This is a genomic window from cyanobacterium endosymbiont of Braarudosphaera bigelowii (genome assembly GCF_020885515.1).
Classification (GTDB): Bacteria; Cyanobacteriota; Cyanobacteriia; order Cyanobacteriales; family Microcystaceae; genus Atelocyanobacterium; species Atelocyanobacterium thalassa_A.
Window position 1 is genome coordinate 1 of sequence record NZ_AP024987.1, and the last position, 922,746, is coordinate 922,746.

The 922,746-nt window shown below is 30.7% G+C and carries 741 protein-coding genes, 23 tRNA genes, 3 rRNA genes, 4 other RNA genes, 10 pseudogenes and 1 other annotated feature (1 of these 782 only partly in view); of the genes and pseudogenes, 395 read left to right on the forward strand and 386 right to left on the reverse strand.

What is annotated here, in order from left to right:
* Entirely contained in the window at positions 1-1,023 is a 1,023-nt protein-coding gene (gene cgtA, locus LPC16_RS00005; RefSeq protein WP_229637284.1) for an Obg family GTPase CgtA, read from the forward strand.
* 264 nt (positions 1,024-1,287) lie between these two features.
* A complete protein-coding gene (locus tag LPC16_RS00010; protein ID WP_229637285.1) occupies positions 1,288-7,245 on the forward strand; it encodes a translocation/assembly module TamB domain-containing protein in 5,958 nt (1,985 codons plus the stop codon).
* A 48-nt stretch (positions 7,246-7,293) separates the two neighbouring features.
* On the opposite strand, the gene LPC16_RS00015 is transcribed toward LPC16_RS00010, so the two are convergent.
* From LPC16_RS00015 to grxC, 5 genes are all read right to left on the reverse strand, one after another.
* Positions 7,294-7,860, reverse strand: coding sequence for a DUF2808 domain-containing protein (locus tag LPC16_RS00015; protein ID WP_040054848.1), 567 nt, complete (start codon positions 7,858-7,860; stop codon positions 7,294-7,296).
* Between the two features lie 286 nt (positions 7,861-8,146).
* Positions 8,147-8,443, reverse strand: a complete 297-nt coding sequence (locus tag LPC16_RS00020) for a DUF3593 domain-containing protein (RefSeq protein ID WP_229637286.1) — start codon at positions 8,441-8,443, stop codon at positions 8,147-8,149.
* Positions 8,444-8,513: 70 nt separating this feature from the next.
* Entirely contained in the window at positions 8,514-8,852 is a 339-nt protein-coding gene (locus LPC16_RS00025) for a DUF2499 domain-containing protein (RefSeq protein WP_040054846.1), read from the reverse strand.
* Positions 8,853-8,883: 31 nt separating this feature from the next.
* A complete protein-coding gene (gshB, locus tag LPC16_RS00030) occupies positions 8,884-9,843 on the reverse strand; it encodes a glutathione synthase (RefSeq protein ID WP_229637287.1) in 960 nt (319 codons plus the stop codon).
* Positions 9,844-9,851: 8 nt separating this feature from the next.
* Complete coding sequence (gene grxC, locus LPC16_RS00035; protein ID WP_229637737.1) at positions 9,852-10,112, reverse strand: glutaredoxin 3; 261 nt, start codon at positions 10,110-10,112, stop codon at positions 9,852-9,854.
* Positions 10,113-10,484: 372 nt separating this feature from the next.
* Here grxC and LPC16_RS00040 point away from each other — a divergent pair, with 372 nt between their 5' ends.
* From LPC16_RS00040 to petD, 4 genes are all read left to right on the forward strand, one after another.
* Positions 10,485-11,300, forward strand: coding sequence for a 6-pyruvoyl trahydropterin synthase family protein (locus LPC16_RS00040; protein ID WP_229637288.1), 816 nt, complete (start codon positions 10,485-10,487; stop codon positions 11,298-11,300).
* A 296-nt stretch (positions 11,301-11,596) separates the two neighbouring features.
* The gene (locus LPC16_RS00045; protein ID WP_040054856.1) at positions 11,597-12,007 is read left to right on the forward strand and encodes a CAAD domain-containing protein; all 411 of its coding nucleotides are present in this window, start codon (positions 11,597-11,599) and stop codon (positions 12,005-12,007) included.
* Between the two features lie 630 nt (positions 12,008-12,637).
* Positions 12,638-13,306 (forward strand): cytochrome b6, encoded by a 669-nt coding sequence (gene petB / locus LPC16_RS00050; protein ID WP_012954334.1) that lies wholly within the window; start codon positions 12,638-12,640, stop codon positions 13,304-13,306.
* A 139-nt stretch (positions 13,307-13,445) separates the two neighbouring features.
* Positions 13,446-13,928, forward strand: coding sequence for a cytochrome b6-f complex subunit IV (gene petD / locus LPC16_RS00055; RefSeq protein WP_040054842.1), 483 nt, complete (start codon positions 13,446-13,448; stop codon positions 13,926-13,928).
* A gap of 1,354 nt (positions 13,929-15,282) precedes the next feature.
* Here petD and cobA (LPC16_RS00060) read toward each other — a convergent pair.
* Together cobA (LPC16_RS00060) and queD are read right to left on the reverse strand one after the other, a co-directional pair.
* The gene (gene cobA / locus LPC16_RS00060; RefSeq protein WP_229637289.1) at positions 15,283-16,794 is read right to left on the reverse strand and encodes a uroporphyrinogen-III C-methyltransferase; all 1,512 of its coding nucleotides are present in this window, start codon (positions 16,792-16,794) and stop codon (positions 15,283-15,285) included.
* Between the two features lie 130 nt (positions 16,795-16,924).
* Positions 16,925-17,320: a 6-carboxytetrahydropterin synthase QueD gene (queD, locus tag LPC16_RS00065; RefSeq protein WP_229637290.1), complete on the reverse strand. Its 396-nt coding sequence runs from the start codon at positions 17,318-17,320 to the stop codon at positions 16,925-16,927.
* A gap of 336 nt (positions 17,321-17,656) precedes the next feature.
* On the opposite strand from queD, the gene LPC16_RS00070 reads away from it, so the two are divergent.
* Both LPC16_RS00070 and LPC16_RS00075 read left to right on the forward strand, forming a co-directional pair.
* Positions 17,657-17,730, forward strand: a tRNA-Asp gene (locus LPC16_RS00070).
* Between the two features lie 67 nt (positions 17,731-17,797).
* A tRNA-Ala gene (locus LPC16_RS00075) sits at positions 17,798-17,870 on the forward strand.
* Here LPC16_RS00075 and LPC16_RS00080 read toward each other — a convergent pair.
* Positions 17,861-19,273: a hemolysin family protein gene (locus tag LPC16_RS00080; RefSeq protein ID WP_229637291.1), complete on the reverse strand. Its 1,413-nt coding sequence runs from the start codon at positions 19,271-19,273 to the stop codon at positions 17,861-17,863. The two genes, LPC16_RS00075 and LPC16_RS00080, sit on opposite strands and share 10 nt — an antisense overlap.
* A gap of 29 nt (positions 19,274-19,302) precedes the next feature.
* On the reverse strand, positions 19,303-19,965 hold the full coding sequence (locus LPC16_RS00085; RefSeq protein ID WP_229637292.1) for a hypothetical protein: 663 nt from the start codon (positions 19,963-19,965) through the stop codon (positions 19,303-19,305).
* A gap of 125 nt (positions 19,966-20,090) precedes the next feature.
* On the opposite strand from LPC16_RS00085, the gene LPC16_RS00090 reads away from it, so the two are divergent.
* Positions 20,091-20,163, forward strand: a tRNA-Ile gene (locus LPC16_RS00090).
* A gap of 228 nt (positions 20,164-20,391) precedes the next feature.
* Here LPC16_RS00090 and rpiA read toward each other — a convergent pair.
* Together rpiA and LPC16_RS00100 are read right to left on the reverse strand one after the other, a co-directional pair.
* Positions 20,392-21,093: a ribose-5-phosphate isomerase RpiA gene (rpiA, locus tag LPC16_RS00095; RefSeq protein ID WP_229637293.1), complete on the reverse strand. Its 702-nt coding sequence runs from the start codon at positions 21,091-21,093 to the stop codon at positions 20,392-20,394.
* Positions 21,094-21,217: 124 nt separating this feature from the next.
* On the reverse strand, positions 21,218-21,670 hold the full coding sequence (locus LPC16_RS00100) for an RNA recognition motif domain-containing protein (RefSeq protein WP_229637294.1): 453 nt from the start codon (positions 21,668-21,670) through the stop codon (positions 21,218-21,220).
* Positions 21,671-22,644: 974 nt separating this feature from the next.
* Between LPC16_RS00100 and hemC the strand changes: the two genes are divergently transcribed.
* Positions 22,645-23,598 carry a hydroxymethylbilane synthase gene (gene hemC / locus LPC16_RS00105; RefSeq protein WP_229637295.1) on the forward strand — a complete coding sequence of 318 codons (954 nt, stop codon included), beginning with the start codon at positions 22,645-22,647 and terminating at the stop codon, positions 23,596-23,598.
* A 472-nt stretch (positions 23,599-24,070) separates the two neighbouring features.
* Positions 24,071-24,424, forward strand: coding sequence for a YbaB/EbfC family nucleoid-associated protein (locus LPC16_RS00110; protein ID WP_229637296.1), 354 nt, complete (start codon positions 24,071-24,073; stop codon positions 24,422-24,424).
* A 156-nt stretch (positions 24,425-24,580) separates the two neighbouring features.
* Here the strand turns inward: LPC16_RS00110 and LPC16_RS00115 are convergent, their stop codons facing one another.
* Positions 24,581-24,997, reverse strand: coding sequence for a hypothetical protein (locus tag LPC16_RS00115; protein WP_040054832.1), 417 nt, complete (start codon positions 24,995-24,997; stop codon positions 24,581-24,583).
* Positions 24,998-25,643: 646 nt separating this feature from the next.
* On the opposite strand from LPC16_RS00115, the gene LPC16_RS00120 reads away from it, so the two are divergent.
* Complete coding sequence (locus tag LPC16_RS00120) at positions 25,644-25,970, forward strand: hypothetical protein (protein WP_229637297.1); 327 nt, start codon at positions 25,644-25,646, stop codon at positions 25,968-25,970.
* 132 nt (positions 25,971-26,102) lie between these two features.
* On the opposite strand, the gene LPC16_RS00125 is transcribed toward LPC16_RS00120, so the two are convergent.
* On the reverse strand, positions 26,103-28,277 hold the full coding sequence (locus LPC16_RS00125) for a lytic transglycosylase domain-containing protein (RefSeq protein WP_229637298.1): 2,175 nt from the start codon (positions 28,275-28,277) through the stop codon (positions 26,103-26,105).
* 632 nt (positions 28,278-28,909) lie between these two features.
* Here LPC16_RS00125 and LPC16_RS00130 point away from each other — a divergent pair.
* Entirely contained in the window at positions 28,910-30,706 is a 1,797-nt protein-coding gene (locus LPC16_RS00130; RefSeq protein ID WP_040054829.1) for an iron uptake porin, read from the forward strand.
* Positions 30,707-31,153: 447 nt separating this feature from the next.
* Positions 31,154-33,010, forward strand: a complete 1,857-nt coding sequence (ftsH3, locus tag LPC16_RS00135) for an ATP-dependent zinc metalloprotease FtsH3 (RefSeq protein WP_229637299.1) — start codon at positions 31,154-31,156, stop codon at positions 33,008-33,010.
* 379 nt (positions 33,011-33,389) lie between these two features.
* Here ftsH3 and LPC16_RS00140 read toward each other — a convergent pair whose 3' ends face one another.
* Both LPC16_RS00140 and LPC16_RS00145 read right to left on the reverse strand, forming a co-directional pair.
* On the reverse strand, positions 33,390-33,680 hold the full coding sequence (locus tag LPC16_RS00140) for a YggT family protein (RefSeq protein WP_040054827.1): 291 nt from the start codon (positions 33,678-33,680) through the stop codon (positions 33,390-33,392).
* Between the two features lie 137 nt (positions 33,681-33,817).
* Positions 33,818-35,563: an ABC transporter ATP-binding protein gene (locus LPC16_RS00145; RefSeq protein WP_229637300.1), complete on the reverse strand. Its 1,746-nt coding sequence runs from the start codon at positions 35,561-35,563 to the stop codon at positions 33,818-33,820.
* Positions 35,564-36,003: 440 nt separating this feature from the next.
* On the opposite strand from LPC16_RS00145, the gene sir reads away from it, so the two are divergent.
* Together sir and mgtE are read left to right on the forward strand one after the other, a co-directional pair.
* Positions 36,004-37,770 carry a sulfite reductase, ferredoxin dependent gene (gene sir / locus LPC16_RS00150; protein ID WP_229637301.1) on the forward strand — a complete coding sequence of 589 codons (1,767 nt, stop codon included), beginning with the start codon at positions 36,004-36,006 and terminating at the stop codon, positions 37,768-37,770.
* A gap of 514 nt (positions 37,771-38,284) precedes the next feature.
* Positions 38,285-39,673 carry a magnesium transporter gene (gene mgtE / locus LPC16_RS00155; protein WP_040054824.1) on the forward strand — a complete coding sequence of 463 codons (1,389 nt, stop codon included), beginning with the start codon at positions 38,285-38,287 and terminating at the stop codon, positions 39,671-39,673.
* Positions 39,674-39,731: 58 nt separating this feature from the next.
* Here mgtE and aroC read toward each other — a convergent pair whose 3' ends face one another.
* Complete coding sequence (aroC, locus tag LPC16_RS00160; protein ID WP_040054823.1) at positions 39,732-40,823, reverse strand: chorismate synthase; 1,092 nt, start codon at positions 40,821-40,823, stop codon at positions 39,732-39,734.
* Positions 40,824-41,004: 181 nt separating this feature from the next.
* Here aroC and isiD point away from each other — a divergent pair, with 181 nt between their 5' ends.
* Positions 41,005-41,217 (forward strand): protein IsiD, encoded by a 213-nt coding sequence (gene isiD, locus LPC16_RS00165; protein WP_040054822.1) that lies wholly within the window; start codon positions 41,005-41,007, stop codon positions 41,215-41,217.
* 213 nt (positions 41,218-41,430) lie between these two features.
* Here isiD and LPC16_RS00170 read toward each other — a convergent pair whose 3' ends face one another.
* Positions 41,431-41,703, reverse strand: coding sequence for a UPF0367 protein family (locus LPC16_RS00170; RefSeq protein WP_040054821.1), 273 nt, complete (start codon positions 41,701-41,703; stop codon positions 41,431-41,433).
* Positions 41,704-42,030: 327 nt separating this feature from the next.
* On the opposite strand from LPC16_RS00170, the gene trmH reads away from it, so the two are divergent.
* Positions 42,031-42,693 (forward strand): tRNA (guanosine(18)-2'-O)-methyltransferase TrmH, encoded by a 663-nt coding sequence (trmH, locus tag LPC16_RS00175; RefSeq protein WP_229637302.1) that lies wholly within the window; start codon positions 42,031-42,033, stop codon positions 42,691-42,693.
* 94 nt (positions 42,694-42,787) lie between these two features.
* Positions 42,788-44,029, forward strand: a complete 1,242-nt coding sequence (locus tag LPC16_RS00180) for an LL-diaminopimelate aminotransferase (protein ID WP_229637303.1) — start codon at positions 42,788-42,790, stop codon at positions 44,027-44,029.
* Between the two features lie 32 nt (positions 44,030-44,061).
* Here LPC16_RS00180 and LPC16_RS00185 read toward each other — a convergent pair whose 3' ends face one another.
* The 4 genes from LPC16_RS00185 to ccsB form a co-directional block, all read right to left on the reverse strand.
* Complete coding sequence (locus tag LPC16_RS00185) at positions 44,062-44,847, reverse strand: DUF3153 domain-containing protein (RefSeq protein WP_229637304.1); 786 nt, start codon at positions 44,845-44,847, stop codon at positions 44,062-44,064.
* A 33-nt stretch (positions 44,848-44,880) separates the two neighbouring features.
* Entirely contained in the window at positions 44,881-47,133 is a 2,253-nt protein-coding gene (locus LPC16_RS00190; RefSeq protein ID WP_229637305.1) for a ribonuclease R family protein, read from the reverse strand.
* Positions 47,134-48,200: 1,067 nt separating this feature from the next.
* Positions 48,201-49,160 carry a tRNA lysidine(34) synthetase TilS gene (gene tilS / locus LPC16_RS00195; RefSeq protein WP_229637306.1) on the reverse strand — a complete coding sequence of 320 codons (960 nt, stop codon included), beginning with the start codon at positions 49,158-49,160 and terminating at the stop codon, positions 48,201-48,203.
* 140 nt (positions 49,161-49,300) lie between these two features.
* Positions 49,301-50,266, reverse strand: a complete 966-nt coding sequence (gene ccsB / locus LPC16_RS00200) for a c-type cytochrome biogenesis protein CcsB (protein ID WP_229637307.1) — start codon at positions 50,264-50,266, stop codon at positions 49,301-49,303.
* 479 nt (positions 50,267-50,745) lie between these two features.
* Between ccsB and ruvB the strand changes: the two genes are divergently transcribed.
* Positions 50,746-51,801 carry a Holliday junction branch migration DNA helicase RuvB gene (gene ruvB / locus LPC16_RS00205; RefSeq protein WP_229637308.1) on the forward strand — a complete coding sequence of 352 codons (1,056 nt, stop codon included), beginning with the start codon at positions 50,746-50,748 and terminating at the stop codon, positions 51,799-51,801.
* Positions 51,802-52,097: 296 nt separating this feature from the next.
* Here the strand turns inward: ruvB and LPC16_RS00210 are convergent, their stop codons facing one another.
* On the reverse strand, positions 52,098-53,033 hold the full coding sequence (locus LPC16_RS00210) for a glycosyltransferase family 9 protein (protein ID WP_229637309.1): 936 nt from the start codon (positions 53,031-53,033) through the stop codon (positions 52,098-52,100).
* 316 nt (positions 53,034-53,349) lie between these two features.
* On the opposite strand from LPC16_RS00210, the gene LPC16_RS00215 reads away from it, so the two are divergent.
* Together LPC16_RS00215 and LPC16_RS00220 are read left to right on the forward strand one after the other, a co-directional pair.
* Positions 53,350-53,916 carry a nicotinate-nucleotide adenylyltransferase gene (locus LPC16_RS00215; RefSeq protein WP_229637310.1) on the forward strand — a complete coding sequence of 189 codons (567 nt, stop codon included), beginning with the start codon at positions 53,350-53,352 and terminating at the stop codon, positions 53,914-53,916.
* A 178-nt stretch (positions 53,917-54,094) separates the two neighbouring features.
* Positions 54,095-55,783 (forward strand): NAD+ synthase, encoded by a 1,689-nt coding sequence (locus tag LPC16_RS00220; RefSeq protein ID WP_229637311.1) that lies wholly within the window; start codon positions 54,095-54,097, stop codon positions 55,781-55,783.
* Positions 55,784-55,919: 136 nt separating this feature from the next.
* On the opposite strand, the gene LPC16_RS00225 is transcribed toward LPC16_RS00220, so the two are convergent.
* The 3 genes from LPC16_RS00225 to trmD form a co-directional block, all read right to left on the reverse strand.
* The gene (locus tag LPC16_RS00225) at positions 55,920-56,825 is read right to left on the reverse strand and encodes a S66 peptidase family protein (RefSeq protein WP_229637312.1); all 906 of its coding nucleotides are present in this window, start codon (positions 56,823-56,825) and stop codon (positions 55,920-55,922) included.
* A gap of 174 nt (positions 56,826-56,999) precedes the next feature.
* Complete coding sequence (gene hpnA / locus LPC16_RS00230) at positions 57,000-57,986, reverse strand: hopanoid-associated sugar epimerase (RefSeq protein WP_229637313.1); 987 nt, start codon at positions 57,984-57,986, stop codon at positions 57,000-57,002.
* A 212-nt stretch (positions 57,987-58,198) separates the two neighbouring features.
* Positions 58,199-58,894 (reverse strand): tRNA (guanosine(37)-N1)-methyltransferase TrmD, encoded by a 696-nt coding sequence (gene trmD / locus LPC16_RS00235; protein WP_229637314.1) that lies wholly within the window; start codon positions 58,892-58,894, stop codon positions 58,199-58,201.
* Between the two features lie 732 nt (positions 58,895-59,626).
* On the opposite strand from trmD, the gene clpS (LPC16_RS00240) reads away from it, so the two are divergent.
* The 3 genes from clpS (LPC16_RS00240) to LPC16_RS00250 all read left to right on the forward strand — a co-directional run bounded on the left by clpS (LPC16_RS00240) (position 59,627) and on the right by LPC16_RS00250 (position 63,316).
* Entirely contained in the window at positions 59,627-59,920 is a 294-nt protein-coding gene (gene clpS, locus LPC16_RS00240) for an ATP-dependent Clp protease adapter ClpS (protein WP_040054808.1), read from the forward strand.
* Between the two features lie 75 nt (positions 59,921-59,995).
* Entirely contained in the window at positions 59,996-60,820 is an 825-nt protein-coding gene (locus LPC16_RS00245) for a type II CAAX endopeptidase family protein (RefSeq protein WP_229637315.1), read from the forward strand.
* A 177-nt stretch (positions 60,821-60,997) separates the two neighbouring features.
* Entirely contained in the window at positions 60,998-63,316 is a 2,319-nt protein-coding gene (locus LPC16_RS00250) for a heavy metal translocating P-type ATPase (RefSeq protein WP_229637316.1), read from the forward strand.
* A 209-nt stretch (positions 63,317-63,525) separates the two neighbouring features.
* Here the strand turns inward: LPC16_RS00250 and LPC16_RS00255 are convergent, their stop codons facing one another.
* Positions 63,526-63,861 (reverse strand): hypothetical protein, encoded by a 336-nt coding sequence (locus LPC16_RS00255; RefSeq protein ID WP_229637317.1) that lies wholly within the window; start codon positions 63,859-63,861, stop codon positions 63,526-63,528.
* Positions 63,862-63,910: 49 nt separating this feature from the next.
* Here LPC16_RS00255 and LPC16_RS00260 point away from each other — a divergent pair, with 49 nt between their 5' ends.
* Positions 63,911-64,864: an AAA family ATPase gene (locus LPC16_RS00260; protein ID WP_229637318.1), complete on the forward strand. Its 954-nt coding sequence runs from the start codon at positions 63,911-63,913 to the stop codon at positions 64,862-64,864.
* A gap of 3 nt (positions 64,865-64,867) precedes the next feature.
* On the opposite strand, the gene LPC16_RS00265 is transcribed toward LPC16_RS00260, so the two are convergent.
* Positions 64,868-67,147, reverse strand: a complete 2,280-nt coding sequence (locus tag LPC16_RS00265) for an ATP-binding protein (protein WP_229637319.1) — start codon at positions 67,145-67,147, stop codon at positions 64,868-64,870.
* A gap of 88 nt (positions 67,148-67,235) precedes the next feature.
* On the opposite strand from LPC16_RS00265, the gene cobN reads away from it, so the two are divergent.
* From cobN to LPC16_RS00285, 4 genes are all read left to right on the forward strand, one after another.
* Positions 67,236-70,985, forward strand: coding sequence for a cobaltochelatase subunit CobN (gene cobN, locus LPC16_RS00270; RefSeq protein WP_229637320.1), 3,750 nt, complete (start codon positions 67,236-67,238; stop codon positions 70,983-70,985).
* A gap of 90 nt (positions 70,986-71,075) precedes the next feature.
* Complete coding sequence (gene sodN, locus LPC16_RS00275; RefSeq protein WP_229637321.1) at positions 71,076-71,558, forward strand: superoxide dismutase, Ni; 483 nt, start codon at positions 71,076-71,078, stop codon at positions 71,556-71,558.
* 37 nt (positions 71,559-71,595) lie between these two features.
* On the forward strand, positions 71,596-71,946 hold the full coding sequence (gene sodX / locus LPC16_RS00280; RefSeq protein WP_229637322.1) for a nickel-type superoxide dismutase maturation protease: 351 nt from the start codon (positions 71,596-71,598) through the stop codon (positions 71,944-71,946).
* Positions 71,947-72,148: 202 nt separating this feature from the next.
* Positions 72,149-73,012 carry a 3'(2'),5'-bisphosphate nucleotidase CysQ family protein gene (locus LPC16_RS00285; RefSeq protein ID WP_229637323.1) on the forward strand — a complete coding sequence of 288 codons (864 nt, stop codon included), beginning with the start codon at positions 72,149-72,151 and terminating at the stop codon, positions 73,010-73,012.
* Positions 73,013-73,172: 160 nt separating this feature from the next.
* Here LPC16_RS00285 and cbiB read toward each other — a convergent pair whose 3' ends face one another.
* Complete coding sequence (gene cbiB / locus LPC16_RS00290; RefSeq protein ID WP_229637324.1) at positions 73,173-74,150, reverse strand: adenosylcobinamide-phosphate synthase CbiB; 978 nt, start codon at positions 74,148-74,150, stop codon at positions 73,173-73,175.
* Positions 74,151-74,907: 757 nt separating this feature from the next.
* Between cbiB and LPC16_RS00295 the strand changes: the two genes are divergently transcribed.
* A complete protein-coding gene (locus tag LPC16_RS00295) occupies positions 74,908-75,297 on the forward strand; it encodes an AbrB family transcriptional regulator (protein WP_040054617.1) in 390 nt (129 codons plus the stop codon).
* A gap of 578 nt (positions 75,298-75,875) precedes the next feature.
* Here the strand turns inward: LPC16_RS00295 and LPC16_RS00300 are convergent.
* A complete protein-coding gene (locus tag LPC16_RS00300; RefSeq protein WP_229637325.1) occupies positions 75,876-76,400 on the reverse strand; it encodes a J domain-containing protein in 525 nt (174 codons plus the stop codon).
* A 37-nt stretch (positions 76,401-76,437) separates the two neighbouring features.
* Between LPC16_RS00300 and LPC16_RS00305 the strand changes: the two genes are divergently transcribed.
* Together LPC16_RS00305 and glmM are read left to right on the forward strand one after the other, a co-directional pair.
* Positions 76,438-76,980 (forward strand): thylakoid membrane photosystem I accumulation factor, encoded by a 543-nt coding sequence (locus LPC16_RS00305; protein WP_229637326.1) that lies wholly within the window; start codon positions 76,438-76,440, stop codon positions 76,978-76,980.
* A gap of 262 nt (positions 76,981-77,242) precedes the next feature.
* Complete coding sequence (gene glmM, locus LPC16_RS00310; RefSeq protein ID WP_407084181.1) at positions 77,243-78,667, forward strand: phosphoglucosamine mutase; 1,425 nt, start codon at positions 77,243-77,245, stop codon at positions 78,665-78,667.
* Positions 78,668-78,688: 21 nt separating this feature from the next.
* On the opposite strand, the gene map (LPC16_RS00315) is transcribed toward glmM, so the two are convergent.
* The 5 genes from map (LPC16_RS00315) to LPC16_RS00335 form a co-directional block, all read right to left on the reverse strand.
* Entirely contained in the window at positions 78,689-79,441 is a 753-nt protein-coding gene (gene map, locus LPC16_RS00315) for a type I methionyl aminopeptidase (protein WP_229637328.1), read from the reverse strand.
* A gap of 89 nt (positions 79,442-79,530) precedes the next feature.
* Positions 79,531-80,370, reverse strand: a complete 840-nt coding sequence (locus tag LPC16_RS00320) for a carbohydrate ABC transporter permease (RefSeq protein WP_040054612.1) — start codon at positions 80,368-80,370, stop codon at positions 79,531-79,533.
* A gap of 66 nt (positions 80,371-80,436) precedes the next feature.
* Positions 80,437-81,315, reverse strand: coding sequence for a carbohydrate ABC transporter permease (locus LPC16_RS00325; protein ID WP_229637329.1), 879 nt, complete (start codon positions 81,313-81,315; stop codon positions 80,437-80,439).
* Positions 81,316-81,406: 91 nt separating this feature from the next.
* A complete protein-coding gene (locus tag LPC16_RS00330; protein WP_229637330.1) occupies positions 81,407-82,513 on the reverse strand; it encodes a calcium/sodium antiporter in 1,107 nt (368 codons plus the stop codon).
* A gap of 655 nt (positions 82,514-83,168) precedes the next feature.
* Positions 83,169-84,935 carry a R3H domain-containing nucleic acid-binding protein gene (locus LPC16_RS00335; RefSeq protein ID WP_407084204.1) on the reverse strand — a complete coding sequence of 589 codons (1,767 nt, stop codon included), beginning with the start codon at positions 84,933-84,935 and terminating at the stop codon, positions 83,169-83,171.
* Positions 84,936-85,956: 1,021 nt separating this feature from the next.
* On the opposite strand from LPC16_RS00335, the gene rplC reads away from it, so the two are divergent.
* From rplC to prfA, 31 genes are all read left to right on the forward strand, one after another.
* On the forward strand, positions 85,957-86,595 hold the full coding sequence (gene rplC, locus LPC16_RS00340; RefSeq protein WP_229637332.1) for a 50S ribosomal protein L3: 639 nt from the start codon (positions 85,957-85,959) through the stop codon (positions 86,593-86,595).
* Positions 86,596-86,634: 39 nt separating this feature from the next.
* The gene (gene rplD / locus LPC16_RS00345) at positions 86,635-87,267 is read left to right on the forward strand and encodes a 50S ribosomal protein L4 (protein WP_040054608.1); all 633 of its coding nucleotides are present in this window, start codon (positions 86,635-86,637) and stop codon (positions 87,265-87,267) included.
* Complete coding sequence (locus LPC16_RS00350) at positions 87,260-87,568, forward strand: 50S ribosomal protein L23 (RefSeq protein WP_040054607.1); 309 nt, start codon at positions 87,260-87,262, stop codon at positions 87,566-87,568. Before rplD ends, LPC16_RS00350 begins: the two co-directional genes overlap by 8 nt.
* Before the next feature lie 53 nt (positions 87,569-87,621).
* Complete coding sequence (rplB, locus tag LPC16_RS00355) at positions 87,622-88,449, forward strand: 50S ribosomal protein L2 (protein ID WP_229637333.1); 828 nt, start codon at positions 87,622-87,624, stop codon at positions 88,447-88,449.
* A 27-nt stretch (positions 88,450-88,476) separates the two neighbouring features.
* Positions 88,477-88,758, forward strand: a complete 282-nt coding sequence (gene rpsS, locus LPC16_RS00360) for a 30S ribosomal protein S19 (protein WP_229637334.1) — start codon at positions 88,477-88,479, stop codon at positions 88,756-88,758.
* A 34-nt stretch (positions 88,759-88,792) separates the two neighbouring features.
* Positions 88,793-89,155 carry a 50S ribosomal protein L22 gene (gene rplV / locus LPC16_RS00365; protein WP_229637335.1) on the forward strand — a complete coding sequence of 121 codons (363 nt, stop codon included), beginning with the start codon at positions 88,793-88,795 and terminating at the stop codon, positions 89,153-89,155.
* 32 nt (positions 89,156-89,187) lie between these two features.
* Positions 89,188-89,910, forward strand: coding sequence for a 30S ribosomal protein S3 (rpsC, locus tag LPC16_RS00370; protein WP_040054603.1), 723 nt, complete (start codon positions 89,188-89,190; stop codon positions 89,908-89,910).
* A 37-nt stretch (positions 89,911-89,947) separates the two neighbouring features.
* The gene (gene rplP, locus LPC16_RS00375; protein ID WP_040054602.1) at positions 89,948-90,367 is read left to right on the forward strand and encodes a 50S ribosomal protein L16; all 420 of its coding nucleotides are present in this window, start codon (positions 89,948-89,950) and stop codon (positions 90,365-90,367) included.
* A gap of 3 nt (positions 90,368-90,370) precedes the next feature.
* Positions 90,371-90,607 carry a 50S ribosomal protein L29 gene (gene rpmC / locus LPC16_RS00380; RefSeq protein WP_229637336.1) on the forward strand — a complete coding sequence of 79 codons (237 nt, stop codon included), beginning with the start codon at positions 90,371-90,373 and terminating at the stop codon, positions 90,605-90,607.
* 7 nt (positions 90,608-90,614) lie between these two features.
* Positions 90,615-90,857 carry a 30S ribosomal protein S17 gene (gene rpsQ / locus LPC16_RS00385; protein WP_229637337.1) on the forward strand — a complete coding sequence of 81 codons (243 nt, stop codon included), beginning with the start codon at positions 90,615-90,617 and terminating at the stop codon, positions 90,855-90,857.
* Between the two features lie 18 nt (positions 90,858-90,875).
* On the forward strand, positions 90,876-91,244 hold the full coding sequence (gene rplN, locus LPC16_RS00390; protein WP_040054599.1) for a 50S ribosomal protein L14: 369 nt from the start codon (positions 90,876-90,878) through the stop codon (positions 91,242-91,244).
* Positions 91,244-91,588 carry a 50S ribosomal protein L24 gene (gene rplX / locus LPC16_RS00395; protein ID WP_040054598.1) on the forward strand — a complete coding sequence of 115 codons (345 nt, stop codon included), beginning with the start codon at positions 91,244-91,246 and terminating at the stop codon, positions 91,586-91,588. Before rplN ends, rplX begins: the two co-directional genes overlap by 1 nt.
* Positions 91,589-91,658: 70 nt before the next feature.
* Positions 91,659-92,204 (forward strand): 50S ribosomal protein L5, encoded by a 546-nt coding sequence (rplE, locus tag LPC16_RS00400; RefSeq protein ID WP_229637338.1) that lies wholly within the window; start codon positions 91,659-91,661, stop codon positions 92,202-92,204.
* Between the two features lie 37 nt (positions 92,205-92,241).
* Positions 92,242-92,643 (forward strand): 30S ribosomal protein S8, encoded by a 402-nt coding sequence (rpsH, locus tag LPC16_RS00405; protein WP_040054596.1) that lies wholly within the window; start codon positions 92,242-92,244, stop codon positions 92,641-92,643.
* 71 nt (positions 92,644-92,714) lie between these two features.
* Complete coding sequence (gene rplF, locus LPC16_RS00410) at positions 92,715-93,254, forward strand: 50S ribosomal protein L6 (protein ID WP_040054595.1); 540 nt, start codon at positions 92,715-92,717, stop codon at positions 93,252-93,254.
* A 2-nt stretch (positions 93,255-93,256) separates the two neighbouring features.
* A complete protein-coding gene (rplR, locus tag LPC16_RS00415) occupies positions 93,257-93,619 on the forward strand; it encodes a 50S ribosomal protein L18 (RefSeq protein WP_229637339.1) in 363 nt (120 codons plus the stop codon).
* 39 nt (positions 93,620-93,658) lie between these two features.
* Entirely contained in the window at positions 93,659-94,180 is a 522-nt protein-coding gene (gene rpsE, locus LPC16_RS00420; protein ID WP_040054593.1) for a 30S ribosomal protein S5, read from the forward strand.
* 35 nt (positions 94,181-94,215) lie between these two features.
* Positions 94,216-94,680 carry a 50S ribosomal protein L15 gene (gene rplO / locus LPC16_RS00425; protein WP_229637340.1) on the forward strand — a complete coding sequence of 155 codons (465 nt, stop codon included), beginning with the start codon at positions 94,216-94,218 and terminating at the stop codon, positions 94,678-94,680.
* 25 nt (positions 94,681-94,705) lie between these two features.
* On the forward strand, positions 94,706-96,022 hold the full coding sequence (secY, locus tag LPC16_RS00430; RefSeq protein ID WP_229637341.1) for a preprotein translocase subunit SecY: 1,317 nt from the start codon (positions 94,706-94,708) through the stop codon (positions 96,020-96,022).
* A gap of 78 nt (positions 96,023-96,100) precedes the next feature.
* Positions 96,101-96,682 carry an adenylate kinase gene (locus tag LPC16_RS00435; protein ID WP_040054590.1) on the forward strand — a complete coding sequence of 194 codons (582 nt, stop codon included), beginning with the start codon at positions 96,101-96,103 and terminating at the stop codon, positions 96,680-96,682.
* Between the two features lie 101 nt (positions 96,683-96,783).
* On the forward strand, positions 96,784-97,011 hold the full coding sequence (gene infA, locus LPC16_RS00440; protein WP_012954409.1) for a translation initiation factor IF-1: 228 nt from the start codon (positions 96,784-96,786) through the stop codon (positions 97,009-97,011).
* A 105-nt stretch (positions 97,012-97,116) separates the two neighbouring features.
* Complete coding sequence (gene rpmJ / locus LPC16_RS00445) at positions 97,117-97,230, forward strand: 50S ribosomal protein L36 (protein ID WP_229637342.1); 114 nt, start codon at positions 97,117-97,119, stop codon at positions 97,228-97,230.
* 61 nt (positions 97,231-97,291) lie between these two features.
* Positions 97,292-97,675, forward strand: a complete 384-nt coding sequence (gene rpsM / locus LPC16_RS00450) for a 30S ribosomal protein S13 (protein ID WP_040054589.1) — start codon at positions 97,292-97,294, stop codon at positions 97,673-97,675.
* Positions 97,676-97,721: 46 nt separating this feature from the next.
* Entirely contained in the window at positions 97,722-98,114 is a 393-nt protein-coding gene (rpsK, locus tag LPC16_RS00455) for a 30S ribosomal protein S11 (RefSeq protein ID WP_012954411.1), read from the forward strand.
* 108 nt (positions 98,115-98,222) lie between these two features.
* The gene (locus tag LPC16_RS00460) at positions 98,223-99,167 is read left to right on the forward strand and encodes a DNA-directed RNA polymerase subunit alpha (RefSeq protein ID WP_040054588.1); all 945 of its coding nucleotides are present in this window, start codon (positions 98,223-98,225) and stop codon (positions 99,165-99,167) included.
* A gap of 76 nt (positions 99,168-99,243) precedes the next feature.
* On the forward strand, positions 99,244-99,594 hold the full coding sequence (gene rplQ, locus LPC16_RS00465) for a 50S ribosomal protein L17 (RefSeq protein ID WP_229637343.1): 351 nt from the start codon (positions 99,244-99,246) through the stop codon (positions 99,592-99,594).
* A 41-nt stretch (positions 99,595-99,635) separates the two neighbouring features.
* On the forward strand, positions 99,636-100,475 hold the full coding sequence (gene truA, locus LPC16_RS00470; protein WP_229637738.1) for a tRNA pseudouridine(38-40) synthase TruA: 840 nt from the start codon (positions 99,636-99,638) through the stop codon (positions 100,473-100,475).
* A gap of 82 nt (positions 100,476-100,557) precedes the next feature.
* Positions 100,558-101,013 carry a 50S ribosomal protein L13 gene (rplM, locus tag LPC16_RS00475; protein WP_040054585.1) on the forward strand — a complete coding sequence of 152 codons (456 nt, stop codon included), beginning with the start codon at positions 100,558-100,560 and terminating at the stop codon, positions 101,011-101,013.
* Positions 101,013-101,423: a 30S ribosomal protein S9 gene (rpsI, locus tag LPC16_RS00480; protein WP_407084182.1), complete on the forward strand. Its 411-nt coding sequence runs from the start codon at positions 101,013-101,015 to the stop codon at positions 101,421-101,423. Before rplM ends, rpsI begins: the two co-directional genes overlap by 1 nt.
* Before the next feature lie 58 nt (positions 101,424-101,481).
* A complete protein-coding gene (rpmE, locus tag LPC16_RS00485) occupies positions 101,482-101,736 on the forward strand; it encodes a 50S ribosomal protein L31 (protein ID WP_229637344.1) in 255 nt (84 codons plus the stop codon).
* Between the two features lie 85 nt (positions 101,737-101,821).
* Positions 101,822-102,925: a peptide chain release factor 1 gene (gene prfA, locus LPC16_RS00490; RefSeq protein ID WP_229637345.1), complete on the forward strand. Its 1,104-nt coding sequence runs from the start codon at positions 101,822-101,824 to the stop codon at positions 102,923-102,925.
* A gap of 261 nt (positions 102,926-103,186) precedes the next feature.
* On the opposite strand, the gene ygfZ is transcribed toward prfA, so the two are convergent.
* The 6 genes from ygfZ to LPC16_RS00520 all read right to left on the reverse strand — a co-directional run bounded on the left by ygfZ (position 103,187) and on the right by LPC16_RS00520 (position 108,759).
* Positions 103,187-104,221, reverse strand: a complete 1,035-nt coding sequence (ygfZ, locus tag LPC16_RS00495; RefSeq protein ID WP_229637346.1) for a CAF17-like 4Fe-4S cluster assembly/insertion protein YgfZ — start codon at positions 104,219-104,221, stop codon at positions 103,187-103,189.
* 197 nt (positions 104,222-104,418) lie between these two features.
* Positions 104,419-105,126: a hypothetical protein gene (locus LPC16_RS00500; RefSeq protein WP_229637347.1), complete on the reverse strand. Its 708-nt coding sequence runs from the start codon at positions 105,124-105,126 to the stop codon at positions 104,419-104,421.
* An 87-nt stretch (positions 105,127-105,213) separates the two neighbouring features.
* A complete protein-coding gene (tsaE, locus tag LPC16_RS00505; RefSeq protein ID WP_229637348.1) occupies positions 105,214-105,693 on the reverse strand; it encodes a tRNA (adenosine(37)-N6)-threonylcarbamoyltransferase complex ATPase subunit type 1 TsaE in 480 nt (159 codons plus the stop codon).
* Between the two features lie 6 nt (positions 105,694-105,699).
* Positions 105,700-106,668, reverse strand: a complete 969-nt coding sequence (locus tag LPC16_RS00510; protein ID WP_040054578.1) for a ribonuclease Z — start codon at positions 106,666-106,668, stop codon at positions 105,700-105,702.
* A 113-nt stretch (positions 106,669-106,781) separates the two neighbouring features.
* Entirely contained in the window at positions 106,782-108,161 is a 1,380-nt protein-coding gene (locus LPC16_RS00515; RefSeq protein ID WP_229637349.1) for a DUF4335 domain-containing protein, read from the reverse strand.
* Positions 108,145-108,759: a DUF3038 domain-containing protein gene (locus LPC16_RS00520; RefSeq protein WP_229637350.1), complete on the reverse strand. Its 615-nt coding sequence runs from the start codon at positions 108,757-108,759 to the stop codon at positions 108,145-108,147. The genes LPC16_RS00515 and LPC16_RS00520 overlap by 17 nt, the downstream gene beginning before the upstream one ends.
* Positions 108,760-109,071: 312 nt before the next feature.
* Here LPC16_RS00520 and tig point away from each other — a divergent pair, with 312 nt between their 5' ends.
* Positions 109,072-110,448 (forward strand): trigger factor, encoded by a 1,377-nt coding sequence (gene tig / locus LPC16_RS00525; protein ID WP_229637351.1) that lies wholly within the window; start codon positions 109,072-109,074, stop codon positions 110,446-110,448.
* A 467-nt stretch (positions 110,449-110,915) separates the two neighbouring features.
* Positions 110,916-111,380: a hypothetical protein gene (locus LPC16_RS00530; protein ID WP_229637352.1), complete on the forward strand. Its 465-nt coding sequence runs from the start codon at positions 110,916-110,918 to the stop codon at positions 111,378-111,380.
* A gap of 11 nt (positions 111,381-111,391) precedes the next feature.
* On the opposite strand, the gene miaB is transcribed toward LPC16_RS00530, so the two are convergent.
* On the reverse strand, positions 111,392-112,735 hold the full coding sequence (miaB, locus tag LPC16_RS00535) for a tRNA (N6-isopentenyl adenosine(37)-C2)-methylthiotransferase MiaB (protein WP_229637353.1): 1,344 nt from the start codon (positions 112,733-112,735) through the stop codon (positions 111,392-111,394).
* A gap of 251 nt (positions 112,736-112,986) precedes the next feature.
* Here miaB and LPC16_RS00540 point away from each other — a divergent pair, with 251 nt between their 5' ends.
* Both LPC16_RS00540 and LPC16_RS06220 read left to right on the forward strand, forming a co-directional pair.
* The gene (locus tag LPC16_RS00540; RefSeq protein WP_229637354.1) at positions 112,987-114,567 is read left to right on the forward strand and encodes a SpoIID/LytB domain-containing protein; all 1,581 of its coding nucleotides are present in this window, start codon (positions 112,987-112,989) and stop codon (positions 114,565-114,567) included.
* 278 nt (positions 114,568-114,845) lie between these two features.
* A pseudogene (locus LPC16_RS06220) lies at positions 114,846-114,986 on the forward strand (NAD(P)-binding protein); the annotation flags it as partial.
* Positions 114,987-115,062: 76 nt separating this feature from the next.
* Here LPC16_RS06220 and LPC16_RS00545 read toward each other — a convergent pair.
* The 5 genes from LPC16_RS00545 to LPC16_RS00565 form a co-directional block, all read right to left on the reverse strand.
* Entirely contained in the window at positions 115,063-116,427 is a 1,365-nt protein-coding gene (locus LPC16_RS00545) for a phosphodiester glycosidase family protein (RefSeq protein ID WP_229637355.1), read from the reverse strand.
* A 256-nt stretch (positions 116,428-116,683) separates the two neighbouring features.
* Entirely contained in the window at positions 116,684-116,860 is a 177-nt protein-coding gene (locus LPC16_RS00550; RefSeq protein ID WP_229637356.1) for a hypothetical protein, read from the reverse strand.
* A gap of 372 nt (positions 116,861-117,232) precedes the next feature.
* Positions 117,233-117,718, reverse strand: coding sequence for a DUF4079 domain-containing protein (locus LPC16_RS00555; protein WP_229637357.1), 486 nt, complete (start codon positions 117,716-117,718; stop codon positions 117,233-117,235).
* 72 nt (positions 117,719-117,790) lie between these two features.
* Positions 117,791-118,045 (reverse strand): CRR7 family NDH-1 assembly protein, encoded by a 255-nt coding sequence (locus LPC16_RS00560; RefSeq protein ID WP_229637358.1) that lies wholly within the window; start codon positions 118,043-118,045, stop codon positions 117,791-117,793.
* A 21-nt stretch (positions 118,046-118,066) separates the two neighbouring features.
* Entirely contained in the window at positions 118,067-118,852 is a 786-nt protein-coding gene (locus LPC16_RS00565) for a hypothetical protein (RefSeq protein WP_229637359.1), read from the reverse strand.
* Between the two features lie 427 nt (positions 118,853-119,279).
* On the opposite strand from LPC16_RS00565, the gene LPC16_RS00570 reads away from it, so the two are divergent.
* From LPC16_RS00570 to LPC16_RS00580, 3 genes are all read left to right on the forward strand, one after another.
* On the forward strand, positions 119,280-119,519 hold the full coding sequence (locus tag LPC16_RS00570; protein ID WP_040054569.1) for an RNA recognition motif domain-containing protein: 240 nt from the start codon (positions 119,280-119,282) through the stop codon (positions 119,517-119,519).
* A gap of 731 nt (positions 119,520-120,250) precedes the next feature.
* Positions 120,251-120,496 carry an RNA-binding regulator gene (locus tag LPC16_RS00575; protein WP_040054568.1) on the forward strand — a complete coding sequence of 82 codons (246 nt, stop codon included), beginning with the start codon at positions 120,251-120,253 and terminating at the stop codon, positions 120,494-120,496.
* A 118-nt stretch (positions 120,497-120,614) separates the two neighbouring features.
* Positions 120,615-120,782, forward strand: a complete 168-nt coding sequence (locus LPC16_RS00580; RefSeq protein WP_229637360.1) for a hypothetical protein — start codon at positions 120,615-120,617, stop codon at positions 120,780-120,782.
* Positions 120,783-120,870: 88 nt separating this feature from the next.
* Here the strand turns inward: LPC16_RS00580 and murJ are convergent, their stop codons facing one another.
* The 3 genes from murJ to LPC16_RS00595 form a co-directional block, all read right to left on the reverse strand.
* Positions 120,871-122,466 (reverse strand): murein biosynthesis integral membrane protein MurJ, encoded by a 1,596-nt coding sequence (gene murJ, locus LPC16_RS00585; RefSeq protein WP_229637361.1) that lies wholly within the window; start codon positions 122,464-122,466, stop codon positions 120,871-120,873.
* 308 nt (positions 122,467-122,774) lie between these two features.
* Positions 122,775-124,094 carry an ABC transporter substrate-binding protein gene (locus tag LPC16_RS00590; protein ID WP_229637362.1) on the reverse strand — a complete coding sequence of 440 codons (1,320 nt, stop codon included), beginning with the start codon at positions 124,092-124,094 and terminating at the stop codon, positions 122,775-122,777.
* A 90-nt stretch (positions 124,095-124,184) separates the two neighbouring features.
* Positions 124,185-124,424: a ferredoxin-thioredoxin reductase variable chain gene (locus LPC16_RS00595; RefSeq protein WP_229637739.1), complete on the reverse strand. Its 240-nt coding sequence runs from the start codon at positions 124,422-124,424 to the stop codon at positions 124,185-124,187.
* Positions 124,425-125,145: 721 nt separating this feature from the next.
* Here LPC16_RS00595 and fabZ point away from each other — a divergent pair.
* Positions 125,146-125,622 (forward strand): 3-hydroxyacyl-ACP dehydratase FabZ, encoded by a 477-nt coding sequence (gene fabZ / locus LPC16_RS00600; RefSeq protein ID WP_040054564.1) that lies wholly within the window; start codon positions 125,146-125,148, stop codon positions 125,620-125,622.
* A gap of 360 nt (positions 125,623-125,982) precedes the next feature.
* Here fabZ and LPC16_RS00605 read toward each other — a convergent pair whose 3' ends face one another.
* The 3 genes from LPC16_RS00605 to LPC16_RS00615 form a co-directional block, all read right to left on the reverse strand.
* The gene (locus LPC16_RS00605; RefSeq protein WP_040054563.1) at positions 125,983-126,243 is read right to left on the reverse strand and encodes a SemiSWEET family sugar transporter; all 261 of its coding nucleotides are present in this window, start codon (positions 126,241-126,243) and stop codon (positions 125,983-125,985) included.
* Positions 126,244-126,753: 510 nt separating this feature from the next.
* Entirely contained in the window at positions 126,754-127,794 is a 1,041-nt protein-coding gene (gene hypE / locus LPC16_RS00610; RefSeq protein WP_229637363.1) for a hydrogenase expression/formation protein HypE, read from the reverse strand.
* Between the two features lie 236 nt (positions 127,795-128,030).
* Entirely contained in the window at positions 128,031-128,684 is a 654-nt protein-coding gene (locus tag LPC16_RS00615) for a YggS family pyridoxal phosphate-dependent enzyme (protein WP_229637364.1), read from the reverse strand.
* 216 nt (positions 128,685-128,900) lie between these two features.
* Here LPC16_RS00615 and cofG point away from each other — a divergent pair, with 216 nt between their 5' ends.
* The 6 genes from cofG (at position 128,901) to htpG (ending at position 135,560) form a co-directional block, all read left to right on the forward strand.
* On the forward strand, positions 128,901-129,860 hold the full coding sequence (cofG, locus tag LPC16_RS00620) for a 7,8-didemethyl-8-hydroxy-5-deazariboflavin synthase subunit CofG (protein WP_229637740.1): 960 nt from the start codon (positions 128,901-128,903) through the stop codon (positions 129,858-129,860).
* A 241-nt stretch (positions 129,861-130,101) separates the two neighbouring features.
* Positions 130,102-130,452 carry a slr0373 family blue light stress response protein gene (locus LPC16_RS00625; RefSeq protein ID WP_229637365.1) on the forward strand — a complete coding sequence of 117 codons (351 nt, stop codon included), beginning with the start codon at positions 130,102-130,104 and terminating at the stop codon, positions 130,450-130,452.
* 37 nt (positions 130,453-130,489) lie between these two features.
* Positions 130,490-132,001: a stress-responsive protein Ycf46 gene (gene ycf46, locus LPC16_RS00630; protein WP_229637366.1), complete on the forward strand. Its 1,512-nt coding sequence runs from the start codon at positions 130,490-130,492 to the stop codon at positions 131,999-132,001.
* 135 nt (positions 132,002-132,136) lie between these two features.
* Positions 132,137-132,490 (forward strand): DUF1257 domain-containing protein, encoded by a 354-nt coding sequence (locus LPC16_RS00635; protein ID WP_040054558.1) that lies wholly within the window; start codon positions 132,137-132,139, stop codon positions 132,488-132,490.
* Between the two features lie 381 nt (positions 132,491-132,871).
* On the forward strand, positions 132,872-133,339 hold the full coding sequence (smpB, locus tag LPC16_RS00640) for an SsrA-binding protein SmpB (protein WP_040054557.1): 468 nt from the start codon (positions 132,872-132,874) through the stop codon (positions 133,337-133,339).
* 247 nt (positions 133,340-133,586) lie between these two features.
* The gene (gene htpG, locus LPC16_RS00645; protein WP_229637367.1) at positions 133,587-135,560 is read left to right on the forward strand and encodes a molecular chaperone HtpG; all 1,974 of its coding nucleotides are present in this window, start codon (positions 133,587-133,589) and stop codon (positions 135,558-135,560) included.
* 85 nt (positions 135,561-135,645) lie between these two features.
* Here the strand turns inward: htpG and LPC16_RS00650 are convergent.
* The 3 genes and pseudogenes from LPC16_RS00650 to gshA all read right to left on the reverse strand — a co-directional run bounded on the left by LPC16_RS00650 (position 135,646) and on the right by gshA (position 139,270).
* A tRNA-Met gene (locus LPC16_RS00650) sits at positions 135,646-135,719 on the reverse strand.
* A gap of 124 nt (positions 135,720-135,843) precedes the next feature.
* A pseudogene (locus LPC16_RS06225) lies at positions 135,844-136,731 on the reverse strand (peptidoglycan DD-metalloendopeptidase family protein); the annotation flags it as partial.
* Between the two features lie 1,399 nt (positions 136,732-138,130).
* Positions 138,131-139,270, reverse strand: coding sequence for a glutamate--cysteine ligase (gshA, locus tag LPC16_RS00660; protein WP_407084183.1), 1,140 nt, complete (start codon positions 139,268-139,270; stop codon positions 138,131-138,133).
* A gap of 1,035 nt (positions 139,271-140,305) precedes the next feature.
* Between gshA and LPC16_RS00665 the strand changes: the two genes are divergently transcribed.
* A complete protein-coding gene (locus LPC16_RS00665; RefSeq protein WP_229637369.1) occupies positions 140,306-141,778 on the forward strand; it encodes a leucyl aminopeptidase in 1,473 nt (490 codons plus the stop codon).
* Positions 141,779-141,852: 74 nt separating this feature from the next.
* On the opposite strand, the gene bchD is transcribed toward LPC16_RS00665, so the two are convergent.
* Positions 141,853-143,874 (reverse strand): magnesium chelatase ATPase subunit D, encoded by a 2,022-nt coding sequence (gene bchD, locus LPC16_RS00670; protein WP_229637370.1) that lies wholly within the window; start codon positions 143,872-143,874, stop codon positions 141,853-141,855.
* Positions 143,875-144,199: 325 nt separating this feature from the next.
* Between bchD and LPC16_RS00675 the strand changes: the two genes are divergently transcribed.
* The 8 genes from LPC16_RS00675 (at position 144,200) to era (ending at position 153,254) form a co-directional block, all read left to right on the forward strand.
* Positions 144,200-145,294, forward strand: a complete 1,095-nt coding sequence (locus LPC16_RS00675; RefSeq protein WP_229637371.1) for a tetratricopeptide repeat protein — start codon at positions 144,200-144,202, stop codon at positions 145,292-145,294.
* A gap of 50 nt (positions 145,295-145,344) precedes the next feature.
* Entirely contained in the window at positions 145,345-145,995 is a 651-nt protein-coding gene (gene upp / locus LPC16_RS00680) for a uracil phosphoribosyltransferase (protein WP_040054551.1), read from the forward strand.
* 273 nt (positions 145,996-146,268) lie between these two features.
* Positions 146,269-146,340, forward strand: a tRNA-Asn gene (locus tag LPC16_RS00685).
* A 268-nt stretch (positions 146,341-146,608) separates the two neighbouring features.
* The gene (locus tag LPC16_RS00690; protein ID WP_040054550.1) at positions 146,609-146,899 is read left to right on the forward strand and encodes an RNA-binding regulator; all 291 of its coding nucleotides are present in this window, start codon (positions 146,609-146,611) and stop codon (positions 146,897-146,899) included.
* A 653-nt stretch (positions 146,900-147,552) separates the two neighbouring features.
* Positions 147,553-148,713 carry an FkbM family methyltransferase gene (locus LPC16_RS00695; protein ID WP_229637372.1) on the forward strand — a complete coding sequence of 387 codons (1,161 nt, stop codon included), beginning with the start codon at positions 147,553-147,555 and terminating at the stop codon, positions 148,711-148,713.
* Positions 148,714-148,740: 27 nt separating this feature from the next.
* Positions 148,741-150,528, forward strand: coding sequence for a hypothetical protein (locus LPC16_RS00700; protein WP_229637373.1), 1,788 nt, complete (start codon positions 148,741-148,743; stop codon positions 150,526-150,528).
* A 38-nt stretch (positions 150,529-150,566) separates the two neighbouring features.
* Positions 150,567-152,126 (forward strand): glycosyltransferase family 39 protein, encoded by a 1,560-nt coding sequence (locus LPC16_RS00705; protein WP_229637374.1) that lies wholly within the window; start codon positions 150,567-150,569, stop codon positions 152,124-152,126.
* Positions 152,127-152,309: 183 nt separating this feature from the next.
* Positions 152,310-153,254 carry a GTPase Era gene (gene era, locus LPC16_RS00710; RefSeq protein ID WP_229637375.1) on the forward strand — a complete coding sequence of 315 codons (945 nt, stop codon included), beginning with the start codon at positions 152,310-152,312 and terminating at the stop codon, positions 153,252-153,254.
* A 237-nt stretch (positions 153,255-153,491) separates the two neighbouring features.
* On the opposite strand, the gene LPC16_RS00715 is transcribed toward era, so the two are convergent.
* From LPC16_RS00715 to LPC16_RS00725, 3 genes are all read right to left on the reverse strand, one after another.
* Positions 153,492-155,930 (reverse strand): EF-hand domain-containing protein, encoded by a 2,439-nt coding sequence (locus tag LPC16_RS00715; protein ID WP_229637376.1) that lies wholly within the window; start codon positions 155,928-155,930, stop codon positions 153,492-153,494.
* Positions 155,931-156,373: 443 nt separating this feature from the next.
* Positions 156,374-156,446 (reverse strand) — tRNA-Arg (locus tag LPC16_RS00720).
* A gap of 39 nt (positions 156,447-156,485) precedes the next feature.
* Positions 156,486-157,163, reverse strand: coding sequence for a uracil-DNA glycosylase family protein (locus tag LPC16_RS00725; RefSeq protein WP_040054544.1), 678 nt, complete (start codon positions 157,161-157,163; stop codon positions 156,486-156,488).
* Positions 157,164-157,620: 457 nt separating this feature from the next.
* On the opposite strand from LPC16_RS00725, the gene LPC16_RS00730 reads away from it, so the two are divergent.
* Positions 157,621-158,670, forward strand: a complete 1,050-nt coding sequence (locus tag LPC16_RS00730) for an AI-2E family transporter (protein ID WP_229637377.1) — start codon at positions 157,621-157,623, stop codon at positions 158,668-158,670.
* A 272-nt stretch (positions 158,671-158,942) separates the two neighbouring features.
* On the opposite strand, the gene LPC16_RS00735 is transcribed toward LPC16_RS00730, so the two are convergent.
* Together LPC16_RS00735 and LPC16_RS00740 are read right to left on the reverse strand one after the other, a co-directional pair.
* Complete coding sequence (locus LPC16_RS00735) at positions 158,943-159,734, reverse strand: MlaE family lipid ABC transporter permease subunit (RefSeq protein WP_040054542.1); 792 nt, start codon at positions 159,732-159,734, stop codon at positions 158,943-158,945.
* A gap of 169 nt (positions 159,735-159,903) precedes the next feature.
* Positions 159,904-160,467: a TIGR04376 family protein gene (locus LPC16_RS00740; protein ID WP_229637378.1), complete on the reverse strand. Its 564-nt coding sequence runs from the start codon at positions 160,465-160,467 to the stop codon at positions 159,904-159,906.
* Positions 160,468-160,936: 469 nt separating this feature from the next.
* Here LPC16_RS00740 and LPC16_RS00745 point away from each other — a divergent pair, with 469 nt between their 5' ends.
* From LPC16_RS00745 to LPC16_RS00770, 6 genes are all read left to right on the forward strand, one after another.
* Positions 160,937-161,212 (forward strand): MoaD/ThiS family protein, encoded by a 276-nt coding sequence (locus LPC16_RS00745; protein ID WP_229637379.1) that lies wholly within the window; start codon positions 160,937-160,939, stop codon positions 161,210-161,212.
* 416 nt (positions 161,213-161,628) lie between these two features.
* On the forward strand, positions 161,629-163,389 hold the full coding sequence (recN, locus tag LPC16_RS00750; RefSeq protein ID WP_229637380.1) for a DNA repair protein RecN: 1,761 nt from the start codon (positions 161,629-161,631) through the stop codon (positions 163,387-163,389).
* 116 nt (positions 163,390-163,505) lie between these two features.
* On the forward strand, positions 163,506-164,636 hold the full coding sequence (locus LPC16_RS00755; RefSeq protein WP_229637381.1) for a CO2 hydration protein: 1,131 nt from the start codon (positions 163,506-163,508) through the stop codon (positions 164,634-164,636).
* A gap of 168 nt (positions 164,637-164,804) precedes the next feature.
* Positions 164,805-165,059, forward strand: a complete 255-nt coding sequence (gene ndhL / locus LPC16_RS00760; RefSeq protein ID WP_407084184.1) for an NAD(P)H-quinone oxidoreductase subunit L — start codon at positions 164,805-164,807, stop codon at positions 165,057-165,059.
* A gap of 29 nt (positions 165,060-165,088) precedes the next feature.
* Positions 165,089-165,376 (forward strand): DUF3007 family protein, encoded by a 288-nt coding sequence (locus tag LPC16_RS00765; RefSeq protein WP_229637382.1) that lies wholly within the window; start codon positions 165,089-165,091, stop codon positions 165,374-165,376.
* 618 nt (positions 165,377-165,994) lie between these two features.
* Positions 165,995-166,948, forward strand: a complete 954-nt coding sequence (locus tag LPC16_RS00770; RefSeq protein WP_040054535.1) for a DnaJ C-terminal domain-containing protein — start codon at positions 165,995-165,997, stop codon at positions 166,946-166,948.
* A gap of 103 nt (positions 166,949-167,051) precedes the next feature.
* On the opposite strand, the gene LPC16_RS00775 is transcribed toward LPC16_RS00770, so the two are convergent.
* The 5 genes from LPC16_RS00775 to LPC16_RS00795 all read right to left on the reverse strand — a co-directional run bounded on the left by LPC16_RS00775 (position 167,052) and on the right by LPC16_RS00795 (position 172,648).
* Positions 167,052-167,125 (reverse strand) — tRNA-Met (locus LPC16_RS00775).
* Positions 167,126-167,176: 51 nt separating this feature from the next.
* Positions 167,177-168,130 carry an asparaginase gene (locus tag LPC16_RS00780; protein WP_229637383.1) on the reverse strand — a complete coding sequence of 318 codons (954 nt, stop codon included), beginning with the start codon at positions 168,128-168,130 and terminating at the stop codon, positions 167,177-167,179.
* Positions 168,131-168,329: 199 nt separating this feature from the next.
* Positions 168,330-168,839, reverse strand: a complete 510-nt coding sequence (locus LPC16_RS00785) for a CGLD27 family protein (protein ID WP_040054533.1) — start codon at positions 168,837-168,839, stop codon at positions 168,330-168,332.
* Positions 168,836-169,222, reverse strand: a complete 387-nt coding sequence (gene rsfS, locus LPC16_RS00790) for a ribosome silencing factor (RefSeq protein ID WP_229637384.1) — start codon at positions 169,220-169,222, stop codon at positions 168,836-168,838. The genes LPC16_RS00785 and rsfS overlap by 4 nt, the downstream gene beginning before the upstream one ends.
* A 393-nt stretch (positions 169,223-169,615) precedes the next feature.
* The gene (locus tag LPC16_RS00795; RefSeq protein ID WP_229637385.1) at positions 169,616-172,648 is read right to left on the reverse strand and encodes a plasmid replication protein, CyRepA1 family; all 3,033 of its coding nucleotides are present in this window, start codon (positions 172,646-172,648) and stop codon (positions 169,616-169,618) included.
* A gap of 492 nt (positions 172,649-173,140) precedes the next feature.
* Between LPC16_RS00795 and aroF the strand changes: the two are divergent.
* Together aroF and sppA are read left to right on the forward strand one after the other, a co-directional pair.
* Positions 173,141-174,177: pseudogene (aroF, locus tag LPC16_RS00800) on the forward strand (3-deoxy-7-phosphoheptulonate synthase).
* Positions 174,178-174,254: 77 nt separating this feature from the next.
* Entirely contained in the window at positions 174,255-175,073 is an 819-nt protein-coding gene (gene sppA, locus LPC16_RS00805; RefSeq protein WP_229637386.1) for a signal peptide peptidase SppA, read from the forward strand.
* Between the two features lie 1,034 nt (positions 175,074-176,107).
* Here sppA and LPC16_RS00810 read toward each other — a convergent pair.
* From LPC16_RS00810 to LPC16_RS00820, 3 genes are all read right to left on the reverse strand, one after another.
* Entirely contained in the window at positions 176,108-176,641 is a 534-nt protein-coding gene (locus LPC16_RS00810; protein ID WP_040054529.1) for a cell division protein SepF, read from the reverse strand.
* A 421-nt stretch (positions 176,642-177,062) separates the two neighbouring features.
* The gene (locus LPC16_RS00815; protein ID WP_229637387.1) at positions 177,063-178,712 is read right to left on the reverse strand and encodes an ABC1 kinase family protein; all 1,650 of its coding nucleotides are present in this window, start codon (positions 178,710-178,712) and stop codon (positions 177,063-177,065) included.
* 113 nt (positions 178,713-178,825) lie between these two features.
* Positions 178,826-179,887, reverse strand: coding sequence for a mannose-1-phosphate guanylyltransferase (locus LPC16_RS00820; RefSeq protein ID WP_229637388.1), 1,062 nt, complete (start codon positions 179,885-179,887; stop codon positions 178,826-178,828).
* Between the two features lie 402 nt (positions 179,888-180,289).
* Here LPC16_RS00820 and truB point away from each other — a divergent pair, with 402 nt between their 5' ends.
* Complete coding sequence (gene truB / locus LPC16_RS00825) at positions 180,290-181,192, forward strand: tRNA pseudouridine(55) synthase TruB (RefSeq protein ID WP_229637389.1); 903 nt, start codon at positions 180,290-180,292, stop codon at positions 181,190-181,192.
* Positions 181,193-181,234: 42 nt separating this feature from the next.
* Here the strand turns inward: truB and LPC16_RS00830 are convergent, their stop codons facing one another.
* Positions 181,235-181,930, reverse strand: a complete 696-nt coding sequence (locus tag LPC16_RS00830; RefSeq protein ID WP_229637390.1) for an MBL fold metallo-hydrolase — start codon at positions 181,928-181,930, stop codon at positions 181,235-181,237.
* 455 nt (positions 181,931-182,385) lie between these two features.
* On the opposite strand from LPC16_RS00830, the gene alr reads away from it, so the two are divergent.
* The gene (alr, locus tag LPC16_RS00835; protein ID WP_229637391.1) at positions 182,386-183,585 is read left to right on the forward strand and encodes an alanine racemase; all 1,200 of its coding nucleotides are present in this window, start codon (positions 182,386-182,388) and stop codon (positions 183,583-183,585) included.
* 142 nt (positions 183,586-183,727) lie between these two features.
* Positions 183,728-184,237 carry a hypothetical protein gene (locus LPC16_RS00840; RefSeq protein WP_229637392.1) on the forward strand — a complete coding sequence of 170 codons (510 nt, stop codon included), beginning with the start codon at positions 183,728-183,730 and terminating at the stop codon, positions 184,235-184,237.
* Between the two features lie 232 nt (positions 184,238-184,469).
* Here LPC16_RS00840 and rpsF read toward each other — a convergent pair whose 3' ends face one another.
* The 3 genes from rpsF to LPC16_RS00855 all read right to left on the reverse strand — a co-directional run bounded on the left by rpsF (position 184,470) and on the right by LPC16_RS00855 (position 186,626).
* The gene (gene rpsF / locus LPC16_RS00845; RefSeq protein ID WP_229637393.1) at positions 184,470-184,910 is read right to left on the reverse strand and encodes a 30S ribosomal protein S6; all 441 of its coding nucleotides are present in this window, start codon (positions 184,908-184,910) and stop codon (positions 184,470-184,472) included.
* Between the two features lie 526 nt (positions 184,911-185,436).
* Entirely contained in the window at positions 185,437-185,943 is a 507-nt protein-coding gene (locus tag LPC16_RS00850; RefSeq protein WP_040054623.1) for a Tic20 family protein, read from the reverse strand.
* A 143-nt stretch (positions 185,944-186,086) separates the two neighbouring features.
* Positions 186,087-186,626 (reverse strand): GIY-YIG nuclease family protein, encoded by a 540-nt coding sequence (locus tag LPC16_RS00855; protein ID WP_229637394.1) that lies wholly within the window; start codon positions 186,624-186,626, stop codon positions 186,087-186,089.
* Positions 186,627-187,064: 438 nt separating this feature from the next.
* Between LPC16_RS00855 and LPC16_RS00860 the strand changes: the two genes are divergently transcribed.
* Positions 187,065-187,149 (forward strand) — tRNA-Ser (locus LPC16_RS00860).
* A gap of 44 nt (positions 187,150-187,193) precedes the next feature.
* On the opposite strand, the gene lepB is transcribed toward LPC16_RS00860, so the two are convergent.
* The 6 genes from lepB to lysS all read right to left on the reverse strand — a co-directional run bounded on the left by lepB (position 187,194) and on the right by lysS (position 195,688).
* The gene (lepB, locus tag LPC16_RS00865; protein WP_229637395.1) at positions 187,194-187,778 is read right to left on the reverse strand and encodes a signal peptidase I; all 585 of its coding nucleotides are present in this window, start codon (positions 187,776-187,778) and stop codon (positions 187,194-187,196) included.
* A gap of 580 nt (positions 187,779-188,358) precedes the next feature.
* Positions 188,359-189,579: a tetratricopeptide repeat protein gene (locus LPC16_RS00870; protein WP_229637396.1), complete on the reverse strand. Its 1,221-nt coding sequence runs from the start codon at positions 189,577-189,579 to the stop codon at positions 188,359-188,361.
* Between the two features lie 286 nt (positions 189,580-189,865).
* A complete protein-coding gene (locus LPC16_RS00875; protein ID WP_229637397.1) occupies positions 189,866-190,726 on the reverse strand; it encodes a DnaJ C-terminal domain-containing protein in 861 nt (286 codons plus the stop codon).
* Between the two features lie 61 nt (positions 190,727-190,787).
* Positions 190,788-192,917, reverse strand: a complete 2,130-nt coding sequence (dnaK, locus tag LPC16_RS00880; RefSeq protein WP_229637398.1) for a molecular chaperone DnaK — start codon at positions 192,915-192,917, stop codon at positions 190,788-190,790.
* A 543-nt stretch (positions 192,918-193,460) separates the two neighbouring features.
* The gene (locus LPC16_RS00885; RefSeq protein WP_040055239.1) at positions 193,461-193,703 is read right to left on the reverse strand and encodes a NifU family protein; all 243 of its coding nucleotides are present in this window, start codon (positions 193,701-193,703) and stop codon (positions 193,461-193,463) included.
* 440 nt (positions 193,704-194,143) lie between these two features.
* Complete coding sequence (gene lysS, locus LPC16_RS00890) at positions 194,144-195,688, reverse strand: lysine--tRNA ligase (protein WP_229637399.1); 1,545 nt, start codon at positions 195,686-195,688, stop codon at positions 194,144-194,146.
* Positions 195,689-196,142: 454 nt separating this feature from the next.
* Here lysS and LPC16_RS00895 point away from each other — a divergent pair, with 454 nt between their 5' ends.
* Together LPC16_RS00895 and LPC16_RS00900 are read left to right on the forward strand one after the other, a co-directional pair.
* Positions 196,143-197,507, forward strand: coding sequence for a TrkH family potassium uptake protein (locus LPC16_RS00895; protein ID WP_229637400.1), 1,365 nt, complete (start codon positions 196,143-196,145; stop codon positions 197,505-197,507).
* Between the two features lie 57 nt (positions 197,508-197,564).
* Positions 197,565-198,257 (forward strand): potassium channel family protein, encoded by a 693-nt coding sequence (locus tag LPC16_RS00900; RefSeq protein ID WP_040054901.1) that lies wholly within the window; start codon positions 197,565-197,567, stop codon positions 198,255-198,257.
* On the opposite strand, the gene LPC16_RS00905 is transcribed toward LPC16_RS00900, so the two are convergent.
* The 4 genes from LPC16_RS00905 to rseP form a co-directional block, all read right to left on the reverse strand.
* Positions 198,258-198,812: a deoxycytidylate deaminase gene (locus LPC16_RS00905; protein ID WP_229637401.1), complete on the reverse strand. Its 555-nt coding sequence runs from the start codon at positions 198,810-198,812 to the stop codon at positions 198,258-198,260.
* A gap of 33 nt (positions 198,813-198,845) precedes the next feature.
* The gene (gene dut, locus LPC16_RS00910; protein ID WP_229637402.1) at positions 198,846-199,277 is read right to left on the reverse strand and encodes a dUTP diphosphatase; all 432 of its coding nucleotides are present in this window, start codon (positions 199,275-199,277) and stop codon (positions 198,846-198,848) included.
* A 198-nt stretch (positions 199,278-199,475) separates the two neighbouring features.
* On the reverse strand, positions 199,476-200,990 hold the full coding sequence (locus LPC16_RS00915; protein WP_229637403.1) for a thymidylate synthase: 1,515 nt from the start codon (positions 200,988-200,990) through the stop codon (positions 199,476-199,478).
* 198 nt (positions 200,991-201,188) lie between these two features.
* A complete protein-coding gene (rseP, locus tag LPC16_RS00920) occupies positions 201,189-202,274 on the reverse strand; it encodes an RIP metalloprotease RseP (protein ID WP_229637404.1) in 1,086 nt (361 codons plus the stop codon).
* A 148-nt stretch (positions 202,275-202,422) separates the two neighbouring features.
* Here rseP and LPC16_RS00925 point away from each other — a divergent pair, with 148 nt between their 5' ends.
* A complete protein-coding gene (locus LPC16_RS00925) occupies positions 202,423-203,865 on the forward strand; it encodes a phosphoglucomutase/phosphomannomutase family protein (protein ID WP_229637405.1) in 1,443 nt (480 codons plus the stop codon).
* A gap of 85 nt (positions 203,866-203,950) precedes the next feature.
* On the forward strand, positions 203,951-204,151 hold the full coding sequence (locus LPC16_RS00930; protein ID WP_229637406.1) for an RNA-binding S4 domain-containing protein: 201 nt from the start codon (positions 203,951-203,953) through the stop codon (positions 204,149-204,151).
* A gap of 61 nt (positions 204,152-204,212) precedes the next feature.
* Here LPC16_RS00930 and LPC16_RS00935 read toward each other — a convergent pair whose 3' ends face one another.
* The 3 genes from LPC16_RS00935 to LPC16_RS00945 all read right to left on the reverse strand — a co-directional run bounded on the left by LPC16_RS00935 (position 204,213) and on the right by LPC16_RS00945 (position 208,036).
* Entirely contained in the window at positions 204,213-205,340 is a 1,128-nt protein-coding gene (locus tag LPC16_RS00935) for an NAD(P)/FAD-dependent oxidoreductase (RefSeq protein ID WP_229637407.1), read from the reverse strand.
* A 131-nt stretch (positions 205,341-205,471) separates the two neighbouring features.
* The gene (cobU, locus tag LPC16_RS00940) at positions 205,472-206,014 is read right to left on the reverse strand and encodes a bifunctional adenosylcobinamide kinase/adenosylcobinamide-phosphate guanylyltransferase (protein WP_229637408.1); all 543 of its coding nucleotides are present in this window, start codon (positions 206,012-206,014) and stop codon (positions 205,472-205,474) included.
* A gap of 291 nt (positions 206,015-206,305) precedes the next feature.
* Positions 206,306-208,036, reverse strand: coding sequence for a DUF5942 domain-containing protein (locus tag LPC16_RS00945; RefSeq protein ID WP_315855030.1), 1,731 nt, complete (start codon positions 208,034-208,036; stop codon positions 206,306-206,308).
* 419 nt (positions 208,037-208,455) lie between these two features.
* Between LPC16_RS00945 and LPC16_RS00950 the strand changes: the two genes are divergently transcribed.
* Positions 208,456-209,013 (forward strand): shikimate kinase, encoded by a 558-nt coding sequence (locus LPC16_RS00950; protein ID WP_229637410.1) that lies wholly within the window; start codon positions 208,456-208,458, stop codon positions 209,011-209,013.
* A gap of 61 nt (positions 209,014-209,074) precedes the next feature.
* On the opposite strand, the gene queC is transcribed toward LPC16_RS00950, so the two are convergent.
* On the reverse strand, positions 209,075-209,779 hold the full coding sequence (gene queC, locus LPC16_RS00955; RefSeq protein ID WP_229637411.1) for a 7-cyano-7-deazaguanine synthase QueC: 705 nt from the start codon (positions 209,777-209,779) through the stop codon (positions 209,075-209,077).
* Positions 209,780-210,283: 504 nt separating this feature from the next.
* On the opposite strand from queC, the gene LPC16_RS00960 reads away from it, so the two are divergent.
* Positions 210,284-210,826, forward strand: a complete 543-nt coding sequence (locus LPC16_RS00960; protein ID WP_229637412.1) for a Ycf66 family protein — start codon at positions 210,284-210,286, stop codon at positions 210,824-210,826.
* Positions 210,827-211,178: 352 nt separating this feature from the next.
* Here the strand turns inward: LPC16_RS00960 and LPC16_RS00965 are convergent, their stop codons facing one another.
* On the reverse strand, positions 211,179-212,219 hold the full coding sequence (locus LPC16_RS00965) for an AI-2E family transporter (protein WP_040054889.1): 1,041 nt from the start codon (positions 212,217-212,219) through the stop codon (positions 211,179-211,181).
* Between the two features lie 571 nt (positions 212,220-212,790).
* Here LPC16_RS00965 and LPC16_RS00970 point away from each other — a divergent pair.
* The 4 genes from LPC16_RS00970 to ssrS all read left to right on the forward strand — a co-directional run bounded on the left by LPC16_RS00970 (position 212,791) and on the right by ssrS (position 215,969).
* Complete coding sequence (locus tag LPC16_RS00970) at positions 212,791-213,525, forward strand: sugar phosphate nucleotidyltransferase (RefSeq protein ID WP_229637413.1); 735 nt, start codon at positions 212,791-212,793, stop codon at positions 213,523-213,525.
* On the forward strand, positions 213,519-214,499 hold the full coding sequence (locus LPC16_RS00975) for a GHMP family kinase ATP-binding protein (RefSeq protein WP_229637414.1): 981 nt from the start codon (positions 213,519-213,521) through the stop codon (positions 214,497-214,499). The genes LPC16_RS00970 and LPC16_RS00975 overlap by 7 nt, the downstream gene beginning before the upstream one ends.
* Before the next feature lie 694 nt (positions 214,500-215,193).
* Entirely contained in the window at positions 215,194-215,757 is a 564-nt protein-coding gene (locus tag LPC16_RS00980) for a thioredoxin domain-containing protein (protein ID WP_229637415.1), read from the forward strand.
* A gap of 29 nt (positions 215,758-215,786) precedes the next feature.
* Positions 215,787-215,969: non-coding RNA, 6S RNA (ssrS, locus tag LPC16_RS00985), on the forward strand.
* 217 nt (positions 215,970-216,186) lie between these two features.
* Here ssrS and LPC16_RS00990 read toward each other — a convergent pair.
* The gene (locus tag LPC16_RS00990; RefSeq protein ID WP_040054885.1) at positions 216,187-217,371 is read right to left on the reverse strand and encodes an NAD(P)H-quinone oxidoreductase subunit H; all 1,185 of its coding nucleotides are present in this window, start codon (positions 217,369-217,371) and stop codon (positions 216,187-216,189) included.
* Between the two features lie 542 nt (positions 217,372-217,913).
* Between LPC16_RS00990 and LPC16_RS00995 the strand changes: the two genes are divergently transcribed.
* The 6 genes from LPC16_RS00995 to LPC16_RS01020 all read left to right on the forward strand — a co-directional run bounded on the left by LPC16_RS00995 (position 217,914) and on the right by LPC16_RS01020 (position 225,615).
* The gene (locus tag LPC16_RS00995) at positions 217,914-219,290 is read left to right on the forward strand and encodes a gluconeogenesis factor YvcK family protein (protein WP_040054884.1); all 1,377 of its coding nucleotides are present in this window, start codon (positions 217,914-217,916) and stop codon (positions 219,288-219,290) included.
* A gap of 213 nt (positions 219,291-219,503) precedes the next feature.
* Complete coding sequence (locus LPC16_RS01000; protein WP_229637416.1) at positions 219,504-220,913, forward strand: protein adenylyltransferase SelO; 1,410 nt, start codon at positions 219,504-219,506, stop codon at positions 220,911-220,913.
* 169 nt (positions 220,914-221,082) lie between these two features.
* A complete protein-coding gene (gene gcvT, locus LPC16_RS01005; protein WP_261345101.1) occupies positions 221,083-222,204 on the forward strand; it encodes a glycine cleavage system aminomethyltransferase GcvT in 1,122 nt (373 codons plus the stop codon).
* Between the two features lie 63 nt (positions 222,205-222,267).
* Positions 222,268-223,659 (forward strand): DUF2079 domain-containing protein, encoded by a 1,392-nt coding sequence (locus LPC16_RS01010; protein WP_229637417.1) that lies wholly within the window; start codon positions 222,268-222,270, stop codon positions 223,657-223,659.
* Positions 223,660-223,727: 68 nt separating this feature from the next.
* Positions 223,728-224,351: a dTMP kinase gene (gene tmk, locus LPC16_RS01015; protein ID WP_040054880.1), complete on the forward strand. Its 624-nt coding sequence runs from the start codon at positions 223,728-223,730 to the stop codon at positions 224,349-224,351.
* A 337-nt stretch (positions 224,352-224,688) separates the two neighbouring features.
* Positions 224,689-225,615, forward strand: coding sequence for a glycosyltransferase family 2 protein (locus tag LPC16_RS01020; protein ID WP_040054879.1), 927 nt, complete (start codon positions 224,689-224,691; stop codon positions 225,613-225,615).
* 248 nt (positions 225,616-225,863) lie between these two features.
* Here LPC16_RS01020 and mutS read toward each other — a convergent pair whose 3' ends face one another.
* Complete coding sequence (mutS, locus tag LPC16_RS01025) at positions 225,864-228,431, reverse strand: DNA mismatch repair protein MutS (RefSeq protein WP_229637418.1); 2,568 nt, start codon at positions 228,429-228,431, stop codon at positions 225,864-225,866.
* Between the two features lie 339 nt (positions 228,432-228,770).
* On the opposite strand from mutS, the gene grpE reads away from it, so the two are divergent.
* Positions 228,771-229,508 carry a nucleotide exchange factor GrpE gene (grpE, locus tag LPC16_RS01030; protein WP_229637419.1) on the forward strand — a complete coding sequence of 246 codons (738 nt, stop codon included), beginning with the start codon at positions 228,771-228,773 and terminating at the stop codon, positions 229,506-229,508.
* A gap of 99 nt (positions 229,509-229,607) precedes the next feature.
* On the opposite strand, the gene LPC16_RS01035 is transcribed toward grpE, so the two are convergent.
* The 3 genes from LPC16_RS01035 to LPC16_RS01045 form a co-directional block, all read right to left on the reverse strand.
* The gene (locus tag LPC16_RS01035; protein WP_229637420.1) at positions 229,608-230,696 is read right to left on the reverse strand and encodes a potassium channel family protein; all 1,089 of its coding nucleotides are present in this window, start codon (positions 230,694-230,696) and stop codon (positions 229,608-229,610) included.
* Between the two features lie 157 nt (positions 230,697-230,853).
* Positions 230,854-233,295: a phenylalanine--tRNA ligase subunit beta gene (gene pheT, locus LPC16_RS01040; protein ID WP_229637421.1), complete on the reverse strand. Its 2,442-nt coding sequence runs from the start codon at positions 233,293-233,295 to the stop codon at positions 230,854-230,856.
* Positions 233,296-233,527: 232 nt separating this feature from the next.
* Positions 233,528-234,313: a TrmH family RNA methyltransferase gene (locus LPC16_RS01045; RefSeq protein WP_229637422.1), complete on the reverse strand. Its 786-nt coding sequence runs from the start codon at positions 234,311-234,313 to the stop codon at positions 233,528-233,530.
* A gap of 332 nt (positions 234,314-234,645) precedes the next feature.
* Between LPC16_RS01045 and murA the strand changes: the two genes are divergently transcribed.
* The 4 genes from murA to pheS all read left to right on the forward strand — a co-directional run bounded on the left by murA (position 234,646) and on the right by pheS (position 239,458).
* A complete protein-coding gene (gene murA / locus LPC16_RS01050) occupies positions 234,646-235,977 on the forward strand; it encodes a UDP-N-acetylglucosamine 1-carboxyvinyltransferase (protein WP_229637423.1) in 1,332 nt (443 codons plus the stop codon).
* Positions 235,978-236,688: 711 nt separating this feature from the next.
* The gene (gene acpP / locus LPC16_RS01055; RefSeq protein ID WP_040054872.1) at positions 236,689-236,937 is read left to right on the forward strand and encodes an acyl carrier protein; all 249 of its coding nucleotides are present in this window, start codon (positions 236,689-236,691) and stop codon (positions 236,935-236,937) included.
* Between the two features lie 77 nt (positions 236,938-237,014).
* Positions 237,015-238,274: a beta-ketoacyl-ACP synthase II gene (gene fabF, locus LPC16_RS01060; RefSeq protein WP_229637424.1), complete on the forward strand. Its 1,260-nt coding sequence runs from the start codon at positions 237,015-237,017 to the stop codon at positions 238,272-238,274.
* A 179-nt stretch (positions 238,275-238,453) separates the two neighbouring features.
* The gene (gene pheS / locus LPC16_RS01065; protein ID WP_229637425.1) at positions 238,454-239,458 is read left to right on the forward strand and encodes a phenylalanine--tRNA ligase subunit alpha; all 1,005 of its coding nucleotides are present in this window, start codon (positions 238,454-238,456) and stop codon (positions 239,456-239,458) included.
* 102 nt (positions 239,459-239,560) lie between these two features.
* Here pheS and LPC16_RS01070 read toward each other — a convergent pair whose 3' ends face one another.
* Together LPC16_RS01070 and pyk are read right to left on the reverse strand one after the other, a co-directional pair.
* Positions 239,561-239,932, reverse strand: a complete 372-nt coding sequence (locus LPC16_RS01070; RefSeq protein WP_229637426.1) for a DUF4346 domain-containing protein — start codon at positions 239,930-239,932, stop codon at positions 239,561-239,563.
* An 84-nt stretch (positions 239,933-240,016) separates the two neighbouring features.
* Complete coding sequence (gene pyk / locus LPC16_RS01075; RefSeq protein ID WP_229637427.1) at positions 240,017-241,783, reverse strand: pyruvate kinase; 1,767 nt, start codon at positions 241,781-241,783, stop codon at positions 240,017-240,019.
* A gap of 498 nt (positions 241,784-242,281) precedes the next feature.
* Here pyk and LPC16_RS01080 point away from each other — a divergent pair, with 498 nt between their 5' ends.
* The 3 genes from LPC16_RS01080 to LPC16_RS01090 all read left to right on the forward strand — a co-directional run bounded on the left by LPC16_RS01080 (position 242,282) and on the right by LPC16_RS01090 (position 245,881).
* Positions 242,282-243,211, forward strand: a complete 930-nt coding sequence (locus tag LPC16_RS01080) for a UDP-glucuronic acid decarboxylase family protein (RefSeq protein ID WP_040054867.1) — start codon at positions 242,282-242,284, stop codon at positions 243,209-243,211.
* 85 nt (positions 243,212-243,296) lie between these two features.
* Complete coding sequence (locus LPC16_RS01085) at positions 243,297-244,646, forward strand: UDP-glucose dehydrogenase family protein (RefSeq protein ID WP_229637428.1); 1,350 nt, start codon at positions 243,297-243,299, stop codon at positions 244,644-244,646.
* Positions 244,647-244,894: 248 nt separating this feature from the next.
* Complete coding sequence (locus LPC16_RS01090; RefSeq protein ID WP_229637429.1) at positions 244,895-245,881, forward strand: aspartate carbamoyltransferase catalytic subunit; 987 nt, start codon at positions 244,895-244,897, stop codon at positions 245,879-245,881.
* Positions 245,882-246,014: 133 nt separating this feature from the next.
* On the opposite strand, the gene hemN is transcribed toward LPC16_RS01090, so the two are convergent.
* The gene (gene hemN / locus LPC16_RS01095) at positions 246,015-247,406 is read right to left on the reverse strand and encodes an oxygen-independent coproporphyrinogen III oxidase (RefSeq protein WP_229637430.1); all 1,392 of its coding nucleotides are present in this window, start codon (positions 247,404-247,406) and stop codon (positions 246,015-246,017) included.
* A 672-nt stretch (positions 247,407-248,078) separates the two neighbouring features.
* On the opposite strand from hemN, the gene acsF reads away from it, so the two are divergent.
* Positions 248,079-249,158 carry a magnesium-protoporphyrin IX monomethyl ester (oxidative) cyclase gene (gene acsF, locus LPC16_RS01100; RefSeq protein ID WP_229637431.1) on the forward strand — a complete coding sequence of 360 codons (1,080 nt, stop codon included), beginning with the start codon at positions 248,079-248,081 and terminating at the stop codon, positions 249,156-249,158.
* Positions 249,159-249,379: 221 nt separating this feature from the next.
* Here the strand turns inward: acsF and LPC16_RS01105 are convergent, their stop codons facing one another.
* The 6 genes from LPC16_RS01105 to LPC16_RS01130 all read right to left on the reverse strand — a co-directional run bounded on the left by LPC16_RS01105 (position 249,380) and on the right by LPC16_RS01130 (position 255,659).
* Positions 249,380-249,856, reverse strand: a complete 477-nt coding sequence (locus LPC16_RS01105; protein WP_229637432.1) for a GIY-YIG nuclease family protein — start codon at positions 249,854-249,856, stop codon at positions 249,380-249,382.
* 51 nt (positions 249,857-249,907) lie between these two features.
* Positions 249,908-251,539, reverse strand: a complete 1,632-nt coding sequence (locus LPC16_RS01110; protein WP_229637433.1) for an iron uptake porin — start codon at positions 251,537-251,539, stop codon at positions 249,908-249,910.
* A 754-nt stretch (positions 251,540-252,293) separates the two neighbouring features.
* Positions 252,294-253,268, reverse strand: coding sequence for a cysteine synthase A (locus tag LPC16_RS01115; protein ID WP_229637434.1), 975 nt, complete (start codon positions 253,266-253,268; stop codon positions 252,294-252,296).
* Between the two features lie 1,351 nt (positions 253,269-254,619).
* Positions 254,620-254,973, reverse strand: a complete 354-nt coding sequence (gene rplT / locus LPC16_RS01120) for a 50S ribosomal protein L20 (RefSeq protein WP_040054859.1) — start codon at positions 254,971-254,973, stop codon at positions 254,620-254,622.
* Positions 254,974-255,014: 41 nt separating this feature from the next.
* Positions 255,015-255,218, reverse strand: a complete 204-nt coding sequence (gene rpmI, locus LPC16_RS01125) for a 50S ribosomal protein L35 (RefSeq protein ID WP_040054858.1) — start codon at positions 255,216-255,218, stop codon at positions 255,015-255,017.
* 368 nt (positions 255,219-255,586) lie between these two features.
* A tRNA-Ala gene (locus LPC16_RS01130) sits at positions 255,587-255,659 on the reverse strand.
* A 199-nt stretch (positions 255,660-255,858) separates the two neighbouring features.
* Between LPC16_RS01130 and LPC16_RS01135 the strand changes: the two genes are divergently transcribed.
* The gene (locus tag LPC16_RS01135) at positions 255,859-256,491 is read left to right on the forward strand and encodes a DUF3318 domain-containing protein (protein WP_040055229.1); all 633 of its coding nucleotides are present in this window, start codon (positions 255,859-255,861) and stop codon (positions 256,489-256,491) included.
* 303 nt (positions 256,492-256,794) lie between these two features.
* Here LPC16_RS01135 and glnA read toward each other — a convergent pair whose 3' ends face one another.
* On the reverse strand, positions 256,795-258,216 hold the full coding sequence (glnA, locus tag LPC16_RS01140) for a type I glutamate--ammonia ligase (RefSeq protein WP_040055230.1): 1,422 nt from the start codon (positions 258,214-258,216) through the stop codon (positions 256,795-256,797).
* Positions 258,217-258,638: 422 nt separating this feature from the next.
* On the opposite strand from glnA, the gene LPC16_RS01145 reads away from it, so the two are divergent.
* Positions 258,639-259,166 (forward strand): hypothetical protein, encoded by a 528-nt coding sequence (locus LPC16_RS01145; protein WP_229637435.1) that lies wholly within the window; start codon positions 258,639-258,641, stop codon positions 259,164-259,166.
* A 41-nt stretch (positions 259,167-259,207) separates the two neighbouring features.
* On the opposite strand, the gene LPC16_RS01150 is transcribed toward LPC16_RS01145, so the two are convergent.
* Positions 259,208-259,891 (reverse strand): Crp/Fnr family transcriptional regulator, encoded by a 684-nt coding sequence (locus LPC16_RS01150; RefSeq protein WP_040055232.1) that lies wholly within the window; start codon positions 259,889-259,891, stop codon positions 259,208-259,210.
* A gap of 362 nt (positions 259,892-260,253) precedes the next feature.
* Here LPC16_RS01150 and LPC16_RS01155 point away from each other — a divergent pair, with 362 nt between their 5' ends.
* Positions 260,254-260,946: a hypothetical protein gene (locus tag LPC16_RS01155; protein ID WP_229637436.1), complete on the forward strand. Its 693-nt coding sequence runs from the start codon at positions 260,254-260,256 to the stop codon at positions 260,944-260,946.
* Between the two features lie 54 nt (positions 260,947-261,000).
* Here LPC16_RS01155 and clpP read toward each other — a convergent pair.
* Together clpP and LPC16_RS01165 are read right to left on the reverse strand one after the other, a co-directional pair.
* A pseudogene (clpP, locus tag LPC16_RS01160) lies at positions 261,001-261,609 on the reverse strand (ATP-dependent Clp endopeptidase proteolytic subunit ClpP); the annotation flags it as partial.
* Between the two features lie 292 nt (positions 261,610-261,901).
* The gene (locus tag LPC16_RS01165; protein ID WP_229637437.1) at positions 261,902-262,300 is read right to left on the reverse strand and encodes an ArsR/SmtB family transcription factor; all 399 of its coding nucleotides are present in this window, start codon (positions 262,298-262,300) and stop codon (positions 261,902-261,904) included.
* 172 nt (positions 262,301-262,472) lie between these two features.
* Between LPC16_RS01165 and hetL the strand changes: the two genes are divergently transcribed.
* The 5 genes from hetL (at position 262,473) to LPC16_RS01190 (ending at position 268,837) form a co-directional block, all read left to right on the forward strand.
* Entirely contained in the window at positions 262,473-263,195 is a 723-nt protein-coding gene (gene hetL, locus LPC16_RS01170) for a heterocyst differentiation pentapeptide repeat protein HetL (RefSeq protein ID WP_040054502.1), read from the forward strand.
* Between the two features lie 190 nt (positions 263,196-263,385).
* On the forward strand, positions 263,386-263,844 hold the full coding sequence (rplI, locus tag LPC16_RS01175) for a 50S ribosomal protein L9 (protein WP_040054501.1): 459 nt from the start codon (positions 263,386-263,388) through the stop codon (positions 263,842-263,844).
* 618 nt (positions 263,845-264,462) lie between these two features.
* Complete coding sequence (gene zwf, locus LPC16_RS01180; RefSeq protein ID WP_040054500.1) at positions 264,463-265,992, forward strand: glucose-6-phosphate dehydrogenase; 1,530 nt, start codon at positions 264,463-264,465, stop codon at positions 265,990-265,992.
* Between the two features lie 73 nt (positions 265,993-266,065).
* Positions 266,066-267,424, forward strand: coding sequence for a glucose-6-phosphate dehydrogenase assembly protein OpcA (gene opcA / locus LPC16_RS01185; RefSeq protein WP_040054499.1), 1,359 nt, complete (start codon positions 266,066-266,068; stop codon positions 267,422-267,424).
* Positions 267,425-267,697: 273 nt separating this feature from the next.
* Positions 267,698-268,837, forward strand: a complete 1,140-nt coding sequence (locus LPC16_RS01190; RefSeq protein WP_229637438.1) for a quinone-dependent dihydroorotate dehydrogenase — start codon at positions 267,698-267,700, stop codon at positions 268,835-268,837.
* Positions 268,838-268,854: 17 nt separating this feature from the next.
* Here the strand turns inward: LPC16_RS01190 and LPC16_RS01195 are convergent, their stop codons facing one another.
* Entirely contained in the window at positions 268,855-269,076 is a 222-nt protein-coding gene (locus LPC16_RS01195) for a hypothetical protein (protein WP_229637439.1), read from the reverse strand.
* 744 nt (positions 269,077-269,820) lie between these two features.
* Here LPC16_RS01195 and LPC16_RS01200 point away from each other — a divergent pair.
* Together LPC16_RS01200 and hemF are read left to right on the forward strand one after the other, a co-directional pair.
* On the forward strand, positions 269,821-271,383 hold the full coding sequence (locus tag LPC16_RS01200; RefSeq protein ID WP_229637440.1) for a M16 family metallopeptidase: 1,563 nt from the start codon (positions 269,821-269,823) through the stop codon (positions 271,381-271,383).
* A 573-nt stretch (positions 271,384-271,956) separates the two neighbouring features.
* Entirely contained in the window at positions 271,957-272,985 is a 1,029-nt protein-coding gene (gene hemF, locus LPC16_RS01205; protein ID WP_229637441.1) for an oxygen-dependent coproporphyrinogen oxidase, read from the forward strand.
* 207 nt (positions 272,986-273,192) lie between these two features.
* Here hemF and LPC16_RS01210 read toward each other — a convergent pair whose 3' ends face one another.
* The gene (locus LPC16_RS01210; protein WP_229637442.1) at positions 273,193-275,286 is read right to left on the reverse strand and encodes a M3 family metallopeptidase; all 2,094 of its coding nucleotides are present in this window, start codon (positions 275,284-275,286) and stop codon (positions 273,193-273,195) included.
* A gap of 380 nt (positions 275,287-275,666) precedes the next feature.
* Here LPC16_RS01210 and petN point away from each other — a divergent pair, with 380 nt between their 5' ends.
* Entirely contained in the window at positions 275,667-275,756 is a 90-nt protein-coding gene (gene petN, locus LPC16_RS01215) for a cytochrome b6-f complex subunit PetN (RefSeq protein ID WP_229637443.1), read from the forward strand.
* A gap of 306 nt (positions 275,757-276,062) precedes the next feature.
* On the opposite strand, the gene LPC16_RS01220 is transcribed toward petN, so the two are convergent.
* Both LPC16_RS01220 and LPC16_RS01225 read right to left on the reverse strand, forming a co-directional pair.
* The gene (locus LPC16_RS01220) at positions 276,063-276,398 is read right to left on the reverse strand and encodes an MgPME-cyclase complex family protein (RefSeq protein ID WP_040054492.1); all 336 of its coding nucleotides are present in this window, start codon (positions 276,396-276,398) and stop codon (positions 276,063-276,065) included.
* A 79-nt stretch (positions 276,399-276,477) separates the two neighbouring features.
* Positions 276,478-277,227 carry a pyridoxine 5'-phosphate synthase gene (locus tag LPC16_RS01225; protein WP_229637444.1) on the reverse strand — a complete coding sequence of 250 codons (750 nt, stop codon included), beginning with the start codon at positions 277,225-277,227 and terminating at the stop codon, positions 276,478-276,480.
* A gap of 259 nt (positions 277,228-277,486) precedes the next feature.
* Here LPC16_RS01225 and LPC16_RS01230 point away from each other — a divergent pair.
* Positions 277,487-278,862: pseudogene (locus LPC16_RS01230) on the forward strand (DUF2079 domain-containing protein).
* A 60-nt stretch (positions 278,863-278,922) separates the two neighbouring features.
* Here LPC16_RS01230 and LPC16_RS01235 read toward each other — a convergent pair.
* Entirely contained in the window at positions 278,923-279,108 is a 186-nt protein-coding gene (locus LPC16_RS01235; protein ID WP_229637445.1) for a hypothetical protein, read from the reverse strand.
* 1,743 nt (positions 279,109-280,851) lie between these two features.
* Between LPC16_RS01235 and LPC16_RS01240 the strand changes: the two genes are divergently transcribed.
* Positions 280,852-282,663, forward strand: coding sequence for a proline--tRNA ligase (locus LPC16_RS01240; RefSeq protein ID WP_229637446.1), 1,812 nt, complete (start codon positions 280,852-280,854; stop codon positions 282,661-282,663).
* A 146-nt stretch (positions 282,664-282,809) separates the two neighbouring features.
* Positions 282,810-283,679 (forward strand): shikimate dehydrogenase, encoded by an 870-nt coding sequence (locus LPC16_RS01245; RefSeq protein ID WP_229637447.1) that lies wholly within the window; start codon positions 282,810-282,812, stop codon positions 283,677-283,679.
* A gap of 117 nt (positions 283,680-283,796) precedes the next feature.
* On the opposite strand, the gene LPC16_RS01250 is transcribed toward LPC16_RS01245, so the two are convergent.
* The 4 genes from LPC16_RS01250 to LPC16_RS01265 form a co-directional block, all read right to left on the reverse strand.
* Positions 283,797-284,990: a TRC40/GET3/ArsA family transport-energizing ATPase gene (locus tag LPC16_RS01250; RefSeq protein ID WP_229637448.1), complete on the reverse strand. Its 1,194-nt coding sequence runs from the start codon at positions 284,988-284,990 to the stop codon at positions 283,797-283,799.
* A gap of 232 nt (positions 284,991-285,222) precedes the next feature.
* On the reverse strand, positions 285,223-286,008 hold the full coding sequence (gene cobM / locus LPC16_RS01255; RefSeq protein WP_229637449.1) for a precorrin-4 C(11)-methyltransferase: 786 nt from the start codon (positions 286,006-286,008) through the stop codon (positions 285,223-285,225).
* A 260-nt stretch (positions 286,009-286,268) separates the two neighbouring features.
* The gene (locus LPC16_RS01260) at positions 286,269-286,808 is read right to left on the reverse strand and encodes a ComEA family DNA-binding protein (protein ID WP_040054485.1); all 540 of its coding nucleotides are present in this window, start codon (positions 286,806-286,808) and stop codon (positions 286,269-286,271) included.
* Between the two features lie 92 nt (positions 286,809-286,900).
* Positions 286,901-287,350: an SHOCT domain-containing protein gene (locus LPC16_RS01265; protein WP_040054484.1), complete on the reverse strand. Its 450-nt coding sequence runs from the start codon at positions 287,348-287,350 to the stop codon at positions 286,901-286,903.
* 252 nt (positions 287,351-287,602) lie between these two features.
* Between LPC16_RS01265 and LPC16_RS01270 the strand changes: the two genes are divergently transcribed.
* Together LPC16_RS01270 and lhgO are read left to right on the forward strand one after the other, a co-directional pair.
* A complete protein-coding gene (locus tag LPC16_RS01270) occupies positions 287,603-287,920 on the forward strand; it encodes a DUF1825 family protein (RefSeq protein WP_040054483.1) in 318 nt (105 codons plus the stop codon).
* Between the two features lie 119 nt (positions 287,921-288,039).
* Positions 288,040-289,230, forward strand: coding sequence for an L-2-hydroxyglutarate oxidase (gene lhgO / locus LPC16_RS01275; protein WP_229637450.1), 1,191 nt, complete (start codon positions 288,040-288,042; stop codon positions 289,228-289,230).
* A 234-nt stretch (positions 289,231-289,464) separates the two neighbouring features.
* Here lhgO and LPC16_RS01280 read toward each other — a convergent pair whose 3' ends face one another.
* Positions 289,465-290,085 carry a flavin prenyltransferase UbiX gene (locus LPC16_RS01280; RefSeq protein ID WP_229637451.1) on the reverse strand — a complete coding sequence of 207 codons (621 nt, stop codon included), beginning with the start codon at positions 290,083-290,085 and terminating at the stop codon, positions 289,465-289,467.
* An 875-nt stretch (positions 290,086-290,960) separates the two neighbouring features.
* Between LPC16_RS01280 and LPC16_RS01285 the strand changes: the two genes are divergently transcribed.
* Positions 290,961-292,154 (forward strand): glycosyltransferase, encoded by a 1,194-nt coding sequence (locus tag LPC16_RS01285; protein ID WP_229637452.1) that lies wholly within the window; start codon positions 290,961-290,963, stop codon positions 292,152-292,154.
* A 318-nt stretch (positions 292,155-292,472) separates the two neighbouring features.
* Here LPC16_RS01285 and dnaG read toward each other — a convergent pair whose 3' ends face one another.
* From dnaG to pyrF, 6 genes are all read right to left on the reverse strand, one after another.
* The gene (gene dnaG, locus LPC16_RS01290; RefSeq protein ID WP_229637453.1) at positions 292,473-294,410 is read right to left on the reverse strand and encodes a DNA primase; all 1,938 of its coding nucleotides are present in this window, start codon (positions 294,408-294,410) and stop codon (positions 292,473-292,475) included.
* Positions 294,411-294,899: 489 nt separating this feature from the next.
* The gene (locus tag LPC16_RS01295; protein ID WP_229637454.1) at positions 294,900-295,751 is read right to left on the reverse strand and encodes an energy-coupling factor transporter transmembrane component T family protein; all 852 of its coding nucleotides are present in this window, start codon (positions 295,749-295,751) and stop codon (positions 294,900-294,902) included.
* Positions 295,741-297,465 carry an ABC transporter ATP-binding protein gene (locus tag LPC16_RS01300; RefSeq protein WP_229637455.1) on the reverse strand — a complete coding sequence of 575 codons (1,725 nt, stop codon included), beginning with the start codon at positions 297,463-297,465 and terminating at the stop codon, positions 295,741-295,743. The genes LPC16_RS01295 and LPC16_RS01300 overlap by 11 nt, the downstream gene beginning before the upstream one ends.
* A gap of 6 nt (positions 297,466-297,471) precedes the next feature.
* Positions 297,472-298,251, reverse strand: coding sequence for a hypothetical protein (locus LPC16_RS01305; RefSeq protein WP_229637456.1), 780 nt, complete (start codon positions 298,249-298,251; stop codon positions 297,472-297,474).
* A gap of 227 nt (positions 298,252-298,478) precedes the next feature.
* Positions 298,479-299,036 carry a hypothetical protein gene (locus LPC16_RS01310; protein WP_229637457.1) on the reverse strand — a complete coding sequence of 186 codons (558 nt, stop codon included), beginning with the start codon at positions 299,034-299,036 and terminating at the stop codon, positions 298,479-298,481.
* A 43-nt stretch (positions 299,037-299,079) separates the two neighbouring features.
* Complete coding sequence (gene pyrF / locus LPC16_RS01315; RefSeq protein WP_229637458.1) at positions 299,080-299,778, reverse strand: orotidine-5'-phosphate decarboxylase; 699 nt, start codon at positions 299,776-299,778, stop codon at positions 299,080-299,082.
* 396 nt (positions 299,779-300,174) lie between these two features.
* Between pyrF and LPC16_RS01320 the strand changes: the two genes are divergently transcribed.
* The gene (locus LPC16_RS01320; protein ID WP_040054475.1) at positions 300,175-300,633 is read left to right on the forward strand and encodes a VOC family protein; all 459 of its coding nucleotides are present in this window, start codon (positions 300,175-300,177) and stop codon (positions 300,631-300,633) included.
* A 133-nt stretch (positions 300,634-300,766) separates the two neighbouring features.
* Here LPC16_RS01320 and LPC16_RS01325 read toward each other — a convergent pair whose 3' ends face one another.
* The 3 genes from LPC16_RS01325 to coxB all read right to left on the reverse strand — a co-directional run bounded on the left by LPC16_RS01325 (position 300,767) and on the right by coxB (position 304,155).
* Positions 300,767-301,354: a cytochrome c oxidase subunit 3 gene (locus tag LPC16_RS01325; RefSeq protein ID WP_040054474.1), complete on the reverse strand. Its 588-nt coding sequence runs from the start codon at positions 301,352-301,354 to the stop codon at positions 300,767-300,769.
* 120 nt (positions 301,355-301,474) lie between these two features.
* Positions 301,475-303,142 carry a cytochrome c oxidase subunit I gene (gene ctaD / locus LPC16_RS01330; protein WP_229637459.1) on the reverse strand — a complete coding sequence of 556 codons (1,668 nt, stop codon included), beginning with the start codon at positions 303,140-303,142 and terminating at the stop codon, positions 301,475-301,477.
* Between the two features lie 74 nt (positions 303,143-303,216).
* A complete protein-coding gene (gene coxB, locus LPC16_RS01335; protein ID WP_040054472.1) occupies positions 303,217-304,155 on the reverse strand; it encodes a cytochrome c oxidase subunit II in 939 nt (312 codons plus the stop codon).
* A gap of 368 nt (positions 304,156-304,523) precedes the next feature.
* Here coxB and LPC16_RS01340 point away from each other — a divergent pair, with 368 nt between their 5' ends.
* The 4 genes from LPC16_RS01340 (at position 304,524) to LPC16_RS01355 (ending at position 308,729) form a co-directional block, all read left to right on the forward strand.
* Positions 304,524-305,288 carry a hypothetical protein gene (locus LPC16_RS01340; protein ID WP_229637460.1) on the forward strand — a complete coding sequence of 255 codons (765 nt, stop codon included), beginning with the start codon at positions 304,524-304,526 and terminating at the stop codon, positions 305,286-305,288.
* 236 nt (positions 305,289-305,524) lie between these two features.
* Complete coding sequence (rlmD, locus tag LPC16_RS01345) at positions 305,525-306,880, forward strand: 23S rRNA (uracil(1939)-C(5))-methyltransferase RlmD (RefSeq protein WP_229637461.1); 1,356 nt, start codon at positions 305,525-305,527, stop codon at positions 306,878-306,880.
* 224 nt (positions 306,881-307,104) lie between these two features.
* The gene (locus LPC16_RS01350; protein WP_229637693.1) at positions 307,105-307,551 is read left to right on the forward strand and encodes an ATP-binding protein; all 447 of its coding nucleotides are present in this window, start codon (positions 307,105-307,107) and stop codon (positions 307,549-307,551) included.
* 185 nt (positions 307,552-307,736) lie between these two features.
* A complete protein-coding gene (locus LPC16_RS01355) occupies positions 307,737-308,729 on the forward strand; it encodes an NAD-dependent epimerase (RefSeq protein ID WP_229637462.1) in 993 nt (330 codons plus the stop codon).
* A 9-nt stretch (positions 308,730-308,738) separates the two neighbouring features.
* On the opposite strand, the gene LPC16_RS01360 is transcribed toward LPC16_RS01355, so the two are convergent.
* Together LPC16_RS01360 and ndk are read right to left on the reverse strand one after the other, a co-directional pair.
* Entirely contained in the window at positions 308,739-309,788 is a 1,050-nt protein-coding gene (locus LPC16_RS01360; protein ID WP_229637463.1) for a serine hydrolase, read from the reverse strand.
* Between the two features lie 497 nt (positions 309,789-310,285).
* On the reverse strand, positions 310,286-310,735 hold the full coding sequence (gene ndk, locus LPC16_RS01365; RefSeq protein WP_229637464.1) for a nucleoside-diphosphate kinase: 450 nt from the start codon (positions 310,733-310,735) through the stop codon (positions 310,286-310,288).
* A gap of 506 nt (positions 310,736-311,241) precedes the next feature.
* Between ndk and LPC16_RS01370 the strand changes: the two genes are divergently transcribed.
* On the forward strand, positions 311,242-312,531 hold the full coding sequence (locus tag LPC16_RS01370; RefSeq protein ID WP_229637465.1) for an ABC transporter substrate-binding protein: 1,290 nt from the start codon (positions 311,242-311,244) through the stop codon (positions 312,529-312,531).
* Between the two features lie 515 nt (positions 312,532-313,046).
* Positions 313,047-313,532: a PPC domain-containing protein gene (locus tag LPC16_RS01375; protein WP_407084192.1), complete on the forward strand. Its 486-nt coding sequence runs from the start codon at positions 313,047-313,049 to the stop codon at positions 313,530-313,532.
* Here LPC16_RS01375 and cobS read toward each other — a convergent pair.
* From cobS to LPC16_RS01390, 3 genes are all read right to left on the reverse strand, one after another.
* Complete coding sequence (cobS, locus tag LPC16_RS01380; RefSeq protein WP_229637466.1) at positions 313,519-314,274, reverse strand: adenosylcobinamide-GDP ribazoletransferase; 756 nt, start codon at positions 314,272-314,274, stop codon at positions 313,519-313,521. The two genes, LPC16_RS01375 and cobS, sit on opposite strands and share 14 nt — an antisense overlap.
* A 109-nt stretch (positions 314,275-314,383) precedes the next feature.
* Positions 314,384-315,271 carry an AEC family transporter gene (locus tag LPC16_RS01385; RefSeq protein WP_229637467.1) on the reverse strand — a complete coding sequence of 296 codons (888 nt, stop codon included), beginning with the start codon at positions 315,269-315,271 and terminating at the stop codon, positions 314,384-314,386.
* A 278-nt stretch (positions 315,272-315,549) separates the two neighbouring features.
* A complete protein-coding gene (locus LPC16_RS01390) occupies positions 315,550-316,584 on the reverse strand; it encodes a ribonucleotide-diphosphate reductase subunit beta (protein ID WP_407084193.1) in 1,035 nt (344 codons plus the stop codon).
* A 1,149-nt stretch (positions 316,585-317,733) separates the two neighbouring features.
* Here LPC16_RS01390 and LPC16_RS01395 point away from each other — a divergent pair.
* On the forward strand, positions 317,734-319,206 hold the full coding sequence (locus LPC16_RS01395) for a site-2 protease family protein (RefSeq protein ID WP_229637469.1): 1,473 nt from the start codon (positions 317,734-317,736) through the stop codon (positions 319,204-319,206).
* 564 nt (positions 319,207-319,770) lie between these two features.
* Here the strand turns inward: LPC16_RS01395 and clpB are convergent.
* Entirely contained in the window at positions 319,771-322,374 is a 2,604-nt protein-coding gene (clpB, locus tag LPC16_RS01400; protein ID WP_229637470.1) for an ATP-dependent chaperone ClpB, read from the reverse strand.
* Positions 322,375-323,466: 1,092 nt separating this feature from the next.
* On the opposite strand from clpB, the gene LPC16_RS01405 reads away from it, so the two are divergent.
* The 3 genes from LPC16_RS01405 (at position 323,467) to LPC16_RS01415 (ending at position 326,082) form a co-directional block, all read left to right on the forward strand.
* Positions 323,467-324,423, forward strand: a complete 957-nt coding sequence (locus LPC16_RS01405; RefSeq protein ID WP_040054460.1) for an RNA polymerase sigma factor, RpoD/SigA family — start codon at positions 323,467-323,469, stop codon at positions 324,421-324,423.
* 157 nt (positions 324,424-324,580) lie between these two features.
* Positions 324,581-324,925 carry a DUF760 domain-containing protein gene (locus LPC16_RS01410; protein ID WP_040054459.1) on the forward strand — a complete coding sequence of 115 codons (345 nt, stop codon included), beginning with the start codon at positions 324,581-324,583 and terminating at the stop codon, positions 324,923-324,925.
* A gap of 440 nt (positions 324,926-325,365) precedes the next feature.
* Complete coding sequence (locus tag LPC16_RS01415) at positions 325,366-326,082, forward strand: DUF2232 domain-containing protein (protein WP_229637471.1); 717 nt, start codon at positions 325,366-325,368, stop codon at positions 326,080-326,082.
* Between the two features lie 77 nt (positions 326,083-326,159).
* Here LPC16_RS01415 and LPC16_RS01420 read toward each other — a convergent pair whose 3' ends face one another.
* Positions 326,160-327,425, reverse strand: coding sequence for a hypothetical protein (locus LPC16_RS01420; RefSeq protein ID WP_229637472.1), 1,266 nt, complete (start codon positions 327,423-327,425; stop codon positions 326,160-326,162).
* A gap of 490 nt (positions 327,426-327,915) precedes the next feature.
* On the opposite strand from LPC16_RS01420, the gene LPC16_RS01425 reads away from it, so the two are divergent.
* Together LPC16_RS01425 and LPC16_RS01430 are read left to right on the forward strand one after the other, a co-directional pair.
* Positions 327,916-329,397 carry a helicase C-terminal domain-containing protein gene (locus LPC16_RS01425; RefSeq protein WP_040054456.1) on the forward strand — a complete coding sequence of 494 codons (1,482 nt, stop codon included), beginning with the start codon at positions 327,916-327,918 and terminating at the stop codon, positions 329,395-329,397.
* Between the two features lie 70 nt (positions 329,398-329,467).
* Entirely contained in the window at positions 329,468-330,850 is a 1,383-nt protein-coding gene (locus LPC16_RS01430; RefSeq protein ID WP_229637473.1) for a 2-succinylbenzoate--CoA ligase, read from the forward strand.
* A 52-nt stretch (positions 330,851-330,902) separates the two neighbouring features.
* On the opposite strand, the gene LPC16_RS01435 is transcribed toward LPC16_RS01430, so the two are convergent.
* From LPC16_RS01435 to LPC16_RS01460, 6 genes are all read right to left on the reverse strand, one after another.
* Complete coding sequence (locus LPC16_RS01435; RefSeq protein ID WP_040054455.1) at positions 330,903-331,202, reverse strand: ferredoxin; 300 nt, start codon at positions 331,200-331,202, stop codon at positions 330,903-330,905.
* 267 nt (positions 331,203-331,469) lie between these two features.
* Entirely contained in the window at positions 331,470-333,914 is a 2,445-nt protein-coding gene (locus tag LPC16_RS01440; protein WP_229637474.1) for a GH116 family glycosyl hydrolase, read from the reverse strand.
* A gap of 237 nt (positions 333,915-334,151) precedes the next feature.
* Positions 334,152-335,165, reverse strand: coding sequence for a hemolysin family protein (locus LPC16_RS01445; RefSeq protein WP_229637694.1), 1,014 nt, complete (start codon positions 335,163-335,165; stop codon positions 334,152-334,154).
* Between the two features lie 123 nt (positions 335,166-335,288).
* Complete coding sequence (locus tag LPC16_RS01450) at positions 335,289-335,429, reverse strand: hypothetical protein (RefSeq protein ID WP_040054454.1); 141 nt, start codon at positions 335,427-335,429, stop codon at positions 335,289-335,291.
* Between the two features lie 462 nt (positions 335,430-335,891).
* A complete protein-coding gene (rpmF, locus tag LPC16_RS01455) occupies positions 335,892-336,068 on the reverse strand; it encodes a 50S ribosomal protein L32 (RefSeq protein WP_040054453.1) in 177 nt (58 codons plus the stop codon).
* Between the two features lie 337 nt (positions 336,069-336,405).
* Positions 336,406-338,034 (reverse strand): ArnT family glycosyltransferase, encoded by a 1,629-nt coding sequence (locus LPC16_RS01460; RefSeq protein WP_229637475.1) that lies wholly within the window; start codon positions 338,032-338,034, stop codon positions 336,406-336,408.
* Between the two features lie 405 nt (positions 338,035-338,439).
* Between LPC16_RS01460 and petG the strand changes: the two genes are divergently transcribed.
* Both petG and LPC16_RS01470 read left to right on the forward strand, forming a co-directional pair.
* Positions 338,440-338,556 carry a cytochrome b6-f complex subunit V gene (petG, locus tag LPC16_RS01465; RefSeq protein ID WP_071813731.1) on the forward strand — a complete coding sequence of 39 codons (117 nt, stop codon included), beginning with the start codon at positions 338,440-338,442 and terminating at the stop codon, positions 338,554-338,556.
* 102 nt (positions 338,557-338,658) lie between these two features.
* Positions 338,659-340,137, forward strand: coding sequence for a BCD family MFS transporter (locus LPC16_RS01470; RefSeq protein WP_229637476.1), 1,479 nt, complete (start codon positions 338,659-338,661; stop codon positions 340,135-340,137).
* A 242-nt stretch (positions 340,138-340,379) separates the two neighbouring features.
* Here the strand turns inward: LPC16_RS01470 and LPC16_RS01475 are convergent, their stop codons facing one another.
* The 3 genes from LPC16_RS01475 to LPC16_RS01485 form a co-directional block, all read right to left on the reverse strand.
* Positions 340,380-341,843, reverse strand: a complete 1,464-nt coding sequence (locus LPC16_RS01475; RefSeq protein WP_229637477.1) for a site-2 protease family protein — start codon at positions 341,841-341,843, stop codon at positions 340,380-340,382.
* Positions 341,844-341,904: 61 nt separating this feature from the next.
* Entirely contained in the window at positions 341,905-342,834 is a 930-nt protein-coding gene (gene murQ, locus LPC16_RS01480) for an N-acetylmuramic acid 6-phosphate etherase (RefSeq protein WP_229637478.1), read from the reverse strand.
* Positions 342,835-342,840: 6 nt separating this feature from the next.
* Positions 342,841-343,233 carry a DUF3110 domain-containing protein gene (locus tag LPC16_RS01485; protein ID WP_229637479.1) on the reverse strand — a complete coding sequence of 131 codons (393 nt, stop codon included), beginning with the start codon at positions 343,231-343,233 and terminating at the stop codon, positions 342,841-342,843.
* Positions 343,234-344,016: 783 nt separating this feature from the next.
* Between LPC16_RS01485 and LPC16_RS01490 the strand changes: the two genes are divergently transcribed.
* The 4 genes from LPC16_RS01490 to dapB all read left to right on the forward strand — a co-directional run bounded on the left by LPC16_RS01490 (position 344,017) and on the right by dapB (position 349,752).
* Complete coding sequence (locus LPC16_RS01490; RefSeq protein WP_040054448.1) at positions 344,017-344,730, forward strand: COP23 domain-containing protein; 714 nt, start codon at positions 344,017-344,019, stop codon at positions 344,728-344,730.
* 209 nt (positions 344,731-344,939) lie between these two features.
* On the forward strand, positions 344,940-346,379 hold the full coding sequence (locus LPC16_RS01495) for an efflux RND transporter periplasmic adaptor subunit (RefSeq protein ID WP_229637480.1): 1,440 nt from the start codon (positions 344,940-344,942) through the stop codon (positions 346,377-346,379).
* Between the two features lie 269 nt (positions 346,380-346,648).
* Positions 346,649-348,568, forward strand: coding sequence for a molecular chaperone DnaK (gene dnaK / locus LPC16_RS01500; protein ID WP_040054446.1), 1,920 nt, complete (start codon positions 346,649-346,651; stop codon positions 348,566-348,568).
* Positions 348,569-348,921: 353 nt separating this feature from the next.
* On the forward strand, positions 348,922-349,752 hold the full coding sequence (gene dapB / locus LPC16_RS01505; protein ID WP_229637481.1) for a 4-hydroxy-tetrahydrodipicolinate reductase: 831 nt from the start codon (positions 348,922-348,924) through the stop codon (positions 349,750-349,752).
* A 69-nt stretch (positions 349,753-349,821) separates the two neighbouring features.
* On the opposite strand, the gene LPC16_RS01510 is transcribed toward dapB, so the two are convergent.
* Positions 349,822-350,973 (reverse strand): class I SAM-dependent methyltransferase, encoded by a 1,152-nt coding sequence (locus tag LPC16_RS01510; protein WP_229637482.1) that lies wholly within the window; start codon positions 350,971-350,973, stop codon positions 349,822-349,824.
* A gap of 312 nt (positions 350,974-351,285) precedes the next feature.
* Between LPC16_RS01510 and LPC16_RS01515 the strand changes: the two genes are divergently transcribed.
* Positions 351,286-351,495 carry a ssl0294 family protein gene (locus LPC16_RS01515; protein ID WP_229637483.1) on the forward strand — a complete coding sequence of 70 codons (210 nt, stop codon included), beginning with the start codon at positions 351,286-351,288 and terminating at the stop codon, positions 351,493-351,495.
* A 122-nt stretch (positions 351,496-351,617) separates the two neighbouring features.
* Here LPC16_RS01515 and LPC16_RS01520 read toward each other — a convergent pair whose 3' ends face one another.
* A complete protein-coding gene (locus LPC16_RS01520; RefSeq protein ID WP_229637484.1) occupies positions 351,618-353,045 on the reverse strand; it encodes a cobyrinic acid a,c-diamide synthase CobB in 1,428 nt (475 codons plus the stop codon).
* 157 nt (positions 353,046-353,202) lie between these two features.
* Entirely contained in the window at positions 353,203-353,976 is a 774-nt protein-coding gene (locus tag LPC16_RS01525) for a cobalt-precorrin-6A reductase (protein WP_229637485.1), read from the reverse strand.
* 763 nt (positions 353,977-354,739) lie between these two features.
* Between LPC16_RS01525 and LPC16_RS01530 the strand changes: the two genes are divergently transcribed.
* Positions 354,740-355,015 (forward strand): hypothetical protein, encoded by a 276-nt coding sequence (locus LPC16_RS01530; protein WP_229637486.1) that lies wholly within the window; start codon positions 354,740-354,742, stop codon positions 355,013-355,015.
* 32 nt (positions 355,016-355,047) lie between these two features.
* Here LPC16_RS01530 and prmA read toward each other — a convergent pair whose 3' ends face one another.
* Positions 355,048-355,947 (reverse strand): 50S ribosomal protein L11 methyltransferase, encoded by a 900-nt coding sequence (prmA, locus tag LPC16_RS01535; protein WP_229637487.1) that lies wholly within the window; start codon positions 355,945-355,947, stop codon positions 355,048-355,050.
* 76 nt (positions 355,948-356,023) lie between these two features.
* Entirely contained in the window at positions 356,024-357,601 is a 1,578-nt protein-coding gene (serA, locus tag LPC16_RS01540; RefSeq protein ID WP_229637488.1) for a phosphoglycerate dehydrogenase, read from the reverse strand.
* 550 nt (positions 357,602-358,151) lie between these two features.
* On the opposite strand from serA, the gene LPC16_RS01545 reads away from it, so the two are divergent.
* The 4 genes from LPC16_RS01545 (at position 358,152) to LPC16_RS01560 (ending at position 362,218) form a co-directional block, all read left to right on the forward strand.
* On the forward strand, positions 358,152-358,820 hold the full coding sequence (locus LPC16_RS01545; protein ID WP_229637489.1) for a MotA/TolQ/ExbB proton channel family protein: 669 nt from the start codon (positions 358,152-358,154) through the stop codon (positions 358,818-358,820).
* Between the two features lie 33 nt (positions 358,821-358,853).
* Positions 358,854-359,378, forward strand: coding sequence for an ExbD/TolR family protein (locus LPC16_RS01550; RefSeq protein ID WP_229637490.1), 525 nt, complete (start codon positions 358,854-358,856; stop codon positions 359,376-359,378).
* Between the two features lie 353 nt (positions 359,379-359,731).
* Positions 359,732-360,889: an extracellular solute-binding protein gene (locus tag LPC16_RS01555; protein WP_229637491.1), complete on the forward strand. Its 1,158-nt coding sequence runs from the start codon at positions 359,732-359,734 to the stop codon at positions 360,887-360,889.
* A gap of 225 nt (positions 360,890-361,114) precedes the next feature.
* Positions 361,115-362,218: a TRAP transporter substrate-binding protein gene (locus LPC16_RS01560; protein ID WP_229637492.1), complete on the forward strand. Its 1,104-nt coding sequence runs from the start codon at positions 361,115-361,117 to the stop codon at positions 362,216-362,218.
* A 141-nt stretch (positions 362,219-362,359) separates the two neighbouring features.
* Here the strand turns inward: LPC16_RS01560 and rrf are convergent.
* Together rrf and LPC16_RS01570 are read right to left on the reverse strand one after the other, a co-directional pair.
* Positions 362,360-362,477: ribosomal RNA gene (gene rrf / locus LPC16_RS01565) — 5S ribosomal RNA — on the reverse strand.
* A 50-nt stretch (positions 362,478-362,527) separates the two neighbouring features.
* Positions 362,528-365,406, reverse strand: a 23S ribosomal RNA gene (locus LPC16_RS01570).
* A 33-nt stretch (positions 365,407-365,439) separates the two neighbouring features.
* Here LPC16_RS01570 and LPC16_RS06175 point away from each other — a divergent pair.
* Positions 365,440-365,574 (forward strand): hypothetical protein, encoded by a 135-nt coding sequence (locus LPC16_RS06175; RefSeq protein WP_261345097.1) that lies wholly within the window; start codon positions 365,440-365,442, stop codon positions 365,572-365,574.
* On the opposite strand, the gene LPC16_RS01575 is transcribed toward LPC16_RS06175, so the two are convergent.
* Positions 365,556-365,629, reverse strand: a tRNA-Ile gene (locus tag LPC16_RS01575). The genes LPC16_RS06175 and LPC16_RS01575 overlap by 19 nt on opposite strands.
* Before the next feature lie 111 nt (positions 365,630-365,740).
* Positions 365,741-367,229: ribosomal RNA gene (locus LPC16_RS01580) — 16S ribosomal RNA — on the reverse strand.
* Together the 16S, 23S and 5S rRNA genes with 1 tRNA gene alongside form the textbook arrangement of a ribosomal RNA operon.
* A gap of 509 nt (positions 367,230-367,738) precedes the next feature.
* Between LPC16_RS01580 and bchI the strand changes: the two genes are divergently transcribed.
* Positions 367,739-368,815 carry a magnesium chelatase ATPase subunit I gene (bchI, locus tag LPC16_RS01585; protein WP_229637493.1) on the forward strand — a complete coding sequence of 359 codons (1,077 nt, stop codon included), beginning with the start codon at positions 367,739-367,741 and terminating at the stop codon, positions 368,813-368,815.
* Positions 368,816-368,919: 104 nt separating this feature from the next.
* On the opposite strand, the gene gloA is transcribed toward bchI, so the two are convergent.
* Entirely contained in the window at positions 368,920-369,306 is a 387-nt protein-coding gene (gene gloA, locus LPC16_RS01590; RefSeq protein WP_229637494.1) for a lactoylglutathione lyase, read from the reverse strand.
* Positions 369,307-369,803: 497 nt separating this feature from the next.
* On the opposite strand from gloA, the gene ubiE reads away from it, so the two are divergent.
* Together ubiE and LPC16_RS01600 are read left to right on the forward strand one after the other, a co-directional pair.
* Positions 369,804-370,520: a bifunctional demethylmenaquinone methyltransferase/2-methoxy-6-polyprenyl-1,4-benzoquinol methylase UbiE gene (gene ubiE, locus LPC16_RS01595; RefSeq protein ID WP_229637495.1), complete on the forward strand. Its 717-nt coding sequence runs from the start codon at positions 369,804-369,806 to the stop codon at positions 370,518-370,520.
* A gap of 58 nt (positions 370,521-370,578) precedes the next feature.
* Positions 370,579-371,832 (forward strand): DUF445 domain-containing protein, encoded by a 1,254-nt coding sequence (locus LPC16_RS01600; RefSeq protein WP_040054432.1) that lies wholly within the window; start codon positions 370,579-370,581, stop codon positions 371,830-371,832.
* A 69-nt stretch (positions 371,833-371,901) separates the two neighbouring features.
* Here LPC16_RS01600 and LPC16_RS01605 read toward each other — a convergent pair whose 3' ends face one another.
* The 4 genes from LPC16_RS01605 to LPC16_RS01620 all read right to left on the reverse strand — a co-directional run bounded on the left by LPC16_RS01605 (position 371,902) and on the right by LPC16_RS01620 (position 374,362).
* Positions 371,902-372,657, reverse strand: a complete 756-nt coding sequence (locus LPC16_RS01605) for a winged helix-turn-helix domain-containing protein (protein WP_229637496.1) — start codon at positions 372,655-372,657, stop codon at positions 371,902-371,904.
* A 273-nt stretch (positions 372,658-372,930) separates the two neighbouring features.
* Positions 372,931-373,254 (reverse strand): Grx4 family monothiol glutaredoxin, encoded by a 324-nt coding sequence (gene grxD / locus LPC16_RS01610; RefSeq protein WP_040054430.1) that lies wholly within the window; start codon positions 373,252-373,254, stop codon positions 372,931-372,933.
* A gap of 53 nt (positions 373,255-373,307) precedes the next feature.
* Positions 373,308-373,577, reverse strand: a complete 270-nt coding sequence (locus LPC16_RS01615) for a BolA family protein (protein ID WP_040054429.1) — start codon at positions 373,575-373,577, stop codon at positions 373,308-373,310.
* 161 nt (positions 373,578-373,738) lie between these two features.
* Positions 373,739-374,362 (reverse strand): hypothetical protein, encoded by a 624-nt coding sequence (locus tag LPC16_RS01620; RefSeq protein ID WP_040054507.1) that lies wholly within the window; start codon positions 374,360-374,362, stop codon positions 373,739-373,741.
* A gap of 548 nt (positions 374,363-374,910) precedes the next feature.
* Between LPC16_RS01620 and LPC16_RS01625 the strand changes: the two genes are divergently transcribed.
* Both LPC16_RS01625 and LPC16_RS01630 read left to right on the forward strand, forming a co-directional pair.
* On the forward strand, positions 374,911-376,782 hold the full coding sequence (locus LPC16_RS01625) for a ribonuclease catalytic domain-containing protein (RefSeq protein ID WP_229637497.1): 1,872 nt from the start codon (positions 374,911-374,913) through the stop codon (positions 376,780-376,782).
* A 311-nt stretch (positions 376,783-377,093) separates the two neighbouring features.
* On the forward strand, positions 377,094-378,257 hold the full coding sequence (locus LPC16_RS01630) for a 1-deoxy-D-xylulose-5-phosphate reductoisomerase (protein WP_229637498.1): 1,164 nt from the start codon (positions 377,094-377,096) through the stop codon (positions 378,255-378,257).
* A gap of 560 nt (positions 378,258-378,817) precedes the next feature.
* Here LPC16_RS01630 and asnS read toward each other — a convergent pair.
* Both asnS and LPC16_RS01640 read right to left on the reverse strand, forming a co-directional pair.
* The gene (gene asnS / locus LPC16_RS01635) at positions 378,818-380,209 is read right to left on the reverse strand and encodes an asparagine--tRNA ligase (RefSeq protein ID WP_229637499.1); all 1,392 of its coding nucleotides are present in this window, start codon (positions 380,207-380,209) and stop codon (positions 378,818-378,820) included.
* 420 nt (positions 380,210-380,629) lie between these two features.
* Positions 380,630-381,583: a PRC-barrel domain-containing protein gene (locus LPC16_RS01640; protein WP_229637500.1), complete on the reverse strand. Its 954-nt coding sequence runs from the start codon at positions 381,581-381,583 to the stop codon at positions 380,630-380,632.
* Positions 381,584-382,592: 1,009 nt separating this feature from the next.
* On the opposite strand from LPC16_RS01640, the gene gap reads away from it, so the two are divergent.
* Together gap and LPC16_RS01650 are read left to right on the forward strand one after the other, a co-directional pair.
* Positions 382,593-383,612 carry a type I glyceraldehyde-3-phosphate dehydrogenase gene (gene gap / locus LPC16_RS01645; protein WP_229637501.1) on the forward strand — a complete coding sequence of 340 codons (1,020 nt, stop codon included), beginning with the start codon at positions 382,593-382,595 and terminating at the stop codon, positions 383,610-383,612.
* A 568-nt stretch (positions 383,613-384,180) separates the two neighbouring features.
* Positions 384,181-385,383, forward strand: a complete 1,203-nt coding sequence (locus tag LPC16_RS01650) for a phosphoglycerate kinase (RefSeq protein ID WP_229637502.1) — start codon at positions 384,181-384,183, stop codon at positions 385,381-385,383.
* A 246-nt stretch (positions 385,384-385,629) separates the two neighbouring features.
* Here LPC16_RS01650 and leuS read toward each other — a convergent pair whose 3' ends face one another.
* Complete coding sequence (gene leuS, locus LPC16_RS01655) at positions 385,630-388,230, reverse strand: leucine--tRNA ligase (RefSeq protein WP_229637503.1); 2,601 nt, start codon at positions 388,228-388,230, stop codon at positions 385,630-385,632.
* A 379-nt stretch (positions 388,231-388,609) separates the two neighbouring features.
* Here leuS and LPC16_RS01660 point away from each other — a divergent pair, with 379 nt between their 5' ends.
* Positions 388,610-391,519: a DEAD/DEAH box helicase gene (locus LPC16_RS01660; RefSeq protein WP_229637504.1), complete on the forward strand. Its 2,910-nt coding sequence runs from the start codon at positions 388,610-388,612 to the stop codon at positions 391,517-391,519.
* Positions 391,520-391,554: 35 nt separating this feature from the next.
* On the opposite strand, the gene uvrC is transcribed toward LPC16_RS01660, so the two are convergent.
* Entirely contained in the window at positions 391,555-393,426 is a 1,872-nt protein-coding gene (uvrC, locus tag LPC16_RS01665) for an excinuclease ABC subunit UvrC (protein WP_229637695.1), read from the reverse strand.
* A gap of 237 nt (positions 393,427-393,663) precedes the next feature.
* On the opposite strand from uvrC, the gene LPC16_RS01670 reads away from it, so the two are divergent.
* Positions 393,664-395,010, forward strand: coding sequence for a Mur ligase family protein (locus tag LPC16_RS01670; protein WP_229637505.1), 1,347 nt, complete (start codon positions 393,664-393,666; stop codon positions 395,008-395,010).
* Positions 395,011-396,183: 1,173 nt separating this feature from the next.
* Here LPC16_RS01670 and LPC16_RS01675 read toward each other — a convergent pair.
* The 3 genes from LPC16_RS01675 to LPC16_RS01685 form a co-directional block, all read right to left on the reverse strand.
* Positions 396,184-397,953, reverse strand: coding sequence for a ribonuclease J (locus LPC16_RS01675; protein ID WP_040054419.1), 1,770 nt, complete (start codon positions 397,951-397,953; stop codon positions 396,184-396,186).
* Between the two features lie 159 nt (positions 397,954-398,112).
* Positions 398,113-399,012: a 4-hydroxy-tetrahydrodipicolinate synthase gene (dapA, locus tag LPC16_RS01680; protein ID WP_040054418.1), complete on the reverse strand. Its 900-nt coding sequence runs from the start codon at positions 399,010-399,012 to the stop codon at positions 398,113-398,115.
* Between the two features lie 83 nt (positions 399,013-399,095).
* On the reverse strand, positions 399,096-400,109 hold the full coding sequence (locus LPC16_RS01685; protein WP_229637506.1) for an aspartate-semialdehyde dehydrogenase: 1,014 nt from the start codon (positions 400,107-400,109) through the stop codon (positions 399,096-399,098).
* A gap of 659 nt (positions 400,110-400,768) precedes the next feature.
* On the opposite strand from LPC16_RS01685, the gene efp reads away from it, so the two are divergent.
* Together efp and accB are read left to right on the forward strand one after the other, a co-directional pair.
* Positions 400,769-401,329, forward strand: coding sequence for an elongation factor P (gene efp, locus LPC16_RS01690; protein ID WP_040054416.1), 561 nt, complete (start codon positions 400,769-400,771; stop codon positions 401,327-401,329).
* An 88-nt stretch (positions 401,330-401,417) separates the two neighbouring features.
* Complete coding sequence (gene accB, locus LPC16_RS01695) at positions 401,418-401,885, forward strand: acetyl-CoA carboxylase biotin carboxyl carrier protein (protein ID WP_040054415.1); 468 nt, start codon at positions 401,418-401,420, stop codon at positions 401,883-401,885.
* Between the two features lie 136 nt (positions 401,886-402,021).
* Here the strand turns inward: accB and LPC16_RS01700 are convergent, their stop codons facing one another.
* From LPC16_RS01700 to LPC16_RS01740, 9 genes and pseudogenes are all read right to left on the reverse strand, one after another.
* Positions 402,022-403,197, reverse strand: coding sequence for an ABC transporter ATP-binding protein (locus LPC16_RS01700; protein WP_229637507.1), 1,176 nt, complete (start codon positions 403,195-403,197; stop codon positions 402,022-402,024).
* 192 nt (positions 403,198-403,389) lie between these two features.
* Complete coding sequence (locus tag LPC16_RS01705) at positions 403,390-405,354, reverse strand: ribonuclease E (protein WP_229637508.1); 1,965 nt, start codon at positions 405,352-405,354, stop codon at positions 403,390-403,392.
* 1,124 nt (positions 405,355-406,478) lie between these two features.
* Positions 406,479-406,575: signal recognition particle sRNA small type (gene ffs / locus LPC16_RS01710), an RNA gene on the reverse strand.
* Positions 406,576-406,612: 37 nt separating this feature from the next.
* Positions 406,613-406,906, reverse strand: coding sequence for an Asp-tRNA(Asn)/Glu-tRNA(Gln) amidotransferase subunit GatC (gatC, locus tag LPC16_RS01715; protein WP_229637509.1), 294 nt, complete (start codon positions 406,904-406,906; stop codon positions 406,613-406,615).
* A gap of 51 nt (positions 406,907-406,957) precedes the next feature.
* Entirely contained in the window at positions 406,958-407,479 is a 522-nt protein-coding gene (locus LPC16_RS01720) for a photosystem I assembly protein Ycf3 (RefSeq protein WP_040054411.1), read from the reverse strand.
* Positions 407,480-407,523: 44 nt separating this feature from the next.
* Positions 407,524-408,363 carry a carbohydrate ABC transporter permease gene (locus LPC16_RS01725; protein ID WP_229637510.1) on the reverse strand — a complete coding sequence of 280 codons (840 nt, stop codon included), beginning with the start codon at positions 408,361-408,363 and terminating at the stop codon, positions 407,524-407,526.
* A gap of 268 nt (positions 408,364-408,631) precedes the next feature.
* Positions 408,632-411,514 carry an isoleucine--tRNA ligase gene (ileS, locus tag LPC16_RS01730; protein WP_229637511.1) on the reverse strand — a complete coding sequence of 961 codons (2,883 nt, stop codon included), beginning with the start codon at positions 411,512-411,514 and terminating at the stop codon, positions 408,632-408,634.
* A 71-nt stretch (positions 411,515-411,585) separates the two neighbouring features.
* Positions 411,586-412,421, reverse strand: a pseudogene (gene recO / locus LPC16_RS01735) (DNA repair protein RecO).
* Between the two features lie 48 nt (positions 412,422-412,469).
* Positions 412,470-412,673: a DUF751 domain-containing protein gene (locus tag LPC16_RS01740; RefSeq protein WP_229637512.1), complete on the reverse strand. Its 204-nt coding sequence runs from the start codon at positions 412,671-412,673 to the stop codon at positions 412,470-412,472.
* 535 nt (positions 412,674-413,208) lie between these two features.
* Between LPC16_RS01740 and LPC16_RS01745 the strand changes: the two genes are divergently transcribed.
* From LPC16_RS01745 to glyA, 4 genes are all read left to right on the forward strand, one after another.
* Entirely contained in the window at positions 413,209-414,387 is a 1,179-nt protein-coding gene (locus LPC16_RS01745; RefSeq protein ID WP_229637696.1) for a glycoside hydrolase family 10-like protein, read from the forward strand.
* A gap of 127 nt (positions 414,388-414,514) precedes the next feature.
* On the forward strand, positions 414,515-415,357 hold the full coding sequence (locus LPC16_RS01750; protein ID WP_229637513.1) for a prohibitin family protein: 843 nt from the start codon (positions 414,515-414,517) through the stop codon (positions 415,355-415,357).
* A gap of 93 nt (positions 415,358-415,450) precedes the next feature.
* Positions 415,451-416,119, forward strand: coding sequence for an ABC transporter ATP-binding protein (locus LPC16_RS01755; protein WP_040055176.1), 669 nt, complete (start codon positions 415,451-415,453; stop codon positions 416,117-416,119).
* An 88-nt stretch (positions 416,120-416,207) separates the two neighbouring features.
* A complete protein-coding gene (gene glyA / locus LPC16_RS01760) occupies positions 416,208-417,479 on the forward strand; it encodes a serine hydroxymethyltransferase (RefSeq protein WP_229637514.1) in 1,272 nt (423 codons plus the stop codon).
* Positions 417,480-417,574: 95 nt separating this feature from the next.
* On the opposite strand, the gene LPC16_RS01765 is transcribed toward glyA, so the two are convergent.
* Both LPC16_RS01765 and LPC16_RS01770 read right to left on the reverse strand, forming a co-directional pair.
* Complete coding sequence (locus LPC16_RS01765) at positions 417,575-418,960, reverse strand: DUF697 domain-containing protein (RefSeq protein ID WP_229637515.1); 1,386 nt, start codon at positions 418,958-418,960, stop codon at positions 417,575-417,577.
* A gap of 187 nt (positions 418,961-419,147) precedes the next feature.
* On the reverse strand, positions 419,148-419,645 hold the full coding sequence (locus LPC16_RS01770; RefSeq protein ID WP_229637516.1) for a 2TM domain-containing protein: 498 nt from the start codon (positions 419,643-419,645) through the stop codon (positions 419,148-419,150).
* Between the two features lie 579 nt (positions 419,646-420,224).
* Between LPC16_RS01770 and mfd the strand changes: the two genes are divergently transcribed.
* Positions 420,225-423,698, forward strand: a complete 3,474-nt coding sequence (gene mfd / locus LPC16_RS01775; protein ID WP_229637517.1) for a transcription-repair coupling factor — start codon at positions 420,225-420,227, stop codon at positions 423,696-423,698.
* A gap of 142 nt (positions 423,699-423,840) precedes the next feature.
* Here the strand turns inward: mfd and LPC16_RS01780 are convergent, their stop codons facing one another.
* The 5 genes from LPC16_RS01780 to LPC16_RS01800 all read right to left on the reverse strand — a co-directional run bounded on the left by LPC16_RS01780 (position 423,841) and on the right by LPC16_RS01800 (position 427,150).
* Entirely contained in the window at positions 423,841-424,380 is a 540-nt protein-coding gene (locus LPC16_RS01780) for an NAD(P)H-quinone oxidoreductase subunit J (RefSeq protein WP_229637518.1), read from the reverse strand.
* A gap of 1 nt (position 424,381) precedes the next feature.
* Positions 424,382-425,125 carry an NADH-quinone oxidoreductase subunit NuoB gene (nuoB, locus tag LPC16_RS01785; protein WP_229637519.1) on the reverse strand — a complete coding sequence of 248 codons (744 nt, stop codon included), beginning with the start codon at positions 425,123-425,125 and terminating at the stop codon, positions 424,382-424,384.
* A 52-nt stretch (positions 425,126-425,177) separates the two neighbouring features.
* On the reverse strand, positions 425,178-425,540 hold the full coding sequence (ndhC, locus tag LPC16_RS01790) for a photosynthetic/respiratory NAD(P)H-quinone oxidoreductase subunit C (protein WP_040055183.1): 363 nt from the start codon (positions 425,538-425,540) through the stop codon (positions 425,178-425,180).
* Positions 425,541-425,841: 301 nt separating this feature from the next.
* Positions 425,842-426,345, reverse strand: a complete 504-nt coding sequence (locus tag LPC16_RS01795) for a YceD family protein (RefSeq protein WP_229637520.1) — start codon at positions 426,343-426,345, stop codon at positions 425,842-425,844.
* Positions 426,346-426,385: 40 nt separating this feature from the next.
* On the reverse strand, positions 426,386-427,150 hold the full coding sequence (locus tag LPC16_RS01800; protein WP_229637521.1) for a biotin--[acetyl-CoA-carboxylase] ligase: 765 nt from the start codon (positions 427,148-427,150) through the stop codon (positions 426,386-426,388).
* Positions 427,151-427,452: 302 nt separating this feature from the next.
* Between LPC16_RS01800 and LPC16_RS01805 the strand changes: the two genes are divergently transcribed.
* Positions 427,453-428,304 (forward strand): tetratricopeptide repeat protein, encoded by an 852-nt coding sequence (locus LPC16_RS01805; protein WP_229637522.1) that lies wholly within the window; start codon positions 427,453-427,455, stop codon positions 428,302-428,304.
* Between the two features lie 502 nt (positions 428,305-428,806).
* On the opposite strand, the gene LPC16_RS01810 is transcribed toward LPC16_RS01805, so the two are convergent.
* Entirely contained in the window at positions 428,807-429,241 is a 435-nt protein-coding gene (locus tag LPC16_RS01810; protein WP_040055187.1) for a ferritin-like domain-containing protein, read from the reverse strand.
* A 335-nt stretch (positions 429,242-429,576) separates the two neighbouring features.
* Between LPC16_RS01810 and tyrS the strand changes: the two genes are divergently transcribed.
* From tyrS to LPC16_RS01830, 4 genes are all read left to right on the forward strand, one after another.
* On the forward strand, positions 429,577-430,800 hold the full coding sequence (tyrS, locus tag LPC16_RS01815) for a tyrosine--tRNA ligase (protein WP_407084186.1): 1,224 nt from the start codon (positions 429,577-429,579) through the stop codon (positions 430,798-430,800).
* Positions 430,801-431,192: 392 nt separating this feature from the next.
* The gene (locus LPC16_RS01820) at positions 431,193-431,987 is read left to right on the forward strand and encodes an HAD family hydrolase (RefSeq protein WP_229637524.1); all 795 of its coding nucleotides are present in this window, start codon (positions 431,193-431,195) and stop codon (positions 431,985-431,987) included.
* Between the two features lie 428 nt (positions 431,988-432,415).
* Positions 432,416-432,988, forward strand: a complete 573-nt coding sequence (locus tag LPC16_RS01825; protein ID WP_229637525.1) for a tetratricopeptide repeat protein — start codon at positions 432,416-432,418, stop codon at positions 432,986-432,988.
* A 225-nt stretch (positions 432,989-433,213) separates the two neighbouring features.
* Positions 433,214-433,738, forward strand: a complete 525-nt coding sequence (locus LPC16_RS01830; protein ID WP_229637697.1) for a hypothetical protein — start codon at positions 433,214-433,216, stop codon at positions 433,736-433,738.
* A gap of 197 nt (positions 433,739-433,935) precedes the next feature.
* On the opposite strand, the gene LPC16_RS01835 is transcribed toward LPC16_RS01830, so the two are convergent.
* The gene (locus LPC16_RS01835) at positions 433,936-435,558 is read right to left on the reverse strand and encodes a CTP synthase (protein WP_040055191.1); all 1,623 of its coding nucleotides are present in this window, start codon (positions 435,556-435,558) and stop codon (positions 433,936-433,938) included.
* A gap of 358 nt (positions 435,559-435,916) precedes the next feature.
* Here LPC16_RS01835 and LPC16_RS01840 point away from each other — a divergent pair, with 358 nt between their 5' ends.
* Both LPC16_RS01840 and glmU read left to right on the forward strand, forming a co-directional pair.
* On the forward strand, positions 435,917-436,690 hold the full coding sequence (locus LPC16_RS01840; RefSeq protein WP_229637526.1) for a DUF1350 family protein: 774 nt from the start codon (positions 435,917-435,919) through the stop codon (positions 436,688-436,690).
* Between the two features lie 151 nt (positions 436,691-436,841).
* The gene (gene glmU, locus LPC16_RS01845; RefSeq protein ID WP_229637527.1) at positions 436,842-438,197 is read left to right on the forward strand and encodes a bifunctional UDP-N-acetylglucosamine diphosphorylase/glucosamine-1-phosphate N-acetyltransferase GlmU; all 1,356 of its coding nucleotides are present in this window, start codon (positions 436,842-436,844) and stop codon (positions 438,195-438,197) included.
* Between the two features lie 332 nt (positions 438,198-438,529).
* Here glmU and LPC16_RS01850 read toward each other — a convergent pair whose 3' ends face one another.
* Positions 438,530-440,767: a RelA/SpoT family protein gene (locus LPC16_RS01850; protein WP_229637528.1), complete on the reverse strand. Its 2,238-nt coding sequence runs from the start codon at positions 440,765-440,767 to the stop codon at positions 438,530-438,532.
* A gap of 226 nt (positions 440,768-440,993) precedes the next feature.
* On the opposite strand from LPC16_RS01850, the gene patD reads away from it, so the two are divergent.
* The 4 genes from patD to LPC16_RS01870 all read left to right on the forward strand — a co-directional run bounded on the left by patD (position 440,994) and on the right by LPC16_RS01870 (position 446,087).
* Positions 440,994-441,356, forward strand: coding sequence for a heterocyst frequency control protein PatD (gene patD, locus LPC16_RS01855; protein WP_040055225.1), 363 nt, complete (start codon positions 440,994-440,996; stop codon positions 441,354-441,356).
* A 374-nt stretch (positions 441,357-441,730) separates the two neighbouring features.
* Positions 441,731-442,780 carry a Rieske 2Fe-2S domain-containing protein gene (locus LPC16_RS01860; RefSeq protein ID WP_229637529.1) on the forward strand — a complete coding sequence of 350 codons (1,050 nt, stop codon included), beginning with the start codon at positions 441,731-441,733 and terminating at the stop codon, positions 442,778-442,780.
* A 540-nt stretch (positions 442,781-443,320) separates the two neighbouring features.
* Positions 443,321-444,283, forward strand: coding sequence for a hydrogenase small subunit (locus LPC16_RS01865; RefSeq protein WP_229637530.1), 963 nt, complete (start codon positions 443,321-443,323; stop codon positions 444,281-444,283).
* Positions 444,284-444,491: 208 nt separating this feature from the next.
* Positions 444,492-446,087, forward strand: a complete 1,596-nt coding sequence (locus LPC16_RS01870) for a nickel-dependent hydrogenase large subunit (RefSeq protein WP_229637531.1) — start codon at positions 444,492-444,494, stop codon at positions 446,085-446,087.
* 68 nt (positions 446,088-446,155) lie between these two features.
* Here LPC16_RS01870 and LPC16_RS01875 read toward each other — a convergent pair whose 3' ends face one another.
* Positions 446,156-447,757 carry a B12-binding domain-containing radical SAM protein gene (locus LPC16_RS01875; protein ID WP_229637532.1) on the reverse strand — a complete coding sequence of 534 codons (1,602 nt, stop codon included), beginning with the start codon at positions 447,755-447,757 and terminating at the stop codon, positions 446,156-446,158.
* A 473-nt stretch (positions 447,758-448,230) separates the two neighbouring features.
* Between LPC16_RS01875 and rimM the strand changes: the two genes are divergently transcribed.
* The 6 genes from rimM (at position 448,231) to secG (ending at position 452,780) form a co-directional block, all read left to right on the forward strand.
* On the forward strand, positions 448,231-448,803 hold the full coding sequence (gene rimM / locus LPC16_RS01880) for a ribosome maturation factor RimM (protein ID WP_229637533.1): 573 nt from the start codon (positions 448,231-448,233) through the stop codon (positions 448,801-448,803).
* Positions 448,804-448,965: 162 nt separating this feature from the next.
* The gene (locus tag LPC16_RS01885) at positions 448,966-449,319 is read left to right on the forward strand and encodes an STAS domain-containing protein (RefSeq protein ID WP_040055208.1); all 354 of its coding nucleotides are present in this window, start codon (positions 448,966-448,968) and stop codon (positions 449,317-449,319) included.
* 84 nt (positions 449,320-449,403) lie between these two features.
* A complete protein-coding gene (locus LPC16_RS01890) occupies positions 449,404-449,781 on the forward strand; it encodes a Mini-ribonuclease 3 (RefSeq protein WP_229637698.1) in 378 nt (125 codons plus the stop codon).
* A 25-nt stretch (positions 449,782-449,806) separates the two neighbouring features.
* Entirely contained in the window at positions 449,807-450,706 is a 900-nt protein-coding gene (gene rlmB, locus LPC16_RS01895; RefSeq protein ID WP_229637534.1) for a 23S rRNA (guanosine(2251)-2'-O)-methyltransferase RlmB, read from the forward strand.
* 199 nt (positions 450,707-450,905) lie between these two features.
* On the forward strand, positions 450,906-452,495 hold the full coding sequence (gpmI, locus tag LPC16_RS01900; RefSeq protein WP_229637535.1) for a 2,3-bisphosphoglycerate-independent phosphoglycerate mutase: 1,590 nt from the start codon (positions 450,906-450,908) through the stop codon (positions 452,493-452,495).
* A 51-nt stretch (positions 452,496-452,546) separates the two neighbouring features.
* The gene (secG, locus tag LPC16_RS01905; protein ID WP_040055210.1) at positions 452,547-452,780 is read left to right on the forward strand and encodes a preprotein translocase subunit SecG; all 234 of its coding nucleotides are present in this window, start codon (positions 452,547-452,549) and stop codon (positions 452,778-452,780) included.
* A 65-nt stretch (positions 452,781-452,845) separates the two neighbouring features.
* Here secG and rnhA read toward each other — a convergent pair whose 3' ends face one another.
* Together rnhA and hpnH are read right to left on the reverse strand one after the other, a co-directional pair.
* Positions 452,846-453,319, reverse strand: a complete 474-nt coding sequence (gene rnhA, locus LPC16_RS01910; protein ID WP_040055211.1) for a ribonuclease HI — start codon at positions 453,317-453,319, stop codon at positions 452,846-452,848.
* A gap of 171 nt (positions 453,320-453,490) precedes the next feature.
* The gene (hpnH, locus tag LPC16_RS01915) at positions 453,491-454,507 is read right to left on the reverse strand and encodes an adenosyl-hopene transferase HpnH (RefSeq protein WP_229637536.1); all 1,017 of its coding nucleotides are present in this window, start codon (positions 454,505-454,507) and stop codon (positions 453,491-453,493) included.
* Between the two features lie 228 nt (positions 454,508-454,735).
* Here hpnH and lepA point away from each other — a divergent pair, with 228 nt between their 5' ends.
* On the forward strand, positions 454,736-456,547 hold the full coding sequence (gene lepA / locus LPC16_RS01920; protein WP_229637537.1) for a translation elongation factor 4: 1,812 nt from the start codon (positions 454,736-454,738) through the stop codon (positions 456,545-456,547).
* 214 nt (positions 456,548-456,761) lie between these two features.
* Here the strand turns inward: lepA and modA are convergent, their stop codons facing one another.
* Positions 456,762-457,556, reverse strand: coding sequence for a molybdate ABC transporter substrate-binding protein (modA, locus tag LPC16_RS01925; protein WP_229637538.1), 795 nt, complete (start codon positions 457,554-457,556; stop codon positions 456,762-456,764).
* Between the two features lie 370 nt (positions 457,557-457,926).
* Here modA and LPC16_RS01930 point away from each other — a divergent pair, with 370 nt between their 5' ends.
* The 3 genes from LPC16_RS01930 (at position 457,927) to LPC16_RS01940 (ending at position 461,404) form a co-directional block, all read left to right on the forward strand.
* Complete coding sequence (locus LPC16_RS01930) at positions 457,927-459,564, forward strand: alpha-D-glucose phosphate-specific phosphoglucomutase (protein ID WP_229637539.1); 1,638 nt, start codon at positions 457,927-457,929, stop codon at positions 459,562-459,564.
* A 210-nt stretch (positions 459,565-459,774) separates the two neighbouring features.
* Positions 459,775-460,050 carry a hypothetical protein gene (locus LPC16_RS01935; protein WP_040055235.1) on the forward strand — a complete coding sequence of 92 codons (276 nt, stop codon included), beginning with the start codon at positions 459,775-459,777 and terminating at the stop codon, positions 460,048-460,050.
* A gap of 295 nt (positions 460,051-460,345) precedes the next feature.
* Positions 460,346-461,404, forward strand: a complete 1,059-nt coding sequence (locus LPC16_RS01940; RefSeq protein WP_229637540.1) for a hypothetical protein — start codon at positions 460,346-460,348, stop codon at positions 461,402-461,404.
* A 269-nt stretch (positions 461,405-461,673) separates the two neighbouring features.
* On the opposite strand, the gene coaD is transcribed toward LPC16_RS01940, so the two are convergent.
* Positions 461,674-462,156 (reverse strand): pantetheine-phosphate adenylyltransferase, encoded by a 483-nt coding sequence (coaD, locus tag LPC16_RS01945; protein WP_040055237.1) that lies wholly within the window; start codon positions 462,154-462,156, stop codon positions 461,674-461,676.
* 190 nt (positions 462,157-462,346) lie between these two features.
* Between coaD and crtE the strand changes: the two genes are divergently transcribed.
* The 7 genes from crtE (at position 462,347) to LPC16_RS01980 (ending at position 468,301) form a co-directional block, all read left to right on the forward strand.
* Positions 462,347-463,276: a geranylgeranyl diphosphate synthase CrtE gene (gene crtE, locus LPC16_RS01950; protein ID WP_040054635.1), complete on the forward strand. Its 930-nt coding sequence runs from the start codon at positions 462,347-462,349 to the stop codon at positions 463,274-463,276.
* Between the two features lie 18 nt (positions 463,277-463,294).
* On the forward strand, positions 463,295-463,753 hold the full coding sequence (locus LPC16_RS01955) for a divergent PAP2 family protein (protein WP_040054636.1): 459 nt from the start codon (positions 463,295-463,297) through the stop codon (positions 463,751-463,753).
* 665 nt (positions 463,754-464,418) lie between these two features.
* Entirely contained in the window at positions 464,419-465,684 is a 1,266-nt protein-coding gene (gene rpoD / locus LPC16_RS01960) for an RNA polymerase sigma factor RpoD (protein WP_040054637.1), read from the forward strand.
* 306 nt (positions 465,685-465,990) lie between these two features.
* Complete coding sequence (locus tag LPC16_RS01965) at positions 465,991-467,253, forward strand: pentapeptide repeat-containing protein (RefSeq protein ID WP_229637541.1); 1,263 nt, start codon at positions 465,991-465,993, stop codon at positions 467,251-467,253.
* 75 nt (positions 467,254-467,328) lie between these two features.
* On the forward strand, positions 467,329-467,700 hold the full coding sequence (locus tag LPC16_RS01970) for an EamA family transporter (protein ID WP_040054639.1): 372 nt from the start codon (positions 467,329-467,331) through the stop codon (positions 467,698-467,700).
* 71 nt (positions 467,701-467,771) lie between these two features.
* Positions 467,772-467,845, forward strand: a tRNA-Arg gene (locus LPC16_RS01975).
* Positions 467,846-467,980: 135 nt separating this feature from the next.
* Positions 467,981-468,301: a 2Fe-2S iron-sulfur cluster-binding protein gene (locus tag LPC16_RS01980; RefSeq protein WP_040054640.1), complete on the forward strand. Its 321-nt coding sequence runs from the start codon at positions 467,981-467,983 to the stop codon at positions 468,299-468,301.
* Between the two features lie 39 nt (positions 468,302-468,340).
* Here the strand turns inward: LPC16_RS01980 and LPC16_RS01985 are convergent, their stop codons facing one another.
* Positions 468,341-470,077, reverse strand: coding sequence for a glycosyltransferase family 39 protein (locus tag LPC16_RS01985; RefSeq protein ID WP_229637542.1), 1,737 nt, complete (start codon positions 470,075-470,077; stop codon positions 468,341-468,343).
* Positions 470,078-470,126: 49 nt separating this feature from the next.
* Between LPC16_RS01985 and LPC16_RS01990 the strand changes: the two genes are divergently transcribed.
* Entirely contained in the window at positions 470,127-471,941 is a 1,815-nt protein-coding gene (locus tag LPC16_RS01990; protein ID WP_229637543.1) for a sodium:solute symporter family protein, read from the forward strand.
* Between the two features lie 142 nt (positions 471,942-472,083).
* Here the strand turns inward: LPC16_RS01990 and rpmA are convergent, their stop codons facing one another.
* Both rpmA and rplU read right to left on the reverse strand, forming a co-directional pair.
* Positions 472,084-472,344, reverse strand: coding sequence for a 50S ribosomal protein L27 (gene rpmA, locus LPC16_RS01995; RefSeq protein WP_229637544.1), 261 nt, complete (start codon positions 472,342-472,344; stop codon positions 472,084-472,086).
* Positions 472,345-472,399: 55 nt separating this feature from the next.
* Positions 472,400-472,780 carry a 50S ribosomal protein L21 gene (rplU, locus tag LPC16_RS02000; protein WP_229637545.1) on the reverse strand — a complete coding sequence of 127 codons (381 nt, stop codon included), beginning with the start codon at positions 472,778-472,780 and terminating at the stop codon, positions 472,400-472,402.
* A gap of 272 nt (positions 472,781-473,052) precedes the next feature.
* On the opposite strand from rplU, the gene LPC16_RS02005 reads away from it, so the two are divergent.
* The 16 genes from LPC16_RS02005 to fabD all read left to right on the forward strand — a co-directional run bounded on the left by LPC16_RS02005 (position 473,053) and on the right by fabD (position 489,718).
* A complete protein-coding gene (locus LPC16_RS02005) occupies positions 473,053-473,403 on the forward strand; it encodes a rhodanese-like domain-containing protein (RefSeq protein WP_040054645.1) in 351 nt (116 codons plus the stop codon).
* A gap of 52 nt (positions 473,404-473,455) precedes the next feature.
* Positions 473,456-474,532, forward strand: a complete 1,077-nt coding sequence (hrcA, locus tag LPC16_RS02010) for a heat-inducible transcriptional repressor HrcA (RefSeq protein WP_229637546.1) — start codon at positions 473,456-473,458, stop codon at positions 474,530-474,532.
* A gap of 510 nt (positions 474,533-475,042) precedes the next feature.
* Entirely contained in the window at positions 475,043-475,597 is a 555-nt protein-coding gene (locus tag LPC16_RS02015) for a TRAP transporter small permease subunit (protein WP_040054647.1), read from the forward strand.
* Positions 475,581-476,927: a TRAP transporter large permease gene (locus tag LPC16_RS02020; protein ID WP_040054648.1), complete on the forward strand. Its 1,347-nt coding sequence runs from the start codon at positions 475,581-475,583 to the stop codon at positions 476,925-476,927. The genes LPC16_RS02015 and LPC16_RS02020 overlap by 17 nt, the downstream gene beginning before the upstream one ends.
* A gap of 319 nt (positions 476,928-477,246) precedes the next feature.
* Complete coding sequence (locus LPC16_RS02025) at positions 477,247-477,852, forward strand: DUF1517 domain-containing protein (RefSeq protein WP_040054649.1); 606 nt, start codon at positions 477,247-477,249, stop codon at positions 477,850-477,852.
* Positions 477,853-477,865: 13 nt separating this feature from the next.
* On the forward strand, positions 477,866-478,708 hold the full coding sequence (locus LPC16_RS02030) for a hypothetical protein (protein WP_229637547.1): 843 nt from the start codon (positions 477,866-477,868) through the stop codon (positions 478,706-478,708).
* 308 nt (positions 478,709-479,016) lie between these two features.
* Complete coding sequence (locus tag LPC16_RS02035; protein WP_229637548.1) at positions 479,017-479,802, forward strand: ABC transporter ATP-binding protein; 786 nt, start codon at positions 479,017-479,019, stop codon at positions 479,800-479,802.
* A 70-nt stretch (positions 479,803-479,872) separates the two neighbouring features.
* Positions 479,873-481,114, forward strand: a complete 1,242-nt coding sequence (locus tag LPC16_RS02040; RefSeq protein WP_229637549.1) for an MlaD family protein — start codon at positions 479,873-479,875, stop codon at positions 481,112-481,114.
* Between the two features lie 472 nt (positions 481,115-481,586).
* Positions 481,587-482,966 (forward strand): 15-cis-phytoene desaturase, encoded by a 1,380-nt coding sequence (gene pds, locus LPC16_RS02045; RefSeq protein ID WP_229637550.1) that lies wholly within the window; start codon positions 481,587-481,589, stop codon positions 482,964-482,966.
* A gap of 188 nt (positions 482,967-483,154) precedes the next feature.
* Positions 483,155-484,087 carry a 15-cis-phytoene synthase CrtB gene (gene crtB / locus LPC16_RS02050; RefSeq protein ID WP_040054653.1) on the forward strand — a complete coding sequence of 311 codons (933 nt, stop codon included), beginning with the start codon at positions 483,155-483,157 and terminating at the stop codon, positions 484,085-484,087.
* 253 nt (positions 484,088-484,340) lie between these two features.
* Positions 484,341-484,550 (forward strand): type II toxin-antitoxin system HicB family antitoxin, encoded by a 210-nt coding sequence (locus LPC16_RS02055; protein WP_229637551.1) that lies wholly within the window; start codon positions 484,341-484,343, stop codon positions 484,548-484,550.
* Between the two features lie 293 nt (positions 484,551-484,843).
* Positions 484,844-485,935: a redox-regulated ATPase YchF gene (gene ychF / locus LPC16_RS02060; protein ID WP_229637552.1), complete on the forward strand. Its 1,092-nt coding sequence runs from the start codon at positions 484,844-484,846 to the stop codon at positions 485,933-485,935.
* 236 nt (positions 485,936-486,171) lie between these two features.
* The gene (petL, locus tag LPC16_RS02065) at positions 486,172-486,273 is read left to right on the forward strand and encodes a cytochrome b6-f complex subunit PetL (protein WP_040054656.1); all 102 of its coding nucleotides are present in this window, start codon (positions 486,172-486,174) and stop codon (positions 486,271-486,273) included.
* Between the two features lie 309 nt (positions 486,274-486,582).
* Positions 486,583-487,608, forward strand: a complete 1,026-nt coding sequence (gene plsX, locus LPC16_RS02070) for a phosphate acyltransferase PlsX (RefSeq protein WP_229637553.1) — start codon at positions 486,583-486,585, stop codon at positions 487,606-487,608.
* A 216-nt stretch (positions 487,609-487,824) separates the two neighbouring features.
* Positions 487,825-488,811: a beta-ketoacyl-ACP synthase III gene (locus LPC16_RS02075; protein ID WP_040054697.1), complete on the forward strand. Its 987-nt coding sequence runs from the start codon at positions 487,825-487,827 to the stop codon at positions 488,809-488,811.
* Positions 488,812-488,839: 28 nt separating this feature from the next.
* The gene (gene fabD, locus LPC16_RS02080) at positions 488,840-489,718 is read left to right on the forward strand and encodes an ACP S-malonyltransferase (RefSeq protein ID WP_229637554.1); all 879 of its coding nucleotides are present in this window, start codon (positions 488,840-488,842) and stop codon (positions 489,716-489,718) included.
* A 132-nt stretch (positions 489,719-489,850) separates the two neighbouring features.
* Here the strand turns inward: fabD and hypD are convergent, their stop codons facing one another.
* Entirely contained in the window at positions 489,851-490,957 is a 1,107-nt protein-coding gene (gene hypD / locus LPC16_RS02085) for a hydrogenase formation protein HypD (RefSeq protein ID WP_229637555.1), read from the reverse strand.
* A gap of 282 nt (positions 490,958-491,239) precedes the next feature.
* Here hypD and LPC16_RS02090 point away from each other — a divergent pair, with 282 nt between their 5' ends.
* Positions 491,240-491,680: a SufE family protein gene (locus tag LPC16_RS02090; protein ID WP_229637556.1), complete on the forward strand. Its 441-nt coding sequence runs from the start codon at positions 491,240-491,242 to the stop codon at positions 491,678-491,680.
* Positions 491,681-492,227: 547 nt separating this feature from the next.
* Here the strand turns inward: LPC16_RS02090 and LPC16_RS02095 are convergent.
* Entirely contained in the window at positions 492,228-493,118 is an 891-nt protein-coding gene (locus LPC16_RS02095; protein ID WP_407084187.1) for a D-alanyl-D-alanine carboxypeptidase, read from the reverse strand.
* A gap of 263 nt (positions 493,119-493,381) precedes the next feature.
* Here LPC16_RS02095 and tsaB point away from each other — a divergent pair, with 263 nt between their 5' ends.
* Complete coding sequence (gene tsaB, locus LPC16_RS02100; protein WP_229637557.1) at positions 493,382-494,026, forward strand: tRNA (adenosine(37)-N6)-threonylcarbamoyltransferase complex dimerization subunit type 1 TsaB; 645 nt, start codon at positions 493,382-493,384, stop codon at positions 494,024-494,026.
* 169 nt (positions 494,027-494,195) lie between these two features.
* Positions 494,196-495,182, forward strand: coding sequence for a lysylphosphatidylglycerol synthase domain-containing protein (locus LPC16_RS02105; RefSeq protein WP_040054663.1), 987 nt, complete (start codon positions 494,196-494,198; stop codon positions 495,180-495,182).
* Positions 495,183-495,383: 201 nt separating this feature from the next.
* Here LPC16_RS02105 and LPC16_RS02110 read toward each other — a convergent pair whose 3' ends face one another.
* From LPC16_RS02110 to lpxA, 3 genes are read right to left on the reverse strand one after another with little or no spacing between them, the layout of a single operon-like run.
* Complete coding sequence (locus tag LPC16_RS02110; protein WP_229637558.1) at positions 495,384-496,724, reverse strand: GTP-binding protein; 1,341 nt, start codon at positions 496,722-496,724, stop codon at positions 495,384-495,386.
* The gene (gene lpxB / locus LPC16_RS02115) at positions 496,725-497,891 is read right to left on the reverse strand and encodes a lipid-A-disaccharide synthase (protein WP_229637559.1); all 1,167 of its coding nucleotides are present in this window, start codon (positions 497,889-497,891) and stop codon (positions 496,725-496,727) included.
* Positions 497,892-497,915: 24 nt separating this feature from the next.
* Positions 497,916-498,737: an acyl-ACP--UDP-N-acetylglucosamine O-acyltransferase gene (gene lpxA / locus LPC16_RS02120; RefSeq protein ID WP_229637700.1), complete on the reverse strand. Its 822-nt coding sequence runs from the start codon at positions 498,735-498,737 to the stop codon at positions 497,916-497,918.
* 183 nt (positions 498,738-498,920) lie between these two features.
* Between lpxA and LPC16_RS02125 the strand changes: the two genes are divergently transcribed.
* Positions 498,921-500,291, forward strand: a complete 1,371-nt coding sequence (locus LPC16_RS02125; protein WP_229637560.1) for an IctB family putative bicarbonate transporter — start codon at positions 498,921-498,923, stop codon at positions 500,289-500,291.
* A gap of 50 nt (positions 500,292-500,341) precedes the next feature.
* Here the strand turns inward: LPC16_RS02125 and LPC16_RS02130 are convergent, their stop codons facing one another.
* On the reverse strand, positions 500,342-501,004 hold the full coding sequence (locus tag LPC16_RS02130; protein ID WP_229637561.1) for an ABC transporter ATP-binding protein: 663 nt from the start codon (positions 501,002-501,004) through the stop codon (positions 500,342-500,344).
* A gap of 146 nt (positions 501,005-501,150) precedes the next feature.
* Between LPC16_RS02130 and LPC16_RS02135 the strand changes: the two genes are divergently transcribed.
* Positions 501,151-501,396 (forward strand): DUF3134 domain-containing protein, encoded by a 246-nt coding sequence (locus tag LPC16_RS02135; RefSeq protein ID WP_040054668.1) that lies wholly within the window; start codon positions 501,151-501,153, stop codon positions 501,394-501,396.
* Between the two features lie 121 nt (positions 501,397-501,517).
* Positions 501,518-502,603, forward strand: coding sequence for a phospho-N-acetylmuramoyl-pentapeptide-transferase (gene mraY / locus LPC16_RS02140; RefSeq protein ID WP_407084188.1), 1,086 nt, complete (start codon positions 501,518-501,520; stop codon positions 502,601-502,603).
* A gap of 34 nt (positions 502,604-502,637) precedes the next feature.
* Here mraY and LPC16_RS02145 read toward each other — a convergent pair whose 3' ends face one another.
* Entirely contained in the window at positions 502,638-503,435 is a 798-nt protein-coding gene (locus tag LPC16_RS02145) for a TlyA family RNA methyltransferase (RefSeq protein WP_229637701.1), read from the reverse strand.
* Positions 503,436-503,617: 182 nt separating this feature from the next.
* Here LPC16_RS02145 and dnaN point away from each other — a divergent pair, with 182 nt between their 5' ends.
* Positions 503,618-504,796, forward strand: coding sequence for a DNA polymerase III subunit beta (gene dnaN, locus LPC16_RS02150; protein WP_229637563.1), 1,179 nt, complete (start codon positions 503,618-503,620; stop codon positions 504,794-504,796).
* A gap of 73 nt (positions 504,797-504,869) precedes the next feature.
* Here dnaN and menD read toward each other — a convergent pair whose 3' ends face one another.
* The 9 genes from menD to LPC16_RS02195 all read right to left on the reverse strand — a co-directional run bounded on the left by menD (position 504,870) and on the right by LPC16_RS02195 (position 512,982).
* Complete coding sequence (menD, locus tag LPC16_RS02155) at positions 504,870-506,621, reverse strand: 2-succinyl-5-enolpyruvyl-6-hydroxy-3-cyclohexene-1-carboxylic-acid synthase (RefSeq protein ID WP_229637564.1); 1,752 nt, start codon at positions 506,619-506,621, stop codon at positions 504,870-504,872.
* Between the two features lie 420 nt (positions 506,622-507,041).
* A complete protein-coding gene (locus LPC16_RS02160) occupies positions 507,042-507,986 on the reverse strand; it encodes a F0F1 ATP synthase subunit gamma (RefSeq protein WP_229637565.1) in 945 nt (314 codons plus the stop codon).
* 99 nt (positions 507,987-508,085) lie between these two features.
* Positions 508,086-509,597, reverse strand: a complete 1,512-nt coding sequence (atpA, locus tag LPC16_RS02165) for a F0F1 ATP synthase subunit alpha (protein WP_229637566.1) — start codon at positions 509,595-509,597, stop codon at positions 508,086-508,088.
* 43 nt (positions 509,598-509,640) lie between these two features.
* Positions 509,641-510,198 (reverse strand): ATP synthase F1 subunit delta, encoded by a 558-nt coding sequence (atpH, locus tag LPC16_RS02170; RefSeq protein ID WP_229637567.1) that lies wholly within the window; start codon positions 510,196-510,198, stop codon positions 509,641-509,643.
* Entirely contained in the window at positions 510,198-510,734 is a 537-nt protein-coding gene (locus LPC16_RS02175) for a F0F1 ATP synthase subunit B (RefSeq protein WP_040054675.1), read from the reverse strand. Before LPC16_RS02175 ends, atpH begins: the two co-directional genes overlap by 1 nt.
* Positions 510,735-510,763: 29 nt before the next feature.
* Entirely contained in the window at positions 510,764-511,195 is a 432-nt protein-coding gene (locus tag LPC16_RS02180; RefSeq protein WP_040054676.1) for a F0F1 ATP synthase subunit B', read from the reverse strand.
* Between the two features lie 74 nt (positions 511,196-511,269).
* A complete protein-coding gene (gene atpE / locus LPC16_RS02185) occupies positions 511,270-511,515 on the reverse strand; it encodes an ATP synthase F0 subunit C (protein WP_040054677.1) in 246 nt (81 codons plus the stop codon).
* 256 nt (positions 511,516-511,771) lie between these two features.
* The gene (gene atpB, locus LPC16_RS02190) at positions 511,772-512,524 is read right to left on the reverse strand and encodes a F0F1 ATP synthase subunit A (protein ID WP_229637702.1); all 753 of its coding nucleotides are present in this window, start codon (positions 512,522-512,524) and stop codon (positions 511,772-511,774) included.
* A gap of 38 nt (positions 512,525-512,562) precedes the next feature.
* Positions 512,563-512,982: an ATP synthase subunit I gene (locus LPC16_RS02195; protein WP_229637568.1), complete on the reverse strand. Its 420-nt coding sequence runs from the start codon at positions 512,980-512,982 to the stop codon at positions 512,563-512,565.
* A 1,275-nt stretch (positions 512,983-514,257) separates the two neighbouring features.
* On the opposite strand from LPC16_RS02195, the gene LPC16_RS02200 reads away from it, so the two are divergent.
* The 3 genes from LPC16_RS02200 to LPC16_RS02210 all read left to right on the forward strand — a co-directional run bounded on the left by LPC16_RS02200 (position 514,258) and on the right by LPC16_RS02210 (position 516,689).
* Positions 514,258-514,644 carry an AbrB family transcriptional regulator gene (locus tag LPC16_RS02200; protein WP_040054680.1) on the forward strand — a complete coding sequence of 129 codons (387 nt, stop codon included), beginning with the start codon at positions 514,258-514,260 and terminating at the stop codon, positions 514,642-514,644.
* Positions 514,645-514,844: 200 nt separating this feature from the next.
* A complete protein-coding gene (locus tag LPC16_RS02205; RefSeq protein ID WP_229637569.1) occupies positions 514,845-515,750 on the forward strand; it encodes a CPBP family intramembrane glutamic endopeptidase in 906 nt (301 codons plus the stop codon).
* A 99-nt stretch (positions 515,751-515,849) separates the two neighbouring features.
* Positions 515,850-516,689 carry a metallophosphoesterase gene (locus LPC16_RS02210; RefSeq protein WP_229637570.1) on the forward strand — a complete coding sequence of 280 codons (840 nt, stop codon included), beginning with the start codon at positions 515,850-515,852 and terminating at the stop codon, positions 516,687-516,689.
* Between the two features lie 54 nt (positions 516,690-516,743).
* Here LPC16_RS02210 and pcrA read toward each other — a convergent pair whose 3' ends face one another.
* Positions 516,744-519,065: a DNA helicase PcrA gene (gene pcrA / locus LPC16_RS02215; RefSeq protein ID WP_229637571.1), complete on the reverse strand. Its 2,322-nt coding sequence runs from the start codon at positions 519,063-519,065 to the stop codon at positions 516,744-516,746.
* Positions 519,066-519,443: 378 nt separating this feature from the next.
* Here pcrA and trxA point away from each other — a divergent pair, with 378 nt between their 5' ends.
* On the forward strand, positions 519,444-519,767 hold the full coding sequence (trxA, locus tag LPC16_RS02220; RefSeq protein WP_040054683.1) for a thioredoxin: 324 nt from the start codon (positions 519,444-519,446) through the stop codon (positions 519,765-519,767).
* A 252-nt stretch (positions 519,768-520,019) separates the two neighbouring features.
* Here the strand turns inward: trxA and LPC16_RS02225 are convergent, their stop codons facing one another.
* The 7 genes from LPC16_RS02225 to trhO form a co-directional block, all read right to left on the reverse strand.
* The gene (locus tag LPC16_RS02225) at positions 520,020-521,288 is read right to left on the reverse strand and encodes a dihydroorotase (RefSeq protein WP_229637572.1); all 1,269 of its coding nucleotides are present in this window, start codon (positions 521,286-521,288) and stop codon (positions 520,020-520,022) included.
* A 335-nt stretch (positions 521,289-521,623) separates the two neighbouring features.
* Positions 521,624-523,021, reverse strand: coding sequence for a collagen-like protein (locus LPC16_RS02230; RefSeq protein WP_229637573.1), 1,398 nt, complete (start codon positions 523,019-523,021; stop codon positions 521,624-521,626).
* A gap of 231 nt (positions 523,022-523,252) precedes the next feature.
* Positions 523,253-524,425: a pyridoxal phosphate-dependent aminotransferase gene (locus LPC16_RS02235; protein ID WP_229637574.1), complete on the reverse strand. Its 1,173-nt coding sequence runs from the start codon at positions 524,423-524,425 to the stop codon at positions 523,253-523,255.
* Between the two features lie 253 nt (positions 524,426-524,678).
* On the reverse strand, positions 524,679-526,139 hold the full coding sequence (locus tag LPC16_RS02240) for an NADH-quinone oxidoreductase subunit M (RefSeq protein ID WP_229637575.1): 1,461 nt from the start codon (positions 526,137-526,139) through the stop codon (positions 524,679-524,681).
* Between the two features lie 123 nt (positions 526,140-526,262).
* The gene (locus LPC16_RS02245; protein ID WP_229637576.1) at positions 526,263-528,161 is read right to left on the reverse strand and encodes an NAD(P)H-quinone oxidoreductase subunit F; all 1,899 of its coding nucleotides are present in this window, start codon (positions 528,159-528,161) and stop codon (positions 526,263-526,265) included.
* Between the two features lie 430 nt (positions 528,162-528,591).
* Positions 528,592-529,722, reverse strand: a complete 1,131-nt coding sequence (gene cbiD, locus LPC16_RS02250) for a cobalt-precorrin-5B (C(1))-methyltransferase CbiD (RefSeq protein WP_229637577.1) — start codon at positions 529,720-529,722, stop codon at positions 528,592-528,594.
* Positions 529,719-530,558 carry an oxygen-dependent tRNA uridine(34) hydroxylase TrhO gene (gene trhO, locus LPC16_RS02255; RefSeq protein ID WP_229637578.1) on the reverse strand — a complete coding sequence of 280 codons (840 nt, stop codon included), beginning with the start codon at positions 530,556-530,558 and terminating at the stop codon, positions 529,719-529,721. Before trhO ends, cbiD begins: the two co-directional genes overlap by 4 nt.
* A gap of 254 nt (positions 530,559-530,812) precedes the next feature.
* Between trhO and LPC16_RS02260 the strand changes: the two genes are divergently transcribed.
* The 5 genes from LPC16_RS02260 to ribH all read left to right on the forward strand — a co-directional run bounded on the left by LPC16_RS02260 (position 530,813) and on the right by ribH (position 535,629).
* Positions 530,813-530,885 (forward strand) — tRNA-Ala (locus LPC16_RS02260).
* A 222-nt stretch (positions 530,886-531,107) separates the two neighbouring features.
* Positions 531,108-532,778, forward strand: coding sequence for a bifunctional 3,4-dihydroxy-2-butanone-4-phosphate synthase/GTP cyclohydrolase II (gene ribBA, locus LPC16_RS02265; protein ID WP_040054691.1), 1,671 nt, complete (start codon positions 531,108-531,110; stop codon positions 532,776-532,778).
* A 63-nt stretch (positions 532,779-532,841) separates the two neighbouring features.
* On the forward strand, positions 532,842-533,951 hold the full coding sequence (locus LPC16_RS02270; protein WP_229637579.1) for a metallophosphoesterase family protein: 1,110 nt from the start codon (positions 532,842-532,844) through the stop codon (positions 533,949-533,951).
* A gap of 73 nt (positions 533,952-534,024) precedes the next feature.
* Positions 534,025-534,963 (forward strand): Sll0314/Alr1548 family TPR repeat-containing protein, encoded by a 939-nt coding sequence (locus LPC16_RS02275; RefSeq protein WP_229637580.1) that lies wholly within the window; start codon positions 534,025-534,027, stop codon positions 534,961-534,963.
* Positions 534,964-535,125: 162 nt separating this feature from the next.
* Entirely contained in the window at positions 535,126-535,629 is a 504-nt protein-coding gene (gene ribH, locus LPC16_RS02280) for a 6,7-dimethyl-8-ribityllumazine synthase (RefSeq protein WP_229637581.1), read from the forward strand.
* Positions 535,630-535,759: 130 nt separating this feature from the next.
* Here the strand turns inward: ribH and LPC16_RS02285 are convergent, their stop codons facing one another.
* Positions 535,760-536,557: a DUF1995 family protein gene (locus LPC16_RS02285; protein WP_229637582.1), complete on the reverse strand. Its 798-nt coding sequence runs from the start codon at positions 536,555-536,557 to the stop codon at positions 535,760-535,762.
* A gap of 161 nt (positions 536,558-536,718) precedes the next feature.
* Positions 536,719-537,360, reverse strand: coding sequence for a DUF3386 domain-containing protein (locus tag LPC16_RS02290; protein WP_229637583.1), 642 nt, complete (start codon positions 537,358-537,360; stop codon positions 536,719-536,721).
* 176 nt (positions 537,361-537,536) lie between these two features.
* Here LPC16_RS02290 and LPC16_RS02295 point away from each other — a divergent pair, with 176 nt between their 5' ends.
* The 5 genes from LPC16_RS02295 (at position 537,537) to glyS (ending at position 545,396) form a co-directional block, all read left to right on the forward strand.
* Positions 537,537-539,561: a DNA polymerase III subunit gamma/tau gene (locus tag LPC16_RS02295; RefSeq protein WP_229637584.1), complete on the forward strand. Its 2,025-nt coding sequence runs from the start codon at positions 537,537-537,539 to the stop codon at positions 539,559-539,561.
* A gap of 397 nt (positions 539,562-539,958) precedes the next feature.
* Positions 539,959-541,089, forward strand: a complete 1,131-nt coding sequence (dnaJ, locus tag LPC16_RS02300; protein WP_229637585.1) for a molecular chaperone DnaJ — start codon at positions 539,959-539,961, stop codon at positions 541,087-541,089.
* Complete coding sequence (locus LPC16_RS02305) at positions 541,086-541,325, forward strand: sulfurtransferase TusA family protein (RefSeq protein WP_229637586.1); 240 nt, start codon at positions 541,086-541,088, stop codon at positions 541,323-541,325. Before dnaJ ends, LPC16_RS02305 begins: the two co-directional genes overlap by 4 nt.
* Positions 541,326-541,395: 70 nt before the next feature.
* A complete protein-coding gene (gene rsgA / locus LPC16_RS02310) occupies positions 541,396-542,505 on the forward strand; it encodes a small ribosomal subunit biogenesis GTPase RsgA (RefSeq protein WP_407084189.1) in 1,110 nt (369 codons plus the stop codon).
* Positions 542,506-543,257: 752 nt separating this feature from the next.
* The gene (gene glyS / locus LPC16_RS02315) at positions 543,258-545,396 is read left to right on the forward strand and encodes a glycine--tRNA ligase subunit beta (RefSeq protein ID WP_229637587.1); all 2,139 of its coding nucleotides are present in this window, start codon (positions 543,258-543,260) and stop codon (positions 545,394-545,396) included.
* A 235-nt stretch (positions 545,397-545,631) separates the two neighbouring features.
* Here glyS and LPC16_RS02320 read toward each other — a convergent pair whose 3' ends face one another.
* From LPC16_RS02320 to LPC16_RS02340, 5 genes and pseudogenes are all read right to left on the reverse strand, one after another.
* Complete coding sequence (locus tag LPC16_RS02320; RefSeq protein WP_229637588.1) at positions 545,632-546,087, reverse strand: DUF3531 family protein; 456 nt, start codon at positions 546,085-546,087, stop codon at positions 545,632-545,634.
* A gap of 108 nt (positions 546,088-546,195) precedes the next feature.
* Positions 546,196-547,251 (reverse strand): DUF3326 domain-containing protein, encoded by a 1,056-nt coding sequence (locus tag LPC16_RS02325; protein ID WP_229637589.1) that lies wholly within the window; start codon positions 547,249-547,251, stop codon positions 546,196-546,198.
* Between the two features lie 74 nt (positions 547,252-547,325).
* Positions 547,326-547,505, reverse strand: coding sequence for a DUF8621 family protein (locus LPC16_RS02330; protein WP_040055089.1), 180 nt, complete (start codon positions 547,503-547,505; stop codon positions 547,326-547,328).
* Between the two features lie 228 nt (positions 547,506-547,733).
* Positions 547,734-548,027: pseudogene (locus tag LPC16_RS02335) on the reverse strand (HU family DNA-binding protein); the annotation flags it as partial.
* A 350-nt stretch (positions 548,028-548,377) separates the two neighbouring features.
* Entirely contained in the window at positions 548,378-549,193 is an 816-nt protein-coding gene (locus tag LPC16_RS02340) for an EamA family transporter (RefSeq protein WP_229637590.1), read from the reverse strand.
* 392 nt (positions 549,194-549,585) lie between these two features.
* Here LPC16_RS02340 and LPC16_RS02345 point away from each other — a divergent pair, with 392 nt between their 5' ends.
* Positions 549,586-550,392, forward strand: coding sequence for a glycosyltransferase family 2 protein (locus tag LPC16_RS02345; protein ID WP_040055091.1), 807 nt, complete (start codon positions 549,586-549,588; stop codon positions 550,390-550,392).
* A gap of 110 nt (positions 550,393-550,502) precedes the next feature.
* Here LPC16_RS02345 and frr read toward each other — a convergent pair whose 3' ends face one another.
* The 3 genes from frr to LPC16_RS02360 all read right to left on the reverse strand — a co-directional run bounded on the left by frr (position 550,503) and on the right by LPC16_RS02360 (position 552,521).
* Positions 550,503-551,048 (reverse strand): ribosome recycling factor, encoded by a 546-nt coding sequence (frr, locus tag LPC16_RS02350; protein ID WP_407084194.1) that lies wholly within the window; start codon positions 551,046-551,048, stop codon positions 550,503-550,505.
* Complete coding sequence (gene pyrH, locus LPC16_RS02355; RefSeq protein ID WP_040055093.1) at positions 551,038-551,760, reverse strand: UMP kinase; 723 nt, start codon at positions 551,758-551,760, stop codon at positions 551,038-551,040. The genes frr and pyrH overlap by 11 nt, the downstream gene beginning before the upstream one ends.
* Before the next feature lie 542 nt (positions 551,761-552,302).
* Entirely contained in the window at positions 552,303-552,521 is a 219-nt protein-coding gene (locus LPC16_RS02360; protein WP_229637591.1) for a DUF2839 domain-containing protein, read from the reverse strand.
* A gap of 545 nt (positions 552,522-553,066) precedes the next feature.
* Between LPC16_RS02360 and map (LPC16_RS02365) the strand changes: the two genes are divergently transcribed.
* Together map (LPC16_RS02365) and sbcD are read left to right on the forward strand one after the other, a co-directional pair.
* The gene (gene map / locus LPC16_RS02365; protein WP_040055095.1) at positions 553,067-553,828 is read left to right on the forward strand and encodes a type I methionyl aminopeptidase; all 762 of its coding nucleotides are present in this window, start codon (positions 553,067-553,069) and stop codon (positions 553,826-553,828) included.
* A 249-nt stretch (positions 553,829-554,077) separates the two neighbouring features.
* Positions 554,078-555,319 (forward strand): exonuclease subunit SbcD, encoded by a 1,242-nt coding sequence (gene sbcD, locus LPC16_RS02370; protein ID WP_229637592.1) that lies wholly within the window; start codon positions 554,078-554,080, stop codon positions 555,317-555,319.
* Positions 555,320-555,441: 122 nt separating this feature from the next.
* Here the strand turns inward: sbcD and LPC16_RS02375 are convergent, their stop codons facing one another.
* A complete protein-coding gene (locus LPC16_RS02375) occupies positions 555,442-556,686 on the reverse strand; it encodes a dihydrolipoamide acetyltransferase family protein (RefSeq protein ID WP_229637593.1) in 1,245 nt (414 codons plus the stop codon).
* Between the two features lie 395 nt (positions 556,687-557,081).
* A complete protein-coding gene (locus LPC16_RS02380) occupies positions 557,082-558,305 on the reverse strand; it encodes a bifunctional sterol desaturase/short chain dehydrogenase (RefSeq protein ID WP_040055098.1) in 1,224 nt (407 codons plus the stop codon).
* Between the two features lie 463 nt (positions 558,306-558,768).
* Between LPC16_RS02380 and LPC16_RS02385 the strand changes: the two genes are divergently transcribed.
* Positions 558,769-560,277: a UbiD family decarboxylase gene (locus tag LPC16_RS02385; protein ID WP_040055099.1), complete on the forward strand. Its 1,509-nt coding sequence runs from the start codon at positions 558,769-558,771 to the stop codon at positions 560,275-560,277.
* Between the two features lie 246 nt (positions 560,278-560,523).
* Entirely contained in the window at positions 560,524-562,452 is a 1,929-nt protein-coding gene (gene gyrB / locus LPC16_RS02390; RefSeq protein ID WP_040055100.1) for a DNA topoisomerase (ATP-hydrolyzing) subunit B, read from the forward strand.
* Between the two features lie 440 nt (positions 562,453-562,892).
* On the opposite strand, the gene cobA (LPC16_RS02395) is transcribed toward gyrB, so the two are convergent.
* Both cobA (LPC16_RS02395) and LPC16_RS02400 read right to left on the reverse strand, forming a co-directional pair.
* Positions 562,893-563,657 (reverse strand): uroporphyrinogen-III C-methyltransferase, encoded by a 765-nt coding sequence (gene cobA / locus LPC16_RS02395; protein ID WP_040055101.1) that lies wholly within the window; start codon positions 563,655-563,657, stop codon positions 562,893-562,895.
* A complete protein-coding gene (locus LPC16_RS02400; RefSeq protein ID WP_229637594.1) occupies positions 563,657-564,433 on the reverse strand; it encodes a sirohydrochlorin chelatase in 777 nt (258 codons plus the stop codon). The genes cobA (LPC16_RS02395) and LPC16_RS02400 overlap by 1 nt, the downstream gene beginning before the upstream one ends.
* Positions 564,434-564,813: 380 nt before the next feature.
* Here LPC16_RS02400 and LPC16_RS02405 point away from each other — a divergent pair, with 380 nt between their 5' ends.
* Together LPC16_RS02405 and LPC16_RS02410 are read left to right on the forward strand one after the other, a co-directional pair.
* Entirely contained in the window at positions 564,814-565,422 is a 609-nt protein-coding gene (locus LPC16_RS02405) for a DUF3038 domain-containing protein (RefSeq protein ID WP_229637595.1), read from the forward strand.
* A complete protein-coding gene (locus LPC16_RS02410; protein ID WP_229637596.1) occupies positions 565,419-566,054 on the forward strand; it encodes a DUF4335 domain-containing protein in 636 nt (211 codons plus the stop codon). Before LPC16_RS02405 ends, LPC16_RS02410 begins: the two co-directional genes overlap by 4 nt.
* A 59-nt stretch (positions 566,055-566,113) precedes the next feature.
* Here the strand turns inward: LPC16_RS02410 and recF are convergent, their stop codons facing one another.
* Together recF and LPC16_RS02420 are read right to left on the reverse strand one after the other, a co-directional pair.
* Positions 566,114-567,256, reverse strand: a complete 1,143-nt coding sequence (recF, locus tag LPC16_RS02415) for a DNA replication/repair protein RecF (RefSeq protein ID WP_229637597.1) — start codon at positions 567,254-567,256, stop codon at positions 566,114-566,116.
* A gap of 512 nt (positions 567,257-567,768) precedes the next feature.
* Positions 567,769-568,647 (reverse strand): helix-turn-helix domain-containing protein, encoded by an 879-nt coding sequence (locus LPC16_RS02420; RefSeq protein WP_229637598.1) that lies wholly within the window; start codon positions 568,645-568,647, stop codon positions 567,769-567,771.
* 195 nt (positions 568,648-568,842) lie between these two features.
* Between LPC16_RS02420 and carA the strand changes: the two genes are divergently transcribed.
* The 3 genes from carA to rpe all read left to right on the forward strand — a co-directional run bounded on the left by carA (position 568,843) and on the right by rpe (position 572,746).
* On the forward strand, positions 568,843-569,997 hold the full coding sequence (gene carA / locus LPC16_RS02425; protein WP_229637599.1) for a glutamine-hydrolyzing carbamoyl-phosphate synthase small subunit: 1,155 nt from the start codon (positions 568,843-568,845) through the stop codon (positions 569,995-569,997).
* Between the two features lie 601 nt (positions 569,998-570,598).
* Complete coding sequence (locus tag LPC16_RS02430) at positions 570,599-571,486, forward strand: phosphatidate cytidylyltransferase (RefSeq protein WP_229637600.1); 888 nt, start codon at positions 570,599-570,601, stop codon at positions 571,484-571,486.
* Positions 571,487-572,059: 573 nt separating this feature from the next.
* Entirely contained in the window at positions 572,060-572,746 is a 687-nt protein-coding gene (gene rpe / locus LPC16_RS02440) for a ribulose-phosphate 3-epimerase (RefSeq protein WP_407084190.1), read from the forward strand.
* A gap of 211 nt (positions 572,747-572,957) precedes the next feature.
* Here rpe and LPC16_RS02445 read toward each other — a convergent pair whose 3' ends face one another.
* The 3 genes from LPC16_RS02445 to LPC16_RS02455 form a co-directional block, all read right to left on the reverse strand.
* Positions 572,958-573,461, reverse strand: a complete 504-nt coding sequence (locus LPC16_RS02445) for a hypothetical protein (RefSeq protein ID WP_040055111.1) — start codon at positions 573,459-573,461, stop codon at positions 572,958-572,960.
* Between the two features lie 133 nt (positions 573,462-573,594).
* Positions 573,595-573,855: a glutaredoxin family protein gene (locus tag LPC16_RS02450; RefSeq protein ID WP_040055112.1), complete on the reverse strand. Its 261-nt coding sequence runs from the start codon at positions 573,853-573,855 to the stop codon at positions 573,595-573,597.
* Positions 573,856-573,871: 16 nt separating this feature from the next.
* Positions 573,872-574,972, reverse strand: coding sequence for an ABC transporter ATP-binding protein (locus LPC16_RS02455; RefSeq protein ID WP_229637601.1), 1,101 nt, complete (start codon positions 574,970-574,972; stop codon positions 573,872-573,874).
* A 244-nt stretch (positions 574,973-575,216) separates the two neighbouring features.
* Between LPC16_RS02455 and LPC16_RS02460 the strand changes: the two genes are divergently transcribed.
* Complete coding sequence (locus LPC16_RS02460) at positions 575,217-575,936, forward strand: phosphorylase family protein (protein WP_229637602.1); 720 nt, start codon at positions 575,217-575,219, stop codon at positions 575,934-575,936.
* A 99-nt stretch (positions 575,937-576,035) separates the two neighbouring features.
* Here LPC16_RS02460 and LPC16_RS02465 read toward each other — a convergent pair whose 3' ends face one another.
* The 3 genes from LPC16_RS02465 to LPC16_RS02475 all read right to left on the reverse strand — a co-directional run bounded on the left by LPC16_RS02465 (position 576,036) and on the right by LPC16_RS02475 (position 580,051).
* Positions 576,036-576,485 carry a YlqD family protein gene (locus LPC16_RS02465; protein ID WP_229637603.1) on the reverse strand — a complete coding sequence of 150 codons (450 nt, stop codon included), beginning with the start codon at positions 576,483-576,485 and terminating at the stop codon, positions 576,036-576,038.
* Between the two features lie 49 nt (positions 576,486-576,534).
* Entirely contained in the window at positions 576,535-578,451 is a 1,917-nt protein-coding gene (locus LPC16_RS02470) for an AMP-dependent synthetase/ligase (RefSeq protein ID WP_040055116.1), read from the reverse strand.
* Positions 578,452-579,274: 823 nt separating this feature from the next.
* Positions 579,275-580,051, reverse strand: a complete 777-nt coding sequence (locus tag LPC16_RS02475) for a M15 family metallopeptidase (protein WP_229637604.1) — start codon at positions 580,049-580,051, stop codon at positions 579,275-579,277.
* A 1,091-nt stretch (positions 580,052-581,142) separates the two neighbouring features.
* Here LPC16_RS02475 and LPC16_RS02480 point away from each other — a divergent pair.
* From LPC16_RS02480 to coaE, 3 genes are all read left to right on the forward strand, one after another.
* Positions 581,143-582,639, forward strand: a complete 1,497-nt coding sequence (locus tag LPC16_RS02480) for a hypothetical protein (protein ID WP_229637605.1) — start codon at positions 581,143-581,145, stop codon at positions 582,637-582,639.
* A 133-nt stretch (positions 582,640-582,772) separates the two neighbouring features.
* Positions 582,773-583,378 (forward strand): hypothetical protein, encoded by a 606-nt coding sequence (locus tag LPC16_RS02485; RefSeq protein ID WP_229637606.1) that lies wholly within the window; start codon positions 582,773-582,775, stop codon positions 583,376-583,378.
* Positions 583,379-583,615: 237 nt separating this feature from the next.
* On the forward strand, positions 583,616-584,227 hold the full coding sequence (coaE, locus tag LPC16_RS02490; RefSeq protein ID WP_229637607.1) for a dephospho-CoA kinase: 612 nt from the start codon (positions 583,616-583,618) through the stop codon (positions 584,225-584,227).
* 78 nt (positions 584,228-584,305) lie between these two features.
* On the opposite strand, the gene LPC16_RS02495 is transcribed toward coaE, so the two are convergent.
* Positions 584,306-585,199: a carbohydrate ABC transporter permease gene (locus tag LPC16_RS02495; RefSeq protein WP_229637608.1), complete on the reverse strand. Its 894-nt coding sequence runs from the start codon at positions 585,197-585,199 to the stop codon at positions 584,306-584,308.
* Positions 585,200-585,772: 573 nt separating this feature from the next.
* On the opposite strand from LPC16_RS02495, the gene LPC16_RS02500 reads away from it, so the two are divergent.
* From LPC16_RS02500 to LPC16_RS02510, 3 genes are all read left to right on the forward strand, one after another.
* On the forward strand, positions 585,773-586,342 hold the full coding sequence (locus LPC16_RS02500; protein ID WP_229637609.1) for a DUF3611 family protein: 570 nt from the start codon (positions 585,773-585,775) through the stop codon (positions 586,340-586,342).
* A gap of 30 nt (positions 586,343-586,372) precedes the next feature.
* On the forward strand, positions 586,373-586,705 hold the full coding sequence (locus tag LPC16_RS02505) for a DUF565 domain-containing protein (RefSeq protein ID WP_040054796.1): 333 nt from the start codon (positions 586,373-586,375) through the stop codon (positions 586,703-586,705).
* A 268-nt stretch (positions 586,706-586,973) separates the two neighbouring features.
* Positions 586,974-587,885 (forward strand): ROK family protein, encoded by a 912-nt coding sequence (locus LPC16_RS02510; RefSeq protein WP_229637610.1) that lies wholly within the window; start codon positions 586,974-586,976, stop codon positions 587,883-587,885.
* A 14-nt stretch (positions 587,886-587,899) separates the two neighbouring features.
* Here the strand turns inward: LPC16_RS02510 and LPC16_RS02515 are convergent, their stop codons facing one another.
* The 6 genes and pseudogenes from LPC16_RS02515 to LPC16_RS02540 form a co-directional block, all read right to left on the reverse strand.
* Complete coding sequence (locus LPC16_RS02515) at positions 587,900-589,465, reverse strand: glycoside hydrolase family 3 N-terminal domain-containing protein (protein ID WP_229637611.1); 1,566 nt, start codon at positions 589,463-589,465, stop codon at positions 587,900-587,902.
* Between the two features lie 77 nt (positions 589,466-589,542).
* Complete coding sequence (gene rbfA, locus LPC16_RS02520) at positions 589,543-589,929, reverse strand: 30S ribosome-binding factor RbfA (protein ID WP_229637612.1); 387 nt, start codon at positions 589,927-589,929, stop codon at positions 589,543-589,545.
* Between the two features lie 446 nt (positions 589,930-590,375).
* Complete coding sequence (gene thiS, locus LPC16_RS02525) at positions 590,376-590,594, reverse strand: sulfur carrier protein ThiS (RefSeq protein ID WP_040054792.1); 219 nt, start codon at positions 590,592-590,594, stop codon at positions 590,376-590,378.
* A gap of 155 nt (positions 590,595-590,749) precedes the next feature.
* Positions 590,750-591,766: a thiamine phosphate synthase gene (locus tag LPC16_RS02530; protein WP_040054791.1), complete on the reverse strand. Its 1,017-nt coding sequence runs from the start codon at positions 591,764-591,766 to the stop codon at positions 590,750-590,752.
* A 188-nt stretch (positions 591,767-591,954) separates the two neighbouring features.
* Positions 591,955-592,929, reverse strand: a pseudogene (locus LPC16_RS02535) (transaldolase); the annotation flags it as partial.
* Positions 592,930-593,151: 222 nt separating this feature from the next.
* Positions 593,152-593,673 (reverse strand): DUF3172 domain-containing protein, encoded by a 522-nt coding sequence (locus LPC16_RS02540; RefSeq protein WP_040054789.1) that lies wholly within the window; start codon positions 593,671-593,673, stop codon positions 593,152-593,154.
* 161 nt (positions 593,674-593,834) lie between these two features.
* On the opposite strand from LPC16_RS02540, the gene LPC16_RS02545 reads away from it, so the two are divergent.
* From LPC16_RS02545 to LPC16_RS02555, 3 genes are all read left to right on the forward strand, one after another.
* A complete protein-coding gene (locus tag LPC16_RS02545) occupies positions 593,835-594,215 on the forward strand; it encodes a DUF4359 domain-containing protein (protein WP_040054788.1) in 381 nt (126 codons plus the stop codon).
* 208 nt (positions 594,216-594,423) lie between these two features.
* Positions 594,424-595,209: a segregation/condensation protein A gene (locus LPC16_RS02550; RefSeq protein WP_229637613.1), complete on the forward strand. Its 786-nt coding sequence runs from the start codon at positions 594,424-594,426 to the stop codon at positions 595,207-595,209.
* Between the two features lie 100 nt (positions 595,210-595,309).
* Positions 595,310-596,473: a nucleotidyltransferase family protein gene (locus LPC16_RS02555; RefSeq protein ID WP_040054786.1), complete on the forward strand. Its 1,164-nt coding sequence runs from the start codon at positions 595,310-595,312 to the stop codon at positions 596,471-596,473.
* On the opposite strand, the gene LPC16_RS02560 is transcribed toward LPC16_RS02555, so the two are convergent.
* On the reverse strand, positions 596,457-597,704 hold the full coding sequence (locus tag LPC16_RS02560) for a lipid-A-disaccharide synthase-related protein (protein WP_229637614.1): 1,248 nt from the start codon (positions 597,702-597,704) through the stop codon (positions 596,457-596,459). The genes LPC16_RS02555 and LPC16_RS02560 overlap by 17 nt on opposite strands.
* A gap of 857 nt (positions 597,705-598,561) precedes the next feature.
* Here LPC16_RS02560 and LPC16_RS02565 point away from each other — a divergent pair.
* A complete protein-coding gene (locus tag LPC16_RS02565; protein WP_040054805.1) occupies positions 598,562-599,716 on the forward strand; it encodes a UDP-sulfoquinovose synthase in 1,155 nt (384 codons plus the stop codon).
* Positions 599,717-599,924: 208 nt separating this feature from the next.
* Here the strand turns inward: LPC16_RS02565 and LPC16_RS02570 are convergent, their stop codons facing one another.
* Complete coding sequence (locus LPC16_RS02570) at positions 599,925-600,863, reverse strand: methyltransferase domain-containing protein (RefSeq protein ID WP_040054784.1); 939 nt, start codon at positions 600,861-600,863, stop codon at positions 599,925-599,927.
* A 519-nt stretch (positions 600,864-601,382) separates the two neighbouring features.
* Here LPC16_RS02570 and mnmG point away from each other — a divergent pair.
* Positions 601,383-603,284, forward strand: a complete 1,902-nt coding sequence (mnmG, locus tag LPC16_RS02575) for a tRNA uridine-5-carboxymethylaminomethyl(34) synthesis enzyme MnmG (protein ID WP_229637615.1) — start codon at positions 601,383-601,385, stop codon at positions 603,282-603,284.
* Between the two features lie 56 nt (positions 603,285-603,340).
* Here the strand turns inward: mnmG and LPC16_RS02580 are convergent, their stop codons facing one another.
* From LPC16_RS02580 to LPC16_RS02590, 3 genes are read right to left on the reverse strand one after another with little or no spacing between them, the layout of a single operon-like run.
* Positions 603,341-604,879, reverse strand: a complete 1,539-nt coding sequence (locus tag LPC16_RS02580; protein WP_315855031.1) for a CPBP family intramembrane glutamic endopeptidase — start codon at positions 604,877-604,879, stop codon at positions 603,341-603,343.
* Between the two features lie 31 nt (positions 604,880-604,910).
* Positions 604,911-606,458, reverse strand: a complete 1,548-nt coding sequence (locus tag LPC16_RS02585) for an ArnT family glycosyltransferase (RefSeq protein ID WP_229637616.1) — start codon at positions 606,456-606,458, stop codon at positions 604,911-604,913.
* Positions 606,451-607,998: a hypothetical protein gene (locus LPC16_RS02590; RefSeq protein WP_229637617.1), complete on the reverse strand. Its 1,548-nt coding sequence runs from the start codon at positions 607,996-607,998 to the stop codon at positions 606,451-606,453. Before LPC16_RS02590 ends, LPC16_RS02585 begins: the two co-directional genes overlap by 8 nt.
* A 926-nt stretch (positions 607,999-608,924) precedes the next feature.
* Here LPC16_RS02590 and LPC16_RS02595 point away from each other — a divergent pair.
* Both LPC16_RS02595 and LPC16_RS02600 read left to right on the forward strand, forming a co-directional pair.
* Positions 608,925-610,862, forward strand: a complete 1,938-nt coding sequence (locus tag LPC16_RS02595) for a transglycosylase domain-containing protein (RefSeq protein WP_229637618.1) — start codon at positions 608,925-608,927, stop codon at positions 610,860-610,862.
* Between the two features lie 284 nt (positions 610,863-611,146).
* Complete coding sequence (locus tag LPC16_RS02600; RefSeq protein WP_229637619.1) at positions 611,147-613,768, forward strand: DNA polymerase III subunit alpha; 2,622 nt, start codon at positions 611,147-611,149, stop codon at positions 613,766-613,768.
* A 101-nt stretch (positions 613,769-613,869) separates the two neighbouring features.
* Here LPC16_RS02600 and sds read toward each other — a convergent pair whose 3' ends face one another.
* From sds to LPC16_RS02615, 3 genes are all read right to left on the reverse strand, one after another.
* Positions 613,870-614,841, reverse strand: coding sequence for a solanesyl diphosphate synthase (sds, locus tag LPC16_RS02605; RefSeq protein WP_040054777.1), 972 nt, complete (start codon positions 614,839-614,841; stop codon positions 613,870-613,872).
* Positions 614,842-615,095: 254 nt separating this feature from the next.
* Positions 615,096-615,941: a glutamate racemase gene (gene murI / locus LPC16_RS02610; RefSeq protein ID WP_040054776.1), complete on the reverse strand. Its 846-nt coding sequence runs from the start codon at positions 615,939-615,941 to the stop codon at positions 615,096-615,098.
* A 307-nt stretch (positions 615,942-616,248) separates the two neighbouring features.
* Complete coding sequence (locus tag LPC16_RS02615) at positions 616,249-617,640, reverse strand: cation:proton antiporter (RefSeq protein WP_229637620.1); 1,392 nt, start codon at positions 617,638-617,640, stop codon at positions 616,249-616,251.
* Between the two features lie 528 nt (positions 617,641-618,168).
* On the opposite strand from LPC16_RS02615, the gene LPC16_RS02620 reads away from it, so the two are divergent.
* Together LPC16_RS02620 and proB are read left to right on the forward strand one after the other, a co-directional pair.
* Positions 618,169-619,212, forward strand: coding sequence for a glucokinase (locus LPC16_RS02620; protein WP_229637621.1), 1,044 nt, complete (start codon positions 618,169-618,171; stop codon positions 619,210-619,212).
* A 26-nt stretch (positions 619,213-619,238) separates the two neighbouring features.
* On the forward strand, positions 619,239-620,366 hold the full coding sequence (gene proB / locus LPC16_RS02625; RefSeq protein ID WP_229637622.1) for a glutamate 5-kinase: 1,128 nt from the start codon (positions 619,239-619,241) through the stop codon (positions 620,364-620,366).
* Between the two features lie 136 nt (positions 620,367-620,502).
* On the opposite strand, the gene petE is transcribed toward proB, so the two are convergent.
* From petE to ssrA, 3 genes are all read right to left on the reverse strand, one after another.
* Complete coding sequence (gene petE, locus LPC16_RS02630) at positions 620,503-620,862, reverse strand: plastocyanin (protein WP_040054772.1); 360 nt, start codon at positions 620,860-620,862, stop codon at positions 620,503-620,505.
* A 319-nt stretch (positions 620,863-621,181) separates the two neighbouring features.
* Positions 621,182-622,975, reverse strand: coding sequence for a translational GTPase TypA (typA, locus tag LPC16_RS02635; RefSeq protein WP_229637623.1), 1,794 nt, complete (start codon positions 622,973-622,975; stop codon positions 621,182-621,184).
* Positions 622,976-623,462: 487 nt separating this feature from the next.
* Positions 623,463-623,852, reverse strand: a transfer-messenger RNA (tmRNA) gene (ssrA, locus tag LPC16_RS02640).
* 136 nt (positions 623,853-623,988) lie between these two features.
* Here ssrA and hemB point away from each other — a divergent pair.
* The 6 genes from hemB (at position 623,989) to LPC16_RS02670 (ending at position 631,286) form a co-directional block, all read left to right on the forward strand.
* Positions 623,989-624,975: a porphobilinogen synthase gene (hemB, locus tag LPC16_RS02645; RefSeq protein ID WP_229637624.1), complete on the forward strand. Its 987-nt coding sequence runs from the start codon at positions 623,989-623,991 to the stop codon at positions 624,973-624,975.
* A gap of 287 nt (positions 624,976-625,262) precedes the next feature.
* Positions 625,263-625,333 (forward strand) — tRNA-Gly (locus tag LPC16_RS02650).
* 62 nt (positions 625,334-625,395) lie between these two features.
* Positions 625,396-626,226: a prolipoprotein diacylglyceryl transferase gene (lgt, locus tag LPC16_RS02655; protein ID WP_229637625.1), complete on the forward strand. Its 831-nt coding sequence runs from the start codon at positions 625,396-625,398 to the stop codon at positions 626,224-626,226.
* Between the two features lie 110 nt (positions 626,227-626,336).
* Positions 626,337-628,775, forward strand: coding sequence for an HD family phosphohydrolase (locus LPC16_RS02660; protein WP_229637626.1), 2,439 nt, complete (start codon positions 626,337-626,339; stop codon positions 628,773-628,775).
* A 21-nt stretch (positions 628,776-628,796) separates the two neighbouring features.
* Entirely contained in the window at positions 628,797-629,963 is a 1,167-nt protein-coding gene (locus LPC16_RS02665; protein WP_229637627.1) for an S-layer homology domain-containing protein, read from the forward strand.
* A gap of 183 nt (positions 629,964-630,146) precedes the next feature.
* Positions 630,147-631,286 (forward strand): DegT/DnrJ/EryC1/StrS family aminotransferase, encoded by a 1,140-nt coding sequence (locus LPC16_RS02670; RefSeq protein WP_229637628.1) that lies wholly within the window; start codon positions 630,147-630,149, stop codon positions 631,284-631,286.
* 184 nt (positions 631,287-631,470) lie between these two features.
* On the opposite strand, the gene cysK is transcribed toward LPC16_RS02670, so the two are convergent.
* Positions 631,471-632,418: a cysteine synthase A gene (gene cysK / locus LPC16_RS02675; RefSeq protein ID WP_229637629.1), complete on the reverse strand. Its 948-nt coding sequence runs from the start codon at positions 632,416-632,418 to the stop codon at positions 631,471-631,473.
* Positions 632,419-632,604: 186 nt separating this feature from the next.
* Positions 632,605-634,596: an iron uptake porin gene (locus LPC16_RS02680; protein ID WP_229637630.1), complete on the reverse strand. Its 1,992-nt coding sequence runs from the start codon at positions 634,594-634,596 to the stop codon at positions 632,605-632,607.
* A gap of 313 nt (positions 634,597-634,909) precedes the next feature.
* Between LPC16_RS02680 and LPC16_RS02685 the strand changes: the two genes are divergently transcribed.
* The 3 genes from LPC16_RS02685 to LPC16_RS02695 all read left to right on the forward strand — a co-directional run bounded on the left by LPC16_RS02685 (position 634,910) and on the right by LPC16_RS02695 (position 638,429).
* Positions 634,910-636,175, forward strand: coding sequence for a bifunctional folylpolyglutamate synthase/dihydrofolate synthase (locus LPC16_RS02685; RefSeq protein WP_229637631.1), 1,266 nt, complete (start codon positions 634,910-634,912; stop codon positions 636,173-636,175).
* Positions 636,176-636,226: 51 nt separating this feature from the next.
* A complete protein-coding gene (locus LPC16_RS02690) occupies positions 636,227-636,973 on the forward strand; it encodes a cytochrome c biogenesis CcdA family protein (RefSeq protein WP_229637706.1) in 747 nt (248 codons plus the stop codon).
* 103 nt (positions 636,974-637,076) lie between these two features.
* Entirely contained in the window at positions 637,077-638,429 is a 1,353-nt protein-coding gene (locus LPC16_RS02695; protein WP_040054765.1) for a cytochrome c biogenesis protein, read from the forward strand.
* An 87-nt stretch (positions 638,430-638,516) separates the two neighbouring features.
* Here LPC16_RS02695 and rplL read toward each other — a convergent pair whose 3' ends face one another.
* The 8 genes from rplL to LPC16_RS02735 all read right to left on the reverse strand — a co-directional run bounded on the left by rplL (position 638,517) and on the right by LPC16_RS02735 (position 642,968).
* The gene (gene rplL / locus LPC16_RS02700) at positions 638,517-638,915 is read right to left on the reverse strand and encodes a 50S ribosomal protein L7/L12 (RefSeq protein WP_229637632.1); all 399 of its coding nucleotides are present in this window, start codon (positions 638,913-638,915) and stop codon (positions 638,517-638,519) included.
* A gap of 61 nt (positions 638,916-638,976) precedes the next feature.
* Positions 638,977-639,537 carry a 50S ribosomal protein L10 gene (rplJ, locus tag LPC16_RS02705; protein ID WP_040054763.1) on the reverse strand — a complete coding sequence of 187 codons (561 nt, stop codon included), beginning with the start codon at positions 639,535-639,537 and terminating at the stop codon, positions 638,977-638,979.
* Between the two features lie 68 nt (positions 639,538-639,605).
* Positions 639,606-639,710: a sequence feature (ribosomal protein L10 leader region), on the reverse strand.
* Positions 639,711-639,726: 16 nt separating this feature from the next.
* On the reverse strand, positions 639,727-640,443 hold the full coding sequence (gene rplA / locus LPC16_RS02710) for a 50S ribosomal protein L1 (RefSeq protein WP_040054762.1): 717 nt from the start codon (positions 640,441-640,443) through the stop codon (positions 639,727-639,729).
* Between the two features lie 60 nt (positions 640,444-640,503).
* Positions 640,504-640,929: a 50S ribosomal protein L11 gene (rplK, locus tag LPC16_RS02715; RefSeq protein ID WP_229637633.1), complete on the reverse strand. Its 426-nt coding sequence runs from the start codon at positions 640,927-640,929 to the stop codon at positions 640,504-640,506.
* A 2-nt stretch (positions 640,930-640,931) separates the two neighbouring features.
* On the reverse strand, positions 640,932-641,552 hold the full coding sequence (gene nusG / locus LPC16_RS02720) for a transcription termination/antitermination protein NusG (protein ID WP_040054760.1): 621 nt from the start codon (positions 641,550-641,552) through the stop codon (positions 640,932-640,934).
* Entirely contained in the window at positions 641,552-641,749 is a 198-nt protein-coding gene (gene secE / locus LPC16_RS02725) for a preprotein translocase subunit SecE (protein ID WP_229637707.1), read from the reverse strand. Before secE ends, nusG begins: the two co-directional genes overlap by 1 nt.
* Before the next feature lie 216 nt (positions 641,750-641,965).
* Positions 641,966-642,039 (reverse strand) — tRNA-Pro (locus LPC16_RS02730).
* Positions 642,040-642,731: 692 nt separating this feature from the next.
* Entirely contained in the window at positions 642,732-642,968 is a 237-nt protein-coding gene (locus LPC16_RS02735; RefSeq protein WP_040054758.1) for a DNA-directed RNA polymerase subunit omega, read from the reverse strand.
* Between the two features lie 589 nt (positions 642,969-643,557).
* On the opposite strand from LPC16_RS02735, the gene LPC16_RS02740 reads away from it, so the two are divergent.
* On the forward strand, positions 643,558-643,974 hold the full coding sequence (locus LPC16_RS02740) for a phosphomannose isomerase type II C-terminal cupin domain (RefSeq protein WP_229637634.1): 417 nt from the start codon (positions 643,558-643,560) through the stop codon (positions 643,972-643,974).
* A 202-nt stretch (positions 643,975-644,176) separates the two neighbouring features.
* Here the strand turns inward: LPC16_RS02740 and psaC are convergent, their stop codons facing one another.
* Together psaC and LPC16_RS02750 are read right to left on the reverse strand one after the other, a co-directional pair.
* Positions 644,177-644,422 (reverse strand): photosystem I iron-sulfur center protein PsaC, encoded by a 246-nt coding sequence (gene psaC / locus LPC16_RS02745; RefSeq protein WP_040054756.1) that lies wholly within the window; start codon positions 644,420-644,422, stop codon positions 644,177-644,179.
* Positions 644,423-644,690: 268 nt separating this feature from the next.
* Complete coding sequence (locus LPC16_RS02750) at positions 644,691-645,077, reverse strand: hypothetical protein (protein WP_229637635.1); 387 nt, start codon at positions 645,075-645,077, stop codon at positions 644,691-644,693.
* 340 nt (positions 645,078-645,417) lie between these two features.
* On the opposite strand from LPC16_RS02750, the gene LPC16_RS02755 reads away from it, so the two are divergent.
* Positions 645,418-646,476, forward strand: coding sequence for a glycosyltransferase (locus tag LPC16_RS02755; RefSeq protein ID WP_229637636.1), 1,059 nt, complete (start codon positions 645,418-645,420; stop codon positions 646,474-646,476).
* On the opposite strand, the gene LPC16_RS02760 is transcribed toward LPC16_RS02755, so the two are convergent.
* The 5 genes from LPC16_RS02760 to LPC16_RS02780 form a co-directional block, all read right to left on the reverse strand.
* The gene (locus tag LPC16_RS02760) at positions 646,401-648,878 is read right to left on the reverse strand and encodes a phospholipid carrier-dependent glycosyltransferase (RefSeq protein WP_229637637.1); all 2,478 of its coding nucleotides are present in this window, start codon (positions 648,876-648,878) and stop codon (positions 646,401-646,403) included. The genes LPC16_RS02755 and LPC16_RS02760 overlap by 76 nt on opposite strands.
* Before the next feature lie 529 nt (positions 648,879-649,407).
* The gene (locus LPC16_RS02765) at positions 649,408-650,331 is read right to left on the reverse strand and encodes an NAD(+) kinase (protein ID WP_040054800.1); all 924 of its coding nucleotides are present in this window, start codon (positions 650,329-650,331) and stop codon (positions 649,408-649,410) included.
* 636 nt (positions 650,332-650,967) lie between these two features.
* Entirely contained in the window at positions 650,968-651,396 is a 429-nt protein-coding gene (locus tag LPC16_RS02770) for a photosystem I reaction center subunit II PsaD (RefSeq protein ID WP_040054753.1), read from the reverse strand.
* Positions 651,397-651,813: 417 nt separating this feature from the next.
* The gene (gene rplY, locus LPC16_RS02775; protein WP_040054752.1) at positions 651,814-652,116 is read right to left on the reverse strand and encodes a 50S ribosomal protein L25; all 303 of its coding nucleotides are present in this window, start codon (positions 652,114-652,116) and stop codon (positions 651,814-651,816) included.
* Between the two features lie 545 nt (positions 652,117-652,661).
* Complete coding sequence (locus LPC16_RS02780; RefSeq protein ID WP_229637638.1) at positions 652,662-653,396, reverse strand: PD-(D/E)XK nuclease family protein; 735 nt, start codon at positions 653,394-653,396, stop codon at positions 652,662-652,664.
* A 241-nt stretch (positions 653,397-653,637) separates the two neighbouring features.
* On the opposite strand from LPC16_RS02780, the gene LPC16_RS02785 reads away from it, so the two are divergent.
* A complete protein-coding gene (locus LPC16_RS02785; protein ID WP_229637639.1) occupies positions 653,638-654,834 on the forward strand; it encodes a DUF3747 domain-containing protein in 1,197 nt (398 codons plus the stop codon).
* 507 nt (positions 654,835-655,341) lie between these two features.
* Here LPC16_RS02785 and atpC read toward each other — a convergent pair.
* Positions 655,342-655,752: an ATP synthase F1 subunit epsilon gene (gene atpC, locus LPC16_RS02790; RefSeq protein WP_040055241.1), complete on the reverse strand. Its 411-nt coding sequence runs from the start codon at positions 655,750-655,752 to the stop codon at positions 655,342-655,344.
* A 92-nt stretch (positions 655,753-655,844) separates the two neighbouring features.
* Positions 655,845-657,293 (reverse strand): F0F1 ATP synthase subunit beta, encoded by a 1,449-nt coding sequence (gene atpD, locus LPC16_RS02795; protein WP_229637640.1) that lies wholly within the window; start codon positions 657,291-657,293, stop codon positions 655,845-655,847.
* A gap of 294 nt (positions 657,294-657,587) precedes the next feature.
* Here atpD and tadA point away from each other — a divergent pair, with 294 nt between their 5' ends.
* The 3 genes from tadA (at position 657,588) to LPC16_RS02810 (ending at position 662,041) form a co-directional block, all read left to right on the forward strand.
* A complete protein-coding gene (gene tadA / locus LPC16_RS02800) occupies positions 657,588-658,088 on the forward strand; it encodes a tRNA adenosine(34) deaminase TadA (RefSeq protein WP_229637641.1) in 501 nt (166 codons plus the stop codon).
* Positions 658,089-658,190: 102 nt separating this feature from the next.
* Entirely contained in the window at positions 658,191-661,079 is a 2,889-nt protein-coding gene (gene polA, locus LPC16_RS02805) for a DNA polymerase I (protein WP_229637642.1), read from the forward strand.
* 350 nt (positions 661,080-661,429) lie between these two features.
* Complete coding sequence (locus tag LPC16_RS02810) at positions 661,430-662,041, forward strand: cysteine dioxygenase family protein (protein ID WP_229637643.1); 612 nt, start codon at positions 661,430-661,432, stop codon at positions 662,039-662,041.
* 11 nt (positions 662,042-662,052) lie between these two features.
* Here the strand turns inward: LPC16_RS02810 and LPC16_RS02815 are convergent, their stop codons facing one another.
* The 4 genes from LPC16_RS02815 to LPC16_RS02830 all read right to left on the reverse strand — a co-directional run bounded on the left by LPC16_RS02815 (position 662,053) and on the right by LPC16_RS02830 (position 666,447).
* Positions 662,053-662,259, reverse strand: coding sequence for a hypothetical protein (locus tag LPC16_RS02815; RefSeq protein WP_040054995.1), 207 nt, complete (start codon positions 662,257-662,259; stop codon positions 662,053-662,055).
* A 370-nt stretch (positions 662,260-662,629) separates the two neighbouring features.
* A complete protein-coding gene (gene ribE, locus LPC16_RS02820) occupies positions 662,630-663,325 on the reverse strand; it encodes a riboflavin synthase (RefSeq protein ID WP_229637644.1) in 696 nt (231 codons plus the stop codon).
* Between the two features lie 426 nt (positions 663,326-663,751).
* Complete coding sequence (locus LPC16_RS02825) at positions 663,752-665,020, reverse strand: DNA cytosine methyltransferase (protein WP_229637645.1); 1,269 nt, start codon at positions 665,018-665,020, stop codon at positions 663,752-663,754.
* A gap of 188 nt (positions 665,021-665,208) precedes the next feature.
* The gene (locus LPC16_RS02830) at positions 665,209-666,447 is read right to left on the reverse strand and encodes a S41 family peptidase (RefSeq protein ID WP_229637646.1); all 1,239 of its coding nucleotides are present in this window, start codon (positions 666,445-666,447) and stop codon (positions 665,209-665,211) included.
* 439 nt (positions 666,448-666,886) lie between these two features.
* Between LPC16_RS02830 and glyQ the strand changes: the two genes are divergently transcribed.
* Positions 666,887-667,777, forward strand: coding sequence for a glycine--tRNA ligase subunit alpha (gene glyQ, locus LPC16_RS02835; protein WP_040054991.1), 891 nt, complete (start codon positions 666,887-666,889; stop codon positions 667,775-667,777).
* Between the two features lie 164 nt (positions 667,778-667,941).
* Here the strand turns inward: glyQ and LPC16_RS02840 are convergent, their stop codons facing one another.
* The gene (locus tag LPC16_RS02840) at positions 667,942-668,580 is read right to left on the reverse strand and encodes an excinuclease ABC subunit C (RefSeq protein WP_229637647.1); all 639 of its coding nucleotides are present in this window, start codon (positions 668,578-668,580) and stop codon (positions 667,942-667,944) included.
* Between the two features lie 85 nt (positions 668,581-668,665).
* On the opposite strand from LPC16_RS02840, the gene ffh reads away from it, so the two are divergent.
* Positions 668,666-670,078, forward strand: coding sequence for a signal recognition particle protein (gene ffh, locus LPC16_RS02845; RefSeq protein WP_229637648.1), 1,413 nt, complete (start codon positions 668,666-668,668; stop codon positions 670,076-670,078).
* A gap of 133 nt (positions 670,079-670,211) precedes the next feature.
* Here ffh and LPC16_RS02850 read toward each other — a convergent pair whose 3' ends face one another.
* Positions 670,212-671,087, reverse strand: a complete 876-nt coding sequence (locus tag LPC16_RS02850; RefSeq protein WP_229637649.1) for an alpha/beta fold hydrolase — start codon at positions 671,085-671,087, stop codon at positions 670,212-670,214.
* A 115-nt stretch (positions 671,088-671,202) separates the two neighbouring features.
* Between LPC16_RS02850 and yidD the strand changes: the two genes are divergently transcribed.
* Complete coding sequence (yidD, locus tag LPC16_RS02855) at positions 671,203-671,445, forward strand: membrane protein insertion efficiency factor YidD (RefSeq protein WP_229637708.1); 243 nt, start codon at positions 671,203-671,205, stop codon at positions 671,443-671,445.
* A gap of 338 nt (positions 671,446-671,783) precedes the next feature.
* Here yidD and pgsA read toward each other — a convergent pair whose 3' ends face one another.
* Positions 671,784-672,329 (reverse strand): CDP-diacylglycerol--glycerol-3-phosphate 3-phosphatidyltransferase, encoded by a 546-nt coding sequence (gene pgsA / locus LPC16_RS02860; RefSeq protein ID WP_229637650.1) that lies wholly within the window; start codon positions 672,327-672,329, stop codon positions 671,784-671,786.
* Between the two features lie 40 nt (positions 672,330-672,369).
* Positions 672,370-673,560 carry a tetratricopeptide repeat protein gene (locus LPC16_RS02865; protein ID WP_229637651.1) on the reverse strand — a complete coding sequence of 397 codons (1,191 nt, stop codon included), beginning with the start codon at positions 673,558-673,560 and terminating at the stop codon, positions 672,370-672,372.
* A 386-nt stretch (positions 673,561-673,946) separates the two neighbouring features.
* Here LPC16_RS02865 and LPC16_RS02870 point away from each other — a divergent pair, with 386 nt between their 5' ends.
* The 5 genes from LPC16_RS02870 to guaA all read left to right on the forward strand — a co-directional run bounded on the left by LPC16_RS02870 (position 673,947) and on the right by guaA (position 681,550).
* The gene (locus LPC16_RS02870) at positions 673,947-675,416 is read left to right on the forward strand and encodes a TldD/PmbA family protein (protein ID WP_040054985.1); all 1,470 of its coding nucleotides are present in this window, start codon (positions 673,947-673,949) and stop codon (positions 675,414-675,416) included.
* Between the two features lie 317 nt (positions 675,417-675,733).
* Positions 675,734-677,218 carry an FAD-dependent oxidoreductase gene (locus tag LPC16_RS02875; protein WP_229637652.1) on the forward strand — a complete coding sequence of 495 codons (1,485 nt, stop codon included), beginning with the start codon at positions 675,734-675,736 and terminating at the stop codon, positions 677,216-677,218.
* 292 nt (positions 677,219-677,510) lie between these two features.
* Entirely contained in the window at positions 677,511-678,365 is an 855-nt protein-coding gene (rsmI, locus tag LPC16_RS02880) for a 16S rRNA (cytidine(1402)-2'-O)-methyltransferase (RefSeq protein WP_229637653.1), read from the forward strand.
* Between the two features lie 189 nt (positions 678,366-678,554).
* Complete coding sequence (dusB, locus tag LPC16_RS02885) at positions 678,555-679,502, forward strand: tRNA dihydrouridine synthase DusB (protein ID WP_315855032.1); 948 nt, start codon at positions 678,555-678,557, stop codon at positions 679,500-679,502.
* Positions 679,503-679,915: 413 nt separating this feature from the next.
* On the forward strand, positions 679,916-681,550 hold the full coding sequence (gene guaA / locus LPC16_RS02890; RefSeq protein ID WP_315855033.1) for a glutamine-hydrolyzing GMP synthase: 1,635 nt from the start codon (positions 679,916-679,918) through the stop codon (positions 681,548-681,550).
* A 191-nt stretch (positions 681,551-681,741) separates the two neighbouring features.
* On the opposite strand, the gene LPC16_RS02895 is transcribed toward guaA, so the two are convergent.
* The 8 genes from LPC16_RS02895 to clpS (LPC16_RS02930) all read right to left on the reverse strand — a co-directional run bounded on the left by LPC16_RS02895 (position 681,742) and on the right by clpS (LPC16_RS02930) (position 687,112).
* Positions 681,742-682,518: a PspA/IM30 family protein gene (locus LPC16_RS02895; RefSeq protein WP_040054980.1), complete on the reverse strand. Its 777-nt coding sequence runs from the start codon at positions 682,516-682,518 to the stop codon at positions 681,742-681,744.
* Positions 682,519-682,786: 268 nt separating this feature from the next.
* Positions 682,787-683,110 (reverse strand): hypothetical protein, encoded by a 324-nt coding sequence (locus tag LPC16_RS02900; RefSeq protein WP_229637654.1) that lies wholly within the window; start codon positions 683,108-683,110, stop codon positions 682,787-682,789.
* A gap of 40 nt (positions 683,111-683,150) precedes the next feature.
* Entirely contained in the window at positions 683,151-683,927 is a 777-nt protein-coding gene (locus LPC16_RS02905) for an ABC transporter permease (protein WP_315855034.1), read from the reverse strand.
* A 157-nt stretch (positions 683,928-684,084) separates the two neighbouring features.
* On the reverse strand, positions 684,085-684,282 hold the full coding sequence (locus LPC16_RS02910) for a hypothetical protein (RefSeq protein ID WP_407084191.1): 198 nt from the start codon (positions 684,280-684,282) through the stop codon (positions 684,085-684,087).
* 58 nt (positions 684,283-684,340) lie between these two features.
* Entirely contained in the window at positions 684,341-685,360 is a 1,020-nt protein-coding gene (locus LPC16_RS02915) for an ABC transporter ATP-binding protein (RefSeq protein WP_229637655.1), read from the reverse strand.
* Between the two features lie 319 nt (positions 685,361-685,679).
* On the reverse strand, positions 685,680-686,411 hold the full coding sequence (locus tag LPC16_RS02920; protein WP_229637656.1) for a phycocyanobilin:ferredoxin oxidoreductase: 732 nt from the start codon (positions 686,409-686,411) through the stop codon (positions 685,680-685,682).
* A gap of 85 nt (positions 686,412-686,496) precedes the next feature.
* On the reverse strand, positions 686,497-686,787 hold the full coding sequence (locus LPC16_RS02925) for a DUF2103 domain-containing protein (protein ID WP_040054975.1): 291 nt from the start codon (positions 686,785-686,787) through the stop codon (positions 686,497-686,499).
* A gap of 4 nt (positions 686,788-686,791) precedes the next feature.
* A complete protein-coding gene (clpS, locus tag LPC16_RS02930) occupies positions 686,792-687,112 on the reverse strand; it encodes an ATP-dependent Clp protease adapter ClpS (RefSeq protein WP_040054974.1) in 321 nt (106 codons plus the stop codon).
* Positions 687,113-687,652: 540 nt separating this feature from the next.
* On the opposite strand from clpS (LPC16_RS02930), the gene LPC16_RS02935 reads away from it, so the two are divergent.
* The 8 genes from LPC16_RS02935 to LPC16_RS02970 all read left to right on the forward strand — a co-directional run bounded on the left by LPC16_RS02935 (position 687,653) and on the right by LPC16_RS02970 (position 695,616).
* Entirely contained in the window at positions 687,653-688,213 is a 561-nt protein-coding gene (locus LPC16_RS02935) for a DUF1997 domain-containing protein (RefSeq protein ID WP_229637657.1), read from the forward strand.
* A gap of 601 nt (positions 688,214-688,814) precedes the next feature.
* Entirely contained in the window at positions 688,815-689,033 is a 219-nt protein-coding gene (locus tag LPC16_RS02940) for a photosystem I reaction center subunit IV (RefSeq protein ID WP_040054973.1), read from the forward strand.
* Positions 689,034-689,050: 17 nt separating this feature from the next.
* Entirely contained in the window at positions 689,051-689,905 is an 855-nt protein-coding gene (locus tag LPC16_RS02945) for a DNA-formamidopyrimidine glycosylase (protein WP_040054972.1), read from the forward strand.
* A gap of 64 nt (positions 689,906-689,969) precedes the next feature.
* Positions 689,970-690,041 (forward strand) — tRNA-Gln (locus LPC16_RS02950).
* Between the two features lie 319 nt (positions 690,042-690,360).
* Positions 690,361-692,835 carry a DNA gyrase/topoisomerase IV subunit A gene (locus tag LPC16_RS02955; protein WP_229637658.1) on the forward strand — a complete coding sequence of 825 codons (2,475 nt, stop codon included), beginning with the start codon at positions 690,361-690,363 and terminating at the stop codon, positions 692,833-692,835.
* A gap of 402 nt (positions 692,836-693,237) precedes the next feature.
* A complete protein-coding gene (locus LPC16_RS02960) occupies positions 693,238-693,873 on the forward strand; it encodes a peroxiredoxin (RefSeq protein ID WP_040054970.1) in 636 nt (211 codons plus the stop codon).
* Positions 693,874-694,073: 200 nt separating this feature from the next.
* The gene (gene rpmB / locus LPC16_RS02965) at positions 694,074-694,310 is read left to right on the forward strand and encodes a 50S ribosomal protein L28 (protein WP_040054999.1); all 237 of its coding nucleotides are present in this window, start codon (positions 694,074-694,076) and stop codon (positions 694,308-694,310) included.
* Between the two features lie 370 nt (positions 694,311-694,680).
* The gene (locus LPC16_RS02970; RefSeq protein WP_229637659.1) at positions 694,681-695,616 is read left to right on the forward strand and encodes a lysylphosphatidylglycerol synthase domain-containing protein; all 936 of its coding nucleotides are present in this window, start codon (positions 694,681-694,683) and stop codon (positions 695,614-695,616) included.
* A 180-nt stretch (positions 695,617-695,796) separates the two neighbouring features.
* Here the strand turns inward: LPC16_RS02970 and LPC16_RS02975 are convergent, their stop codons facing one another.
* The 4 genes from LPC16_RS02975 to dxs all read right to left on the reverse strand — a co-directional run bounded on the left by LPC16_RS02975 (position 695,797) and on the right by dxs (position 699,869).
* Positions 695,797-696,279, reverse strand: a complete 483-nt coding sequence (locus tag LPC16_RS02975) for a hydrogenase maturation protease (protein ID WP_229637660.1) — start codon at positions 696,277-696,279, stop codon at positions 695,797-695,799.
* A gap of 22 nt (positions 696,280-696,301) precedes the next feature.
* Positions 696,302-697,366 (reverse strand): threonine-phosphate decarboxylase CobD, encoded by a 1,065-nt coding sequence (gene cobD, locus LPC16_RS02980; protein WP_229637661.1) that lies wholly within the window; start codon positions 697,364-697,366, stop codon positions 696,302-696,304.
* A gap of 18 nt (positions 697,367-697,384) precedes the next feature.
* Positions 697,385-697,666 carry an HU family DNA-binding protein gene (locus LPC16_RS02985; protein ID WP_040054966.1) on the reverse strand — a complete coding sequence of 94 codons (282 nt, stop codon included), beginning with the start codon at positions 697,664-697,666 and terminating at the stop codon, positions 697,385-697,387.
* 292 nt (positions 697,667-697,958) lie between these two features.
* A complete protein-coding gene (gene dxs, locus LPC16_RS02990) occupies positions 697,959-699,869 on the reverse strand; it encodes a 1-deoxy-D-xylulose-5-phosphate synthase (RefSeq protein ID WP_040054965.1) in 1,911 nt (636 codons plus the stop codon).
* Between the two features lie 414 nt (positions 699,870-700,283).
* Between dxs and LPC16_RS02995 the strand changes: the two genes are divergently transcribed.
* From LPC16_RS02995 to LPC16_RS03005, 3 genes are all read left to right on the forward strand, one after another.
* Entirely contained in the window at positions 700,284-700,649 is a 366-nt protein-coding gene (locus tag LPC16_RS02995; RefSeq protein WP_040054964.1) for a ferredoxin-thioredoxin reductase catalytic domain-containing protein, read from the forward strand.
* A 5-nt stretch (positions 700,650-700,654) separates the two neighbouring features.
* Complete coding sequence (locus LPC16_RS03000; RefSeq protein ID WP_229637662.1) at positions 700,655-701,050, forward strand: DUF309 domain-containing protein; 396 nt, start codon at positions 700,655-700,657, stop codon at positions 701,048-701,050.
* A gap of 352 nt (positions 701,051-701,402) precedes the next feature.
* Positions 701,403-701,843 (forward strand): tetratricopeptide repeat protein, encoded by a 441-nt coding sequence (locus LPC16_RS03005; RefSeq protein ID WP_229637663.1) that lies wholly within the window; start codon positions 701,403-701,405, stop codon positions 701,841-701,843.
* 7 nt (positions 701,844-701,850) lie between these two features.
* Here the strand turns inward: LPC16_RS03005 and LPC16_RS03010 are convergent, their stop codons facing one another.
* The 11 genes from LPC16_RS03010 to LPC16_RS03060 form a co-directional block, all read right to left on the reverse strand.
* A complete protein-coding gene (locus LPC16_RS03010; protein WP_229637664.1) occupies positions 701,851-702,348 on the reverse strand; it encodes a Jag family protein in 498 nt (165 codons plus the stop codon).
* Positions 702,349-702,541: 193 nt separating this feature from the next.
* On the reverse strand, positions 702,542-703,678 hold the full coding sequence (gene yidC / locus LPC16_RS03015; protein WP_229637665.1) for a membrane protein insertase YidC: 1,137 nt from the start codon (positions 703,676-703,678) through the stop codon (positions 702,542-702,544).
* A 417-nt stretch (positions 703,679-704,095) separates the two neighbouring features.
* Positions 704,096-704,473, reverse strand: coding sequence for a ribonuclease P protein component (gene rnpA, locus LPC16_RS03020; RefSeq protein ID WP_229637666.1), 378 nt, complete (start codon positions 704,471-704,473; stop codon positions 704,096-704,098).
* A 31-nt stretch (positions 704,474-704,504) separates the two neighbouring features.
* Positions 704,505-704,642, reverse strand: coding sequence for a 50S ribosomal protein L34 (rpmH, locus tag LPC16_RS03025; RefSeq protein ID WP_229637667.1), 138 nt, complete (start codon positions 704,640-704,642; stop codon positions 704,505-704,507).
* A 313-nt stretch (positions 704,643-704,955) separates the two neighbouring features.
* Positions 704,956-705,708, reverse strand: a complete 753-nt coding sequence (locus tag LPC16_RS03030) for an undecaprenyl pyrophosphate synthase (RefSeq protein WP_040054959.1) — start codon at positions 705,706-705,708, stop codon at positions 704,956-704,958.
* Positions 705,705-706,619 (reverse strand): diadenylate cyclase CdaA, encoded by a 915-nt coding sequence (gene cdaA / locus LPC16_RS03035; RefSeq protein WP_229637668.1) that lies wholly within the window; start codon positions 706,617-706,619, stop codon positions 705,705-705,707. Before cdaA ends, LPC16_RS03030 begins: the two co-directional genes overlap by 4 nt.
* A 44-nt stretch (positions 706,620-706,663) precedes the next feature.
* Positions 706,664-708,103 (reverse strand): diaminopimelate decarboxylase, encoded by a 1,440-nt coding sequence (gene lysA / locus LPC16_RS03040; RefSeq protein ID WP_229637711.1) that lies wholly within the window; start codon positions 708,101-708,103, stop codon positions 706,664-706,666.
* Between the two features lie 442 nt (positions 708,104-708,545).
* Positions 708,546-709,562: a 30S ribosomal protein S1 gene (locus LPC16_RS03045; RefSeq protein ID WP_229637669.1), complete on the reverse strand. Its 1,017-nt coding sequence runs from the start codon at positions 709,560-709,562 to the stop codon at positions 708,546-708,548.
* A 278-nt stretch (positions 709,563-709,840) separates the two neighbouring features.
* Positions 709,841-710,193: RNase P RNA component class A (rnpB, locus tag LPC16_RS03050), an RNA gene on the reverse strand.
* A 240-nt stretch (positions 710,194-710,433) separates the two neighbouring features.
* Positions 710,434-710,862: a tellurite resistance TerB family protein gene (locus LPC16_RS03055; protein WP_229637670.1), complete on the reverse strand. Its 429-nt coding sequence runs from the start codon at positions 710,860-710,862 to the stop codon at positions 710,434-710,436.
* A 43-nt stretch (positions 710,863-710,905) separates the two neighbouring features.
* Positions 710,906-712,267, reverse strand: a complete 1,362-nt coding sequence (locus LPC16_RS03060) for a 16S rRNA (cytosine(967)-C(5))-methyltransferase (protein ID WP_229637671.1) — start codon at positions 712,265-712,267, stop codon at positions 710,906-710,908.
* Between the two features lie 288 nt (positions 712,268-712,555).
* Here LPC16_RS03060 and LPC16_RS03065 point away from each other — a divergent pair, with 288 nt between their 5' ends.
* A complete protein-coding gene (locus LPC16_RS03065) occupies positions 712,556-713,269 on the forward strand; it encodes a precorrin-2 C(20)-methyltransferase (protein WP_229637672.1) in 714 nt (237 codons plus the stop codon).
* A 343-nt stretch (positions 713,270-713,612) separates the two neighbouring features.
* Positions 713,613-714,221 carry a 30S ribosomal protein S4 gene (gene rpsD, locus LPC16_RS03070; protein WP_040055274.1) on the forward strand — a complete coding sequence of 203 codons (609 nt, stop codon included), beginning with the start codon at positions 713,613-713,615 and terminating at the stop codon, positions 714,219-714,221.
* 327 nt (positions 714,222-714,548) lie between these two features.
* Here rpsD and LPC16_RS03075 read toward each other — a convergent pair whose 3' ends face one another.
* Together LPC16_RS03075 and LPC16_RS03080 are read right to left on the reverse strand one after the other, a co-directional pair.
* On the reverse strand, positions 714,549-715,724 hold the full coding sequence (locus LPC16_RS03075) for a M20 family metallopeptidase (protein WP_229637673.1): 1,176 nt from the start codon (positions 715,722-715,724) through the stop codon (positions 714,549-714,551).
* A 562-nt stretch (positions 715,725-716,286) separates the two neighbouring features.
* Positions 716,287-717,432: an anhydro-N-acetylmuramic acid kinase gene (locus LPC16_RS03080; protein ID WP_229637674.1), complete on the reverse strand. Its 1,146-nt coding sequence runs from the start codon at positions 717,430-717,432 to the stop codon at positions 716,287-716,289.
* Positions 717,433-718,147: 715 nt separating this feature from the next.
* Here LPC16_RS03080 and LPC16_RS03085 point away from each other — a divergent pair.
* Positions 718,148-720,115, forward strand: coding sequence for an ABC transporter ATP-binding protein/permease (locus LPC16_RS03085; RefSeq protein WP_229637675.1), 1,968 nt, complete (start codon positions 718,148-718,150; stop codon positions 720,113-720,115).
* A gap of 1,145 nt (positions 720,116-721,260) precedes the next feature.
* Positions 721,261-722,799, forward strand: a complete 1,539-nt coding sequence (locus tag LPC16_RS03090; RefSeq protein ID WP_229637676.1) for a SagB/ThcOx family dehydrogenase — start codon at positions 721,261-721,263, stop codon at positions 722,797-722,799.
* Between the two features lie 79 nt (positions 722,800-722,878).
* Here the strand turns inward: LPC16_RS03090 and LPC16_RS03095 are convergent, their stop codons facing one another.
* A complete protein-coding gene (locus tag LPC16_RS03095) occupies positions 722,879-723,994 on the reverse strand; it encodes a DUF389 domain-containing protein (protein WP_229637677.1) in 1,116 nt (371 codons plus the stop codon).
* A gap of 374 nt (positions 723,995-724,368) precedes the next feature.
* On the opposite strand from LPC16_RS03095, the gene LPC16_RS03100 reads away from it, so the two are divergent.
* From LPC16_RS03100 to LPC16_RS03110, 3 genes are all read left to right on the forward strand, one after another.
* Positions 724,369-725,103 (forward strand): Bax inhibitor-1/YccA family protein, encoded by a 735-nt coding sequence (locus LPC16_RS03100; protein WP_229637678.1) that lies wholly within the window; start codon positions 724,369-724,371, stop codon positions 725,101-725,103.
* Positions 725,104-725,283: 180 nt separating this feature from the next.
* Entirely contained in the window at positions 725,284-725,445 is a 162-nt protein-coding gene (locus LPC16_RS03105; protein ID WP_229637679.1) for a hypothetical protein, read from the forward strand.
* Between the two features lie 440 nt (positions 725,446-725,885).
* Entirely contained in the window at positions 725,886-726,167 is a 282-nt protein-coding gene (locus LPC16_RS03110; protein WP_040054113.1) for a DUF3288 family protein, read from the forward strand.
* A 367-nt stretch (positions 726,168-726,534) separates the two neighbouring features.
* Here the strand turns inward: LPC16_RS03110 and crtR are convergent, their stop codons facing one another.
* Complete coding sequence (crtR, locus tag LPC16_RS03115; protein ID WP_040054114.1) at positions 726,535-727,404, reverse strand: beta-carotene hydroxylase; 870 nt, start codon at positions 727,402-727,404, stop codon at positions 726,535-726,537.
* Positions 727,405-727,634: 230 nt separating this feature from the next.
* On the opposite strand from crtR, the gene murD reads away from it, so the two are divergent.
* Together murD and gyrA are read left to right on the forward strand one after the other, a co-directional pair.
* A complete protein-coding gene (gene murD / locus LPC16_RS03120; protein WP_229637680.1) occupies positions 727,635-729,008 on the forward strand; it encodes a UDP-N-acetylmuramoyl-L-alanine--D-glutamate ligase in 1,374 nt (457 codons plus the stop codon).
* A 510-nt stretch (positions 729,009-729,518) separates the two neighbouring features.
* Positions 729,519-732,089 (forward strand): DNA topoisomerase (ATP-hydrolyzing) subunit A, encoded by a 2,571-nt coding sequence (gene gyrA / locus LPC16_RS03125; protein WP_229637681.1) that lies wholly within the window; start codon positions 729,519-729,521, stop codon positions 732,087-732,089.
* Positions 732,090-732,111: 22 nt separating this feature from the next.
* Here the strand turns inward: gyrA and ftsH are convergent, their stop codons facing one another.
* The 5 genes from ftsH to LPC16_RS03150 all read right to left on the reverse strand — a co-directional run bounded on the left by ftsH (position 732,112) and on the right by LPC16_RS03150 (position 739,130).
* The gene (gene ftsH, locus LPC16_RS03130; RefSeq protein WP_229637682.1) at positions 732,112-734,019 is read right to left on the reverse strand and encodes an ATP-dependent zinc metalloprotease FtsH; all 1,908 of its coding nucleotides are present in this window, start codon (positions 734,017-734,019) and stop codon (positions 732,112-732,114) included.
* 78 nt (positions 734,020-734,097) lie between these two features.
* Positions 734,098-735,795, reverse strand: coding sequence for a DUF3685 domain-containing protein (locus LPC16_RS03135; RefSeq protein ID WP_229637683.1), 1,698 nt, complete (start codon positions 735,793-735,795; stop codon positions 734,098-734,100).
* Between the two features lie 443 nt (positions 735,796-736,238).
* Positions 736,239-737,198 carry an NAD-dependent epimerase/dehydratase family protein gene (locus LPC16_RS03140; protein ID WP_229637684.1) on the reverse strand — a complete coding sequence of 320 codons (960 nt, stop codon included), beginning with the start codon at positions 737,196-737,198 and terminating at the stop codon, positions 736,239-736,241.
* 112 nt (positions 737,199-737,310) lie between these two features.
* Positions 737,311-738,375, reverse strand: a complete 1,065-nt coding sequence (gene hemE, locus LPC16_RS03145) for a uroporphyrinogen decarboxylase (RefSeq protein ID WP_040054120.1) — start codon at positions 738,373-738,375, stop codon at positions 737,311-737,313.
* A gap of 176 nt (positions 738,376-738,551) precedes the next feature.
* Positions 738,552-739,130 carry a rhomboid family intramembrane serine protease gene (locus LPC16_RS03150; protein WP_229637685.1) on the reverse strand — a complete coding sequence of 193 codons (579 nt, stop codon included), beginning with the start codon at positions 739,128-739,130 and terminating at the stop codon, positions 738,552-738,554.
* 82 nt (positions 739,131-739,212) lie between these two features.
* On the opposite strand from LPC16_RS03150, the gene folB reads away from it, so the two are divergent.
* Entirely contained in the window at positions 739,213-739,572 is a 360-nt protein-coding gene (gene folB / locus LPC16_RS03155) for a dihydroneopterin aldolase (protein WP_229637686.1), read from the forward strand.
* A 159-nt stretch (positions 739,573-739,731) separates the two neighbouring features.
* Complete coding sequence (locus LPC16_RS03160) at positions 739,732-740,304, forward strand: DUF3318 domain-containing protein (protein ID WP_229637687.1); 573 nt, start codon at positions 739,732-739,734, stop codon at positions 740,302-740,304.
* Here the strand turns inward: LPC16_RS03160 and LPC16_RS03165 are convergent.
* Entirely contained in the window at positions 740,301-741,812 is a 1,512-nt protein-coding gene (locus tag LPC16_RS03165; protein WP_229637688.1) for an aminotransferase class I/II-fold pyridoxal phosphate-dependent enzyme, read from the reverse strand. The genes LPC16_RS03160 and LPC16_RS03165 overlap by 4 nt on opposite strands.
* A 651-nt stretch (positions 741,813-742,463) precedes the next feature.
* On the opposite strand from LPC16_RS03165, the gene LPC16_RS03170 reads away from it, so the two are divergent.
* Entirely contained in the window at positions 742,464-742,940 is a 477-nt protein-coding gene (locus tag LPC16_RS03170; protein ID WP_229637689.1) for an NAD(P)H-quinone oxidoreductase subunit N, read from the forward strand.
* Positions 742,941-743,142: 202 nt separating this feature from the next.
* Here LPC16_RS03170 and recR read toward each other — a convergent pair whose 3' ends face one another.
* Together recR and LPC16_RS03180 are read right to left on the reverse strand one after the other, a co-directional pair.
* Entirely contained in the window at positions 743,143-743,736 is a 594-nt protein-coding gene (gene recR, locus LPC16_RS03175; RefSeq protein ID WP_040054126.1) for a recombination mediator RecR, read from the reverse strand.
* A 94-nt stretch (positions 743,737-743,830) separates the two neighbouring features.
* Positions 743,831-744,583 (reverse strand): hypothetical protein, encoded by a 753-nt coding sequence (locus tag LPC16_RS03180; RefSeq protein WP_229637691.1) that lies wholly within the window; start codon positions 744,581-744,583, stop codon positions 743,831-743,833.
* Positions 744,584-745,421: 838 nt separating this feature from the next.
* Between LPC16_RS03180 and LPC16_RS03185 the strand changes: the two genes are divergently transcribed.
* Both LPC16_RS03185 and LPC16_RS03190 read left to right on the forward strand, forming a co-directional pair.
* Positions 745,422-745,967: a YqeG family HAD IIIA-type phosphatase gene (locus LPC16_RS03185; protein WP_040054128.1), complete on the forward strand. Its 546-nt coding sequence runs from the start codon at positions 745,422-745,424 to the stop codon at positions 745,965-745,967.
* 143 nt (positions 745,968-746,110) lie between these two features.
* Positions 746,111-747,751 carry an ABC transporter ATP-binding protein gene (locus LPC16_RS03190; protein WP_229636765.1) on the forward strand — a complete coding sequence of 547 codons (1,641 nt, stop codon included), beginning with the start codon at positions 746,111-746,113 and terminating at the stop codon, positions 747,749-747,751.
* Positions 747,752-747,984: 233 nt separating this feature from the next.
* Here LPC16_RS03190 and LPC16_RS03195 read toward each other — a convergent pair.
* From LPC16_RS03195 to gorA, 5 genes are all read right to left on the reverse strand, one after another.
* Positions 747,985-748,057: transfer RNA gene (locus LPC16_RS03195), tRNA-Thr, on the reverse strand.
* Positions 748,058-748,381: 324 nt separating this feature from the next.
* A complete protein-coding gene (gene minE, locus LPC16_RS03200; protein ID WP_229637712.1) occupies positions 748,382-748,663 on the reverse strand; it encodes a cell division topological specificity factor MinE in 282 nt (93 codons plus the stop codon).
* A 30-nt stretch (positions 748,664-748,693) separates the two neighbouring features.
* Entirely contained in the window at positions 748,694-749,491 is a 798-nt protein-coding gene (gene minD / locus LPC16_RS03205; RefSeq protein WP_229636766.1) for a septum site-determining protein MinD, read from the reverse strand.
* A 37-nt stretch (positions 749,492-749,528) separates the two neighbouring features.
* Positions 749,529-750,350, reverse strand: a complete 822-nt coding sequence (minC, locus tag LPC16_RS03210; protein WP_229636767.1) for a septum site-determining protein MinC — start codon at positions 750,348-750,350, stop codon at positions 749,529-749,531.
* 100 nt (positions 750,351-750,450) lie between these two features.
* Positions 750,451-751,803, reverse strand: a complete 1,353-nt coding sequence (gorA, locus tag LPC16_RS03215; RefSeq protein ID WP_040054133.1) for a glutathione-disulfide reductase — start codon at positions 751,801-751,803, stop codon at positions 750,451-750,453.
* Positions 751,804-752,195: 392 nt separating this feature from the next.
* Between gorA and LPC16_RS03220 the strand changes: the two genes are divergently transcribed.
* From LPC16_RS03220 to ppk1, 3 genes are all read left to right on the forward strand, one after another.
* The gene (locus LPC16_RS03220; RefSeq protein WP_040054134.1) at positions 752,196-752,747 is read left to right on the forward strand and encodes a photosystem I assembly protein Ycf4; all 552 of its coding nucleotides are present in this window, start codon (positions 752,196-752,198) and stop codon (positions 752,745-752,747) included.
* Positions 752,748-752,845: 98 nt separating this feature from the next.
* The gene (locus LPC16_RS03225; RefSeq protein ID WP_229636768.1) at positions 752,846-753,580 is read left to right on the forward strand and encodes a peptidylprolyl isomerase; all 735 of its coding nucleotides are present in this window, start codon (positions 752,846-752,848) and stop codon (positions 753,578-753,580) included.
* 450 nt (positions 753,581-754,030) lie between these two features.
* A complete protein-coding gene (gene ppk1, locus LPC16_RS03230; protein WP_229636769.1) occupies positions 754,031-756,190 on the forward strand; it encodes a polyphosphate kinase 1 in 2,160 nt (719 codons plus the stop codon).
* 25 nt (positions 756,191-756,215) lie between these two features.
* Here the strand turns inward: ppk1 and plsY are convergent, their stop codons facing one another.
* Together plsY and LPC16_RS03240 are read right to left on the reverse strand one after the other, a co-directional pair.
* On the reverse strand, positions 756,216-756,866 hold the full coding sequence (plsY, locus tag LPC16_RS03235; protein WP_229636770.1) for a glycerol-3-phosphate 1-O-acyltransferase PlsY: 651 nt from the start codon (positions 756,864-756,866) through the stop codon (positions 756,216-756,218).
* A 65-nt stretch (positions 756,867-756,931) separates the two neighbouring features.
* Positions 756,932-758,038, reverse strand: coding sequence for a DUF3086 domain-containing protein (locus tag LPC16_RS03240; protein WP_229636772.1), 1,107 nt, complete (start codon positions 758,036-758,038; stop codon positions 756,932-756,934).
* A gap of 369 nt (positions 758,039-758,407) precedes the next feature.
* Between LPC16_RS03240 and LPC16_RS03245 the strand changes: the two genes are divergently transcribed.
* The 5 genes from LPC16_RS03245 (at position 758,408) to LPC16_RS03265 (ending at position 765,197) form a co-directional block, all read left to right on the forward strand.
* The gene (locus LPC16_RS03245) at positions 758,408-759,481 is read left to right on the forward strand and encodes a glycosyltransferase family 4 protein (RefSeq protein ID WP_229636773.1); all 1,074 of its coding nucleotides are present in this window, start codon (positions 758,408-758,410) and stop codon (positions 759,479-759,481) included.
* Between the two features lie 124 nt (positions 759,482-759,605).
* Positions 759,606-761,444, forward strand: a complete 1,839-nt coding sequence (locus LPC16_RS03250; protein WP_229636775.1) for a dipeptide ABC transporter ATP-binding protein — start codon at positions 759,606-759,608, stop codon at positions 761,442-761,444.
* A gap of 519 nt (positions 761,445-761,963) precedes the next feature.
* On the forward strand, positions 761,964-763,061 hold the full coding sequence (locus LPC16_RS03255) for a tetratricopeptide repeat protein (RefSeq protein WP_229636776.1): 1,098 nt from the start codon (positions 761,964-761,966) through the stop codon (positions 763,059-763,061).
* A gap of 129 nt (positions 763,062-763,190) precedes the next feature.
* Positions 763,191-763,976 (forward strand): ABC transporter permease, encoded by a 786-nt coding sequence (locus LPC16_RS03260; RefSeq protein ID WP_229636777.1) that lies wholly within the window; start codon positions 763,191-763,193, stop codon positions 763,974-763,976.
* Between the two features lie 33 nt (positions 763,977-764,009).
* Positions 764,010-765,197, forward strand: a complete 1,188-nt coding sequence (locus LPC16_RS03265; RefSeq protein ID WP_229636779.1) for a glycosyltransferase — start codon at positions 764,010-764,012, stop codon at positions 765,195-765,197.
* Between the two features lie 59 nt (positions 765,198-765,256).
* On the opposite strand, the gene LPC16_RS03270 is transcribed toward LPC16_RS03265, so the two are convergent.
* The 3 genes from LPC16_RS03270 to cobO all read right to left on the reverse strand — a co-directional run bounded on the left by LPC16_RS03270 (position 765,257) and on the right by cobO (position 766,465).
* Positions 765,257-765,329 (reverse strand) — tRNA-Trp (locus LPC16_RS03270).
* A 95-nt stretch (positions 765,330-765,424) separates the two neighbouring features.
* Entirely contained in the window at positions 765,425-765,787 is a 363-nt protein-coding gene (rplS, locus tag LPC16_RS03275; RefSeq protein ID WP_229636784.1) for a 50S ribosomal protein L19, read from the reverse strand.
* Between the two features lie 60 nt (positions 765,788-765,847).
* Positions 765,848-766,465: a cob(I)yrinic acid a,c-diamide adenosyltransferase gene (gene cobO / locus LPC16_RS03280; RefSeq protein ID WP_229637713.1), complete on the reverse strand. Its 618-nt coding sequence runs from the start codon at positions 766,463-766,465 to the stop codon at positions 765,848-765,850.
* 619 nt (positions 766,466-767,084) lie between these two features.
* Between cobO and glmS the strand changes: the two genes are divergently transcribed.
* The 5 genes from glmS to LPC16_RS03305 all read left to right on the forward strand — a co-directional run bounded on the left by glmS (position 767,085) and on the right by LPC16_RS03305 (position 781,476).
* A complete protein-coding gene (glmS, locus tag LPC16_RS03285) occupies positions 767,085-768,971 on the forward strand; it encodes a glutamine--fructose-6-phosphate transaminase (isomerizing) (RefSeq protein ID WP_229636786.1) in 1,887 nt (628 codons plus the stop codon).
* 520 nt (positions 768,972-769,491) lie between these two features.
* A complete protein-coding gene (gene rnc / locus LPC16_RS03290; protein ID WP_040054146.1) occupies positions 769,492-770,223 on the forward strand; it encodes a ribonuclease III in 732 nt (243 codons plus the stop codon).
* A gap of 348 nt (positions 770,224-770,571) precedes the next feature.
* Positions 770,572-775,230, forward strand: coding sequence for a glutamate synthase large subunit (gene gltB / locus LPC16_RS03295; protein ID WP_229636787.1), 4,659 nt, complete (start codon positions 770,572-770,574; stop codon positions 775,228-775,230).
* A gap of 445 nt (positions 775,231-775,675) precedes the next feature.
* Positions 775,676-779,674: a magnesium chelatase subunit H gene (locus LPC16_RS03300; RefSeq protein ID WP_229636789.1), complete on the forward strand. Its 3,999-nt coding sequence runs from the start codon at positions 775,676-775,678 to the stop codon at positions 779,672-779,674.
* Positions 779,675-779,895: 221 nt separating this feature from the next.
* Entirely contained in the window at positions 779,896-781,476 is a 1,581-nt protein-coding gene (locus tag LPC16_RS03305; protein ID WP_229636790.1) for a glucose-6-phosphate isomerase, read from the forward strand.
* 110 nt (positions 781,477-781,586) lie between these two features.
* On the opposite strand, the gene lpxC is transcribed toward LPC16_RS03305, so the two are convergent.
* From lpxC to LPC16_RS03325, 4 genes are all read right to left on the reverse strand, one after another.
* Positions 781,587-782,408, reverse strand: a complete 822-nt coding sequence (gene lpxC / locus LPC16_RS03310; protein ID WP_040054150.1) for a UDP-3-O-acyl-N-acetylglucosamine deacetylase — start codon at positions 782,406-782,408, stop codon at positions 781,587-781,589.
* A 25-nt stretch (positions 782,409-782,433) separates the two neighbouring features.
* Entirely contained in the window at positions 782,434-784,641 is a 2,208-nt protein-coding gene (locus LPC16_RS03315; protein ID WP_040054151.1) for a BamA/TamA family outer membrane protein, read from the reverse strand.
* A gap of 506 nt (positions 784,642-785,147) precedes the next feature.
* Complete coding sequence (locus LPC16_RS03320; RefSeq protein ID WP_229636792.1) at positions 785,148-785,915, reverse strand: glucosamine-6-phosphate deaminase; 768 nt, start codon at positions 785,913-785,915, stop codon at positions 785,148-785,150.
* A gap of 112 nt (positions 785,916-786,027) precedes the next feature.
* Positions 786,028-787,269 (reverse strand): MFS transporter, encoded by a 1,242-nt coding sequence (locus LPC16_RS03325; RefSeq protein ID WP_229636793.1) that lies wholly within the window; start codon positions 787,267-787,269, stop codon positions 786,028-786,030.
* Between the two features lie 809 nt (positions 787,270-788,078).
* Here LPC16_RS03325 and LPC16_RS03330 point away from each other — a divergent pair.
* Entirely contained in the window at positions 788,079-788,702 is a 624-nt protein-coding gene (locus LPC16_RS03330; protein ID WP_229636794.1) for an exopolysaccharide biosynthesis protein, read from the forward strand.
* Between the two features lie 176 nt (positions 788,703-788,878).
* Positions 788,879-789,922, forward strand: coding sequence for a D-alanine--D-alanine ligase family protein (locus tag LPC16_RS03335; protein WP_229636795.1), 1,044 nt, complete (start codon positions 788,879-788,881; stop codon positions 789,920-789,922).
* A 129-nt stretch (positions 789,923-790,051) separates the two neighbouring features.
* On the opposite strand, the gene LPC16_RS03340 is transcribed toward LPC16_RS03335, so the two are convergent.
* Together LPC16_RS03340 and LPC16_RS03345 are read right to left on the reverse strand one after the other, a co-directional pair.
* The gene (locus LPC16_RS03340; protein ID WP_229636796.1) at positions 790,052-791,410 is read right to left on the reverse strand and encodes a helix-hairpin-helix domain-containing protein; all 1,359 of its coding nucleotides are present in this window, start codon (positions 791,408-791,410) and stop codon (positions 790,052-790,054) included.
* Between the two features lie 198 nt (positions 791,411-791,608).
* The gene (locus tag LPC16_RS03345; RefSeq protein ID WP_229636799.1) at positions 791,609-792,736 is read right to left on the reverse strand and encodes a THUMP domain-containing class I SAM-dependent RNA methyltransferase; all 1,128 of its coding nucleotides are present in this window, start codon (positions 792,734-792,736) and stop codon (positions 791,609-791,611) included.
* 1,229 nt (positions 792,737-793,965) lie between these two features.
* On the opposite strand from LPC16_RS03345, the gene LPC16_RS03350 reads away from it, so the two are divergent.
* The 3 genes from LPC16_RS03350 (at position 793,966) to LPC16_RS03360 (ending at position 796,571) form a co-directional block, all read left to right on the forward strand.
* Positions 793,966-794,175, forward strand: coding sequence for a hypothetical protein (locus tag LPC16_RS03350; RefSeq protein WP_229636800.1), 210 nt, complete (start codon positions 793,966-793,968; stop codon positions 794,173-794,175).
* A gap of 446 nt (positions 794,176-794,621) precedes the next feature.
* Entirely contained in the window at positions 794,622-795,764 is a 1,143-nt protein-coding gene (locus LPC16_RS03355) for a glycosyltransferase (protein WP_040054158.1), read from the forward strand.
* A gap of 72 nt (positions 795,765-795,836) precedes the next feature.
* Positions 795,837-796,571, forward strand: coding sequence for an undecaprenyl-phosphate galactose phosphotransferase family protein (locus LPC16_RS03360; protein ID WP_229636802.1), 735 nt, complete (start codon positions 795,837-795,839; stop codon positions 796,569-796,571).
* A 232-nt stretch (positions 796,572-796,803) separates the two neighbouring features.
* Here LPC16_RS03360 and LPC16_RS03365 read toward each other — a convergent pair.
* Positions 796,804-797,175, reverse strand: a pseudogene (locus LPC16_RS03365) (hypothetical protein).
* Positions 797,176-797,819: 644 nt separating this feature from the next.
* Between LPC16_RS03365 and queA the strand changes: the two are divergent.
* The 3 genes from queA to cmk all read left to right on the forward strand — a co-directional run bounded on the left by queA (position 797,820) and on the right by cmk (position 802,564).
* Positions 797,820-798,905: a tRNA preQ1(34) S-adenosylmethionine ribosyltransferase-isomerase QueA gene (gene queA / locus LPC16_RS03370; protein ID WP_040054161.1), complete on the forward strand. Its 1,086-nt coding sequence runs from the start codon at positions 797,820-797,822 to the stop codon at positions 798,903-798,905.
* Positions 798,906-798,934: 29 nt separating this feature from the next.
* On the forward strand, positions 798,935-801,793 hold the full coding sequence (gene uvrA / locus LPC16_RS03375; RefSeq protein ID WP_229636805.1) for an excinuclease ABC subunit UvrA: 2,859 nt from the start codon (positions 798,935-798,937) through the stop codon (positions 801,791-801,793).
* Between the two features lie 75 nt (positions 801,794-801,868).
* A complete protein-coding gene (gene cmk, locus LPC16_RS03380) occupies positions 801,869-802,564 on the forward strand; it encodes a (d)CMP kinase (protein ID WP_229636809.1) in 696 nt (231 codons plus the stop codon).
* A gap of 138 nt (positions 802,565-802,702) precedes the next feature.
* Here cmk and fba read toward each other — a convergent pair whose 3' ends face one another.
* Together fba and cobT are read right to left on the reverse strand one after the other, a co-directional pair.
* Positions 802,703-803,770, reverse strand: a complete 1,068-nt coding sequence (gene fba, locus LPC16_RS03385; protein WP_040054163.1) for a class II fructose-bisphosphate aldolase — start codon at positions 803,768-803,770, stop codon at positions 802,703-802,705.
* 312 nt (positions 803,771-804,082) lie between these two features.
* Positions 804,083-805,186 carry a nicotinate mononucleotide-dependent phosphoribosyltransferase CobT gene (gene cobT, locus LPC16_RS03390; RefSeq protein ID WP_229636811.1) on the reverse strand — a complete coding sequence of 368 codons (1,104 nt, stop codon included), beginning with the start codon at positions 805,184-805,186 and terminating at the stop codon, positions 804,083-804,085.
* Positions 805,187-805,496: 310 nt separating this feature from the next.
* Between cobT and LPC16_RS03395 the strand changes: the two genes are divergently transcribed.
* The 10 genes from LPC16_RS03395 (at position 805,497) to LPC16_RS03440 (ending at position 811,014) form a co-directional block, all read left to right on the forward strand.
* Positions 805,497-805,664 carry a hypothetical protein gene (locus LPC16_RS03395; RefSeq protein ID WP_229636812.1) on the forward strand — a complete coding sequence of 56 codons (168 nt, stop codon included), beginning with the start codon at positions 805,497-805,499 and terminating at the stop codon, positions 805,662-805,664.
* Positions 805,665-805,714: 50 nt separating this feature from the next.
* Positions 805,715-805,870, forward strand: a complete 156-nt coding sequence (locus LPC16_RS03400; RefSeq protein ID WP_229636814.1) for a hypothetical protein — start codon at positions 805,715-805,717, stop codon at positions 805,868-805,870.
* 303 nt (positions 805,871-806,173) lie between these two features.
* On the forward strand, positions 806,174-806,335 hold the full coding sequence (locus tag LPC16_RS03405) for a hypothetical protein (RefSeq protein WP_229636815.1): 162 nt from the start codon (positions 806,174-806,176) through the stop codon (positions 806,333-806,335).
* A gap of 18 nt (positions 806,336-806,353) precedes the next feature.
* Entirely contained in the window at positions 806,354-806,539 is a 186-nt protein-coding gene (locus LPC16_RS03410; RefSeq protein WP_229636817.1) for a hypothetical protein, read from the forward strand.
* Positions 806,540-806,907: 368 nt separating this feature from the next.
* Positions 806,908-807,348, forward strand: coding sequence for a single-stranded DNA-binding protein (locus LPC16_RS03415; protein ID WP_040054165.1), 441 nt, complete (start codon positions 806,908-806,910; stop codon positions 807,346-807,348).
* A gap of 218 nt (positions 807,349-807,566) precedes the next feature.
* Complete coding sequence (locus LPC16_RS03420) at positions 807,567-808,073, forward strand: inorganic diphosphatase (RefSeq protein WP_229636819.1); 507 nt, start codon at positions 807,567-807,569, stop codon at positions 808,071-808,073.
* Positions 808,074-808,195: 122 nt separating this feature from the next.
* Positions 808,196-808,555, forward strand: coding sequence for an NAD(P)H-quinone oxidoreductase subunit M (locus LPC16_RS03425; RefSeq protein WP_040054167.1), 360 nt, complete (start codon positions 808,196-808,198; stop codon positions 808,553-808,555).
* A gap of 292 nt (positions 808,556-808,847) precedes the next feature.
* Complete coding sequence (locus LPC16_RS03430; RefSeq protein WP_407084195.1) at positions 808,848-809,663, forward strand: ABC transporter permease; 816 nt, start codon at positions 808,848-808,850, stop codon at positions 809,661-809,663.
* Positions 809,660-810,643, forward strand: a complete 984-nt coding sequence (gene thiL, locus LPC16_RS03435) for a thiamine-phosphate kinase (protein WP_229636822.1) — start codon at positions 809,660-809,662, stop codon at positions 810,641-810,643. Before LPC16_RS03430 ends, thiL begins: the two co-directional genes overlap by 4 nt.
* 68 nt (positions 810,644-810,711) lie before the next feature.
* The gene (locus tag LPC16_RS03440; protein ID WP_229636825.1) at positions 810,712-811,014 is read left to right on the forward strand and encodes a glutathione S-transferase; all 303 of its coding nucleotides are present in this window, start codon (positions 810,712-810,714) and stop codon (positions 811,012-811,014) included.
* Positions 811,015-811,105: 91 nt separating this feature from the next.
* On the opposite strand, the gene queG is transcribed toward LPC16_RS03440, so the two are convergent.
* The 3 genes from queG to infC form a co-directional block, all read right to left on the reverse strand.
* Positions 811,106-812,023, reverse strand: a complete 918-nt coding sequence (gene queG / locus LPC16_RS03445; protein WP_229636827.1) for a tRNA epoxyqueuosine(34) reductase QueG — start codon at positions 812,021-812,023, stop codon at positions 811,106-811,108.
* Positions 812,024-812,080: 57 nt separating this feature from the next.
* A complete protein-coding gene (locus tag LPC16_RS03450; RefSeq protein WP_229636828.1) occupies positions 812,081-813,226 on the reverse strand; it encodes a glycosyltransferase in 1,146 nt (381 codons plus the stop codon).
* A 187-nt stretch (positions 813,227-813,413) separates the two neighbouring features.
* On the reverse strand, positions 813,414-813,953 hold the full coding sequence (infC, locus tag LPC16_RS03455) for a translation initiation factor IF-3 (RefSeq protein WP_040054173.1): 540 nt from the start codon (positions 813,951-813,953) through the stop codon (positions 813,414-813,416).
* 737 nt (positions 813,954-814,690) lie between these two features.
* Here infC and LPC16_RS03460 point away from each other — a divergent pair.
* Both LPC16_RS03460 and LPC16_RS03465 read left to right on the forward strand, forming a co-directional pair.
* Positions 814,691-815,989 carry a homoserine dehydrogenase gene (locus LPC16_RS03460; protein ID WP_229636830.1) on the forward strand — a complete coding sequence of 433 codons (1,299 nt, stop codon included), beginning with the start codon at positions 814,691-814,693 and terminating at the stop codon, positions 815,987-815,989.
* 632 nt (positions 815,990-816,621) lie between these two features.
* Positions 816,622-819,258, forward strand: a complete 2,637-nt coding sequence (locus LPC16_RS03465; protein WP_229636832.1) for a chloride channel protein — start codon at positions 816,622-816,624, stop codon at positions 819,256-819,258.
* 16 nt (positions 819,259-819,274) lie between these two features.
* Here the strand turns inward: LPC16_RS03465 and LPC16_RS03470 are convergent, their stop codons facing one another.
* A complete protein-coding gene (locus LPC16_RS03470; protein ID WP_229636833.1) occupies positions 819,275-819,763 on the reverse strand; it encodes a crossover junction endodeoxyribonuclease RuvC in 489 nt (162 codons plus the stop codon).
* Positions 819,764-820,422: 659 nt separating this feature from the next.
* Between LPC16_RS03470 and groL the strand changes: the two genes are divergently transcribed.
* The gene (gene groL / locus LPC16_RS03475) at positions 820,423-822,135 is read left to right on the forward strand and encodes a chaperonin GroEL (RefSeq protein WP_229636836.1); all 1,713 of its coding nucleotides are present in this window, start codon (positions 820,423-820,425) and stop codon (positions 822,133-822,135) included.
* A 199-nt stretch (positions 822,136-822,334) separates the two neighbouring features.
* On the opposite strand, the gene LPC16_RS03480 is transcribed toward groL, so the two are convergent.
* The 5 genes from LPC16_RS03480 to rsmA form a co-directional block, all read right to left on the reverse strand.
* A complete protein-coding gene (locus LPC16_RS03480; RefSeq protein WP_229636838.1) occupies positions 822,335-823,216 on the reverse strand; it encodes a Tab2/Atab2 family RNA-binding protein in 882 nt (293 codons plus the stop codon).
* Positions 823,217-823,233: 17 nt separating this feature from the next.
* Positions 823,234-824,202: a glycosyltransferase family 2 protein gene (locus LPC16_RS03485; RefSeq protein ID WP_229637714.1), complete on the reverse strand. Its 969-nt coding sequence runs from the start codon at positions 824,200-824,202 to the stop codon at positions 823,234-823,236.
* Between the two features lie 22 nt (positions 824,203-824,224).
* Positions 824,225-825,196, reverse strand: coding sequence for a glycosyltransferase family 2 protein (locus tag LPC16_RS03490; protein ID WP_040054179.1), 972 nt, complete (start codon positions 825,194-825,196; stop codon positions 824,225-824,227).
* Positions 825,197-825,467: 271 nt separating this feature from the next.
* On the reverse strand, positions 825,468-826,115 hold the full coding sequence (locus LPC16_RS03495; protein WP_229636841.1) for a DUF8619 family protein: 648 nt from the start codon (positions 826,113-826,115) through the stop codon (positions 825,468-825,470).
* A 136-nt stretch (positions 826,116-826,251) separates the two neighbouring features.
* Positions 826,252-827,076: a 16S rRNA (adenine(1518)-N(6)/adenine(1519)-N(6))-dimethyltransferase RsmA gene (rsmA, locus tag LPC16_RS03500; protein WP_229636842.1), complete on the reverse strand. Its 825-nt coding sequence runs from the start codon at positions 827,074-827,076 to the stop codon at positions 826,252-826,254.
* 906 nt (positions 827,077-827,982) lie between these two features.
* Here rsmA and LPC16_RS03505 point away from each other — a divergent pair.
* From LPC16_RS03505 to gatB, 3 genes are all read left to right on the forward strand, one after another.
* A complete protein-coding gene (locus tag LPC16_RS03505; RefSeq protein WP_229636843.1) occupies positions 827,983-829,131 on the forward strand; it encodes a pyridoxal-phosphate-dependent aminotransferase family protein in 1,149 nt (382 codons plus the stop codon).
* 453 nt (positions 829,132-829,584) lie between these two features.
* Positions 829,585-830,628: a UDP-3-O-(3-hydroxymyristoyl)glucosamine N-acyltransferase gene (lpxD, locus tag LPC16_RS03510; RefSeq protein WP_229636844.1), complete on the forward strand. Its 1,044-nt coding sequence runs from the start codon at positions 829,585-829,587 to the stop codon at positions 830,626-830,628.
* A gap of 478 nt (positions 830,629-831,106) precedes the next feature.
* Positions 831,107-832,591: an Asp-tRNA(Asn)/Glu-tRNA(Gln) amidotransferase subunit GatB gene (gene gatB, locus LPC16_RS03515; protein WP_229636845.1), complete on the forward strand. Its 1,485-nt coding sequence runs from the start codon at positions 831,107-831,109 to the stop codon at positions 832,589-832,591.
* A 112-nt stretch (positions 832,592-832,703) separates the two neighbouring features.
* Here gatB and pstB (LPC16_RS03520) read toward each other — a convergent pair whose 3' ends face one another.
* The 5 genes from pstB (LPC16_RS03520) to pstS form a co-directional block, all read right to left on the reverse strand.
* Complete coding sequence (gene pstB, locus LPC16_RS03520) at positions 832,704-833,498, reverse strand: phosphate ABC transporter ATP-binding protein PstB (protein ID WP_040054185.1); 795 nt, start codon at positions 833,496-833,498, stop codon at positions 832,704-832,706.
* Between the two features lie 48 nt (positions 833,499-833,546).
* The gene (gene pstB, locus LPC16_RS03525) at positions 833,547-834,359 is read right to left on the reverse strand and encodes a phosphate ABC transporter ATP-binding protein PstB (protein WP_040054186.1); all 813 of its coding nucleotides are present in this window, start codon (positions 834,357-834,359) and stop codon (positions 833,547-833,549) included.
* Between the two features lie 55 nt (positions 834,360-834,414).
* Positions 834,415-835,296 (reverse strand): phosphate ABC transporter permease PstA, encoded by an 882-nt coding sequence (gene pstA, locus LPC16_RS03530; protein WP_229636846.1) that lies wholly within the window; start codon positions 835,294-835,296, stop codon positions 834,415-834,417.
* Positions 835,297-835,584: 288 nt separating this feature from the next.
* Positions 835,585-836,544: a phosphate ABC transporter permease subunit PstC gene (gene pstC, locus LPC16_RS03535; RefSeq protein WP_040054188.1), complete on the reverse strand. Its 960-nt coding sequence runs from the start codon at positions 836,542-836,544 to the stop codon at positions 835,585-835,587.
* A 148-nt stretch (positions 836,545-836,692) separates the two neighbouring features.
* Positions 836,693-837,850, reverse strand: a complete 1,158-nt coding sequence (gene pstS / locus LPC16_RS03540; RefSeq protein ID WP_040054189.1) for a phosphate ABC transporter substrate-binding protein PstS — start codon at positions 837,848-837,850, stop codon at positions 836,693-836,695.
* A gap of 619 nt (positions 837,851-838,469) precedes the next feature.
* Between pstS and pgeF the strand changes: the two genes are divergently transcribed.
* The 3 genes from pgeF (at position 838,470) to fusA (ending at position 844,088) form a co-directional block, all read left to right on the forward strand.
* Entirely contained in the window at positions 838,470-839,267 is a 798-nt protein-coding gene (pgeF, locus tag LPC16_RS03545) for a peptidoglycan editing factor PgeF (RefSeq protein ID WP_229636847.1), read from the forward strand.
* Positions 839,268-839,853: 586 nt separating this feature from the next.
* Positions 839,854-841,545, forward strand: coding sequence for an ABC transporter permease (locus LPC16_RS03550; protein ID WP_229636848.1), 1,692 nt, complete (start codon positions 839,854-839,856; stop codon positions 841,543-841,545).
* 455 nt (positions 841,546-842,000) lie between these two features.
* A complete protein-coding gene (fusA, locus tag LPC16_RS03555; protein WP_229636849.1) occupies positions 842,001-844,088 on the forward strand; it encodes an elongation factor G in 2,088 nt (695 codons plus the stop codon).
* 189 nt (positions 844,089-844,277) lie between these two features.
* On the opposite strand, the gene LPC16_RS03560 is transcribed toward fusA, so the two are convergent.
* The 5 genes from LPC16_RS03560 to LPC16_RS03580 all read right to left on the reverse strand — a co-directional run bounded on the left by LPC16_RS03560 (position 844,278) and on the right by LPC16_RS03580 (position 852,017).
* Complete coding sequence (locus LPC16_RS03560; RefSeq protein ID WP_229636850.1) at positions 844,278-845,408, reverse strand: SpoIID/LytB domain-containing protein; 1,131 nt, start codon at positions 845,406-845,408, stop codon at positions 844,278-844,280.
* Between the two features lie 222 nt (positions 845,409-845,630).
* The gene (locus tag LPC16_RS03565; RefSeq protein WP_437103707.1) at positions 845,631-847,940 is read right to left on the reverse strand and encodes a ribonucleoside-diphosphate reductase subunit alpha; all 2,310 of its coding nucleotides are present in this window, start codon (positions 847,938-847,940) and stop codon (positions 845,631-845,633) included.
* A gap of 1,080 nt (positions 847,941-849,020) precedes the next feature.
* Complete coding sequence (locus tag LPC16_RS03570; protein ID WP_040054195.1) at positions 849,021-849,788, reverse strand: Ycf66 family protein; 768 nt, start codon at positions 849,786-849,788, stop codon at positions 849,021-849,023.
* A gap of 317 nt (positions 849,789-850,105) precedes the next feature.
* Positions 850,106-851,548 (reverse strand): dihydrolipoyl dehydrogenase, encoded by a 1,443-nt coding sequence (gene lpdA, locus LPC16_RS03575; RefSeq protein ID WP_229636852.1) that lies wholly within the window; start codon positions 851,546-851,548, stop codon positions 850,106-850,108.
* Positions 851,549-851,944: 396 nt separating this feature from the next.
* Positions 851,945-852,017 (reverse strand) — tRNA-Arg (locus LPC16_RS03580).
* A gap of 244 nt (positions 852,018-852,261) precedes the next feature.
* Here LPC16_RS03580 and LPC16_RS03585 point away from each other — a divergent pair.
* Positions 852,262-853,218: a ribose-phosphate pyrophosphokinase gene (locus tag LPC16_RS03585; protein ID WP_407084196.1), complete on the forward strand. Its 957-nt coding sequence runs from the start codon at positions 852,262-852,264 to the stop codon at positions 853,216-853,218.
* A 322-nt stretch (positions 853,219-853,540) separates the two neighbouring features.
* On the opposite strand, the gene LPC16_RS03590 is transcribed toward LPC16_RS03585, so the two are convergent.
* The 4 genes from LPC16_RS03590 to LPC16_RS03605 form a co-directional block, all read right to left on the reverse strand.
* The gene (locus LPC16_RS03590) at positions 853,541-853,792 is read right to left on the reverse strand and encodes a hypothetical protein (RefSeq protein WP_040054198.1); all 252 of its coding nucleotides are present in this window, start codon (positions 853,790-853,792) and stop codon (positions 853,541-853,543) included.
* A gap of 11 nt (positions 853,793-853,803) precedes the next feature.
* On the reverse strand, positions 853,804-854,073 hold the full coding sequence (locus LPC16_RS03595) for an asr0689 family protein (protein ID WP_040054199.1): 270 nt from the start codon (positions 854,071-854,073) through the stop codon (positions 853,804-853,806).
* A 55-nt stretch (positions 854,074-854,128) separates the two neighbouring features.
* On the reverse strand, positions 854,129-855,106 hold the full coding sequence (locus LPC16_RS03600) for a hypothetical protein (RefSeq protein ID WP_229636853.1): 978 nt from the start codon (positions 855,104-855,106) through the stop codon (positions 854,129-854,131).
* Positions 855,107-855,721: 615 nt separating this feature from the next.
* Positions 855,722-855,946, reverse strand: a complete 225-nt coding sequence (locus LPC16_RS03605) for an NAD(P)H-quinone oxidoreductase subunit O (protein WP_040054201.1) — start codon at positions 855,944-855,946, stop codon at positions 855,722-855,724.
* 251 nt (positions 855,947-856,197) lie between these two features.
* Here LPC16_RS03605 and LPC16_RS03610 point away from each other — a divergent pair, with 251 nt between their 5' ends.
* On the forward strand, positions 856,198-857,382 hold the full coding sequence (locus LPC16_RS03610; RefSeq protein ID WP_040054202.1) for an HhoA/HhoB/HtrA family serine endopeptidase: 1,185 nt from the start codon (positions 856,198-856,200) through the stop codon (positions 857,380-857,382).
* A gap of 248 nt (positions 857,383-857,630) precedes the next feature.
* Here LPC16_RS03610 and LPC16_RS03615 read toward each other — a convergent pair whose 3' ends face one another.
* Positions 857,631-858,404: a TIGR00297 family protein gene (locus LPC16_RS03615; protein ID WP_040054203.1), complete on the reverse strand. Its 774-nt coding sequence runs from the start codon at positions 858,402-858,404 to the stop codon at positions 857,631-857,633.
* Positions 858,405-858,706: 302 nt separating this feature from the next.
* Here LPC16_RS03615 and LPC16_RS03620 point away from each other — a divergent pair, with 302 nt between their 5' ends.
* The 5 genes from LPC16_RS03620 (at position 858,707) to LPC16_RS03640 (ending at position 862,055) form a co-directional block, all read left to right on the forward strand.
* Positions 858,707-859,063, forward strand: a complete 357-nt coding sequence (locus LPC16_RS03620) for a HesB/IscA family protein (RefSeq protein ID WP_040054204.1) — start codon at positions 858,707-858,709, stop codon at positions 859,061-859,063.
* A gap of 88 nt (positions 859,064-859,151) precedes the next feature.
* The gene (locus LPC16_RS03625; protein ID WP_040054205.1) at positions 859,152-859,577 is read left to right on the forward strand and encodes a hypothetical protein; all 426 of its coding nucleotides are present in this window, start codon (positions 859,152-859,154) and stop codon (positions 859,575-859,577) included.
* A gap of 147 nt (positions 859,578-859,724) precedes the next feature.
* A tRNA-Leu gene (locus tag LPC16_RS03630) sits at positions 859,725-859,806 on the forward strand.
* Between the two features lie 373 nt (positions 859,807-860,179).
* Positions 860,180-860,986 carry a photosystem I biogenesis protein BtpA gene (gene btpA, locus LPC16_RS03635; protein WP_040054206.1) on the forward strand — a complete coding sequence of 269 codons (807 nt, stop codon included), beginning with the start codon at positions 860,180-860,182 and terminating at the stop codon, positions 860,984-860,986.
* Between the two features lie 88 nt (positions 860,987-861,074).
* Positions 861,075-862,055 (forward strand): vitamin K epoxide reductase family protein, encoded by a 981-nt coding sequence (locus tag LPC16_RS03640; RefSeq protein WP_229636854.1) that lies wholly within the window; start codon positions 861,075-861,077, stop codon positions 862,053-862,055.
* Between the two features lie 122 nt (positions 862,056-862,177).
* Here LPC16_RS03640 and holA read toward each other — a convergent pair whose 3' ends face one another.
* On the reverse strand, positions 862,178-863,158 hold the full coding sequence (holA, locus tag LPC16_RS03645) for a DNA polymerase III subunit delta (RefSeq protein WP_229636855.1): 981 nt from the start codon (positions 863,156-863,158) through the stop codon (positions 862,178-862,180).
* 252 nt (positions 863,159-863,410) lie between these two features.
* On the opposite strand from holA, the gene LPC16_RS03650 reads away from it, so the two are divergent.
* Positions 863,411-863,992 carry a glyoxalase-like domain protein gene (locus LPC16_RS03650; RefSeq protein ID WP_040054209.1) on the forward strand — a complete coding sequence of 194 codons (582 nt, stop codon included), beginning with the start codon at positions 863,411-863,413 and terminating at the stop codon, positions 863,990-863,992.
* Positions 863,993-864,033: 41 nt separating this feature from the next.
* On the opposite strand, the gene LPC16_RS03655 is transcribed toward LPC16_RS03650, so the two are convergent.
* On the reverse strand, positions 864,034-864,816 hold the full coding sequence (locus LPC16_RS03655) for a DUF8623 domain-containing protein (RefSeq protein ID WP_229636856.1): 783 nt from the start codon (positions 864,814-864,816) through the stop codon (positions 864,034-864,036).
* 61 nt (positions 864,817-864,877) lie between these two features.
* Between LPC16_RS03655 and murG the strand changes: the two genes are divergently transcribed.
* The 4 genes from murG to LPC16_RS03675 all read left to right on the forward strand — a co-directional run bounded on the left by murG (position 864,878) and on the right by LPC16_RS03675 (position 871,508).
* Positions 864,878-865,930 (forward strand): undecaprenyldiphospho-muramoylpentapeptide beta-N-acetylglucosaminyltransferase, encoded by a 1,053-nt coding sequence (murG, locus tag LPC16_RS03660; RefSeq protein WP_229636857.1) that lies wholly within the window; start codon positions 864,878-864,880, stop codon positions 865,928-865,930.
* Positions 865,931-866,251: 321 nt separating this feature from the next.
* Entirely contained in the window at positions 866,252-867,934 is a 1,683-nt protein-coding gene (locus LPC16_RS03665) for an ABC1 kinase family protein (RefSeq protein WP_407084167.1), read from the forward strand.
* 348 nt (positions 867,935-868,282) lie between these two features.
* Positions 868,283-868,447, forward strand: a complete 165-nt coding sequence (locus tag LPC16_RS03670) for a hypothetical protein (RefSeq protein WP_229636858.1) — start codon at positions 868,283-868,285, stop codon at positions 868,445-868,447.
* A gap of 34 nt (positions 868,448-868,481) precedes the next feature.
* Positions 868,482-871,508 carry an AAA family ATPase gene (locus tag LPC16_RS03675; protein WP_229636859.1) on the forward strand — a complete coding sequence of 1,009 codons (3,027 nt, stop codon included), beginning with the start codon at positions 868,482-868,484 and terminating at the stop codon, positions 871,506-871,508.
* Between the two features lie 181 nt (positions 871,509-871,689).
* Here LPC16_RS03675 and dnaB read toward each other — a convergent pair whose 3' ends face one another.
* Positions 871,690-873,024 carry a replicative DNA helicase gene (dnaB, locus tag LPC16_RS03680; protein WP_407084168.1) on the reverse strand — a complete coding sequence of 445 codons (1,335 nt, stop codon included), beginning with the start codon at positions 873,022-873,024 and terminating at the stop codon, positions 871,690-871,692.
* Positions 873,025-873,537: 513 nt separating this feature from the next.
* Positions 873,538-875,472 (reverse strand): ABC1 kinase family protein, encoded by a 1,935-nt coding sequence (locus LPC16_RS03685; RefSeq protein WP_229636860.1) that lies wholly within the window; start codon positions 875,470-875,472, stop codon positions 873,538-873,540.
* A gap of 380 nt (positions 875,473-875,852) precedes the next feature.
* Between LPC16_RS03685 and LPC16_RS03690 the strand changes: the two genes are divergently transcribed.
* Positions 875,853-876,344 (forward strand): DUF4168 domain-containing protein, encoded by a 492-nt coding sequence (locus tag LPC16_RS03690; RefSeq protein ID WP_229636861.1) that lies wholly within the window; start codon positions 875,853-875,855, stop codon positions 876,342-876,344.
* A gap of 31 nt (positions 876,345-876,375) precedes the next feature.
* On the opposite strand, the gene LPC16_RS03695 is transcribed toward LPC16_RS03690, so the two are convergent.
* The 7 genes from LPC16_RS03695 to LPC16_RS03725 form a co-directional block, all read right to left on the reverse strand.
* Positions 876,376-876,447, reverse strand: a tRNA-Lys gene (locus tag LPC16_RS03695).
* Positions 876,448-876,910: 463 nt separating this feature from the next.
* Positions 876,911-877,609, reverse strand: coding sequence for a diacylglycerol/polyprenol kinase family protein (locus tag LPC16_RS03700; RefSeq protein WP_229636862.1), 699 nt, complete (start codon positions 877,607-877,609; stop codon positions 876,911-876,913).
* A gap of 257 nt (positions 877,610-877,866) precedes the next feature.
* Positions 877,867-878,451: a leucyl/phenylalanyl-tRNA--protein transferase gene (gene aat / locus LPC16_RS03705; RefSeq protein ID WP_040054217.1), complete on the reverse strand. Its 585-nt coding sequence runs from the start codon at positions 878,449-878,451 to the stop codon at positions 877,867-877,869.
* Between the two features lie 278 nt (positions 878,452-878,729).
* Entirely contained in the window at positions 878,730-879,032 is a 303-nt protein-coding gene (rpsN, locus tag LPC16_RS03710; RefSeq protein ID WP_040054218.1) for a 30S ribosomal protein S14, read from the reverse strand.
* A gap of 134 nt (positions 879,033-879,166) precedes the next feature.
* A complete protein-coding gene (gene ctpB, locus LPC16_RS03715) occupies positions 879,167-880,474 on the reverse strand; it encodes a carboxyl-terminal processing protease CtpB (protein ID WP_229636863.1) in 1,308 nt (435 codons plus the stop codon).
* 213 nt (positions 880,475-880,687) lie between these two features.
* Positions 880,688-880,761 (reverse strand) — tRNA-Pro (locus tag LPC16_RS03720).
* A 33-nt stretch (positions 880,762-880,794) separates the two neighbouring features.
* Positions 880,795-881,319 carry a GNAT family N-acetyltransferase gene (locus LPC16_RS03725; protein ID WP_229636864.1) on the reverse strand — a complete coding sequence of 175 codons (525 nt, stop codon included), beginning with the start codon at positions 881,317-881,319 and terminating at the stop codon, positions 880,795-880,797.
* A 468-nt stretch (positions 881,320-881,787) separates the two neighbouring features.
* Between LPC16_RS03725 and LPC16_RS03730 the strand changes: the two genes are divergently transcribed.
* The gene (locus LPC16_RS03730) at positions 881,788-882,108 is read left to right on the forward strand and encodes a slr1957 family protein (protein WP_229636865.1); all 321 of its coding nucleotides are present in this window, start codon (positions 881,788-881,790) and stop codon (positions 882,106-882,108) included.
* Positions 882,109-882,336: 228 nt separating this feature from the next.
* On the opposite strand, the gene petA is transcribed toward LPC16_RS03730, so the two are convergent.
* Positions 882,337-883,323, reverse strand: coding sequence for a cytochrome f (petA, locus tag LPC16_RS03735; RefSeq protein ID WP_229636866.1), 987 nt, complete (start codon positions 883,321-883,323; stop codon positions 882,337-882,339).
* Between the two features lie 49 nt (positions 883,324-883,372).
* Complete coding sequence (gene petC / locus LPC16_RS03740) at positions 883,373-883,915, reverse strand: cytochrome b6-f complex iron-sulfur subunit (protein ID WP_040054223.1); 543 nt, start codon at positions 883,913-883,915, stop codon at positions 883,373-883,375.
* 809 nt (positions 883,916-884,724) lie between these two features.
* On the opposite strand from petC, the gene ggpS reads away from it, so the two are divergent.
* Both ggpS and LPC16_RS03750 read left to right on the forward strand, forming a co-directional pair.
* Positions 884,725-886,203, forward strand: coding sequence for a glucosylglycerol-phosphate synthase (gene ggpS / locus LPC16_RS03745; RefSeq protein WP_229636867.1), 1,479 nt, complete (start codon positions 884,725-884,727; stop codon positions 886,201-886,203).
* Between the two features lie 1,142 nt (positions 886,204-887,345).
* Positions 887,346-888,383, forward strand: coding sequence for a hypothetical protein (locus LPC16_RS03750; RefSeq protein ID WP_229636868.1), 1,038 nt, complete (start codon positions 887,346-887,348; stop codon positions 888,381-888,383).
* Positions 888,384-888,543: 160 nt separating this feature from the next.
* Here the strand turns inward: LPC16_RS03750 and LPC16_RS03755 are convergent.
* Positions 888,544-888,616: transfer RNA gene (locus tag LPC16_RS03755), tRNA-Phe, on the reverse strand.
* A 437-nt stretch (positions 888,617-889,053) separates the two neighbouring features.
* Here LPC16_RS03755 and LPC16_RS03760 point away from each other — a divergent pair.
* The 3 genes and pseudogenes from LPC16_RS03760 to accC all read left to right on the forward strand — a co-directional run bounded on the left by LPC16_RS03760 (position 889,054) and on the right by accC (position 891,621).
* Positions 889,054-889,398, forward strand: a complete 345-nt coding sequence (locus LPC16_RS03760) for a phasin family protein (RefSeq protein WP_040054227.1) — start codon at positions 889,054-889,056, stop codon at positions 889,396-889,398.
* 203 nt (positions 889,399-889,601) lie between these two features.
* Positions 889,602-889,934: pseudogene (locus tag LPC16_RS03765) on the forward strand (FKBP-type peptidyl-prolyl cis-trans isomerase); the annotation flags it as partial.
* Positions 889,935-890,271: 337 nt separating this feature from the next.
* Complete coding sequence (gene accC / locus LPC16_RS03770) at positions 890,272-891,621, forward strand: acetyl-CoA carboxylase biotin carboxylase subunit (RefSeq protein ID WP_229636869.1); 1,350 nt, start codon at positions 890,272-890,274, stop codon at positions 891,619-891,621.
* A gap of 131 nt (positions 891,622-891,752) precedes the next feature.
* On the opposite strand, the gene LPC16_RS03775 is transcribed toward accC, so the two are convergent.
* Entirely contained in the window at positions 891,753-893,246 is a 1,494-nt protein-coding gene (locus LPC16_RS03775; RefSeq protein ID WP_229636870.1) for a sensor histidine kinase, read from the reverse strand.
* A gap of 386 nt (positions 893,247-893,632) precedes the next feature.
* On the opposite strand from LPC16_RS03775, the gene LPC16_RS03780 reads away from it, so the two are divergent.
* The gene (locus LPC16_RS03780; RefSeq protein WP_229636871.1) at positions 893,633-893,812 is read left to right on the forward strand and encodes a hypothetical protein; all 180 of its coding nucleotides are present in this window, start codon (positions 893,633-893,635) and stop codon (positions 893,810-893,812) included.
* Here LPC16_RS03780 and LPC16_RS06180 read toward each other — a convergent pair.
* Positions 893,800-893,934, reverse strand: a complete 135-nt coding sequence (locus LPC16_RS06180; RefSeq protein WP_261345095.1) for a hypothetical protein — start codon at positions 893,932-893,934, stop codon at positions 893,800-893,802. The two genes, LPC16_RS03780 and LPC16_RS06180, sit on opposite strands and share 13 nt — an antisense overlap.
* Before the next feature lie 328 nt (positions 893,935-894,262).
* On the reverse strand, positions 894,263-894,463 hold the full coding sequence (locus LPC16_RS03785; protein ID WP_040054229.1) for an NAD(P)H dehydrogenase subunit NdhS: 201 nt from the start codon (positions 894,461-894,463) through the stop codon (positions 894,263-894,265).
* A gap of 531 nt (positions 894,464-894,994) precedes the next feature.
* Here LPC16_RS03785 and LPC16_RS03790 point away from each other — a divergent pair.
* Both LPC16_RS03790 and mrdA read left to right on the forward strand, forming a co-directional pair.
* Positions 894,995-896,794 (forward strand): SLC13 family permease, encoded by a 1,800-nt coding sequence (locus LPC16_RS03790; protein ID WP_040054230.1) that lies wholly within the window; start codon positions 894,995-894,997, stop codon positions 896,792-896,794.
* Positions 896,795-897,033: 239 nt separating this feature from the next.
* A complete protein-coding gene (gene mrdA, locus LPC16_RS03795; RefSeq protein WP_229636872.1) occupies positions 897,034-898,917 on the forward strand; it encodes a penicillin-binding protein 2 in 1,884 nt (627 codons plus the stop codon).
* On the opposite strand, the gene LPC16_RS03800 is transcribed toward mrdA, so the two are convergent.
* From LPC16_RS03800 to LPC16_RS03815, 4 genes are all read right to left on the reverse strand, one after another.
* Entirely contained in the window at positions 898,904-900,034 is a 1,131-nt protein-coding gene (locus tag LPC16_RS03800) for a M14 family zinc carboxypeptidase (RefSeq protein WP_040054231.1), read from the reverse strand. The genes mrdA and LPC16_RS03800 overlap by 14 nt on opposite strands.
* Positions 900,035-900,132: 98 nt before the next feature.
* Positions 900,133-903,093, reverse strand: coding sequence for an aminomethyl-transferring glycine dehydrogenase (gene gcvP, locus LPC16_RS03805; protein WP_229636873.1), 2,961 nt, complete (start codon positions 903,091-903,093; stop codon positions 900,133-900,135).
* A 101-nt stretch (positions 903,094-903,194) separates the two neighbouring features.
* Entirely contained in the window at positions 903,195-905,066 is a 1,872-nt protein-coding gene (gene cobJ, locus LPC16_RS03810; protein WP_229637716.1) for a precorrin-3B C(17)-methyltransferase, read from the reverse strand.
* 155 nt (positions 905,067-905,221) lie between these two features.
* A complete protein-coding gene (locus LPC16_RS03815; RefSeq protein WP_229636874.1) occupies positions 905,222-907,015 on the reverse strand; it encodes a chromosome segregation ATPase in 1,794 nt (597 codons plus the stop codon).
* A 782-nt stretch (positions 907,016-907,797) separates the two neighbouring features.
* On the opposite strand from LPC16_RS03815, the gene LPC16_RS03820 reads away from it, so the two are divergent.
* Complete coding sequence (locus LPC16_RS03820) at positions 907,798-909,741, forward strand: cation:proton antiporter (protein WP_040054233.1); 1,944 nt, start codon at positions 907,798-907,800, stop codon at positions 909,739-909,741.
* A gap of 71 nt (positions 909,742-909,812) precedes the next feature.
* On the forward strand, positions 909,813-909,935 hold the full coding sequence (locus LPC16_RS06185) for a DUF8629 family protein (protein ID WP_040054282.1): 123 nt from the start codon (positions 909,813-909,815) through the stop codon (positions 909,933-909,935).
* 242 nt (positions 909,936-910,177) lie between these two features.
* Here the strand turns inward: LPC16_RS06185 and LPC16_RS03825 are convergent, their stop codons facing one another.
* Positions 910,178-911,152 (reverse strand): ABC transporter permease, encoded by a 975-nt coding sequence (locus LPC16_RS03825; RefSeq protein ID WP_229636875.1) that lies wholly within the window; start codon positions 911,150-911,152, stop codon positions 910,178-910,180.
* A 53-nt stretch (positions 911,153-911,205) separates the two neighbouring features.
* A complete protein-coding gene (locus LPC16_RS03830; protein ID WP_040054235.1) occupies positions 911,206-911,724 on the reverse strand; it encodes an adenine phosphoribosyltransferase in 519 nt (172 codons plus the stop codon).
* Between the two features lie 620 nt (positions 911,725-912,344).
* On the opposite strand from LPC16_RS03830, the gene LPC16_RS03835 reads away from it, so the two are divergent.
* The 4 genes from LPC16_RS03835 to LPC16_RS03850 all read left to right on the forward strand — a co-directional run bounded on the left by LPC16_RS03835 (position 912,345) and on the right by LPC16_RS03850 (position 913,998).
* Positions 912,345-912,917: a peroxiredoxin gene (locus LPC16_RS03835; protein ID WP_040054236.1), complete on the forward strand. Its 573-nt coding sequence runs from the start codon at positions 912,345-912,347 to the stop codon at positions 912,915-912,917.
* A 104-nt stretch (positions 912,918-913,021) separates the two neighbouring features.
* Positions 913,022-913,094, forward strand: a tRNA-His gene (locus tag LPC16_RS03840).
* A gap of 192 nt (positions 913,095-913,286) precedes the next feature.
* A complete protein-coding gene (locus tag LPC16_RS03845; protein WP_229636876.1) occupies positions 913,287-913,445 on the forward strand; it encodes a hypothetical protein in 159 nt (52 codons plus the stop codon).
* A 10-nt stretch (positions 913,446-913,455) separates the two neighbouring features.
* Positions 913,456-913,998 carry a 4'-phosphopantetheinyl transferase family protein gene (locus tag LPC16_RS03850; RefSeq protein ID WP_407084197.1) on the forward strand — a complete coding sequence of 181 codons (543 nt, stop codon included), beginning with the start codon at positions 913,456-913,458 and terminating at the stop codon, positions 913,996-913,998.
* A 14-nt stretch (positions 913,999-914,012) separates the two neighbouring features.
* Here the strand turns inward: LPC16_RS03850 and LPC16_RS03855 are convergent, their stop codons facing one another.
* Positions 914,013-914,567 (reverse strand): DUF2808 domain-containing protein, encoded by a 555-nt coding sequence (locus tag LPC16_RS03855; protein ID WP_229636878.1) that lies wholly within the window; start codon positions 914,565-914,567, stop codon positions 914,013-914,015.
* Between the two features lie 59 nt (positions 914,568-914,626).
* A complete protein-coding gene (locus LPC16_RS03860) occupies positions 914,627-916,774 on the reverse strand; it encodes a polyribonucleotide nucleotidyltransferase (protein ID WP_040054237.1) in 2,148 nt (715 codons plus the stop codon).
* A 205-nt stretch (positions 916,775-916,979) separates the two neighbouring features.
* Between LPC16_RS03860 and LPC16_RS03865 the strand changes: the two genes are divergently transcribed.
* A complete protein-coding gene (locus LPC16_RS03865; protein ID WP_229636879.1) occupies positions 916,980-918,278 on the forward strand; it encodes an NAD(P)/FAD-dependent oxidoreductase in 1,299 nt (432 codons plus the stop codon).
* A 67-nt stretch (positions 918,279-918,345) separates the two neighbouring features.
* Positions 918,346-918,972, forward strand: coding sequence for a DUF3177 family protein (locus tag LPC16_RS03870; protein ID WP_229636880.1), 627 nt, complete (start codon positions 918,346-918,348; stop codon positions 918,970-918,972).
* Between the two features lie 118 nt (positions 918,973-919,090).
* On the opposite strand, the gene LPC16_RS03875 is transcribed toward LPC16_RS03870, so the two are convergent.
* Complete coding sequence (locus tag LPC16_RS03875) at positions 919,091-919,429, reverse strand: hypothetical protein (RefSeq protein WP_040054240.1); 339 nt, start codon at positions 919,427-919,429, stop codon at positions 919,091-919,093.
* 123 nt (positions 919,430-919,552) lie between these two features.
* On the reverse strand, positions 919,553-920,011 hold the full coding sequence (locus LPC16_RS03880) for a YdcF family protein (RefSeq protein WP_229636881.1): 459 nt from the start codon (positions 920,009-920,011) through the stop codon (positions 919,553-919,555).
* Between the two features lie 192 nt (positions 920,012-920,203).
* Between LPC16_RS03880 and mnmA the strand changes: the two genes are divergently transcribed.
* Complete coding sequence (mnmA, locus tag LPC16_RS03885) at positions 920,204-921,253, forward strand: tRNA 2-thiouridine(34) synthase MnmA (RefSeq protein WP_229636882.1); 1,050 nt, start codon at positions 920,204-920,206, stop codon at positions 921,251-921,253.
* A gap of 236 nt (positions 921,254-921,489) precedes the next feature.
* Here the strand turns inward: mnmA and LPC16_RS03890 are convergent, their stop codons facing one another.
* Positions 921,490-922,746, reverse strand: partial view of an NAD(P)H-quinone oxidoreductase subunit N gene (locus tag LPC16_RS03890; RefSeq protein WP_229636883.1) — the 3' portion only. It continues 306 nt past the right edge of the window; the window shows 1,257 of its 1,563 coding nt (coding positions 307-1,563); its start codon lies off the right edge, out of view; it ends in the stop codon at positions 921,490-921,492.

Here is a 922,746-nt window from a genome sequence, read left to right on the forward strand (position 1 = left end):
ATGCAATTTATTGATCGAGCCGAAATTGAAGTGGAAGGAGGAACAGGAGGTGATGGTATCGTAGCATTTCGAAAAGAAAAATATGTTCCAGCAGGAGGACCTTCTGGAGGAAACGGAGGTAGGGGAGGTTCAGTTTATTTACAAGCTGTACAAAATTTACAGACTCTTCTCGATTTTCGTTATTCACATTCTTTTAAAGCTGATGATGGAAAAAGGGGAGGACCAAATAATTGCACAGGAGCAACAGGAAAAGATAATATTATTCAAGTTCCTTGCGGAAGCGTGATTTATGATCTCGAAACTGAAGAAATATTAGGAGATTTGACAACAGATAAACAAATCTTATGTGTTGCTCGAGGAGGAAAAGGAGGGTTTGGTAACAAACACTTTCTTAGTAATCAAAATCGATCTCCTGAAAATGCTTTACCTGGATTAGAAGGAGAACATAAAGTTCTAAGATTAGAATTAAAATTATTAGCAGAAGTTGGTATTATAGGGTTGCCTAATGCTGGAAAATCAACCCTTATATCTTCTTTATCTGCTGCTCGTCCAAAAGTTGCTGATTATCCCTTCACTACTCTGACTCCTAATTTAGGAGTAGTAAAAAAACCTTCAGGAGATGGAACGGTTTTTGCTGATATTCCAGGATTAATTGAAGGAGCTCATGAAGGTATTGGCTTAGGCTATGAATTTCTAAGGCATATTGAAAGGACTAGTTTATTACTTCACTTAATAGATATCAATGCCGAGGACCCTATTAACAATTATCAAATTATTCAAGATGAGTTAAAAGCTTATGGAAAAGGACTCAACGATCGTTTTCAAATTATAGCTTTAAACAAAATTGATGCTTGCAATCAACAAAATATTGATGCAATAGTAAAACAATTAAATCGATTAACCAGTGCACCAGTTTTCACTATTTCATCAGTTACGAAAATAGGAACCAAAGAACTATTACAAAACGTTTGGAACTATTTAGATTTAAGAAATAAAAGAAAAGAATCTTTTATTTCTTCTTAAAACATTACCAACAAGAGTTAAATTAAATGACATTAGTATTTACTATTTTTTTATAAAAAAATAGTAAATACTAATGCTTGCCGGAAAATATTTATCTTTTAGAACTCTTAAAATAATTAATTGTTAGATCAAATTTTAATATTAAAAATATTGAATATAATAAAATATGAAAAGCTACATAAAACAAACTATTAATCTAGAAGGAAATGAAGATAAATTGTGCTAAGTTAGTTTTTGTATTTACAATACCTCTGAGAAGTAATCATGGTTAAGACCTCTCCTGAGAAACTTTCAAAAGCGTCTAGACATCAAAAATTAACATCAAGATGGAGAAGACTAGTTAACTTTTTTAAAAAGCCTTTCGTCTTATTCTCTACAGGAGTAGTTATATCATTAGGAGTTTTGTTTTACAAAGGAACAAACTATTTTATATATCATGAATTATCATTTATCATCTCATCTAGGTTAAGTAAAATTCTAGAAAGAGATGTGAAAATTGGATTAATTGAAAGTTTTTCCATCAATTCTGTTCAGATTGGAAATTCATCTATTTCTGCAGCAGAAAATAGAGGAGACTATATTGATATTCAGAATGCTACTATTACTATAAACTTTTTTACTTTTCTAATAAAACAAACTTTAGATATTGATATTTTCCTTAACAATTCGAACTTTTATATTAGCCAAGATAAATATGGAAAATGGGCTGCACTGCCAGAGTTGAAACTACAAGGTAAATTGGATTTACCTATAAAGATCAAGACTAATCTTTATTTAAATAATGTTAATGTTTTTGTACTTCCTAATAAATTTGAAAATATAACAAAATTTGATGTTAATGGAGAATGGTCATATACATATAACTCAAATGATTATCAAAAAATAAATTATTTTATAAACATTAGCTCATTAGATAGTGAAATTAATATTGAAGGTCTTACTAATATAAAATCTTGGAAAACTAGAGCAAAAATAATAGTTAACAAACTTGTTTTAAATAAATTATTTGCTCTAGGCAATAATTTATCTACTCAGTTGAGTAACGGATTCCTAAATACAGACTTAAATTTTTCCTTACCTTCACTAAAAGAAATAGAAAAAACTAAAGGAGTAGGAAGAGTAGAAGTTACCAATTTTATATCAACAATTAAAAATTTAAAATCTCCAATAGATATATATCTAGGCCTTGAGGTTATTGGACAAACACTTAAGTTGAATAAAACTAAAATATTATTTGGAGATACCATAACAAAACTCGAAGGTTCTATTAATTTACAAAAAGGTTATGATATTCGTATTAATTCTAGCTATTCTCTAACTAATAAATTTTCAGATTTTCTTGTTAATGAATTACAACCAAAATTATATGGAAATATAAAGAGTGAAATACAATTAACTGGTAAGATTACAAATCCTATTTTTACAGGGATAATTAAGAATAGTGAACCACTATTAATTAAAAATAATTTTGTTAAAAATTTCCAAATTATATTTAAGGCTAGTTTAAACCAAATTAATCTCAAGCTTCTTCAAATTCAGACAATTGGAGGAGGAGATATTTTCGCAGCAGGAGTAGCCTATATAAATTTTTTTAGTTTAATAAACGGAAATAATTTTATAGATTGGCAAACAGCTCCTATGCTATTAGGCTTACAAATGAATCTTCCGGTTGAAAATATTTTAAGTTCTTATTATCAGTTGCCTAAAAACCTTATAGTTGGTGATTTAAAAATCCATGGAGAATTTAAGGGTAATATCGGAAAACCCCAGGGGAAAATTATATGGTTTTCTCCGTACATAATAAAAACCACAAAACAACAATTATCTGGACAAGGAATAATAAATTTTGACGGAGAAAATATTTCTCTCAAAGATACAGTACTTAATTCTGGTAAAGGAAATCTTCGGCTTGTAGGAATAGGCAATACAAAAAACAAAAAATGGAGCAGTCTAATTGTTGCAAATCAATTTTCTTTTGATCCACTGATACAATTATCTTGTACTTTAATTACATGCCCCAAAAATCTAACAATTCAACCTATAACTTTACGCAAAGGAACTATTAGATTAACAGGTCGATTAGATAATTTTATTATCAATAGTGTTGACAGTATAGAAAGGCTCCTATTAGTTATAGGAAATAGCAAAATATATATTAAAACAAAATTTTCCAAAAAATATATATCAGGAAATATTTTTCTTTCAGATCTACTACTCAACAAATATTTCTCTTTTTTACCTACCTCTTTGGAAATTAGTCAAAGCAATATAAATTTTAATGGTTCTCTTGTTAACTTATTTCAAAATAAAATTTCTGGTATTAGGGATTTTAACATTGGTGGAACTATTCAAACGTCTTTAGGGAATAATCCTTTAACTACTAATATACAAATTAGAAATGGTATCCTAACTTCTTTTACTAAAGCCAACTATCTTTTTTTTAATTCTCATATTCCTGTTCCTATTTTACCTAATCAATTACAAACTAACACTAGTAATATAACCATTACTGGCAATATAAAACCTTTCCTTTCTTCCTTCGGTACGAATCCGAATATTGATAGCTTTAGTGGAAGCGCTAACATAGAGTTTTTTTTAGATAATAACCCCATTAAGATTACAGGTAACTTAGATAAAGGCACTATACGTGGGGTAACACAAATTTCTAATTTTTCTCTAGATAATTTTCTTGCTGATTTATCTGTTTCGGACCATAAAGTTAAAGGACAAATAGCTATTTCAAGTAAACTATTACCCTTAATTAGAGAAAAGCCTGATCTTACTAGTACAGAAGCTAATATTAGTTTGCAATTAATAGCAGGAAAAGGAAGTGTAAATACGATAACTTATTTAAAAGATAATAAATGGAATTCTAAAATTAATGTATTTGAGTTTAATCCAATATTAATTTTGAATAACATCATTCCTAACACGCTAAAAACCAATATTATTAATTTGAACGCTCAAGCAATGTTATCTGGTGATATATCAAATTTATTTAACAAAAAAGAAAATTTACTAATCAAAGCTAAAAATATAATCATTCAATCCAAGAAATATAAACAATCTTTGAATGCGACTGGGGATATCTTTATTTCTAGCATATTTACAAAACCTGATATGGACGCTTATCTTTCCTTAGAAATAAACTCAATCTTTGACAAAATAGACTTAAATCAATTCTTTCCATCAGTTTCTTCTAAAATAAAGCTTCTCACCAAAGAATTACAGTTTAAAGGCAACGGAAGATTTAAAGGAACCTTAATTATAAAAAAATTGTTAACCGATATACTATCTGAAGGAAATCTTCAAGTACTAGGAGATTTAATTCTTCAAGATTTTGCTATCAATGAGCAAATCTTTGAACCTTTGCTAATAGGCAAAGTTAACATTCCTCTAGGGAAAAACATTTTTGTAGATTTAGAGGGCTCTGAAGATATTATTAAGATGTCTTTGCAACCATGTATTCAGTTAAAGTGTTCTTTACCATATCTCCCATCATTCTTTACATTGCTTCAAAAATTTGGTTCAGAAACATCAATAACTATACAGAGTAAATTAAAAAGAGACAATATATTTATTACTGTTAAAGATCTCCCACTTAACATTTTTAATATACTATCTAGTAAAAACTACAATATATCCAATTACACTTCAGGTTTATTAGATACGAAAATTGTTATAAATCCTTTTACTTTAGAGGGAAAAGGAAAACTTAAAATTAAAAATCCCAGTATCGACTTTATTGAAACACCACAGTTGGAAGCCAATATAGCTTATAAAAATAATATTATTAATTTGCAAAGTATTACTTTAGGCTTGAAAAAAAGTTTGTATCAAGCACAAGTATCAATCAATTTAATATCAGAAGATATTAGTGGTATGTTAAGTGTAAAAGAAGGTCAAGTAAAAGACTTATTTGCTACATTAAAGATTTTTAATATTGAACGTTTACTTGACTTATTTCAACTCAAACCTATTGATGACCAAGATATAACAGAAAAAATTCCCGAATCAATAGGTAATGCTGATGCTAATATTGCAGAACAAATTAATTTATTAGCTATTATTGATCAAGAGATACGTGATCTAGCCGATAAGAAAGAAAAATGGGGAGTTCCTACTGAACTTGATATTCGTGGACACTTTGATACAAATATTATTCTAGGAGGTAATTTACGTAATCCTAAATTGGATATCACATTAACAGGTAAAAATTGGGAATGGCATTCTCAAGAGCCATATCGTGATGTAATAAATCCCTTAGGTTTAATTATTCGACGCCAATCATTTATTCCTATTAACGAAGTGTTGATTAATGCCAAACTTGCAAATGACATTATAAATATTAATCCTGCTTTTATTCAAATTAATGGGACTAGTATTGGGCTAGATGGAAAGTTTTCTTTGCAAGAAATTGATGCCAATTGGCAGGTCAACTATTTTTCAATTGATACCATTAAAAACTTTATTAATCTTCCAATAAATGCCACAGGAGCATTGAATGCATCAGGTTCTATTGTTGGAAATACTTTTAACCCTCATCTCCAAGGTAAATTTGCCTTTGTAGACGCTGCATTTCAGGGACAGTCATTAAATTCAACTATTGAAGGGCAATTTAGTTATGAAAATTCACGATTTCAACTTTTGACTAATGAATCATCAATAATATTTACATCTGTTAATATTCCATTCATAAATTATGAAGAAAGTAATGAATTCGATATTAATATTCAATTAGATACAGAAGCACTTCAATTATTAAGCATCATCACAAATGAACAAGTCTTTTTAACTAGTGGAGAAGGTCAAATTAATGCACAAGCGACAGGTCAGTTAGATGCATCTCAGGGGTTGTTATTATCAGACTTAAGTATAGGAGGTTCCATCATTCTTAATGAAACAGTATTTCAGAGTAAGATGCTATCTCAACCATTAACTGTTAGTGGAAAAATTAAAATTAACAAACAAATTATTGATGTTAAGGAAATACAAGGTAACTTTGCTGATAGTACCTTGAAAATCAGTGGTATTTTGCCCTTGTTTCAACCACGAAAAAATTTAAAGAACCCTTTGATTATTTCAATTGACAAGGGAGAGATAAAGTTAGAAGAACTTTACAAAGGTATAGTAGATGGTGAATTGACAATAACAGGTGCAGCTATTCAACCAATTATTGGTGGTCAAATAAAACTAATTGATGGACAAATATTTTTACCAACAAAAATAGAGAATCAAGAGGAAACTGTTGCTCAAATTAATCAGTGGGTGAAAAGAAGATCGAGACAAAATAATACAAACAATCAATTTATTTCTTTTATTCCTGAATTACAAGATTTGCAACTAAGCCTAGAAAATTTATTTATCGAAGTTTTACCTTTATTTAGATTTGATTTTGGTGGTGACGTTATGCTTAGTGGATCTTTAACAGACTTTACTTCAGTAAGGCCGGAAGGAGAAATTACTATCAATAAAGGCTTAGTTAATTTTTTAGATACTCGCTTTTTCGTCGAGCGAAGAAAAGATAATAAAATTGTTTTTGTTCCAGAGAAAGGATTATTAAATCCTAGCTTAGATATCGCAATGAGAGCTATCGTTTCAGAAGTTCCTGATACATCTAGAAACTTTCGTACAGGTGATACTACTGAAATTCCTGATGATAGTTTAAGTAAAGTACAAAGAATTGATATCGATTTATCTCTTGATGGCCCTCTATCTCAGCTAATCCCAAATCTAGGAAAGGATATAAATCAAGTTTGTCAAATAAATAATTTACTTAAGCCGATTCAAAATACTACTCATCTATCTGAAAGAGATCTAGAAACTGCTAGTATCTGTCTACAAGCTATCACGACAAAAGGAGCAGTAGGAGAGCAATTATTAAGCAATCCTGTTATTAATTTAACAAGCAATCCACCACGATCTCAAGGAGAAATTGTTCGTTTATTAGGAGAACATTTTTTGGTTTTGGCCGAAGAATTACAAAATCAAAATACAGAGCAATTATTACAATTTGGAATTGTTCAATTAGCCTTGCCGATGGTATTTCAAAGTTTTATTTATGATTTAGAATCATCTGTAAATGAGGTCATTAATAGTGCAGATTTTCGACTTGTTCCTTTTTTGGAAACTATATATGAGGTTGAAAATAAGGGTTATGTACGTTTTTCTTATGATTATGCTCTTAATGGATTTCGCATCAAGTACGAAAAGCGCTTCTAAAGAAATTTACTTGTTTCAAAGTTTTAAAAGCGCTGCTTATAATAATATTTAGGTGCGAGAAAAAGAAACTATCCAAGTACCAACATAGACTCTAAGTGGAATTTGTCCAGATGTTAAAATATCACAAATAAAATAATAAGTACCAGAACTAGGATTTTTAAGATTCGAAAATACAAGTTCAACTGAACTTCCTGCTTCAAGATCTTTCTCTAGATCAATTTCCAGTACACGACTTTCTCTATCCCAATAAATTTCTCTAATTGGAATAGACTTGCCATCAACACGAACATTTACTGACTTTGTATTAAATTTACCATCAAACTTTGGATCTTTAAGATAAGATACAAAGAATTTACTAACACCTTGAGTTAATTTTTTTTTTGGCACACGTAATCTCATACGTTCACCATAAAATTTAGGACGCCCATTAAAATCAAGCTTATATTCTAAAATGTCACTACGATTTTCTATACCACTAAAAATAACTAATCCCGAATTTCCATTAGCCATAGAAAGATTCGGAAATAAAGTAAACAAACATCCAGATAAAGCTAAAGATGCTAATACTTTAGAATGTTTGAAAATTTCTATTGTTAAAGTTTTTACTGTTTTCATATGGAACTTATTGGATAAGTATTTCTTTTTAGTACAGGATAGCATTACATTAATTAATCATGATGTAATAATAAAATGACTAATAGATTTTTCTTGAATTAATTATCATTAGTTAAGTTAAGAAATTTTTCTTTTTACGTAATCAAGCTTAAATTTTCTGTTATTTAGATAAGCTTGAAAGAAACATATTCAATATAAGAACATAAATATATTTATTAATTATGTATAAAAAGAAAGGTTAAATAGCTTTAAATTTGATTGTTAAAATAAACAAGAGTAATGATTTCTACTTTTGTTTACTTCTATATTTAATTATTTCTTCATAAAATCCAAAAACAACTAAAGTATTGGACAATGTGAGAAATAATTCAGCTCCTCCATGTAGCCAGTCAATATTAGCTAATTCTTCTTTATATACCATTTTTGCGAAAATACCAGAGGGAACCGTTATAGCAACAAAAATTAATAAACAATAAAAACCGATTAATGCTAACCTTGGAGTTTCTTTTACATATGTTAAAAACCACAAAAAACCAAGATATGGAAACAAAGATAATAAAAATAGTGTATCTGTAGATAGCATGATAAATTATCTGACTATTTAAAACTTAGTAAAATTAGAGTACATCGTATATTTATCATTGATAGATAAATTAACTTAATTTGCTTAATTCCGTATTAGGTTTAGCGATAGATTGAGAAGTAGAATGACGAAAAATATGTCTCCCAGCAAGGCATAAAGTACTATTACCTAATAAGGTTAATGTTGCTTGTATAGTTACCAACCAATCTAAAGATGGAAGATTGTCAAAAAAATGCCAAATACATGCGCATGCAGCACTAGCTAATGAAGGTAACATGGCAAATGAAAGTACCTTCCAATAGTTCCTTTTACTTACTTCTGCATAAGTCCATACAAGCCAGATAGCAATTATCCATTCAGTTACGCTGGCAATGTGAATCATCCATGTTGGAATTGAAAGTAAAGTCATAGTTCAAAGTCAATACATTAATTACAATTTTTTATTGAGATACTGCCCATTCAATGACTTCTTGGCCTAAATTTTTTTGATCAAGATTATTAATCTCCCTAATACCAGTGGGACTGGTAACATTTACTTCAGTAAGATAGCCACCTATCACATCAATTCCTACAAAATATAAACCATCTTGACGTAGTTTTTCTCCTAAAGTTTTACATATATTGTACTCTTGAGAATTAATTTTTGCCTTTTCAACTCTTCCTCCAACAGCCATATTACCTCTAAATTCTTTGCCAGTAGGTACTCTGTTTACTGCTCCTATAGGTTCACCATTCAATAAGATAATTCGTTTATCTCCATATCTTGCTTCAGGAAGGAACTGCTGTATCATTACGGGCTCTTGTCCCTGGTATGTACTAATTTCAATAATTGAATTCAGATTAGGATCCTTCAAATCTAAAATTAAAATTCCTTCTCCAGCTTTACCTCCTAAAGGTTTTAAAACAGCCATCTTATATGTATCTACAAAATTATGGATGGCTTCTTTATCTTTACTTACTATAGTTGCTGGCATAAACTGATGAAACTGTAAAGCATATATCTTTTCATTAGCTTCTCTTAATCCTCTAGGTGAGTTAAGAACTAAGGTATTCATAGGATTAATCATATCTAAAATATATGTTGCATAGAGATAACGAATGTTAACAGGAGGATCTTTCCTCATAAAAACTACATTCATAGTATCTAAACATATTAATTCTATTGAGGATATCTCATACCAAGAATAATTTTTAAGTTTTTGTTTTTCTCTAAAAAACGTTGGATTAACCTTTATTTGGGACATCTTTGCCCAAGCTTTCCCTTTAATAATACTAAGTTTATTAATTTCGGTAATCCATACCTCATGTCCTAAATCTTGAGATGCCTCTATCATGGCGACAGTACTATCATGATTTGGTTCAAGTTTTGAAATAGGATCAATAATAAATGCTAACTTCATTAGTTTACCTACTCTGCTAATAACTTATCTAGATCTCCCGTTAACTCCATAGAATATAAATCATCACAACCTCCAATAAACTTATCATTAATAAAAATTTGAGGTAAGCTACTTTTTCCTTGAGTTCTTTTAGTCATTTGAGCCCTAGCAGTTTCATCCCCGTCAATACAGTACTCAATAAATTCTACTTTCTTTTGATCTAGTAGAGCCTTAGCCCGAATACAAAAAGGGCAAGAACTCCATGTATATATTTCTACGTTAGGCATTATGTGTACCAAAAATATTAGTAATATTGATAATTGTACTAGTTTATGACTATTTGCTACGCTAATAAGTCATAAAAAAATTTAAGTATAATAAACATTTTTATACTTTATTTAAGCTATTAAAATTGTAATTTTTTTTTGCTAAGTTAATAGCAAGAAAATTTAAGCTTGAATAATCAGAATACTAAGATAATCTTTAAAAATTAGACACCGTAATGTTATAACCTTTTTTGATAATTATGTCAGAATTATTATTTTCTATTAAGTTACAAAAATAATATATTTCAAATCATATCTAGTTTATATCCTAAGAAACAAGTTAAAACGATTTATACTAGATATGAGAAAGTTTACTAAATTTTTCTAACATTTACCATGAAATGTGTTATCAACCGTCGTGCTGAATTTAGTGCTAGTCATCGATACTATCTACCAGAATGGAGTATGACTAAAAATGAAGAACAATTTGGAGCTAATAGCTTTTTCCCAGGTCATGGGCATAATTACGTTTTGTTTGTTTCACTTGAAGGAGGAATAAATGAATATGGAATGATAGAAAATCTTTCTTTGATTAAAAAAATAATTAAACAGCAAATTACCGATCAATTTAACTATTCTTATTTAAATAATATATGCCAAGAATTTGGTGATGCTTTACCAACCACCGAAAATATTGCTAGGATAATCTGGGAACGTTTATATCCACATCTGCCAATTATCAATATTAAGTTGTTTGAGCATCCCAGATTATGGGCTGAATATCGAGGAAATAATATGCAAGCAACATTAACTACCCAAGTTCATTTTAGTGCAGCACACCGCTTAGCTCTTCCTAACCTTAGTTTAGAAGAAAATATAAAAATCTACGGGAAATGTGCTCGTGTTCATGGACATGGACACAATTACTTTCTTGATGTATCCGTAACTGGTAATATCGATGAACGTACTGGAATGATTGTTGATCTAGAAGATTTACAGAATATAGTTAATGATTATATTGTAGAACCATTTGACCATACTTTTCTTAATAAAGACGTTCCGTATTTTGTTCAAACTATTCCTACAGCTGAAAATATTGCTCTTTATATTGCTCAATTGCTAAAAGAACCAATTAAAAATTTAGGAGTTGTACTACATAAGGTTAAGTTAACTGAAAGTCCAAATAATTCCTGTGAAATTTACTGTTCCTAACTAATCGAGACACTATAGATTGAAATTGAAGAGGAACAAAAATTAACTATATTTCGTTAATTAATGTAACATTATCTCACTAAACACTAGAGAGTTAATAGATATTTGTCTAAATTATTTTGTAAGGTTTTAAAATCCAATAAAAATGTTTATTATTGTCTTGTCTGTACTTAAAAAGACCTACCCATTAGAGGTGTCTTACAACATAAGCACAGTCAGGCAATCTATTTTATAGTGTGATGTCTTTTGGCATTTACAATATTCACTTCTTAGATTTTGAAAAGGATAAAGCAGATATGGAATTCAATGTTCAAGAGCAAACAGACCCAAAAGACTTAAATACTGAAACAACAGGGAGTCTTACCCCATCCTTTTCACTAGGTAATCAACCCTGGCAGGAATGGTTAACTCCTATGATAGATATTTTTGCTAAGGTCCCCGAATATGTTGGGCATTTCTTTAGCGAGTACAAACAGCCACTAACTACCCTTGGTTTATTGATTCTATCTTTCATTAGTATCAAGATTATGATTGCTGTTTTAGGGGCTATTGATGATGTTCCTTTATTAGCTCCTTTATTACAAATAATTGGATTAGGCTATACACTTTGGTTTACTTGGCGTTATCTTTGGAAATCATCTAATAGGAAAGAGTTACTTTCCGAATTCGAAGCAGTAAAAAATCAAGTTTTTGGTAACAATATATAGTTTAATCGTTGCTATAGCTTCATAATTTTTCGAATCCCTCCGATTATAAGAATTCGGAGGATTCATCATAATTATTCTGCAAATAACTTCAATATTTCCTGAGATGTAATAAGCTATTAGTAAAATATCATGACTTAAGGAGAGTATTTAGTCTTCAATCTTGATATGAAATTATTATCATATTCTGACTCTTATAGGATAGAATTTTCAAAATGAAATTAATTTTTTTCTCTAAATACTGAAAAAATTAACTGATATAAAGGTTATCTAACTCAACGCTGTTTTCTAAAAAATTTCATAAAACTAACAAAATATCTTCAAGTTAGTTTTTTGTCTACGGTAGTAAATTATATTAAATAACAACTATAGAATTTATATATTTAATTTATATATTTAACTTTATAAAAAGATTAACACTATATATATTAGGTTTTCAGCTTTGACAAACTAAAAATTCTTTAACAATAATGTAAATTATATTGGAGTGAAGGCAATGATTATGTTAAATTTCTTAATAAGACATTGTGTCTGCTAAAGTTTAAATCTTAGCTAGAATACTTAAGAGACAGCACAGTGAATCACTCAAACGCCAATTATCTATCTTCTATTTGATAACGGATTATAGTTTCAATGTTCTCTAAACAAGTTACAGATTCTAAAATTTATCAATGGTTTAATGATCGTTTAGAAATACAAGCTATTTCTGATGATATTACTACCAAATATGTTCCACCCCACGTTAATATTTTTTATTGTCTTGGTGGAATTACTTTAGTTTGCTTCATCATCCAGTTTGCTACTGGTTTTGCAATGACCTTCTACTATAAGCCTAGTGTTGCTGAAGCATTTAACTCAGTCCAATACATCATGAATGAGGTTAACTTTGGATGGTTGATCCGTTCTATCCATCGTTGGTCAGCCAGTATGATGGTTTTAATGATGATATTGCATGTTTTCAGAGTATATCTCACAGGTGGATTTAAAAAACCTCGTGAATTAACTTGGATAACAGGAGTTACTATGGCTGTACTTACAGTTTCTTTTGGAGTAACAGGTTATTCTTTACCTTGGGATCAAGTTGGTTACTGGGCAGTGAAAATTGTTTCTGGTGTACCAGCAGCTATTCCAGTAGTAGGAGACTCATTGGTAGAACTATTAAGAGGAGGACAGAGTGTAGGACAAGCAACACTTACTCGTTTCTATAGTTTACACACCTTTGTTTTCCCTTGGTTGATTGCAGTATTTATGTTAGCTCACTTTTTAATGATTCGTAAACAAGGAATTTCTGGTCCTTTGTAATTCTAAGTCTAAAAATGTTAATTAGAAACAATTAACTACCAAGAAGTTTTAGATGATTTAATTCTGATTGTTAATATTCAGAAGAAAGTATTACTAATCCATTAATCCATTATTCATACTAATAAGGAGAATTAATTAAATGGCCATCGAGAAAAAGCCAGATTTAAGCAATCCTAAATTGCGTGCTAAGCTAGCCCAAGGAATGGGACATAATTATTACGGAGAGCCAGCTTGGCCAAATGATTTACTTTATATTTTTCCAGTAGTAATCTTCGGAACTATTGGTTTGATAAGCGGTTTAGCCGTTCTTGATCCAGCTTTAGTTGGAGAACCAGCCAACCCGTTTGCTACACCTTTAGAAATACTACCTGAATGGTATTTATATCCTGTTTTTCAGATTTTAAGGATCCTTCCTAGCAAACTATTAGGAATTGCTTGTCAAGCAGCTATTCCTTTAGGTTTAATGCTCATTCCTTTTATTGAAAGCGTAAATAAGTTTCAAAATCCTTTCCGACGTCCTGTAGCTTCTACTGTATTCCTTTTTGGAACAGCTATAGCATTATGGTTAGGTATAGGTGCAACCTTTCCTATCGATAAATCTTTAACTCTAGGATTGTTTTAAAGTAAACTAAGTTTTAATTTAAGCTTCAAGTTTTTTACAAGCCGAATATTCCTAAACTTTTAAAATCAGGAATACTCGGCTTAATATTTTATTTATAACTAAAAATTCATGTCTAATTTTCTAATTTACGGAAGTAGAAATCATTTCGATATATCGTACATGATTAAAGTAGAATATGTTAGTAAATTTCATGAATCTATAATTGCTATTCAGAATATAAATTTTCTTGTCAAAAAAAAGTTTTTTTAAATTTTAACGATGCACGAAAACCCGCTTTGATAGAAAATATTAAGTAACTATATTTACTATTCAAAAGAAAATGTTATAGTCGCCGGTTATGATATTCACAAAAATCTTTTAGAAATGTATAGAAGCAATTTTTATTCTAAGATTAAATTCGCTATGGAGTTTTGCAATCTTAAAATTCAGGCTAACTTTGCTTTTTAGGTATTTTTCTAACTGCACGATTTGTTGAACATATCTGTTTTACTAAATTTGAAAAATACCAACTAGTCATACATAACTTATATGAAAACAACTTAAATGCAACAAATAACGAAAAACAAAACTATCTTTCAGTTTCTTTTTGTACCAGGCCTTATTTTGAATATTGCCGGTTTAATAGCCGTTATGGCCACTCAAGAATGGACCATACTATATCTAATTATATTTAGTTGTGGAAATATGTTTTTATTTGCATGGATTTTTTTTCATATAACTTATATAAAAAATCTCTCAAAAAGGAATTGCAATATGGATTGATTTCATAATCTTTACTTCTCTAATATTAATAATATTAAGCTTATTTAATTAAGCTGTTATCTATTAACTATGAAATTGTAATTTAACAGAAAATAAATTCTATATCTTATCTAAAAAAAACTTGTTAAAAGTCTAAAATATCCCATTAAAATTTATATTTTTGAATATGAATTTAATGCTCAGGATAAACATTAAAAGTTCAATTATTATTTTGAGTTTAAATTAATCTCAACATTTAAGATAAAATCATTAAAGAGTTAAATATTCAATCGCTGTATAAAAAACAAAGGTAACTTATTAGTGCAGTAGTAATACCTTTTTTAATTTTTTATTCAGTCTAAAGTGGAATAAGGTATTTATCATCTTAGATAACATAAAAAAGTAATATGATTTAGATAGAAATTTCAACTTTGCAAAAATTAGATCAGATTATATGAAAAAAATATAATTTAATTTTAAACTAAGATTCAAAGAGAAGTTACTATAAAAAGAAAGCACTTATTGAAAACTAGAATTGTAGTAAATATAAAAAGATATAAAAACATAGATCAATTAATATTCTTATGTTTTGGGTAAAATTATACAATCTTTATTAAGAGAAATAATCAATTAATTGATGGGTTAAACCTTCTAATGTATATTCTTTTGCTTCAATATCAACTCTACCAAATAAATCATTACAAGTTTTTGAAGTTTGAGGCCCAATAGATGCTAAGTAAACATTGTCTAATTTAGATAGAATATTTTTTTCTTCATTATTAAGAGATATCTTTTTTAATAAGTCATGAAAATGTCTAACGGTTTTAGAACTAGTAAAAGTAATTACATCAGCTTGTTTATTCTCTAATATTTCCCATATTTCACTATTAATATTTTTAGGACATATTGATTGATAAGCAGCAACTTCAGTAATACTAGCTCCCCTTTTAATAAACTCTTTTAATAAAATATCTCTTCCTCCTGTCTCTACTCGAGGAAATAAAAATTTCTTACCATCTATATTCTCTGGAAAATTTTCAATTAATGAATCAGCAATGAAATTAGGAGGTATAAAATCAGGTTTCAAATAAAAATTTTTTAAGTAATCAGATGTTTTCCTACCAACAACAGCAATTTTAATATTGTTTAGAATACGAATATCTTTTCCTAATTCCTGTAATCTTTCAATAAAAAACTTTACTCCGTTTGCTGAAGTTAAAATTAACCAGTCGAAAGATGATAGTTGTTGAATTGCCATATCTAACTTATTCCAAGAAGAAGGTGGCACAATCTCTAAGACAGGAAGTGTAATAATATTCGCTCCTGCTTCTTGCAACTGGAATTTGAATTGACCAGAAGACTCATGAGAACGAGTAATTACTACTGTTTTATCTGCCAGAGGAAGGTTGAAGGATGATGACATATTTCTTGCTTTTACGACTTCTCCAATTACAATAACAGCTGGAGATGAATAATTATCTGGAATTTGATTGACTATGGTTCTTAATGTGCCTGTAATTGTCATTTGCCTCGAACTTCCACAATTATAAATGATTGCGATGGATTCATTTGAAGGCCTATTATTAATTATTAAATTATTAATAATTTTACTAAGATTTTTCATTCCCATGAGAATTATTAATGTGTCGTTTTTAGCCAATGTTTCCCAATTCAATACACCTAAATTATGTCCTGTCAAAATAGTAAAACATTGACTAAGTTTTTTATTAGTAATTGGAATTCCAGCTAATATAGGAGCTGCTAATGCGGAAGAAATACCAGGAATTACTTCATACTTACAATCAGTTTGTATTAAAGCATGTATTTCTTCGGCAAGACGTCCAAAAACCGAAGGGTCACCGCCTTTTAGTCTTACTATTTGTTTTCCTGATAAACAATGATTTACTAATAGATTATTAATATATTTTTGATGGGTACTTAGTTTCCCTCCACGTTTCCCAACATAAATTTTTAGACAGTTAATTGGTAATAATTCTAGTAAACTTGAATCAATTAAAGTATCATATACTACCACTTCTGCATGAGATAGTAAGTAATATCCTCTAAGAGTCAAGTAAGATATATTAAATACTCCTGAGCCTACAAAAAATACTTTGCCTGCCATATTGTAATAAACAACGTTTAAAAAATTAAATTTATTGGATAGGTATTAGAAATTAATTTTATTATTATTTTTATGGTGAGTAAATAAATTAATTTCTAAAAGCTTTTTAAAATATCACCATATCAAGTTCTCATTGGTTAATACTTTTAGTGTATCTAGCACCAGATGTACACGTCTCCCTGACTTCTACCATTTCTAATCCAGGAAGTCCTTCCTTTTCAAGTTTTTCAAAAATCCATTTTGCAACAGCTTCACTTGTTGGGTTTTCGAGGCCTGTAGTTTCATTAAGATAGTAGTGATCTAAAAAATTTTCCAGAATAGGATTAATATAGTTATTAATATCATTGAAATCCATAACCATGCCTTGTTGTGAACCTGTTCTATACAAACTATCTTTAGTGATATAAACTCTTCCTACCCAGCTATGTCCATGAAGACGAGAGCATTTACCTTTATGATGAGGTAATATGTGTGCTGCTTCAAAACGAAACTCTTTATATATTGTCCAACTATGACTTATACTCATAATAAAATTCTAAAGCAATAGGTACATTAAGTTATTTAATAAATTAAATATTTTATTTCTAATAAATATTTAACTAATCACAATTTGAATATATCATGCTAAACAATTGTTAATTACCTCAATCAGTGAAACATAAGAAAAATTAAGTATATAATTTATTTATATATTGGTATTCTATTTTGTGCCTGCTTTCACTGATGGTTTTAGTTTAATAACTAGTTTTAATTTTTACTAATAAACTCAGAAATTCTAATATTTTTCTATATATTAGAATTTTTTCTATTTTAGCTTGACAATACATACAAAAACAAGTATATTAGTTTATGGATAAAAATTGGGACTGTAGTTCAACTGGTTAGAGCACCGCCCTGTCACGGCGGAAGTTGCGGGTTCGAATCCCGTCAGTCCCGTTACAAGAAGTACCCAAAAAGCATATGTATTAATGCTTTTTACTAATGTATTTTTTCAAAATAAAATGGGGAATTAGCTCAGTTGGTAGAGTGCTGCGATCGCACCGCAGAGGCCAGGAGTTCGAATCTCCTATTCTCCATCATAACTGCTTTGTATCTCTAGATCATCACAATTTTCTGAACTGCTTACATTTTTAGCTAAAAGATCGTAATTAATAGAAGATTGTCTTTGAATATGAATTTGTCTTAGTCGTGGACCTTCAGACTTAACGACAGTAAACAACAAATTATCATACTTTAATGTTTCTCCTTGTATAGGAATTTTTTGCCACTGATATGATAAAAATCCTCCTAAAGTCTGATATTCATCTATCAAAGGTAAGTTAAGCCCTAACACATTATTGAGTTCTTCTAAATTTAATTGAGCCTCTATTAAAAAATTATTTTCATCAATTATTTTCAATATCTCTTTTTTCTCAGTTATATCTTCTGAATCGTTACCTAAAATTTCTTCAATTACATCTTGTATTGTAATTAGTCCAGACGTTCCTCCAAATTCATCTACTATGATTACCATTTTCAGCTGTGACCTTTGCATCAAAGATAATAACTCATCAAGAGGCATTGATTCTGAAACAAATTTCACTGGTTTGGCCCAGTCACAAAGAAAAGAATTTGAACTTAATTCTCCTTTTGCTAAAGGCTCAGCCAAGTCTTTAAAATCTATAATGCCTAAAATATCATCAAGAGAATCACCTTTGATTGGATAACGAGAATGTCCAGTTGTAGTTACTTCTTCTAATAATTCCTCAAAAGTAGTGGTTTCAGAAACAGCAATTAATTGAGTACGAGGAACCATCACCTCCATTGTTGTAACTGTACCAAATTCAAAAATATTTTTAAGTAAAGCTCTCTCCTGAGCCTCTAAGCCTGTTGATTCTCCTTCTGTAGATATGATGAGTTGCAATTCTTCAGGAGTAACCTGACTATATCTTTCCTCTCCTGTATATCTAATTCCTATACTACGTAATAAAAAGCGTGTTGATTGATTTAAAATCCAAATAAAAGGATTAAAGATCTGAGATATAACTCTAATTGAAGGTCCTAAAAATCTAGCTAACTGTTCAGAATATAATAAGGATAGTGACTTAGGGCATAATTCTCCCAAAATAATTTGCAAGTAAGCTAAAAATAGAAAAGCAAAAGGTATAGCAATACTATGAGACAAACTTATACTTATAAATCTGGGAAATGGCAATTTTGTTAACACTTCTATTATTAACTGAGCCATAACACTTTCTCCAACCCATCCTAAGGCTAAGCTAGAAAGTGTTATACCTAGTTGTGTTGTCGATAGCAAACGATCAAGGCTACGCTGTAAAGATTGAACTGTTTGTGCTTGAATATCTCCAGCTTTAACTAATTGACTAATTCTTGATCTCCTAACCGAAACCATTGAAAATTCTGCTGTAACAAAAAATGCATTGATAACTATAAGCAAGAAAACTGATAAAACCCTTATTAAAATATCTGAAGTTGACATATCTCAAATGTGATAATTAATAACAATTATCAGATCACAGGAATATTATTTATATTGAACTTGAGCTTTCTATCAGGATAATTGGTTAATTTTAAAGATAGAGTTGTACTTCCCTTAACAGAGAAGTTCGGAATTCTTATTTCTCCACTAAAAACATTACTCTTAGGTGGTAAAACATCTGGAAGGCCTCTTATGATTGCTCCAAGAGAATACCTCTGATCATCATGAATTTCTAAAGAGCTATAAAGAAATTTAATCTCATCAGCTCCTCTATTCTGTAAATTAATTTTTAAAAGCATTGTTTCTCCATCATTTAAAGCTTCTTTTATTTCTAAAATCACCTCTTGATCTACAACCTGCAAAGGTAAACTTTGTGAAGTTTTATTATAAATATTCTGAATATTATCTTTTTGAAATTTATTTTTCTGAAAACTTACTAATTCTTTCTTTTGATTAGTATAGTCGTAGACTTTACTTAATACAGTTTTTTCATCCATAGGCTTAAACTTAGTAGGTTTAGTAAATGTATTAGAAGTATCTATCAGTTTTTTACTGGGATTAGTACTTAATTGATTTACTCCTTTAAGAGCTTGAGAACCTGCTTCATAAGAGAAATAAGCCCCTACTATACCGGTACCTAACATAAGCAGTGATAATAATACTGTAAGCTTCACAGTTGAATTTGTTTTCATCGTGTTGATTACATAATACAAAATTTTTCTTGATTATAATAATTTAGTGGAATACTGACGCAAATATTTCTATCTATTCATTATTGCGCTATAATGTACTAACTTGAAATAGATTCAAGCTAATTCCAGGGTTGGCCGAGCGGTTGAGGCAACGAACTCATAATTCGTGCAAGGCAGGTTCAACTCCTGCACCCTGGATTCAAAATTATCCTATTCAGATAATAGTAAAGTAAATATATTTAAGTTTTATCTTTCTTAAAAACTTAAAGTACCCCCATGCCTATTTTGCTTAACTATCACCAAGCTCTCTTCTTAATTTCCTCCTAACAAGTAATTATTGTATTAAACAAATTAGATTGAGCGCAATAGTCGTCATAAAAGTGAGCTCGGAATTAAGTTTTTCAATGGGATCGCGAGATTATACTTTTAAAATTCTCTTACTACAGGAATATTGTCAACAATTTCACCTATTAAAATTAAATTTGCCACACCAACGAATAGGCCATTGTCTAGAACACCTGGAATATTATTAATTATTGTTTCTAAACTCTTTGGATCATCGATATAGTCAAATTTAGTATCGATGATTAAATTACCTTGATCTGTAACGATTGGTCCAGCTTTTCTAATACCCATTCGTAAATCAGGGTTACCTCCAAGTTCTTTCAGTTTCTCCATTACTGGGGTAAGAGCCTTGGGGATTACTTCAACCGGTACTGGAACAGTAGAACCTAGCGAATCTACTATTTTGTTACCATCAACTACTACAATAAACTTTTTGGCAAGACTATCAACAATTTTTTCTTGAGTGTGGGCAGCACCACCACCCTTAATAAGATTTTTCCTCGGATCAACCTCGTCTGCACCATCAATAGCAATATCGATATGGTCTACCATATCTAAAGTACTGAGGGGAATATTATATTTTTTAGCTAAAACTTCTGCTTGAAATGATGTCGTAATACCTATAATGTTTTTCAAACTGCCAGATTGCAAACGTTTCCCAATATGCTCTATGGCATAAGCAGTCGTAGATCCTGTACCTAAACCTATAATGGAATTAGACTCAATATATTCAGCAGCAGCTTTCCCTACTTGCTGTTTCATAATTACTATTGGATCAGTCATCTATTAACTCCTTTGAAGTTGATTAAATTCTACTATTGAATTTCTTAAATTCAATAAACGATAGGGGATGAGGCAGCCTTTAGCTCATAAATCCATCCCTTATTTATCATTTATCTATTACTCTCTAACTTTTGGAAGATGTTGCTAACATTTGTTTCAGTTGAGTTAATTGTTCTGCCCAACGAGGATCAGGCTGAAAACCTTCATTTCCAGAATTTCCATTTGATGATTGAGTTCGATTATCACGCTTTTTATTGGTACTTTTTTTAGCTTTGTTAGGCATAGGCTTACTATCAGTACTTTCATCTGAAGACTCTTTTCCTTTAGCCCTAGGAAGAGCTTTTTCGATCTTAAGTGGGTTTTCCATAAAAGATTGACCATTATATTTTTCAATAAACGCATCAGCTAATTCATCTGTAAGAACAGTGACGAACGCAAAGCCTCGACATTTTCCTGTTTTACGTTCTTTAATAACTTTGATCGATATGGTGTCACCAGCATCGACAAATAGTTCTTCCAGAGTTTGGCGTTCAATATTTTCTTTAGGTAAATTACCTACATATAAGCGAATAGACATTTTAGGATGTACCTCCAGTAATTGAGTTGATAAAATTTTTAGTTAACTCTCATTTTAAGAGTTATATATTTCAGCCTTAAGCAGATTAGGAAAATAGTTTCTTCATAATCTTTCATGCTATTAATAAGACTTGATTTTGTTATGTGGACCTGTTCTCTTCAAAACTAATTTTCCTTTAGTAAAGTTAATATATCCAAATAGATTACCAAAATCTGATTTCATTTCATTTACTAACAAATGTAGATAAAACAGATACTACTTTTCTAGATTATTACAGATTGTATAGACGATTCGCCAAATAATTCAAAAAAAATAAAAAAAGTTCTAAATGATTTTCAATTTTTCTGAATTTGATGGCAAGTAATATTTTTTAGTAATTATTTTTCAACTGATCATTTAAGTTATTAATTATAATATCTTCAATTATTAATTACCGAATATATTTTCATTTTTATATAAAGATTTCTGAAATTCATATTAGTAGAATTTATATATATACATTTGACTTTTACTGATTTTTGATAAGACTTTATAAAAATCAGGTCCTAAACAAAAGCTACATGGAGTAGATACAATGAAGCTTTTATTGTATAGTCTCATCGAAAAAGATAAACTTAGCATTCTTTTCTTGCAATTTATTTCAAGAATTACTCTCAACTATGGTGAGAAGTTGAAAAAAATGACATCTCATACCTTATTAAGATTTCGTAAATTTATTACTTTAAAAATTAACGAATAACTATACTGCATCTGTTGATTTTGTATTTAGAACCAGAAGTTATGGATTGTTAAATTAATGATATCTTATACAATTATTTATAGATCAGGTATCTATAAAGTTACTTATTCTTCTTTGTAAAGAAATATAAATTTTTTCTATGTGGTTACTTTTATCTATTAACTACAAACGAAGACTGCGATAACCTGTACTCATCTAATTTTTATACTTACATTTAAGTAATACCTTGTTTTCTATGGTTGTTTCTAATCGTTTAATTCGTATTGGTTCTCGAAAAAGTCAATTAGCATTGGTACAGACTTATTGGATAGAAGAGCAACTACGAAAGTATTATCCTAATTATGAGTTTCAAATAGAAACCATGAGTACACAAGGAGATAATATTTTAGATGTTGCCCTTGCAAAAATTGGAGATAAAGGACTATTTACAAAAGAGTTGGAAATAGCTATGCTGCAAAATCGAATAGATTTTGCAGTTCATTCACTAAAAGATCTTCCAACCAATTTGCCAGAAGGTTTAATACTAGGCTGTATAACAGAAAGAGAGAATCCTGCGGACGCTCTCGTAATTAATGAAAAATACAAAGCCAACAATTTATCTACTTTACCAGAAGGGTCAGTAATTGGGACATCATCCCTTAGACGCTTGGCTCAGCTTCGCTACCATTATCCCCATTTAATTTTCAAAGATATTCGTGGTAATGTTAATACCCGTCTGGCCAAACTAGATGCTGGAGACTATGACGCTATTGTTCTTGCCGTAGCAGGATTAAAACGTTTAAATATGGATAGCAGAATTCATCAAATTATTCCGGAAGATATTTCTTTACATGCTGTGGGACAAGGTGCTTTAGGTATAGAATGTAGAGCAAATGACTCTAAAACCTTAGAATTACTTAACGTTTTACAACATTCAGAAACCCATTACCGCTGTATAGGAGAACGTTCATTCTTAAGAGCATTAGAGGGAGGATGTCAAGTTCCTATCGGAGTTAGTACTAAAATAGAATGTAATATATTGACTTTAACTGGAATGGTAGCAAGTCTGGATGGAAAAACTATGCTAAAAGATACTGTTTCCGGTCATATAGAACAAGCAGAAAATCTAGGATATCAGTTGTCTGTCTCTCTGCGTAATGCAGGTGCAACAGAAATTTTAGAAAAAATATTTGCTGAAATTAGGCCCTAATATAACTTTTTGATTTATTAAGAACAGCTGCGATGATCTCAATACTGTTTTTAGTAAATCAAAAAATTATCTTTATTGATATAGAAACTTTATGTTCTTTTTATTAATCAGAATATATTCTATGAAGGCTATTTATAAATTCTTATATATTCTTGTAAATTTGTATTTGTTATTATTCAAAATAAACAATACTTACTTAAATGATTTTTCAGTATAAATATAAGAAAATTAAAGCTTTTTCCGAATATTACTTGCAGAGAAGAATACTAGCAAGTACACCAAGTATAAAGCAGTAGCTTAGTGATAATAAGTCAACAAGAATAACTCTATTGCTCTAAAATCAATTTATATCTTTATGCTACGATAAACCAGGAATAAGTAGTCTCTATAATTGAGAAACTAGTAAATATAAGAGCTTTCTCGAAGAGATTATGATCATTAATTTAGTTCTATTCAATATTATTTAAAAAATATGTCACAAGAAAAAGGAAAAGGTTTTGGATTTGGATTAGGAAAAATTAAAGAACTTCAAGAAGCCTTTAAGAAAGCACAACAAGTTCAAGCTGGGGCACAACAGCTTCAAGAGGAACTAGAGAAAATGGGCATTGAGGGTTATAGTGACGAAACCAAGTTAGTTACAGTAATCATTAGTGGAAATCAAGAACCTCGTGAAGTTATTATTAGTCCAAGTGCTATGGACAAAGATCCTAATGCTTTATCTGAACTTGTAACAATGGCAATGAGAGACGCCTATAATAAATCAACGGAAACAATGAGGGAAAAAATGGAAGTTCTTACTAGTGGACTAAATTTACCTGGAATGTAAATTAAAGTATTTGGGAAATTGGGTAGATCATCTTCCCCCAATTTCTTTAACTTGAACCATATCTAAATCTAACAAAAAAATTATTATGCAAAACAAATTGCTTTAATAATAAATTAACTTGTTATCTAATATTCCGAAATGTAAAATATATTAAGTTTATTCCTTAAGTCTAAGATTATCTAGATATCCTGTCCATTGTGCCGCTAGAGAAATATCAGTAAACGGAATTGTAATAGTGGGTTCATCTGATTTTTTAAAAATAAACCGTATTAGAGCTATCCCTTTTTTAGGTAAGTTATCTAAATCAGCAACATTATTATTAATCAATAATGTTACTGATTGAACATCATTTAAAGAAAAACTAGGCAAATTATTTGGAATGTTTCTTTTCGGTTGACCCCAAGTTACTTGTTTATTTTTAAGTCCGATAACAGAATATATATCATATTTAGCTGTATCAAAGCCTTTTGACCATAGACTATAAGCTTCTAGCTTTTGATATTCATTCCACCCATTCCAAGTTAACCAACTAAAAAATACGAGCAAAGGCAACCACATAAGCCCTCTTTCCATTATTAAATTTCCTCGTCGTTACAAAATAGATACTTTAGAATAATAGATTTACATCCTAAGCAAGTTAGTTGTTTTAATAATAGGAATATTATCACAATGTAGAGAAGTAAGCTTTATTATTAAAAGTTCATATTTTTCTATACATTTAGTAGTATTAGTTTGTAAGATAAAATAATTAATATATCGTGTACAGATATATTGATTTAATAATAAAAGCAAATATCTTAAGTATTATTAATTTGAATATATGTTTTTAATATTGATGTATGTATTTATAAATATATAAGCTATAGATACTGGGTTCTTTAACCGTAATTTAGATTACGTAAAAAATATTTTTGGTATGATAATGACCTTTAAAAAAGTTATATATTAGTATAGAAAACGTTTGAATTTGATTTTTAGTCAAAGGCGCTATGGTAGCAGTAATTACTAAAAAATATAAACTAATATTATTGCTTTAGTATCTATTACTAATTAGAATTAAGTACTTTTCAGAATATATAGCTTAGAAATTTGTTTTTGTTGTATTCAAACAACTTTTCTTTGAAATAAACACTATAGAAAAGACAATATTTCTAGAAAAATACATAATAGGTTTACTAAGAATTAATTATTCTCGTATGAGGTTTTTATAAGCACTACAATGAATAACTTAAAAAATGATATTAAATCCATTGTAAATTTGATGAATATCACAATTACCAGTCTTGTCGTAATTATCATTTTTATTATTGGAATATCCAATCTTACAGAAAATTCACAAAGTCGTCATATTAGACAATTTGCTGAAAAAAAACTACGATTATTTTCTAGAGGATATAGTCTTGACACCATTAATTGTGATGGTGTTGATATTAACCATAATGGATTTGTTAATTGTAGGGCAAGCGATAGAAAACAAAATATTATTTTGTTGGAATGTCCCTATAAAGAAAAGAATAGTAGGTGTAATTATTTATTTAAAAAATAGCTAATCATGTCATAGAAGAGAATTTTTATATCTACAAAGTTTATGATTAATTTTAGCAATACCTCTTCGAGATAAACTATTCGTTATCTATTTAAGTTAACCTGTCAATTCTTTGAAGAGAAATATATTTTATTAATATTGTTTAAATCGTAAATAAGTTTCTTGATCATAGATACGTAAGTAATTCCAATAGTTACTAAATACTGATTTAACATACTCTTTAGTCTCTTGAAATGGAATTTCTTCCACGAAAAGATCAGGATCCCTAGTGTTATATTGTTTTACCCAATTTGATACATTGTTTGGTCCTGCGTTATAGCTTGCAACAGCCAATAAGGAATTATCATTATACTTTTTATGAGTATAGTTTAAATACCAAATTCCTAGAAAAATATTATCATTCAAATTTTCTAAATGGTAATGTTTAATATTCACTTGGTTAGCTATCCATTCCCCGGTGATTGGCATTACTTGCATTATTCCTGTTGCTCCTACAGGTGATTTGCTACTATTATCAAATCGAGATTCTTGACGCATTATAGACATAATCAATAAAGGATTTAATGTATAGTGCTTGGACCAGAGAATTATAGATTTATAAAAATGAAGTGGAAATAAAGCTCGCCAATATTGATCTTTTTTTCGAAGATTTTGCCATTCTTGTTTTTCAAGAAAACTATTCTTATTTTGAAGATTCCATATCTGATTAATAGATTGAAGATTTTTCCCGTAGGTTAGTTTTAGTAAAGCATCAGTAAATCCTTGCTTAGTATTAAGATTATAACTTTGATTGATTTCTGTTTTGAAGAGCAGTAATGCGTCATTATCTTGTCCTAAACGGTATAGAGTTTTAAATATTTCAGATCCAGAGGGGGGAATTGGCCGTGAAATAGGTTGACTAACTACAGGAAATATTTGACGTAAGTTATTAAAATCTCCTACATTCCATCCTAATTGAATTGCAGAACGCCAAGCGTAATAAGAGTGAGGGTAATTTTTAATTACACTTTGGAATACCAGTCTAGACTGTTGAAAATTACCTAATTGCTTTTCCCATTTACCTAGCCAAAATCCAGCTTTTGGGGCCATCGAACTATCTACATTGTCAATAAAAATCGATTTTGCCCATGCCTTAGCTTTTATAACGTTCTTTGCATTAACGGCTTCTTTAACAATTTTCCAGCGATATATAGCTGCCAACTTATGATGGGGATATTTAAAAATTAACAACTGATAAATTTTTTCTGCTTCATCAGTGTGGTTTAACTTTTGCAATAGATTTGCTTTGTATGAAAGGATTTCTGGAGTATATACAGTAGACTTTGCAATAATTTTATCAAGATAATCAAGAGCAATTTCAGGAGGTAACAATACTACTAATCTTTTTAGTGAAAGTAATGCCTCCAAAGAATCAGGAAAATTTAAGAGTACTTTCTTATAAGTTTCCAGTATTTTCTCAGGACTTTTTTCATTAAATTCTAGCTCCTGGCTTCTAGCAAAGCGATAAAGATTGTGGGAATTCTTTTTAGTTTTCAAATATGCAAAAGAAGCTTTATCGTATTCTTGAGTTTCCCAGTAGCCATTTGCAATAGATTCCCAGTCTTTGGGGAGTAAATGTCTTGTGTAGTTATTAACTAGATAATTACGAATAGTATTGGCTTTCTTATCATATATGGCATATCTTGCTAGAGATATTAGTAATTCAAATTGTTTAGGATTTTCTTCCAATCTCTTATAAATTAATTCTTGAATTTTAGGATATTGAGGAAACTTAATAATTCCTGTATCCCAATATTTAGATTCATATTTTCCTAATTGATAATGGGCTTCTGCTGATATAAAAGATACGGGATATCTTTTAATTAGTGTTTTCCAAATTTTTTGAGCCTGTGTAAGGTTGTTGGTTAACTCATAGCCTCGAGCCCTTTTTAACAAGATATAAGGCATCAAAATAGGATATTCATTTTCTAGATTTTTTAATTGCCTTAAAGCAAGACCTCCTTCGTATCGCGCAAGTAAATCAATAGATAACAGATAGCGTGCACGTGCTCTTTCGATAGATTGCTTTTTTTGAGAAGCAATTTCTTTAAGAATATCTTTTCTTTGCTTTGCAGGAACTTCTGCTAGGGTTAGGACAATAGATTTTTTTTCAAGATCTTGTTGAAAAAGTAATTCAATATTATTATATTTCTTCTTCTCTACCCATTTTTTAAGTATAGGAAGTAAAAAAAAAGTATTAGTCAATCCGACTAATATTATGCTGAAAATAATAACTGATTGATACTTATTTTTTAGTTTATTGAACATTCCAATTTTATAAATAGTATTGAAAATTTTTTACTATGTTCTACGACTTATTTAAGTAATCTTAACTACTATCTTAATTAACTGATACTCGCAAACAAGTCAATATTAACTTTTTTGTAAATATATAAGAACTTGAAATGTTATCGTATCTTAATTATAAAAATATAAGTACTTTTTTAAAAAAGTATGAAAATGAAAATTAAACACACTAGGATGTCTTTGTTCTTTATGACTAAAAAAATATTTTAGTCATAAAGAACAAAATATTATATCTTTAATAAATTATATATTTTAACCAATATATAATTGCATTTTATTCACATGTATGTTGTGAGTAAACTCTAGAAAAAATATATAAGCGACTATAAAGTATATATAAGCCATTAAGAAAATCTACTATTTACCATACTTAATGGCATTTTTACTATACAATAAGCACCAAATTTAAGATAAGTATGCAGCTAATATTAGCCTTGATAAATTATAAAAGCAACTTTGTTTAAACATTGGCTCTAATTATTAAGAACGTTGTAAGATTTTTTGAAGAAGTCTATCATACACAAGTGGGTACTTTTAAGTTTAAGTATTCACTGAGTTAAATTACTCATTTTCTAGGTGTGAGGATTGTATATATGTTAAATTTATTGACTAAATCTTTTAAGACTATTCCAGTAACTTTAGGAATTTTTCTTTTGGTTACATCAGGGGTAACAGCTACAACTAACGAATTTAAAACTCAAAAAACAAAAATAAATACTGTTTCTTCTGAAGAAGCATTAGGCGTATTGAAAAATCGTCCACAACTTAAGATACCTGTCAGCCAGGATAACATAAAACAATTTAGAGATACGACTTTTAACAATCATATGTCTCAGGTAACTAGTATATCTGAGCTACAAGACGTTTCGCCTACGGATTGGGCATATGAAGCGCTTAGAAGCCTTGTTGAACGCTATGGTTGTATAGTAGGCTATCCTGATCGCACTTTTAGAGGTAACCATTCTACCTCTCGAAATGAATTTGCAGCCGGTTTAAATTCTTGTCTAAATACTATCGAAAGATTATTGCAAGAAAATGTAGCTGTTTTAAGAGAGGATATTGAGAAATTAAAACGTTTATCTCAAGAATTTGAACAAGAATTAATTGCTTTAGGAGCAAGAATTAGTAACCTTGAAGCAAGAGCTGCTTTTCTTGAAGACCACCAATTCTCAACTACTACAAAATTAAAAGGCGAAGTTTTATTTACCCTTTCTTCAGCTGCAGGAGAAAGAGCACTAGATTTTCGCGAACAAGATTTATTAAACCAAGGTGCACTACCTGCCGAACGCCGCCGTATTGATGATAATGCTACTTTTGGATATAGAACAAGGTTATTCTTAAGTACTTCTTTTTCGGGGAAGGATCTATTAAGAACTCGTATTCAGGCTGGTAGTCTTCCAAACCTTAAAGAGTTTACAGGAACTGAAATGACTCGTTTAAGTCATGACGCTCAACAAAACGGTAATGCGGTTGTTAATAAGTTGTACTATCGTTTTCCTGCTGGCAATTTTACGACTTGGGTTGGTGCAGAAAATTTAGAAATAAATGATATTTTTGATGAAGGTAATCCTTTTTTAAAAAGTTCTGGTACAGGTGCATTGTCAAGATTTATCCGTCGTGATCCTTTAACAATGAGAGGACCAGAAGGAATTGGTGGCGGTTTTGCATACAAAATTAATGATATGTTCACACTTAGAGGTCTTTATTTGTCCAAAGATGGTAATAAACCTTCTCTTGGCAACGGTTTGTTTAATGGTAATTTTACTGCTGGGAGCCAATTAGCCTTTAAGCCAATAGATTCAGTTTCATTCAATTTTCATTTCCTTCATTCTTATTTTAAGTCTAATGATGTTAACATCAGTTCCTCTACAGGAAGTTATGTTGAAAATCATTTTCGCTCTAAGTCTGTTAAAAATAAAATAGGACGAGGTATTGGTAGAGATCCCTTTTTAGGTGCTCCAACTATTAGAGATAGTTATGGAGCAAATGGTAATTGGCGCATTAATAACACATTTAACCTAACAGCCTGGGTTGGATATTCTCTGGCAAGAGCTCAAGGGCACGACTCATCACGAGTTAGTCGTCGTGGATTTGGAGCAGATTACTGGTCATGGATGACTGCTCTTTCTGCAGTAGATTTCTTTAAAGATGGAGCTGTATTATCAGTAGCAGGTGGTGCTTTACCTAACTCTCGGCGGATTGATGCTATTCCAGGAGACTTGACTATTCCAGATCAAGATACTCCTTACATAATTGAAGCTCAGTATAAATATCCAGTCAATGACAATATCCTTTTAACCCCTGGATTTTACGTAATATTACAACCAGATGGCAACAACTTAAACAATAGCATTTGGGTTGGAGCTTTACGAACTAGCTTTCAATTTTGATTAGAAAAATTATAGGGGAAAATAATACTTGTCTCTGATTCTATCGAGTATATTTTAAGTATTCTGGACTAAATTTGTTAGTTGGCTTATTGTTACTTTAAAAACTACTTTATCTCATAAAGTATAGATAAAATAATGGAACGTAATTTAGTAAATTAGCAGTTCCATTATTTTTTTTATCGAAATTACTGAAAAAAATTTTCAAACGAAGACGTTAGTCGTTAAATTTTTCTTATAGTTTTCTAAAATAATTAGTTAAATTTTCTATATATTTGTTTTAAGTATAAAATTTGCTAGTCAATTTTCCATGAGAAACGTTAACATAAATTAACAAGCATTCTTATTAAGGATTTCCTACGTCATAGACGTTATTATCTGCTTAAGTTTTTATTCCTGATATATTTTACTTAATTCTATCTTCACCCTATTTGAGAAGAGGTTGACAGCGTGAACAACAATAACAAAAAATGGCGCAATGCCGGACTATATGGACTCTTGTTGATTGTTATATTAGCATTAGTATCTGCTTTTCTAGATAATAGCAATACTCAGAGTCGTGAAAATCTTACCTATAGCGATTTCATTAATCAAGTAGAAAACAACCAAATTGAACAGGTAATATTAAGCGCAGATAGGACACAAGCTAAAGTTTCCAGCTCTAGTAGTGGTGCTCCTTCGTTGGTTAATTTACCAAACGATCCAGAACTGATTAATATTCTTTCTAAAAATAAAGTTGATATTATAATTCAACCGCAAAATAGTGAAGGAGTCTGGTTTCGTATTCTTAGTAGCCTTTTCTTACCTATATTGCTTTTGGTAGGACTTTTTTTTCTATTGCGAAGAACACAAAATGGACCTGGTTCTCAAGCGATGAATTTTGGTAAGTCAAAAGCACGAGTCCAAATGGAACCTCAGACTCAGGTTACCTTCGGTGATGTCGCTGGTATAGAACAGGCTAAGTTAGAATTAACTGAAGTAGTTGATTTTCTCAAAAATGCTGATCGTTTTACTGCTATTGGTGCAAAAATTCCTAAAGGAGTTCTTTTAGTTGGACCACCTGGAACTGGTAAAACTCTTTTAGCAAGAGCAGTAGCTGGAGAAGCTGGAGTACCTTTCTTTTCTATTTCTGGTTCAGAATTTGTGGAGATGTTTGTTGGAGTTGGAGCTTCTCGTGTTCGTGATTTATTTGAGCAAGCCAAAACTAATGCACCCTGTATTGTTTTTATTGACGAAATAGATGCAGTAGGTCGTCAAAGAGGAGCTGGTTTAGGTGGTGGTAATGATGAAAGAGAACAAACTTTAAATCAACTATTGACAGAAATGGATGGATTTGAAGGCAACACAGGAATTATTATAATTGCTGCTACTAACCGTCCTGATGTCTTGGATGCGGCTTTACTGCGCCCCGGTCGTTTTGATCGTCAAGTTGTTGTCGATAGGCCAGATTACGCTGGTCGAAGAGAGATTCTTCAAGTTCATGCTCGAGGAAAAACTCTTTCTAAAGATGTTGATTTAGATAAAATTGCTCGCCGCACCCCTGGTTTTACAGGAGCTGATCTTTCTAATTTATTAAATGAAGCTGCTATCCTAGCAGCTCGCCGTAGTCTTACTGAGATTTCAGCAGATGAGGTTAATGACGCCATTGATAGAGTTTTGGCAGGACCTGAGAAAAAAAATCGGGTTATGAGTGAAAAAAGAAAAACATTAGTAGCATTCCATGAAGCAGGACATGCACTAGTAGGTGCATTAATGCCTGATTACGATCCTGTACAAAAAATTAGTATTATTCCACGTGGTCAAGCAGGTGGACTGACTTGGTTTACTCCTAGTGAGGAAAGAATGGAATCAGGACTATATTCTCGTGCCTATTTACAAAATCAAATGGCAGTTGCCTTAGGTGGAAGAGTAGCGGAAGAGATTATTTTTGGAGAAGAAGAAGTAACGACTGGTGCCTCTAATGATTTACAACAAGTAGCAAGAGTAGCACGTCAAATGATTACCCGTTTTGGTATGAGTGATCGATTGGGACCAGTGGCTCTAGGAAGACAGAATGGTGGTGGAGTATTTTTAGGCAAAGAAATTGCTTCTGATAGAGATTTCTCAAATGAAACTGCATCTGCCATAGATGAAGAAGTTCGTCAATTAGTAGATACAGCGTATAAGCGTGCAAAAAATGTACTGGAAGATAATCGTCATGTTTTGGATGACTTAGCAAAAATGTTAATAGAAAAAGAAACAGTTGACTCAGATGAATTACAAACAATTCTGAATAATAATCAATTAACTATGGCTAAATTAGCCTAATATCAAGTTGATATAAATAAGGTTGTTAATGTAGTGTAATTTATTTAATACACTACATTAACAACCTTATTTATTTTATGATTTCTAAAAAATATTTTTTAAAAATGGATTAACTATATATTTTTTTAAAGTTCTTGAAAGTAAAATTTTAACCCTATAACTTATAGTCATAGCATATCTCTCTAGAAAACAATACCTAGATAGAATTTTATTTATTAAATACGACAATGATAATAACTTATAAACAAATTTAATAATTAAACTTATCATAGGAATTAGTAATTCTAGAACATAATTTTTTTTAGCCTATTAACCAATTCCTTAGAAAGTTAAAAAATGTAATATTTATAGATTTTATATGAATAATTTTTAAAATTCATCAAAAGCCTACTGCGCCATATGTAGATAAACTATCTAAAATACTTGACAGAAATTGTAGTGCAAGAATAGCTAAAATTGCAGAAATATCGATACCACCTAGTGGAGGTATAAATGAACGAAAGATATTAAGGTATGGATCAATAATAGGACTTAAAAAAGACATGGCATTGTATGCCCACTCTGCAGTTTGAAACCAAGAAAGTAAAATACGGATAAAAATTAATACAAGGTATATATTAAGAAATGTATTTAGGGTTTGAAAAATCAGCTGAGTGATCGCAGTGTTCATTTTTAATTATTCTCCTCATTTATAAATATATATTCTCTAACGATTCTATATCAAATCTAGATAACATGACATGACAAATTTCTTAGATACCTTTAGTTGTTTTTGTAGTGTTGTTTTTTGCTTAAAAAGCAAAATCGTTAATCAATAATTTCTATTAGTTGATTTTGTTGCCATAGAGTCTGAAAAATTCCAGGCATATTTACTAAGGTTTTATAAGTTCCAATTTGTATAATTTCTCCATGATTCATAACAAAAATTCTATCTGCATGAGCAGCCGCAGATAATTGGTGAGAAATAAAGATAACACTTTTCTTTTTTTCATTTGAGAGATTTTCAAGAATGCAAGTAGCAGTTTTATTATCTACACTAGAAAGAGCATCATCTAATATTAATATAGGAGAATCCATAAGCAATGCTCGAGCAAGAGCTGCACGTTGACGTTGACCTCCTGACAATGTAATTCCTCTCTCTCCTACTAAAGTTTCATATTGTTGAGGAAAGTTTAAAATCTCTTGATGAATTTGAGATTTTTTGGCTGTATGTATTACCTCAAAAATATTTTTTCTTGGATCCCCATAACGAATATTATTTAATATTGTAGTATTGAATAGGAAACTATCTTGTGGCACATAGGTAATAATTTCTCTTAATGATTTTAAATAAATTTCAGTAAAATCATGATTATCTAGGAAAAGTTCTCCAGCTTCAATATCTAACAAGCGAAGCAACGCATTAGCTAAGGTTGTTTTACCAGAACCAACAGGGCCTACAATTGCTACTATTTCTCCAGGCTTAATAGTAAAATTAATATTTCTAATCGTTGGATCTTTTTTGCCTGGATAGGTGTAAGATAGATTTTTTGCTACTATTGTCCCATTAACAGAGCTAATAGGTAAAAATTTATTATTAACTATATTGTTAACCTTAGGTCTTATGTTAAAAATAGTTTCTACTCTATCAATACTAACTTCTCCTCGTTGATAGGCCGTAATAGTAAATCCTAATAAAGCAGTTGGAAACACTAAACGTTCAACTAAAATTATTAAAGCAATAAAATCTCCTATACTGATATTGTTTCGATCAATTTCATATGCTCCAAAGCTTAGCAATAATAGCAAGCTAGTATAAGATAATCCTTCAATTAAAGGAAATAAAAAGTTTTCAATCTGGGCTAATTTTAATTTAGCTTGTAACAATTGATAGTTTCTATAGTTAAACTCTCGTTTCTCACTATTTTCTTGAGCATAAATTTTTATTAAAGATATATTACTCATATCTTCCTGAATTAATTGGCTAATTATAGATAGTTGGTTTTGTACAGCTAATTGTTGTTTCTGTAAGTTTTTGCTAAAGATCTTTACTATAACTAACATCAAAGGATAAACAATAACTGCACAAATACTGAGTAAGATGTTTATACTCAACATGACAGGAAAAGTTAGAGTATAAACAAAAATTGTATTAATTAAACTAAGTAAGGCAAAACCTACCAAAAGTCGAATGTTATCGACATCACTAGTTGCACGACTAATAAAATCTCCAGATGTATGTGTTGAAAAATATTCTGGTTCTAAAGTCAATAAATGTTGAAAAATCTTTTGCTTTAGACTAAATTCAACATCACGTCCTACTCCAAAAATTAGTAATCGAGACAACATTCTAATAATCCATGCAATTGAAGCCAATACGAAAATAAGAATAGCAGTTTTAAATACCTGATAAATATTAAAAGAATACCTTAAGCTATCGACGTTGTCCCTTATTAATAGAGGTATATAAACACCTAGGCTGTTAACTATTAGTAATGAAAGTGTACCGATTAATATACTAGCTTTATAAGGAACGAGATAAATAAACAATTGTTGTAATTTTAGTATTTTCATAAACTAATAATAAAGTTCCTTTTTTTGTAAAGCAGTATAGTAAAGGTATAACTAGAACGTAATGATACAAAAAAATACTTCTTTATATCTAATTAATGGATATGATAACTAATTAAGGTTTTAAAAATAGAAAATAAAAATTTTACTAACCCTTAAACTCTTAACCATTTAAAAAAGCTAATTTTTTTATCTTAGGAAAGGTAGAGAATCTTTTAAAATTAATTAGTTTAAGAAGTAACAATAATATCTCTAATATATGTTTTTATTATAAAATAAGTCTTAGATATAGATAATTAAGTTTAGGTAATTTGATAGGTATAATGTGGTATTACATTTTTTAAAAGACTAATTGAGATAAAGGAGTTAACATAAAGAGAGTCATCTAAAATTTGACTGAGCGAGACGAACTAGATTATTATCGAATTTAAATATTTGTTTCAATGGCTAAGACCCCAGTTTCATCCACCCGTAAAGTTTCCAAATTAGAAAAAATTAAGGAAACTAGTAACTTTTTGAGAGAACCACTAGCAACCCAATTATTAGAAAATAGTACTCATTTCACAGAAGAAGCAGTCCAAATTCTTAAATTTCATGGTTCTTACCAGCAAGATAACAGAGATAACAGAGTAAAAGGGCAAGAAAAAGACTATCAATTTATGTTACGTACTCGTAACCCAGGTGGTTTTATTTCTCCTCAGCTTTATGCCGCTTTAGATGAACTCAGTAATAATTATGGTAACCACACCTTAAGGATAACAACGCGTCAAGGACTCCAGATTCATGGAATTGTGAAAAAAAATCTAAAACTGGCAATTTCAACAATTGTCAAAAATATGGGTTCAACTTTAGGTGCCTGTGGGGATTTAAATCGTAACGTGATGTCTCCTCCTGCACCCTTTAAGAATCATCCAGAATACGAATACGCTAGAGAGTATGCAGATAAGATAGCTGACTTACTAAGTCCCCAAACATCAGCTTATTATGAAATTTGGCTAGACGGTGAAAAAACTATTAGTTCAGAAGAATCTCTTGAAGTTGTAAAAGCTCGTCAAAAGAATAGCCAAGGAAATTTCTTTGATGATGGAGATGAACCTATTTATGGTAAATACTATATGCCGCGCAAGTTTAAATGTAGTATTACTGTACCTGGAGATAATTCTATTGATTTATATACACATGATGTCAGTTTGGTAGTTATTACAGATAATAACAAAAAGTTACTTGGTTTTAATATTCTTACAGGCGGAGGAATGGGGCGTACTCATAATAAAGAAGAAACTTTTCCCCGATTAGCAGATCCTCTTGGTTATGTAAATAAACAAGATATTTATGAGTTTATGAAGTCAATTATAGCTGTACAGCGAGATTACGGAGATCGTAATCAACGCCGTCATGCTCGTATGAAATATCTCATTGAAGACTGGGGTTTAAATACATTTCGTAAAAAAATAGAGGAGTACTTAGGCAAAAAAATAGAACCGTTTAAGCCCCTTCCAGATTGGCAATATAAAGACTATCTTGGTTGGCAAGAGCAAGGAGACGGTAAGTTATTTTTAGGTATCTCTATAGAAAATGGTCGAATTCAGGATAAAGACAATTTTCGTTTAAAAACTGCTCTTAAAGAAATTAATAATAAATACTTTTTACCTATACGTTTAACTGCTAATCATAATCTTATCCTTTACGATATTGCTTCAACTTCTAAAGTAGAGATTGAAGCGATTCTTAAATCTCATGGTATCGTCAGTGATCCGCAAAAGTTAAATTTCTTAACCCGTTATTCTATGGCTTGTCCTGCCCTACCTACTTGCAGCCTGGCTATAACAGAATCAGAAAGAATACTTCCTACTATAATTAGTCGTATTCAAAATGTCTTACATTTATTGGATTTATCTTCAGAAAAAATTGTTATTAGAATGACAGGATGCCCAAATGGTTGTGCACGGCCCTATATGGCAGAATTAGGATTTGTAGGTAGTGCGCCAGGAAATTATCAAATTTGGCTAGGAGGTAACTCAGATCAAACTCAACTAGCTAAACCTTATATTGATAAATTACCTGATGAAGAAATAGAAAGTTTTATTGAGCCATTGTTCTTTTATTTCAAAAAAGAGAAACAAAACAATGAAAGTTTTGGGACATTTTGTCATAGAGTTGGTTTTGAAGCTCTTCATGATTTTTCTGCAACTTATGTACCCATAGAGTAATATCTTAAAGATAAAATTCTTCAATTAAAAAAAGAGATGACACTTGATCTTTTAGTTTGCAAGAAGTGAAAGTAATTAGGTGGATGAGAAAAAATTTTAATTTTTTCTCATCCACCTAATTTTTATAAGTAAAAAATATTAAGTCTACAGTCAGAATGTAAAATAACCTTATTGTGGGGCTAGTTTAAACTAATTGTTATATTTTTTGTAGTTTCTAAAATATAAGTTGTATGAGTTGGATTTTAAATCGACCTTTAAATAACGAAATATTACTATTATTGATACTTAGTTTAGATTCAATAAAAAGTTTTTACAAATATTTAATAACAATTTAAATAATTAAGTAAAAAATTTATGTAGTTAATTTATAGTAGAGTTAATAGTACGATGAATCGAAAGATTTAATGAATTCCATGAAAAATTATGATAACAAAATTATAGGCAAGGTTAAATTTTGTTAATGTCATCATGGTAAAAAAAAAGGCAAAATGGGCTTTGACTCAATCTATAACTATTGAATAAACCTATAACTATGGTGCAATTAAATACCCGTAAAGAGTTGCGTCAGCTAATCTGTAATAAATTAGCTTTACTATTAAAACAAGGAAACTTACAAGAAGCAAAAAAAATTCTTGTATCTGTACAACCTGTAGATATAGCTGAAGCTATTGGAGGTTTATCTAAATCAATACAAGTAATTGCTTTTCGCTTATTATCGAAGGAAGAAGCCATTGCTGTTTATGAACACCTAGAATCTACAGTTCAACAATCTCTGCTTGAGCAATTTAAGCAACAGGAAGTTAGAGATATAGTTGATAGAATGTCTCCTGACGACCGAGCTCGTTTATTTGATGAGCTACCGGCAAAAATCGTTCGACGTTTATTAGAACAACTAAGTCCTGAAGAAAGGCAAGCAACAGCTTTATTACTAGGATATGAGGAACATACTGCTGGGCGTATTATGACTCCAGAGTATATCTCCTTAAAACAAAGCTTTACTGTTTCTCGAACACTTGAACATATAAGGACTTTAGCTACTTCTTCTGAAATAGTTTATTACCTATATGTAACTGATGCTTTCCGCCATCTTGTGGGTATTGTTTCTTTAAGAGATTTAGTTTTATCTCATCCAGATACCATTCTTGGAAAAATAATGGTGAAAGATATTGTTTGTGTTAACACTAACGATGATCAAGAAGAAGTTGCACAAACAATACAAAGATATGACTTATTTGCAGTTCCTGTTGTAGACAAGGAACAGAGACTTGTTGGAGTAGTTACTGTAGACGATGTTATTGATATTATTCAACAAGAAGCTACTGAAGATATCTATGCTTTAGGAGGAGTTCAATCAGACGGTGAAAACTATTTTCAAACAGATTTATTAACAGTTACAAGGAAGAGGGTTGCATGGTTATTGATTTTGTTACTTACAAATACTGTTACTGGAATGATAATTAAATCTCAAGTCGCTTTGATAGAACAAATGGCAATTTTAACTGCTTTTATTCCACTACTAATAGGCACTGGAGGTAATGTTGGGGCTCAATCTTCGACAGTCGTGATAAGAGGATTGAATACGAACGATATTAGAGATCTTGGCTCTAAACAAGTAATTTTAAGAGAGCTCACAGCTGGAACTTTATTAGGAATTATCCTAGGAATTTTAGCTACAATTTGGGCCTATGGAGTTCAAGGAAGTTGGCTAGTATCTATATCTGTAGGTATCAGTTTAGTTATAATTGCAATTTTGGCTTCAATAGCAGGTTCAGCCTTACCCTTTGTTTTTAGAAGTTTTGGATTAGATCCTGCTTTAATGTCGGCTCCTTTTATTACAACTATAGTTGATGTAGTAGGGGTATTAATTTATTTTTCTACTGCTAAACTTGTCTTAGGATTGTAATTTTTTTCATATACAAAAAATTGTTATAGTATACTTTGACAAATAACACAAAGTAATATTACTTTAATATTTTACATTGGGCCTGCCAACGCAATAAATGGTCACATAGAACCAAAGCTACCATTGCATCAACCATAGGTACTGCTCTGGGCAAAACGCAAGGATCATGTCTTCCTTTACTAGATAAGATTGCCTCTATATTGTCAGATGTAACAGTTTTTTGTTTTTTTCCAATAGTTGCCGTTGGTTTAAATGCAGTTCGAATAATAATATTTTCTCCATTACTAATTCCTCCTTGAATTCCCCCTGATCTATTAGTTTTGGTACGTATGTTTCCAGTACTATCTATATAAAATTCATCATTATGCTGACTTCCTGTCATTAACGTTCCTTTAAATCCTGAGCCTATCTCAAACCCTTTGCTAGCTGGTAAAGACATTACAGCTTTAGCCAAGTCAGCTTCTAATTTATCAAATACAGGTTCACCTAAACCTTGAGGAGAATTACGTACAACACATTCAATAACTCCTCCTATTGAATCATTGCTTTTCTTAATATCCTCTATTAAAGAAATCATTTGTCTAGCAACCTTTTGATCAGGACAACGAATAAAGTTATTCTCAATTTCTTCAAAAGTAATTTTATTCGGATTTACTACTGCTCTTAAGTTTTTAACTTGTTTTACATAACTAATTATTTCAACGTTGTTAAATTGCTTAAGAATTTTCTTTGCGATCGCTCCTGCAGCTACTCTACCGATAGTTTCCCGTGCCGACGATCTACCACCACCTTGCCAATTCCTAGTTTTATATTTTGTCTCATACGTCCAATCTGCATGAGATGGTCTAAATTTGCTTTTCATCTCATCATAGTCTTGCGGACAAAAATCTTTATTGTGAACCAAAATAGTGATAGGAGTTCCTAAAGTTAAACCATTAAATATTCCAGAAACAATTTCACAATTATCCATTTCTTGGCGAGAAGTAGTAATTTTACTTTGACCTGGTCGACGACGGTTTAAATCTTTTTGAATATCTATTTCAGATATTTCCAAGCATGGAGGACAACCATCAATGATTACCCCAACTACTCCTCCATGTGATTCTCCAAATGTGGTAACACGAAATAGTTTACCAAAAGTATTACCCATATGACTTATTTTGAATTGAGATTCATTATATCGTAATGATTTTGAATATAGAATTTGATATATTTTAGATAAATTAATTTACCTAAAACTATTAATTTTTGATAAATTGACTAAACCTGAGAAAAAAATAAAGCTACAATTATTATGGCTGTATTTTAAGCAGCATTGGAGAAAATGCGGAATGACTACTATGAACCTAACAGAAAAAGATATTTCCGCTTTAACAGAGCAGGATATAATAGCCCTTGTAGCTCGTTTAGATCAAGACGACTACAACAATCCTTTCGAGTCTCTCGAAGACTGGCATGTATTAAGAACAATACTTTTTCAGCGCCAAGATCTGGCTGAACCTTATTTACATTTACTTGATATTGAAGCATATGATGAAGCATAAGTCATATTGTCATTTCAACAACTTCCTACTAAATTAGGTAGTAGTATAACCTTTATAATTTTTCTAGTGAAAATAGCAAATCTTTATCTTGTACTAAATATATTTTATTTGATAACTAGATTTATTTTTACAAGAGCTCAAATGTAAGAGCGATCTATAAGAAAAAATATTATTTAGGTTTTTTAGTAGATCGCGTACTTAATAATTATTGATCTAATCTTTTGTATCTATCAAAGAGAAAAATCCAGGAGCTTTGCCATTTGCAGTATTACTATCTTTTTGAGAAATAATTACTGCTCCAACATGATCGCTCATAACTGCAACTTTCTTTTCAGTTTGTTTTTCACAAGTAAGTTCGATTAGTTGAGGGGAAGATTTCATTGCAGCAACAATTTCCTGATATAAAATTTCTGCATCTGCAACTTCTTTTCTGTGTACAGAAATTGGAATAGGTGTGTACTTTAAGGCTAGATCAATACTAATCATAAATACTCCTTTCAATATATACTATGAAAAAATTATTAGTCAAAATTTTCGAACGTCCTAAATATAAGAAATATCTAGATAATTATTATTATCGTTGACTTAATATATTAGGGTATATGTTTTACCTAAGAGTTACATATAAATTTTTTATATCAATATGAACAGATAAGAGAATAGGTGTTCTGATGTTCAGTCATATACATATAATAATTATAGATTAATAATTACTTGTTTTGTTTAATGTTGATTTTACTACTTCAAATATTAAAAAACGTTATATCATTCATTTAGTTCCTAAAATATAATATTAAAATTATTTAACATACTGTGCTATATAAACGTCACAATCGTCTAAAAGAAGTTTTAAAAAAACGTCAGCCTCATTTAACCGTTTTAATGGAAGATATTCACAAGCCTCATAATTTATCAGCAATTATTCGTACTTGTGATGCAGTAGGCATATTAGATATTCATGTTGTTAATAAAAACGGAAACTATCCTACATTTAGTAAAATTTCTCAAGGTAGTGATAAATGGGTATTTATAACATCGTATAACAATATTAATGATGCGATAAATACTCTAAAACATAGACAATTTAAAATTTATGCAGCTCATTTTAGTAATATTGCAATTGATTATAGAAATGTAAACTATACAGAACCTATAGCTATTTTACTAGGTGCAGAAAAATGGGGAGTAAGCAAAGAAGCATCCCAATTAGTTGATGGACATATAACCATTCCTATGTTAGGCATGGTTCAATCTTTGAATGTTTCTGTTGCTGCTGCAGTGATTTTATTTGAAGCTCAACGCCAAAGATTAGAGGCGAAAATGTACACTAAAATACAACTATCACCTAAAACTTATAGTAAAATCTTATTCGAATGGAGTTATCCAAATATTTCAGAACTATATAAAAAAAATGGAAGACAATATCCAGCTTTAGAAGAAAATGGACAAATACTTGAAGGTAATGTATTAATCTAAAAATATTTAGTGATTAACGGGAAATATACATTAGATTTAAAGATATTTGATTACAAATAATAATCCCAGTTCAAACATTTTCAATTACATAACTATGGTTAGCATAAACGAAAATTACCTTAAGCTTAAAGCAGGATATCTTTTTCCTGAAATAACTAAAAGAGTCAATACTTTCTTAGTCGCTAATTCTAATACTGAGTTAATTAAGCTTGGTATTGGAGATGTGACTGAACCTCTTCCAGAAGCTTGTATAAAAGCTATGAAAAACGCTGTAGAAGATATGGGAGATCATAGTAAATTCAAAGGTTACGGTCCAGAGCAAGGTTATCAATGGCTAAGAGAAAAAATTGCATACTATGATTTTCAATTAAGAGGTTGTGATATTGATGCCTCAGAAATATTTATATCAGATGGATCAAAATGTGATACAGGAAATATTCTTGATATATTTGGTAAAAATAATAAGATTGCAATTACAGATCCTGTATATCCAGTCTATGTAGACACAAATGTAATGGCCGGTAATACAGGTCCCATAAATGTAGAAAATAATAGATATGATGATCTTATTTACCTTCCTATTAAAGCAGAGAATAACTTTGTTGCTAATATCCCTGATGTTAAGGTAGATCTGATTTATCTTTGTTTTCCGAATAATCCAACTGGCGCTGTTGCTAATAAAGAATATTTAAAATCTTGGGTTGATTATGCACAAGCTAATAATTCAATCATTCTTTTTGATGCAGCATATGAAGCTTTTATTACAGAAGAGACTATTCCACATTCTATCTACGAGATAGAAGGGGCTAAAAATTGCGCTATAGAATTTCGTTCATTTTCTAAGAATGCTGGTTTTACAGGAACTCGTTGCGCATTTACTGTAGTACCAAAAACTTTGATCGCCAATACAGCAAATGGTTCTACAGTAGAACTTTGGAAAATGTGGAATCGTCGTCAATCTACTAAATTCAATGGTGTATCTTATATTATTCAAAGAGGAGCAGAAGCTGTTTATTCTGAAGAAGGAAAAATACAAGTTAATAATTTAGTAAAATTTTATCTTGAAAATGCAAGAATAATACGTAAACAGTTAAACACCACAAAATTAGACAAAGTCTATGGAGGTATTAACTCACCTTACATATGGTTAAAAACTCCAGAAAATATCTCTAGCTGGGAGTTTTTTGATGAACTGTTACGAACAGTAAATATTGTAGGAACTCCAGGATCTGGATTTGGCTCCTCAGGAGAGGGTTATTTCCGTATTTCGGCTTTTAATAGTAGGGAAAATGTTGAAGAGGCGATGAAACGTATAAAGAAACACTATAAAGTTTAATTTTCAAACAAATCATATTAAGTTAAGTTACCTTATACTTTAAATAAGACTCGATACTTAATATAGATTCCTACCAGAATTGTCAAAAATATGCAGACAAAGCCTAGACCTAGATAATTAGGAGTCCAAAAAACCGTCTCAATCCTATTTATTTTTCCTGCTTCAAGTTTCCAGCTAATTCGTTGTTTTTCTTTGTCAAAGTTTTCGTTAAATTTATTATTTTTATGAATATTTTTAATATGCCAAGGAGTACTTAATGTAAATTCTAAATCTAACAACGAATCTGGTCTAATCAATTTATTCCCTTTCTTAGAAAATATTTCTAAGTCGCGTAAATCAATTTCAATACTTAGGTTATTGTATTCTGCTAATAACAAATTATGTTGTTGAATTGACATTTTTGTTTCTAAATGAGCCTTATTAAGGTCTTCACTTTCGATACCAGAAGTTACAAAGGACCTGCTAGGATTGAAAAATAAATTAAATTTTTCTACTAGATCAGTACTGCTATAAAAAGGGATAGTAAATAATAATTCATTTTCAGAAAGCTTTTTTACTTTTCCTTTTAATTTCTTTGTACGATCTTCTAAGCTATTTAACCATTTATTTATCTCAACTGGGCTAAACTTAGATAATTGTTCTGTTACGCTTACATGTTGAACAATTTCTCCATGATGTTGACTGTAAAAGTTAACTCCAATATCATAATGAACACACCCCGAGAGAAAGATTAATAAACTAAATATGAGACAAAAAAATATAGATTTCATGTTTTTCACTTTATCTGTCTGTTTATGCGTTTTATTGCAAGAATTCATATTTATTTACTCCTCCTAAAGTATTGATTATTATTAATCTTCATCCCAATCATTGTCATTTGCAGAGCTTCCTCCTCCAACAGTAACCAAGTCAATTTGTTGTCGATAATAATCAACACTTTTTACTTCGACTTCAACCTCATCACCTAAGCGATAAGCTATATGATTTTTACGGCCTACTAGACATCCATGACGGGAACGGTATTCGTACCAATCGTCTTTGAGAGAACTAACATGAACTAATCCTTCTACCAATAAATGTTCAATTTCAACAAAGAATCCATAAGATTGAACACCTGTAATCAGTCCCTGAAATACTTTTCCTGTTTGTTTTTTCATTTTCTCTGCTTTTTTTAATCCCTCAAGATCTTTTTCTGCATCTTCAGCAGTTTTTTCTTGATCATTAAGATGACTGACTAGAAAACGAAAATCTTCTTCTAATTCTTCCTGAATGGTTGGAGGTAAAACATTCCACGTAATATTACCATGACACTTACTACTATAAAGATCGACCCCAATTTTTGTTTGCTTAGTTCTACGATCTCTACCCTCACTAAAGACCAACTTTAGTATTCTTTGAATTAATAAGTCAACATATCGTTTACCTGGAGATATACAATGACTATAAGAGTCATTATATGCCAAACCAAAATGAGGACCTGGATTACTATTATATCTGGAAGATTTTAGAGTTCCATGGAGTAAATAGTTAAGAACATTAACATGGGAAGATTTGTTTAGTAATTGAGTTAGATTATAGTAATCTTGTGGAATAATTTCTTCATCATATTGAAGATTAAATTCAATACCTAGATTTTGAACCAACTTTAGTAAATCTTCTAACTCTTCCCAATCAGGTTCTGGTTGAGTGCAATAAATTCCTGGTATTCCTAATGCATTAATATGAGTAGCTACAACTTTATTTGTTAAGATTAATAGTTCAGTTAATAAAGAACGAATAGGCGTTTTAGATGAAGCCATAATAGTTCCAACTCTATTTTCATCTTGGTAAGGTAATTTAGGCTCTAGCTGCAGCTCAAATCCTCCTCTTTGTAGTCTTTGGGCTTTAATTAAAGGACTCACAGTAAAAAATAAGTTTTGAAGTTTTTCAATTAAACTTTTTTGTTTATCATGAACTTTATTTGGATCTGCCAAAAGCTCTTGTGTCTTCTGATATGTTAGCTGATGATCAATATTAATAATTGTAGGTTTAATTGAAAATTCTAACAGTTGACCACTTCTATCAAAAGTCATAATTACTGAAACTGTAAGAGAATCTTTATTTAGTTTCAGAGAATAATTTTCTATTATGAGTTCTGGTAACATAGGTAAAACTTTTTCACCTAGATAGAATGTTGTACCACGTTTCTTAGCTATTTTATCAAGAGAGGACCCTGGTTGAATATAATGAGCTATGTCTACAATATGAACTCCTAATTGCAAGTGATTATCTTCTGTTTCCTCTAAAGTAAAAGCAGTTTCAATAAAAGGAGGGCAATCTCTAATTATATCTTCAGTAAAAGTAAAAGATGTAATATTTCTCCAGTCAGAACGTTTTTCTAACTCTTCGTTTGCAATTTTCTTAGGTAATTGCTCGGCTAGTTTTAATTCATCTTCTGTAAAATTTTGTGGTAAATCATGTTTACAGCAAACAATATCAGTATCTGCTGCTGCTTCCGCATCGCTACCTAAAACACGAGTGACCTTCCCAACAGGAGGATGTTCTCCAATAGGATAACGAACTACAGAAACATGGACTAGGTGATCTACTGCTTTTTCTAAGTTATTTCCTTCTTCTGCAAGTGATAATTCAAATAGTAAGCGATCATCCAAGGGAATAGCATGATAGTTTTCATTATCTTTTTTAACTTGAGCTAATAAAGATGGGTTAGAACGTTCTAAGATAAGCTTTACTTCACCTTCTGGTGAGCGCCGACGAGTTCCTTCTTTGATAATCTTTACTAGTACTCGATCTCCATTCCAAGCGTTACTTAAATGAGCTTCTCTTACATAGATATCTTCTTCATCTTCATCATCTTGAATTGCAAAACAAAATCCTTTACTCGAACAACGTAATTTAGCTTGAACAAGATTGTCTTCCAAAATACGACGATATTTACCTCGTTCTTTTTCTAAAATACCTATCAGTTCTAAGGTGTCAAGTATAGCTTGTAGCTGTTGTATACTTTTGTTATCTTCACACCCTAATTTTTTTTCCAAATGTTTGGCCGCCACCAATTTGTTATCACTGAAGTAGGATAAAAGTGTAGCGATTGAAAATTCCATCTATAATAGTCCTTTCTAAAATGTTAAGTGAATCTAAATTAATCTAAAAAAATGAAATGATAAACATTAAATCTAATAGTGAATAAGTATTTTGCTTAAAAACATATTCTAGTTCTAGAGATAGCTGTTTAAGCATTAAGGTCACTTTTTCTTCTATAGATTATAAAATTGCCTTAGAAAACTGTTGATGTTGTGTTGGAGAAATATGTTTCTAAAGCAGACAAGAAATTTATTTTCATAAAGAATAGCTCTTGTTCGAAACTAAGTTTATTGAAAATTAGAAAAATTAATTAGTTAATTTACTTTTCTATATAAATATATCCGGTTTACTATTCTAACAATAGAAGTGACATTCTGAGCTCAGAAGTAAGAAAAATAAAATAGTTATTGATCACAAAGTAGTATATAACTATAAATATTTTTAGATAATTTTTTGAGTCAAAATTTCACATTATTAAAACAAAAAGTCAGTGACTGATGACTAGGAAGAGTACTATCATCTGATATATTTAGAACTCTATTATAATCAATAACAAGGTTTCTATCAAATCTTGTCTAAATATATAAACATAGTGAAGTTCAATATTTTTTTATTAATTCAATAAAAAATCTATCATAAATAGTAAAATGTAATTTATAAATAATGCTATTTATAGTAACAATTTTTCTCTATAAAAAACTTAGAACTGTATATATATAAAGTCAAAAATTAACGTGAATTTTTTAATTTCATGCTTAGATCATTGTTATAATAACTATTATATTTGTCTTAGTTGTTTCAAACTTTATAAAATTGTTATGTATCTGCTAAGTATTCTAAAAAATTAGATTTAGTTTTTTATTTATAGTTGCTATATCGCTAAGCTTTTATGATTTCAAGCAATTTACTAATTTGATTCTTTTTACATATACAAATCTATTTAAATTGAATATTATCAATAGCGCCATTACTAATTAATCAAGTTCACATTATATTTTTTAAAAGTTGATATTTAACTATGTTAAATATCAACTTTTAAATTTACATAAAATAAAAAAGAGCTCCAATTATTATTTATAGGCTAAGATTATTTTTTGATAATGTAATCACCATGAACTTCCAAAACAAATTTAATAGAAAACGAAGACGTTTGTGAACCATGAGGAGAATTGATTAGTTTTATTCCCTCTTCTATTTGCTCAAAATTTGGAGCTCGTAAATTGTTGTATTGTAGAAACATGCGAATAACTCTTCTTTGTAAAGCTAAAGGTATCCGTTTCAATAACTTTTTTTTGAGCTGCGTTTTTTCTTCATTTGTAACTAATTTTAGAATTTTCTGCGCTTCTTTTTCTAAATAATCAGATTCTGCTTTTAAAACTTTAGCTGTTTGGTACAAAGTTTTTTCGACTTGAGGATTAAAATTTAACTTTAAATAAGGTACTAGTTGTTTACGAATCCTGTTACGCACATAGTTAAAGTTGGTGTTAACTTCATCTTCCCAAACCGGTAAGTTAAATTGTTTACAAAAAAATAGTGTTTCAGCACGAGAAATATTTAATAGAGGCCGTACTAAGTTAATTGAGTCTACTAAAGTACGTGTCCATGTTAATACACTTAAACCATGACTTCCTGCACCTCTAATTAAATTGTATATTACTGTTTCAGCTAAATCACTTGAAGTATGACCTGTAACTATTTCGCTAAAATTATTTTCTTTTGCAATTTCCAGCAATGCTTTATAGCGCCATTCCCTCGCTACTGATTCAGTAATTTTTAATATTCGTGTCTGTTTTAAATAAAAATCAATGTTCCAATCTTTAGATATCCTTTTAACATGATCTGAAATACCTATATCGGAAGGCCAACCATGATCACAATGAGCAATAGCAATTTCCCAGTCCCACTTTAGTCGGAGATCCATGATTATTTTAAGCAAGCAGAGTGAATCTTGTCCTCCTGATACTGCAACCAATATACGTTTTCCAGGAGGAAGAATTAAGTTGTTTTGAAGGGTTTTATGTACTTTTGTATGAAGTAATGTCCACATTAAGTGTTCTGTACTCTGCTGAATAAATATATAGAACAAACATAAAAATTATTCGATAATAATTTTCGATATTAGAAATCATACAAAATTAGCTTTTTAGACAAAAAAGATGACACCATTTCTTTAGCCAAAACTTTGTCCTATAAAAACCAACCATAAGAATGTAAACCATTCCCTAAAAGATTTACTCCTAGATAGCATACCCAAACCGCTATAAATCCTCCCGCTGCAAGAATTGCAGGCCTCCTGCCTTGCCAATCTTTAGTGATTCTAGCATGTAAATAAGCAGCAAATACTAGCCAAGTGATCAAAGCCCAAGTTTCTTTTGGATCCCAACTCCAATAAGAACCCCAAGCTTCATTAGCCCATACAGCTCCAGCAATTATGCCAATAGTTAATAGTGGAAAACCTAGACCGATGATTCGATAGCTAAGATTATCCAATTTATCTGCTAAGTTAAGATGTTGAGGGGAAAGGTTATTTTTTGTTATAAATGCATCATTCGTATTTAAAAGGATTTCTTTTTCATGATTTTTGGGAAATTCCTTTAACGAACTATTTCGGTAGCTTCCTGTTCCAACAGAACTGCCACGAAGACTAATATCTTGATCTCTAGTAATAATTAAAAAAGCAATAGCCATGACGGAACCTACCATCAAAGCAGAGTAACTCAACATCATAACACTGACATGCATCATCAACCAATTCGACTTAAGAGCAGGGACGAGAGGAGATGAAACCCTCATATCTGAAGGTAGAGATATTGTGGCAAAAGCAGTAATTGCCATAGCTATAGGTGTTGTAACAGCTCCTATTAAAGATATACCAACCATTGATTCAACTATTAAATAAGTAGTTGTAATACCCCAAGCTAAGAAAAATAGTGATTCATACAAATTACTCAAGGGGAAATACCCTCCTTCTAGCCACCTTGCTCCCAATAAAGTTGCTATTAATAAATTTGCTATTATTCCTCCAGTAGTTCCTAAAGTAGGAAACCATGTCAAACTAGGAAAAGCTGTTCCTATCCAGTAAATTAGCATTGTTAGTAACAAAACAAAAAACGATGCATTATCTAAAAAATTTTCTAGGATTACTAAGTCCATAAACTATTTAATCTCCAACATCTTACTAGCTTATTTTCCTATTTTATTGTAGATTATCAATATTTTTCTATATGGCAAAAATCTCAAGTTATTCAGCTAAATATTAATATAATTATTGATTTATACTTCCATCTTAATACATAAAACTTTAACTGAATCAATAAGAGTTTATTATTTTTTGTTTTCCTAAGACTAATGCATATGAGATATCAACATGTATTTTTTTAGACCTCATTATAAAATTTTCTATTACCAATTATTAGTACTGGTTAAATTTTAAATCATCTAGATATGAAAAAAGCGATGTTAACACTCTTATATTTTTAAATAACTTTTAAAATATAGATTCAATCTTTTTTTAAGAATAATTTTTATCCTAAAATATAATTTGCTAGGTATTAATGTTGTCAAAAATATTGGATTTTTTAGCTTTTATGCAAAAGTAGTATTATAGATAGTAGTCTAGAAGTGCTAAATTAATGATCATCAAACGTAGCAAAAAGTCTCAGAACAGACCTGATGATACTTCTTTGAAAGAACATAAAAGAGATCCGGTAGACATTCAAAAAAAAGAAAAAGATTACTTTATAAATGATATTCGCCCAGGTTCTTTTAAAGAGTATGTTGGGCAAAAAGATTTAAAAAAGATATTAGATATTGTTATTAAAGCCGCTAAATTACGAAATGAGCCAATCGATCATTTACTTTTATATGGACCGCCTGGACTGGGTAAGACAACTATATCTTTGATATTAGCATCAGAAATGGGAGTTGATTGCAAGATAACTTCTGCACCGTCTTTAGAAAAGCCAAAAGATATAATCGGACTTTTAGTAAAACTGAAGCCTGGAGATGTTTTATTTCTTGACGAAATTCATCGGCTCAACCATTTAGCTGAAGAATTATTGTATCTAGCAATGGAAGATTATCGTCTTGATATTACAATTGGCAAAGGACAATCAACCAAGATAAGTAGTATCTCATTGCCAAAATTTACACTAATAGGAGCTACTACAAAAATTGGCAATGTATCTTTTCCTTTACGGGATCGTTTTGGACTGGTACAGCGTCTAAAATATTATGAGTATCATGAGTTGATTTTGATTATTAAGCGTAGTGCCATAGTTTTGCAAACTTCTATTACTCATGAGGGAGCAATTGAAATTGCTATTCGTTCTAGAGGAACTCCTAGAATTGCTAACCGATTATTAAGAAGAATTCGTGATTATATACAAGTTAAACGAATGAATCTTATTACTAAAGATTTAGCTATAGAAGCTTTAGACCTATATAAAATAGACTCCAAAGGATTAAATTGGACTGATCATTTGATCTTAGAAACTATGATCTTTCAATTTAATGGAGGCCCTGTTGGTTTAGAAGCCATTGCAGCATCTACTGGAGAAGATATCAAAACTATTGAACAGGTTTATGAACCATATTTACTACAAATTGGCTATGTAAACCGTACACCCAGGGGAAGAGTCGTTACAGAAGCAGCATATAAATATATAGAGACAATAAAGAAAGGGTAAATATTTACAAAAAAGTTATGTTTTAATTAGTATTTACTATTTCATTCCGGTTGAAAAATAGTTCTACAGTTTATCAATCGCCTCTTTCAAGATTTAATTAAGTCATATTATCTTTCTCTTTTATCTATAGAGGAAAGATAATACAACCTAGTAAAAGTGACAATCTTAAAAGATAGGAAAAGTATATTTCGTGAAATTGTTATATTGGTTTATTAAAGTTGATATTTAATCTTAATAAAATACATAGTAAGTAGTATTTACCCAAAACTTATGTCTAACCAAACAGTTTTTAACAATTAACCATGCCATATTTTTTCCAATATTACTGATGAATGAATATCAGCTAATTTATTGCTGGGAGATTCGATTGTAATACAACGATTATGATTTGTAGGAATTTTTTGATTAGGATTAGTATCTGCAAATAATGCTATTGTGTATGTTCCTACAGCTATACTTAATTGTAATGGGACACTATCAGTACAAACTAAAAGGTTAGCTCCAGCAATGATTGCAGAAAGTTTGCCTAAATTATTAGGATTGATTGTTTTAAGATGTTTACAATTGTTTAATATAGGCTTTGTCCATGCTTCATCTATACTGCTTTGTAATAAAATTACTGACAAGGAAGGTTCTTTTTCATAAATTGTATTAATAATGTCTATCCAACTAGATGTTGGATAGACATTATTAATACCTCCATGTATCACGATATAACCGTTTTCTGCTACTTCTAAACGTTGTAATTCTTTCTCAGCCCAGCTTATATCATCCGTTGGGACAGCTATTTTTATGGAAGGACAAGGAGATTGAATATTTAAATTTAAAAGTAAATCATGATATGTTTTTGCAGCATATTGTTCTTTATCTTGAATGATTGAATGTGACAGTAACCATGACGTTTGTGTCTTGTAACCAATACGCCAAGGAATACTATTCGACCACAGTAATAATTCCAGAATCCAGTTTTTTTCAGCAGTTATAGCAATGTCATACCCTTTATCACGAATTACTCCAATTAAATTGAGATAGTCAGCAGATGTGTGACGGTCTTGGTAATCAAAAACAAGAATCTCATTTATATAGGGACATATTCGATAAGCAGATTTTGCCGATGGTTCTACTAGAACGTCAATAAGTGCATTAGGATATTTAATTTTAAGACTTTCTAGAGTTGGGAAAAATAAAAGTTGCTCATTTATTCCGCCAGGAACTAAAGATAATATTCGCATAGTTTACGTCTAAATTATTGTGTTTATCCATCTAGATTACGACATAACAGTTCAACTTTAATAAAAAAGTTTTAAAAGTTTCCTTAATACCAAGAAATAAATTTCAATAAGATTGAGAGAAAATATTTTTATATTAATTTTTTGAAGCCTACGCATCACTTCCCTAAACAAATAATGACAATTAAAATTAATATAATATTCATAGAATAAAGTTTATTTTTAGTAATTGTTTTTATATGAAATTTAAATATTTTTAAAATATAGAAATTATTGAATAATTTTTTAGATGTTTAGTTTTGCTTTAAAGTTGAACAATATGAACAAAATTGCCTTATTTGGAACAAGTGCAGATCCTCCTACTACTGGACATCAGTTAATTATTTCATGGTTATCATTTCATTACGATAAAGTAGGAATTTGGGCTTCTAATAATCCTTTCAAAAAGCATCAAACCTCTTTGTCTCATCGAACAACAATGCTTAGATTGCTAATTGAAAATATGCATCCATCTCGTTGTAATATTCATCTTTCAAAAAATTTAAGTCATCACAGAAGTCTTGTAAGTATCGCTAGGGCTAAGAATATTTGGGAAAGGCAAGCAGATTATACTCTAGTAATTGGTTCAGATCTGGTGAAACAAATTCGTCAATGGTATCGTATCGAAAAATTATTTTCCGAAGTCTCTATTTTAATAGTTCTTCGCTCTGGTTACGTAATTGATAAGTTAGATTTACAAACATTAGTTAGTTTAGGAGGAAGATGTCAAGTTGTTGACTTAAATGCTCCTGGTTTCTCTTCTACTACTTATCGAAAATATGGAGATCGAAATGTACTAACTAAATCTATTCAAGATTACATTGCCCAAGAGCAATTATATATATGATATGTAGAAAATATAGATAAATGACTTTTATAAATTATAAAAAAACTATATTTTTAATTACAAATATTTAAAAGATAGAATGGTGAAGTTCGTTTAATAGTAAACAAGATAATATTAGAATTATATTTGATATAAAATATTTAGTTATTTATAAGACTAACGTTTAAATCAACCAACTATGAAAATTTTAATCGCTCAGCTAAACCCTGTTGTTGGTAACTTAAAATATAATGCTGATAATATTTATAAATCAGCTATTTTAGCAAAACAAAGAGAAGTTCAGTTATTATTAACTCCAGAACTTTCCCTATGTGGTTACCCTCCAAAAGACTTGGTATTAAGTTCTACTTTTATTGAAAATTCATGGTTAGAATTACAGAAATTAGCAAAAAGAATACCAAAAAAACTAGCAATTTTAGTTGGTATTGTTACTAAAAATTATTACTCAGATATTAAGGGAGAAAAGCCACTATTTAATAGTGTTGTTTTACTTCAAAACAATACTATTAAACAAATTTTTCATAAACGCCTTTTACCAAATTATGATGTATTTGATGAAAAACGTTATTTTGAGTCGGGGAAAACAAGTAACTTTTTTGAACTACCATCTTCTTCACAAGAAAATCAATTTTCTAGAATTGGAGTAACAATATGTGAAGATTTATGGAATGATCAAATTTTTTGGGGACAGCGAAACTATAAGAATAATCCTATTGAAGATTTAGTTAAATATAAAGTCGACTTTATTGTTAATTTATCAGCTTCTCCATACATTATTCGTAAGCAAAAAGTTAGAGAATCTATGTTAAAACATAGTTCAAGACTATATCAGGTACCTATTGTTTATGTTAATCAAGTTGGGGGTAACGATGATTTAATTTTTGATGGATATAGTTGTGCCACTAATAAAAAAGGAGAAATTATTCTATGTACTAAAGGATTTCAGGTACGTACAGAAATTATTGAATACAGCCACATAACCAGAGACCTTAAAGTAAGCTTCAATAAGAATTCCAACATAACAAAAGAAGAAGAAATTTGGTCAGCACTAGTATTAGGATTGAGAGATTATGCAATAAAGTGTGGATTTTCTAAAGTAGTTTTAGGTTTAAGTGGAGGTATCGATTCATCGCTAGTTGCTTCAATAGCAGCTGAATCTTTAGGTCCAAAAAATGTTCTAGGGATACTAATGCCTTCTCCCCATAGTTCACAGCACTCAATTACTGATGCAAGACATTTGGCTAATAATTTAGGCATTAATAGTTATATGATTCCTATTAATAATATTATGTTGGCATATGATTTCTCATTAAACTCACTATTTAAAACAGTAGAAATTGGAATTGCTGAAGAAAATTTACAGTCGAGAATTAGAGGAAATATATTAATGGCAATTGCCAACAAATTTGGACATTTACTACTTTCAACAGGTAATAAATCTGAAATATCTATAGGATACTGTACTCTATATGGAGACATGAATGGTGGTATAGGCGTTATTGCAGATGTTGCGAAAACCCAGGTTTTTTCTCTTTGTAATTGGCTTAATAGATTCCAAGAAATTATTCCCAACAATATCCTTATTAAACCTCCAAGTGCTGAGTTAAAACCTAACCAGATAGATCAAGATTCCCTACCTCCTTATAATATTTTGGATGATTTACTAAATAGATTTATAAATCATCATCAATCTATTGAAGAAATACAGAAGGTGGGTTTTGACTATGATTTACTATATAAAATAGCAAAGCTAATCATTCGCGCTGAATTTAAGAGGAAACAGGCTCCCCCAGGATTAAAAATTACAAACCAGGCTTTTGGTACTGGATGGAGAATGCCTATTGCAAGCCATTTTGAACTGAACTAGCATTACAACAACATTCATTTTATCATTCAAACTTAATAGAATTTTAAAACAACACTGAATTATTACAGAGTACATAGTTCATATGTATGCAATATTTAAAACATCATATAAAGTTGATTTTTTTGACCTTATTAAATTAGTGAGTAATAAAATCAAGATATCCTTGGTCGCCGTTTATAATGACATTAATTCCTACTGGCAAAATGGCATTGACTTTACCATGTCCAAAAGGCAAATTTGAGATAATTGGAATATTAAGATCTGATAAACGATCTCGTAACACTTCTTCTACAGTCCAAGAAGGGTTTTTAGAAAAAGTATTACATTGATTAAAGCTTCCTAATACAATTCCATGAACTTTATGAAATATTCCCATTAGTCTCCATTGTGTTAATATTCTATCAATTTTGTAAGGATCCTCTCCAATATCTTCTAATGCTAAAATAGTTCCCTTAAGGGAAGGCTGTAGTGGAGTTCCTAATAAATGAGTAGCTACAGTCAAATTAGCTGGTAATAATATTCCTTGGTTGATACCACCACCCCAACCTTCACCTTTTAAACTCGGTAATTTAAAACCTTGAATATAACTAAAGAATCGTTCGATAGACCAATTAGGTTCATCACATAATGTAGTTAACACAGGACCATGAATACTTCGAATCTTTATACTAGCTAATTTCCATAGTAAGACTGTAATGTCTGAAAAACCAATAATCCATTTAGGATATTTTGTAAGTAGAATACTTAATTGTTTTTGCTCAAACAATCTAATAGAACCATAACCTCCTCGAAGTGGAATAATTGCCTTACATTTTGGATTTTGTAAAGCTTCTAACAAATCACTAATACGCTGATTATCTGTACCCGCTAAGTACCCGTGACATGCGTTCCAGTTTTTACTGAGGACCATATTGTATCCTTTCGAATGCCAAATTTCTATACCCTTTTCTAAATTAGATAATTCTATAAAAGGCCCACTTGGAGCAATAATTTGTACAGTATCTCCAGGCTTAAGAAAAGATGGGGTTTGAAAAAGATCCATAAATATTGTTAATTCTACATTTTTTTAATAAGGTTAGCGTCGAAAAGTTACTATTTCATATCTAAAGAATATATTCATAGATAAACTATATATAGTTAAAATATATCAATGTTTTACTAGAGAAAAATTAAGAAATATTTTTTATTACTAGAAAATCAATAGCTATGGCATAGTTTATATATATCCATTATTTACAAACCAATCTATAGCATCCTGAAGTGAATCCCTAATAGGTCTATAAGATATGTTTAATTCATTAATAGCTTTAGAAGAATCATAATACATAGGCTTTTTAGACATTCTAACTCCATCTAAAGGAATTCCTGGTTTTTTCCCAAGAGGAGACAAGACATATTCTTCCATCCAGGCAAATGTTAGAGGTAACCATATAGGTAATGTTCTTTCAGGGGCTTCTAATCCAGTAAGTAAGGATAATTCATCCAATAAAGCTTTTAAACTAAGATTTTTATTTCCCAAAATATACCTTTGCCCTGTTTTTCCTTTTTCTAAAGCTAAAATATGTCCATGAGCTACATCTCGAACATCAATTAAGTTTAAACCTGTATTCACATATGCAGGCATTTTACGACGTAAAAATCTTAAAATAATTTCTCCAGTTGGAGTGGGCTTAATATCGAATGGGCCAATTGGAGTACTAGGGTTTAGCAGAACAATATCTTGACCATCTTTTATAGCTCTATATACTTCTTGTTCTGCCCAATATTTAGATTTTTTGTAATGTCCAATTATTTTATCTACAGGAGCTTGATAATTTTCATTTACAATTTCTCCTGTTTCTTTTACTCCGATAGCAGCAACAGAACTAGTATAAATAATACGTTCAACGTTAGCTTGTTTTGCTGCTTTCAAAATTGAACGAGTTCCAAGTACGTTACTGTTGTAAAGTTGATTCTTATCTATTTGATAAAGAGAATAATAGGCAGCGACATGGAATAAAATTTTATATCCTCTCATTTTTTCTGCTAAGTTGGTATCATTAAGGTCACCAAAAACAATATCAACATCCAAATTTTTTAAATTATTTAAATTGCTATAATTACGAGCTAAAACACGGACTTGATAATTTTTTTGTATCAAAAGCCTAACAAGATTTGCGCCTACAAAGCCGGTACCACCCGTAACAAATACTTTAATAGCCATAATTTTATAAAAAATAAACGATTTACTTTACAAAGTATAGTATCTATTTATTAATATCTTTTAAAACTACAATCATCTTCTGATTTTAGTTTTAAACTATATAACTATCTGTTGTTTTTTTGTACTAATTAATTAGTATTTTAAATAAAAAACAATAATCTTTTTGCAACCTTATAAAACATCACACCAGCTAAAATATGGATAAATTAATGCTAGTGTTTTTCAGAATTTAACCATTGCTCTAGAAGATCAGGACGACGTTTTTGAGTACGTTGTATCTGTTGTTCTCTTCTCCATTTCGTAATAAGCTTATGATTTCCAGACCTCAATATGTCAGGGACATGCATATTTTTAAAAACAGGAGGATGAGTATATTGAGGATAATCTAATAAGCTACTATTGAAACTTTCAGTTTTTAACGATTCTGATTTTCCTACAGTTCCAGGTAATAGACGAACTACCCCATTAATTAACGTTAATGCTGGAATTTCTCCACCAGTAAGTACAAAATCACCCAGTGAGATCTCTTGATTGGCCAAAAAACGAATTCTTTCATCAAAGCCTTCATAATGTCCACAAATCAAAATAAGTTGTTCATAATTGGTTACTAAAGTTTGTAAAATATCTTGAGTCAATGGAGAACCCTGAGGAGATAAAAGAATTGTAGATCTTCTAGGCAAAACTTGTAAAGAATTAACTGCTGCAAATATTGGTTCAGGTTTTAACAGCATTCCTACACCACCTCCATAGGGTTTATCATCAACTTTACGATAGTTATCAGTAGTAAATTGACGAGGATCAACTAAATTAACTGTTGCAATGTTTCTACTCAGTGCTTTTCCAATAAGCCCAGATTGCAATCCAGATATAAAGAAGTTAGGGAATAAGGTAACAACATCAAACTTCATAAATAGCCTAAAAACTAAAAGTAGTATTTAATTTACTGAACTTAGTTTAGTATAGTTTGTATGTAGTTGAAATATAAAAAATATAGATTGGTTTTAGAATATATATTATTTGTATGGAAATTATTTTAATCTATCTATTCTTCAATTTTAGTGGAATACTTCTATAAAAGATAGTGATATTTTTATTGGATTCAGTTATTTTTTCCTGAATAAAAAAGTTAATACATATTTATTAGAAAACTTATACAAAACTATAATAATTCTCTTCTCGTAAAACTATCACAACTATACTGGTTATATGTACATCAATCCTTTTGAAGTATCGCTTGGTATTTTTTATATGAAAATAGTATAGAAAAACAGTGTATATTTTCATAGAGGCTACAAGATGCCTTATCAAAGTTGTATCACAATAAACAAATCATAAAATATATTTGTAATTTTCTTTAAGATAATGATTTTAGATATACAAAAATATTTTTTTGCTTTTACATGTATGGAATGTATAATTTACCCTATTAACTATTTAACTTTAAATATAGCTTACAAAGAAAAAATAATTCTTATTTTTTCTTTGTAAGCTATAATAGCGGAGTGATTTTTTATATTCTGCTATTTCAAAAATATAAAAACCTAGGGTTTGATAGATGACTTTTAGAATCTAAATTCATTTACCAAATTAAGAATAATTTATATCAAATACTACATGATAGGATCGTAGAGGGGCAATCTATGGTAACAAATGTAATAGAGAAAATATCTTTAAATACTTCCACTATTCAAAAACCGGTTCCTAGATATAAGGTTTTACTTCATAATGATGATTTTAATCCTATGGACTATGTGGTCCAAATCTTAATGCAAACGATATCTGGAATAACTCGACCCCAAGCTGCTGAAATAATGATGGAAGCTCATATGAATGGGACTGCCCTAGTTATTACTTGTGCTTTTGAACCAGCCGAATTCTATTGTGAGACCTTAAAAAATCATGGTTTAATTAGCACAATAGAACCAGATCTATAAAAGATAAGAGAATTTGCTTAAATATCTTCTAGGATATATCTAGTTCCTTTAACACCTGAATCTAACTATAAACAATTGAAATTTAACTACTCTATAGTTTCTAATTACCCAGCACCCTTAAGATTGGGAGTTTTTATTGTCTTACTGTTGTTTCTTTGGTTACCTACTGCAATTCCATCATTTTTTTTATTTAAATATGATTTAAATTTAAGAACAATAATTACAATGGGTCTATTGTATATAAACTTTATTATTCTCCTTTTTTTTTGGAATAGTAAGGTTCATAAAGTAAATAATTGGTGGAAACTATATGGATTAATCTTTACAAAAAAAAATGTAGTAGAGCTATTTAACGGGTTAACTGTTGGTATCTTTTTTACTTTTGGATTATTTATTGTAGAAATGATTTTAGGATGGGTCGTCTTTATTAGACCATCACAGAATTTATTTTTACTGGTATTAGAAGGTTTACTAAGTGCTTTTGGAATTGCCTTTGCAGAAGAATTGTTTTTCAGAGGATGGTTATTAGAAGAATTAAGGATCAATTATTCTTACCGAGCTATCCTGATATCTAATAGTCTTATTTTTGCAACTTTACACTTTTTAAAGCCTTTGCAGGAAATTATTAGAACTTTTCCTCAGTTTCCTGCCTTATTTTTGTTAGGTATTATTTTAGTAGAAGCTAAAACAATACATAACAACAGATTAGGAATTTGCATTGGAATCCATGGAGGTTTGGTTTGGGGATATTACATATTGAATGTGGGAAAAATCATAAAATATACTGATAAAGCTTCTTCAATCTTCACGGGAATCGATAATAATCCGATTGCAGGAATTATGGGAATAATAGGATTGTTAGCGTTATTTTTTTTGATGAAATATAAGAAACAATATTAGAATTTTGTAGATTATGTACTAGGTATTCTCAGTCGATTTATTTTTTTAATATGTTTAAAGATAAATTAAAAAAATACAGATTTTAGAACTTTTCATTTTTTAATTTTTATTAATGTAATAAGATTAGAATAAACATTATCAACTTAATTTTGCAAGCTTATAATCAGTTAATAGAATATGACCTCTCTTCTTCAAGAATCAAAAGAAAACATATCTTCATCTCTCTTAAAAACAATAACTCTTGATGTAGCAGGTATGAAATGTGCTAGCTGTGTTAAAGCTGTAGAAAAAAAACTCTTAGAACAGCCTGGAGTAATTTCTGCTCAAGTTAACTTAATTACTGAAGTTGCTGTTGTTGAATATAATACTGAAGCTGTACAATCATCATCTTTAACTGAGAAATTGACAATAATAGGTTTTCCATCTAGTGTTCGTACTTCACAAAATCTTACCATTCAACAAAGAAAACTTAAAAGTAATCAGCACCAGCAAAAAGAAGAAACACAACAAAAAATTAATCTTTCTATTGCTACTATTTTGATTTTCATCTCTAGCCTAGGTCATCTAACATATATAGGTGGACCAGATTTTTTTATATTAAATGACTTAAGATTTCATTGGGTTTTAGCTACTATAGCAATTGTCATTCCAGGATTTGATATTTTTCTTGATGGCTGGCGTGGATTAGTTAACGGAATAGCCAATATGAATACTTTGGTTGGATTGGGAACTTTTAGTGCATACTCAATTAGTTGTGTTGCATTAATATTTCCTGATCTAGGTTGGGAATGTTTCTTTGATGAGCCAGTGATGTTATTAGGATTTATTTTACTAGGTCGTATTTTAGAAAAGCGGGCCAAAAACCGTGCTTCGTCAGCCATAGAGTCCTTAATTGAATTACAACCCGCATTAGCCCGTCTAAGTAGTGATCCGTTTTCAGAAAATCAGTCTAGTATAGAAATTCCTGTTGAGCAAGTTCGTTTGGGAGAATATATAAAAATATTACCCGGTGATAAGATTCCTGTAGATGGAAGGATTATTACTGGAGAAACTACTATTGATGAATCACTAGTCACTGGAGAATCGATGCCTGTAGTAAAAAAAACAGGCGAAGAAGTATTCGTAGGTACATTAAATCATTCGGGTTTAATCATTATTGAAACAACTCGCATTGGTAAAAACACAACTTTAGCTCAAATAATTTCTTCAGTCGAAAACGCCCAAATATCAAAAGCCCCTATTCAAAAACTAACTGATACTATAGCCGGATATTTTGCATATGGAATAATGTTTCTTTCAGTTTCAATATTTATATTCTGGTTAAATATAGGAACAGCTTGGTACCCTCAAGTGTTGAATACGAGTCATCATAGTACTCCATTTTTATTAAGTTTAAAACTAGCAATTTCGGTCTTAGTTGTTGCATGTCCTTGTGCCTTAGGATTGGCAACACCTATGGCTATATTAGTAGGAACAGGCATAGGAGCTAAAAAAGGAATATTGATTAAAAGTGGAGATATTCTAGAAAAAGTTCCTCAACTACATGGAATAGTATTTGATAAAACTGGTACTCTTACTACTGGTCATCCTGTTGTGACTAATTATAAATCTTTTGGTCTTCTTAGTCCTCAGTATTTATTGCAATTAGCTGCTACGGTAGAAAGTGGAACTAATCATCCACTAGGTCTAGCAATTATAGGAGAAGCTGATAAGCAGAATTTGCCCCTATTAAAAGCAGAAGATTTCTATACAAAAATTGGATCAGGAGTTACTGCTAAAATTCAGGGGAAAGATGTTTGGTTAGGTAATAAAAGCTGGTTAGTAGATAATGAATTTAACTTTGATTCAAGCTCTTACCATGCAGAATCATTAGCTGAAAAAGCGGAAACTATTATTTATGTAGGTATAAATAAATCTATAGAAGGTTTTTTAACTTTAAAAGATACATTACGATTAGATGCAAAAGAAACTATTTTAGAACTAAAAAAGCAAGGACTAGAGGTCATTTTATTAACTGGAGACAATCCAAAAGTTGCTGCAGCAATTGCAACTGAATTAGGAATTAGTAAGTTTTTTGCTCAGATTACTCCCAATAATAAAGCTACTATAATTAAGGATCTACAAAAGAAAGGAAGAATAGCAATGGTAGGAGATGGTATTAATGATGCACCAGCTCTAGCTCAGGCAGATATAGGAATTTCTTTGCAAGGATCTACTCAAATAGCTCTTGAGAGTTCTGATATTGTCTTGATGAGTGGACGTATTTGGGATATTACGACAGCTATAAATCTTAGCTTAGCAACATTTACAAAAATTCGTCAAAATCTTTTATGGGCTTTTGGATATAACACTCTATCTATTCCTCTTGCAGGGGGAATCTTATTACCTAGCTTAGGCTTTACTATTAACCCTGTAATTGCTGCAGCTTTAATGGCTTCCAGTTCTATAATAGTAGTAATAAATTCTTTATCTCTTCGTTATCAGTTTCGTGAATAGATTAAATACTTTCGTTCATTATATTTATATGAATGATTACCCTCAAAATGTATTGCAAGCAAGACAAACCTAACTAATATATTTTGACTGTTATTTTAATATTAATAATCAACTAAAAAAAATATTATTTTACATTACTAATCTTGCTAAATTAAACATCTTGATTTGTTTATTTTCAAACAAGTATCAATTCAATAAATCTAAACTAATTAGGTAGCTAAATGAAACTTTTGGTTCTTATTAAGAATAGTTTGTATTTGTTGAAATCTTTGGTAACAATGATTGTTGGGATTTAACGGTAGCTCGTCATTTTTTACAATAAAGTTTATAGGTATGTAATTTTTTTTTGACGCAGTACTTTCAATAAAAATTTCGATGCTCACTAACTTTGAAAAAAAGACTTGATCTATGTTTTCTTTCGCTAATAAATAATCATTAGCTTCATAGATAATATAAAAATTACAAGACCTTAATATTTGATCTAATAATGTTGAGACTTCCTTTAAAGTAGTTGAAACAAAAAAAGTACATGTATAACGAGCCATAAAATCATTCCTAATCTTTCTACTATTCAGATACGAGTATTTTATTCCTATGGATCATTTTCAACAGCTAATAGGCCAACCACAGAGCGTCACTTTATTGAAACAAATAATTATCAAAAACCATATTGCTCCTGCTTACCTTTTTTCGGGTCCAATAGGTGTAGGACGCAAACTAGCTGCAGAATGTTTCTGTAAATCATTATTCTCACATTCAAAGGTATTACAAGAAAGCCAGTTAACTTTTGAACAGAGAATTGTTAATGGTAATCACCCAGATCTATATTGGATAGAACCAACTTACCAACATCAAAAGAAATTATTTACTGTAAAGCAAGCTCGAGAATATGGTTTAAAAAGAAATTCACCTCCTCAGATACGTGTAGATCAAATTCGGAATATTGCTAATTTTTTAAGTCACTTACCTTTAGAAAGCATTCGCTCTATTGTAATAATAGAAGAAGCAGAGCTAATGACTGAAGCTGCATCTAATGGATTGCTAAAAACTTTAGAGGAAGCTAAATTGGCAACATTAATTTTGATCTCTTCTAATCCAAGTTTATTACTACCAACCCTAGTATCTCGCTGCCAAATAATTCCTTTTTATAATCTATCAGAACATAGTCTAAAAGAAGTTCTAAGTAAGTTGAACTACGAAAATATAATAAATGAAGAAGAGATAATAAAGCTTAGTCAAGGAAGCCCCGGCAAGGCAATCAGTTATTGGGATAAATTACAACTTATTCCTTCTGAACTTAAAAACACTTTAAAACAGATACCTCTAGGCGACTTAAATTCTTTAGAGTTATCAAATAAAATAAATATGGAATTAGATAATTCAACTCAATTATTTCTAATTGATTATCTTCAATATTTTTATTGGGAAAAATTTAGGAATAGAAACTTACTAGAGTTATTAGAGCTGGCAAAATATCAGCTTCTTAATTATTTAAACTCAAGATTAGTTTGGGATCTTTTATTAATGAAAATAAGTAATGTTTTATAATTTTTAAGTATTAAAACTTACATTCTCAGAGGTTAAAGTCTTTATTCTTTTGAGTAAAAAATTAGGCTGTATCGGTTTTATTAAGTAATCATCAATTCCTGTTTTAGCAATTTCTAGCCACTCTTTAGATGTAATTGTATCCTTTAGAAAGAGTACCTTTATAGATCTAGTCTCTGAAGATTTCTTCAAAAGCTTACTTATTTTCAAAGCTTTGGAAAGGTCCTGATCTAAAATAATTGCTATGGGTTGTATCAACTCTATTTTCCTTATTAATTTAATATCATTCATTAACCAAATAAAATAATAATTAGCTGATGTCAATAATTCTTCAAGCAGAGTTGCAGTTTTCTTATTACTCTCTATCAGAATAATTATTCTAGTAGAAAATAGTGATTCTTTCTGGTTTAATAATTTACTATTTAACTTATCTTTAAGCTGAGATTGATTAGGGATTCTAATTGTAAAAATGGATCCTTTATTAACTAAAGACTCCACCTGAATAGTTCCACCATGTAATTCTACTAATTGTTTGGTTAACGCTAAGCCTAGTCCCGTGCCCCCATAAACACGTTTTCTATGGTTTTCTAGTTTCTGAAATAATTTAAATAATAAAGGAATCTGATCTGTTTTAATACCTATTCCTGTGTCCTCTACTTGCCAAATAACTTCTTCTCCGTCTCTCCAAACTCTTAGTATTACAGTTCCATTTTCTGGAGTAAACTTTAAGGCATTATTTAATAGATAATAAAGAATATGCTTCATCCTTATAGGATCGGCTAAAAATGTATCTTCTATAGAGTTAATCTTTAAATCTAATTTTAAATTAATATGTCGGTGAACTTCTTCTTTATAAACTTTCTGTAAAATGTTTTTAGCAATATCACTTAGAGAAAATTCTTGAATATTCAGTAAGCATTTTCCTGTTTGTAGATTTGAATATTCTAAAATCTCATTAATTATTTGAAGTAAATTTTCGCCACTATTTTGAATAGTTTCTAAATAATGCTTTCTCTTTTCTAAAGATAGTGTAGAGTTTTCTTTTGACCAGTACAATAAAGTGCCTGATAAACCAATAATGCAAGTTAATGGAGTACGTAGCTCATGGCTCATATTACCCAAAAACTCACTTTTAGAATGGTTAGCAGCTTGAGAAGCAACTAAAGTATCACAAAGTTCCTGTGTTCTTTTAACGACTTTCTGTTTTAATATATGTCTTTCTGCTTGAACTCGAGCATACAGTTGTGCTTGGTTAATAGCAACGCCTAGATGCTCTGCAATTTTTTCTAAAGTAACTTTTTCATTTTTCGACCATTTTCGCTTTTGCAGACATTGATGGGCAACTAAAAGTCCCCATAAATCGCCATTTACAATAATAGGAGTTCCTATCTCAGAAAGTATAGAATATTTACTTGGTAAATTTTGAAAGCATGAGTGTAAGAAAGAATATTCATTTATACTATCTATATTGTTATGAGAAACAATTGATTCTTCAGAGTATCTTAGCACTTTTATTAAAACCTTGCTTTCTATCAAGATATTTAATAAAGAAGGAATATTTTTAGTGCTGAGTGATTGGTACGTAATATATCCATCACCTTTGATTAAATTATACTTCTTAGAAGTAATTAATTGTTTTCTATTAAATTCATAAATTATTAAGCGATCAACCTTTAAAAGTTGTCCCAATTCCTTAACAGCAGTTTCTAAAATAGTTGGTAAATCTAGAGTTTGACGAATTTTACCAATAACTTGAGTTAAAAGCTTCTCTTGCCTTAATTGACTTTTAATATCTTTTTTAAGAGGAGAAGTAGCTGGCAACTCTTGACAAATGGCATAAAAATTATCAGTACTTTTAGATCCTAGTATATCCTCTAGATTACTGTTCAAATATGATTGTAAATCTGTTATCTGGATATTATCAATATTTAAATAAGGGATAAATTGTTTCTTCCATACTGAAGTATTGTCTAAATGTATATATAGTTTGTGAACAAAATTAGTAATACAATTTGCTTCTGAAGTTATTGTGACTTGATAAGATAAAGAAGAAGTATTTAGTACACCTTGGAGTAGTATACTAAACCCAGGTGACAAAAAAAGATAAAAGGTTTTTAAATCTAGTACTGTAGATAAGTTTTCTATTTCTAAGGCAATCATAGAATTTGTTAATAAGATCCCTGTAGAACCTTGAATTGTGAAAAGCTTTTCCCAAAGAGAACAAAGCTTTTCAAATTTACATATAGATATAACTCGTTTTAAAATGGGTTCTTGACCAAAATTCATCAGCTTAGACAAGGCTAAAGGAAAAGAATACAATTTTTCTGTTTCTCTATCCTGAAACTTAATGTTGTTTAAATATTGAGAGAATACTATGCATCGAATAGCTTCAAGTTCTGGAAATTGGAATATGCAACGAGATGGAGTGATTTTTGTAGAACAAAGTCAAGCTCCAATTATATTCTTAACAGCAGCAGACACAGACATTCAAAGCTTAGCGAATTCTTTAAAAATTTTACCGAACAATTTTCAAAAAGTACGTGCCTTAAATATTTTGTACTTACAACAACAGTTAAGTATTGATAATTATTCAGATAAGGTATTATCTAAATCTAAAGTTATTATTTTACGGCTATTAGGAGGGAGTTCGTATTGGAATTATGGATTAGAAGTTGTTAAATATATTGTTGAATTAAACAACATAAATCTTTTTGTTCTACCAGGAGATGATGTTTCTGATCATATTTTAATGAGCCATTCAACAGTTCCTCTTTATCAGAGTAACAAGCTGTGGAAATACATAAGCGAAGGAGGACAAAAAAACTGGTCGAATGCATTAAAGTATATTTCTAATAACTATTTTCAAACTAAATATGATGTTGAAGAACCAGAAATAGTACCTAATTTTGGAATTTATCAAAACAACAGAATTAATAATACTGCTGAAAAAAATGTTGTCATACTTTTTTATCGTTCGCATTATCTCTCTGGTAATTTATTACCAGTAGATTCCTTGTGTGAAAGTTTATTAAATAGAAATTTATTTCCTTTACCCATATTTATTACTTCCTTAAGAGATATTAATATCCAAATTGAATTAATTAATTATCTTGACAGTGTAGAAAATAATTCTTGTCAGTTATTGCTTAATACTACTAGCTTTTCACTTGCCAAAATTGATGATGACTACAACTTTAATAGTAACTTGTGGCAAAAATTAGATTGTCCAGTCTTACAAGTAATCTTTAGTAGCTCAACGTTACAGCAATGGCATGAAAGTTTTCAAGGATTAAGTCCTCGAGATGTAGCTATGAATATTGCTTTACCAGAAATTGATGGAAAAATTATAACTCGTGCAGTTTCTTTTAAATCTATTAAAGTGTGGAATAAAGATTTAGAGACAAATGTTATTATTTATTCACCTGTTAAAGATAGAGTTGACTTTGTCGCCGATTTAGCAAAAAATTATATTAATCTTAAGAATAGTTCTATTTCTGAAAGAAAAATCGCTATAGTTTTGGCCAACTATCCTAATAGAAATGGTAGACTTGCAAATGGTGTTGGGTTAGATACTCCGGCAAGTTGCATAGAAATTCTTAAAGCTCTAAAAAGAGAAGGTTATAGTGTTGCCAATATACCTGAATCAGGTGATGACTTAATAAAACTTTTAACAAAGGGAGTAACGAATGATCCTGAAAGTAAAGACTTACGTATAGTTTATCAATCAGTTTCTTATGTAGAATATGAACAATATTTTCAAAGTTTGCCTTCAAAGATTAAGAAGGAAGTTGACGAACGTTGGCAACATATATTTGATGATGTAAATCTTGCATTTCCGATCTCTGGTATTCAACTGGATAATGTTTTCATAGGTATTCAACCGTCTAGAGGTTACGATTTAGATCCAAGCTTAAATTACCATGCTCCTGATTTAGAGCCAACACCTCATTACTTAGCATATTATTACTGGATAAAAAATAAATTTAAAGCTTCGGCAATTATTAACGTAGGTAAACATGGTAATTTGGAATGGTTACCAGGAAAAAGTCTTGCATTATCATCAACTTGCTATCCTGAAGTTGCATTAGGCAGTATTCCTAATTTTTATCCTTTTATTGTCAATGATCCAGGAGAAGGAGCACAAGCCAAACGCCGTTCACATGCAACTATCATAGATCATCTTACTCCTCCTTTAACTCGTGCAGAATTATATGGTGATTTGGAACAATTAGAAATTCTTATTGATGAATATTATGAGGCCCAAGCTCTAGATCCTAAGCGTCTAAAGATAATTACTAATAGTATTAAAGAACTAATTATTAAAACTAAAATTAATAATGACTTGGGAATAGCAAAAATAGATTTTGATTCTTTATCTACATTTCTAAAATTAGCAGATGGATATTTATGTGAACTCAAAGAGGCACAAATTAGAGACGGATTGCATATACTAGGGCAATGTCCTAAAAATATTCAACTAAGAGATTTAATTTTAGCGATTTCCCGTTCTCCTGGTTCTAATCGACTTGGTTTAACAACAGCACTAGCTAAAGATTTAAAATTAACTTTTAATCCTCTAACAGCAGATTTTAGTGATTCTTTTTCTGATTCTATTTTTCTTACTTTTACACCTCAAAATCTTCTATTACAGCTTCAAAGATCTTCTTCTATTGGTGATGTTGTAGAAGTCTTAGAAAAATATTCACAAACTTTAATTGAAAACTTAATTAATAAAATTGAAACCCCAGAAATAATTCACTTTCAAAATACCTGTAAGGAAATTAATTGGATACAAAAATTTTTAATCCCCAAGTTATATGAAACTGATCAGGAAATTAGTAATTTACTCAAAGGATTAGATGGAAGATATGTTCCTAGTGGAGCATCAGGTACGCCGACTAGAGGAAGAGTGGAGGTTCTTCCTACAGGTAGAAATTTCTATTCAGTTGATATCCGTGCTATTCCTACACAAACAGCTTGGGCTATGGGGAAGAAGGCAGCTGAGGTTCTTGTCGAAAAATATACTCAAGATAATGGAGAGTATCCAAAAACTCTAGCAATCTCAATTTGGGGGACTTCAACTATGCGAACAGGTGGTGATGATATCGCCCAAGTCTTAGCTTTACTAGGAGTTAAACCTATTTGGGACAGATCCAGAGTAATAGATTATGAAATTATTCCTTTATCAGTATTAGGAAGACCTCGTATTGATGTGACAGTAAGAATATCAGGTTTCTTTAGAGATAGCTTTCCTAACTTATTGTTGTTATTGTCAAATGTAATTGAAGATTTGTCAAAATTAGAAAAAGAAAAAGATGCCAATCCTTTAGCTACTCAAGCTAAAAAGGAAAGACTATTTTGGCAAGAACAAGGTTTAACTGACCAACAAGCATATTTAAAATCTTGCCATAGGATATTTGGCTCAAAGCCTGGAGCATATGGAGCTGGTTTACAGGGATTAATTGAAGCCCAAAATTGGGAAGATGATAAAGATTTGGCCAGAGCTTATATCAATTGGAGTTGTTATGCTTACGATAAAAATGGAAAAGCATACAAAGTTCCCGAAGTATTTGAACAAAGGCTAAAGCAGTTGCAAATTGTTTTACATAATCAAGATAATCGAGAACATGATTTATTAGATTCTGACGATTATTATCAATTTCAAGGGGGATTAACTGTAGCTATTAGAAGTATAACTGGGAAGAATCCTCAAACTTATTTTGGAGACAATTCTATTGTTAATAATCCTAAAGTGAAATTATTAAAAGAAGAGATATCTAAAGTATATCGTTCTCGTGTTATTAATCCTAAATGGATCAAAGGTATTATGAGACATGGCTATAAAGGTGGATTTGAAATGGCTGCTACAGTTGATTATTTATTTGCTTATGATGCAACGGCTCACTGTGTAGAAGATTTTATGTATGAAGGAATAGCTCAAAAGTATATTTTTGATAAAAATGTAAAACAATTTATGGAGGAAAAAAATCCTTGGGCTTTGCGAGATATCGCGGAAAGGTTACTAGAAGCTAATCAAAGAGGCTTGTGGATAAATACTAACAAGGAAATTCTTGATAAACTAAGAGATGTTACCCATCAGGCAGAAAGAATAATAGAAGAATAATTTTACTTTAAAGAAGATTTTTAAAATTGCATCGAATTATGTGTTTTAATGATACCATTTAGAAGTCCATAACGAAGGGTGATTATGATTATGCGCCTGTTAAAAACAATAGCTACCCAGGTTAAAAATTGGTTTCCTGCTCCTACCGTCCATGCTCATTGTGATGGGCCTTGTGGTGTTTATGATCCAGCCTCAGCTAGGATTGCAGCTGAAGCGGTAGTATCAATGACAAAAAAGATTTTAGATTTACAGCCTCCAACTTCAAACAATATTGAAGGAATAGCTGCTTATCAAAATACTCTATCTAGATATATTGCTATAAAAGAAGAACAGGCACAACTAGCAAAGAAAGAACTTTTAGTTCTTTGGACAGATTATTTTAAGCCTGTACATCTTGAACAATATCCTGATTTACATACTAAATTTTGGAATGCTGCGAAACTTTGTTCTGCTTGTAAGGTAGAAGTTAACTCAGATAACACAGAAAAATTAATGTCTGCGATAGAAGATATTCAACGTATTTTCTGGCAAACTAAAGGAAGAACTGATGTTTCTTGGTATAGAGCTAACTAAATTACCTGATTAATTTAGTTTTTAAACTTTATTATATATGTCTTGCATACGAAACAATAACATAATAGATCTTGCACTTTGGGCATTAGGACAACGACAACGCTTGAAAGTTGAGGGATGGTCAATGTCTCCTTGTCTAAATCCAGGAGATGAATTACTAGTTTCTCGACAAACTAGTAATCATCCAACTCCTTTTATTTCAGATATTATCATTATGTCACATCCGTGTTGCCCAGATTTACGGTTAATTAAAAGAGTAATTTCTGTGAATAAAGATGGATCTTGTTTTGTCAGAGGAGACAATGCTCTATGCAGTACGGATAGTCGTTCGTTTGGATGGATAGAACCTAAGCTCATTTTTGGTCATGTTACTAGTCGATTTTTTTAATTCTAAAATAGAAACATCTTAAAAATTGACATTCAATTTTTATAAATAATTTTCTAACTTTAAAATTTATAATATTATGGGCAGGTAATTAATTACTAGCCCTATTTTTATTTATAAATAACAGAAATAAATTTTGGTACAGTCTATCAAATGTACAAACTGTAAATAATTAAATAATATATATTTTAAAAAATTTATAACTATGAAACTAAAAGAAATTGAAACTATTACTCGCTCCATAGCCTGGGGTGCAGCCAAGATTCTACATTCCTATTATTGTGGAAAAAATAAGTTTAAAATTACCGAGTCATCACAAGATGGCCCAACAACTACTGCTGATATCAAATCTAATAATTATATTTTAAAAAACCTGCAAATATTTTTTCCCAAAGATATTTTTGGTTATCTTAGTGAAGAAAACTACAAATATGATAGCCATCATAGCCGCATTCAAAAAGATTGGGTATGGATTATTGATCCTTTAGATGGTACTAAGGAATTTATTAATAAGACAGGAGAATATGCTTTACATATCGCTTTGGCATATCAAGGACGTCCTGTCGTCGCTGTAGTAGCTATTCCTGAAACTCAAACAATTTATTTCGCCACCAAGGGATATGGAACATTTGTTGAAGACCTTAATCATAAAATAACCCAAATTAAAGTATCAAATAGAAATACAATTGAAAATTTATCCTTAGTAGTTAGCAAGTCTCATAGAAATACACGTTTTCAGTCACTTATCGATGCTTTCTCTACAAAAGATATAGTATATATGGGTAGTTTGGGAAAAAAAATAACGACTATTCTTGAACAAAAAGCAAATGTTTATATCTCTATATCTGGTAAGTCTGCGCCTAAGGACTGGGATTTTGCAGCTCCAGACTTAATTCTCACTGAAGCAGGAGGAAAATTTACTTATTTTAATGGTGATATTCCATTTTACAACCGTGGAGATGTATCTCAATGGGGTAACTTTATAGCTAGCAATGGATATTTTCATGAAGCTCTATGTGAAAAGTCCATAAATAGTTTAAATGAAATTGATAAAAGAGTTATTGTATAAGTTAATTATTAAATATTTCTTAGATAAATTCTTAATGTAATTTATACAGTAATTATTTTTAATATTAGTTTAACGAGTGTCAAACTCCTAAAATATATGAAAAAGTAGAATATATATTAAACTAGTTAATGTTTTCATTTCATATATAAATGAAATATAATTATCTAGTATTTTTTATATAAATCAAAATTATTCCTAATCCTAGCCAAAGCAAGCTACATACGCGTGTTAACACTAAAGCTTTTTCTATTGTAGTAAATGTAATGGATTTAATTGGTTCTCCAAGTAAGGGTTTTTTTTTAATCGTACCATCATAAATATTTTTTCCTCCTAATTGCACCCCTAATATAGCAGCATAAATGCTTTCACTCCATCCTGAATTTGGACTTAGATCTTTATCTCCATCACGATTACAAATTGAAAGAACATAATAAGGTCTTCCCGATAATATTGCTAAAGTTAAGACTCCTAGGCGGCAAGGAATCCAAGTTAAAATATCTTCTAAATTTGCACTAAACCAGCCAATATCAGTAAAAGGTTCTTTCTTGTAACCAATAGTAGAATCAAGAGTGCTGGAAGCTTTATAGGCTAAGGCAAGAGTTAGACTACTAGTATAAGGAAGTAGTGCACCAATTATTGCATAAAATAAAGGAGCTATTACTCCATCTATGGAATTTTCTGAAATAGTCTCTAGTATAGTACGCCAAATATCTTTTTTGGAAAGATTTCTAGTATCCCTACCTACATATTGACTAAGTTTTATTCTAGCAAGGTCAATTTTATTTGTATTTAAGGGAATAAGAACGTCAATAGCTGCTAATCTTAAACTTCTTCCAGCAAAACAACTGGCTAATAAAATACTCTCTATAGTAATCCCGATTAAAGGAAAGAAATGATACTTAATTAAACTAACTGTCCAGCCAAAAAAGCCACTAGCAAGAACTAATAATAGACATAATATACTTCCCGCACAACGACAAACAAATTTTCCATTACAAAATTTAAAAATAAGATTAGAGGCTTTAAAGATTAACCATCCCATAACTTGTACAGGATGTAAATATTTAGATGGATCACTGATCAGATAGTCAATTATAGTAGCAATGATTAGAATAATTATAGAAAAATCGGTATCCAAGATTATATTTGATCCTTTAGCTAGTTACTCTTAATTATATCGAATTCTTTTTATATCTTTGATAACATGTTAAATAGTTAGATAGCTATGATTAGTATTATTTACTATTTTAAAATAAAAAATAATACATAGTATCGTGTAAAAAAAATTATAGATAGAACTCTTAGAATTAAAAGCTACTAGAATAATTCAAAAAAGTTTTTATTACTTATTTTCAATAAATTTTTTTACAAGATAAGCATTATTTAATAATGCTTATCTTATAGAAAATTCGTTATAGTTATATATCTAATCAATTTTAAAACTTTTTCGAGATAATTTGATTGATATTATAAAAAATCGATAATTTTTACAATATCTTCAAAATAAAATATTCCGATCAGTAATGCTTTTAAGATTAAAAATAATAAGTTTTATATCTAAGATATTGTTTTCAATAGATTACTTTCTTATTAGATTTTAATTATTTTTTTGTTTTTTTAAGAATAGAATTAATTATTTTTATTCACTTAATAATACTATTATTTAGAGCAAAACGAATAAAATTAAACATATAAAAATTTGTTGTTATTAACAACAAAACATTAAGGGTAATGAATTATTATTAATCTTATGAAACATGTGGATAAAATTTGCAAATTATGTGTAAGATAATTGTATAGATAGTTAGTAGTTTTAAGTTTTTTGGTTACCATTACTAACTTAGTCAACTATTGTTCCGTAAACCTAATTAATTAAATAATTATTTTTCAAATTAATGAAACAAGATAAACCCTTAACCGGCATAGATCTACTCCAAAAAGTTGAAGAATTAAGCAAAGAAGCTAAATTTAGTAAAGAAGAAAAAGCAAAAGCTTGTGGTTACTATACTAAAACAAAAAATGGAGTGGAACGTGTCAATATGATGAAGTTTCTTAATGCCTTAATTGATGCTGAAGGTATTGAACTCGATAGCAGCTCTGAGGGTCAAGGAAGAGGTGGACGTTCAGCTAGCTATAAAATTAGTGTTCAATCTAATGGTAATCTTCTAATCGGTTCAGCTTATACAAAAAAAATGGGATTAGAGTCTGGAGACGAGTTTGAAATTACTTTGGGGCGTAAACATATACATCTAAAACAAGTCGGAATACTTAATGAAGATGGATAATATTTATAACTTTTTGGTTATCAGATAATTTTATTTAATAGCGTTACTCAGATAGAAACTGAGCAACGCTAACAGAAAAATTACTAATAAAAAGTAAGTATTCTTCTTAGGGGAACAATGGACTACATCTATAGATATTTCTTTAGTTAGTCAGTTAATGCACTTCAAATTTAATAAATTAAATTTGAAAGTAAATAGTAATTTTAACTATTGATGAAGAAAATACATCATTTTTATTTAACAATATTTAATTGTTAAAACACTTTAAAGTTTATTAAAGAATAACTATTGAACAACTCAATAAAATTATAAATATCTAATATAATCTATGATTCTTCAACTAATTATTCATCTATAGTAATATACAATCGTTAGCTTATTTTCAATTGAGTTTGATATGTTTACATTAAGACAATTAATATTCGCTCAGCATTTAAGCAACTTCTAGTACTAATTTTATCTATAAAAATTATTATGTTTTTATAAAGAGATATAAAATGTGGGAGGGTTAAGGGCGAATATTTTATTGAAACCTTTATTTCATGCTAAAACAAATTTTACTCAATCACAACTGTAAGCTATATCATATGTAAAGTTAGCCCATTCTTTCTCAAAATAGTGATGATAATAGACAAGATTAAACATCCTAAAATAGTTAATCCTAAAGTCAAAACAGCAAAAATTTCTCCTCCAGATAAAGAACGATCATAAGGATCTAAGTATGCTGAAGAAGAGTATTGATGTTCATTAATATTTAATGAATTTTTAATTGAGTTTTGTGAAGTATTTAAGGAAATATAACCAATTTTTATATCATGAAATAGTCTTTTTTGAGGATTGCTAAGTATTTGATACGATTCATTAAGGCGTTGAAATTCTAGTTTTGCTAAAGAAGGAGATAAAACTGTCGTATCAGGATGATAGAGTTTGCTTAACTCTCTATATATTTTACGTATCTCTAGTATTGAAGTAGATGGATGAATTCCTAGAACAGCATAATAACTATTAGGGAAAAGGTTCTGAAGAATATTATTTCCAAGCACGGAATACTTTATTTCTTGTTGACTAATATTGAGCTTGTTGCGATTATTCTTTGTATACATATCATACTTAACTTACTAAAGGGATTTTTAAATTATTATGACGATAATTAAATTTAATCATAAATTTATTTCAACAATATTGATAGAAATTTGTCTCGTTTTCTTACTCTTTTTAGGAATAAGCTGTAATCAAGCATTAGCTAGTATGTATGATGATAATCTTGATGGTAATATTTTTGTAGTTTATGCCGGTAATGGTTCCCTAGTCCCAGCAAAAATGGCTTTAAGTGACTCTCTTCAACGCCAAATTCCGACAATTATTGTTTATTATGTAGACGATAGTCCTAGTTCTAAACAATTTGCTATGACTGTTTCGAAAATACAAGAGTTTTATGGCCGAGCAGCTAATATTATTCCTACTATGGTCGATAGTATTCCTGTAAAAGATAAGTATATTAAGCAAGAGCTAGGATATTATTACAAAAATACTGTTCCTCAAATAGTTATTCTGGATCATAACGGACAAAAGGTTCTTGATATCCAAGGACAAGTAGAATATGAAGTAATAGATGACGCTTTACGAAAAGTATTTGGTTTATTACCACGTTCTGAATCTATAGAATTAAAACATCATTCTTAGTATGATTATTCTAATTAAAAAGATTTTGTCACTCTAGTTAAGTTTATAACTTATAAATAGGGGCTTTGTTTTTAATAACAATATATAAAAAAGTACTAAATTAGGAACTTTAATTTATATTTTAACGTTATGGAATTTATAGGTAATATTGCCAAAATTTCTCATTTACACCTTACTTAAATATTTGACATAAGAATAAGTAGACTTTGAGAAATGAGCTGTATTTATTTTCTTGTTCCTATCCTCAAGTAATATTTATTACTTGAGGAAGATAAAAATTACTTACTATAACAACTTGTCTAATCAATCTTTTTATTCTCTTAATACACCTTTGTTTGGAACAGATGGAATCCGTGGGAAGGCTGGGGATTTATTAACAGCAGCATTTGCAGTCCAATTAGGTTTTTGGGCTGGACAGGTATTAAAATCAGAGAATACTGTTCCAGGTCCTATCATTATCGGTCAAGACTCTCGTAATTCAAGTGATATGCTAGCTATGTCAATAGCTTCAGGTTTAACTTCTACAGGAATAGATGTATGGTATTTAGGATTATGCCCTACACCTTGTGTAGCTCACATAACAAATATAAGCGAGGCAATAGGAGGAATTATGATTTCTGCAAGTCATAATCCACCTGAAGATAATGGGATTAAATTCTTTAATGCTCAGGGGATCAAGCTATCCACAGCTATATCTCAGAAAATAGAAGAAGGATTAAGAGGAGAACTTCCTTTATCTATAAGTCAAGAAAACTCATGGGGCAAAATTTTACATAAAGATAACTTAATCAATGATTATTACGATTTTTTAAAGAGGAATCTTCATCCGTCCTTTAACTGCAGAGGAATGAGAATAGTTTTAGATTTAGCTTGGGGCGCTTCAGTTAATATTGCCCCAGACATATTTAATCAACTAGAAGCTACAGTATTTTCTTTAAATGGAGAACCAAAAGGAGATCTAATTAATGTTAATTGTGGCTCAACTAATTTAAAATTATTGCAACAAGCAGTTAAAAAATATAAAGCCGATCTCGGATTTGCTTTTGATGGAGATGCCGATAGAGTAATGGCTGTTGATAATACAGGTAAAATTATAGATGGAGATTTTATCTTATTTCTGTGGGGAAAATATCTTATGCAAAAAGGTGAACTTCCCAAAAATTTATTAGTTACTACTGTAATGGCAAACCTAGGTTTCGAAAAAGCTTGGGAAAAATTAGGAGGTACTTTAATACGTACACCAGTTGGTGACCGTCATGTTCAAGCAAAAATGCTAGAAAGTGGTGCTAAGTTAGGTGGTGAACAATCTGGACATATAATTTGCCATAATTACGGAATGTCAGGAGATGGTATTCAAACGTCTCTTCAAATATGTTCATTACTTCAACAGTCAGAAACATCTTTGTCTAAGTTAGTTGAGAATAGTTTTAAGGCCTATCCTCAAATTCTATATAATATTAGATTTAAAAATAGAAATTCACTAAGTCATTGGAAAGATTGTACAGCTTTACAAGAGGGAATTCAAATTGCAGAGCAGGCCATGAAATACAATGGACGCCTATTGGTAAGAGCTTCAGGCACAGAGCCATTACTTCGTATCATGATTGAATCAGAATGTTTTGATACTGCTCAATATTGGACTAACTATTTAATAGCAATAGTTGAAAAACATTTAGACGTTATATGAGTTACAAAAATGTGAATCACATCAGTTTTTGTTAGTTAAAATTTCATATCCTTTATGTGTTACTAGAACTGTATGTTCAAATTGTGCAGACAAGCCATGATCAATAGTTACAACAGTCCAACCATCTGATAATATCTTTGTATATTTTGATTTTTGGTTTACTATTGGTTCGATTGTAAAAATCATTCCAGCTTTTAATTTAATATCAAAATTTTGGTTAGATAAAGAATTAAATATTATTGGTTCTTCATGTAAGTTATATCCTATACCATGACCTGTGTATTCTTCGACTATTGTATAGTCATATTTATGAATAACTTTCTCAATAGCAATTGCTATATCTGATAAATAATGACCCTCTTTAACTTTTTTAATACCTGCGTATAGAGCTTCTTTAGTAGCTTTAATTAATCGGGATGCTTCTAACGATACTTTATTTATGGGAATTGTAATACAAGAATCTCCATGAAATCCTTGATAATATACACCTATATCTACTTTAACAATGTCACCAAACATGATTATTCTTTGATAAGTTGGAATACCATGGCTTACTTCATTGTTAATACTTATGCAAATTGAATGAAGATATCCACAGTAACCTTTAAAGCTAGGTTCTGCATTCATTTCTTTTATTCTATATTCAGCATAATTATCTATATCTTTTGTCGTAACACCAGGTTTTATAATTCCTTCAATTTCATCTAAAATTTTAGAGACAATGTAAGAAGAATGGCGCATTATCTTAATTTCTTTATCTGATTTAATCTGCATAGCTTAAAAAAACAAGATTGACTAAAACACTTATTTTACATAACTAAAAAACATTTATTTATAAATTTAAAAAAGAAATTCTATACTATTTATCCTTTAACTGCACCAGCTGTTAGCCCTTCTACAATTCTCTTTTGAAAAAATAAAACCAGTAGAATCAACGGAAAAGTCCCTAGGACTGTAGCAGCTGAGATAGGGCCATACGGAATTTCAAACACGCTTGAACCACCAATTTGGGCTGTTGCGACGGGAATAGTTTTCATTGTTTCACGGGTTATAAAAGTAAGAGCAAAAATATACTCGTTCCAAGTAAAGATAAAGGTTAAGATTCCTGTTGTAACTAGAGCAGGAAAAGTTAGAGGCAGTAAAATCTGGGTTAACATTGGAATAATTTTATAGCCATCTATTCGTGCTGCATCTTCTAATTCTCTAGGTAGTTGTTGAAAGAAGCTACGCATTATCAAAATGGTCAATGGTAAGTTTATACCAGAATAAGGAATGATTAAGGCTAAATAATTATTTCCTAAATTTAAAAATCGTATTGTCTCTAATAATCCTAAGAACAATAAAACATAGGGAAACAAAGATACTATAGAAATTAATACAAGGATAAGATTTTTATGATGAATATTTATTCTTGCAAGTATGTAAGCAGCAGGAGAACCAATTACTAAACATATAATTGTAGATATTGTAGAAACAATAATACTATTAAAAATGTAGAGAATAAAAGGACGACGTTTAAATAACTCTATATAGTGTTCAAGAGTTATACGTTGAGGAAAATAAATATTAGGGATAGTAGAAATATCTTCACTAGTCTTTATAGATGTTAAAATTTGCCATATAACTGGAATTAGAAAAAAAGAGGTAATAAAAAAAATACTAACCCGAAGAAGTACATAGTTGCTATTTTTCTCCCATTTCATTATTTTAATATTCTCCTCTCTTATTTCCCTTATTCTGAACAATTAGCCTAACGATATTATAGATATTTATCTATCTTTTTTAAAGCTTATTAATAAGATTCCGGCAATTCCAACAACTATTATTAATAGTAAAAAAGTTATTACAACCAATGCAGCACCATAACCGAAATCTAGGTATCTCATAACTGTTGCATAAATATAAATAGAAACAGTTTCTGTCGCCCCGGCAGGACCTCCTCCTGTTATGACTTGAACTAAATCAAATACACCAAAGGCTTGTGCAAATCTAAATAATATTGCAATTAGAACTTGTGGCATAATTAGTGGCAAGGTGATCTGGCAGAAACTTTGCCAAGGTTTTGCTCCATCTATAGCATGTGCTTCATACAAATCTTGTGGGATTGATTGTAAGCCTGATAGCAAAATAATACCAAGAAATGGAGTTGTTTTCCATACATCTGCAATAATCAAAACAATCATAGCCAAAGTTGGATTACCTAACCAATTAATTCCAGTATGAATGATGCCCAAACGTTGTAAAATATCATTAACAACTCCATACTGATCATTAAAAATCCATGCCCAGGCCAATCCCATTATTGCAGTCGGTAACGCCCAAGGAATCATAGAAATAACTCTAACAGCACCTCTACCGAAAAAGGTTTGGTTTAAAGTTAAGGCCAAAATCATTCCTAAAATTAATTCTAAAGTAACACTTATCGCAGTAAATATAGATGTATTCCAAATGGCTTGTAAAAAACGTCCATCTCTTGCCATTCGAAAATAATTTGATAATCCTGAGAAAATAGGTTCTAGCTGAGTACCAAGATTTTTAGTAAATAAACTTAATAAAAATGCACTTGCAATTGGATAAATAAATACAAAAATCAATAAAAGTAAGGCTGGAAGCATTATTAGCCAGCCTGTTTGATTTTCATTTTTCATCTTAGGTAAATTATTACAACATAATAAGATTCTAACCAGAAATTATAAATATTATTTAATCAAAAAGATATTTTGAATCTATTCTATTTCTTCAGGTTTCTGTTTTATTCAATGTCTTGTTTTGTTTTTTTCTATAGCTATTCAACATTAAAATCATTAAAGTTAATATAGTAATAGGAATTACAAAAAATGACATAATGCTACCAAAAATAGGCAATCCGTGATGTCCTGTAGAATATAATACTAAGTATGTTGTATAAGCAACATAATAACTTAGAAACAAAAAGCCTTCCCAACGTCTGATAATGTTTTCTGTAAAAAAGATAGGCAGACATGCCACTTCGATAGCTATCATTACTGGTAAATCAAAATGTAAAGCAGCATCAGAAACAGGAACTCCTGTCGGTGAAGCTATAGCACAAATAGCTAGTACAGTTAAAATATTAAAGATATTGCTACCGATAACATTTCCTACAGCAATATCTCTTTCTCCCTTTAATGCTGCGACGGCTGAAGTTGCCAGCTCAGGCAAAGATGTTCCTGTAGCTACAATTGTTAAGCCAATAATCAAATCGCTTACTCCAATTTTACGGGCAATCTCTGTTGCACTATCAACTAACCATTGAGATCCCAATACCAAGCATCCTACACCCAATAAAATAAATATAATGTCTTTAATAAATCTACTAAAGGATAGAGGTGAAATCTTACTTTCATCATCATTAGGGTTTGAATTACTTGACTCTTTTGCCCCTTTATAAATTAAAAAAGTAGTGTATATAACACCACCAATCAATAAAATGATTCCGTCAGAACGATGTATTGTACGATCTAGCCCGAAGAAAAAAGTTAAAATTGATACTCCAATCATAATAGGAACATCTAAACGAATTAATTGTTGAGCAACTATCAATGGAATAGCTAAAGAAGATATTCCTAAAATGACTAAAATATTAAAAATATTACTGCCAATAACATTTCCTAGAGCTAGATCTGCTTGACCGGCTAAACTTGACTGAACAGCTACTGCCATTTCCGGAGAGCTAGTCCCGTAAGAAACAATAGTTAGTCCTACAACTAAAGGGGAAATTCCGAGACTTGAAGTTATATCAGCAGCCCCTCTAACTAAAACTTCTGCACCGACCATCAACAGGACAATTCCAGCCACTAACAAACCAAAAACTAAGATAAAACTCATTCAGATCTCTAATAATTATTGGGATAGAAAAGTAAACAAATAGGCTTTTTCAGCCTAGCCATAAAAGCCTATTAGACTATAATATTTGAGACTCTTATCTAGTACTTTTTGTGTAGCTCAAAAAAATGTTTTTATTAAAACTAAATCTTAGCCTTGTAAATCTTGCTGTACTTGGGTTATAGGCACTTTCTGTTATCATCCTATTACGAACATTCCAAAAATAATAAAAATAGTATCCAATTCAAATTATTTGAATTCAGTACTGTTTTCAACTACAAGATTGTAAATACATTTGTGAGAGAAAGCAAGTAAGATAACAAATTTAAGTTTAGTAAAACGTTATTTTATAAATTACCTTTGTATATAAAAATAATTCTATTACTCTACATAAATTAGTGTTTTATCTCAAACGGTAAGTAAATTTTATATTATCTTATTATATAAGCTAGATTCGCATATAGATTTATAAATAGAAAAGTATTACTATCTATGCATTAATAAATATTAAAATCTTATAAATCAGCCAGAACTCATAGACACGATAAACATATCTAAGTTTTCAAACTTAAAATTAACTTGGTCAAGAGCCATTTTAATACATTTAGAAATTATACTTTTCTATACAAGGTTCTTCTATTTTACCAACATAAGTTTTTTATATAGGGTAAATTCTTAATCTGCGGTTAGGTTCTTCTCCAGAGCTATCTGACTGTAAACGATAATGTTCAATTAGTTCATGTTGCATGCCTCGCACTTTAGGAGATCTTGGTAATAGTTCTACTGGTTGACATTTAGGTAAAACAATTTGCTCAATTGCTAATCTTGCCTCCTCTAAAGCTTCCAATTCGTCATCATTATCTCCTCTAGTAAAAAGACGTAAATCAGCTGTTTTAGAAACTTGCATTTCACTAACTCCTAGTAATTTTTGTAAAGTGCAAGTGATTTGAGGAATAGTATTAGATTTCACGCCATGAATAGGAATTTGTCTCATTTTGGTCACTTGGCGTAGTTTTGATTGATTTTTTAAGTATGAGCGTAATGCAAGAACTACATCAGCACTGTCTAGATCCTTTGTTACCATAATTGGTAGCTGAAGAATCTTAATAACTTGTTCTAAATGAGATCTACCTATTCCATAAGGATAAACATAGATAGGAAGATCTTCTCCTTCTAGATTAAATGTTTTTGCTTTACTTCCGTTATCTTTATTCTCGAATTGATACCAGGAAGCATCTAATAGTTTATCAAATTCTAATGTTTCACCTAATTTATTTGCATCTTTACTTCTTAAGGAAGGAATAGGTATCATTTTACCGGAAGCTCGCCATCCTCTTGGTTGTGTAGCAGTTTTAGGTTGTTGACGATACTCAGGTGTTTTTAAAAGTTCAGTATCATCAAATGTTTCTTGAGCGATGTTAATCTCTCCATCTTGATTAACTGTTCGTATTTCAGTATTAGGCTTTCCACTACGAAGTAGGGTGTCTATCGTATACGCTACATCTTGATGGATACTCCATTTTTGACGTTCTAACATCTCAACTGCAATTTCGAAAGTAGGAGGAGCTTTGCGCTCCAGAACAGTTTTTTGGCAACCTCTTCGTTTTGCTTCTTCATCTCCAAGTGTAACAGCTTGAATTCCTCCTACTAAATCAGAAAGAGTTGGATTTTTCATTAAGTTTTCAATTTCATTTCCATGAGCTGTCCCAACCAACTGAACACCTCTCTCAGCAATAGTACGAGCAGCTAAAGCTTCTAACTCTGTTCCAATTTCATCAATAACTATGACCTCTGGCATATGATTTTCAACTGCTTCAATCATTACTTTATGCTGTAGTTCAGGCGTAGATACTTGCATTCTTCTCGCTTTACCGATTGAGGGATGGGGAACATCACTATCTCCGGCAATTTCGTTAGAAGTATCTATAATAACGACTCGTTTATGAAAATCATCGGCGAGGACTCTTGCAATTTCACGTAATGCAGTTGTTTTTCCTACACCTGGCCGACCTAATAGAAGAAGCGATTTTCCTATTTCTACTAAGTCTCGAATTATAGATATACTTCCAAAGACAGCTCTCCCTATACGGCAAGTTAGCCCAACAACACTTCCTTTTCTATTGCGTATAGCGCTAATACGATGTAAGGTCTTTTCAATTCCTGCGCGATTATCATCGCTAAAAGTCCCTATCCTTTGAATAGTATATTCTAAATCAGCAGCAGAAATTGAAGTCGTTCCTAAATAAATAGCATATTCAGAAAAGCGAGCTTCCGGCAGTCTTCCTAAGTCCATGACTACTTCTATTAAATGATTACATTCTGGATGATTTTTAATGTGATGATAAATATTTGGTGGTAAAACATCTAGAAGTTTATTTAGTTCATCGGTAATTTGGATAGGCTGAAATGAATCTTTTTGAGGTATAAATGCCACTGTTTTTGATTAAAAAATATGTAAAATTATCTAGAAGGCAATTTGTCTTTATAACAAGACATTCCACAGAATTCGTGAATAGAATAATTACAGGATTAGAAATTACATTCTCTAATTCTTCAATTAATTTAAAAATATAATATGTACTTACAGTAATTTTTTGAGCAAGATATAAAAAATAAGTGTTATTTTTAACAATTGTTTATATACAGTTTAAATTTTGCTTTATTCATGTGTTTTGTGGAAAAGTTAACTAATAATGAGAACTTGATATAGTGTTATAGTTATTACTAATCTTACCCGATTATAGAACAATATAATTGAGTTGTAACATCATATAAATTTCTTTCAATTATTTTTAAAATAAGATAAAAGAGAACTGAGGCAGGACAAATAATCACAAGACTTATTTATTTAAAATTTTTTAATGCTCGCTATTTCTTGGTTAAAAGTTATTAATCAAAATTATATAAAGTTCCAGAAAACTACATATTAAGGACGCTGCTCTTCATAACAGGTAATTTTACTACGATAATTCATAATATTCCGGATATATTAAAGCTGTTAAATTAGCAGGTTTAAGTATTTTTTTAAACTAAATATTCAGTTTAAGATAAATAAGATCTATAGAAATTACTTTATGTTTTTAAAGTTTTATTTAATTCAGAATTATGTCAAAGCAAAACTAATATAATCTCTTGACATTGTAATTAATTCAAGTTAAGATTATGAGTCGGGGTTAAAAATTATAAAATAGTTTTTATTTTAGGGCAGATAAAAGAATCGCTTTAAGATACTGGAGACATAAAACTTTAAGTCTTAGAGAGCAACGGTGATAAAGCCCAGTCCGTCCTGCGATGAGCAATAAATAATCATCACTTTTTTTGATCGATACCACCAAGTTTTACATTGAGTGTGTATCCTTAAAAGCAAGCAGGAATTTCCTGTGTATGCTTAGAACGATTAATACCGTTCAGGCAATCTTGTTGTCTAGTTCATAGAGGAAAAAACCGTGGCTATTGGTCTTCTCGGTACCAAACTCGGTATGACCCAAATATTTGATGATGAAACAGGACTTGCTATTCCTGTGACTATCATGAAAGTAGGTCCTTGTACCATTACCCAAATAAAAACATCCGATACCGATGGATATAATGCTGTTCAAATCGGCTATTCAGAGGTTAAAGAAAAGGCTTTGGCTAAGCCAGAGTTAGGTCATCTAAAAAAAGCTGGCGCCTTACCCTTACGTCATCTTAAGGAATATCGCGTTGACGATACACAACCTTATAAGCTAGGAGAAACAGTTAACGCTGATCTCTTTAATGCAGGCGATTTGGTAGATATTACAGGAACATCCATGGGGAGAGGTTTTGCTGGATATCAGAAGCGTCATAATTTTAAACGTGGCAACATGACTCATGGTTCCAAAAGTCATCGATTACCTGGTTCTACTGGTGCAGGAACAACTCCTGGAAGAGTTTACCCTGGTAAAAAGATGGCTGGTCAATATGGTGCCAGTCAAGTTACTACTCGTCATCTAAAAGTTGTTCAAGTAGATGCTGAATGTAATCTTTTATTAATTAAAGGAGCTGTTCCTGGTAAGCCAGGAGGACTTCTAAACATTATACCAACTAAAATTGTTGGTAAGTAATCAAGAACAGTTAATTAAACGAGAAACAAATCAAAAACAATGGTTGATTGTAACGTTAAAAACTGGCAAGGAGAATTAGTAGGGCAGGTTACCTTAAATTTGAAGGTAGCAAAAGAAGAAAATTCAGCCCACTTATTACACCGCGCAGTAGTTCGACATCTTGCTAATGCTCGTCAAGGCAACGCTTGTAGCAAAACAAGAGCAGAAGTAAGAGGTGGTGGTCGTAAGCCCTGGCGACAAAAAGGTACAGGCAGAGCTAGAGCAGGTTCCATTCGTTCTCCATTATGGCGTGGAGGTGGAGTTATTTTTGGTCCTAAGCCAAGAGACTTTAGCCTAAAAATGAATCGTAAAGAAAGACGATTAGCTTTAAGAACTGCTATTGGCAGTAGAATTGAAGATCTAATTATAGTTAAAGATTTTATTGAGCAACTTCCTGATCCGAAGACCAAGGAATTCACTGCAGCTTTAACCCGATGGGGAGTAAAGCCAAGGAAAAAAGTAGCTTTAATTCTTTTAGAAACAGATAATAATGTTTATTTATCAGCACGTAATCTTTCATATGTAAAAATTTTACGGGCAGATAGTTTAAATATTTATGATTTACTTAATGCAGACAAAATTATTATAACCTCTGAAGCTTTAGTAAAAATCCAGGAGGTTTACAATGACTAAAAATAAATACGATCCTCGTCATCTGGCCGATTTAATACTCAAGCCTATTATTACGGAAAAAGCTACCACGCTTTTAGAGCAAAATAAATACGTTTTTAATGTATTGCCTAAAGCTACGAAGCCCGAAATCAAGGCTGCAATCGAAAGTCTATTTGATGTTAAAGTAATTGGGGTTAATACTATCCTTCCTCCACGGAAAAAACGCCGTGTTGGTAAATTTATTGGTCATAAATCCTTGTATAAACGAGCGATTGTGACTTTAGAAGAAGGAAATACAATTAATTTATTTCCTGATACATAAACCTGGTACAGCCAGGGAACTTTCATTAAAAGAAAAAACCTGAGAGATAATCAATGGGTATTCGTTCCTATCGTCCGTACACTCCCGGAACCAGACAGGCATCTGTTTCAGATTTCGCTGACATCACGAAACGCAAGCCTGAAAAATCATTAACTAAATATAAGCACAACAAAAAAGGGCGTAATAATCGTGGTGTTATTACTAGTCGCCATCGTGGGGGCGGACACAAACGCCTTTATAGGATTATAGATTTTAGACGGGATAAACACGATATTCCTGCAAAAGTTGTTGCTATTGAGTATGATCCTAACCGTAATGCTCGTATTGCCCTTTTATTTTATCAAGATGGAGAAAAACGCTATATTTTAGCTCCTGTAGGTATTACTATAGGCGCAACTGTAGTATCCGGGGAAAATTCTCCTTACGAAATTGGTAATGCTCTACCACTATACAAAATTCCTTTAGGTTCAGAAATTCACAATGTAGAATTGATACCTGGAAAAGGTGGGCAAATGGTTCGTTCAGCAGGGGCTGTGGCACAGCTTGTAGCCAAAGATGGAAACTATGTAACTTTAAAATTACCTTCTAAAGAAGTACGTATGGTACGCAAAGAATGCTATGCCACCATGGGTCGTGTAGGTAATATTGAAGCTAGAAATATTACATTGGGTAAAGCTGGAAGAACAAGGCATTTGGGGCGAAGACCTCATGTTAGAGGAAGTGTTATGAACCCGGTAGATCATCCACACGGTGGTGGAGAGGGACGTGCTCCTATCGGGAGAAGTGGGCCAATGACTCCTTGGGGTAAGCCTGCTCTAGGAGCAAAAACTCGCAATAAGAAAAAAGCCAGTTCACGTCTTATAATACGTCGCCGCCGTTAAAATATCCACTTTGTTAAATTCTTACTTATGAGTCGTTCTCTAAAAAAAGGTCCATTTATTGCAGATAGTCTCTTGACTAAAATCGAAAAGCTCAATGAGAAAGGAGATAAACAGGTTATTAAAACCTGGTCAAGAGCTTCAACGATAGTTCCCGTTATGATTGGCCATACAGTTGCTGTACACAATGGAAAACAACATATTCCTGTTTTTATTTCAGAACAAATGGTTGGCCATAAATTAGGAGAATTCTCTCCTACACGTACTTTTAGAGGACACGCTAAAAGTGATAAAAAATCGGGTCGCCGATAAAATACAGTAAAAGTTATTTACAAAACTAACAATCATGGCACTTGACATGACAACAGAGGCTAAAGCCATATCTAAATATATACGAATGTCTCCATTCAAGGTGAGACGCGTATTAGACCAGATTCGCGGGCGTTCTTATCGCGAAGCTCTCATTATTCTTGAATTTATGCCGTACAGAGCTTGCGAACCAATTATTAAACTTTTACGTTCTGCTGTTGCTAATGCTGAACATAATAATGGACTTGATCCAGCAACTTTATTTGTCAGTAAAGCTTATGCTGATGGAGGTCCAAGTTTAAAAAGGTTTCGTCCTAGAGCCCAAGGACGTGCCTATCAAATTCGTAAACCTACATGTCATATAACCATTACAGTTGCATCTGAGGTGGGAACAAAATGATATGTATTTCTAAAAACTAGCCAAGAGAACATATGGGACAAAAAATACATCCAATTGGTTTTCGTTTAGGTATTACCAAAGAACATAAATCTCGTTGGTATGCTGACAAAAGACGTTATCCAGAATTACTACAGGAAGATCTGGCTATTAGACAACATGTCGAAAAAAACCTTAGCAATGCTGGTATAGCTGATATTCGAATAGAACGAAAAGCTGATCAAATTGATTTAGCAATTCATACTGCCCGTCCCGGAGTCGTAGTAGGAAGGGGTGGTAGTGGAATTGAGCAGCTAAGAACTGCGCTCCAAAAAAACTTAGGGGAAAATCGTCAAATCCGGATTAATGTTATTGAGGTATCCAGAGTTGATGCAGATGCTGCATTAATTGCTGAATATATCACTCAACAGCTAGAACGAAGAGTTTCCTTCCGTCGAGTAGTTAGACAAGCTATTCAAAGGGCTCAAAGAGCTGAGGTTAAAGGTATAAAAATTCAGGTCGGAGGACGTCTTAATGGGGCTGAAATTGCAAGAACTGAATGGGTAAGAGAGGGACGTGTTCCTCTTCACACTCTCAGAGCAGATATCGACTACTCATATCGGACTGCACAAACAATTTACGGCATATTGGGAGTCAAAGTATGGGTCTTCAAAGGAGAGATAATTCCGGGACAAGAAGAGCAGGCTGTAGTTTCTACTGCCCCGACTCCAAAACGTAATCGTCGAAAACAGTTTGAAGACCGTTCCAATGAAGAATAGTTAAGGCTATTAATTTAAAAGTTATTGTTGACTATAAATGTTAAGTCCTAAAAGAACAAAATTTCGGAAACAACAACGAGGCAGAATGAGAGGACTAGCCTATCGAGGCAGTACCCTCAATTTTGGAGAATATGCTCTTCAAGCTACTGAACCTTGTTGGATTACTGCTCGTCAAATAGAAGCTGCTCGTCGTGCTATGACTCGCTACATACGTAGAGGTGGAAAAATCTGGATTCGAATTTTTCCAGACAAACCTGTTACTATGCGTGCAGCAGAGACTCGTATGGGTTCAGGAAAAGGATCTCCAGAATATTGGGTTGCTGTAGTGAAGCCAGGACGTATTATGTTTGAGCTTTCTGGAGTAACTGAATCTATTGCTCGTGAAGCTATGCGTCTTGCTGCACAGAAGCTTCCTATTAAAACAAAGTTCATAACTAGTCAGGAGGAGTACAACTAAATCATGTCTCTACCTAAAATTGCAGAAGCTCGGAGTCTTAGTAATCAAGATTTAGCAGAAGAGATTCTTGCTGCCAAGAAGAAGCTTTTTGAATTAAGATTTCAGCAAGCTACTCGTCAACTAGAAAAGACTCACGAGTTTAAACATACTCGTCATCGAATAGCTCAACTATTAACAGTTGAGCAAGAGCGCCAACTTGGTAAAAATAATTCTGAATCAACTCCATTTAAAGAGGAATAACTTAATTATGGCAGTAAAAGAAAAAGTTGGAGTAGTAGTTAGTACTAAAATGGATAAAACCATTGTGGTAGAAGTAGAAAATCGTTCTCCTCACCCAAAGTACGGAAAAATTATTGTAAAAACCAAAAAATTCAAGGCTCATGACCAAGACAATAAATGTCAAAAAGGGGATAGAGTTCGCATTCAAGAAACTCGACCCCTAAGTAAGACAAAAAGGTGGGTCATGACTGAAATTTTAACCTCTCATTAAATCACCTAAGTTAATATCGTGATTCAACAGCAAACTTATCTTAATGTCGCCGACAATAGCGGAGCTCGTAAATTAATGTGTTTACGTGTTTTAGGAACCGGAAATTGCCGATATGGGGCGATTGGCGATCAAATCGTTGCCGTCGTCAAAGACGCTATACCAAATATGCCCGTTAAACGTTCTGATATTGTAAAAGCAGTTATCGTACGAACTCGTCAAGCTATTAACCGTGAGAACGGTATGAGCATACGTTTCGACGACAATGCTGCTGTAATAATAAATGCGGATGGTAACCCAAAAGGAACTCGTGTTTTTGGTCCTGTAGCAAGAGAACTACGAGATAAAAGTTATACAAAAATTGTTTCTTTGGCACCGGAGGTACTCTAATGAGTAAAACAGCTCAACCGAAGCGTTACAAAATGCACGTTAAAGTTGGAGACAACATACAAGTAATTTCTGGAAAAGATAAAGGCAAAATCGGAGAAATTATAAAAATTTTTCCCAAAAGTAGCCAAGTCCTCATAAAAGGAACTAACGTTAAAACTAAGCACGTTAAGCCCCAACAAGAAGGAGAATCTGGCCAGATTACTACATTTGAAGCTCCTATCCATAGCTCTAGCGTAATGTTGTATTCCAGTAAAAAACAAGTAGCGAGTCGTATTAATTACACTTTTAATGAAGCGGGTAAGAAAGTACGTATTCTGAAAAAAACGGGTGAAATTATCGATTAGTTCGATACTTCCTAACTAATGATTAACACTTATTTCCCTCTGACAAAGCCCAGAGATAGAGAAAGATACTATGGTTCAATCTAGACTAAAAAATATTTACCAGGAAACTATTATAGGTAAACTAAAACAACAGTTTAACTATACCAATGTTCATCAGGTTCCTAAGCTCTTTAAAATTACCATTAATAGAGGTTTAGGAGAGGCATCACAAAATGCTAAAGCTCTAGAATCTTCTATTCGTGAGTTGGAAGTTATAACTGGCCAAAAACCAGTTATAACTCGTGCTAAGAAAGCAATTGCAGGTTTTAAAATTCGCGAAGGAATGCCGGTAGGTGTTATGGTAACGTTGCGTTCTGAAAAAATGTATGCATTTCTTGATCGACTAATTAATGTAGCTTTACCCAGGATTAGAGACTTTAGAGGTATTAGTCCAAAAAGTTTCGATGGACGAGGTAACTATAGTCTTGGTGTTCGAGAACAACTCATTTTCCCAGAAATTGATTATGACACCATTGATCAAATTCGAGGTATGGATGTTTCTATTATTACCACTGCCCAAACTGATGAAGAAGGGCGTGCGTTATTAAAAGAAATGGGAATGCCCTTCCGTACCTAGTAATCCTTTATTCTACAGGAGAAACTCATCAGCAATAATGGCACCTAACGATACTATCTCAGACATGTTAACCCGTATTCGCAACGCTTGTGCGGTACGACATACAACAACAAAAGTTCCCACGACAAGAATGACTCGAAGTATTGCTCAAGTTCTTAAAGAAGAAGGCTTTATACAGAGTTTCGAAGAAGTGGGAGAAGGTGTACAAAAACACCTTGTTATTTCTCTTAAATATAAAGCGAGAGGTCGTCAACCTATTATTAATACACTACGTCGGGTTAGTAAACCTGGACTAAGAGTATATTCTAATCGGAAGGATTTGCCTCGCGTACTTGGAGGTATTGGCGTTGCTATTATTTCCACTTCCAAAGGAATTATGACGGATAGAGAGGCGCGTCGCCAAAATATTGGTGGTGAAATTTTATGCTACATCTGGTAGTAATAAAGTTAGTTACCATCTCTATCTCGAATAATATTTAACCCATAAATAATTACTGAAAACGTAAAAAAATGTCTCGTATTGGTAAACGTCCAATTATATTACCTAATAAAGTTACTATTGATATTAAAGGTCAATACGTCACTGTAAAAGGTCCTAAAGGTTCTTTAGAGCGTGAACTCCCCTCTAAAGTACAGCTCAATAAAGATGGGGAAACTCTTCTAGTTCAAAGACAAGATGAATCTCGTATTTCTCGTGAACGTCATGGGTTATGTCGCACCTTAGTAGCCAATATGGTTCATGGGGTATCAGCAGGATTTGAAAAACGTCTTAGTATCCAAGGGGTAGGATATCGTGCCCAAGCAAAAGGTTCTAACTTAACTCTTAATGTTGGATATAGTAAGCCAGTAGAAATAACTATGCCTAGTGGCATCAGTGTTGTTGTTGAAAATAATACATCAGTTATTATCAGCGGCATTGATAAAGAAATAGTCGGAAATATAGCTGCTAAGATTAGAGCAGTAAGACCTCCAGAACCATATAAAGGTAAAGGCATTCGTTATCTTAATGAATTTGTCGTTCGTAAGGCAGGTAAATCAGGTAAGAAGTAATTATGAAGCTTACACGAAGAGAATCTTTAAAACGTCGTCATCAACGTATCCGGAAAAAGGTTAGTGGAACATCAAGTTGTCCTCGTCTAGCTGTTTTCCGTTCAAATCAACATATTTATGCCCAAATAATTGATGATGTAAAGCAGCATACATTAGCAGCTGCTTCTACTCTAGAACCGGGGCTTAAAGAAGTTTTAGCATCAAGCTCCAATTGCGAAGCATCGTCAGCAGTAGGAAAATTAGTTGCTGAACGATTAATTGCAAAAGGAATCGAAGAAGTCGTGTTTGACAGAGGTGGTAATCTTTACCACGGCAAAGTCAAGGCTTTAGCTGAAGCTGCTCGTGAAGCAGGATTGAAATTCTAACTAAAGGCATTAATATCTTTACACTAAGCAGTAAAAACTATGGCAAAAAATCGTAAAAACAACAGAGATAAAGCTAAAGAGACTAACTGGCAAGAGCGAGTTATTCAGATTCGTAGAGTTAGTAAAGTTGTTAAAGGAGGGAAAAAGCTTAGCTTTCGTGCAGTTGTTGTTATTGGTAATGAAAAAGGACAAGTCGGTGTTGGGGTCGGCAAAGCTGGAGATGTTATAGGAGCGGTTCGAAAAGGAGTCGCAGACGGTAAAAAGCAACTTGTCGATGTTTCAATTACAAAATCTAGCTCTATCACTCACATAACGAAAGGAGTCGCTGGCGGAGCGAAAGTTATTGTACGTCCAGCAGCTCCTGGTACTGGAGTAATTGCTGGTGGTGCTGTAAGAACAGTTTTAGAGTTAGCTGGACTTAAAAATATTTTAGCTAAACAGTTAGGCTCCAATAATCCTCTTAATAACGCAAGGGCTGCTGTAGATGCACTTGAAGGGTTAAGAACATTATCAGAAGTTGCACAAGAAAGGGACGTTCCCTTAGAGCATCTTTATGCTTAAGTCTAGTTTTGTAATTATTAATCTTAATAAATCTTATGAGAATTCATAATCTTAGTCCTAAAGAAGGATCAACAAAACGTCGTCGCCGTGTAGGCAGGGGTATTTCTGCTGGTCAAGGTGCAAGTGGTGGTTTTGGAATGCGAGGTCAAAAATCTCGTTCAGGAACAGGTACTAAAGCAGGATTTGAAGGAGGCCAGATGCCTCTTTACCGTAGGGTTCCAAAATTAAAGCATTTTCCCTTAGTTAATCCTAGTAAATTTACTATCATTAATGTTGATAGACTAAATAGTCTGACAGCTAATAGCGAGATAGACTTATATAGTTTAATGAAACAAGGAATAGTAACTAGTAATGATGGTCCATTGAAAATATTAGGTAATGGAGAGTTAAATGTTGCCCTAGTCGTTAAGGCAGCTGCGTTTACCAAATCTGCTCAAAGAAAAATTGAAAGTGCTGGTGGAACCTGCCAAAATATATCAAATATAACAACTGATAAATAATCGTTGATAAATTAGGTTATTACCCATGGTCGTCAGTCGAGACAAAACACCCACAGCACAAGAAACGTTTTTGCAAATGGCTCAAGCAGCTGGATTGCGAAGTCGTTTATTAATTACAATTGGTCTGTTAACTTTAATTCGTTTTGGGATTTTTATTCCTATTCCTGGTATTGATAGAGAAAAGTTTATTAGTGCTATTAGTAATAGTCCAGTTTTGGGTTTTTTAGATATCTTTACAGGTGGTGGTATTTCCACTTTAGGTATTTTTGCTCTAGGAATACTTCCTTTTATCAATGCTTCTATTATTATGCAGTTATTGACTGCTGCAATTCCATCTTTAGAAGACCTTCAAAAAAACGAAGGAGAGGCAGGAAGACGTAAGATTTCGCAAATAACTCGGTATGTAGCTGCTGGATGGGCGATAGTACAAAGTACCGCTATTACTGTAGGCCTGTTAAAAGAATATGCTTTAAGTAGTACATTTTGGTTTGTGCCAGAAACTGTATTAGCATTAACGGCAGGTTCTATGTTTGTAATGTGGGTATCAGAGCTAATTACAGAAAGAGGGATTGGTAATGGCGCTTCTCTACTGATTTTTGTCAATATTGTGGCAAGCCTACCAAGGACTTTAGGACAAACTATTGACTATGCTCAAACTGGTGGAAGACAGGCAGTTGCACAAGTAATTATTTTATTACTTGTTTTTCTAGTCATGATAGTAGGAATTGTTTTTGTCCAAGAAGGAACACGTCGTATTCCTATTATATCGGCCCGCCGTCAAGTAGGTCGTAAACTATACCGAGAGAGAACAAGTTACTTACCTCTGAGACTCAATCAAGGGGGTGTGATGCCTATTATCTTTGCATCAGCAGTTCTAATCCTACCTCAAAGTTTAATTGGTTTTCTTGGTAATGGAGGCGCTTTTAGTGAAGCTCTAGTGAAAGTTACAAATGCTTTAAGACCAGGTAGCTGGTCTTATGTTGGAGTTTACTCTATTTTAATTCTATTTTTTAGCTATTTCTATGCTTCTTTAATTGTTAATCCTGAAGACATATCAAAAAATCTTAAAAAGATGGGATCTAGTATTCCCGGCATACGACCTGGTGAAAAAACAAAAGAATACTTAGAGGGAGTTTTAAATCGTTTAACTTTCTTAGGTGCTGGTTTCTTGAGCTTCGTAGCTACGGTCCCAACTTTGGTAGAAGGAGCTACTGGAGTTACTACATTCAGAGGTTTGGGAGCTACATCATTATTAATATTAGTAGGTGTTGCTATTGACACAGCAAAACAAATTCAAACCTATGTAATTTCTCAACGTTATGAGGGAATGGTCAAACAATAGGCAATCGTAAAGAATCTTAGTATTTTTCAACCTATTGATTAACCACATAAATATGCAAAAAACATTATCAAGAAGATTATGAGTACAGGAAAAGGGTTGATTTTTTTAGGTCCTCCCGGTTCTGGAAAAGGAACCCAAGCTCAAAAACTATCAGCAAAATTTAACATTCCTCATATTTCTACTGGAGAAATGTTAAGAGAGGCTATCACTAATCAAACAAAGCTGGGACAAGAAGCTCAGTCTTATGTCGATAAAGGAGAATTAGTACCTGATAAATTATTATTAGGTTTAATTCAAGAGCGATTAAACCAACAGGATGCACAGAAAGGGTGGATTCTAGATGGGTTTCCTCGTAATATTTTTCAAGCAGAGTTTTTAGATACGTTGCTTAAGAGACTCAGTAAATTTTCAGAACAAGCAGTTAATCTGGAAGTTCCCGATGAGGTAATTGTAGAACGTTTACTACTTAGAGGAAGAAAAGATGATAGTGAAAAGACTATTCGTCGACGTCTAGAAGTTTATAGAGAAAAAACTCAGCTTGTATTAGATTATTATCGTCAAAATAAAAGACTTGTTTCTATTGATGGTAATCTTAAACCGGATGAAGTGACAATTATATTAAAAAATACACTTACTTCTGGATTGACTAAAATTTTCTAAATATCAAAATTATAGATAAGTTAGATTACACGTAAAATAATCATTTTTTAGAAACAAGTTATTAACCTTTTTGTGTTGTACTTATTTGAGGCATAGTAATCGTGTCAAAACAAGATTTAATTGAAATGGAAGGGACAGTGACAGAATCTCTTCCAAATGCGATGTTTAGAGTAGATTTGGATAATGGGTTTAATGTATTAGCCCATATTTCTGGAAAGATTCGTCGAAATTATATTAAAATTCTACCAGGGGATAGAGTTAAAGTTGAACTGACACCCTATGATTTAACTAAAGGTAGGATTACCTATCGGCTTAAAGGTAAAAAGTAAAAAATTAGTAACTATAGTCTTCACTATTTATCTTACTTAATAAGCTGACAAAAGAAGAGATATCTTGATATAATAAAAGGCTTGCAGTCTTGCTGTTAAAAACTTATGAAAGTTAGACCATCTGTTAAAAAAATGTGCGAGAAATGTCGCGTGATTAAGCGACGAGGCAAAGTCATGGTACTTTGTATCAATCCAAAACATAAACAACGTCAAGGTTAGAAAGCTAATATAGTAGCTTATTGATCTGTTGTGCCTACAAAATGCTTAGAGGATAAAAAAATTGGCAAGGATATCTGGTGTTGATCTACCAAGGGATAAAAGAATTGAAATTGGACTAACTTACCTATTCGGTATTGGTCTATCAAGATCCCAAAAAATATTGGCCGAAACAGGTGTTAATCCTGACATTCGTGTACGAGACTTGGGCGATGAAGATCTTACTTCCCTTAGGGCCTATATTGATGATAATTTTCAAATCGAGGGTGATTTGAGACGTTGGGAGGCTATGAATATAAAACGATTGGCGGATATCGGCACCTATCGAGGTCGTCGTCATCGTCAAGGGCTTCCTGTTCGAGGGCAACGAACAAGAACTAATGGACGTACCCGTCGTGGAAGACGAGTTACTGTAGCAGGTAAGAAAAAAGCTCCTGCTAAGAAATAATTAACGTTTATTTGTAATTCAAGTTACACAAAATCTTAGTAAAACTATGGCACGACCAACTAAAAAAGGTGGACCAAAAAAACAGAAGAAAAACGTCCCTAACGGCGTTGCTCACATAAAGTCGACATTTAATAACACAATTGTAACAATTTCAGATACCAAAGGAGATGTTATTTCCTGGTCTTCTGCTGGCGCTAGTGGCTTTAAAGGAGCCAAAAAAGGAACTCCTTTCGCTGCTCAAACTGCGGCTGATTCAGCTGCTCGGCGTGCTATTGATAATGGAATGCGGCAAATAGAAGTTATGGTTAGCGGGCCTGGTGCTGGTAGAGAAACTGCTATAAGAGCACTTCAAGGATCAGGATTAGAAATTACGTTAATTAGAGACGTTACACCCATTCCTCACAATGGTTGTCGTCCTCCTAAACGACGTCGAGTCTAATCTATATCTGATTTATCCGAACTAAGATACTTGTAATTTGGTAAATCAGTGACTAATAAAAATATATGTTTGGACGAAGTATTTGACAATGAAAAGAGGTGACAAACAATGGCACAATTTCAAATTGAATGTGTAGAGTCTAAGACTCAAAAAAATCAAAGTCAATACAGTAGATTTGTTCTTGAGCCATTGGAAAGAGGTCAAGGGACAACTGTGGGTAATGCTCTCAGACGAGTCTTATTGGCAAACTTGGAAGGAACAGCAGTTACTGCCATAAGAATTGGCGGAGTTAATCATGAATTCGCTACAATACCAGGGGTTAGGGAAGATGTCCTAGAAATCATATTAAATATGAAGGAAATCGTTCTTAAAAGCCATACTGAACAAATCCAAATAGGGCGTTTAGTTGCAGTAGGAGCAGCTCATGTAACAGCAGCGCAGTTCGACTTACCTTCAGAAGTGGAAGTTATTAATCCTACTCAACCTATTGCGACCTTAACAGATGGTGCAAAACTTGAAATGGAGTTTCGCATTGAGAAAGGAATGGGGTATGTGCCAGTAGAAAAAGGGAAAGAAAAACAAGGAGCACTTGATTTTTTACAGATTGACGCTGTCTTCATGCCAGTTACAAAAGTTAACTACAGTGTAGAAAATATCAGAGGGGAAAAGGGTGAAGTAAAAGATTCTTTAATGCTTGAAATCTGGACCAATGGCAGTGTTAGTCCAAAAGAAGCTTTATCTCAAGCAACTGAAGTTTTGGTTAACTTATTTAGTCCTCTGAAAAATATCAACCAGCTTGAAACCGCTGTTCCTGAATATCAAGACGAAGAAAACCCTCAAAGCCAAATTCCTATTGAAGAATTACAGCTATCTGTACGAGCTTATAATTGTTTAAAAAGAGCACAAATAAATACAGTTGCTGATTTATTAGATTATAGTCAAGAAGATTTATTGGAAATCAAAAATTTTGGCCAGAAATCTGCTGAAGAGGTGATTGAGGCTCTTCAGAAACGATTAGGAATTACTTTAGCACAAGAAAAAAATAAGACCTAATTAGTCATGGACAATAAATCATGACTATTAGTCTGTAGATGTTACTTTTTTATCATATTAAGGAGACGTAACAAAAATGCGACATCGATGCCGCGTATCACATCTAGGTAAACCTGCTGATCAACGGAAAGCGTTATTAAGATCACTTGCGACAGAATTAATTCGTCACGGACAAATTAAAACTACTAAAACTCGTGCTAAAGCGGTACGATCTGAAGTAGAAAGAATGATTACTTTAGCTAAAGATGGATCATTGTCAGCTAGACGTAAAGCAATGGGTTATCTTTTTGACAAACAATTAGTTCATGCTCTATTCGCTGATGCACTAGCTCGTTATGGAGAACGGTCTGGAGGTTATACGAGAATTGTTCGTACTTTACGTCGTCGTGGAGATAATGCTGAAATGGCTATTATTGAATTGATGTGATCTTTAAGTATTTTAGATAGCATGACAAATAATGAATGAGCATTTCTAATAAACAGTCACAACTAGTAAAGAGAATAGCTCTGATAATTCAATATTCAGGGAATCGTTTTCATGGTTGGCAAAGACAGCCTTATCACAGAACTGTTCAAGAAGATATTGAGAACACTATTGCTAAATCACTAGGTTACAAAGTTTCTATCCATGGTGCTGGACGTACCGATGCAGGGGTTCATGCCACTGCACAGGTAGCTCACTTTGATTATGTAGGGCCAATTCCGCCAAAAAGGTTAGCAAAAGTTATTAATCGGTATTTACCAGAAGATATCTTAATTCGTAATTCGGAAGAAGTGTCAACCAACTGGCATGCTAGGTTCTCAGCTCAGTGGCGTCGTTATCGATATACATTATATACCAACAAAAATTCTAATTTATTTGTTAAATCTTTTAGTTGGCATTATTATCGTTATCCTCTAAAAATAAAATTAATGGTAGACGCCTTAACATCATTATTGGGTACACATCATTTGACGGCTTTTCGAAAAGAAGGTTCTCAACGCACTCATTCTTGGGTAGAGATTCAAGATATAGAATGTTACCGTAAAGGAGCTTTTGTCCATGTAGAGATTCAAGCTAATGGATTTTTATACGGAATGGTAAGATTATTGATAGGGATGCTAGTAGAAGTAGGAATTGGTAAACTTTCTTTAGCTAATTTTAATCAAATCTGGCGTAACCAAGGGCGTAAACATGTACGGCATTCTGCTCCAGCTAACGGACTATGTTTATTAGGAGTAGGTTATCCAGAAGTTTCATTTTCATCAAATTTATATTTAGATACTCAGCCATTATTTGAAACCAACCAAATAATTTGTGAAGATTGAATTTCTAACAATATATTTAATGAAAAAAGCAATGTCTATTAAGAAAGATAACCTGAATATTAATTAATATCTAACATTATTTATGAACAAAACAATTACACCATCACCAGCAATACTTGAGCAGAAGTGGTATGTTATTAATGCTGAAAATCAGCGTTTAGGGCGCCTTGCCTGCGAAATTGCAAAAATTTTAAGGGGTAAGAAAAAACCGACTTATACTCCTCATATGGATACCGGAGACTTTATTATTGTAATCAATGCGGAAAAAATTGAAGTCACCGGCCGAAAAAATCATCAAAAATTATATCGTCGTCACTCTGGTAGGCCCGGAGGGATGAAGGTTGAAACTTTTGAAAAATTACTCAAGAGAATTCCAGAGAGAATTATTGAAAAAGCTGTAAAGGGAATGTTACCTAAAAACACTTTAGGACGTCAATTGTTTACAAAATTAAAAGTGTATGCTGGTCCTAACCATCCTCATCAAGCACAAAAGCCTGAACAATTAATTCTGAATACTATTCCAAATGGAGATCGATAATGTCAACTACTGAAGAAAATAAAGCTATTTACTGGGGTACTGGTCGCCGCAAATCATCAATTGCGAGAGTTCGTCTAGTTCCAGGTACAGGAGAAATTAAAGTCAATAAAAAAGAAGGAAATCTATATTTCAATCAAATTGCTGACTATATACAAGTCATCAAAGCACCTCTAGAAAAGCTAGGATTAGATAAAGAATATGATATTCTAGTCAACGCCCATGGTGGAGGATTAACAGGACAAGCAGATGCAGTCAAATTAGGCATAGCAAGAGCATTATGTGAATTAAATCCAGAAAACCGACCAACATTAAAAGCAGAAGGATATTTAACAAGAGATCCTCGTGCTAAAGAGCGAAAAAAATATGGTTTACATAAAGCACGTAAAGCTCCTCAGTATTCTAAACGTTAATCAGAATAGTTTTTATTGTCATAAATAATGCAAAACACCTTATAAGGAGATACGAAAAATGTCGAAGCCTGATATCCACCCAACTTGGTATCCTGAAGCAAAAGTAATTTGTAACGGTGAAGTTGTGATGACTGTAGGATCAACTTGCCCTAAAATTAATGTTGAAGTATGGTCGGGTAATCACCCTTTTTATACGGGTACCCAGAAAATTATTGATACCGAAGGAAGAGTAGATCGCTTCCAAAAACGGTATGCAATGATTGGTAAAAAAGTTAATAAAGAAGCATCAGAGTCAGATAGTGCGGAAAAATAGCAGCCACTATAAAATTTAGAACCCAGCAGTCTACTGCTGGGTTCTCTTTATCTATAAAATAATAACAGTACATCATAAAAATACTATGGCTGAATCATATTTATTAAATAAATTATATTCTGTTGAACAAACTTTTAATGAATTAACTCGTAGGTTAGCTGATCCTAGTATTGCCACAGATCCAAGTGAATTACAAAAGGTTGCTAAAGCCCGTTCTTCTCTAGAAGAAACAGTCCATGCTTATGAAGAATGGAAACAAACTGAGAAAGAACTTTCGGAAACAAAGCAAATTGTAAAAGATGCTGGAGGAGATCACGAAATGAGAGAAATGGCATCTATGGAAGCTAAGGAATTAGAAATAAAACTAAATAATTTAGAAGAGTTAATGAAAGTTCTTTTACTTCCTCGTGATCCGAATGATGATAAAAATATTATGTTAGAAATTAGAGCAGGTACTGGAGGAGATGAAGCTGGTATTTGGGCTGGTGATTTGGCGAGAATGTATTCACGCTTTGCAGAATCTCAAAAGTGGCAAGTTAAATTAGTAAATGAATCTCTCGCTGATATGGGCGGTATTAAGGAAACTATACTTGAGATAACTGGGGATAAAGTGTACAGTAAGTTGAAATTTGAAGCAGGAGTACATAGAGTCCAAAGGGTTCCAGTTACAGAAGCTGGTGGAAGAGTTCATACCTCGACAGCAACAGTAGCTATTATGCCAGAAGTAGATGAAGTAGAAATAGAAATTGATGCAAAAGATATAGATATGAGTACAGCTCGATCTGGAGGTGCCGGAGGACAAAATGTTAATAAGGTTGAGACAGCTGTGGATTTATTTCATAAACCTACAGGTATTAGAATTTTTTGTACTGAAGAGAGATCACAATTGCAGAATAGAGAAAGAGCTATGCAAATCTTAAGAGCAAAATTATACGAAACTAAGCTAAGAGAACAGCAAGAGGAGATAAGTTCAATAAGAAAATCTCAAGTAGGAACAGGTTCAAGATCAGAAAAAATTCGTACTTATAACTATAAAGACAATAGAGTAACAGATCACCGATTGGGACAGAATTTTGCTTTGTCAGGAATTTTAGAAGGTGATATTGATATTTTAATAGAATCATGTATATCCCAAGATCAACAAGAACGCTTACTAGAGCTAGCAGATTCTTCAGCAATGACAGAGTAACAGATTATCTACACTTTTTAAGTCACTAATCAATATTCATTTTTAAAATTTGGAGTAGATAAAAAAGCCAAAGTAGTAAATTGAAATATACATCATTTAATTCATGATTAAATAAAATATTAAGATAAGTACGTAAAACAAAATATTATTCAAAATTAATTGCTAAAAGTTTCAAAAATACTCAAAACTATGCCTTATCATAACAAAGGCTTGAATAAGTTTACAAAAGTAAAACTAATATATCTAAGAAGTTAAAAACTATTAACTATGGTTTTTATTATTTCGATAATATTCATGAGTTAAGAAAGGTACTCGGAAAAGTTCTCCTCTAGTATTATTTACACTTACATGCAAATTAGCTTTTCCTATTTTTGCTTTAATGTAAGCTAAACCCCAAAAATCTTTATTTATCTGAATACAACTTGTTAAAACTCCGACTTTATCTCCATTTACATATATGGGATTAGGCACGTTAATTAGTTGACTTAATTTTATACCCCACAAATATTGTTTTACGCCGTGATAAGTGTTCAGTCTCGCTATAGTCTCTTGACCAATATAACAACCCTTCTCAAAGGAAATCTTAGACCATAAACCTGCCTCTAAAGGATTATAAGTCTCAGTTAACTCATTATTAGGAAATGGTCTTCCCTGACGAATTCTTAATTTTTCCCATACATTGTTACTAGCAGGTAAAAAATTACACCCTATAAGTTCTTTTAAAATTGTTTTTGCATAGTTTTTAGATGTGATTATTGTACATCCAGGAAGAGCTAAGCCATTATTTAAAGCAACTATTATACGGTTATTCTTTATGTTTAAGATACTATAAACATCAAGACGAGAATTAGATATATTCTTAAAATCACAGTTCCATTTTTGTAATTTTTGAGCTACTTGGGGACCAACCAGACTAAAAACAGCATTTTCATGAGAAATATCTACTAATTGCACTTTGTCCATTGGGAAAATATAGCGTTCCATCCAATCTAGAAGAAGAGAACGCCGATTAGGAGAAACTAATAATAATATTTCATTTTCCATTATGTAAGCAGTAGCAAGATCTAAAGTTCTTCCAATAGAATTTATAAAAATAGTCTCACATAATTGTTTTGGTTTGAGATCTTTAATATTATTGGTAGATAGATTGTGTAGAAATTTTAATCTATCTTCTCCTGTAATTTTCAAAAGTCCCCAGTGACTCATATCAATCACTATTGCGTTGCTATATGCTTCTTGAAAAACATAATATTCATTGTTAAAATCTTTCTGAGAACTATCTAGTTTTTGTAGCATAATCAATATTTTTATTATAGGTTTAACATATCATTAAACTTTGTTAACGCAATATGAGCGTAGTATTATTTATATCTGAATTTTACTAATTAGATCAACTTATATAAGTGAAAATTTGTGGTAAGTGTTGAGATTAACTGTATGTCATGTCAAATTTAGTAATTAAGTATTAAATAAAATTACCAATGTTTTTAAAACTAGGGCATCCATTCTAATAAAATACTTACTTGACTATCCTTTTTTACTCGTGAATTTTGTTTTTTTATTTCGGTTGATAAACGCATATTTGATGTTACTGCATAACCAAAAGATAAATTAATAACCCCTACTTCATCGGTACTTCCAGGAGATAAAAATGTCTGAGTTATCGAAATATCAGATGCTCCAGACCTGGATAAGGCAATAATTAATTTTCCTCCAATATTTAGGCCGTCTTCACTATAATTATTTGTGCTAACAGTTCTATAACCTAAAAGTGGAGCAACATTAAAATAATATCCTAGAGGCAATAAATAATATTGTAAATCTATACCTCCTGCATCCCTTTTCGTAAAAGAGGTCTGATAATCGCCACTTATGCTAAGGCCTTTCTTCCCAAAAAAAATATCTTGTGCTTTAACAATAAAGCCACCATCATGCTGATTAGACGGAAATTCGGAATAACCTAGTCCAATACGAGTTTTAAAACTAGGATTATATTTAATTTCCTCTAAAATATTCGGAATTTCTTTAGTCCATCGTTGTAAAACCTTACTGCTATTAACTATTTCTGAAGATAAACCAAGGGACTGATTAATCGAATCATTAAGATCTAAATTAGAGTTAGGATAAATATCCTGACCGTAAATTTTTTTATTAAATGAACTAAATAAAATTAGAAAAGTAATGATAATGAAGAAATTCAATTTAAATAATATTTTATTGCTCCTCATAGTCAAATAAATATTATTTACTAAGTTAAATCTAGAATTACACATCTTAAATACAAATATTTAATTTAAATGTTTAATCGAGTCAAATGAAAAATTGCCAACCGTCGTCAAAATAATTTGACGACTTATATCACTAATATAGAAAAAATCTATTTTTAGGTAGTTAAGAGGAAGATAAGATAGCCTTTCTGGCCATTCAATAACAGTTATACCAGGTGAGATATCTTGTTCTTCCCAATATTGTTCCAGAAATAAATCTTCCACCATATTTTTTTCAGTTCGATATAAATCGAGATGATAGAGAGGTAAATGGCCTTGATAGTATTCGTTAATTAGAATAAAAGTAGGGCTAACAATAGGATCAATAATACCTAATCCTTTGCCTATTCCTTGGACAAAAGTAGTTTTTCCTGCTCCTAAATCACCTGTTAATAGTAAGGTACTATTTTCAGGTAGAATTTTTCCTAATTGTTCACCAAAATCTAAGGTGCCTTGATAACTTTCTAAAACTATGGATTTATGGTTAATTCTTTTTTCCATATAAATTTAACCAATAGATTTTAATTTTATTGACTTATTTTGTTCAATATGTCTTGGTATGCTGCATGTCATAAAATCACGGGCAAGAATAGTATCCGGAAAAATAGCTTTTGCTTCACTTAGTAAATCACTTAATTGTAAACTGTTTCCTGGCGCATAACGAGGGCTGAAATGAGTAAGTATCAACTTTTTAACTTTTGCACCTAAGGCAACTTGTGCAGCCATTGTTGAAGTAGAATGTAGACGTTCAAACGCAAGTTGGGAATCTTGATGAGCAAATGTTGCTTCATGAATTAAAATGTCAGCATCTTTAGCCAACTCGACTGCTTCTTCGCAAAATATTGTATCTGTACAATAAATTAGTTTGCGTCCTTTCTCTGTTTTACCACATAAATCTTGTCCTCTAATTGAGCGACCATCATCTAATTTAATGATTTTTCCCTGTTTTAACTCACCATAGATTGGTCCAGGAGGAATACCCAAAGAAACAGCTTTTTTTATATCGAAACGTCCAGGACGATCTTTTTCCACGACACAATATCCAAAAGCCGGTATGCGATGTTTCAAGAGTCTGCAATCAACAGTAAATTCGTCATCTTCGTAAAGAATTCCTGAACTGATCTCATTAACACGAATACCATATGGCAGTTTGAAATGAGAATATTGTGCACAAGATCTTAAATAATTATCTAATTCTTGAGGACCATAGATTTGAATAGGCTGTCGATTGCCTGCTAAATTACAACTAGCTATTAATCCCAACAGGCCATAAATATGGTCTCCATGCATGTGAGTAATAAAAATTTTAGTTATTTGAGAAGCTTTGACATCACTTCGTAACAATTGATGCTGAGTTCCCTCTCCGCAGTCAAACAACCAAACTTCTCCTCTTTGAGGAAGGCGCAAAGCTACGCTTGAGACATTACGTGATCGGGTTGGTACACCAGAACTAGTTCCTAAAAAGGTTATCTCCACAGTTAGTTTGTATTATTTATATACTCTTACTAATGTTACATAGTAAAATCAAAAAAAGAACCAATTCTTAAAAAAATATGCATACTTAATTTTTAAGAACAGATAACTAATATCTATTCCAAGAGTGTTCTAACTGTACCATCCGGAATTAATACAAGACGAATTGATTGATTATGCAACGTTTTTAACGGGGAAACAAAGGGGGAACCAATCTCTGGAAATTCCACTTGAGAACGATAGACCATTGCTAAATGTCCTAGAGGAATACTTTTTTTCAAAGAGCCGTTATTTTCGATAATTAAGCGATATTCTATTGCTTGTTCCAAATTTTCTAAAGGCTTCCATCTTTCTTGGAAATATTTTTGAATTTCATCAAGCTGAGCAACAGTATTAGATGGTTTATTCATTTTTTTGTCTTCTGAATGTAAGAAATTATCAGATTTATCTGTTTTTTTAAAAACTCTTCTTGCAACTAAAGTTTCTTTATTTAATATTGGTGGAGTAGGTAATCTAGAGTATTGTGATGATGTCTTAGAATAAGATAAAGGATTAATATTACTAGAATTATTAGCATTATTTTCATTAATATTTTCATCAATTGGTAACATATTCTCTTGAAAAGAAGAGTGTGATGAATTTTTCAATGGGGATTGGATTGCCAAAGAATTAAATTTGTTTAGCGGCAGTATTGACTCAATAATTTCTTCAGGAGGTGATAATGTAGATATTTCAGATAATGATGGTGGCAAAGATGGAGAAGGCAAGGAAGGTTTGGGTAGTGGAGGAACAGGAGGAACAACGTCTAAGAATGAAAGGATATTCTTTTGAGATTTTACTGGTTTCTCTTTATATACATGTTTTGATTTTAATATTCTATTGATCTTAATTCCAGTAACGAAAAAAACAATAAATATAGATATAATTATTATTTTTTTATTGAAAGTAAAAAATTGACTGTTGAAGTAAGTTTCTTTTCGACTTGTTAATTTAGTTATATTATGAATATATTTTTCTAAAGCATATAAAAGATCAAATAATTGACAAGAATTAAGTGTAATGAATGAGCAAGTGTGATTATTTGCTAAATATCCAAAAACAAGATTATGAGTAAATAAATTATCGGAGAACAGATAAGGATCTAATTTAGAATTGTTTTTGCTCGATCCTTTAATATTGGGATTAATTGATGAATAACAATGTATTGAGCTGTTTTGCTTATTATCAGAAATTATAAAGGAAGAAGTATAGTTAAGATTTCTATTTATGTAAGACTGAACAGTATCGTATAGTGACCTTAGTTGAGAGTGATTGCCTGAAATACTCATCTGGTCCTCTACTAAAAGTTTAGGATCATCAAATAGTAACTCAAATTCAATATCGTCCAATAATATCGGCTTTTGCAAACGACGTAGAAAAGAGCGCTTATCCCATATTTTTAAAGTACAGGTGGGTGGCGTAAAGGTTTGTAAAAGGTTATTACTCAACAATATCATGAAGGTTTTGAATAGAATTTAACGAGCTATAGTTTAATGAGGTTAACCACAAACGAATATATCCATTATCTGAACTGTAAAACAATAAGTCTAATAATAGCTTGGAAGCAAATTGAAATTCTTCTTCAATGGATAGTTTCTTGGTTCCTTTCATCTTACAATTATAATAGTAATTAAAATTACTAAAGTATTTACCAAGTAATTTACTCTCTTTTGGGTCTTTATTTTGCTCGGTCATTTGTTCAAGTAAAGTAACTGCTCTTCGGATTAATTCCTGATGTTGCCCAATAACATAACATATAAGAATTATTGACAATCTTGTTTGTCTCGCAGTGCAACCTTTCAAGAAGTCTCGAGATTCTTTAATATCTTGATTAGACCACAGTTTAATTTCTTTTGATAAGTATGTATTAATTCCTAGATCCAAAGAAGATCTAAATATTGTGTCTGCAGTAATAGGAATTAAGGACTCACTAGCTAGCAAAACTATATCTAAATAAACATGAATATAGCTAAGTTTTTCAGTGATAGAGAACTTACTTAAGGGTTCATTTACCCAACGGTCTATTATGACAGAATTAGTAATAATTAAAGACATATAATATTTTTCGAACTAAATTGACTATTAAATCTTACAAACAATTATTCTTGACAAGAATAATTTAAACGAATTCAAAAATAATTTGCACTTAACTCTAAAAAACAAAATAAAAACATATTAATATTTTCTTTAAATCAATTTAACTATAAGATATTTGTTTTTATATTAACCAGGAAAGAAAGATACTCTATTTTTAATTTATGGACAATATACATATTTTCCAAAATAGAAATTTCAATATCTTCGCCTATCTTCATTTAACATTGATAGAATATGAAGTAATGACAAATTTCCAGAACTATAATATCTATGAAAATAACCCAGGAAAAACTTCCTAACAGTCAAATCGGTTTAGAAATTGAAATCCCTGCCGAAACCGCTAAGAAAGCTTATGAAATCAAGATTGACACTTTGGCCCGTACCGCCAACATTCCTGGGTTTCGAAAAGGGAAAGTACCTCGTACTATTCTTTTACAACGTTTAGGCAATCGCTACGTTAAAGCAACCACTTTAGAAGAATTAGTACAAGATAGCTTAAAGAAAGCTATCGACAAAGAATCTATAAAGGCTATAGGTAACTATACTCTACAAGACAATTTAGATAAGTTAATTGATGAATTTCAACCTGGACAGCCTTTTACATTTTCAGCCCGAATAGATGTTCCTCCTTCAGTTGAACTAGGAATGTATAAAGAATTATCTATAAAGGCAGAAGAAAAAAATTATGATATAGAACAAGTTGAAAATTGGTTGAAAGAACGTCGAGAAAAACTAGCGACTTTAGTTCCTATTGAGGATCGCCATTCCCAAATGGGTGATGTAGCTATAGTTGACTACAAAGGTTTTCTAATCTCTGAAGGAATAGTAGCAGAACAACCAATTGAAGGCGTAGAGGGAAAAGATTTTCGCGTTGACCTCGAAAAGGGAAAATTTATTGAGGGAATGGTTGAGGGATTACTAGAAATGAAACCTGGAGAGTCTAAGGAATTACCATTAGTTTTTCCAGATGACTATCCTAGAGAAGATTTAGCTAAAAAATCTGTTAATTTTGCTATCAAGCTAAAAGAACTAAAAGCCAAAGAATTACCTGAATTAGACGATGACTTTGCTGATGAAGTTAGCGAATTTGAAACCATAAGTCAATTACAAGAATCTCTAGAAAAACAATTTATCGAATCTGCTAAGTCAGAAACTCAAAGTAATATCCATAATGCAATTACAGAAGAGCTAAATAAAAACTGTACTGTAGATCTCCCTGATACTTTAGTGCAAGAGGAAATTACTAAGCTTTTAACGCAAACAGCAATGAAAATGGAAGAAATGGGAGTTGACTTAGCAGAAGTCTTTAACCAGGAAAATTTACCTAACTTGAGAAAAAATGCTCATCCCGAAGCTGTAGAAAGACTTAAAAAAATTCTTATTCTTAAAGAAATAGCTTCCATTGAAGCTATTACAGTAGAAGAGGAAGAAATTGAAAAGAAAAATAATGAGTTTAAAGAAAAGCTCAAGGGGCAAAATATTGACCTTGACAAATTATATGTGACAGTAAAAGAACAACTGATGGTCGAAAAAACTTTAAATTGGTTACAAGAAAAATCAACAATTGAACTATGTGAATCGGGCAGTTTAGAGATAAAAAATAAAGATGACTTAGATACTACTGAAGAGATAATGTCGGAAGTTTAATTTTTTATAACTATACATATTGTAGAGGTATTAATAATATTATCCTCTACTACTTAGTATTCGCTAAAAAACTTATACACAAGTTTTTTATATGAAAGAAATGTAGTTCATTAAAAATCTAAAAATAACTACTATGAAGATTAACTGTTAGATGTCTTAATTATAATAATTTTTGTTTAAAGTTATTATAATCAATAATATTTAACATATTATGTTAAATATTAATATTTCTATGAAAAAATTATCTGATTGATGAAATTACGTAACTGTTTGATCTACTGATTAATCTTTCCTTATGTTGTCTTTCAAAACAAAAGTATATTTACAATACTCTATATAAACTTTATTTGTTTTTAATACGGTTTATAGATTTTTATTCTTAATGATACTTAAAAGCTATAGTTATAAGTTTTATGAGAGAATAACGTACATTAAAAGTATAATTTATAATAGGACCTCTATTTAGAATGTTTACAACTAACTCAATTTCTGAAACCTCTGATATTACTGACAATGACTATTGTGTATTTGGATTAGCCACTTGCTTTTTAAAAAATGATGGAGAATTCGATAAAATTCAGATTATTGAACCTATTCCGTCATCAGCACTAGAAATACTTCTTAAAGGTATTCCAACTTCTTACGAACTTATTTGTGCCATGCCTATTGGAAGCATTATAAAGGATAAATCATTGACAAAAACTGTAGATTTTCCTGAAAAGGCAAAATTTTGTGATCTATTTATTGAACGTACTGCTGCTGCTGTAAGGACATATAAAAGGAATTCTCATATTTGTTCTCAGTTTTCTTTAGGAAGTATTAAGAAAGATCTAAATTTTTCTTTAGAAAAGAAGAGAGTGTTGAATACAATACATTCAGTTACGGTAGAAGATAATGTTAAACAACATTCTCATACTCATGCTACCCTCTAAGTCATAAAATATTAATTTGATATTTCTCCGGTTAAGCTAAAGGGGCGGGATTCCGTTATTTTGACATTTACCAATTGACCCCTGAGACTATTAATATTTCCCTGAAAAAAAGTCAGCCTATTTTTTCTTGTTCTTCCCATTACTTGATTATTTTCTTTAGGATTTTCTTGTTCTACTAAAATTTCTTCTATTTTTCCCAGATATTTTTGAGAATTCTGGGCTGCTTTTTGTCCTACTAGATGGTTAAGTCTTTGTAGTCGATCACTTTTAGTATTATCGTCTATTTGTTCATTCCATTTAGCAGCAGGGGTACCAGGACGAGGAGAATATGCTGCAGTATTCAATTGATCAAATCCAATATCCTCTACTAGTTGTAAGGTATTCTGAAATTGTTGTTCTGTTTCTCCGGGAAATCCTACTATTGCATCAGCAGTGATAGAAGCATTAGGCATATAAGATCTGATTGTATTGACCAACTGCCTGTATCTTTGATGTGTATACCCTCTCTTCATTTCTTTTAAAATATCATTATCACCTGATTGAAAAGGTATGTGAAAATGCTCGCAAATTTTTGGTAACTCGTAACATGCACGAATTAATCTTTCTGTAAAATATCGAGGATGACTTGTCGCAAATCTAATCCTTTTAATATTAGAGACTTCATGAACTTTATATAGCAAATCTGTAAAAGTATGTTGATGTCTTCCTGTCTCAGTTGTTCCAGGTAAATCTCTCCCGTAAGCATCAATATTCTGGCCTAATAGGGTAATCTCTTTATATCCTTGTTGTTCTAGTAATTTAATTTCAGAACAAATATCCTCAGGAGTACGAGACTGTTCTATTCCTCTAACATTAGGAACAACACAATAGCTACATCTCTCATTACAACCATATATAATATTTACCCATGCTGTTATTTTACTAGTTCTACGGGGTTTTGTAATATCTTCAATAATATGAATAGGTTCAGTCGCGACAACTTGATTACCTTTAAGTACTTGTTCTAGTAAGTCTCCAAGACAATTAACATGTTGTGGTCCCATAACCAGATCGAGCTCAGGAATTCTCCTAAGTATCTTTTCTCCTTCTTGTTGAGCAACACAGCCCGCAACAGCAAGAAGTAAGTTGGGATCTTTATGCTTACGCTTAGCTTGTTTTCCTAGGTAAGAATAGACTTTTTGTTCAGCGTTATCCCTAATCGTACAAGTATTATACAAAATTAAATTTGCTTGATCGGGGTCATCTGACCATTCGAAACCCATATCTTCTAAAATACCTGCCATACGTTCTGAATCAGCTTTATTCATCTGACAACCAAAAGTAACAATATGGTAGTAGCGTAAATTAGACATCATAATTATTATTTTCTTTTAAGAATTGGGTATTTAATTATAGTTAAGAAATCTTATATATAGCAAAAAGACAAAAAACTTCATCACTATTTATTAACCTTATAACTATACTGTATATAATCTATATTATCTAAAGTCATATTTTGAGAACTATAACAAAAGATAACTTTAAAAGTATAAATTCTATATCATGGTAGAGTCATTATTTCTTATTTGAGATATTCATAATACGAAAACATAATAATGTGATAAATATGTTAATAAGTAAAAAAAAAATACTGTTTGTTATTTTTTCTCTTATACTTCCACTAGGAAATATCTTTTTTTCAAAAGCTTTTGCAAAAGATCTCAACCTTAATATTGGTATAGTACAAAGATTTGGGGAAAGAAAGGAAGATAAACTTTTTATCACTACTGGAAATCAGAATAAACTGACTATTAAATTTCAAAATTCTCAGGGTCATTTTCAGACTTTAATTACAAATGAAATTAGTCTCAACATTTTAGATAGACCACTATCTAAGTCTCTCTTAAAAGAATATATCGTTCTTAGTGATCATACTAACTTCGAAACTGCTGAAGATAATTCTAAAAAATGGCAGGAAAGAGGTATTCAAACCGAAATTATGCAACCAGGACAATGGCAGGTTTGGGCGAAAAGAGAGGTTTATGAAACACCCTTGTTAAGACGTTGGTTGTTAAATGCTCTTAAAACAAAAGGTTACACTAGACCATACATGGAGTCTACTATCTTAGCGAATAAGTCTCAAGCAACATTCGCTGTCAATGGAGAGCAGTATTACAGTGATTATATTGAAATTATTCCAGACAATCACCCTATTTATCTGATTAATTTGGAACAAAAAAAAAGAGCTTATTCTGGTAATTTAAAACTACAGCCTAATGCATATGGCACTTATACTCTGGTTAATTATGTTCCACTAGAATCATACTTAAGAGGTGTTGTTCCTCATGAAATTGGACATAATGCTCCAATCAACGCAATAAAAGCTCAAACGATTATTGCTCGTACATATGCCCTGCGCAATTTGAGGAGGTTTAAGGCGGATGATTATGAGCTTTGTGCTGATACACATTGTCAAGTGTATTATGGGCTTAGTGGGATTAATTTGAAGATTAATAAAGCAATTAATGATACTAAAGGCTTAGTATTAACCTATCAGAATAAATTAGTAGATGCTCTTTATTCTTCAACTACGGGAGGAGTTACAGCTAACTTTACTGATATTTGGAATGGAGAAGAAAGACCTTATTTGAAAACAATTGTTGACTCTCCTCAACACAATATATGGAATTTTTCTTCAAGATCTCTAAAACAAGAAAAAGATTTTCGTAACTTTATTAAGTTAACAAAAGGTTTTAATGAGACTGGAAGAAGTGCTTTTCGTTGGAAATATAAAGTTACTAAAGTTGAATTAGCTAGAAATCTACAAAAATTTTTGGTAATACAAAAGCACCCTTTGTCAAATTTCAAAATTATTAATTCAATAAAAATAACTGAGCGTTCAGCATCTGGAAGAATTTTAAAAGCTATTGTGGATACAGATATTGGAATTATTGAACTAAAAAAGAATCAAGTTCGTAGTGCATTTGGCCCTTCTAAAAGTACCCTTTTCTATCTCGATCCTGTGTATAATAAGCAAAATAAAATTACGGGTTATAGTTTTATTGGTGGTGGATTTGGACATGGGGTAGGGCTTAGCCAGTATGGATCTTACAACTTAGCTAATTTGGGATGGAGCGAAAATCAAATTCTTCATTTTTATTATCCTGGTACTAAGGTTATATCTTTAGATGACTCAATCATTTTTTAAAATTATATTTAGCTGTATCTGTAATAATCGTACTTAATTAAATTTTTACAAAAATAATCGCTTTGAAATATATTTAACATTGGGAAGATCAAGCAAATCATATTACGTATTTTCATGAGATTGTTTCAAATTTAAGTTCTCTACGAATTGAGTATGAATTAATCAAATTAAGAAACATTTCTTTATTCATTATGTGCAAGAAAATTAATTACTTTTTATTATTTCTTCATTTACTTTAGTAATTTTACAATTTCTTAGTTCCTCTATTCTAGCTGCTTCCTAACAAGGAAATAGAATGCGAAATATTAATAGTTGGTGGAGGAATTGCTAGTACTGTTGCTGTTTATGAGAGTCTATTAGCTGGAAGGACTGTCTGTTTAACAGAACTTAAAGATTGAATTGGAGGACAAATTTCTTCTTAAGGAACTTCTACACTAGATGAAAGACCTACTCAACGATCACAATTTTTTATCCTTGAGGATAATTGAATAAAATTTATTGAGAAATAAATACTCCAATCCCATTATGGACTTTTGCCGCAGTAGGTGGAAAACGATCAACTAAATAACCTCCTAAGACTAAACTAGTAGAACCTCCCCCATCTAAATTCAAGGCACTAATAGATCCTAACTTTTGCATAATTTGTGCCATTTCATTTAAATTAACCCCTTTACTGTTTGTACTATTATGAACTGTTACTAATATGATTTTTTCTTTACTAGTTATACCTATGGCACTTCGAGATGCTTTTTGTTTCTGAAAACTTTTAGTAAATTTTTCGTCTTGTGTATTTAAAGAAATAAAGCCATTATTTATCAATAAAGGTCCTGCGCCTAAGATATGAGAAAGTTTATTAAATTTTTTAGGAACGGTATCACTTCTTATTTTCAACTTATTTCCTATAGAAAATAAATTAGATTTAAAAATCTTTTTACGAATTACTAATAAGTACCCGTTATCAGGAATATTGTAGGACTGTTTTATGTTCTTTGATTTTTGTTTTCCTATTACTTTATCATTTTGAACAGAAACAATAATTTCGTTGTTGCTGAAACTCATATAGTCTTTCCCCCACTCAGAAGTATAGCGAGATATTCCAGCTTGAATATATCCACTATTCAAGCATTGAATAGTAATCTGTTTACCATTACTCATAATTAGAGTTTCTTCTAGGCTTAAGTTATCAATAAAAAATTGTCCATTTTCGTTCCAGCCAACAGCCCCACGTTCTAAAATAGGACTTGACAACCAATTATTATTTTGACGGATAGCTCCTAAAGGAAGCTTATTATTTCTATTAAAAAAACCTCCATTAATTGCAGCTATAACTTGCCATTCTTTTGCAATTTTTTCTAAGGAAGAAGTTCCAACTTGACCATTAAAATTACTAGTAATTGGCTTTAAAATAACTTTTAATGATTTATTGTTAATTTCTAAAAGATTTACAGGGAAAATACTATAACCTTTCTTATTTTGAACTGTTATAAACTGTTGTCGCCAAATAACACCTGGAACCCAGATAATCTCTTTAGGAAGAATTGTTTTAGTAAGAGTGTAGACACTGTCATGCTTGATTTTAGAAAAAGTGAAGTTATTAAAAATATTAGTGTGCAATAGGTTAATTTTAAATTCTGATAATTCTTTATTCTCATTGGATAAGAGTAAAGAATTATGGAATGAATAATTAATATTATGTATTCTCTTATTGGTAATGTCTTCAAAACTAGAAAATGAAAAAAAATTATTATAGGAAGATATGTTTTTAGCGTTTCCTACTCTATGAACTAAAGTATTAAGAGGTAACTCTAGTAATAGAAGAATAGATATAAGTTTAAGAAGATACCACATAAATTTAGTCACTTTTGAATCCTCATTAAATATATTACAGAACATAGATTCTACTCTAGAAAAGTCTTGGACAACTTTAAAATATATGATCAGTTTAGTTTGTATCTTCTCTACATTTCTATTAAGAGTTAGAATATTACTGATTATAATTATCTAAGTTAACTAGTTATTTATATTAATAATTGAAAAGCAACAAGAAATTATTGTATTTCTTGTTGCTTTTCAATTATTAATATAAAGTTTAAAAAAAATTACTACCTTTCAACAACTATAAATTTTCAGGAAAAACTTGTTCAAAATTTGTAATAAGTTCATCTAATTCTTCAAGAGCTTGTTTCACATCAATTCTCAGAATGCCTAGATCTGGTTTTTCTAACAGTCCTACTAAAAATTCTCGTTTGTCTTTGATCAATTTTACTTGTTCCTGAATTGTTTCTTTAGTCATTTTTATTATCCAAAAACTTATTCTAACCTTAACATAAAAAAAATCTCTTTTAGACTTTTTTCAATCAACTTCTTTTACAAGTATTATTTCACTGAGTGCAATATTTAATATACGTCTTTACATAACAGTCTAATAAAAAATATTGAACTATATATTTTTGCAAAAATTAAACATTTTATTAGTTTGTATATGAGTACATGACTAACTTTAAAGCTAGACGTTGCATGGTATCTTAATTGAAGAAATATTATTTAATAAGAATTAAAGCAGTACAGTGATATGAACTATGTATTTTAAAAAGAAACTATTTAAATTCATCTTGTAAAGTGATGAAGGAAAAGTAGCAATAAACCTTACGCTTTCTCTATGTTTTTATCCTTGTGTTATAGATATATTTTCAATGATTTTCTGAACTATCTCTATACCACTAATAACCTGCCAAGAAAATAAAATAACAACACAAAAATTTAAAATCATATGTGTATGACGAGCTAAATCATTTCCTTTTTGCATAAAAGGTACTAAAGATGTAGAAGTCGTAACTAGACCCGTTATGGTTAAGCCAACTAGTAAATGGGGACTAAAAAATAATTTATCATTATTAACATAGGTTATGGCCATACCACCAAGATTACCTAAGACTATTATGTTCAGAAGTAGTGCTCCTAATTGATAATGTCTGTTATTATTTTTTTTTTCTATCAATTCTTTTCTAATTTGTTTATCAGAAGTACGAATATATCGTAGCTGAAGCCCTAAATACAAGACATAAAAGAGTAACAATAATGTAGCTAACATTATTATAGGATGACTGAATTGTGACCAAAACTTAATAAACTCTGATGTGTTAGTGACCATAATATTAATTAGAATTATCTAACAAAAAATCCATATAAGTTAAACTAACATATAATTAAATAAGAAAAAAGCTTATTTTTCTAAACGTACTACATACCACTGTAGGTAAGTATCAGGGCCCATCTCTAGATCACAAAAATTCTCCATTAAATATTTAGCTTGAGATTCTAAAAATTTAATATTTTGCAACTCTCGAGGTAAATCATCTTGACGATCAGACAAAATATTTTTAAGTTTTTCTAATAATTCTTCATAGGTTAAAAATTCTTGTTTATTTGGTTCAAGAACAATAAAACCATCTTGCTGATGCATAATTGAGTCTGACATGGTATTTAAAAAATAATTTGATTAGAGATGTCTTTCAAATATAACAACTTGCTTACCTACTACCGGACTTCTTGCAATAACTATATTGTCTAAATTTTTAATAATTAACTTTGAAAAATTTAGCTTTTGTACATGTACGAAAATTTCTCCAGCCCAACTATCTTGTTCTTTTACTGGTAAATCATACCATTCTGTATTGACAAATAATATTAAGCTATTTTTAGAGTAATCGATTTCAACCTTATTTATAAGCGTTTCATAATAACCAGCTATTAAATTGTCTATCTTATCCTGAATATTAACAATAAGATTTTCTTCTGGTGTTAATAACTCTGAAACGAATACTTCATTATTTTTTGGCTCAATAGTTTTAATTAAGTTTGGATGATTAATAGTTTCTACACGCGTAGATTCAATATTTTTATTCTTAATAAGTAAAAATACTACTACAGTAAATAATATAATTACGATGGTTAGATATACAGTTATTTTTTTTATAGAAGTCAAAGAATTTTGGAAATTAGCTAGAGTATTAAATAAAGAATATTTATAAGTATTATCTATAATCTGATTTTCTGTATTCTTACTATTAATAGAGCGGTTCATAATATGGAGTTTTAATTCTTGCTCTATAGTGTTATTAATTATTTTTATATGATTAGCTAAAATATCCATTTTCTTTACATGCAGTGAAAAATTGATATTGTTGCAACTGATGTTATTTATATAATGATAAACTTCTGAAACTATTGATTCTAGCAGCTTTTCTTTAATAATGTTATCTTCCAATTTATTAGTAATATTCATATAATCTAAATTTATTAGAGAGTCTATTTAATTTAACATAACTCTATTTTTGCGTATTTTTAACCATTAAACTATAAAAAATTGTATAAAGAATGGTGCTTCTTAATAAAATATAGAGAATAAAACTAAAAATAAAATATTTTGAAAGCTAATTTATTAATCAGGCTTTATTTTGGACATAATAACGCATAAAAACTTATGTAAAGATCCTTCCTTAATAAACTATCACAATTTTAATTTAACCTTTTATTTTGCATATAAAATTGATTTGATTTAGAAGAAAATGTTAGTATTGTTCGAAGAACGAGAATAATAATCATTAGCTTAGTTTGTTATCAATATTGTATGATTTCATTCAAGACTAATATTGGCTAACTACTAGCAAGATTTTATCTCTTAAACACCTAGGATTAAGGAAAGCACTTCAATGACAATTTATATGCGACAAATTCCTACTGGTATTACAGAGGCCGAAGTTACCGATGTTTTTAAAAAACACGGAGAAGTTAAACAAGTTCGTTTCCCTCTTGATCCAAAAACTGGAGAAAGAATAGGATATGGCCTAATAGATATGGGCGATAAAGAACAAGAAGAAGACACAATTGAAGAACTAAATGGAGAAGATTTAAAAGGAGTTAAACTTAGATTAAATAGAAATGTTGATTAAACAAAATAAACCCAACAATTATTATTTGTCTTAAATAATCAATGCATTAACTTCATTTAAACAATTTTGCTCTTAGGTTGTCATAAGAATTAACCCAACTAGGTTTTGGTACTAGCGAATATATCCACTAATTACCATTAAGCATTTCCATAGCTTCATACTTGGTTATCATCAATTGTTATTGACAACCTTTTTTTATATAAATACAAATTACTTGATTAATATCTTTATAGGTACTAGTTAGTAGTAGAGAACAACCAAATTCTAGTATTTGTTAGGTAATAAAAGTATTTTCAATATCTTCTACAGTTACATGATATGTGCTAATTAGTCTTATATATTTAATCATCTAAATAACTTGTATAGATATATGTAAATAAATAGTAATAACTAATAAATCTTGAGTATTTTAGAATATAATAATCACCTTATTATCTTTACAATATAGAGTAGGTAGCCTGTAGCTATTATATATTTTAAATAAAATATTTATTTCTGATATGAAAATATAACCTTATTTATGAATTGCTAAAATTTTGTTTATTAGTTAATTTTGGAAAATTGCTCTTGCTCAAAATAAAGTGTTAAGATAATCCATGATAATCGAGGGTGAGGATCGGTAGTCAAGTTTGTTGTCAGTATCGGGTAGATGCTTGTCCGAAGTTAATATTGGCCAACTGCTCTCCGAAGTTTTGTCTCTCTACAATTCTAAGATTAAGGAGAACATCCCCATGTCAATTTATGTTGGCAATCTTTCCTTCAAGGCAACAGAAGCAGATGTTACTAATGTCTTTAAAGAATATGGTGAAGTTAAAAAAGTCTATCTTCCTTCTGATCGAGAGACTGGAAAAATGCGAGGTTTCGGTTTTGTAGATATGGAGACAGAAAACCAAGAAGCTACTGCGATTGATGAGCTGAACGGAACAGAATGGATGGGGAGAATATTAAAAGTTAATAAAGCAAAACCCCGTGAATAGACTTCTAGATATTAATTCAACAAAATCAATTAAAATTGTAGACTCTAACTGACTACCCTAGAAACTTTTTGTTTATTTCTATTGGAAAACTGTTTATTACTTACATAGAGGATATATTATGGCTAAACGTCGAAACTTAAAAAAGGAAAAAGCTGAAAGAAATCAAGCATATGCTCGTCAATTCCGTCAGAAGACTTCTCGTTCTTTTTCTAGAGGAAGATCTTATTCTAACAATCGTAGTGATCAAGAAGATACAAATGATGATGATACTAGCACTAATAACTAAAAATATTTGTTTTTGAGCAATATATGGAAAGTGGGAATTTTAAGATTCCCTTTTCTAATATCCAGTTTTTTAAAAAGTTCTATAATTGTTACTTTAATTTTCTCTTCAGCTGATTACTTAATAGCTCAATTTCAGGTAATTGTAATTGCATAGATAAGATGAAAAATATTCCTAAAATGGAACTACTGGAAATAAATAATTGTAAACATTGTAATCCTAAATTATCGGCACTATATATGTGGTGCAATAAATAGTTTACTATCCAACCTACCAAAGCTGCTATGAAAGTTATTGCTACAAGGTTTAATATACCTATAATCCATTTTTTCACTGGTAATTTATTTAGACGATTGTCTAGAATTACCAAAAATATAAATATAGAAATTAAATTAACTAGAATAGTGGCAAATACCAATCCAGGTGTACCGAAAGACTGATACAAGAGAAAATCTAATAAGCCATTCAAAAATATATTAAACAGACTAACGCGAAAAGGTGTTCCACCATCGCCTAATGCATAGAACACTCTAACTAAGACATCTCTTACTAAGTAAAAAAACATTCCTGTTCCATAAGCAACTAGAACTGGAGCTACTATAATTGCATCATTTACCTCAAACGCACCACGTTGATAAATTACACGAATAATATTAGGAGCAAGAGCAATAAAAACTGCTGTTAAAGGCAACATTGTTAAAGCACTTAAAAAAATACCTTGACGAATCCTTAACTTTAGCTCGTTCCAATTTTCTGGTGTAGTTAATTGTGAAAAAATTGGCATAAATGGGACTAAAATCATATTAGAAATTATGCCTAAAGGAGTTAAAACGATAAAATTAGCATATCTCATTGCCGCTGCTGCATCAGGAATAAATGATGCAAAAAATAAGTCGGTATAAACATTAATATGTAACATACCTGAAGCAAAGGTAGCTGGAACTAGTATTTTTGTTATATCTTTTAATCCAGGTATATTAAATTGAAAACGTAATCTCAGCCCACCCATCCCTTTTCTCCATTGAGCTTGAAGCTGAGCTAACCACTGTAATAAACCACCAAGTAAAGTTCCTCCGGCTAAAACCATACCTCCTAAGTACCAATTTTCTTGTTCATTTATATTTTGACCTGTATGCCAAATCAAAGCCCATACTCCAAAGGATATAACCACACTTGAAAACAAAGGACTAATACTAGGCAATAGATACTGATCCGCAGCGTTAAGAGTTCCAAATCCTATACCAATTAATCCTGATAATAATGCTAATGGCGCCATGATTTGCAATTGTTCAATAGCAATTAGCTTTACCTCTCCTTGAAGTCCAGGAGCTAAAATTGAAATAAATGTATCGGCAAATAAAATGAGAATAATAGTAATTACTAATAATAATATAGTTACTAGTGTGGTAACTGATTCAACTAAAGGTGCTATTTCAGTTTTTTTCCGTTTAGATAAAACACTTATAAGAGAACTGTGAAATGGTCCATTAATTCCTCCTAATAAAATTAGGAAAAAACCAGGAACAACATATGCATAAGAATAAGCATTGATAACTGGCCCCACACCAAATGCTGCTGCAATTGATTGTTCTCGAATTAATCCAAATAATTTACTTATTAAAGTTGCAAATGCTACGATTCCAGCTACATCAATTAAAGAACGAGATTTTTTTTTATTTAGCGACACAAAATTTCTCACGAAAAGCTAGTCACTATTATTAAAGATTTTGCTGCAGTAGGCAAGATATCAGTATATTAAGGTTATGCCTTTTTTTAAAATTAATAAAGACTCTTAAGAGTCTTTATTCTAAGCTATAAATAAGATATATTAAAGACAATAACTTTTTCACCTTGATCATACTAAAAGCTTATTTAATAAGCCAGACAACAATGCATTATCTAACTACTAATCTTTAAAGTTAAAATTTTGTAAAGAATAATATAAAGTAGCAATTTTATATTATTCTAACGTGAAATTGAATTTATATAGACGGTTTAATCATTATTAGATTTTTGTTTTCCCAAAAGATATCTGGTTTCAGCGGCGGCTTTCTCCATAGCCACTTCTGGCCGTAATTGATTAGTAATAGCTGCGCTTAAATAACGCTGTAAAATATCGGAGGCTTGTGCATACTGAGGTATTGGTGGACGTAAAATCGAGTTTTCTATTACATTCAATAACTGAGGATAATAAGAAAACTTAGTTAGTATATCAGAATCATTAAACAAAGAACGACGACTGGGAACATATCCTGTTGCTAGAACAAATCTACGTTGCACTTCTTCACTGCTAAAAAATTTAATTACTTCCCAGGCTGCATCAGGATGTTGACTGTTTTTTGTAATACCTAATCCCCAACCTCCTAAACAGGAACCACTAAAGTAATTATTAGCGTGAACCATGGGCTTAATCTTAAATTTTCCTTTAATGGGAGAGCTATGATCAGATAATAGTCCAAAGGCGTAAGGCCAATTACGCATAAAAACAGCATTTCCAGTTTGGAAAAGGCGCCGTACTTCCTCCTCGGCATAAGTAGTGACTCCCATAGGAGAGATTTTTTTATCTAGCGTACTGCGTAGAAAGTTAACTGCTTCAATAGCTGTTGTACTATCCAGGCCAACTTCCAAAGTATAAGGATTTATCCAAAATGCACCATACCCACTTAAGACTTCCATAAACATCGCAGATAATCCTTCATATTGTTTACCAGTCCATAAGTAACCCCATTCAGCTAACTTTTTTTCTTGTAAAATATGAGATATATTTATTAGCTCTGTAAAAGTATTTGGAGGTTGATATCCATTTTTTTCTAATAAGTCACTACGATAATAAAGAATACCCCCATCAGAACGTATAGGGATACGATATAACTCACCCTGATACATTCCACCGTTAATATCCCCCTCTAAAAAAGCTGCTAAATCTACTTTTGATAGTCTGTCTGATAAACTTCTTAACCATCCTGCAGCAGCGAACTTAGATACCCAGACAATATCCATGAACACTAAATCATAAGGAGAGTTGCCTAATAAGAAAGAAGAAGTATATAAATCTTCAACTTGATTAGTAGCATTAGGACCCTCGATAACCTCTAATTCTATATCAGAATGTTGATCATTAAATTCTTTTACAAAAGGTTCCCATTGAGTCGCTTCTAACGCCTGCATCATTAATGTAATTTTTACAGGTTCAGCAGAAGAACTTTGTATGATAAATAAACAAGTTAACAATAAACAAAAAATTACCAACACTAAGAAACGAGTAATAAAAAAAAAATTAATTGGTAACAATTTGATTAACTGATTAACTTTCATAATAGTCTCTATAGATACATTTATGTTTTTATTTCTGAAGCAAAAAACAACTAGTAATAAAAATAGAAAGAGGTGAGTAATCTCATTGATTTAATAACTTTCAGTTTTTTTTAGGATTTCTACTTCACTATTACAGACATGAACTTTAAACTTTTCACTAATTTTAACTAATAACGGTAAACTGGCACTAAGTGGTCTACCTTCCCAGTCACTAATGATATTAATAATTTCTCCTTCCATACCTTTTAAATCAAATGCTTGTTGCCTATGTTCCGGATGATGATAAACAATAACAGACTCTATAATACGAATGCGATCTCCAATCTTCATACTCATCAGTTATTAAAAGTTTTCTCAATAAAAAGTTAATAATCATACTATCTTTACATAAAGTGTCATCAGATCATAATTATTTAAAAATTTTCTTATTTTTAAATAATTACTTAATTCTAAGAAGTTAAAGATATATTTTATAGTATGATCTAAGAAGATTATCAATCTTAACAGATAAGATTATCCTAAGCTTATATTAATAATTGATAGGTAGAATAATTTTTATTTTTATCTATTCATTATTTGATATCCAAAGTTTTATATCTACTATACTATTAGATAATATTTATAGAAATAAGCATTTATGATTACTCTCTATAAATAGTCCTAAATTTTTTTTTAGAATGAATAATTACGTTATTTTATTTATTGAGTAGTAGGCCATTTAATATTAAAACAGTTATTTTAAAATATTTATTAAAAGTTTCCTATTGTAGATTGATCTGTTATCGTCTTAATATCTATATCAGATAATTATTATGTAAGGCAAAGAGGAATTTAAAAAAAGTCATCATTATAATACAAGTTTTTTGTACTATATTTGATAACATTCTGTTTTCTATTTATAACTTCTAATTTAGAGTTTTTAAAACATATATATTTGTAAACCGTTAAAAATTATGAAATGGTTTATGAATATACTTAAATATACAAAATAAAGAAAAATACCATTTTTATTGGTAACCTATAAGCTATTATATCTAAATATAGTGATGTTATGGAAGAATTTATAGAAGATCTATCTAAGAATAGTGAATATAAAACTCAATATACTATTCAAGAAATACAAGAACTCCTCCCTCATCGATATCCTTTCTCCTTAGTTGATCGTATTATCGATTACATACCTGCTAAAAAAGCAGTCGGAATTAAAAATGTGACTATTAATGAACCTTTTTTTGCTGGTCATATTCCAAGTCTTCCAATTATGCCGGGAGTACTAATTTTAGAATCTATTGCTCAAGTTGGAGGGGTTATTCTAACTCTATTACCAGGAATGAAAGGAGTATTTTTTGCTTTTGCAGGTATTGATAAAGTTCGTTTCCGTCGTCCCGTAATTCCTGGAGATCAATTAATAATTACAGTTGAGTTATTAACTTTAAAGAGAAACAGGATTGCAAAAATGAAGGGTGAAGGTACAGTAAATGGAGAATTAGCAGTTCAAGGAGAAATGTTATTTTCTCGTATTGATTAATAAAATTTTCCAAAAAAATATAATAATTTATGCTTAAGTAATAAGAATAATTTTAAATATAAAACTGTTTCAGAATTGTAAGTAAATTACTTATAATAAGATAACCTTATAAAAAATATGGTTATAAAATCAATATATTCAACGAAAAAAATTGATTTTAGAAACTTTATTTTGAAAAATTTAGTAGTGAATAAAAGTATAAAAAGTTTCGAAGGAATCTTTTTATAAAAAAATAACTTTTATTGATAAATAATAACTATTTATTTAACAACTACTTAAGGAAATCCTAAAGTAGTTGTTGGCCTTAAAAGTTAATGAAATATTTTCCCTAAATTATTTTTAGGAAAATAAATTTTTCAATTACTTATATTTAAGTTTCATGACTAAAATAGGAAAAGCTAGAATAAATGTAGCAATATTAGTCATGATAATTGGGATATCTTTTTGCAAAATACCATAGGTAATCCAGAGGAGTAATCCACAACAAAACAGTAGAAACATAGCTAAAGAAATATCTTTGGTTACGCGAGTTTTCCAGGTTTTTACCAATTGAGGATAAAAAGAAATAGTTGTTAACGAGCCCGCGCATATACCGATCCAAGTAAAAGCATCAGCGTCCATAAGTCAAAATAGATGATTAATGAGTAGTTAAAATATGGTAATGACAATAGTTTATTAATCGCCATTCTCCATAATTAATTTGTAAGATGAGCTTAAGGTAATGAATATCTAATAATTATACCCTAACTCCACAGTATATTCTACTAACTATAAATAACCAAAATAGCTTATATCAAATACAGAAATAACTGTCTTAGAATAGCTTAGTTATATAGCTATATACTTCAGCTACAACCAAAGAAATAAGTTATTAAATTAACTATTAAATATAGTATAATTCTGATTAGCTAAATAAATTATTTTTAATTAATCAGAATTAAGAGTATTCGCTATTTCAGGTAAGATGATTTTTATCTTCTAGAGCAAAAGAACTTTATAAGTGTAAAAAATTACTAATAAATAGTTTTAGAAAATTAATTTTCAATAAAAAAAACAGCTATATAAAGTGCTTTGAAACATTAAATCAAGAAGTTGATATTTTCTGTGAGATAAAGTTATTACAAGTAATTTTTAACAAATTCTTGGCAATTGTTCCCCACTTAACATATCAATGATCCTGGTTGTTCCTATTTCGTTTTTTAAAGTAACTAGACCTGTATTTCGTTCAGTAACCTCACCAATGACACAAGAACTATCAGAAAAAGATGTCATAATTTCTAACGCTTTATCTACAGAATCTTCAGGTATAAAAGCAACGAATCTACCTTCGTTGGCAATATATAAAGGATCAAAACCTAGAATTTCACAAGCCCCTTTTACATCTTCCATTACAGGAATTGCCTTTTCTATAATATTTACTCTGATTTTTGCACTGTCAGCAATCTCATTTAAACTACTAGCTAAACCACCTCTTGTTAGATCCCTCAAACAATGAATCTTTACCCCTTGTTTTATCATTTCTAAAATAACTTGATGGAGTGGTTGACAATCACTTTTAATTGTTGTTTCTAATTCTAATCCTTCCCTCATAGCCATCACAGAAATACCATGGCGACCTATATCTCCATTAATTAAGATTTTATCTCCTACTTGAACTGATTCAGGAATAATAAATTGATCATGTTCTATAACTCCTATCCCTGAACTGTTAATAAAAATCCCATCTCCTTTCCCTTTATCTACAACCTTAGTATCTCCTGTAATAATTTTTATACCTGCTGTCTTTGCCGCTCTCTGTAATGATTGAATAATATCCCACAGGTCTTTCATTTCAAATCCCTCTTCTATAATAAAACCTAAGCTTATATAAAGAGGACGAGCTCCGCTCATGGCAAGATCATTTACAGTTCCGTTGATAGCTAAACTTCCAATATCTCCACCAGGAAAAAATAAAGGATGTATAACATAAGAATCAGTTGTAAATGCAATTTTATTCTTAGGAATATTAACTACGGAGGAATCATGAGGCGAAAATTCTTTATTCATCTGAAATGATGAAAATATCATTTTTTCAAGCAATTGCTGCATAAGTTTCCCTCCTCCTCCATGAGCTAATAGAACTTGAGGATATTGTTTAAGAGGAATAGGACATACAGTTTGAAGATTAATCATATACTTAAAAAATATTATTTCTTCTAATCCTAGAATAAATACTATGATAAATTTTGTATCTTTAATTTTTTTTAATTAAAGAATGCTATGCAAATACTCAAAGTTCTATATATTATTTTCTTGATTTCAGAAAAGACATTACATATTAAGATATTAAAATTAACTAATATTAATTTTATAAATACAACATAATATTTTGACCATTAAATAGTAGTACTTAACTTAGTAATCATGAATTATCTTGATTCAAAGATAGCTTTTCCTAAGCGTATCATGGTTGTCTTTTTTCGTATTGCTAATAAATAATCATTAGACATTCCCATGGATAACTCCTTTAAAAATAATGAAGATTTTTCCGTAATATCTTGAGCTAGATTCTGTACTTTCTGAAAAGCATACAAAGATTCACTGCTTGATAAATTGAGTGGTAAAATTGACATTAATCCATTAATTGTAAGGTTTTTACATTTTTCCAGTTCATCTAAATCTTTCCAAAGTTGTTCTGACGACCATCCGTATTTATTAGGATCTGACATGATCTTCACTTGCAAACAAATATGAGGTGAAACAGAAATATCATCTATTATTTTATTTAAGTGCTGTGCCAATTTAAGACTATCAACAGAATGGATCCAACAAAAATTTTCTAAAACTTTCTTAGCTTTGTTTGTTTGCAGATGGCCGATAAAATGCCAAGATATATCACTATATTCCTTAAGCTTTTCTTGCTTTTCTAGAGCTTCTTGAAGACGATTTTCAGCAAAATCACGAATTCCAGAATTATATGCTTCTTTAATTTTTTCTACTGATTGTTGCTTACTAACAGCAATCAAACGAACTGAAGATGGCACTTGGGAGATAATTCTAGTAATATTTTCGCTAATTTTCATTGAAATTTAAAACAAGAACTTTTAGGTATATGATTAAAGACTACTATGATTTCTAATACGATTTCTATTGTAACTGATTAGTTAGGATAAAATATGATTATAAGTTATTACTTCTACTAAGATGTTATTATTAGATCATAATTATGATTTTATTAGTTCTTTGTAATCAAGCATATTTAAATTTTAAAGCCGAAAATTTATTTAAAAGGATATAAAATAATGAAGGAAATAACTTATAGTCCTTCTTATACAATTGTTATAACTTATGAATGTTTTAATTATTGTACATATTGTAACTTTAGAGTCAATTCAAAATTAGACAGTTGGTCAAGGATAAGAAAAATAAATTTTTTGTTGGAGAAAATACAAAACAAGTCTATCAGTGAAATTTTAATTCTTAGCGGGGAAATTCATCCTCAATCTCCAGTAAGAAAAATTTGGTTACAAGACATATATCATTTATGTCGACTTGCATTGTCTATGAATTTCTTACCTCACATAAATGTTGGACTTTTAACTTATACAGAAATGAAAATTCTCAAAACAGTTAGTATCTCAATGGGGTTAATGATTGAGCAACTTACTCCTATATTATTGAATACTGTTCATTATAGTGCACCTAGTAAGATTCCATATTTAAGATTACAACACTTAAGTTGGGCAGGAAAGCTACAGGTTCCCTTTACAACAGGAGTGTTATTAGATATTGGAGAGAAAGAAGAGAACTCTTGGGATACTTTCAAAGAAATTGCCTTAATTCATCAAAAATGGAATCATATACAAGAAATTATATTGCAACCTTATAGTTCTAACATAAGACAAAAGTCAAATATATCAATTTCTAATCAGTACCAGTTAGTTAAATTAATTAGTAAAGCTAGAAATATTCTACCAGTTTCTATCAAATTGCAGCTTCCTCCTAATTTAATCCAAGATTCTAATTATTTATTGCGCTGTCTTAAAGCAGGTATTCAAGATTTTGGTGGAATCAGTCCTAAAGATGAAATAAATCCAAGTTACTTTCATCTTTCGAAAGAGAAACTATCCAAAATATTAAAATATGGGAAATGGAAGTTGAGAGTACGGCTACCTATCTATCCCAACTATGATAAATATTTATCTCAATCCTTACAAACGGTTGTAAATTTTTGGCAAAGAAATAAAAGGCTCGATTAAAAAATCATTTCTCAATATCAATAAAATACTAGTCATAGTTTATATTTTATTCAAATATCTAGTCAAATGCATACCTGTTTAATAGAATAATCGGATAAAGTTTTTTATAAAATTATTTTAGGGAACTTTAGTCATAAATATAGTGACTATTCTTCTATAACGTTTTTATGGATTGACAGCTTTCTGGCAATTTATAAAATTAGTTGTATTTATATGTAAGGGTAGCTTTAAGTTAGATAGTATGCAAAACAAACAAAAAGTCACAATATATATACCCTCTGAGATTCATAAACGTCTTAAAATTAGAGCCGCTACTGACGAAGAGTCTATGTCTTTCATAGTTGAAAAAGCAGTTAATTTCTATCTTAAGCATTCCACTAAAGTTAAGAAGTTAGAAAATCTAAATTGTGGGAAAATTCATCAAGTGCATTTTTGTCCAGAATGTAAAGCTGCTGTCGTAGTAAATGATAGACAAATTTTTTCTTTAAAAAATCAATCTGACATTGTTCAAGACAATTTTTCACTTAACGCTAGAGAGAAGAAACCTCTTAATACAAGTATCTCAGACAAAGAAACATTTGTTTTTTATTAATTGATATTATTAATCACTATTATCTTTAATTGATTCTATGAAAGAAGAGCTTAAGTTACTAATAGAAGCTCAATATCCTTTGATATATCTAGTAACATCAGAGGAGCAAAGAGCCGAGCAAACTATTGATAAAATTATTAAAGATCTCAAAGAACCTCGATGTATTTTTTCATGGACTATTACCAATGGGATGAAAGAATATAATCAACCCAGCAACAAAGCACAACATAATACTATTAATGCTGAATCTGCTATTGATTGGGTAAACAGGAAAAATGAACCAGGAATTTTTATTTTTAAGGATTTACATCCTTTCATTTCTGATGCAAGTGTCGTTCGTTCTTTGCGAGATGCTATAATAAGCTTTAAGGGATGTAAAAAATCTATTATTATAATCTCTCCTGTACAACAAATTCCAATAGAGTTAGAAAAAGATATAGTTGTTCTAGATTTCAATTTTCCAAATTTAAAAGATCTTGATCAAGTTTTATCAAAACAATTAAATCAAATTAGAACTAGTAGTGAAATTAGTACTAGTTCTCGTGAAAAGTTACTTTATGCAGCATTAGGTTTAACAAAAGATGAAGCTGAAAAAGTTTATAGAAAAGCCTATGTTCAAGCAGGGAAACTGACAGAAGCAGAAGTTGATATCATCTTATCCGAAAAGAAACAGCAGATTCGTCGCAATGGAATTTTAGAATATATTGAACAAGATGAGACTATTAAAGCTGTTGGTGGCTTAGAAGAACTTAAAAAGTGGTTGAAACAACGCTCAGATGCTTTTACCGAGAGAGCTAGAGAATATGGTTTACCTCAACCAAAAGGGATGTTAATACTAGGAGTCCCAGGATGTGGAAAATCCCTAATTGCTAAAACTACTTCTCGGTTGTGGGGATTGCCTTTATTGCGATTGGATTTAGGACGTATTTATGATTCTGCTGTAGGTCGCTCTGAAGCTAACTTAAGAAATGCATTAAAAACTGCAGAGTCTATTTCTCCAGCCATACTTTTTATTGATGAACTTGATAAGGCTTTTGCAGGGGCTGGCGGCTCAGGTGAATCTGATGGTGGAACTTCTAGTCGTATTTTTGGTTCTTTTTTAACATGGATGCAAGAAAAAACTTCTCCTGTATTTGTTATGGCTACAGCTAACCGTGTAGAACGTTTGCCAGGAGAATTTTTACGAAAAGGGAGATTTGACGAACTTTTTTTCGTAGATTTACCAACTTTTGAGGAACGTGAAGCTATCTTCAATATACATTTGAACAAACGTCGTTCAAATATTTCTCATTTCGATATTAAGCAGCTGGTCACGATTTCTGATGGATTCTCTGGTGCAGAAGTTGAGCAAGCCATTATTGCAGCTATGTACGAGGCTTTTGCCGAAGGTAGAGACTTTTCTCAGCTTGATATTATTGCTGCAATTAAGTCTACTCTGCCATTATCTCGTACTATGACGGAACAAGTCGCAGCTCTTCGCGACTGGGCGCGGCAAAGAGCGCGACCTGCGTCAACTTCAATCGCTGAATATCAGCGACTGGAATTCTAAAAGCTTTCGTCTGTTTCTTTTAACAGTCGTTAAGGCTAGCCAAAAGCTAGCAGTACACCGGTAAATTGTTTGTTTAAAACAATTTGTTTAAATCTCAAGTTATTATTAACTTTTGTTCCAATGGAGGAAATTAAAATGTCACACTTTAGTACCTTACGCACTAAAATCACAGATGCCGAAATCTTGAAAACCTCATTACGAGATTTAGGAATTGTTGTAAAAATTGATTCTAATGTTAGAGGCCATAATGGCCAAAATATTCATTCTGATATTGTTGCCGTCTTGGAAGGTGAATACGATCTTGGCTGGTCTCTTAATAGTGATGGTAGTTATGACCTAGTTGCTGATCTCTGGGGTGTTGCTAAAAAGCATAACCAAACCGAACTTATTAATTCTATCAACCAAAAATATGCTATTAATAAGACACTAATGGAAGTTAAGCAACGCAATTTAGGCAAAGCAAATATTAATTTAGTTCTTCACAACTAAAATTTGTTCAATTGTATAGAAGTTAAGGAACTTAACCAATTTCTAATTTCGTATTTTTGTAATGAAGTTATTGCTAAGTTTATCTAGCAATAACTTCATTATGTGGTTATATATTAAATAGTAAACATTTCTATTTTTAGTTAAATAATAGAAATGTTTACTATTTAATATATAAAAAATTTGATAAGTTACAATATTTAAAATAAATATTGTAGAAATAAGAACTATTTCTAATTAAATAACTTAAATATACTTATACTATAAAAATAATTAATATATAAAAAGCTTATTAGCTTAGCTCTATCTTTAAAATTATTTTTTTAATAAATCTACTATATTTTTTTAATATATTGGTGCCCATTACGTTATTGTCAAATAATTATGGAAAATCAAAATAAAGCTATTAAAGTTATTAGCAATAATCGTAAAGCTTTTTTCCTCTACGAGATTCTAGAAAAATACGAAGCTGGAATTGAATTAGTAGGAACAGAGGTAAAATCTATCCGTGCAGGAAAAGTCAACATAACTGATGGTTATGCGTTTATTAAAAATACCGAAGTTTGGCTAAGCAATGTTCATATATCTCCTTATGTGGCTAGTAGTTTATATTTTAATCATGATCCCAGACGTATCCGTAAATTATTGATGCGGCGTAAAGAAATCAATCAACTTATTGGAAAAATTGAGCAAAAAGGTTTAACTTTAGTACCTTTAAAGCTTTATTTTAAAGGTAGTTTAGTAAAAATTAGTCTTGGTTTAGGGAGAGGGAAAAAATTACACGATAAGCGAGAAACAATTAAAAATCGTCAGGACCAAAGAGAAATATCTAGAATTGTCAAACAATACTGAGACATAATACATATTTATTCTTTTTTAAACCTTATTCTTGAGTTAAATTCTAATAGTTTTAAAAGAAATAATACATTCTCAAATTTTTATACATAGAATTCTTATTATTAGATTTTCTTTATATAAAATATGTACGGTGATCCACATCTATTGAGTGTAATAATTTCAGAATGAATATTCTTACAAAATCAGAGAGAATATAGTAACAATAACATCAACATAAAACCATTAGTTTTAAATAGAGCGTATGACAGTACTTGAAAAAGGTAATATTAGTATTCACACTGAGAATATTTTTCCAATTATTAAAAAATCATTGTATACAGATCATGAAATTTTTTTACGAGAATTAATTTCTAATGCTGTAGATGCTTTATCTAAACTTAAGATGGCTTCTTTAGCTGGTGAAGTATCTTTTGATGTTTCTGAACCAGAAATTGTAATTACTATTGATAAAACAGATAAATCTCTTTCGATTACTGACAATGGAATCGGAATGAACATAGATGAAATCAAAAAATATATCAATCAAGTAGCTTTTTCTAGTGCAGAAGAGTTTGTTAAAAAGTATGAAAAGAATGCTAGTGAAATAATTGGGCATTTTGGACTAGGATTTTACTCAGCTTTTATGATATCTAAGAGGGTCGAGATTGATACTTTATCTTATAAAGAAGATTCTAAACCAATCCATTGGTCTTGTGATGGTTCTCCTTCATTCGAATTAACTGAATCTAGTCGTACTGAAATAGGAACGACTGTGAAATTAACTTTAATGGATGAAGAACATGAATATTTAGAACCAGAAAGAATTCGTCAACTGGTGAAAACCTATTCAGATTTTGTTCCTATTCCAATTAAATTTGAAAATACTATTATTAATAAGCAGAAAGCTTTATGGAAAGAATCTACTCAAGGTCTTAATGATAATGACTATTTAGAGTTTTACCGCTACCTCTATCCTTATCAAGAAGATCCTTTACTATGGATACACTTAAACACTGATTATCCTTACCTCCTAAACGGAATTTTATATTTTCCAAAATTACGACCTGATGTGGACGTCTCACAAGGTCACATTAAACTTTTTTGTAATCAAGTATTTGTTAGTGATCACTGCGAAGAAATTATTCCAGATTTTTTAATGCCTCTTAGAGGAGTTATTGACAGTCCTGATATTCCATTAAATGTTTCGAGGAGTGCACTAACTAATCATCGTACTGTTCGTAGTATTGCAAATCATATTGCCAAAAAAATTGCAGATCGGCTTAAAGAAATTTATGAGAATAGTCCTGAAGAATATATTAAATGTTGGCAAGATGTAGGAACCTTTGTTAAGTATGGTTCCCTTAAGGATGAAAAATTTAAAAAACATGTTGAAGATATTCTTGTTTATAAAACAACTTATAAAGTTAATAAATCTGACGTTCCACAAGTTCAGGTTGAAGAAGAAGGGGATGCTTGGAAAGATGTTACAAATGAAAAAAATGAATTATCTTATGAAAAAACAGGATATACGACATTGTCTGCTTACTTGAGTCGTAATAAAAAGCGTCATGAAAATCGGATTTTTTATTGTACAGATCCTGATGTTCAAGCCACTCATATACAGTTATATGAAAATCAAGGCTTAGAAATTTTGTATATGGATTCTTTCATTGATACCAATTATTTTATTCCTTTTTTAGAAAAAGAATATTCTGAAGTAAAATTTTCTCGTGTAGACTCTGAATTAGATGATACTTTACTTCAAAATGATAAAGTTAATGAAATTGTAGATCCTAATTCTCAAAAAACTCGCAATGATAAAATTAAGGAGTTATTTGAGGCATCTTTAGACAATGCTAAAATTAACATAAAAACACAATCATTAAAATCAGATCTCTCTCAAGACGCCCCTCCAGGAGTTATTTTACTGCCTGAAGCAGCAAGACGTTTTAAAGAAATGATGGCTGCATCTCAACAACAAACAATGGATTTTCCTGATGAACATATTTTTGTTGTTAATACGAATCATCCTTTAGTTGAAAATATTCTTCAGCTAAGTCAAGGAAATATTATTCAGCTAGAAAATGAATCTCCATCAGGTCAAATGGCTAAAATGTTGTGTCGTCATATTTACGATCTTGCACTAATTACACAAAAAGGGATTGATGGTAAAAATATGAAATCCTTTATGCAAAGATCAAATGAATTACTTACTAATTTAACTAAATCTAAATAACTATTATTATAAAAATATGGGAGTTGATTCAATCAATTCCCATATTTTCCAGGGCTTAGTATATTCGTAATAAGGCCATAGAATATGGCTCAAGGGTGATTTGAACACCCGACCTTGGGCTTATGAGTCCCCTGCTCTAACCAACTGAGCTACTGAGCCAATAACGCACAACTATAGTATAACACAATACGAGCGATAGTATATCTAATTTTAAAAAAAATTAAAATTTTTTTAGTTAAGTATAATATCTAATTTCTGTAATATATAAGAAAAATAATTACTATTATCTGGTTTTAGGTAAAAAGGCCATTGGATTTTGTGCTCCCCTTCCTCTGAGATGAATTTCATAGTGAAGATGCGGTCCTGTACTAAAACCAGTACTACCCATTTCAGCAATCTTTTGACCTTGTTTCACCTTTTGTCCTCGTCTTACTAAGAGGCGACTATTATGAGCATACAAACTAATACTACCATCAGGATGACGAATTCTAAGTAAATTTCCATATCCTCCTGAGCTCCATCCAGCACTGATCACTTCTCCAGAAGCTGAAGCCATAATGGGAGTACCTGTAGGAGCTGCAATATCTATGCCTTTATGCATTCTTCCCCAGCGACGCCCAAAACCTGAAGTAATTACCCCCTTACTTGGCCATATATGTCCAGGATATTTTGCAGGAGCACTAGGGAGATATTTATCAGGGTTAGACACACTCGGAAGATTAGGCTTAATATTTGTTTCTAAAGGAATTTGAAAAGTATTATTGTAAACGTCTATATAATTAGGAACTACACCTATTAATTTAGATTTTTGAACGTTAAATTGCGTTACATTTTTGTTTAGGTTTCTTTGATCTGTAATTTTCTTTGAATCTTGATACAGTTTTTTACGGCCAGAAGTTGTTGATTGTGTTGCTTCAAATTCGCTAGTTATGATAAAACTTCTTGAAAATTGATTTTCTTTTGTAGGAAAACTATCAATAGTTGAATTTTTAGATTTTTTGCCTCTATTTGTTATATTGTTTATTGAATCTTGTTGTGGAATTATTAATGTTTGATTAACCTTTATGAAATCAACATTAGTGATGTGGTTTGCACTTATTAATTCTGATGTTGAAATACCATGAGAACGAGCAATACTATTAAGAGTATCTCCTACACGAACTCTATAGCTTTTTTTATCCATTCTAATTGAAGATTGTGAAAGTACTGAATTAAAATCTCCAATTAAAGCGACTTTAGGAATAATCTCATGAGTATATACGTTTTCAATATTCTCTGAAATTTTTGGTTGTATTATTTTTGTTATGTACCTAAATGGCGTAATAGTATTTTCAATTATTTGATTATTGTTTGATTTGAAAAAATTATTAGAAACAACTTTATTTATTTTATGAAAATTATTAACTGGTTTGTAGTCAATAATCTTTATTTTAGAGTTAATACCTGTAGAGCTTTTAGGAATAATTTTTTGATTTAAATTTTTAATAGATGGAATTTTTATAATTGGTTCTGATTCAGGTTTAGTTCTAATGCTATTAATATCTATTTTGATATTTGAAAAATTTACGGCTAAAGCTATTTCAGTTTTAATAGTAAACATGCCGATGCAAGTAGCCAAGCTAAGCATGGCTAAAGAATGACAAAGGTTGTTTTTTTTATTTGAAATTAATTTATTTTTATATGTCTGAGGGAAAAATATATTTTCTGATTTTACGTATTTTAACAAATGAGAATACGCTGTTATTACTTTATCGGATTTATCTTTCAAGAATAACCTCCTAGCAGTGAACGAGCAATTTAGACTATTGAAAGTTTACTAGAATAGCTTTTTAATAAGTATATCTACTACCAAAAAATAGTTTGAATTTACTAATTTAACAAATATACCCAGCAGATTTACCATAAAAAATCAACTTATTCTATTTTTTAGTAAGTAGTAGTTAATTATAGTTTATTCAGAAAGTTTTTACCCGTTGATTATAAACTACTTTCTAGTTCTTGATTTATTGTTAATTTTTATTAGAAATTCATAACTTGCTTAATATGAAGTGACGATGAAATATATAAAATGTTTCGTTAATATTTCATGACTTTCTAGAGCAATAGATAATTAAGAAATAACGAATAGTAATTAATATTATATCCAGGTCTTCAATAAAAAAACGACAGAAAGCTAATTTAATTGTTCTAATAAATTATACAAATTCATAGCTATACTAATTAATAAATTAAAACTTGTTATGCTAAAATTAGCTATTAAAAAGTGATATTAGTATTCTCATTGCAGACATTAAAAAAAGAAAGAGGAAGTCCACTTGTTTCTTTGTCAAAAATTAATCAGTTATATTTTTCAAAAATAAATTTTTTGCGACAAGACTTTTCTTATATAGTAAAATAAAAATACCGACTAGTATAAAGTCAATAATCTAAATCAGCTTTTCTAAAACAATGGTTTTTTAACTATAATCTTGAAAACTTAGCTAGCTCAAGCTTTGTATTAATTATAGTATATATCTATTATGTTGTTCAATAAACAAATAGTGTATTATTAAATATTTCTAACTTATTAATTAAAAAGTAAACAGTTTTTCTTCCAGAGTTTTCTCCTGGTATGCAATGGCCTCTATTTCTCTACTAACAATCGAAGTAATACTATTGCCTAGTTTATATTTATGTAACCATTGTTGAGCAAGATTTCCATCTTGTAAAATTTTTTTTATAGGATTTAGAAAACAGCTGAATCCATTCTGCTTAGCAATAGGAAAAACTTCCTGATAAATTTTTTCAATCCATTTTTTTGCCTCAATCTTACTACCATCCTCCCAATTATATAAGTTAGCATTTAAGCTACGTTTTGCCACTTCTAATTCATTTTGCTGAGTAATGTAAAGTAATGCTTCTGTAGACAATTGGCTTTTTAAAAGAGGGTTTAGAGATTCAGTATTTTCCATCAATTGCAAAAGACGTGCTTCTAACAAAGCAACAACAGATAGCAAAGAAACTGGATCAATAATTAAATCACAAATTCTTAGTTCTAAACGGTTTAAATGATAAGGACGCTTATCGCCATTTGGACGTACTGAAGTCCAAAAATGACGAACATTTTGCATATTTTGGAGAGCTAATTGTTTTTCTGTCCAATCAATAAAATGAGCATGATTCATAAAAAAAGGAACTTTCTGAGGCGTTTGTGGAAACATATGCCAACGAGTTGAATGAAAACCTGTAACTTTTCCATCAAGAAAAGGAGAAGATGCACTTAAAGCTAAAAAGAGAGGGGCTTCAACTCTAATTAAGCTATGAGCATGCATTAACATTTCTGGATTATCAATTCCTATATTGATATGAACACTTGCTGTTACAACATCTGTTCCATAAGTATTTTCAATATAACTATGGTAAGAGTTATTAGGATCAGAACGGTAGAATCGATTAACGTTATCTCCTAAAGACAGAGTACTACCTGGTACTACAGTATAGTCACCAATATCTCGCAAATATTTTCTCAAATGTTTTCGAGGATTAATCAGAGCATATAATAAATCATCGTAATATAGTAAAGGTACAGTAATATACTCAACATTACGACTATCGGGCTCTTTCACGAATCCGTTAAGCTCCTTAGTAATACGATCAGATAATCCTACAATTTTTCCTTGGGATGTGCCTGTATATATTTCGACTTCAATACCCTTAGATAATCGCACCATAGCTCCTCTAATGTTTTGGACTTTTGTATCCTCTTACTATTTATCTATTATCAATGATTTTATCAATAACTACTAATTATTTATAATGATTTTCTTCATTAATAATATTTATTAAATAAAATTTGATATATTTTGACCAAGTTTAAAACTTATTTATAATTAATCATTACTTTCATCTAATTAAGTTTATTAACTGCATATGGAGCGTATCACCACCTCAGATTTGGCTATAAGCCTTTTTTTTAATACTTTGTCGATGAGAAAAGATTTGAAAGCTATCACTTACACTACCAAAGAGTAAACCAGAAATATTAATCTTCATTGCAGTACCATTAATATAGACGCTTCCTGAAAAAGTTTAATTTAAAATTTAATTTTGGTTAATATAATTATTTTAGAATATATATATATAAATAGTTTTCCAAAACTATTTATATATATGATTTTTCCTTCTATATTTTTGTAAAAAAAGAATTATCTCATAGATAATTTGGAGCAATTTAGGTTTGTCTTACATTAATAAATTTTCACTAAATAATTCTTCTGCAAAGACTTTGAAGTTTATTTTAATATTAAAAATACAAGAGTTCTTACTACCTGTTGGAAAAATAACAGGTAGTAAACTTTTTCATAATAGATTTATCTACAGAATTGTTACGAGTAAGAGATATAAGAAAATTGTTGTACAGGAGTCTAAAGACAGCAAAGTTACGTTCAATTTTTTAGCTATTTAATGCTTTAATGTATCCTTTCATAAACGTTTTAATTAATTTAGAAAAAATTAATTAACTGAATTTCACCACTTTCAAAGTTTTTATAGCCATTAAAGACTTCCTGTAAATAGTTTCCATAAAATTAAATTACTTCTAGGCTTAGCTAAGGCAGAGATTTATTTAAAAAATTTTCTTATTTAAGAAATATTATTTTTAAATTTCTTAAATAAGAAAATTAATACTTGTTTTCAAGCTCGGATATCTGTAGCCTTCTCGAGGTAAAATGAAAATGAAAAATCATAATGAGTAATTGAGAATATACATGAAAATTCATGGAAGTAATACCTCTTTATTAGATTGTGCGGGGGATGCAATTGCTATTGGCTTATTTGAAAACGAAATAAATTTAGTAGGAGAACTAGATCAGTTAAATAGAAGAACAGAGGGAACCTTACAAGAATTAATAGATGAAACCAGATTTGAAGGAAAATTAGGTTGTATTGTAGCGACTCGTGTTGGAAGTAGTGCTCCCATTCGCAAGATTCTTTTAATTGGTTTAGGAAAATCTGAAGAATTTACATTAAATAGTTTACGCTCGAATATCGCTTCTATTACCCGTTTTTGGAAAAAAGAACATATTAAAACTTTATGCTTACAATTTCCTATTTTTGATAATAACTCTAGCCTAACTACAGAGATAATTGTTGAAGGATTATTATTGTCATTACATCAAGATAATCGATTCAAATCTAATTCAGAAGATAAAATTTTAGAATTACAAACTATTAATATTTTAGGAGTTGGAGAACAGGTAGAAGCTATTAATCGTGCTCAAATAGTTTGTTCCGGAGTAATTATGGCACGAGAGTTGGTAAATGCTCCTGCTAATTATATAAATCCTATAACTTTTGCTAAAGTCGCCGAGGAATTAGCAAATGAATATAATTTAGAAATTGAAATTTTAGAACGAGACGAATGCGTTAAGCTTGGGATGGGAGCTTTCTTAGGAGTTGCACAAGCATCAGATCTGCCACCTAAATTTATTCACTTGACATATAAGCCAGAAAGTATACCTGAGCGCAAAATAGCTATTGTAGGTAAAAGCTTAACTTTTGACTCAGGAGGACTTAATTTAAAAGGTTCTAGTAGTGGAATTGAGGTAATGAAAATGGATATGGGTGGTGGCGCAGCTACTCTAGGTGTTGCTAAGGCTATTGCTCAACTTAAACCTAATGTAGAAGTACATTTTATTTGTGCTGTGACAGAAAATATGATTAGTGGATGTGCAATACATCCTGGTGACATATTAACTGCATCTAATGGTAAGACTATTGAAGTCAATAATACAGATGCTGAAGGACGCTTAACTTTAGCAGATGCTCTAATATTTGCTGAGAAGCTAAAAGTAGATGTTATTTTAGACATAGCCACTCTAACTGGTGCGTGTGTCGTAGCTCTAGGAGATAACATTTCTGGACTATGGAGTACAGATAATAATCTAATTAACGAAATAAAAACTGCATCAGAAAAATCAGGGGAACAGTTTTGGCAAATGCCAATGGAGGATAAATATTTTGAAAGTTTAAAATCTCCTATAGCCGATATGAAGAACACAGGTCCAAGAGCTGCAGGAGCAATTACAGCAGCCTTATTTTTAAAACAATTCGTTGAAAAAACTCCTTGGCTACATTTAGATATAGCTGGAACAGCTTGGATTGATAAGGAAAATGGAGTTAATAACTTTGGAGCAACAGGCGTTCCAGTACGAACTCTTGTTAATTGGCTTGTAAAGTAAGCTTTATTATATAAATATGATATGAGTGAACTATATACTGGGTGAGCAAATTGTAGTTGCACTTAATAATTAGCTCATCTCATTTCTGCAATTGCTCCTTTAGCCATTTGTGCTATTGCCTTATCTGTAGCTGTAGGTAATTGGTAATATTTGCCTCCTGCAGCTTCAGCTAGCTCTCTCCCGAATCCTGTAGAAACAAATTTTTTTTCAGTATCTATCATTAATAATTTAATACCTAACATTCTTATTTTACCGGCAATATTTAATAATTCTTCTTTAATATTAGGTTTATCTTCTTGCGATGCCTCTTCGCCTAAAGAACGAGATAATGAAACATTTCCTCGACCATCAGTAATAGCAACAACTACTACTTGACCAATATCGCCTGACATTTTAGCATTCATACCTACTTTAACTGCTTGAGTTAAACCATGAGCTAGTGGAGAACCACCACCACAAGGCAAAGTCTCTAATCTTTTTCGTGCAAGAGAAATTGAGCGAGTTGGTGGTAATAAAACATCAGCTTGTTCTCCTCTAAAAGGAATCAATGCAATTTGATCTCTATTTTCATATGCTTCTGTTAAAAGCCTCATTACTGCACCTTTTGCTGATTGCATTCTATTTAGGGCCATAGAACCAGAGGCATCCACAACAAAAACAATTAGTGCGCCTGCTTTTCTAACTAATCTTTTAGAGCGAATATCTTCCTGCTGAACAATAACATTCCGCTCAGGGTGACGTAACCGTCGCTTTTTCTGATATGGAGCAGCTACCCTCAAAGTTGCATCAACAGCGATACGATTCACTCTACCCTTAGGTAACATAGGTTTAATATAGCGTCCTCTATCATTAGAAAAAATTAAGTTACGACTTCCCGACTTTCCTTGACTTTGAGATTTTTGAGCAAAAGACAATATATCGGCGTCCATAATAGTTCCTTCAATATCAAAAACAAATTCTTGAGGTATTTCTGAATCTTGTTCTTCTTTTTCATTATTATTCTCTTCTTCCTCACTTTCTGTGTTTTCCTCTGTATTTTGTTGTTCATCAGAACTTTGTTGTTCTTTAGGTGGAGGTGGAGGTGGAGAATTATTTTCCTCAGGAACTTGTTGCATACCAGAACGAGGAACAATTACCAATTCTACTGCTTTCCTTAAATCATCAGTACTTACTATGTCGTTACCATTTAGTGCGGCCAAAGCTTTAGCAACTTGCGTAGCAAATATTTCAGCTCTATGTCCCTCAACTCCCCCTCTAAGTGCTTCTTCTACTAAATACTGAATTTGGTTATTTTTTATTTTTACTTCTTTTAACCATTCTCGAGCTAATATGATATCAGTTTTAATATTTTCTATCTCTTCATCGTACTGTTTACTAAATAATTCTGAAGAATCAAAGTAATGAATAACTTTATTAACGGCCTCTACTCTTTGTTTGATTTCTAACGTATCGTCAGAGGAAAGAGCAATTGCTATTCTATCTAATATGTGCTTTCTTAAAGGACCCTCTTCAGGATTATAAGTTGCGATAACAATAGGTTTACAAGGGTGTTGAAAACTAATACCTTCTCTCTCAACCTTGTTCCAACCTTCTGTTAAAACAGTTAGCAACTGATTAGAGACTTGATCATCTAATAAATTAATTTCATCAATATATAAAACTCCGCGATGGGCTTGTGCCAATAATCCAGGTTGAAACACTGGTTCTCCTGCTTTGACAGATGCTTCTACATCTATGGAACCTAATAATCTATCTTCTGTTATTCCGAGAGGTAATTGAATGAAAGGAACAGAAATAATTTCCGTAGCAATAGAATTTAATTCAACATGTAAATATTTTTCTCTCGTATCAGAATCCCACTCTTCAGGAACATTATATTTACAATTAAAAGAATTATTTTTTATTCGTTCGATGGGAGGCAACAGAGAATGAACTCCTCTTGCAAGTACAGATTTCGCTGTTCCTCGGCGGCCGGCGATAACTACACCACCTAAATTTAAGTCTACTGCTGCTAATAATAAGGCTAATTTAATGGATTGTTTTCCAATAACAGCAGTCATTGGAAAACTGGGAGGCGTAAGAATAGGAGTAGACATTAAGAATTTTGTATTTAAAAAAAAAGGGCAAAGTAATTTTTATGTATTATCTATGATAATCATACTCTTAAAATTTTTAATCAAAAAATAGTTTTTTGTAATGTTTTTTGAGATTTTGTAGTTTGATAATTAATTTATTTTTAATATATAAACTAACTTATATGTATTATTAATAATAATATGATTACCAGACTAATATTCTCTTCATGAAAAAAAATTATATTTGTAAGTTTTGAGTCATGAAAATCTAAATAAATAAATTATTATAATCACGTACAATAAGTTTAAAGATTCATCTGCAATTATAAAAAATTACAAAGTCAATATGTATAGTTCGTTCGAGCGTTTTTATCAATTAATAAAACAATTTCGTACCAAATTGCATAGTCTGTCTTTTTTAGACATAAAACAAAATAAAAAAATTGTAAAGTCATCATCCTCAAATCTTCTTAGTGATAAAGATTATGAATTTTTACTTAACCAACTACTAGATGGTGTTACCCATGGATGGCATGAAGGAAGAATTCTTAAATATTTTGAAGATTTAGAAGAGAGGGGAAAAGCAAAATTATGGATATCATGGCTAAGCAAATTTAGAGAAAAGGTCCTATCATCTGACAATCCTGATTTACAACTTGCATCAAGAATGATGCGGCTTGGCGAATTAGCCCAATCTTTCCCATCCATTGAACCTGTTGGAAAAATTTCCTATGATATTGGTCAAGAACTTTTTAATAAGAAAACAGAAAACGAAATTTGGGAATATATTGACATTGACACTTCAGATATTAAAAACAATATTTTAACAGAGCAAATTTTCCCTTCCATATCACTTAAAAAAGAATCTTTAATAGTTGAAGATCTAGAATACAGTTCACGGAATAATGAAGATCCTATAGTTTATTTATCTGATGAATTAAGTTCTAGTTCAATAAATTCTAAAAGTTCGGCTGCAGATATCTCTGCACTATCTAAAGAATATTTTGAAAGAGGAATGGAAAGGTTTAAGTTGAGAGATTGGGAAAAAGCTATTTTTTTATGGGATAAGGCTTTAGCAATTAATCCTTCTTTTTCTATTGCATGGTACAACCGAGGTAAAGCTTTAGTATGTTTAGGAGAAAATGACCAGGCAATTTCAAGTTTTGATAATGCCTTGGCTCTTAATCCTAAAAATATTGATTTTTTAAATGCTAAAGCTCAACTTTTATATGATTTACAAAATTGGTCTGAATCTATTAAGGTATGGGAGCAAATTCTAAATTTTGAACCTTCTAATTACAAGATTTGGTATAATAGAGGCAGATGTTTAGAATCCATGAAACAAATCTCTAAAGCAACAGATAGCTATAAAGAAGCTTTAAAAATAGTTCCTGATCTTAAGCCAGTTTTGAAGCGACTTCAAAAATTGTATGATACTTAAGCATAATTCTCAATTAACAGATTAGAATTTTTATTATCCCCTCATTTTTTATGGACTCTCAACTACGTGTATATGTCCCCGATCATCCTCTAATTAAGCATTGGCTAGGAATAGCTCGAGATATTAATACTCCAGACATTTTGTTTAAAACAGCTATAGTAGAGCTTGGCCGTTGGTTAACTTATGAAGCAACCAGGTATTGGCTCCCTATGATAGAAGCAACTGTACAAGGACCTTTAAGTACCTCTTCAATAGTACTAATTAATTCTAAAGTGCCTATTGCTGTCATTCCTGTTCTTCGCACAGGACTAGTTTTATTAGAAGGAGCGCAAACTTTACTTCCTTTGGCTAAAATCTATCATTTTGGACTTGAAGAGGATAGTAACGACTCAAAAATAACTTGTTACTTAAATAAGCTACCTCAACAATTTACAAAATCAACTCAAATAGTTATTCTAGAGCCTGTTCTTGGTACAGGGGAACGAATCATGACAACCTTATCAGAAATTGTTCAGCGTGGAGCAGATTTAAACTTAGTGCGTATTATTTCTGTGGTTGTTACTCCTAAGGCATTACAGAAGTTAAATCTTAAGTATCCTGTTTTAAATATTTATACTGCTACTATTGACGAAAAAGTTGATGATAGTGGAAATATTATTCCTGGACTAGGAAATGTTGAAGAAAGAGCTTTTGGGACTTAAAAGCATATTGTAAATTGACCTTTATTCTTATCATAATTTCAATATTATTGAATAAAGATTGATTGAAAGACGAGAGAAGCAGCTAAAGCAAAAATTAAGGGAGATAGTTGCTGTAAAATTATTAGGGTTATAGTTTTTTATCCTTTAAAAGTAGGATGTCTATCGCCACTGGGTTAAGATTTTTTCTACCCTAACTTTATTAAGATTTAATTTTTTTACAAAAAAGCTTGCCAAAAATGTCAGTTTATTGCTACCATTATTGGGTGATCTTAATCCTCAGTAGCTCAGTGGTAGAGCGGTCGGCTGTTAACCGATTGGTCGTAGGTTCGAATCCTACCTGGGGAGTCTTAATATTCAAGTTTATAGATTTATAGCCTGACTTATGTTAATGAGCCTCCAGTAAAATAATTTTATGGTAAAAGCATAATATTCAATGTATTTTAAAAATTATGATACAAAATTAAATATATGTGTTATACTCAAGCTCGAGAAACCTAAGTATTCGGTAGTAGATTTTGTTATCAGCATTGACGGGTATACCCCTTTCAGCCTTTGTACGATTCTCTCCGATCACTCAATCTCTACACATTTGCAAATTACGGAGATAATCTGAATGTCTATTTATGTAGGAAATCTATCCTATGATGTAACTAAAGAAGACCTTAATGAAGTTTTTACAGACTATGGTGAGGTTAAGCGTGTTCATATTCCAACAGATCGTGACACTGGACGTATGCGTGGCTTCGCTTTTGTAGAGATGAATTCTGATGATCAAGAAGAGCAGGCCATTTCCACTCTAGATGGAGCAGAATGGATGGGACGTACTCTAAAAGTAAATAAAGCTAAAGAACGTGAGCCTCGTGGTTCCTTCAATGGTGGTGGTAGAGGGCGTGGACGCTTTTAGGTATCAGCAACATTAAACTGTTAATAAATAGGAGTAGGAAGTTTAAACTTCCTACTCCTATTTATTAACAGTTTAATGTTGCTGATACCTCAAGAGTATTATCTTCAAATTTTTGTTAATTACCTAAACGACAAATAGTTAAGTTGATATTAGACATAATAATTTCTTTTACTACTTAGAGTGAATATATTACACTGATCACAAGTAATAGAGTCAATTATCTGTTACCAAAATGTTGTAAAACCCTACTATTCAATTTTGAAATTTTAATTAAATATTTGGGATTTGACCTACTCTTAGTTAAATCATTATAAGAACCATATCTCAAAATTATTCTATGACAATTTAAATATATAGAATGTCATCATAAGTGTAAATACTTAAAGATATGATTTAAAGCCATATAAATAATGGAACTTTGCTTAAAGAAAATCGTCTGAAACCAAGCAAGCATTATTTTACAAAATTAAAGAATTAAGTTTATTTTGAAAATATTCAATACCAATTAAAATTAAACATTGACGTCTAAATTAATTTTTTTAAAATGCAATATTATCTTACAAGATTACTAATAAGCTCAAATATCTTTTATTTTTAACTTTATCTTAGAAACTAACTAAAAACATATTTAATTTTAATTGGAAAATATAACTATGAGACAGCTTAAAAAATGGTTAAAAAATAAACTTGTTAACGTTTTAGTACCAGAAATTGATCAACGATTAGCAATCAATCAAAAACTTGAAGAAGTAGGGCTATATGGAACAGCGCCATGGTACAAAGAAAATCTTTGGGAACCTACTGTACAACTGGTTTTAAGAGATCTATGTCTTCCTGGAGACACAGTTTTTGATGTAGGGGCAAATTTTGCTGGTCTAACAACTATCATGTCTCGAATGGTTGGTCCTAAAGGAACAGTCTGTTCTTTTGAAGCTAGTCCTCGGATTGTTGATAAATGTCAACGAAATATTGTGAATAATGGTTGTAGTAATACACAGTTATTTCATTCAGCTGTTTACTCAAAATCTTATGAAAAAGTTCCTCTTTATCTAGGTACGCATCTTAATGATAGCATCTATAAAGACTATTCTGTTGGAGAAGCTGCCTATGAAATTTCCACTATTGCTCTAGATGATTTTGTCGAACACACAAACTTAAAACCCAATCTTGTTAAAATGGACATTGAAGGGGCAGAATTTGATGCAATACAAGGAATGGAAAAAACCATTAGATCTATCAAGCCTCATTTAATTTTAGAAACTCAAGCTGAAGATAGTAGATGCTTAGACTTTTTATCTGCACTTGGTTATATTTCAATTGACTTAAATACCTATAAGATTATAAAAACTCCTGAAGATTATCCGTCAGGAGTAGGGATAAGGAATAATTTATACATTCATCGGGATAGGTTATCAGAAACTTCTTATAATCCACCTTTTAACTTTAAAAAAATTACTACTTTAGAATCTAATCATTTCAAGAAAGAAAAAAATGGTTCCATAAATCTTCAAAAACCATTAAGTCTTAGTAAAGGTCGGTATTTAATAGATGTAATGTTTACTGCTGAAGGAACCGATAATGATTTAACTTGTGGTGTTAATGTAGCTGGAAAGCCAATTTTTCGTTACCATGCATACAGTAATTTGCTTGCATCTCATTATCGTGATTGGGTAATTCATCTTTCTAATGATTCAGAAATTGATTTATATTTTAATTTTCTTAACCAGACATTTGATGATACCTTATTAATACAAAGAGCTACAATAACGGAAATCCTAGATTTTAAAAATACATCTACTAATCTATACATTTAAGATTTTCCAAAGAACTATTACAATACTATGTTAACTCCACTTATTGGTTTTATTATTGGTTTAATATTATTAGAATTATGTTTTGGGATGTATATGACTCGTATCATTTCATCCTTTTTTTTTAATATTTATCAAGTAAAAAATAATTTTTTTTGTATTTTAGGATTAGTTTTAATTTCTATTGCTTTAATAATTGGAATGGCAGGCTATTTAAGCTACATAACTGCCTACCAACTAAAAACTATAAGAATATTATTGAGTGTAATAGGATTTTTATTTCTAATTTTTGGTTTTCTTCAAAGTTTTAACATAGTTAAAAATCTCAAGAAGTATCTAAATCCTTTTTCTTACTTAATTTCGACTAAATTAATTTTAAGTATTCTTTCTCTAGGAATATTATTTTCTATTTTTTTAATTAGTTTCTTTGATTCAAATTATGGTGGTGATGCTTTTATGTATCATTTACCATTTGCAGCAAGAATTTGGAATATTATTACTCCTGAAGAATATAGTTTTGAATACTATACCGAACACCGTTTTCTAGGATTTCCATTATTTGCAAATTGGTTACAAGGTCTTTTCTGGAAACTTTTTCAAAAACCTGAAGCAACTAACTTAGTCAGCTATTTTAGTTTGTTGACCATGATCTCATATCTTAAATTATATTTAAGAATTCCTTTTTACATGGCTTCTTTATCTCTTTTAGCCATACCTATGGTCCATATGCATGCAGCAAGAAGTTATATAGATTTACCTGGAAATGTTTTTGTTTCAATCCTTATCTTAACTACTTATTCTTTATATATTAAAAGAGCTTCTTTAGATCCAAAAACTCTTTCAATTATTTTTATTTCATCAACCATAGCAGCTAATACAAAATTTCAATTAATTCCTGTCGTCTTTATAGTTTTATGTTTTGTATTTTTTAAAATAATAAAAACTTTATTAAAAAACAAAAATAATTTCAATAAACTATTCAAAGGTTTAATAATATGTTTATTGGCAAACTTAATTATTTTTTTCACACCTATCAAAAATACGATTGTATACTCTAATCCCTTTTACCCAGTACAGATAGAGGCTGCAGGGTTTGTTTTAAATAACAAAGAAACACCTCCTGATTTTATGCATGAGAACATAAAAAAACTTTCGCCCTATTTAAGATGGGGAAGATCAGTCTTGGAAATAGATGTTTTTGATGATCGTAGACCTTGGCCTTGGACATTAGGAATGGACTTTATATCATGGGATGAAGAAAAATTTGGATTAGGAGGATATTTTGGAGGTTATGTGACTTTTAGTTTCTTATTATTTATATATCTCTGTTGGAAAAATTATAATTTAGAATCGCAGGTGGCTTTATCTACTATGGGTTTAATGACCATAGTGACGCCTCTATTCCCTCAATCATATGAGCTAAGATACTATATGTATTGGATGATAGTTCTAGTGAGTTTAAATTCTTTTTTAACTTGCCAGTTAGTACAAAAATCATCTAAAAAAACTGTTAATCCCAAAAATATTGCTCTAATTTCTACGATCTTTGTAATAGCTTTTATAGTTAAAACTAAATTTTTTTTTACTATTCCTGAATTTGCATCTTTTGACAAACAAATTATAAGAGAGGATATTGTAGATCAAGATATAATGCGCAATATTAATAATGGAGATAATGTTTGTATTGTTAATAAAGCGCCTCATACCTTTCTATACAGTTCTTATTTTCATTTACCTAATCAATATTCTGTAAAAGCCGAGTTTAATATAGATTTAAACGAAGAAGAGTGTAAAGGTAGAAAGATTTTAAAAAATTAACACAATAATATCTAAAGTTTGAAATACTAGTTTTTCTGATGCTAAAAATTCAACAACATTCTAAGATCTACCTTGCTATTATTCTTATTTTTGCTTTTATATTGAGAGTAATATATCTAAATGAAATCCCAAATGGTTTTTTTACAGATGAAGCATCTAATGCTTATGATGCCTATTCGGTCCTTCACACTTTAAAGGATCAATATGGAAAATTTTTGCCATGGTATTTTAAGTCAGCAAATGATTATCGTGAGGGATTATATATATATATTATGTTTCCTTTTATTAAAATTTTTGGCTTAAATCCACTTGGGGCAAGAATTATTTCATCTATTATTGGCACTCTAACAGTTTTAGTAACCTACTACCTGTCTAAAGAAATTTTTAACCAGAAAGTTGGATTATTATCTTCTCTTTTTTTGGCGATAATCCCTTGGCATATTCATTTTAGTCGTGTAACTTTTCGGGCAATTTTGGTTCCATTTTTATTTTGTTTAGGTTTATTATTTTTTATAAAAAGTTTTAAGTATCCTAAATATTTGATAGTATCTAGTTTTACATTTGCTGTAAGTATTTATACTTATAACTCTGCAAGGCTTTTTATACCATTATTTTTAATTGGATTGGTGACCGTATATTGGAAACATCTTTGGGTCAATAAAAACCTTACAATTATATCTTTTATAATTTTTCTTACAATATTTTTTCCTCAACTTATCCACCAATTATCTCCTGAAGGTATGGCTAGGGCCAATACAGTAGGAATTAAAACAGATATAAGTATAGTATTTCGTAATTATTTATCTTACTTCAATCCTAAATTTTTGTTTTTTGAAGGTGATCCAAGTCCGCGTCACACGGTCAATAAGGTGGCTGGATTATTTGTATTCCAATTACCTTTGTTGATACTAGGTATAGTAAGTTTAACTAGGGAAATTAATCCTTATAAATCAGTTATTTTACTTTGGCTAGTATTATATCCAATTCCTGCTGCTTTTATCTCAGCAGATAGTGCTGTGAGAACATTAGTCGTCACACCTCTTTTTTCAATTATCTCAGCTTACACAATTTTTAAAATAATTGATATTTTTAATAAAAAATATCAATATATTGTTACGTGTTTAATGATTTCTATTCTTGTTTCTAATATAGCAATTTTTTGTAAACGATATTTTATTGAATATCCAGGATGGCATACTGATGTTTGGCTATCTACCCTAGGAGAAACAATAAGTTATGCTAATCAAACTTCCTATGAATGTATTGTTTATAGTAATAATGCTTACGGAAATTATGCATATATACTCATCCCATTTTTTACACAAATACTTCCTGATGAATATCATAAATTTAATGTGGATGTTTCGGTAAACCGGTTAGATATGGGTAGATGGAATATAAAAGAATTGGAGACTTCTGAAGATTTAAATACTAGCTGTCTTTATCTTCTAAGTGGTGATCCCAATGCTAATAATCCGAAAGGACAGGATGGACAAACATTAAAAGCTAAAGGCTATGAAGAAAAATTTATTTATTCAATAAAAGATATTAAGAATCGTGAGTTTTTCCGCCTAGTAGAGATTAAAAAATCTTTATAAACTAAACATCGCAATATAGACAGTGAATTAAATAAGGGAAGAAAATAATTAATATAGATTTACATCTTAAAATCCTATATTTTGAAAGGATAACAGTATTATTTAATTTTAAAAAAGAGATAACTAAACTAAAGTCTATAGAAATATTATAAAATTATTAAAAAATCAAGATTATGGTTAATAATGGCCAGTAACGTTAATTCTACTTTGTTTTCGACAATTCCAATTACACCTAAAAAATTTAAATCAGGATTTATAGGAATCATTGGTCGTCCTAATGTTGGTAAATCAACTATTATGAATCAGCTAGTAGGGCAAAAAATAGTAATTACCTCCAATGTTTCTCAAACTACTCGCAATCGCCTTAAGGGAATTTTGACTACAGATACAGCACAGATGATTTTTGTTGATACTCCTGGGATCCACAAGCCTCACCATAATCTTGGCAAAATCATTGTCAAAAATGCAAAAATTACAATTAATTCCGTAGATATTATTCTATTAGTTGTTGACAGTTCAACCTTATCTGGGGGAGGTGACCGTTATATTATTGATTTGTTAAAAAACAACAATAAACCAGTAATAGTAGGTCTTAATAAGAGTGATAAACAAACTTTTAATTATGAAGATCTTGATAAAAGTTACCTAAATTTGATAAAAACATATGAATGGCCAGTTGTTAAGTTCTCAGCTCTTACAAAAAAAGGCTTAAAAGACTTGCAGAATTTACTAACTAAAAACTTAGGCTATGGACCTTATTATTATCATCCTGATTTAGTTACTGATCAACCGGAAAAATTCATTATTCAAGAGTTAATCAGAGAACAGGTTTTATGTTTAACCAGGCAAGAAATTCCTCATTCTGTGGCTATAGTCATTGAAAAGATAGAAGAAACATCTACTGTAACTAAAATTTTTGCTGCTATTAATGTAGAGAGAAATTCTCAAAAAGGTATTATCATAGGAAATAAGGGTAATATGCTCAAGTCGATTGGTGCTCAATCACGAATGCAAATCCAAAAACTTATTGCTGGAGAAGTATATTTAAAATTATTTGTTAAAGTTGAACCTAACTGGAGATTCTCCAATACACGTTTAGCAGATTTTGGATATGGGTATGAAGAATAATTAAAAAAAATTATAAGTAAAGTCGATTATTTAAAATAATCAACTTTTTGATGTTTAAAAGATTATTTGATAGAACTAGTTGTCGTAACAAAAAATAAGTTTGTACTCACTATAAAGACTTACAATTATCAATCTTTTAAGAAAAGTAGAGATGTTGTATCAACATCTCTACTTTGAAATCAATTTTATGCTTTCTCGAAAAACCTGTACAAAGTGATTACTATAGCTAACTTTAACTTAAAGATTAACTGTAGTTTTAAACTGTCCAAAGATTTTGCAGAATTCATCATAACTTAATTCATGATCACCACTAGTATCTGCTATCTTAAGCATTTGCTCAATTTGACTATCTGATAGACCTGTATCAACATCTCTTAAGCATAATCTTAATTCTTCGAGACTGATATTTCCTGATCCATCCATATCGAAGAAACGAAAACGTTGCAACATTGCTTCTTCTTGTGTGTTGGTTAAACTGCAATGCATAAGACTAGTAAATTCAGAAAAAGTCAGATCTTCACTACCACGACGACCAGTCATCATGTCCATGACTTCTTGAAGTCTTTCAGAAGAATAAGAACGACCTACTGCTCTTAATAAGGCATGTAATTCAGCCATTGATAGGGTGTTATTCCCATCTTTGTCAAATTTTTTGAATGCTTGTTGATAGAATACCATTTGTGTTTCATCAATTGGACCAACATTACAGGCTACTCCCTCTTTCCCTTGTGCAATAGCATCTATATGCTCAATTGCGCTAAGAGTATATGCCATAGTTTTCCATAAATGATGAGGATTTGAATTAGTTAAAATATCTTGTTCTTCCTCAGGTGTGATGGAATATTCTTCCCGTATGTCTTCAACCATTTTCAACTCTTTGGCTGACAGTTTCGAAAGAACATCATTAAATGATTCAAATCCCTTTTTACCAATCATGATGTCATAAAGACTTAAAATAATTGCCTGATGAGGATGATCTTTAGAAGCTTCAACAATAGTGTCGAAAAGTGATTGACGATAACTTTCTTGTCTCAACCAATCTTCACGATTTTTATCATCTCGTACTTCATGAATACTAGGATTCTCAACTTCAATTTCTGTTAACACTAAATCATGTTCCTTATCAGAAATATTAAGCTCTAGTCGAACCTGTTCAAACATTCCAAGGCTTGTTGCAGCATTAACATAACCTTCAGCTAATGTTTCTCTAACGATTCCTTTATAGGCTTGTAATCTCTTTTCTTTATCAAATCCAGGAAGTATTTTAGCAAGAACATACACCTCATCAGCATGAAGATCGTCTAGTGATCTTCCTTCTAAGAATTGAGAAACATCAAGTTTTAATCTTCCTAATTGTTTACGAAGACGACCAGCTAAGCTTTCTCTTTGATATAGGTATGGGTTTCTAGGCCAGGTTCTGTATAGCCATAAAGAACTAACAATTGCCATTACTACAGGAAAAAGATATTCTAGTGATGCAGGCAATAGTCGAACTGCAGTACGACCACCAAAAACAAAGAAGAAGTTGTAAATTATAAATGTTCCTAATGCAAACATTCTGTGACGAACAATTTCATTATTGACCAACTTATGATGACGGAATAGATATGCTTTATAACGCTTCTCAATAAAACGTCCTAATAAATAAGCTACTAAGCCAAATGCTGCAATAACTAGAGGGGCAGCAACTAATTTAGGGATGGGAATAGGAGTATTGAAAATATATAAACCAGGTCTAAATAAATCAGCTACCTGATCTTCATGAGTGTAAACACCAGCGAAATAATATTCCCAGTTACCTGCAAAAAGATAAAAATAAACAAAGAAACCGACAGTTAAACCAAAATACCCATAATGGAGCCATTGTTGTTCAGGTTTTGTTATATTTTCCCAATATGTACGTTCTGCATCAATATCTATACAAGGAGTTTTACAAGCTACACAAGAACTAGTTTCTATACCCTCTGAATTAGTAGTACGACACATAGATTGTGTAACTAATTTTCGTTCTCCTTCGCCTTGATGAGCAGTACTATTAAGAAGTCCTCTAGGTTCTGCAAAAATTTTCTGTACAGGAGACATAGGACAAAAATACTGACACCAAGATTTTCCTCCAAATAAGAATCCTACTGATATTGCAGATAAAATAGTTGCTACTAGGAAAAGTCCTAAGAGAAGACGATCTGAATTAACAAATAAAATACGGAGAGTAATTCCTATATAAAATAATACTAATTGCAGATATAAGTGATTACGACCTAACCAAGAGTTTTTATCAACTCTAGCTACTTCAACACGAGTCTTTCCTGTTATAACATCTACTCTTCTACGATGTCTTTGCCATCCTAAAGCACGAGGAATTTGAGATAGAAAAGACAAGGGGCAAATTCTTCTCCACAATTCATGACCACCTACCAATAAGGCCACTATACCTGTTGGAACAATCCAGCCCCAAAACAGGGCAGCTCCCATTGCATAAGGTTCTTCTTCTATGCAGTTTCCTTGAAGTTTTACACATACTGTATAGTCAAGAGCAAAAGGACTCCATGTATTTTCTGGCTGTGTAAACCAAGGGGAAACTGGGTCCCAAAATAAGGAAAGAATGAGAACTAGCCAGCCAATAGCTAATACCCATCGCACATAGTGCATTTGTCGTTCAGGAATTCTCGCAAACATAAGCTGTGTTTTCCAACTCTATAGAGATAAAAAAGATTTCTCCAGGCTGATTTCACACTGGATAGTAAATAGACTACACATTTTTATTATCCCTGATTTTACCCAGTTTTGGTAGAACTTCTTTATCTAGTAGAATAGATTGCTCATATACTAAAATCATATTGAGAAGCTACTTTAAATAAAAATTCTACAAATAGGTGCGATTAGTATAAGTACAGTCAACATTAATTCATCTAAAGTATAAAATCTATAGGTATCCTTATAAAAAAGGATACCTACAGGTGATGTTCAGGAATGTCAAGCACAAATTGTTAGAATTAGGTTAAATGCTAAGTATCTGCAAATTTTCCTTTAAATTATTTGATCTACAATTACATATTGAGATAAAAAATTAATCTTTTTAAACAAAAATATTGAAAATTTGCTCAAAAGTAGTTGGAAGACGGGTGTGACAGGACTCGAACCTGTAGCCGACAGCTTAGAAGGCTGTTGCTCTATCCATTGAGCTACACACCCATAGAAGACATTGTAACGTTTTTTTAGATAAAGTACATCCTAAAATTCAAATTCATTTAATCTTTTACGTAACATTTGTGGAAATCTAGCATAATACTGCTTATTAAGTGGTGAAGGATGAGGTAAAGGTAATAAATGAACTTTCCTTTCATAATGTTTCCCGTGAAAATCTGTAGCTTTCAAAATTACAGTGAATTTAAGTTCATATCGGTCAGGACGCTTCCAAAACTCTTCAATTTTTCCAGCTTCGCAATAAGGAGAAAACCACTTAAAAGCTTCTGTCCCCAAAGTAATAATTTGATTCCCTTGCCAATAAACCACTAACAACTGTTCAATAAATGGCCTAAATCTCTCTTTGACTTTATGTGAATATGCTTTATTTCCTGGAGGCTTATAAGGAACTGTGTTGGTTAAAAGAGCACGTCGACAAATTGATTGAACATCATCTTTTGTGATAATTTCTCGAGAGTATAGTGTTCGATAAAACTCTTTACGAACTAACATACCTGAAGCGCCTATTAAAGGTTGTCCTTGGATAACTTCATCTCTACCCAAATCCCGGCCAAAAAAACAAATTTGAGTATTGAATTTTCCAGACGAAAGTATAGCTTCTGTAGGAATTTTCCCTGCAGATTTATATACAGAAATATCAATGGGAAATTCTTGTCTTTCTGCTTCTTCACAAATTCTTCTTAAAAGAATTTCATAATCATTCATTTGATAAAAATCATGAAATGTTTCTATTGTTTACAACCTAATTGCGTAATAAAAAATTCATATTCTTTTTTACATACAACAATTAATTTAATTGAAATAGTATTCATTAAGCTTACTACTTATAATTATAAGTTAACATACAATAATAAAAATAATAAATAAAATCATTATTTGATTTATTATTAAGAGTATAAATAAAATGATAATTATTATATGAATGGTAAAATAAAATTTATCTCTAAAATTACAATCTTTTCTTTTTTACTGTCTCTTGCTATAAAGCATCTAGCTCCTCTATACCCTGTTGAACCTAGTCAAACCAACATTTTGATAGGTATCATAGTACTTCCCTTAATGGTTTTCCTTCTACTAGCATGGAAATATTGTGTTCAAACATACAAATTTTAAATTACATAATTTTTTATTTCTATCTTAAACATCAAAATTGTAATTAATAATGAATTTTGCTTATTGGACTGGTTTTGTTGTTTTATCATTTTCTTTTTATATTATATGGAAAGTTAGACAATTATTGATCTTATTATTTACAGCAGTTGTTATTTCTAACTTTCTAAATCACGGAGTTCAAACTTTGCAAAGGTTTGGTATCAAACGTTTTTATTCAGTTCTGTTATTAATTACGTTTTCACTAATAATATTATTAAAATTTTTTCTATATATTTTTTATCCATCTTCTGAACAATTTCCGGAACTTTTTCTGTTGGTTTCTCAAGGGATTGATAGATTAACTTCTCCTATCCATGAGTTCACGATGCAGCTTGATCCAGACCTGACTAAGACATTTCCAAGTCTTGATAGAATTATCGAGCAACTGCATCCATTATTCCAAAGAATCGCTGGACAGGGGCTGTCTGTATTCTATACAACTTTGGGAATTCCTTTAACTTTTTTATTGTTATTAATATTAAGTTTAATGTTGCTAGTTAATCCAACTGCATATCGACAAGGTTTTATTAGATTGTTTCCATTCTTTTATAGGTCAAGAATAGATTCAGCCCTAAGGAAATGTGATCTTTTCCTCAAAGGCGAATTACTAGCTTTATTGTTTAGGATGATAATAATTTTTGTCTTGGCTTTTACTGGATTATCAATATTAAAAATTCCTTTGAGTTTCACTCAGGCACTTTTAATAATGATATTAAATTTATTTCCTAATATTGGACCAATCTTGAGCTTTATACCTCCAATGGCTATCGCTTCATTAGAAACTCCATTAAAATCTCTAATCGTTTTAGTGATCTTTATCCTTTTTTATTTAACTATTAGACAAATAGAAAATAGAATTATTACTCCTTTAATAATTAAAAGTAGAATATCTTTACCTCCAGGGTTTATACTACTGTCCCAGGTTTTTTTCGCGACTTTTTTTGGAATCTTAGGATTTTTATTGGCTACACCTTTAACAATAATTATTTCAGTACTAGTAAAAGAAATTATAGTTGGAGATATTTTAGATAAATGGAATTCAAGCTATTTTTTAAAATAGAAATATATATCAAACAAAACTTCCCTGAACAAAATTATAGAAGACTCTAAAAATAGAACTTCTCTAAAATATTACTATTAAAGCGAAAAGAGACAAAGATGAATCATTAAAATGAGTATCTATTAACGATAAGAATCTTATCTTTACTTCATTTATTTTTTAAGGTGATCATTGATATAGGTATTTGATAATTTAACTAATAAGCCTGTTATTTATTAAATCGCATAAAACCTTATATTTTAAGTATCTTCTTACGTCTAATTTCTAACTATCTAAAATGATGTTGTTCCTTTTCCTTGGAACATTATCCATGATAAAAAAAAGTTAACAACAAAGACGGCAAGTAAAGATGTGACGACTGCTGTCGTAGTAGATTGCCCTACTCCCTTAGCTCCTCCGCTAGTAGTTAATCCCCAACTACAACCAATAACAGCAATTAACCCGCCAAAAGTAATAGCTTTAATAATGGAAGTCATCAAATCCCAAAATTCGAGAAAATTACGAACTGATGTAAGAAAAACATAAACAGATATATCATATAAACCATTAGCAATCAGTAGTCCACCTGCCATACCAGTTATTAAGGAAAGAATGTTAAGTATGGGCAACATTAAGCAGCAAGCTAGAACTCGTGGAACAACTAGGTAATTGATAGGATCTGTTTTTAGCATATATAATGCATCGACTTGTTCCGTAACACGCATAGTTCCTATCTCAGCAGCAAAAGCTGATCCAACACGACCAGCAACCACAACAGCGGTTAAAACAGGAGCTAATTCTCTGGTTAATGCTAATGCTAAAACTCCTCCAACTGTTGATACTGCTCCAAAACTGATAAACTCTCTGGCTACTTGAATAGTAAAGACCATACCAACAAAAGCGGCAGTTATCATCGAGATTGTAAGTGATTCTGGACCTACAACACTCATTTGCTCTAATGTATTGCGCTTATGTATTTTAGCTTTTAGGATATGAAAAAAGACTTGTCCCCCTAGAAGAATAGCTGCTATTAACCTTTCAAACCAAATACTTAGCCCTTTGCGAGAATGTGTAAGGTTTGTCATTATTGTTCATCTCTATTTTCTTGTTTATTTTTATTGTAAATTTGTAATCGTGTTTGATCTAAGTAAGTATCTAACTACAATTCAGAACATATTACAAAGTCTTGATTATTAAGAATTAGTAATTACTTTTCTAATATACTAGCTTTAATTTATTGTTTTTGATGACGGCCTAAATATTCCTTTTTAATTCTTCCATTTCATTATCTAGTTCCCAAAGTTGAAAATCAGCTTCTAAAGAATCAGAAGTTTTTTGAAAGTTGTTTTCTTTAATGTTTTGTTTTTCAGTATTAATAAAATAGTCAGAATTTGCTTCACTAGCTTTGAATTCTATTGTTTTAGCTTGAATTTCTTGTCTTCTTTTCATAATTTGATTTAGTAAAGCTTTACCCTGAATAATTTTTTGTTTCGCCTTTTCCATCTCTTCCCATAATTGGTTTCCTTGTTGTATTAACAATATCTCTCTTTCTTGAGCAGCCTTTGATAAGTCTAAGCGTTTTGCTAGCTTTGCTTTTAATATTCTGCCATGCCATACTTTAACTTCTTCAGCTAAAGATATTATTTTAATTTCAAGATCTTTTTTTTCTTCATATTTTTCTGTAATTAGTTTAAGTGTTTTTTGTTCTTGTTCTCGTAATTGTTCTAAGAGATACTGTAATTCCAAGTTAGGGTTACTTTGGAGAAATTCTTCTAGACGGGTTTCTAAAAACTTTCCCAGGTCACTTAATAAATTCATGAGATATTTTAAATATATTCAAACTGCTTAATTGTAACAAAATGAAGATAAAAATTTACAAAGATCTAATTATAATAAGACATTAAGTTATTAAAATATTACAATAGAATAATATATCTAATTTTGAAAAAATTACTGTGAATCAATAAACTATTAAAGTTTTTTATGATTAGATATATAGTTTCTAGCGTTTTTTACATAAACTATTTAAATTACTAATATAAATACTCACAAAAAAAACAATAGAGAATATTAAGTTAAACTAACTTGAACTTAAGTAAAAAAAATAGTCAAAAAAAGTAATAATCAACATTTAAAGATTTCTTTTTTTATCAAGAGTTCAGATAATTTTACGCTCTCTAAATATTAATTAATGTCAAGTCAATCTATCATTTCTCCATTTTCAAAGTACTATTTTTTATAATAAATAGTACTTTGAAAATTATTCACACAACCAGACTATTTTCTTATGAATGTAAAAATATTGATTCCTACTTCCCTTCAACGATATACAAATAACCAGGCTACTCTAGAATATAGCGTTGATACAATTGATAAGTTAATAAGCAGCATTGAAACAAATTTTCCCGAAATAAAAAGTCATTTAACTGATGATACTGGTAAACTTCATCGTTTTTTAAATTTTTACTTGAATAATGAAGATATACGATTTCTCGATAATACGAAAACTAAGTTAAAAGATGGAGACGAGGTAAGTATTATTTCGGCGATTGCTGGAGGTTAAAAGTCAAAATATGTGCACAATATAATTGTATCTACATTTAGGTATAGACCATATATATTAAAATTATAATATTCAAGTCATATATCATAATTATTGAGTACTTAATATATAACTCTATAACGTTTTCTCAATATGATACTCTTGCTTATTTCATATAATATTCTGTGTAATGAAAAAATTGCTTCTAACAAAAGAAATCATTATTCCTTTTAAAAGTCCTTAGTTTAGTGTAAAACTAAAAACTAGTATCAGGTTATTTATAGATATTAGTAGAGACATATTATGAATTTGTAATATGTCTCTATTAATTGAGCTCTTAATATAAAAATAGAAATTTTAATGTACTTTAAAGCTTGATTGATAGTTAATATATTTTAATTATCTTCTAGACTTTATGATTTAATACAATTTTATTCATGCTTTCTTTATTGCAGATTAAAAACTTTGCCTTAATTGATAACTTAACTGTTGCATTCAACAGTGGTTTAAATGTTTTAACAGGAGAAACTGGTACTGGAAAATCTATAATTTTAGACGCAATTGATATTGTTTTGGGAGGAAGGATTAATCAACGTTTAATTCGCATAAAAACACAACATGTTTTTATAGAAGCGACATTTGAAACTAATAAATTGGTTTTGAGCTTATTACAAGAACACAAAATCAATTGTTACAAGGATAAAAAAATAATATTTTCTAGAGAATTTTTTTTATATGGAAAAGCTATTAGATCACGTTTTCGTATTAATGGAACTTTAGTTAAATCACAGTTAATCAAGCAATTACGTCATCTTTTAATAGAAATAACTGCTCAGGATAGAACTTCACAGCTAATAGATTCTATTAGACAAAGAGAGTTACTAGATTTATATGGGCGTAACTTTATATTGCGAGAAAAAGAATTAGTAAAATTTAATTATGAAAATGTTCAAGTTTTAGAAAAAAAACTCAATAAGAATAAGATTTTCCGAACAGAATATTTAAAACATTTAACTTTATTAAAGAATCAATTTAAAGAACTAAAAGAAATTCAATTAGTTGATAAAGATGAATTGGAATCTCTACAGAAAGAGTATGATCGTCATTCCCATTCTGCAGAACTAAGAAAACTTAGTTATCAGATCTTTAAGTTGCTTTATCAAAGCGAGAATGAAATACCCGCAGTTATAGATTGTTTGAGTATAATAGAAGCTTTATTTTTGAAAATGATGGAGTATGATAAAAGTGTTCAGCCTTTAATAGAAATGTTAAGGTCTATATCAATTCAAGTTATTGATATAGGAGAAGAAATCAATAGATATGGATATAGGTTAGATACTGATCCTCAAGCTTTAGAAGAATTAGAAAATAAAATTCATCTCATGAAACAGTTTTGTCGAAAATATAATATAAGTTCTACTGATCTTATTGATCACCATAAAAAAATTACTTTAGAACTAAATAACTTAGAAAATTATGATAGATCTATAGAACATTTGGAAAAAGAACTGCTTCTTTCTAAAAAACAGTTATTAGATAGTTGCCAAAAATTAACCATGCTTCGTAAAAAAGCTGCAAAAAAATTAGAAAAAAAGCTAATTGAAGAATTAAAGTCTTTGTCAATGGAAAAAGTAGTTTTCATATGTAAAGTAAGTCCTTCTTTTATTAGTATTCATGGAAATGATCAAGTAGATTTTTACTTTAGTCCTAATGAAGGAGAAAAAATACAACTTTTATCCCGCACTGCATCAGGTGGTGAAATGAGCCGCTTTTCATTAGCATTAAAGGCTTGTTTTATGAAATCTGAAGAATCTACAAAGTCATTAATATTTGATGAAATAGATACTGGCGTGTCTGGGAGAATAGCACAAGTAATTGCTGAAAAACTTTATAATTTAAGTACTAATCATCAGGTTCTATGTGTTACTCATCAACCACTAGTTGCAGCAATGGCTATAAGTCATTTGCATGTAGAAAAATATATTATTCAAGAAGAGTTAATAACTAAAAATCAAGATAGCACGATATCAAAAGTATTAGAGCCTAGAACGGTTGTAAGAATTAGAAACCTGAATAATATTCATGATAGAAAACAGGAATTAGCTAAATTAACAGGAGGTAATTCTTCAGAAGATGCAATGGAATTTATTGAATCATTACTAATACAAGCTAATTTTTATCGTTCTAGTAAACAATAAATTTTAATTAATTTGTAGTATTTTAGCTAAAAGGGATTATCATAGCTATGTTTATATCAATTATTTCGAACATATTCTTACTTTAAATATACAAAATTAATACATTAAGCCATAAAATGGTCAATGAAAATATAGACTATTCTGATCATCCTCTAGCAGAATATATTTATCGTTTAGAAAATAACGATACTCTCCTTAACGATTCACCATTGAATGTTATTGAAGTTGTGGGAATACTAAAAAGTTACGGAATTATCCTAGACTCGTATTCTCGAAATTTAAACTATATTGCACATCATGAGTTTTTAAATTTTTTTCCACTCTTTAAATATTTTAATGGGGAAATATCTATTAAAAAAATATTTAGACATTTAAAGCATCAGCGCATTAATTACGAATATGCAGAGTACTGCGTAAGAACTATGATGTGGCATGGTGGTGGGAATTTAGAAACTTATTTAGATGGTGAAGAGTTTACAAAAAATATAAATAATTTAATCTCAACTAAATTTAAATATAATTTATTAATTAAAATTGTTCATAAAATTTTTCCTGAATTTTTAATGGAACAAATGAGAATGATGGCCTATTACAGATGTTTAGGCCAATTCTGGAAAGAAATGTCTCACATTTTTTCATGTCTTTCAGACCGTTATGATAAATGTGAAATCCAAACTATTCCTGATATTGTTGAACATATTCTAGATAGTCTAAAGAAAAAAGCACATGAATCTATTTTTTATGAAGTTGAAGAAAGAAAACAAAAGTTCAAAATCATACCCAAGCTAGTACGTTTGGAATTGTTTCAGGATGTTGTTATTCCTTATGCAGAATCTATTTTCTTTCGAGGAACACCATTTCCAGGTATTGTTTCTTATAATGCTCAAGAATATCAAATTCCTTCAGATAAATCTTCTTTTACATATGGAATATTATATGCAGATCCTCTTCCAACAGGTGGAGCAGGAATTCCTCCAACTTTATTGATGAAAGATATTAGTTATTATATTCCCGAATATCTCCATAGCATCTATGCTCAAACTATTCGCCAAGAGGATGATCTGTTAGTACAAATCTGTAAAAGTTTTCAAAAATCTATGTTTTGTGTAACGACAGCCGCAATTAAGGGCTTGGCACCGTATTCGTTGAATACAACTAATTTTGAAGAAAAGAAACAAAATCGAATTCACCTAAAAAAATGGATGAATCGTTTTCAATATTCACAGATTTCAATTATTAATGATTAGTAAAATGATTATTTCATATTTATTTTAAAAAACAAGATGATTTTGATTATATTTTTACGTATTCAATCAAAAACTTCACATTTTAATAAAAATAATTAAAATTAAGGCTTTATTATTTGAAGCAAAACATTTAATATAGAAAGTAGAGTTACTACAAAATTTGTCATTATGAATATTGCAAATATTATCAGCGCATTTTCTTGGGATACACTTTTAGCAGCGTTAACTTATTTAACTTTGAGCATTTCATATCTTTTAATAGTGCCAGGCTTAATTTATATTTACCTTAAGAGTCGCTGGTATGTAGCAAGCTCAATTGAAAGGACCTTTATGTATTCTTTAATGTTTTTCTTTTTCCCAGGTGTACTTCTCTTAAGTCCTTTCTTAAACTTTCGTCCAAAACGTCGCCAATTAAATGTATAAAGTTAAGAGCACATATATTTTAAATTACTATGAAACGAATTGATGTGATTATTATTAGCCTGTGTATTTTTGCTGGAGGAGGCTTTATTTACATTGCTTTTAGATTAATAGGTCTTGATCATTTATCTGCCGGAATATGGAGTCAAGTGCTTTTTATCTTAGGTCTATTAGGTTGGACATCAACCTACTTGTTTAGGGTAGCTAATAAAAACATGACTTATAATCAGCAATTAAAAAACTATGAAGATGCTGTGCTTCAAAAATATATCGAAGAAATGACCCCTGAAGAGCTTAAGGAATTAGAAAGAGAAATTTAAAATGAGTAAATTTTTTTCAAGGAATCCTAGAGTTAGGGCGTTTAATTTTTTTGATATTAAAGATTACAATATTATACGAAAGTTAAAATTTTATATTTTCAATAGACACAATTATAGATTTATTATCGATAACACTCATATGAGAAGAATATTGAGAAGCCTAGATGTTAGAATACATAGATTTAGATTATAATTTCGTCTCTTACTGAAAGTTAAGTTTGTAAGTATTTTGAAAACTATAGAAGTTTATCTTTTAATCTTATCTAAACTATCTTCTTTATAACAAAATAGTTTTGTTCTCTTAGTAATTAATTACTTTAATTTTAAAGTCTTATTAAGAATATTTGCATGTTACTACAATATTCTTGAGTTACTCAAAACATATCATAATAAAGATTTTAAAATGTATTTATATAATTTATTTAAGACTGTATACTCCACACATAAAAATTATTATATTAATTGCAATATTAATATATCATTAGTTTTATAATATATTTTTTAAAGTTATCTATAATATTTTCTAATTAACCAGATATCAATTAGTGAAGAAATTATAATTTAACAAACAATAGTTTCACTGTTAAAACGAAATACATAATAATATTTTAGAAATAAATGGATTATAAAGATTACTATAGAATTCTTGAGGTCAGTAAAAGTGCGAATGAGAATGAAATTAAAAAAGCTTTCCGTAAACTGGCTGTAAAGTACCATCCTGACAGGAATCCTGGTAATAAAAAAGCTGAAGAACATTTTAAAGAAATTAGCGAAGCTTATGAAGTATTGTCCGATACTGAACAACGGAAACAATATGATCAATCCAATAAATCTTATACACATACAAATTATTCTTACAATCAAAATAATATCAAGAATAATAAAAAATGTACTAATACTAATAACTTTGACTTAAGTAAATATAGGAGTTTTGAAGAGTTTATAAGCGATTTATTCGGTTATACCTCAACTCATAAAACTTCTAAAACTGAATTTAACAATCGATCTTCAGGTAATGTTGAATATGAAGGTACCTCATCAAAACAAGAGACAACATTACATCTGACATATTCGGAGGGTTTTTACGGTACACAAAAACGAGTTAATTTAGGTAACAAAATTATTAATGTCCGTATTCCTTCAGGCGCCAAAAATGGTAGCCGCATCAAAGTTAGGCAAAAAAGTATTAATAACCCTCAGAATAAACATGAAGAAGATTTTTATCTTAATATTAAGCTAACTCCTCATCCTTTTTTTAGCTTTGAATCAGACAGTCTTACTTGTGAAATACCTATTACTTTTGATGAAGCTATACTAGGCACGAATATAGATGTACCGACACCAGATGGGATAGTAACTGTTAAAGTTCCTGCTGGTATTCGAAATGGTACATTCATGAGACTTCGTGGGAAAGGTTGGATTCACCCCAAAAACAATAGAGGAGATCAATTGGTAAAAATAACAATTGATACTCCTCAAAATGTAAATAATGTTGAGAAGGACTATTATAAAAAGATCTTTGATAATAGAAATTATGACCCTAGAGATGATATAAAAAATATCAAATTATAAATATTACTAAAGTATATTCTCATGATTTATTATCTAGTTTTTAGAAAAACTATATATTTAAAGTTTTTCTAAAAGCTAAATAATATTTGATTGTACCTATCTATGGCGGGAGGCGGATTTGAACCACCGACCTTCGGGTTATGAGCCCGACGAGCTACCAGACTGCTCTATCCCGCTTCGCATTTATAATGATAACACTAAACTGTGTAAAATAGCAATTTTTTTTAATTAAACCATTGTCAACTCTCCAATAACCTCCAAACGCTTATATTTAGTTAAAAGAGTGAATGTTTCTGATAATATCTCAGCTACAGCTGGATTAATCCATCCCATCTGTCGTAACAAATGAATAGCGACTGTGTATTTAGCTCTTTCGGATCCATCAAGAGCTTTAATAGCAAGTCCCATACCTTGTCCCACTTGCCCAACACATTGAATGCCTTCTGCACCTGTTTTACTAACTAATTGTCCTTCTGTTAAATGCATCAGTTCTGTATCAAAGCTTTTAGATCCAGCTACCATAGCAGGGTAATAGGTCATAGCTCTTAGAATTCTTTCTAAATCAAGATTATTACCTGAAGTTAATTGAGCATATAAATGGGCCATTTGTGATAATTTCATGGAATAGGTGGGAACTCCACAGTCATCATGAGCACCAATTAATTCCTCCCCTGGTATTTTTAATAGTTCCCCAATTTTTTTTAAAATTAATTGTTGTATAGGAGATGTTCGTTTTAAATAAGTGTTTAGTGACCAATTCCTTTGCTTACAAACAGCTAGCATGCCTGCATGTTTTCCTGAGCAATTATGATATAAAGAGCTACTGCGCCCTTCAGGTATTGGACATTGTAAACAAATAGGATCAATATCTGTTTGCCATAGTATATTAAATACTTGCCGTACTTGCTCAATTCTACCTTGGTGAGAACTGCAAATAATAGCTAAATCCTTATCTTTTAGTCGGTATCTTTCCAGTGTTCCTGTTCCCATTACTGCCATAGCTTGAAATGGTTGAAGTGAAGAGCGAACGAAAGCTGTAGTTTCTGCATTACCAGCGACTAAAAGAGTACGTCCACGGTCATCACAAACAGTAGCTTCTACAAAATGAGTAGATTCAATTATTCCTTCTCGAAGTAAATTAACTTCTATCTTGGGCGCTGAATATCTTTTTGCTCTAGTCATGAGAAATTAAATGTACAAAGCAAGAACTATAGTATTTTTTAGAGTATCTACAACAATTAATTATACTTAGAAAATGTTGGTATTTTTATAGAAGCTAATTTCAATAATTTGTATAAAGTTCGTACTTTTAGCAGTCTATGTTAATGTCCTCTATCGTAAAAATATAACGTTTCTATAGGTAGTATCTTTAAGCTATTTTCTAAGCTGTTGAAAAATAAAGCCATATCATGGTGTGAACAAACATTACAAGGCTTAATAGACTAATTGTATTAATCAGTCTATTTACTATAGGGTTGACTTGATAAGACATTATTAAACGATCACGTATAACCATTTCTGAAGGTTTTATCCAAGTTTGTCCATCATACCATCCTGATTCTTCATAAAAAATCGTTTTCTTTTTCAGGCGTCCTTTAATATGATACCAACCAGAAGTTAACTGCAATAAAATTAAAATCAGAAGAACTCCTGCTCCTAAGTCACTTGATACTACAAATAATAGTAAAGACTGATCAGGAGGAAAACTAGCTGCGGCAAGGGGACTAGAAAGAAGCCATCCAATACTCCATATAATAATAATATTGCGTAAGAATAAATATTTTTCAGAAGTCGCCAAACAAAAGAACCAAGATGTCTTTAACTCTTCATACTCATTAATGGGCTGCTGCTCAGATGGAACAGGACAAACCTTGATAAATTGTCTTCTCATGGTTCAATGATTCCCAAGGATGAAAGTTCTAATTTTTTAGCATTGTTCCAAAAAGCTTCTAAATTATAAAATTCTCGCTCCTCAGGTAAGAAAATGTGAGTAATTACATCTCCAAAATCCTGCAAAATCCAATTACTGTTTTTTTTCCCTTCTGAGTGTCTAGGAGCTTGACTATATTCTTGATAGACTTTTTCTTCGATTGTTTGAGCTATAGCTTTTAGTTGAGTGGTTGAAAAACCCGTTACAATAACGAAATAATCGGCTAGGTAGCATATTTCTGTAACTTCTAAGATTAGAATATCACTCGCTTTCCTATCGCTAGCGGCTAGTGCTACGGTCTTTGCAAGTTTTTGGTTTAGATAGCTTTTTGTGTCTTCAATCACTGTTAAACCATTAAATAATTTTCGATAATGTTATTAGAGCTAATTACCTATCACGCATAAATTATATTGTACAGATTTTTGTAAAAAATAACTAATTCAATATAAACTAATTTTATATCGATAATACAAAGTTTTATACAATAAAATCAAATACAACTCATATCTATCCATAATGCATATTTCATTTTTTATTTTATGTTTAGAACCATGTCCATTATTGTTTATAATTCTTAAAATATACACTAAGCATAAAGTAACTGTGTTTTAGTAACTCTCTAAAATTCTACAATATAAAGCTATTTTTCTATATTCATGATTACTTTTCTAACTAAATGATTTATTTTCAAGAAAATCTATAAATTAGAAAAAATATTAGTTATGAATCTTTTAGATTTACATGAAATTTAAACTTAATTGAATATAGTTAGACAACTGTCCTTTTAATTTATCTTGTAATTTAAATGAACAATATTCTTCAAACCACCATTCAGAGTTACCAGACAGTTTTTGATCTTTCAGAAGCCATTTTTCAAAGACCTGCTCTCTATTATCATTAGGAGGAACTACTTGATAAACACGGAATCTTTTTTTACCAATTTTCTGACTTCCACAGCTATTGATACCGAAACCTATTTTGTCTAGTAATTTCCTTATAATCGTAATTGGGCTTGCATTATTTGCAATACCGATTCCTATTATAGATTTAATGTCTTGTCTATTACTTATCGCTAGATGTAACATTTTTACTAAATCAGGATCAATATTAATTATTTTTCTATTTATATTATGCAATAAAGTATGAATCCCTAAGACTTCTAATATTCCTATAGTCGCCCCTAATTGAGAACTATTAAAATCAGGTAAAAATATACTTCCTTCACCTTTCTCTATCATTTTTTGTGCGACTTTTGCATCTCTTTCTGCTAAATGAATACGACCTTTCGTTAAAAAGTAATGAATTCTTAACTTCTGATACCATCCATGATCATCTAACATGACTAGCTCTGGTGTAATAGGTATAGAATAAAGCAATTTCAAGTCATATTTTCGTAATCTCCTTCGTTCTACAGCAGTCTTAACCAAAGATCTTTTTAGAATTTTATATTCTTCCTGAGTTAAGTCTTCAGCTCGACTGATATTTTCAGATTCTAGTTTATAGTTGTTTTCCCTAATTTCTTCGATAGCTTCTATTAAACTATTCTTTTTTGGAGAAGCATATAATTTATTACCTTGAGATTTTCTTTTGTGAAAATTTTTATTTTCATTAGAGAATTCGACTTTATGATTAGCTCTTTGAATAAAACTAATTATTGTTTCTCGATATGTGATCATTTTTGCATTCATACGTACTGACATCTTTCCCCAGCATAGTAAAGACTCTCCCTGAAAACCTATATCTAAGTCATCTAAAGACTCTAAATCAGACTGTTGCAAAAATCTAATATTTAAGTTTGTTAATCGATGACCTGAAGTGAGTAACCCTGGGATTGATACTGAACCATTGCCTACTTTGTTGAATCCGTAAGATGCTAGCCAAAGATAACGAGGAATATTTTCCCTGACTCTGCCTAATGATTGAATAACAGATGTAGGATTTTGAATCCCTTGAGCTAGACACCAAACAGAACTAAAATGTCCCTTTATGTCAATACTAATCCCTGTCTCAAGAACAGGACTAGTAATGACAATATCATATATAGTTAATATTGAGTCTAACTGATTAATACATTCATAAGCATTATGATTTGGGTCTTTTAAAGATTCAGAATCAATACGAAGAATTTTAGTATTAGGAAATTGTTGTTGTAAGTATAATTCTAAAGTTTGTGTACCCCATTTGCTAGTTAATTTTTGGGCAGATAAGCAAATATAAGGTTTACCTCCTTGTTGAATATGTTCCACTAAATCTTTTAAAAATTTTCTGGGAGTATTTTCTACATAGTTGTATGCTTTCCACGTACTTGAAGATTTAGGTATCCAATTATTCCTGACTATGTAAGGTTCTATCGGATATCCGGATAGGGCAATTAAATATTCTATAGAAATATTACTAAGATCTGCGTCAGCAATGAACATTCTACCTTCTCCGTTCATAACTGCCTGAACTAAACTTTTCAAGCACTTTAAAATGGAGACTCGATTACTAGAACAGGTATCAGAATTTAGACCATGCCAAAGTACTTGTTCAACCTCATCAATAATAATGAGAGCATCTTGCCAATCATGTGGATTAAAATTTGCTTGTGATTTCTCATGTAAAGAGTCAATACATAGACCATATCCTAAGTATTCTTCAGAACTATTATCCTGATATTCCTTAATATATGAAAGTCCAAAACGTTGACATAACTGTTCAACTAATTTGATACGATGTCCAATCACGAGAATTTTCTGTTTTTTCGTAATTGCCTTCTGAACAATTTTAGATAAAAATTTAGTTTTTCCTGTACCGATACCAGATTTAATAGCAACTAGTTTTTTTGTTTCAGGTATTGATAAATTCGGGATATAAGGAGTGTTGACTTCTAGATCAGAATCAAGTGTTAAATGATTTAATTCTCTTGCTTTCCAAGTTTCAATAGGAAGAGCTTTCTCATAGCATTCATCAAAAGCATTATTTCCAGAATTTAATAAAAAGTCATCTACTCCTTTTCCATGTTTTGAGTCCCAGGTAGGAATTTTAACTTGACATCCTAGAGAATTCATTAGAAATCCTAATTTTCTTATCGCTTTATTTACAGCTTTAAAAGTATTAGGTTTACTATCTTGATCAAAAGCAATATAAACACTTCTTCCTGTTGCTACTAATTTGTGTAATTGGGGAATTAAATAAGATTTTCCAATACGACGACCGATCTCATTTTTTGGTGTACGATAACCATTATTGATACCAGGAAGAGCAATTGAAACATAGCCTGCAGTTAGTAGTGCGCCAGCTTTCTTTGCACCTTCTGTTATACAAAGCGGAATGGATTTATTATCGATTACCCATTGCCAAAATCCAAAGTCTGACTGCGATCTATCAACTATTTCTGATTTAAATTCAATATTGTATCTGTGAGCTATCCTCCGCCATAAATGTAATGGTACTCTTAAAGCAAAAATACCTGTTGGTGTTTTTGGGGGATGTTCATATCTGATTATTTTGTTTTCATCATAGTTAAAGCGTGGTTTATCTGGTTTAAAACACCCCCAAAGATCGTTAGTTCCTGTCATAATATCGATACCAGAACACCACCAGCCTCCTTTCTCCACGTGCTCATAACGCTTTAATATGGAATTGCTAATCCTGCCATCGTTCCTTCTCGTAAGCTCATCAGAGTATAGTAGATACTCTGATGGAGAAGTTCCTTTCAAAGTTTTTACGTTTAATTCAATCAATTGCCTATCAACGCAACTGTTTAACCATTCTTGTTCATGTCCCACGCTTTTTTCTCGACTTTTAATGCCACAAAAGCACTATCTATAGTATTAAGATCTAAATCCTAAGGAAAAAAAACTAAATATGGAAGATACAAATAAACTACTATGTTAAAAGAATAATTTAAATATCTCAACGATAAGTTTAACTTATCGTTGAGATATTATTTCTGAATCATAAAAATTCAAGGCGAACTGGTAAATATATAAATATAGTTTTTTATCCAGATTCTCCTAAAGGTTAGGATAGGATTACTATCCAATAACTCATGCAGAAAAATATTAGAGTTAACATATTCATAATTTGGAGTTAAGATGCATAATGTATTTTTTGAATTGTTTAACTTTTTCTTGAAAATACATAGTCGTGCTATCTTAAAGTTATTTATCTAGTAATAAAACTTTAATAATAAAGAGCAACATTTCCTCTAGGATCAATGGCAGCATTTTCATAAAATTTTAAAAAATCTCTAAACAATTGATTTTAGAAAAAAATCTATGATTATAGTCATGAAAGGTAACTCTCCAATTAATGAAACTGAACGTGTTAGTACAGAAATTGAAAATTGGGGATTAACTCCTAAAAAAATATTGGTAAACACAAAGCTATTATTGAGTCAATAGGAGAAATTGTTTCTCCTATTGACTCAATAAGTAAAGAAATTAACCCATGGATTGAAAGTGTTTTGTTAGTAGAACATCCTTTTAAGCGCGCAAGTCTAGAATATGTCGGCGGAAAATATAGTGAAGTTATTATCAGCACTCCTAATGGAATTGTGCCAATTGGTAGAAATCATCCTATAGTAGTTGTAGCTGGTCCCTGTTCGGTCGAGAGTAAAACTATGATTGTTGAGACTGCTCAGCAAGTCAAAGCGTCAGGAGCTAAGTTTTTAAGAGGTGGTGCTTACAAACCTCGTACTTCTCCATATGCCTTCCAAGGTTATGGAGAAAGTGCTCTAGAGTTATTATCTATTGCTAAGGAAGAAACTGGCCTGGGTATCATAACAGAAGTTATGGATGCTAGTGATTTGGATAAGATTAAAGAAGTCGCTGATGTTATTCAAGTAGGAGCTAGAAATATGCAAAATTTTTCTTTACTTAAGAAAGTTGGCTCTCAAGAAAAGCCTATTCTTCTTAAACGAGGAATAGCGGCTACTATTAATGAATGGTTAATGGCTGCTGAATATATATTGGCTGCCGGAAATCCAAATGTTATTCTCTGTGAGAGAGGAATTAGAACTTTTGACACTAAATATACTCGTAATACTTTAGATTTATCTGTAATACCGGTTTTACGCTCTCTAACTCATTTGCCAATCATGGTTGATCCTAGTCATGGTACTGGAAGAGCAGACTATGTTCCTTCTATGGCTGCAGCAGCAGTAGTAGCAGGTACAGATTCACTGATGATTGAAGTACATCCGAATCCTGCAAAGGCACTATCAGACGGAATTCAATCATTAACTCCAGTAAAATTTGATAATCTTATGCATAAGATATTAATTATTTCTCAAACAGTTCATAGATTAGTATGATCAAATGCTTTCTTAATAAATTTATGTATCAGTATTTGCTACAATCTCTTCATCTTCATTATTTTATTATTAACTAAATGATTTGGCCATTTAAACCTAGAACTAGTAAACAAATTGCTCGCATTGAAATTAAAGGAGTAATAAATTCTGAAACCCGTAAGTTTTTACTGGAAGCTTTAGAAACAGTTAGAGAAAAAAAATTTCCTGCTTTATTATTGCGTATTGATTCTCCAGGAGGAACAGTTGGTGACTCTCAAGAAATTTATGAAGCTCTCAAAAAATTACAGAAAAAGGTTAAGATTGTAGCAACTTTTGGTAATATTTCAGCTTCTGGAGGGGTATACATAAGCATGGGAGCGCCACATATAATGTCTAACCCTGGAACTATTACTGGAAGCATTGGAGTTATTTTAAGAGGTAACAATTTTAAAGAACTATTAGATAGAGTTGGAGTCTCTTTCCAAGTTGTTAAATCTGGACCTTACAAAGATATTTTATCTTTTGACCGAAAATTAACTACTGAAGAGGAAAAAATTCTTCAAGAAATGATTGATACTAGTTATCAACAGTTTGTAACAACTATATCTAAGGAACGTAATTTAGATATAAATAAGACAAAAAGCTTTGCTGATGGTCGTATTTTTACAGGACAACAAGCGCTAGAATTAGGAATGGTAGATCGTTTAGGAACTGAGGAAGATGCTCGATGCTGGGCTGCAGAACTTGTTGGGTTAGATCCCGAAAAAACTAAGTGCTTCACCATTGAAGAACCAAAACCATTTTTGAACCGTATATTCTTTAAGAACAAAAATCAGTCAAGATTTCTATTATTTAGTGATCGTATAGAGTTCGAACTTAAGACTAGTGGACAACTTTTATGGCTATATCATCCATAACTGGTATTGTAATTAAAATTATAAGATGTTTAATTCTGAAAGTTTGTAAAAGAGCCGATTCATACTATGTTTTTAAGAAAATAACAAAAATTAAAAGAAATATAAAAATAGTATACGTAAGAGGCTAAAATAAATTTACTGAATGCTATAGAAGAAAGTAAGTTAAATTCTAATAATACTACTAATATTGTTCTTATCACTATCAATAAACAATTCAATATAAATCATTAGGTTGCTGTTATCATAACACTTACTATATATTTAAGATTAAATACATAGTAAGTGTAAGCTATAGACATAGTTAAATAATATGAGAATTATTTTCTATATCAATAATTTAAGTTTAAAATATTTATTTTAGTTAGCAAAATATTAATTAGAAACTAATATTAATACACTTAATCATTAAATTCACTGGTTAAGTGCATTGTTCATAATAGAATAAATAATATTCTCTATGAATAAAAAACAAAATTATCATATAATTTACTCAATTAGAGTATCCTGAATTAACTATAGTTCTCAACACAAATTGATTAACTAATATTTGTATTTACATGAAAATATTGTTTTTCCACTTTTAAAATAACTTTATTATCATAAGAAAAGTTATTAATATATTTCTTTATAAAACTCTTTTAAAATATTAAAAGCATAAAATAATACTTAACTTATAATATTAAACTTTATGAATAATCTACTTATCTCTAGAATGAAATTTGAACTTAATAAAAAAGAAAAGATCTTGTTTCTTTAAAGTAATTAATAATTATTTATTTGTTACCTTCTCTAAAACTATTCATATATTAAAAAAAGTATATTCTACCTAATCTGCGAATTTAAGTATGTGATTGTAGTCAAATATTATGTCTAAAATTTTAACTAATATCTATTGAAGTTATTATAGCTTATTGATTTAATTAGTAAATGATTTAAGAGATGGGATATCATCTTTTGCACGTAATTTTATTACTATAGCTAAAATTTAACTTCTTCTTAAAAAAGTTAACAACTAAGTTAAAATCGATATTAGCTTATTGGGAATTAGAAGTAGAAGATAAAACATTCTTAACTTCTACTTCATTATTCATATCATCAGCAAAATTGCTAACCTTAAAACAATTAGGCGTGAATAGAAAAATACTTTCACCAATACGTTCTTGATATCCTTCGATAGCGTATGTTCCTCCTGCAACAAAATCTACTGCTCTTTGTCCTTCTTCTGACTCCATTGAGTTCAAATTAAGAACAACAGATTTCTGCTCTCGTAAAACTTGTATAACTTTAGGCATTTCGTCAAATGATTTAGGTTCAACTACAACCACTTCGGCAATATTATTGATTCTAGGCATTGAAACAACATTGTCTTGATGATTTTGAAAATTTTTTTTAGCGTTAACACGAGATTCCTTTGATTTTAACCAAGGATGTAGTTCATTTTCGCTGGAAATATCTTTTTTATCTGATTCTTTTAACTCAAGATTAGAGTTTTCATTAACTTCCATATAGTCGGAATCATCATCAAAACATTCTGCCATAGACCAACGTTTTAATCTTTCTAAAATCATTGTATATCTCACTAGTTTGCAAGTATTTACGGAAAAGTGATTAAACACCAAAACGCTATTTAGTATCTTCTAAATCCAAAGAAAAATTCTCTCAACTGCTAGAACTTTTATACGATATTCTAAAATTTCTTTTTGATCTAGAATAAAAAACTATAGATTATGGTATCTAAAAGATCTTTTATGATTGTCGTCATGACACTCTAATATGTTCCCGTTGTATCACAAGAATCATGCTTGATTTTTTATAAGGATTAATTTATTTCTTTCTACAATTTATTAATTTTTTACCTATCACTTATGCAGATAAGAAATATAGGATAGCAATATGAAAATCTTTTCTATTTTGTCATCTAATGAAAATTAGAATTAGACTTGTACTAAAAATAAGAGCTTAAATGTGGTGAACTATTGAAATTTTTATTTATTTCAAACGTCCTGAACGCAAAATACTAATAATAAGCCATACTCCTAATATGCTTGCTGAAGCAAATAAAACACTGCTTATAATAGATAATTGTTGCGTTGAAGAACCAACAGAGATAATTGCAGCTCCCATTATTAAAGATCCTAAAACTATACTAAACGAAAGTCTATTTGCTGAGGCATCTATACTACGTCGTAAAGGTTCTAATTCCCGTAATCTTATATTCCAGTTGAAAGTTTCTGATGATAATCTATCTAATAAGGTTTCTATTCGTCGTGGGGTCTTTAGATAAATAGACTTTAAATCTAAAATTGTTCTTAATCCAGTTTGCAGAGGTGTATCTCCTACTAATTGACGATAAAATAAATTAGTCATTAGCGGATTTATTTCGTCAAAGAGATTAATAGATGGATTAAATTGTCTTGCTGTACCTTCTAAATTTCCTAAACATTTCGCGTACAGTCCTAAATTTCCCGGAATTTTTAATTTATTTTTACGTGCAATTTGTAATATTTCATATACAACCTCACTAAAATTAAATTGAGAAAGATTTAAGTTATGGTACTTTTTTAAAATTTTCTCGTAATCACTCTTTAATCTTGATAAGTTATCTACCTTATCTGATTCTGATAACTTAAATGTTAATTGAGCACATCCTTGAGCATCTAAATCAAAAATTGCTAATAATAATTCTATTAATATTTTTTGAGTGTGCGAATCAATTTTTCCTACCATTCCACAATCAATAATAGCTACTCTACCATTGTTTAAATAGAATAGATTACCAGGATGAGGATCTGCATGAAAAAATCCATCAACATAGATTTGCTGAAAAAAAGCTCTAAATAGTAAAGTAGTAATCTCTTTTCTTCTTTCTTCAGTAGACTTAAGAGATTTAGGTATACTTAGATCAGCTTCTAATATAGGTTTTCCATGCAACCATTCTAAAACTAAAATTTTTTCTGTTGTTATGTCCCAATATACTTTAGGTGTTGCTATTTCATTAGCATCAAACCAGATACTTGATGATAAATTATTACGGATAGTATCTGTATAACTTGCTTCCTTTGTAAAGTCTAATTCAGACTCAATAGCTTCACAAAATTCATCAGCAAGTTTTGGAATATCGAAATTTTTGCCAAATTCTGTTAATGAAACTAATTCAGCAATACCTTTGATTAAGGTAATATCTTGCTGTACTATCTTGTCAATATTTGGACGTTGAATCTTAATAGCTACTTCTTCTCCATTAAGAAGAATTCCACGATGAATCTGTCCAATAGAACCAGCCGCAATAGGTTTTTTTTCAATATTACTAAATATAGCTTTTATAGGTTTTGATAATTGTCTATTTAAAACTATTTCGATTTCTTTCCAGGGAACTGAAGAAACATTAGATTGTAAGGCAGTTAAGGCCTGAATATAGTTGGGAGAAAGAATATCAGGACGTGTACTTAAAAGTTGTCCTAGTTTTACATAAAAAGGACCCAGTTCTATTAATATATTTCGTAATACTTCCGGAGTAGGAATCTGAGGATTTTCTGTTTTACCAGCTGTTAATAATCCTCTCATATATTCCCAGCCATTACTAAGTACAACTTCAATAATTTCTCGTTGACGAGCACTAGTTTGAGTCAAAGAAAACATAAAATACTTATATAACTTTTTTATAGAAACAAAAAATTGAACATAGGAAGTTTATATTGACTTAGTTAAAATTTTGCTTAATTTAGTTTATTAAAACAATAACATTGAAATATTTATAAGAAATCTTGGGATTCAGGACAGTTAGCTATTTGTTTTAGTATTTGCTTAATATCTTGAGTGCGATTTTTATCAACTATAAGAGTAACATTTTTATCACGAACAATAACTAAATTTTCTATACCAATAGTAGCAATTAACTCATTTTTTTCACTTGCATAGATAATAGAACCTGTTGTGTCGAGACCTATATGATTACAATGCTCTATATTGATAGTTGTTTTATCAGTTAATCGTTCTAAAGAATTCCAATCTCCTAAATCATCCCAGCCAAAATTAGCACTTAATATATAGGTGAATTGAGTTTTTTCCATCAAAGCATAATCAATACTGATCTTTTCGAAGTCCTTGTAAGCGTCTTTACCTTTCTTCCGCAAAGAATTTAAAAGCTGAGGAGTATATTTTTCTAATTCTTGCAACATGATATTTGCACGAAAGATTAATATTCCACTATTCCAACTATACTTACCATTTGCAATTAGTAATTCTGCAGTTTTTTGACTAGGTTTTTCCATAAAACGATTAACCTGGTATGCAGGAAGATTGCCAATGTAGTTAATCAGTTTTCCCTGTTCGATATATCCATAACCTGTAGAAGGATATGTTGGTTGAACTCCTAATGTCACTATTGCATTCCCTGGAGAAGCTAATTGAAAAGCAGAATCTAAAGTGATTAAAAAATCTTCTTCATTTTTTATCCAGTGATCTGCAGGGAAAAATCCTATGATCACATCATTTCCATATCGTTTAACAATTTCTAACGTTGCCCATGCGACTGCAGGGGCAGTATCTTTTCCCTCAGGTTCAATTAGTATATTAGAATCCACTAGATGTGGTAGATGTTTTTTAACGTTTTTGATGATGGAAGCAGTAGTAACAAGCCAAAGATTGTTCCAATTTTTAGCTATAGGTAACAAGCGATTAGCTGTAGACTGTAATAGACTATCTCCGCTGTTGTCTAAGGATAGGAACTGTTTGGGATGGTGACGGCGAGAAAGAGGCCAAAATCGTTCGCCTTTTCCACCAGCAAGAATTACAGGTATAAAAGATTGGACCATTTTGTCTATATCATTCAGTATTTGACATGATTGTATCTCTAAATAACAAATTAGTTTAACTTTTAGCTAATAAGCCATAATATTGAACTCTGACAAAAATCAATGAAAATTTTATAAAAAATATTTAAGATAAATATCTTACAGAATTTTAAAATTTTTTGAATAGTTAGCACTATATAAATATAAAGAAGAATAGATTCTATTCTTTAGTCTTTGCATGAATTCTAGATTTTATCCATACTTATATTTTTATATATTGAATATTTTGTATATTTCATTATGTATTGTTTTAATAGTATTTAGTAATAAATAAACTTCTATTATTGTCATATAAGTTTACAAGTTTTTATTATTTCTGTGAATTATGCATAACATTGCTATAGATATCAAATCAGAAAACTTATGTTAGGATTTATTGGTTTAAACAAACCTTCGGGATTAACATCTCATGATTGTATTAATAAATTAAGAAAGCTATTAGATATTAAAAAAATAGGTCATGGAGGTACTCTTGACCCTACTGCTACAGGTGTATTGCCTATAGCAGTAGGTAAGGCAACACGTTTATTACCTTTTCTACCGAAAAACAAAGCTTACAACGCTACTATAATTTTTGGCTTACAGACACAAACAGACGACTTAGAAGGAGAAATTATTAAGGTAAAATCTGGAATTAATCTTGTTCTACAGGATATTGAGCCTTTGTTAAAAAAATTTTTGGGAAATATTAAACAAATTCCACCTTTATATAGCGCTATCCAAAAGAATGGTAAGCGTTTATACTTTTCTGCAAGGAAAGGAGAAAAAGTAGATATACCAGTAAGAACAGTTAGAATCGATATGATCAAAATACTAAATTGGAGTCCTGGTGAATTTCCAGCATTAACAATTAATATTCAATGTGGTTCAGGAACTTATATTAGGTCATTAGCTAGAGATTTAGGGCAGGCACTAGGTATTGGTGGAACTTTGGCTAAGCTCGTTAGAACAGAAAGTTGTGGCATTTTGTTACCACATACATTAACCTTGGAAAGAATCAATAAACAATTAAAATACGACAAATTTTCCTTAATTGAGCCAGAATCTTTATTAAAAGAACTTCCAATTTTGAACCTATCTTCAGCAGATGGTATACGTTGGTGTCAAGGACAAAAAGTGTTTACTGATATCTTGAATGTAGAATTATTTCCTAAGTTTGTCCGAATTAACAATGAGAAGGAACATTTCCTAGGAATAGGTAGTTATATGTATGATGGTAAAAATAATTTTCTTAAACCTAAAGTTGTTGTCAGAGAAAATTTGTAACTTCATGTCTAAAATATAATTATGATTTTGATGAATAAACTACTAAGAAAATAATATATTCCCACAATTTTTGTTAATAGGAATTGCTTGTTTTATTTTAGAAGGTTGAGATAGCTTAATTTTACTCATGAGATTGATAAATTCTTTACGCTCTACTCCTGTAAAGCGAGGATTATTTTTTCTTTCCTCTCCAATAGTTGATACAGTAAATCCTTGATAATCATGTCCTGGATACACTAGGATTTCGTCAGGTAAATTGAAGAGCTTCATAGTTACAGAATCATAAAGAATTCCTGCATCACCACTTTGAAAATCTGTCCTTCCACATCCCCTAATTAACAAAGCATCTCCAGTCAGGACTAAAGTTTGATTTATTAAATATGAACAATGGCTATCTGTATGTCCAGGAGTATACATAGCTTCAATTATTGTATTACCTAATAATAGAGTTTCTTTATCATCAATGAAACGATCTGCACATTTAATAACTTCATTTTTTGGTATGATTCCTAGACATCGAGTTAATTCCCTCAACTTTCCTGTACCTGTTATATGATCAGCATGAATATGAGTTTCTAAGCAGTATTTTAAAATTAAATTTAATTCTTTAATAAGTTTAATATCTCTTGCAACGTTCTCAAATACTGGATCAACTAAAATCGCTTCTCTTGTATGGGGATCGGCTACTAGATAGGTATACGTTGATGATTCTTTATCAAATAACTGACGAAAAAGCATAAAATAATGTAATAATTTTGTTATTTATCATACAGCAGTTAAAGGACTTTTTTTTAAACTTTCCAAGAAGCAAAACATATTATTAGTAATAGAAACTATTACTAATAATAAACTAATTACAGTTATATTCTTATACTCTTATTTACAAAATGTGAGAGCTTAATATATTGAGCTGATAAGTAAAAGTATTTGGAATAAAATAAAAAAATACTAAAAAACAATATGTTTATTTTTTAGATTACAATTAAACGTTAATTAAAAACTATTAAATAAATGACAAGAAATAATAAGTTATTTTATCTTATTCATAACAATCAAAGCATTAAAAAATAATTTATTAAATAGATGTATATAATCATATGTTTTTGAAAATTTATTATACTTATTAAATATATTCATATGCTAATGATTTATTTTGGTTAATAAATATACAAAAATGGAGAGTAGTCAATAAAGTGCCATATCAAGAATTGACTCAAAAAATTGTAACTCTGGATCTTTATAGTTATTACTTTTCTAAAATTACTTGTCAAAGGGCATGGATGCAAATAGACCTTGATGCTTTAGTTTATAATGTAACTCAAATCAAGAATTTATTATCTACTCAAACTTCATTGATGGCAGTTGTAAAAGCTGATGGTTATGGTCACGGAGGAGTTGCCATTGCTAAAACAGTACTCAAAGCAGGGGCGAATGCTTTGGCAGTAGCTACATTAATGGAGGGGATAGAATTACGTGAAGCAGGTATTGATTCGCCAATATTAGTATTAGGGGTAACGAATACACCCGAAGAAGTAGTTGCTAACATTCATTGGAATTTAGAAGCTACACTTTGCTGTCCAGAACAAGCTTTTATGATTTCCAGAACTTTATCCCAATACAAAAAAACATTATCTGTCCATCTTAAACTAGACACAGGAATGTCTCGTCTAGGTACTCCCTGGTATCAAGGAACTAGATTAATTAAACTAGTACAAAGACTACCATACTTAACATTAGCGGGTATTTATTCTCACCTTGCTGCATCTGATGACCCTAATACTGAAAGTATAGAATTACAGCATCAACGTTTTGAAACGGTAATTTCTAATTTAAAAGACTACAATAAACCTTGTTTACATTTCGCTAATTCTGCGGCTACGCTTAACTATCCTCAACTACATTATAGCTTGGTAAGAGTAGGATTAGCTCTATATGGTCTCTATCCATCTCCTCATTTACGTTCTCGAGTTTCTCTGAGGCCTATATTACAAGTTAAAGCAAAGATTACTCAAATTAAAACTATTTCTCAAGGAACAAAGGTTAGTTACGGTCACCAATTTACTAGTAAACACTCAATGATAATAGCAATAGTCAGTATTGGCTATGCTGATGGTGTCCCTCGAAATTTATCTAATCGACTTCAAGTATTAATCCATGGCCAGAGAGCATATCAAATTGGAGCTATTACTATGGATCAGTTAATATTAGATATAAGTCACCTAAAAAATATAAAAGTTGGAGATATAGTAACATTAATTGGGAAAGACGGAGAACAAGAAATTACAGCTGATGACTGGGCCTCGGAATTGGGAACTATTTCTTGGGAAATTCTTTGTGGCTTTAAACGTCGATTACCTAGAGTTAATATTCAAAATATTTTTAACAAAGATTAATAATTACGGAATTTACAATTTTTTGTATAAATTTTAAAATTAGTTTTGCTACTCACTTTTTTATAATGAACATTCTTTTAAGAAGTTAAAAAGACATTAATAGAATCCACAATTAATAATTATTCTAAATAAGTCCTAATCAATGTCAATATTACGCTCTATTGTAATAAATCAAAAAGAAATTCACAACACTTGTGAACTATATATTGTGAAACCTACAAGATTTATTTTGTATAACTATTCTAAGCTGTTGCCAAGTTGGAATGGATCACCCCATTCTCTGATTATCTTTTTATTATACTCTACAGTACCTTTGGATAATAATTGTGTGCAAGTTCAAAAGGAAAAGAAAAGATTAAGGCAAAAGTTTTTAAGATTAGGAAATATTATTCAACCAATTTTACAAAAAAAACAGTATTTAACTGAAATTATAGATCCTCGAGATGGAAAACTAGTTAGTTCAATTTCTGGATATATTTTTTTTGATAGTGTAACAATTATTCATAAGTCATTAAAGATGAATTATGTTTCTGCTAAACAATGTAAGTTACTATATCATCCATTTCAAAAGACAAATATTTATCCTGGTTTAATGATATCAAATGCTAGAGTTAATAGAGTTAATAATTTGATAGCAGCAAATATTTTTTAGAGTTGAAGCTAATAAGTTATTTATATTTAACTACTACTAACAATAATGATCAACGTATTTTATTGTTAGATTACTATTGCTTGGTATAGATATAGTATACTTATGTATCCAGAATATTAATAAATAAGGAGTTTGCTTTATCTCTAGAGGTTGTGAAAATAAAATAGAAAATCACACTACCTGAAAACAATTAAAACATTAATGACTTCAAAGTAGTGTGAAAAACAAATAATTATCCTTCAGAGTCTATTAATTCTACTATTTTTGTTTCAGTAGCTTCAGATTCAGAAGCTTTGGATTTGATATCTTCTGCCTCTTCTTGTTTTTCTGTAATCTCAGAATTAGACTCATTACTATCAAGTTCAGAAGTTTGTTTGGTTAAATCTTCTTCTACCTTAATTGTAAGATAGCGTAATACATCTTCCTCTAAACGCATTATCCTTTCTAAAGGTTCAATCTGCGTACCATCAGCTTTATAGTTAAACTGAACATATATACCATCAAGTTTTTTCTGAATAGGATAAGCAAGACGACGCTTTCCCCAAACTTTCACCTCGATATCAACAGCACCGTTTTTAATTAGAAAGTCTTGGTATTTAGTTACTGCCTGATTTGCCTGCTCTTCAGATAAATCAGGTCGTAAGATATAAATCATTTCATAGTTTTGACTCATTACTTTAAACTCCTTTTGGACATATTGGCTTCTAGTTTAGTCATAATTTTCTGATTAAGAAGCAAGGATTGTTGAAGACAAATACAAAGCAGTAAAGCCTTGCTTTTGATATAAATTCTTCAATACTACACTGCCACTGGATGTAATTATTATACTTGCACAAGATGAATCAGATATAGTTAATTTAACTGATTATGAACGTTTATGCCAAGATTTTAAAAGTAAATCAGCTCAAATTAAGGTTTTTTTAGTTGAACAGTATGACTTTTACACTAATTTTTAGAAAGGTATAATGATCCCTTAAAATCAAAGTTTACAAAAAAATTTTAATTTATTATAAGACTTACTATAAGTACTAAATTTTTTCGATATATATAAAAAATTATTAAGTATTTATTCCCTAGTTATAGTATTTATCTTTTTAGCAGTTCTTCAATTAGAGCTTCAACAAAAACCGACAGTATAACTAGGAAAATAATAAAGAAAGAGCCTCATATAATTTTTTAAGTTAATCATTTAGACCCAATCACCGAATACGCGAATACGCAGCTTCAGAAATAGTAGGAATTTCTGCATATCGACCTAATACACTTTGAACCATAGAATAATAGGAAGCAACAAGACCACCTAAAAAGATAAGACTATAAAAAGTTTCTATAAATAACCCACTATGTCCCAAGGTAGGGATTAGAACATATTGCATTACAATTCTTGCTAACGCTAATGAAATTGATATCAGAATAGATTGCATTGTATTGTAACGAATAAAATGACTAATTTTTTCATTTCTTACAACTGCTGCGAAAAGTATAATAAATACTGCAAAGCTAGCAAAACTTCCGAGAGGCCCTAGTAATGATGCAAGAAGTCCATAGCTTAATTCTACTGGTAAAGCAGGAAAACAGAAAAAACCAAAAGCAGGAAACTGTTGTAATAAGAAGCTTCCAAAAAATAAAGTGTCATAAATGGCAAAGCAATAGACTATTATTCCAAAAATACGGTCCGGTATACTTACTGATCCACGCCATGTCATTGTTAATACTCCTTTATTCTTAAAAAGATTGAATACCATTAATGTACAACATTTATTGGAAATAATATTATCCAGTTTTAATTCATATAGATTTACCTACAAAAAATTTTAAAACAGTAACTTTTACTATGAGTTTTATAAATTTACTTTAAATCTAATAAGCCTTTTTCTTTTAATTTAGGATTAAATCTAATTTCAACATTACTACCACGGTTCAAAAGACATTTTTCAATATTATTTTGAACTTGTCTAGCAATTTTCTTTAAAAGTTTTACTTGAGATATTTCGTCACTGTTAGCATAGATTGTTCGATCTTCTTCTGTCATTTGTATTTTTGCATCAATAGGCTGAGTCCAGAATGCTTCGTATTCTCTATTTTTAAGGATGCAGTTTTCATATTGACTAATCCAATCCATTTTAATTTCTTCTAGAATACTGCGATTGGGATGGTCTATTATTTCGAATTTTAGCCAATAACAATTATCTGGTTGACGAACTAAGTGTTGTTTTAAGCTTAAATAAATATCACGAGAATAGCCTATAAATTGGATATGTTTATCTTTATTAAAGATTGCATAAACTCCTATTTTTTTACATAATGTCTCATCTATTAGTCCATCATTGTTGAGATATGAAGAATAATTTAATGATTGTAAACTTGGTATCTTATTTTTGGTGGCCATAATTTTGAGGAATTAATTAAGTATTAATAATGAGTATCTTGACTGATATATTATACTCAGGTAAGAATTTAAAATTCTACGGAAACTATAGTAAATTATATCAATACAATCTCAAAAACTTGATTTATTTTGAAACAAATATCTAATTTTAAGAGCTATGTTCATATGATAACAATGACCTTTTTATTAAATATTCAGTAAACTTTTTAATCATTTTAAGTTATTTGGAGAATATTTTATTCCCGAACTAGAGTCTTTAGAACTTAGTAATTAATTGATATTTTTATCAAAATTAATGATAATGGAAGACTACATAGTTCTATGTAGGAAATTTACTAGATTAATAATCAAATGAAAGGTCAAATATTTTTCTAATCTTTGATGAGTAGATAATTACTTAAATTGACCTCTGCTATAATAATACATACTTGTTAGCCTGGAGAGGTGGCAGAGTGGTTGAATGCGGTAGTCTCGAAAACTATTTTGTTGAAAGGCAACGAGGGTTCGAATCCCTCTCTCTCCGTTATAAATCTTAAGTATTTAAAATACTATTTTTCTATAATTTTATTATTTTAAATAGATTGGCTGTTCATATAAAGAGCCTAATCTGTCAAAAGGCCAAAAACGAACAAAAGCTTTACCAACAATCTTATTTTTAGGGACAAAGCCCCAGTAGTGGGAATCATAGCTATTATTTCTATTATCTCCAAGGACAAGATATTCGTTTTCCGGTATTCTACTAGGTCCATAATTATAATTAGGAGCTTCAAAAATATACTCTTCAGATATTTTCTCGCCATCTACATATACCTTTCCTGCTTTTACTTCAACCGTTTCTCCAGGAAGTCCTATAATTCGTTTAATAAATGCATCTTTGAAATTTTCTGCTTCAAGTGATTCCGTTGGATTAAAAACTATTACATCTCCTCGAATTGGCTCTCTGAAGCGATAGCTTATTTTTTCGACAATCAAACGATCATTAACTTCTAAAGTCGGTCTCATAGAAGAAGAAGGAATATAACGAGCTTCAGCAAGAAATGTTCGGATACCGAAAGAAAGAATAACTGCAGTGATAACAGTTTGAATCAATTCTATCCAAGGATTATTCTTAGAAGTCTGAGAACTTTTATTTTTTTTTGAACTTTGAGTCATATAAATAAAAATATGTTATTTAATTAAAAATTAATATTCTGAAATCTTATTTAATAGAAAAATATAATCTTTTGACTGAATAAAGAGATACTATAAAACAACTTATTAGTTATATTTCTCAATTTTCTTCTTTAACAACAAATCTTTAATCAATAATGTATTAATTAAGAACAGAGATATATGACGCTAATGATTTAACTTTGTTGCCTAAAATTATTAATTTTAATTCATTTTTATAAATTTGAATCTCAGCAAACAATTTACTTTTAGCAATTTGTTTATAATCATTCTAATTAAAATTAGAAATAATATATGTATTTTCCTATACTCATTAAATATTGTATAAAATTAAGTTTTATATGAAAACATTAGTTTGAGATAACACATAAATAGTAAGTTTTAATATCAATTTTTTTAAATGACAGACTATCATACAATGAATATTATATGAAAAATAGTTGTTAGTTCAAATTATTTAACAATCTTAAAATTACAAGAAAAATTTTACTTGGAAAAATAAAATTTTTCTTGTAATTTATTATTAGAAATATATATAGTAATATTATTTAAATCAACTTTTTTAAAATTCTTTACTTATTGCTTTATTAACTTTTTTAATTTGCATTAAAAAGTATTCTTGATCATGGTTTAGAGAACGGGCTAAGATCAAGCCTTCCGTAAAAGCAGATAAAGCTAATTCATATTGAAATTTTTCCATATAGATTTCTCCTACTATGCCATATGTTTTCATTAATCCATAGTAGTTATACGATATTTTTTCAACCTGAAGTAACTTTTGATAAATTTGTAAAGCGTAGTCAACCTGCTTATAACTCTCATAGAGAAACGATAGTTTTATTAATGCTTCTTCTGCAACTCTAAACAGTTTTAATTTCCAGGCTAAGGTATAAGCTTCTTGATAATTTTCACTTGCTATTTCTGGCTGATCCAAAAGCTGATAATCTTGGCCAATATCAACTTTAAGTGAAGGTATGAAGTGTATTTTTTGAGTCAAAAAATAGCTTTTTACTAGTTTTTCCTTAATTTGTACAGAATTATTAGTTTGTGAAGATGCATTATAAATACTAGATAATATTTGTAGATAAAATTCTTCTAAGTGAATATTTTTTTTAATTTGTGCCCTATATAGTAATTTCTCATAAATTCTTGCTGCATTAGGAAAATCAAATTTAGCCAAATATAATTTGCCTAAACCTTGTAATGATTTTTCTGCAACTAATGTAATTTGTTTTTTTTGAGCATATTTTAAAATCTTTTTATAGATTATAATAGAATTATCTAAGTTATTAAGTTGAAAGTATGCATTCGCCAGAACCATTAAAAGATTTAAACTTATAGAACTCTCTTTTTCAGAGATCTCGTGTAAAGTTGAGATCCGTTTACTAATGATTTGTACGTCTTCTTTTCTAGCTAATTCCCATGCGACTTTTCCTATTTCTCCCAACCTATTAATTTCTTCAATTCTTCCTAATACTCTTCCTAGCCTTAATTCTCTATACCAGACTGAAAAAGCAAGATCAACATTACCCATATTTAGCTCTTTTTGCGCTTTTTGATTTAATTTATTAAGATTTTTTCTTAATCGAGTCTGCTCTAAAATTGTTAATGGACGAACAATATGAGGAATCAAGGGATCTGTTAAAGGTATTTCTAGAGGATCTAATGCAGGTTCTGGCAAAGATAATGCTAGGTCATATAAAAAAATACAATTATTGAAACTAACAATAAAAACTATACTTCCCAAAGTACAAATTTTATTTATAGAAAAAAAATGAATCATAATAGTTGGCAAAAATATTTTAATTTGGAATAATTTTAAAAATGTAATTATATTTACAAATACTAGTCTGTGATTACTTTTTTTATTTAAAAATAATTATCAATTTATATGTTTTAAAACTATTATATGTATTTTTTTCTAAAAAATAATTTCGTATCTTCTTTTGCCAGAATCATAAATTATGATATTTATTAAATAAGTATTATCTTATGGAAAAAAGTTCAATAATTATTAACTTAAAGTGATCTATTAATAAATATTTTTTAATAATTGTCGTAGTTTTGACTTATGTAGTATACTTTCGTGGATTAAATTCTTCTTTAGAACGAATTTGTTTGTATAAAAATAATTCTTCTTCACTAATCTCTGAAGGAATAGCTATATGCATTTCCAACAATTGGTCACCCCGTTGCCCCAATTCATCAAAATATCCTTTATTAGCTAGACGAAGCTTCTGTCCAACTTGAATGCTTTTAGGAGTTGTTATTTTAACCATTCCATCAATTGTAGGAACAGTAATTTCCTCTCCTAATATCGCTTCACTGGGAGTTAATAAAATCTTGCAAATAATATCTGCATTTTTTAGTTTAAAAAATATATGAGGTGTTATTAGTATTTCAAGATATAAATCTCCTCCACTAAGTCCCTGATTTTTAAGTCTAATTTTTTGACCATTGACCATTTTAGATGGCATATCGACCTCTAAAGATCTACCATCTTCTAGGCGTATCCTCTCTCTGCCTCCATGATAAGCTTTTTCCAGAGGAATATTTAACTTAGCTTCAACATCCTGTGCATCATAAGAAGAACTAACAAATTTTGTTCCCTTATTAGTATCAGAATTAAAATTTATATCTTTAAATTTTGAAGATTTGTTCTTTTTCTTATTGCTATGAGAATTAGCTATAAAAGAGTCATATCTCTTTTTACTAAACTTTAAACGATTATAATCTGCTCTTTTAGTCTCATCTGATAAAACATTATAGGCTTCGTTGATACTTTTAAATCTTTCTTCCGATACTTTATCTCCCGGATTGACGTCAGGATGATACTTCCGAGCAAGTTTACGGAAAGATGCTTTAATTTCTTCTGCAGTAGCATTTTTAGCAACTTCTAAAGTCGCATAATAGTTATGAATTTGTTGCATATATCCAATATTAAAAAGAAATTTAGAATAATTAAAATTGAAATTGAATTATATTTAAAAATTAGAACCAGTCATCATCCTCTTCATCCCATTGATTTTCGTTTGGCGTTTGGTGCAAACGATTACGACTCTGGTAAGAGTTATATTGATCTTGAGAATATTTTGTATTTTCTTGAAAAATAGGACGATTATTTCTATTTTGTTTGAAAGTATCATATTGGTCGTTGTAACGTTCATATCTAGGAGATTCATAATCTTTACGTTTGTGGTAATAAGTAGAGTTATAATCAGAATCATAAGACGTGTATGAATCGGTATCAGAATCATTTGTAAAGGTTCGTTTAATAGATTCTAAGATACCTTCATCTTCTTCCTCATATTGTAAGCGTACTTCTCTATTCAATTCACGTAATAAATCTTCTAGATCGTCTTTTGCTTTATCCAAAGATCTTTCATCATCGTTATTTAAACTTTCAATAATCTCACTATTCAAAACTTCAATTTGACGACGATAGCTGCTAGCAAATTGAGCTCCAAAATCAAGAGTAATATCTTTTATCCTTCTTAAAGCTTGATCTGTTAAAGCTTTAGCGTTATTACGTTTTTCTATTCTTTCTCGCCGTTGTCGATCTTTTTCGGCAAATTGAGTAGCTTCTTCAACCATTCGATCAATTTCTTTTTCACTAATAGTCGAGGTTCCTTGAATAAGGACACTCTGTTCCCTGCCCGTTGCTTTATCTCTTGCAGTAACTTGTAATATTCCATTAGCGTCAATATCAAAGGCAACTTGTACCTGAGGAATTCCTCTCGGAGCAGGAGAGATTCCTGTAAGTTTAAAACGTCCTAAAGATTTATTGTCAATAGTCATTTCACGTTCTCCCTGGACGACATGAATTTCTACTATGGTTTGATTATTTTCTCCCGTTGAGAAAATATCGGAACGACGCACTGGAATAGTTGTATTACGAGGTATAAGTTTTTTAGTAACACCTCCTATCGTTTCTAGGCCCAAAGAAAGAGGTGTTACATCTAGTAATAGTATTTCCTTAACTTCACCAGCTAAGATACCTGACTGAATAGCAGCACCAACTGCTACAACTTCATCAGGATTAACATTTTCATTTGGTTCTTTATCAATAAAGCCACGTACCAAAGACTTAATCATTGGCATCCTAGTTCCTCCTCCCACTAGTACTACTTCGTCAATTTGAACAGGGGTTAATCTTGCATCATTCATAACTCTTTTAAGAGGGCGCTGTAAACGAGTCACCAAATCAGAGCAGAGGTCTTCAAATTGAGGACGTGTTAAACGTTTTTCTATATGCTGTGGGCCATTCTCTGTTGCAGTAATGAAAGGAAGATTTATGTCAGTGATACTTACTCCAGAAAGTTCGATTTTTGCTTTTTCTGCCGCTTCAGTAAGACGTTGTAAGGCTTGCCTATCTTTTCTTAAATCTATACCTTCATCTCTTAAAAATTGCTCGGCTAGCCAATCAACAATACGTTTGTCAAAATCGCTCCCTCCTAGCTGAGTATCACCACTAGTAGACTTAACTTCAAATACTCCATCTCCAACTTCTAAAACAGAAACATCAAAAGTACCGCCTCCTAGATCAAAAACTAGGATTTTTTGAGATATTGTTTGATCTAATCCATAAGCTAAAGATGCCGCAGTTGGTTCATTTATTATTCTCAGCACCTCTAATCCTGCAATTTTTCCTGCATCTCTAGTGGCTTGTCTTTGAGAATCATTGAAATATGCAGGAACTGTAATTACTGCACTTGTAACAGGTTCTCCTAAATAACGTTCTGCTTCTTCAGCTAATTTTCTTAAAATAAACCCTGATATTTCTTCAGGAGCAAAATCTTTGTTTAGACGAGGACATGCCAATTTGATATTACCATTTGCATCTCGACGGATAGTATAAGGAACTTGTTTTGACTCATTAGTGAGTTCATTATACTTACGCCCTATAAATCGTTTAACACTATGATATGTATTTTGAGGATTAAGAACAGCTTGCCGTCGTGCCATTTGTCCTATAACTAATTCTCCATCCTTGCTAAAGCCTACCATAGAAGGGGTAGTACGCATTCCTTCGGAATTGGCGATAACTACTGGCTTGCCGCCTTCCATGACTGCGACTACAGAATTTGTTGTCCCCAGATCAATGCTAACTACTTTACCCATGTATCTTTTTTTCTCCAACTACTCCGTTTTAAATATGAGTGTTATTTATGCGAAAACTTAATTTTAATATATATTTTGTTAACGATAATGATATTGTATCTAATTATGTAAAGTTATTATAATCAAATATGTTAAAGATAAATACTATAATAGTAAATTGAATAATTAACTCATAAATATTTTTCCTAACTTAGAACTTATAATTTTAAGTAATAAATAATTAAGTATATGTATGCATATACTTAATTATTTATTCCTAATTCAAATATGTATTTATATTGATATTTAAATTATTAAGAACAAAAAATATTTATATTTCACTAATTTTTTAGGTTATTTTCCCAGCTTTAATCAAGATGAAATTTTACTTATAACAATAAATATATAAAATCAAATCTTTTCTCACAAAATATGATATTCAAGCATCATTAAGATTAAAATTTAAAAACGTAGTAATAGAAAGTACTACAAATCTATTACTACGTCCATTAGTAAAAGAAAAAATACTTAATGATACATAGCTTTTTTCTAAATCTTTAAATTTTAAAATGCTTGTTCGACTTCTGAGACTTCGGGAATCATTTCTTTTAAACGTCTTTCAATTCCCATCTTAAGTGTCATGGTAGAACTAGGGCAAGACCCACATGCTCCTTGCAAACGTAACTTTACAATTGCCCCATCTATTTCAACAAGCTCTACATTACCTCCATCTGCTATTAAATATGGACGTAACTCGTCTAAAACTTGTTCGACATTAGTTGGTGTTAAAGCCATTACTTCCGACATATTTACCTCGATTATGTTGAATTAAAATTAGGGAAATTAAGAAATTTATTTTCTTTTACCCAATGAATCAAAACTATAGAAAACTTCTACTTACTAACAATGCTAGTTTAACTCATGATTATAAAAACTGTATTTTAAGTTAAGATTCTATCCTGAATATTAATACAAACATATTAAACATGCCCAGAATGAGAATATTTACTAAGGAATTTAATAAATACAAAAAATAGATCTCACAATATATTTAATAAAATCTAGCTATACTTGTTAAGTAATTAAATATTATAACCAAAATTTTTTTAGATTCTTCACTAGTATTATAAATTTATTTATTTTGAATAAAAAATTTGATAACTATAGTTTAAATGATATTTGCTTTAGTTCTATTGAGTAGTTGATACAAATATTAATTAACATATGTCAACTACCTAAATTATTATCTAACTTTCTAAGGCTTGATTTTTTAGTAATGGAAAAGCAATTACATCCCTTATACTTGGAGAGTTTGTCAATAACATTACAAGGCGATCAATGCCAATTCCTAATCCTCCGGTAGGGGGCATTCCATACTCTAAAGCTGTTAAAAAATCTTCATCTACATTATGAGCTTCTAAATCTCCTGATGCTTTCTTTAAAGCTTGCTTTTCTAGTCTCTGTCGTTGATCAATGGGATCAGTTAATTCAGAAAAACTGTTTGCTAATTCTCGCCCCATAATATAAAGTTCAAACCGTTCAACTACATTTTCTTGAGTACGATGAGGCTTTGCTAATGGAGAAATTTCAACAGGGAAATCTAAAATAAATGTAGGTTGAATTAGTGTCTCTTCTACAGTTTGTTCAAAAACTTCGCTGAGTAGATTTCCTAAGGTCTGACACGTTTTTGGAATTTGTACTCCTATTTTACTAACTGCTATTTTAGCCTCTTCAAAGTCTTTGAAACTATTGAAATCTAAATTATTTTTCTCTTTAACTATTTCATGCATAGTAATTCTACGCCAAGGCAATGAAAAATTAATTTCTTGTTCTTGACATTTAACGATCATATCTTTACCGATATCATGAATAATAGTGGTAATGAGTTTTTCTGTTAATTCCATCATGTCGTAATAATCTGAATATGCTTCATAAACTTCAATAGAAGTAAATTCTGGATTATGTTTAGTTGAGATTCCTTCGTTACGAAAGATTCTACCTATCTCAAATACTTTTTCAAATCCACCTACTATTAATCTTTTCAGATGTAATTCTGTCGCAATTCTCAAATACAGATCCATATCTAATGTGTTGTGATATGTTATAAAAGGCCTAGCATCTGCTCCACCAGCTTCAGATTGTAAAACAGGCGTTTCTATTTCGATAAAGCCTTTTTCTTCTAAAAATCTGCGAATAGAAGATATTATCCTTGAACGACAACGAAAAGTTTCTCTTGTACTAGGGCTAACTATTAGATCAATATATCTTTGACGGTAACGTTTTTCTTTATCAGTTAAACCATGCCATTTATCAGGAAGTGGCAGCAAAGACTTGGTTAAAATTTCATATGTTTTTACTTTAATAGAAAGTTCACCTTTTTCTGTCTTTTTTATGGTTCCTTTAACACCAATAATATCGCCAGTATCTATCAATTTTTTAAGATGATTAAAAGGATTCTCTATATTGTTCATATTGTCTTGAATAATTTTTTTATCAAGATATAGTTGAATAGTCCCTGTCTCATCTTGCAACGTAAAAAAAGCAAGCTTTCCAAAAATTCTACGAGCCATAATTCTTCCAGCAAGAGAGACTTCTATTTCAATTTCTTTCCCTTCTTCCAAATCAGAATAAGCTTTTTGTAGGTAGGCAGCATTATGAGTAGATTTCCACTGATAAGCATAAGGGATTAAACCTAATTTCTTGAGCTCCTCTACTTTCGCAAGGCGTGTAGCACGAATTTCTTGTAAACTAGAAGTAGACTGAGCTTCTTGCTGCGATAAATTAAAAGACATTTGCAATATAGATTATATGGTATTTGAAAATTAAATAAGGTCTGAGCTTATTAATCGAGATATTATTATAGCGTTACAAATATTTCATTAATTACACATTACGATATTTTTATATCTATTCTTCATAATATATTCCAAACTTAGCAAGTATTATGTTTCTTTTTCAATAGAATATGGAATCCTATAGTAATGAAAATATAATAGCAAAGTGTTCAGATGAGCAAAAATACTCATGTTATATTTGTTTAAGTATTCTTAGCAATTTTAATATTTCAACTTTAAGAATATTAAAAAAGTTTATATATTCTATTAAAACTTAATTTAATTTACAGTACACAATAGATTCTCACTTTATGATGCTAAGTAAATTAAGTTTTAATTACTAAATAATAGCATCTTCTATATTTATGTTAAGGTATGAGCGATTCAGTCCTATCAAAAATTTTTATTGCTAATGACAATTGCAAGGACGATTTGCCTAGGTTTTCTCGCAGTAATCTTAGTCGGTACATTATTGTTAATGCTACCCTTTGCTACTAGCGATGGAAGTTGGAGTAATCCTTTAGTCGCTTTATTTACATCTACCTCCGCCGTATGTGTAACAGGATTAGTTGTTGTTGATACAGGAAGTTATTTCTCTTTTTGGGGTCAGCTGGTTATTCTACTATTAATTCAAGTAGGAGGGCTGGGATATATGACAACAACAACTTTTCTAATACTTATATTAGGTAGAAAATTTGATCTTAGACAAAAATTAGCAATTAAAGAACCATTTGATAGTTCGCACTTATACGGTAGTAGCCAAAATATAATTATTTCAATTATTGCGACGACTATGATTTTCGAGATTCTCGGCATTTTATTAATGCTCAATGTGTTTTCGGACAAATATGGTACTTTTCAAGGTTTATGGATAGCGACCTTCCATAGCATTAGTGCTTGGAATAATGCAGGATTTAGCCTGTTCCCAGATAGTTTGATTAGTGTTGGTGATTCTTTTATAATCAATTTTGTAATTTCTGTATTGATTATATTTGGAGGTATTGGTTACCAAGTTATTATTGAAATGTATATAGCCATTAGGCATAAGCTAAAAAATAAACAAGAAAGGTTAGGATTCTCTCTCAATTTTAAAGTTGCAATTAGTACAACTGTTACTTTACTGATCGCTGGTACCATTATATTTCTCATCACTGAATATAATAACCAAGCCACTTTAGGACTACTGAATTTTCATAACAAATTATTAACAGCTTGGTTTCAGTCTGTTACAACAAGAACAGCTGGATTTAACAGTATCGATATTAGAAATATGACTTTTGCTGGTTTATTCTTAACTATGGGGCTTATGTTTGTAGGAGCAAGCTCTAACGGAACAGGAGGAGGTATTAAAACTACAACACTTTGTATCTTAACCAATTGTACACGCTCTGTTTTAAAGGGAAATCATGAAGTAGTAATGTTTCGTAGAGAAGTTCCTGTTTCTTTAACTTTAAAAGCAGTTGCTGTTGTATTTGGTTCAACAAATATGGTTGTTTTAATGACATTGTTAATTTCGTTATCTGAAGCCAGCTTAAATCCTACTTTTTTTGATTCTGGAATCAGTTCATTACAAGTTTTGTTTGAGGTAATCTCTGCATTTGCAACTGTAGGCCTGTCTACAGGAATTACAGCTGATTTATCTTTTTTATCACAACTTTTACTAATTCTAACAATGTATGTTGGGAGAGTAGGGATACTAGTTTTTATAGCAGCTATTTCCAAAGAATCTCGACCACGGTTAATACAATATCCTGAAGAAACTTTATTGGTTGGATAACTTGCAAATTTGATATTATTATAGTTAGCAATTTCTAAACAAGGGTGAGGTATTAATTTGAAGTCCTTAAATTTTTTAAGTATTCTTCGTAGAGAAACCCGTCAATTTGCAGTGATTGGACTAGGGCGTTTTGGACGTTCGGTATGCAGAAACCTTCATAAACTAGGCTATGAAGTATTGGGAACAGACATAAAGGAATCTCTAGTGTCTCAAGTTTTAGCTGAAAACATTGCTTCAAGTGCTATTAAATTAGATTCAACTAAGCCTAATGCTTTAAAAGAAGCAGGTATTTTTGAATTTGATACTGTTATCATAGCCATTGGAAATTATCTAGAAGAAAGTATTGTTACTGCTTTAAATGTTAAAGAAGGAGGTGTAAAATATGTAATTGCCAAAGCTTCTTCTGATGTTCATGGAAAACTTTTACAAAAAGTTGGAGCTGATTTAGTTGTATACCCTGAATATCAAGCTGGGTGTGATTTAGTTCATTTACTTACACAAAATCCTAGAATTATAGAAAGATTTGAATTGGATCCTGACCATAGTATTGTAGAGACTCGCATTCCTCAAGAATTTCATGGAATAGCCATTGAGGAATTAAAGCTTAGAAGTCGATATGATATAAGTGTATTAGCAGTCGGTAATGATGATAAATTCAAAATTAATCCTTCACCTCAAGAGAAATTAAATAAGAATTTATCAATGGTTGTTATTGGTTCTAACAAGGCAATTCAGAAACTACCTTTATAATTAGATATCAGTAAAAATATTATTATTTTTAACTGATGTAGAATTTAAAAGGAATAGAGATGCACGGGCCATTACTTCTTCAGATAAATTAATTTTAGTTAAATTTATTAAACCTTCTTCAATAAACATATTTCTAATCGAAGTTTTACCACCTTTGTTAAATTCTGTCTCATAGAAAACTTCTTTGATGCCAGCAGAAATTATTAGCTTCAAGCAAGACATACAAGGTTCTAAAGTTACATAAATAATAGATTCATTGGTAGAAATACTATGCTTTGCTGCTTGTGCAATTGCATTTGCTTCTGCATGTACAGCTCTTGAAGGTAATTTACTAGAAGAAATACAGCTATTAAGTCCTGGATAGCAAAAACCATGAGTTATACAGTGAGTAGATTTGGCAGGAGGACCATTGTAGCCAGTTGATAAGACTTGCTTGTTTTTTACAATCACAGCACCTACTGGAAAAGCCAAACAAGTAGATCTTGTGGCAGCTAATTTAGCCATCATCATAAAATATTCGTTCCAAGTAGGTCTTTTCCCTTTTAGATACGTCATAAAAAATAGTTATATAAAATTATTTAGAAAATATTAAATCCCTGTCGAGCCAAATCCGTTAATACCTCTTATTGAAGAATTTAAGGAATTTGTTTCTTCAATTTCAACACGTATGATAGGAACAATAACCATTTGTGCGATTCTCATACCTGGTAAAACTTTGAATGATAATAAGCTATGGTTAATTAAGATTACTCCAATTTCTCCACGATATCCTTCATCAATAGTTCCAGGAGTGTTTAAAACAGTGATTTGATGTTTTAAAGCTAAGCCACTTCTTGGACGAATTTGTGCTTCTGTATTAGGAGGTAGTTCAACGGAAATACCAGTTTTGATTAATTTACTTTTACCGGGTTTGATTTCTATTTCTTCTGTAGATATTAAATCCATCCCTGAATCTCTACAATGTTCATATTTAGGAATAATTGCAGAATCTTTTAATTTTACTATTTTTAACTTATTCATACGGGTATTTATTTATATAAAGAAAGCAAGCTAATTTAAAATTTTACCGAAAATAATTCTTAAAAGTCAGTATTTACTAAAATTTTATGTTGAAGAAAGAACTATATCTTATCCATAAAAGTTCAATTATCTTAATAAAATTATATTCTGACATCAACAAGATAAATACTTAAATAATAATTTAAACGATTCATCAGGCTAGCTTTTAGTCGTTAAGGGTTTATCTTGTTGATAGTGATAGAGCTTGCTAGTCAAACATATTTCTGCCTTTTGTAGTTCTGCTCCCAAATACATAGCATGCTTTACTCCAAGACCAGGACAGTCTTCTGCAATCTTATTTTGAATTTTTTTTGCAGATTTACCAAAATAATAATTCACAATTTCTCCCGATCCTGGGGTAATATGCTCAACAGATATTTGATTATCCTGAATGAAAATTAAGTAGCTTCCACTGGGATCAGCGTATTGTTTCTCTTTACATATTTTTTTATATTCTGCATCTACTATTTTGTCTGCATATTCCCAACAATCGTTGTAAATATGAGCGCTTTGACTAATAGTAATTAGTGGACCAATCTGCAATTTATAATTAGATCTATCCTGTATCTCTGTAATAATGTGTACTTGCAATGCCCTTAAACCCATTGCATTGGAAGGCCATGCAGAAAACATATCATTGCTACGAAATGTAGCTGTTAAAGATAATTCATTATCAATAGTTCTTATCCAAATATGGTTTAAACAAGGAGGACTATCATTATTGTCATGATCATTAACATCCCATAGAGACATAACAGCTCTAGAAGAATTGATATCAGAGATTAGTAAACTTATAATTTGTTCAATTTGGTCTTTTTTAAACCAAGATCTTAATCTTTGTCCATATGTATATTTAATACCCTCTCGTTGCGGAGAATCATCAAGAATTTGAGATATATAGTCATTGATAAATTCTCTTTTTATGGGAAGATAATTAGGCTCAGGAAAATAAAAACTTAATGGTTCATCTTTAACTACAGCTACAATATTAATTAGTTCTTGCCACTTTCCATATTCGGTTGGCCTAATTCTTCCAGTTGTTTTAATACGATGTAATATCTTAACCCAAGTTTCTGCAACTGTATTACCTTCTATTCGATGGCAATATTTAGTTCCAGGACGTACTTTTGAATTAGTTTCTGTAAAGGGAAAAATTAAAGGTTTGCTCCAAGGCTTTTTTTTCTTTTTCTGATTCAATTCCTTCATATAGTTAACTGCTTCAACAATTGATTCAGCTTCCTTGTAGACTATAGATCTACGAAGTGATTCTAATATATCAGAAGGAATTTCTATATCTATATATCCAAGAATATTGGAATTAACAATCCATACATGCTTTCCTATATGATCAACTCCTGCTCTAAAGCCTTTATTTAAGAAGTCTAATAGACATTGGCATCCTCCCGCATTTCGATCTTCTTTTGTTGCTTGTAATATGATCAGCGAAATCACATGAGGATTTGCTAGTAAGTTTCTTATTAAAGGACTAATACCTCTAGTTGGACTATACAAATTCCCAATAACTGCATACTCTTTTGATATTAAATATTTTGCTACTGATTCTTTGACTGTCCATCCGGTAATAATAGCTGTTTGTCCATAACCACAAATTAGTTGGTTAGGTTTATGATACGGAGTATAATTAAATGAATAACTTGGTGATGTTGTAGACATAAGTAGTTATTAGGTACATTATAAAAATCAATCTAATGTAGTATTTTTTACAATAACTTTTCAATTAATTATGTCGAGCTATCTTGTTTTATGAGCTGACAACATTATGTTAAATTACTTTTCGAAAATATAGAACGATTCTCTGTTGTAGAAAAGTCAAAACTTATTGACTTTTCTATTTTTATATTTCTGTTATATTTACATACCAATTTGTTTAACAAATTCTTGAACTACAGTTAAGCTAGCTGTGTCACGAATAATTACAAAAATTCCTAATCCTAATAGTAAAACAAGACCAGTTTGCATAATACTTTCTTGAAACTTAGTAGGCAATGGTTTTCCTAAAATACCTTCTATTAGTAAAAATACTAATTGTCCACCATCTAATGCAGGTAAAGGTAAGATATTAATAATAGCTAAATTAATGCTGATTAATGCACCAAATTGAAATAAATTGCCAAAATTATTTTGAGCAATACTGGCTCCATATTCGACTATTTTAACAGGGCCAGCAATTTGTTGTACATTTTCTTGAAAATGGCTTATTAGTTGCCAAAATCCCTGAATTGTAAGAGTAAAAGCGTTTAAATAGGTTTTACTACTATAAACAAATATTTCTATTAAATTTTTAGCATGACTTGACTCAATATTAGGCAATAATCCTACTCCAATTTTTCCCCTTCCTTCTTTATTGGAGTTAGGTATTACAGTTAAATCTAATATTTCGTCTTTTCTCTTGATGGTTAAATTTAAAGGCTTATCTATCGAGTTTTTTACTTTTTCAACAAATAGTGTAGTTGCAGCAGGAAACTCCTTTAATAGATATTGGTCTATGGATAAAATAACATCTCCTTCTTTTATTCCTGCAACCATGGCCGCAGAATTATTATCTATTTGAGGGATCATAAGTCCTGGCTGTAAATTTTGAATGCCCATCGTAGCAGTCTGTCCAATAAAAAGGAAATAAGCAAAAACTAAATTAGCAATTACTCCCGAACTAATAACTATGGCTCGATCAAGAATAGGACGATTGCGAAGTAAATTTGAATCATCAACTGCTATGGTACTTTCTGGATCGTCATCAGGAAAACCAACAAATCCACCGAGAGGAATGAGACAAAAAGTATATTCAGTCTCAGTCCCTTGATATTTTGCTAAAACAGGTCCAAAACCTATAGAAAATCGTTTAACATGAATTCCTTGTAATCTTGCAGCAAAAAAATGACCTAACTCATGAACAACAATTAGAATAACTAAAACTGTGATCGCCGCCAATGTTGACATAATAAATTAGTTGATTATCGGATATTTAACATTTTTACATTGTAAAACATATAGTAATCCCCTTTCATTTTCAATTAATGACTGACAAAAAGTATTAAAATATGATATTCACTAAATTAAAGTTGAAAAAAATAATTTCTATATTTTTATGACATTTAAGCAAAATCCGATAAAGTTTGGAACAGATGGATGGCGTGGTGTTATTGCAGCAGATTTTACATTCGAGAGAGTTATAATGCTTGCTCCTATAGCTGCTCAAGTTTTATTAAATAATTATGGAACAATATCTAATAATCACACTATTATTGTAGGTTATGACCGCCGTTTCTTGGCTGAAGAATTTGCCAAAGCTGCTGCTGATTCCCTAGTTGAAGCTGGTTTTAGTGTTGCTCTTTCTCAAGCTTATGCTCCAACTCCTGCTTTTAGCTGGGTAGTTAAGTCACAAAATGCCTTAGGAGCTATTATATTGACTGCAAGTCATAATCCTGGGAAATATCTGGGTGTAAAAATAAAAGGAGCTTTTGGCGGCTCCGTCTCTTCTGAAATTACTCAGCAAATTGAGAATTTACTATATAATGTACCCAAATTTTCTAAAAAGTTAGGTACATTGAGCTTTTTTGATCCTTGGAAAAGTTATTCTCAGGAATTAAAAAGTAAAGTCGATATTGAAAAAATTCAAAAAGCAATTAAGAATCAAAAGCTAACTGTTTTTGCCGATGTTATGTATGGAGCCGCAGCTAATGGATTAGAAAGATTGTTAGAGTGTCCCATACAGGAAATTAACAGTCATCGAGATCCTCTTTTTGGAGGTCATGCTCCAGAACCTCTACCTTGTAATCTTACAGAATTATCAACTACAGTTAAAAAATTCAATACTGGTAAAAACTGTAGTTTAAGTATAGGATTAGTTTTTGATGGAGATGGTGATCGTATTGCAGCAGTTGATAAGCAAGGAAATTTTCTTAGCTCTCAAGTTTTACTTCCTATTCTGATAGACCATTTAGTAATACATAAAGGATTAAAAGGCGAAATTATTAAAACTGTTAGTAGTTCAGATTTAATTTCTCGCTTAGCAGGTCTCTATGATCTGCCGATTTTTGAAACTCCTATAGGCTATAAATATATAGCTGATAGAATGCTAGGCGGTAATGTTTTAATAGGAGGAGAAGAGTCTGGGGGAATTGGTTACGGAATACATATACCCGAAAGAGATGCATTACTGTCTGCACTATATCTTCTAGAAGCAATAGTCCAAAGTGGTGATGATTTAGGAGAATATTACCTGAAATTACAAAAAAAGGTAAATTTCTTCAATGCTTATAATCGTATTGATTTACCACTATCAAGTTTTGATATGCGTTCAAAATTGATAAAATACCTAGAAACAAAATCTTTTAAGAAAATTGCCAATAAAAATGTCCTAAGATGTGATAAGCAAGATGGTTATAAGTATTCTTTAGAAGATCAAAGTTGGTTACTTATACGTTTTTCTGGTACAGAACCGATTCTAAGATTATATTGTGAGTCTTTAACTTTAGAAAAGGTTAGTAATATTTTAGAATGGATAAAAAATTGGGCTAGTTCAATTTAAACACACATAAGCCTTAATATTAAGATAATCTATATATTTTAATATATAAATAATTCAAAAGATAACATCAAAAGTGATTAAAACAATGCAATCATATCAGACTATCAAACTAGCACAGTTCCTTAAGTGGAAAAAATTAGTGAGTAGTGGAGGAGAGGCAAAAATTAAGATACAGGGAAAGGAAGTATTGCTCAATGGTAGCATTGAGACTCAAAGAGGAAAGAAACTAGTAACAGGAGATATAGTGACTTTTAATGGAATAGAACATAAAGTCTTACTTCAATAAATCCGCTATGTTGGTATGAAAAATAATTATTTTCCTATTTACACAAATAAAAATAATATCTCTAATAATTACTAGATTTAATTGATAAATCCTCAAGAATCTTGTCTTTAATAGTTAATGCAGTTGCTGGAGCTAGTAAAACGCCATTTCGATAGTGCCCAGTTGCCAACAAGATATTTGAATAATGAGGAATTTTTTGTATTATAGGAGCTGTTTCTCCATCAGGACGAGGACGCTTGCCAGACCAAATTTTGGTAATACTTCCATTTTTAAAATCTGGACATATAGCAAATGCTTGTTTCTTAATTTGTTCCAAAAATTTGGACTGAGTTAATAGTTCTCCAGTTTTATGAGGGAATTCTACTGTTGAACCTACCCAATATCTTTTGGGATTGATTGGAATAACATTGACATCTTTTCCAGTGATTACAGGAAGAAAATTAGTATCTACTAAAGGAGTATCTAGATCAATTTGCATTGCTTGCCCAATTACAGGCTTAATTTTTACTACGGTTTGTAATTTATTGACTAGTTTATTTGAACCTAAACCAGCACTTATTACTATATAGTCCGCTTTTAACGTCTGTTTTGATGTTTTATGATAACAAATTAAATCGTGACTTGAGTTATAATTTAATGATGGAGATATTACTTGAACTTTAGTATCGAATAGGCAATTTACTCCATTTAAAGATGCTCCTGCAACAAGAGCCTTTGTTATTTCAACTGGGTTTATCTGAAAATCTTGTGGAGAATAAATAGCCCCGGTTATTTTATCATCTTTAATATGTGGACACCTTTTCAACAGAGTATCTTTTTCCCATGTTTCTAAAAAATAACCAGAAGAATTACGAATTTTAATTAAATCTTTCCATTTTTCTAAATAATCATCTACGTAATGAAGAGATAAAACGCCTTGATAATTAACTGGCATTAATTTCTGCGTTAATTTTTCAAGCTCAGGAATTAATGTTTCATAACGCTTTAAACTTCTTTTACATAACTCCCATTTGCTACCTTTCGTTTTATAACTAGCTACTCCCATCAAAACTCCTAAGGCTCCTTTCGTAGAGGAAGATGCAGGAAATTTCTTATCAATTAATGTAACCTCTATGCCATTTATTAAACTAAGCTCATAAGCTATTGCTGATCCTATGATTCCAGCTCCAATAATGAGAATACGTGGCATTTCTTTTAATCAACTCTCCAAAATAATTTTATAGTCAAAAGTAATCAAATATTAGAATTTAAAACTTACTATAAATAGTAAGTTTTGAATTAGAAATTACTATATTATCTAACCAATTAATTACTTTAAAGTCAATTGCTTTGTATCTTTTGTCCCAAAACGCTTAAATTTATAACATGCCCTCCTATTACTAAATAAGTTGTATCAACTCTAGTTCCTAATTTAGAAACTAGAGATCCGAGACGATCACGAAACAATCTACCAAGTGGATATGCTGGAACAACTCCCCACCCTGTTTCCTCAGCAACAAAGATCAAATTCACTGGTGTTTTTTTTACACACTTCAAAAGTTCTATAACAGTCTGGTCCCAGTCTTCATCATTTTCATCTAATTTATTTGCTACCCAAGATCCTATGGAATCAATTAATAAACAAAAGGGAGATCGTGTTGTATTAATAACTTCTGTAAGATTGTACGGCACAGATAGAGTTTTCCAATCGGGGGGTCTACGATCACGATGCTTTTTAATACGAGTTTGCCATTGAAAATCAGCAGGATTTTCAATGGCTGTTGCTACATAAATAACTTTATCATGTAACTTACTAGCTAAATTTTCGGCCCATTCACTTTTGCCTGAACAAGTTGGACCTATAATCAGAATATGTTTTGGCATTTTATTAAATCTTTATTTAATAAATTATTAGTAAAGTAAATCTTTTTAAAATTTTATCAATAAAAAACAAAATGTTGCTGTTATGCTTGTTCTATGAGACATAAGTACAAAGTTAAGGAAAAATTATTTAACATAAGCTAATTTTATATTTTAAGAAAGTTTAAATAATATAAGTTGCCATTGATTATTTATATAATATCTAATAATTCTGCAGAAAGATTTTTTATGCAAATAATTAATTTTTCATGCTGTTATAGTAGACCCTAAAAATAGAGATATTTTGTTGATTACCTAATTTTTTATAAGATATTCTAGTTTTTGTCGTGTACTTATCAGATAAGCTAATCTAATATTGAAAAAAGCATTAATTATAAGAAATAATCTTGATATATCAACAGAATATATGCCCCAAACCTTTGGAAAAAAAGTTGCATGAACTAATAAGAAACCTGCTATTCCAATATTTATACCAACAATAAAATTTTTCCACCCATAAAGTTGAACAAATATAGCAGAGAAACAGTATGATAAAAGAAAACTTACTATAAACGGGTTAAGAGTAGTGGTTCCTCTTATAGAGTTTTCTAAGTCTAAGAATGAACTTCCAAGAATACGGAATGGCCACTGAGGTAGATCAAAAAAATAAACTCCTTTTAAGAAAAATATTCCTGAACTGCCTAATATAACACCTAAATTAAAAGAGAATGAGAAGATAAAGGAATAAGTACGAAATAACAATAGAACTAATAAGTAGGATGTGATTAACATATAAATTTTGAATAGATAGTTAACGGCTTGAGTGTCTATCCAAAAACCAAGACTAAGACTATAAAAATTGTTAAACCAACTAAATGACTCTTCTAGAATTATTTCTTGATTAAAAGCTATCTGAACAGCCTTTTCTGCGTCTAAATGTCCTACTCCAAAATAGTTAAATGGGTCTTGGTTTATTTTACGTGAAGATTTAATCAATATTTGAAAAACATCATTAACTTTCTGATAGTTAGCAGCTTTAATTAAAGCTGCTACTCCAGTAACGTGCGCAGCAGCTATACTAGTGCCTTCTAATCTTTGAAAAATTATATTTTCAGTATTTAAGTCAATTTTTTTTTGAAAATTTGTACTATTGTTACTATTTCCTGGAGCAGAAATATCAACTTGTGCACCAAAATTTGAATAGGATGCCTTGTTGCCTGTAGTATCTAAGGCCGAGACACTAATAACTTTTTGATATCGGGCAGGATAAGATGCTGTATTGTGATTGTTGTTTCCTGCTGCAGCGATAATAACAACACCCTTACCATAAGCATAATTTATAGCATTCTCTAATATCTTGCTTTTACTTTTTCCCCCTAAACTCATATTAATAATATCAGCACCATTGTCAGCCGCGTAACGTACAGCATCAGCAATATCTGATGTTAGGCCTTCTCCTGTTTTGGAAAGAACTTTTAGAGGCATTATTCTAATTTTATTAAATACCTCACTATCATTAACAGTCTGCATTATAACTTTGGCTACATGTGTACCATGTCCATTGTCATCATAGCTATAGTTTTTATTGTTTACAAAATCATACCCTGAAATAAGCTTAATTTTTTGAAGCCCAGATACTTTATTTACTCCTGTGTCTATAACAGCAATAGTTATTTTTTTCTTCGATATTTCACCGATATTTTTATCTAAATGTATATTAGATAGATTCCACTTCTCATGAGCAAGAGGAACTTGAAAAAAATTACTATACTTTGCTAAAGCCTTATAAATGTAATTAGGTTCTATATAATCTATATATTTATTTAGAGAAGATTTTTTCAGATTGTTTAATAGCGTTTCATCTCCTGGTATTATATAAACATTTTCATCGATAGAGTAAATACTATTAAGACTTACAATAGTTTTATAATCATGAGAGACCTTTTCTATCTGTTGACTTAAAACTGTTGTAGGTATATCTTCGCGAAAATTAATGATAATTGAATTATACTTTTCTTTATTCGTAAGTTCCTTAGAACTTATCAAAAAGATTAATAAACCTATTATAAATAAAATTAAAAATAATAGCTTTTGCTTCACTTTCTTTTTTATTGACATTATCTAGTGATGTATAAATTGAAAACGAACTGAACATCTATCCTTTTCTGTCTACTAATCGTTATTGTTTTAAACAATATTACTACTGAGTTTATCAAAATAATATTAAGGTATTATCATTAATGGTATACAAGAAAATTAGAGAATTTAAAATTAATTGAATTAATATTTTAAGATTACTATCCTAAACAATATGAATTGTTAAAGAATAAATAGAAAGTATATAACTTTAGATATTTAGTTATATAAAAACTGTATTACAAATTTATCAATATTCCAAAAATATTTACATAACTAACTAAAAATTAATATAAGATCATAGGAAGTTTATCTTGGTAAAATTACTGATGGCAAATGAGTTACTTCAAGGAATTAATATTTTTTTGGTTGGGATGATGGGAAGTGGTAAGACAACTATAGGGAAGAAACTAGCACAACATCTTAAGTATCGTTTTTTCGATACAGACATTTTAGTTGAACAAGTAAAACGACAGACTATTAGCAATATTTTCCTTGAAGAAGGAGAGGAAGCATTTCGTATTCTTGAAAGCAAAGTTTTATCAGAGCTGGCATCGTGTACAAAAAGTGTTGTAGCTACTGGAGGAGGAATTATATTAGAGCAAAAAAACTGGAGTTATCTACATCACGGTCTAATCATCTGGTTAGATGTTCCAATTCCTCTCCTTACAAAAAGACTTAATAATGGTATTTCTCGTCCTTTGTTAAAACAAAAACATTTAAGTACGGAGTTAGAAACATTGTTTAAACAACGTCAAACACTATATGCACAAGGAGATTTAAGGGTTACTATCAGCGAAAATGATAGTTCTGATGATACTGTAAATAAAATCTTGAAATTAATTCCTACTATCATAAAAACTTCTTCACCAGATATTTCTAATTAATAAAATATCAAGGTTTCTCGAACATTGATAATAGAATTTTTATTTAACACTAAATAAAGGATTACCTATTCAAATTATAAATCTCTTTTCCTTTAGTAGTTACAAGAAAAGGATAACCAGCTTCGATAAGTGCTTGGTCACGTATGCGACAAGAATCACATAGTCCACATGCTTCATGTCCGCCTTGGTAACAAGACCATGTTTTTTCAATAGGAACTCCTAGTTTAACAGCTTCTTTAATGATATCAACTTTATTTTTTTTTATTAAAGGAGCAATCAGCTGTGGAGCATTTCCTTCAATTCCAGCTTTTGACGAAAGCTTTGCAAGATCTTGATAAGTTTTAAGATATTCAGAACGACAATCAGGATAACCTGAATAATCAATCATGTTTATACCTAAATAAATAGCTTTTGCACCTTTAGCTTCAGCCAAGGAAAGAGCAAGAGCTATAAAAACTGTATTTCTACCCGGAACATAAGTAGAAGGTATCTGATAAGGATTAACTCCACTTAAAGGTATAGCTAAAGATTTATCTGTTAGTGATGATCCTCCCCATTGAGAAATATCAACATTAACTATATGGTGTGAATTTATATCTAATTCTTTAGCAATTATTTGAGCTGATTTCAACTCTTTTTGATGAAGTTGTCCATAACTGAAGGAGAGGGCAATAAGCTCATAGCCTTGCGAGGCAGCTATCGCTGCCGAAGTAGCCGAATCCAGGCCTCCTGAAAGTAACACAACTGCTAAAGACTTATCAGACATTTAATTATAATCTACTAAATTTTGGCTATATACAAAGAAAAGACTATCATATAAAGATTGAACAGTAAACTTGATCTATATGGCAAACATGCCTATGTTATTTTTTAAGGAAATATATCTTTTCTTCAGAAGATAACTGAATTTCTTAACTTTACCTCCCGCATTACTTTAATAGCGGAATCACTAAAATACCATCCAGAATTCTTAAGTATCTATAAATCATACTTATAACAATACTTTAAATAACTTAACTAGAATCTAAAGATACTTTAGATGTATACTTAGGTATGGACGTTATCTAATTCGCCAATTTTAATAAATTATTAGCTTTTAAGTTTAAACAAAAATCTTTTGAGAAACTAGATAGGGCTAACTTATAAAAATCGAATTAAAGAAAACGATATATTCAAAGATCAAATAAAAATTTTGATTAAATTAATGAGTAAATAGTAGGTAAAATGCCTCACCATGACAAAGGGGAACCATAAAGGAGTTGACTTATAAATGTTAGTACATACCCTATCTGTTACTGCAGGACTTGCAAGTCTATTTCTTTACTTATCAGCATTTTTTTTTCCTAGATTACATAGAAAAGATGATTTTTTCTGGAGTGGCCTTGGACTATTTTACTCCTTATCTCTCTGGATCTGTGTAGAAGAAGTGACAGAAGGTTTATTATTAGGACAATTATGTATTTTAATTTTAGTCTTATCTTTTGGATGGCAAAATTTTCGGTTGAGAAATACAATGATTAATTTAGAGCATCAAACAAACTTTACTGAGTTTTCTTTTCTAGGCTGGATTCAACATCTTTTAAAAAGACAGTCTTTTTTTTCTACAGTTTCATCTAATAAGAATAAAAAACCTGGTTTTAACTATCGTAAAAAAGAATTGAATTTAGAGAAAAAAAATACTATAGAAAATGAAGATATCGGTATTTCTAAGGAGACACAAAATAAAATTCTCTTAGATTTAGATGAGGAAAAAATATCTAATACAGAAAATAAAAGCTTTTCGTTTAAATCTCTTTTTCCATTTAGTAAATGAAGTTTACAACTTGCTCCTAAAATATCAGAACATAACATAAATAAGAAATTATTAGATTCTCAGAATACAGATTTTGAGTCGAATAAGAAGTTTAAATATCCTAAAATTCAAATTATCGAAAACCAAGAAAAGGTTATCAATTATGATGAAAATTTTATAGATAAAACTAAAAAAGAGCAATCCTAATAAAATTAGGAAATAAGAATATTATCAACACCTATAAAAAATATTCGATTTCTAAACAGCCTATTTTTTCTTTTTTATTTATATTTTAAAACCATTTTAATTTTTGTGTTTTCTTAATGTTTAAAAAATATGATTGATAATATTTGAGATATATTTCACACTAATTTTAATCTTGTTTAACGATAGAAACCCAAGGATCCAAAATATCTTTAAATAAGATCTCTTCAACCCATGTTTTAGCAACTACTGCCAAAGGGAGAGCTAATAATAAACCTAATACACCAAAAAATTGAGCAAAAAATATTTGTACTACTAAAGTAACAACGGGAAGCAATGATACCTGCTTAGCCATTACTAAGGGAGTTAACCAATAGCTTTCAACATTTTGAATAATAATATACCAAAGAATAATTGCTCCTATTTTCCATGGTTCATCTAGTAGTGCTACCATTAATGGAAAAATTACACTTGTAACTGGACCAATATTAGGAATAAAGTTAAGTAGTCCTGCTAGTAATGCATGAACTAATACTAATCTAATTTGTAAAAACCATAGTCCTAATCCACTTAGTGTTCCAATAAATAAACAATTTACAATGATCCCTATTAACCAATTTCCTAAAGCATTTTCGGAAAGTGTCAAAATTTCATCTCCACGTTGTCGATAAAATGATGGAAAAAGCTTTAAGAATATACAACGGTATCTATGAGGATTTAAAATCATCATTATAGTTAATATAAAAATAAAAATAAGTTGTAAGATAATCGTCAAAGAATTAGAAAAAATTGTAAAAAAGTTTGAAAAAATATCTGTAAATAAAGGCTGTAACTGAGAAAATAAGTCATCTAGAGAAGGAGGTGATGGCATTAAAGATAGATAACCTTGATTCTCTAAGAGTAAAATTAAATAACTGCGTAGTTTTTCTCCAATATTAGGTAATAAACTTAGCAATTTTTGAAATTGATCGAAAAAGGGAGGAACTATTAACCAGCTAAATAAAATACTGGATATGGTGATTATAAAAATAATAATTAAAATTCCTAAAACTCTTGGAATTCTGATTTTTTCTAGCAATTTAATCAATCTATTTATAGCTGTAGCAAAAATAACAGCTGTAAATATTAACAACAACATATGTTTGATTTCCCATAAAATGTAACAAGAAATAACTAAACTGAATAACCCTATCCATTTACCAATATTCATGAAAATCAAATGTAATTTTTCTATCTAAAATAATGTTTTTTAATAATTATATATATTTATTACTTTAATCATTATAGGTTTCATATAGATAAAGTTATATATTGTACATAATAAAAATAATATTAGTTTTTAAGTAGTTTTTTAACTCACTAAAAATTATAAAACTAATCAAAACTTGTATAAGTTGTATATGTATATGTTTTATGTACTAAATAGCTTCTATAAAATATTGAGTTATTTTCTGACTAAATATTTTTATGAAAGTTATCTGTTAAGGTCTGATAAATTTATGATTATATTTTCATTTATTTAAAAATCTAGATGTTATACAAATTATTTATTAATCATAATTTATTGCCGAGATATATTTTAAGTTGATAAGATTTATTGAACATAATATTGTTATCATAACCATACATTTAATATACAATTCTTGAGATAGTTTTAATAAACTCAGGCTATTTTAAACATCAATAAGCAATAATTGCGATACACTATCCTGAGTGTACAAAAAATAATGAGACATAGCTTTATAGAAACAATTAACATTAACTATTATAAAAAAACGTTTATGATTGATATTAAAGCTGTAATTTTGGCAGGTGGATATGGAACCAGAATTAAACACTTAATTTCTGATATTCCCAAGCCAATGTTTCGAGTCGCGGATAGGCCATTCATAGAGTGGATTATTTTTCATATTAGACAACAAGGCATTAATAAGGGCATTATATCAACTGGTTATTTAGGAGAGGTTATCGAGGAATATTTTAATAAATGTAAAATAAGCGGAATCAATATCAATTGCTGTCAGGAGAAAACACGATTAGGAACAGCAGGAGGTTTTATACATGCCGTTAAACAAAGTAATTTACATCCTGAAGCATGGTTAGTCATGAATGGTGATTCTCTAGTAGCAAATAATTTTGAAAAGTTAGTTAGCTATTTAGACGATCAAGAAGTAGGATGTGTCATATTAGGAATATCTGTAGATGACACTTCTCGCTATGGCTCTCTGGTTTGTGATAATTCGAATAATCTACTTCATTTCTCGGAGAAAGAACATGGTCAGGGATGTATTAATGGTGGAATATATATATTTCGTCATAGAATCTTAGAATATTTTCCTTCAAAATATCCTCTTAGCTTTGAGTATGATGTTTTTCCAACATTATTACAACAAAATATTAAAATTAAAGTTTGTGAGGTTCAATCTCCATTTTTAGATATTGGAACTCCAGAAACTTTAACACAAGCTGAAAAATTTATTAAAGAAAACTTTACTAATTTAATTAAACCATGCTGATTGCACGTGCCCCTGTTAGAATAAGCTTTTTTGGAGGAGGAACAGATTATCCTGAACATTTTCTTCGCCATGGAGGAGCTGTTTTATCAACAGCAATTGATAAATTTTCATATGTAACTGCAAGTCCTTTTCCCAGTCATCTTTTTGATTATTTGGTTCGCATATCCTATCGTAAAGTTGAGTTGGTTAAAACAATTGATGATGTCGAACATAAAGTATTCCGCGAATGCTTAAAATTTTGCAATTTGGAGAAGGATATTGAATTACATAATGTAGCAGACTTACCTGCTTTTACAGGACTTGGCTCATCGTCAGCTTTTACTGTATCTTTATTGCAAGCGTTGCATAATTTTAAGGGAGAATTTATTAAACCTTTAGATCTAGCTTATGAAGCAATTTATGTAGAACGTCATTTAGTCAAAGATAATGTAGGATGTCAAGATCAATTAATGTCTGCAGTAGGGGGATTTAATCTAGTAGAATTTAGAACAGAAGAAAATATCATTGTTAACCGAGTAGATATTTCTCCTCAAAGATTAGCTGAATTTGAGTCTCATATTTTTATTGTATTTACTGGTATTAAAAGACGTGCTTCTCAAGTAGTAGAGAAACAACTTAGGCGAGTAGAAGATAATCTCGAAACTCTTAAGAAGATGCGTAAAATGGTTGATCAAGGCTGGGACATTCTTACTAGTAATGAGTCATTTTCAAAATTTGGTGAATTGTTACATGATGCTTGGATAGCTAAAAGAAGTTTAGATCAGGGTATTTCGAATCCAGAAATAGATTATCTGTATGAACTTGGACGGGAAAATGGAGCTTGGGGCGGTAAACTCCTAGGGGCAGGAGCAGGTGGGTTCCTATTGTTTTTTGCATCACCTGAAGTTCATCCGAAACTAGAGCAAGTTTTCAAAAATCATCAGATACTTTCTGTTAAAATCAATTCACCAGGTTCTCAGGTTATTTTTTCATAAATTCATAATATATTGTATGAAAAAGAAATAATTAATAGTTTTTATATGTTGTTTTAGTGGACCTTTATTAAAGGTGATTATTGATATATCTATTAGCGGCTTAAATCTAAATAAAGCTTATTCCAAACTAGAAAGAAGAACCTAAATTAAACAATTAATCTTGGTTAATAATATCTTTCTGACTATAAATTAATTTGTCAGATAGGATAATCATTCAATTATTTTGAAATAGTCTATATTACTAATATTTGCCTACTTACTCTAATTCAAAATTAATTATTTTAAGCAATTCTGGTTCATAAAGTATTAAAAGTTATATGGTAGTCAATATTAACCTTAAAATGAGTATTGATTTATTTTTTTCTAGTATTTTCAGAAAATAAGTCTTATTCTATGAGATTTAGACACAACATAATATCAATGATATAGACATAAAATTTAGTTTTTAAAGAGTTGCAAGTAACGAAGAAGTTGTGTTTACTCTGCTTTCTATATTTATTTAATCATCTTAATCTGTAAAATTAATTAGAAATAATGATGCAGTTTGGTTAAAAATTATATGTAAATATTTCTATGAGTACATTTTAAAAATATTAGCAGAATTTATTTTTAATAAAAAAGAAAGTAATCTTGAGAATAACTAGCATACTCATAACCATATAGAATGAAGTAATCTAAAACAATAATTAATTATATGCTTGAATTTATTAATATTCATCGTATTAAGAATTTTTTAATTGCTATCGTTGCTATTATTCTTGGAGTAACTATATTTCTTGGTTTTCAGACCCAGACAAATTCTTTTTCTTTAGAATTTCAAGCTAAGCAAGCTATTTCTATGAATGCTGCAATGATGAATAATAAACCAACAGTATTAGAGTTCTACTCTACATGGTGTACAAGTTGTAAAGCAATGTCTTCAAATTTAGCTAAATTTAAGGAAGAATATTCTAAAACTATTAATTTTGTTATGCTCAATGTAGATAACAATAAATGGTTACCTGATATTCTTCATTATCAAATTAATGGTATTCCGTATTTTGTTTTTATGGATTATCAGAATAATATAGTTGCTCAAACAATTGGGGAACAACCTTTTGACGTTATGAAGGCCAATTTAGAGGCTTTAGATAAAAATAAAAAATTACCTTACACCTATATAACTGGTAAAAACTCTAATTTTTCCGCTACCATACAAACTTCTTCAGATAGCCCTTTAAGTCATGGTTATAAGCCTTCAAATCAATCATTAAAATAATCTTTTTTTATTTTGTGCTACTATACTTTTACGAACTGCTGTTTTGGTGACTGCCAAAAGAGTTTTTTGACTATGCTCTAAATTTAAGGGATTTAATTTAGATATTGTAGAAGTAAACCAAGCTTAGACTTGGAAACAGAATCGATAATCAATTAATGCCCACCTGGTTTTCCAGGTCATAAACTGAGGTAAAACGATACGGCAGTTCTTAAAAACATCTGTATTATAAAAAATATAGATAAAATGAAAATTATTTAACAAATCTAATTTAAATAATTGGAGATATTATATTATTAGCAATAATATTTTTCTTAATTTGATAAAAATAAATTAGCTTTTATAAGTTATAGACTTAGTTGTTGAAGGATATATAAATCCTGTGATAGCTTTTTAAATAACCATCCCAGGATTTATATATATTATTCGTAGTTAACGATCCACCGAACCCATAATGACATCAATACTACCTAAGATTGCCATAATATCAGCTACTTTTACTCCTTTAAGTAAATGAGGTAGAATCTGCAAATTATTGAAGTCAGGAGCACGAATTTTCCAGCGCCATGGGAAAACATCATTATTACCAATAATAAAGATTCCTAATTCTCCTTTTCCACTTTCTAGGCGAACATAATGTTCACCAGATGGAATTTTAAATGTAGGAGCAACTTTCTTGGCTATGTATTGATAGTCGAAATCGTCCCATTGAGACTTTTTCCCTTCTATCATACGCTTCGCCTCTAAATTTTCATAAGGTCCTCCTGGAATACCCTTAAGAGCTTGACAGATGATTTTAGCTGATTCACGCATTTCTTTAATACGAACAAAATAGCGAGCTAAGCAATCTCCTTCTGTCTCCCACTGTATATCCCAGTCAAAGTCATCATAACATTCATAATGATCAACTTTTCGGAGATCCCACTTTACGCCAGAGCCACGCAGCATAGGACCAGATAGCCCCCAGTTGATAGCTTCCTCTCGAGTAATCTTTCCTATTCCTTCTATACGACGTCGGAAAATAGGATTATTAGTAATTAACTTTTCATACTCATCCACTTTAGTTTTAAAGTGATTGCAGAAGTCCTCACACTTGTCGATCCAACCATATGGTAAATCAACTGCTACTCCTCCAATACGAAAGTAATTATTATTAATTAATCTCATTCCCGAAGCTGCTTCCCAAAGATCGTAAATCATTTCACGTTCTCGGAAAATATAGAAAAAAGGAGTCGTTGCACCCACATCTGCTAAGAAAGGGCCTAACCACAATAAATGGTTAGCAATACGATTCAATTCCAACATGATGACCCGAATATATTGGGCACGTTTTGGAACTTGAATATTTGCCAGTTTTTCTGGCGCATTTACAGTAATCGCCTCATTAAACATTCCAGCCGCATAATCCCAACGACTTACATAAGGAACGTACATAATATTGGTACGATTTTCTGCAATTTTCTCCATCCCACGGTGAAGATACCCAATAACAGGTTCACAGTCTACTACATCTTCCCCGTCTAGGGTAACGATCAGACGTAGTACCCCATGCATTGAGGGATGATGTGGCCCCATGTTTATTACCATGGGTTCGGTTCTAGTTTCGATTTTTGACATAGAGTGGCCAGTTGATCGTCATCATCTATTCTAGAATAACAGGGCAGCTTTCACATAGCTTTACAATAAAAATTGTCTCTACAAATTAAGAATAATTTTAGTAAACAAAAGATTAGTCATGAAAACAGTAAACTAATCAAACGGTAAATTACTAGTCATTGACTATTAATCTTAGAACTATTTATATTAGTCTAGATAATTAAACGCTAATTTGAAAATCAATGTAGATGTATCTTTTGGAAGACAATTATTAAATTACTGAAATAATATTATTGTACACTCGATATACAATAGAAATATGTTGTGGTTAGAAAATTTAAGTGACTATAATCAAGACCAGATTAAGTCAAAAGTAACTTTTTTGTTTAGCTATATAAAATAACACTATTTGACTTAATCATAACTCTTAGTATTTTTCGAATGTTATTTAAATTTAATAATTATTTTTCATATCTTTTCAACATAATTTGAACTTTTGTGTTAACGTTCGATACATAATAATTTTCAGGTTTCTTATAATGTAAATCTGGTGATCATAACTTATGCGCATCAGTCTATTAGAGCAAATATTACGTAAAATTAAGACGAAACGGCGGGATTTAATAAATATAAGTCAAAAAACTCCAAAGAAAGTCAATAGATGGATGAAATGGCTTTCTCCTGGCTTATTAATTAAGCGCTGGCTATTTATTAGTTCTACAGGTGTATTGCTAATAGTTTTGGGGTTGGCTACTTGGAGCAAGTTAACACCAGTCAACAGATTACTAGAATTAATTTCTCAACTGCTCGAAAACATTACGACTCGTGTTCCTAATTATATATCTGGTCCAGGAGCTTTTTTGTTAGGAATATTCTTACTTTTATGGGGACAAAATCGTACTTTAGTCTCTATTACTGAGGCCTTTTCTGACGGAGATCAGGAATTAGTTGATCGTCTTTTAAATCATAGGCGTTTAAATCGTGGACCAAAAATCGTAACAATTGGTGGAGGTACGGGATTATCTACTTTATTAAGAGGTTTAAAGCAGTATAGTGCAAATATTACAGCTATTGTTACAGTAGCTGATGATGGTGGTTCTTCAGGAAGATTAAGAGAGGAGATAGGAGTTTTACCTCCTGGTGATATTCGTAATTGTATGACTGCTTTGGCTGATGAAGAAAAACTATTAACAGAATTATTTCAATATCGTTTTCAAGCAGGTGATGGTCTTACTGGTCATAGCTTTGGTAATTTATTCTTAACAGCTATGACAGCAATTACAGGAAAAGATTTTGAAAGAGCAATTGCTGCAAGTTCTAAAGTATTAGCAATACGAGGTAAAGTATTACCAGCAACTTTAAGCGATGTTCGTTTGTGGGCAAAGTTAGATGATGGCCGTTTTATAGAAGGTGAGTCTCACATAACAGAAGCTGGTGGGAATATTATCCAGATTGGTTGCTTCCCCTCTAATCCACCTGCCCTACCTGCTGCATTACAGGCAATTAAAGAAGCAAATTACATAATAATAGGTCCTGGTAGTCTATATACTAGTGTCATCCCCAATCTTTTAGTCCCAGAAATTAGAGAAGCTTTGAAAAAAGCCAAAATTCCTCGAATCTATGTTAGTAATATTATGACTCAACCTGGCGAGACTGAAGGATACACAGTATCAGATCATATAAAAGCTATCGAGCAGGTTTGTGGGCAGAGAATATTTGATGCAGTTTTAGTACAACGTGTTCCTCCTTCTTCTCCTGCTTTAAAGCATTATGCTCTAGAAAACTGTCATCCTGTCTTACTAGATAAAGAAAGCGTAAAAGGATTAGGCTATCGTATAGTTTTAGCCAATGTTATGGATGAAGATTCAACAACAATTAAGATTAGCCATCATCCTCAACGCTTAGCAAGAGTTTTGTTACGTTGGTATGGAAAGAATTAAGATAACATTAAAATCATAGTCTATCAATATTTGGTAACTATAAAAAAATATCAACAACTGACTTTCTAATTTAAATAGATACTATAAATTATTTCACCATAATTTGTAATACCTATTTCATAAACTATAATTAAAAATTAAGAAAGAATGAAAAACCAATTATCGCAAGTGATAAGACGAATTTATTCTTAAAATATTACAAATATTAATAATATGACATCGAAACGAGATAATCCCTTTTTCAGTCTCGAATATCAGACCACTTTAGAAGACTTAGGGAGTGAATACTATGATGAAGTAGATGCAGCTAAATTTCCACAACACATTCTGAAGTTTCGTAATAATGATTTGTTAAAGCATCTAGGGCTAGCATCACAAGATGTAGATGACATACATTTTATTGAGGCATTTGGAAAGTTTAAAAAGATACGTCCTTTCCTGGCATTATCTTATCATGGTTATCAATTTGGAGAGTACAATCCTTTCTTAGGTGACGGAAGAGGATTTTTGTATGGACAAGTTAAGGGGATAAATGGTCAAGTATATGATTTTGGAACGAAAGGATCTGGAAAAACACCTTATTCTCGAGGTGGTGATGGAAAATTGACTCTCAAAGGAGGAATAAGAGAAGTTCTCGCAGCAGAAATATTGCATAGAATTGGAGTTAAAACATCCCGATGTTTAAGTTTAATTGAAACAGGAGAAAAATTATGGAGAGGAGATGAGCCTTCTCCTACTCGCTCTTCGGTAATGGTTAGAATGAGTCGTTCTCATATTCGCTTTGGGACTTTTGAGCGTCTATATCATCTTAAAAGGCCTGACCTAATAAAGAAATTGTTAGATGTTGTGATTAATGTTTACTATCCAGAAATCGCTTTAGATAGCGATCGCTATGGTCTATTTTACGAAGAATTAGTAAAGAGAAGTGCCCAGTTAGTTGCGCATTGGATGGCTGCAGGATTCTGTCATGGGGTACTTAACACAGATAATATGTCTATTATTGGCGAAAGCTTTGATTATGGACCTTATGCATTTATCAACACATATGATCCATGTTTTACATCTGCCTATTTTGATCATGGTCGACGTTATAGTTATGGTAATCAACCTTTAATGATTCGTACTAACCTAGAAATGTTACAGTTACCATTAATGAGTGTTATATCTCCCAAAGTGTTAGAGACAGGTATAAGTCAGTTTAGTTACCATTATGAAAATGCATATCGTAAGGCAATATTTAGTAAATTAGGTCTAACAAAAAACGTTCATCAAGAAAGTGGACTTTTAGAAGCAACAATAGATGTATTACGGACAAGCCAAATTAATTATCATCAATTTTTTATTTACTTGATTGATAATATAAATAAAAGTTGGTGGAAAGAGCCGTCTAATATATTAGAGAAAATTAAATTGCCCGCAGCAAATTGGGTAAACTGGAAAAGGATATATAATAAATCTTTAAATGAATATTCTTCAGATCAGGTCAATAATATTATTAACAATTTAAATCAGTTTAATATTAAAACTCCTTTGCTTAAGTCCAAGATGGAATCATTATGGGATTCCATAGCTTCTCATGACGATTGGGAACCCTTTTATCAGTTAATAAAAGATACTAAATAACAATAATCAAATAAAGCATTTATAATTCAATGCTTGATATCTATCAATATATGTAGTGTAACAACAGATATTGACTGTTTAAATTTAGAGGACATTAATGATAATTAAAATTGATAATATGACTTATGAGATTTAGAATATAATTCACCAGATGTTTATATAAAAATTCGTGATTAATTCTAGTATTTCTCAAAATCTACTAAAAACGCCTATATACGACTTTATTATTGAAGAAAAAGCCAAAATGATAAATTTTTTTGGTTGGCATATGCCTATTCAATTCGATGGCATTCAAGTAGAACATAATGCTGTTAGAAATAATGTTGGCATATTTGATATTTCTCATATGGGTAAGCTTTTAATAGAAGGAGATGAGCTGGTTTCTTTACTACAATTTCTCGTCCCATCAGATATTAAGCGATTAACTTCCGGAAAAGCACAATATACAACATTTTTAAATCACAATGGCGGAATAATAGACGATATTATTATTTATTATCAAAACTCCAAAAAAGTCATAATCATAACTAATTCATCTACAAAAGATAAAGATATAGAATGGATTAAATCACATACTATGTCTACTCCGATTAAAGTGACAGATTTATCTGAAGAAAAAGTTTTATTGGCAATTCAAGGGCCGCAAGCTTTAAAAAAGTTACAGCTATTTGCTGATAGTGACATAGCAAAATTATCTTTTTTTGGACATATAGAAACTAAAATACTAGGATATCCTGCTTTTGTCTCTCGTACAGGATATACCGGTGAAGATGGTTTTGAAATAATGGTTTCCAATGAAGTAGGAAGAAAATTATGGAAAGTATTTACTAATGAAAAAGTTATACCTTGTGGACTGGGAGCTAGGGATACTTTGCGTCTAGAGGCATCTATGTGTTTGTATGGTCAAGACATTAATGATAGTACTACTCCTTTAGAAGCTGGTTTAAATAATTTTGTACATTTAGATAGTAAAGATAATTTCATTGGACGAGAAGTATTAGAACAACAAACTAGGGAAGGAGTTAGTAAATTATTGGTAGTATTAGAAATGGAAGGAAAACAAATTGCTCGGCGTGGATATAATATTTTTTCGAATGGTAAATGTATAAGTACGATAACTAGCGGGACATTTATTCCGACAACAAAGAAGGCTTTATCATTTGCCTATCTTCCTATCCATTTGAGTCAAGCAGGAACAGTAATTGATGTAGAAATAAGAAAAAAACTATATCCAGCAAAAGTTATAAAAAAAACATTTTATAAATCTAGAAAGAAAAAAAATAAGACATAACATATTATTTATCAAAATTATTTAATAGTTAAAGCTGACACTCATGTCATTAATTTACCATTTATGAAAAATTCTTATTTGCTCTGGCTAATTATTAGTATAAGTTTCTTTATCTTATTTGGATGTTCTAGCCTAAGACATTCACTTTATCAGTCTAATGCTTTGGATCTAGGTTGGTTTGATCAAACTTTTTATTTGATTAGTCAAGGAATTGAGCCTATTGTATCTTTTTCTGATAATCATATTTTAGGAGATCATGCGGCAATCATTTTATATCCTTTATCATTATTTTATGTAGTTTATCCAGATTTACATTGGCTATTAATTATTCAATCATTTGCTTTATCAATTACTATTTTACCTTTGTGGAAACTAGCTAAACAGGCTAATTTATCTGATAATTCATCTTTAATTGTTGTATTAATATATTTACTTTATCCACTAACTTTTAATGTTAATTTGTTCGATTTTCATACAGAAATTATTGCTTTACCTGCAATTGTATGGTCAATACTAGCAGCAAAATTAAATTTTAGATTACAATTTATGTTTTCGATTATATTAATTTTAAGCTGTAAGGCAGTGTTGTCATTAACAGTAACTGGAATAGGATTTTGGTTATTTTTTAATGAAAGAAAAAGAGAATATGGTATTTTTGCATTATTTACAGGGATAGTATGGTTTATATTAGCTACACAATTTATTATTCCTCAATTTAATAATGGTGAAGTCGCTGCTGTAGGAAGATATTCATTTTTAGGAAATTCGGTTTTTAGTATTGTTACTAATTTATTTACTAATCCAAAAATCATCTTTGATCATATTTGGAACTTACCAAATTTAGAATATATCTTTTTACTATTTATTCCTATAATTTGGTATTTAAATCTTCATCATTTTAATGTTTTAATACCTGCTATTCCTAGCTTACTCTTAAATTTACTAACAGACTATCAGCCACAAAAAGATTTAATTCATCAATATTCTGTTCCCATAATACCCTTCCTATTATTGTTAGTTATTACTTCTATGCAATATAAGAAAAAGATAGCTATCTTTACTAGATATACCTTAATTTGGTCATTGTTTAGTTTTCTTGCATTAGCAAAATATGACTTCTTTATTTCTAAATATACCAAACAAATGGGAAGCTTATCAGCTATGAAAGAAGCTATAGAGCTAATACCCCCGGAGGTAAAAGTTTTGACATCTCCTCAGTTTGCACCTCATTTAAGCCATCGCTCTATTATAAAATTAGCTATTAATGATCAAAAACCTATTGATATTGATAATTTTGATAACATATTATTAAATATGCGTTATCCAGGCTGGAGAAACTCTAGATATACGATTGATGACTTAGTAAAAGAACTAAAAAATAATTTGAATTTCAAACTAGAATATAGCCATAAAGATGTAGTTTTATTTAAAAATTTAAGCAATTCAAAAATTTAATTTATATTAGTAAAATTTATCTATCTCATTGATCATGTTATACTAAGCTGATCTTAATTATAAAGATGATGAAACCTCTATTTATTGTTTTGGAAGGTATTGATAAATCTGGAAAAACTACACAAGCAGAACTTCTCAAAAATTATTTAATTGAACATGGAAATTTAGCAGTTATTAGCTCAGAACCTACAAATAGTAGTATAGGAAAATTGATTAGAGAAGGAATGCAAAATCAATTATTTTCTATTGAAGATAGAATAAAATTTGATGAACAAATGGCTTATTTATTTGCCGCAGATAGACACTATCACTTATATAATGATATTGATGGAGTCTTTAAACTAATTCAACAAAATAACTATACTGTAATTTCTACTCGTTACTATTTTTCATCTCTTGCATATAATAGTAATAATCCAGAAGAAATTGATTTTGTCTATCAATTAAATCAAAAATTTCCCAATCCTGATTTGGTAATCTATATAGATGTTCCACTAGATGTTGCTTTATCGCGTCTTAAAAATTCTACGTTTCAAGAAATATACGAAACTAAAGATAAGTTAGATAAAGTAAGGAAAAATTATCAAACTATCTTTAATAATTATAAAGGTAATCTTTTAAAGATTAATGGCAAAAATTCTATCGATAATGTTCATAAAGATATTATTCATAATTTAATAAAACAAGTTTAGTTATTTCCGAACAATCGTTAATAATCACATGTATTAATTACTTAAGTCTAAAAAATAATATATAAATTACTAAAAAATATTAGCTTATTTTTTATTATTTAAAGTTTTCTTATTAAAGAATAATGTCAAGTATTAATATGTGAGGTTAACACATAAGTCTGATAAGTATTAATGTTTATACTGGCTATTAGTTCAAATTTCGGCATAAAAATTATAGTAATCAAATTTTAGTCGTTTAAACCTTTGAGGTATTTATAAAAATTATTTCTCAAATATTAGTGAAAATGCGTTAAGCTATTTTAAATTTAGTACTATTTTATTAGAAATTTTAAAAATCGTGTTTATAAGCATTGTTATTCCGACTTATAATCGTAAACCAATTTTAGAAAAATGTCTTTATGCATTAGAACAACAAAAATTTACTGATACTAAAATTAATACTTATGAAATAGTTCTCGTGGATGATGGCTCTACAGATGGAACTTTGCAATGGTTAGACGAAAATAGACATGATTTTCCCAATGTCCATTATTTTGCTCAAGATCATCTCGGCCCTGCATCAGCAAGAAATTTAGGTATAGAAAAAGCAAGGGGAAATATAATAATTTTTATTGATAGTGACCTAGTCGTGACTGAGTCGTTTTTACAATCTCATGCGAATGCATTAATAGAAGGCGAAAAAAAATTAGGCAGTGATTGTTTATTCACGTATGGTGCGGTTATTAACACATGTAATTTTGAGAATCCAACTTCAGAAACTTATAAAGTGACTGACTTTTCTGCTGCTTTCTTTGCCACTGGCAATGTAGCAATTTCTCGGGTATGGCTAGAAAAAGCAGGATTATTTGATACAAATTTTAAACAATATGGATGGGAAGATTTAGAATTAGGCGTAAGATTAAAGAAATTAGGATTACAGTTGATTAAATGTCCTGAAGCGGTTGGATATCATTGGCATCCGGCTTTTAATTTAAAACAAGTTCCTAATCTAATCAATCAAGAAATTCAGAGAGGTAAAATGGGAATTTTATTTTATAAAAAGCATCCTACTTTTGAAGTTCGTCTCATGATTCAAATGACATGGTTTCATAAGACTTTATGGGGAATGCTATCTTTAGGTGGAATTCTAAACGAAAAAACTCTATCACCTCTTCTACAGTGGTTAATTAATCATGGAAAACCACAAATAGCACTGGAAATCGCTCGTATTTTCCTTAACTGGTATAATGTAAAAGCTGTATACAAGGCCTATAAGGATATATAGTAAAAAAATTTCTTGCTTCTATTATATGAGTAATTTCTACTGATTAGATAACTTACATTAAAAAAATTAAATTAATATTCTAAGAAACTATAAAGGCTACTAATCTTAACTACTTAATTATTTTTTATAGAACTAGGCCATTAATCATATCTTATGCAAGTTACTTTAACTTAAATTATTAATGGCTTAGTTCTATAAAAAAAGACTCATGGCGTAAATATAGGAACTCTTCCTATCAAGAAACTAAATTAATTGTTTTTTTCTAGCTCATTAAGTTTCAATATAATTCTACTAGATTGACTGACTTTATCCATAATTTTTTTAGCCCTTATAGTTACAGAGGAAGGTAAACCAGCTAATTTGGCAACTTCAATTCCGTAAGATTTACTAGCTCCTCCTGGGCGAATTTGATGTAAAAAGATAAGACTATTTGGCTTTTCCTCAACTATAGTTTGAAAATTAGCTATTTTAGGGACTTGAGAAGCCAATTCGTTTAATTCATGATAATGAGTAGCAAATATAGTTTTTCCTTTAATTTCTTTGCTTAAATATTCTGCTATTGCCCAAGCTATAGAAAGCCCATCAAAAGTTGATGTTCCCCTACCAACTTCATCTAATAAAATTAATGACTGTTCTGTCGCATGGTTAAGGATGTTGGCAGTCTCATTCATTTCTACCATAAAAGTTGATTGTCCAGTCGCTAAATCATCTACTGCTCCTACACGTGTAAAAATACGATCAGTAATACCTAATTTTGCAGAGGCTGCTGGAACAAAGCTTCCAGCTTGTGCTAGTAATTGAATAATTCCTATTTGTCTTAAGTAACAACTCTTTCCACTAGAGTTTGGACCTGTTAAGATAATTAAGTTTGGTTCTTCTAGTATTTTTTCAGAGCTTTCAAGAGCAACTGAATTAGGTACAAAAGAGCCAAATGGTAGTAACGCTTCAACTACTGGATGTCTACCATCAGTAATTTTCAACGATTGACTTTGTAAAATTTGAGGTCGGCAATAATCCTTGTTTACGGCAGTGGTTGCAAAACTTAATAAAATATCAATAGCTGCTATAGATTTGGCAATTTGGCAAATTGTATGGCTTTCTTTGGCTACTTCTGAACGTAGCTTTATAAAAATTTCGTATTCAAGTTTCTCAACGTTTTTTTGTGCACTTAAAATACGTACTTCTCGCTCTTTTAATTCAGGAGTAATAAAACGTTCTTCGTTAGCTAATGTTTGTTTTCTAATGAAATAATCTGGAACTTGCCCTGATTTACTGAGAGGCAAGCTTAGATAAAAACCAAAAGATTTACTGTAGCCAACTTTAAGAGTACTAATCCCTGTCTTTTGTTTTTCTCTTAATTCTAAATTAGATAACCATTTATAATCATCTTCTATCTGTCTTCTCATACCATCTAAGTCTGTATTAACTCCATCTTTAATAATTCCTCCTTCTTTTAGTTTTATAGGGAGAGACTCTGTTAAATGATTATGAATATATATACCTAACTCCTCTAATCTTTTAGGCATATTTTGTAAAGCTTTGAAATAAAAGGACTTACCTCGACTCGCGAATTGTGATATGTCTTTTAATTTTAATAGTGAATTAGCTAGATAAGATAAATGTCTCGCATTTGCTGTCTCTGAAGTTATTTTGGTACTAATTCTTTCTAGATCATGTATGCTAGCTAACAATTGCTTAAGATCGTGTCTTAATTCAACGTTTTCTACTAATTCTTCAACGGTATTATGTCTTTCAATAATTGTTTCAATATCTAATAAAGGCTCTATTAACCAGCGCTGTAAATTACGAGCACCCATAGCAGTCTTAGGTTTTTGAATAATTGACAATAAAGAACCTTTAAAGGCAGAATCTTTAATAGTTTTCATTATTTCTAAATTACGGCGTGTTTGATAATCTATAATGAGAAAATCATTTAAATTATAGTTTTTAGGTAATTGTAATGTGAGCTGTTGACCAATCTGAGTGTCTTCTATATATTTCAATAATCCTCCTGCAGCACTGACGGCTAAAGGCAAATTATGGCAGCCCATTCCTTCTATAGAGTTAACATTGAAAATACTTAGAAGTTTTTCTTTTGCGATATCTAAATCAAAAGTTGTTTTTGCTCTTAAGGAATAGCAAAAACAATCTGGTAAAGTATCTATAAATGACAAAGATTTTTCTCCAGGACGCATTACCTTACCAGAATCTACAATATTTACTGAAACAATAATTTCAGCTGGTTGTAGTCTAAGTAATTCTGAGTTAAGATTAGATAATTCTGTATTTTGAGTAGTATAGAATTCCCCTGTAGATACGTCTGCATAAGCAAGACCCCATGAATTGCCTTTTACTATTAATGCTACTAAAAAATTATTATTTTCTGGTATTAATAATTCATCATCCATCAAAGTTCCTGGAGTTAATAATTTAGTTACACGTCTTTCTACCATCCGTCCTTGAGCAAATGCTTTTGAAGAATCTTCTACTTGATCACAAATTGCTATAGAATACCCCTTATCTATCAATAGTTTAGCGTAACGATCTAGTGAGTGATGGGGGAAACCTGTTAATGCAATTCTTCCAACTTTTTTCCCTGCTTCTTTACTAGTTAGAACAGTTCCAGCTTCTTTAGAAACAGTTACAGCATCTTGAAAAAAACATTCAAAAAAATCCCCTACTCTGTATAGCAGTAGCGCATAAGAATACTCTCTCTTGATATTTACATAATGTTGATACATTGGGGTTAAGTTGTCAAAATTTAGAAGACGATAGTCATTATGGGGAGATTTAATTTCTGCTCTTGAATTATTCATAACATGTTTTAATAGACTTTAATAAATTTAGGACGAATTTGCCTAGAGTATACTAACAATAATAGTGTACAGGATACATTGCACAAGCTACTATTTTAGCATAAGATTAACTAACTATTAATATGCGCTTGTAAAGTGCAGAACTTTATACATCTTCCTCGTAATCCAAAAAGAAAGAAGATTGTTTAAATTTTAGTTGTTCTCTCTGCAAAATTTTTAGATATTTGCTATTAGAATGTACTAGTAATAAAATTAGATAAACAATTATAATATATTGAGAACTTAAATCTGAAGAATTAGTAATTAAAATATCCTTCAATAAATATAGAGAAAGAAATTATGACAGATGAAAAACAACAAATAGAAATAAATCAAGAAACTTCTAAAGTAGAAGAAGCATACAACTCTTCTACTAAAGTTGAAACAAATGGACAAGTCGAAACATCTTCATCAACGAATAAAGACTTGATGGTCGGTGAAGATGTTGAATTAGTAGATTCTGAAGCAGAGTTAGAAAAAAATTTGGTTTCTGACTTAACTGAAAAAATAAATGATCTAGAAGCTAAGTTGCAAGAGCATAACCAACAGTATGAAACTCTTAATAACAATCATCTTCGAGTTAATGCAGAATTTGATAATTACCGAAAACGTTCAATAAAAGAAAAAGAAGATTTAGAAATTAAGGTTAAGTGTAAGACGATTAGTGAATTATTATCTGTTGTAGATAATTTTGAACGTGCTCGTAATTCGATTAACCCAACAAATGATGGAGAAGCAACAATACATAAAAGTTATCAAGGAGTATACAAAACACTAGTAGATAGTCTTAAACGTTTAGGTGTCGGACCTATGCGCCCTGAAGGAGAAATTTTTAATCCTTTGTATCATGAAGCTATGTTACGAGAATATACTAATGAATATCCAGAAGGAACTATTATTCAGGAGTTGATGCGTGGTTATATGCTAGGTGAACAAGTGTTAAGGCACTCAATGGTGAAAGTTGCCGCACCTCAAACTTCTGACTCTCTAGATCAGAAAGAAAATTTAGTTACAGACAAAAAAGATGTAGAAAAATAGGGTAGTTAAACTCATTTTATATAGAAACTAAAACATATGTTCTAATTTCTATATAAAATGAGTTTAGCTGAAGTAAAATGCTATTTATTGTTAAAAATTTTACACATTTTTAAAGCTATGTTGGTGTCTTGGTGGCCTTAAAGTCGCAGAACGATTGATAGGTCCCAAAATTTGATTAAGTTGACGCAATTGTTCAGGAGTACCCATGCAAATAAGTAAATCTCCTGCCATTAATTCTGTCTCTCCTGTCGGTCCACCTAATAATGCACCATCAGAACGCCGAATGGCTAAAACTAATGAACCTGATTGAAGCCTAAGCCTTGCCTCACTCAAAGTTTGTCCCACACAGGGACAATATTTAGGATCAACAAGAAACTCTTCCATATAAAATGTGCGATCACTACCAGTTAGGATACCATCTACAAAATCCATAACTTGAGGCCTTAATGCAGCTGAAGCAAGTCTTTTTCCTCCCGTAATGTAAGGTGAAACAACAGCATCAGCTCCAGCTCTTTGTAGTTTAAGAACTGCTTCTTCTGTACTAGCTCTAGCAATTGCTCTAATTTTTGGGTTTAAAGTTTTTGCAGAAAGTACAGTATAAAGATTTTCTGCATCAGAGGTTAAGGCAGAGACTAAACATACAGCTTTCTCTATCTTGGCGTTTACTAGGCATTCATCAAGAGTAGCATCTCCTTGGATTACGACATAGCCTAATTGTTTTGCTTCTTCCACTTGTTCAGGTCGAGAATCAATAATAACAAAAGGAACTTCTTCTGCAGTAAACTCTAATGCAACTTGACGAGCAGTACGTCCATAGCCACAAACAATACAGTGATGTTCTAAAGTATCTATCAAACGCTTCTCCTGTCTTTGTCGAATTCCTTCCTGAAAATAACCTTGAATTAAGGCTTCTGTTAAACGATTAACAATATAACCAATTGTAATAACCCCCATCGAAATAAGAACGATAGTAAAAAGTTTAGAATTATCATCTAAAGGATGAACTTCTGAAAAGCCAACTGTTGAAAGGGTTATCATGGTCATATACGCTGCTTCTGTCAATGACCATCTCTCAATTAAGTAATACCAAATTGTTCCAGAAAGAAAAACTCCTCCTAAAGCAAATGCCCCGCCAATTAATTCCTTCCGTAATCGTTGATATTTTTCTTTAAAAGAATATAAAGCCATAAGAAACAACGAGAAATATAAACAGTTATTTCCGAAATATTTAATTAAATAATATTTAGAATAAAATTATCTAATATGTTAGTTTATCTCTCAAACAATTCTGAGAGTAGTAATAAGAACATCTATGTAGGGCTAAAATTATGACTATATATCAAGATCAACTACGGAGAGTAACATTGAATTTCTCTACTAAAATTATACGAATTCTATCGTGAGTAGCTTTTACATCTTTATCAGTTAATGTACGTTCATCAGAACGATAAAGTAAACTGAAAGCTAAATTTCTTTGTCCTTTCGGTACACTTTCTCCTCTATAATCATCAAACAATTCTATTCCTTTTAATAGGCCTCCTCCTACTTGTTTCATTTCTTTAATTAGTTCTGCCACAGAAATACCTAAAGAGACAAAAAAAGCTAAGTCTAATTCTATAGGCGGATAAGAGGAATAAGAGTTAAATGTAGGTGTTAAAAGAATTTCTTTGTTAAGAGTCTGCAGTAGAACTTCAAAATTTAGCTCAAATCCATACACGGTATTAATTAAATCTAATTCCTGACATAACTGTGGATGTAACTGCCCAAATATTCCTAAAAATTGATTGTTTAGCCATAAAGAAGCTGTACGTCCCGGATGTAACCTTTTATCTTGCTCGTAGGCTTTGTATTCAACTACGATTTTAAATTTTTTAAAAATGCTATCTAAAATACCTTTCGCTTCATACCAGGTCATAGGTACTAATTTCCCACTTGTTATCCAACGTCCTGCAGTAAGAAAGTTACCTCCCATGATGCCAGCTAAACTTTCTAATTCTTTATTTTGGCCTTCAATATTATAAAAAATTTTGCCAATTTCAAATCCATTTAGAGATTTATTGCCTTGGGATTGGTTATAAGCGAACGTACTAATTAAACCATCTAATAAATTATTTCTTAAAGCTGAATATTCTGTTAGTAAAGGATTTGCAAGAACTATATCAGCCTTTTCTGGCTTGACGAGAGAGTATTGTACTAATTCATGTAACCCAGCAGAGCGAAATGCTTCTCTAAGCTTACGTTGAATATAATATTCTTGAGAAAGTTTTCCAGGCTCCGTTTTGTAAGGTAACTCATCACAAAAATTTCCATATCCATAGATACGAGCTATTTCTTCTATTAGATCAATCTCTCTATGCAAATCTCGATAACGATAGGATGGAATAGTGACTAACCAAATGTTAGGTATGTTATTAGCTAAGCTTAAGTTACATCCTAAGTTGGTTAGAATATCATGTACTTCTTCCGAAGTTATAAAAGATTTCAGATCATTTTTCCAAACTGGTCCTAAAAGCTTATGAATACGTTCTAAACGTAAAGTTATTTGAGGAATATTAATCTGAGAACGATTATCGACTATATTTTGAGAAATTGGCACTCCTCCTGCTAATTCTTGAATTAGTTTAATAGCATTTTGACAAGCCACCTCCAATTCAAATTGATTAACCCCTCTTTCATATCTTATAGAAGCTTCGGTACGTAAGTTTTGACTTTTTGAAGAGTGACGAATAGTTACTTGATCAAATAAAGCAGTCTCTAGAAAAATATCTTTAGTTTGTTTATCAATTTCTGTTTCCTTTCCTCCCATGATTCCTGCTAGCGCAACAGGAATATTGTTAGAAGTAATTATTAAATTATTTCTATTTAACTTTTTGTTAGAACCATCTAGTGTCTCTAAAATCTCTTTATTGTTAGGAGAACGTACTCCAATAGTTAACTGAGTCTTATCTTCTGCATTTTTTTTTAATTTTTTTAAGTCAAAAGCATGCATAGGCTGGCCCCATTCCAGCAGGATTAAGTTAGTTATATCTACTATGTTGTTAATAGGATCAATTCCTGAAGCTCTAAGTTTTTGTTGTAACCACTGTGGGGAAGAAGTTACTGTTACATTTTCAATAATAGTTCCAATATAAATTGGACAGGCTTTAGTATCTTCAATTTCTATTTTTAAAGAATCATTGTTATGTTCAAAAATAAAATTTTTGACAGTTCTAGGAAAAGTAACTATATTTCCTGTCAAAGATGCTACTTCCCTAGCAATTCCTACCATACTCATTGCATCAGGACGATTAGCGGTAGGCATAATGCTTAAGATAGTATCGTCTAAACCTAATAAAGAAGAAACATTTTGCCCTATTTTTATAGTATCTTCTTCAAAAATATGAATTTCAGACGATTCTTTAGATAGTCCAATTTCCGATAAGGAACAAATCATACCTTCTGATTTAATTCCTTGTAATTCTATCGGTTGAATTTTTAAATCCATCTTAGGTAAATATGTTCCTAACGTAGCAACAGGGACATATTTACCAATCTCTACATTGGGCGCGCCACATATAATGTTCAGTAAACTTTCTGTCCCAATATCAACTTTGCAGATATTTAATTTTTGAGTATTCGGATGAGGTTGGCAATCTTTAATTAAACCAACTACAATTCCATTAGCCCATTCCTGACGGTCTTCACATTCATCTACCTCTAAACCTACAACTGTTAAGATATCAGCTAATTCTTCATGGGAAAAATTAAAATTTATTAGTTCCCGCAACCACTTAACGGATATTTTCATAATTTATTTTATTATCGTAATAAATTCAAACTCTAGTCTATCAAACAATCATATTGCTTGTTCGATATTCCTTTCCAGTATGTAAGACCTATTATTTTCTTTTAATTTAATAAATATTAATTACTTCAAATTAAATATCATTAACTTAAATAATATATTTCTAAGTTAATGATATATCTAAGATAGATTTAAAAATAAACTAAACATATATTTAGCTAAGTTTAAAATTTATTTATATTAGGGATTTTTGTCTTTTAGCCTCATATAGAATCAAAGCTGTAGTAATTGCTACATTTAACGATTCTACACTTTGTTCTAATGGAACTTTTATTATTTTATCTACCATATTAACTAAAGTTTGCGATAATCCAGAACCTTCATTACCTAATAAAATTATCGTAGGTTGAGTCAGATTTAAGTTCCAATAAGTTTCTTTAGCGCTTGGCGAAGTTGCAACTATATTTACACCTTGATGTTTATAGTTCATAACTATATCTTTTAAATTAGATGTAACTACCAAAGGTGCTTTAAACCAAGCACCAGCGGAAGCTCTTATGACTTTTGGATTATCAATATTTACACTATCGTTACTGAGCCAAATACTGTCAACATTTGTAGCAACAGCTGTACGAATGATAGTTCCTAAATTTCCTGGATCTTGTAATCTCTCTAAAATCAAGCCTAATTTCAGACTAGAAATTTTAGTTTGGTGGAAAGGTTTGAATAGTGCTGTAGCTATTACTCCATCAGGATTTATAGTAGTTGTAATACTTTTCAATACTTCTGGCGAAACAATTTCATAGCGTTCTGTAAGTCTAGAGGCTGTTTTCCACAACTCAAAATTTTGTATTTTCCACTTTTCAGTAGAAAGTAAGCTCACCAGGGAACAATTTTTTTCACAAGCTGTCATAAGCAGATGAGTTCCCTCGAAAAAAAATATTCCTTTTTCTCTTCGTTTCTTTACATTATGTAGTTCACGAATTTGCTTAATTAAGGGATTTTTAGTACTTGTAATCATTAAAGATATGAAAAATATTGGTTTGACTTTATACTAGATTTGTATTTAACTACAAAAATTTAATAGGTGCTAAAAATTTAATCTAGTTATCTAATAATTTTATTGGTTTTATGTAGTAATATTTACTATCTGATTAATCTTTGTTATGGACTAAGGACCAATTCTAGTTTTACTTTTCTATCTAAAAGCTAAATCCTATCTATGGGAATATTAACTTTTCAGAGTTTTTTGAACCAATGAAATTATACTGAGGATAATTTTAGAACCAGTACTAATTTTTTTTATAGTATAAAAAAATGTAGTTATACAGCTTGATTGCGTATCAAAATTTTATGACATCTTATATAGAAAAACAACAATCAGCTTTGGAAATCCAAGGTCAAAACTCTCTGAATGGCCAAGTTCGTGTAAGTGGTGCCAAAAATTCAGCTTTAGTTTTAATGGCCGGCTCGATTCTTTGCTCCGAGGATTGTCGTCTTAATAATATTCCTGCTTTGGTTGATATTGATCGTATGTCTCAAATTCTTACAGCCATTGGAGTAAAACTTAAAAAAGATGGAGATAGTATAGAGATCAATGCCCAAAATATAGGACAAAACAAAGCACCCTACGAATTAGTATCGCAACTTCGAGCTAGTTTTTTTGTAATTGGTCCTTTGTTAGCAAGACTAGGTAAGACTCGTGTTCCTTTGCCAGGAGGTTGCGCTATAGGTGCTAGGCCTGTAGATCTCCATGTACGAGGATTACAGGCTATGGGAGCGGATGTTCGGATCGAGCATGGGGTAGTTCATGCTTGTATTAGAAATAACAATAAAAAACTACAGGGAGCTAAAATATATTTAGATTATCCCAGTGTTGGCGCAACAGAAACAATTATGATGGCTGCAACTTTAGCAGAGGGAGAAACTACGATTGAGAATTGTGCACAGGAACCTGAAATTAGCGATTTAGCAAATTTTTGCCGTTCTATGGGAGCAAAAATAAGAGGTGATGGAACTAAACGAATTATCATATCGGGAGTAGACTATCTTCATAGTACTGAATATTGTGTAATTCCTGATCGTATCGAAGCAGGAACATTACTTATAGCAGGAGCCATTACTCAATCAGAGATCAGCTTATATCCTGTCTTTCCTGAACATTTAGCTTCTATTATCGCTAAGTTAAAAGAAGTTGGTCCCAGAGTCGTTGTTGAAGGAACAGACTCTGTAAGGTTAGTTCCTTGTCCTTTAAAAGCTACTAATTTGAAAACTCTTCCTTTTCCAGGCTTCCCTACAGATATGCAAGCTCAATTTATGGCTTTGCTTTGTGTTAGCGAAGGAAGTTCTGTAATTACAGAAACTGTCTTTGAAAATCGTCTACGTCATATAGCAGAGCTACAGCGTATGGGAGCAGATATCCGAGTTGAAGGTAATATTGCTGTAGTTCAAGGAGTATCTTTCTTGTCTGGTGCTCCTGTCATGGCTACGGATTTACGAGCCTCTGCTGCTCTTGTCTTGGCTGGATTAGCCGCTCATGGAAAAACAACTATACAAGGACTACATCATCTTGATCGTGGATATGACAATTTGGAAGGTAAACTACGTAAGTTAGGAGCGAATTTACGTAGAGTTAACATTTCTTGTGATGAAAAAAGTACAGCAGAGCACTCTGTTCAGTTTTAAAATTTATTCTTTTAATCATCTAATGACAAGAGCATATAAACATCAAAATAGTTAGACTTATTTTTTATAGGTTTACTAAATTTAGATAACAAAAATACACTCAATCAATTTACTAGATTACGTATATCTTAAAAGTAGATATCCCTATAAATTTAATCGTATTAACTTAACAGTTAATATTTATACTTAAGATTAGTTTTAAAAATTTCTAGCATACTTTAAGCCTACATATATTTATACCAAAAATGTACATAAAGAAGCTTTTAATCAAACAAAGTCTAGGAATATAAAATTAAGATCGATTAACTTTTTAATAAACAAGTTCTTATCTATTTACTTGATTATTTAGAATCTTATGATTTATTGATAAAAAACTATTTTATTAAAGGTAATTTTTTTAAAATTTTATAAATTAAAGATATCTAAATAAATGAACAACAACATTGAAGATAAGGCTGATTAAGCCTACGTATATATATAAATATTTGACTTAATTGTAGTTTAGTTTAGAAACTTATTATTTTTAATTTTTAATTTTTAATTAATATTCGATTATTTTTTTATTCCCTGACTAGCCATTTACCGATAATATAAGTAATACTAAAAAAACTTAGTAATAAATTTAGATTTTAGGAGATGGTAAATTCCGCCCCATTTCCTACTCATCACAGTCATTCTGATGAGGTATTTAGCGGTTAATAGTAAAAATTAATGAACCAAGAAATATTTGAAAAAGTAAAAGTTATTGTTATCGATAAACTTGAAGTAAAAGAAGAACAAGTTACACTTGAAGCAAATTTCGCTAATGACTTAAGTGCTGATTCTTTGGATACAGTAGAACTAGTAATGGCTTTAGAAGATGAATTCGATATCGAAATTCCTGATGACGATGCCGAAAACATTAGCACTGTAAAAGCAGCTGTTGACTATATCGAGCAGGCTAAAGGTAAGGATTTATAGTAACAGTAGTTTAAATTCTTCTATTACCTCTCCTAGCTATGATATGAGCTAAATTAGATTTTTAATAAGCGATAATCATGACAAATTTACATTTAAAGAAAGTAGTTATAACAGGATTGGGTGCAATTACTCCTATTGGCAATAATCTCAATGAATATTGGAATAGTCTAATGATTGGACGTAGTGGAGTCACCAAAATTAGCTATTTCGATCCTCAGTACCATGTTTGTCGCATTGCAGGAGAGGTTAAAGATTTTAACCCTTATGATTATTTAGATCGTAAAGATGTGAAGCGTATGGATCGTTTTTGTCAATTTGGAGTATCGGCTAGTTTACAAGCCTTAGCTGATTCACAATTGGTTATCAATGAAGTTAATGCTGATCAAATAGGAATTATTATTGGTACCGGAATAGGTGGGGTAAAAGTTCTCGAAGATCAACAAGAAATTTACTTGAATCGTGGTCCTAGCCGTTGTAGCCCTTTTACGATTCCTACAATGATTGGCAATATGGCTTCTGGGCTTACAGCCATTTATACAGGAGCTAAAGGTCCCAATACATGTACTGTGACAGCCTGTGCTGCTGGTTCTCACGCTATTGGTGATGCTTTTCGTCTCATACAACAAGGTTATGCTAAAGCAATGATCTGTGGTGGAGCAGAAGCAGCGATTACTCCTTTATCGTTGGCAGGATTTGGTTCTGCAAAAGCCTTATCTACCAGAAACGATACCCCTGAAGAAGCTAGTCGTCCTTTTGATAGAGATCGAGATGGATTTGTTATGGGCGAGGGTTCGGGAATTTTAATACTTGAAGAATTAGAACATGCCCTTAAAAGAAAAGCTAAAATTTATGGAGAAATTGTCGGTTATGGTATGACATGTGATGCCTATCATATGACTGCACCCGCGCCTGATGGAGATGGTGCATCTCGAGCTATTAAACTTGCCTTACAGAATGGTAGTATTAGTCCTGAACAAGTAGGCTATATTAACGCACATGGTACAAGTACCACAGCAAATGACATTATAGAAACAAAAGCAATCAAAAAAATTTTTAACGACCATGCTTATAATATTCCTGTAAGTTCGACTAAGTCAATGACAGGACACTTATTAGGTGGTTCAGGAGGAATTGAGGCAGTAGCAACAGTTATGGCAATCGCTAAACAAAAAATTCCTCCTACGATTAATTTGGATAATCCAGATATTGAATGTGATCTTGATTATGTCCCTACAAAAAGTCGTTCTCTAAAATTAGATATTGCACTATCTAATTCTTTTGGTTTCGGAGGACATAATGTTACACTGGCATTCAGAAAGTATAGTAAGAATGAATAGTTAATATTTAAAATGTTTTTTAGAAGAAAATAAAGCTTAGCTAGTTAGTTAAGCTTTATTATGTTTATTAGCTAAATTTTAGCTTTAATTATCTACAACATAGATAAATGAGGCTTTGTATATTTTTTAAGCCATATTTAAGATGGGTTAAAATAAACTTGTAATATTATTTTAAATTTATGAAAATAACTTCTAATACATTAGAAACGGAGCTAAAATTACTCCAAGAAGAAGCTTTGCATGAAATATCCTCTATTATCAAACTAAAAGATCTGGAACAACTTCGAGTCTACTATTTAGGTAAAAAAGGAAAATTATCTCAGATCTTAAGAGGGATGAGTAAACTCGACCCTTTAAAAAGACCTTATGTCGGCTCATTTGCAAATAAAGTTAAAGATATTGTGCAAAAGCAATTAGACAAAAAACTCTACGATTTAAGTTCTACTGAGTTAAAAGCTAAAATTCTTTCAGAAACTTTAGATGTTACAATGCCCAGCGAAAGTCGTCCTATAGGTAATATTCATCCATTAAATAACACCACAGATAAGATATTAGACATTTTCATAGGATTAGGTTATCAAATTTCTACAGGACCTCATATCGAAACAGATTATTATAATTTTGAGGCTTTAAACATACCTCCTGATCATCCAGCTCGAGATATGCAAGATACATTTTTTTTAACAAATGGTGACCTAATGAGAACTCATACATCGCCTGTACAAATCCATTATATGGAAAATAACACTCCACCTATCCGAATAGTTGCGCCAGGTAGAGTATATCGTAGAGATACTGTAGATTCAACTCACTCTGCCGTATTTCACCAAATAGAAATTTTGGCAGTTGATAAAGGATTAACATTTACAAACCTAAAAGGAACTGTTAGAGAGTTTCTACACCAAATTTTTGGAGAAGATTTGCCAATCAAATTTCGTGCTAGTTATTTTCCTTTTACTGAGCCTTCCATAGAGGTAGATGTTCAGTGGAAAGGAAAATGGCTAGAAATTATGGGGTGTGGAATGGTAGATCCAAATGTTTTACAAGCAGTAGGATATGATCCAGAAATTTATACTGGTTTTGCAGCTGGATTGGGAGTTGAGAGATTTGCTATGGTACTACATAAAATTGACGACATTCGACGTTTTTATACTAATGATTTACGCTTTTTAGAACAATTCTAATTTTTAAAGTATCTTCTGATCCTTAAAAATAGATTAAATATTAATCATTATTAAAATCAATCAAAAAATACTTTTGAGCATTAATATGTTAACAACTGATTTTTAATCTTGAATATATTCTATTTCTTGCGTCAAAGCTATTTCAGCTTTCATAAATTCTCGACCAAGATAAGCAGCGTGATCTAACATAGTAATAAGACAATTGTCATTATTTTCAATAATTTTAATACATAATTCTTTTGCACTACGTGCTGTGAAGATTTGATTAGCGCTACGAGTTACTTTATTTCTTACGGAAATAACTTCTCCATTTTCTGGATCAACTGCCAATCCTTTATCGTTAATTATATTCGTAAAATATTTAGCACAAATCAAATTTTGATTGCGATCAATATAAATTATAAAATACCCTTTGGGATCAAGACTTATATAACGTTTAGAAAGTTTCTCATCAAGTTGTTTAATTGTTTTCATTGATCTATTCTATTTATAATATTTTCTATTGAAGTCGGATATATTTAGAATTTAAGCAATAGTTTTTATAAAATAAATTCTATTTTAACTATATTTATTTTTAGCAATCCCAGAATATACTTGTCCATTCTCAGTATCTATTGTAATAATTATCCCCTCAGGAATATTTTTCATTGCATCTTTAAAGCCAAGGATAACTGGTACACCTAAACGAGATCCAATAACTGCAGCATGGCTGGTTAAACTTGATTCTTCTGTAATAATTCCTGATGCTTTTCTCATCATTTCTACAAATTCTGCATTGGTCTTAGCTACTACCAAAATATCTCCTGATTCAAAATCATTCAAATCTTTGGCATAACTAGTAATTCTTGCTCTACCACTTGCTAAACCTTGCCCAACCGCTATTCCTTTACCTAATATTGCTCGAATTGTTTGTATTTTTATTAAATCAGTCGATCCTGTTATTCCTTGAATACTTCCAGCTGTCATGACGACCAAATCTCCATCCTCAAGTAAATTGTTTTCTTGAGCTACATTAATAGCAGATTGAAAAGTTTGACTAGCTGATGGTAAATCCAAAACTAATAAAGTTTCTAAACCCCAAACTAACTGTAATTGTCTTGCGACATCTGTCCGAGGAGTTACGGCTAATATTGGAATGCGGGGACGAAATTTAGAAATATTGCGAGCAGTTGAACCTGTTTTTGTTAAAGATATTATAGCGGCTGCATTTAACTGTTCTGCAATTTGACTGACTGCTGCTGAAATTGCATTAGTAACAGACTGTTTCCTTTCAGAAGAAATTCTTATAGTTGTTGGCTCTTGTTCTATACGTTCAGCAATAGTTGCCATAGTTTCTACTGCTTGGATAGGATATTTCCCTACAGCTGTTTCATTTGATAACATTACTGCATCGGTACCGTCTAAAATCGCATTAGCTACATCAGATACCTCTGCACGAGTAGCTCGAGGATTGTTAATCATGCTATCTAACATTTGAGTAGCAGTAATTACAGGGATACCTAAACTATTCGCAGTAGAAATTAACTGTTTTTGTAAAATGGGAACATCTTCTGGTGGTAGTTCAACTCCTAAATCTCCTCTAGCTACCATAACGCCATCACATAAGTTAAAAATCTCTTTCATATTTTTGATAGCTTCATGTTTTTCAATTTTTGCAATTATTGGAATATTTTTTCCCGCATTTGTGATAATTTCCCTTACTTCTAAAATATCTTGTGAATTCCGAACAAAACTTAGTGCAATCCAATCTACTCCATTTTCTAAGCCAAAAATTAAATCTTTTTTATCTTTCGTTGTTAATGGTTTTACGGATAAACAGATTCCAGGAAAGTTAACGCCTTTACTATTAGATAATATTCCACCAACAATCACCCTACAATATAAATTTTTATTTTTAATATCAACTTTTTCGACTAGCATTTCAACTTTGCCATCATCTATTAAAATTCTTGCCTGCTCTGGTACTTCTTCTACTAAATATTTATATGTGACGTAACTAATTTCCTTGTTACATTCTACTTCTCGACTTGTAAGAGTAAAAAAATCACCAGTTTTAAGGGTAATTTCGTTGGATTTAAACAATCCAAGACGAATTTTAGGACCCTGCAAATCTTGAAGAATAGCTACAGGCTGATGTAATTCAAAAGCAACTTGTCGAATAAGTTGAATGCTATGTGCATGATATTCATGATCACCATGAGAAAAATTAAGACGAAAAGTAGTTGCACCAGCCAAAATCAGCTTACGTAGAATTTCTTTATTTTGAGTAGCAGGACCAATAGTTGCTACTATCTTAGTCCGACGAGGCATAGAATAAGATCGCATGATAATTTTAATAAAATATATTAACTAATAATTTGTCTTTTATGAAAAGTTAAATCTTTTCTTGAAATTGTACGAAAAATTATCATTATTTAAACATTTTTCTCCTATTTTTTATTTTCTTTAGTTTCAAAACTAGATAATTAACAATATATAGTTAAATTAATATCATATTTACTTTTTAAATTAGACTTAAAATCAAGTTTTCAACATATGAGGTATTTTGACCTCTTTTAGCATCTACATTAAGTTAATAAGCTAAAAGATAAATATACAGAAAAATTAGGGAATAAAAATAACTATAGGTAATGTGAAGCTTAATTTATAAATAAGTGTCAAGTTATCTTAAGCAAATAAAAAATTTTCTAATTAGATTTTATGCAAATAAATTTTTTAATTTTCTAATTAGATTCTTGAACTCATATATAATAAGTTTGAGTTAGAGTTATTTTCAATAATAACTAACAATAAATTAATATCACTTGTAAACTTACAGGCTACATGAAAATACTAGTTACAGGCGGTGCTGGTTTCATTGGTTCCCATCTTATTGATCGCTTAATGGAAAAGGGATATGATGTTCTTTGCTTAGATAATTTTTATACTGGCAGCAAAAATAATGTTTTTAAATGGATTGGTAACCCTTGCTTTGAATTAATTCGCCATGACATCACTGAACCTATCCGTTTAGAGGTTGATCGAATCTATCATTTAGCATGTCCTGCTTCTCCAATTCACTATCAACATAATCCTGTAAAAACCATTAAGACTAATGTGTTAGGAACGTTAAACATGCTAGGTCTAGCTAAACGAGTTAATGCGCGTATTTTACTTGCATCCACTTCTGAAGTATATGGCGATCCAGATATACATCCTCAGCATGAAGAATACAATGGAAATGTAAATTGTACCGGTTTAAGAGCTTGTTACGATGAAGGCAAAAGAGTAGCTGAAACTTTAGCATTTGAGTACCATAGAGAGCACAAAACAGATATTCGAGTAGCACGTATTTTTAACACATATGGACCTAGAATGTCAGAAAACGATGGTAGAGTCGTAAGTAACCTTATTGTGCAAGCTTTACAAAATAAATTCTTAACCATTTATGGAGATGGATCTCAAACTCGAAGCTTTTGCTATATTTCTGATATGGCAGAAGGATTAATAAGGTTGATGAATGGAAATTATATAGGTCCAATAAATTTAGGTAATCCTGATGAATATACTATCCTAGAGCTGGCCAAAACTATTCAAAAAATGACTAAATCTAACGCGCAATTAATTTATAAAGAATTACCTAAAGATGATCCTAAAAAGAGACAACCTGATATTACAAAAGCTAAGCTTTATCTTGATTGGCAACCAAAATTTTCTTTACAAAAAGGATTGGAATTAACAATTCAACATTTTCAAGGTCAAATATTTGAATAATAGTTAATTCCATTTAGAGAAATTCTAAATACCTATCAAAGAACAGTTAAATATAAAACTTTAAGTAAATTAAAAACATAAAATCATGCGTGTTTGTGTTATCGGGACAGGTTATGTTGGGCTAGTGACTGGAGTTTGTCTAGCTCATATTGGTCATCATGTTATTTGTGTTGATAATAATGAAGAAAAGATCAAGCTAATGAAAGCTGGTCAATCTCCTATTTATGAACCTGGACTCTCAGAACTAATGTATTCTTCTATGCAAAAAAATCGTTTAGATTTTACATCAAATTTAGCTAGAGGTGTTCATCATGGAGAAATTATTTTTACCGCAGTAGGTACTCCTGCTTTAGCTAATGGAGAAAGTGATACGCGTTATGTTGAAGCTGTTGCAAGAGGTATTGGAGAAAATTTAAATTGTGGCTACAAAGTTATAGTAAATAAATCTACTGTACCAATTGGTTCTGGTGATTGGGTAAGAATGATTGTTATGGAAGGATTGGCTAAACAAAATAATCCTTCTATGAAAGTAGAATTTGATGTTATTAGTAATCCTGAATTTTTAAGGGAAGGATCTGCAGTTTATGACACATTTAATCCTGATCGTATTGTTCTCGGAGGTAACAGTAAACAAGCTATTGATGTTATGAAAAATCTTTATAAACCTTTGATAGAAAGAAAATTTTCTAAAGATCAAGCTTTACCTTTTGTTCCTTTAGTAGTAACAGATTTAAATTCTGCAGAAATGATAAAATATGCTGCCAATGCATTCTTGGCAACTAAAATTAGTTTTATAAATGAAGTCGCAAATATTTGTGATCGTGTGGGAGCAGATATTTGTCAAGTTGCACAAGGTATAGGATTAGATTCTCGTATTGGTAATAAGTTCTTAAAAGCAGGTATTGGCTGGGGAGGCTCTTGTTTTCCTAAAGATGTTTCAGCTTTAATTCGTACTGCTAATGATTATAACTATGAAACACAACTATTGAATGCGGCAGTTAGGGTAAATAAAAAGCAAAGATTAATAGTTATAGAAAAATTACAACAAGAATTAAAAATTCTTAAAGGCAAAACTATTGGTTTGTTAGGATTAACGTTTAAGGCAGATACTGATGATATGAGAGATGCTCCCGCACTTACAATAATCGAAGAACTTAACCGTTTGGGAGCGAAGGTTAAGGCATATGATCCAATTGTTTCTCAATCTGGATTAAGTCATGGATTATCAGGAGTGATTATTGAGACTGATGCCGAAATGCTTTCAGATAATTGTGACGCATTAGTATTAATTACAGATTGGCAGGAATTTCTTAATTTAAATTATCAAAAAATGGCTACAGTTATGATTAATCCTGTTATCATAGATGGTCGTAATTTCTTAGAGCGTTCTAAGTTACAAATGGCAGGTTTCCATTATGTAGGAATTGGTCGTTAAATATTATTTCAACTTTATTAGACTAAAAGTTTCGATGTAATTTTATTGTAACCTATCATAGTTAAAATAGTTTTTAGATTATCCATAGTGTTGAGTTTTTATTGATTCATTATTTAACAAATGTATAAGCCACTATTTTAAATATTTTTATTCAAATAGTAAAAATTAGTATTCATATTTTATTTAAAAGGTAAGATGTAAATAGCTGACATAGAGTTCGCTTAATTATTTGTTATTAGGTTTAGTATATGATTTGGAGAAGGCGTCATATTTTAAGTTTAGCTGATTGGGAGGAAGAAGAATACAACACACTAATTCAGACTGCTTCTAGTTTCAGCGAAGTTTTATTACGTCATACTAAAAAGGTTCCAGCTCTTCAAGGGTTAGTCGTTACTAACATGTTTTTTGAACCATCTACAAGAACTCGTAGTAGCTTTGAATTAGCAAGTAAGCGTCTCTCTGCAGATATATTAAACTTTTCTCCAGGAACCTCATCTTTAGCAAAAGGGGAAACTATTCTGGATACAGCTAAAACTTATTTAGCTATGGGAGCAAATATTATGGTTATCCGCCATAAGCGAGCAGGTGTTCCTAGGATAATTGCCAATGAAATGGATCGTTTACAAAGTGGTGTTAGCATCTTAAACGCTGGAGATGGTATGCATGAGCACCCTTCTCAAGGATTACTAGATTTATTTACTATTTGCTCTGAGCTAGATTCTAGTTATCCTAGACTAGAATTATTACAAGATAAAAAAATCGTTATTGTTGGTGATATATTACATTCTAGGGTTGCTCGTTCAAACATATGGAGTTTGACAAAAGCAGGAGCTAAGGTTCATCTAGTAGGTCCACCGACACTACTTCCTAAATGGTTTGAAGATATAAAAAATAGATGTAACAAAGGACAATTGTTCATACATTGGAATTTAGAAGTTGCTTTAAAAAAAGCAGATTTTATTATGACATTACGCTTACAAAAGGAAAGAATGACAGATGCTTTGCTACCTAGCCTGAGAGAATATCACAAATATTATGGTATTACGCATAAGCATTTATACCTTTGTCAACCTAATGTAAAAATCTTGCATCCAGGACCAGTTAACCGTGGAATTGAAATCAGCTCAAGTCTAATAGATGACCCTAACTTTAGTCTAGTTCAAAAGCAAATTACAAATAGTATTGCTATTCGAATGGCTTTACTATTCTTACTTGGAACTTTCTCTGAACAATAATAGTAGTATTTTCAATCTTTAGACAATAACTAAGATCAATTTTCAATGTATTTTTGCATCTTAACTTTTTTAATTAACTATATTAATTAAAAAAGTTAAGAATTCATTCAACTTTTTTATAGTATTATCTAACTTAAATAGATTTTGAAAATGTATTTTCCTTAGATTTTTTGAGATATGGATCAAATACTGATGCAATATTTCTAATAAGCCAACGTCCTGAATTAGTAACTTCCAAACGGTCATTATATAAATTAACTAATCCATCGTTTTCTAAGGGTTTTAAATCAATTAACTCTTGTGCAAAATACTCATCAAAATTAAAGTTTAAATTATATTTTTTCTTAATACGATTTTTATCAAGTTTAGATTGACACATTAGTTCCATAATTATAGAGCGACGAATAATATCGTCTTGACTAAGGGCAAAACCTTTCTCAATAGGTAAAAGGCCTTCATCTAGAGTACGATAGTAGTCTTTGATTTTTTTATGATTTTGAACGTAAACATCATTAAGCATACTAATAGAGGTCATTCCAAAAGAAAGAAGATCAGATTCTGGTTTTGTTGTATACCCCTGAAAGTTACGATGTAAGTCACCTTTCTCCTGCGCAATTGATAACTCATCATTCGGTTTGGCAAAGTGATCCATTCCTATATACATATAGTTGTTATCATTGAATTTATTAATGGCCATTTGCAAAATAGCAAGTTTTTCCGATGCACTTGGCAGTTCACTAATAGGAAGATTTTTTTGAGCAGGTTTTATCCATGGAATATATGCAAAATTAAATACAGCAATACGGTCAGGATTCAACTCTATTGTTTTTTCAATTGTTTTCTCAAAAGTATGTCTATTTTGAAAAGGTAGACCATAAATTAGATCAACATTAACACTCTCGAATTTTGCTTCTTTTATCCAATCCATAACCTGAAATAACATTTTTTCAGGTTGAACACGGTTAATAACATTTTGTACTTTCTCTTCAAAGTCTTGAATTCCAAAGCTAATACGGTTAAAGCCAATATCTCTTAGGAAAAAAATAAGGCTTTTATCAACATATTTAGGATTAACTTCAATAGATATTTCTGCATTTTTATCTATATTGAAGTTGTCTTTTAGCGTATTAAATAATATTTCTATTTGAGGTTGATTTAAATAATTAGGTGTTCCTCCTCCCCAATGAATTTGATTTACAAGGCGATCTGACGAAACAAGTTGGGAAGTTTCTTTGATATCATTTACTATATATTCTAAATAAGTAGAAGCAACTTTTTTATTTCTTGTAATAATTGTATTGCATCCACAAAAATAACATGCGCTTTCACAGAAAGGGATATGACAATAGAGGGAAAGTGGAATTTTTTTCTTATTACCGGATTCAATGCCTAATCTAAACTCTTTTTCTCCTGAGTTTACCTTTAATTCAGTAGCAGGAGGATAACTTGTATATCTAGGAAGAGATTTATCATATTTTTTAAGCAGTTCTTGATCAAAACTCATATCTTCTGATGTTAATTTCATAGTTTTAGTCATGTCTCAATGATTAAGATAGTCTGGGAATAATAGATTTCAGAAAGAAAATCCAAGTGAAAGTATTAATTTGACATTTGAATTTTTTTACACAAGCAATAGTTTTAAATTCTTTTTTCTTAGTCATCAGTTTCTGAATTATTATGAAACTAATTGTTTTCTATCAAATTAAAAGTTTTCTATAAGTAATCAAGCAAAAGTCAAAATATCTATACATTAACCTTAATCTTAAATCTTTAGAGTAGAAAAAGTATTGCATGATGCATTTACACTACGTTTACAAGACTTAACAAGTAAGTAAAGATTAACAATAAAGAACCACTCCAGTATCTTTAAATAGATTAGATAAAAGATATTCTACTTACCATGGAATTTGAGATTACTACCTTTTAGTTTATTGCTATACAGTTATATTATCACTGAATTGTCGAATATGTTCAAGATTGATATTATCTTAAGTCATAAATTTTATATTATTAGAATCCTTAATATGTTTAATACTTGAGAGTCATGAAATAAAAACTATTCTGTAATACATAAATATTATCTCAAATCTTATAACTAACCAACTAAAATATAAATTTTAATCTTTTGTTAGTTTAGGGATAGACAAACTTCTTTTAACATAAGATAATATAACTATCAAGTTATATAAATATAATTATGGTCACTACTTTAGTTAATACACACACAAACCAGCTAAAAACAAAAAAGAAAGAAGTCTCTAAAGAAACTTTATTGACTCCACGTTTTTACACTACAGATTTTGAAACTGCAGCCACTATTTCTTTAAAGGATCAAGAAACTCAACTACAAGCAATGTTAACAGAAATGCGTAACGACTATAATCGTTATCATTTTGTCCGTGATGATAGTTTCAAGGATGCTTCCTGGGATCATTTAGATAAAGATACAAGAGAAGGATTTATTCAATATTTAGAAAGATCATGTATTTCTGAGTTTTCTGGTTTTTTACTTTTCAAAGAATTATCTAGAAAAATTAAAAAAAGTAATCCTCTAATGGCAGAAATTTTTCATTTAATGGCAAGAGATGAGGCACGTCATGCTGGATATCTCAATAAAGCAATGTCTGACTTTAATGTTACCCTAGATCTAGGAAAAATAACTAAAACAAGAAGCTATACTTTCTTTCCTCTAGAATGGGTAATTTATACAGTATATCTATCTGAAAAAATTGGATATTGGCGCTATATCATTATTTTTCATCATTTACAGAAACATCCTGAAAAGAAATTCTATCCAATTTTTGATAAATTTGAGAGTTGGTGTCAAGACGAAAATCGCCATGGAGATATTTTTAACGCTTTATTGCGTTCACAACCTAAGCTTTGGAATAATTGGAAAGCAAGGTTGTGGAGTCGCTTTTTTCTTTTATCTGTATTTGTAACACATACTTTAACTGTTCATGAAAGAAAAAAATTCTATTTATCTTTAGGAATAAATGCAACAGACTTTGATAAAGAAGTAATTCGTGAAACTAATAATACCTCTGCTAGAGCCTTTCCCTCTATTCTAGATGTAGAACATCCTGAATTCTACCCTCGTTTAAAAAGATGTTCAGATCGTAATTTAGAAATTAAAGCTTTGAAAAATAGCAATAAGCTAGGAATTGTAAAAACTTTAAATAAGATTTTACTAATCGCTGGCATTGCTGGAGATTTTTTCAAGGCTTTTCTTATTAAGCCTATCGATACAGAAGCTTTACGAGGAGATATTCACTAATAGTTACCATATAAGGTTCCTACTCTTAGTATCTAAACATCTATTTTTCTACTGTAATATATATGTAATACATAATAGTAGAAAAATAGATGTTTAAATATAGTAATAGAAGTTGATAAATATATTTTTAATGTAATAAGATCTTTTATGTTCATGCTTGATCGTTCTTTTCAGAGTTAGCATGATAAAAAATGTTTTTTAGTTAGTTTAAGATTAGAACACTACAGCATATTGAGTTTAACTTTATTAAAATTTTTATAATCTAGAGATTTTCGAATAATCTTTTCATTTAGGATTTCAAATTCAGGCTTAATATCAGAATAAAATAAATGAGATATGCAACTACAATCAGAAGCTCCAAATTTTTTTACAGGAACCTTAAATAAATTATTATTTAATAAGAATTTAGCCCATTCATGTTCTTGTCTAATCTTAGAAGTTGAATACCAGACTTCTAACGGAATTAAATATTGTCTCAGATAATCAAGATGCCAATGTTTATTTTTATAAATTTTTATATGTCTCTGTATTCGTGAATTTAAACCACCTGCTCCGAAAGCGCTACCTACATATATGTAATAACCCAAGTTTATTGGATAAATGCCTAAATTACCTATACTGGCTGATGTTGAATTAAAGCAGAAAAGTAGCAGACAATAAGTTCCTTTTTCGTTATTTGGCAATAATCTATAGCTCATAATTATGAATGTTCAATTTTTTTCGAAATTTACTAGTTAGATTAGAGCCTTTTAAAAAGTGAAAGTTGTTCTAATGGTTCCAATCACCAAATCGTCATTAGCATTATCATAATCTGGTGATGTAATAACTACAATGCCAGGAGTAATTTTAACATTGTTGTTAATTGTATATTCATAAAAAGCCTCTAGGTGAAAGGAAGTATCTTGATCGCTATTTCTTAATCTTCCCGGTAAATTAATATTTGATTTAGCAACCCAAGGTTCCATTCCTATAACTATAGCGCCTATTCCGTCTTCGATTAATGCATCTGGAAAGGCTAATGTTACTGCCCAATTCCAAATATCTAGATTTCCTCTATCGATAAAATCTTCTTGTAATGTTACTGAACTAGTCTTTGTTGTAGTAAAACCTCCCCAGCCTCCTAGAATAAAGCTAGGGGCGACGCTCCACATAAATTCTATTCCATAAGCGTTATTAACAGTATTTACGTTAGATGAAAATTCTTCTTGCATAAATGATTGAAAATTTGAAAGACGACTTCCTGTACCAGAATCAAGATTATTGTAACCATGAACATATGTGAAGTCGACGGTAAAGTTTCCGTCGGTTCCATATGGATACCATCCAATTTGACCGATAACGCCATAAGGGCCATTAAACATTCCTGCTTCTAAATCAGGATCATTACCATTTTTGGCTAAATAGCCACCACTCCATTCAAAAACCTCAAATATAGTTCCTCTAAATCCTATTCCAGGTCCTCCAGCCATAAAATACAGGGGATTGCGGCTACCAAATGAGGTTATCGCTCCGAACGCTCTATCCCCATCTAAAAAGTTAACTGTTGGTACAAAATCATCAAATGCACCACCTACTGGTTCTATAAACATTCTTATATTTTCTGCTAGATTAAATTGATAAATAATCAACTGTATAGCTAAATCAGAATTATCTGGTTGTTGAAAACCTAGATCTCCTTCAAATGTATCTGTAATAGTCGCGTAAGAAGGAATTGTTCCTGTAGCAAGACGAGTATACAGTGAATCATTACCATCAAAGCTAGTATTTAATTCAATTCTTCCTCTGTAACCCAAATTATTAGTATTATGTATATCTTCAATTCCTTGTTTTTTTTCTCCATTAGTAATTCCTGTCAAACCTACAACAAACTGTCCACTTAGAGTTGTCGTAGTAGAAAATTGATGCTCCTCTATATAAGCTACTCTCTTTTCTAAATTTGATACTTTAGAACCTAATATAATTAACTCTGTTTCGAATTCCTGCATTAATTGCTTGGATATTTCAATATCTTCTCTTAAGATTACGGTATTTTCCCTTAATGATTTTTCAATTGCATTTAAACATGAGTTCAATCCTGCAGTAAACTCATGGCGGGATAAATTATATCTTCCGTTAAAAATTTTACTTGGATATCCTGAAATACAATTATAACGTTTGATCAATCTTTTTAAAGACTCGTAAGGCCAATCTGTAGGAGATATATCTTCTAATTTAGAAAGGTTAGTAACTTTGGAGGTTAATACTTGAGAGTTATGAATAGGATTAAGAAATCCATCACGAAATTTCTGAAGTTTTAGATTATTTGATGTTTCAGGTAATGCTTGAGTTGTAGTAGTTGACAGAAAAATTATCAAAGCAGTGATGCCATATGTCTTATACATAGAAAACAAATTAAACATCAGTTTTTCACACCTCATATGAAATGAAGTTTTACAAAAAAAGAAAGAACAGAAGAATAACATGATAACTCTATCTCAGGGTGCAGAAATTATAATACTTAACTTAGAAGAGACATAATTATAACAATTTTTAGATTTTTATATCATTATGCAAAGCTAAATTACTAAGTATAAAAAATAACTTAAATATTCTTATAACCTCAATTATATGGGCTTTACTAAATCATTTAGCCATATTTAAGTTATCTTAAAATATCTATATTTAATATTCTGGTAACGTATTTAGTATCATTAGCTATTAAAATTTTTTGACGAATGTTGTGTAAAGTACCTTATTTTTTCAGATAGCAATATCAATATGTAATTGTCTACATTAGATAATTTATCCTATTATGTTCAAACATAATTCCTACAACATTTATTTTCATGAAAACCTATATAACTTTTATGATTTATTAGATCAATATATGCATTTGTCTTATAATTAGCAACTTTTTATTTTGATATCTCCTAAATATTTTATCGAAATTAAGATTATAAACTTCAACATATTATGTTGGTGAATTATCTATTATAATTATTAGTTTTGTTTGGCTATAAACTAATAAGCCATTTAAATATCATTATTGAAATTTGTTAAGATTAAAATATTTATTATTATTTAAGAATTTTTTGAGAAATAAATACTGAGCCTACTAAAAACAGAGATTTATTAATATTACATACAAAAAAATCATTAGACATCTAATAATCCTTTTTCTTTTAACCACGTTTTATTATAAATACGTGATTGATAGCGTGCACCACCATCACACAATACTGTAACAATAGTATGTCCAGGACCGAGCTTTTTAGCTAAGGCGACTGCAGCCCCTACATTAATGCCTACAGATCCTCCCATAAATAAACCATCACGAGACAATAACTGATTAATTACTTGAATTGCTACGCGATCATTGATTTGTATAGCATCATCTATAGGAGCTCCTTGCATATTAGCTGTAATGCGGCTATTGCCTATACCTTCTGTTATAGAACTACCTTCCGATCTTATTTCTCCTGTTTTTACATAATTATATAAGCCACTGCCCATTGGATCAGCTATTACACATCTAATTTCGCTATTTTGTTCTTTCAGAAATAAACTTGTCCCAGCGTAAGTTCCACCTGTTCCTGTAGCTGATACCCAGGCATCTATTTTTCCATCTGTTTGATACCAAATTTCAGGACCTGTTGACTTATAATGTGCTTGACGATTCGCTAGATTATCAAATTGATTAGCCCAAATAGCATTATCTATTTCTTTGGCCAATCGTCCTGAAACCTTAACATAATTTTCTGAGTTTTTATAAGGGACTGCAGGAACAATTCTAACTTCTGCTCCCAATGTTTTCAAAAGATCAATTTTTTCCTTTGACTGAGTTTCAGGAATAACAATAATACATTTATATCCTTTAGCATTGCAAATATGAGCTAATCCAATACCCGTGTTACCCGCAGTCCCTTCAACAACAGTTCCCCCAGGCTTCAATAATCCTTTATCTTCTGCATCTTTAATAATATATAAAGCTGCTCTATCTTTAACAGAACCTCCAGGGTTAAGGAACTCCGCTTTACCTAGAATATTACACCCTGTTTCCTCACTAAAACTTTTAATTCTGATAAGAGGAGTATTTCCAATAGTATTGATTAAATCTTTTTTAATATCCATAAATTAAAGTAATTAAGTGAGTATTTCAGACATGTTACAGACAATTATATCTCAACGTTTATTGTAATTTGATTAGTAACCTTGTTAAATAGTTAAGCTTTATTTATTAAAAATGTCATAAGCATTGGTTAAAATTTCAACATCTCCTACATTCTACAGATTTTAGCTTTAAAGTTGTACTTGAAAGATTATTAGATCTAGTTCCTCCTTTATTAATTAAGAAGCCAATACTATTAGGTAAATTTCCAATAATATTTGTTAAGAAAAACAAAACGAGTACTTCAAAATCAGATTTTTCTTGAAGAGAACTAAAAACTATTTGTTTTCTACTTGTATAAATAATAACAGTTCGTCTACTATGATAAGTGGAGCTTATCTGTTCGATTAATTTTTTGAGTAATCTATTTTTTCTATTTGGAAAATTCTATAATTCTTTAAGATTAATTTAAAGTCCTGATAAATTATGCTGTTGTAACAAGTCTTTTGATTATTCGATTGTCTTTTTTGCATGAGAACCAACTAAAACAATGTCTGAACTATTTTGAGATTTATATCTTTAGCTCCTAATAAATGTCTACTAGGTTTAGTAAAAACAATTAGCACATTTACAGCACCACAAAATAAAAATTTTTACCAAGCTCTACCGCTACTGATAAGTCTCTAATAAAATATTTCAAATCTAATTAATATTTTACGTAGAGATTGTTATTTAACCTCATTAACTCTTTGAAGCTATCTTCACGGATATCTTTTAGTAAAAAGTATCTTACATAAGCTGCCTTAAATAATCCCTCTATTTTTTCTTCGATACAATAAGATAAATAACAGTGAGAGTAACTAAAAATAGAATTCTTAGAAAACTCTGTTTTATGAATTGGATATAAACAAATTTTATTTTTTAAGCAGTGTATATTACTTATAGTACTTCTCTCTCCTTCGAAAGAGATAAAAATGAAAAGTTAGCATCGAATTTATCGAGAACAACTTCCATTCCTAAAGAATAGTATCCCTTAAAAGCAGAGTTAGGACGACTATATATTAAAAACTTTGTTATATTTTCATTTTTAAGAACAATTTTTAGAGTATGACAAACTTGCTCAGTAACTTTTTTAGCTTTTCCTAAAATTAAAGCTCGTGTATTCGTTGTTGTAAAGAATATAAGAGATACAAAATGCTTATTGCCTGTGAACCAGTAGAGTTATCATTCAAAGCAATAATTTTTGATGTGTCTATCATATCTATGGTAGATAATATTACTTAATAAATTAAGGCGAAGCCTATTTATATGGATACTTCGCCGTAATTTATCTATTCAGAAATATTCTTAACTTTCCATTCAATTGATTCTTAATTATTTAGTAACTTTAGCGGCCTCTACTACTTTAGTAAATGCTTGAGAATCAACAATTGCTAAATGAGCTAACATTTTTCTATTAATGTTAATACTGGATTTTTTCATAAGGCCAACTAACTTGCTATAACTTATTCCGTTTTGTCTAGCAGCTGCATTAATTCGCGTAATCCATAATCTGCGGAAATCTCGCTTACGTTTACGGCGATCTCGATAAGCATTACGTAAAGCTTTCATCACCTGTTGATTAGCAATACGAAATAACCGAGAATGACTTCCTCGAAATCCTTTGGCAAGTTTAAGAATTTTTTTGCGACGTTTACGGGCAACATTGCCCCGTTTTACCCTTGTCATAGTTCAGCTTTAAGTGTTTTATATATTTAATATCAATCTGTTTATAGATAAGGTAACATTAGCCGAACATTTGCTTCATCTTGCTCACTTACTAAAGTACTATGAGATAGACGACGGCGTTTTTGTTCAGAACTTTTGTGATTTAACAGATGGTTCTTATAGGCTTTGCGCCTAACAATTTTTTTACCGCTTCCTGTTACCCGAAAACGCTTGGCAGCAGCTTTACGCGTTTTTAGTTTTGGCATAAATTTCGTAGAATTAAAAGATGCTTAACTAGCATAACATTAACCAATCAATAAACGCAAAAATTCAAGAGGAAAATTTTATGGTATAGCTTTAATTTTACCTATAATAGTATTGAATTATCATGTCAAATAACAACTCTCTATAGATATTTCGTTATCTTACTATTTAGCACAAATAACCGACAGTCTACATAAATTATTTTCTTATTAATAAACACTTAGCTAAACCGCTTTCTATTTATTAATTGGCTAAAAGTATAATTCAACTATAATCTATGACTTAACCTCATTATTCAATGTAATTACATTTTTTGACTTTTATCTTGAGATAGAATAATTCTATAAAAACTGTTTTAATCTAAAATAAATGGAGCTAAGCGGATTCGAACCGCTGGCTTTCACAATGCCATTGTGACACTCTACCAACTGAGTTATAGCCCCTTACAGTATTCATAACTATATTTATAAGCTAATTAAAATCTGATATTAATCATGCAATAATTAGTATTACTTCGTCAAGCATTTAAATTCAAAATTTATATAAAATTTTAATGTTCTATTGTCTTGATAATAAAATTAATTTAATATACTTCTAAACTAGAATGTTAGATAACAATCACAAAAAATATTGTATAAAAAAATGGCATCTTATGTAACTTCGTCTGCTAGAGCAGAAATGAGTGAATTAAGGCGTTTAAGAACGCTATTACCGCTTGAATTACAAAACTGGGTCATGATAGAGGGAAGTACAGAAATTAATCCTCCTCTTATTCGATGTGAAGAACTTGGAAGAGATGAAGTAGAAATTCAAGTTGATTTAGCTAAGTGGGAGAGTCTAGCTATAGATCAACGAAACTTATTGTTTTGGCAGGCAGTCGCTCGCATTCAAAATGATACTATTCCTCGAGAAGGCTGGGAAATGGCAGCTTTAGCTATTGGTCTAGGAGGCGCTGTGGGAGAGCTGTGGGTTCAAGATGCTTTATTATTGATTTTAGCTATAGGCCTATGTAGTATTTCTGGCTATAGGCTATGGCAAAAAAATAATGGAGGACGTAAACTTAAAGAATCTATTGAAGCAGATGAAAAGGCAATAGTTCTAGCCACACGCTTTGACTATACACTTCAAAATGCTTATAAAAGTTTAGGAAGCGCATTTAAAACACTTATTGAACAGACTCCTAACCGTCGACAACGAAAAGAATATGAGTCACGATTACAAGCTTTAAGACGTAGTGCAAGCAAAGCAAAAGAAAAAATGCAAAGAGAGAAATAATGATAGTAAATTAATTAACTGCCAATTCTAAGATTAGTCATGATAGTGTTAGGATAAGCAGTGCTCATTAGTATAGTTAATAGAATCTTAAATATTAAAATTAATAGATCTAAATTAAGAGTTATTAATTTATTTGAATAAAGTTATTTCCTAATGCAGTTATTTAAAGAAAAAGAAGGACAATTTATATAAATTGTCCTTCTTTTTCTTTAAATAACTGCTATTTTTCTTAATGACTTCTATAATTCCTAAATATAAAGAGTAAGGATACCATTATAGAAGTAACATCTTTTGAAGGACTAATTACACATCATAATAAAGAGCAAATTCATAGGGATGAGGACGTAAACGCATAGGTTGAATCTCATTATCAAATTTATACTGAATCCAATTAGTAATGAAATCTTCTGTGAAAACATCACTATTAGTCAAAAATTCGTGATCTTTTTCTAAGCATTCTAATGCTTGTTCAAGAGAAGGAGGGGTAGAAGGAATTTTATTCATTTCCTCAGGAGATAAATCATATATATCAATATCTAAGGAATGTCCTGGATCAATTTTATTTTTTACACCATCGATTCCTGCGCATAGGATGGCTGAGAATCCTAAATAAGGATTACATGTTGCATCAGGACAACGAAATTCTAATCTTTTTGCTTTAGGATCAGGACCTGATATAGGAATACGAATAGAAGCAGAACGATTTCCTTGAGAATAAGCAAGATTTACAGGAGCTTCAAATCCAGGTACAAGACGTTTATAAGAGTTAGTGGTAGGATTTGTTATAGCTAAAAGTGCAGGAGCATGTTTCAGAATACCACCAATGTAATGTAATGCAGTTTCACTTAAATTTGCATAACCATCTCCCCAAAAAAGAGGTTGGCCATCTTTCCAGATCGAGTGATGAGCATGCATTCCTGAACCGTTATCGTTAAATAAAGGTTTAGGCATAAATGTAACTGTTTTCCCATATTTTTTAGCTACATTTTTAATAACATATTTATAAATCATTAAATAATCTGCTGCTTCAATTAGAGGAGCAAATCGAAATCCTAATTCGTTTTGTCCTCCTGTTGCAACTTCGTGATGATGTTGCTCAATAGGAACACCACACTCTGCCATGGTTAGTAACATTTCTGTTCTCATATCTTGCATAGTATCGGTTGGAGCAACAGGAAAATATGCCTGCTTATAACCTGGCTTATAACCTAGATTGCCTCCTTCTTCTTTTTTCCCTGTATTCCAACGTCCTTCTATACTGTCGATATAGTAGTAGGCTTGATTTTCAGTTTGATCAAAACGTATATCATCAAAAACAAAAAATTCTGCTTCTGGTCCAAAATATGCAGTATCTCCAATACCTGTATCCTTTAGGTAATCCACTGCTTTTTCAGCAATTGTACGAGGATCTCGACTATACCAATCCCCAGTACGTGGCTCTTTAATTCCACATATGAGACTTAGTGTTGGCTCTTTATAAAATGGATCAATCCAAGCTGTTTTGGGATCAGGAACCATACACATATCAGATTCATTAATGGTTTTCCAACCCCTAATACTAGAACCGTCAAAAGGGACTCCGTCACTAAAAGAATTTTCGTTAATTTGATTATGATAAAAAGAACAGTGTTGCCAAGTTCCAGGCATATCAATGAATTTGAGATCAATAATTTTTATATTTTGATCTCGTACCATTTTCAAGACTTCTTGAGCTGTTTGGGCCATGTAAAACTCCTTGGAATACTAAAATATATACAGTAGCTTGATATGAGGCTTCGAACAACTGATAATACTGAGAGCCTTTTAAAGATTTTATGCAATCTCGTATTTGTCAGGGTTATTAAACTTATAGATAATATTAAATTGTGACAAAAATAAGAAAAAAATCCTATTTTTATCTCATATGTCATATCAATAAACTCAGAAAAAGTAGTTTAATCTAATTAGATTAGCGATATAGTACAATTTGATATAAGTTTATTGAATATCTTTTATTAATGCAGGTTTTATTCCAATTCAAATCCATTATTTGGTTTATTTCAAGTATATCTTTGAAACATTTCAAATATGATGTTAAACATTTCCTTACAAAAAAGCAATGGCAAAGTATTATTGTTTATCTATTACTATCTATAGTAATTACTTTTATGCTTGCCTGGGACTGGAAATTAATTTGTGCGACCTTAATAGGTATCAATCTAATGATCTTTATACAGAAAGCCCAAAATAAAAACTTTCAAAATATTGTATTAAATTGGTATAAATTCTTTAATAGCCCTAAAGGAAAATTAACTTTAGCTATTATCATTGGCTGTTTTGGAATACTGGAAAGCTATGTAACTCTGTCTGTATTGTCTGATATTGAAAATCATTGGTTAGCAAGTGAACTAATTTTTCAAAATCTAGGAGTTTTTATAATATTAACAATTCTTATTTTACAAATATTTGATTCATCAGAGAAAAAGCAAAATAATCAGTATAAAGAATTAGTATCTGAATTAACTGAAGTTAATCCTTTAAAACGATTAATTGCTGTACATAATATATCTCATTTACTTAAAAAGAAACAATTAAATGTAAATCAAGAAGAAGAAATATTAGAATACTTCAAAGTTATCTTAAATCAAGAAAAAGAAGTGGTTATTCGTCAAAATATCTTGAAGAGTTTATGTTAAGTCAGCTTTTCAAAGTTATCATTTTTTATTGGATTCATTATCTAGAGTTGCTTTGCAAAATGGTTAAGTTGTTTGAGATTAGTTAGTGATAAAATCTGTTGTGTAGTATTTATTTCTATACAGCCTTGATTCTGTAGCTGTATCATAATGTTCTGGCATTCTTCATTAGAAATATTGGCAACATCAGCTAAATCTTGATTAGTAATTTGTAGAATTTCTAATCCTTCTGCAGTTAATTTGCCATAAGTTTCAGCAAATCTAATTAAGGTTTTAATTAATCTTATTTTCGGCTTTTGTTGACGTAATTGAAATCGGCGATATAAATATCTATATCTTTTAACGCTTAGTTGTAACATTTTGTGATGTACTTGAGGATCTTTAAATAGCATTTGTAAGAAACGTTGAGCTGAAATACTTATCAAATGAACTTCAGATAAGGCGGCAACATCTATACATTTGAGAGGTTCGTCAAGTATTTCCATTTCTCCCCAAAAATCTCCTTTGCTGAGAATTTCCAAAGTTACTTCTTGGTTAGAATTGCGAGAACGTACTTTGACCCAACCGGAAACTATAAAGCAGATTGCCTTTCCACAGTTATTTTCCTTTATAATTTCTTCATTTTGGACATAGTGTTCTTCATCGGCGACGGATAGTATCCATTCTATAGTTTCTGGACTTGCTACACTAAATAGGGGGAATAGCTCTATGATTGCTTGAGTTTCCATTAAAGGTGCTTTAAGATGGCACTGAATAAAAGGTTAAGAGGTACTAATTGATTGATTTTTTCTTTTTGTTTCAATCTTCTAATTAATGATAAACCCCATAGATACTCTAAGTCTAGAGTTATTAAAATAGTATAGCGAAGAAAATCTAGCAAAATTTAATAACTATACAGTTTTTAAAGAGATATTAACTAGATTTATTTTAAGATAAATGATTTAAAAATATTCTTTAACAAATAATATTAAGAAAACTCTATAAAAATAATATTTTTTTCAGTCTTTTCATATCTGTAGATGTTAGAATATCTTCTACATGTAATGTTATAAAATAACCTATAAAATTAAGTAGAGATAGATAGATACTCATGATGTTAGACCAATTCCGTAATTACTATCCTCAAGGAAGTTTAATTAGTGAGCTAATAACTATTGATCATGGAAAGTACATTGTTAGAGCATTGATACAGGTTGATGGTGTCATTTTGGGAACAGGCCTAGCTGGAGATAATATAATAGAAGTAGCTGAAGATCGTGCTATAGATAGAGCTTTAAAAAGTGTAGAATCAACAGTTAAATCTTCGATAAAGCTTGATTCTGTTAATTATAAGAATAATTTAGACACAGAATTTAAGGATGTTATTTTAAATCCCTCAGAAAAATTAATAGAATCTTCAAATATAGAAGAAAATAAGCAAAACAATAATGACTTCTCTGAACCAGGTTTTAGAGATCTGGTTGAAATAAAAGAATATGGTCAAGAAGTTGCTAATTTTGGGAAAACTGTTGATAAAAGGAGCAATTTACAAGAAGATGATACTTCCCACTCCCTTCCTAATAATGACAATACTTTTTTCGAGTCTAATGTAGACAATGAGTCTCTTGATTTTTCAGAAATTATCGCTCGTTCTAACATAGAGTTAAAACGAGTAAAATGGACAACAGAACAAGGTAGGGATTATTTAATTAAAACTTATGAAAAAAGATCTCGCCAAGTGCTTTCTGATAAGGAACTTTTAGACTTTCTTCATTATTTAGAAAACCTTCCAACACCTACTTAGTTAAATATTTATTAGATAGAGGTACTTAATAATTTACCTCTATCTAATAAATATTTAACTTACAGCATCAATTACTGAGGGACTACGACTAATAACCTGGTCAATTAATCCATAGTTTTTAGCTTCTTCTGCAGACATAAAGAAGTCTCTTTCTGTATCTTCAGCAACTTTATTTAAAGGCTGTCCAGTATGGTCAGCAAGATGATTATTTAGAAGACTCTTAAGATAAAGAATTTCTCTAGCTTGTATCTCAATATCTGTAGCTTGTCCTTGAGCACCACCTAAAGGTTGATGAATCATAATACGAGAGTTAGGTAAACTCATTCTCTTGCCCTTGGCTCCAGCACTAAGAAGAAACGCTCCCATACTTGCCGCTAGTCCGATACAAACGGTACATACATCAGGTTGAATCTTATTCATTGTATCAAAAATTCCTAGTCCAGAAGATACAGAACCACCAGGAGAATTAATGTATAAGTAAATATCTTTTTCAGGATCTTCTGCTTCAAGAAATAATAACTGAGCTACAATTAAATTAGAATTTTCATCTTTAACTTCTTGTCCTAGAAATACAATACGTTCTCGCAAAAGACGAGAATAGATGTCAAATGCGCGTTCGCCACGGCCAGAGGTTTCAATAACAGTAGGAATCATTGAGCTTTTTTTGTGATATTTACTATGATCTTAGCGATTTTACCTACACAAGACCATAATAAATTATGGCGATGTTCAAATTAAAACTTTAAATCATTTGAGTTAAGACCACATATTGATGATTCCTTAACCGATATATGGTTAATAAAAAAGTATTTAATCAAGACATTATGCATGAGATGATAGGTTTTTATTAATTAAATTTATCCGCGACAAAATATTGTATGTACTTCGTTTAAGTATCAACTTATTAATAACTTGTTTTAAATGTAATATTTGGATTATTTTTATTAGCTTTTATCTAAAATATTTTTTGGAATGTCTGTACAGATTCTAATTGTTGATTTTTCTGTTGTAATTGTATAGCAACAGAATTACACACTAAGTCACACAATGAGAAGACCAATGGATTTGCAATCGCATAAAATACATTAACGCCTTCTTGAGTTCTTGTGACGATACCAGCTTGAGATAATACTTTCAAATGCTTAGAAACATTAGCTTGTCCCAACTCAGTTATTTCAATAATTTGAGAGACATTTTTACCTCCATTTTTGAGTGCACAAATGATTTGTAATCGGCTAACTTCTGATAAAACTTTAAAAAAGTCTGCAATTATTGTTAAAACAGCGGGAGATAAATTAGATATTTTTCCTTTTTCCAAGAAATCCATCTTAGGAGCGTATTGGGAGTAGGTCATTTCTAATATACTTTCTATGGAAGCAATAGACTATGTAAATACTTGGTAAGCCCCATTATAGCTTAATTAGTCTCAATTGCCTATATTACCAAATAGTTATTTATTAACATAAAAATAACTATTCCTTGAATAATCAAGACTAAAATAATGAGGCTATTAGACAAGAAAAATAATGAAGTTAAATCAACTATTAAGTAAATATAATCTAGGAGAAAGAGATTTTCAAAACATTTGTTTGAGAGAAATAGATTTAATAGGGGTTAATCTTCCAAATATCAATTTGGAAGCAGCTGATATAAGACAAAGTCGCCTAGGGAAAAGTAATCTTAATGGAGCAATATTTAAAAAAGCTGATTTAAGTGAATCTATTATTTGGGGAACTAGTTTGAAAAATTCCAACTTATCTAGAGCCATTTTAAGAGATACAGACCTTAGTGGAGCAGAACTTATTAATACTAATCTTACAAATGCTTATTTAAGTAAAGCTAGTTTATGTGGGGCAAACCTAGCTAAAGCAAATTTATCATACGCGATACTGTATGAAGTAGACTTGCGTCCCCTTTCTAATAGAAGAACTAATTTAGGGCAAGCAAACTTAAGCCATACTGATTTATCCTATGCCAAGTTGAGTTCAGCTTTACTTTTTAGAGCAGACTTGTCAGGAGCAAAATTATGTCGAGCAGAACTAAATCAGGATCCTTATAAGTTTCCATTCTTAACAGATTTAACAGAAGCTAACTTACAGGGAGCAGATCTGAGCTATGCAGACTTAAGCAATGCTATTTTAGTTAATGCTAATTTAAAAAATGCAGATTTAACTGGTACCAACCTAAAAGGAACGAACTTACAAGGAACTATTATGCCAAATGGAAGTATATATAACTTATCTATTTAATTTATATAAATAATATTTTTCAAAAATCACATAAAATTTATTTAAATATTTGACCAGATCCAGTTTTTAGTAAAAAAAATCGCATAAATGAGACAAGTATTATATTAACTTGTCATATTTTTAATCTATTGTAAAATTAAAAGTTGGTGTAAAAAATATTTTGTAGTAAATGTAAATAAGGATAGATATTATGTCTAAACGAGTTCCAATGGTTCTAAATAAGTCTATTAGTAAACTAGGAAAAAGCGGTGATCTAGTAGAAGTTGCTCCGGGATATGCTAGAAACTATCTTCTTCCCCAGAAATTAGCTGTCATTGCTACTAGCAGTATTCTTAAGCAAGTTGAACAACGTAAAGAAAAAGAAGCTCAAAGACTTTTATTTGTAAAACAAGCGGCAGAAGAGCAAAAAGTTTCCTTAGAAACCATTAAGTGTTTTACCATTAATAAACAAGTTGGGGAAGGGGAAGCAATTTTCGGAACTGTTACTAATCAAGAAGTCGTAGAAATTATACAAAAAATCACTAATCAAGAAATAGATCGCCGAGGTGTTACTCTTCCTGAAATTAGTCAGACTGGTTCTTATGAAGCGACTATTAAACTTCATCCAGAAGTAATTGCTACTATTGAAATTCAAGTAATACCTTCTTAAGAATATATTTCTTAGTTATTATAGCTTTTAAAAAAAGCTAGCTTAAATTAAGCAAGTGTATAAAAGCTTTAGTATAATGCTCTAGAATCTTGTAGTACTTAATTTTACTTTAAAGATTACTCATAATTATTTAAAAAATCATTTAACTTTCTTTCTTGAGAATATTCTAAATGAGAAAATTATTAACTACTTTTTGTTCTTTTACAAATTACTAAATAAAATTGTTTTTGAGAGTTAAATTGAAAATAATATTTTTCATTTTAGTCAATTCTTGCTTATTTACTTGAATAGAGAATTAAAAGTTACTTAGGTTTCTAGAATAACTTTATTTTTATTAAATAAAATATTTAAAGAATAATCTTATTTAAATTTTAAAGCTACTAATTTTGACCTCTAGATTTATATTAATAATATAAATCTAGAGGTCAAAATTAGTAGCTTTAAAATTTAACCATATAGGTAGAGAATATATTAAGACTTAAAATTTGATATTGGAAAGAAGCCGCTGATGAATTACACAGTTTATTATTATCAAAGCTTAATTTTGTGTAATAACTTCGCTTCCTTCAGAAAAGTTTTAGTTAAACTGAAAACTATTGAGGAGGCAAAGTAAAGCTTATGGTAACATTATTAGAAAATCCATTTCGCATTGGACTACGCCAAGAGAGAAATCCACAACCCTTAATACTAGTGATTTTTGGTGCATCTGGTGATTTAACCCAACGTAAACTTGTTCCTGCACTCTACAAAATGAAACAGGAAAGAAGATTACCTCCAGAATTAACTGTAGTAGGAGTTGCTCGTCGAGATTGGAGTCATGCCCATTTTAGAGATAAAATGCTGGAGGGGATTGAAGAGTTCTCTGATGGTATCGGTAATAAAGAATTATGGGATAATTTTGCTGAAGGCCTATATTACTGTTCAGGTAATATGGATGAACCGGAAAGTTATCAAAAATTAAAAACTTTATTAAAAGAGTTAGATGACAAGAGGGGAACTAGAGGAAATCGTGTATTTTATCTATCTGTTTCTCCGAATTTCTTCCCACCTGGTATTAAGCAATTAGGTGCAGCTGGGATGTTAAGTGATCCCTTAAAACATAGAATTGTTATTGAAAAGCCTTTTGGTAAAGATTTAAGTTCAGCTAAAGTCCTTAATCGTATAGTCCAAAATGTATGTAAAGAAGAACAAGTTTATCGAATTGACCACTACCTAGGGAAGGAAACTGTCCAAAATTTATTAGTTTTTCGTTTTGCTAATGCAATTTTTGAACCTTTATGGAATCGCCAATTCGTAGATCATGTTCAAATCACAGTAGCTGAAACTGTTGGAGTAGAGGATAGAGCAGGCTACTATGATACTTCTGGAGCCTTACGGGACATGCTGCAAAATCATCTTATGCAGCTTTTTTGTTTGACTGCTATGGAACCTCCTAATGCTTTAAATGCTGATAGTATACGTAATGAAAAAGTTAAGGTGTTACAGGCAACTAACTTGGCTGATACTCATAATTTAGAAAACTCAGCTATTCGTGGACAATACAAAGCAGGCTGGATGAAAGGAAAACCTGTTCCAGGATATTTAGAAGAAACAGGAGTTCCTTTAAATTCTTCTACACCTACTTATGTAGCCATGAAACTAATGGTAGATAATTGGAGATGGAAGGGAGTACCTTTTTACCTTAGAACCGGAAAAAGATTACCTAAAAAGGTAACTGAAATATCTATTCAATTTAAAGATGTACCTTTTCTTATTTTTCAATCAGCAGCTTACCAAACAAATCCTAATATTCTAAGCATGCGTATTCAGCCTAATGAAGGTATAGCTTTAAAATTTGAAGCAAAAATGCCGGGTTCAGAACTTCGTACTCGTTCAGTAGAAATGGATTTTAATTATGGCTCTTCTTTCGGTATGACTACATCCGATGCATATCATCGTCTTTTATTGGATGCCATGCTAGGAGACCAAACTTTATTTACGCGTGCTGATGAGGTTGAAGAAGCATGGCGTGTTGTTAGCCCTGTTCTTTCTGTATGGGATAGTCCAGCTGAACCTAACACCGTTCCTCAGTACGAAGCTGGAACGTGGGAACCTACAGAAGCAGAATTGTTAATGAATCGTGATGGTCGTCGTTGGCGACGCTTGTAATAGAAATCAGGAATTTTTCCTGCTTAGTTGATTTCTTACCCAACCAATAACTTCCTCCCATAACAGAACAATTATGACTACTCAAACTCTCCCAATCGTTTCTTTGCAAGATCCCAAGGATGTTTCTATAAATGTCATTGAGGCGGAACTAAGCAATATTTGGCAAAGTTATAATAATAACGATGATGGAATTATAGCTACCCGTGCTAATACATTTACCTTTATTATTTATGAACCTGGACCTACTCAGTATCTATTAGCTGTTCTTGGTTTTTATACAGGTATTATTGATGGTATAGTTGGTCCTCGTACTATCGCTGCAATTAAATCTGCAGAAGAAACATACAACCTAAAAGTAACAGGCGAATCTAGTGAAGAGTTTATTCTTAAATTACAATCAGAATTTAAACAAGCTAAGACTAAAGGACAACTTAGTGATTTGCAAAAAATTACTGCTCAGTCCTATTCTCCTGACCTAGAAGAAACAGGTTTAGCTAATTTTAATCCTTGTAGAGTAATAACAATTCGTCCTACTGTTGATAGTAATGATAGCGTCAAAGCACAAGTCTCTGCTTCTTGTCCTATTAACAAACAAGGTAATCATACTTTAGCTTGTTGTGAATATATTACACTACAAGGAAGTGCTGATGCTTTAGAAAAAATTAGTGATGTTATCTCAGATTTAAGTATTGACGGATTACCTACATGTACTTGGTGGAAAGCTATTCCTGAGCCAGAGTATGAACTTTTTAAAAAGTTAGCTTCCCAAAGTAATACTCTGGTTGTAGATTCCAGCACTTTTAGTAATTCAATAAACCAACTGGCAAAATTAGGCAAGATGTTGGAGCAAAACTTACCCTTAGCTGATTTAAACTGGGTAAGACTGAGTCCATGGCAAGAACTAACAGCTGCAGCTTTCGATCCTCCAGAACGTCGTAATGCTGTTTTGGAAATTGATCGTATTGCTATTGATTATGAAAAAGGAAATTCAGCCCAAGCATTAATGTACTTAGGTTGGGTTGCTAGTCGCTTACAATGGCAGCCTATTGCTTATGAGTATGAAGAAGGTGACTACAATATTTGCAGAGTCAAGCTTCTTAATAGTGAACAAAGAAGCATAGAAGCTGAATTGTCTGGAATTCCTCTAGCAGATTGGGGTGATGTATTAGGAGATTTAATTAGCCTGAAATTAAGTTCTACAAATTCACAAGCAGACTGTTGTACAGTATTATGTTCCGGTACTACTGGATGTATGCGAATGGAGGCATCTGGTGGTGCTCAGGCTTGCCGTATTGAACAAGTAACATCTCTAGCAGATCAAAAAACCGACAATTTGATTCAAAGACAACTTCAAAGATGGGGTACAGATGCTTTATATAAAGAAAGTATGGAAGTCGTTACCTCTATGCTTAAATTAGCTCTTAATCAATAATTAAAAATCAAGTGTTTTATTTATAAGTGGGATTAGAATATATAAGTCTTCTAATCCCACTTTTCATCAATTTTAGAAATAATTTAAATTAACAAAATCTATTATAAAAAATATAATGCTGTTAACTACAACAAACCAATGTATAAAAAATTAAAATTTAGACATTACTATATACTAGCTTCCAGTCTAATAAGATATACTGTGATGTTCTCTTAAGTATAAGAATCAGACTACTGATTCTATTTTACAAATGACAAACACATATTGAAATTTATGTTTAAGATAGTTCAATCTTTTTATCCTCTCTTCTTATACTTAATTAAAAATTATCCGGAAAAAGCTCATCATATTTTTCTAAAAAGTTTAAACTTTTTAAACAAAAAACGTTATACCTTTTTTGGAAATTATTTATTATCAAATATAAGAAATTCTTTCTGCTATAGTGATACCCGTCTTAAGCAGACTTTGTGGGGACTTGATTTTAATATTCCTGTAGGATTAGCTGCTGGGTTCGATAAAGATGGTTTGGCAACAAGTATATGGGACTGTTTTGGTTTTGGATTTATCGAGATTGGAGCTGTTACTCTTCATCCTCAAGTCGGTAATTTGAAACCAAGATTGTTTCGTCTACCTTTAGATACAGCAATCTTAAACAGATTAGGTGCAAACAATGATGGTGCTGTATCTATTGCTAAAAGATTGACAATGGACAGTAAAATAGAGCCTTTTAAAGTTCCAGTTGGTATTAATTTATGTAAATCAAAAATTACTCCTCTAAATTTAGCTGTCGATGATTATTTGGGCAGTTTTCATCATCTTGAGTCTTGCGTAAATTATTTTACTATTAATGTGAGTTCTCCTAATACACCTGGTCTTAGGATACTACAAGAAGAAAAACATTTAGAAACTATCCTATATAAATTACAGCTCGAAAATAAATATAATAAACCCTTGTTTATTAAAATTTCTCCTGATTTAAACTGGGAATCCATTAGAACTATTATCGCATTATCTAAAACTTATAATCTATCAGGTATTGTTGCTACTAATACGACTACGAAGCGTGAAAGCTTAAAAACTGTAATTTTAAAAACAACAGGAAATTATATTGAAAAAGAACTTGGAGGTATTAGTGGAAAGCCAATCTGTGAAAGGTCAACGGAAGTGATCAGATTTATATATAAGGAGACGAAAGGTACATTGCCTATAATTGGAGTAGGAGGAATTTTTACAGCAAAAGATGCTTGGAATAAAATTGCTGCAGGAGCTACGCTATTACAATTATACACAGGTTGGATATACCAAGGACCTTGGTGCATACCAGAAATATCAAGAGGACTAGCTCTTCAATTAGAGAAACATAAACTATCTCATATTTCCCAAGTTATAGGTAGTGAAATTCCATTTTCTTAAAAAGAAGGGTAGTATTTTTAGGTTTGCTTATTATTCTTTGCATAAGCTTTGGCCGAGGCTTTAATCCAAGTAGTAATAGCGATTCCAAGAGGAAGTATCATAACGCCGAGACCTGTTATTAAAGAATTCTGGCGAGCGAAAGAACTATTCATTAGTAGAAGAACAATACAACCACAATACAGCAAACCAAGTAAAGGTAGCCCTATCACAAGAATAGAAAACTTAGTATCTTTATCCATAAAAGCCCTTATAAATAATTGAGATATTGATTTATTCAAAAATAATTACATATAAATACATTGTTTTTAGATCTATATAAAAATAATGCATTTATACTCATAATAATTAAAGATAAAGCCATTTGATTAGCATTATATACTAGAAACAAGAGAATTTATAAATTTAATAGATGATAATCCATTAGTATTAAACTACCTAGAAAGATTTTTCCTAATAAACATATATTGCTACTGAAAACTCTACTAAATTAATTAGTTTTACTTTACCTTTAAGGAAATAATATTATTAAATAATCCGTCTATAGAACACGAATAAATAGTAGTTAATATTACAAATGTTATTCCTATGATAATGTTCTTAGTATTCTTTTAAAATCTCATGTTAACTGAATATAAAATTTACTTTATTATATATATATTACTTCCTGTCTAGAAATTACTTGAATTTGTTTAAGATAATAATACTATATTGTTTTACTAATCAATTAAATTATTAACTGATTAAATTTATTCTAAGATTATTTTTTAAAATAATAATCTTAGAATAAATTTAATTAATGATAACCAATGATAAAAATCATCAAAGAATATTTAGTACTTGTATTATTTCTTAAATAACTAATCATCTATAATGAAGGTTGGAGGTTTTTCAACATATGGACGAACAAACATAAGGTTTATTTATATATTGACAAACTTTATTTAAAAACGATAATTATTAATCAACTCTGCTCTATTTATTTTATGATCACTAACTTGTTTAAATTATTTTGTTTAATTGGTTATTCTGTCAGTATCATTTATATTTTCTCTTTTTTATATGGAAGCGGAGATAGCTCTGCCCTTGCAAAAGATACTACTTCTAATTCATCTTTCTCTACTTTTCCTTATCTTGAACATGCTGCTAAGCAAATAAATGAATTTACTCTTGATAATGGTATGAAATTCATTGTTATGGAAAACCATAGTGCACCTGTAATATCTTTTGTAACTTATGCAGATGTTGGAGGAGTTGATGAACCTAAGAATAAAACCGGAGTAGCACACTTCCTAGAACATCTAGCTTTTAAAGGAACTACAGAAATTGGAACAACAAATTACACTGAAGAAAAAGAGATACTAAGTAATTTAGATCATGTTTTTACTCTTATAGAAGAAGCAAAAAGTAGAAATGATAATGCTAATGTTCAATTATTGACTGAAGAATTTCATATCTTACAAGCTGAAGCTCATAATTATGTTAAACAGAACGAATTTGGGCGTATTGTTGAGACAGCGGGAGGTGTTAATATTAATGCTGCAACCTCTCCAGATTCTACTATTTATTTTTATAGTTTTCCTTCAAATAAATTAGAGTTATGGATGTCCTTAGAGTCACAACGTTTTTTAAATCCGGTATTTCGAGAATTCTATAAAGAAAAAAATATTATACTAGAAGAACGTCGTCTTAGAACAGAAAATAATCCTATTGGTAAGATGGTAGAAGCTTTTCTAGATACTGCTTTCATTCAACATCCTTACAAGCGTCCAGTGATTGGTTATAATAAAGATATTAATGGTTTAACTCGTAAAGACGTTCAAGACTTCTTCAATATTTATTATGGACCAAATAATTTAACGATCTCTATTGTGGGAGATGTGAAATTTGAACAAGTAAGGAATTTGGCTGAAGTATATTTCGGACGTTATCCTTCTAAGGCAGAACCACCTAAAATATCTGTAGTAGAGCCAAAACAAACAGAAGCTCGTGAAATTACATTAAATCTTGATTCTCAACCTTGGTATTTAGAAGGATATCATGTACCTTCTTTAGATCATCCTGACAATGTTGTTTATCAAGTAATTTCTAATATATTGAGTTCTGGACGTACATCTCGTCTTTATAAATCTTTAGTTGAAGATAAACAAGTGGCCTTAGTAGCTCAAGGTTTGAGTGGTTATCCATCAGATAAATATCCTAATTTAATGCTTTTTTATGCACAAACTTCTCCTCAAGCATCAGTCGAAGAAGTCGCGAAAGCCTTGTCATTAGAAATTGAGAAACTAAAAGTACAACCTGTTTCTGAACAAGAATTAGAAAAAGCTAAAAATAAATTAAGAGCTAGTCTATTACGTTCTCTTGATTCTAATTTGGGGATGGCTCGTGCTTTAGTAGAATATGAAGTAAAAACAGGTAAATGGCATAATCTTTTCAGTCAAGTTCAGGCTTTAGAAGCCGTTACGGCTGAAGATATTGAAAGAGTTGCAAAAATTACTTTTAGGTCAGAAAATATGACAGTCGGACGTATACTACCTAAAAGACAATAAGATAGTTATATATTTTTTCAATTAATTATTAGAAATAGAAGAAATGTAACTCATAAGCTTTAATTACTAAAACTAATTCAGATTGTGCTTACTCTTCTGTTATTTTTGGATATAAAAGTAATTTCTCGCATGTTACAGTATAAAAAATGTTAACAGAGCTAATGTACATTATTAGCCACAGTTTTTATATTTAAATATTTTGTATTTCTTATCTCATTAAATTTATGTAAAAGCTCTATAGTCTGATAGGCTCGTCAAAACCTTTACTAGATAATTTTTTTTAAAGAATAAATATTAGGTTATTTTCTCTTATTAACTATTAAGTATAAAAAGTGTAATTAGTGGTTGATAAAAATTAGCTAAGCCACAGTATAGTATTTTTAATACTAAAAGTTCTAAATATTAAAAGTGCAAATGTATCACTGAATTTCAAAGCTTATTGGAAAAACTTTTACAAAACTTAATGGTATTTTAACCTAGTTGAGCTTAGATTATATTTAATAATTGCTTCGTAGATATTCTTTTCTTTACCAGCTAAACTTTTTATAAAACAATCTAATAAAATTAAAATTTATGACGTCTCAAACAAAAATAAATTCTTCTTCCTATAAAATCTCTATGCCTCCTAAAGACGCCAAGACTAGAGTCAGTAAGCTTATGAAAAATTTGCAGGATGAAATTTGTTGCTCATTAGAAAAAGCAGATCGTGGAGGTCAATTTCAAGAAGATAGTTGGCAGAGAGAAGAAGGTGGTGGTGGACGCTCTCGAGTACTGAAAAACGGTAATTTACTAGAACAAGGAGGAGTAAATTTTTCTGAAGTTTGGGGCGAAGAGTTACCATTGTCGATAATAAAGCAACGACCTGAAGCTCAAGGGCATAAATTTTATGCTACGGGAACCTCTATGGTGCTACATCCTCACAATCCCTATATTCCAACGGTTCATCTTAATTATCGCTATTTTGAGGCAGGTCCTGTTTGGTGGTTTGGAGGAGGTATCGATCTAACTCCTTATTATCCGTTTGCTGAGGATGCAGCTTTTTTTCACAAGACTTTAAAACAAACTTGTGATCAACATCATGAAGGATATTACCCAACCTTTAAATCTTGGTGTGATGAATATTTTTATCTCAAACATCGTCAAGAAACACGTGGTATTGGAGGGATTTTCTTTGATTACCAAGATGGTAGTTATCCTCTATATCGTGGCTCTAACAATAACAAAACAGATACTAAATATGATGATCAAATTTCTGAATTAAAACCACGTACGTGGGAAGACTTATTTACTTTTGTTAGCGATTGCGGGAAAACTTTTCTGCCAGCTTATCTGCCTATTGTCGAAAAACGCCGTAACTTACAATATGGAGAAAAAGAACGTCAATTTCAACTATATAGAAGAGGACGTTATGTAGAATTTAATCTAGTATATGACCGTGGTACGATTTTTGGTTTACAAACTAATGGACGTACTGAATCCATATTGATGTCTTTACCGCCACTAGTTCGCTGGGAATATTCCTATGAACCAAAAGTCAATACTCCTGAATTTGAGTTATATAAAACATTTTTAAAACCTCAGGATTGGGTTAATTGGTTGTAGTAAACCTACGATTATTATGATTTTTTTAGTGCACTTTTATTAGAAGTTCTCAGATAACAAATTAATTAAAAACGAAGAAGATATGAATAGCGTTTAACTATGAATATCTTCTTCAAAAGAATAGTGACTATTCTAAAATTAAGTAATCTGATAAACAAATTGGATTAATTAAGACTTTTCTTACAGCAATTTTCAACTTTATTAGAATTAAGCAGATTTTAATAATCCACTATATCTTAGTAAAGGTTCTGTTTCAGGTTCTCTTCCTCGAAAAGATTTAAAAATTTCCATAGGATTTTTACTTCCACCTAAAGCTAAGATATTATCTCTAAAACTTTTACCTACTTCTAAAAGCTCATCATCGTTGTCTAAACCAACTTCTTCAAAGGCCGAAAAAGAATCTGCACTTAATATCTCTGACCACTTATAACTATAGTACCCAGCCGCATAACCACCAGCAAAAATGTGATTAAATGCACATAAAAAAGCATCTTCAGGTAAAGTTCTAATCACTGTTGTCTTTTCTGCAATCCTGTCTCTAACTTGAACCAAAGTTTCACCACTATCTGGTTGATATTTATGATGTAATTCTAAATCTAAGAGACTAAAGTGAAGTTGCCTTAGCATAGATAATCCAGCCATAAAATGACGCGAAGATACTAATTTATCATAATAGTGTTTAGGTATTGTTTCTCCTGTTTTGTAGTGTTTAGCCATACTGAAAAAAGTATTTTTTTCATAGCACCAATATTCCATAAATTGACTAGGTAATTCGACAGCATCCCACTCTATGTTGTTAATACCTGATGCCCCAGGATAATTGACTGTTGTTAGCATATGTTGTAGACCATGACCAAACTCATGAAATAAAGTAGTTACTTCATCAAAGGTCATTAAACTAGGTTCTTCATCATAGGGAGGAGTTTGATTACAAATTAAGTATGCAACTGGTAAACGAGTTATAGTTTTTCCATCTTGATATGTTTCTGATCTTCCAACACAGTCACTCATCCAAGCACCTCCACGTTTTTCTGCAGGACGACTATAGGGGTCTAGATAGAAGTATGCAATTATATTTTCTGTTTCATCTTTTACTTGAAAAAATTGCACATCTTTATGCCATGTTGATACTTGTTTATCTGCGACAGTGATTTTTACTCTGAAAATACGTTCTGCCAAGTCAAACAATCCTTCTAGTACTTGTTCTAAAGAAAAGTAAACTCTTAATTCCTCATTAGTGAAATCAAATAAGAATTTACGCTGTTTTTCTGTCCAGTAACTTATATCCCAAGGCTCTAGATCAGAATTGTAATTGCTAGACGCAAATGACTTTAAACTTTTCAATTCTTCTTGTGCTGTTTCATAACTTACAACTCTTAGCTCTTCCAAGACTTTTTCTACGTTTTCAACACTAGAAGCCATTTTTTTGCTTAAACTTACTTCAGCATATGATTGATAACCAAGAATTTTTGCTTGTTCTTTTCTTAATTTTAAAATACGTTCTATTAAGGGTTTATTGTTTAACTTACCAATTGATGCCCGAGATATAAAAGCTTTATATATTTTTTCTCTTAGGTTTTTTTGACTACTGTATCTCATAAAAGGTCCGTAAATAGGATAATCTAAAGTCATAATCCATGGACCTGCCTCAGGAGTAGCATTACTATCCCCCTCTAAAATAGCGTTATTCGCAGCTAGTTTTAAGAGGCTAAATGGTAAACCATCAACTTCCATCTTTTCTGTTAATTTTAATTTAAAGTCTTTAGTTGAATCTAAGACATTATTAGAAAATTGTGTAGACAGTTCAGCAAGTTGCAAGTTAATTTCATTAAATCTATGACGCTTCTCTGGTATTAGATTAACTCCAGATAATTCAGCTTCTCTAATAGAGCTTTCAATAATACGTTTTTGGCAACCATCCAAGGTATTCCATAAGACTAAATCTTTTTGCAGATTTTTAAATGCTTGGTAAATAAGTTTACTTTGTCTTAGCCTATTTAAAAAGTTTATGATATCAGGTTGAATAGTTTGGTATATCTCTCGAAGCTTTGAACTATTTTGAACTCCCATCAAATGATTGACAATACCCCATGTCCATTGAATTTTTTCTTCAATGATAGTTAAAGGCTCTACAAGGCCCTCCCAGGTTGAATCGACGTTTTCTTCTAAATAAGTTAGTTTATTACTTGATTGCTTCAAAAGTTCAGTCATTGAAGGAATAATATCATCTAATATAATTTTCTCGAAGGCGGGCAAACCTTCTCCAACTAGCAAATAATTATCAGCATATTGATTGTTCATAAAATAAAAAATAGTTATGTTTTTTGTATATATAGTGATCAATTTATAGCTTAGGATAATTTTGCTTATTAGCAAAACTTAATATAGATTGCAGTGTATATACAAAATTTAGAATTAATAAGTGTAAGCTATATACTTATTAACCATATAAATTCAATTACTTTAGATAAAGACTCTGATAATTTTGACCTATTAAAATTAAAAAAGAAGCGATGTCATATTAAGAGAAAGTGGTCAGGTAAAAAAATTAGTATTTTTTAGGGTACTAAATGAATCTTTAGAAATATAAAAGCTGTCAATTTGACTTATATGATTTTAATTAAGAAAATGTATCATATATTGTAATATATAAATATGATTTATTTTGGAAGTAAATACTCATGGATATTTTAGCTCTTGGTTGGGTTAGTGTATTAGCCTTATTTAGTTGGTCTCTTGCTATGGTTGTTTGGGGACGTAATGGCTTTTAGGGTTTTCTAAGCTATGCAATATCTCAATTTTCTCTTTTATACTGCTTTTGCTCTACTAATTTTGGTAAGCATTGGTATTATTTACTTAACTGTTATGGATCGACATAGCAGTTATTTTCAAAAGCAAAACGAAAAAAATAAATTATAAAGTTTAAGGAAAAATTATTTTCCCTTAAACTTTGTAGTATAGTCTAACCAACATAAACTATGTAAATAAATCAGATCGTATAATTTATTCATATTTTGTTCAATTCTAAAAATCAATAAGGTGAACTTTATTTCGCCTTATTGATTTTTAATTCTATACTAGGCTTTAGATGTAGAATTTAAAGAAGCTAGTGGATCTGGAATTGTAGGAGAAGGAGCTTGAAACTCTCCTTGGGCTACATATTCTAGTCGTAATTTTAACCAAGTTATAAAACCATGATCCGTTGAAATAATAGCAACACTTGGTTGAGGACACTGTGCTTTGATATTAGCAAATTCTGGAGCTTCAATAAAAGCAGGTTCTTTGACAAGCCAAAAATCAATTGCTTTATCTTTAGCTTGATAATCTCTAACTCTTTCTCTTAACACTTCGTCTAAAGGCTCTTCTTCTAGAAGAAATTTTTGACTAGCTAAAACGTAATAATAGGTATTCATTGCTTATTCATTAATCCTGATTTCCCAATTATTATTATTCAACTTAAGAATACTTTATTGGTGAAGATTAATTAATAATTTATAATTCTCCTTTTATCGCTAGTTTCATTTCTTTAACAGCTCTTTCCATTCCTACTAAGACAGCACGACTTATAATCGTATGACCAATATTTAATTCCTTAATACCAGGAAGGCAGGCAATAGGATAGACATTGTTATAATTCAATCCATGGCCAGCATTAATTTTTATACCTAAGTCGAGAGCTTTATGACACGCTAATTTCAACAACTTTAGTTCATCTTGACATTGTTTACTATGCATGGAATTTACGTATTTGCCTGTATGTAGCTCAATATATTTTGCTTTAGTACTTGCAGATGCCTGAATTTGATCTTCATCACTATCAATAAAAAGACTAGCAGAAGCTCCATTATCTTGTATCTTACTAACTATTCTCTTTAAATGTTCCAAATTTTTTTTAACATCTAAGCCACCTTCTGTAGTTATTTCTTTACGCTTTTCTGGAACTAGGGTAATACAATCAGGCTTAATATCGAGAGCAATTTTAATCATTTCTTCTGTAGCAGCAATTTCTAAATTCAAACGTGTTTGAATAGTTTCTTTTATTAGATATACATCTCGATCCTGAATATGTCGTCTATCTTCTCTTAGGTGAAGAGTAATGCCGTTTGCTCCTCCTAATTCTGCCAAAGCTGCTGCCACAATTAGGCTTGGTTCACTTGAGTGTCTTGCTTGACGAATAGTAGCAACGTGGTCAATATTTACTCCGAGAGTTGGTAATTTGAAATTTTCTTCTTTATCAAACATTTTATAATTAAGTAGAGAATTTGAACTTGAATAATTAATATCATTTTTATAATATTAACCATTGTTTATAAAAAAGGATAAGATATTAAATTTCAAACGTAACTAAAATACTTTAACATGTAATTTATATAGTTTTATTTAGTTAGTTAAGAAACAAAGATAAACTATTACATAAAAATAACTTATTTTTTATCTATAAAATATTAGTTTAACAGATAAGAATTTTTAATTAAGATATACTTTGCCTCAATATACCATTATGAATTTTTTATGTTTTCGGTATAATTTCATTTCTATAACTATATTTTGTAGTACATTTATCTTTTTTACTTTCAGTAGTCTTAGACATATACTTTTTCAATCAACAGCTTGGGATTTAGCAATTTTTGATCAGGCAATTTATTTAATAAGTCAAGGTAAAATACCGAACTCATCTTTTTTAAATATTCATATCTTGGGAGATCATGCTTCCTTAATACTTTATCCATTATCGTTATTTTATGTATTTTATCCTTCGATCTATTGGTTATTTTTTATACAAGCGCTGTCTCTAAGCTTCGGAGTACTACCTATCTACTGTCTATGTCAAAATCAAGGCTTAAATAAAGACTATTCATTTACGATAAGCTTAACATATTTATTTTATCCGTTAATTTTTAATATTAATTTATTTGATTTTCATCCTGATGTAATATTTGTTCCAGCAATTTTATTTGCTCTTCTAGCCATCTTTGAAGATAGATTATTTTTATTTATTTTATCCATATTAATTGCTTTGAGTTGTAAAAGCATATTCTCTTTGACAATTATATTTATGGGTTTGTGGTTATTCTTGCTAAAAAAAAAAAATTTAGTCTATTTGCTTTAGGAAGTGGTTTTATTTGGTTTATTTTTAGTACTAAATTTATTATTCCTGTTTTTGGTAATGGGAATGCCAATATTGAAAGACATATAGAAAGGTTCAATCACCTTGGAAACACATTTTCTGAAATAATTTATAACTTGATTTTTAGTCCTACTTTAATTTTAGAAGGAATATTTAATTTACCTAATTTAGAGTATTTATTATTGTTACTATTGCCTGTCTTCTGGGGTATATCTTTCGTTTCACTTTCTCCTTTAATACCTTGTATCCCTAGCTTTGCGATGAATCTGTTGTCTCAAAATCTTTTACAAAAGGATCTTTTGCACCATTATTCTTTACCAATTTTACCTTTTATAATAATTATTATTATAAAAACTATAGCTCAGAAACAAAAGTGGATTCATAAGAAATATATTTTTCTATGGTCACTCATTTCTTTTATTATGTTGGCTAAATTAGGTAATTTTACTTCTCGATATTTAATATCTTTAGATACTTGGACAGCAAGTAAAGAAGCTATCAGTAGGATAGCTGAAGAGAGTAGTGTATTAACATATACTTATGTTGCGCCCCATATTAGTCATCGCTCCACTGTAAAGTTAATTGAGCAGGAAGCAGATATAAATTTAGAACAATTTGACCATATTTTATTAAATGACTTTTTGTCACAAAACGAACAAGTTAAAGAACAAGTTAAAAAAAATAATCATTTTTCATTAATTTTTCAAAAAAATCATATTTATCTTTTCAAAAAATTAATCAATCAATAATTAGATGAATATTTGTATTTAATACAAATATTCATCTAATTATTGATTGATTAATTTTTTTTAGAAAATGTTAGTTTTACTGTCTATTTGATCGTAAGAGTTTTCTTCAATAAAAATTGGCTTGTTAGGAGTAACTGACATCTTATAAAAAATAATATATGCTAAAAGGCAAATACTACCTGAAAAAAGGAAAACTCCGATTAATAAACTTGAAACAACCTGAAAAAATTTAGATAGACGACTCATATTTATCTTGCAATAAAATTATATAAACTAAAATAGCGATTAATTACATATTAATTATCTGAGTTATATATGGAATTTGGTTAAAAATAATTCTGTCAGGTTAAATCGTAATAATATTTTCTACTTTGTGTATAAGATATTATTTCTTGTAGCAGTCACTATATAGATAATTTCAAATATACTTTGGTCTTAAATATAAAATTTTATAATTTAAGTTCTTTTTTATAAATTTAATAGCTTAACATTTAACAATAAGTTAGATACAAAAAAGCAAAATCTTAATTTTAATTTTGCTTTTTTTGTAGTGTTAAATTTTTCTTCATCAAGCACTTCTTTTCAGTTAATATTATTAATTTCTATATTATTTTCTTATTATAAGTAGTAGTTTTTAGAACAACAGGTATCGAAAGAACATCTTCTAGTGTTAGGATTTCTTGCTTTTAATTTTTCGCTAACATTGAATAGAGACTTTGTCTTCCAAAACCTCCACAAAAATAGTATCTATACATTTCTCATTATTTAATAAATAGGTAATCTTTCTTTGAATTAGTTAAGCAAACTTGTCTTTAATTTCTGATGATCTTTAATATATAATTAATAGGATCATAAAGTACTTCATTATTTCTCTAAAAATAGTTTGATGAACAATTTTCAGATAAAAAATAATGAGTCTCTTCGTCTGTAATTATTAATTGTTCCTACAATCAAAAAAAATTAATTTGTAGAAAATTTTCTGCTTTCTTTATGTAATCATATTAAGTTGCTAACATATAAGAAAGCATATATAACTGAAGGCTAAATTTAATAATAACGTGTTGCTTAATATCTAAAGATTCTAATATTTAATTAATATAGTTTTGTAGACATATATTAATTAAATATTAGAATCTTTAGAATATATCGAATTTCTTTGCAAATTCATAGTTGATCTTTTTTAGCTTTACTTATTCTGACAAAATAGTTTACTTGTCTCATCTGTCACACTTAATAGTTATGTTATCCAAAAATCTTCACATTCATCCTCCAAAATATTTGCTTTTTCTAAACTTACTTCAGAAATCTTTAATTCTTATCGAGTAAGTAGGATATCTTTAATATTAATCTGTTTATAACTTAAATATAATTCTCGATAATCTAATGTAAAGATCTCTACTTGTCCTAGAAATATATAATAGAAAAAATCTGAAAAGATTTTTTCTATTGCTTTTTAACTATATTCTGAATGTATATCAGGCATGAAACTAACGGCTATTTTCTTTTAATCATTTTTGAAATTAATGGTTTTGTTAAAAAAGGTTTTCCAGTTCCTGGTTTCTTCGAAATGTCATTATTTCTCTTAGCAAATTTATTTGAACTAATATAAATAAGGATATCTAGATATTTAAAAGATTTCCAATCTTGAAATTATGGTAACTACTGTCATCTTTTCGGTCAAAAACTATTCCAAAATATTTTCAGAAATTTCTAGACCAGAATGAAGTCAGCTAGTACTGTTTCTTATCTTTTTTTATGGGACTAGATATCAGCATAGACATTGGTGAGGTTAATAATTTAAATTTTTAGCAATTTCTAATCTTCGAAATAATGGAAACAATATATTACTGTATAAAACACTATGAAATCATAAATTTTGTACAACATCTAAATAATTCAATAATTTTTATGATTGATTTTATTTAAACAAGTTCTTCTCTCCAGAAGATGAGATAATTATATGTCCCGTAGTTGTGAGGAAAACTTTAAATGCGACTATCCCAAGTGTTGTTTGTGACTTTACGCGAAGACCCTGCTGAAGCAGAAATAATGAGTCATAAATTATTGTTAAGAGCTTGTTATATTCGTCGTATTAGTAGTGGTATTTATTCTTATTTGCCCTTAATGTGGCGAGTATTACAAAAAACTTCTCAAATAGTACGAGAAGAAATGAATTTCGTTGGAGCTCAAGAATGTTTATTACCTCAACTACAGATATCAGATTTATGGAAGGAATCAGGTAGATGGGAAACCTATACTAAAGCTGAGGGAATTATGTTTTCCCTAGTAGATAGGCAAAAAAAAGAATTAGCTTTAGGGCCAACTCATGAAGAAATCATCACATCAATAGTTAGAGATATGATTACATCATATAAACAAATGCCTCTAAATTTATATCAAATTCAAACGAAATTTAGAGATGAGATCCGTCCTCGTTTTGGTTTGATGCGAAGTAGAGAGTTTATGATGAAAGATGCCTATTCTTTTGATGAAAATATAGAAAATCTTCAAAAGAATTATAGTGCAGTAAGCCAAGCTTACTGTAAAATTTTTGAGCGCTGTGGACTGTCTTTTCATGTTGTAGAAGCAGACTCTGGAGCGATAGGCGGTCTAGCTTCTCAAGAATTTATGGTTTTAACAGATGTCGGAGAAGATGAAATTTTATATACAAAAGATGGTAGTTATGCGGCTAATGCAGAAAAAGCAACTTCTATACCTAACCCAGAAGATATATCACCTTTTGATAGTTATGAAGAGAGAGAAACTTTAAACTGTAATACACTAAAAAAGCTATCTGAGTTACTTAATTGTTCTCTCACTAATATTGTTAAAAATTTATTGTATAAAGCAACTTATGATAACCAAAAAAGTATATTAATTTTAGTAAGTATCCGAGGAGATCAAGATGTTAACGAAGTAAAACTTAGTAATGAATTAAATTATTTAGCTTTTAAATACGAAGCATCAACATTATTAACTCTAAAAATTTCTGATCAAGAATCTTTACTTAAGGATAGACTGCCATTAGGTTATATTGGTCCAGATCTAAAAGACTCTTATATTAATTCCAAAGAGAATATTGAGTCTTCTTTTTTAAGAATTGCAGATAAAACTGTTATTAATCTCAAAAACTTTGTTACCGGATCTAATAAATTAGATCATCATATTGTGGGAGGAAATTGGGGACAATCACATAGATTACCGGAGTTAATTCTTGATATTAGAAAAGCGAAGGAAGGTGATAAGGTTTCTAACGACAATTACGAAAAGTTAATGAGCAAAAAAGGAATTGAAGTAGGACATGTCTTTCAATTAGGGACAAAATATTCGGAGAAAATGAAAGCGACCTTTACTGATAAAAACGGTGAAGAAAAACCTATTACAATGGGATGTTATGGTATTGGTATTTCCCGTTTAGTTCAATCTGCCGTGGAACAAAATTATGATAAAAATGGAATTATTTGGCCACTTGCAATAGCTCCTTATCATGCTATTATTGTAGTTCCAAATATGAATGAAAAAAAACAAATAGAAATTGCAGAAAAGATTTATCATGATTTAAACAATATTGGGATAGAGACTATCTTAGATGATCGTACTGAACGAATAGGTGTTAAGTTTAAAGATGCTGAGCTTATTGGAATTCCTTATCAAATAGTGACGGGAAGAACATTAAAATTTGGCAAAGTAGAAGTAGTAGAAAGAAAAACAAAAAATTCACAAGAGGTAATTATTGAAGAATTACCTAGACTATTTCATGAGCTTTTAAAGAATATTAAGTTATCATCACAATTCATATAAAAGAATTATCAAAGAAGCTACAGTTTAAACATTAGTTTAAACTGTAGCTTCTTTTTTACATATACAATGATTGTAGTAAATAATCATATATTTTATCTTGAAATGACTTTTATTATTTCAAGTTTTAACCATTTTTTGTAATTTTTATGTATCAAATTACTGGGAAAACAAAGCTTTTAGGAATTATAGGAGATCCTGTTGAACATTCTCTTTCTCCGATTATGCATAACACAGTTATTTCTGAATTAGAAATGGACTATATTTATGTTCCTTTTACTGTTACCCAAAAACATTTAAATAGTGCGTTAATAGGACTTGCTAATATTGGAGTAGTGGGCTTCAATGTAACGATCCCTCATAAAGAAACTATTTTACCTTTACTTTTTAAAGCGACTAAAGTTTCTCAACTAATAGGTGCAGTGAATACTGTTTGGTATACAGATGAAGGGTGGTATGGTACTAATACAGATGTCGTTGGTATTTTAGCATCACTAAAGCCATTAAATTATAATTGGTCAAATACTAAACCTATCATTTTAGGATACGGTGGAGCTGCCAAAGCAGCTATGGTTGCTTTGGCAGAACTAGGATGTACTGAAATTATCATAGTGGGACGAAACTATGATCGATTAAAAAATTTTAGAGAAAGGTGGTCAGCTAGTGAGCTTTTTGACTGTATTAATATTTATCGTTTTAGCGAATTACCAAAAATATTAGATAAGACTCAATTACTTATTAATGCTACTCCCATTGGGATGTATCCTAATATCAATCATTCTCCTATCGCGAAAGAAATTCTAAAACAATTACCTAATACAGCAATTATATATGATTTAATTTATACTCCAAGTTCAACTATCTTGCTTCAAGATGCTGCTAATTTAGGATTAGCAACTATTAATGGTTCAAAAATGTTAGTTCATCAAGGTGCTGCTGCACTAGGGTTATGGTTACAAAAAGAGGTTCCAACTGATTTAATGTATCGTTCACTAATGAACTACTTACAAAAAAATTAATATTTTTCTTAAGTTAAATTGTTAATTGAAAACTATAATGTATTCAGAGTAATAATTTAAGATAAACGTTAATATATCATTGTATTATTACTCTAAAATATTGTTTCACAGTTAACTTCAACTATAATTGCTAGTCATATTAACAAAAGAAATTTTTAAATAATCGTTTTCCATTTTAGCTCCTGAGGGATTAAGAGAAGCTAAAGATTTTGGTAGAACGAGGTTACGTCTATGATTACCGATTCTAATATTTAGTTCATCCCCAGTTTTATTAAGTTGAATCTGTTCTTTCGGAATTCCTGGTAAATATAATTCTAAACTACAGATATCCTTTTCTTTGATTATACGAATGGTATCTTCTTGGTAATAAACTTGAGTTGGATCTTCATCTTTATAAAGTATTTCTTTTAATCTTTCTAATGATTCCATTCCGCATAATTCCTGTGAAAATAAGGGAACTTCTTTAACAGGTAAAGGATGAAAGTTATTGTGAATTTCTTGTTTGTAGATACTCTGGCTATTTTTCCATTTTTCAAAGAAAGAATCATTAACTGTATCAGGAATAATTCTATTAGCAATTACTAGATCAGTAGAAACATTATACAAACTTAAATAAGCATGTGCTCTCAACGATTCTTTGATTACCATTTTTTCAGGATTAGTAACTAATCTAACGGAAGTTTGTTTATTATTTGTTAAAACTTTTTCTAAAGCTTCGATTTGTTCATAAAATTCATAAGGTGCATCCATAACTTCTTTATCAGGTAGTGAAAATCCAGCAATTGGTTTAAAAAGTGGTTCTACTAAAGGCCGTAAAGCAACAGACATTCCTTGTAAAGGCTTATAAAATCTTCTCATATACCATCCCCCAACTTCAGGAATGCTTAATAATCTTAATGCAGTTCCTGTAGGTGCAGAGTCAATAATTAAAACATCATATTCGCCTTCATCATGATGGCGTTTCATTCTTACTAATCCAAAAATTTCATCCATTCCTGGTAGTATAGCTAATTCTTCTGCTTGTACTCCATCCAGACCCCTAGCTTGTAAAACTTGAGTAATATATCTTTTTACGGCTCCCCAATTTCCCTCTAGTTCCATGAGAGCATCTAATTCGGCTCCCCATAGTTTAGGACGAATTGCAACAGGTTTATGTCCTAGCTCCAAATCAAAACTATCAGCTAAGGAATGAGCAGGATCTGTACTTAATACTAAAGTTTTGTACCCTAATTCAGCACATTTCATACCAGTTGCAGCAGCAACAGAGGTTTTACCAACTCCTCCTTTACCAGTCATCAAAATTACACGCATAGTTCTTTAAAAAATTAACTTGTTTCTTATATTATGAAGTATTTCAAAACATAATTTATGCAGTATCGATGAATATTGATATTAATATAGTTTTTTCAATCAAAAAATATACATATTATTCTTTATAAATATGTATAGCACGTTAGGGTAAATATATTATATCGTTTAAATAAAAGAACTAAGAACTATGTCTTATTAGTTAATCTCTCGATTTTTATAAGGATGAAAATTCTCAAATATTCTTATTTCTTTCGGGCCTAAATAAATGATTATGATCAGGATGATACAACTTAGAACGATTATCAATGTTAGTTTTTAGAGCGGGACTAATAATATAGAGAGTAGTGCGAATAAGTTTTTCTTTTTGAGTAACTTCTGCCATGTTTTCTAAAGGAACAATTCGAATTACTTCATCTGGCCAGCCAACTCGAAAACATATAGCAACTAAAGTATTAGAGGGATAGTGTTTGAGGAGTGCAGCTTGTGATTTTTCTGCATGACGTGCTGCTAAATAAAGACATAGACTTGATTTATGAGCCGCTAATTTTTCTAGTTTTTCAGGACTGGGCACTTTCGACGCAGCACCGTCTACACGTGTTAATATGATTGTCTGCACTAGCTCAGGAATTGTCAATTCTGCGCTAATTTTAGCTGCTGCTGCTTGAAAAGCACTAATACCGGGAACTAGTTCAAATTTAATATTTTCTTTAATCAGAAGAGTAATTTGTTCATAGATTGCACTATAAAGTGTTAAATCTCCTGAATGAAGACGTACAACAGTATAACCATGTTCAACTCTATTTTTTATTAACTCTATTATACTCTCAAGAGTTTTATTTCCAGTAGTAATTAGCTGTGCATCTTTGCGAACATCTTGTAAAATTTGTTTTGGAATTAAAGAATCTGCATATAAAATAACATCAGCTTGAGTAATTATTTTATATGCCTTTAAAGTCAACAGTTCTGGATCACCTGGACCAGCACCAATAAAGTAAACTAATGGTTTTAAAGGAGTCATTGTATCTAATTTTTCAAATAAGTTTGACAATATTAAACAACAGGAGGATTATGGTTTTACTATTCGACAACTTACAAAATTTATAATAAGTAGTTAATATGTTATTAGATTAACATATTGAATAACATATAAGATTTTTTTTGAAGTATCTGCAATGTATTTCATAATGTTGTCTAAGTGAAAAAATGAAGCTTGATGTTTTTAATTTTATGTCAAGAAATTATTATTCAATAACTATCAAACTGAAATATTTATTAGAACTAGAAATATAGATAATGCATAATTTCCGATGCAAGTTTTCCATTTAACTTTAATCTTTTTTGGAGATCAGCTAAGTCTTTAAAATCACCTCTTGTCAATCTATTTTTTACAATTTCTTCTGCCATTAGGTTACTAATAGGATTAATTCCTTTGAGCTCTTCTAAAGTTGCTAAGTTTATATTGATCCTTTGTGGTGTTAAAGCACTTTCAGGATCATAATAAGAAAAAGCTAAAATCTTTGCTAAAGGTTGAAGACGTTGAAGAGGAATTTTTAGTGCGGCTGACATGTCTTCCACAGACAAAATTTCTACTCCTGAATTGATTAATTCCACTAAACTACGAGCTTGGTGAATTGATATTCCAGGTAACCTCAATAAATCGTCAACATTAGCCTTATCAATTTCAATTTTAACTCCTAACTCTTCTGCAATGGATATTTCTTCAAAAGAAGTAAAACGATGATATGGATCATTTTTAATACGTTCCCGAAGACTTCTCTTTTGAGAGTTTAATTTGTTCGCTAAAAAAGAAAATATCATAATAAAAAATAATTTGTATTTCAAATATAGATAAGATCTACATCTAAGTTTATATGAAATATTCTAAATTAAATGCTTCACAATTAGGAAGTTTAATTAATCCTATCTAATAACTGACGACGTTTTTGTTCAAATTCATAATCAGTAATTAATCCTTCTGCTCTTAGCTTATCTAACTCTCTCAAACCTCCAGATACCATGTCAATTTGTAACGGCTCAACTTTTCTAACCTGCTGTGTATGAGTAGCCATGCTAGGAAGTTTAGATTTCGCCTTGGCAGGTTCTAAAATAGGTAAATTATTAAATTGATTGTTAAATTGTTCTTCACCCTGAGCGAAGTACCATAACGCATCAATTGCGCACGCAATACTAGGAATAGGAGTATTCCATAACAAAAAGTACATAACTCCCCAAACAGGTTGTCCCAGGTAAAATTTATGTACTCCAGCAATAGGCCAAGGGACCACAGTGGATAATAAAGCTAGTGTAATACCAACTTTACGGTTTTTGGGTTGAGTAAGTAGTTTTTCCAATCGTTGCATTGAGGCCTCGATTTTTAGATTTTTTATATTTACGATACCATACTATATCACTTTATTGACAGAATGTAGCGTTTAAAAAAATTGAGTTCTTAAGATTATTTATTAAATTTATTTATGATACGGTAAACCGTAGTTTTCTATAACTTTCAACTCTTTTACAATAACAACATAAACTACAATAGCAATATAAACCAGTTAATATTTAACTATTAATCCAATTGGTTTACATTTAAATCATAAGGAAAATTAAGTATGGGATTTTATGACTCGGAAATTGTTCAGAGAGAAGCTAAGCAGTTATTTGAAGATTATCAATCATTGACACAGTTAGGAAGCGAATACGGAAGATTTGATCGTAAAGGAAAAAAGATCTTTATTGAGCAAATGGAAGCACTTATGGAACGCTACAAAATTTTTATGAAACGTTTTGAATTATCTGAAGATTTTATGGCTCAAATAACTGTTCAACAGTTAAAAAATCAATTGGGACAATTTGGGATCACCCCACAACAGATGTTTGATCAGATGAATATAACCTTAGAAAAAATGAAATCTGAGATAGAAAACTAGTATCTAATTTCTTTAAACTAGTTAATAATTTTCGAAGAAATTTCTTAATCTGTAAATAATAGACTTTAAAGTTTCAAAGTAATGCTATCATTTTTCATTTAGGTTTCATTTTAAAAATTATGTATGATTTTGTAATTATTGGCGGAGGCATAGTTGGACTTTCTGTCGGGATGAGTTTAGGAAAACGTTTTCCTAGTAAATCTATTTTGATTATAGAAAAAGAAGATAAGATTGCTGCTCATCAAACAGGTCATAACAGTGGAGTGATACATTCTGGAATTTATTATAAACCAAACAGTTTTAAAGCAGAGTTTACCCGTAAAGGAAACCAATCGATTGTGGAATTTTGTCAAACATATGATCTTCCCTATAAAGTATGTGGCAAATTTATTGTTGCTACCAGAAAAAGCGAATTGTCAGCGTTACAGAATTTATATCAGCAAGGATTAAAAAATGGCCTGGAAGTAGAAAAAGTTTCGGCTGAAGAAATTAAAGAAAAAGAACCTTACATAAATTGCCTAGAAGGAATTAAAGTTGAAAAGGCAGGTATTACTGACTATACAAAAATTTGTCGAAAGTATATAGATTTAATTCAAAAACAAGGAGGTGAATTGAAACTTAATACAAAAGTCATAAACATCAGAAATATACAAAACAATAAAATTTTAGAAACAACACAAGGGGAAATAAAAGCAAAGTTTATGATCAACTGTGCAGGCTTGTATAGTGATTTTATTACTAAATTAGATGGATTTAGACCCCCAGCACAAATTATTCCTTTCCGTGGTGAATATTATCAACTTAAACCTAATAAAAACTACTTAGTAAACAGCCTTATCTATCCAGTTCCTAATCCTGAGTTTCCTTTTCTAGGTGTGCATTTTACTCGTATGATCGATGGTAGTGTTCATGCTGGACCTAATGCAGTCTTAAGTTTAAAAAGAGAAGGATATAAGAAAACTGATTTCGATGCTAAAGAATTTTTTGAAATAGTTACTTATAAAGGATTTTGGAAATTAGTACAAAAACACACTAACGAAGGTGTTAAGGAAATTATTCGTTCTTTTAGTAAAACTGCTTTTGTGAAGAGTCTACAACAATTAATTCCAGAAATTACTATAAATGATGTTGTTAGTTGTGAAGCTGGAGTAAGAGCACAAGCATTGAAAAATAATGGTAGCCTCGTAGATGATTTTTTAATTATTCAAAACAAAAATTCATTACATGTTTGCAATGCTCCTTCCCCCGCTGCAACAGCCTCTTTAGAAATTGGTAAATATATAGTTAATCAAATTTCTCAACAAGGGTGAATTCTCAAAATTTTATCACTATATTATTTTGTAATATTCAAATGAAAGACTCAATCATAATATATTTCCTATTCTAGATTTCTTGAATAGATTTGAAAGATAGCTTTATATTAGTACATGACAAGTTAAGAGATGAAAATAAGCTGTAGTTAATTTCTAATTTTCAATTAAAAAACTTAAGCAAGCTAATTAACAAAATATATAGTGTAATTGTTTTTTTTTAAACTATTTGTCTTATTTAATATCAGAATGTCCCTCCCAACGATTTATCAAAGGACAATCAATATTTAATTGATCCAGTACACGAACTATGACAAAGTCTACTAAATCTTCTATAGTTTGAGGTTTGTGGTACCAAGCCGGAATTGCAGGAACTATTTTTACTCCTACCTCTGCTAAAGTTACTAAATTGCGTAAATGTATTAGACTCAAAGGAGTTTCACGAGGAACTACTACTAAAGGACGACCCTCTTTTAGTTGAACATCAGCTACTCTCTCCAATAAATCTAAACTTAATCCCGATGATAGCTTTGCGATAGTATTCATACTACAAGGTATGATTATCATACCTAAGGTACGGAAAGAACCGCTTGCTATACTCGCGCCAATATCTGTCCAACGATGACATTTTAATTGTCCTGCTTTTGGTACCCCTACTTGGCTACGCCAAAACTGTACTTGTAAGTCAGGCTCTAGAGGCATTTTGATTTTTTCTTCTGCTTGCCATACTAGATAAGTAGCTTTAGAAGCTACGATATCAACTGTATAATTTGCTTCTAAAAGAAATTTCAAAATACGAACACTATAAATTAAACCAGAAGCTCCGCTAATACCTAAAATTAATGGTTTTTTCATTAAGTTGACCTTTTTAAGTTGAAACCTCAACTATTAATATTTTTCTTAATTCCTCTGCTTTTAGTAAAACTTTTGTTTCATTTTCTTTCATGCTGTACTTTCTGTCCTTTAAGTGACCTGAAGTGCCATCTAGTTATTTTTAGTAGTAATGAAATTATATCGTATTGATTCAAATATATTATTATAAGAATCCTGATAAGTATTAGGAATTATTAGTTAAAAAATCTAGATAAAATTACTTAAAAGGAAAATATATTAGGCAATGGGGACGATAATAAAATAAATGTTGCTTAACTAAATAATTCTATTTATATTACTTATATATCAGGTATGTTAGATACTTGATATATATTTTTATAGTCATTATTATTATTTTTAATGAAAATAATAATTAAATCTCACTTATTGTTTTCATATATTTTAATCATATATTCTTATGTTTAATTTATTGTTTTAATCTGTTCTTTCTCAAAATATAATCTTGCATTTAATATTAATAAAGAAATATATTGCCTCTTAAAAAGATGAAAAATCTTAGTTTTCAAAAATATCGTAGATGTTTCAGTAAAAAACTACACTTCATAATTTTTACTAAAAAATATATTTTTATTCCATCAATATTCAATTATTTAGCTATCTAAATCTTTTGTATCCATTAAAGTTTTACATAATAAGGCTATATAAAAAACAATATTCTTATTTGCATTTTTATGCTTTTCTTGAATTTAAAGATAATACAAACTTCTTCTTAAAACTAGAATCTTTTCTGTTTTATTTTATTTTGATATTTAATCTTTATAGAAAGATTTATGGTAGATTTATATGGAACGGATTAAACGTAACAGCAAAAATTGAATTTTCATAATTAATGACTAATGAATAAATCTCTATTACCTGTTCCTTCAGGTATTTTCAAGATTTTAGATCTTTCAGTAAATGATAATAATATTGAAGAGAGTTGTCTTGAATTTTCTTTAATATTACCTACCTATAACGAAGCAGAAAATATTCAAAATATTATTAAAATCTTAAGTGATTTATTAGACAAAGTTATACCTAATAATTATGAATTAATAGTAGTTGATGACGATAGTCCAGATTATACTTGGCAAATAGCTTTACAATTAATATCTGATTATCCTAAACTTCGTGTTATGCGTAGAGTAAATGAGAAAGGCCTCTCTACTGCGGTTATACGTGGATGGCAAGCAGCCAAAGGAAAAATTTTAGGAGTTATTGATGCTGATTTACAACATCCTCCGGAGATATTATTAGATCTTCTTCAGAACATGAAAAATGGAGCAGACCTTGCAGTTGCTAGTAGACATGTTGAAGGAGGTGGAGTAAGTGAATGGAGTGTAGCTCGTCGATTCTTATCTCGAGGTGCACAAATGTTAGGTCTAATAATATTGCCAGAAGTAATAGGTCGTCTTTCTGATCCTATGAGTGGCTACTTTATGATACGTCGTAGGTCTATTATTAACAAAACTCTAAACCCTGTAGGCTACAAAATTTTAATTGAAGTTACAGCAAGAGGTAAAATTAACTGGTTATCCGAAATAGGTTATATATTTAGAGAACGTCAAATTGGAGAAAGTAAAGTTACTTGGAAACAATATATCCAGTATCTTCAACATCTTATAAGGCTAAGATTATCTTTATCAACACGTTTTTTTCAGTTTTGTTTAGTAGGACTGGGTGGAATGATCATGGATATGAGCATTCTATACTTATTGAGTGATAATAATACTTTAGGATTACCTTTAACTCGCAGTAAAATTGTTGCAGCAGAGTTGGCAATTATTAATAATTTTATATGGAATGATTTCTGGACATTTCGAGATATTACTTTTTCTCAACCTGGTAAGCACTTAAGAATTAGAAGATTTATAAAATTTAATATTATCTGTTTGACAGGTTTGATTTTAAATATCTTTTTATTAAATGTATTGTTTAACACATTTAAATTCAATCGTTATTTTGCTAATTTCTTTGCGATTGTTTGTGTAACTTTATGGAATTTTTGGTTTAATCTAAAATTAAGCTGGCGAGTTACTGAAATAGATTAATGGTTACAATGTTATTAATTGCACTGGCTGAATAAATATTTGCATTTAATTCGTATACTCTAAGTTTTGATGACAAAACTTTATTTCTAGTATTAATAATACTTTTTAAATAGTTAATTATTACTAATATTAAATAATCTTATTTTTGTAAGAGAAATTAAAGAGTTAAAAAAATATTAATAATTATCAAATTAGTTACAACTTAATTTTTTCTAAAATATTTTAAAATTTTCAAATAATAATTACAATTAAATACTATGTTAATTTTAGATTTAACTATACATAGAGTAAGAACTGTTATTCTAATTTAAATATTATTTAATTATCGTTAGCATCTAGTTCTGACAAGCTTTGTGATAGTTGTAGTTTTAATATTTTTTGTTTGCTTGTAATATATTCATTTAAATAATATTCAAAATTTACTAAATCTTCATTTTTATCAATCATTTGATATTTTATTTTACAATAGTAACAATATTTTTTTAAGCTAGCTTTTTCAAGAAATATTAAAGATGCTTTAATAATTAAATCTAAACGTTCATTGTCTTCATGTTGTTCTAATTCACTAAAACTCAATATTTGATCAACACATGTTTCTACTAAGGATGATTCCCATATAGTTTCTTGGAGTCTATAACTTAGTTGATCTTTATCTGTTTTATTTTTATTTTGATGACTGTCTTCAATTTCTAATATTTTTGTCCATACTATACGATGTTCCTTTGTATTAAAAAATAAATTTTTAAATTCAAGGCTTTTTGATATCCTACGACGATATTCTGAGTAACGAAGATAAACTTTTAGTAAATTAATTTCAGCTTCTTTAAGTAATTGATCTTCAAGAAGTATATTTGCTTTTGTAAACTGTTTAGATTTTTTACTGTTAAAATTATTAGCTATAGGTTTGGCTAACTGCAACTGAAAATTTTTCAGATATATTGGAATTAACCTTGTATCTCCCTGAGAAAGTATTTCTGAGCAATGCCGAATATAGTATTCTCGCTTATTATAATCAGACAATTTAGACAGCAAGATCATCATTTCTTTTACAACTTTTTCAAAATGATCAGCTCTTTTTAAATCTTTGTCTAATAGAATTTGTTCGATTTGCCAGCCAAGCCATAATGGAGCACTATTGATTAACTTATAATATTTTTCTGCACTGTTTTGATTAAATTTTAGAAACTCATCAGCATCTTTTCCACTAGGAAGATTTAAAATTTTTAACTGCACTTGTCCAGAATATACTAAAGAGTCTATTTCAGTAATCATTCGCTGTATAGCTTTAGTTCCTGCATTATCAGCATCAAAATTAAAAATAATTTGCTTTGAATCTGTATATCTTAATAACTTTCTAAGTTGAGTTTTACTAAAAGCAGTACCTAAAGAAGCCACCGTATTTTTGATACCTGCCTCATGAAGTGATATTACATCAAAATAGCCTTCAACAACAATAGCATGATCCAAGTTGCGTATATTTTTATAAGCTTGATCTAAAGCAAATAGAATATTACTTTTACTAAAAAGAGAAGTTTCAGGAGAGTTTAAATATTTTGGTTCCTGATTATTTAGGCTTCTTCCTCCAAAAGCAATAATACGTCCTTCAATATCTTTAATAGGAATCATTATTCGTCCACGAAATGTATCATAGTGACCTCTGCCTTTATTTCGCGGTTTAATTATTCCTGTCTGCTCCAAAAGACTTACAGGATAGTTTTTGCATTTTACTAGATAAGAATATAAAGTTTCCCATCCTTCTGGAGAATATCCTAGATTAAATTTTGATATAGTTTCTGATTTTAATTGTCTTTTATTAATAAGATAATCTAAAGCTTGTTTTCCTATCGGTTCATATAATAAATGTTCATAATAATTTGCGGATGTAGCTAAAATTTCATAAAGTTGGTTTTGTAACGAAATTCTTGCTTGTAATATTTCAGTATTTTCTTCTTCTAAGTCTTTAATGGAAATCTTATGTTGTTTAGCTAATTCAAGTACAACCTGATTAAAAGGTTCTTTTCTAATTTCCATTAAAAATTTAATAGCGTTCCCTCCCGCTCCACACCCAAAACAATAATATAGTTGCTTATCAGCATTAACTGTAAAACTAGGAGTTTTTTCGTCATGGAAAGGACAAAGACCAACATAATTTTTTCCTCTCCTTTTTAGTACAACATATTCAGAAATAGTGTCATATATGTTAGTTCTTTCTTTAATTTCTTCTAAAGTATCAGGATGTAGACGTAGAAAGCTCATAAGATTTAATAATGTAACTTCGTGGAACATTAGCCATCTTGACTAAGAAATTTGACTCAAATAGTTTTAGCCAATATATGCAAAAACATACATCTATTCAATAAGAAGTTATCAATTAGATTTAATTTCAGTTCTTATTTCTTAAGATAACATCTGATTTTAAAACATTGTGCTATATTCATAATACTAATGTTTAATATGAAAACTAATTTTAAAAAAACATAGTATAAGAGTATTTTTAGTTATAAAATATTCTTATATTATGTTTTAAAGTTTAAATATTGTTTTACATTATAAAATTAACAATACCTCTGAAATAGATAAGTTAGTTTAGATTATTAACAATGTTAGCGATTCTATCCATTCATTGGATGATAAGTTTTAATATCTAGAAATTAAAATGAAATATGATAAATACAATAATTTTTTACTAGTTCTTATTAAACATAGTTAGCTATTAAATGATTAAAATAATAGACTAAAACATTATCAAATATTATTAATTAACCAAGAAAATTTACCAACCCCATACCAAATATATAGAACTATAACTAGTAGCAATGATACTATTAAAAAACCTATGGTTAAGTAATCAGACTGGTTTAGTAATGATTCATTTAAATAAGTTCTATGAGAACTACCTGAAAACGATTTAGACTGTAATACAATATCTATTGTATTAGTTTTAGCCATAGAATTAAGAATTAAAGATACAGCAAGATTCAAATAAATTGTAGCTTTTTTTACTAGGCTAAGTTTACCTAAAGCTAATCCTCTTAGTTTCTGAGCTTCCAAGATAGATTGTATCTCTTCAATTAATAATGGAAAAAATCTCAACGTAGATGAAAAAATGAAAACAATTTTGTATGGTATTTTCATTTTTACCATCCCTATAACCATATCGTTGATGTCAGTTGTAAAAACTCCTAATGGAATTATTAAAATCATATTTAGTATCTTGAGTACTATATTAAGTCCATAAAAGACTCCTTCATAATTCATTATTAGTCCTCCAATCCAAAACCAATTATCTGGAAAAGTAAAAATAGGAGTTAAATAATTTGTGTTTAATAGTACTTCTATCTGATCAACATAAAAAAATCCTGTAATAATTAATATTAAGGAATAAAAAGGCATCATTATTGTAAATATTTTCCTGAAATAATTTATTTTTATTCCAGCCACGATACAAGCATATCCTATAGCTAAGCCTAACAATCCTTCTGTAAAAGGGCTTTCCCAAAGAAACGTAATTATTGTAGTAATTATAATTATCAATAATTTAGTTCTAAAATCTAAGTAAGTGAAAAATGACTTTTTATTAACTGTTTCAAATTTCATAAGAAGAAAAACATTTTATCATTTGATTAGGTGTTAAAGCAGGATATTTATTCTGTATATTTCGATTCATTTCTTGAGTTAGAAGAACTGTTTGAGGGGGAACAAGATAAGTAGATTTCAATAGTTCTACTTTATGATAAGCTTCATCAATAGAAGCATCTAATATCATTTTCCCCTCCTTTAGCAGAATTACTCTTTCAGCATAGTTTGACATCAAATATAAATGGTGTGTTATGACTACAATAGTTTTTCCAGCCTGATGTAATTTGCGAGTAATTTCTAAAATTGAACAAGCACCTTTATAATCTTGACCAGTTGTAGGTTCATCAAAAATTATTATATCTGTTTCCATAGCTAAGATAGCAGCAATAATAATTCGTGCACGATCACCTTTGGCCAACGAAAAAGGATGAGCTTGACTAAATTCTAGCAAGCCAATATCTTCTAAAATTTTATAAACCTTATTGTCTATTTGTCTTTTCCCATAGCCTAAATTGTTTAGTGCAAAAATAATTTCATCTTTAACTGTCATGTTAAAAATTTGGTTATCAGGATTTTGTCCAACATACCCAATGATTCTAGATATATCACTAATTGATAAAGTTTGCGTATCTTTATTTTTTACTTGTACAGTTCCTTGTGTAGGTTGTAAAAGATTTAAAAAATGTTTAACCAAAGTACTTTTCCCTGAACCATTCTGACCAGCTATTAAAACATATTCTCCCGAAAAAATATCAAGTGATATTTTATCTAAAACTTTTATATTATTCTCATAACAATAAGTTAAGTTTCTTGTAGATAATAAGGGTACTAAATTATTTTCATGCATTCTGTCACTCTTTTTAGGAGTAGTTGGTATCACGATATTATTCTTTAATTCTCTCAAAGTTTTTATCCCTTGCTCTAAGGTAACAGGAACTTGAGAAAAATTAATTCCTTTTCTTCTGATACCATAAAATATTTTGGCTACTTCTGGAGGACGCAGGTTATGACTTTCTAGTAGGGGAATTTGTGTATATATTTCTTCTGGAGTTCCTGTTTTGATAATTTTCCCATCAGATAATAGAGCTAAACGATCACTAAATTGAGCCATTTCTTCTGATGCATGAGAAACCATTATGATTGTTATTCCTAATTCTTTATTCAACTTCCTAACAGTAGAAAAAACTTCCTGAGAACCTATTGGATCAAGCTGTGAGGTAGGTTCATCTAATATAAGCAACTTAGGCTTTAAAGCAATTGCAGCTGCAATTGCCAAGCGTTGCTTTTGTCCTCCTGATAATTCCTGAGGGTGCTTGTTTTCCATTCCCTCTAGTCTAACTGCCGTTAAGGCAGATGAAATAGAAGTGATAATTTCTTCACGCTTAATACACAAATTCTCTAATGCAAATGCTATCTCATTAATAACTGAAGTTGATAATAATTGAGTTTCTGGATCTTCGAAAACAGATCCAATATAATGAGATAAGTGACTTACCGGATATTCTAGAGTGTCTAAACCCGCTACTTTTATATATCCGAAAAAGCGTCCTCCATAAAATTGTGGAATTATTCCATTTAATGTTAAACATAGCGTTGTTTTTCCGGATCCGGTAGGGCCTATAATTCCTAAAAACTCTCCTTTACGAATATTTAGAGAAATATTTTTAAGAACGGGTTTTTGGGAATTAGGATAAAAATAAGAGACTTTATCTAAACTGGCTATTATTTCCATAATAGTTCAATAAATTGCTGCTTGAGGTTTGATAATACCAATAGCTCGTAATCCATAAATGACACGTACACCTATAAAAGTTCCTACTAGAGAACGAACTAGGTTTTCTAAAGGCATTATTGGGATCAAAAATATCCAAACTTTTTCTGGCCAATTGAATATGGTATAAGTAATAAAGACTTGACTTAAATGATAAATACCGCTAATTGTCCAGCTGCCAAAAAATAAACCTAGTGATACTAAATATAAGTTTTTACTATGAATCCATTTTGCAAATAAAGTACGAGTAGGTAGTATAAAAAATAGTAAACCTGACCAATCAATTAAAGAACCTTTAATGATTATAGATATCGGAACTCCGTTATTTAATGCACGAAACACATATAAAAACAGGGCAATAATAAAAAAAATTGCTACCCCGATCCACCAATATCGACGATGCTTCCCGAGAGTCATGGTACCTGCTGCAAAACTAGTAATTATTGCTCCAAAAATGGAGATAGGAGGTATTCCTGCAGTATGTGGAGCCAAAAAGACACCCATTAAAGTACCTATTCCGCTGGCTACTGCACCACCGAATGGTCCTAATATCCAACCTAAAAGAGGAAATATGCCTTGACTTAAGGGAAAGATCCCTCCAGCTCCTATAGTAATAGAAAATGGGATAAAGTTTAAAACTGTTACTACAGTAGACATTACCATTATATGGTTTAGTGGAGTCCCATCTAAAGAAACACTTCCAAGAGATTTGACTTCTCGCTCTTCACCTTGAAGTTCTATTTTCATAATAGTTAATGAATATAAATTTTTAGTTCAAGAGTTTTTATTAACTGAAAAATAAAAAGTTATAATACTGAAAAAATTATTAATATAGTATATGGAATGATCCTCTCATATAAGTTCTTAATGTGCATTATACTTAATAAGCAACAATTATATATTTTCAAAGTCTTAAACTTATTCTTATTGTTCAATTACTGTTTTTAATAAAAATAAATTTAAAGTAGATATTGTCAGAGATTACCGATACGACAGTCTCTGAGCCAGATACGAATTCCTTGGCCCACTGTACCATTAATAGCGTTTCGAGGGGGTAATGGTACTTGAAGTAGTAAGTCACTATCTGTATTTATGTGACCTGGTCTTGAAGAAAGATATACTAACCTCCAGCCATCATCTCCTTTAGAAACAAATACTCGATAATAATTTTCTACAATAGAAATTCTTTCGTGACTATAATGTCGTTCTAAAGTTGTAAAAAATGCTTGCTTTGTATTATCTGGGAGTAAGGACTTGTACTGGAAATTTGTTAATGGTAGAGGTTGTAGCTCTAGTTTTCCTGCTAAGATTATATAACTATATGTATCCTTTTCATTACTTCTTCTTGCTCTTTGTGCTACTCGATTTGAATAACTAGGTAGATCGTGTAATAGTTGTGTCATTAGCACTTCGAAGCTATTTGGGCAGTTTGTCTTAACTATATTAATAGGTATATGCTTACTATCTATTATGGTATGTAAGTGTTCAGATTTTTGTACTATTGCAGCATAGCCTCTAGATATAGGTATCATACTGAAAATACCTAAACAACAGCATTTGAGTATAAATAGGATTTTAATTTTTAATGTCATTAATAATACGACTCCATGCTTCAGTTGGATTATTTGCCATAGTAATTGGGCGGCCAATAACTAAATAATCTGCACCTGCCTTTAGGGCTTGCTTTGGTTGCATTATTCTTTGTTGGTCTTTAGCTTGAGACCAAGAAGGTCTTACGCCTGGACAAACTAATATAAATTTTTCTCCACATACTTGTCTTAACTGATAAACTTCATGGGGAGAACATACTGCTCCATGAATACCTAATTCTTTAGCTAATGAGGCCATATGAAGAGCATATTTTTCTAATTCTATAGAAATTTTCAGATCGAGCTTCAACTCTTTTGAACTTAAGCTTGTAAGAAGTGTTACTGCTAATATTTTAGTATTGGAAGAACTGTTAGCGATTGCTTTAGCTGCAGCTTCCATAGCTTTTTGGCCAGCTGCAGCATGAATAGTAATTAAATCCACTCCATAGTTACTAGCAGAGTTGCATGCTCCAGCGATAGTATTAGGAATATCATGAAATTTTAGGTCTAGAAAAATCTTTTTTTGTCTATCCTTAAGCAGACTGAATATTTCTGGCCCTAAAGCAACAAATATTTCTAGTCCTACCTTCCAAAAATTTACCTGAGGTAGTTTATCCAAAAGAGCGATTGCAGATTTCTTATCAGAAACATCTAATGGAACAATTATCTGATTAGTAGAGAACATTAGCAAAAGGATCAAATTATTGAATTGTATTAAACATAAAAAACTAATCTTACAGAAATGTATTATTGGTAGTTAATGTTTATTTTAAAATCATTTATGAAATTATAACAAAGTTAACAACATATATTAAGCCTACTGTCTATAATATAATTCTTATAAGTGTATCTTATCACTTCACATAAGCAAAAGTATTTATAATCACCATATAATTAAATTTTTTGTAATCAATTTTTAATATAGATTACTAATTAATAGTATCCATTTAGTCTAAATTATAGTCAGAATATATTATGTTTTTGTATATCAGTTTTTCTTTATATAGTTATTTTGCAATTGATTACAATCACACAAAAAATTAGTTCAGTAATTAAATTTTTTATAGAGTTAATATCTAATATGCATCATGTATCCATTCGTACAGCTAATATCCAGAAAGCAATAGCTTTTTATGAAGTTTTAGGCTTTACTATCGAAAATCGTTTTGTTATAGATTATACCTTAGCATGTTGGATGGAAGGCTTAGGAGGGAGAATTGAATTGATTGAAATTCCTGAACCTAAGGCAACTCAAAATATTTTTGAAGATAATCATTATATTGGTTATTATCATATATCTTTTAACTTGACCCACTATACTTCTGATCTATCTATATGGTTGGATCAGTTAAAAATTAATTTTTCTCAATACGCTCAAGAGAATCTTGATAATTGTTCATATCCAATAATTTTACTTGAACCTCATAAACAAGTTATTGGCGATAAACTTTATGAAATAGCATTTATCCAAGATCAGGATGGATTGCCACTAGAATTTATTCGAATTTTAGAGAATAGTAAGCAGACTTTTAGCTGTTAAATACTATTTTTAATCTAATTACTTTTTTACATAGGAGATATATTGCAAAACTTATCTTTCCTAACAATATGAAAATACTATCAAATTATTCTTGTGTAAACAAAAATCTATTTGATAGTATTTTAAACGAAATTTAAAGTAAATAAACTAATACAAAAAGGACAATCCAAACTACATCGACAAAGTGCCAATAAATTTCTGCTGCTTCAACACCAAAATGAGATTCACTTGTATAGTGTCCTTCTTTAGAAGAGCGCCATAGAACTGCTAATATTAATAAGAGTCCGAAAGATACATGTAATCCATGGAACCCTGTTAAAACATAAAAACAGCTAGCAAATAAATTTGTAGTTAGTCCCATTTCCAAGTGAAAATACTCATACATTTGACCGGCAAGAAAGATAAAACCCATTAAAGCCGTTATTCCGAACCAAAGCTTTAGTCCGGAAACATCGTTTTTCTTGATAGCAGCCTGTCCTTTATGCATAACAAAACTACTAGAAATTAAAATAATGGTATTAATTCCAGGTAACAGTAGTTCTAGCTCTGGCGTTCCTGTCGGTGGCCAAATAGGCATTACAGTCTTGTAGACTAAAAACGCACTAAATAGCCCTAGAAAAATAGAACTTTCTGCTATTAAGAATAAGACTAAACCGAATAACCTATGATCATGATGAACATGATTAGTCTCATGAGATTTTTGAATTGCTGAACCTTGCATAACAAATTAAATGTTGAAATGATTTAATGAAGAGTATAAACAAATGGGAAATGGCAAAGTTATGTTGCTTTACTACATTTCCCTATGGGCTATCTTTCCTGGGAAAGATAGAAATACGACTTATTTAGAGTTAGAACCTGTTTCAGTTAGGGTATCTCCAAAAACCTTCTCAAAATCGAATTCTTCAGAGTTTAATCCATAATCATATGGACCTGCCCATAGGACTGGTTTTCCATCAAAATTTTCAATTGCTGGGGGAGATGATGTTTGCCATTCTAAAGTATACGCTCTCCAAGGATTACGGCTAACTTTTTCACCGTTAAACAGACTGAGGAATACATTTATAATGAAAGGTAAAGTTGATAAACCAAGTATATAAGCCCCTATAGTCGCAATTTGATTCAACGGCTGAAATTGAACATCGTATAGTGCTATACGGCGATTCATTCCTAATAATCCTAATTCATGCATTGGCATGAATGATATATTTAATCCGATAAATAATAAAGCACAATGAGCTTTTCCAAGTGCATCATTAAACATCCTACCTGTCATTTTTGGAAACCAATGGTAGAATCCTGCAAACAATCCCATGGATGCTCCACCAAAAAGAACATAGTGAAAGTGAGCTACTACAAAATAGGTATCATGAACATGAATATCAAAGGGAACCGAAGATAACATAACTCCAGTCAATCCACCCATTGTGAAAATAGTAAGAAAGCCTACTCCAAAGAAGAAAGGAGTATTTAGGTTAATTTTTCCTCCCCAAATCGTTGCACACCAACCAAATACTTTGATACCTGTAGGGATAGCAATTAGCATTGTAGCAGCCATGAAAAATATTCTTAACCATCCAGGTATTCCACTGGTAAACATATGGTGTGCCCAAACAATTAAACCAAGAAAACTAATTCCTAGACTAGAATAGGCAATAGCACGGTAACCAAAAATAGGTTTTCTTACATGTACAGGTAGAACTTCAGAAATAACCCCAAAAAAGGGCAAAATCATAATATAAACTGCTGGGTGAGAATAAAACCAAAACATGTGTTGGTAAAGTACTGGATCACCACCACCTGCAGGATTGAAAAAACTAGTTCCAGCAATTAAATCAAAAGATAAAAGAACTAATGCTGCCGCCAATACAGGAGTAGATAATAAGATCAAAGTAGAGGTTGCTAGCATAGACCAACAAAACAGTGGCATGCTATGCAAATCCATTTCTTTGATTCGCATTTTTAATATAGTAGTTAGAAAATTTATGGATCCTAAAATCGAAGAAGTTCCTATTAGTAGAACACTTAAGATCCAGATTTCTTCACCCCATATTCCACTCACTAAACTTAAAGGTGGATAGGAAGTCCATCCAGCTTGTGCAGCTCCACCATCAACAAAAAAGCTTAGTAATAGTAAGAGGCCTCCTGGTGGTGTTAACCAAAAAGCTACTGCATTAAGAGTAGGAAAGGCCATATCTTCAGTCCCAACCATTAAAGGGATTAAGTAATTGGCAAAAGCTGCTCCTGCAGGTACGATCCACAAAAAGATCATAATTGTGCCATGCATAGTCAAAACCTGATTGTACAAGAAAGGAGTTACAAAATCAGGGTCAGGAGTAGCTAATTCTATTCTAAGAACTTCAGCAAGAGCTCCACCTATAAAATAAAAAAGAAAGGATGTGACTAGATACTGAATTCCAATAACCTTATGGTCTGTACAAAAGGTAAAGTAATCTGTCCATTTCCTTTGTTGATGTTCTGTTTGGGTTGATTCGATGATGGTTGTCATAGAATTTTAATCAATAAATTAAGCTAAACCTAGATAAAGGATTACAAATAAGATTCCGAGTCAAGATTTTAATCTTAAGAGTCGTGATGAGGATAATTATTAGGCAGCTCAGCCACAGTATCTTTCTCTGTACCCATATTCTCAATATAGGGAGTTAGGAATTTTTCGTTAGAAGAATTATTATCAACAGTTAAAGTTTTTTCAAGATGCGCTTCTTGAATAGGTTTATTGGATTTTAACCATTCATCATAAGAATCTTGGCTATCAACATGAAGAACAGATTTCATTCCTCCATGATAAGGGCCACATAATTCTGCACAAACAATAGGATAATCTCCTTCAACTGTAGGAATAAAAGAAATAATACTTTTACGTCCTGGAATAGTATCTTGTTTTAAACGTAGCTGAGGTACCCAAAAAGCATGAAGTACATCTTTTGCAGTCATATCAAGTTGAACTGGACGATTATTAGGAACATGAAGTTCACCAGATACAATACCTGTTTCTGGATATGTAAAGAGCCAAGCATATTGCATGGCTTGGACATCTACAGATAAAACATCTTTTCCAAATGATTTTCCAATTCCTAAAGCTATTTGATCATCATGACTATTTATTGCTATTTGTTGAGGAGGAGAATCTTTAGTATTAACAGGATCTAGTCCTCCAAGCTTGTTATAAGTTTGAAAACTATAAAAAGCAAGAACAAAAACGATCATTACAGGAATAGCTGTCCATACTACTTCTAAAGCGACATTTCCTTCAATATGAGGTCCATCACTAGTATCTCCTTTCCGACGACGAAATTTGAAAAGACTATAAACTAAAGACCCTTCCACCAAAAGGAAAAGTCCTGTAGCGATAGTCATCATAAAATTAAATAATTTATCCACTTCTTCTGCGTTTTCAGAAGCGGCTACTGGCATTAATCCATGATTTTGGCCATACCAGAGACTGATTAATGTGATAAGAACACCAGCTATAAGGGTGATAATACTACTTGGGATGTTCACGGCTATTAAATAAATTAGACGATTACCTATTTAATAACATTAAAGCTAAGTCTCTAAAAAAATTGGTTTTTTATAACAGATCTATTAATCTTTTTTATTTCTTTAGGATCCAATTAAGTTATGACCCATATGATTTAGGAAGATACAACTAAAAATAAATACTAAATTTTTCTGCGAAAGAATTTTAGATAAATATTTTATATATTATATTCTATGATTAAGTAGCAAAGAAAAATCTTCCATTAGAATCAAAGTATTAAATTTGTTTTAAAAAATTAAAAGTAATATTAGCTGTAGCTAATATTACTTTAGAATATAATTTAATTAATTCGAAAGATTTTTCATTTATTGTCTTCATTATTTGGAACATGGAAACTCAACAACATAAATTTAACTTAATTACTAATGTCACTGGAGAGCCTTACCAACCAACCAGACTTTACTATAATATATCCAATAAGGAATCAGTTTTAAATATTTTTCGTAAATTACAATGTATAGAGTTCGATCCTTCAAGTGATCGCTGGTATTGGTTTTATTCTGAAGAAGCAAAAAAAATTCGATTTGAAAAATCTTATAATAAAATTTCTAAAGAAAGTGGCAATATTTCTTTGGGGTACTTTATTTTTCTTGATAATCAAACAATGATTCTAGAGGCTCGTTCTTTCCAAAGAATATTGGCAGCGATAAATTTTTTTAAAACTAGACTTAATTGGCGTATAGCAGAACCAGTTAAATTGCGTTTAATTAATAAATTATTTAGCTGTTCGCCTGAAGAAAAACCTGAACCTCCCAGTTCTTTTGCGGAATTTTTTGATCAAGATAATAAAAATATCGTTACACATAATCCTGAAGACTTAGCTAAAGAAATAGAACTTATAAGTAGTCAACATAAAACTGAAACAGAAAAAGATGAAGCAATAGCTAGTTATATGGCAAATAAATCTAAACGTCCTCTATCTGAAATTGAAGAAATTACCGTTAGTGTCCATGATCATGGATTATCAATTTTAGAAATGGCATTGAAAATGAGACAAATTGAAGCTTGGGAACATTGGCAAGGAAATGAACATTTTACTCAACATGATTTAATTCAAAAGATACTTGAAAATATACCAGACCATACTTCTTAAAGATTGATAACAGATTTAAGTTTTCATTTTTTTAAACTACTACATAGTTTTATTAATATCTATTTACTAATATTGTAAATAGTTTTAACTTTTCATCATCACGCAGGTATATTAATCATGTCATAACAAAAAAATCATTATTTTAGGAAAAAATGATGATTTTAATCATCAACGACTAGGTCGTTTCTATTTTGGTTAATACTAAAGTTCAAAACAATAAATCATAATCTCAATATATGAGTCAACAAAATAATCTTATTAAGCTAAATATAGTTGACATAAATGATAATGGAGAAGGTGTAGGTAAATTTGAAGAAAAAATTATTTTCGTTCCTGATACAGTTACAGGAGATGTTGTTTTAGTATCTCTAAATTTTATTAAACGACAATATGCATATGGAAAAGTAAAAGAAATTATTCATTCTTCTCCCTATAGAGTTCGTCCAAATTGTATCGTTTCAGATAAATGCGGTGGCTGCCAATGGCAACATATTTCTCCTGAATATCAGCTTCATATCAAACAGAATAAGATTGTTCAGTCCTTACGAAGAATAGGTAGATTTAAAGATATTTCCGTTCTACCAATCTTATCGTCATCAGAAATATTTGGTTATCGAAATAAAGCTACTTACCCTCTAAGTTATTCAAAATCTGGAAATGTGCATGCAGGATATTACCAACGCCATACCCATAAGTTAATTAATATTAATCAATGTCCAATACAAGATTCTCGATTAAATTCCTTTTTAGCTGAAATTAAATTAGATATAGAAAAGCAGAGATGGACTATTTATAATGAAAAGACTTATGAGGGACAACTGCGTCATTTAGCTTTGCGTATTGGACACAGTACTGGAGAAGTTTTATTGACTCTTGTTAGTACTAGTAGTCATATTAATGAAATCAAAAAACAAGCAAACCTATGGCTAGAAAAATATCCAAATTTGATTGGGGTTTTAATAAATCAAAATTCCGAAAAGAGTAATAAAATTTTTGGGGATAAAACTTTTAGTATTGTTGGAGAACCTTTTTTAAAAGAAAATTTTTTTAACATTGATTTTAAGCTAAGACCTGACACCTTTTTTCAAGTAAATACTCAAAGTGCAGAAACACTATTACATTCCTTATTAGATAACTTAATACTAACCGGTAAAGAAAAAATAGTTGATGCTTATTGTGGAATTGGTACTTTTACTTTGCCTCTTGCAAAAAGAGTTAGCCATGCTACTGGAATTGAAATTAGTTATGATTCTATTGAACAGGCTAAGACTAATGCTAAGGCAAATAACATAGACAATGTAGTATTTTACCAAGGCGCAGTAAAAGATATATTACCTTCACTAAATATTTCACCTGATATTGTTTTGTTGGATCCTCCTCGAAAAGGTTGTGAAGATGGTGTTATCGAGACATTAAGAAGAGTTCGTCCACCTCTGATTATCTATATAAGTTGTCAACCTTCAACGTTAGCTCGTGATTTAAAAAAAATATGCCATCAGAACTTATATAAAATCCTATGGATACAACCAGTTGATTTTTTTCCCCAAACACCTCATGTAGAATCAATCGTAGCAATTAGACATATAGTTTAATATAATGTTACATTAAGTAAAATCAGCTTAATAATATTTCTCATATATTAAAACTTATCATTAGATTCGTCATATGAAACATTCGCGAATCTAAGATAAATAAAGTAGATAATTGCTGAAAACATTGCGATTAGCTAAAGGTTAAATTTCGTAACATATTGTTCAAGAGGTGACAGCAGATGGTTGCTATTTCCCTACCGCCAACAAAGCGATATGGTCGTACAATGAGCTTCACATCAACGTTATATCTATTTCCAATTCTTGATTTATTGTTAACTGAAGTTCCAGACGAATTGAGACCAGAAATAAGATTAGGCTTACAAGAAGCACTTGTTAATGCAGCGAAGCATGGTAACAAGCTTGATCCATCAAAATTTGTTGTTGTTCAGTTTTTCATAAATGAAAATGATGGATATTCATGGATAATAGCGGATCAAGGAGTAGGATTTACTTCCCATAATAATTACAAAAAATGTGCTAACAAAGGATTTCCTTCTGATGATTCTGAAAATGGTAGAGGTTTTTATGTACTTAATGAGATTTTTGATCAAGTTCATTGGGATCAAAAGAAAACTCAATTAAGATTGTCTAAGCATATTAAAAAATTTAAAACAACAACTTTTTCTTTTTTTACGTTGTTTGTAAGTGGCTTTAAATTGAGGATTTATTAATTTAAAAAAATATTAGACTATTAATATAAATTAAATGGATATATCGAATATTGTAATTTATTAATCTAATACCTACAAACTAATTATTATTGATAAAAAAATTACCTAAATGTGAAACTTAATTCATGATATTCATACGTTACAATAAAGTGATATTAAATTTAAAGATAAATAAAACTAGTTAAGTGGCAAAAATATTAGTAACGGGAGCAGCTGGTTTCATTGGATTTCATTTAAGTCAATATCTTCTAAAAAATGATAATAACATTATTATTGGTATTGATAACTTGAATTCTTATTACGAAGTTTCACTTAAAAAAGCACGTCTTAATCAACTGAAAACCGAGAAGAATTTTACTTTTTGTTTGGTAGATATAGCTAATCAAAAGCATATTTCTCAAATATTTGCTGAGCATAAATTTGATTATGTTGTCCATTTGGCTGCTCAAGCTGGCGTTCGTTATTCCATAGAAAATCCATATACTTATGTCGATAGTAATTTAACTGGTTTTATTAATATCCTAGAAAGCTGTCGCCACGGAGATATAAAACATTTAGTTTATGCCTCATCTAGTTCTGTGTATGGGGCTAATACAAAAATTCCTTTTTCTGTTTCAGACAATGTTGATCATCCTCTAAGTTTATATGCAGCTACAAAAAAAGCTAACGAATTAATGGCATACACTTATAGTCATTTATATAAGATTCCTACAACAGGATTACGTTTTTTTACAGTTTATGGTCCCTGGGGAAGACCAGATATGGCGTATTTTTTGTTTACAAAATCAATATTATCAGGCCAACCTATTAACGTTTTCAATCAAGGTAATATGAGAAGAGATTTTACATATATTGAAGATATTGTTGAAGGAGTTACAAAAGTGATATACAAAGTACCTGTAAATTCTAAAGCTAATGGTATAGAACTACAAGTTCCATACAAAATTTATAATATTGGAAATAATACACCTGTAGACCTTAAACATTTTATTGAAATACTAGAGAAATGTTTAGGACGTCAAGCTATTAAAAAGTATTTACCAATGCAGCCAGGAGATGTACCAATTACTTATGCAAATATAGATAATTTAGCGAAAGATATAGGCTTTAAGCCTAGTACTGATTTAACAATAGGTTTAGAAAAATTCGTAAGTTGGTATCGAGAATATTATAAATAATATAAATGATTAATAGGATTTAAGATATTGATAAATAGCTTTAGAAAATTTTTGAATTAATTCCCTACCAGCCGGATCATCATAGCTTCTTTCTACAAAAATTGCTCCAATATAACGTTTCCCAGTTGGCATGTCAATAATACCTGCATCTGCAATAATAGTGCCAATATCTCCAGTTTTATGAGCAATACTTGCATTTTTTTCTAATCCTTTTGGCAACAAAGTTTTTGTCTTAGTTTCCCTCATAATATTTAAAAAACGATCACGTGATCTTAAACTAATCAAGTCTCCTCTTTCTATTCTTAATAAAAGTTTAGTCAAATCTTCAGGGCTAGTTCTGTTAGTACCGTTTAAATCCGGTAAAGGATTGTTAATAACTGTTTGTTTCATTCCCCACTTTTTAAAGCGTTCATTTAAAAAAAACTTTCCACCAATTTGTCGTACTAATAATTCAGTAGCTGTATTATCGCTAATGATAATCATTTTTCTAGCAATTTCTAGAGCAGTAAATTGTTTACCTGCTTGCATATACTGCATATTTCCTGAACCACTAACGATCATCTCTTTATCCATAGTTATCATCTGATCAAGAGAAATATCTCCAGCATCAACCTTTTCAAAAAAAGCTATTAGAACAGGAATCTTGATAGTACTAGCTGCAGATATAGATTTAGTTCCGTTAAAATTAACATAAGTATTACTATCTAAATCAAAAAACCATGCTTTAGGCTGAACATCTGGATACTTTATGTTAATGTCTTCTAACTGCTTTTTAAGGATAATTAATTCTTGTGGTTTAAATTTTTCATTACTATTGTTAAGTAATTCTTTAGAAGAAAGTAAATTGTTATTGAATTTTTTTGTTGAATAGAAAGAGGTTTTATATTTAGAATTTAGTATAGGAAGTGTTGTCCCTATAGCTATGCTGATACCAGCCCCAATAATGCTAAGGCGTATAATATATATGAAAATCTTACTTAATATGTTAGAGGAAAGTTTTGCAATTAATTTACGGTATTTTGCATGATTCATAAAAACTTTTTTAATCTGTAATTTCATAACATAATTATATTCGTATTCAGCTAAGTCATTAAATTAAGATGAAAAAGTTCAAAATAAATTTTATGTATTTAAAAATAATTGATATTACATAGTCGTTTGTAGAATCCTAAACTATGTAACATTAATTTTCTATGTAAAAGAATTTTTTTCTGTATTAAATTTTTTTAAGTTTATTCTATTTGCACCAAAATTATTTTGAAGAACTAAAGCCTATTATTATTTACGCGTTTTATGAGTAACATTAATAATATATTTAAACTTTCTATATATTTATAAAATTTATTAGGAATATAATTTGACCTTACTACACTACGGCTTATTCAAAATAAATCATAAACTAACTAGAAATTACTTCAATCAAAAAATTCGAAATCTATTTAATTACTACATCAAAAACAAAAATACTAATTAATTAAATCCAAGTAAAGCCCATATTTATAATGGGCCTAATTACTAATTAGTTAATTTTAAATTAAAACTAAACAAAAGAAAATTTATTCACATAACCAACTTTTTAATGTGGGTTCCCAACTAACTAACTCTTTTTCATCAAACCAGAGATTTATTTCTGTTTCGGCAGTTATGATAGCATCAGAGCCGTGAATTAAATTTCGACCTACACTTATACCAAAGTCTCCACGAATAGTCCCTGAATCAGCTTCTAAAGGATTCGTCGCTCCAATTATTTTTCTAGAAGATGTCACAACTCCTTCACCTTCCCATACCATTGCTACAACAGGAGAAGAGCATATAAACTCAACTAAATCTTTAAAGAAGGGACGTTCTTTGTGAATATTATAGTGTTCCTCGGCTAGCTCTTTACTAACTGACATTAATTTAAGTCCCAGCAAAGTGAATCCTTTAAGTTCAAAACGACTGATAACTTCACTAATCAATTTTCGTTGTACACCATCAGGTTTAATCATAATAAATGTACGTTCCATTCACTTACTCCTTTAAATTAAATAAACATAATAATTGTTCTTTAAAATTCTATAGTACTATCTTAATATTTAGGCATTTTTTATATAAATAGTAACTTTTTTAAAATTTCATAATTAATTAAATATACTAACCTTACTCAACAATAATTATATTAAAATTTATATTGTTGAACTAATGTTATGTAAACTTTAGTTCGATTGGACAACTTATCTAGTATAGATTCAAGTTAACTATCATCTCAATTTTATTAGTACTTTCACTTTTATCTTTATCAAGAAAAAATCTTTTAATTATATAACCACTATCATGTCAGTAATTGTAATAATAAGCCTTTAATTTTTGATTTTCTCTCAGAAAAAGTATGTATAGTTTTATCTTTGTATTGTTAAATTAATATATTTTTCTTAAGTAGAGCTATAAAATTTAAATATGTATTTCTTCGTATATAATATGTATTTCTTTCTATATATTGTAATAATGTTTATAGCTCTATTAATTATTAACAATGCGTAAGTTTTTTAATTTAAATATAGTTATATTTTTTGGATTATGTGGACTATCTATGAGTTGGATTGCTGGTTGTAGTTATAATAGTGTTCCTGTAACTACTGAAGAGTTGGAATTTTGGACAATGCAACTACAACCAAAATTTACTTCATATGTCACTAAACTAATCGAAGAATTTGAGCAAGAACATGAAAATATAACAATTCGTTGGACTGATATTCCTTGGGAAGCGATGGAAAATAAAATTTTGACGGCAGTTTTATCAAATACCGCTCCAGATGTTGTTAATCTTAACTCTAATTTTGCTGCTAAACTGGCTAACCGTAACGTTTGGTTAGATTTTAATCAACATATCTTTCAAAAAATTAAAAAAAATTATCTCCCAAATATTCAAGATTCCAGTAGTATAGGCGATTCTACTTTCGGGTTACCATGGTATTTAACTACTCAGATTACTTTATATAATAAAAATTTATTTAAACAAGCCGATATAACTAACCCACCAAAAACTTTTGATGAATTAATAAGTGTTGCAATCAAGATAAAAAAGAAAACTGGAAAATATGCTACATTCTTTACTTTTGTGCCTGGAGATTCTGGAGAAATTTTAGAATCTTTAGTTAAGATGGGGGTTACATTAATTGATGATCAAGGTCAAGCAGGGTTTAATACACCTGAAGGAATGAAAGCTTTTCAATACTGGGTTCTTCTATATAAGCAAGGTTTATTACCTCCAGAAGTTTTAACACAAGGACATAGACATGCTCTTGAGTTATATCAATCTGGAGAAATTGCATTACTGTCAACGGGTGTCGAATCATTTTCAATGATTAAAAAGAATGCTCCTACTATTGCGCAAGTATCTGTTTCTGCTCCACAGATTACTGGTGATACAGGAAAGAAAAATGTTGCAGTTATGAATTTGTTTATTCCTAATAGTACTAAAAAAACAGAGGAAGCAATAAAATTTGCAGAATTTGTAACTAGTACTAGTAATCAATTAGTCTTTGCAAGACAAGCTAATGTTTTACCTTCAACTATAGATGGTATAAAAACTTATATATATGAACAAAAACAATTAAACTACTCAACTCCTTTATCTGATGCGATTACCGTAAGTGCAATGCAATTAAAGAATACAGAGACTTTAATACCTATACAAGAGAATATTAACCAATTGCAAAAAATTATTTATGAGAATTTGCAATATGCTATGTTAGAGAAAAAATCTGTTAAACAAGCATTATCTGATGCTGCTGAAACGTGGAACAACTTTATTGCTGAATAATAGTAAGAGATTATCATAAAATGCAATTAACTTAAAAATTTAAATTATGTATATATTTTTTAAATATGGATAATTATCATTTATAATATGATGTTAATGATGGGGCTATAGCTCAGTTGGATAGAGCAAGCGCCTCCTGAAGTTCGGGCATTCTGAGTGGAAACTTCAGAAATGAATGTAGTCAAATTCAAGGAAACCTAAGTCTCCATTGAGATACGGCAATCTTGAGCCAAGCTCTAAAACCCTTTTTAGAGAAGGTGCAGAGACTGGTTATCAGTATTTAGGGAAAAGTTGTTTTAAATAAGCTGATAACATTACGGCTACCACCTAAGGATAAAATAATATCTAGGGTGAAGGAATAGTCCAGAGAGTAAGGAAACTTACACGAATCTGAAGCGCTAGGTCGCTGGTTCGAATCCAGCTAGTCCCGTTAATATATTATAAATTCTATAGTCTCATATGACTTAATGCATAACTTATGATTCTGTTTTTATTTATTTCATAAAACTTAAAAAATAACTCAATTTATTTTAGGATCTACTTATAGCATGACTTGTTTATATAATAGGCCTCATTTTTATTTATTAGAAATTAGTTTATTTTTATGCTTAACGACTACTGTTTATGCTCAGGAACAACAACGTATTTATAATCCCATTCCATTAGAATATCACTCGGAAATGTATGATCGTCTATCTGATCAGGATATTCCCACAGGGGAAGGAGGCTTTGCTAAAGACTATTGGGTAAAGCTTGAAAAGGGAGATCAAGTGGCAGTTGATCTCATGTCTGATGAATTTGATAGTGTTGTATTGTTACTTGGAGCTGATGGAACGACAATAGCGGAAAATGATGACGGTCCCGATGGTAGTACTAATTCTCTTCTATTTTCTCGTATTACGGAGAGTGGCCGATATATTATTCGTGTTCATGCTTTTGGAGAGACAGGTAGCGGAAATTTTAGATTAAAAGTTACTAGATTACGTCCTATTGGCCACTAAAATTTAGAACCAATACGCATAATATTAATGATTCTGTCCATTCTACTACCGCACCGTAGGTATCTCCTGTATAGCCTCCAAACTGTTTGTTGAAAAAAGAACTTACCCCAATAGAAATAACAATACCAGTCATAACAATAATTATTCCTAACAATTCTTGATGTGAGGTGAACACTATCCAAAGTATATTTGTTATTAACAAACTTAATATTCCAAATAACAAATCTTTAGGATAGTTGATATACTGTTTATGAAAAAAACCTTTCCCAACCTTTTTTAAATAAGGGTAAAAACTTATTGAAAAGACCTGTGCCCATCTGCCCCATCCATAGGTAACCATTAAAATCCATAAACGATAATTAGTAATAGCACTTAAAGCAACGATTTTTAAAAAAATCACCATTACTCCAGCAATTACTCCAAAAGCTCCAGCTGAGCTATCTTCCATTGCCATTAATCTCTTTTGAGGATCATTTAATCCCATACCATCAGCACTGTCAATAACCCCATCTAAATGTAATCCTCCAGTTATAAAAATACCTAAAAAGACTATTAAAGTACTTCTAACTGTAATAGGAAATCCAATAAATGTTAATATATAATCTATTATTCCTAATATTATTCCAATTAAAAGCCCTACTACAGGAGACCAAGCTGCAATAGATTGAAAGCTTTTTTCCCAACTAGTTGGCAACGGAATGATGGTATAAAAAGTAATTGATCCCAGTAAAAACTTTAACAAAATATCAGATAGCTAATAACAGTACTTAATTTATTTTAAGTCTATATCTTTAAAGATATTCAAATTAGTTTCAATATCTTTAAAGATAAATAGCACATTATTTTTAATGTCAATTTATTAGCCATAATATTACAGGTAAAGTAAGAAAGCTAAAGATAGTAGTTAAAATAATTGTACGTACAATTTGATTTACTTCTCCTCCAAATTCTGTACTTAAAACAGCTGTGTTGATTGCTGTCGGCATTGCACTTTGTAAAATTAAAACTTGTAAATCTAAATCTTTTAGACCAATAATTCCTCCGACACATAAAGCTATAAAAGGAGCTAAAATTAATCGAAGATTTAATGATATTAACTCTAGACTAGTTATTTTAAATTTTGTGCTTCTTAATTCCATTCCTAATACTATAAGAGCAATAGGAATAGAAGATCTGCCAAGAAGATTCAATACTTCATATAAGTTGAAAGGAAGTTCTACATGTAGTATTCTTAGTATTATTCCTAATAACATTGCCCATACTAATGGCAGTTTAAAAATCATTTGTATACTATTTTTAAAACTAGTTCCGGCTAAAAGGGCTGGCATAATAACAAAAAGTAATATGCTTGACCCTATCATATAAATCACAGCTCTTTCTAATCCAGCAGAACCTAATGCGAACTCTATTAGGGGTAGCCCCATATTTCCATTGTTTGGATGTAAGGTAGTGGCTATTAAACTTTTATAAATTGCTGTTGAAATTTTAAAATAGTGTCTAAGCCAACTAACTAGTATATATAGTATTAAGGAAATTAAAAAAACCCCTAATAGCAATCGCAACATGCTATTACTAGACATATTGGTAGTATATAAACTATCAGTAACTAATGCTGGAAATAAGATATAAACGATTAATTTAGATAATGTCGTCTTATGAAGATCTAATTTTTTCCCTGCTGTAGCACCAATAATAACAATGAAAATAATAGGGAAAATGGCGGAAAAAAGAACAGTCATTAGTAAAGTATAAATTACATAACATTAACTGTACTAAAAAATAAATAGTCTCAATTAAAGAGTACTATAAGCTAATCAGTAATACCTAAGTTCTTTAAATAAAAGACTAAATTACTTTTAAGTTAGAATTACATTAGTTAATGCTTATGATTAACAAGACTTATTAAATATATATTTGTAGATTTAATTCTTTAGCCTTCGTTATAACAGACAAAAAGTAGGCTTGATTATCTTCTCCAAAACTTTATCTTTTCAACATAACAAAAATAAGTAATCTTTTAAAGTTCATCCCATCCACTAACTCCAGAAGACATAACATAACTAGTTACTGTAGCTTCGAAAAAGTTTGCTTTGGTATGTCCATCTTTTTTGGTATCAGAAAATCTTTCTAGATGACTATAAGGACTTTTAGTATATTTTTCTCCAGTATAAAGTGGTTCTAAACCTATAGAGCGTAATCTAATATTAGCTAAATATTTTGTATATTGTTCTGTACTGGATTCAGTGATGCCTAATATATTGTTACCAATGATATGATTAGTCCATCGACATTCATGATTAACAGCTGTATCAAACATTTCATAGATTTGTTCAGTAGAATGAGGAAAAACTTTTCTCGCTTCAGGAATAAGTTTTTGATATAGTCTTACGTGACTTAATTCATCTCTATTGATCATTTTAAAAATATCTGCGGATCCCGGCATTAACATTCTGGAAGCTAAATTATAAAAAAAAATAAATCCATTATAGAAATATAATCCCTCCAGTAAAAAGTCTGCCATTAGTGCTGTGAAATAGTTTTCTGCTGTAGGATTGTCAATATATTTTTGATATATTTTTGCAATGAATTCGCATCGACTTTTTAAAACTTTATCAACACGCCAAAATTCATACACTTGGTTCCTTCTGTCTGGAGGAACAATTGTTTCGATTATATATTGATAACTTTGATTGTGCATACCTTCTTGAGATATCTGTTCAGCCATACATAGACTAACTTCTGGAGCTGTAATGCTACTTTTGAGATGAGGAATATTACAGGTTTGAATAGAGTCTAAAAAGGTAAGGTATGATAGTATACCATCATAAGCATAACGCTCATCTTCGGTTAAATTAGAGTAGTCTGTCACATCTTGAGTTATGTCTAACCTTTGAGGAATCCAGAAGTTTTCTCTCATTTGTTGATATAACCCAACTGCCCAAGAATATCGTACATCGTTTAGTTGCATTAAATTAGTCGTATTTCCAAACCAGATAGCCCTGTTCTCAACGGCATCATCTCCTTCCGGATTGAAAATAGGATTAATTGACATTGTTGCTTGTTTATCTATAATCATTTCAATTACATAGTAAATTCTTATAAAATAATTATATATGATTTAAATATCTACTATTCAAGTTCTAATACTTACTTTTTAATCATTGAATTGTACTAATTGAGAATTGATTAGTTGCATAGTCTATCTGAATATAAATACAATAGTTATAATACAAATTATATCTATCATATTATTTCTTTTTAATAGAAATAATATGATAGATATAAATAAGTATATAGACATAATAGCTAATATATTTATTCAATATATTCATTAATTGTTAGTTATCTTTTTTACAATAACAATAAATAAATAACTTTTGATACTTAAAGTCATAGTACATACTATGGCTTTAAGTATCTTCTAGTCGATAGTAATTTCAATTTCATAAATTGAAATACTTAAGTATAACTAGCTAAAATGGCTGAGAAATATATGCTGGCAAATATTCACAATTTTCTATTACTTCTAAAGATCTCTAATACTTGCTTCTGAATAAAGACAAATACAATAAAACTGTTTTTCTAAAAATATTTACACAACAATTTAATACTTTCTAATTGACGAATCCGATATATATTATTCTGCAATCAATGGATATCTTTACGTAAATAGAACTCCTTCGTATCTTTATAAAGAAAGACGAACAAAGTTATTGCTAACTTATCTACATTGTATTATTAATAGTAATTTCTCTATTAAAAGCTATAGTTATAGTATTAGGTAATAAATATATTTCTTATTTTGAACAACTACTTCGCACCTAAAAACCTTTTGTTACTTTTACAATAATAGATACATTTCTCCACTATGAGTTAAGAATATGTAGTCAATCCTCTATGCTGTTCTAAAAAAAAATAGTTATCACACCAATCAGAACAATCTATTAAAATATTACTAGATCTTTCTGATCCAAGATATGATGTCCTACTTAGTAGTTTCTTGATTAAACGGAAAAACAAGCAATTTTTTTAGTAAAAGATAAGGTGATTTAAAATTTTGATCTCTTTAAAGCTCATCTATTTGTAAATTTTATTTACAATAAAGATCAGACATTATTATTTTATTACTTCTTAAATTAATAAAATTTATTTTCAAAAAAGTATTTATTTAAAATTCTTCAATACAATCTATTTTTTAAATATGTGGTTATTAGTACTTATTTTAGGCACAATTACATACTATGTTATAAAACGAACAATTGCTCCTATTACCAATACTTCTATATGGATTATCTGGTTGATAATGATGACGCCAGCTCTGATATGGACAGTTTGGTACGAAATAGCAGAAAAAGATAAGTCTATACCTATCTTACTAATTATCATACCTTTAGTCGTCTGCTTAATTTTATATTTATGGATTATTGGAGTAGGTAGAGTTAAGTTGTTACCAAAGCAAGAAACTGAGCATCAAGTTTTACTTCATGAAACCGAAAATAGTAAAAACGGTACTCAGATAATACGTCCTATTACAGCTGCTGAGGAAAAATCTTTAAGAGAGTGCTTTTCCTGGAGAATATATCATTTACAAGATGTAAATTATCGTCCTCAAACTATTTTGTGTCATGGAAAATTAAAAGCCCTTCCAGAAAAAGCCTATAACTCTATCAAAAGTAATATTGAAAAAGTATTTGGTAATCGTTTTTTAATACTGTTTCAAGAAGGTTTAAAAGGGAATCACTTTTTTGCTTTAGTCCCTAATCCTCATTTTAAAAAGGAAATAGAGAAACCTTTAAAAAAGCCGTTATTAGCTTTTGGTTTGCTATTACTTACCCTACTAACAACTACAATGGTTGGAACATTTCAAATAATAGGTACTGAACAAGAGCTTATAGAAAATAATTTTGCTATATTTCTTGAAGGATTACCTTATAGTCTAGGCTTAATATCTATTTTGGGAGTTCATGAGTTTAGTCATTACCTAACAACTGTTCGCTATAAAGTTGCTGCGACTTTTCCTTATTTTATCCCTATTCCCTTTTTCCTTGGCACTTTTGGAGCATTTATTCAGATAAAATCTCCTATACCGCACCGTAAAGCTTTGTTTGATATAGCTATTACTGGTCCTTTGGGAGGATTTTTAGTTACCTTACCATTATTAATATGGGGTATATCATTGTCAGATGTTGTTCCATTACCGATAGAAGAAAATGTTTCTCTGCTAAATACACAAGCGTTAGACCCAAGATTTTCTATATTATTTACTATATTGGTTAAATCAGTTTTAGGCAGTCATTTTATAGCAGGAAAAGTTATTTCTCTTAATCCTCTAGCTGTAGCAGGATATGTCGGACTTATTGTAACAGCACTGAATTTAATTCCTGTAGGACAATTAGATGGTGGTCATATTGTTCATGCTATGTTTGGACAAAAAATTGCTATTATGGTTGGTCAATTAACTAGAATCTTAATGTTAATTCTAGCTATGAATAGACCAGAATTTTTAATTTGGGCAATCTTATTATTTTTAATGCCTATTTTTGATCAACCAGCTTTAAATGATGTTACTGAATTAGATAACACAAGAGATTTTCTTGGTTTATGTACTCTAACATTATTACTATTAATCTTATTACCAGTCCCTAGCTTTTTAGTTAATTGGTTACAAGTTTAATTTTAATAACATAAAAAACTATTAGATAACTTTATCAAAAGAACAAGTTACATATCTAATTCTGCTTCACTTGCCTACGCAATTTAATTAATATTAAGGGGAAAAAGTACAACAACGTAAAACAAGTCAATAATATCTATAAGATACTATTGACTTAGTGACTAAGATTGAAAACAATTTTTTATTTATATAAAGTTCTTATGCATCTATAATAAAAATTATATTCCATCCTAAATTTATAAACTAGTAATATAAATCAATATTATTAGTTTATAAAAAATACTAGTTTAGTTAAGTTAAAAAATATACGATGCAACTGTTTACATCTTACTATTTCCCTATAAATATTTACTAACCATCTCAATAATGATGCAAATTATTTAATAATAATAAACTAGTCTTAAGTATATGACTGCTTTGTTTGAAATTTTTTAGAATCAATAATGATATTGTAATATTTAGATAAAACATCATTTTTAAAACTAGTTTGCAGAAAATATCTTTGCTATTTGTCAGGTTACTAATTACTTTTTATAAACTATTTTTCAAGAATTGATGAAGTAATTAATTCTTGAACACCCTTTTTGTAAAATTTAATACTTCATTTTTAGTATCTACGATAATTGTATCTTCTGCTACGAACTCTCCTTTAAGAAGTAACTTAGCAATAGGAGTTTCCACGTATCTTTGAATCGCTCTTTTTAAAGGCCTAGCTCCATAAATAGGATCGTATCCGATATTGGCAATAAAATCTAAGGCAGACTCTGATAGTTCGATATGTATTTTTTGTTCTTCTAGACGATTGCTTAATAGCTGAGTTTGTAATTTAACAATTTCCCTTAATTGAGATTTTTGTAATCCATGGAAAATTATTATTTCATCGATGCGGTTGAGAAATTCAGGACGAAAATTATTTTGTACAGTTTTAATAACACGTGAATACATTTCACTATAACGAGAATCATCATCCACAACATCTAAGATATATTGTGATCCTATATTACTAGTCATAATAATAATGGTATTCTTAAAGTTAATAGTGCGCCCCTGAGAATCAGTTAACCTACCATCGTCAAGAATTTGTAACATAATATTAAAGATATCAGCATGGGCTTTTTCTATCTCGTCAAAAAGAATTACTGCATATGGATGACGACGAATAGCTTCACTTAGTTGTCCTCCCTCATCATATCCAACATATCCTGGAGGTGCTCCAATTAAGCGAGATATACTATGTCTTTCCATATATTCAGACATATCAATTCGTACTATTGACTCTTCAGTATCAAATAAGCTCTTTGCAAGTGCTCTAGCTAATTCAGTTTTTCCAACTCCAGTAGGTCCAAGAAAAAGGAAACTGGCAATAGGACGTTCTGGATCAGCAAGGCCAGCTCTTGATCTCTGTATAGAGTCCGCAACAGCAGTCACAGCTTCTTCTTGTCCAACTACTCTTTTATGGAGATCGTTTTCTAAATTTAGTAATTTTTCCTTTTCCGACTGTACTAATTTATGAAGAGGAATTCCTGTCCACCGGGATATAATTTCAGCAATATCTGATGAGACTACTTCTTCTCTAAGTAAGATTTTATCTTGATGATTTATAGTCTTACTTTCTAAATCTTTTATCTGCTCCTGTAACTTTGATAATTTTCCATATCGTAATTCAGCAGCTTTGTTAAGATCATAATCTCGTTCAGATTGTTGGATTTCCAAGTTAACTTGATCAATAGTTTTTTTTAATTGTAGTATCTCATCAATCAACGTCTTTTCTGTCTGCCACCGTAAATTAAGATTAAATTGTTCTTGTTTCAAAGCAGAAAGTTCTTCTTCCAAAATTTTTAATCGCTCACAGGATAACTGATCTTGCTCTTTATCTAAAGAAAGACGTTCCATTTCTAGTTGAAGAATTTTACGATCAATTTCATCTAACTCTTCTGGCTTAGAAGTAATTTCTATTTTAAGTTTAGCAGCAGACTCATCTATTAAATCGATAGCCTTATCAGGTAAAAAACGATCACTAATATAACGATCAGATAATATTGCAGCAGCTACCAATGCTGTATCGGCTATTTTTACTCCGTGATGAACTTCATAGCGTTCTTTTAGTCCACGTAGAATTGAGATTGTATCAATTACATTAGGTTCATTGACGATGACTGATTGAAAACGTCGTTCTAAAGCAGCGTCTTTTTCAATATACTTTCTATACTCATCAAGTGTTGTTGCTCCAATACAATGTAATTCACCTCTTGCCAACATAGGTTTAAGTAAATTACCAGCATCCATTGCTCCCTGACTAGCACCTGCTCCAACTACAGTATGTATTTCATCAACAAATAAAATAATATTTCCTTCGGAATCAGTAACTTCTTTTAAAACCGCTTTCAATCTTTCTTCAAACTCTCCTCGATATTTTGCGCCTGCAATTAAAGAACCCATATCTAAAACAATAAGTTTTCTATCTCGCAAAGATTCAGGAACATCTCTATTAATGATTCTTTGAGCTAGTCCTTCAACAATTGCTGTTTTTCCAACTCCAGGTTCTCCAATTAAAACAGGATTATTTTTAGTTCTGCGAGATAGAATCTGAATAGTACGACGAATTTCATCGTCTCTTCCTATAACTGGATCAAGTTTTCCTTTTTCAGCTAATTCTGTTAAATCTCTTCCATATTTTACTAATGATTCATACTTGATTTCTGGATTTTGGTCAACCACTTTTTCCTTACCTCTAATTTCTTTAATAACTTTTTCTAACCGTTCTTGAGATAGATTTATTTCCTTAAATAGATCTATTCCAAAGCGATGATCATAACCATATGCTAGAAGTATATGTTCTATAGAAATATAATGATCCTGGAATTCTTTGCGAAATTTTTCACTTTTATCAAAAAGTTTATCCAAGCTATATCCAAGATAAACAGACTCTATAGAGTTAGATATTTTAGGTTGATTAATAATAAAATTTTCGGTGAAATCTTGTACTTTGTTTATATCAACATTTGCTTTACGAAATATTCTTATAGATAACTCATCTCCTTTCATAAGAAATTTCATTAAATGCTCACTTTCAATTTGTTGATGTTTATTTTCTTTTGCAATTTTAGGAGTTTCAACAATTGCTTCCCATACTTTTCTTGTGAATTTGTTAGGATCTGTAGGTTGCATTTTTCAAAATATATTAACTAACTCATATTTTTTATAATATCTTAGTTTAAAAAATAGCAAAGGACGGATTTCCTCACTACCTAGAGTTTATTTATTAATATATCAAGTATGAAAAAAGAATGTAAGTGTATGTAGCTAAATATCATATATATTAAAAATTATGTTTTTCTATATCCATTTTTTATCATAGTTGGAAAAATATTTTATTATATGTATTATCTATATTTGGTGCTCCTTGAAGTATTGTTAAACAACACTATCCATGAAAAACAATTAATTTTATCAGCTTAAGATTTCGATAATCTATTAATATCTTATAGATTATCGAAATCTTAATAAAAGTCATAAGTTCTCGGTTGATATTTACTAATCAAGTAAGTCAATATTAATAATATATAGTTTATATTTTATTAATATTTTTAACAGAACTAGTTTATTCTTAGTAAGTATTCTCGAAAAAACATTCCATAACTAATATAAATATTCAATAAAGAATATTTTGCAAAAGCTTATTTAACTAACAATATTAACGATAATTACTTAAAATAGGTTTGACATATTTTTTCATTACTATGAGTGGTAGTGACGTAATAAAAATTTTAATTATAGTTAAAAGTTTACTTAAATTAAATATATTAATTTACCAAAAACACTACTTAATAAGTGTAAGCCTTAAAGGTATTAAATTCATTTATAGTTTTATTAGATTAAGAATCATCTGTAGAAGTATTAGATATCAAATTATTATACTTTTTAGTAATTATTTCTATTATCTTGAAACAATCAATGTACATTTATGGTCAATTATAGAAATAATTACAAAGTTCACAAAATCATGTAGTATTGTTAAGGAAGTAAAACAGAACAACTAGGAACTTTTATCTAGAGCATACATTAAGTTTCTTGTAACATAAATCTTCAAAGTTCCTAACTTCAATGGAAGCGCTGAGGCTTAATATCAAGATCTCGATAAAACAATAACTATAGCTAATATTTCACTATCGTAAATCTTACTCTATATACCATTATTAATTACTCTTCATTTCGTGATACCATCCCCGAATTAAACTACTACTACGCAAAAATCGTATTATGAAACTAACTAAAAGTAATCTGGATCCTGTTCGTTCATATCTAAGAGAAATTGGTCGTGTTCCTTTATTGACTCATGAAGAAGAAATTCTTTATGCAAAACGTGTACAAAGATTTGTAGATTTAGAGAAATACCGCGAACTTTTTACTAAAGAAACAGGAAAAGAGCCAACAGAAACTCAATGGGCTCAAGCAGCAAAAATATCAAGAAGAGAATTGCACTCTGCAATAGCCTCAGGAGAAGCTGCTAAACGTAAAATGGTTGAAGCTAATCTTCGCTTGGTTGTATCTGTTGCTAAAAAATATCTGAAGCGTAATTTAGATCTATTAGACCTTATTCAAGAAGGGACTATTGGTATGCAAAGAGGAGTAGAAAAGTTTGACCCTACGAAAGGGTATCGTTTTTCTACTTATGCTTATTGGTGGATTCGTCAAGCCATCACTCGTGCAATTGCTGAAAAAAGTCGTACAATACGTCTTCCTATACATATAACTGAAAAACTTAATAAAATTAAAAAAGCACAACGAGAACTCTCACAAGCAAGAGGGAGAGATGCCACTATTGCTGAGTTGGCTGATGAATTGGATCTTACTCCTAAACAAGTTAGAGAATATTTAGAGAGAGCTCGTCAGCCATTATCTTTAGATTTAAGGGTAGGAGATAATCAGGATACAGAACTAGGAGATCTTTTGGAAGATGATGGGCCTTCACCTGAAGATTTCGCTACTCATTCTTCCTTACAATTTGATTTAGAGATGTTGATGGAAGATCTAACAACTCAGCAAAAAGAAGTCATAGCTTTAAGATTTGGATTAACTGATGGACAACCTTTGACACTAGCTAAAATTGGTTGTCGCCTTAACATTAGTCGTGAAAGAGTTAGGCAAATTGAGAGAGAAGCGCTTTCTAAACTTAGAAAGCGTAAAGCCAACATTCAGGAATACTTAGCTAGTTAAACTAGAAAAATATTTTTGAGTAGAGTATAAAAATTACGGTTTTACTATCTTAGTTTTACGGTTTTACTTATTCAGATATATTCAAAAACTTGTTATTCTAAGATGGAGTAAGATTTATAATATAAAGTGTTGCTCTAGAGTCAATGTGAGGTAAACAATGAGTAAAGAATTAGGTCGTTCTCAAAATTTTTTTAGTAGCGAAAATGGAGCAGGAGATGCGTTATGGGAATATGTTCAATCTCTTAGTTCAGAGACTATTTCTCAATTGTCTAAACCTGATTCTATCGAGGTTTTTCAGGTAATGGAACAAAACATTATTGGTTTATTAGGTAGTCTTCCTTCTGAACATTTTAATGTAACCATTAGCACAAACAGAGATCACTTAGGAAAGTTACTAGCTTCAGCAATGATGAGTGGTTATTTTCTACGAAATGCAGAACAAAGACTAAATTTTGAACAATCTTTGCAAGCGATTGATAATAATTTACAAGATGATAAATAATCTTATACTTAATTCTAGAAAACTTTAAGCGATGAAAACTTGCTTTTAAAAGCATAGTTTTCTATAATTTCTAACATATAGATAAAGATAAACTTTTTTATAATGATTTAATTATATTGGATTAGCTGTTTTAAAATAACTAATTTGTGCTTAAAATGTTCTTGATTTGGTAATTTAGGACAATAGCCATTTATAGAATAAAAGCAATATTAATATAATATATATTTAATATAACTGTAGCTATTGATCAGCCTTAGCTATATTATTAATACATCCAGATAATTGGTAAACGACAGACTTTTCAAAAAAATAAATATCAAAATTCTCATATACAAAATTAGTTTTATAGATAAACCATGTTTACCTCAGTATGTTAATTAACTATGAGCAAATTTTAGGAATATTTAATACAATCAAGCTTTACAGTAATTAATTATTATATGAATGATTCTAATTGGGTAGATAGCGATGAATCAATTCATCATTTTTCATCACAGCCTTCTAACTCTAAAAATTTATATTCACAACCTAAATCTCCTAAGTTTCAACAGACACTGGCTATGGTAGAGACTGCTTTTTTAGCGAGTACAAGTAGTTTGATTTGGTTAATTAATACTTACTTTCCTTTAGGCATAATATTGCGACTTTTTTTTCCTATCCCTATTGCAATTTTATGTCTAAGGTGGGGAAGCCGCTCAGCTTTTATGGGATGGTTAGTATCTGGGCTGTTATTAACAGTTTTAATGGGCCCTATTCAAAGTATCCTTTTCATAACTAATTATGGATTAATAGGCATACAATTAGGAGCATTTTGGCGCAAAAATATTAGCTGGGAGTGGTCAATATTTATAGGTGCTATAATCTCTATTTTTAGTTTTTTCTTCAAATTCTGGTTATTTTCAATCTTAACAGGAGAAGATTTGTGGCAATATTCTATTAATCAGATGACTAGTGTTGCTGAATGGTTATTTTTAAAGTTTGGAACTTTGATACAACCAAGTTTTTTATTAGTTCAATTCTTTACATGTCTATTAATATTTATCAATAGTATTATCTACTTATTTGCTGTACACATAATAGCGTCAATGGTACTAGATAAATTAGGTAGTCCCATTACACGTCCGCCCAAATGGGTGCAGATAATCCTAGATTATTAATGTATTACATCTAATAATCTAGATTAATATGCTAATTTTTTTAGTATAGAATATTTTCCTAGGCACTTATAAATACTTTAAAATCCAATGTTATCAGATTGTTCAACCACTCTTTTTTCTGTAGTATAAACTAACTTAGTATTGTTACTTTTAACTTGGCTTAAAAACTGGGTAACATAACACAACTTACTTTTTATAATTTCATTACTTTTACTCAAAATACGTAATCGTTCTCTTCTTTCCAAATTTCTTTTATTAATTCTAGTATTTCTCGATTGAATAACAAAATGGCGAACTAAAGGTAACCCTAGAAAAAAAGATGCATAGCTGAATAAGAACCAATAAGATGAATTTATAAAACCTATCAAACTATTAGATGCTGAAATAACAGATTGATCTTTTAATAGTGAACCTAATGTTAGAACTAGTATAAAATTAATTACTCCCAAGCTAATAACTAAAATTTTTTGATTACTACTTATATGAGTAAATTCATAAAGTTTTTCCTCAAAATTATTATTAATATGTTTTTCAGGTAAATTTTTAATAAATGTCTGTAATTCAGGAAAGCTATATATTAACTCACCCTTTGGTGAAACAATTGGAACGCCAGCAAGTCTTTTAAGTACAGGTAAAATATAGTCTTCATTATATTCATTATATTTATTAATATTATCTAGATAAGGTGCTATCTGTTCTGCAATTATAACTCCTTCATTATTATAAATAACTCTACCAATCATTTCCCAACGTATTTCTTCTAAATTAAAATTTGGATTTCCATCTCCGAAAAGAAAAGAGAAAACTGCTTCTAAAAAGGTAGTTTTTTTCAAGAATTTATCTTCATTAGATTTAGAGGAGGAGAACGAACTATAATTACCAGTAGGATAAAAAATCCAGAATAAATCACTAAAATTAGGTAATACAAAGAAATTCATTCCTCTATAGCCACTAGAGTACTGATCATTTTCTTCTTTATTAGAGTATAAACTTGTAAGAATAATAGTTATGGCAGCAAATATTATTGCAATTGAAAAAATCAGAATAATCCCGAAAGAAATTCGGATTAAATAAAATAAAGTTATCCAAATCTTTTTCCAAATTTCATTTAATCTGAATATCAAATTTTTATTTCTAAAAATAGTACGAAGATTCTGTGAGAAGATATAAACAATTTCTCCTGATTCAGTCACTTGCAAGTTGCCTAATGTATCTGATGCTAAACTAAGCAACTCTTTTTGTACTACATAAGGGCTAATTCCAGAATATGCAGCTACATCTCCAACAGTGACACGATAGCCTAATTTTTCAACAGAATCAATAATTTTTAATTGAAGAGCCATAGAACGATCACCTTCTTACAAATTCTATCTCCTGACTATTAGTTATATGATAAAGAAATTTTTATTTTTTGACTGTAAACTATAATCTTATTATATTACGTATAAGATTTATGTTATTAACTGTCAGTCATTATGTAAATATTCATTAAAAGAATATTTAAAACTTTTATAGCATAGCTTTTTACTTTGTTATATATAGTTGATATATCAAAGTTAATGTGAGAGGTAAAGTATAAGAGTCTGATAAAATTTTTTATAATATGAAACAGTTAAGTAATAGTTTTCATCTTTTGATGTTTTTAATGACTTAATAAATGGTAATTTTAATAGTCCTGATAGTTATTGATCCTAAAATTTTCTACAGGAGGTTAATCTGAACTTTTTTCTATTATTAAACTAAAAGATGTAATCTTATAAAAATAATTTTATTAATTTAATAGTAATAATCACTATCAAATTAATATGTCCCTGATTTTTTAGGTCATTATTTATGAAATCGCTTGAAGCAGAAGTTCATACGTCTCTAAAAGAATTTTTAAAACAATATCGGAAACCTTTTTGGATTCATAATTTAACAATGGCTCGATTGGTTTCGTATGTTCTACGCCTTCATCGTTCTGCTATTATTCAAACTAGTAGTTCTATTTCTTATTATGGTTTAAGTTATTTATTGCCATCTTTATTGTTCAATAAACCAATCTTACTGGTTGCGCCCTTAAGTACTCAACATAGATTAAAAAGACAAGCAATACCTTATCTACAACAATGGTTAAAACAACAAAATATTATTTTCAATGGAACATGTAAAAAAGAACTAAATAGCTTTCAAGGACTACTAATTGTATCTCCATATATCTGGTTACATAATTATTTTAGAAAACGAAAATACTTACTTACAGATGCCTTAACTTTAGTTGATAAAGCTGATTATTTAGAACAATGGGCAAGAGATTATCTAACAGTAACTATTACACCAAGAAACTGGGAAGAATTACAAGATAATTATTCATACTTTAATACTTTGATTTATAAAGTTAAATCTTTTCTTGAATATTCTATTTTTAATTATCCTGATAATCCTTATCAACAGTATCTATTAAGTTTAGAAGAAAAAAAAAGTCTACGAACTCTTTGTAAAACTATTCCTCAAGATAATTTTTTAAATCTTGTTGAAAAAAAGATTTTAGATAATAATTACTTTTTATGGGCATCGGTAAATCGTAAAAGCAAAACCTTTTTGATTCATCTGAGTCCTCTTGATCTTTCCTCCATTTTGGCTCCATTATTTAATAGTTCTACCACAATTTTTATTGGAAAAATTCTAGATCATAATAAATCTGCTTTTACATACAAAAAAAATATTGGCATTAAAGAAAAACTTTTGTGCTTAAAGCTTTCTCAACATCGACTAGATAGCATGGTCGATTTGCATATTTATGATCGCTTACCAATGCCTAATACATCAATTTTCCAGGAAACCTTAACATCGTATATAAGAAAAATTATTTATGCCGGTCATTATCAGTTAAAACCTATTTTTATTCTTATTGATGACATTTCTCTTAAGAAAAAGGTTGCAATTTCTTTATCTTCAGAACTTGGTTCAAATATAAAAATAGAAAAGATCAAAATCCAAAGTAATCATATATTAATTAGTAATTGGAAGTTTTGGAAAAATAATCAAGATAAGCTACCAGTACCTAAATTGTTAATTATTTCAACTTTACCGTTTCCATCTTTAGAAAATCCTTTGGTCTCCTCAAAAGTTAATTATCATAAAAAACGATATAAAGATTGGTTTTATTCTTATCTTTTACCGACTGCTTTACAGGAAATGCAACGTTCACTTATCTCACTTAGAGAATCTCAAGGAACGATTACTTTATTAGATAATAGGATTAGCTATCGTAGCTATGGCAAAAGGCTTTTAGCTGCCCTTAAACCATATGTTAAAATCAGTTATATGAAGTAGAAGTTATTAGATAATTAAATATGTTCGCCTTTTGTTTATACTGTATCTTGCACTATTAGGAGATAACTTCTTGTCAGAAATTTTAAAAACTCTCGTATATAGATCACAAGAAAACTGGATAATAAGTCATAATTCTGAGAACTTTTATAAAATTACCAAAATTTATATAGATAGGTTTATAACAATAAAGAAAAATCAGAATAGTCCTAGAATTATCCTAATTCAAAATCAAGATAATCATATTAATTTTCTATCTGCATTTTTAGCAGCAATCATTACAAATTGTCATATTTTTTTATGTAGTAAAGAATGGCAAAGTAAAGAATGGATGGAAGTTTTAAATTTAATAGAACCACATCTTATACTAGGAAACAATTATTTAATTAATAATTATCCTGATCATTCATACTGTAAAGTTAAAGTTCACAATTTTTATTTACCTAAAAGTAACTTGATCATGATTCCAACAGGTGGAACGTCAGGAAATATACGTTTTACAATTCATACATGGGATACTTTATCTTCTTCAGTACGTGGTTTTGCAAAATTTTTTGAGTTGGAAAAAATTAATACTTTTTGCATATTACCCTTTTATCATGTCAGTGGGTTAATGCAATTTGTTCGTTCTTTCCTAGTTGGAGGACAAATTACTATATACTCTTATGATGAATTAAAAAACAATTTTATTCCGTCTCCTAACAAAAAAAATACTTTTATTTCGTTGGTTCCTACTCAATTCAAATTTTTACTAATAAATAATCTTCATTTTCTACGCAAATTTGCAACTATACTGTTAGGAGGAGGACCTTCTTGGGATTATTTATTAAAAGAAGCTCGAAAATATAAACTGAATTTATCACCAACTTATGGTATGACTGAAACAGCATCTCAGGTTGTTACTTTAAAGCCTCAAGATTTTTTAAAAGGTAACAATAGTCTTGGACAAGTTTTGCCTCATGTGAAAGTTAATATCAAGAGGGAAGACAGAACAGTTCAAATTAAGGCAGATTCATTATTCTATGGATATTATCCTAACTATATTCAGCAACAAAATTTTATTACTGATGATTTAGGATACTTTGATAATAAAAAGTATTTATATGTAATTGGAAGAAATAGTCAGAAAATCATTACAGGTGGAGAAAACGTTTTCCCATTAGAAATTGAAAACACTATCCTAAAAACTGAATTAGTGAACGATGTTTGTGTACTAGGTATTAATAATACCTTCTGGGGAGAAATTTTAGTGGCAGTATACGTTCCTAAAAATGATGATATTGATACCGAAAATATCAAACATTTAATTAAGCTAAATTTAAGTGCTTATAAACAGCCTAAACATTGGATACGAATTAAATGCTTACCATATAGTGAACAGGGCAAATTAAATTATCAACTACTAAAAAAAATAGCTAAGAAACATATCTCCAATAAATTAATGCAGGGACTTTAAGAGTAGTTCCCTGCATTAATTGATGCACTAACAATTTTAAATATAATTAAAATTAATAAAGTGTTTCTTCTTGGTGAGTCATGATAACGCAATCGGATGTAGGATAAGCAACACAAGTAAGAACAAACCCTGCTTCTATTTGATCATCATCTAGAAAAGATTGATCAGATTGGTCAACACTTCCTGAAATCAATTTACCGGCACAAGTGGAACAAGCACCTGCTCTACAAGAAAAAGGAATTTCCAAGCCTTCTTCTTCAGCTACGTCTAGAATATATTCATCTTCTGGAACTTCCAGGGTAGAATTAATTCCTTCATCTTCATTAGTCAAAGTTACTTTATAAGTTGCCATGATTGTCTCCTCTTCTCAAGTGAAGAATATTTTATCTTGACAATAAAATTCAAATATATGAACTTTACTGATAAATATCTACTACCTTTGATACTAAGGGAAAAAACTCTCAAGTATAAGGAGGGATTAGTAATGAGATTCTCAAAGAAACTTCAAATAAGTTTTACTTATGTTTCCTCTTAAGTAAAAAATCAATATTTACTACAAATATTTCGTAAGTTATATTTGTAGTAAATATTCGATTTAAATTCAATGCATAAGATAAACTCAGTCTGTTAAGCTTGAAACTTTGTTAAGGGAGGTTGTTTCCTGAAGTTGATAATATACACTCCATATCGCCATAGCACGCAAATAATGGGATGCCCTAAAGGTTCCTGCTGGTGTAATTGCTTCAGGTGTTCGAAACTGAAGTCCATTTGAATATATTTGTTCGACTATAACTTTTGCTAATTTTAAAGCCTGATTTTTCATTCCCATTTGTATCAAGAAAGCTGATAATCCAAAATTTATTCCTATCCAAACTTCTTGAGGATGAGTAGACTTAGGATTCTCTGGTGTACCATCAGGTTTTACACCGTTAGCAGCTCCATACTTTCCATCATGAAAATTTAAAAAGCAAGCTTCATAAATTTTTGACAAAGCTAATGTTATGTAGGAAGCATCTACTACATCAGGTAACTTTAGTAAACGTGCGTAAAATTGACCACAAAGCTGATCCGTCATGACTGTATCAGAACCACTTTTACTATCTAATTGATAGTACTCTCCATTCCACAAGGTGTGATGGTAAACCAAGCGAGATTTCCTTAACCAATCTTCATATTTAGTAAGACATTTGTGTATGGAAACTAAAGAATTTTGCGATTCTAAATGAGGATTATTTCTAATATTTTCTAGCAAAATTTTTCCTATCTTGATTGCAGCTTCCAAAGCAGTAATCCATAAAGCCCCACAATAAGAACTGACTCCGTGTAATTCCCAATCATCAAAAGTCTGGTCAGGTGCTCCTGAGTTCTCTGGAATACCATCATTATCTAAGTCAAACTTCTTAAGATAATCTAATGTTTCAACTACAGCTGGCCAGCATTCCCATAAAAATTTAATATCTTGAGAATTCGTTAACAAAAAATCTCTATAAACTTGTAAAACAAAATCGCTACCTAAATCTTTCCACAGATTACAGTCTTGATAACTGGTATAATTTGTTTTCTCCCAGGGATGTTCATTCGGTGCACCCAAGTCATGAGCAACTGCACCTTTGACTTTTCTGACTGCAAGAGACTTGTTGTAACCAATAAGTCTTAGAGTATCATCACTTTGAAAAATTGATTTTGCAAATGCTTTGATAACTGCTTTCTCTAGACATGGCCATAACATTAATAGTCCAAATGATCCGTATAATCTGACATCTAAACTTTCATACCAACGATAATCTATACACTCCAAAACTCCAAATTTACCAACTGGATAATCTTGAGAGGATGTTGTCCAAATAGTTCCGCCATCAGTCAATAAATATAGTTCGTTAAATAAAGACATCTTAAACCAATTTGGTAAATCCTTATCTTTTAAAATAGGCAATTGAGATTGAATAATTTGCTCTCGCCATATATCTAAAGATTTTAATCCAGTTTCTGCTATCATCCATGCGTTTTTGCCATCATATCCAAAAAAGTCAGTGTAACGTCTATAATACTTATTTCCTAGGGAAAATTCTGTTATAGGTAAATCCCAGGCTATAGTAAAAGGTATTTTTTTCACTTCTCCAGGTTTAAGCGTAAATCTAACTGCCATAGCAGCAGCAATCTGTTCATCTGAATTAGCTGCAGTTGCGTCTAGTGTATTTGGCAATTTCCCATTCATAGAAAAATGGTTCCAAACTTCAGAGCCATCTCCACAAGGATTCCATTTACCTAAATAAAAAAATTCTAGATCAGAATTGTTGGCAGTAGTAAAACAAATTTGTCCTTCGCCCTCATTTATAGAATTATTCGATCGCAGACGATCCAGGATAAAACCAGACTGGTAACTATCTTGTTTCCAGTCATTGAAGTTCCCTTCACTAGAACCACATTTTGGTAAATATTCATATTCAGGACTACCATCATCCCTGACTTTAATCTTTGGAATCTTAATTGAATTTGTAAACCACCCTATCATATTCTGCCAAGTCAACATAATACTCAAGGTAATAGAGTGATTGGTAGGATTAACTACACTCCATTCGAAAATACCTATAGGATAGCTAGTTTCTCGATAATTATTAGGGACTATAGGTGAAAACTGTTCACAGGTTATTTCTGCGTCAAATATTCCTTCATACTTATACCAACTACGAGGATATAGTGCATGATAAGTTCCCTTGTTCTCTGGATACCAATCCCATTTATATAAGGTTCTATCTTCCGGCTTTTTTGTTGATAGTGCATAGGTTTTAGTTTCTCCATCTTTAGATTTTTCAAAAATACTGAATTGACAAGATGAGATAGTTTTAAAGATGTGTTCTCCACCATCTAAGTGCCATAAGTTAAAATCTCCAGCAGAAGAACGTCCAATACAACCTGCTCCAAAGCCTCCTAGTGGCATTCCGTGCCAGGGACCATCATCTAGATTACTAGAATATCTTACAGTATATGGATTATCCCAATCTTGGCCAATGGAACGTTGCCAAGTACAAGAAGGAATATTATTATTGAAGGATGAAGTCTCCATAGTTTTATATGATAAAAATGTTTTAAAAATTTAAAAAGTATATTGTTTGTATCTAACTAATATAAAAACTTTTAGTAAATGCAGTAAGTTAAACTGAATATTAATTAAATAATGAAGCGTACTTAAACTTATTAATATTTTGTTGTTTACGTTAAAACTAATTCATGTCATAGCTATTGAATTTATCTAAAAGGTAAGTAAAATCGCTATAGATAATTAAATTAATCGATTAATAGTTTAAAAAGCAAAATTATTTCTGCTTGAGAACTTTGGATAAGCGTGAGGAGAATCACTTTCATCATATATTTCTCCAACTAATTCTTCCAAGATGTCTTCTAAAGTTACTAATCCTACTGTTCCACCATATTCATCAACTACTATAGCAATATGAAATCTTTTCTGTAACATCTCTTTTAATAAACTAGGAGCTCTCTTCGTTTCAGGAACATAAACAGGGCTATCCATAGCTTCTGTTACTTTAGTTTCTTTAGAGGAGGAATTTAAAATTTGTAAAGCTTTTTTCAAGTGGACAATCCCTACAATGTGGTCTTTAGATTCTCCTTGAATAGGAATTCTAGAATAGCCTGTTTCCAAAGATAAATTAACTAGCTGTTGTAAATTTTCTTGATGAGAAATAGTTATCATTTCTAAACGAGATTTGACAACATCTTTTGCCATTAATTGATCTAGCATCAGTGCTTTATTAAGTAGTTGATGTTTATACAGATCAAGCTTGCCTTTCCCTTCCAGAATTTCTATCATTACTTGGAGATCATCTAAAGACTCTCCTGATGGTGCGCTCTTTTCTGATGTCCCATGAAAAATTTGTATTGTTTTCTGGGTTATCTTTTCAAAAATTTGTACAATCCCTAAAAAAGATAATAACTGAGATAATAAAAATATTGGACGAATACACCAGCGAAAAAAAGCTCGGGGATTTAAAATAGCTAAAGATTTTGGCGTAATTTCACCAAAAATTAAAACTATCGTTGTAACCATTGCAGTAGCAATCCCTAAACCAGCACTACCTAACCACATTGCGAATAAATTACTTGTTAAAATTGCCAAAAAATTATTAACTAAGTTATTGCCAATTAACAAACTGGTAATAAAACGCCTACGGTTTTTTAGAGCTAAACGATATAAATTGGAAGAATCACCTTGTTTTTCGATTAATCCTCGTAATTTTAGATTATCAAATGTTGTAATTGCTGTTTCAGAGCCTGAAAAAAAAGCAGACAACAATAACATTAAAGAAATAACAGTTAGATCTAGCCAAACCTCCCCTAATAAAGGACCTGGTTTGACTAGGGTAAGAAGATTAATATTCTGGTTTAACAAAATTGTAATATTTCTAGAGAGATCCTCAAAAAACTAATGAATAACGTAAGCGTTATTCATTGCCCAAATAATTAACGCACTGATAAAACCAAGTACCAGAAAAGCTGAAACAGCTACAACGATGGGATTATCTGCCCCATCAAATTTCATAAGACCACGATTTAAGTCTGACATATAGATTAACCTTCTAATAATTAATATAAACTAGCTAATAATTAATATAAACTAAATTAGCACGTATTAGCGGCATAGGTTAACTATACTTTAACTATTGAAAAAAATTGCGAAGTGCCTATATGGATATACATATTTTCTATTTACGAATGTTGCGATACAGTTAAGAAAAGCTAGAAAATTATTAAATTTAGAAATGTGAGGATTAGTTTTTCACATGTAAATAGTTAAATAAGCTACTAAATCTTGCGGACTCTAATATTCTAAGAAACATTGTTAGATGATCTTAATTAACTTTAGCCAGTTTGTTAAAAAAATTAACTTATACTTGGTTGAATTACATTAATAAAATAATAATAGGAATATCTTATTTAGTTCACCAATGACTATTCCACGTCAGCAAAACTTTCATCAATTTTTTTCAATTTTTTTGCTAAAGGTATTGCTGACGTACTAATCAAATTACTCTTCTTCTTCAGTTTCTTCATCTTTCGGGTAGATAAAGCTATTAGAACGGCCTGAAAGAACCGATTTTCCTAAAGATAATGCTTTAGCAGCTTGTATAGCTGCTGTACGTTTCCAATGCGCTTTACGATGATCTCGTTTAGAATTAGAAGTTTTTTTCTTGGGAACTGCCATTAGATTTGACTATAAATTAGTAAACAGCTTATCTATTTTACTGTACATTAAAGTTTATTAGCTACTTTGACAATCAATTACGTAGAAATTCCTTTTATAAGTCAATAAGTAAAAGTGCTCAGAATTATTCAGTTAGTTTCAATTGTAAAATAGACTATTGTTGAACAATATATAGTTAATGGCAATTTAATTAGAAAGTTGAAGATTGAGAAATATTATCTAGCAGTTTTTTCATCTAAATTTTTAGCATATAACAAAAAAAACGATTTGTTAACCAATCTACATGTAAAGTATTGATTGATAATATAATAGTATTACTTTCGTTGATTATATGTATTTATCTAATCGAATATTCTGATGCCTCGTATGGTCTTAATAAGGATTTTGCTTGATAAAAATAGAAAGTTTCAACTACTACTCCTCCTCGTTTTATATCAACTTTACCAATCTCACTCATTTCTTCAAAGAAAGAACGGAATTCATTAGTTAAATCAGGCATTTCATGAAATCTTTTTAATGTAATATAAAGAGCATTTTTCTTTACTAATTGATTCATATCTGTCCAAAAAATAAAACCTCGTCTATCATAGCTAAAGCAAGTGACAGGAATGGGATGTAAAGGTCTTAAAGCAAGATCAATTAGGCCACTTAAGTAGTAAGCATTTGTAAATATGAAATCATTATTGTGCAAAGCATTTAATAATAAAGGTGAATGAGAAACACCCTTTCTTAGTTGTTTTATATCGATAAGTTCTGTAGAAGGATCAGCTTTAGAACTCAAGAATCCTCCTAAAATACTATATTTACTTTCCTTCAGAAGAAATCCTGTATTTATATGGACTAATATAAATAGTAAGCAACAACTAATTAAAACTATGTTGATTTTTAACCATCTTCCTATTACTTTCTTGGAATTATTTTGCCACTTCTCAATATAAAAACCCAACAATAATATTAACCCCCAGAATCCGGGCATTGGCCAAGTTGCTAGAATTTGTTCTTTTCCTGCTAAGATGTTTAAACCTAGTATTAAAGGTAAAGATATCCAGAGTATAAATAATTTCTTTTTCCATAAATATTTTTCATCTTCTGTCTCAGTTTTGTTATTTATAAATACAAATAGTTTAGTAAATATTGTTTTTACAGTCACCCACCATAAGGGAATACTAATAGTTGGAAACAATAACCCAAGATTAGTTAAAAATACAGTTATGGTATTCAATATGTTATAAGGTTTAGATACAGGTGAAAATCTTCCAAAAAGCTGAAACTTTAGTGATATCCAATCGTGTTGATAATTCCAAAATATCAACGGGAACAATGCTGTGATGAAAAAAGTAAATCCAAGTAGGCACCAACCAGAAAATATGGCACGGCGATAAGTTTGGTTGCATAGACAAAATGTAAATAGACAAAAGCCTAATACAAAACCATGATATTTACTTAAGCATGTTAATCCAATTAAAATTCCTAAAACGCTTAAGCGGTAAGTAGGACGATAGTTTGTATTTTTTTTAGGAAAGAATTCACAAGTAGAGCAATATATGGAAGCAGACCAAAAAAATATTAAAGGACTATCAGGTAGTGTTATTGTCCCAAAACCAATTTGAAAAATTGGAACAATTGAAGCAATAATTAGGGTTATCTTAGCTACTCTCCAACTAAACAACTTCATACTAGTCATATACAGTAGAAAAAGGCTCCCTGTATATAAAAGTAACGTTCCAATCCGAAGAGTGAATGGAGAAGTAATACCCGTAAACCAAATACCAAAACCAGTTGTTAAAGCCACAAAGATAGGATGATCGAAAAAGCTCCAATCTAAGTTTCGAGTGTATAGATAATAATATCCTTCGTCATAACCAGGCAATAACCAAAAAGCAATGATTGAACGAAAAAATAAGCCAAAAAGTAAAATATAGAAAATTGACAACTGATTGTTTGAAGAAATATTTTTTTTATACAAAATATAAATCAATAAATATTTTATTAATTATCTAGATTAGACAGTGTAACATCCTTTATATTATTTCTGTAAATCTTCACTTTCAAAAGTTTTTGGGAAATAAATATTTATATCATGGTATTAATAGCTTGTACTTTAAGTCTCTCTTAATATCACTATGAATAAGTAAAAACACTATTAAAGCAATTTAATCAATTAAATATTATTTTCTTCTTTAAAAATAGGATTTACTACTAAAAATATATTGAAGGTACATTTTTATAAACTGTATAACATGACAGTTTTATGTAAACTATTAATACTAAGACATAACTTCATTATAAAAAATGTTCTAATATCTTAGATTTTAGGAATGTTTTCCAGTACGATGGAATAAATATATCTATCTAGTTCAGGGAAAATATTATGATTGAACCCCTACTCATGGGCATTGTATTAGGACTTATTCCAATCACTTTATCTGGATTGTTTGTCTCTGCATATTTACAATATAAGCGTAGCAACCAACTTAACTTGGACTAAGTTTCTATGTAATTAAATGGAACCCTATCATGAATGATAGGGTTCCATAATACGATTTTAATCATGTTCTACTGATTAGGTTCAGGTTAAATATATAAATAAATGTCTACTAAAAATAATCTCCAAACTTCAAGTTCTCAGTCTATAAAATTGTTACCTAAAATCGGATTACTAACAATGTTCCGATTGGGTTTATTTCAAATGGGTTTAGGAATTATGTCTTTACTGACCTTAGGCGTTATAAACCGAGTCATGATTGATGAGTTAAAAGTTATTCCTTGGGTTGCGGCTGTAGCAATTGCTATGTATCAATTTGTGAGTCCTGCAAAAATTTGGTTTGGACAAATGTCAGATTCAAAACCGATAAAAGGATATCATAGAACAGTCTATATATGGATTGGAGCAGCCTTTTTTACAAGTCTTTCTTATCTAGCACTTCAGGTAGCCTGGAAACTTGGTCAAAGTATACAGAATATAGGTTGGGAATGGAGGACTGATATATGGGCTATTGTATTAGGGTTGGTTTTTGCTTGTTATGGATTAGCTCTTAGTATGAGTTCAACTCCCTTCGCTGCATTATTAGTTGATATCTCTGATGATGATAACAGATCTCAACTAATAGGTATAGTATGGTCAATGTTAATGATAGGTATTGTAATCGGGGCAATTATAAGCTCACAATTACTAAATACTCCTGAAATTTGTGGACCTAGCATTATGACATATAACTCAAGCCAAGGTTCTAAGATAGTTGATATAAGTGTTTTAAAAAATACTGTTAATCCTGTCTTCGTTTTAATGCCAATGATTGTTTTAGGACTATGTTTGATATCTACATGGGGAATAGAGTCAAATTATTCCAGATTCTCTACACGTTCAAATCATAGTCAGAGAGAGGATCAAATTACTCTAAAAGAATCTCTAAAAGTTTTAACAGCAAGTCGTCAAACTTTTGTTTTTTTCAGCTTTATACTCATATTGACCCTCAGCTTATTTATGCAAGATGCTGTTATGGAACCTTATGGAGGTGAAGTGTTTGGAATGTGTATTTCTGAAACAACACAGTTAAATGCTTTTTTTGGAATGGGTACTCTTTTTGGTATAGGATTAACAGGTTTTTTAATATTGCCAAAATTAGGTAAGAAACAAACTACTAAGATAGGTTGTATATTCTCAATAATATGCTTTACTCTGATTATTTTCTCTGGTGTTATGGAGAGTCAAAATTTATTAAAGTTTGGACTACTCCTGTTAGGATTGGCGTCAGGGACAATTACAGCAGGGGCAACTAGCTTAATGTTAGATTTAACAGTTGCAGAAACTGCAGGTACTTTTATAGGAGCTTGGGGATTATCTCAAGCAATGGCTAGAGGCTTTTCAACTGTATTAGGTGGAGTTATTTTGTATATTGGGAAGTCAATATTTTCTACTCCAGTTTTCTCTTACAGTCTTGTATTTTTAATGCAAAGTATAGGTATGTTGTTTGCCATTAATGTTTTAAAGTATGTCAGTGTAAAAGAATTTCAAAATGATGCAAAATCGGCAATTTCTGTTGTTATGGAAGGAGATCTAGAAGGTTAATTCAGTACCTTAATTAAAAATATTATACGTGGTAAAAAAATAAGAAAGTTATCTATAATTTTTTATGGCTCACAATATACTCGATAGCCTTCACAACAAAACTATTATTTTATCTAAATATTAAAATTTTTCTAAAAGCGACATCTTTAAAAAATTGAACTACTGTAAATTTAATAAAAGTAAAGCACTTATACTTCAATATTTGACTTTACTATTTTTTAAACATACTATGAAATTTAATTTTATCCTCCTATACCTATTTTCACTGCTAACAGAGGATTTAGAGGTATTAATACTAATAACACTATCAGCATTGATGCTAAAGCACATATCGCACGAATATCATTAGGCTCGGTTAATTCATTAAGGCTCGGTTTCCCGATATCTCTTTGTAAAAATAAGATAACCATAATCCAATATAAAGGTATGAGATTATTAGGATTAAATATAGTTATAATTCCCAATATTATTAAAGTAATAACAGTAGATTTTTTTGCGGTATCCCTTCCATAAATGGCCTGAATAATTCTTCCGCCATCTAATTGACCTGCAGGCATTAAATTTAATGCAGTAATTACTAATCCTAACCATCCAACAATCACTAAAGGATTAATAGAAATGATTGAATTTTGTAACTGTTCGCCTAAGATAACTTTCGCTAAAATACCAATCAAAATTGATTTCTGAAATGATTGAGTAGTTATCTGAAGTAAGCTACCAGAATGCGATAGAGTCAATCCTGATATTAGAAATAAAATAGAAAGAATTCCACCAAAGACTGGTCCAGCTAAAGATATGTCAAACAGAGTTTTTCTATTTGGGATTAGAGATTCAAAGCGAGTAATTGCACCAAAAGAACTAAATTCCCAAATGGGTAAAAAAAATGGCCAACTTAGTTTAATACCATAAAAATTAGCCACTAGATAATGGCCAACTTCATGAAAAACTAAAATCATCCATAGAGCTAAAGTAATTGGAATTATTTCTTGATATCGATTCCAATTATTAAAAATATCAAAGCCAAGTAAATTACTGGTTTTCTCTAAGCTAGTGACAATAGTTGCTAAAAAAAGCACTATAGCTAGGTTTTTTTGCAAAATAGTCATCGATTTAGAATCATTAATATTAGGAAGTACTATAACTACTGGTTTTTCTTCAGTTCCCTCTACTAAGAATAAACAGTATTTTCCACTAAATTGTGTTTGTAATTTGTTAGAAAGAAGTTTGTGTGTTGTATCAGAATCACCTCTCAAATTTCCTTTGAAAATTACACCACCTTCATATGGAACGGCCTCTGTTGAAAAAAAAGTATCAATACTAAATATACTTTTAATAGTTTGAATATCTTGATCAGGAATTGAAGAAATATCTATAGTCTCATTGCTATGAGTGTCTACTTTCAGTGAATCATCATTCTCCAATTTTTTTTCTTTTTTTCTCTTAATTAGTCTACTTAAATATATATAAATTAAGAGGGAAGATAATGGAAGTAGGAAAGTGTTAACAAAACTGAACTGAACTCCAAATAATAAGAAACTAAGGATAACTATACAAGGAAGTATTAGGTCAATTGATCGCAGCCAAGAGAAAAACCTTACTTCTCTAGTTTCTCTAGAAGAATTAATCCGATTGTTTATTAAAATGAAAAGTCCTATTGTTACCGTAAGAACAAAAAAGACTAACTCTCTTTCAGATAAAGTGAACATATTTTTTTATTCTTCTATAATTATTTCAATGAAAATAAAGGAAGCAATATACTCAATCTTCCTACTCATTTATTTTTAACTTATTAAAATAACTAAGTGCAGATTTTAGATTACCTTGATAAAGATCTAAAAGACTTTGACCATCTTTTGATGTAATTCCTGTCCAATAACGTAATAGTGCTAATTTTACTTGTTTATTACTATCCTCTAATAATAAAATTGCATCCTGACGGCTTAAATTAGTTAATTCTTGTAAGATACGCAATGCACGATCATAAAGTTTTAAATTTGTTATTGCTACATCAATCATTCGATTTTCGTAGACTTTTCCTAACTTTACCATGACTCCAGTTGATATAATATTTAAAGCCATCTTGGTTGCTGTTCCTGCTTTTAAGCGAGTAGAACCTGCCAATATCTCAGGGCCTGTTAATAATCGAATATTGATGTCAACACTGATTGGAACTTGTTCTATTGGAACACAACTAATAGCAATTGTAGTTGATAATTTTTTTCTTGCAGCATTTAAAGCTCCATGAACAAAAGGAGTTGTTCCCCCAGCACTAATTCCTATAACTACATCTTTATCTGTTATTTCCTTTTGAAGAATTTCTTTTTCTCCATCTTGAAAGCTATCTTCTAAATCTTCTGAACTTCTTGTTAGAGAAGAATTTCCACCTGCTATGATACCCTGTACTAATTCTGGACTAGTACAAAAAGTTGGGGGACATTCTACTGCATCTAAGACTCCTAATCTTCCGCTTGTTCCTGCTCCAATATAGAATAATTTTCCTCCATCTTTTAGTGCTTGGCTAATAACTTCAATAGATTTGGCTAATTCTAGCCGTGCTTTATTAATAGCCTCAATTGTATTGATGTCTTCTTCATTAAAAAGATCTACTAGCTCAATAGAAGTCAGTTGGTCTAAATTTTTACTTTTAGGATTAATCTGTTCAGTTAAAAGATATCCTCTTTCTCTTATATTGTTCATACCGATTTATAGTAGTCCTTCTAATTGACGACGAATTGTATCCAGTTGTTCAGTAGACATTTGTACTTCATCTGTATTTTTCTTAGTAGTCTCTTGAAAATCTTTTTCATTCTTCCACGAAAACTTTTCTACATTTTTTTCAGGTGGAATAGCGAGCTCTTCATTTGAGATGATTTCCCAATCATAATCAGCTTGTTTACAAAATTCTTTTATTTCATCTGAATCAAAAGATTCAATTGTTGGTACCGGAAAATCTTGGGCCTCTAGAAGTAAAGAATAGCGCATGGCATCATCTTCAGACTCAAACATTAGTATTTTATTACGATCACCTATTTGTACTGTATGAATAGCCTCATTCTCAGTACGAACATTAAAAAGCAAAGCATATATTTTACTCATTGTTTTTTTCCTTAACTGTATAGCAACGATATTATTTAGATAATAATTTAAAAACTTTTAACTAATATTTAGTTATATGGTATGCATATCAATAACAATATAAATTAACTTATAAATAATAATTTGTTGTATCGCAACCTAATCTAATTTTATTGTAGTCTGTATTAAGTTAGTTATGTACATTGTGATTTTTTGAAAGTTCTCAGCTGAAATAATAAATATTTATGCATTAAAAGTTTAAAAGTCCTATTCTTTAAGGAAGAAATCTAGCTCCCTTTTAGTCAAAGACTGATAGTAATAAAATAAGCCATTTTGATAGGATTTTATATCTTTCAAACTAGTGTGAAATGATAACAATGTTGATAAACTCCCGTAGTTCAATATTTCATGCTTTTGAATACTGATGTAATTAAATCATTTTGTACTAGATTATTTGTTATGAACCTAAAATATTTATAATCTAATAAATATTTGTAAGATCTAAAAAATAATTAACAGATTACTTATATGTGTTTAAGATAAATTTACTTTTTTGTAAAAATAATTTATTAGTAACTCTTATAATTATAAAATAATAATATAATTGTTAACTTTGAACAGATTTAACAAGTGACTATAGGTATAGTAGTAAATAAGTTAAATAGGCACAGAGAACAATTTGAAAGCCATTAAGTGTGGTGTGAGGTAGTTAAAGTCCCTTGAACTAATTCAGTTTAGGGCAAATTACACAAAATATAGCAGTTTATTTCTAAGCACTGCTCCTTACACTTTTTGGAGATCAAAATGGTTAATATTTCAACAAAGTTTATCGCTTTCGGTACATTAGTTACTGTTGGTATGTTTAGTTCAGTTCCCGAAGTACAAGCTCAACATTTTAAGTACCCAGAAACTAGAATGGTTGGTGAAGGATCTCCTTCTACAGTTGAATGGAGTAGTAATCCTGGCCCTCGTGCTTTTGAACGCAAAGTTCAAAAAGTAGCTTTTGAATGTATTCCTCAAGCTGATGGATCCTATATTACTGAAGAAAAAGTAGTAGAGATTACATTTAATCCTGCTCAATATCCTGTTTATGTAGAAAATGATCTTTCTACTCAGTATGTTGCTTTTGGGGAGCTGACTGGAATGCCTATGATTCAATGGACAGAGAATCGTCCTTCTAGTCATAAAGATGGACTTTATACACCTGAAAGTAGATGCCAAACTGTTAGTGCACGTTTAACGAATCTCGCTTATTCTTTTGGTGCCACTACACCTGTTGAAGTTGCTCAAGAATTCAATAGTAGAATGAATGTCGGTAAAGTTAATGGAGAACGGGTAATCTTCATTTCTAACAAACCCCAAAAAGCTGCTACTGAGAATGTAGTTTTTACACTAAAACCTGAAAATGGAAATACGTTTGCTGCTTCACAAAGAGCTCTTGCTCAATTTCAAAACTCCATATCAGGAAGTATTGGTGGTTCAGGAAACCCTGGTGAACTACCTCCTATCGTAGAGTAGTTTTTTTGATAAAAACAAGATTTGTAAATATCATTTTCTTTTTTATTATCTAGAGAGTTTGTAAAAAAATAACTCTCTAGTTTTTTAAATATAAAAAACTTAGAATAAATACTCTTAAATAATATTAATTAGGTATAAATACAATACTTTATTTATAAGTGTCAATTAAAATGATTTTTAATTGACACTATTCATATAGAAAATTTTTTATGGAGACTCTTGTGCCTAGTAAGTTAAACCGTCCTCTTCCACTGATTTTAATCATGGTAACAGGAGGAATAATTTTTATTGGAGGATTAACCTACAAAGTAGCTAAAACTTCTATCTTGAAAAATAATCTTAACAACATAGTTGCAGTTGCTAAGCAGGAAAGCTTGATTACTGATATAGAAGTCGACGGTATATTAGAACCTATTGAAAATGTTGAAATTAGTCCTAAATATCCAGGTAGGTTAGTTCAATTACTTACTAAACAAGGAGAAAAAGTCAAACAAGGACAAATATTGGCATTAATGGAACGTGCAGAAATTAGAGCTCAAGGAAAAGTAGCTGAAGCTAAGTACGGTGAATCTTTAGCTGAAATGGAAGCAGCTAAAATACGTATTCCTAGTGAAATTCAAAAAGCACAAACTCAACAGATTAGAGCAGAAGCTAGATTAGGAGAAGTTCAAACTAAGTTAGAACAAGTGAGTAAGAAAATTCCTAAAAAAATTGAAAAAGTTAAAGCAGAACTGGTTTCGTCTCAATCGAATTTGCAATTATCTACTTCTAGAATGAAACGAGGTGAAGAACTATTACAAGAAGGAGTTATTTCTCAAGATGATTTTGATAAACTTCTGAATAATTATCATAAAGCTAAAGCAATTTTTCTCAAAAACGGAACATCTTTAAAACAAATTACTAGTTCGCAAAATTTAGAGATTGATCAACTAAGACAAGAAGCTTTACAAGCTAAAGCAGAAGTTACTGAAGCACATATTGTAGTTGAAGAATATAAAAAAATTGCTAAAAACGAATTTGCCCGCTTGGAATCCTTAATTAATGGATCTAAGGCTCAACTAGAACAAGTTGTGATTAAATTTGAAGATACTGCTATTCGTGCCCCTATTGATGGTCTTGTAATGAGACAATACGCTAGCCCAGGTGAATATATTAATCCTATCTCAGCTTCTCTGAACTCAATTATTTCCTTAGCAAAAGGATTAAAAGTAACTGCAGAAATTCCAGAAATTGATATTAATAGAATAGAACAAGGACAACTAGTAACCATTACTACTAATGTTTACCCTGAACAATTATTTCAAGGACAAGTTGCTAAAATTTCTTCAGAAAAAGTTTTAGCAGACAAGACAAAAGTATTCAAGGTTACTATCAAATTGATTACTGGACAAAATAATCTACTTCCTGAAATGAATTTAAAAGTATCTTTTTCAGAAAAAAGAATACCTAATACTTTAACTATTCCGAACAACACAATTATAACTAAAGAAGGAAAAGCAGGTGTTGTACTTATAAATAAATTTGATCATCCTGAATTCCAACCAATTATCTTAGGTAAAGTTTTTGGTAATAAAACTCAGATACTTTTTGGATTAAATCCAGGAGATAAATTATTAATTAATTCTTTAAAAAAAGTAAACAATATTTAAACAACGATTACTTTTCTATTTCTACAGTATGTGAAATAGGTTAAAATGTTTATGTCAATACCAAAGAAGTATTAATTATTTTTTATAGTGATTAATATTTTTTTATGTTTCACACCCACCAAATTAGGTTCGGAAAACTACACTATCCTAGATCCCCTAAATCCCGTCACCATATATATAAGTAATTGATATTCAAGAAAACCTATTTTTAATAGTTTAAGCTAAATATCAGCTTTGAATAAATTTTATAGAAATTAAGGAGTCAGAATATGGGAAAAATTGTCGGAATTGATTTAGGAACTACTAATTCTTGTGTCGCAGTAATGGAAGGCGGGAAACCAACTGTTATAGCTAATGCAGAAGGATTCCGCACTACTCCTTCTGTAGTCGCTTACACAAAAGGTGGTGATCGTTTAGTAGGTCAAATTGCTAAGCGTCAAGCAGTAATGAATCCGGAAAATACATTTTACTCAGTTAAACGTTTTATAGGTCGCAAACACGATGAAATAAGCTCAGGCTCTAGTGATGTATCATACAATATCGCAAAAGATGGGAATGGTAACGTTAAACTAGAATGTTCTGCTCAAGACAAGCAATTCTCTGCTGAGGAAATATCAGCTCAAGTTCTACGCAAGTTAGTTGAAGATGCAAGTAAATATCTTGGAGAGAAGGTAACTGAAGCAGTAATAACTGTTCCTGCCTATTTTAATGATTCTCAGCGTCAAGCAACAAAAGATGCAGGGAAAATTGCTGGCATTGAAGTTAAACGTATTATCAATGAACCTACAGCTGCATCTCTAGCTTATGGTCTAGATAAAAAAAATAATGAAACTATTTTAGTTTTTGATTTAGGTGGTGGAACTTTTGACGTGTCCATTCTAGAAGTAGGAGATGGTGTATTTGAAGTGCTATCCACTTCTGGTGACACTCATCTGGGAGGAGATGATTTTGATAAGAAAATAGTTGATTATCTAGCTGGTACATTTCAAAAAAATGAAGGTATCGATCTTCGTAAAGATAAGCAAGCCTTACAGCGCTTAACAGAAGCAGCAGAAAAAGCTAAGATAGAATTATCCGGAGTTACTCAAAGTGAAATTAATCTTCCTTTTATTACGGCTACACAGGAAGGTCCTAAACATCTCGATATTACTCTTACAAGAGCACAGTTTGAAGAGCTTTGTTCTGATCTAATTGATCGTTCTCGTGTTCCTGTAGAGAAATCGATGAAAGATGCAAAGTTAACTAAAGATGATATTCATGAAGTAGTCTTAGTTGGAGGCTCCACACGTATTCCTGCGGTGCAAGAACTAGTTAAAAAAATCTTAGGGAAAGATCCTAACAAAGGAGTTAATCCTGATGAAGTTGTAGCTATGGGAGCTGCTATTCAAGGAGGAGTCCTAGCAGGGGAGGTTAAAGATATTTTACTTCTCGATGTTACTCCACTATCACTCGGAGTAGAGACTTTAGGTGGTGTAATGACAAAAATTATTCCTCGTAACGCTACTATTCCAACAAAAAAATCCGAAGTTTTTTCTACTGCAGTTGATAGTCAAAGTAATGTAGAAATTCATGTGCTTCAAGGAGAACGTGAAATGGCTAAGGATAATAAGGATCTAGGTTTATTCCGTCTTGATGGTATTCCCCCAGCACCCCGTGGTGTTCCTCAAATCGAAGTAACTTTTGATATCGATGCAAATGGTATCCTTAACGTAACAGCTAAAGATAAAGGAACTGGTAAAGAGCAATCTATAAGTATTACTGGAGCTTCCACATTACCAGATAAAGAAGTTGACAGAATGGTCAAGGAAGCTGAAGAAAATGCGAATGAAGATAAAGAACGTAGAGAAAAAATTGATCGTAAAAATCAAGCTGACTCGCTAGTTTATCAAGGAGAAAAGCAACTCAAAGAACTAGAGGATAAAGTATCAGCTGATAATAAAGCTAAAGCTGAAGACTTAATTAAACAATTAAAAGAAGCAATTGCTGAAGATAATGATGATAATATAAAATCATTAACTGAAGAGTTGCAACAGCTTCTTTACAGTATTGGCACAAGTGTTTATCAGCAGTCAGAGTCAGATCCAAATATTCCGAATCCAGATTCTGATAATACTTCTGATGCAAGCTCAGGAGATGTTCCTAATACCGGTGATGATGTAATAGATGCTGAATTCTCAGAATCTAAATAGTTCTAAAATATTTATGACTATAAATTGATCGAAATTTACAAGTGATTTAGTAAATTTCTGATTACTTTATTCTTTAACCAATTTTAAGTTATCTTATTGGTTAAAGAATAAACTCTATAATGGTTTACTTGGTAATAACAGAGTAATGACTCATGTGGCCATTCCTATTAAAAACAAGAAAAATATATATAAATTAATACAAAACACAATATAAAAAATTGATTTGCACAGCCTTTGTAGAGAAGATATTCTCCACATTATTTTTTATATACTAGGCCTAAATCTTCTTTATCAAGAATAATTGACCTTTTCTAAAAAAATAAATTTTAATAACTTAATTAAGGATAAAATACATGACAATTGAATCACCTATTCCTGTTATTGTTAATGGTGCCGGGGGGAAAATGGGGCGTGAAGTAATTAAACATGTTGCCGAATCACAGGATATGATATTAATCGGTGCTGTAGATATAAATCCAAATTATCTCGGCAAAGATATTGGAGAATTAGCTGGAATTAAACATTTAGAAATTCCTGTTATTAATGATTTAGAGAGTATATTAATAACAGCTACTCAAGAAAAAGTACAAGGAGTTATGGTTGATTTTACTCATCCAAACAATATGTACAATAATATAAGAAGTGCGATTGCTTATGGGGTACGTCCTGTTGTAGGAACTACAGGGGGGTTAACAAAAGAACAGTTAAAAGATTTAGAAGAATTTGCAGATAAAGCAAGTACTGGATGTTTAATTATTCCTAATTTTTCCATAGGAATAGTATTACTCCAGAAAGCTGCAATAGAAGCTTCGAAGTACTTTGATGATGTTGAAATCATTGAATCTCATCATAATCATAAAATAGATGCTCCTAGTGGTACTGCAATCCAAACAGCTGAAATACTGGCTGAATCTGGGAAAATTTATAATGTTTCTTGTATGGAAGAAACAGAAACTATAAAATTTTCTAGGGGTTGCTTAGCATCCAATAATATTAGAGTGCATAGCATTCGCTTACCTGGACTAATTGCTCATCAGGAAGTAATTTTTGGTTCGGAAGGACAAGTTTATACGCTCCGTCATGATACTAGTAACAGAACATGCTATATGCCAGGCATATTACTTGCTATCAGACAAGTAACTCGGTTAAAGTCTTTGGTCTATGGATTAGAGAAGATTCTTTAGGTAAAATTAAAATTGATATTCAAGAAATTACATTGCTATTCTTTATTAAGTATATGAGATTAATTTCTATTAAATGAAATTTTGCTTCAAGCCAGACAAAATAATGTTTTTGTCTATTTTACTTAGTCCTTTTCCTTGAATTAACACTTTAAAGCGACCTAATCCTCTAGGATCTATTAATTGATGAAGGCTGTCCCTTCTAGCTAAGACATCTGACAAGGAATATTTATTAGAAGATAAATCAGCTAAACGTTCACCTAATCCTAAACTAATCAAAAATAATTCTTGTTGAGTTAACCCAAGTATTTCTAATCCTAATAAATTACCCTGTACTTCCATAGCTGAAAAATCTACATGAGCAGTTATGTCTTGATATCCAAGATTAACATAAGGGTTACAATGATATCGATGTTGGTAATAGCAACTTAAAGTACCTTGATATCGTTGAGGATGATAGTATTTGGAAGCGATGTAACCATAATCAATTGTGATTAAATATCCTTTTTTAATCTTATTTGATACAGTCTTTAACCAATCTAAAGCTTTTAAATTAACTTCTGTTCTGTAGTTTTCTGGATAATATTGAGTAGTTAAATCTATATTAATTAACTGGAAATAATCTAACAGTTTAGGAGTTGATAATTCTTGGATGACTTCTTGGATGTTATTGTCTTTGACACTAATATAAACTTCTTTTAGTTCATTATTTTGAACTATAACTTGATGTACTGGAAATGCATCTATTAATTCATTACTAAAAATACATCCAATTACTGAGTTATTAGAAATATCTTCCCAAGAACTCCATGTTATTTTATTAATGTGTTTTAAATAATTTTTTTGTTCTTTAATTAATGCTTCAGATTCTTCAATAATAATATAGTCAAGATTCTGGTAGAATTTAGGATATTTTTTTTCCAAATATGTGAGTATATCAGAAGCTAAAATAGCGTGGCCTGCACCCACTTCAATCAAAGTAAAATTGTTAGGATAGCCTAAGATATCAGCCATCTCTTTAAACTGTTCTGCCAATAACTCTCCGAAATCCTGGCCTAATGAAGATGATGTGAAGAAATCTCCTTTAGGTCCAATATTTACCTTTCCGGAACCATAGTATCCCTGGTGTGGATCATATAGAACTAGGTTCATATAGTCGGAAAAAGTGATACGTTTATGAATAGTTGATTGGACCTTATCACTAATAGTTTCTAATATACTCATTATATTCTTAAAATTACGAAAAAATATTATTCTTTATAGTTAATAGCATCATTAGGATCTTAGTATTAAATAGCTGTCTAAATACTTAAGTTAAAATATATCTTTTTGAGGTTTACCGAGTGAGACAATATACTTAGTTATGTTGAAACTTTGTATACTTTAATTTTCAACATAAATGATAGTTAAAATATATAAAGAATAATTAATTAATTTTAGGAAAGAATGAATAGTATGATGCAATTCAATAGATAAGAGTTATAATTTATTTATCTTCTTTTTACAAAATTCTAAACTTAAAGTAGAAAAATTATTATGTTTATCAAAAAATTACAACCTATTTTAAAAGAATTTATTCAACAACCTTTTGCTTTTACTGGTGGTTTTGCTTCTGGTATACTTAGGTTAAAGATAACAGATGATCCTTTAAAAAGTTGGCTACAAAAACAAGGATTAAGCTCTTATCAGCATTACGATGATCTCGATAAAAAAAATGCAGGACCTCAAAATATATCAATTGACTAGTATTGATATTGAGCTTTCTTTTTTATAATACACCATGTTAAAGTATGTACAAAGTTATATCCACTTTATATACTAAAATACAGTTCTTGCTACGTTGAAAGTATCATTTATAGATTGTTTTATCAATACTGTATCGCGGAAAATTTTGAAAAGTTAGTACAATGAAGCAAGAATCTTTTTGGAATTTTTATATAATTACCAAAATGTAAATGCAAATAGGAGGCGTAAATATTATAATTGCACCATCCTTCGTCATAATTCTGGGCTTCCCCATACCAATTAGAAAGTTTAAGAGCAGGATAAGAAGGCCTGATTGTTAATCTAGAGCGATGAAACTCATGTCCCCAAAAAGTTTCACCATATTTCAATATAAATCCTGAACGGGAAGCAACTGCTTGTCTGTATCCTAAAGCTAAACCATGTCCCATTGTTGCGACAGTTGGTAATATTCTTGCCATTGGCCAAGAATCTCCCTCTAAAGTAATAATGTTTTCACAGAGATACATTAATCCTCCACACTCTGCATATATTGGCATACCATTAGAGGCAGCTAACCTTAAAGATTTTATAGATTTTCTATTATTGGATAGTAGTTGAGCAAACATTTCTGGGAACCCCCCTCCTATATAAATTCCTGCAACATCTTTTGGTAAAATTTCATCTTTCACAGGACTCCAGTAAACTAATTCAGCTCCTAAACTCTTTAATAAATCCAAATTGTCAGCATAATAAAAATTAAATGCTTTATCATTCGCAACTGCTATTTTAAGATGGGAAGGCGAAGTAATAGGAAGCTCGCGACATAGCATATTAACTTTGAAACGCGAAGTTGTTATTTTTGATTTCTTAACTAAAAAATCCCAATTAAGACAATTTTGAGCTAGATAGGCTAGTTTATCAAAAATTATTTCAAGATTAGTTAATTCATTAACAGGAATTAACCCTAAATGACGATCTGGGATTACTAAATCATCTTGATAATAAATACTTCCTAATATTAAAACATCAATAGATTCTAAGGATGCTTTCAATAATGCTAAATGACGTTCACTTTTTACACGGTTGAGGATTACTCCTAAGATGTTTATATTAGAATTCAAAAAACGGTAGCCATAGACAATTGCGGCTATTGATGCTGAAAGATGTCTACAATCAATAACAAGGACTATTGGTATATCTAGTAATAATGCAATATGAGCAGTACTGGAATAGTGCAGCGTAGATTTATTCTCTAGTTTTATATTACTATAATTAACTTGATTTAAAGGAATTCCATCAAATAAGCCCATAACTCCTTCTACTAAACCATAATCAGCTTCTTGGCAATTCTTATCAAAACAATATTTAACATAATCTTCAGAAGTTATCAAAGGATCTAAGTTACGACAATATCTCCCAGTAATATAAGTATGAAACATAGGATCTATATAGTCTGGGCCAACTTTGAAAGATTGAACTTTTGCTTTTTTTTGGCGCAAAAATGATAGTAAAGCAAGAGTTATTGTGGTTTTACCAGTTCCACTACGATCACCTGCAATTATTAAAGCCACTACATCTACCTATAATTCAAATAAAATTAACTTTTTTCTATTCCTCAATATCTTATTTTTTGAATAATTTATAAGATAATGGAATTTATATTTCTGAGACTAATGAAAGTTATTCTATTATAATCTCTATCTATACATTGAGCTTTTAAGAAGTATCTTATTGTTTTAAGCACTCGTAACAAAAACCGATAATATCAGATATCTGTTGTGTAGATTTAGGATAATTTATATTAGGACGTTGAATGATAATTAGAGAAATTCCAAGTGCTTTAGAAAGCCTTTTTTTAATATCCTCTCCACCTTGTTTTCCTGAAGCTTTTGTGACTACCATATCGATTTTCCATTGTTTACATATAGCTTTTTCTAGTTCTAAATTTATAGGAGGACGTACACCAATAATATTTTCCTCTCTAAATCCTGCAGCCAAGGCTATTTTTAGAGAACTTAACCTAGGAAGGATTCGTGCAAACAACAAAGATTGTTGATGGCATGGATTAAACATGGGTAAAACTTTACAACCTACTGTAAGTAGAACTCTTTTCTTCGCTAAATATTCTTTTGTAATTAGAGTTTTAAAGCTATCCAAATAAATTACTTGTGAATCTAAAGGCAAGGAAGGTCTCTCATAACGCATGTACGGTATTGCATAAGATTGAGCAATATTAATCGCATATCGTGAAATGTTTTCAGCAAATGGATGTGATGCATCGATAATTCCTTTTACTTTTTCTTTACGACAAAAGTTCTGAATATCTTTTATACTTAGTTTACCTATACTTATACTAACATTTGGATCATCTTTGTAAAGATGAATAGCTTGTAAAGTAGTGACTGTAACTAAATAAGGAAAAAAGTTTTCAGCAATTACTTTTGCTATTTTGGCACTATCTCCTGTTCCTCCAATTAACCAAAGTTTTCCATTGTTTTTCATAGATCAAGTGAAGAATATCATACTCTCAAAGCAATTAATGTTATTGTAAGAGTAAGGTTGCTAATTAGTAAATATATCTAAAATAGATATAACAAAGGTATTAATACTAGTACATTTATTCAGAAAGTGTTAAGGGTAAATCTATAAGAGAAATACTGAGTAAGCAATATCAATTACAGTAAGTTTCTCTTATAGTTTTTGACTATTATCTCTGTTCTATATCAGAGTTAGTACTTTAAATGTAATTGCGATACCATAAACGTATTCAAGTATTCTTTCAAGATTGTTGAAAATAGAAAAGCAGAGAGGTGTAAACGAGATTTAAGACTATTTGTAATAATTGTTGTAATAGAATAATTATTTAGATTAATAAAATAGCTGATCAAATATTAAAAATCTAAAATTTGCTTATATTTTTATTGGCAAAGAAATAGTATCATCAAACGATGTGGCTGAGATAACTACAATATTTAAAATTATTCAAAAAAATATTATTCAAGCAACTATAAATTTGTATAAAGTTATAAAAGATTTAAGATTATTTAAGTTTTAATTTTTTGTGAGCAAATTTTAAAAAGAGCCGTTATGATTACAAGCATAAAATGTTAAGTTGTTCAAAATCACAGTAAATCTATCAATGATTAATCTCTTTAAATTTTTCCTTACTTTCAATGTTATTTTGTATTTATCAGGCATTTCTTCTGTTTATGCTCAATCTATCAGGGAATACAAGAAAATAAATTTAAAACAGTTCAAAGAGTGTATGAAACCTCCCAAGTCCAATGGTTCTGAGCAAGGATGGGCAGATTATTATGGAGAAAATAATGGAAAGATAGAATTAAAAGTAAAAAATCAACCGATGATTTCTGATGGTACTGTTGCTGCTACATTAAACTACAAATTTGAACCATTAAAGGAAATCTTAACTTTAGAGATATTAGAAAAAACTAAATTTATGTTCGGTATGGTTGAGGCTTCAGATAAGCAAATTTGGGAAGGTTTTGATGGCTTAGTAGAGGAATGTCAAAAACACAATTAAAAAAATTTAAGCATACTACTGTTCATAATACTTTATATTTTTTTTACTTTACAGATTCTATAGGCGCACCACTGTTCTTTTTGGGAATAATTGGTTACCGTCCATCCATATTTTTCTAAAATATTGATAACGTTTTCTGATTGATCTAATAAAATTCCACTCAGAATCATCCATGTATTAGGTTTTGCTAACTTAGAAAGTTTTGGAAATTTATGAATCATTGTCTCAGCTAAAATATTGCAAATAATTCCGTCAAATTTATTAGGCATTGATTTTGATAGTTGATCAATACTCTGTTGATAAATTGTCAAAACATTTGGGTTAATTTTATTAAGACATTGATTATTCAATGCTACATCAACTGCTAAATAATCAACATCAATAGCATGTACTTTGTTTGCCCCTAATAAAGCAGCAGCGATCGCAAGAATGCCTGAACCTGTCCCAATATCTAAAATAGAGATATTTTTTAACTGATTAACCAAGCACATTTCTAAAAAATTTAAAGATAATTGTGTAGTAGGATGGGTCCCTGTCCCAAAAACTGTTCCTGGATCAAGCCGTAAAACTATTTTTTTTGTATTTTTGGAGATAGTTAGCCAAGCAGGATAAACAAGAAAATGTTGACCTATCTCTGTAGGTTGCCAATATTTTTTCCATCTATTGTTCCAATCTTCATCATTAATTAATTTCCAGGAAGCAAGTGGTTTAGGCAGACATAAATTTAATGCGTCTTGATGAAACCAAAAGAATAAAGTAGAAATTTCTAAAGATTGATATTTTAATTTAGGAATATAGGTTTGAATAGTATAAAATTTTCCTCTAACCTCTCTTGAGGTACCTAGGCATCCAAACTGATCTAGACGCCAACATATTAAATCTTCTAAATTAGGATGACATAAAATTGTAATTTCCCACCAACTAGTTGACATAAAATTAAAATAGCTATGATCATTGATAAAAAATCCAGCAAATATTTTTACTAAATTTATAAAATTAAAACAGTACTCAAAGTTTAACTGTGTAAGCGTCTCGAATACCCTTAACTTTCATGATCTCTAATAATAAACCGTCAGGCAAAGGATCGTCTAGGCTAATAGCCATAACTGCATCTCCTCGTACAATTCTACGTCCTACCTGCATACTAGCTATGTTAACGTTAAAATCGCCTAATAATGAGCCAATTTTTCCAATTATTCCTGGCATATCACGATGAACAGTGAATAACATATAATTACTAGGAAGTACATTAATAGGGAAGAAATCCATATCAGTAATACGAATTTCTCCATCACTTAACAATGTTCCTGTCACTGAATGTTCTCCTAAAGAGCCCTGAACAGAAAGATGTAAAGAAGCAGCATAATCACATATTGAAGCATCACGAGTTTCTATAACACGAATTCCTCTTTCTTTAGCTTCAATAGCAGCATTAACATAATTTACACGCTCCCTTAGAGCGTGAGAAAGAAGCCCTTTGATTGATGCAACCACTATAGGTTGACTTTGCATAGTCGCTAACTCTCCCTGTAAACGGACCGTTAACCTTTCAATGCGTCCTCCTCCCAACTGTCCAGCTAAGTTGCCTAGTGTCTCAGCTAACTGTAGATAGGGACGCATTTTTTCTATTAGATCAGGAGCGAATCCTGGAATATTAATTGCAGATCTAGCTGGTAAACCAAGCAAAACATCACGAATTTGTTCAGCAACGTCAACTGCAACATTAATTTGAGCTTCAGCTGTAGATGCACCTAAGTGGGGAGTTAAAATAATATTATCTAAACTTGTAAGCTTAGAATTATCTAGTGGTTCTTTCTCAAATACGTCTAAGGCTGCTCCAGCAACTTTTCTTGTAATAATCGCTTCAGCTAAAGCATCTTCATCAATTATTCCTCCTCTTGAACAATTGACAATACGAACTGTAGATTTCATCTTAGATAAAGCTTTTTTATTAATAATATGTGCTGTCTCAGGGGTTTTTGGAATGTGTAAAGTAATATAATCAGATTCTGCAAAAAGCATATCAAGTTCAACTAAAACACATCCTAATTGTTCGGCTCTTTCATTAGAAATAAAAGGATCATAAGCTAGTAATTTCATACCCATGGATTTAGCAATATTTGCCACATGTGAACCAATTTTCCCAAGTCCAATAATTCCTAAAGTTTTTTTATATACTTCTGCACCAACAAAAGATTTACGGTTCCATTTATTATCCTTTATAGACTGATTTGCTTGAGGAATATGTCGTGACAGGGACAACATCATTGCTAAAGTATGCTCTGCTGCTGCGATAGTGTTACCTTCTGGAGAATTTACTACTAAAACACCCTGCCGAGTGGCAGAAGCAATATCAATGTTATCTACTCCAACACCTGCTCTCCCAATTATCTTTAGTTGATTGCCTGCAGTAATAACTTCTTTTGTTACATAGGTACTTGAGCGTACCATTAAAGCACTATATTCAGGAATAATTTTAATTAATTCATCTAATGTTAATCCTATTTTTATATCTACTTGGGCTACTTGGGAGAGAATATCGATACCGGTTTGATCAATAAGATCTGAAACAAGAACTTTTGCCATAGAGGTTCCTCTTCTTAGAGCTAATAGTTTATTTGCTCAATTTCATGATTTTAGTCAATTATTGTAACTGCTAATAGAGTATTTGTTGGCTAATTAATTAGGGTTTTCATTATTTTATTCAAAGCTTTTATTCTTAAATTAATCAAAGAAAAATTATAGAAGACTTAAATTTTTAAAATATTTTGACTAAATATCCATTTATTTTAATAAAGTTGTATAAGATAAGGTTTGTAGAACTCAATTATCAAAATTTTAGAGATTTCTACCAACTTTTTAGAATTAATCTCAATATATCTTAGTAGCATAACTACTATGATATTACAAAAAACTATATAGTATATAAAATACATAAAAAGTTTTAAAAATTTTAATAGTAAATATTCTGATTAAAAAATTAATATGCGTGATAGTATTTTATTCATTAATACTTACTTTAAAAATATATAATTACCTGATAAGTATGAGTAAAGTAATTTACCAAAAAGCTACTATTGTAAATGACAAATCTTTTTTTGATCATTAATGTAAATATAGAGGTTAAATAAAGACTATGAACATCCCAGATATTATGGCAAAGGGTGGAATTGCCATGTGGCCTTTACTTTTTTTATCAATATTGGCCTTAAGTACAATTATTGAACGTTCATTTTTTTGGATCAGATTCTTGTCTAAAGAAAAGCAAATTATTAAGATTATTCTTAAAACTGCTTCTTATGATTGGGATGCTGTTTCAAAAATTGCTCAAAACTATAGCAAGTATCCTATTGGTAATTTTCTTTATATTTCTTTAAAGTTGGACAATCCAGATCCTGAAGTTTTTCATTTAGCTATGGAATCGTCAGCAGATGATGAACTAACATTAATGAGACAGGGCGATAAAGTTTTAGAAGGAATTATAGCTTTATCTCCTTTACTAGGACTTTTAGGAACTGTTTTAGGATTAATTAGTTCTTTAGGGAACATACAAATTAGTGACCTGGGGACTTCTTCTGCAAGAGGTGTAACTCTTGGAATTGGTGAAGCATTAATTTCGACTGCTACTGGATTAATTATTGCCATTACTAGCCTAACTTTTTATCGAATTTTTCAATCGCTTTGGTTTAATCAAGTTCGAGTTTTCAGAAAAATAGGTAGTGAATTGGAATTAATTTATCAGCAACATTGGCTCAAAATTAATTCTAGTAATTCTAAAAACTTACATGAGACTTGCAACGAATAATTAATTTGTGTACTTATTTTTCAATAGAAATCTATGTCAAACAACAAAAACTCCCGAACTAAAAAATATAATAGTCTAATTAGCTCTCATTCATTAAAATCCAAACTATTTTCTTCTCAGGAACAAGAAGTTCGGATCGATATGTTACCAATGATAGATGTGATTTTTTGTATTTTAACTTTTTTTATTTTAGGTATAGTTGGACTTTCTCGACAGCAGTCCATCAATCTAGATTTACCTCAAGCTAGTTCAGCTAAACCTCAAATACAAAAAACAATGATAGTTAGCTTGAATAATTCCAATCAACTGTATGTCGACGAAAGGTTAATTACACATAATCAACTATTTGATTCTATTAAAACTTATCGGGAATTTAATCCTAAAGGATTAGTAGTTCTTCGGGCATCTAAACAATCAAGTTATAATGAAGTTGTACAAGTTTTAGATATTTTAAAAGAAGTAGGAGAAGAGAATGTCGCTTTAGCTACTTCTTTCAAAGAAAAAGAAATATTGATGAATAAAGATGAATCTTTGCTGAATTCTAATTTTTCCAAATAAAGAAAAAATATGTAAGAGAAAGCCTTTTAATTCTTTTTTTATTAGGCGTTCGATTTAATTGTTTAATACTTTATAAGTAAATCATGTCTAAGGCTTTTAGTCATGTGAGAGAATATTAAATGAAAATTAAACCCTATTTAGTAAAGCTTTAATTATTCACTATAATTGTGGTTAGAAAAATTTAATAAGATTAATACAACTTTTAAGTCGAAATTTTTGATAATATTTTATCTATAGTAACCTCTACTACTACACATTATTTGATAGATAAAACCTAGAATTATTCACGCTCAATAATTTTAGACTTTTGATCAAATTAAGAATGTAGTTTTTTTTCTGAATAAAAAACTTTTATGCCCACTCGTCGTTCTTTCCTCAAGATAATTGAACTTTTAGCTATAGGACAACTGGTATCAGGGTGTAATAAATCAGATGCTGATTTAACGATTTCTCTATTAAAAGGTTCAGTTCCTCCTCAGTCATTAAAGCTATTTAACCAATATTTCGCTTCTAATACTTCTTTTGATTTTCAGTCTAGAGGACAGTTAATAGAATTATTTAGTTTATTAGAATATTGGCAAAGTAAACAAAAAAAACATATTAATAATAGCTGGCCTAAAGTTTCTATTTTAGGTTCACAAAAACCTTATATAAGCGATTTGCTAACATTAGGGGATTCTTGGTTAACTCAAGCTATTCAAAAAGATTTAATTCAACCTATAGCTATAGATAATTGGCACAATTGGCATAAATTACCATCCTATTGGCAAAATTTAGTAATAAGAGATCAAAGTGGAAATTTGAATAGAGATGGGTTTATTTGGGGAGCACCTTATCGATGGGGAACAACTTTAATAGCTTATCGAATTGATAAATTAAACTGGGATATTAAAGATTGGGACGATCTATGGAATCCAAAGTTACAAAATCGCATTTCTTTAATTGATCAGCCTCGAGAAGTAATTGGTTTTACCCTTAAAAAATTGGGTAAATCTTATAACACTAAAAATATAAGGGGTATTCCTCAACTTAAATCAGAATTGAGGGCTTTAGATAAACAAATCAAGTATTATAACTCTCAATACTACTTACAGCCTTTGTTGATGGGAGAAGCTTGGGCAAGTGTTGGTTGGTCAAACGATATTATTCCAATACTTGCTAGAAATCGCAATATTAAAGCTATAGTTCCAGCATCTGGAACTTCTTTATGGTCAGATGTTTGGGTTGTGCCTAAAAAAAATAATATATCAGAATTATCAGATACGGCTCAAAAATGGATCGATTTTTGTTGGCAACCTGAAATGGCAGATCTAATTTCATTATTTACAAATGCTTCTTCTCCTATGATCAATAATCTTGATACTGAACAACTTTCCCCTGAAATTGTTAGCAATCCTTTATTATATCTTCAAACTAAAACCTTTGATAAATGTGACTTTATAAAACCTCTATCAAAACAGGATCAAAAGGATTATATCGAGCTTTGGTCAAAAATTAAAAGCGTTAAATAAAATTATATGATTGTGTGAACATTTTAAATATATCTTGATAAATACTGATGGTTTCAGAATGCTTTTCCATTTAATACGTTTATACAACTATATTTATAGTTTATTGCTATTTCAATATTGTAATTTTGTTCAGATACAAGTATAGATATATTATTTATTTGTACTAAACGTTGTAAATATAAAATATCTGTTATCTTTATATAAATTAGTGATCTTATCAAAGTCATGAAACGTCGCCATTTTATTAGTAATACTGCATTAGGTACAACTGTTGCAACTGCTTTAGGATCTTGTACGAGTAATTCTATTCAAAGAAGCAATTATGATATTTCATTGCCTTTTGTGCATTGGAAAATGCAGACTAGTTGGCCCAGATCATTAGATACAATTTTTGGTGGAGCACAAACTATCTGTGACCGTGTTAATGGCATGAGTGGGGGAAAATTTGTCATCACACCATATGCTAGTGGAGAAATTGTGCCAGGATTGGAAGTTTTAGATGCTGTTCAACAAGGTACGGTAGAATGTGGTCATTCTTCAAGTTATTACTACATAGGGAAGAACTCTACTTTAGGTTTTGGAACATCTATGCCTTTTGGTTTTAATGCACAGCAACAAAATGCTTGGCTTTATCATGGAGGTGGCTTGGAGGCTATGAATAGAGTCTATTCAGACTTTAACATCATTAATTTCCCTGCTGGGAATACAGGGGCACAAATGGGTGGATGGTACAAGCAAGAGGTAAAATCTGTAAATGATTTAAAAGGTCTAAAAATGAGAATTCCTGGACTAGGAGGTCAGGTTATGTCTCGTTTGGGTGTTAATGTGCAAGTTTTACCTGGAGGTGAAATTTTCCTTGCGTTAGATACTGGAGCTATAGATGCTGCAGAATGGATTGGTCCTTATGATGATCAAAAACTGGGTTTAAACAAAGCAGCTTCTTATTACTACTATCCTGGTTGGTGGGAGTTAGGGGCAACTTTAGATTTGCAAATTAATAAAGATGCTTGGAGAAAATTGCCAAAGGAATATCAATATATTTTGAAAGCTGCAACAATAGAGGCAAATTCTAATATGTTAAGTAGATACGATGCCCAAAATCGGATTGCACTACAGTCTCTATTAAGAGAAGGAACTATTTTAGTTCCTTATTCTAAAGAAATTATGCAAGCGGCTAGAAAAGAATCGTTTGAATTATATGAAGAGAATGCAAGTAAAAATAAAATGTTTAGAGAAGTATACAGATCATGGAATAAATTTAGGGAAGAAATTTCTCAGTGGAATAGAATTAATGAATTAAGTTATGGAAATTTTATTTCCGAACTTTAGTCAATATCCCTGGTTACCGTAGGTATTTTGTGATTTAAGAGTGGTCTAATAAAATTATTTTACTTTTTCATACACATACTATACACGCTAAAAGCCCCCCTTTTTAATAATAAAAAGGGGGGCTTTTAGTTGAAATATTGATTCTGGCATCGAACTATTGTTCCAGTGGGCTACCCCAAAAGTATCGTCGCCGCTGCCATGTTTAACTACCGAGTTCGGGATGGGATCGGAGTGGGTCCATGGCGCTAAAGACACCAGAAAGTATTTAACATATACCCTCAAGACTGCAGTTAACAAATCAACATTGAAAAGGTCAAGCCCTCGGTCTGTTAGTACACCTTGGCTCCATCCATTGCTGGACTTCCACCTAGTGCCTATTAACGGGTAGTCTTCCCGTGACCTTACCAGGTTAACCCTGTGAGAGCACTCATCTTGAGGTGGGCTTCCCACTTAGATGCTTTCAGCGGTTATCCACTCCGCACTTGGCTACCCTGCGTTTACCGTTGGCACGATAACAGGTACACCAGCGGTGCGTCCTTCCCGGTCCTCTCGTACTAAGGAAGGCTCCTCTCAATGCTCTTGCGCCTACACCGGATATGGACCGAACTGTCTCACGACGTTCTGAACCCAGCTCACGTACCGCTTTAATGGGCGAACAGCCCAACCCTTGGGACCTACTACAGCCCCAGGTTGCGATGAGCCGACATCGAGGTGCCAAACCTCCCCGTCGATGTGAACTCTTGGGGGAGATCAGCCTGTTATCCCTAGAGTAACTTTTATCCGTTGAGCGACGGCCCTTCCACGCGGTGCCGTCGGATCACTAAAGCCGTGTTTCCACCCTGCTTGACTTGTAGGTCTCGCAGTCAAGCTCCCTTATGCTTTTGCACTCTTCGGCTGATTTCCAACCAGCCTGAGGGAACCTTTGCGCGCCTCCGTTACTTTTTAGGAGGCGACCGCCCCAGTCAAACTACCCACCTGAAACTGTCCTTCCCCCGGATAACGGGTCGAAGTTAGAATTCTAGCCTCCCTAGAGTGGTATCTCACTGTTAGCTCCATTTTCCCCACAAGGAAAATCTCTACGCTTCCCACCTATACTGCGCAAGGGAAGCCCGAACACAATTCCAAGCTATAGTAAAGCTTCATAGGGTCTTTCTGTCCAAGTGCAGGTAGTCCGTATCTTCACAGACAATCCTATTTCGCCGAGCCTCTCTCCGAGACAGTGCCCAAATCGTTACGCCTTTCGTGCGGGTCGGAACTTACCCGACAAGGAATTTCGCTACCTTAGGACCGTTATAGTTACGGCCGCCGTTCACCGGGGCTTCGGTCGCTAGCTTCGTCGAAACTAACCAACTTCCTTAACCTTCCGGCACTGGGCAGGCGTCAGCCCCCATACTGCGTCTTGCGACTTAGCGGAGACCTGTGTTTTTGGTAAACAGTCGCTTGGGCCTATTCACTGCGACCTGCCGTTAAGCAGGCACCCCTTCTCCCGAAGTTACGGGGTCATTTTGCCGAGTTCCTTAGAGAGAGTTATCTCGCGCCCCTTAGTATTCTCTACCTTCCTACCTGTGTCGGTTTCGGGTACAGGTGATTAAAAATTAACGTGGTCCGGGCTTTTCTAGGAAGTATGATTCGTATTACTCCAGAGCCGTAGCTCCTTGGACTCAGCACTTAGCTCAGAACGTTTTCTCCGTTCCTCATAACCTCGTGGCTTTACACCGGTAACCATCATCCGGCTAATACTAAACCTTCTCCGTCCCCCGCCACAATCTTTAATCAGTACGGGAATGTTAACCCGTTGTCCATCGACTACGCTTTTCAGCCTCGCCTTAGGCCCTGACTAACCCTCCGCGGACGAGCCTTCCGGAGGAAACCTTAGGATTTCGGGGCATATGATTCTCACATATGTTTTCGCTACTCAAGCCGACATTCTCACTTCTATACTGTCCACACCTGCTTGCCGCTAGTGCTTCACCCTATATAGAACGCTCCCCTACCACTACCGTAGTAGTCCACAGCTTCGGTAGAATGCTTAGCCCCGTTCATTTTCGGCGCAGGAGCGCTTGACCAGTGAGCTATTACGCACTCTTTCAAGGATTGCTGCTTCTAAGCAAACCTCCTGGTTGTCAAAGCACCCCCACCTCCTTTATCACTTAGCATTCATTTTGGGACCTTAGCTGGTGGTCTGGGCTGTTTCCCTTTCGACGATGAAGCTTATCCCCCACCGTCTGACTGGCTGATGCTTATAGAGTATTCTGAGTTTACGTCACTTTGGTACCGCTTTCGCAGCCCGCAGCGAAGTAGTGCTTTACCCCTCTATAAGGTACACAACCGCTGTGCCTAAACACATTTCGGGGAGAACCAGCTAGCTCCGGGTTCGATTGGCATTTCACCCCTAACCACAACTCATCCGCTAATTTTTCAACATTAGTCGGTTCGGACCTCCACAAGGTATTACCCCAGCTTTATCCTGGCCATGGTTAGATCACCCGGGTTCGGGTCTACAAACTGTGACTATCGTCCTATTCAGACTCGCTTTCACTTTGGCTTCGTGGTAATTCCACTTAACCTGCCACAGCCTGTAAGTCGCCGGCTCATTCTTCAACAGGCACACGGTCAGACGTTCAATCGTCCTCCCATTGCTTGTAGGCTAACGGTTTCATGTTCTATTTCACTCCCCTCCCGGGGTTCTTTTCACCTTTCCCTCGCGGTACTGTTTCGCTATCGGTCACACAGGAGTATTTAGCCTTACGAGGTGGTCCTCGCTGATTCACACGGAATTCCACGAGCTCCGTGCTACTCGGGATACAGTTAGGCTGGTCAGGTTTTCGATTACAGGACTTTCACCTTCTATGGTGCAGTATTCAGCTGCTTCATCTAACCATTACAGTCCACGTTACTGTCCCACAACCCCATTAACCGTAGTCAATGGTTTAGGCTGGTCCCTTTTCGCTCGCCGCTACTAGGGGAATCGCTTTTGCTTTCTCTTCCTCGGGTTACTAAGATGTTTCAGTTCGCCCGGTTTGCTCGCATCACCCTATATATTCAGGTGACCGTATCTAGGGTTGCCCCATTCGGAAATCTCCGGATCAATGCTTGCTTCCAACTCCCCGGAGTGTATCGTCGGTAACCACGTCCTTCTTCGCCTCTGTGTGCCTAGGTATCCACCGTTAGCCCTTTATAACTTGACCTTTCTGGTCTTTAATTAAAAAATTAAGGCTTTAATGTTGACTTGTTTTATCTGCAGTTTTCAAGGTACTTACTGGACAATAACCATCCAGCATCCTGTCTTTTATAGACCTAGTGCTGAAGTATTTATGTCTCAAGAATATGGGTTAGATGGGCCATCCTGGACTTGAACCAGGGACCTCACCCTTATCAGGGGTGCGCTCTAACCACCTGAGCTAATAGCCCTCTCCCGGAACCCATTTATAGTTTAAAAGCTGTTTACATTTCCCTTGACGACCTTAGGATTGATGAAAGGTAGAGCTATATTTTACTCCATATCTTTCATTGGTCTCCCTAAAAGGAGGTGATCCAGCCACACCTTCCGGTACGGCTACCTTGTTACGACTTCACCCCAGTCACTAGCCCTGCCTTAGGAATCCCCCTCCTCGAAAGGTTAGGGTAACTACTTCGGGCGTGACCAGCTTCCATGGTGTGACGGGCGGTGTGTACAAGGCCCGGGAACGAATTCACCGCAGTATGCTGACCTGCGATTACTAGCGATTCCTCCTTCATGCAGGCGAGTTGCAGCCTGCAATCTGAACTGAGGCTGGGTTTGATGAGATTCGCTATTCCTCGCGGAGTCGCTGCCCTTTGTCCCAACCATTGTAGTACGTGTGTAGCCCAGGGCGTAAGGGGCATGCTGACTTGACGTCATCCTCACCTTCCTCCGGTTTGTCACCGGCAGTCTTCCTAAAGTGCCCACCTTAATGCTGGCAACTAAGAATGAGGGTTGCGCTCGTTGCGGGACTTAACCCAACATCTCACGACACGAGCTGACGACAGCCATGCACCACCTGTGTTCGCGCTCCCGAAGGCACTCTCAGCTTTCACCGAGATTCGCGACATGTCAAGCCCTGGTAAGGTTCTTCGCGTTGCATCGAATTAAACCACATACTCCACCGCTTGTGCGGGCCCCCGTCAATTCCTTTGAGTTTCACACTTGCGTGCGTACTCCCCAGGCGGGAAACTTAACGCGTTAGCTACGGCACGGCTCGGGTCGATACAAGCCACACCTAGTTTCCATCGTTTACGGCTAGGACTACAGGGGTATCTAATCCCTTTCGCTACCCTAGCTTTCGTCCCTGAGTGTCAGTTGCGGTCCAGTAGCACGCCTTCGCCACCGATGTTCTTCCCAATATCTACGCATTTCACCGCTACACTGGGAATTCCTGCTACCCCTACCGAACTCTAGTTTCCAAGTTTCCACCGCCGTTCCGGAGTTGAGCTCCAGTCTTTAACAGCAGACTTTGGAAACCACCTGCGGACGCTTTACGCCCAATGATTCCGGATAACGCTTGCATCCTCCGTATTACCGCGGCTGCTGGCACGGAGTTAGCCGATACTTATTCCTCAGGTACCGTCAGATCTTCTTCCCTGAGAAAAGAGGTTTACAACCCAAAGGCATTCCTCCCTCACGCGGTATTGCTCCGTCAGGCTTTCGCCCATTGCGGAAAATTCCCCACTGCTGCCTCCCGTAGGAGTCTGGGCCGTGTCTCAGTCCCAGTGTGGCTGCTCATCCTCTCAGACCAGCTACTGATCGATGCCTTGGTGAGCCTTTACCTCACCAACAAGCTAATCAGACGCGAGCTCCTCTCCAGGCAATAAATTTTTCACCTTGCGGCACATTGGGTATTAGCGGTCGTTTCCAACCGTTATCCCCAACCTAGAGGCAGATTCTCACGCGTTACTCACCCGTCCGCCACTATGTCCGAAGACATCGTTCGACTTGCATGTGTTAGGCATACCGCCAGCGTTCATCCTGAGCCAGGATCAAACTCTCCATAGTGTTTGAATTGACTCTTTGCTTTTTCCTTATTTGGAAAAAGTAGTTATCAGTTTTACCTACATATGTCTAGACAACTAGATATTATGAAAGGTATAATTTGTTTTAATAACAAGGGCTGTTTTTTTTCAGCTTTTAAACTATAAAAATTTCTTGGTTCGGAGCGCGTCCGGCGTTTCCGCTTTCAAACCGCGCATTTACAAATATAACCAATATGTCTTGAATTGTCAACCCCCTTTTCTATTTTTTTTAAGATATATATATATAATTCTTCCGAATCTCTTGCTAGATAGACCTTCTAGCCTTATCTCTGTTCCTCGCTTAAGTACTTATCACCTCCAGTACCCTTAATTCGATTGATTCTTTTTAAGACTAGATATGAAATATTTCTTTAGCACTTTTTAACAAAAATCTATACATTAACCTAGTACCCTGTGGCAAAATAAATGATATTAACTACATAGTCGTTAATATCATTTATTTTTAATTACAATCACTATAATCAAATCCAGATGACCCTACCTCTACCATCACCTTTAAAGAATCATCGCGCCGCTTTTCCCTTTACAGCCATTATTGGGCAAGATGAAATGAAACTAGCCTTGATGCTTAATATTATTGATCCAAAAATTGGGGGTGTTATGATCATGGGTGATCGTGGCACTGGAAAATCTACTACTATCAGAGCCCTTGCAGACTTACTTCCTGAAATAGAAGTCGTAGAAAATGATCCGTTTAACTCTCATCCTACTGACCCTGACCTTATGGGTGATAATGCTCGTCAAACTCTCCAAAAAGATGGTTCACTAGTAACTATCTCTCAGAAAGTTACTATGGTAGATTTACCACTCGGTGCTACAGAAGATCGTGTATGTGGCACTATAGATATTGAAAAGGCTTTATCAGAAGGAGTAAAAGCTTTTGAGCCAGGATTACTAGCTAAAGCTAATCGTGGCATTCTTTATGTAGACGAAGTTAATTTACTTGATGATCACTTGGTTGATGTATTACTTGATTCAGCTGCTAGTGGATGGAATACAGTAGAAAGAGAGGGTATCTCTATTAGACATCCAGCTCGTTTTGTATTAGTAGGTTCAGGAAATCCAGAAGAAGGCGAATTAAGACCACAGTTACTTGACAGATTTGGGATGCATGCTGAAATTCGCACAGTTAAAGACTCTTTTTTACGAGTAGAAATAGTAGAACAAAGGACTCAATTTGATAGTGAGCCTCAAAAATTTTGTGAAGCTCATCAAGTTAGACAAGAAGAATTACAAAAAACTTTAGTAAAAGCTCAAAATTTATTACCACTTGTTGAAATCGATCGCGACTTACAAGTAAAAATTTCTCAAGTCTGTTCCGAATTAGATGTTGATGGATTAAGAGGAGATATAGTTGTTAATCGTGCTTCAAAAGCATTGGCAGCACTTGAAAAGCGTAAAAATGTCACAATAGAAGATATCAGCTCAATAATCGTACTCTGTCTTCGCCATAGACTTCGAAAAGATCCCTTAGAAACAATAGACTCAGGTTATAAGGTTAAAAAGATTTTTAATCAAATATTTGGTATTGAATCAGAAGAGAATTAATATGATTAGGTTCGTAGAGTCATTTTGAAATCTATTACATTGACTCTACAACTTTAGTTATAAAATTTAAAAAAATCTGATAATTCTAGTTTCCCTTTTTAAACTCAATTTTCTATCTGAATTAACTCAATTGCATAACCATTGGGATCTACGATAAATGCAATGACTGTATTTCCATATTTCATGGGTCCAGGTTCTCTAGTAACATTCCACCCTTTTTGCTTAATTGCGTTACAGGTAGAATAGATATTATTAACACCAATTGCGATATGTCCATATGCATTACCTAAATTATAATTTGTAGGTTTCCAATTATGTGTTAATTCAATTAATGTTGAGTTAGACTCTTGAGAATACCCTACAAAAGCAAGGGTGAATTCTCCTTCCGGATAATCTTTTCTTTTAATTAATTTCATTTCTAGAATGTCGCAGTAAAAGCTTAAAGATTCTTCTAGATCCTTAACTCGTAACATCGTATGGAGAAGATGCATAGTTATATTTTTTCTTAAATAATTTTTCTGATATACAAATATAAGATTGGGTATCGTACCATCATTTATTGGTTGTAAATGATTACTAATTTCATTTTACAATGAAAAGATTTAAAACAATTATTTTCATCAAACTGTACATAACACACCATATTATCCATATATACGAAAAATATAATATAATAATCAGGTGAAATTATTAATAATAATGTAATTTTTAGAGAACATAAATTATGTTCCTATCTACATTCATTTCATAGCAAACGCATAGTTTATTTAAGGAAGAAGGCCAGCTAGTATAAGCTTAAGATATATACCCTCTTTATATTCCTAAAACATTACACTTTTTGTAAGCACTAAAAAATTTATGAAATCAAATATCAACAACATAGTCAGATATAGATATTTACTATATGCAGAGAATAATTTATAAGAATTTAAAAAAAGTAATTAATTGTTTACGAGTTTTTTAGTTAATAATTTTAATTGATTAAGCAATGGATAACATCTCATATTCTGCTACTGATGTTCAAAATATTTTTAATAATATTGCCCCTGTTTACGATGAACTTAATACTTTGTTAAGTATGGGTCAACATAAGATATGGAAACAAATGGCAGTAAAATGGAGTGAACCAAGTTTAGGTAATTTAGGTTTAGATGTTTGTTGCGGCAGTGGTGATTTGACTAAGTTATTGGCTCGAAAAATTGGTAAAACAGGAAAAGTAATAGGAGTTGATTTTTCTAAAGAACTATTAACAATCGCTTCTCAACGTAATCATAAATATTATCCATCCTTATCTGTAGAATGGATGCTAGGAGATGCTTTAAATTTACCATTTGAAGATAATACTTTTGATTGTGTTACCATGGGGTACGGTCTAAGAAATATTATTGACATTCCTCGTTGTTTACGAGAACTACACCGTATTCTTAAACCTTGTTCTAAAGTTGCTATTTTAGATTTTCAGCGTCCATCTAATGCTTGGCAACAAATATTTCAAAAATTGTATCTTGATAGCTTTGTTGTTCCTGTAGCAAAACATTTCAAACTAGAAAAAGAATATAGTTATATTATGCCTAGCTTAGAAAAATTTCCATCAGGGAAAAGGCAAGTTAAATTAGCTCTTGAAGCTGGATTTGATACTTCGGTTTACTATTCTATTGCTGGAGGTATGATGGGAGTTTTAGTAGGGACTAAAAAGTACTTATAGAAGCTTTTTATATATCTTCTAAATTTTAGAATGAAGGTTAATATGTTGGATTTCTTTTATGATTTTATTTGATACTTCTTCTCTTGATCTATTTACTATCTCTAGTGTTATTGTTCCACCATTAGCAGGAACAATTATTGGTTATTTCACTAATGACATTGCAATTAAGATGTTGTTTAGGCCTTACAAAGCAATCTATATCGGTAAATTTCGCTTGCCATTTACCCCTGGATTAATACCTCGCAATCAAAAGAGATTAGCTAAAAAGGTTTCAGATACCATAATGGGATCTTTATTAACTCCAGAAGAATTACAAAAACTGGTGGGACGTTTACTAAAGGCTGAGAGAGCTAAAATAGCAATTTTATGGTTACTAAATCTTGCTATCCAACAAATAAAAGAAGATAAACAGCAGAAAACAGCCAAGATACTATCAGAAATTTTAAGAAATTTATTTAACGAATCATTACCTCGTTTACTAGAACTCTTAGCACGACGTCAAGATCTCTTAGAAGATCAAATCAATCAAATTTTTGACAAAATAATATTAGATTTTCAATTTTCTGATAATCAAGCTAATCAGTTCGCTGATTGGTTACTAGAAAAAGTAGCTTCTCCTAATACTCTTCGAGAAACATTAATTGAATTTCTCTCCGAAAAGAATATTCAGACTATCGATGAAGGTATCAAAGAAAAGACTAGCGGTTCTTATTGGTTCATAGCTAATTTTTTTGGGGTTAGTGATACTTTGCTAAAATTGAAAAATTTTTGTTTAGAAGAGAAAGAAGTAGCCAATGCACGTCTTGAAGAACTACTACTTTCTTTGGAAATACGAAATCAATTAAAAGAATGGTTAAAAAACTTTTCTCTACGCAATCTTCCTGTCTCAACTATTAAAGAGTTAAGAAAAACTAACCGTGAAACTATTCAAAAGTATATTCAAAAAAGTGGTACTAGATTCATACAAGATTTTGGTACAACAGTTAATTGGGAGCAATTATCAATATTAATAATTAATCGTATTCAAAACTCAACTATGTTAAATACTTCTCTTGAAACTGTAAGTCAAGAGTTGGCACTGGTTTTAGAGAAGTACCTCGAAAAGAATTTAGAGACAATTGTTCTTCAGACTATTCCTATCATGTCTATTGATCAAATAATTATTGATAGGATTAAGGCTACATCTTCCAAAAACTTAGAAATAGCAGTACAAGGAATTGTTCAAAATGAATTACAAGCAATAGTTAACTTAGGAGGTGTTTTAGGTTTTATCGTAGGAGTATTTCAGACCTTTATTATCTTATTGAAATAACTAATTTTAAATAGCTATCTATATTCTATCTATGAGTATTAAGTTAATTATTAATATATAGGTTTGAGTTTACACCCCATTCAGTTTTAAAGTAGCAATATTCTTTCCAAGATTTTCAAGATGTTTTGATGATATTTTCTGAACTGCTTCTGAATTAAAACGATATCCTACATTACGTACAGTTTGAATTAAGCTAGGTTGACAAGAATCAATATCTATTTTCTTTCGCAAAGATAATACATGAGTGTCGATAGTGCGTGGATTGTCTATAGCTTCTGGCCAAGCTTTTTGGAGTAGTTCTGAACGACTGAGAGGATTTCCTTCAACTTGTGCTAGGACGTAAAGTAAGCTAAATTCTTGTGGACTAAGGTCTATAAAGTTTCCTCGTAGTTGTACACGCCTTTGGACAAGATCAATTCTTAAGTCGCCATAATTTAAAGACAAAGGTGCAGAAGCAACACGTATACGTCTAGTCAATGCAGCTACTCTAGCCATAAATTCTTTCACTCCAAAAGGTTTTACCAAATAATCATCGGCACCTGCATTCAATCCTCTAACGACTTTTTTTTCTTCATGTTGATCAGACAATATAAGAATCATGGATTGTCTCTGTTGATAAAGCCATTGACACAATTCAATTGAATCTCCACTAGAGATATCTGTATCTAAAATAACTAGAGCTGGTTGCTTACGAGTAAAAATACTACGAGCTTGTTGTAAGTTTGAATATTGTTGTGTTGCGTAACCAGATTTTTGTAAATGCCAACTTAGTAAAGAACGTAGATGAGGATTTTCTTCAACAATGGCAGTATGAAAAAGGCTCATCTTAGTTTTTATTCCTCTAAATCAATATTCCTAATACTAGAATATCAAATTTTGTATTGAGAAATCTGTAATATTAACTACGACAATATATAAAGAAAACTTTAAAGTATATTTTTTACCAACAAAAAATAACATTTCAACATACTCTTTGCTGATAATTACCTGTTATAAATATAGAGTTTCATATATTAATGAACAAACCTATAATAAAAAGTCTAAATTAAGTTTAGACTTTTTATTATAGGTTTACAATGTAATGAGAATATATACTTTTTAAGAAGCAAGAGCAATTTCTATTTGTTGTTGCAATTCTCCATTTTGATACATTTCAATCATTAAATCAGAACCACCAGCAAACTCACCATTAATATAAACTTGAGGGATAGTTGGCCAATCAGAATATTCTTTAATGCCTTCGCGAATCTCAGGATCACTTAGAACATCAAAAGTCTCAAAAGTTTTTCCTAATGTGTTAAAAATTTGTACTACGTTATTAGAAAATCCACATTGAGGCATTAATTTACTGCCTTTAATGAATACGAATATTGTATTGCTATTAACTAACTCTTCAATTCTGTTTTTAATTTCTGGTGTCATAATTACTCCTTAATATTTATTTATTGATTTAATTTTAAATTAGAACTACATTATTATGTAGCTTTAATTTTTTGTTGAGCTATTTTCCATGTTTTAGGTGTGTAAGTTTTTAATCCTAAAGCATGAATAGATTCAGAAACCATAGCATCTTGAAGAGTACTATAAACTAATTGATGTTGTTTAATCATTGTTTTTCCCTCAAATTCTGTAGAAATGACAATTACCTCAAAATGATCACCTCCTCCAGTAAGGTCTTTGACAATTATCTGGGCTTCAGGAAGTTTAGTTTTAATCATATCTTCAACTTGTACTAGTGCAACCATTTAAATTTGTTCCGAGGACATTGAGGATACTAAGATTATTGTTATCTACTGTATCAAACTTCGCTAAATTCAAAAATAGATATCAATACAATGTTTATATTCTTAAGTTTTTTTAGATCAGATTTTATGCACTGTATAAAATTTTAAGTATTAAAAGAGTATCAATTAAAATTGAGAGTAGCCTGTTCTTGATTATCAAAAGGGACATTTACAAAACCTAATTCGTATAATTGTCGATAAGATTTTTTTCCTAAATCTGTAGTAGGATTTTGGGAGCGGATTATTTGAATAAGTAAAGGAACAGCCAATTCAGCTTGATCTTGTGCTCTATGTACTAAAGCTAATTGATAAGTTGCTGAATCTCTCATTTGCCCTGTTTTTAATGCACTATTTCTTTGAGCATCATATACTTGTGTGTCTATACCAGAAAAACTATTAGCTAGTTGTAAATGAAAATTAGATAACTGATTAAAAACCTTACGAGCTTGGCGTAATTTCGCTACTGCTAAGTCATAATTTTCTTGGTTGATAGCACTACTTGCTTCATTCATTAGTTTCTCTCCTCCCTGCAAACTTAGTAGACTATTGTCTTGTGTCAAGGGACGAAAATTATTAAAATCTGATATATCATTTGCATTATCTTCTTGTTTTTCTACAGCTTGTTGAGATAAGGTAGATTGAGACAGCACTTGGCTAGGAAAAGTTATTGATGTCGCTATTTCTAAAATAAAAGAGATGAAGATAATACTAAGCAATTTATTGTTGAATACAAGAGACTTTAACATGATACCTTTAAATAAGAGAATTAGAGAATAGTGGAAAGATAAATTACTGAGATATCCTAGCATTTATCTTAAAAAACAAATGATAAAGTACTTACAAAGAAAAAATCACCATACTAACTTTTGATACAGCAAGATTAAAAATTTTCTCGTTATTATTAAAAACAATTTTTTGGATGGTAGTATATCTTACTACATAGTGCTAGCATAATTAGATTAATCTAACTTACAAAATATTTTTTGATTAACTAATATGAATATATTAATAATTACAAAACATAATTATTAATATATTCATATTAATAATTATGTTTTGTAATTATTAATAGTTTTTTAAATATTATTAGTATTAATATCTAATTTCTAGAAGATTAGATAAGAAATCAACCAATATATCTTATGTTTTTATATATAGAACATAGTAAATCAAAGATTCTTAGTTAATTTATATTATTCTGAGTACTGTCTTAAATATAGTACCTAACTTAAATAAGGTACTGCCCCAAAATAATAAATATTTTAATTATAATTTTTTACTTTAACAATAAGATATGACTCTTTCTTCAGTTAATTACTGTGAACTTCAAAAACTTCTAGTAGAATCTTCAATAATAAAAGAAAGGGAAGCTGTTTTAGGTTTTACTATTGATAGTAAAACCTCCAAGGATCTCGATGATGCTATATGGATAGAACCTTATCAATCGGGCGCTATTATTTCAGTACATATTTCTGATGTAACAGCATTAATTCCAGAAAGGTCAGAGCTTGAAAAGAAAGCATTAAAGCAAATCGAGACTAACTATCTGGCTTTATCTACAAATCCTTTATTCCCAAATGAATTGTCTGATAATAAACTATCTTTATTAGAAGGTCGCCCACGCTTAACTATTACTATTAAAATCACCTTAGACAAAGTAGCCAATATTAAAAATACTCAGCTTTTATCTACATCTTTAATAAGCATGAAGAAGTTTTCTTATGCAGCAGCAGATAAAACTGTTGAAGATATTTCTCAACCTTTATGCCAAATATTACGTTACTGTGAGTTGTGGGCACAGAAATTAGCAAAAAAAAGAAAAGATATTGGAGCATTTGGACAAAGTATTATTAAAGGTATTTCATTAGATGAGGAAGGGAGGCTAGTAGAAACTTCTATATATCTTTCACAACGAATTATTCAAGAATTTATGGTTTTAGCTAATACAGCTGTTGCTAACTTAGCAGAACAACATAAATTACCTATTCTTTATCGTAATCATACATGTTCTGCAATTGCACCTAAAAATAAACTTTTAGTTGAAACTCTGGTTGCCTTAGGATTACCTACATTAATTCGCCAAAAACTTAAAAACTGGTTAAATTCTGCAAGTTATTCTCCTATTGTGATTAGTCATTTTGCCTTATGCGTTCCTGCATATACTCATTTTACATCTCCTATTCGTCGTATTGCTGATTATCTTAATCATAAGATTTTAAAGGCAATGTTTATCAAACAAAGAAAAAATCCTTACTTATTTGAAGAATTAGAAAAAATTGCTCAATATATTAATAAAGAACACTTAAAAATCAAAGAAAAGCGTACTCAATATTTTCAAATAGAGTATTTGGAAAAAGTAACAAGTATTTTAAATGATCAAAATAAAATTTCTTTATTATCTGATAGAGAATTTTCTCAAATTCTTAAAGACAGTTTTAAGATATCGAAATTAGATAAAATTGCAATGGAAGCTAAACACAGGTTAAAACAAAGAATGTTGAAGCCATGTGATTTATATTACTTAACATTTGGCAAGTATCAAAACTTAAAAAATGAGAAGTTAATGAAAAACGAATTATTATATTACTTTAAAGAACAAATTGTTTTAGCTACCCAAACGTTACAAATAGCTTCTACAATTTTGCAAAAAGATGTAAATTATATTGAAAAATTAACACCATCAGGACAATTTGTTTTTCGGACAGTTTTCGAAAATAAAACAGTACAAAAAGCTTCTATAGCATCTAATAAACAAGAGGCTAAGCATAAATCTAATTTATTTTGGATAGAAGGAAAATTAGAAAAAGCTTTATATTCTCCTACTACAATTGACCTGAATACTATAAAGAAAAATAACATGTCAAGAGTAAAATTTACAGCTAAAAGCAGAATTAATCTGATAAAAATTAGTGTAAATGCAATTGATAATTCAATTACTTACATACATACAGTTTTAAAATATATAAAAGTCAAAAAACCAATGTATATGTACAGTAAAGTAGGTTTGAAGTGGGAGTGTTACTGTTATTTCCAATGGATCAATAATATTAATATTGTGACAACATCTATAGCAAAAACAAAGAAAGAAGGGAAAGCTAACACATCAATAAAATTAATGATTCATTTAGAAAATTACTTTTTTGTTACGAAAAATAATGCAGTTTAAATAATTAAAAGGTTTTCTAGTTTATGTTTAAAACTTACGATTATGCTAAATACCAATCTAAATTTTAGAATTGATTACACATAAATAATCTTTATTATTTATACTCTTAAAGTACACATTAAATTAACTTTTTAAGACATTAATTTTTATTTTAAAGTATTTTGACGTAATAGTTTTAAGAAAAAAAATTAGGAATAAGATTGTTAATAGGAATATGAATAAGTGTTCCAAATAGAAAAAAAACATAAAACTTTGCATATGTCGCCAGTAATTTTATAGTAATATTGACTTTTAATATAATAAACAGCATCGTGAAAAAAATTTCAATTCTCGGTTCTACTGGTTCTATAGGAACACAAACACTTGATATCGTTTATCAGTATCCAGAACAGTTTAAAGTAATGGGATTAACTACTCACTCTAATATAGAACTACTATTCGCTCAAATAAAACAATTCCATCCTGAGATTGTTGCAGTGGCCAATAAAGAAAAAGTAGAAAATTTGAAAAATATGATTTCTACTTTAGATAACTCTCCTATAATCGTAGCTGGAGATCAAGGTGTTATAGAAGTGGCATGTTATGGAGATACAGAAAGTATTGTTACAGGTATAGTAGGATGTGCAGGATTATTACCAACAATTGAAGCAATAAAAGCAGGAAAAGATATTGCTTTAGCGAACAAAGAAACACTTATTGCTGGAGGGCCTGTTGTATTACCCTTGATAGAAAAATATGGGGTTAAGTTATTACCTGCAGATTCAGAACATTCAGCAATTTTTCAGTGCTTACAAGGTATAGATAATAAAGATTTAAAACGCGTTATTTTAACTGCTTCAGGAGGAGCTTTTAGAGATTTACCAACTGAAAAACTTAAATTTGTAACAGTTGAAGATGCTTTAAAACATCCTAATTGGTCAATGGGTAAAAAAATTACTATAGATTCAGCTACCTTAATGAATAAAGGCTTAGAAGTAATTGAGGCACATTTTTTATTTGAAGTAGATTATAGTAATATAGATATCGTTATCCATCCACAAAGTATTATCCATTCTCTAATTGAATTAATAGACACTTCAGTCTTAGCTCAACTCGGATGGCCAGATATGCGCCTTCCATTACTATATGCTTTATCTTGGCCTAAGAGAATTCATACAGATTGGAAACAATTAGATTTAGCAAAGATGAGTAATTTGACGTTCCAAAAACCAGATTATGATAAATACCCTTGTATTAAGTTAGCTTATGCAGCGGGAAAGGCTGGCGGTGCTATGCCAGCTGTTCTTAATGCAGCCAATGAACAAGCTGTCAAATCATTTTTAAATAAAGAAATTACTTTTTTAGCAATTCCTTATATTATCGAAAAAACTTGTGAACTTTTTGTATCTAATAATTCTTCTCAACCAACATTAGATGATATATTAGAGGCTGATCAATGGGCAAGAGGAACAGCCCTAATGCTCGTAAAGAAATAGACATAAATTAATTATTCTAAAATAATCCGATCGAAATATCACATATACTTTTTCATACTAAGCAAAATACATAATATGTTGCTTAATCTAATTATATTTATCACTTCTATAATAATCATATCAATAATATTTCGTTGGATTTTTACTGTTATTAAGTCTACATTCCTTACTTTAGTAAGTATAATAATAGTTTTAACACTACTAAAACTTACTTTTGATGTAGATGATCAAGAACTATCGATAAAAATCCAAAGCCTTCTCAAGATATTGCAAGATTTTTATAAGTAATGAATATTGACTTTAATTACGTAATCTGAGTAAATAATTTAAGTTAATTCTTAAACTATAAAGCAACTGAAAATTAGTATAAAATATTAAATACAATATTCAAAGAAAAAAATATTTTATAGGGATATTTCTTGAACTGTAATATTTCAAGAAATATCTTAGTAATATAAGTATAAACAGTAAGTAATACTTAACTGCTTCTAATATGGTGTTGAAAATAATTCTAAATTCATAAGCTTGATAATAATATATGTTTAGAATTATTCAATTTATCAAAATTCTGCATTTAAAGGAGTTCTAGGAAAAGGTATTACCTCTCTAATATTCTTGACTCCTGTCATAAATTGTACCATCCGCTCAAAACCTAGCCCAAATCCTGAATGAGGAACAGTTCCATATCTTCGTAGATCTAGATACCATGATAAATCTTCAGTAATAATATTTTGTGCTTGAAGTCTTTCTTCTAATATGTCTAGTCTCTCTTCTCGTTGAGAACCACCAATAATTTCACCAATTTTAGGAAATAGAATATCCATCGCAGCTACTGTCTTTTGATCATCATTTAAACGCATATAAAATGCTTTAGTAACAGTAGGATAGTTAGTAACAATTACAGGACTTTTAAATACTTCTTCTGCTAAATAACGCTCATGTTCAGCTTGTAAATCAATTCCCCACTCTACTGCATATTCAAACAGCTTGTTAGAATTTTCTAGTAAATTAATAGCATTTGTATAAGTTATACGCTCAAACTTTTTATTAGTGATCTTTTCTGCTGTCTCTAGGACTGTTGAATCAATATACTTATTAAAAAATTCCATATCTTCAGGACAACTTTGTAATACACTTTTAAAGACATATTTTAAAAATTCTTCTGCTACATCTTGATTTCCTTCAAGGTCACAAAAAGCCATTTCTGGTTCCACCATCCAAAATTCAGCTAAGTGACGAGAAGTATTAGAATTTTCTGCTCTAAATGTAGGACCAAAAGTATAAACATTTTGAAAAGCCATAGCCATAACCTCGGCTTCTAGTTGACCACTAACTGTTAAATATGCCGGCTTGCCAAAAAAATCTTGCGTATATTCAGTGTTACCTTTCTCATTCCGTGGAATATTAGATAGATCAAAATTTGTAACTTTAAATAAATCTCCTGCTCCCTCACAATCATTAACTGTAATGATTGGTGTGTGAATTAACATAAATCCTTTTTCTTGAAAAAATTTATGTATGGCCATAGCACAAGAATTTCTAATTCTCATTACTGCGCCTAATGTATTAGTACGATTTCTTAAATGTCCTATAGTACGTAAAAATTCAAATGAATGACGTTTCTTTTGAAGAGGATAAGTTTCGGGGTTTGAATCGCCATAAATTTTTATTGTGGTAGCTTTTAGCTCAATATTTTGATTTTTACCTGGTGAAGTAGCTAATGTTCCTGAAACTTCTACGGAAGATCCTGTATTTAAACGTACGATAGTTTCTTCATAATTAGAAATAGTTTTATCAAGAATAACTTGTAAATTTTTTAAACTAGATCCGTCATTAACTTCAATAAAAGTAAATTCTTTCAGCTCTCGTTTTGTACGTAACCATCCTTGAATAGTGGCATTTTCATCAGGTACTCCATTATGAAATAAATCTTTTATACGTTTTGTTTTCATTACTTATTTAATATTTTATAAAACTATTTCGACTATATAGTATCAAATTTTGTTTCTAAAGCTGTTAATAATAGTATCTTGACTTTACAGAAATAATTAAAGTTATAAATATATAAGAAAAATGAGTATGGTAATTAAATCTGAAAAGTATTTTCTATAAATACTTTTCGCCCATAGAACTAACTTTAATATGAATTTTGAATTATGAATTTGTGGTTTATGTCTTAGTTACAATGTTAAATTACAATAATGTATACTATTGATACAGTACATTAGTTTTATCGCTTAAATTAAATATATATTTAAGAATATTATATTCTAATATTTTCAAGAGTAACTTCAATTAAGATAAAGATTTCTTAAATTTCTATTTTCTATCATCTATAATTACTAAATTAAAACTTTTATAATTAATTCAATTTAAGCCTCTTCCTCATGATATTCGACTTGTTTTTCCGAAATATTAACAGGATTAGGCGTATATGATTCCAATTCACTTTTGTCTTCCCAAACATCACTTTGTTCTTCGTTGAATTTATTTTGCTTTTCTTTATAGCTAATTGATTGGGATACAATTTCTTCTTGTTGTATTTCTTCCCAATTTGTCTCTTCGTAACTATTTTCATATTCTTGATAACGAATAGGATTTTTTTCTCCCATTGGAGACATAAAGGTTACTGGTTCTTCTAAAGTATTTTCATTCCACTGCTCATTTACTGAAGATCCTCTTGTTTGTACATTATCTCTAACAGGAGTCCCAGTACCTAGCTGATTCTCAGGTCTTGTTGTTGAAGAAGAATAAAGATAATCTTCATCATCTTTATCCCAAGGAGGTTGACTAACACCTAAGCGTTGTAAAAACCCCATAGTTAATTGTGTAAGTCGCTCTTCTGCTCCTTCAAAGACGATCAAGCGATTAGGACCATTGCTGACTACTTCATCCATTGAGATTTCATATGTACTTAATATTTGATCAGGAATTTGAGGGTAACCTAATGAAGCAATAATTATAGATAAGACTTTACCTGTTGCCAAGTCAAATTGAAAATCTCGAACACGTCCTAGAGATTCTCCGGATTCAGTAATAACTTCACAATTAATCAAAGGAGAGTATAAATTAGTATCAATAATCTCAACTGCATGTTGGTTATCAACTAAAATGACATCACCTATTTGACAAATACTTGTAATATAAATATGGTCTGACACTCCTGAAATAGAAAACATATTATCTCGTAAACCAAGAGCAACTACTTCTCGTTGATCGATATCAACTAAAACTTCTTTAACAACTCCTAATCTTTTGCCCTCCTCTCGAGTAATCACTTGCGTATTAACAAATTCGTTACGTAGCCTAATATTATCTATAGTCATTTTATCTTAAGTTGGATTTTTAGTTTTTTGGAAATAGAAAAATTAATAACAGATATTTCAGTGAGATGATTTAGTCTTAATTTATTGATAATAACTTAAGCGTTTATATTAAGCTATGATTTAAATAAAATGAATAATTTATTTATTAATCTATAAAGTAAAACTGTATAGATTGATAAATAAGTTATCTTCTACTCTGCAATGATTTTCTATACTTTTACTTCAACTATTATATTAACATTTATTATATTCTATTAATTTATAAATATAGTGTTATCTTTGATGAATCCTCATGGAGATTTTTAGTTTGTAAATACTACGAAATATTTTAATAACTTATTTATTATGAAAAGATAAGTTATTAATTATAGTCAAGCAAGTTTAATGTTAGCGTTTTTTAGAGATTTGAAATATAGAGTGTGGAAATTTAGTATTTACATATAAACAATTTGAATTACAAAACTAAAAAAAGCTTTCTGTCTTAAAATTTCTAATTATTTCTGATAATATAACACTCAAGTTAAATCCATTAATAGTTCTCATTTATTAAGTAAAGTCTTTAATGTGTTTTTGTTTTATACAAAGTAAAAAATATTTATAAAAAATTAAGATATATAAGAAATATAAACTTCTAAGATAGATTAAGCCTTATTGATAGATTATTAAAGTATATATTAGCTAATATTTTCTGATTTAAAAACTATTTAGTAGTTATATGTTATTTTCTTCGAACTTATAATGTTTTTCTTTTATTTTCCAAAATAATATTAAATTATTTTAATAGAAAAATTCAAAAAAAATAAATAGAATAAAACTAATAACAACCTATTAAATATATTATTTTGGGCATGTTAAATTCATGTTGACCATTTATTTTATAATTTTTGAATTAGTTAAGCTAGAATGAATTTTAAAAATATCGATTATTAAAAAAATCATACAGAACAAGTAAATTTTATTTGTCTTTTTACTTTAAATTTAGAGTCATTTACTTTAAGGAGTTTTTCTTATGGAAAGGATAAAAGTCGGTATTAACGGTTTTGGTCGTATTGGACGGTTAGTTTTACGGGCAGGCATTAATAATCCTGATTTTGAATTCTTGGGTATAAATGATCTTGTGCCTCCCAAAAATATTGCTTACTTATTTAAATATGATTCTACCCATGGACGTTTTGATGGAACTGTAGAAGCTGTTGATAAAGGAATACTGATTAATGGAAACTTTATACCTTGTTTTGCAGTTTGTAACCCTGAGGAACTATCTTGGGGAAAAATTGGAGTAGATTATGTTGTTGAATCTACTGGTTTATTTACTACTTATGATACTGCTAGTAAACACTTAAAAGCAGGTGCTAAAAAAGTTGTTATTTCTGCTCCTACAAAAGATCCTGAAAAAGTCCATACTATCGTTCTAGGAGTTAATCACTCTAGTTACAACCCTCTAAAAAATCATATTATTTCTAATGCCAGCTGCACTACTAATTGTTTAGCCCCTATTGCCAAGGTTATTAATGACAGTTTTGGTTTAGAGGAAGGTTTAATGACAACAGTACATGCTATGACGGCAGCACAGCCGACTGTAGATGGAGCTAGTAAAAAAGATTTAAGAGGAGGCAGAGGAGCAGTACAAAATATTATTCCTGCTTCAACTGGAGCTGCTAAAGCAGTAACTTTAGTTATTCCCGAACTTAAAGGCAAATTAACTGGAATGGCTTTACGAGTTCCTACCCCAGATGTTTCAGTTGTTGATTTAACATTTAGAACAACTAAATCAACTAGTTATCAAGATATTTGTAAAGCTATGAAAATAGCCTCTGAAGGAAATTTAAAAAATATTTTAGGTTACACAGATGAAGATGTAGTCTCTATGGATTTCAATGGTTCTACATATTCTAGTATCTTTGATGCAAAAGCAGGAATTGAATTAAACCCAAATTTTTTCAAAATAATTGCTTGGTATGATAACGAGTGGGGATATTCTTGTAGAATGCTAGACTTAATGATGACAATGCAAGCAAAAGAAAAATAATTTGTGCTATTTGAATAACATGAAAATATTGCTTAGAAACGTCTTTAGTAAATACTTGTGTTAGTAAAAATTTTTTATTTAGTATATAAACTAAAGAAGAATTACTTTTTATAGGTTTTTTAAACAGCGTAACGCGATATTAGTGTTATCCTAGCATTAAATATATTTGGAGAAAACTTATTATTAATAGTTTAAAGTTTCAAAATGTTCATTAAGATTATTTTTGATATTACGACTTTGTGAATTAGTTTCATCATATTAAAACTACTGGTAATAAGTATATTCTTCATGGATAAAAAAGATAATATATAATTTTGAAAAATACAATATTATTTTGACTTAAAAAAATAGAATCAATTATTTATAAGCTAAATAGTCATAAAATAATGATCTCTTCAGTATTTTTGCTAAAATCTCTAATTTTTATATTGTTTAGTAGTATACTAAACATACGAAATTTGCATTACTAATGTTAGTTATCCAGCTACTTTTACAAAAAGTAATTTGTAAAAAAATAAATTTTATCAGTTTTTAAAGTATTATTTAATTTTTATTAAAAAACTTTCTAATGTCTAAGAAAACCTTGGCATACTTGTCAGAACAGGAGATTACAGGAAAACGAGTACTTGTACGGACTGATTTTAACGTTCCTATGAAAGATCAATTAATTGTGGATGACACTCGAATCCGTGCAGCTTTACCCACTATTGAAAAACTTATTTCTCAGAAAGCAAAAGTTATTCTTTGTAGTCATATGGGACGTCCTCAAGGAAAAATAATTGATTCCATGAGTTTAGCCCCTATCGCAATTCATTTGTCTAAACTTTTGAAAAAAAAAGTAATAATGTGCGATGAATGCATTGACGGTTCTGTTAAGAAAATTATCGATAATTTAAAAGATGGTGAAATTGCTTTATTAGAAAATCTTCGTTTTCATAAAGAAGAAGAAGCTAATAATTTTGAATTTGCACAGAAATTAGCTAGCTATGCAGATATATATGTTAACGATGCTTTTGCCTCTGTTCATAGATCTCATGCTTCCATTGAAGGAATAACACATCATGTAAAGTTTAATGTTGCAGGATATTTAATTGAGAAAGAACTTAAGTATCTTAATGATTATGTTAATAATCCTCAACGTCCTCTAGCAGCTATTATAGGAGGTTCTAAAGTTTCTAATAAGATAGATATTATTGAAGCTTTACTTGATAAATGTGACAAATTACTTCTTGGTGGAGGAATGATATTTACATTTTATAAAGCTAGAGGACTCAACGTAGGTAAATCTTTAGTTGAAGATGAAAAATTGGACTTAGCAAGATCTTTAGAAATAAAGGCTAAAGCAAAAGGTGTAGAGTTAATAATACCTAATGATATAGTTATAGCAGATAGTTTTTCTCCAGATGCTATTTTTGAGACTACAAGTATTAATAATATTAAAGATAATTGGATAGGACTAGATATCGGTCATCAGTCTATTAAAGCTTTTAGGGAAACTTTGAAGAATTGCAAAACGGTGATTTGGAATGGCCCTATGGGAGTATGTGAATTTGATCAATTTGCTATTGGGACTCAAAAAATTGCTCATACTTTAGTTGAACTGACTGAAAAAGGTACTACTACTATTATTGGAGGTGGTGATTCTGTAGCTGCAATAAATAAAATAGGGGTTGCTAACAAAGTAAGTCATATATCTACAGGAGGAGGTGCTAGTTTAGCATTATTAAAAGATAAAATGTTGCCTGGTATTGCTGCTTTAGATGATATGTAGAAAATATCATAAACTCAACATATTAAAGATCAGATAAAGTACCATAAAAAATAGTCTAGTTTTGCAAAGATAACTTAATCTTCCTTTTTACGGAATTTCTAACTGAATGATATACATAAAAAAGTATAAGTATTAGTAAATAGAAAACGTAAACTAACATTTATACTTTAGGACGGCTATTAATAATAAAAGTAAATAATATATATTATTATTTTGCTAGACGAACTCATAAAATTATTCGTAAGTTCATTTGACAAATACAAAATTAATTAATTTTTGAGGAACTATAATAATCTTTTTAATTTCTCTTTTGTCTAGCAAACGTTTACCAGTTTCTGAATTACGTACTAACTTTTCTAGCTCATCATTAGTAACACTTGCTGGAGCTTGAATAGTTCCTTTCGTTTTCCCCATAGCTTGAATTACTATAGTAACTTCATCTAAAATTAAAGCTTCATTATTAACTGTTGGCCATTTCTGTAGATGAATCGATTCTTTATACCCTAGATTATGCCACAACTCTTCAGAAATATGAGGGGCAAAAGGTGACAGCAATATCAAGAGGGTGACTACACCTTCTTGATATATTGAAGAGTTAACATCTTTAAAATCATTAAGTATGTTACTTAACTTCATTAATTCTGCGACTGCCGTATTGAATTGATAATTTTCTTCTAAATCTTGAGATATATCTTTAATGATTGTATGGATAAAGCGTTTTAAATCTTTCTCGTCTTTAGTTAATATTTCATTTTTGACTATATTAACCCTATTTTTTATATGCGATCTGACTAGACGCCATACTCTATTTAAGAAGCGAAACTGTCCCTCAACATCTGAACTACTCCACTCTAAATCCTTTTCTGGAGGTGCTTTAAATAATATGAACATTCTAGCGGTATCTGCTCCATATTTTCCTAATACCTCTTGTGGGTCTACCCCATTATATTTAGATTTAGACATTTTCTCATAAAAAACTTCTAGAACATCTCCTGTACTAGGATCTATTGGATTTTCAGGATTTACTTGATTGAGAGGAATATATTTACCTGTTTTTAAATTTTTATATGTTATTCCTTGAACCATTCCTTGTGTTAGAAGATTTTGAAAAGGTTCACTTACATCTATTAGTTTTTGATCTTTCAAAAATTTTGTAAAGAAGCGAGAATATAGAAGATGCAAGATTGCATGCTCAACTCCTCCCACATATTGATCTACTGGCATCCAATAATTAACTTTATTAGAATTAAATATTTCTTGAGAGTTTGTAGAATCGGTATATCTTAAATAATACCAAGATGAATCAATAAATGTATCCATTGTATCTGTTTCGCGTTTTGCAGGGCTGCCACAGTTAGGACAGGTAACATTAACCCATTCTTCCAAACTAGCTAAAGGAGAACTTCCACGTCCAGTAAATTCTACGTCTTTTGGTAATTCTACTGGTAAATTAGAATCAGGAATAGCTACGCTACCACAGTTAGAGCAATGAATAATAGGAATGGGACAACCCCAATAACGTTGGCGAGAAATTAACCAATCTCTTAATCGATATTGTATTTTAGCTTCTCCAATAGAATTTTTCTTTGCATACTCAGTAACAGCAGCTTTTGCATCTTCTGAAAGCATTCCGTTAAATTGTTTAGAATTAACTATAATACCTGTATCTACATAAGCTTCTTCCAAAGGTGACTGAGCAGTCTCCTTCAAATCAAAATCTTTGGGAATAACAACAACTTTAATAGGTAGTTGATTTTCTTTAGCAAATTTAAAATCACGATTATCATGAGCTGGAACTCCCATCACTGCTCCTGTTCCATAATCAACAAGTACATAACTTGCTATAAATACAGGTATTTCTTCACCATTAAAAGGATTAATTACTTTTGCTCCTATAAAAATTCCTTTTAGTGGTTTATTGTCTGCAGTACGCTCAATTTCACTTTCATTAATTATTTCTTCAATAAATTCTTTTATTTTTTCTTTATATTCTGACTTAGATATTTTTGGTACCAAAGGATTTTCTGGCGCTAAGACTAGGTATGTTACGCCGTGGATAGTATCAGGACGAGTAGTGAAAACAGATATACTTTCTTCAGTATCTTTTATAGGGAATTTTATATATGCTCCTAAAGACTTACCTATCCAATTTTCTTGCATTAGCTTCACACTTTCAGGCCACCCTTTTAAAGTGTCGAGATCATTCAACAAATGATCAGCGTAATCGGTAATTTTCAAGAACCATTGACATAAAAGCTTTTTTTCTACCTTAGCACCTGAACGCCAGGAATACCCTTCTGCATCTACTTGTTCATTTGCCAAAACAGTTTGATCAATAGGATCCCAATTAACAGTTGCTTCTTTTTGATAAGCTAATCCAGCTCTATAAAGTTTTAAAAATAACCATTGTGTCCATTTGTAATAATCAGGTGAACAAGTTGTTATTTCTCTTTCCCAATCTATAGATAGTCCTAATGTTTGAAGCTGTTGCCTCATTTTTGCAATATTTTTCTTTGTCCATTCTTCAGGAGAAATACCATTATCAATAGCCGCATTCTCAGCTGGAAGTCCAAAAGCATCCCATCCCATAGGATGTAAAACAGAATATCCTTGCAATCTTTTAAAACGAGCAATTACGTCAGTAATCACGTAATTTCGTACATGGCCCATATGTAAATTACCAGAAGGATAAGGAAACATTGATAAAGCATAGAATTTTTGTCTTCTACTATTTTCTAAAGTTTTATCTAATCCTTGCGTAATCCATTCTTGTTGCCATTTCTTTTCAATTTCTGCTGGTTTATACTGAAATTCCACTACTATTTCTTTATCATTAAAATTTATCATTGTTAATTATCTCTGATTTTTGGAACAATCTATAAAAATTTGGAATATCAATTTATCTATAATATTTTTTTTAAATTTTAAATCTATGCAATAACTTGATCAACATAGCTAGCTATAATAATACAAATGTTTTCTCCCTTATTATTAATATCCTATTTAAAAAATATTAGTAGTTAAAATATCCAACATGAAGTAATATATTTAATATCTTCTAAATTTTGGTTTGTAAACACCATCAATTAACTTTATATAAACATTAGTAATTTTTCTTTAAAAAAGTTACTAATGTTTATATCAAAAATTCTACAAGTCATTTACGAGTTTTTATCTTACAATGTAATTGAATTTTGATCTTTAATGGATTAATGTGTGATTTTGAGTGAAACAATTTTCAGATTCTCTTCAACTAAATATTAAAAACCTATTTCCGTTTCGGTTAGATAAATTTCAACAAGATTCTATTACTGCTTTAAATAAAGGAAAATCTGTCGTCATATGTGCTCCTACTGGTTCAGGTAAGACACTCATTGGCGAATATGCTATTTATCGTGCATTAAATCTTAAGCAAAGAGTTTTCTACACCACACCTCTCAAAGCTCTTTCTAATCAAAAATTCCGAGATTTTCGAGAAAAATTTGCTACCAAAAATGGAAAAATCAATGAAAGTATGGTGGGGTTAATTACAGGAGATACTGTACTAAATCCAAGTGCTTCTATTGTCATAATGACTACTGAAATATTCCGTAATATGCTTTATGAAACTCCTATAGGAGAGGTAGGAACATCGTTGGAAAATGTTGCTACAGTAGTTTTAGATGAGTGTCATTATATTAGTAATCGTGGTCGTGGAACAGTTTGGGAAGAATCTATTATTTATTGTCCACCAAATATCCAATTAGTTGCTCTTTCTGCAACTATTGGTAATCCTCAAGAATTGACTGAATGGATTAATCAAGTACGAACATCTTTTTCTAATACAAATTCTGAAAAAAGTTTAATTAGCTTATGTAAACTAATTAACTCAGATTTTCGACCAGTACCTCTACGATTTTATTTTAGCCAACGGAATGGCTTGTTTCCTCTTTTAAATTCTGAGAAGTCTACTTTAAATCCACTTTTAAAATATCAAGTCTCAAAAGATAAACAAAAACGTGCTAAAAGGGGAGATTGTCCTGATCCCTTAACAGTTGTTAAACAGCTTTACCTAAGAAAGCTATTACCATCCATCTATATTATTTTTAGTCGTCGTGAATGTGATAAAGCTGTGCAAGCATTGCATAGTCTTATGCTTGTCTCTCCTGAAGAAGCCCATACATTGCAATATAACTTACTTATCTTTTTTTTGGCAGATAGTCCAAATCTACAAAAAAGTCTTTTAAAAATTATAGCCTTAGAAAATTTAACACTATATAAAGGATTAAAAGATTTTTTAAAAACTTTTTCAGCCCACTCTTTGTTATTTTCTTATCTAGCTAATAATAATGACTCTAAAATTTACTTATTTCAAGTACTTGCTGACTTATGTAATTTAGTTAGAGCAGATCAGCTTGAACCCTTAACAAGAGGCATTGCAGCTCATCATGCTGGTATTTTACCAGCATGGAAAGAATTAATAGAACAACTTTTTGAGGCAGGACTAGTTAAAGTAGTATTTGCTACAGCCACTTTATCAGCAGGAATTAATATGCCTGCGAGAACGACAGTGATCTCTACTTTATCAAGACGTATAGATACTGGCCATAGCATGTTGACTTCCTCTGAATTTTTGCAGATTGCTGGTCGGGCAGGTCGTCGAGGAATGGACAAAGTAGGACATGTAGTAGTTGTTCAGACAATTTTTGAAGGACCAGCAGAAGCTGCTTATCTTGCTACCTCACAATCTGAATCTCTTGAAAGTTGTTTTACACCTTCTTATGGTATGGTATTGAACTTATTGCAAAAGCATACAATTCAAGAAACAAAAGATCTTTTAGAAAAAAGTTTTGCTGAATATTTAGCTAAATTAAAATTAAGACCAGAACAACAGGAAATTATCTATTTAAATACAGAATTAAAAAAACTAGATATTCAGTTAAGAGATGTTAAAGAAAAAGATATCTTAAAGTATGAGACCATAAATACTTGTTTAAAAGAAGAAAAAAGACTTTTAAAGATCTTACATTATCAAAACAAGAAGAAACGGAAAAAAGAAATCTCTACCCAGATAAAAAAACTAAGTCCAGGAGATTTACTATATCTTAAGAATCAGAAACTAAAACTTCCAACTTCTTGTTTAGCTACTGTTGTTACTTTGGTTTCTTTAGATCAAAATATTAACTTACTTTGCTTAGGGAATGATAATTACTGGTATTTAGTTAAACAAGAAGATATTGCTAGTATTTGTAACCTTTCTTTACCTACTTTTTTAATAGATAAATTAAAACTTCCTGATATAGAACAACTCTCTTTTGGAAGGGGACCTAAAGGTGATTGTACCTGTCTTGAAGTGCATCAAGCAATGAAGAAATACAAGCTTCATAGTATCATTCCACAAGAGATAAGTAATCAACAAAACAAAATTAATGATATTGAAAAATCTTTAAAAAGTGTTTTTTCTATTAATAGAAAAAACACTGCACAATTATTTAAATCTTATTATGAAAGACTAGAATTGAAAGAAAAATTATATTCTAAACAAATTAAATTTCAAAAATTACAATCTAATCGTTCATATTACTGGCAAGAATTTCTTAATTTAATAGAAGTTTTACGCGATCTTGGCGCTTTGGAAAACTATACTCCTACAGTATTGGGGCAAGCTACTGCTACCCTTCGGGGAGAAAATGAGTTGTGGTTAGGAATAGTATTCATGTCAGGAATATTGGATAATTTACATTCTCATCATTTAGCAGGATTAGTTAGTGCAATGATTACAGAAACGTTACGTCCTGACACTTGGACAAATTATTTACCATCCCCAGAGGTACTAAGTATACTTAGCAGCTCTGAAGATAATACGATTAATATTAATAAAATTTATGATTTATTAAATAAAGTACAAAAACGTTATCAAATAACAATTCCTATTTACTTAGAGTTAAAACTAATAGGGTTAGTAGAGGGATGGGCTTTAGGAGAAGATTGGCAAGATTTATGTAAAAATACCAGCTTGGATGAAGGGGATTTAGTACGTTTGCTAAGACGCACAATTGATTTATTATCTCAAATACCTCATACACCAGGTCTCTCTATTTCTTTAATTCAAAATGCAGAGAAAGCAGTAATTCAATTAAAAAGATTTCCTGTATAAATTCAAGAAAGTATATTTTCATAGTCTCTTCAGTTTTAATAAGGATGAAAATATTTATAAATCTCTTTCGCTAAAGAATAGCCTATCCCTGGAACTTTTTTTAAATCCTCAATAGAAGCTTCTCTAATATAATCAACGGAGTGAAAAAACAAAAGAAGTTCTTTTTGCCTTCGAAGTCCTAAACCAGATATATTATCTAATTGAGAAGAAAGACTTTGCTTAATACGTCGTTGACGATGATAGTTAATAGCAAAACGGTGTGCTTCATCTCTGATTTTTCTTAATAACTTTAAACCTGGCTGTTCTGAATCAGTTATTAAAGAGTCAGTATTTCCTGGCAGAAATATTTCTTCGTGTTTTTTTGCTAAGCTAATAACTTTTAATAAAGGAAAAAGTTTCATGTCTTTTAAAACTTTCACTACTGTAGAAAGTTGCCCTTTACCACCATCAATTAGAATTAAGTTTGGGTAATCTTCTAATTTCAATAAATCTTCTATTGCTAAATTACGATAGGAATGAAATCTCCTACTAATAACTTCTGCAAGACATGCAAAATCATCAGAATGACCTAACTTGATAGCAGTATTTTGAATTCTGTAATGACGATAAGATTGTTGTGCTGGAATTCCATTAATAAAAACAACTTGTGATGCAACAGCGTTAGATCCTTGTATATGAGAAATATCATAACCTTCTATTCTGTAGGGAATTTCTTCCAAATTTAATATTTGAGTTAAATTTTGCAAAGAGAATAAGTTCTGCTGCATATCTCTTTGTGTTTTTTCTAGTTCATATGTTGCATTACGTTGAACTAGATTGATAATTTCGATTTTTTGTTGCTTTTTTGGAACAGTAATAGTGACTTTTTTACCTTTCTTACTTTTTAACCAGTTAGTAAAAATATCTATCTTAGGAAGTTCGTATTGTACTAAAATTTCATTTGGTATTTCTATTGGTTCTACTTGCCAATAGTGTTCTTCCAAAACCCTTTGTAATATGCTACCTGATGTGCCAGGAATGTTATCAACAAAAAATCCTAGGCGACCTATTAAGCGTCCTCCACGAATTTGAAATAGTTGCACACAAGTATAACTATCATCAGAGGCTAAAGCGATTACATCTTGTGAGATTGTGTCATTTGGTAGAACTACTTTTTGATCTATACTAAGTTCTTTAAGGGCTTCAATTCGATCCCTTGTTTGTGCTGCCTGCTCAAATTTTAACTGTGTAGCATATAGCTTCATTTGAGTATCTAATCTTTGCACCAACTCTTCAGTACAACCTTGAAATATCATTGCTACTTTCGCAACAATCTTATGATATCTATTCGAAGTAATCAATTTCTGACAAACACCAGGACAAAGACCAATATCGTAGTTTAAACAAGGTCTATCTTTAAATAATGGACGTGTCTTTTGACGTAAAGGAAAGACACGCTTAATGAGACTTAGTGTTTTTCGCAATTTATGAGTATCTACATATGGCCCGTAATAGCGATCTCGTTTATTTCCTAATCGCCTTTTACGAGTAATGAATACTCTTGGATATTCTTCAGACCAAGTAATACAAACATAGGGATATTTTTTATCATCTTTTAGAAGTACATTAAAATGTGGTTGATATTGCTTAACTAAGTTAGCTTCTAAAGCTAATGCTTCTACTTCTGTATCAGTAACAATAAATTCAATGTTGTTAACTTGTTGCAACATTAAATTAATGCGAGGAGTATGATACTTTCCTTCCTGAAAATAAGAACGAACCCTGACCCTTAAACGTTTAGATTTACCAATATAAAGGATATCTTCCTGTTTATCTAGCATTAAATAAATGCCGGGTTCCAGTGGAATTTCTTTCAATTTATTTTTTAGGGCATCGTTATTTAATAACAATTGTTTATTCTCTTGCACCACCAATACCTTAATAATTTGTACTTTCTAGATGTGAAAACATAAATTATTTATATCATTATCTTAAATGTGTATATCTAGTATATTAGTTTACACACTCTTAACTATATTATTAACAATAAAATAATTATCTAAAATTAATCTCCTGCTAAAACTTTCCGTTTATTAATTTTCTTTTACTTATTTCATTATTGTTTTAGACAATTTTCGGATTACTATAATAACATTACTTAAATAGTGTATATGTTAAATAATATTCAATTAGCTTTAGCAATAGGAATAGCTAAAGTCGTAACTTTTATTGTTAAATTTTTTAAATTAGGAGCTGCAAGTGTTCTACCTGGAGCAATCTCTCTTCGTTTTTATCCTAAAACTTTATCAGAATTGTGTAAACAAGTTACTGAAGGAATTATTGTAGTTATTGGGACAAACGGTAAAACGACAACGTCTCTTTTGTTGAGAACTATTTTAGAGAATCAGGGATGGAGGGTTACCCATAATAGGACTGGAGCTAACTTACTAAACGGTTTAGTTACAGCATTACTAGAAAATACTACAATAACAGGAAACTTAGTCACAGATTTTGCAATTTTAGAAGTAGACGAAAATATTATTTCTTTACTACTAAAAGAATGTAAGCCTAAGATAATTATTGGTTTAAATATATTTCGAGACCAATTAGATCGTTATGGAGAAGTTGATTCGATAAGCTTAGCTTGGCAGAAAGCGATTAGTTCTCTTTCACCTGAAACAACAATTATTTTAAACGCTGATGATCCAACTTTATCTCATTTAGGTCAACAATTATTTCAACAAACTTTTTATTTTGGTTTGTCAGAACCTGAGCAATATTTAGAAGAAATTCCCCATGCAGCAGATTCAATATATTGTCCAAGTTGTGGTCATATCTTAAGTTATCAAGGATTTTATCTTTCTCATTTAGGAGACTTTCATTGTCCTAGATGTAATTTTAAGAAAAGCCAACTAGCACTTATCAGTAAAGATTGGCCACAAATACTAGTTGGTATTTATAACAAATATAATACATTAGCTGCAGGATTAGCTGCTAGAAAACTTGGTGTTCAATTTCCTGAAATTTGCAATACTATTAAAACGTTTAAGCCAGCTTTTGGAAGAGCAGAAGAACTAATTGTTGATAACAAAAAGGTTTGTATTCTGCTATCAAAAAATCCTGTAGGTATGAATGAAACTATAAAAATAGTAAATAATTCAAAAAAGGAAAAGCATTCTTCAACAACTTTATTGATCCTAAATGATAGAATTCCTGATGGTATAGATATTTCTTGGATTTGGGATGTAGACACAGAACTTTTAGTAAGGTTAGGAGGCAATCTTATAGTAAGTGGTGACCGAACTTATGACATGGCTTTACGCTTGAAGTATAGTCAGCAAAGTTTAACAAGCCAAGAAAATACAATTAATCTAATTGTTAAAGAAAATTTAAACCAAGCTATAAAAATGGCTCTAAGTTTAACAACAGAAGCAGAAACTTTATATATAATTCCAACCTATTCCGCTATGTTAGAAGTTAGAGAAATAATAGTTGGGCGTAAGATTCTGTAAGTCAAGTTCTATATAAATTTTTATTAAATTTGAAGATATACCAATAATCAAATAAGCTTAAATATTTACCAATTAAGTAACATCGTTACGCGTACTCAAATAGTATAGGCAGGTTTAAAAATTACTGACTAAAATTTAGACTAAAGACAATTACTTTATAATATGAATACCTTTATTGGTTTGCTGAAAATTATTCGATGAGCTGTAATAGGTTCTGGTATTAAATTGAGCAACTTAATATAATTGATTGACGATAAGCGGTAGTTTTGTAAATTAAAGGTAAAACAGAACACTAGAGATAATAAACTATCACTTTCTTATACCCTCAATTACTTATTTACTTCATTATTCCAGAGTCCCTTATCAAGGGATTATCTTAACTTACTGCGATATATTAAAACTTAATGATTGTGTTTATTAATATTCTAATGATTAAGAAGATTGTTCCTACTATAAAACGTGATGTAAAAGAAAGAAAATACATTCCTTAAGAAATAAAAATATTTAATAAATCGAAGAAGATTTTAGCCATAAATAGCGTAAATATATTATTTATATTTAATAAAATCATATTCAATAAATAAGTTAATCTATTAAATAGTATTTTATTAAATATGATTTTTATACCAAAATGATAAATTCTATGTTATAGTTAAAGTTCATGCGTAAGCATTAAACAGTACCAAGTTTTTTGTCGACGTATGGGGGCGTGGCGGAATGGTAGACGCTACGGACTTAAATAATTGAGCCTTGTTAGAGAGATTTAACAAGTGTAAGTTCTCAAATTCAGGGAATCCTAAATCTTTTACATAGATTAGACAAGGTAATCCTGAGCCAAGCTTGGCCTTATAGAAGGTTAAGAAGGTGCAGAGACTCGACGGGAACTACCCTACGCAGAAATGATAAAGGGTAAAGAGAGAGTCCGATTCTTAAAGTCTAATTAGACGATAGTGAAAGCTATGTAAAGAATGAAAATCCGTTGACCGCAAGGTCGTGAGAGTTCAAGTCTCTCCGCCCCCACTACTTTTTACAAGTCTTATGAGAAATATAGTTAATTTATAACTATATTTCTCATAAGACTTGTAAGCTTTTTATTTAAGTAATATTGTGCTTAAATTGTTAAGACGTTAGCTATAGCACTTGCTGGCTATAACTAAAAGCCAATGTCTCAAGCTAAGATGCTACAGAAGCTGTTGATCGGCGTCGACGATAAACTTTTTGATTAGTCTTAGACTTTGAAGAAGAAGATACATCTGGAATTTGTAAAATAAATATTACTAGTGGTTCGCTTCGTAATTCTCTTTTTATAAGTCTCTGTAAGGTATTTTCAACTTCTTCTTTTAACCAAGACCAATTAATTGTATTTTTATCTTCATCTGAAACAAACTCCTCCCAACGATTTTTTACAATATTTTCAATTGCTCGTATGATAACTTGTCGCAATACAGGCTTTTCTACTTTAGTTACTACACCACGAAGATCGACCTGCGGAAGTTCCGTTAATTCTCTATCTTGGTTAATAGATGCTGCTACCGTTATTACTCCGTCTTTAGCAAGTTGTTGACGATCTTGTAGTACATTTTCATGTACTACACCTGCTTGATCAACCAATTCAATACCAGAAGGAACTTTCCCAGCAAGACTAATATTATTACTAGATAACTCTATTACATCCCCATTTTTGACTATAATAATATTTTCAGAGCTAATCCCCATTTCATAAGCAGTTTGCGCATGTTTTACTAACATTCGGTGTTCCCCGTGGACTGGGACAAAAAACTTAGGGCGAGTTAAAGCTAACATTAGTTTATGATCTTCTTGAGAACCATGACCAGAAACATGTATACCATGGTGGCGACCATAGATGACGTTCGCTCCCTGCATCATTAAACGATCAATGGTATTAACAACAGCAATAGTATTTCCTGGTATCGGATTAGCTGAGAAAACTATAGTATCTCCTTGACGTACCTTTATATGACGATGATCTCCTCGAGAAATACGCGTTAAAGCAGCTAGTGGTTCACCTTGTGAACCAGTTGTTAAAATAAGAACTTGTTTGTCCGGTATATTACGTGCTCCTTTAAGTGAAACAAATAAATCTTCTGGACATGTTATATAACCTAGTGTTCTTGCATGAGCAATAACATTCAACATAGAGCGTCCTACAACAACTACTTTACGTTTATGCTTTTGAGCAAGTTGTAAAATTATATTAACTCGATGAACTGAGGAAGCAAAAGTAGTTATCATCAAGCGTCCTTCAGCTTGAGATATTATGCGATCTAAGTTTGGATAAACAGATCTTTCTGAAGCAGTACTACCAGGGAGTTCAGCGTTAGTAGAGTCGCTTAATAAACAAAGTACTCCTTTCTCTCCATGCTCAGCAAGTTTCTGAAAATCAAAATATTCACCATCAATAGGAGTGTAATCAACCTTAAAATCTCCAGTATGGATAATAACGCCTAAAGGAGTATGAATAGCTAGAGTAAAACTATCAGCTATTGAATGAGTATTACGAATAAATTCTACTAAAAAAGATGAACTAATCCTTGTCATTTCTCTTGGTTCAACTGTCTTTAAAGTAGTGCGACCACTTACTCCTGCTTCGTCTAACTTATCCCTTAATAATGCGATAGCGAGTTTTGGGCCATAAATAATAGGGATATCAAATTGCTTTAAATGATAAGCAATTCCACCTATATGATCTTCATGGCCATGGGTGGCTATCATACCTTTAATTTTGTGACGATTGTCTCTGAGATAGGTCATGTCAGGAAGAACAATATTTACCCCATGCATCTCATCAGTTGGAAAAGCAATACCTGCATCGATTAAAATAATTTCGTCTTCGTATTCTAAGACACAGGTATTCTTACCAATTTCATGAAGACCTCCTAAAGGAATAATTTTTAATGTAGACTCTTTATTGATTTGGTTCATTTTTCTCCTTGATTATCTAAAATATATGTTGATAAAATCAATACTATAAAAACTCAAAATTTAAATAAAAACTATTATTTAATAATATCTAATTTGTATTTTCAAAAATGTTTATTAGGAATTAATCATTTGCTTATCCTAAACTAATATTGTTATTAATTATTTACTTTTAACTAACATTAACTCTTCTAGAACTAGTCTAATTTCTTCATTTAATGCTTTTGATATACCTACTAGAGGAAGTCTAACCCCTCCCACCAACCATCCCTGCAAATTTAATGCCGCTTTAATTGGAATCGGATTAGTTGTACAAAATAAAACTTTAAATAATGGAAAAAGTTTTAAATTTATTTCACTTGCTCGAGTTTCTTCGTTTTTATTAAATGCTTGTATCATTTTCTGAATTTCCAATCCAACTAAATGACTAGCAACACTAATAACACCTATACCCCCAACTGTAAGAAAAGGCAGAGTTGAACAATCATCTCCTGCATAAATGAGAAAAGAAGGATCGGTCATTGAACGTATTGCATAGACCTGCTCTAAATTACTAGAAGCTTCTTTAATACCAATAATATTTTCAATTTCTGCTAGTTTAGCAATAGTTTCTGATAATAAGTTTTGACCAGTACGCCCAGGTACATTGTATAAGATGATGGGAAGATCATTGACAGACTGAGCAATCTTTTTAAAATGTTGATACAATCCTTCTTGTGGAGGTTTATTGTAGTAAGGAACCACTTGTAAGGATCCATCCAATCCCATTTTAGAAATTTCTTGAGTCATCTCAATAGCATGGACCGTGGAATTTGCACCTGTTCCAGCAATAACCTTTGCTCTATTCCCCACAGTCTTTTTAACTACTTGAAATAATTTAGACTTCTCTGGCCAGCTTAAGGTCGGGGACTCTCCAGTAGTACCACAGACGACTAGACTATCACTGCCATTGTCAACTAGGTAAGTAGCTAATTGTTCCACAACAGGATAGTTAACATTTCCTTCTTTATCAAATGGAGTTACCATAGCGGTAATTACTTTGCCAAAACTTAGATCACTCATTCGTTTTGTTGTAAGTTATGATTCTTTTTAAAAATATATTGAGTGAATATTTTACTTAATCATTTAACATTAATATTGTCAAGTCAATAATTTTTATTAATTAATAGTTCAGCTATCTGAACTGCATTTAATGCCGCCCCTTTAAGAATTTGATCACCACAAATCCATAATTCTAAACCACAAGGGTGGGAAATATCTTGACGAATTCTTCCAACTAATACATCATCATGATTGGAGGCATCAACTGGCATAGGAAAATGATTTTTTTGCCAATTTTCACATAACTGAATTCCTGAAGTTTGGAGAATAGCTTCTCTTGCTTTGTTTATGGGGAATGGCTCATCAAACTCTAGGTTAATAGATTCAGAATGGGCTCGTAATACAGGGACTCTAACACAGGTTGCCGTCACTTTTAAATCTGGTTCATTAAAAATTTTACGGGTTTCATTGACCATCTTCATCTCTTCTTCGCAATATCCTGTATCAGTCATCTTAGAGTCATGAAGAAAAAGATTGAAAGCTAGTGGATAAGGTAGAATTTTTGCTTCAGGCTTCTTATCATTAAAAATATTTTTAAATTGTTGTTTCATTTCTTCCATTGCCTGTGTTCCAGCTCCACTAACGGACTGGTAAGTAGATACAACTATTCTTTTAATAGGTTTAATTTTATGCAGTGGATAGATAACCATAGCCATAAGAATAGTTGTACAGTTAGGATTGGCAATAATCTTATTATGACCGATTAAAGATTTAGGATTAATTTCTGGTATTATTAAAGGAACGTCAGGGTCTAATCGAAAAGCACTAGAGTTGTCTATCATCACAGCTCCTGCGTTTGTAATGGTTTTTGCCCAGACTTTAGACACAGAGCTTCCAGCGGAGGCCAATACTAAATCAATATTGCTAAAAGAATTTGCCTTAACTTCTTTTACTTCCAATGTCTCACCCTTAAAGGTTAATTTACTTCCTGCAGAACGAGGAGAAGCTAAAAGCTTAAGGCTATTTAAAGGAAAATTTCGACTTTCTAAAAGTTTTAACAACTCAGTGCCAACGGCTCCTGTCGCCCCTAGTATGGCAATATTGACTGGCTTGGACAATTGATATTCCTCTCTACGTTATCAAACCCATGATAATATCATCATGTAACAATTTGAGAACTTTTTCTTATCAATAATTAATATCCACTCAATTTTTTTCACGAATAAATAATGTCAAATAAAGTAGTCATTTAACTAGTTTTACTAATTAATAAAGTTTATCTTAATTAACTGAATGGGATAAGTTTAAAAGATATAAAAAATTTGCATATCTTATGTTGCGAATACTAATTTAATTATATATATATTTGAAATATACATATATGTAATTCTTAGAGTAGTTTTTATTCAAGTTATATTAATTTCAATAAAAAACTTGGCTAATAGTACTTTTTCCCATAAAGAAATCTTACTGATAGTTATATCTTTAGTTTATTAAAAATGATGTTTACAAAAATTTAGAGAAGAAAACGAATTTCTAGCATATTTACTAATTTTTTTTGTATTAAAGCTTGATATGATTTATTTATTCTATTCAGTCATTATATATAATAATATTTTTTACTAAAATTACGAAAGGTAGTATAAACTATGAGAGTGATGGGAAATCATAACAAATAAGTGTATGTGGTATCTTATTGCTGAATATATACTATATATTAATTATTTCCCATTTCATTTAAAATTAACCTTAACTTTCTAAGCTCTAAAAACCTTTCATGATTTCTAGTAATGATTTTCGGAGCGGTGTCACTATTGAGTTAGATGGTTCAGTGTGGCGCGTCATTGAGTTTCTACATGTTAAGCCTGGTAAAGGCTCAGCTTTCGTTCGAACCAAACTAAAAAATGCTCAAACGGGAAATGTGGTGGAAAAAACCTTCCGTGCAGGAGAAAGTGTTCCCCAAGCTAATCTCGAAAAACGTACCATGCAGCATACCTATAAAGACTCAGGACAATATGTTTTTATGGATATGGAAACTTTTGAAGAAGTCCAGTTAAGTCTCAAACAAATGGGGACAACTGTAAACTACGTTAAAGAAGAAATGGAAGCTGATATTCTTTTCTGGAATGAAAAAGTATTAGAAGTTCAACTACCTACTTCTGTTGTTTTGGAAGTTACAGAGACTGACCCCGGTATGAAAGGAGATACTGCCACAGGTGGTACGAAACCTGCAATTGTAGAGACTGGAGCACAAATAATGGTTCCCTTATTTATCTCTATTGGAGAGAAGATTAAAGTCGATACTCGTGATGGTTCCTACCTAGGACGAGAAACTTAAAATTAAAACTGGTTGTCTATTCGTTAGATAATCAGTTTTAATACCTATTTAAACGTATTTTTACGAGTAGTTATAGGATGGATAGTCTGTGTCAATTAATTTTAAAGAGCTTCGTGAACTGTTAGGGGCAATAGCCCAAACCGATATTTCTGAGGTCATCTTAAAAACAGAGGCTTTTGAATTAAAAGTACGTAGAGAATTAAAAACAGTAACTTCTACTATACCAATATCATCAGAAGTAATTAATACAAATACTTCTATAACTTCAACAGATTCTGTTCAAACAACTCCGACAACTTCATCCAATTATGATAACTGGATACCAATCACCTCTCCTATGGTTGGTATATTTTATAGTGCTTCAGCTCCAGAAGAACCTCCATTTGTTGAGGTTGGAGATCATGTTAGCAAAACTCAAACAGTTTGTATAATTGAAGCAATGAAACTGATGAATGAAATTGAGGTAGAAATGGCAGGAGAAATTATGGAAATTATGGTAAAAAATGGTGAACCTGTAGAATATGGGCAAACCTTAATATGGGTAAATCCTAAGTAAATGAAATATATACTGTAGTCCAGTTTAATTATTTATCTAGATTTAAAAATAAGACAAAGTCTTTAGAGTTAATTTCTACTTCCTCACCATAGACGTTATAGACTTAATGAATAAGAGGTTTAAGATCTTAAACCTCTTATTCATTAAGTCTATAACGTCTATGGTGAGGAAGTAGAAATTTCCCATCAAATTGATGTTTTATTCCATCCCAATAAAACCAATGAATATTATGATCATAGAAATTTAAGTAAATATTATTACCTATATTTAATTGTCCTTGATTTTTAATTAGTGCTCTAATTATTAATTTTGATCCTTTAATTTGAACGCTAATTAAACTTTCTTTTCCTAATTCTTCAACTAATTTAATTTCTCCACTAATTGTGAGACATTTACTTAATGAATTAGATTGATAAATATCTTCGGGACGAATACCTAACACAACGTACTTAGGCCATTTACTTTTCCCATTTATTTCCCATATATATTGAGAATCAAGATAACTTAAAGGAATCACAAAGTCACCTAATATTGCATTATTTCCCTGACAACATAACTCTAATAAATTCATTTGGGGACTTCCAACAAAGCCTGCTACAAATTGATTAGCTGGACGCCGATAAATTTGCCTAGGGGAAGCTAATTGCTGTACTTCACCACCAAATAATACTGCAACTTTATCAGACAAAGTCATAGCCTCAGTCTGATCATGGGTAACATATACAACTGGTTTATTCTGCTCTATAAATATTTGTTTAAGCTCAGCTCTTACCTGTTCTCTCAAAAGTGCATCTAAATTACTTAAAGGTTCATCAAGTAAAAAAATATCTGGATTTCTAACTAGTGCACGAGCTAATGCTATTCTTTGCCTTTGTCCTCCCGAAAGTTTGCCTGGTTTTTCTAGTAGACAATCTTTACCTTCTTGTAATTTTAATTGCTTTGCTGCTTTTTGAATGCGCTGTTCAATTTCTTTTTCGGAAAGTTTACGAATTTTTAAAGCAGTAGCAATATTTTCTCTTGCTGTCATATGAGGATAAAGAGCGTAACTCTGAAATACCATCGCTATATTACGATCACCAGCTGAGATATTGGTTACATTTTTTTCTCCAATAAATATTTCTCCTTGTGTTGGCGTTTCTAATCCTGCAATTAATCTTAGAAGAGTTGACTTTCCACAACCAGAAGGCCCTAATAATGTTAAAAATTCTCCATCTCTCACCTCTATATCCGTTATTCCATTAACGACTATGAGGATTTTGCCTTTATTAATTTCATATTCTTTTTTTAAGTTTTTTAATCTTAGCTTCGCCATTATTTTTTCACATAATTCTAATTTGAAAAAGTTATATCTTTACTTATTTTAATTAAATTTAATAATTTGGTTAAATAGTTTTAGAAAAAGCTACAATAACTTAAAAGTATTATATGAGAACAGTTTGAATTCTAATTATTTTAAATATCTCTTAACTATTTAGAGAAAGAAAAAATTTCAAAATACGAACTTTTAATAATCAATATTTTCTATATCTTTTGCAGATGAACGACGACGACGACGACGAATTAGAGGTTTATTTCCATCGGCTTGCAATGTATCAATATCATCATCATTAAGTGATTCCATCATCAGAAGGTTGTTTGCTTGTGATAAATCAATGGTTATCTGATCCTCTGAAACTTTTTCCGATAGTTTTGTGCTTTTGTCTAAAGATTTAAAAGTAGTTTTTTGTGATTTTAAACTTGATTTTATTTTATTTTCTTCGGGCAATTTTACTGTAACCAATACAGATTTAGGATCTTTAAATTTACGATCAAGACGAACTAGTGGAGAAATACCCATTAGTGCATAAATATCTTGTTCAAGAGAAGTCATTTCTACAGAAACCTTTTCTATAGTATTTTCCTCTCTTACTAAATGACGAGGTAAGGGTTCCCTGCGCGATTCTAGTATTGGTTCATTATCATCTTCTACTTCTTTGTTGCTTAAATTATTAACTATTTTCGCAACAGGATCTTCCTTAACAACTAAATTAGGAGATTGACGACGACGACGACGACGATTATTCGTAGTATTACCATTTTGTTCTTGATAGCTAGGATGAAACAAAAGTTCTAACTCACTACTATTATCATCTTCATATGAAGATTCCAAAGATTGCTCATTAGATTCAGTAGGTTTATTAAAAAATGATTGAGACGCGGAAGATGAGGCTAGTTCAAGTGGCACAAGTTGTGGCTCTCCTGGTAAGGACGCTAAGTGTCCTAAACCCCCACAACTAGAACAAGGTTGTCCAAATAGCTCATATATATTTTTACCTTGTCGTTTACGTGTTAATTCAACTAGCCCTAGCTCAGATAGTTGAGCGATTTGTGGCCTCGCTTTATCTTCTTTTAGTGCATTATTAAAATGCTCAAGTAATTTTAACTGATCACGACGTGAATCCATATCTATAAAATCTACAATGATTACTCCTCCAATGTTACGTAAGCGTAACTGACGAGCAATTTCAGTAGCAGCTTCGCTATTAGTCCATAAGACCGTTTCTCTTGAAGTTGCTGAACGAGTAAAAGATCCTGAATTAACATCAACAACTGTAAGCGCTTCTGTCGGTTCAATAATAATATAACCACCTGAAGGTAAATCTACTCTAGGCTTTAATGCTTCTCTAATTGCTGCATTGACACGAAAATAATCTAAAATTTGTAGAGATTCTTGATGGTGATCAATTAGAACTCCTTCAGGCGGTCTTCCACTACTCCAATTCATTAAATGATGTTTAACCCTTTTTACGCCTGAAGTACTATCTACTACAATCCTATTAACATCAGCGCTATAGATGTCTCTTAATACTCTTTGGATAAAATCATCATCACGATTTAGTAACGATGGAGCACGAGTAGATGTAGCTTGAACTTGAACAGATTCCCATTGTCTCTGCAAAAACTCTAAGTCTTCCATAATTGCTTCTTCAGCCTTTCCCTCTGCTTCAGTACGAACTAATAAGCCCATGCCAGCAGGTTTAATCAAAATAGCTAAAGCACGAAGACGGCTGCGTTCATCATCATTGCAAATACGTCGAGACAGATTAACACCTTTTCCATTAGGCATAAGAACTAAATATCGACCAGGAAGACTTACATTCCCAGTGAGTCTAGGGCCTTTATTGCCAGTAGGTTCTTTCATAACCTGAACTAGAACTTTTTGTTGTGGTGTTAATAACTCTATAATTCCTCCAGCACTTCGTTTTAGACGTAAAGGTCCTAGATCTGTTACATGTATAAAACCATTGCGTTCTGCATCTCCAATATTAACAAATGCAGCATCAATGCCTGGAATGATATTTTCAACCACTCCTAAAAAAATATCGCTTACCTGCTGATTACCGGTAGCAACTACTAGTTCTTGTATTTGATCTTCCCAAAATACGGCAGCAATATGGTGTTGTTCTGTAATAATAATTTGCTTAGGCATTCAATTCCCTCAAACTTTTATAAGAGATGATGGTAGTTAAAATTTCTGGTTTACTTGTCTAAAAATTTATCGAAGAGCTAGTCAAGATTCAATATCATGACAGTAGGGCATTAGAAAGGAGAAACTAATTGAACTCATTTTTATTTTAATACCAGAAGTTACGGTACTAACTTAATTAAACATGGAGAGGAACTTACATAAATTGAAAGTTTTGTCTATCCAACCCCAATATGAAAAAACTTATTTAATATTTCTGAGAATTTTGTAGAATAGTCCTGCACTTAGTTGGTATTTACTTATGCTAGTTCAAGTTATATCAAGACACTTTCCAATAAAGTTAATAATTTAGATAAAAGAGTTAGATAAAGGCTTAGGATTTTATCCAATTGTCAGTTAAACAAGTTAATTGATAAGTTCATATTCTTAGGGTATCTACTTTGAAATCTTTCAAGACAGCTGCACATCTATCTATTTTTAATACTTGATATAGTTTAATACTATCATTGTAAAAATATAACTCAAAAAGTATACTTTTGACAACAGAAATATTTTTTGGGATAAAATATAATTGGTTTAATGAAGCCTCTACTATTTATATTTATTAATAATATAAATAGTAGATTATATCCATAATGTAAAACATAAAATCATTAATTATATCTGTTAAATAAGTATGATTAGCTTATATCCATAAAGTATTTTCTACTAGCTAATTTATGAAAAACATTGTTAGCTATTATTTTTTATAGTGTTAATCTTATTGCAATCTTTAAATTAGTATTTTTTATAAAAACATCACATTATCAGAAAATTATATGTATCAATTATTAATTAATAATAATAATTCCAGTAAAAGAAAATTGATTTATTCTTGATATTTTTATAAAAAACTAATTGAGATGTTTTAATAATTTTGTCATTTTTCACTATTTAGTATTAATTGCCTAGAATTATTTTATCTCTAAGTTACATGTATAAAAAAATATTGCTTCCTATCAATCTCGTATTAGTTTTCTATTATGTATTCATAGAATAAGAATTTATTCAAAAAAGTCTTAATATTCTATACTGAAGTTAACACTAGTAGATATATCTGAAACTACATCTAAAAAAAATTTTGAGCAAAAGACTCGGAGTCTACGCCTACCACAAGCATCCCTTATTGCTGCTACTTTCCAGTCCTGACAAGATTTGGGCGTTGTAATCGCGTAGGTCCAAGCCAAATACTAGCATAACACAAAAAATTATTTTTTAACGATTATTCATTATTATTAAGAATTTTTGGGACCTTAAAAAATTCTCCTTCCCTACTTGGAGCTTCTTCCATCAAAAGATCTCTGTTTGTACAAAGTTGTGATGTATCATTACGAGTAATATTTTTCAACTCAATAACACGTATGGTTGGAATTATTTCCTCAGTCTCTAACTCATCTAATATTCGAAAGTGTTTTATAACATCTCCTAATTGACTAGCAAACTTTTCTTCTTCTTTAAGATCAATATCTAAGCGAGCTAAATGAGCAATTTTACGGACTTGTTGATGACTTAACATAAGTTAGTTTTAATATTCCTGTTTAGGTTAATAGTGAAAAATCTATCATTTTTAGAAAAAAACGTCTATTTCAGAGCGTCCTGTAATTTTTAACCAATTTTGGGCTTCTATATAATTATTCGGAGCAATTCGTATTGCTTGTTTCCAGTATTCAGCAGCTTTATCAAAAAGATTTTCGGCATTACTTTCATTACCTTCAGTTTTAGATCTTTCACCTTGGTAATGATAAATTACTGCAATATTATTTAAGGCTGATGGCATTTGAGGGTTTAAGTTAATAGCTTGCTTATAATAATCTAAAGCTTTTGCATGTTCTCCGTTACTAGCATAAATAATACCAATATTATAAAGAATGTAACTACGATCATTATCATTTTCCTCTAGCTTTAGTGCTTCATTATAGTTGTCTAGAGCCTCAGCATACTCTCCATCTGCTTGAGCTGACATACCATCTCTATAATAGGCAAAAGCTTCCTTTGCCTTTTTATTGGCAGGTAAAATCTTAAATATAATATCTGCCATTACAGTAAAACTTTTATCGATGAAATTGTCATTGCGCTGAGTTCTGGGCATAATTCCTAAGGTGTAAAATTATATGGTCATATTTTATCAAAGTTTTAGCCTTTAACTCCACTTCCTGACTCAGTAGGAATAATATATTGTTGCACTAATATAAACAAAAGAATGACTGGAATTATAGAAATAATTGATCCAGCAGAGATAAGACGCCAATCTAGATCTAAAGAATTAGCTAGTTTAGCAATTCCTAATGGTAAAGTGTAATAATCAAGGTTATCTAAAACAATTAGGGGCCATAAAAAGTCACTCCATGATCCAATAAAAATAAAGAATGCTAATGTAACTAAGGCTGGACGAACAGCAGGAATCATAATATGCCACCATATATCAAATTCAGAACAGCCATCTATTTTAGCTGCCTCTTCTAGCTCTTTAGGAACTTCTTTAAATGCTTGCCTTAAAAAGAAAATGCCAAAAGTTGACACTAAATTAGGCAGAATAGCTCCTAAGTAAGTATTACGAAGCTTTAAATTTACTGCTAAGATAAATAGAGGTATCATAATAATTTGTGATGGGATCATAATGGTGGAAATTATGAAAGCCCATATCGTATTCTTCCCTAAAAAATTGATTCTAGCTAAGGGATATGCGGCAAGAGAACATAGAATAAGATTTAAACATACAGTTAAAAAAGCTATCAAAAAACTATTATATAAATATTTTCCAAAAGGATAATTTTGCCAAACAATTATAAAATTTTGCCAAGTTGGTTGGCTAGGCAACCAAGACGTTAAAGTAGTTGATATATCATCTGTTGAAGGTTTAAAAGCAGTCCCGAAAAGCCATATTAAAGGGAAAAGAGTTAAGATTGCAATTATTATTAGCAATAAATACGTGAAAATATTTCCAGAAATTAATTCAAGCTTTCTATTTTTCATTTCTTGTCAGTTTAGTATAAATATTTAAAATATAATAAGTCGACAATTATTATTAGATTATCAAGCTAAATATTTTTAAGAATTAATAATAACATTTAATTAAGACATACTTTATATTTGTTAAATCTTATCATTATCTTCCATTTCAATATAATAAATAAAAAACTGATTACGAAAAAAGTTAAAAAGGGAAAATAATAATTTTACTTACTACTTTCCCTTAAGACTTACATAAATATAAAAGAGTTACTTCTCTAAAATAAATTCTTTAAAATCTTCCTGATAATGCAGAGTGACATCTATCACAAATTGTAGGATCGTCAATAAAACTACCAACCGTTGTCGAATAGTTCCAACAGCGATCACATTTCTCTCCTTCTGCTTTAACTACACCAATATGGAATAATTCTGACTCACTCTGATATTCAAGAGATTCAATTTGATCTAAATTTTCTACTAATTCTACTTGGGAAACTAAAAAGAAATAACGAAGTTCGTCTACATAATTATCTTTTAATGAAGTGTACTGAGAATCAAATTTCATTAATTGTTGCTTAAAGTTCGAATCTTTGATGTGAAGTATTATTTTTGCATCTAAAGAAGAGCCAATAACTTTTTTCTGCCGAGCCAACTCTAAAACATTATTAATATCATTTCTAATCATTCGTAAATTCATCCAAAAGGTTTTCAGTTCTATTTGGTTTAATTCTTCCATCTCTCTAACCCATCCACCTTCAAAAACAGAATTATTGGAGGATTCGTAAGGTAAAAATTGCCAAATATCCTCGGCCATATGACATAGTACAGGAGCAATCATTTTTGACAAACTTTCAATAGCTAAGAATAAAACTGTTTGACAACTGCGACGACGAAATGAGTTAGGAGAAGATATATATAATCTATCCTTAGCTATATCAAGATAAAAATTAGATAAGTCTACAATGCAAAAATTTTGAATTGCTTGATAAAAATTAGAAAAATGATAAGTTTCAAACGCATCAGTTACTTCTTTAGAAACTTCAGCAATACGATTTAACATATAACGATCTAGTTCTGGTAGTTCCGCATAAGAAACTGTATGTTTCTTCGGTTCAAAATCATGTAAATTCCCCAACAAAAAACGTGCAGTATTTCTAATTTTTCTGTAAACGTCTGAAACTTGCTTGATGATTGTCTCTCCAACAAGAACATCTGAAGAATAATCAACTGATGATACCCATAATCTTAAGACATCAGCTCCATAAGCAGGTTCTTTTTTCTTATTATTTCCTCCATTGATTATCAGATCAGGACTTATTACATTGCCTAATGATTTACTCATTTTTCTTCCTTTTTGATCTAAAACAAAACCATGAGTTAATACTGTTTTATATGGAGCAACTCCATTTACAGCAACACTAGTTAAGAGACTAGATTGAAACCATCCTCTATGTTGATCTGAACCTTCTAAATACATATCAACAGGATATTTTGATTTAGAGTTTTGTTTAATTACAGATGCCCATGAAGAACCTGAATCGAACCAGACATCCATAGTGTCAGTCCCTTTTCGGTAACGATGATGATCTTGTCTTTTCCCTTCTGGAAGTAACTCTTTGACGGACATCTCCCACCAAGCATCAGTTCCTCTTTCAGCAATTATCTTTTGTATATGTTCAATTGTTTCTTGCGTCAATAAAACTTCATTGGTCTCTTGATCATAAAAAACTGGAATAGGAACTCCCCAGCTTCTTTGTCGAGAGATACACCAATCTGAACGATCATTGACCATTGAAGTAATACGATTTATACCTTGAGATGGAATCCAATTCACAGTTTTTATAGCATCTATAGCATATGTCCTAAAACCTTCAACTGAAGCAAACCATTGTTCTGTTGCACGAAAAATAGTTGGTTTTTTAGTTCTCCAGTCATATGGATATTTATGCTCATAAAGTTCTTCTTTTATGAGAACTTTTTCTTCCTTAAGTTTACTAATAATCACCTCATTAGCATCTTTAAGAACATTTAATCCTGCAAATGGTCCTGCTTCTTCTGTAAAAACTCCTTTGTTATCTACAGGAGATAGTATTTCTAATCCGTACCTTTGTCCGACTAAATAGTCTTCTTGTCCATGTCCCGGAGCAGTATGAACTAACCCAGTACCGGAACTAGTATTAATATAATCACCACCAATCACAATTTTACACTCTCGATCAAACAGGGAATGTCTATAAGTTGTATTTTCTAGCATACTGCCTAAAAAAGTTGCCCGAACCTTTAAAGAAGTTTCAAACATTTGTGACAGTTTATCAACTAAATCTTCAGCTACTACTAAATATCGATATTTACAAAGATTGGTAGTTTGTTCTACTACTGAATATTTAATATCTGGATTGACGGCTACTGCCAAATTAGCAGGAATTGTCCAAGGAGTTGTAGTCCAAATTACGGCTCCTAAACTTGGCAAGAAATTTTGTAGAATATTTTCTATCTCTTCCGAAGCATGAATAATAGGAAAGGCAGTATAAATACTACGGGAAACATGGCCTTCTGGATATTCTAATTCTGCTTCTGCCAAAGCAGTTTGTGAACTTGGGCTCCAATGAACAGGTTTAAGACCTCGATAAATATATCCTTTCTTAAACATATTCCAAAATACACCAATTTGCGCTGCTTCATATTCAGGAATCATTGTTAAGTAAGGCTTATGCCAATCTCCCCACACTCCAAGTCTTTGAAAGCTTTCAGCTTGTTTTTCTTGAGTTTTGAGAGCAAATTCTCGAGCTTTATATCTTAACTGGAGAGGACTTAAATTTTGCCTTTCCTTTGAACTAATACTTTGTAAAACTTTTAATTCAATTGGGAGTCCATGGCAATCCCACCCAGGGGTATAACTTATCTTATTTCCCTTCAATAATTTATATTTGTTGATAAAATCTTTTAAAATTTTATTCAACGCATGTCCCATATGCAAAGAACCATTAGCATATGGAGGTCCATCATGAAGAATAAATAACTCTTCTGGATTTTCTTCAGATAACTCTTCATAGACTTTATGCTTTGTCCAAAACTGCTGTAATTCTGGCTCTCTAGATACAGCATTAGCTCGCATATTAAAATTAGTCTGAGGCAAGTTTACTGTATTTTTATAATTTTTTTGTTCTGTCACAATATTAATTAAAGTATTTATATCGGTTTACACTTTATCTTGATTATAAAATTAATAGTTAAAAATTAAATTTAAAATTCTAAATTAGGTAAACTATCTATTAAAGCTACTGAGCGAAAAGAATACCCTAATTGATATTGAGCATAGCTTCGTAAAAGATGTTCAATCTTTTGCCATGGAACAATAAAATTCCTATTAAGAATAATTGATGGTAAAAGTTTTCCAGCATGAGGTAAGTGGGATTGATTTAAGTTTTGTAATAGAACTAAATCTGTAGCCTGTAATTTATAGTTAATGAATGGTGAGGAAAAAGTCGTCAGTTTTTTTTTATATAAGCTGGAGAATTCAAGTTAATTAGTCCTCCCATTTCATAACTAAAACCTACGCGCCAGGATGGATTTCTGAAATTTGGAGTTAATTTTTCTTGTGTAAGACAACATTGATAAACCTGTGGGCCAATTCCTGTAACTACTAAAAAATGGAATATGGCTTGAGCCAGATATCCATATAGACTTTCTACAAGAGACATTTTTTCTAATCTTCGCAAATGTTCATTGAAGAGTTCATAAAGTTCTTCTTGAGGTTGTATGTCAATAGATAAATTTAGTATTAACTCACTTAAGTATTGCGCTGCTATAAGTTTAATTAGGTCTTTTCTTAAACCGGGATAAAACTGTAGAGTTTCTGCCTGAATTATTTTATCTAGAGAATGTCCTTTTACCATGAAGAATTTATTAACCATAAATAATTCACTTCTTCCACTAAGTGATGATTTATTTTTTCTAGAGCCTGGTGCTACAGCACGAATTAGCCCCTTACTTGGTGAAAGAATTACTATTAAGCGATCAGCTTCGCCTAGAGGCATACTTTTTAGAACAATTCCTTTTATCTTATAAGTTTGACTCATGAAGTTACAGTAATAAATTTTAGACTATTAACATTCTCTAAGTATTATTTATTTCAAAGGAACCCCTAACATTCCCAATAAAGTGAGATAGAGCAAAGAAAAGGCACTAAGTGTAATTCCAAATATTAAAATTTTAGTTAAATAATTTTGAGGTAAGAGTTTAGTCCAACTAAAAAAAGATAGAAATATATTTAATAAAAAACCAATAAAATAACGAGGGTAACATGATAAATTTCTTAATAAATCTTGCATTATTCTTTTTTTTTTAAATATTATTATGAATAATATAATAACGTCGAATTTAGCTTATAAATACAATGAATAATAAAAATTCACAATAATATTCTATCTTAAGATAAATACTTAACTATTCTTTATTTATTTTATTAAAGAATAATATTTTGTATTTTTTGGGAATATAAAATATATCTTAATATTTTTTACATTTACTCTGAAACTAATACGCTGATTTTATTGTAGAAATTATTAATTTAAACTAAATATTACACTTGATGATAAGTATTTAGTTGATTTGAAATTGAACTATACCCTAAAATCTTAAGAATCAATGTGAACTAAAAGTTGATTTTCTTTGCTTAAATGAAATACTTTAAAACATGGTATATGTTTTATACTTTATTTTAAGATAATTTCACCTAAAAGATAAGAAATATTATTTAATTAAATCTAATAAAAAGATAAACTATTCTTTTATGAAACTTATTGCTTAATAACTAGTTATGAAAAAAAAAACTTTTTACTTATTTTTTTAGGAAGTTTATGTAGTCTGTTTCTTTTCTCTTCTCTTTCTCTTGTACCTATATATTCTCACAACAAACCAGCAGAAATAAGAGGTGTTTGGTTAACTAATATAGATAGTGAAGTGCTATTTGATTCGAAGATACTAACCAAAAGTATCAATACTCTTTCTAGACTTAACTTTAACACTCTTTATCCTGCTGTTTGGAATTGGGGCTATACTTTATATCCTTCTGATATTGCTGAATCTTTAACTGGGAAGAGGTTAGATCCTGAAAAGAAATTACAGGGGAGAGATGTGTTAAGAGAAATCGTAGAACAAGGACATAAAAAAGGACTTGCTGTAATTCCTTGGTTCGAATTTGGATTTATGGCTCCTGCAGATTCTGAATTGGCCCAGCGCAATAAAGAATGGTTAACTAAAAGGCAAGACAAAAGCACTGTTTGGCTGGAAGGAAAAACTCATGAGCGGGTCTGGCTAAATCCTCTTCACCCTGAAGTTCAAAACTTTATCACTGGTCTATTAGTTGAGATCGTAACTAACTATAACATTGATGGAATACAACTTGACGATCATTTTGGTATTCCATTTGATTTTGGATATGATAGTTTTACTATTGAGTTATACAAAAAAGAGCACGGTGGTAAAGCTCCTCCTCAGACACCTAGTTATCTAAAAATGGGAATTAATAACTGTATGTCAAACGATCCCTCGTGGATAGAATGGACAAAATGGAGATCGGAAAAGATCACTCAATATATAGAAAAAATATTTATTACAATAAAGAAAATCAATCCTAATATTATTATTTCTGTTTCTCCTAATCCCCAACTTTTCTCCTCTAATTGCTTTTTATTGGACTGGCAAGACTGGGAAGAAAAGGGATTAATAGAAGAGCTTGTTTTACAGGTATACAGAGAAAAGATGATTGATTTTAATAGAGAAATCAACCGCCCCGAGGTTAAAAAAGCCAAATCTCATATACCTTTCGGAATAGGTATATTATCTGGCTTGAAAAATCGTCCAATTCCTATGAAGCGAATTATCGAACAGGTACAAAATACTAGAAATTCAAATTTGTCTGGTGTTTCATTCTTCTTTTATGAAAGCCTATGGAATATGGGACCAGAAACACCTGTAAAACGTAAATTAAATTTTAGACAAATTTTTCCTACATCAATTGATCGTCCATTGATTAATAATTAAATATTAATCCTGAATATATATGATTACTTTTTGTAATTTTTTAGTGTTTACTTCGGTTATTACTATATGTAAACTTCATGATAAATCGTTAAGATTAAGGCAAATTATGGTCTAAGGAGAAATATTTGTGAATCGTCAATCTAGCCCTGGTCTTGCATCAATAATAGGTGGTGTTGTTACTGCTTTAATTATATTAGTAGGTTTTAATTCTTTTATCGTTATTTATCCTGGGCAAGCAGGAGTACTCAATATACTTGGTAAAGCTCAAGAACAAGTCCTGTTAGAAGGAATCCATTTTAAACCACCTTTAGTTTCTACGGTAGACACATATGATGTAACCGTCCAAAAGTTTGAAGTTCCTGCTCAGAGTGCTACCAAAGATTTACAGAATTTGAGTGCTAGTTTTGCAATCAATTTTAGCCTTGATCCAATACAAGTTGTTAATATTCGTAGAACTCAAGGAACTTTACAGAATATTGTCTCTAAAATAGTTGCTCCACAAACTCAAGAATCTTTTAAAATAGCTGCAGCTAGACGCACTGTTGAAGAAGCGATTACTCAAAGAGCTGAACTTAAAAAAGATTTTGATAATGCTCTTACTTCTAGATTAGAAAAGTATGGAATTATGGTTTTAGATACTAGTGTTATTGATCTTAACTTTTCTCCTGAATTTTCTAAAGCAGTTGAAGAAAAGCAAATTGCAGAACAAAAAGCCCAACGAGCTGTTTATGTTGCACAAGAAGCAGAGCAAGAAGCGCAAGCCGATATTAATCGTGCAAAGGGTAGATCTGAAGCCCAGCGCTTATTAGCGGAGACCTTAAAAGCACAAGGTGGAGAATTGGTTCTTCAGAAAGAGGCTATTGAAGCTTGGAAATCTGGGGGCGCACAAATGCCAAAAGTTTTAGTGATGGGAAAAGGAAGTAACAATAGTGTCCCTTTTCTTTTTAATTTAGATACTTTAGATAAGTAAAACGGCAATTTAGATAAGCAAATAGAGTTAATTTGAATTAAATTAACTCTATTTGCTTAGGTATAGCAATGAACTATAAATTACAGAGATAATATGACAAAATTTGCTATTAATGTTGATAATGTAAGTTTTAGCTGGTGTAAAAATAGCTCTATCTTAGAATCTTGTTCTTTGGCTGTACCTCAAGGAGAGTTCTGGATGCTTTTGGGAGCTAATGGTAGTGGTAAATCTACATTACTACAACTTCTAACTAATTTACTGGTACCAAAAAGTGGAACAATAAAGATGAATCCACCTGTAGGATTAGTTTTCCAAAACCCTGATCGCCAATTAATCATGCCTACAGTTGGTGCTGATATTGCTTTCGGATTAGTTTCAGAAAATTTGTCTCTTTCCGAAACTAGGCTTCGTATTAGTGAAGCATTATTGGCTGTTAATTTATTGGGATTAGAAAAAAAACCTATTTATGCTCTTAGTGGAGGTCAAAAGCAAAGAATTGCGATCGCTGGAGAAATTGCACGTCGATGCTCAATCTTACTACTAGACGAGCCTACTGCATTGCTTGATCATGAAGCACAGCTAGAATTAGTTAAAGGCGTTAGAAACTTAGTTAAAGCTCGTAAAATAACAGCACTCTGGGTTACTCATAGGTTAGAAGAATTGGACTATTGTGATGGAGCATTTTTACTTGAAAAAGGTAAAGTTATTCAACAAGGTCATCCACAGACAATTAAAAAGCAAATTTTGTATACAGAACTATAACTTTTTAAACATTATTTTTTGTAGTTATTTAACTAAATAATATCAAAAAAAATATATGGTAATCTTGAAAAATTTCAAAAAAAAAACAATGACTTTAAACAATACTGCTTTAGATTTTTTAAACGAAACTGATCCTGTTATTATGTCAATAATTCTAGGAGAACTTCAAAGACAACGTGAACACTTAGAATTAATTGCTAGTGAAAACTTTACTTCTCTTGCTGTCTTAGCAGCACAAGGATCTATATTAACTAATAAATACGCAGAGGGATTACCTCAAAAAAGATACTATGGTGGATGTGAATGGATTGACAAAATAGAACAAATTGCAATCGATCGGGCTAAAGAATTATTCGGAGCTAGTCATGTAAATGTACAACCTCATTCTGGAGCTCAGGCTAACTTTGCCGTTTTTTTAAGTCTTCTTAATCCTGGTGATAAGATTATGGGTATGGACTTATCTCATGGAGGACACCTTACTCATGGATCTCCTGTAAATGTTTCTGGAAAGTGGTTTAAAACCTGTCACTATGGAGTTGAAATGCATAGTGAACAATTAGACTATGATCATATTCTAAAATTAGCACAGAAAGAAAAACCCAAATTAATAATTTGTGGTTTTTCTGCTTATCCTAGAACTATTGAGTTTGAGAAATTTCGTATAATTGCTGATGAAGTTGGAGCATATTTAATGGCCGACATTGCCCATATTGCAGGTTTAGTAGCTAGCGGACATCATCCTAACCCATTATCTTATTGTGATATAGTTACAACAACAACTCATAAGACCTTAAGAGGGCCTAGGGGTGGCTTGATAATGACTAACAATGTAGATCTAGGTAAAAAAGTTGATAAAGCAGTATTTCCTGGTACACAAGGAGGTCCGCTAGAACATGTTATTGCTGCGAAAGCTGTTGCCTTTAAAGAAGCGTTACATCCAGAGTTTAAGATATATTCTGGAAAAGTCATCAATAATGCGAAAAGTCTAGCAAATCAATTAATAAAGAGAGGTTTTAGAATTGTTTCCAATGGTACTGATAATCATCTAGTCTTGGTTGATCTGCGGTCTGTTAAGATGAGTGGTAAAGAAGCCGATAAATTAACTAGCGCAATTAATATTACAGCAAATAAGAATACAATTCCCTTTGATCCAGAATCGCCTTTTATTACTAGTGGACTCCGACTAGGTTCCCCCGCAATGACTACTAGAGGGTTAGGAACAGAAGAGTTTATTGAAATAGGTAATATTATTGCAGACCGATTACTTAATCCAGAAGATGAGTTAATTAAACACAATTGTTTTCATAGAGTTGAAACTTTATGTAATAAATTTCCTTTATATTCTCACCTTAGTATATAGTCGTTATTGAATTGTACTTTTATAAAACAATACTCAAAATAATTATTAAACAAGCATTTAGTTTTTAAAGAAATATTTCTTGTCTAAGACATTTTTTATATCATAGTTGGAACTGTAAAAATTTTAGAAGATGTTTGCTTTACAAAAATCTGAAGTGATTCTCCTTGCTGTGTCCTAGTGAATATCTTATTGATAATCTGCGAAAATTTTGTGACATCAATTTTTGAGCAGTTTACAACCATATCACCTTGTTCTTGAAAATATTCAGTTAAACTTAGTCCAACAATATGAGTTAAATAAGCTACGCTAATACCTTGGCTAAGACTTCCTAAAATATAAGTAATCATATTACTTTTTAACAAACTAGAGATTGCATGAATCGATAGTTCAGCAATACCTAACTGTACTATTATTTTACCTATGGTAATAGCGGCTACTTTTCCTTGAGAAAAAGTAAATTCTTGTTTATAAATATTACTTAAATCAATAATCATTTGGGTATTAATGGCTGCAGTTGCTAGAAAATCTAAAGAAGAAATAGGATTTACAGAAACTATAGTAGCGGCAACAAGCTCATATTTTGTAATTATTGGTATTGCTTTATTGTATCTAATTTGATTAGAAATAATTTTTGCTTGTTGCCTAATTTTTGTCGCTGTACGCCAATTTTTAGCTAAAAATAACTGTTGTTTATTCTGACCCTCAATAATTTTAATTCTATGTACTAATGACATAATATTTGGTGGATCTTCTTCTATCCATTCTCGGGTTGAACCATCAAAATTATATTGACGATTTTTTATTTTTTCTGGAACAGAATTAATACGAGTAACATTATTCGGATGGATAATGGATTGAACCTGCTGCTGTATTTTCTCTAGAATCACCTGCCTATCTTCGTTATTATACTGATCCTGTTTATTAAAAACTATTAGACAAGGATAATAACTTTGATGTAACAGCTTAATCTTTTCCCATTCAGAATGTGTTAGATCTTTATTAACTAAAAAAATTATGACATCTACATCAAGATTAATACTGGTAAATATATCTTTCTCTAATATATCTGCATATTTTTCCTGATTTAATAATTTCTTCAAACTAGTTTTTCCTGTATTGTTTTTTCCAACTATTCCAATAGAAAAAGACGATAGGTGAGGATTATTTTCCAAAATTTGGAGCTGTATTTTTAAATTAGATATGTTCTGACTGGGATCTTCTTCCACAATACAATTTATAATTTCCTTTGCATCAGAAATAACTTGATTCAAATCGCTTAGAGTCAGTGAAGATGAAATAGAATACTTTTTTTGTTTCTGATTCTTAATCTGCTCTTTCAAAAGAAAGATTCCAACAAGAACCATAATCGGTAAGATCCACTCACTCAAAGTTACGATGTTATGATATAGACTTTCCTCGATCCACAACAAAAAAATTCCTAATCCCAGAAAAAATGTTGATTTTTTAATCTTGAAAGTCATTTTTTATCTTTAAAAAATTAATTTGTTTCACACTCAATATACTATCCTTTGACTTAGTTTTCAAAAAATCAAGCTTTTAATTCATAATCGACAAAGAACCAAGTGCAATATAGATGCTTTCTACTTACTCAATACTATACTTTTTATATTAGGTAATAGTGTTGTTTATATTGGTTTTTTATAATAGTTAAGATAATATTCTTCTTGTAAGACGAGACCAGAATCCAGAAATCTTTGTTTTTATTTCATTTGTCAAACTCCATTTTTGAAATTCTTTTTGATAACTCTCACTTTCTGATTGAAATGTTTTAAAAATATCTAAAGTTATAATAAGGCCCGAAATAGTTAATACGTATAATGACCATGATAAAGTGTGCACAGCTAAAAAATTTAAAATTACACAAAAAGAATTGATAATTAAAAATTTTATTATTTTGTGTTTCAATCGTTTTTGTAAATATTTATCAAATTCTTGTTTTTTTTCTTTATATTTTTTTGTTGACAGCCAATTCTGCTCAACAATTTCTAAAGATTTAATACTTATACCTAGCTCTAGTGCAATCTCCAAAAACTCTTCTCTAGAAATTTCTTCAGATTTAGTTTTAGAAACAATAGCCAAATGTAAAATTTCCTGGACTTCTGTCTTATGATAATGTGTAGGCGGTAATATATTATTAGAGAGCATATTAAATAACAATATAGAGCAAATTATGAATAACAGCTATTAATGAGATGCAAAATTTTTGATACTTGCAATTAATTTGATAGTCAATATTCTAATAGTATTTGTAATCTTCATAATAAATAAAAATAATGAAAATTAGATTGATACTCTATTATATTGGAAAAACAAATATATCTGAGTTCAGTAAAAATTGATAAAACTTTTTGCTTAGATCATCAATATATAATCTTTCTGTATGTAGAAGATATACTTTAAAAAGTCTATTATCAAATAACATACAATAATGTGTATATTTAGAAGCTTTTACAATTTACGTAACTCTAAAAAATATAATAAACAAAGTATCAAAAACTTTTACAAAAAACAAGTTGTTATTATTATTTCATATAGGATATATTAATAGTTAATAGTCATGTAATATTAATATATAGACATTTCAAATTTCATCCGTACAATCATAAGATTTTTTAATAAAAGTAATTAAATGTCAAGATACTATGTATCGACCTAGTGTCAACTCTTTTTTAAAACTGATACAACTTACACTCATTTAAAAAATTAAAGGTTTATTCGTAGATTATGGTTTTTTCTTCTCTCATTTACACTTTACAAAAATCTTCTCTTATTAAGGATCTATCGCAGCAACTTAAAGTAAAAAATGAGTTGAGACTAAAAGGAATTAATCGTTTGTCAAAAGGATTAATTTCATCAGTTATTTCACAAATAAATAATCAGAATTTAGTAGTCATATGTGCTACTTCAGAAGAAGCGAGGAGATGGACAAAACAGTTAGAAATTATGGGTTGGAAAACTGTCAATTTCTACTTTGTTCCAGAAACTTCTCCATATGAGGAATTGAATATTGAGAATGAGATAATATGGACACAAATGCAAGTTCTTTCCAACCTTTTTAAAGCGAAAAAATCAGAAAACAAAAAGTTTGCTATTGTTACTACTGAAAGATCCTTACAACCACATTTACCATCTCCATCAACTTTTTATGATTATTGTTTGAATTTTAAAGTAGGAATAAAAATGTGCTTCACTGATCTCAGTAAAACATTCAGTGAACTAGGATATGAAAAGGTTAATTTAGTTGAAAGAGAAGGAGAATGGAGCAGACGAGGAGACATTCTAGATATTTTTCCGGTTTCATCAGAAATTCCTATACGTTTAGAATGGCTTGGAGATGAATTAGAAAAAATTCGAGAATTTGATATATCAACTCAACGTTCACTAGGTGAAGCAGAGCAAGTTTTATTAACTCCTATTAACTTTGATGCTATCACAAAAAATATTATTCAAGTAAATACCTGTAATTTAGATAATTGCATTTCAGAAAAAGAGCCAAAAAATCTAAAAGACCATAATTTTTCTCTAAAAGTTCAACAACTTTTAGACACTACAGTTTTAAAACCTGCCTCCCTATTTGATTATTTATCTTCTGATACACTTTGCGTCTTTGATGAAATTGATCAATGCAAAGCTCATAATCACCGATGGTTAGAGTATGTTGAGAGAAGCTGGAATGAGAAACAAAGTAAGTTGCCGAAAGTTCATCGTTCTTTTGAAGAATCTTTTTTGTTAATCGAAGAAATACCCAAGCTGTATTTATCAGAACTATCTGAAGTTAATGACACAAATTCTTTTAATATAGAATCTCGCCCTATTCCTGTTAATCCCCATCAATTTTCTAAAGTAGCTGAAATATTGAGGGGGAAGAGAGAAATTTATAGTGGAATAAATATAAATAAATATTCAGTATGGTTAATCTCAGCACAACCTTCGCGTACTGTTACTTTATTACAGGAACACGATTATTTTGCTCAATTCATTCCTAATCTCAGAGATTATCCTGCAATTAAAAAATCTCATACTCAAGGTATGGCAGTTGCGTTGAAACATTCTGGACTAGTTAGCTTGGAAGGTTTTATTTTACCTATATTTCGAATTGCAGTAATTACTGACAAAGAATTTTTTGGACAAAGCATCTCGGGATCTTCAGAATTTTTTAAAAAACGTCGTCGCTCAACTTCTAAAAAAGTCAACCTGCAAAAACTTCATGAAGGTGATTATGTAGTTCACAAGAGTCATGGTATTGGTAAATTTTTAAGACTAGAAAACTTGTCAAATCGTGAATATTTAGTTGTTCAATACTCTGATGGAGTTTTGAGAGTACCCGCTGATTCTCTCGATAATTTACTACGGTATTCCTCTGTAGATTCTACAACTCCCAAATTACATAAAATGACAGGAAAAGATTGGAGTAAAATTAAACAAAAGATCCGTAAAAATGTTAAAAAATTAGCATTTAATCTACTTCATCTATATGCAGAAAGAGCCAAAAAAAAAGGATATTCATATCCTACTGATTCTCCTTGGCAACAAGAGCTTGAAGACTCTTTTCCTTATCAACCAACACCTGATCAATTACAGGCTATTAGAGAAGTTAAAATAGACTTAGAAAGCGTTAGGCCTATGGACCGTCTCATTTGTGGAGATGTTGGTTTTGGCAAAACAGAAGTAGCTATTAGAGCAATTTTTAAAGCTGTTACTAGCGGCCATAAACAAGTAGTTTTTTTAGCACCTACTACAATCTTAACTCAACAACATTACCATACTCTTCAGACAAGGTTTTCTCCCTATCCTATCAGTATTGGTCTATTAAATAGATTTCGTACAATTTCAGAAAAAAAAGATATTATTGAACGTCTAACTACTGGAGAATTAGATATTGTAGTAGGAACACAACAACTTTTAGGAAAAAATATAAATTTTAAAGACTTAGGATTATTGGTAATTGACGAGGAACAACGCTTCGGAGTTAATCATAAAGAAAAAATTCGGACAATTAAAGCTAATGTAGACGTTCTCACCTTGACTGCAACTCCTATTCCCAGAACTCTTCATATGTCTTTATCAGGAATAAGAGAAATGAGCCTAATTTCTACACCTCCACCATCTCGTCGTTCTATTAAAACTCACTTATCTAGCTATGACTCAAACCTAGTAAAAGTAGCCATTAGAGCAGAACTTGATCGTGGTGGTCAGATATTCTACGTTGTTCCCAGAATAGAAAATATTGATAAATTAGTTACTCAGCTAAAAGAGATGATTCCAAATGCCAAAATTTTAATTGCACATGGACAAATGGATGTTAATAATTTAGAAATAACTATGTTAAATTTCAATAATGGAGATGCTGATATTCTAGTTTGTACAACAATCATTGAATCTGGACTGGATATTCCCAAAGTTAATACAATTATTATTGAAGATGCACAAAAGTTTGGACTGTCTCAACTATATCAGTTAAGAGGGAGAGTCGGTAGATCAGGTGTTCAGGCCCATGCTTGGTTATTTTATCCAAGTAAATCTGAATTGACTGACAATGCGCTCAAAAGATTGAATGCATTACAAGAGTTTAGTGAACTTGGTTCAGGTTATCATTTAGCAACTCGTGATATGGAAATTAGAGGAGCAGGCAATTTGCTTGGAGCAGAACAATCTGGACAGATGGAAGCTATAGGTTTTGAGTTGTATATGGAAATGTTACAAGAAGCTATCAGAGAAGTTCAAGGGGAAAAAATACCTGAAGTAAAAGATACTCAAATAGATTTAAAGTTAACTGCTTTCATCCCTAATGACTATATATCTGATATTGAACAAAAAATAACGGCATATCGCACAATTGCAGTTGCTACTTCTAAAAAAGAATTGGATATTATTGCTGCTGAATGGACTGAGCATTATGGAACAGTGCCACACCCTGTACAACAATTATTTAAAGTAATTGAATTAAAACAACTGGCTAAGTCTCTAGGCTTTTCTCGTATTAAGATGGAAGGAAAAAACTCTATAGTCTTAGAAACTCCAATGGAAGAGCCTGCTTGGCATATTTTAAAAAACAACTTACCAGAACATCTACAAACACGCTTTGTTTATAACTCTAAAAAAATTATAGTTAGAGGACTCGGAAATCTAAATCCGCAGAAACAACTCGAAAGTTTAGTAAAGTGGTTCAAGGTCATGCAAGAAAGTGAAAATAATTAGTTTTAAATCATTTGATAACTTTTCTTAGTTTACATAAATCTCGTAATACTAATTATTTAGTCTAAGCTTATTACCGTAAGACAAAAATTCCTCAAAAAATATTTTTTGAGGAATCAAACCGCACATAATTACATTATCTAATTTAGTATGCGTCTTGTAACTCGTAAAAGTTGGGAGAAATATAATCTTTCCGCAAAGGCCAACCAACCCAATCTTCTGGCATTAAGATTCTTTTTAAATCAGGATGATTATCATAAACTATCCCATACATATCATAGTTTTCTCTTTCTTGCCAATCAGCAGCTTTCCAAATCCAGTATACAGAAGGAACATGGGGATTATCTCTTGTTAGAAATACTTTAAGGCGCAGTTCCTGAGGTCTATCAATATTATCTGCAACCTTAATTAGATGATAAAAACTAACTAGTTCTTTTCCTGGACCTAAATCATAGGCTCCTTGACATTGTAAATAGTTGAATCCATAAGCATACAATGCAGTAGACAAAGGAATTAGAAATTTTGGTGATATTCCAATCATTTCTATTCCTAAGTGATCTACTCCTAATATTTTATGTTCAAAACCATTTTTCGTTAGCCAGTTAGAAGTTGGTCCCGGTTGTAAAGCTGTTGATTCTTGCTCGTCTTGAGAAGCTTGTCCTTTTGCTTTTTTTTCTTCAGTCACTTTACATATCCTCCAATTGCTTTTCAATAGCTAAAGTAGATAAATTTTCAGCCCCAAATACTTCATTCAACTCTTTAGGCGGATTTTGACGAGTTTCAGTAGCTAAATATTTACCAGTTAATATTGGAGAAACTATTTTCATATTGTGTGGGGCACTATAATAACGATGAGTTTGTTCCATAATAGTTGCTCTTTCCTGAATTGTTTCATTAGAAACTTTTTTGCGTAATTTAATTACAGCATCAAAAATTGCTTCGGGGCGAGGAGGGCAACCAGGAATATATACATCTACAGGAATTAATTTATCTACTCCACGTACAGTAGTTGTAGAGTCACGGCTAAACATTCCTCCAGTAATTGTGCAAGCACCCATTGCAATAACATATTTTGGAGAAGGCATCTCTTCATAAAGACGCACTAGAGCAGGAGCCATTTTCATAGTTACAGTTCCTGCAACTAAAAGTAGATCTGCTTGCCTTGGACTACATCGAGGAACTAAACCAAAACGGTCAAAATCGAAACGTGAACCAATCAGAGCAGCAAACTCAATAAAACAACAAGCTGTACCGTATAATAATGGCCATAAGCTGGATAAACGAGCCCAGTTATGTAAATCATCAACGGTAGTTAAAATAATGTTTTCTGATAAATCTTGGGTTATTTTACCAGGAGCAATAGGATTAAGAATTTTTTCTTTTTGCGATTGCTCTATGGTTGATAAATCTGGTGTTAGGTTCGGACTCATAAGAACTCAATTATAGTCAATGTACAATATTTTCGAGAGATGCCCTAAGGTCTTAAGACCATTCTAGTGCACCTTTTCGCCAAGCATAAACTAGCGCAATGACGAGAATAGCTATAAAGATAAGGGCTTCCATAAAAGCTAATAAACCTAGGCTACTGAAAGCTACAGCCCAAGGATATAGAAAGACTGTCTCTACATCAAATACAACAAACACTAAAGCAAACATATAATAGCGAATATTGAATTGTATCCAGGCACCTCCAATAGGTTCCATCCCAGACTCATAAGTAGTTAGTGTTTCAGGACCACCATTGCTAGGGCGTAAAATTTTTGATGCAGTTAAAGCTAGAATGGGAATTAAATTACAGGCAATTAGAAAGCCAAGTAAATATTCGTAACCGCTGAGGACAAACACTGTTTTCGATCAACTCCTCTGAAAATATAGTTTATATTATTGCGTTCATACTTTCTATTAAACCTCAAATTCTGCCCAAATAAACCTCTAAAGATATTTTTAATTTTAGTTAAATTTTTAAAAAGATACTTATAGTGAATATATATATATATCCACTATAAAACTAAAATTTACTTTCCTTTTAGACAAATATTTTTTGTTAATTGCATAATCGTAAGTGCAATATAAGTCGTATTGTAAGTATTCATTACTATTAATTGCTAAGATGTAAGTTCTCGTAAAGTCTATTTGCTAAAACCATTTACTTTGGTAATTTTTTCTTAAAGTTTTCCAAACCTTTCCAGTAATTATTAATTGAAATCGAACTTTTTTTATCAATACTTACTGGTATTTGACAATCATTGCTACATAATTTTCTCAAAGGTACGGATAATGATAGTTGTTCATACATCCAAACCTTAGGATCGAAATATCCTTCTGATGATAGAGTCTCAGAAAAATCTTCTACAATCAATTCTTTTTCTTGAATAAACTTTTGATTAGAGTTCGAACTTTTGTTTAACCATATATTTTCAAATGTTTTAAGGTTAAGGCGATAATTGTATTGTTGAAGACAGCGATCACAGATTAAATTTATTATCGTCTCTCCCTCAATACTAATCTCTAAAAAAGTTCCTCCATGTCTAATCATCATTACTCCACGGAAAGGAGTTAAAGTTACTAACTCGGTAATAAAGTTATCTAATATAATAGTTTGAGTTTTTTGAGAAAATTGGAGTACATGAGGAATATATATTTTTTTCATAGTCTTATTTTTTTACGAAAAATTATCTACTTGTAAAATATCAAAATCTAGAACTATAGCCTAAAGATATAGCTCCAGAATATAAGTTGATTGTCGTCATAGTTTTTGAAACTTGTGAAGAAATTTCCAAATTTCCTTCAGAGTTAACCCCACTAATTATTCCTTCGAAATTTTTAATTATGGTTTTATATCCTATACCATCTAATATTTCCATATAATTTTTCAGTAATACTTCAATTCCTGAAACTAAGTAATATTGATAACCAGAAATTATTGCTTCAATGACGATAGCGGCAAGATGTTCTATTGATATTATTCGATGTTGGTATGATTGAAGATTGATTCCGTTTTCTGGTACCATGTTAGACCAATTAATACCTATTCCAATAATTCCCTGAGTAATGATATTATCTCGAATTTTGATTTCACTTTTTATACCTCCTAATTTTTGATGCTCAATAACTAAATCATTAGGCCATTTTAATTTCACAGGAAGTTGATAATTTCTTAATTTATTGGCTATGCTCCAAGCACTAAATAATGTAATGTGAGAGGCATTTTTTGCAGCAATCTTTAACTCACATCCTATAGATAGATAGAGTCCTCCGGGCAAAGAGCACCAATCTCTACCCCATTGTCCTTTTCCTTTAGTTTGTTCAGAAGCTATAATAACAAAGAATCCCAACTCTTTCTTTTTCATTAAATTCCAAGCTACAGCATTAGTAGAAGAAACTCTATCAAAAACATATATTGGATAAGAGGGTTTCTTAATATAAGACTTAATTTCTTCAACATTAATTTTCATTTAATTAGGTTTTAAAATATATAAATACTGCAGTCTCTTTTGATTTAAAGTTGTGTTTTATAGACTTTATAAAAAAATGGGTTTAATAAATATAAAAATTCTAACAATTGAAGACTTATTATATATTTATTTAATTGCAATTTTGGCTATGTACTTAATTACAGTATATAAAATATTTAGATTAAGTTAATACTAAAACATTTACGGATAATTTTTTTATTTAGGTACATTAACTCAATGTAGAATCTTTTTGACTTACACTAGATACATAAATTACTATCAATAAATTTAGAAACTTTATTGTGCCCAACAGAAATATATTACTCTCATTTTTTCTTACTCTAGGAATATCACAGTTTAGCATTCCTGCTAATGGACAAGTGTTGTTGCCTTATACTCCACAATTAGATATGGAGCAACTCGAATTACAAGGATTAAAAATGGCCGAAGAAGCTTCTCAACTAGTACGTTTTCAACAGCATGATCATGCTTTGTCACGTGCAAAATTAGCTGTTCAGCTAGCCCCACAAAAGTATCAACCTTGGTTTATTTTAGGAACATTATACGTAATGAAACAAGACCTAGATTTAGGTATTAACGCTTTAAAAAAATCTTTAGATCTCGAGCCAAAAGAAATAACAATTAAATTCACTTTGGGTAATGCATATTTTCAGCAAGGGAAATATCAACTTGCAGCTATTGAATTAGAAGAAGGATTAGAGATTAAACCGAATACCTCTTCTGCTCAGTTTGATTTGGGTAATACTTACTTTAAATTAGGACAAATGCAAAAATCAATGATTGCTTATCAACAGGCAGTGGCTGCACAAGTAGACTTTTGGCCGGCTATCAATAATATTGGCTTAATTAAATATGAACAAGGAAATAAAGAAGAGGCAATAGCACAATGGAGAAGAGCATTGAAAATAAATTCTGAACAAGCAGAACCAAAATTGGCACTAGGTGTTGCTTTGTATTCTCAAGGTCAAAAAGAACAAGGTATACAGTTAGGAAAAACTGCTCTTAAGTTGGACCACAAGTATCGCGATTTAGAATATTTACACGAAAATCTTTGGGGAAAAAAGCTGCTTAAAGATACACAAAAATTTTTAAGTGAACCAGAGGTCGATATCTTTATTAATCAGTTGAAATAAAATTGAAATGAGATGATATACAGTTATATCAAATATTAAAAGCCTTAGATTATTTAGATTTAATTACATATCATAGATTACTAAGTAAATTTTTTATTCAATTATCTAATCAAATAAAAAAAATTAAATATAAGTCTTTTATAAGCTTATCAAATTAACGAAATATGTAATAAAAGGTTATAGTTTCTGAGACCTTATCATATAAGTATTTTATTGATTAAATTTAGCTTTAAATTATACATATAAGTTTGATATATAATACTTTATATATCTAAAAATATACTGATTAATTGTTCAAACATATGTAATTTAGGACAGTCTGATAATTAATAGTTTTAAGCTTTATAAATGTAATTTTATGGAGCTTAAAAAGGCCATAAAGTAGTTATTCTACTTTATGGACCCTGAACACATATATAAATATTTCAGCTATTTACTTTCTACTTTAGAAGTGAACTTTTGAAATAGAAAACAAAATAAGTTTATTGAGTCATCTAGAATATTAGACATAGTCTCTTAACATTTTTTTCAACTCTATATTGTGTACTTCTTCTTGCCCAATCATACCTCTTGTAAATTCTTCAATATAAATTGAAGCATCTTCAACTATCTCTAATAACTCTTTATATAGATCTAGTGCTTTTTTCTCATGATTAAGACTTTCTACCAAGATAGTATGTAAAGTATGTTCATGGCTTTCTTCCATAGTAGCAATTTTTAGGCTTGGATGTCCTTCTAAGCCGGTTAGAATTTCTCCAACTTGTTGTGCATGCAACAAAGATTCGGTTGCTTGTTGTTGAAAAAATTGAACGATTGGGATACGATGAGGGCCTGTAACCATCAAAGAGTAGTGGGTATATCGTACAACACCAGCTAGCTCATATTCCATAATGGTATTAAGAAGTTCGTTTGTTTTGTCTCGATTAAGTGTTCTCATACTTTACCTGCTGAAGGATCTAACTTTTAATGGCAGCATTCTAACTTATTAGGAAGGGTTCGTAAAGTTCTTTGTGTTAAGTCAAGCTCTAAGAGAAAAAATCTGTAAAGTAATTTTATCTTAATTAAAGCATAATTCTTTTTATTGAAAAATTTAATGAAGAAAAACAAATTATTTAACAAATGTAAAATATAATTAATTTGCTATCTAAGTATTAAGTTAGCATATATAAAAACTATAATATTCAACGTTTAAATTTTATTTTAACAAAGTTTAAACTTAGTACTTACGAACACAGCATTCTATTATAAAAGTACATTGATTTTTATCTTCTGATGTTTTCAACAAATACTATGGATCATTCTAATTGGCTATACAGAGGAACTGCTGAAATATTTCCTAATCAAGACAACTCAAATAGTTCTGAAGGAAATCTAGTAAACTTCTTACAAGATTTGAATCGTCCCTTAAGAGTTAAACTGGGGATAGATCCAACTGGAAATGATATTCACTTAGGGCATAGTATTCCCTTTCGAAAGTTACGTGCTTTTCAAGATGCTGGTCATACAGCAGTAGTCATTATTGGAGACTTTACAGCACAGATAGGAGATCCAACTGGTAAATCAGAAGTACGTAAACAACTTAGCCCAAAACAAGTTGAAAAAAATGTAGAAAGTTATTTAGAACAATTACATTCAATTTTAGATTTTAATACTCCAGGAAGATTAGAAATCAGATATAACTCTGAATGGTTAAATAAGTTAAATTTTCATAAGGTTCAAGAGTTACTATCTACAATGACTGTGAGTCAAATGTTAGCAAAGGAAGGATTTTCTGAACGTTATAAAAAAGAAAATCCAATTTTTCTTCATGAATTTCTTTATCCACTTATGCAAGGATATGATTCAGTGATCATAAATGCCGACATTGAACTAGGAGGAACAGACCAAAAATTTAATATTGCTATAGGTAGAGATTTGCAGAGATATTTTGGGCAAAAGCCCCAATTTGGTTTATTACTCCCTATTTTAACTGGAACGGATGGTAGCCAAAAAATGTCAAAATCTCTTGGAAATTATATTGGATTAAAAGAAGATGCATTATCAATGTATTCTAAAACAGAAAAAATTCCTGATAACTTAGTACAAACTTATTTTGAGTTATTAACTGATTTGAATCTTAATGATTTGCCAAAAAATCCAAGAGAATGTCAAAAGTTATTAGCCATAGAAATTACTTCTCATTATCATGGAAGAAAAAAGGCATTATTAGCACAAGAGACAGCAGAAAGTCTCATTAAAAATAAAAACACCTTATCAAAAGATAATATCGCTGAATATAATTTATCTGAAGTAACTTTTCCTGCCAAATTATTTTATATTCTAAGTGCTAGCAAATTATGTGTAAGTAGTGGAGAAGGGCGAAGACAGATTCAAGGAGGAAGTGTCAGATTAGAAGGGGAAAAAATTCTTGATATTAATATTGTTTTTGAAAATCCTGAACAGCTTACTAACAAGATTTTACAGGTAGGAAAAACAAAGTTTATAAAATTAGTTTAATCATAAATAGTTTATATTTTTTCTAAAGAGTAGACTCACCATATTTTTTATAAAAAGTCAATGTTTAGAATCTAATTGTTTTTTTTAGTAATAGTTGTAAGAATTATTACTTAATTTCAACTATGGATCATACAAAGATTAATTTGTATGATCAAAAATTTACTTTCAAATATTAATAGTATAAGCAAAATTTACAAATATCTACTATTAAAAAGATTTTTTTTCATAACTTAAATAGCTAGATCAAGCATGAAAATTATGAAAATAGGTTTTCTCATTCAAAAGGTATTTCTTATGTGGTTAATACTTTATTATTTCAATGCCAAAGTATAACTATATCAATAGGATAAATCACTTTTCAATTTACGTTAATAATAAACTTATATAACTTTATGAAAAATATTTATAAACCAACAATTTTAGCTTTAGATTTTGATGGAGTAATTTGTAACGGGATGCGAGAGTATTTTCAAACTGCAAAGCAAGCTTATAAGATAATATGGCCACAAAATATAAATTATAATTTTGATCATTTATTTAAAGTTTTCTCTGAGCTACGTCCCATAATTGAGACTGGTTGGGAAATGCCTGTTCTTTTAAGAGCTATAATCCTTAATTACAATGCTGTGGATATTGAATCTAAATGGGATTTAGTCTGTACAGAAATTCTTGATAAAGATTCTCTTCAGAAAGAAGAACTAATGTTGATTTTAGATGAAGTTAGAGACTGTTTCATTAACCTTCACTTAGATTATTGGTTAAATCTACATGATTTTTATCCAGAAGTTATAAGAAAATTACCAAAGCTATTAAATTCAAAAACGCAACTATATATCGTCACAACTAAAGAAGGAAGGTTTGTACAGCAATTGTTAGAAAGTAGAGGAATACAATTTCCTAGAAATAAGATTCTAGGAAAAGAACTTAAACAAGCCAAGCAAAAAGTCTTACGTCAAATTCTTATTAACTATAAAGAAAAACCTCAAAATCTATGGTTTGTTGAAGATTTATTAAAAACTTTGATAACTGCCCAAAACGAAGAAGATTTAAGGGGAATTAAACTTTTTTTAGCAGATTGGGGTTATAACACTATGAAAATACGTAGCTTAGCTAAGAAGAAAAAAGATATTTCTTTACTTTCTTTAAATAAATTCTCCAAAAATTTTTCAACTTGGATTGACCCTTAAAAAACTATGTACAATAATCAAAGCCAAAATTGAATTTTGATATGTTTATTAATAAAAGATATATCTAAAATGGATCTAAATTTATTTCAAAGGTTTTTTTCAATAAAATTTTAATTATTAATTTATAAATTTTAGTTTTGCTTTGATTTTATTCGAAAAAGAAAAAATCATGTGATGTCATGAAAAATATTCAATAATTGCTACTATAATTAAATCTTGTTGAATTATAATCAATTATTGATCTATTAGTGTAAAGTAAATCAAAGAATGTAGTGTAATTATTCCTTTATTACTTCACTACAAAAATAACAAACAACTTTATTAAGATTATCGTTAAGTAATAGGAAAAAATGATTTATAGATTTCTAATTCTAATATTAACTCTATTGATTTCAATACAAAGTGTTGCTAAGGCTTCAACGAATAATATGGTTAACGATACTTTACCTTGTACAAATGAAGTATCGTTAACCATTGCTACTGAATCACTATTTTCTACTCCTTATTCCTCGACACATTTAATAGTTTCTAATATATTCAATAATTATTATTCTGGCCAAAGTTATATAGGATCGATTTTTCCCGCAGAAACTCAAAATAAATACCAACAAGCAATTGTAGAATATGAAAAAGGAAATATTGAAAGTAATCAACAACAATGGGATGAGGCTCTGGGACATTATAAAAAAGCAGTTCAAATATATCCTAATCTAATATTTGCTAGAGTAAATATTCCACTAATTTATTATCAAAATGATCATAAATTAGAAGCTATTAAAGAAATGAGATATCTATTAAAAAAATACCCTATGTCTGCCGATATAAGAGCTGCTTTAACAGCTATTTTATGGAGCACAGGACAAAAAGGAGAAGCTAAAAGTCATTGGGTTTCCGTTGCTGGTATAGATGATCGGTATAAGAATTTAGACTGGATTCAAACAAAACGTTTTTGGCCACCAAAAATAATCATGGCTCTAGATGATTTCTTTAATTCGAAATAGTAAACAATCTTATTGTTAATAATCAGTATTAGTTAAAAGTTTAAAAAATAGAGAAAAATTAGTTGGACATACTACTAAATAAATGTAATACAATAATTTAATAAATAAGATTTTAAGAAAAAAGTTCATATTAAGTTAATATAAATATTAGTAATAATTAAGACCATCAGCAAGAATTTAGATACTTACAAAGATTAAGCGAAACATTATGGAAAAAAAAATTCTATTTTTCGTATTTCTCCTCTAATACAGATAACATTAATTAGTTTATATATTTCTTTAACAATTCCATTACCTTTCCTTTCAGAAATAACTGATGCTTCTATTTCCGATACAGTTTTATGGATTGGAATTATTGTTGGGGGATTGATACTGATTGGCACTTTAAGCGAAAGAGTTATAGTTGACGAAGATCAAATTAAAATTACTTATCCTATTTGGTTCCCCTTCTTCTTCCGTAAAAATTGGTCACTATCTTGGACAGAAGTAAAAGATCTCAAGTTACGTACAACCGGTCAAGGTGGTTCAGTCTATTATTTAACTAGTAATAGTATAGATAAAGCTTATTTATTACCTACAAGAGTAGAAAACTTTGCACATTTAATAAAATTTATTACTAAAAGAACAGGTATCGACACAAGTGAAATACGACCGCTTTCTCAACCATGGATGTACATTATTTTGCTTTTTTGTACGTTACTTTTATTGCTTGTAGATAGTATGGTTATTTGGGAAATTATTTTCAATTAATAGAATGCATTTAAAATTCTAAGATATCCTATTTTAGAAAAAACGTTTGCAAAAATCATAACGATTTTTGCAAACGTTTTTTCATTTAATCATGGCGAAATATTTTTATCTTTACATTAATGTAATTTTATTATTAAGATAATAAGTTTAAAAAGCTAGTTTGTTAAATTTGAAAAATCTTAACAAACTAAATTGATTTAAGAGATACTTTTCTTTTTTGATTCACTATATTTAAGCGCAGAATCTATAAATCCTAAGAATAGTGGATGAGCACAATTAGGACGAGAAAGAAATTCTGGATGGAACTGAGTAGCAATAAAAAATGGGTGATCTGATAATTCAATAATTTCCACTAAGCGTCCATCAGGGGAAGTTCCACTTATTTTATAACCAGTTTTATTTAGTAAACTACGATAAGCATTATTAAATTCGTAACGATGTCGATGACGTTCATAGATTACCTCTTGTTGATATAAAGAAGCAGCCAGTGTATTATTTTCAATACGACAAGGATAAAGTCCAAGACGCATAGTACCTCCCAAATCCATGACATCTTGTTGTTCCGGCAATATATTTATTACAGGATTAGCTGTTTCTGGATTAAATTCAGCACTATTAACGTTATCTAAACAGGCTACATTTCTACCCCATTCAATTACAGCACATTGCATTCCTAGGCATAATCCTAAAAAAGGAATACGCTGTTTCCTAGCATATTCAATAGACTTAACCTTACCATCTACTCCTCGAAACCCAAATCCTCCTGGGACAATAATACCACTAACATTATTTAGATATTTCTCCGCGCTATTATTTTCAATATCTTCTGCATCAACCCACCTCAATTTAATTTCACTATTCATCGCTATGCCTCCATGTACAAGTGACTCTACAACTGACAAATAAGCATCACTTAACTGAACATATTTACCTACTAAAGCAACTTCAAAATGTTGTTTAGGTGATCGCATCTTTTGAACTAGTGTTTCCCATTGGGTTAAATCTGGTTTGCATGATTCTAAATGTAACAATTCTAAAGCTTGTTTCGCCAATCCTTCTTTTTCAACTATTAGAGGAACTTCATAAATACTATATGCATCTTGAGCTGTAACTACTGACTCTACAGGTACATCACAAAACTCAGAAAGTTTCTCTTTCATTCCTTCTCTAAGAGGACGATCACACCGACAAACTAAAATATCAGGTTGAATGCCAATAGAACGTAATTCTTTTACAGAGTGTTGAGTTGGCTTTGTCTTCATTTCTCTAGCCGCAGGTATCCAAGGAATTAAAGTAACATGCATGTAGATAACGTTATTTTTTCCAACGTCTTTGCGAAATTGTCGAATTGCCTCTAAAAAAGGTAAAGATTCAATATCACCTACTGTTCCTCCAATTTCGATAATAACAATATCAGGATTGGTATTCTTTGCAACACGATGAATACGATCTTTAATTTCATTAGTTATATGAGGAATAACTTGTACAGTCCCTCCCATATAATCTCCTCGTCTTTCTTTATTTAATACTGCTTGATAGATTGAACCTGTAGTGACACTATTAAGACGAGACATAGGGGTATCTGTAAATCTTTCATAATGCCCTAAATCAAGGTCAGTTTCAGCTCCATCATCAGTAACAAATACTTCCCCATGTTGGTAAGGACTCATTGTTCCTGGATCAACATTAATATATGGATCAAGTTTGAGAATAGAAACTGAATAACCTCTGGATTTAAATAAACATCCTAGACTAGCTGCAATAATTCCTTTCCCAATACTAGATACAACACCACCAGTAACAAATACAAATTTAGTCATATAAACTTAGTTAAATTATAATTTTTATAGATTTATTAATTATATTAGCCTGTCTTTTCCACATAAGACTTACCTTAAATGTACGATTCCGCAAATTGAGAATAAAAAGGCTGACTAATTAATGTGACAATGAAAAATATTGGAGTTACAAATAAGACATACCACATTAATAATAGAGTTAAATAAGGTAAAGAATTATCAATAACTAAAAATTTTAAAACGATATTATATTTCTTTATGTATTAATTTCTTAAATTATCCCTGAACAAATAAACTATTAATTACAACAGATGCTTATTATTAATATACAAATTAAAATATTTAGCATACAATTAGGACAGACGTCACAAAAATTATTATGGAATGGCAAGAAATATCAGGAAGTTTCGTTTTAATCCCAAAGTCTCCAATTGCTGTTATACATTTTATTGGGGGAGCATTTATAGGTAGTATCCCTAATTTTACTTATCGTTGGTTACTTGAAGCATTGGCTAAAAAAGGGTACGCTGTTATAGCTACTCCCTTTGTTATTACATTAGATCATTTAGCAATTTCTCATGATTTACTAAATCGTTTTGAAAATATATTAAAATCTATTAAAAATAATATTTATGCAGGAATTATAAACCTTCCCGTATATGGAATTGGCCACAGTATGGGATGTAAACTTCATTTATTAATTGGTAGTTTTTCTACTGTAGAAAGAGCAGGTAATATATTTATATCTTTCAACAATTATCCTATTAAGCAGGCTATTCCTTTCTTCGAGCAGCTTAATTTTCATGATATTTTTGATTTAGAATTTACGCCATCCCCTAATAAGACCCAAGATATTATTCAAAAAAATTATATTGTTCGTCATAATTTATTAATCAAACTTACTCAAGATAATATTGACGAAACAATATCTTTAATGAAAATACTACATAGAAAATATCCTAATCTAGTAGCTTTGCAAACGTTGTCTGGAAATCACTTAACACCATTAGGGCAAGAGGTAAGCTTTAAGTCTGGAAATATATTTACACCAATAGATGTTATACAACAGTGGTTCCAAAATAAGTTGTCTAATGATTTATATGATCTTAAAAATGAGATATTACAGTGGCTAAATCCAGGACAAATTATTTAAGCTACATATATTAGAATATGGTAAATAATTTATTATTGAGGAAATATTGAGCTTTTTTAATTATTTATCAAAAGTACGTAATTTATACATCTTACTATCCAAAAAAGTTAAGATACGATATACTCCTCTCGAAATTTTCGGTAGATAAAAAATGACAGCAGTAGCAATTCTTGCGGCAGGACGTGGTACACGTATGAGATCTAACTTACCCAAAGTCTTACATACTTTGGGTGGGCAATCCTTAGTACAAAGAGTATTAAATAATTGTTCTTTACTTACTCCATCTAGACAGTTTGTAGTTATTGGATTTGAAGGAGAAAAAGTAAAGCAATCTTTAGTCAAAAATTCGTCCTTAGAGTTTGTTGAACAGAAAGAACAGTTAGGAACAGGACATGCTGTACAACAACTTCTGCCATATTTAAAAGACTTTAAAGAAGATTTGTTAGTTTTAAATGGTGATGTTCCACTTTTACGTCCTAAAACATTACAAAATCTTTTAAATATTCATAAAGATAATGATAATGCAGCAACGGTTCTAACTGCTCACTTACCTAATCCAAAAGGTTATGGTAGAGTTTTTTGCGATGGAAATAATTTTGTTACTCAAATTATTGAAGATCGTGATTGTAATTCTGCTCAAAAACAAAATTGTAGAGTAAATGGAGGAATTTACTGTTTTAACTGGCCTAAACTTGCTAAAATATTACCCTATCTTTCTGCCAATAATCAACAAAAAGAATATTATTTAACTGATGTAGCGCAACATCTTGAACCTTTTATGGCAGTTAATGTAGAAGATTATTTCGAAATTAATGGTATAAACAATCGTCAACAATTATCTGATGCAAATAATATTCTACAAGATAGGATAAAGAGATATTGGATGAATGAAGGAGTTACTATGATTAATCCTGAAAGTATTAGTATTGATGATACAGTAAGTTTAGCACCAGATATAGTTATTGAGCCTCAAACTCATTTGAGAGGTAAAACTCATATTGGCTCAAAAAGCCATATTGGGCCAGGAACTCTTATCGAAAATAGCAAAATTGGTGAACAGGTAAGTATATTATATTCTGTTGTTAGTCATTCTGAAGTATCATCTTGTTGTAAAATTGGCCCTTATGCTCATATTCGTAAAGAAGGTAAGATCGACCAATCTTGCCGTATTGGTAACTTTGTTGAAATTAAAAAATCTCAAGTAGAAAAAAATAGCAATATTGCTCATTTATCCTATATTGGTGATGCTACTTTAGGAGAACAAGTCAATATAGGTGCAGGAACAATTACAGCTAATTATGATGGTATTGATAAACATCAAACTGTTATTGGTAATCAAACTAAAACAGGAGCAAACAGTGTTTTTGTTGCCCCTGTAACCTTAGGGAATAATGTCACAGTTGCTGCAGGTTCAGTGGTTACCAATGATGTTCCTGATGATGCCCTAGTAATTGCTCGACAACAGCAAAGAATCATTAAAGAATGGAAAAGAAAAACTAAAAAGTAATAGTTCTGTAGTTCGTTAACTATATAGAATTTAGTATCAATTCATAGAAAACCAATAATTATATTTTTAAATCATTTTCTTTAAATAACTAATAACTCTCAGAAGTTCATAAATATTTATCTAGTTATTTTATATAATAAAGATAATTAAAAAATCTATTAATTTAATGATCTTAAAAATTAATATCATGGTTTTCTAGTATTTTATAAACAATTATTATAATGTTATATAATAATTGATTATTCTATTTACAAATGGAATAGCTGAATAACCATATATCTACAGCGCAAAATATTAACTATTAGTATTATTGACTGTTCAGATATTATTATTTAGAAATCTACTCTATTTAAGCGTTGAATATTTAAGACATCACTCATATCACAGATGCTATTTGTTAAGTATTCTAATTGCTGACGATCACGAATTTCAATCCGTAAATTAATAATAGCGGGTTTATTTTGTATAGTTTTTACACCGGCGTTGCAAACATTAATGTTGTGATTGCTTACTCTTAATAGAATATCTTTTAAAACGCCTACTCTATCAATAACTTCTATCTGAACATCTACTGGATATGTAATAGCACATCCTTTTTTGTCTACCTTGTTCCAACGTACCGGAATCAAACGTTCTCCAGGTATATTCTCAATATTAGAGCAATTTTGAGTATGAATCGAGATACCTCTATCTCCTCTAGTAACGACACCGATAATAGGCTCTCCGGGTAATGGCCTACAACATCCAGCTATATGATATAGAAGGCCTTCAACTCCCAAAATTGGAGATTTATTAGGTTTTTTAGGACATAAAGAAGAAGGTATTATGGATAAACCTGCATCGTGAGTTTCAGTATTCTTCTGTTGAGTTTTTACAGTTATTTCTCTTACACGATTAACTACTTGATTCAAAGTAATTCCCCCATATCCTAATCCGGACAGTAAATCATCTACTGAATGATAATTGCATCTTTCTGCTACAGTTTTCATTGGTTCTGATTTTAATAAAGCTTCAAAACCGTTTTTACCTAATTCTTTTTCTAAAATATCACGTCCTCTGATCATGTTTTCTTCTCTACAAGATCTCTTGTACCATTGACGGATACGGTTACGGGCAGTGGGCGTAACTACTATGTTAAGCCAGTTTAAACTAGGATGACAATTTTTTTGAGTAATAATTTCTACTATGTCACCATTATGAAGTGGTTGTCCAAAAACTGACCACTTACCATTAATTCTAGCTCCTTTCATATGGTTGCCTACTTCTGTATGAATACGATAAGCAAAATCTATAGTAGTAGCCCCCCTTGCTAAGGCAATCACTTCTCCATCAGGAGTAAATACATAAACATCATCATCAAAAAGATTATCTTTAAGATTATCAACATATTCTTGGGCATCTTTCAGATCTTTCTGCCAGTCTAGTAGTTGTCTTAGCCAAGTAAATTTTTCGTCTTCCTGGGATAATTGAGTATAGTGAGATACGCCAGTTTCTTTATATTTCCAATGAGCTGCAATACCATATTCAGCAATATGATGCATTTCCATTGTTCTAATCTGAATTTCCAAAGGATGGCCGTTAAATCCTACGACTGTTGTATGTAAAGATTGATATCGATTTGGCTTGGGCAAACCAATATAGTCCTTGAATCTTCCAGGCATAGGCTTAAAGGTATCATGAACTACTGCTAAAGCACGATAACATTCCTCTTTATTTTGAACAATAATTCTTAAAGCTGCTAAATCATATATTTCATGTAACCCTTTATTTTGACTATGCATCTTATAGTAAATTCCATAAAGATGTTTAGATCTTCCTTGTAAATCTAGTATTTTTATTCCTATACTATGTAACCGTTTTTGCAGTGTATCTTTAACATTTTCGATACGAGCTTCGCGATCAATACGTTTTTCTGCCACCAAACTTTGTATTTCCCCATAAGCGTCAGGTTCTAGATATTTAAAAGATAAATCCTCTAGTTCCCACTTTACTCTCCAAATACCTAGGCGATTTGCTAGTGGGGAAAATATCTCCTTAGTTTCTAAAGCGATACGTTTTTGTTTTTCTGGTTTAAGTGCGTCTAAAGTTCTCATATTATGAAGACGATCAGCCAACTTCACGACAATTACTCTAATATCTTTAGCCATTGCTAAAAACATTCTTCGAAAATTTTCAGCCTGCTGTTCTGTTTTGTTAGAAAAATTAAATTTTGATAATTTTGTGACTCCTTCAACCAGTAATCTTACTTCCTGACCAAACATCTCTTCAATGTTATCTGCAGTAATATCAGTGTCTTCTACTACATCATGAAGAAATCCTGCAGCAATCATTGATCTATCTCCTCCTAAATCCCTTAATATCCCTGCCACAGTTACTGGATGGACAATATAAGGTTCACCTGATTTGCGATATTGTCCTTTATGCAGTTGATATGCGAAATCAAAAGAATGACAAATCAAGTCTTGATTTTGATTGTATACATCTGATTTACGAGAAATTAAACATTGGTTTAACCAGTCAGGAAGAGTGAAGTCAAGTGGCTTATTATTGAGAGATGTAACTGTATTCATAAAATATTTGAGTCAGAAACAGGAAAAAAGAATAGACTATTAAAAGTTGGGAGCAGATTAATAAGTTTTCGACTCTCCTTTTAGTATTAACACTTGTGCTAGAAATAGGCAATTAAAAAATTTTGGGGTAATATCAACCATTAAAAGACGAAATTTAAATTTTTAAAAATTCAATAAAAGACATAATATTAATAAAAATATATTATTAGGACGAAACAAATATTTAATGCTATCAAAATATTATAAAAATTTCTCAGAACAATTATTTCTCCTTCAAAAACAAGTCGTATTGGAAAATATAGATATTATAAAAATTAAAATAATTTTTGAGCAGGTTAAAATAATTTTCCATAGTAAAATTCTTGACGAAAATATGCATATATATCTTGAAAATAATGATAAGCATACGATTATTCAATCTATACAAGTAGAAATTAATAAAAACTTAAGATTACTCGAAACTGAATTATTGTTTTTAGAGTCTTCACGTCAATCAGAAACAATAGATAAGAGAGCAGGTAAGATAAAACAAAGAGTTATGAAATTAAGAGACTATTGTAAGTTTATAAATAAGCAACTTTGTGAATAAAAGTTTGACCACATATATAGAGCACACATAGTTTAGTTTATTTAGCAAAAATTAAGTCTTTTTTATTAAATATATTAGATCAATGATAACTTTCTCTATTTACATAACCTATTCCAATACTTAAGTTATTAAATGTAGAATTTTTATTCTATTGAATAGAATAAGACAATAAACAACTAGCATCACAAGCAAGATGATCGATAGTAAAAATGTATTATATTTATTAAACAAAATTAGTAAAAATATTTAGTTTAAATATTTATAATTAAACAACAAGTGCTAGAATACGGAGTGCAAAATTGTTGTATCCACTAGTATATATCTTTAATTTTGAGCTATTTTATTAATGTTTTTTAAAAAATGAGGATCTTAAAATGACAACCTTATTACGTAATTGTTGGTATGTCGCTCTAAGCAGCAAAGACTTGAAACCAGCAACAATAATACATAAAAAAATTCTAGATGAACCTATTCTCATTGGACGAAAAAAAAATGGCCAAATCTTTGCAATGCGTGATGTTTGTCCACATAGAGGCATTCCTTTAAGTTATGGATCATTGTGTAAGGAAGATATATCCTGTCGGTATCATGGTTGGAAATTTAATGTTAATAATGGTAGATGTAGCGAAATCCCTTCCCTTACAGAACATGATGATTTAGAGGTAGGTCGTATTCAAGTTCGTACATATCCATGCGAAGAAGTTCAAGGTAATATTTGGATATATTTTATCGATACTAATAAAAGTAAAACTACATTATCCAACCTTCCTCCTGTCCCAACTATTCCTGATTTTGGCAAACTTAAGCCGGGAATAACAGAGACTATGAAATTTGCCTGTAACGTTGATCATGCAATTATCGGCCTTATGGATCCAGCTCATGGGCCTTATATTCATAATGCTTGGTGGTGGAGAAGTGGTCCTCGTAAATTCCGAGTTAAAGAAAAGCATTATGAACCTGTATCGCAAGGTTTTCGTCTTATTCCCTATAATATGCCAGTTAGTGCTCGTCCTTATAAAATTTTAGGGAATAATGTATCTATTGAGATTGTTTTTCAGTTACCTGGAATTCGTACAGAAATTTTGAAAGGCGATCACTATTCCGCTTGTTTATTGACATGCATTACTCCTATAGACGAATCTTCATGCGAAATATTCCAAAGTATTTATTGGACAATTCCTTGGGCAGGTATGTTTAAACCTTTGCTAAGCTTATTAACTCGTCAATTTTTAGCTCAGGATCGTGATGCTATTGTCCAGCAACAAAAAGGTCTCATTTATAATCCTTCACTCATGTTAATAGATGATGCAGATACTCAAGCTAAGTGGTATTTTCGTTTAAAACAAGAGTATCAAAAATCTCAAGAAGAGAATAGAACCTTTATAAATCCGATTGAACCTCGAGTACTACGTTGGAGGAGCTAAGCTGATAAAAGCTTGATAAAGTAGTTCTCATGACTGATTAACATATATAAGCTGATGTATTTTTAATCAATTTTAATATTATTAATAGTTATAGTCTGTTTTGTGATATTTTTTTAGTTCCATAGTGAAAATTAAAAACACTATAGTGAACTTGAACTAGCAAGATAAAAAGTCTTTTATGAAATTCTTAACAAGAGTTTCATATGATTAACTTAAATACAGTTCAATATAGAATAGAATTAAATAGTTTAAGTATAGCATGAAAGAAATTTTTTTAATTGTATAAGTTTTTATAAACAACTATTTTATCAGAGAATTCTTGTTTTTTTTTTAAGCTGTTATTGTCTTAATTTATCTTACTTTTTTTAAGTTTTATTAATCACTATGCATAAGTATTTTGATATGATACATAATTAATTTTTATCTTTTCATATCAGTAGATATAACTTATTGAAATGAGAGGTAAATAAATCTTAAATTGTAATAAAAATCGGTATAAGTTATTGCTATAATATTCCGAAAACCTATCAGAGACGATCAATGGCTAATGTTCTTTGGTTACAGGGTGGTGCTTGCTCTGGAAATACAATCTCTTTTCTTAACGCAGAAGAACCAACCCTAGTAGATTTAATCACCGATTTTGGAATTAATATTTTATGGCATCCATCTCTGGGTATGCAGCTAGGTGATGAATTACAAGAATTATTGATTAATTGTATCAATGGAAAAATTTCTATTGATATATTAGTATTTGAAGGATCCGTAGTTAATGCCCCTAATGGTACGGGTGAATGGAATCGTTTTGCTGGTCGTCCTATGAAAGACTGGTTAAACGATTTGTCTAAAGTAGCTGGATTTGTAGTTGCAGTTGGAGATTGTGCGACTTATGGTGGAATTCCAGCAATGGAGCCAAATCCTAGCGAATCTGTTGGTTTACAATTTCTTAAACGCCAGAAAGGGGGTTTTTTGGGAGACAATTTTCTTTCCCAAAAAGGTTTTCCTGTTATTAATATACCTGGTTGTCCTGCTCATCCAGACTGGATTTCTCAAATACTAGTTGCTGTTGCTACTGGAAGAGTTGGAGATTTAACTCTTGATGAATTTCATCGTCCTGAGACTTTCTTTCGTAGTTTTACACAAACTGGTTGTACAAGAAATATGCACTTTTCGTATAAATCAAGTACTGAAGAATTTGGCCAACGTACTGGATGTCTCTTTTATGATCTAGGGTGTCGTGGGCCTATGACTCATTCTTCATGTAATCGCATTTTATGGAATAAGGTTTCTTCTAAAACTCGCGTTGGGATGCCTTGCTTAGGTTGTACCGAACCAGAATTTCCTTTTCATGATCTTAAAAAAGGAACTGTTTTTAAGACTCAAACCGTTATGGGTGTACCTAGAGAATTACCTCCTGGCATCAACGCCAAAGATTATGCAGTAGTAACAGTTGTTTCTAAAGATGCTCGTCCATCTTGGACAGATGATGATTTTTTTACTGTGTAATATAAGTACATGATTAGAGTCGCTATGAAATTTTCATGGCAAGGTTTTATCATCAGAAAGAGATCTAGAACAAAATCATAAAAGTAATAGTAACTTTACTATTACTTTTATGATTTTATTTCCCATCTATTTTGTATATGGGAATAGTAAATAATTACAAATTATTTCTAATATTTTTTCAAAGTTTTACTATTTTTGAGAGGAATGCATGGTAGTTCAAAAGCTGGAAATCTCCCCTGTAGGAAGAGTTGAAGGAGATTTAGATATTAGAGTAGATATCGAAGATGGCTATGTTGTAAATGCTTGGACAAAAGCAGAATTATTCCGTGGTTTTGAAGTTATTCTAAAGGGTAAAGACCCACAAGCTGGACTTATCGTTACTCCTCGTATTTGTGGTATTTGTGGTGCATCACACTTGACCTGTGCATCTTGGGCGTTAGATACAATTTGGGAAACTGAAGTACCTCGCAACGCCATCTTAGCACGTAATTTAGGACAAGTAGTTGAAACCATACAAAGTCATCCTCGACATTTCTATGCTCTGTATGCGACTGACTTAACAAACAAGAGATATAAGAATAGTCCTTTCTATGAAGAAGCATGTAAAAGATTTACTCCGTTTACAGGAACTTCCTATGAAATAGCTATAGTAACTTCCGCAAAGCCTGTAGAGCTTTATGCTCTATTTGGAGGACAATGGCCTCATTCTAGTTATATGGTTCCAGGAGGTGTAATGTGTGCGCCAACACTAACTGATGTTACACGTGGCTGGGGAATAATGGAGTATTTTCGTACTAATTGGCTAGAACCTGTTTGGTTAGGATGCTCTCTTGAAAGATATGAAAAAATTCAGACCTATGAAGATTTTCTGGAATGGCTAGAAGAGAGTCCTGATCACGCTAATTCCGATCTAGGGTTTTATTGGCGTATGGGGCTAGATATCGGATTAGATAAATACGGTCAAGGACCAGGAAGATACTTAACTTGGGGGTATCTTCCACATGAAGATAAGTATCAAAAGCCTACGATTAAGGGTCGTAATTCAGCTGTAATAATGAAAGGAGGTGTTTATGACAGCTTTACTGATATGCACCATATGGTAGATCATAGTTTTGTCATGGAAAATACAAGTCACTCCTGGTATGAGGAAGGTATTGACGATGTTCATCCTTTTGATAGGGTTACTAATCCTCAAAGTATGAATAAAGGAGATTATGATAATAAGTATTCATGGTCAACAGCAGTAAATCATAAAGATTTAGGCCGGATGGAAGTGGGTTCCCTTGCACGTCAATTAGTAGCAGGTGGAAAACATGGAGAAAGCTGGCAACATTATGATGGTTTAATCTTAGATATGTTTAAAAAAATGGGTGGCCCTAGTGTACATCTAAGAGAAATTGCCCGGATGCATGAATCTGTAAAATTATATAGAGAAGCAGAAAGATGTTTACGAGAATTCAAGCTTAATGATCCTTGGTATATTAAGCCCAAAGAAAAAGATGGACGTGGTTGGGGAGGAACAGAGGCTAGCCGTGGTGCTCTATGCCATTGGGTTGAAGTAGAAAAAGGAGTTATCAAAAATTATCAGGTAATTGCTCCTAGTACCTGGAATATTGGTCCCAGAGACGGTAAAGATATTAGAGGTCCCATTGAAGAAGCACTGATTGGTATACCTATCGAAGATATGAATAATCCAGTGGAAGTTGGTCATGTCGCCCGTTCATTTGATTCTTGTTTAGTCTGTACAGTACATGCACATGATGCTAAAACAGGTAAAGAATTAGCAAGATTTCGCACTAACTAGAGATTAAATGGAAGTGATATAAATTATAAATCACTTCCATTTAATTTTTCCTGACGCTAATAATATTATTAAAATTTTGTCTCATTAAAATGTTTAACTAGAGTGGTATGAGGAAGAGGTCCTTTTAAATGGCTCCATGGTAATATTTGATCCGTCTTCCAGATACTATGAACATAATATTCTAGAGATGGTATCTCTCCTTTAAGTTCTTTAAAGGCACGTTTATAACTACCTAAAGAATTTCCATAATAGCGAGTTAATTTGAACAATTTACTTAAACGCCGATCACCTCTAGAAATCAAAGCTTGAATTATGGACCAATTATAACTCTCTGGACGAAATTCTATTCTTTTTTTGCCTAAAACTTTTTCTAAATATTTTAGTCTTTTTTTAGATAGTTTATTTACTCCTAGCCACTGAAACGGAGTATGAGATTTTGGGATAAATGTACTACATCCAAACGTTATTTTTAATCCTTGTGCTGCTTTGTGTATAGCATCTAACATCAAAATCGTTTGTTCTATATCTTCCTCATCTTCCCCTGGTATTCCAACCATTCCATATAATTTAATATTTTTTAATCCACCAATTTTTGCATTAATTGCTGCATTAATAATTTCATCATTATCTAACTTCTTGTTAATATTTTTTCTAATTTTTGCTGAACCACTTTCAACAGCAATTGTTATTGATTTTGTATTACGATTAGTTAATAAGTTTGCTAATCTTTCCGTAACTGTATTAGCTCTAACTGAAGCGATACTTACTCTAATATCATCATACTTAGGTTGATTTAAATAATTTAATAAACTATCAAACTCTGGATGTTGCGTAATGGATGGTCCTAGCAAGCCAATTCTATTGGTAACTTTAAGACCTTTTTCAATATTTGGAATTAAAGAAGTATCTAAATCGGCTATACGAAAAGGCAAGTTCAGATAACTAACCAGACAAAAACGACACATTTCCGGACAACTTCTAACTACTTCTAGCATATATATATTTTCCCAAACAGCATTTTTTGTAACTACTGTTGAAGTTGAAAAAGAATTACCACGATAAATTTGTTTTTCAATACTTGAAGGAGTGTTTGTTTCAATTGCTTTAATCGATTTAATTTCCCCGTCATAGTCGTAATAAGTAATTTCATATAAACTTGGTATATAAATTCCAGGAATTGTTGCTAAATAAGATAATTTAACAGCTCGACTTTCATTTCTTACAATTTTATATGCCTCTAAAAAATCATGTATTAGCTTTTCTCCATCACCCAGTAAAATTACATCAAAAAAATCAGCAAAAGGTTCAGGATTAGCTGTGAGAGTAGGACCACCTCCAAATATTAATGGGTGATTCTCATTTCGTTCATTTGTTTGAAGAGGAATACCTAAAATGTCTAAAATATCAAAAACGTTAACATAATCTAATTCCCATGAAAAAGAAAAGCCTAATAGCTCAGATTTTTTGGGCAAAGGTTCTTTAATATCTGTAAATAAACGACTAACATTGACATCATTTCTACTAGCAAAAGTAGCCCAGACAGTTTGATAACCCAAACTCGTAATACCTACACTGTAACTATTTGGAAAGCAGAAAATTATTTGAATGGCATTACTATCAGGTATCGTTGGTTTAAATAGTAATCGTTCTTGATCAAAAATAATCGTCATATTTTAATTTTGTTTATTTTTCAATTTTTTAAATCTATTTCTCAAAGCTCTAGATTGAATAATATTAATAGTTGAATTTTTTATTAATATTATTTCAACTGTTAATCTAATTATTTGGTTCAAGCATATTAACTTATCAAGAGAACAATCATTTTTATATTAGAAATAAAAAATACCTATATTTATAAATTTCTACTTAATTTTTTTATTAAAGAACTTATAAAAGTTATTACAGATTATTGTTATATATTTATCTAATATCATTTACTATTAATAATAACTCTATTTTTAATAACAATTTAATTTATCTTTTATACAAGCTAAAACTATGGTTAAAAGAAATAACTATTTTTATTTTCCATGGTATAGATAATAGTTTTCACTCCCTACACGACAAGAACATATAAATTTTTACGAGAATAAAAGATTAATAATATATAATCAGGCTAATCATATATTTACAAAATAATTATATGCAGAAAAATATTAACAATATGTTAGAAATTGGTACGATAGTAGGTCCTAGGGGATTAAAAGGAGAAGTAAAAGTTTTATCTAGTACAGATTTCCCTGAAAGATTTGAAGTATCGGAAGAGCACTGGATGAGGGACCCTTCTCAATCATCAATTCAATTAGTTAAATTAATCAATAGTCGCTATGTAGCAAATAAAAATATTTATGTTGTTCGTTTACAAGGGATAGAGACCAGAGATCAAGCAGAAATACTAAGGAATCATAAGCTTTTGGTTACCAATAATTCTATACCGAAGTTAGGAAAAGAAGAGTATCATATGTCTCAACTTGTAAACTTAAAAGCCTATCATATAAAAACAAAAAAACTTATAGGTATTGTGACTGATATATTTACAACAGGTCATGATTTATTAGAGATTAAGTTAAATAATTTACCTTTACAAGAATCAGACAAGGAACAAAAAATCTTAATTCCTTTCGTTTATGAGATTGTTCCAGTAGTAGATTTAAAAAATAAGAGAATAGAAATTAATCCACCCAAAGGATTATTAGAGTTATCTACAGTGAAATAAAACCTCAAATAAGAGTTACAGTTTCTTAAAAATTAAAATTTAATCATAATTTTTGAATTTGATTGATCCATTATGTCCCATAACAGATTACAATCTACTTTTGATAAATCATAATTTACTAAAATTAAGGAGAAAGCTATTCCTGAGCAATTAAACCTAACCGTGAGTTTAAGGGGAACTCATGAGACAAACGGTAATCACCAAATTTTCCGTTTAACTGGCTTATTAGATGCCTTTTCTGAACCTATATTTCGTAAAGTTGTTGGAACATATATAGACAAGGGTCCTTACGATATTATTCTGGTCTTAACTCAAATTGATTTTGTGGATAGTTCAGGATTAGGAGCATTAGTACAGTTAGTTAAACAAGCCCAAAATCACAATGGAAGCCTACAAGTTGTCACTAATCCTAGGGTTACACAAACTGTAAAACTAGTACGTTTAGAGGAATTTTTATCTTTACAGACAACGCTAGAAGATGCTATTTCTCGTCTTAAAAATAAGAAAAACAGTTAGGATGTTTATTCTCTCAGTGTTAAACCAAGCCAATATTTCCAGTATGGTATGATAAAAAAATGTTACCCTGATGTTGGTTTCCAAATGTTCGTACAGACGAAAGACCATAGCAGCATTGACCGGTTATCTCCTGCTTTTTTAGCTTATATCGGTGATGCTGTCTACGAGCTTTATGTGCGTACAGCTTATTTATTACCTCCGCGTAAATTAGCCGATTATCATAATCAGGTTGTTGCGCAAGTTAGAGCAGAAACTCAAGCAGCAGCTTTACAACAATTACAGCCATATTTAACAGAGACTGAGAAAGATATTGTTAGGCGGGGAAGAAATGCTACTACTAGCCATCCCCGTCGTTTAAAGCCAGAAATTTATCAACAGGCAACCAGCTTGGAAACACTCATAGGCTATTTATATTTACGAGACTCTCAACGACTAAATGAAATACTCAAAAGTTTAGTTTAATAATTTCAATCTTGAGAGAAAAATTATGTTTAACAAGTCAAATTCCGAGCGTCATAATAATCAGTTAGAGAAAAAAAATATTTTTAGAAAAAGAGTTAATTCTGTTTCTAGTAATTTAAATCCAAAAATATCGAAATCTCATGAAGATGATGGCTTAATATATGGACGTCATGCAGTTCTCGCAGCTCTGGAAAATGATCGTCAACTAAATCGTATATGGGTTACGAATAAGCTTTATCATGACTCTCGTTTTTGTAATCTTTTACGAACATCAAAAAGCAAAGGCGCAATAGTAGATGAAGTTTCTCTCCAACGTTTATCCCAAATTACTGATGGTTCTAATCATCAAGGAATAGCTGCTCAAGTCTCTCCTTACTATTACTACACTTTAGATGAATTAATCACACAAGCTAAAGAAAAAAGTGACCAGCCAGTTATTATCATTGCTGATGGTATTGTTGACCCTCAAAACCTAGGATCTATCATCCGTACTTCTGAGGCTATGGGTTGTCAGGGATTAATTATTCCTCAGAGAAGAGCTGCTAGTATTACTTCATCTGTGGCCAAAGTTGCTGCAGGAGCTTTAGAGTCTTTTCCTGTAGCTAGAGTAATTAACTTAAACCGTGCTTTAGAAACTTTAAAAACTGAAGGATTCTGGATTTATGGAACAGTAGCCGAAGGAGGAAAAAAATTACCTAATTTTAACTTTTCTGGTGCTATTGGTTTGGTTATAGGTTCAGAAGGTAATGGATTAAATTTACTTACTCAACGTTGCTGTGATGAATTACTTTCGATCCCCTTGGAGGGAAAAACTTCCAGTTTGAACGCTTCTATAGCTACCTCGATTAGTATTTATGAAGTTTTTCGTTCTCGTTCTATTGCTAAAAATAACAATTTAAATAATATTTCTACTAAGGGGAGGTAATAAATATTGGGATTCTATTTTTAGCAATAGAACGAGAATTATTACTTTGCCTTTTTATCCTGAAAACACCATTTGCCAATGGTAGGGTATTTAACCTTTATTATCTTGATAATTTTAGTTTGTATAATCAGTTAATTAAAAAATTATTATATAAGATAAAAATGCTAGGATAATAACAAAAATATATAAATATAAGTTTATGTTACAAACAGCTATATCTCCAGTAGTTCTGGTGATTTTAGATGGTTGGGGTTATAGTCTTGAAAAAAATTATAATCCAATTAAGATGGCAAAAACTCCTGTAATGGATTGTTTATGGGAAGTTTATCCAAAGACACTTATCGAAACATCAGGTAAGTATGTGGGTCTTCCTGAAGGACAAATGGGTAATTCAGAGGTGGGTCATCTTAACTTAGGTGCAGGACGTATTGTTCCTCAAGAGTTAGTAAGGATTTCTAATACTATTGATGATAAATCATTTTATAATAATGAAGTTTTAATTAGCCTTTACGAAAAAGTTAAATCTTGTCAAAAAAAATTACATTTAATCGGTCTATGCTCTGAGGGAGGAGTACATTCCCATTTGGATCATTTGTTAGAATTGTTGAATTTAGCTAAGCAAAGAGAACTAACAGATGTTTGTATTCATGCAATTACGGATGGAAGAGATACGAAAAAAAATGATGGTATTAAATCTATTAATAAAATATATCAACATACTGAAAAAATAGGTTTAGGGCGTATTTCTACAATAAGTGGACGTTATTATGCAATGGATAGAGACCAACGTTGGGAAAGAATTAAATTAGCCTATGATACCATTACTCAAGATGTACTTAAGGACAAATGTTCTGCACTTGATGTACTGAAAAATTCTTATAAAGAAAATAAAACTGATGAATTTATTATTCCTACTCGAGTCGATAGTGGAGCTATTGAAGATGGAGATGGAGTAATTTTTTTTAACTTTAGATCAGATCGAACTCGTCAACTATGTTCTGCTCTAATAGACAATAATTTCAAGAACTTTAATAGAAAATTAATTACTCCTTTAGAAGTTGTTACCTTTACTAAATATGATGATCAGTTCTCTGCAAAAGTTGCTTTTAAATCTGAAAATTTGCACTCTACTTTAGGAGAAGTCATATCAAATAATGGTTTAAAGCAATTACGTATAGCAGAAACAGAAAAATATCCTCACATAACTTACTTTTTTAATGGAGGTATTGAGCAACCCTTTAAAGGTGAAAGACGGGAATTGATACAAAGTCCCATGGTTTCAACATATGATGAAGCTCCAGAGATGTCTGCTAAAAAAGTTACTGACAGGGCTTGTTTAGAAATAGAAAAAGGTATTTATTCTTTAATAGTGATTAATTATGCTAATCCTGATATGGTAGGGCATACTGGAAATATAGAAGCAACAGTAGAAGCTATCGAAACTGTAGATAATTGCCTAGGGGTACTATTATCGAGTATTAGTAAAGTGGGAGGTACTACCTTGATAACTGCTGATCATGGTAATGCTGAAACGATGAAAGATAATAATAATAATATTCTAACTTCTCACACCCTTAATCCCGTTCCTTTTATTCTTGTAGAAGGTGAAAAAAGGAAGATAACTGGTTATGGTGGAAATGTGATTCTTAGAGGCGATAGTAAATTGTCTGATATTGCCCCAACAATTCTTCAGATACTTGGGATTCAGCAACCTTCAGAAATGACAGGAAAGTCATGTTTTCAGAACACTATAGAAACAGACAGAAATCTAATTAATTATCCTAGCTAATAATATTATTATTGAATATAATAGTATGTAACTACCAAACCATAATATCTTATGAATTTTTCACAGCTTTTACAGATAATTTGGACTATTTCTGCTGTTTTCTTAATTTTTCTTATCCTTTTGCATAGTCCCAAAGGAGATGGCATAGGTGGAATTGGCGGACAAGCTCAATTATTTACGTCTACTAAAAGTGCTGAAAAAACTTTAAATCAAATAACCTGGACTCTTAGTACCATATTTATAGCTATCACAATTATATTAAGTGCAGGATGGTTAAAACCTTAGATGTAATTAAACTAATTATGATTTTTTAAAAGGAAAGTAATAATCAATACAGATTTTGTAGATATTCAATTAGCTATACTTTCGAAAACTTTGTCTATAAATAATTCCATTTTTTTAGAGGCAAGAACAGCTAATTGATCGCAACGTTCGTTTTCAGGATGTCCAGCATGTCCTTTAACCCATATAAATTGGACATTATGCTTAGTGCATAAATCTAATAATCTTTTCCATAGATCAGAATTTTTAGCTATTTCTTGTTTGTTACGTTTCCAGTCGTTAGACTGCCACTTACTTGCCCATCCTCTATTCATACTATCTACTACATACCGAGAATCAGAATAAATACTTACATTGCAAGATTCTATTAAAGATTCTAAGCCAATGATAATAGATATGATCTCCATACGATTATTAGTTGTTAGTCTATAACCTCCTGACAATTCTTTCCGATACTTATTAAAAACTAATATTGTTCCATAACCCCCTTTGCCAGGGTTACCAGAACAGGCACCATCAGTGTAAATTTTTAATTTTTTCAAGATTATATACCTTTCTTTTAACCAATATTAATTACTATCTATCTAACATTTTTTGAAAATTAATTTAAATTGTATTAAATATTCACTTAATCTATATAGCTTAATTTGTTTAACCTAATTTTTTAATGATGAAGAAGCATAAGATAGAATATCTCTTCATCATTAAAAAATTTAAATATTAATAATACTACTTAAGGCTCTTTTCATGTTAACGAAATTCATAGCATCGGCAGCAGCTGTCGGTTCATAGCCACAATGTACCATACAATCTTTACATTGTGGATTATTACTTTTATGGCCATAATCTTCCCATTGAGTATTTTCAATTAATTCTTTAAAAGTTTCATAATGTCCTTCATTAAGTAAGTAACAAGGCTTTTGCCATCCTAAGACACTATAGCTTGGACTTCCCCAAGGAGTACATTCATAATCTTTCTCTCCCATTAAAAAGTCTAAAAATAAAGGATTGTGATTGAAGTTCCAATTTTTTTGACCTAGTTTCCACGGCATTAGTATTTCTTGAAATAAAGCTTTTGTTTGTTCCCGCTTTAAAAAGTGCTGTTGGTCTGGAGCCCATTCATAACTATATCCCGGAGAAATCATAGTACCATCAGTGTTCAGTGTGTCTAGAAAATCAAGAAATTTTTGTACTTCGTGAGGGTCTGCACCTTCGAAAATAGTAGTATTCGTAGTTACTCGAAATCCTTTAGCTTTAGCTTTTTTAATAGCACTAACTGCTTTCTGGAAAACACCTTTCCGATCTACACATTTATCATGATGTTCCTCTAGTCCATCAAGATGTACACTAAAAGCAAAATATGGAGAAGGCTTGAATTTATCTAAACTTTTTTCTAAAAGAAGTGCATTAGTACATAAATATACAAATTTTTTTCGTTTGATTAGGCCTTCAACAATTTTGTCAATTTGAGGATGAAGTAATGGCTCTCCTCCTGGAATCGAAACAACTGGGGCTCCACATTCCTCAACTGCTGCAAAACATTCTGAAGGAGTAAGATTACGAGATAAGACTTCGGGAGAATGCTGAATTTTTCCGCATCCAGAACAGGCCAAATTACAACGAAATAGAGGTTCTAGCATCAATACAATAGGAAAATATTGGCGACCTTGTAAACGTTGTTTGATAATATAAGCACCAACTTTAAGTGCTTGTTTTAGTTGAACAGCCATAAATTTATCTCACACCTTTCATTTTTCCAATATTATAGACTTTCTTAGATATTATTTATAATATGTAGGAAAAATATTTAAGCTATACAAAATATTAAGATAAATTGTAAATGATTAATAATTGTTAAGACACTTTGATAAGTGACTGTAAAATATTTTCAAGAAGAATATGTCAAAATAAAAATATAGAAAGTCAACTTTTATAAATTCATCTTACTCACAAATTTTATGACCAATGTTCCTGTTTCACAAATTCGAAATTTTTCTATTATTGCTCACATTGATCATGGTAAGTCAACATTAGCAGATAGAATGTTACAAGTAACGAAGACAGTTGCACAACGAGAAATGAAAGAACAATTTCTCGATAATATGGATCTTGAAAGAGAAAGAGGAATTACGATAAAACTCCAAGCAGCAAGAATGGAATACAAATCAAAAGATGGTAAAGAATATATAATTAATCTTATTGATACTCCTGGTCATGTTGATTTTACTTATGAAGTATCTCGTTCCCTAGCTGCTTGTGAAGGAGCTTTGTTAGTAGTAGATTCTTCACAAGGTGTGGAAGCACAGACATTAGCAAATGTTTATCTTGCACTAGAAAATAATTTAGAGATTATTCCAGTTTTAAATAAAATAGATCTACCAGGTTCAGAACCAGAAAGAGTATCTAGTGAGATAGAAGAAGTTATTGGATTAGATTGTACTAATATTATCAAAGCTTCAGCTAAAGCAAATATTGGGATTGATGAAATTTTAGAGTCTATCGTAAAATTGGTCCCTCCACCTCAAGACACAACTAATAAACCTCTACGAGCATTGATTTTTGATAGTTATTATGATGCTTATCGTGGAGTAATAGTTTACTTTCGTATCATGGATGGAGTAATGAAAAAGGGGGATCTTATTTATTTAATGGCTTCCCAAAAGGAATATGAAATTGATGAACTAGGAGTTCTTTCTCCTAACCAAGTACCTGTAGATTCACTTCATGCAGGTGAAGTAGGATATTTCTCTGCGGCAATCAAAACAGTTAAGGATGCGCGTGTAGGAGACACTATAACTAGTTTTGCAGAGCCAGCTAAAGATCCTCTACATGGTTACACGGAAGCAAAACCAATGGTATTTTGTGGTTTATTTCCTATTGATTCAGATCAATATGAAGATTTGCGTGAAGCCTTGAACAAATTAAAACTTAATGATGCAGCCCTTGTATTCGAACCAGAAACTTCTAGTGCGATGGGCTTTGGATTTCGTTGTGGTTTTCTAGGTTTACTTCATATGGAAGTCGTCCAAGAACGTTTAGAAAGAGAATACAATCTAGAATTAATAACTACAGCACCTTCGGTAATCTATCGTGTCACTACCATAGATGGGAAAGTGATAAAAATAGATAATCCTAGCTTACTACCTGTACCTCAACAACAAGAAAAAGTTGAAGAGCCATATATTAAAGTAGAAATGATTACCCCTGAAATCTATATTGGAACCCTAATGGAACTATGTCAAAGTCGTAGGGGTGTATTTAAAGAAATTCGTTACTTTACTTTGTCTAGAACTGCCCTAATATACGAACTACCTCTAGCAGAAGTAGTTACAGATTTTTTTGATCAGCTTAAATCTAGATCAAAAGGATATGCCAGTATGGAATATGAACTAATAGGCTATAGAGTCAATTCTCTTGTAAAACTAGACATTTTAGTTAATGGAGATAGTGTAGATGCTTTAGCTATGATTGTTCATCGTGACAAAGCATATTATGTAGGTCGTGCTTTAACTGAAAAATTAAAAGAATTAATCCCCCGTCATCAATTTAAGGTTCCAATACAAGCAGCTATCGGTGCAAAGGTTATTGCTAGCGAACATATTCCTGCACTACGAAAAGATGTATTAGCTAAATGCTACGGGGGAGATATATCACGTAAGAAAAAACTATTGCAAAAGCAAGCAAAAGGGAAAAAGAGAATGAAATCAGTTGGAACAGTTGATGTTCCACAAGAGGCATTTATGGCAGTCTTAAAACTTGATCCACAGTAAGTACACGGAAACAAAAAGTTTCATAGACTAAGTTATTTTTTGGCACTATACGAGAACTTATTTTATATACTATATAAAGCTGATCAGTACTATCCCTTTATATAGGAATAAACATAAATCACTTTGACTCTGATTTTACAGCATGATTTTATTTTAATAATCTAATTGGATAATATTGAACTGTTTTAATATTTTTAAAACCTAAAATAATAGTTTAAATTAAGTTTTTCTGATTATTTATACCTATAAACCCATAATTTTGAAAAATATTTTGAGTTTTTTCTACCAAGAGAAAGTTTATAAATTTTCTGGCTTCATCAATGTTTTGACTACTTTTAACTATAGCAATTTGATATGTTATTGGTGAATGAAGATTGTAAGGTATATTTGTTAATCTAACATCATTCGCATTTTTTAAATCAGTAATATAAACAATTCCAAGGTCCGCATTTCCACTTTCTACATAGAAAAGAACTTGGCGTACATTTTTTCCAAAAATAAATTTTGGCTCTAGTTTCTCATAAACTTTTAACGATATCAAAGCTTCTTTGGCATATTGTCCAGCAGGCACACTCCTTAATTCTCCTAGTGCAAGTTTTTTAAAATCACCATTTATTAAAGTATTAAGATTAATTTTTTCTATCGATTTACTTGATGCGACTAAAACCATTGTATTTTTTAAAAATATCTTACTACTTTCTTTGATTAATAAATCCTTTTTCAATAAAAAATCTATTTGTTTTGAAGAAGCAGAAATAAAAACATCTACTGGTGCTCCTCGTTCGATTTGTTGTTGTAAAGCTCCAGAAGAACCGCTATTATATAAGATCTCAATATCAGAGTTTTTGTTTTGATAAATATCCTTCACCAGTTTCATAGCACTATACATACTAGATGGAACTGATATAAATAATTTATTATTATAATTTATTTTTTTATCAGAATTAGGTACTGTACAAGCAGCCATAGAAGTCAAGAGACTGAGTGCAACAAATTTTTTTCTATTCATAATTAAGTTCTATTACTTTATTCAAAAATTATTTCTACAAAAACTAAAATTGAGCAAAGGTAATTATTAATATTACAATATTTCACTATCATATTTTTATTTACTCAAAACTATTGAAATTAATAACAAAAGTTAAGAATATTAATCAATTAATATTACTAAAAAATTATTATTCACTAACAATTTATATGTACTTGATGTTGTAGAAAAAGTTATTTGTTTTAATGTAAATCAAGTAATTTTTGTTTTTACCTCATAATTAATTACATATATATTTTAATTTTATATATATTACAAATAGATTAAAATATACATAAATAATACATTATCTAAAATACAAAAAATTATCATTCTTTATTAAGATTGTACTATGAGAACTCGTACTGTTACGACAAAACCTTTCAAAGATCAAAAGCCTGGAACTTCAGGATTGCGCAAACCTGTTACTATTTTTCAGCAATCTAATTATTTGGAAAACTTTATTCAATCTATTTTTAATAGCATAAATATTTCTGAAACATCGACTTTGATTGTTGGTGGTGATGGACGTTACTATAATTCCCAAGCAATTCAAATTATTATAAAAATTGCAGCTGCTAATTCTATTAAACGAATTTTAGTAGGTCATAAAGGTATTTTTTCGACTCCCGCTATATCTGCAGCCATAAGATACCATAAAGCTTTTGGAGGAATTATATTATCTGCTAGTCACAATCCGGGAGGGGTAAATGGTGATTTTGGGATAAAGTACAATACAGAACATGGCGGACCTGCATCTGAAGAAATTACTAATAATATTTTTAACTGTACCAAAACTATTAATAAATATAAAATTCTCGAAGCTAAAGATATTAATCTTAATTATCTAGGTTCTTGTAATCTTGGAACGACAAAAGTTGAAATTATTGATTCCATAACTCCTTATGTTGAATTAATGCAACAACTATTTGATTTTGGAAGAATTCATACATTACTTGCTTCTTCTAATTTTAGGATATCTATAGATTCTTTAAATGCTGTAACAGGACCGTATGCTCGTACTCTGTTCGAGACATGTTTAGGTGCTCCAAGAGGAAGTGTACAAAATGATATTCCCTTAGAAGATTTTGGAGGAAAACATCCTGATCCCAATTTGATTCATGCTAGTAGTCTTGTTAATAATTTATTTGGACTCAATTCTCCTGATTTCGGTGCTGCTTCTGATGGAGATGGTGATCGTAATATGATTTTGGGTCGTAATTTTTTTGTTACTCCCAGTGACAGTCTAGCTATCTTAACAGCAAATGCACATCTAATACCAGGCTATAAAGATGGAGTAAAAGGGGTTGCCCGCTCTATGCCAACCAGTCAAGCAGTTGATAGAGTAGCGAAAAAGCTTGGTATAGAATGTTATGAAACTCCTACTGGTTGGAAATTTTTTAATAATCTTTTAAATGCCGATAAGATAACGCTTTGTGGAGAAGAAAGCTTTGGTACTGGTTCTAATCATATTAGAGAAAAAGATGGTTTATGGGCAATATTGTTTTGGTTAAATATTATCGCCATAACAGGTAAATCTGTAGAAAATATTGTTTATGAACACTGGAAACAATACGGACGTAATTTTTATTCTCGCCATGACTATGAGGAAATAGAATTGAGTAAAGCTAATGATTGTATGAATCAACTACGCTACACAGTTAAGAAAATAAGGGAAAAAACAGCTTTCAATGAATACAAGATTACTCATGCTGATGATTTTAGCTATATTGATCCAATAGATAAAAGTATTTCTAAGCAACAAGGGGTTCGTATTAGCTTTGCCAGTGGCTCCCGAATAATCTTTCGTTTATCAGGAACAGGAACTAAAGGAGCAACTTTTCGTGTTTATTTAGAAAAATATCAGTTTGATAATACTAAAATTAAATTAAATACTCAGCATGTTTTATCGCCTTTGATTCAATTAGCAGAAGAAATTGCACATATTAAAAGTTTTACAGAACTTGATAAACCTACAATCATCACTTAAGTAAATGTTGTAAAAAAAGATTTTTTACGATCTAATAATTTATGCTAAATTACTATTATCGATTTTTAAAAAAAGAAATAAAAAAAACTTTTTTCTTATACTTTATCTAAAAGTCGCTATCATAAACGAAGCTGATATTTGTCAAATATTAACTATTTTTTGTATATTTTATCCTAGACGACCACTTAGCAATTTTATATAGATAACATCATGATTGACGCAACTGTCAATACAATTGAAGAATTTGATCTTTCTCGTGAAGAGAGGGTCATTGAAATTCAAAACCTCATTGAAACCTTGCGTATTGCTGATGAAATAGCTGAGAAAGGCTATCTAATTACCAGTTCTGAATTAGCTGATTTAATGGATATTAATGCCAGTGCTGTTACAAGTCGTGGCGATCACTGGTCATGGCGAAACTGGGTAGTTTCTAGAGTTCGTAGAGAAGGAAACCAAATTCTCTGGCAACTAGAAAAGATTGATTAAAAATTAGAGACTTTTGGTACTATGAAATAAAAGTCTAGATATAAGCTAATTTAATCTTTGAATACTTACTGTAAATTACTCTTAATAATTGAATTACACTTAAGGACTAAAAAGTTATGCTTGTCAAAATACTAGGCTTTCTAATATAGTTCAGATTACTTACCGAGAATATGATAAAAATATTACACTAGTCATATTCTCTCTTTTTCGTTTTTTCATTAAGTTTTTGATACATAGATACATTTTGATGAAGTTTAATGCCCCAATATAAATTTATGCTGAGGATTTAAGGATAATGGTGATACAGTCTATCTTTAGTAGAGCCAAATCAAAGAAAGTCTTTAATTCTCATGTGCTTTCTATTTTTATTTCTATTTCTGTTCATGTTTTAGCTTTATTTTTAGCCAGTTCTAACTTGACTAATGCATTATCTTTTAGACCCAAGAAAGTACATAAAACCTCTGAAAGTATCCAGATAGTAGAATTAGAGTCTATTGAAGAGGCTGAAGTGTTAGTTAAACCTTTAAAGTCTTCAAATATTCAGAATTCCTCTGATCATGATGAAAACAATAATAGTTCAACAATATCTAAAACTTCTCTTTCAGGTATTACCAAAGATTTATCTATTCCAACAACAACAAATTTTTCTAAAAATAAAAATGATACTTTTACAAAAGATGAACTAGAAATCAAACCCGATAGTATATCCACTAAAAACAAGTTGAAGAAGAACGAAACTATAGATATAGAACTACCTAAAAAAAATTTATTAGATAATCAACTAGTAGATAAAAAAGACGACATTAACAATAAATATAAGACTCAACCAGTTCAGTTAACTAAAGAGCGTTTATCTGCTGAAAAGCATAGTATGAGAAAACTACGACAAGATCAAATTACAAAAAATCTTTTAGAAGAAACATTAAAAGGGGCTGAGAAATTAATCTATAATCATGTGGGTACTCAAAGAGCAGAAGCTAGACAAAAAGATATAGAATGGATGCAAAGAACAGGAATAGCTTTAAAGCTTAATCAGATGATAACTATTGAAGGTAGTTATCCAAAAAGCGCTTGTAACCTCAATTTAAAAGGCTCTGCTGTTTATAATATTTTTGTAAATAAAAATGGAAAATTAAATGGTTTACCTTTTATGACACAAAGCTCAGGTTATGGCATTCTCAACGACCAAGGATTAGATGATATAAAATCATATAATTTTTCTCAACCAACTAGAGTCCGTGTCATATTTGAACCTAATCATGAAAAGTGCCCTAATTTACCTAAAGTAGAAAGCTCCATAATACCTTCTAAATCTAGTCAAACTACGGATGAATCCAATAATATTAGAGAATAAATTAGAATTGTATATTCTTTTAAAACTATTGTTATTGAATATTTTACTTTTAAGAGTTTATATTATTAAAACTCCCACTATATTAGCTTTAACTGAATATTCTAATCTTTTGTGGTTAATTGAAATATTTATACTTTTATAGACTAATTAAACTTTCTACTTAAGTATTTTCCACATCATACATTTAAATAAATTAGCTTGAATAAACTAAAGAAAACATAGTTGATTTTTTAAATTTTTGGGGAAAAGTTAAATACTTTTATAATCCATTAACTATTATAGCTGTAATATAATTGGAGATCTTTTGCAACATTAATAGGTACGAGATGAGAAATACAGCCACCAAATTGAGCAATCTCTTTAACTGTACTACTACTTAAAAAACTATATTCTTTATTAGTTGCTAAGAAAACAGTTTCTAACTCTCTAGCAAGGGTTTTGTTTGTATGGGCCATTTGTAACTCTTTTTCAAAATCAGAAAGAACCCTTAAGCCTCTTAATAAAACCTTAGCTTGATGAAGCTTTGCATAGTCTACAGTTAATCCCGTAAAGCTATCTACTTCAATTCTAGATAAGTGTTTAGTACATTGACTAATTTGTTGTACTCTTTTTTCTACGGAAAATAAGGAATGTTTATTAGGATTACACAAAACTGCAACAATTACTTTTTCAAATAAGATAACTCCTCGCTCAATAATGTCAAGATGACCAAGGGTAATAGGATCAAAACTTCCCGGATAAATAGCTATCATAATCTTATTAAATTGGAATGAAATTATAAATTAAACTATTAATGATAGTTATACTAAGATAATATATTATCTATTACTTAGTATTGTTCTCGTAAAACGCATATAATGTGTCCTATTGAGTCAAAAATTGCTGTAGAGTAAACTGAGATAGATGATACAAAACAATGGTTGAGACTACAGACATTAAAACATGGTTATGACAGGTAAAGATCATGTGACACAGATTGAAACATCTTGTTTCGATTTAGTGTCTTATCTTAAAGAGAAAAAACAATTGGTTGAAGCTGCTCTAGATGCTTCTATCCCTATTACTTGTCCTGAAAAAATCTACGAAGCAATGCGTTATTCTCTCCTTGCAGGAGGAAAAAGGTTGCGCCCCATACTATGCTTAACTACTTGTGAGCTTATGGGGGGAACAGTTAAGATGGCACTGCCAACAGCTTGTGCCTTAGAAATGATTCATACTATGTCTCTTATTCACGATGATCTTCCTGCTATGGATAATGATGATTATCGTCGAGGACAATTAACAAACCATAAAGTTTATGGGGAAGACATAGCTATTCTTGCAGGTGATGCTTTGTTGTCATATGCTTTTGAACATGTTGCTACTCAGACTTGTAATGTCTCTTTAACAAACCTAGTGGATGTTATAGCTCGTCTAGGTCGTACTGTTGGAGCAGCAGGATTGGTTGGCGGTCAAGTTCTAGATTTAGAATCTGAAGGTAAGCCTAATATAACATCAGATATTTTAAAATTTATCCATGTTCATAAAACAGGTGCTTTATTAGAAACTTCAGTAGTATCTGGAGCAATTCTAGCAGGAGCTAATCTAGAAGATATAAAACGTCTTTCTCATTATGCACAGAATATTGGTTTAGCTTTTCAAATTATTGATGACATATTAGATATAACTTCTACTCAAGCAGAACTAGGAAAAACTGCTGGAAAAGATAAACAAGCTCAAAAAGCTACTTATCCAAGTCTGTGGGGTTTAGAGGAGTCACAAAAACAAGCTCAAATTCTTATAGAAGATGCAATAGCTCAACTAGCTCCTTATGGTAAAGAAGCATATCCTTTAGAAGCTATTGCTAGATTTATCGTTTCTCGCAAAAATTAAAATTCTTAGCTATTAATTATGCAGGATTTTGAAACAATTATTCATAACAGAATACTGTTGGTATCTTTATTAGCTTGTTTTTCTGCCCAAGGATTGAAATTTTTTATTGAGTTAATTCATAATCGAAGAATGAACTTTAATTCTTTAATTAGTACAGGTGGGATGCCGAGTGCACACTCGGCATTAGTGGGATCACTGGCTACCAGTATTGGATTGACCGAGGGTTGGGAAAGTTCTGAATTTGCCATCACTTGTCTATTTGCTATTGTTGTTATGTATGATGCAACTGGTATACGTCAAGCAGCCGGTAAACAAGCTCAAATTCTTAATCAGTTAATTGATTCATTTCGAGACAATATTTTTTACTTGAATACAGAAGAACGATTAAAGGAATTGCTAGGACATACGCCAGTTCAAGTACTTGTAGGCTTAGGCTGGGGCATATGGATTTCAGTATTAGCAATAACAGTATTTTAGTTTTTTTAAATATGTAAATATTATTAAGTAAACATTATGTTATGCGACAAAAAGTGCAAATTAAAGAATATTTTTACTATCATAGTGGATATATATCGTATTAAAATTGACCACAAATTAGTGATAGATTGTGAATTTTCCATATTTAAAGAATGTTTACTTAACACAATTGGATCGACAAATAGAAAATTTTGTTAACGTATGAATATAAAGCTCTAATTTTTTGTCTGCTAAAAGTAAAAGTATTACTTATTGTTAAACAGCCTAAAATGGATAAACATTTTATTTAGTCATAACGCCTTTTACAATAGCTAAGATTTGAACTCTTGTTCTAAAATTCTTAACTTTAATTGAAGCTGTTCTAAGTAAAAATAAGCAAAATTTTGATGCAGTTAAAACAAAAATTGTTCTCGGACTTTTGTCTTCGAGGCTAGAATTAGGTGAATATTTAGTTCTCCTATTGGATATTATGTGATTTGAATAATAATTAAATGAGTACAGCTATTAAAGTAGATGTTATTTTAATTAAAAAAATCCCATTTATCTGGTCTCGTTTCAGAAGATTAAGTTTATTCTCAAATGGTTGACCTAGACTTGTTTACTTAATCTAACTGTAATTTACCTTTATCTTCTAATTTTTATAGAAGAAGCGAGAGGAAAACGCCATGACGCAGGCTAACGACCTATTAACCCTTACTGAATCTCAGATGGAAGTAACGTTCTTTATTGATGAAGATATAAATGAAACAAATAGTGATTCTATTAACAGTATCACTACCGAGCCAGATGGTAAAAAAACGCGAAAAATTAGTGCCTCTCGTCGTCGAGATCCTAGTAAAAAAAAGCCTTATACAGAGGATTCAATTCGGGTTTATTTGCAAGAGATAGGTCGTATTCGACTCTTGCGTGCTGAAGAGGAGATCGAACTAGCTCGTAAAATAGCTGATTTATTACAACTTGAACGTATTAGAGAAGCTTTATGGGAAGAGTTAGATCAAGTTCCTAATGATGAGCAATGGGCTAAAAGGATTTTTCAATGGGAAAATATTGAGCAGATAATTCGTACTCAGTCTTCTAAAGAGAAAGAACCAAAATGGTCCGAAGTAACTAATATGTTACAAGAAAAGAAAACAATTTCTAATTTAGAAAAAATATGGGAATTAGAACAAAAAGCTTATCTTCCTAAATTTAAACGTCGTTTATATTTAGGACGTAAGGCTAAAGATAAAATGGTCCACTCTAATCTTCGTTTAGTTGTTTCCATAGCTAAAAAATATATGAACCGTGGCCTTTCCTTCCAAGATTTAATTCAGGAAGGCTCTTTAGGATTAATTAGAGCAGCTGAAAAGTTTGATCATGAAAAAGGTTATAAATTTTCTACCTACGCAACTTGGTGGATTCGTCAAGCTATCACAAGAGCTATAGCCGATCAATCACGGACCATTCGTCTTCCTGTTCATTTATACGAAACCATTTCTCGCATTAAGAAAACTACTAAACTCTTATCTCAAGAAATGCGTCGTAAACCAACGGAAGAAGAAATTGCTACTAGAATGGAAATGACTATTGAGAAATTGCGTTTTATTGCTAAGTCGGCACAACTACCAATTTCCCTAGAAACTCCTATAGGAAAAGAAGAAGATTCTCGTTTAGGTGACTTTATTGAAGCAGATGGAGAAACCCCAGAAGATGAAGTTGCTAAAAATCTTCTTCGAGAAGATTTAGAAAATGTCTTAGATACTCTTAGTCCAAGAGAAAGAGATGTTTTACGGCTACGATACGGATTAGATGATGGAAGAATGAAAACTTTAGAAGAAATTGGTCAAATTTTTAACGTTACTCGTGAACGTATTCGACAAATAGAAGCTAAAGCTCTGAGGAAACTTAGACATCCTAATCGTAATAGTGTTCTTAAAGAATATATTCGTTGAGGTTTATTTGCGAAGATATGATATATAAGTAAACATAGAGATTTCTTTTAAAAACAAATAGGCAACAAATATTAAATGTAAATCCTTGTTGCCTAAATCTTTGAATTAATAAGTTATTAAAATAATTAGTTATGAGGAAAACAAAATAGTTATAAACAACAATTTTTAGAATTTTTTGGACAACATAATTCTAGAAATTTAACTTATTGTCTACAAAGCTAAAATGATTCCTATGTAATTCTTCTTTATTGTAATAAAGACTAAAGATAACATCAAAATAGTTTACTATAGTCTAAACATGATGATATGACGATACCACCTGATTTTTCTTCTGACTCATCTTTGGATACTAACGATCAGGAGCTTTCACCTTCCCTGTTATCAAATTCTAAATATAGAAAGTTATCAAGTCTAGATTCTTTATCTTTTCAAGAATCAAAAAAACCTCTATATTTGCAGGAAGTTAAGTCTTCTAACCCATGGTTGTTTTTTATCATGCTTGGCTTAATGATCGTTGGGTTAATATTTAACTTACCTTTAATAGGATTGAGTAGTGCCTTGGTAGCACTATTTCTTTCTTTACGTTCAATGCTTCCCTGTTTCTACAATTGGTTCATTAGATATCTTGACTCTGCAGAGAGAGATCTTTTAGTTAGCCTTATTGTTTTTATTTTGTCCTTGGCAGGAATATTCTATTACATTGGTATTTACCAAATTATTGGAAATTGGCTAGATCAATTTAAATATGATGAGTTTGGCTCCTGGGCTGAATGGGTTGGAGCATTAGGCCAAATAATGATTGCTATATTGGCCGTTTACGTTGCTTGGGCTCAATATGTAATTTCTAAAGATTTGACTTTACAACAAAATAGAATTACTCAACAACAAACTATTGATACTTATTTTCAAGGTATATCTGATTTAGTATTAGACGGAGAGGGAATGCTAGAAGACTGGCCTCAAGAGCGTTCTATAGCAGAAGGAAGAACTGCTGCAATCCTAAGTAGTGTGGATAAAATTGGAAAAACAAAAATTTTAAAGTTTCTTTCTCAGTCTAGACTTTTAACTCCACTCATGAGAGATAGTCGTTTGGGAAGACCAATATTAGATGGTTCAGGCGGATATGCTGAAGACCGTGCTAATGGGATTCGTGTTATTAATTTAGGAGTTATGCTAGCAGAAGTTGACTTATCAGATCAGGACTTAAGATGGACAGATTTAAGCGAAGCTAATATGGTACGTGTAAATTTAAGTCGTTGTGATTTAGTAAAAGCAAATTTATCTCGTACAATTTTGTATGATGCTAATCTTCAAGAAGTTGATCTTAAGAATGCTCGCTTATTCTATGGTTTAAGTGACATTGCTAGTCCTCGCTCGAGAATTCATCCTCCTGACTATAAAACAGGGGCATATACAGGAATAGTAATTGAAAATTGCAATTTGTCTAGAGTTAAAAATTTGACAAAAGAACAACATTATTATTTATGTGCTTGGGGAGGAGAACATACCCGAGGAACAATTCCAGGAGGATGCCATAATATTCCGAATAAATTAAATAAATATAAATAAATTATTAATTTCTAGCTTTTAGAAAAATCTTAGGTTAGATTTATAAGCTGTATATTTTTTTAGGAGAGCAGGCTTATGACTTTTCAAGAGTTTTGTTTATTGTTAGTTTCTGTACTTGCAAGTGCTCTAGGTCAATTATTTTTAAAAATGGGAGCTTTAAAATTAGGTAAAGTTAATGCTCTCAATATCATAAGTCATATTTCAAAAATTATTATTATTCCAGAATTACTTTTAGGGTTATCTTGCTATGGGGTAGGAGCGATTGCATATATTTTGTTATTGACTCGTGTTAACTTGAGTGTAGCTGGACCATCTGCATCGATTATTTATATATTTTCAGTTTTAATTGGCTATTTCATTTTCAAGGAAGTTATTCCTGTTTATCGTGCTCTTGGGCTCGGGCTAGTAGTGTGTGGTGTCATTTTAGTCGTATGGAAACCTAGTTAAATATTAATTAAAATTACTACTTGTCAAAATAAAAGTACTTATGCTATGATTTATATCTGGTGGGTTAATAAGGGCTTGTAGCTTAGTGGATTAGAGCGCGTGGCTACGAACCACGAGGTCGGGGGTTCGACTCCCTCCAAGCCCGTACTGTTAGGGAAAGCTATATATAGAAAAATTGTAACCGTATCTTAAGTGGGTAAATTCTATAAGAAAACTTTAAGATACGGTTACAATTTTTCTGTTAAAGGTACATTTAGATAGATAAAAATTATTAAGTATAATGTCAAAGAGATATACAGTCGAAATTTATCATCAAGAAACTAATTATGCTATCGAAGTTTCTGAAGATGAAAAAATTTTAGAATCAGCTAGGAAGGCTGGTATTGAAATACCATTATCTTGTGAAGCAGGAGTATGTACAACCTGTACTGCTTTCTTGTTAGAGGGTAAGGTAGAACAGGGGGAAGGAATGGGTTTGTCCCCTCAACTTCAAAAGGAAGGTTATGCTCTATTGTGTGTTTCATATCCTCGGTCTGATTTAAAACTAGTTACTGAAAAAGAAGATAAAGTATATGATCGACAATTTTCACCAAATACTTAATCTTCAAAACGTAATGACTTAGTAAAATATATAGAGTTTTCAATTACAAATGTATCTCTCATATCGATATCCATCAATATGAGGATACTTTTTTTTGTCAAAATCGCAATTCTTAAGCTTAATAGAATCATTAAAATTAACGGTCCAAACTTCTAAGGGATCCTTAATATTTTCAACAATCGTTTGTAAAGTTTTAGTTTCTTGAGAGGAATATTTTTTATCTTCGTTCACTAATAAAAAAGAAGTATTTGTTAATTTCTGACTATTCCGTAATTCTAATCCTATCCCCATCATCTCTCCTATTTGAACTAAACTTTTATGAGTAGTAACAATTACAGCATGATGAGATACTGTATTTTCAAAAATATTAACGAATTGTTCAGGTCTATAATATTTTTGATATCCTAAATTTACCAATACTGTTATTGAACCTAATAAACCCATAATCCATATGATGTAAAAACCTATTTTTCTGTTTAATAAGAAAAAGGGATCGGTCTTCAAGAATTGATGTTGTATGTTATCCTGCCAAGGAATTGCCAAAATTCCTCCCAAGAGTGCTATTACAGCTGGAAAATAAGTAAAACTATAACGTGCGCCACGAGTTAAATCTAATTTAGCTAGGTAAGTAATAATTAGAAAAAGACTGATAACTATAGAAATAAAAAATATAAATATAATGAAAGGTAAACGAAATTGTTTATTTTTTAAACCTACTTTTACTTCTCGCAAGATATACGGTACTAAGTAGATGAAAAACAACAATAAAATTAACCCAGACAAAATTACGATAGGAATAGAAGAAGATTCCACTGGTAAAAGTGAAATCATTGGAATCCAAACAGCTAATAATTGAAAAGGAGGACTAATAAAATATAGGATATTGTTTATTGGGTGAATCCAACTAATCATATCATTACCATAACCTTTAGGTATTATGGTTAGTAACCATATCAAACCTGTGCAGGAAGTTCCTATAATTATTAAAAAAATACGATAATAATTTATTTTTTGTAAAATTAATGATTTTCTTTGTGATTGACTACGAGCTAAAAATACTAAAGTTATAATTTCTGATATTAAGGTTAAACAAAAGAAGTAATGAATAGATAATCCGATACTATTAACTAACGACCAAACTAAAACTAACCAATAAGGAACAATCAAATCTTCTCTAATTCTTTTAATAGCAATAATTAAACACAGTAAAGATGCTATAACAAATAAAATTGCGAATGTATAATGTCGTGCTTCTTGTGCAAGATAAATACCATATGGGGATACTGCCATTAATGCTGCACTAATTTGTCCAGCTAAACGAGATCGAAAACTAATAGAACTTAAAATGTAGATTCCAGGGATAGAGAGAATACCCAAAAAAGCGGGAAGTGTTCTCATTATTCCAATATCAATATTTCTTACAATTCCTAAATAGGATAGTAAATTTATCCATAAATGATTAAGAATAAAGTACAAGGGAGGATGATTATCCTCTTCTAACAATAGAGATATAATATTACTAATACTTACGTTCGTATTGAACTGTAATGGTTGCAAAAGTGTATCTAATGAAATAAGCTGATTCAGAGGTATTGTACGAAAATCATTTCCCAAACTAAAAACCATAGTGGCAAATTCATCAGTCCATGGCGACTTAGCACTTAAATTAGTAAATCGAAGAATACTACCAATTACTATCCAAAAAACTAATAAAATCCAATTATTTACATAAAATAATTGATTAATCCATTGCCTATATAATCTAACTTTTAGCACTGAGATTCCTCTTTATCAAACTATACATAAAATAACCTAAATTTAAAATATGCACCTAATAGATTGGATTGTTGTTTTAATTTATTTTTTTGTTACTACTATCTTAGGGTTATTTGTATCTTATAAAAAAAAAATACCTGCCAAAAATCTAGAGGACAATACTTACTTTGTTAGTGATTTACTTGCGGGACGAAATTTATCTTGGTGGTTAGCAGGAACAAGTATGGCTGCAACAACATTTTCCATTGATACTCCTTTATATATATGTGGTATAGTTGCAAGCCGTGGAATTGTTGGAAATTGGGAGTGGTGGAGCTTTGGAATCTCTAACATTTTTTTAATATATGTCTTTGCTGGTATGTGGAGAAGATCAGGGCTGTTGACAGATGCTGAAATTACTGAGCTTAGATACGGTGGAAGAAATGCGGCTATTCTAAGGGCTACCAAAGCATTCTTGTTCGCTATACCAATTAATTGCATTGGTATAGGGTATGCCATGTTAGCTATGATAAAAATGGTTAATGCTTTAGAATTATGGCAAAGCTTGGGTTTCAACCCTGGTGAGGGAGTTAAACTTTGGACAATAATATCCTTAAATTTTTTTGTTTTAATTTATACAGGAATATCAGGACTTTGGGGCGTAGTAATAACAGATTTTTTTCAATTTTTTTTAGGATTAGTTGGATCAATAATACTATCTATTGTTACTGTCTATGATGCAGGGGGAATAGGTAAATTAGTGGTAGATGTTCAAAATGTAACTGATTTTGATGTGTTATCTTTTATTCCCATTATTTATGATGGAAACTTTAGTTTTACCTGGAATGACGCAGCAGGAATAACAGCTACCACATTTTCTACTTATCTGTTTGTACAGTGGTGGTCATTTAGACGTAGTGATGGAGGAGGAGAATTTGTTCAGAGACTACTCTCAGTAAAAGGAGATACAGAAACTAAAGCGAAGTACGAAGCAGAAAAAGCAACTTGGCTTTTTAATATTCTTAATTATGTTGTTAGAACCTGGCCATGGATAGTTACAGCACTGGCTTCTATCGTTTTATTACCTAATTTAGAGGATCCTGAATTAGCGTATCCTACACTGATGATAACTTATTTACCTCCTATAGCTCTTGGCTTAGTTGTTTCATCTTTAATTGCTGCATTTATGAGTACAATTTCTACTTCAATTAATTGGGGAGCTTCTTATTTAAGCAATGATTTATATAAACGCTTTTTTCGTCCTGAGGCTTCTGACCATGAATTAACCGTCGTTGTTAAAGTAGCTTCAGTTGTAGTGATAATTTTAGGATCTATTACTGCTTTTTATGCAAATGATATCCGTACAATATTTCGTATAGTACTTGCTATTGGAACTGGTCCTGGGTTAGTTCTCATTCTAAGATGGTACTGGTTTCGTATTAATGCTGCAGCTGAGTTGTCAGCAATGATTGCAGGATTTATCTTGGGATTAATATCAACTTTTAATCCAACTTTTAATGTGATCTTTTCTGATTTCGGTTCGAAACTATTGGGAATTTCAATTATTACTGGAGTAATATGGATTACTACAATGTTTTTAACTCCTCCTGAAAAAGAAGAAACATTAATTAATTTCTATAGGCATATACGACCAGGAGGACGAGGTTGGTATTTTCAACAGCAGCAGACTGGATTAAAACCAGCTCAAGATTTAAGGATGGACTTACTAAAAGTATTAGCAGCTCTTCTGATACTTTTTGGTAGTATGTTCGCTATTGGAGGCTTTTTGCTTCTACAGCCAATAACTGGATTTATTTCATTAATGTTTGCAGTTTTTGGAGGAATTTTATTGAAAAATCTTGAGAAAAAAGAAATAAGTTTTTAGACGCAGCTTCTGTTAACACATTAAATGTATGAATCTAATTGTTGATAAATCTATTGTAATAGAGTTAATTGAGAACTTAAAGAAGAAGGAAAGACTTTTGCAAATTTATACTTGCAAAAGTCTTTCCTTCTTCTTTAAGTTCTCAGTTAATTATTGGATATACACTTACCTTTTTACGGCTTTTTGTTTTATGCTCAAAGGTTACTATTCCATTGACTAAAGCAAATAGGGTATCGTCTTTACCTATTCCTACATTGTTGCCTGGATGAACTTTTGTTCCTCTTTGACGAATTAAAATGTTTCCTGCTTTAACTACTTGTCCACCAAAGCGTTTAACTCCAAGTCTTTGGGAGTGGGAGTCACGCCCATTTCGAGTACTACCTGTTCCTTTTTTATGCGCCATAATGTTTTTCTAGTTATTTTCTATGGTTTTATAAAAATAATTTGTCTCTATAGACTTATTCTTCTTTTGTTATATCTTCTCCAATAGAAGTATCTGGAGAGCTTGTACAAATAACTGAACCATTGAGACTAATAGAATTAATCATTAAACGGCTAAGCTCTTGACGATGTCCTCTTTTCTTGCGCGTTTTCTTCTTAGGACGCATTTTGTAGACAATAACTTTTTGTCCTCGGCGCTCTCTAAGTACAGTTCCCTCTACTGTAGCTCCCTCGATAAAAGGGTGACCAACAGTTATATTATCATCATCACTAATCAGTAGTACTTTTTCAATTACGTAAGAGTTATTACTGTCAGTAGTAAGACGGTTCATATCATAGAAACGACCAGGCTCGACACGAAATTGCGCTCCTCCAGCCTCAACGATTGCATAATTCATAACTTTGTCCTTGATATTAATTGCCGTACAGGTAGAATAACAACGAATATTCTTATTCTTTTGCTTATACTGTAACCTGATCCGAGCAGGATTTCGTTGAAACCCTATATTATCATACTATTATTATATTTTATGTCAAACAATTCCTTTATCATGGTTAATATTTAATCATGCAAATAGTAGTTTTCTAAAAAACAAAATTACTTAGTAAAAATAATTCCAATAATCTGTTAGGGTGTACTTTAAACAAATTAATTTTTTATTGCAACAATATGTCCCAGAATCAATCTATCTCAACGATTACAGTAAAAGAGCTTGCTGAATATCTTGTAAAAGACAGTTCTGAATTACAGTTAATAGATGTAAGAGAACCAGAAGAAGTAAAGATAGCTAGCATTAAAGGTTTTAAAATATTTTCCTTAAGTCAGTTTCATGAATGGTCTAAAACAATTATCTATGACTTAGATTTTAACAAAGAAACATTAGTTCTTTGTCATCATGGAGTAAGGTCTTCTCAAATGTGTTTTTGGTTACTTCAAACTGGGTTTCTTAATGTTAAAAACATACAAGGAGGAATTGCTGCTTACTCTTCAATAATTGACAATAGTATTCCTCAATATTAAGTGAGAGAAAAGTAGTTATTTCGTAAAAGTTACATCTAAAGACTACATTGTTATGACTATTCCTTTTTTTTTAAATCAAAGATATCAAAAAATTTTACGAGCGGCAGTTCAACATTATATTGCCACGGCGGAACCCGTTGGATCTAATACTTTGGTTAGAGAATACAATTTAAGTATTAGTTCAGCGACCATTCGCAATACATTAGGAAAACTAGAAAAGGCAGGATTTTTGTATCAACCCCATACTTCTGCTGGTAGAATACCATCTGACTTTGGTTATCGAATATATGTAGATAACTTAATGATTCCGGATCATAATTGTACAAAGAATATTAAACGCAAGTTAAATCAACAATTAGATTCAAAAGTTTATGACTGCAACGAAACTTTTTTACAAAAAGTAGCTCAGATATTGGCAAACTTGAGCGGCTATATAGCTCTCATTACTCTTCCGCAAATATTACCCAATGAATTACATCACTTACAGTTAATACAAATATCTCCTAAACAAATAATGTTTGTTGTTGTAACTAATGATTATAAAACTCAATCTATCTTAGTAGATATTCCATCTATTTTAATTCATGATAATAAAGATCGATTAGATAAAAAATTACAGATTTTCTCTAATTTCTTAAATAGTAATTTAAAAGGAAAATCTATATTAGACATTCCCAACTCAACTTGGCAAAAAATAGATCAAGACTTTATTGATTACTCTGATTTTTTAAAAGGACTTCTTAAACAGTTAAAAAATAATCTTCAATTATCTATTTCTACTCAAATAATAATTCATGGTGTTTCAGAAATTTTGAGACAACCTGAGTTTTCTCAAATGAAGCAGGTAAAAATGCTAATTCGTTTATTAGAAGAAGAACAAGATAAATTACAATCTTTAATCTTAGATTTTCCTGAGAGTAAAATATCAAATAAACAAGTAAATATTAGGATTGGAAATGAAAATCCGCTAAAATCTATGCATCTTTATAGTTTAATTTATTCAACTTACTGTCAACATAATGTTCCGGTTGGAAGTGTTGGTATTATTGGCCCAACGCGAATGCTATATGACAATACTATTCCTCTTGTAGAATCAACAGCAGATTATTTATCCAAAATGTTTAGTTGATTACTACATTCTGTATAAGTAAGATGCTTGAGTTACCTTTAATATTTTATACAGCTTGAAACGTACTTATAAGTTTTTCTGATTTAAAATTTTTTAGTATTTGATTCTAGGTAATTATAGTTAGAATTATACTTATCATTTAAAAGCTAATAAATATTAACCTTTAAATGGTATAGAAAATATACTGTACATGATTAAAGAAGTATAATTTTTAATAGAATATATTGTCATATAAAGGTTCAATACTTTCACAAAATAAGTCAAATACTAAATATATACTAGATACTGATATCAAGCCTTATTTATAGAAAATATACGATTTTTAATAAAATATTACACTTCTTATTCTACTTTTCAGGTAATTTTTTTGGAGTATATTCTAGATTTATATAAAAAAATTTAGCATAAAATATTAGCGAATAAATAAAAATACATTCCCAATTTTTACTTGTCATCCTTTTCAGTAAACTGCTATATTAAAATGCTTATAAATCTAAGTTGAGGTTATCCTTGCAAAAATTACTTAACATCGCTAAGGTTATAGATGCTATTAATGAATGGATAGGCAGATTTGCTTATTGGATAATCTTATTAATGATCTTTATAGGTGTTTGGAATGTTGTAGGGAGATATGTAGGAAGATTTCTTGGATATAGTTTAACTTCCAATGCACTTATTGAAATACAATGGTACTTATTTGATATTGTCTTTTTCCTAGGAGCAGCATATACTCTTAAACACAATGGACATGTTAGGGTGGATGTCTTTTACAAAGATTTGTCATTGAAGCAAAAAGCGTTAGTAGATTTTGTAGGTACTTTCATTTTTTTAATTCCGTTTTGTTTAGTAATAATTTATTATTCTTGGGATAACATTATAAATTCCTGGAAATCTTTAGAAATATCTCCGGATCCTGGGGGCTTAGCTCGTTATCCTATCAAATCAATGATAATTGTTAGTAGCGTATCACTGATTTTCCAAGGAATATCTGAAGCTATAAAAAGTTTAAGTAAATTTAAAAAGCAATTAAACTCTCAGGAGGAAAACCATGATCCAAACATATGACGGATTAGGTCCACTCATGTTTGCTGTAGCACTAGTTCTGTTATCGTTGGGATATCCAGTTGCTTTTTCTTTAGGTGGGGTATCAATAATTTTCGCTTGTATTGGGGTATCTTTAGATATTTTTAATCCAGTCTTTTTAAGTGCATTGCCAAGTAGAATCTTTGGCATTATGGGGAACTATACATTGCTAGCTATTCCATATTTTATTTTTTTAGGTTCAATGCTTGAAAAGACAGGCATTGCCGAAAAATTATTATTAACTATGGGGATATTATTTGGTAAATTGCGTGGAGGATTAGCATTAGCAGTTGTTATAGTAGGAGCACTATTAGCAGCAACTACTGGAGTAGTTGCTGCTACCGTAGTTGCTATGGGATTAATTTCTCTCCCAATTATGTTGCGCTATGGATATAATAAACAACTTGCAGCAGGAGTAATAGTAGCTTCAGGAACGTTAGGTCAGTTAATTCCGCCTAGTATAGTTTTAGTTGTATTAGCTGACCAATTAAGTATTCCTGTTGGAAATTTATTTATTGGTTCAGTTGTTCCAGGATTAATGATGGCGAGCGTCTTTGCTCTACACGTTATTATAATTGCTATTATACGTCCTGATATTGCACCTGCAATTCCTAAAGAAGAAAGAAGCATTGGTATAAAAGCATTAGCCAAACAAGTCGTACAAGCTATGCTTCCGCCTTTGCTGCTCATTTTTTTAGTTATGGGGGGTATCTTCTTCGGTTTTGCTACTCCAACAGAAGCGGGGGCTGTAGGCGCTTTGGGGACTATTATCTTAGCTGCTTTTAATGGACAGCTAAATTGGATAACCCTCAGGCAAGTCTGTGATACTACGTTACGTATCAGCACTATGGTGATCTTTATACTTTTTGGATCAACTGCCTTTAGCCTCATCTTCCGGGGAGTGCATGGAGATCAGTTTATGTTAAATATATTAACAACACTCCCAGGAGGAAAATATAGCTTCTTAATTGTCAGCATGTTGACAGTTTTCATCTTAGGATTTTTTATTGATTTTTTTGAAATAGCTTTTATAGTTATTCCTATTTTTAAACCTGTTGCTGAGACTTTAGGTATAGATTTACTTTGGTATGGGGTTATTCTTGCAGCAAATTTACAAACTTCTTTTTTGACGCCCCCTTTCGGATTCGCTCTTTTTTATTTGAGAGGAGTAGCTCCCCCAGAATTAAAAACAGAAGAAATTTATTATGGTGTTATTCCCTTCATTCTACTTCAACTGTTAGTACTAATCTTGATAGTTATCTTTCCTGCTTTTGTAAATTTTCTACCTTCATTAAGTACTCACATTAGGTAGTTTTATATTTAAAATTATAAGTTGAGTATTAACTTTTAATTCAATTATTTATCACAAATGTTTGAATTAGACCTTATAAAAAAATTTGATAGAACTATAGAATGATTATTAATTTGCTTGCTGTAGAAATGTATCATAAAAGAGTCTATTAAACTATTATTTAGAGTAAAATTAAATAATTAATACAAATTAAAAATATCTTTATTAAAATCATAGATATTTATATCTAATTCTCCAATAATTTTTTTAGTAAGTAATTACTATTTCGACATATTACCTATTAAAAAAAATTTAGTATCAAATTCTCTAATATTTAATTATGAACTTTTTTCGTGATCAGGTTAATAGTTTTACAGGCAAGACTCGTTTTCTAGTTTCCCGTATTTTTTTGCATCTTTCAGGAGAAGATATAGCTCCTTTATTAGGAATTCTTAATGAAGAAGCACGAGTAGCGGTAGAACAAGAGGGAGATTTGCTTATAATGGGAGAAGGATTAGTTAGGATTTGCCAATATCTTCTTCAGCTTAGTTTTAATTGGCAATCGTCTGCTAACGAGGGAGATATTTTTTGGGAAGAAGATACTGCAGGAGATTATTTTAATGAACTTTTTACTGATTCAGGGCAACGTTACTTAAGTAATGAAGACTTAGAATCGGATACAGAAAAAGAAGAATCTACTCTAGTTTTACCAGCTAATCGTAATTTAGTTATTATGATTACTATTGCTTGTACAGGAGAAGTGCCAGATTTGGAAACTAACCTTGCTGATAAAGAAGCGTTAGAATATGGATTAAAAGCTTTGTTGAACCTTCATTATCAAGAACGTTTAGAAGCACTACAAATTCATTATTCTCCAGCACATTTTGGAGATGAGCTCACTAATGATCAATTATTACTAAATTTTCCTGAATTAGTTCCCTTATAAAATTATTGAGACAATGCGCAAAATTATTATTATCTTTTTATCATTTACTCTTTGTCTAACGACCATATCTTGTGGCTCTTCAACATTAAATGAATCTTTACCAAACAACAAAATAAAGACTTCCATTTCTAATCAAGTTAAAAATGGAAGTTACCCCATACAACAAGCAGAGTATAACGACATTAATGGAACATATACTCTGACATTGCTTAATACTCCTCCTGGAAAATCTTCTACATATAGTACAGATAATTTACAAATGGCTAGGTTGACGCCTGAGCAAATAGCTAATGGTAAAAGTAATTATTTAGAAATCACCACGGATGCAGTAGTAATGTATATTAAAGAAGATTTTAAAATAGAGTATATTCATAATGTTACTGAGCCACAAACTAATGACCAAGTAGGGACCACTCAAAATATAGTAAGGAGAGAGTCTAGCTTTTGGAGTCCTTTCGCAGGAGCTATGGCCGGTCAAGCACTTGGAAGTATTCTATTTTCTCCCCGATACTATGTACCACCATTATATCATTCTGGACAAGTTATGAATGGTTATGGCAGCTATGGAAGTAACTATAATCAAGCTGTTCAACGCTATCAAGAAAAATATAACAGTTCACCACCAGCAGTAAAAAATAGACAAACTTTTAGAACAACAAGAAATCTTCAAAAATCTACTTCAAATATACGTAATTCTAGAAGGGGAGCATCTCGTTCTAGTGGTTCTGGTTTTGGTTCAAGCAATTTAAGGAAAGGTAGTAGTTCAAGACCTAGTGTTAGAAGCAGATCTAGTTTTGGATCTAGAAATTCTTTCCGGTCTCGTCCTTCTACCCGTAGTTTTAGAAGAAGACGTTAATTTTATTGATGGTAAAATTCATAAATCTATAAAAGATGACTAATCTTAATAGCTATTTTTTATAACTATGCTATTGTGACTTATTAGTATAAAAATAAAATGTATCTCTAAGAGATTAAATATAATAATCTTATTTATATAATAATTTTATATAAATAAGATTATTATATTTTGTCAGTAACCTTAACTAAATTTATATAAGCTATTTTTAATGAAACTTTTATGAATCTTAATCTCATATTTTGAAAACAGCTATTATTATAGTACTCACATAATTTTTCACATATTAATCTTAAAAAAGTAAATCAATGAAAGGAGAACCATTAATTGAGTTGAAAAATGTTTCTAAATCTTTTGGTGGCTATAATATCCTAGATAACATTAATTTAACTATCTATAGAGGAGAAGCTCTGGTCATTATAGGACCGTCAGGTACAGGTAAATCAACTATTTTACGTCTTATAGCTGGGTTACTATCATTAGATACAGGAAAAATTTATATTAAGGGTAAAGAACGTAAAGGAATTATTGAAGATGGTTACCAACCTATGCGGATTGCTTTAGTTTTTCAACAGGCAGCATTATTTGATTCACTAACAGTTGATGAAAATGTTGGTTTTTTTCTCTATGAACATTCTAAATTATCTCGTCCCAAAATTCGAAAACTAGTTGATAAAAAACTAGCAATGGTAGGACTGCATGGAATAAGTGATCGTTATCCTTCTCAACTTTCAGGAGGAATGCGCAAGAGAGTTAGTTTTGCTAGAGCTTTAATGTCTAATCCTGAAAATTCCTTAGATAATCCAGAAATAGTTTTATATGATGAACCTACTGCTGGCTTAGATCCTATTTCTTCGACTGTTGTTGAGAACTTAGTTCGTGATTTACAAAATGATTTTGAAGGCTGTGAAAGCTACGTCATGGTATCTCACCAAGATAGTACGATTAGACGTACTGCAGATAGAGTGATTTTTTTATATGGTGGAAAGATTCAATGGGAAGGAAAAGTCAATGAAATTGACTCTACAAATAATCCTATTGTTCGACAATTTTTTAATGCTAGTGTTAAAGGTCCTATTCGAGTAACTGATTAAACTATTGTATAAAAACAGTTGTTATTGTTAATTATTCTGTGGAACAATGTGAGGAAAAATTATGTTAAGAATGCGAACCCTACAAGAAGGCTCAGTAGGCTTGTTTGTTATTTTCGGTTTAACCATTTTTGGAGGATTGGTTCTTTGGTTACGAGGTGGTGTTTTAGGCCAAAGGACTTATCAGTTTTTCGCTAATTTTAAAAATGTTAGTGGTCTACAAGTTGGTGCGCCTATAAGGTATAGAGGTGTAACTGTTGGAAAGATTCTAGGTCTTCAACCTAACAGCAATGGAGTAAGAGTTATTCTAGAAATTTCTTCTAATCAGTTAAGAATTCCAAAAGACTCTAACGTTCAAATTAACCGTTATGGGCTAATTGGTGAAGCTTCAGTTGATATTACTCCATCCCATAATTTATCCGAACAAGAATTAAATATTGATCCCATTAGTGAAAAATGTATGAAAGAAAGACAAATACTTTGTAACAATGATGAGGTAGTAGGTAAGACTGGATCTCAACTAGTTGAAGCATTAACACGCTTAAGTAATGCTTATAGTGATCCTAAATTTATTGGCGATGTTAATTCAGCAGTAAGAAATGTTTCTAAAGCAGGGGACAGAATTGCTATTCTTAGCCAAGAGGTCACAAAATTATCAGAAGTTGCTCGTGGCCAAATCGATGGTGTAGGAGATGCTATTCGTAATGCAGACCAAGCAGCGCAAGATGCTTCCAAACTAATAAGAAATGTTGACTCTGTTATAGTAGAAAATCGTACTAATGTTGATCGAACAATTCAGGGAGCTGCTAATTTAACTAACAATTTAAATAATTTAGTAGAAGAAAATAGAGAAAGTATAGTTAATACGTTAAATAGTATTGAACAAACTAGTGATCAAATACGTTTATTGGCTATTAATTTTGGGGTAACAGTAGATAGTATTAATCAAGGTATCCATGAAATTAATATGGAACAATTTGCCAATAATCTTGAATCTTTAATGTCTAATGCAGCACAAACAGCAAAAAATTTACAAAATTTATCTAAGTCCTTAAGTGATCCTGAAGTTATAATTACCATTCAAAAAACTTTAGATTCTGCACGTGTTACTTTTGAAAATGCTCAAAAGATTACCTCTGATGTTGAAGAACTAACAGGTGATCCTATTTTCAGAAATAATATTCGTAAACTTATAGACGGTTTGGGTAATTTAGTAACTGATACTGAAAGTTTAGAACAACAAGTTTATGCTGCACAAATAATTGAATCAGTAACTAATGCAGTAGAATATAAATTGCTGTCGAAAAAAGACTAAACGAGTTTCTTCCTATTATCAATCCTTTAACTAATGCGATAGAAGATAATACAAAAACTTAAATATATTAGTAATAAAAAATAGAGTATTTTGGTAAAGAACAAAGTACTTAATTATGATCTCAATATGGAATTCATTGTAAAGTTTTTCATACTGAAATATTTCTAATATCGATATTAAGATTTATAGTAAAGTGTTATGTTTATTAAACTTAATAGTTTTGTATTTAAAGCCCTTAGTCTATAAGATATTGAAGTATTGATTATTTTAATTTCAACAATCAATATAATGTGGTTTAAAACAATATTGCTAAAAGAAAAGTAGGTTTTAACAATTTACAAGTAGTATATTTATCTCAATGTCCGAAATCGAAATAAATAAAAAATCAAGAAAAATTTTAAGATGATTAAAACATAGCAAAACGCAAAGTATAATACAATGCATACAAAATATTTAGAGAGAATAATAAAAAATGTTAGTTGCGATCTCTGGAGCAGGTTTGGCTGGTCTTTCTTGTGCTAAGTATCTTGTAGATAATGGACATACTCCTCTTATTCTAGAACGTCAAGATGTCCCTGGTGGCAAATTAGCTGCTTGGAAAGATAAAGATGGAGACTGGTACGAGACTGGATTACATATTTTTTTTGGTGCTTATCCTAATTTACTTCAGTTGTTCAAAGAACTTGACATTGAAGATCATTTACAGTGGAAAAAGCATTCTATGATTTTCAATCAATTAGAGAATCCTGGCACTTATTCACGTTTTGATTTTCCCGACCTTCCTGCACCCATCAACGGAATGATAGCTATTTTAAGAAATAACGATATGTTGACGTGGGAAGAGAAGATTAAATTTGGAATTGGTCTACTACCTGCCATCATAAAAGGGCAAGATTATGTTGAAAAAATGGATTGTTACTCTTGGTCTGAATGGCTTGCGAAGCAAAATATTCCACCTAGAGTAGAAAAGGAAGTTTTTATCGCTATGTCTAAAGCTTTAAACTTTATAAATCCAGATGAAATTTCCGCTACCATTCTTTTAACAGCTTTAAATAGATTCTTACAAGAAAAAAATGGATCAAAAATGGCTTTTTTAGACGGTTCTCCTACGGAAAGACTATGCCAACCTTTAATAGATTACATTACGAATAGAGGGGGAGAAGTTAGGTTAAAGGCTCCCTTGAAAGAAATTTTACTAACAGAAGATAATAATGTTAAAGGATTTTTAGTTGGAGGTCGTAATGGTGAACCAGACCAAACTATCACAGCAGATATATATATTTCTGCAATGCCAGTTGATCCATTAAAAGCTAAACTACCAAAAGAATGGCAGCAATTAGAAGAATTTAAAAAATTAGAAGGATTGGAAGGAGTTCCTGTTATTAATTTACACCTTTGGTTTGATAAGAAACTTACTCATATTGATCACTTACTATTTTCTCGTTCTGATTTATTGAGCGTTTATGCTGATATGAGTAATACTTGTAGAGGATATTCTAATTCTAATAAATCTATGCTAGAACTAATCTTAGCTCCTGCACAAAAATGGATTAACAAGAGTGATCAAACAATTATTGATGCTACTATGATGGAAATTAGAAAACTTTTTCCTCAACACTTTGAAGGAGAAGAAAAAGCTAAACTTTTAAAATACCATATAGTTAGAACCCCTCGTTCTGTTTATAAAGCAACACCTAATAGGCAAGGTCATCGTCCTTCCCAAAGAACTTCTATTCCTAATTTTTATTTAGCTGGAGACTATACTATGCAAAAATATTTAGGAAGTATGGAAGGCGCAGTGTTATCTGGAAAATTAGCTGCTCAAGCAATAGTTGAAGATCATCCGATTTAAGTTTGTAAAACTAGAGAAACATCTCTAGCATATTTGTTGTCATTAATAGTACTATGATCAATAGATTCTTTTCTCATAAAGATAAAACTATTCATTAGATGTGAAAATGATAGATATATCTAAAAAGTTAAGATTTCATTGATTTTCTACTATCTTTATCGTTATAAAAATCATTCTGCTTGTGCTGAATGCTACAAATCCCTAAAACTCCCCAAACCCCAAAAGCCCTAAATTCTGTCGTAGAGGCTTATGAACGCTGTCGTCGAATTACTCAGAAATATTCTAAAACTTTTTACTTAGGAACATTATTAATGCCACCTAAGAAAAGATGCGCAATTTGGGCTCTCTACGTTTGGTGCCGACGTACTGATGAATTAGTTGATGGAGCTCAGGCTAATTTCACAACACCAGAAACCTTGCAAAAATGGGAAAATAATTTAGAGTATTTATTTGCAGGTTATCCCTTAGATGACGAAGATGTTGCCTTAGTTGATACATTGAGAAATTTTCCGATAGAAATCGCTCCCTTCAAGGATATGATAGCAGGTCAAAAGATGGATTTATATCGTAATCGCTATCAAACTTTTGAGGAACTTAAGCTCTACTGTTACCGTGTCGCAGGTACAGTAGGACTTATGTCTAATGCAGTTCTAGGTATCGAAGAATATCCCTCTATCGTCCCTTGGGAAATAAAATCTAAACGAAGTATTCCTAAAGAAGAGGCAATTGCCCTAGGTATTGCTAATCAATTAACAAATATACTGAGGGATATCGGAGAAGATGCTCAAAGAGGACGAATTTATTTACCTTTAGAAGATTTGGAACGTTTTAAATATACTGAAGAAGATTTATTTAATGGGGTAATAGATGATCGTTGGAAAAATTTAATGAATTTTCAAATTCAAAGAGCTCGACAATACTATAAAGATGCTGAACGTGGCATTAGAGTCTTATCTAGAGACTCTCGTTGGCCTGTCTGGTCAGCTTTAATGCTTTATCAAGGTATCCTAGATATGATTGAAGCTAATGAATATGATGTATTTTCCAAACGTGCTTTTGTTCCAAATTTCAAAAAAATTATGTATTTGCCTATTGCTTGGTTAAGAGCTCAAACACTTTAAGTCTTTGCTTTTATAATCGCAATCATAATTATATAAGAAAAATTTTATGTTCGTATGTATAATGCCGCTGCTTTATTCTAAAGCAGCGGCATTATACATAATATATGAAGATATGATTGATATCATAGGGCTTTATATTCGTTAGACTACTATTATTATTTTCCTTTATTTATTGATTAGGTCAAATTTAATTAATGAGTAGAGGAAAATATATTAACATTAAAATAACGGAGCTAAAAAAAGAGGATTATTCATGCGATATGCTGTAGTTATTGAAAAGGGCAAATATTATTATGGAGCTTATGTTCCTGACTTACCGGAATGTTCTGCGGTTGGAAAAACTGTAGAGGAGACAAGAGAACTCATATATAACTCGATTTCTAATCATTTAGGCGGATTAGAAAAAGAAGGTAATTCTTTTCCTAGTCCTAAAACAATATGTGAATATGTAGAAGTTAATTAACTGTAAAAGCTTATAGGAGTAATCACTTTATTGTAATCTAATTATTTTGGATTACTCCAAACATTTTTTGTAAAAAATAATATTACTTATATTTTAAATATCCTGTGTTTAGATTTAATTGTTTAAAGAAATAATTACTAATAGAGCATTCTTCATAACTATAGAATAAGCAAGACAATAATATCATTTATGATTAATATATTGTAAAAACTTAGAAAAGGAAAATACAAATTGATTATTTACCATAGATGATTATAATAAATAAGAAATAATTTAAAATTAACGCAAATTAAATGCTAAAAGCTGGAATAGTTGGACTCCCTAATGTTGGTAAATCGACATTATTTAATGCTTTAGTCGCTAATGCTAAAGCAGATGCAGCAAACTTTCCCTTTTGTACTATTGAACCTAACGTAGGCCTAGTATCTGTTCCTGATAAAAGATTAGAAATTTTAGCTGAACTTTCCAAGTCAGAAAAAATTCTACCCACTCGTATTGAATTTGTAGATATTGCCGGATTAGTCAAAGGTGCCGCACAGGGAGAAGGTCTCGGGAATCAATTTTTAGCTAATATTCGTGAAGTAGATGCCATAGTTCATGTTGTACGTTGTTTTGATAATGATGATATTATTCATGTATCAGGTTCTGTAAATCCAATGAGAGATATTGAAACTATCAATCTAGAATTAATTTTGGCTGATCTTTCTCAAGTCGAAAAACGTTTAAATAGATTAAAGAAACAAAAAAATAGTCAGAAAGAAGAACAGGAAGAAATATCTGTTTTAGAAAAGTTTATTATCCAGCTTAATCAAGGTATGCCGGCCCGTGATTTAGAACTAACAGAAGAGGAAAAAATATTAGCTAAGCCTTTAGAATTACTTACCCTTAAACCGGTTATCTATGCTACTAATGTATCTGAAGATGATTTAAGTTCAGAAAATAATTGGGTAAAAGAAGTAAAAAAAATTGCTTCTACTAGTCATGCAAAAGTGGTAGTAGTATCTGCTCAAGTAGAGTCAGAGCTAATAGAAATTTCAGATGAAGAAAAATTAGAGTTTTTAAATGCCTTAGGAGTAAATGAGAGTGGCTTAAAGCTTTTAATCAAAGCAGTTTATGACTTGCTTGGATTAAGAACATATTTAACTACTGGACCTAAAGAAACTCGTGCTTGGACTATTCATGCTGGTATGAAAGCACCTCAAGCTGCAGGTGTAATTCATTCAGACTTTGAGAAAGGATTTATTCGTGCTGAGACTGTCTCTTACGAAGATTTAGTATCTTACAAAACTATTACTTTAGCAAAAGAACAAGGCTTAGTCAGAAGTGAGGGTAAAGACTATATTGTTCAAGAAGGGGATGTTATATTATTTAGATTTAATGTTTAATAGCTTTCTAAGAATATATGGTCAACATTAACTATTAATTATTAATCAATTTAATCTAAATAGTATACTAAGAGCGATTAATATTTATTTAATAGTATTAGTTTGTTGAGAAAAAGTAACCATACCTACTATTCATACTTTGAGATATAAATCAAATATTTTTTTCTTTTATACTAAAGAAGATACACAAAAGAGTTAAAATATTTTAAGCAACTATTAAGGGGTATTCAAAACTAATGTCAGGACCTGTTATTCTTGGATTCGGCGGATATATTATTTCCTATACTATGATTGCTCTTGGATTATATTTTGGATTACGTGCTGTTAAAATAATCTAAGTAGAATATCGGCATAATGCCGATATTCTACTTAGATTATTCTAACGGTAAAAGTTATCTTCAAAACGTTTATCAAATTTTAGAAAGAATTAGCCTTAGTAAAAATAAAGTTAATAATTAAGTAAATTATTTCAGTGATTTTAAGACACATAACAAGGCATATAGAATATTAGTCTTCCGTGAAATATAATCGTATTATTTTGACTTTGTATTTTTATCTAACCTGATTACTTAAATGATTTTTAATTTTTTATTTAGAATTCTTCAATGCTTCTGCTAGAATTCTTATGGCTTCTATCATTTTGACTAATGGCAGGAAATCGAGCAAGAATAGCAGTAGATGCTATGGGAGGAGATTATGCTCCTATAGAAATTATAAAAGGGGCTATCCGAGCCTCAAGAGAATTAGATGTGGATATTCTGTTGGTAGGTGATCGTCAACAAATTCAAGCATCTTTTCAAGATAGTAATAAGTTTTCTAATATTGAAGTAGTAGATGCAGATGAAATAATCGCTATGCACGAAGGAATTAACGAACTTCGTCGTAAGCCTAAAGCTTCAATCAATGTTGCTATGGACTTAGTTAAAAAAAATCGTGCAGATGCAGTGATATCCGCTGGACATTCTGGAGCAGCCATGGGAGCTGCTACTCTTAAATTAGGACGTCTTAAAGGCATTGATCGTCCAGCTATTGGAGCTGTTTTTCCAACTCTTATAGTGAACAAGTCGGTTATTGTTTTGGACGTAGGAGCTAATGTAGATTGTCGTCCTAAATACTTAGAACAATTTGCTCTAATGGGAACAGTTTATAGTAGATATGTGATGGGAGTAGAAAGTCCAAAAGTAGGGCTACTAAATATTGGAGAAGAACCAAATAAAGGAAACGATCTTGCTTTAACAACTTATAAGTTGTTAAAAGATAATAAAGTGATTCCTTTTGTTGGTAATGCAGAAGGCCGAGATGTACTTTCGGGAAAATTTGACGTTATTATTTGTGATGGCTTTGTAGGTAATGTTTTGCTCAAATTTGCTGAAGCAGTTGGTGACATAGTTTTACAAATTATACAGGAAGAGCTACCCCAAGGTTGGAAAGGATTGCTAGGGACAACTATATTAAAACCCAATCTAAAAAAACTCAAACAACGGATAGATCATGCTGAACATGGTGGTGGTTTATTATTGGGGGTAGCTGGCATTTGTATTATTAGCCATGGTAGTTCCCAAGCTCCATCAATCTTTAATGCAATTCGTTTAGCTAAAGAAGCTGTTGATCATAAAGTATTAGAACAGATTAATTCTTATGGAGATAAGCTAATGTCAGATAACTCTAATTAACAGATTGAGTAATAGCAAAAATAAAACTTCTAAATGCCATCTATTATTATTTACTGTTTTTCTTTTTTCATATCTCTAATTTTGAGGTAGAAGAATATAAAATATAAGTAAAAGTAAGAAAAGAATTTTTCAAAATTTTAATTTTAAATCCTCTTTTATTCAATTATGCTAAAAAATTATCAGGGGGAATAATTATTGAAAGAGTTAGATATTGGTATGGCTATTACTGGCTGTGGTTCAGCTACGCCAAAACAAATAATGACAAATAACGATATAAGCCATTTAGTAGATACGTCTGATGAATGGATTTATACTAGAACAGGCATTAAAGAAAGGCGTTTAGCAACAAACAACTTATCTTTAAGTGATCTCTCAGCTGAAGCTGCAGTTAAAGGAATTGCTATGGCAGGACTTTCTCCTTCTGATATTGACTTAATTATCTTAGCAACCTCTACAGCTGATGATTTGTTTGGCAGTGCATCTAAGATTCAAAATATTTTGAAAGCTGAGAATGCAGTAGCTTTTGATTTAACAGCCGCTTGTTCAGGTTTTGTCTTTGGATTAATTACAGCTGCTCAATTTATCTATTCAGGAGTTTACCAAAAGGTTCTGGTAATTGGTGGTGATATGCTTTCTCGTTGGGTAAACTGGTCTGATCGTACTACTTGTGTATTATTTGGAGATGGAGCTGGAGCAGTGGTTTGTCAACGAACTACTAAAAATAACCACCTGCTGGGCTTTGCTATGTATAGTGATGGAAAACAAAATCAGTCCCTTAATTTAGCATATAACTTTCAAGCTAAATTTCTTAAAAATGGGATGGTTGTTAATCAAGGAAACTATCAATTTCTTACGATGAAAGGAAAAGAGATTTATCGTTTTGCTATTGAGAAAGTTCCAGAAGTTATTGAGAATGCTCTTTCTAAAGCAGAATTGACAGTTGACGATATTGACTGGCTTATTTTGCATCAGGCAAATCAGAGGATTATAAATGCAGTTGCTAAAAAACTTAAAATTCCATCAGAAAAGGTAATTTCGAATGTGAGTAAGTATGGTAATACTTCAGCTGCATCTATTCCTCTAGCTCTAGATGAAGCCGTAAGATCTGGAAAAATAAAATCAGGTAATATTGTTGCTAGCTCAGGTTTCGGTGCTGGCTTAACTTGGGGAGCAGTTATTTTTAGATGGAGTATTGAAGTTTAATCTTTTTATTAAACATTCTTGAAAAAATATGGTGACAAAAACAGCGTGGATTTTTCCGGGACAGGGATCACAAATAGTTGGTATGGGACGAGATCTGGCAACAACTGACTTAGGAAAAGAATATTTTAGAAAAGCACAAGATATTTTAGGATGGTCTGTACTTGAAGTATGTCAGGGAGATACAAAAATTTTATCTAGGACCTTATATACTCAACCTTGTCTTTACGTAATCCAATGTATTCTTATTAATTTATTAAAGCAAAATCAAACAAATCCAAATTTTCTAGCTGGTCATAGTTTGGGAGAATATGCAGCCTTACATGCAGCAGAAGTCTTTGACTTTACCACAGGATTACAACTAGTTAAAAACCGTGCAGAATTTATGGATAATGTTGTTGGAGGAAAAATGGTCGCTTTAATAAAATTTGATCGCTTATATCTGAATGAAATAATTGCAAATGTTCCTAATGTAGTTTTAGCTAATGACAATAGTGAACAACAAGTAGTTATTTCAGGTACTCCTCAAGCAGTTGACAAAGTTTCTAATAGTATTAAGGCTAAAAGAGTAATTGAACTCAAGGTTTCCGGAGCATTTCACTCCCATTTAATGAAAGAAGCATCTGAACAATTTCAAGTATTATTAGAAAATATTAATTTCGAAGAAGCACAAGTTCCTGTTCTTTCAAATGTTGAAGCAGTTCCAAGAACTTCTAAAATTGTTTTAAAGGAAAATCTAAAAAAACAAATGACTGGTTCAGTTCGTTGGCGCGAAACTATGATATCTATGGTAGAGCACGAAGTAATTAGAATAGTAGAAATTGGACCAGGGAAAATTTTATCTAATTTATTTAAGAAAGAATATACTCAAATTACTATAAAAAATATTAGCTCCCTATCTGATTTTTGAGAATGATATAAAAAAATGATTTTATTTGTAGAAAAGTTAGATGTTTATATTTATACATTGTTCGACAATTCTTTATGAAGATATGTAAGATTATTTGTAATCTAGTTATCTCAAAATAAACAGTTTATGCTCTCAAGGCTGAGGAGAGTGGCTACGATATCTATAATAAGCTGAACAAGTTCCTTCTGAAGATACCATAGGAGCACCTAAGGGACTTTCTGGAGTACATACATTTCCAAAAGCTGGACAATCATAAGGTTTTTTTTGCCCTTGCATAATATCACCACTAATACACACTTCTGGATACGCTGATTGAACAGTTTTATCTTTAGAAATTTTAAAGCGATTTAAAGCATCATAAAATTGATATTCAGGCCTTAAAGATAACCCACTCTCTGAAATTTCACCGATACCTCTCCAACAACGAGATACTGTTGTAAAAATTTCTTGGACTAACTGCTTTGCTAATATATTTCCTTCAATTTTGACAGAACGAAAGTATTGATTCTTGCATTCAAACTTACCAGATTCTAGTTGTAATACACATTGATAAATTCCCTTTAAGATATCTAAAGGTTCAAACCCTGTTACTATAATAGGAATCTTATGTTTATTGGAGATAGCTTGATAGTCTTCATATCCTGTTATTGTACAAACATGACCGGCAGCCAAAAATCCTTGTACTGTACAATTAGGAGATGATAAAAGCATTTTCATAGCTGGCGGGACTAAAACATGGGAAACTAATAAAGAAAAATTTTTAATGTTTTGGTGTTTTGCTTGATATACAGCCATTGCTGTTGCAGGAGCTGTTGTCTCAAAACCAACAGCAAAAAAAACAATTTGTTTGTCAGGATTTTCTTGAGCAATCTTCAAACTATCTAAAGGAGAATAAACAATACGTACATCTCCTCCAGAAGCTTTTACCATAAGCAAATCTTTACTTGTCCCTGGGACTCTTAACATATCCCCGAAAGAACAAAAAATAACATTAGGTAAATTGGCTATAATCAAGGCGTAATCAATCAATTCTATAGAAGTTACGCAAACAGGACATCCTGGTCCATGTATTAAAGTTATTTCAGGGGGTAGTAGCTGATCAATCCCGTACTTAAAGATTGAGTGTGTTTGTCCACCACAAATCTCCATAATTGTCCAAGGCTGACTAACATTTTTTACAATGTTTTTAGTAAATATTTTAACTAATTTAGAATCACGGTATTCATCAACAAATCTCATAGTTATCTTTTAAAGTATAATTTCTCTGAATAGACTCTAAATATTAAGATTACCGGTTCGATTCTATATGTTGAATTTAATATATACAAGAAAATTAATTGTTTCTTAATTGTTGTATCTCTAAAGTTAGGTATTTGAAGATAGTAATATTCTTATAAAACTAACATAGAGTTAATTACCTAACTTCAGATAAACACTAACTTGATATTATATCCTTATAGTTGTTAAGATAAAATCTCCAGAGAAAACTTAAGTTAATTTTTAAATCGTAGGTTTTTACTTATGCTGTCTCCAGAAAGCTCTTTACCACCTAATTTGGCCCGCATTGTTGAAAAGTTTAAGAAGCGTTCTGACCCCAAGAAAGGTTATGAACAATTATTATGGTATGCTAAAAAGCTGTCAGAAATGCCAGAACATATTAAAACAGAAACAAACCAAGTTAAAGGATGTGTCTCTAAAGTATATATCAGCGCAGATTTGAAAGATGGCAAAATATGGTATCAAGGAGATTCCGATGCTCAATTAGTGAAGGGATTAGTTGCTTTGCTAATTGAAGGCTTAAATGGACTAACTCCTCAAGAAATTTTAGACATAAATCCTGATTTTATTGAGGAAACAGGTTTAAAAGTTAGTTTAACGCCATCTCGAGCTAATGGTTTCTATAACACCTTACAACTTATGAAGACTAAGGCATTAGCTTTTCAGTTAGGAATGTCAACTTGATGAATTTATTCAAGGATAATTTAAATATTAAAATCATCTTTCAATGTAAAAAATAATTAATTTACATAAGTTACTTTTGAAGAAATATCGATGATCATCATTAAAAGATTTATGACTTAAAACTTTCGCTTAAGTTATCTTAACTTATGCACGTAAGATTAAATTGTTTTTAAAGTTACTAGTCTTGTTATTGGAATGTAATTTAAGTAAAAATAGTTTGATTATATACTCTTCATATTTTTTAATATATCTTACTTTTTGTAAAATTCTTATATAAGACTATAGTTTAGTATTATTGCAAATCCTTTAACCATCTTGTAATTTTAAAGGTCTTTAAACTTTCAGTATAGCTATTTCCACTAGATATTTAAGAAGTACAAGATATTTTTTTGTATTCAGTCAATTATTAATTTTAATAAAATTATTGAAATAAGAAGAATTAATTATTTAACATACATAAGTTTTGTTGATAAATAAGAATGATTTTCAAAGAAATCATTCTTATTTATCAAAATGTTTTGAAACAGATAACTAACTCTAGCTTAATCTAGTAGCTGCAATTATTTACCTTACTTAACTGTATTATGATTTTATCTATTTCTTTAATTAAATTTGAGCCTGAAACATTAGAGTTGTTAACTAAAACACTAAAAACTACCATACCAAAATAAGGATGGTTTATGTAGCCAGATAATGCTCTTACATTCCTTAAAGTCCCTGTCTTCGCATAGACGAATCCTTGAGCGGGAGTACTCTTCATGCGATGACGAAGAGTACCTGTTAAACCAGCGACAGGTAAAGAAGTATAAAAATGTTTTTTAGCGGCAGTATAGTAAGTGGCTCTTAAAATAGTAACTAAAGAACGAGGTGTAGCTACATTACGGCGAGATAATCCTGAACCATCAACTTGACGAAAACTGTTAGAATCAATGCCCAGCTCCGCTAAAGTATTTTTTGCAGTTTGATGTCCACCAACATAACGAAGTAATGTATCTGCATAGTAATTATTACTCTTAAGATTTGTAATATTAATCCAAGATTTTAAAGTTTTTGACCCGATTTTTGACTTAGGATTAAATAATTGCAATGCTGCAGCGGTAGTAAAAATCTTATTGTTAGAAGCAGGAATAAAATATTTATCTGGATTATGACTATATAGTATAGTCCCATCTTCTAATTTTTCTACTAACACTCCCCAATGCTTTCCATGAGAAAGAATGATATTATTTAACTGTTTATGGACTAAGAGCCTACAGGACTTAGTTTCAACCGTGCTAGGTTTATTTGTATATGGTTGAACAAAATTTACGTTATGGTGGGGTAAAGACTGTTTTCGAGGAAGATTTAAATCACTAGCAAAACCGTTATTAGTCCAAGTAAAGAAAGTTATAGCTAAAATAGCTTTTTTGGAAAACAAAAAAAAATTAGGCAGTGTCATAACAATGGTTTCTTAGTTATTCATGTTAAATCTGAGACATTAGAAAAAATTCGGATTCTTCCTGTAAATTAAGAAATAACCCTATATTAGTCTCTTTTTAAATTTTGATATAGGTTAAACAAATATTTTAAAAATATAATACTCTTCTGAAAGAGAAATGTTTAATTTTCTATTTAATATCTAAATGATAAAAAATCTTTAGTAGGAAAAATGTAATTAATGAAATATTATTGAACTAGCAACTATATAATAGTTTATTAATTATGATGGTATCAGATTCTTGTACTCGTGGGTTAGGGTTACATACTACCAGCACTCAGTTAGGACTTAGTTTAAGCAGACAAGACCGAAAAAAAAATACTAAAGTTTGGAATGTTAATCGCCAATTATCAAGTCGTTTTCATAAAATTTTACAAGAATTTATTCAACCTCAGGGATGGAAAGATATTAATTTTGTTGCTGTAGCAAAAGGTCCGGGAAGTTTTACTGGTACCAGAATTGGCATGACTGCCGCTCGTACAATAGCTCAGCAACTCGAGATTCCCTTATTCAGTATTTCTACTCTAGCAGCATTTGCTTGGTTCCATAAGAATGACAAGCTATTCAAAGACTTCATAGCTATACAAATGAAAGCTTCAAGAGGACAAATTTATGGAGCAGTCTATGAAAAAAAATCTAAAGGAAATGGCTTAATTACAGTTATTGATGATACTGTAATGGAATTGGACAAATGGAAAAAAGTTTTAGAAGATATGAACTTATTTTGTGAGCCTCTAATTGTTACATCAGAGATAGGAGTTACAGCTTGTAGCATTTTGGAATTAGCAGAATTTGATTGGGAACAAGGGAAGCGTCCTCATTTTTCAGAAAGCAAACCATTTTATGGATATTCAAGTATTACTAAATAGCTAAGGTTCATAAAATAAAAAATTCAGACAAAAATAAATACTTAGTATCATTAAGAATAATAAAAAAGATTATAGATACTGAAGTTTGTAACAATATTAAATTTTATAATTATGCCCCAATTTTCTAAAACATAAAACTAAACATTTGGTTCATGATACCTTCTATTTTATGGATAAGAACAACCTTTTACGCTTTATTCCTCCCTGTTTCAGTCTAGTAGTATTTGCCTTGTCTATATGGACTATACAGAATAATTTTCAACATTACCAAGCCGCAAATGTCTGGGATAGTCTATCTAAGATTCCTTCATCCTCTATTTTTTGGGCAATTGTTTGCATGAGTGTTAATTATCTTGTGATGACAGGGTATGAATGCCTTGCCCTCTCTTATGTCCGTCGGACATTACCATATCGAAAAAAAATCTTGGTTGGCATTATTTGTTCCGGAATTAGTAATAGTATAGGATTTGCTGTTCTAAGTAGTTGTATGATCCGTTATAGATTTTACTCTACTTGGGGATTTTCCATGATTACAATTGCACAAATTTCAGCCTTTTGTAATCTATCATTTTGTTTAGGATTATTTAGTATTGGTAGTATTCTCTTTCTAAAAGAATCTTTGGCAATTCCTCGTTTGTTGGACATTCCTTTTCTCTCAGTTCGTCCTTTGGGAATAATTTTTTTAATTATAATTCTCGTTTATTTATTTTTTACGGTAGTTCGTCAAAAGCCTTTATTTATAGGGAAATGGGTTATTCCTCATCTTTCTCCTCAACTAGCAATTGGTCAACTCGTTATCTCTAGTCTAGATTGGGCTCTTGCTGCAATGGTTTTTTATATTCTTTTACAAACTTCGATATCTTTATCTTATCCTGCTTTTTTTGGAATCTATATCCTGGCTCAAGTAGCAGGATTAGCTAGTAATGTTCCAGGAGGACTAGGTGTTTTTGAAACAGTAATGATCTTGTTACTTGCTCCATTTATTAAATCGGAGGAATTATTAGGTACTTTATTGATTTATCGTGGAATTTATTATTTTATTCCTTTAGGAATAGCTATTTTACTTCTAGGTAAATATGAATTGAGCAACTTTTTTAATAACAAAAATACTAACATCTCTACTTCTGTTATTAATAAAATAAAAAGTAAGCTATAAGCTTCTTCATTTTTTTTAAACAGTTCGAATTATTTATATATTTGAAAAGAAAATATTCATAGCCATAAATAAAGTTATTAAAATCTACGTACTATATATGACGTATTGCACCTAAATTTTCGACCTATATTTCTATTAAAAAAAGTATTATTCACATTTTATTTCTTAAATAATTCAATTAGTATATTGATTAATAAAATACTACTTTAATCTTAGACTATATATCATCATATTTTCATTAGCCTCGTTTAAAATATTTTCTATTATTTCACTTGAACCTAAAATTCTCCAGCTACAGCTTTTAGCTAAATAACTCTGGACAGCCTTGCTTATCCTATAAGTGCTATGAGCGGCAATTCCACCTTGGAGAATAGCGCTAGTTCCATAAATCTCTATAGCTGTTGGTTTATCTAGTACATTGGTAATCATCATTATTGTTTTACTAATACTCAATACTAAACCAGTAAAAACTTCACTAAGAAGTAATTTACCGGAACTAAAAAAGATCTGAAACCATAATTTGTCTATGTTGTGATTAGTAATTGGTAACGCATACAAATAAAATAGTTTTCTAATTAATGCTAAGTCAATTAATAATCCTATGCAAATATCTAAAACAGCAATAGGATTAAAAGTAACTATTAAAGATTTGTACTTCACATATTTCTTAATAATATATTCAGCATCTTTTTCAAGTATTTGAATAATTTTAAGAGCAATATTTTCTTCAGCTTGCTTTACTTGTAGTAAAACATTTAGACACAGAAGATAACGTCCTTCATTATTTACAACACCTAATATTTTATGTCTCAAACTTTTTATCTGAGGAGTTTGAATTTCTACCTCTTTTTTAACTTTTCCATCAACATTTCTAATCTTTATAGGTATAGTTTTAGGAGAGGCAGCTACTAAAACTATGTCTTGAATATTAATTAATAGTTTTTCTTCATTCTTAAAATCTTTACTAAATTCTTGTAATTGTTTATAAATATTAAGACAAGTTTTTTCTGGATATAAATCAATTTTATTAAACACTAAGATAATAGGTTTTAATAATTTTTTTAAGTATATCAAGGCTTTGTATTCAGTTTCAACAATATCTTCAGAAATTACAAATAATATTAGATCCGATTCTTCTGTAACTTCTCGAAACATTGTTGAATTTTGAATTTCATTTATTTCATCTAGCCCCGGAGTATCAATAAACTCTAGCATGACTTTTGTGTCATCAGGCATCCAACGAAAAGATTTTGGCCACTTTGTAGTTCCATTAACTGGTTCACTATTAAAAACATATTGACCAACTAATGCATTGGCAATGGCAGACTTACCCCGACTAGCTAATCCAAAAGTAGCAATTTTAACAACATTGTTATTAACTTTTTCTAGTGCTATTTTAATTACTTGTAATTCCTTTTTAATAGCTGCTTGCAGTGCTATATTTTTAGGATAATTCGATAAACTGTTAGTATACCGAGATAAAGAGTCCTGAAGACTAGTATAGGTTTGTTGTATATAAAAATCTTGCTGATCCAAAACCAATTACTTTAAGGTGTTCTTATAATGTAAAATCTCGTTAGCTACACGATCACAAACTCCTGTTTCTCCTAGAAGAGATCGCATTTCTTTATAGTTTGATAATGTTTTTTGGCGATATTCACTATTTAATAATAACTCTAAAGATTTTTTAACAATACATTCTACAGTAGCGTCTTCTTGTAGTAATTCAGGTACTATTTCTTTCATCATGATTAAATTTGGAGGTGACATGAAAGGGATAGAGAATTTAAGAATATTTCTAGCAATCCACATAGTTAGAGGGTTAACTAAACATAATACTAGCTGAGGGACATTTAAAAGAGCTAACTCTAAATTGACAGTCCCTGATTTTGCAATGGCAAAATCAGCGGCAGCCATAGCTTCCATAGCAGAACCATCTAATAATGTAATTGATAAATCATATTTTTTAACTATTTTTTCGATAGTATCATAATACTCCTTCAAAGAAACAGGTAATAAAAAGTGGAGATCTGGAACTTTTTCCTGTAATTGCTTAGCAGCTTTACAAATTAAAGGTAAGTGATATTTTAGTTCTTGATATCTAGAAGCTGGAAATAGGGCAATAACAGGTTTACCGACTTCTAATCCCAATGACTGACGTGCTAATTCCTTTGTTGGAGCTTTTTCTATTCTATCCAGTAAGGGATGACCTACCCATTTAACATTAATATTTTTTTGTTCAAAAAACCTAGCTTCTTCTGGAAAAATTGCTAATAGGAGATCAGTTATTTCAGCAAATTGTTCAATCGTTTTATTATTAGGAGACCAGACCCAAGACTGGGGTGCAATGTAATAAATAATCGGTACTTGAGGCAGATTTTTTCGGACATACTTACCAAGGGAAACATTAGGTCCCATATAATCCAGTAAAACCAAAATATCTGGAGGATTATCTTTTAAATAAGCTTTTACTCTATTTTGCATCCGCCAAGTAGGTATGATAAAAGGCAGTGCTTCTACAATACCAATAGAACCGATAGCTGCTGTATTACCAAGCAAATTAGCACCGGCAGAAAGCATAGCATCACCTCCTAATGCCATAATTTCTATGGAGATGTCTTGAGATTTTGCTTGGCGATAAAGAGCTTCAACTAACATTGAACCCTGTAAATCACCAGAAACTTCACCTGTACTAACAAAAATTTTCATTAATTACTTTAATCTCTAATTATTTTAATGTTTACCTGGAATTAATCCACGTCTTTTTTCTCCTGTAATTGATAATTGCAGAAATTGATGTAGATATCTAGTATATTCATTACTATTAAAAGTTTGTAGTTGCTTTAATACTTGCTGTAAAGTCAAGCCAGAATGGTATAACAAACGAAATGCTTGTTTAAGATGACGAATATCTTCGACAGTAAGTCCAGCACGTTTTAATCCGATTAGATTAAGGGATCTTACTCTAGAAGGGTTTCCTTCAATCATCATGAATGGAGGTGCATCACGATCAATTCTACTCATACCTCCTAACATAGCATTACGACCAACTCTTACAAATTGATGTACTCCTAAAGCTCCGCCAACAACAGCTCTAGACTCAATATGGACATGTCCCGCAAGAGACACAGAATTAGCAATAATTATATTATCTTCTAGTAAACAATTGTGAGCAACATGCACATAAGCCATCAGTAAATTATTGTTACCAATTTTAGTAACTTCATTAGCATAAGTTGCACGATTGATTGTTACGAACTCTCGAATTGTATTTCCGTTACCAATTTCGACACGGCTAGAACAATTTTTATATTTTAAATCTTGCGGAGCCGCCCCGATAACTGCACTAGGAAATATACGGTTATTCATTCCAATTTCTGTTGGACCTTCAATAACTGCATGAGAGCCAATAATCGTTTGTGCACCTACTTTAACCTGATCGCCAATGACAGCATAAGGTCCTACCTCAGTAGTAGGGTGTAGTTGTGCATTCTTATGAATGATAGCTGTAGGATGAATTAGCGTATTCAACAGGTTATCTCCCTTTAGATAGATTCATTATTGAATTTAGTTATAAAGTACACAATAAAAGTTTTCAAGGGAACAGGAAAAGAAGAATTGAGGACATTATTAATGTGACGCAAAATCTTGATTTTGGATTCTAAATTAATAAGTTTTCTAGCTATAAATCAATGGAAAATACAATTATTAATCAATAAAAATTTTTAAAGATAATTTATGAAATTTATTTGGAGTTTGATTACTTTTTCTTCTTTTTCTCCTGAAATGTGGTTAAAGACCAGCTATTGTTATCGTATTGTTGGTTTATTAAGTAATTGGCAACAGTTTAGTTTTTTACTGCAATGGGCGAAAACTATTGGTGCCTTGCTAATTAGTCTTCTATTGATTTTTAGTCCTTTTGTTACGACAGGAGTCATCGGTGTATGGCTTATTTCAATTGCCATATATTGGACTATATTAATTATTTCTAATAATGAAAAGCTAGTTTTTAGCCCAATATATTTATTAGTTTTTTTATATTGGGCTATTTCGGCGATAGCAGTTATTTTTTCTCCTGTCAGAAGTGTAGCTTTCTCAGGATTTATAAAACTAACATTATATTTAATTTTTTTTGCCTGTACATCTCGTGTTCTATCCTCATCTCAATTAAGCAATTGGTTAATCACATCTATTTTGGGATCTGGATTACTAGTGGGCACTTATGGAGTAAGACAAAGACTTCTTGAAGTAGAACAATTAGCAACATGGAATGACCCAGCTGCTAATTTTTCTAATTCAATTAGAGTTTATAGCTACTTAGGCAATCCTAATTTATTATCTGCATATATTTTGCCTTCAATTGCTTTAAGTATGGCTGCATTTTTTGTTTGGCAAAGAATATTACCTAAGTTATTAGCATTAACTATCTTTACAATTAACATTTCTTGCCTTTATTTTACAGGTAGTCGTAGTGGCTGGATAGCATTAATAATTTTAATAATGATGTTTTCATTATTACTTTTTACATGGTTTAAAGATGAACTTCCCTCATTTTGGCGTCAGTGGCTTTTACCTTTAACATTTGGAACATTCATAAGTTTGATTTTTATTCTTATCGTCTCTAATGACATTTTACAATCAAGGATTATGAGTATTTTTATTGGAAGAGCAGATAGTAGTAATAATTTTCGTATTAATGTATGGACATCAGTAGTAAATATAATAAAAGATTATCCTTTTCTAGGTATTGGTCCAGGAAATGATGCATTTAGTAAAATATATCCACTCTATATGAGCCCTAAGTATAGTGCTTTAAGTGCATACTCTATTTTTCTAGAAACAGCAGTAGAAACAGGATTAATTGGACTAAGTATTTTTGTTTGGCTTATTTTTACAATACTTAATCAGGGAATCCAGAAAATTAGAAGATTTAAAAATAATAACAACTCTTACGGAATATGGTTAATTGGTGCAATAGCCGCAATAGTTAGTTTATTAATACAAGGACTATTTGATACTGTGTGGTACCGTCCACAAGTAAATACTCTATGGTGGTTTTTAGTGGCTTTGATTGCTAGTCAGTATAGATTATGTAAAAAAGAGAATTGATATAGATAGTTGATAAAATTTAATGGAAATGGTTCTAATCTTTTCATAAATTAATTTTTCACATATATCTTTTTCTGAAGTTCTACATCAACTTGCTCTAATCTTCCTTCATTAATTTTCCAACATTTGTCAGCTATTAGTAATAACTCAGAGGGATCATGAGAAACAATTACCAATGTCCAATGTCGTTTTAATTTAAATACTAAATTAATTAATTGTTTATGCATTGACCAATCTAAACCTGCTGTTGGTTCGTCTAGTAATAATAAATTAGGTTGACGAATCAGCTGAACTGCCAGAGCTAATCTTCTTTGCTGTCCACCACTAATATTATGTGGAGAGGTGCTTAGTATAATGTTTTGTAGCCCGACTTCTTCTAGGGCAGTTTCAATTTCTTCTCTAGTAATTTCCAAATGACCTAGTCTTAGTTCTTCCAGAATATTGCCACCGCAAAAATGCCGTTCAGGAAATTGAAAAACCAATCCTGATATTTGTTGTAACTCCGAAGAAGTAATTTCCTTACCACTCCACAAGATTTTTCCTTGAGTCTGCTCTGTTAGTCCTGCAAGAATCTCTAATAATGTAGTTTTCCCAGAGCCACTAGGGCCAATAATAATTCCTAATTGCTGAAATCCCAGTTCTAGCGTAATAGACTTTAAAATGGGTTGAGGAGAAGCAGGAGGATGATATACGATATCTTTGAGGTTAAGCATTAGTATACATTCTAATAACAGTCAATTATAAGAGTAATAGCTTAGAGCATTCTATGTAATTTCAAATTCATAGAAAAACAAAACTAGTTTTCAGTATTCTCAACTAATGTTAGTATAATTACTTTAAGTTAATTAAATTAAATTTCATGTCTAAAGAAAGCTTTTTTCAAAGTCCAGCTATTAGTCAAGAAGCCCGATATGAGCCAGCTACCGTTATTCCTATCAAACGAGATTCTTCTATTATTAATTGGTTAGAGGCAACAAACCGTTTAATTTATCGTGAACAAGAAGAGATTAAAACGACTCCGGAGGAAGACGCAGAAATTTCTGACTTAATAGATGTCGATGAAAGTTATGATGATGAAGATTTAAGTTTAAACAGCAATGATTAGTATATAAAAGCTAAATTACCAAAATGGAGGGGAAAATGTTTGTTTTTCCTCGCTTATCATAATCCATTTTTAAGTTTAAAAAATTAAATCTTTAGTTGTGAATAAAGTATTTTCCTTTTCAGTGTTCATAAAAAAAATATCAGAAAATAATTTATTGATCTTACTTGTTTTGATAAATATTCTTTTAATTGGAGGTTTTATCGAATTAGGTGATCAAAGTATAAATTTTCATCATATTTTGACATTACCATTAGGAATTTCCGTTCTTATAAGTAGTTCTTTAGGTTATATTTCAATTCCATTACTAAAAAAATTGAAAATAGAACAAGTTATACAAGAAGATGGTATACAAAAACATTTTAGTAAAGCAGGCACTCCAACAATGGGTGGAATATTCTTTATTCCAGTCGCTATTTTAATCGCTTTAGTTTGGTCTCATTTCTCTCTTGTATCTATTACAATATCTCTCGTAACTTTATCCTATATGGTTATTGGATGGGTTGATGATTGGTGCATTTTAAGAAAAAAATCAAATCTAGGACTTTCCCCTCGTACAAAATTATTTTTACAAATTATAGTTGCTATTATTTTTTGTGTATGGATAAAATGGAATCGTATAATAGTAATGAATGAAATTATATTACCTGGTAATATAATTTTAGAGACAGAAGTATTATTTTGGCTTTTATCTATTTTTGTATTAGTTTCAGAAAGTAATGCAGTTAACCTTACAGATGGAATTGATGGCTTGGCCGGAGGAACAGGAGCATTAACTTTTTTAGGACTAGCAATCATAGTTGCAACTACTTCGTCTGAGCTAAGTATTTTTTGCGCTTCTGTTTCTGGAAGTTGCTTGGGATTTATCCTTCATAATAATAATCCCGCAAAAGTCTTTATGGGAGATACTGGGTCTCTAGCCTTGGGAGGAGCTCTTGCCGGAGTAGGAATTTTAAGTGGTCACTTTTGGGAACTTTTTATTCTTAGCGGAATTTTTTTTATAGAGTCTTTGTCTGTAATTGCTCAAGTTACCTACTATAAAATGACTAAAAACAGTGAAGGGAAAGGAAAACGATTTTTAATGATGGCACCTTTGCACCATCATTTAGAGTTGGTGGGATGGTCCGAAAATAAGATTGTTAAAATATCTTATTTAATTAATACAGGTTTAATTTTCTTAGTTGCAATATTATATAGATACTTTTCATAAGTTCTCTATAATATTGCAATAGAATTAATTTCTTTTATAAATGTTGTGAACATATTAATTCAACTTGGCTTAAAGAATGATTTTGACTACCACGGTCACAACGCAACCACAACAAATACTCAGTATTGCCTGCAGGACCTTTGATAGGAGAATGAGTTAATCCACAATATAGCCATCCTAAATGATAAGAAATCTGTAATACTCTAGAAATTACTTCACAGTGATCTTTAAAATTACGGACAACTCCATTTTTTCCTATCTTAGATCGGCCAACTTCAAATTGCGGTTTAATGAGTAATATAACCTCTTTTGGGCTAACTAAAAGCTCTGACAAAGGTTCTAAGATCTTAGCTAATGAAATGAAAGAGACATCCACAACTCCCAAGCTGGCTCGGATATTTCTGTCGTATAAAATTTCAGGTTTAAGATAACGAAAATTTGTTCTTTCCTTTAAAAATATTCTTTCGTCCTGTCTTAACGACCAAGCAACTTGTCCATATCCTACATCTACTCCGTATATTAGACGAGCTCCTGACTGTAATAAGCAATCACTAAAGCCTCCTGTTGAAATACCTCCGTCAAGACAAACCCTATCTACTACAGAAATTTGAAAAGTCTTAAGAGCTTTTTCAAGTTTTTTTCCCCCACGTGAAACATATGGAGATTTGATTTTAATTTCAACTTTAGCTTTTATATCAATTTCTGTTCCAGGTTTATCAATAATTCTTTGATTAATCTTAACTTCTCCAGCACGAATACATCTTTGTGCTTGCTGACGAGAAGTATATAATTTTTTTTCTACTAAAAGGATATCAAGTCGTTTTTTCAAGATATGTAATTGTAAAAAGTATATGTTATCTGGACAAGTATTAATTTTAAGGCTTGCAATCTATTTTGCATAATTTATGTGGAAATTAACACATTAGTGATTAAAACATTTGTTATATGATATAAATCAAAGAAAAAGTTAATCAGAAATATAATTTACGTTTAATCAATTCAATTAATTTAAATATGAAATTTGTCTGTAGCCAAAGTGATTTCAGCAATAATCTATCCTTAGTTAGTCGAGCAGTGCCCACTCGACCTACTCATCCCATCCTAGCAAACGTTTTAATGATTGCAGATGCCACGAAACAGAAAATCAGCCTAATGGCATTTGACTTAAGCCTAGGAATAGAAACTAGTTTTGATGCCAATATCAGCGAAGAAGGTCAAACAACTTTACCAGCAAAGCTTCTTAATGATATTGTATCCCGATTACCTGAAGGGGAAATAAGCCTTACAAGTGAAAAAATAAAGGATGATCAGACAGGATTACTATATCTTAAGTCAGCATCAGGTAAGTTTCAGATAAAAACAATAAGTGCAGATGAATTTCCTCCTTTACCAACGATTGAAAATGATGAATTTATTGAATTACCTATTCTTACAATAACAGAAGGATTAAGAGGTGTACTGTTTGCATCAAGTAGTGACGAACTTAAACAAGTATTAACTGGGGTTCATTTAAAAGGAACTGCTGATAACTTAGAATTCGCTGCAACAGATGGCCATAGATTATCAGTGGTAGAAGCTATAATATCTTCAAAGACAAGTAGACATGAAGAAGATAGAATTGTTAAAGTCAAAAATTTAGATGAGTTCTCAGTTACGATTCCTGCGAGAGCTTTAAGAGAATTAGAAAGAATTATTCATAATAATAGTGATTCTAAGGTTGTTCAATTACAAATAGATGATGTTCAAGTTATATTTTATCTAGGGAAACAAAAATTAACTATTCGTAAATTAGATGGAGATTATCCAAAATACCATATGTTAATACCACAACAGTTTGAGCACATCATAAGCCTAGACAGAAAAACTTTTTTAAATAGCCTTGAACGAGTAGCTGTATTAACAAGTCAAAAGAATAACTTAGTAAAATGTATTTTTAATCATAAAAAACAAATGATTCTTTTGTCTGTAGAAACTCAAGATTTAGGAAGTGCTGAAGAATCAATAGAAGCAAAAATAACAGGAAAAAGTGGTGATATAGCTTTTAATATTAAATATTTAATAGATGGCCTAAAAGCTCTATCTACTAAAGAAATTAAAATGCAACTTAATGAAGGAAATAAACCAGTTATTTTTAATCCTTTAGGTGGTTTAAAGATGACATACTTAGTAATGCCAGTTCAAATAGTCAAATGAATAATTTAAATCAATGTTCATTTTTGACATAACTTATAGTTTGTTTAACTTTCGTCCTGATTAAGGATATTTTTTAATATGTAAATTTATCTAAATTATTTTTGAGCCAACTAGCATCTTCTTTCCGTTTAATTTTTAATTCTAGAACACGTATTCCAGAAGAAGGTAAAGGATTTAACAGTTGTTTCAAATGTTGCCAGTCTTTAATGCTAGTGTGTTGAATGTCATAAGTGTTGCAAAGTTTTGCAAAATCAATATTTTGGGGAGTAACAAAGTAATCTTCAAATAAAGACTTATCTTTCGAAATAGGCAACATCTCAAAAATACCTCCTCCACTATTATTTACTAAAATAATAGTTAAATGTCCTTTAAACTTTTTGCTGATGAGAAATCCATTTGTATCATGTAAAAGAGCCAAATCTCCAGTAACTAAAATGTTTTTGCTGCTATTCTGAGCCATACCTAAAGCACTGGATAAGGTACCGTCTATACCATTGGCACCTCGATTGAAATATGGTATCAATTCTTTATTATTGGGTAACCAAAAGAACTCTGCATAACGTACTGACATGCTATTAGCAATAAAAATTTTAGTTTGGTGAGGTAGTATTTTAGAAAGAATAAAAGGTAATTTTGCCTGCAATATTGAATCTATCTTAATAAAAATTGACTCAATATTTTGATTAACATTATCATTTATTGTTTTCCATTTTGTTAAATAGTCTGAACTTAATTCCGTAGGTGTAATATTTCTTAAATCTAAATTTTCGACAGATGAACATATCGAAAAACTATGATTATGAAGTGGATCAAAATTATCTGAAGAACTATCAATTAACCAACATTGAGCTTTAACTTTTTCTAACCATTCTCGTAACCTCTTACTCGTAGGAAATTGTCCAAATTGGATAACTATATCCGGTTTCAAATACTTACTTAACTTTTGATTATATAGAATAGTATCGTAAGTATTAATCAAATTGGAAGTTTTACTTGCAAAATTTCTTAGCGGAGATAAAGCTTCTGCTAAGATCGGATAATTTAAAAATTTGGAGATAAAAGCAATATTTTCGCAATAAAGAGACGGATTAGTGGAATTATTTACTCCCGCAATAATAATTCCTTTTTCGATAAATTTCCATTTGTTTAAATAGTTAGATATATCAAGTTTAGAATGATTACTTGGATATATTTTGCCATGTTCATAAATATCTAGAAAAAAGTCCCTAAAATCTGTTCTAGAAGGAAATAGCTCAATTTCTGGTTGAGTAAATGGTGTTAAAGGTTCGCGAAAAGGACAGTTGAGGTGAACGACACCTTTATTAGGAAAAAAGGATTTATTCCAAGCGGAGACTATAGTTTGCCTCAAATAGCTTAATAATTTCATTTCTATAGAAGGCAAAGATAACTCAGTATACCAATTACAATAACTTCCATATAATTTAACCTGATCAATCGATTGTCCAGCATGACAATCTCTTAATTCTGGAGGACGATCTGCAGTTAAAATTAATAGCGCAGTCTTACTTTCCTTTGCCTCGATAACTGCTGGATAAAAATTTGCTCCTGCTGTTCCAGAAGTACAAATCAAAACTACAGGTAAACAAGAGCGTTTTGCTATACCCAGTGCAAAAAAAGATGCTGATCGTTCGTCTAAAATTGGTATAGTTTCTATGTTGGGGTGATTCGCAAATGCTATAGTAAGAGGTGTCGAACGAGAACCAGGACAAATAACGGCCGTTTTCAAACCTAAATTAAATAAAGTTTCTGCAACTATAGAAGACCATAAAGTGTTAGTATTACGAAAATCAAGATTTTTTATCAATTTCTTACATCTAAAGTCTATTACGAATTTTTTTCCTTGACATGATTGATCAGGAAAATTTTAGTCATTGATTTCAAAGTCTTTCTTATAATTATCAAAGTTACTTATAAAGTATTTGACAGTAATTAAAATAAAAACTTCTAACTTAATTATATATTTAATCTATTTGCATATGAAAAAGATATTAGTTTTTCCTAGTTTTTGAATAAGAAATCTAAAGAACTTGTTTTATAAAAATAATATCAATTAATGCAGTTTCAAAAATCTATAAACTTGTTTGGTTTATACGCTTAAAAATTTTATTTTTTAGCTAAAAAATATCTTCAGTAATTAATTTCTGGCAACCTATGAAAATAAAAAAGGCGTTTAGAATTATTCTAAATGCCTCATACATTCAATATTACAGATTCTAAATACAATCTATAATGCATTTGCTCCAGCAACTACTTCCATTAACTGCTGAGTAATTGCTGCTTGACGAGCTTTATTGTATGCCATTGTTAGAGACCCAGCCAGTTGGGTAGCATTATCACTAGCATTACTCATTGCAGTCATTCTAGCCGCTAGTTCACTAGCAGCTGATTCTTGCAATGCTCTAAGTAACTGGTTATTAATATATAGAGGCAATAAAGCATCTAAAATTTGAACTGGATCCTGCTCAAAAATCATATCTTGAGATAGGTTATGAGCAGGCTGTTCTAAGTGTTCCCGTTCAACTTTGAACTTGCCTTCACGAGTTATTAGACGAAAAATTTCATCATCTTCAGCTTCCAATCCTTGTAAGCTTAAAGGAACTAAAGTTTGTACAACTGGACTAGAATTAATTAAGGAAACGAAACGAGTATAAATTAGTTCGACTCGATCCACAGTTTCTGATAAAAATAAAGATACCAATTCGTCAGCAATGGGCATTGCATCATCACTTGTAGGAATTTGCTCTAGACCTGTATATTTTGCCTTTACAGATACTTCTCGTCTTGAGAAGTATTGAGTAGGCTTGCGCCCAACGGTTATCAAGCAGGGAGCAATTCCTTGGTCCTGTAATTCTTTAATACGTTTTTCTGCCCGACGAATAACGTAACTGTTATAACCTCCACACAATCCACGGTCCCCTGCAATTACTACAACCGCTACAGTTTTTACTGTTCTCTGTTTCAATAGAGATATATCGACATCTCCATACTTTAAACGATTTAGTAAATTGTAAAGAACATTAGTTAAAATATTAGCGAAGGGCCGAGTAGAAACAACTCTCTCCTGAGCACGGCGGACTTTAGCTGCTGCTACCAAGCGCATAGCTTCAGTAATTTTTTTGGTATTTTTGACCGATTCAATACGATCTCGAATAGCTTTAAGGTTAGCCATAATATTTAGTAATTATTTATCGGACTCTCGTCATGTTGAATCTGTAACTAATTTTTTAATCTCTCATTAAGGGTAAACATTAAGTTTACCCTTACTTGACTAAGCAACAAATACTTGTTTGTATTCTACAATTGCTTCCTTCAACAATTTTTCTGCTTCATCAGTGAGTTTTTTCTCACCCTTGAGAATTTCAACATATTTGGGCTTACTATTAGCTATGTATTCTCTCAGTCCAATTGAGAATTCTAGAGCTTTTTCTACTGGTACCTCATCAATATAACCATTTAGACCAGCATAGGCTATAGATACTTGTTCCCACACAGATAAAGGAGAATTTTCAGATTGCTTTAGAATTTGACGTAACCGTTGACCCCGTGCAAGTTGAGATTGAGTTGCTGCGTCAAGATCAGAAGCAAACTGAGAAAAGGCTTCTAGCTCTGCAAATTGAGCTAACTCTAGTTTTAGTTTACCTGCAACCTGCTTCATCGCTTTTGTTTGAGCAGCAGATCCAACTCTACTAACAGAAATACCTGCGTTAATAGCAGGACGGAAACCAGAGTTGAACAAATCACTGGAAAGAAATATTTGTCCATCTGTGATAGATATCACATTAGTTGGAATATATGCTGATACGTCTCCAGCTTGGGTCTCAATAACAGGTAAAGCAGTCATACTACCTTCACCCAACTCTGGACTAAGTTTAGCTGCTCTTTCTAACAGACGAGAATGAATATAGAATACATCACCGGGATAAGCTTCTCTTCCTGGTGGACGACGTAGTAGTAAAGACATTTGACGATAAGCTTGTGCTTGCTTAGTCAAATCATCATAAATAACTAGGGTATGCTTACCTTTATACATGAAGTATTCCGCTAGGGTAGCTCCTGTATAAGGTGCAAGATACTGTAGAGTAGCAGGATCATTTGCATTAGCTGCAACTACAATAGTGTAGTCCATTGCACCTTTCTCTTCCAATGTTCCTATAACTTGTGCTACGGTTGATGCTTTTTGTCCAATTGCAACATAAACACAAATTACATCTTCAGATTTCTGGTTAATTATAGTATCAATGGCAATAGCAGTTTTTCCAGTTTTACGATCACCAATAATTAGCTCTCGTTGTCCTCTACCGATAGGAATCATTGCATCAATAGCTGTAATTCCAGTCTGCAAAGGTTCACATACTGATTTTCGAGCAATAATACCAGGAGCAGTAGATTCAATTAATCTAAAATCTGATGTCTTGATATCTCCTTTACCGTCAATTGGGCGGCCTAGAGAGTCAACCACCCGACCAACCATTGCTTCTCCTACAGGGACTTGAGCAATTTTTCCAGTAGCTTTAACAGTACTACCTTCTTGAATATCCAAGCCGGTCCCCATCAAAACAGCCCCAACATTGTCCTCTTCTAAATTAAGGGCGATTCCAATCGTTCCGTCTTCAAATTCCAACAATTCTCCTGCCATAGCCTGTTCTAAGCCATGTATCCGAGCAGTTCCATCTCCAACCTGAAGAACAGTTCCGACGTTGGAGACTTGAACACTCTGATCATAAGATTCAATTTGTTGGCGAATAATGCTACTAATTTCGTCAGGTCTGATACTAACCATAATGGGGTTTTTTAACAATTGAATGAACTACAATGAGAGAAAATTATAAGGTTCCGTTAAGACTTACACTTATACGTCGTAACTGGCCTCGAAGACTAGCATCAAATACTTGGGAGCCAATTTTGATAATGAATCCTCCAATTAAATCAGGATCCTTACCTATCTCCATTTCTACTGACTCAGCTCCAGTCAAACCTTTAATTTTATCGCTAATGGCAGAACGCTGTTCCTCGCTTATTTCAGTTGTAACAGTCACTTCAGCGAGAACAGTGTTAGTTAATTTTCTTGCCAAATCTATATATCTTTGGCAGACAGCTTGAAGTAAAGCGATTCTTCGCTTTTCTATTAGAAGCATTACAAAATTACAAAAATACTGATGAGTATTTTTCCCAATAATCTTATTTAGTACAGACTTTTTGTCCTCGTCTTGAATAACAGGAGAACTAATAAAAGCTTTTAGCTCTGAGGAATCTTCTAGAATCTGCAAAACAGTTCTACAGTCTTGTTCAACTAATCTCGTGATTTTATGGGACTCAGCAATAGACATCATAGCTTGAGCGTAGGGCTCTGCAATTTCTGCATTAACTAATGATCCTTTCACTATGAACCTCCTAACCGATTAATGCTACGGTTAATAAGCATTTGCTGAGCATTATTATCAACCTTGGACTTTAATTGCTCTTCTGCCTTGACAACAGCTTGTTCCGCAATTTGTTTCTTCAACTGTGCAATTACTCTTTCTTGCTCAGAGGAAAGATCTGCAGCAGCGGTTTCTTTAAGACGAACAATATCTTGTTCATTCTGAGCTAAAATTTCAGCTTTAATAGCTATAGCTCTTTCTTGAGCAGCTTTGTGAATTTTTTCTGCTTCAATTTGAGCTTGGGCTAATTTTTTCTCTTCCTGAGCCAAAGAAGTAATTGCTTGCTGTTGTTTTTTTTCAGCTTCTTGAATAGACAGGGCTATTGCATTGTGCCTTTCACTGAGGGTATCTCCTATGGCTTTACGTCCGTAGAATATTAAAATACCAACAAGAATGGTTAAGTTGAAAATGTTACTTTCCAAAAAATCGAAATGAAGCCCAATTAAGGGTCCATTTTCAGCGTGACTTTCAGCGACTAATAATAAAGAATCGATCATACCGGTTTATCACCCAAAGGACGGCGTCGTTACTTGATTAACTCTGGACCTAAAAGCTTTTCCAGAATTTGATGACTTAAAACATCGACTTGTTTTTCTAGAACTTTTAGAGCATCTTGGCGCTGTTGTGCAATTTCTTTAGCAACAGCTTCTTTTTTAGCTTGGGCTTCTTGTTGAGCAATAACAATTGCTTCATTAGCAATTATTTTAGCCTCTGACTGAGCTGAAATGACAATCTCTTGAGATTGTTTTCTTGTCTCTGATAATTGTTGTTCATACTGAGCAGCCAGCTCTCTAGCTTTATCTAAATGCTCTTTCCCACCTATTTCTTGCTGACGAATATAATCAGCTCGCTTGTCTAGTACCTCATTAAGAGGCTTATAAAAAATGGCATTTAGAACAACTGCTAATAAGATAAATTGCAATGCCATGACCGGCAAAGTTGCGTCAAAATCAAACATAACTTACTCAACTAGATCTTTTACTTTATGATTGAGAGGCAGCCATATGGCTGCCTCTATTAATCGACTAAATCCTAAATGAAGGGATTAGCAAATAAGAGAACAAGAGAAATTACTAAACCATAAATGGTTAAAGATTCCATAAACGCTAGAGTTAAAAGCAGAGTTCCACGAATTTTTCCTTCAGCTTCTGGTTGACGAGCAATCCCAGAAACAGCTTGACCTGAAGCATTACCTTGACCAATACCAGGTCCAATGGCAGCTAAACCAACAGCTAGGGCGGCAGCAATAACGGAAGCAGCAGCGATAGTAGGATTCATGTTAATTCTTCCTCAATTTTATTGATAAAACAAATTAGAAGCTAATTGTCAACTTAAATAGTTTAGGAGTATAGGTCTTAAAAACAAGACTAGAAATAGTTAGTTCTGTCTCTACAAACTCCCAATAAGTAAGGACCTGAGTTAATAATGGAAACTTTATATCCATCTCCTCTGTCTATTGTCTTACGTTTTGGTCATTTTTGCGTAACAGATATTTTCCTTTTTGATAGTCTGTTTAATTAGAACCTTACTCTTATTAATGTCCTTCTTCCTCTTCTGATTCAATTGCTTCGTGAATATAAGCTCCTGCCAGGGTAGCAAACACTAAAGCTTGAATCGCACTAGTAAATAGTCCTAGTGCCATTAGTGGTAATGGCACTAGTAGAGGAACAAGAAATACAAGTACTCCTACTACTAATTCATCAGCCAGAATATTACCAAACAGACGGAAGCTCAGAGAGAGAGGCTTGGTAAAATCTTCTAAAATCTTAATAGGTAGTAAGATAGGAATAGGTTGAATATAATTAGCAAAATAACCTAAACCCTTCTTGCTAAGACCTGCGTAAAAGTAGGCTAAAGACGTTAGAAGTGCTAATGCAACAGTCGTGTTAATGTCATTAGTAGGAGCAGCTAATTCACCTTCTGGAATTTCTATAAGTTTCCACGGGATTAGAGCTCCTGACCAATTGGAGACAAAAATAAACAAAAATAGTGTCCCAATAAAGGGTAACCATTGTCGATAATGTTTTTCTCCGAGCTGGTTTTTAGCCAAATCTCGTAGAAATTCTAAAACATACTCCATAAAATTTTGCATCCCACTAGGAACTCGTTGAATATTACGAGTTGCAGATAGAGATGCAATAACCAATAGGGCAATGACAAACCAAGAACCAAGGAATACTTGTCCATGTAATCTTAGATTGCCAATTTCCCAGTACCAGTGCTTGCCAACTTCTAAGGCAGCAAAGAATAAGGTGTTTGAAATGTATAAACCATGTAACATTGTCATTAGGTAGAATTTACCAAATCTGGTCACTGAATGGAATCTCAATCGCTCTTTCGCGCTGAAACCATTACGCTTTGTATGGTATAAGCAACTATAGCGACTTTATAAGTCAAAAATCCCAAGAAGACTGGGACAATGTAAAGTTTTTGCCATTGACTAGCCACGATAATTGTAGCCGCAAATAGAATTAATCCTTTATTACCTAATTTCTGTTGTGAGGTTCCAATTCGTTCTACCTCTCTCGCCAACATTTTTAAATAAACAACTCCTACAAGTGCTCCTAATAGATAGCTAAAAGCCAAATGTAAAGAGTGGAATATCCAGACACATATGAAGATGATCCCTGTAAGTACTACGCTTAGCAACATAAGTGTGCGCTGCAACTGATAGTAATCTTTCATAGAATCAGCCTGAATTGTTTCTGTATTAGAAGTTTGAGAGACAGAACTAGTTAATTGCATACAGTTACAGGTTTTTATTTGACTTAAAATCAGCCTATATAAAACCAAGGCAAATTTAAATCTGTAATTCTAAGTGAGGCTCGTAAGAAAACTTGATAAACTGTTGAAGTAAATCATTAAATATTTCCTACTACTTCATCCATCGTGTTAGAGAAAGCCTTAAAGCGAGTCACTGCTAATAATATCATGTTGATGTAACAACATGAATAGAGGTACTGTGCCGGCAGGTATAAGTTAAGAAAGTATTAAACATTTAAATATAAAATACTAGGAAAGTATGATAAATATAGAACAAAAAATGATCATAAAAACTTTAAGCACAGTCATAAATGGCAAATAACATTTAATTAATTACCTATATAGGCAAACGGTTTGCAAAAAAAAAACTATATATTTATTACTTTTTAGGCAATAAGTGATATGGATTACAACTAATGAAGTAATAAGAATTATTACTTTGTGAAAATATTTATTTGTAGAAATGTTTCGATAATGTCTCTCAAGAATAAAACTATTGATTAGTACTTTAGTCATTTAAGAGTGGTTAATTAAAAAAATCAATTTGATTTTTTTAATTAACCACTACAAGCTCTTTGTTTTAAATAATAATTGGCAATATTAAAATTTAAATAAAATATAATGTTACTAAATATAGATGACATAATATTATTAATAGAGATTTATAGCGTATCTTATTTAAACAGACCCACTATATTCCTTAAGATAAATGAAATTTTAGAATTTAATTACCTTTATTTTATTCCGTCACGTTTAAACTGTTAAGTATAAAATTTTATAAGATTTTCTTTCAAGCTTTATAAGAATACTGTGTCTTAGTAATAAAAGCAGCTTGCAAAAAAGATCAAATATCATTTATGTTACTTTTTTAAATTCATGAAAAAATAAGATAATCATGTTCTTAAAATAAGTATCTTATTTTTTTATATTATGCTCCTGACATTTTTTCTATTTTGCTAATATTCCAGAAATGTCTATCTGAGATGAGGTTTTAGAATTCTTTAAATAAATTTTACTCTTTCTATTTATTAACTCAGTTACTAATATGACTAAGAAACCAGAATAACAATTTAATGTATGACTAAGTCACTTATGCTTATTTTCATCCTTTAAACATTGAAATATTAAGTTGATAATTATGTATTTTTTTTATTTGAATTTAAAGATTTAACGTTATATTTTTGATATGATGACTAGTGATTAATATTATTAGTCAATGGTTATCATTAACATAAGAGTAAAGGACATTGAAAAATTATGACCAATACAAATTCTACTCCCTTAATGGGAAAAGCATTACTTCAAAAGGTGAAAGAATTATCTCATAAACCTCGAAGAGAAACTGCTAAAGAGTGTGGATATTATTCAGTAACAAAAGATGGACAAATTCGTGTTAATTTGACCGATTTTTATGATGCAGTTTTAGGGGCTAAAGGAGTTCCCCTTGAACCTGGTTCTACTAAAGATGGGCGAGGCCGTGAACCCACATTTCGTGTTAGTGTCCATAAAAACGGTCAGATTGTCATAGGTTCTACTTATACAGAGCAAATGGGACTAAAACCAGGTGATGAATTTGAAATTAAACTTGGTTACAAACATATTCACCTTAAACAAGTTGATATTGAAGAAAAAGAAGCTGCCTAGACTGTTTTTAATTTCGATAAATGTAAATGACATTACTAACTAGGATTAAAAAAAATAGTCATTAAGCCTATTATTTAGGCTTAATGACTAAGAAGCAAAGAAGATTTTTTTTAGTATTATTAACATCTCACTTTTAGATATGTACCTAAAAGTGAGATATGTTATGGTAAATAATAAATTAATCTATAATCCGCTCCACAATGTCATTAAGAGCAGTACGAAATAGTTTAGATTTGATTCTAAATGGAATTGAATGGGAAGCGATATTATCTTCCCGCTTAATTCAACAATTATCAGTATTTATTAAAACTTTTTCTAGCGAAATTCAAGTTATTTCACTAGTATTTACTTGGTTTATTGTTTGGTCACCTATTGCTTTTTTTATAAGCAAAAAAATTAAATGGAGACCTTTTGAACCATTAAATCCTAGTCAGAAATTATTACTACTCATTCCTTTATATTTATTAGTTCCTCCTTTAATATCCTTAATGTTAATCAGAGAACATAAATCTTTGGCCAACTATGGATTAGTTTTTAAATATGATTTTCTGGTTGACTTTTTTGTAGGTTTATTAATAAGTTTACTTAGTTTAATAGTTTTATTTAAACTAGAAGAAAAATTAGATTACTTAAAATGGAATTTTGAGAATAAAATTACATTAAATAGAATTTTATTACCTACTTTAGGTTTAGCTTTATGGATAGGATTGACAGAAGAATTAATATTTAGAGGAATAATACAAACAATCTTAGAAGATAACCATAATATATTAATAGCCGGTGTTATCTGTAGCATAGTCTTTGCATTACTTCACTTAGTTTGGGAAAGAAAAGAAACTCTTCCTCAACTACCAGGATTATGGTTGATGGGTATGGTTTTAACTGAAGCGAAATGGGTCCATAATGGTGATTTGGGATTACCATGGGGATTACACACAGGATGGATCCTAGGAATTTCTTTGTTAGAATCTACAAAATTGATTACATATAAAGATTTAAAGGGTAATTATATAGTTGGAATTGGACAAAAACCTTTAGCAGGTATAATGGGGGTCTTATCATTACTAGTTACTGGCATCGTTCTGTGGTCTTTTACTATCATTTAAAGCCAACCATAAACTTACAGAACATTATCATAAATAATTAGTTTTATCAAAAATACGTTCTAGAAGTTTTTTAAAACTAAATCATTGATCATAAAATTTATGTTCATTCAATCTTATAAAAATTTTCTGGGTATTGAAAGAGTAACAATTCCAATTACAGGACTACCTAATGATCTAGATCAAATAAAAATTGCTCAGCTATCAGATTTTCACTATGATGGACTCTCTCTTTCTAATTCATTACTCATAAAAGCAATTCAGTATAGTAATGCAGAAAAACCAGATCTGATTTTATTAACAGGAGACTATATTACCAATTCAACTGATTATATATATAATTTAGCTTCACAGTTAAAGTTACTGAAAAGCCAAAAGGGAGTTTATGCAGTCTTAGGCAATCATGATATCTTATACAAAAATGGAAAATCCATAATAACAGAAGCACTAACTCATGCAAATATAAAAGTTCTTTGGAATGAAATTGTTTACCCTTTAGGCATGTATTTACCAATAATTGGATTAGCAGATTTTTGGTCACAAGAATTTAATCCTGAAGTTGTCATAAATAAATTATCTGTATCACAACCTCGTCTAGTTCTGTCCCATAATCCTGATACAGCTAGTATTTTAAAAAAATGGCGTGTTGATTTACAACTATCAGGTCATACTCATGGTGGACAAATCATAATTCCGGGTTTTGGACCATGTTTAATGTTATTCCAAAAAATATATAGAATAACACCTCATAAACTACTAAAATATTTTCCCTTAGCTAAATATAGCTCAAGTATTGTAAAGAATTGGAAATGGAATTTAGGATTACATACAATAGGAAAGAATAAACTATACGTAAATCGAGGATTAGGGACTTATTCACCAGGGAGATTCTTTTGTTCTCCAGAGCTAACAATAATTACTTTGGTTAAAAGTAGTAAATAGTTAATTTGTGCTAAAGACCATATACCAAATTCTTGTTTCTAAATATAATTACTTTTATTTAAGAATTTTAGTAATCGAATTTGTACCAGGGTCAATAATTTTTCTTCCTAAACTTTTAAATTTAATAGCTAAATTAACTTTTTTTTCTGATCCTAAAACATGGGTGACTTCACCTTCTCCGAAACTATAGTGAATTATATGGTCACCAACTGACCATTGAATATTATTGTTTTTAGAGTTATTTCTTTTTTGCGAAGTTTTTTCGATAATTATATTTGTATGATCACTTACTAAGTCTTGAGGAATTTCTTCTAAAAATTGTGAGACAATTTTAATTTCTTTTGATCCCCATACAAATCTTTCCTGAGCATAAGTTATAAATAGTTTTTCTTGTGCACGAGTTATACCTACGTAACACAAACGTCTTTCTTCTTCCAAGGAAAGAGGATCGCTTAAGCTACGAATATGCGGTAAAGTTCCTTGTTCCAAACCTACTAAAAAAACAATAGGAAATTCTAACCCTTTAGCAGAATGTAATGTCATAAGAGATACCTTATTGTTTTCATTCTCTAAATTATCTAAGTCAGAAGAAAGAGATGCATTCGTCAGATAGCCTTGTAAACTAGGATCGTTATTTTCTTCCCGATACTGATTGATGGCATTATATAATTCTTGAAGATTTTCAAGTCTATTATCTGCTTCCTCAGTTTCTTTCTGCTTTAAGTCATTTATGTATCCTGATTTTTGCATTATTTGGTTAAAAATATCTGTAGATAATGATTTAGTTGATTGTTCTTGCAATTCTTTAATCATATGTACAAAACTAAGAACTGCTTTTGAAGATTTTCCCGTCAATGTCATAACACAAGTCTCATCAATAAGTATTTCCCATAAAGAAGTCCTTAATTCTTGAGAAGCTTTTAATAATAAGTCAACGGTTGTTTTACCAATACCACGGCGAGGAGAATTAATAACTCTTAAAAGACTTACAGTGTCATAAGGATTAACAATTAAACGTAAATATGCGATTGAATCTTTAATCTCTTGACGATCATAAAATTTAAACCCTCCTACAATAGTGTAAGGAATATTTCGACGAACTAGAATATCTTCGAATGGTCTAGATTGAGAATTTACTCTGTATAGAAAAGCAATATCTTTCCAGCTTAACTTAGGGTTTAAGCTTATTAATTCTTCGATTTTATTAATAACAAACTCTGCTTCTATATGTTCATTATCTGCTTTATAACAATAAATTTTTTCGCCTTTACCTCTTGTTGCTTTGAGAGTTTTATCAATACGCTGACTATTATTATATATAAGATGATTAGCTGCACTTAATATAGTTTCTGTTGAACGATAATTGTTTTCCAGCTTTATCATAGTTTTAGTTTCTTCATCCGACAAGCCATCTCCAAATTCAGACTGAAAGTTCAATAAAATTGTAAAATCAGCCATGCGGAAACTATAGATAGATTGATCTGCATCACCTACAACGAAAACGGATCTATTTCTCCAACTCCACTCATTCCTATCTATTTTTCCATTTGTTGTTAACAATTGAATCAAAGTATACTGTATTCGATTTGTATCTTGATATTCATCAACTAAAATATGCTTAAATTGAGAATGCCAATAACCTAAAACAGATTGATTTTTTTCAAATAAACGGACTGGAATTAAAATTAAGTCATCAAAATCTAAAGCATTATTTTCAGCGAGTTGAGTCTGGTATTCATCATAGATTTCTGCAATAATACGTCCTTTTGAATAAGAGTGTTCTTTCAAGTATTCTTCAGGAGATAAACCTAAATTTTTAGCGCTACTGATAGCGTAACGAATTGTTCTAGGGTTAAAAGTTTTTTCGTCTAGATTAAATTGTTTTAAAGTTATATTTTTCACAATATTTTGAACATCAGATTCATCAAAAATAGAAAAATTTCTATCCCATTTTCTCTTTTTACTATCTTGGTATTTATTAATATCATACCGGAGTATTCTTGCGCATAGGCTGTGAAAAGTACCTATCCACAATTGTTTCGTAGTCTTTTTATAAATAAAAGAAAGTAGTTTTTTTTGATTAAATTCTGATAAAGAGTCAAATGATTGTCTATAGTTTTTTAAGGAAATTTCTTGAGCGAGAAGATTATCAAGCCTATCTTTCATTTCTTTTGCTGCTTTATTTGTAAAAGTCACAGCAAGAATGGACCCAGGATTAACTTTATTATAAATAATCAAGTTTGCGATCCTGTAGGTGAGAGCACGTGTTTTACCTGAGCCAGCTCCTGCAATCACCAAAAGAGGGCCACAGAAATGCTCTACAGCACGACGTTGAAAGTGATTTAATGTAGAAAGAAAATCGGCAGAAGTAGTCATAAAGATTTAAAAATCAAATGCCATTGTCTGATTTCTTGATTGTAACTTTATTAATCTAATCTAGTAATGATTGAATATAAAGTAAATATAAGTGCTCAGCCTAACACATTAAGTAAAAGAAAAGTTTTTGATTGTACTACGATTCATGAATCAAAATGGAAATTTTCCCCTACAATAGAAGAAGCGGAGACAATTGTTTCCGTTCACTCCTCACACCATACTCCGTCCGGCAATGTTCGGACGGTTTTTTATTAAATGAGAAAATAATAACTTCTAAAATTTACGGAAATTTAAGTAAAAATAAAGAGAGTTTTTCATATGGTAGAATAAAACCCTAGATTATTCTAGAGAAATATGAGCAATTAAAGGAATTCTTATATGTCAGCTGCAGCTCAAGTTACAGATAGTAGTTTTAAAACAGATGTTTTAGAGAGTGAAGTCCCTGTTTTGGTTGATTTTTGGGCGCCTTGGTGTGGCCCGTGTCGTATGGTAGCTCCAGTCGTAGACGAGATAGCAGAACAATACGCGGGGCAAATAAAAGTAGTCAAACTTAACACTGATGAAAATCCTAATACGGCTAGCCAATATGGAATTCGTAGTATTCCTACTCTTATGATTTTTAAAGGAGGTCAAAGAGTTGATATGGTTGTAGGTGCTGTTCCCAAGACAACTCTAGCTTCTACTCTTGAGAAATATCTTTAGTTTCTGTTAGAAATTCAAAACCATATCTAAGAGGTAAGCTTGTCAAGACTTACCTCTTTTTCAATAGAGTTAACCATATTATATGCACCACTCAATGATTAATATTCGAGATCATACTATAGTGTTGATGAATAATTAGAACTCAACATTACTGTTAAGTGATTTCTATAAATACTTTTGAAATATGTAATAAAAATCAATCAGCTAATATTGCAAATTTATGAAATATTCAAGCTATGCTAATTACTAATCTTATTTTACAAAACTAGCGATTACTTTTCCTTTTATTTTTTGCCCTAACCAAAAAGTATTATGACTCAAAGAATAAAGGTTAGAGGGAGAAATTTCCCAAGATTTTTTAGGATCAAAAATAATAAACTCTAAAGGAGAACCTGCTTTAATAGGACTTAAGGGCTCTCCTAAATATTCACAAGGTATATTGCTTAGTACTTTCCATAGTTGAAGTGCCGACAATTTTTTAGTTTCTACTAATTCCTGCCAAAGTAAGGGTAATGCTAGTTGTAGTCCTATTGTTCCTGTAGGAGCGTCTGCAAAAGGTACTGTCTTTTCTTCATAAGTATAGGCATGATGATCAACTGCTACCATGTCTATGATACCTTGTGAGATAGCATCAATTAATACAGTACGATCCTCTAAGTTACCTAGAGGAGGATTCAATCTCAAACTAGAATTATAACTAGCAATTGCTCTTGAATCTAATAATAAGTGCATCCAAGTTGTGCTTGCAGTAATAGGAATACCTCTTGATTTTCCCCACGCAATTAGTTCAACGGAACGACGCGTAGAAATCCTCATTAAATGAACAGGAGTTTGAGTAGCAGCTACTATCTCTAGTATTGCCGCAACTGCTGTAGATTCTGTTATCGAAGGATTAACCTGAAGTCCACAACTAATTGAAGAGAAACCTTCTCTTATTACTCCATCTCCTCTTAAAGAAAAACAATCTGGAACTAAAGCAATAGGTTTACCTAGAGGTTTAAGATATTCTAGTAATCGCCATAGCATTCCTAAATTTTCTATTTCCCGATTGTCTGTAAATCCTAAGACTCCATTCATTGCTAGTTCTTGTAACTCTGCCATTTGTTTTCCTTTCGCATCTTTTGTAAGATTTCCCCAAAAATTTAGTTTTACAGAAGAAATTTGTTTTGCTCTTTGTTGCAAATAGGAAAGAGAAGTTAAGTTATCAACTGATGGAATAGTTTGAGGAAGAATACCAACACGGGTGAACCCTCCTGCAATGGCAGAGGCTGCTAAAGTATCTAATGTCTCTCTAGTTTCATAACCAGGTTCTTCACTATAGCTATATAAATCCATTAGTCCGGGAGCAAAAATAAGATCTTTACCATTAATAATTTTTACTTCTGAAAAATCTTCATTTAGGTGATGATCTATCTTAAGAATTTTTTCTCTATCTAATAAAACATCACAAATGGAATGAGTATTGGCTACAGGATCTAAAACTTGAATTTGTCTCAATAAGGTTAAAGAATAAGTTATCATATTAAAATTAAAGTTAAACAAGCATTCTGACTAGATTCTCAATACTTAAAGATAATATATTTATTTTTCGATTAATTTAAGTTATTTACTATATAAATAATTATCACATAACTGATTAAACTTCTTATACTTTACTAAATAGCTTTTTATATGAGAATTTAATTCTTTAGATTAGTTAATATTTCTAATAATCGGTCTGGTTTTTAATAAAAGAAGTTTTCATTTATTACTTTTTTTAAAATGTTTAATTAGTATTTTTTTACTATCAAAGTAATCTAGTAAAACTATTACTTAATTTTTTTTATTTTTAATGTGATGAATATTTAAATATTATATTACTTGAAAGTACCAATAGTATCTTTAAATATAAGAACTTGTTCGTCAGCATAACCAGCAAAGGTTCTACTTATAATAAGTTTGATTTTGATACCTAAACCAGATTGTAGGTATTTTAGATCAATAGGTAGTTTTCCAATATCGATTATAAATTGATTACCGTTTAAAATAACTAACTCATCTGGAATATTTCCTCTATATTTTGTACTATAGTCAGAAACAGGTCGTAACCATGGATCTGAATAAGTAACACTATAAATAATACTGAATTTAGTTGAGACTAAATGAGACTCGTCTGCTTTATCAATTAACTTAAACTGTAAATTTTTTCCTTTCCCAGAAATCTCTTGAGCTTTTAAGCGAGTTACATCACTTTTTTTTATGGAGTTATGAACTATAAATTGCGTAATTTTTTTATGTTGTTGTGTGGTTGCTTCTATCCAAATATCATCAGGAATATTGACTAAGATACCTTTGTTACTAATGTATTGTAAGGTTACTTGCTCATGAGAAAATTTATTAAAGGATTGAGGGGCATTCCAAATTAATAAAAAAGAATGTTCTAGTCTTTCTATTAGTGCTAGATACTGATCATTAATTATGGAAGCAGGACTAAATAAAGAAGATGCGTTATTCTTAGTTTCCCAAATGTTTTTTGATAATAAATAGCCCTTATTTTTTAAGGTAGACATACTTACTGTTATTGCTGATTTGTCAGGTTCAAGAGGTTTATCAAGATTTATTAAAGTTAAATAACCTCTTTGTCCATCCTTTCCAAAAGTTCCACTGACACCATTGGATCCATTTTTACCATCTTGACATTGAAACTTTAAAGTTGTGCAGCTATAACCAGATTTACCTGGATTATTATCGCAACTTTCTAGTGCCCAATAAGAACTGTTACAACGACATCCTTCTCCTCCAATGCCACCTCGTCCTGGTTTTCCACCTTGTCCTCCTGATGCATTAACAAAAATTTTGCTTAGATTTTCAATATTACTTGTATATAAAGTCAATGAACCTCCATTCCCTCCATTCCCTCCATTCCCTCCACTACCACTATTACCACCATCAGAGGCTTTTAAGTGATATTTAACATCTAGAGGTTGAGCTTTACATTTTGCATCTTTGCCGTGTTCTCCATTTTCTCCTGGTTGTCCGTTTTCCCCTGCTAAATCTAGATCTAGAGGAGAGTCATCAATAAAAATAGTTAAATCTTCGCTATTTTTACCATCTTCTCCTGATGTGCCATGATGAGCATTAATACCATTCTCACCGAATGTTGTTACTTCAGTAGCAATTGCAGATTTTATATAAAATTTAAGTGCTACAAATGATGAAGAAATAATAAGAATTTGAGGGAAAAGTATAAAAAAAAGAAGTTTAATTAATTGCATTTATTCGTTACATGGTTAACGATATTAAAATTATAGAAGACTATGTATTACAAAATTTTGTTTCTTAAATGCTATTTTACTTACTATTAATAATAAAATTAACTTAGCAAAATTTAATTTATAATTAAATTTATAAATATAAACAACTTTAGAATTTGAATCTAAGTTTTAAGTATTGTTTGTATTTTATAGACCAAATGTTTAATTGCCTTTTGTATAAGTAAAATATTATTAAAGTGTATTGATGAATTCTTCTATTCTATCCATTCCTTTTTTAATAGATATTAAGTCAGCAGCATAAGAAACACGTATACAATCATCATTACCAAATGCTTGTCCTGGAATAACAGCAACTTGATATTTTTCCAACAAATCATTTGAAAATTGTATAGAATTTTTGCTTATTTGACTAATATCAATAAATACATAGAATGCTCCCATTGGAATGGGACAGCTTATTTGAGGAATTGATGCAACTCTTTTAAGGACGCTGTTACGACGATTAGTAAAAGCATTTAACATTTCCTGAACACATGCTGAAGATTCTTTCTCTTTCAGTGCAGCAATGGCTCCATATTGAGCAAAAGTGCAGACATTAGAAGTACTATGGCTTTGAACAGTACTAACAGCCTTAATTAAGTTACTAGGACCAGCCAAATAACCTAAACGCCATCCTGTCATAGCATAACTTTTAGAAAATCCATTACTAATAATTGTTTTTCTAAGAATATCTTTTCCTAGTGCTCCAATACTGATGTGTTTTGTTTTAGAGTATAAAATTTTTTCATAAATTTCATCAGAAACAATCCATATATCATATTTTATAATTATTTCTGCTAACTTTTTAAGTTCTTGATATGTATAGACTGCACCAGTAGGATTAGAGGGAGAATTAAGAATAAATAATTTTGTTTTTGGAGTAATAGCCTTTAATAACTGTTCCGGTGTAATTTTATAATTTGTTTCTGCTTTAGTTTCTACAATAACAGGTATACCTTTCGCTAGTCTAACCATTTCAGGATAACTAAGCCAATATGGAGCAGGAATAATTACTTCATCTCCACTTTCTATCAGAGCTAACATTAAATTAAATAATGAATGCTTACCTCCATTTGTTACGATAATATTATCAGGAGTGTAATCAAGTCCGTTATCTTCTTTTAGTTTATTTACTAAAGCTTCTTTTAATGCTAATTCACCTGATACAGGACCATACTTAGTCTTTCCTTCCTGTAAAGCTAATATTGCTGAGTTTTTAATATGTTGAGGTGTATCAAAATCTGGTTCTCCTGAACTAAGATTATAGATATCTATGCCTTGTGTTTTCATCTGTTTAGCTTTAGCAGCAATACCAAGGGTTATCGAGGGAGTAATTTGCTTTACTCTTGCTGCTAGTTGATTCATATTCACTCTTTCAAACCTGATATATTACTATTAATTACTCTACAACATTTCTTTTACAATACACTTTTAGTAACATTTTCTTTTTTCTTGAATATAATTTTTTTTATAACAATTAGTAACATTTCAGTTGATTAATATTATTAAATATCTATATGGTTCATATAGATATTTAATAAAAATGTTTAATATCTATACTTTTTTTATTAAATAATTTTCAACTATAAGATTTATCAATTATTAGCTATATTATTTTTTATCTTATTAACAAAGTATTTATTGAGGTTTCACTCCAACGTAATAACCAGCTTGGTTGAATTCCTAACATTATAATTAAAACTGCTAAAAGCAATGCTGGAGAACGCTCAGACCAGTATATACGAGGAATATCAATTAATCTTGGAGTTAATCTTCCAAAAAAAACACGATTTACCATCAATAAAAAATATACTGCGGTTAGTCCACTACCTATCAAACAGAGCAAAGTTTGAATTGGAAAAACAGGAAAACTACCTCGAAATACAAGAAATTCTGCAATAAAACCAATCATCCCAGGAATACCAGAACTCGCCATTACTCCAAGAATAATTAAGCTTCCTGTAATAGGTAATCCGTTCTGTGAGTTGAATAAACCAGATAAAAAGTCTACATCACGACTACCTGTTTTTTCATAAACAATTCCCACAAGAAAAAATAATAAGGCAGAGATTAATCCATGACTGATCATTTGAAAAACAGCAGCATTCAAACTTAATGAAGTGTTTGCAGATAATGCTAACAAAACATAAGCCATGTGAGAGATAGAAGAATAAGCGACCACTTTTTTCATATCTTTTTGTGCTATGGCACAAAAAGCTCCATATAATGCACTAATAACAGCTAAAGTTGCCAACATAGGAGACAAATATATCCATGCATCTGTAAATAAGCCAACGCCAAAACGTAATAACCCGTAGGTACCTAGTTTTAGTAAGACTCCAGCTAATAAAATTGAAACAGGAGTTGAAGCTTCTACATGTGTATCTGGTAGCCAAGCATGAAAGGGAACAATAGGAATTTTAATGCTTAAGCCTACCAATAATGGAATTAATAGAAACAGCTGATGTGTAGGAGATAGAGAATGAAAACGCAAAGACCAGTAATTAAATGTAGGTATACCTGATAACCATACCAATCCCAAGAAAGATATAAAAATGAAAATTCCAGAAATAGATGTATATATTAGAAACTTAATAGAAGCATAATCACGTTTTATCCCTCCCCAAATTACAAGTAAAAAATATAGTGGAATAGTTTCTAACTCATAAAAAATAAAAAATAAGAGTAAATCCTGTGATAAGAAAGCTCCAGAGATACCGCTGTTTAAAATCAATATTAGTCCGTAGTAAAACCTTTGTCTTTGGATATTTTTACTACTGCTATAAATAGTAATTAAAGTAAGAAAATTATTGAGACATACCAAAGGTAATGATAACCCATCGATTCCGAGACTATAGTTTAAACCAATTCTATCTATCCAAAGAAAAGATTCATAGAATTGTATTTCGGGATTGCTTACATTAAATTTAAAGCCAATAGCTATAGTTAAGGCTAATAAGATGACTGATATGAAAATAGCAAATAAACGACAATAGTCATTATCTTGCTGTTTAAAAAAAAATATTATTAAAATAGCACTTAATAAAGGTAACCAAATTAAGCAACTAAGAACTGGCAATTTTTTAACTCCTAGAATATAAAGAAATACTCATATAATAATTATTAATTATTATGATCTATGGTTGAAAAAAACACTTTTAGCATTCTATCTACAATATTCTTATTTAAGAATAAAAGCTCATTAACATAATGAGTTAATCGAAGTAACGTTAGAAATTAATAGTAATTGATTCTTAAACAGAAACCATACTAGTATACTAAACCATAATCCTGAACATATTGTTAACACATATAATTGTAATTGTCCTGAACTAGAATATTTTAAAATACTACTACTAAAGAAAACTATATAACTAATTAAATTATTCAGTCCATCAACAATATAACTGTCAAACCAGGATGTGATCCACGAAATATTTTTAACTAAGCTTACAACAGTCACAGCATAAACCTGTTCTAAGTAAAAATCATGAGCAAATATATTTTGAAAGAAATGTAACCATAAATTGGTAGATCTTTTCCTAGATACTGTATATGCAGTCCCGAACAAACATCCAAACAAACCTGATACAATAATTAGAAGACATACTGGACTAATTACAGATGGATAATTAGTTAATATTGTAAACACTGGAGAAAGTTCTGATTTCCAGCGAATAGGTATTATAGGCTCAATTAAAACAAAAACTATTAAAACTACCATTGGGAACGACATAAACCAAGTAACTTCTGGTGTTCGTTTAGTTTTATTTTGAAAAGTTCCTAAAAAAACAGTACAAAAAACTCTAGTCAGATTAAAAGCACATAAAGTATTAATTATTAATAAAGTAACTAGTAAGTAAGGAGAAATACCCCAATAACCATCAAGCCAACTTCTCCATGTCCAAAACATTCCCATAGGGAACGACGCGATCAAACCAGTTAAACCGACAAGAAAAGCAACAGTTGTAACTGGCATTCTTGACCAGAGACCTCCCATTTCTGTAATATTCTGGCTATTTGTAGTGAAGATAACAGACCCAGCACTCATAAATAAAAGTGCTTTTGGAATTGAATGTGCGTAAATTAATAAGAAAGCAATATCAACATGACCTAAACCAGCAGCAATAAATACTAAACCTAAATAGGTACTTGTAGAGTGACATAAAGCTCTTTTAATATCTATTTGAGCCATAGCTATTAAGGAAGTACCAATACCAGTAACAACTCCTAAAATAACTAATACATTAGAGGATGTTGAGGATAAAGCAAAAAGTGGTTGGAGCTTGATAAGGACATAAGCTCCAGCAGATACAACTATAGAGTTTCTCATAATGCTCGCAGGATTAGGTCCTTCCATAGCTTTATCCAACCATAAATTTAGAGGAAACTGAGCACATTTACCTGTTAATCCTGCAATAAGCGATAATCCCAATAAAGTTATATTTAACGTGGACACTGAAGTATTTAAAGCCCAAGTTTCTAATTCAGAAAAAGTTAACCCTTCTCCGTAGCTTGATAAAGCTACCAATCCCATAAAGAAAATTATATCTCCTACTCTTTTAGTTAAAAATGCATCTCTTGCTGCTGTTTGTACTAATGGTTGAGCATACCAAAAACCTACTAAAAGATATGTAGATAAAGTTAAAATTTCTAAAAGTCCATAACTTAATAATAAAGAATCACTAAGGGCGATACCTCCTAAAGATGCTTCAAAAATTCCCATCATTCCCAAAAAACGCGCTAGCGACCAATCTTTTTCCATATAACCTAAAGCATAAACTTGAGATAAAAAGCTAATACAAGTAATAAGCTCTAAAGCTCCCAAGCTAATTGGAGACAATTCAACAGATAAAGATAGATGTAAATTAGCTATATTTAGCCAATCAAAGGCTAAATGTTTAACTGGTTTTCCCCAAATTAGGATAAAAGCAAAGGAACTATGGATAAATGCTAGGCAACTCATTAATAAATTTAAATAAGCTCCAAAAAGAGGACCAATTCTGAGAGTAATATTGATTGACCAAGGTAGGGAAAATAGTGTACCTATCAAACCATAAAAAGGAATTAGCCAGCTACTATACAGAAAAAAAATACTCATTTATAGTGATTAATTTACTTTAATAAAATTAGTCCAGAAAATATTATTAAAACCATATACTATCTTTTGCTATTTTTATAAGGTAATTTATGTCTGAAACTATCTTATAAAAAGCTTTTAATCTTAACTATATAATTAATATTTAGCTTATATCAAACTAGTTCTTAAAATTATCAAGTCAAAAAAATTAGTATTGGTTGTTACCACATAAACTACTTACAATTTATAGATTATATACTTTCTCTATAATCAAAATATAGTTTTTTTATATAGTAAAATTACTGAATGATATCACAAGATTATTTATGATATTTAGAATTAATATATTGATATTAATTAAATTTTATAGTTTTCTGCCAAGTTTTTATAAACATCCTAAAATAATTAGTCATATAAAAATTTGATTTAATTTTAATTTTTATATCAGGAATCAGATTTTAATTAATTTGTTAAATAATGATTTTCCTGTTTTACTAAATACAACAATAGATCGATTACGTTTAAATAGAATAGATCCTACGGCAACGTTAAAACTAACATACTTGTGAATATAAGATTGTGCCTTTTTATCAATTGTTTCAGCAATTGATTGATAAATTTTAGCACTCCATTGACTTTTTGTTTCCTCGTCTAAACTTCTTAAAAAAGCTAGAGCATCCTCTGCTGTTTGACACTTAAATAAAGTTTGTAAGTTTTTTGATGGTAATCCGACTTTAACTCCATGAGTTATTAATACTTCTAATCTTCCATCTGCTAGATGATGGTGAGTGTTAAAGATACCTCCTGCAAGCTTAATTAACTTTCCATGGTATCCAAACAATATAATAGAAGTAACTTTTTCGATTCCAGCCATTATTAACAATGGTCCTATCCAGTTAGCTGTCTTAATTAAATTATGAGAATTAATACCCATACTTTTAGCTAAAGATAAGCCATTTTCTCCTAAGCAAAATACTAAAGTATCAGTCTTTCGAGACTTTTTTTGTAATTCTTCTTGACAATTTTGCAATTGGCTAGCTGTGCTTAAAGGTCTAGATATACCAGAAGTTCCTAGTAGTGATAATCCTTTGATTATCCCAAATGCTTCATTTGAAGTCTGTCTTGAAAGTTTCTTTCCTTCTGGCAAAATAATTGTAACTATAATTTTTTCTGTTGAAGTTAAATAAAATTGTAGATTGTATCTTAATAGTTTCTCAGCATAGGAATAAATAGCATCTTTAAAATTATTATGAACTTGTTTACCAACACCTTCTCCTCCCTGTATAGTAACTTGTTCTTGATTATCTTTATATTTCTTTAACTCTACTATTACCCAGATTGGAGTATTCCTAGTTAAATCAAGATTATCCCCTGGATTACTAATAGTAATTGCTAAAGATTGATTTTGTTGAATCTTAGCTATTTGATTAATAGAAATAGTTACTATTTCTGATGGCTCAACCAAATCAAGGTAAACCTTTTCATTAATTTTTCTTTTTTGTAAACGAAATAAAGCTGCGATTGCTGATGCACAAGCGAATACAGGTAAGGTATAACCATAGGAAGCTGTTGTATTATTCATAATATTTCCTTAGTACTTAGATTAAAAGAACAGTGAGGGCAAGAAATACTTTTTGTAGAATAATTAGATAAACTATATGCATCAGCAATAGGATAACCACATCCTGTACACATTTTATAGTTTCCTTTCTCTAGCTTATGCTTAACAGCAACTCTTTCATCAAACACAAAACACTCTCCTTCCCATAAACTTTGAGATTCAGAAATATTTTTTAAATAGTTTAAAATTCCCCCTTTAAGGTGAAAAACTTCTTTAAATCCTTTTTTCAATAGATATGATGAAGCTTTCTCACATCTTATTCCTCCAGTACAAAACATAGCAACTTTTTTGTGTTTCTCGGGATTTAAATTGTTTTTAATATAACTGGGAAATTCTCTAAAGAAATGAGTTTGAGGGTTGATTGCACCCTTGAATGTCCCAATTGCTATCTCGTAAATATTTCTTGTATCAATTACAGGAATTTCTTCATTTTCAAGTATATTATTCCACTCTTCAGGATCAACATAGGTTCCTACTTGTTGCTCAGGATAAATTTCAGAAATTCCTAGAGTTACTATCTCCCGCTTTAATCGAACTTTAATACGTTTAAAAGGAAGATAGGAAGACATAGAGTATTTAACTTCTAAGTCTATAAAACGGACATCCTTTTTTAAGTAATCAACAATTTTATGAACATTTTCAGAAGTTCCTGCAATGGTACCATTTATTCCTTCCTGGGAGAGTAGTATAGTTCCTTTAATACTGTGATCTTGACAATACTTGAATAGTGATGACTTTTTTTCAGCATATTCAGAAAAAAAAATAAATTTATAGAAAGTGGCAACAATATAAGACATAAAAAATAATTTTATAAATCACTATGACAGAATAATAACAAAAAAACTTTTAAAAATTTAATATATGAGTTTTCAAGAGGTATAAGTATTCGCTTTAATTTGAAGTGAGGCTAACTATATACCTAAAATAAACTAATTACATGAGATGTTAAAATTAAAAAAAATTAAAAAACTTGCATATTTATACTATTGTTATGTATACTAGTAAAGGTTAAGAAAAAAGCCATAATTTGGTTTGATTCTTAAGTAATCTTGGGGGTTTAGCTCAGTTGGTAGAGCGCCTGCTTTGCAAGCAGGATGTCAGCGGTTCAAATCCGCTAATCTCCATAAGCGTCCTAATTGTTGTTTGTATTTAAAATGAGAACCTCAACTAATTATATCGATTGAAATCATTAAAATTTTATTCACAATTAGTGGCTACTTATTCAATAGCATAACTTTATAAAATTTTTTAGTAATTTTATATGATAAACTCTATTCCTTAAACCTATACATCTAAGTCCGTTACAATCTAAAATGAGATGAATTTTACTATTTTAAATAATACTTGTGAATGCCTCACTAAACTTAGTTTTTGAATTTGATTCTATAGAAGCTGCTTTAGCTGATATTAAAGTTGGTCGCACCGTCATCGTTGTAGATGATGAAAACCGAGAAAATGAAGGTGATCTTATCTGTGCTGCTCAGTTTGCCACTCCTAGCATTATAAATTTTATGGCGACAGAAGCAAGGGGATTAGTCTGTCTAGCTATGAATGGAAAGCAATTGGATGATCTAGATCTTCCTCTAATGGTTACTAAAAATACTGATAGCAACCAAACTGCTTTTACTGTAAGTATTGATGCATCACCTAATTTTGGTGTCACTACTGGTATATCTGCAGAAGATAGAGCAAAGACTATCCAAGTTGCTATTGATCCTAGTACACAACCTGAAGACTTAACCCGTCCCGGTCATATATTTCCGATTCGTGCAAAAGTTGGAGGAGTGCTTAAACGTGCTGGTCATACCGAAGCAGCCGTAGATTTATCTAGGTTAGCAGGTTTATATCCTGCTGGTGTAATTTGTGAGATACAAAACCTAGATGGTTCAATGGCTCGTCTTCCAGAACTTATTGACTATGCTAAAAAACATGATTTAAAGCTTATTAGTATCGCAGATCTAATTAGTTATCGTCTTCAACATGATCGCTTTGTTTATAGAGAAACGGTTTGCCAATTTCCAAGTAAATTTGGAAGGTTTCAACTATATGCCTATAGAAATGTATTAGATAATACAGAACATGTTGCAATCGTCAAAGGGGATCCCAATAAGTTCAAAGAACATCCAGTAATGGTAAGAATGCATTCAGAGTGTTTAACAGGTGATGCTTTAGGATCATTACGTTGTGATTGTAGAATGCAATTACAAACTGCATTAAAAAAAATAGAAGAAGCAAAAGTAGGGGTTGTTGTTTACCTCAGGCAAGAAGGTAGAGGTATTGGATTAATTAATAAGTTAAAAGCTTATTCACTACAAGATATAGGCCTTGATACTGTGGAGGCAAATGAAAGATTAGGATTCCCTGCAGATTTAAGAGATTATGGAATGGGAGCTCAGATGCTGAATGATCTGGGAGTAGAAAAGATTCGTCTTATTACTAACAATCCAAGAAAAATTGCAGGACTAAAAGGATATGGATTAGAAATAATTGAACGTCTTCCATTGTTGATAGAGTCTAACGATTACAATTCTAATTATTTGACAACAAAAGCAGAAAAATTGGGACATTTACTTTTACAAACTTATTTGGTAACTGTTGCGATTGACTGGAAAACAGACATCAGTTCAGTTACAGAAAACTATCGATACTTAGAACAAATAAGAAATGTAACTCGTTCTCTAGAACTTTTCCTGCAAGAAGAAGTTAGACCATTAGCAAGTGCTTTATTTGAACAACCTTCAACAATATTTCACCTAGGATTTAAACAGGTTCAGACAATCGACAAAAGTTGGTATTGTGATGTTAATAATAGAAATGTAAAAGCTATTATAGAAATCCTTGACAATTTATCGGGCTGGACAAGTATCAAACGACTAGAATTTTTGATTTCTTCCGAAGATGATCCAATGTCAGGTTTACAAGTGGGTATTAAGCGTCGCGTATTCTCTTTAAATAGAAAACTTTCTCAAAGTACGTTTCCTTGGGAGAAGCAAACTATTTACAGTTTTACTTTATAAAATTTATATCGATAAATGGTAAATACTATATACATGTAAGATCACTATAGATAGTATAAAAAAATGTTTTATAGTCGTCGTAGTTTTTTAATAATTATAGGCAGTATATTTGGAAGCAAAGCTTTTTCTCTAATACGAAGTTCTCTAAATTTTAGTAAAAATGTCGGTGTCCCCAAGCAAAACTTAAATTTTTCAAACAAAGTATTAGCTATACCATCTAGTACTACTTCCTCTACTAATCTGTCAAATTCTATAAAAAAAAAAGTAAGGGTAATTGTTATTAGCGACCTTAACGATAACTATGGAGCGACTACTTATAGTCCAGAAGTGATTAAGAGTATATCTTTAATTAAGCAATCGAAACCTGACCTAGTTTTATGTGCAGGAGATATGATTGCTGGTCAAAAATATTCTTTAACTAAAAAGCAAATACAAGCAATGTGGATAGCTTTTGATATTCATATCACTTCACATCTAAAACAACTAAAGATACCTTTTGGATTCTCTCTTGGCAATCATGATGCCTCAGGAGCAATATATAAAAATCAATTAACTTTTTATAAAGAAAGAATTTTAGCTTCTCAATTTTGGAATAATTATCAACATATTCCTGAATTAGATTTTATTGATAAAGGTAAATTTCCTTTCTACTATACTTTTAAACAAAATAGTATATTTTATTTAGTTTTAGATGCCTCTACCCATATTATCTCTAAGGAACAATTAATTTGGATCACAAATAGTTTAGAAAGCTTTGACTCTAAGCAAGCAAGTCTTCGTTTTGTTATTGGTCATCTTCCCTTATATCCTATTGCAGTAGGAAGAAATAATAATGGTAACTTCATTAAAAATGGGGAAAAATTACAAATTTTATTAGAGAAGCATGATGTTCATACTTATATTAGCGGTCATCAGCATTCCTACTATCCCGGTAAAAAAGGTAACTTAGAGTTGCTATATAGTGGAGCATTAGGAGGAGGTCCTCGTAGATTATTAAATAGTAAATCACCTCCTATAAAAACATTGACAATAATTGATATTTCTCTACCATTGAAACAAACAAAATATACTACTTATAGTATGAGTAATTTGCAAATTTTAGATATTAAAACATTACCAAAATCAATTGGTAATATCCATAGAAAAGATATATCTTCCCTAAAAAATATTTAACAATATATAGATCAAGAGAATATTATGATTGAAACAAATATAACTTATTTTATTAACATTTTTGAGGAAGATTATGACGGACCAGTTATTAATAACTAAAAAAATTTCCTTAACTATAATATCTATACTAGTGCTAAGTTTTTCTGAAGATTGTGCCCGAGCTAGTGATCCTTTTCGTAAAGTTAACCCAAGACCTATTGGAAAGAATACCGTCACAGCTCTTACTGAAATATTTAAAGAAGGTAATTACCTAGAAGGCAAATATTATTTAAAAAAAGCCATAGAAGCTGAAAGTAACGAACCCTTATCTCATGCATTGTCAGCATCATTAGCTTTTGCAGATCAGGATTGGGAAACTATGATAAAGTCTGCAAGTAAGACTTTAGCTGTGGCTAAAAAACTAGAATCTAGTGATTTGTTACGAAGTAATTTATATCAAGCGGTAGGTCATTTCCTTGAAGGAGCATATGTATCTGCAATGCATGGTCCTATAGGAGCAGCTGATAAGTTGCAGTTAGTTCTTAAGTATCTTGATAAAGTTGCAGACATTGATCCAGAAGATCCAGAATTTAACTTGTTAAAAGGGTATCTTGATCTATTATTAGCAGTTAATTTACCATTCTCCACACCAGAAGATACTATTACAAATTTTGAGAAGTATGCAGCTCCAAAATATCTGGTTAATCGTGCTTTATTCGCTGCTTACCGAGATTTAAAAAAATATACTATGGCTATGGATTATATTAACATTGCTCTTCATAATAGTCCTAATAACCCTGAACTACAGTACTTTAAAGGACAATTACTTCGTAAACAGGGTAAAGCTCAAATAAATGACAGAATAAGTTTTAATTTGCTTAATGAAGCGTATAAGCATTTTGATAAAGCCATGACTAAATTTAGCGAGTTGCCAAAAGGTATTCAAATTCCTTTGCGATATGATCATCAAACTGTACAAAATGAAATAAAGAATTTTAACTTAGAAGTTTCTACAACTTTCAAAGTTAAATAAGTATTTTATTACCCTAAGGTACATAAAATACTTATTTAACTATATCCAAAGATATCAGTGAATATTTAAGACTTTTATAGCTTGTTGATTCTCAACAAAAATTCTTATCTTTAGTTATGCTAATAGTGAAAGTTATTTTTTAAAGACAAAAATTGTAATATTATGACTATTTTCGAAGGTACTTTTGCAGAAGATTTATCTAATATCCGTTTTGCCATCGTTATAGGTCGTTTCAATGACTTAGTAACCAATAAACTTTTATCAGGATGCCAAGATTGCCTGAAGCGTCATGGAATTGATATAGATCCCCAAGGTAATCAAGTTGATTATGCTTGGGTTCCTGGTAGTTTTGAGGTTCCATTAGTTGCACATCAATTAGCTTTATCAAATAAGTATAATGCTATTATTTGCTTAGGAGCGATTATTCGTGGTCAAACGCCACATTTTGATTATGTATCAGCAGAAACAGCTAAAGGAGTAGCTGCAGTAGGATTTCAGACTGGTATACCTATAACTTTTGGTATTTTAACTACTGATACTATGCAGCAAGCTCTAGAAAGAGCAGGTATCAAGAGTAATCAAGGATGGAATTACGCTTTAAATTCTTTGGAAATGGTAAGTTTAATGAAGAAAATAAAATCTTCTAACCCTACCAGTAATTTTTAAAAATTTGCAGTAAATATCAACATATTATTTTTCTAAAACAAGTAATAATCTATATTAGAAAACAATATGTTTCAGTATCGAATTTATTTAATAATAAGTTTGATTATTAATAGTTCATTTTATTATTAAATCATTTACTCAAAAAGTTCATAAAGCGTTGTATCTCAGTCAAAAAACCTGTCCTTGAAAGTTGACTAACATTATGATTGCTAGCTGTAACTTCGTTGACAATTAACGATTCCAAATCTTCTTGGCTGGGCTTATGATTCTTTTTATTTATTAGTTGGTAACTTTCTTCCTTTCTAGAGTAAGTATACCAAGGGGAACAGTATGAGTGTACTATTAAAAATTCATCTAATGGATGGAAATAATAGACAGATTCTAAAGTATTAAGAAATCGTTTTTGTATTTCACGTGCAACATATCCAATACCTACAATAGACATATCTTCAAACTGAGGAATCAAGAAAATAATAGGACGGTTATTGGCCAAGCTACATAGTTTCTCTATAGCTCCTATCTCAGTAAAAGAAGGAGCTACTAATAGTAGAATTTGATCTGTTTCTAATAATTTATTTTCTATAGTAATTCCTCGATTTCCTAGATCACTTATCTCAAAAATAGTCTTTCCCCAGTCACGACGAGCCAATGCGGCAGATCCTGTATCAGGGAAAAATACTTTTAGTCCTGATTCTTTATTTTCAAATATGGATATAAACTCTAAAGTTAAATCTTGTGATTGAAGAGCAATTTCTGGAATAATTATTTCTATACATATACGTTTAACACCTGCTTCTAGAGCAATTTTTGTGGCTTCTTTTGCCTGAGATACAGCTTGTTCTAAACTCACAGGAATTTCAATCATATTGCTACCAGCTACTACTATCTTAACTGTCGGCATTCTACAAGAAGAATGGCCAATAAACAATAAAAATATGGTAATTGTTTTAGTTTAATTTTTTATAAAAACATTGAATATTCTTTAAACCATTATGTTTCTTCGTAAACATTTACAAAGAAACATAATGATTCATAATTTCATAGTGATTTTTAATAATAGTGAAGATTAAAAATATAGAAAACAATTAGTCATAAAAGTTCAATACAAGAAAAAGAAAAATTCTTAATCAAAGAATTTTCTTTTTCTTGACCCTTAATAATACGATTACTTAAGATATAGTAATTTCCAACTTTATGATAACTATCCTCAAAATCTCTTTTCTCTGTTTTTACTTGTCCCGTTTTAGGGTCATGATAAATAGAATCATAGCAATGTGATAAATACCCTTCTCCAGTATCATGACTACTAAAGGTATTAATCGTAACGACGATACCATGAATATGACGGTGAACATGACAGATCTCATTATTGTACACTTTATAACTATCTCCTTCTGATTTACCACCCATGAGAATTTCTACAAAGCCTTTTTTATCTACACTACCATAGCGAAAAAAATTTTGACTATGGGTATCTTCAAACGAGCGACGTACTCGATGAATAGTAATTTCCCATAACTGAGATTTAATTTGAGCTAAAGCTTCTTTATCTTGAATATTAAATACTTCTGAGGAAAGATCTTTGTTAATCTTAATTTGACCAGAAAATACTTGATCATTTTCTTGAAAAGTTATATTTGCAGTGTATCCTGGAAAGTTAATATCCCAAGTATAACGATTTTCATATGCGGCACGAAATAAATCTCTAGCATCAATAGTTTTTTCACTCATGAAGTTTGTTGTTACCTTTATATTAAAAATTGGAAGAGTTTAGCACCCTCTACTTTAGCAGGATGAAGTCTAAAAAATAGAAAAACTAAATTTGAAATTTTTATTTAATTGTTAATAGTGTTTGCATATGTAAAATTATTAAATTTCTATCGGAACGTGATTAAATTACTAAAATTATGCTGTTTTATGAACCCCTTTATCAAAAGTATCGCCCTCAAACTTTTAGTGACCTAGTAGGACAAGAGCCAATTGTCATAACTCTAAGTAATGCTGTTAAAACTCAGCGGATATCTCATGCTTACCTATTTACAGGTCCTCGAGGAACAGGCAAGACATCTAGTGCCAGGATTTTGGCAAAATCTATTAATTGTTTAAAATCAGATGTTCCTAGTGTATCTCCTTGTGGAAGTTGTGAAGCATGTAGAACTATAGTTAAAGGCTCTTCATTGGATGTTATAGAAATTGATGCAGCAAGTAATACAGGAATTGATAATATCCGTGAAATTATTGAGCAAGCAAAATTTGCTCCTATACAACTTCGGTATAAAGTATATATTATTGACGAGTGTCATATGCTTAGCATAGCCGCATTTAATGCTCTGCTAAAGATATTAGAAGAACCTCCACAAAGAGTAATTTTTATATTGGCAACTACTGATCCTCAAAGGGTTTTACCTACAGTCATTTCTCGTTGCCAACGTTTTGATTATCGCCGTATTTCAAATCAATCAATAGTTCAGCATTTAGATAAGATTGCGAATAAAGAAAATATTAATATTGAATTAGATGCACTAATGCTTATCGCACAAATATCTAATGGTGGATTGAGAGACGCCGAAAGTTTATTAGATCAATTAAGTCTATTTCCAGAAAAAATTAATGCTGAAAAAGTAAGCGATTTAGTAGGCTTAATTTCTGAAAAAGATTTATTATCACTATTACAAGCAATTCGTTCCAATAATTCAAAACTTATCATTGAATTATGTAGAAAATTAGTAAATAAAGGCAAAGAGCCATTAACAATATTACAAAACATTGCAAAATTTTATTTAAATTTGCTTATTGCTAAAGTATCGTCTGAATGTCCTGACTTAACAGTCATAAGTACAAAAAATTGGGAAGAACTATGTATAGAAGCAGAATATTGGGAAACTAATAGAATTCTAAAAAATCAACAAAAATTGAGAGATAGCGAAGTCCAGTTAAAGAATACGACTCAACCTTATCTATGGATAGAAATTATCCTATTGGATTTATTACAAGAACCAAAAGAATTTTCAATAGACAGTAAGCTTTGTAGTACAGCTACTGGAGATGATAATAGTGAGAAATCAAAAGTTAATAACTCTAATATAGAAAGTGAAGCTACCTCTAATATAGAAAATGTGTTTGAAAGTATCAATGATAATCCAAGCACTTCAATTAATGATATTAATTTAGAAGAAATATGGAGTTCAATAGTAAAAAAACTTCCACCATTTTTAGCAGGATTAATTAAAGAGCACGGGTGTCTTCTTAACTGTGAGGGAAGAACTGCAACTGTTGGTATGTCTACTTCCCCATTACTTGAGTTAGCAAAAGGTAAGCTTTCTCAAATTGAATTAGCTTTCCAAGAGGTTATGGGTCATCAAATTAATGTGACCTTCAGAGTAGAAGCAAAGCCAAAATCTAGCCAAAATCTACCATGTGAATTAAATTCAAATATTCCTAACGATAATCTAAATAATCTAGAGAAAAATATAATTCCAAATCAAAAAATAAATAACTCAGAAATAGTTTTAAATAAAAATCAAGAATTTCCTCATAGCCCAGAAATAAATGTTTCTTTCGAAGTATTAGATAAGCCATTTAAAGTTCCTCATTTAATAGAACAATCTGATAACGAGATTGCACAAATAGCGAAACGAATAGCCACATTCTTCAAAGGAGAGATTATATATGATAATAAAAGCGTAAATAACAATGATACTAGTAGGGGTTCATATATCCCAGATAACGAAAAAGAAAAAATAGCCACAAAGGTATATCAAGACTGTCAAATTAAAGAAGAAAAAAGATATGATAATGACCAACAGAAACAATTTATCTTAAATGAGGCCAATAATAATAAAGTAGACAATAAAAAATTGTCACAAAAAATTTTAGAAAAAAAGATTAAGGGAAGACCAGTAATAACAACAGAAGAAGATCTAGATTTTTAAATAAAATTATTACTTATATATTAACAATTCTTAAATTTATTTCTGAAGAAATTAAATACATTTTTAATTAGTTACAAAATAATAATAGAGATTTTAATAACAACAGGCATAGTAATTGTATTGTTGTTTTATTATTTAAAATTAATTTTGCTTCAACATCAAATGATGACTTAACGTTAACGAAAATCATTATTTAGTTTAGATTTTAATTCAAAATATTTACTTTTGGTTTAAGTCACAAGGATATTAAAACAACACTATAAGTTTCTGATTATGAAATTAAAGAAACATAATTGAAAAAATCAATTATAATAGTATTTTCTTAAAAATAATTTGCTAGAGTAATTATCGAGCAAATTAACAGACTATTACATAAATCAACCGAAATTAATGTTTTATGCCAGGTGACTACTACAAAATTCTTGGAGTTGACCGTAACGCCAATAAAGAAGATTTAAAACAAGCTTATCGACGTCTTGCTCGAAAATATCATCCTGATGTCAATAAAGAGGCAGGAGCTGAAGAACGATTCAAAGAGATTAACCGCGCATACGAGGTATTATCTGAACCTGATACACGAAACCGTTATGATCAGTTTGGGGAAGCTGGAGTTAATGGTGCAAGTGGTTTTAATCAAGGTGATATGGGAGATATGGGTGGCTTTGCCGATATCTTTGAAACTATTTTCAGCGGATTTGGAGGTGGAACTAGTACAACAGGGACACGTCGTCGTAATGAGCCAGCGAAAGGAGACGATTTACGTCTTGATCTCAAATTAAACTTTCGTGAAGCAATATTTGGAGGAGAAAAAGAAATTCGTATTCCCCACCTTGAAACATGTACGATATGTCAAGGTAGTGGTGCCAAACCAGGAACAAAAAGAAAAACCTGTCCAACTTGTGATGGTCAAGGGCAAGTACGTCGCTCAACCCGTACTCCATTTGGAAGTTTTGCTCAAGTCTCCACCTGTCCAACCTGTAACGGTGAAGGAGAAATTATTGAAGAAAAATGTGAGGTCTGTGGTGGTGCTGGACGTAGACAAGTGACTGAAAAAGTAAAAATCACGATCCCAGCTGGAGTAGGAGATGGAACCCGTCTCAGAGTATCGCGTAAAGGAGATGCTGGATTAAGAGGAGGGGTAGCAGGAGATCTTTACGTATACTTATACGTTGAACCTGACAAAGTTTTTACTCGAGAAAAGATGAATATCCTTTCAGAGATTAAGGTTAGTTATCTGCAAGCCATTCTCGGATGCACTGTCTCAATTGATACAGTAGATGGGAAAAAAGACTTGCCCATTCCCCCTGGTACACAGCCTAAAACAGTCTTAACTCTAGATAGTTTGGGTGTTCCTAAATTAGGAAATGATGCCATTCGTGGTGATCACTTGATTACAGTTAATGTAGATATTCCTACTAGAATTAATTCTGAAGAAAGAGAGCTTTTAGAAAAGCTGGCTGTAATTAAAGGTCAGACTCATGGCAAAGGTGGAATAGAAGGATTTTTAGGGAGTTTGTTTAACAAATGAACTCTTTAAGCTCAGATGCACTTCTTTTAGATTTGCGCGGAGTCTCTTGTCCTCTAAACTTTATTCGCATTAAATTAAAGTTAGAGAATATTCTTTCTGGATCTATTTTAGAAGTTTGGTTAGATCCTGGTGAGCCGATGGAACAAGTTCCTGAAAGTTTAACAATGGAAGGTTACCAAATAGAATCCATAAGCGATCATCACGAATTTTTTTCTATTAAAATTCGTTGTTCTTAATAGAAAAAGATGGGAATCTACTAATATAAGTAATTACTTTCATTGTATTTTATTATGAATTTTGTTTATTGTGTATGATATAAACTCAACACATGATTGTTTGCCTACCACTGTTCCAAATAATTTTGGAACAGTGGTAGCGATCCAGGCTAATTTTTATCGAGTTCATCTAGATAAAAATTATGGAGATGAGAATTCTTACTCTATTCCATACTTACTTTGTACTCGGCGTAGTCGTCTTAAAAAGATTGGACAAAACGTCATGGTAGGAGATCGTGTAACAATAGTAAAATCTAATCATGAAGATTCTCGAGGATCAATTGTTTCTATCTTACCTCGCAAAACAGAATTATCTCGTCCTCAAGTAGCTAACGCAGATCAAATACTTTTACTTTTCCCTTTTAAAGAACCTGAGTTAGAACCTTGGCAATTGAGCCGCTTTCTTGTCAAAGCAGAATCAACATTAATTCCATTGGTCTTGTGTTTTAATAAAGTCGACTTACTTGAAACTGAAGAGCAGACAAGATGGAAAATGAGACTAGATGAGTGGGGATATAGTCCACTTTTAATAAGTACTTTTACTATTCAAGGATTTCAACAACTCTCCGATTGTCTACAAAATAAATTTACAATTTTAGCTGGTCCATCTGGGGCTGGCAAATCTAGCTTAATTAATAAATTAGTTCCTAATATCGAACAAAGAGTTAATGAGGTTTCAGGTAAATTACGTAAAGGACGTCATACTACTCGTCATGTTGAACTTTTCAGGTTACCTGGAGGAGGATTAATAGCTGATACTCCTGGTTTTAATCAAGCTGATTTACAATGTGATCCTTATAAATTAATTAATTATTTTCCTGAGGCAAAAGCTCAACTAAAACAAGGTAAATGTCAATTTAATAATTGTCTGCATAAAAGTGAACCAAACTGTATTGTCAGTAAAAATTGGGAGAGATATAGACACTATTTAACTATATTAGCAGAAATACTTTTGCAAAAAGAAGTAGACCAAAAAATAAAGGTTCAGGAATCAACATTAAAACTCAAGATTAAAGCTTTTGGAAAAGAATGTTATGAGCCAAAATTAGAAATTAAGAAATATCGACGTCATTCTAGAAAAGACAGAAAACAAAACTTACAAGAATTATATGAAAACGAAAACTTAGAAGACTTAGAATGATAACAAAATATTAACGCTCTAATAGTTGTGTTGAATAGGTTACTAATTTTTCTTCGAAAAACATTTATTTAAGAAGGGAAGTTACTAGTTCGAAACCAATTTTCTGCAATCATGATTTTATTTTTTTTGTTAAAAATTTGCTGATTAACTTTAAAATAAAAGTAGATACATATTCAGATTCTATTTCTATTATTTTTCAATTCTAATAAGCTCACTGTTCCTACTAAAAAAGCATAAATTCCATACCTGATATAATTTTCATTTCTTAACTGCATATAGTAAACCATTATTAAAGATTCAATTAAATGAATTATAAGTGCAAATCGGCCTATCCAAAATAACAATTTTAAATAATGAGGAAGTTCATAATTATTAATTAAAACATACATACTATACAATTCAGCTGTAATAGCACTACTAACTAAAATTATAGACATTATTTTAGTCAAAAGAATAATCAATTTATATAATCTCATATCAAAAAATTTCTCTGTAAGTTTAATTAGAATTAATATTAGAAAGTAAAATTACTAATTTTGATAGAAACTTTTAACAAATTTCTTTAAGTATTCTCAACATAAAACTTATATAGGTAAATGACTATTTAAAATAGAATTTATTTTAATAAATATAGTTAGTTAAAAATTTTGAGAATTTTTTAAAAAATATAAAATATATACAAAAACAATATAACTTATAATGCATAGTGTTAAGATCATACATTATTTGAGATATGTTTTTATTACATTAGTATGATCTTTTTATTAGAAATTGGTACAGAAGAATTACCTACAAGTTTTATTAGCCGTGCTATTGATCAATGGAAACAAATAATTCCTACTAGCTTAGAAAAAAATTTTTTGACTTCAGAATCTATTTCTGTCTATGGAACACCAAGACGGCTAGCTGTTATTATTCCTGGACTATTAGAAAAACAGAAAGAACGCAACGAACTAATAAAAGGTCCTAATGTTAAAGCAGCATTTAAAGAAGGAAAACCAACTGCAGCCTTAGAAGGATTTGCACGAAAACAAAATGTTGAAATTAATAGCTTAGAAATTCGTCCTACTAAAAAAGGGGACTGTGTATTTATTGATAAAAAGATTCAAGGTATTGAAACAATTGAGATTTTACCAAAATTAATTCATAGTTGGATTAGTACTTTAGAAGGCAAACGGTTTATGAGATGGGGAAATGGTAATTTTAAATTTTCTCGTCCAATTCGATGGATAGTATCTCTATGTGATTCTAAAGTATTACCTATAAAAATTGAAAATGGAGATACTATAATCGATAGTAATTCTTTTTCATATGGACATAGAATTTTAAAACCTGGTCCTATCAATATTCCACATGCTGCTTCTTATCTAGATATATTAAGATCTGCTTATGTTGAAGTAGATCCTATTAAACGTCATAACACTATTGAAAATAATATTAAAACAATAGCTAAAAATTTAAAAGGAGCTATCGATAATTCTCAAGAATTATTAACAGAAGTTGTAAATTTAGTGGAATATCCTACAGCAATTATAGGATATTTTGACCAAGAATTTTTAGGACTCCCTGATGAAGTCATAACAACTGTAATGATTAAGCACCAAAGGTATTTTCCAATTAAGCAAATATCTAATAATCAGCTTTTACCGCAATTTATTAGTATCTCTAATGGTGACCCTAACAAAAGTACAACAATTATCCGAGGAAATGAAAAAGTATTAAAAGCCAGGCTATCAGATGCTCAATTCTTTTATGTATCTGATTGTAATCAGCCTTTACATAGCTATCTTCCTCAATTACAGAATGTTATTTTTCAGAAAGAATTAGGAAGTATAAGAGATAAAGTGGATCGGATCATAAGTATTGCTGAACAAATATCTGAGCAATTGCAATTTACGCCACAACAGATAAAAGAGGTTATAAGAACATCCCTTTTGTGTAAAGCTGATCTTGTAACCCAAATGGTATACGAATTTCCAGAACTACAAGGAATTATGGGTCAAAAGTATGCTTTAGTCAATGGAGAGTCAGAAATTGTTGCCCAGGGAATCTTTGATCATTACTTACCACGTGGGCATAATGATCAAATGCCAAAATCTTTAACAGGTATTGTTGTTGGAATTGCTGATCGTTTGGATACCTTAATTGGAATTTTCGGATTAGGAATGATTCCAACAGGATCATCTGATCCTTTCGGTTTAAGAAGAGCAGCAAATGCTATTATTTCTATAATATGGGAATCTCAAAGATCTATAGATTTATCTGATCTAATATTTAAAGGGTGCGATTCATTTATTCTAAATAATTCTGACAAAGAATCTCCTCTAAAATCATTAAAACATTTTTTTGTTCAACGCATTCAATCTCTACTACAAGATGAGCTAAAAATTGATTATGATTTAGTAAAAGCAGTACTGGGTGATATGGATTCTGAATATATTGAACGTGCTTTTCAAGATGTTACAGATTTAAAAAGACGTGCTCAATTTTTACAAAATATACGTGACAATGGAACCCTAAAAAAAGTATATCAGACCATTAATCGCTCAACTCGTTTGGCAAAACAAGGTAGTCTTGAATATACAGAGCTTAGTCCTTATACAATAATTAATAATGACTTATTTAAAAAATCATCTGAACAAGAATTATATGATGGTTTAGTAGACTTAGTATCTACAGTAAATACTATTAAAGCCAAGAAGGATTATGAGCTATTAATTGAAGGTTTAATCAAAATTACTCCGATAGTGGATGAATTTTTTGACGGGGAAAATAGTGTTTTGGTGATGGATGAAAATCAAAAAATTAAACAAAATCGTTTAAACTTATTAGGAATTCTACGTAATTATGGAAGAATATTGGCTGACTTTGGTGCAATTGTTAAAAGTTAACATAATTCAAAATTATAAGTATATATATGCTAGTTATATATAGCGATATCTCCTAAACAATAGAAGAACCATAACATTATTAAGAATCTATGATTCTTGATAATGTTATGGTTCTTACCTTTTTATTAAACTCTTGTCTAAAATTAGTATTTAGTTCAGTATTTTATATATGGAAATAGAAACTATAGAATAAAGGTATCCCAATTAAATTATTCTAATAATAACTTTTAATATTCTAGGCTAAATCTTCATCAAAAAATATAGATTCTTCCTGTTCTACAATACACCAATCTTCATTTTCTCCTCCAATAATCAACTGTTTAATTTTAACTAATTCTTTATCTAATTGATTTAAAGAATTTATCAAAATGTCTAATGCAAACAAATCACTAGTACCTAAATCAAGCCAACAACGTCCCCATAAATTTTGATATTCAAAATCTCCCATATTGTGCATGAGAGCCATCATGCTGTTATCAAGAATATCTATATTATAATTGATATAACTAATGTCAACTCCAGCGTCTTGTACTTGTAAATTTTCGGCGTTAAATGCACCTAATTTACCTAAATAGAACCAAGAATTAAACACTTCTTCGATATATTTTTTCTCTGAAGAAGACGGAACTGTTTCAAATTCTAACCATATCCATAGGTCAAAAGGATTAAATTCTCGAAATCTGATTTCCATAAAATAATAAAAAGTTAACTAAAAGATCATGTTGTAAAAAATTTTGACTAATTTCTATAAAATTTTAAAAATTGAATTAGCAGATATATAAACTGTGACAAAAATTAATTAGTTTTCAGTCAGTAAAGATAAAGGAGACAAATTAGGACTAAGAGTGTTTATATCGATACCAGTTTTATGAGCTATCAAAACACCTAGTGCTTCTAAATATGAACTTACTGTAATAGTTTTTAGACCTAATGATTCAGATGGAACATCAATAGTTGTCTTATTTTCTGTCACTGCTATTATAAGTGAATCTCTTTGACTAAAACTAAAAATAGATGAGCCCCCACAAGCAGTTGCTGGTACTACTAAAGCATCGATATCATCAGCCCAAATACTATGAAAACGTTGTTTAGTAATAAATTGTGGAGCACGACTTAATCCAACTAAGACAGAAGATAAAAACGTATAGCCTAATTCTTCTGCTGCTGAACGAGGAGAAACAGTATCATCTAATGGCAAAGGATGTAAAGCAGGAGCATGAGCAGCTGGTATACAAAATTGACTAACTATTAAGTGTGAAATGATTGATTCAGCGCCTGCTATAGGATCAACACCATTGCCGGAACGATAATTACTAATTAATGTTTCATCTATTGTGTCAGGAAAACGAGATACTATAGCGATCGCTTCAGCCCCATTCTTATCAATCAATTTTTCAGCAGCTCTTAGTAAACTACCTGGATTATTAATTGTCCCCCAGCTTGTTCCTGAGTTAGCGATGCGGGTTTCTACACCCAGTGGAGCATCTGTAATCATATAGTCAGTTAATCTTAATCCAAGAGTCCCCCTTGCTGCATTCGCAGCTTGTATATGTCTAGACATTAGTTCTGATTCAATTCCTTGATCAAGAATTAATCCGACTTTATTTGAAAGTACTGGATTCAATCCCCAATTACCACAAGCAAAATTATCTAAACCATAGCCTTCAACATAAAGAATATTGCTAGAAGGCCAGTATAATTGTGCTCCGTTTAAAACATTGGGGTGAGTAATTAAATAATCACATACTTTTGCCATAGCCCTAGCTAAAGGCAAGGCATCTCCAGCATAACCACCAATAGATGCTCCAATACCTGTAGGAACAATTAAAACAGCACTATAAGGACGACTAATCACAAATTTGTTATAAGATAATAATTAATATTTTGAGTATAATTAAATTACAAAATTTAGAACAATTTCATATGTAACTACAAACAGTCTTTAATAATAACAGCTTCTAGTTGAGCAGTTTTCTTTTGAATATTTACTTTTGTAATTGCCCAACGTAAAGGTTTTCCATATTTTAATAATTCTATTTCTATATTTTTTTGGAAGGTCTTTATGTTTTTTGGTATTTTAATTGTTATCTCAATAAAGTCAGTTACCATTAATTTATATATGTGCTTTGTATAAAAATATACTATGTTGTTTATAGATTAGACATTTTACCATTAGCTCTAGCTAAGTGATTAAGCGTCAGATCATATTTTAGATTAGATTTTTGTATTTAATCTTAGTCTAGATTCAATCAAATACCTATACCAATAGATATAGGTATTTAATCTTAAAACAGCTTTGTAATGAAATATTATACAAAGTCTGTGTAAGACATTGAGCTACATAGATTCTACAACTTTTTCTTTAAAAACCTTTCCAGCAGAAAATGCTGGAACTGTAGTTGCAGGAATGGTAATTGGTTGTCCTGTTTGAGGATTCATACCTTTTCGCTCCTTTCTGTCTCTTGGCTCAAATGTTCCAAATCCTACCAAAACTACCTTGTTCCCAGAAGCAACTGTTTCCATAATTGTATTCGTTAGTGCATCCAGGATTTGACTCGTTTCTTTCTTAGTAAGACGAGTCTTTGCAGCAATAGTGTTAACGAGGTCTTCTTTATTCATTGTTAGTTGATAGAAAACTGTGACTGAGGCTGATTATAGCGGAAAATAATTTTTAGATCATCAAATAAGAAATAAGAACTATTATTTTTCCATATAATAATCTTTTTTCTCTACTATTTTTTGTCTAATTTAGTAACTTAAAGAAATTGCTTTATTAAAAAAAATATTATTTTTTCAATATGTTTTTTTAGTTACAGTTTCCTAATAAGATGTCTTTATAGAATCCCTAATTACTTAACTAAAATCTAAAACATAATCAATCTAAGCAGTAAATATATTCTTAGCAGAAGAAAAATTTAAACAATATTAATACTTAAACTTATATTTAGAGATATATTTTAAATATTTTCTTCAGGTTTAAGTTAACGGTGTATAAAAACTCCTAATCCTATTAAGATTATTCCCCATAGTTTTTGTCTCTGAATATCTTCTTTTAATATCAGTTTAGCTCCTAGCATACTTATGATATAAGTTAGTGCAGTTGCTGGACGAGCAAAACTAATGTCTGTCCAACTTAGAACAGAAATAAAACTAAAAAATGCAATGCCTTGACATGCGATACCACTAATAATTAAAGGACTTGTTATTATTTTAATAATCATTTTTTTAACTTCTGATAAAGTTACTTTCTCTATTTCTCCTATTTTTTTCATACCAACTGCTAGTAACAAATCTCCACTAGCATCAGATACAGAACTAATCATGATTGCTAACCAAGTTTTTGATATGGTCAAACTAAATGGTAGAAAAAATAAGGGTAAATTTCTGGATTTAAGATTATTGTGTTGAACTGAATTAGCCGTTTTACTATCACTTAGTCCTACACATAGTGCACCACAAGAAATGACAAAAGTACTTAACCATCTCATACTTGTAACATCTTCTCCCAAGAAGGCCCAAGCAAAAATACCATTTAGAACATAACTAGAGGCATGAATAGGTAGAACATAACTGAGATCTAATTTTGATATTGCTGTCAAGTAAAGACTTAAAGAAATTATCAATATTCCTAAACCTGATAAAATCCAATAATTGGTTAAGACATAAGTAATTAAATATAGAATAATTGTTGGATTAGAAGAATCAAAGCCAACGAAGTCTTTCATGCCTCGACTTAAGAAAATATCGCCTAATACTTGAGTAATTGATAAAGATGCTAATAATAAAAAGATTTTCACAGTGTCTAATGATTGATCACTAATTTTTAACTGCTTTGTCTAATTCTCGTCTGATTCTCTATTAAGTTCATATTAATTTTTTATTAAACTTTCTCATCAAAATTATTATCTTGATATTAGAGACGGAAAGATCAAAGCTTAATTTTTTTTACAAATAGAGATATTGAGATAGAAAAATGAATTAGAACTAACAGCTATTTATATATTTAAATGGTTACATTTAGACGTTCTATAGGATATTTTGTAAAGTTCAAAATTCAAACAGAGGAACTAAATTAACTTCAATAAGTCTTCACCATGAATGAAAAAATTCTCATATTAAAACAAAAATATTTTATATAAAAAGCTAAGATTATGTTCTTTTGTAATTTCAGCTATCTTAAAAGTGTCATATGAAGCTGTCTATTATTATCCCCGTTTACAATGAAATCCATACTATAGCTATTATTCTAACAAAAATAGCTATGGCTCTCCCAGAAGTAGATAAAGAAATCATCCTAGTAGACGATGGATCTACTGATGGTACTCGAGAATGGTTATTAAAAACCTTTGGATCTGCTAATAAAAATTCTGTCAAAGCAACATTAAACAATGGTTCTCTTGTAGCTGTAGATAGAATTGAAAATAATTTACAGGAACCATCTACAGAAGCAAAAGTAGAAACGGCTTCTATAACAGTTAATATAATTTTTCATCATCTTAATCAAGGTAAAGGAGCTGCATTAAGAACAGGATTTGAAAATTCCACTGGAGAAGTTCTTGTCATACAAGATGCCGATTTAGAATATGATCCACAAGATTGGAAGCGAATGTGGAAACTGATTGAGGGAAATCATGCAGATATAGTTTATGGAAGTAGATTTTATGGAGAACCTCATCGAGTATTATATTTTCACCATCTTTTAGGGAATAAGGTAATTTCTAATTTAATTAATTTATTATGTAATACTACTCTTACTGATATTGAAGTTTGTTATAAAATGTTTCATCGTAAAGTTATAAATGGAATGGAACTTATTTGTAATGACTTCGGTTTTGAAGTAGAGTTTACAGTTAAAGTTACCAAAGCCCGTAAATGGCGCATATACGAGACTGGTATTTCTTACTATGGAAGAACTTATGAAGAAGGAAAAAAAATTAACTGGAAAGATGGTGTCAAAGCTTTAGCATATATTGTATGGTTTTGGTTGTTTCACTAAATATACAAAAAATACTAGTATGCTTATGAGGTTTTAATATACATTGAATATAATTTAAGTTTGAAGGTATGTTTATCACATACCTTCAAACTTTTTAATTGATGGATTCTCTAAACTGTCATAATATCTTTATTTTTGACGGTTAATAATTCATCAATTTTTTTAGTAAATTCATCAGTAATTTTTTGGATATTTTCTTGTAAGTCACGGGATTCATCCTCAGAAATATATCCATCTTTTACTTGCTTACGTACAGCTTCATTAGCATCTCGACGAATGTTCCTGACAGCGACTTTCCCTTCTTCTGCCATTTTATTAGCTATTTTCGTCAAGTCCTTTCTTCTTTCTTTTGTTAGAGGGGGAATATTAAGACGTATAACTTGGCCATCATTATTCGGTGTTAATCCCACATCAGACATGTTGATAGCTTTTTCAATTTGTCCTATACTCCCTCTGTCAAAAGGTTGAATCATAAGAGTAGTTGAGTCAGGAGTATTAATATTTGCAAGAGATTTTAATTGAGCTTCCGTTCCATAATAATCAACCGTTACTCTATCAAGTATCGCTGCATTAGCACGTCCTGTTCGTAAGGTATTAAAGGACTTTTGAGTAGATTCAACAGTCTTTTTCATACTAGCTTTAAGATCATTTAACATCACAGAAGCCTCCCACAACGGTTCCAACAGTTTCACCTTTAATTGCCCGAACAATATTTCCTGAAATAGAAAGATTAAAAACAATTATTGGTATATTATTCTCTTTACAAAGTGATATGGCAGTACTATCCATCACTCGTAAATCATGAGTTAATACATGATTATAATTGAGGCTTATATAGCGACGAGCGTTAGGATTAAGTTGAGGATCAGAATCATACACTCCATCAACTTTAGTAGCTTTGAATACTACTTCTGCATCAATTTCTGCTGCTCTTAAAGCGGCAGTTGTATCAGTAGTAAAAAAAGGATTACCTGAACCGGCCCCAAAGACAACAACTCGCCCCTTTTCTAGATGCCGAATTGCACGGCGACGAATATATGGTTCAGCCACTTCTTGCATAGCAATTGCCGTTAACACTCTCGTTGGAACACCCATTTGCTCGAGAGCATCCTGTAATGTCATTGCATTCATAACTGTAGCGATCATTCCTACATAATCTGCAGTTGCTCGATCCATTCCTGCTGAAGCAGCTTTAACCCCACGAAAAATGTTACCTCCACCTACAACAATCGCTAACTGAATGTCGTGGCTGATAACATCTTTAATTTCTTGAGCAATATCGGCGACGACTTTAGGGTCAATGCCATAGCCCAGATTTCCCATCAGGGCTTCACCGCTGAGTTTAAGTAATACGCGCTGGTAAGTCATCCCTTTGCTATAACTTGTTTTATTAAGCCTATAATGTCTGGATAATAAGCATCAGGTATCTTGTCCCTTTTGTCAAACAAATTAATATTATTTTCCTTATTTAAGTAGGCCTGGGTCGATGTTTTTAATGTTTATAACTGTTTTAGGTACTAAGTCTTGAGAAAAAAAATTCATCCTAAATGAAAACATAATATTAACTATTGAGCTTTTCTCTCAAAGAGTCATAACATAATCAATATTATTTACTAGTAACGACTGTTCACTATAAAAACTAATAGCAATACCTTAATGTTACGTGAAAAAGAAAATACATTGATACAAAGATTATTGTATCAATGTATTTTCTGTAAATATTTAGATATAGTTATTTTTATATATAAACTAATGGATAGAAGTCGATTTTCTTACCTATTATTCATAAGTTAAACAATAGTTAAAATATAGACATTTAGTATAACCATAAAGAATACAAAGCATAAAGATATTATTAACTAATTTAGTTATACCTTGTACACAAAATATAACTAAATTAGTTAATATCCTTAATTTATTTTAATAGTCCACCATCCAAAAGTAGGTCCAATAAAATGAACCCCAAACCATATAAATATAGTAATTCCAATACCTATCCAAGCTGCATTTGTTGTCCATTTGTGCAGTAAATTAGCCTGATTTTTAGAAACAGGAAACTGAGGAAAAATCCTTTCTTCATTCTTCCCGAAATTATTCATTTTTTTTATACGACGCTTTGATTCACTCATATTTAACTTAAAATAATACTATGACTATCTAGTATAAATATATACTTTGTTGAAAAGTCTGTATAATTTAATATAGAGTTTTTAAGAAATATTATTAGTTTAAACTAGTAATATAACAACTAAGTATCGATAAGCAACATACTAAGTATGTCATAGCCTCTAGATTTAGAAAATATCATTTTTTGTTATAAATTCAGTATTGATATATTTTTAATTACTATCTGTTTACTAGCTTTAATAAAAAATCTTATAGTTACTTTGTAATATTTTAATATTGAGTAATGAGAGTTATTTACATTTCGTATTTAAGATACAAAGTATAGAAATTTAGAAAATATATATCAATAGTAAAATTTTGATATATATAAATTGTGAATAATATTGTCATTCATCGAAATTTTACTATTAATATAATAAATTTTTACAACTATCTCTTTTAACTTATTTGATAAATTATTTTTTATCTTGTAATTTAAAACTTATTTGTTGCAGAAACTTGGTATTATAAGACTCAAATAATTATAATTAATTTTCAAATTAAAAATATGGGAGAGACTATTACTCTATTATCAAAACGAGAAATTGATAAAATGCGTCGGGCTGGACGTCTAGCAGCTAAATTATTAGATCACTTAGAACCTATGATTAAGCCTGGTATAAGTACTTTAGAGATTAATAATGAGGCAGAGAGATGGACTCAATCCCATAGAGCAATAAGTGCACCTCTCGGATATCATGGTTTTCCAAAATCAATTTGTACTAGTGTCAATCATGTTATTTGTCATGGTATTCCTAATGCACAACAAATTTTAAAAGAGGGAGATATCATTAATGTTGATGTTACGCCGATTTTAGACGGCTATCATGGTGATACATCAAAAACATTTTTCGTGGGAAAATCTTCACAAATAGCAAAAAAATTAGTAGAAACAGCAGAAACATCTTTAATAAATGCTATTCAAACTGTAAAACCTGGTTCAAAAATTGGAGATATTGGAGCTGCAATTCAAGAGTGTGCAGAACCACATGGTTTTTCGGTTGTAAGAGATTTTGTTGGTCATGGTATTAGTAATATTTTTCATACAGCTCCCCAAATTCCTCACTATGGAATAAAAGGTAAAGGCAAAAGACTACGTTCTGGGATGGTATTCACTATTGAACCGATGATTAATGAAGGAACGTGGGAAGCAGTTATATTAAAAGATGGTTGGACAGCAGTCACTAAGGATGGAAAGTTATCAGCTCAGTTTGAGCATACTATTGCCGTAACAGAGACAGGAGTAGAAATCTTAACTATTCTAGATTAAATTATTCGAAAGAAAATTTATATTTTATCTAGTAGAGATCTCAATGTTTTAAAACTTAAATCAAAAGTTTGAAAAACCAATTCTTATATTAAAGATAGTCTAAATTAGACACAACAAAATATAGGATTTCAAATGTAAATGTTATTTTTTAATGAAAACAATGATTAAAAAATAACATTAAGGGTTTTTGCTAAACATAATAAAAATTAATTTGTTAATTATAAAATAAACTATGTATATTATTCTTATATGATAAAAGTTCTTCATTTTTCTGATATTCATCTCGGTAGTGGACTTTCTCATGGAAGAACAAATCCGAAGACTGGCTTTAATACCCGTCTGGAAGACTTTGTGAAATGTTTAAGTTTATGTATTGATAGTGCAATTGAGGAAGAAGTTGATATTGTTCTTTTTGGAGGTGATGCTTTTCCAAATTCAACACCACCTCCATATATTCAAGAAGCTTTTGCTACTCAGTTCCGACGTTTGTCTAATCTAAACATTCCTACCGTTTTACTAGTAGGAAACCATGATCAACATTCTCACATAAATGGGGGGGTGAGCTTATCTATTTATAGAACTTTAAAAGTACCTAATTTTATAGTTGCAGATACTCTAAAAACTCATAAAATACTAACAAAAAATGGTTATGTACAAGTTATTACCTTACCTTGGTTAACTAGATCTTCTCTTCTAACAAAATCTAAAACTGAAGGTCTGTCTCTAGAACAAATTGATAATCTATTAATTGAAACATTAGAACCAGCTCTGGAATCAGAAATTAGAAAATTAAATTCTAATGATCCAACAATTTTACTAGCACATTTGATGGTTGATCGAGCAAGATTTGGGACTGAAAAATTTTTGGCGGTAGGACGTGGATTTACTATTCCTATTTCTTTATTAATGCGTTCTGAATTTAACTATGTAGCATTAGGTCATGTTCATAAACATCAAAATCTTAACCCTAAAAATAATCCTCCTATTATTTATCCAGGCAGTATTGAAAGAGTAGATTTTAGTGAGGAAAAAGAGCAAAAGGGATATGTTTTATTAATAATTAAAAAGGGACAAACAAGTTGGAATTTTTTTCCTTTACCTGCACGTCCCTTTATTACAATAAAAGCTAATGTTTCTCAGAGTACAAATCCACAAAAAACTTTAATTGATACTATTAGAAAAAAACCAATTAAAGAAGCTATTGTTAGATTAAACTATCAAGTTCGTTCTGAACAATTAGAATTAATTGATATTTCTTCTATTCATGAAATATTAAAGCACTCTCATAGTTATACAATTTGCCCTGAAATACTTAGTGAGATATCTAGAATACGTTTGCCAGAATTAGGGTTTGGGAAAAGTTTGGATCCGATTGAAGCTCTAAAAACCTATCTTAAAGATAAAAACGATATCAAAGATATAACTGATGAGCTGCTAGAAGCAGCTCATCAGTTATTGAAAGAAAAAAACGAAATAATAGAAACAGACTAATCTAAGCATAGATCTTCTTACGAAATTAATAATATTAATCTTAATTTCATGGTTGTTTAGTTGAAATATGATGTGAGATATTCTCAATTACCTTTATAAAAATTAATATTGCTAATTTTTAATTACATAGTCAAAGATTGAATATCAGTTTCTATTACTTTTGCGAGATCCTGTAAAAAAGCAGCTGCATGAGAACCATAAATTATACGATGGTCACATGTTATATTGACTGTCATCTTATTCTGAATTCCAAATAATTTATCTGAGATTGCTACTACATGAGGCTTAGAAGCTCCAATCGCTAAGATAGAGCCTTGTTCTGGAGGTAAAATTGCATCAAATGTATCTACTCCAAACATACCTAAATTTGACAAAGTAAATGTTCCATTACTATATTCGTTTGATTTTAATTCTTTCTTACGTGCTCTATACAATAAATCTTTCCAGATACGAGAGAGAGAGTAAATATCTGTTTTATCTACATTATTTAAAACTGGAGTAATTAGACCGCCATCAGGCATCGCTACAGCTATTGCAATATTAATAGATTCACAATATTGAATACCTGAGTTACCATATTTAGAATTTACTAACAAATGGTTTCGTAATGTTAAAGCAATAGCTTTTGCCAACATAACAGTCATCGTAACGCCTTTAGATTTGATATTCTTATATAGTTCATCTAATTTCTCCGTATTGATATCATAACTTACTCTAAATACTGGAACTTGTAGAGTAGCTGACATATTTTTCACTATTGCTTTCTGTATAGTGCTAAATGGAGTAATTCCTTGAGATATATTAGTTTTAGGATCAGTTATTAATTTATCTTCTATTTTGTTTTGAACATCCTCTGTTACAATCCTTCCATAAGGTCCACTACCTTTAATTTTGCTCAGATCTATACCTAATTCCTTCGCTATTTTTTTGGCTCTTGGAGATGCTATAATGCGACCTTCAGGCTTTTTTATACTAGAAATAGAAACATCAATAGTATTAAATTCACTTTGATAATTTTTAGTAAAGTTTTCTTCTATTTTTTCTTCTTCCTTTTTTAGAGAAGGAGTAAGTTTCTTAGATTTTTCAGAAATAGGTAGAACTTTGTTCTGAGTATCGCTAACCTCTTCTGCAGTTTCTGCTATTAAAGCAAGTACCTCTCCTACAGGAGCTTCCTCTCCAGCCTTTACTAAAATAGTCGCAAGATAACCATCATAGAAAGATTCCACATCCATATCTGCTTTATCTGATTCTACAATTAGAACAGTTTCTCCCTTCGTGACTTTATCTCCAGGAGATTTTTCCCATGAAATAATCTTCCCTTCAGTCATAGTGGAACTTAAAGCTGGCATAAAAATGTCATAAATCATAAAGTATTATTTTTATTTTATGGTACTAAACTATTAGTAAATAAATAATCAAAATAAGAACATTAAATGGATCTTGAAGTTTGATAACATATATTATTGTAACGGAAAAAAAACAATTTGAGCATTAAATAAGTCAAGAATAAAAAGTTAGAAAATTTTTAATTTAGTTAATTTTTCATTAAATGACTCCGAAAGATATATCAATTTATTGATTTTTTTACATTCCTAAAATGATGCAATAAAATTAAAATCATTATATTTTTCTAGATGAATTAGAGTTGCTTTTATATTAAAAACAACTCTAGTTCATCTAAAATTCTATATAAAATTTTAGCTAATCAATTTATAAATTTTAAGTGAGAATAGTGATTCAAACAAGATGATTCATATACTATTTAATTAAAACTTTTACTTGTAAAAATTTTAAAATAAAAGCTTTGGAAAAGTTCTTTTAAAGGAAATACTAAATAAGTGGCAGGATTTATCGTAACAATAATATTTCGGTAATCTTTCTTAGCATCCCTAATGATTTTTTTTGCTACCCAATCTGCTGAAAGAATGCCGATGGGATTGAGCTTACTTTTAAAAGGACCTAATATCAATTTTCTAACAATGCAAGGAGCATCTAAACGACGAAGTGTAACTAAATTTCCCAAAGCTCTTTTGCTCAGTTCATATAGTGGACTAAATGCAGGAATTACCTCTGATTCTGATGTATTAACCCAAATTTCTTTACAGGCTTTGTCACGATTAGTTTTGATGGTTTTAATAAATAAGTCCATTAAGCGACAACCTGAAAACGTATTAATTTCATAAGATTGTCTGATCGATTCTATATTTTTTTTGTTATTGACATTTATTCCGTGATTAATTATTAATATATCAATTTTAGATAATTCATCTATTAATTTATATTCTTGTCCAGTTTCCCAAACTAATGTTTTAACAGGTAAACTGTTACCATTAATATCTAAGACAATAGACTTATCCTGAGAACTAAAAGCAACTATTTTAGCCTGATTAAGGTGTAATATTTTAAGTATTGCAATACCTAGAGTCCCTGATGAACCAGTTACTCCAATGGTTTTGCCTTTTAGAGACAAAGCTGTTCCCATGATCTTGTCAATTAAAGTTAGCGTACCACTGTAATAAGCTTTCTGATTGTCAAAGTGATGTCTCCAATGATAAGGACGGTTTACAAACCATTGAGAGGGCAAAGAAGAGAATTCTCCTGGATTATGAGTGAAATCAGTTAATTTATCAATATTGGAAATTCCTAACCCGCGAGCAACTGCTCCTAGCAGAAAGAATAAAGAATAAAAGGATCCTAATTCTGCAAACCACCAATAGGAAATATTAAGGAACCATAATATTGTTACAGGAATGGTCCCAAAAACTATCATAACCAAAGATTCTGGTACATCATTATACCAGTGAGCTTTACGATAAATTTCTTTGTTAACAGAATTAAAATTTGAATCAAATACTCGATGATGCCAATTATGGAAACGATATAATGTTTGCCAATTATGAGCAAGAATATGGTAGAGATCTCGAACGATTTCTACCCAAATAATTGATCCTAAACAAAGTGTAATAATAAATATGATATCAATCATTACGTAGTCATATAAGTATTTATTTTGTATTATAAATAGATAGTACAAAGTATTGTCAAAGTTATCAAAAAAGAATAGTTATTTCTTTATATACGTTACAGAAATATTTTTTTATTAGTTCTTTTAGAATTATAAGTAAATCTATAGAATACTTTAGATAGTTATCTAACTATAGAATATAGCAGCAGTTCTAATTTTAAGGAACATTAAATTATTATCATTAATTTAATATTCTATTAGTATATTGTTTTTTATTTTCACAGTATTGAATTGATATGTTTAGAGAAATAATTACTTTTACTTTTCTAAAATATCTAAATTTCTCTCTTCTTCCATAGTTTGTCAATTAGTTCAAAGGCTAACTGTCCATTCTAAAAAATTATCAAATGATTTATCTTAGTTTTTAGCTGTTTACTTTATACTTTTACTTAGTGCTATTTTTTTGGATTAATCAATTTTTAATATGAGCAGGAATTTAAGAGAATTTATAAAAGAAGTTGAACAAAGAGGACAACTAAAACGTATTAAAAGCCTAGTAGACCCTAACTTAGAAATTGCAGAAATTTCTAATAGACTTTTACAAGTAGGAGGGCCAGCCTTATTCTTTGAGAATGTTAAGGAATCTAATTTTCCCTTGGTTGTTAATTTATTAGGAACTGTAGAACGTGTATGTTGGGCATTAAAAGTAGAAAAGCCTGAGGAATTAGAAATTCTAGGAAAGAAGTTGGCAATGTTACAGCAACCTAAACCGCCGAAAAATATTTCTCAGGCAATCGACTTTGGAAAAGTACTTTTTGATGTTATTAAAGCAAAATCTAGTAATAGTTTTTTTCCTCCCTGCCAGCAATTTGTTCTTACAGATGAAAAGGTTGACCTTTCAATTCTTCCTCTGATACGTCCCTACCCAAAAGATGCAGGAAAAATAATTACTTTAGGACTAGTTATAACAAAAGACTGTGAAACTGGTACTTCCAATGTCGGTGTTTATCGTTTGCAGTTACAATCGAAAAATACAATGACAGTACATTGGTTATCAGTGAGAGGAGGAGCTAGACATCTTAGGAAAGCAAAAGAAGCAGGAAAAAAATTAGAAATTGCTATAGCCTTAGGGGTTGATCCTTTGATTATTATGGCAGCTGCGACTCCAATTCCAGTAGATCTTTCAGAATGGTTATTTGCTGGATTATATGGAGGTTCAGGAGTTTCTCTTACAAAATGTAAAACTTTAAATTTAGAAGTTCCAGCTGAAGCTGAATTTATTCTAGAAGGCACAATCAACCCTGGTGAAGTAATGGTTGATGGTCCTTTTGGAGATCATATGGGCTATTACGGAGGAGAAGAAGATTCCCCCTTAATACATTTTCACTGTATGACACATCGTAAAAAGCCAATCTATTTGACGACTTTTAGTGGCCGTCCTCCTAAAGAAGAAGCTATGATAGCTATAGCTTTGAATAGAATTTATACACCTATTCTAAGACAACAAATTACGGAAATTAAAGATTTCTTCCTTCCTATGGAAGCTTTAAGTTACAAGGTCGCTATTATTTCTATCAAAAAAGCTTATCCCGGCCATGCTCGCCGTGCTGCTCTGGCTTTCTGGAGTGCCTTGCCTCAGTTTACTTATACTAAATTTGTAGTTGTGGTCGATGATAGTATAAATATTCGTGATCCACGACAAGTAATGTGGGCTATTAGTTCTAAGACTGATCCATCAAGAGATGTTTTCATCTTAGCAGATACTCCTTTTGATACATTAGATTTTGCTAGTGAAAAGATTGGACTAGGTGGAAGAATGGGAATCGATGCTACTACCAAAATTTATCCCGAAACTAATCATGAATGGGGAGAACCTTTAGAATCCGATACTAATACTGCTAATCTTGTCAATCAACGTTGGTCAGAATATGGACTGGCTGATATCGCTCTAAAAGAAGTAAATGCTAATTTGTTTGGTTACGATATTCTGTAACGGTAAATTTTTATCAGAACAATAATAGAAAACTCGATAAAACTACTTAAAAGTATTTAAGAATTAATTTTTAGAATTTCATATTTTTTTAGTGATATATAGTTTCTCTTCAATACACTAACATATAGGTATTGACTATACTTTTAAGCAGCTTGAGATTGCTATATGTTAAAATTTCTGAATATTTCACTGTTATTGAGGAGCTGCAAAATACTTCAATATCTAACCCATTATTAAGGAAATTTCATGACAATAAAAAGTAATTATGGTGCAGAACAAATTCAAGTTCTCGAAGGATTAGAACCAGTAAGGAAGCGTCCAGGTATGTATATTGGGACTACTGGACCAAAAGGACTTCACCACCTTGTTTATGAAGTTGTAGATAATTCGATTGATGAGGCTTTAGCTGGCTACTGTACTCATATTGAAGTTGATATAAATTTTGATGGTTCTGTTACTGTTACGGATAACGGGCGAGGAATACCAACTGATATTCATCCTGCCACAGGTAAATCTGCCTTGGAAACAGTAATGACAGTTCTCCATGCAGGAGGTAAATTTGGAGGTGGTGGATATAAAGTTTCGGGGGGACTTCATGGAGTTGGAATTTCTGTTGTTAATGCTTTATCAGAATGGCTAATTATTAATGTTTGGCGAGATAATAATATATATACGCAGCGCTATGAATGTGGGGCTGCTGTTAGTGAACTAGAAAAAAAACCTAATTTTGAACATTCAAATGGTACATCAGTTTCTTTCCTTCCTGACAAACAAATTTTTACATCTGATATGAATTTTGACTATATTACTTTATCAGGAAGATTAAGAGAGTTGGCATATCTTAACTCTCAAGTAAAAATTACATTTACTGACTACCGAAAAAAAGAACCTCATATTGAAACTTATTTTTATGAGGGAGGAATTAAGGAATATGTTGCTTATATGTGTAGAGATAAGGAACCCTTACACAAGGACATCATCTATATCTGTGGAGAGAAAAAAGGTGTTCAAGTTGAAGCTGCGTTACTCTGGTGCGTAGATGCATATAGTGATAGTTTATTAGGTTTTGCAAATAACATCAGAACTGTTGATGGTGGTACACACTTAGAAGGGCTTAAAACAGTTCTAACCAGAACAATGAATAATATTGCTAGGAAACGAAATAAAATAAAAGAAAATGAATCTAATTTGGGTGGTGAAAATGTTCGAGAAGGCTTAACAGGTATTGTTTCTGTTAAGGTTCCAGAACCAGAATTTGAGGGACAAACAAAAACAAAACTTGGTAATACAGAAGTTAGAGGTATTGTAGATTTATTGGTAGGAGAAGTCTTAGGAGAATATTTAGAGTTTCATCCTCATGTGGCTGATAATATCATAGAGAAAGCTGTTCAATCTCTTAAAGCAGCAGAAGCAGCAAGAAGAGCTAGAGATCTTGTACGTCGCAAGTCTGTTTTGGAATCTTCTCCTTTACCTGGGAAATTAGCAGATTGTAGTACAAGAGATCCTGCAGAAGCAGAGATTTTCTTGGTAGAGGGAGATTCAGCAGGAGGTTCTGCTAAACAAGGAAGGGATAGACGTTTTCAAGCAATCTTGCCTCTTAGAGGAAAAATTATTAATATTGAGAAGACTGATGATGCAAAGATATATAAAAATAATGAAATCCAATCTTTGATCACTGCTTTAGGCTTAGGGATTAAAGGGGAGGAATTTGATTCATCACAATTACGCTACCACAGAATTGTAATTATGACGGATGCAGACGTTGATGGAGCACATATTCGTACTTTGTTATTAACTTTTTTCTATCGTTATCAGCGATTATTAATAGAAAAAGGTTATGTATATATTGCTTGTCCTCCTTTGTATAAGATAGAAAGAGGGCGTAATCATTCTTACTGTTATAATGAACAACAATTACAAGACCATCTCACAACCTTACCTACGAATGCTAAGTATACTATTCAGCGATTTAAAGGTTTAGGCGAAATGATGCCTGTACAGCTATGGAATACAACTATGAATCCTGAGACACGTAGTATGAAAAAAGTAGAAATTGAGGATGTTGTTGAAGCAGATCGTATTTTTACAATTTTGATGGGTGATCGAGTTGCACCTAGACGACAGTTTATTGAAAACTATGGATCTAAATTGAATTTGACAGATCTCGATATATAAGAATTGCATTCCAATATTACGATCTAAATTAATTATTTGAGTAGTATTTTTCCTATGTAATAGGAAGCCAAATAGTCAATCATAAACTCCTTATAATAAGGGTTAATAAATGTGTGGCATATATGTATTTAATACAACCATAGTTAATGTTTCAAATGTAGCCTTTAACTGAAAAATATTTAATTAAAGAGAAATAAGTTATTCGTTAAATAGCTAAATTATTGATTACTAATGTTCATTAGTACAAAAATTGAATACTTTATGTAAATCACCAATGTTATTTATTGTTAGTTATTTTACATATACTATCTATTTGTTAAATGGATAAGCTAATTTATTTAATTTTATTCGTAATACACATCTATCATTTCTAAACAATGTCTACATATACTTAGATGGTTACTACAGGTTACTTTTGGAACGGACTTGTATATTATTATTCATATTGAAGAATTTAATGTTTTTTGTAATTTAATAACATTTCCAACAATAGCTATTGCTGGAGCTTGAAAACCTTTTTGTTTGACTTGTTCGATCACTAATCCTAATGTACTCACTAATTGTTCTTGTTCCAACAAAGTTCCCCAACGTATTAGAGCAATTGGTGTTTTAGATATTAATCCTTCTAATAATAGCTGGGTTACAATATTTGCTAAGTTATGGATTCCCATATAAATAACAATAGTTTCTGCACCATTAGCAACTGCCGACCAATTAACTCCGGAACGATATTTACCTACTGCTTCATGCCCAGTTACAAATGTTACAGAAGAACTATATCTTCGATGAGTAATTGGAATTCCTGCATATGCAGGAGCTGCGATTCCTGAAGTAATACCAGGAACAATTTCTACTGAAATTCCAGAATTGATAAGATCTTCCATTTCTTCTCCTCCTCTGCCAAAGACAAATGGGTCTCCACCTTTTAGTCTTACTACTACAGAATATCTTTTTGCCTGTTCTATCAAAATTTTAGTAGTTTCTATTTGTAGCTTAGAATGATTACCTCTACGTTTTCCTACATTAATTTTAATAGCATCATTATTTATCATACTAAGAATTTCAGAGCTGATCAGAGCATCATAAACTACTACATCAGCATGCTCTAATAAATTTTTACCTTTGATGGTCATTAAATTAGGATCACCTGGACCTGAACCTACTAAATAAACCTTATTTATATGCATTTTTGATATTTTTTTCATTACTTTACTATTTCATCTACAATTAACTTAACAAGTTCAAAAGTTTCTCCTATTGGATATCCTAAATTAATCTGAATTCCAGGCAAATCGCTTTGTATCTTTTGAATTTGTTGAGTAATAATGTTTGTAATTTTTCCTCTAAAAAGAAAATAGGGAATAATGGTAATTTTTACTTTATTTTGCTTTAGTAATATGTTAATTTGATCAGATAAATTGGGTTTTATTCCCCAATAAGCTGTTGTCGCATTCAATCTATTGGCAATACCTTCGATGGTATTGTTACCATCTTGAAAATTGCTACCATGAGAAATAATAATTCTAGCATTCATTTGAGAACATATTAAAAACTGATCGGATAAAATATTTACTAAGCCTTTATAGTTACCCAAGTGAGAACATAATTCTAAGTTCATAAAATTACCTATTTTTCTTTGAGCTATACTAACTTCTAGTGGAATATCTTGTTTAACATGAATTCCAGGAAATAAAAACATTGGAATAATTTTCAGATTCTTAATTCCGTAACTTTTTATTTTTGAAGCAAATTGCTGAATTTTTTTAGCTAGAGAAATTTGTGATAATTCTAAAGTTGCTGTTTCAACAATAACTATCTGAGGGATAGTGGGATAATAGCTTATTGAAGTCTTATATAGAACTTTGGTATGGAGACAATTTAGTTGCCAGGATATTAGATAAGATAATCTTTTCAGAGAAGTTTTATATTGTAAGTTATGGCTACCATGAACAACGAGAAGATAGGCAGATGTAGAAATCAAAATATTTGGAATATATACTTACTATGTTATGAAGCAAATCTAAGAAGTTGTAAATAAAAACTAATTTAAAATAATAAACTAAAGTCTATTTTTTAAAGAAAATCACATATCATATAAAAAGGAAGAATAGTATTGATTTTTGTCTGTTAATTCTTCTAAAAATTATTAACGCTTGTATACATTTTGTTAATATTTTTTAAATAACTATCTATTAATATATAGTCAATTAAATTTTTATTTGATAAAAAGTTTATCTAAAAATTAGAAAAAGTATATTATTTAATAATCATATAAACAAGCCTCTTTCTTGACCCCTAATATTTTTATTAGATGATAAGGTAAGAATGCTTCTCTATTTTTTCTAGTCTTTATACAAAATAATGTCTGATATAGATTCTTCTGTTGAATTGAAACCAATTATATTAGATGCCCTGCCAGATTTTATAATTTCTGGACATCATTGTTCTACTCATATTCAAAAGCATATAGATCTCATCTTACTTGCTCTTGAAGCGCTAGACTTAGGGACATCAGAACAAATGTTGACAACAATAAAGCTTTTCAATCTACAAAAAATTATTAAAAATCGTATTGTACTCTGGCGCTTACGTTCTACTAATCCTTGGAGACGTGCTTATAATCGTAGTGTTTTATCTATTGAGCAAGCAAAAGCATTAATCATAATTACAAATCATCATGTTAAACCTTTAACTTCAGAAATTCGACAATTATTGTTAGCCGAACAACAAATGAGTGAAAATAATTTGCCAGTAACTTGTCATTTTCTTTTAGCTGAATACTTAGATCAATTTCGTGCTCATTTTCATAGTCGTATGAATCCTAGTCGTACCAAAGTTTCTTTATATTTAGGTTCAGAGCAAAAATTAAATGAATTAGCCTTAATGCTGCTTAAAAAACTATTATTTTGCACAGGAACTTCTGGAATGCAACGTTTATGGGTTAGCTTATTTGATGGAGAAGTCATATGAATATTAGACGGTGTTATAGTTTGCCTAATTGCACTTTAGTATTAGAGGGCCTGAATAATAAAATCTCTTCCCATGAAACTCACCAAATATTATCCACATTAGTAAATGCTGAGTGTAAATTTCTAGGTATTCCTCAAAAATTAGAAGGTGGGCATATCTTTTTCGAAAATCTTGTTAAGGTTACTAGCGAATATGTTCAAGCTTATTTAAGTGGAATTCCTCATCCTTTACCTTCTCTAACAGAAAAAAATATGGTTAATATTGAGAAGCTTTCTGAAGGAGATCTTCATTCTTTAACCTGGAGTCCATCTGTTGAAAATAAAGATGTTGTCATGATTGTACTAACAACAGTTCAGTTATTTGATTTAGTAGAGGCAATTGATCAATTTTTTGCTGATAATCACACTTTGCCTAATTTTAATTTAGAACTAAAACCAATATCTAATCGTTATCACCACTCTGATGAATCCTTTACAGAATTAGCAATTCCCATCACCATAGCAGTTACTAGCTTAAGTTTTATATCCTTATTGTTGTCCTTTATACCTGTCCCAGAAATTGTTGAACCAAAACCTAATTTATCTCCGGTATCTGTAGAAACCTCCCTTTACTCTACTCATAAACAAAAGTAAAAAATTTTCCTAAATATTGTTTTACATTTTTGTTAATCATATGACATTATTTTATTGGTTCAAAATTGGAAAACTTTACCTCCCTCAACTTTTATAATTTGCGAAGATTTCAACCATTCTGTATCAAAATTAGGCAAATGAGTAGTTGTAATAAGTGTTTGAAATCTTCCTTGAATAACTTCTAGTAATTGTCTTTGTCGATTATGATCTAATTCGGCCAAGACATCATCAAGTAGTAACAATGGAGGTTCTCCAATAACATCTTCAATTAACTGAAGTTCTGCTAGTTTAATAGCTAAAACTAAAGTTCTTTGCTGTCCTTGAGAACTATAAAATTTTGCTTGTTTTTTATTTATATTAAATTCAACATCATCTCGATGAGGACCAACAACTGTGGTAGCATGATTTCTTTCAACAGCACTGCATTGTTCTATTTTTTCTAGAAATCTTTGCTGTATAGTCTGATGATCCTCATTTTTAATATTGATATTAGACAGATAATTGATCTCTAGTAATTCTGCTTTTCCACTAATGCTTTTGTGCCATCTTTGCGCCAAAGGAACCAATCTTTGTATTACGCGGTTTCGTCTTCTAGTAATTCTTGTTCCTGTTTCTGAAAGTTGTTCATCCCACAATTGCAGTTGAGATACTGCACCTAGTAAATCATCAGAATCTTTTTGATCGTTGAATTGCCCCCTAATTATTTTAAGAAAAGAATTTCTTTGCTTCAAAATTTTATGATATTGATTAATAATATGAGCATAAATAGGTTCTAATTGAATCAAAAGTGTATCTAGCCAAGTACGACGAATTTCTGGTGATCCTCTTACTAAATCTAAATCTAAGCAAGAAAATTCTACTGCATTAATATGACCTAAAAAGTCAAGATGGCGATGTAATCTTTCATGGTTCAACATTAAAGTACGTTTGCCACTTGATCGAAATGTAATACTTAATTCAGACTGTCCATAAATTCTCTCAATATTGGCTATTATTTGGCTACTTTTCTCACCCTCTGATATTAAATCTTGATCTCGTCTTGTACGATGACTTTTTAAGGTAGCTAACAATTCTATTGCTTCCAATAGATTAGATTTTCCTTGAGCGTTATTCCCTAATAAAATTGTTTTTTGAGACTGCAAGCTAACTGACTGTTTATAATAATTTCGAAAAGTATACAAATTAATATTTTTTAAGTACATTTTTATTCTTTGATTAGCATAATTGAAAATTTACTAGAAAATAAAGATAAGTCTGTACATTATAGATTAGATATTTTTTTCAGAAGCTAGATATTATGTAGTTTGGTAATTGCATTTTATCTAGAAGCAAATATACTTAGCTATAGTTTTAATATTTTAAAAAGCTTATCAAACTATTTCTTAGAAAATATTTTTTACTTTTCATGTTGGACATTAAAAAGTCGAATTACTATTTTGTGGATATATAGTTGATTATATTTATTTACTAACTTTTTATAAATATAAATTATTAATAATTTAAAATAAACCCATTCTTTTTCTTAGTAAAATAAAGATAATGAATTTATATTATTTTCACTGAATTACTAATAAATAAAGAATAGTATATAGAAAAAAATCTACATATCATAATATGATAATTTAAGGGCACGCTACTTTTTTGTAGATAATATCCATTAAAAGAACAATTATTTAAAATAAACTTTATTCTTTAATTAAATAAGTGAAAATAGCTATTTTTCTATATCTAAAGAGTAAATTTGACCATCTACAAAAATACGGGTTATTCCTTTGGCTTGTAAGTAAGAACAAGTTTTATATAGGAGACGACTATCAGGAATCTTAATGACTCTTTGAGAACGATTAGAAAATCTACGAGCAAAACGATGATTATCAAATACTGGTAAAGTTCTTTGTTGTATCTCACTAACTGGAATTTGTCCTAAATGAGCAAATTCTTTCAATGGTCGTGCAATTAATTCTGCAGAACGGTCTATGACAAGATAACAAGTTTTTGGGAGTATTGCGTCAGAAAGAGGTAAAACACGAATATTGCCGTTAGTAGATAAAGATTCGTCATAGTTTTTATCATCTTCGCTACTATCTTCATCTTCTTCATCCCAATCTTCATAATTACATTCAAGATCTTCTCCTAACATTTCCTCTAAAGTTACAACATCTAGATTTTCTAGTTCATCAGATTCTTCTTCTACAACCTCAGTTTTTTCTAAAGATAACAGTAGATTTGGAATATGTTTTACAGTTATTGGTTTAGGCTTAGCCGACAGATCATTAGGTATATTCTCCGATAAAGATTCAGTTATACAAGTATTTCCATCATCTTTTTCAGATTCGGGAAATAATTTTGTAATTTTGTAATTACTTTTCTTTGTTTCTCCCGTATTATTTTGAATTTTACTAGTTCTTGCTAACCGTTTTTGTTGAATTAGTTCTTCATACTCTATATCTGATAAAGTATTTTTTAAAAAACGGCTAATAGTAGAGCTGCTTACACCGTAACGATGAGCTAAGGTAGAAGTAGTTTCTGCGGTTTGGCGATAAAGTTTAAGAATTTCTTGTTTATCATCATCGATTAATTTTTTAGGACTCATGGTATTGTGCCTATCTTTGTCAGTTTGACTCTATACTAATATTTTTATAATATTTGTTAAGATCGCCTCCTAGTAACCTAGGGATGAACATGTCTCGACAAATAGGCAAAATACTAGGATTGTACTAATTCTTTAATCTAGTTTATCGTCAATTGCTAAGTTTCATCCTTTTTAAATATTAAAAACTTAATTATTATGGACATAATGAAAGGAGAGCCCGCTTTATTAGTACTAGCCGATGGCACATTTTTTGAAGGTTTATCATTTGGCGCAAAAGGTACAGTTATGGGAGAAGTTGTATTTAATACAGGAATGACAGGATATCAAGAAGTCTTAACAGATCCAAGCTATTATGGTCAAATTGTAAATTTTACATTTCCTGAATTAGGTAATACAGGAATAAACTATGATGATCTGGAGTCCGACAAACCTTATGTTTTTGGTGTGATTGCTAAAGACATTACATATTGTCCAAGTAATTGGCGTTCAATAGAATCTTTACCAGATTATTTGGTTCGCCATGGAATTGTAAGCATTTATGGCATTGATACTAGGCAGTTGACTCGTAAAATAAGATCCATGGGAGCAATGAATGGAATTATTTCTACAGAAGTATTAGATAAAGAAGTTTTAATATCCAAGTTGCAATCTGCTCCTTCAATGGAGGGGCTAAATTTAGTTGAGAAAATTAGTACTAGTACAATTTACCATTGGTCAATTCCTACAGATAAGAAATGGGAGTTTATAGCCGATAAAAGTAAGTCTATTGAAGATTTGCTAACTGTTATAGTAGTTGACTTTGGAGTCAAACGAAATATCTTAAAGCGTCTAGTTAGCCATGGATGCAAAGTCATTGTTGTTCCTCTTGACACATCGTTTAATGATATTTTGAGCTATAATCCTGACGGTATTTTTCTTTCTAACGGTCCCGGTGATCCAGCCTCAGTTACTGAAGGTATAGATCTTGTAAAATTACTTATTAAAGCTGAAATACCTATTTTTGGTATTTGTATGGGACACCAGATTCTAAGTTTAGCTTTAGGAGGCAATACGTTTAAATTAAGGTTTGGTCATCGTGGACTGAATCAACCTTGCGGATTAAATGAGAAAGTAGAGATTACAAGCCAAAATCATGGATTTGCTGTATCCAGAGAATCATTAAACAAAGATATAGAAATTAGTCACTTTAACTTAAATGACGATACTATCGCTGGGATATATCATAAAAAATTACCTTTTTTCTCTGTTCAATACCATCCAGAAGCAAGTCCCGGACCCCACGATGCTGATTACCTGTTTACAAAATTTATTAAGCTTATGAAGCAATATAGAGCCAAATCTAATGAGTAATCTTATATATTTAAAAATATCTTATGATTAGATACTATCTTACAGCTCAATTCTACATAGTAGAATTAAGCTGTAAGATAGTATCTAATCATAAGATAAGAAGTTATTATCTTAGATTCCGAAAATATTTTAGGTTTACACTTACAAAGCAATAAACTCAATATACCAATAGTAACTAGAAAATTTTGCGATAAGAATACTCGACGAACAACTAAATAAGTAAGAATATTATGTTTGAAAAAATATTATTTAATACTTTTACTGCTAATTTTTAATTTCACCTAAAATAAAATGTCATTATATAAATTATAGATTTGTAAACTATAATTAAAGTCTAAATTAGTTTATTTGAATAGCTATTTTTTAGTATTAAATAGAATTAAGACGTTTTAATCAATGTCATAAATATTATTATTCATGATATAAAGCAGCTATACTTGTATCGTTATTTTTGGTAATAAAAAAAACATGACATTTTATATTCTTAATTAAGAAATTAAGCTTATAGAAATTCCATACATTTTATACAACAAAATGAGGAAAAAGCTAAAAATATGAACTTTCTTTGTTCTCTCCTCCCACCCTATTTAAATATTAGCCTATGCCCTGGACTAGAACTATAACAACTATTATTGGTATCTTTTTTGCTTTAGGAATATTGATTATCGGCAAATGGCTTTTTACCATTGGACTATGTGTGATAGTTTTTTTAGGACAATTAGAATATTTTCAGTTAGTCAAAGCTAAAGGAATTGTTCCTGCTACTAAAACAACTCTAATAGTATCTCAGATACTATTGATCGCAGCAGCTATTGCTCCACATTTTACAGATGCTTTGTTTACTTTAGCAGGTACATTGATTTGTTTTTATCTTCTCTTTCAATCTAAATTAGCTAGTATAGCCGATATATCTACTTCTATCCTAGGCTTATTCTATGGAGGATACTTACCTAGTTATTGGTTAAGATTAAGAGTCGGTTTTGACAGCACTATTACAAATATTAATATTGCAAATAATGATTTATTTGTTCAAAAATATTTACCTAATCTATGGACAAAATCTCAATTTTTTTCTCCTGCATTGAATATTACTTGTCTAGCCTTTAGCTGTATTTGGGCTGCTGATATTGGAGCATATATTATGGGTAAATCATTTGGTAAAACTCGTTTATCCAATATAAGTCCTAAAAAAACTGTTGAAGGCGCAATAGCTGGACTAATAGGAAGTATCATAGTTGCAGAAATTGGTTCTTGGTATTTAGGATGGCCTTATTGTTATTTAACTGGTATGGTTTTAGGAGTTCTAATTGGAATTGTAAGTCTTCTAGGAGATTTAACTGAGTCTATGATGAAGAGAGATGCAGGTGTAAAAGATTCAGGTAAGTTGATTCCTGGTCATGGTGGAATTTTAGATAGGACAGACAGTTATGTTTTTACAGCTCCTCTAGTCTATTATTTCGTAACATTGTTTTTACCACTCTTACAATAAGGAGTTTAACTATATATAAACAATTTTAATTTTATTTAATATAATAATCTTGTCTGAGATCTACAATTATTCAGTTAAAAAATATGAAATTAAATTTTATAAAGTGGTTAAATTATTTATTAGTAGCAAATATTTTTTTAATTTTTTTAGGATTTTTCTGGTTTTTAATAGCTTTAATTGGTCATTACTTCAATCTGCCCTTAGGCTTAAAATTATGGTACAAATTATGGACAATATTATTTCAACCAGCCATTAGTATTTTATTTATTAGTGTTTTTGTTAACTGGTTAATTCAAAAAATTTTTATGAGTTTGAATACCATATCATCTAAAGAAAGCAAACAATAAACATAAATTATTTGTAATAGAAAATTACTTATTATAGGCCAATAATAATCTAAACAACATCTTATCTGTATTTATGCAACTAGTCTAGCAAGATTAAATCGCAAATATTTGTATAAAGTAATATGAATAATTAAGGTAAACTATATTGTATGAACATTATTTAATAACAATCAAATAGATTATTTAATGTTGTTGCCATAATAGCTTACGCAAAACTACTATCATTATGAATCAATCTAATAAACCTATTGTTATTTCTCCCTCCATTCTCTCAGCTAACTTTAGTTGTTTACGAGAAGAAATTGAATTGGTTGACAAGGCAGGAGCAGACTGGATACATATCGATGTTATGGATGGCCGCTTTGTACCAAATATAACTATTGGCCCGCTAGTGGTTGAAGCAATTCGTCCCTATACTAAAAAACCATTAGATGTTCACTTAATGATTGTAGAGCCTGAAAAATATATTACTGATTTTGCAAAAGCGGGAGCCGACATAATCTCTATACATGCGGAAAATAATGCATCTCTTCATTTACATCGAACTCTTGGACAAATCAAAGAATTAGGTAAAAAAGCTGGAGTTGTTCTTAACCCTGCAACTTCTCTAGCATCTATTGAACATGTTTTAGAAATATGTGATTTGATCTTGATAATGAGTGTTAATCCTGGTTTTGGAGGACAAAAATTCATTCCTTCAATGGTAGACAAAGTTCATCAATTACGTCAAATGTGTGAGGAAAAGAGATTAACTCCTTGGATTCAAGTAGATGGTGGATTAAAATCAGAAAATACTTGGAAAGTTATAGAAGCAGGCGCCAATGCTATTGTAGCTGGATCTGCCATATTTAAATCCGCAGATTATGCAGAAGCTATTAAAGGAATCCGCGAAAGCAAATCTTCTATAAAATAAAAACAAGTTAATAATTGTTCACACTTATAGTAAATTATTGGCAATAGTTCTTATTAAATTACTAAAAATACTATATATAAGATAATTAAATCATTATCCTAGTATAATTACTTACTTTTAAAATAGACTGAATTAAAAAAATTACTTAACTTTAGTCTCTAAATATAATTTAGGGCATAAGATACTATGCCCCTACTATAGTCTATTTTAATTAATCAAAATAGAAGAGTGTTACTAGTTTTCTCTGTTCCTCTGCTTCTTCACAGGTTTGTAGTAGGGTATGACTATCATGAAAAGCAAAGCAAATAAGTTGCTGACATCGAGATATTATTTCTCGATTACATAAAGCACTGGCTTCTCCTAAAGACAAACTGTCATTATCAGGATTTTCTACTAAATGAATTACTCTTTCTAACTGTTTTTTTGATTCCCTAGGCTGCTTATTTAAACTTTGGGGCAAAATTACAGTAAGAAGACTTGGATCTGCTCTCATTGCTCCTTTAATAGCAGCTGCATTAGTTCCCGTAGCTCCTGATGTCATTAAACGATTTCCGCCCAATACTAGAGCGTAACTCATCATTTCAATTAATTGCTGATGAGTAATAGGTACATGGCGAGAACCTAATAAAGCAATTCTCTTAGAACCTGTTTGCTGTATTGCAGCAAGTTCTTGCGCCAAAGTATCTAAGGTAAGAATATCAAGTGATTGACTCAAAGATCCTCTTCTATATTAAATAAACGTACGCCATCTTAACAAAAGTTTCTTGATTGTGGTACAGACTTTACAGTTTTTCTTAATCTAATTTTTTACTAGTTAAGTTAAAACGTAGAAAAATATGATTTAAGATCTAAAAAGATAAGTATTTTTTTAGATTTTTTTCTAACTGTACTACAGATATACGAGGGGAGAAGCGAGGAATAATTCTTTCTCCTTGAGGTAATTTTTGATATAAAACAGGAATCTCAAGTTGAAATATTTCGAACCATTCTTCAGAGGTAGTGATATCTCTTATCTCTAATTCAAATTTTAAGTCTTGCATCTGTTTTAACTTTTTTTGTAATCCTTCGCATAGATGACAACCTGGTTTTGTATATAAAATAAGATGCATAATTAATTCCTGTAATTCATATGGACAATAAAGAAAATTCTTTTCTTTTATGCATTTTAAAAGGAACTGCTGGAAATACTTGAGGAGATTGAGGAACAATAATTAGTTGAACTCTTGTACCAATAGGTAATTGAGTTTGTAACGTCGTTCTTGCATTAATTTGGCAGCCAGAAGGAGTCTTAAGACAATAACAATATTCTCTCCCTAAAAATTGGCGATCACAAATTACAATTTCACCTGTATCATCTGGCTGTAAAGTAATATCTTCTTGTCTAACCATTAAATCTCCTTCAGGAATGTTTTCAAAAGTTGAAGGAGCCTCCCATTGACCTATTTCTGTTGTCCAAAGCCTTCCTTTTCGTTTGGCAGGAATAAAATTAGCTTGAGTAACAAACTCTGCAACAAAGCGTGATGAAGGATGTGTATAAACTTCTTCAGGAGTTCCAAACTGTTCAATTTTTCCATAGGACATAACCCCTATTTTATCAGATATTGCTAAAGCCTCTTCTTGATCATGAGTAACAAAAATTGCTGTAATACCTGTTCCTTTTAAGACATGACGAATCTCATGTCTTAATTGCAAACGGACTTGTACATCAAGGTTGCTTAATGGTTCGTCTAATAAGATTAATGCAGGCTTAGGAGCTAGAGCTCTAGCTAAAGCTATCCTTTGTTGCTGTCCGCCGGAGAGTTGATGTGGATATCGCTTTTCAAGCCCTTCTAATCCAACTAAGGCTAAAGACTCACCAACACGTTGCTTTACTTTATTTCTACTTAAGTTTTTCTTTTTTAAGCCAAAAGCAATATTGCTAGCAATATTTAAATGAGGAAATAGTGCATAATCTTGAAAAACCATACCTGTATTTCTATATTCAGGAGGTATTGATTCATAGGGACTAGCTATTATATTCCCAGCTAATTCTATAGTTCCAACAGAAGGTTGCTCAAATCCTGCAATTACACGCAAAAGAGTAGTTTTTCCGCATCCTGAAGGGCCAAGCAATCCCAGAATTTCTCCTTGCTTCAACTTAAAGCTAACTTGATCAATAGCTGCCGTTGTATGATTGAGAAACTGTTTAACGATGTGATCAACTTGAAGGATAATAGAATCTGTCATAACTAAGGGGCTTTAATGATAAGTTAGAAATTTTTAGTTGGAAATTATAAGTTTAGGTTTCAAAGGTAAATGAGAGAAGCCCTGATAAAGATTTCTTGTTTTTAGAGGATTCTTTAAGTTATCTTCATAAGTATCCAACTAGGACTAATTTTCAATAAGTACCCTTAACCTGTTACATAATAACATTTCTCCAATTTTTTAAATAAAAAATTCGTAAGAATGAATAATATTTAGCTTGAAGCTTATGTATAAAGAAAATAATTTTTTAGATTGCTGGTTTGATCTGCTCCTAGTGCCACAAGGGGCAGAATATCAAGCAGTTCTTAAAGGGATTAGTAAAAGTTCTAGTAAGGTAAAACTTAAGTCCGTTCCTGCAGGAGTTAAGGCTATTACCAAATTCTTAGAAGAATGGGAACAAAATTCCTATTTTCTCAAAGAATTACCCCAAACTGTCATGATGATAGGTTTGGGCGGAAGTCTATCTCCTAAGAATTCAATCGGAGACATAGTGGTATATAAAGAATGTACTTCACTACAATCTCAACTAAATGAATATAAGCAATGTGATATTTTTTTAAGTCAGTTAGTACTTAAAAAGTTAAAAGATAAGTGTATTCTAGGTAGAGGAATAACGAATCATTATGTTATATCTTCGGCAAAAGAAAAACAAACTTTAGGTAAAATATATAAAGCTGATGTAATTGATATGGAGGGGCTAGCTTTATTAAACTGGGGTCGAAAATGGAATATTTCAGTTATTATTATCAGAATTATTAGTGACAGTTGTCAGCAGGATATGCCAGATTTACGCAATGTTTTTGATATTGATGGTAACCTAAAATATTTTCACTTAGCCATTCAAATGATTAAAAAACCATTATTGTCTATTGATCTTATATGTAGTTCTCTGAAAAGTTTAAACGTCTTAAGAAAATCTATAAAACAGTTAATGTTCTGTTTATAATAAAAAGTAATATTTCAATAACACTTTTCAGAAGATACTAACTATATAAAGTAGTAAGTAATAAGTAATCTTACTACTTACTACTCATTTAACGTTTCTTTAAATATCCCCTCTTATTTCCTCAATTACACCATCACGGATAACAATTTCTATATTGAGTTTTTGAATTAAGTTATCTCCTTTTTTAGCTTGAAAAAAATTTTCTATTTGTCCTTGAACTACTTCTTGGTCTAATTCAACAACTTGAACTTGTTGAATTTGCTGCAAAAATTGATTTTTTTGTTCTAATATCTCACTTTTCTTATGATTAGCTTGAAGGTTTATATTATCAATTTGTTGAGTAACTTGAGAACTAGAAGAAGAAGCATTTTGCTTTTTAAGTTCAGAAATTGCTCTTTTTTCTTGCATTTCTATCTGTTGTATTTGATTGTCAAGCTGATTAATCTGTGATTGTAATTGCTGTTGCATTTCTTCTTTCCAACGAGCAGTTACTATTACTTTAAGATTAACTGGTCTTTTAAGTAGTAAGCTAGTGTTTATTTCGTCCATAAGTTTTATTAGTTTTTATTTTTAATGTTCTATATTTAGAAACAAATTATTAAGAATTAAACATTTTATCAATAATAACCTGATAATGTTTCATAATAACAAGGCGTTTCATCTTTAATGTTTGAGTCATCATACTATTTTCAATAGAAAACGGTTCTAAGATAAAATCAAAAATTTTTATCAGATCATCGGAACGATAACCTGGGCGATTTTGCACTTCTTTTTTCAATTCTTTGCGATATAAATCTTGAACTGTTTGTGAATAAAGATCATGATTATGTAGAAGAATTTCTGAATCGTTTTGTGATGGTATATTCAAATGCAAGTTCTGACTTTCTACCCAAAACCTTAGCATGTCTAAGTTGGGAACTATTAAAGCTCCTAACATTTTTTGATCTTGCCCGACCAACATAATTTGATCGATGTATACACTTCTTAAACAAGCATCTTCAATTGGTTGAGGTTCAATATTTTCTCCATTACTTAAAACAATAGTATCTTTAATTCTGCCAGTGATTACAAGATCATTCATAGGAGTCAACCAGCCTAAATCTCCACTATCAAACCATCCCTGAGGATCTTTAACTTTATCCGTTTCCTCCGCTTTTTTATAGTATCCTTGCATAACTTGTGGTCCTCTGATGAGTACCAATCCACACTTTCCTTTGGGTAAGGCTTGCCTAGTATCAGGATCTACAATACTAATTTCTGTTCCAGGAATTGGTTGCCCTGTCGTTCCTCTTAAATTATGCTTATGAGTACGTGCATTTGTAACAGGGGAAGTCTCTGTGAGACCATATCCTACTAGTATAGGAATATCAATAATCTCATAAAAATCATCTAAATGTTTTGCGAGAGATCCTCCTCCACTAATAAGTGTTTTAAAATTACCTCCTAGATTGTCTTGAATTTTACGATAAACTAACTTATTGGCTATTTTGTGTATAGGGTAAAGAGCAATAAATTTCATACAGGCTATCGTTCTTTTTTGAAAAGAAGGTTTTAAATCTTCTAGACTAAGGCAATTAAAAATACGTCTATATGAAATAAATTTTAGAGAAGTTTCAAAAAAATATTTTATTATTCTTTTTTGTATAGCACTTTGTTCTCTAAACTGTTTTTGTATAGCTTCATATAAAGATTCCCAAAGACGAGGAACACCAACCATATGGTGTGGTTTAAATTTCTTTAAATCACTTTTAAAATTACGAATATTTGTATATATTAAGGTGCATCCTTGAGAAAGTAAAAAATATTCTGCACTGCGTTCATAAGAATGCCAAGATGGCAATATACTGAGAATACGATCACCCGGTTCAGGCTTAATTATAGTATCTAAATTTCTAACTTGATGAAGTATATTGCCATGAGATAACATAGCACCTTTTGGTTTTCCTGTTGTTCCTGATGTGTAAATTAAAGTAGCTAGATCCGTATCTTTTTTAAGAGTAGGTCTTAGGTCAAAGTTTTTACCAAGTTCCATGAGCTCAGTAAAATTTAAAACCTTTACAGGAATTGTTACATCATCCTTCTCATCACTTAATAAAATAATCAAACGTAAATTAAGTTGATTTGAAAAAGAATATAACTTTTCTAAAGTTTTTATATTTTCTACGATAAGTATACTACTATCACTATCTTGAAGGATATGAATTAACTCATTTGGATCTGATTGAGAAGATCTCACTGAATTTGATGCCCCTGCAAGCATTAAACCTTGATCAGCTATGAACCAGCGAGGACTATTATCAGCAATTAAACAAATCTTTTCATTTTCTAAAATTCCTAATGATTGAAGCCCAGACGCAAAAATTTTTAACTGTTCATATAGTTGAGAAAAAGTGAGTTTAACTTCTGGTTTGCTATGAGGATCATAAAGTGCAATGATATCAGCAAATTTTGTAGCTGTAATTGCCCATATTTCCGATAAAGCTTGTAAATTACGATATTCGCGAATAGTTGTCATAGAATCTACTTTAATAACTTTTTATCCTATTACATTAAGCTAACTAATAATAAAATAAATAGTCAAAATTTTCTTTTTTTAGAGTCAATAGTAACATTTTAATATTAATGATTATTGATTTTTTTAAATACTTTTGTATTTTTTAAAAAGATTAGTATTAATTGCCCTTGAATTAAATCTAATAAAATTAGGAGTTAAAATAATACTTACTATCTTAGCCTTTTATTCCAGAGTAATTTCAATAATTTTATAAATTTATTGTAGGTACTCTTATATCGATTTAACTCTTTTGTTATTGAAATATATTCTGTTAGAGATATACATTCAACTTGACTATCAAAATACAAAAATAGATAGTAAGAAATATGCAAAGATTACTAGTGATTTAAGAATTATTAACCTATAACTTATACTCAATTTCTACTTTATGTTAGCTAAGAATCAACGATACTATTATATTTAGAAGGATGCGGCGTTATTAGAATAACTGTATTAAGAGATAAGTATCTGAACAATGCTAATAAAAGAATAATTCATGTGTTCTAAATAATTACTTTTCCTCTATCTAATAGCTTTTTCTTAATATGTAAATAAACTAAAAGAATCTTTTCAAAGAAGTATAAATAACAAAATTTTAGGTTTAATTACTAAACTTATTAGAAGCTAAAAATAGCTAAGAAAATTAGATTTGGTATTTTCATAACTTTTAACTCTTTTTTAATTTTTCTAACACAGCAATAATCAAATAACTCTAAATAGTTTGTCTAAAGCAGAAAAATTGGGTAGTTGACTTTAACTGTAAAACAATTCATTTTCTATATTTTTACTGTAGAGATTCTTTTTGTAAATTTCGAGCTTTAAAGAAAGTTTCCAAACTATGAGCATCACCAATATAACGCCAATGCCAAGGCTCATAACTAATATTTTGAATATTATTCGGTGGAAAAGATAGCTCAAAATTATATTTAGCTGCATTTTTTCTTAGCCACTGAAAAAGAGGAGTATCTTCAAATTCCACATTTAAATGTGTTGAAGGAAAGTCACTGTCTCCAATATCAATTGCATATCCTGTATGGTGTTCGCTATATTGAGGAGGAGCGCTAACTTCAGCTCTTTTTCTTGTCTCCTCATTTTGCTGACGCTTTACTTCAAAAAATAAATATTCTTGCTGACTAAAAGTTCTAAATCCAGATATTGGAATTAAAGTAAAACCGTTCCTTTTCGCATCTTGTTGCATTCGCAAGAAACTTTTAGCTGCTTTTTTTCTTAATTTAATACGCCCATCGTTAGTGACTGAATTTAACTCACTTAAAGAGGCTTCAGTATAAGATAAATGACCGAGAACATTTTCAATCTTACTAGTAATTAAATTTGGCGAAGGAGTAGTTTTAGTTATTGAATTAGAAGAAAAAGACGGTTTCTGCGATGCTGAGAAAAAGATTCGTATTATCAAAAAAATACTAAAGCCAAAAACTCCAAAACTAACTAGCCCTATTACAGTGAAATTAGTTCTTTGTGATATAGTAAGTTTATGGTTAGGAGCATCCCTCGATGCTTCAGGTATATCTAAGGGCATTCCTTGTTTTTGTTTTCCCTTCATTGATTGATGGTTAATAGTATGTTTTGTTTAATTTTTACTTATATTCTAGAGAGAAATATAAAGTTAACAATCATTTCGATCATAAGCTACTAAAATAAGCTTTCTTATTTATAACTGATTTTTTATGATTACTAATTCCTTGATCTTACCTCAGAAAAATTGATCCATACGAAAGTTATTACTTAAATAGCATTGATTTAGTTGCAAAGAAAGTATAAGTGGCAAATATTAGTAGTATTTAATTTTTTATTCATACCTTTTAGAGGCTTTACAATTTATAAATAAAAATTTTGAAGTACTATTTAACTCTCCAAAAAAGCTAAGCAATATTTTATTAATAACAATAATCAGATAGTGAATATAGTATCAAATTGCTATCATATGATAACTTTTAAACTGATAATAGCTATCTATCAACATTACCATTATCTAATTCTTATATCTATATGTGGTCAGAATATAAACAATTTTATTTGGTATTTTTTGTATTCTTAAATTATTTTAGATAATACTTTATAGTATCATTGTTTTTGATTTTACTTTAGATTTAAATCATTATTTTTAGCTCATTACAGTTTATAAAAATTAGTTTTAAAATCGAAATATAATTAACAATTGATTAAATTATAGGTTAAATTACTCAGTTTTATTTTAATAAAATTGAGTAGCTAATAAATTGGTAAAATCTTCTGGTTATATGATTACTATCTTCTGAATTATTTATTATTAATACACTTACTTAGTATCTTATAGTAAGACACATTTTTCATTAGCTCAAGAAAAACTGCCAAAAAATTTTTTTCTGTGGCTAATGATATCAGAATACAAAAAAAGTTATAAATTAACTAAAAGATATATTTACTAATTAAATATATCTTTCCAATATAAAAAATACTTACACTGTAATTTATTATTTTGATAGATAAAGTTCTATAGCTTATAACTAAAAAAATTATATTAGTACTAAATTTAAGTAGTTAATACCTATAGGTGAACATACATAACGAGAAGATATAAAGTATCTTTTGAGTTTTAGTTTAATGATATAGTTAAAGTCACATTGATGGTGTAATGATAAGAAATAGTAAATAATGCTTAATTTTAAGTTATCATTTTTAGTTAAATTATTTTTTAGTTTCGTTCTTATTGGTTTAATTAGTTTATACTTATCAGCCTGTAATGAGTCTTTTGAGAAAACTTCCCTGAAAATCAAGACCAATTCAGTTATTACTGTTAAGAATCAATTATCAGAAGTTTCCCCTCCAGATACTATTCGATTGTTAAATAAAAGTTTAAAAAATTACCATCCTAAAGTAAGCATTACGGATCCTAAGCAATATGAAGTTCTATCGGATAATACTGTATCGGTTAAATTGAAATTAATGGATTTTCCTTTGTTTAAAAATAAAAACTTAGGTCTTGGTCCTCACTTAAATCTTTTTGTTGACAACAAATCTTATAAAAAAATTTATGATTTAAATGAACCAATAATTTTAGAAGATTTAGATCCTGGAACACATACTATAAGAGTTTTAGCTTCTAGTCCATGGTATGAAAGTTTTAAGACCAAAGAAGCATATGCTCAAACAACATTTCATGTATTTACAAAAATAGATAATAATTTACCAAATCTTTCTTTACCTCTACTTACATACAACAGTCCCCGGGGTGATTATGGTGAGGAACCTATTATGTTAGATTTCTATGTATTTGATCCATCCTCAGATTCAATGGAAAGTTATACTGTTGAAGATAAAGATAATTGTTGGCGTGTAAAAGTAACTATTAATGAAGAGATCTTTATTCTAGATTCGTTAGAACCTATTTATCTAAAAGGTTTTCAACCAGGCAAAAACTGGATTAGATTAGAGTTAATTGATAAATATGGAAAAAAAATCAATAATGTCTTCAACGATTCAATACAGTTGATTAATTATAATCCTAATAAAAAAGATACATTGTCTGCACTACTTCAAGATAAATTATCTAACCAGTTAGCCTATTCTCTTATCGATCCAAAATATATAAAAATTCCACGATTAGCTAATGAAGAAGAAATCCTCCCTGTTTCTCAACTTGAAGAAATAATAACAGCGGAGAATGAGAAAATATCTGAAGAAATTCCACAATTAGCTAATGAAGAAGAAATCCTCCCTGTTTCTCAACTTGAAGAAATAATAACAGCGGAGAATGAGAAAATATCTGAAGAAATTCCACAATTAGCTAATGAAGAAGAAATCCTCCCTGTTTCTCAACTTGAAGAAATAATAACAGCGGAGAATGAGAAAATATCTGAAGAAATTCCACAATTAGCTAATGAAGAAGAAATCCTCCCTGTTTCTCAACTTGAAGAAATAATAACAGCGGAGAATGAGAAAATATCTGAAGAAATTCCACAATTAGCTAATGAAGAAGAAATCCTCTCTGTTTCTCAACTTGAAGAAATAACAACAGCGGAGAATGAGAAAATATCTGAAAAAATTCCACGATCGAAGTGGTTAAAAAAATTAATTTTATTAATTAAAAAAATAAATTTATATACTATAAGAGATTTTATGAATAATATTCAAACAAAATTTATCAACTAAATATTAATGTGACTTTTAAAATTTATGGGCTTTATAAAGTTATAGTTAAGTTTTTTGAGTTATGTTTCAAAGCTGAACTATTCTAAAAAGTATCTAGAGACAATTTATCCAATTAAGCTGGAGTGAGTTTATCGTGTTTATTAAACACTCACACATATTAGCAGGATTAGCTCTTAGCTTGTCCTTTTTCGGTATCAACCCTGCCCAGGCAGACACAAATCAAAAAGAGATTTTCCTGAGCCAGTTGAGAGGTTCCGCTATTGAAGACCCTATCGATGTTTATCGTGCAGATTGGTTAAAATTTAAATTTGAAGATTATGCTATTGGTCGTATTCGTGGAGTTACTGGAGATGTAGCTCAAATCCAAATCATTTCAGCTGGTCAGAGCAAAGATGCTCATATCAGAATGCATTATGATGTTGGAATGTTTACTAAAGGAGAACGAGATGTTTGGCGTGTTAGTACTCAAATGCCACGCCAATGGCCTACTCTCGTAGCTGGTTCTGATGTAATCATGAAGGAAGTAGATGGTCAATGGGTTATTGTCAGCCCTAAAAGATCTGATTTAGATGCATATTTTGCATATGCTCAACCTAGTTGGGTATCTCGTTTAGATTTGCGAGAAGTTCCTTTAGTTACACGTACAGATATTAACTGGGGACGCCCTGATGTAAGTTTGCCTCCTTTGCAACCCAACAGAAAACAAGTGGCACCAGAGCCAGTACCTGGTATGTGGTAAAACCATAATCAAAACTATCATTTTAATTTAAAGACTAAAAGCAACACCTTGAGGTCAAGGTGTTGCTTTTAGTCTTTAAATTAAAATGATAGTTTTGATTATTAACAATAACTTTCTTTTTCTTACACTAAGAAGCTAATTAAATATATATTTAAAAGTATTTATAATTAAGGTTAGCGTAATATATTGTTAAATATTTTTATTTAAAAAAAAACATTAGTCTTAATAAATTTTTTAATGGATAAATCATTTAAAAGAATTATAGGTTTGACTGGTGGAATAGCTACTGGGAAAACAATTGTTTCTTCTTATATTAAGCAAAACTTTAATATTCCTATTCTAGATGCAGATATTTATGCTAGAGATGCAATTAAGATTAATTCTAATATTTTTAAACTCATTCAAAAACGATATGGAAAAAATATTTGTTTAAGAAATGGGGAACTAGATTATCAAAAATTAGGAAATATATTATTTCATGATGTTAAACAGAAAGAATGGCTAGAAAATAAGATTCATCCTTATGTTAAGCAGGTATTTACCAAAGAAATTAGAAAAAGCAATACTAAAGTTCTGATTTTCGATCTTCCGTTGCTTTTTGAATCTAAATTAACTTTTTTAATAACAGAAGTCTGGATTGTATATTGTGATCAAAAAGAACAGTTAAGAAGGTTAATAAACAGAAATTGTTTGACAAAAAACGAAGGTATTATACGTATTAAAAATCAATTGTCATTTAAAGATAAAATAGATAAAGCAGATTATGTACTTGATAACTCTTCAACACTCGCAAATTTATATGTCCAAATCAATAAAATTATCGAAGAAACTAATTTATATTTACGGTAAGTTCTAATCTCTATATTATTGGAAACCTCTGAAATACTTCAGATAAACAAAAACTAAACAAACTATTAATTGGCAAGCTTATTTTTCATAATATACGGATATTTTAAGATTAATAATTGAAAAAGCTAATATTATTAAAAACAAAACCAACCCAATCGTACATGCATAATTAATATCTAAGTCATGAAATGCTTTCTCGTAGAGATAATAAACAATTGTTTTAGAACTATTTAATGGTCCTCCCTGAGTCATGATATACACTTCCTCAAAAGTTTTAATAGCAGAAATAGAAGATATGACGGTGACTAGCAATATATAAGAGCGCATTAAAGGGATCGTAATATCCAAATGTTTTTGCCAACCATCTGAGCCATCTATAGCAGCTGCTTCATACAATTCTTTTGGAATTCCTTGTAATCCAGCTAGATAAATCATCATATAGTATCCTAAGCCTTTCCAAATTGTAACAAGCATAACACTCCAAATTGCCATCTCAGTACTGGTCAACCAAGGAACTCCGTTTAATAAACCTACATAACTAAGTAATTGATTGAATAACCCATTGGAGCCATAAAGTGTTTTCCATGTAATTCCTACGACAACTGTTGAAATAATAACAGGGATATAAAATGCTAAACGAAATAAGTGAATACCTCTTAAATTATTATTGACTAAAATAGCTAGTAAAAGAGGAAGTGAAACTAGAAAAGGAACTACCCCGAAAAGATATAATACTGTGTTTATTAATGTTCTCCAAAATACTGAATCATGTGATAGTCTATAAAAGTTTTCTAAACCTATCCAACTAGAAGGTTGTGTCAGATCGTAGTTATATTGCGTAAAACTTAAGTAAAAAGCCTGAAAAGTAGGAAATAAGATAGTAATTCCAAGTAAAAGTAAAGCTGGAAATAAGAATAAATATGGTGTAAGTTTTATTAATAATTGTTGTTTAATCAAAGTTACAAATTTCACAAAGATTTCGATATCTACTTTAGCTCTACTTGAGATAATAACACAGGAAATCAGAAAAATCTTTAAAGAATAATTTAATATATTTTGTCATAAAATTCGTTAATAATAAATAAATTAAAATGATATTCATTAAATATTAATATCAAAAAACAAAAGATATTTCAAAAGCCATAATCTATTAATAACTATAATTTTTACCTAATTTATTCGAATTTCTAGAAAGTTATACAATATATTATAAGAGTTCAATTAAATATAATATACTTATTGCTAAATTAACTTTAGCCTCTCAAAATTTTACCCATTTATCATAAATTAATAAATATAAAATACAGAAATTTTTTACATTTTCAATCTTTTAAATAATTAAGAAAATTTAAGTATAATTTAAGACTGTATTGAATAAATAGCTAACACAGTAACTAGTAAGCCTCTTTAACTATATGTTATATTTTAACTAGTAAATATTTACTTAAATATATTTTTTCTTTACAGCAAAATCAATTATTTACTATTATCATGTAGTAGATTTAACAATAATTTTAATTAAGGTTAAAGTTTTTATTATCTGTTATGAGTCAAAATTACGAAATTTCTCAACCACTTCCTCCTAGTGTCAAACGTGCCTCAACTATTCTTCAATGGTCAGGAAATATCGGCTTTTGGACACAGTTAGTATTGGGAGTATTGGCAGCAGCTCTCTTATTTTTGTCTTTAGCAGGATTAGTTACACAGGACAAATCATCAGAAGGAACTTCTTTTAGTATTTTTTGTTCTATTTCTGGTGTTATAGCGCTGATGATTAGTACATTTATTTGTTTTAGATACAAAAAAATTGCTCAATTAATGAAGAATCCTGAGCCGAAAGCTAGGCCTAAAAAATCTTCAACTTTGCAGTTAATCAGGACAGGTTTATTGTCTAATTTAATTGGTATTTTTTTATCAATTATTGGTGCAGAAGGTTTTGTTGGAATTCTTTGGCGCAAGCTTTCTAATATTCCTCAAGGTGCGGCAGTCTATGATACTGGTAAATTGCCGACTCCTAGTGAGATTTTATTACTCTTAGCTAATACCCATACAATATCATGTCATTTTGCTGGAATAATAGTAGGTTTATATCTTTTAGATCGTTTAGATAGATAATCATTTAAATAACTAACCATCATAGGATTGATGCAGAAAACAAGACTTAATACTTTGTATGAAATCATATGTAATAATTTAAGCCAGACTTTTAGCAATCCTTGGCGTAATTTATTTCTGAACTTGACTAGTATTCTCGCAGGTTTTTTTATTGGTCAGGCTATTGCAACCATAGCAGGGCAAGAATCTTACTGGGAGATTACAGTTGGAATCATTTTATTAATATTTACCGAAGTCAGTAGCAAAGTAGTTTACAGTAAAAAAAAGACTAAGAAAAAAATATTGTGGTTAGAAACCTTTAACTTTTTCAAAATGGGTATTATTTATAGTTTGTATATAGAAGCTTTAAAACTCGGATCTTAATTAAAAACTTTAATACTTTTTATTATAAAAACTAAAAAACATTCCTATTTGTTATACGTAAAAATGAAAATAAGTATCTATTAAAATGATATATTAATATATATTTTGAGAGTAAGTTTGTATAGTTTTCTACTTCAAATTTATTAAAGAAAACAATATATCTTTTAAATGTTAGGATAATTGATTCTATTTAGTAAATTCCACACTTAGTAATTCTGAATTGAATTTATTTTAATCTTAAAGAATCTATAGGTCCTAAATTAAATTTATGAAACAGTCTTCCTTAATCGGAATTGATATTGGGGGAACCAATATTAAGATTGGACAATTTCTTGAAAACGGAGTGTGTGTTAACTCTTCAACAATAGTAACCCCTAAGCCTGCGACTCCTGAAGCTATAGTTAAAACTACTACACAGACAGTTAAAGCATTGATCAAAGATTATAATTGTATAGCTCTAGGTGTTGGAATACCTGGACCTGTAGACCATACTAATAGAATTTCTAAAGTAGCTATTAACCTTTCTAATTGGGAGAATGTTCCTTTAGCAAGATTACTAGAAGAATCTACTCAATTACCTACAACTATTGCAAATGATGCTGATTGTGCAGGTTTAGGTGAAGCTTGGTTGGGTGCAGGAAGATATTATAAGAATTTAATAATGTTAACTTTAGGAACAGGAGTTGGAGGAGCAATTATCCTTAATGGCCAATTATTTACAGGACATTTAGGAACTGCAGGAGAATTAGGATTGATTACTCTAGACTTTAATGGTCCTATTTGTAAGAGTGGCAACAGAGGATCTCTAGAACAATTTGGATCAATTCAGGCTATACATCGTATGACAGGTATGGATCCAGCTGAACTTAGTAGATTAGCAAAAGAAGGAAATCAAGAAGCAATCGCTTTTTGGGAAAAATATGGCCAATTACTAGGGATAGGACTGGCAAATTTAATTTATATATTAACTCCAGAAGTAATAGTTATAGGTGGTGGTATTAGCAATAGTATATCTTTTTTCCTTGGAGCTACTCTAAGGGAAATTGAGCAACGTGTTCTGCCAACTTCTCGTACAAATTTAAAATTATTAGAGGCAACATTGGGAGATAAGGCAGGTATGCTTGGTGCTGCTAGGCTTGCTTCGAATATGGCTAATAATATTAACAATAAGTTTTATTAATATTATCTGAAATATTATACAAAAATATCATCTGAAAATCTTGATGTTTGTGCTGAATTTTCATCAAATAAGTCAAACAATTTTCTGCAAGCAACTTCTTGACTTTCTATCGTTTGTCCGTAAGAAAATATCCAAGGTAAGTTTTGAGTTACATTTATTTTTATAAACCAATCTAAAACATATGGACTTCCGTAAACAATTAAGCCTTGAGGAAGAGAAGTGGAAAATAATTTGAGACAAGAGGCTTTAGATTTATCACACAAACCTGCATTTGCTCTAAAAGGATTCCCTCGCATAAAAATTTGTAATAATGTCAAGCGATTATCATCTAAGACATTTTGTAAATTAATAGATTCTACTATTTGTAAATCATAACCTAAAGATTTAGGTATGGTTATTCCAGGAGATTGCTGAGTTAAGAAAGATATACTAAGTAAATTATCAACTACTATTAAGTTACGTTTCTTATTTTTTACAATTGTTTTTAATGGTAATTTTGAACTTGTTCTTATAGATTTATGAATAATATTAGTAACAACTTTCTGAGTATTTTGATCTGATAAAGTATAAACTGAATCAATATCATGTCTGTAATTATATATTTTATTTTTTGCTTTCCAAATTTTATCAAGAGACTGATCAATTGCCTCTATCTCTAACTCTCCAGACTCTACTGCATCATTAATAGTTTCTATAGTATTATTTAAATTGTTCGGCATTAACAATATGTTGGCACCAGCTTTAATAGCCTTAATCGCTATTTCTTCAGGAGAAAAATATTTTGATATTCCTCCCATAATTAGTGCATCTGTAATGATTAGTCCTTCAAAATTCAAGTTTTTTCTTAATTGTTCAGTTAAGATTTTTTTTGATAAAGTAGCTGGATTTTTTTTATCCCAAGCGTTAATTAAAATATGAGCACTCATTATGCTGTCAACTTTTGCATTAATTACCTCCCTAAATGGAACTAATTCTAAATTATTTAACCTTTTAGAATCAGAGTTAATTATAGGTAGTTCAATATGAGAATCATTATCTGTATTACCATGACCTGGGAAATGCTTGGCTGTTGTTAAGATGGGATAATTTTTTGTACCTTCAATAAAAGCCTTAGCTAATTGAGAAACTATCTCGGGAGTTTCTCCAAAAGAACGAATATTAATGACGGGATTGTTGGGATTATTATTAATGTCGACTATCGGTGCTAGTACCCAATTAATACCAATAGACAATGCTTCCTTTCCTATTATCTTCCCCATATTGTAGGTCAGTTCAATAGCAGTTTCTAAATCATATTTTGCAATTTCTCCTAAAGCCATTGGAGGTGGAAATTCAGTTGCACCTGAAAAACGTTGACCTACCCCTTCTTCAATATCTGCAGCAATAAATAGTGGAACGCGTGATAGTTTTTGTAACTGTCTAGTCCTTAGTGTTATTTCTGCAGCACTTCCTCCTAGTAAGATTACTCCACCTATATTTAAGGTATTTAACCAACTAAACAACTTATCATTAGAAGCTTCCCAGGTTGGATAACGTCTCTCATGATCAAATAAAAATCCGGAAGCACGAACAATAATCATTTGTCCGATTTTCTGTCTTAAAGTAAATTTCTTCCAATCAGGTAACAAGGAAACCTCAAAAGCTTATTAAATTATTACTATATTAGTGAAGAAGCATCTTGCTCAGTTGTATCAGTATCTCTAAGCTCATTTAGTAAATGTAACATTTCATTTCCTTTCTCTATACTATGATCTTGAAAAAACTGTACATCTGGAGCACGTCTTAATCTTATACGTTGTGCAAGCTCTTTTCTAACATAACCTTCTGAAGATCTTAATCCCTGCATTGTTTCCAACTGTAGTTTTTCTGTTCCATAGATACTGACGAAAATCTTAACATGTTGTAAATCTCCTGACAAATATACATTAGTTATGCTGATCATACCGGCTCCTACTCTATCATCTTTAATATCAAAAAGGAGCATATTAGAAATTTCACGTTTAATTAATGAGGAGATACGGGAGACTCGACGACTGTTAGCCATATTGATCTTTTATCATCTGTGATAAGTAGTATTCAGTTTTTTTTAATAAATAAAACTGTCGATACTGTATTTGTAGCACAGCATATTCAAATTGTATAGATTTTTGTAAGTTTCTCTTTATTGTATTATTGTTGATCAGTACAAAATACCAAAAAGAAAATTTATAAGTATATTTTATTGTATCAATTCAGATATTAACAACTTATTACCAATAAGTCTTAAGTGCAAATTAAGCTGTGCTTATAATTATAGTATATGCTTTATTTTTTATTAAATAAATCGAAAAATATTAAATAGTTGCCTTAGAAACATTTGGTCTTGTTTTCATATAGTGCTTTTTAGAATTATTATAAAGTTCCTATCTTCTTATTGATAGGATTCTATATTCTTTAATTGATAATAATCTTTTTTTATTTATAAATATCTATAAGTTATAGACTTGTTACCTATCCTCCACCTACTATAGTTACAATTTCTAACTTATCTCCTGTTTTTAAAAAAGTATTTTCCCAATATTCTCGATGTAAAATCTCTCCATTATATTCAATAACTACTAAGTAAGGATTAAACTGCATTTTTTCTAAAAATTGCGGTAAATTAATTTTAGGTGCGAATGTTTTAGGTTTTCCATTGACTTGCAAAGTTATTGTTTTAGTATTTTCCATAAATAATTTTATATTTGTAGGGACTTACAAGATCATAACAAATAATTGAATTCAATATATTATATGAAATTAACTTGAACTACATTTATAAATTCATACGTGCTATTCCTTTTATATCTGCATTGTAAAATTTAATTACCTATTTTTATTAGTATCTAAGATAAGTAATCTTGTATTAGAGATTTTGTTATCTCCTCAGGATTTTCTGCTTCCATAATTAAACGAATTACAGCTATTTGTTTCACACCTAGGGCAATAATATCATTAATATTATTTATATCTATTCCTCCAATAGCAAACCAAGGAATGGTACAGTTATTGGCAACATAATTTAAATAATCTGACTTAATTGTTTTTTTTCTTGGTTTGTTGGGTGTTGAATTCATGGGCCCAACACCTATATAGTCTGCTCCTCCTTCAACTGCTTTCTTCATTTCTAAAGAATTTGTAGTCGAACATCCGATAATTATTTGTGGTCCAAGTATTTTTCTCGCTGTCTTAATTGGAATATCTTCTTGGCCTATATGTACTCCATCAGCATTTACAGCTAATGCTATATCAACTCTATTATTAACAATAAATAAAGCATCGTACTTATGACATAATTCGCAAAGTTTTTTTGCCATTTTTAGATGTGAATGATCATCTATATTTTTTTCTCTATATTGCAGTATTCGTAATCCACCCTTTAAAGAAGATTCAACTATATTAAACAAGTTTTCTGTAGGTGAAGTAATAAGATATATTGATGCTTTGCGAAGTTTTTCACAATTAGAATATCGCATCAAAGAGCTCTCTAGTATATAAACTTTATAACGAATTTTTTTAAAAGATTTTCCCATTTCGCTGTGATAAAGTTTTCCATATTCTTCTAGCACCCTTAATGATTCCTGTATACGACATAAATTAGCTTGTAAAAGTTCTTCGATACTATTTTTCGCTTCTTCTTTAGGATGTGATAAATCTACACCTGGATCGTTCTCAGTATCTCTTGATAAACGTATCTCAGAAGTATGCCAGAAGGCAAGCTCCTGGCGCATTTCTTTACAAATTTCAGCTAAATTACTTTTTTTGAGACCAAAACGGCACCATTCTTCTACAACTCTTATACCTTCTCTAGCTCTATCTAGGTTGGCATCTAGAATTTGAGAGATTAAAAAATTATTATTCATAATATATTTCCTAGTTTCGAATGATTATATATTTTTACATTAAGATAGAAAAGGTGCACTGCTAATTAGCAATACACCTTTTCTATCTTAATGGTCATTCTTGATTCCATTCCTATCATTAAAAATAGACCATTATTTTGCTATGATCCAGACTGGAAATAAAATTGCTATTTAAAACTCGTCTATTTCTCAATATGAGCTAGTCTCATTTTAAGCATTTCTTCGAGAGATTCCAATGCCTGTGTAAATCCTTTAATTCCTTCATCTAGCTTGTCATAGGCCATTTGATTTTCCTTATGCATCTTATCGAAAGTAGCCTTGTCAATAGAAATTTTTTCAATGTCCATACTTGCAGCTTTACTTGGATCAAGCTTACGTAGTAGTGTATCATCGGTAGATTTTAATTCTTCTAGAAGTTTAGGAGAAATAGTTAATAAATCAGATCCCGCTAATTCGCGAATTTCTCCAATATTTCGGAAACTTGCCCCCATAACCTCAGTTTTATAACCAAACTTTTTATAGTAATTATATATTTTAGTGACTGAGACCACACCAGGATCTTCCATAGAAGAGTATTCTTTCCCGGTATTTTTTTTGTACCAATCTAGGATCCTTCCAACAAAAGGAGAGATTAAAGTAATACCTGCTTCTGCACAAGCGATTGCTTGATGCAAACCAAATAGTAAAGTTAAGTTACAGTGAATACCTTCCTTCTCTAAAACCTCTGCCGCTTTAATACCTTCCCAAGTAGAAGCAATTTTAATCAAAACACGTTCACGAGAAATTCCTGCTTTTTCGTATTCAGAAATTAAAAAATGAGCTTTATTAATGGTTGCCTCCATATCGTATGATAAACGTGCGTCAACTTCTGTAGAAACTCGACCTGGTATAATTTCGAGAATTTTTAAACCAAAACCTACTGCTAATCTATCAAAAGCTAAAATTGTGACATCAGATTCGCTTGCATTTTTACCCAATTCTTTTCTTGCAGTTATTAAAGTATCATCTACAATAGATTGGTATTGCGGCATCTGAGCTGCAGCTGTGATCAGAGATGGATTGGTAGTAGCATCACGAGGTGTAAAAGTTTCAATAGCTTGAATATCCCCAGTATCGGCTACAACAACTGTAAATTCTTTTAATTGTTCTAATAACGTTCCCATAATTACTCCTTCCGACACAAGTGAAAATTCTAAAATTTAAATGGATAACCTCAGTCTAATCAACCTGAATTATGCTATCTTCTTAACCTTATCAGCCACCCCTTATTTCAGTAAATAATTTCAGGAATTACTTAATTATTTGAACTTCCTTTATCTAGAAATTATCGAAAAAGATATCTAAAAAACTAAGACATTATCTTACAGTTAAATGGTAATAGTTATTTAAAAATTTTCTCCTTCTGAGCGAGAGCTTGTAGAACCTTGAGGATTCAAAAATAAGTTTCCAGCAGCATCATTTGGATAAATGCAGTTAATACTAGGTTTACTTTCAAGGGAACCGACAAATCCAAAAGTATTCATTCGATTTTTGCAATCTCTAACTTGTTCCCCTGAAATTAACCTTTTTTGTTCTAACAAAGTCATATTGGAGCGGCGCAATACACATCCAGGTTGCATTTGCGGCTGAGTTGCATAAACACTAAAAGGGTTTAAAGATAAGAATATACGCATATCAGTAACAATCGCACTTGCTCCGTACTGTACACAAAGTTCTGGGTTGGGGGCACTTTTATCAATAACCTCTCTGGAAACAACATTTTGTGGGTTAAAACTTGCATTAGAAGTTATTCCAATACCTACTCCAATGCCTAGTATAAAAGTGCCTCCAAACAAAGCAATTTTACTATAGTTATTTGAAATTATTGACTGCTGTGAAGAATAACGAGAAGGAATTTTACGAGCCATATCATTACTAAATTTACTTTGTGTATATTGAGTTTACCTTTATATCTATTTAGGATGAAAAATATTATTCATATCTATTTCTCTATATAAAAAAAGGCCTATCATTTATAGTGAAAAATGATTTACAGTAATTTGAGATATCTTTGCAATAAAAAACAATTATGAAAGTTTTACAGATAATAAAAATAGTTGGAGGAACAGTTTTTATAGGATTAGGAGTTGTCATGATCGTAACTAATCCTGGAAAACATGCATATGAAAAATATGCTGCTAAAACTCTTACAGGATATTTAAAACAAGAAGTTTGTTCACAATCTTCAGGAGTACTAGGAAGTTTCCTTTCGGAACACTGTAAAACACTTGTAGATATAGGTAAATCGAATATTCATAAAGTTATTTCAAATAAAACTGTTCGTCAGAATTACTTACTGTTCAGCATCTATGAAACTGAATTATTATTACCTCCTCCAATTTCTAACTATGAGTTCGAAACTATTGGAATATTCCGAAAATTTTATACTTATCAAGCTGATAAATTTTAGATTAAATATCTATAATTAGTTTTCATTGACTGGACATTTCTGGCTATTCAAGTATAAGAATAGGATTTCATATTTTTGTATTTTAGAAAAAAAGTATGACACTTCAGTATAAAAAAATTACATTAACTCATTTTCAAAATCCTTGCTTTTCTAAAACTTATATATAAATTTTGAACTGATATGACATACCTTAAGGTTAAGAAGAAATATGATTCCTCAAGCAGCAAATGTAATAGAAACTTTAATTAATATGGCTCAACAGGGAGAGATTGATCCTTGGGATGTTCAAGTAATTGAAGTAGTTGATCGTTTTCTAAATGAACTAAAAAAGACTAAACATTCTGATAAAGTTTTTCAGGAAACTACTCTACCAAAATCAGGACAGGCCTTTTTATGGGCATCTATGTTAGTTCGTTTTAAGGCTGATACTCTTGATAAGCTTCATTCCTACAATACAATACAAGAAAATTTTGATGAAATTAACGATATTGAAGTTGAAGAAGATGCTGCTAAAAGTCAGTTATTACGACCAGATTTAGAAGAACACTTACGTCGTCGTAATGCTGCATTACCAAATTATAAACGTCGAGTAAATTTACAGGAATTAATTAATTATATTAAGGAATTTGCAGAAGAGTTAGAAACATCCGAACCCTTTAAAAGACGTCAAAAAAGTCCTTGTGCTTATTCACAGAAGGAAGCTAAAAAAATGGTTGTTGAGCTTGCGCATCAAGAAAATTTGACAGAACTAGCTAAGCAATTAGAAATTTTTCTTCAGGAAAAATATTCGCAATACATTCAAACTCAAAAAAAAATCAATATTGAAGATCTCTTGAATAAATGGCATAAAGTCGCTCGACCTAGTGATGAACATAAAGTAGAAACTCAAGATAGAGTTGGAATTTTTTGGGCCTTGCTACTTTTAGCATCACAGTCTAAAGTTGAATTATTTCAAGAAGAGCTTTACCAAAATTTGTATATTCAAGTCTTATAAATAATTTTTTTTAAATTCTTATCGAGATTTTTGAAAAGTAAATGGTAAACTAAGCATTGTCGTCTAAAAAACCTATGGCAAAGATTGAGGAAAAGTATTCATGAAAGCCATGATTCTAGCTGCTGGTAAAGGAACTCGAGTTCGCCCTATTACTCAAACTATTCCTAAGCCCTTAATACCTATTTTACAAAAACCTGTAATGGAGTTTTTGCTTGAGCTATTGCGAAAACATGGCTTTGATCAAGTCATGGTAAATGTTAGTCATTTAGCAGAGGAAATTGAAAGTTATTTCCGTGATGGACAACGTTTTGGTGTACAAATAGCTTATTCGTTTGAAGGAAAGATTATTGATGGTGATTTAGTAGGAGAAGCTTTAGGATCTGCAGGAGGACTGAGACGCATTCAAGACTTTAATCCTTTTTTTGATGATACTTTCATTGTTTTATGTGGTGATGCACTAATAGATTTAGACTTAACAGCTGCTGTAAAGTGGCATAAGGAAAAGGGTGCAATTGCTACAGTTGTTACTAAATCAGTCTCGAAAGAGGTGGTTTCCAGTTATGGAGTGGTAGTAACTGACGAAGAAGGTAAAATTAAAACTTTTCAAGAAAAGCCTTCTATTGAAGAAGCATTGAGTACAAATATCAATACTGGAATTTATATTTTTGAACCAGAGATTATTAATTATATTCCTCCAAATAAAAAATATGACATAGGAAGTGAATTGTTCCCCAAATTAGTTAGCGAAAATACACCTTTTTACGCAGTTAATATGGATTTTGAATGGGTTGATATAGGCAAAGTTCCTGATTACTGGCACGCTATACGTGGTGTTTTACAAAGAACAATTAAAAACGTTCAGATACCAGGTATCGAAGTTAAGCCTGGTATCTATACAGGATTAAATGTTTCTGTAAATTGGGATAAAGTTAATATTCAAGGACCTATCTATATTGGTGGAATGACTCATATTGAAGATGGAGCAACTATTATTGGTCCTAGTATGATTGGTCCTAACTGTTGGATTTGTAGTAATGCTACTGTAGATAATAGCGTTATTTTTGAATATTCTCGCTTAGGGCCAGGAGTTAGATTAGCAGACAAACTAGTATTTGGACGATATTGTGTAGATAAAACAGGGGCTGCAATTGATGTGCAAGCAGCTGCCTTAGATTGGTTGATTACAGATTCTCGCCAAACTATGCCTTTCGATCACCAAAATCAACAAAAAGCTATTGCTGATTTACTTAATCAAGAGAATTAAAACATTGATTGACAAGACATTCAGCTATTTTTCTAGAAGCTCCTGGTTTTCCCATACGTTTTTTACCGTTTTTATTAAGATTATTTATTAATTCCTTGTCACTTAATAGTTTTCTTAAGGCTTCACTAATATCTTTTGGCTTCTCAGTTAAGATAACAGAAGGGCCCAATAAGCATGTTTGTTTTTCAGCAAATTGCCTAGTAAATTGTGGACCTTCTCCAGGAAATGAAATAACAGGTTTTCCCAGGCCTACAAATTGTTCAGTAGCAGTTCCTGCCATAGCAATACCTAAATTAGACAATTGTAAACATTCGTTATAAGCAAATTGCGTAAGTATTAAAGTGGCGTTTTCCTTCTGAAACTGTAAGGCTTGGGAATCTTTGAAATTAATATAACTTCTATCTAATATTTGACTTTTCCAGTTATGCTTTATAAGCTCTTGTCGAAAAGGAATACAGTTTAAACTAGGAGCAATAGCACTTAAAAAAAGAAAAGATTTTTTAGGAAAAGATTCTAAAATGGTTTGAACTGATTGTAAAATTAAAGTCCAGTTACGCAATGTTTCAGGAGTTCTCGAGCCAGGTAAAAGTAGAATTTTTATTTTATCTAGATGAATATTACGATAAGTTTGTTTCGCATCTGAAAAATCATCCATCATAGGATTTCCCAAAAAATGAGCAGAAATTTTCAGTTTATTTAGGTTAACTGCTGTTAAAGTATCTCTCACAAAAACACCTTTACATTTAGCAGATTTCATTAACCAGCGCTCCCAAGGATAATATATTGACTTAAAGCAACGGTTAACTTTTAAAGTTGAAGATAGCCAACCTTTTTCATCTCTAACATAGTATTCTGATTTAGCAACTCCAATAAAAACAAAATTAGTATTACTTAGCCAGGCAAAAAATAAAGGTAGAATGTCCCCAACTGCTAATATCACTCCATCTTTTTTGCCCCATTGATAAATTACTTGGTACTGCTGATATGTTAAATTAATCAATCCTTTATTAACATCACGTAATAGTTCTGATGTTTGTTGATTAAATCCTCCAGAAGGCATAACGCTAACTTTGCCTATAATTGGAATCTGATTTTGTTTAAAAGCATGACCTTCTCCGACCAAAGGAAGTGCAACAATCTGAGAAACTTCAGAGTAAGTCATTAATTTTTTAATAATAGAAATAGCAATGATATCTTCTCCATGTCCATTACTAATTGCTAGAATTTTCATAAATTTTATTAAAATAATTAGCTAAGATGTATATTATTATCTTTCCCTAAAATTTGTAATAATTGTAAACATTTTTTGTTTCTTATTACTAGTAAGAACGATATTTGAGATATTGATTATTTAATTTACCTATACATAGATTAAATAATTAATATCTTAAAATCATAAACTTAACTCTAGCTATCTTTCGAATGGAATATTATTCCAGTAAACACTTTGATTATTATTGTATGATACCTTGATCAACTATTTTAGGTTAGTAATAGAATAACTTATTTTAAAAAACTTCTATTTAATAGATTAGCGCATACCTTACTAACGCCTAAGAACATTAGCGTATTTAACTTACCTAAGACATTAATTCTAATTGTTAAAATTAGTCTTTCCTTCTATTAATCAAGAGTTTTGTTTTACTAATAAAACTTTTATAACGTTAATCTATAGATCTAAAAGCTCTATTAAATTTAAACTAGGACTATTTATATTTAATTATTATTATTCACTATTATCTTGCTTGACGTTATAGTATTGTTTCATATAATGAAAAATCTAAATAACATTAATATTTTTTAGATTTAGCTAAATTCTTTACTAATTGAATTTACTGGTTAAAATAATTAACGTTATGAGTTTAATAAGTTAAATATTTTGTACCTGTTAAGTTAGAGTTTCATTAATTAGTGTTCTGATGACTTAATCTAAATAAAAGTTCAAGATTATTTGCTTCGGATTTACTAGAAGGTGATAAACTGACCTACTAGACACAAAATTCTTAATATTCAATGGTCTAAAAAGTGCCAAATCTTGGTACTTTTATACATTTACCAAAAATTTGCAAAGTTATTTATAGAGTCAATATGAAAGTTCTGGTTATCGGCGGTGACGGTTATTGTGGTTGGGCAACCGCCCTACATCTTTCCAAAAAAGGTTATGAAGTGGGAATTCTCGACAATTTAAGTCGAAGACATTGGGATTTAAAGTTAGGAGCGGATACTTTAACTCCTATTAATTCAATTCAAAAACGAATTCAATGTTGGAAAGACTTGACAGGGAAAACTATTGATTTATTTATTGGTGACATCACTGATTACACTTTTCTTAGTAGTTCTTTTCACCAGTTTGAGCCAGATGCGATAGTTCATTTTGGTGAACAACGTTCTGCCCCATATTCTATGATAGACAGAGAACACTCAGTATTTACCCAAGTTAATAATGTAGTAGGAACACTAAACATTCTTTATTGTATTAAAGAGGATTTTCCTAACTGTCATCTCGTTAAATTAGGTACTATGGGAGAATACGGAACTCCAAACATCGATATTGAAGAAGGATATATCACCATTGAACACAATGGTCGTACAGACACATTACCATATCCAAAACAACCAGGTAGTTTCTACCATTTAAGTAAAGTTCATGATAGTCATAACATCCAGTTTGCTTGTAAAATTTGGGGATTGAGAGCTACTGATTTAAATCAAGGTGTAGTATATGGTGTTTTAACAGAAGAAACTGGTATGGATGAAGTTCTAATTAACCGTTTGGATTATGATGGTGTTTTTGGAACAGCATTAAATCGCTTTTGTATTCAAGCAGCCATTGGACATCCTCTAACTGTATATGGCACTGGTGGTCAAACAAGAAGTTTCCTCGATATTCGGGATACAGTACGTTGTATTGAATTAGCTATCAAAAATCCTGCTGATATAGGACAGTTTCGTGTATTTAATCAATTTACAGAATTGTTCAGTATTAAAGATTTAGCTTTAATGGTACAAAAAGCCGGTAGCGCAATAGGGCTAAATGTAGAAATTAATAATTTAGAAAATCCCAGGGTTGAAGCAGAAGAACATTATTTCAATGCAAAAAATACTAAATTATTAGACTTGGGCTTAAACCCTCACTATCTATCTGACTCTCTCCTAGATTCTTTATTGAATTTTGCAACAAAATATAAAGGAAGAGTTGATAAAAAACAAATTTTACCTACAGTTTCTTGGCGAAGAAAATAATCATATAAGGCATAGTATCCTAGCCAGTTGGTATTCTATCGTACTAAGAAAAGCCTCATTAACCATAATACAAACTGGTTAGTGAGGTCTTTCTTAGTAGAAAGTTCTGAATTATTATTTAAATATTACTAAAATTATTAATTTATTAGATATTGATAAAATACTTCTACCTTTATACTCATGATAATATTTTCTGATAGTTTATTTATTACTTTTTGATAGCATAAAACATTCCAAATTTACAAAGACCTGTTCCAAAAGCTATACGCATTAAGAATAATGTTGGAATTTCTCGTAAAGACTTAATAAAACCTGTAATACCAAAATACCATAAGCCTTTAGGTCGTTTAATTCCTTGCCAAATAGAATCTAACCAAGAAGGAAGGGTCTGTTCTGTCCAATCCTCGGTAATTACTTTTCCTTGCACCGAACCTGTCATTTCTAGAAGCTCTGCAAAACCTTCAATACTTGCAAAAGCGGGATGAGACCATTGATCTAGAAGTTGTTTCATGATAGCTGATTCTAAGGAATTTAAAGGTTGCTGTCGATCATCACGCTGATTCCAGTCAGCAACAACTAAGATACCGTTAGGCTTGAGAACACGAAGTAATTCTTGAGCAAACTTCTTTTTATTAGACATATGAGGACCTGCCTCAATGCACCATACCACATCAAAACTAGCATCAGGAAAAGACAAATTCATGGCATCATCCACCATAAACTTAGTATTTAGAGCTAAGGGAGTAAGTTCTTGAGCACGTTTTACTTGTTTTGGACTGATAGTAATACCAGTAACATTGAAACCATAATCTTTTGACAAAATACGGCTACTCCCTCCGATACCACAACCTACATCAAGGAGGTCAGATCCAGTCGGTAATTTATTTAGTTTTCCCCAACAGACCATCTCATGAACAAAATCAGATTTTGCTTTCAAAAAGTCTTTCCTCTCAGGTGGAGAACCATAATACCCTAAATGAATATGTTCACCCCAATAAAATTCCAATATACCGTCTTCTGTCCATTGGTCATAAGAATAGGCTACTGATTCAGAGGACTGATAAGGACGAGCTGAGAGAAAATAAATTGTGCTAGATATACCTAAAAGTAATAATAATATTCCAATAGTCACATATAGTAAATCCATGATAATTTTAAAATAAAACTCTTAATAATATTAACTTTTTACTAAACTATTATATCGATTCTTTTAACTTTTAATTTTATTTAAAAATAAATACAAGATAGCAATAAAAGACTATTACTTTCATCCTGAAAAAATGTTTTAATGCTTATTAATCTATTACTTAGATAAGCACTAATGGCAATTATACTATTAATCTAATTAATAATAGTCAATTATTTATTTTTTAACTAGTATTTAAAAATAAATTGGTAAGTAAACATATTTACTTAAATAAATATATTCGTTTTATATAAATCTTATAATTGACTATGATAACTTGGTTTTTTATAAAAAAATGTCGTATTATTTAATCATAACATGCTTAAAATTTTTAGATTTTTAACTACTTATTGATTTGGCGAATATAGAAATCAAGTTTTTTCTCACTAAAAAAAATCAAAACTTTTAATCATTAGAACTGGTAAAAAAACTTATATTTCATGTTAAGTACTCAATTATATTCATAGCTTTTAAAATTATATGATTTCCCACAATAGTTTTGATTTTCAGGATGAATTTGATGTCATTGTAATTGGCGCAGGACATTCCGGATGTGAAGCTGCATTAGCAGCATCTCGTTTAGGCTGTAAAACTTTAATACTAACCTTAAATCTTGATCGTATTGCTTGGCAACCATGTAATCCTGCAGTAGGAGGACCTGCAAAATCTCAATTGGCTCATGAAGTGGATGCTTTGGGTGGAGAAATTGGGAAGGTAACTGATTTAACATACTTACAAAAACGGGTTCTTAATGCCTCTAGAGGTCCCGCAGTTTGGGCATTACGCGCTCAAGTTGACAAACGTGAATATTCTGCAGTTATGAAGGCAATTATTGAGAATCAAGAAAATCTCAACATTCGTGAAGGTATGGTCACTGATTTAGTATTAGGCCAGAATGATGAAATCATGGGAGTTCAGACATATTTTGGTAGTTGTTTTGCTGCAAAAGCAGTTATCTTGGCAACTGGGACTTTTCTCGGAGGACAAATTTGGATTGGTGGTAAATCTATGGATGCTGGTAGAGCTGGTGAGTTTTCTTCTGTTAAATTGACTAATACTCTTAAACAGTTAGGATTTAAAACAGAAAGGTTGAAGACCGGAACCCCTGCTAGAATTGATAAACGTTCTGTAGATTACTCTAAATTAGAACCTCAACTTCCTGATCAAGATTTGAAGTGGTTTAGTTTTGATCCCAATTTTTGGGTAAAAAGACAACAAATGAACTGCTACCTAACTAGAACTATGCCTGAAACACATAAGTTAATAAGAGATAATCTCCATTTATCTCCTATCTATGGAGGATTTATGAAATCTAAAGGTCCTCGTTATTGTCCATCCATAGAAGATAAAATTATAAGATTTGCAGATAAAAATAGTCATCAAATTTTTATAGAGCCAGAAGGAAGAGAAACACCAGAATTATATATACAAGGTTTCTCTACTGGTCTACCAGAAAATATTCAATTAGCAATGTTGAAAACTTTACCTGGTTTAGAGAAATGTATAATGTTACGTCCTGCATATGCTGTAGAGTATGATTTCTTACCAGCCACTCAATGTAGTCCAACTTTAATGACAAAAAGAATCGAGGGCCTCTTTTGTGCTGGACAAATTAATGGTACGACAGGTTATGAAGAAGCAGCAGCACAAGGGATTGTAGCCGGAATTAATGCTGCAAAATTCATCAACAATGAAGAAATGATAATCTTCTCTAGAGAAGAAAGCTATATTGGTACTTTAATTGATGATTTATGTACTAAAGACATAAGAGAACCTTATAGGATGTTAACTTCTAGATCTGAATATCGCTTGATACTACGCTCAGATAATGCTGACGAAAGATTAACACCATTAGGAAGAAAAATTGGATTAATTGATGATTATAGATGGCATTTATTTCAAGGAAAACAAAAAAATATTTTTGAAGAAAAAGAGCGCCTTTCAAAAGTTAGAGTAAAAGAAAAAGATGAAATAGGTATTCGGCTTATTAATGATACTCAACAAAATATTAAAGGAGCAATTACTTTAGCTGATTTACTACGCCGACCAAAATTTCATTATAAGAATTTAGAACAGTATGGATTAGGAAATGTTGATTTAACTACTGGAGAAAAAGAAGGAGTAGAGATTGATATTAAATATTCTGGTTATTTGAAACGTCAACAAAATCAACTTGAACAAGTTAAACGCTATACGAACCGTAGTTTGCCTATAGATATTGATTATATGAATATTGAAACTTTATCAATGGAGGCAAGAGAGAAGTTGACTAAAGTATCTCCACTAACTATTGGTCAAGCATCTCGCATTGCTGGGGTTAATCCTGCAGATATTAATGCATTGTTAATATATCTAGAGATAAGGTCGCGCCAGAATATTTAATATCTATATTAAAAGAGAATAGAATTTACCTTTAACCAAATTCTTTCAACTAACTATTAGTTACCTCCAGTACCTAACAAGAAAAGACTCAAAAGAGTTCCTGTATTCCAGAGACTATGCATTAATATTGATGACAAAAGATTACGTGAACGTGTGTAAACAACACCTAAAATGATTCCTAAAGTTGTTAATGGTAGAATTTCAGAAATATTAAGATGTGCAGCAGCAAAGACTAAACTACTGACTCCAATTGCGGCCCATGGAGAAATATAACGAGTCAGAGAAGGTAATAAAAAACCCCGAAAAATTATCTCTTCATACAAAGGTGCGGCAATTGCTGCAGTTAGATAAAAAATTGCTAGAGCAACTAAATCTTGGTTTTCCAGAACTAGGGAAAGTAAAGGATTACTTCCTCCTTGCCCACCCCAAAAGTTATCATTAAGCAATGAAACAATAAGGACTAAAGGTAAGGCAGCTAAGTATCCACCAACTCCCCATGTAATCCAATGACTAAAAATTTTAAAATTAAATAATTTTTGAGGTAAAGGAAAGAAAGGTTTTATTGACAAATAAAGCACCAGAATTCCCACTATAGCCATAGTGAGGTAACTGCTTAAAATATAAATAGCTTTACCTCTAAGACTCAAGTTAATTAAATCAATGCTTAGAAAGGTAAATAAAGTAGGCAAGATAATTTGACCAAAAAAGAAAAATCCTATGATTAAGACTTTCCAAGGGACTTCAATCGTCCAGGGTATTTCCCATCTATAATTGCCATCTATATTCAAAATTGCAGAATCTTTTCTTAAAATTAATTGAATAAAAGATAAGATGATAATTGCTACACCTATAACACCTCCTAAGCTTGGAACCGTAGTAAGAAAAGCTAATTTTAAAATTGCTGCTCGTGAATCTTTTTCACATTTTGCTTGCAAAATTTGTAAATCTTTCTGCCGATCTTCTATCTTATAAAGTCTTTTTAAAGAATAATTGCGAAACCAGCCATTTAAATTTTCTTTTATGATGGATTCTGCATCAACTGACTTTATAAAACTATCACTCCACAAATTAATCAAAGTATTAGATATTTGGTCTGAAGAAGGTGAAGGTAGTAAAAATTGATTATTTTCCCAAATATCTAATGCTCGCTTTGTGTTTCCTTGCGTAATTTCTAATAACCCTATTTTAAGATTTAACTTATGAAGTATTCTTTTCTGTTTATTGATGTCAGTTAATATTTTTTTTCCATTACTAGATATTTTTAAAGAATCTAAATAAGATTCTTTTTCTATTGTTTTAATTGTATTATTGTCAACAATATTTAGTTCAGCACTTAATTTATTAGATAAAATATCATGTACTTCTTTATACTTTTCAAGAGCATTTACATATGGCTGTTGTCCTGATATATATTTATTAATATTATTAAATTTTTGATGGTCACTATCAAAAATCTGAGAAGATTTAAGGATTAAATTCGTTTGATAAAGTTGAAAGTTAGATTGAGATTGCGGTTGATGAACACTATCTACTAATGATAAAAATACTGGAATTAATGAAACTATTGTTATTATGGCTAATAATATTTTTTTCATTTTCATAAATTTCATCTAAATATATTGATACTTATTTCCTTTTGGTTGAAATAAGAATAAATCCTGAAGCTTCTCCTAGCATCTTAGCATCAATTAACTTGAAATCTAGGGCTTTTGTATTCTCTAATAAAAGATAGGATGAGTTTGATGCAAGTATATCTAACTCTTTTTTATTTTGAGATATTACTTGACGCTCACTATAAAAATCTAAGCTAGGACGGCTATAAGCAAATGAAGTATAGATAACAGTATCAGGTGGTGTAGTCTCTCTGATTAATTTGGCTACTGACTTTACAGGAAATGATTCATTTAATTCCCATAGCCAAGTGTTAGAAATCATTAGTAAAGTTAAACTTAAATACAATCCTATTATAAGAATGATAATAAAGCCAGATAACTTTTTATATAATTTTTGATTAGTCCAAAAAAAAGTTATAAAAAATATAAAAAATATAAATTGAAAAATAAATTCTTGTGGGTCTTTAAATATATATACTCCTAGTCCTAATATTAAGTAAGTTAATACAGACATACTAAATACTAATATTGTAGAGCGATTCTCAGGATATAAATATAAATGAGATAAATTATATCCGATACTTAGAGCAAAAAAAGGATAAATTGGCATTATGTACCAAGGCAACTTAGTACCCATAATGGTAATTATAAATAAAAATAAAAAAAATCCTGTTGCTATTAATTGACTTAGATTCTTTTCATGTTTATTCCAAGCAATAATTAAACCACCAGGAAAAAATATCAACCAAGGGAAACTGTACTTTATTAGCTCAAGTATATAGTACCAAATTCCTCCTTTATTACCTTCAACAGCAGTTGATAAACGATCAAAATTTTGCTGAAAAAAATGAACTTCAATAAACTTTTCTCCATAGAAGTCAATCTGTAAATAGTACCAAATAACAACTGGACAAAAGCCTATTAATAAACTTATCCAAAGTAAATTATTTTTAAAGAATTCATTATGATCGTTCAAAATCATATAGATTCCCAAAATTCCTCCTAAAGCGATCGCTAAAATACCTTTACTTAATGCAATCATCCCCAGGCTTATACCAAAGCCTAATATCCACAATGGTTGCTTTTTTGATTTTAATAAACATAGTACACACAAAATTAAAAAAGTATTAACCATCCCATCTATCATTGCCAAGCGTCCATGTCGTAAAACAGGTAGCAAAGTTAAATAGACTAAACTACTAAAAATTGCTGGGAGTTGAGTGTAAAATATATTTCTACCAACTAAGTAAAGCAAAGGGACGCCAGTCGCGGTTAATAAAGCGCAAGGAAGACGAGTAGTAAATTCATTAATACCACCTAAATGATAAGAAAAATTAATTAACCAAATAATTAAAGGAGGTTTTAGTAAAAAAGGTTGGTTATAGTATCTAAGATGAAGCCAATCGCCAGACTGAAACATACTTCTAGCAACTGTAGCGTAATATCCTTCGTCCCAATCTCTAAGTGGTAAATCTCCTAATCTAATCAACCAAATAAATAAAGCTAATATTAGTAAAAGTAAAAACCATGAAATATCATTTTTAATATTTAGCCTAATCATTTTTATGTGACTTTACTAAGTAAATATAATACTTTTCATTATAGATGAAAGATTTCGTAAATTTTTTTAGTAATACAATATCCAAATCCACAGAATATTCTATTAGGCTGTGGTTTAGGATAAGTAAAACGTTTTCATTTTTATTCTTACCAACAAAATATTTTTCTATTTCACCTATAATTTCTAAATCATTAGTAGCTTGACGAGAATTATTAAATAATACATAACTACCCATTTTCTTTGTTTCAGGATAGTAGATTTTTTTATTGAGATATCCACTTATAGGAGCAATAGTAAAATCTTCACTACCAAAAATATGATAATTATCTAGATTATTTTGTTGAATAAAATTTGCCGTCATTTTACTACTAGAATATGGAATAGATAAATCCCTACTAAAAGCAACCATACCTGCTATTACTTGTAACCATAATATTATTCCTATGAGGTATTTCCTATATGAAGTAAGAATTTCTATAGTCTTGGAAAAGATATGCAAAAAACGAAAAGAAATATTTTCTAAATATTTTTTATATAATTTTTCATCGTCATAATTATTTTCTATCCATAAAGAACTTATAAGAATAATATATAAATGTCCATAATGTCTTTGGGATCCTAGGAACTTGATATAAGTAAAAATAATAATTTCTAAACTTCCTATTAAAAAGAAACAAAGTGCTACTGGTTTTTTAATGAATGATAATAGAATACAGCCGAATAAACTAATAGATAGAAAAGAGAAAAAGATTAGGTCTAATATTTTTGAATCGCTTGGAATAATCACCATAACATAGCTACGCCATATTCTATTAACGGTCTGAAGTAAACGATTTATATCGAAATTAAGAAACCATTGATTGGCACCACCTTGTAATGTACTATCTACAGGAGGTAATAAGGTAAAGACTGAAATACTTACTCCTATTATTAATATTATTAATGATAAAAAAATATGATTTTTTTTAATTTCTACTTTATAGCCTAAATGTTTTTTAAAGTAATACTCAAAAATTAATGTAATACTTAAAGCTATAGATATTAATAAACAATAAGCATTTGTATTAGCCATAAAAGCCAAGATGAAGGCTAAAATAATATAGTTCTTATATTTATTGTGGAAGTATGTACAAAATAGAAAAATCGATAGAATTCCAAAAGCATAATTACGACTAATTAAAGAATATTCATATAAAGGGAAATAACCAAAACTGAATAATATTTTTTGTAATGCATTAAAAGGAGAATAAATGATAAAAATAGATATTGTAGCAACAGATATTAGCCAATGAACAATTTGCATTATTATTGGGTTTGCTGTGATCTTGTTTAAAAACCATAATAAGAAATACCACAATAAAGGATGTCCTTCATATTTAACACTTTCAAAAAAATCAAAGAAAGAAGAGCTGTCTCTTGCAATTAACCAACCATTTAATTCATCACGCCACATAGCATGATTCAAAATTCCAATGAGTGTGATGAAGGAAAAAGTTATTATTAAAACTATTTCAATTTTTTTGTTTTGTTTTAGAGACATAAATTATTAGTTAAGATGATTTAAAAAATATTAGTAAAAAAAAATTGAACATTTATAATCTTTCCATTAAAATAACCAGTTATTCGCATCATTTTAGTTTGTTATAAAAACAATAATTGTTGCTTTGATAGAAAGAATATAAAATATGATAGTTAATTTATTTTGTTAGAGATAATTAACTATCATATTAAAAGTATTAGTCAGCATTTAAGTATTCTTCTCGCTACTGTCACATATTACAGTCTTTAGTCAAAAATAAGAATTATTACTAGCGTAAAATAAAACCAATTTAGCAATAATCAACTTTATAAATTAGTAGATATATATCAATATCTGAAAGTTGATGTAATCTCTTTTCATGATGAAAAAAAATCCTTTAAATTTATGAAAAGGTACAGTTATCAATTTTTTCGAAAATACTAGACCATACTTTGATGCAAACAGTATATTTTTATTTGACTATTCTAATAAGAGAGAAAATTTATTAAGACTACATAGAGATTAATTAATTTTTAAGATTGTACTCCATAATTTTTCGTAATGCCAGTTAAGATATTACTGCATGACTTGTTAGTAACAAGTTAAGCGGATGTTTAGAAAATTTATCAGATTCATAAAAATCTTGGATAATTGTACTTAATAAAACAAAAATATTTTTTTATAACCGTACATCATTAGCTTAATCAATTATTGGGTAGCTAACTTATCAAATAAAATTTTGGTAGAAATATTTTCATGAAAAAAGAGATATAAATTAATTCTTTGCTACCCATTCAGGACAAAAACCGCCATAATAAAAAAGTCATGAAATAATTATGAAATAATTCCTTTTTACTGTCAGATTAAAAACAGTGAGGGATTTAAATATATTACTTCTGGCTATTAAAAATATTTATTAATCTCTTTGTGTGAGGAAATTAAGAACTGTGTCGTTTAGAACTATTCGGCAAAAACAAAATGATAAAGAATCCTCGGCTGTTGATAATTCTTTTATTCGAGGGACTTTTCGTATTGTCAAAAAAACTACTCTAGGACTTAGTCTACTAACAACTTCTATTGTTGCTGGGGGATTGGTAGGGTTGGCTATTAGTTTCCGAAACTTACCTAATGTGCGTACTCTTAGTAACTACTCTCCATCAGAGACTAGCTATGTTTACGATATTAATGGTGAGCTAATATCTCGACTTCATGGTGAGGCAAACCGTGAAGCTGTAGCATTTAAACAAATTTCACCTAATTTAAAACGTGCAGTTTTAGCAATTGAAGATAGCCATTTTTATTTACATCACGGAATTAATCCTAATAGTATTGGAAGAGCTATATGGGTTAACTGGAAAAGCGGCGGAGTAGTAGAAGGTGCCTCGACATTAACTATGCAACTAGTTAAAAATATTTTTTTGAGCAGTGACCGGACTTTTAGTAGAAAGCTTTCCGAAGCAGTTTTAGCAATTCGTATAGAACAAGTATTCTCAAAAAATCAAATAATGGAAATGTACCTCAATAATATTTACTGGGGACATAACAATTATGGTGTACAAACTGCAGCACAAAGCTATTTTAACAAACCTGCTGCTAAGTTGAGTTTACCCGAAGCAGCTTTAATGGCGGGTCTAATTCAAGCTCCAGAAACACACAGTCCCTTTTTTGATTATAAGAAAGCAAAAAAAAGACAAAAAGTTGTGCTTGATCGTATGGCTGCTTTGGGATGGATTACTGAGAAAGAAGCGACAATAGCTTACAAAACATCTTTAAAAATTGGAAAACCAACTTCATGGCAAGCTAGTAAACTACCTTATGTCAGCGATACGGTAATGCAAGAACTGAAAGGTAAATTCAGTAAAGACATAATATTAAAAGGTGGAATGCGTATACAAACATCCATTAACTATATTACGCAACAAAAAGCTGAAAAGGCAGTTAAAGAAGGATATAAAAGATTAAGAAAACAAGGTATATCTGCTAGAGATCTTCAGATTGCCCTAGTAGCCATTGATCCTCGCACTCATTTTATTAAAGCAATTGTTGGAGGAGTAAACTATAATACAAGCCAATTGAATCGAGCTACTCAATCTCGTCGTCAACCAGGTTCATCTTTTAAACCATTTGTTTATTATACAGCGTTTGCTAGTGGGAAATTCACACCAAGTTCAGTAATTAATGACAGTCCCGTTAGTTATAAGGATGGGGCTGGACAGTTATATAGTCCTAAAAATTATGGGGGAAAATTTTCAGGAACTATGCCAATAAAGACTGCTTTAATGAAATCTCGTAATGTTCCTGCCGTAATTATTGGACAAAAGGTTGGGTTAAGAAAAATAATTGATGTTTGTCGTTTACTGGGCATAACTAGTCCCATGCGTCCTGTGATTTCTCTTCCTTTAGGGGCTGGAGACATTACGCCTTTGGAGATGGCTAACGCTTATGCAACTTTTGCTAGTAACGGTTGGTATGCTGACCCTACTATTATTCTTAAGGTTACTGATAGTAAGGGCAATATTTTGTTAGATAATACTCCTCAGCCATACTTTGTTCTTGATCCTTGGGCAACATCCTCTTTAACTAGTGTTTTACAAGAAGTAATTCAGAGAGGTACGGGGAGAGCAGCTAATATTGGTAGACCAGCAGCAGGAAAAACAGGAACTACAGATAATGAACGCAATGTTTGGTTTGTCGGTTATGTACCCCAACTAGCGACTGCTGTATGGGTTGGTGATGATGCTAATCGGACTATGGGGAAAGGTATAACAGGAGGTGGCCATGCAGCACCTATATGGCGTAGTTTTATGCAAGAAGCTTTAAAAAATGAACCAATTAAACAGTTTCATGCAGCTTCGAAGTTTTCTCGCCCTCAAGCTAAAAAATGAAATTTATATTAATTTTATAATTAATGATCTTAATGAGTTTTGATTTATTTGAAAAAAAATATAATTAACTAAATCAGAAATACATAACTGAATAAATATAAATCTTATTAAGGAAAGTAGTCCTATTTATAAGTGATAGTAACTTTTTTTAAATGGTTAACTATATATTTGTTAGTATTTTTATTTTTAGACAGCTAAACTTTAATACAATAAAAGTTATGTACATTATATTAATATTCCTTAAAACTAAAATACTTTTTTTGTTGTTTAACTAATTTTAAATTATGTCTTTCGTTGGTTTACATATACATAGTGATTATAGTTTACTTGATGGAGCATCTCAGTTAGATTCTCTGGTTGATCGTGCTATTGAATTAGGTATGCCTGCAATAGCTTTGACTGATCATGGAGTTATGTATGGAGCGATTGAATTAATTAAAGTTTGTAAAAGTAAAAATATTAAGCCCATTATTGGAAATGAAATGTATGTCATAAACGGAGATATTAAAGAAAAAAAACGATATAAGAAGTATCATCAAGTTGTTTTAGCTAAAAATACACAAGGGTATAAAAATTTATCAAAGCTTACTACGATTTCTCACCTTCAAGGAATACAAGGTAAAGGAATTTTTTCACGTCCTTGTATAAATAAAGAATTATTAGAAAAGTATCACGAAGGATTAATAGTAACTAGTGCTTGTTTAGGAGGAGAAATACCTCAAAAAATCTTAATAGGAGATCTTCAAGGTGCAAGAGAAGTAGCTCAATGGTACAAAAAATTGTTTGCGGATGATTTCTACCTGGAAATCCAAGATCATGGTTCTACAGAAGATAGAGTTGTAAATGTTGTAATTAGTAAAATTGCTCAGGATTTAGATATTAAAATTGTAGCTACTAATGATTCCCACTTTATTTCTTGCTATGATGTTGAAGCACACGATGCTTTATTGTGCATTCAAACTGGAAAACTAATTTCTGATGAAAAAAGATTAAGATATAGTGGAACTGAATATTTAAAGTCTACTGATGAGATGAAATTACTTTTTCGTGATCATCTTTCTGATGATCTTATAGAAAAAGCAATTAACAATACTCTAGAAGTTGCCAATAAAGTTGATACTTATCATATTTTGGGAGAGCCACGCATCCCTAATTATCAAGTTCCTGTAGGGTATAACCTTAACAGTTATGTAAGAGAGCTTAGCTTACAAGGATTGTTAGAAAGATTAGAGTGTAAGTCTATAAAAGAAGTTTCAATAGAATATAAAGAGCGTTTAGAGTATGAATTGAATATGCTTGAAAAAATGGGATTTTCAAGTTATTTTTTAGTAGTTTGGGATTATATTAAATATGCAAGAGATAATAAAATTCCTGTAGGTCCAGGAAGAGGATCTGCCGCAGGTTCTTTAGTAGCTTATTCTTTAAAAATTACAAATATTGATCCTATTTATCATGGTCTACTTTTTGAAAGATTTTTAAATCCTGAAAGAAAATCTATGCCCGATGTTGATACAGATTTTTGTATTGAAAAACGCGATGAAATGATTAAATATGTAACACAAAAATATGGCGAGAAAAATGTTGCCCAAATTATTACATTTAATCGTATGACTTCTAAAGCTGTTTTAAAAGATGTAGCAAGGGTTTTAAACATTCCATATTCTGAATCAGATAAAATGACTAAAATGATTCCTGTTACAAGGGGTAAACCAGCTAAATTAAAGGTAATGGTTTCCAATGAGACTCCTTCTCAAGAATTTAAAGATAAATATGATCAAGATCCAATAGTTAGACGATGGCTAGATATGGCTATTCGTATTGAGGGTACTAATAAGACATTTGGAGTTCATGCAGCAGGAGTGGTAATTTCTTCAGAACCTTTGGATGAAATCGTTCCATTGCAAAAAAATAATGATGGAGCCGTAATAACACAGTATTACATGGAAGATTTAGAATCATTAGGCCTATTAAAAATGGATTTCTTAGGATTAAGAAATTTAACAACAATCCAACGAACCACGGAACTGATTGAAAAAAGTCAGAATATTAAATTAGATTTAGATCAGTTACCTATTGATGAAAGGGAATCTTTAAGAATACTGAGTCAAGGAAAAATTACAAAATTGCCTGCTGACATTGAGAAAACTCATAAATTATTGGAGAGAGGTGACTTAGAAGGCATTTTTCAATTAGAGTCTTCAGGAATGAAGCAAATAGTAAAAGATTTAAAACCGTCAAGGATAGAAGATATATCTTCTATCCTTGCTTTATATCGTCCTGGACCACTAGATGCAGGGTTGATTCCAAAATTTATTAATCGTAAACATGGCAGAGAAACAATTAAATATGAACATGAACTTTTAGAGCCTATTTTAAAAGAAACTTATGCTGTTTTAGTTTATCAGGAGCAAATTATGACGATGGCGCAAAATTTAGCTGGATATTCTCTTGGGGAAGCAGATCTGTTACGTCGAGCCATGGGTAAGAAAAAGGCATCAGAGATGGAAAAACATCAACAGAATTTTATCAATGGAGCAGTTGAAAATGGCGTTCCTCAAGCTGTTGCAGAAAATTTGTTTCAACAAATGGTAAAGTTTGCTGAATATTGTCTTAGTTATGATACAAAAGTTCTAACTGTTGAATATGGACCATTATCTATTGGAAAAGTAGTACAAGAAAATATTAGATGTAGAGTTTATACTACTAATGATCAAGGACTTATCTATACTCAGCCAATTGCTCAATGGCATAACAGAGGAAAACAAGAAATTTTCGAGTACCATCTCGATGATAAAACAATTATTCGAGCGACTAAAGAACATCAGTTTATGACTGTTGACCACGTTATGATGCCTATTGATGAAATTTTTGAACAAGGATTAGAATTAAAAAAAATTAAACTATAAAAAGAAAATAAACTAGCACCAAAAATGTGGTCAAGTAATATGTTTAAAAATATAAATTAATTGTTTTTATATTTTAAACATAAGTAACAACTAGATAAATATTAATAAAGCCTGTTTAGCACATAGTTAACAAGTTCAGTTAGAGATTGAGAAAATGGTGATGGCTTGAGATAGTCTAACTGTTCAATAGCTAATTGAGCATAATAACCTGCTAATTCTTGTGAACGTTTAATTCCTTTACTTTCAGTTACTATCGATAAAGCCTTTTCTATATCTTGTTCTTGATTAAACTCTCTTTTAATAAGTTTTGCCAAGTATGGTGTTTCTTCCATCGCAAATAAAGCCGGAGCAGTTATATTGCCATTAATCAAGTCTGAGCCTGCAGGTTTTCCCAATATCTTTGTTGGTGAAGTAAAATCGAGAATATCATCAACAATTTGGAAAGCTAGTCCTAAACATCTTCCGTAAGTATAAATACTATTAGTAATATCTGGAGAAGAGTTACTTAAAATAGTTGCAGATTTAGCACTATTAGCAATTAAGGAGGCTGTTTTATAATAACTTTTATCCAAGTATGAATCTAAAGTTAAACTTGTATCAAAACGTTTAATTCCTTGAGAAATTTCACCTTCTGCAAAATCACGAATAACTTCAGAAAGTAATTTTACTACTTGTAAATTATCTAAATTAGCTAAATACCAGGAAGATTGAGCGAACAGAAAATCTCCTGCAAGGACAGCAATTCGATTATCGAAAAGACTATTTACTGTAGGAACATTGCGTCGCAATACTGCTTCATCTACTATGTCATCATGAACTAGACTTGCAGTATGAATCATTTCAGTTATTTCTGCAAGTCGACGATGATGAGGAGTAATATCACCTTCTAACATGGTTGCCTTAGAAACTAACAATACAATAGCAGGACGAATATGCTTACCTCCAGCATCAAACAGATGTTCTGCTGCTGCACTAAGGATAGGATGGCGTGTTCCAACTAAACTCTTTAAATTATTTCTTAAAAGGTTTAAATCGTCCTCTACGGGAGAAAAGAGAGAATTTTTTGATATCATACGGTTAGCTAAACCTGATTATTCAGTCATGAAATTTTACATACCGCTATATTTATTTTAAGCTAACCTTTCCACACTAGGAAGCCCTGTATTTTTTTTTTGATAAAAATAATATTAAATATTTGAAAAAACTTATCTTAGTTAAGAAAATTATTTACTAAAGTGCTTTTACAATAATTTACTAATAAAAACTTCAGCAATTTAATTTACATGGAAAGTTATACTATATATAAAGTACCAAAAGCAGTATAAAATTAGTTTTTTTGGTCCATCTTATTGCTAATTATTAATTCCTGAAGATTTCTACTTAATGAGATAAAATCAACTAAGGGATAATAACCTAACCATTTTTTGGACAGGTGAGAAAAGTTTTTTGGAGAACCAGTTACTACAAACCTTACACTAAAATAAGAGTTGTTACCTCGTAAGCTCATTATTTCTAATTCTTTCTTTACTGATTGAGCTACATAATATGCGGGATCTATTAACTCAATTTTATAAGGAATAATATTTTTAATTATTTCTTCTAAATGTTTATAATGAGTGCAACCATATATAAGAGTATCAATATTTTTTTCTAATAAAGGATTAATATATTTTTTAAGAGTTTTTTGTGTATGAAAATCATGAATTTTATCACGCTCAATTAGAGGAACAAGTTCAGGACATCCTATTTGCCATACTTTTATATCAGGATTGATTTCTTGAATGGCTTGGCGATAGGAATCACTTTTAGCAGTTGCAAGAGTTGATATAACTCCAACACTCCGCCCATATTTTGCAGCTGCTCTGGCTCCAGGTAAAACTACTCCTAAAATTGGAAAACTAAATTCTTTACGAACAGCTTCTAAGGCTAGAGCAGAACTAGTATTGCAAGCCATAATAGCTATTTTTACTTTACTATGACTCATCCAAGTTAGAATTTCTCTAACAAATTGCAATATTTCAGTTGAAGAACGGTTTCCATAAGGAAGTCTAGCGTTATCAGCAAAATATAAAATTGATTCCTGAGGTAGTAGTTTATGAATCTCTTGAAAGACAGTTAATCCTCCTACGCCACTATCAAAAATTCCAATTGGACAATTATTCACTGTTCTCATCTGCAATTATTTTATAAAAAATTCTTTAATGATCAAAAATAGTATTATATTCAAGCAAATTATGTTGTGCAAAAGAGAATTATTAAAGTTTTTGTTATTAAGGTTAATTTAAGAGTCCTGATAAAGATATTTTAATATTATTATTTATAATCTTAAAATATTTGTTAACTAACCAACTTCTAGTAAATCAGAGAGGTTGGTATTTTAAAATTTCTTAGTAAGTGAAATAAATATTTTTTATTTTAATGTGTAGTTAAGAATATTAGAATCACACGCCATATCATTTTAGATCTCTTTTGAACTTAGATTAAGTAATCTTTTGTTTTTGAGGAGTGAAAAAAGGTTCTTTTAAAATACTTCTAAGAAGAAGAGGCGCTAAAAAAGTTGTAAAAATAACCATCACAATAATTGATGCTTCTATAGGTTTAGACAATACACCACTAGCTGAGCCAACGCCTACAAAAACTAGACCAACCTCACCCCTAGGAATCATCCCTACACCAATAGCAAGTTTATTAAGTTCAGATTGACCAATAATAGTAAATCCAGAAATAACCTTCCCTATAACAGCTACAAGTATTAAAAATCCAGCTAAGACTAATCCTTCTCTATTACTGGGATCAGTAGGATTTAGAACACTTAAATCTGTTTTGGCTCCTACACATACAAAAAATATAGGAACAAAAATATCAGAGATAGGAGCTATTAAATCTTGAAGTTCTTTACGTTTTTCTGTTTCTGCCAAAACTAATCCTGCAGCAAAAGAACCAAGTATAGTTTCTAAGTGAATTATTTGAGCTATATAAGATAGTACAAAAGCAAAGCATAAAGATATTAATAAAAGCTGACCTCTGGTTTTCATCTTATTAACTAACTTAACGTATACTGGGTGTAACAGACGACCTATAAAAATTGCTCCAATTAAAAATACAGCTGCAGTAAGAGATAAATAAACAATATTCAGAACTTCAACTTGTCCTGTTTTCATTAAACTTGCTACTACTGCTAAAACAATGATGCCTAAAATATCATCTAAAACAGCTGCTCCGATTATAATTTGTCCTTCTGGAGAGCTAAGATTACCCAGTTCAGCCAAAACTTTAGCTGTAATTCCAATACTGGTAGCCGTTAATGCTGCACCAGCAAAAATAGAGGGGATTATATCAATATGAAATAAGTAAGTTAAACCTAAGGTCCCTAACATAAACGGAGTAACTACACCAGCTACTGCAACCATTACTGACTGAGGACCAACACTAATTAATTCTTTTAAATTAGATTCTAAACCAATCTCAAATAAAAGAATAATAACGCCAAGTTCTGAAAGAATTGAGATGATTTCACCTTGAGAATCAAAAATAGACTGTATATTTCCAGGAGTGACATCAGCTGTAAATTGCAAAAACTTCATAATTAATGAATTATTTGCAGTATTCATACCTTCTGGAAAAACCAGTAATCCTAAAATAGATGTTCCTATTATTACCCCTCCAACTAATTCTCCCAAGACAGGAGGAAGATCGATGCGGGCACAAATTTCACCTCCTAATTTGCTTGCAAAATAAATTATTACTAGACTAAGCAATATACTAGCTAAAACAAGAGAAGTATCGGCATCTGTATGCTCTGGTATTGTTGCGAATAAAGAAAAATAAAAATTGTAATCTATAAAATTTAAAACTGAATTCAATATATCCATACAAATCTATGTTTATCTAAAAAATAGCTATATTTGATAATAATCTAAGTAAAATAACTTTTATATACTTTAAATGCCACCTTAATTTTTAAATATTCAACCGTATGCTAAATATTTAAAATTTGAAAACTTTTTTGTATCTTAAGCTAAAAGCATCATTGAAGAAATAATATACTATCATTGTATTACCTAATACAAAAAACATATTGAATTAATTTTAAAAATTAATATTTAAAATTACTTATATTCTTGAACAGAGAAGAAGAAATAAATTTATTTTGCTATTAATATAATATTGTTAACTTTCTTTAATACATTTTAAATTATTTTCCAAGACAGCAAGATAGTAAGACTTTACTTTTAAGTACCTTACTCTTGATATGAAAAACAGAGGAATTAACAAATAAGCTGGTTAATAACTTACAATTAGTTTATTATGTAGGACTATTGAATTATAAACCACAATCATTTTACATAATAACCAGTTCTTATTAAACTAAGGAAAGTATAAAAAAGGTTAAATTCATTATGGCCCTATTACTTGCTGGAGATATCGGCGGAACCAAAACGATTTTAAGTTTAGTTAACTCAGAAAATGTTCAAAATGGTCAAAAATTACCCCAGCAAAAAAGCTTATATGAAAAAACATATCCTAGTCAAGAATTTACAGATCTTGTACCAATTGTAAAACACTTTTGTGAAGAGGCGAAACTTCAACTAAATTCAGAAATACTAGTAAAAAATGCTTGTTTTGGGATTGCCGGCCCAGTAATTAGTAATACCTCAAAGCTAACTAATTTAAATTGGTTTTTAACTAGTAATCGTTTAGAGAAAGAACTTTTTATAGATAAGGTTGATTTAATTAATGATTTTGTAGCTATTAGCTATGGTATTTTAGGTCTAAAAAATGAAGATCTATATACTTTACAGGATGTTGAACCGAGATCTAAATCTCCTATCGCTGTTTTAGGAGCAGGTACAGGATTAGGGGAAGGATTTTTAATACCTTCGGAAAATGGAAAGTATTTGGCTTTCCCCTCTGAAGGTTCTCATGCGGATTTTGCACCACACAATAATTTAGGATTCGAATTATCAACGTATATAAAAGAAAAATACAACTTATCGAGAATATCAGTTGAGAGAGTGGTTTCTGGAATAGGAATTAGTACAATATACCAGTTCTTACGTCAAAAATACCCTGAAAAAGAAACAGAAACAATGAAGGTAGCTTATCAGGCTTGGGAACTTAAAAAAACTATTAATATCTCAGCAACTATATCTAAATCTGCAATAGAGGATCATGATTTTTTATGTCAGCAAGCAATGAAACTCTTTATCGAATCCTATGGTTCAGAAGCAGGCAACCTTGCTTTAAAGTTGTTGCCATATGGCGGATTATACGTTGCAGGAGGAATAGCTGCAAAAATATTACCTTTGATGAAAAGTGAGACTTTTATAGATTCGTTTAAATCTAAAGGAAGAATGAGTTCTCTCTTATCTGAAATTCCTGTACATATAATATTAAACCCAAAAGTTGGTTTAATTGGTGCTGCATTACATGCAGCACAGTAAAAAATCTAATTTACTTTTCACAATTTATGAGTTATAAGCATACAATTGTTGTTAAAATCGGTACTTCCAATCTCACTCAACCAGAGACAAGAAAATTAGTTTTATCAACAATTAATTCTTTAGTTAAAACATTAACTAAGTTAAGACAATCAGGCCATAATATCGTTTTAGTCTCATCAGGAGCTGTTGGAGTAGGCTGTAGTAGATTAAAGATAAAGAAAACACCTAAAAAAATTTCTTTAAAACAGGCGATCGCTGCAGTAGGACAAGGAAGACTAATGCATGTGTATGATGAACTTTTTACTTCAATAGATCAGCCAATAGCACAAATTTTATTAACTCGACGAGAATTAATGGAAAGGAGTTGTTATATAAATGCTAGAAACACTTTCAATGCATTATTTAAATTAGGGGTAATTCCCATCGTTAATGAAAATGATACGGTTGCTATTGAAGAGTTAAAGTTTGGTGATAATGATACTCTCTCTGCTTCAGTTGCAAGTTTAATTAATGCAGATTGGTTGTTTATACTAACGGATGTTGATTATCTTTATTCTGCAGACCCACGTTTATTTCCTGATGCTCAACCTATTAGTAATGTTGATAGTATACAATTAGCCAAGCTACAAGTTCAAGCAAATAGTACAGGTTCTCAATGGGGAACAGGAGGAATGTTAACTAAGCTAACAGCAGCAAAATTGGCTACTAAAGCAGGAATAACTACAGTTATTACTAATGGGAAATATCCAGAAAACTTGATCAAAATTATTGATGGTGAAGATATTGGAACTAAATTTGGTGCATATTTAGATAATGATAATGCTCGTAAACGCTGGATTGCTCATGGTTTATTACCTGTAGGGAAACTTTATCTTGATAAAGAATCAATCATAGCAATTTCTCAAAAAGGAAAATCATTATTAGTAGCAGGCGTTATAAAAGTTGAAGGAAACTTTAAATCTTTTGAAGCAGTTAAATTATGTAATGAAATGGGACAGGAAATTGCAAGGGGAATAGTTAATTACAGTAAACATGAAATTGATAAAATAAATGGAGATCGTTTAGATAACATATCCAAGTTACTAACTTGTGATAGATATGAGACAATTATACATAAAAATAATTTAGTTATTAGTAAAGTTATTAGACCATAATTTATATGTATCTAAATTCTAAAACTTTATTGTTAGAAATATATATCAACATTTCTAAAAGACTAAAAAGTTTTCACAGTTAAGTCTACGAAAAAAATTCGTAGACTTAACTGTGAAATTATAATTTCCAGTGTAATTACTGTACGATAATTTTACCAACCATACCAGCTCCACGATGAGGCTCACAGTAATAAGTATATTCTCCAGCTTCATTGAAAGTACTTTCAAATGATTCTCCAGGAGAAAACAGTAATCCTTTATGAGAATATTCTGAAGAGTTTTCAAATACAACATTGTGGGGAGCTAATTTATTATTGATCCATTTAACAGTATCTCCTGATTTAATGGTTACTGTTTTTGGCTGAAATCCTAGCATTCCAGAATCGGTTCCCATTTTTACCTCAAAAGTCTTAGCTGCAGCAGGGCTAGCCGCAACGAAAAAACTAGAAATAACTAGGCAAAATGCAGCAATAAGCAATCCTAATTTCTTTAGCATATTATTGTTCCTACCAGTGTCTTAATTAAAAGAAGAATTAACGTAACTCTTTCGGTTATACATCTTACTATAAAGCTAATAATGAAGTTTGACAACCTGTCTTTGGACAAAAGTTAATATTTTTGCTTCATTCTAATGAATATACTATTGAGTAACATATTCATAAAAAAATATAAAATTATTATCAGATGATTTTTATTGACTGACACTTAAGAAAATATCATTAAACCTAATATATTGAAACTTTATTAATACGATGGTTCATGAGTATCGAACTACCATATTAATAAAGTTTAATTCTTCAAATTAGTTTACAAAATCACTTCTTCGCTAATTTTTTTGTTTTGACCTTTCGTAAACGAATAGATTCTGGAGTCACCTCTACAAGTTCGTCAGGGCCAATATACTCTAAAGCCCTTTCCAAGTTCATATCTACTGGTGTTTGTAACTGGACCAATTCTTCGCCACCCGAGGCACGGTGATTAGTTAACTGTTTAGTTTTACAAACATTTATTTCTATATCTGGTGGACGATTATGTTCTCCAATAACCATTCCTTTATACACTTTTGTACCAGGTGAAATAAAGAAGACTCCTCTATCTTCTCCATTTTTCATTGCATAAAAAGTTGATACACCTTCTTCAAAAGAAATCATCACACCGTTATAACGAGTTTCTAAGTTACCAGATATAGGACGATAGTCCAAAAAACTATGATTCATAATTCCATCTCCTCGTGAAAGACGAATAAAATCTCCACGAAAACCTAGTAATCCTCTAGCAGGTATAATAAATTCGATTTGTGTTCGTCCATTAATACCTGCTTGCATATCTTGCATCTCTCCTCTCCTTTGCCCCAAGCGCTCCATACAGGATCCAACAGCCTCTTCAGGAACATCTAGAACTAAGTATTCAAAAGGTTCATGAGATTGCCCATTAATCTGTCTATAGATAACCCGGGGTTGAGCAACTTGAAACTCATAACCTTCTCTACGCATAGTTTCGATGAGGATACCTAAATGTAATTCCCCTCTCCCGGAAACCAAAAACTTATCGGGAGAATCTCCAATATCTACTTTTAAAGCAACGTTAGTTTCTAATTCTCTTATTAGGCGATCACGTAATTGTCGAGAAGTAACAAACTTTCCTTCTTGGCCTGCAAAAGGAGAATCGTTAACTGAAAAAGTCATCTGTAAAGTAGGTTCATCAACTTTAATTAAAGGTAATGGTTGAGGGTTTTCAGGACAAGCTAAAGTCTCTCCAATGTTGGCATCAGCAAAGCCTGCTACAGCTACAATATTACCTGCAGTACTTTCTTTTAGTTCTACTCTTTGTAGTCCTTCGAATCCTAAAAGTTTACTAATTTTTCCTTTAGCATAACTGCCATCTTCTTTGATTAGTGTCGCTTGTTGTCCAGCAACAATTGTTCCATTATTAATACGACCTATTATGATACGTCCTAAATATTCTGAATAATCTAAAGTAGTAACTTGCAACTGTAAAGGTTTTTCCACATCTCCTGATGGAGGAGGAACACAGCGTAAAATTGCTTGAAAAAGAGGCTGCATATCTACAGAATCATCTTCTAAATTTACTTTTGCAAATCCCGAAATACCAGAAGCAAACAAAGTTGTAAAATCGCATTGATCATCATCACCTCCCAATTCAACGAAAAGATCAAATACTTTATCAACAGCTTGATCTGGTTCAGCCTGAGGACGATCAATTTTATTTACAACAACAATAGGACGCAAACCTTTCTCTAGAGCTTTTTTAAGCACAAAACGAGTTTGAGGCATAGGACCTTCATTAGCGTCCACAATTAAAATACAACCATCAACCATCCCTAATACTCGTTCAACTTCCCCGCCAAAGTCTGCGTGTCCAGGGGTATCAATAATATTGATCAAAGTATTCTCGTAGCGGACGGCAGTGTTTTTTGATAGAATAGTAATGCCACGTTCTCTTTCTAAAGTATTAGAATCCATCACACAGTCAGGTATCTCTTCTCCTTCACGGAAAATACCAGACTGTTTAAGAAGAGCATCAACCAAGGTGGTTTTACCGTGATCGACGTGGGCGATGATAGCAACATTGCGAATGAGGAGAGACATAGGATGCAGTAATGAAGGTAGTGTAGTTATACTACTGTTAGTTTTCTTATAATTGTAACTTATATTCAATTAGAGGTCTAAAGAAAATATCAATTTTTATGATATTTTCTTTAGACCTCTAATTGAATATCTAATTTTAGGGAGAAACACCTTAATATCGAATACTAAAAAAACTATAAGAATTAATTTTTTTTGGTGATCCACCTAATTCATACTCTACGTCACTATACATATTGATAAAAGTATAAGTAAGGCAATGAATCGCACAATATCTAATCATTGCCTTACTTAATTTAAGGATGAAACGATTTTTAATATTATTTCTTGGGTTCAAAATAAATTAAATATTTTATTTACCAAATTATGAATACATGACTATCGCTTTGATTTTTATATAATGCTATATATATTTTGCAAAGAAAATTTGTAAAATATAGAACTATTTATTTTAAATATTAATAGTTCTATATAAGCGGTAATGAATTATTTATGGAGCCGAGCAGAGTCGAACTGCTGTCCAAATTAGTTATTATCCTAAAGTTCATTCACAGGCTTAGCCTTTTTATTCCTCAAGGCAGGACTTACTCTCAATACCCGAGTAAAAAGGTTACTCTGATAAATCTTTTCTTAATAGTCGATCAGAGACAACTTGTTAAGAGTATCCGTTAAGGGTTGATCTCTTACTTTTAACGGAGTCAAGTATGAGATAAGCGAGTTCTATAAAAGAATTTTTAGGCAGCTACTGCCACGCGCTTGAAGTTTACGATGTTATTCGCAGTTACTATTTTTTTTGAGCCTTTGATTTACGAGAGGAGACTCACTCTCGACCTGCATCACAATTCAGAGTTCGCTAACTTGTCGAAACCGTTGCGGCCCCAGATTTCGTTTACATTAAAGATTATAAAGATAATTTTAATTTTTTGCAACGTAACAACTTATTAAATATTAAAAAATTTATGACAAATGTCATGTTTTTTAATTTAAACTATCTAGATTAATAATTATTGATATTTATGTTCCCTATTAATCGCCCTCGTCGTTTACGTCGTAATCAAAAATTACGTAGCATGGTTCGTGAAACACAATTAACATTAGACGACTTAATCTATCCTTTATTCGCAGTTCCAGGAAATAATGTTGTTAAAGAAGTAAAATCTATGCCTGGTATTTTCCAATTATCAATAGACAAAATTGTAGATGAAGCAAAAATAGTTCGTGATCTAGGAATTCCATCGATTATTCTTTTTGGTATTCCAGAAAATAAAAATATTGAAGCTACAGGTGCATGGGATGGACGAGGCATAGTACAGCAGGCTGTCGAAGCAATTAAGAAGGAAGTCCAGGACTTAATAGTTATTGTTGACACTTGTTTGTGTGAATACACTAATCATGGACATTGTGGATATTTACAAAAAGATAACTTTACAGGAGAAGTTTTAAACGATCCAACTTTAGAATTATTAAAAAAAACTGCTGTTTCTCAAGCACTTGCAGGAGCTGATGTGATTGCACCTTCCGGAATGATGGATGGTTTTGTAACATCTATCAGAGAAGGATTAGATAAAGAAGGTTTTAGTAATATTCCTATTCTATCTTATGCAGCTAAGTATGCTTCTGGTTATTATGGGCCATTTCGAGATGCTGCAGATTCATCTCCACAATTTGGTGATCGTCGGACTTATCAAATGGATCCTGGAAACGCTAGAGAAGCACTAAAAGAAGTTATGTTAGATATTGAAGAAGGAGCAGATATGCTAATGGTTAAACCTGCATTATCTTATATGGATATCATTTGGAGGATTAAAGAAATAACAAATCTTCCTGTTGCTGCATATAATGTCTCTGGTGAATATTCAATGGTTAAAGCTGCAGCAGCTAATAAGTGGATAGACGAAAAGCAAGTAACATTAGAGACCTTAACTAGTTTCAAAAGAGCTGGCGCAGATCTTATCTTAACTTATCATGCAAAAGATGCTGCTCGTTGGATACAAGGAAAGTAGTTTTTAACAATAAAAATTTAATTTTCATATTCCTGGTCTACTTATACATTGGTAGGCCAAAAGCTTAGCTCATTTTGTAAATATATTAAGATTGTAAAAATAAATCCTTATTTTTTCTAAAAAATGCTAAAAATTAATGTATTTAGTAATACTTAGAGCTATCAGTTAAAGCTCTAAGTATTAGTCGACGTGTATTTTATAGAATAAAAGCATCTCTGATGTAATCTATTTTGCCAATAAATATATATTGTGTTATTATATATAAGGTTTAAAGAAATGATATCTTTGCGGGTGTAGTTTAGTGGTAAAACCTTAGCCTTCCAAGCTAATGATGGGGGTTCGATTCCCCCCACCCGCTTTATTAAAATTAAATGATATAGTAATTATGTTTTAAAGTCATGAGGTAAATGACAGTTATTTATGTTACTAGGACTTCAATTTCAATCTCCTGGTCCTATAATATTCGAGCTAGGACCTTTCATTTTAAGATGGTACGGTTTTTTAATTGCCTCTGCAGTTTTGATTGGAATTACGTTATCGAAATGGTTAGCAAAATTTCGTCGAGTTGAATCAGAAATTATAAGTGACTTAGCAATTTGGATAGTAATAGCTGCTATTCCTTGTGCAAGAATTTATTATGTTATATTTCAATGGCAGGTTTATAGTCAATACCCAGAAGATATCATTGCTGTTTGGAAAGGGGGTATTGCTATTCATGGGGCTATTATCGGAGGAATTTTATCTACCTTGATATTTGCACGTTTGAATAAAACTTCTTTTTGGCAATTAACTGATTTAGTAGTTCCATCTGCAGTATTGGGGCAGTCTATTGGTAGATGGGGAAATTTTTTCAATTCTGAAGCTTTTGGAACACCAACTAATCTACCATGGAAACTATATATTCCCTTAATAAACCGTCCTACAGAATATATTTCTTTTGAATATTTTCATCCCACTTTTTTGTATGAATCTATCTGGGATTTTTTAGTTTTTATAATTTTATTAACTTTATTCTTTTTTGGATTAAAGTATCCAAACTATTTTTATACTGGGACTTTATCGTTAGTATATTTAATAGCATATAGTTTTGGCAGAATTCTCATAGAAACACTTAGAATAGATAGTTTAATTTTAGGACCATTTAGAGCAGCACAGGTTATTAGCTTAATTATGATTATTTCAGGAATATTTGGACTAGTGTGGTTATATCTTTTAAATAAATCTTTGCCAGATGTAATCTCTCATAAATAAAGCCAGAATATCAATCTTCTTAGCTTCATTATTGTAATGAAATTTAGATTGAATGATGTATCTGGCTTTTAAAATTTTTTATTAAACGCTTTACATTCATCTCTTACAATATGAAAACGCTACAATCACTAAAAAAGAACTTAATAAAACTTATACAAGAAAATTATTTCAAACATTTTGGACTAAAGAAAAAACACAATTTTGAATCAGAAATTATTTACGAATCAAATTGGTTAACTAAGCTACATAAATCAGAATCAATAAAAAAAATTTACCCGCCATTAATGTGGGGGGTAACGGTTATATCACTTTCTAGTGTTATTGGATATCGCTTCTATAATCAGCCTCAATTGTCTGTAGGGACTATTTCGCCAGTAAAAGTCATTGCTCCTAAAGACGGTACTTTTGAAGATAGAAAAACTACTGAAGATAAACGTAAGGAAGTTCGTACAGGTGTTATTCCTGTTTTAAAGAGAGATCCAAAGCTTACGAAAGAACTTAAAGGAGAACTTAAAAGAACTATTTCTGAGATCGAACAGTTGCGTAAAAAAATAAATCTCTTTTCTTCTATCGAAGTTGTAATTATTCCTCCTGCTACTCAGAAATACTTAAGAAAAGTAAATGAACGAGATTGGCAAATAATTCAATTAGTAATTATTAGTCGTAATTTTCAAAATATCCCAAAGTCGAAACCTAAAATTAGACAAGTAATATCTCAGTTAATTGCTTATAGCAATGCAACTTCCTCAACATCTCTCAAAAATCTTTTAGAAAAAATTGAGCAATCTCGACAACTTTATAGTCAAACTAAAGCTGAAGTTTCAAATAATCAAACATCTTATTTAACATCAGAACTGTTTACAACTTTTCTAAATCTTGATGATTACACTTGGCAAACTACAGAAAAAATATTACAAACAACCTTAAATAGAATTCTTCTCCAAGGACTTCATCCTGGAATTCCTGATTATTTATTGAAAGAAATAATTAATATTCAACTGGAATCCACTACTTCAGCTGTTCCTAAACCAGCCATAACTCAGCTTCTAATGAGAATTCTTAAAAGTCAACATAATTTAACAGTAGACAAAGACGCAACAAAACAAAGAGCAGAACAAGCTGCGCAAGCAGTTGAAGCAGTTATAGTAAAAGTTAAAGCAGGAGATATAATCGTAGAACTAGGAGAATACATCACTCAAGAGAAATTTGTTCTTCTTGATAGTTTTCGACTAAGTCGTCGAGGAATAAATTGGATTGGACTATTCATTTCTGTACTAATAGTTATAGGTACAGTTATTATATTTTGTTTAATTAGTCAAAGGATCAATCATTCTATACGTCGAAGAGATCATATTTTGATTTGTTTATTAAGTTTAAGTACTCCACTTCTAGGAATTTTTAATTTAGGCTACACAAATCTTCCAGCTATAGGATTATTATCTAGTAGCTTTTACGGTCCTACTTTAGCAATAACTCAGGTAGTTTTATTAAGTGGTTTATCAGCATTTGCAGCAACTAACATCAATTGGAGCTATATCCTGGCAGGTACTGCAGGAGGACTATTAGCTGCTTCTGTAGCTTGGAAGCTTAGATCCCGCGACGAGTTAGCTTGTTTAGGTGGAGTAGTTGGTATAGTACAAGGAAGTCTCTATTTTGTTTGTTATTTAATTATAGCTCCGGCAGTAGGAACAATTTGGTCAGTAATTTTGCCTGAATCAATGATTTATGGTCTATCTGGGATTGCTTGGAGTGTAATGGGGTTAGGAATTTCTCCGTATTTGGAACGTTTATTTGATTTAGTAACACCAATTAGATTAGTAGAATTAGCTAATCCCAATTGTGGATTATTAAAAAGATTAGCAACAGAAACACCAGGAACATTTCAACATACTCTTTTTGTCGCATGTTTGGCAGAAGCAGCGGCAAGAGAATTAGACTGTAATGTTGAACTAGTTAGAACTGGAACTTTATATCATGATATTGGCAAATTACATGATCCTATGGGTTTTATCGAAAATCAAATGGGAGCTCCTAATAAACATGACTTGATAAATGATCCATGGCAAAGTGTAAGAATTATTAAGAAACATGTTAGTGAAGGTTTAGCTATGGCAAATAAATATGGTTTACCAAAAGTAATTTGTGATTTTATACCTGAACATCAAGGTACATTACTAATCTCTTATTTTTATCATCAAGCAGCACAGGAGGCACAAAATAGTGGACAAGACCAAATTTCTGAAGAAGGGTTTAGATATGCTGGACCTATTCCTCAATTACGTGAAACAGGAATTGTCATGCTAGCAGATGGATGCGAAGCTGCATTAAGATCTTTGAAAGAAGCAACTCCAGAAATGGCTTTAGTAATGGTTCAAAAAATTTTTAAAGCTCGTTGGCGTGATAATCAACTAAAAGATAGCGGCATTAGATATGAAGAATTATCTATAATTGCTGAAGTTTTTGTTAAAGTTTGGCAACAGTTTCATCATCAGAGAATTGTTTATCCAAAATCTGCTCTTGAGCCTACAAACAATGGCAAAGTAAGTTAATTGTTAAAAGGAATATCTTAAATGAATTTTGAAAAGTATATTTTTTCAAGAAAATTATTAATTAGTGTCTTATTTTTTACTTTAAATGCTTGTAATAGCAATAGCTTTTTAGAAACAAGATTTTTTCCTAGTACTAAATTAGGCGAAAAGATAGAGTCCCAGTTACTATCTAAATACAAATTTTTTACTTATTATCCATCAATTATACCTCAGTATCCTAACTCATATATAGAAAAAATACCTGAAGCTTTAACAGACGATAAAGGTATCATTTTTTTTCTATCTGATGATTCTATAGAGACAATAAGTGATTTTTATAATCAACAATTTAAATCAGATTCTTGGGAGATTGTTAAATTTTTTAGTAAAGAAGATAAAAGTTTTATAGCAAGAAAAAAGGGTTTAGAAGTGGAATTAATATTTTTATCTCACGACACAACAACTAATTATTTTATAACTTATAAAAGTACAAGAATTTCTGTTACAGAAGAAGTAAAAAAGAATTACGATAATGAAGTTGGAAAATTTAAGAATATTCCAGAAGTGTTATATTCATACGTTAATGACTTAGTAGCTTTGGGAACACTAGATTTAGAAAATATTAATAAAAATAGTCAATCACTTGATATAAACACTGAAATAAATCGTAGAACTTATGCAAAATGGATTTTCAAAACGTACAATAAATTTTATCAGGATATTCCAGAAAAACAAATTAGACCAGTAACATTTAATTCAAAACCTGTTTTTTCTGATGTTCCTATGAACGATCCAGACTATTTCTTTATACAGGGATTAGCAGAAGCAGGAATTATTTCATCCTCTTTAAGTGGAGATAATAATTCATTATTATTTTATCCTAATGCTTATCTGACGAGAGAGGATTTGATAGTGTGGAAAACTCCCCTAGATCTAGGTAGAGGGTTACCAATAATTTCTAGTATACATACCGAAAAAACTTGGGGTTTTGAAGACATAGTCACTATTAAAACGAAAGCTCGACAAGCCCTATATGTGGATTTCCATAATAAAGATAAATCTAATGTACGTCGTATTTTTGGTTATATCACATTATTTCAACCAAAAAAGCCAGTTACATTAGCTGAAGCAATTACTAGTCTATGGTACTTTGGATATCAGGAAAAAGGATTTTCAGCGTATGATATCTTGCAGAAACAAAAAATTTAGATTAGTCCCAAAGATTACCACAATAATTACTTGCGACTTATAGATATGATAAAAAATACTTTTAAACTTTATTTTGTAATAATTAAAGTTTAATTGTTATTATTTGTATAAAATAGCAATTTTTTAACTTTTCATTAGATTAGTTTTTTAAAAGTATAAATTAACATAAATTTTATAAAATATATGATTAACAAACCAATTAAGCCTTTTTATTTTGACTTAACAGAAGAAGAAATTGATTTATTTAAGAATGAATGTGGAAGAATTCTTAGTTCAGGTAAGCTAATTCTCGGAGAAAATACTCTAGCATTCGAAAAAGCCTTCGCTGAGTATGTAGGAGTAAAACATGCAATTGCTGTTAATACTGGATCTTCTGGTTTAGAAATCATTTTAAGACTTAAAAATATAAAAAATACAACTGTATTAGTACCAACAAATACAAATTTTGCTACTGTAGCCGCCGTATTAAGAGCTGGAGGAATAGTAAAATATCTAGATATGGATGAAAATACATTTTCACCCTCTTTACAGATGGTAATAGATGCAGTGAGAGAAGGTACAATTCCTTCTATTTCCGGAGTATTATGGGTTCATATTGGAGGAGTAATTTCACCTGAATTTCCTGCAATAGTAGATTACTGCCATGATAATGATCTGTTTGTTTTGGAAGATACTGCTCATGCTCATGGAAGTCAAATTAATGGAGTTCAAGCTGGTAATTTAGCGGATGGTGCCTCTTTTTCTTTCTTTCCTACTAAAATTATGACAACCTTTGAAGGAGGAATGATTACTCTTAATGATCAAGAAGAAGATTATATCGCTCGCTCACTAAGAAATCAGGGAAAAAGAGGAATGGATTTTGGTGGATTACATACGGATTTTGGAAATAGTAGTCGTATGACAGAAGTTCATGCAGTTTTAGGACTCATTCAACTAGCTAAATTATCGAAAATGATTGCTAAAAGACAAAAATGTTATGACATAATTACGAAACACTTACAAACAGCTAATATTAAATTCATTTCTACAGAACATATGGATAGTGCTAGCCAATATAAGTTGATAGTCCTATTACCTAAGGATAAAAGTGTGGAAAAAGTAAAAAAATCTTTATCCAATGAAAAGATACTTTTGGGAGGAGAAGTTTATCAAATTCCTTGCCACTTACAACCTGTTTTTAAAGATATCAATATAAAGCAAAATCTCCCTATCTCAGAGTATTGGTGTCCTCGTCATATTTGTCCCCCACTTACATCTGGGATGACAGAAGAAGAAGCAGATATTACAGGAAGTATGTTAGTAAAATATTTAACAGCTAATTAGTTATTAATTGTATTCAGCTCTCATCTCTAGATAAAATTAGAAGTGATTTTTCTGAAAAATTATAGATTTATTAGTTGATATTAGTAGAAACCTTATCAATTAGATTCTTCAGTAGCGATAAGCATTCCGATTATTGCTACTGAAGAATATAGCTAACTATTACAATTGTTAAAAATTACTCTTTTTACTCAGACATTTCTAAATCGTGAAATAAAACAGTACTTAGGTAACGTTCACCAAAACTTGGTTGTATCATAACAATTAATTTATTTTTATTTTCTGGTCTTTTGCCAATTTTTACTGCAGCACATAAAGCTGCTCCTGTAGATATACCTGACAATAATCCTTCTTCTTTAGCAAGTCGTCGTGCATATTCAATTGCTTCTGTATCTTCAACTGTAACTATCTCATCAATTAATTTGATATCTAAAACTTTAGGAATAAAACCTGCTCCAATACCTTGAATTTTATGCCCTCCTGGACTACCTCCTGAGAGTATTGGACTATTAGATGGTTCAACTGCAATTGTTTGAAAGTCTAGTTTTTTTTCTTTAAGAATACTTGCAATTCCAGTAATCGTACCTCCGGTACCTACACCAGCAACAAGAATATCTATATTACCATCGGTATCTTTCCAGATTTCTTCTGCTGTAGTTAGGCGATGTATTTGGGGGTTAGCAGGATTATTGAATTGTTGTAGCATATAAGTATTAGGTAGACTATCTGCTATTTCTTGAGCTCTACGAATACAACCACCCATTCCCTCAGCCCCTGGAGTTAATTCTAATTGTGCTCCATAAGCCTTAAGCATTGTACGACGTTCTTTACTCATAGTATCTGGCATTGTTAAGATTAAGTCATAACCTTTAGCAGCTGCCACCATAGCTAAAGCAATTCCTGTATTGCCTGACGTAGGTTCCACTAACAAAGTTTTACCAGGAACAATTAGTCCTTCCTTCTCAGCCATATTAATCATATTAATTCCAATACGATCTTTTACTGAGGCTGCTGGATTCATACTTTCTAGCTTTACTACAATTTTTGCTACACAACCTTCTGTTTGAGGAATATGATTTAACTGTACCAGCGGAGTCTGACCAATAAGTTCTGTAATATTTTGTGCTATTTTCATAAGTTTTTTACTTTTATTAATAAGTTTTATACTCTACTGTTTTAATACCTTATGAGATATTTTTAAGTATTTTTTATTCTTTCTTTACTTAATTTTAGATATTAAAAAATAGATACTAAAAAACCCTATTTTTAAGATAGGGTTTTTTAGTATCTAGAATTGAATATAACTAGAATTATTTAACATCTAGAAAGAGAATGTTCCACGAAGAGTACCAACTACTTCGTCGTCTGCACCCTGAATGTTAACAAATTGGTCAGGATTTGCAATCCAGATAACACCTGGAGTAATAGAAATATTATCAGTAAGCTGATATCTATAGAAAACTTCAGCAGTTACAGGGTTACGGCTAGGTAATTCGAAAAAGCCACTTGTACGTCCTAAGTAAGGACGTTGACGTCCACCTTGATAAGGCTGAACACCAGCAAATATACCTAACAAGTTACCTTCTTTGAATAAGTCTGGAAACGCAAACCCGCCTCCACCAGTCCAAACTTCAGCACTCTTTCCACGGCCAAGAAAACGAACATTAGTGAAAGAACCAAATGCACTAAAATTCATCCATTCAGCAATACGCCATGTCATTTCACCACCATAGCTATTAGTGACTTTGCCACCGATATCAAATGGATTAACTTGCAAAGGATCATTAGCATTATTGCCGTTTCCATTGAAAGTTCGTGTTGGAGTACCAGGAGAACCTACAGAGCCTTCAGCAAAAGCATTGTTTAATTCAGAACGAGAGAAGTTAGCAAAAGAGGTTCCTACTTCACCAGGGCCAAAGGGAATACCAGACCCGAAAATAGGACTATCAGGTTTATGGTAAGCATGAACATATGTGAAAGCAACATTAACTAAATCAAATAAGTTTGCATTTAGCTGTGCCAATCCCCCATAGTTACCGTTAAACAAACCGTTTCCACCATCGCTTTCTGTATAAGGATTACCAGTAGCAGGATTGGTAGCATTGCTGTTTTGACATCCGCGGATACTACGATCTACATTTTGTCCTCCACCATTGAGGCAAGGATCATTAGATGTTCCAGCAAGATATCCAAAACTAACAGAAGTAGGACCAATGAGGCTTTCTAAGAACCCAACTTGAAAGCTCATACCTGCACCAGCTCCACCACCAATTCGATAAATTGGATTACGTTGAGCAAATGTACTTAAGGATCCTTTACCCCCATCAAAATCTTCAAAAAATGGATTTAATGTAGGAACAAAATGATGCCATCTTCCCCCCCAAGCTGTAACATAAGTATCTAGTTTCCAGTTATCTAAGGGTTCAATGGGTGCATAATAACCAACCCAATCAATAGTTACATCATTGTCTTCTTCATTCCGTCGAGGACCAATGTTGAAGGTTTGAGTGGCGGTAGGATTGATTAATGTATTTTCTTTAAAGGCAATACCAATTGGTTGACCAGTAGCAGGATTAATAACCCTTAAGTTAGGTTCAGTTAAAGTAAAACGTTCAGAACCTGTACCTGTACTAGCTGATAAACGAGTAACTAATAAGTCCTCTCCACTAAAACTAGTGTTGAAGCTTAATCTGATACGATCTTGCAGAACAGCCTGATTATCTTCAGAAGAACGGCTACCACCGGCTGCTGTTGCTGCCATAATAACTTCACCAACTAATTTGGTAGTGGTAGAAAATTGATGATCTTCTAAGAAAGATACACGTCCTTCTAGATTATCAACTCGAGCGCCTAGTGCAGCTAACTCAGCTTCAAACTCTTGCATCAAGCGTTTGAGTTTTTCAATATCTTCTCTTAGTACAGCAACATTTTCTTGGATTAAGCGTTCCATAGTGTTTAAACAAGCGTTTAAACCAGCTGCAAATTCCCAACGTGATGTTGCACGGTTACCTCTAAAGGTACGATCAGGATAACCAACAATACAACCATATCGTTCTACTAGACTTCTCAATGCTTCATAAGCCCAATCAGTAGGAGCTACATCGCGTAGCTCACTAACACTAGTCACTTGGTCGTTAGTATTGAGTTGACCTTCTTGACTATAATTCTCTAATTTTTCTAACAGATTATCCTGACCTTTTGCAATTTCAATGTCAGACAATCCTTCAGCCGCGTTGGCAGGAGCAGAAATTGACAATACTGCACCCATTAAAGCTGGACTTACCAGCAGGGTTTTCCATAATAGTTTTAGCATTTTCAGCTTTTCCTCACACCTTTAAATTGACTATATAATAATAGCCTCACTCACATTTCTATAATACACAATTTTTCAGAAAATAGTGAAAAATAAGTTTAACTTTTATATATATTTTCTAAAATCATTTATTTGATAGCTTATAAATGCTTCTATACAGGGTTTTAATGATTTAGCTTTCTACTACTTTGATTTAAAGTAATTTATTTCTCTTCTGTTAATTTACTTATAACTTATGTTCATAAAAACATATTCATTGATACTGAATTAGATATTCTATATATCTTATCAATTTTAATTATTTATGAAAAATATGAGTATTGACTCTCTTTTATTGCCTTTTCAACGTTTTGGAGTTCATCTAGGACTCGAACGTATTAATACTTTGTTAACTAAGTTAGCAAACCCTCATCATGACGTGCCTATTATTCATGTTGGAGGAAGTAATGGGAAAGGATCAGTTTGTGCTTACTTATCATCAATACTGATGGAAGCTGGATATAAAGTAGGACGTTATACATCTCCTCACTTAATAGACTGGACAGAAAGAATTTGTTTAAACAATAAACCAATACCAAAGTTATATTTAAGAGAGATACTTCTCAGCATTCAAGATCTAATTCTTAATGATGAAGATCTTCCTACTCAGTTTGAAGTTATAACAGCTGCGGCATTAACCTACTTCAAACAAGAAAAAGTAGACATTATTGTTATGGAAGTCGGTTTAGGCGGACGTTTGGATGCTACTAATATTTGTCAAGCACCTTTAGCAACAGTTATCACTTCTATTAGCTTGGAACATTGTCAAAATTTAGGTCCAACCATAACAGATATTGCTCGAGAAAAATCTGGAATTTTTAAACCTAATTGTCCAGTGGTTATTGGCGAAGTTCCTCATGAAGCTAAAGATATATTTACGTCGCAAATCAATACTCTGAATTGTCCTAGTGTCTGGGTTCAATCAGCAACCCTTACTCAACATAATTCAGCTATTTACAAAGATATTGAATATCCTTTATCTTTGTCAGGAGAAGTACAGTTAAGCAATTCAGCCATATCAATAGAAGTAATTAAAATACTAAAGCAAAAAGGATGGAATATTCCTATTAATTGTATTAAAGATGGTATACAAAAAACATCATGGAGAGGAAGACTAGAATGGCTTAATTGGCAAAGTATATCCTTACTAGTGGATGGAGCACATAATCCAGATGCTGCTAGGCAGCTACGTAATTATATTAATAATTTAAATAAATCTATTCAATCTATTACCTGGATAATAGGAATTATAAATACTAAAGAGCATGATAAGATCTTTAAAGAATTATTAAGAGATAATGAAACTTTATATTTAGTTCCTGTCCCTGAACACGACAATATAGAACCTAAAAACTTATTAAGTTCCATAATTAATAGTTGTGTCAGATTAAGAGAGATTAGAGTTGAAAAGACATTAGACTCTGCCTTGAAATTAACTACTAATAAGCGATCCAATGATAATTTAGTTGTTTTATGTGGTTCTTTATATTTAGTTGGTTATCTTTTAAAAACTATAGAATATCCCAATTCTAAATTATAGAAACCTAGATCACATTCAAATCTAACGATAACTAATATGTTTTATGTTGCCATATTAAACTCTCTAGCAACTAAGCTTTATTTTATTGAACAATTCGCTGATAAATTAGTTTCTGCTCAACTGGAACATATCAATCTTCTAGGCTTTGTTATCATTCTTTTTTCAGGACTTTTAACTAGTCTAAATCCATGCGTTGTGTCTATGTTACCAGTTACTATTGCCTATATCGGTTGTCATGAATCTCAAAAAAAGTTTCAAGGATTTATTCAATCTATTTTGTTTTCTCTAGGCTTGGCAACAACATTAGTATTGCTAGGAATCATTGCAGCATTATTAGGTAAAATTTATGGACAAATTGGGATACAGTTACCAATTTTTGTAAGTATAGTTTCTATACTAATGGGCTTCAACTTATTGGGGTTAATTTCGTTTCATTTTCCTTCTATGAGAATAGAAAACTGGCTTATTAACAAATTTCACCTAAGAGTCCGTACTTATCTTTTGGGCATGACTTTTGGTTTAGTAGCTTCTCCTTGTAGTACACCTGTTCTGGCAACTTTGTTAACTTGGATTACTAGTACACAAAATTTAGCTTTAGGTGCGAGTGTATTATTAGCATATACAATTGGCTATGTGTCACCTTTGATTCTAGTAGGAACTTTTACTGCTACTCTTAAGCAAATGTTAGAGTTTCGTCGCTGGTCAGCAATTATTAATCCGATCAGTGCTATTCTCCTAATAGTATTTGGCATATTTTCTTTACTATCACATGTATCATTAAACTATTTTTCAAAATAGATCTGTGTAAGAATATTAGATATATTAGTTTATAATTCTGTTTTTAATAAAAATAAAAACATTTAATATGTCTTGGTAAATAAAGTCAAAAACAATTTAATTTATGATTACATCTAATTTGTCTATAACGCTAAACAAAGTTTCCTCACTGAAATTAAAATTTTGGCGAATGATTAGGGTAATTACAGATATACGTTTAACGATTATTTTATTATTGGTAATAGCTTTATTTAGTATTAGTGGAACTCTGATAGAGCAAGAAAAAAGTTTAGAATTTTATCAAAAAACTTATCCTCATTCACCTGCTCTTTTCGGATTTTTAACATGGAATCTCATTCTAGAGATAGGTCTAAATCACGTATACAGCACTTGGTGGTTTTTATTTTTACTTGTGCTATTCAGCACAAGTCTAATTTTATGCACTTTTACTCGTCAATGGTCTGCACTAAAAGCTGCAAATAAATGGAATTTTTACAAAAAGCCATATCAACTCCAAAAATTAGCATTAAGTTCAGAATTAAAGATTGAGAAAATTATTCCTATTGTTAATATTTTAAAAGGAAAAAAATATAAAGTTTTTCAGGAAAATAATACTATTTATGCTCGTAAAGGAATCTTTGGAAAAGTCGGACCTATTATCGTACACTTCGGAATATTAATTATATTGTGTGGTTCAGTTATTGGTTCTTTAACAGGATTTTTAGAGCAAAGAATGGTTCCTAGCAAATCTGAATTTAAAGTTAATAGTAATCTTAATTTGGGACCTTTCTCTACTTCAGAAATTTCTAGAGACTGGAAGGTTCGAGTTAATCGATTTTGGATTGACTACAATTCGAAGGGAACAGTTGATCAGTTTTATTCAAATCTATCCATAATAAATGACGAAGGAAAAGAATTAAAAAAAGAAACTATTTATGTGAACAAGCCATTGCATTATAACGGAGTTACTATATATCAAACAAACTGGGGAATCTCATCAGTCCAAATTCAAATTGACGATGGTAATATTTTTCAACTTCCTATGGTTTCTTTAGAGAATGACGATCAGTTCAAAATATGGGGTACTTGGATACCTTTAAAATCTGATTTAAGTGAAGGGATTTCACTAATTGCTAAAGATTTACAGGGAACTATGATTATTTATGATCAAGAAGGCAATCTTTATAGTGCAATTAGGACTGGAATGCCGTTAACAATCAATGGAGCACAACTAAAAATTCATAAGTTAATAGGAAGTACTGGATTACAGATAAAAGCAGATCCAGGAGTTCCTGTTGTTTATATGGGATTTGGTTTATTAATGCTTGGCGTAATTATGAGCTATGTATCTCATTCTCAAGTCTGGGTATTGCAAATAAATAAAACATGTTTAATAGGAGGAAAGACAAATAGATCTCAAATAGCTTTTGAAAAAGAATTAAAAGATATAATTGATTCTTTAGAATGTCTTAAATAACTTTATTTATCTAGCTTAGTTTCAATGCCTCTAAAAAAACTCCCTGACGTAAGCAGAGAGTTTTTAAGAGATATTTGTTAAAGTAACTTATTTAATAGTTACTTTAGCTCCAGCATCCTCAAGCTGTTTCTTGATACTTTCGGCATCATCTTTTGAAGTTCCTTCTTTGAGAGATTTAGGAGTTGATTCAACAAGATCTTTTGCTTCTTTAAGTCCTAAGCCAGTTATAGTACGAACTACTTTAAGAATAGCTATTTTCTTATCACTAGGAAATTCTTCCAGAATGACATCGAATTCTGTTTTTTCTTCTGCTGCTTCTGCACCAGCAGCAGCACCAGGAACAGCACCAGGCGCCATCATCATTCCACCAACAGGTGCAGAAGCACTTACATTAAATACTTCTTCAATCTGCTTAACAAGTTCAGATGCTTCTAAAAGGCTCAAAGACTTAAGCTTTTCGATAATTTCATCAGTTACAGTAGACATAGTTTAACTCCTAAATAATGTAAAAAGATTGATAAGTAAACGAGTTAATAATTAAAATTTATTAACTTTCTTTTTTTGCTGCAACAGCAGCTAATACACGACCTAAAGAATTCGGTATTTCATTAATACCTCTACCTAAAGAAGTCGGCATCTCATTTATTCCAATAGCAAGTTTAGCAGTGACAGAATTGATTAATCCTGCTGTTTGTCCCATAAGCTCCTCTTTGGAAGGCAAGTCAGCAATTGCTTTAACTTGTTCTTCGTTAAGGGCTTTCCCTTCCATTACACCGCCACGGAAAGCAGTCTTTTTTGTTTCTTTTTTAAAAGCTTGATAGGCCCTAATGGCACCACCCAAATCTTCTTTAACTAGAATAAAGGCTGATGATCCATTTAGAAAACTAGTTATTGGTTTCCATTTATCACTATCAATTACCGCCTTTTCCATGAAAGTGTTCTTTGTCACTTTACAGATCGCTCCACTTGGGCGCAAGCGATCTCGTAAGTCAGTAATTTCCGCAACAGATAGACCTTGATAATCAATAACAAAACTCAGTTCTGTTCCATCAAGTAATTCTTTCAGGTTAGAAATTACCATTGCTTTATTTTCTTTTGTCCTTCCCACTATGTTCTCACCTCCTTTATTTTTGGGAAAAAATAAGCCCTAGCATTTTGCCGGGCCGAGGTCAAACTTGATAACAAAAAAAATTTTTATTAAGCTTGATCCTTCAGGTTTTACCTCGGCAGGATTGTTATGCTATTTGCTCCTGCTGTCTTTGATATTAACCAAAGTTCAATTTTCAATTTTAAGATTTTAACTATCTTCTAACTTCAAATCTCGTAAGGCATTAATATCTATTTGGATAGATGGCCCCATAGAAGCGGAAACATATACACTGCGCCAGTAACGTCCCTTTGCTCCAGAAGGCCTTTGTTTATCAATGGTTTCCTGCAAAGCTTTTAAATTAGCTAATAACTCTTTAGGGGAAAAGGATACCTTGCCAAATATAACATGAACGATACCAGTACGATCAGCACGAAATTCTAATTTACCTGATTTAAATTCAGAAATTGCTTTCCCTAAATCAGAAGTAACAGTTCCCCCTTTTGGAGATGGCATTAAACCACGGGGTCCGAGTGCACGACCAAGCTTGGCAACTTTAGGCATCATATCAGGAGTTGCTATCAAAACTTCGAAGTCCATCATCCCTTTCTGGATTTCATCAATAAGATCTTCTGATCCCACTATATCTGCCCCAGCATTACTGGCTTCTTGGACCTTTTCGCCTTTTGCGATAACAGCTACTCGAATTATTTGACCCGTACCGTTAGGTAAGGAGACAGTTGTCCTTAATTGTTGATCTGTATATTTAGGATCAATTCCCAAACGTACATGTACTTCTGCTGATTCATTAAATTTAGCAGTAGCAGTTTCTTTTAACAATTGTAAAGCTTCAATAGGTTGATAAGCTTGTTTTTTGTCAATCTTGGATAATGCTTCTTTAATCCGTTTTGAAAGTTTTTTAGGCATATTTATATTTTGGGTATTAGTGAAGTTTTCTTCTCCCCTTAAAATTAACTTGATTTTTGCTTAATCTTTGATGAGTACACCCATATTACGAGCAGTTCCTTCAACAATATTCATTGCTGCATCAATATCATTAGCATTAAGATCAGGCATTTTAGTTTGGGCAATATCCTTAAGCTGACTATAAGTAATACTACCTACTTTTTCTTTGTCTGGTTGACTCGAACCTTTTTCAATTCCCGCTGCTTTAAGAATAAGTACTGAGGCTGGGGGAGTTTTAAGAACAAAGGTAAAACTACGATCTTCATAGACAGAGATCTCAACAGGAATAATCATTCCCGCTTTATCTGAAGTCTTAGCATTATATTCTTTACAAAACGCCATAATATTGACACCACGCTGTCCTAATGCTGGACCGACAGGAGGTGCAGGGTTAGCCTTTCCCGCAGGAAGGGCAAGTTTAATTAAGGCAACAACTTTTTTCGCCATCGCTAATTTTGCTTCTCAACTTGATTAAATTCTAGTTCAACCGGGGTATCTCTTCCAAAAATCGAAAGTAATGCTCTAAGTTTGTTCTTTTCAGAACTAACTTCTACTACTTCTCCTTCGAAATCTTTAAATGGGCCCGAGAGTACCACAATTTTGTCACCAACTTCCATATCAATTTTAATGATAGGTTCTGGTTGTTCTGTTTGTCTGAAAATCCGTTCTACTTCTGATGGACTAAGGGGAAGTGGCTTTACATGTCCACGCCCTCTACCATAAGCTCGACGCTGTTCAGAACCAACAAAGTTAATTACATTGGGGGTACTTTTTATAACCAACCAAGTATCGTCATCCATGATCATTCTGACTAGTATGTAACCGGGAAATACTTTTTCTGCTCCCTGTTGACGACTACCGTCTTTACGAACTTTGATTGTTGGCGTTTTTGGAATCTGAATTTGTAATATATTTCCAGCTGTATCCAAAGTTTGAACTCGCTGCTCTAAATTACTTTTTACTCGTTTTTCACAACCAGAAGCTACTTGCACAGCATACCAGCGAGCAACAGGTTTCTGTACATCTGAAAATTGCTCTAAATCTGGTGAATGATCATAAGTATAATTCATTAAAACACCTTCCCTGATCCCCAAGTAAAGAAATTATCTACGAGATAGATTACGGTGGCCACAAGACTTACCATTAGAATAACAGCAGCAGATTCGCTTAATAATTGCTGTCTTGATGGCCAAACAATTTTAGCCAATTCTTCCCTCGTATCAACTACGAAGTTTCTTGCTCTGGTGTCGCCTCTAGCTTGTTTCACATCTCTTTTAGATTCTTCTTTTCTTGTCACGATGATCTTTTCCCAACATAAAACGACGGTTTTTGTTACTGTATTGGATTCTTAGACGTAGAAACTAAAGAAATTACTCCTATTACACTCGGAATATTTAATATAGACCGAATATCGTTTCTAACTATTGTATCAATTAATTGATACAATAATTTTGCCTTAAAAGTACCGTATACCAATACAGGATCGGAGCGGCGGGATTTGAACCCACGACCCCTACTACCCCAAAGTAGTGCGCTACCAAGCTGCGCTACGCCCCGATATTCACAGAGATGTATTATACACTTATTATTGTAATAAAAGCAAGTTTAAAAATATTTAAACTTTTAATTACCTTGTCTAGCTTGTCAACAAATTCCAGTAGCTAATTTTCTTTATGACATTTTAAATAAGTTTCAGGCAATAAAAATTTAGTGATTTTCTTATTCCTAGCTATGAAACCTCGCTTTTTTATCTACCAACTTCCTATTGATAACACTTAATAAGTATATTAACTTTTTAAAGAAAGAAGTAATCTCCAAGCCGTTTAATTATTAGCTTTTTCATCCAATAATTAGTTTTCGAACATTCTAAGATAACTGTTTTTTCAAAATTAAAACAAAAAAGTTATCTATTATTTTGCTAAGTACTTAACCAAAAGTCTCAAATATATAGGTAAAACTTGTTTAACTACATATGGTAAATAATCAACCACGAATCAAGTTAGATTGCTTTACCAAATATTTAAAAAAAAAGTAATACTAATAGAGTATTAAAAATAATTCTTTAATAAGCTAAAGTTTATAATTAAAATATCTTAGTATATAAATAACTTTATTAGTAAGTCAAAATAAAAATTGCTAATTATTTAGCATCAAGAATAATTAGCAATTAGCAACTTGATAAAAAATAAAACTAACAAGTTCTTATTAATAGGTAATAAGAATTTGTTAGTTTTATTCTTGTAATACAATTAATCTCTTACATCACTAATAATTTCTGGCTGAGTTAGCTCATCTGACATTTCGATGATAGCTCGAATTGCTGGCTTCATATGAACGTTATCAATATTATCAAATTCTTCATAACGCCGGCGTTTTGCTCTCATGGCTACCTGTACTGTTATACGATAACGATTAGATGCTGCATCAAGTAGCTCTTGTGAACAATACATAATTTGGGAGGAATCAAAAGAATATTTTTTTAGCATACTTAATCCGAGTCTGATATCGAAATACAATGTAACATTCCTTTTTGGGATTGACAAACTTTTAGCTATATTATTCTCCATATTGCCCATTACACACAACAACAGATAAAATTCTGACCGAGAATATAAATGTGCACAGAAAAAATACTTATACTGCAAATGAAATTGTATAGTAGTATTATCCAAACTCTTAGGTCTTTAATATTAATAAATATTTTATTAATATTAAGTCAATTATCAAAGATAAAGACAAATTAATTCTCGATTATAACGGAATATATATTCATATTGAAAATGAGAAATAAGATTTAAGAGTTGTGTTGTTATTTAAGATTATTTATTAATCAAAGAAGGTAAATACTATGTTCAGAAACTGAGTTAAATAAAAAAAATATTAATCTTACCGTCTAAGCTTTGAAATCGGAGTTATATAATTTTAGGTTGTAGTTATCAATTTGAATGTTTTTTATATAAATACTGTAAATTTTTTCATATGTACTAAAGCGATCTTAAATGATTTATGTTATCTTGTGGCCATAGTTAAATGCTTTACAAAATCTAATTCTTATATTGCTTGGGAAATAATATTATGGTTCAAATTAAAGAAAATAAGATAAATAATACTGTTGTAATTCCTTTTTCTGGAACCAATACAGAAAATTTATTAACAGAAAAACGTCCTTGGGGATCATTTACAACTTTAGAAGAAGGTCCAGGTTACAAGATTAAGAGAATAGAAGTCAACCCAGGACATAGACTTAGTTTACAGATGCATTATCATCGTAGTGAACACTGGATAGTTGTTTCTGGGACAGCTAAGGTAACTTGCGGAGATAGCGAGAAAATTTTAGGAGCCAATGAATCTACTTATGTGCCTCAGTGTACATCTCATCGCTTAGAGAATCCGGGAGTCATCAAATTAATTTTAATTGAAGTTCAAAATGGTGAATATTTAGGAGAAGATGATATTGTTCGTTTTCAAGATGATTATTCACGTCATAAATAGTAAGACACAATATTTACTTCAATTTGTGTCGGCCAATTTTTTTCCATAAAGTCAAATCTAATTTATGCAAGTTTAGATAAAAAAATATTCAGATTATTTAAACGTTCTAAATAAAAAAGAGGGATCCTTAGACCCCCGAGTAATATCGATTATAACAATAAGTTAAAATCGTTTTAATAATAGTGTATTAGATCACAATTATTTAGTAAGCTAAACCCATACTCCGACTTGTCTCAGCTCCAAGGTAAACACGAATACTTAAGAAATCAGTAGGGCACGCTGTTTCACAACGCTTACAACCTACACAATCTTCTGTACGAGGAGAAGCAGCAATTTCGCCTGCTTTACAACCATCCCATGGAACCATCTCTAAAACATCTAGAGGACAGGCGCGAACGCACTGAGTACAACCAACACAGGTATCGTAGATTTTAACTTTATGTGACATTAATTTTGGCTCCTTAACCGAGTGCTCTGTTCTTAAAAACAATAAGGCTTCAAGAGTTAGTTTACCGCAGTGATTGAATTTACCGATGCAAATCTTGGTAGAACTTTAGATTATTTAATAGTTGGGAAAAGAAAACGAGGAAAAAAATATAATTACAACCTAATTAATAGTAAATATCTTTATATGTGACAAATATGAAACCATAAATTTAAGCTAAGTATTGTGATAATCTCAGAATATTTTATATATAAAACATTAGCAATTAGATTTAACTTGATTCATCCGTCTGGTTATCGTATGAATCAACTATCTCAACATCGACAGTACTAACTGGTATATTACGATGGAACTCATCGTTTTGACTTTCTAAAGTTTCTCCGCAATTAAGACAATAAGATTTCATATTTTTGAAGCCTGTTAGTTTACTATTGCATACAGGACAATTACCATAAACTAAATTATGTTTTAACCACCATTTAAATATTAGTAAGATAATTACTGGAATTATTGTTATAACGCCTAATATGACCAACAACCCATTAACTATCCAACTTAAGCCTACTAAACCTAGCAGAAGAATTAGTAAAAGCAAGTTTACAAAACAGCTAGAACCAAAATTATTTATCGATAATAGCCTTGAAAAGTAACTATTCATTATTAAGTATTTATATTTACTTATACTTTTTCTTATTATTACATATATTTTAGATGCTAAAGATAATGAAAACTTAATATCGTTAATATAATATTAGTTTTACTATATCTATAACCCATAACATTAAATGTTGAATAAATATATTAAATTTTCGTTAATCAATATATTTACTAGTGAAACTTAATTGTTTAATAATGATCTTGTTATTTAACTTCATGTGGATGTTTAGTACTATTCAGTATCAATAAATAAAGTTCTACAATTTTATATATTACAAAAATACCAGGAAGAAATTAAGATGTTTAGTAACGATAGTATATTTAGGTAGAATCAATATAGGATGAGAAAATTATATTTCCTGGTACCTGGAACAGATAAAAGTTTTTTTTGCGGTGGTCTTTTTGCAGAATTAAAAATTTTAAACTTAGCAAAGGAAATTTGCCATTCAGAATTAGTTACCTATAGACAAAGAGAAATAGGTAACTTGTTTTTAGATGACATCTTAAAACAAGATGTTAAGAACATTATCTTTATAATTAGTTGGGGATTTGATATCCCCAACTTAATTAAGAAATTGAAGGGATGCAATGTAGTGTATCATGCGCATAGTAGCGGCTATAGATTTAACATCCCTTCATATATTCCCATCATAACTGTTAGTCGTAATACAATGGGATATTGGGGGCAAAAAGCGCCTCATTCTCCAATTTATTACTTACCAAATCAAATTTCAGATGAATTTCGTAACTTAAATTTAACGAGAGATATTGACGTTTTAGTACAAAAAAGAAAATCATCTCGATATTTATTAGAACAACTAGTTCCTCAATTACAAAGTAAATGCAGAGTAGTTTTGATATCCACTTTTGTTGAAGATATTACAAAACTTTTTAATCATTCAAAGGTTTATCTTTATGATTCTGCAGAATATTGGGCACAACACAGGGTGAGTGAAGGTTTTGGTTTACAGCCTATGGAAGCTATAGCTTGTGGTTGCCAAATTTTTTCAAGTTTAAACGGGGGACTGTCGGATTATTTGGATCCAGAATTTAATTGTCAAAAAATAGCAATCTATTCTACAGGTTATGATATACAACGTATTCTTAAAACTATTAATAGTCCCACTCCAAACATAATAAATGATTCATCTCAGTTATTAATAAATTATCGAGGTAAAAAAATTATTGAACGCTTGGAGGTTATATTAAATGAGATCAATCTATTTTTTGACTATAAACCCCATTTCCCAAGTGATATTAAAATTTTATCAAAAGAAATATGGATTGAAGCTCTAACAAAAAAAATCTGGAACAAGTTAAGGTTTTATAAGAGATTTAAATTTTTCCATCCTTTTATAATATTGCCTTGCATAAGTAAACTTATCCCTTTTAGTAGTTGAAATTCTTTTAAATCAGGATTTTTTTCAATAGCAAGCTTTAAAGCCATTTCTGCTTTTTGAGGTTGCCAGTCATAGAGATAAACAAAAGCTAGATAAGCATAGTGGTAAGGGTTATTTTGATCTAATTTAATTAACTGTTTTAAAGACTTTATTGTTTCTTCAGAGTTCTCTTGTAAAGCTTGAGATAATACTAATGCATAATTCCACTCTAAAGAATTATCCTCAATGTTTTTCTCTAACCGGTATTGCAATGAAGTTTCTGTCTGTTTTAAATAATCTTGAATAGGATCATATTGATTAAAACGACTCACTTTACTAAAAATTATATCTAAGCCAGATATTCCTTGAGCTAAGTTAATAGAAGCCTGTCTCAGTTGAGTACTTAGATCTAATTCAGGTGAAGGAATAGGATTAGAACTATTGTTAATAGTTAAAGTGATGTCAGGAATATTTATTGGATAGCTTTCGTGAGTAACACGATTATAGTAAATTCCCTTAAGAATATATTCTCCATTTTCTACATGTCTAATAGGAAGCATTGCTGTGTTTTCTATAATTTTAAATCCACTATTCTCTTGATTATTATCCCATAACATTCCTTGTCCAATTCCATGATCGTGAATCCAAGCTATTTTATTGCTGTCTAAATTTTTATTGTGCCAAGACAATAAAACTAGCCCTTGTTGTAAATCCTTCCAATTACCCAACCATTCATATTTGACTGGTATAGGAGATTGTGAAGAAACTACATTAGGAATATCTATTTTGTTTAAGATAACTTTATCAATAGACTGATTTAGTTTATTGACTCTGATGGATCCTTCTCGACGATGATACAATTTTACTAAAGATTCATCAGGCATATTCCAAGTTTCAATAACCTTAAACTGAGGGTCAATATCTAACTTGTTAGCAAAATCTAATTGATAATCTCTAGCGAATCCATTATCTCCTGTCTTAGTAACAAACCATTCAAAAGATTTTTTATCTTCTTCAAGATACGTAGTCTTATTTCCTAATTCTCTTCCATAAACTTGAGAATCTAATAATTGTCCGTAATAATTAACATTATTATGATTAATACTATCAGTATTAGCGATAACACCTAAATTAATAATTTTATATGGTGTAGTTTGCTTAGCAGTCTTTATAACAGTATCAATAGGTATTTCTTTTCCTAAATAGGGATAAAATAGAGCTTTGGAATTGATAGATGATAATATCCGCATACCAGGAATAGGGAATAAATTTATAGTCATAGAAAAAATAGCTAGAATTAGGGTGATCCATTTAACAAATTTCCATTTTCCCTTCCATAAATTTAGGCAATAACCTAATAATGTTGCCAAAACCGGTAAATAAGGCATTATATATCTGCTGTCTTTATTAAAGATGGCAGAACAAATCAAATATGAACCGATCAAATAAATTCCTAACCATTGAAATGATTCTATATCTTTTTTATCTCCTATACTATATTCAGGTTTTGAGAAACGTCTTAACAAATGTAAAAGTAGTCCTACTAAAGGAATTACAAGCGGAATAAATCCTGTTGCTGAAGGCAAATCATGCCAATAAAAAGTCCAAGCACTTAAAGTATTTAGTGGTGGGTCACCTTCATAAGTTGCAGGAATATCATTAGAGTTACGAATAGTACTAAATAAATAAATCCAATTTGTACTATACCAAGGTAACCATAAAAGACTAGAAACCAAAAAACTAAAGATTAACTGTATTATCCTTTCCCATTCTTGTTTCCACAAATAGCTAATCACCAACCAAATTAAAGGTACTGCGAGAAAGAACATAGTACTTTGTTTAGTTAATAAAGCAAGGCCTATGAATATTCCAAAAACAAATGACCATAACCATCTTTTTGATCTATTCCTTTCATACTTCCATATAGTTAAACAACAAAAAGACGCTATTGTAAAAGTTACTAAAGGTGTATCTATCAAAAATTGCAAACGATTTTCATATAAACGTGGAAAGATAACTGATAAACTTGCGCTCCAAAGTCCAACTTTAGTACTAAATAATATTTTACCAATACTATAAATTGATATAATTAGTATTAGGCTATATAGAAAATTGGATAAGAGAGCTTGATCGTTTCCTAAACCAAATATTTTTTGAAAAAAGGCACCAATAATATATGTTAAAGGAGGGTATTTTGTTGATATTTTCCAGAAGTTGTGCCACCATTCTGGATTCAATAATTCTAAAGAATTTAAGCTATAAAAATACTGTAGAGATTTATTTAAATGATTACTTTGATCCCAAGCAGGTATAGACTTATCTAAAATTAGCCACAAACGATCAAAAATATTACTTCCCAGCCATATTAATCCTAAAATTATCCAAATTTTAATTTTATTTAAAGAAGATTTTTCTCTAGACATAGAATATAAATTCTTGTTTTTTTTTAATAAAATAGTAAAGTAATTATAGATCAAAGTTTTGTTTTTCGTAGAATTTTATAAATAGTCTATACAAACATCCTAGCTATCTAATTTATATTAATAAAAAGTTTGATTTTTAAAAAATTTAAATAAATTAAAAATAATTACTTTTGGTTTAAGAACATTAATATTTTTAGATAAAAAGATTTGATTCCATTCTATCAATGGTTAAAGTAATCTACTTTGTTAAACAAAAAAAGAACTTGATTTAATTAAGTTAAGATTAAGAGATATTTTATATGCAAACTATATTCTATTATTATTTGTAATAAAACCGAGAAATAGAAATCAATATTTGCTTCTAGCTATAATTTACTAGGATTTATTTTTTAAATTTATATAAATTTTTTAAGGTAATGATTGCTAAAGATATCTTATCGGAATTTTCTAATTTACAATAATTTTTTTAGAAATTGATGATTTTGACTACAGTAATAACTAATTAATTGATAAAAAGTATTTTAATTTTCTAATTACCCCGATGATTATTGTCGAAATGGATTCTTGTACCTGCCCACTGTAATTTATCTCTGAGAGTTTGATAAAAAGAATAATTTTCTCTTAGTACAATGAATTTTGCCATGAAATTTGCCATCCTAACTGAGATCCATTGCCCTGGCCAAATTGAAGTAGCTAAAGAAGCATCAGTCCATAATTTAGTATGTAACTCATAATCTTCTAAAGGCCATATATCTACTACTGAACCAGGAGGAATAATTATGGGACGACTCGATAAGCTCAAAGGACAAATAGGAGTAACTGCAATAGCATCAATTCCAGGATGAATAATTGGCCCGTTAGCTGAGGCTGTATAACATGTAGATCCAGTTGGTGTAGCTACTAATAAACCATCTCCTTGATATTGATCTACAATTTCTCCATCTACCTCTAGCTCTAGAATAGCAGTAGGCATTCTATCGATACTTGCAGGTTTAACACACATTTCATTAAGACAGTAAAAGCGCTCACTACTAATTTTAGGAGCATAACGATCACCTTTAAAAATTCGCGCTTCTAACATCATGCGCTGTAACATTGCATAGCGATCATTTTGGAGACGATGCCAAACTTGCTCTGTATTCTTAAACAATTCAAAAGGTTCAGTTAAGAATCCTAAATTTCCACCTATGTTTATTGCTAATATAGGAATACCTTCTGGAGCTAATTGTCTTGCAGCAGCCAAAACTGTACCATCTCCACCTAATATAATAGCAAGGTCAATTTTTTCCGAAACAGAGGAAAGGAATACTGGGTAAGGATTATCTTTATAACCACTCGGGCCCATCAAAACCTTACACTTAAGAGCTTCTAATTGCTTGGCGCAGGTTTGGGCCCAAGTTCTGCTATGAGTATCTCCTGCTTTATGAGCAATAATAACTTGTTTAAGTTCCACTTCTATACACTTAGTAATAATCTTACTTAAATAATTAAGCTTAACTTCAATATTAAAGTAGAGTTGCAAGAAAATTCATAATATCCTACTTAAGATTTAAAAGAAAGATTTTTCAAAAAAAACTGAAAAATTAAAAGCTTACAACATACATATATTTGCATTTAATAAAGAATGACTTAATACCTCAAAAACTAACATTTTAAAAAATATCTTATGTATGAAGTATATCTTTTACTATCTTGAATAATAATTAATTAATGTACATAATGATTATTATCTATAAAAGTCACGTATATCTTTAAACAAAGTATATATAAGAAGAAGGCATAAGATCTAAAAAAGTATTTTTGTTATTAAACAAGAATATTTCTCTTGACGTTTCATTTTAATAAGTTTGCTATTTATATTCAAGTCTAAAATAGCTATATAGTTTTACTAATATTTTTTAGGAATAAAGAACTTTTTCATATAGTTTTAATATAGTAAAACTATCCGAAACAAAGTATTACTTTAAAACAAGTACTTAGTTGAGGATAGCTTAATCTTATTTTAATCCTGATACAAGATTATTTAACTAAAACTGAATAGTCGACAAGGTATTGATTTTTCTAAATCAATACCTTGTCACTAGACTATCTAAACTTCATAAGGGACTTTGCCTGAAAATTTTAAAGTGACAGGTTCAGGATTAGTTCCAATTTTTCTATCTATTTTACCAGCGTAACTACGTCCTTCTTTTGCTACTTCAGAAGCAACTCCATCAATAGGGTAAAGAAGCTGAGCATCACCATTAGGATAGACTCGATAAACTTTATAACTCTCGATTATAGGCTCAAATTTTGTTTGCAACTGTTTTCCTAGAGCCAAGCATTGTTCTTTTGTTGCAAGATGTAAAAGATTTGCTCCTACATTCATAATTGCTGCTCCACCAGTAGGCATTTCAAAAACCTGTTCTGTTCCACTACTCCAGGTAATAGCGTATTTTTCTTCAAGGTAAGCACTAGAGAGTAAACCACCTGTACTGCCACCGAAAATAGGAAGTTTTCCTTTAAGCTTTTCTACCATGGTACTTTGTTCCTCTTAAAAAAGTGTTTTAGGAAATACTATCATTGAGTTATCCCTTATTATTCAAATTAGTAAAAAACTGTAATAAATATTCGTTAATTTTTATGTAAAGTAAATTTATAGACATTAAATTTGTGACGTAATGATTATGCTATCAAGTTGAGTAGCACGCAATTTCAAGATATGAAATATTGGATTATTTCTCAATACTATAAATAAATGATTTTGATAGAATATTTTATTAAAGTAGACTAAGGTTGATACTAATTCTAGTAACTCTCAAAAAATCAAATGTTTTTAATTTATTTTTAAATTAAAAACATAAAACAAATAAAGTAAATATTTTAGTATTGATCATACATCTTATAGAGAATTAGAGTCTAATCTAATTTGGACTCTAATCCTTTGTTGAGATAATTACTCATTTGGAGAAATATGACAGAAGCTAAGATGTACAAGACTTCTTTTCCAAGGATGAGCTTGTATTTCTTTGATTACAGCTTTACCTTTCCAGGAAAGATCAGGAATATCGACATCAATAATCGTTTCGTCAACTTTTACACTTCTAAGCATTAATGCAGCTTCTTTCTTATCAACAACTAATTGCATTGATTCAGTACCATCATGTCCATACAAAGTTGTAGGAAGTAGTCCTTCACGACGAAGAGCATTAGGCTTAATATTTAGAGGTCTTTTTTGGCATTGAATTGATAGAGGCATAACATTTAACTCACTATATAGTTGACTTGATTTTTATAAACAACGACAGATTCTATCGTCAATAGTAAGAATCTTGAAGTAAATATTCTAAGATTTCTTAATTCTCTTTGTTTTCTTGTGATCTAAGCAAAATTATGTAGATCAAACTAGCAAAATTTAGCTAGATAACATTACTAAAAAGATAATGATATACTTAACCATATAATTTATAGATTGGATATATTTTTATATCTTCTCATTCATTAATTATACTTATATTAATAATATCTAAATAGCTTAGTTAATCAATTCTGATTAAGCAATAACTAAAATCTATCACAATATTTACAGTGACACTAATATTTATGATGATTTTATACTCTAGTTTTGTAATTTACCTAATAATTTTTTACTTTTTTCTATAGTCAATCGAGAAAAATCTCATTATATGCATATCTGTAGTTTTAAAAGAAACTTTTGAAACTAATATTAGGTTTTCCATAATAAGTCTTTATATGTTAATCATAAAACCTAAAAGTTATATACTCTATTATGGAATTTCTTTATCAGGCTCTATTTAAGCATAAAGAATTATGGTACGGACATTTATCTTTACAGTTTTTATGATGAGTAAAGCTATAACTACTTTGATTAATATCGTATAAGTTATAATTAAGATAACTTACCATTTTTTCTAAATCTAAGCTAGTTTGCTGGTGTTGACTTTGACTATATTGAAAACTTAAATACTGAGGCTTATATTTATTTTTTATAAACCAATATGTCATTGAAATACTTTCTGGCAAATAAGTAGATGTTTCTGCTAATAGATATAGGTAGAGTCTAGTTTGCCAATCATTTTCTAATTGTTTCTTGTTATTAGGCTTTAAGTATGTTTTCCAGTCTAAAATTTGTACTTGATTACTTTCTACGACTAATAAATCATATATAGCCGTTAATAGATAATTATTCTTTTTGAAAGTTATATAATGCTCTGCTTCTGTCCAGAATTCAGAGTTTAGAATATGTTTCTCAACAATAGACTTAAATAAAATTTTTATCATTTCATTTAAATTTGAGTATTGAGCTAATGCAGAATCAATTGATAATCCCATAAAATGTTGCTGCATTAATTGATGAAATTGATTTCCCCAATGTAAACTTTTTTGTGATTCTAGGCTTACGGGAGAATTTAAATGATCTATATAAATTTTTTTAAACTGAGGAGGACAAGTTTCTAGTAAATTTAATTGAGATTGGGATAAACGTATTAATGAATAATCACATTTAGGATAGTACATTTTCTAAATATAGACTTGTTATGAATTGTGTATGAGCTTTAAAAACTACTTTTTTGTGACACATATATGACTAATAATCATTAAAATATTAATTTTTACGATATCTGTGTAAAGTACTAATAAGAAAGAAGGAACTCCATTTTAATATAATCTGTCTCTCTTCTAAAGATTAAAGAATTTGATAGTGCAACATCATAGCTCTATCTTGCCAGTCTTTAGACATAAATTTATAGCTTACACCATGAATATATCTACCTTACCACTGCGATTGACTGCTATCGTAACTATTGCCTTTAGTAACTGTATTTTTTCAAGTTTTCTTGCTGAAGCCTATACATTCAGCGAAACTACTCTTGACCAAGACAAAATTATTGCTGTTGCCAGACCTTATGGTGGAGGAAAGTATGATTTGTTAGTGATTGAACAAATACCGGGGAAAAGAAGTTGTTGGAAAGAAAAAGAGGGGAACCCAGTCGTGGTTGATCCTTTATTAATTAATTTTGATTTTACTGGCATTTGTCGTCGCTCTACAGATAGCAATGGTTATTCGATACGTCTTGATGGTAATGACTTAGGATTAGATTATTTATTGCGTATTGTTAATCGTGGCGGGGAATTACAGCTAGTGGGAAGCCCTAGAAATAGTAATTATAGTGAGATAGTTTTAGGTAGCACTCAAGGATTAACTTCTGGGTTTATGAAAATCAATTTATATTCAGGTTGGCAATTTACCAAGCGAACTTATAAAGATAAGGTACTAGGACATTTTTATCTTAGTGGTTCTCAAACGGCAATTGCACAAAGACAAAGTACTTCTGTATCATCTGATTTTTCGACTGCATCCATAGTTAACACTAATTCTCAACATAATTTAACAGATATTAGCGGTAATAAATATGAAAATGAGATTTCTAAGGCAGTTAACATAGGTTTAATGTCGGGATTTAAAGATGATACTTTTCGCCCAGATCAACCTATTAATCGAGGACAATTGCTTTCCATGGCAGTCAATGTTGTCAATACTATATCCTCTGAAAATTTTAAAAGTTCTCATCAAGATATAAATAAGATAAAGCAAGCCTATTCAAATTTTTTTAATATAGGAAATACTAACAATGCGTTGCAAGAAAGTAAATCTATTAATCGTGCAGAATTAATTGATGTTATGCAACGTATAGTTATGCATCTAAAGAAAGAATTAAATATTTCGGGAAATATTCAAAGTATTAATCAGCCTATTCCCTTTTCTGATGTTTCTTATAATTCAACTGAATCTACCATTAAACAAATACCAGGGTACTGCAATACGACTAATACTTTAAGCAAAAAAGAAGTTGCCTCCAATTTAGAAAGTAAAGCAACTCGCGACTATACAGCATCTATTTTAGTTAAAGTTTTAAATTGTCTAAAGTCTGAAATAGAACAAGCAAAAAAATAATGCAACCTTGATTTTGTTGGAATTATACGATTATAAGGAACTTAAAACTAAAAAATAAAATTATTAAATATCTAGCCTTCAAAATAATTGCAAGAATCTTATAACTTTTCTAATTTACGATGATAAGCTATCGTTTTATGGAAATTAGAATTAATTTTAAAAAATCCTCAAAGCCTCGATATTAGAGGGCTTCTGAGGTTTTTTATTTTTTTAGTCAGTTTTTATAATATGATAGTTTTAAAAATATCACATTAAATGTTACTTTTTCCTATTAAGATGATATAATGTCTAGGTGTGTAAGGAGTAAGAGTGACTTGAAAAGGTCCCCGAAGTCGAAACATGGCAAGACGTTCTGGACCTTTTCTTTTTTTATATCTTTAACAAAAGCATTTTATAATAAAACTTTTCATATATATTTATACAAGTGTGACCCTTTAAGAATGGAGCTCTTCTTAATTCCTATTCTCAAAGGGTTATATATGCATACACAAAGACAGAAAGTCTGAGCTAAGATATTCCTCCAGAAGCATTAAAACGTGCTTTTGCACGTTTTAATGCATTGGAAGCTTTGATCTTTTCCAAATGTTCGTTTCCTTTGTTTACTTCCTCTAATTTAGCTTGAGCAGTATTATACTCTCGTTTTGCTTCTTCTTTATCAATGGTCTCTCCTACTTCAGCAAAGTTTACTAAGACTTTTACTTCATCTTGTTCTACCTCTGCAAAGCCTCCCATTATTGCTACGTTTTGCCATTCTTTATCAGTCCTAATACGCATTACTCCAGTATCAAGAGCAGTTAAGAGAGGCGCATGTCCACTTAAAATGCCTAGCTGTCCTGAAGTACTTGGTAGAACAACTTCTTGAACAGTGTTGTCCCAAACGGTCTTATCTGGGGTGATTACACGAACTGTTAGTACCATGTTAATTATTAATTATCAGTTATTAGAAGGGCGAATAAATATTCACCCTGATACAAATTTAGGAAACAGAAGATTAGAAAATAGTTGACTAATTATCCATTAAGTTTCGCAGCTTTTTCTTTTGCTTCATCAATATTTCCTACCAAGTAAAATGCTTGTTCGGGAAGACTGTCTAATTCTCCATCAAGAATCATTTGAAAACCCTTAATAGTATCTTTTAAAGATACATATTTACCAGGAGAACCGGTAAAAACTTCTGCTACGAAGAAAGGTTGAGATAAGAAACGTTCCATTTTTCTTGCTCTATCTACAGTTCGGCGATCATCTTCGGATAACTCATCTAGGCCGAGAATAGCAATAATATCTTGTAATTCTTTATACTTTTGTAAAGTAGCCTGTACAGAACGAGCAGTATTGTAGTGTTCATCACCCACAATATTAGGTTGTAACATTGTACTAGTAGAATCCAATGGATCAACTGCTGGGTAGATACCTTTAGATGCTAGGTTACGTGATAATACAGTAGTTCCATCTAAGTGAGCAAAAGTTGTTGCAGGAGCAGGGTCAGTTAAATCATCTGCTGGAACATAAACAGCTTGAATAGAAGTAATGGAACCTTCTTTTGTAGAAGTAATCCTTTCTTGTAGATCCCCAACATCTGTTCCTAGCGTAGGTTGATAACCAACTGCAGAAGGCATTCTTCCTAATAATGCTGATACCTCTGCACCTGCTTGAACGAAACGAAAAATATTATCGATAAACAATAATACATCTTGCTTATTAACATCACGGAAGTATTCTGCCATGGTTAAAGCAGATAAACCTACACGCATTCTAGCTCCAGGTGGTTCATTCATTTGTCCATAAACGAGAGCAATTTTCGAATCGTTTAAGTTTTCAGAATTAATAACACCTGATTCCATCATCTCATTGTAGAGATCATTTCCTTCACGTGTACGTTCTCCAACACCTCCAAATACTGATACTCCACCATGTTGAGTTGCAATATTGTTAATTAATTCCATCATAATAACGGTTTTGCCGACACCTGCTCCACCGAACAAACCAATTTTGCCCCCTTGGCGATAAGGAGTTAATAAATCAATTACTTTAATTCCAGTTTCAAAAACTTGAGGTTTAGTTTCTAAGTCAGTTAACTTTGGAGCGGGACGATGAATAGGGAATACTTCTTTATTTCCAACTTCACCTCGTTGGTCTACAGGTTCACCTAAAACATTAAAGATACGACCTAGTGTTTCTTTTCCCACAGGAACACTAATAGGGGTACCTGTATCGGTAATATTCATTCCTCTAACCAAGCCATCGGTACCAGACATAGAAACGGCTCGAACTTGGTTGTCTCCTAGTAATTGTTGCACTTCGCACACAATTTTTAAATTCTCTCCAGCAGAATTTTTTCCTTCTATTACCAATGAATTATAGATACGAGGTAATTTACCGCTAGGAAATTCAGCATCAATTACAGGTCCAATAATTTGTGTAATCTTACCAACTTTTAATTGCTTTTTTGTAGCTACCATGTTTATTCATCCTCTTTTGGAATTAGCTTACAAATGACTAAATGAAAATATTTAATGTTATTTTCGTCACTCCTATAGGCTACCATCTTTATAGCACTCAAGGAAATGTCTTAGTTCTTGTTGAAAGACTATCTTAATATTAAAATGTTGGAAATGATACTAATATATTAGAGTAGCAACCTATAAAGTATTAGGTATAGATTATAAATATAAAAATATAATGTACAACTTATTTATTTTACAAAAGCTTTTTATAATCACATGTTTGTTGGCAAAGTATAAACTCTACCTAAAATGAAAAACAATTTTGAAAATAACTATGAAATTCACCGTCAATGGATGAGAAGAGCATTAACCTTAGCTGAAAAAGCAGGAAATATAGAAGATGTTCCTGTAGGAGCCATAATTACCGACAATCATGGGAACTTAATTGCCGAAGGATATAACCGTAAAAAACAAAATAATGATCCCATAGGACATGCAGAAATTCTTGCTATTCGCCAGGCCAGTCAAAAATTACAGTCTTGTTATTTAGATAAATGTATACTTTACGTCACACTAGAGCCTTGTATGATGTGTACTGGAGCTATCATACATTCTCGAATAGGTTTACTAGTTTATGGAATTGATGATCCTAAGGCAGGAACTGTCCGTACAATTCTGAATTTACCTGATAGCGATGCTTCAAACCATCGTTTACCTGTACTTTCCGGTATTTTAAAGGAGGAATGTCAAAAGCAATTACAGAACTGGTTTAAAACAGTAAGAGATAAGAAAACAATCAATGGAAAATAATGCTAAATTGCTGCAATCTTTAATAATATAAAAGGCTAAGAACAAGCTATGTGAAAAGACTATGATTATAATAGCCGATATATAAATCCTAACTATTCTATTATGACAAATCAACAAGATTTGCCTCTTTTAATTTTAATTGATGGTCATTCTTTAGCATTTAGAGCTTATTATGCTTTTTCTAATTCTAGAAAAGGTCTACTCAAAACTTCTACAGGAATTCCAACTAGTATTTGTTTTGGATTTTTAAACTCATTAATGCAAGTTATCAAATTAGAGAAACCTAAATATATAGGTATTGCATTTGATAGTAAAGAAAAAACATTTCGCCATAAATTCGATACTGAATATAAGGCAAATCGTCCAGAAACTCCAGAAGATTTTATTATTGATATTAAAAATTTACAAAAAATATTAGAAATACTAGATATAGTTACGATTACCATGCCCGGATATGAAGCAGATGATATATTAGGTACACTAGCTGTAGAAGCAAGTAATAGAGGCTATCGTGTTAAAGTCCTCAGTGGTGATAAGGATCTTTTTCAACTAATTGATGATACAAAAAATATAAGTATTCTTTACTTAGAAGGAAATAGGATTAAATCTTCCTCGGAAAGAAAATATACAGAAATGACCTCCACAACAGTTATAGAAAGACTAGGGATAACATCGGATCAGGTTATTGACTATAAAGCATTATGTGGCGATAAATCAGATAATATTCCTGGAGTCAAAGGCATTGGTGAAAAAACAGCAGTTAAGCTCTTAACCCAATATAAAACATTAGAAGGCATCTATCACAATATTGAATATATTAAAGGCGCAAACCAAAAGAAACTCAAAGAAGGTAAGAAAGAAGCAGATCGCTCTCGTTATTTAGCCAAAATTATTATTAATTGCCCATTAGTTTTCGACATAGATGAATTTGAATTAAAAGGTTTTGATCAAAGTGCAGCACAAAATCTTTTTGAAAAATTAGAACTGAAAACATTTAATGAAAATATTAATCAATTACAGGAAAAATTAGGTGGAAAATTTTCTCAGAAACTATTAAAAAAAACAGACCAGTTAATCAATAAAGATCAAGTACTAAATCATAGTAATAACCCTAAAAAAAATAGTAAAGAGATATGTATTAGGCCGCAAATTATCAGCAATACACTTCAGTTGGATAAATTAGTTAATATACTTTTGAGTTATCAAAATAACAATTGTCCAATTGCTTGGGATATAGAAACAACAGACTTAAATCCCCAAAAGGCTGAATTAATAGGAATTGGATGCTGTTGGGGAGAAGAAGTAAACGATATTGCCTATATTCCTATAGGACATAAAGAAGGTAAACAATTAAGTAAAAAAGAAATTTTAGAAAAATTGCGGCCAATTCTTGAAAGCAACATTTATCCTAAAGTTTTTCAAAATACAAAGTTTGATCGTCTTGTTTTAGAGAATCAAGGTATTAATCTAGATGGAGTTGTTTTCGATACTATGCTAGCTAGCTATGTTATTAATCCTGATAATAGTCATAAATTAAGTAGTTTATGTAAACAATATTTAAATAATATTGTTTCTAAAGACTATTCAGAATTGGGAATTAATAAAAAACAAACTATTGCTGATTTAGATATTCTACAGGTTGCTGATTATTGTGGAATGGATGCTTACAGCACTTTTTTGCTAGTAAAACCATTAAAAGAAAAGCTCAAGAAATTTCCATCTTTAGAGCAGTTATTTTCAAAAGTAGAACAATCTTTGGAAATAGTTTTATCAAAAATGGAAAGCCAAGGTATTCTTATTGATATAGATTATTTAAAAAATTTATCTAAAGAAATTAAAAGCAATTTGTTTTCTCTTGAAGAGAAAATCTATGAAGAAGCTGAAGAAAAATTTAATTTAGGATCACCTAAGCAGTTAAGTAAAATTTTATTTGAAAAGTTACAGCTAAGTACTAAAAAATCTAAAAAAATAATAACTGGATATTCAACTGATCATGCTACTTTAGAAAAATTAAAAGGCGATCATTCAATTATTGATCATCTTTTAGAATACAGGACTTTATCTAAATTACAATCAACTTATATTGATACTTTACCAATACTAGTCGATAGGAAAACATGTCGAATACATACTAGTTTCAATCAATCTATTACTGCAACGGGAAGATTATCTTCCTCCAATCCAAATTTACAAAATATTCCTATTAGAACTGAATTATCCCGTAAGATTAGAAAAGCCTTTATTCCTCCTAAAGAATGGTTATTAGTTTCAGCAGACTATTCACAAATTGAATTAAGAATTTTAGCTTATTTAAGTCAAGAACCTTTACTAGTAAACGCTTATTGCAACTATCAAGATATTCATACTGTTACAGCACAGTTATTATTCGATAAAAAAGAAATTACGACAGAGGAAAGAAATTTAGGAAAAACTATTAATTTTGGTGTTATTTATGGAATGGGTTCACAAAGGTTTGCAAGAGAAGCAGGCGTAACAATAGCTAAAGGAAAAGATTTTATTAAAAAGTATCATGAACGATATACAAAAGTATTTGAGTTCCTTGAAAATGTAAAAATAGAAGCTATCACAAAGGGATACGTCACAACAATATTAGGAAGAAGACGTTATTTTAACTTTTATAGTGATAGTTTGCGCAATTTATATGGATGTGACTCTAGTAAAATCAATTTAGAGGAACTAAAGTATAGTTATAAAGATTCTCAACTATTGAGAGCTGCTGCTAATGCTCCAATACAAGGTTCAAGTGCCGATATTATTAAAGTTGCAATGATTAAAATAGAGAAACTGTTAAAAAATTATCAAGCTAAATTACTATTACAAGTTCATGATGAGTTAGTATTCGAGATACCTCTCGAAGAACTAGAAGAATTAAAGAATAAGATAAAACAAATTATGGAAAAATCTGTGGATTTAACTATTCCCTTGCTGGTAGAAGTAAAATCTGGAGTTAATTGGATGGAGGCTAAATAGATTCAACTACTATACTACAAAATATAGTTTTACTTAAAATCTTCAATATACAAGATAAGGAATTTAAAACAGAAAGAGGTTTATTAGTTTTTATTAATAGTAAATAACAATGATATTGTTTACTTAAGTTATATTAAGCTTTAAAATAAACTTGTAAAATACATTTCTAAAAATTAATAAGTGTACACCATCTAACTTTAACAAAACAGTTTAATCTTAATATATAGTTGTTTAGATTACTAATAATATAAAGTTAGATTGTTAAACAGTTAATTTAAAAAAATTTCTATGTATTTTAAATTTCTTTAACTTTTCACAATAAAAGAGTTAATCATAGGTAACTATCATATATGTTAGGACAAGACTGGTTAGTAAAAAATAATGGTAAGTTAATATCGCTTAATTCACCTCGAGATTGGGATTTATTAAACCCGTCTTCTCCTTATCGACTATATCAGTTTTTAATAGAGCTAGATAATATAATGAGTGACGTTGATAGAGGAAAGGAAATTGAAGAGAAATATCTCTTAAGATTGAGACATTTAACCAGAAAGTTAATAGTTAATACTCCTTGGATTAGCAATAATCTATCCACCTCTAATATATCAGCACTATATGATGAGCCAGGTTATCCATACACTCTTCAGAGAGAAATTATGCTTCCTGGTAGTAGTACATTTATTCATAATCATGGAACTTGGGCAATTGTAGCAACATTACAAGGAATGCAAAAAAATATTTTATGGGAACCTTTTCCAGCTCTAGAATATCCCCATAAAATTAGAAAAACTTATGAAAAAGTTTTTCAACCTGGGGATATCGTAAGTTTTACAAATGATGCCATTCATTCTGTTGAAGCTGTAGGTGAGGAACCAAGTGTTACTTTAAATATTTATGGAGAAACTGATGCATTGAAGAGATTAAAATTTGATATTGATCATAATTGTTCTTATCGCTTTTAGAAGGTTTCTAACTATAGTATTTTTTTAAATTTATCAAAATATAAAGGTACTGCAACAAGACTTAACTTTAATATCCATGGAGCAAGTACGAGAGTTATAAATAATGATAATAATGCAAGACATCCCATAGAAACTTTAACTATATCTTCTTTTAGATTGAGACTCAAAAAAGCAGACATTGAAGCAATACCTAAGGTAATTAAAGAAGTGACTAACATTTTTTATGCTACCTCATAGTTACTTGTAGTATTGAAAGCTTTCGATTAAGAAAAATCTGATTTGTAGCTTTTTTAAACATAGTTATTTTTTAAGGCACCATGCAGTGCTAATAAATAGTTCTTATGCTAGTAACGCTACACAATTCTTAATACAAGTGTCAAGTTAAAGTATGAATATAGTTTAGATACTTATAAATAGAAAAAAAATTGTACTTTCATATCTCAATTAATTTTTTAAGGTCTTTGTCATACTAACTATTAGAGCTAAAGTTGAATCAATTTTACTAATATCGAATATTAACCATTTTGTTTTTTAGAATGTTGTATTTAATAAAAAGTAGTTTGTATTTTATGATTGATTTCCAGTCAATCATAAATATCCTTGCTTTACTAAAAAATCTGAACTGATATCTGAATTAATGTTAGATTTTTTAGATATTAAAGTTTTACTGATAAATTTCTCTACATATTTGCCTAAAATATCTCCTTCAATATTTACTAAATCACCAGGTTTTAGATAACAGAGATTAGTATGTGTATAGGTATGAGGTATTACTGCAATTGTAAACCAAGTTCCTGATAGATCACATTCAGCTATAGTCAAACTGATACCATTAACAGCTATACTTCCTTTTGTAATCAAATATGGTTGAATAAAATCAGACCATTCTTGGACTCTTGAATACGGAGCTGCAAAAGTTAGTTCCCAAGCTTTATTAGTGGGAGTGCAACTTACTAAAGAGCCTATTCCGTCTACGTGACCAGTAACAAAGTGACCACCTAATTTGCTCCCTACACATAATGAAGACTCTAAATTAACATAATTGGTAGTTTTTACTTTTTGAGATAAATTAGTTCTTTGTAAAGTTTCAGAAGAAACAGTGGCGATAAAACCATCTTCTGTTAAGTTTTCTGCCGTTAAACATACACCATCTACAGCTATGCTATCTCCTATTGATAAAGTGGATAAAATACTTGTAGTAGAGGGTTTTAAAACGGTAAGAATAAAACGATTAGATTCAAGAGAATCCATCATACCAAGATTTTCAATCAAACCAGTAAACATTTCTGTAATTATTAAAAAAGTTATCTATATTTTGATATGTAGTACGAATATAACTTATTATCCCAAAAAAAGTATTCAACTATTATTAGGTTCATTAATTAGCTCAAATAAATCTAGTATGTATTATGAAAAATATGTATATCACAATTATTAGATAATCTTCATTATGAACTATGAAATTTTTCAAACAAATAACTCAGTTTTAAGTATTTCTTAATTAGAAAATATTCAGTGTAAGATTAAATTATTTTCCAATCATATATAAACAACTAAAACGGTTCTAAATGTTAATAATAAATACTCTAGATAGCAGAATGTTTACTTATATTTCTATACTATAAGTATAGTTTACTGATTTAAGAGAAATGTCTATATTAATCTATAGAATAAAGATTTGAAGATACATGGTTGTATATATGATTCCCGTTAAGTAATTTGTTTTTTCTTTATTCTTTTTCCAATTACGTTAGCATCTATATTGTAATAACTTGCTGCTTGTGAATTATTAAAGCTTAATCTCTCTTCATCCTTTAACCTGTATCGAACAACTGGTTTAATAGGTAATATATCTAAAGCTTTAATAATTTCTTTGGCGATAGCTCTTGCTAATAAAGGGGGTACTGAATTACCAACTTGTCGAAATCCATGCCACTTAGTCACATGAAATCTAAACCAATCAGGATAAGAATGCAATCTTGCAGCTTCTCTGACAGTAATACATCTAGGAGTAAAGGGATGAATAGGTCGAGGAGATGTGTATGATCCTCTATTACTAGGTGTTCCAGCTCTTAAAGTATTACAAAAACCTTCTGGGTGCAATTTGAAAAATCTGCTAATAGGTTCCTTTTGACCTTGAGGGGTTTTTTGAAATCTTTCAATCAATTTTTTTGTGTGCTTTGTTCTTAAACTGGAAGTTAAAAGATTCTTATCATATATTCTTTGATAAGAAAAATTATCACTGGAGTTAAGAATACTTTGAACATAATCATTATGTTCAAAGTAGTTAACTTTAATCCAATCCTTGTAGTTTAGCTCTGGATAATAGTTAACTTCAGGTAAATTACTGATAGCTTGACTTACTGTTGGAGTAAAAGGAATAGTGAAATTTACGTTTCTTTCGTAATTAGTCAAAAATTGAGGATATTTAGGAAGAGGTAAATTTGATTTTGCTCCTAGAAGAAAAAGTCTTTTTCTTATTTGTGGAACTCCGTAGTTAGCAGAATTCAATATTCTATAATTTGTTTGGATCTGATAATTATTGGCATTGAATTTATTAAATATTTCTTCTAAGAATATTTGATTATTTTTCGTAGCCATACCAGGAACATTTTCAATTACAAAGTACTTAGGCTGTAATTCTAGAACTAAGCGAATAAAATGTTTAACTAAATCATTACGACTATCTTTTGGATCTCGTTTACCTATCGAAGAAAAACCTTGACAAGGTGGACCGCCAAAAACAACATCAATATCCCTATCTCCAATATGAGATAAATTTTTAATTGTCATAGCATTTATTATAGAAACATCAGAACATATAGTTGTCCAAAATGGAAAATTATATTGATGAACAGCACAGTGAATTGGATCAATTTCTATAGCTCCTAAAACATCAAATCCAGCTTGTTCAAAACCAAGTGTCATTCCTCCCACACCGGCGAATAAGTCAATAGCAATAGGACGTTTTTGATTCATATAATTATTCTGATAATGTAGAAAAATTAATATTGATAAGTTAGTCTAAATCAATTTTTATATTTTTAGTAATTATATTGAACATAAAAACTATTAATCTATTAAAGTTTTTTAGTAAATTGATATCTTGAATAGGTTAACAGGAAAATTTTTGGGATATATACCTTAGAGTTATTTCAATAAATAAATTATCCATCTTCTAATAATCTATTTTTTTCTTTTAAAAATTTAATTGCTTCCTGATACTGTATGTCTTTTACTGTTGCAATCTCATCATAAGTAAGTGGCCCTTCTGAAATAAATCTATCCGGTTGAATACCTAATTTATGAATATTTCTATGATTAGGAGTTTCGTATCTAGCTACAGTAATAGCTAAGCTAGAATTATCAGACAATTCAAATAAAGATTGAATTAGACCTTTCCCAAAAGTTCTTTCACCCAACAATATTGCTCTTTTGCTATCTTGTAAAGCTCCTGCCAGGATTTCACTAGAACTTGCAGTACCTTTGTTAACCAATAAAACTAATGGAGCATTTGTTAATGGTGTTCCAAAAGAACTAAAACTATCCTGAATACCTTGACGATTGATAGTATAAACTATCGTCCCTTTATTCATCCATAGACGAGCAATATCAATTCCGCCTTGTAAAAGTCCTCCGGGATTATCTCTTAAATCCAAAATATAAGATTTTGCACCTTCTTTCCTAAGCTTCTCAATGGCCTTTTTCATTTCTTCAGCAGCATTTGCACTAAATTTATCTAAACGAATATAACCAATAAATAAATTAGGTAAAGTTTTTTCTATATTGACTATTAAAGGACTTAAAGATATATGCTTACGAATAATCTTATTTTGATATATTTTTTTATCTTGAGAAGAAAATATAGTTAAAGTAATTTCTGTACCAATTGGTCCGCGCATTTTTTCAGCAGCTTGATCTAAGGTTAAGCTATTAGTACTGATACCGTCAATTTCTAGAACCAAATCATGTGATCTAATACCAGCAAAATATGCAGGAGAGTTTTTAAGAGAAGAGACAACTTCTAAGTCGCCAGTTTTAGAATTAACTTGAATTCGTAAACCTACTCCTAATAATTCTCCTGAAGTCTCAATTTGTAGGTTATGGTATTGTTCTGGCCTCAGTAAACGAGTAAAAGGTTCGTCAAGTGTGATTAGCATTTCATCAATTGCCTTATAAGTATCTTCTCGTGTCTTGAGAGAATACTTTAATAAATCTTGTCTTACTAAATGCCAATTTTGATGATTAAAAGTGTCATCTAAATAAGATGTGTTCAGTAAATCCCAAGATTCTAATAATAATTTTTGATTTTTAGTGAGAGCATAAGCATCGGCAGTTAAAATAAAGTAACTATAAAGAATTAGAGTAACAAAAAAAAATATAAATTTAGAAAAATTTCCTTTCATAAGATCAGTCAAAACAAAGTTTTTAGATGTAGAAAATATATTTTAACCTGGCCAAAAAATATTATAATTAAAATATCGTATTAATAAATATTGCTTGGACTTATTGTTATTCATACGATAGTAAAGATGCAACAATCCTAATTTAGAATAATATTCTTTTATCAGAATAAAAGGCTACTATTGATTAACTAAGCTTATAAAAATTTGAAATAAATACTAATATTTATGTCTATGCTCAAGTTTCGTTGCAATATAATCTATTGTAAGACTTTATCGTTACTATTCATCCATTATGTAAAAACTAAAATACTATCTTAAATAAAAACTCTATAATTTTATTCACTAGTTTTACATACTATATAAACTAGAATAAATTTTATTTTATAGAATATGGTAGATATAATAAGATCTATAAACTTTTGAGAGAAGAGATTAGAAAGTGTCAATTAATTTTCAGGAAATTATTACAAAATTGAGTAATTTTTGGAGTAGCTATGGTTGTCTAATTTTACAGCCTTATGATATTGAAAAAGGTGCAGGAACTATGAATCCTAGTACATTTCTTAGAGCTATTGGTCCAGAACCCTGGTCAGTAGCATATGTGGAACCTTGTCGCCGTCCAACAGATGGTCGTTACGGCAAAAATCCTAACCGTTTTCAATATTATTTTCAGTACCAGGTGTTAATTAAGCCGTCTCTAGATAATATTCAAGAAGTCTATTTGGAATCTCTTAAAGCATTAGGTATTAAACCTCAAGATCATGATATTCGTTTTGTAGAAGATAATTGGGAATCGCCTACTTTAGGTGCATGGGGCGTGGGCTGGGAAGTATGGCTTGATGGGATGGAGGTTACTCAATTTACTTACTTTCAACAATGTGGAGGAAAAGATTGTTATCCAACTCCTATAGAAATAACTTATGGCTTAGAAAGATTAGCAATGTATTTACAGGAGGTAGAGGTAATTACTGATATTCAATGGAATGAAAGTATCAACTATGGAGATATATTTCTACAAAGTGAAATAGAACAGTGCATATATAACTTTGAGGTATCTAATTCTGATTTACTATTTCAATTATTCAACTTATATGAAAAAGAGGCTGAAAGATTAATTTCTAAAAAATTAGTTTCTCCTAGTTTAGACTATGTTTTAAAGTGTTCTCATTCATTTAATCTATTAGATGCTAGAGGAGTAATTTCAGTAGCAGAAAGAACTCTTTATATAGCTCGCATTCGTTCTTTAGCTAAAGAAATTGCCGACTTATACTTGGAGCAGAGAAGAAATCTTGATTTTCCTTTATTACATAAAGATATTAACTACTTTTAACAGGATATTGACTTATAAAATCTTATTAATAAAATTGTAGAATACAATTACTCTTTATTAAAAAATAAAGTGTTCATAGTCAATAAATTATATATAGGCAATACCTCAACACTTAAATAAACTAATAATAATGGTTTTCAAGAATTAAAAAAATTTCTGAATAATTACTTCCCTCGAATTGTAGAGTAGAGAGAAAGCTTCACAACTTTAGCTAACCCATTTTTTTGTTCTACTTTCTTCAAATTTTTAATTTTAGTTTCCAATTCTTTTACTACACTGGAATATTCCCAAATCTTACGTTGATTAGTTAAAATAGTAATACTTTTATAAGTTAAATTTGTTCCGTTTTTTTGTTTGTAATCATCAGCATGGTTCGTAATATCTTTTTTTAAAATTTCTTTTTCTTTTTCTAATTTATCTATTAAATTGCATATTTCTAAATATCTATCAATTTTTTGATGAAATGATAAGGATATAGAGTTAGGTATCTTTTCAGTATCTATTTGATTTTTATCTTGATTCCGAAAAGGTGTATAGAAAATAAGATACTCTGCTTCTATGTCTTCTAATTCTGTCTGATTACAAAGCAAGTAGTGGATTTTGTAGATATTATTTTGATACAAATTTGATAAATCATAATTTAATAAATATTGCTTAAGATTCGTAGATTTGCTTACATAATATACATATCCAGATTTATTAGCCATTAAACAAATACCTATTTTTTCTGGTAATTTAGTTAAATTATCTAAGCTAACTGCTTTTAAATCTTCTAATAAAGGTAAATTTTGTAAGTTAGACATAAAAATTTCTCCGTCTTTCTTATAAAAGATAAAGTACAATTTAGAAAAATAATCATTAATATTAATAATACGATAATAAAAAATTATGTTTGATGTTCTTAGTGATCGCTTAGAAGAAGCTTGGAAAAAACTACGTGGTCAAGATGCAATAACTCATACAAATATACAAGAAACTTTAAAAGAAGTTCGACGTGCTCTTTTAGAAGCAGACGTTAATTTACAGGTAGTCAAAAATTTTATTATAGATGTTGAAAAATCTGCAATCGGTATAAAAGTCATTGGAGGAGTTAATCCTGGTCAACAGTTTATAAAAGTTGTTTATGAAGAATTAGTAAAAGTTATGGGAGAAAGTGCTTCTCCTCTAGCTAGAGCAGAAAATAATCCTACAGTTATTTTAATGGTAGGTTTACAAGGAACTGGTAAAACAACTGCGACAGCAAAACTTGCTCACTATCTTAAAAAACAAAAACAAAGTTGTTTAATGGTTGCTGCAGATATATACCGTCCTGCAGCCATTGATCAATTAAAAACACTAGGAGATCAAATTGAGATTCCAGTTTTTGAATTAGGTAATCAAGAAAACCCTGTTGATATCGCTATCCAAGGTGTTAATCGAGCAAAAGAAATGGACCTTGATGTAGTTATTATCGACACAGCAGGACGACTACAGGTTGATCAAGAAATGATGCTTGAATTGGCTCAAATAAAAGAAAGTATTAATCCTGATGATACTTTACTAGTCGTAGATGCTATGACGGGTCAAGAAGCGGCTAATCTTGCTCAAGTTTTTCATGAGCAAATTAAAGTAACGGGCACAATATTAACTAAGATGGATGGAGACACCAGAGGTGGAGCAGCCTTATCAGTTAGGCAGGTTTCAGGACAACCTATAAAGTTTGTTGGTGTTGGTGAAAAAATAGATGCTTTGCAACTTTTTTATCCTGATCGAATGGCTTCTAGGATATTAAATATGGGAGATATCCTCACATTAGTGGAAAAAGCTCAGGAAGAAATTGATCTTTCTGATATGGAACAACTGCAATCGAAAATTCTAGATGCAAAATTCGACTTTAACGATTTTCTTAAACAAACGCGTCTAATGAAAAGCGTGGGATCATTTAGTAGTATTTTAAAAATGGTTCCAGGATTAAATAAAATTAACACCAAAGACATTGAAAAAGGAGAAAGTGAACTAAAACGTACTGAAGCTATGATCGGTTCTATGACATTGGAGGAACGAAAAAATCCAGATTTATTAGCAAAATCTCCAAGTCGTAGAAATCGTATTGCTAAAGGTTCAGGACACTCTGAAACTGAAATTAGTAAACTAATCAAAAACTTTACTAGAATGCGTACAATGATGCAACAATTAGGAAAAGGTGGAATACCGGGAATGGGGAATGGAATACCAAGTATGGGAGATTTGTTTGGCCAAAAAGGAAACCAAAAGAAAAAAACGAAAAAAGTGAAAAAGAAAAAGGGTTTTGGAGATCTATAAATTTTAGTTTTAGATATGAAGAAGTTCTTAAAATATTTAGTCTTTGATAAAAAAATAAGTTTATTTAAAAAAACATAGATAACTTAATTAAATATAAAGAGTGCATAATCAATTAAATAAATTGATTCCATCATTAAAACTTATGCGTTACAAAAATTCCTAACATTTTCTCTCCTAAAAGTTCTGGCTGATCTACCATAGACATATGCCCGCAGTTTGGAAGATCAATAACATTTTTACCTTGGAAGCTAAAAAGTTTATGAAAACTAGCTAAGTATCTTACATATTGAGGTTCGATTAAAGTATCTTGTCTTCCAGCAAAAAAATATACCGGTTGTGCTAGACGTGCAACAATTTGTGGCAATATATGGACTTCTGTTTCAGTTGTTGAATTTAATAAAGAGCCTAATGCAGCTATTGAATCAGCTCTCATTAAGTCTGTTACTTTCTGTTTTCCCCACCTACTTGCTATAGGATCCGTTACCATCATTTTTGAGAAAAGGATGTTAATTAAAGGAACATTTGATAACCAAGGTGGTTTATATTTAACTAATTGTTTTCTAACTAGACGAAATCGTTCAAACTCTTCTTTAAGATATATCCCACCACCAACATTTAAGCAAACCACTCCTTGAATTTTTTCTGGACAAAGTTCAGCTCCCCACAATGCAATACTTCCCCCAATAGAGTGACCTATTAACCAACTTCTATGAATTTTTAATTTTTCTAATAGAATAATTAAATCTTTTGCATAAGTTTCCAGAGCATACGGAGAAGATATTTGTAAATTTTGAGATGAAAAACCTTTAATAGGCTGGGAATCTCCAAATCCTCTAATATCATAGATAAGACAAGAATATTTTTTAGAAAGTCTTTTAATGAGAGGGGACCAATATTGGCGACTTAATAACCAACCATGAACAAAAATTAGAACAGGTGCAGAAGAATTAGAGGGATATGAAGTTAACTCATAAGTATGAGAAACTCCTAAAATTTTTATAGTTGGCATATTGTGTCTTACCTCATGGGAAGGTCATGATGACATTATTAGTTAAAACCATTTGATGCCAATAGTCTTATTCAATTGTAATTTATATGGAGTTCTGATGCTTAACTTTATCTCTATGGATCTTAAATCTATTAGCACAAAAATATTACTGATTTTAATTAGAAATTATAAAACATACATCTCTCCACTTCTGCCTCCTAGTTGTCGATTTCAACCAACATGTTCAGAATATATGTTAGAAGCCATAGAAAGATTTGGACCTCTATATGGTACTTTATTAGGGATCAAGAGAATTTTTCGTTGCAACCCTTTTAGTGTCTCAAGATATGATCCTGTACCGCTTAAAGTCAAAAAATAACTATAGAACACATTTGACTAATCTTTAATTACATACTGAGCAATCGATAACTTTATTGATTGTCTTAATAAGTATTTAAGAGATTAAATCAAGAAAAGACAATATGGTAATATTGTCTTTTCTTATTAGTTTTGATAATGGTGTTGTAGGAACAAAACATATTCAATACTTTCTCTAAATTCTTGTTATCAGAATTAGTTTCATTTAACATAAACTATACGCTTATATTATCGTTTTTCAATAAAATTATAAATGTTTCTATATAAATCTAAAAGATAAGCATCATAAAGTGATTTATAGTATGTTGCCCTACAATTTCGTTTTTATAAAATATAAAATTACATATCTTTAGTTTTATTCTTTTTCAGCCCAATATCAGGAATAACATAAATTAATCCTGACACTAATGTCAAGATTACAGATATCCAAAATAATATATTACTAAAATTATCCCAGTCTTGGGGAAGAGGTGCAATAAGAAAAGCAATAGCTATTACTTGACTAAAGGTTTTAAATTTACCCCAAATGTTAGCTTCTTTAGGACCTCTTTTGTTTTTAATACTATTAATTCGATAAAAAGTTATTGCTATCTCTCTAAATATTATTAAGATTACTCCCCATATAGAAATTCGTTCTACTATTACTAAGCCTGACAAAGTTGAAATTATAAAAACTTTGTCCACTAAAGGATCAAGAAACTTACCTAACTCGGTAACTTGGTTCATTTTTCTAGCTAAATATCCATCTACCCAATCTGTAGAAGCTATAGTAAGAAAAGTTACTAGACTTATCCAACGACTAAAGAAAACAGGTGTAATTAAAAAATAAAAGAGAAAAAAAACTCCTATTAAACGGCTGACAGTAATCCAATTAGGAATGTTCATTAATAATTTCTTAGAAATACAATACAATTTATCATTTTTATCAAATACCTATTTCTTGTAGCTTATCACGTAACATACTTGCTTCTGTCTGTTTATTTTGTAATTCATACAAGTCTATAGCTTTATGAAATGCTTCAGAACTTTTAGAAATTTTCCTTAACTTAAATAAAACTACTCCTAGATTCTGATAGGTTTCAGCACAATTAGGATTTAGAGAAATTAGCTTTTCATAGATAATTACAGAATTTGTTAAATTGCCCATAGTGCTTAAAACTATAGCAAGATTATAGTAGCCGGTTAAAAAGCTAGGATCAATTTTTAAAGTTGTTTCATAAACTCTAGCTGCATCTTTAAAACTTTTTATATTCTGTAATACAACTCCATAATTATTATACGCACCCAGCTTTAAATAATCCATAACATCTTGAGCTACTGCCTTTTTATAATGTTTTATAGCTTGTTCGTTATTGTTCGTCTTAGCATATATATTACCTAAGTGATAATGTAGTTCAAATAATATGTGAGCGTTATTTGGGCTAAATTTCAAACCTTGTTTAAATAACTTAATAGCCTGCTTTTCTCTACCCGCTTGAGAATATAAGGCTCCTAACTTACTGCAAGTATATGAGTCATATGGATATTTTTTTAAAAAACTTTCCATTGCTTCTTTAGCACGAGCATGTTTGCTTAAAGATAGAATTTGACTTGGAGTATAGCCATAATGATGGATAGAGACTATAGGAAGATCTACAACTTTCCAACGATTCTCTATTCTTAGTAACTTAGCTACGCTCTCATCTATAGAGGAATGATATGGGCGAAAAAAGGAAATACTTGAATGCTTACGAAACAGGCGAGAAACTAAAGAATAAGGTGATTGGGACGCTCCCACTTCAAAGCGTACTAAATTAATCACTAAGTTATCTTTTTGAGCAATGGATTCTTTGATTTGCGGAATAGCTTCTTTGTTCAAAATTTCATCAGCATCAAGAACTAATACCCAATCTTTGTTAACGTATTTTAATGCTTCGTTTCGTGCTGCTGAAAAATCGTTATTCCACTCAAAGACAGGAACAGTTGCCCCGAACTTTTGAGCAACTTCTATAGTCTTATCGGTTGAACCAGTATCTAAAACTATAATTTCATCGACTAGTCCTTTAATACTATCTAGACATTTAGATAACCTTTCTTCCTCATTTTTAACAATCATGCAAAGACTAAGTTCTGTCATTTTTAATCTAAAGCTATTTTTTAATCTAATAAATTATTAGAATTCTGCAGTAAAGATCATTCCTTATATAGTATATTGTTAATAACTTAATATTGTAGTTAATAATATTAATGATGTTCAGTAGAACAGAAACAATTTAATTTCTCAATAGTATAAATTGCTTAGTATTTTAAAGAAGTAAATTTTCTTTTATAGTTTTTGAAATATTAATATTTCACTTATTTTGTTTTAAAAAATATTTCAAATAAGAGGCATTAGCACAAAGCAATGTATCCTTTTCAAATCTTTTCTTCTTACTATTTCAACATCTCAAAAATCAATAGTAGACTATTGTATATGAGTATAGTGATAATTCGCTTGCTATTAAAGTTCATATAAATTATCTTATGTCATTGACTCTATTAACATCAAAGGAAATTCCTCAACTAATTTATCAACCCAACCGTGAGCACTTTGATGAAACTTGGCAAAAACCGTTGAGTATCTTACTAGGGTTAGGAAGAGCTGCAGGAGCAGATTTTTTAGAATTTTTTTTAGAAAGGACTAACTATCTAAGTTGCTTAGCAGAAGAGGAAATTATTACAGCTATTTCTCCCTCTTTGTCTTCTGGCGCTGGGATACGTATTTTTAAAGGGAAAGCTGATTGCTATGTAAGTACTAATAATATCTCATTTAAAGGCCTCAGAGTAGCCTTGGAAAAAGGGTTATCTATTTTAGGCTTAAGTTTACCCTCTTCTAATGCTTATGTTTCAGAAGTAAATTTAGAGTTATTAAGAGATTACACTATAAGTAAGCAAAAAGAATCATGGCTACTAAAATGTATTCCAGTTGAGGAAATACAACAAATTTTACTTTCAGCAAACCAGGCTATTACTGACAAGGTCAATCATATTCAATCTCGTCGTTCTACTTATTTTAGAAATTGGCAAGAAGTTTTAGTTGCTTCTAGTGATGGTACCTTTGCTAGAGATATTCGTCTTACTCAATCTGTTGGCTACTCTTTATTTTGTGCAGACAGAGAGCATCGTAGCTCAATAAATAAACGTTTTGGTGATACTAGTAATATTAATTTTTTAAGGGAGTGGAATTATGAAAATGCATCAGAGGAAATTGCAGAATCTGCTGGAAGAATGTTACACGCTGATTTTGTTGAATCAGGTAATTATCCTATAGTTATGGCTAATAAGTTTGGTGGAGTAATTTTCCATGAGGCTTGTGGACATCTTTTGGAAACTACCCAAATAGAAGCTCATACAACTCCTTTTATAGATAAAAAGGGACACAAAATTGCTCATGAAAATTTAACGGCTTGGGACGAAGGAGTATCGGATAAAGCTTTTGGAAGTATTGATATGGATGATGAAGGAATGCCTTCTCAAAGAACTCTTTTAATAGAAAATGGTATTCTAAAAAACTTTTTATCTGATCGTGCTGGTTATCTTCGCACTGGTTTTCCTCGTACAGGTAGTGGAAGACGCCAAAGCTATGCCTATGCTCCAGCATCTCGAATGCGTAATACATATATCGCTCCTGGTAATTATTCTACAAATGATATTTTTGCTTCTATAGATAAAGGAATTTACTGTAAACAAATGGGTGGTGGTAGTGTTGGAGTTACAGGCGAGTTCAATTTTTGCGTTTCTGAAGGATATCTAATTGAAAAAGGAAAATTAACAAAACCTTTGAAAGGAGCAACTTTAATTGGAATAGCTCAAAATATAATGAACGAAATTTCAATGTGTTCACAAGATTTAGAGTATGCTCCAGGATTTTGTGGTTCTACAAGTGGTAGTATATATGTCACTGTTGGTCAGCCACACATTAAAGTTGATAAGATTACCGTAGGTGGTCGCTAACTCTGTAAACTTTAATCAGCATACATCGCATAAAACATATTTGTAAAAAGCAATTATCATAATTAAGTATTATTTTAAGTAATCAAACATAATTTATCAGCTGTATGCTTAATTTATTTAAAAAGATAATGTCTGCAGTAAATATCTTATGTTTATTAATCTACATATTACCGATTTGAATGTTTAACAAGCGTACGTAAGATTAAAAATGTAATCAATAAATATAGTTTAAAACTATCGAATATCATCAATGATTAAATATTGAATTTTCTAAAAATTAATAACTGAAAAGTGAAATATATTTTAGATTTAAAACTATGAACTCATCTAACACCACAAAAATTGAATATGCTGATGTTGTTATTGTCGGCGGTGGTATAGCTGGAATAGCAACTGCAGAATTTTTAGCTCGTCACAGTAATTTATCTATCAAGCTTTTAGAAAAAGCTTCTCACCTAGGAACTGCATCGTCAGGAAAATTGGAAGGATGGTATCATACCGGAGCACTATATTCTGGACAAGATGATGCACAAACATTTATTAACTGTGTAAATGGAGTTGAAGATTTAATTAATTTTTACACCCCATATTTTGTTTCTCAGTGTAATATCAACTTGTCAGAAAGAAAGACTGGTTTCTTTACACCTTCAATTATGCCTAGATCAGGCGGTTGGTTTAACAATTCTCCAGTTTATTTAATTCATCCTCAACTTAACTCTCCGGAAATTCACCTCTCTCGTCTTAAAAGTGATCTAACACATATTAATAACCAAAAAGAGAGAGTCATAGGGAGACTAGAAGCTGCTTATGGAGAACAGCATAATTGGTTGGTTGATAACAAATGTACTGCTCCAACCTATGCTCAAGTTGAAAGCAATGAAGGAATAGAATCTTCTTTAAAACAATCAACAGCTACTATTCGCAATCTTTGTAATAAATTTAACTTGTCCTATGGAATAAACACTAATACTTATGACTATATTAAAACTTTAGATTGTTCTATGAATACCAATAAAATTTTGAGGGATCTAGTATCTAGTTCTCTTAGGCATGGTGTAGATTTTGAAGCAGGAATTAAAATTGAAAAATTGTCAATTGATAATTATGGCCCTATTCGATTAAAAAGCTTATTATGTGAGACTAGAAAAGGATTATTAAAAAAATTTAAGGCGCGATTATTTATTTTTGCTGTTGGTAATGGATTTGAACCTTTCTTACGGGATTTGCAGATTAGAGCAAGATTAAAACGTAATAAAAGTGCTATGGTAGTTGCTGTTCCTCCTCTTACTGATGTAAATTTTTTTAGAATGTCTACTAAGAATCATTTTCATTTCAATCATTTTTTCCGACAACCAAATACTAGTAGTCAAGCATACTCGATATTAGCCAATTCTGGTTACATTAATAATGAAACAAATTATGAGATCGATACTGATCCGATTTTAGAGGCAGCGGAACGTTATTTTGGTAATACGAATTTGTATAATAGAGAATTATATAGCTATGAATGTACGAAAACTGAATTTGTTAGTGAAGAAGAGCAGAAACGACGTTATAGTTATTGGATTGAATCCAGGCCAAATAGCAACTATATGTGTATCTTACCAGGCAAATTTTCTTTTTTCCCCACTGTAGCTTACCAAGCTTATCAAAGGATTAGAACCTTATTGGATTTTCAAGAAATAAAACCTCAATTAAAATTTCAATCTACCAATGATATTGAAGTTAAAGTTAGTAGTTTAGTAGCTAATTCATATTCTTTTCAAATCTCTACAAACAACCATTCCTCTACTATCAAATAGTAGTAAAAATAATCTTATAAAGAATTTATATATCAAATTTAAAATACTTTCCCTTTTTTAGGATAAGAAGTAGTATATTTTGGTATTTTCATTATCATATATACAGTACTTAATGTAAATTTGTCATATATGGAACATTAATAACCTAGGGTATACAAAGTATTATTTACTATACTACTAAGTTATTTTTAAATAAGTATTTCTAAATTAGGTATATGAAAGGTATAACTTTAATTATTATTTCTTGACTCAAAATTATAGGTTCAATAAATAATTTTTATAGATAATCACTATGATAGACAAAAAAAAATTAAACTCAGGAACTTTATATGTGGTAGGGACACCTATAGGTAATTTAGAAGATATAACATTACGAGCAATTAGGGTTCTAAAATCAGCTGATTTAATTGCAGCGGAAGATACTCGTCATACCGCTAAACTTCTAAATTATTTCAAAATAACTACTCCTAAAATTAGTTATCATCAACATAATTATGTAATTCGTCAAGATGAATTAGTAAGTAAATTAGAACAAGGAAATATAATTGCTTTAGTAAGCGATGCTGGGATGCCAGGTATCTCTGATCCCGGTTATGATTTAATATGCTCATGTATTATTAAGAATATTCCTGTAGTTCCAGTTCCCGGCCCTACAGCAGTTATTACGGCTCTTATAACTTCAGGATTACCTAGTGATCGTTTTGTTTTTGAGGGTTTCTTACCTATCAAAGCTCAAGCAAGACAAGAACGACTTAACTTGTTAAAAAAAGAAAGTCGTACAATCATTATTTATGAATCTCCCCATCGCTTGTTAAAAACTTTAATTAATTTTATAGAAATATTTGGTGACGATCATAGAATCACTATAGGAAGGGAGTTGACTAAGTATTATGAAGAATTTTGGAGAGGCAATTTAAAAGAAGCTGTATTACATTACAAAGAAGTTAAGAATATTAAGGGAGAATTTACATTAGTTTTATCTGGCTGTTCTCAAAATAACTTATTAGATTTAAATATCGAACAGGTAAAATGTGAGTTCCTAAAATTATTGGATAAAGGAATGACGAGATCTCAGGCAAGCAAGTATTTAGCTACAACAGTAAATTTTTCTCGTCGTCAAATTTATGAAATGTCTTTAAGTGACTAATACGTATCAATATTTCTATTATGATGATAGTTATAGAAACTAATTATTAATAAAATTTATAAGATTCTAATATGTATAATTTATGATAGTTCATATATAGTCTTGTTTTTACAAGAAAATAGAAAAAACTATGATTTATATATCTTCCGAGCTTAAAAAAAAATATCTTCTCCATTAAAGATAGGATCGTTGAGTCTTAACAGCAGAGTTTTACAATCACCTTTAGCTGGAGTAACAGATTTAGTATTTCGTAAGTTAGTTCGACGTTATTCTCCTAAATCTATGATTTATACCGAAATGATCAATGCAACAGAACTATGTCATTTAGGAAGAACGCAACAACTTATTAATATCGAGATTGAACAAAAGCCAATCGGAATACAAATATTTGATTCTCGTTACCACTTTATGGTGGAAGCTGCTAAAAGAATAGAAATTCAGGGTGCACAAGTAATTGATATAAATATGGGATGTCCAGTTAATAAGATTACGAAGAAAGGAGGAGGATCTTCATTATTAAAGCAGCCAAAAACAGCCAAAAAAATTATTTCTGAAATTGCGAAAGCAGTAAAAATACCTGTTACTGTAAAGACAAGAATTGGCTGGAACGATAATACAATTAACATATTAGATTTCGCAAAAATGATGGAAGATGCTGGAGCTTGCATGTTAACCATTCATGCAAGAACTAGAAATCAGGGATATACTGGAACTCCTTATTGGCAATGGATCAGAAAGATTAAAGAAAACTTACTTATTCCAATCATAGCGAACGGAAATATTTTTTCTGTTGAAGATGCAGTGAAATGCTTAGAAATGACAAATGCAGATGGAGTTATGTGTTCTAGAGGAACCTTAGGTTATCCATTCCTCGTAGGAGAAATCGATCATTTTTTTAAAACAGGTCGTTCCTTTGCTACAATAACTCCTCAACAAAGATTGGGATGTGCCAAAGAACACCTACAAGAGCTTTGGGAACACAAAGGTAATCAAGGCATTTATCAAGGGAGAAAACATCTTCTCTGGTATTGCCAAGGATTCCCTGGTGCACCAGAATTAAGGAAAGAAATTATAAAAATTCAAAATATAGAGGAAGGATATAAGTTGTTAGATAAAAGTATTGAGTTATGTCTATAAAAAGATTCTATTTGAGACCTAGTCAAGTTATAACTTTTTTATAAGACAAGTACTGTCTAATAGTATTAGTTCTATAGAGCTTTCAAAAAATTTGCTATGTATAAAAATTAGGTGATTTATCTTGTCTGAGAAACTTTTCAACATATTTGAAAATTATATGGCAGTATTAAAAATCATGTTGATTTTGAGCGTTAATAATTTAAAAAGAATTATCACAATTTTTCTCAAACATAATTAAATGAAAAATAACTTTTTAATAAAAGTTATTTTTCATTTAATTTCAGTAGATAATTCAAAAAAATGCTATATTAATGTGAGTATTTACTTTTAAAATTTTCGAATTTCTATTTATATATACATATATTAAAAATAGAACTTATTACCTATTAACTATTTGTCCGGATCCTCCAAACGTGACTACTCAAATTCCTTTTATTACCAACGACTCAGAAACTTCTCCAGCAAATGTTTCGAGTGACTGCTTTAATCGTAATCATCAAATGATAGTAATTCTTGATTTTGGTTCTCAATATTCAGAATTAATCGCACGTCGGATTCGAGAGACACACGTTTACTCTGAGGTTATATCCTATCAAACTGATATAAAAAAAATATACGAACTTAATCCGAAAGGAATTATCCTTTCAGGAGGGCCTAGTTCAGTTTATAGCGATTTTTCTCCACAATGTGATAAAAAAATATGGGACCTCGGCATTCCTATCCTAGGTATTTGTTATGGGATGCAGCTGATGGTACAACAGCTTGGAGGACAGGTTGAAAAAGCAGAGTATGGAGAATATGGCAAGGCATTGTTAAAAATAGATGATCCGACAGATCTATTTACTAACTTGGAGGATAGTTCTACTATGTGGATGAGTCATGGAGATTCATCCACCAAACTACCTGAGGGATTTTCTATCCTAGCCCATACAGATAACACACCATGTGCTGCTATTGCTAATCATGATAAAAAACTTTTTGGGGTCCAGTTCCACCCAGAAGTTGTTCATTCTGTAGGAGGAGTTGTAATTATACGTAATTTTGTTTATCACATTTGTGGATGTGAGCCTACATGGACTACAAAAGCCTTTGTTGATGAAACAATTAATGACATTCGTAAAAAAGTTAAAGATAAGAAAGTATTGCTAGCCTTGTCTGGAGGAGTAGATTCTTCAACATTAGCCTTTTTACTACATCAAGCGATTGGTAGCAATTTAACTTGTATGTTTATTGACCAAGGTTTTATGAGAAAGGAAGAACCAGAACGTCTGGTAGATATATTTAGCAAACAATTCCATATCCCTGTTGAATACGTAAATGCGAGAGAACGTTTTATAAAGAAACTAGAAGGAATTGTTGATCCTGAGAAAAAACGTCATCTTATTGGTCATGAATTTATACAAGTATTTGAAGAAGAATCTCAGCGTCTTGGTCCTTTCGATTACTTAGCACAAGGGACACTTTACCCTGATGTGATAGAATCTGCAGATATCAATGCTACTCCTAATGCAGGTGAAAGAGTTGCTGTTAAAATTAAAAGTCATCACAATGTTGGAGGATTACCTAAGAATTTAAGATTTAAACTAGTGGAGCCCTTACGCAAATTATTTAAAGATGAAGTCCGAAAAGTCGGTCAGTCTATTGGCTTGCCAGAAGAGATTGTGCGACGTCATCCTTTTCCTGGACCAGGACTAGCTATTCGTATAATCGGGGAAGTTACTCGAGAACGTTTAAATATATTAAGAGATGCAGATTATATCGTAAGAGATGAGATAAGTAAGCAAGGCGCATATCACGATTTTTGGCAAGCATTTGCTGTATTGCTACCTATTCGGAGCGTTGGAGTAATGGGAGATAAACGTACTTATTCTCATCCAATAGTATTACGTCTTATTACTAGTGAGGATGGCATGACTGCAGACTGGGCAAGAGTTCCTTATGAACTTTTAGAAGTTATTTCTAATCGTATTGTTAATGAGGTAAGAGAAGTGAACCGTGTAGTTTACGATATAACTTCTAAGCCTCCAGGAACTATTGAATGGGAATAATTATGAAAACTAAGCCATAATATTTATTAAAATGTTATGGCTTAGTTTTCATAATTATTAAAAATAAGTTACTTCAAGAATTATTTTATGTGAAAAATCTTGAGGCTAGTATTTTTATATATTCTTTTAAATTTTGTCGCTTTTAATCTCCAGTTAATTAATTCTTTTTCAAAAGATCAAATCACTAATAGCTACATATTATTTAATTCTCGTTTAAGTTTTTCTAATTCCTCATCATCAGTGATTTGATCTTTTGAAGAAGAATCATTATCTTCGATTGATTCAGGTAAAATACCTTTTGAAGGACTAGAACCAGATATTTGAGATTTTAACATTGCCAATTCTTCATCTACTTCGCTACCAGCTTCTAGTTGAGCGAATTGTCCTTCTACTCCAGCTGCTGCTAGTTCTCCAATAGATTGGGATTGAGCCTCCATATCCAAGACTTTATTCTCCATACGTTCAAAGGCAGACATAGAAGTACTTGTATCTAATCCGCTCATCGTTTTTTGTAAAGATTGAGTAGCTTTTGCTGCTTTTGAACGAGCAATCAGAATATTTTTTTTAGTTTTAGCTTCTCCAATTTTACTCTCTAGAGTCGCTAAATTGTGACGCATTGTTTCAAGTTGAGTATTTTGTTGATTAAGCTGTTCATTGAGAGTTAAAGCAGTTTCAGAGTAAGATTTTTTACGGACTAATGCTTCTCTTGCAAGATCTTCTTCTTTTCTTGATATAGCTAATTTTGCTCTCTGTTCCCAGTTATTAGCCTCCATAAGTGATTTTTTATATTGTGATTCGATCCGTTTTTGGGAACTAAGACTTTGAGCAAATGCTTGTTTTAATTGAACTAAATCTTCACTCATGTCAACAAGTGTCTGTTCTAAAACTTTTTCTGGATCTTCTGCTTTACTGACAAGATCGTTAAGATTAGCTCTCACAACCCGACTTAGACGATCAAATAGTCCCATAATATTTTATTTCCTCTTGGTATTGATAAATTTTACTAAGGTTCACGATTAAAATAACATTTTTATCCCTTAATTGAGATATAGTATTTTCTAGTTTATCAGTTGTCTTTCAATTAATCATTAACTTAACGTTAATTAGATAACTCAAAATGTATGTAATAAGTATACGGCAATAATAAGAAATTTATAGTTGCATAGTAATTGATTGTAAGAAAGTTAGAGTAAATAATATAGCTTATTTTAAACTTTCTTATTACTTTTTCATTCTCTATATTTGGTCTTTTAGCTCTTGTAGTTTAATGGCTTTGATTTGATTTTCCCGGAATGATTTAGTAGCTTTACTAAGATCATCTATAGTATCTTCTATAAATTCACCATTATTGCGGCTTCTTTGAAAATTTGTCCTGTGCATTAAATTTAAAGGATTTATAAGATTTTCTGATTCCTCGGTTTCATTACTTCTATTATTTTGATAAGAATGTATATTGATTGATTTTTTTGATTGAGAATAAGCTTCTGGAATACTTTGAAAAGTAACTAACAAAAAAATTGGTAGAAATACGAACTTGATTGGTTCGAACTTTTTAAACATTTAAAGTCATTCCCTCTAGTAAATAGTTGTTAGTTTTGAATTAATTAAATCTTCTACGTAATAATGGTTGAATAGAAAACAAAACTAGTAGATCAAATCCTAATAGTAGAAGTAAGGTTTCTACTCCATTAATCTCGATGAAAGGATTTCTAAAGATAATACTATTCATAGATAGATTTCCGTAAAGATAGATATACCTTATAAATTCAATAGCATAAGTTAGAGGATTTAAACTGGCAATAATCTGCAGCCATTTTGCCATAAAAGAGAGGGGTGCAAGAGCAGTACTTGCAAATAGTAGAGGTAAGTTAGTGACAAAAATAACGGCGATAAGTTCAATATGGCCAGGCAATGCAAAGGCAAGTCCGAGACTTAACCCTGTTACTCCACACACAGTTAACAAAATAACAAGAATAATCGCTACTAAATCAAAAATGTTGGGAATGCCGGCTCCTAGTATTGAACTTGCTATTATAATAACTCCTGTTTGGATTAGGCTAAGACTAATAATATATAAAGTGGAAGATGCAACAATAGAGTATCGAGAAGATAATGGGGCAACTAATAGACGATTAAGGAATCCAAACTCTCTATCAAACATTATAGGAAGTCCTGCATTTAACGATCCTGAAAAAGCTGTAAATATTATGATTCCAGGTGATAAAAATTTTGCATAATTAATATTGTTTTCAAAGATTCCTTCTGGGGCATTATGAAATAATGCCCCAAATAATATTAACCACATAAAAGGCTGGACAATACCTGCTATTAAACTAGAAGGTCGACGCCATAACTGAATGAATAAACGTTTAGTCATAGCTAAGGTCTCTTGTAAAAATTCTGATAAAAAATTTTCTTGTTGACAAGTATTGTTTATAGAATTTGGCGATAAAAAATCTTTATTCTCAGAAGACACAAGTTTTTATTTCCGCTTTATTACTTATTATTTTATGATTCTAACCTAATATTATGGTTTAGTTCATTTGTTGTTTTTTCTCTATAAAAGGCTGGACAATACCTGCTATTAAACTAGAAGGTCGACGCCATAACTGAATGAATAAACGTTTAGTCATAGCTAAGGTCTCTTGTAAAAATTCTGATAAAAAATTTTCTTGTTGACAAGTATTGTTTATAGAATTTGGCGATAAAAAATCTTTATTCTCAGAAGACACAAGTTTTTATTTCCGCTTTATTACTTATTATTTTATGATTCTAACCTAATATTATGGTTTAGTTCATTTGTTGTTTTTTCTCTTTTTTTAAATCTCTATTACCTACAGCAGCTAACTCGGCATCTATTAAGGTCTGTCCTGTTGCTGCTAGATATACATCATCAAGACTAGGACGGGATTGAGATAAGCTAAAGATACCTAAATTAGCATTTTCAAGAGCTTTTTCTATTTTACTAAATAAATTTGTTTCTCCTTTAACTATTAAATTTAAAGAATTTCCTTGGGATTTGTTAATAATAATTTCTTCTACAAACGGTAATTTTTGTAAAATTTCCTGAGCTTGATACACATCTCTAAGTTCTGAAAATTCTTGAATTTTTAAAGTGATACGATTACCACCTAAGTGATTTTTAAGTTGAGATGGAGTTCCTTGGGCAATTACTTTACCACAATCAATAATAGCTAAGTTATCTGCTAGAGAATCAATTTCCTCTAAGTAGTGACTTGTTATGAGAATTGTCGTTCCTGCCATTTTAAGCTTTTTAAGGAATTCCCAAACTATTAATCGACTTTCAATATCTAAACCAACAGTTGGTTCGTCAAGAACTAGTAAACTCGGTCTGTGTAACAACCCGGCAGCAAGATCAAATCTTTTGCGAATTCCTCCTGAATAATCTCCTGTTTTGCGATCGCTATATTCATTCAGATTCAATAAAGTTAATAGTTTTTCAATTCTATCTTCAGCATCACGTCTAGATAAATGATAAAGAGATCCTTGTAGTTGAAGTAATTCTCTACCTGTCAAAATTTTATCAAGCGTAACATCTTGTGCAACATAGCCTAAAAAATTTCTAATAACGTTTGGATATTTTAATGCTGAAATTCCACCAACTTTAATTTCTCCACTATCAGGTTTAGTTAAAGTAGATAAACATCGAATAGTTGTTGTTTTACCCGATCCATTTGGTCCTAATAAGCCAAAAATTTCTCCTTTATTAATATTAAAGGAAATGTTTTGAACTGCTTTTACACTATTAAAACTTTTTTGTAACGATTCAATTATAACTAAGGGAGTCATCATTAATTTTATTTAAAATGAAATTCAAGTGATTTAAAAGACTTTCATTACGAACTTTTTCCTAAAAATTTTACGCACTATATTAAGTTAATAAAAAATAAGTAAAAGTTTTTATATTTAATGATAATACACCTTTTTAGAATCTATGCATTAATACTCATTAAACTTTATATAAAAAAAGTACATTTAACTACATTTATATCGAGATTTTAGATAAAATATATGTTTTTACTATTTTTATTTACAAAATTATTGCAACTCTAATTAAGAAGTTAGATAAGTTGAATTTTGTTATAGATATCAAACTTAATAGAGGAACCTAATTATTAATATTAAATAATACTTGTGATATATATTTATTAGCCCAATTTACACCAAAAAAGTTTTCTAAAATACGACGAGTCTTATCATTTTGCTTTTGTTTATAACAGTAATACTCTTGTCCCTGCAAATTCAGATTTCTTTCAAAGTCAGAAACTATTTTAGAGTTAGTTGATTGTTTACAGTGTATTTGTAGAATATCTTCAACTTGCTGAAGAAATTTATTTTCTTCTTCTAAATTAATGGGTTGAATAAACAAACAATATTCAGAAAATATGTCTCCCCATTCTGGTAAATTACGAGTCATCAAAAAATCATAAGGCTTTAATTGAGATAATTTTTCTTTATATTCTCTAGAAAGTTCTATTTTAGGATTAGTTGGAGATAAATCAACGACTGCTGCACTAATTTTATTTTTTCCAATAACGAGATCGCATCCAAATATAGGCAAAGAATACTTAAATCGAGGAAACATTACACAGTGGAGAATATCTAGTTTTTGCTCAAACCTTACTAACTCTAAGTGAATCTTACGAAATTGATGTGATTGATAGCAAAAATTTTGTATCGTTAATTTATCTGTTCCCAATAAACTTTCTATATAGTTTAAGTCCTTTGGTAGTTTATATGGAGCTAAGTAAAGCTTTTTTCTCCAACAAGAAACTATAGAAGTAGCTAATTTATAAATCAAAGGATGTAAAGGCAAAAAAGTAGTTAAATCCTGGACCATTAATCTTTTAGTATTTGTAAATTTTCAATCAATGATTTATTAGAATTATATAGAATATTTCTTTTTCATACATTAGCTATTTAATTTAATCTAAAATTTCTTTGATAGCTAACTCTAGTTCCTTCTGATTTAAGTCTGTAACAATAAAAACTTCTTGAACTGTTTTACCTTGTCTAGCTATTGCTTTATATCCCCCAAGAATTTGAACTGATATTCTTAACTTTAAGTGTGGGCAATGACCTTTAGCTCTGCCAATAACCCCAGGAGTAATAGTTCTAATACCTGGAAAAATAACTAACTTTTCTAGAATAGGTATCAAACCATCTAAGTGAGTAGAGTGATTCCAAATTAGTCTTCCTTTATTTTCCTGAGTCATAAATTCATATTCCTTCTAATGGAGCCATTGTTAGTCCTTCACGACGTAATTGTTGATGATATAGTTCTGCTTGTTCTAAAGGCCCTATCCAAACGGTTGCCAATCCATCAAAATGTATTTTTTGAGTTAGCTCCCATGCATAACTTTTAGTCATTGCAGGAATATATCTTATTAAACAATTAGCAACATGGTCAAAAGTATTGAAATCATCATTAAGAACAATTATTTTACAGTTAGGATAAGGTTTATGATCAATAACTGCTAAATTTTTTGTGTCAGTTGATGTAGATACTTCTTGAATTGTTATGGACAGTCTCTTGATCATGAATTTTAATGAATAAAAAATTTTCGAAAATTATGAGTACAGCCTGATTAAAAGTTTAACAATTTTTTACAAAAAAAACAGTTTTAAGAAACTAATCATTCCAACTGTTCAAAATAATTCGTATATATTAAGGAAATTATACCTAAAGCTATTAAACATGAACTATATATTTTATATAATCAAAAACAATGTCGTTCTAATACAAAAAATAATTAACGAATAGCTTTTGTTTTTTAGTACAAGTTAAATAATACTCGCTATATTGTAGAGTTTTAAAAAAAAGCGAATAAACCTTAGAGGTAAATATAAATGAACTTGATTTTCATAATGAAAACTAAGTTTAGTAAATCTATATATAATTTGTTTATATTTAATGTTCAACATAGCAGATAGTTTATTACTTTAGAGTAAGGTTTATTTTAAGATAAGCTTTAAAATACTTATAACTAGATTACAAAAAATATCGTTCTTTATTCGACACATCATACGTATCTTGATCTACTATAAATTGTTATGGATATGGAATGAATAATAGACTTTATGATACAAAAAGAAAAAGTACGCAATCTTGAATTAACTGCTTATGAAAATTTTAATCTAGAATGTGAAAACGTCACAGTACCACTTAAGAGCTATCTCCAGGAAACACAGCGCCTAGTTAAAGTTCTTGCAGGAAAAAATTTAATAGAAAAGATATCAGAGTTTGAGTTTCGTTTTCATATGAAAACTTTAAATTTCGTAAATATCTATTCCTTTCAACCTATCGTAACTATTAAAGTTTTACCAGATAAAAAAGGAACAGTTTCTTTCGAGTCCCAAGATTTTGAAATGATAGGGATTAATTATATAAATCATAATTTTTCTTTAAAGTTCCAAGGTAAGTTATTTTCACAAGAAAAAAATAATAAAATATTTTTACAAGGTCAAGCATATCTGACTTCTTCTTTAGATTTACCATCTAACTTATGGATAATTCCGAAATCTATATTACAGAAAGCTGGTGATACACTATTGAAAAATATTTTAGAACGTATTAGGCATAGTTTATCTAATGAACTATTACACGACTATGAACATTGGGCTAGTTTACAAAAAAAATAAGCCTTTTAAAATGGTTAAGATAAGTTTTGCTATCGTAAAAAAATTAGTTAGAGTTTCATGAAATATGTAAAATCATCTAAATCTTATGATTACTTTAATATTTATTTTTTTCCTAAACTCTTACTGAATCAATCTATACATAGATTTATTGAGTTTTATACTGAACTTGAAAAATGAAATTTTAATACAGAAACTTTTCAAACGTTGTAACCTTAAAGGCTCAGAAAATTTTATTTTATTTTAAATATCAAGATCATCGAAATCGCAATAAAACTTAAAATTTAGGAGTAACAGGGTGTGTTATCCAGTAGTAAGCTTTTATAAGAATTATATATTGCCTAATAAGATGTTTTATCTTACGGGTAAAAAGTAATTTTGGTAGAATCTGTAAGAAAATTTTAGTCCTAGTTATTTATTTTTTTAATTCTCTAATAAAATGAATAGCTAACATAATGTACAAAATAAGTTCTTCTGATTTTCTCTCAGTTTTTGAAAAGCCCCGATTATTACTAATCTCTAACTTTTTGTAGTTGGAGTAAATGTAAAAGAGATGGAATTTATTCCTTCAATTTAAATATTCATTCACTAAGGATGCTTACTCATGGTTAAACGTAAAGATACAGTTAGAGTTAAACGCAAAGAGTCTTATTGGTATAATGATGTTGGGACTGTCGTAACTATAGACAAAGGTGATTCACTTTTGTATCCAGTTGTTGTTCGTTTTACAAAAGTAAATTATGTCGGTATTTCTGGAGATCCTTCAGGACTTAATATGAATTCATTTGCAGAAAGTGAATTAGAGGTTGTAGCTGAAGGATAATAAAGTTGGTGTGAACTTTGCCAGAATTACCTGAAGTTGAGAGCATTTGCCGGAAACTTAACGAACTAACTGCCGGCCACACTATCTGGGGAGGACAAGTGTTATTACCACGTTCACTTGCCTACCCCTTTTCTGTGCAAGAATTTTGTAATTTTGTTGATAATATTAATCTAAAAATATGGAGTAGAAGAGGAAAGTATTTATTAGCAGAGTTGGATAGTAATAAGGGATGGATGGTGTTTCATCTTAGAATGACAGGACAATTGTTATGGACTCAACAGAGCGAACCATTTTCAAAACATACTCGTCTCCGCTTTTTTTGCACAAGTTCTTATGAATTAAGGTTCGTAGATATTCGAACTTTTGGCAAGGTATGGTTAATTCCTCCATCCCATAATCCAGAGGATATAGTTATCGGATTAAAAAAATTAGGGATAGAACCTTTATCAGATGATTTTTCAGTTAATTATCTTACTGAAAAATTAACAAGCTATAAACGTAACATTAAAACTCTTTTACTCGATCAATCAATCATTGCAGGAATTGGAAATATATATGCCGATGAAGCTTTGTTTAGAAGCGGTATTCATCCAGAGACTAAAGGTATTGAACTAAATATTAAACAAATCAAAAATTTAAGAAAAGCTATTATTGAAGTTCTAAATAAATCTATCGAAAAAGGAGGGACAACCTTCAGTAATTTTCTAAATATTACTGGTAATAAAGGTAACTATGCAAAAATTGCTTGGGTTTATGGAAGGAGTAATATGTCTTGCCGTATTTGTAATACTTCGATTAAGCGTATTAAGTTAAGCGGTAGATCTTCCCATTTTTGTCCCAAGTGTCAACAACATAATAAATTACTTAAGTAATTCTTTTATTATACTTGACAAATAGGGAAGTACTTTGCTAAATTTATATACGTCTTCACATTAATGGGGTGTAGCCAAGCGGTAAGGCAGCGGGTTTTGGTCTCGCCATTCCTGGGTTCGAATCCTAGCACCCCAGTCATATTAATTAACGAAAATTAGCTTTCATATTCATAGATTTTTAAGTATATTAAATAGTAAGAATTATATTAATATTCTTATTATTTAATATTTATTTTTGAGAGAATTAAATTTCTAACAATAATTTAATCTATAAAAAGTAAATTTAATTTGTTAATATAATTTATTTTTAAATTATATTAATCTAGACTGTAAAATTTTATAATTTAGAAGCTTACTGTACTGTTGAACAATATAGTTGTCATGAAAATTAAGAGATGTATAGTAAGTAAAGGAAGGTTCCCCGGTATAGGTTTTTGTAAAAAGAAAGGAAATCCATGGCACAACAGTTAAAGTTTATAAAAACTGGCAAAATTATTTCAACATCTCTACATACGGAAATGAGACATTCGTACCTAGAGTATGCCATGAGTGTAATTGTAGGAAGAGCTTTGCCAGACGCAAGAGATGGATTAAAACCTGTTCACCGTCGTATTCTTTATGCCATGCATGAATTAGGTTTAACTCCTGAACGACCTTTTCGTAAATGTGCCCGCGTAGTAGGCGATGTCCTCGGTAAATATCATCCTCATGGTGATCAGGCTGTATATGATGCTCTAGTTCGAATGGTGCAAGAGTTTTCAAGTCGCTACCCTTTGCTTTCGGGACATGGAAATTTTGGCTCTATAGATAATGATCCACCTGCAGCAATGCGTTATACGGAAACTAGGCTTTCCTCTATTGCAAGTTATGGAATGCTTGGAAAAATTAGTGAAAATATTGTTGATTTCAATAATAATTTTGACAATTCTCAACAAGAACCTATTGTTCTTCCTAGTAAGTTTCCTAACTTACTGGTTAACGGTTGTACAGGCATCGCTGTAGGAATGGCTACTAATATTCCTCCACATAATTTAGGAGAGTTAGTAGATGGATTAATAGCCTTAATAGAGAAACCCGAGCTATCTAATGAAAAATTATGGGAAATAATTCCTGGTCCAGATTTCCCCACTGGAGGTGAAATTATTCAAACGGAAGGAATTAGAGATGCTTACCGTGACGGAAAAGGGATAATTAAAGTTCGTGGAGTAGTTAATATAGAAAAGATCAATGTAGGCAAAAAGAGACGCCAAGAGAGAACAGCATTAATAATAACTGAGCTTCCTTATCAAGTAAATAAATCCGCGTGGATTGAAAAAATTGCTGATTTAGTTAATTGTGGACGTCTAGAAGGTTTAGCAGATATTAGAGATGAAAGTGATCGTACCGGAATGAGGGTGGTAATAGAGTTAAAAAGGGATGCAGTTACTAAATTAGTTCTTAAAGAGTTATATAGAAAAACAGCTTTAGAACATAATTTTGGCGCAATTATGTTGGCTTTAGTTAATAATCAACCACGAAAACTATCTTTACGTGAGTTGTTGGAAGAATTTTTAAAATTTCGAGAAAATACTTTAACTCGTCAATACGGCAATGAATTGAAAAATTGTCAAGATCAGTCACATATTTTAGAAGGATTACTAGTTGCTTTAAAAAACTTAGATAAAGTAATTAATATTTTGTGTGATTCTGGAGATTCAACGATTGCCAAAGAAAGATTGCAAAAAGAGTTGAATTTGAATGAGAAACAAGCCGATGGCGTTTTAGTAATGCCTATGCGACGATTAACTGGGTTGGAAAGAAAAAAGATTGAAACAGAATATAAAGAATTACAAGCCAGGATTAATCAGTTAGAAGTTTTATTAAAAAATCGTAAGGAATTTTTAAAAGAATTAAAAAAAGAACTACGTTCTCTTAAAAATAAATATGGAGATATCCGTCGTACTAAAATTATTCAAAAAGATGCTATACAAACAAACAGTTATGAACCCCAAACAATTGATATTCAAAAACAATCAGTATTACAAAATAAAAAGAGAATACCCCGTGAGTCTAAACAATCAAACTTCGTCCCATCCAAAGATTCTATTTTAGAGATGACCTACCAGGGTAAAATCGCTTGGAGAATGCCAGAGGATAACGGTTTTAATAATAATTTATTAATCTATAGTGAACCAATAGAGGAAAGAGAACAAATAATTGCAATTACAGATACTGGAAAAGCCTATCCCATAAAAGTTTTAGATATTCCTCATATTAATATTCAATCAATTTCTCTAATAGACTTATTACCTAAAAATGCACAAAAAGATACTAAAAATATTGTATCTATTTTTTTCTTAGCTAAAAATATTAAAAATCAAAATTTATTTCTTTTAACAAATCAAGGAAAAATAAAACGTATTCAAATATCAGAATTAAACGTTTTAACTAACCGAGGATTGTCATTAATGAAATTAAAAAATGATGACTATTTAAAATATATTTCTTTTGTCAAAGAAGAGGACGAAATTATAATCGCTATATCCAGTGGTCGTCTATTACGTTTTCAGGTAAAAGATCATGAGATTCCTATCATGAATCGAAATACTCAAGGAGATCAAGCGTTTAGACTAAGACGAAAAGAAGAAATTGTTGGATGTATCAATCTTAATAAAAATCAAAAGATTTTATTAGTATCGAAGCTAGGTTATGGAAAGTATTTAGATATATTAGACTTACGTATAACAAAACTAGGAGATATTGGAACGCAAGCTTTAAAATTTATTCACCAATCTGATAGCTTGTCAGGCATAAAAATAGTATCAAACGTAAAAAATATCAACATTTTAACTAATCAAAATCGAGCTTTGACTCTGGAAATAAAAGAATTTCAAAATAATAAACAGACAGTTGAATTATTTGATGAAGAAGGAATTATTCATATTAATTAATTTTCATGTAAAACAGAGATTAGTTAAAGTTATAAAGATTAATCAATTTAATTTGACAGGACTATTAATCTGTCATATATTATCATTTTATTTTTGAATTAAATGAGATAATAAATAGCTATAATCATTTCTTATGGTTATAGAATTAATTTTTCACCTAAACCAAGTTTTGTAGTATTTGAACTGAATTTCAAAATTTGGTTTAAATTACTATTTGATTTAGATTATTAAGATGTAAAAAACTAATCGTCTATCAAACTAAAATTTGATAAAATTTATGAGTTTATAAAAAATAAATCATATATATCTAATTATTATAAATCTATAAAATTAAGATATGTCTTCGGGCTTGTATGATACCATTGTAAGTACTATTTTGAAATTATATTTAAAATTATTAATATGACTCTTCAACTTGGAGATATTGCGCCCGACTTTTCCCAAAATTCTAGTGAAGGACCTATTTCTTTTCACCAGTGGGCTGGTGAAAAATGGGTAGTTCTTTTTTCACATCCTGCTGACTATACTCCTGTATGTACTACGGAATTGGGTATGGTTGCTAACTTGAAATCAGAATTTGAAAAACGTAATGTTAAAATTTTAGCTTTAAGTATAGATGATGTAGATTCTCATCAGGGGTGGATAAGTGACATTAATGAGACTCAAAATACTACTGTAAATTATCCTATTGTAGCTGACTCTGATTCCAAAGTAGCTAACTTATATGGGATGATTCATCCTAAATCTTTGAATAGACTTACAGTTCGTTCTGTATTTATTATTGATCCCAATAAAAAGGTTCGGTTGATCTTGACTTATCCTGCCAGTACAGGAAGAAATTTTGATGAAATCTTGAGAGTTATTGATTCTTTACAGTTAACCGACTATTATCAAGTAGCAACTCCCGCTAACTGGAAAGATGGTGATAGCTGTGTTGTTGTACCTTCTATCTCTACTGAGGAAGCTAAGCAAAAGTTTCCAAAAGGTATAACTGAAGTAAAACCTTATCTACGTATGACTCCTCAGCCAAATAAATAAACATTAAATTAGTTGCTAAACTTTTTAATTATTAAACAGGGACAATATTTCAGTTAAGATGTTTTCCCTGTTTAATAATTAAGATATAAATCATGCAAGCAATTCATTCATCTTCTCAAAAATTAATTTATATATATGAATATTTAGATAAATATTGCTATAATGATAGTTTATATTATGTACTAATTGAGAGTTTTAGAATGTCTAGAAAATGTCAATTAACTGGGAAAAAAGCGAATAACGGTTTTGCTGTCTCACATTCTCATCGCCGCACAAAGAAATTACAAGAAGTAAATTTACAATGGAAAAGAATTTGGTGGGCAGAAGGTAATCGTTGGATAAAACTACGTCTTTCCACAAAAGCTATTAAGACTTTAGAGAAAAAAGGTTTACATCTCATGGCTAAAGAAGCAGGAATTAATCTAAATAAGCTTTAAGTTGTTAATAATTTAATTAAGCAAAGAATAGTTATTATATTGAGATGGTAAAAACAATATTTAAACTTTTACCAATCTCCCCCATTATTAGATTTTGAAGTTTTAAAAAATGATGTTAATAAAAAGTTATAAAATTTCTTCTTAGGTAACAAGATAAAGAAATCTAAATATTTGAAATAGTCAAATATTGATTATTTATACTTTAGATACTCAAATTGATGCCTTTTAGTGTTTAAGGTTATTAACCTTTTAAGGAAAATAATATTCCAAATTTGCAATATAAAGCTAATAATAAGTAAACTATTTTCAATTTTTAGACAAAAATTATATTAAAATATTTTTCTAATATAGAAAATTAATATATTTAACTATGTTATTCATTAAGAAAAAATTAAAATGGGTTTTTCTTATATTATCATTCTTAGTAATTAGAATAATCTTAAGAGATAGTTGGCAAGATATTCAAAATATTCATATAAGATCTAATGGCTATCTATTTTTACTTTCATCTCTGTTGATAACTTTTTTTTCTCATATTTGGTCAGGAATTTTTTGGGTCTATATACTTAAAAGTTGTCAACAATCTATAAAAACCAGCTTAGGTTTAAAAATTTACCTGATTACTAATGTATATAAATATTTACCAGGAAATATAGGTCACTTCTTGAAACGAGTCCATGAGCTTCAGAAACTTGGCTTTTCTGTGTCAATTGTTAGTATAGCTATTATTTTAGAGCCATGTCTGATGATTGTATCTGCTCTGTTAATTACATTATTAACTTACATCGTAGATTCCACAAGAATAATTATAAATACTAACATAGTATTCTTGTATCTCATGTTAATTATCATTATTTTAATTATTGTTCATCCATTTTTTTTAAATAAAATAGTTATTTATCTATCTAAGAAAAAATATAAGATTTTAGAAAACAAGAGCGCTAATTATATTAGACAATATCCAGGATTAATAATATTAGGAGAAGTAGTATTTATTTTACTTAAAGCACAAGGCTTTATTTTAGCTTTAATGTCATTTATACCAGTATCATTAGATAATTTTTTAACGTTAATTGGCTCTTTCAGTTTTGCTTGGCTGTTAGGTTTAATTACTCCAGGTGCACCTGGAGGAATAGGTATATTTGAGGTCACAGTTCTGCAAATGCTTCAGTCATCTTTTCTTGATACAGAAATCATCTTAGCCACTGTAGCTATCTTTAGAATAATTAATATTCTAGCTGAAGTATCAGGAATGTGTCTAGGATATCTCATTAATAACAATTCTCTGAAAAAAATATACAAATAAGCTTAGTAATGAGTTTGCCTACATTTCCTAATGTTCAAATTGTTAGTTAATATATATATGATGTTAATTTACAATAAGCATTGTTTTTTACACATAATACTACTGGTATAGGAATACCGTTTGTGAAAATATTTTGAGCTTGAACCTAAAAAAAACAAAACATCGAAGGCATTGCTAATTTTATTTTTTTGATTTTAAAATGAAGTGTTGTATATCTTCTTGTATGTGTCCAATAACTTTTTTCATAGCTGGCTTTAAATTAGAACTAATTTCTACTCCGAAGCCCAAATCTTTTACCTGGATAAGATATACAATAATATCTTTAGGAAATTCTTCCTTAAATATTTTTTTACCTACTGCTAAAGCGTTGTCCCATCTAAAATCATGCAAGCTATTGCTAGGTTCGGGTAACTCTTCTAATTCTTCTCCAGGAACTTTATAAATAGTTCCTGGAGAAGAGTTTATTGAACAAGCATCTATAATAATTAATTTTTGACTACCTTTTGCTTGAAACATAACCTCCATACCTGAGGTTCCGCAATCAAAAATATTAATCTTAGAAAAAAAAAATTTTTTACATTTTTTTTGTAGCTTCTGAGCAATAATTGCCCCTATAGCATCATCACAACGATTTAAATTACCACAACCAATAATTGTTAACATTCTAAAACTAAATTTATAAACATTAGATACTAAGGACTTCTGCTAGCGCATCAAGAAGTTTTTTATTATCTTGATGTTCACGTACTGCAACTCTAAAATATTTATCACCTAACTCATCAAAATTTGAACAATCACGAATTAAAATATGATATTTCTGCAATAACTTTTGTTGTAATTTAGAGCTTTCCATTAATGTTTCTACTAGAAAAAAATTGACCGAACTTGATATTGGATTTAAGCCTTTTATTTTTGATAAACCTTGGAATAACTTTTCACGATTAAACAAAAGCCATTGTCTAGTACTATTTGTAAATTCTTCGTCATTAATTGCTGCAATTCCTGCAACAACGGCTAAATAATTTACACACCAGGGATCTCGCCAAGTTTGCCATTTCTTTAGACGATCAGGGTGGGAAATTGCATATCCTAATCGTAACCCAGGAATACTGTAAAATTTTGTCAGAGAACGCAAAATTATCAAATTAGAATATTTCGATACCCAAGATACTAAACTTTCTTGTTGGAAAGGATCAATAAAATCCATAAATGCTTCATCTACTACGACTAAAGATAACTCTTCTAGTAAATGTATAAAAAACTCTTTCTTTAATAACTTACCTGTTGGATTGTGAGGGTTGTTAATAATAACTCCTGATTTTTCCCCTTGAAAATCATTAAGAGTAGCTATAGGATTATCTTGATGCCACAAAAAATCAAGTGATTTAACATTTGCTTGAAATGTTTTTAAGGCTCTTAAATAATCATGAAAAAAAGGTTTAAAAATGTATACTATTTCTTTTTGTGCCAGTTCACGTCCTGCCCAAGTTAATAATTCAGCAACACCATTTCCGATAAGAATCCATTCAGGAGATAATTGGTAATACTGAGCTAAAACTTCTCTTAACTCTGTATAGTTTGGGTCAGGATAATGATTAATATTTTGTAGTAAGGTTTGAATTGCATTCAACACACTCTGTGGTGGACCAATTGGATTTATACTGGCAGAAAAATCTAATATAGAAGAAGTAGGACAACCAACTTGATAGGCTGCCCAGAATAAATTTCCTCCATGAACGGGACGTTCCATATTTATAAAAAATAATAACTAGTCTTTAAGAGCAACTTTTTCTTTAAAAAGTTTTCCAGCCGAAAATGCAGGTACCTTAGTTGCAGGAATACTCATTTTTTCGTTAGTTTTTGGATTACGTCCTTCTCTAGCTTTACGATCACGAGCTTCAAAAGATCCGAAGCCTACTAAAGTTACTTTATCATCTCCTGCGACTGCCTCCATGATAGTCTCAATCGTAGCACTAATGACACTATCTGCTTGTTTTTTAGTAACATCAATTTTACTTGCTACTTTATCGATCAGTTCCCCTTTATTCATTTGGTAATCTCCCAGTTTGACGTTTTTACACTAATTTATTTTTTGACATCATACCAAGAAATATATCGTTTGCAAGTCATTTAGCAAAATTAAATTGTTAAATCCTAATAGAAGACTTGATTTTTAAAACATTATACTGACTTATCCCACTGAAAATAATCAGATTAAACTAAGAAATAATATTGGTAGGTTAATTGTTTCAGATCTAATATCTTTAGATTTCTACTGAGAAGTAGTAGAAATCTAATCTTACTACTTCTCAGTAGAAATCTAAAGATGTAATTTACAATATTTAGTTAATCATTGATGGTTGCAGAGAATTAAAAAAGGTTTTTCTAATTTTTTCAGCAATTTGAGGACTAGTCAATTGTAAATCTGCTTTTGATTCGTCAGGAGTGGCATGATCAACTAATTGATCAGGAATCCCGATTCTTTTAATTGGAACTACAATATTAAGATCTGTCAAAGCCTCAATGACAGCTGATCCAAATCCACCCATCAAACAACCTTCTTCTAGAGTAACTACTTTACCAATACTTTTAGCCAATGGCGCAATTAAATCAATATCTAAAGGCTTAACAAAACGTGCATTAATAACAGTTGCCTCAACACCGTGCTCTTTAAGAATTTCAGCTACTTGTAGTGATTGATAAACCATAGTTCCATATGCTACTAGTAGAATATCATCACCACTACGAAGAATTTCTCCCTGACCAATAGGAATAGATTCCCAACCTTCTTCCATTAGAGGTACCCCAATACCACTACCGCGAGGGAAACGCATAGCAATAGGTCCTGAGATATGATTAATACCTGTAACCACCATTCGCTGCAGTTCTGCTTCGTCTTTAGGAGCCATTATTGTCATATTTGGTATACAACGTAAATAAGCTATGTCATATAAACCTTGATGAGTAGGTCCATCAGCTCCGACAATACCTGCTCTATCTAGACAGAAAAATACGGGAAGATTTTGAATACCAACATCATGCAAGACCTGATCATATGCTCGCTGCAAAAAAGTTGAATAAATTGCAACCAGGGGACGTACTCCTTCACAAGCTAATCCAGCAGCTAAAGTAACTGCATGTTGTTCGGCAATACCAACATCAATATATTGTTCTGGTAGTTTTGCTTGAAGCTTATCTAAACCAGTTCCTGTAGCCATTGCGGCAGTAATACCAATAATTTTTGAATTATTTTGAGCTAAAGTTGTCAAAGTATGTGCAAAAACTTTGGAATAACTAGGAGGTTTAGGAGTATTAGAAGGTATTGCTTTCCCTGTAGCAAGACTGAATGGACTTTGAGCATGATAGCCAACCTGATCCTTTTCCGCAATTTCATAGCCTTTACCTTTAATGGTAGATACATGTACGAAGACAGGGCCAGTAGCTTTATGTGCTTGCTTGAAAGTAGAAATTAATTCTTCTATATTGTGGCCATCAATAGGTCCAAAATATTTAAAGCCTAGTTCTTCAATAACTGCACCAACTTTAGGCATTGCTAAGCGTTTTACACCTTCTCTTAGCCTTTCCATTTCAGGAGTTAAAGAATCACCAAAAAAAGGCAAATGTTTAAATTGTTCTTCAATATTGTCTGAAATAAATTGGACAGGATCACTTAACCGAACTTTATTGAGATAGCGAGAAATAGCTCCAACGTTAGGTGAAATAGACATTTCATTGTCGTTCAGGACAACCATAAGATTAGTATTGGGAAGATGGCCAGCATGGTTAATAGCTTCTAAAGCCATTCCACCGGTCAAGGCTCCATCACCAATGATAGATACCACCTTATAGTTTTCACCTTTATTATCTCTAGCTATAGCCATTCCAAGACCCGCAGAAATGCTTGTAGAAGCGTGTCCACCTCCAAAATGGTCAAATCGACTTTCACATCTTTTTAAATATCCAGCAATACCATTTTTTTGGCGTAGAGTATGAAAGCTGTGATAGCGACCAGTTAAAATTTTATGAGGATAGGCCTGATGCCCTACATCCCATATAACTTTGTCTTGATCTAGATCAAGGGTCTGATAAAGTGCAATAGTCAACTCTACAACTCCTAATCCTGGCCCAAGATGTCCTCCACTGGCTGCAATAGTTTGTAAATGTTTTTCTCTAATTTGACGGGCAACGTCTTCTAATTGACGAACTGGTAGCCCGTGTAACTGGTTAGGATGAGTAATATCACTTAAATTCATAATGGTTTACTTTATACCATCTTGATTTGGTTGTTATGTTATCTTGATTTGATTGTTATATCAAATAATAAAATCTCTCTTAGATATAGTAACTTCTATTATTTGTATTTAACTTATTTTTTTAATCAATTAAATTTATTTTTTCTATATTAAAGGTTATTAAATTTACCAGCATTCATTAATATAAATATATTTGCCCTATTTGTCATATATAATTATTAACCAGATAAAGTTTAAAAAATATTTATATTAATGATTTAGTCGTGTACTCTTCATCACAAAATAAGAATTTTTTACTCGATTCTAATTTTCTTCTATAAGTAATATAATCTGTACAGAATACACGCAAATGACAAAGAATATGTAACAATATTAGTTCCATACAATATTTAGGGCTTAATTTTATAATTATCCATGACTACAACAAACTCTAATAATCAAAATGATAAAGTACTCAACGCGATGAAAAAGTTTGCTGAACAGTACGCAAAAAGAACAAATACTTATTTTTGTAATGAACCTTCTGTTACAGCAGTAGTTATCGAAGGGCTTTCTAGGCATAAGGAAAAATTAGGTTCTCCATTATGTCCATGTCGTCACTATGAAGATAAAGTTGCAGAGGTTAAAAACACTTATTGGAACTGTCCTTGTGTTCCTATGAGAGAAAGAAAAGAATGCCATTGTATGTTATTCTTAACCCCAGATAATAATTTTGCTGGTAAAGAACAAGAAATTGATTTAGAATTTATTAAAGAAGTGCGAGAAAGTATGTCAACTTAGCAAACATGACTACAGAAAACTTTTTGGAAGGAATTAGACAATTCAATAAGCAAGAATTTTATGCTTGCCATGACACATTAGAGTCTATTTGGATAGAAACAATTGACTTAGATAAATATTTTTATCAAGGTATATTGCAGATATCAGTTGGTTGTTACCATCTAATAAATAATAATTGGCACGGAGCAGTTACTTCACTAGGAGAAGGAATAAAAAAGCTTCGTAACTATCAGCCAACCTATAAGAATGTTAACATTTCTCAATTTTTAGAAGAGAGTGAAAATTTATTAATGTATCTTCATAATATAAATCCTGATAGTATTGCTGAAATTTCTATGGTTTTAATATCAAATGCTAAAGATTCTCCATATAAATTTCCTTATATTAAGATGCTTTTATAATACAATATAGAATATTGTATACCTAAGTTTTCCAGTAATCATCTTTTAAATAGTAGATTTATAAAATTCTAAAAAATTTGTTTGGAATTTTCTTGACTTTAATGGGTTTATCATTTCTATAGATGGTATTTTAAAAAGCAAGCTTATTAGTTTTTCTATATTCAACATGGAAAAACTATTTTCTATACATTCTTTACGAGATATGAAAATAATAAGTTGTTGTTTAAAACTCTAAAGTTTCCAGAATACAGTTTTTTTTTAGTAAGAAATAATTTAATCTATCTTAGAAAATTTGTTTATTTTTAATATGTATTAGTTAATACGATACACTGAAGAAGTTTGATTTCACAATATGAACAAAAATAATATGAGAAAAAAACTATATCAAAAAATTATAATAATTTTTTCAGGTTTAGCATTATTTGGTAGTATGACCGTCGCAACTTTTTCTTTTAGACAATCCTCTCCGTCTTCATTATCAAAATCAAATACAGAAACAATCTATTCTATCGATGAAAGACTATATTCTATTATTCAGGGATATGAAACTGTTTTAGAAAGAGAACCAAATAATATGACTGCCAAACAGGGCCTAGAAGAAGCTTTAAGAACTTTAGTTGCTACTCAAATACAGGCAAAGAATTTAGACAAAACTATTCCAATAATGGAAAAGCTAACGACATTGGTACCAGAAAACGATCAATACAAAAACATATTAAAACAAATTAAAAATAATACGAATTCAAATACTAAAGTAAAAGATTTAAGTGTATCTGATTCTAGTAACCCTTAATTTATTGTCAAACAATCAGACGTTTAACTATTAAACGTCGATTCGGCTCTTTACCACGATTTTCAGCTGTTAAATCATTAAGATTTTTTAAAAACAAATGCACTTCATGACTTTCAGTTAAAGAAAGAGATGTCATTTCAACTTCTTGCCCCGTTTTACGCACTTGTTGTATGATTTCCTGAAGAGAAATTTTTAATTCTTCATGGCATCTAGAACGATAGTTATTTAATTCAATTTTAAATTGATATGAATTAGATAAATTTACATCATATTTAATGAATGTGTTAATTATATATTCAATAGCATCAATAGACTCTCCCCGTTTTCCTATGAGCTTTAACATATCCTGAGATGTTAATTGTTCTTCATTAATGACTAACCAAATCTCATTGATTTTTTCTAGCTCATTTCGTCCATATTCAGCTTTTACGTTTCCTGGAAATCCCATCAATTCTAATAGTTTTTCTAACCACTTTTTACCAATTTGTTTTTGTTGTTCTATCATTACGAAAACTAAATTCTCAGTATTTAATTAATCAGAATTTTTAGAAACTATGATAGTCGCATTTCCTATATCTCAGAAAATACTAAAAATTATTTTATATGTTCTTTAGTATTCAACTTTGAAATAGTCAGAATCAAATCATTTTATCATTTTCTAAAACGTAGCAAAAATACGTTTTAGAAAATGATGGAATTCAAGAAGTTTTTTCCTTTTTCTTTGAACGTTTTTCAAAAGGCAATGCTTCTCTGGTTATTTCTTCCTTTTTTTGTTGTTCTACTAGTTTCTGCAAATTCTCAGGTAATGGTTCTCGCATAAGAATAAGGCTCTGTAACGTCTGAAAAACATTAGCTACAACAATATACATTAAAACTCCTGCAGGTAAGGGAAAAAATAAGAACATACCGCTAAATAAAATTGGAGTGATTTTAGTAATTGCTTGTTGCTGCTGTGGGCCACTACCAGAAGAACCTGACAATTCTTGATTGATATAAATACTGGCACCAAAAAACAATATCATTGCTAGAATATCCCAGTTAATAGTCCCGTCCTCGCCCATCACACCTACTTGTCCTAGTGCTTTAATAAAAAGGAATCCTTTATTGGCAGCAATACCGGGGATAGTAGCCTTTATACTAATCTCTCCAGGATACAAAGCTTTAAAAGTTCCATCCTCATAATCTTCCAGTCTTTCTGCACCTTTTATAACTTCAAAAATTGGGTGAATTTTATTATACGAATTTTGAGAAATTAGATGTGTAAGTGATTCACCCTGAGTAGTTTTAAATACAATGTTTGATTTTTCACCAATCTCTAATTTATTACCTTTTGGCAACGATGCTATTACAGGAAAATGCAAACCATCACTAATATAAATATTATTAGGTTTGGTCTCGAAAGACTGTAAAGTGACTGTTTCTATATGTTCTTTCGGTAAAATTTGAGCATCTAGTGTATAGCTGATATCAGCAAAAGGTGATCCTCTCAAAGTTGCAAATAATGCAAAAAGAATGGGCATTTGCAATAAAAGAGGTAAACAACCTGCTAGAGGGTTACCAAATTCTTTCATTAGTTTTCCCATTTCTTCTTGTTGCTTTGCAGAATCGTCTTTGTAACGGCGTTGAATTTCCTCTTGCCTTTCTTTCATTAATGGCTGAGTAATTTTCATTTTTCGCATATTACGAATCTGCCCTGCACTTAAGGGATACAAAGCTAAACGAATTACTAAGGTCAAAGCAATAATTGAAAAACCATAACTAGGCACAATCCCATAAAAAAAATCTAGGATTGGTAGCATAATATTTGTAGAAATAAATCCGATCCCAAAATCCATTCTTCTTAATCCAAATTATTTTTCTAAAAGGTGATCTCTTTATATAGACTCTATATTAAAGTGAAAAGGTATAGTAACTAAAAGTTATCTCGTCTTACTTTTAATTTCAGAAGTTATTTAAGAATAATTATTCAAAATATTTTAGTTTATAACTTTAATATTTCTAAAATATAGGAAAAAATGTAAATAACTATTACATTTATGCGTAACAGAATAAGATTATCATATCAACTAGCTACATGAGTAATCAGTGTTAACTTCATTCAAAATAATTACAGTTCATAAGTGATAAAATTTCTTACTCTTTCAAACTAATAGTATATTTTAATTTTCTAAATAGTTGAATTTAAATAAATTATGACTAATCCTGATGAAATTCTATTTCATCATGACAACATTCTAAAAAATGCAAATTTTCTAGTAACCGTGAACAATTTTTGCATTAATCAATAATTCTTTTATTTCCCTTAAAAGAATGCTGTATTGGCATCCTTGAATCTGTTTTTTGACTACTATAACAATTTGATACCCTGAGACAATTTTAGGTAAAAAAACACGGATTACCGATTTAATCTGCCGTTTTAAATAGTTGCGAACTATTGCCTTTTTACTGATTTTTTGGCTAATAGAAATACCAAATTGCGTTGGTATTATTTGACAATTTTTATTGATACCAAAAAGTGAGTGCATTACGAGTTGAGAACTATAGTAGCGTTCTCCTTTCTTGTAAACAGACTGGAATGACTTATGATGCCTAAGGCGATTATTTTTAGGTAATCCCACTTTTCCCCACAATTACTTAAATAGCCAGGATAGCACTTTTGTTCTAGACAGATAAGCGATATCTTCCTCTTTTTCGTCTTGCTTGAATGACCTTACGTCCATTGTGATCTCTCATACGTGCCCGAAAACCGGATGTTCTTTTCTGTTTTCGGTTAGTCCCCCCTAGTGTCCGTTGGGTCACAAGCTCATTCCTCCAATAATACTTTTTTAATTTAATATTATAAATACACAGAAGTACATCATAACAAAATAAAAGGTAAATAGCAAATTCTATTCTTTCTAGATGTAATGTACTGTTGTCGTGATTATCACATAAATTTTTCTAAAAAACTGATTAGGTAATAACTAAATTTAATTTATAACAAATAATCATAAATAATTTTTACGCATTGCTCATATTACCGTGACTAACTTGCTTTAAGTAAATAAAAACTTAGTAAGTTGATAAATGTTTTACATATACTGGGTGTTCAAATTTCGTAATAAACGTTATTTTAGAGTTTACCAAATCTTCTTTGTCGATGTTGATATTCTAATAAAGCTTCATAAAAACTTTGACATGTAAAGTCTGGCCAGAGAGTTGAAGTAACATAAATTTCTGCATAGGCTAATTGCCATAATAAAAAGTTACTTAAGCGCATTTCTCCACTAGTACGAATTAATAAATCAGGATGGGGAATATCTTTAGTATATAGATAATTTTCAAACAGAGTTTCATTAATATCGTTTACATCAAGTAAACCTTGCTTTACCTTTGTTGCAATCGTTTGACAACTTTGAATAATTTCCTGACGTCCTCCGTAATTGGTCGCTATTGTAAATTGCACTCCTGTATTATTTTCCGTATTTTTCATTGAACGAAAAATTTCTGATTGTAAAGATGGAGGTAATTCTTCTAAGTTTCCAACAAAACGTATTTTTACATTTTCATTCATCATCTCTTCTAGTTCTCTATGTAATACTGTTTCAAAAAGAGCCATTAAAAATTCTACTTCTTGAAGAGGTCTTCCCCAATTTTCAGTTGAAAAAGCATAAGCTGTTAGAGCAGGAATTCCTAGATCTCTACAATAACGAAGTAAATCTTTAAGAGTTCCTACTCCCCTTTGATGTCCTACAATTCGAGGAAGTCCACGATGCTTCGCCCAGCGTCCATTGCCATCCATTATCACGGCAATATGGCCTGGGAGACGGTTTTGATCAAGATCAGTTGGTAAATTCTTTAACACAATAGATTGCTTAACAGTCATTTCTTCTCTTCCGGTGAGTTCGATGACGAAATATTAAAAGTTCGTTTGAAAAAAAGTTTTCCTTGTAAGTCAATAGTATGCTTTAAAACATCCCAGCCAGGAGTTACAGAATCGCTATCAACGATTAGAGAGAAGCGCTGTTTCAATAACTCTTTTAATCTACTATTAGTTAGGGGACGGTCTAAAACTCCCTTCTCAGCTAAAGATATTGAACCTGTCTCTTCAGAAACTACTATACAAAGACACTGATCAATATTTTCAGTGATTCCTATAGCAGCACGATGCCGAGTTCCTAGCTGACGTGAAAATGTTTTATCAGACAATGGTAGAATAACCCCTGCAGAAATTATTCTAGAACCACGAATAAAGACAGCTCCATCATGAAGTAAAGTCTTGGGCTGAAAAATTGTTTGTAACAAGGCCTTAGAAATTTCTCCATTGACTATTACCCCAGGATCAACAAAAACTCTAGTATCAATAGATGCTTCTGTCTCAATAACAATTAATGCTCCTGTTCTATTTTGAGATAATTCTCGTACTGCTTCTACCAGTTCATCCACTATATTGCCTGGCTTAGGTATTGGTCTTCTTTGTTTAAATAATTGTAGTATTTTTCCTCTTCCTAGTAACTCTAGAAATCTTCGAAATTCTCCCTGAAAAATGACAGCCATGGATACTGCTGCTCCTAAAACTAATTTTTCCAATACGAATTTCAACAGTGTTAATTGAAGCTTTTCGCTAATCACTGTTACTAACATTAAAATAATTAGCCCCCGAACCATCCATAAGGTACGACGTTCACCAATAGCAAAAAGCATCAAATAGGTTAACAACAGCATCAAACTAGTATCGATGCCGCTATAAATCAACCCTGAGGTTATCCAGTGCTGACTAGGAGGCTCACCTAACATGATGTAAAATGACAAGATGGATGATTAATAAGAACAGAAATAAATTATAGAAGGCAATCAGGCAGGAGCCTCTGGGGTAAACAGTCTTGTCTAACTAGATCGTCATAAGTTTCCCGTCGTACAATCAAACTAGCTTCTCCATGATTAACTAAGACTGCAGCCGGACGTGGTATGCGATTATAGTTCGAGGCCATACTATAGTTATATGCTCCTGTTCCCATTACTACTAGAATATCTCCTGTACGAGTTTGAGGCAACTGAGCATCTTTGATTATTATATCTCCAGATTCGCAATGTTTTCCGGCAATAGTAAATGTTTCAGTAATTTTTTTTGACATTTTATTGCCTATAAGAACACTATAAAGTGATTTATAAGTAATGGGACGAGGATTGTCAGACATTCCTCCATCTATGGCAAGGTAAGTACATAGACCAGGAATCTCTTTACGACTACCTATGGTATAAGCAGTTATACAAGCAGAACCTATTAATGATCGACCAGGTTCTGCTATTAGTTTTGGAAATGATAGGTTGTTTTCCATACAAGCCTCCATGACTGACTCACTAACAGTTTTAACCCATTCTTCAATACTTGGAGGATCATCACTATGAGTATAAGAAATACCCAATCCTCCTCCAATATTTAATTCAGACAGGATCAACCCTAACTCTTGAGCTTTCTTAAACCATTTGACCAAAATAAAAGCAAGATCATGATGTGGTTGTTTTTCAAAAATTTGAGATCCTATATGAGAATGTAGGCCTAGACAATCTAAAACTTTTTGTTTAATGACATAGTTAATAACAGCCTCAAAATCATTTAAACTAAATCCAAACTTACTATCTAAATGTCCTGTCTTTATATATTCATGAGTATGGCATTCAATTTCTGGAGTTAATCTTAGTAGAATACGAATAGATTTTTCTGGTAAGTCATTGCCAAGCTTTACTAAACTTTGGAGCTCTAACCAATTGTCTACAACTATGTTGCAGTTGGAATTTATGGCCAGACGTAATTCGTCTAAAGATTTATTATTACCATGAAAATAAATTTTATTAGCTATTTCTAGCTTAGAATATCCTAGCTTTGACATTGCTATTTGAGCAGTATAAAGCTCTCCACCTGAAACAACATCAAAACCTAAGTTTTCAGTCGCGATAACTCCAATTACTGAGAGGCAACTCCAAGCTTTTGAAGCATAAATCACTTGAGATGGGCCTTCGTAATAAAGATTAAAACTATCTCGATATTGTCTGCAAGAAGTTCTTAATGTTATTTCATCAAGAACATATAAGGGGGAACCAAATTGCTCTACTAAATTCTTAATATTACACTCACCGATTTCTAAGTAATCATTGTTTACTACTTTAGATGTTAATGGTAACAAGCAGTGATTGGATGATTTTTGTAAAATTTTATTAGTATATTTCGATATATAGTCTTGCCCTGTACGGAAAATATATTTTGGTTCTAATGCCATAATTTCCTGACCTTGAGTAATTTGGGTACTAAAATAATTAAAGAATTTAAAGTCTATTTTAAAATTATCCAAATATCATTTAAAGGTTATATTAAACATCATACTATGGCTTTTTCTATATTAATACTTAGATTGAGAGTAATTAACAATAATTCTATAACTTCAAGCACAAAATATATTACAAGCAGCTTTGTACATAACAGTTTATGATGTTTGTTATTTTCGTGTCGTATTTAAATAAAACTTTTAATTTTTTTGATCTAGCAGAGGCTACAGACAATATTCATCACTAATTTTGAGTACTATTATTATTTCTTAAAATTAATAGCTAATATTGATTTTAATCATATTAGGTTTAAGGCTGAAATTATATATTACAGTCTTAAACCTAATCCAATTCAAAGAGAAAAAGTATTTTACTCAATTAAGTATCAATATAGATAATTTATTCTTCAGAAACATCCGTAGTAGCAACTATTTCTTCTTGAGCTTCATCTACATCTAATGCAGAAGGGATATTTTCTATTATACTTTCTCCTTCTTCAGGTATTTCTCTACCTTCCGCCTCTGCAAGAAGCTTTTGACGATACTTCTCAGCCATTTCTTCTGCTTTTTCAAACACCACATCTCGATTTTTCAACATATCCCCAGGCTCAGGTTCAAGCTGTTTTGTCGACAAGGATATTCTTCCTCTTTCAGCATCAAGATCAATAATCATAACTTTCAATTCGTCGTTAACTCCGAAAACACTGTGAGGAGTGTCAATATGGTCATGAGAAATTTCAGAGATATGTAAGAGTCCGCTAACTCCTCCTATATCAATAAAAGCACCATAAGGTTTAATTCCACGAACAGAACCAATAACAACCTGTCCTACTTCTAAACCGTTCATTTTACGTTCAACTAATGCACGACGATGGCTAAGAACTAGACGGTTTCTTTCTTCGTCAACTTCAAGGAATTTTAAAGGTAATTCTTCCCCAACCAAATCTTCTTTGGCTTCACGAGTACTTATATGAGACCCTGGTATAAAACCTCGCAATCCCTCAATTCTTACAAGGGCACCTCCTCGGTTTGTCGCAAAAACATTAGAGCGTACAGTTGCGTCTTCTTCTCTTAATTGACGTACTCTTTCCCAAGCTCGCATATACTCGATACGTCTAATAGACAAGGTTAATTGTCCATCTTCGTTTTCATCAGTTAAAATGAAGAACTCTCTTGTCTCATTTGGTTGAAGAACTTCGTCAGGGTCATCTACTCGGTTGATTGACATTTCCTGAATAGGAATATAAGCTGCAGTTTTTGCTCCAATGTCAATTAGTGCACCTCTTGGCTCCATACTGAAAACAGTACCAGGGACAATGTCTCCGGGACTGAAATGATAGTCATATTTATCAAGAAGTGCGGCGAAATCTTCGTGGGTAAAACCAATATCGTTAATTGTTGCTTTCTGATCTACCATGTATTTTCATCTTCCTATATCTAAATCTTTGATAATTAATAATGCCTCCTGTTGATACATGTTTTCTAATTCTTGGGTATTTACCAAAAAAGTTATACCTTAATTGAATTAGTTACCATAAAAAATATTCTTCTTAAATTTGAGATAACAAGAATAAATCTAAAAGATTGATTTATTATTTTGTCAATCAGTAGCAGGGTGCAGACTCTTCATCATATCACCATTTATTATAACTTATATTAATTATGATGTTAATTCGCCAAGAAAAATTTAGATGAAAAAAGAGTTAGACATAAGCCGGATTCTGTTCTAAAGGAGAGTCATCTATCTAGGATACTTGTTACCAAATATCTCTTGCGGTACACCTAAATGGGATTGGAAAAAGATCAACCATTTTATCCCTCCGACCTTGCTCCCAACTGGGGTTTGCCGAGCCAGTACCTCACGATACTGCTGGTATGCTCTTACCATACCTTTGCACCCTTACCTTGTTATTAAGGCGGTATTTTTCTGTGGCACTATCCTCACGCTCGCGCGCACTGGGTATTATCCAGCAAGTCTGATCTTTTGGGAGTCCGGACTTTCCTCAGATTATTTTGTTCAAATAACCCGTAACTCTCTCGCTAACTCTTTAATAGTATATCTTAGTATTTTTTACAAAATAATTTCAATTTTTTATGTATCTCAGAAATAATACAATGCTAAAAATAGAATTTTTTAGCATAAAATTAAATATTTTTTACTCTAATTGATAAAAGCAGATCAAATAAAAAATAACTATTATCTAGGATAAAAATACATTCTACTATTTTAAAGTGGACCAACTTATTTATTGTTAGCTTGTGATCTATAAAAAAATTGATTATGCTCTCTAATTTTGAACTATTTTATCAATGGCATTTCTGAACATTTTTTGTAAAATTTTAACAGTCCTAGCAAAGCTTAATTGATAATAATTCTGTGAAGGATCAAGAAACTGTAATTTATTCAATAACTGAGCCTCTTGTATCTGAATGTCTCCATCACTATAAATTAAAGCACTTAAAGATTCTAGAAGTTCTTGATAATCTTCTCTTGTTGGATTATTGCCTAAATATTCTTCTAACCATTGATAGCATTGATTTGCTTTAATCGGTTTTAATTCTGATAAAAAATACTGTAATTCTATATCTTTGGATAATCCATGATATTCTAATATGTACTTTAGATAATTTCTTTCCTCCATTTGAATAATCCCATCTATCCAAGCAACTCCAATTAAAATTTTAAGTAGTTGCTTATTTTTATACTTTCTATTCATTATCTATTGACTAAGTCCTTAATATACTTTAACAACTAGTTCTCTAATATATTTTAGTAGAATTTTTTCGTAATTTCACCATAAAAAATCCATCCATATAATGTTGGTGAGGAAATATTTGTAAGCATCCTGATGGTGTGATGAAAGGTGAAAAAGGTTTAGAAAAAAGGGGTTTTTCAATGTGCCATTCAGGATTGTCTTTAAGAAAATTGTGAACAATTATTTCATTCTCTGCGATATTTAAAGTACATGTAGAGTATACTAGTACGCCATTTGGTTTTACCCATTGAGCTGCTCTATGTAGTATTTTCTTTTGCATTATTGATAACTGCTTTATTTTTTCCGGAGTTTGTCTCCATCGAATATCTGGATTTCTGTGTAAAGTACCTAATCCAGAACAAGGAGCATCTATAAGGACACGATCAGCAAAGTTAGTAAATTGTTGTAGGTAGCGACTGTCTCCTTTAATGAGCTTAATTGATTTCAATCCTAATCTTTCTACATTCTGTTGAATTTTTCCAAGACGAGATGAAATACGATCACAAGCTAAGATTAATCCTTTGTCTTGCATTAATTCAGCAATATGAGTAGTTTTTCCTCCGGGTGCAGCACAGGCATCAATAATTATATCTCCTACTTTTGGATCTAACAGATAGCTAACTAATTGTGCGCTAATGTCTTGTACTGTCCAATTTCCTTTCATAAATCCTGGTAAATTTTTTATATCACCTATTTTTCCTTTTAGTCTTAATGCGTAGGGTAAATATGGTAAGTATTCTACATTTACCTTAGCCATAATCAGGTTTCTTCTTACCTCCTCAATAGTAGTTCTAAGACTATTTATGCGTATATCAATTGTTGGAGACTGATTGAACCAATAACATAGTTTTTCTGTAGTACTTTTTCCCCATCTTTGGTGCCAATGTTCAACTATCCAACTAGGAAAACTATATTTTATTCCTGTAATATTGGAAGAACTTCCTGATAGTGTCAACTGATAGTTTCTTTTTTCTCTTATCCTGATGTATTTTCTTAGTATTGCATTAACAACCTTAGAAAGACCGTTCAAATTATTATTTTTTGCAAGATCTACACTTGTATTAACAGCTGCAGATGGAGGAATATGGTCAAGATATAAAAGTTGATACAGTCCAATATGGAGAATACGGCGTAGAACTGGTGATTGCTTTTGAGATTTTTTGTTTCCTAACTGATCAATTAAATTGTCTAAGGTCCGTTGACAACGTATTATTCCATAAACTAACTCTGTACATAAACTACGATCATTTTTATTTAAAATAATATCTTTAAGAGCATGGTTTAAAGATATGTTAATAAAACTATTATTTTTATCTATCTCTCTTAAAACTTTTAAAGTTAGTTCACGAACATTTGAAACTTTCAAAATATAATGTTATCAAGAATTAAGCTACAGGCTGGAATGATTAGAAATTTAAAATCAATTGTGTAAATACATTAAAATTATATAAACAATATTAAAAAATTGCTACCATACAGCGTTATTTAATTTTATTAAATGACTGAATTTCAACAAATGATAACAACAAAGCCATTCCTAAAATTACAGTTTTTATAAAATAATAGAAAGAGAACTTGAACTTAAATAAACATGGTATTAAAAAATTAACAAGTCTAATATGCAATTATCAAATAACGTATCAAATTTTTAGAAATGAATAAAACAACAGGAACTTTATATGGAATTAGTATGGGACCAGGTGATCCTGAATTAATTACTGTAAAAGGAAAAAGATTATTAGAAGAGACACCTGTTCTGGCCTTTCCCACAGGAATATTAGGTAAGAAAGGAGTAGCTGAAGAAATAATTTCTTTTTGGGTCGATGATAAACAAATAAAATTACCTTTATGTTTTCCTTATGTGAAAGATAAGAAACAATTGAGAGAAGCTTGGAAAAAAGCTGCTCTTGATATTGGAAATTATCTTTGCAAAGGGATAGACGTAGCTTTCACTTGCGAAGGAGATATAAATTTTTTTAGTACTTTTACATACTTAGCACAGTTTATACTTAAAAAATTCCCTCAAATTTCAATAAAAACTGTTCCTGGTGTCTGTTCTCCATTGGCTTCTGCTTCTGCTCTAGGTGTTCCATTAACTTTTTATTCCCAAAATTTAGCTATTCTTCCCGTGGTCCATAATGTAAACGATATTCGGGTAATAGCGAATTGGGCTAATGTAATTGTTTTGTTAAAAGTAAGTTCTGTTTATACTCATATATGGGATATCCTACAAGATCTAAATTTGTTACAAAACGCTTCTTTGATCGTTAGAGCTACACAATTAGAAGAAAAGATATATACAGATTTAACTAATTATCGTTGTTTATCTATTCCATATTTTTCTTTAATGGTTATTCAAACCAATTAACTAGAAAATCAGGACAAACAATGTTAATAATTCAAAATATTTACTAATAGAAAATATTTTGAATTATTAACATTGTTTGTCTAGACGTATTAATATATTGTTACGAGATGATTAGTTTTAGTAGACTATATTTTTTAGCTTAGAAATAAGAGATAACTTATTTTTATAAATTCATTTTCATGTTTTCAGTGGCAGTAGAAAATAAATATCAGTTTTAATCAAATAATAGATTATTATATATGTTATGTTAGCTTAATTAACAAACTTTAAGAAAATAAAATCTTATTTATTTCTCTAAAGCTGCTATAATAAAGCTTTTGTATACTAGGAGAAAACTAATTACATGTCTCGTTATAGAGGGCCTCGCCTTAGGGTTGTACGAAGACTTGGAGAACTTCCAGGATTAAGTAGAAAAAACCCTCGTCGCACTTATCCACCTGGACAACATGGTCAGGGTCGTAGAAAACGTTCTGAATATGCTGTGCGACTCGAAGAAAAACAAAAACTTCTTTACAATTACGGTGTAACTGAAAAACAGCTAATTCGTTACATGAAGAAAGCTCGTCGTGCCACTGGTTCTACAGGACAAAAACTATTGGAACTTTTGGAAATGCGTTTAGATAACACAGTATTTCGTTTAGGAATGGCTGGAACTATCCCTGGTGCTCGCCAGCTCGTAAACCATTGTCATGTATTAGTAAACGGACGTATTGTTAATATTGCTAGCTATCAATGTCGCGCTGGGGATGTTATTTCTGTTCGAAATAACGATAATTCTCGCCGTATGGTAGAAACTAATATGCAATATCCCGGATTAGCTAATCTTCCTGAACATCTAGAATTTGATAAAAACACTTTCACTGGTAAAGTTAACGATGTAATTAAACGTGAATGGGTTGCACTACAAATTAATGAGCTTCTAGTTGTTGAATATTATTCTCGAAAAGTATAAGCTAGATAAACAATTTTATGATTGTTTATTCTGCATGTGAGATAGAGGTTGCTTAGGCAACCCTTACCAATTTAACTCTGTCACTTTTCCTACACAAAAGTCAGTTGAATATAAGAATATAAAAATTAACAGATTAAGCAACTTCTCTAAAACATACTTACACTAAATAATTTTTTAGTTACTTTAGATTTAAACTATTCTATAAATTTCTGTGACGGTATTTTATTCAGATATTGAAGTAAACGATAATAACTCTATAGTATTTAGACCCCAGATATCTAATATCTTTATTTAGGTAATTCTTCTTTGTTTATAAAAACTTGTATATTATTTTTCCCAGTACTTATAAGCTGTATAAGCTAAGGTAGTTATTCCTACTGCAATAGCAGATTCATCTATATCAAATAAAGGATGATGTAAAGGATGATTTATCTTATTTGAATAGCCAGTGCCTAGTCGGAACATTGTTCCTCGTGAATATTGCAAGTATGAAGAAAAATCTTCTGAGCCTAATGATGGTTCAGATAAAATTTTAATTGAATCATTTCCCCATGCCTCTCGAGAAGCTTCTTCTAGAATACTGGTAAGATAAGTATCATTTTGAACAGAAGCTACTCCCCATCGATAATCAATTTCATATTTAGCATTATGAGCTTTACAAACATTAGCAATAATAGTCTCTATCCATTTAGGTAATTGAGCACGAGTTTCAGGATGTAATGAACGTATTGTACCAGTCATTTTGACTCGATCCGCAATAATATTAGGAGCATGCCCTCCAGCAATTTGTCCAATTGTTAAAACTAAAGGATGCAAGGGATTTTGAGTACGGCTGATAGCCTGTTGTAAAGTCGTAATTATTTGAGATGCGATCCATATTGCATCTACAGCTTCGTGAGGTCGAGCTCCGTGCCCTGACTCACCTTTAATGAACACTTCAATATCATCTACCGCAGCTGTTAGTGTTCCATACTTAATGCCAATAGAACCTGCAGGAAGAGAAGGAAAAACATGAACTCCAATAATTGCATCAACATTATTCATTACACCATCTCGTACCATCCATTTAGCTCCTTGAGCTATTTCTTCTGCAGGTTGAAATAGAAAGCGAACATGACCTCTTAGTTCTTTTTTTAACATAGATAAAATAATCGCAGTTCCTATGCCTACTGTAGTATGAACATCATGACCACAAGCATGCATTATTCCAGGATTATAAGAAGAAAAATTTAATTTAGTTTTTTCTTCTATAGGTAGGGCATCCATGTCAGTACGAATTGCTAAAACACTAGTTTTTTCAGAATCGTTGATTAAATGCCCTACAACTCCTGTTTTACCAATAAATTTTTCTACAGGGATATCATAAGAAGAAAGTATATTTGCTACATAAGCAGCTGTCTGATGTTCTTTCCCACTTAATTCTGGATAAGAATGTAAATGTCGACGAATCTCGACAAATCTAGGCAGAAGATCTCTAACGAGATTTTTTATTTGGGATAGCATAAAAGTCTTATAGATTATTGTAATGTTAATAGTACTAGCTAAATATTAGTACTATTAACATTACAATAATCTATGGAGTTTAAGAACTTTTTAAGTATTAAATTCATAATTATTAGTACTAGTTATTGAACTTATAAAAATTAATTAACTTAAAACTATTTAGGTAGAGTACTTAGTAGTTTAGTAATATGGCAAAAATCATATTTATAGTAGAAAGTAAAGCTACGACCAACTCATAATCAGATAGGCCTAACAAAGATATTTCTTAAAGCTTAATTTTTATTAAACAATATAAAATAATAACTGTGAAACATAACTAAGACTATTCAATATAAAAATATATTTAAAAAACTAAAATAATCTGTTGATTCTGAAACTCTTAAAAAAGATATAATTATTCTAAAGATTAAATTAATTACATTACAAATTGTCTCAAAACTTAGTTATGTAAATAATTAAAATTGCTTTAGTATTTATTTACATAGTTAGATCACTGATTCTCATAAACGACTTAAAACTTTTTAATTATTTTTACAAGAAGTCAATAAATATAATTGAGGTTTTAGAAAGGAAGATAAACATCACCAAGTAACATTGAGTAGTAAGCTCCAGTAACTTGTGGCAAACTACCTGGTATTTTACTCACATATCTCCAATAGGCCAGAACTGCAAAAGAAATTGCTTCTTTAAAGTCACTATTTAGACCAACCTCAGTAGTCGTTTTTACTATAGTATTTTGGGGAGAATGATGATTAATACGTTCTTTTAAATAAAGATTGTGACTACCTCCTCCACATAACAATATTTCATCAATAGGATATTTAATAAAATGCTTATAACTATTAGTAATAGAAATTGCAGTTAACTCTGTAATAGTAGTTAAAAAATCTGTCTCGGATAACTTATAAGCTTGAGCATCATTCCAACAATATTCTAAATATTCTTCTCCGAAAAGTTCTCTACCAGTAGATTTCGGAGGCTTTTTGTGAAAAAAATCATGATTTAACCACTTTTCAATTAGTTGATAATTAGGTTTACCCTGAGATGCCCAAATCCCATTACTATCATAAAACTGTTTTCCATTACTTAACTTGTTAATAGTTAAATCAATCAACATATTTCCTGGCCCAGTGTCCCATCCTGTAATGTTTTTATACCAATCTTCTGTACATTTTGGTGGTAAATATGTAACATTACCGATCCCGCCAATATTTTGTATACATCTATGATAGTGAGGATGACTTAATAGACAAGCATCCACTGCTGATACTAGTGGTGCTCCTTGACCACCAGCAGCTATGTCGGCAGCCCGAAAATTATTAACTGTTGGGATGCCTGTAAGATTGGCGATAATTTCTCCTCTACCTAATTGAATTGTATATCCTATGCTATTTATGGCCGGTGGTCGATGAAATACAGTTTGTCCATGAGATCCAATTAACTCTATGGGAAAATGCTTTTTTCTAACTTCTTTAACAACATTTACAAAGGATAAAGCAATTTCTTCATCTAATTTCGCAAATTCTTCAATTGATAAAGAATTACCTTCAGCAACCCTCAAAATTTGATTTCGGATTTTCTCTGGATAAGAGTAACTAATATTCAATAGATATTTAATTCTTAGATCAAGCTTACTTCCTTGGATTTTTATTAATGCTGCATCAATACTGTCTACTGATGTACCACTCATTAGTCCGAGACAATACATATCTAAAATTAATTTTTTGTAAACTACAGCTTTTTAAAGCTTATCTTAGTATATATGCAATTATTTTTATAACATAACTAACTTATTAAAATATTTCATCCGACATTTATTAAAATTGTAATATTAAATGTAATATATTCTATCAAATAGACAACATTAAATTTTTATATCTACATAGTATCTTGTAAAGTAGATATTTTTAAAAAATAAAGAATAAAAACTCTAGAACGCTATTAATAACAAATTTGTATTTATCAAAATACTTACTCTAAAAAATAGTGAAATACAAGTTAAAAAGATTTATTTCTAATTGTTAAAAATATTTGGAGTATATAAAAGAGGTTAAAATAACTTTTTTTTAATTTTATTAATACTATGAAAATATTTATACTTAAGAAAAAGATTATGTTCTTATGCTAAAAACTATATTATATAAATATTACTAACTTAAAATATTTTTACTGTACTTAACTTAAGTTATCTAATGGCCCAGTTAAATTAAAAAAAATTATACTGAGATATTAGTATAGTTTCTATGGCAACCTTAAAATGTTTATCACAGTGATCAAGCTAATTATTTTAGCTTACACAAACATAAAACTAACAAAGTATTACTAATAGTAACATCTTTAAAATCTCAACTTTTATTAACCAATCTTACTCTTAAACTTTTTATTGAGAGGCAATTGATATTTTATACTAATAACACTTCATAATGCCTAAAATCCGATTAAAATTCAACCAAAAGCTTATTTCATATTTCTTTGAAACAGCACAGCCTTATTTTTTCCCTATCAATAATAATCAGACATGGGTGTTCTGCACATTGTTAGTAACACTGATTGTTATGATTATTAGTTTAACTTATTTCATAACAATTGGAGCAACGCTACTAACTAATACAGTTTTTACCAATTTTTCTAATATCATTACTAATGGTTTTATCGGCAAAATTAATAGAACTTTAGACTCAAAGATTACTAGTTATGTAGCTATTATTTTGTTAGCTAGTAGTTTAATTTTTTTATCACAGTTCTCTAAAATAGGTAAGAAATGGAAACAGTGGTTTTTGTTAGGATCACTTCTTTTCCTTTTACTAGTTGTTAATGGATTAAGGCTCATTATGAGCTATGTATTCCGTTTTATAGATACTGCCTTAACGGAGAAAAATGCAGATGTCTTTTGGCAATTTATGATAGTTTATGGCTTGGTACTGATTTCTGCTGTACCGATTATTATAATTTATCGCTATACTAGAAAAAAACTGGGACTAATGTGGAGAAAATGGCTTACAAAGCATTTTTTAAGCCGTTACTTTAGTTACCGTGTCTACTATAAATTAAATTCAGAATATCTTAAGAAAGAAGTAGATAATCCTGATCAGAGAATAACACAAGATATAAAGTCTTTTACAATCGTTACTCTCGATTTTTTACTTGATTTTTTTAATTCAATCTTAACTTTGGTATCTTTCTCTTATATTTTATATACCATATCAGATAGGTTAACATATGGTTTATTGGTCTATGCAATATTTGGTACTACAGTAGTTTTAATTGCAGGAAATCGTCTAATTAAAATTAACTACGCTCAATTGCGCTTAGAAGCAAATTTTCGTCATAGCATCTTAAGAATTAGAGACTATGCTGAGTCAATAGCTTTTTATAGAGGAGAATTTTTAGAAAACAAACAAGTTACTAATAAGTTAAAAAAAGTTGTTAAAAATTTTAACTTATTAATTATTTGGCAGTCTATTATTAATCTTTTTCAATTAGGATATAATTACTTTACACGATTAATACCATATATCATGATTGCTCCTTTATATTTAAAAGGAGAATTAGACTTTGGATCTATCGCCCAAGCAACTGTTGCATTTAGTCAAGTCCTAGAAGCTCTTTCTTTAATAACTAACCGAATTCCAGAAATTACAAAATTTGCGGCTAGTATTAATCGTCTAGGAGAATTTTATGAATCAATGAATCCAGGATTATTGCAGGAAGAAGAATTGAATAGTGACTTAATTCATATCGAAAAATTTCCTGTTATTATTCTACAGAATGTCTCTTTATATCCTCCTAATTCCCAGAGAAAATTAGTTAAAAATATTACTGTTCGTGTTGATAAAAGTAATAATTTATTGATTATGGGAACTAGTGGAACTGGCAAAAGTTCCTTACTTAGAGCTATAGCTGGGCTTTGGACTTCAGGGTCTGGGACAATTTTTCGTCCTAGTCCGAAAGAAATATTGTTCTTGCCCCAACATCCATACATGATTTCAGGAAGTTTAAAAGAACAGTTGCTATATCCTGACATGGGGAAATATATTACACAGAATCAGTTAGATAAGATATTAGTAGCTGTAGATTTACAGAATTTAAGAAGTCGTTTTCAAGACTTTGATATAAGAGAGAATTGGAGTAGTGTATTATCCTTAGGAGAACAGCAGCGTATAGCATTTGCTAGAATTCTAATTACTAAACCCCGTTATGTTATTTTGGACGAAGCGACTAGTGCTTTAGATGAAGAAAATGAAGAGTCTCTCTATCACAGCTTATCCACTTCAGAGATTAGCTACATTAGCGTAGGCCACAGACCAACCTTGACTAAATATCACCAACAGATATTAACCATCATGGACGAAGGAAATTGGGAACTAGAAACTCACAAAATTTATAGTTGAGAAAAAATACTATTTAATAAATTTTAACTTTTTTATTTTTTAAATCAGAAAATTACTATTTTATGATTACTAAACATTAAAATATTCTTTATGTCTTATTTATTTATTTTTAGTAAACATAAATAAACTATTAGATAATGTATAAAGACTTATTTACATGATGTTACTTTTTTTAATTTTAATCCCTATTGATTTTTTATTAGGATCTTCTTTTGAAGGTCTGTTCAATACTCATTAATTTAATATTTTTATATATAACTAAGGTTTAGATTTCCCTTCTATCCAAAAAATTAGTACAATAAATATATGAGGTTCTCGTAATCTTTTTTTATTCTTAAACATTCAGTCAAAACCATTAATTTATGGAATCTAGTAGCTCATCAAAGAAGGGGACAGAACCTTCTGCTCATAGGTGGACTAACATTATGGGAACGGTAATTGCCATGATAACGTTGACACTGCCCGTTTTCGTAATTGCCTATTACTCTTCAAATAAAGCTGATTCTCCTTCGAGTCAACTTCATTATCTGAATGATTCTAGAAAATAGCATCTTTATTATTAGTTAAAATCATATTTCTATTTATTTATCTCTAATGAAGGAAAGCCCTAAACTACAAGAGTAAAAATATTATGTAAGACACTTATCAAAAATATAGTTAAGGTTTATAGTTACTTTTTTAATATTTAGTTTTGCTAAAAAATAGAATTTAAAAATACTTCATAAAATCTATGATTTTCCTTAAACTAGGACAATATATGTCTAGCACGTCAGAAAAAAGATACCACAAATATCATTGGTGATGACGTTTTACATAAAGTAAACTAGTTATTTTTTTTACATTCTACTTTACGGAACTAAAACCCATATTAAGGTTTATGATTTAAGTTTATAAAATTTAAATCATAAAATCTATTTCTGTCTCATAAAAACAATTATCAATATATATAATATCAAATGATATAACTCATAAATAACATTTCTTAAGCTTAAAAGATATCACTGTTTTACTATAATTAGCTTGTTGATGAATAAAAGTATTTTGTTTTATACTCAAAAATTAAGGAGCAGTAAATTCCTACAGAAAATCTTAGGAATGAGAAGGTTAAAATTGAAGAAGAAACGCTAAAAAAATAATTAACATTCATGTCAGATTTGCCAGCATCTATAGCTGTTTATTATCATCAACGAACAAAATACGATCCAAAAACTATTGCTACTAAAAATAAAGGTTTGGATTGGTCAAAGCAACCAACTCCTTTTAAGGAATATAAAATCGGCAAGTCTTATGAGCTAATAGCTTACTCATCAAAGAAATCATCAATTACTTCTCATTCTTCATATTGGCACAGACTTTCACGTTTATGTGGCTGTAGTTATGGATTAACTGCAAAAATACCCACTATTGGAAGTCCTATGTATTTAAGAGCAACTCCATCAGCTGGAGGACTCTATCCAGCTGAAGTTTATCTAATTTCAAAAGGAACTCCATGGCTACCAGCTGGATTGTATAGTTATCAGCCACAAAATCATTCCTTATTGCATTTTTGGGATGATAATGTTTGGGAAAATTTAGAGACAGCATGTTTATATCATCAGGCTCTTGAAAGCGCAGAAATAGTAGTTGTTACAACTGCTATTTTCTACAGATCATCGTGGCGATATGAAGACCGGGCCTATCGAAGAATTTGTTTAGATACAGGGCACTTACTAGGTAATATAGAACTAGCTTGTGCTATGACTAATTATCGTCCTCACTTAATTGGAGGTTTTGTAGATAATTTAATAAATAAAATCTTCTATTTTAACCCTAAAGAAGAAGGAGTGATTTCAGTTATTGCTTTATCTGATTTATCTAATGATAATAAAAATTTAAAAAATATAGGCCCCACAGCTTTACCATCAATTATAAAAACTAACTATTCTCAAGTTTCTGATGGAGAATTATTAGGTTATTTTCATCAAGCTACTGAGATAAAAGAACCTGATATTAATAAAGTACAAGAAATGATATCTCAAGACAGTTTTGTAGAAGATAAATATAACTTTCCATTTTGTTTAAAGGTATCCATGTTAACAACTCCTATTATATGGGGAAATAATTTTAACCTTCTTGAAAAAACCATTTTTAAAAGACGATCTACTCGCGCTTATACAGGCGAAGAATTAACTTTAGATGAACTAAAAGGATTGCTACACTTTACCTATCAATCTCAAGATTATGTTCATCAGGGATTTGATCCAAATCCTGATTATTTTGATATAAATTTAATTGAAACTTTCGTAGTAGTATCTGGAGTAAAAGGTTTAGAGTCTGGCTGTTACTATTATGCGCCAAAAGCTCAAGAACTTAGGCAAATTCGGTTTAAAAATTTTCGCAAGGAATTACATTACCTATGTTTAGGACAAAATTTAGGAAGAGATGCGGGAGCAATTATTTTTCATACTACAGAACTAAAGAAGGCGGTAGAAAAGTATGGTGATCGCGTTTATAGATATTTACATCTTGATGCAGGACATTTAGGACAAAAGTTAAATTTAGCTGCTATTCATCTTCAACTTGGAGTAAGTGGAATTGGTGGTTTCTTTGATGATCAAGTAAATGAAGTTCTTGGCATTCCTGAAGATGAGGCTGTCATTTATATAACTACAATAGGAAGGCCAAGATATCAATCTATAAGTTAAATGAATGATTGTCTGTGAAGTAAATATCTTTATTAACGTATGGTAAAGTAAGTTTATTAGTCATGATTATACAAAAACATTATTTATCTTCTAGTAAAATATCTGATGGTAATTCTCTTTTCGGTAAAGGAGTCATAGGAGGTGGTAATATCGGACCAAATAATAAAGGGGTAGACAAAGGTAACTCATAATCAGCAATAACTTCTCGAAGTTGGCTAACACGTAGTAATAACTTAAATTTTTTTCCAAAATCCTGTTCGATCAATTTCTCTACCAATCGAACTTGTGTTGGAGTTATAGGATTTTTAGTATTTTCTTGAACTGTCACTAAAATAATAGGATGTTCGTTACTCCAAGGAAACATAGGCCATTGAACTTTTAATGATATTAATTCGCTTTGTTGCCCAACAGTAACTGTTTTATTTTCAAGAAGATTTTTAATTCTTCCTTCAAATTTTTCTTGCCAGAGGAGATTGCCAAAGCTTACAAATAATGGAAAAGTTATAATTCCTGTCATAGCTATTAGTCCTCCTAAAGCTTGACTTGTTTGATTATAGTTAAAGTAGTAACCCCCAAGAATGAATACAGTAATGCAGGATAAAGTTATACCCAAAAGATTTGTAAAATATAGTAAAAAAGCTCCACTTGCCAAGAGTATAGCTTTTTGAGATAAGCAAATACCAACCGCACATAAAGGAGGCATTAAAGCTACGGAAATTGCAGTACCAACAACTGCATCGCCAAGTCTGCGTCGAACTTTAGCAAAACCACTTATTGCTCCTGCTGTTACTGCTACCCCTAAGTCTGCTAAGTTTGGCTGAGTTCTTCCCAAAAGTTCAAGACCGAAAGATGATTCAGGTAGTCCGAAAATCCCTCCCACTAAACTTGAAACTAGAAGGGATACTATGGTACCTATTAAAAGTGTCATCGAACTTACTTTAACTAAAATCCCTTCATTATCTAGTACACCGAAGGCAAAGCCTCTTAATGGGAGCATTAAAGGAGCAATAAGCATCGCACCAATGATAATAGTAGGACTGTTAATCAATAATCCGAGAGTTGCTATAAAAGAAGCACTGATAGTTAAGATAATAAAATCTGTGTTAAGTGCAGAATCTTCTATTAAATCCTGTAATAATTTCTTTCTTATATTTAGAGAAACTTTCGGAATTTTTTGTTTAAACCAGTTTTTCATAAAAAATTTATTAATTGTTTTAAACTAGAATTAATAAATCCTAGATATTACTTAAATAATCATATTTTCAAAGAAATAAAATTGTCCATATAAAGAAAAAGAATTTTTGTATTGACTAAATAATAAACCCTTTAAAATTATTTCAGGATGGTATTTAAGTAGATATAAAGTAAACATTTTAAATTGGGTACATAATTAACCTGTTGGCTAATAAAAAATTATAAAAAGACTTAAATATTATTATTATTCATATTAAAGTTCATCATCATAATATTAGTACATTTCGGTTCGGTATTCCTTACTGGTTTCTTATTTAAATAATAAGCTATAAAAGAAAAAGATATGAACTAGATTTTTTTTAGTGAAATTAAATTATGAGTAATACAAGCAATTTTCGCAAAGCAATTAACGAGTCCCGAAAAAACGAACTTATTGGCCCTAATGTTATAGCTAATGCTTTACCTATTGTTGGTGGTGGCTTGATTTTGACTGCACTAGGAACTTATGGTGGTTTAAGAATAATAAATTTTTATCCAGAAATTTTTTATTCAACTTTTGTTATTGCCATTATTTTAGAACTAGGTTTCTTTTTTATTGTAAACAGAGTAATTGAAAAGAATAGTGAAGATATTGCCCTACCTTTGTTATCTCTTTACAGTTTATTGTCTGGATATACCCTTAGTGGCATTGTTTATATTGCTTTAGGGACTCAAGGTGTAGGAGTTCAAGGAATAGCAATTTCAGCCTTTGGTTGTGGAGCTACTTTTATCATTGCACGTAGCATTGGATCAAATTTATCAGATCAAGATGGAATAGCTTTGACAAAAACAGTCCGATTAGGTGTAATAGCTTTATTAACAGTAATTATTGGACAGTTTATATTTTCTATTTTTGGATTTTATACGCCATCATGGTTGGAAATAGTATTTTCTGGATTAGGAGTATTCTTATTTGCAGGGGCTGCAGTAGTAGATTTTTATGTCCTTCCTCGTAGCTATAATGACGGACAGTATCTTGCTGCAGCACTTTCGATGTACCTTACTTATATCAATTTATTTATATTTATACTAAGATTAATTATCTCTCTTAATGACAACGATAAAAATTAAAATATTTATTTAAAGTTTAAAATACTTTTCTTTTGTGTATATTTTGCTATAATAATTGAAGATTATAAATTGGTATTGGCTTTAGGATTCTTATGAACCTTAAATTAATTACATCTTGTAACCATACTGCTTTTTAATTTTGTTCAGTTCTTTTAGAGACATAAACAAGATAAATAAATTATGAATACTAACACTCAGAAAAAAACTCTTGATGATCCTAAGTTTGGCTTTACTGAATATGCAGAACGTTTAAATGGTCGTGCTGCTATGATTGGTTTTATACTTGCTCTTATAATTGAGTATACAAGTGGACAAAGTCTCTTATCTTGGTTGGGCTTATAAATTAGCCATAATATTCTAAATAGTTTCTAGATATATTTTAAGTACTAAATTTATAGATGCTTAAAATATATCTAGAAACTATTTACAAACGTATTTTTGTTGAACTAATATGCACTTTTCATGATAGAAGTAGGTTTAAACTATATATCAGTCGACAGGCAAAAGTAATTTATATAAAATATGATTATCTTGCATAAAGAACAAATCTTGATACTTTCAGCCCAACTTTAATATTTAGTTATTTAGATATTATTCTAGATGTTCAATTACAATTATTTTTAATCTTTTTATTTATAATCTTGTGTTCTGAATTAGATAAGTAAATCTTAAATTATTATTATGAATAAAATATTAAGATCCCAATATTTTCTGAAATTTGCTTATACTGTATCTTAAATATTTTAAACAAGTAGTGTCGTTAAGAATAGGTATTTTAATTAATGCTACAAGATCAAACACATCCTCAAGAACACCGTGATCGACTTATTGTAAATGATTTATTAAATTCTCAACCTGATGACTATAAACTAGCTGAATTGGCAAGACTATTAATCCGCTATCAAAATTTCCCAGGAGCTAGAAAAGTTTATCAAGATTTAAACAAAATCTTAATTTCTTGGAACTTAACACAAGAAAAATTATTTATAAAGACTCGTGAACTTCATTATAATAGAAGTCTTTATTCTAACTCACTAGATGAAGGAGTTCAGGATTGGACTTGAATGCAAAAGAAAATACTACATAGAGCAGCTCAATGGGTACAACCAAATTTCCATTAATATATAAGCTTTGATATATACATTAGTGACAATTATATTTTTTATTAATAATATTAAAGACAATGCTGATTTAAGCAAAACTTATAGTTAATATGCATATAGATTAGCTTTATGAAATATATGATGATTTTTGTATCTTCCAAAAATATTGATATCAATAAGCTATGTTTAAATAAAACGGGACTAACATATTTGATACAATATATAAGGAACTATAAAAGATAGTACTAATTTCTGAAAAGTCTAAAAATAAGAATATAATTAAATCTTACTCATATGTAGTGGAACTTAGCTCTATAAACTATATCATTTAATGAAAACGAATCCCAAGAAAAATATCGTAAAGAAAGTCTAGAAAATTTCTACCTTTAAGTAAATCTAAAGATTGTTCACACTTTTTCTCATCTAATAACTGTTTAGTTGCATAATAAGCTGGTTCATATCTATACCAAGGAATTGATGGCCATAAATGGTGAACTAAGTGATAATTTTGTCCGAAAATTAAAAGATTAAGTATCTTACTTGGATATACCCTAGCATTTTTCCAACGATTACGCTCTAAAAAAGGTCGATGAGGTAAGTAATCAAAAAATAGGCCTAAAGCAACACCTACCACTAGTGCTGGTACAAACCAAAAGTTCATAACGTAGTTAATAAATCCATATTGTATGCTTAAGATAACAATAGTAAATACAATTAATCTACTCAAGAACCACTCTAATATCTCATTCTTAATCCACAAACGACGTTTGAAAAAAAATATTTCATGATAAAAAAAGCGTGCCGCTATCATCCATAAAGGTCCTCCTGTCGATACAAAGTGATCAGGATCATTGTCAGGATCATTGACATGAGCATGGTGTTGTAGATGTACTCGCGTAAAGACAGGAAAAGCAAAGCCTAACATTAATGCACTACCATGACCTAGGATTGCATTGAAAATTCGGTTTGGATGAGCTGCATTATGCGAAGCATCATGAATAACTGTACCAGAAAGATGAAGAGCAAGAACGTTACAGCTAAAACATACCCAGTCTCTCCACTCCCATAAGTAATGTCCACAAGTTGAAGAGAAAATTAAGAGTAGAGATACTGAAAACATGACTACATTAGGATTAAGCCCTCCAGGAGTCTTTAAAAATTCTTTAGGAACTGTTTGCAGCGTTTCTACCGACTGCATGATAATTTTGTACCTCTTTCTTGATATTATTTATCAGCAATATCAAGTTTACACGATAATGGAAATTTAACAAAGCTTAATAACGTATGTTCTTTTTAGGATTTCAAACTAATATAAAATATGAAAAATAAAATAAAATTCTGAAGATATTTTAAAAAATTTCATGTTTTTTTTAATGGAGTCAAGATGAGCTACCATGTAACATGTATATGAGGATGCTATAAAACTGAATGGCGATAGCTTATATTATTGGATTAGGAAAATCAGGGATTGCTGCTGCAAGATGTCTTAAGCAGGAAGGATGGAAAATAATTATTAGTGATTCTAAAACTTCTTCCGAATTAGAAGACTTACAGAAAAAATTAAGACTAGAAGATATTACTGTCAAATTGCTTTATGAACCAACTTTTCAAACTTCTTTTTTACCAGAGTTAATCATAGTTAGTCCAGGAGTGCCATGGGATACTTCTTTTTTAGTTGAAGCGCGTCTTCGTAAAATAACTATAATTGGTGAACTAGAATTATCTTGGCGATATCTTAGTTCTCTTCCTTGGCTAACTATTACTGGTACTAACGGTAAAACTACTACTACAAGGTTGATTGAAGCAATTTTTGAACAGTCTTTATTCAGTGCGGTTGCTTGTGGAAATATCGGATATGCAGCTTCTGAACTAGCTTTGTTTAAGATAAAAAATCAAAACATTTTTAAATATGATTGGATAATTACAGAAGTTAGTAGTTATCAATGTGAATCTTCTCAAACGATAAGACCTACAGTCGGTATTTGGACAAGTTTTACTCCAGATCACTTAAGTCGTCATAAAAACTTAGATAATTATTATTCTATAAAAGCTTCTTTAATAAAAAATTGTAAATATCAAATTTTAAACAATGATGATTACTATCTAAAAAAGAAAAGTTCTTATAGTTGGCCAAATGCTTATTGGACAACAGTTAAAGGAAAAGAGAATTTACCTTGCGATCCACTTAAAGGAGTATATATCGAAGATGGTTGGATTGTTGCTTTTAAAGAGTTAATGTTTCCGATAAGTTTATTTAAAGTTCCAGGTCTACATAACCGACAAAATCTTTTAATGGCTGTTGCAGCTGCTAGGATTGCTGGAATTGATAAAAAGATTATTTCTTTAGCTGTTGAAAATTTTAATGGTGTTTCTCATCGCTTGGAACCTGTTATTACTATCGATAATATTCAATTTATAAATGATAGTAAAGCAACTAACTACGACGCTGCCGCAATGGGTTTAGAGTCAGTAAACGCACCTGTTATTTTAATTGCAGGTGGAAAATTAAAAGAAGGAGATGATAGCAAGTGGATTAAACTTATAAAATCAAAAGTTTCTCAAGTATTACTTATTGGTGAATCTGCATATGTTATTGCAAAACGTCTCCAAAATGCCAACTATTACGACTATGAAGTTGTCCAAGAAATCGATATAGCAGTGAAAAGAAGCTTTGTTTTATGTAAAAAGCTAAGTTGTAAGGTGGTTCTTTTATCTCCAGCTTGTGCTAGTTTTGACCAGTACAAAGATTTTGAAGATCGAGGAAATCATTTTAAAAGCCTATGTAAAAATCTTGTATCGTAAAAGGTTTTTATAGATATTAATACATTCATCTTCAATGTACAGTTACTTAACTTTCTTTATTATAAATAGTTTTATTCTTATGATATGCAATCAATTATAGAAATTAAATTATCATTCATTAATAATTATTCTCATAAATTTTTATAATATTTTATCACTTCTTGTATTCTAAATAGTATTCTTCAAATTTTCTAATATTTAAATATATAAGATGTTTTTTATAATATAAAATATCTTTAAACGTACTATTTAGCCAGAGTAGTTCTATGTATTTATAAAGTCATTTTTATAGATTATTGAACAATATAAATTAATCTTTTAAATACTTGTACTATCTTCTATTTTTAATCAACTAAATAGATGTTTTGTATTTCCTACCCATAGTTATTTTTGTGTTAAGGTACTAGTGAATAATAAAAAAAGTAGTACTAAATTTACCTAGGAAGATTTTTTTATCAATTTATTAAAAGCGTTTTTTCAAGCTACCCTGTTAACGGAGTTAATATCCCTATGACAATCCCTCAGGATCGAATTATTCCAACAAATTTAAGTAATGAGATGTCTCGTTCTTATTTAGAATACGCAATGAGTGTAATCGTAGGACGAGCTTTACCTGATGCAAGGGATGGCCTGAAACCTGTTCATAGACGCATTTTATATGCTATGTATGAACTAGGATTAATTCCAGAACGACCTTTTCGCAAATGTGCTCGTGTTGTGGGAGAAGTGTTGGGAAAGTATCACCCTCATGGAGATACAGCTGTTTACGATGCTTTGGTACGTATGGCCCAAAATTTTTCTATGCGTAGTCCTCTTGTTGACGGGCATGGAAACTTTGGGTCAATAGATAATGATCCTCCTGCGGCTATGCGTTACACAGAATGCCGATTAAGGGAATTATCAACTGATGCTTTACTGCGTGATATAGAGTCTGAAACCGTAGACTTTGCAGATAATTTTGATGGTTCGCAACATGAACCTGTTGTACTTCCTGCTAGAATACCACAACTACTTCTTAACGGTTCTTCTGGTATTGCTGTAGGTATGGCAACTAATATCCCTCCACATAATTTAGGGGAGTTGATCGATGGAACTATTGCTTTAATGCACAATCCAGAACTAGAAAATAAAGATCTTATTAAAATAATTCCTGGACCTGATTTTCCCACAGGAGGACAAATACTAGGCCGCTCAGGTATTCATGAAGCCTATATGACAGGTCGTGGCTCTATTACAATGAGAGGAGTAGCAAAAATTGAAACTTTAGAATATCAAGGACGTTCTAATAAAGAAGCAATAATAATCACTCAACTGCCATATCAAACAAATAAGTCTGCCTTGATTGAACGTATTGCTGATATGGTGAATGATAAACGTATCGATGGCATTTCTGATATTCGTGATGAAAGTGATCGTGATGGAATGCGTATTGTCATTGAATTAAAAAGAGATGCCCATCCCAGAGTAGTTCTTAATAATATCTATAAACAAACTCCTGTTCAAATAAATTTTGGAGCTAATATGTTGGCTTTGGTTAAAGGAGAACCGCAACTTTTAACTCTGAAGAATTTTCTTACTGTCTTTATTGACTTTCGAGTTGAAACTATTACTCGGCGCTCTAAATACGAACTTAAAAAAACTGAAGAAAGGAATCACTTACTGGAGGGACTTCTAGTTGCATTAGACAATTTAGACCATATCATTTCTACTGTTCGTAGTGCGGCTGATTCAATGACTGCAAAGAGAAGTTTAACGAGTCAGTTCGAACTTTCAGATATTCAAGCAGATGCTATTTTACAGATGCAGCTACGTCGTCTTACTGCTTTAGAGGCAGAAAAAATACATGCCGAGCATCAAGAATTACAAATAAAAATTGCTAATATAAATGATATTTTATCTAAAAAAGAACGTATAGAAGCCATTATAGAAGAAGAGTTAATTCAAATTAAGAATACCCATGGTACTCCTAGATACACAGAGATTATTCATGATGAAGGAGAAATTGTAGATACTGATCTTATCGCTAACGAGCAAGCTATTATACTTCTCACTGAACACGGGTATATTAAAAGAATGCCTGTTAGTTCTTTTGATGCACAACAACGAGCAACGAGGGGAAAAGCTGCAGCAAAAATAAAAGAAAACGACGTAGTAGAACACTTCTTGACCTGTTGTGATCATGATGTAGTGCTCTTTTTTAGCGATAGAGGAGTCGTTTATGCTACTAAAGCTTATCAAATTCCTTCTTCCTCCAGAACATCAAGAGGAATTCCTATTATACAAATGCTCTCTATTTCTAAAAATGAAAAAATAACTTCTATTATTGCAGTTAGTGAATTCAGAGAAGATATTTTTTTAGTGATGTTGACTTGTCAGGGCTATATTAAGAAAACTGCTCTTGCCGCTTTTCGTAATATAAGAACTAATGGACTAATTGCTATTTCACTTGAAGAGGGGGATCAGTTACGGTGGGTAAGATTAACCAGAGAAGAAGATAGTATAATTCTAGGTACTCGTTTGGGAATGGCTATTCATTTTCATGCAGATCACCAACAGTTAAGACCTCTTGGTCGAGCTACAAGAGGCGTTAAATCGATGAAATTAAAGAAAAAAGATGAATTAATTAGTATGGATATCCTTCTCTCTAAAGTAACTCTGGGGATAGAAGTTTCTCAAGAAAATGAAGATATTTTAGAAGTTGAAGTTGAAGAATTGATTGAAGAAGAAGCTAATACAGGACCATGGATTTTGGCTATTACTAATGGGGGATATGGGAAAAGAATTCCTATTACACAATTTCGTTTACAACGCCGTGCTGGTATGGGAGTAAGAGCAATTAAATTTAAATCAGATAAAGATCATCTAACATCATTGCGCGTTGTCAATGCAGAAGATGAATTAATGATTGTTTCTAACCGAGGTATTATTATTAGGCAAGTTGTAAAAGCAATTTCTTTACAATCTCGTTCTGCTACAGGGGTTAGAGTACAACGGTTAGATGAAGATGATGCTATTGCTGCAGTTGCCCTTGTACCTCCTGCCCCTGAAACAAAAGAAGAGAATGAAGAAACTAAATCATAAATTAATAGAAATTTGTGAGCGATTAATCCGAAACAACTTCACGTTTTGATAAAGATTGATTTAATAGTTGGCGAAATTCTTTTCCTTCGATAGTTTCTTGATCAATTAGTACATCAACTAAGTGGTCAACTAGTATACGGTTATCAGAAATAATCTTTTCTGCTTTCTGATAACAAACCTTAACTATAGAACGAACCTGAAAATCAATTTTTTCTGCAACTCCTTCGGAGTATTCAGATTGAACAACATTATCAAAACCAAAAGAGCTTTTATCATCTTTTTCTAAGGCTACTAATCCTAGTTCTGACATTCCGAAGCGAGTTACCATTTGTCTAGCTAGATAAGTTACCTTCTCAAGATCATTACCCGCTCCTGTAGTAACTTCATCTTGCCCAAATACTACTTCTTCTGCTACACGTCCTCCTAGCAAGCCAGATATTCTAGCCAATATTTGATTACGAGTAATTAATGCTGATTCTTCTTCGGGAGTAAACCAAGTTAATCCTTTCGCTTGTCCTCTAGGAATTAGAGTCACTTTCTCTACTGATTCATGTTCAGGAATTATCGATCCTACCAAAGCATGGCCAATTTCATGATATGCAATTAATCTTTTACTTTTACTATCAATTAAGGGCGCTCCTTCCATTCCAGCAACGACTCTATCTATAGCATCATAAATTTCTGTCATAGAAATAGTTTTTTTCCTTCTTCTAGCCGTAAAAATTGCAGCTTCGTTCAATAAATTAGCCAAGTCAGCACCTGTAAAACCTGGGGTACGCCTAGCAACGGTCTCTAAAGAAACATTCTCACTAATTTTTTTATCTCGAGAGTGAACTTCTAGAATGCCTTCTCTTCCTTTAAGATCAGGGTAGTCAACAATAACTTGTCTATCAAAACGTCCAGGCCTTGATAAAGCCGCATCTAAAACATCAGGACGATTAGTAGCAGCAATTAAAATAATTCCTGAATTTCCTTCAAATCCATCCATTTCTGTTAATAGCTGATTAAGAGTTTGTTCTCTTTCATCATTACCACCACCATATCCAACTCCTCTTTGACGACCAACAGCATCTATTTCATCAATAAAGATCAAGCAGGGGGTGTTTTCTTTAGCTTTTTTAAATAGATCTCTAACTCGTGAGGCACCAACCCCGACAAACATTTCTACAAATTCTGAACCAGAAATACTAAAGAAAGGTACTCCAGCTTCTCCGGCTATCGCTTTAGCCAAAAGGGTTTTACCAGTTCCTGGAGGTCCGACTAACAATACTCCTTTAGGAATTTTTGCTCCAATAGCAGTGAACTTTTCTGGTTCCTTGAGAAAAGTTACAATCTCTTGTAATTCTTCTTTTGCTTCATCAATTCCAGCTACGTCTTCAAAAGAGATACCTGTACTTGCTTCCATTTGGAAACGAGCTTTAGATTTACTAAAATTAGTCGTTTGACCTGAAATATTCGTAGACCTTCGAACAATAGTAATAACAATTACTAGTATTAAGAGCAAAATCGGGACTTGGAGAAGTAAACGTACTGCAGTAGAGTTATCAGATGATGGACTATAGTTAATTTTTACATTATTAGCCTTTAAGATCTGAATTAATTCAGGATTTTTTTCAAATAAAGTAACTTGTTTAACTACATCATCATTATTAAAATTAACTTGTGCTTTTTGTAATCTAGGATCAATTTCAATTAAACCTATTTTACCTGATTCAATGTCTTCAAATAATTCACTGTAACTATACGAATCTTTTTTCTGTTGTCCAAAACAAGGAGAACAAGTTAATAATAGATTAAGTAAAATCCCAGTGGCTATTAAACTGTTCGTTTTTTTTGACTTGAATTTATGATCCTGTAAACATGTTATATCTTTCTTATACATTGTATTTAATTTATATTTTGATATTGGTAAAAAGGAAGAATGCTTCATATTTGTCGGCTTAAAGAAGTTTTTCTTATTATGAACGATGAGATAGTATTCTTGTATAAAATCTAAAAAACGATTTATCTATGGTTTTGAATTATGATTCGTTGTTTTTTTTAGGTAATCATTGCTAATTAAACTGTTTCCAATTCCCTGTAAAATTCCTTTACCGACTAATCCAATACTACGACCAACTATTTGGGTCAGAAGATAAACTATGGCATTTCCAGATATTTTTAGTAGAGAGCTTAAAGGTAATGCTATCGCATCTCTAATTTCTAAGATAATTGTAACAGACCAGGGTATTCTACTTAATTTGTTAAGTTCTTTTTGTCTAGGTGCATAAACAAATATAAGATTTATTCCTTTATCTTCTAAGAAAAAAAGTTGATGTTGGCTTTCAAAAATGTTTTTAGGTTCTTGCCAATATTCATTTTTTCTATATTCCCATGCTAGTCGATTTCTGAATTTTGCTAATTCTCTAGTTGAAATCATATTTGTATGAAATAAATTTTCTTTAACTTTTTCATTACTTGAAAAATCGTTTAGTATTAATGCTATAGTTCCGTTTGAGACTTGTATTATAGCGTTATGTAAAGCTTTTTCTATTTTTTCTGTTAAACTTATAGTTATGTTTAATGTTGAAACTTGCTCTTCTATACAAACATTTTTTAACAGTAAATAATTTAATAGTTCTATACAAAAAGGAATTTTATTTAATATTTCTTTAGATATTAAAGATTCGTTATCTTTAATAATTTGCTCAAGCTCCTGTAAAGAAATATTTTGGGGAATTGCACAATATTTTTCAATAAAAATTAAAGAAGATTCTCTCCATAATTTTTGCAAAACTGATAAGCTACTTTTGACAGCTCTTCCATCTCCTATCTCAATAAAATTCATATCTTCTATAATTCGATAAAAGTGTTTAGTGACTATTTTCAAAAGCTCTCTTTTTTTATCGTTTTCTAATATATCGATTTCTAAATGAACCTTGGTGAAGTTATTAATATTTTTTTCAATTTTCTCAAGAGCTCGGTTAAAGATTATTAAACTATTTATAGGTTGAACTGAACTATTTGTAACCCAAAAATTTTTTAAGAAGGAATCATCTTCTAATTCATTATTTGGTTTATCAGACTTAATCTTAGGGCCATTGATGTTAAACAGTTTTGCTAATAGCCAAGAAACTACTAAGGTCTCTCTTTTTTTTCCCTTCCAAAAAAAAACATTGAACTTAGATGTTGAAGGTTTTTTTAAAGTTTCATCAATGCAGACTAAATTATTTTCAATGAGTTTAATAATGTATCTTTGGACATAAGATGTCCAATCCTTTTTTATTGTTCGAGAAGTATATTTAATAAACTGATTATTTAGAGAAGTTGATTTATATAAAAATTTATTTTGAATTATTTCTTCTAAATTATTTATCAATATATTAATTTCAGTATTTTTGTCGAAATACCCTCGGATACCTATTTTTTGAAATTCCTCTTCTTCCTCAGTACTAAAATAACGGCTTAAACAACATAACCGTATATTTGGATACTGTTTTCTAACTTGTATACAAAATTTTTTAATTGCTAAAAAGCTATTAAATAAGTTAGGTTCAAAAATAATTATGTCAGGCAGGCTAATTGATAACTTTAGAAAAGTATCGGTTAAATTATCAGTCTGATGAATAATCTTATATCGAGAACTTTTACTTAAGGCTGTTGCTAGACCTAGGAGAAAAACTTGATCTGTATCTAGAATCAGTATAGAAATGGAGCTATCACTCACAGTTTTAAAGGTGAAGGCTAACGAAGTTAATAATTTAAATCAATTTTATTGTAGACATTTATATTGAAATAAATCAATATAATAACTATTTATCGGAATTTAATTTTTTTTGTATTGACTACACTATCTCATGAAGAGTAAATATAAGAAAACTTGTCTGATCGTATTATTTTTCTGGGAAATAAATCAATATTTAGATCTTTATAATATTAGTTTTTATAACCTTATTAAATTGAGCTGAATGTCTATCAAAATATATTAAAAAACTATATATAGGTTTCTCTGTACATGAAGGCTTAATGCGATCTTCAAGAAAATTAAGACAATAATGCTAATCTCTTACTTAAACCAAGACCTATACGATGACAAAAGATAACATAACTTTTCAGGTATTAACTAGAAGTATAACCTATAAAGAACTCATATTTAATTTTTAATGCCTATTATTGATTTTTCTCTTTTTTAATCTTACTTAATGTCATCAGATTTTCAATAGTTGTACAATAATTATTTATTCCAAAATCAAAAGGTATCGTGGTCTTTTTATAAGTAAAATGGCGATAGTTCATAGAAAAATAATCCCATGCTTCCATACGCAATCTGAAAATTTTAATAAATATATTTGCTAAAGTAATTGACAATGGAATTCGAAAATAAATCTGTTTATCTAAGTACTTGCATATCTTCTCTACAGCTTCATTTACTGTCGTTTTTTTATTACCTAAAACAATATCTTTATTCGCCAGAGTTAAGGATGGGTTCTGAATTACATATTTAATAATTTGAGCAATATCTTTTGCATGAATATAATGAAAACTTCCATCTACTTTAAAGAAACGTATCAAATTTATCCATTTTATGACATCATTGATTCCACCTGATAAATGAGAATATGGTTTGTCTTTTTCTCCTCCAAAGACTAAAGTAGGAAAAACTGTAACAATCTTATTATAAATAGACAATTCTTGTAATCGTATGTAACATTGATACTTAGTTCGCACATAGTTAGTACCTAAAGTTTTTGCTTCAAGTAGTGGTTTACTATTACTATTTAAGATGCTCGCTGTAGAGAAGTAAATAATTTGTTGACATATCTCAGGATCCAATAAGTTAATTAAATCTATAGTTGAACTTACATTAATTTCGTAAGATTCTACATCACCTCCCCAACTTGTCGCAGCTAATATAGCGACATTAACTGTCTTCAAGAAATTACTTAGTTGATTTATATTTTTTAAATCTTCTTTGATTAAATGTATTCCAGGACGACTATTATAATCAAATAGCAGTTTATCTGGATTTCTCACTAAAAAATAAAGCTCATAGCTTGTATGGTTAATTAAAGTTTCTGCTATATAGTGTCCTATACATCCACTTGCACCTGTTATGAAAATACGTTTCATTAGTTATTTTGATAATACTTTAGGCAACAGAAAAATTGCAGTATCTTTCTATTGCCGATATATTGTAACAGACTTTAAAGCTATGTCTATGCTGTTGAGTTTCACAATTTAATTAGATAGTAAAAGTTGCTAATTGATTAATTTGCTTAGCTGTTTCGAAGAAAAAACGAACATTATCTTCTGGTGTACCGACCAATATTCCATGGCCTAAATTTAAAATATGTCTACCTTTACCAGCTTTCTGTACTGTGTTTAAAATACGTTCTTTGATAAATTTTTGAGAACCAAATAATACACCGGGATCAATATTACCTTGTACAATTATATTCTTATTCAAACGTTGTCTAGCTTCTGCCATATCTATTGTCCAGTCAAGACTTACGATATCTACTTCAGAGCATTCCATCTGATCTAGTTTGCCAGCACTGCCATTAATATAAAGAATAAGAGGAGTATCTGGATAATTTTTTTTAATTTGACGGACTACCTGCTGTTGATAAGGAAGAGCAAAAGATTCATAGTCTTGAGGACTTAACTGCCCAGCCCATGAATCAAATAACTGTATTATTTGAGCTCCACAAGCAATTTGATAACATGCATAAGTGGCTATTGCATCTGCCATTTTACTTAACAGTTGATGAAGAATTTTAGGCTCAGAAAAAGCCATGGCTTTAATAACAGCATAGTTTTTAGAACTTTTACCTTCAATGGCATAAGCTGCTAATGTCCAAGGTGCACCAACAAAACCTAAAACAGTAGATTGATTACCTACTTCTTCTCTCAGAGCCTGTAAAATAATTTTTACAAAGGATAAAGATTCTTCAGGATTAAGATTATGTAAATTTTCAATCTGTTTTTGTGTACGAATTGCAGAAGTAATTATGGGGCCCTTATTGGCTACGATGTCAAAATCAATACCCATTCCAGATAATGGAGTTAGTATATCTGAGAACATAATTACACCATCTGGCTGAAAAGCTTGCCAGGGTTGTAGAGAAATTTCAATAGCAAGATTAGGATTTTCTGATCTTGCTCGAAAACTAGGGTATTTATCTCGCAAATCTCGATATACCTTCATATAACGTCCAGCTTGTCTCATCATCCAGACAGGTGGCCGATCTAAAATTTCTCCTCGTGCTGCACGAAGAAGATAGGGTGTATTGTCAGCTTCTTTCATATAGCTTCCAAGGTAATAAATTTGCTTTTCTAGGCTATCATCAGGTGTAGCTTAGTTGTATAGGTTGTAACGAATATTTATTATTTTGTAATTTAATTACAAAATAACCTATTAAAATACGATATTTTTTATTTATATTCTAGAAATAAAAATGAAGATAAAAATATTCAAAATAATTATCTTTTAGCTATCAATAATTTAGCAGCCAAGGCTCCTCCTAAAAAACCAAATAAGTGGCCTTGCCAAGAAATACCTGGTTGCGTAGGCAATAATCCAATAATTAGTCCTCCATACAAGAGAAATATGATGATGGATACACATATTGAAGTAATTTGTTTTTGAAAATAACCTCTTAGTAGTAAAAATCCTAAATAGCCAAAAATTAGTATACTTGCTCCGATATGTACAGAGTTTGCGGGACCAAATAACCAAACACCTAGTCCGCCTATTGTCGTAGTTAAAAGGGTTACGATCCAAAAGTCATTAGTCTTTCGAAGCATAACGAAAGATCCCAATACTAAGAAAGGAATAGTATTATTAATTAAGTGAGATAAGTCTCCATGCAAAAAAGGTGCAAGAAAAATGCCTCGCAATCCTTTTATAGTATGAGGTTGAATACCTAAATTATCTAATTTTCCATGAAAAACAAAAATATCAACTAATTCTACTATCCAAAAAATACTAACAAAGCTTCCTAAAATAATAAGTTGGTTTTTAACCTTCTTAGAAAAGTTGCTCTTAGATAATTGCCTCATAATGTTTGTAAATGGGAATATTATTAATAATGATAACTATTAATGGTACATTTCATATAAATATTTAGTTCTATAAAGAATAATGGATTCTATTGAAATACAAGGCATTCGTTGTTATGGTTACACTGGCTATTTGCCAGAAGAAAAAATTTTAGGACAATGGTTTGAGGTTAATCTTAGCTTAAGTCTAGATTTGAAAATTTCAGGAATAAGTGACTCAATTGAAGATACATTAAACTATTGCAACGTTATTAATATTGTTAAAGATGAAATCACTTCTGCTAATTTTTCTCTCATAGAAAAATTAGCAGAAACAATAGCTCAAAAAATATTATTCCTACCAAAAGTTCATAAAGTTAGAGTAAATTTAAGTAAGCTTTCACCTCCTATCCCTAACTTTAAAGGTAAAGTTACTGTTGATATTACTCGAAAACATATTTGATATGTAATATATAAATTTGCTGTATGTGTAGTATTTTACTAATAGAATTATTGTTCTGTATTTAAATAATAATTCTATTAGTAAAAAATAAGATTCAATTTATTCGTTACATAATATGTTGAATATTTATCTATTCAAATCATAAAAAACTTTTGTCTTATGAATATTAATTCCGAAATTAGTAGATTATTGGATGTAATGCCTGCTTCTGGTAGGATGTTAGTCAAAATCGTCAGTAAGTCCGGTCAATCAGAAGTGATTAAGATACCTTTTCCATTTCTTTGGAATCGGAATAATAGATTAATTTACATTAATTTTGGTCTTTGGTGTCAATTAGCAGAAGGACAGCGAGATCTATTGATTTTACGTATTATCTTTCACTTAACAGATATTTACTCATTTAAACTTAACTTAAGCCAAATTATATTATTATTTGGCGTTTTAGAATTATTTGTTAAAGCTATACAACAAGATACATTAGGAGTTTCAGTATTTGGAATATTAATTATTATTTTTATGAGACAATTTTGGTATGGTAATAGAAGCATTCAAAAAGAAATAGATATTGATAAAGACACAATAAAAGCGTCTGTCAAAAGAGGATATACACAAAGTAATGCAGCAAAAAATCTATTAGAAGGTATTGAAAACATAGCTAAGCTAGAGGGTCATTCTCTATTAGAATCAAAATATTTAATTCGTCTAGAATATCTTCAATCTTTAATCCACTAACTATCAAGGTAATTTGTAGACTTACTACAAATTACCTTGATAGTTTTTAAATCTTTATTGCTACATCCAGTAATTATTCCTCCTTGTTGTTTAATTTTTAGCAAATATTCAATTGCTTCACTAGTAATAACTTCTCCTGGCATTATTGTAGGTATTCCTGGTGGATAAGGACACAACATTTCTCCACTTATTAATCCAATACTCTTTTCAATGAAAACAATTTTTTTAGATGCGAAAAAAGCATCTCTAGGAGATATACTTAGAGATGAAAAAAATTTTAGATTACAAGATGAAGAAGGTATCACTATTCCTGAGGATGAGGAATGTATTATTTTCTTAAGTTTTAGAAAAGCTTTTACTAATGCTGTTATGTCTTCTTCAGTATTCCCTATTGAAATAATAAAAGTTAGAGACGATAACATAGGTAGCTCTGCCGTAACGTTTAATTTTGTTCTCAAAATTTTATCTACCTGCCAACCACTAACTCCCAGAGAAGAAATATCAACTGTTAATCTAGTTATATCTAGATCATAAAATTCTGGCTTTTTCTCTACTAAGCTTAAGGTAGAGAATCCATCGATATCATCAATCTTATTTCTTGATAGCTTCGACAATTTTATAGTTTTGTTCAATAGTTTCTGACCATCAATGACAATCTGTTGTCTTGCTCCATCTAAAGATGCTAATAGTAAACTACTAGGACTGCTAGATTGTATAAATTGTAAAGTTTGATTGATTCTATGCTCATCGATGAGATTACCTTGTATATGTAACATAGAGGCTTGTGTCATTGCGCTCAAAACTTTATGTGTAGATTGAACGCTTAAATCAGCTCCTGCTGATAATGCTGAAGAAGGTAATATTTCGTGGAATTGAAAATGTGCTCCATGTGCTTCATCTACCAATAAGGGAATATTATAAGAATGAGTAATTTTGACTATTTCTGAAATATTTCCACAAATGCCATGATAAGTAGGATGAATTATTAAAACTGCTTTAATATTATGATATTTTTCTAACGTTGCTTCTAAGATGCTTGGTGTAATATTTAGAGGCAAATTCCATTTGGAGTCACATTTAGGATACAAGAAAATAGGAACCGCTCCAGACATGATTAAACCGGTAGTGATTGAATGATGAATATTTCTCGGTACAATGATTTTATCACCCGGATTACAGACAGCTAGAATTGCGGCGACTATACCACAACTTGAACCATTAATCAAAAACCAAGTTCTTCTAGCCCCAAAAGCTTCTGCTGCAAGATTTTGAGCCTTCTCAATAGCTTCGTCAGGAATAAATAAATTACCTAGCTCTGGTAACTCTGGTAAATCTGACTGAAATACCTTTTTTCCCAATAAAGATGACAATGATGAATTGATCCCTTGACCACGTTTGTGACCAGGGGCATAAAAAGCTGCATCTTGTTGTTTCTTGAGAATATTTAAGATATCAATCAAGGGAGCTGTATTTTGATAATGAGAATAAACTTTTTTTGGTGGTGTCATTTACCTATTATAAGAATAAGAAACAATAAATCCAGTAATCAAAAAATATTCAAAAGCTTACAACTAACTGTTGAGGCTAGCAAAATTTAATTTTATCTTTGTTTTTAATATTTGCTTATAAAAAATAGTATATAAAATAATATTTTATATTTTTCCTCTATTTAGTATTTTGGAAATATTTTATTATTTAAAATAATTTGCTAAAAATTATTTTAAATAATTTCAGATAATTATTAATCTTTTAACTCTTTATTTTTATTATTAAAAAATATATTATTGTCTAATAAAATATTTTGTACATATTAAAATAGCATGCTTTTAAAGAGATTTAACATTACTAATTCATAGTAAATCTTCTCAAATGACTTTGTCTGTAAAGTAAATTAATTTTAAATATAATTTTTTATCAAATTTAATTGTAAAAATTAGAACAGTTAAAAACTAACAATAATCTTTTATAATTAGAAATTATTTTTGTATCTAAAACTAAAATATTTGTTGAGAAATAAGAAATATAAAAGAAAAATTAGAATACAAGAAAGCAAAAACCGAACATAATAGAGCCTTTGTTCCAGTTAAGCTTTTTACTTAAAACAACCCTTCTTTTATAATCAAATAAAGGCTTATTAGATTCAACTCTTTATTAATAACATGGCACTGCTTACTACAGGGAAAGGTTTTATTCGTGACTTAGAAAAGTCAGGTGCACTTGGAATATTCACTCCTTTGGAGGGAGGATCAGAGGGGCGTTATCAAAGACGTCTACGACTCAACGGATATGAAAGTTTTTCTTTTACTGCAAAAGGACTTGGAGATATAGAAGCTTATCTTACAAAAGTTCATGGAGTATCTACTCCTCATTTAGGTAAAAAAAACATTGGTCAACAAGCTGCAGTAGGTCCAATATGTTTTGTTCCTCCAATTGCTACCTATAGACTGGACAACTTACCTTCAGAATGTAAAGGATTAATTTTATGGATTGTAGAAGGTCATGTCTTTTCTAGAGATGAATTAGAGTATTTAATAAACTTACCTCATCAAGAACCTCGAATTAAAATCGTTGTTGAACTAGGAGGTGAACGTTATTTTCGCTGGGAATCTTTAGAAAAGATTGTTCAGACAGCTTAATAAATATTAAGGAATTGCAATTTTTTAGTTATCCGAGAATGCAATTCCTTGACCACATTGTTAAAAATTGACTCTTAAAAACTTTAAAGAACTACTATATTAAATAATAAACGTTTAATTATTCAATACCAATACTGTTTAGAAAAATATCTAATGATCAGATATTTTTCTATTGTTTACTTCACATAATTCTCTAATTTTATTAATTTAATTCTTGTCGCCCAGCTAAAGCTCTTGCCAAAGTTATTTCGTCTGTATATTCTAAGTCTCCGCCTACAGGTAAACCGAAAGCAATACGCGTCACTTTTGTAAAAGCTTTAAGTACCTGACAAAGATATAAAGTCATAGTTTCCCCTTCAACTGTTGGACTAATCGCTAAAATTACTTCTTCTATATTTTCCTGAGATACACGTTTCACTAGTGGTGCAATATTTAGCTGTTCTGGTCCAATACCATCTATAGGAGACATAATTCCTCCTAATACATGATACATTCCTTTATATTCTCTAGTTTTTTCTAGAGCAATAATATCTCGGGATTCAGCCACAACACAAATAAGCCCTGAATTTCGGTTTGTATTACTACAAATATCACAAATAGGTTGTTCTGAAAAATGAAAACATTTTATACATAAACCTATACGTTGCTTCGCATTTATTAAAGCTTTAGCAAGAGCTTGAACTTCAGATTCAGGTAGTTTGAGAATATAAAAAGCTAATCTTTGTGCTGTTTTTGGACCAATTCCTGGTAAACGTTGCAATTTTTCAATTAAACGAGCTAGAGGAGGTGTGAAAATAAGAAATAACTCCCAACTTAATAAATTATATATACATATATGAAGCCCTAAGATAGCTGATGATAGAATTGAACTATCGTAAATTATTATTCTACTAATTTAAATTTTTAATCTTATCAGCTTTAATGTCCAATTTTGTATTTCCTTTTGTATATTGATTCTCATCATTAATTAGTTTAATAGGTCTTTTATAACGAGGTATTTTTTGTGTTGGTACTTCAAGATCTTTATCCCATCCCCAGCAGTTTCGTGAAGGAATAAATTTGAAAATTCCTTGAATAAACCAACGAGGAGGCATTTTATTTTTTGAAATTTTAGGATTAAATCTAAAAGGTACTGCCTCATCTTCTCGTCTCATCAGGACTGGAAGATGAGATGCCTTAAATTTTCCTTTAGGATCGTGAGCATTCTCATTTCGATATACAGAAATAACCGGAGTTCGAATCTGTGGAACAAATTGCCAAACTCCTTTAAATTTGAACATTCCTGGTTCTTCTCCCCAAGAATTTTGTTCTTCCCAAGCAGCAACTTGAAAATAAATTTGAGGTTCTTTACGAGGTATCATCAGGAACTTAGGATAAACACGCAAAAATAATGTTTGGTCATGATTGGAAGATATTTGCTTAAGCCAAGCTTGGTATTTATAACCAGCAATAAATAACTTATAACATTTTTCTCCTAAACGAATAAAAAAATGACCTTCTTCATCTTGTTCAGGCTTCCCTTTAAGGGTTCCAATAGCTTGAAAAAGGATAGGATTTTCTTTAACTTCAAGTTTAGGTACTGAAGTTTCTTTAGATTTAGTAGGTTTTGAGATCCCAGCAGCAAGTTCTTCAGGGACGGACATTTTTACGTTTCCCAATAGTTTTTTGTGATTTATCTAGCTAAATTTATCTAAATAATAAACTCCCAGATACAATAAGTCTAGGGGTGTTATAGTTATAGCCTTTGCCATAATTATTCTACACAAATCGTTTAAAAAAGTGCTCTAACTAAAGAATGCATTTAGGTTTAATAAGAGCTAAAGGTAAAAAATGTTCTTTTTTAAGTTACAGACGTCCAAAAAATAGATTAAAGTAAACATTAAGTACTAACTGTGAAGTTAAGTTTGCCTATTAATAATACGAATTTTGAAAAATTAAATAAACGAATTAGAACTAAGCTTTATACTAGATATCACACGCTGATATTTATAAAGTAAAATAGTATAGTTAGGTGAACTACTGAAAATGGTAAGATCAAAGAATTTTGAAGTATGATTTGTCCAAGAGACTTTAAATCGTTAGCAAAAAATATTTGCCATACTTAAAATAAGTACCCCTGCACAATTTAGTTATGTTTATCTAAGTATAAATATATGCGCAAATAATATTAAAAGTGTGTAGTACAATGTTAAAGATATATTGATTTTACAACTTTCAAATTTCTTAGAATAATATTTTTCGTTAAGGATTTTCAGAAACTAAATCATAAACTAAATGAAAATAAAAATTTGAATATTTCATATATAGTATCTAAGAAATTATATTTTTTGTTATTTATAATAATTGTTTAATAAAGTTGTATCACAGATTCAATATAAAGAATATTAAGAGTTGCTTAACATAAAATTTGTATATACAGTTTTTCAATTGAACTATTTGTTATAGTCCATTAAGTTAAATTCACTATTTACTAACTGATATATGTTTAATATAAAACTTTTACAACCTGATTTAATTCTAGGTGATACAGTTCTTGGTTTGACACAGGAAGTGCTTGATCAGTATAAAATCAAAGGACTAATTTTAGATGTTGATGAAACTTTAGTTCCTCTGAAAAAATCTTCTGTTTCAGAAGAACTAATATATTGGATAAACCACATTAAAATAAGAACTCCTATCTGGTTAGTTAGTAATAATCTTAGTAAAAATCGTATTAGTTATATTGCTGATACATTAGACTTACCTTATCTATTAGGAGCTGTTAAACCATCTAGAAGAAAACTTCGCAAGGCAATTAGTGCAATGAATTTACCAGTAACGCAAGTTGCTATGGTAGGTGACAGACTGTTTACAGATGTTTTGGCCGGAAATCGTTTGGGAATGTTTACGATTTTAGTAAATCCTATTATTACTAGTAAGTCTCATCCTATTCAAGATTTAGAAGTTTGGATATCTCAAAAATTAGGAGTATCTTTTACATCTTCAGAATATAAGTTTGTGAAGAAGACCAGGAAAACTAATCATTGAGGATTAAATAGAATTTTAAATTAATTTAATGTTTGATAAATTTTAAACTCTTTTGTCATACACTAGAGCTATATTTTAATAAAGGTTTATGAGCTTATTTAGAATAATTTCATCTTTAAATTAACCTTATAAAATCTCTAGCGATGAATAATAATATTTTATTTTGCATTGAAGAATTATCTATTCAGTATCCTAATAGCAATACTCGAACAGTAAATGATATTTCTTTTAACTTATATGAAGGAGAAAGAATTGGACTGATAGGAGAATCTGGATCTGGTAAATCAACTATAGGAAAAGCTATGTTGAATCTCTTACCAGATATGACTAAGATTGAAGGAACTATTAAATTTCGGAATAAATCAATTTTTAGTTTGAACTCTAAGCAGCTAAGACATTTAAGGGGAGAGTTAGTTGGCTTGGTTTTTCAAGATCCTATGAGTCGTTTTAATCCAATAATGACTATTGGTGAACATTGTATTGAAACTTTACAAGTTCATAATTATAAGATATCTTACCAAGCCGCAAAAAAAATTGCTATAGATATTTTAGCAAAAGTAAAAGTTAATCTTATTTGCTGGAAACAATATCCCCATGAGCTAAGTGGAGGAATGCGACAAAGAGTAGCTATAGCAATGGTCTTATTACTAAATCCTAAAATCATAATTGCTGATGAACCGACAACTGCTCTAGATGCTACCGTGGCTAATGAGATATTAGAGGAATTAGTTTATTTATGTCAAGAAAGAAATATGGGACTATTACTAATCTCTCATAACTTAGCTATGGTAAGTAAGTATTGCAATCGTTTAGCCATCATGAAAGATGGCAAGTTATTAGAAATAGGAAAAATATCAAATATATTAAATCACCCTCAGCATGATTATACAAAGTCATTGTTAAAAATAGCTTTACATACACAAAGAGAAGAAAACTATATAAGTATCGAAGTTGATAAACAAAATAAAATAGAAATAAAGCCTTTACTAGCCATTAAAAATTTAAAACAGCACTTTATCGTAGATCAAAATTTAATTCAAAGTTTTTTCTTAAAAAAAACGCAAACTATTAAAGCTGTGGATAACATCAGCCTTCAGGTTTTTCCTGGAGATTCTCTAGGATTAATAGGTGAATCTGGTTGTGGTAAAAGTACATTGTCTAGAACTATATTGCAGTTACTAAAAGCTACATCGGGAAATATTAACTTTAGGGGACAAGATTTAACGCAGCTTTCTAGCAAAGAAATGCGTTTTCAACGACGTCACTTACAAATGATTTTTCAAGATCCGCAGGCTTCTCTAAACCCTTTGATGACAATTGGAGAAAGTATTTCTGAACCTTTAATCATTCATAATCTAGCGACTAAAAAGCAAGCACAGAATCAAGCATATGAAATGTTGGAGATAGTAAAATTAAGTCCAGCAAATTATTATTATTATCGTTATCCTGAAGAGCTCTCAGGAGGACAGCAGCAGAGAGTTGCTATTGCTAGAGCACTTATTACAAAACCTAGTTTAGTTATTTGCGACGAGCCTGTCAGTATGCTTGATGTCTGTGTTCAAGAGCAAATACTTAATTTAATGTCTGAATTGAAAGATGAATTTAAACTAACATATCTTTTCATAACACACGATCTATTGGTTGCCCGTTCTTTTTGTAATAAAATAGCTGTTATGAAACAGGGTAAAATACTAGAAATAAATGATACTAAAAATATTTTTAGGTATCCTAAGCATCCTTATACAGTAAAGCTCTTAAAATCTATACCTCTATTATTATCATAAAAAATTACTATCTTTATTGACTTTTCTCAGCTCATATTAGCAGTAATTTTTAATAAATGAAGTATTGATTTCAGCAGACATTACATTATATGGTTTCTCTTATTATAAATAAAAACCATATAAATGTTTTAGGCTTATATCGTAAATTAAAGTAAAATCATGAATGTAATTTGTTGCGGCTGTTAGTATCTTATAATTAATTGTTTTGGAGAGTGTATACACTATCTATTGGAAGCCACGTATCGGATTTGAACCGACGGCCCCATCATTACGAGTGATGTGCTCTACCAGCTGAGCTAACGTGGCTTAAACATGTATTACTATATCATATTCAAGAAATTAAGCTACTTAAGAAATATAGATAGTTGTATGAATGTCATAGTTCGTAACTTAATAATAAAAGAATCAAAAACTATTAATGAAGATATATATTATTTGAAATTTGTAGATCTAATCACTATATAGATAATTATTGATACATATAAATTCTTTATAAGTATCAATAGATGAGGTTCTCTAAGCCTAAAATTATTGCTGATACGATTAAATATGAGGAAAAATAACTTATCATAATTAGTTATTTTTCTACATTAATTGAGATATCTTAGCTTTTATTTTGTTATTTATTTCTTAACCAATCTTTGTAGTATCTCTTTTTACTCTACGGATAGGAAGATTAGCTATTAAAGCTGTCATTCGCTGGTCGCTTTCTAAAGAAAACTCCATTTGTTCAGAATCAATATCTACATAACGTTTTACTACTGCTAATATGTCAGCTCTCATAGCTTCTACCATTTCTGGGTTCAGATCTGCACGATCATGCGCTAGGATAAATTTTAGACGATTTTTAGCATCATCTCCACTTTTGAGAGAATTTTTCCAGGGAAATATTTTTTCGAGTAAATCAATAATCATGACTATAATTTAAATATTATAAAACTTTTACTTTTTGAAAAAACTAATTAAACGACCAAACAGGTTATCATCGACTGCCATAAAATCAAGAAAAGGAACATTTTTTCCATTTAATCGTTCTGCAATATTGACAAAAGCTGTCGCAGGTAAAGAATGGTTTTCTTCTAGTACTAAAGGTTCTCCCTTATTTGTTGAAATAATGATCTTTTCATCGTCTGGTACTATACCTAACAGAGGAACTACTAGTAAATCCAGAATATCTTCAACTGCAATCATTTGATTAGATTGAATCATTTTAGGCTTAATTCGGTTCACTATTAGATGAATCTTTTGAATATCTTCACTCTCCAAGAGCCCTACTACTCTGTCAGCATCTCGAACTGCAGCCATCTCGGGAGTAGTAACTATTATAGCCTCATGTGCAGGAGAAATAGCGTTTCGAAAGCCCATTTCTATTCCTGCTGGACAATCGATAAGAATAAAATCAAATTTTTTGTCTAATTCAGCTACTAATTTTTTCATATCATCGGGACATATAGCTTCTTTAGTGCGATTCTGAGCTGCTGGAAGTAACATTAGATTGGGTTGGCGTTTATCTTTGACTAAGGCTTTGTCTATAGTGCACTGTCCTCCTAAAACATCAACAGCAGTATAAACTACCCTTTGCTCTAATCCTAGAAGTAAGTCTAAATTTCTCAAACCAAAATCTGCATCAACTAAGACAATTTTAAATCCTAAATAAGCTATTGCTGATCCCAAATTGGCGGTAATAGTAGTTTTACCAACGCCTCCCTTTCCAGAAGTAATTACAATTACACGACTCATGATTAAAAACTCTACTATATAGTATGAAATATTTATTTTACATGGCTAAGGATTTTTTTTCAGTCCATTTTTCTTCTTTATTAGCGAAGATATGAGTTTTATTGAAATTAATAGCTGATTTTAAATGTATACCTTCTTTACTTAAGTAGGCTACTTCAGGTTCTAAAAATTCTGGAATACTTGAGGGAGGGCGAGCAACAGATGTTCCTATACGAAGTTGTGTAGGTTGCATTTTAAGCGCCATAACACAAAACTCTGAGTCACCTTGTGCACCTGCGTGAGCAATACCACGTAAACATCCCCATATGATGATATCACCATCAGCAATTATTTCCCCTCCTGGATTAACATCTCCTTGAATAATAATTGTTCCCGGATGACGAATAACCATACCAGAGCGGATAGTTGTTTTTAAATATAAAGGTTCATTTAGGGCACCATTTTGGGTATTTTTTATAGAGGAAAATTTTTTATAAGGAATTTCCTGTTCAACAGAATAGCCTATAGTAGCAGCAGTTACAGCTGTTTGACGACGACTAGTGAAAATATGAGTTAGATGCAATTCTAAGGCCTCTAGAATTTTACCTATACTATGAAATTGACGACTATCAAGTAAACGATTTTTTGCTATTAAACGCACTTCAGTTCCAGATTTCCAAGTTCCCTTGTGATGTTTTAAACAACATTTTAGATCTTGTAAATGCTCTGTCCAATCTTTATCTTTTTTACTGGGTTCAAGATCTGGTAATATCAAATATAACTTTTCTCCTATTCTTTGTAAATGAACTTGAGAATACATCTTAATATCAGAAAGGAATGGTTCAGTATTTGCTTGAGAAGTAATGTTCTTAGAACTCATACAATTAACTCTTTAAAAATATTAAGCATCAGCTTAACATTAACTGATGCTTAACTTAATGGTTTTTAAGATGATAAATATGCTTTAATCTGGCTGTAGCTTAACGCATAGTAACAAATTCTTCGGCAGATGTCGGGTGAATCCCAACTGTAGCATCAAAATTTGATTTTGTAGCACCTGCTTTAATTGCAATGGCTATACCTTGAATGATTTCAGAAGCATAATTACCGACCATATGTGCCCCTATTACGCGATCACTATCTCGATGAACAACTAACTTCATCAAAGTTTTTTCTTCCCTTTCTGGTAAAACATAGTACATTGGACGGAATTGACTCTTATAAACTTTTATTCCACTTTCTCCATACTGTTCCCTAGCTTCAAGTTCTGTTAAACCAACAGTAGCAGCCTCTGGAGTACTGAAAATTGCAGAGGGAACATTTTCATAGTTCATGATTCTCGGATTTTGACCAAAATGAGAATCTGCAAATAATCTGCCCTCGTTAATAGCAACAGGAGTTAAGTTAATACGATTAGTGCAATCTCCTACTGCATAAATATTTGATTGTTTTGTGCAGCTATATTTATCAACAACTATGGCTCCTTTATTAATTTCAATATCAATATTTTCCAAGCCTAAATTATCCAAATTAGGTTTACGCCCAGTTGCTGCTAGTCCGATGGTATCTGCTAAGACTATTTCATTATTCTTGTTACCTTTTGTAGAAATTTTTAAACCTTGAGGTGTTTTTTCGATACTAGTAACTTCAGAATTTTTAAGAATTTGAATACCATGATTTTCCATAGATTTCTGAATAGTTAATCTAAGATCATCATCAAATCCTCGTAGTATTTTATCGCGTCTAATAATTTGAATTACTTCTGACCCTAAACCACGCATAATGCAAGCGAACTCTACACCTATATAGCCACCACCCCAAATAACAATACGTTTAGGTTGTTCAGGAAGAGTAAATATTTGGTCAGAAGTAATTGTATGTTCAATACCTGGAATATTAGGCTTAACGGGATACCCTCCGACTGCAATTAAGATCTTCTCTGCAGTAACTTTATTTTCTCCTACTTCTACAGTGTGATTATCAATAAACTTTCCACGACCTTGAAAAATTTTAACTTTTGAAGTATCCAACATTTTTTGATAGATACCATTTAACCGTTTTGTCTCTTTCCCAATAGCTGTAGTCATTTTAGACCAATTTAGAACACTTGATACAGTACTCCATCCATATCCTTGAGATTCAATAAATAACTCAGGAAAGTGAGAAGTGTAAACCATTAGCTTTTTAGGAATACATCCACGATTTACACATGTTCCACCTAAACGATCATATTCTGCTAAGCCAACCTTGGCCCCATATTCTGCAGCTCGTCTGGCAGTCGCTATACCTCCTGAGCCTGCACCAATAACAAATAAATCAAAGTCATATCCCATGGTGATATTCATCTCCTAAAACAGTAGGATGTTGGAAATTTTCTAATATTATTTCTTATCTATCTTATCCTTTACAGGGACGATTTTTAACAATTTATTGATATATAACTAAGTATTATCAACATTAAGAAAAAATAGAAAACTATCACGCTAAGAATAACGTAGAAATTTAATCAATACTAGGTCATAAAATTTTTTAGTCTAACAAAAATCTAGTATTATTTTTGAATTTTAATGATTCTATGGAAAGTATTGTTATACGTTATTAAACGTACTTTATTGGCAATAAACTATAGTATATGAAGCTATATCTTTTTAAAACTCATATTAAAATATAAATAGCATATCTTAATAATCGTAAGTTATACTGTTGTTTTCACTAAAAAATTGACATGGTAAGCGATAAACTTATTTTCTATCAGAACGTTCTTGGTTCTCGCCGCTTGAGTAACTTCTTTTGGGCACTAGTGACCATGATAGGTGGCGTAGGTTTTCTTTTGGCTGGACTTTCTAGTTATTTAAACATAAATTTATTAATTGTTAGCGACATATCATCTCTTCAATTTATTCCACAAGGTATTGCCTTGATGTTCTATGGAATCACAGGTTCGCTATTATCTTTATATCAATGGTTTATGATTTTTTTGAATATTGGTAGTGGTTATAATGAATTTAATAAAGAAACCAACGTGGCAACTATTTTCCGTTGGGGTTTTCCTGGCAAAAATCGTCGCATTGAATTTATTTGTCCCCTAGAAGATGTGAAGGCAATTCGAGCAGAAATTAGAGATGGAATAAATACAAAACGTAAACTTTATCTTAAAGTTAAAAACAAACGAGATATTCCTTTAACTCGCATTGGACAACCTATATCTCTCTCCGATTTAGAAAACCAAGCAGCAGAACTAGCAAGTTTTTTATCAGTTCCTCTCGAAGGAATTTGATTGTAAATAATCAAATATATGATTGTTAAATCTCAAAAAAGTTTTTATTTGCTCTCTCTGTAAAAAACTTCTAAAAATTTTGATATTCGAAAAATTATATGAGAAAACTAGAAAAAACTTACTTAAGAGCTTTTTTTAATATCATGTTTGTTAGCAATCTTATTCTTACAGGATGTAGTGAAATATCTAATGATTACAATGGTTTAGAGTCTAAAAACGAAATTGCTAATATTCAACAAATGAATCAAATCAGTATGGATCAATATACACCTAGACTTGAAAATACTGCAATTGTTCAACTAGATATTAATGGCTCTCCTGTAATCATTGAGGTTAACGGTCAGGATGCACCGATTACGGCAGGAAATTTTATAGATTTAGTAGAACGTGGTTTCTATAATGGTCTAGTTTTTCATCGTGTAATAAAAGATCCGACACCTTTCGTTGCTCAAGGTGGCGACCCTGATGGGACAGGAATGGGGGGCTTTATAGACTCAAAAACTAAACAGAGAAGATATATTCCTTTAGAAATTAAATTAGAAAATGACGAAAAGCCTGTTTACAACCAATCTTTGGGAATTCAGGGTTCAGTATCTCCCAAATCAGTAGTTTTAAAACATAAAAGAGGTGCAATAGCTATGGCCCGCTCAGCTATGCCTAACTCTGCATCTTCTCAATTTTATATTGCTTTATCAGATTTGGATTTTCTAAATGGAGATTATGCTGTCTTCGGTAAAGTAATTGAAGGAATGAATATAGTTGATAATATTGATGAAGGTGATCGTATCAACTCTGCGTATGTGACTTCTGGTCTAGAAAACTTTAAGAAATAAAGTCGGCCTATAAAAACACAGTGATTTTGTTGGTTAATCTAACAATTGATTTAAAAAAAACTGCATTATATTAAAAATATGTTTAATGTAACATTTTACAATTTATTCTCATACAAGTCATATTTAGATGTATTATCTAAAATTTGAGTATAAGTTAAATACTAAAGGTAAGAAAGTTAAGTGTCTTAAATACTAACTTCTTTAATAAAAAAATCATTCTAACTAAAAATAAATTATCAATCTATATATAAAATATTAGACATTTTATACTATTGTTATAGGCTGTGCTTACATTCTTGAGAACCATCACAATATTCATAGTTGCATGTTCTAGTATTAGAACATTATCTTTTTTATAAATTTTATGTGTAAGTTTATAATACTTATATCTTCATTCCTTATTATTATTTTTCAAATTTAATTCATGCTATATTATAATTGTTTACAATTATGACACAGACAAAATCTGTTGATTTAACAATTAATCTTAAAGATAATAAATATTATTTCAATCGCGAATTAAGCTGGTTAGAATTTAATTATCGTGTTCTAAATGAAGCTTTAGCTGCTTGTACACCTTTGCTAGAAAGACTCAAGTTTACTGCTATTTTTAGTTCTAATCTTGATGAATTTTTTATGGTACGTATAGCAGGATTAAAACAGCAAATTCAGGCGGGAGTGACTAAATTAACTTTCGATGGATGTACTCCTTTAGAACAATTAGTAGCTATTAGCGAACGTCTTCATTCCTTAATCAAAGAACAAGATTATCTATTTGAATACACTTTAAGAAATCTCTTAGCTGTTCAGGGAATTCGTCTAGTAAATTATATAGATCTTGATCAAAAACAACGTAAATATTTACATCAATATTTTGATATAAATATTTTTCCAGTTTTGACTCCCTTGGCAGTTGATACATCACATCCTTTCCCATATATTTCCAACTTAAGTTTAAACTTGGGTGTCGTAATATGTAATCCTGAAACAAAAGAAGAACATTTTGCACGAGTAAAAGTTCCTAGTGTACTACCGCGTTTTATAGCCCTTCCTCAAAAACTTTATAGTCAAACAGATAGTAAACCTATAGTTTGGCAAGGTATTCCACTAGAACAGGTCATCGCCCATAATCTTGAAGCTCTATTTCCTGGAATGATAGTACAAGAATGTTATCCTTTTAGGGTCACTAGAAATGCAGATTTATCAGTTGAAGAAGATGAAGCAGATGATTTATTATTAGCTATTGAGGAAGAGTTAAGAAAACGTAATATTGGTAGATCTGCAGTACGTCTAGAAATTCATGCTTCGACTCCTAAATTAATTAGGCAAAAATTAGTTGAAGATTTAGAACTAGAAGAAATAGACGTATATGATATTCAAGGGTTGTTAGGTTTAAAAGACCTATTGTATTTTTTATCTTTTCCTTATCCAAAACTTAAATATGAAAGCTGGAACTCTATTATTCCAAAAGCCTTAAATAAAGTTAAGAGAATTATTAGTAATAATAATAACAAAAAACTTGAATCTAAGAAACAAAATATTTTTTCCTTAATTCGTCAATCGGATATCTTAGTTCATCATCCTTATCAATCTTTTAGCGCTTCTGTAGAGCAATTCGTTACTCAAGCTGCCTATGATCCAGATGTTTTAACTATTAAGATGACCCTATATAGAACTTCAGGTGATTCTCCTATCATTGAGGCATTAATTGCAGCGGCAGCAAATGAAAAGCAGGTAGTTACCTTGATAGAGTTAAAAGCTAGATTTGATGAAGAAAATAATATTATCTGGGCTCGTCGTCTCGAGCAATCGGGAGTTCATGTGGTTTATGGTTTAGTAGGGTTGAAAACTCATACTAAAATTGCTTTAATTGTTCGAAAAGAGGAAGAAAAAATTCGCCGTTACGCTCATATAGGTACTGGAAACTATAACTCTAAAACAGCTAATTTGTACACAGACTTAGGATTATTTAGTTGTCGTGAAGAATTAGGCGCAGATTTAACGGATTTGTTTAACTTTTTAACAGGCTATTCATGCCAAAAACTTTATCGTAAATTATTAGTAGCACCAGTTAATATGCGTAATCGGATACTATCAATGATTAATAGAGAAGTTGAGCATTGTCAGAAAGGAGGTAAAGGCCATATAGTTGCGAAAATGAATTCATTAGTAGATCCAGAGATTATTGAAGCTCTCTATCTAGCATCTCAAGTTGGAGTTAAGATTGACTTGATTATTAGAGGAATTTGTTGTCTAAGGCCTGGAATTGAAGGAATAAGTAGCAATATTAAAGTTATTAGTATAATAGGACGTTTTTTAGAGCATTCACGAATTTTCTACTTATATAACGGAGGTAGAAAAGAGGTTTATATAGGCAGTGCAGACTGGATGACACGCAATTTTGTTCGTCGAGTAGAAGCTATAACTCTTGTCGATGATCTTAAAATCTCTTGTGAATTAGAAGAGATACTAAGAGTAATGCTAGGAGATAATTGCCAAGCTTGGGAGTTAAAATCTAGTGGTAATTATGTACGACGTTTTCCTATAAATGGTAATTACAAAAAAAACTCTCAAAAAATATTTATGAAAATGGCATTGGAATCTTTATAAATAAAATAGCTGCTAAAAATCATTACTATAACTGATCTTTATTTTGTGATTTACTACCAATTTTAGGTTCTGTACCCTTCAAAATACGCACTATATTGTCTTGGTGTCGATAGATCACATATATCCCTATACTAATTATAAATAAACAATAAGATAGAGGTTGGTTCAATAAAATAGTTAATAAATTAGCTATTAAAACCCCTACAATAGAACTAATTGAAACAATACGAAATATAAATAATGTAATTAGGAAACCTGCTAGCGTACCTAATGCAATTATAGGATTTAAAACTAGTAAAACTCCTAAACTAGAAGCTACAGATTTACCGCCAGTAAAGTTTAAGAATATGGATTTACTATGGCCGAGAATAACAGCACTTCCTCCCAAAACCATTAACCAGGAACTCCATTCTGGATTAAGAATATTTGATGGAATACTAGAAATTATAAGCTTAGTTGTTAATACTCCTAACATAGCTTTTGAAATATCTAACAATAAGACTGTAATGGCCGCTTTCTTACCAAAAGTTCTTAATACGTTAGTAGCTCCTGTGGACCCTGAACCACAATTACGAATATCAATTTTTTTTAAATATAGTCCTATTAAATAGCCTGTAGGAAAAGAGCCAAAAATGTAGCAGATCAAAAATATGAATATTAGAATTAAAAAGTACATAAGTTGGTGAATTATTTATTAATTTAAGAGAATAAATTTTAGGCTTAATAGTAAATATTTAATTACTATGAACAATTAAGAAAAGCAATATATAGTGGAAATTGAAGGAGAAAAGGGCTAACCTGTTCTTCTGCTTCATCAATAATAATAAATGGTAAAAATTTATTGTCAATTAATCTTTTTGCTCTTTGAACTAAAATTTCAGAAGATTCGAATAGTGTAATTCCTTTATCTGGTCCAAAATCACCACGAGAAATACCTAGACAGTCTTGTAATCCACGCCTCCATCCTCCTAGTCTTTCTGGCGCACTTGCCAGAATTAAGATTCTGTTATTATTTCCATAAAGTTCACCTAATATAGAAATTATTGCTGATGCTACTAACATATCGTGCAGACGATTTCCTGTAGAATTCACTGCTCCTTTGCCACTTCGTAAAAAAAACCATTCCTTAACTTTCTCAGCATGTATTGTTTCAAAAGTTCGACGGAGATGCCATGGTGCACCATAGTAATTAGGCTCTTTTTGATAATTTTTTATGGCTTTTTCAATCTGTAAATGCTGTTTTCTAAATTCTTTTGTAGCAAAATAAATTTCTAAACTATCATTTTGAGGAGGTCTTTCAGTATTCTTAGAAATTTTCTTAGAATTTTCTTTTGTTGATATTGATAGGTCTAGCTGTTCAGCAGTTTCTGCCAAGTCTTGTAAACTACCCACTAGATATTTTTTGAATCCTTGTACTTTAATTGCTAAGTCTTCAGAAACCCCAGCAAAATTAGTACTCATTTCTTCGTGAATCTTGTTTCTACGATGCTCTAATTTTTCAATTGAAGTTGTTAATGTTTGTTTTTGTTTTTTAAGTTCTATTAATCCTTCTTGAACTATTTTCTCTAATGTTTCTTCAGCTAATTGATTAGCTCTTATACTATTATTTTTAGTGGTGATAAGATGCTTTTCATCTCTTAATATTTTTACCTGTTCAACAAGATTTTCAATTTGCTTTTCTAAGTTAAAAATATTTTTAGAAAGTTCAATATTACTCCCACCATGAGTTTTTTTTTCTTCAAATATATAAGAAGACGAGTCATAAGATTCTAGTTCTTCGTTCTGTAGAAAAGAGTTGTTAGAAATACTATTTAATTTATCGAAAGGTTGAGAAGAATTGGAGTTCATAGATATAAAATTCTCTTTAAGAGTATAAATATAAATAAAATTAAGATAACCTACTTCGAATAAAAACGGTTATCATTATATAAATACTCATTTACGATTACTGCCAACTTATTCTTATTCGATTTAATTAGGCAAACGATATTATAATTGAATTTTAAAGATACTATAATTTCAACATAAAAACATTTTTATGATATTTATCATAACAAATATATAATTTGAAACTCCATTTATGATTTATTTTTTCAATAATTGAGTTTAGCAGAAATTATACTAAGATAATACTATAAAAGATAATAATACGTGAGGGATATAAGTAAACTCTTTTTGAAATTATAAAAATAGTTCTATTTATTACACTATCAATCAATGCTTAAACTTTTATTTTTATCTACTCCTGTAGGTCCTTTAGGATCAGGTGTTGGCGGAGGCGTTGAATTAACTTTGTTTAATCTTGCTAAAGAAATGAATCGAAGAGGACATCAAGTCAAAATCGTTGCGCCTCAGTACTCTAGTCTCCCTAATATCACTTGCCAAGAGATACCAGGCGTTTGGCAAGATATGGTTCAAAATTCTACGAGAGATGCACCTATTATCCTTCTACAAAATTCGGTCTTAGCCAATATGTGGAATTTTGCAAAAGAAGTAGAGAATGATTATGATCTAATAGTCAATTTTGCCTTTGACTGGCTTCCACTCTATTTAACTCCTTTTTTTAAACGTACTATCGCTCATCTAATTAGCATGGGATCGACGACAAATGCTATAGATAGTATGATTCATCAAGTGGCTAAATCTTTTCCCTACACTATTGGCATCCATACTCAGGAGCAAGCAAAAACATTTCCTTTTTTAGAAAATTTCTATATTTTAGGTAACGGTATAGATATATCATTATATGAATTTTGTGATAATCCAAGTAATGATTTTTCTTGGATCGGCCGTATTTCTCCTGAAAAAGGCTTAGAGGACGCTATTCTAGCGGCAAAAGACGCTAATGTAAAACTTAAAGTTTTTGGAAAGATTCAAGATATAGAGTATTGGAAAAATATTCAAGCTGATTACTCTAACGCTGATTTTCAATATGAAGGATTTTTCAGTACAGAAAAACTACAAGAAAAAATAAGAACAAGTAAGGCTATATTAGTAACACCGAAATGGGTAGAAGCATTTGGTAATGTAATTATTGAATCATTAGCCTGCGGAGTTCCAGTTATTGCTTATAAACGTGGTGGTCCAGCTGCATTAGTCAAGCATGGAGAAACAGGGTTTTTAGTGACCCCTGATAGTGTTAATGAATTGGTTTATGCTATTAATAATATAGGAGAAATCAATAGAGAAAGATGCCGTCATCAAGCAGAAATTAATTATTCTTTGCAAGTATTAGGTGATCGCTTTGAGAAATGGATGTTAATGTTAAACAAAATAAATAAAAGTAAGTAACTAATTCTTTTTTTTTAAGTTATTTAAACCAATAGATATTACAAACTAATGTGGTGATAGTCAGCTTTTTGTTAAACTAGAAAAAGTGAGTTAAGATTCCTCTATACTTCAACAGTATATAACTATGAGTAATATCATTCTTGACGTTTCTAATCTTCATGTTGAATTTTACGTTAATAGGGAACTAAATAAAATTGCTGTAGATGATATAAGTTTTCAATTAGAGAGAGGAGATATACTAGGTATTGTTGGAGAGTCAGGTTCAGGTAAATCTGTTACATCTCTAGCTATTATGGGTCTAATTCAGAAATCCGGAAAAATTACCTCGGATAGTAAAATAAAATATTATGTAACACAGCAAAATTATATTGAAACAACTAAATTAAATTCTAAGGAATGGACACAATATCGTGGCAAGAAAATTGCTATGATCTTTCAAGAACCTATGAGTTCATTTAATCCTTTATATACAATTGGTTATCAACTTCTTGAGGCTATTGAACTTCATCAAAATTTAAGTAAAAAAGAAGCCAAAAATAAAGCTATTGAATTATTGCAATATGTAAAAGTTTTAGAAGACGATATTACACTAGAAAAAAATTATCTTTCAGAAAAAACACAGGTAAAAAAATCAACATTTTCTCCAAAAAATAACTTAGATCAGAAACAAGTTCAATCATATATAAAAGAACAAAAAGAAGCTTTTTTGCGACGTTATCCGCATGAACTTTCAGGAGGTCAGCTGCAGAGAGTTATGATTGCTATGGCCATTTCTTGCAAACCAGACATCCTAATCGCTGATGAACCAACAACAGCTCTTGATGTTACTATTCAGAAAGCTATTTTAAAATTACTACTAGGTCTGTGTAAACAAAATAATATATCTATGATTTTTATTTCTCACGATTTGGGTGTTATTAATGAAATTGCTGATAAAGTTTTGGTTATGTATAAAGGGAAAATAGTAGAGAGAGGAAAAAAGGATCAAATTCTTTATCATCCAAAACATTATTACACTAGAAGCCTAATAGCTTGTCTTCCTCCTCTAAAAACTAAAATAGATAGATTGCCTGTAATTTCAAATTTCTTTCATCACAAGGAAATAATCGATCCTTTTGAACAAAATAATTTAATCAACAGAATAATTTCAGATAAAGAAATTGAAGATAGAGAAAAGGATGTTATTGATAAAAAAGTTTTATTATCAGTACGAAACTTAACCGTTGAGTTTAATGAAGTTAAGGTACTTAACGATATAAATTTTGAAGTGTACACAGGTGAAACTTTAGGTTTAGTTGGTGAATCTGGCTGCGGAAAATCAACTTTATCGAAAACAATTTTAAAGTTAATTAAAGCAAAACAAGGAAATATTTTATTTGATAAATACGAAATATTAAAGCTTTCAGATAATAGTAATTTTTTACGAAAATTAAGAAAAGATATACAAATTATTTTTCAAAATCCTTATAATTCTTTGAATCCACGCTTGACCGTTGGAGAAACAATTATGGAGCCAATGATTATTCATAAAATAGAAAAAAAATACGCTAAGAGAAAAGAAATTGCTGAGACACTATTAAAATTAGTTGGTTTAGAAGAAATGAGCTTTGAGTGTTATCCTCAAGAGTTTTCAGGAGGTCAAAGGCAAAGAATATGTATTGCGAGAGCCTTAGCATTAAACCCTCGTTTTATTATTTGTGACGAGTCGGTATCTGCTTTAGATGTTTCTATCCAAGCACAAATTTTAAATCTTTTAAAAGAAATACAGCAAGAATTTAAGCTAACTTGTATTTTTATTTCTCATGATTTAAGTGTTGTAAGATTTATGAGTGATAGGATTATGGTAATGAAAAAGGGGGAAATTGTTGAATTGGGAACGACAGAAGAAATTATTAGTAATCCAAAAATAGAATATACAAAAGAGCTTCTTAATTCAGTTCCACAACTTTATAAAGATAAATAATCAATCCTACTTGTTATATAACAAGACTATAATTAAAAAAAAGAGATGAGTAAGAGCTACGTTATCTGCTAAATATCTGAATATAAATATTTTCTTCTAGTGAAAAAGATATAAATTAGATTGTTCTCTATCAAAGCGAAATAAAATTGATAATCATACTTAATTTTTAGATAATTTTAGCTTAACATTTAATGTATTGGAAAGTTTTAATCTAATTTTTATATGGATTAAAACTTTCCAATAACGGTTAATTTTCTACACATTAATTCTGTTAATCAGTAAGCCATATCATACATGAATGATAAAGATTATTCCAAATAAAATCTAATTGATATAATTAGTATACTAATATTTAATCTATAGTCACTTTTTGAATATAAAATAATTTTTTTAAAATCTATTAAGTTATCTTAAATATTATTTGAGTATAATTTAGCAAATATAATTGGTTATTAAGTAAAATATTTAAGATAGCTTCATACGAAAACATCTTCTCCATAAGAAATTTTTTTTAAAAACATGTTGAACAAAATTATATTTTTTTCTATAGTTTCTCTATTTTTTAGCTTTTCAGAAACTATTGCTTTTGGACTATCAACATCGCACGTAATTGCATCACAACAACCTATCGAAAGAAAACTTGATGATTTATTACGTCAAGGGCGAAAATATGCAGAAAATAAAGATTATCAAAAAGCAATTAATGCTTATAAGGAGGCATCCATCTTAGATAAAAATAACGCAAAAATATATTCTGGAATTGCCTATTTATACACACAACAGAAGAATTATCAGGCTGCTGCTCAATATTACAGAAAAGCACTTTCTATAGATTTAAGTAATGCAGATTTTTATTATGCCTTAGGTCATAGTTTAGCCAATATTGGAGATAATGATAATGCAGCTACAGCGTACTACTATGCTGTGCAGCTTAATCCTAAGTCTGTGAAAAGTTATATTGGGCTAGGCGTTGTACTTTTACGAAAAGAAGACTATGACGGAGCTGCTGAAGCTTATAAACGAGTTATTGCGTTAGATCCAAATAATCCTAATATATTTTCTATTATGGGATCCTCTCTATTACAACAAAAAGAATTTAAACAAGCTGTTAAATATTTAAAAAATGCAGTTAAGCAGTTTCCACGTAATACTGAATTAAGGCTTCTATTAGCTACTGCTCTATTACAAGAAGGTCAAATTTATTCAGGAAAAAAAGAGCTTAGAATAGCAGAAAAAATTGACCCTAGAAATTTAAAAATTCAGTTAAAAATTGCTGGCATATTGGAAGTTCAAAATAATTTAGAAGAAGCTTTGAAAATTTATAAACGTATATCTTATTTTAATCATAAATATTCAGAAGCTTATATGGGAATTGGGCGTATACAACTAGCACAAAAAGATTTCTTGGGAGCAACTATTACATACACAGATTTGATTAATATTATTCCTCAAAATCCTTTACCTTATTACTACTTAGGCCTTACCTTTAAAGAAAGAGAAAGAATAAAAGAAGCAGAAACAGCTTTAAAGGAAGCTCTGCAATTATATCAAAAATATGACAACGCAAATGGTATACAAAAAACTAATGAACTACTAAAACAGCTTAATAAATTCTAACAATATAAAGGTTGTTAGCACATTATATTGATCAAAATTTTTTTAAATAAGAACAAAAATTAAACATTACTTGTAATATAAAGTAGTGTTTAGATAATCAATACTATCCTCTTCTGCTGTCATGAAGTAATGTATGAACCAAGTAATGTGATAAAACTAAACTTTGTTGATTTAAGCTGGTCTTTTGGTATGATGGCTATCGCTATAGCCTTATCAAACTGGCAAGAATTAGGGTTGGAAAAACAATTATTACTTGCTACAGGAAGAGCTTTTCTCCAATTATTAGCTCTAGGATACTTAATTTCTACTATTTTTAACTTAAATCATCCTATTCCTATTTTAACTGTTCTTGGAGTAATGCTATTAATTGCTGCAAAGGTTACACAAGAGCGTATCGATTATAATGGAAGAAGCTTTTTTTTCATCATTTCAGGTTCTTTGTTAATCAGCAATTTATTTACTTTAAGCTATGTTTTTTATTTAATTATTCATCTTCAGGTTTGGTATTCTCCCCAATATCTTATTCCCCTTGCTGGAATGATTCTCGGGAATGCTATGAATAGTGCAGCTTTGTCTGGGCAACATCTTATTAAGAGTATTCGACATAACCAACGTGAAATAGAAACGTATTTATGTCTCGGGGCTACTCCTAGGCAAGCAATTACTAGTTATAAACACGAATCTATACGTATTAGCTTAATTCCTATTTTAAATCAAATGATGGTAGTAGGTATTGTTAGTTTACCTGAAATGTTTGCTGGACAGGTTTTAGGAGGATCTAACCCTTCTGACGCTTCTTCTCATCAAATCTTAATTCTTTTTATGATTGTTTTAACTAATATGTTAACTTCTATTTTGGTAACAGAAGGAGTTTATAGACAGTGTTTTAATGAAAATTCACAACTAACAATTTAACTTTTCATATAAAAAATTTCAAAGAACTTAATTATGCATTATATTGTTGTTTCAATTATTTGTCTTTCTATAGTTGCATGGATATATCTACTATTATTCAGAGGAGGATTTTGGCTAAATAATGAAAAAATCGATAAAAGTTCATATCATCTTAATAATTACCCTTCTGTCTGTGCAATAGTACCGGCTAGAAATGAGGCTACATTTATTTCTACAAGCTTAAAATCTCTTTTAGAACAGAATTATTCAGGTAATTTTTCCATTATTTTAGTTGATGATCAAAGCACTGATAATACAAAAAATATAGCTAAGGAAAGTGTGAAAAATTGCAGTAATTCGAATAATTTGCATATCATTTCTGGGGTACCTCTTATAAGTAATTGGTCAGGGAAATTATGGGCAATAAAACAAGGAATTGATAAGGCTAATCAACTAAAAAATAAGCCAGATTATTTTCTTTTAACTGATGCAGACATTGAACACCATAAAAATAATTTAGAAGAACTTGTTACTAAAGCAAAAAGAGAAAATTTAGCTTTAGTTTCATTAATGGTGAAATTAAAATGTGAAAGTCTATGGGAAAAACTATTAATTCCTGCATTTATATTTTTCTTTAAAAAGCTTTATCCTTTTGCTTGGGTTAATAACTATTATAAAAAAACTGCTGCTGCTGCTGGGGGTTGTATACTAATTAGTCGATCTATCTTAGAGGAAATTGGTGGTGTCGAAGTACTTAGAGAAACTTTAATTGATGATTGTTCTTTAGCAGCTTTTGTTAAGAAAAAATTGAGAGACAATAAGAAATATGCTAACCAAGGAATTTGGCTGGGATTAAGTGAAGAAACGCTTAGTTTACGTTCTTATGATAGGCTAGAACCTATATGGAATATGGTAGCAAGAACCGCTTATACTCAATTGAACCATTCTCCGTTTATGTTAGTAGGAACACTAGTAGGCTTAGTATTTATATACTTAATAGGGCCAGTTGGCTTTACATATGGGTTACTAGTCCATGATGAAACCTTAATAGTTCTTGGAATAATTAATTGGTTTTTAATGACCGTTGCTTATATGCCGACTATTATGTTATATGAGTGTTCTCCTTTATGGGCATTAAGTTTACCATTTATAACCTCTCTGTATGCTGCAATGACTTTTGACTCAGCTTTAAACTACTGGAGAGGAAAAGGTGGAAGATGGAAAGGTAGAACTTATAGCTAAGAAGTTAAGAACTATTCTCTAGAGATACATTTGTTGATGATTATTAAATACATACAATACGCGCCCTGGAGGACTTGAACCCCCGACATCAGGTTTTGGAGACCTGCGTTCTACCAACTGAACTAAGAGCGCATGGTTCGTGCCATAGTTAAATAACTTCCCACACTCTCTAATTATAGCGTAGTTTAGTCTGACTGTGTTTAGCTATGTGCACCATTTTAAAAAAATTAAATAGGACGATCAAAACGTTGACGAATTCTAGTAGCTTTTCCTACACGATCACGTAAGTAATAAAGCTTGGCTCGGCGAACTTTTCCTCGACTAACAATTTTAATATTTGCAATACGTGGAGAATGAAGTAAGAAAACTCTTTCTACTCCAACTCCTTGAAAAGTTTTACGAACAGTAATAGTTTCATTAATACCACCATTTCGCATTGCTATAACAACACCTTCATAGGGTTGAACTCGTTCCTTTCCCCCTTCTGAGATACGTACACTGACACGAATAGAATCGCCGACATTAATCTCAGGAAGGTTATCCTTCAAATATTTAGATTCTATACTTTTAATAATTTCTTGGGCATTCATAGTTTTAGTAAAAACTCACAGAATACCATAGTAATTTATTTCTTATTTAAAATCAATGTATTAAAATTCAATTCCTGCTTGAGCTTTAATTTTTTGTTCCCTAAAAGGATGTTTTACTAAACTCATCTCAGTTACTAGATCAGCAATTTTCACTATTTCAGGAAGTGCATTTCTTCCTGTGAGTATAACATGAGTATTTTTAGGTTTGTTTTCAAGAGCATTAATTATCACTTGCGGTTTTAAATAACCTAACCTTAAGACAATATTTATTTCATCAAGGAGTACCAATTGATAATTAGAATTATTGATATAGGATAAACCTTTTTCCCATGCTTCTTCGGCTTTACAAATATCTCTCTCACGATCTTGAGTATCCCATGTAAATCCCTCTCCCATAGCATGAAATTGAAGTTGTTGCTCAAAGATTCTTAAAATATTTTTTTCTGCAGGTTCCCAAGCACCTTTAATAAATTGAATAATAGCTACATTAAACCCATGTCCTAGAGAACGTAAAACCATACCCAAGGCGGCAGTCGTTTTACCTTTGCCGTTCCCTGTATTAACAATAATTAGTCCTTTTTTATTTGAAGCCTCAACAAGACGTTCCTGCTGAACTTCTTTACGTTGCCGCATTTTTTTTTGATACTGTTCTGTAGAAAGTTTATTTTCATTCATCATATAAACTAAACAATCCTCTAAAAAAACTTTAGGTTTATTTATCATAGCCTAAATCATAGGCGTAATGTCTAACTATATGAGTTTCAATTACAGTAATGAAACATTTTCAAAAATATATAACTTCCTGTAGAAACTTAGTTATCTTGATTAATATAAAATAAAACTTAAAAAAAAATTTCTTTGTAGTGAAATCATTAGTATTTATGATTCTTCACAAATTCTACAAATATGAAAATTTGCATATTTTTTATACAACTTTTTTAGCTTATAGTAAAGTATGATTTCTCAAATAAGATAGATACATCGTAATCCGAGTCAACTTTATCAGAAAAGTAAATAAATTTATAATACTAAGAAGTATTGCTTAATTATATCTAGTAAACTTTGTTAATCTCTTATCAAGAGTATTCTATAGAATAATTTGAAGTTATTTTTAAATATAAAAAATCTACATTTTTTATATTTTATACTTCACTATTTCTTAATAACTAACAAAAAAGCTTTATGGTTTTTCTAGGAACATAGTAATAAAATATCAAAGATTAACCAAAAAAATTAACTAGTTATTTTAGGTACAATCATTGATAATCAATTAATTAGCTAGAAATATATAAAAAATATGTGCGGAATCATTGGATATGTTGGAACGCAGGCAGCAACAGAAATTTTGATCGGTGGATTAGAAAGGTTAGAATATAGAGGGTATGATTCAGCAGGAATTGCAACAGTTTTTGAAGGAAACATGTTTTGTACTAAAGCTAAAGGAAAACTGTATAACTTACGAGAAAAGTTAGAAAGAGAAAGCAATTTTTCTAAAGTTGGCATTGGTCATACTCGCTGGGCTACACATGGAAAACCTGAAGAATATAATGCTCATCCTCATATTAATAGCTTAAAACAAATAGCTGTAGTACAAAATGGTATTGTTGAGAATCATCAAGAGTTACGAGAAAAATTAATAGATGATGGTTATCAGTTTACGTCACAAACTGATACTGAGGTTATACCCCACTTAATAGCTAAATATATTTCTAAAGAAATGAGCCACGACAGCTTGTTAAATGCAGTTAAAAAAGCTATTGATTGTCTGAATGGATCCTTTGCGATTGCCGTTATTTGTGCAGATTTTCCTGATGAAATAATAGTAGCGAGAAACCAAGCTCCTCTGATTATTGGTTTTGGACAAGGAGAATTTTTTTGTGCCTCTGATGTAACAGCGATTGTTCCTCATACCAATACAGTGTTATCTCTAGAAAATAAAGAAATTGCTCGTCTTACACCTCTTGGAGTTGAAGTTTACAATTTTGAATTGCAGCGTCTTAAAAAATTACCCCGTACTCTTGATTGGAATATTGGGACAGTTGAGAAGCAAGGATTTCGTCATTTCATGCTTAAAGAAATTTATGAGCAACCTTCTGTCGTAAGAAGTTGTCTAGAAAATTACTTAGATCCTAATTGGAACATAGAAAATATTTATAATAGTAGTCCTATTACATTAGGCAATGCTGTCAAGTTATGTAGTAATGTTGATCATATACAGATTGTAGCTTGTGGTACTAGCTGGAATGCAAGCTTGGTTGGAAAATATTTATTAGAGCAGCTAGCAGGGATTCCAACAATGGTTCAGTATGCATCAGAGTTCCGTTACTTCCCTTCTCCTATATTAGCAAATACTCTAACTATCGGAGTAACACAGTCAGGTGAAACAGCTGACACCCTAGCTGCATTAGAAATGGAAAAGCAACGTAGAATGGGTTTGGAATTTCCTTATGATGCAAGAATTTTAGGTATTACCAATCGTCCTGAAAGCACTTTGACTCACATGGTAGATTGTATAATTAATACTCATGCAGGTGTCGAAATCGGGGTGGCAGCAACCAAAAGTTTTGTAGCTCAGTTAATGGGATTTTATTTTTTAGCATTAGAGCTAGCATATCGTCGTAAAACGTTAAGTTTAGAAGAAATTGAAGTACTTATTAAAGGCTTAAGGAAATTGCCCAGTCAAATCGAAATAATTCTAGAAAAGCAAGGAGAACAGATTCAAGAATTGTCTCATAATTTTTGTGATACTCAAGACTTTATTTTTCTAGGTAGAGGGATAAATTTTCCAATTGCCTTAGAAGGGGCTTTAAAGTTAAAAGAAATTAGCTATATACATGCAGAAGGCTATCCAGCAGGAGAAATGAAACATGGACCTATAGCCTTATTAGATGCAAAAGTACCTGTTGTGGCAATTACTATGCCTGGAATTGTACATGATAAAGTCCTATCTAATGCTCAGGAAGCAAGAGCAAGAGATGCACATTTGATAGGTGTTACATCTCTTGATGATACAGAAGCCAGATCAATATTTAATGATTTGTTATTTGTACCTGAAGTAGATGAAATATTGTCGCCTATTGTATCAGTAATACCTTTACAATTATTAGCATATCATATCGCAGCTAAACGAGGTTTAGATGTTGATCAACCTCGTAATTTAGCTAAATCTGTTACTGTTGAGTAAAGTTAATAACCCAAGATAAATATTTTCTATATTTGATGACTATGCTCTTAATTTTTCATAAAAAGCAATAATAATATAGATTATATGTTGTTATAAATTTTGCTAGGATATTGTAGTATGGTTACAATCTTTTTATGAAAAATAACATTAAGAGTTTTCAATATTTAAAAAATGTTTTTCTAGCAAGAAAGTTAATCGATAAAGTATTGGAATTACTTGTCATATTTCTATAAGCACGTGAATTTATCTTTTATTTAAAAGATAGGATAATAAAAATACAGAATACTGATTTACATATCAAATTTTTTCGATAAATAGATAGTATTCTGTAAAGAATACTTACGAAAATACTTGATATTATTATATTTACTTTAAATGAAAATATACAATAATACTTTAATAGTATTAGCTTATAGAATATCAATGATAAAAAAATACGAGAAAACAATTTGCTATAATTAATTTTTTAATTAATTATATTTACTTAATTAGTATTACATCACACAAATATTAATCAACAATGAGTTTTTTAGATACTAGACGTAAAAAACAATTACAAATTTGTATACAAAAGCTAGGATTATCTAGCATAGAAAAATTTGATTGGGAAACACTTGATTTAGCATTAACTCATCCTACAATTTCTAAAAAAGATAATTACCAACAGCTCGAATTTATAGGAGATTCAGTGATAAGACTAGTAGCTGCAGAAATATTATTAGAAAATTATCCTAATGAACTCGTAGGAGAATTCGCTGCTATAAGATCTATATTAGTTAGTGATAATACTTTAGCAGAGTTTGCTGAGCAATATGGACTAGAACGTTATCTTCTCATGACAAAAGGTGTAGCTCAAGACAAGATAGGGAAAGTATCGTGGTTGGCAGATACCTTTGAAGCATTATTAGGAGCACTGTATCTTAATAGACAAAATATGTCTTTAATACGTCCTTGGTTAGATCCATTATTGATTTCAAAGGCAGCAGAGATCAAAGCCGATCCTGCACGTCAAAATTATAAGGATGCATTACAAGAATGGAGCCAAAGCCAATATAAATTATTGCCAAAATATCAAGTTGTTCAATATGAGGGAAATAAAGATCATCATCAAAGATTTTTTGCAGAAGTCTGGGTAAAAAATAATAATTTAGGTTCTGGTTACGGTTGCTCAAAAAAAGTAGCAGAACAGGCTGCAGCTAAAAATGCTTTTTTTTCTTTTATTCATAAAGAAAAGTATGAATATGGACAATAATTAGTATATAAAAACATTTACGTTAATAGAATGAAAAAAGCTATTTCTAATAATTAATATTTTTCTACTTTAGTAATAATTTTTCTAGAATAATATTAAGTAATTTTTATGATTTAAATTAATTTAAATATCTAATTGTAAACAAATACAACATGTTGAGCACCGTCAATTTTATTAACGATAGTATATTATTAATTTAATTTTTTTTTAAAAGAAAATATACTTATGAAATAAATCCTTAAGCTGTTTTTGAGGTTAGTTTAGTAAAATTATACCCGAGCCAAACAATTTACTTCTAGATTTTTAAAATATCTGTATAGATTAGCTTAATACATTAATACAATAGGCATGAATAGTAATATGAATTTCAAAAGCAAATCTAATACAACTTACATGGGACCTCCCTCTATCGTTGAAAGTAGAGATTCTTGTGGGGTAGGATTCATCGCAGATATTATAGAAGAAGGTTCTCATCAACTAATTAAAAAAGCTTTAACTGCATTAGAACGCATGGAACACCGAGGTGGTTGTAGTGCAGATAATGAATCAGGCGATGGTGCAGGCATTATGACAGAGATTCCTTATGTCTTATTAAAATCTTGGTTTATTGAGAATAAAATTGTCATGCCTCCAAGAGAAAAACTGGGAATAGGCATGGTTTTTTTACCACAAGATCCTTACCAGCAAAAGATTAAACGCTTACATGTTAATACTGTAGTTAAGGCTTCTGGTTTGAACATATTAGGATGGCGTAAAGTTCCTGTTAATCCTGCCATATTAGGTACTCAAGCTAAGGACAATAGACCTCATATTGAACAAATAATGGTCATATCTTCTGAGGGATTATCAGGAGATGCTTTGGATACAAAACTATATATTGCACGTTCATATATCGGAAAACTATTAGCGGATGATTTTTACATTTGTTCTTTTAGTTGTCGTACTATTGTATATAAAGGAATGGTACGTAGCTCAGTTCTTGGCAAATTTTATAAAGATTTACAAAATTCGAGTTTTACTAGTCAATTTGCTTTATACCACAGACGTTTTAGTACAAATACTATGCCTAAATGGCCGTTGGCACAGCCAATGCGTCTATTAGGACATAATGGTGAAATTAATACTTTAACTGGTAATATCAATTCAATATCTGCTAAAGAAAAAATTCTTAAAATCCAAAATTGGACAGCTGAAGAACTAAGTGCTTTAGCTCCTATTGTTAATATTGCAAATAGTGATTCCTATAATTTAGATAGTATCCTTGAGTTATTAATAAGAAGTGGTCATGGCTTGCTTGAATCAATGATGATACTAGTCCCAGAAGCTTACCAAAACCAACCTGATTTAAAAGATTATCCACAAATTATAGATTTTTATGAATATTATAGTGGCCTACAAGAACCTTGGGATGGTCCAGCACTTTTAGTTTTCAGTGACGGAAAAACGATAGGAACTTGTTTGGATCGCAATGGGTTACGTCCAGCAAGATACTCCATTACTGATAATTATATCGTTGTTAGTTCAGAAACTGGTGTAGTAGATCTGCCTGAAACAAGTTTTATAGAAAAAGGTAAACTTGGTCCTGGACAGAGTATAGCAGTAGATTTAAAAGCTAAGAAAATATTAAAAAATTGGGAAATAAAACAAAGTATATCTCAAACAAAGCCTTATGGAGAATGGTTAAGAAAATATCGTAAAGAAATTACACCTCAAAATTTTTCTAATATCTTACTAATAAAGAATTCAGAACAATTACTAAATCAACAAACAGCTTTCGGCTATACAGCAGAAGATGTTGACATGGTTGTTATACCTATGGCGATTCAAGGTAAAGAACCAGTCTTTTGTATGGGAGATGATATTCCTCTATCAGTATTGTCTGAAAAACATCATTTACTCTATGATTATTTTAAACAGAGATTTGCTCAAGTAACTAATCCTCCTATAGATTCTTTAAGAGAAAGTTTAGTTATGTCTTTAGAAATGTTGCTAGGAGAAAAGGGCAATCTTATAGAACCTAGAGATATAGATGCCAAACTTTTAAAGCTAAAAACTCCTATCCTGAATGAAGCAGAATTAAATCAGATCAGATATTCAAATTTTAATATAAGTGAATTATCTACATTATTTGATATTACCTTAGGCCCAAATGAGCTTCAAATTGCTTTGGACAAATTATGTAAGAAAGCAGCTCAAGTAGTACAGGAAGGAACCACAATTATTATCTTGAGTGATCGTTTTCCTAATACTATCAATATTAGTGAAACTGTTAGCTATATTCCACCTCTGTTAGTAGTGGGAAGCGTCCATCATTATTTAATTAAAGGAGGATTGCGTTCAAAAACATCTCTGATTATTGATACAGGACAATGTTGGAGTACACACCATTACGCATGTTTATTTGGTTACGGAGCCTCAGCTGTATGCCCATATCTTACTTTTGAAACTATACGACAATGGTGGCAAGCTCCTAAAACCCAGAAACTAATCAATGCAAATAAAATAAATATTACTGGGCTTCAAGAAGCATTAAAAAATTATCGTTATGCTGTAGAGGTAGGGTTATTAAAAATTCTCTCTAAGATGGGAGTCTCTCTTTTATCTTCTTACCATGGAGCTCAAATTTTTGAAGCTATCGGTCTAAATTTAGATGTTATTAATGTAGCTTTTAGAGGTACAACTAGTCGTATTGGCGGATTAAGCTTAATAGAAGTAGCTCAGGAAACAATTGGAATTCACAGCCAGGCTTTCCCGGAACTAACTGACAAAAGACTTAGAAATTTTGGTTTTATCAATTATCGTTCAGGAGGGGAATATCATATGAATTCTCCAGAAATGGCTAAAATTCTTCATAAAGCTGTTGGTAACTACAAACTAAAAAATAACGAACGAGATCAAAAAAACTACAACTATTACGAAACATATCAAAAGTATCTTAAAAAACGTCCTGCAACAGCTTTAAGGGACTTACTTGAGTTCACCAGTGATCGTCCTTCTATAGCAATTACTGAAGTTGAACCCGTAGAAGATATAGTGAAAAGATTTTGTACAGGGGGTATGTCTTTAGGCGCGTTATCAAGAGAGGCTCACGAAACTCTTGCAATTGCTATGAATCGTTTAGGAAGTAAGTCAAATTCAGGAGAAGGAGGAGAAGATCCTATCCGATTTACTACTTTATCTGATGTAGATGAAAATGGACACTCTCCAACGTTTCCTCATTTAAAAGGTTTATTTAATGGTGATACTGCAAGCTCAGCAATTAAACAAATTTCGTCAGGAAGATTTGGAGTGACACCAGAATACTTAATGAATGCTCAGCAGTTAGAGGTTAAAATGGCTCAAGGAGCAAAACCAGGAGAAGGAGGGCAGTTGCCAGGAGAGAAAGCTAGTTCATATATTGCTATGCTAAGAGGTTCAAAACCTGGTGTTACTCTAATTTCTCCCCCTCCTCATCATGATATATACTCTATTGAAGATTTAGCTCAATTAATTTTTGATCTTCACCAAGTGAATCCTAGTGCGAAAGTTGCTGTTAAACTTGTGACAGAAATTGGTATCGGGACGATAGCAGCAGGAGTAGCAAAAGCTAATGCTGATATAATACAAATTTCTGGACATGATGGAGGTACTGGAGCATCACCCTTAAGTTCTATTAAACATGCAGGATGCCCATGGGAACTTGGAGTTACTGAAGTTCATCGAACGTTGATAGAAAACCAACTTCGTGATCGGGTTATTTTGCGTACTGATGGTGGTCTAAAAACAGGTTGGGATGTTGTAATAGCAGGAATGATGGGAGCTGAGCAGTTTGGGTTTGGCTCTATTGCTATGATTGCTGAGGGATGTGTTATGGCACGTATCTGTCATACTAACAACTGTCCTGTTGGAGTCGCTACACAACAAGAAAAATTACGAAAAAGGTTTAATGGAATTCCTGCGAATGTTGTTAACTTCTTTTATTTTATTGCTGAGGAGATTCGTTCTATATTAGCTGAGATAGGCTACACATCATTACAAGAAATTATTGGACGCTCTGATATTTTGACAATGCGTCGTGATACTTATTTAAGTAAAACCCAATCAATCGATTTAGGATGTATTCTGAATCTTCCCAACGTAAAAGAAAATCGTACTTGGCTTAATCATAGAAAAATTTACAGAAATATTTCAACGCTAGACAATCAATTACTTGATGATCCTGAAATTATGTCTGCTATTGATAATCAAAAAACTGTTGTTAAACATATTAGTATCTCCAATGTTGACCGTACTACTGGAGGTCACATAGCAGGAATATTGGCTAAAAAATATGGAAATAATGGATTTTCTGGAGAACTTAAACTTAAATTTAAAGGATCAGCAGGTCAAAGTTTTGCTGCTTTTAATTTATCTGGTATGTTCATGCATTTAGAGGGAGAGGCTAATGACTATGTGGGTAAAAGCATGAATGGTGGAGAAATTATCATAATTCCCAACAAAAGATCGAAATTTAAAGCAGAAAATAATATTATTATAGGAAACACTTGTCTTTACGGTGCTACTGGAGGAATTTTATCGGTAAATGGCCGTGCAGGAGAAAGGTTTGGAGTTCGTAACTCTATGGGAAAAGCAATTATAGAAGGAGCTGGAGACCATTGTTGTGAATATATGACAGGTGGAGTCATAGTAGTTTTAGGTTCAGTTGGTCGTAATGTTGGAGCAGGTATGACAGGAGGACTTGGTTATTTTCTCGATGAAGATAATAAATTTCCTGAAAAAATTAATTTTGATAGCGTAGATATACAAAGAGTTTGCACGCAAGAAGGAAAAATGCAACTAAAAAATTTAATTAATTTCCACTCTGATAAAACAAATAGTAGAAGAGCCAAATGTATTCTTGATAATTGGGAAGACTATATACATAAGTTTTGGCAAGTTTTTCCGCCTTCCGAATTTAATATTCCTGAAACTAATCAAAATTTATCTGATTCCTCTCCAACAAAAGATATAACTACTTTGACAGACTAATGATTATTTAGAATATAATTTTAATTTGTCTACCAGATAGAACTTTAGAATCTTTAATAATTGTTGACTGTAAATAAATTATTAAGTTCAAGGATCATGATTTATAGCTAATGAGAATATTTAAAGTATAATTCAAAAAAGATGTTGCGTTTTTTAACATTCTCAAGCAAATAATCTTTATGCGATATAATCAAAAGGATAAATAAAGTAACTATCTTTCAGAGACAGATATTAAAATTCTATATGGTTAAGTAAATGAAAATTTAATATCTATTGTTTTACACATAGCTTATTAGATAAGTAAAATATACATAATGATATAAGAACTAGCCTTATTTTCTGATCAAAAGTATAGATACGTTATTGAATTTCAGAGCTATCACTCTAGTCAGATACTTGACTTTCGTAAATAAGATTTTTATAAAAACTAGGAGTTGTGCTGCATATGTTCACCCACGTTAAGTCAACCATTCGTCATATTACTCCAGAGACAATAAATGGTCGTTCTTTGCTAAAGGTAGTCTATGTCGTATTGGAACCACAATATCAAAGCTCCATCTCCGCAGCAGTTAGAAACATTAACAGTAATAATTCTAAAATAGCAATTGAAGTTAGTGGATATTTAATAGAAGAACTTCGAGATCCAGAAAATTATAAACAGTTTCAAAAAGATGTAGAACAAGCCAATTTGTTTATTGCTTCCTTAATTTTTATTGAAGATCTAGCCGATAAAGTTGTTGAAACAGTTTTACCTTTTCGCGACAAATTAGACGCCATAGTAGTTTTCCCATCAATGCCGCAAGTAATGCGTTTGAATAAATTGGGAAGTTTCTCAATGAGTCAATTGGGTCAATCTAAAAGCATGGTTTCTCAATTTATGCGTAAGCGACAGCAAAATTCTGGGACAGGTTTTCAAGATGCAATGTTAAAGTTATTGCGTACATTGCCTCAAGTCTTAAAATATCTTCCAGTGGAGAAGGCACAGGACGCTCGGAACTTTATGTTAAGTTTCCAATATTGGTTGGCCGGATCTTCAGAAAATTTAGAAAATTTTCTAGTTATGTTAGCTCATAAATATTCTTTCCCTAATCTTTTTAAAGATGAAGTAATTAGCTATAAAGATCCTCTTGTTTATCCTGACATAGGGATTTGGCATCCTTTGTCATTAAAGATGTTTGAAGATATTACATCCTACCTTCAATGGTATGATATGCGTACAGATATTTCAGACGATCTAAAAAAATCTACAACACCATGTATAGGGCTAGTACTCCAAAGAACTCATCTAGTGACAAAAGATGATGCTCATTATGTTGCGATGGTTCAAGAACTAGAATCGATGGGAGTAAGGGTTATTCCTGTATTTGCAGGCGGATTAGATTTCTCCAAACCTATCGAGGCATATTTTTGGAATAGGTCCACTGATAATAGTAATAATATAAAAACCCCTATAGTAGATACTATTGTTTCTTTAACAGGATTTGCCTTAGTAGGTGGGCCGGCAAGACAGGATCATCCAAGAGCGATAGATGCACTAAAGTCTTTAAATTGTCCTTATATGTGCGTACTACCATTAGTGTTCCAAACCACTGAAGAATGGGAGGATAGTGATTTAGGATTACATCCAATTCAAGTTGCATTACAAATAGCCATACCTGAGTTAGATGGTGCTATTGAGCCTATAATATTGTCAGGAAGAGATGGTAATACCGGGCGTTCAATAGCACTTCAAGATCGTATTGAAACAGTTGCACAAAGGGCTGTAAAGTGGGCTAATCTTAAGAAGAAAGTAAAAGAAGACAAAAAAATAGCTATCACCATTTTTAGTTTTCCACCTGACAAAGGTAATATTGGATCAGCAGCATACTTAGATGTATTTAGTTCTATCTATGAGGTACTAAAAGCTTTAAAGGACAAGGGATATAATTTATTAGAACTACCAGATTCACCAAAGGCCTTAATGAATGCTATTATTCAGGATGCACAAGCTCAATATGCTTCTCCTGAATTAAATGTAGCTTACCGGATGTCTGTAGAAGAATATGAAAAATTAACTCCATACTCTACACGCTTAGAAGAAAATTGGGGGGCTCCTCCCGGAAATCTTAACAGCGATGGTCAAAGTTTGCTTATATACGGTAAGCACTTTGGAAATGTTTTCATCGGTGTACAACCAACTTTTGGATATGAAGGCGATCCTATGCGTTTATTATTCTCAAGGTCTGCTAGTCCTCATCATGGGTTTGCTGCATACTACACATATTTAAATGAAGTTTGGCAAGCAGATGCAGTGTTACATTTCGGTACTCATGGATCTCTAGAATTTATGCCAGGGAAACAAATGGGAATGTCAGGTGATTGTTATCCTGACACTTTGATTGGAAATATTCCCAATTTATATTACTATGCAGCAAATAATCCTTCAGAGGCTACTATCGCAAAACGTCGTAGTTATGCAGAAACTATTTCATATTTAACTCCTCCGGCTGAGAATGCAGGACTCTATAAAGGATTAAAAGAATTAAATGAATTAATAGGGTCATATCAAACTTTAAAAGATACCAGTCGTGGAATCCAAATAGTTAATACAGTCATGGATCAGTGTCGATTGGTAAACCTAGATAAGGATATTCATTTACCTGAAATTGATGCAAAAGAAATGACTGCAGAAGAAAAGGATAATATTATTGGTATTGTTTATAGTAAACTTATGGAGATTGAGTCTCGTTTACTACCATGCGGTCTTCATATCATTGGCAAACCTCCAACAGGGGAAGAAGTCGTTGCAACACTAGTAAATATTGCATCATTAGACAGAGAAGAAGAAGAAATAATATCTTTACCACGTCTTATTGCTGAAAGTATAAAAAGAGATATTAAAGATATATATTACAATAATGATATTGGTAAATTAGAAGATGTTGAATTACTACAAAAAATTGTACTGGCGACTAGAGAAGCTGTAGCCTCAATGGTTAAAGCAAGAATAAATGAAGAAGGTCGAGTAAACCTTATATCAAAATTGGATATTTTAAAAATTACTCAAAAAACTCCTTGGGTAAATACTTTAGAAGACCTAGGATATTCCAAAATTAATAAAAGTTCTTTAAAGCTACTTTTTGGATATCTTGAATCTTGTCTAGAAAAGCTTTGTGCAAGTTATGAACTAGAATCATTACTTAAAGGCTTAGAAGGAGAGTATGTTTTACCTGGACCAGGTGGCGATATTGTCCGTAATCCTGATGTTTTACCTACAGGTAAAAATATCCATGCATTAGATCCTCAATCTATTCCTACATTAGCCGCAGTAAAGTCTGCCAAAATAGTAGTAGATGCTCTTCTTAAGCGTCAAAAAATTGATAATGGAGATAAATATCCAGAAACTATTGCATGTGTACTCTGGGGAACAGATAATATTAAAACATATGGAGAATCTTTAGCTCAAATTATGTGGATGGTGGGAGTTAAACCCCTCCCAGATTCTCTAGGAAGAATTAATAAATTGGAGTTAATATCTCTTGAAGATTTGGGGAGACCTCGCATTGATGTTGTTGTAAATTGTTCCGGCGTATTTCGTGATCTTTTTATTAACCAAATGAATTTATTAGATCAGGCTGTTAAAATGGCAGCAGAAGCTGATGAACCTTTGGAAATGAACTATATACGTAAGCATGCATTAGAACAGGCTGCAGAAATGGATATTAATGTTAGAGAAGCAGCAACTCGTATTTTTTCGAATGCATCTGGCTCTTATTCTTCTAATGTTAATTTAGCAGTAGAAAACAGTAGCTGGGAAAAAGAAGAAGAACTACAAAACATGTATCTAAATAGAAAAAGCTTTTCTTTTGATTCAAATAATCCTGGCATTATGAAAGATAATAGAAAAATATTTGAATCTGCTTTAAAAACAGCTAGTGCAACTTTTCAAAATTTAGACTCTTCAGAAGTTAGCTTAACAGACGTTTCTCATTATTTTGATTCTGATCCAACAAAAATTGTAGCTAGTCTAAGAGAAGATGGAAAACAACCTGCAGCTTATATAGCTGATACAACAACTGCTAATGCACAGGTACGTACTCTATCTGAAACTGTTCGATTAGATACGCGGACTAAACTATTAAATCCAAAATGGTATGAAGGCATGTTATCTCATGGTTATGAGGGTGTTAGAGAAATTTCAAAACGTTTAGTAAATACTATGGGATGGTCTGCTACTGCCAATGCAGTCGATAATTGGGTATATGAAGATGCAAATACTACATTTATTGAAGATGAAGAAATGTGTAAACGTTTAATGGATCTAAATCCTAATTCTTTTCGTAAAATGGTTAGTACCTTGTTAGAAGTTAACGGTAGGGGCTATTGGGAAACATCTGATAATAATTTAGAACGATTACAAGAATTATATCAACAAGCTGAAGACAGGATTGAAGGAATAGACTAAAAATGTATAAATTCTAGCTTGAGAAAAGCTGTAAGTAATAATAAAAGTTTTAGTACTTATCTTATGGCTGGAAACAAAACTAAGCATATAATATATGCAAAATTAGATTTGAATCACTGTACTTAGGAATTTTAATAACTTCTTGTCTACCGATATATTCTATTATTAATTGTGGAGAATAAAATATTCTTTACAATTAATAAGTTTGTGTAGTACTTTCTATGAATAAACAAGAACTGTGGCAACGTTATCAAAGCTGGCTGTACTATCATAATGGATTAGGAATATATCTTGATATCAGTCGAATGAGATTCAGTCAAGATTTTGTTGATCAACTTAATCCAAAGTTCAATAAAGCTTTTCAAGATATGGAATCTTTAGAAAGTGGAAAAATTTCTAATCCTGACGAAAAAAGAATGGTTGGACATTATTGGTTAAGAGCTCCAGAACTAGCCCCTAATGATGAAGTAAGAAAAGAAATTACTGAACCTTTGATTAGAATTAAACAATTCGTTGAAAAAATTCATCAAGGTACTATTAAACCGCCGTCAGCAGATAAGTTTACTGATATACTTTGCGTAGGTATCGGAGGCTCAGCGTTAGGACCTCAATTTGTATCAGAGGCGCTATCTCCTGACAAACCATCTATGTTTATTCACTTCATTGATAATACAGATCCAGAGGGAATAGATAAAACCATTTATAAAATTGGTGAACGTCTTAAAAGCACTTTGGTAATTGTTACTACTAAATCTGGGAAGACGCCTGAAACTCGAAATGGGATGTTGGAAGTTGAACGTGCCTATAAAATGAAAGGCCTGAAATTTGAATCCCATGCTGTTGCAGTTACTATGCCAGGTAGTATCATGGATGAGCTAGCAAGTAAATGGCTCGAAAGGTTTCCTATGCAAGATTGGGTAGGGGGAAGAACCTCTGAATTATCTGCTGTTGGTTTATTACCCGCTGCTTTACAAGGAATTGACATTGATGAAATGTTAATTGGAGCTAAAGAAATGGACGAAGCTACTAGGGTAAAATCTTTAAAAGATAATCCTTCTGCGTTACTAGCTTTAGCTTGGTATTTTTCTGGAAACGGCAAGGGAGAGAAGGATATGGTTGTTCTTCCATATAAGGATAGTTTACTTCTTTTTAGCCGCTATTTACAACAACTAGTAATGGAATCTCTAGGTAAAGAAAAAGATCTTGACGGAAATATAGTTCATCAGGGTATTGCTGTATATGGCAATAAAGGATCTACAGATCAACATGCATATGTTCAACAACTTAGGGATGGAGTCTCTAATTTTTTTGCTACTTTTATTGAGGTGCTTAAGGATGGACAGAATCATCCTTTAGAATTAGAACCTGGAGTAACATCAGGTGATTATTTATCTGTTTTTTTACAAGGAACTAGACAAGCATTGTATGAAAACAAAAGAGATTCTATTACAATAACCATACCTGAAGTGAAGCCTCGTACGATAGGGGCTTTAATTGCTATGTATGAAAGAACAATTAGCTTTTATGCCTCTTTAGTGAATATTAATGCTTACCATCAGCCTGGAGTAGAGGCAGGCAAACAAATGGCTGCTTCAATATTGGATCTACAGACTAAAGTACAAACAGTAATGAAACAAACAACTGGAAAGATAAATATTGAGACTTTAGCATTACAGACAGGGTATCCTGAAGAAGTGGAGGCAGTCTATAAAATTGTTCGTCATCTTGCAGCAAATAACCGTAATATTGTCCTAGAAGGAGACTTCTCTAATTTATTAAGTTTAGAGGTTTCAGCAATTTAACTATTTGGGTGGGTATAGCCCACCCAAATAGTTAAATTATTTTAGGGACTGTAAATATTTGGTTTAATAAACACATAATTAAACATATCTGAACTTACTTGCTTAATATATTACTGATTAATTTGAGCTATTTTTTGTGCTAATTGAACATGGAGCTTATGACTAGCTTTATACGCTATAAAATGAGCTCGAGGTATAAATCCTAGTAAACTAAGATCTCCTACTAAGTCTAATAATTTATGTCGTACAGGCTCATCACTAAATCTTAGGGGAGGATTTATCCAATCTTGGTGATTGCAAATTAATGCATTTTCAAAGCTTCCTCCTTTAATTAATCCAGCTTGTCTTAAATTATCAATTTGATCAATAAAACCAAACGTTCTTGCAGGGGCAATAAAATCAATAAAAGGTTCTTCCTTAGGATTCCAACTAGCCCATTGATTTCCAATAACCTTATAAATAAAGTTGATTCCGTAAGTAAAACATATCTCTGGTGCAGGAATCGCTGCAACAAAAGCATCTTTATCTTGTACCCAAATTGGTTTTAGGATAGGAGCGCCCTCTTGTATACTCGAAAAAGCAAAGCCTGAAGCAGTAAAGGCATCAACCCAATTCTTTGCTGAACCATCTAGTAAAGGAACTTCTGTTCCATTAATTTCTATACGAGCATTTTTAATTCCACATCCAGTTAACGCACCTAATAAATGTTCTACTGTCCGAACAGTAATATTTTTATCGGACAATTCTGTAGACAATATAGTTTGACCAACTTTAGAAACCTGGGCAGGAATCACTGGATTACTAAAAAGATCTACCCTAATAAAATGATGTCCTTGATTATAATAATTAGGTATTATTTTTACCTGAGTTTCTTTTCCAGAATGTAGGCCAACACCTGACACTTTAAACTTTACATCCATATCTATATTCATGATAAATAGTAACTGTCTATATTAATTAAAATCTTTCTCCAATTCCAAAATGAACACGAGAATCACCTTCATTATTAATTCCATAATCCACTCTAATTGGCCCAACAGGTGATTGTATTCTAAGTCCAATACCGTATCCATAACCGTCACTAGGTAATCCTCTCACCACACCAGGAATTCCACGTACAGACCTTTGAGATTTTATTGTAGTACCATAATCAAAAAAGATAGAAGCTCCTACTGCAGGAATAATAGGAAGACGATATTCCGCTGTAGCTTGAAAGTAACTACGCCCATTTCCAACTTCTCCTTCAGCATAACCACGTATTGAATTACTTCCACCTATAACAAAAGCTTCGTAAGGAGGTAAATCTTCGAAAACTGTACCTAACTGTATATTAAATGCAAAAGCTTGAGGTTTAGGCTGATTTTCTTCAATAAAACCTAAATCAATTAAATTAACTGGAATATAGTAACTATAATTTCCTCGTAAACGTGTAAACCCAATGCTACCTGAACCAATCGGTACTGTTTGTTCCATCCCTAAACGAATAACATGCCCACTGGTAGGCCGTAGAGGATTATTTCGAAAATCCTGAGCGGCAGCAAAAGTTAATGTATATAAATCGTCACGACCTGAATCGCTAAAGGAAAGAGGTTGTTCTGGATAACCGTTTATAGGAGCAGAGAGAGGAGCAATATCACCATCAGCATTTTCTATCAATACTCGTTGATAATTCAACCCAGCAGTCAGTCTCCAATCAGGTTTACTAAAAGGATCGGCTCCTAATGGACGAGCAAAAGAGACTCCTCCTCCTGTACGTATAACTCTGGGACTGTCAAAACCATTCATGGTTCTGATCGAACTATCATCTCCATCAAATACAAGAGAAATGGTACGACGGCGAAATCCATTCACAGTATAAGCTGTACGATAGGGATCTCCTGCAATCCAAGGATCTGTAAAGTTAACATCGAGCAGTAATTCTCTCTCACCAACTTGTATTTCACCACCAATAGTTTGTCCATTGCCTCCCAAATTTTGTTCTTGATAACTTATTGTCCCAAATAATCCACTACTAGAACTAATACCAGTTCCGGCAGCAAGTGATCCGGTATTTCCTTCCACCAGATCAACATTTACGATAACTTCCCTTAAGTCTTCTCCTGGACTAAAAGAAATCCTTACATCTTCAAATAAACCTAAACCAAATATACGTTGTAGATCAAATTGAGCTGTTTTTCGATTAAACACACTACCTGGTTTTAGCTGCATCTCTCGAGTAACTATGAAATCACGAGTTCCACCATTTACGGGTTCATCTTCAGCATTAAAAAAACGAACTTTTATATTTTCTATGACTCCTTCAGCAATAATTAAAGTAATGATGCCATCGTCACTTACTGCAGGAGAACCTATTACTTGAGCAAGATCAAAGCCTTGTTCAGCATACCACTCATTAATTTTCTTAATACCTTTTTGAAGATCTCTAAGATTAAGAGTTTTATTATATTGTTGGCCAAAAATTTTCTGAACCGTTTCAGGAAGCAATGCTCTTTGATCTTTGATATCAGGAACTGTATTAACAACTACTTGCTTTAGAATTGGATTAACTTTGACAGCATAGGTAATTTGTACTCCTAGAGGAGTGTCAGTAGGAGTAACTTGAACATTTGCAAAGTAGCCAGTTGCATAAATAGCGTTAACATCTTGTTGTAACTCAGAACGTGTAGTCGTGCGTCCTGGTTTTGTTTGAAGGATATTATATATTAAGTTTTCTAATTCTTCGTCTGCTCCTTTGACTATTACCTCTGCTACTAAAATTCTTGGCTCTTCTTCTAACGTTTCTTGTTTTTTTATTTCACTTATTTTTGTTTCTTGTAAAGTAAAAGTTTCTGATAAGTTTATATCTTTAAATGTATTAGATGAAGATTCTTCTAATTGAGCAGTATAAAAAGTTTTCTGTAATTCTGAAATCGATTTTGTAATGATTGTATTTTTTACAGCTGATACTTTGAAAGAAGAATTAGTTAAATTCGATAAATTATCAGAATACTTTCTTAGGTTTAAATGACCAGAAAACTCTTGTTGAATTTCTTGGTCATTTAAGTTCTCTATAAATAACATATCCTGTCCTTTAACAGGTCTACTTATTGACCATACTGTTGTTGTGAGAATAATTCCTAATAATGGAGAAAAATGTAACTTTTTGATCTGGTTTACCACTTCCACACACTCAATAAAGCTATAGCGTTTTTACTGTTATTTGTTGCTTATTGTCAACCTCAGTGATAGCTAACAGCTCTAATAGCCGGGCCATACCACCTAAAGGTGTCTAAAACTCTGACTATCACAATAATAGAATGTTCCAAAAAAACTTGTTTTTTGAAAAAGAATTATTATAAAAAACACTATAGTATTTATGTATAAACAATTTCAGCTCAATTGTAAAATCCATAAAAAACAATTTTCTATATCATTTTATTACTTTTTCTTTCTAAAATTCTTATTTTAAGAGAATTTAAAGACTATTACGTTAGTATCATTAATTTATTTAAAAAATTGTTTGTTTTTATGAACTTAGAATAAAAAATATTAAAGTAATATACCTTACTATACAAATAAAATCTAAACTTTAAAATTTAATTGATATTTATGCAATTAATATGCATATAAAAAATAATTTAATTTTTAAATAAAAAGTATATATTAGCTTTATAAATAATTTTTTAAAATATTTATAGTAGTGAAGCCGAGTATTTATCTAATAATAAAACTGCGTTAGGATGCTCCCTTAAAAAAGAAGAAGGACATTTTGAAGAAATGTTTTCTCGTAACATCACTTTGACAATTTTTGCCTTATTTTCTCCAAGTGCTAAGCAAAGAATCTTTTTTGCCGATAGAATCATTGGGATAGTAACAGTTAAAGCATATTTTGGTACTTTATCAATGGATTCAAAATGTTTTTGATATACCTGAGATGAGCGAGTCTTTATATTTAGTTCAACAATTTTTACTAAGTCAAAATCATTAAAATTTTCTATCTGTGGCTCATTAAAGGCTAAATGTCCATTAGCTCCAATTCCTAAAAAACAAATATCAATTTGTCGTTTTTTTAGTAATTTAGAATAGCGATTACATTCTTGCAAGGGTTCTAATGAATCTCCAAATAAGTATTGGAATGATTTAGCTTTAATATGTTTTTCTACTTTTTCGTGAAGATAAGTACGAAAACTCGCAGGATGTTTTTTATCAATATCTAAGTATTCGTCTAAATGGAGAAAATTAATACGTGACCAATCAATTTCTTTTATATTTGTTAAAATTTCAAGAAATTTAATTTGAGAATCACCTGTAGCTAATAAAATTGTAACTTCATTTCGCTTATGCAAAATTTCTGTAAGATAATTTTGTGTAATTTTAGCTGCTTCAGCTGATACGGCATACTTGTCTTCATGTATTTGAACAGTTAAAGAATTCATTGCTAATATTTGATTAGTTTTCATAGAATATTTAATGTAACTAAAAAAAGACATTGGAACCTTTCTTAAATTTTTATTTAATTTAATAAGATTGAAAATTAGTTGAAAACATTTTTTTGTTAAGATTATTTAAATATTAATTTTCAAGATAATACAAGTCTTTCCTTTTCCCCATAGCAAAACCTAAAGATGTTTTTATTGTGCGATTTGATTGACTAATAAACAAAATAAATGCAACTAAAGCTAAATTACTACTGAGAGTAAAAATAGTTTGATAAGAAAGTTGACTTCCTAAAATACCTATTATTGGTCCTGCAAGGGCTATTCCAAGATCATAGCCACCTAGACAAACAGAATAAACTTGACCTCTTTCTTGAGGAGATGAGCGATCAGAAACTAAAGCAATAATCATAGGCATAAGAATTCCTGCTCCTATCCCTTCAAAAATAGCAGCTAAGAACAATTGCTGACTTCCTGTCGCCTGAGTTAACAAAATCATTGAGCTGAAATAAGAAAGAATACTAGCCGTAATAAATAGCCCACGGCCAAATCTATCAGCTACCCTACCTAAAAAAATTCGTGATAAAAAGCTTGTAATAGAAGCCAATGTATAAAATAAACCTGCACTAAAATCTAAACCTTTTTCTTCTAAAAAGAGAGGTAAAAAAGTTATTATGGTACCAAACAATAATCCAATCAATAATAAAACTAATGTTGGAATAATTAAAGAATGACTAGATAATATTTTATGAAAGCTATGAGATAAATTACTATTGTCAGTATCAGAGGAGTCATAATAATTAAGCTTAGATTCTTTTCTCATTGCTGCAACCAAGAGTAACCCTAAGAGACCACAGCTTCCAGAAACAGTAAATAAAGTAATATATCCAAAATGCTCTTTTAATAAGTCTCCAAATACAGGACCAATACTCATACCTATGGGTGTTACTAAACTCATATAACCAATTATTCGTCCCCTATGTTTTATAGGTGAAAAATCTATTACTAAAGCACTATAAGCTGTAGTAAAGGCAGCAATACTGATACCATGAATTGCACGAACAATAGCTAAAGGAAAAATTGTTTGAACAATAAGATAATTTAATGGAGACAGAGTTGCAATAATAAGTCCTATATAGAGAACTAATTTCCTACTTTTAGTATCAGCTAGATAACCTAATAGTGTGCGAGAAAATAATGATCCCACAGCAAAACTACCCATAATCAAACCAATTTCAGGTTTTGTTCCACCAAGATGTTCTACATATGTTGGTAAAGTAGGTAATAAAACTGTAATGCTAATCCAAAAAAATAAGCTTACTCCTAATAAAAGTCCTAAATTTTGTTTTTGCCGAAAGCCGAGATCAGTATAATCCATTAAGATGTCCACAGAGAATATTTAACTAATAATAATATTGTTTTTAACTAAAAAGCTATTTAGTTAAATTAAATAAAATCTGTAAACACAATAATTATAAATCGAAGTTTTTAAAAATTAGTGTTAAATTAAGAATGTATATAAAAATTGTGAACTTTTAATATTAGATTTAATATTAAAATCTTAAAGCTAATTTGATATTTTTAGTTATGAAACTTATATTGTATTTAGTCTTTAATTTATTGAATAAATGTTTTTTTGTTTTCTATATACTAGCAAAAGAGCTAATATATATTAATAATTTTTATTGATATATATTAATTAATTTATGGTGGCTAATATGTTGAATATACATATAAGAGTAATTTTTTTAATATAGAATATTAAATTTCTATTAGAATTTTATATTCTATATGTTATAAAGTATATAACCTCTATTTTATAACACTTAAATATTACATATGTAAGATAAAAATATAAAATATGAGAAGTTTTTTAATTAGATACTAAATTCAAAAAAAGTTATTTCAAACGACGTTGATCGATTATAAGAATAGTTCTAAGAAAATTTTAGAACTTAATTATCTAGTATAAAATATTATGGGAATAAAGTTTTAGCATTCATAGCGTTTTTAAGATAACTTATCAAGAAACTGTAAATTCAAAATTCAACAAGATAGATATTGTTATCAATACTTTAGGACCTAAACAAAACTAACATATTAATTAGTTATTAGACTGTAAAACTCGAGCCTAGAAAGCAAGTCCCATACATTATTTTTTAAAATAAATATTTAAATTTAGATATTATGGCTAAACTATCAACTGAATTAGAACAATACTTTTTACAAGAGAAATTATTAAATGATATTAAACTGCTTGATATTCTAAAATTGGCCGGGAAAAGAGTTTTCGGCTTTTTATTTGTGATTTTATCTCTTCCTTCTGCTTTACCCATTCCAGCACCTGGCTATTCAATTCCTTTTGGAATATTAATACTTATTTTGGCTTTTCAATTTACTTTAGGAAATAGAATTCCCTGGTTTCCTAAAAAACTATTAAATAGCTCCATAAAATTAGAAACTGCAAGAACTTTCATCAAAAAAAGCCAACCATGGTTGAAGCGTATCGAGTTATTAACTCATCCTCGTATGACTTATATTTGCACTAGTACAGTCGCACGTATCTTTATTGGCTTAATAATTATGCTGATGTCAATTTCTATGATGATTCCTATTCCTGGAACAAATACATTACCTGCAATAGGTATTTTTACGATAGGTTTTGGACTGCAAGAAAATGATGGATGTATCACCTTACTTGGACTAGTAATTTCTTCAATAGCTAGTGTCTTATCTGCATCGATTCTTATGGTTGCTGTTTGGAGTGGAAGTACACTCATTGAAGTAATTAGAAACTACCTTGTAATTTAAAACTTGTTTAGAACTTATTAGTAAAATGAATCTAATATTTTTTGGCAAATTATGTCAAAAGCATACTTGATAATTAATTACTTTCATAGAATAACTTGTTTTATTTATCTTCAAATCAAAATCATTAATATAATAACAATAATTTACGATTACTACTAATTAAATAACAAATAGAAATGGCAAAGATATTAATAGGCTTATTATTTGGTGGATCTTCAGAAGAACATACGGTTTCTATTAATTCAGCTGCGGCTATTCTTCAAGCATTACAGGCAGGTGATAATTCTTATAAGTACGATGTCATACCTATTTATATTCAGAAAAACGGTATTTGGATAGCTGGAAAGATAGCTGAACAAGTTCTAGAAACAAAAAAACCTTTACCGACATTATCTCTGAAAAAGGAAGATAAATTTCAACTATGGCAATTTCCAACCGAAGTAAGCCAAATAGATGTTTGGTTCCCAGTTTTACATGGACCAAATGGAGAAGATGGAACTATTCAAGGCTTACTAAAACTAATGCAAGTTCCTTTTGTTGGAGCTAATGTTTTAGGATCAGCAGTAAGCATGGACAAAATTATAATGAAAACGATATTTTCACAAATGGAATTACCTCAAGTTAAATATTTAACTTTTGAATATTCTAATACCAAATATTGTTCTCAATTATCTGATGATATTAGAACCAACTTTGGATATCCATGTTTTGTTAAACCAGCTAATTTAGGTTCTTCCGTTGGAGTTTCAAAAGTTTACTCTCATAATGAATTAGATATTGCTCTAAAAAATGCAGCTAGTTATGATAATCGAATTATTATTGAAGAAGGAATTGTAGCTAGGGAATTAGAGTGTGGAGTTTTAGGAAATGATATTCCTAAAGTATCTGTTATAGGAGAAATTACATTTGAAAATGATTTTTATGATTATGAAGCTAAGTATAAAGACAGTAGTTCTAAGATACATATCCCTGCTAAATTACCAGATCACATAATAGAAAAAATTCAACAAATCGCTATTCGGGCATTTACTGGAATTAACTGTAAAGGGTTGGCTAGAGTAGATTTTTTCTATGTTGAGGAAACTCAAGAAATTTTTATTAACGAAATCAATAGCTTTCCCGGTTTTACAGAATTTAGTATGTATCCAAAGTTATGGATGCAAACAGGATTAAGCTTTAATGAATTAGTAGATAAGCTAATTGAATTAGCTCTAAAATAAATGAATCAAAAATGAGTATTCATATAGAAGGATAAGAAGTGTCCAATAGTTATTTTCCTCTAATAAGAGGAATATTTTTTTAATTAATAAACAAATTTGTTTTCCATAAAAACTAAATTATGTCATCTTTTATTTTTGGTATTCTAGTAAAGAAATAGCATATGAATCGAATTTAAGTTTGGTTAAGGCATTAGTAATTAGTTTTTCATCATTAGGCCAATAGCTCTCATCTAATCTAATTAATTTTTTACTTTTTTTATCTTGAAGAAATATAAAAATTGGTATTTTAGTTTGATTATTTTTTCCTGCATGTCCATGTAGGACAGATTTTAAATCATTACAAGATGCTTGACTAGTTGCCTGTTCTAAACTCAAGTTAATAATGACTATTCTCATAGAATCTATATCTTTAGCATTTTCTATAACTATTTGTACTTTATCGTCTCGTAAATCAACTTTTCCCCAAATAATTAATACAGAATCTTTTACTAGAATATTTTTTATTTTTTTGTAGCTATTTGGAAAACAGACTCCTTCAATTTGGCTGGAAACATCTTCTAAAACTAAAAAGGCCATTTGATCTCCCTTTTTAGTTTTATATTCTTTAACTTCAGTAATAGTGGATACAACAGTAATTCTTCTTTTAACTTTTTGAGTCATTATCTCGTTAAAAGGAAGTGGAGAAAGTATTGAAACTGATTCTTTAACTATTCTTAAAGGGTGTTCTGAAACATAAAATCCAAGATACTCTTTTTCAAATTTGAGTTTGTCTTGCAAAGAAAAATCTTCAACTATTGGAGAACTCGGAACATCTTCATATTCTAAATCTAAGTTAGGATTACTAACGCTATTAGTAATTAAATCAAAAAGATTTAATTGACCACTTTCCTTATCTTTTGCTTTTTTTTGTGCCCAAGATATTACTAAATCAAGGTCATTAATTAATTGTTTACGATTACTAGCAATACTATCAAAAGCACCAGAATAAATTAAAGTTTCTAATGCCCTTTTATTAACGGTTCTTAAATCAGTGTTAGAGCAAAAATCTGCCAGAGATTTAAATTTTGTGGCTAAGGTTAATTTTTTTCTAGCTTTTAAAATACTATCTATTGCCCCTTCTCCTAAATTTCTTACTGCTGATAATCCAAAAAGAATTTGGTCTCCTGAAGGAGTAAAATCTTTTAGAGAAAGACTAATATCTGGAGGTAAAACTTTAATCCCCATTTTTTGACAATTTTCTCGATATTTGTCTACTTTTTCTTGATTATCACTATTCGCACTCAGCAAAGCAGCCATGTATTCAACAGGGTAATTAGCTTTTAAATATGCTGTTTGATAGGTTATGTAAGCATAAGCAGTAGAGTGAGATTTATTAAAGCAATTGGAAGCTATTAAACCATTACTTAGTACGAAATTATGATCTTTCTCTAGGCCAATATCAAATACTTCATGCATTCCTAAAGACTTACGACGTATAATTTTAGCCATAATTTTCCAATATAAAACTTTGATTTTTTTAAACTAACACTAACTCTTATGTATTAATAGCTATTTTGTCTTCATAGTAATATGTATAATGTTTTTTATAAAACAAGATGATTAATATATTTAATAATTTTTACTTAAAAAGTATGGTTGGTAACTGATATTCTAATACGGCAATGTAGTGTTTAATTCTAAACAATTTTAATATAAATCATACTTTAATAAGGTACAGTTTAAAGAGCCATTATAAATGGAAGCACGGCTAGATGCTCTTAAACCAATCTGTTGAGTTAATTTTTTATCTTCACTTAAAATATAGGCTACCCATCCCTTAAAACGATGTTTGAGTATATCACCTAGTAACTTATATAGTTTCCCCAATTCTTGAGAATTTCCTATACGCTTACCATAAGGAGGGTTGCAAATAACAATTCCTTTATCGAAAGGCGCTTCAATATCCTTTAAAGCCATTTTAACAAAATGAATATATTCTTCAATATTACATTTTTTTGCGTTAGCTTTTGCTTGTTTTATTACCGATAAATCACAATCATTGCCAAAAATAGGTGCTTTAAGTTTCTTTCTTTGCTTTTTGATTGCTTCGTTAATTATATTCTTATAAAGTTTTTCATCAAAATCTTGCCAAAATTGGAATCCAAAAGATTTTCTATTTAAACCTACGGCTATATTTAAACTTTTCAAGGTTGCTTCAATGGGTATAGTTCCTGATCCACACATAGGATCTAATAAACAAATATCAGGTGTCCATTCTGCTATATCCAGTAGTGCCGCAGCTAAACTCTCTTTAATAGGTGCGAATCCCATAGCTGCGCGGTATCCTCTTCTATGCAAACTATTTCCAGAGCTATCCAAACTTAGAATGCATGAATTTTCACTAATATGTGCATTTATTAGAATGTTAGGATTTTTAGGATCAATGGTAGATCTTTCTTTAAAACGATCCCTCTGTTGATCAATAATAGAATTTTTAATTTGTAGAGCAGTAAAGTGAGTATGATTTAGCTTTAAGTTTTTTCCTGTGCAATTTACTGCAAATGTTTGCTCTGTTGTTAAGAATTGAGACCAATCTATTTTATTAACATTATTATATAATTCCAACTCATCATTACATTGAATTGTAAAAATAGGCATTAAAAAACGAAGGATAGTTCTTGACCATATATTTGCCCTATATAGCAAAGATTTATCACCTTGAAAATATACTCCAGCAAATGTAATTTCAATATTCTTAGCGCTTAACTTTTTTAACTCTTGAGCAGCTACTTTTTCTAATCCTCTGGCAACAGTTGCAAAATATTGATTAGGCATTAATTTAATAACTTTGTAAAATAGTTCTTATCAGCTGTCATGGTTCTTCTAATATTTTTATTATTAGAAATTGGCCTATGGTCAATTTCATAATAATATTATGTTACTGGTACTATTATTGATGTTAGCTCAATATCCAACTGTAAAACTAATCATACTAAGAGTGTATAAACTGATTAATTCTGATAAATTATACTAATAACTATAATGGTCTATCACTAACAAACTTATTAATAAAAGCAATTTTTAGTAAAAACACTACTATTAAGAATAATCTCATAGATAAAATATTTAAGATTTGTCACAACTATGATTGCAGCAACTTGATTATAACAAATTCTTAAAATGAATATTTATTAATAGATCACAAATTAAATAATACTTATAAAAATATTTTTTTATTATCTTTTATTGTTTAACAACGTATTCAATTCACTACCAAACTATGACTAAAAGCTATTGGATAAACAACAACAGACAACAATTATTAAATTCTATAAATTCTTTATTCCCAAATTAGTCAAGTTTAGGATGTGGAGATAAACACTATCCTTATCATACGAACATTTAAAGCACATTCCTCCAATTTTCCTGTTAGTGGCAGTAAAAAACAAAGAGACTGTTGTTTATCAATTAGTGACGGAATTATGAAGTTTAGATTATGTTGCTGAAAAATACGATCTCTAGATCATAAATGACTATAGTACTAATAAAACGGTTGATATATTAGACGATTTGGCTCAAGAATACCCTCAAATTAATATTTTTCATGACCTACTAAAGCAGGAGGTGGAAAGTCTAAAACCTTAAATGGTATTTTTCATAGGAAGAGATAGGTGTTGTATAGGTACGTAAAAGATTTTCTAACGAAACCTTAAATTTTGAAGTCTAGAATAATTGTCAGAAATAGCATTGGATAGTTTTTTCAAGAACAACTTATCTTATTAATTAATAGTATTGGAAGGCTAAGAACGTAATAGCTAATTTGTTCGTCACAGTGCTTTTTCTAAATGCGGAGAATGAAATAAACAGACTATTACCGATGATTTAGACTTGACTACTCGTCTACATTTAGATGGTTGGAAAATTAAATTCTTGGATTATCCTGCTCTTAAAAAAGAAGGCGTTATTAATGCAATATCTTTTACCGAGTGCTGCTATTCCTGATCTTATAATGATGGTTATCCATTATCGTTTATCTCTATCAAGTCCTTTGTTTGACAGGATTAATGTTGTCTCTATCCCGCTGGGGGATATTTATAGGTTTACGTCGATCTCAAGATAAAACAATTTGGACAACTGTTGATATGTTACGTTTAATCATAGAAACTTTATGGAGAGTATTGTACATGATGCATCGGTTCATTATTATACCTCGTGTTACAGGAAGAATGTCAGTTAAAACTACACATTTAAAGTGGATTAAAACTATATATTAGGAAAGCTTAGTAAACAGTTAAAGTAATTCTTATAGTCATAACCTAAATTATTTAAAATGTAAATTGCCAATAATTTATTAGATACTAGAATTAAAAACATATAACTTATATCAAGAAAGTATCATATGGAAGAAATAGTAAAAACAATATTTATATACTTATGAAGTAAGATACTAAATGTAGTATGAAAGCAAGACTTCTATCACTAGCAATTATTTATAAAAATCTCTTAAATGTAAAGCTTAGAATACTCAATTCCTAATTGATAGGGTATAAGAAAAATAAATTATTATTCATCACTATTTTTCTTGGATTGTATAAAATGTTAAGTGTTATTAAAACAATGGAGAAAATTCTTACTTTAAAAACAGTTTCTACTGTAAAAATAACCTGAAAGTTTAAGTTTAGTATTCTTTTAACTTTATTTTATTTATATATAACTATATATGAAATACGCCTTAGTTCATGAATGGTTAACTCCAAAAGCTACAGGAGGTTCTGAATTAGTAGTCAAGGAAATTCTTAAGCATGTAAAAGCTGATGTTTATTCTCTTATTGACTTTGAATCCACTAATCCTAAAAGTTATCTTTATAACCGCCCCATTGGAACCACTTTCTTACAATATTTTCCTTTAGCCCATAACGGCGTTCAAAAGTATTTACCTTTTTTACCTTTAGCTATAGAACAATTAGATTTAAGAAAATACGATGTAATATTATCTTCTTCTCATTCTGTGGCTAAAGGAATACTTGCAAGTCCACATCAACTTCATATCTGCTACTGTCATACACCAATGCGCTATGCTTGGGATTTGACCTTTGACTATCTTAGAAATTCTCTAATAGGTAAAGGCATTCCTGGAATATTTACTCGTTATCTATTACATCATTTAAGACAGTGGGATGTTATTTCTGCTAATCGTGTTGATTTTTTTATAGCTAATTCTAATCACACAGCTAATCGTATATGGCGTTGTTATCGCCGTACAGCCACAGTTATATATCCTCCAGTAAATATAGACAGATTTACCTTTACTGCTAATAAAGATAATTTTTATGTTACTGTTTCCAGGCTAGTTAGTTACAAAAAAATTAACCTAATTGTACAGGCTTTTAATAAGCTAGGATATCCTTTAATTATTATTGGTGATGGACCAGAGATTTCTAAAATTCGTCTGATCGCTCAACCGAATATACAAATTTTAGGAGCACAAAAAGATTCAGTAGTAGAAAAGTATGTTGCAAAAGCAAAAGCTTTTATATATGCTGCTTGTGAAGATTTTGGGATAGCTTTGGTTGAAGCTCAAGCTTGCGGCACCCCAGTAATTGCTTATGGAAATGGCGGTGCGTTAGAAACTGTGATTGACATTCAACAAGACTTACAACATGGAACTGGAATTTTATTTAAAGATCAAACTGTTCAGTCTCTTGTTGATGCAGTTGAAACTTTCCAAGATTTTCAACATAAAGTAGATCCTGAAAGTTGTCGTCGTCAAGCGGAGAAATTTTCTCCTAAAATTTTTGAAACATCTTATTTAGCTTTTTTAGAAAAATGTTATAAAGATTTTACTAGAAATTCCTCATCATGAACTTAAATTAATGTATGTAATTTATCTAGTAAAATTCTGACAAATTAATATGGTGTAATTTAGAGGGGTGAGATGACTATTAATAACCAATTTACTTCTATCAAAACATTACAAATTTCAACAAAAAAAAAATTAATTCCCTCAAATTTTCAAAAAATCTATTGTAGATTTCGATTACAGAATATATTAAGTAACCAATTTATTAAGAGATCTTTTGATATACTGTTTTCTTCATCTGTATTGATTATTTTTTTACCTCTTTACTTATTACTAGGTTTTTTAATAGCAGTTAGTTCTCCTGGTCCTATTTTTTATTTTCAGGAAAGAGCTGGAAAAAATTTTAAAAAGTTTAAATGTATTAAGTTCAGGACTATGGTTCAGAATGCAGATGAAGTATTAGAGTTAATAATGGCTAGTTCTCCACAAATTAGAGCTGAATTTGAAAATAATTTTAAGTTAAGGGAAGATCCTCGAGTTACTTGGATTGGAAAATTTCTCCGGTTAACTAGCTTAGATGAATTTCCTCAATTTTGGAATGTTCTAAAAGGAGATATGAGCGTTGTTGGGCCTAGACCCCTAGTTACCGAAGAACTTTGTAAGTATGGAGATAAAATAGGAAAGGTTTTAACTATTCGCCCAGGAATTACTGGTTTGTGGCAAGTTTCGGGACGCAATGATATTCCTTATCCACAAAGAGTCCAAATTGATGTTTATTATGTAAATTATCATACTTGGATTATGGATCTATGGATAATTTTTAAAACTATTGGAGTAATTGTTTTCCCAAAAAACAATGGTGCTTACTAAACTAAGTATAAATAAATTATATACACTGAATATATGATCTCTTTATTAAAAATAATTAAAGTTTACCTAGTCTAATCCATACAAATAATAGAGTATTTTTTTATTTTGTAGTTAGTTTTCTTACCAAAATTTGTACTATAAAAGTTACCATAATTGAAAACTAAATTGTGGTAGCTTTTATTTACTACAGATAAAAAAGTTTCTATTAGCATTAATATGTTTCTGAATTTCACTATGCGATATTACAGGTTAAAGGGCATGATGCATAAACAGAAGTATTTATAGGAGTTGCTTTGCCATATAACCATCTTAGCCAGTGTACTTCTTGAGGATGTATACCCTTGATTGTCAATATAGCTGCACTTACAAAAATTACTAATAGATTAGCAGAGATTAAAGATCCGACAACTAATAATACAGAACTTATTGGTAAAACTGTTTGTAGAATAATTGATGTTAAAACACCAAAAGTTGCTAGAAACATAACCATGGGAAATCCTACGATTAGTAAGCACACTATTAAAGAAAAACTTCATATTAAAAAGCTTCTAATGATTAGAAAAGAATTAAAATTTTTCAAGTCTATTTTCTGTACAAAATTCATATATTATTACTCCTCAAAAAAGATAATTTTAAACAATACTTATTTAAATAAGTATAAGTATCTTGATGAATTGATCGTAACTTCTGGCATAAAAGTTAACATATAAAAATAGCTTTTATTGTTTACATATGGTAAGAAACACAGAGTAGCAATGTATTCTTCAAATATATAAATAATAAAAAGTATATTTTCTTATTTTCATACTACTTAATAAATCCTTTTAATATCATTTAAAATATATCTTTTAAGGTTATTAAATATAATGATTAAAATGTTTCAAATTTTAATTTGGTTTTTAATCTGATAATATTAACTATCAGTAATATTCTGTTTAAAAGTAATATAAAATATGTAAAATAATGGTGACTTAAGAATCACATATGAAATGCTTAGTTCAAAACTATAATATAATTTACAATTACTAGGAAAAAATATCCAATCTTTTTCTAATATCTCTTTTACTAGGTTACTTCACTACTTGAAGTCTAATAAAATGACTTTACTGCTTTAACTCAGAAAAGGTTATTATTTTAATAATAAAAAATAGAAGTTCAAGAAAGATTAAAACTATACTATATAGTTTTTAGCCTTCCTAAGATTCATATTGAATATACAACATGGCCTTTTTTAGATAAAACCGTCCTATGAATGATGATTATTCACTATCAAATTATAACTATCATTTACCTTCAGAGCTAATCGCACAGAATCCTCTAGTTCCGAGAGATTCTTCACGTTTATTGGTGGTCAATTCTTCAAATACTCATGTACATAGCTTTTTTAACGAATTGCCGAAATGGTTACTACCTGGAGATTTACTAGTTTTCAATGATACACGTGTTGTTCCAGCAAGACTCTATGGGCAAAAGACTACCGGGGCTAAGGTTGAGGTTTTGTTACTAGAAGAGAAAGAACCTTTCACTTGGATTGTATTAGTTAAACCAGGTAAAAGATTTAAAATTGGTAGTAAAATTTTATTTACAGCAGTATTAGATGAATTCAAACAAGATTATCTACTTGAAGCAACAGTAATAGATCACGATGAAAAAACAGGAGGAAGAGTATTAAAGTTTAATGTGAGTTCTAAAAGCGAATTTTGGGAAGCCTTAGAAAGAATTGGGCATCTTCCTCTACCACCTTATCTCACTAACTCTAGTGCAAATCCATCTCAGTATCAAACAATTTATGCACAAAAGCCCGGCGCAGTTGCTGCCCCAACAGCAGGTTTACACTTCACTCAAGAATTGTTGCAAAATTTGCAAAAAAAAGGAATCAATCAAGCTTATGTCACTTTACATGTAGGTCTGGGAACATTTCGTCCAGTTAATACAGATAATATAAAAGAACATACAATGCATCAGGAATGGATAGAGGTATCAAATCAAACAATCCAAAAAATTAATAAAACTAAAAGTAGTGGAGGAAGAGTTATAGCTGTGGGGACAACTGTAGTAAGAGCTTTAGAAGGAATGGCAGATGTAACCTCAATAGATAATAAGTATGATATAAAGTCTTTTTCAGGTAAAACTAATATTTTTATATATCCAGGATACAAGTGGCACTTAGTTGATGGAATGATTACGAATTTTCATCTTCCTAAATCTAGTTTGTTAATGCTTGTTAGTGCTCTGATAGGTAGAGATAGGTTGCTAGAGTTATATAAAATAGCTATTGAGGAGAAGTACCGCTTTTATTCCTTTGGAGATGGAATGTTGGTTTTATTATCCTGAATAAACTGTGAGATTTAAAAATAGAGATTATGGCTAATTTACATAACATCCTTATTCGTGGCGCTAGGCAAAATAACTTAAAAAATATTAGTCTTGAACTTCCTCGTAATAAATTAATTGTTTTTACAGGAGTATCAGGTTCAGGAAAATCTTCTCTAGCCTTTGACACTATTTTTGCTGAAGGGCAAAGACGCTATGTAGAATCTTTAAGTGCTTACGCTAGGCAATTTTTAGGACAATTAGATAAACCTGATATTGATACAATCGAAGGTTTAAGTCCTGCCATTTCTATTGATCAAAAATCGACTTCTCACAATCCTCGTTCAACAGTAGGCACAATAACAGAGATTTATGATTATTTGAGACTATTGTTTAGTAGGGCTGGTATACCATATTGCCCTATATGTGGTCATACTATTTCTCCTCAAACTGTTGATCAAATGTGCGATCGCGTAATGGAATTGCCAGAAAATACAAAGTTTCAAATTCTAGCTCCTGTAATACGAAGGAAAAAGGGAACTCACAAGCATTTATTATCTAATTTAATTTCCCAAGGATTTGTAAGAGTGAGAGTTGATGGAAAAATTAAAGAAATTACAGATGATATTCAATTGAATAAAAACCAGTATCACAATATTGAAATTGTTATTGATCGTCTTATTAAAAAAAAAGGTATTGAAGAAAGGCTAACGGATTCTTTAAAAACTTGTTTGATGAACTCTGAAGGATTATCAATAATTAGTATTGATGTAAAAAAATCTATACAAAATGAAAAAAAAGAGTTTGAATCACCTACAGAATTAATGTTTTCTGAAAATTTTTCTTGTCCTGAGCATGGAGCAGTAATGGAAGAGCTTTCCCCTCGATTATTCTCTTTTAACTCTCCCTACGGTGCTTGTCCTGATTGCCACGGCTTGGGAAGTCTCCGCAAATTTTCTCCAGATCTGATTATTCCCAATCATTTCTCTCCAATCTATGCAGCTATTGTTCCTTGGTCAGAAAAAAATAATTCTTATTATTTGTCCTTATTACATAATATTGGTAAAAACTGTGGTTTTGATATTCAAACTCCTTGGAATGAATTGACTAGGGAACAACAAGAGTTTGTGCTATATGGTAGTGATAAACCTATATGGTTTGAAGAAGATTCCCAATTTAGCAATAATCGTAAAGGATATTATTATAATTTTAAAGGAATTTTAGCAATTTTGGAACGTAATTATAATGAAACTAGCTCTGAAAACATAAAGCAAAAAATGGAGCAGTATATTGTTGAACAAACTTGTAGATCTTGCTCAGGAAAGCGTTTAAAACCAGAAGTGTTATCCGTTAAATTGGGACAATATAATATTAATGAATTGACAAGTGTTTCTATTGATAAATGTTTAAAAAGAATAGAACAATTAGAATTAACTCCAAAACAAAGGTTAATTGGTGAAATAGCATTAAAAGAAATTAAAAATCGATTAAAGTTCCTGTTAGATGTTGGTTTAAACTATCTAACATTAGATAGGGGAACAGCAACTTTATCAGGAGGTGAAGCGCAAAGAATTCGCTTGGCAACACAGATTGGTTCAGGATTAACAGGAGTTTTATATGTATTAGATGAACCAAGTATAGGATTGCATCAACGAGATAACAAACGTCTTTTAAAGACTTTAAGAAATCTTAGAGATTTAGGTAACACCCTAATAGTTGTTGAACATGATGAGGAAACAATTCGTGCAGCTGATTATATAGTTGATATAGGTCCTTTAGCAGGAGCATATGGGGGACAAATAGTTTCTCAAGGAAACTTAGAGACATTGTTGCAATCAGAACATTCTCTTACAGCAGACTACCTATCCGGTAGAAAAGCAATTAGAAAAGAAGCAAGAAAACGTTTAGGAAATGGCGCTGCCTTGCAATTAAAAGGTTGTCGTGCTAATAATTTAAAAAATTTTAATGTATCAATTCCATTAGGAAAGTTAGTTGCTATTACAGGGGTTTCTGGATCAGGAAAATCTACTTTGATCAAAGGGCTTTTATATCCTGCATTACAGAATCATTTAACGAAAAAGAGTCCTTTCCCAAAATATCTTTCTGAAATCAAAGGACTTGAACTAATTGATAAAGTGATTGTTATAGATCAATCTCCTATTGGTCGAACTCCCCGTTCAAACCCTGTCACGTATACCGGCATCTTTGATAGTATACGAGAACTTTTTTCACAAACCATAGAAGCGAAAGCAAGAGGCTATAAACCTGGACAATTCTCTTTTAATGTAAAAGGTGGAAGGTGTGAAAATTGTGGGGGACAAGGAGTAAATATAATAGAAATGAATTTTTTACCAGATGTATATGTTCAATGTGAAGTTTGCAAAGGAACAAGATATAATCGAGAAACTCTACAAGTTAAATACAAAGGATATACAATTTCTGATGTTTTAAATATGACTATTGAAGAAGGATTACAGGTTTTTAGAAATATTCCTAGAGCTCGAAATAAATTGCAAACTCTAGCTGATGTGGGATTAGGATATTTAAAATTAGGACAATCAGCACCAACATTGTCAGGAGGTGAAGCACAGCGAGTTAAACTAGCTTCAGAACTATCTCGTAGAGCAACAGGAAAAACTTTATATCTTATTGATGAACCTACTACTGGTTTATCTTTTTATGATGTTCATCATTTGTTAAATATTTTACAAAGATTAGTTGAAAAGGGAAATTCAATTATAGTTATTGAGCACAATTTAGATGTAATTAAATGTTCAGATTGGATAATTGACTTAGGTCCAGAGGGTGGTGATGAAGGAGGATTTATTGTTGCGACTGGAACTCCAGAAAAAGTTGTCCAAAATTTAAAATCTTATACAGGAAAATATTTGAAAAATATTTTAGAATAAAATGTGGTTGTATAAAAAAGTGTAAATTAAAAAATTTATAGATTTAACCACAAAAAATTATTTATATATTACGGTATGTCTACTCAAAAAAATTCTAGGCTCATTATAGCTATTGATGGGCCAGCAGGAGCTGGTAAATCCACCGTAACTCGGAAAGTAGCCAAAAAAATTAATTTAAACTATTTAGATACAGGAGCAATGTATCGAGCAATTACTTGGTTGGTATTAAAATCAGAAATTGCATTAGAGAATGAAAAGGCAATAGCAGAATTAATTGAGACAGCAACTTTGTATTTAATGAATAATCCTGAGGAAGAAATATCTCAAGTTTTTATAAATGGAGAAGAAGTAACTAAGTATCTAAGAACATTAGAAGTAACTGAAGCAGTTTCTTTAATTTCGGCTCAAGTTGCAGTAAGAAATAAATTAGTAAAATGTCAACGGGAAATGGGTTACTCTAGAGGAGTTATCGCTGAAGGGCGCGATATTGGAACTAATGTGTTTCCAGATGCAGATATTAAAATATTTCTTACTGCATCTGTAAAGGAAAGAGCAAAACGTAGACTAAAAGATTATAAGTCTCAGAAATTAGAAAATATTAGTATACATAAACTGGAAAAAGATATTGAAGCAAGAGATTATCAAGATAGTCATCGAAAAATCGCACCCCTTCGTAAAGCTATTGACGCTATTGAAATAAATACAGATAGACTTACACTTGAGGAAGTAACTTCTCAAATAATTTATATATGTGAAGGATATATTAAGTAGAAAGATATATTTTTAGTCATATTTAATGATTTATTTATTGCATACATATTACATTACAATAATTAGAAATCTAGGATATTAATACTAATTATCCCAGATTTCTAATGATGAAATATCATCGTAATGATTATTCTATAATCAACTTTTTCTACTTGTTGTCAATTCATTTCTAGAATATTTCGCAGCATAGTCTTCAAGAGTCATCTGTTTAATCTTGCTAGCATTACCTGCAGCCCAAAACTGTTGATAACGATCAGCACAAACTGTTTTCATATAGTTAATTGATGGTTTCATAAAATGACGTGGATCAAAGTTGCTAGGATCTTTTGCAAAGCATTCACGAATAGCTGCTGTAATCGCTAAACGATTATCAGTATCGATATTAACTTTGCGAACTCCACTTTTGATACCTTTTTGAATTTCTTCAACAGGTACACCATATGTTTCAGGTATTTTCCCACCATATTGATTAATTATATTTAACCATTCCTGAGGTACAGATGAGGAGCCATGCATAACTAAATGAGTATTAGGAAGACGTTTGTGTATTTCTTCAATACGATTAATCGCCAAGATTTCTCCAGTAGGCTTGCGGCTAAATTTATAAGCACCATGACTAGTACCAATAGCTACAGCCAAGGCATCTACTTGAGTATTTTCAACAAATTCTACCGCTTCATCAGGATCTGTAAGAAGCTGTTCTTTACTTAGAGTTCCTTCAAATCCATGACCATCTTCTTTTTCTCCTTGACCAGTTTCGAGAGAACCTAGACATCCAAGCTCGCCTTCTACACTAGAACCTACAGCATGAGCTACTTTAACTACTTCGGAAGTAACACAAACGTTATAGTCAAAGCTGGCAGGAGTTTTGCCATCTGCTTCTAGAGAGCCATCCATCATTACACTAGTAAATCCATTACGAATTGCACTATAACAAGTAGCAGGACTATTACCATGATCCTGATGCATAGCAATAGGAATATGAGGATAGCTTTCAGCTGCTGCAAGAATTAAATGACGAAGAAAGTTTTCTCCTGCATATTTTCGGGCACCACGAGAAGCTTGTAAAATTGCAGGACTGTTGGTTTCATTTGCTGCCTGCATAATTGCTAAGATCTGTTCCATATTATTTACATTGAATGCAGGAATACCATAATTGTTTTCTGCTGCATGATCTAAAAGTAGCCGCATAGGTACAAGCGCCATAGATGCCCCCCTAGTTTTTTCTAATTTTTGTGAGTGGTTCGTTAAGAAAATTAATTCCCTTATTCGTTAATCTTAAGATAGATTTCACTCTTTTGACGAATACTTTACTTTATTTCTCTTTCTATATGTTGTTTATTAATGTCAAATTTAATTTTTAGAGTAAATAAATAATTTCTTATAAAAATATTTTTGCTAATTTCTAAAAACTTTAATTTTTTCAAGCATTGAGATAATGCATGCTACACCAAATAGTTAAATAAACAGTAGTAAATAACAATATATCAAACTTTACTCACAAGATCTTTAGATACTTTATCTGATGTGATAACCGTTTACAAGACCTTCAATAATTGATAACAACTCTTTCTGTGTTAAATTATAGGAAATACTAGAGGTTATAGCGCATGCTCCAGCACCCATTCCTTCTTTAATATATCCTTCTTCATAAACTTGCAATTGTTCATAACAAGAGTTAGAAAAATTTAATTGAGTTGCTAATAAAGGAACTTCCCCTATCAATTTAGCCAATCCTAATGTATCTCCAGTCTTATCTTCCAGTACCCAACGTGTTGTTCCTACAATAATATTTTCTAAATTTGCTTCATAATTAAACGTTTTTATAATAGTTTTTATTAATTGATATACTGCGAGCATCTGTGTTCCTCCTGCTAGTATTAAGCCAGTGTTTAAACTAGCTGAAATTGCCATTCCAGCTACGGTAATTTGCATAGGGTCACCTACCGAGGCGATTAATTCAAAAGGATTAATTGGAGTATCCATAAAATTATAATTAGCCTTTTTGAATCCTTCTTTGACTATTAAGTCTTTATAGTTATGGTCGCAATAAGGATAACTACTGTTAACTTTCTGTGATGCATCAACACCTAGTCCCTTAAGAACAGCCAGGGCTGTTGTTGTTCCACCTACAACGCATTCACCTAAAACTAAGTATTTTTTATTTGAATTCTTAGTCAATTTTTTACCCCAAGCTAGTCCATGGTAGAATAATTTAGTAACTAAATTTAGAGGTAATGCTTTTCCGGTACTTAAACAATTAGCGGGTTTCCCCCTCAGATCAATACAAGGAAAAGAGGGATTTGATGGTAAACCAGTATTAAATAAATAGAAAGGAATCTGACAATGTTCAATGATTGCACGCGTTATAAATACGGGAGAAATTCCTTGAACTAAGGATGGTAGAGAATACTTATATGAAGAACTGATTCCTTTAACCAAAAACTCTGCATCTGCTAATGCTGTATATTTTCTAGCTTCTGAAGTAGTCCCTGCTAATGAAATGTCTGGAATTAAGGCAGTTTCAGTAAAGCCTAAAATGCAAATAAAAAGAGGAGAAAATTTATTATAAGTGCTAATCCATTTATCTACTAGAAGCTTCTCGCTATATATATAAAACATTCTTTTATTCAATTGGAGAACATGATAGTAAAACTACTAATTAGCTTTTGACATCTACTAGATATATTGGTATAAATAAATCGAATATTCTTCTTTATGAATACTAAACAAAATATTTAAACAATTATTTTAATATATAGTATTAATCGAGAATCGAGAAGTTAGTATCTAAATTTAAATAAGGTTATAAATTATTGAGTCTTACCAAAGCTGCTTATATAGTTTTTTAGAAAATATCTTCTGAGTTCAAACAATAAAAACATAGAAAAAGCCATTAAATTATAAATTTTAAATATTCTCCAAAATTGATGTGGCCTATCTATTCAATACTTCTGCTAATTATTTTTCAATTGCTCCTGCCCATATTTTTAAAGGCGAAAATATCATTAGTTTAGGTAGCCGACCTTTGATTATTGTAAGAGACACGACTCTTTCCATTATTGGTAATCACCTAAAAGCTATTTTAAAAGAATATTAAAAGCCGCAGTTATTGTTAAAATTTATTTATCTGAATGTTCTAGGAGTTATTTGAAACTTCTTACCTATTTAATTAAGGTAAATAAAGCAGATGTAATTATTGGAGTTGGAAGAGGAAAAATTCTTGATATGGCAAAAATATTGACTCATTACAATACACTACTAATAGTTACTATTCCTATATCTGATGCAACTTGTGCTATATGAACGGTTATATCTAAAATCTGCGTAAACCAAGGCATATTTTAGTATGATGTATCACTATCGCGTTGTCCTGACATTTTAATGTTGGACTATTTAATTATTAGAACAGCTTCCTAATATACTCTAGTAGTAAGGATAGACAATCCTATCGCAAAATGGTGTAAGGAGTTAATTAATTTGGATACTGTTAACAGTAGATAAACTTTAACAATCGCAGTGATTTAGCATGCAAGGACTATAAAAGATATATTGCAACAAAAGTCCTCTGTAGCTGTTAACAATATATATGAATAAGAATGATTTGAAGTGATTTATGCTTGTATATTATTCACTGGTATTGTTAGTGGCCTAAGTGGTCCTAATTGTAGAACAGTAGCTGCACACTTAGTACCTAATGGTTTAACTAGTATAAAAACAATACATAAAATATTACATGGAGAAACAGTAGCTTATGATATTTTAGTCTGATTAAGATTAGAGGAAATTATGCAAAAGAATCACTTACCATTTATTTCAAAAAAACTTTTAAAATTTTATAAACAAGTTGATTTGTCAAAAAGCTTAGAAGATTTAGGATTAGATAAAATAATAGTAAAAGAACTAAATTTTCTAACCAAGATTATTTGTCATTTTAACTCTGATATTCATCGATTACCTTTTGCCTTATCTTAAAAACAATTATTAATAATGAAATCAATTGCAAAATAGAATATGCTAATTAAAATAACGTTTTTTACTTTAACTAGCTTACATATATAAAGGATTATAGGCTTTATTCTCAATTTTTTGCATAATCATATGTAAATAGTTCATATAGTTATTATCTAAAAAAGCATTAGTTATTTCTTGATTTATTATTTATCTCGGTAATGAGTAATAATTCTCATTCTTTAAGAAGATATAAAAAATAAATCATAGTTAAAATTTGTTAAAACATCAAGGAACAAAATATAGCTTTCAATCAATCTTTAATCTAAGAAATCAAAATTTTCAAGACTAGTTAGATAATAGAACTTTTTACATACATTAGGAGATAAAAAATGAACAGTTTTGTGTTGATGGCGAAAGTTATTAGTAATCCTGAATTAAGATATACCTCAGATACCCAAAAAGAAATAACTCAAATGTTTGTAGAATTTGAAGGTGGACGCTTAGAAGATTCATCTCGTACTTTAAAAGTTTTAGGTTGGGGTAATTTAGCTGCTAATATGAAAACGAATTGTCATGAGGGTGATATGTTGATAATCGAGGGTAGGTTGTCTACTAATACTTTCGAACGTAAAGAAGGCTTTAAAGAGAAAAGAATTGAATTAATAGCATCTAATTTTTATCCTATTCATCAAAGTTCTGGTATTAAGACTTCAGCCCACCCTAATACAAATTTTGATCCGTATAAGAGTAAAGATGATAGCCACTATAATCTAAATCAATTAAATGATAATTCTACAATCTCTGATAACGACGATCCAATTCCTTTTTAAGAGAGATAAATTTAGAAAATATCTAGATTTTAAGTATAACTTTTAGAAATACTAAATAATGCTAGATTCTACATTTAATGTTAATCATTTATGGTGTTGCTGTAATTATTTCCTTGATTTTTCTAGGAAGTATATAAATTAATATACGTTGTGACATACATGGAAGAATAATTATTACTATTCTTTAATTGTTTTTATTGAGGTATTTGGAGAAAGTTATGGATTTGAAACTCATTCCTGCTCAGCCTAAATCTGGTTTAGTTAATATCTTAGTAGAAATTCCTGCAGGAAGTAAAAATAAATATGAATTTGACAAAAATATGCAGTCCTTTACTTTAGATAGGGCATTGCATACCTCTGTACATTATCCATATGATTATGGTTTTATCCCAAATACAGTAGCAGAAAACGGAGATCCTTTAGATGCAATGGTAATTATGGACCAACCAACATTTCCTGGATGTGTGATTGCCTCACGTCCTATTGGTATGCTTGAGATAGTTGATGGGAAAGAATATGATCAGAAGATTTTATGTATTCCTGATAGAGATATACGTTATACCTATGTAAAATCTCTTAATGATATCAATGTCCATCGCTTAAATGAAATCGCTGAGTTTTTTCGGACTTATCAAAATCTTGAAAAAAAAACCATAAAAATCTTAGGCTGGAAGAATGTAGCGGCTGTTTCTTCTCTTATTGAAAAATGTATTAAGGATAATTAAGATTAGAAGGTTGATTATTACATCAGATGTTATTTTTATTTCTTTTTAAAATAGCTTAATTGCTCTTTTAAAAAGAAAACATTACTATCTAAGATATCAGTTTTTATTTTTACCTAGTTCTTATGTTAGTTAAATATACTACTCGGCATGTCCGAATCTTTACAGCTGAAGTCAAAGAAAATGAGTTAGTGGAAAATGATAAGATACTTACTCTGGATATCGATCCTGATAATGAATTTATTTGGAATGAAGACATTTTAGAGAAAGTTTATCGTAAATTTGATGAGTTAATAGAATTCTCTAGTGGAGAAGATTTAACTGATTATAATCTTAATTACATTGGTTCATCTTTAGAAGATTTTATTCGTGATCTTTTACAGAAAGGTGATATTAGTTATAACTTAGGAGGACGCTCTCCTAATTATAGTATGGGATTACCTAGGGTTAGGAACCTAGAAACCGAAGGAAAATATAATCTATAGAATGATAAATTTTCATTCCCTGAAATTTTTTTAAGTGTTTTAGGGAATTTTCTTTAACTAAAATGATTATTATTTTGAAATGTATCAATAACATATACTCAAAATAATAGTTATTTTCTTAAAAAATTAAATCTAGATGAATAGTTTATTAATCTATATATAGATAGACAATACTAGGATAATAGTTTCTTATAATAACTCCTCAACTTATACTATCTATAACAAGATTTTTATAATTCTTTCGAGATTCATTATGTCATCTTCTTTTCGTATAAGTACAACTAAAAGATTAATGTACTCAGGTATAGCAATAACGCTTTTTTGGTTATTTGTTGCATTATTTGCACCATTGTTCCAAGCAATGGGTATTTTACAAGATCCAACAGATTTGTTAAATAATATTCCTAGAGAATCTCCTAGTATTAATCATTTATTCGGTACTGATATTAGAGGTTATGATGTATTATCAAGAACTTTAGTCGGTTCACAAGCTGCATTAAAAGTTGTATTTCTTTCAACTGTTTTTTCCTTAATGATAGGAGTACCATCTGGATTAATTAGTGGATATTTAGGAGGAAACCTGGATAAATTCCTTATGTTTCTTATGGATACTATTTATACTATTCCTGGGCTGTTATTATCTGTTACTTTATCTTTCATTTTAGGAAAAGGTATAATAAATATTGCAATTGCAGTAAGTATTTCTTATATTCCTCAATATTACCGTATCATACGTAACCATACGAATAGTATTAAAAATCAGCTATTTATTGAAGCAGCACAAGCTATGGGAGCTCCTCCAAAAACTATTCTATACCGCTATCTATTCTTAAATGTTATCCAAAATGTTCCAGTAATATTTACTTTAAATGCTGCGGATGCCATCTTAGTATTAGGAGGGTTAGGATTTTTAGGTTTAGGATTACCTGAAGAAGTATCAGAATGGGGACATGACTTAAAGGAAGCACTACCAAGTTTATCTACAGGAATATGGTGGACAACTCTATTTCCAGGCCTTGCTATGACATCGATGGTAGTAGGACTATCACTTATAGGCGAAGGAATTAGTGAAATATTTATCCCTTCTTCACAGAATAAAAATAAATGAGAGTTAAAGATATTGGAGAACAGAAACTTCTAGAGAAAATAAAATCATTCTGTCCTAAAAGTCTTATTGGTGATGATGGAGCGGTTCTATCTATAGATCCTTTACAAAAAATAGTAGTTACGACTGATATCCTTGTTGACAGAGTTCATTTTAGTGATACAACAACTCCCCCTAGCGCGGTTGGGTGGCGTTCTATATCTGCAAACCTATCAGATTTAGCTGCCATGGGAGCTACTCCAGTTGCTATTACTATAGGGTTAGCGATACCTAAAGAATTACCAGTTGAATGGATAGAGTCCTTATATAGTGGAATAAATATATTATTGAATAAATATAATATACCTATAATTGGAGGAGATGTTTGCTATTCTCCTACTAAGATAATTAGTATAACTGCTATAGGAAAGGTATATCCTAATCATGTTATTAAGCGCTCTATCGCTAAACCAAATCAAGTAATTCTTGTTACAGGCCATCATGGAATGTCAAAAGCGGGGCTAGAATTGCTATCAAATTCTCATTTGAAAAAATATTTAGAGAAAGAAATACAACTTAAATTTATTAATGCTCATCAATATCCTGAACCTCGTTTAGATGTTTTACCTTATCTTAAAGATATTATGAAAACTCACAAAGTAGCAGGAATGGATAGTAGTGATGGGTTGGCAGATGCAATTATTCAAATATGTGAAATGAGTGGTGTTGGTGCAGAAATAGAACAGTCTAAAATTCCTATGATAGATAAATTATCTAAATACATATCTAGAGAAGAAGCTTTAGAATGGGTTTTGTACGGGGGAGAAGATTTCGAATTAGTACTATGTTTACCTGAAGAAATAGCTTTCAAATTACTTCATAAATTAGGAAAAGACGCTCATATCATTGGTAGAATAATTAAGGAAAAATCTATTACTTTACTTAAAGAAAATTCAGAGTGCTTGTTTCTAAAAACTTCTGGAGGATTCCAACATTTTTCTTAGTTATAAAACTTCCATATCGAAAAACTTAAAAGGTAAGGACAACAGAGAACTATATTGCCATTAAGAATATGAAAAATATCCCATTCTATACAATCGTAACGATTAATTTAATACTAAAAAATATGGAGATACAGGTAGGATTAGCGTTACCTCCTCCACAAGACATTCCTGAAGAAATACTACGTCATGAAGTAATTACAGAGGGACGTTCTGAATTAACTGGAGAAGTTCTAAATTCTTTAGAATATGCCGAGATGCAAGAAAAGTTATCTAGAAGTTCTTATCATCCTGAAGTAAATACAAAACTAAAACATCTTGTATTTTTATTAAAAATTAGAAAGATGTTAAAAACTATTATACCTATTTTATAAAAGATTTATTAGGACAATTATTTAAAAGTAGGCAGTTCTTTACTATAAATTTTATATAAAAAAATTATTTAAGGTAATCATAAAAGATTAGTTATAGATTTGCATCAGCGTTTCTCCGCCAAGCCTTTGCTTTTATCCTTTTCAATGAAGAAGATGAAAATTTTTGCTGCCATTGTATCTCTGTAAGATTTGATATTTCTTCTAAATGAAGTGATATATTTCCAGGATAAGGATAAAAATCCTGAATGTTTGTCTCTTGAGAAAAGCGTTGATTCCAAGGACAGACATCTTGACAAAGATCACATCCGGCAACCCATCCATTTAGATTGTTTACTATATATTCAGGAAGATTTTCTGATTTATTTTCAATAGTATGGTAAGCAATACAACGTCTAGAATCTACTACAAATGGACTAACAATAGCTTTCGTAGGACATATATCTATACATCGTCTACATGCACCACAATGTTTAACATGAGGAGTATCACTAATTAAACTTAAGTTAGTTAGAACTACTCCTAAAAACACCCAACTACCAAATTCTTTAGTAATAATATTTCCGTTTTTGGCGATCCAGCCAATCCCTGAACGCTCTGCCCAAACTTTTTCTTGTATAGGTCCTGTATCAACGTAACAAACAGTCTTTATATTTTTCTTAGTTAACCATTTGCAGAAAAGCTTTAGCTTCTGCTTTAACACTTTATGATAATCTTTGCCCCAAGCATAACGAGAAACCTTACCATAATTTATATTATTTGAGTGCTTATGAGGAGTATAGTAATTTAAAGCAACAGTGATAACTGATCTGATATCTGGCATGCATTGAGTAATGTCAAAACGTTTAGGATTATTCATCCATGCCATATCTGCTTGATATCCTAAGGATAGCCAATTTTGTAAATTATAAATAGCATTATCTTCATAAATTATATGAGGATTGGCGATACCTATTTTGTCAAATCCTATATCAAAAGCTTTATTCTTAATTTTTCTAGTAGTCGATAGCATATCAAAAATCCATTTAAGGATAACGAATAAATATTGTTCTTAAAACTGGTTGTAATTTCAATTACATTTAATCATTTTTCCATGTCTAGTTAATTTATATTTATTATTACGCCATATAACAGTCCGTTGAGTAAAAGCTAGTACCCAAAAAATTAAACCAAATAAATCTCTTAGAGGTAATAAATATAGACTCTTAATACTCTCACTATCTTTCATTTCTTGAGCTACTATAAAAGCACTGGATACTCTAATTAGTATTGTTATGATTAATACAAATAAACTAATCATGCTTCTTTTCAACAGACAAAACATTATGGCGAATGGAATTGCTCTAATAAAAATAGTTGAGACAAAAGCTCCAGGTCTTGCTAAATAAGTGTTTTGATCCCAATACACTTGGTGATTCCACCAGGTTTTCCAACTTTTTAAGTCTACAACAACATCTATAATATAGGGTAGAAGTATCATACTTTTACCAGAAGTCCATACTCTTTTTCCAATTTCATAATCTTCGACAAGATAGTTTGCTAAACTTTTTAATCCTCCAAATGAATTCAAAGTTGATTTATGAATTGCAATAGACGGACCTAAACATGAGTTGGATGCTCCTGTTACATAAGCAAAAATGACGCTTGGCATGAAGTCTGAATTAATTGTTAACATTTCTAATTTTTCAAATAAGTTATTGGCTTTTGTAATTTTGAAAGGAGTACAAACGCAACCTACCTCTCCTTTAATAAAAGGTGCAATGATATTAGAAATGTAATCATTTTGTAAACAAGTATCACTATCGCTTATTATAAGAAATTCGTGTTTTGCTTCATCAATTGCTCCTAGAAGATTATTAACTTTCCCATTCGCTCCTTCCTCAACTGTACTAATAACAACAGAGATAAAGTCTTTACCTAATTCAGATTGAATTCTTTTTAAGATAGGATAAGCTGGATCATCTAATTCTTGAACAGAATAAATTACTTGGTAATTAGGGTATTGTTGTTTAACAACACTTCTTAAATTATTTTCTAAATTTTTTTCTAAACCTCTAACAGGTTTTAAAATTGATACTGGTGGAGTAAAACCTTCATTTATAAAGGAATGCTTTAAGAAATATTTAGTTGTAAAAACAGTAATGACTGAAAAAATAGATCCACATATAATGGGGATCAAACAGAATAATGATAGTGTGTTAAAAATATCTATCATAAATTTATATATCTTGGTTATACGATAGGATTAATATATATATACTAAAAACAGTTCTATATACAAAATAAAATTTACTAAATAATTTTTTGGGGAGTATACCAATTGATCTACTTATATCTTTAATTATATTGAAAATAGAATAGCTTCTTAATCAGAAATATATATTTCTGATTAAGAAGCTATTTTATTTTAATTCTTTCTTAGGACTCATTAACATCATCATATTTCGCCCTTCACGTTTTGGAGCTTGCTGAATTTCGGCTAATTCTTTTAGATCAGTTGCCATACGACTAAGTAATTCTTGTGCTAAATTAGCATGTTGGATTTCACGTCCCCGAAAAGTAATAGTTGCTTTAACTTTATCTCCTGATTTTAGAAATCGCTTGGCTTGATTAACACGAACTTGATAGTCATGCTCATCAATCTTGTAGCGCATTTTTACTTCTTTAACATCAGCAGTATGTTGCTTTTTCTTCGCTTCTCTAGCTTTTTTTTCCTGTTCAAATTTATACTTACCATAATCCATGATTCTACAAACAGGAGGTTTGGCAGTTTCACTGACTAGTACAAGGTCTAGTTCTTGTTCTTGAGCAGTATTTAAAGCTTCTTCTGGGGAGATAATACCGAGCTGTGAACCGTCACTGTCAATTACTCGTATTTCAGGGAAGCGAATTCTTTCGTTAATCTTTGGGAGATCGCGTTGTGTGCGTCTTTTATCTATCACAGGCGTTTTTTAATGTTTCTCTATATGATATAAATGAACTACAATCAATTTAAATCAAGACCTTTTGACAAGTCTTTTGCGATTGTAATAATTTCTTGCCAAGTTATGTTTACTTTAACCATGTATCTAGTGTCAATTTTAAATTACTTATTTCTATAGTAATTTTACTTTAAAGTTAAGTATTGAATAACAACTTTTACAAAATCATAAAGTATAAATACTTATTCTAAGACAACTATATACTAGTCAATAATCTTGGGAAAAATAAAGTCATAATATTTCAAATAGTGACTTGAATTTAATGAACAAAAGTTAGACCTCCAATAATATCATTATGTAATTTTGCCTCGAAATTAATCTCTTAAATACAATACCTCATTTCTGGCTAGAATAATTAATTTTATACTTGATATTTTCTAAATTGAATAAAGTAAAGAAAGTTAATACTATTTATAAAAATAAACTTTAAGTTAAAATCACTAAGTTCATAATAATTTTAAATATAGTTTTTTTGCAGACGTTACTTTAATATTTTACTTGTGTAGAGAAAACAATTGTTTTAATTTCTAAAATATTTTAATTAAATAATAAAAAATATACAAATAATTGTTCAATTCCATAAATGGCGAATAATAGTATCTTTATTGTTTAATTTTAAAAATTTGTTGAAAAATGAAATTTCAGTGACAGTAAACCGTTACCCTAGATTGAAGAGAAATCATAGGAGTGATACTTAGGTGACTATCAAAATTGGCTTATTAGGTTTAGGAGTAGTTGGAACGGGAGTTGCAAAAATTATACTTGATCCTTCAGGGCGTAACTCCCTTTTAAATGAAATTTCTATAGTAAAAATAGGAGTACGATCACTTGATAAATCTCGTCAGATAGATTTACCTCCAAATATAATTGGAACTGATTTAGAAAGCATAGTCAATGATCCTGATATTGATATTATAGTTGAGCTATTAGGTGGATTAGAACCGGCTAGAACACTCATTCTAAAAGCTATTACCAACAAAAAACATATTGTTACTGCAAATAAGGCAGTTATGGCACTGCATGGAGATGAAATTTATAAAGAAGCTTATATAGCTGGTATAAATGTCTTATCAGAAGCTACTGTTGGAGGAGGTATTCCTATTGTGAAAGCTCTCAAACAGTCTTTAGGTGCCAATCGCATTGAAAGTATTGTTGGTATAATTAATGGCACCACAAATTATATTTTGACAAAAATGGCTTCTACAGACACTAAATTTGAAACAGTTCTGATGGAAGCACAAGCATTAGGATATGCAGAATCTGATCCAAGTGCTGATATTGATGGATTAGATGCAGCTGATAAAATTGCTATCTTAGCTTCTTTAGGATTTGGAATACAAATCAATAGAAATGACATTTATTATGAAGGTATTCGTGGGATTAACTCTATAGACATAAAATATGCTAAGCAATTAGGATTCGTAATTAAATTATTAGCAATTGTAAAGAAAGTTGAAAATAATACTTCTAAAAAATTACAATTAAGAGTACATCCCACTTTGGTTCCCAGAGAACATCCTTTGGCTCATGTAAATGGAGTATATAACGCAGTATTAGTAGAAGGAAGTCCTTTAGGAGAAGTCATGTTTTTTGGAGAAGGTGCTGGTTCTGGGCCTACAGCTAGTGCAGTAGTATCTGATATTATAAATATTGCGGATGCTCTTAAGAAAAATACAATTATTGATTCTATTAGCCCTTCACCACATCGTATTAATAATAATTCATACGAGATAACTTCTATAGAATCAATTAAGACTCCTTTCTATGTTCGTTTTCTTAGCAAAGATCTACCTGGTGTTATAGGACATTTAGGAACAATGTTTGGTAAATATAATGTTAGTCTAAAGTCAGTTGTACAAATTGGTTTTCAGGGAAACTTAGCTGAAATTGTTGTTATTACTCATCATGTTGATGAAGGTTCTTTTCGTACTGCTCTTAATAAAATGTGTACTTTAGAAGCTATTGATTGTATTCCAAGTGTTTTACGAGTTTTATGAAAATTAATAACCATTTTTCTATTGAAGATCCATAATTTTTAATTTTTCCCTAAAAATAGAATTATATGTGTAGTAAAAAAATAGTATTAAACTTCTTAATTTTGAGCTATCGTGATGCAGTTATCTGAAATCAACTTTTATAATAAAGTTGTATTAGTAAAATTATATTATATATATAACATCTATCAGATAGCTTGTTTAAAACTTGATTTATTCATTAAATATTATAAAAAAATTTCTGAATAACAAATTAATTCAATTAATAAAATTTCTTGTACATTGTGCATTAATAGTAACCAGACATTCTTAGACAAAAGTAGAATGCATTAGCTATGTATTAATAAAATTACTATAAAGGCATCTACAAACTAACTGTAGATATATGGGATATATCTACAATCATCTTAATCATGAGATAACCACCTTTATATATATTTATAGTATTTTATAAGTAATAGAAAAAACACTACAAAGAATATATGATTAGTCTTGAAATATAAAGTCTCAATGATTTTATTAAAAATTAAAAAATTCTAAAATGATAGATTTATGATAAACAACTTTATAATATTTTATGTTAGTTCTTTCTTTTTACCAATATTCAAAAAAGCTCAGTTTTATTTAGCTAGTTCATGCAGTCTTATATAAATTCCCAGCATTTTTATAAATGGATAAAATCACAAAAATTTGATATCAGCAATAATAATAATTATGCCCTAATAGAAGCATGTATCATAGGCGTACTTTCAGCTATCGCTGCTTTGCTTCTAAAACAAGGAGTAGGCTATTTAGGTAGCTGGCGTATTACTTTGGCCAACAATTTTGGAGCTATATGGGTATTACCTTTTGGAGGCTTAAGTTTAGGTTATTTATCTGGCTGGTTAATTGAAAAGGCTTCTCCAACTGCAGCTGGTGGAGGAATTACTCAAGTAAAAGCTACTCTATATAGATATCCTATTCCATTATCTCTAAAGGTAGCAATTGTTAAGCTAGTTGGTACAGTTTTAGTCTTAGGAGCAGGTTCAATCCTTGGCCGTCGTGCTCCTACTGTTCACATTGGAGCTGCTTTAGCAGCACAACTTAATAGTTGGTTCCCCACTTCTCCTGAACGTAGAAGACAAATGATTGCTGCAGGAGCAGCAGCAGGTTTGGCTGCAGGTTTTACCACTCCTATCGCAGGAGTCCTTTTCGTTGTAGAGGAATTAATGCAAGATGTCTCTGGATTGACGTTAGAAACATCTATCGTCGCTTCTTTTACAGGAGCAGTAATTTCGTTACTTCTTCAATCATCAACACTTAATTTTCCTTCGCCTTTATTAAAACTTCCTAATATTAATTTTTCAGTATCTGAGATTCCATTTTATCTACTGCTAGGAATTTTAGCAGGAATTTTAGGAGCTTTGTTTAATAGAGGATTACTATTTAGTTTAAAAGTACAACAAAATTTTAATTTATCTCTATCTTGGCGTATTGGCCTATCTGGCATGCTTTCAGGTACTATAGTGGCTATTCTACCTCCTTTCTTTCAGGATAATGCTGGTTTAAGAATCGTATTAGTAACAGGAGGATTAAGTGGAGAAAAGATTTTATTAGTATTTATAGCCCACTTTTTTCTAACAATGCTTGCTTATAGCGCTAATACTCCTGGCGGATTGTTTAGCCCGGCTCTAGTTTTAGGGTCAGCATTAGGTTATTTAGTAGGGGATTTTGAAGCATTTTTAACAGGTACTGGATCAGAATCTACATATGCTTTAGTAGGTATGGGAGCTTTCTTTACAGCTGTAGTTAGGGTTCCTATTACTGCTATTGTTTTCGTTTTTGAGCTTAATAGAGATTTTAATATAGTACTTCCACTTATGATTACTTGTGCAACATCATACATAATTGCTGAAAATGTTTCTAGAGGATCGCTGTATGATCATATGTTAAAGGCTTTAGGAATTAGTACTGCTGAAAAATCAACTTCGCAGAACCTTGGCCATGAATTAATAGCATCTCAAATAATGCAGTCTAAGGTTGAAGTATTATCTAGTCACTTAACATTAGACGATGTACTTAAGAAAATGATGGTATCAACTCATCGAGGATTTCCTATAATGAGTAATGGAAAATTAGTAGGAATTATTACTCAAATAGATTTAAAGAAATTATCCAATGTTTCACTGAGTACTCCTTTATCAGATTTTATGAATCCAGATCCCTTAACTATAAAGGCAGATGCATTCTTAAGTGATATTTTATATGTTCTTGATCATCATCAATTTTCTCGAGTTCCAGTCGTGAAAGAAAATAAACTAGTAGGAATAATAACTAGAACAGACATCATTAATGCTGAAGCAAACAAAGTAGAAAAAAATATTTTAAGCCATAGTAGAAACCATGGTTCTTCATTTTATACAGTTTATCAAACCAGATCTTCTATAGCCGGAAATAATAGACTATTGCTGCCTCTTTTTAATTTAGATATAGACTTTTCTTTGCTCAAGTTTGTAATCTCGTTAGCTCAGAAACAAAATAAAGAAGTTGAATGTTTACAAATAATAGAAGTACCAAAGTATAACAATTTAAGTAGGAATGAGATATTTACTGGACCTGACCGTCAGTTACTTCAAAGAGTTGAGATGTTAGGTTATCAATATGGAGTCCCAGTTCATACTCAAATTGTTATAACTCATGATGTTAAGCAAACTATTCTGGATATTATTCAAAAAAATCATATTAGTTCAATAATTTTAGAATGGCACAAGAAAAATATAGCCTCTCAAATACCTGATAATAAAGTAATTGACATACTAATAAACCAAACTTCATGTGAGTTAATTTTAATTAAGTTAGTCTTAGGTAAAAAAGATTCATTTTCTGAGTTAAGTAAGTGTAACAATTGGCTTATTCCTATTTCTTATGAGTCTAATGCTAAGCAAATTTTAAAATTATTATCTGAGTTAATTCAATTATATTCTTCTCAAAATCCTCCCAAAATAACATTGTGTTACACATTTTCATTAAATAGTAAAAGATTAGCTCATAAATTATTAGAAAAAAAAGCAAAATTATTAGCGAAAAAGTTAAATTGTGAAATATTTCCTATTTTTACCCGTTCTCGATCAACACTCAAAACAGTATTTGAATTAAGTTCAACAAAGACATATAAAGTGATCGTATTAGGAATAAACCAAAAGGAATTGTCTAATTATGTAGTTCAACAGAAGATTTCAAAACTTATTAACCAACACAACAATAGTACTATTGTTATAATTAAAGAATCATAAATCTTAAGAAGCTATATTAAATATTGTTTGTCAATCCCGATAATCCTGCATATGCAATGGCGATTGCGTCTACGCTATCATCAACAGGTATTGTTTGTAGATTAAATAATTGATTAATAGTCTGTGCTACGCTGTTTTTTGTAGCTTTCCCACTGTCTAAATAACGTTTCCAACTAGCTTGGTGAAGAAAAACTGGTTGAATTTGCGTTTCTCGATAACAAGCCAAGTTAATTACTCCTACTGCTTGTATTACTCCACCTGCAGCTTTAATAGTACGACTAAAAAAAGGCATTTCAATTGAAATACCATAAAAATTAAATTCACTCAGTAACTCTACTAAATCATGTTCAATTTCTAAGAGTCTTTGAGATGTTGATAAACCTTTATTTGTTTGGATAACTCCATAATCAATAATTAATGGGGTCGATTTTGTATGAGCTTTCAAGATTGCCCATCCAGTTATAGCAAGTCCTGGATCAATTCCTAACCAAATTTTGTCAGACATTTGAATTACAATAAATGGACATAAAAACCTATATAGAAAATTGATTGTTTTTGGTCAATATCTTAGTTTAATAGATTGAATAGATTCGAGTAATTAATTTTTATAAAAGCATAATATAATCGAGTTAAATTTATACTAGAAAGTAAGTTATTGGATGAATAATATTTAATGATTATTTAAATAAAAACACTATATATATTATTTGACTTTGCTAAAGTATTCCGTTTTTCTAAAAATTGTTTAGTTATAAAGCTTACTTGCTTAATTTAAGGCCGTTACTTACAAATAAAAAATTATTATTATTACATTATAAATTATTAATAATTAATGATATAAACAGTACGATAATGTATAGAATAAATTTGTAGATGTTATCAGTTCCAATCGTAATAAATTTTTTAATTTGGATTGAAAAATGTTCGGATATCCTCACCTTTAGGGTCTAGACTCCCACACTCTTTTTACTATGTAAAAAAAACTTTTTTAATCTCCTGCTTTAAGCATTAGCACTCACACCATAAGAGTGCTAAATTAACACTAATGGAAAAACTAAAATTATAAATTACTATTATAAATATTATCTATAGTAGTAAGTTAACTAGTCTTTGACCATTATATAAAAACATCAAAGTTAGGATTCATAGGAGTAAAAAACAAATATGGCGAAAATTGTATCATTTGGCGATCAATCTAGACGCTCTCTAGAGCGAGGAGTTAATTCTCTTGCTAATGCTGTAAAAATTACCCTTGGTCCAAAAGGACGTAACGTATTATTAGAAAAAAAATTTGGTGCACCTCAAATCGTTAATGACGGAATTACTGTCGCTAAAGAGATTGAATTAGAAGATCCTTTAGAAAATGCAGGAGCTAAATTAATTCAAGAAATTGCTTCTAAGACTAAGGAAATAGCTGGAGATGGTACTACTACTGCTACAGTAATTGGCCAAGCTCTAATTAGAGAAGGACTTAAAAATGTTATTGCTGGGGCTAACCCTGTAGCCTTGCGACGGGGTATGGATAAGACAGTTGCTTATCTAGTTAAAGAAATTGAGTCAATTGCTAAGCCTGTTGAGGGTGAAGCTATAGCTCAAGTCGCAACTGTATCTGCAGGTAATGATTTAGAAGTCGGTAAAATGATTGCTTTGGCTATGGATAAAGTTACGAAAGACGGAGTAATAACTGTTGAAGAATCTAAGTCACTTAATACAGAGCTAGAAATAGTAGAAGGAATGCAGATTGATCGTGGTTATTTGTCTCCTTATTTTATAACCGATCAAGAACGTCAACAAGTTGAATTCGATGATGCATTAATTTTAATTACTGATAAAAAAATTAGTGCAATTGCTGATTTAGTACCTATTCTTGAAGGTGTTGCCAAGGCTGGTAAGCCATTATTGATAATTGCTGAAGATGTTGATGGAGAAGCTTTAGCAACCTTAGTAGTTAATAAAGCAAGAGGAGTATTAAATGTTGCGGCTATAAAAGCTCCCGCTTTTGGAGATAGAAGAAAATCTGTACTTCAAGATATAGCAATCTTAACTGGGGGAAGCGTAATTTCTGAAGAAGTAGGACTAACTTTGGATACAGTTTCTGTAGATATGTTAGGTACAGCAAGTAAAATTACTATAGTCAAGGAAAATACTACTATAGTAGCTAATACTGACCCTAAAACTACTTCTGCAGTACAAAAACGTGTTGAACAATTGCGTAAGCAGGCAGCAGAAACAGATTCTGAATATGATAGCGAAAAGCTACAAGAACGCATTGCTAAGTTAGCAGGTGGAGTAGCTGTTATTAAAGTTGGGGCTGCTACAGAAACAGAATTAAAGGACCGTAAACTTCGTATCGAAGATGCTCTTAATGCAACAAAAGCTGCAGTAGAAGAGGGTATTGTTCCTGGAGGTGGAACTACACTAATTCATTTAGCGATTAAAACTGCAGAATTCATAAATAATTTAGGTAATGAAGAAGAAAAATTGGCAGCTAATATTGTGGCAAAAGCTTTAGAAGAACCTTTACGCCAATTATCTAATAATGCTGGATTTGAAGGATCTGTTATAGTCGAAAAAGTACGAAATACAGATTTTAATATTGGCTATAACGCAACAACAGGAGTCTTTGAAAATATGATTGCTGCAGGTATCATTGATCCTGCTAAAGTTGTTCGCTCTGCTTTGCAAAATGCTTCGTCTATTGCAGGCATGCTACTGACTACAGAAGCTTTAGTAGTTGAAAAACCTGATCCTGAAGCTGAAGCTGCTGCTCCTGATATGGGCGGCATGGGTGGCATGGGCGGCATGGGCGGCATGGGCGGCATGGGCGGCATGGGCGGCATGGGCGGCATGGGCGGCATGGGCGGCATGGGCTTCTAATGTCGTATTATTTTTGAAATATCTTTTATTTAGAATTGTTTAAATTTTAAGGGCTTTATTTTAATAAAAAATAAAGCCCTTAAAAATTTCGTTATGGATAGTAAAACTGCTGTTGAGATGAGTTACATACAGGTATTAATTTTTAGGAAGTATTCTAGTAAAGGCTAATTAATTATCAATATATTAAATTTCATCTCTTTTACATTTTATTGACTAGATCGTCTTTTAAAAGCCAGAATCCACTAAAAAACTCTACATTAGGATTAGGCTGAATGGCGAGAAAATGTATTCCTTTTGAATTCTCTTTCTTTTTTTGAAAGTTTTGAGCTTTTTGGATTAGCTGAATATTTTTCAAAATAGTTAATGTTGATCTATCATTTAATCCTGTCTCTAGATAGAGGATCGAGTTATTTTTTTTATCAAATCTTAGGGAAACTAACTCAAAAGCAGATAACCAGGCTGCCATTGGAAGAGCTCTTGAAGAAAAGAAAATTAAACCAGGGACTGTAGTCTGTGGAGTTAGATTATATGGCGAAATTGCATAATTTTCTCCAAAATTAATATTCCATTCATGTATATGATTAAAATCAGAAACTTTTAAGTCAACAAATAAATATTGATTAAATTGATTATCTTTTAAAGTATCAGGCAAAGAGACTATATTAGAATCGTTGTTAGTTACACATGTTGTAGAAACTTTATTTTTATTTTGGCTTTTTATAGACTGAAATTTTTTTTCTCGCCTATCTATCCAGTAATTAAGAGCAAATGTTCTACGGCTTGGGATAGCCTCAATTTTTGCATCTGTACAAGCCTTCACGATCATATTATGCATTTGGTGACGAAAGAAACGAATTAAATCTGGACTTTCTCCAGCTTTTTCTATTGCTTTTTCAATAGCCTGACGTAACCAAATAGAATTAACTGTATTTGAAGGGCACAACTGGGAAAATTTAAAACAACTATTAAATGATTTATCAAAATTTGTAGGAGTCTTGCAAATTAAGACCTCCCATAGTTTTTTATTGTTATCAAAGAAATTTGGACGTGAATAAAAATCTAATTCCCATACCTTTTTCATAATTCCCCTTTAAGTTCTTAACTAATAACTTCACGTACTCTATAAATTGGACGTTTTTGTGACTCATGATAAGTACGCATTACTAATTCTGCCAATAGACCAAAGCTCAATAGTTGTACTCCGGTTAAAATTAATAGTACAGATAAAATTAATAGAGGCCGTACTCCAATGTCTTGTCCTAAAATTTTAATAATTGATAAATAAATGCTACTAGATAGACCTAAAGTCATTAATGTTAGGCCCAAGCAACCAAAAATATGCATTGGACGAGTTAAAAATTTTTTTATAAAAAGAATAGTGAACAAATCCATAATAACGGGAAATGTTCTTCCCAGTCCATATTTACTTACACCAAAACGACGAGGGTTATGATTCACAGCTAATTCTGTTATTCTAGCTCCTTCTATATAAGCTAAAGCTGGTATAAAACGATGTAATTCTCCATATAAATTCATATCTGCTACTAATTCTGAGCGATAAGCTTTTAATGAACAGCCATAATCATGAAGGCTTACGCCTGTTAATTTAGCAATAATTATGTTGGCAATTTTTGAAGGGAGAAGACGAGTGAAAGTGTTATCTTGACGATTATTACGCCAACCACTAACTAAATCATAACCTTCGTTTAGTTTGTTGATAAGACGAGGGATATCTGCCGGATCATTTTGTAGATCACCATCTAAGCTAATAATAATATTACCTTCAGCATTTTTAAATCCTGCTGCCATAGCGGGTGTTTGGCCATAATTGCGTCGTAAAATAATAGCCTTTAAGTCTTTTCTCTTTTTTGCAAGCTGTCTTAAAATATCTGTAGAGCCATCTTCAGAACCATCATCAATACAAATAATTTCATAGGAATATTTATCAATTAGAGAATTAGAAATATTGTTTATCAAAGTCTCTAATGTATCTTTTTCATTAAAAATTGGGATAACTACTGATACAGTCACAGAATTCTGGGATGAGTTAAATATTATAGGTTCCATTTTTACATTAGTATCTTTTATCTTACTCATAACTAATTTCTGAGTGAGATAAGTATGCCATTCGCTTAACTTCCAATCGGCCACGAGCTACAGAATCAAGAATTAAACCACACGTAAAACTAAGAAAAGCAAGTAACATAATAGCAACAGTGAGAATAGCTGTTGGTAATCTAGGAACTAAACCTGTACTTAGATAAGTCGTAATTAAAGGAAATCCAATCATAACTGATAATATTCCCAATAGAGAAGAGATAATACTAAAAAACAAAAAAGGCTTTACTTCTTTAAAAAGCAATATAGCTGTTCCTAGAACTCTCCATCCATCAGTAAGTGTTTTTAATTTGCTTTCTGAACCAGGAGGTCTTGAACCGTAAGCAGTATATTCTTCTGCAAAAGGAATTTTTAACTCTAGTGTATGAATTGTAAGTTCAGTTTCAATTTCAAAGCCAGATGAAAAAGCTGGAAATGATTTAACAAATCTACGAGAAAATATACGATATCCTGAAAGCATGTCTTTAACTTTTGCACCAAATAGAAATTCAACAACTCCAGTAAGAAAAATATTTCCACTACGATGCCCTAATCGATAAACTTGTTTATTAGTAATTGTAGAACGACGAGCTCCAACAATCATATCAAGTTTTTCAGAGATTAATTTTGATATTAGAAATGATATTGCTTCTACCTCATATGTATTATCTCCGTCTACCAAAATATATAAATCCGCATCAATATCAGCAAACATTCGTCGAACAACATTACCTTTACCTGGCTGAGATTCATATCGAACTATAGCACCAGCTTTTTTGGCTTGGATTACAGTATCATCGGTAGAAAGATTATCATAAACATAAATCTTAGCGTTTGGTAACTCTTTACGAAATTGATTTACTACATTACCAATAGTTAAACTCTCATTTTTACAAGGAATCAACACTGCTAAACGATTACAGCAATGAGTAATGTTTGTAAATAAAGGTTGATGCTTTGACATTTGTTATACGTATGTTTAGATATTATTTAACTGACTTTTGTCATTATTCAAAGTTCCATTACACTGTAAATGATTAAGTTTTGAAATACTTTTTTTAACTATAGTCAAAATTTAAAAAATACAGATTTCTTTTTTTTAGACTTAACTAATAATTCAAATATATTAATTAACTTAATTTTTGAAAAATATTTTTTATCAAGTTCTGTTCATAAAATTTTTATAAAATTTCTTTTCTACAAATTACTTTATTTTGACTTGTATGTTTTTTTAATTAATTTTTTATTTTTAGGTTTTTACTAATTTGTTTAAAAATATCACGGCGAAGATAAGGATACTTACCCACCCATAAATTATGTCTAGGTAGATAAACATCTGTTACTTTAGTAATACGGCTTAAGTTCGGAACTTTGGAAATAACTAACATTTCTGCAGACTCACCAGGTTTAATAACTTGCAAAAGACGATCAACAGGCATTTTGACTATTGCTGCAAAACCTTTATCATCTCCGACTTCAATATTGATCAATCGTTTTTTGTTTTCAATAACAATTAATTCTCCAAACTTATTGACAGTTTGCTCCTCTCTGATAAGCTCCTCAGTAATAAAAACATCTAATACTTTTCCGCTCCAAAAACCACAATATGGATAAATACGATAACTTCTATTTTTAATAGAAGCCCATAAAATAGGTGCCCATAGCCAGTAAGATCCAGAAATGATATAGAAAACAAACTTTATAGTTAGCCACTCTGAGCCAAATAAATTTCCTAATACCCAAGTTATTATCAATATAATTAAAGAAATAAAGGATCTTTGTAATAAATCACGCCACTTTCCCCAATAAAATGAATATTGGGTTCCAGTAGCGACAAGAGGAATTAGTTGTTCAAAGGCTTCACGAGTTAAAGGAACTAACATAAGTCACTATTAATAATTATTTTGGATTTATTTTTTAAATTAATATTTAATTCATATTTCAATATATACAAAAACATATAGGAATAATATATTAATTCAGTATCAGAAACAGAATCTATAATATAAAATTCATTGTTTATTTATCTTTTAAAGGATATAAATAATTACTTAGTTCTATCCATTGATTTATACTAAGATTCTCTGCTCTTATTTTGAGATCAAGATTTGTTTTTTCCAGAAATTCAATCAGGTATTTGATATCTATTGTATTTTTCAAATTATTATGTAACATCTTGCGGCGATTAGAAAAACCTAAGTTAATTAAACTTTCTAAATATGATGGATTTAAAACAGAACTATTTAGAGTGTGAGGGTGAAGAGTAATAATAGCAGAATCTACCTTTGGAATAGGATAAAATGCCTTACAAGAAACATCACAAATATAATTGCAGCGAGCTAAATATTGTATTTTTGCTGATAGTGCCCCATATGCTTTATCACCAGGTGAAGCAGTAATTCTTTTTGCAACTTCTTTTTGAACTAATAAAACTATTATTTCATAAGGAGAATGATAAGGATTAGGAATACTACCTAACAATTTTTCTAAAATAGGATTAGTGATGTTATAAGGAATATTTGCAACTACTTTATTGATAGGCCAGAAAAGATTGTTCTTACTGATTTCTACAGATAAATCTATTTTAAGAATATCTCTTTGTAACAATAGTAAATTGTCATAATTATGGAATTTTTTTATTAATTGTTTATATAAGTCCCAATCTACTTCGACTGCGGTAAGAGAAGAAACTTGGGATAAAAGACGACGGGTTAAGATACCTGTTCCTGGACCAATTTCTAAAACTTTATCAATATTACTAAGATGAGCAGATTCTATAATCTTATTTAAAATTGCATTATCTTTTAGCCAATGTTGTCCAAATCGTTTACGAGGATAAATCATTACAAACTTATACTAATTTACTAAATGATAAAAAATAGAGTTAAAACTTATAAGATATTACTGTGCATACCAATTAATATATCAGCTAGAATAATTCGTTTTATTCACTAACTAAAATAGTAGACAAAATATTTCTTTATTGAATTACTAATAACTGAAAAACAAATATTCAAGATATTAATTTTAAATAAATTCTGTTCTTCAAGTAATCAAAACTACTTTTTTGTTGTAAAGTAATAGTACTACTTTTTGAAAATTGTATAAAAATATTTCGATCTAAAACTGTTACCTTTTTATTTAATATATTATATTAGATGATTTATAGTAACGATGACTAATTTGTATTTAAAAGAAAAAAATTATCTGTAATCCATTTTAATAAATAATTTATTTAACGTTTTACTTTCTTCTTTATAAAAAAATAACTATAAATAGTTTATTTATAGTTATTTTTTTATACTTAGTTTATAATCATTTTACATATCTTGAAATTTAGGGAAAATATTAGTTGTTTTGTATAAACAACTAGAGATACTTTGTATCAGTAATCTTATTTATACATCTTAATTATTTATTGTATAGATTATATAACATTATGTTAAATACTGTGTCAGTGTATTTTAGTATTTAAACCTAGTGGAACAACTATTTAAAGTTCTACGTCCTTCTCAGGACTATTTACACTATAAGCTATAGTATGGGCTTGATTTTCATTACTTCTATAATAATTAGATAACATGATATTTTAAAGATAATTTATATAAAAACTCGATATAAATTATCAATCAGAAATTAGTACTTCTTATGAATTAATCTAAAGTTTTTTACTTTTTAAAATGGCTTTTTAACAAAGTTTTGAAGTAGAGATCTATTTGTGTAAAAACACCAAACAATGAGGAATAAATTATGCAAAATAAAAGTATGTTGATGATTCCAGGTCCAACCCCTGTACCTGAAAGTGTTCTCTTGGCAATGGCTCAGCACCCTGTTGGACATCGCGGTCAAGACTTTAATCAAATCGTTAGTGAAGTTTCTCAAAATTTAAAATGGCTTCACCAGACTAAGGAAGATGTACTCATATTGACAGCTAGTGGTACAGGAGCTATGGAAGCAGCAATTATTAATTTTCTAAGCTTCGGTGACTCTATTTTGATAGGTAATAACGGAAAATTTGGAGAACGTTGGGTAAATACTGCTCATGCTTTTGGATTAAAAGTTGATGAAATAACCGCTGAATGGGGTAAACCTTTAAATCCCGAAATATTCAAAACTAAACTTGTTAATGATAAAGATAAAAAAATTAAAGCTGTTATTGTCACTCATTCTGAAACTTCTACAGGGGTTTTTAACGATCTAGAAACTATTAATAAATACACCAAAGCTCATGGAAAAGCTCTCATCATAGTTGATGCTGTTACAAGTTTAGGAACTACTGATCTTCCTATTGATGAATGGGGATTAGATGTTGTAGCTTCTGGATCTCAAAAAGGATATATGATTCCTCCAGGGCTAGGCTTTGTATCGGTAAGTCAAAAAGCGTGGAAAGTTTATCAAAATTCTAATTTACCTAAATTTTATTTAGATCTTGGAGCATATAAAAAAGCAATTAATAAAAATTCTTTTCCCTTTACACCTCCAGTAAATTTAATTTATGGATTACAAATTGCTCTAAAAATGATGAAAGCAGAAGGGCTAACTCAAATGTTTACTCGACATGAAAAATTAGCTAGGGCGACTCGAGCTGGAATAAGAGCATTAGGTTTAGATTTATTAGCTGCTGATGAATCAGCAAGTCATGCAATAACAACTGTTTCTTCATCTAAAATTGATATAACAAGTATATGTCGCATTATGGAGGAAAAATTCGATATAGTCTTAGCAGCAGGACAAGATCATATGAAAGGAAAAATTTTTCGTATAGGTCATTTAGGATTTGTTTGTGAGCGAGATATATTAACCACTATTACATGTTTAGAAACAACCTTACAATTGTTAGGTGATACTAATATAGTTCCAGGAAAAGCTGTATCCGAAGCTTTAAAATTTTTACTATAGCTTACATAATTTAATAAAAAATAAATGAATTATATTGTTATTCTCAATTAATAAAGAGTAAATCTATTAATTGAGCTAATATATAGGACAATAATCATAATTGCTGGAAATTAAAAAAATAAACCTTTCTTTTAGAATGAGTTTAATTATCCTTATTGTCAGGTTATTAGATTAATATAATAAAAAGTAAGATGGTATAAAGTTAATTAATTTTGACTTCGATTAAATTTTAAATAACTGTTTGTGAAATCGTTTCCTCCTTCTATTTTTTAAAGAAAGTTATTCAAAGAAATATTCTATAAATGACGCTAGTACAATTTAACTTATAAGAAATGATTTTAATACTTTATGAATTCCAAAAATGTATAGTATTAAAATTTTGTTATGAGATATAAATTGATTAATATAACTGATGATCTAATAAACTACTAACTTTATTTAACCTTAAACATTATGAAATTTGAAAAAATTGTTAGCAAGCTAGATTTTTTAAGTAATGGAAATAGCTTAACAAGTAATAAAGATTCTAATCTTGAAATTATAGGAGTGTCATCTATTACTGAAGCAAAAATTGGATACTTAAGTTATATAGAAGGTCCAAAATTTGCTTCTATGATTAGTAAAACTTCTGCAAGTGCTCTAATTCTTCCACCTGATAAACAGTTACAGGAAGAAGCTACTAAAAGAGGAATAGTATGGCTAACAACATTTGAAACACGTTTAGCTTTTGCTCATGCTATTAAGTTGTTCTATCAGCCATTCCGTCCATCTCCAGGTATAGATCCTACTGCAATAATTCATTCTTCAGCCAAAATTGGAAAAAATGTTTTTATTGGTCCTCATACTATTATTCAGCAAGATGTTGTTATTGAAGATGAGGTTTGTATTCAAGGAAATGTGGTAGTTTATCCTGAGGTTATTGTCGGAGATAATACCTTGCTACATGCTAATTGTACTATTCATGAACGTACTAGAATTGGAAATAATTGTGTTATTCATAGTGGTGCTGTTGTTGGTGCTGAAGGTTTTGGATTTGTTCCTACAGCTGAAGGTTGGTTCAAAATGGAACAATCTGGCTTTGTCATCCTAGGAAATAATGTAGAGATTGGATGTAATAGTGCAATAGACCGTCCTGCTGTCGGAACAACGCATATTGGGAATAATACTAAAATAGATAATCTAGTTCATATAGCTCATAATTGCAACATTGGAGAAAATTGTGCTTTTGCGGCACAAGTAGGATTAGCAGGAGGCGTAAAAGTAGGAAAAAGAGTTATTCTTGCAGGGCAGGTAGGAGTAGCAAATCAAGTTAGCATAGGCGATGGAGCTATTGCAACTGCACAAACTGGTATCCCTAGTAATATTAACTCAGGAGAAGTTGTATCTAGTAGTCCAGCAATAGATAATAAGTTATATTTAAAAATATCTGCCATATATAAACGTCTTCCTGACATGTATAAGACATTAAAAAATATTCAGAAAAAAATAGAAAATTAAAAATGGTATGCTTCTACGCTACTCTGTAGACAGATGAATTACTACATATACTGATTAGTGTAAAAAAATATTATATTTTTATATTTACATTTCTAGCTAATTTGTTTATAAATTTGTAGAAACAATTATTAAATAATATTATAAAATTTAGTATTAATCGAAAAAGGTTAATTAAATTATTTTTTAATTGTTATCAATATTGAGTATATATTTTCTTATGTGTAAATAAAAAATATTCTTGAAACTTTATTCTTGCATATATAAAATAAAATTTATATGAAAAACCATTATCTTTGCCTGAAAACTAAGCACAACTTTTCAAAAAATATCAAGACGATTAATTTCCTAAAATATAGTTAATTGATTGTCTATAATGTTTTTTGATATAAAAATGTTTTGAAGTATTAAGTTTAATACTTCAAAATTATTGATACAATAAAATTTCTAGGTATTTAATTATCAAATTAACTTTTTTATAATGATTAAATCTTCTTCTGACAAGACATATGAAGCGGTTATTGGATTAGAAACTCATTGTCAACTAAATACTACCAGTAAAATTTTTTGTGCTTGTTCAACTGAATTTAGTAGTTCTCCCAATACTAATATTTGTCCAATCTGTTTGGGATATCCTGGGGTTCTACCTGTCCTTAACGAGGAAGTTTTATCTTCAGCTGTTAAACTGGGTATTGCTTTGAAAGCTAAAATTGCCAATTATAGTAAATTTGATAGAAAGCAATACTTTTATCCTGATCTACCTAAAAACTATCAAATTTCTCAGTATGATCTTCCAATTGTTGAAGGAGGTAATTTAGAAATTGAATTAATAAATAAAGCTAATCAAGAAGTTATCCATAAAAGTATTGGAATTACAAGATTACACATGGAAGAAGATGCAGGAAAATTAATTCATTGTGGAAGTAATCAATTAACCGGTTCTAGTCATTCTTTGATTGATTTTAATCGTACGGGGATACCTTTGTTAGAGATTGTCTCTGAACCGGATCTAAGAACTGGCCAAGAGGCAGCAGAATATGCTCAAGAATTACGTCGTTTAGTACGTTATCTGGGAATTAGTGATGGTAATATGCAAGAAGGTTCTTTACGTTGTGATGTTAACATTTCCATTCGTCCTTTAGGACAAATAGAATATGGTACAAAAGTAGAAATTAAGAATATGAACTCTTTTAGTGCAATTCAGAAAGCTATAGAGTATGAAATTAACAGACAGACTGATGTATTAAATAACAATAAAATTATCGCTCAAGAAACACGCTTATGGAATGAGGCTTCACAGGAAACGATAAGCATGAGAAAGAAAGAAGGCTCTAGTGATTATCGTTATTTTCCTGAACCTGATCTTCCTCCAATTGAAATTGGAAGTGATCAATTAGAAATTTGGAATAAAGAACTTCCTGAACTTCCTGCTTCTAAGCGTCAACGTTATAAAAATATATTTGGCTTATCTTCTTATGATGCACGTATTTTAAGTGATGACCGAGATATTGCTGAATATTTCGAAGAAACTGTATCTAATGGTGCGGATGCTAAATTAGTAGCAAATTGGATAACACAAGAAATTGCAGCATACCTTAATAATGAAAAAATAACTATAGCTGAAATTGCTTTAAGACCGAGACATCTTGAAGAATTGGTTCTATTAATTGAGAAAAAGACTATTAGTGGAAAAATTGCTAAAGAAATTCTCCCCACTCTCTTAAAAGAAGGAGTATCGCCCCAGGATCTTGTTAATAAGCGCGACTTAACTCAAATCTCTAACAAAGAAACGATCACAAAAATGATCGATGAAGTTATTAAAGCTAATCCTGCAGAAGTAAGTAAGTACAAAGCAGGGAAAAAGAAATTAAAGGGCTTTTTTGTAGGACAAGTTATGAAAAAAAGTGGAGGAAGAGTAGATCCTACGTTAACTAATCAATTAGTAGAAAAAAAATTGAATGAATAAGTAAGAAAATTAAGGAATACTTACATATTTTTTACTAAGAAGAACATATACAAAGTTATCTTGATAATTTTTTTCTACTTTTACTTAATTTATATAAATAATATCATTGATCTTATCCAAATTTTCCACTTATATAATGTTTAGTTGATTCCATTGTGGGATTATTAAATATAATATTAGTTTTATTATATTCAATTAATCGACCAGTTCTTTTTCCTTTGTCCGTTATTTCTAAGTTGTAGAATGCAGTGAGGTCAGATATTCTTGAAGCTTGATGCATATTATGGGTAACAATAACAATAGTGTGTTCTTCTTTTAAACTATTAATCAATTCTTCTATTTTTAGAGTAGAAATAGGATCTAAAGCCGCGCATGGTTCATCCATTAAAATAACATCAGGTTTTATAGCTATAACGCGTGCTATACAGAGTCTTTGTTGCTGACCTCCTGATAAGATTAGTCCGCTTCTATGTAGTTTATCTTTAGTTTCATCCCAAACAGTAGCTTTCTTAAGGGAAGTCTCTACAAGTTCATCCATATCACCTTTGAATCCATTAATTCTTGCGCCAAAAGCAATATTTTCATAAATAGATTTTGGAAAGGGATTGGGTCTTTGAAATACCATGCCAATACTAGAGCGTAGGTCTACAGGATTAACTTCTTTGGAATAAATATCTTTACCGTAATAGGTGATTTTACCAGATACTTTAGCATTTGGGATTAAGTCATTCATACGATTAAAGCATCGTAATACAGTACTTTTGCCACATCCAGAAGGTCCAATAAACGCTACTATCCTACCTTTAGGAATAACTAAATCAACTCCTCGAACTACTAAATTGGAGCCATAGAAGACATTAAGGTTTTCTGTTTTTAAAATAGGTTCTATCTTAATATTATTTTTCATATTTATATCTTGAACTTTATCTAGCCAATACCAATAAATTAATTAAAATCAACCAAAATGTCCGCTTACATAATTCTTAGTATCCAAATTAGTTGGATTTTCAAAAATTATTTTCGTATTATTATATTCTGCTAAAAATCCTACTTTTTTTCCTTTTTCATTGGTCTCCGCATTAAAAAACGCTGTATAGTCAGCTATTCTTTTCGCTTGTTGCATATTATGAGTTACCAAAACAACAGTATAGTTTTGCTTTAACTCGTTTATTAGTTCTTCTATCTTTAAAACTGATATTGGATCTAAAGCTGAACAAGGTTCATCCATAAGAATAACATCTGGCTTAGCAGCAATTGTACGAGCTATACATAATCTCTGTTGTTGTCCCCCAGACAGAGAAAAGCCACTTTCTCCTAATTTATCTTTTACCTCATCCCATAGAACTACTTTCTTTAATGAAGTTTCTACTAATTCATCTAAATCTCCTTTAAAATTATGAATTCTAGCTCCATAAGCTACATTATTATAAATAGTTTTTGGGAAAGGATTGGGCTTTTGAAATACCATACCAATACGTTTTCTTACTTCAATGGGATCAACATTAGAAGCGTACAAATCTTGCTTACAATATGTAACCTTGCCTTTAAGATAAAAAGAATCAATCAAATCATTAAGTCTATTTAAAGATCTCAATATTGTACTTTTTCCACATCCAGAAGGGCCAATTAAGGCAGTAACTCTGTTTTTAGGAATTGTAAAAGTAACGTCACGAATAGCTTTATGTCTTCCGTAATAGACATTAACAGAATCTAAAGCAAAAATTGTTTCTAGGGTTTCTAAAGATTTACAATCTTGTGTATATTCCATGGTAGTTTGGTCTTTAAACAACTAATTTTTCCTCATTACACTGTATTTATCTAAATTAATGAGTTTTTTGGCGGGCAACTAGACGAGATGCAACACTTGTTATTAATACCAAGAAAACCAAAATCAAAGAGGCAGACCAAGCAAGTTGTTTCTGAGGTGCAAAAGGTACAACCGAAAAGTTATAAATTAATACTGAAAGAGTAGCAATAGGTTCGAAAAGACCTTCTGGGGGGGTACTAGCCCAAAAGTTTGAATAAAGTGCTGTAAAAAGTAAGGGAGCTGTTTCTCCTGCTGCACGAGCGATCGCTAAGGTAATCCCTGTTACGATAGTGGGAGCTGCAGCTGGTAAAACTACTCCTAATACTGCCTGATAACTATATGCCCCAATTCCCAAAGCTGCCCAGCGTAAATCCTGTGGAACAATTTTTAAAGCCTCATCAGTCGTTTTTGTAATAGTAGGCAACATTAGTACAGAAAGTGCAGTTCCTCCAGCAATAGAAGAAAATCCTATAACTTTTGTCGCTATTAGTAATCCATATACAAACACTCCAATAAGTATAGAAGGAACTCCACTTAGAACGCTAGCAGCAAATCTAACCCAATAAGCAATTTTATTATCACCACTGAACTCTGCGAGGTAAATAGCTGCAAGAATTCCTATAGGAATGGCGATTAAGGAACCAATGCCTACAGTTAACAAAGTACCAACAATGGCATGAGCAACACCACCTTCCGAATACCCAGGAGGTGGTGAAAGCTGAGTGAAAAGTGGAAAATCAATTCTACGAACACCGCTATAACCTACAAAGAATAATACTGCAAATAACGGTATAATAGTACAGAACATACATAGAGAAGCAATACCAGTCCAAAAGCTATCCAATAATGAACGGGTATCTACAAGCTTTCTTGTGAGACTTAATTCTTTATCTTCCATAGTTAAATAATATTTAGTAATTGTTTATAAACTTTTAAATAGAACAAAAAGTTTACAAACATGAGGAAAAAGAAATTGTTTTGGAATTATTTTTATAAAAAATGATAAATAACCTCATTCTAAAAGTTAGTTTAAATTGGATAGTAGACCAAAGTTGAAATATCTTTCTAGATAAAAGATCCCATAAATTATTATCTCATAAACTATTAACTAACAAATGACCATAAATTTATTTTAAAAAATTCTTTAATTTTTTTATTACTTAGTCTTTGCCCTTATGAGAGTTGATTATTTAATACGAGCTTTATCAACAATAAAACCAGCAATTATATTTATAATAAATGTTAAAAATAATAATACTAAACCTGCATACATTAATGCCGAGACTTGCATTCCTGAAGCTTCAGCAAATTGACTAGCAATAAGAGAAGAAATAGTATTAGCAGGTTCTAAAACAGATACACTAATTTTGTTAACATTACCAATAATCATGGTAACAGCCATAGTTTCTCCCATCGCCCTACCTAAAGCTAACATAATACCTCCGGCAATGCCAGGAAAGGCGGCGGGAAGAAGAACACGAAAAAGTGTTTCCCAACGAGTCGCGCCTAAGCCTAAAGAAGCTTGTTTCAGCTCAACAGGAAGAGAGTCTAGAGATTCTCTAGCGATAGCGGTAATAATAGGTACGATCATAATGGCTAAAATAATACCTGATGCAAGAAGCCCCGTACCACCTATTGGGGGTCTACTGAAAATCGGTACCCAATACAAAGTGTCATATAGCCATTCAGCCAGAGGATGTACTATTGGAGTTAAAACGAAAATTCCCCAGAGCCCATAAACAACGCTAGGGATAGCTGCAAGTAATTCTACTAGAAAAACTAAAGGAACTCTAATTTGAGTAGGAATAAAATCTTTTCCTAAAAAAATAGCTGTTCCTATACCTAAAGGAGCAGCAAAGAGTAAACCAATAGAAGAGCTGGCTACAGTACCATAAACAACAGGTAGTGCACCATAGTTTTCACGCCCAATAACTGGATTCCAAGACATACTGAAAATGAAGCCCAACCCATATTCTAAAATAGCTGGCCATGCACGCCAGATAATAACACCAAAGATGGCAACTAATATCGAGCTAATTCCGATAGCAAGTCCTAGAGTTAGTATCCCAAACCACTTATCAATGGTTTTCTCGAAAGTAGAACGAGATCCTAATCCTGTTTGTCGTCTAGAAAATAGTCGGGTCACAATAAACCTAGTAATTTTTGTTCTTTAAAAAACAACAATGAAAAAAGAAGAGATTAGAAGAGAATCTATAATTTAAATTTCACTGAAATCCAGAATTTTATGGTAACAAATACTCATCAATCACGAAATCAAAGCTAGGACTCTCAGATTATTGCTTAGTTTGATTAAACTCAGTAAGATTAATATCATAATCAGGACTAATAGTGTCAGCTACTAGTGCCACTTTCTCTCTGACACTAAGTGGTAGAGTTATATAGCCCAAAGCTTTACTTTGATTCTGCCCTTCAGTTAAAGCGTACTCGATCATGGTCTCCATGGCAATTGCTTTTTTAGGTTCATCGTAACTTTTATAAGCTAGAATCCAAGTGTAAGTGACAATGGGATAAGAATCTTTTCCTTGAGGGTCTGTGATAAAAGCACGTAGATTATCTGGCAGTGCAACTGCTTCAAGAGTTTTAGAAGCAGTTTCGCTGTTAGCTTCAATATAATTACCCGCAGCATTTTCTAGCAAAGCAGTAGGTAGCTGACTGTTCTTAGCATAACCATACTCTATGTAACCAATAGCTCCCTTATTTTGCTGAATTAGAGCAGTCACTCCTGCATTTCTTTTTCCTCCAATAAATTTTCCTGTAGTAATTGGCCATTCAACACTTCTACCTTGGCCAATATCAGTTTCCCATTGTTGACTAATAGTGCTGAGGTGCTTTGTAAATACCCCTGTAGTACCACTACCATCAGAACGATGAACAACAGTTATAGGTAAATTAGGTAATTGTTGATTTGGATTTAACTCAGAAATTTTAGGATCATCCCAATAAGTTATCTTTCCACTAAAAATATCTACATAAGCCTCTCTTGATAATTTTAGTTCAGTAATACCTGGAACATTATAAGCAATTACAATGCTGCCAGCAGTTATAGGAAGCATGTGAACACCTTTATCTACTCTACTAATTTCTGCATCTTCCATAGCGACATCACTGGCTCCAAAATCCACTATTCCCATAGTGAATTGTCTTACACCAGTTCCACTGCCCATAGACTGGTAATCAATTTGCAAATTAGGTATGGATTGATGAATTTGTGCGAACCAATTTTGATATAGAGGTGCAGGGAATGATCCACCTGTTCCAATTAAGGAAACATTTTCTTCTATTGGAAATTTTGATGCTATATCTATCTGGGGATTGGATTCAATTGTTTTAACATTAGAAGGATTACCGCCACAAGCCTCTAGAGTTGCAACTACAGTTATAATCGATAATGAGGTTATTGCCTGTTTAATTGATTTTCCAGTTTTAAACATAAGAAGTTAATTGATTAAATAATCTAAACAAATATTAGAGCAGAATTGAACATCTACAAAAGATATCTTATTAAGAAATTGAAAATAAAATAATATCGGGTAAAACATTAATAATCAATACATAAAGTAAGATTAAGAACTATCTTACTCGATTGAATAATGAATTTCAAAAAACTTGGGAAATATTAAAACTGTTTTTCTTCAATAAAATAGCATTGTTGATGTTCTGATTTTACAACTACTGTTAGGGTAATTAGCTTTACTAAATAATACTTATATCGTACTACTTTTCTACAGAACTATCTTTTGAGGCCTTTGATATTTCTAAAAATAACTAATATTTTTTGTGAGATAAAAAAGTGTTAATAGAAAGCAGAATGATTAATTTATACCTTGAGTTTTCCATAAAATATTTATAAATTAAAAATTGTACAATATTATTCAACCATACGATTACTTACATATGATAAACAAATAATAGTGTAATAGGCGGCATTTCTGATAATCTTTTCAAGCAAAATTTTGAAAAAATGATAGATTATAACAGTGCAGCAACACAAATAAATATCTGTGTTGAAACTTTATAGTATTTATTCTCACATCTTAGTTCTAGCTTTATATGGTAACTGATGAATTAACTGCAAATTGGCAATGGAAAATATTAAAAGGTTCGCCTTACTTGACATGTAGTCTTTTGAGCAAATGGACTCACGGTTTTTTTACAAGATCTTTTTATCCTTTATTCCCTGAAGAAATAGGAAAATTTTTTCATTTAAATATAACCAACTATCAATTAAAACAGGTACATAGTAATCTTATTTTGTCATCTGATGAAATTGATAAATTTTCTTTTAATAGTAGATTGCTTCTAGGAGATGGGATAATTTCGAATAAGAAAGAACAAGCTCTTTGGGTGGCTAGTGCAGACTGTGTGCCTATTCTGATAGGAGATCGTAAAACAGGTTATGTTGCTGTAGTTCATGCTGGATGGAAAGGAACTGCACAACGCGTTGTACCAGAAGCAATCATTCGGTTACAAGCTTGGGGAAGTTCTATAGAAAACTTGTATGTTGCGATGGGTCCAGCAATTAGTGGACGTGTATATCAGGTTTCTGAGACTGTCGCTACAAAAATACTAATGAGTTTGTTTAACAATAAAAAAGCATATGATATAAATGATATGCTAGAGTTTTTGCATAACACTCCTAATATTCCTGTTTTTTTTGATCATATAAAAAATAAGTTTTATATAAGTATTGCTCAAGTTAATCAGATTCAATTAGAACAACTAGGTGTTCAGAAGAACAAAATATCTATCGCTCCTTATTGTACATATCAATCTTCTTCTAATTTTTTTTCTTACAGACGTACTAATGCTAGACGGATTCAATGGTCAGGTATCATATCAGATACATAAATTTTAAAAAAATTATTTTATCTCATTTAATAATTATTGCAATATTATTTCCTCATCTTATATTTTATAAGAAAATTATCTTAAGCATAAAGTTAATAACAATAAAAAGTTATCCTTAAGATTTTCAATTTTTTCATAAAAATAACTTTTGATTTGTACAATTGATATTCTATTTTAAATATTGATAATTAGTTAAGATCTTCCTTTCGACTTGTTTTATAGAGCATTAATCTTGAACAAAGTCTTTGCTACATATATCTTGAAGTAAGAATTCTCATACTAACTACTTTTTTAGCTTTTCCTATTTACTCTAATGAACTATTTTAAAAGTTGATAAGCTATGATTAATGATGTTTATAATCATTAGAAATGCAGAAATTTCTAATACCTAAAACTATGATAGTTTTTATAAGTCTTATTAAGTACGTATCCCAAGTGATTTTTAGCCAATTAGTTAACGACAAATAAAATGAAAAGGAACCATTGAAATATTGTTAAATATTTAAAAAGGCTTATTTGTAAAAATCTTGAATGACTGTACACCTTTTAATTATACTTAGTTATTGAGGTATTTAAATAAGAATTTATGACCGAATCGACCCCTGCCTCGAATGTCCCTAATACTTTAATCGGACGTCTTTCTTCAAAAGGGTGGATAGTAGTAGTCATTATGATTGCTGCTTTAATCTCAACTCCTATATTATTTGTATTCAGTAGTATTTTTACTGATGCAGGAGCTATCTGGCAGCATTTAGCTGATACGGTTTTAACTGACTACATTCTAAATTCTTTATGTTTAATGCTAGGCGTAGGAATTGGAGTATTAATTATTGGGGTTACAACTGCATGGCTTGTTAGTCTTTGTTATTTTACGGGGTGTGATTGGTTTGAATGGCTTTTATTAATGCCTTTGTCTGCTCCAGCCTATCTTTTGGCTTATACTTACACCGATATGTTGGATTACTATGGTCCTGTACAAATAGCTCTTAGAAATTGGTTTGGATGGCAAGACTTTAACGATTACTGGTTCCCAAATATCCGCTCACTGTGGGGAGCAGTTATCATGCTAATTCTAGTACTTTATCCTTATGTCTATCTACTAGCAAGAACTGCTTTCTTAGAGCAATCTATTTGTACGTTAGAAGCTAGTCGTTCTTTAGGTTGCAGTCCATGGCAAAGTTTTTTAAAGGTTACTCTTCCTTTAGCTCGTCCAGCTATTATAGCGGGATTAGCTTTGTCTTTAATGGAAACATTAAATGATTTTGGGACTGTCCAGTATTTTGGAATTAACACCTTTACCACAGGTATATTTAGTATTTGGTTTGATTTCGGAGAGAGACAAGCAGCTGGACAATTAGCTGCTTGTCTAATGTTATTCATTTTTTGTTTAATTATTTTAGAACTATGGTCTCGCCGGAAGATCCGTTATTATCAGAATAGTAGTGCTCGTATAAGATTACCTCGCTATCAGTTAAAATCATGGCGAGGTTTAATTGCTTGGCTAGTTTGCTTTTTGCCTTTTCTAGGGGGATTTCTCATACCTGCTATCTACCTAACTAAGTTAGTTATTGTTAATTTTACTACTGCCTTTGCCAATAATTTTTGGGGTCTAGCTAGTCATAGTTTGACTGTTGCTTTTATAAGCTCAATTCTCTCTGCTACCTTAGCTTTAGTTATGGCTTATGGACAACGTTCAGAAAATAATTTTCTTACCAATACATCTATTAAAGTTGCGGCCCTTGGATACGCTATTCCAGGATCAGTTATCGCAGTAGGAATACTAATTCCTTTAGGACGTTTAGATAATATGATCACTAACTTTATTGGACAAATTTTTGAGATAAAAGTTGGTCTCTTAATTAGCGGTACAATAATAGCCTTAATCTATTCTTATCTAGTAAGATTCCTAGCCGTTGCTTTTGGATCGGTTGATTCCAGCTTGGGAAAAATAAAACCTAGTCTAGATGATGCTGCTAGGAGTTTAGGATCTACACCTAGAAAAAATTTAATTAAGATTCATACACCTTTAATGACTGGCGGGATACTTACAGCAATCATGCTAGTTTTTGTAGATGTAATGAAAGAGCTTCCTGCTACACTAGTCATTCGTCCTTTTAATTTTGATACCTTAGCAATTAGAGTTTATCAATATGCCTCAGATGAACGGCTTTCGGAAGCTGCTGCACCAGCATTAGCTATTGTTTTAGTTGGTTTAATTCCTGTTATTTTTCTTAGTTGGCAAATTACCAGATCACGACGTCATCAAGACTCTTTTTAGAATTATTAGTGATAAAAACTTTAAATATTTTTTCATAATTAAAATCATGAAAAAATATTTTATTTCTGATAAGGGAATTGATATATATTAAATAATTTATAAAAAAACGTTTTAGTCTGGAGTTAGTATTGTTGTTCAGTTATGACATGACATAGAATTTTTCTCATTATTGGAAAAGATAACTTAAGACGATCAACATTACTTTCTTAAGATGCTATATTCTCTCTAATCTAATTCGGTCAAAGTAATCTACAATTAACTACGATCACCATAAAAAACACAGGGTAAATCATCTAGTCCATACTAAAACCTATAGAACAAAAACTACTCAAGATTTATTATCACGAGAAACTGGTTTTAGTATGGACTAGTTATAAAGGCAACATTTATGTTCCCTCTGAGTATTACTTAATGGTAGAAATTACCTATTATCAAATCTAAAGCTAGAAATAAATATGACGAAAAACCTAACTTATTATCGTAACATTGGCATCTTTGCTCATGTGGATGCTGGAAAAACTACCACTACTGAAAGAATTCTAAAATTAACAGGTAAAATTCATAAAATTGGTGAAGTACATGAAGGTGCTGCAACTACTGACTTTATGGAACAAGAGCAAGAAAGAGGTATTACTATCCAATCTGCAGCTACTAGCTGCTTCTGGAGAGATCATCAACTAAATATTATTGATACTCCAGGTCACGTTGATTTCACTATCGAGGTTTACCGCTCTTTAAAAGTTTTAGATGGTGGTATTGGCGTTTTTTGTGGTTCAGGAGGTGTAGAACCTCAGTCTGAAACAAATTGGCGCTATGCTAATGACTCTAAAGTTGCTCGTATTATTTATATTAATAAGCTAGACAGAACTGGTGCCGACTTTTTTAGAGTTGTCAAGCAAGTTGATGAAATATTAGCTGCTAAGCCTATTGTTATGGTAATACCTATTGGGATAGAAAATGATTTCTGTGGCGTAGTAGATCTACTTACTGAAAAATCATGGACTTGGGATGATTCTGGAGATCCAATGAAATATACGGTAAAAGATGTTCCTGAAGAAATGAAAGAGCAGGTAGCAGAATATCGAGAAATGCTAATCGAAACTGCTATAGAACAAGATGATAGCTTAATGGAAAAGTATCTTGAGGGAGAAGAATTAACTATTGAAGAAATTAAGTTTTGTATTCGAAAAGGTACTCGTGATCTTGCCTTCTTTCCTACTTATTGTGGTTCCTCTTTCAAAAACAAAGGAGTTCAGTTAGTATTAGATGCTGTTATTGACTATCTTCCTAACCCCATGGAGGTAAAACCTCAACCAGAAGTAAATCTAGAAGGAGAAGAAACAGGAAGCTATGCTATCGTAGACGCGGATAAGCCTTTAAGAGCATTAGCCTTCAAAATCATGGATGATCGTTTTGGATCACTAACCTTCACACGTATTTATTCAGGAAAAATTGCTAAAGGTGACACAATATTAAATACTGCGACAGGAAAAACAGAAAGAATTAGTCGTCTAGTGGAAATGCATGCTGATTCCCGAGAAGAAGTAGAATCTGCACAGGCAGGAGATATCATAGCTATTGTAGGCATGAAAAATGTCCAAACAGGTCATACTTTATGTGATCCCAAGTTTCCTGCAACACTAGAGCCTATGATTTTCCCGGATCCTGTAATATCTGTTGCCGTATCACCTAAGAAAAAAGGTGAAAACGAGAAGATGGCTTTAGCTATAAGTAAAATGGTTCAAGAAGATCCATCGTTCTATATGGAAACGGATAAAGAAAGTGGTGAAACCATAATCAAAGGAATGGGAGAATTACACTTGGATATAAAAGTTGATATTCTTAACCGTACTCATGGAATTGAAGTAGAAGTTGGTAAACCACAAGTAGCTTATCGTGAATCCATTACTAAAGTTATCAAAGATACTTATATTCATAAGAAACAGTCTGGTGGTTCCGGACAATTTGCTAAAATTGATTACAGTATCGAACCGGGAGAACCTGGTAGCGGTTTTCAGTTTACTTCAAAAGTTACAGGAGGTAATGTTCCAAGAGAGTTTTGGCCTGCAGTACAAAAAGGCTTTGAAGCCAGTGTACAAAAAGGTGTTCTTGCTGGTTATCCTTGTGTAGATTTAACAGTAACTCTTTCGGATGGATCATTTCATCCGGTTGATTCTTCAGCGATAGCCTTTGAAATTGCAGCTAGAGCTGCTTACCGTCAAACAGTTCCTAAAGCTGGACCTCAATTATTAGAACCTATTATGAATGTAGATGTTTTTACTCCTGAAGATTACATGGGAGATGTAATAGGTGATATTAATCGTCGTCGTGGTATGATCAAATCTCAAAATTCTACACCTATGGGAGCACGAATTAAAGCAGATGTTCCTTTAAGTGAAATGTTTGGTTATATAGGTGATTTACGTACAATGACATCTGGACGTGGTCAGTTTTCTATGGAATTTTCTCACTATGCTCCAGCTCCAAGTAATGTGGCGGAAGAAGTTATTAAAGAAACAAAAGAACGTCAAGCTTCCTCTTAATTAGCAAAATTTACCTAATATTAATATGTTTCCTAATTGAAAAATATTACTTATTAGTGTCTTGAAATATATGATTTTCTTATGTTTAGAATATTCCAAACATAAGAAAATCATATATCTGTAAATTATTGCTTTTTAACCAAATTTTATATTATTAATTTTTTATAAAAAAAATAGTTACATGACTTACTATATTTTTTCTTTTAGAAGAGTTAAATCAGAATTTTGATAGTAGTGACTTAAAATTCGATAATAAGGAATATTCTGTTTTGCTAAATAATAACTTCCCCACTGACTCATTCCAATTCCATGTCCAAAACCTCTTCCTCTAATTGTAAAAAGACCTTGATCAATTGATATTCTAAATCCAGTACTTTTTAACTTTAATATTTTACGTAGTTCTATTCCTGAGACCCTTCGAGAACCTTGATCACCCAAGACATTTAAGGTCACTATACGACCGCTTGGAGTAACTTTACCAGGAACTAGTGAGTATATTGTGCCTAATCCATTTATTAATTGCCCGATTTCTGTTGAACTAAAAGTTTGATTCCATGAAAATACAGGAGAAAGTTGATCATAGTCTGGAACTCCCTGTAAATAAGATAAAGACGAATTCCATACATTCTCAACATTCTCTGTATGACCACCAGAAGATGAATGAAATACAGATAAAATAAGTTTTCCATTATGAGTCAAAACTTCCTTAGAAGTCACTTTAACTGCATTATGAGTGGCTAGAGACTCTGTCTCTATACCCCTGTAAATTTGCGTCTTAGTGGTTGTATCTAAGTCATAGTGTATGTTACCTGAAGTGGATGTTTTAAAAAGTGCATAAGTACGTGAAACTATTGCTTGAGCTTTTAACGCTTCTTTAGGCCATGTAGGATAAGATTCACCACCGACAACACTATAGAGATATTCATTTAAATCGACTAAATTAATTACTATTATTGTCTTTCCTTGACTAATGAGTAATATTTTCCCTCGATACCAGCGATTATTTATCCAAACTACACCTTTTCCTTGAGGTTCTATTAGAAAATAACTTAATTTCCAGTGCTTGAGACTAATTTTATTTTCATTAAACAGTTTTATTTTAAAGCTATTTAATGGAGCTAAAGTACCTATTTGTTTTCCTTGATTATTTATAACATTAGCTGGAGAAGAACTACCTATATATAAAGTTTTTACATTTTTTTTAATAGCAACTCGAAGTTCTGTAGAAGCATGTGTAGATGAACAAGAAAATAATATTATATAAAATATTAAACTTCTAAAAAGCGTGATAATAAATGGATTTTTTAAACTTATTATCATAGACTTTACTTTTTAAATCCTCATAAATATACGAGATCTATATTGTATTTAATATCTTGTCAAACTTTCAGCACATGGTTTTAGATAAGTTTGGCAAATCTTAAATATAAATCATAAAATTAGGCTTCAAAGTTATTTTCAGAATTAAAAATAACTTTGAAGCCTAATTATAATCCTACTAATTAAAAACAAGAATATTTGGTATTTTATTCATAGCATTAATTAATTTGCACAAGAGGTGCAGGTATTGTCAGTATCTTTAAAATCATCCCTTTGGACCGTTCTAACATAATAAATAGCTTTGCAGCCATCTTTCCAGGCTGTTAAAAACATTTTAAAAATGTCTGTAGCTGATAGAGAACGTTCAGGTTCTTCAGGTAGATAAATTCCTTGATTTAAATTGAACAACAACTCCATAGATATACCAGTATCTATCCACTGTTGTATTGTTGAAACTGCTTTAACAACTTTTTGCTGATCTAGGACTTTATTTTCATGGTAGAACCAAAAAGACTCCTTTATAAAAGGGGGAGCGATAGGTACTGTCCCCTTTGCCCATTTATCATAGAAAAAACGGCTATAAACAGGAAGAATGCTTGCTGTACAGCCTTGTACTAAAGAAGAAGAAGTATTAGGAGCTATCGCCGTAATATGAGAATTACGAATACCATAAGTTTTAATATTCTCTGACAATTCTACCCAGCGTTCTTTTTGGGAAGCATTTTCTATAAACCAGTCAACAGATTTTGAACCAATTAACTTACCTTTACTCCAATCACTCCCTGTAAATGCATTATACGCACCTCTCTCTTTAGATAATTCCATAGATGTATGAGTACACCAATAGCCAACTTCCTCAAATAGTTGACTAATTTCATCTAGATTGTCATATGTCAAAAATCTTTTTGCTAACCAATCTGCTAATCCCATACATCCAACTCCGATAGTGCGATATCTATCATTGTGAGTTTTCGCATAGCTGAATGGAGGATTAGTAATGTCTATAGTATTGTCCAAAATTCGAACTGCTAAATTCGAAAGATAACTCAGCTCAGTATCTTCAACATTTGCTAAATTTAAACTTACTAAATTACAACAATGACTTTCTTTCCTCGGGGCAACATTTGAAAAAGATTCTGTACATAAGTTAACTCCTGGAATATACCCAACATGTTTATTAGGATTCGCCCGATTTATGGTATCTTTAAAGGCTAAATAAGGCATTCCCGTTTCTAACTGAGAACGCATTATAGTTTTAAACAATTCACGAGCATTAATCTTTTTATAAAGGGTAATTTTGTTTCCTAGTTCGGATTCAATTAACCTATAAATTGTTTCGAATTCTTCACCCCACAATTCAGCTAATTCGACACCAAGTTTTATTCGTACTTCATAGGGATCAACTAATGTCCATTCTTGTTTTTTCTCAACTCGCCGCATAAACTCATCTGTTAAGATTAGTTGAGGAAAAACATCATACGCCTTACGTCTTTGATCACCATTCTCTGTTTGCATTTCTAGAAATTCTGGAATATCTAAATGCCAAACATCTACACCAATCGTAATAGCTCCAGCTCTCCTTCCTCCTTGGTTAACAGCTATCGCCGTATCATTTAGTAATTTAATCCAAGGAATAATACCTCCGGAAGCATTAGCTTTGCCCATTACCCAGCTTCCTGTAGCTCTAATACGACTAACATTAGCTCCAACACCACCACCATTTTTAGAAATTCTAGCTGCATTAGTGACACCTTCACAAATACTTTCTAAATCATCATCAATGGCTATAATAAAGCAGCTAGTCAACGAACCTTCTGGGATTCTTAGGTTTGCCAAAATTGGAGTAGCTAAGGATATTTTGCGTGTGGCGATAGCTTCATAAAAACGTTTAGCCCAAGGTAATCGATTTTGAGGAGCTTCAACTATTGCTAGTAACAGAGAACAGGTTAATAAGGCTTCTTGGGGAAGCTCATCTGGTAATAAATAACGACTACTAAGGAGCACTGCCCCAGCATAGTCATAATCTATATCCCAGTCTGAATTAATCCAAGAGCCTGCTTCTTGTAAATCTTCTAAAGAATAAGCAAGCAGGCGTTTGTCATACTGGCAATTTTTTACTTTAGTTTGAACTGTAATTTCGTATTTATCATATTGATAGCCACGACTAACTAAAATATTTTTCCAAAGGCTCCAAATATGTAGTCTGCCAGCAACATAACGCCAGTCAGGCTCTTCAGGACTACACATTTCTAAAGAGCAATTGATTAGATTATTTTGAATATCCTTTGTGGTAATACCATCACGTAAGCGAGTGGTTAGTCCCGCCTCTAAGGCAATACTATTTACATCTTTACCAGAACATGCCCAACTGACGACAGCACGTATTTTTCCAATATCAAGAGCAGTCCAAGATCCATCTCGTCGTTCTACCTTAATTTTACTTGCTCCTAAGTTTGAATAGTGATTAAGGTGAGATGTATTCGTGTCTCCTGGATTGTTTTGTTGGGAGAAATTTGAGACAGTAGATTGCATCATTTACACTAAATAAATTATGACTAAGAAAAAACTAATAGATTGTATACTTGAATTTTGTTACTTTTGTATCAGCTTGAGAAGGATACATTTTTGTTATAACATACATGTGGTGTGACATATGGTATGTTTTTACTAAGAACTCTACAGAAAAAATACAAAAAAAACATTTTTGTCAAATAGATTATTAGGAAAAAATATAAATTCATAAATGAAAATCCTACGCTTAATCCATAGAATATTAAGGTGATTATTAAGAATATTTAATATCTTGTATAGTCTTAAATATTATCCATTCAATACGAAAAACATACAACATGTAATTAATCATATAAAGAATTAAATAATCTTAAGTAAAGATAATAAGAGCCTGCCCTAAAAATTCTCTATATTCTTAGGCATAATTTCTTACAAATTCACATTTTATCAACACTTAATTTCTAAAAAAAAAGAAAATTCTAAGTTGATCAAAGAAATGTAAAATTAATTTACATTGTCAAGTCTACATCATTTTATGTCATTGGTTATCCAAATATATTTTTACAGAATTATTCCGTAGGTCAATTATCATAACATTCTATTGTCTATTATTTCAGTATATTCAGAATATTTTTTATTATCTGGCTACTAATAGTTAAATTATAGTTTTCAGGTTAATACATTAGTATTTTTATAAATAAAATACATTTATATTTCTTGGCTGATAGAATTTAAATAACATTAATTAAAGTTTTTCTCTTAAAGAGAAAAATTTTAATTAGAAAAAAATTATCTTTTGTAATATATTTTCTTGACTACTAAAGATGTTTTAAAAAGATATAAAACAATTTCTAGGATGCCTGTTAACTTTTTGTTTTAAGTATAAATTTTTTACAACTTATACATTTAAGTTATCCAATCATGAATAATGAAAAACTTATGTAATAAAAAATACTATACAAAATTCCTAAATATGTGTATATAGTTATCCTAACTTAATTAGATATTCTACTATTAACGGCTGCGATTCATCACATAGTATAAAAGCTATTAAATCAAAATCAGTTAAATTATTTTAATAAATACAAAATTGCAAACTTTCTATTTATCAAAATTACCAATGTCTTTAAGATTATTATTTTCTTCCTTATACTCTGACTCTGACTTTTCAAGAGGTTGGTAATCAACATAATCGATGTGGTTGTAATTACTTGTTTCAGAGCTAAAATTTTTACTCTTGTTTTGTTTATTAAATTGTGGTCTATTTTTCCGATAGACTTGAGATGAAGATGAAGGTGAGCTGTTTTCCCACATATCGTTTACACTTTTTCGAACATCATAATCATGAGTAAAATTTCTGTTAGAACGAGGCTTTACTCTGGAGGATGAACGGTTACTTCTGGAACGACGAACTCTTTCTTCATTACCTGATCTACGATTATTACGTAGATCACTAGTACCTTTTAAACGAGGGTTATTACGATAACTTTGAGATTTATCCTCATAGGAATCTAAATTATCAAGTTCAGCTTCAGTATATAGACGAGTTTTACTAACTCTACGCCCATTGTCAATAAATGAAGAACTACGTTTAGCTTGCTCCGTAGTTGCTCCCCTTAGACGAATACTTTCTGCAGCAAAGAATATAGCTGACCCTGTTAATAAAAATTGTCCGAATTGTAAAATAGGATCTAATCTCCATCCTTGGAATAGCAAGATCAATCCGCATAGTAAACCAACTGCAGCGAAAAATATATCATGATCTCTTGATAGTTCTGGTCGTACAGAACGCAAAAAATATAAACCAGCTCCGGCTATAGCTAAAAATATTCCCAGTACACTAGCTGAATTCAGTCCAAAATTAACCATTACTGATCTCCATTTCCTATTTTAATAATAACGAATTTTTGTTAATCATCTCCATTTCTCATAATAAATAATCAATACAGTGGCTATTACTCATAATGTAAAAAGTGATTAATATAAAGATTATTTGCTTTTTCAGTATTATAGAAGTAATAGGTCAGTGAAAACCTGACTATTTATATTTATTTTGGTTATCATAAATTACTTAAAGTTATTATGAATAAAGACTATTAACTTTGATATCAAATCTATTCATAAATCATGTTGGTTTCACTTACAAAGATTCTAAACTAGGTATTTGTAATAAAAATTTCAATTTTTTAATTTTTATTACTTACTGTTAAAGCTTTTTTATAAGCATCATCTAAAACTTCAGAAAGGGTTGGATGAGTATGTATATTAAATGCTAAGTTTTGTACAGTTTGATGTTGGCCAATGGAGTTAGCAGCCTCTTGAATGAGGTCAGAAGCATGAGGACCAATAATATGTACTCCTAGCAGTTCTCCACTATCCTTTCTAAAGATAACCTTCACAAAACCATCAGCTTCTCCTTCTGCAAGCGCTTTAGAATTTCCCTTAAAATAAGCTTTAACTGAAGTAATTTCAAAATTTTCTAACTTACCTAACTCTCTTGCTGCAGATTCCGTAAGTCCTACATAACTAATTTCGGGTTCAGTAAAGGTAGCTGCTGGTATACTTCGGTAATCTATTTCCATACTACGTCCACAAATATTTTCAACAGCAATAACTCCTTGGCCGGATGCTACATGAGCTAACATCATCTTGCCAGTTACATCTCCTATTGACCATATATGAGGAATAACTTGGCCATTATTTATCACTTGCATTTTATTGTTAATAGGAATAAATCCTTTTTCTAACTCAATACCAACGTTATCTAATCCAAGATTGCTAGTCGTAGGAATACGACCTGTAGCGACTAGACAGGAATCAACTTCTAAAATATCTACTATTTGTTTAGTTTTAACATCTGTTAGTTCAATGACAACAGGTTTACCTGGAATTATTTTACTTGCGAAAACACCAGAATAGGTTTCAATGTTGCGAGAGTCAATTAATTTTCGTTGAGCAAACTTAGAAATTTCAGTATCAAAGCCAGGAATCAAATTGTCTAATGCTTCTACTATAGTAACTTCACAACCTAATGCGGTATAAATATCAGAAAATTCCAGTCCAATATAACCGCTACCAATAATAGCAATCCATTCCGGTAACTGTTTCAATTTTACTGCCTCGTCACTTGTAAAAACAGTATCATGATCAATTTCTATTCCAGGAGGAACAAAAGGACTTGAACCAGGAGATAATATAATATTTTTTGCTGTAATTTTTTGTTCACTATTATTTGTTAGAACGTTAACTGTTTGGTTATCAATAATTTTTCCTTGACCATATATGATTTCTACTTTTAAATGCTTAAGACTGTTTGTGAGATCTTGACGGATTTTATTTACTAAATTTGTTGCATGATCAGCGATTTTTTCCCTATCAAATTTTACTTCGTCAACCTGAATTCCCAATTTTTGAAGATGATTAAGATTTTGTAATTCTCTTACTTTTTTTGCTGTTGCTAACAAGGCTTTTGAAGGAATACATCCACGGTTAACACAGGTACCACCTATATCATTCATTTCTATTAAAACAGTCTTTAAACCACACTTAACTCCATGCACAGCAGCTGCATGTCCCCCCACTCCTCCACCGATAATAATTAAATCATAATCAAAATCTTTTTTATTCATAGTTTTCTTTATTATATTTAAATTATTTTATTTTACTTAAAATATATACTTTGATGATAAATCTTTTTCAAAAAAAGGTGTTTATAGAAGATTGTGAAGCAGTTTTGTAAGTACAAATCATCTAAACAAGAATAACTATCAATTAAAAAGTATGGGAAATCTACAATATTATTTTTTGAATTCAGATAATAAAGTTACAGATAATTTGTTTATAGCAATTAGTTAAAGTATAAGAATTTAGGAGTAATTTAGCTACTCTGTGAAAGAACCTTAAAAAATAAAAAACATTGTTTTCTAGGGCTTTTAAAACTATATAAGTTTAAAACTTTGATAAATAAACTTTTAATATTAATTTCTGCAGATTGATAATAACTGTAAAATTTATACATGACTAGACGAATACGGAGGGATTCGAACCCCCGACACCCAGGACCGGAACCTGGTGCTCTATCCACTGAGCTACGTATCCAGCCATATTATACTAACATAGTTTATTCAGCTAATATCAATTGCATTAAATATATTAAAAAAAAAAATTAAAATCCTAAATTTGTATATAATTTTGTATTTTTAATATTGATTTCGATATGATTCAGATAGTAATAAATCTGATCAGATATTTAAAAAGCTGAGATGATAAAAATTTGCTATGAATTAAGGATCAAAACTCTCCTGTGAGCCATACTTCACCAATATTAATGCCACATCTTACAATGTCGTCATCGTCAGACAATAATCGTCTAAGACTTTTTTGTGGATCGTCTAACATTGCTCTAGCCCAAGAAATTGCTAGTTATCTAGGAATGGACATTGGACCTATGGTTCGTAAGCGATTCGCCGATGGTGAATTATACGTCCAAATTCAAGAATCAATTCGAGGATGCGATGTTTATTTAATACAACCTTGTTGTAACCCTGTTAATGATCATTTTATGGAGTTACTAATTATGATTGATGCTTGTCGAAGAGCATCTGCGCGTCAGATTACCGCTGTAATCCCTTACTATGGTTATGCTAGAGCCGATAGAAAAACAGCGGGACGTGAATCTATCACAGCAAAACTGGTAGCTAATCTAATAACAGAAGCAGGTGCTCATCGAGTTTTATCTATGGATTTACATTCTGCCCAAATACAAGGTTACTTTGATATACCTTTTGATCATATATATAGTACCCCAGTATTATTGGACTATTTTTCTACAAAGGATTTATCTGATCTTGTAATTGTTTCTCCAGATGTTGGAGGTGTTGCTAGAGCCAGAGCATTTGCTAAAAAACTTGATGACGCTCCATTAGCAATCATCGATAAACGTCGCCAATCTCATAATGTAGCTGAAGTTATGAATATTATTGGGGACGTTAAAGATAAAACAGCTGTTTTAGTTGATGACATGATTGATACAGCCGGAACAATTACGAAGGGAGCAAATTTACTTCGAGAAGAGGGTGCGAGAAGAGTTTATGCCTGTGCTACTCATGCTGTATTTTCTGGTCCCGCTATTTCTCGACTTTCAAGTGGTGTTCTAGAGGAAGTAATAGTTACAAATACGATTCCAATTCCTGAGGAAAATTGTTTTGAACAGCTTACTGTACTATCTGTAGCTAACTTATTAGGAGAAGCTATTTGGCGTGTTCATGAAGATACATCTGTAAGCAGTATGTTTCGTTAAATTAGATCTTCAAGTGTTCTTTAATAATTCTAACTTTTATTCATAAGGTTAGAATTATTAAAGATATAAAATATTACTGAACGAAGCCTTATTTGATTCTATGGATATGGTCACAAATTAATTAATTTTTAATGAAAAAAAGAAATAGTTAAATTCTTAATATCTTAAGGATGAAATATATTTAATTAATAATTTTAAATGAAGAAATAAGCATGAGCTTAGCACATAACAATTCTTACAACTAAAATTATTGGTGGTAAATTTTCTAATAATTAGAATTATATTCTATAGGGAAAATATAGAATTTCCCTATAGAATACAGTCATTGCATTTTCATATCTTTAAGTAAAAATGGCATTATTATTCCTGTAAAGACACTAGAAACGATAAGGGCCATGGTAAAGTTTAAGCCCACTTCTTGAGAGCCAATTAATATTAACAATCCTTCTAGTCCAACTAGTATAAAAGATCCTAATAAGATTCCAAAAACTAATTGTCTGTAAACATAAAGAGGATCACGTAACAATTTACCTTTGAAGAATAATTTTGCTGAGTACCAAACTAAATTAAACATATGTTAAGCTCCTAAATAAATTTAAGAATAATTAAACCAATAATAGCAACAGGAATACCCCCAGCTGGACCTAACAAACCTCCAAGAATACCTGCTAGCTCATATCCCAAGTCTTTTCCAGCCAAAATAATACCACCAATAGCACCTGAAATGGTTGAAAATAATGCAGCGACAAACAACCAAAAAAATCCACTAATTAGAGTTATATCTCCATTCGTTAAGTTAAACAAAAAAGTTTTGACTATAGGGCTAACATTTAGGTGCTCAATAAACACGTTCATATTGAAAATCCTCCTAGATATAGTTTATGTTTATTATTTCTAATAATTTATAAAATTATTGAGAAGAGGCCAACAACTCTTTTTGGACGTTTTGTAACATATTATTCATAATATGTGCCTGCTCTAGTTGTTTGTGATCAGTAAAAATTGCATATGCTTCTTGACAATATTTTTGGCATCTTTTTAAGTTATTGAAATTTCTTACCTTAGAATGTTCAATATTGTCTGGCAAGTTAAACAAAACATTAGCTTTATTGGCAATAGTATTAGCATACTCCAAAGGTGTATCGTTAGCCGTTCTAACTTTTAAAGCTTCGTCGTATGCTTTTAAAGCTTTTAAATTATTTTCTATAGGATGAGAAGTAGGCAGATACTGTAGTGTATTTGCTAAGTTATTTTGTAACATAGCATATTCACTAGGGTAGTTCGTAATCGTAATCCATTTTAATGCTGATTGAAAAGACTGTACTGCAACTCCATATCTAATTTTTTCTTTATCCGGTCCTATAGGTAAAGATAAATAAGCGATTGCAATATTATTCTGTAGGATAGCAAATTCTTGAGGGTAGTTTTCACCAGTAAAGATTTTTGTTGCTTTATAATATATTTGTATAGCTTCCTGTATGGTAGCTTTATTGAAAGCTACTAAACTTTGTAAAACAATTCCTAAATTCATTTGTGTTTCAGCAATTTCTGGAGGGGAAGCATATTTTTCTAAAATAGGTAAGGCCTCTTGATAAGAGCTCCTTGATTCTAGTAATAAGTTTTCTCCATTATCAGGAATAGAACGTAAAGCTGTTCCTATACCTGAAAGACATCTTGCCTTAAGTAGTAACGTATCATGAGTATTTAACTCTAGCCCTTTACGATAAAGAAAAATAGAGTTTTGAATTTGTTCAACTGTTCTTGCTTGGCTTTGTAGCCTAGTTGCCATCTCTATTAGCATTTCGATTTTTTCTGATGTTGTAGCTACTTCAGATTCAATGGCTTTTAAAGCAGCTTTAACGTTAGCATTACTAAAAGTAAGTGTCACAATATTAGTAGTTAGTAGTGTAAAATTAATAAAGAAGTATATACAAAAGTTAACTTCTGTAATTAGACTTAAGCATCTTAATGCTTAGTTCTTTAAATATATTTGAATATATATTCTTATTGAATCAAAAAAAAATTATTTTACTAAACTTCCTTGGTATTTTTTAATAAATCTGTTTTGATTATTTTTATTTAATAAAATCAGGACTACTGCTAAAAAGTCATGGTTAGTCATTTAGTCCTAACTTACTTAAAGTAGAATGCACTATAATACACATTTATAGCTTAGGGGAAATACTATTGTTATTCGTTTAGAAATAATGCTATAAATATTGATATAAGAACAAAAAAATCCTAAGAATCTCTAACCAAAATAACTTATTTATGTTTGCGAATAAAATCGATATATTTTACCCGGCTTATTCATGACAAGAGATTATTTACTAATAAACATAAGATTTAAAGAATGTTTAACTAAAAGAATTCTTACTGTCTGAAAAAATAAATATCAGCCGGGATTTTATTAAATATATGGAATATAAATGACCATATCATTACTGAGATTAAGGTAACAAAGAATGACACGATATTGATATCAATAGTACTTCACTGCCATCTATTTATCTGATAAGATTTCTAATTGATCTATACGCAACCAAACACTAGGAGCTGGCGCTGAAAATTGAATTAAAGCATATTCATCGTTTAGGTCTAATATCTCGCCTTTTGTTTCAAATAAATAGCTTGGGAAACGTTTATCGCTGGCCTTCCCTTCCAAGCTATTTTCTAAACTTTCTTTAATTACGCGAATCAACATACCTTTCTTAATTTGAGCTGCCATAACTAATTACTAACTTTAAAACTTATTCTCTAATTTTTATTCTAACAAATAATGGGTGGTTAATAGATTGTGAACAATGTTTTATTTAAGTCAATAAAGAAAAACTCTATTTAAAGAGAGAAATATTCCGTAAATTAAGATTAGTTACTTTAGGTCAAATAAGAAAAAACTAATCACGAACTGTTACCATGATCATTAATCCTGATATTAATAGTTTTAAAGGAAAATTGTTAAGGAATTAGTTAAGAACTATGAAAATTACACGACTTTTACTCAATATAAAAAATTATTGCATAATACTTTTATTTACCATAATTTTTTGTTTTTTTAGTTTTCACAATTCAGTCTCTAAAGCTGAACCTGCAAACATATCAGAAAAGGTGTCTACCTACAATAATAAAACCGAGCCAACAGATAACTTTGTATCGGCTGCGGTTATTCGTACTGGTCCAGCAGTAGTTCGTATTGATACTGAAACTCTTGTTACGAGACAACTCAATCCATTCTTTGATGATCCATTATTTCGTGATTTTTTTCAACATCAGTTAAGACCTCCTATCCCACAGGAACGTAGAATCACAGGACAGGGATCGGGATTCATAATTGATAAAGGTGGCATTATCTTAACGAATGCCCATGTAGTAAGTAATGCCGATAAAGTAACTGTAACTCTTAAAGATGGACGTACTTTCAATGGAAAAGTTAAAGGTACTGATGAGGTGACTGACTTAGCTGTAGTAGGTATTGATCCTCAAGGAAGCAATCTACCTGTCGCAAAATTAGGAGATTCTAAAAATCTTCAAGTTGGTGATTGGGCAATTGCTGTAGGAAATCCTGTAGGTTTAGATAATACGGTTACGTTGGGTATTATTAGTACTATTGGTCGCTCTGCAGCTCAAGCTGGTATCCCTGACAAACGTCTTGATTTTATTCAAACGGACGCTGCAATAAATCCTGGAAATTCTGGAGGCCCTTTATTGAATAAATTAGGAGAAGTGATTGGCATAAATACTGCGATTCGTGCTGATGCAATGGGTATTGGTTTTGCTATTCCAATCAATAAAGCAAAAACTTTACAAAAAGCTTTAACGTCTGGTCAACAAGTTCCTCATCCATACATTGGCGTGCAAATGGTTAATATTACTCCTGAGCTCGCTAGAGAAAACAATAGAAATCCGAATTCTCCGATTATTATTGCTGAAGTTGATGGTATTTTAGTTATCAAGGTAATTCCTGATAGTCCAGCTGCAATAGCACGATTGCGCCGTGGTGATGTAATCGTAGCTGTTAACAATCAACCAGTTAAGGATGGAGGAGATTTACAAAGAATTGTTGAAGAGACTCAAATTAATACTAACTTAAAACTTAAGTTATATCGTGGTGATCGTTTAATGGAGTTGACTGTTAAAACTAAACAATTAAGGGGAACATCATAGTTAAGTAGAGTAAATAGTTCTTATTTAAACAATGAACTATTTACTTATTTACAATATTAAAACCTAACATTTTTATATAAACAACTTATTACTCTTTTTTTTAAATATTGATTGATGCTTATTAAAGTTACTTGCTGATAAGATATAAAAAAGCAAGCCTGGCTACAATAATTAAAACTAGATTATTTAAAAGTAGTTAAAACTGATTTTAGATTATCTCATAATAGTATACAGTAGCTTTTCTTAAGTTATAGTAAATTTATTACTTTAAATAATTCAATTCCTAACAAAGATAAAGAAAAGGCTGCTAACGCACCAGCAGAAGTATTTATTATGTTAACTATATCATTAGTCATCCAACTTATTTTGTTCTGAAATTTTGCTCCAATTAAACTTTCTATATTTGTAGCGATAAAAGCAGCAACTATACAATAGAAAACTTCAGTTAAATTAATAAAATTAATAAAAAAACTAATTGATGCAATGAATACCGATGCCAGAAACCCTGCAAGAGTTCCTTCTAGACTAATTGCTCCTTCTGTACCTGGAGGTACCGGTTTTAGCGTAGTGATTAAAAAAGTGTTTTTTCCATAAACTTTTCCTAACTCAGAAGCTACCGTATCTGACAGCTTAGTACTTATGCTTGCTACATATCCTAATATAAACAATTGCGTATAAAAAGAACTGCTGAACAAGGTCCCTAAAGCACAAAAGAAAGCAGTTAGCCCTGAACCCCACACATTTTCTGGCCCTCTAACTCCCGATCTTTTTTCAGCAATTCCTGCTTTTTCCTTTTTTGATATACCGATATATGTCACGGCTGAGCCAACTATAAAATAAGTTGCAATTACGCTATATCCTTGCCAACCTAACAACCACCAGACAGAAACTCCTAAAAACCAGGCATTTAAATATCCTGGAAAAGTTAATAATTTTTTGGGTGAAACTATAGCTATACCGAGTAATAAACTATTTAGTGTAATGCTAACAAACCAAGAGTTATCTGAATATAATGTGATCATTGTATGTAATTCCTTATTTCATAATAAATACACAGATAAACCAATTCATCCAATCTTTTGACTTTTAGTTTAATCGATAAAAAACGATTATGATAAATTGAGCTTTAAATCATACTTAAATAATTAGATATTAATTCTGTAATAATACGGTAATTAAAAAGCTATGTACTTTGTAAAAGTAAAAAATAGTTTATGAATTGACTAAATAACAATATTTTTTTATAAAGATATTAAATGAGATAAAATATTATTAATATAAAGAGTTTGACAATTACTTTAACTTTCAAAGGCCACTATAAATTATGACACAAGCAAATCAAACCCAGTCTAAAGGAATAAACTTGACAGAGGCAGCTCTTGAACATGTTTTAAAATTAAGAGAAAAACAAAACAAAGACCTATGTTTACGTGTTGGAGTTAGGCAAGGAGGATGTTCTGGGATGTCCTATCTAATGGAATTTGAGAATCCTAAAAATATAGAGGAACAAGATAAAATATTTGATTATGACGGTTTTCAAATCGTATGTGATCCTAAAAGTTTTCTCTACCTCTATGGATTAGTTCTTGATTATAGCGATGCTATGATTGGTGGTGGATTTGAATTTACAAATCCTAACGCTAATCAAACTTGTGGATGTGGAAAGTCTTTTGGTGTTTAAGGGTAATACTTTACTGTAAGGCATAAATTTGAGATAGATTATTTTCTATTTCTTTCTATTAATTAACAAAATTCAATGAAACTAAAATATGACAGACTTATCTAAAACTGACTTTGAGGAAGGATTGGAAAGATACAAACAAGGGGAAAAAGCTGAAGACTTAATTGTTCACTTTAAAGAAATTTGTAATCATTCTCCTAAATATGCGATTGCTTGGACTTGTCTCGCTTGGTTATATTTACTTGTTGACAAGCCATATCAAGCTTTAAAAGCTGCTAAAAAGAGTGTTAAGATTGATAGTAAATCGCCTCAAGGTCGTATCAATCTTGCTCTAGCGATGTTAGAATGTGATGAAAAAGGTGTTCGTTCCCATATTGAGGCGGCAAAGCAGGTAATGTCTTTAGATCAAGAGACTTATCAAGAAGTTTTAGAGAATATAGAGGATGGCTTAAATAGAAAACCTGACTGGAAAAATCTTAAAAATATTGAAAAATGGTTATCACTAGCTAACTAACTACTCTTACTTATTGATCCTGTTTAAATGGAGTAACGTTATTATATTGTGTTTTGTATAGCTAAAAATTAAGATAATTTATTCAAAATAAAATTTCTAACTTGTTAAAAAAGTATAAAACGCAGTATAATATCGAATGAGCTTTATGGGCGGATGGCGAAATTGGTAGACGCACCACACTCAAAATGTGGCGACTTTGGTTGTGGGGGTTCGAGTCCCCCTCTGCCCACTAAACAAGAAATGTATAATGTCTGGCTTTATCTATAGTAAACAGTTTATCACTTTTTACTGAGTTAGTATTCAAATGGATATAAGTGCTAGCAATAATCTAGATACTATTTAATTAACTATTCTTTATGAATAAAATATAAATAATACATTAATTGTAAATACAATAAGCTTATAGTTATTTGATGAGCTAAATTTTATTGCTCATAACAATTGCATTGATTTCGATAATTGGCAATTAATTAATAATTTTTTGTATAATTAAATCTCAAAAACTTATTCTAAATTTTTTTAGTGGTTCGTAATAAGATACAATCTCGAGTTGAAACTAAATTTTAGATTGCTCAATTGCAGCCGACTATTAGGTAGATTCAGTGGACTTGACTCAAATTTTTAACACAACAAACCCAATCATTGGCGTTGTTCATCTGTTGCCTCTACCCACATCAGCACGGTGGGGAGGTAGTTTAACTACAGTTATTGAACGAGCCGAACAAGAAGCTACTGCTCTCGCAGCGGGAGGAGTACACGGTATTATTCTTGAGAATTTTTTTGATACTCCTTTTACAAAAAATAAAGTTGACCCAGCAGTCATAAGTGCTATGACTCTAATTGTTGATCGCATTAAAAATTTGGTTGTCATTCCTGTAGGCATCAATTTATTGCGTAATGATTCTATTGGGGCTATGGCTATTGCTTCAACAATGGATGCTCAGTTTATCCGTGTTAATGCTTTGACAGGTATTATGACTACAGATCAAGGCTTTATCGAAGGTAATGCTCATCAATTATTAAGGTATAGAAAAGAATTAGGAGCAAATGTAATTATTTTGGCAGATGTTTTAGTTAAACATGCTCGTCCACTAGACACTATCAACTTAACAGATTCGGTAAAAGATACTGTAGAAAAAGGACTTGCAGACGGTATTATTTTATCAGGTTGGTCTGAAGATAGTCCTCCTAGTATTGATGATTTGAAACTAGCTGCTACAGTTGCCGAAGGAGTACCAATTTTCGTAGGTAGCGGAGCTAATTCGAACAATATTGGCAAGTTAATGAGCGTAGCGAATGGAGTTATCGTAGCAAGATCTTTAAAACGTCACGGAAAGATTGGTGATCCTATTGATCCAATTCGTGTCGCTCAATTTATTGAGGCAACCAAAAGAAATATTGGTTCTTAGGAAAAACTAGATTATAGTAGTTCCTAAAGTTAAGGTCATAGATACCTTTCTGAAACCCAGGATAATTATATTTTAGTAAAAAATCACTATGATACATAAACGTTCTATTCCAGTAATATATCGTTGGTCACGATATATTATTGGTATGATTGCGATATCTGGTACGATCTTAACGGCTTATTTAACCATAACCAAACTGACTGGAACGACTGTATACTGTGGCGTTAATGATGCTCAACTATTAGGAACAGGTTGCAAAAATGTTCTTAATAGCCGTTATGCTACAGTATTTAATTTACCTTTAAGTTTGTTTGGAACTTTAGCTTATACCAGTATGTCTGTTGCCTCTTTAGGCCCATTATTATTAAAGTCTGAAAAAAATAAAAATTTTATAAAAAAAATTGACGAATGGACCTGGCAGTTTCTCCTAATAGGAGGAACTGCTATGGCAGTATTTAGTAGTTATTTGATTTATATTCTATCTACAGAATTATACTCAACTTGTTACTATTGCCTAGGTTCTTTTCTGTTATCCTTAGCTTTAATGATTTTCAGTATTCTAGGCAAAGAGTGGGAGGATATAGGTCAAACTTTATTCGTTTCTATTATTGTCACGATAGTAACTCTAGTTGGAATTTTAGGAATATATACTGATACTGAAAAACCGTTAACTCATGGCCGTGTTGCTATTAAACAAGTAAAAACAGTACCCCATCCTCCTAATGGATGGCCAATAACTTCTAGATCAGAGGAATCAGAAATTAAGTTAGCAGAGCATCTAACTTCTATTGGAGCTAAGATGTATGGCGCATTTTGGTGTCCTCATTGCCACGATCAAAAACAATTGTTTGGTTTAACAGCATTTCACAAAATTAATTACATTGAATGTGATCCTAGAGGTAAAAATCCTCAACCTAATATTTGTATTTCTTCGAATATAAAATCTTATCCTTCATGGGAAATTAATGGGGAACAATTGTCAGGAGCTCAATCTCTTGAAGATTTAGCAAAAAGTTCTAATTATCAAGGTCTTACTGATTTTAAATACATAATTCCTGAGCACAAATAAATACAAGTAAAAGCTGAGGAATAATAAATTTTACTTATTATTCCTCAGCTTTTACTTGTATTTATTTCTAAGAATTGAAATAAGGTAAATAAGAAATAAAGAACTAGATTTTTAAATAAAATCTAGGAAAATAAAAGGCATAATTCTAATATTTTATTTTTCAATATCTGCTCTGGATCACATCCTTTTTTCAAGTTATTTTCTAAGTCTAATAAGATAGGAAAAGTTTTCAGCAAATCTCTACTCTCAATATGTTTGATCTCTTTTTTTAAAAAAAACAAACGATTAGGATTTGATATTTCAGCAGCTTTGGCTATTATTTTATGATCATCTTCTCCTATCTCAAGTTTCAATTTAACAATCACCCAAGTTCTAAATTGTCCTATTAAAGTTGTTACTATTTTTAGGGGAGGCTCATTATATGATAATAAATTTATAGTTATTTTTAATGCTTTTTCTTTATTACCCTCAGATATTGCTCTAGCCAACTGTAAGCTACTATAAGTATTAATATTGACTATGGAAGAAACTATATCTTCCTCTATAGGCTTGCCTTTATCATAATTATAGAGACTTAATTTTTCTAATTCATTCCATAATAATCTAGTATTATTACCTATTGATTCTACTAATAGATCTAATGCTGATGGAGATAAATTAACACCTATTTCTTTAGAAAATTCTTGAGCTTTTGCAGTCAATTCATCTATTTTCCAAGAGGGAATTAAAGTAAACTCACGTATATCTGCATATTTTTCAAAAATTTTTGTTGACTTTAATTTCCTATTTGGTTTTTTACTAGACGTCAACAGAAGATTAGAATTATTAGGAATAGCTGGTATGAGACGTTCAATTTCAGAAATAATATCATCTGAACATTGTTGAAAAATAGAAGATTCTTCAAGCCATATAAATTTTTCTCCTATACCAAAAGCAGGAGTCATAACTTCATTAATAGCTTCTAATATGCTGTAAATATTTTCTTCACGTATTTTATTGTAATTAAAGTGTATCCAATCAGGATTGATGACTTTCTTTTTTAGTTTTTGAATAGTTTGATTAATTCTAAAATTATCTTCACCCCAAAAAAAATAAATTCCCATACTGAAATGTTAAGATTATTTTATAGACTCTAATATCATAGCTTTGATACTTAGCCTATATTAGGGCTAATTTATTTTGTATTAGTTTTTATCTTATTATTATAAGAATATCAAGTTTAAGAAGGTATTTTCTAATTTTTTCTTGGAAAATTAAATAATCCTTTGCAAAACTTTTAGAAAGTCATGCTACAAATTGCACTAAACATATTTTCTAGTAAAGTAAAGTAAATTAACATTTTTTAATCTCATTATATGGTTGTAGAAAAATACTTGTTATTATCAACGTATAACTTAGGAATAGCTTTTTCTGTGGATAATATTTTTTCCACTCAAGGAATTATAGTTATGTTATTAGTAGCTTATGGCTTTTCTATGTGGGCTTTTCTTACTAATGCACCTAAAGTTTATACAGTCATGGTATCCGATATTAAAATTGCACAAAAGTTTTATGAGGGTTTATTAAAATTAAGTGCAGCAGATATTCCATTACATTATTACTATACACCTGAAGAAAATCTAGGTACACTGGCAACAGCAGATCCTCTATATATGTCGATGAACTATACAAGCATGAGTGGTCTTAATCCAAATAGAACATATGGACTATGGTATCAACTCAAAAAGAACACTCAACTTCATATAATAAGTGGAGCGAGTTACGGACATAATAATCGTCAACGCCATATATGTTTTGATAATCGTTGCTTAGAAACTATTCTACTTAAGGTTCAAGCAAAAAGATTAAGATATAAAGTACGCTGTAAACAACCTCTTAATTTTTTAGTCAAGGATATTGATGAAAGAATTATTGAAATGTTAGAAATAAAAAACTAGTTACCATAAAAAAAGTATTTTTTAAAACAAATTATATTGTTTTAAGGAATAATCTTTACGCGCTTAGTAATCATTGTAATGCCATCGTTCCTGACAAGAATAGATGATAACCACTGATCTTGAGGCTTATCTTGTGGAGGTATTCTTTTAAACAGTCCTCCAGACTTTAATAATTTTAATGGTATTTTAGGGGGATTTAGATAGTTATCAATATTAATTTCTTCAGAAATTGCCATTCCAGCTAAGAGATTATCCTCTAAAGGTTCACTTAGGATAACATCAAAGTCAAATGTTTCCCCGACCTTTACAGTCAGAGGTAAATTAACAATAACTTTTGGTGGTCTCTCCCCAGAAGTTAGTTTTGTCGTTTCGCTTAATATTTCTTGTTTAATTATCTGATTTCCTTGAAAAGACTGATAGGATTTTACTGTTGATTCTAATTTAATTTCCCTTCCGTTACTTATTCTATTTCCTGTAACTGTAGTCAAAATTTTGACAAACAAATTTTTGCCTTTCTGTTCCCAGGATAATATTTCTGTCCGATATTTTAAGTTAGGATAATCTGTCCAAAATTTATTGACTCCTTCAGTAAGTTTTTTTAGGGTCAGTCCATCAGTTGTCCTATACTGGCTACTATAAAATGATTTTATACGTTCTAAATCTCTTAAATTAGCTGCATCATCAACTTGTCTAATAACTTTCTGAAGTTCCACCGGGATATCACTAGGATTTTCTGCATTAACTGGTATATATTTGCTTAAGCTTAATCCACAACCAAGTATGATAGTAAGGAACCAACGTTGATAAATCATACGTTTATTCATGTTAAGGTATTCCGATTAATAGTACAGAATCCAAACTAATTATAGCGAACTTTTTATCTTTATGATACGTTTACTCATAGCTGCAAGTGGTACCGGAGGTCATGTTTTTCCTGCTTTAGCAGTGGCAAAGCGATTACCTTATTGTGATATTCACTGGCTAGGTACTCCAAACCGCCTAGAACAACGCCTAGTAGATGATATATACCCTTTATACACAGTACCTGTTGAGGGATTTCAAACTAGTTCTATTATTAAAAATATACAGATTTTATTTAAATTACTCAAGTCAGTCTTTTGGATTAAAGAACTACTTAAGAAAAAAAAGATCGATATTGTTTTTACTACTGGAGGATATATTTCCGGTGCTGTTACTCTAGCTGCTTACATATCTGGAATTCCTGTCATACTACACGAATCTAACTATATTCCTGGGAAAACAACAAGATTACTAAGTTACTTTTGCAAGATGACAGCGCTAGGATTCAAGGAAACAGCAAAATATTTACCATGGGTTTCTACTATTTGGTTAGGTACCCCCATTAGGGAACAATTTTATACTTCTCAAAATTTAGATTTAAATATTCCAGCAAAAGCAATTCTAATAGTTATTATCGGTGGATCTCAAGGAGCAGTTTCAATTAATGATTTAGTACGTGAATGTGTCTTGGATTGGATCAAACTAGGTGCATATGTTGTCCACCTAACAGGAAATAATGATTCTAAAGCTAATACTATTAATCATCCTCAATATATTTCATTAACTTTTTATGATAATATGGCCGCACTCTTACAAAGAGCAGATTTAGCAATTAGTCGTGCTGGTTCAGGAACATTAGCAGAGTTAGCTATTACCAAGACGCCTGCCATTTTAATTCCTTATCCTTTTGCTGCAGAAAATCATCAATTTTATAATGCAAAGTTTTTTGTTGATGCACAAGCTGCATATTGCTATCAACAAAAAAAGTTGACAAAAGATACATTAACAAAAGACGTACTAGACTTAATAGAAGATTCAACAAAGTTAAAAAAAATGGCATATGAAATGTCAAAATTAATAACTAAAGATAGTGCGCAAAAGTTAGCAGAATTACTAGGTAATAACTTAAAAAGTTAGTTGCTACGTGTTTTTTATAGGTTTTTAATACAAAAAGACCTTACAAGGTGTTAATGTTCTAAAATAAAAGTATTGTTAATAAAAAATACAGCTTAAATATCAATCTATTATACTATTCTCAAGTTTTGGTCAGACAGGAAAAAATGTTATGTAAATTTTCATCGTAATGCAATTGTTTATATTTATAATTAAGAAATATTGCGGAAAAAAAAAAAATAAGTCATAATTACTAATATAACACCTACGCATGTAAGACCTTAACATTCTTTTTAATCAAGACTATTCCTATTATTTTTGTTTTAGAGGCATTAGTAAAAATTTGTGACTTGGCAAACAGCAAAATTACATAATTTAAATTCAGAGATTAGAAGACAAAAAAAATATGATGCTAATGAGATTGCACTATATTATAGCAGCCGTCCTTGGCAGGTAGTTAAGAGAGCAATTTCTATAGTATGGTCTTTTGGTTGGTTTTTTATTCACATTCAATGGGATAGATTTAATAACAGAAGAGATAGTAAAAAAAGACGTTCCATTGAATTAAGACAAATCCTTACTAATCTGGGTCCAACATTTATTAAAGTAGGTCAAGCTTTATCTACTCGACCAGACTTAATTCATCCAGAATTTTTAGATGAATTAGTGAAGCTTCAAGATCAACTACCTTCTTTTGACAATAAAATAGCTTTTTCAATCATAGAAAATTCGTTAAAAATTAAGATTGATAAAGCCTATAGAGAAATTTCACCGAATCCTGTTGCAGCAGCAAGTTTAGGACAGGTGTATAGAGCTATTTTATATACAGGAGAAGAAGTAGCAGTGAAGGTTCAAAGAGCTAATCTGGAATCTGTACTAACTTGCGACCTTTTCCTAATGCGTTGGGTGGCTTCTAAATTATCTAGATTTTTACCTCTTAATTTAGAGCATGATTTGACGCTGATTGTTGATGAATTTGGAAGTAAACTTCTTGAAGAGATAGATTATATTAACGAAGGAAAAAATGCCGAAAAATTTGCATATAATTTTCAAAATGATGCTGATGTAAAAGTTCCTAAAATTTATTGGGATTTTAGTAGTGATCGAATACTGACTCTTGAATGGATTCAAGGATATAAATTAACGAATACTGAACAAATAAAAAATGCAGGTTTAGATCCATACTCTATTATAAAAATTGGAGTAATATCAGGTTTAAAACAGTTACTAGAACATGGTTTTTTTCACGCAGATCCACATCCTGGAAATTTATTTGCCACTCATGACGGTCGTATGGCATTTATCGATTTTGGGATGATGGATCAGTTAGATAGTATTACAAAAGAAATTATTGCTAACTCAGTTGTTCAACTTATAAATCAAGATTATGATGCCCTAGCTCAAGATTTTGTTAAGCTTGGATTTTTAACTCCAGATACAGATATTAAACCAATAATACCTGCACTTGAGAAAATTTTAGGTAATGCTATTACAAAAAATGTTAACGATTTTAATTTTAAAACAATTACTGATGATTTTTCAAAATTAGTTCATAAATACCCTTTTCGTCTTCCAGCTAAGTTTGCTCTTATAATTAGATCGTTAATTACGCAAGAAGGATTAGCTTTAAGCCTAGATCCAAGTTTTAAACTTGTTGAGATTGCTTACCCATATATAGCTAAGCAGCTTTTAACAGGGGAAACTTCTCAATTAAGACGTAGACTGTCAGAAATTTTAATAAAAGATAATAAATTTCAATGGAGCAGGTTAGAAAATATGCTTACTATAGCTTCTTCTGAGGAGAGTTTTAACTTATTACCAACTGCACAATTAAGTTTACAATATTTATTTTCAGACGAAGGACAATATTTAAGACATAAATTATTGTTAGCTTTAACAGAAAATGATAAATTACACATTGAAGAAATTCAAAAAATTTGGAAGGTTATAAGTAATGAACTACATCCACAACAATTATTAACAATTTTGATTAATATATTACAAAAAACTATAACAGTGAAAATATAATCCATTTCACGAAGCATATTTTCACTGGCTAAATCTATACTTTTTTTAAACAGTAAAAATATTAGTTATAGTATGCTTAAATTACTAATATAGATTATAGATTTCTATTATCTTTTCCCTTAAATCACTGTTAAAAGGTTTATTGGTCAAAGATATTTTATGTAAAACTATATTTAGTATTAGTAAGAAATTAAATACTTATAATTAATATATCTATAGTTAATAAATATATTAGTTCCTTCTAAAGTGGTATTGTTGAAAATACTACAAATGAAAATCTTGCTAAAATGCTATATGGAACTAATTTTAGAATATTTAACCTAGCTCTATAGCTGGAGAGAATCAATAATGAATAAAAGTAAAATATTAGCTATTGTTACTGGATTAATTTCTATCTTATTAGCGACAGTCTACCTTATTATTGTCCAATTGCTAGATTTTCGAGGAGAAATGATTCCAGCTCCAATAATTGAAACTATTTTAGTCTTTCTAAACTCACAAAATTATTGTTAATAAAAAATAAATCTTTGATCATTAGGCAAATATAGTGATTCCTTTACAATTAACACTTAAAAATTTTTTAAGTTATCAAGATGTAACTCTTGATTTTCGAGGGTTGCATACTGTTTGTATCTGTGGAACTAATGGAGCTGGTAAAACTTCTTTGTTAGAAGCAATAGCTTGGACCATCTGGGGACAAAGTAGGACAAGTAGTGATGAAGACATTATTCATGTAAGTAAAGACTATGTAAGAACCGATTTCATGTTTATTTGTTATCAACAAGTCTATCGTATTATCCGTAGTCGTCAACGAAATCGTTCTAATTCTTTAGATTTTCAAATAAAAAGCTCTAAAGGATTCATTCCCTTAAGTATAAAAGGAATAAAAGCAACCCAAGAAATTATTACTTCTACTTTAAAATTGGATTATGAGACTTTTATTAACTCAGCTTATTTGAGACAAGGAAGAGCAGATGAGTTTATGCTTCATCGTCCTACAGAAAGAAAAAAAGTTCTTGCAGACTTATTAAAACTTGATCATTACGAAAATTTATCTATTAAAGCTAGAGAAATAGCACGACAATACAAAGGGAAAGCTGAACAAATAAAATTAAACCTTGAAGCAAATAGAAGGAAATTAATTAAAGAAAAAGGCATTAAAATCCGACAACAAGTTATTCAAGAAGATATTAAAGTATTAAAAATTTTACAAAATAAAAACGAACAAGTACTTCAAATCATCAAACAAGAAGATAGTAGTCGTGAAAGCCGGTTAGAAAAATTACTGTGGAATAGAGAACGTCTTCAGAACTTAAGACAAGAAACATTTAAATTAGAGCAAGAAAAAAGAGAGCTCGGTCAAAAAAGCTGTAATTATGGAAAACTAATTAATCAGGGAGAGAAAATTTCTAGAAAGTATAAAAAATTTCTTTTTTTCCGTAAACAAGAAGAAACTTTAGTTTATCAATTTAAAGAATTTCAAAAGTTAAACGAGGAAAAGCAAAAGTTAGAAAAGCATTTTTTATATAGAAATAACCAATTACAATTAAAAATTAAGTATCAACAAATTTTTTTAGAACAATTAGAGAAAGAAGACAAGGAGTTACAAAAAACAATAAACGATACTAAAGATTTGAAATTGGCTTTAAAAACACTTAATTTTTATAGCCAAGAATTAACAAAATTAGATGAATTACAACATGAAGTTTCTCCATTAATAAAAAAAAGACAAGAATTAATAAATCAAATATTAAAAATCAAGATAGATTTTCAGTTAAAATTAGAACAAATAAATATTTTAGAGAGTAATTATATCCAGGAATTAGTTATAATTCCTCGTAAAAGAAAGATATTATGTAATTTAAACAATAATATTTATGATTTTGAAAATGAAAGAACTTATCATAAACAAATAAAAAATAAAATTGAGGAAAAGAAAATTGTCCAAGGTAAACTGTTAATCGATCAACAAAATAATATAAAAGAAATAGATAAGTTGTGGCAAAAAATACGTGACTTAGATATTAATCATTCTAATTGCCCTTTGTGTGAACAAGAGTTGGATCAAGAACGTCGTTATGATGTTCTTGAAAAAATAATAAAGCAACATAAAAATATTCAAAAACAAGTACATAAATTACAAGAAAAAATTAATATACTTAAACAAAATATTAATTCGTTCATATTAAAAGATGCATCTCTAAAAAAAAAATTAGAGTACTCAGAAAAAATACAGCAAAATTTTTGTCAAATTGAAGTGCACTTAAATAAGTTAGGAGAGATGAAAGATAAACTTAAGTATATAGTAAAAGAAAAAGTAAAAATTACAAAACTGATTAAAACTGAATCTTTTGATTCAGTTTTGCAAGATAAGTTAAAGACTCTTGAAAAGAAATTAACAGAGCTCAACTATACAGAAGAAAATCATATATTAGTGAGAAACAAAGCTAATAAATGGCGTTGGGCTGAAATTAAAAACTCTAAAGTTAATGACTTACTTCATAGACAAAAACAAATTTTTGAACAAAAGTCTAATCTAATTCAACTTATTAATCAATTAGTAAAACAAAAGGAAAAGCTAGATAATGTTTCAAGTTTAAAGAGAGAAATTAATATAATCAAAAGGAAACTAAAGGTATTAAACTATGATAAATCAATTCATGATAAGGTTTCTAGTTATATTCGTATTTCTCAAAATTGTATTGTTGATTATGAGAAACTACAAAATGCAAACAAGTCTTATTTTTCATTACAACAATATTTAAAAGTTGCAGAAGATAGATTAAAGAATAGCTATGAAAAACAAAATAGTGTTATAAAGATTGAAAACCAATTGTCTGAGAGACTAAACCTTACCAAAAACTACAACCAGCAGATAACCAAACTCACAATAATTTTCAAAATACAAAGACAACATTTAGATAAATTGTTTGAAAAGCAAGGTAGATCTGAACAAGCAATATCCGAACTTAAGATATTGCAAAATGAAAGAAGAGATTTACAGGTATTACATAATAATATTTGTAAACAGTATCGTATATATTCAGAGTTGACTAAATCTTTTAGTAAAAATGGTATTCAACTATTAATAATTGAAAATGTCTTACCTCAATTAGAAGCAGAAACAAATAAAATTCTTACACGCTTAACCGGAAATGAGCTACGTATTCAATTTATTACTCAAAGATTAGGAAAAGGTACTACCATTCGCAAAAAATCCGCAAAATTAATTGATACATTAGATATTCTTATTGCTGATACAGAAGGAACTCGTGTGTATGAAACATATTCAGGAGGAGAAGCTTTTAGAATAAATTTTTCTGTACGTTTAGCTTTAGCTAAACTACTAGCACAAAGAGCAGGAGCATCATTAGAAATGTTAATAATTGATGAAGGTTTTGGTACCCAGGATGCTGAAGGCTGTGAACGTTTAATTGCAGCAATCAATAGCATAGCCTCTGATTTTTCTTGCATATTAATAGTGACACATATGCCCCAGTTTCAAGAAGCTTTTCAACATCGCATAGAAATTAGTAAGACTAACCAGGGCTCACAAATAAGTATAGTAAACTAGTATATGTTATATAATTTTCTATTTTTTTTATATTTAATTTGTATAAAATTGAATATATGTGTAAATAAAAACTTTATTAACTAATAAAAATTAATTACTTTGAGAGACGATACCAGTTTGTATTTATAGAATCAAAAGAAACTTTTATAAATCATGTTCTTGAGAAGAAAAGTATAGAATATTAAAAGTAATTAGAGTTTGCTTGGATATTTAAAAACTTAGTTAATTCTGCTTGAAAAAGTAGTTGAATAGTTCCTGTAGGACCATTACGATGCTTAGTTAAAATAATTTCAGTAATTCCTTTATCTATAGTGTCAGGATTATAGTATTCATCTCGATATAACATCATAATAAGATCAGCATCTTGTTCAATAGAACCGCTTTCTCTTAAGTCAGACATCATAGGACGTTTATTATTTCTAGCTTCAACTGCCCTACTTAACTGTGATAAAGCAATAACGGGAGCTTTTATTTCACGCGCTAAACCTTTTAGAGAACGTGTCATTTTTGATAATTCTTGAACCCGATTATCTTTTTCTGCTCCTTCCATTAGTTGTAAATAATCAATTAAAACTAATCCAAAATCTCCTTTTTTTTCTGCTAGTAATCGACGCACTTGAGAACGTACTTGCATAACAGTAACATTTGCAGAATCATCAATATAAATTGGTAGATTGGATAAAGTACCAATTGCAGTACTTATCTTACTGTAATCATCTTGAACGAATCTTCCTGAACGTAAACGATTACTTTCAATTCCTGCTTCCGATGCTAACAAACGCATAGAAAGTTGCTCTTTTGACATTTCTAAACTAAATATAGCTACTGGTAAATTAAAATTTTTAGCAACATGTGCTGCCAATCCTAATCCAAAAGCAGTTTTCCCCATAGATGGTCTTCCAGCAATGATAATTAGATCTGAACGTTGTAATCCTCCGGTCATAGCATCTAAATCATAAAAGCCTGTCTCTATTCCAGGAATAGTAGTTTGATTATGTAATTTTTCTAATTCATTAAAAGTCTGAATAATTGTTTCTGAAATTGGAACCAAGCCTCCTTGCGGTCTCTTCTGAGTTAAACCAAATATTTTTTTTTCTGATTCATCCAAGACAATTTCCAAATCCCTTGTTATTTCAAATCCCAAGTCAACAATCTCGTGACCAGAACTAATCAATTGGCGACGTAGATATTTATCCATCACTAATGTTGCATATCGATCAATATTGACAGCAGAAACCGTCCTATCAAGTAATTGAGTTAGCTTATCTATTCCACCCACTTTTTCTAATAATGAATGATCTTCTAAAACACTTCTGACTGTCAAAAAATCAGTGGGCTTTCCCTGACTATGTAATTTTAATACAGCTTCATAAATTTCTTGATGTGATCTTACGTAAAACGATTCTGGAGTTATTAAATCTACAACTCTTCCAATAGCTTCAGGATCGAGTAAGATCCCACCTAGAATAGATTCTTCAGCTTCGATATTTTGAGGAGGAATATTATTATTAATCATAATGAATAAAAATATGAGCGAGTTAATTTTGTTTTAATTAAGTTACTTAGATATAAATCTCAAATAGTTAGCGTCAAAACTTAATTCCCTAAACTGATTGAATAGAAAAATAGAGATTGATATTGCTCAAATATAGTCTGAATTAAATGCTAATATAATTGATTTTAAGCGTAAGATTACGAAATCTAATTATAAGAAGCCAAAAACTTAATAACAAAAAATTTAAAAATGTAATATTTTAATTAATACAATAAAGATAGAATTATAAATAACATTTTAGTGGATCCTTACAAACAAAAAAGCTATTTTAGGAATAAATTGTCATAATACTAGTAAAATTAGCCTTTTTGATAAAAATAGTTTTTATAGTTACTATCATCTATTTATAAGATAACAGTTTTATCGGAACAATCTACTTCAAAGAATCACAGAATATTTTTTAATACTTAATTATGAAATGTAGTATTTCATAATTAAAATCTATATTTAAGAAATTATTCCAGAAGACTTTTTTTATTTGGATTGATTTATTTCTAATAACAAATTACGAACTAAACGGGCCATCATTTTATGTGCTAATCCATCAAGAATTTTTACTCCCATTTGTTGAGTTTCTCTTTTTGCTATTAACTTAATTAATAATGAAGATAAATGCATAGGCTCAAAACCAGGCAAATCATTTAAAATTATCAAAATGTTTTTTAGATGCTTTAAACTATTATCTTCTTTAGGCTCTCTGATGCTATTTTCTCTAGTCAAGCCTATTTGTTTTCGAATTGTTATAGATAATTTAAACCAAATTTGACGGCCGAAAATATCAACAGAATCAATAACCTCATTAATTAATTGTTCTCGGATAAATTCTCCTTGTGGAGAAAAAATAAAATCTGCAATTTGGTCAAATACTATATCAATATCGTAACTTTGAAAATTTTGTGCATTTATCATCAAACTCTCTAATCTATTCCAACGCAAATTTCCCTTTTTAAATAATAGATCTGTTAAAGATCTTCTTAATTCAGGTGAAGAATCAGTTAGAAGACGTTTAGCAACATACGAATATGCTTTACTTAACACTTTAAAATTAGGATCAATTCCAATTGCAATACCTTCCAGAGTTACCATTGATCTTAAAATTAATGCATAATAAGCAGGAACTTTAAAAGGGAACTCGTACATTATGCTTGACATCTGATCAGTAATATTTTTGAAATTCAATTCAGCTACACTTGAACCCAAAGCATTGTTAAAGATTTCTTTTAAAGCAACTGTAATGGGAGTTAAATCCGTTTCAGGTTCTAAGAATCCTAACTTTACATAATCATAAGCTAAAGCATCAAAATCTCTATTAACTAAGTGAATAACTGCTTCTATAAAACCATATCTTTGATAACTTTCAATACGACTCATCATTCCGAAATCAAGATAAGCTAACTTACCGTCTTTCATTGCTAACAAATTACCAGGATGAGGATCTGCATGAAAAAGACCATATTCTAGCAATTGACATAAAGAGCAATGAACCCCTATCTCTACTAAATGTGTTGCCTCAATTCCTTGAGCTTGAATTTTTTCTATATTAGTAAGTTTCGTGCCTTCAATCCACTCCATTGTCAATACTCTTCTGGCTGTATATTCCCAATAAATTTTGGGAACATAAATTTCTGGTAAATGACTATAATGTTTAGCAAATTCTTCAGCGTTATTTCCTTCTTTAACATAATCAATTTCTTCAAAAATACGTTCAGCTAGCTCATCTGTAATAGCTACCAAGTCGGAATGAATAAAAGAAAAATTATTTTGTAACCAATGAGAAATATATCGGAGAATATAAATATCTAGCGTAATACATTCAAGTAAGCCAGGTCTCTGTACTTTAATTGCGACCTGTTCTCCTGTCTTTAATTTTCCTTTATATACTTGTCCTAACGAAGCTGCAGCAATAGGGTTTTCTGATAATTCTTTATAGATTGATTGAGCACTACAACCTAACTCTTCTTGTATAAAGCGATAAGCTATTTCGTTTGGAAAAGATGGTAGTTTATCTTGTAAAAGAGTTAATTCATTTAAATAGACTGGAGGAACTAAATCAGGTCGAGTAGATAAGGCTTGTCCAATCTTAATATAAGTTGGTCCTAATTCAGTTAAGATCTTCCTCAAATGAATTGCTTGGTTAGCATCTTCTTTAATATTTTTACCTATTAATCTACTCCACCATAATTTAAAAATGAAAGAAGAAAAACAAGAAAAAATACGAATTAAACGGTTAGCAACTTTAAAAATGTGCTTGCGATAATACTTATTAATTTCATTTGGATTATATTGATAGTTATTTTCAATATAATTATCTACATTTTCTGTATTTTTTTTAAATGGATGATTAGAGTTGATATTGATATTGGCTGTATTAAAATTCAAGTTCTCTAGAAAAAGAATTGAATGAGGCATAAGATCTATCTCACGAAATTAGAGGAATCATTACGTAAACTATTGTAACAACTTTTGTTTATTGATTAAAACTATTAACAAAGCTTAATCTGTTAAGTATTTCAATTTTTATATAAATAGTTAAGAATTATAGTTATGTGAATTGATGAATGTACATAAATTTCTTAAATCAAAACCATAAGAAGAAGTATAAATTTTCTATCAATTTTGAAGAATTATTTTTAATCTAATAATTAATATTACTATTATTAGTAATATTAAAATTATTTTCTGTATTATGAGGAGCAGATATACTTTATGGTTTTTAAAATTCCATAGCGATAATAATTTTTATCATTTTTCTAAAAACTATTTTAATAATACATTACAACAAATAAAAAATGTTCAAGTCAATATTATTACAAAGAAAAATTGCATCAATTATCTTTATAGTTCTCTTACAATCGTTTGCTTTGAAGTATTCGCCAAAGATACTTGCTCAGCTTCCTTATATATCAAATTCTTCTAATATTAATACTATTGAGAATAGTCAACTAGAGAAGTTTGCTAAAGCTGTTAAAAGTTTACAAATGATCGATAGAATGACTCAATTAGAAATGCTTAAAGCAATAAAAGCTATAGAAATGTCTCCGGAAGAATTTATGAAGATCGGTCAGCAAGAAAAAAATAAGCGTAATCTTAATATGGAAAAACAAATTAAATTTGAAGAGACTCTTATTACTGTCAAGAGAATTAATCAAAAAGACCGTTTAGAAAAACGAGAAGCTATAAAAAATGCAGGATTGGAGGTTTCTCAATTCAACAGAATTGGGAAAATGGTTGAACAAAACCCGGAACTTCAGAAAGTAGTTGTAAAGTTACTAGGTATTTAGAGCTACTTTGACAACTCTATGATTAAAGAGATGGGTCGCCTGGGATTCGAACCCAAGACCATTCGGTTAAAAGCCGAGTGCTCTACCGCTGAGCTAGCGACCCTATTGATTGTTTTTCATACCGTTATTAATAATAGCATAGTCTTTTATTAATAACAACAGTTTTCAAAAAAAAACTTTATTTTACATACTGCTTGAAACTTATAAATCTCATACTATATAGATTCAAGGCCTTACATAGTAACTATACAAAACACTAAATATAACATTAAAAAATAATTTTCGAATATCACAGCAGCATTCGTAACAAAAATTCAAAAATCCGGTTTTGTTTATTTTTGCTGATATAGTCATAAAAAGTTATGATAATTTATCAACAACAACGTTTTATAAACATTACCAATTTTTTAGGATAAATTGGCTTTGTTCTAATTTTATAGATTGATGGCCAATGTGTAGGAAATCAAGTTTTACTATTTTTATACACCAAGGAATTCAAAAAAATTCATAGGTGATCATAAACATAAAAATGAAAAGTTATAACTACTTCCGTTCACTGAACAAGTCTATAAGTTAGCTAAATAAAAAGATACAAAGGCGCTTCCGATAGGAACTGTCATATTATCAATTCCAAAGCTGGAAAATACTTCGAGTGCTGTAGCGACTATAGAAGTAACTAAAGATATTATAAAGGTCCTTGAAAAGGGCTCTCCTACCAAAGAAAGAATTACACTACAAACAATAAAACTTATACCCATCATCATTAAGGATCCTTCCCAGCTTTTATTAACATTGAATATTTGATAAGTGTGCTTTCCAAATTTCAGACCAACAATAGCCGCCATTCCGTCTCCCCAAGTCATTATTAAAATCCCAATTACTGCATATTGAAATCTTTCTTCATACCAAAAGCAATAGCTTAAAATACCAATGCTAAAAGCATAAAACAATGTTCCATAGCTCAACCTGTTAATATCATTTATACTGGGAAAAAGATAAAAAGCATAAGAAACTAGAACTGCAAGAGTAGATAATATCGAACCTGTTATTAGAATCCATATAGGTAGTTGTAACTGCCATGCAAATATAATGATATTGCCAGAAGCAATATGAACAATTTTTCTAGTAATTTCTGTTTTTGTATCCCAAGAATGTTTTAAGATTTCAGCTATTGCAATAACAGCGGTTAAATAAAAAACAATTAAACAAATAGGAAGACGAAAAGAATATAAAGTACTAATTAGACAAAAAAACTGGAAAGACAAGATGATATTAAATTAACTTTTTATTTCTCATATATTATAGCTAATCCAAGTAAAATATCGTAATTTTAGTAAATTTCACTACTCATGTACTCATAGAACAAAAATAATACTATTAGAGTGTCTGTCGGCATATATAAAAATAATTTTAAATCTAAAAAAATTAGCCGGCAATGTAATTTGTGACTGTATTAATGGCTTAGAACTAAAAAAATAAAAAAACTCGTATAGAGTTTTAACTCTGAATGATAGTTACTAATTCAATTGACAAAAATACAAGTATTATTAAGTGCTTGAAATAAAAGTCTTCTATATTCATTATTGTTTATTACATAAGAACCAAATCTTTCTAAATGATTATTTTGTAACTGGACATCAAATAATGTGAATTTTACAGATCTTAAATGCTCTACTAGTTTAACCATAGCAACTTTAGAACCGTTTGGTACACGATAGAACATTGATTCTCCTATAAAAGCACTTCCAATAGTAATTCCTAAAATCCCTCCAGCTAACTGATCTCCTTGCCAAGTTTCAAAACTGTGGGCAAAGCCATTTAAATGTAATTGATAATAGATTTGTATTAGTTCAGGAGTTATCCAAGTAGTTTCTCTTTCTGCACAAGCTTGACAAACTTCTAAAAATTTTTTGTTGATTGAAATTGAAAACTGCTGTTGATTCAGGGTACGTTGTAGAGACTTAGGATATCGAAAACGTTCATCTAAAGGGATTAAAGCTCTTTGGTAGCTTGAATACCAACTTAATACTTTGAACTCGTCACCCATTAGAAAATACCCTTGAGTGTAACCTTTTATAATGGGCTCTAAGTTATTAATAGACTTCATCGTATACTTTTATATCTAAATCTATGGCATATGATGATCAAAGGGTTTCTGTTTTTAAGAAAAATTTTACAAACCAATAATATCGCGTCAAAGAACTAATAATATTAATTGATAGTAAATATACTAACAATAAATATTGTATAAAGAAGTAATTTGATTATTGAGTATAATGGGCTTCTTCAACATTTTATCTTAGTTAGATTAATTATAAATTAATCTAAAATATATACTCAATATCGAGAGGGTATATTTTTTTATACCCTTATATTCATTAAGGATTACCAACTAGATTTAACTACTCCAGGTAATAGTCCTTCATGAGCCCATTCTCTTAATACGTTACGTGATAAACCAAAGTCTCTATAGTATCCTCTTGGACGACCAGTAAGCCAGCAACGATTGCGATGACGTGTAGGAGCACTATTACGAGGAAGGCGTTGAATTTGACGATGAATTTCAATTTTCTCTTCATAATTTTCTGCATTATGAAAAGCTTCTTTCAAAGATGCTCTTTTCTCAGCATATTTTTCAATAAGACGCTCTCTCTTTTTTTCTCGTTGAATCATACTTTTTTTAGCCATAAAACCTTTAATGTAATTTTTCCATCTTAAAATGTACCGTTTCTAATATATCAAAAAATCACCAATAGAAAAGCTTATTCTTATTCTTTTGCTAAAAACTTTTCAGATTTTAACTTGTTTTAATGTAATCTTCATTAAGCACTTAAAATATATGAAGAAATAACAATTTTCGATACGGGGATAATATGTTCTCGTAAAATTGAAAGAGCTTTAATGTACTGAGGATCTGCTTTAGTTCCTAATAAAGTTGGATCATTCTTTAAACGAATTTGTTGTTCCATCGTCAAATCTAAATAGATATCTGGACTAATTCCCTTATAGTTAATATCTGCACCACTAGCGGGATAGTAACGAGCAATAGTAACTGCTAAGCCTGAACCATCAGATAATGAATGAACTGATTGTACAGTCCCTTTCCCATAGGTTGTAGTACCGATAACCGTAGCACGATTATTTTCTTTTAAAGCACCAGTTAAAATCTCACTAGCACTTGCAGACCATTTATTAACTAAAATAACTAAAGGTAAACTTGTTAAAGACGTCCCATTGGCTGAAAAATGTTGATCCCCTCCTTTGCGGTCAACCGTACTGACAATTTTTCCTTCCTCGAGCCAGAGACGAGCAATATTAACACTAGCAAAAAGTAGACCACCAGGATTTCCTCGTAAATCTAAAATAAATCCAGAAACTTTTTGTTTTCCAAGCTCATGGATCGCTTGCTTCATTTGCTCAGTTGCATGTGAACTAAATTCATCAAGTTTAATATATCCTATACTGTGATGTTTCTCTTCTTGAAGGTGATAACTTACAGAAGCAATTTGTATTTGAGTACGTTCAAGGGTGACTTGAAAAATTCCTTTATCACGACGTGATAGCTGTAAGCTAACCTCAGTTCCTAACTTTCCAAAGATTGCTTCTTGTGCCTGTTCAAGAGTCATTAATGCAGTTGGCTGGCCATTAATGCGAATTAAACGATCACCACGTTTGAGGCCTGCCTTTATAGCAGGTGAACTCTTCATTGCTTCAACTACATATAATTCACTAGTTCTCCTATCAATTGCTAATCTAATACCAATACCTGAAAGTTCTCCTGATGTTTGACTAGTAAGCATGGAAAACTCTTGAGGAGATAAAAATCGAGTATATGGATCCCCTAACTTTTTTAAAGATTCATTAATAAATTTATATGCTTGTTTAGAATTCTTATATTTTTGAGACAATAATTCTTGTCGTTCTTCCTGCCAGTTAATTCGATTAAATTCTAAATCTACAAATTCATTATTTACAATCTGCCAAATTTCGTCTATGACAGCTTTAGGGTTATCTTCAGGAATATTGAAACTTAAGCCAGGAAAAATAATTGTCAATGTAGATAATACTGCTATGGTTCCACTCCATAACAATGATTTATAATCATATAGTGATTTTATTGAATATTTCATTTTATCGAAATTATTTACATAATATGAATTTGGTATTGAATAAAAATCAGATAAATTACTTATGTTGACTATTACATATGAGTAGATGATATCTAACTACTAATAATTTTGCAGTACATTTTTTATTATGTTACATACTGTTTTTAGTAATTGAGTATAACCTCCGATATAAAATATCAAAAGGTTTATTACTATTTTATTGATTTTTTTATATCGGGATGACAGGATTCGAACCTGTGACATCCTGCTCCCAAAGCAGGCGCGCTACCAAGCTGCGCTACATCCCGTAACGTTCACATTTACATTATAACTAATTTTTTCTAATTAGGGTACCAAAACATTCCTTTTATTCCTTCTGGTTCAATTATAAATCCTAAACGACAGTAAAAATTTATTACTTGGGGATCAGCAAAAAGTGTAATATTACTAATATCTTCATTCTTTAAATGTCGGATCATGTAATTTATCATTCCCTTACCTAATCCCTTACTCTGGAATCTGGGATGAATAACTACATCCCAAATAGTTGCATTGAAAGCATGGTCAGAAGTTGCGCGAGCGAATCCAATCAGACGTCGTTGGTTTTTCCTTACTTCCCATGCAGAGACTATTATAAAACTATTATTTAGGGCTCTTTTAACTTTTCGAAGAGGACGACGGCTCCACCCCACAGAATCACATAATTCTTCTAGATCGTATAAATCAATTTCTCGCTCTTTTGTAAAGAAAATACGAGATTGAAGTGTACTTTTCTTTTTCAAGCTTATTCTTTCTCTCGATGATGAAGTAGTTTTAGCCTTAATATTTGAGCTGATATTATTAAACAAGCGTCTCCAAGAAAACATTAGATGGAAAATAAAACTTTGTTTTAAATAAATATTTAACAATAAGCTGATTATTAGAATAACTTTTAGATAATTAATCTAAAAATTATTGTGATAGTCTACCATAACGCCTTTATATCATAAAACTGATTATAATTAGTAAAAACAAATATCTTTTTTCAAAACTAGTGGTAAAAAACTATAAAAATAACGATAACATTACAATTTAGATATGGAAAAATTCTTTTAATTCTAAAAATATAAAATGATTGGGATATTAATTTTAGTCTTGCAAAAGTATACTTTTAGACACTTATTCTCTTCTAAAAGAATCACGATTAACTATGTTTTAATTTCTCTATTTTATGATAACTCTAATTTAGAGTTTTACAGTTACTAGGGTCTTTAATATAAAGACCCTAGTAATTTACATAAATATGATATTGTGATTAGGAATAAGTGTAACTACTGTATTCTCAAAAAATTAATATGAAACATTTCCAAGATGAATGGATTCAACAATGGTGTGAGCAAAATGGTTGGACTGATTTAACAAAAGAGAGTTATATCAGCTACTGGGCTTTCCCTCCTGGTGCAGTCATGCCAGAACCTATCCCTTTTGACATACTACGATCTATTAAGGACAACAATGGTACTTGCGTTGAAGAAAAATTTTGGCTATCCTTTGCTATTATACTTTCAGTAGCATCTGTTTTCTTCAGTTATTGGCTCAAAAATCCTGTACCAGTTATTTTTGCTTTCGCCTTTGATGCTTTTATATCTGCTAAATTAGAATTTGAAGAAATCTAATCAATTGTAACTTTATTAAATAAAATCTTAAAGACAACTATTTAGTTTGGTTAAATTTTGTTTTTAGTAATTTTCATACAAAATATTTTTATAATAGTCTGGCTATCCGATGTGGTCTATTGTAAATAATAATTAAATATTCCTGAATTATCTTTTCATTTTCAATAAAAACAGACAGAGTTTAATCTGTCTGTTTTTAAAAACTAATTGATTTGTTTTTAAACAATCTTAAAAGTTCATATCAGCTGCTTGAACTCGTTCTACTTGCTTCTTCTTAATAACTAAGAGAATCTGCACTAGCATTATGCCACCCAGAAAGAGCATTAAACCTTTAATACGATTTGGATTTTGTAAAACAACTTCCGTATCTTTTTGTCCAAAGCCGCCTACATTTGGATTATTAGTTAAAGGCTGTCCAGCTTTAACTTCATTGCCCTCGGAAACAATTAATTGAGGTCCTGCGGGTATAGTTTCCTCAACATTGCCATCAGAAGTAGTAATAGTTACATTATATCCACCACCTTCTTGATCGATAATTTGAGTTATGTTTCCTGCTTGTGAAGCTTTGAAAACATTATTATTACTTAGCTCTCCTGTTGGATATACTTGTCCACGACCACGATTAGCACCTAGATGAACTTGGTATTTACCGTAATGGATATCTTTATCAATATCAGGACTAGGAGATAATACTGGAAAAATAATTTCCTGATATTGTTCCCCAGGAAGAGGACCTACAAGGACGACATTCTCTTGATCTTCACGATAGGATTGAAAGAAAACACTACCCATTTCTTCTTTAAGTTCTTCAGAGATTCGTTCAGGAGGAGCAATTTTAAAGCCTTCTGGTAACATTAAAACAGCTCCTACATTTAGCCCTCCTTTAGAACCATCCGCAAGTATCTGTTGTGAATCTAGATCATAAGGGATTTTAACGACAGCTTTAAAAACTGTATCAGGCAAAACGGAATGTGGAATTTCTACTTCAGCGGGTTTCTCTCCTAGATGGCAATTAGCACAGACAATTCGTCCTGTGGCTTCTCTGGGAGTTTCTGGAGCAGTTTCTTGGGCCCAAAAGGGATAAGCAGTTGCAGTTTGAGTAAAAACAAAACAATTACAAATCAGCAAGACAATTGTCGTCATTCCTAATAGAAATGACTTTAGTAAAGTTTGCTTACCTGTAGACCAAATTGCCGAAAAATCGGATATTCTCATTGCTCAGTCAAATTATATAATTCTTAAACAGTAAAATGGAAACTTAAATTTAAGCCCACCATGGAGACTTGTCAGTACGGAAATCGGTTTCTGTCCATTCAGTGAACATAACTTTATCATCTTCGTTAACATTAACATGAGCCAATGCTAAAGAAAGGGGAGCAGGACCACGAACTACCTTGCCTTGGGCATTGTACTGAGAACCATGACAAGGACAAATGAATTTATCTTCGCCAGCATTCCAAGGAACAACACAACCTAAATGGGTACAAACAGCATTAATACCATAGCTCGTAATCGTGTTATCTCCGTCAATAACAAGATATGTAGGATCACCTTTTAAACCTTGGCTTAAAATATGGTCACCTGTTTTATGGCTAGAAAGAAACTCAGTAGCGACGATATCGTTCCCTAAAGCATCTTTAGCGACAATACCACTACCAGTTCCTCCACTAGAAGGAGGAATAAAATATTTAACTACAGGATATAGTGCGCCGGCAGCTACTCCTGTAATTGTTCCAAAAGTGAGTAAGTTCATAAATTGGCGACGTCCCATATCGGGGACGTCTGATGAACCAGATACTTGTGTCATAACGATTTATGGATGATCTAAGTTAATTTGTAGATTGAGAAATTAATCTCAATAACGCTTCAGGTAGTACTCTATAAGGAAATATAATGGTAACCAAAATCTTCACATAAATAAATTGAAGATCTTTAGTAATTTACTAGCCCACATTAAATTATTGCAGAAATTGTTGACAATGTATAAGGTACTTTTAAGGAAACCAAATATTTGTATAAAGATTTTTCATCTTAACTTATCCTTTTAAAACATTTTATTGAAGATTATACTCTTTCATTCAAATGGTTTAGTGCCGAATAACTGAGAAGAAACACAATTTATTTAATTATTAAAAATTAAATAAAAAATTAACTAACACCTCACAATATAAAATCAATAATTTTAATTTCTTTATAAATTAAAATTATTGATTTTATATTCAGTGGAAATTAACTAGATATTTAAGTACAGTATTTACAAAAATTATTTAAGACATGTAAATTATTTTTACAAAATTAAAAAAAGACTGTTCTAAATATCATTAAATTCTTAAAACATACTTTATTGCATCGGATTAATTTTTAAATATTAAATACTACAAAAAAGCTATTAAATATTTTGAATAAAAACAGGAACTTATCCAGAGTACTAGAAATATATTTTATATCGAGCCTAAAAGGTAAAATCTATTTCCAAAAACAACTTTAACATTCTAGTGTAAAGAGTATTTTGAAATTTAAAAGAATGACTAAATTTTAAGTTAGATATTATCTTTTATTTTTTCTTTAAAAATAAAAGATAATAAAATAAATACTAAATTAATAAAACCTAGATTTATGAAATCTTCACTTGTTATTCTATACCATCGCGAGCCTCATGATGAAGTAATTGAAAATGGTACTATACGTTATGTCCCGCAGAAAAGTCCTAATGGAATTATTCCAACTTTGAAAAGTTTTTTTGCTAATAATTTTCAAGGAACTTGGATAGCTTGGAAACAAGTTACAGAGAAACAGAAAAATAATTTTAGTGAAAAGGTAAGTGTAGAAGATGATGGAAACTACCATGTCTTTCGTATACCTTTAAGTCCTGAACAAGTAAAAAGCTTCTATTACATAACTTCAAAAGAAGCTTTTTGGCCTATTCTCCATTCTTTTCCCTATCACTTCACCAGTGAATCTTCAAATTGGAATAATTTTGTAGAGATTAATTGTCTTTTTGCTGAAGCTGCTTGTAGATATGCAGAAGATAATGCATTAGTTTGGGTACATGACTATAATTTATGGTTGGCTCCCTACTTTATAAGACAAAAGAAACCAAATATTCGTATTGCTTTTTTTCACCATACACCTTTTCCTCCTGTTGATATTTTCAATATTCTTCCATGGAGAGAAGCAATTATAGATAGTTTACTTAGTTGTGACTTAGTAGGTTTTCATATTCCTCGCTATTCTGAAAACTTTATCAACGCGACTAAAAGTTTACGCTCCATTGATATTCTAGAACAACAGCAAGTTCCAAAACATTTGACTGCTATAGGAACTGCTCTAGCGCAACCAGATTTTACTACTAAAATAAAACATAATAACCAAATTATTAAAATTGATGCATTTCCTGTAGGTACTAATCCAAAAGATGTCTTACAAGTTTTACATTCCGAATATGCAATAGAAAGATTTAGGAAAATCAAGAAAAGTTTTCATGGCTGCAAAACAATCATTGCAGCTGGAAGAGTTGATTATGTTAAAGGAAATGCACAAAAACTAGAAGCTTTTAATCGCTTATTAAAACGTCGTCCTGAGTTACATGGAAAAATCAATTTTATACTTACTTGTGTACAAGCAGCTACTGAAATAAGAATATATAAAGAAGCACAATATCAAGTCGAACAACTGGTAGGTGCAATTAATGGTCGCTATTCTAGCCTGGATTGGACACCAGTTTCATTATTTACTAAACCTGTTTCCCTACTAGATTTATTCTGTTATTACAAAGCTGCTGATATTTGCTGGACAACACCTTTAAGAGATGGATTAAATCTTGTTGCTAAAGAGTACATTATTGCTCATGAGGGAAGAAATGGTGTGCTAATTTTATCAGAATTTGTTGGAGCAGCTATTGAATTACCTCAAGCAATTTTAGTGAACCCTTACTCAACTAAATTAATGGATGAAGCTATCGATAAAGCTTTAGATATGTCTGAAGAAGAACAAGAAGAAAAAATGACTGAAATGTATAAAACTGTCAGCACTTATGATATTAAATATTGGGCAAACCGTGTTTCACGTCATTTTAGTAACAACCTCAAATCATAAACATATATTAATGTATCGAGCATCTTATTTAATATATTAGATCTAAAATACATATTATTTTGCTAAGTTAATATCAAATTCAAAATTTATATCAACATACATATAGTTTGAATTTTATTTTAGAGAAGATATATACTGCATATAATGTCAAAATTAGTTATCATGTCTATTTTAAAATCCATTACTTATAAATCTCATAATATAAAACTAAAAAAACAACCAATAAGGACAAAATCAGATCAAATTATCCTTTGCTTACACTGTAAAAGAACTGTTGATAATAATATTAAATGTAAAGGAATATGTGTTTCAGACAATGATTATTAGATAGTATATGTGTTTTAATTTTTTAAATAATTTAATTATAACTCTATAGATTAATAATTATTATATCTCACGTGATATTAATAATAGTTAGTTTGGAAAATATATGAGTATAAAATTATTTATCATAAAAATAAATAAAGCTAAGTATTGATAATAAGGCGATATAACTTAAGATATAAATTTATCTTTTATAAAATATGTATATCGAACTCAAGACTATGCATATAGCAATCAAAGATATGATCATATTTATAATACTATTTAGGATTGATAAACTAATAACTAACCCTAAAAATATTGCAATTATTTTAGAAGGATTTTGAAGTCTGTTATACGATACTAATATTTTTTCTACAAATTTTTCTTTATTCTCTTTTATATCTAAAAAACGTAATTTAGTTTTTTTAGTACTTATCCTTGACTTAGACTTTTTATATAGTGTTTTCTCATCATAGTGATTTGTCATAAAGCAGTTATTCCAAATTTATCATCATATTTGTGAGGTAGCTTAGCATATTTAAAAAATTTAAATATGTATAAAAAAGTATATTTTAGTATAAATGTCATGTATTATAGCTGTTTCTATTCTAATAATTAAAAGAAGGATTTATAATGTATGTCCTGTGTAAAATAGTATAATCTAACAATTTTAAGTATTCTTTTAAATAGCATAAATTATTAGTAATAGTACACAGTAGAACTAAAACGTAATTAATAATATGACTTTTAGTTATCAAATTCTTCAAAATAAAAACAATTTACTTTTGTAAATTTTTCTATTTTGTTTTTATCAATCATAAGTAACATTAACTTCTATGAAATTTGATTTTCCATCTTCTAATGATATTCATAGCGCTATTAACAATTCTGATATTTTCAATTTTAATTTGCCTAACCCAGAAAATATTGAAATAGAAGAGATAGATTTTCAGAAACAATTAAATATGGTGTGGGAAGTTTGTGATCGTTTTGATCTACAAACAGATATCTGGCGAGGCAGAATTCTAAGAGCAGCTCGTGATCGCGAAAAAAAACAAGGCAATAATCTAAAAACAGGATTTATACATTGGCTAAAGGAGCGAGAAATTTCGAAGAACCAAGCTTATAGGTTAATTCAATTAGCTGAAAGTGCTGATAAACTTTTCGAAGAGGGAGATCTATGTATTGATTCTATTAATAATTTTAGCAAGCGTGCTTTTATAGAAACAGCAAAATCAGAGCCAGAAGTACAAAAGATAATTAGTGAAGCAGCAAAAAACGGAGATCATATTACTTGTAGAGAGGTTAAACAATTATCAGATGAGTGGAGTACTATGAGTTCTGACGTATTACCTACTAAAATTAAAGACAAAATTGAGCAAGGAATATTAATGTCTCATCATGTAGCTCCATTGGTTCAAGCAATGAAGAGTTTACCTGATTGTCATCTAAAAAGTATTCAAAAAGAAGTTTTTAAGAATTCTGAAATAGATAATATTAAGCTATTAACTAAAGATTCAAAAAATTTAGCTAAATGTTTAGATGCCGCTGCACAGTTGCAAACTTTAAAAAATGAGAAAATTCATCTAGATATAGAAATGGTATTAGAAGAATCGATAAGATTAGATTGCTTAAACACTACCGTAAATTTGATTCAACAAGCTTCTCAACTGGAACAAATAGTAGTGAAATTTTATATAGCTTGGAAACGTCTAAAAAATATTTCGGATAAACTATATATTAACACTGGAGAAAGTAGCCCTAATCTAAGGTCAATGTTAACATCTTTAGAATCATTAAGCGAAGAAGTCGTTGAAGTACCACTTGATGAGTTAAGAGAGAAGGTTGTCAAGTTGAGGATTTTTCCCGAATAGATAGTATTCAGTTCATAATTGATTATATTTAGAAATTATGATATGAAAAATTATTGGATGAATAAGTATAGACTTCTATAAGCAAGGTATATTTGACATAAAAATTAAGTAAACTATGACATTTCTTACTATATGAGTAAAAAATATCATAGTTTATTTATGCCAGGAGGCGGGCTTGAACCGCCGACACGAGGATTTTCAGTCCACTGCTCTACCAACTGAGCTATCCCGGCATGAACTTTGTTTCGGTACCGTATATAACTATAACAAACTTTTTTTTTTGTTGCAATGGTATTTACAATTTTTTATATATAAACGTAAAAAAAAGAACTCCAGATAAAAGTTCATCGTATTTACCTAGAAATTGGTTCAAATAAATATTAATTATTTCTTTAAAAAAATATAAAAATATGAGATTATCATCAATGATAGAAATTTTTTAAATATATTACTACTTATGTCAAATGAACTTTTATCATAAATATTTAAAAATATTAAATATCAATTTAAAATGATATCAATAATTTATGGACAAAATACAAAATAGAAATTATGCTTGCTATACTTGATAAGTATATCATTTTCTATGATAAATTTCTCTAATTACAAAAAACCGTTTCTTAATGTAAATTTAGAGATAAAACTAAAGTTATTTTATTAAATTAGTATTATGAATGGAGACAAAGTTAACACAGAGAATAATGACTGGATTAGACAATTAGTACTTATGGGTATCGGTACAACTTCAATGGCTGCTGAAAAATTAAAGGAAGCTAGTGAAGAATGGGTAAAAGAGGGCAAAATTAATCCTGATCAAGCTCAAGGTTTTGTTGATGAACTACTAGGCCAAATTAAAGTCGGACAAAATAGTTTTGAAATAAATATAGAGCGCGAAATTCGTAATATTCTACGAGATTTAGGTGTTCCAAGACAATCAGAAATAGACGAATTAAGAGGAAGGATTGATCGTTTAGAGCATCAAGTCAGAGATCTCGAGAATAAGTCCTGGAACTAACAAGATTCAATTTAGAAAAAAAATTATGCGAAAAATCTTCATTAATTTTAATATTATCAAGGTTTGAAGTTTATTATTAATAATCTCAACTTTGACAATCGAAATATTTATGAATCTAGTCTCTTTCTAAAAAGTAAATATACTTACACTTTATTTAATATTGTTAACAAAAAATTAAAAATATGAATTTAGAAAAAACTATTACTACTACTTCAGGACTAAAGTATGTCGACACTCAAGAAGGTAGTGGAGTTTATCCTAAGACTGGGCAATTTGTTTCTGTTCATTATATAGGTACTCTCGAAAATGGTAAAAAATTTGATAGTTCTTATGACCGCAATCAACCTTTTTCTTTCAAGATAGGTATTGGACAAGTAATTAAAGGTTGGGAGGAGGGAGTCTCTTCTATGAAAGTTGGAGGTCAAAGAAAATTAATCATTCCACCTGCTTTAGGATATGGTTCAAGAGGAGCAGGTAGTGTTATTCCTCCCAATGCTGTATTGGTTTTTGACATTGAGTTACTAGATATCGAATAATCTTAAAAATATTTAATCAAGATTCGAATAAGTATTAACTATTGCTTATTCGAATCTTGATTAAATATTTTTAAGATTATTTATGACTTTGAAATTCATTTAAGATTACTTTCAAAGCGATAAATTAATCATTCTATAGTAGGAAACAGAGTGATAATTCTTTACTAAAAATCATAAATTAGGCTAAAATAACTTAGCTTATAATCATATGAATGATATCGACCACCTTAAAAGATGTAATTGTAAGATAACTTGTTCTAGTTTTAGTCTTGACTGATACTGAAAAAACATAACTAAATTCTTACCATATACTCCTATCCAATATACGGGTAAAATTATGCAATTTTCCAAAATATTAATTGCCAATCGCGGGGAAATAGCTTTACGAATTTTACATAGTTGTGAAGAACTTGGTATCAATACAGTAGCTGTTCATTCTACAATAGACCGCCAATCACTCCATGTTCAACTGGCTGATGAAAGTGTTTGTATTGGTCCACCTTCAAGTAGTAAAAGTTATCTAAATATTCCTAATATTATTTCAGCTGCTTTAACTCATAATGCGACAGCAATTCATCCTGGTTATGGATTTTTATCCGAAAATGCAAGATTTGCAGAGATCTGTGCTGATCATAAAATAGTGTTTATTGGCCCTTCTCCTGAAGTTATCTATGCTATGGGAGATAAGTCAACTGCAAAAAAAACAATGCAGAAGGCCGGAGTCCCAACTATTCCTGGTAGTTGGGGACTATTGGAAAGTCAAGAGAATGCCTTAAGTATTGCCCGTGATATTGGTTATCCTGTAATTATCAAAGCTACAGCAGGTGGTGGTGGACGTGGAATGCGTCTGGTGAGAGAAGAAAGTGAATTTTCTAAATTATTTCAAGCAGCACAAGGAGAAGCGGAAGCTTTTTTTGGAAATCCTAGTGTCTATCTAGAAAAATTTATTGAACACCCACGTCATATTGAGTTCCAAATCTTAGCAGATAGTTATGGAAATGTAATCCATTTAGGAGAAAGAGATTGCTCTATTCAACGCCGACATCAAAAACTCTTGGAAGAGGCACCTAGCCATTTTTTAACCCCTCAACTTAGGAAGAAAATGGGAGATGCGGCTATCAAAGCTGCCAAATCTATTAATTATGTTGGAGCTGGTACTATCGAATTTTTAGTAGATAGTAAGAATAATTTTTACTTTATGGAAATGAATACTCGTATTCAAGTCGAGCACCCAGTAACAGAAATGATTACAGGATTAGACTTAATTAAAAAACAAATTTCTATTGCTCAAGGAGAAAGGTTAAAGTTAAAGCAAAGCGATATTATATTAAAAGGTCACTCAATAGAATGTCGTATTAATGCTGAGGATCCAAATTTCAATTTCCGTCCTCATCCTGGTAAGATAAGTGGATATCTTCCACCTGGAGGTCCGGGAGTCAGAATGGATTCTCATATTTATACCGATTACGAAATTCCTCCATATTATGATTCTTTGATTGGAAAATTAATTGTTTGGGGACCAGACCGTTCAACTGCTATTAAAAGAATGAAAAGAGCATTAAAAGAATGTGCTATTACTGGAGTTCCTACGACAATTGACTTTCATAAAAAAGTAATAGAAGTACCAGCATTCTTAGAAGGAGAAACATATACAAACTTTATTGAAAAAAATCTAACTAACAATTAACTATATTGCTAGTGTCTTGAAGATATACAAAATCAATAATATTTTCTTGGTAATCTTTATTAATATATTCAGTAATTAATTTTTTAATACAGTTGTTAACTCATAGTATAAAAAAATAGAATTTTTTTACACTATGTTAGAGGAAAGAAAATGGTAAAAGTTTCTTCTCTTCTTGAACGTTGGCGAACAATTAATTTGCCACCTAATCGATGAAAGAGATTTTTTGTTACATCCAAGTTTAAACTAACACTACCTGTTTCAGGTTGTAACATTAATACTTGTCCTAGAGCTTCAAGAGGATTGTGCTGTCCATAAGATTCTGTCTGAAATTGTAATTTTAATTGATGTCCTGCAGTACTAACTTGAATTCGAATTAAACCTTGCCCAGAAAGACTCCGAGTACATTTTTCGATTAAAGATGTTAAGACTTTATCTAGCATTCGGGGATCACTAACTACTTGGGGTAATGTTTTAGGTAGCCCTACATCAAGATCAATATTTCGACGTTGTGCTTGTTTCTTCCAGCGAGGTATACATCTATTTAACAGGGTTTCTAAAGAAGTTTTAACTAATTCAACAGATGAGTTTTGATAGTTTTTACTTTTTAATTCAGTGGCCCGGAAAATCAATTCCATTCGGTTAATCTGTTCACTACATTCTTGATCTATGTTTTCTAGTAATTGAGTGATTTTTGGTTCTAAATCTTGGTATTTAAGCAATAACCTAGTCATTGTTCGAATACTTGTTAGAGGTGTACGAACTTCATGACTTAGTGCTCGAAGTAAATCTAGATCATTTGCCTTTTCAACATTAAGAGAAATATTTTTGGATAAATGATTATTTTCATTTATTGTATTTAAATCTTTATTACATAGATTTTTCTTATAGATTATTGTCGATATAGAAGTAAAATTATGGAGCAGTAGACGACTAAATTCTTCAATAATTTGGCAACGGGGAAAAATAGGTATAAACTTTTGAACTAACTGGTCTAACTCAAATAATTGAGAATAATTCAATGTATTGAGGCCAAAGCGTAATCTTAGCCATCCTTTATAGTTAATTTCTGGATCAAATGTAAATTGAAATGTAGGAAAACCTAGAGGATTTTCCCCTAAAACTATCATTAAAGAAAACTGAGAAGTTAAAATTAAACAAAATTGTTCAGATGCGAGAGGATCCTGTGGGAGTATTGGTAACTCCATTACACTTAAAATATTAGGATGAATTTGACTAGAACAGTTGATGTCTGCAGGAAGTTTAAATTGCTTCCAGAGATTAAGTGTATTAGTTTGTAAAGTAAAAATACCAGTATGTAATATTTTTATGAGAGCAGGATGACATAAAATTGGAGTTGGAGCTGATAATATAAGTCCTTGGCAATTTTCTTTATTGACTACAGTTGGTTCTAAATAAGATAGAAGTAATGTTTCTAGAGCAGAGATTGAACTTACCCATTTTCCTTGTGCTTCTATACGTGCTTGCTTGATATCAATAGTATGTGATTGAAATAAATGAGATTCGGCTTTTACTCTACTACCATCATTTATAATCTTGCTAAGGTTACCCAATGAAGCCTCAGAAGCATCCATAAATTTCTCTCGATTTAATTCTTTGACTCTCATGCTTTTATGGTTCTAGAGAAAATTATAAGGCAGATATACTACAGAGAATAGCAATAAAATAAAAATTTATTTTTGTTGAAATTTTATATTGCTTATGAACTTTATGTTGTTGACAAAGTAACTGAGGTTTTAAGGGATCAGACAAAGAATTAAGTAATTACTTGATTAAGAATATAGTAGTCATAATTATCCTCCAGGAAAATTTCTAGAGTTTTACTCATTAAAACTAACCAACTTTTATTAGCCTTCTCTAGTAAATACATATTTTTTTTAGAAGCTACGATTAGAGTACTTATTGAGGTATATTTAACTTACAGTAAAGTTATTAAAAACTCGAATTTTTTACTAAAGCTAATAATTTTTTTTTCTTTGTATTAATAAGCTGCTTGATCAATTTGGGGAGAGCAAGATGGCGAATATTAGTAGATATAGTTTCATCTCGGAAAGGGAAGAAATCCCTAAAACCAATAATTATCGCCTTACACTTTGTAAATATTTGTAGTTGCTGTTCTCATAACTCTGTTACCGGTTATCGTAGTCCTCTAGCTGATGTTCAAAGTCTATAAGAGTAACAAGTTGCATAAGTAATAATAGCTACAATCACAGTTTCTGACTCTTCATCTAAAACTTGCACCAACCTCCAAACAGAAGCATCACTGGAAAGCTTAAATGTTTTAATTTTAAACACTGAACAGAAAATTATGTCTCTGCAATATAATTCGATTGTATAACTTTAGTGTTAACTTATTAATTTGAGTTAAAGAAAAAGATGTGATACAAGCAAGAATATTATATGTGACATTTGACAAGCTTTTCCATATTCTGATTAATTAGTACTTTTATGTAAGATTTAAATACCTAGTAACTTAAGAAAAAACATATATCTGAAGTTTATCATGTTATAACTTCAGAAATTTTGTTTTCATTTAAAGGCTTCACCAAATTTTAAGAAAATACGATGATTGCTTGTAGCAGTTCTACATAAGTTTAAAATTTCATATATCTAAACTACATAGCTACTTTTTTTCCTTAACTTTGGTCTTAGGAGTAATTGCCTCAATCTCGGACAAAGGGAAAGTAACTAATTTACTCCAGTTTCCCCCTTCAAATAAAACAGCAGCTTTTCCATCGCTGACTCTTTGCACCAAGCCTTCAAAACAATAATAAATATCGTCAGGATTAATAATTTTGACAGTTGTCCCTGGTAGAATTAACATTGTTTTCTCACAATATACTAGTTCATATTTATATTTTAGCAGATTAAATTTCAACTCAACTTGAAGTTAAGATTTTTTCGATCATATTATTTTAATAAATTACATAAAAGTTTCTTAGCTGTATTTGTATGTTAGTTAATATATTCAATAATTAACAATAATTATTGAATATATTAACTGTTAGAATTAACGATTTTAATATAACATCTTGTAAAATTTATACAACTAAAAACATATATATTATTTACTTTTAGTTGTATCTTAATTTATAAAAAAGATTAATCTTTTTTATAAGATAGTAAATTTATAAGATAGTAAATATAATATTTACTGTAGTGTTATAGAATATTATTTATATTTTTTAAACTAGTAAAAATCTGATACAAATGTTTCACCTTTTATCCTAACTTAAAGTTAAATTAGCCCGAAATATTTATATTAAATTTAATTAGTTATTTTTTTTCCTCATCAACTTATCTTTTCATTGACGTGTTACGATGAGAATCTTTTACTAGGTATGGTAGTTTTATTATGTCTATTCCACCCATTGTTTTAACATTAATAATTCTATTTTCAGCTCTAATTAGTTTTATTTTTGAATTTTTCCCTGCAGATACTACAGCTATTGGAATTACAGTTATATTAATTGTATGTGGACTAGTAACTCCTGAAGAAGGTACATCTGGTTTTAGTAATTCTGCGACTATTACTGTAATGGCTATGTTTATTTTAAGTGGTGGAATCACTAGGACTGGAGGATTACAAGTTGTTAGAGATATTCTATTTCAGATTGGAGGAAAAAACTTAAATAAACAGATTGCTCTTATGGGTATTATGGTAGGCTCTATTAGTGCTTTTATTAATAATACTGCAGTCGTTGCTGTTTTCCTACCAATAGTAGAAGCTTTTGGTAAAAAGCAGAAAATTTCTTTATCAAAATTACTTATTCCACTGTCTTATACAGCCATTTTAGGAGGAGTTATTACTACGATTGGAACTTCTACTAATATATTAGCAAGTGGGTTATCGAAGCAGTTAGGTTATGGGGAGTTTGGCATATTTTTAATTACCCCTATCGGAATTCCTGTATTTATTATTGGATTAATATATTTAACTTTTTTTAGTTCTCGAATATTACCAGATTGTAAATCAATCAATAATGATGGGTTTAATGTTGATTATGGAATGAAAGATTATGTTAGTGAAATTATTATTACTCCACGCTCTAACTTAGTCGGACAAAGCTTACGCCAAAGTAAAATTCAGAGAAAGTTTGATATTGATGTATTAGAAATAATTCATAATAATATTCATTTTCCACAACCTTTAGCTGATAGAGTTTTATCATTAGGAGATATATTATTAGTCCGTGGAAGCAAAGAAGATTTATTACAGATTAGAGACGAAAAAGGAGTTGATATTTTAGCTAATATTAAATTTGATAAGAGGCAATTTAAAGACGAAATTAATTATAGAGAAGATAAAATAGCTGAAGTTCTCATACTGTCTAATTCACGATTGATAGGCTCCACACTGAAAGATTTACGTTTTCGCCAAAGATATAATGCTACTGTCATTGCTATTCGTAGAGGAGAAGAGTTATTACGAACCAGATTAGGAAAAGTACGTCTAAAATTTGGAGATTTATTACTAGTTCAGGGCCCAAAAGAAAGTTTTATTGGATTACAGACAACACGAGAACTATTAGTCCTTGAGGAAAGAGATATTGAAACCTTACGACAAAACAAAGCTTATATAGCCATTGTCATCATTTTTGGCGTTGTTACTATTGCTGCATTAGAGATATTACCAATTCTAGTTAGTAGCTTAGTAGGTGTCATGCTAATGATTTTTACTGGATGTCTTAAGCCTGGAGAAATCTATGGCACAGTTCGTTGGGATATTATTTTTTTGTTGGCAGGACTAATTCCTTTAGGGATTGCCATGGAAAAATCTGGTACTAATTATTGGATAGCTCAACACATCATTAGCATGGGAAATTATATTCCTGGTTATTTAGTCTTAGTTCTTTTTTATTTTGTTACTGCTCTATTTACTGAAATACTTTCAAACAATACATCTGTTTTATTAATGTTACCAGTTGCTGTAGAGGTAGCAGAAGGCTTTGGATTTAATCCCGTCTCTTTCATGCTAGTAGTAATGTTTGCAGCTTCTAATAGTTTTATTACTCCTATAGGATACCAAACAAATACTATGGTTTATGTGCCTGGAGGATATCGTTTTTTAGACTTTACTCGTGTCGGATTACCTTTAACTTTTATGTTTACTTTTTTAGTACCATTTCTTGTTAAGTGTATATACGGAATATAGTATCATTATTTTTTAATATTATGAAAAGCTACTTTTTTAATTTAAATAATTATCTGGAAAAGTTCTCATATTAATGGATATATAACACTCTTAAATTACTGAAATATGTATAAATCAAGATTTTTAAAATAGATGAATGATTGTTATACTCCAATTTTTTTTACTAGAAGTTTAATGGTAAAATACCCAAAATAAAAAGAACTATCCTGAAAGTTTTAAATTCAGATTTCGTTAGCAATATGTGGAAAAAAAAAGGCTCTCAATTCCATTGGCAAAACTTAATTAAAAAAAAGAATTATGGCTTTCGAATTTTTAGGGAAAAGAAGAATAACTTAACTATCGGACAAAATAGTCAATCATTATTAATAATGATGTTTATCAGTTTTGTTTTGTTAGGAGCTATAGGCAGCCGTTTGTTTTTTTTACAGCTAGTAGAAGGTAAAAATTACAGAGGTAAATCTGAAAATAATCGTGTCCGTGTCATGCCAAAACCACCTATCCGAGGTACTATATTTGATAGAAAAGGACGTATTTTAGCTTCAAACCGTTTTAGTCATTCAGTTTATTTATGGCCTGTCGTTGTTAGCCAGCCTAATTGGCCTAAAAATAGAAAATCTTTAGCACACTTACTTTCTATTTCTGAAGAAAATATTGAAGCTAAGATAAGTGAGAGTATAAATAAAAAGACGGGATATTCTTCTTCAATTTTAATTAAAATTGCTAGTCGGCTTAATCCTGCTCAAATAACTGCATTAGAAGAATTCAAAGAGGAGCTCGACGGATTAGAAATGGATATTGAAAATATTCGTAATTATCCTAATAAAGAAATAGGTGCTCATATACTAGGATATATTGGAGAGTTAAGTAGTCAGGAATTAAAAGAAAAGCAGTCTGAAGGTTATCTTTTAGGTGATTCTGTTGGAAGAATGGGAATCGAGTCTGCCTATGAAAAAAAGTTAAGAGGTGAATGGGGAGGTATTGAGTTAGAGGTAAATGGAGCAGGTAAAATCACTAAAGTATTGGGACGTAAAGCAGCAAAACTAGGTAAAGATATTACTGTCACTCTTGATCTTGATATACAAAAGGCTGCTGAATTCGCCTTGAGACAACGTACAGGAGCTGTCGTTGCTATTGAACCATATACAGGACAAATTCTAGCAATGGCTAGTAGCCCTACTTTTGATCCTAACTTTTTTTCAACTCCGCTTGCCCCCAAAACTTGGAAGCAGTTACAACAGAAAGATGCATTTCTTCTTAATCGAGTTTTGCAAGGCTTTCCCCCTGCTTCCACTTTCAAAATAGTTACATCTACTGCAGCTATGGAATCAGGTAAGTATCCTCCGGATACTATATTATCAACTTCTCCTTATTTAAGTGTAGGAGGAACCCATTTTAGAGAGTGGAATAGATTAGGCTTTGGAAAAATAGGTTACATAAAAGCTTTAGCATTGAGTAGTAATACTTTTCATGGGCAAATTGGTCTAAAGATAGGAGAAGATGATCTAGTTAGATATGCACGTCTTTATGGTTTCGGTTCAAAAACGGGAATCGAATTAGAAGAAGAAAAAATTGGACTAATTGCAGATAATATATGGAAGAAAAAGAAACATAAGGGAAATTGGACTGACGGAGATACAGTTAATATGTCTCTTGGCCAGGGATTCACCAAAGCTACTCCCTTACAAGTGGCTATCATGTTTTCCGTTATAGCTAATGGTGGGTACAGAATAAAGCCTCAGCTATTAAAAAAAGTTTATGAGAAAGAATATCTAAAAAGTTATATAGGTTTTAAGTCTAGTACAATTAGAACTCTGAGAGAAGGCTTAAGAGCAGTAGTCTTATCAGGAACTGGAAAGATTTTAAATGTTCCAAGCTTACCTCCTGTGGCTGGAAAAAGCGGTACAGCTGAAGCTCCTCCTAGAAAATCTCATGCTTGGTTTGGAGGTTTTGCTCCTTACAATAGTCCAGAAATTGTTGTTGTAGCTTTTGTTGAACATTCTGGTGGCGGAGGTGGAACTATCGCAGCACCAATAGTCCGTCAAGTTATGGAAGCATATTTTAAACATAATCGTTCTCTTAATTCTATTAACAATAGAAAAAATTTAAGTATTAATTTAAACTAAAAATACTTAAAACATATTCTCCTTGATTAACTGAAAAATTAGTAGATAGATCAAAAACAAAGCCGGCTTTTTCTGCATAAATATCTATAACCTCAGGCAATTTTCCCTGCTTGTTAAAACTTATAATTTGATAAAGTCTATCCCCTGTTTTTACTTGAGTTTTAAGAATTAATCTACTTTGAATCATTCCTCCCGTTGGAGCGTAATAATTTTTTATTTTTTCACGAGAAACTAAATGTATTTTTGTTTTCCCTAAAGAATAATTATGTAATTTCAATATATTTTTTTTTACCAAATAATTTTTAATTCCAGAAACTCCAGCAATTACAGATTTTGGCTGCATTTCCATTCCTGAACCTAATTCTAATGTCCATGATTCTCGATCAATGACTATTTCTCTTCCTAATTTTCGAAACTCTTTTTGTAATGCTAACCAAGGCTTTAAAAAAGCTTCATCAAAGCTATCTCCATCAAAGGTATTCATTAGAATTCCATAATCAAGTTTGAAATATATAGCATTTTCTTCTTGTTCTCCGGGAAAACAGAAAAGGTAGTCTATACATTTATTGCTTGAACTATGAATATCAATTAAATAATTTGCATCCATAGCAAGAGATTGCAGTTTATAGCGATATTGTTCGAACAAAGGGGCACTACTAGGGCTTTGGATTTTTTCAGCATGTTGAGAGAATGCAGCTTTTTGTTGTTTTAAAAAGTTTTCTCGTATTGTTAAACAATCAAAATTAAAGTTATTTTTAACAAAATCTTTTAAGCCAAGAAAAACCTTTTCATAATCCCAAAATATTCTATTCCAGTCCTTACCATCATAACTATTGAAACGTCCTGATGAAAAAAAATGATTTCTTTGATTCGTTCCTAACGGATTACATACTGGAACTAACCATATTTCTCCATCAATTTGATTTTTATCCAGAGTAGATAAAAAATCAACTAGTTGATGAATCACTGAATTACCTACAATTTCTGAACCGTGTAAGTTAGATTGAATATAGATTTTCTTATCGCTTTGCTTACCGATAAACTTATATATTTGAATGGATATTTCGTCTCCAGAAGCAAGTTTAAATAAATTTAATATCTCAATATTTGGTTTCATTGAATTTTTTATAAAAAACTAATTAGATAAATACAAACGATTTTTAGTTCTCTATTCTTTGAGGATAACTAATATTAGACTGATGATATAACATATCCTTAGTCTTGTTTATATGCTTCCATTCCATCACATGAACATACAAGATTTCTATCTCCAAACGCATTATCAATACGTCCTACTGATGGCCAGAATTTATTTTTTTTTGTCCAAGGAGAGGGATAAGCAGCTTTTTCTCTCGAATAAGGCCGATTCCATTCGTCACAAGCTATTTCTATAGCAGTATGAGGACAGTTTTTTAAGGGATTATTGGTACGGTCAATTTCACCACTTGCAATCATTTTTACTTCTTCATAGATTGCTATCATAGCATTACAGAAACGATCTAATTCTGGTAGATTTTCACTTTCAGTTGGCTCTATCATCATTGTTCCTATTACAGGCCAAGAGATTGTAGGTGCATGAAAGCCAAAGTCCATTAATCTTTTTGCAACATCTTCTACTTCGATTGACGTCTGTTTTTTAAGAGGGCGTAGATCAATAATGCATTCATGTGCTACATATCCAGAATCTCCTTTGAATAAAATAGGATAGTAACTAGATAAACGATGAGCAATATAGTTAGCATTAAGAATAGCTATCTTTGTAGCTTGAGTTAAGCCTTTACTCCCCATCATAGCAATATACATCCAAGAAATTACTAAAATATTAGCACTCCCCCATGGGGCAGCAGATACTGCACCTATAGAATCAAGATTTACTTCTTTAATATCATAAGGATTCATATATTTTTCTATGTTGGTATTAGGAAGAAAACGGACAAGATGAGACTTAACGCCGATAGGTCCTACTCCTGGACCTCCTCCTCCGTGAGGAATACAAAAAGTTTTATGTAAATTTAGGTGACAAACATCGGCTCCGATATCAGCAGGACGCATTAGTCCAACTTGAGCATTCATATTGGCCCCATCCATATAAACTTGTCCACCATGATGATGAATAATACTACAAATATCTATGATTTGTTTCTCAAAAACCCCATGGGTGGAAGGATAGGTAATCATTAATGCTGCTAAATTATGTTCATACATTTTAGCTTTTTGTTTTAAATCTAAAATGTCTATATTTCCATTTTTATCGCACTTTACTACTATAACTGTCATGCCACACATTACTGCACTAGCAGGGTTTGTCCCGTGAGCAGATTCAGGAATGAGACATATATTTCTTTGAATTTCTTTATGCGCTTTATGATAGCGAAGAATTACTTGCAATCCTGCATATTCACCCTGAGAACCTGCATTGGGCTGCAATGATATTCCAGAAAAACCTGTTATCTCTCCTAACCATTGTTCTAATTGCTGAAACAAGATACCATATCCTAGTGCTTGGTCAAGAGGAACAAAAGGGTGAATTTTACTGAACTCAGGCCAAGTTACAGGCGTCATCTCTGCAGTAGCATTTAATTTCATAGTACATGATCCTAGAGGGATCATAGAAGTATTTAAGGCTAAGTCTTTTTTTTCTAGCTGATGCAAATATCTAATGAGTTCATTCTCAGAATGATAGCTACTAAAAATTGGATCTATAAGATATGGTGTAGTACGTTCGAGATTAAGGGGCAAATGAAAATCTGCTTTATTTATTACTTCTTCGATAGAAAATGGTAGCTTATCTTGTTCCGCAAAAATTTGCCAGAGCTCAACTATATCATCAACAGTTGTAGTTTCATTTAGACTAATGCTGATTACCCCTTTCTTGAATAATCGTAAATTTACCTTTTTCTCTAACGCTGTTTCAATAATTCTATTTTGTCTATCTTTCTCTAAACTTAAGTTAATCGTATCAAAAAATGGATCATTGCTTACAACATAATTTAACTTTTTTAGACCATCTTTTAGTATGACAGCTAGTTTATATATTTTTAAAGAAATATTTTTTATCCCTTCAGGTCCATGATAAACAGCATACATCCCTGCGACTATTGCTAGTAAAACTTGTGCAGTACAGATATTACTTGTTGCCTTTTCACGTTTAATGTGCTGTTCTCTAGTCTGTAATGCTAATCTAAGAGCAGGGTTTCCTCTTACATCTTTAGAAACTCCAACGATACGTCCTGGAATTTGCCTTTTATACCTTTCTCTTGTTGCAAAGTATGCAGCATGTGGTCCACCATATCCTAGAGGTACACCAAAACGTTGTGTAGTACCTATTGCAATATCAGCTCCAAATTCTCCAGGAGGAGTAATTAGAGCTAAGCTTAGTAAATCGGCAGCAACAGTAACTAAAGCATTTTTTTCATGAATGTCTTCAATGAAACAACGATAATCATGTATCGAACCATCCGTAGCAGGATATTGTAGAAGTGCACCAAAGATATTATCGTCACATTTAAAAGTTCTATGGTCATCTACGATAATTTTAATATTTAAGGGATTTGCACGAGTTTGAAGAACCTGTATAGTTTGTGGATGACACAAAGAAGAAACAAAGAAAGTATGAGCAGTTTTGTTTTTACATAAGAAATAACTCATACTCATTGCTTCGGCCGCAGCTGTTCCTTCATCTAGAAGCGAAGCATTAGCAATTTCAAGTCCAGTTAATTCAATTATCATTGTTTGATAATTGATAAGAGCTTCTAACCTACCTTGTGATATTTCTGCTTGATAAGGAGTATATGCTGTATACCAACTAGGGTTTTCTAAAATATTACGTTGAATTACTGAAGGAGTAATACAGTCATGATATCCCATTCCAATATAAGAACGAAATACTTTGTTTTTTGAAGCAAAAGACTTTAATTGAGCTAATGCTTCATGTTCACTTTTAGGTTCTGGTAAACTGAGATTTTTGTGATATCTTATGTGATGAGGTATTATTGTATCAATTAGTTGATCTATATTAGAGAAGCCTAGTATATTGATTATTGCATCTATTTCTTGACTATTCGACCCTATATGTCTGCTGAGAAAATTATCAGCTGATGAAAAAATTTGATTAACTTCTAAGTTCTTTCTATCGTTATTCTGAATATAGTTAGTAGCTAAGTTTTGATCAAGCATATTAATAAATATACATTATATTTTTATTGAATCTTTAAAATCTATTATCTTAATAATTAAAAAATCTACATTGAATAAATGAAATAAAACATAGAATTACATTATTTCTGCATTTTCTTATGATGGTATCCTCTTGGTGTAATCACTAGGTCTTTATAAAAAAAGGTACTATGATTGCCAATAAGTACAGTAGTTAACATATCTATATAATATCCTAACATTTCGTTCAATGTTGTAAGCACTATGGTTTCATTTTTACGATATGCGCAGCGAACTAAAGCAACAGGAGTATTTGGATCACGATATTTTAAAAAGATGGCTCGAGCCACAATAATTTGATGTGTTCTAGTTTTTGATTTTGGATTATAAATAGCAGTAACAAAATCTCCTTGAGCAGCAGCTTTTAAACGTTTTTTAATTACACTCCAAGGTGTTAATAGATCACTTAAACTAATTGCACAAAAATCGTGCATTAGAGGTGTACCAACCCTAGCGGCAGCAGCTTGTAAAGCTGTAATTCCTGGAAAAATTTTGATATCGATAATATTATCTTTTTTGTAAGTATTTTTAAGTTTTTCTAGTACTAACCCTCCCATAGCATAAATACCACAGTCACCTGATGATATAACTACAACATTTAGTCCCCATTGTGCTAGTTCAACTGATCTTTCCGCACGTTTTTCTTCTTCAGTAATAGGTAAATCTTCAATAATTTGACCAGGGTGAAATAAACTTTTTATGAGATCTAAATATAAAGAATAACCGACAATAGCATCGGCTTCAGCAATTGCTTTCTTTGCTGCAGGAGTTATTTGATCTAAACTTCCAGGCCCTATCCCTACTAAATATAATTTTCCTTTTCTTCCTATATATTCTGTACTGCTTTGGGCTATAGCGATAGTAACTGCTTGATCTTCAAATTTTACAATTTGCTTAGAGACTAAAAGAACAGTATCATTATTAAAAAAATAATTAGAGCTATAAATAGCAGCAGCTTCTGCCACACTAGCAGTTCCTAATTCTTGCTTTACAATTGCTGAAGGATTAGGAACACTAACCTTATCTAGAGTATTCACAGAATAGGTAAAGAAAGGTAACTGCTTAATTTGGCAATATTTAATAATACCAATTTCATCTTTTTTTAAATCAACAGATGCTATCCCAGCTATTGCTTCTGGTGCTAAGCCATGTTGATCAAAAACTGTAGATATAGCATCAGAAATCAGTTTATAAGATGCTCCTCTTGTGGATCCTATACCTATCCACAATACTCGGGGATACCATTGTATAGTGGGAATATCAGCTTTTGTATCTAGAGGATACTTTCTATGGCTAATGATAATATATGATGTTGATTTTTGATCCCTTTTAATATCAGGTAAGGAAAATTTAAAATTATAATTATTTAAAAAGTTTTTTCTCCAAAGAAATGAGCCGCCTTCTTGTATTATTTGTACAGTTTTCTGACAAGCGATCGCATAACTTACATCTTTCCATTTTCCTGCTCCTCTTCTCCATCCAAAGGGGAATCCTAATATATCAATACCCGGTAAATTTAGAGTATTTGATACACCAGTTATAACTGGCTCTGCATTTAAGTAACTCGCAATTAATTTAGTTAATTTATCTGCTCCTCCTTGATGCCCGCCGCATAGACTAATAACAAATTTACCTTCTGGATCTATGACAATAATAGCTGGATCATGAGTTTTACTTTTTAATAATGGAGCAATAAGACGAACTACAGCTCCAGCTGCCAAGCAAAATACTAGAGCACGATTTTTTAAAAAAATATCAGCCAAATGATTTTTAAGAGGACTGTGATAATAAAGGGTTTTTTCGTCAATTAAGGGTAACTTTTCTGGCATATAAAGTATTCCTCTTAAATCTTGACAAAGAGGATGTAAAAGACTGCAAGCCTGATTAGTAGTCCCAATCATTGCTACAGGATAAAGAATATTAGAAGAATACATGAGATGTGTTGATTTTTTATAATTTTTATCTATGGTAACGACTTTCACGAAAAAGAGTTAAATACACTAATTAAACTGTGAAAACTAAGAACAGAACTCTTAATATTAATCAATTATGATTTAGTCTCATATATAAATAACATAATAGAATATGCTTATTTTAATAAGTTATTCCAAGTTAATATCCTAGTCTTGGCAGAATTATATGCTGGGCTTTTCTCAGGAATTATTTTTGCTAGTTGAATTGCTTCATTAAATAGAGAACGATCAGCTAATTTTTGAGCCATAGATAGTATTTGAAAACTCCAACGCTTCAAGGATTTCTTTGTTTGAGGACTTACATCTGTTGAAGGTGGAATATTTTGTACGATGGAAATAGCGGAAACTAAAGATTGAGGAGTTTGTGATTGAGCTACTAAATAAGCTTTCTTTAAATCTTTTTTAGCTTTAACTTCTATTTGCCATTTTTTAATATCATTTTGTATCTTCCCATAGAGTGGTCGATCTGAAGTGATTTTTTTAGCGACGAGAATAGCTAATTCATAATTTTTAGTGTTTCCTATGATAATTGCTTGGTTTAAAATTAATTGATCTTCTTTTCGTTGAATATCTATGTACCATTGATAAGCTTTTTCTTTTGCTTGAGTTGAAAGTGCACGTTTTGAACCAATTGAATTTACCTCATTAATTGCTCTTTTTAAGTCTAAAATATTACCTCCTTCAGCTAAATTTTTAGCTTTATCTAAAATTGGTTTATCCTCTGCAATTTGTATTAAATTATTCCACTTATCAATTTCCTTTTTAGCTTCTTGATAATGAGAGTTGTTAGGAGGTATTAGTTCTATTAATTGAACTGCTGTTTTTAAATCTTTAATGGTGCCTTGAATAGCTAATTTTCTAGATTTTTGAAGATAAGCTATGTACTTTATATCTAATTCCCACATATCCACTAAATTATTTGATTTTTGATAAAGAGAACTATTTGAGTCGATTGCTTTAAGTGTCAGTATCGCAAGTTTCAAACTTTCTACTGTCCCTTTGTTGGCATCCAATCCTGCCTTAGCAATAACATGCCAGTCTTCAACTTTATCAGTAAATATATTTTTATCTGAAACTTTATTAATTACTTCTAATAATGTTGACCAATTTTTATTCTCAATCAATTCATTAATATGATTACTTATTTTAGATTCAGCATCTTGTATCAAACTTTGAGCTTTCCGATACGCATAACTATCAAAATTTATTTTCTGAGAGTCATTTATTGTAGTTAGCCAGTTATCAACTCCACCACGATTTAATAAAATAAATGCATTATCTAGTTGACCACTCTCTTTTTTTGCTAGTCTTATTTTTTTAATTGCATCATTATATCCAGTAGTAGCCCAATATTTATTAGGAAGATCAAGAAGCATTAATACTTCTCTGAAAGCTAAATTCCAACTAAAATTGTGCAACTGACTTTCCACCCTTACTAAGATTTTTTCACCTTCATTCCAGGAATTATTCCATTTCTTAATTCTTTGAGTCACTATGTCATAAGTATCGCTGTTAGTAGGTATTTTTTGAGCTATATTAATAGCTTGTTGTAACTGCCCCTGCTGAAATTTCTCTTCAGCAATATCTAAGATGGCTATTGTCCATTTTTTAATATTATATTTAATTTCACTATGAAGAGAATGCTTTTCGGGAAATATTTGGATCAAATTAATCGCTCTTAAAAAACCTTCTAAAGTATTTTTTTTCGCCTCTATTTGAGCACAATAAATTTTTATTGAGATCGAAGCGACAGGTAAAAAAAAACGAGTACATTTTGGTGTAATTGTAGGATCTAAAAAAATCAACGTACTTGTAAAGCCTGTCGTCCCAGAAAATATAATTAATAGAACTGCCCAAATTTGCCAAGAAATCTTACTGCTAATTGTAATAATTCGATGAAGTACAGTCATATAACTGTTAATTATTTCTTTGATTAGTCGAATATTTAAATGTTACCAGAAACCTTAGAAAAGTTTTAATCACTTCAAAATATATTGCTTAAACATAATTTGCGTTAGTAACCATCTTGAGTTTGTTCTGTAAAAAATGGTAATTATTTACATAGTATAAATACATAAAGGCTAAAGGAATAAAACATCTTAAATAAGTATCTACATATTTGACATGAACATTTGTACATGAAAAAAATATAAATATTGTTTAACAAACTATTAATTAAAATTTATTCATGAAAAGTTATCGATACAAGGTTTAACTATCTTCTGAAAAAACAAACTAATTATTATAATCATTTTATTTTTGATAGAAACAAATTACGAATAGATTAGTCAAAAGAAGATATGATTTTCGTTATATGATTTATTTCTTAGAAGCTTAGGCTTAGGTTCCTCTAATTTTTTTTTAATCTTCCCTCTGTATTTAGGGGGAAGATTAAAGTAGTAGATAGATTATTTTCCACATTATAAAATTTTAAAAGTTCTCAACTTTAATCTCTATATTACTTATCAGAAATGATTTTTACCTCTACACTGAAGCCAGTACCTAAAATAAAGAAACTTAATTGTATTAATATCTAAATGTTAAGATATGAGAATAAATTATTCTATTACAAAAATAGTATTTTAAAAAACCTTGTATGTATCCTGAATATTTTTGTGATTGTATTCTTAACTGATTCTGGGTGCTATTTTACCAACACGCCCTTTAAAAGTTATCTGCCATTAATAAGTTTATGGAACTATCCTTTGAACTCACTTTGCAAATTGTGATAGCTGTTTTAGCAGGCATTAGTGCTCAAGTTATTGCTGAACTTTTCAGAGTTCCGAGCATTGTCTTTTTACTCTTGTTTGGCATGCTATTGGGTGCAGATGGTTTTAATTTTCTTCATCCTCATGGACTAGGTGTTGGATTAGAAGTTTTAGTTGCTTTATCAGTAGCAATTATCCTTTTTGAAGGAGGTTTAAATTTAGAACTGCGTGATCTAGGAAGAGTCTCAGGTAGTCTCCGAAATTTAGTTACTTTTGGTACTCTAATTACTTTGGTTGGTGGCGGTATGGCTGCCCACTGGTTTGCAGAGTTTCCTTGGTCTATTGCGTTTCTTTATGCCGCTTTAGTTGTTGTTACTGGTCCAACTGTAATAAGTCCTTTACTTAAACAGGTAGAAGTAGAACGAAAAGTGGCTACATTATTAGAAAGTGAAGGAGTTCTTATCGATCCTGTAGGCGCAATTTTAGCAGTAGTAGTTTTTGATACTATTCTCAACAGCAATGCTAGTCCTTTAGAAATTGTTAGTGGCTTATTATTGAGATTTGCAATTGGTGTAATCATTGGTGGTGTTAGTGGAGCTGCTCTAGGCTTTATTCTTAAGAATACTAGTTTCCTGTCAGAAGATCTTCGAAATTTAGTTGTGCTTGCAGGAGTATGGGGACTATTTGGGTTAGCTCAACTTATTCGAAGTGAATCAGGTCTTATGGCAACGGTAGTAGCAGGAATTGTGCTTAGAGCTTCTTCTATCCCTGATGAAAGGCTTTTGAGAAGATTTAAAGGGCAATTAACAGTTTTATGTGTTTCCGTATTGTTTATTCTTTTGGCTGCAGATCTATCTATTGACAGTATTTTTGCTCTAGGCTGGGGAAGTGTTCTTACAGTTTTTACTTTGATGTGGATAGTAAGACCTATTAGTGTCATTCTTTGCACCATTAATAGTGATTTAAGTTGGAGACAAAAATTTTTTCTTGGGTGGATAGCTCCAAGAGGGATTGTTTCAGCTTCAATTGCATCCTTATTTGCTATTCTACTAACTCAACAAGGCATCAATGGTGGAGATTCAATTAAAGCTTTAGTGTTTTTAACCATTATGATGACAGTCTTCATTCAAGGCTTATCTGCTCGCTGGGTAGCAAAAGGATTAAAAATTACTGCTGTTGAAGCTAAAGGAGCTGTTATTGTTGGATGCAATTCTCTAGGAAGATTAATGGGAAAACTTTTCACACAAAGAGGAGAGTCAGTTGTTTTAATTGATACTGATCCAGAAGCATGTGATCAAGCTCAATCTGAAGGTCTATCAGTATTTCAGAGTAGTGCATTAGATCCTAACGTTTTAGAAGAGGCTGGGATTGGTTCAATGGGAACTTTTATGGCTTTGACAAGTAATGGCCAAGTAAATTTGGTGTTAGCTCAACGTGCTGTTGAGGAGTTTAAACCTCCTAGAGTGTTTGCTATTTTTCCTAGTAATTCTAATAGGGATCAAACTTCAAACAAAACAAAAATAATGCGGGCTTTCATAGACCAACAATTAATTAAGATCTGGAACCAATATCTTATAGAAGGACAGTTTAAATTAGGAATTACTCATTTTCAAGAATCAGGATTATTCCCAAAACAAGCTCATTTTCTTACCTTAATTAAAGAAGGAGAAGTTTTACCTCTTTTAATTAAAAGGAAAGGTAGTTTGCAGATAGTTCAAGCTTCTCAAGATTGGCAAATTGGCGATGAAATTATTTACCTTTTACGTGATCCTCGTCCAAAACTATTAAAACATCTCTCAGGAAAAGTTAAGGTATCTAAAGAATTAATTATGGAATTTCTACCAGAAGTTGAAGAATTTCCTTCTTCAACTTCTGGTTTGATAAATCCACTATTAGCAAATCCATCTACAGAAGTAATTGAAAACTAACTTCTATTTATATTAATTTAGACAAGATATTGTAAGATTATTACTCAAATATAAAGGTTAACAATATGATTATGGATGCTAAATTAATTCTGGTTATTCTAACTGCCGTTTTTACTGTATCATGCCTATTTTTTGGGACTAAAAATGGTTTCTATGATTCTGATGATTATAAAGGTAATGGAACAGCTCATTAACAAACTATTCTTAATATTACTAATTATGCATAATTAGTAATATTTTTGGTTGATATATAAATATATCAACCATTTTTTGTCGAGCAATAAAAAAAATAATTTACTTATTTAGTATAAATAGTAAATCTATTAGTCAGGTAATTAATTATATATTACGTTTCTATAAATAATTAATATTAGTTTTATCTGTAAAGTATTCTTAATTTATATGCATTGAAAAAGAGTATCTCAAACAATAATTTTCATGTCTTTTCTAACTGAATTCGAGGATCAACTAAAACAAGTAGTAAATCTGCTAGTATGTTGCCAATAACTAACATTACTGCACTCATTGTTAAACTGCCCATGACTAAATACAAATCTTGTGCAGTGACTGCTTGTAAAATCAAACGTCCTAACCCTGGCCAATTGAAGAAAAATTCAGCTATAAAAGCTCCTCCTAATAAATTGGCAAATTCTAATCCTAATAGAGTAACTAAGGGATTAATTGCATTACGTAATGCATGATTATATATTACTTTTTCTTCCGAAAGTCCTTTCGCTCTAGCAGTTACTATATAGTTCCTTTGCATTACATCTAACATTTGTCCTCTCATTAATCTCATTAATCCAGCAAAGCCAATAATACTTAAGGTAATTGTCGGTAATATCATATGCCATCCTATATCTAATATTTTGCCAACTAACGATAGTTCATCATGTTCTAAACTAGTCATGTTTCCAACTGGTAAAATAGGAGATATGTGTTGAGCAATAATTAAAATAATTAAGGCTGCAATAAATCTAGGTAAACCTTGTCCAAGGTAACTAATTATTCTTAATGATTTATCTATCCAAGTATTTTGTTTCACTGCACTTAAAATTCCTAGCGGTATGGCAATTATCCAAGTTAAAACTATAGAGAAAATAGAGAGCAGTAATGTTGCTGGTATTCTTTCCGCCAATAAAGATGATACAGAACGATTATAAACAAAACTTTCCCCAAAATTCAGATGGGTTATTACTTGTGCTAACCATTTCCAATATTGAATATAAAATGGTTGATCAAGACCAAAACGAATATTTAGCTCTTGAATTATTTCTCGTGAGATTTTAGGATTTTGCCTTAGAGTATCTAAGTAATCTCCCGGAGCAATTTGGATAATAATAAAGCTTAATATTGAAGTTAATAATATAGTTAAGAGACCTTGAAAAAGTCTCTTTGAAATATAAAACATTATTTTAACGATGAATTAAAGGGCTACATAAATAATAATAAAATAGTTATATATTAATATTTAACTAAACTAATAATAGGAACATCAGGTAATTTTTTACGGCCTTCTAAAGATTCTAATTCAATAATAAAAGCGAATCCTAAAACATTACAACCAACTTTTTTGAGTAGTTCAATTGTTGCTTGCGCTGTACCACCTGTCGCTAACAAGTCATCTACAATTACGACACTATGAAAATTTTGTAAGGCATCTTGGTGAATTTCTAAAGTATCTGTACCGTACTCTAAATCATATTGAACTTGATAGACTGAGCTAGGAAGCTTACCAGGCTTTCTGACAGGTATAAAACCTGAATTTAGTTGATAAGCTAACGGAGCACCAAAAATAAATCCTCGTGATTCCATTCCAATTACATGATCAGGCAATAAATTAGCTTCTCGACATTTATTAGTTAGCAAGTTAATTGTATATTGCAATCCTTTTGGATTATTTAATAAAGTTGTAATATCACGAAATACTATACCAGGCTTAGGAAAATTGGGAATATCACGAATTAATTCTTTAAGGTCCATTAATTCTCTCTTAATAATTACTTTGGTTAATGATTATATATCAATCCCTATTTTATATTAATCCTTATTTACTATTTATGATTATAGTTACTTGTTTCCGATTACTAAATTTTTATAAATATAATCTAAAACTTAATAAAAATAGACTAGCTAAGTTAACTAATCTAATTAGTTTAAAAATCATTTATTTAGTGTAGTTAGTAATATTTTAAAGGTTAAATATTTTTATATTTTTATCTAAGCAGTTTTGTCAGGTCAATAAATATCCTAAATATTTGCAAATGCTCTGGATATTACCAAAAATTATGTAATCATCAAAAATTATTTAACTGTTAAAAATAGAATTTTATTAATTAAGATTTCGGACAAAAATTGTTTTTTTTCTATTTATTTTCGAAGAATAGACTTTCTAGGTAATTTAAAAACTGTTTTACATCAATTTGCTCGTTTAATGTAGAGATATCTCTATATTGCGATGTCTAAAATTCTATTATTTTAAACTTATATAATTTTTTTTACTAAATCAAACTATTTTAACTATTGACTTTTTCTTCGATTAAGAATTACTTTAAGTTGTAGCAGCAAAGGCTGATTCAAATTTGATTGTCAAGAGGTGAAATATGGGCGTTATTGAAACTGTACCCAATGTTGTATTTAAAACCCGTGTTCGTGATGAGTCTGTAGCTGGACCCAACCCTTATCGTTGGCAAGATCTAACTACTCAAGAGATTTTTAAAGGCAAGAAGGTCGTTGTTTTTTCCCTACCTGGTGCATTTACTCCAACCTGCTCATCTAACCATCTGCCTCGCTACGAAGAATTATACAGTGAGTTTAAAGCATTAGGAATAGACGCTATCGTTTGTTTATCAGTTAATGATGCTTTTGTTATGTTTCAATGGGGTAAGCAGCAAGAGGCGAAAAACGTTTTCTTACTGCCTGATGGGAATGGTGAATTTACTCGTAAAATGGGTATGTTAGTTGATAAATCTAATCTTGGTTTCGGAATGCGCTCATGGCGTTATTCCATGTTGGTCAACAACTGTGAAATCGAGAAGATTTTTGTTGAGTCTGATTTTAGTGATAATTGTCCTAGTGATCCCTTTGAAGTATCCGATGCTGATACCATGTTAGCTTATCTCAAGGGTGATAAATCTTCAGGTGTTTCTAAACCAGTAAAAGCCTTTATTGGTTAGTCTCAAATAAATAATACTATCTGCTAAGAAATCAATTTTTTATGTTGATTCCTTAACAGATAGTATTCATTCTCTAAAAATATGTTATATTAGGTAATCGTATGGCGAGCGTAGCCAAGTGGTTAAGGCAGCGGGTTGTGGTCCCGCCACTCGTGGGTTCGAGTCCCATCGTTCGCCCTTATAGTTTTCTAACTTATGTCTCTACATGAGAAAGTTTTTTCTTCATCTCTATTATGTGATTTTATCAAATTTTAGACGTCATTATTTAACACTTAGGCATACAAAAAATTTGGCTTCAGCAGTAGTCTAAGTTTTATATAGAATTTGAATATATCTTGTTTAATAAACAATCTTTGACTATATTGAACGATGTGGAAATACTCTACTGATACGCTTATTATCAATCCTCAAGAAATTCATGTATGGAAAATTGATTTATCAACATCTTATTTGTTTGTTGAATTTTATTTAACCATGCTTAATCAGGAAGAAAAAAAAAATTCCTCACATCCAATTTGTAAAAGATAAGAAACGTTTTATCCTCTCCCGAGGAGCATTAAAACTTATTCTGAGTAAATATTTACTAATTGCTCCTAACCAAATAAATCTTGAGTACACTACTCGCGGCAAGCCTAAACTTGTTGATTCGATTAATACTAAACAGATAGAGTTTAATATTTCTCACTCTGAAGAATTAATAATTTGCGGGATTACATGTCAATATCCTATTGGAGTTGATATTGAATATATTCGTCCTTTATTAGGTATGGAAAAAATTGCAAAGCGTTTCTTCTGTTTTCAAGAATTTAGTAAGCTCAAAAGCTTCAATTCTTATGACAAAAATATTGAATTTTTAAGACTCTGGACAGGAAAAGAAGCATACCTAAAAGCAACAGGAGAAGGAATAAGTCAAAGACTAAATACAGTGAAGATAATAACTGATTATCCTATGCAAATTATTGATGTCTCTCCTTTAAATTATCTTCCATGGAGAATACTGTCTTTTATTACTCAATCAAATTATTTAATAAGCATAGTTACATTAGAAAAAAAACAAAAAATTTATTATTGGAAAATTTAAAAAAATTCTCTTCTTTATGGAAAACTATTACCATGTTGACGGAAATTTAATGCTCCTGCTCCAATATATAATCCTTGAGGATGTTTACCTTCTGGATAAACTGTTATACCAAATTGATAATTTCCACCTACCACAGGATTATTTTTAGGTTTTACTACAATAAAAAAAGTTTCACCAGGCAGAATTGAAGATTTGAAGGTTATGGAAATTTTATTATTATCCAAATTTCTTTGAACTTTGCTGATAGGTAATTTATCTCCAGGGCTGATTGGTTTTCCGATAAAAGCAACAGTCTGATCTAAATTAAAATATATTTGATCAACTCCTTTAATTTGTTGTAATACTACCTTTTGTAAAGATACTCCAGTCTCTAAAGGCACTGTCATAACAAAATAATATTGTGCACCATGAACTTTAGTTTGACTTAGACTTGTTGTTGTATCAATTAATCTAGGAGATTTGTTGAATAAAATAATATTATTACCAACATTAAGTGAAATTAGGGAAGAACCAATTAAAAACATGCTTCCTGTGATTTGAAATATATTTTGCAAAATAGAAGTATTCACAATTAATTAAGTACTATTAAAATAAAAACCTAGGTTAACCTAGGTTTTTATTTTAATAGTTAAACTATTTTTCTAACAGCAGAAGCCTCATTTGGATGAATACCTAAACGAGTCAGATTTAAACGTCCTTTGTTGTCAATTTCACGTACTTTAACTACTACTTCATCTCCGACAGCAACTTCGTCTTCTACTTTTCCTACTCTTCTTTCGGCTAACTGAGAAATATGAATCATACCTTCTTTCCCTGGTAAAACTTCAACGAAAGCTCCAATAGGAATAATACGAGTAACACGACCCAAATAAACTTCTCCTTCGTTTAATTTACGTGTCATGTTGAAGATAATATCTTTTGCTTTTTCCGCTTTTTTCGCTTGAATAGCAGCAATAGTTACCATTCCATCATCAGAAATGTCAATTTTTGATCCAGTCTGTTCTGTAATACCTTTTATAGTCTTACCACCTGGACCAATAATTAATCCTATCATTTCAGGATCAATTTTCATAGTTAATAATCGAGGAGCAAATGTTGATAGTTCTGGACGTGGTTTATCAATAGTCGACAGCATTTTCTCAAGAATATGTAGACGAGCTGGTAAGGCCTGTCCAATAGCCTTTGCTATCACGTTCATTGATAATCCAGTAATTTTCATATCCATTTGCAAAGCCGTAATACCACTATCAGTTCCAGCGACTTTAAAATCCATATCTCCTAAGAAATCTTCAATTCCTTGAATATCTGTAAGAATACGTATTTCTTCACCTTCTTTAATAAGTCCCATAGCTGCTCCACTAACTGGTTTAGCAATAGGAACTCCAGCATCCATTAAAGCTAAAGTTGATCCACAAACAGATCCCATAGATGTAGAACCATTAGAAGAGAGAACTTCTGATACAATTCTAATGACATAAGGAAATTCTTCTTGTTGAGGTAATACAGGCAGGAGAGCACGTTCCGCTAAGGCTCCATGTCCAATTTCTCTTCTTCCTGGAGATCTTAATGGTTTAGTTTCTGCAACAGAAAAAGGAGGGAAATTATAATGATGCAGATAGCGCTTCTCATCCTCAGGATGCAAATCATCACCTAAATCTTGTGCATCCCCTGGAGTACCAAGAGTTGCTAGAGATAATACTTGAGTTAACCCTCTGTTGAATAGTCCACAACCATGTACTCTTGGAGGCAAAATGCCCACATTACAATAGATAGGACGAACCTCATCAAGTTTTCTACCATCTATACGAATCTCGTTGCTAATAATTTGAGATCGCATTAACTTTTTGGTTAAGCCTTTATAAAGATTATTTACAGCTTTAGGATCTTCCTTAACAGCAACTTTTATTGAATCTTCTTCTGGGAGATTAGTTATTATTTCATTAATAGTTGTTTCTTTAATTTGATCAAGAGCTGTATCTCTTTCTGCTTTGCCAAGGTTGTATTGAACTAAAACTTTTTTTATAGATTCAGATGATTGATCACTAATAAATTTTTCTAGAACTTCATTTTTTGCTGGAGGTTCGGCTTGCACCAATTTCATCCCCAGTTCTTCCATTATTTCTTGTTGTGCTCCAATTAGATCTCTAACTGCCTCATAACCAAAATCAATGGCTTCAATAACATCTTGTTCTGGAAGTTGATTGGCTCCAGCTTCAATCATCACAACGCCGTCAGGACTACCTGCAACAACTAAATCAAGATCTCCATCCTCTACTTCTCTGTAAGTAGGATTAATAATAAAATCATCTCCCACTAAACCAACTCTAACGGCTGCCATAGGTCCAAAGAAAGGAATTTGAGCTTGGATTACTGCCATAGAAGCACCTGTCACCGCTAAAACATCGGGAGGAACTTCTTCATCCATAGATAAAGTAGTAGCAATAATCTGAATATCGTTTCGAAGCCAATTAGGAAATAAAGGACGTAGAGGACGATCAATTAGCCTGCTAATGAGAATTGCCCTTTCTGGAGGACGTCCTTCTCTTCGTAAGAATCCTCCTGGAATTCGTCCTGCAGCATAAAGCCTTTCCTCATAATCTACAGTTAAAGGCAAAAAATCAATACCTTCTCTTCCTTTTGATGTTGTTGCCGTTACCAGAACTGCCGTATCTCCGGACTGAATTAGAATTGCTCCACCTGCTTGGGGAGCTAATAACCCTAGCTTTAGTCGAATATCTCTTCCGTCAAAAGATATTGATTTATCAAATTCTTGCATTCAACGTCTCTTCCCTTTTTTTATCATGTTTCTCTTTCTGTCGCAATCCTAACATTTTTAAGGAACTTGACGCGATGGACTACCCCATGTAAATGTAGTTATTTAAATTTGCTTATATTCTTTCTGTCTATATTTTTCATTTTTCGGTATATTCAGTAAAACGAATTTCCGGCTTTAGATCGTTTCCTAGGAGTTTAAAATAGCTATGAATTATAATACTTTAAAAAAAGAAGCTAAAGTTGTTATTGTTGGTGGTGGATTTGGAGGATTATATACAGCTAAAGGACTAAAAAATTCTCCTTTACAAGTTACTCTAATTGACAAACGTAATTTTAATCTTTTTCAGCCACTACTTTATCAAGTTGCCACAGGTAGTCTTTCTCCAGCTGATATAACATCACCTTTAAGATCGATCTTATGTCAAAACAAAAATACACAAGTATTACTAAATGCTGTTATCGATATAAAACCCAATGATAAACAAATAATTGTTGATAATCATCAATCTATTCCTTATGATGTTCTTATTTTGGCTACTGGAGTAACTCATCATTATTTTGGTAATGATCAATGGGAAACTTTTGCGCCAGGACTTAGCAATATTGAAGATGCTTTAGAAATTCGAAACCGTGTTTTTATGGCTTTTGAAGCAGCTGAAAAGGAAAACAATCCTATAAAAAGACAAGCTTGGCTAACATTCGTAATAGTTGGTGGTGGACCTACTGGAGTAGAATTAGCTGGAGCAATAGCAGAAATTGCAAATAACTCTATGAAAGGCAATTTTAGGAACTTTGATCCTAAAGATGCAAAGATTTTGTTAATCGAAGGTTTGGAACGTGTACTTCCTCCTTATCCTATAGAATTATCTTCTAAGGCAGAACAAGAGTTATGTAATCTTGGTGTAACAATACATACCAAGTCAATAGTAACAAATATAAGTGAAGATACTATTGTTGTACGTAAAGGAGAAAAACATGAACAAATTACTTCTCATACAATCTTATGGGCTGCAGGAGTTAAAGCATCATCAATTAGTAAGATATTAGCTGAGCGAACTGGTGTGAGTTTAGATAGAGCTGGTCGAGTTATTGTTGAACCAGATCTCAGTATTACAAATTTTCCAGATATTTTTGTAATTGGAGATTTATCAAATTTTTCTCATCAAGATAATAAAGCTTTACCTGGAGTAGCCCCTGTAGCGATACAACAGGCTAAATATGTTGCAAAGTTAATACGAAAACGATTGAAAGGTGAATCACTACCATCTTTTATTTATAAAGACTATGGTAGTATGGCAATTATAGGACAGAATAAAGCTGTAGCAGACTTTAAATTTATTAAACTTTCAGGATTTTTAGCTTGGTTTATTTGGATTTCGGCTCATATTTATTATCTTATCGAGTTTGATAATAAATTAGTTGTCCTAGTTCAATGGATCTGGAATTATTTCACACAAGGTCGTGGAGCTCGTTTAATTACAGAAAATAATAAGAAAGATAAATAATTAAAAAAATATACTGAAATATTTTTTAGAGACATATTGCAAGATTATTAATGAATTTATTAAAACTATGAAAAATCTCTGGTTTCAACCTCTTATATGGATAGATTATCGATTAGCAATAGTCTTTGCTGTTATTGTGCCCTTAATATTAACAATCTTAGCCTTCCTCCAAAGAATTGACGCAATTGGACGTCTACTAGTTATTTATTGGCGGGTATCTAGTTTATTATTAATTACCGTTTATTTATTAATACCCGGTTGGACTGGAGAGAACAACTCTTTTGAAACATTTTGTACACATTTAGGTTTTTTTACTGCGATTTTAGCTCGTATTCTAATTCCAATATCTTTATGGTTTTGGATAGACTTAAATGATGAAATCAAAGATTTATCTTGGAGTTCTCTCAAATTAGCGCTCACTTCATGGAGATGGGCTATAACTATTTATAGCGCTATGGGAATTGTATTTCGTATTCCTTTCTTTTCCTGTTTGATTTCCATAAAAGCTTTAGAAATTAAATCATGTCAAGCCTGGATTGCCCCCCCTATTGAGTATTGGTCAACTTTCCATAGTAATACAACACCTGTTTTTCTGGGCTTCATAGGCCTTGTAGGATTATTAATATATGCTATATATTTTATATATTTCTTATTAGTTAGATTAAGCAAGCAAGGAAGATTAGCTTTAGAATAATTAGTAAGTCTCAATATGCAAAATATGTTTAGATTTTTAGAGAAAGAATAATATCCTATAGCTTGCCAAAGTATTGAAAAAAATAAATTTTAAGAATTTTATTATGATATATTTTTAGTTATCGTCTTGGATCAGATGCTTCGATAAGAAAATGACTACCATTTTTTTGATAAACTAAAACTTGTTCATTTTTTACTAAGGAATTGCCTGAATAATAAAATCTTAGCTCACTACTATCAGGCAATTCAATAAATAAAATACTTCCTTCTTTACTAGAAACAACTTTAGTAACTCTACCTACTTGATAAGAAGATTTATTAATATTATTTTTGGATTTATAAGTTATCGTATTTATATTACGATCTGTATAGTTTCTCTCTGTCTGTTGAGCAATAACTATAATAGTAATAAAAAATTGGGAAGTAATTAATATTATCCAAACCAGCAACCAATTCATTAAACAGTCCTCAACAGTGTACTAATTTTTCAGTAACATATTCCTATTAATATTTACTAATTTTTATAAGTTTAGTTTATGAAATATTATACTTATTAATTTCAACTATGATAGTGTTAGTGACTATTGAATAATCCATAATAAAGATCTACCCACATCTCTTATAAGTTTATCTAAAGGCTCTGAAGGTGTATTAGAGGGTACAGGGAATGGTTTTGATATTATTCCTTGAGTTCCAAATATAATTTCTCCTATAGTTTTGGCACGATTAACATGATTATTTGATGTTATGAGATAAATACCTTTAGTTTTTTGAATCTGTAATTTTTTAATTAAGCTTACAAAATTAGTAACAGTATCTTTTGCTCTATAGTCTAAATAAAGTCTATTATTATTAATTCCTGCATTCATAAAAATTTTAGTTATATATATTTGCGGTCCACCTGAAGATACCAAAAGAGCCAAATTCGTGTGTTTAAGCGCTAATTTTGCAGAAAACCGCTCTCTTTCTTCGTGTCCACCTAATATAAATATAACTTTAGGTTTAATAAAATATTTTTGTAACTGTCTATCAGTAAACACTAAACTTGTAATTAATAAAAATGTAAAAATAAAAAGTTTTATTTTTATTTTTGATTTAATAAAATAATTGCTAAAAGACATAAGTTGTATATTTTTTATTCAACATTATCAAAGTGTTACTATTATTTTGTTTAAGATGTTAATCTAGAATAAATAAATAATTAATTTCTTATTTATAATAAATATTTAATGATGAGTAAAGTTGTTGTAGGTTTATCAGGTGGAGTAGATAGTTCAGTAGCTGCTGCAAGCTTGTGTAATCAGAATTACGAAGTTTCTGGTTTAACTCTATGGTTAATGAAAGGAAAAGGTCAATGTTGTTCAGAAGGAATGGTAGATGCAGCACATATTTGCGAACAGTTAAGCATTCCTCACTATATTGTAGACGCTAAAGAATTATTTAAAAAAAATATCGTAGATTATTTGGTATCAGGATATAGATCTGGAATAACTCCCTCACCCTGTTCTCAGTGTAACCGTTCTGTAAAATTTAAGCCGATGTTAGATTATGCTGAAAAAGAATTAAACTGTAATTTAATCGCTACTGGTCATTATGCTCGTATACGTTATGATAAAGAAACCGACAAGTATCACTTACTAAGAGCAATAGATCGTAGTAAGGACCAATCCTATTTTTTATATGATCTCCCTCAAGAAATACTAGCCAGAACAATTTTTCCATTAGGAGAGCAAACTAAAGAAGATACTCGTCGTATGGCTACTGAATTTAAACTTAAAACTGCAAACAAACCAGAAAGCCAAGATTTATGCCTTATAGAATCTTATGGTTCTATGGCATCCTTTTTAGAAAAATATATTCAACCTCAAACAGGAAATATCGTTAATCTAAAGGGTAAGGTTCTAGGCAATCATAAAGGGATTCATAATTACACAATCGGTCAAAGAAAGGGACTTGGAATATCAGCCTCAGAACCTTTATATGTATTGAAATTAGACTTTCGTAATAATCAAGTAGTTGTAGGAAAACGTTCTGATGGGCTTCGTTCTAGTTGTATAATTAAAGACGTAAACTGGATTTCTATATTTGAACCTAATGCTCCTATGAAGGTAGAAGTTCAAGTTAGATACCGTTCTCTTGCCGTCTATGCAAACATAATACCTATAGAAAATAATCGTTATAAATTAGTTTTTGAAGAACTACAATTCGGAATTACAGCTGGACAAGCAGCTGTCTTATACAATGATGATGTTGTTTTAGCTGGAGGAATCATTGAAAAGTAAAAAATTCTATTCTAATTTTAGCCTTGTACTATCAAAATATTTGTAAAGAATACAAGCTACAATTTAATAATCAATTTATTTTTAATAAATGTTTTTTATGACTTATGTACTAAGTTTGTATATTAAGTACATAAGTATATTTTAACTATTTGAATTAGAATCATATTATCGATTTTATAATTAATTAGGTGGGCATTACCCACCTTACTATTACTAATCTTATTGGAGCTGTAGTTTCAATCTATTGACATGACTAATGCTTCTGTTTTAGAAACATGAATACTATCAACGCTTGCTTGTAAGATTGGAGTACTTAGTACTGAATCATGAGCTAAGGTGACTAAAGGATTAGATAGGATTCCTATCAAAGAAGTTGCTACTACGGATAAAACTAAGCCAACCTGTAAAGGTCTCATTCCTGGTAAGTCCCATCTAACTCTAGGATAGTTTTTAACAGCATCAGACATTTCACTTTCTTCCTTGACAACCATCATTTTTACTACACGAATGTAATAATAGATGGATATAACACTAGTAACTAATGCTAATGATACTAAAGTGTAAAGTTCAGCCTGCCAGCCTGCCCAGAAAAGATAAATCTTACCAAAGAATCCTGCTAGCGGAGGAATGCCACCAAGGGAAAGTAAAGATATACTAAGATATAAAGTTAGTAAAGGATCCTTTTGATATAGTCCTGAGTAATCACTGATTTTATCCGTTCCAGTTTGAAGAGAGAAAAGGATTACACCACTAAAAGCTCCTAAGTTCATAAATAGGTATACTAGTAGATAAAATAGCATACTAGAATATCCAATATCCGTTCCCGCAATTAAACCTATCATTACGAATCCTGCTTGAGCGATTGAAGAATAGGCCAGCATTCTTTTCATGCTTGTTTGGGCTAAAGCTACTATATTTCCTAGTATCATACTCATGATGGCTAAAGCAGTGAAAATTAGATGCCATTCATCTGTTATAGAAGAAAAAGCAGTTACCAGTAAGCGAATAGCTAAAGCAAAACCAGCCGTTTTAGATCCTACAGAAAGAAAAGCAACCACTGGTGTAGGTGATCCTTCGTAGACATCTGGTGTCCACTGATGAAAAGGAACTGCGGATATTTTAAACGCGATGCCAGCAATCATAAATACTAAAGCAACTGCTAACTCCAAAGAAGAACTACGGCTGCCATTCGCAATATTACTAGATATAGAGCTAAGAATTGTTTCTCCTCCTGATATTCCATATAGAAGAGAAGCTCCATAAAGGAAAATAGCTGTGCTAGAAGCTCCTATTAAAAGATATTTTAAAGCTGCTTCGTTAGACCGAGGATCACGTTTCATATATCCTGTCATTAGATATGAAGAAATACTTAGCACCTCCATAGAAATAAAAATCATCACTAGTTCATTAGCACCACAAAGGAACATGGCTCCAAGTGTAGCTGTTAACATTATGACTATAAATTCTGCTAAGGGTGTTCCTGTTTGTTCTAT

Bases quoted from the DNA above. Each gene is read 5' to 3' on its own strand.
- LPC16_RS01225 (WP_229637444.1), bottom strand. From the start codon at position 277,227: ATGTTTGATAAAGAAGAAAATTTCAAATTACCAACTCTCGGAGTAAAT.
- LPC16_RS02810 (WP_229637643.1), top strand. From the start codon at position 661,430: ATGTTAGGACAAGACTGGTTAGTAAAAAATAATGGTAAGTTAATATCG.
- gatB (WP_229636845.1), top strand. From the start codon at position 831,107: ATGATTAAATCTTCTTCTGACAAGACATATGAAGCGGTTATTGGATTA.
- LPC16_RS03845 (WP_229636876.1), top strand. From the start codon at position 913,287: ATGTGGAAATACTCTACTGATACGCTTATTATCAATCCTCAAGAAATT.
- proB (WP_229637622.1), top strand. From the start codon at position 619,239: ATGAGTTATAAGCATACAATTGTTGTTAAAATCGGTACTTCCAATCTC.
- LPC16_RS01530 (WP_229637486.1), top strand. From the start codon at position 354,740: ATGAAACCTCCCAAGTCCAATGGTTCTGAGCAAGGATGGGCAGATTAT.
- LPC16_RS00690 (WP_040054550.1), top strand. From the start codon at position 146,609: ATGTCTATTTATGTAGGAAATCTATCCTATGATGTAACTAAAGAAGAC.
- LPC16_RS00830 (WP_229637390.1), bottom strand. From the start codon at position 181,930: ATGCTTTTTCGTCAGTTATTTGATAAAGAATCATCAACGTATACCTAT.
- petC (WP_040054223.1), bottom strand. From the start codon at position 883,915: ATGACACAAGTATCTGGTTCATCAGACGTCCCCGATATGGGACGTCGC.
- LPC16_RS03585 (WP_407084196.1), top strand. From the start codon at position 852,262: ATGTCGTCATCGTCAGACAATAATCGTCTAAGACTTTTTTGTGGATCG.
- mrdA (WP_229636872.1), top strand. From the start codon at position 897,034: ATGTGGAAAAAAAAAGGCTCTCAATTCCATTGGCAAAACTTAATTAAA.
- LPC16_RS00325 (WP_229637329.1), bottom strand. From the start codon at position 81,315: ATGAAAAATGAAAATCAAACAGGCTGGCTAATAATGCTTCCAGCCTTA.
- LPC16_RS02380 (WP_040055098.1), bottom strand. From the start codon at position 558,305: ATGATTGATATCATATTTATTATTACACTTTGTTTAGGATCAATTATT.
- LPC16_RS00590 (WP_229637362.1), bottom strand. From the start codon at position 124,094: ATGAAAGTTAATCAGTTAATCAAATTGTTACCAATTAATTTTTTTTTT.
- LPC16_RS00550 (WP_229637356.1), bottom strand. From the start codon at position 116,860: ATGACTAAAGAAACAATTCAGGAACAAGTAAAATTGATCAAAGACAAA.
- LPC16_RS01420 (WP_229637472.1), bottom strand. From the start codon at position 327,425: ATGGCTCTTCAATTAAAAATTATTGATTCTGTTGAAAAATTAGGCTAT.
- LPC16_RS02130 (WP_229637561.1), bottom strand. From the start codon at position 501,004: ATGCTTAACCTCAAAGATATCGTATATCATCCTCCTGCTTCTCCTCAA.
- LPC16_RS03785 (WP_040054229.1), bottom strand. From the start codon at position 894,463: ATGTTAATTCTACCAGGGACAACTGTCAAAATTATTAATCCTGACGAT.
- dnaG (WP_229637453.1), bottom strand. From the start codon at position 294,410: ATGAGCTTTCTACGTCTACATCCTGATACTTTAGAAGAAATTAAAGAA.
- LPC16_RS00010 (WP_229637285.1), top strand. From the start codon at position 1,288: ATGGTTAAGACCTCTCCTGAGAAACTTTCAAAAGCGTCTAGACATCAA.
- atpD (WP_229637640.1), bottom strand. From the start codon at position 657,293: ATGGTAGCTACAAAAAAGCAATTAAAAGTTGGTAAGATTACACAAATT.
- LPC16_RS00555 (WP_229637357.1), bottom strand. From the start codon at position 117,718: ATGGTCACTAACACATCAGAGTTTATTAAGTTTTGGTCACAATTCAGT.
- LPC16_RS01285 (WP_229637452.1), top strand. From the start codon at position 290,961: ATGAATAAATCTCTATTACCTGTTCCTTCAGGTATTTTCAAGATTTTA.
- LPC16_RS03320 (WP_229636792.1), bottom strand. From the start codon at position 785,915: ATGAAAACTAATCAAATATTAGCAATGAATTCTTTAACTGTTCAAATA.
- LPC16_RS00080 (WP_229637291.1), bottom strand. From the start codon at position 19,273: ATGTCAACTTCAGATATTTTAATAAGGGTTTTATCAGTTTTCTTGCTT.
- LPC16_RS02870 (WP_040054985.1), top strand. From the start codon at position 673,947: ATGTCATTGACTCTATTAACATCAAAGGAAATTCCTCAACTAATTTAT.
- LPC16_RS03605 (WP_040054201.1), bottom strand. From the start codon at position 855,946: ATGGCAGCTCAAATTAAGAAAGGTATGTTGATTCGCGTAATTAAAGAA.
- LPC16_RS01820 (WP_229637524.1), top strand. From the start codon at position 431,193: ATGAAAAATATTTATAAACCAACAATTTTAGCTTTAGATTTTGATGGA.
- LPC16_RS00735 (WP_040054542.1), bottom strand. From the start codon at position 159,734: ATGACAAACCTTACACATTCTCGCAAAGGGCTAAGTATTTGGTTTGAA.
- LPC16_RS01490 (WP_040054448.1), top strand. From the start codon at position 344,017: ATGGTTAATATTTCAACAAAGTTTATCGCTTTCGGTACATTAGTTACT.
- fabZ (WP_040054564.1), top strand. From the start codon at position 125,146: ATGGAAGAATTTATAGAAGATCTATCTAAGAATAGTGAATATAAAACT.
- rplO (WP_229637340.1), top strand. From the start codon at position 94,216: ATGAGAATTCATAATCTTAGTCCTAAAGAAGGATCAACAAAACGTCGT.
- rpsD (WP_040055274.1), top strand. From the start codon at position 713,613: ATGTCTCGTTATAGAGGGCCTCGCCTTAGGGTTGTACGAAGACTTGGA.
- LPC16_RS00255 (WP_229637317.1), bottom strand. From the start codon at position 63,861: ATGGCTCGTTATACATGTACTTTTTTTGTTTCAACTACTTTAAAGGAA.
- LPC16_RS01325 (WP_040054474.1), bottom strand. From the start codon at position 301,354: ATGCAAGGTTCAGCAATTCAAAAATCTCATGAGACTAATCATGTTCAT.
- LPC16_RS00715 (WP_229637376.1), bottom strand. From the start codon at position 155,930: ATGTTTGCGAGAATTCCTGAACGACAAATGCACTATGTGCGATGGGTA.
- LPC16_RS02035 (WP_229637548.1), top strand. From the start codon at position 479,017: ATGAAAGGAGAACCATTAATTGAGTTGAAAAATGTTTCTAAATCTTTT.
- LPC16_RS06185 (WP_040054282.1), top strand. From the start codon at position 909,813: ATGGATGCTAAATTAATTCTGGTTATTCTAACTGCCGTTTTTACTGTA.
- LPC16_RS01260 (WP_040054485.1), bottom strand. From the start codon at position 286,808: ATGATATTTTCTTTTTTAGCGAACAAATTAAACTCTCAAAAGAGAAGT.
- rpmB (WP_040054999.1), top strand. From the start codon at position 694,074: ATGTCTAGAAAATGTCAATTAACTGGGAAAAAAGCGAATAACGGTTTT.
- pgsA (WP_229637650.1), bottom strand. From the start codon at position 672,329: ATGAACATTCCTAATTGGATTACTGTCAGCCGTTTAATAGGAGTTTTT.
- cobT (WP_229636811.1), bottom strand. From the start codon at position 805,186: ATGTTTTATATATATAGCGAGAAGCTTCTAGTAGATAAATGGATTAGC.
- rsmA (WP_229636842.1), bottom strand. From the start codon at position 827,076: ATGATTTATCCTCGTAAACGATTTGGACAACATTGGCTAAAAGATAAT.
- LPC16_RS01245 (WP_229637447.1), top strand. From the start codon at position 282,810: ATGTATCAAATTACTGGGAAAACAAAGCTTTTAGGAATTATAGGAGAT.
- LPC16_RS01870 (WP_229637531.1), top strand. From the start codon at position 444,492: ATGGTAGTTCAAAAGCTGGAAATCTCCCCTGTAGGAAGAGTTGAAGGA.
- trxA (WP_040054683.1), top strand. From the start codon at position 519,444: ATGTCAGCTGCAGCTCAAGTTACAGATAGTAGTTTTAAAACAGATGTT.
- dapA (WP_040054418.1), bottom strand. From the start codon at position 399,012: ATGAGTGATCTAAGTTTTGGCAAAGTAATTACCGCTATGGTAACTCCA.
- rplV (WP_229637335.1), top strand. From the start codon at position 88,793: ATGGCACTTGACATGACAACAGAGGCTAAAGCCATATCTAAATATATA.
- murA (WP_229637423.1), top strand. From the start codon at position 234,646: ATGACATCTTATATAGAAAAACAACAATCAGCTTTGGAAATCCAAGGT.
- LPC16_RS03690 (WP_229636861.1), top strand. From the start codon at position 875,853: ATGTTCAAGTCAATATTATTACAAAGAAAAATTGCATCAATTATCTTT.
- LPC16_RS00975 (WP_229637414.1), top strand. From the start codon at position 213,519: ATGCTGATTGCACGTGCCCCTGTTAGAATAAGCTTTTTTGGAGGAGGA.
- lysS (WP_229637399.1), bottom strand. From the start codon at position 195,688: ATGTCTTTTAATTTATCGCAGCAAGAAGCTCAGTCTACTTCTAGTTTA.
- serA (WP_229637488.1), bottom strand. From the start codon at position 357,601: ATGGCAAAAGTTCTTGTTTCAGATCTTATTGATCAAACCGGTATCGAT.
- LPC16_RS02940 (WP_040054973.1), top strand. From the start codon at position 688,815: ATGGTTAAACGTAAAGATACAGTTAGAGTTAAACGCAAAGAGTCTTAT.
- pgeF (WP_229636847.1), top strand. From the start codon at position 838,470: ATGGTAACTGATGAATTAACTGCAAATTGGCAATGGAAAATATTAAAA.
- mutS (WP_229637418.1), bottom strand. From the start codon at position 228,431: ATGAATAATTCAAGAGCAGAAATTAAATCTCCCCATAATGACTATCGT.
- rpmC (WP_229637336.1), top strand. From the start codon at position 90,371: ATGTCTCTACCTAAAATTGCAGAAGCTCGGAGTCTTAGTAATCAAGAT.
- thiS (WP_040054792.1), bottom strand. From the start codon at position 590,594: ATGGAAAATACTAAAACAATAACTTTGCAAGTCAATGGAAAACCTAAA.
- atpE (WP_040054677.1), bottom strand. From the start codon at position 511,515: ATGAATCCTACTATCGCTGCTGCTTCCGTTATTGCTGCCGCCCTAGCT.
- rpsN (WP_040054218.1), bottom strand. From the start codon at position 879,032: ATGGCTAAAAAAAGTATGATTCAACGAGAAAAAAAGAGAGAGCGTCTT.
- LPC16_RS03170 (WP_229637689.1), top strand. From the start codon at position 742,464: ATGGCACTGCTTACTACAGGGAAAGGTTTTATTCGTGACTTAGAAAAG.
- LPC16_RS03225 (WP_229636768.1), top strand. From the start codon at position 752,846: ATGAGAAAACTAGAAAAAACTTACTTAAGAGCTTTTTTTAATATCATG.
- rimM (WP_229637533.1), top strand. From the start codon at position 448,231: ATGCAGAAAAATATTAACAATATGTTAGAAATTGGTACGATAGTAGGT.
- LPC16_RS03815 (WP_229636874.1), bottom strand. From the start codon at position 907,015: ATGACTGTACTTCATCGAATTATTACAATTAGCAGTAAGATTTCTTGG.
- LPC16_RS02785 (WP_229637639.1), top strand. From the start codon at position 653,638: ATGAATATATCTACCTTACCACTGCGATTGACTGCTATCGTAACTATT.
- coaE (WP_229637607.1), top strand. From the start codon at position 583,616: ATGGATAAATCATTTAAAAGAATTATAGGTTTGACTGGTGGAATAGCT.
- LPC16_RS02865 (WP_229637651.1), bottom strand. From the start codon at position 673,560: ATGACAGAACTTAGTCTTTGCATGATTGTTAAAAATGAGGAAGAAAGG.
- tyrS (WP_407084186.1), top strand. From the start codon at position 429,577: ATGTTTTCAACAAATACTATGGATCATTCTAATTGGCTATACAGAGGA.
- folB (WP_229637686.1), top strand. From the start codon at position 739,213: ATGGATTCTATTGAAATACAAGGCATTCGTTGTTATGGTTACACTGGC.
- ccsB (WP_229637307.1), bottom strand. From the start codon at position 50,266: ATGGACTTAGTAATCCTAGAAAATTTTTTAGATAATGCATCGTTTTTT.
- pstS (WP_040054189.1), bottom strand. From the start codon at position 837,850: ATGTTTAAAACTGGAAAATCAATTAAACAGGCAATAACCTCATTATCG.
- LPC16_RS00850 (WP_040054623.1), bottom strand. From the start codon at position 185,943: ATGACATGGCGTGGATCAGTAAGTATACCGGACCGTATTTTTGGAATA.
- LPC16_RS00935 (WP_229637407.1), bottom strand. From the start codon at position 205,340: ATGCCACGTATTCTCATTATTGGAGCTGGAATCATAGGATCAGCAATA.
- LPC16_RS02295 (WP_229637584.1), top strand. From the start codon at position 537,537: ATGCTGTTTTATGAACCCCTTTATCAAAAGTATCGCCCTCAAACTTTT.
- LPC16_RS02760 (WP_229637637.1), bottom strand. From the start codon at position 648,878: ATGTCTAGAGAAAAATCTTCTTTAAATAAAATTAAAATTTGGATAATT.
- clpS (WP_040054974.1), bottom strand. From the start codon at position 687,112: ATGATCAAGAGACTGTCCATAACAATTCAAGAAGTATCTACATCAACT.
- tilS (WP_229637306.1), bottom strand. From the start codon at position 49,160: ATGTGGACATTACTTCATACAAAAGTACATAAAACCCTTCAAAACAAC.
- LPC16_RS01515 (WP_229637483.1), top strand. From the start codon at position 351,286: ATGTTTATCAAAAAATTACAACCTATTTTAAAAGAATTTATTCAACAA.
- LPC16_RS02750 (WP_229637635.1), bottom strand. From the start codon at position 645,077: ATGAATAGTTACTTTTCAAGGCTATTATCGATAAATAATTTTGGTTCT.
- nuoB (WP_229637519.1), bottom strand. From the start codon at position 425,125: ATGAGTCCGAACCTAACACCAGATTTATCAACCATAGAGCAATCGCAA.
- LPC16_RS02420 (WP_229637598.1), bottom strand. From the start codon at position 568,647: ATGAGTCCTAAAAAATTAATCGATGATGATAAACAAGAAATTCTTAAA.
- pheS (WP_229637425.1), top strand. From the start codon at position 238,454: ATGAAAATAACTTCTAATACATTAGAAACGGAGCTAAAATTACTCCAA.
- LPC16_RS01980 (WP_040054640.1), top strand. From the start codon at position 467,981: ATGTCAAAGAGATATACAGTCGAAATTTATCATCAAGAAACTAATTAT.
- groL (WP_229636836.1), top strand. From the start codon at position 820,423: ATGGCGAAAATTGTATCATTTGGCGATCAATCTAGACGCTCTCTAGAG.
- LPC16_RS00810 (WP_040054529.1), bottom strand. From the start codon at position 176,641: ATGATTTTAGAAAGATTAAAACGTTGGTCTATGGCAGAATGTTTTGAT.
- LPC16_RS02020 (WP_040054648.1), top strand. From the start codon at position 475,581: ATGATCCAAACATATGACGGATTAGGTCCACTCATGTTTGCTGTAGCA.
- LPC16_RS02160 (WP_229637565.1), bottom strand. From the start codon at position 507,986: ATGGCTAACCTTAAAGCTATTCGAGATCGTATTGAATCGGTCAAAAAT.
- ggpS (WP_229636867.1), top strand. From the start codon at position 884,725: ATGAAATCTTCACTTGTTATTCTATACCATCGCGAGCCTCATGATGAA.
- LPC16_RS03415 (WP_040054165.1), top strand. From the start codon at position 806,908: ATGAACAGTTTTGTGTTGATGGCGAAAGTTATTAGTAATCCTGAATTA.
- LPC16_RS03725 (WP_229636864.1), bottom strand. From the start codon at position 881,319: ATGTTTTCTTGGAGACGCTTGTTTAATAATATCAGCTCAAATATTAAG.
- LPC16_RS00320 (WP_040054612.1), bottom strand. From the start codon at position 80,370: ATGAAATGGGAGAAAAATAGCAACTATGTACTTCTTCGGGTTAGTATT.
- LPC16_RS03655 (WP_229636856.1), bottom strand. From the start codon at position 864,816: ATGAATAAACGTATGATTTATCAACGTTGGTTCCTTACTATCATACTT.
- mnmG (WP_229637615.1), top strand. From the start codon at position 601,383: ATGATTTCCCACAATAGTTTTGATTTTCAGGATGAATTTGATGTCATT.
- LPC16_RS02985 (WP_040054966.1), bottom strand. From the start codon at position 697,666: ATGAATAAAGGGGAACTGATCGATAAAGTAGCAAGTAAAATTGATGTT.
- dnaN (WP_229637563.1), top strand. From the start codon at position 503,618: ATGAAATTTGTCTGTAGCCAAAGTGATTTCAGCAATAATCTATCCTTA.
- LPC16_RS02410 (WP_229637596.1), top strand. From the start codon at position 565,419: ATGAATATTAGACGGTGTTATAGTTTGCCTAATTGCACTTTAGTATTA.
- LPC16_RS03090 (WP_229637676.1), top strand. From the start codon at position 721,261: ATGTCAGATTTGCCAGCATCTATAGCTGTTTATTATCATCAACGAACA.
- recF (WP_229637597.1), bottom strand. From the start codon at position 567,256: ATGTACTTAAAAAATATTAATTTGTATACTTTTCGAAATTATTATAAA.
- LPC16_RS01340 (WP_229637460.1), top strand. From the start codon at position 304,524: ATGGAAACTCAACAACATAAATTTAACTTAATTACTAATGTCACTGGA.
- dnaJ (WP_229637585.1), top strand. From the start codon at position 539,959: ATGCCAGGTGACTACTACAAAATTCTTGGAGTTGACCGTAACGCCAAT.
- LPC16_RS03440 (WP_229636825.1), top strand. From the start codon at position 810,712: ATGAAAAATATCCCATTCTATACAATCGTAACGATTAATTTAATACTA.
- LPC16_RS01835 (WP_040055191.1), bottom strand. From the start codon at position 435,558: ATGACTAAATTTGTATTTGTTACTGGTGGTGTTGTATCTAGTATTGGG.
- LPC16_RS00580 (WP_229637360.1), top strand. From the start codon at position 120,615: ATGGCTAAACGTCGAAACTTAAAAAAGGAAAAAGCTGAAAGAAATCAA.
- LPC16_RS02405 (WP_229637595.1), top strand. From the start codon at position 564,814: ATGTCTGATATAGATTCTTCTGTTGAATTGAAACCAATTATATTAGAT.
- crtB (WP_040054653.1), top strand. From the start codon at position 483,155: ATGCTACAAATCCCTAAAACTCCCCAAACCCCAAAAGCCCTAAATTCT.
- LPC16_RS00530 (WP_229637352.1), top strand. From the start codon at position 110,916: ATGTTTACAACTAACTCAATTTCTGAAACCTCTGATATTACTGACAAT.
- LPC16_RS01970 (WP_040054639.1), top strand. From the start codon at position 467,329: ATGACTTTTCAAGAGTTTTGTTTATTGTTAGTTTCTGTACTTGCAAGT.
- LPC16_RS03625 (WP_040054205.1), top strand. From the start codon at position 859,152: ATGACAGACTTATCTAAAACTGACTTTGAGGAAGGATTGGAAAGATAC.
- pstB (WP_040054186.1), bottom strand. From the start codon at position 834,359: ATGGAATATACACAAGATTGTAAATCTTTAGAAACCCTAGAAACAATT.
- ychF (WP_229637552.1), top strand. From the start codon at position 484,844: ATGCTAAAAGCTGGAATAGTTGGACTCCCTAATGTTGGTAAATCGACA.
- mnmA (WP_229636882.1), top strand. From the start codon at position 920,204: ATGAGTAAAGTTGTTGTAGGTTTATCAGGTGGAGTAGATAGTTCAGTA.
- murQ (WP_229637478.1), bottom strand. From the start codon at position 342,834: ATGAACAATATAAGAGAAAGAGGATATCTTTTAACTGAACAGATTAAT.
- gorA (WP_040054133.1), bottom strand. From the start codon at position 751,803: ATGGGATATGACTTTGATTTATTTGTTATTGGTGCAGGCTCAGGAGGT.
- LPC16_RS01865 (WP_229637530.1), top strand. From the start codon at position 443,321: ATGGCTAATGTTCTTTGGTTACAGGGTGGTGCTTGCTCTGGAAATACA.
- LPC16_RS00435 (WP_040054590.1), top strand. From the start codon at position 96,101: ATGAGTACAGGAAAAGGGTTGATTTTTTTAGGTCCTCCCGGTTCTGGA.
- LPC16_RS02230 (WP_229637573.1), bottom strand. From the start codon at position 523,021: ATGCAATTAATTAAACTTCTTTTTTTTATACTTTTCCCTCAAATTCTT.
- LPC16_RS02960 (WP_040054970.1), top strand. From the start codon at position 693,238: ATGACTCTTCAACTTGGAGATATTGCGCCCGACTTTTCCCAAAATTCT.
- LPC16_RS01385 (WP_229637467.1), bottom strand. From the start codon at position 315,271: ATGACTGTTCTTTTTTCCGCCATTTTCCCTATTATTTTCATTGTTATT.
- LPC16_RS02205 (WP_229637569.1), top strand. From the start codon at position 514,845: ATGTCATTAAGAGCAGTACGAAATAGTTTAGATTTGATTCTAAATGGA.
- isiD (WP_040054822.1), top strand. From the start codon at position 41,005: ATGACTACTATGAACCTAACAGAAAAAGATATTTCCGCTTTAACAGAG.
- rpsI (WP_407084182.1), top strand. From the start codon at position 101,013: ATGTCAACTACTGAAGAAAATAAAGCTATTTACTGGGGTACTGGTCGC.
- sds (WP_040054777.1), bottom strand. From the start codon at position 614,841: ATGATATCAAAAAATTCTCTCTTTTCTCCCGTAGAGGACGATTTAAAC.
- sodX (WP_229637322.1), top strand. From the start codon at position 71,596: ATGTCTTGCATACGAAACAATAACATAATAGATCTTGCACTTTGGGCA.
- LPC16_RS03490 (WP_040054179.1), bottom strand. From the start codon at position 825,196: ATGTCAAAGCATCAACCTTTATTTACAAACATTACTCATTGCTGTAAT.
- LPC16_RS03875 (WP_040054240.1), bottom strand. From the start codon at position 919,429: ATGAATTGGTTGCTGGTTTGGATAATATTAATTACTTCCCAATTTTTT.
- hetL (WP_040054502.1), top strand. From the start codon at position 262,473: ATGAAGTTAAATCAACTATTAAGTAAATATAATCTAGGAGAAAGAGAT.
- pcrA (WP_229637571.1), bottom strand. From the start codon at position 519,065: ATGACTACTTCTGCCGATTTTCTTTCTACATTAAATCACTTTCAACGT.
- LPC16_RS00120 (WP_229637297.1), top strand. From the start codon at position 25,644: ATGAATAACTTAAAAAATGATATTAAATCCATTGTAAATTTGATGAAT.
- LPC16_RS00330 (WP_229637330.1), bottom strand. From the start codon at position 82,513: ATGAGTTTTATCTTAGTTTTTGGTTTGTTAGTGGCTGGAATTGTCCTG.
- LPC16_RS00115 (WP_040054832.1), bottom strand. From the start codon at position 24,997: ATGGAAAGAGGGCTTATGTGGTTGCCTTTGCTCGTATTTTTTAGTTGG.
- minC (WP_229636767.1), bottom strand. From the start codon at position 750,350: ATGAGTTCTAAGAACATTACTTCTCAAGCAAATACTGAACCATTCCTT.
- LPC16_RS01270 (WP_040054483.1), top strand. From the start codon at position 287,603: ATGGGATTTTATGACTCGGAAATTGTTCAGAGAGAAGCTAAGCAGTTA.
- minD (WP_229636766.1), bottom strand. From the start codon at position 749,491: ATGAGTCGTGTAATTGTAATTACTTCTGGAAAGGGAGGCGTTGGTAAA.
- rplF (WP_040054595.1), top strand. From the start codon at position 92,715: ATGTCTCGTATTGGTAAACGTCCAATTATATTACCTAATAAAGTTACT.
- LPC16_RS00990 (WP_040054885.1), bottom strand. From the start codon at position 217,371: ATGTCAAAAATCGAAACTAGAACCGAACCCATGGTAATAAACATGGGG.
- LPC16_RS01070 (WP_229637426.1), bottom strand. From the start codon at position 239,932: ATGAAAACAATTAAACAACTTGATGAGAAACTTTCTAAACGTTATATA.
- LPC16_RS01615 (WP_040054429.1), bottom strand. From the start codon at position 373,577: ATGGTTGCACTAGTACAAGTTGAAGATATGATTAAAACTAAACTTCCT.
- LPC16_RS03800 (WP_040054231.1), bottom strand. From the start codon at position 900,034: ATGAAACCAAATATTGAGATATTAAATTTATTTAAACTTGCTTCTGGA.
- LPC16_RS01990 (WP_229637543.1), top strand. From the start codon at position 470,127: ATGCACCTAATAGATTGGATTGTTGTTTTAATTTATTTTTTTGTTACT.
- LPC16_RS01220 (WP_040054492.1), bottom strand. From the start codon at position 276,398: ATGAATACCTATTATTACGTTTTAGCTAGTCAAAAATTTCTTCTAGAA.
- LPC16_RS00930 (WP_229637406.1), top strand. From the start codon at position 203,951: ATGCAATCATATCAGACTATCAAACTAGCACAGTTCCTTAAGTGGAAA.
- LPC16_RS01305 (WP_229637456.1), bottom strand. From the start codon at position 298,251: ATGAAAATAGAACTTCAAGGTGAAGAGCGAGAAGTCAAATCTCTTGGA.
- LPC16_RS01435 (WP_040054455.1), bottom strand. From the start codon at position 331,202: ATGGCAACTTATAAAGTAACTTTGACTAATGAAGATGAAGGAATTAAT.
- gyrA (WP_229637681.1), top strand. From the start codon at position 729,519: ATGACAATCCCTCAGGATCGAATTATTCCAACAAATTTAAGTAATGAG.
- LPC16_RS01350 (WP_229637693.1), top strand. From the start codon at position 307,105: ATGAGCTTCACATCAACGTTATATCTATTTCCAATTCTTGATTTATTG.
- LPC16_RS02530 (WP_040054791.1), bottom strand. From the start codon at position 591,766: ATGAATAATAATTTTTTAATCTCTCAAATTCTAGATGCCAACCTAGAT.
- LPC16_RS02550 (WP_229637613.1), top strand. From the start codon at position 594,424: ATGATTCCTCAAGCAGCAAATGTAATAGAAACTTTAATTAATATGGCT.
- LPC16_RS01445 (WP_229637694.1), bottom strand. From the start codon at position 335,165: ATGTTATTGTTGTCTGCTTTTTTTTCAGGCTCTGAAACAGCAATTACA.
- cbiD (WP_229637577.1), bottom strand. From the start codon at position 529,722: ATGAATAATACAACAGCTTCCTATGGTTATACCTTACCTGTATTCGCT.
- map (WP_229637328.1), bottom strand. From the start codon at position 79,441: ATGCAGATTAAATCAGATAAAGAAATTAAGATAATGCGCCATTCTTCT.
- yidD (WP_229637708.1), top strand. From the start codon at position 671,203: ATGGATCTTAAATCTATTAGCACAAAAATATTACTGATTTTAATTAGA.
- LPC16_RS03190 (WP_229636765.1), top strand. From the start codon at position 746,111: ATGAATAATAATATTTTATTTTGCATTGAAGAATTATCTATTCAGTAT.
- cysK (WP_229637629.1), bottom strand. From the start codon at position 632,418: ATGAAAATAGCACAAAATATTACAGAACTTATTGGTCAGACTCCGCTG.
- rplD (WP_040054608.1), top strand. From the start codon at position 86,635: ATGGTTGATTGTAACGTTAAAAACTGGCAAGGAGAATTAGTAGGGCAG.
- rbfA (WP_229637612.1), bottom strand. From the start codon at position 589,929: ATGGCTAACAGTCGTCGAGTCTCCCGTATCTCCTCATTAATTAAACGT.
- LPC16_RS02935 (WP_229637657.1), top strand. From the start codon at position 687,653: ATGATACAAAAAGAAAAAGTACGCAATCTTGAATTAACTGCTTATGAA.
- coaD (WP_040055237.1), bottom strand. From the start codon at position 462,156: ATGATAGCTATTTATCCGGGAAGTTTTGATCCTATTACCCTTGGTCAT.
- LPC16_RS01085 (WP_229637428.1), top strand. From the start codon at position 243,297: ATGCGTGTTTGTGTTATCGGGACAGGTTATGTTGGGCTAGTGACTGGA.
- LPC16_RS01940 (WP_229637540.1), top strand. From the start codon at position 460,346: ATGGTGATACAGTCTATCTTTAGTAGAGCCAAATCAAAGAAAGTCTTT.
- LPC16_RS03860 (WP_040054237.1), bottom strand. From the start codon at position 916,774: ATGCAAGAATTTGATAAATCAATATCTTTTGACGGAAGAGATATTCGA.
- LPC16_RS02450 (WP_040055112.1), bottom strand. From the start codon at position 573,855: ATGCATCTTATTTTATATACAAAACCAGGTTGTCATCTATGCGAAGGA.
- holA (WP_229636855.1), bottom strand. From the start codon at position 863,158: ATGGGAATTTATTTTTTTTGGGGTGAAGATAATTTTAGAATTAATCAA.
- LPC16_RS01765 (WP_229637515.1), bottom strand. From the start codon at position 418,960: ATGACTTTCAAGATTAAAAAATCAACATTTTTTCTGGGATTAGGAATT.
- LPC16_RS03620 (WP_040054204.1), top strand. From the start codon at position 858,707: ATGACACAAGCAAATCAAACCCAGTCTAAAGGAATAAACTTGACAGAG.
- LPC16_RS01675 (WP_040054419.1), bottom strand. From the start codon at position 397,953: ATGAACCAAATCAATAAAGAGTCTACATTAAAAATTATTCCTTTAGGA.
- dnaK (WP_040054446.1), top strand. From the start codon at position 346,649: ATGGGAAAAATTGTCGGAATTGATTTAGGAACTACTAATTCTTGTGTC.
- cobN (WP_229637320.1), top strand. From the start codon at position 67,236: ATGCATCGAATAGCTTCAAGTTCTGGAAATTGGAATATGCAACGAGAT.
- rpoD (WP_040054637.1), top strand. From the start codon at position 464,419: ATGACGCAGGCTAACGACCTATTAACCCTTACTGAATCTCAGATGGAA.
- LPC16_RS01210 (WP_229637442.1), bottom strand. From the start codon at position 275,286: ATGAACAATCAATATGCTGATAATTATTTGCTAGTTGGAGAAGGTTTG.
- LPC16_RS03100 (WP_229637678.1), top strand. From the start codon at position 724,369: ATGAGTAATACAAGCAATTTTCGCAAAGCAATTAACGAGTCCCGAAAA.
- LPC16_RS02270 (WP_229637579.1), top strand. From the start codon at position 532,842: ATGTTTTATAGTCGTCGTAGTTTTTTAATAATTATAGGCAGTATATTT.
- LPC16_RS00145 (WP_229637300.1), bottom strand. From the start codon at position 35,563: ATGAAAATACTAAAATTACAACAATTGTTTATTTATCTCGTTCCTTAT.
- LPC16_RS02470 (WP_040055116.1), bottom strand. From the start codon at position 578,451: ATGACAACTATTCGCGAATATCGTAATTTACAAGCTTTATCGGAAATA.
- LPC16_RS03590 (WP_040054198.1), bottom strand. From the start codon at position 853,792: ATGTTTAATTTAGTTTGGTACTCAGCAAAATTATTCTTCAAAGGTAAA.
- LPC16_RS00740 (WP_229637378.1), bottom strand. From the start codon at position 160,467: ATGAATTTATTAAGTGACCTGGGAAAGTTTTTAGAAACCCGTCTAGAA.
- ffh (WP_229637648.1), top strand. From the start codon at position 668,666: ATGTTTGATGTTCTTAGTGATCGCTTAGAAGAAGCTTGGAAAAAACTA.
- rplX (WP_040054598.1), top strand. From the start codon at position 91,244: ATGAGTAAAACAGCTCAACCGAAGCGTTACAAAATGCACGTTAAAGTT.
- ndk (WP_229637464.1), bottom strand. From the start codon at position 310,735: ATGGAACGTACATTTATTATGATTAAACCTGATGGTGTACAACGAAAA.
- rplM (WP_040054585.1), top strand. From the start codon at position 100,558: ATGAACAAAACAATTACACCATCACCAGCAATACTTGAGCAGAAGTGG.
- LPC16_RS00305 (WP_229637326.1), top strand. From the start codon at position 76,438: ATGACGATAATTAAATTTAATCATAAATTTATTTCAACAATATTGATA.
- cobJ (WP_229637716.1), bottom strand. From the start codon at position 905,066: ATGTATTCTTCTAATATTCTTTATCCTGTAGCAATGATTGGGACTACT.
- LPC16_RS03870 (WP_229636880.1), top strand. From the start codon at position 918,346: ATGAAAAATCTCTGGTTTCAACCTCTTATATGGATAGATTATCGATTA.
- LPC16_RS01410 (WP_040054459.1), top strand. From the start codon at position 324,581: ATGAGTAAAGAATTAGGTCGTTCTCAAAATTTTTTTAGTAGCGAAAAT.
- LPC16_RS01545 (WP_229637489.1), top strand. From the start codon at position 358,152: ATGAACATCCCAGATATTATGGCAAAGGGTGGAATTGCCATGTGGCCT.
- LPC16_RS00950 (WP_229637410.1), top strand. From the start codon at position 208,456: ATGGCAAATGAGTTACTTCAAGGAATTAATATTTTTTTGGTTGGGATG.
- LPC16_RS03065 (WP_229637672.1), top strand. From the start codon at position 712,556: ATGAATAAAACAACAGGAACTTTATATGGAATTAGTATGGGACCAGGT.
- lpxC (WP_040054150.1), bottom strand. From the start codon at position 782,408: ATGAATATAGATATGGATGTAAAGTTTAAAGTGTCAGGTGTTGGCCTA.
- LPC16_RS01080 (WP_040054867.1), top strand. From the start codon at position 242,282: ATGAAAATACTAGTTACAGGCGGTGCTGGTTTCATTGGTTCCCATCTT.
- LPC16_RS00705 (WP_229637374.1), top strand. From the start codon at position 150,567: ATGCTAAAAATTCAACAACATTCTAAGATCTACCTTGCTATTATTCTT.
- LPC16_RS00780 (WP_229637383.1), bottom strand. From the start codon at position 168,130: ATGACTAGAGCAAAAAGATATTCAGCGCCCAAGATAGAAGTTAATTTA.
- LPC16_RS02480 (WP_229637605.1), top strand. From the start codon at position 581,143: ATGCTTAATTTTAAGTTATCATTTTTAGTTAAATTATTTTTTAGTTTC.
- LPC16_RS03300 (WP_229636789.1), top strand. From the start codon at position 775,676: ATGTTCACCCACGTTAAGTCAACCATTCGTCATATTACTCCAGAGACA.
- ppk1 (WP_229636769.1), top strand. From the start codon at position 754,031: ATGACACAGACAAAATCTGTTGATTTAACAATTAATCTTAAAGATAAT.
- petN (WP_229637443.1), top strand. From the start codon at position 275,667: ATGGATATTTTAGCTCTTGGTTGGGTTAGTGTATTAGCCTTATTTAGT.
- LPC16_RS03410 (WP_229636817.1), top strand. From the start codon at position 806,354: ATGCAAAAGAATCACTTACCATTTATTTCAAAAAAACTTTTAAAATTT.
- LPC16_RS01145 (WP_229637435.1), top strand. From the start codon at position 258,639: ATGCTTGCCTGGGACTGGAAATTAATTTGTGCGACCTTAATAGGTATC.
- LPC16_RS00635 (WP_040054558.1), top strand. From the start codon at position 132,137: ATGTCACACTTTAGTACCTTACGCACTAAAATCACAGATGCCGAAATC.
- LPC16_RS02620 (WP_229637621.1), top strand. From the start codon at position 618,169: ATGGCCCTATTACTTGCTGGAGATATCGGCGGAACCAAAACGATTTTA.
- LPC16_RS02515 (WP_229637611.1), bottom strand. From the start codon at position 589,465: ATGATTATTGTTCGTGCTTCCGGATTTTTATTTGATCATGAGAGACGT.
- petG (WP_071813731.1), top strand. From the start codon at position 338,440: ATGATTGAACCCCTACTCATGGGCATTGTATTAGGACTTATTCCAATC.
- LPC16_RS00020 (WP_229637286.1), bottom strand. From the start codon at position 8,443: ATGCTATCTACAGATACACTATTTTTATTATCTTTGTTTCCATATCTT.
- LPC16_RS03760 (WP_040054227.1), top strand. From the start codon at position 889,054: ATGAATGGAGACAAAGTTAACACAGAGAATAATGACTGGATTAGACAA.
- LPC16_RS02075 (WP_040054697.1), top strand. From the start codon at position 487,825: ATGGCTATTACTGGCTGTGGTTCAGCTACGCCAAAACAAATAATGACA.
- pstA (WP_229636846.1), bottom strand. From the start codon at position 835,296: ATGGAAGATAAAGAATTAAGTCTCACAAGAAAGCTTGTAGATACCCGT.
- LPC16_RS01640 (WP_229637500.1), bottom strand. From the start codon at position 381,583: ATGACTATAGATAATATTAGGCTACGTAACGAATTTGTTAATACGCAA.
- LPC16_RS02375 (WP_229637593.1), bottom strand. From the start codon at position 556,686: ATGATTTATGACATTTTTATGCCAGCTTTAAGTTCCACTATGACTGAA.
- recN (WP_229637380.1), top strand. From the start codon at position 161,629: ATGCTTTCTTTATTGCAGATTAAAAACTTTGCCTTAATTGATAACTTA.
- rnc (WP_040054146.1), top strand. From the start codon at position 769,492: ATGAGTTTTTTAGATACTAGACGTAAAAAACAATTACAAATTTGTATA.
- dut (WP_229637402.1), bottom strand. From the start codon at position 199,277: ATGAATAAGTTAAAAATAGTAAAATTAAAAGATTCTGCAATTATTCCT.
- sppA (WP_229637386.1), top strand. From the start codon at position 174,255: ATGATTTGGCCATTTAAACCTAGAACTAGTAAACAAATTGCTCGCATT.
- LPC16_RS03685 (WP_229636860.1), bottom strand. From the start codon at position 875,472: ATGCCTCATTCAATTCTTTTTCTAGAGAACTTGAATTTTAATACAGCC.
- fusA (WP_229636849.1), top strand. From the start codon at position 842,001: ATGACGAAAAACCTAACTTATTATCGTAACATTGGCATCTTTGCTCAT.
- rplE (WP_229637338.1), top strand. From the start codon at position 91,659: ATGGTTCAATCTAGACTAAAAAATATTTACCAGGAAACTATTATAGGT.
- LPC16_RS01930 (WP_229637539.1), top strand. From the start codon at position 457,927: ATGAGAACTCGTACTGTTACGACAAAACCTTTCAAAGATCAAAAGCCT.
- LPC16_RS02995 (WP_040054964.1), top strand. From the start codon at position 700,284: ATGACTACAACAAACTCTAATAATCAAAATGATAAAGTACTCAACGCG.
- LPC16_RS03045 (WP_229637669.1), bottom strand. From the start codon at position 709,562: ATGGTAGATCAGAAAGCAACAATTAACGATATTGGTTTTACCCACGAA.
- LPC16_RS01000 (WP_229637416.1), top strand. From the start codon at position 219,504: ATGACATCGAAACGAGATAATCCCTTTTTCAGTCTCGAATATCAGACC.
- LPC16_RS03325 (WP_229636793.1), bottom strand. From the start codon at position 787,269: ATGGATTATACTGATCTCGGCTTTCGGCAAAAACAAAATTTAGGACTT.
- pyrH (WP_040055093.1), bottom strand. From the start codon at position 551,760: ATGACTTACCAGCGCGTATTACTTAAACTCAGCGGTGAAGCCCTGATG.
- LPC16_RS01510 (WP_229637482.1), bottom strand. From the start codon at position 350,973: ATGAGTATATTAGAAACTATTAGTGATAAGGTCCAATCAACTATTCAT.
- LPC16_RS03245 (WP_229636773.1), top strand. From the start codon at position 758,408: ATGCTTAAACTTTTATTTTTATCTACTCCTGTAGGTCCTTTAGGATCA.
- pheT (WP_229637421.1), bottom strand. From the start codon at position 233,295: ATGAAAATATCCGTTAAGTGGTTGCGGGAACTAATAAATTTTAATTTT.
- LPC16_RS01115 (WP_229637434.1), bottom strand. From the start codon at position 253,268: ATGGATATTAAAAAAGATTTAATCAATACTATTGGAAATACTCCTCTT.
- LPC16_RS01725 (WP_229637510.1), bottom strand. From the start codon at position 408,363: ATGAAAAATAGAAAGCTTGAATTAATTTCTGGAAATATTTTCACGTAT.
- rplY (WP_040054752.1), bottom strand. From the start codon at position 652,116: ATGCCTCTATCAATTCAATGCCAAAAAAGACCTCTAAATATTAAGCCT.
- LPC16_RS03265 (WP_229636779.1), top strand. From the start codon at position 764,010: ATGCATTATATTGTTGTTTCAATTATTTGTCTTTCTATAGTTGCATGG.
- LPC16_RS02695 (WP_040054765.1), top strand. From the start codon at position 637,077: ATGATTACATCTAATTTGTCTATAACGCTAAACAAAGTTTCCTCACTG.
- gyrB (WP_040055100.1), top strand. From the start codon at position 560,524: ATGACAATAAAAAGTAATTATGGTGCAGAACAAATTCAAGTTCTCGAA.
- truB (WP_229637389.1), top strand. From the start codon at position 180,290: ATGTTAGGATTTATTGGTTTAAACAAACCTTCGGGATTAACATCTCAT.
- ribE (WP_229637644.1), bottom strand. From the start codon at position 663,325: ATGTTTACTGGTTTGATTGAAAATCTTGGTATGATGGATTCTCTTGAA.
- LPC16_RS03830 (WP_040054235.1), bottom strand. From the start codon at position 911,724: ATGGACCTTAAAGAATTAATTCGTGATATTCCCAATTTTCCTAAGCCT.
- LPC16_RS03110 (WP_040054113.1), top strand. From the start codon at position 725,886: ATGCTACAAGATCAAACACATCCTCAAGAACACCGTGATCGACTTATT.
- LPC16_RS01890 (WP_229637698.1), top strand. From the start codon at position 449,404: ATGTTCGTACAGACGAAAGACCATAGCAGCATTGACCGGTTATCTCCT.
- rpsC (WP_040054603.1), top strand. From the start codon at position 89,188: ATGGGACAAAAAATACATCCAATTGGTTTTCGTTTAGGTATTACCAAA.
- rpmE (WP_229637344.1), top strand. From the start codon at position 101,482: ATGTCGAAGCCTGATATCCACCCAACTTGGTATCCTGAAGCAAAAGTA.
- LPC16_RS03480 (WP_229636838.1), bottom strand. From the start codon at position 823,216: ATGAAAAAGGTATGGGAATTAGATTTTTATTCACGTCCAAATTTCTTT.
- LPC16_RS00980 (WP_229637415.1), top strand. From the start codon at position 215,194: ATGCTTGAATTTATTAATATTCATCGTATTAAGAATTTTTTAATTGCT.
- LPC16_RS01440 (WP_229637474.1), bottom strand. From the start codon at position 333,914: ATGGAGACTTCATCCTTCAATAATAATATTCCTTCTTGTACTTGGCAA.
- LPC16_RS00140 (WP_040054827.1), bottom strand. From the start codon at position 33,680: ATGAACACTGCGATCACTCAGCTGATTTTTCAAACCCTAAATACATTT.
- uvrA (WP_229636805.1), top strand. From the start codon at position 798,935: ATGGCTAATTTACATAACATCCTTATTCGTGGCGCTAGGCAAAATAAC.
- trhO (WP_229637578.1), bottom strand. From the start codon at position 530,558: ATGTCTTATATTGTTGCCACTTTCTATAAATTTATTTTTTTTTCTGAA.
- rplS (WP_229636784.1), bottom strand. From the start codon at position 765,787: ATGAATGCCCAAGAAATTATTAAAAGTATAGAATCTAAATATTTGAAG.
- rplB (WP_229637333.1), top strand. From the start codon at position 87,622: ATGGGTATTCGTTCCTATCGTCCGTACACTCCCGGAACCAGACAGGCA.
- glyS (WP_229637587.1), top strand. From the start codon at position 543,258: ATGATCTTTTTATTAGAAATTGGTACAGAAGAATTACCTACAAGTTTT.
- tig (WP_229637351.1), top strand. From the start codon at position 109,072: ATGAAAATAACCCAGGAAAAACTTCCTAACAGTCAAATCGGTTTAGAA.
- grxD (WP_040054430.1), bottom strand. From the start codon at position 373,254: ATGACACCAGAAATTAAAAACAGAATTGAAGAGTTAGTTAATAGCAAT.
- hemN (WP_229637430.1), bottom strand. From the start codon at position 247,406: ATGAAATTAACATCAGAAGATATGAGTTTTGATCAAGAACTGCTTAAA.
- glyA (WP_229637514.1), top strand. From the start codon at position 416,208: ATGACTTTAAACAATACTGCTTTAGATTTTTTAAACGAAACTGATCCT.
- LPC16_RS01705 (WP_229637508.1), bottom strand. From the start codon at position 405,354: ATGCCTAAGCAAATTATTATTACAGAACAACACCATATTGCTGCCGTA.
- frr (WP_407084194.1), bottom strand. From the start codon at position 551,048: ATGTTAAATGATCTTAAAGCTAGTATGAAAAAGACTGTTGAATCTACT.
- pstB (WP_040054185.1), bottom strand. From the start codon at position 833,498: ATGAAAAATAATATTAAGATAGAACCTATTTTAAAAACAGAAAACCTT.
- LPC16_RS00025 (WP_040054846.1), bottom strand. From the start codon at position 8,852: ATGACTTTACTTTCAATTCCAACATGGATGATTCACATTGCCAGCGTA.
- LPC16_RS00840 (WP_229637392.1), top strand. From the start codon at position 183,728: ATGTCAATATTACGCTCTATTGTAATAAATCAAAAAGAAATTCACAAC.
- LPC16_RS00015 (WP_040054848.1), bottom strand. From the start codon at position 7,860: ATGAAAACAGTAAAAACTTTAACAATAGAAATTTTCAAACATTCTAAA.
- LPC16_RS00755 (WP_229637381.1), top strand. From the start codon at position 163,506: ATGGTCAATGAAAATATAGACTATTCTGATCATCCTCTAGCAGAATAT.
- LPC16_RS00515 (WP_229637349.1), bottom strand. From the start codon at position 108,161: ATGATATTGTTGAGTAATAACCTTTTACAAACCTTTACGCCACCCACC.
- LPC16_RS02975 (WP_229637660.1), bottom strand. From the start codon at position 696,279: ATGTTAACAATTATTGGTTGTGGTAATTTAAATCGTTGTGATGATGCT.
- aat (WP_040054217.1), bottom strand. From the start codon at position 878,451: ATGAAGTCTATTAATAACTTAGAGCCCATTATAAAAGGTTACACTCAA.
- LPC16_RS01280 (WP_229637451.1), bottom strand. From the start codon at position 290,085: ATGAAAAAACCATTAATTTTAGGTATTAGCGGAGCTTCTGGTTTAATT.
- rpsS (WP_229637334.1), top strand. From the start codon at position 88,477: ATGAGTCGTTCTCTAAAAAAAGGTCCATTTATTGCAGATAGTCTCTTG.
- rlmD (WP_229637461.1), top strand. From the start codon at position 305,525: ATGAGTCAACAAAATAATCTTATTAAGCTAAATATAGTTGACATAAAT.
- LPC16_RS02915 (WP_229637655.1), bottom strand. From the start codon at position 685,360: ATGACTCCCTTAGTTATAATTGAATCGTTACAAAAAAGTTTTAATAGT.
- nusG (WP_040054760.1), bottom strand. From the start codon at position 641,552: ATGAATTATACTTATGATCATTCACCAGATTTAGAGCAATTTTCAGAT.
- LPC16_RS00185 (WP_229637304.1), bottom strand. From the start codon at position 44,847: ATGAATTCTTGCAATAAAACGCATAAACAGACAGATAAAGTGAAAAAC.
- LPC16_RS02210 (WP_229637570.1), top strand. From the start codon at position 515,850: ATGTTCATTCAATCTTATAAAAATTTTCTGGGTATTGAAAGAGTAACA.
- glmS (WP_229636786.1), top strand. From the start codon at position 767,085: ATGTGCGGAATCATTGGATATGTTGGAACGCAGGCAGCAACAGAAATT.
- LPC16_RS02815 (WP_040054995.1), bottom strand. From the start codon at position 662,259: ATGTTAGTCACTTCTTTAATTACCTTAGGTATTGCTTCAATGTCTGCT.
- ftsH (WP_229637682.1), bottom strand. From the start codon at position 734,019: ATGAAGCATTCTTCCTTTTTACCAATATCAAAATATAAATTAAATACA.
- LPC16_RS03030 (WP_040054959.1), bottom strand. From the start codon at position 705,708: ATGACTGTTAAGCAATCTATTGTGTTAAAGAATTTACCAACTGATCTT.
- LPC16_RS01320 (WP_040054475.1), top strand. From the start codon at position 300,175: ATGCATCATGTATCCATTCGTACAGCTAATATCCAGAAAGCAATAGCT.
- cobD (WP_229637661.1), bottom strand. From the start codon at position 697,366: ATGGAACGTCCCGTTCATGGAGGAAATTTATTCTGGGCAGCCTATCAA.
- clpS (WP_040054808.1), top strand. From the start codon at position 59,627: ATGGTAACAAATGTAATAGAGAAAATATCTTTAAATACTTCCACTATT.
- LPC16_RS03335 (WP_229636795.1), top strand. From the start codon at position 788,879: ATGGCAAAGATATTAATAGGCTTATTATTTGGTGGATCTTCAGAAGAA.
- LPC16_RS01485 (WP_229637479.1), bottom strand. From the start codon at position 343,233: ATGAGTAAAATATATGCTTTGCTTTTTAATGTTCGTACTGAGAATGAG.
- LPC16_RS02825 (WP_229637645.1), bottom strand. From the start codon at position 665,020: ATGAATCAAAAACGTCCTATTGCTATTGACTTATTCGCCGGTGTGGGA.
- LPC16_RS00820 (WP_229637388.1), bottom strand. From the start codon at position 179,887: ATGGTCCAATCTTTTATACCTGTAATTCTTGCTGGTGGAAAAGGCGAA.
- ruvB (WP_229637308.1), top strand. From the start codon at position 50,746: ATGATCATCAAACGTAGCAAAAAGTCTCAGAACAGACCTGATGATACT.
- gcvP (WP_229636873.1), bottom strand. From the start codon at position 903,093: ATGCTTGATCAAAACTTAGCTACTAACTATATTCAGAATAACGATAGA.
- rpmI (WP_040054858.1), bottom strand. From the start codon at position 255,218: ATGCCAAAACTAAAAACGCGTAAAGCTGCTGCCAAGCGTTTTCGGGTA.
- lpxD (WP_229636844.1), top strand. From the start codon at position 829,585: ATGAAATTTGAAAAAATTGTTAGCAAGCTAGATTTTTTAAGTAATGGA.
- dnaB (WP_407084168.1), bottom strand. From the start codon at position 873,024: ATGATTAATAATAATATTCCTCCTCAAAATATCGAAGCTGAAGAATCT.
- LPC16_RS00595 (WP_229637739.1), bottom strand. From the start codon at position 124,424: ATGAAGATTGGAGATCGCATTCGTATTATAGAGTCTGTTATTGTTTAT.
- LPC16_RS02565 (WP_040054805.1), top strand. From the start codon at position 598,562: ATGAAAGTTCTGGTTATCGGCGGTGACGGTTATTGTGGTTGGGCAACC.
- hemF (WP_229637441.1), top strand. From the start codon at position 271,957: ATGACGTCTCAAACAAAAATAAATTCTTCTTCCTATAAAATCTCTATG.
- LPC16_RS02920 (WP_229637656.1), bottom strand. From the start codon at position 686,411: ATGGTCCAGGATTTAACTACTTTTTTGCCTTTACATCCTTTGATTTAT.
- LPC16_RS03670 (WP_229636858.1), top strand. From the start codon at position 868,283: ATGAATAAAAGTAAAATATTAGCTATTGTTACTGGATTAATTTCTATC.
- gloA (WP_229637494.1), bottom strand. From the start codon at position 369,306: ATGCATCTTCTCCATACGATGTTACGAGTTAAGGATCTAGAAGAATCT.
- trmD (WP_229637314.1), bottom strand. From the start codon at position 58,894: ATGAAGTTTGATGTTGTTACCTTATTCCCTAACTTCTTTATATCTGGA.
- LPC16_RS03150 (WP_229637685.1), bottom strand. From the start codon at position 739,130: ATGAGGCAATTATCTAAGAGCAACTTTTCTAAGAAGGTTAAAAACCAA.
- LPC16_RS03165 (WP_229637688.1), bottom strand. From the start codon at position 741,812: ATGACACCACCAAAAAAAGTTTATTCTCATTATCAAAATACAGCTCCC.
- LPC16_RS00040 (WP_229637288.1), top strand. From the start codon at position 10,485: ATGAAATGTGTTATCAACCGTCGTGCTGAATTTAGTGCTAGTCATCGA.
- LPC16_RS03465 (WP_229636832.1), top strand. From the start codon at position 816,622: ATGCAGTCTTATATAAATTCCCAGCATTTTTATAAATGGATAAAATCA.
- LPC16_RS02735 (WP_040054758.1), bottom strand. From the start codon at position 642,968: ATGCTAAAAAAATATTCTTTTGATTCCTCCCAAATTATGTATTGTTCA.
- LPC16_RS02430 (WP_229637600.1), top strand. From the start codon at position 570,599: ATGCCCTGGACTAGAACTATAACAACTATTATTGGTATCTTTTTTGCT.
- LPC16_RS03350 (WP_229636800.1), top strand. From the start codon at position 793,966: ATGTTGTCTCTATCCCGCTGGGGGATATTTATAGGTTTACGTCGATCT.
- LPC16_RS03105 (WP_229637679.1), top strand. From the start codon at position 725,284: ATGAATACTAACACTCAGAAAAAAACTCTTGATGATCCTAAGTTTGGC.
- LPC16_RS03140 (WP_229637684.1), bottom strand. From the start codon at position 737,198: ATGAAACGTATTTTCATAACAGGTGCAAGTGGATGTATAGGACACTAT.
- LPC16_RS01825 (WP_229637525.1), top strand. From the start codon at position 432,416: ATGGTTAACGATACTTTACCTTGTACAAATGAAGTATCGTTAACCATT.
- LPC16_RS01620 (WP_040054507.1), bottom strand. From the start codon at position 374,362: ATGTTAAAGTCTCTTGTATTCAACAATAAATTGCTTAGTATTATCTTC.
- LPC16_RS00295 (WP_040054617.1), top strand. From the start codon at position 74,908: ATGAAACAAGATAAACCCTTAACCGGCATAGATCTACTCCAAAAAGTT.
- LPC16_RS02465 (WP_229637603.1), bottom strand. From the start codon at position 576,485: ATGGACGAAATAAACACTAGCTTACTACTTAAAAGACCAGTTAATCTT.
- LPC16_RS00745 (WP_229637379.1), top strand. From the start codon at position 160,937: ATGAATGTAAAAATATTGATTCCTACTTCCCTTCAACGATATACAAAT.
- miaB (WP_229637353.1), bottom strand. From the start codon at position 112,735: ATGATGTCTAATTTACGCTACTACCATATTGTTACTTTTGGTTGTCAG.
- LPC16_RS02580 (WP_315855031.1), bottom strand. From the start codon at position 604,879: ATGAAAAAAATATTATTAGCCATAATAACAATAGTTTCATTAATTCCA.
- psaC (WP_040054756.1), bottom strand. From the start codon at position 644,422: ATGTCACATAAAGTTAAAATCTACGATACCTGTGTTGGTTGTACTCAG.
- dnaK (WP_229637398.1), bottom strand. From the start codon at position 192,917: ATGGGTAAAGTAGTTAGCATTGATCTGGGGACAACAAATTCTGTAGTC.
- LPC16_RS02585 (WP_229637616.1), bottom strand. From the start codon at position 606,458: ATGATTAGGCTAAATATTAAAAATGATATTTCATGGTTTTTACTTTTA.
- LPC16_RS02320 (WP_229637588.1), bottom strand. From the start codon at position 546,087: ATGGAAATCAGATTTCGAGAATTTAATCCTTTTGACCTATGGATATGG.
- LPC16_RS02330 (WP_040055089.1), bottom strand. From the start codon at position 547,505: ATGGTAACTGACTTTATTGAGATAACAATTAAAATACCAAAAAACATA.
- tsaE (WP_229637348.1), bottom strand. From the start codon at position 105,693: ATGGAAAAAAGAATTAACCATAAATCCATAGTTTTAGAAAGTTATCAA.
- LPC16_RS00350 (WP_040054607.1), top strand. From the start codon at position 87,260: ATGACTAAAAATAAATACGATCCTCGTCATCTGGCCGATTTAATACTC.
- LPC16_RS02555 (WP_040054786.1), top strand. From the start codon at position 595,310: ATGAAAGCCATGATTCTAGCTGCTGGTAAAGGAACTCGAGTTCGCCCT.
- LPC16_RS01550 (WP_229637490.1), top strand. From the start codon at position 358,854: ATGTCAAACAACAAAAACTCCCGAACTAAAAAATATAATAGTCTAATT.
- LPC16_RS03450 (WP_229636828.1), bottom strand. From the start codon at position 813,226: ATGATAGATATTTTTAACACACTATCATTATTCTGTTTGATCCCCATT.
- LPC16_RS00220 (WP_229637311.1), top strand. From the start codon at position 54,095: ATGAAAATTTTAATCGCTCAGCTAAACCCTGTTGTTGGTAACTTAAAA.
- lhgO (WP_229637450.1), top strand. From the start codon at position 288,040: ATGTATGATTTTGTAATTATTGGCGGAGGCATAGTTGGACTTTCTGTC.
- LPC16_RS03560 (WP_229636850.1), bottom strand. From the start codon at position 845,408: ATGATAATAAGTTTAAAAAATCCATTTATTATCACGCTTTTTAGAAGT.
- prmA (WP_229637487.1), bottom strand. From the start codon at position 355,947: ATGTCAACTAGTTGGTGGGAAATTACAATTTTATGTCATCCTAATTTA.
- gatC (WP_229637509.1), bottom strand. From the start codon at position 406,906: ATGTTAAGTCATCAACAAGTCCGTAAAATTGCTCATTTAGCTCGCTTA.
- atpB (WP_229637702.1), bottom strand. From the start codon at position 512,524: ATGACAATGTTACATGGTTTATACATTTCAAACACCTTATTCTTTGCT.
- LPC16_RS01650 (WP_229637502.1), top strand. From the start codon at position 384,181: ATGTCTAAGAAAACCTTGGCATACTTGTCAGAACAGGAGATTACAGGA.
- secG (WP_040055210.1), top strand. From the start codon at position 452,547: ATGAATTTTTCACAGCTTTTACAGATAATTTGGACTATTTCTGCTGTT.
- LPC16_RS02245 (WP_229637576.1), bottom strand. From the start codon at position 528,161: ATGAGTATTTTTTTTCTGTATAGTAGCTGGCTAATTCCTTTTTATGGT.
- LPC16_RS02225 (WP_229637572.1), bottom strand. From the start codon at position 521,288: ATGATAACTTATTCTTTAACCTTATTGAGACAAATTCAAGTTTTAGAT.
- LPC16_RS00180 (WP_229637303.1), top strand. From the start codon at position 42,788: ATGGTTAGCATAAACGAAAATTACCTTAAGCTTAAAGCAGGATATCTT.
- LPC16_RS02025 (WP_040054649.1), top strand. From the start codon at position 477,247: ATGAACTTTTTTCGTGATCAGGTTAATAGTTTTACAGGCAAGACTCGT.
- gshA (WP_407084183.1), bottom strand. From the start codon at position 139,270: ATGGTGCGATTATCTAAGGGTATTGAAGTCGAAATATATACAGGCACA.
- rpsF (WP_229637393.1), bottom strand. From the start codon at position 184,910: ATGAGTCAAAACTATGAAATGATTTATATCTTACGACCTGATTTATCT.
- LPC16_RS02970 (WP_229637659.1), top strand. From the start codon at position 694,681: ATGTTATTCATTAAGAAAAAATTAAAATGGGTTTTTCTTATATTATCA.
- glnA (WP_040055230.1), bottom strand. From the start codon at position 258,216: ATGGCCCAAACAGCTCAAGAAGTCTTGAAAATGGTACGAGATCAAAAT.
- queG (WP_229636827.1), bottom strand. From the start codon at position 812,023: ATGCTATCGACTACTAGAAAAATTAAGAATAAAGCTTTTGATATAGGA.
- LPC16_RS00260 (WP_229637318.1), top strand. From the start codon at position 63,911: ATGGATCATTTTCAACAGCTAATAGGCCAACCACAGAGCGTCACTTTA.
- LPC16_RS02200 (WP_040054680.1), top strand. From the start codon at position 514,258: ATGACCAATACAAATTCTACTCCCTTAATGGGAAAAGCATTACTTCAA.
- cmk (WP_229636809.1), top strand. From the start codon at position 801,869: ATGTCTACTCAAAAAAATTCTAGGCTCATTATAGCTATTGATGGGCCA.
- rplK (WP_229637633.1), bottom strand. From the start codon at position 640,929: ATGGCGAAAAAAGTTGTTGCCTTAATTAAACTTGCCCTTCCTGCGGGA.
- LPC16_RS01860 (WP_229637529.1), top strand. From the start codon at position 441,731: ATGACAACCTTATTACGTAATTGTTGGTATGTCGCTCTAAGCAGCAAA.
- ctpB (WP_229636863.1), bottom strand. From the start codon at position 880,474: ATGAAATATTCAATAAAATCACTATATGATTATAAATCATTGTTATGG.
- LPC16_RS01235 (WP_229637445.1), bottom strand. From the start codon at position 279,108: ATGAGTCGTCTATCTAAATTTTTTCAGGTTGTTTCAAGTTTATTAATC.
- LPC16_RS03730 (WP_229636865.1), top strand. From the start codon at position 881,788: ATGAAACATTTCCAAGATGAATGGATTCAACAATGGTGTGAGCAAAAT.
- LPC16_RS00045 (WP_040054856.1), top strand. From the start codon at position 11,597: ATGGAATTCAATGTTCAAGAGCAAACAGACCCAAAAGACTTAAATACT.
- LPC16_RS02570 (WP_040054784.1), bottom strand. From the start codon at position 600,863: ATGGATTTACTATATGTGACTATTGGAATATTATTATTACTTTTAGGT.
- LPC16_RS01475 (WP_229637477.1), bottom strand. From the start codon at position 341,843: ATGTTCACTTTATCTGAAAGAGAGTTAGTCTTTTTTGTTCTTACGGTA.
- LPC16_RS02135 (WP_040054668.1), top strand. From the start codon at position 501,151: ATGTCTAAAGAAAGCTTTTTTCAAAGTCCAGCTATTAGTCAAGAAGCC.
- LPC16_RS01105 (WP_229637432.1), bottom strand. From the start codon at position 249,856: ATGAGCTATAGATTATTGCCAAATAACGAAAAAGGAACTTATTGTCTG.
- LPC16_RS00565 (WP_229637359.1), bottom strand. From the start codon at position 118,852: ATGAATATTACTAATAAATTGGAAGATAACATTATTAAAGAAAAGCTG.
- LPC16_RS00730 (WP_229637377.1), top strand. From the start codon at position 157,621: ATGAATTTTGCTTATTGGACTGGTTTTGTTGTTTTATCATTTTCTTTT.
- LPC16_RS03495 (WP_229636841.1), bottom strand. From the start codon at position 826,115: ATGTTAGTTCCTTTAACTCGTGAAGCCTTTGAACAACTAATTCCTCTT.
- LPC16_RS03160 (WP_229637687.1), top strand. From the start codon at position 739,732: ATGAATATTAATTCCGAAATTAGTAGATTATTGGATGTAATGCCTGCT.
- LPC16_RS03750 (WP_229636868.1), top strand. From the start codon at position 887,346: ATGAAATTTGATTTTCCATCTTCTAATGATATTCATAGCGCTATTAAC.
- LPC16_RS01265 (WP_040054484.1), bottom strand. From the start codon at position 287,350: ATGCAACGATTGGAAAAACTACTTACTCAACCCAAAAACCGTAAAGTT.
- grpE (WP_229637419.1), top strand. From the start codon at position 228,771: ATGACAGATGAAAAACAACAAATAGAAATAAATCAAGAAACTTCTAAA.
- hemE (WP_040054120.1), bottom strand. From the start codon at position 738,375: ATGAAAGAAGCTGACAATACACCCTATCTTCTTCGTGCAGCACGAGGA.
- LPC16_RS03825 (WP_229636875.1), bottom strand. From the start codon at position 911,152: ATGTTTTATATTTCAAAGAGACTTTTTCAAGGTCTCTTAACTATATTA.
- LPC16_RS00625 (WP_229637365.1), top strand. From the start codon at position 130,102: ATGCAAAACAAACAAAAAGTCACAATATATATACCCTCTGAGATTCAT.
- murI (WP_040054776.1), bottom strand. From the start codon at position 615,941: ATGAGAACAGTGAATAATTGTCCAATTGGAATTTTTGATAGTGGCGTA.
- petB (WP_012954334.1), top strand. From the start codon at position 12,638: ATGTTCTCTAAACAAGTTACAGATTCTAAAATTTATCAATGGTTTAAT.
- LPC16_RS01300 (WP_229637455.1), bottom strand. From the start codon at position 297,465: ATGGAAATAATAGCCAGTTTAGATAAAGTCTCTTATTTTTATCCTAAT.
- asnS (WP_229637499.1), bottom strand. From the start codon at position 380,209: ATGAAAACAAAACGTATAAAAGATTTATTTCATAATGGAGTACCTGAT.
- LPC16_RS03865 (WP_229636879.1), top strand. From the start codon at position 916,980: ATGAATTATAATACTTTAAAAAAAGAAGCTAAAGTTGTTATTGTTGGT.
- LPC16_RS00460 (WP_040054588.1), top strand. From the start codon at position 98,223: ATGGCACAATTTCAAATTGAATGTGTAGAGTCTAAGACTCAAAAAAAT.
- rseP (WP_229637404.1), bottom strand. From the start codon at position 202,274: ATGTCAACATTGGCGGCGATCACAGTTTTAGTTATTCTAATTGTTGTT.
- LPC16_RS03340 (WP_229636796.1), bottom strand. From the start codon at position 791,410: ATGGCTAAAATTATACGTCGTAAGTCTTTAGGAATGCATGAAGTATTT.
- rplA (WP_040054762.1), bottom strand. From the start codon at position 640,443: ATGCCTAAAAAACTTTCAAAACGGATTAAAGAAGCATTATCCAAGATT.
- LPC16_RS01605 (WP_229637496.1), bottom strand. From the start codon at position 372,657: ATGAGCCTTTTTCATACTGCCATTGTTGAAGAAAATCCTCATCTACGT.
- LPC16_RS00540 (WP_229637354.1), top strand. From the start codon at position 112,987: ATGTTAATAAGTAAAAAAAAAATACTGTTTGTTATTTTTTCTCTTATA.
- LPC16_RS01370 (WP_229637465.1), top strand. From the start codon at position 311,242: ATGCGTAAGTTTTTTAATTTAAATATAGTTATATTTTTTGGATTATGT.
- carA (WP_229637599.1), top strand. From the start codon at position 568,843: ATGGACATAATGAAAGGAGAGCCCGCTTTATTAGTACTAGCCGATGGC.
- LPC16_RS02385 (WP_040055099.1), top strand. From the start codon at position 558,769: ATGAGCAGGAATTTAAGAGAATTTATAAAAGAAGTTGAACAAAGAGGA.
- LPC16_RS00925 (WP_229637405.1), top strand. From the start codon at position 202,423: ATGACATTTAAGCAAAATCCGATAAAGTTTGGAACAGATGGATGGCGT.
- sir (WP_229637301.1), top strand. From the start codon at position 36,004: ATGGCTAAGACCCCAGTTTCATCCACCCGTAAAGTTTCCAAATTAGAA.
- LPC16_RS02895 (WP_040054980.1), bottom strand. From the start codon at position 682,518: ATGGGACTATTTGATCGTCTAAGTCGGGTTGTGAGAGCTAATCTTAAC.
- LPC16_RS03180 (WP_229637691.1), bottom strand. From the start codon at position 744,583: ATGTCCGTCCCTGAAGAACTTGCTGCTGGGATCTCAAAACCTACTAAA.
- LPC16_RS03790 (WP_040054230.1), top strand. From the start codon at position 894,995: ATGTCTATTCCACCCATTGTTTTAACATTAATAATTCTATTTTCAGCT.
- fabD (WP_229637554.1), top strand. From the start codon at position 488,840: ATGGTGACAAAAACAGCGTGGATTTTTCCGGGACAGGGATCACAAATA.
- htpG (WP_229637367.1), top strand. From the start codon at position 133,587: ATGACAGTACTTGAAAAAGGTAATATTAGTATTCACACTGAGAATATT.
- upp (WP_040054551.1), top strand. From the start codon at position 145,345: ATGGACTCTCAACTACGTGTATATGTCCCCGATCATCCTCTAATTAAG.
- petL (WP_040054656.1), top strand. From the start codon at position 486,172: ATGTCAGGACCTGTTATTCTTGGATTCGGCGGATATATTATTTCCTAT.
- LPC16_RS01405 (WP_040054460.1), top strand. From the start codon at position 323,467: ATGAAACTAACTAAAAGTAATCTGGATCCTGTTCGTTCATATCTAAGA.
- LPC16_RS03360 (WP_229636802.1), top strand. From the start codon at position 795,837: ATGACTATTAATAACCAATTTACTTCTATCAAAACATTACAAATTTCA.
- LPC16_RS02955 (WP_229637658.1), top strand. From the start codon at position 690,361: ATGGCACAACAGTTAAAGTTTATAAAAACTGGCAAAATTATTTCAACA.
- LPC16_RS03420 (WP_229636819.1), top strand. From the start codon at position 807,567: ATGGATTTGAAACTCATTCCTGCTCAGCCTAAATCTGGTTTAGTTAAT.
- rplT (WP_040054859.1), bottom strand. From the start codon at position 254,973: ATGACAAGGGTAAAACGGGGCAATGTTGCCCGTAAACGTCGCAAAAAA.
- LPC16_RS02040 (WP_229637549.1), top strand. From the start codon at position 479,873: ATGCGAACCCTACAAGAAGGCTCAGTAGGCTTGTTTGTTATTTTCGGT.
- LPC16_RS01600 (WP_040054432.1), top strand. From the start codon at position 370,579: ATGATTTTATTTGATACTTCTTCTCTTGATCTATTTACTATCTCTAGT.
- LPC16_RS03505 (WP_229636843.1), top strand. From the start codon at position 827,983: ATGCAAAATAAAAGTATGTTGATGATTCCAGGTCCAACCCCTGTACCT.
- LPC16_RS02500 (WP_229637609.1), top strand. From the start codon at position 585,773: ATGAGTCAAAATTACGAAATTTCTCAACCACTTCCTCCTAGTGTCAAA.
- hrcA (WP_229637546.1), top strand. From the start codon at position 473,456: ATGACTATTCCTTTTTTTTTAAATCAAAGATATCAAAAAATTTTACGA.
- LPC16_RS01240 (WP_229637446.1), top strand. From the start codon at position 280,852: ATGCGACTATCCCAAGTGTTGTTTGTGACTTTACGCGAAGACCCTGCT.
- LPC16_RS00250 (WP_229637316.1), top strand. From the start codon at position 60,998: ATGACCTCTCTTCTTCAAGAATCAAAAGAAAACATATCTTCATCTCTC.
- LPC16_RS00170 (WP_040054821.1), bottom strand. From the start codon at position 41,703: ATGATTAGTATTGATCTAGCCTTAAAGTACACACCTATTCCAATTTCT.
- bchD (WP_229637370.1), bottom strand. From the start codon at position 143,874: ATGTCTACTCCTATTCTTACGCCTCCCAGTTTTCCAATGACTGCTGTT.
- LPC16_RS02345 (WP_040055091.1), top strand. From the start codon at position 549,586: ATGAAGCTGTCTATTATTATCCCCGTTTACAATGAAATCCATACTATA.
- plsY (WP_229636770.1), bottom strand. From the start codon at position 756,866: ATGTACTTTTTAATTCTAATATTCATATTTTTGATCTGCTACATTTTT.
- LPC16_RS00570 (WP_040054569.1), top strand. From the start codon at position 119,280: ATGACAATTTATATGCGACAAATTCCTACTGGTATTACAGAGGCCGAA.
- LPC16_RS00285 (WP_229637323.1), top strand. From the start codon at position 72,149: ATGAAACTAAAAGAAATTGAAACTATTACTCGCTCCATAGCCTGGGGT.
- LPC16_RS02055 (WP_229637551.1), top strand. From the start codon at position 484,341: ATGCGATATGCTGTAGTTATTGAAAAGGGCAAATATTATTATGGAGCT.
- LPC16_RS02475 (WP_229637604.1), bottom strand. From the start codon at position 580,051: ATGAAGGGAAAACAAAAACAAGGAATGCCCTTAGATATACCTGAAGCA.
- LPC16_RS00700 (WP_229637373.1), top strand. From the start codon at position 148,741: ATGTTAACTCCACTTATTGGTTTTATTATTGGTTTAATATTATTAGAA.
- LPC16_RS00905 (WP_229637401.1), bottom strand. From the start codon at position 198,812: ATGACGTATCTAAAAGGGAAAAGACCTACTTGGAACGAATATTTTATG.
- murG (WP_229636857.1), top strand. From the start codon at position 864,878: ATGATACGTTTACTCATAGCTGCAAGTGGTACCGGAGGTCATGTTTTT.
- LPC16_RS03260 (WP_229636777.1), top strand. From the start codon at position 763,191: ATGTATGAACCAAGTAATGTGATAAAACTAAACTTTGTTGATTTAAGC.
- lepA (WP_229637537.1), top strand. From the start codon at position 454,736: ATGACCAATGTTCCTGTTTCACAAATTCGAAATTTTTCTATTATTGCT.
- LPC16_RS01555 (WP_229637491.1), top strand. From the start codon at position 359,732: ATGCCCACTCGTCGTTCTTTCCTCAAGATAATTGAACTTTTAGCTATA.
- sbcD (WP_229637592.1), top strand. From the start codon at position 554,078: ATGATAAAAGTTCTTCATTTTTCTGATATTCATCTCGGTAGTGGACTT.
- LPC16_RS00215 (WP_229637310.1), top strand. From the start codon at position 53,350: ATGAACAAAATTGCCTTATTTGGAACAAGTGCAGATCCTCCTACTACT.
- patD (WP_040055225.1), top strand. From the start codon at position 440,994: ATGCTATCAAAATATTATAAAAATTTCTCAGAACAATTATTTCTCCTT.
- acpP (WP_040054872.1), top strand. From the start codon at position 236,689: ATGAACCAAGAAATATTTGAAAAAGTAAAAGTTATTGTTATCGATAAA.
- hpnA (WP_229637313.1), bottom strand. From the start codon at position 57,986: ATGGCTATTAAAGTATTTGTTACGGGTGGTACCGGCTTTGTAGGCGCA.
- pyrF (WP_229637458.1), bottom strand. From the start codon at position 299,778: ATGTTCTCTACTAATCAGATAATTGTTCCATTAGATGTTTCTGATAAG.
- clpB (WP_229637470.1), bottom strand. From the start codon at position 322,374: ATGCAACCTACAGATCCTAACAAATTCACAAGAAAAGTATGGGAAGCA.
- LPC16_RS01795 (WP_229637520.1), bottom strand. From the start codon at position 426,345: ATGAAAAAAATATATATTCCTCATGTACTCCAATTTTCTCAAAAAACT.
- LPC16_RS00560 (WP_229637358.1), bottom strand. From the start codon at position 118,045: ATGTCAGACTCAATTATGCATCAGCAAGATGGTTTTATTGTTCTTGAA.
- LPC16_RS03330 (WP_229636794.1), top strand. From the start codon at position 788,079: ATGGCTAAACTATCAACTGAATTAGAACAATACTTTTTACAAGAGAAA.
- atpA (WP_229637566.1), bottom strand. From the start codon at position 509,597: ATGGTTAGTATCAGACCTGACGAAATTAGTAGCATTATTCGCCAACAA.
- LPC16_RS02680 (WP_229637630.1), bottom strand. From the start codon at position 634,596: ATGCTAAAACTATTATGGAAAACCCTGCTGGTAAGTCCAGCTTTAATG.
- LPC16_RS03550 (WP_229636848.1), top strand. From the start codon at position 839,854: ATGACCGAATCGACCCCTGCCTCGAATGTCCCTAATACTTTAATCGGA.
- aroC (WP_040054823.1), bottom strand. From the start codon at position 40,823: ATGGGTAATACTTTTGGTAAACTATTTCGTGTTACCACATTTGGAGAA.
- LPC16_RS02305 (WP_229637586.1), top strand. From the start codon at position 541,086: ATGAACTCTTTAAGCTCAGATGCACTTCTTTTAGATTTGCGCGGAGTC.
- LPC16_RS01135 (WP_040055229.1), top strand. From the start codon at position 255,859: ATGGCATCTTATGTAACTTCGTCTGCTAGAGCAGAAATGAGTGAATTA.
- murD (WP_229637680.1), top strand. From the start codon at position 727,635: ATGGCGATAGCTTATATTATTGGATTAGGAAAATCAGGGATTGCTGCT.
- LPC16_RS01200 (WP_229637440.1), top strand. From the start codon at position 269,821: ATGATCACTAACTTGTTTAAATTATTTTGTTTAATTGGTTATTCTGTC.
- LPC16_RS01250 (WP_229637448.1), bottom strand. From the start codon at position 284,990: ATGCGTGTAATTTTGATGACTGGTAAAGGAGGAGTTGGTAAAACCTCT.
- LPC16_RS00085 (WP_229637292.1), bottom strand. From the start codon at position 19,965: ATGAAAACAAATTCAACTGTGAAGCTTACAGTATTATTATCACTGCTT.
- LPC16_RS02770 (WP_040054753.1), bottom strand. From the start codon at position 651,396: ATGGTAGAAAAGCTTAAAGGAAAACTTCCTATTTTCGGTGGCAGTACA.
- LPC16_RS00615 (WP_229637364.1), bottom strand. From the start codon at position 128,684: ATGAAAATTAGCGAAAATATTACTAGAATTATCTCCCAAGTGCCATCT.
- leuS (WP_229637503.1), bottom strand. From the start codon at position 388,230: ATGATAAATTTTAATGATAAAGAAATAGTAGTGGAATTTCAGTATAAA.
- LPC16_RS02180 (WP_040054676.1), bottom strand. From the start codon at position 511,195: ATGTTTGATTTTGACGCAACTTTGCCGGTCATGGCATTGCAATTTATC.
- ribH (WP_229637581.1), top strand. From the start codon at position 535,126: ATGACTATTTTCGAAGGTACTTTTGCAGAAGATTTATCTAATATCCGT.
- LPC16_RS03650 (WP_040054209.1), top strand. From the start codon at position 863,411: ATGGTTGTAGAAAAATACTTGTTATTATCAACGTATAACTTAGGAATA.
- hemC (WP_229637295.1), top strand. From the start codon at position 22,645: ATGGTTGTTTCTAATCGTTTAATTCGTATTGGTTCTCGAAAAAGTCAA.
- LPC16_RS01390 (WP_407084193.1), bottom strand. From the start codon at position 316,584: ATGTCAATTAATCCTATTTTCAATCCGGAAGGAGATGATGCCGTTGAG.
- LPC16_RS00300 (WP_229637325.1), bottom strand. From the start codon at position 76,400: ATGTATACAAAGAATAATCGCAACAAGCTCAATATTAGTCAACAAGAA.
- queC (WP_229637411.1), bottom strand. From the start codon at position 209,779: ATGTCTGATAAGTCTTTAGCAGTTGTGTTACTTTCAGGAGGCCTGGAT.
- rpsE (WP_040054593.1), top strand. From the start codon at position 93,659: ATGGCAAAAAATCGTAAAAACAACAGAGATAAAGCTAAAGAGACTAAC.
- LPC16_RS03345 (WP_229636799.1), bottom strand. From the start codon at position 792,736: ATGCCTAATCAATATTTTGCAACTGTTGCCAGAGGATTAGAAAAAGTA.
- LPC16_RS02905 (WP_315855034.1), bottom strand. From the start codon at position 683,927: ATGACTAAACGTTTATTCATTCAGTTATGGCGTCGACCTTCTAGTTTA.
- lgt (WP_229637625.1), top strand. From the start codon at position 625,396: ATGTTACTAGGACTTCAATTTCAATCTCCTGGTCCTATAATATTCGAG.
- LPC16_RS03640 (WP_229636854.1), top strand. From the start codon at position 861,075: ATGATACATAAACGTTCTATTCCAGTAATATATCGTTGGTCACGATAT.
- petE (WP_040054772.1), bottom strand. From the start codon at position 620,862: ATGCTAAAGAAATTAGGATTGCTTATTGCTGCATTTTGCCTAGTTATT.
- lpdA (WP_229636852.1), bottom strand. From the start codon at position 851,548: ATGAATAAAAAAGATTTTGATTATGATTTAATTATTATCGGTGGAGGA.
- crtR (WP_040054114.1), bottom strand. From the start codon at position 727,404: ATGCAGTCGGTAGAAACGCTGCAAACAGTTCCTAAAGAATTTTTAAAG.
- cobA (WP_229637289.1), bottom strand. From the start codon at position 16,794: ATGGCAGGCAAAGTATTTTTTGTAGGCTCAGGAGTATTTAATATATCT.
- LPC16_RS03355 (WP_040054158.1), top strand. From the start codon at position 794,622: ATGAAATACGCCTTAGTTCATGAATGGTTAACTCCAAAAGCTACAGGA.
- LPC16_RS00765 (WP_229637382.1), top strand. From the start codon at position 165,089: ATGAAACGAATTGATGTGATTATTATTAGCCTGTGTATTTTTGCTGGA.
- hemB (WP_229637624.1), top strand. From the start codon at position 623,989: ATGTTCCCTATTAATCGCCCTCGTCGTTTACGTCGTAATCAAAAATTA.
- rplP (WP_040054602.1), top strand. From the start codon at position 89,948: ATGTTAAGTCCTAAAAGAACAAAATTTCGGAAACAACAACGAGGCAGA.
- LPC16_RS01810 (WP_040055187.1), bottom strand. From the start codon at position 429,241: ATGAGAACACTTAATCGAGACAAAACAAACGAACTTCTTAATACCATT.
- LPC16_RS00855 (WP_229637394.1), bottom strand. From the start codon at position 186,626: ATGGCCACCAAAAATAAGATACCAAGTTTACAATCATTAAATTATTCT.
- LPC16_RS00915 (WP_229637403.1), bottom strand. From the start codon at position 200,990: ATGTCTACAACATCACCAAGTTATTCATTTAATTATACTCCGTATCAT.
- rplR (WP_229637339.1), top strand. From the start codon at position 93,257: ATGAAGCTTACACGAAGAGAATCTTTAAAACGTCGTCATCAACGTATC.
- LPC16_RS03470 (WP_229636833.1), bottom strand. From the start codon at position 819,763: ATGTCTGACAAAATTTGGTTAGGAATTGATCCAGGACTTGCTATAACT.
- LPC16_RS01470 (WP_229637476.1), top strand. From the start codon at position 338,659: ATGTCTACTAAAAATAATCTCCAAACTTCAAGTTCTCAGTCTATAAAA.
- LPC16_RS06175 (WP_261345097.1), top strand. From the start codon at position 365,440: ATGTTGACTTGTTTTATCTGCAGTTTTCAAGGTACTTACTGGACAATA.
- LPC16_RS02740 (WP_229637634.1), top strand. From the start codon at position 643,558: ATGGTTCAAATTAAAGAAAATAAGATAAATAATACTGTTGTAATTCCT.
- LPC16_RS00575 (WP_040054568.1), top strand. From the start codon at position 120,251: ATGTCAATTTATGTTGGCAATCTTTCCTTCAAGGCAACAGAAGCAGAT.
- opcA (WP_040054499.1), top strand. From the start codon at position 266,066: ATGACTACTCAAACTCTCCCAATCGTTTCTTTGCAAGATCCCAAGGAT.
- LPC16_RS00895 (WP_229637400.1), top strand. From the start codon at position 196,143: ATGACAATTGCAAGGACGATTTGCCTAGGTTTTCTCGCAGTAATCTTA.
- LPC16_RS00110 (WP_229637296.1), top strand. From the start codon at position 24,071: ATGTCACAAGAAAAAGGAAAAGGTTTTGGATTTGGATTAGGAAAAATT.
- pyk (WP_229637427.1), bottom strand. From the start codon at position 241,783: ATGCGATCTTATTCTATGCCTCGTCGGACTAAGATAGTAGCAACTATT.
- LPC16_RS03240 (WP_229636772.1), bottom strand. From the start codon at position 758,038: ATGAACTCCAATTCTTCTCAACCTTTCGATAAATTAAATAGTATTTCT.
- lepB (WP_229637395.1), bottom strand. From the start codon at position 187,778: ATGACTCAAAGTTCAAAAAAAAATAAAAGTTCTCAGACTTCTAAGAAT.
- LPC16_RS00785 (WP_040054533.1), bottom strand. From the start codon at position 168,839: ATGAGAAGACAATTTATCAAGGTTTGTCCTGTTCCATCTGAGCAGCAG.
- rplL (WP_229637632.1), bottom strand. From the start codon at position 638,915: ATGTCTACTGTAACTGATGAAATTATCGAAAAGCTTAAGTCTTTGAGC.
- rpsK (WP_012954411.1), top strand. From the start codon at position 97,722: ATGGCACGACCAACTAAAAAAGGTGGACCAAAAAAACAGAAGAAAAAC.
- LPC16_RS02540 (WP_040054789.1), bottom strand. From the start codon at position 593,673: ATGGCTCGTAAAATTCCTTCTCGTTATTCTTCACAGCAGTCAATAATT.
- petD (WP_040054842.1), top strand. From the start codon at position 13,446: ATGGCCATCGAGAAAAAGCCAGATTTAAGCAATCCTAAATTGCGTGCT.
- LPC16_RS01720 (WP_040054411.1), bottom strand. From the start codon at position 407,479: ATGCCCAGAACTCAGCGCAATGACAATTTCATCGATAAAAGTTTTACT.
- LPC16_RS00605 (WP_040054563.1), bottom strand. From the start codon at position 126,243: ATGGACGCTGATGCTTTTACTTGGATCGGTATATGCGCGGGCTCGTTA.
- LPC16_RS00875 (WP_229637397.1), bottom strand. From the start codon at position 190,726: ATGCAACAAATTCATAACTATTATGCGACTTTAGAAGTTGCTAAAAAT.
- LPC16_RS03185 (WP_040054128.1), top strand. From the start codon at position 745,422: ATGTTTAATATAAAACTTTTACAACCTGATTTAATTCTAGGTGATACA.
- LPC16_RS01010 (WP_229637417.1), top strand. From the start codon at position 222,268: ATGAAAAATTCTTATTTGCTCTGGCTAATTATTAGTATAAGTTTCTTT.
- LPC16_RS03430 (WP_407084195.1), top strand. From the start codon at position 808,848: ATGTACTCAGGTATAGCAATAACGCTTTTTTGGTTATTTGTTGCATTA.
- LPC16_RS03080 (WP_229637674.1), bottom strand. From the start codon at position 717,432: ATGTATTGTCTCGGACTAATGAGTGGTACATCAGTAGACAGTATTGAT.
- LPC16_RS01155 (WP_229637436.1), top strand. From the start codon at position 260,254: ATGATGTTAGACCAATTCCGTAATTACTATCCTCAAGGAAGTTTAATT.
- LPC16_RS00210 (WP_229637309.1), bottom strand. From the start codon at position 53,033: ATGCGAATATTATCTTTAGTTCCTGGCGGAATAAATGAGCAACTTTTA.
- petA (WP_229636866.1), bottom strand. From the start codon at position 883,323: ATGAGAATATCCGATTTTTCGGCAATTTGGTCTACAGGTAAGCAAACT.
- ctaD (WP_229637459.1), bottom strand. From the start codon at position 303,142: ATGACAACCATCATCGAATCAACCCAAACAGAACATCAACAAAGGAAA.
- LPC16_RS00970 (WP_229637413.1), top strand. From the start codon at position 212,791: ATGATTGATATTAAAGCTGTAATTTTGGCAGGTGGATATGGAACCAGA.
- rplU (WP_229637545.1), bottom strand. From the start codon at position 472,780: ATGAATTATGCAATCGTTGAGGCTGGAGGAGCGCAATTTCGTGTCGAG.
- rsmI (WP_229637653.1), top strand. From the start codon at position 677,511: ATGATAGACAAAAAAAAATTAAACTCAGGAACTTTATATGTGGTAGGG.
- hypE (WP_229637363.1), bottom strand. From the start codon at position 127,794: ATGATTAATCTTCAAACTGTATGTCCTATTCCTCTTAAACAATATCCT.
- LPC16_RS03775 (WP_229636870.1), bottom strand. From the start codon at position 893,246: ATGAGAGTCAAAGAATTAAATCGAGAGAAATTTATGGATGCTTCTGAG.
- LPC16_RS03835 (WP_040054236.1), top strand. From the start codon at position 912,345: ATGGGCGTTATTGAAACTGTACCCAATGTTGTATTTAAAACCCGTGTT.
- LPC16_RS02875 (WP_229637652.1), top strand. From the start codon at position 675,734: ATGAACTCATCTAACACCACAAAAATTGAATATGCTGATGTTGTTATT.
- dapB (WP_229637481.1), top strand. From the start codon at position 348,922: ATGACAATTGAATCACCTATTCCTGTTATTGTTAATGGTGCCGGGGGG.
- rpmJ (WP_229637342.1), top strand. From the start codon at position 97,117: ATGAAAGTTAGACCATCTGTTAAAAAAATGTGCGAGAAATGTCGCGTG.
- LPC16_RS01310 (WP_229637457.1), bottom strand. From the start codon at position 299,036: ATGATACCTATATCTAGAGGCTATGCTGCAATAGTACAAAAATCTGAA.
- LPC16_RS02830 (WP_229637646.1), bottom strand. From the start codon at position 666,447: ATGAAAGGAAATTTTTCTAAATTTATATTTTTTTTTGTTACTCTAATT.
- LPC16_RS03615 (WP_040054203.1), bottom strand. From the start codon at position 858,404: ATGATCACATTATATTCAGATAACTCTTGGTTTGTTAGCATTACACTA.
- accC (WP_229636869.1), top strand. From the start codon at position 890,272: ATGCAATTTTCCAAAATATTAATTGCCAATCGCGGGGAAATAGCTTTA.
- LPC16_RS02590 (WP_229637617.1), bottom strand. From the start codon at position 607,998: ATGTCTCTAAAACAAAACAAAAAAATTGAAATAGTTTTAATAATAACT.
- typA (WP_229637623.1), bottom strand. From the start codon at position 622,975: ATGTCTCTCCTCATTCGCAATGTTGCTATCATCGCCCACGTCGATCAC.
- LPC16_RS01450 (WP_040054454.1), bottom strand. From the start codon at position 335,429: ATGTCAGACTTAAATCGTGGTCTTATGAAATTTGATGGGGCAGATAAT.
- LPC16_RS01425 (WP_040054456.1), top strand. From the start codon at position 327,916: ATGAAATCGCTTGAAGCAGAAGTTCATACGTCTCTAAAAGAATTTTTA.
- LPC16_RS00675 (WP_229637371.1), top strand. From the start codon at position 144,200: ATGTATAGTTCGTTCGAGCGTTTTTATCAATTAATAAAACAATTTCGT.
- LPC16_RS02660 (WP_229637626.1), top strand. From the start codon at position 626,337: ATGAAAACGCTACAATCACTAAAAAAGAACTTAATAAAACTTATACAA.
- LPC16_RS00960 (WP_229637412.1), top strand. From the start codon at position 210,284: ATGTTAGTACATACCCTATCTGTTACTGCAGGACTTGCAAGTCTATTT.
- LPC16_RS01190 (WP_229637438.1), top strand. From the start codon at position 267,698: ATGTTTAAGATAGTTCAATCTTTTTATCCTCTCTTCTTATACTTAATT.
- cgtA (WP_229637284.1), top strand. From the start codon at position 1: ATGCAATTTATTGATCGAGCCGAAATTGAAGTGGAAGGAGGAACAGGA.
- LPC16_RS01560 (WP_229637492.1), top strand. From the start codon at position 361,115: ATGAAACGTCGCCATTTTATTAGTAATACTGCATTAGGTACAACTGTT.
- rpe (WP_407084190.1), top strand. From the start codon at position 572,060: ATGAATCAATCTAATAAACCTATTGTTATTTCTCCCTCCATTCTCTCA.
- LPC16_RS02290 (WP_229637583.1), bottom strand. From the start codon at position 537,360: ATGAGTGAAAAAACTATTGATGCTAGAGATTTATTTCGTGCCGCATAT.
- prfA (WP_229637345.1), top strand. From the start codon at position 101,822: ATGGCTGAATCATATTTATTAAATAAATTATATTCTGTTGAACAAACT.
- LPC16_RS03610 (WP_040054202.1), top strand. From the start codon at position 856,198: ATGAAAATTACACGACTTTTACTCAATATAAAAAATTATTGCATAATA.
- zwf (WP_040054500.1), top strand. From the start codon at position 264,463: ATGGTAACATTATTAGAAAATCCATTTCGCATTGGACTACGCCAAGAG.
- gpmI (WP_229637535.1), top strand. From the start codon at position 450,906: ATGTTACAAACAGCTATATCTCCAGTAGTTCTGGTGATTTTAGATGGT.
- rlmB (WP_229637534.1), top strand. From the start codon at position 449,807: ATGTTTAACAAGTCAAATTCCGAGCGTCATAATAATCAGTTAGAGAAA.
- LPC16_RS01850 (WP_229637528.1), bottom strand. From the start codon at position 440,767: ATGAATACAGTTACATCTCTCAATAATAAGCCACTTGACTTCACTCTT.
- LPC16_RS03220 (WP_040054134.1), top strand. From the start codon at position 752,196: ATGGTAAGCGATAAACTTATTTTCTATCAGAACGTTCTTGGTTCTCGC.
- LPC16_RS00995 (WP_040054884.1), top strand. From the start codon at position 217,914: ATGCGCATCAGTCTATTAGAGCAAATATTACGTAAAATTAAGACGAAA.
- LPC16_RS02850 (WP_229637649.1), bottom strand. From the start codon at position 671,087: ATGCCAACTATAAAAATTTTAGGAGTTTCTCATACTTATGAGTTAACT.
- cobM (WP_229637449.1), bottom strand. From the start codon at position 286,008: ATGACTCCTTTAAAACCATTAGTTTACTTTATTGGTGCTGGTCCAGGT.
- LPC16_RS01840 (WP_229637526.1), top strand. From the start codon at position 435,917: ATGGAATGGCAAGAAATATCAGGAAGTTTCGTTTTAATCCCAAAGTCT.
- LPC16_RS01955 (WP_040054636.1), top strand. From the start codon at position 463,295: ATGCAGGATTTTGAAACAATTATTCATAACAGAATACTGTTGGTATCT.
- cobA (WP_040055101.1), bottom strand. From the start codon at position 563,657: ATGAAAAAAATATCAAAAATGCATATAAATAAGGTTTATTTAGTAGGT.
- LPC16_RS01395 (WP_229637469.1), top strand. From the start codon at position 317,734: ATGTGGTTATTAGTACTTATTTTAGGCACAATTACATACTATGTTATA.
- LPC16_RS03565 (WP_437103707.1), bottom strand. From the start codon at position 847,940: ATGCAATCTACTGTCTCAAATTTCTCCCAACAAAACAATCCAGGAGAC.
- LPC16_RS01045 (WP_229637422.1), bottom strand. From the start codon at position 234,313: ATGATTACAAGTACTAAAAATCCCTTAATTAAGCAAATTCGTGAACTA.
- LPC16_RS01295 (WP_229637454.1), bottom strand. From the start codon at position 295,751: ATGAAATTTGAAACAGTTAATAAAAAGTCATTTTTCACTTACTTAGAT.
- LPC16_RS01110 (WP_229637433.1), bottom strand. From the start codon at position 251,539: ATGTATAAGACATATGGCATCACTGCTTTGATAATTTTTCTGTCAACT.
- rplI (WP_040054501.1), top strand. From the start codon at position 263,386: ATGTCTAAACGAGTTCCAATGGTTCTAAATAAGTCTATTAGTAAACTA.
- LPC16_RS00190 (WP_229637305.1), bottom strand. From the start codon at position 47,133: ATGGAATTTTCAATCGCTACACTTTTATCCTACTTCAGTGATAACAAA.
- cobU (WP_229637408.1), bottom strand. From the start codon at position 206,014: ATGCCAAAACATATTCTGATTATAGGTCCAACTTGTTCAGGCAAAAGT.
- LPC16_RS01090 (WP_229637429.1), top strand. From the start codon at position 244,895: ATGATTTGGAGAAGGCGTCATATTTTAAGTTTAGCTGATTGGGAGGAA.
- LPC16_RS01875 (WP_229637532.1), bottom strand. From the start codon at position 447,757: ATGACGATTATTTTTGATCAAGAACGATTACTATTTAAACCAACGATA.
- LPC16_RS00725 (WP_040054544.1), bottom strand. From the start codon at position 157,163: ATGAATGATTATGAAATTCTTTTAAGAAGAATTTGTGAAGAAGCAGAA.
- LPC16_RS03820 (WP_040054233.1), top strand. From the start codon at position 907,798: ATGGAACTATCCTTTGAACTCACTTTGCAAATTGTGATAGCTGTTTTA.
- LPC16_RS02095 (WP_407084187.1), bottom strand. From the start codon at position 493,118: ATGACACTGCCTAATTTTTTTTTGTTTTCCAAAAAAGCTATTTTAGCT.
- LPC16_RS00100 (WP_229637294.1), bottom strand. From the start codon at position 21,670: ATGTCTATTCGCTTATATGTAGGTAATTTACCTAAAGAAAATATTGAA.
- LPC16_RS00665 (WP_229637369.1), top strand. From the start codon at position 140,306: ATGAAAATTCATGGAAGTAATACCTCTTTATTAGATTGTGCGGGGGAT.
- ubiE (WP_229637495.1), top strand. From the start codon at position 369,804: ATGGATAACATCTCATATTCTGCTACTGATGTTCAAAATATTTTTAAT.
- LPC16_RS01360 (WP_229637463.1), bottom strand. From the start codon at position 309,788: ATGAAATTACAGATTAAAAAAGTTTTTATGAATCATGCAAAATACCGT.
- LPC16_RS02615 (WP_229637620.1), bottom strand. From the start codon at position 617,640: ATGGATATATTGAATTCAGTTTTAAATTTTATAGATTACAATTTTTAT.
- pds (WP_229637550.1), top strand. From the start codon at position 481,587: ATGTTAGTTGCGATCTCTGGAGCAGGTTTGGCTGGTCTTTCTTGTGCT.
- hpnH (WP_229637536.1), bottom strand. From the start codon at position 454,507: ATGGCTGTTCAACTAAAACAAGCACTTAAAGTTGGTGCTTATATTATC.
- sodN (WP_229637321.1), top strand. From the start codon at position 71,076: ATGCGCCTGTTAAAAACAATAGCTACCCAGGTTAAAAATTGGTTTCCT.
- rpsQ (WP_229637337.1), top strand. From the start codon at position 90,615: ATGGCAGTAAAAGAAAAAGTTGGAGTAGTAGTTAGTACTAAAATGGAT.
- LPC16_RS02360 (WP_229637591.1), bottom strand. From the start codon at position 552,521: ATGAGTGAATCAAAGCGTCGTATAAAAAAAATGAATAATTTCGGGAAG.
- rplQ (WP_229637343.1), top strand. From the start codon at position 99,244: ATGCGACATCGATGCCGCGTATCACATCTAGGTAAACCTGCTGATCAA.
- modA (WP_229637538.1), bottom strand. From the start codon at position 457,556: ATGAATAGAAAAAAATTTGTTGCACTCAGTCTCTTGACTTCTATGGCT.
- secY (WP_229637341.1), top strand. From the start codon at position 94,706: ATGGTCGTCAGTCGAGACAAAACACCCACAGCACAAGAAACGTTTTTG.
- LPC16_RS03000 (WP_229637662.1), top strand. From the start codon at position 700,655: ATGACTACAGAAAACTTTTTGGAAGGAATTAGACAATTCAATAAGCAA.
- gltB (WP_229636787.1), top strand. From the start codon at position 770,572: ATGAATAGTAATATGAATTTCAAAAGCAAATCTAATACAACTTACATG.
- LPC16_RS03075 (WP_229637673.1), bottom strand. From the start codon at position 715,724: ATGCTATCCCAAATAAAAAATCTCGTTAGAGATCTTCTGCCTAGATTT.
- LPC16_RS01165 (WP_229637437.1), bottom strand. From the start codon at position 262,300: ATGACCTACTCCCAATACGCTCCTAAGATGGATTTCTTGGAAAAAGGA.
- queA (WP_040054161.1), top strand. From the start codon at position 797,820: ATGAATGATGATTATTCACTATCAAATTATAACTATCATTTACCTTCA.
- cobO (WP_229637713.1), bottom strand. From the start codon at position 766,465: ATGATGAATGAAAATAAACTTTCTACAGAACAGTATCAAAAAAAAATG.
- LPC16_RS02685 (WP_229637631.1), top strand. From the start codon at position 634,910: ATGAGTATTGACTCTCTTTTATTGCCTTTTCAACGTTTTGGAGTTCAT.
- LPC16_RS03485 (WP_229637714.1), bottom strand. From the start codon at position 824,202: ATGGAACCTATAATATTTAACTCATCCCAGAATTCTGTGACTGTATCA.
- LPC16_RS02560 (WP_229637614.1), bottom strand. From the start codon at position 597,704: ATGAAAATTCTAGCAATTAGTAATGGACATGGAGAAGATATCATTGCT.
- ygfZ (WP_229637346.1), bottom strand. From the start codon at position 104,221: ATGCTACAAAAACTAGATAGTTCTCAGAAAGATTTTAACAATGAATAT.
- LPC16_RS03570 (WP_040054195.1), bottom strand. From the start codon at position 849,788: ATGGTTAATTTTGGACTGAATTCAGCTAGTGTACTGGGAATATTTTTA.
- LPC16_RS01755 (WP_040055176.1), top strand. From the start codon at position 415,451: ATGACAAAATTTGCTATTAATGTTGATAATGTAAGTTTTAGCTGGTGT.
- ndhL (WP_407084184.1), top strand. From the start codon at position 164,805: ATGAATATTGCAAATATTATCAGCGCATTTTCTTGGGATACACTTTTA.
- LPC16_RS02090 (WP_229637556.1), top strand. From the start codon at position 491,240: ATGCTGTCTCCAGAAAGCTCTTTACCACCTAATTTGGCCCGCATTGTT.
- LPC16_RS00695 (WP_229637372.1), top strand. From the start codon at position 147,553: ATGAGACAGCTTAAAAAATGGTTAAAAAATAAACTTGTTAACGTTTTA.
- lpxB (WP_229637559.1), bottom strand. From the start codon at position 497,891: ATGAAAATTTTTGTTAGTACAGGTGAAGTTTCTGGTGATTTACAGGGT.
- tadA (WP_229637641.1), top strand. From the start codon at position 657,588: ATGAAAAACAATTTTGAAAATAACTATGAAATTCACCGTCAATGGATG.
- LPC16_RS03005 (WP_229637663.1), top strand. From the start codon at position 701,403: ATGAACAAAAATAATATGAGAAAAAAACTATATCAAAAAATTATAATA.
- LPC16_RS03055 (WP_229637670.1), bottom strand. From the start codon at position 710,862: ATGAATAGAAAGTATAAAAATAAGCAACTACTTAAAATTTTAATTGGA.
- LPC16_RS02780 (WP_229637638.1), bottom strand. From the start codon at position 653,396: ATGTACTATCCTAAATGTGATTATTCATTAATACGTTTATCCCAATCT.
- yidC (WP_229637665.1), bottom strand. From the start codon at position 703,678: ATGGATTTTGGGATCGGATTTATTTCTACAAATATTATGCTACCAATC.
- LPC16_RS02545 (WP_040054788.1), top strand. From the start codon at position 593,835: ATGAAAGTTTTACAGATAATAAAAATAGTTGGAGGAACAGTTTTTATA.
- mfd (WP_229637517.1), top strand. From the start codon at position 420,225: ATGGTTTTTTCTTCTCTCATTTACACTTTACAAAAATCTTCTCTTATT.
- fba (WP_040054163.1), bottom strand. From the start codon at position 803,770: ATGGCGCTTGTACCTATGCGGCTACTTTTAGATCATGCAGCAGAAAAC.
- rpsH (WP_040054596.1), top strand. From the start codon at position 92,242: ATGGCACCTAACGATACTATCTCAGACATGTTAACCCGTATTCGCAAC.
- LPC16_RS01625 (WP_229637497.1), top strand. From the start codon at position 374,911: ATGACTCTTTCTTCAGTTAATTACTGTGAACTTCAAAAACTTCTAGTA.
- LPC16_RS01035 (WP_229637420.1), bottom strand. From the start codon at position 230,696: ATGGCTTTATATTCTTTTAAAGAAAAATATCAACGATTACGGAAGGAA.
- era (WP_229637375.1), top strand. From the start codon at position 152,310: ATGGCCAGTAACGTTAATTCTACTTTGTTTTCGACAATTCCAATTACA.
- LPC16_RS01800 (WP_229637521.1), bottom strand. From the start codon at position 427,150: ATGAAAATTAATGTTGAAGAAATTAAGTCTTATATTAAGAAACCCTCT.
- LPC16_RS01415 (WP_229637471.1), top strand. From the start codon at position 325,366: ATGAATGATTCTAATTGGGTAGATAGCGATGAATCAATTCATCATTTT.
- rpmA (WP_229637544.1), bottom strand. From the start codon at position 472,344: ATGGCGCATAAAAAAGGAACAGGTAGTACTCGAAATGGGCGTGACTCC.
- LPC16_RS03595 (WP_040054199.1), bottom strand. From the start codon at position 854,073: ATGAACGTGTTTATTGAGCACCTAAATGTTAGCCCTATAGTCAAAACT.
- LPC16_RS02235 (WP_229637574.1), bottom strand. From the start codon at position 524,425: ATGAATCAACTAGCAGCAAGAGTAAAGCAAATTACTCCCTCGATAACC.
- LPC16_RS00225 (WP_229637312.1), bottom strand. From the start codon at position 56,825: ATGGATCTTTTTCAAACCCCATCTTTTCTTAAGCCTGGAGATACTGTA.
- ycf46 (WP_229637366.1), top strand. From the start codon at position 130,490: ATGAAAGAAGAGCTTAAGTTACTAATAGAAGCTCAATATCCTTTGATA.
- LPC16_RS03095 (WP_229637677.1), bottom strand. From the start codon at position 723,994: ATGAAAAACTGGTTTAAACAAAAAATTCCGAAAGTTTCTCTAAATATA.
- crtE (WP_040054635.1), top strand. From the start codon at position 462,347: ATGGTTATGACAGGTAAAGATCATGTGACACAGATTGAAACATCTTGT.
- LPC16_RS02460 (WP_229637602.1), top strand. From the start codon at position 575,217: ATGTATAAAGAAAATAATTTTTTAGATTGCTGGTTTGATCTGCTCCTA.
- queD (WP_229637290.1), bottom strand. From the start codon at position 17,320: ATGAGTATAAGTCATAGTTGGACAATATATAAAGAGTTTCGTTTTGAA.
- LPC16_RS03255 (WP_229636776.1), top strand. From the start codon at position 761,964: ATGTTGAACAAAATTATATTTTTTTCTATAGTTTCTCTATTTTTTAGC.
- LPC16_RS01965 (WP_229637541.1), top strand. From the start codon at position 465,991: ATGACGATACCACCTGATTTTTCTTCTGACTCATCTTTGGATACTAAC.
- LPC16_RS01495 (WP_229637480.1), top strand. From the start codon at position 344,940: ATGGAGACTCTTGTGCCTAGTAAGTTAAACCGTCCTCTTCCACTGATT.
- LPC16_RS00770 (WP_040054535.1), top strand. From the start codon at position 165,995: ATGGATTATAAAGATTACTATAGAATTCTTGAGGTCAGTAAAAGTGCG.
- rpmF (WP_040054453.1), bottom strand. From the start codon at position 336,068: ATGGCAGTTCCCAAGAAAAAAACTTCTAATTCTAAACGAGATCATCGT.
- tmk (WP_040054880.1), top strand. From the start codon at position 223,728: ATGAAACCTCTATTTATTGTTTTGGAAGGTATTGATAAATCTGGAAAA.
- LPC16_RS02925 (WP_040054975.1), bottom strand. From the start codon at position 686,787: ATGACTCAGGAAAATAAAGGAAGACTAATTTGGAATCACTCTACTCAC.
- LPC16_RS03010 (WP_229637664.1), bottom strand. From the start codon at position 702,348: ATGATAGAACAACAAAAACAAATTGGTAAAAAGTGGTTAGAAAAACTA.
- LPC16_RS02455 (WP_229637601.1), bottom strand. From the start codon at position 574,972: ATGACAGATTCTATTATCCTTCAAGTTGATCACATCGTTAAACAGTTT.
- LPC16_RS02030 (WP_229637547.1), top strand. From the start codon at position 477,866: ATGCGCAAAATTATTATTATCTTTTTATCATTTACTCTTTGTCTAACG.
- LPC16_RS02175 (WP_040054675.1), bottom strand. From the start codon at position 510,734: ATGATCGATTCTTTATTATTAGTCGCTGAAAGTCACGCTGAAAATGGA.
- LPC16_RS00130 (WP_040054829.1), top strand. From the start codon at position 28,910: ATGTTAAATTTATTGACTAAATCTTTTAAGACTATTCCAGTAACTTTA.
- LPC16_RS01740 (WP_229637512.1), bottom strand. From the start codon at position 412,673: ATGCAAGATTTATTAAGAAATTTATCATGTTACCCTCGTTATTTTATT.
- LPC16_RS00125 (WP_229637298.1), bottom strand. From the start codon at position 28,277: ATGTTCAATAAACTAAAAAATAAGTATCAATCAGTTATTATTTTCAGC.
- LPC16_RS03250 (WP_229636775.1), top strand. From the start codon at position 759,606: ATGAGTAATATCATTCTTGACGTTTCTAATCTTCATGTTGAATTTTAC.
- LPC16_RS01195 (WP_229637439.1), bottom strand. From the start codon at position 269,076: ATGGATAAAGATACTAAGTTTTCTATTCTTGTGATAGGGCTACCTTTA.
- LPC16_RS00870 (WP_229637396.1), bottom strand. From the start codon at position 189,579: ATGATTCATTTTTTTTCTATAAATAAAATTTGTACTTTGGGAAGTATA.
- fabF (WP_229637424.1), top strand. From the start codon at position 237,015: ATGACAAATTTACATTTAAAGAAAGTAGTTATAACAGGATTGGGTGCA.
- gshB (WP_229637287.1), bottom strand. From the start codon at position 9,843: ATGAAGTTAGCATTTATTATTGATCCTATTTCAAAACTTGAACCAAAT.
- map (WP_040055095.1), top strand. From the start codon at position 553,067: ATGGGAGAGACTATTACTCTATTATCAAAACGAGAAATTGATAAAATG.
- LPC16_RS02125 (WP_229637560.1), top strand. From the start codon at position 498,921: ATGAAATTTATTTGGAGTTTGATTACTTTTTCTTCTTTTTCTCCTGAA.
- hypD (WP_229637555.1), bottom strand. From the start codon at position 490,957: ATGAGATTTGTTGATGAATACCGTGATTCTAAATTAGTTAAAATATTT.
- LPC16_RS02665 (WP_229637627.1), top strand. From the start codon at position 628,797: ATGAATTTTGAAAAGTATATTTTTTCAAGAAAATTATTAATTAGTGTC.
- tsaB (WP_229637557.1), top strand. From the start codon at position 493,382: ATGATGGTATCAGATTCTTGTACTCGTGGGTTAGGGTTACATACTACC.
- LPC16_RS02670 (WP_229637628.1), top strand. From the start codon at position 630,147: ATGATTAACAAACCAATTAAGCCTTTTTATTTTGACTTAACAGAAGAA.
- rpiA (WP_229637293.1), bottom strand. From the start codon at position 21,093: ATGACTGATCCAATAGTAATTATGAAACAGCAAGTAGGGAAAGCTGCT.
- LPC16_RS01935 (WP_040055235.1), top strand. From the start codon at position 459,775: ATGATTGACGCAACTGTCAATACAATTGAAGAATTTGATCTTTCTCGT.
- LPC16_RS02105 (WP_040054663.1), top strand. From the start codon at position 494,196: ATGGATAAGAACAACCTTTTACGCTTTATTCCTCCCTGTTTCAGTCTA.
- dxs (WP_040054965.1), bottom strand. From the start codon at position 699,869: ATGAATTTAAGTGATATTACTCATCCTAACCAGTTACACGGGCTACCA.
- LPC16_RS00965 (WP_040054889.1), bottom strand. From the start codon at position 212,219: ATGAATATTGGTAAATGGATAGGGTTATTCAGTTTAGTTATTTCTTGT.
- LPC16_RS03425 (WP_040054167.1), top strand. From the start codon at position 808,196: ATGTTAGTTAAATATACTACTCGGCATGTCCGAATCTTTACAGCTGAA.
- LPC16_RS02505 (WP_040054796.1), top strand. From the start codon at position 586,373: ATGCAGAAAACAAGACTTAATACTTTGTATGAAATCATATGTAATAAT.
- LPC16_RS02755 (WP_229637636.1), top strand. From the start codon at position 645,418: ATGAGAAAATTATATTTCCTGGTACCTGGAACAGATAAAAGTTTTTTT.
- LPC16_RS03305 (WP_229636790.1), top strand. From the start codon at position 779,896: ATGAATAAACAAGAACTGTGGCAACGTTATCAAAGCTGGCTGTACTAT.
- LPC16_RS02900 (WP_229637654.1), bottom strand. From the start codon at position 683,110: ATGTTTAAAAAGTTCGAACCAATCAAGTTCGTATTTCTACCAATTTTT.
- LPC16_RS02275 (WP_229637580.1), top strand. From the start codon at position 534,025: ATGACGGACCAGTTATTAATAACTAAAAAAATTTCCTTAACTATAATA.
- polA (WP_229637642.1), top strand. From the start codon at position 658,191: ATGACAAATCAACAAGATTTGCCTCTTTTAATTTTAATTGATGGTCAT.
- LPC16_RS00885 (WP_040055239.1), bottom strand. From the start codon at position 193,703: ATGTCGGAAGTAATGGCTTTAACACCAACTAATGTCGAACAAGTTTTA.
- LPC16_RS01525 (WP_229637485.1), bottom strand. From the start codon at position 353,976: ATGAAAAACAATGGAAAACTTTGGTTAATTGGAGGAACAGGAGATAGT.
- LPC16_RS02195 (WP_229637568.1), bottom strand. From the start codon at position 512,982: ATGCAATTAACTAGTTCTGTCTCTCAAACTTCTAATACAGAAACAATT.
- LPC16_RS00265 (WP_229637319.1), bottom strand. From the start codon at position 67,147: ATGAATTTTGGTCAAGAACCCATTTTAAAACGAGTTATATCTATATGT.
- thiL (WP_229636822.1), top strand. From the start codon at position 809,660: ATGAGAGTTAAAGATATTGGAGAACAGAAACTTCTAGAGAAAATAAAA.
- LPC16_RS02840 (WP_229637647.1), bottom strand. From the start codon at position 668,580: ATGTCTAACTTACAAAATTTACCTTTATTAGAAGATTTAAAAGCAGTT.
- glmU (WP_229637527.1), top strand. From the start codon at position 436,842: ATGACAGCAGTAGCAATTCTTGCGGCAGGACGTGGTACACGTATGAGA.
- LPC16_RS00815 (WP_229637387.1), bottom strand. From the start codon at position 178,712: ATGTTTTCTTTGACTCAAACTAGTGCTCGTCAACGAGAAATTATTGAA.
- acsF (WP_229637431.1), top strand. From the start codon at position 248,079: ATGGTCACTACTTTAGTTAATACACACACAAACCAGCTAAAAACAAAA.
- LPC16_RS01700 (WP_229637507.1), bottom strand. From the start codon at position 403,197: ATGGCGAAGCTAAGATTAAAAAACTTAAAAAAAGAATATGAAATTAAT.
- cdaA (WP_229637668.1), bottom strand. From the start codon at position 706,619: ATGTTAGGTGAGCCTCCTAGTCAGCACTGGATAACCTCAGGGTTGATT.
- LPC16_RS03085 (WP_229637675.1), top strand. From the start codon at position 718,148: ATGCCTAAAATCCGATTAAAATTCAACCAAAAGCTTATTTCATATTTC.
- plsX (WP_229637553.1), top strand. From the start codon at position 486,583: ATGGCAGGAAATCGAGCAAGAATAGCAGTAGATGCTATGGGAGGAGAT.
- bchI (WP_229637493.1), top strand. From the start codon at position 367,739: ATGACCCTACCTCTACCATCACCTTTAAAGAATCATCGCGCCGCTTTT.
- LPC16_RS02510 (WP_229637610.1), top strand. From the start codon at position 586,974: ATGAAACAGTCTTCCTTAATCGGAATTGATATTGGGGGAACCAATATT.
- efp (WP_040054416.1), top strand. From the start codon at position 400,769: ATGATTTCTAGTAATGATTTTCGGAGCGGTGTCACTATTGAGTTAGAT.
- LPC16_RS02600 (WP_229637619.1), top strand. From the start codon at position 611,147: ATGTCTTTCGTTGGTTTACATATACATAGTGATTATAGTTTACTTGAT.
- gap (WP_229637501.1), top strand. From the start codon at position 382,593: ATGGAAAGGATAAAAGTCGGTATTAACGGTTTTGGTCGTATTGGACGG.
- LPC16_RS00520 (WP_229637350.1), bottom strand. From the start codon at position 108,759: ATGTCTTTAATTATTACTAATTCTGTCATAATAGACCGTTGGGTAAAT.
- smpB (WP_040054557.1), top strand. From the start codon at position 132,872: ATGGAAAATCAAAATAAAGCTATTAAAGTTATTAGCAATAATCGTAAA.
- LPC16_RS01770 (WP_229637516.1), bottom strand. From the start codon at position 419,645: ATGCTCTCTAATAATATATTACCGCCTACACATTATCATAAGACAGAA.
- LPC16_RS01150 (WP_040055232.1), bottom strand. From the start codon at position 259,891: ATGGAAACTCAAGCAATCATAGAGCTATTCCCCCTATTTAGTGTAGCA.
- atpC (WP_040055241.1), bottom strand. From the start codon at position 655,752: ATGGTACTAACAGTTCGTGTAATCACCCCAGATAAGACCGTTTGGGAC.
- LPC16_RS02005 (WP_040054645.1), top strand. From the start codon at position 473,053: ATGTCCCAGAATCAATCTATCTCAACGATTACAGTAAAAGAGCTTGCT.